Raw genomic sequence first — 922746 nt, forward strand, 5'->3', positions numbered from 1 at the left:
GATACTTTGGATAACAACAAAACTGTTTGGGAAGAAGTGTCTGGCGGTTTGGATATCTTAAGAATTGGCGAATACGAAATTGCATCACGTGCTTATATTGGTCGTTTTAACTTTAAAGGCCAAGATCAGCAAAAACGTGTAGGTGAGTTGTCTGGTGGTGAGCGTAACCGTTTACAATTGGCGAAAATCCTGCAAATGGGTGCGAACGTAATCTTACTGGATGAACCATCGAACGACTTGGATATTGAAACTTTACGTGCGCTTGAAGATGCAATTCTTGTATTCCCTGGTACGGTAATGGTGGTATCGCATGACCGTTGGTTCCTTGACCGTATTGCGACACACATCTTGTCATTTGAAAATGAACAGCCTGAATTCTTCACAGGTAACTATGCTGAATATGAAGCATACCGTTTGGCTCGTTTAGGTGAAGATGCGGTACAAAAACGCACCAAATACAAAAAGATTGGTGGTTAATTTCCACTAATAAAAAACCAGCCTTCGGGCTGGTTTTTTTATGCATGTGTTTTAAGAAAAAGCCAATTCACTATAGGCATCATACAAACAGCGTTTTGCGTCAGGATGACCATCTTGTGCGGCTTTTTTTAACCACTGCTCGGCTTTATCATAATTACGATCTAAACCCAGTTGACCATTTAAATAGCCAATCCCCATTTTAAATTCAGCTTCGGGGTGACCGCGTAAAGCAGAGCGGAGAAAATACCACATCGCATTACGGCTGTTACTGGACGACATTGGGCTATGGTCGATCTGTATAGGGGCTGCCATTTGCAAGACATTTTTTTGCATGAACACATGGTAATGTTCACATAATGCCAGTTGCTCAAAATGCAATCCACATTGATATTCGTGTTCACCTGCATGATCAAATACAGGTGTTACCAAGTCGTGATAGGAAGTGTGAAATAACAGTGTCCATACTGTTTTGAGGTATTCCATATTCATCTTCGCCTCCTTGTTACTGACAACATTAGTGGTCATTATTTAATTTAAACGTTTTGGCACTCAGATGTATTAAATTATTGTAACAAAATGGTTTTTATTGGTGTGTGCTGTGAATAGCATGATGAATATTGGTGGTGTAATTTTATTACATCCATGAAGCTGCTATAGTGTCGGCAAGTTGTAATGATCGTATTTTATCTTGTGAAACGCTCTCATGTTTTTATCACCTTATTGCTGAGTTTGTTCATGTTTCAAAGTCTTTGGAACGTGGCAGCGGCATTTTGTGTGCATGAAGAGTCAAAGAGCGTGAGAGTGATGCCACATTTTGGACATCATGTTACTGCCAGTTGCGAGTCAAAATCGCATGGAATGGCAAAGAAAAGTACGACACAACCTACATCTTCCTTCGATTTAGCTGACTTTACGCAAGATGATCATAGTGATCATTTACCTTCTTTTGCACATATCATGCTGACAGAAGCACAGCATTCAGCTTTATCTCCTGTCTTTATTCCCAAATTGGTTCAGGTTCAGTTTAACTGGCAAAATCTGTATCAATCGCCCCATTTATCCCTCACTAACCCACCTCCTGTTTTAACCCCGCTATAGGTGGGGTAGCCGAAAATATTGCCCACCACTAATTTTTAACTTTAGTGGGGCATCAACATGTCTTTTAAAACTTCGAAAGTTCCAGATTTCGATCCTATACGTGTGTCTATGCGTGCAATAGGCTTGGTACTGAGCGTAGCACTTTGCAGTTCGCCTGTATGGGCAGGTGAGCAGCCACAATTACTCACTTTGTCACAAGCCATACAACGTTCAACAGATTATCAACAGACTCAAGGTGTGTGGAAAACGCAACAACAAATTGCGACTGCGCATATAAAACAGGCAAAGCTGTGGATAAATCCAGAGTTGTCCATAGAGCAAACGGGCTTTAATTCCGATCAAGATCGGGAACTGGCATTGGGTCTTTCTCAGCGTCTGGATATTTTTGGCGAACGCAAAGCGAATCAGAAACGCGCCAAAATTGCTGAACAGCAAATCGGACTAAAACAGCAAATCTATTTAGCACAGTTAGAGTTGGCTGTTAAATATTTATGGTCACAATTGGCGATCTATGAATTGGAACGTCAGGTTATTCAAGAGCAATTACAGGTCAGTGAAGAAAATCTAAATGCCATTACAAAGCGTTATCAGGCAGGGAGTGTAGCGCAGGTTGATGTTGATCGTGCTTGATTAAGTCATGCCGAAAGTTTGCATTTATTCCGACAGGCTGATTTACAAGTCCAACTGGCAAAACAGTATTTATCGAGTGCTTGGGGAGAGCGGGATCAGTCGGTGGCTGTTGCTCTCAATCCGTCACACTTATGGCCTACAACGACAGCTCAGCAAGTCCAGCAGCATTTAGCCGCCAATTTAATGGAAAAAAATCGACAATTATTGTTGCTTGATTCACATGCCAAAATTGAGCAATTGAAAGCCCAAGCACGTCCTAGCCCTACTGTGAATGTGGGTGTGAATCGCAGTCGATCAGTAGAAACGAATGCGGACAATGCATTAGTGGTCGGTGTTTCCATTCCTTTAAATCTCTTTGACCGTCAGCAATATAGCAAGGAAATCGCACAGGCGCAGCAAACTCAGCTAGAGCAGCAACAGGAATTTTATCTGAAGCAAAATGCCTTGCAGGTTGGGAATTTATTGACGGAATTGCAAGGTCTAGACGTACAGTTTCGTGCATTGCAACAGACGCAATTGCCTTTGGCTCAAACAGTTCAACAAAAGACGTTGCAAGGGTTTAAGGTCGGTAAATTTGCACTTTTGGATGTGCAGCAAGCCACTTTACAGTTGCAAGAAGTTCGTATGCGTAAAGTTCAGTTGTTGAAAGATGCTTGGCAGTGCGCCCTTGCAGCAGAAAGCCTCAGTTTAGGTATTGATCCTAGTCAGGTCATGAACAAAGATGCGATTGCACAATTAAATCAAAGCCTGTGGCAAGACACACAGGCATTATCAGATATTGGTGGGGGAAATTAACATGTTGAATTTTAAAAATAAGAGATTGAATCAACAGGGAAAAATCTCCCAAAAACTGTTAATGATATTGGTCGTTATGATTACGGCAGTAGTGTCCATAGCGGTGTTGTTCTTTACACAAAAGTCATCTACGAAGGAAGATGAGCACGGACACGCTGAAGCAGAAGAACATGCAGATGAAAAAGGTCATGAAGAATCGGAGGAACATGAAGCCGCAATTGCCTTAACGGTTAAACAGGTGACTGAACAAGGGATTCAACTGGCTGTTGCAGAGTTGGGTCCTGTCGTGAAATCGGCAGCCTATCCTGCCAAGTTGGTGGTAAATACTGACTACCAAGCACATGTAGCACCTGCATTTGCTGGGCATGTCGAAGCCGTCTATGTCGAATTGGGGCAGCAGGTCGCGAAAGGACAAGCACTCGCCAGTTTATTGGTCCCAGATTTGGTGGATCAGCAAGCCAGTTTACAAGTGGAACAAGCCAATTTGGAATTGGCACGTCAAGACTACGAGCGCGAGAAAAAGTTATGGTCAGAAGGTATTTCTGCCAAGCAGGATTATCAACGTGCCTATAACGCTTATCAGCAAGCGCAGATTCAAGTTAAGGCAACACGCTCTCGTTTATCTGCTTTTGGTGCTCAGGTAAATAGCCAAGGGCGTTATGTACTCAAGGCACCCATCGCAGGAATGATTAGTCAGAAAGATCTGGTGGTGGGCGAGAATGTCCAATTGGCAGATCAATTGTTTGTGATTGACCAGTTGGATCAATTGTGGCTGGAATTTATTGCGCCAAGTAGTGAATTTGCCACAATTGTGCCAAATCAAAATATTGAGTTTAAATCCTTACAAACAGGGAATGTATTTAAGGCACAAATTCAAAGCTTAAATAGTCAAGCTGATGCGCAAACGGGGCGTCTACAAGTCCGTGCAAAAGTCTTGTCCAATGCAGCAGAATTACGTCCAAATTTAATGGTGAATGTGCAGTTACAACAGCAACAAGTGCAGCAGGGTTTACGTATTCTTGCTAGTGCGGTACAGCAAGTGGAAGGGAAAGATGCGGTGTTTGTGGCAACGCAGCATGAACAAAAGCTTGAATTTATGCCTCAAGCTGTAACTTTGGGCGCTCGCTCTAGTGATGGTCAATGGATAGAGGTGCAATCTGGTTTAAATAAGGGACAACAATACGCAGCACAAGGCAGTTTCTTACTCAAGTCTGAATTAGAAAAAGGAGAGGCGAGCCATGCACACTAAACCACCGCTTCCGCCAGAGGTTGAAACGGCACAGCTTACTTCAGACGGTTTACCTCCGCCAGAAGGATGGTTTGACCGTATTATCCAGTTTTCTATTCGCAATGCCATTTGGGTCATGCTCTTTGTATTGACTTGGATTGGGGTTGGGATTTACAGCTATCAACAATTGCCAATTGATGCTGTGCCCGATATTACCAATACGCAGGTGCAAATTAATACCCAAGCCACAGGTTTTACCGCATTAGAGGTCGAACAACGAATTACCTATCCCATAGAGAATGCCATGGCAGGTTTGCCTGAATTACAGCAAACCCGTTCCATTTCACGTTATGGTTTGTCTCAGGTCACCATTATTTTTCAGGATGGCACCGATATTTACTGGGCAAGACAGTTGATTAATCAGCGTCTACAAGAAGCACAGGCGGAACTTCCTGAAGCCATTATTCCGACCATGTCGCCTATTTCCACGGGATTGGGGGAAATTTATCAATGGGTCATTAAGGCAGAACCGAATGCGCGTAAGGCAGACGGTACAGCGTATAGCGCGATGGATTTACGTGAAATTCAGGACTGGATTGTTCGTCCACAATTGCAACGTGTCGCAGGTGTTGCGGAGGTCAACTCAATTGGTGGGTATAACAAAACCTATGTGGTCACTCCAGATTTACAACGCTTACAGCAATTGCAAATTCCACTCAGTGAGTTACAAACTGCGCTGACTGAAAATAATGAAAACCGTGGTGCGGGTTTTATTGAACAGAATGGGCAGCAGCTTACGGTACGGGTGCCAGGTACACTCACGGACATCAAAGCGATTCAAAATGTCAGCATTAGCAATAAAAATGGTTTTCCAATTCGGGTGGCTGATGTTGCTACAGTGTCCATTGGGCATGATTTACGTACAGGTGCAGCAACCTATAACGGAGAAGAGACGGTATTGGGCATCGCCATGATGATGATGGGCGAAAACAGTCGCACCGTCGCCCAAGCCGTAGATGCCAAATTGAAACAGGTTCAACAGTCTTTACCTCAAGGTGTGGTCATTGAAACCGTCTATGACCGTACCAGTCTGGTCGATCGTGCGATAAAAACCGTACAGAAAAATCTGGTCGAAGGCGCGATTTTGGTCATCGTGATTTTGTTTTTATTTCTGGGGAATTTCCGCGCTGCACTGATCACCGCCTGTGTGATTCCACTTTCCATGCTATTTACCTTAACAGGAATGGCGCAACAGAACATCAGTGCCAATTTGATGAGTTTGGGTGCACTGGATTTCGGCATCATCGTAGATGGTGCTGTGGTGATTGTGGAAAACTGTATTCGCAGATTAGCAGAAGCCCAGCATCGACATCGACGCTTACTGACTCGCTCCGAACGTTTCCGAGAAGTATTTTTAGCAGCGAAACAGGCACGACGACCCTTAATTTTTGGGCAACTGATTATTTTGGTGGTGTATTTCCCGATCTTTGCGTTGTCTGGGGTAGAAGCCAAACTGTTTCACCCCATGGCAATGACGGTTGTGTTAGCCCTGATCGGTGCCATTCTTCTCTCGATCAGTTTTGTCCCTGCCGCGGTAGCATTATGGGTCGCAGGAGAGATCAAGGAAAAGGAAAGTCGCTGGATGCTCTGGCTCAAGCAGCAGTACACACGATTACTGAATTGGGCGTATGAATTCAAAGCCTTGGTACTGACCCTTGCCTTGTGTATTTTATTTTTTACAGGTGTACTTGCCACACAGGTGGGGAGTGAGTTCGCACCGCAATTGAGTGAAGGGGATTTTGCGGTACAACAAATGCGTTCACCCAGTACAGGCCTAGAACAGTCTTTGCGTATGCAGGAAAATACTGAAAAGCTACTGTTAAAAAAATTTCCTGAAATCAAGGCAATTTTTGCGCGTACAGGAACCGCAGAAGTCGCAACTGATGTGATGCCACCCAATATTTCCGATGCGATTGTATTGTTAAAGCCACGTGAGCAATGGCCAGACTCCAAAGAAAACCTCGATGAGCTACGTCAACGTATGATCGCTTTTCTGGCGACTTTACCTGGCAATAACAGTGAGTTTTCTCAACCGATTGAACTGCGTTTTAATGAGCTGATTTCGGGTGTACGCAGTGATGTTGGCGTTAAGATTTTTGGCGATGATATGCAGGTGCTGAATCAGCAGGCGACGCAGATTGCAGAAAAAATTCAGCGGATTTCGGGCGCAACGGCGGTCAATGTTGAGCAAACTAGTGGTCTTCCTTTATTGAATGTAGAGGTGAACCCAGCCTTAGCGGCGCAATATGGTTTGTCGGTCAAAGCGATTCAAGATTTGGTGGCGACCAGTGTGGGTGGTCAAAATATTGGACAAATTCTACAAGGTGATCGACGCTTTGATTTTGTCATTCGTTTAGACGATCAACAGCGAACGCCTGAACATTTAGCCGTATTACCGTTACAAACCGCAAATGGAGGACTCATTCAACTACAAGACGTGGCTAAAGTTGAAACCATTTTGGGCATCAATCAAGTGAGTCGTGAAGATGGTAAACGCCGTATGGTGGTGACCGCCAATGTCGAAGGGCGTGATTTGGGTTCATTTGTACAGGAGCTGCAAACGACGCTGGCAGAGCAGCCTTTACCTGAAGGTTATTGGTTAGATTATGGTGGGCAGTTCGAAAATTTAATCTCGGCTAAAAACCGGATGCTCTGGGTAGTTCCGTTGGCCTTAATTGCAATTTTTATTCTACTCATGGCCGTGTTTCATAACATCAAAGAGAGTTTGTTGGTGTTTACTGGGGTGCCATTTGCGCTGTGCGGTGGTTTGATTGCTTTATGGTTGCGTGATATTCCACTTTCAATGTCAGCAGGTGTAGGTTTTATTGCTTTATCAGGTGTTGCCGTCTTGAATGGTCTGGTCATGCTGACCTTTATCAAAGAGCTAAGACAGCATTTAGATATTTACCATGCTACATGGCAAGGTGCAATTTTGCGTTTACGCCCCGTGTTGATGACGGCTTGTGTTGCTTCATTGGGGTTCATTCCCATGGCTTTGGCGACAGGAACAGGGGCGGAAGTACAACGGCCTTTAGCAACAGTCGTGATTGGTGGAATTTTATCTTCGACGATGCTGACCTTGGTGCTGTTGCCAATTTTGTATCGTTGGATGCATGAAACCAAAGCACCTTAAATGAAAGATGCCTTGATTCGTTTTGAATCAAGGCATTGTTGAGTCTTAAGAATTTGCTTGAGCAACATGGACACTGATAATAGTTGCGTACTGATTTTTCGGCGTCGCTTTGTTATCGAATTTTTCAGACACTTCGATCAAGTAATTTCCTGCATGTGGAAAAGTAATATTGGCACTGCCATTATTTTGTACAGGAATGCTGAGTGCTTGAGCTTCTGTTGCACCTTGGGCACGAACCACTAACTCAGCCTGAGCTAAAGGTTTGTTGGCTTTATGAATTTGGAGCTGAACCGCTTGCTGCGCGATGAGTTGATTTGGATGGGTAGAAAAATTGACTTGAATCGGTGCTGAACTCGCAGCAATCGCAGAAGTCAATTGTTTACTGATATAAGTCTGCAAGGTCCATTCACGAACGGTGTCTACTTTTTTGGGTAATTTGCCCTTAAAGTCGCTAGCAATCACATAATCACGCTCACTTAAAGGCGGGACTTGATCTGTTGTAGCATCGGCTAAAATTTTCCATTGTTTATTATGCTGAACATATTGGATCGGGTAACTGGTCTTGGCAAAAACTGTATAGGTGCCTTTTTCGGGTAGAGGTAAATCAAAGATGGTGGCCGATTTTAAGGTCGTTGTGGGCTGTAAGGTGGCTTGCTTTTGGTCGGGTTGAATAATGGTAAATTGTGGATCTTGGACTGCATATTCTGCATGTAGGGCTTGCTCTGCATAAGCTGCAATAATAGGAATTTGGGTGTTATCTGTGACAAAGGCCAATGGAGCGACATAAGGTTCATGTGCAAAACTATAGCTGTTCAGCATTACCGCAGAAAGAATAACAATTTTTTTCATAACAGAATTCCAATTTCAAAAATGATGCGAGAAGATGAATGAAGATGTAGCCAATAAATTAAATATGCAAATGATAATTATTTTCATGTATTTTGCAAAGTAAAATATAGGGTGTAGGTCGAAGCTGGCCACGTTGACTGAAATAAGAATGAATAGAGGCAACAATATGAGTGGATCGCATGGGCATGATCATACACATGCAACCGTGACTGAAAAAAATGCAAAGAAGTTAAGTTTTGCTTTAGCGCTGACCAGTATTTTTTTAATTATCGAAGTCATTGCGGGTTTTATCACGCAGAGTCTGGCATTGCTCTCGGATGCGGCACATATGTTTACCGATGCAGCAGCACTCGCGATTGCTTTGGTTGCTATTAAAATTGGTAAATTGCCTGCGGATAACAAACGGACCTTTGGTTATCAGCGTTTCGAAATTTTAGCAGCTTTATTTAATGCACTGATGTTGTTTCTGGTTGCCATGTATATTTTATACGAAGCCTATCAGCGTTTTAGTCATCCTCCAGAAATCCAAAGTATGGGGATGTTGGTCGTAGCCGTCATTGGTTTGATCATTAATTTAATTTCCATGCGCATCTTGTTTTCTAGTGCGCAGGAAAGTCTGAATGTGAAAGGTGCTTATTTGGAGGTTTTGAGTGATGCCTTGGGTTCAGTCGGCGTGATTATCGGGGCAATTGTGATTTATTTTACCCAATGGTATTGGGTGGATACGCTGATTGCGGTCTTGATTGGTTTTTGGGTTCTGCCCCGGACATGGATTTTACTCAAACAGAGCATTAATATTTTATTGGAAGGGGTACCCGAAGAAATTGATATAGAGCAATTACGCCAAGATTTGCTGCAATTGCCTAACGTTGAAAGTATTCATCAACTTAAGGTCTGGGCTATCAGTTCTAAAAATATTCATCTTACTGTACACCTTTACGCCCCACAAGCCGATCAAAAGCAGTTGTATCAGGTAGCTTCCGCGATGCTGCATCAGCAACATGGCATTGCCGAAATGACCTTACAGATTGAAGATGATGAATGTCTGGCACATGCACACAGCCAGCCACATACGCATCAGTCGCATGAGCATGTTCACACGGAACACGAAGTAGAGAATCCTTCACATCAGCATTAAGCTGATGTGAAATGCTGTGGATGAATAGTTAGATTTCCCACTCATGCTCGCATTCGCGGCATTTCCATTTTTTCTGTGACTGCATGAAGGCTTGCATCGAAATTTTAAAATCAGGTAAATCACGATAAAATAGAAAGCCAGCAACGGCACAGATCACAAATACCACAACCGTTGCAATTTGCAGGGTTGAGCCTGCACCATCACCAAATAACCACATGGCAATGCTGATTAATACCAAAAGCAACAAGACAAAAATAGAAGGAACAAGAAAGACTAAACTTTTAGGGACAACTGGACGTGCCGCAGGTGCATTGGCTTGGGCAACAGGCATAATCTTCGGACTTTGGCATTTTGGGCAACGGTATTGCATTTCAGCTCCATCATTTTTATCTGGGTTTATTTTAGCGGAATGTTGCACATAGCCAAAATAATTCAGGCAATTTTATGTTGTGTTGAGGCAATAAAAAAGCCACTGTTGAACAGTGGCTTTTTTGAATTTGGCGTCCCTACGGGGATTCGAACCCCGGTTACCGCCGTGAAAGGGCGATGTCCTAGGCCTCTAGACGATAGGGACTTATGAGGCAACACAGGTAAAACGATTTTTGGTGGAGTCAAGCGGGATCGAACCGCTGACCTCTACAATGCCATTGTAGCGCTCTACCAACTGAGCTATGACCCCAGTCTGTGTGAGCGCAATATTAGGGATATTCTGCCCACACGTCAACAGCTAATTTAATTAGGCTTGTTCAATTGCATCATTTTTCGGCAATTTCAGGCTTTCATTTAATTTTTCCCATACTTTCGCTTCTTTTTTGCTCGGTGCACCCACAATTTCCAGTGCATGACGTAAACGAGCGAAGGTTAAGTCTGGGCCTAAAGTCACCATCGATTGCATAACTGGGGTCGAAGAAGTCGAACCTGCAATCGCAATAAAGAAAGTCGGCATGAAGTCACGGAGCTTAATGTTCATCTGGTTGGCTAAATCCATCAGGATTTGACTCACCGTGTCATTGTTCCATGTGAACTGGCTTTCTAAACGCCAAATGGCAAACTGTAAACTTTGACGCACTTGTTCTTCAGTCAATTTCTTGCTTTCAAACTGTTCCTTGCTAATTTGAGGCATATGATTGAAATAGAAACCTGCCCAATTCACAGCTTCAGAGAGCAAGTGAATACGTGGCTGAATTGCGGCTGCAATATCTTCTAAGGTGTTGCGGTCACTTTTCCAGCTCAACAGACGATCGAGTAACTGACCAGGAGTGAGGGATTTAATCCATTGACCATTCAGCCAATTAAGTTTTTCCACATCAAAAATTGGACCACCTAAAGACACACGTTTCACATCAAAGTGTTCAACCATGTCATTTAAGGTAAAGACTTCACGTTCGTCAGGCATTGACCAGCCCATACGACCCAAGTAGTTCAAGAGTGCTTCAGGCAATACACCGATGTCACGGTAGTAGTTGATTGAGGTTGGGTTTTTACGTTTAGACAGTTTTGATTTGTCTGGGTTACGCAACAATGGCATGTGGCACAGAGTTGGCATCTCCCAACCAAAATATTGGTAAAGTAACTGGTGTTTTGGTGCAGATGGCAACCATTCTTCACCACGAAGTACATGGGTGATTTCCATTAAGTGATCATCAACCACGTTTGCCAAGTGATAAGTTGGCAAGCCGTCGGTTTTTAATAACACTTGCATGTCGACTTGCGCCCAAGGAATTTCGACCTCACCGCGCAATAAGTCATTAATTTTACACACGCCTTCTTCAGGTACTTTCATACGAATTACGTGTGGTTCACCCGCTGCAAGGCGACGTTGCACTTCTTCTTGGGTAAGTTTTAAGCCACGACCATCATATTTTTGTGTTTCGCCGCGTGCTTGTTGTTCTTCACGCATTTGATCTAGTTCTTCAGCCGTGGCGAAGCAGTAGAATGCATGACCTTTTTCGACCAAATCTAAAGCATATTGTTTGTAGATATGCATACGCTCCGATTGGCGATAAGGTGCGTGAGGTCCGCCCACGTCTGGTCCCTCAGACCAATTCAAACCTAACCAGCGTAAAGAATCTAAAATCATTTTTTCAGATTCAGGCGTTGAGCGAAGTTGGTCGGTATCTTCAATACGTAAGATAAATTCGCCGCCGTGTTTTTTAGCAAAACACATGTTAAATAACGCGATGTAGGCAGTTCCTACATGAGGAAACCCTGTAGGGGAGGGAGCAATACGGGTACGAATAGTCATAACAATATTTTCAAAAGATAAACTGAGGCTATTATAACGAAAAAGCCCAATCACTTAATGCTAAATTCAACATTTGTGATTGAGCTTTACACCAATTTTTAAGGGGGGAAAATTGGTAGTTCAGATTAGGAATTATTTTGCGGGAAAATTGATTGTAAGAAACGAGAGAAGCGTTCGTTCTGTGTGGCAAAGAAACTTTGGGTCGGTGCAACTTTAATTGCGGTCAACATCTTCAAGTTATTGTCTGTCTGCAAATAATTGTCACCTTGCTTTTGCTGATTGAGAGCTTTCTCAATCAAAGAGACTTTTTCAGAGGCAACGCTTTTATTCATGGTTGCTTTAATGGCAGCCGTATGACCAGTCTGCGCCATCAGACCTAAGCCAAGGCTGAGGCAAATAGCTTGAAAATAGTGTAAGTTCATCTCGAATTCCCCTTTAACTCAATATGTTGAGAACTTTTTTATAAAATAGTGTTCTACATACTATAGCTACAATTTAAACATCTTTAGAAACAAAAAAGTAGACTTACGTCACACTTTTTACAAAAAGATAAGAAAATCTAAGCGATTCTACGCATCATTGTTACAGTAATGTTGATGTCTTGCTGTTTTAACAAATAAATATGAAGACATCATGAAGATTGTAATATTGTGACAAATTTTAGACCATTTCATGAAATGATTTCAGCATCTTTCTTTGTATATATTGCAACATTTGGTATATCTGAAAATTAGAAAAACTATGAATAAATGCTTATAGCCACATGATTGTGAAAACTGTTTATTAAAAATATAGTGCAAAAAACAGTCATTAGAGTCCAAAAATGAATAAATCTCTCTTTGCATTAGGAATTGCGTTTTTAGCTGGGGTTTCGGGGCACGTCTTTGCAGCAAAAAGTTTCTTGAATGTATCTTATGATCCGACCCGCGAATTTTATCAAGAGTACAACAAGGAATTTGGTCAATACTGGAAGCAGCGCACGGGTCAGGACATTGAATTTAAACAATCTCATGGGGGCTCTGGCAAGCAGGCACGCGCTGTGGCAACAGGTTTAGAAGCCGATGTCGTAACTTTGGCCTTGGCCAATGATATCGATGAAATTGTGAAGGTGGGTTATATCGATAAAAATTGGCAAAAAGAATTTCCAAACAATTCGGCTCCCTATACTTCAACCGTCGTTTTTTTGGTGCGTAAGGGCAATCCTAAGCATATTAAAGACTGGAATGATTTGGTAAAGCCGGGCGTAGAAATTATTACGCCTAACCCAAAAACTGGTGGAGCACCACGTTGGATTTATTTGGCGGCATGGGGTTATGCCTTGAAACAACCTGGAGGCAATGATGCCAAAGCACGTGAGTTGGTCAAAAACCTGTATCACAATGTCAAAGTCTTAGATTCAGGCGCGCGAGGTTCTTTAACCACCTTTGCTGAACGTGGTATAGGTGATGTGTTGCTGTCTTGGGAAAACGAAGCTTTGTTGGCAACGAAAGGTTTGGGTAAAGGCGAGTTTGAAATCGTTTATCCTTCGATTTCTATTTTGGCGGAACCTTCAGTCGCGATTGTTGATCGAACCGTTGATAAAGATGGTAATCGCAACTTAGCCAAGGGGTATTTAAATTATTTGTATTCCCCGAAGGGGCAAGATTTAGCAGCAAAATACTATTTCCGGCCACGCAATGCACAGGCAGCAGCCAAGTATGCAGCCCAATTTCCAAAAATCAAATTATTCACGATTGGTGATGTATTTGGTGGTTGGGCAAAAGCGCAACAAACACATTTTGTAAATGGTGCGATCTTTGATCAGATTTATAATCAAAACAATTAAGATAGCTTAAAACTGTATAAAAAAGTCTCGACCAGAGGCTTTTTTTGCTTGGTGAATACAATAGAAACGGTTTTCTCTATAGAAAGTAATATTTCCCTACAAAAAGACGTTTGGAGCTTTACTAAAACAAGGTAATAATGTGCAGTTAAATTTTTGGTACTTTGATTGCACTGTTATGTCTCATATTTCTGTATTACTTCATGAAACTGTGGATGCCTTATTGGCAGGCCGAAATACAGGAATTTACGTCGATGGCACCTTTGGTCGAGGGGGACATACCCGATTATTGCTTTCAAAACTCGACGCTAATGCGAAAGTTTATGCTTTCGACAAAGATCCACAAGCGCTTGCAGTGGCGGCTGAATTGGCAGCAGAAGATTCTCGTTTTCACATTATTCATGCTAGTTTTGCAGATTTACAACCAGAGCTTGCCACTTTAGGGTTAACGCAAGTCGACGGTGTCATGGCAGACTTGGGGGTTTCTTCACCGCAGTTAGATCAGGCTGAACGTGGTTTTAGCTTTATGCAGGATGGTCCTTTGGACATGCGTATGGACAACTCGCAAGGACCGACTGCGGCAGAATGGCTGATGCAGATTGAGGAAGAAGCTTTAGCGAATGTGATTTTCCAATATGGTGAAGAGCGTTATAGCCGTCGCATCGCTAAAGCAATTAAAGCAGCAGGTCAAATTGATACCACGCGTCAGTTGGCAGAAATTGTAAAAGTAGCACATCCAAAGTGGGAAAAAAATAAACATGCTGCAACGCGTACATTTCAGGCAATACGTATTGCGATTAATAAAGAATTAGAAGATATTGAAGCTTTCCTACCTCAAGCGGTTGAGGTGTTAAAACCAGAAGGTCGTTTAGCAGTCATTAGTTTCCATTCCCTAGAAGATCGACTGATTAAACAATTTATTCAAAAAGAATCGACTTTGGCAGAAGACACAGGATGGGGTCTACCACAACAACAGCAAGATACCCGTCGTTTGAAAAAAATTGCACGTGTGCGTGCGAGTGAAGAAGAAGTGAAAGCCAATCCACGTTCACGAAGTGCTTGGCTTCGTGTTGCGGAACGCTTAGTTTAAAAGGCAAACAATGAAAACTGAAGCAGTCGAAAAGAAAGCGGAAAAATTTCGGACGAAAAAATATATCACTTATGCTTGCCTGTTAATTTTGGTTTTCATTAGTGCAATTATGGTGGTCTTTCAGGTATTTGAATATCGACATGACTATCGTGAGCTAAGTTCATTTATGCGCGAGCGTGATGACTTAAATGCCGAGTGGGGGCGATTGTTAATTGAGCAGCAGACCTTTGGTGCAACCGCACAAATTGGAACTCGTGCAGTGACTCAGTTACGTATGTATTCTCCGCCTGCCGCACAAACGGTTGTGATTTCTTTACCAATGACTTCAGATGAAAATAAATAAGGCTAGCTGTATATGGTAGACAAGCAGACTAAGCAACCACGTAAAAAACAGCAGTCAATTACGGGTAAAAATGCCATTAGTGTAGAGATGTGGCGTTTTTATCTGATGTGGGCCGTGGTGTTACTGTGCTTTTTGGCATTGGTCGGTCGTGCATTCTATGTGCAAGTGATTAACCGTGACTTTTTACAAAATAAAGCCAATGCCAATATTTTACGGACTGAAAAACTCAAAGCAATGCGTGGCGTGATTTATGATCGTCATGGTGTGCCTTTGGCAATCAGTACCCCTGTAATGAAAGTCGTGATTGATCCACGTGACTATTTTGATAATAAAAAATTATTTGATGACATTACTGCTGAATTGGCGAAAGATCCGCATAACCGAAAATTAAAGCGCCAATTGCCAGAAAAGAACCTTAATCTGGATGAGTTGGCTGATGCTGTTGGGATGGATCGGGCAGAGCTTAAGAAAAAACTATATGAACGTCCTCGCTCTCGCTATTTAGTGCTACAAAAAGAAATTCCGCCACAGCAGGCTGAGTTGATTGAAAAGCGCGAATTCCAAGGCGTCTATACCGAAAAAAATTATAAGCGATATTATCCGCAGCCACAGCCGAATGCACAAATTATCGGCCTGACCAATAGTGAAGGCGTGGGTATTGAAGGTTTGGAAATGCAGCTCAACAAACGCCTTGCGGGTGTGGATGGCGAGCAGCAAGTGGTACGTGATAAGAAAGGCAACCGTGTAAAAGACCCAGAGATCGTGAAAGAGGTGGAGTCAGGGGAAAATATTACCCTGAGTATCGATTCACGCCTGCAATATATTTTATACCGTGAACTGACTGCCGCGGGTGTGGCGAACAATGCACGTTCGGCATCAGCAATTGCTGTAGATGTAAAAACGGGTGAAATTTTGGCGATGACCAGTTGGCCATCATATAACCCAAATGATAAAAATGGTTTGGCAAACAAGGATGCTATGCGTAACCGTGGTGCAACAGATATGTTTGAACCAGGTTCAACCATGAAACCATTAACAGTGGCTATGGCATTGGAAACAGGGAAATACATGCCAACAACCGTAGTGAACACATCACCAGGGTCTATGCGAGTAGGTAACCATACTATTCGTGATACTCATAACTACGGACAACTGACTTTGGCAGGGATTATTCAGAAATCGTCTAACGTAGGTGTGGCGAAAATTGCCTTATCTTTACCTTATGCAACTTTACCGACTTTTTTAAAGCGAGTGGGTTTTGGTCAGCGTTCAGCAGTCAAATTTCCGGGTGAAAGTTCAGGTATGGTGCTTCCACCAAGCAAGTGGAATGTATCTGAGGTTGCGACCATGGCGTATGGTTATGGGATTAACGCAACTGTACTGCAAATGGTCGATGCGTATGCCATGTTAGCCAATCATGGGGTAAAAGTTCCACTTAGCCTGTATAAGTTAGAAGAACCGCCTAAAGGTCAACAAATGATTGATCCGAAAATTGCCGATCAAGTGTTGTTGATGATGGAAGCGGTGACACTACCAGGTGGTACAGCACGTCAAGCCAATATACCGGGTTATCGTGTAGCGGGTAAAACAGGGACTGCACATAAATTACGTGCGGACCGTAAAGGTTATTCGGAAAAAGAATATCGTGCATTATTTTCAGGGGTTGCGCCTGTGAGTGATCCACGTCTCGCTATTTTTGTAGTCGTGGAAAATCCGCAAGGTCAATATTATGGTGGCTTAGTTGCTGCACCTGTCTTTGCTCGAGTGATGCAAGAGTCACTCCGTTTAATGAATGTGCCTTTAGATAAGCCTTTAGACACACCAAAAATCCAGTAATAGGTGCTAAATGTCAATTACATTTCAAGAACTGCATCCTTCTGATCAGATCGCTGGATGGATGAATCAACCTTTTCAAGGCTTTTGTTTAGACAGCCGTTATGTGCAAGCAGGGCAAATTTTTATTGCCCTTAATAGCTTGAGCCAGCCTGAGAAAACTGTGCAATTTGCTCAAGCAGCATTGGACAAAGGTGCTGTGGCTATTATTAGTGAAACTGAGCTGGGGCTTTCTCCAAGTTTAGTGGTGCCTGATGTGCGTCATTTAATGGGCACATGGCAAAAACAATATTTGCAAGCGGTATCGCCAACCGCAGCACTACAGATTTTGGCTGTGACAGGTACAAATGGCAAAACGACAATTTCACGTTTGGTTGCAGAATTGTTGATGTTGCAAGGACAACCTTGCGCAGTGATGGGTACTACAGGCAATGGCATACTTCCACATCTGGAAAGCTCTTCACATACCACCTTGGATGCCTTGCAGTTGCAAAATGCTTTGCATGGTTATGCGAAACAAGGTGCAAAATTTGCTTCAATTGAAGCAAGTTCGCATGGTTTAGAGCAAGGTCGTTTAACGGGTTGTGCAATTGAAATTGCAGCGTATAGCAATTTAAGTCGTGATCATTTGGATTATCACGGTACGCTCGAGGCCTATGCTGAGGCGAAGGCTCGACTATTCCAATTCACCTCATTAAAAGTAGCCGTCATTAATCTTGATGATGAATATGCGCCTATCATGCTCGCCGCCGCACAAGCTAATCCAGCAAAACCGCAGATTTTGACGTATTCCATGACGCAAGCCGCAGATTATCAAGTTCAAGATATTGAATATAGTTTGTCTGGCGCGCACTTTAGTTTGATGACCACTCAAGGCCAGTTCACAGTACAAAGCCCATTGCTTGGACATTTTAATATCGAAAATTTAGTGGCGAGTTTGATTGTGGCACAACAAGCAGGCTTTGATTTGGCGCAGTTGATTGCAACAGTCCCTCAGCTCAAGGGTGCACCAGGACGTATGCAGGTGATTCGTGATGATGCACGCCTATTTGTGGTGGATTATGCGCATACACCAGATGCCTTGGTACAAGTCTTAACTACTCTAAAACGTCATGTAGAGCAGAATTTATGGGCGGTGTTTGGCTGTGGTGGTGATCGAGATCGGGGGAAACGCCCACTGATGACTCAAGCAGCTTTAAATGGTGCAGATGTGGTGCTGTTAACCTCAGATAACCCACGGACGGAAAATCCTGAACAGATTTTTGCCGATATGAAGGCAGGTATTGATTTCTCTGGCCATGTGGTACATGAGATACATGACCGTCGTGAAGCAATTAAATTTGCGGTAAAAACTGCACAAGCAGGTGATATTGTCGTAATCGCGGGCAAGGGGCACGAGAACTATCAAGAAATTGAAGGTGTTCGTCACTGGTTTGATGATGTGGTTGAAGTACAGGCGGCGATTGATGCACAACATCTCGCCACAAATTCAGCATATCCCGCGCAATAGGAAATTAAGATGCATACTTCAACCACCAGTACGGTTCCTTTAGAACCTTGGACTGCGACAGAATTACTAGAAGCAACTCAAGGCTATTGGCTGCATGATCGGCAGCCAAGTGGTGAAATTAAACGAATTTTGACTGATTCACGTCATGCGGAACACGGTGATGCATTTTTGGCGCTCAAGGGTGAGCGTTTTGATGCACATGATTTTGTTGTGAAAGTTGTGCAGCAGGGCTGCGAGGTAGCAATTGTCAGTCATCCTGTAGATGCTGATATTTGTCAGTTGGTCGTGCCTGATACGCGTTTGGCTTTAGGGCATTTGGGAGCTTATCGACGTTCGCAACAGCAAGACTTAAAAGTGATTGCTTTGACAGGCAGTAGTGGTAAAACCACGACCAAAGAAATGCTTGGTAGTATTTTATCGCGTCTTGCGCCAACTTTAATTACACGCGGTAATTTGAACAATGATTTGGGTGTTCCGATGATGTTGTTGGAGTTACGTGCAGAGCATCGTTACGCTGTTATGGAGTTGGGTGCAAGCCACCAAGGCGAAATTGATTACACTTCACAATTGGTTCAACCTCATGTAGCAGGTATTCTAAATATTGGCACAGCGCACTTGGGCGAGTTTGGCGGACGTGAAGGCATTTGCCGTGCCAAATCTGAAATTTATGCCCATATTGCACCGACAGGTACTGCCATTGTACCCGCAGCTGACGATTTTACCGATCAGATTCGCCAAGTCATACAAACTGAGCATGTGTTGAGTTTTGGTCAGGGCGGCGATGTCTATGCTTCAGATGTAGAGTTACAACCGCAATCTGCACGTTTTAATTTGCATACACCACAAGGTGAACGAGTCGTGAATTTACCCTTTGCCGGTGAGCATAATGTGCAGAATGCGACAGCCGCTGTTGCCTTTGCGCTCGCGATTGGTATTGATTTAGATGACATCGTGCTTGGTCTTGAGCAAGCACAAGGTGCTAAAGGTCGCCTGAATTTTATTCAGAAAGCACCTTATTTATTCATTGATGATACCTACAATGCCAATCCTACTTCGATGCGTGCAGCAGGTGAAGTGCTTGCACAGCAAGAGGGTATACGTGTGATGGTGATTGGTGATATTGGTGAGCTTGGTCAAAGTGCGGCACAGCAACATTATATGCTGGGGCGCGACTTGGTCTCGATCAAGGGGATTAACTTTGTTGTCGCAGTCGGTGAATTTTCACCTGCAACGCAAGAAGGTGCGCGCAGTACCCAATATGGTAAAAAATTACAGGCATTCTTGAGTCAAGAACAAGCCTTACCGTTTTTAATTAGTTTAGTCGAAACACATCAACCCCAGTCGATGAGTTTCCTGTTTAAAGGTTCTCGTTATACCCATATGGAAACCTTAATGACTGACTTGATGGAGAAACTCTAAAATGCTGTTATGGTTATTTGAACAGCTTGCGGGCTATCACAGCTCATTCCAAGTAGTACGCTATTTAACATTACGTTCATTACTCAGTGTTTTGACCGCACTTTCCATTGGATTGGTGCTGGGTCCAGTCATGATTCGTAAGTTACAAGCGTTAAAATATGGTCAGGCGGTGAGTACGTTTGCCCCAGAAAACCATGCCAAAAAGATGGGTACGCCAACCATGGGTGGGGTACTGATTCTGCTTTCGATAGGGATTTCCACTTTACTCTGGGCAGATCTATCGAATCCTTATGTCTGGATCGTTTTGGGCGTGATGGTGATTTTTGGTGCTGTGGGGTGGGCAGATGACTGGATTAAAATCCGTTATAAGGACAATGCCGGTTTGCCAGCACGAAAGAAATTTTTCTGGACGTCAGTTGCCTCTTTAGGTGCAGGAATTGCCTTGTATGTAATTGCCAAGCAACAAGATAATCCAATTCATACTGCAAATATGCTGGATTTGCTCATTCCATTCTTCAAGAACCTCAGTATTCCATTGTCGGTTATTCCTTTAGGAATTGGATTTATTCTCTTTACCTATCTGGTGATTAACGGAGCTTCTAACGCAGTCAACTTAACGGATGGTCTGGATGGTTTGGCGATTATGCCAATTGTCTTGGTTGCTGCAGGTTTGGGTGTATTTGCTTACTTGGCGGGTGATGTTCGTTTTGCCAATTATTTGCATATTCCTTATGTAAAATATTCGTCTGAATTGGTAGTGATTTGTGCTGCTATGATTGGCGCAGGCTTGGCTTTCCTCTGGTATAACGCGCATCCTGCGCAAGTATTTATGGGTGATGTTGGTGCTTTATCACTTGGAGCGATGCTAGGTACGATTGCGGTCATGGTACGTCAAGAAATCGTATTTGCGATTATGGGTGGTGTCTTTGTGGTGGAAGCAATTTCGGTATTCCTGCAAATTGGTTCGTTACGAATGCGAAATAAACGTGTTTTCTTGATGGCACCTTTACATCATCATTATGAAAAGAAAGGTTGGCGTGAAACCCAAGTGGTGATTCGTTTCTGGATTATCACAATTATGCTGGTGGTTTTGGGGCTAATGACCTTAAAATTGCGTTAAGCAAAATCCGTGAAAATCAGGTCGGCATATGCCGACCTTTTTATTTTTATGGGCAATTTTTGGAGAATATGATGAATCTACTCATGTGCCCTGTATGTCGTGAGAAATTAAGTTTAGTCGAAAAGACGTGGCAATGTGAGAATCGTCATAGTTACGATGTAGCTAAACAGGGTTATGTGAATTTACATGTGGTGCAACACAAGCACAGTAAAACCCCTGGAGATACAGTTGAATCTGTACAAGCGCGACGTGCATTTTTAAGTGCAGGGTTTTATGCGCCTTTGCAGCAAGCCGTGGTTGAAAAACTGCGTCAACTGCGCATTGAAAATCTTTTGGATATTGGTTGTGGTGAAGGTTATTACACTGATGCGATGCAGACAGAGGTGTTGCAATGTGTTGGTGTGGATATTGCGAAAAATGCAGTGCAAGTCGCGGCTAAATTGAATTCGGAAGTGACATGGGTGGTGGGTACGGGGGCGACTTTACCTGTATTAGATCAATCTATTGATTTGTGCAGCAGTTTATTTAGTCCAATTCCTCAGCAAGAAATATTACGTGTACTGAAGGATAAAGGGTATTTGTTGGTGGTCACACCAGCACCTGAACACTTATTTGCTATTCGAGAGGCTTTATTTGAAGAGGTAAAGCCACATGAGCCGAATAAGTTTGTGCAGCAGTTGGCGCATGACTTCGACTTGGTTGATTCGCAAGTGGTGAGTGCAGATTTAACACTGCCACAGCAGCAGCTTAAAAATTTGATTGCAATGACCCCTTATGCTTACAAGGCGAAAGTAGAGCGCAGGAATGCCTTAGAAGCTTTAGTTGAATTTAAAGTGACTGCACAATTCCAACTCTATTTATTCCAAAAGAAATAAAGCAATAAAAAGCCCTTTTTGAAAAGGGCTTTTTATTGCGTAAGTCTATTATTGAAATTGATCAATCAGATGTTCAATGGCATCTGATTTCTTACTTGGAGCATTCGGTTGCATTGTCGGAGGAGTTTGATTACTTGGAACCAAGGCTTCATCATCAGGCAAATCATCAAAGTCACGCTCAGGAGCACGTGCAGGAGCGGCTGGTTTAGGGCGATATAACGGCTGAGCCAATGGTGGTGAAGAGCGGTAATCTTTTTTGGTCTCGCCCTCAATAAATTGGGTTTCGTTATGTAATGTAGGCGCTTTAGCATCTTTGTCAAAATGTACCCACGCCGATGGTGTGCCTTTTAACGCGTTGTCCATAAAACTGGTCCAAATTGGTAATGCGGCAACGCCACCATACTCACGTCGACCTAAGGTTGCAGGTTGGTCAAATCCGACCCACGCGACTGTGACTAATTTGCCATTAAAGCCTGCAAACCAAGCATCTTTGGCATCATTGGTGGTTCCTGTTTTTCCGCCCAAATCATCACGGCCAATTTTGAGTGCTGCACGCCCTGTACCATGTTGGATAACATCTTTAAGAATGTTAGCCATATCAAAGGCAGAGCTAGATTTTAAAATTCGTTGTGCTTGACGGTATTCTGGATTGGTCGCACTTGGTTCACTGATTTTGGCTTCAGCAGCTTGATTGGTGACTTCAATCACTTCATCATCAGGTGTCACAGGATCTGCCGAATCAGATACATCATCTTTTGCATTAATGCATTCAATACAAGCATATTCTGGGTTGGCTTGATAAATGACTTTGCCATAGGCATCTTCAATACGGTCAATAAAATGCGGTTGAATACGGTAACCGCCGTTTGCAAATGTGGCATAGCCTGTCGCCATTTGAATTGGCAGGACCTGCGGTGTACCTAAGGCAATGGTGTAGTTATTTGGAATTTGATCTTCTTGCAAACCAAAATCCATAAACAATTGGCGAGTACGCTCAATACCGACAGCTTGGAGTAAACGTACTGAGACCGTATTTCGAGATAAATATAAAGCACGACGCAATGGGATCATGCCCAGATAGCGCCCATCTGAATTTCGGGGTGACCATTTGCCAATAGTAATAGGACTATCATTAACCATGGTAAAAGGCGTCATACCGCGTTCTAGAGCCAAAGCATAGACAAAGGGTTTAATGGTCGAACCAGGTTGACGCCAGCCTTGTAAAGCTCGGTTAAATTTAGATTGATAAAAATTATATCCTCCGACGACAGCCTCAATTGCACCATTATTTGGATTTAATGCAATCAGTTGTCCTTGGACTTTCGGGATTTGTACCAGCGACCATGAGGTTTTGTCTGCATTCGGTCTTAAGCGAACAATATCTTTGACCTTAACAATTTGAGAAGCACGACTGGGTGCTGGACCAACGCTGTTGGCATTGCGATAGGGGCGTGCCCAAGACATTCCTGACCAAGGAACAGTTACCGTAGAGCCATCTTGCATAAAGGCTTTAAAAGAGTTGTCATTTACTTTGCTGACTTTGGCAGGATAGGTATTGGCATAAGCGGTAAATTGTTTTAAATCTTTATCGTGTGCTTCGGCACCACGCCAACCATGGCGTCGATCATAGGCTTCTAAACCATCTTGTACAGATTGTTCAGCAAATAATTGGCGCTGGCTATTAATCGTGGTGTAGACCTTATAGCCAGAATCTATCGCTTGTTCGCCAAATTTACTGACTAGTTCTGCGCGGACCATTTCACCGACATAGGGAAATTGATTGCTGATACCGCGTTCGGGCATATCTAGGTTGATGGGTTCAGCAATCGCATTTTGATATTGCTCTTGATTGATATACCCCAATTGAAGCATACGACCTAAAATCCAGTTGCGACGTTCTAATGCACGCTCAGGATTAGCAACGGGATTATATTTTGAAGGGGCTTTGGGAAGCCCCGCAATCATGGCCATTTGGGCGATGCTTAAATCTTCTAAATTTTTGTTGTAGTAAATTTTTGCAGCAGCCGCAATGCCGTAGGCATTTTTACCCAAAAAAATCTTGTTCACATACAGCGTTAGAATTTCTTCTTTACTCAGATTTTGTTCAATCTTTCGGGCGAGGAAAACTTCGGTCAGTTTGCGTTTGAGTGTGCGTTCAGGACTCAGATAATAGTTTTTTGCCACTTGCATGGTAATGGTCGAGCCACCCGTTTGCACATTCGAGCCAGTAATGCTCTCACTCACTGCTCGTCCTAAGCCTTTAAAACTAATTCCACTATGTTCAAAAAAAGCTGAATCTTCAGCTGCTAAAAAAGCATGAATAAATGTAGTTGGGATTTGATCATATTCAACTGGAACAGAAAGTTTGCCACCGTATTCTGCAATAAGTTGCTGATCTGCACTATAAACTTGTAATGGTTTTAATAAAGGAGCCTTTTTTAAGATGCTCATTTCAGGCAAAGAGGGGGCAATATAGAGATACATGCCATAAAACCCCATAGGAATTGCGACCAAAACTATAATTATGATCAAAAAAAATGGATGAACACGGCCTGAACAAGATAGCTTTTTCATAACAAGTAAGTTTTAATAGGAGCTAATGGCAAACTAATTGGTGGTCAGTATAGCCGTTTACAGATACGGATTGTTAATGAGTTATTGTATCCGTATAAAATTATAGACCGCAGCCAGTTAGTTAGTTACTTCTATTGGGGATAAAAAAATAATAGGAATAGTATTGTGCTCAGGTTATATCGTAAGCCAAATAAGGGGTTAATAGGAGTAGATATTAGTTCCACTTCTGTTAAGTTATTAGAGCTGTCTGTAAAAAACGGTCGCTATTGGGTAGAAAGCTATGCTTTGGTCCCGTTACCAGAAGGCAGCGTTGTTGAAAAGAACATTTTGAATCCTGAAGCTATTGGGGAGGCTTTGGAGCGCGCTTTAAATTTAGCAAATGTTCAATCATATGCAGCAGCAATTGCCATTCCGACGTCTATGGTGATCAGTAAAGTCATCGAGATGGATGCGGATATGACGGATGATGAGCGTGAAGTCCAAATCCGTATGGATGCTGAACAATATATTCCGTTCCCTTTAGATGAAGTCAGCCTTGATTTTGAAGTTTTGCCTGGTCGTTTAGCCAACCCGAATCGGGTCAATGTGCTTTTGGTGGCAACACGTCTGGAAAATGTCGAAGCGCGTTCAGAGGTGCTAGAACTGGCTGGAATCACACCTAAAATTGCGGATGTTGAAAGCTTCGCAATGGAAAATGTCTATAAGGTCTTTTCTGATACTATGCCGATGGGGGTGAATACTGTCGGTATTTTAGATATTGGGCATACCATGACCACTTTATCGGTCATGCAAAATGACAAAATTATCTATACCCGTGAGCAGGTTTTTGGTGGAAAGCAGCTGACCCAAGAAATCCAGAATCGTTATGGACTGTCATTTGAAGAAGCGGGACGTGCCAAAAAAAGTCGTACGCTTCCTGATGATTATGATGTAGAAGTGCTAGAGCCGTTTCTTGAAGCGGTGGTGCAACAGGCTGCCCGTTCTTTACAGTTTTTCTTTTCATCTTCGCAGTTTAATGAAATCGATCATATTTTATTGGCGGGCGGAAATGCCAATATTCCTGGTTTGGCTAAATTATTGCAACAAAAACTCGGTTACCGCGTCACGATTGCGAACCCATTTTTGCAAATGGGTTTCTCTCCAAAAATAGATATTAAAAAAATTGAAAATGATGCTTCCTCTCTCTTGGTGGCGTGTGGTCTAGCATTGAGGAGTTTTGATTAATGGCAAAAATTAACCTGCTCCCTTGGCGTGATGAGCTGAGAGAGAAACGAAAAAAAGAATTTATTGCGATTTGTATTGGGGCGGCTTTAATTGGGGTGTTATTGGTTGTAGGGGCCTGGTTCTATTACAACTATAAGCTTGAAGACCAAGAACAAGCGAATCAGCTTATTATCAGTACCAATCAAAACTTAGATGTACAACTAAAATCTTTAGAAGGTTTACAAGAGCAACGTAATGCAATTGTAGAACGTATGAAGTTGATTCAGGGACTGCAAAGTCAACGTCCAATTGCCGTGCGTTTAATTGATGAAATGGCGCGTGTCGTCCCTGCGAACTTATATATTACTAAGTTCAGTCGTATTGGCGATAAATTTACTATTGAAGGTAAGGCAGAAAGTCCAAATGCAGTAGCTGAATTTTTACGTAATTTAGAAGCTTCAGCTTGGTATCGTAATGCCTTTATGGATTCCTTCGTGGCTGTGGAAGATAATAAAAATAAAGCGCCGAGTTCGATTGTTCCTCGTGTTGAGGATAGTTATGGCAGCTTTGTGGTAACTGCAGATCTGGATGAGATTGCTATGCCGACGGATGCAGCGAATGAAGCTGCAGGTTCAATGGCGGTAGCGGCAAATGATGCAAATGCAGCAGCTAGTTCAACAGCGGGGGCAGCACAATGAGTCGTGATGAGTTTGATGATCTAAATCAAGAAGCCGTTGTTAAAACTAAGAAAAAAATGACAGTAGATAAGTTTTTTCAACAATTTAACACGTTGGACCCGAATAATTACGGCAGTTGGCCTTTATCAGTCAAAATTACCTGCTGGATTTTTATTGTCTTTTTAATTTGTGCGGTTGGCTATTTTGTTGTAATCAAGCCGCAATTAGATGCGATTTCTAGCGCACATGCGCAAGAGCAAAACTTGCTAAATGAATTCAGAGAAAAGGATTCTAAGTTACGTAATTTGCAACAATATCAAGCTCAGTTGCAGGAAATGGAGGCGAACTTTAATCAGCAATTGGAGCAATTGCCAAAGGAAACTGAAATTCCAGGTCTAGTTGAAGACATTAACGTGACAGGTGTGAATTCTGGGCTGAAATTTAAAAATATTCGTTTAGAGCCTGAAGTCAAACAAGAGTTTTTTGTAGAGCAGCCAATTAGTATTGAAGCGACAGGCGATTATCATGCCTTTGGTTCTTTTGCGAGTGGCATTGCAGCATTACCTCGAATTGTGACCTTACATGATTTTGATATCAGTTCTTCAATTAGTACGGATAAAAAATCTGAAATTCCACAAGTGACTTATGTTGCGAAGGCGCGTACCTATCGCTATATAGGTAATTCAGATGATCAAAATGTTGCAGCTGGTGCGAATGCTACAACTCCTCCTGCTCAAGTTACTCCAGAAGGAGCGAAGAAATGAAATTTGAGAAAATAGCATTTGCTTTGATGTTCGGGCTGGTTTTGGTGGGGTGTGATTCACGTATTGATGCGGTAAACATGGAAATGGTAAATATTCGTAATCAGCAACCTTTGCCGATTGAACCAGCGCCTGTTTTCCCACCTGTACCGACATTCAATTATGCAGCGCATCAATTGAAAAGTCCGTTTATGCCGAGTTCTTTGGCAGCAGAATTAAAAATTATGTCGGGTAAGCGAGTGTATCCGAATTTTTCGCGTCAGTCGCAGCCATTGGAAAGTTATGCTTTAGAATCCTTAAATATGAAGGGGAGTATGCGTAATCAGTCTGGGCAAATTTTGGGGTTAATCCAAACGCCTGATGGTGAAATTGAGCGTGTGCAAGTCGGAAATTACATGGGGATGAATCAAGGGCGAATTGTGAAAATTACGCCTACACAGATTGATCTTGTGGAAATTATTCCCGATGGTCGAGAGGGGTATGTTGAGCGCCCGCGTAGCCTTGTCTTAATTGGACCCGCACCTTAATTCAAAGGAATAAAAATGAAAAACAGTATTCAAGATTTTATATTTGGGGATGGTAATACAATGAATCATATTTTCCGTCAATTCTCTATGGGTGCGGTTGCCATGGCTGTCATGCAAGCTGCCAGTGCACAAGTTAGCATCACGAATGTCGTACCTATGCAAGTACCTGGACAAGGGACTGAAATTCGTGTGATGTTTAACGGAATACCACCACAGCCTCAAGCTTACCAACTTGAACAACCATCAAGACTGATTTTAGATTTTGATAAAGCGCAACAAACACTAAAGCAAAATAATATTCAGGTTGCGACAAAAGAAGCCAGTTCTGTCGATGTATCTTCAGACGCGCAGCGTTCTCGATTAACCATTAATCTTGCAGATGCAGGTGCTTTCACTACCCGTGTTGAAGGTAATACCTTTATTCTTAAAATAAATGCGACTGATAATAGTTTTGCGACTCCTGTAGCAACAACGGCTAAAGCACCATCACAAGGTGTTTCCAATATTGGCTTTCAGCGTGGTTCAGAAGGTGAAGGTCAGGTTGTTATTGATTTGCTCGGCAGCAATACGCCAGCAGATGTGCAGCAACAAGGGAGTAAAATTGTGGTCCGTATGTTGGGAAGTAAAATTCCGGCACATTTGACTCGCCGCCTCAATGTCAATGATTTTGCAACACCTGTGGCAACAGTAGATGCTTATAATGATGGTAATAGTGGTGTAATTACTATTCAGTCCTCTGGTAGCTACGAGTACATGGCTTACCAAGCTGAGAATAAGTTAACGATCAGCTTAAAGCGTCCTGTCGATAAGAATCCAATGAAACCGCGTACAGCTAATAACTACACGGGTAAGAAGATTTCATTGGATTTCCAAGATATTGAGGTACGTCGTGTATTGCAGTTATTGGCAGATTTTACTGGTATTAACATGGTGGCTGCCGATACGGTACAAGGCAATATCACCTTGCGTCTGAAAGATGTTCCATGGGATCAAGCTCTTGATATTATTTTAAAAACAAAAAATTTAGACAAGCGTCGAAATGGTAATGTGATTTGGATTGCGCCAGTTGCTGAATTGATTAAGTCTGAAGAAGACGAAGCCAAAGCGATAGCGCAGAGTGTTAAGTTGGCACCAATTCAAACTGAATATTTGCGTTTAAGTTATGCTAAAGCTGCGGATGTTTTTAAACTTGTAACAGATTCTAGAAAGGAAGCTGGTAAAAATACAGGTGTAAATAATCAAGACTCTTTAGCTTTAGAAAGTTTATTAAGTTCAAGAGGAAGTATTGTTTCAGATGATCGTACGAATACGTTAATCGTAAATGATACAGCGCAAAACATAGACAAAATTAGAAAAATGGTTGATTTGCTGGATGTACAAGTACAGCAGGTTATGGTTGAAGCACGCATCGTACGAGCATCTACTTCATTTACTAAAGAGATGGGAGTGAAGTGGGGGATTCTTTCACAAGGGATTAATAGCAATAACGATCTCTTAGTGGGTGGTAGTGATCAAACTTTATGGGATTTAAAAACCCCAGATGATGATGGAAAATACACTATTCAGCGTCCGGATAACTTAAACGTTGATTTGGGGGTGACCAATCCTGCGGGTCAAATTGCTTTTAGCTTGATTAGCCTGTCCGATTTTATGTTGGATCTTGAGCTCTCAGCTTTACAAGCAGATGGCTATGGTGAGGTGATTTCAACACCAAAAGTTTTGACTGGAGATAAACAAAAGGCCAAGGTAGCGACAGGTCAAGAAGTACCTTATCAAACCACAACGAACTCTGCTTCTGGCTCAACAGCAACTACCTCATTCAAAGAAGCGCTGCTCAGTTTGGAAGTTACGCCAAGTATTACCCCAGACGGTAAAGTGCAAATGCAGCTTGATATTGCGAAAGACTCGATTGCAGGCGAAGCGCCAAATGGTGAGTTGATATTAAACAAAAACACAATTACGACCAATGTTTTGGTCAATAATGGCGAAACAGTGATTTTGGGTGGTGTATTTGAGCAGACAACCAGTAACTCGCAAACTAAGGTGCCGTTCTTGGGGGATATTCCTTATATCGGAAGATTGTTTAGAAAAGATACCAAGTCGGATGACAAGCAAGAGCTGTTGATTTTTGTGACACCACGAATTGTTAATGACAGTGTTTCAAGAAATCATTAATATATTTTCAATTTAAACAAAATTAATAGGTGACTCCTTGCCAAGCAAAGAGTTTAATTCCCTACCAAATATCTATTTGGTAGGGCCAATGGGGGCAGGAAAAACAACAGTCGGACGGCATTTGGCAGAATTGTTGGGCCGTGAATTTCTCGATAGTGATCATGAGATTGAACGAAAAACAGGTGCGACCATTCCTTGGATCTTTGAGAAAGAGGGTGAAACAGGATTTCGTACCCGTGAAACTATTGTGATTGATGAGTTGACTGCCCGACCAAATTTGGTCTTGGCCACTGGTGGTGGTGCAGTGACTCAGGCTCCCAACCGTAATTTTTTAAAACAACGTGGTATTGTTGTTTATCTCTATACTCCTGTTGAAATTCAACTTCAGCGTACTTATCGCGATAAAAACCGTCCTCTCCTACAGGTTGAAAATCCTGAGCAAAAACTGCGTGATTTACTTGCGATTCGTGATCCTTTATATCGGGATGTGGCTCATTATATTATTGAAACCAATCAAGGTGCCGCACGAGATCTTGCACATAAAATCTTAACGATGATTACCACACAACCTATTGATTGAATACCGAAGTAATTGAACTCATGCAAACTTTATATGTAGAACTCGGTGAACGCCGTTACCCTATCTTCATTGGTAGTGATTTAAACCCTCATGATTTACTGGCGCCGTATATTCTCGGGCAGCAAGTCATGATTGTGACCAATACCACCGTTCAGCCTTTGTATTTAGAGCATTATGTAAAAGCTGTTGACGCATTGGGTAAAAAGGTTGCTACTTGTGTTTTGCCTGATGGTGAAAAATATAAAGATATTCAACATCTTAATTTGATTTTTGATGCTTTGCTTGAAGCAGGCTTTAACCGCGATTGTACAGTATTGGCTTTGGGTGGTGGAGTGATTGGTGATATGGCGGGCTTTGCATCAGCATGTTTCCAGCGTGGTGTATATTTTATCCAAGTCCCAACGACATTATTATCACAAGTCGATTCTAGTGTTGGCGGTAAGACGGGGATTAATCATCCTTTGGGTAAAAATATGATTGGGGCATTTCAGCAACCACAAGTGGTACTGGCGGATATGTCTCAATTGAAAAGCTTGCCTGATCGTGAACTGTCTGCTGGTTTAGCTGAAGTGATTAAGTATGCCTTGCTCGGAGATGAGGATTTTTTAGTCTGGCTTGAAACAAATATGGATGGCTTGGTCGCACGTGATCCTCATTTATTGGCTGAAGCGGTTTATCGTTCTTGTGCACATAAAGCGCGTATTGTAGCAAATGATGAAAAAGAACAAGGCGAGCGTGCATTGTTGAATTTAGGTCATACCTTTGGTCATGCGATTGAATCCTATCTAGGATATGGGGTGTGGTTGCATGGTGAAGCTGTTGCAACGGGAATGGTCATGGCAGCAGATTTATCACAACGTATGGGTTGGATTTCTGTAGCAGACTCAGAGCGTACAAAAAAAATCATACAGCGTGCAGGTTTGCCGATAGTATGTCCGGCAATTCCATTGGATGACTTCTTGGGTTATATGGCGCATGACAAGAAAGTACTGAATGGTCAGCTTAGATTGGTGCTGTTAAAACAGTTGGGTCAAGCAATCATTACCAAAGAGTTTGATGTTGAACTGATGAAACAGGCGATTCTTGCCAATCAAACAATATAAAGGTGAAATTATGACAACACTCCGCAAATATTGGAAAAATACACAGGGTTATATCTGGCTTGTGGGCGGAGTGTTATGTCTTTTTGTGGCATTGATATTTTGGGCAGGATCGGACAGTAGTGAAGAGCTGGTCGAAGTAAATAAAAAGGTGGAGTCTGATGCTGAGCTGCAAATCCAACCAGCCCGTGTCACAGCTACAACCAATTTAGGCACCTTACAAGAAGAAGTTCGCCCTATTACACAGACTACTCGAGTTATTGCTACGGGAAATCATTCGAATGAATTCCGAGGAAGTAAATTCATTGAGGAGCAGAAAAATAAGTCAAGCTTAGAATTATTTAGTGTGACTGAAGAAGACATTATTAAAAGTTTTTTAAATAAACAGGGTGATCGAAAAAATTATTTTTATTTGCGATTGGCTGGGGATCAACAACAAGAGCGATATGTTTTATTTTACGGTTTATATTCGAGTGAAAGAGAAGCGAATCAAGTACGCGAGCAACTCAATTTTAAATTGCCTGCTTCTGTCCACCCTAAAGTGATAGCCTTGGAAGATTATGCATCACAAGTCAATGATATGGGGATGGAGGAGTTACAAGGTTCCTCAGTTTTGTATGAAGTTAAATTAAGTCCTGCAGCTTTGCCAAAACCAGATGCAGCTTTAATGGATTTAAGTAAACCGAAAGCTGCGGGTACAACAGCGAATAGCTCAGATACGGGTAATGTATCTACCAGTACAACTGTGACTCGTCGAGATGCTGAAGGCAATGTGATTGATGTGCAAAAATCTCAATCGCATGCAGAGACAGGAACCAAATCAGCCACTTCATCGACCAATTCAAATTCGCCTGTGCGCCAAGAAATTGCAGATCCGTTTAATTAATCGTTCTAAAATAGAGCACATTGTGCTATACCAATAATTAAATGCGCAAAAATGGTGCAATTAATATAAAGCTTCAAATGCTCTAATTCAGGTCGAACACTTGATATTTCTGTATTTAAAAGAATTAGATTTGATAATCTCAAGTTGGCATATTTTTTGCTTAAATGGTGCATGATTTGAGTTGATGTCACTATTTTGGCGCGAAAAGATTCAAAGAGTGTGCGAAAACATCAAGATTGCTTGCTTTAAAAGAGTGCGCAAAAGTCGCAATAGTTTTTTGCATTTCGGTCATGTACAAAAGATAAATTCAGTCTATCTTTGACATGAGAGTGCAAGATGATTGCATTAAATTGATCTTAGTGTGAGAAAGTTAGACTAAGTCGCAAAGAAGTTAGATAGTCAGCGCCCGATTCAGGGCCAAGTAGAAAGAAGGGTACGCTATGCACATGCCATCGCCTAATACTGTAGCTCCCGCTCAAGGTTTATACCAACCGGATGAGTTTAAAGATAACTGTGGTTTCGGCCTTATTGCACATATGCAAGGGGACGAGAGTCATGATCTGGTCAAGACCGCTATTCATAGCTTGAGCTGTATGACCCACCGTGGTGGTATTGCCGCCGATGGTAAGACCGGAGATGGGTGTGGTTTATTATTGGCGATGCCGAAACAGTTCTTCCGCGAAGAAGCAAAAAAACTGAGCGATATTACTCTCAGTGAAATTTTCGCTGTTGGTACAGTTTTCCTTAACTTGGACCCAGCAATCGCTGCACATTCAAAGCAAATTCTAAGTAAAGAAATTGAAGACGAAGGTTTGCGCGTTCTGGCTTGGCGTATAGTGCCGACCAACAATGCAGCACTCGGTGAAATTGCGATGCAATCTTTGCCAGCCTTTGAACAAATTATTGTGAACTGCCCTATGGGAGTTACTGAGGTTGAATTTAACCGTAAGTTATTCTTGGCACGTCGTCGTGCAGAGCAGCAACTTAGCAATGATCCATCATTTTATGTCACAACACTGTGTTCAACTGTCATCAGCTATAAAGGTTTGATGATGCCTGCTGCAATTGCAGACTTCTATACAGACCTTGCAGATGAGCGTTTAGCATCACATATCGTGGTATTCCACCAACGTTTCTCAACCAATACTTTACCGCGTTGGCCATTGGCTCAACCATTCCGTTACCTTGCACACAATGGTGAGATCAACACCATTACTGCAAACCGTAACTGGGCAATGGCGCGTACGCCGAAGTTTGAAAATCCATTATTGCCAGGTTTAACTGAGCTTAAGCCGATTGTAAATCGTACTGGTTCTGACTCTTCAAGCTTGGATAACATGCTTGAGATCCTTGTTGGCGGTGGTATGGATCTGTTCCGTGCACTGCGTATGTTGGTTCCACCAGCTTGGCAAAACGTTGAAACTTTAGATGCTGACTTACGTGCATTCTATGAGTTTAACTCGAAGCACATGGAAGCTTGGGATGGTCCAGCAGGTTTAGTTATTCAGGATGGTCGTCATGCAATCTGTATGCTAGACCGTAATGGTTTACGTCCAGCGCGTTGGGTGATTACCAAAAATGGTTACATTACTTTAGCCTCTGAAATTGGTGTTTGGGATTATCAGCCTGAAGATGTAATTTCTAAAGGTCGTGTTGGTCCTGGTCAAATTCTTGTAGTAGATACCTTTACTGGTAAATTGCTTGATACTAAAGATGTCAGCAACCACTTGAAAAAAATGCGTCCATATCGTGAATGGTTGCGTGAAAATTCAATTCGCCTGCAAGGCAGCCCAGAACTTGAAGAATATTTGTGTGAGCAAGGCTTAAAAGGTGATGACCTGAAAGCAGCGCAAAAAATGTTTATGGTGACCTTTGAAGAGCGTGATCAACTACTGCGTCCGATTGCTGAAAGTGGTCAGGAAGCTGTAGGTTCAATGGGTGATGATACCCCTATGGCGGTGTTGTCGCGTCAAGTACGTCATGTATCAGATTACTTCCGTCAACAGTTTGCGCAAGTAACAAATCCGCCAATCGACCCATTACGTGAATCAATTGTGATGTCATTGGAAACATGCTTTGGTCGTGAGCAAAATGTGTTTGAACAAGGTCCAGAACATGCAGATCGTTTAATTGTCTCAAGTCCTGTACTGTCAAACTCGAAAATGCATCAAATCCGTACTTTAGGTCGTAAGGGTTATGAAATTGCAGATATCGATTTGAACTACGCTGAGAGTGAAGGTTTAGAGGCAGCAATCACGCGTATCTGTGAAGAATCTGCACAAGCAATTCGTGATGGCAAAACTTTATTATTACTTTCGGATAAGAAAATCCGTGAAGGCTATTTACCTGCAAATGCTGTAATGGCAACAGGTGCAGTACATCATCACTTGATTAATGTCGGTTTACGTACAGATGCCAACATTATTGTGGAAACTGGTTTTGCTCGTGACCCACATCAATTTGCAGTGATTTTAGGTTTTGGTGCAACAGCAATTTATCCATATTTAGCTTACGATGTAATCAATGACTTGATTGCAAAAGGCGAGTTATTGGGTGATCCAATTCATGCCCAAGCAAATTTCCGTAAAGGTATTGATAAAGGTTTACTTAAAGTCCTATCAAAAATGGGGATTTCAACAGTAGCATCTTACCGCGGTGGTCAGTTGTTTGAGGCAGTAGGTTTGTCTGAAGAAGTTGTAGGCAAATGCTTTACTGGTGTGCCAAGCCGTATTAAAGGTGCAACTTTTGTTGACCTTGAAAATGATCAGAAAAAATTGGCTGATACTGCTTGGAAATCACGTAAGCCAATCGATCAGGGCGGTTTATTGAAGTTTGTATTCGACAAGGAATACCATGCATTTAACCCTGATGTGATCAATGCTTTACACAAAGCAGTACGTTCAGGTAACTATGCTGACTTTAAAGAATATGCTGAGCTGGTGAATCATCGCCCAATTGCAACCATCCGTGACTTATTTAAGTTAAAAACAGATAACTCGATTGCTTTAGAGCAAGTTGAGTCGGTTGAGTCAATTTTGCCACGTTTTGACTCTGCGGGTATGTCTTTGGGTGCATTGTCTCCTGAAGCACATGAAGCAATTGCAATTGCTATGAATACGATTGGTGGTCGCTCGAACTCAGGTGAGGGCGGTGAAGATCCTGCACGTTACGGTACGATTCGTAACTCAAAAATCAAACAGATTGCATCTGGTCGTTTTGGTGTAACACCAGCGTACTTAACTTCTGCTGAAGTGTTGCAGATTAAAGTGGCGCAAGGTGCAAAACCAGGTGAAGGTGGTCAGTTGCCAGGTGGTAAAGTGAATGGCTTAATTGCACGTTTACGTTACTCGGTGCCAGGTGTGACATTGATTTCACCACCTCCGCACCACGATATTTATTCGATTGAAGACTTGTCGCAATTGATCTTTGACTTGAAACAAGTCAATCCAAAAGCGATGGTTTCTGTAAAACTGGTTTCTGAGCCAGGTGTAGGTACAATTGCCGCAGGTGTTGCAAAAGCCTATGCCGATTTCATTACCATTTCAGGTTATGACGGTGGTACAGCAGCATCTCCACTTTCATCAATTCACCATGCGGGTTCACCATGGGAGTTGGGTCTTTCTGAAGCACATCAAGCGCTTCGTGTGAATGACCTGCGTGGGAAAGTTCGTGTACAAACCGATGGTGGTTTAAAAACTGGTTTAGACGTGGTTAAAGCTGCGATTTTAGGTGCGGAAAGCTTCGGCTTTGGTTCAACACCAATGATTGCTTTAGGTTGTAAATACCTACGTATTTGCCACTTGAACAACTGTGCAACTGGTGTTGCAACACAACAAGATCATTTACGTCAGGAACACTACATTGGTGAACCTGAAATGTTGATCAATTTCTTCCACTTTATTGCGGAAGAAACACGTGAATGGTTAGCGGCATTGGGTGTAGCTAGCTTGAAAGATTTGATTGGTCGTACTGACTTGCTCGAAGTATTGCCAGGTGAAACTGAAAAGCACGCTCACTTAGATTTAAGTGCACTGCTTGAGTCACATCCTGCGGCTGAAGGTAAGGCACAATATTGTCAAGTTGAAGGCAATGCACCATTCGATAAAGGTGTGTTAGCAGAGCAGATGGTGACAGAAATGTTGCCAGCAATTGAAGCGGGTACGGGCGGTGAATATAGCTTCACGGTTGGTAACTGTGATCGCTCAATTGGTGCACGTATCTCTGGTGAAATTGCACGTCGTTACGGCAATTTAGATATGGAAGCGCATCCTGTTGTGATGAACCTGAAAGGTACTGCGGGTCAGTCTTTAGGGGTGTGGAACGCAGGTGGTTTGCATATCAAGCTTGAAGGTGATGCGAACGACTATGTCGGTAAAGGCATGGCGGGTGGTCGCGTATCGATTTTCCCACCAAAAGGTTCACCGTTCCAAACACAAGAAACTGCGATTATTGGTAATACTTGTTTATACGGTGCGACAGGCGGTAAGTTATTTGCTGCGGGTACTGCGGGCGAGCGTTTCGCAGTACGCAACTCAGGTGCCTTTGCTGTCATTGAAGGTGCAGGTGACCACTGCTGTGAATATATGACAGGCGGTGTAGTGACGGTACTGGGCAAAGTTGGCCACAACTTCGGTGCGGGTATGACAGGTGGTTTTGCTTATGTACTTGACTTGGATAATGACTTTGTCGACTACTACAACCACGAGTTAATTGAGTTGAACCGTATCTCAACAGAATCGATGGAAGAGCATAAAGAGTTCTTATTGCGTATTCTAGATGAGCATATTGCTGAAACAGGTAGTGCGTGGGCGTACAAGATCCGCAACGAGTTCGATTTTTACAGCCGTAAATTCTGGCTTGTAAAACCAAAAGCTGCTAACTTGCTTACGCTTTTGAAAACGACCAAAGCTGATCCACAATAATTCCACTACTGCAGATATATAGGCAGGTGCAGCAGAGAAAAATGACTGCACCTACCCACGGAGAGAGACATGGCAGAGCGCCTAAATAATGACTTTCAATTCCTGGATGTCGCACGCCAAGACCCAGAGAAAAAAGATATTACTGTCCGCAAAGCAGAGTTTGTGGAAATTTATAAACCCTTTACTGCGGAAGTGGCTGCCAATCAGACCCACCGTTGTTTAGGCTGTGGTAACCCATATTGTGAATGGAAATGTCCAGTCCATAACTACATTCCAAACTGGTTAAAATTAATTGCTGAAGGTCGTATTTTCCAAGCAGCGGAGCTTTGCCATCAAACCAATACCTTACCAGAGGTGTGTGGTCGAGTTTGTCCTCAAGACCGTTTGTGTGAAGGGGCATGTACCTTAAATGATGGCTTTGGTGCAGTAACGATTGGTAATGCCGAAAAATATATCAATGATACGGCTTTTGCTTTGGGCTGGCGTCCAGACATGTCCCATGTGAAATGGACCAACAAAAAAGTTGCGATTATTGGTGCTGGACCTGCGGGTTTAGGTTGTGCTGATATTTTGGTGCGTAACGGGGTAAAACCAGTAGTATTTGATAAACGTCCTGAAATTGGTGGTTTATTAACCTTTGGTATTCCTGAATTTAAAATGGAAAAAGACGTGATGAAACGTCGTCGTGAAATTTTCACGGGGATGGGCGTTGAGTTCCGTTTAAACACCGAAATTGGTACGGACATTACCATTGAACAGTTACTTGCAGATTATGATGCTGTGTTCATGGGGATGGGGACTTATACCTACATGAAAGGTGGCTTCCCAGGGGAAGATCTGGATGGTGTTTATGATGCTCTGGACTTTCTGATTGCCAATGTGAACCGTTGCCAAGGCTGGGAAAAAGATCCAAGCGAATACATCAGTGTTGATGGTAAAAAAGTGGTTGTGCTGGGTGGTGGCGATACTGCAATGGACTGTAACCGTACCTCATTGCGTCAGGGCGCGCATGATGTAACTTGCGCATACCGCCGTGACGAAAGCAACATGCCAGGTTCTGCGCGTGAAGTTAAAAATGCCTATGAAGAAGGTGTAAAGTTTCTATTCAACCGTCAACCAATTGAAATTGTTGGTGAAAATGGAAAAGTGACTGGTGTGAAATTTGTAACCACACAAATGGGTGAGCCAGATAGTCGTGGTCGTCGTAGCCCAGAACCTGTTCCAGGTTCTGAAGAAATTTTACCAGCAGATGCAGTATTACTTGCATTTGGTTTTCGTCCGAGTCCTGCTGACTGGTTTGCAGGGGCGAATATTGGTTTAGATGGTTCGGGTCGAGTTGTTGCTATTGAAAAACAACAATATAAATTCCAAACGTCTAACCCGAAAATCTTCGCGGGTGGCGACATGGTGCGTGGTTCTGACTTGGTTGTAACCGCTATCTGGGAAGGTCGTCAAGCCGCAGAAGGTATTTTAGATTACCTAGATGTGTAAGAAGGATTTACCTCGTTCAACATTCTAGATTTATAAAAACCCACTTCGGTGGGTTTTTTGTTGGTTTATAAATCGCTTACCAGTGGTCAGGTTGACTCTTTTGGTTAATCAGCTAAGCATTTTTGCCATTTAGTGAAGGACATGACCTTTAGATACTGAGTATCTGAACTTTGCTAATGTTGAGAATTCATCATGCTGAAACAGACGACAGAAAAATCATACTTAAATCGTCCTAAAGCGCACGGAATTACTGTTCGAAAATTGCAGTTTAATCCCAAAGCCATTCGTCGCCATTATTTTGCTAACTCACCTGTGATGTCGCATTTATTGACTGCGCTGTCTTCCACCTTTCCAATAGGCGAGCAATTTTTTGTACATAGCGTGCGTAATGTAAGGGATCAGGTAACCGATGCACAGTTGCAAGCCCAAATTGCTGCATTTATTGGACAAGAAGCTATGCATTCCAAAGCACACATGGAGTTTAATCAAGCGTGGCGACGTGAAGACTATAATTTAGATCGTTTTCAAGATTGGTTGGCACGCAAAGACCATCATGTCAAAAACTTACATCCCAAAATCCAGTTGGCAATTACCTGTGCCTTTGAGCATTTTACCGCGCTATTGGGAGGATATATTTTACGTCATCCTGAAGTTCTCAGTACTTTGGAGGAAGATGCGCAAAAATTATGGGTCTGGCATGCCATAGAAGAAATTGAACATCGGTCAGTAGCATTTGATGTTTATCAGCATGTTTATGGGGATGATGCAATCCGTCGCATGATAATGCGCAGTGTCACTACAGGTTTTGCCAGTTTAACTTTTTATTCGGCTAGTCGTTTGTTTTGGCAAGATCGTAATAAAAGTTTACTGAAACTGAGAGGGAATCTTTTTGGCGGCTATTTGTTACTGAAAATGCTGATTCAATTAGCACCTGAATATTTGAGCTATTACCGAAAGGAATTCCATCCTGCGGCACATGACTATAGTCAAATTGTGAATTACTGGAAGCAGCGTTTGGTAGAGGATTATCAGATGCAAGAATTCTTGATTGAGACGGAAGCTGTGTCATGATTAAAGATCAAAGTCGGGAATTTTCTCGACTTTTTTGTTCGATGGGCGATTAAATAAATCAAACACAACGAAAATCAATTCGGTCTACAATATTTGCATTCAATAAGAAATGACATGCCAAGAAAAAGATGAGGATTGAACGATGCTGTGGATTAAAAAGAGTACGCTAGTTGTGTTGTTGAGCGGGAGCTTGATGTTAACAGGCTGTGGCTATAATACTTTACAAGTTAAAGATGAAGCTGTGACTGCATCTTGGTCAGAAGTACAAAACCAGTATCAACGTCGTGCAGACTTGGTACCGAATTTGGTGAATGTGGTTAAGGGGTATGCTAAACATGAAGAGCAAGTGCTTACTGAAGTCACACAAGCCAGAGCCAACGTGGCAGGTTTAAAAGTCGATAAAGAAGTTTTGGAAGATCCAGCACTCTTTCAAAAGTATCAAGAAGCACAAGGTCAGCTAACAGGTGCATTATCACGTTTAATTGCGGTATCCGAAAATTATCCTGATTTAAAAGCCAATGAGCAATTCCGTGATTTACAAGTGCAACTGGAAGGTACTGAAAATCGGATTGCTGTGGCGCGTAATCGCTATATCACCACGGTGCAAGATTACAATGCCTATGTACGACAATTCCCGCAGGTGATGACTGCAAAAGTCATTGGCATGCACACCAAGCCAAACTTTAGTGCGGAACAAAGTGCGCAAACTGCCCCCAAAGTTTCTTTTGATTAAACATTTAACTTAACTGGAATAAGTGAATGTATTGCTTAAAGTACCCAATCCAACAGGCTATACGTTTCCTGTTAGGTGCTTTGCTGTCTTTAATTTTCTGTTCAATCTGCTGGGCTGAAGCATCTTCCACGGTCAATCATGCAGAAGATGCTGTGATGATTGGTCAGGTTATTCAGCAGGCAAAAAAAGGCACGCAACCTTTAGATGCTCAACAACAGGCAGCATCCTCAGTACAAGTAGCAAATGATTTGGCTGATGGGCAAATGCGCCAATTGCCAAGCTTGAATACACCTGTGATTGATCAAGCCAATATCTTGTCTGATTTGGATAAACAGGCCTTGAGCCAACACATTTTAAAATTGTATGAACAAGGTAAAGCGCAAATTGGTGTGGTGATTGTGCCTACCACGGGGCAGGAAGCCATTTTTGATTATGCCATGCGAGTGGCTGAACAATGGCAGTTGGGAACGGCCAAGCGCGATAATGGCTTACTCATGGTCATTGCAATCAATGATCGTAAAATTCAGATCTTAACGGGTTACGGTTTAGAAGGGGTATTACCTGATATTGTGGTTGGGCGCATTATTCGTAATGAGATCTCGCCATATTTTAAACAAGCCCAATATGCTCAAGGCATTCAATCTGGACTCAGTGAGATTGAGCGGATTCTGAATCTAGACCCTGAAATTGCGCAACAAGCAGCACAAGAATTACAAGAGCAACAAGCTCAGGCATTACATGAACAAAACGCACGATCACAACTCTGGACCTATGCTTTAATTATTATTGTGGTTGGAGCCTTTGCATCGATGATGATGGGTAAACGCCTCAGTGCAGCGACTGCGGGTGTGGCAGGTGTGGTTGCAGGCTTGGTCAGTGGTGTAGGTGTATTGACCAGCCTCTTGGTTGGATTAGGTATTTTCTTACTGCTGGTGACCTCATTGGCGCAGTTGATCTTACAAATACTGGCTTCAGGCTCTGGACGAGGTTCTGGCGGAGGCGGCTTTGGTGGAGGTGGTGGCTATCGAGGCGGTGGCGGCGGTTTTGGTGGAGGAGGTGCTTCAGGCTCATGGTAACAAAAACAGATTCAACTCAGATAGTCACAACACCGAAATTACAGGAACATGTTCAGCCTAGTTTTAAGCGTTGGCTCAAGCACTGTTGCTATTTTTCTCATACGCACCGCTATTTCAAAGCTGCTGATTTACAAAGCATTGCAACGGCCGTACAACATGCCGAACAAGGGCATATTGGTGAAATTCAGGTGGTGATTGAAGGGCATTTACCATGTTTGCAAGCCTATCGGCAAAATACACGAAAACGTGCAGAGCAGTTATTTGCGGAATTGGGTGTTTGGGATACGGAACATAACAGTGGGGTGTTGTTGTACTTAAACTTATGTGAGAAACAGGTCGAGCTAGTCTTTGATCGTGGATTACAGCAAATGACGGGGCAAGAGGTGTGGAATTCAATTTGTCAGAATTTGGTGCAGCAATTTGGCCAACATCAGTATAATGAGGCAGTCATACACGCAATTTCTAGCATCGGAAAATTATTACAAAAATTTTATGCTGAAAAAGAAATTGAGCAAATGAATGAATTACCCAATGAGCCCATTATTCTAGATTAAGCATGAGAACAAAAGGATGAATATGATCATTATTAAATCATGATCTGTCAATTTTTGTCACTTATGTGTGTATTTTGTCAAAATTGAGAGAATAATGAGTGAAATTTATTTAAAAAAAACATGGCTAAGGTGCTGTTTTTTTGTTGGATTTAACTATAATAAATCTTGGCACATTCCGTGCTCATTATAAACAAAGCATACAAAAGCGCTTCTTGCTTTACAAAGCTTAAAAAAAACTAAACAAAACATTTGTGGAGAATGTTATGAACGCTCAAAAGGGTTTTACTCTTATTGAATTAATGATCGTAGTTGCTATTATCGGTATTTTGGCGGCTATCGCGATTCCTGCTTATCAAGATTACATCGTACGTTCAAAAGTAACAGAAGGTTTGAACTTGGCGTCTTCTTATAAAACTATTATTGCTGAAAATGCAGGTAATGGTGCGTCTAATTTAACTTTAGGTATTCCTAATTTTGCTGCGACAGATAACGTTGCAAGTATTACTCCTAATGCAACTACTGGTGCTATCGTTATTGTATATACTGATAAGGCTAAATCTGTTGAATTAACATTAACCCCATTTGATGGCAAAGAGGGTGGTACTGCTATCAAAAATAAAACTGTTCCTACAAACCAAATTACATGGGTATGTAAAGTTAAACAGCCAGCGGACAATGCAAAATATGTTCCTGCAAACTGCCGCGGTTAATTGGATTTAATCCATTAATTACAAAAGACCAGTTAAACTTAGGTTTAGCTGGTTTTTTACAGCTATAAAATTGTCAAATAGAAATGACACTATATGGATGTAGTTGACTAAAAATGTCACTTTGTGATAATAAATTGCATAAAAATATATAATAATCAGTATGTTAGTGTTTGGTATGATTCATGTATAATAATATTATTAAAAAAATGAGTAAGGTGAAAAATGCAAAAAGGATTCACTTTAATTGAACTGATGATCGTGGTTGCGATTATCGGAGTATTAGCAGCCATTGCAGTCCCAGCGTACCAACTTTATATGGTTCGCTCAAAAGTCACAGAAGGACTGGAATTAACTATTCCATACAAAACCATTATTGTTGAAAATGCGGGTGCTGGAGCTTCAGATTTAACCCGTGGACTTCCTAACTTTTCACCAACAGAGATTATTGCAGATATTAAAACGGCAAAAGATACAGGTGAAATTACCATTAGCTATACAGATAAAGCACAAAATATGCAGCTATTCCTTACTCCCTACGATGGTACGGAAGGTGTTAAGCCTATTGCTGCAACAGTGGTTCCGGAGAAACAAATTACATGGGTGTGTAGTGTAGACAAACCAGAGAATGAGAAATATGCGCCTGCAAATTGTCGAGGTCATTAATTTTAATGTTGCGTAGGATAGATTTGAAGTCGATGAAAAGACAAGGAAAGATATTGAATTAACTGATATAGTACATTCATAAGAATGAATTTTTAAGCAGTTTAATATTAGATCATGAGCTTCAGTCGATTATTCCAGCCATTATTAATTATTTCCTTTTTGTTCTTTTGCTTATCTATTTTAAATCCTGTTCATATGCGTCCTTGGCCAGGATTTTTTTCTGAGTTATTTGCTTTTATCGGTGTAATTCTTTTATTGCCTATTTTGTGGCAAAAGAAAATTGTTGTGCCTAGAATTTCACTTCCTTTTTTATTTATTGCATTTATTCCGTTAGTGCAATATGGTTTTGGGCAAATTTTCTTTTATTCAAATGCAATATTATCTTTTAGCTATCTTTTCTATTTCTGGCTTACTTTGGTTATAGGTTTTAATTTAACCATAGATCAAAATAAGCTAAATGGAGGGGATAGTTTCAATTTATATAACTTCCTTGCTTATGTCTTTATATTCTGTGGCTTAGTCTCCAGTGTTATGATGTATTTTCAGTGGTTGGGTCTTGCACAAGCATCATCTTTTATTATGAGCTATGTGGGTAATCGACCTTATGCGAATATGGCTCAACCCAACCATTTAGCTACTTTTTTGTATGCGGGTATTTGTTCATGTTTATACCTTTTTGAAAAATATAGAATTAATAAAATACAATTAGTTTTTTTGGGTGGCTTGCTATTATTTTCAATTGCATTAACCCAATCAAGAACAGCATGGTTAATTACAGTATTCATATCATTTTTTCTTTTTTATTATGTTAGAAAAAAATCACTACGGTTAAGCAAGAAAACAATTTTATATTCAATTGTTTATTTTATCTTTGTGAGTTTGGTTTTACCTTATTTGAATTCATTTCTAAGTCATTACTTTAGTATAAATTCGACTCATACTGTTTATGATCGAGCAACTACGGGCTTTGGGCGTTTAAATATATGGAACCAAATGTATCATGCTATAGTTCAGAGTCCGTGGATTGGTTATGGTTGGAATCAGACTACAGCAGCTCAGTTTAATGTCGTTGATGCAATATCGGGTAGAGAGTGGGCTACGAGCGCGCACAATTTATTTTTAGATATCTTGGTGTGGTGTGGTATTCCATTAGGTCTGTTGATTATTTTATTTTTCACATATTTCTACTTTAATCTCTTTAAAGGTATATCAAACATCGAAGGAGCTTTTGTATTTCTAATCATTTCTAGTTTTATTATTCATGCTTTATTAGAGTATCCACTTTACTATGCATATTTTTTATTACCTTTTGGTTTAATGTGCGGTACTTTGATAATCAATAAACAGCATAAAGAATTAATTATTAAGAAAATTTATATTATATACATATTTGTATTGAGTCTATTGGGACTGACGTTTATTGCATCTGAATATGTGAAAGTTGAAGATAACCTTTTTGCAGGACGATTGCATGCAATGGGGAATTTAAAATCAAATGTAGAATTGCCATATCGACTTTATTTTTTTGATAATTTCAATCAGCGTGCTCATTGGTTGGCACTTTATCCTAAAATGAAGGTTAATCAGCAGCAAATCCAAAATTCACAGTATATGGTGAAATCATATTTGAAGCCTTATGATCTCCATAAGTCAGCTCAACTTTTGGCATTTAATGGTTATTCTGATGAGGCAAGACGTCAATTGAAGATATTGCAGATAATGTATGGCCTAGAATTTTCATATCAGTCTTTACTGGATGGAAAAGAAGAGCAAGTTTTAGAAAAGTGAAATTGAGTAAAGGAAATGTTTGAATCAATGTTGAATTTAATTAGATGCTAAAAGAATATTGATTAAAATGAGCAGGACGTTGAGTAACTTGCTTGTATTGAAAGAACTCAATAACGCAGAAAAAACCAACATTTTGAATTACACTATGCGCAGTCCTGCAACTGTAGCGCCCCATGAAATTTATTCTTTCTCTACTTGCTAGTGTGCTGATTGCACTAGCTTGGCTTTTGCCTGTTCACTATCGCCCGTGGGTAACCTATACAGGTGAATTGTTTGCTTTTCTATCTTTGTTTGCGCTCACCGCCATTTTTCTTCAGCAAAAAATAAAAGTACCAGTTTTGACACTTCCACTAGTTGCTATGGCATTTATTCCATTGCTGCAATGGGTATTTGGGTTGGAGTTTTTTTTTAGTATTGCTTTAATTTCAAGCCTTTTTGTCTTTGCTTTTTGGTTAAGTGTGGTGCTGGGTTATAACTTATCTTTAACCTTAAAAGATAGAGAACAAGTATTTACGAATTTGAGTTATGTATTGTTGGTTGTCGGTACACTCTCAGGCTTGATGGCGATCTGTCAATGGTTAACGATCGAAAATCATATTCCTGGGATAGCCAATTTACGCAGTAATCGTCCTTATGCGAATTTTGCCCAGCCAAATAATATGGCCACTTTCCTAATCCTTTCGTTAATGGCGAATCTGTATTTATTCGAGAAAAGTAAGCTTAAGGCGTGGATTTTGAGCTTATGTTCATTGACGATCTTGATCGCATTGGTTTTAAGCCAGTCTAGAACCTCATGGGTGGTCTGCATTCTATTTTTAGCTTATTTCCTCTATCAGCAATATAGAGGGTATTTGCGTCTCAAGTGGTATGCAATGCTGACTTGGGTTGGTTTATTTATTGGGCTAATTTTAGTCATGCCAACCATTGACCATTGGGTGGCACAAGCTGCACATTTGGCAATTGCGGACTCGCCAACAGCGATTGAGCGGGCAAGTACAGGGCATTTGCGTTTGGGTATATGGCAACAAATGCTTTATGCCATTTCAGACCGACCATGGTTTGGTTATGGTTGGAATCAAACCAGTGTGGCTCAGGTTGCTGTAAGTGAATATTATCGCATTCCTGAATGGGTGCGAAGTTCACACAATTTTGTGTTGGATTTCTTAGTATGGAATGGATTGTTAATTGGTATACCATTTTTGGGGTATTTAATTTATCTCGGATATCGCCTAATTAGTAGAGTGAATTCTACAGAATCCGTGATTGGTATTTTGATGATTGTGGCAGTATTGGTGCATGCCTTATTGGAGTATCCACAGAACTATGCTTACTTCTTATTACCATTGGGTTTTATCGTAGGTTTGGTGCTGTCGCAGGAAACTCAACTGAAAGTCTGGACTTTAGCGCCTAAATATACACAAATGATGTTTGTTGTAGGGGGCTTGCTTTTGGTGTTAATTCATCGTGATTATATGGTTGCGGTGCCAAAACTGAATCAATCGATGCGTTATGAACATACCCCTGAAAAAATTACCAATCATGATCGCATTTATGTCTTAGATGAGCTCAGTCACAGAATTGCATGGATTCGATTGAACCCGAACACGGTATTGAGTAAAGCTGAATTACAGCAAATTCATGAGATGGTACAGTGCTATCCAACCAAATATGATTTGTTGAAATATGCACGTGTTCTTGCCTTTAATGGGGATGAACAGGGGGCACGTCACCAATTATGGTTATTAAAAGAGTTGAAACATGTCGATGTGAGCTATGAATCTTTGTTAGAACCAGCTCAATAAAAGACCTAAAAAAGCCAGCAATACGCTGGCTTTTTTATTGATTAGAGTTGGCTTTGAATATAGTTTTCAATGCCAACACTTTCGACTAAATCAAGTTGAGTGGTGAGCCAGTCCCAATACTCTTCTTCTTTCTCTAGAATTTCTTGAACCAAATCACGCGTTACATAGTCTAAGGTTTGTTCAGCCAAAGTCACAGCTGTTTTAATACTTTCAATGTTCTCTTTCACTTTGCGAATATCACAATTCAGAACTTCAGCAGTGTGTTGACCGATATAAAGTTTACCGAGGTGTTGTAAATTTGGTAAGCCTTCTAAAAATAAAATCCGTTCAATAATTTTATCGGCATGTTTCATCTGACGAATCGATTCTTTATATTCGGCAGAACCCAATTGTTCAATGCCCCAGTCATTAAACATTCTTGAGTGCAGGAAATATTGGTTAATAGCAGTTAAATGATGATAGAGCACCTGATTTAACTGGTTAATCACATCGCGATTGCCTTTCATAGCATAAACTCCATCAATCAATGCTGATTTAAAATTGTAAGTTAGACTATAACAGCCTGTTATTCTGTAAATCTTAAACAAGAAAATACTGAAAGGCGAGTGCTTTATTGAACGGCAAATGAAAATCGCAATCAAAAACAATTGGATATTAAACTAGAAAAATAAAACCCGCTTAGAGTCAAAAGCGGGGGATAGAGACCATTACATTTATAAATATTGTTATTCTTAGGCAGCGACGGCAATACGTCCCGCAATCTCTGCAATTTCATCACTAATGATGGCACGAGCTTCAGGCGCACAACGACCACAGCATGTACCAAGATCAAGCAAATCACGGATTTCGCGATAGCTTTCTGCACCATTAGCAACGGCATCTTTAATATCTTGATCTGTAATACCACGACACAAACATACGTACATGACTGCGAGCCAGATAAATTTAAATACGATAAGTAATATTATTGATAATTGTTATCGTTTGTCAATAACATTCATTTAAAAAGAGAATTATTATCATTGGGAATTTGAATAGAAAAACATCATCTGAGCGGAAATCCGAGTTCTGCTCGGATTTCACGCAAGAGATTTATATAGTTTAGAGCTAAATATTGAAGGTGGTGATTGAATTAATTTTATAAATTATTGTGGAATAATCACAATGCCATCCATCTCGACCAACGCTCCTTTAGGTAGACTTGCCACACCTAACGCAGCACGTGCTGGGTAGGGTTGAGCAAAATATTCCCCCATAATTTGGTTGACCAGTTGGAAATTAGATAAATCCGTTAAAAAGATATTGAGTTTAGCAATATCAGCCAGAGAGCCACCTGCGGCTTCACACACGGCTTTTAAGTTATCAAAAACTCGGCGAATTTGCGCCTCAATGCCTTCTACCAATTCCATACTGTACGGATCTAAACCGATTTGCCCTGAAAGATAAAGTGTTTCACCAACGAGAATTGCTTGAGAATAAGTACCAATCGCAGCAGGGGCATTTTCAGTATGAATAACTTGGCGGGACATCGATTTCTCCTTTTATATCTGAATACATCTTAAAGGATTGTATCCAGATACAGAAGCCCTATCGATTTAAATGATTAACTTGCTATAGAAGCTTCAGTCATATTCATTGGTATGGATAGACGGGTAATACGTGGAAAGCCATAGTGCATGCGTAGATCACGAATAATCTGGGCGATTTGTTTACGGTTATTCACTACAATATTGACATAGGTTTTATGGTCATAATTGCGCACCATTTCCACCCCTGTTTTAGCTTTACGGCATTGATAGATTAAATCTGAAATCTGTTCATCATCCATCTCCATATCAATGCAAAGATAGGCGGTAAAGCTAACATCGTCGAGGTCTTCGGAAGACCATTGCAACGGCATAATATTTTCAGGATGTAGATGTTGTTCATGTAACAAGTTGTGGCATCGGGCACGATGCACGATTAGTCCGCGACGTGAAAGATGTCCTTGAATTGGATCGCCTAACACGGGGTTGCAACAATGTGCATATTTGACATCAACACCCTCTGTACCTTGAATGAGACGGTCAGAGTTATGATCTTCAGCGGATTGATCTTGAGCAAATAAATGATTGGCAACCAATTGTGGTAATAAGTCACCCACTGCAATTTGCTGAAATAGACGCTCTTTGGAATCCAAATGACGCCATTCTAGCAAGTCGAGCCAATCGTCTTTGGTCAAGTCATCTGTAGAGCGATGAAAGAGTTTTAAAGCACGGTTGAGGGCTTGCTCTCCAACCAATTGCTGTTCTTCTACATCCTGATCTCGTAGGATATTTTGAATGGCACGTCGGGCCTTTTGCGTATTAATAAAGCTGAGCCAGTCTGGATTTGGCGTGGCGAGTACATCGGTAATAATTTCGATGACTTGTCCACTCACAAGCGGCGTAGATAAAGGCTTAGTTTCGCCATTAATCTTTGCTCCGATCGCATGGTTGCCTAAAAAAAGGCTTGCTGAATAAGCAAAATCGACGGCAGTTGCACCTTGTGGTAATTCATGTAATTGCCCGTGTGGGGTATACACCCAAATTTTTTCTTGATGTAGATAGTCAAGCAAATCATTAAACGTAGTTTTGGCACAACTGCTATCTATCAGTACGTTTAAGTTCTGCATAGAGGCTTGAATAGCTGAGCGACAAGCTTGAGGGGCATTTTCACCCAAGACCACACCAAAACGCGCAGCTTTACGCATCAATTCGGTCTGTAGGGTAAGGGAGAGCGTGGTTTTCTCGCCTTTGAGGCGCAGCATGAGTGACTGGTTACCACCCGGCAATGGTCGTCGAATATGGTCTTGATAAGACAGAACTTGGAAATGTTCTTGTAAAATTTCGGCAAGATTATCGCAATCCGCAATGCTTTGCAGAATAATTTCAAAAGCATGACTATGAGTCAGTTCTTGCAAATCAATGTCGTTTTTAACGAAGTGACGAAGTAATTCAATGTTGTTATTTTTCTTTTTAATTCGCCCACTGATTTGATTCTGTTGTAACAGTCCAGTCAGATTTTTTTCCCATAAAGCTTGATATTCACAGCGTTTGGGCTTGGTTTTAAGTAAGGCTTCTTGGACATTATTAAACATGTCTAAATCAAGATTTTGATAACAGAGATGTTCAAGATTATCAGCCATTTCATTCATGCCCACCAAACGAGCCATCGGCACGAACACATCAAACGTTTCTTGAGCAATTCGAGCGCGTTTATCTGGGCGTAAAGACTCCAGTGTGGTCATATTATGATAGCGGTCAGCCAATTTAATAATAATGACACGTGGGTCTTGTAGGGTAGCTTGTAAAATTTTTCGGAACGAAGCAGCTTTGTTATATTCTTTATCACTAGAATGGCTGAGTTTGGTGACACCGTCGACCAGTTCTGCCACAGTTAGTCCAAATTTTTCTTTAATATCTTCTTTGCTAAAATCGGTGTCTTCAATCACATCATGTAGCAATGCAGCCATCAGAGTTTCTGCATCTAAACGCATGTGTGCCAAAATGCAACTGACGGCAATCGGGTGCAGTATGTATGGCTCACCACTTTTCCGCGTAATTCCATCATGCGCAATATCGGCATAATCGCAGGCCGCAAGCACTCGTTCGACTTCACTTTCATTCAGATAAGCGTCGATAATCACTTTGAGTTGTTGTTTGGCTTGGCTGACTTCTGCGCCTGGCATATAACACCTGTACCTATACCATGAGGAATCTATTCGTTAGTTCAATTTTTAATAAAAAGCAAAGTGCGAAACTTGTCAAATTTTTTATGCAAAAATCGCAAATCGGCAGTTTAAAAAAATAGCGTAATTTAAGTTAATGTTATAACTGTTCTTGAAGAAATATTAAAGTTCCAAGCATAAAAAAGCCTAGTTAAAAACTAGGCTTTTATGTAGTTTTTCTTTCTTATTGGAAAGAGAAACCATCTAAATTCAAATTGTTTGCAGAAAGTGCAAGATCAAGGCTTGAAGTTTGGTAGTCTTGCTCACGTTGTTTCAAAATATCTTTTGAAACGTGACCAATTGCGATTTCACGCAGTGCGACAACTGTTGGTTTATCGTTGTCCCATTCTACAGTTGGTTCAATACCTTGGCGTGCGAGTTGGCGCGCACGTTTGCTTGCCACTAGTACAAGCTCAAAGCGGTTGTCTACATGGTCTAAACAATCTTCAACGGTTACGCGTGCCATATGTGCTCTCGTATAAATGCTAAAATTCGGAAACAGACTGTGCAGTATAAAATGCTTTCAGTTCAGACTCAAGTTTTAATCATGATTCAACTGGAGTGATCAACTTTTGAATTAAGTCTTGATGGCGGTTGGCTTGCTGCGTTAGAACCAAACGGTTTGCTGTAATGACAGATTCAAGATCATGCAAGGCTTTATTAAAGTCATCATTAATAATGACATAGTCAAAATTAACAAATTGTTGCATGTCTTCAACTGCACAGCTTAAACGATGTTCAATCACTTCTACACTGTCTGTACCACGATTAGATAGACGTTGACGTAAATCAAACTGACTTGGTGGTAAAATGAAAATCTGTATTGATTCTGGGAACAATTTGCGAACTTGTTCTGCACCTTGCCAGTCAATTTCTAGTAAAACATCATGTCCTTTGGCGAGTTGCTCTTTTACAGTCGCTTGCGCAGTGCCGTAATAATTGCCAAAGACTTCTGCATACTCAATAAAACCGCCTTGATCCACTAAAGTCAGAAAGTTTTCTTTTTGAGTGAAATGGTAATGCACACCATCAAGTTCACCAGGACGCTGCCCACGAGTGGTATGAGATACAGAAACATGTAAATTACTTACACGCTCAAGCAGGGCTTTTACGAGAGATGTTTTGCCAGTTCCTGACGCAGCAGAAACGACAAACAAGAGACCCGACATGATATTTTTCCTGATATGATAAAATATCCTCTCTATTTTAGAGTAGATGTGTTGCAAACTAAATAGCTAGTCGAATTTTAGTTTGCATAAATTTAGTTTCGCATGACGTGCATTTAAGTGAGCAATGAGGATCTTATGGAAATTGTATTGGCTAATCCGCGTGGTTTTTGTGCAGGGGTCGATCGAGCCATTGCGATTGTAAATCGTGCACTTGAGTGTTTTCAGCCACCAATTTATGTACGCCATGAAGTGGTACACAACAAATTTGTCGTGGATGATTTACGTCAGCGTGGTGCGATTTTTGTTGATGAGTTAGATGAAGTACCTGATGACAATATCGTGATTTTTAGTGCACATGGCGTATCTAAAGCGGTACAGCAAGAGGCAGAACGTCGCGGTTTAAAAGTTTTTGATGCAACTTGTCCTTTGGTCACCAAAGTGCATATTGAAGTCACTAAATATGCCCGTGAAGGGGTGGAAGCCATTTTGATTGGTCATGAAGGTCATCCTGAAGTGGAAGGCACAATGGGGCAATATGATAAACAAAATGGCGGCGATATTTATCTGGTTGAAGATGAAGAAGATGTCGCTCAGTTGAATGTGCGTCATCCTGATAAAGTGGCTTTTGTAACACAAACGACATTGTCGATTGATGACACTGCTAAAGTGATTGATGCGCTGCGCAAAAAATTTCCGAAGATTCAAGGGCCTCGTAAAGATGATATTTGTTACGCTACACAAAACCGTCAAGATGCGGTACGTGATTTGGCTGAGCAGTGTGATGTGGTTTTGGTTGTTGGATCTCCAAACTCATCAAATTCGAACCGTTTACGCGAACTAGCAGAACGTATGGGTAAAGCAGCTTATTTGGTCGATAATGCTGAACAATTGCAGAAAGATTGGTTTGATGAGAATACTAAAATTGGAGTAACAGCTGGTGCATCTGCGCCTGAAATTTTGATTAAACAAGTCATTCAGCGTCTGCAAGATTGGGGTGCGAAAGTACCTGAAGAGCTTGCGGGGCGTGAAGAAAACATTACTTTTAGTTTGCCGAAAGAGTTACGTATTCCTGTAACGCAAGGTTAAATTGTTAATTACTTAACATTTTATTTTTATTAGATATTTGACAGATGATGGCTTTTTGGCAATCATCTGTTTTTTTATGCCATTTATCCTTTTTGTGTTCGTTTTGTAAAAAAAAGAAATATGATTTTAAATAGGGTAAAAGATTAATTGCCTTGGGGAGGGCGTATGCGAACAAATCGAGGGTTCACCTTAATTGAGCTCATGGTGACAATTGCTGTACTGGCGATTATTGCCATGATGGCAGCACCTTCTTTTGGGAATTTGGTTGTAAGACAAAAATTGAATGGTAACGCACGCGACTTTATTACAACGCTTAATCAAGCCAAATCGCAAGCGGCACTATTGCGAACAACAGTTGCAGTATGTCCAAATAAAACCAATAGTGATGATAATTTTACAAAAGATGAATGTGCATCTGCAGTAATTCCAAATTATGCATCTATGACGAACACGCAGAAACAAACAGTGCAAATTGATCGCGTTTTTCAAGTCATGGTGGATCCTGCTGTGACAGTACAATCAACAAGTAGCACTGCAGCATTATTTAACTCTACTGGCAGCGCTAATGCTCAGGTCTCATTTAATATCTGTGCTTCTGGAAATTCACGGGCGATAACCGTGCAACGTTTAGGTGCAGTTAGTCAAAGTTCAGGAACCTGCTAATGAACTACAATAAATATCAAGCTGGCGTAGGGCTTATGGAAGTGCTGGTTGCTTTATTGCTATTGGCAATTGGTGTACTAGGCTATGTTGCCTTGCAACTACGTGCAATTGATGCTTCATCTGAAGCTTTGACTAAATCTCAAGGGATATTAATTCTAAGAGGTTTGGCTGAAAATATTCGCGCAAATGGCGCAGGTCAAGCTAGTTATGCTACTGCGGTTCGTGGTTATACTTCCATTACGACAACTCCAACAGCTCCAACTCCATCTTGCTTCAATCCTTCAACATTATGTACCCCAGCGCAAATGGCGAATTACGATGCCTATAATGCAGCAAAGTCAGCATTTGAAATTGGGATGAAAATTACGATGGCGGAATGTCCAGGTGTTTCAAGTGCGCCTGTTAAAAGACAATGCTTATATGCTGCATGGGATAATACAACCATAACAGCAACGTCATCTGCGGCTGATGTTAGTCAATGTATGTCATCCAATGGAATTTATGTAAATACTGCACGTTGTTTGATGATGGAGGCATATTAAAATGAATAACAACTATGTTTCTATGACAAAACAACAAGGTTTTACCTTAGTTGAATTGATGGTAGCCCTAGTTTTGGGGTTATTGATCAGTGCTGCTGCAATTCAATTATTTACTGGGGGATTGCTGTCCTCTCGCATGCAAGAGGCAAGTGCAGAGTTACAAAATAGTGGTGTATTTGGTTTGGATTATATTGCCAAAGACATTCGTTTAGCCAATTATGCTAACACGACCAATCCTGAACTAAATGAACAAACCTCATGGGGTGGGGTAGTCCTGACTGCAAGAACGGCTACAGTCACAACAGCGAATATTCCTATTCCAGCTTCTACTCCATTTGTTTCAAATGGCTTATTAAGCCACAGTCAAGGCGACACCTTAAGTACTGTAACAAATGAATGGCGTGGACTTTCGAATGTTAACCTTACTAGCGACCAGTTGACCATCCAATTCATTTCTCCAAATGCGATGATAAATTGCGAAGGAGCAAATGTTCAAGCCGGTGACTATGTTATACAACGATATTTTGTTAGACGAGATCCTGCAACTGCTACCTCTGGTACAGACTATGGACTAGCTTGTGATGCAAATCAACCAACTGCTGCTGGAACAACGCCAGTTTTGCCACCCACAACAATTAATGGTTTTGGTGACGCGGGAGAAATTATTATTCCACGTGTAGATCATTTTACAGTGCAATTAGGCGTAAGAAATAGTTTGGGGAACTTGGCATATTACACAATTAATCAATATCGGACACTTGCAACAACTGAACGTGCAGCAGCTAGAATTCCACCACGTATTATCTCTGTAAAACTTGGGGTCTTGGTGCGATCAATGGACAATACTAATAATTCGGCTATTGATTTAACGAAGCAAATTCCAATTTTGAATCAAAACGTTACGTTAAATAATACAACCACAAAATTTGCTCGTCGTGTATATACCACCAATATTACATTGCGCAATGGTTTAGGAGAAGCACTATGAAACACAGTACTTTAACTCACCAAGCACAGCGTGGTGCGACATTGATAGTTGTGTTATTCATGTTATTGCTCATTACGATTGTGGGCATCATCGGTATCCGTGTGGCAATCACATCCTTAAACATTGCGACCAATAGTCAAGTGGGGCAGCTTTTATTGCAAACAGGTGATACACCGACTAATCAATTTTTAAACGTCTCTAATTATAATGATTTAACGGTTTTGAGTGGTGCGATAGGTAAGGCGATTGAAGAAAACAAGGTTGCACCTGGTAAAGAAATCATTTTTTGTTATAAACCAACATCTAATCTCAAATTGGGTTCAGCACTTGATACGACAGTGCTAGTGCCACCTGCTAAAGGTGATCCTGCAGATAGCAAAGCGACAATAGATTCGACCCAGACCAATCGTAGTGGGTTTTGTGATTTAGAGGCTGATTATGGGAGTGCTCGTCAGGCAGTAGTCACACAAGTTGCTGTGCGCATTCCTACTGACGCCATAACAGATGCAAATCCAGGTTCAACACTTGCACGAGATACAGATGTAAGTTTGCAATCAAATACGTCTAAAGGAAAAGTTGAAGCTCGAGTACGTGTTACGTCAACAGCAATTATGCCAGCATATTCAACAGAAAATCTTGCGACGGTACAAAGTGAATGTATCGGCTCTTCAAGTACAGTGGGGTATATCAATGACAATATTGATGATGCCGTTTCTGGAAAAAGAACGGTTGCTGATTGTTTAAGAAGTTATGGTATTCCTGTGAATACTCAAGTCCAAGAAATTGATTTACGTAAACGTGATATTCAAATCACAGCACCATGATGAGTGGGAGAACAATAATGAAACCAAATAAGTTTGAGCGAAAAGATCGCACCCAAATCCATACTGGTGCTGTATTTTCAGTAGTATTTACGGGGACGTTGCTCATTGCATCATCTGTGGTTCAAGCGACAGATTTACAAATTTATGCAAAACCAAGTGCAGGTAAAAAAACCATTGTTATGATGTTGGATACATCAGGCTCTATGGGTAATTCAGATTCAGGACAAACAGGCTCACGTTTATACCGTTTGCAACAAGGGATGTATGCATTTTTGGGAAGTAATAACCCTATTTTGACCGATGTGCGAGTTGGGTTAGGGAATTATTCTACAGGGGGTGATGGGCAGACAGGTAATATCTTGGTCCCTGCTGCTCCATTAGGTGATGTGAGTACCTTAAATACAGTCGGTTCTCAACGTTATAAACTTAAACAGGCTGTTCAGAATTTAACGGCAAATAGCTATACACCTACAGCACATGCGTATGCTGAGGCGGCAGCGTACTTAATGGGAACCACTACATATTCAGAAACGAATTATGATATTCGGAAAGACAGTTTTATTAAGCGAGTCAGAAGATCAAATAACCAGACCAATTATAGCTATTGTACCCAGTATCGGGACAGTGGCATCGATTACACAAACTTATGGCAAAGTTGTAGAAGTAATAGCTATTGGTCAAGTTGGGCTACATCCCAACCGTCAGGTTTTGTTAATGGTGTCCAATATGACACTTATTATGATGGTACTTATGACTATTATTATTATTACGTGGTTGAAACAAAAACACTATATGATAGTAACAGTGGTATGCCAAGCTCCAAGGCGAACGATACAACATCTAATCCGGGAATTGTGGTTGATCGTACTGCTTCAAATGCGAATGCAAGATATAAATCACCATTACCAGCTGTAGCAGACAGAGTCTCATGTGATGGACAAGGGGTTTATGTCTTATCGGATGGTGCAGCGAATAATACTTCAGTAAGTGAAGCAACAAAAATTATGTCTACTGCATTAGGTAGTACCCATGGAGCAAATTTTAGTTGTTCAGGTGGCTTAACTGGTGGGGGCAGTGATTCTGGTTGGGACTGTATGGGGGAATTTGCTAAGAAGCTCTTTAATGCATCTACCAATCCAGCAGGTGTTTCTATCCAAACTGCTTTTGTAGGTTTTGGTAATGAAATGAATAGCTTGAGTCAGTCTTATGTGCAGAATGCATGTAAGCTAAGTTCACGTTCGCAGCTTGATAGAGCGGGTGACGATGCTTGCTCTCCGAACCAAGGAGCATACTCTGTAACTTATCCTGGTTACGGTAATGGTGGATTCTTTACAACACAAAGTTCGACAGGGGTAACTGATAGTGTAATTGCCTTTATTAATAACTTGGGTGCTGCACCTTTGGAGCCATTAACTACGGGTGCGATTTCAGTACCAGTGGATAGTTTGAACCCAAATGGTTTGCAACCTTATGGTTATTTGCGTGCTTTAGAGCCAAACCCTCAGAGTAATAAAGTTATTTGGGCTGGGAACTTAAAGAAATATCAAGTTTTGCTTTCTGGTACGAATGCTGGTGCTTTCGCTGCGGCGAATGGTACAACCTTGGTTTACAATACAGATGGTGGTTTCCAAGCCAACACCAAGGACTTATGGAACAGTGCAAGTGTTTATCAGAATGAAAGTTATAATGATGGCGGCATTATTACTCTAGGTGGTGCTTATTCCAAAGTTCCAATGCCAATTCTAGGGCAATCTCAAAATTTAAGTGTGACCCCAAAACAATATGCTTATACAGCAAATGCTAATCAACTACGTCGCTTGTATACCGATGTATCTGCGACTGGGGGATCTACTTTAACGAATGCTGCAAATGGCGCGAGCTTGCTTACTATTCCAAGTGGAACTTTACCCTCTTCTAATATCACAACCTATATTTTGAGTCAGTTTGGTACCCAAACAACGCTTAAAGATTTCCCATTATTGGTCAAGCAAAAGTTATTAAACTATTTGGGTTATAGTGTTCCTCTAGACGAGACGGCTACAGCTCTGCCAACCACGTTGACTACTCCAAATTCGCCATATTTAGCAATGGGCGGAAGTATTCACTCTTTCCCAGTTCAGTTGACATACTCAGGTACGCTAGACAGTGCTGGAGAATTAACTAGTACCCGAAGTCAATCAGTATTGTATGGAACAATGGATGGCGGTTTGCATTTGGTCGATAGTGAAACTGGTGTAGAGCAAATGGTATTTGTTCCTGCTGAATTATTAAGAGGCACAGTATCATCTAAAGCATTGGTAAAAGGACAAGATGACACCAATGCGCCTGTAGATGGCGTGGATGGTGCATGGGTGGCAGATCCTGCTTATAAAACTCAAAAAGCTGCATCATCTTCAGAAAGTAGTATGGTTAAAGCACGCCAAATGAATATTTATGGCGGGTTACGTATGGGGGGGAGCAGCTATTATGGTTTAGATGTGTTGACCCCTACGAGTCCGAAGTTATTATTTAGAGTTGGTCCTGATATCTCTAATTACAGTCGAATGGGACAATCTTGGTCTAAACCAGTATTGGCAAATATTCGTTATAACGGCGCAATTCGTCGCGTTATGATTGTTGGTGGGGGCTATGATCAATGTTATGAAAACCCTAGCTTCCGTTTAGGAGCAACTGTTGCAACAACAGATTATCCTGATACCACTTGTAATAATAAGTCAGCTGCTCAAGGAAATGCAGTTTATATTATTGATGCAAAAACAGGTGAGCGTATCTGGTGGGCAAGTTCGACTGGTGCAGACACAAATAATGCCAATATGACGCACAGTGTGGTAAGCCGCATCAGTGCACTGGATCGTGATGCAGATGGTCTGATTGATCATCTTTATTTCGGTGATTTAGGTGGGCAAGTCTTTCGTGCTGACTTAAATAATAGCCAAACTTTATCTGGGTCAACTTACAGTGCATTTGGTGTGCGTGTTGCTCGTTTAGCAAATCTTGCAACGGATGGGACGACTGGTGCGGCATTGACTTTAGGTAAAAATCCACGTTTTTATGAGGCACCAACCGTAACGATTCATGATCAAGGGGCGACCACATTTATTCTTGTTGGTTTGGCATCCGGTAACCGAAGCACACCACTTGATGTTTATCCGAGTGTAGGTCGTGATGGTATGTTACCAACTACAGCCTTGACTGATCGGTTGGTCAATAACGTATATGGTATTATTGATCGTGACTTTATTAAGCGTAATTTAATTACAGGTTCTCCAACCTTAGAGTCTCAAAATAAGACCCTCGCGAATTTGCAAAAAAATCCACAATTATTATCAGGTGTTGTTGCATCTACCTTTATTGGTACAAGTGCAAGTAAAGATGGTTGGTATCGTTCACTTTCAAGTAATGGAGCTGGTACAGAGCGTGCTGGAGGAAGCTTCCGTGTACTAGGTGGAATGAAGGCCTTTGAAGAACCAATGGCGATTACGGGAAATCTAATTGTGCCAGTATATGACCCGCAAGGTACGGGTATTGCACCACAAAACCCATGTTTACCGCGTGTGGTGGGTGAAACAGACCGTCAAAAGTATTGCTTACCATTTGGTGCATGTTTGACTACGAGCGGTGCCGTTGATATTACTCGAGAAGGTGGGACAGGATTTGTTACAAAAACGACAGGATGCCCTGCTGGTGTGGCTGAGTGTAATGATAATCCAATTGGTTCGGGTATTCGTGGTATTGCTTTAGTGCCAACAGGTTCGGGTACTGGCGGACCGGACTGTGAATCAACTATTAGTACCAGTCAGGGTGGGGTGGGTAAATGGGAATGCCGTCGAATTGTCAATCCAACACGGTGGTATGAAAAATGGGTGCAATAAATAACAATAAAATCCCTAAATTACATTCTGTTTGGCGTAATTTAGGGCGGAGACCACAAGGTTTTACCTTAATTGAATTAATGTTAGTTGTTGTGATCGTGGCAATTTTTGCTGCGATTGCAATACCAAGCTATTTGAATTATGTACGCCGTGCAGACGCAGGATTAGCGCAACAAGAACTGCAAAAAATTGCGGAACAATTGGAGCGCCATAAATCACGTAACTTTTCTTATAGAGGGTTTGATCCCAATTTTATTTATGGGGATACAGGTGCGATGAATTCTGTAACCTTGCCACGGGGGGCAACTAGCTCAGGCATTAAATACACCATTACTATTCGTGATGGTGATGATCCGACCAAGTTATTAACAGATACGACCGCTTCGCCAGCAATTAGAGCACGGCGTTGGGCAATGATTGCTGAAACCAGTGATGTAAAAAACTATAATTTTTTAATGACCAGTTCTGGTTTACGTTGCAAGAATAAAACAAGAGCAAATGTCACATATTCTGATTGTGGAACATCTGCAACAGGGAGCGAAAGTTGGTAATGAAGGGCTTTACACTTATCGAGTTAATGATTGTTGTAGCAATTATTGGAATTCTTGCGGCAATTGCTTACCCATCTTATACAGGTTACAAGGTTCGTGTGCAAAGAGCAGATGCACAAACTGAAATGTTGCAAATTGCCCGTACTTTGGCGAGTTATAAACTCGCCAACAGTAACTTTGCAGGAAGGACATTATCGAATGTTTATGGTTCAGCTCAAACCTCTGATGGGATGTATGATTTCACGCTCACAGATAGAAATAATGTTGCATTAACAAATAGTTCTGCTAATACGAATGGTTGGTTGTTGATTGCTACACCTAAATCAGGGACAGTTCAAGATGGTAATGGGGTTATCTGTTTAAATGATCAAGGACAAAAATACTGGTCAAAAGCTGCAACCACATGTGTGCTGTCAGCTAGTTCAACTTGGGAAGGTCGCTAGTTAGCTCCCAAATTCAAAACTGTGGATAAATCATTTTTTGATCTTTCCCTCTAGCAGAATTTAGCGTAGAATGTCGCCCTCTATGAAAGGGGTTTGAAGTGTATCGATGGTCGGTACAGGGATAATCCGTAAAAACTATAAGGTTGTATCATGGTAGTTATTCGTCTTGCACGCGGTGGTGCTAAAAAACGTCCGTTCTATCAAATCATTGTGACTGATAGCCGTAATGCTCGTGACGGTCGTTTCATCGAACGTATTGGTTTCTTCAACCCGACAGCTCAAGGTAAAGCAGAAAAACTTCGTTTAGATGCTGACCGTTTTGCTCACTGGGTAGCACAAGGTGCTCAACCTTCTGATCGTGTTGCTTCTTTAGCTGCTCAAGCTAAGAAAGCTGCAGCTACTGCATAATTTTAGATTAAGTAGTAGGTAGCCCATGACACCAACACAGAATGTTCCCGAAGATCGTATTCAGATTGGACAGTTACGTTCAGCATATGGATTAAATGGGTGGCTCTGGGTCTATTCCAATACAGAACCTATGAGCAACATCTTTGACTACCTGCCTTGGTACATTGAGACTAAAGCAGGTTGGCAAACAGTAGATGTAAAACGTTGGAAACCACATGGCAAAGGTCTGGTTGTTTCGCTGAAAGGTGTGATTGATCGCACAGCAGCAGATAATTTGGTTGGTGCAAATGTTTGGATTTCAAAATCGCAACTGCCTCAAGCAGGCGTGGACGAGTATTATTGGTCTGATTTAAAGGGCTTAACGGTGTTAGGTCTGAATGATGAAGAACAAGAAGTCAATCTTGGTCAAATCCATGAAATGTTTGAAACAGGCGCTAATGATGTGATGGTGGTTCGCGCAACTGCTGAAAGCATCGATAGTGAAGAGCGGATGATTCCATGGCATAAAGATGTGGTACAACGCGTTGATCTCGAAGCTGGTCGTATTTACGTGAATTGGGGCGTAGATTACTAATTATTTTTGGAAATACGGGAGTCTGCGATGTTTTTTGCAGTCATTACGCTTTTTCCTGAAATGTTTGAAGCGATTACAGCCTATGGTATTAGCGGGCGCGCAGCAAAACGTGACATTGTGCAAGTCCATTGTATCAACCCACGTGAATTTGCTGAGGGCAACTACAAAAGAGTGGATGAACGTCCCTTTGGTGGTGGTCCAGGTATGGTGATGATGGCAGAGCCTTTGGCAAAAGCGATTCAACGTGCCAAACAACTTGCAGAGCAAGCGGGAGCCATCCATGTTCCTGTGGTGTATATGTCGCCACAAGGCAAAACCTTAAATGAGCCTGCGGTGCAACAGTTTGTCGATTATGACGGATTGATTGTGCTATGCGGTCGTTATGAAGGGGTAGATGAACGTTTAATCCAAAAATATGTTGATCAGGAATGGTCAATTGGGGATTACGTTTTATCTGGTGGAGAGCTTCCAGCGATGGTCTTGTTGGACAGTATTATTCGACGTTTGCCGAATACCATGTCTGATGAGCAGTCAGCTGTGCAAGATTCTTTTGTGGACGGTCTGTTAGATTGCCCACAATATACCAAGCCAGACCATTTTGAGGGTTTGGATGTGCCCGATATATTAAAGTCGGGACATCATGCCAACATTGAAAAATGGCGGTTTTTGCAGCGATATCAGCGGACTCTTGAACGCCGACCTGAGTTGGTGGAAAAGGTAGAGTTGACCAAGCAGCAAAAAAAATGGCTCAAAGATTTATAAGGGAGATAACTTCAGGTTATTTTCCGAATCCAATGCTTGAACGGTTGTGTTGAAGTGTTGTTTATTAGGCTCTTTATGTCTTGAAGCGGTCAAGCATAAAGGGAAAGTCAATCGGGTCTATGCGCTTTAGCCTCTATACCCAGTGGATCTCAGACCTCTTCTGACCCACACATATTGGAGATACCCCATGAGCGGTAAGCATCCTTTAGTACAAGCTGTTGAAAATGCACAGCTTAAACAAGACATCCCTGCTTTTGCACCAGGTGACACTGTTATCGTTCAGGTAAAAGTAAAAGAAGGTGATCGTGAGCGTCTTCAAGCATTTGAAGGTGTTGTAATCGCGAAGAAAAACCGTGGTTTGAACTCTGCGTTCACAGTACGTAAAATTTCTAGCGGTGTTGGTGTTGAGCGTGTATTCCAAACTCACTCTCCAATCGTTGCTAAAATCGAAGTGAAACGTCGTGGTGACGTTCGTCGTGCTAAACTTTACTACCTACGTGAATTGTCTGGTAAAGCTGCACGTATTCGTGAAAAGTTACCAGCTCGTAAAACTGTTGCTTAATCAGTTTTATTTGAGTGAAAAAATGCGCCGTTTGGCGCATTTTTTTTTGGGTTAAGCTTTAGAGCCCTTGAAGTTTTAAACGGTTGGCATGTTGACGATAAACATCGACTGGATTTGGTGAGAATACCGAACGCAAAGCAAAGAATTGATTAATCACATCTAAGTGGTTCCAGTTGTAATTATCTCGAATGGTTTTGCCATACTTTGCGCTACAACGTGAGACCAAGCCATCATTGTCATTCGGAGCTTGCATCAATAAACCTGTTGCTGCCAATAATGAATCAGGATCAAGGATATTGGTTAGAGTTGAATTACCAGAGAACGAATAGAAGTAAATGCCATTTTCTGTTGCAGCACCTTCACCGCAGGCAGTCTTCGGCATACCTAAAGCATACTTTTGACTAAATGATTTAGATCCTGCCTGACTTAAGCTTTTTCCAGCAGCAAGGGCATCATGCGGGAGTGAATTAGGATCCTGCTGTTGTGCCCATACAATCGCTTTAGAACCAAAGTTAATCAGGCTAACTAAGGGCTGCTCTAATGGTGTACCTTGAGCTGAAATAATCAGATCAGCCACAGGTGAGCCTTTTAAAGGGCTTGATATTGCAGTCGATGACGCAACTTTAGAGGGGGGGCAACATTTGAAACATAAGCAATACTATGCCCACCGTGACTATGCCCCAGTAAATTGACTTTGCTTGCACCGGTAATTGCTAAAATTTCATCGACTTGTTGTAGCAGTTGTTCCCCACGAACTTCGGAGCTATTAAAGGGCGAAACGCGTGTTGCCCATGCGTTGGCACCATTACGTGCTAAATCAGGCAAAATTTGATACCAATAATCTACACCCAGCTCATCTGTGCCTGCACGAATCCATCCTCCCATACCATGTGCAAAGACCAATGGATATTTGGTTTTTGCATAGTTTGAGGTGACGTATTTAGCTTGAATTTGTGAAGCGCTGGCTTGAGTTTGGGTGGTGCTTAGTACGCAGGTTGATAGCAGTCCAGCTATCAATAGTTCATATTTCATTGATCTTCCTCTATTTTAATTTTTCTATCGACAAAAATAATTGTCAAAATGAGTATAAAGTTGGAGTGAGGATTGGGCTGATAAATCCGATTAAATTAAATACAAATTGTAACTTTATAATTCTAAATAAATCCCGCTAAGTCATCTGCTTAGCGGGAGGGTGTATTAAAGCCCTTGAAGTTTTAAGCGGTTGGCATGTTGACGATAAACATCGACTGGATCGGGGCTGAAGAGACCTCTTAATCCCAAAACTTGGTTGACTTCATCTAAGTGATTCCAATCGTAATTATCACGAATGACTTTGCCGAAATGGGTGCTGCAACGCGCAACCAATCCGTCATTGTCAGTGCTGATATAGGAGATTGGAGCCAGCAGCGAAATGGCACTGTCTGCAACATCAATCACGTTGGTCACTTGAGAGGTTCCTGTCCAAGAATAATAGTAAATCCCATTATTGGAGCTGGCTCCACTTTTACTACAGTCCGATGCTAAGGCTGTGGTTGGGTATTTTTGATTGAAAACTTGAGAACCTTTTTCACTGATCGAGGTTAGCGAAGCCTTCAGATCGCTTTTCAGCGATGGGTTCCCCTCGGCAAAGGTAATAAGTGGTCCAATAATATAATCCGTAGCGATGCTCAAGAGCTGTGAACCTGTTTGGCTTGACAGTAAATCGTCTGCGACTTTGGAGCCTCTGAATGTTGCACCAACCCCCGTGAGTGATGCGACATATTGTGGTTTAACTGCTTCGACATAGCGAATCGTCGGTCCCCCATGACTATGTCCAATTAAATTGACTTTGGGTTTTCCCGTAATAGCCATCACTTCTTCGACTTGTTGTAACAGTTGTTCGCCACGAACTTCGGTCGATTCTAAAGGCGAAATTTGTGCGGCAAAGGTGGTTGCACCATTACGTGCCAAATCGGGCAGAATTTGATACCAATAATCTAAGCCGAATTCGGCGACACCAACACGGCTAAAACCAAACATCCCATGAGTAAATAATAATGGGTATTTGGTTTTAGCATAGGTACTTTGAGCAGTGGTATTTACGCTAAGCACGCCCGCAGTTACCGAACTGGTAGTGAATCCGATGCATGCGACTAAACCCAGCAGTGAAATGCTATGTGCTATTTTTTTCGTTTTATACATATTTTCATCCTGAAAAAAGGTTTGGTTGGGCAGAATTATTCTGCGAAGGGTAGTTTTCCTCCTGAGTCATGTGTGGTTTCAAAAGTTCCAAGTCGAAGTTGTTCTTGTGGATTTTTAAATTGTTGCTGGCGTAATTGAGCAATGGCTTGTTGTTGTGCAGATTCGCTCATCTGGCTCTTTAGAATTTGGTCACGCTGCATTAAGTAGTCATTCACACGTGATTTCCATTGACCTCGATCTTGGTCTAGTTGTTCTAGTCTAGCGGTTGCATCAGCACCGACTAAATTCATACGCATTTGGCGAAGTTCATCAGCAGAACCACCGCGAGCTTTAATATCACTGGTCAATTTGCGTAGATCTTCCAACTTAGACAATTGTTCCAAATTTTCACGCCAATCTTCAGGCAACTGGGCAAATAGTTCTTTTAGTTTTTGTGCCTTTTGAACTTCATTTAGAGATGAATCTGCCATGATTGACATGCGGTCTAAGGTATATTCATGGTAGGTATTTTCTGCACCAAATAATCCCTCAATTTCAGTAGGGGAAAAAAATTGTGTGCGTAAGTTTTTCATCAGTGAAAAAACTTTTCGATAGTACTCTGGGTCTTGTTTATCTAGGTTGGGTTCTTTTAAGTTACCTAACTGAATACGGTAATCAATATAGCGATTCCATAAATCAATAATTTGGCTTAAAGCAGGCTCTTTGTAGCCTTTTTGCATGTAACGCGTGAAATCTTGCTTAATTTGATCAATCTGCTTTTCCCCGTATTGAGTAATGAAATATTCAAAGCAATTTCGCGTTTGTTCATTCACGATTAAATGCTGACTTTGATCTAAACTAAGCTGACAATTCACTTCGGTATCTTGTTGGCTTGTGCTGACAAAAGGCTGTGTGGAGCTATGCGATAATACTGTATTCCCTGAAAGAGTCGATGTCGAATTCGACTGCCCATCTGCGAGTGAAGAGGCTGTGGTGTTGGAGCCAGTGGTTGCACTCGGCGCAAGCCACACTAAAAAAACAAGTAGAATAATCACTACAACGGCAAGTATCAGCCATAATTTCTTTTTTTGCATATCCTATGCCCAATATCCATTTTTAATTTTTATGCGGTTCATTTGCTGAACTTGTTTTATTGTGCAATGCGAGCGCAAATAAACAACAGAAAAGTTGTAAAAGTAGATGAGCGGTTGTTAGTATTGCGGCAGTTGAAATACGTGTTTTGAGTTATGAAATCATCTGCTGCAAAAATCCAGCGCCGCGCGGTTAACGGGGTGTTTTTATTAAATAAACCCTTGGGTATTAGTTCAAATGCGGCATTACAAAAAGTGCGCTGGTTATTGAGGGCAGAGAAAGCAGGACATACGGGTGCTTTGGATCCCCTGGCATCTGGTTTATTACCCATTTGCTTTGGTGAAGCAACGAAGTTTTCTCATTTCTTATTAGATTCAACCAAGCGTTATCAAACCACGATCCAGCTTGGCCACAGCACAACGACGGGTGATGTGGAAGGGGAGATACTGCTTGAACAAGCGGTGCCAGAACTGACAGAAGCTAAAATTCAGCAGGTATTGAATCAGTTTGTTGGAGAAATTCAGCAAATTCCTCCAATGTATTCTGCCCTCAAAAAGCAGGGTCGTCCGTTGTACGAATTGGCACGTAAAGGCATTGAAGTGGAGCGTGATGCACGGCCAATAACCATTGAAGCCATTCAGCTCCTTTCCTTTACTGAAAACAGCATTACTTTAGATGTGACTTGCTCTAAAGGCACCTATATTCGTGTGTTGGGGGAAGATATTGCCAAAGCTTTAGGATCCTATGGGCATTTAACCTATTTGCACCGCATTCAAACGGGTCATTTTGAACTGATTCCAAGTTATACCATTGAATATCTAGAAGGCCTAACAGAACAAGAGCGCGAAGCGCTGTTATTGCCTGTGTATGCACCCGTACAGCATTTTACTCAAATTCAAGTCCCAGAAGGTCGGGCAGAATATTTTAGTCGTGGCATGGAAAGTAATATTGATCATGCTGCCGAAGCACAAGTGTTGGTTTTTGATGGTGAAAAGTGCTTGGGTCTGGCTGAAATCAACGATCGAAAGCGTTTAATTCCTAAACGTGTTTTGAATCTGTAGGAGACCCAATATTATGGAACTTGATCTTATTCTGAGTTTGGTCTTCTTTGCTTTTTGTGCGGGAGCAATCGATGCTGCTGTGGGTGGTGGTGGACTCATTCAAATCCCTGCCATTATGGGGGCAATGCCACAGTTGGCGCCTGCTACAGTTTTTGGCACCAATAAGCTCTCTTCTATTTTTGGTACGGCATCTGCGGCATTTTCATTTATGCGCCGCGTATCCTTATCATGGAAATTGCTATTGGTGATTGGAGTGGGGGCTTTTATTAGTTCCTACTTGGGAGCCGCCTGTGTTTCCATGATTCCCACCCAAGTACTGAAACCCTTTGTCCTGTGTATGTTGATTATTATCGCAATTTACACATTCATGAAGAAACAATTTGGTCAGGTACATTTTCAACAGGAAATCACCACTAAAATACTAGTCCTTGCAGCGGTCGGCAGTGTCTTGATTGGCTTTTATGATGGAATTTTTGGACCAGGAACGGGCAGCTTCTTTATTTTCTATTTTATTCGCTACTTAAAAGTCGATTTTCTTCATGCTTCGGCGCTCTCCAAAATTGCCAATTTCATGACCAATTTTGCTGCACTGAGTTTTTTCGTGCCTGCAGGTCATGTGTTGTTTGGCATCGGTTTAACTATGGCTGCTGCCAATATAGCAGGCTCTTTGGTTGGGGTTAAACTGGCTTTAAAATATGGCAGTGGTTTTATTCGCATCATCTTTTTAATATTAGTGTCTATTTTAATTGTCCGATTGAGTTATCAAATTTTATTTCCTGCTTAATAGCTCAACGGATGCAATGTTGTATCAATAGCTAAATCCAATTTTTAAGCTTACCCTTGCCTCAGCAAGGGTTCTTTATTTATAGAAGCGTAGGTTGGCAATGAGTCGTGCCTCTTCGGAAACTGGATACTTTTGCTCCATCAATAATTTGAGGATGGCTTTTTTACCTTCCTCTTTATAGTGTGGGCAATAAGATGCTGCAACACTCAGTTCATCCAGCGCACGCCATGTGTAGACACTGTCATCGATAAATAAAATGTCACTTGGTCGTTTGATCTGGCAAGCTTGCAAGGCAAATTGACATGCAGTTTCAAATTGCTTTTGTTCACGATAGTAGCGTGCAAGCTCATATAAAGGTTCTGCGCGTTGTGGACGGCTCACCCAAGCTTGCAAATAAGCGTTACGAATGTCAGTTATCGGTTTGTTGAGTTTTTCCATGAATTTTGCTGCACGAAATTGTGCTGTCCAGCGTTCTTCTTCCCATCCTCCTGCATCGGCGCGTATTTGATAGGCTTGCAGGGCTTGTTCGGGTAAATTTGCATCTTGATAACTTTGTGCTAAATAAAATTTATATCGGAGATTGTTAGGTTCATCTTTGATCCCTTGTTTTAGAATTTCAATATCTTTGAGATAAGTTGTGGGATCATGCCCTCTGGCACCATCATGTTGTACAAAAACATGAAGACCTTTGAGTAGCTGCCATTGATGGGGTTTTGGTGAGTTTAAATATTCGTGTAAAACACCTTCCCATTTCCATGGCACTTGGGTTGAAACAAGCGAATTTAATTGGTAGCGGGTATTCCCGTAAATATATTCAAAATAATAGGCTAAGCCCGATAAAGTGCCCCATTGAAATTCAGGATCTACCATGAGAGTTTGGTCGGCATCAATAAATATCAGGTAATCGGCATGTGGTAGGGATGGATCTTGTGCCAGTTGTAGGGCTTCAGTACGATTAAAACCAAAATTGTGCCAAGGGCGCTCAAATAACTTGCCAGGCAGATCTTGCATAAAGTCTTGAATCAGTTGTTGTGTACCATCTGTTGATCCTGTATCAACAATCACCCAAGAATGAATCCACGGTTTGACCGATTTTAAGCAACGTAAAATCACCGCGGTTTCATTTTTTACAATCATATTGAGGCGGATATGTGGCTGCATTGTTCTTCTTATCTTCTCTTCAATCCTTTTGATTATAGTAGTTTTTCAGCACATTGAATTCAAGGGTCTTCCCGTAAGCGTTATTTTAGTTGAGGGCACTTGGCTAGATGAAATATTGTCGTTTAAAGAACAGTGGCAGAGATTAAACTTCAGCAACTGTTCTTGATGGGTTAAATTGGGATTTAAGAGGCTGATACTTCGCTAGATTCAGGTGCAGTGCGACTGGCACGGTAGGTGACCCCGACCGAAGCGGTCATAATGCAAATCAGCGCTAAAGTTTGCCATAGGGTGATATGTTCTTTTAACAGCAGCATACCTGCAATTGCTGCTAAAGCAGGAGATAAGCTCGACAGTGTGCCATAGCTGAGTTTACTCAGACGTTTGAGTGCCATTAAATCAAGAGTATAAGGAATTGCAGTGGCTAAAAGCGCAATGATTAAGGCTTGTGGCCAGTATTGAAATTGCAGCATCGCATCAGGATTACGCACGCTGTTAATCGGCAATAAAATCAGGGTTGATAGTACGATGGCGATACTCAATGCGTGCATCCCCATATTTTGGCGTGCAACTCTTTGACCAAAATAAATATAAAATGCCCAACAAATACCTGCACCTAATGCATATGCTGCACCGATATAAGAAAAATTGTGAGCATGGGTATCTTGCCACGGTACCATTAGAGCAATCCCCGCAATTGCGAGTCCGACCCAAATATAATCACTTTTGTGTTTAATCGAGAGCAGTGCTAAGGTCAGTGGTCCTAAAAACTCTAATCCGACGGCAATGCCTTGCGGTAATTTACCTAAAGAGGCATAAAACAAAACATTCATGACACAGACTGCGGCGCTGTAAAATAATAAGTCTCGCCATTTTAAATGAGGTAGGCGTTGTATGATTTTCCATGAACGGAACATCAACACTACCAAAATAGACGCAAAGCTAAGCCGTAAAGTCACCACAGTAAAAGGGTCTAATGCTTGCATGAGCTGCTTAGCATAAGAGGCACTGACTTGATAGGACAACATGGAAAGTACCATAAATAAGACAGCACTGAGTTGACTGTTGCGCATATCGCTTTTTCTCTACATTTGGGCGGTGGGTCTAATATGAAGTTATTGAGATAATTGGTACGGCTCATCTCAATCGGTTTGGCTTGAAGATGCTAAACTGCTTTGTTTAGCACGTTTGGCTTGTTGGGTCGTATAGGTACAGCCAATCGAAGCTATAATAATGGTGCTTAGGGCTAACCACTGCGTCCAGAGTAATTGTTCATTTAGAAAGACGAAGCCTGATAATGCTGCAATCGCAGGCTCTAGACTCATTAAAGTCCCAAAGCTCATTGCCGTAAGGTTGCGTAAGGCAATCATCTCCAAAGTAAAAGGTAAGGCACTCGCCAGAATGGCCAAGCCAATAAAATAGAATAAATTGGAGGGGAGGAAAACATCACTGGTCATACCTGAAAACATCGCGACAGGCATTAAACACAACATGCCGACAAACATACCCAAACATACCGTATGATTGCCTGAAATGCCCGATGGACGTTGACCTGCAATAATATAAACCGCCCAACATGCCCCTGCACCAATCGCGAAGGCAATGCCCGTTAAATCGAGTGATTGTGTGGCTTGGTCAAAAGGAAACAGCAAGATTAAGCCTAAAATTGCCAAACTGACCCAAAGGAAGTCATATTTTTGTCGAGCATAGTACAGGGCGACGCTTAAGGGGCCAATAAATTCAAATGAAACTGCAATGCCCAAAGGGAGCCGCTCAATCGACAAATAAAACAGGCCGTTCATACCTGCCAGTGCGATGCCATAACTTAAAATGGAAGACCAGCGCACGTTTTTAAAATTAATTTTCCAGATTTGAAAAATAATTGCCAGAATGAGCGCACCAAGCAGCATACGCATGGCAGAAACGGTAAGAACTGGAAATTGCTGAAACAGAATTTTGGCTAATGAACCGCTACTTTGCACACAGAGCATGGCAATAAAGAGCAGGAAAACTGCTTGTAAATAGGAGGGCGTTTTAAAGTTCAGCATGAGTTAGGACATTTTGTTTTATATCAGATGATCAATTTGTATATTTTTTTCAATCATAACACTGTGCTGGGGAAATAGCTTGTTAGGGATGAACTAAATTAGTGCAATAGATGTAGAACAAAGCATGAGCATGTTGGTTGGAATACTGAGCTGAAACAAAATCGATCTATTCCCTGTAGGTAATAGATCGATTTTAAGTTGTGAAATGCGCTTTATTGATTCAATTAAGCGGAGGATGAATCAATAAAAAACCACAGACACAAGTCTGTGGTTTTTCACATCGAATAACTTAGAACAATACGCGAACGCGGATTGTACCTTCAACGTCTTGTAATGTATCAAGTGCTTCTTGAGATGCAGTTGCATCAACATCCATCACTAAATAGCCAACATCACCTTTGGTCATTAAAGACTGACCAGAGATGTTGATGCCGTGTTCAGCAAACAAGTTGTTGATTTTTGAAAGTACGCCAGGCACATTCTTGTGAATGTGAAGTAAGCGGTGTTTACCTTCAGTTAATGGCAACGCAATTTCTGGGAAGTTTACAGCAGATAAGGTCATGCCTTTGTCTGAGTAAGAAACGAATTTCTCAGCAACTTCTAAACCAATATTTGCTTGCGCTTCCATGGTCGAACCACCCACGTGCGGGGTTAAGATCACGTTTGGTAGGTTACGTAATGGAGAAATAAATTCTTCACCGTTTGCTTTAGGCTCTTTCGGGAACACGTCAACCGCAGCACCTGCAAGATGGCCTGATTTTAAGGCATCTGCTAAGTCTTCGATGATGACACATGTACCACGTGCAGCATTGATGAAGATTGAACCTTCTTTCATTTGTGCAAATTGGTCTTTACCGAAGAAGTTACGTGTAGATGGAACATCTGGAACGTGTAAAGAAACCACATCAGCATTAGCAAGAAGTTCACCCATGCTACCGACTTGACGTGCATTACCTAAAGGTAATTTGGTCACTGTATCAAAATAGATAACTTTCATACCCATGCTTTCAGCCAAAACTGAAAGTTGAGAACCGATTGAACCGTAACCTACGATACCTAAAGTTTTACCGCGTGTTTCAAATGAACCTACAGCAGATTTGTTCCAGCCACCTGCATGTGTATCTGTCGATTTTTCAGGTACACGGCGAAGAAGAAGAATAGCTTCTGCAAGTACAAGTTCAGCCACTGAACGAGTATTTGAATATGGTGCGTTAAAGACTGGAATACCGCGAACCATCGCAGCATTTAAGTTCACTTGGTTAGTCCCGATACAGAAACAGCCCACAGCAATCAGTTTGTTTGCTGCTTCAAAAATTTCTTCAGTCAATTGAGTACGGGAACGAATACCAATGAAGTGTGCATCTTTGATCGCTTCTTTCAACGCTTCACCCTCAAGCGCAGTTTTACGATAATCGATGTTGGTGTATCCAGCAGCATTTAAAGTGTCGACTGCGTTTTGGTGAACGCCTTCTAACAACAAGAAACGAATTTTATCTTTAGGCAGGGAAAGATGTTGGCTCATTACGGCTCCGCTACAAAGGCCAAATTTGGTCGCGGTATCATAACATAGGACTTAGGTCGATATACATTTCCTTTATGACCCAGCGATCAGGTATTTTGGTGAAATATGCGTCACAACCTGTCGTAATCGGTCTAACTAAGCCTGTAATTTACAAGGTAACCTTGTTAAAACGTGATTTTCTGCGGGTTTTATCGAAAAATGGCTTATAATAATGCTCCGTGAAAAATTATGGTACAGATAAACTGTCCGTTACTTCACGCGCAGTCTAGTTATTGTTCCTTTGTTACGCAGTTTCAGCTGAATAATGCATTAGATTCGACACCACTTGTTTACTTCATTGCAAGGTCTGAAAACGATGAATGCTCCAGTCGCTTTAACCCCAGAGTTGTTGACCCAATTGACCGAAATTGTTGGCGAAAACCGTATTAAAACGGATACCGATAGCCTGCAAAATTGGGGTCGGGATTATACCAAACACTTTGATCCAAACCCATCTGTGATCGTTTTCCCTGCAACGACTGAACAAGTTCAAGCCATTGTTAAGCTTGCGAACCAATACAATGTTGCGGTAACCCCATCGGGTGGTCGTACTGGTTTATCTGCGGGTGCTGTAGCAGCCAATGGTGAAATTGTAGTGAGCATGGACAAAATGAACCAGATTCTGGAATTTTTCCCTGCCGACCGTATGGTGCGCGTACAAGCGGGTGTGGTCACTGAACAATTACAGCGTTATGCCCAAGAACAAGGCATGTACTACCCAGTAGATTTTGCTTCTGCGGGTTCTTCACAAATTGGTGGCAATATTGGTACCAATGCGGGCGGCATTAAAGTCATTAAATACGGCATGACTCGTAACTGGGTGTTGGGTTTAACCGTAGTGACGGGTAAAGGCGACATTTTACGTTTAAACAAAGGCATGATTAAAAATGCTACGGGTTATGCGCTACAACATTTATTTATTGGTGGCGAAGGGACTTTAGGTTTAGTCACTGAAGCTGAAATTAAATTAGAGCGTCAACCGCAAGACCTTCAAGTCATGGTGTTGGGTGTGCCTGATTTTAATGCGGTGATGCCTGTATTACATGCCTTCCAAGCTAAAATTGACCTCACTGCATTTGAATTCTTTGGTGAATTGGCAATGCAGAAAGTACTGGATCATGGTCATGTGCAACGTCCATTTGAAACACAATGTCCATTCTATGTGTTACTTGAATTTGAAGCGCCATTTGAGCCAATTATGGACAAGGCGATGGAAATTTTTGAGCATTGCATGGAACAAGGTTGGGTGCTGGATGGCGTATTGAGCCAAAGCCTAGAGCAAGTCGAAAGCTTATGGCGTTTACGTGAAGACATTTCTGAGTCGATTGCGCCATTTACTCCATACAAAAATGATATTTCAGTTTTGATTACACACGTGCCTGCGTTTATTCAAGAAATTGACAGTATTGTGGCAGAAAACTACCCAGACTTTGAAATCTGCTGGTTTGGTCATATTGGTGATGGTAACTTGCACTTAAACATTCTTAAACCTGCCGATTTAAGCAAAGATGAATTCTTTGCAAAATGTCAGGTGGTGAATAAATACGTATTCGATACTGTGAAAAAATATGACGGTTCTATCTCTGCCGAGCACGGTGTGGGCATGACCAAAAAGCCATATTTGGAATATTCACGCAGTCTTGAAGAAATTGAATACATGAAAGCCTTGAAAAAAGTTTTCGATCCAAACGGTATTATGAACCCAGGTAAATTATTCGATTTATAAGTTTACATCGAATGAAATATTAAACACCGCAATGGCAACATTGTGGTGTTTAATATGCATTAATGAAATCGATAAGAATCTCAATCAAGAAAAACAAATGCTACATTGTTGCCATAGAGTTATGTGGCTAAGCCATGCATCATTACGAGTAAGTAATGATATCTATGGGGAATTTGTCATGTTGCGTTTAGTTTCGGTTTCAGCCTTATGCTTAGGATTATTGGCAGGCTGTGCGACAACAAAAAATTTAGTCAATAAAGTCAGTAGTCCAGATACGCCATTAGCAACAGTATTAAAAGAGCGTCCAGATTTAGTCAAAGAGTTATCTACTGTGGAAATTCGTCAATTTTTTAATAGTGTAGAAGCACCAACGGCTGCACAAGTGAAAGTGACGGAAACAGGTTTAATGGACGATTCTATTCGTTCGGTTCGTACCATCTATAGTTTTAAACATGTGGATAATCACTGGAAATTGATCGAAACTGAAAAATCGTATCAATGTATGCGCGGTAAAAATACCAAGAATTTCCAAACGGAAAAGTGTTCTTAATTTGGCTTAATATGGATTTCAATAGATATAAAAAGGCGTATTAATTTACGCCTTTTGTATTTGGGTTTTACTGAAAAATAAATAAAAATAATTACTTATGATGTATCAGATTATTTTGAATAATAATTTTGGAACTAAGTTCATGTTTAGAATGGACATCGAGTTTTTTCATTAAATTGGCTTTATGAGCTTCTACGGTTCGATGCGAGAGTGACAACTTCCGTGCAATTTCTTTACAAGTTAATCCGTTGACAATCAGTTGAGTAATCTCAGACTCTCGTTTCGTTAACTTTTGCTTATTTACAAGGGGATGTTGTTCAATACGTTCAAAATGCCACACCATTAATTTAAAAGGGTCTTCTGGCGTGAGCGTACGCCCATGAGTATGTGTCCAGAAAATTTCTCCACTTTTATGCTGCATAAAACGTTGATCGGAATAATACAGGCTATTTTTTTGCAATAAACTTTGCAAAGCATCATTTCCAACTTTCTCATAGTCTTCGATACTGGGGAAAATTTTAATAATCGAGTGATGCATTAGCTCTTCACGTTCATAGCCAAACATCTGTGAGAAAGCGCTATTCATTTCGACCATGTGCCGATTGCTAAGCACTACAATTGGTGCAGGGCTAAAAGCAAAAGCCAATTTATTATAATTCATCATAATAAGTATCCATACTTAGTATATTAAGCAATATAGTAAATTACGCTGAATTGGCAATTGTAAAAAATGACCTTTTTACCCTTTTGGGTGTGTTTAGCGCTGAATTTTTTAGGCTCTAGACTAGCAGATTTATACTTAATTTTATCTAATGATGTTCCACAACTCAGTTGCTAACTCATTAGGTTCTCTCATTCAACGCCATTCAGACTCCTTCAGATGGTAGTCAAAATAATCTTTTGAGATACCATTGAACTTGGATAATCTTCGTTTACAGAAACTCCAAAATGATTCTATTCCATTTATGTGACATTGTCCTCTAGCAAACTCATTTGCTCCGTGATTTACCCTGAAATGCTTTGAATAACCAACATCAACTAGACCATTATAGCCTCGCCATCCATCACTATAAATGACACTTTCTAGTGCCACCTTACCTAAGATAACCTTTTGTAAAGTCTTCATTTTACAGTCAGGAACGATTTCAGTATAAACACGCCCATCCCGTTCAAATATTCCAAATACGGGTTGTTTTAAAGTGCCACGACCACGTTTTAACTTCCCATGAAAACCACGTTGTCGTTTAGCGCCAAAATAGCTTTCATCCACTTCAATAGAACCTACAAATTTAGTTCTTAAATCTGTTTGATGATCATAAATAGCTTCCCTAAAAAGCATGTACCAATAGTTGATCGTATTACGATTTAAATTGAGTAATAATGCAGTTTTAGAAGCGGGTATATCAATGCAAAAGCATTGAATGATTTTTTTAATCTTGTAGTGGCTTAATTTACTGTTTTTAATCATGATTACAGACCAACATAACTAGTCTGCTAGTCTAGAGCCTTTTTTATTAAAACACTGTGATGGCCAGATACGTGTTATGGAATAAAAATTAGATATTATTTTTTTAAGTTACTGTAGTTAAATGGAAAATTTAGTATTAAAAACTACTTAAGTAATTAAGTAGATTGACTCTGTTGAAGGATTAATCCACATTAATTAATTAGTGAATTTTAGTTCACTTTTATAATATTTCATTTATAAATTAGGAAAATCCTCGGCATTCAATTGCGTATAACAATGTAGCAGTCATCACTTTATTTAGAAAAATCAGGATCGGTTTTGAAAGTGAAAACAGAAGACAATATTATAAAATACAAGAGGTAAATATGGAGCAGATACAAGGATCGGGTCTTCCACATAAAAAGTCTTCACACCGTTTGGCAGGAATCTCCAGCATGGTGGGAACGACCATAGAATGGTACGATTTTTTCATTTATGGTGCCGCAGCGGCACTGATTTTTAATAAATTATTTTTCCCCAATTTAGACCCATTGACAGGGGTTTTGGCAGCCTTCGCCACCTATGCGGTAGGATTTATCGGACGACCTTTAGGCGGGATTGTGTTTGGTCACTTTGGTGACAAAATTGGTCGTAAAGCCATGCTATTAACAACGCTGATTATGATGGGGATTCCCACTGTATTAATTGGCCTATTGCCAACGTATGAAAGTATTGGTTACTGGGCAACGTTTTGTCTCGTGGTACTGCGGTTTATTCAAGGTATGGCAATGGGTGGAGAGTGGGGTGGTGCAGTGCTAATGGCTGTTGAGCATGCGCCTGAAGGTGGTAAAGGGTTTTGGGGAAGTTTACCGCAGGCCAGTGCAGGAGGAGGCTTACTCTTGGCTTCACTTGCTTTAGGTGCTGTATCTTTACTCCCTGAAGCGACGCTATTTAGTTGGGGATGGCGGTTACCTTTTTTAGCCAGTATTTTGTTGCTCGGTGTGGGTTGGTACATTCGGGTCAAAGTACCTGAATCACCAGATTTTGAAAAAGTGAAAGAGCAGGCTCAAGACATTAAAGTGCCTGCAATGCGAGTTTTTAAGAATCATCCTCGTGAATTACTGACCATCATTTTTGCACGTGCGGCGGAGAATGCTTGGTTTTATATTGCTTCCACATTTACCTTGGCATATACCACGACTAAGTTAGGCATTCCACGTCAGGATATTTTATTCGCCACAATTTGTGGTGCTGGCCTAATTATGGTGATGACACCTTTGTGTGGACATCTTTCAGATAAAGTCGGGCAACGGAACATGTTTATGTTTGGGTTGGTGTTGTTAGGATTATATTGCTATCCATTTTTTACTATGCTGGATACCAAAGATCCTGTGCTGGTTTGGACTGCAATTGTATTGGCAATCGGTGTCGTGTTTCCGATTATGTATGCACCACAAGCTCAATTGTTTGCACGCCAATTCCCTGCTGAGATTCGTTATAGCGGTATTTCAATTTCGGTGCAATTTGCGGGTGTATTAGGTGGTGGTTTAGCTCCACTGATTGCAACCAAGCTGTTAAGTATTGGTGATGGTAGCCCACATTTAATTATTGGCTATATTGCGAGTATGGCAGTCTTTGCGATTAGCTGTTCGTTCTTTATGAAGCCCGATTTTGCAAGCCGAGAAAAGAAGACTATAAAAGTGAAGACAGAAATCTCTGCTTAGTGATAACAACAAAAATTACAATTCCCAACGCATAAACTGCTAAACTACACCCACTTGACCTAGTGGGTGTACTAGCTTGAGTGATAAAAATCTCACAACTGAAATTGATTAAACTGTCTTAGACACCTTGTGAATACGGTGTATTAAGCCGCTAAACCTTAGCGCATTCAAAAAAACGTAATTTAAATAAATCTCTCAGTGCTGGTCATTGGGCTGACGTTTATCTCCCGAAAAATAGCGTAAGACCTCGACCAGACCATCATGATCTGTAGAAAATAATGCAAAAAGTTCAAACGACCACGTTGAACCGCACTACGCTGATGTTTCCTTTAGCTTTGGTGCTGTTCGAATTTTCCGTTTATATCGGAAATGATTTAGTCCAACCTGCCATGCTAGCCATTACCAAAGAATTTGGTGTCAGCAGCAGTTGGGCACCATCATCCATGTCTTTTTATCTGTTGGGTGGAGCCTGTGTGGCATGGCTGTTGGGTCCATTATCAGATCGACTTGGGCGTAAAAAAGTACTGCTCACAGGCGTACTGTTTTTTAGCGTCTGTTGTTTACTGATTTTACTGACCCACAATATTGAGCAATTCCTGGCCCTACGCTTTTTACAAGGCATTGGATTAACCGTGATTTCAGCCGTGGGTTATGCTGCCATTCAGGAAACTTTTGAAGAGCGTGATGCCATTAAAGTCATGGCACTGATGGCCAATATTTCCTTACTTGCACCTTTGCTCGGCCCAGTTTTAGGGGCATTCCTGATTGACCATGTGTCATGGCATTGGGGTTTTATCGGGATTGCTTTATTGGCCTTTCTGAGTTGGTTTGGTTTAAAAGCAAAAATGCCTGCAACACAACCAACCGTGGTGAAACAGCCATTACGTTATATTTTTTCGGACTTTAAACGCGTCTATCAAAATAAACGTTTTCTTGGTTTAACCTTGGCATTGCCAATGGTCAGTATGCCTTTGATGTTATGGATTGCACTTTCACCAGTCATGTTAGTCGAAGAGCTAGGGCTCAGCAGTTTGCAATATGGTCTAGCACAGTTCCCCGTATTGGGCGGGTTGATTGCAGGCAATTTAGTGTTGATTAAAATCATTGATCGACTGGCTTTGGGCAAAACAGTGATGATGGGCTTACCGATTATGCTGTTGGGCACGTTGCTGATTCTGGCGGGTATCTTCTGGCGGGATTATTTCTTGCTGTGCTTAATTGTCGGGATGACCTTGATCAGCTTTGGTGAGGGGATTAGTTTTTCGGTACTGTACCGTTTTGCTTTAATGTCTTCTGAAGTGTCGAAAGGCACTGTGGCTGCCGCCGTGTCGATGCTGTTGATGTTTAGTTTCTTTTTTATTATTGAAGGGGTGCGTATTCTGTATGAGCAGTACCACTTACTGGCCTATGGCTTGGCGTGTTTTGTTTTGATTGCACTCTGGTTTAGTTTTCCACGACATATGTTGCAACAAGTCTTGTTGGAGCGTAAAGCCAAAGGTGAGTTTTAATTTGCTTAAAACTTTTTGTTCAAACAGGCAAATATTTGCCTGTTTGACTTTTATTGATACTAGGAACATGCAATTGTTTAAGATTCAAATTTCTTTAATTTGTGATCAAAAACAAAGGGGCCGAAGGGTAAAATTGAGGCGATAAAACCGAGAATAAACATTTTAATCGACCATTTCTGTTTTTCGCAGACAATAAATAGCACGGCCAAAAATAGAATAAACAGAATGCCGTGTCCCATGCCGACGAATTTCACTAAGATTGGATTGCCCCAAATATATTTTAAAGGCATGGCAATAAACAGGAGAAGTAGAAAAGATAAGCCTTCTAGAAAACCAACAATACGCAAGGTTTTAATATTCATATTCAAAACAATAAAATTGAGAATGAATCTCGATTCTAGCTGAATCGGGTGAATCTTTATACATAAAAAGTGAGGCTAATCGACAAAACTTTAGCTGTCTTCAGTGACCAATCTGAATGAATCAGCACAAAATTTTGAATGTTTTGTATGATTCATATTTATTTAATTTCTAATGCCAATAAGCGTTGTTTCAGTCTTAATAATTCAGGCAAGGTTTCGAGTAATAGACTCATTTGCTTGAGCACCAATTGCCAATGTTCAGGCAGTTCAGAGTCATTACTCATATATTGAAGTTCATCCAGTTTGCTTTGGATGTGTTGTTGATCCAATTCGTGTTGTAGGATTAAGCTATCTTGTAAGGTCTGTAAACACCATTGCAACAGTTCCAAAATTTTAGGATCTTGAACCTGCTCACGATGGCTGCCCAAAGCAGCAATATAACTGAGTTGGCTATGGCTATAGACTAGATAACGGAAGGCGTGTTGAATCAGTTCAGGGTTTGGCTGTGGTTCAGCACTTAGACTGGAAATCATGCTAGACAGTTCAATTTGCGCGTCATGCGCTAAGCGACGCGCCTTACGGTAAGCCATACTGTTGTTTTTACCCTGCTGATATTGCTCCACAATGGCCGTGAAATAATCCAAGGTTGCGTTGCTGCTGTTCAGAATATTTTTAGAAATATTACGGAAATTCCAATCTGGCCAAATGGTGTTGACTGCAAACCATGCAATAAAACAGCCGAGTAGAGTATCTATAATGCGTGGCAAAATGATGTCATAACCTGCACCTTTGAGGTTGAAAATCAGCAGTACCATCAAGGTTGCCATGAGTGTGGCTATGGCATATTTTTGTGAGCGTAAATAGAAAAAGGCCACCCCAGATAAAATGGTCAGGATCAGTTGTCCTTCTATACTGGGCACAAAATACAACAGTGGTATACCCAAAATCACGCCCAAAACTGTTCCGAGGGTTCTCAGCTTTAAACGGCTCTTGGTGGCAAAATAACTGATTTGGCAGACAAATAAACTGGTAAGTAAAATCCAGTAACCATGTTTGGCAAATGGTAATAAAGAAATGGCATAGCCTACCGCAAAGACAAAGGCGATACGCACTGCATGACGAAACAGAGCCGATTCTGGGGTTAAATGTTGACGGAGTTTGAGCCACAGGTCTTGTATGCCATGAATGTCATCATCTAACAGATTTAAATTGTCTTGATGCGTAGAGTAATGCTGTTGGTAATGGTCTTGTTCAATGGCTAAGTTGGAAAATTGTTCTTGGACACTGCGTAAATTTCGTAACACCAAACTCAAGTTTTTGACTTCAATATTATGAGGATGATCTAAAACCCAATGGTGCATGGAATCTTCTAGGTATTGCAAAGCGGATGCATGTGTCGAATCCAATTCAAAAGCCTGTTGCTGCAATATACATTCTGCCAATTTTTGACAGGAGTTGGCTTGCAAACGAATATTTTTTTGAATCCGAAAGATTAAATCGGTGCGGCTAAAGTTGCGATGAATATTCTCGTAATGTAAATAATTGGACGTGGCTTGTTCGTGGATGTCTTGCGCCAGAAAATAAAGATTGAGCCAGTACATGGTTTTTTGATTGGCCCGTGAAGCTTTTAAACGGGTCAGCAGTGAGGCTTTGCAATGATTTAAGCGTTGCACCACTTGCGCATTTTTCAGGGAAACCTCAAATAACAGCGTTTCGACATTCTCAATATTATCAGGATCAAACAGTCGCGCTTTTGCTTGTAATAAAGCTGCGAGTTGCTGAAAACTTTGCGCTAAATTATCTTGTACGGCCTGTGTGGGTTTGAGCAAATAGAACAGTATCGAACTGAGTCCATACCACACCGCACCTAAAACAAAATAACTAGGTTGTTGATACCATGCTTGATATTCACCGAGCCCAAACATGGTGTAAATGGACAGTAAAATGGTGCCAAAAGAAATCGTGGCATAGCGTTGCCCTAATGCACCCATCAAAATTAGGAAGGCACTGGATAAAGATAGATAAAGAATAAACAGCAATTTATACGGGGCAAGAAATTCCAGAATACTGCTGACACTAAAAAATAAAATACAGACATAGAACAAATTGCGCAGACGAATACTAAGCCGATCATCGAAATCGGTAAGAGCTGCGGCAATCGCACCCAAAGTGACAGGGACAATTAAAAGTTGATGTCCTGTATAGAACAAACCGAGCGTTGTTCCAGTTAAAACAATCAAAATTTGTAAGCAGTAGACCCAAATAGAATTGGTGAAAAAAGGATGCAGAAACTGACGTAAAGGATTCACAGTATTGTTCTTTATAGAGTGTTATCGTTTTCCACTAGCCTGAGCTTTTTTAGCTCAACTGTCAATTCAGGAGTCATTATTGGTCAAGGCTTAGAGCTATTTTTTCTTTGGCTCTGCCGATTTTATCGCAATTATTTTATCAAAATGCATGTGAATGAGACCAAATTGTGGATAAGTCTAGGTTTATCAACACTATCGAAATGGTGAACTTGCACTTGTGCATAACCCCGAACTTATCCACAGTTGTGTTTAAATGACACCACAAGCAATACGTTCTCCACCACCACCTAATGGTTTAGGTTGATCGGCATAATTGTCACCACCTGCATGAATCATCAGGGCATGACCTTGAACATCTGCCAATTTTAAGCGTGGTGCAATCAGTTTGAGCTGTGATTGTCCCGCAGAATTGACATGTAATACAGGTAAATCTCCCATGTGACCTGTCATAGGGGTTCCATGGTGGGCAACTTGAGTTGGATTGTAATGCCCACCCGCAGCTAAAGCGGCCACCATTTTGCCGTCTTTTTCAGCAGGTTCGCATGAACCTTTTTCGTGGATATGAAAACCATGTGGGCCAGCAGGCAGGTTAGTTAATTGTGTTTGAATGATTAAGCCGACGGGACTGTCCTGTAAGGTCACAGTTCCCACCGAAGCACCAATGCCTTGGGCAGATACACTGTTTATTTGAACAGTACGCACATTAGACGTAGGTTGGGTGGGGGTGGTACTACAACCTACAATCAGCAGAGTAGTACAAAGCGTGAGTATTCCAGTATTAAAGTAAGCAGTTCGCATCGATGTTCCTTATTCTGTGATATATAAATGATCACTATTTAATCAGATATCTGGCTTGAATAAAGTATTGATTACGTTTGGGAATGTATAAGTTTCATCAATAAAAAAGCCAGTTGATATATCATTGGCTTTCAAAGATGGTTTTATTTAGGAGGATCTTTTGGGGGATTAAAGTCATTATCCAGATCATAAGCGAGACTCGCTTTAGGCATCATGAGTGCTTCTTCTTCATGGGTTTCATGCAACCATTCACGCCAAATGGCGAGGAGTACCGCTAAAATTACGGGACCAATAAAAAGTCCAACCAAACCGAAGCTGGCGATACCGCCCAATACCCCAAACATAATCAGTAAGAACGGAATCTGGGTTGCGCCAGAAATGACCAAAGGACGAATCACGTTGTCCGCAGTACTGACAATACAGACGCCCCATGCCATGACACCAATCGCTTCAATGGTTTGTCCCTGAGCAAACAGCCATAGAGCAACAGAGGTATAGGCCAAAGGAGGACCGAAGGGAATGAGTGCCAATAAGAAGGTAATAATGGTCAGTACCATAGGATTCGGCACACCTGCAACCAAATAGCTTAGACCTGCTAAGAAGGATTGGGCAACGGCAGTTAAACCCACACCATAAACCACAGCACGTGTGGTCTCGGAAATGGTGTCAATATAATGGTGTACACGTGGACCAATCACCATTTCCAGTGCTTTACTGACTTGATTTAAAATGGTTTGTCCATCGCGGTAAAAGAAAAACAGCGACATGATGGCAAAACACAGTTTAATAATATTTTTACTAATTTCATTCAGTACAAATTTGCCATAATTCAGATGACCTTGAATCCAATTGGAAATATTCTGAATAATACTGTTTGGGTCTTGATTTAATTCTTTGAGAGTCCGTGTAATTTCTTTACCAATTACAGGCAAGTCACGGATAAATTGCGGTACATTAAAATGCCCAGAAAAAACCTGCTTTTGTAGTTCGTAATAGAGATTACGTCCTTCATGCTGCAAAATAAAAATGGCAAATGTAAGTGGAATTCCAATGACCAAGATAATAAACAAGATCATCAGTGTGGCACTGAGAGTAGAGCGTTGACCACAGGACCGGTAAATTGACTGGTACAACGGCCAAGTCATATAGGCAATAATCGTGGCCCAAAGCACAGGCACAATAAAGTATTTGAGCACATGAAAGCCCAAAAACATCAAGATAAAAAACAATCCAAATAATAAGACTTTCTGTATTGTAGGCGCGTATTGTTGCACTATTTTTCACTGATTAATATTAAAGGTCAAACTCATCTTAACCGAAAACAGCACACTCGAAAATGAGTGCTCGGCAAGTTTCACATAATCTCGACGTGGTTGTCTTATTCCTAAAAAATCAAAACCATTCGCTTGGATCATCAATAATAGCGTTCAATACAGGCTGCCATTGGCTTTGCAGGGTTAAATAGTTTTTCTGAGATTTATCAAATACGCTTAAACCTTGCATCGCCAGTTGTCCATAAGCAGTGCGTTCTGAAATCCATGCGATAGGTTGCTGTTCAATTTTGCTGAAGAATTCTTGAATTTCTTTTGAACCCGAAGTATTGGCTTTTACGCGGTTTGCCAATAGCAAAATCTGCACTTTTCCTTTACGAATCCGCTTAATCTCTTGCAAATGCTTTAAGAAGCGACGGGTACTATCAATATCGAAAAATGAAGGCTGCAATGGTGTGATAATGGCGTGGGCTTCACTGATTAATTGTTCGGCTTGACTGTCTGATAACGCCCCAGGCGCATCAATGACCAGATACTCAATGTTTTTTGGACTTTCGCCCACGGACTTGTCTTGACGCCAATCCAGACTTTGAATATTCGCAGCAGTTTCAGGGCGTTGTTTCAGCCACTGACGTGCGGATTTCTGATTATCCGCGTCGGCAAGAGCGACTTTATAGCCTTTTTGAGCTAATGCTGCGGCAAGACTAATCGCTGTGATAGTTTTCCCACAACCCCCTTTCTGATTGGCAATTAAAATTGTTTTCATGACCCTAAAGATTTAATTCTGTTCAGTCCTAGCATATCATTCTTTTGTGCGAAGACTAGGGCACAGGACAAAAGTTGTAAGTCAAAATTTATTTGAAATTAGGATGAATGCATGTCGATTTGGATGGCTATGCTGATAGGGGCATGTATTGGGGTTGTACTGACGACATTAATTTTAAGTCAAACTCGTAACGGTAAAATTAAAGCTGAATATGAACGCTATATTGCAGAGTTGCAATTGGAACATCAGCAAGCCCTTACTCAGGCACAAAAACGCAGTGTAAATACCAGCCGTGCAGTATTAAAAGGCAAAATGGCGGAACAATTTGCCCCGATTTTACCTGAGTTTCAATACTTACCCAGTGATGCCAAATTTTTAGGTGATCCCGTAGATTATGTGGTCTTTGATGGTTATACCGATTTGCGCGATGGACAAGGCAAAGTTGATGATGTGGAGATTGTACTCATCGATATTAAAAGTGGAGGCGCGCGACTTACTAAAGGTCAGCAAGCGATTGCACAAGCCATTCAGCAAGGTCGAATTCGTTTTGAGACCATTCGGATTGATTTTGAAGACAGTTAACGCAACATCTTAAATATTGTAAGCCTTGCATTTAAGAAGACGGTAATTTTTGCGCACGTGCAAATAACATTTGTTGCCCAATTTTTGGAATACCTTCAGCATAAAAATAATCATACTGATCGAGCTGAAAACCTGCTTTAGCTAATGCCAGCTCGATATTGCGATTTAAGCGACAACCATCGGCCAAACGTTTCTGAATAGGCGTAATCAGATGTTGTAGTTGGCGAATTTTTTTATTTTCGGTATTGAGTACATGCTCGACCAAATGCAAAGTTCCTGTCGGTTTGAGTACGCGTTGAATTTCTTGTAAGACTTGATCAAGTCGTTTTACGCTACACAAGGTCCAAGTACTGACTACATGGTCGATAGAGTGATCGGCTAAGGGAATATGTTCCGCACGGGCTTGTAAATGCTGAACGTCAATATCACTTGCAAAAATTCGGTTCGAGGCTAATTTGAAAATATCTTGATTAGGCTCAAGGGCATACAGTAAATCTACATTTTGATAAAATGGTAAATTGATGCCTGTACCAAAGCCAATTTCGAGTACTTCACCTGCAACAGGCAGTAAAAGTTCACGCCGTTTATCCATTAAACTGGGCGTTTGCATCACCTGATTGAGCAGGTGAGGGAAAATCTGTTGTTGATAAAACTGATAAAGCATGGTGGTATCTGTCCAATTTAAATGGCTGATGAGTTGGCAGGTTGTGACCAAACTCTTCTATATTGTTACCAATTTTGCAAATTTTAAGCTGTTATTCAGGCGTATGATTGACACTAGAACAGGTTTAAAAGCAATACAAGAGGTCGCCATGAACATTCGAATGATCGCACTTTCATTATTCGGTTTGAGTATGTTGAGTACAGGCTCAATGGCATCTTCTGTCGAATATAATATTGCTAAAGGTTTGGCACCAATTATTCAAGATCAATCAATTTCGGTATTGCAGCCCTTTAAAGGTGATTTTCGGATTTTAGGTTCTAAAACCTATACTGATGATGAGCAAGCCAAGTTTTCACCGATTGATTATGCAGTGAGCTGGGGGCTGTTTGCGGAACCTGAAATTGCCCGTCATATTTCGGTTAATCAGTATGACCGCTACTTGAATTGGAAAATGGATAAAGTGCCAGTGCCAACTGAGCAAGCCATGCAAATGGTATCGAATATGCATATTATTCCTGCCAATCCTAAGGTTGCACAGCAAATCCAAAAAGTAAAACGAGGAGATTTGGTGCGCTTACAGGGAGATTTGGTCGAGGTTAAAGACAAAGATCTGGTTTGGCGCTCATCTTTAACGCCAACAGATACCGGCGATGGTGCATGTGAATTATTTCGTGTGAAATCTATTGTTTGGATTGAGAAAGTCAAAGCTTAATTCGATGCGCTCGGGCACTGTTCAACCTTTATTTCATCGCGAAGTGCAGGACAAATTTGAACAGTGCTTTTATTGATGAACGAGCAATTATTTTGCAGTTAACGCTTGCCCTTCAAACTCAATACCTGCCCAGCCATTTTGCATGAACTGGCGAATGTTTTGATGATCTGTTGCTTCAGGCGTTGCCAGTACCGCAGCATAGTGCTCTGCAAATAAAGACAAGGTTTGCTCAGGGTTTAAATCATTGAGCTTGGCAAAAGAAAAAACTTTAGCACTGCCTTGGTTTTCGCTTGCGGCATTGCTGTGTTGTCCATTTTTAAACGCAGTTGGGGTGTGGGTATAACGTGCTTCGATATAAGCCAATACATCTGAAAATTTAGCTTCGCCAGATTGTAATTGCGCCAGTAAGTCCTGAGCCATAATGTCCTCAAACACAGTAGAAAATGGGTTCTGACTATAGCAAGTTTTGTCTAAATTCGGATGCTTTTTATGTTGGCTCTGTCATGATTTTATCAGAGTGAGCGTTGACAATACGGGATGGGAAGAGGATAACAGGGTTTATTTGAACGAAGATGATCAAGGCATGAATTGGCTATTAGTGGCACTGGGGGGAGCAATCGGTGCTGTTTCTCGTTATGGTCTGGGCAGTTATTTCATTAAATCCAGTTCAACCTTTCCGTGGGCAACATGGTGTATTAACTTGATGGGTTGTTTTTTGGCAGGTGTATTTTTTGCCTTTAGTCAGCAATATCCAACTTTACAGAATAATGCACGTTTATTTTTAATGGTGGGCATATTAGGAGGCTTCACCACATTTTCTAGTTTCGGCTTAGAAACCTTTAATTTACTGCGCGAAGGACAAGCCATGTGGGCAATTGGCTACGTTGTTTCGAGTGTGATACTTGGAGTGGTTCTTCTGGCTGTAGGTTATGTTATTTTTTCCCATCTATTGCCATTAAAAACTTAAGTAAAAAAAGAAGTCTAAGTGGAGGATAGAGACTTAGACTTCTGAATAGTTGTAGTTTAGAACGTCAAACTTAAAGCAAGATTAATTTTTAACGATTGCGCTGAAAACGTGAAAAACGTTTATTGAAGCTGGCAACGCGACCTTCATTGCTGGCTTGACGAACTTCACCTGTATAAAACGGATGTGAGGCGCTGGAAATATCTAAGCTGACATAGGGATAAACCTGTCCCTGATATTCTTTTTGCTGCGCTGTATGCATGGTACTTCCAATAATAAAGTAAGCATCTGCATTGGTATCATGAAACAGTACTTCACGATATTCGGGATGAATGTTCGGACGCATTTTAAGACTCCTTATTGAATTTAAATTGATATGTTATAATATAACATAAATAATCTAAATAAAAAGACTGATATCATGATCAGTCTTTTATGGAGTTTTATTGGATATGCGGGGAAGGGACAAGTTCTTCAAAAACATCATTTAAATTATCATTTACTTTTAAATGAATCAGATTCCAATAATGTCCAGAGACGGTGCGATTGACCATTAAGGTGTCAGGAGAAGGTTTAAACACATCCCAATATTTCAGGGATGATTTCACCAGTTCCATGCCATCATGATGCGCTGAATTTTCTGCAAAATCATAATGTGTTGTCAGTGGACGCATCAGCACTTCTAACCAAGCTTGATATAGAGGTTCTGGGAATTTGCCTTGTTCAGCAATGGCATGTAAGGCATTCAGTTGCTGTTCAATTTCGGAAATATCCTGTCGACGTGAGGCTTGGATCAATTGTTTGAAATGATGCACAATTTCATTAGACAGTACTTTCACACCGCCGTAATCATAAATAATCACACTGCCATCTTCACGAAATGCGAAGTTACCTGGGTGTGGGTCACAGTGAAAGCGTTTCAGATAAAAAATTTCCTGCCCAATCGCACGTAGTAAGCGTCGTCCCAATTCATTACGGGTTTGTTGTGGCCAAGTACTGGCAGTTTCAATACTGTCACCAGCTTCTAAGCTCAAAGTCAGAATATGTCGTGAAGAGTAGTCGGGATAGACCTTGGGAATAATAATTTTACTGTCGAGTTTTTCATGGAAAGTACGTGCGACTTCCAAGTTCTGCGCTTCAATCTGATAATTGAGTTCATTGTCTAAACTGTGTTGGATTTCTTTAAATAAACGATCTTGTAATTTACGATCAACCTTTAATACCCCCATAAGGCGTAATGCCAGTCGCACCTGTTTTAAATCACTTTCACAGGCTTCATCTACCCCCGGATATTGCACCTTCACCACCACTTGTTCACCATGCGGCAAGATGGCTTTATGCACTTGACCAATCGAGGCCGCGGCAAAAGGCTGTTCATCGAACTGTTTAAAGATTTGATCTAAGGGTTTGCCTAGTTCTTTTTCGACTTGTTTTTTGATTTCGCCAAATGGCATGGCAGGGGCTTGACGTTGCAGTTTGGCAATCGCGCGTGATACTTCAGGCGGAAAAATATCTTTATATTGTGAGGCAATTTGACCCACTTTCATCACGGCGCCTTTCATCTCACCGAGCGTGTCTGCAATTTGAATCCCAATATCCTGAAACAACTGGCTACGTGCCGCATTTTTTTGTTCTTCATCGGCATTAAAGTTTCTAATAGAGTTGGACACGGTTTTGGTGGCAATACTTGCAGTCATACTGGCAAGTTTCATAAAGCGACGACCAGGTGTACGAGTCGTTTTGGCCATGCAGTGTACCTCGGAAAGATCTTAATCTTGAGTGTTTTTGATCATAGGCGTTAAAACTAAGTTTGCCTATTTTAAATTGTTAAAAATGCGTGAATATATTTAAATTTTTGCTTCAAATCTTCAACTTCTATGGTTGTTGTTCTGTATTAAAGGCTCAAATATATTGAATTATTGGGCATCAATACAGGATAAAAAAGATCAATAGAATGCTGAAAGCTGTGAAGAGTTTGATTGGAGCAACAGATTGATAGATTTAAAATAAAAGTATTCCCTCGTATTCAAGCTACAAGGGAATATAGTCTTTGATTAAGCCGATTGTTTGAGACGGTGATTATTGAGATAAAGACGGCTGAGCAAGAGCACACAAGCCACAGTTAAACCAACAATCAAGCCTACCCATACGCCTGCTGCTTGCATGGACGTAAAGCGCGCCAAATAAATACCGACAGGAAAAGCCACGACCCAATAGGCTATCATGGTGATCCACATTGGCCCTTTGGTGTCTTGCATACCACGCAAACAGCCCGCAGCACTGACTTGCCATGCATCCATGAGTTGATAGGCGATCGCAAATAAAACCAGATACATTGCAATTTGTGCCACATCATAGTCCGATGTATAAATCGCAATAATTTCGGCACGGAACACCCAAAGTAACAACATGGTAATAAGGGCAAAGCAAGTGCCCGCCGTCAATCCGACAGTTTGAACTTTGCGCATGGCTGCCCAGTTTTTCTCACCATAATAGGTTCCAACACGAATGGTGAGTGCAATCGCCAAGGACATTGGAATCATAAACAATTGTGAGGTAATCGAGATTGCAATTTGATGGGCGGCGACAATCGTATCGCCTAATGGACTGAGAATAATCGCTGCAGTACTGAAAATACTGACTTCAAAGAAAATGGCTAAACCAATCGGCAAACCCAATTTTAAAATGCGTTTGATCCAGTAAGGGTTAATTTTTTCCCATAGGGCAAAGACTTGAGTCGATTTATATGCACTGCTTTTAAAAATATAGGTGGCAAGGGTCAAGAACATCAACCATTGCAAAATGGCCGTTGCAAAGCCGCAGCCTGCACTACCCAATTCGGGCACAGGTCCTAAGCCATACATAAACACAAAGTTCAACGGAATCAGTGCGACTAAAGCTAGAAGGCTAATGGCGGTGACAGGTCGTGGATAGCCTAAAGCTTCGGAATAGCCGCGCAGTGCCGCATACATGGTCACGGCAGGCATACCAAAACCAATTGCATGTAAAAACAGGCTGGCTTTGGGTTGCAGGCTTTCAGGTACACCAAATAGTGGCAGTAAAAACGGCATAACCTGTAAAACAAGTCCTGCAATGGTTCCTAAAATAAAAGCGACCCATAGGGACTGCCGAGCAATGGTGGCAATTTTTTCAGGCGTACGAGCGCCTTTGGCTTCCGCCACCAAAGGTGTGGTCGCAATCATGATGCCACTAAACAGCAACATGACAGGAATCCAAAGACCAACCGCAACAGCAATCGAGGCTAAATCGTTTGGTGATAAATGTCCTGCCATAATGGTATCAATTAATCCCAAACCAGCTTGGGCAAATTGCGTCACCAAAATGGGTAACATTAAATGGAAAAGTTGTTTTAATTCATAGCGGGTAGATATGACATTCGACACAAAAATTACTCATCTTCATTATGTGCTTGGTCAGAATAGATTTAGCGTTGTAAAGTGAGAAGCACACCAATAAAAATTACGACGCCGCCGAGTAAACGCTGCCAATTCACAGGCGTTTTGTCGGTACCAAGTAGACCAAAATGGTCAAAAATCATCGATGTCAGAATTTGGCCAAAAATAACCAAACCTGAGAACGTGAGAAAACCTAATTTAGGGGCAGTATAGATGCTTATACTGATGGCATAAACCCCTAAGCATCCACCTAGCCACAAGTACCAAGGAATACTGGAAAAATCTTGTAAATTAGGTTTAGGTACAGGTTGGAATAGCACAAACAACGCTAAGACGATAGTTCCCACAGTAAATGACAGTAATGCTGCTTGTAGTGGGGAATGTAAATGTTCTCTTAATTGACTGTTAATAGCAGTTTGAAAGGTCATTGCAATACCAATACCGAATGCAAGCGGTAAGAAAAACAGCAATTGACTCGATATTTTCATCATTTTAACCCATTCATTCTTCTTGTCTTTTTATCAGTCTAATCCAAATACACATAGATTTCATAAGTGTCTTGATGCAGTCATGTTAAAATATGCAAGATTCCCGTTGTGCTTTAGAGTCTTTTCCTTGACTGATTTACATCCTGAAAATATCCCGTTGTCTTTATATATTCACATGCCTTGGTGTGTGCGTAAGTGCCCGTATTGCGACTTTAATTCTCATGCGGTGCCAGATGGCAAACTGTCTTTGGATTTGGAGCAACAGTATTTACAGGCTTTGGTTGAGGACTTTAAGACCCAAGTTGAATTTGCTCAAGGTCGAGCCATTCATAGCGTATTTATTGGTGGTGGAACGCCCTCGCTTATTTCTGCACAAGGTTATCAATGGTTATTTAGCCAATTAAAAGCCTTGTTGCCTTTTGAGGCCGACTGTGAAATTACCTTAGAAGCCAATCCGGGTACGGTCGAGCATGATCCTTTTGCCGATTACTTGGCGGCAGGCATTAATCGCCTCTCAATTGGGGTTCAAAGCTTTAACACCGAGCATTTAACCAAGTTGGGACGAATTCACAGCAATGCCGATGCGATTTCTGCGATTGGTTTGGCACGTGATGCAGGATTTCAGCGGATTAATGTGGACTTAATGCATGGTTTGCCTGAACAGACTTTAGAACAGGCTTTACTAGATTTAAAGCTGGCGGTGGAAAATGGTGCAACCCATATTTCATGGTATCAATTAACCATTGAACCGAACACGGTGTTCTTTAGAACGCAGCCTATTTTACCTATAGATGATGTACTTGAAGAAATTCAAGTGCAGGGTGAAGCTTATTTAAAAGCACAAGGTTTTATTAACTATGAAGTTTCGGCATGGCGTAAAGAATTGCCTTCGGCACATAATTTGAATTACTGGCAGTTTGGCGATTACTTGGCAATCGGGGCAGGCGCACATGCCAAAGTTACCCAGCCAGATGGCGTGTACCGTTTTCAGAAAACCCGTTTACCTAAAGATTATTTAGCCAAAGTTCCTGCGGAGCATGTGCAGTTTAAACGGATTGAAGCAGATGAATTGCCGTTTGAGTTTATGATGAATGTGTTGCGTTTAAATGATGGAGTTGCTGCTGAAAATTATGCGCAGCGTACAGGTTTGAGTTTGACTGGCTTGGATGAACTTTTAAGTTCTTTACGTGCACGAAAGTTGTTGTCGGATGATGCAACACGTTTAGCGTGTACTGAGCAAGGGCATGTATTCTTAAATTCGGTATTGGAAGAATTTATCTAAGTTTTATCAAGCCCAAAAAACTCCAAATTATGATGATTGGAGTTTTTAAGTGATCTACCTTTTAATGAGGCATATTTATTCATCGATATAGAAGGAATGAATATGCCTTTTTCTATGGAATCAAAAATTTAATAATAAAGACTCATTGTTTAACAGAAGAAAATAGCAAAGACTGGGTTTAGAAGAAATGATAGAACCTTGGATGAATAATCTTTCAATTTGAATTTAACAACCATTCGTTTGAGTGGCGAAAAAGAATATTAAAAAGGATAAAAGTATGTAGTAATTTATAATGCTAAGGGAATAACATGAAAAAAATAGGACTATTATCACTCATGATGCTTGGAGTGGTAAGCTCTATGTCAAATGCAGCGATTCCAGATCAAGTTGCTGAAGATGCTTATCTTTATGGCTACTCCATTGATGAAGCCTATAAATATTTCTATAAAACAACGATTGAAACTAACATCCCATTAAATCGGTTCCAAAATATTCGCCAACTCGCGGATGATACTTATACTGCTCACCCAACCATTAACAACGACACGCTACATTTAATGGGTTGGTTAGATGTTGGGGCAGAACCTGTTATTGTCAGTATTCCAGACTTTGATAAGGGGCGTTACTGGATTTTACATACCATGGACATGGGACACTACACGACTGCCATGATTGGCGCTAGAACGCGTGGCATCAAAGGTGGTCGTTTCATGTTCGCATCAAAAGCATGGAAAGGCACAGTACCAGATAGTGTAGATGAAGTGATTTATGTAGATTCTGATTTGCAGAAAATGATGGGTCGTATTATGGCGACCAATAAAGAAGATGAGAAAAAAGCCTTAAATTATATGGATCAATGGAATATTCGGACTTTATCTGAGTATTTAGGTGTGGCTGGACCAAAGCAAAAGAAAAGAACCTATTTAGACCCAGCAAAAACCTCATGGTTAGAACGTGTGAACTTTATGCTCTGTGAAGGCACCATGGCTGAAGCCGATAAGAAATGGGTCAGCCAATATAAAACAATGGGTATTGCTCCATGTAGTTCTAAATTGACCCAAGAACAGCTTGCAGCCGCCCAAGTGGGTGAAAAGCTTGGGATGCAGCATATTAAAGACCTTGTGCCGAAATTAACCCACTCACGTAACTTGCTTGGTACACGTGAGCAATTGAGTGATGGTGCCCGTGATTTATTTGATATTGGGACGTATTTAGGTCAATGGGGTTTACCCGCAGATGAAACTGTATATTTAAAAGCAGACGTCGGTTCAGATGGTCAAAAGATCAATGGTTCGAATGGTAAGAAATACCAAATGCGTTTTAAAGCACCAGAAGTCAGTCAATTCTGGTCATTTACCGTCTATGGTTCCGACAACCGACTGATGGTGTATAACGAAATGAATCGTCATAGTCGTGGTGACCGTACACTGAAAGCGGGTGCAGATGGTATGTACACTATAAACTTAAGTTCTGATGAAAAAGCCAATGCCAACAATCCAAACTTTCTACCAATTCCAAATAAAGATAGCTATATCATTTTAAGAATGTATGGCCCAAGTAAAGCCATGCAAGAGGGTCAATGTCCAATGCCTGTGATAGAAGTGGTGAAGTAAGACTTTTATGTAATAGCCTATTAAAAAAAGCTCAGACTTCAGTTTTGGGCTTTTTTTGTCAATATGGTATTGATTTCAATTATTTTTAATTTACTAACTCGTCATCATAGATCAGATCATCTTCATGCACATTGATAAAGTCAGGTTGTGGGTTTGTATCAAATTGAACCGCAGAAATCGACTCCTTGCCTAAAATCTTCGCTTTTCCCACTCTGTGCATACCATCCATTAATCTGCCTTGAGCACATAAAATGATTGGATAAGATAAATCTGCCTCTAGAATGAGTTGCATGTGCGCAATAATGTCTTGAGTGGTTGGGTGAGTATCTGGATACCAATAAGCTTCGTCTAATTCCTTGATGTCTGATAGCGGAACTTGCCTGACTTGAAAAGATTGAGTGAATTCGATCAAGCGATCGACATCCCAAATGTAGGTATCGTTTTCAACTTTTCTAAAATGATATTGCTTTCTCATCAGGATTAAATCCAGCAAAAAATACAAAAGAATTAAAACATAAAGTCTAAAAGAATACCTGCGTATGAAATTAAGCGAGTTAATAATCATCAGATTTTAAATGATCAGTCATTTTTGATTCAGCCGATAATGAATAGTGTTGATTCATTTGTACGAATTAGCTTACATCAATTCCCGCTTTTTGCGCCTATGTGCCTCATCATGATTTTCATAATATAGAACCATAGAAAGCAGGATGCTCCAATAGAATAACAATAAAGATCTGCACAAGGACGAAGGTAAGACAGGAGTCATACCTCAGCATTGAATGTGAAAAACCCCGACAGGATGTTGGGGTTTTTTATTGGCCAAATTTTTATTGATTGCAAAGAAAAGCTTCGAATTACATCTTAAAAACAGTGCCACTGTGAAACTTTGCTATGCTGAATAAATGAGCTGCGGTACAGGACTCTAAGTTTCGAAAAGTTGAAAATAACCACGCAATAATAAAGGAGAATTCGCATGGTACAGACCAGCCAAGACCGTAATCCAACCCCTGATTTAGCTGAAGATAATGCCTTTTTCCCTTCGCCTTACTCACTTTCTCAATACACTGCCAGTAAAACTGATTTTGATGGCACGGACTATCCAACGCCTTATACTGGGAATAAAAAAATTCTGATGATTGCAAGCGATGAACGCTATTTGCTCATGAAAAATGGCAAATTCTTCTCTACGGGCAACCATCCTGTAGAAACCTTGTTGCCGATGTATCATCTAGATCGTGCAGGTTTCAAAATTGATATTGCGACCTTATCGGGCAATCCCGTCAAGCTTGAAATGTGGGCGATGCCTCATGAAGATGCTGTGGTGCCAGCAACATTCCAAAAATATTTAGCCCAGTTTAAAAAGCCTTTAAAACTTGCAGATGTATTGAAAAATAGTTTAGGTGAGGACTCTCCCTATTTGGCTGTCCTTATTCCCGGTGGGCATGGTGCTTTAATTGGTTTACCTCAAAGTGAAGACTTAAAAACTTTATTGAAATGGGCGGTAGCCAAAGATAAATTTGTGATTTCTTTGTGCCATGGGCCAGCAGGATTATTGGCAGCAGCTGTAAATGAAGCACCAGAAAATTATATTTTTAAAGGCTATAAAATGTGTGTTTTCCCTGATGCACTAGATCAAGGAGCAAACCTAGATATTGGTTATATGCCGGGGGAGTTACCTTGGTTATTGGCGGAACGCCTCGAACAATTGGGTGTTGAGGTGGTCAATAAAGAGATGTCGGGACAATGTATTCGTGACCGTAAGTTAATTACAGGCGATAGTCCATTGGCATCGAATACCTTGGGTAAAATGGCAGCTCAGGCTTTATTGGAAGAAGTTCAGTAGAGAAATGAAAAGAGATGCGAAGAATAAAAAAGACCGCTTTAGCGGTCTTTTTATTGAGTTTATAACTTAGTAATCAAAACTAAAATGTTCCGCAGCTAATGAGGTCATGGTGCGTGAAGGGTTGACCATCGCTTCAGCATGACCTTGTGTACGTGGTAGCAAACGTTCAAAGTAGAAGTCTGCGACTTTAATTTTAGCTTTATAAAATTCTGGGGTTTCTTGACCTTCACCTGCTGCAAGTTTAGCAGAAGCTACTGCCGCTTGTTGCGCCCAGAAATAAGCCATCATCACATAGCCCGAGAACATGAGGAAGTCTACAGATGCACTTGATACGATATCGCGGTCTTTACGTGCTGCAAGCATAATACGCACAGTTAAAGCATTCCACTGTGCGCAAAGCTTGGTTAAATCCCACGCAAAACGGCGCATGTATTTATTGCGTGCATGTTGACCACAGAATTTTAAAATTTCAGCCGTATAGTCACGAATCACTTTACCTTTAGAGGTCAGTAAAACTTTACGACCAATCAAGTCCAGTGCCTGAACACCTGTAGTTCCTTCGTATAGGGTTGAAATACGTGCATCTCGTGCAATTTGTTCCATCCCCCATTCTTTAATATAACCGTGACCACCATAAACTTGCATACCATGATTGGCTGCTTCTAAGCCTAATTCTGTTAGAAAGCCTTTTAAAATTGGGGTGTAAAAACCTAAATGATCATCGGCTGCTTCAAATGCGGCTGTATCGCCCAGTGTTAATGCATCGGCCATTTTGTCGGCAATTTGTGCAGCATGATAAATCATGGCACGGCCACCTTCAGCAATCGCTTTTTGAGTCAACAACATACGACGCACATCGGCATGGTGAATAATCGCATCCGCAACTTTTTCAGGGTCTTTTTTACCTGAAAGGGCACGCATTGACATACGTTCTTTGGCATAAGGTAACGCGCCTTGGAAAGACAGTTCAGCATGTGCAATACCTTGAATCGCGGTCCCAATACGTGCAGTATTCATAAAGGTGAACATGGCATGTAAGCCTTTGTTCGGTTCACCGATTAAATAACCTACAGCATTGTCAAAGTTTAAGACTGCTGTTGCAGAAGCTCGAATCCCCATCTTATGTTCAATTGAACCACACGTTACAGGGTTGCGTTCACCGAGGCTGCCATCCTCATTCACCAAAAATTTAGGCACAATGAACAGAGAAATACCTTTGGTGCCAGCAGGTGCATCTGGAAGGCGGGCGAGAACGATGTGAATGATATTTTCAGTTAAATCTTGTTCACCCGCAGAGATGAAAATTTTGGTGCCTGAAATATTATAGGTACCATCGCTATTTGGCTCTGCTTTGGTTTTGACTTGGCCTAAGTCTGTACCACATTGTGGCTCTGTTAAACACATGGTACCTGACCATGTCCCTGCAACCAAATTTGGCATATACAGATTTTTTTGTTCATCTGTACCAAACTGTAAAATGGTGTTCATACAGCCAATACTTAAACCAGGGTACATCTGGAATGACCAGTTTGCCGTCCCCATCATTTCCGATTTAATCAAGTTTAAAGATTGTGGTAAGTTTTGACCGCCAAATTCCTCAGGGAAAGATAAACCTTGCCAACCACCTTGGACAAATTGGTCATAGGCTTCTTTAAAACCTTTTGGCGTTTTCACTTCACCATTGTCAAAATGACAGCCTTCTTCATCGCCAGATTGATTAATTGGCGAAAGTACGTTTTCACAAAAATCCGCTGCACCTTCTAGAATCATGTCTACAGTGTCAGCATCAGCGAGTTCGCCGTTGGATAAAGTTTTGTAATGTGCAGGATAGTCAAACACTTCATTCATTAAAAAACGAATGTCGTGTAGGGGAGCTTTATATGCTGGCATGATATTAATCCTAATTTAGAAATAGTTTTGGATTATCCGAATCGATAATTTGATTATTCACATTAGTTATAAAAATACATTGATAGTGTAGCCCAATAGAAATGTCAGAAAGGCTAATTAAAGTAAAAAATGTTATCAAAATATTGTATTTTTTTGCTACAGTATCTGCGGTCTTTTGATCATTTAATCAATTTTTTTGATGTCTTAAAGTATAAATAAATAAGGGGTTTAAAAAAACCTATGCGTTTAAAATATTTAAGTTGCTGTCTTTTAAGTTTGAGCATAGTCGGTTGCTCTCAGCATGTCATAAAATCCAATTCGAATACATCTAATTCGACCAATACCTCTTTGGAACAACAAGCGGTTACTGGCGTCAATGCGATGTATGAATATCCGAGTTACGATTATCGCGGTAACATGGGTTTCCAGTTTGATACCAGTAAAGGCAAAGTTGCCAATACCCAAACAACTTCTAATTCGACGCAGAATTTAGACCCCGCCATTCAAAAGCAGTTAGATCAGTACTTAAAACAACAAAAGTTGTCGTTGAGTAAACAAGAGAAGCAGGCCTTGTATGAGGCGATTCTTGCAGAGCAAAGCCCGTATTCTTACGGTCAAGGTTCGGATTCATCATCTGCCCGCATTGCTGCAGGTCTGATGAATTTTATGAATGATTTAAAAATTAGCTATGATGGTTCGGTACATTATCGAGACAAAATGGCATCTTTAAATCTGGTGGCCAAGTATCAAAAACCAACGCTATTGGTTGAAGCGAAGCTCCCAATGGTGGTGGATTTTCAAAACTATAAGTTCTATGCCAATTATTTTGCGTTCATGCCTTACTTGGTCAATAAAGACAGTCAGGCATCTTATGCATATTTAGATTTTTCTAAATATAAACAAGATCTTGATCGTGTAAATGTGCCTAAACTGGTCGATTACCTGAAACAGATGAATGCTTTGCCTTATGTATTGGCTGATACTAAACAATTGCAGCGTATGCATGTTTCAGCATCAGAAAAACAACAGGGCATCAGCAATAAAATCCGCTATCAAGGTGATTTGGGCAATTTAATGCTGCAAATGAGTCTGTTTGAGCAGATTAATAAACCATACCTTACTCAGCGAGTCATGGGCGTGGTTGAAACTGATACCGTCAGTGAAGATGCTTCAACTGTAGCAGAAGAGGCCGAAAAAGCTGCAGACGCAGCGGTTGCAGCAAGCAGTGAATCAGTGAGTGCACAAGCCTACGCATCTTCAGAGCGTGTAGCAACCTTAATTAATAATCGTTTGGATGAGTTGTTATATCCAGAGCAAGAATCAACTGATGCATCTGAACATACAGAAGAGGTTGCCGAAGCGCAGGAAGAAACTGTTGAAGATGAAGTAGCAGAAGATGTTGCTACGGGTGCAGTTGCTGCAGCATCATCAAGTCAACTTTTATCGGAACAGGCATGCGAAGCGTTGTTGGGTAGTAAAAAGCATCTCGCAATTGGTGATGTGACTTACTGTCAAGATATCTATGGCATCAAGTTGCTACAAACAGCGCAAGGTAAAGCGAAATCAACCGCTTCTGCTTCTGCACTGGAGCAAAAAGTGTTGGCGATGCAAGAGGTACAACAAATTTTTGAACCTTATGTTAGCGATCAATTAACCGATGTGCAGGCGTTTAAAGCGCTTTGGATTAAGCATCAACCTGAAATTCAGGCTGCTTTAGCGGAAAGTGGACAGGCTATGCCAGTCACTATAGATGTGGCGTTGGATAATCAAGGTCGTGCAGTAGATTTGGCATATCAATTACAATTTGCTGATGAGACCATTGGGAACTTCGGTATCAATCTAGATATGCAAGTCTCGAATTATGGACATGGTACACCGATTGATAAAAAAGCATTACGCGATGCCAAATCGGTTGAGGAAGTCACCAAAGGCTCAATGCTAGAAAATGTAGTGACAGGCTTTACCAAATCGTTAGGTATGTCTGGAACTGGTGTAGATGGACAGCAGGGAGAACAGTTGAGCTTTGATCAGCAGTTGTCGGACTTGGCAGAAAAAACTTTTGCAAACACAGGTTCTTATATTAAGACTTACCAATCGGTCTTCGTCTTGATGCTGTCTGCAAACCGCCCTGAAATAGTGAAGCATTATAGCAATAGCGAATTAAATGAAATTGCAGAAGTCTATGCTTACCGTTTCAATGACCGTTTAGAAGAGCCGAAAGGCAAAGCTTTAACTCGTTTGAATAGCCTGAAAGCAAAGCACAAATTACTAGATCCAGATCAGTTTGATGAGTTGGGTTATAGCGCTGCGCGTATTGTTCAAGACGCTTCGGAAGGTGCGAAAGAATATCAGGCATGGAACAAGCGGATTCAACAATTCAAAACCCCACAAGCGGTATTTGCAGATTATTATATTGAATTGTTTAAGGATGACTATGAGCTCAATGCTGAGCAAACCAAAACTTTAAAAAGTGCGGCAGCCGTACTGGGTCAAGCATTTGCAGATGATCGTAAGGATAAACTTTCCGAGCAATCTATTGCCAAGTTAAACAAAGACCACGATGGTTTTATGGATTATGATCTGTATGAAAAAGCGTATGTCGCTGTGGTTAAGCATTTGAAATAAAGTCATGTATTCAAAAAAGCCAACCCAAGTCGGTTGGCTTTTTTATTTTCCCAAGGGTGTTCTTGAGTAATTAAAGGAAATCTTTTAATTCAGGTTTCACCCCATTCCAAATGGAAAAGGCTTCTATGGCTTGTCCAACTAACATGCCAAACCCTTCAGAACTTGGGATACCGCGTGCTTTGGCTTGGTCAAGAAAACTGGAGGGTTTACCGTAAGCCATTTCGTAAGCATGGTGAAAAATCAATTGCTCTGGAAGGGTTAAGGCTTCACCACTCAAACTGGCAGAAGTGGCATTAATCACCAGATCAAATTCTCCAGTTAAGGTAGTGAGTGTTGTCGCACTGAGTTCAGCTTGCGGCACATGCTGTTGTAAATCTGTCACCAGTTGTTCCGCACGAGATAGCGTACGGTTGGCGATCACGATGTGTTTCGCGCCTGCTTGTACCAAAGGATAAATCACACCACGTGTTGCCCCACCTGCACCTAAAATTAAGATGCGGCTTTGCGTGAGTGACCAACCCAAAGCATGGATCGCATCGACCAGACCTTGACCATCGGTATTGTCGCCATGAAGTATGCCATCTTGCATCCATAGCGTATTGACGGCTTTGGCAATCTTGGCTCGTTCGGTCAGTACCTGACATTGCGCAAAGGCTTGCTCTTTAAATGGAACAGTGACATTCATACCACAGCCACCTTGAGCGAAAAAATCTTGCACACTGGCTTCAAAGCCATCTAGAGGGGCTAAGCGTTTGCTGTAGCGGAGGTCGATGCCTGTTTTTGCTGCAAAGGCATGATGAAGTTCAGGGGAACGAGACTGTTCAATCGGGTTGCCGATGACAGCGAATTGTTTGCTCATCGCACAAAATCCATGTGAGAAATGCCGTTCAATATACGGCAAATTGCACTCAGGCTAAAGCGCTAACCTATTTTTTCTGGGGTGGAAATCAAGTGCTTATGGATTACAAATATTGTGAATTGTATCAAAGATGAGTTTTGCAGTAGTCAGTGCTAAGCCAATCGCTGCAAGTACGGCAATACTGATCGAAGCATTATCATTGAATGCACTTTCAGAAAAAATAGTCGTACTAATTGAACTCAGGAAGACAATAGCAAAGCAGGAAAAAACCATGATGGTTGAACTAACTCTTTTTGTGAACATGTTAGAGACCTCAGATGACAGCACAGAACGATACGAGATTTTCATGTCATTAAAATGAATATATTAAAAATACCTTCTTTTAGTTTATGTATTTTTAAACCGTAAAGAGCGGGAATGCTGTTTTAAAGCGGTGACAGTATTTTTGATAAATGCAAAGAATAGACATTTTTGTAGAAGACATTCTACGGGGAGTTTGTGGGGAAATATACCAATCTAAGCTATAAGTCGCCCTGATCTGGTTAAAAAGGGCGTACTTAAGGTTTCAAAATTGTAAGTGCGTGTGTCTATTTGAGTAGATTGAGCCAATCTTGAGGTTTTAAATAATAATCCGTGAGTTTTTTCTCGGCAGAGTCTGCCTCCCATTCAGGGCGATATGACCAACCCGCTAAATTAGGCAAACTGACCAAAATTGATTCAATTCGTCCGCCTGTTTGTAGCCCAAATAATGTGCCACGGTCATAAACCAGATTGTATTCGACATAACGACCACGACGGTAAAGCTGGAATTCGCGTTGTGCTTCAGTATAAGGTTTATCTTGATTTTTTTGGAAAATTGGCAAGATCGCGTTTAGGTAACCATTGCCCACCGCTTGAATGTAGTTAAAACAGGTTTCAAAGTCCCATTGATTTAAATCATCAAAGAACAAACCACCAACACCGCGTTGTTCATCACGATGTTTTAAATAGAAATAGTCATCACACCATTGCTTATGTTCGGCATAAACGCCATCGCCAAATGGAGCACATAAGTCATACGCGGTTTGATGCCAAGACAGTACATCTTCATCGTTCGGATAAAATGGGGTGAGGTCAAAACCACCTCCAAACCACCAGATTGGGTCTTGTCCTTCAGGCTCCGCTACAAATAACCGTACATTGGCATGTGAAGTCGGCACATTCGGATTTTTAGGATGAATCACTAAAGACACCCCCATGGCTTGGGCTTTTGCACCTGCAATCGAAGGATGACGTTCTGTAGCAGATGCAGGCAGTTTGGAAATATTGATGTGCGAGAACATCACGCCGCCTTTTTCAATCACTGTACCATTTTGTAATACGCGTGAACGTCCGCCACCGCCTTCAGGGCGTTGCCAATCATCAATGATAAATTCAGTAGTTCCACCGCCAGCACGTTCTTGTTGTTCTAAGCTAGCACAAATACGGGCTTGTAAATCGAGAAGAAAGTCACGAACACGTTGAATATCTGTGGACGTTGGATGTTGCATCTCAACCCTCTAAAAAAATAATAAAAGTTGCCCTAACATGTAACATAAAATCATAAAAAAATTAAGGTTTTTTCTTATTTGGATAAATAAGTTGGTTAGTTTGAATGACAGTATCTGTCTGATCTCATAGAAATTATCCCGACTAAAAGGCTAGGTTGAATTCTGAATTTAAGCTCCGCACAATAGAGGAAACACGCCTGTTGTATCAGGCAGAGATTCTGATGAGGCATCCATGACTCAAGCCAATTCCCTTATTCAAAAGTACAATGTTGCAGGTCCACGCTATACCAGTTACCCAACTGTGCCTTATTGGGAAGAGCAAGATTTTAGTTTGGTGCAGTGGAAGCAAAGCCTAAAGCGAGCATTTGATGAATCGAATGCCCGAGAAGGCATTAGTTTGTATATCCATCTGCCGTTTTGTGAAAGCCTATGTACCTTTTGTGGCTGCCACAAACGCGTCACCAAAAAGCATGAGATGGAACAGCCTTACATTCAAGCAGTGTTAAAAGAGTGGGACTTGTACTGTCAGTTGTTGGTCGAAAAACCCATCATCAAAGAAATTCATTTGGGCGGTGGCACACCGACTTTCTTTTCGGCCGAACATTTAACTCAACTTATCCAAGGCATTTTGTCGCAAGCGGAAATCGCGGACGAATATGAATTTAGTTTTGAAGGGCATCCGAACAATACCACGCGTGAACATCTGCAAGCCCTATATGACCTTGGTTTCCGCCGTGTCAGCTACGGAGTGCAGGATTATAATGAAAAAGTACAAAAAGCCATTCATCGCATTCAACCCTTTGCGCATGTACAACAAGTGACGGACTGGGCGCGAGACATTGGTTATACCTCTATCTCTCATGATTTGGTGTTTGGCCTGCCTTTCCAAGATTTAACCGATGTTTTACATACCATTGATCAAACCAATCTGTTACGTCCAGACCGTTTGGCATTTTATAGTTATGCGCATGTGCCTTGGATTAAAGGCAATGGACAACGTGGTTTTAAAGATCAGGATGTCCCCAAAGACGAATTAAAACGCCAGCTCTATGAAGAGGGTAAGAAAAAACTGCTGGCACAGGGTTATTATGAAATTGGCATGGACCATTTTGCTTTGTCACACGACAAAATGTATCAAGCATTTCAGCACGCAAATTTACATCGTAATTTTATGGGGTATACCTCATCCAAAACTCAGGTCATGATTGGTTTGGGGCTTTCGTCCATCAGTGATAGTTGGTACAGCTTTGCGCAAAATGAAAAAACTTTAGAAGATTATTATGCGCGTCTAGAGCAAAATGAAATACCTGTCTATCGTGGGCATATTTTAAGCAATGAAGACTTGGTCATTCGGCAACATATTCTGAATTTAATGTGTACCTTTACGACGTCATGGCAGGACAAAGCTCAGCGATTTCCAGAATTACCGCAGGTATTACAGCAACTAGAAGAAATGCAAAAAGATGGCTTGTTAAGGATTGAAGCAGATCATATTCAAATTACTGAGCAGGGCAAACCTTTTGTGCGGAATATTTGTATGGCATTCGATTTGCGTTTAAGTCGGAAAATGCCGAATAATCGTATTTTCTCGATGACGATTTAGCTGACTTAAATGCTGTTATTGATTGAAAAATGTGCAAATAAATCAGGCGAGGATGACTTAAAAGTCATCCTTTTTATACATATGTGCCATGCGTTCATGTTTGGTTTTTAAATAATCTTCATTGAACGGATTTAAACCCACCGTTAATGGTACACGGTCTATTACATTAATCCCAAGATCGGTTAATGCTTTAATCTTTAATGGATTATTGGTAACCAAGCGAACTTCTTTGATATTGAGATGATCCAACATAATGCTACACATATCATAGCGACGTGCATCGGCAGGTAAATTCAGCATGAGGTTGGCATCGACGGTGTCATGACCTTGATCTTGCAGGGCATAGGCGCGAATTTTATTGGTAAGACCAATGCCACGACCTTCCTGACGCAAGTAGAGAATGACGCCTTGTCCGACTTCATTAATGAGTTTCTGGGTGGCTTGTAATTGCGGGCCACAGTCACATTTTAATGATGCGAAAGCATCACCAGTCAAACATTCCGAGTGAATGCGAACCAATACTGGACCCGTTGGTGGTGTATCGAGTCCTTTAGAGAGCGCAACATGTTCTTCACCCGTTTTCGGGTCTTGAAAGACCGTAATTTTAAATTCACCAAAAGCAGTGGGAAGGCGAGACGTTGCGACAAATTCTATAGGCACTGTTTAACCCGTTAAATAGTTTATAAATTGACTAAAGTATAGCGTAATGCTTGGACATTAGTAGAATAGTCACATTGAAAATGTATGCAAGATTTTCTTTTTTGTAGAAAGCGAACGATAATAGTTGATAAATAGCTATATTATTCAGGATAATCTACGCACCAAAAAACGCCAATTGAGTTTTGTACTCAAGTACGCATCGCCAGAAATGTGGCTGATTGAAGGTGATATCATCCCACGATGATCGAGTAACCCATTTACCTAGCTTAGGATTTGCCAGGCTTTAGAAGGCTTTGCCACATATGTTGTATACAGAAATACCAACTCAACGCCCTGTAACACCGTTGCTGGATACGATCGATCATCCACAACAACTACGTTTGCTCGCGCGTGATCAACTACCACAAGTGGCGGATGAGTTACGTCAATTTATTTTGTATGCAGCTGGACAAAGCGGCGGACATTTTGGCGCGAACTTGGGGGTCATTGAGTTAACAGTTGCCTTGCATTACTGTTTTAATACGCCAGATGATCGCCTCATTTGGGATGTGGGTCATCAGGCTTATCCACATAAAGCCTTAACAGGTCGTCGTGAGTTATTAACCACCATTCGTGCTAAAGATGGTCTAGCAGCATTCCCTGCGCGAGAAGAATCGATTTTTGATACTTTTGGGGTTGGCCACTCATCTACTGCAATTTCAGCGGGGCTGGGCATGGCGTTAGCGCGTCGCTACCAACAAAATCCTTGTGATGTGGTGGCGATTGTGGGTGATGGTGCTATGACTGCGGGCATGGCGTTTGAAGCCATGAATGATGCCGTGGCGCATAACGCTGACTTGATGGTGGTACTCAACGACAACGATATGTCGATTTCGTGCAGTACGGGTGGTTTTGCCAAACATTTGGCAGCAATTTGGGAAAGTGGTCAGTCAGTACATATTTCAGAACAAGGCGAAGCCTACGTACAACCACATCCAAAATGGTCATATAACTCACGCTTGCATCAATCCGCAACAGAAGCTGCTGATAATCTGTTTAAAGCGATTGGTTTTGATTATTTTGGACCCTTTGATGGCCATAATGTCAAAGAGTTGACACAAGTTTTTGAAGCGCTGAAAAAACGCAGTGGACCGCGCTTAATTCATGTCTATACCAAAAAAGGCAAAGGCTTTGCACCTGCTGAAGCAGAACAAATTAAATATCACGCCATTAGCAAAATAAATGCCAAGGCGGCACCGCAAACAGCGCCTAAATATTCAGATGTATTTGGTCAGTGGTTATGTGATCAAGCAGCACAAGATTCGCGTTTACTGGCCATTACACCTGCGATGTGTGAAGGTTCAGGTATGGTCAAGTTTGCGCAGCAATATCCAGAGCGTTTCTTTGATGTGGCAATTGCAGAGCAACATGCAGTGACCTTAGCTGCGGGGATGGCGTGCGAAGGCTTAAAACCTGTGGTTGCGATCTATTCCACCTTCTTGCAACGTGGTTATGATCAGTTGATCCATGACGTAGCATTGCAAAATCTGGATGTGACGTTTGGTATTGATCGTGCAGGTTTGGTCGGTGAAGACGGCCCAACGCATGCAGGAGCATATGACTATGCCTTCATGCGAACTGTGCCGAATATGGTGATCATGGCACCGAAAGATGAAAATGAATGTCGTCAAATGTTGCATACGGCCTATTTATATCCTGGACCAGCAGCGGTACGTTATCCGCGTGGTAATGGCCTTGGTGTGGAAATACAGCAGCACATGACTGAACTAGAAATAGGGTGTGCTGAAATCATCTTGCAATTGAACGAAACTGCTGATGAACAGATCAGCATTCTGGCCTTTGGTAGTCGTGTTGCGGCATCTGTAGAAGCTGCACGTAGTCTGGCACAGCAACTGGATGTTGGCGTGCGTGTGGTGAATATGCGCTTTGTGAAACCTTTAGATGAACAGATGTTATCGCGCTTAGCCGATCAAACTCAATTGTTTGTCACAGTGGAAGAACATGCGGTAATGGCAGGTGCGGGTAGTGCAGTGAATGAATATTTGGCACAAGCGCAAATTGTTAAGCCGATGTTGAATTTAGGTTTGGCTGATAACTTTATGCATCAGGAAACACATAATCAAATGTTGCAACAAGCAGGCTTAGATGCACAAGGCCTTGTTAAATCAATAGAATCAGCATGGTTAAAGCTTGTACAAAGTATAGGCTGATCAAAAGCTAAATTTTCGAAACATTTTTTCCCTAAAAGCGCTTATATTTGTTAAGATATAGGGGCTTTTATGCATTATTCTTTAATCAATATCTTCAAATTTGTAGTGGGTGTTCAATGGAACCTATGGTGGTGATGGCTGCGCGTGCGGCTCAAACAGTCGGTCAAGAGCTTTTAAAAGCGCATCAAAATCGTCATAAACTTGATCTACAAGTCGAAGAAAAAGGAATTGATGGGCCAGTAACGCGTGTAGACCGTTATTTGGAACAATTGACCATCGATACGCTACGTAAAAGCTATAAAAACCACAGTTTTCTTGGTGAAGAGTTTGGTTATCAAGAAGGTAAAGGTCACGACGCAGATTGGTGTTGGATCATTGACCCACTTGATGGCACTTTAAACTTCATTAACGGTGTTCCTCATTTCTGTATCTCTATTGCAGTTCAACATAAAGGCATTACTCAACATGGTGTAATTTACGACCCTGTGAAAGATGAATTGTTCTCTGCAAGTCGTGGTCGTGGTGCCATGATGAATCAACGCCGTATTCGTGTAAATGTGAAAGACAGCCTTGAAAATACATTCATGTCTGTAGGACATGCTTACCGCGCAAAACGTAATGGTGAAGTGATTTCTTATGCAAAAAATCATTTTGCTTCATTGTTAAATGTAACTGAAGCTGGTGCACAATATCGTCGTACAGGTTCAGCAGCATTAGATTTGGCGTATGTAGCAGCGGGTCGTTTCGATGCTTATTTCGAACTCGGTCTAAAGCCTTGGGACATCGCAGCAGGCGAATTGATTGTGAAAGAGGCAGGCGGCACTGTGGTTGATGCACGTGGCGGTAGCGACTCTATGGAAAATGGTCAAGTACTTGCATGTTCAATGAAAATGTTAAAGCCATTAATGCAGGCAGTCGTGCCAGCGTGGGGTGAAGCAGCAAAGTAATCGAATGATTACCTGATCAAGTGACGATAAAAAAGCTCTCAATTTTGAGGGCTTTTTTATATAGAATTCCAAGCTTTAATTGCATCTTTGAATAATATTTTTAAAAAAATGGTAAAAGTCGATTAAAAAAGGTGACTTTTAAAAATATGCTGTTATAATCTCGCCACGCACTAAATTTCGTTCATTACCTGAACATTCTCTTCTATCATTGTGTATGCGCGTCCGGTCCAAAGAGAGGACATTATTTCGCGCCCCACCCAATCGCTTAAGCGATTCCTTCAGGTTGCGGCTGTAATCAAATGTGCGTTATACGCATCGTCGTTCTCGGATCGCCGCTGATTCTATATTTTCAGCGATTATTGCTGTGCCGCTTTTTGCCGATGTCCATCTGACTTTATTTTAATGGAGCACCCAGTTTTCGGGTGAAAAACTCTATGAGCAAAACTTTTGCTGAATTTTCTTTACATGAATCGTTACAACAAGCTCTACAAAGCCTAGGTTTTACATCTCCTACGCCTGTACAGGAACAATCGATTCCTGCTGCTTTAGAAGGTAAAGACCTTCTTGTATCAAGCCAAACAGGTTCAGGTAAAACTGCGGCGTTTTTACTTCCAACGTTAAACGCACTTGCAGGTCAAGAGACTTTCGTTCCGTTCAAAGAACGTATGAAAGCAATTACCCAACCAAATATTTTAGTACTTTGCCCAACACGTGAGTTGGCGCAACAAGTAAGCCAAGACGCAATTGCATTTGTACGTCACATGAAAGGCGCACGTATTGCTGCGATCATGGGCGGTATGCCATTTGGTAAGCAAATCCAACAATTAAAAGGTGCACAAGTTGTAGTTGCAACTCCAGGTCGTTTACTTGACCTTGTGAACCGTCGTCAAATCAAACTTGATAAAGTTGATGCATTAATTGTTGATGAAGCTGACCGTATGCTTGATCTAGGCTTCTCTGAAGACTTAGAAGCGATTAGCGATCTTGCGGCAAACCGTAAACAAACATTAATGTTCTCTGCAACATTTGCACCACGTATCATCACTCTTGCTGAACGCATGATGAATGATCCTGAGCGTATTGCAATTGAAACAGGTCATTCTACCAATACAGACATCACTCAGACTCTACACTGGACTGATGGTTTTGAGCACAAGAAAAAACTTTTAACTCACTGGTTGAGTGAAGAAGATCTTGATCAAGCTGTTGTTTTCGCGTCTACACAAGAAGACACAGACATGCTTGCTGAAGAATTGGCTGAAGCGGGTCACTCAGTAGTTGCACTTCACGGTGCAATGCCACAAACCGTGCGTAACCGTCGTTTACGTAGTATTCGTGAAGGTCGTGCAAAAATCTTGGTTGCAACTGACGTTGCGGCACGTGGTTTAGACGTACCAACAATTTCACACGTAATCAACTTTGGTCTGCCAATGAAGAACGAAGACTATGTACACCGTATTGGTCGTACAGGTCGTGCGGGTCGTACAGGTAAAGCAATTACTTTGGCAACTTACCGTGAACGCGGCAAAATCCGTGCTTTAGAAGATTACTTAGATGCTCGTTTAGAAGTTTCTGAAATCGAAGGCTTAGAGCCATCTCCACCTCCAGCACGCTCTGGTCGTGATGGTGGTCGTGGTCGCAATGGCGGTGGCGGTCGTCGTGAAGGCGGTCGTGGCGGTTTCGGCGGTGGTCGTCGTTTTGAAGGTGAATCTAACTTCAAACGTCGTGAAGGTGGCCGTGATGGCGACCGTCCACAGCGTTCTTTTGGTGGTGAAGATCGTCCACGCCGTGAATTCAACAATGATCGTCCACGCCGTGAAGGTGGTTTCGAAGACCGTCCACGTCGCGAATTTAACAATGATCGTCCACGCCGTGAAGGTGGTTTCGAAGACCGTCCACGTCGCGAATTTAATAATGATCGTCCACGCCGTGAAGGTGGTTTTGAAGACCGTCCACGTCGCGAATTTAACAGCGATCGTCCACGTCGTGAAGGTGGTTTCAATGATAAGCCACGTTTTGACTCGAATGATGATAACCGTGGTAACCGTGTAGATTACAAACCACGCCGTGAAGGTTCTTTTGGTGACCGTCCTAAACGTGATTTCGGTGATCGTCCACCACGTCGTGAAGGTGGTTTCGGTGACCGTCCACAGCGTTCATTTGGTGGCGAAGATCGTCCTAAGCGTTCATTCGGTGGTGAAGATCGTCCACAGCGTTCATTTGGTGGCGAAGATCGTCCTAAGCGTTCATTCGGTGGTGAGGATCGTCCACGTCGTGAAGGCGGTGACCGTCGTCGTAAGTTTAACGACTAAATCATCCCTTCTAAGAAACCAGCGCAAAAGCGCTGGTTTTTTTATGTTTAAAGATTTTGTTTATTGTTTAAAAAATGTATACTAAGTCAAATTTATGTTGAAATATGACAAATATGAACAACAATATAGAACAACAACCTCTGTTAGGGTATTCGTTAAAAGAGGTCATTATGCCTTATTTGGGTTTTATTCTTTTGCTGAGCAATTTGATCTTTTTCTTTTACGCTCAATTTATATAACACAGTGTTCTAATTTCTATGCTGTGCGCCTTGGTTCGTATAATTAAAATGACAGAATCAAAAAACAAATTGCACACAGTTTACCCGACGTAACTAGGTAACATTTTATAGTTCAATCCTTTATAGTATGCGTGCTGAAAAATTGCAGGAACTTTCTCCGCTATGAATAATCAAGCACCCCTTGAAAATTCAGCTTTGATTGAAGTCAAAGAACTGAGTTTTAAGCGAGGGGAACGAATCATTTATGACCAAGTCAGTCTGAAGATTCGACGTGGTCAAATTACCGCCATTATGGGGCCATCTGGAACAGGTAAAACGACACTGTTGCGTTTAATTGGGGGGCAGTTAACCCCAGATCATGGGCAAGTGCTACTTGACGGTAAAGATATTGGTCAGATGTCGCGACATGAGTTGTTTGCGGCACGAGCACGTATGGGCATGCTGTTCCAAAGTGGTGCTTTATTTACCGATATGAGCGTTTATGAAAATGTTGCATTTCCATTGCGTGCGCATACCCAATTACCTGAGCATTTAATTGCAGAATTGGTCGCATTAAAGCTGGAATCGGTTGGCCTGCGTGGCACAGAGCAGCTCATGCCTTCTGAACTTTCAGGGGGGATGAACCGACGTGTGGCTTTGGCACGTGCAATTGCATTAGATCCAGAATTGATTATGTATGACGAACCTTTTGCGGGTCAGGACCCGATTGTGAAAGGTGTACTGACTCGATTAATTCGTTCTCTACGTGAAGCATTGGAATTGACCACGATTATTGTATCGCATGATGTAGCAGAAACGCTTTCGATTGCAGATTATATTTATGTGGTTGCGGAGGGGAAAGTGCAAGGTGAAGGTACGCCTGCTGAATTACAGGCGAATGCATCACCATTTGTGCGTCAGTTCCTGACAGGTGCGGCTGAAGGGCCTGTAGAATATCAGTTTAGTCATCAAGCGTATTTGGCGGGCGAGGTTCGTGCATGAATGCTATTGCCTCATTAGGTAGACGCGTTATTCAGAGTGTTCAGGGTGTCGGTGTTGCAACCATTATGTTGCTACAAATTCTATGCTCAATGCCGACATGGTTAGGGGTCAAACTGTTTGTTTACCAAATGTATCGTGTCGGGGTGATGTCCTTACTGATTATTTCGGTGTCGGGTTTGTTCATTGGTTTGGTTTTAGGTTTACAAGGCTATTCCATTTTGGTCAACATTGGTTCAGAAGCCATGTTGGGCACCATGGTGTCGTTAACTCTGTTACGTGAATTGGCTCCTGTGGTTGCCGCATTATTGTTTGCTGGGCGTGCAGGTTCTGCACTGACCGCGGAAATTGGATTAATGAAAGCCACCGAACAATTATCCAGTATGGAGATGATCGGGGTTGATCCATTAAAACGTATTGTTTCACCACGTCTGTGGGCCGGTATTGTAAGTTTGCCGATGTTGAGTGTTGTGTTTGCTGCGATTGGTATTATTGGCGGTAAAATGGTCGGCGTAGATTTTCTGGGCGTAGATGAAGGTTCTTTCTGGAGTGGCATGCAAAGTAATGTGCAATTCTATAAAGATATCTTTAACGGCACGATTATTAAGAGTATTGTTTTTGCCATTTTATGTACTTGGATTGCGGTTTACCAAGGCTATGCTTGTGTACCGACATCTGAAGGCATTGCAACATCCACAACGCGTACCGTGGTGTATTCATCGCTTTGTGTATTAGGTTTTGATTTTGTGTTGACTGCGGTCATGTTCGGAGGGGTTTAATGAAATCACGTGCAAGTGAGCTGGCCGTAGGATTATTTGTGATTGTCTTCGGTGTTGCATTGTTTTTCTTGGCAATGAAAGTGAGTGGCTTAGTCGGCACTAACTTACGTGATGCCTATAGCATGACGGCACAATTTGATAACGTAAATGGCTTAAAGCCTCGTGCCAAAGTTACGATGAGTGGTGTCACGATTGGTCGTGTTACAGATATTACTCTAGATCCAGTAACACGTTTGGCAACGGTGCATTTTGAATTGGATGGCAAGCTAACGTCTTTTAATGCAGAACAGTTGAAAACGGTTGAAAACAATGCGTTGGATGAGTTGCGCTATAGCACAGAATATACCGAAGCTACACCAGCGAAACAAAAAGAAATGGAACAGCAACTTATTGCGAACATGAAATCCATCACCAGTATTGATGAAGATGCTTACATAATGGTAGCAACCAATGGCTTGTTAGGTGAGAAGTATTTGAAAGTTGTTCCAGGTGGTGGCTTGAATTATATCAAGCGTGGTGCATCAATCGCTAACACTCAGGGTACGATGGATCTGGAAGATTTGATTAGTAAATTTATTACAGCAGGTGCCGGTAAGTCATCGACTCCATCGGCAGAAGCTGAGGCACCAACTGAAAAAACAGATGCTGAACCAGCATTTGTTGAATAATTGAAAGAGGAATTTAGAAGTGAATATGTTGTTGAAACAAACATTAACGGCAAGCATTTTATCAACCATGATTGCAGGTACTGCATTTGCTGCGCCAGCTGAAGCTCCTCCTGCATTTATTAAGCGTGTGGCGGATGGTTTAATTGGTCGCTTAAAAGCAGACCATGCAAAATTGCAAAATAACCCAGCAGCGGTTAAAGCAATCGTGCGTCAGAACTTAGACCCGTATGTGGATTCACAAGCGTTCACTCGTATTGTCATGGGTACTTATGCAACCAATCAGTACAGCACTGCAGCGCAACGTGCACAGTTTGAAAAGAACTTCCGGGAAACATTGATTGAAAACTACGGTACAGCTTTTGCCAAGTTTAGCAACCAGACCTATAGCATGCGCCCTTATAAAGCAACAGGCAGTGCTAATCCTGTAGTGACGATTGACTTTAATAACAACGGTGAAAAGATTCCTGTATCGTTCCAGTTGGCGGATAAAGGTAGCCAATGGAAGATTCGTAACATCAACGTTTCTGGTATTGATTTAGGTCTACAATTCCGTAACCAGTTTGCGGCGACTGTGAAACGTAATGGTGGTAATCTGGATAAAGCGATTGCTAACTTTGAACCAGATGCTGACGCAGCTGTAAAGAAAAAATAAGATAGGTGAACGGTGATTAGTCTCGTCAATCAGGAATTGCAAGTCACTGGAAAAATTGACTATGACAATGCTGAACAATACTATCAGCAGGGTCTAGCATTAATTCAGAAACAACAGTTGCCTATGGTGGTGAACTTGGCACAGTTGCAACAGGGAAGTACCTTGGCATTAGCGGTACTGGTACGTTGGTTGCGCCAAACGCCTCAAGCACAAGGTTTACACTTTAAGGCTGTGCCTGACAAAATGATGAAGATTATTCAGGCTTGTCATCTGCAAGATGATCTGCATTTGATCTAAAATAAAAAGCACCGCAATTGCGGTGCTTTTTTATGTTGAATCTTATGCTCAAAAAGATAGTGTTCTGTTGTACTTCGCGGATCACACCATGTAAAAAAGAATGTTCAGATCCATTTTTTCCAGCGGAAATAAATCAGTGGCCCAATAAAGAAGCCAACAATAATCATACTAACGGCGATAAAGCTGGTGGTGCCGTGGGCAAAGGGTAAAACATCCGTATTCATGCCGTAAATACTTGCCACTAACATTGGGGGTGCCAACATACTTGGTAAAATCGAGAAGCGACGAATGGTATCATTCTGCTCGGTGTTAATGAATCCTGATGTCGTATCTAGCAAGAAGCGCACTTTCTGGAACAAGAAGGCATCATGTTCGACCAGTGAGCGTACATCTTCACTCAACTCTCGAATGTCTGCATCATAGATATGACTGCCTAAGGCGCGAGGACGAGATAAAAAGGTCAGCACACGACGCAGGTCAATTAAACATAATTGTGCCTTACCTAGCATATCTTCTAACTGCGCCAGACGGGTAATCATGTCATCAAGGTCGAGAATTTGTTCACGATGGCGGTTATTCAGCACTTCTGTGGAGTATTTTTCCAAGTCCTTGTGGATATCTTCCAAGATATCCGCAAGCTCATCTAGTTTGGCTTCTAGTAAACCTAAAAGTACCCAAGTCGGGTCTTTATAGTCAATTTCATAATCATTGCGACGTGCGCGTGCGCGAAAGGCACGGAAAGCCACCAGTTTTTCACCACGTAGAGTAAACAAACGCTCTTTATGTAAAATAAAAGCAACTGTTTGTACTGTGGCTAAAATACTGGAATTATCATCTGCTTCACCATCCACCTGATAATTTTTATTTTTCGTTAAAAAATACGTGCTGATATGCAAAATACCATCATCATCACGGTAGAATCGGGCAGATGAAGAGATGTCTTCCAATGATTTTAGTGTTGGTAGATTTTGATCATACGCATCTAAAACCCATTGCTGTTCTTCTTGTGAAGGTGCAATCAGGTCGACCCAGACCAGTTCTGGATGTAAATCAAAACCGCCATTAATGGTGGCGTCTTCTAAACTACCGCGCTCTGTGGCGTAAAAGGCTTCAAGCATAGATGTCTTTTCTCCCTTACGCAGTATGGGGTTAAATCGATGGGTGTATTTTAGACAAGGATTTCATGAAAAACACTGATTGAATTGCTAATTTATGAAAAAATCTCTATCTACTTTACTCTCGCGGTATGACAAGATCATAACATGGTGAAATAATGACACATTCTATTGCGGTTTTTTGTGGTTCAGCGGTTGGTACAGACACCATTTTCTTAGATACAGCACGTCATGTTGGGCAAACGTTAGCACAACAAGGTAAAACACTGATCTATGGTGGTGGGCGCTCAGGTTTAATGGGTGTGATTGCAGATAGTGCTTTACAAGCAGGTGGGCGAGTGATTGGCGTGATTCCACATGCTTTGGTAGATCGTGAGTTGGCTCATCCTGATTTGACTGAGCTGCATGTGGTAAAAAACATGCATGAACGTAAAACCAAAATGTCTGAACTTTCCGATGCCTTTATTGCACTGCCAGGTGGTGCGGGAACTTTGGAAGAAATTTTTGAACAGTGGACTTGGGCACAATTGGGCATTCATTTAAAACCGTGCGCCTTTTTAAATGTTGAAGGGTTTTATGATGACCTGATTAACTTCATCAACTTAACGACTGAAAAAGGCTTTACGCATTCACGTTTCACAGAGACCTTAATTGCTGAAAACTCGGTTGAAGCGATTCTACAGCAGTTTGATGTATTTACTGCACCTACCCCGAAATGGGGCATGACCGAGCAGCAAGACTTGGTGAAACACGCCTAATGAAACAAATTACTGTCGCTGCGGGTATTGTGTTAAATACACAACAGCAGTTGTTATTGGTGCGTAAGCACAACACTCGTTTTTTTATGCAGGTAGGTGGTAAGCTAGAACCAGATGAAGCACCTGAACATTGTATCTTGCGTGAAATCGAGGAAGAAATTGGCTGTCAGGCGAAAATTATTCAGTACGTTGGACGTTTTGAAACCGCTGCGGCCAATGAGCCTGATCATCTATTGGTGAGTCATGTATTTCAAGTGGAGCTAACGAACTCGCCAAAAATTGCAGCTGAAATTGCTGAACTCAAGTGGATTGAGTTGGATGATCAGAGCACGCCTTTGGCACCATTGACTCGAGAAATCGTGTTGCCATGGGTGCGTCAGTATCTAAAGATACAGGCATAGCTTTTTCAAATGGATTGAATCAGTACTTCTATAATTAACATTGAGCTGCTGCAATACAGGCAGCTTCAATTTTTCGGCAGCCCAGTTCATTTAGAGCTTGTTGCAATGCTTTAAGTGAGCTGCCTGTCGTCACCACATCATCTAGCATTAACACGCGACGATAACGCAGAGCGTTTGTTGGGGCGATTTTAAATTGCTGTTCTATGCTATCCAGTCGTTCTAAACGGCTTAAGCCTTTCTGTGAATGCTGATGTTGCCGTTGAATAGGTTGCCAAACAGGAATATTTAACTGCTGACTCAAACGCTGTGCCAGAATGACACTTTGGTTATAACCTCGTTCAGCCAAACGTTGAGTGGAAATTGGCATGGGAACGATGGCTTGAATTTGACGATAGTCCAGTTGTTTGAGCAGTCCAGTCAGCAAAATTTGAAAATGTAGTTGTTGCTCATATTTAAATTGCTGAATCACACGATCAATGGGATAGTCATAATGACAGGCGACTTGAACCTCAATTTCTTGACGTTGCACGTATTGTTTGAGCCAAGGTAAATGGTTCCAGCAATCTTGACAGAGACTCGCATGGCGGCCACGCTCAAGTCCACAAAACTGACATGGTAGTACTGAATGTAGCCATTGCTGAGCGCTAGATAAAAAAGGTTTAAACATAGGCATAGCGAGGGGCTTCAGGCAGCCAGCGTTTGAGTAAGGCATCTGCCTGAGTTGGATAGTCTTTCAGGATTTGTTGTGCCACATAATGCGCCTGATTGAGCAAATGATCATCCCGTTCTAATTTGGCAACGCGAAAGCCCATATCTCCCGTTTGTTTAGTGCCGAGTAATTCCCCAGGGCCGCGAATCTCTAAATCTTTCTCTGCAATGATGAAGCCATCATTGGTTTCACGCATGATGCGTAAGCGTTCTTGTCCATTTTGTGACAGTGGATTTTTATACAGCAGGGCACAAAAACTAGCCTTAGCACCACGTCCAACACGACCACGTAACTGATGCAGTTGTGATAAGCCCAGACGCTCGGCATTTTCAATGACCATAATAGAGGCATTCGGCACATCCACGCCGACTTCAATTACCGTGGTCGCAATGAGCAGTTGTAGTTCGTTGTCCTTAAACTGTTGCATGACGGCTTGCTTGTCATCGGCTTTCATTTTGCCATGCACCAGTCCGATATTGAGTGTTGGGAAACGTTGTTTGATTTCGGCATAGGTGGCTTCTGCGGCTTGAGCATCTAAAGTTTCTGACTGTTCGACCAATGTGCAAACCCAATAGGCTTGTTTGCCTTCGGCGCAATTACTGGCAATCCGTTGTAAGACTTCTTCACGACGGTCCAAAGGAATAGTCACCGTTTGAATCGGGGTTCGACCTGGTGGCAATTCATCAATCACTGAGGTATCTAAGTCCCCATATGCGGACATCGCGAGAGTACGCGGAATAGGGGTTGCGGTCATCACCAGTTGATGTGGCGTGGTTTGCTGTGCGCCTTTATTGCGAAGTGCTAAACGCTGATCAACCCCAAAGCGGTGTTGCTCATCAATAATCACCAAACCCAATTTATGAAAGGCAACACTGTCTTGGAATAAGGCATGGGTACCAATGACCAGTTGCGCCGAGCCTTGTTGGATTTGTTGCTCTGCCAAGGCACGGGCTTTACCTTTTTGCTTGCCTGATAGCCATGCCACAGTTAAGCCTAAAGGTTCAAACCAGCGTTTAAAATTCAAATAATGTTGTTCTGCGAGAATTTCAGTTGGTGCCATGAGGGCAACTTGCCAACCTTCTTCTAAGGCATGACAAGCAGCAAGTGCTGCCACGAGTGTTTTACCTGCACCAACATCGCCTTGTACCAGACGCAGCATTGGCTTGTGTTGCTTTAAATCATCGGAGATTTCTTTAGATACGCGCTTCTGTGCTGCGGTCATTTTAAAGGGCAACGCAGCCAGTAATTGTTTGGATAGGATTTTACTGTGAGTAAAAGCGGGAGCTTCAATCTGTTGGATGTAGGCGCGGCGCGTCAGTAAGCTGACTTGATGCGCCACCAATTCCTCAAAAATCAGGCGTTGCTGTGCAGGATGTGAGCCTTGGCTCAACTGCAACATATTGGCATCGAGTGGCGGTTCATGAATGTAATACAAGGCTTGCTTTAATGCATAGCCATTGGTGAATTTCTGCGGCAGGAGTTCTGGCAGATCATCACTGTGCTGTTTTAGGGCATGTTTAACGTAGTCACGTAGTTTGGTTTGAGTGAGTCCTTCAGTCGCAGGGTAAATCGCCGTGAGCTGGGTTTGTGGCAATGGCGTATGTTCGCTAATTAACTGAATTTCAGGATGATACATTTCCAAGCCACGAGCACCGACACGGACTTCACCAAAAACCCGTAAACGGTTGCCCACCTTGCCGCGATCAGTCAGGGCTTTATATAGGTGATAAAAGCGTAGCGTGACTTTACCGAGCTCATCATCCAGTAAAATGGCCATGGATTTACGCTTTCCCGGAGGAAAGTCCACTGATTTCACCGTACCCTCAAGCAGATAGCTACGCCCAACCTCCAATTGGTTCATGGGGATGATCGTGCTACGATCTTCATAATCCCGCGGCAGATGAAACAATAAATCATCCGTGGTGAAAATATTCAGTTTTTCAAGTAATGCAGCAGAGGCACTTCCAACCCCTTGCAATTGTTGGACTGCGGCCATGTCCCCTCAACTAAAGTGCTCATTAGGTGCTAAATGCATATTTTATTTATAGGTTATGGTAAAACATCTCAACGGGTTGCTAAACAATTATTTCAACAAGGCCACCAAATTACCACAATAAGCCGTACTGCCAAACCACAAGATTTTGCTACACATTTAATTCAAGATATTCATCAACTTGATTTGAGTCAAATTACTCCTGTCGATATCGTCTATGTCTTGTTATCTCCCACATCGAGCACGCCTGAAGGCTATCAAGCGACTTTTGTGGATGCCATTCCTGCGATGCAGAAGGCCTTACAAGCTCATCCTGTCAAAAAAGTCATCGTAGTGTCTTCAACCCGAGTTTATGGTGAACAAGTAGGGGAGCGTGTTGATGATGCGAGTGTGCCTAAGCCAATTGATGCACAAGGCGAGATTCTACGGCAGATGGAATTGTTATGGCAGGCTGCATATCCTGAGCAAAGTATTATTATTCGCCCAACAGGCATTTACGGAGCTTCTGTTGCGCGTATGGTGAAGTTGGCACAGCAGACGTCGACATATCCGAATATTCATTATAGTAATCGTATTCATATTGAAGATTTAGCCCGCTTTTTGGCGCATTTGATTCACGTGGAACATCCTAAAAGTTCTTATATTGTCACGAATAATCAACCCATTCCTTTACATGAAATTATTCAGTGGTTTCAGCAGCAGTTGGAGCTGCCAGTTTTAGTTTTGGAAAGTGATGTGGTGTCTGGTAAGCGAATTTATGCTTCCAACATGCAGCAGATGGATTTTGAATTACAACATCCAGACTGTTTTGAGGATTATTCGGTGTTGTTAAAAAAATGATTGAAAAATATTTTGTACTTTGTTCGATGAAAGATGTGGAACATTGATTGGAAAATAGTCGTGGAATGTGAAAAGTAATGTAAAAGTCATTCTAGTATACTGCTCACTAGAATGATCTAATTTAAGATTATGATTTATATTAAATAAATAATTTTGCATAAGTTTTTTATGCTGATTTTAGGAAAAGTTAAAAATATGAGAAAAGAGCTAAGAGAACGATTTATCAGTGGATGTAATGAGAAAATTCAAAAAAAGGGAGATAGTGTAGGTTTATCTTTCTATGCTTTTTTCAAAAATAAAAATGATGATCCTGAGCTTTTAATGGAAGCCGCAACTTGGTGGATCATGCAACATCAATTAGATCATTTTGAAAAAGCTGTAAAAATTAAAGCCCTTGTTTTGAGTGAGTCTTCGTCCATTTAATATCATGGTTGTTGTAATAAGTAACAATCCTAGATCAAGATTTAGGATTTTTAAATTTTTTAAAACAGATAAAAATTAAGACATAGCCTCAATTTTCACGTTGGTATAAGGTATTTATGCTAATTTTACGAAACCTTAAAATGATCCACTCAATTCAGGACTGTTTTTTAAAATTATTTTAGATATCTCATCGTAGACGAGTCTAATTCGTGGAGTTGAAATATTGGATGCATGTGTGACTAACCATAGTGATTCTTCTAGTAAGTAAGGATGTTCGATACGTTCTAGTCCTGTTGCGATAAAACTTGGAAGAATTCCGATTCCTAGTCCTGATTGAATAGCTACTTTTTGTGTTGCTAAGTTATTGAATTTTAAATCAGGTTCTCTTCCTGTAATTTTTTTCAACCAACGTGATGATGGTAAATCGATATTTGAGTCCCACCCTATCAATTTAGATTCTTTAATATCCTCCATAATCGACGAGGCTCTATATAAACCACTGGACATCACTCCAACTTTTTTAATGGTTAAAGCTCCTTGTTCTGGTCGAACTAATCTCAAGGCAATATCGGCCTCACCCTTTGCAATACCAACAGAATTAATTCCAGTAATTAATTCAATATTGATTTCAGGATACTCATCTAAGAATGGTTTAAGCGATGGTATCAATATTTCTGTGGCTATTAATTCTGGAGCGGCAATACGCACTACACCACTCAAATTTTGAGATTTATTGGTAAATTTTCTTTGTAATGTATTTAATACTTTTTCTGCATTTTTAACCTCTTCAATAAGGTTCATAGCATCTTTTGTAGGCTTATATCCTCGAGGATGTCTAAGAAATAGAGTTGTTCCTAACTTTTCTTCAAAAACTGTAATTTTTCTAGAAACAGTTTGTGGGCTTACACCTAATTCTTTTGCTGAACGACTTATATTTTGATATTGCATCACTGCTGTAAAAAAGCGGAGATCATCCCAATTCATTTTTTCTTTCCATTTTTGGAAAATAGTAAATTATTTTGATCCATTTATGCATGGAAAGTGAAGCCGTAATATTAAAACTCATAAAAATTTAAGGTCTCCCATGAATACTTTCATTAATCTAGAGAATAGCTCAGTTGAAATAGATATTGTGCGTCAATATTTGTCCGCCTTTTCTCAGAATGATATTCAAAAAGCATTGGAATGTATCCACCCACAAGCCATATGGCATATAGATGGAGATCCAATAGTTAAAACTGTTGGAATCATACAAGGACATATAGCTATAAAAAAATGGTTAGAAGATTTCCCTAAAGCGTTCCAACCTCTACAATTTTCTATGAATAAGTTAATTAGCGCGGGAAATACGGTTTTAGTCATTGGGCGATTTAGACACTTAGTTCTTAAAACCCAGACTACTGTTGATAGCGACTATATAATTCAATTTACAATAAAAGAAAATAAAATTATTCATTATCAAATATTTGAGGATTCGCTTTTACTCTCAGAAGTGCATAGAGATTCTAGTCATAGTCGGAGAGTGATGATCAACGGAATCACCTATGAATGGGATGATATTGGAGATGGTTCCCCGATTATTTTTTTACATGGCTTATTTTTAGATAGAACATTCTGGACTCATATTACTCAAAACCTTCCACAAAATCGCTGTATTTCATTTGATATGCCGGGTCATGCTAAAAGTGGCTGGCGTGACCAATTAGATCTTGATGGAATAGCTGAAGATATTGCTATTTGGATGAAAGAGTATTGTATTGAGAAAGCAACATTAGTTGGACATAGCCAAGGTGCTATGATTGCAATGCGAATAGCTGCTCAGCATTCAGAAATGGTAGAAAATCTTGTATTAGTAAATTCTTCTGCTCGGAAAGAATATAATGATCGTATTTCAATTTGGGTTGAACGAGAAAAAATTTTACTTTCTAACCCTTCGAAGAGATTGGAAATTTTTAAGGATATTCAAAAGTTAAAGTTAACACCTCAATGGTTAGAAAACCATAGTAATGAAGCAACTCAAGAATTAACTAGAATGATGGATCATGATCCATCTAATTTAGCTAAGGCAATGAAATCTGCTGTAATAGACCGATCAGATATTACTGAAAACCTTTCAAAAATTACGGCAAAAACCATTGTACTATCTGGTGAATTAGACAAAGCTACTCCGCCTGAACTAGGGGAAGAGATAGCTAAGCTTATTCCAAATGCTCAACATATTTTATTAGCTGATGTTGCTCATTCTATACCGTTAGAGTCTCCTCAAGCGCTATTAGATGTAATGCATAATTTATTTGAAAATCCTACCATTTAATATAATAGCGATTATCCAAAATCGACCAAAATGTCTTGTTATACATACAGCATAGGTATCTAAAATCGCAGATACCTATGCTTTTTAAAATTACTTCTTCTTACGCTTCAAACGACGTTTCGCTTGCTGAGCAGCAACTGCATCTAACACCTGCTTTAACTCTTCATCGCTAAAGGTGGTAATGTGCTGCAACATTTGCAAAGTCACATCATCCAGTACCAAATTGGCATTGGCAGCAATATTGCTAAAGTTGCTGTCAAACACAATCGAGCCTTCGGCATTGGTGCTGATATAGCCTTGCTGTGTTAGTACGCGGATAAAACCTTGGAATAAAGCTTTATCAAAGAACTCTGGCGAATTGAACTCATACAGTACAGAGAGGCGCTGACCCACCAAGTGACTCAACTCTTCCACTTGACGCGTCGAGATGTTGCCAGAACCACGCTGTGTAATCAGTGCCAAAGTCATGTAATAGCGCTCTAGGCTCTGCATGACAGGACCTGCAAGGACTAACAATTGATTGTGTTCTTCGCTGTTCGGTGCAGGGGAAATTAAATGTCCTTCCGTATCTTCAGTGATGAGTTTTGCACTAATTAAAGCATCTGCATAAGCTGCAATTTGCGCTTTTAAGCCCTCATCATCCCATTTTAGGAATAGCTCAGCTTTCAAGAATGGATAGAGCGTACGAATGACATTACATAAATCGTGACGCTTGATACTGCCGTTATGTTCAACCAAAGCCGCAATCAAAGATGGCAAGACAAAGGCATGCACAATGTTGTTACGGAAGTAGGTGAGTAACACCGCTTGATTGTCTTCAATCGCAATGATATCGCCTAGAACGTGCTTCACGCGCTTAATCAGTTTCAGTTTTAAACCGTAGGCAATAATTTCTTTGCCTGAAAGCGGCGTCACTTGGGTACGTTCATCATAAGGCAGTGCGGTGAGCAAATTACGATATGCATCTAACTGTTTAATGCACAGCTCTTCGTCCAGAGTATGTTTTGGTGTCGCTAGTAAAATCAGAGACAATAACGATACTGGGTTAATCACTACGGCACGGTTGATGTTTTCTAAAATGGTATGTGCCGCACTGTTCACTGCATCAGAGACCTCATTTGGAATTGGATCATCATTTTTTGCAATGCGAATCTGGTCAGCGCCAAAGGCTTTGAGTTTGTCATCCAAGAATACAGGCTCACCAAAGTTTACGTGCACTTTACCGAAGATGCGTTCAATTTTGCGTAGAGTTTTCACAATCCCAAGCACAGATTCTGCTTCTTTTGGTTTACCTTGCATTTCACCGACATAGGTCGAACCTTCCATCAGGCGTTCATAGCCGATATAGGTTGGCACAAACACAATTGGTTTGGCACGTCCACGTAAGTGACTATGAACTGTCATGGCAAGCATACCTGTCTTAGCAGGTAACAGGCGTCCTGTACGTGAACGTCCGCCTTCAATGAAATATTCCAAAGGGGTATTACGCGACAGAATGCTGTATAAATATTCTTTAAATACGGTGGTATATAAACCATTGCCACGGAAAGTACGGCGAATAAAGAACGCACCACCACCACGTAGTAGTTGCCCCACAAATGGCATATTCAGGTTATCGCCCGCCGCAATGTACGGTACCATCAAACCACGTTTATAAATCACATAAGACAGTAACAGATAGTCGATATGACTACGGTGACATGGGGTATAAATAATTTCATATTCTTTTGCCAGTTCACGCACGGTACTGAAGTTATGTACTTCGACGCCATCATACAACTGTGTCCACAAGCGGGTGAGCGCCATATCCGCAAAACGAACGGCTGAAGAGGAATAATCCGAGACGATTTCATTTAAATAACCAATCGCACGACGTTCTGCTTCAAGCATACTGATTTTGCTACGGATACTTTCACGACGAATTGCATCTTGCACATCTTGTGCTTTAATTAGGCTGTGCATGACGTTACGACGGTCAGATAAGTCAGGACCGAGCACGACTTCACGTTGCGCATCCATGTAGTTATTCAAGCTGCTAATAATATACGTTGCAGGCGATAAATTTGGATGGGTGGTTTTAGCGTACTGAATCAGGTCACGTAAAGACTGGGCTTCGTGAAATTCCAGATAAGATTCACGTCCATGCAAGCCAATATTTACCATCTGTTTGACACGGCTTGGCGTTGCCCATGTATCGGTAAATAACAATTTAAACCAAGAGTCTTCCTTGTCTGGTGAACGACCCCACAGCACCGTTACAGGCACCAGTTCAATGTCTAGTTCAGGATGCTTTTCGAGTAAATCGATCAGGCGTAATAGACGGGGTGGAAAGGTATTGGGTGGCGGATTAAGTAGGTTCTGCTCATCATGATGTTGTAAAAATAAGATGGAGGCTTTTTCTTTATGTTCGCCAATCAAGAGCGAATCCAATGCCGCAGGCAGTTTTAAACGACGGGTTTCACCATCGACCACCAAGGCATTACTACGCGAATAGTTTTGTAAGACGTAACACACCACTTTCTTACTCGGTGTGTTGGCAACATGAGGATCTTCGCTGGTGGTTGGAGCTGTCGGGTTGCTGGGTACTTCACCCAAAATATGAGGGGTTACCACAAGGTCAAGTAGCTTGCTGGAAAGCTGGCGATACATTTGACCAAAGCCACGCTTGGACATAAACACTCCTAATACGGTACGAAGCCCCAAAATGCACAGGGGAAATTATTCTGCGTAATTGTAATCAAAAACTAGATGTCATTTTCTGACAAATTTACTGCTTATGCCAAGATTCTAGCGTTAAACTGCATATTTTTAGCAATTAAATTTGAAAATTACAGTGACAGTGCGGTCAATTAATCTCTAGGGGATCGGTCAACATTTAGGTAATATAGTTTTAGAGCAAGCGCTCTATGGTTATTTCTAATGAACACCAACATGGGTGTGTCTAAAATTTAAAACGGGTCTGCTATGAATGCCTTAACTCAAGAATTGGTTGAACTCCTTAGCCTTGAAAAAATCGAAGAGAATATTTTTCGCGGTCAAAGTCGTAATTTGGTAGGTAAGCGTGTTTTTGGTGGTCAAGTTTTGGGGCAGGCTTTACGTGCCGCATCTTATACGGCAGACCGTCCTGCACATTCTTTACATGCTTATTTTCTCTTTGGTGGTGATGTCAATGCTCCGATCATTTATGAAGTGGATCGTTTAAGAGATGGCAAAAGTTTTGTCAGCCGTCAGGTGCGTGCCATTCAACATGGACGTACCATTTTTACCGCAATGGTATCGTTTGCTCAGCCAGAAGAAGGCTTGAATTATCAGATTCAGGAGCCTGATTATCCCGCACCGATGCAGGTGAAATCGGAAGCGGAACTGAAAAAAATGATGGTGGAGTTTGTGCCTGAAAACGTACGGGCTAGTTTTATGCGTGATCGTCATGTGGAGATTCGTCCGATCGACCCAGCGAATCCATATCAGCCACAACCAGCGGCACCTTCTTATGCGCACTACATTCGGACTCATGATCGTATTGCAGCGGAAATCGATGAAGTTTCACTGCATCAAGCGATTGCTGCATTTTATTCAGACTTTACTTTAATGACCACGGCATTACGTCCACATGGTTTGAGTTGGTTATCACCAAGTTTGCAATGTGCCAGTATTGACCACGCTATGTATTTTCATAAACCTTTCCGTGTGGATGACTGGATGTTGTATGACATGGATGCAACGGTAAGTGCCAACTCGCGGGGACTAAATTTTGGACGTATGTGGCAAAATGGTGAGTTGGTTTGTAGTACGACTCAAGAAGGCTTGATTCGGCTCAGAGAAATTGAAACGCAATAAGATTTAAATGTTAGAAAAGCCTCATGTAGATGAGGCTTTTTTTTTGATATTTTTGCAATACGTACGCTCCATGCAAGTGATCAATTACATAAGGGGTGGGTTAGACGGCTTTATTTTTTGGATAAGAAAAATTCGATTTTTACACACAAGATATGCCATAGTGATGTGACTTTAAAAGATAAAATTACAGCAGATATGAGCTTAAATACCCAAATCCTGATTGCTGCCATTCTGGGGATTGCTTTTGGTTTTCTACTCAGTGTCTTTCCACAGAGTAGTTTTTTTACCAGCAGTTTATATGGCTTGGGCATTATCAGTAGCATTTTCATTGGCTTACTTAAAATGCTATTAATTCCTCTGATTTTTAGCTCGATTGTGGTTGGGGTGTCCAATTTACAAGCAGGTGGGCAACTTGGAAAAGTCTGGAAGATCACGGTTGCCTGCTGCGTCACGACAACCACATTGGCATTAATTCTAGGCATCGGCTGTGCACATTTATTCGATGTGGGTAAGGGCGTAGATATTGCCTTATTCCAGAATGACATGAATCAATATCAAACGCCTGATACCTTAACGCCAATATCTTTCTTTACCAATTTTATTCAGAATACGTTAATTAATCCATTTAAAGCCTTTGCAGAAGGCAATGTCTTGGCTGTGGTGGTATTTGCACTGTTTATTGGTGTGGCATTGGTACATGGTGGTGAGCGTTTTAAAGCGGTACGTCAGCTCGCAGCACAATTTTTTGAAATTATGATGCTGATGATTCGTTGGGTCATGAAACTTGCACCATTGGGGATTTTTGCCCTGTTAGCCAAGTTGATTGCCACAGAAGACCTTTCTGTACTCAGTCGTTTAGCCGAATTTGCTGTGGTGGTGACAGGAACCACCATTTTCCATGGTGCGGTGGTATTGCCGTTACTGTTATGGATTTTTGGCAAGATGGACCCTGTAACCTTCTTTAAAGGTACGCGAGCTGCGTTGATTACAGCATTTGCCACCAGTTCCAGTTCAGCTACCATGCCATTATCCATGAAATGTGCACAAGAAAATCTCAAAGTCAGTCCTGCAACCGCAGGCTTTGTGATTCCGCTGGGTACGCAGTTGAACATGGATGGTACCGCTTTGTACGAGGCTGCAGCGGCGTTGTTTGTCGCCAATTTGATTGGTTTGGATTTAAGTCTAGGTCAACAACTGATTGTTTGCTTAACTGCGATGATCGCATCATTAGGTGCCCCTGGTATTCCAAGTGCAGGCATGGTCACGATGATTATGGTTTTGCAATCGGTGGGTTTACCTGCGGAAGCCATTGCGATTTTACTGCCGATCGACCGTTTATTGGATACGGTCCGAACCGTGGTCAATGTACAGGGAGACATGATGATTAGTGTGGTGGTTGATCGTCATACTCGTGAAACTGTGGCGGAACCAAACAGCTAGCTTTATTCCCAACAGGGATTCCAGACAATTTCCCAAAGATGTCCATCTAGGTCTTGAAAATAGCCGGCATAGCCACCGTAAAAAGTGGCTTGTGCAGTTTTGGTGATGGTTGCTCCAGCTCTTTTAGCGAGTGCCATAATGGCATCCACTTCGGTTGCTGAGCCGACATTGTGTCCTAGCGAAAATCCAGTCGGACAGAAAGGCGTTAAAGCCAAGCCAGAATCCTGACTTAAACTCTGTTGCGGCCAAAGAGCCAGTTTTAAACCTGATTGCAGTTCAATAAAGGCAACGGCACCATTTTCATATTCTTGTCCAATAATGCCGTCACTTTTAAAGCCCAGTCCTTGGCAGTAAAAATCTAGCGCTGCTCGGAGGTCATGAACTGCAAGTGTTAATACACTGAGATGAGGATGCATAAGGGGGTACTCAATCGGAAAGTGACTTTCAGCATGAGCAAAAAAGCAGGCAAATTCAGCCTGCTTTTTGTAGTGTTCCGACATATGGGTAATTGATTTATGCGACCTTAAGCATCGCGCGAAGTGCAGCAGGGGATTGATTGAGATAAGCAATCGCATCTTCAGTTTTGGCTTCATGTACAGGGTCGTACCATGGCATCAGATAGCCCAATTGTTGCGAGATAAGCCAGAGTGGATTTGGTAATAAACCATTGTTACGTTGAGAAATAGCATACCATTCACGCCAAATCCATGGTTTGTAGATAGCAGGACGGATTGATTTAAAACGAGGGTCTTGTTGCATGATATGAGCCGTACCATCCACCCACAAGCCGAGTACTGCAGCAATGACCACAACACTGAGGTAATAACGTGCCAGATAGCCTCCGCCTAAATGGCGATATAAATCAAATGCGACAGTCCGATGCTCAATTTCTTCTGCCCCATGCCATTTCACTAAGTCGAGCATGGCGGGATCTGCACCACGTTTTTGCCACTCAGTATTGTAGAGTGCATATTTACCCAAGACGCAAGTCATATGCTCAACAGTGGCGATAATACCGAGACGGAATAAATCCCATTGATGTTGTAAGGGTTTAGGAACATTCAAACCTAAAGGTTGGTCCGCCAATAATTTGCCAAATAGGAAATCCATAACATCAAGATTGCGTTGAATATCGATGTGGCGTTCGCATAAATATTCTTTGTTAGCAGAGTTATGCGCCTGCGCGTGCATGGCTTCTTGACGAATAAAGGCTTGCACATCCTGTTTGAGTTTTTCATCTTGAATTTGCGGTAGAACTTTATTGTACAGACGGCAAAACCAGAACTCGCCAGCAGGTAAAATCATATTAATTTCATTAATAAAATAGCTGACAAAAGGTTGTTCTGGCACCCAGTCCACGGGTGTATTGTGCCATTCAAATTTCACTTTGCGCGGTTGAATACGATATTGAATTGAAGAGCCAATTTTTTTTTTCAGGCGTTGTAACAGTTTCATACTACGGTCTCAAGCATTTTTTGATGCATTCGAAACAGTATGAAAAAATGTCCCGCAATGTGTTTAGCAATGCGGGACATTTCAATGTCAATTCATGATGAGTTGATCTTGGTTTGGCAGCACTTAATCTGGTTTCGGTGCTTGCTCAGATGTTTCGGCTTCAAGTTCTTCTACTTCAAAAGCCTCGCTCTCATCATCGTCCAAAGTATCTTCGAGTGTATCGGCTTCTGCTTCAGGTATGAGCGCGAGGTCAAACTCGGCAGCTTGTTCAAGGGTGAAATTCAGACGCCCGCCCATCACACTGGCAAGTTCTTCTAAACCTTGTTTGTTGAGTGAGGAGAACAATTGAATTGAGAAATCGAGTTTCATTTTCTTCAATTGTTGTTTGACATCTAAGAGTACTTTGTTGGCAGGGCCACGGTTCATCTTATCGGATTTGGTCAACAACACATGGACAAATAGTTTACGTGAGTATGCCCATTCCAACATCATCACATCGAAATGTTGTAGGGGATGGCGGATATCCATCAACAATACTAAGCCCTGTAAACTTTTGCGATGAATCAGATAATTTTCAAGCTCTTTCTGCCACACGATTTTCATGGCTTCAGGCACGGCCGCGTATCCATAGCCTGGTAAATCGACCAGACGTTGATTGGGATTGCCTAGACTAAAGAAGTTTATCATTTGGGTGCGACCAGGTTTTTTTGAGGCGCGTGCCAATTGCTTTTGATTGGTTAATGCATTAATTGCACTAGATTTACCCGCATTGGAGCGTCCAGCAAAAGCAATTTCATAACCAGTATCTTCTACACAGATACTGAGCTTGGGTGCACTCATTAAAAAAGCGGCTTTACGCAGCCAGTTGAGTGCACGTACAGCATATTCAGTAATCGCAGGATCAAGCTTTTTTTCATAGCTGATCTTTTGCTTAGGCGCCTGCGCGGTTTTACTGTTTTTTGATTTTCCTCTGCTGTGGTGCATAACTCAACTTCATTCACTGGTTTTCAAGTGCCTAGTATAAAGGAAGTCGCCCACGCACGCGAATTTTCCTCTTAGCGCTTGAAAATGTTATAGGTTAAGTAGCTCAATACCATTTTTAATGGTTTTAGTATTGTTAATGTTCGAACGAGCAAGCACTTCGCCTAAAGTGTATTGATTTAAATATTGATAAAACTGTTCGAGTGCCTGATCTAAGATACCTTTTAGACCGCACTGGCTTCTAAGTACGCAAGGGGGATTGTTGCATTCAACAATCTGGTTTTCACCTTGTAAAGTTCTAACTGCCTCACCGACTTTTAGATGTACAGCATCTGGGTGTAATCGAATACCACCACCTTTACCACGTGTGGTAATCAACCAGTTTTGTTTGCCCATAAAGTGGACGACTTTGACCAAGTGGTTTTGAGACACTTGCAGGTCAGTCGCAATTTCAGCAATGGTATATGCACTTTCTCTTGGTCGCGAAATATACATTAAAATGCGCAGGGCATAATCGGTAAATTTATTTAGCTGCATGATTGTGCTCATCTTTTTTGAGATGAAAAGATAAGGCTAGTCTATCATAGACTAGCCTTATAAGGTATGTATGCGAGGGTGGGTTTAAATACGAACCCCGCCTGTACCAAATGCTTCACTATGAATTTGTTCAGGTTTAATGCCACGAGCAACCAGTGCTTTATGCTGTTCAGCCATAAATGGCATTGGACCACAAAGATAGTAATCTGCATTGACAGGTAGAAGAGCTGCATCCATTGTGCCGAGGTCTAGGCGTCCAGCGACATCATAATCTTCACCTAAGACATCAGTTGCATGTGGAAACTCATAAGCTGTAAATGTACTGAGGCGAGGGAACTTCGATTTCTGTGCATGAATATGTTGTTTCATGGCATGTACTTCGCTGCTACGACAAGCATGAATAAAACTCACAGGTTGTGGCATATCCAGTGTAACCAATTGATTAAGCATGGCAATCATTGGGGTTAATCCAACACCACCACTGATAAAGACATTACGTTTGCTGCTATCAATTAGGTAGAAGTTACCTGTTGGTGCAGAAACTTCAATTTCAGCACCTTCGTCTAAGCCGTGAAGCGTATTAGAAACCCATCCGCCCGCTAAATCACCTTTTTCATCTTCACGTTTTACCGAAATACGTAAATAGTCAGCTTGTGGGCTAGTCGATAACGTGTATTGGCGAGGTTGTTTTAAGCCTAACTCTTCGACAAAGACGCGAACTGAAATATATTGACCTGCTTGATAGGTTGGTAATTCACCACCATCGACAGGAGCGAGATAGAAAGAAGTGATTTCATCACTTTCAACCACTTTTTTGGCAATTTTGAAATTACGCCAGCCTAACCAACTGCCTTTTGTTTGTTGGTGCAGATCATAAATTGCTTTTTCAGTGCGAATAAACAAATCAGCTAACTGACCATAAGCCGTTGCCCACGCATCAATTAATGGGTCTTCCATTGAGATATTAAGGACTTCACTGATTGAGTGCAGAAGGTTTTCACCCACAATATTATAGTCAGGGGCTTGAATATTCAGGCTGACATGTTTGTGTGCGATTAATTCAACCACAGGCAGAAGAACAGATGGGTCTTCAATATTTTCTGCATAAGCCAAAACAGCACCTGCAAGTGCTTGTGCCTGTGCGCCACTACGTTGGTGTCCCATATTAAAAGTTTCTTTCAATTCAGGGTTATTACCTAGCATACGGTTATAAAAATAGCCGGTTAATGCAACGCCATTTTCACGAAGTACAGGAACGGTGGCTTTGACAAGTTCAATTTGCTGTGGAGTCATGAGGTGATCTCACTTGGCTGTTATTTATAAGATGTATTTAAAATACATATTTAATATTTTAATTGCAATCTATTTTTAACATAAAACCATATTTATTTTATGGAATAAAAATTTTATGGGTTTATGCTGAAAATAAAATAATAGAAATGATATGATTTTCCTGATTTTTTTATCTGTTGAATGCGCTCTAAGGTGATGGGAAAGCTATTTCCCACCAAACAAAGAGCCCAATAAACCACGCACAATTTTTTGTCCAGTCGAGCCACCTAAACTGCGTGCGGCACTTTTGGCAAAAGTTCCGACCGTGTCTTGAATTAACTTTTCTCGCTGTTTGGCAGCACGCTCTACTTCTTTTTGTTGTTCTCTTGCAATCCGTTCTTCCTCACGTGCTTGCTGTTTAGCCAGTGCTTCAGCTTCTTTGGCCTGTTGTTTCGCAAGGTTTTCTTGTTCTTTGGCAAGTTGTTTCTCTTGTTCAACTTGTATAGCTTGCTGTTGGCGTTCAACAACTTTTTGCTGTAAACGTTCGTAAGCACTATCTCGGTCTACGCTCTGTTCATAAACACCAGCAACAATACTCTGTGAAATTAACACTTGACGTTGTTCTGGGCTGATGGGGTTGAAAGATGAGTAGGGAGGCATCACCCATGCACGCTCGACAACTTGTGGTATACCCTGTTCATCTAGACAGCTAATTAAGGCTTCGCCTACGCCCAATTCGGTAATAGCTTGTTCAACATTAAATTCAGGATTGGCACGGAATGTTGCAGCAGCAGTTTTAACCGCTTTTTGATCTTTAGGTGTGAATGCGCGTAAAGCATGTTGTACCCGATTTCCTAATTGCCCAAGTACGGTTTCAGGTAAATCCAGCGGATTTTGAGTGATAAAATAAATTCCGACACCTTTGGAGCGAATTAAGCGCACCACTTGCTCGATTTTTTCTTGCAGCGCGGTACTGGCATTATCAAATAATAAATGGGCCTCATCGAAGAAAAACACCAGTTTCGGTTTGTCCATATCACCGACTTCAGGCAATTGCTCGAATAATTCAGAGAGCATCCAGAGTAGAAAGGTGGCATACAGTTTAGGGGTGTTCATCAATTTATCCGCTGCGAGCAGGTTGATGTAACCTCGGCCATCAGCATCGGTTTGAATAAAATCAAGAATATTTAAACTAGGTTCACCAAAAAACTGATCTCCACCCTGATCGGCAAGAGCTAGTAAGTTACGTTGAATGGCACCTAAGCTGGCAGGGGAGAGATTGCCATATTCAGCTTTGAATTCTGCGGCATGTTCGCTGACATAACCGAGCATGGCTTTTAGATCTTTAAAGTCAATCAACAATAAACCCTGATCATCGGCAATCCGAAAAACTGCTGATAAAACTCCTTCTTGAGTGTCGTTTAAATTCAGCATTTGCGCCAATAAAAGAGGCCCAATTTCGGAAATTGTGCTGCGAATTGGATGTCCTTGTTCGCCAAATAAATCCCAGAACACTACAGGCGAGGCGGCAAAGGGAATAGAATCAATTCCGAGGCTTTTAATACGCTCATCAAATTTTGGATTGCTACTGCCTGCTTGGGCTAGACTCGAAACATCTCCCTTGGCATCGGCAAGGAAAACGGGCACACCAATGCGTGAAAAACTTTCTGCCAAGACTTTTAAGGTCACGGTTTTACCCGTACCTGTTGCACCTGCAATCAAGCCGTGTCGATTGGCAAATTGAGAATGTAAAACAATAGCTTGTGTGGTATCAGTAGTTTTTTTTGCAATAACGATTGGTGTACTCATTTTTCACCTATTTTAGAATTTATTCGAGCTGTTTTAATGCATTTTGAATATCTTGGACTAAATCGTCAGCATCTTCTAGTCCTATACAAAAACGGACCAATAAACCTTGTTGTAAATGTGTATTTTTCAGTGAACGCATGTGGTTGAGTTCATACAGCATGACCAAGCTGATTGGACCACCCCAGCTAAATCCGAGTTTAAATAAATTAAGATGATCACAAAATTTACGCACTGCTTTTAAGTCATATTCGGGTTTGAAAATGACACTCACCAAGCCTGCACTTTTTCCTGTTGTGCAGACTTGTTTCCAGTGAGTATGTCCTGCGGCATCTGGATCACTAGGATGTAACACCTGACTAAATTGTGGTTGCTGTTTTAACCATGCGAGCAACTTCAAGGCGGATTGAGCTTGTTGATCATAACGGATGGACATGTGTGCCAAACTGCGCTGAATTTGAGCAGTATCATCGCCAGACACCGCGATCCCTTGTATGGCATGCATACGGAACAATTTGTGATGCAATTGCAGATCACGCGTCACGACTGAGCCCATTAAAATATCACCACCACCACTTGGATACTTGGTTAAGGCATGCACACTAATATCTACAGCCAAATGTTCATCAGAAAAATCGAAAGGATTAAATGCTAAACCTGCACCCCAAGTATTATCCAGTACGGTCAAAATCTGTTGAGCTTGTGCTTTTTGAACTAAGCCAACCAAATCAGGAAATTCTAAGGTGACTGATCCCGCAGCTTCGAGCCAAAGGAGTTTGGCATGTTCAGAGGGGGTGAAACTGGTTACATCTATAGGATTATAAACTCGAACCAGAATCCCATAGCGTTTTTCCAAATTACTCAGATGCTCCATATTTGGACCATAGACATTATCGGGTACCCAGACTTCATCTCCTTGTGCCAGTAATGCAGAATTGACCAAATTAATTGCGGATAGTCCACTAGGTGCCAATAAGCAGTATTCGCCACCCTCGATTTGAGCGATCTGATCGGCTAAGGTAAACGTGGTGGGTGTACCATGTGTGCCATAACTGTAGTCATACGGGTCAGTCCAGTGGCGATTAAATAGTGCATCAGTATTTTCAAAAATAATGGTAGATGCACGAAACAGGGGAGGTTGAACGCTGGAAATATACTGAGGTGCTTTTCTTGGTGCATGAATTAGCGCAGTTTGAAATTTCTTGTTCAAGATGTGACTCATCTAAAGCGTAAGATGTCATCTAGATTAAGAGAATAAGTTAATTTTCGCTACCGAATTGGGAAGAACTGTAAAAACAAGCAACCAAATCAAAAGTTGGCTTCAATTTTGCTAAATCTAAGCAAAGCTACAACAATAGGTTACAGCGCATGAAGTCGCATTTAAAAGTACATTATTTTCAGCATATTGCTGGTGAAGGGTTCGGTAGTTGTTATGAGTTTTTAAAAGCACATCAGGCACAAATTACGGCCACAGAATTCTTTGCCTTGCCTGTGGATTTACCTCTAGAGATTGAGGCCTTACCACAAATTGAAGATGTAGATCTTCTCATCATCATGGGGGGAACCATGAGTGTAAATGATGAGGTTAATTATCCATGGTTAAAAATCGAAAAACGCTGGTTAAGACGTTATTTGGCATTGGGTAAGCCAGCTATTGGACTATGCTTGGGTGGTCAATTGATCGCGAATGCTCTGGGCGCTGCAGTCAGCAAAAATAGTATGCAAGAGTTGGGGTGGACTACGGTCCGAAAAGTAAAACATGTACCACAAGATTGCTTTGAGTTACCTGAGTATTTTAATGTTATGCAGTGGCACAGTGAGACTTTTGAAATTCCCAAAGGCGCCATTCATTTGGCGGAAAATGATGTGTGTCGTAATCAAATGTATCAGATTGGAAAGAATGTTCTTGGCTTTCAGTTTCATCCCGAAATCACGCCTGAAACCCTAAGTTTGTTTTTGGAAAATGATGAAGAGCTGGCTCATTTTTCTGGGGCTTTCGTGCAAACTGAGAGTGAATTAAAACACTCTTCAAAAGCACACTTTTTGCAAGGAAATCAATTGCTCAATCAAGCCATTGAATATGTCTTGCAAAAAACAGCATGATGATTAAATAGTAAACAAATGAAAATCATCAAAATTTGAAAAAAAGACCAAAAAAGACAAAATGGATTTGCTTAAGCGTTAAACAATCGATATAATGACTCACCCTTCAAAGGAAGGGGGTTAACTGCGAAGAAAGTAGTTAGCATCGTGACAGTCATGGCATCGATCATGACCTTAGTGATTTTCACTGCCTTTGACACTTACCAATAGGTGAGATGCGTCAAGGGTGATTCTTTATATATTTGGCTTGGAGTTAACTGGTATGTCTAACCAGAGAATTCGTATCCGTCTTAAGTCTTTTGATCACCGTTTAATTGATCAATCTGCTCAAGAGATCGTAGAAACAGCAAAACGTACTGGCGCACAAGTTTGTGGTCCAATCCCGATGCCAACACGCATCGAACGTTTTAACGTTTTAACATCACCGCACGTAAACAAAGATGCTCGTGACCAATACGAGATCCGCACTTACAAGCGTTTGATCGACATCGTTCAACCTACAGATAAAACTGTTGATGCATTGATGAAGTTAGATCTTGCTGCTGGTGTTGATGTTCAGATCGCTTTGGGTTAAGGCTTTCGGTTAATTAACGTTTTTAGTTAATTAGGCCGCTTTTTTAGAGGTTATGCACATGGCTATTGGTTTAGTCGGTCGCAAGTGCGGTATGACCCGTATCTTTACAGATGCTGGTGTTTCTGTGCCTGTAACAGTGATTGAGGTTGATCCTAACCGCATCACACAAATCAAAACGCTTGAAACTGATGGTTATCAAGCGATTCAAATCACTACTGGTGAACGTCGCGAATCTCGCGTAACTAACGCTCAGAAAGGTCACTTCGCTAAAGCGGGTGTTGCTGCTGGTCGTCTAGTTCAAGAATTCCGCGCTACAGAAGCTGATCTTGAAGGTCGTGAAGTTGGTGGTGTTCTAACTGTTGACTTGTTCACAGTTGGTCAAATCGTTGACGTTACTGGTACGTCTAAAGGTAAAGGTTTCCAAGGTGGTGTTAAGCGTTGGAACTTCCGTACCCAAGATGCTACTCACGGTAACTCAGTTTCTCACCGTGTTTTAGGTTCTACTGGTCAAAACCAGACTCCTGGTCGCGTATTCAAAGGCAAAAAAATGGCTGGCCATTTAGGTGCTGAACGCGTAACTACTCAGGGTCTTGAGATCGTTGCTATCGACACAGAACGTTCAGTTCTAGTTGTTAAAGGCGCGGTTCCTGGTGCTACTGGTGGCGACGTTACCGTTCGTCCTACGATCAAGGCCTGAGGGGAAATAACGTGAATTTAAAAACTGTTTCCGGCTCTGCTGTTGAATTATCTGAAGTTGCTTTCGGTCGTGAATTTAACGAGGCTCTTGTACACCAAGTTGTTACAGCTTACTTAGCTGGTGGTCGTCAAGGTTCGAAAGCTCAGAAATCACGTGCTGACGTATCTGGCGGTGGTAAAAAGCCATTCCGTCAAAAAGGTACTGGCCGCGCGCGTGCTGGTTCTATTCGTAGCCCAATCTGGGTTGGTGGTGGTAAAACTTTTGCTGCTCGTCCACAAGATTGGTCTCAAAAAGTAAACCGCAAAATGTACCGCGGTGCAATGCAATGTATCTTAGCTGAACTTGTTCGCCAAGATCGTCTTGTACTAGTTGAAGAGATTGCTGTTGCAGCTCCTAAAACTAAAGAATTGCTTGCGAAACTTAACGACTTGAATGCTACTCGCGCATTGATCGTTACTGATGCTGTAGATGAGAATCTATATCTAGCAGCGCGCAACATTCCACACGTTGATGTGGTTGATGCTACTGCAATCGATCCTGTTAGCTTGATCGCGTTCGATAAAGTTGTTATGTCTGTTGCTGCTGCTAAGAAAATTGAGGTAGAACTCGGATGAACAACGAACGTATCTATCAAGTCCTAAAAGGACCTGTATTCTCAGAAAAAGCACAAGTTTTAGGTGAGACTGCTGGTGTTCAAGTTTTCAAGGTTGCACTTGATGCAAACAAACTTGAAATCAAAAAAGCAGTTGAACAACTCTTTGGTGTTCAAGTTGTTAAAGTTAACACAACGATCACTAAAGGTAAGTCTAAGCGCTTTGGTAAAACATTAGGACGTCGTTCTGATGTTAAAAAAGCATACGTCACCCTGAAAGCTGGCCAAGATGTAGAAATGGCTGACTTGGGCGATACCGCTGAAAGCGCAGCGGAATAAGGACGAAAATTATGCCGATTCAAAAATGTAAGCCAACGTCTCCTGGACGTCGCTTTGTAGAGAAAGTCGTTCACGACCATCTTCACAAAGGCGCTCCGTATGCTCCGTTGGTTGAAGCTAAAAAACGTACTGGTGGTCGTAACAACAACGGTCACATCACGACTCGTCACGTTGGTGGCGGTCACAAGCAGCACTACCGTCTTGTTGACTTTAAACGTAACAAAGATGGTATTCCTGCTGTAGTTGAACGTATCGAATACGATCCTAACCGTACTGCACACATCGCTTTGTTGAAGTATGCTGACGGTGAGCGTCGTTATATCATCGCACCTAAAGGTTTGCGTGCTGGCGATAAAGTACAATCTGGTAACGATGCTCCAATTCGTCCAGGTAACTGCTTGCCACTTCGCAATATGCCTATCGGTTCTACACTTCACAACATCGAACTTAAAATCGGTAAAGGCGCGCAATTAGCTCGTTCTGCTGGTGCTTCTGTTCAGTTGTTGGGTCGTGACGGTTCTTATGCAATCATCCGTCTTCGTTCTGGTGAAATGCGTAAAGTTCATGTTGAATGTCGCGCTGTGTTGGGTGAAGTTTCTAACCAAGAAAACAACCTTCGTTCACTAGGTAAAGCTGGTGCAGCACGCTGGCGTGGTGTTCGTCCTACCGTTCGTGGTATGGCGATGAACCCAGTTGACCACCCACACGGTGGTGGTGAAGGGCGTAACAAAGGTATTCAACCTGTAAGCCCATGGGGTCAAAAAGCTAAAGGGTACAAGACACGTACCAACAAGCGTACGACTAAGATGATTATTCGCGATCGTCGCGTCAAGTAAAGGAATCTGATTAATGCCTCGTTCATTGAAAAAAGGTCCATTCGTCGATGCGCACTTGTTCGCTAAAGTTGAAGCGGCTATTGCTGCTAACAACCGTAAGCCGATCAAGACTTGGTCACGTCGTTCGATGATCCTCCCGGATTTTGTTGGTTTAACAATCTCTGTACATAATGGCCGTAACCACGTTCCAGTAATTGTTACTGAACACATGGTTGGTCACAAACTAGGTGAATTCGCGCCAACTCGTACCTATCGTGGTCACGGTGTTGACAAGAAGTCTAAACGTTAATAGGTGCTATGATGGAAGTAACTGCTAAATTACGCGGTGCCGCTATCTCGGCACAGAAAGCTCGTTTGGTTGCAGATCTTATCCGTGGCAAATCAGTTGCTCACGCGCTTAATATCTTAAACTTCAGCAACAAAAAAGCTGCAGTTTTAGTTAAAAAAGCATTGGAATCTGCAATTGCGAATGCTGAACACAATAACAGTTTAGATGTAGACGACCTTAAAGTTTCTACGATTTACGTTGATGAAGGCATGAGCCTTAAACGTATTATGCCACGTGCTAAAGGCCGTGCAGATCGTATTACTAAGCGTACTTGTCACATCACCGTTAAGGTAGGGGTTTGATATGGGTCAGAAGGTTCATCCAATCGGTATCCGCCTAGGTGTTGTGAAACGTCATAACGCTAACTGGTATGCGAATCCGAAACAATACGCTGAATACTTGCTTAAAGATTTGCAAGTTCGTGAGTTTTTAACTAAAAAACTTAAGAATGCAATGATCAGCAATATTCTTATCGAACGTCCAACAGGCGCTGCTAAAGTAACTATTAGCACTGCTCGTCCTGGTATCGTTATCGGTAAAAAAGGCGAAGACATTGAAAAATTACAGCGCGAACTTACCAGCATTATGGGTGTTCCAGCGCAAGTAAGCATCAACGAAATCGATCGCCCAGACTTAGACGCTCGTTTAGTTGCTGAAGCAATTGCTTCTCAATTAGAAAAGCGTGTTATGTTCCGTCGTGCTATGAAGCGTGCGGTTCAAAATACGATGCGTGCTGGTGCTAAAGGTATCAAAGTTGAAGTTTCTGGCCGTTTAGGTGGTGCAGAGATCGCTCGTACAGAATGGTATCGTGAAGGTCGTGTACCTTTACATACGCTTCGTGCGGACATCGACTACTCAACTATGCGTGCTGAAACGACTTACGGTACGATTGGTGTTAAAGTTTGGATCTTCCGTGGCGAGATCTTGGGTGGCATGAAACAAGTCATGAACCCAGCTCCAGCTGAAGAGCGTCCAGCTAAACGTGGTCGTGGTCGTGGTGAAGGTCAAGAGCAACGTCGTGGACGTCGTAATGACCGTGCTGCTGACAAGGGAGAATAATCCATGTTGCTACCTAAACGTACCAAATTCCGTAAAGTGCAAAAAGGCCGTAACACTGGTCTAGCGCACCGTGGTAGTACAGTATCATTTGGTTCAATCGCGCTTAAAGCAACTGAACGTGGTCGTATGACTTCACGTCAAATTGAAGCTGCGCGTCGTACCATTAGCCGTCGTGTTAAGCGTGGTGGTAAGATCTTTATTCGTGTATTCCCAGACAAACCAATTACTGAAAAGCCATTAGAAGTTCGTATGGGTAACGGTAAAGGTAATGTGGAGTACTGGGTTTGTGAAATCAAACCAGGTAAGATCCTGTACGAAATGGAAGGTGTGAACGAAGAATTGGCACGTGAAGCATTTACGCTTGCTGCTGCTAAACTTCCGTTTAAAACCACTATCGTGACTCGGACGGTAATGTAATGAAAACTAAAGATCTACGTGAAAAGTCGGTAGAAGAGTTGACAGCTTTGCTTGATGAGCAACAGCTTAACCAATTCCGTCTTCGTATGGCTAAAGCAACTGGTCAATTGGGTAAATCGCACGAAGTTGCGCTTACTCGTAAAACTATTGCTCGTATTAAGACCCTCCTTACCGAAAAACAGGGGAACGGACAATGAGTGAAAAAACAGTCCGCACGTTAACCGGCAAAGTCGTAAGTGACAAAATGGACAAGTCTATTGTTGTGCTTATCGAACGTCGTGTTCAACACCCGTTGTATGGCAAATCAATCCGCCGTTCAACTAAATTACATGCTCATGATGAGAACAACACAGCTAAATTAGGCGACGTTGTGACAATCAAAGAAAGCCGCCCAATTTCTAAAACTAAGTCTTGGACATTAGTTGAAGTTGTTGAAGCTGCTGCTGAGTAATTAAACGTTCTTGCATCATCGGTCAATTTCGAGTACTCTTTGAGCCTTTCGAAATTGCGACCGGTGATGCACGGTTTTGGAGTAGGGCAATGATTCAAACCGAAACTATGCTCGACGTAGCAGACAACAGTGGTGCCCGCCGCGTACAATGTATTAAAGTACTTGGTGGTTCGCATCGTCGTTATGCTTCAGTTGGCGATATTATTAAAGTTACTGTAAAAGAAGCTATTCCGCGCGCACGTGTTAAAAAAGGTGACGTGATGAATGCTGTTGTAGTTCGTACAAAATTCGGTATCCGTCGTCCAGATGGTTCTGTGATTCGTTTCGACGATAACGCAGCTGTTATTTTGAACAACAACAAAGCGCCGATTGCAACTCGTATTTTCGGACCAGTGACTCGTGAACTTCGTACTGAACAGTTCATGAAAATCATTTCATTGGCTCCTGAAGTTCTATAAGAGGCAATCATGGCTAAGATTAAAAAAGGCGATCAAGTAATTGTGATCGCAGGTAAGGAAAAAGGCAAACAGGGTACTGTTCTGTCTGTTTCTAATGACCGTGTTATGGTTGAAGGCCTTAACTTGGTTAAGAAGCATCAAAAGCCGAACCGTGCAACAGGTGCTGAAGGCGCTATCGTTACACAAGAAGCTTCGCTTCATATCTCTAATGTGGCAATTTTTAATGCTACAACCCAAAAGGCTGACCGTGTTGGTTACCAAGTGATTGAAGGCGTGAAAACTCGCGTTTACAAATCAAATGGTGAATCAGTGGCGGTAGCGAAGTAATAGGTTGAGAAGGCAATGGCCAGACTTAAAACGCGTTACAATGACGAACTTAAAGCTCAGTTACAAGAGACTTTAGGCGTTAAAAATGTGATGGATATTCCTCGCATCACTAAAATCACGATCAATATGGGTGTTGGTGCAGCAGCTGCTGACAAGAAACTCCTTGATGGTGCTCTTGCTGATATGCAAGCAATTGCTGGTCAAAAACCAGTGCTTACATTAGCTCGTAAATCAATCGCTGGTTTCAAAATCCGTGATGGTTGGCCGATCGGTTGTAAAGTTACTTTACGCGGCGAACGCATGTACGAATTCTTAGACCGTTTGATCTCTATTGCAATCCCTCGTATCCGTGACTTCCGTGGTTTCTCTTCGAAATCATTTGATGGTCGTGGTAACTACTCTATGGGTCTTAAAGAGCAAATCGTTTTCCCTGAAATCGATTTCGATAAGATTGATCGTATTCGTGGTATGGATATTACTGTTACTACGACTGCTCGCACCGATGACGAAGGCCGTGCGCTTATGCGTGCATTCGGCTTCCCGTTCAAATAAGAGGTCGATATGGCTAAGAAAGGTATGATTAATCGCGAATTGAAACGCGAAAAGACAGTTGCTAAATTTGCTGCAAAACGTGCTGAATTAAAAGCTACGATTGCAAATGTAAATGCAAGCGACGAAGAGCGTTTCGAAGCGATGATGAAGTTACAAGCATTACCACGTAATGCGTCTCCAGTGCGTCTTCGTAACCGTTGTGGTTTAACTGGTCGTCCTCATGGTTACTTCCGTAAGTTCGGTTTAAGCCGTAACAAATTACGTGACACAGTAATGCAAGGTGATGTACCGGGCGTTGTTAAGGCAAGCTGGTAAGGAGCGACTATAAATGAGTATGCAAGATACCGTTGCCGACATGTTAACTCGTGTTCGTAACGCACAAATGGCTAAGAAACAAGCAGTTTCTATGCCTAATTCTAAGTTGAAGGTTGCAATTGCTAACGTACTTCAACAAGAAGGTTATGTTTCAAACGTAGAAGTTGCTGACGTTGAAGGCAAAGCTACTTTGACCATCACTTTAAAATATTTCGAAGGCAAGCCAGTTATCGAAACTGTGAAGCGCGTAAGCCGTCCAGGTCTTCGCCAATATCGCGGTAAAGATGCACTTCCGAGCGTTAAGCAAGGTTTAGGTATTGCAATTGTTTCTACAAGCAAAGGCATCATGACTGATCGCGCTGCACGTGCTGCAGGCGTTGGTGGTGAAGTTATTGCTTTTGTTTCTTAATAGGTGATTCCTCATGTCTCGTGTGGCTAAAGCCCCAGTAACTGTACCTAACGGTGTTACAGTTACTCAGAACGGCCGGCAGGTCGAAGTGAAAGGCAGTAAAGGTACATTGTCTTTCAACCTGCATGCGCTGGTCGAGCTTAAACAGGAAGACGGTATTGTAGCTGTTGCTCCAAAAGCTGAGTCGAAAGACGCTTGGATGCAAGCTGGTACTGCTCGCGCTGTTCTTAACAACCTTGTAAAAGGTGTTAGCGAAGGCTTCGAACGTAAGTTACAACTTATCGGTGTTGGTTATAAAGCTGCGGTTAAAGGTAACGTTGTTAACCTTAACCTTGGTTTCTCTCACCCGATCGACTATACGCTTCCTGAAGGTGTAACTGCTGAAACTCCTACAGCAACTGAAATTATCCTTAAATCTGCTGATAAAGCACGTTTAGGTCAAGTTGCTGCGGATATCCGTGGTTACCGTCCGCCAGAGCCTTATAAAGGTAAAGGTGTTCGTTATTCTGACGAAGTTGTACTTCGTAAAGAAGCTAAGAAGAAATAAGGCGCGAGGTTCTTATGAACGAAAAGAAACAATCCCGTTTGCGTCGTGCGAAAAGCACACGCTTGCACATTCGTGCATTGGGTGCGACTCGTTTGTGTGTAAACCGCACTCCGCGTCACATCTATGCTCAAGTTATCTCAGCAGATGGTGGCAAAGTTTTAGCGCAAGCTTCAACTTTAGATGCTACTTTACGTGCTGGTGCAACTGGTAATATTGAAGCAGCGACTAAAGTAGGTGCTTTAATCGCAGAACGTGCTAAAGCAGCTGGTATTACTAAAGTTGCATTTGACCGTTCTGGTTTTAAATATCATGGTCGTATCAAAGCCTTGGCTGATGCTGCTCGTGAAAACGGCTTGGAGTTCTAATCATGGCTAAAGTTGAACAAAACGAAGGTCTTGTTGAAAAGCTGGTTGCCGTTGATCGTGTAGCCAAAGTTGTTAAGGGTGGTCGTATCTTCTCTTTCACAGCATTAACTGTTGTGGGTGATGGTAACGGTCGTGTAGGTTTTGGTCGTGGTAAAGCGCGTGAAGTTCCAGCTGCTATTTCTAAAGCACTTGAAGCTGCACGTCGTAACATGATTACTGTAGACCTTGCTGGTACTACTTTACAACACCCTGTGAATGCACGTCATGGTGCAAGCCGTGTGTACATGCAACCTGCTTCTGAAGGTACTGGCGTAATCGCTGGTGGCGCTATGCGTGCCGTTCTTGAAGCTGCAGGTGTACATAACGTACTTGCTAAATGTTACGGTTCTACAAATGCTGCGAACGTTGTAAATGCAACTTTCAAAGGTTTGCGTGATATGACTTCTCCAGAGAAAGTAGCTGCTAAACGTGGTCTTTCTGTAGAACAAATTCAAGGGTAATCAATCATGAAAACGATTAAAGTTACCCAGACTAAATCTTCTTCTCATCGCTTGAAAAATCACAAGCTTTGTTTACAAGGTTTAGGTCTGCGTCGTATTGGTCATACTGTAGAAGTGCAAGATACGCCTTCTAACCGCGGTATGATCAACAAAGTCTACTATATGGTTAGTGTAGAGGAATAAGCCATGACTCTGCGTTTAAATGAACTTGCACCTGCAGAAGGTGCGAAGCGTGATAATCTTCGTCTAGGCCGTGGTATTGGCTCTGGCGTAGGTAAGACTGGTGGTCGTGGTATCAAAGGTCAAAACTCACGTAAAAGTGGTGGTACTCGTCCAGGCTTTGAAGGCGGTCAAACTGCGTTATATCGTCGTTTACCTAAATTCGGTTTCACTAGCCAAATCGCTCTAAAAACTGCTGAAGTACGTTTATCAGAGCTTGCTAAAGTTGAAGGTGATATTATTTCACTTGAAACTTTAAAAGCGGCGAATGTTGTACGTAAAGATATGCTTCGTGCTCGTATCGTACTTTCTGGTGAAATTACTCGTGCATTCACTGTACAAGGTGTTGCATTGACTAAAGGCGCTAAAGCTGCTGTTGAAGCTGCTGGCGGCAAAGTCGAGGAGTAATCGCGAGTGTCTATGTCTCCTAGTTCTTCAGGTCATGTTCACATGATGAAAGGGCAACCATTTTACGTGAAATATCGTGAAATTATTCGCCGAATGACATTTCTCTTCGGTGCATTGTTGGTTTTTCGACTAGGAGCGCATATTCCAGTACCGGGCATTAATAATGCTGCACTTGAAAACCTTTTTAATGCAAACCAGGGCACAATCCTTGGTTTGTTTAATATGTTTTCAGGTGGTGCTTTAGAAAGAATGTCAATTCTTGCCTTGGGGATTATGCCGTATATTTCTGCATCAATTATTGTGCAGTTAATGTCGACTGTGATTCCATCACTCGAAGCTTTGAAAAAAGAGGGAGAGCAAGGGAAGCGTAAGATTAACCAATATACACGTCAAGGTACGTTGCTTTTAGCTTTGGTGCAAGCAACTGGGATGTGCGCAGGTTTGATCAGTCAAGGGATTACCCTTTCAGCTGGTTTAGCCTTCTATGTTCCTGCTGTAACCTCACTGGTTGCAGGTACTATGTTCTTAATGTGGTTGGGTGAACAAATTACCGAACGCGGAGTGGGTAATGGTATTTCCATGATCATTTTCGCTGGTATTGTTGCTGGATTGCCTAATTTAATTATGCAATCTATTTCATCAGTAGATAATGGTCAAACTAGTCTGATTGGCTTGGTTATTTTTGGCTTATTGTCTCTCGGTGTATTAGCAGCAATTGTGTTTATTGAGAAAGCGCAGCGTCGTATTCCAGTAAATTATGCTCAAAAACAACAAGGTCGTCGTGTATTTACTGCACAACAAACGCATTTGCCATTAAAAATTAATATGGCAGGTGTAATCCCAGCAATCTTTGCCAGTTCTTTGCTTTTGTTTCCAGCGAGTTTAGGACAGTGGGTAGGTAGCTCAGATCCGAGTGCAGGTATAATCAAACGCAGTCTTCAAGATTTGGCTCTTTTATTGTCGCCTGGACAGCCGTTGTATTTGGTGCTCTTTGGTGCGTTAATTATCTTTTTCTGTTATTTTTATACGGCGCTAGTATTTAGTCCTAAAGAAGTATCAGAAAACTTAAAACGCAGCGGAGCTTATGTGCCTGGTATTCGCCCAGGTGAGCAAACTGCTCGTTATTTAGATCATATTCTCAATCGTTTGACGTTTATTGGTGCGATTTATATTGCGATCGTGTGTTTAATGCCAATGATTTTGCAAAGTTCTTTTGGTATTCCATTCTATCTGGGTGGTACATCTTTGCTAATTGTTGTTGTTGTTGTTATGGATTTCATGGCGCAATTGCAAGCACATCTCACATCTCATCAATACGATAATCAAACGTTAATGAGAAAAACGACTGCTCATCCGAAGGGATAAGCGCACTTAGAGGTTTCATCATGAAAGTACAAGCTTCTGTAAAGAAAATTTGTGGTAGCTGTAAAGTTATCCGTCGTAATGGGGTTATTCGCGTAATTTGCAGCGCAGAACCTCGTCATAAGCAGCGTCAAGGTTAATCTGATCAAGACCTGTTGATTTCAGTAGGCTAATTAGGTTATTATCCGCCCCTCAAGATTTTTGTGGGGCGGTTGATTATCTCTACTGCCTTTTTGGAGAAAATTGAATGGCTCGTATTGCCGGTGTAAACATTCCGGATAACAAGCATGCTGTTATCTCTCTCACTTATATCTTTGGTATTGGTCGCCACACTGCTAAGAATATCTTGGCTGCTGTTGGTATCGCTCCAACAACAAAGATTCGTGAATTAGATGATGCTCAGCTTGATGCGATTCGTGCAGAAGTTACCAAGGTTCCAACCGAAGGTGATTTACGTCGCGAAATTTCCATGAACATTAAACGTTTAATGGATTTAGGCTGCTACCGCGGTCTTCGTCATCGTCGCAGCTTGCCTGTCCGCGGACAACGCACCAAAACTAACGCACGTACCCGTAAAGGTCCGCGCAAACCTATTAAGAAATAAGATTTCTGGAAGCTAAAAGATGGCTAAAGATACTCGCGCACGCAAGAAGGTCACTCGTACCGTCTCTGAAGGTGTCGCACACATTCACGCTTCTTTTAATAACACCATTGTAACGATCACTGATCGTCAAGGTAATGCATTGGCTTGGGCTACTTCAGGTGGACAAGGCTTCCGTGGATCACGTAAATCAACTCCGTTCGCTGCTCAGGTAGCTGCTGAAGTTGCTGGTAAAGCTGCTTTAGATTACGGTTTGAAAAACTTGGACGTCCTTGTAAAAGGTCCTGGTCCTGGTCGTGAGTCTGCGGTTCGTGCATTAGGTGCAGTGGGTTATAAAATTAACAGCATTACCGATGTGACTCCAATTCCGCACAACGGTTGCCGTCCACCTAAAAAACGTCGCGTGTAAGGAGAAACATTCATGGCTCGTTATATTGGTCCAAAATGCAAACTCTCTCGCCGCGAAGGGACAGACCTGCAATTAAAATCTGGCGTTAAACCATTTGACGTTAAGACTAAAAAACATGCTAAAGCTCCTGGCCAACATGGTCAAAGCCGTGCAAAACAATCTGAGTATTCACTACAATTACGTGAAAAACAAAAAGTACGTCGTATGTACGGTGTTTTAGAGCGTCAATTTAGTAACTACTATAAAGAAGCTGCTCGTGTTAAAGGCGCAACAGGTGAAAACTTGTTGAAATTGCTTGAAAGCCGTCTAGATAACGTTGTTTATCGCATGGGTTTTGGTTCTACACGTGCAGAAGCTCGTCAGCTTGTATCTCACCGTTCTATCACTTTAAATGGTCGTCGTGTTAACATTGCGTCTATCCAAGTTAAAGCTGGTGACGTGATTGCAGTTCACGAAGGCGCTAAGCAACAATTGCGTATTAAAAACGCAGTTGAATTAGCTGCTCAACGTGGTATTCCTTCTTGGATGGAAATTGACCATTCTAAGTTGGAAGGTACATTTAAAGCTGCACCAGATCGTTCTGATTTACCTGCTGAAATCAACGAAAGCTTGATTGTAGAATTGTATTCTAAATAATCCTTGAGGTAGCAATAATGACGCGTACTGCAAATGAGTTTCTAACTCCGCAAGCGATCAAGGTCGAAGCGGTTAGCGGGACCTCGGCAAAAGTTATTCTAGAACCCTTAGAGCGTGGCTTTGGTCATACTCTTGGTAATGCTTTACGTCGCATCCTTCTTTCTTCTTTACCTGGCGCAGCTGTGGTTGAAGTTGAAATTGAGGGTGTTGAGCACGAGTACAGTACTTTGGAAGGCTTGCAGCAGGACATCGTCGAGCTCTTGCTGAACCTAAAAGGATTGTCTATTAAGCTGTTCGATCAAAATGAAGCTTATTTGACATTAGAGAAACAAGGTCCTGGCGATGTTACTGCTGCTGACCTTCGTTTACCTCATAATGTTGAAGTGGTTAACCCTGAACACTTGATCGGTACATTAAGTGCAACTGGTTCATTAAAAATGCGCCTTAAAGTTGCTCAAGGCCGTGGTTATGAAACTTCTGATTCACGTTTCCCAGAAGGCGAAACTCGCCCAGTGGGTCGTTTACAGTTAGATGCTTCTTATAGCCCAATCAAACGTGTGTCTTACATCGTAGAAAATGCGCGTGTAGAACAACGTACTGACCTTGATAAACTGATCATTGATCTTGAGACCAACGGTACAGTTGATCCTGAAGAAGCAATCCGCAAAGCGGCGACAATTTTGCAACAACAAATTGCAATTTTTGTTGACCTTCAGAAAGATCAAGCTCCTGTTGCTCAAGAACCTCGTGAAGAAGTTGATCCAATTTTGCTTCGTCCAGTAGATGATCTAGAGCTTACTGTTCGTTCTGCGAATTGTTTAAAAGCAGAAAATATTTACTACATTGGTGATCTTGTACAGCGCACTGAGGTTGAGTTACTTAAAACTCCTAACCTTGGTAAAAAATCGCTTACTGAGATCAAAGATGTTCTGGCTTCTAAAGGCTTACAGCTCGGCATGCGTTTAGAGAACTGGCCACCAGCTAGTCTCCGTATGGACGATCGTTTCGCCTATCGTAGCCGTTAATTAAGTAGGACTATCACCATGCGTCATCGTAATAGTGGTGTGAAATTAGGCCGTACAAGCAGTCATCGTAAAGCGATGTTCCAAAACTTGGCTAATTCTTTGTTCGAACACGAGTTAATTAAAACTACTGTTCCTAAAGCTAAAGAATTACGCCGCGTTGCTGAGCCTTTAATCACTTTAGCTAAAAACGATACTGTTGCAAACCGTCGTTTGGCGTTTGCTCGTACTCGTTCAGCAGCAACTGTTGGTAAATTATTTACCGTTCTTGGCCCTCGTTACAAAGAACGTAACGGCGGTTATCTACGTGTTCTTAAAGCGGGCTTCCGTGCAGGTGATGCTGCACCGATGGCTTACGTTGAACTAGTAGATCGCGAAGTTAACTAATTTCGCAGGATAACTCAGTTGTTCTTAAAAAAAGGTCGGTTTTTAACCGACCTTTTTTATTGTCTTTTGTTTGACAATATTTACTTTTGTCCTGAAATGACATGATTTCTATCTGAATTTACTTAACTTGACATTGATCATTGTCAGATTTGTGTTTTAATAAAATGGAATTATCAGTCAGGTTATAAAAACAACATGGAAAAGCAAATTGATATATTGATTATTGGTGCAGGTATTTCAGGGATTGGTCTAGCTGCTCATTTATCTAAGAATAATCCAAATCGTTCTTATGAAATTATTGAACGACGTGAGAGTATTGGCGGAACATGGGATCTGTTCAAATATCCTGGTATCCGTTCTGATTCTGATATGTCTACCTTTGGTTATAATTTCAAACCTTGGCAGCAATCTAGTGTATTGGCTGACGGAGCTGCAATCAAAGGCTATCTGGCAGAAGTAGTAGAAGAATATCAACTTGCTTCTAAAATTCATTTTAAACACAATGTCATTTCTGCCAATTATGATTCAAGTATTCAAAAGTGGGTGGTTGAAATTGAAGATGATCATCAAAAGAAGCAGACTTGGGTGGCCAATTTTATTTTAGGTTGTACGGGTTATTATAATTATGAACATGGCTATCAACCGAAATTTCCGAATCAGCTTGAGTTCAAAGGTGAGTTTATTCATCCCCAACATTGGCCAGAAAATCTAGATTATCGTGGAAAAAAGGTGCTTATTATTGGGAGTGGTGCTACAGCAATCACTTTAGTCCCAGCCATGGCAAAAGGTGGAGCAGGGCATGTGACGATGCTACAACGTTCACCGACTTATATCGCGTCAGTTCCTTCAGTTGATATTCTTTATAATAAAATGCGTAAAATTTTACCTGAAGACCTTGCGTATAAATTGACTCGTGCACGTAATATCGGGATGCAGCGTGGTATTTATGCATTGGCACAAAAGCAACCAAAGCTCTTGCGTAAATTGCTATTAAAATCAATTGAGTTGCAACTGAAAGGTAAAGTCGATATGAAGCACTTTACCCCAAGTTATAATCCTTGGGATCAGCGTTTATGTGTCGTGCCTGATGGTGATTTGTTTAAAATTTTACGTTCTGGTCAAGCCAGTGTAGAGACCGATTTAATTGAGCGATTTACTGAAAATGGGGTTTTGTTAAAGTCGGGTAAACATCTTGACGCAGATATTATTGTTTCAGCGACAGGCTTGGATATTCAAATTTTAGGTGGTCTCAAGGCAACACTGGATGGTCAGCCAATTGATACCTCAAAACATATGCTCTATCAAGGGGTGATGGTAAGTGATGTACCGAATATGGCGATGATTATTGGTTATATTAATGCTTCATGGACTTTAAAGGTGGATATTGCGGCTGATTATATTTGTCGTTTGATCAATTATATGGATCAAAAGGGTTATGTAGAGGTGATCCCACAGGGTGATCAAACAGAACGACTTGAAGATACGGTGATGGGGAGTTTAACTTCTGGTTATATTGCCCGCGCAGCGAATGTGATGCCAAAACAAGGCAAGCACGCACCATGGAAAGTTACCAATAACTATTTGGCGGATCGTAAGGAGTTAAAAAATGCAACTTTCGAAGATGCTGTATTAAAGTTTAAGAAAGCATTACCGCACGATCAACGTAAGCCTAAATTGGTCTCTTGAGCTATGAAGTAATCAAAAAGGAGCATTAAGCTCCTTTTTTTATAATGTTATAAAGTTCGTGAAATTAGCTCTTTCATAATTTCATTGGTGCCTGCATAAATGCGATTGGCGCGGTTATCGATATACGCCCGTGCAATTGGATATTCCAACATATAGCCATATCCCCCATGCAGTTGTAAGCACTCATCGACCACTTTAGAAAACATCTCTGAAATTTTGTATTTTGCAGCTGCTGCGGCATCGACACCTAAGTTTTCTGTGAGTTGTAACTGCATACAGCGATCAAGGTAGGTACGACAGAAATCGATTTCAGTTCTGAGTTCAGCTAATTTAAAGCGAGTATTTTGAAAACTGGAAATGCTCTTACCAAAGGCCTGTCGTTCTTTCGTATATTTAACAGTATGTGCAAATGCTGCCTCGGCACCAGCTTGGCAGATAATAGCAACTAACATGCGTTCCCATGCCAATTCTTTCATCAGCATTATAAAGCCCATTCCCTCGGCGCCAAGTAGATTTTGCTTGGGTACACGAACATTATCAAAGAACAACTCGCAAGTATCTTGCCCTTTCATGCCGATTTTATGCAGTGGCTTGCCTTTACTAAAACCGACACGATCAGCTTCAACAATAATAAGTGATAAATTGGCAGAGCCTTTATCACTGTTGCCTGTTTTACAGACGACAATTACCATGTCGCACAAATAGCCATTGGTAATAAAAATTTTGGAGCCATTAATTATATATTCATCACCATCAAGGACTGCTGTAGTTTTTATCGCTTGCAAATCAGAGCCTGTACCTGGTTCGGTCATTGCAATCGCGGTGACCACTTCACCTGTCGCCATTTTAGGGAGCCAATGCTGCTTTTGTGCTTCATTTCCAAAGTTCAGAATATAATTAGCGACAATGTCCGAATGTAGTGAAAACCCTGTTGCAGAGTCCATCGCATAAGCTTGTTCTTCAATCAGGATCATGCTGTATAGGCGGTCGACACCAGAACCACCATACGCTTCGGGCATGGTAGCACAGAGTAAGCCTAAATGTCCTGCCTTAGTCCATAAGTCCCGATCAACATGTTGTTGTTGTTCATATTTTTCAGTATTGGGGATAACTTCTTGAGTATAAAATTTCCGTACGGTGTCACGGAAGGCTTCATGTTCCGCATTGAACAGTTGACTTGGTAGCATGTGGGGCAGTGGGCGAATGGCTCCAGATTGCATGATGATGTCCTTTAATTATCATTGTGAGGTTGAACTTAAAAGATCTGTTGTGACTTGGGCAATGTGAGCAATGCTCAATTCCATGAAAAAAATGGTAGATTTGGTCATTCAGGGGAAATGTCTCGAAATTTCGCCAATGATTCGGTTAAACTAAGGCACTTCTGTTTGGTCTAGGGGAAATACAATGAGCGAAGAAATGACGCTTGAAGAACGCAAAGTGATTTATCGTGCGCGTCGCGGTTTAAAGGAAATTGATGTGTATTTTGACCCATATGTTCGAAATTATTATTTAGCTGCATCTCCTGAAGAAAAAGCGTTATTTGCAGAATTAGTTGAACAAGAAGACCCTGATTTACTCGATTGGTTTATGGAAGTCGGCGAACCGCCGCGTGCTGAAATTAAGACGTTTATTCTTAAATTAAAGCATTACGTTCATGGCTAATACTGCATATTATTTGAAACGCAGTCGCATGGCGATTGTGTTTCAAATAGGTTTGTTGCTTCTTATTCAATGTTTAGTTTCAGTTTTACTGCCCGTTTGGTTGGCAGTTGTTATTTTGATTATTTTGCTATTTTCATGGTGGATGCAATTTAAGCGCTCTACACTGCATTATTTTCAAGCATTTTCGGCTGATGAATGGTCCATTCAGTCTACAGATCAAGCTGTAAAGCACATGCGGCTCAGGCGAGTGGTTGATCATCATTTTTATATTGTGCTTTATTTCCAACAGCAGTCATCTTGTAGTTATGTCATCTGGTATGACCAACTAACGCTTGTGGAGTGGAAAAAACTGAAATTGTTGGCAAAAATGTTCTAATTGTTAGACAGTTAATAATTTTATTAAATTAATTAAAATATAAAAAACAAATATTTAATATTAATCCATTGATGCGTTGTTAGACAAAAAATAAATTTATTGGCATAAAGTATAAATTGTTAGACAATTTTTGCAGATACATTTGTGTTTTCTCTGTACATTAAAACCACCAAACAGCGAACGAGGAGATCAGTATGATTTTTCCAACGTGGTCGTTTCTAATGGTAGCGATTGTCTTGGCAATTGTTATAGGACGTTTAGGAACTGTGCTGAAGGATCGATTTGCACAAACATAAAGCCCATTGGGCGTTCATTTAATAGGTAGCATGTGCTGAACCGTCGCAATGCTACTTTTTTTTGCCCAAAATTTAATAATCCTGCCGCTAGAGTCAATTTTTCTCTTTATTTTTCATGGCAAAGTAATCCTTTGAATTAGGGTAAATACTCTTTTCTTCGAAAATAGCTTCTGCTATGTTTACTGCGAAGGACACAAACAAAAAATATAGAGGACAGGAAGATGTCACAAGTCCAGAAAATTGGCCAAGGTATGGCGATTTTAATGATTACAACAAGTGTACTTACAGGATGTTCACATGTAGTGAAATCTGGCGCGAATGTCGCTTTAGGATTTAGCGAAAAGCATATTGTTCCGCCCATTTTAGCCATGGAAGATGCGGATATGGTGTGTAATTCGGGGAATGCGTTAACACCTGCAATTATGTCGACCCAAGAGATGGGGGCAGACCCGACACGTATTGCAATTTTACTCTATTCTGCTGCGGGCACATGTGCCGAAAACAGAGCACTCGATGCTGAACTCCGTTATTTGCGTGCGTCTAAAGCAGGACAAGTCACAGAAGCACAAGATGCGCGTATTGAGCAAAAACGTTGGTCGGCTGTAGCGGCACAGCGGCAATATGCAGGTTATCAACTCTTAGAGAAGCGCTGGCAAGCCAAGTATAAGCAAGAATTGGGTGAGAGTTGCCCAAAAATGAAAAGTGACATTGATCAGACCGTGTATTTGCTGGGTTTGCTCAGTGGCGTACAAGCCATGACCAATGACATTAATGCAGGAGGTTCGGTGAATGTACCGAAAGATATCGCAGCAATTGTAGAGCGCGGGATGGTTTGCTTGAACAATGAAAAGTTCTGGGGTGCACCAGAAGCAACACGTGCGGCCATTTGGACCTTACTGCCAGGGGCGGGAGATGGTAAACCAGATCCATACCAAACCCTAAAACAATCCATGCAAATTGGTGAGCAAAAAGGTGTACGCTTATCTCATGCCCTATATGCGGTAGCAGCACAAGCCAGTGGCGATGATGCCAAAATTCGTGATGCTTTAAAACATTTCGTTGCAGCGCGTTCAGATGAAAAGCCTGTTAATCCTCAGTTCAAGTTGATTGATAGTATGGCGGCGAGTATGGTGCAAGGTATTTCAGACCGCTACTGGACAGAACACACAGGCAAACGTACAGCCGATGATGGTATGCAGCAATTCTGGGATGAACAGGACGTTAGCTCGGGTCTGGATGATTTATTTAATGCCTCGGAGGATGCTGCAAGTACTGCAAAAGAATAGGCTGTGGCGTGAAACAGAATGAAGCAAAGGATTTGCTGAGAGATCGAGGGAGATACTGATGAATGTCCCATATTTTGTTCGAAAGGTGGTTTTTATTGCAGGAGTTGCCTCAATATCTGCCTGTTTACAGATTTTTGCAGACTATTTTATCTACTGGCGCCCAGATTTGTTAGAGCAATTCTGGCGTCTTTGGACGGCACATTGGGTGCATGTCGGATGGATACATTATTTGCTGAATATGCTTGCATTTGCTTGTTTTCCTTTTATTTTTCCTCATGTCCGAGTTTGGCAATTGGCTGCATTACTGCTAGTGCTTCCAGTGTGTATTAGCTTAAGTTTCTATTATGCTTTTCCTGACATTGAAGCTTATGCTGGGCTTTCAGGTGTATTGCATGGTGCTTATGTTGCGGTCGCGCTTGTCCATTTAACTTATGCACATGAACGTAAGTTTGCTGCGGGCGTGTTGGGGTTAATTGTGCTGAAGTTAATTTGGGAAAATACAATAGGCAACACCAGCACCGCAGAATTGATAGGAAGTCCTGTTCTGATTGAAGCCCATTTACTTGGTGCACTCTGGGGCATGCTATTAGCTGCCGTCTATTTTCCTTTTCATTTACAGTCACTTCAGCCAAAGAGTTGACATTTTAAGCAGAAAGAAAATAAAAGCAGTCATTTTTTTCAATCTGAAAGTCATGCAGAGTGAAGTTGAAAAATAAAGATAGAACAGAATATGGAGATGTTCTGTTCATAGAGGATCTCTACATCATCATTGATGATGAGTAAAATAAAAATAGGAACACATATGTATGATGCAGGACAGAAACGGTCTGGATTAGACCTGTTTAAATATATTTGGACAGAATGGATCTCTGCCTTTGTGATTTTGGTGTTACTGGTTTTGACACTGATTATTGGCACAGGTGAAATGATTCATGGACAATTATTGCGGATGGGTGAAAGCCTATATGGTGACCCTGACAAGGGCATGCAATATTCTTTTTTGAGAGCTGAGCCAAGCAAACCCGATTGTGACCGAAATCCGAATGTGGATGCTTTGGTTCAAACACAAATGAAAACCAATGCAGCTGATGAATTTGCTGATATTTTTGGTACAGCATCTGAGTCAGATGTCAGAGCCTCGATTATTGCGGCACGAAATTTATGTGAAGAAAAATATCAGTTTTATGATAAAGCAATGCAACATATGCAGGCACATCCAACCTTAAGAACCTACCGTACCGTGGAAACGACGTTCTTTGGTGTGTTTAAATTTGGTAGCGAGAATCGCGCCATTTTGTTGGTATTGATGGTGGTATTTGCGGCAATCAGTGCAACTTTAAAAACGCACCATATTGGCTTACGTAGCCCGACAACCAAAATTGATTTTCGGGTTTATAGCCTTTTTATGTTGCTGGCAAATGGTTTCCTGGCGGCCTCTAGTTTAAGTCAGTATCACTCTGTACAAAACTCGGGTGTCCCAATGACAGGTGAAATGTTCAGTATTTATTGGATGTGGATCATTTTATTTGGTGTGTTGACAGTCATTAGTTTATTCCAAGTCGTGAAACAACCCCAGCCGACTCAAGAGGGTGGGCGCTTGAGCATGGCATTTTTGAGTGTCCCTTTATATGCCTATATGGCGGTCATCACAGGAGTTGCCTTTACTTTCTTCATGGATTACCCGATGGGGCAAGGGATTTACTTAGGACAATTGGTCGAGTTTTCCAGTATCTTCCTAAATCTTGCGCTCTTTATCTGGGCAGGGATGCTGTTAAAGCAAACTCGAATTGTGGATTTATTCCTGAATATTTTACGTCCATGGAATCTGGCACCTGAGACTTTAACTTGGCTCATTCTGATCGCAGCAGCATTACCAACAGCTTACACTGGTGCATCGGGGATTTTCGTGATTGCCGCAGGAGCAATCATTTATAAAGAAGTCTGGAATGCAGGTGGACGTCGCCAATTTGCTTTGGCTGCAACAGCCATGTCAGGTTCTTTAGGGGTGGTATTAAGACCATGTTTGTTGATTGTCGTAGTCGCATCACTCAATAAAGAAGTCACCACAGACTGGTTGTATCAATATGGTAGTTATACCTTTTTGCTCACATCAACGCTGTTTTTAGTGGTGTCTTTGTTCCTCGCAGAACAGAAGTTTCGTATCGCACCCTTGAATATTGCTGCTCCAAAGTCGGTGCGTGCGATTGCACCGGTCTTGCCTTATATTTTAATTTTTGTACTGATCTGGCTGTTTTATAAATATGCGTTATCGACAGATTTGAATGAATTCACAGCCCCAGTCATGATGCCAATCATTCTATTGGTTATGGTGTTATTCGATAAGTTACGCCATGAACCAGCGCCGATTCAAGCTGTAGGGCATTGGGATGAAACGTTGGATTTGAATTATGCATCGTCTACACAACCTGCTATGGCTGGCGCAGATTTACTCAATACAGCAGAATATCGAGAGGGGATTCATCCTGCACATGCAGCAGATGAGCTGGTTGTCAATCATACGGTTCAGCATTCAGAAAAATTAACCCCGATGCGTCAAGTGGGTTTCTGGAAAGCGATGCATATTTCGACCAGTGAAACGGTTGGGCATATTGGGGCGTTGGTCATCCTTATGGCGCTGTCAGTCAGCGTCGGAGGTTTCCTTGAGCGGGTGGAAGTCATGAGCCTGTTCCCAACAGATATTGGTAATATTTATTTGGTTATTACCATGATCGTAGCTTTGATGATTGTTGTTGGTATGATTATGGATCCGTTTGGTGCTGTTATTTTAATTTCTGCAACCGTTGCTCCTGTAGCCTATCAATATGGTATCCATCCTGTACATTTCTGGATGATTACCTTAATTGGTTTTGAGTTGGGTTATGTGACTCCTCCAGTGGCACTTAATCATTTACTGGCACGTCAGTCGATTGGTGATGCAGAAGTGGCTGAAGCCGATGCAGAAGTGCGACATGAATCGTTCTATTATCGATATGAACGTTGGATCTTACCGTTATTGGTATTATTCCCTGCCATGCTTATTATTGCTTATATCCCTTACTTATTTAAATTGTTCGGTTGGTATCATTAAGCGATTCGAATAACAGATAAAGCACCTTCGGGTGCTTTATGTTTTCTTGCGTTGTTGAAATAGGGGGCTACAAAACAGAATGCCAGCTAAGATTAAGCTGAAGCCAATTAAACTGTAATGATCAGGAGTTTCCTGCCAGAAAATATAGCCCCAAGCCCCTGCAAAAATAATGGCAATATAGTTTACAGGACCGATCTGACCAGCGGGTGCCAATTGGTAGGCTTTAGACATAAAAATCTGACTGATGTTCGCTAATACGCCTGCAGTTATTAAAAAACCAAGTTCGTACAGTGTATAAGGTCGCCATAACCAAAACATTGGCAGCATCGAAATGAGCGTGCCAATGAAGCAGAAGTAAAATACAATTCGTTCTGGAGGTTCAGTGCTGAACAGCGCACGCACAGTGACAAATGCCATTGCTGCTAAAAAGCTTGCGATTAAGCCAATTAGGGAAATTTGGTTAAATAGCCCTGAATCTGGCTTTGCTACAAACAAAACGCCACCTAGCCCAATTGCCGCTGCCAATAACATGGAGTGAGTAATTTTTTCTTTTAAAAATAGCCATGCAATCAGTGGAATAAAGATGGGCGAGGAATAGGTGAAAACCATCGCATTGGAGAGTTTTAAGTGAGCAATTGCATAGAAAAAGCCATACATGGCAATCAGACCAACGACTGCGCGCCAAGTATGCATCCAAATTTTGGTGGTTTTAAAAAATCCCAATCCTTTATTGAACATGATTGGCAGAAAGACGAATAAGCCAATAAAGTTTCGGAAAAAAACGATGGTGGGATTATCTACGCTATGAGAAGCATAACGAATACATACTCCCATCAGCGAAAATAAAAAAGCAGATAGGGTTAAAAAACCAAGCGCTTTGACCAGATTGCGATTGGTTGGGGAGAGGTTCATACGAAAATTCGGCATAATCATAAGCCGATCTATTCTAGCCGAATTTGAAGAAATAAGTTATTGAGCTTGCGCGAGTTGTGCTTCGAGTAACTTAATTTGTTCTTCTTTCAAGGCAATTAGGTCATCTGCATCAGTATGTTGCGCTTTCAATGTTTTCTCTTGTTCATTCAGTTGTGTCTGGATATCATCCAATTTGGCAATTTCTTCTTTGGCCAAGCTGGCATTTTTCGGTACATCTTGTTTTAAAATGGTTTCATCGACCAATTGAATCGGTGCTTCAGCCGTCGTATTTGCAACCGCCGTAGAAGCCGAATTTTCCACCACAGGAGCAGCCTCTTTAACGACTGGTTTTGCAGGAGCATGTACAACTTGCTGCTCAATCTCATGTTTTGGTTGAGGGCTCGACATCCATTGATAAGCTAAAAAGATAGCCACCAATACCACCAGTCCAGCAATAATCCCCATTAAAAGTTTTGAATTTTGTCTTTGATCTAACGTCATGACTTGAACCTTGTTGTTATTCAGGCTGACGAGGTTTGAATTGAATGACCCCAATTTCGTCTGGATGTTCAGGTTCAGCAGACTCGACATGGGTCGGGCGCTTTTCTGTATATTCACACGTTATACATTCAATCCACTCGTCATCCACAGTGATGATTTTAACCACACGATCTAAAGCTCCGCATTTAGGACATTTTGCGCCTGCGATAAACTGTCTTTTCATGTCAGTTAATAACACCCTGTGAACAATAATGACGTAGTTTAAGCGGTTTTATCTGCGTTCGTCCAACCCTGATGGCGTAATAATGCATCTATTTTTGGTTCGCGACCGCGGAAATTGATAAATGCATCAAGTGCCGTATCTTTTCCGCCAACTGCTAGAATAAACTGTCGAAACTCTTTGCCAGTCTGGGTATTGAAAATACCTTCTTTTTCGAAACGATCAAAGGCATCACTGGCTAAAACTTCTGCCCATTTATAAGAATAATAGCCCGCAGCATAACCTCCCGCGAAAATGTGACTAAAGCTATGTTGGAAACGGTTATAAGATGCTGTTGGGGCAACGGCATAGTTCTGACGAATTTGATCTAACGTTGTTTGAATGCCTGCTGCATTTAATGCAGGCGTGGTGCGGTGAATGTTGAGATCAAATAAGGCAAATTCGATTTGACGAAGAGTTTGCATCCCTGACTGGAAGAAACGCGCATCAAGTAATGCTTTGAGCAAAGATTCAGGAAGCACGTTTTTGCTTTCAATATGCTCGCTAAGCAAATCTAAACTTTCTTTGTCCCATGTCCAGAATTCCATAAACTGACTTGGCAGCTCTACCGCATCCCAAGCCACGCCGTGAGTACCCGCCACCGAAATATGATCCACTTCAGTCAGCATGTGATGCAAGCCGTGCCCAAACTCATGAAATAGCGTGGTGACTTCATCATGAGTGAGTAAAGCTGCTTGTTCTGCAACGGGTGGAGTAAAGTTACATACCATATAGCAGATTGGTTTTTGTAAACCCTGTGCAGTTTGCATGCGTGAGCGGAAACCACTCATCCATGCGCCACCGCGTTTTCCACTCCGCGCATAGAGATCAAAATAGAATCCACCCACCACTTTACCTTGATCTTCCAGTTCAAAATATTGTGCATCTGGATGCCAAACAGGGGCTTCACGTTGCACAACTTGAATGCCATATAAGCGTTCAACAATGCTGAATAAGCCTTGTATGATTTTAGGTGCTGGGAAATAGGGTTTTAAATCTTCCTGAGATAGATTGAATTGCTGAACTTTAAGCTTTTCTGAGTAAAAACCTGTATCCCACGGTTCTAGGATTTGAACCCCATCTTGTTGTGCAATCGCTTTCAGCTCGGCAATTTCCTGCTCAGCAGGGCGACGTGCATGTTCAGCCAACTCGATTAAAAAGTTGGCGACAGTGTCGACATCAGGTGCCATTTTGCTCGCAAGGGACAATTCTGCATAGTTATTAAAACCGAGCAACTGTGCCATTTCCTGACGTAGGCTCAAGATTTCTTCCATCACCGCCGTATTATCAAATTCAGCTTGTTCTGCCTGATCGGAAGCGCGAGTGGTATAAGCACGATATAATTCTTCGCGCACAGTACGATCTTCTGCATAGGTCATAATTGCCAAGTAAGCAGGAATATCTAAAGTGGCAACTGCTTGTTCAAGTTCACGTTGTTGACCATATTGTTTTAATAATTCAATACTGCTGGCAGGTAGACCTTTGAGTTGGTCTTCGCTTAAAGGCTTGAAATAAGCCTGAGAGGCATCTAACACATGGTTGGAGAAGTCTGAAGATAACTGTGATAAACGTGCTGAGATTTCAGCATAACGCTTTTTCGCTTCACCTTCTAAGGCTACACCAGAGAGTTTGAAATCACGTAATGCCAATTTGATGGCACTTTGCTGCGCCGCAGGCAGTTGATTAAATTCTGTCGAATCTTGAATCTGTTGATAGGTCTGATAGAGCACCGTATGTTGCCCAAGCGCTGTGTAATATTCACTTAGTGCAGGCAGTAAAGACTGATAGACATCACGAGTTTCAGTATTATTCATCACGGCGTTCAAATGGGATAACACTCCCCAAGATTCGCTCATGTTATTTTCAAGTTCATCGATTTGGCTCAAGACTTGCAGTTGTGCTGCATGTTGTTCAGGTACGACAGTAAGTTCAGCTAAAAATTGCTGACCGTGTTGAATGGCTTGTTCGATTTGTTGTTTTAAGTCGCTAAGTTGAATTTGATCAAACTGAGGAACAGGTAGTGTTGCTTGATCTAAGTGCATGTGCAGTCGCCATTTCATTTTAAACTTAATCTAGATTTAGGGACTCTTGGGCGGGAAATCAAGTTTTAATTGATCGAGTTTGCTGTTCAGAGCTAAATTCAGTCCAAGAGCTAAAAGATTGATCTATATGCTGAGGAATATACAAGACTTTGGCAAAGTTACGGGTCATACATTCCGTTTCCAGAATTTCACCACTTTTATATTTCTCTTTGCGATGGCGCCAGATTTCATTCTGTCGATAGTAGTCTTGCCCAATTTTTAAGAAAGCATGCTGTTGTTCAAATACATGATAGACGTAACCCAAATCTGCCGAACAGCGTAGCTCTCCTTCCAAACATTTGTCACTAAACCATAGGCGAATTTGAAAGGTATGCGGCGTTGGATTATAAAATTGATAATCAATATAGTTATAAAAAATCGCGGCACCACTGCCAAAAGGTAAAACTCGTCCTTGATCGGGGAAGGGGTCAAAAGAGTGCTGTGCGCGTTGTACCACCTGTAGTGGACTATGGAGTACCAACCAATGAATCAGATTGGCAATTTGGCAAATTCCACCGCCAATCCCGCCTCGTGCTTGGCCAAAACTCAGCTCCATTCCTTCAACATAGCCTTTGGCTTGTGTAGGTTGTCCAACCAATTGGCAGAAAGAAAATGTTTGTTTGGGCGCAATCAAAATGCCTGAAATACAAGGGCTGGCTATTTTTAGATTAATGACTTTGTTGTGTTGCCAGTGCTGCTCACTGTCACCTAATTTTCGGATTAAAACTGATTGATGCTTTTTAACTCGATAGGGCAAAGGAGTTGGGCACTTTTGTTGAGCATAATCTTGACCATCAGTTTTCCATTGCCAATAGCGTAATGCCCGTCGGGTGCGGGTCGATAAAAAGTAAAACAGTGGATGATACTGGCTAATCGGTTTATTGATAAAACGTCGAATGAATTTCATACTTTTGGAGTAAAAGGTGTTAAGCCTAGAGACTTAACACCTATCTGAAGTTATTCGCTACGCACTTTTGCGTTGGCTTTTTTCTTTTTGGCCTTTTTCTTCTTGGCCTTGTCTTTAGCTTTTACATCAGTCTTGGTTGATGCTTTCTTATCGGCTTTTTTAGCATAAGAACTTGGCTTAGACTTGGCTTTCTTCTTCGCAACAGGTTGATCGCCAGACTCACGTGCTTCAGCAGGCGCTTTTGCTGTGCGAGGATTAAAGGTTTCCTCCTTCACTTGAGCAGTCCCAGCTTTGGCAACGCGCGGTGCACGGCTACGAATCGCACGTCCTGCATGCGTCAATTGTTGAATTAGCTCAAAATCAATCTTACGCTCTTCCAAGTTCACACCAGCCACTTTAATTTTGACTTCATCGCCTAAACCAAACGTTTGCCCACGGTTTTGTCCCACTAGACTTTGGCTAACTTGATCAAAGACAAAGAAGTCATCGCCCAATTGACTGACATGTACCATACCATCCACATACAAGTCTTTTAGGGTGACAAATAAACCAAACTCGGCTACCGCAGAAATTACACCGACAAATTCATCGCCCAAGTGCTGTTGCATATAATGACATTTTAACCACATGGTCACAGAGCGAGACGCTTCATCTGCACGACGTTCAGTCTGCGAGAAATGTTCGCCTGCATCATCCAATGCCGCACCTGACAGCGGGAATGGCTTGTTGGCTAATTTGGCTTTAATGGCACGATGTAATAGTAAATCTGGATAGCGACGAATTGGTGATGTGAAGTGGGTATAGGCTTCATAAGCCAGACCATAATGTCCCGCATTTTTCGCGCCGTAATAGGCTTGCATCATAGAACGTAATAACACCGCATGAATACTCGGTGCATCAATACGGTCTTTGGTCGCTTCAATCACCGCCTGATAGTCGGCTTGAGTTGGCTGATCGGGGAATTTTAAACCCAATAATTTGACAAAATCACGGACTTTTTGAATGCGTGAGAACTCAGGTGGTTCATGCACACGATACAACATTGGAATATCATGTTCGAGAGCAAACTCTGCCGCAGCTACGTTCGCCAATAACATACATTCTTCAATGAGCTTGTGCGCATCGTTACGCGTACGTGGCAGAATTTCATTAATACCGCCCAAGTCATCGAAAGTCATATAAGTTTCGACAGTTTCAAATTCCATCGCATGGCGTTTGCCACGTAAATCTTTCAGAACTTGGTACAGTTGGAACAGGGTATTGAGTGATTTACGTACGTCACGGTCTTCAGGAACCGCAGCGCTATCGCCATCGAAATATTGTGCGACCTGTGTATACGTCAGGCGTGCTTTGGAATGCATAACTGAAGGATAGAATTCAAAGCCTGTCACACGACCTGCACGGGAAAGTTTTAAATCACAGACCATACATAAACGGTCGACATGGGGATTTAAAGAACATAATCCATTCGAGAGGGCTTCGGGTAACATTGGCAAAACAAAGTGAGGGAAATAAACTGACGTTCCACGCTCTTGTGCTTCATCATCCAGCGGTTTACCAATACGCACATAATGACTGACATCGGCAATGGCAACCACTACACGATAGCCTCCGCCAGAGCGTTTTTCAGCATACACAGCATCATCAAAGTCACGGGCATCTTCACCATCAATCGTGACTAAAGGCAAGTCACGTAAGTCGATGCGACCTTCACGATCTTTGGCCGTGGGCTCTTTAAAGCTTTCCGCTTCTTTGAGGACTTCTTCTGGAAATTCGTAAGGTAAACCAAATTCTAAAATGGTTTGCGGGATAATGATTTCAGTATCTGCTTTGTCCGCCATAGATTGAATCACGTGGCCTGTGGCAAATTCTTCACGGGTTGGATAATCATCAATCGCAATACGAACTGAATCGCCCAGTTTAAGTTTGGCATGCTCAATTAACTCTTTTTCTAGAGTAATCGGCTGATGCGCATTCGGATTTGCAGGTTGAATAAAGTATTCACCATCGTGTTGCGAGACTTTACCGATAATTTGTTTGACGCGACGTTGTACAACTTCAGAAATAAAGCCCCAAGCTTTACCTTTACGGTCGACCGAAGTTTGTTGCACTTTTACCCGATCACCATTAAACACCTGACGGAGTTCACGTTCAGGTAAGAGTAAATCGTCATGACCTGCAATACTGGCCGTACCAAAGCCTTTACTGTTGATATACACCGTGGCTTCATGGCTAGGTTGATCTGCCATACGTTGAAATTTAAAGCCATCTTTCATCAGTTGACCATCACGCACCATCGCAATCAGTCGGTGGCTTAGTGCATCAATGCTCTTTTGATCGGCAATTTGGAAGTGTTCCACTAAATCGGCATGTGATTGTGGCGAGTTTAATTGTTCTATGGTTTCTAAAATGAGCGTACGGCTCGGAATAGGATTTTCGTAGCGTTCAGCTTCCGCTTTGGCTTCAGGATCGACCCAATTTTTCATCATGGATTTGGTTTTGTGTCAGAAGATAGGATTAGCATAAGACATGCAGCGTCAGACTGCACGTAAATGATTGCAATAATGTGTTTTTCCACGAGCAATAGTGCTCATTAAGTTAAATTCAGGACGTAATAACTGCTGTTGCAGGGTAAATTCTGCTCAAATTTGAGTAAATTGTTTAAAAAATATTTAATTGAGCAAAATAATGCAAAAAAAATAGCAGCTGTGCTTGCAGTACTAGGGTTAAGTTTGTATTATGGCGGCACGTTACGGTGAGATGGGTGAGTGGCTGAAACCACATCCCTGCTAAGGATGCATACGGGCAACTGTATCGAGGGTTCGAATCCCTCTCTCACCGCCAACTTTACTTATGTCGCGCTCATAGCTCAGCTGGATAGAGCACTTGGCTACGAACTAAGGGGTCGGGAGTTCGAATCTCTCTGAGCGCACCAATAAGTAAACTGTATGTAACGTATTGCCTGAATTGGCACACAAGTAATGCGCTCATAGCTCAGCTGGATAGAGCACTTGGCTACGAACTAAGGGGTCGGGAGTTCGAATCTCTCTGAGCGCACCAACTTGAACAATTAACCGCACATGTTGCGGTTTTTTTGTGCGTGAAATTTATAAAAATAGTAGATTAAATAATATGAACCTTGCACTTTTTGATTTCGATAACACCATTACCCATTCCGACAGTTTTAGTCATTTTTTAAAATATTCATTGTCCTATCGAAAACAGTTATTGGGTGGCTTAAAAGTAGCACCATGGCTGATTGGTTTTCGGATGGGCTATGTCAACGATCAAGAAATTAGAATCCGACTTTGTCGTGCTGCTTTTAAAAACTATCCTGCCATAATGCTTGAGCAACAAGGTCAGCAATTTTCGAAAACAATTTTGCCCAATTTAATGAATAAACATACGCTGCAACAACTTCTGGCTCATCAACAAAAAGGAGATCAAGTGGTGGTGGTCTCTTCTTCTTTGGATGTGTATTTAAGCCACTGGTGTCAGCAACAGAGCATTGATCTGATCTGTAATCAGTTAGAAGTACAAGAGGGCTGTTATACAGGAGAGTTACAACAGGGGGATTGTGGATATATGGAAAAAGCTAAGCGTATACAACAGAAGTATTGTTTAAGTGATTTTGATGCTGTGTATGCCTATGGGGATAGTCCGAATGATCATGCTATGTTGGCATTAGCCGATTACAAGTTTTATCAGGGAAAAGAAATAAACTTTTTGAATGAGTTGTCGGTTTAAGAAAATAATTTGCTTAATAACTACACATTCAGAATCATTTTTTGAAAAAAGACTAGGTATTTTAAAATAACTGCGTATAATGCCCAACCATCAAGACGTCGCGCTCATAGCTCAGCTGGATAGAGCACTTGGCTACGAACTAAGGGGTCGGGAGTTCGAATCTCTCTGAGCGCACCAACTTGATTGCATAGATCATTTATCTGTTCTATCGCATAAAAAGGAAACCGCATTTATTGCGGTTTTTTTTGTGCCTAAAATATCGTAAAAGCATGTCGTTTTTGTGAAAATTCCAAAATCTGTTGTCGCTTAGTATTGGTGAAAAGCATAAAGAAAATCGGAAATTTGGTGTACTATGCTGTAGTCTCGTTTTCAGATTGATGATGGATTTATGTCAGACAGCAAGCCTGCCTTATCTTTACGTTATTATTTAAACCTTGAAGAGTCTCAGGATGGCTTTGCCTTAGCCACCTTTGGTAAAAAGCTGTTCACACGTTTTATTACCCCTTTAATTAGTATTGCTATTATTGGTTGGGGTATTTATTTGGGTTTTACAGGGGTGGGGCGTTATTACGTTGCGCTGGGCGTATTTTTCTTAGTTCTACAACTGGTTTTGCGCTATTGGTTCTTACCGATGATGTTTAAGCGTCAGTTTGTAAAATATCAATTTGGGAAAAGTGAGCAAGGCATCGATTTATATCAGGAACATGCTGATATTTATGCCAATGGGCGTAAAAAAGTCGTGAACTATCATGAAGTACAGAATTTTGCAGTGGGTAAGCTGACCTACATGCTCGAATTAAAAAATCGTACTGTGGTGATTGTACCCAAACGTGCCTTTGCAACAGCCGAAGATCAAGGCATATTTGAAAACACATTCAAGCATTCTAAGTAAAAGATTTGTTGTCACAAAAGTCGAAGGGAAGATCATGAGTACACGTCCATCTAAAATTGTTTGTGTCGGTCGTAGCTATGCAGACCATGCGAGAGAGTTGGGAAATGCTATTCCTGACAGTCCTGTATTGTTTATTAAGCCACCGAGTAGTTTAAAGGCACTGGAAGATGGCATTTCGTGGAATTCAGCATTAGGTAGTTGTCACTATGAGTGTGAACTAACCCTGCGAATTGATCGTGAATTGAAAGCCGAAACCGATCCGCTAAAAGCCCTGCAAGCGGTGGGTGCTGTGACTTTAGGATTGGATTTAACTTTACGTGATGTACAGGATGACTTGAAAAAGAAAGGTCAGCCGTGGGAACGTTCTAAGGCTTTTGATGGTTCATGTATGTTGGCGGATTGGGTTGATGTGGCTGATGTGATAGAGGACTGGAATGATGTGCATTACACCTTGCATGTGAATGATGAACTTCGCCAAAAAGGGGATACCTCGCATCTGATTTTTGATATTGGTACTTTATTGGCAGATATGAGTCAAGTCTTTACCTTAGAAGTAGGTGATGTGATCATGACAGGTACACCAGCGGGTGTTGCTGCATTGCAAGCAGGTGACCAACTTAAAATGACTTTGCAAGGTCAGCAACAAGACTATGTTTGGACTACTTTTGTACAGGCCTAAGTTGAGTTGAAGTTAAAAAAGGACTGTCAATACAGTCCTTTTTTTCATCTGGATTGATTTGCTGCGGCATAGTCCTTGCGAAATTGATCAGGCGTACAGCGCATCCAGCGTTTAAATAAGTTAATAAAGGCAGAGGCATTGGCATAACCCAAATCCAGTGCGATGCTTTCTACCGTTTTATTCTCATTCAGCATCGACATGGCTTTAATCACTTTCAGCCGTTGTCGCCATTCATTTAATGACATGCCTAATTCTTGCTGACTGTAACGCGCGAGAGTGCGTTCGGTCATGTTAATTCGTTGAGCCAATTGTGCCAGAGTGCTTTGATCGGCGGGATGTTGTTGTAAATAATCCAGTAAAGTTTGTAGTGCTGGGTGTTTACTTGAGGGTAAATAACTACCAACCCATTTGGCATGTCGCAGTTGATCTAATAATACATGCAACAAACGTAAGTGTTCAGGGTCATGGTCAGGCAAAGGATGATGACGTAAATGATGTAAAAGTGCAGGGACTAAGGCCGAGGTCAGCAAGATACCTGCCTGTTTTGGCAATCCTTCACACAGGCTTTCATGTACATACAAAGTGGAATGAGTCACTTCGGTACGGTTAATGCCTGCATGTTTTAAATGCGGGGGTAACCAAATGCCATAAGGCGGAGGGGTCAGAAAATGAATTTGATCCACTTTGACTTCGAGCACGCCGTTGAGGGCATAGACAAACTCTCCCCAAGCATGTTCATGCGTGGGATAGCAAGACTCTGCGGGTGCATCGGAAATGCGAAACCATAGCGGTGCAGGAATATCATCATTGGTCGGCATGGGATGATAGTCATGTTGTAAACGTGTATGCATCTATTTCTCCCGTTGCTCATTTTGCCTGAATAATAGTATGAGTTGTCTGTTTTGAAGTATATCTTTTAAAAGTGACAGGTCTATAGTGGTCATTTATGAATTGAGCGGGAGTAGACCGTGAGTGAGCGTCGGGCACTAGACAGTAAAGCAGCAAGCATTATGTTTGTACTGTGTATTATTTGGGGCTTGCAGCAAGTAATTTTAAAAATGGCTGCACCAGATATTTCTGCGGTAATGCAAATTGCATTGCGCTCAGGCTTGTCTGCGCTGATGGTTTACCCCATGATTAAGCTTGCCGATGGAGTTTCTCTGTGGAGCCGGGATTATCTGGCTGCTGGTATTCTTGTTGGTGTGTTATTTGCCTCTGAATTCTTTTTGGTGGCACAAGCATTACGTTTTACCTCGGCATCACACACCGTGGTTTTGCTGTATACCGCACCAATCTTTGTGGCTTTGGGGCTGCATTGGAAGCTCCCTTCTGAACGATTGAGTGTATTGCAGTGGTCTGGGATCGCGCTTGCATTTTTCGGTATTATCATTGCTTTTCTATTTCATCCTGTTGGTTCGGCGGCGGCATCAAGCACTGCTTTGTGGGGAGATGCCTTGGCGTTACTGGCGGGAATTTTATGGGCGGCAACCACGATTGCAGTTCGTTTAACTAAGTTGGCGGAAGCACCTGCCACCCAGACTTTGTTCTATCAACTTTTGATTGCATTTCTACTGTTATTTCCTCTGGCATTTGCCATGGGGCAGGCCAGTATTCATTGGACTCCGTTTGCGATTGGCAGTCTGCTGTTCCATACCATTATTGTGTCTTTCGCTAGTTATTTAATTTGGTTCTGGCTATTAAAAGAGTATCTGGCTTCGCGTTTGGGTGTGTTTTCCTTTTTAACACCATTATTTGGTGTGCTTTTTGGAGTACTACTACTCAATGAAAAAATTGAACTGAACTTTATTATTGGTACGGTATTGGTGATGTTGGGGATTATGGTGGTAAGTATGCAAGGCTGGGTGCAATCACGAGGTTTCACAAAAGTTTTAAAATCTGACTAATCCTTGTTTAGGTATTTAGCAAAAAAGCCTGTCATGAAGACAGGCTTTGCATTTAGTCAGAAAATTAAGGCTGATATAAATTGATAAAAGCACGATAAGCTGAAGATTGTTGCCCATTGCGATATACAGGACGAGTAATATTACCTTTGTCTGTAACTAGTTTTAATTCAATATCTTTGGCATTTTTGAAGGTGCTTAAGAAAGCGCTGGGGACCACAACATAATTGGATGAGCGATGTGGAACCATACGATTGATGTATTCATGTGTGGTTGCTCCAACAGGGACATAGCTATACGATTTTTGATCAATTAAAAAGACAAATTGCTGAATATCATAATCATCTTTAGCACTTGGCAAATATGCCGTAACTTTTAAATTGCTACGATTTTGTTCGTTCCACGTCACTTTCACCGTTGGGCAAAGTTCATTTTGTACACAGATCAGCAACCCTGCTGAAGCGATATTTTGAGGTTGTGTGTTTGAAGTGGCACAGCCTGCTAGCCCCATAGTCGTTACTATTGCGAATAGACTGGTTTTTAAAATATTCATGTTTAACCTTTATTGATATCGATAGAAAACTGACGGCGCAACATTTTCATAAATGAACGTAATGCGCTGTGCAGTATTTATTCTTTTCCTAAAAACTCAAATGCTTTCGTGGTCTTAAAGTATGGTGTGGCATCCCCAGCATAGATATTGGCTTGATCTGCACCTAAGTCAAGTTTCTGGAAGGGTGTAGTTTTAAAATTGATTTTCTTTAAATCTACCCAGAACGTATTGGGTGAAACCGCTGATTCAAAAAAGTATAACAAATTCTTATGGTCAACAACCGTCCGCCAGCGCGTTGATGAGATATTTGGTTCTTCTTCAGTATTGAGACCGAAGGGAACGGATGCATTGCGAATCACACTAAAGACACTGGCAAGGCTCTGTTTGCTGTTGGCATTTTTAGGAATAGCATTGATATAAAATGAGGCGCGGGCAAAACGATCCGAGGCACGGTTTGTACCAGGTAGGAAGGTTGTACCTCCAATCTTTTTCCAATATTCATTCAGTGCTAGCTGTTCGTCAAAAGTCGGTGAATTAGTCATGACCTGATATTTAGGATTATGATGAATGACCTGTTGACCATTAATGTATTCTACAATGGCACTATCTCCCGATGCATCTGAAAGAGAAAGGTGTAAGGTCGCAAGACGTTTTTCCCCAGGGACATCATCCGTGACCACAATAAATGGCTCTTTCTCCAGTGCACGAATGGCTTCATTCACTGTCGCATAATTATCCAGCACATATTGTGCCCACAGTGAAATACTTAAAGTGGACTTTTTATTGTTTTTCACTTCTGGATATTCGGATTCAACTAGCCAAAGTAAGTTGGCTGTAAGACCTTTCTCATTGATGCCATCGGTTGTGGAAATATCATAACCTGTTGCAATCACACTGCCATATTTAGCTTTCCAATGAATGGATTGGGGGCCTGCCAAACCATTTCGGGCGATGTTTTGCGGCATGATCCAGAGATTGGTCCCGATGTCGACTTTCCAGTCCATAGAACGTGCTGTCATGATGTTTTGATTATCGCCATGAAAAACAACGCGGGTACAGGCTTGAAGCGATGAATGAATCAAAAGACCGCTGGTTAAAGTTGCAATAAGGAGTAATTTTTTTGTCATGATGGATCCTGTTGTTTTAACATTTGAATGATGGATTTTTCAGATTCGGTTGTGTTCAAAGGCACAATCTTTGTTGGTTGGGTTTGAATAATTTGAATAGGAATAAAACGAATTTGTACATAGGTCGGGTGACCATTGCGATCCGTTCTTAGTGCTCGGTTTAATTTGTCAATTTGATTCGTTGAAGGCGGAGTAACCCCACGTATAAACACCCTAGCTAAGGTAAAGTTTGAATGTGTTTCGAACTCTACTGTGTCAATAATATTGGTTTCGTTATTAAGCTTTTGACTCAATAGGTCGCTGATGTGAGATTTATATAATTCATTCTGAACGGTATGGAGTAAATTAAGGGTCAAATATACGGCCAATATAAGTAGAATGATTAAGCTGACCCAATTACGTTTTGCAAACTCTAGGTATTTACTGGAAACTTCCTCATTAGAACCACGTCTAAAACCTGCAATCCAGAGCACCATTGCTGAACTGATTTGAATTGCAATGATATTGGTAAAGGTCAGCAAGAAGGCATTGGCAGAAAGAGAAAACTCAGCTCTGGATAATAAAATACCACTGGCGACTAAAGGTGGAACTAACGCAGTGGCAACAGCAACCCCAACTACAGCAACTGAAAGTCGTGGTGAAACTGAGGCAAAGGCACCTGCAGCACCACCTGCCAGAGCAATCATTAAATCGAGCGAATTTGGGTGTGTACGCGCCATGATTTCGTTGGTAATGGCAATATTGGGATGGATAATTCCGATAAGAAAACCAATCCCGTAAATCATCAAAATACCCAATGTTAACGTTTGAAAAGCGGTACGAAACAATATCCAGCGGCTATCGATTAAAGCCAAAGAAATACCTGCAATCGGCCCTAACATCATAGCAACCAACATGGCACCAATGACCACTGCTGTAGAATCACTAAGTAGCCCATAGGCAGCAATTACTGCTGCTAGTGCATTCATAATAAAAAAGGTTTTGCTGGGAAGGGCATCGACCTGAATATTCAGACGGACTTGCTTATGGTCAATTTGTTTAGAGCTTTCTCGAAGTGCCTGTTGATAGCGTAATTTTTCTTTTAGTGTTTCAAAGCGCTCTTTCTCAGGCTCCGTTTCATTAATAATAATGGTCGGTGTTTCTTTTTTTGGGTCCGTCATAGTGAATTCTCAACTGAATCACGCAAACAAAAGTCTTGCTTGTGATGAGAGGTTCTTCTTCTACATCATGTTTTTAAATCATTTTATCATTTGGTTTAGAACTTATATTAGCTTATTTTTTAAACGAGTTGTAGTTTGAAATTTGGAGAATTACGTAATCGGCAGGGGGGGGAATGGATTAATAAAATGAGAAGACTGGTATGAATGATTGGTCAAACGAGAGATGAAATATGATTTCATCTCCTTTGTCTGATGAGGTTTAACGCTGCTCAAAAATGCTCGCCAATGGTAGAGAAAGTTTGGCAGCCAGATAATCATCAGCTTCTTCAAACATGGGACCAATCCGCTGCATCCACTCATGGTCATCGAGATGAATATTTTTAACGTCAGGACGACGTGGTAGTGGGTAGGGAAGTGATTTGTAAAAACTCCAAAAATCAACCTGCGTTAAATTACGGACCAACACATATTCATTGTTATCGGTACGTTTCACTAAATTTTGCTGTTCTAGTAATAAAACATAGCTTGGCCAGTGGCCAATTTCTTCTCGACCCAAAACATCTAGCGCTTCTTTGTCTGACATACTCTCGCCATTTTGTTGCTTGAGATGAAAAAGTTGTAGGATATCGAGCAGCATAATTACTGGGTGTCGTCGCTGTTCTTTTCCTGTATAAAAAGCAGTTAGTGCATAACTAATTTCAACACCAAGCAGTACAATATTCCAAGATAGAAAAATCCATAATAGAAAAATAGGTAGCGCGGCAAATGCACCATAGATAATTTCATAACTGGTGAAATTAGACATGATGTAACCAAATAAGTTCTTTAATAATTCAAAAACACTGGCGCTGAATATGCCTGCAAATAGGGCAGCTTTGATTGGAACACTACGATTGGGAATGGTCCAATATAAAATAAAAAAACCCAGTATCGAGAGTGTAAAGGAGATAAGCCAGAGCAAGAAGGCACCATTGACTTCATAGCCTGCCAAATGACTACTCAGTAGATTCATGGAGGCTACAGTAGAAGATAATACAAAGGCACTGCCTAGTATAATTGGACCTAAAGAAATAATGGTCCAATAACGCATGAAGCCAATCATGCCACCCCGTTTTTCACGAACACGCCAAATACGATTAAACACGTTTTCAATACTGGTCAGCATCATAACGGTGGTAATGAACAGAAATAAAATCCCGATGACCGTCAAGTTGCTGGATTTATCGGTAAATGCGGTTAGGACTTTGTCAAAAGCAATGGTGGTTTTAGGTAAAAAATTACTATAAATCAACTGCTGTAATTGTTGTCGCGCAGGTTCGAGGGCTTTAATCGAAGAAATAATGACTAAAAATACGGTTAACATCGGAACTACCGCAAACAATGTAGTATAGGTTAAAGAACCTGCTTGTTCGCGGCAACGGTCTGCTTCAAAACGTCGAAGGACAAATAAAACAAACTGAAACCAAGTCTTGCTGTAAAAAGGCAGTCTTGTTAAATACTTTTCTATCATGAGTTTCTAGTCTCAATTCTTAATCACTTTATCTTTGTACACGACAAAAAAAGACAACTCATTGAAATAATGGCATAATACTTGTTTTCTGACGACGAATATGATGACACATTTCAATGAGTTACATCTCATCTTAAACAAATATCTAAAGTGGAACAAGTCACGTGTAAAATGTTTTACACTGATTATGCTGGCATTAATTGTAAAACAGACATGTAATCTTTCTTCTGCATCTAAAGCCTTACCCATCACGTGCTTACCACAATCATTTTATCGACGTATACAACGCTTCTTTGCAGATCAGTATTTCGATTATCGTCAAATTTCTCAGTTAATTTTCAATATATTTTCATTCGATAAAGTCCAATTAACTTTGGATAGAACCAACTGGAAATGGGGAAAACGAGATATCAATATCTTGATGTTAGCCATCGTCTATCGTGGAATAGCGATACCTATTGTTTGGACATTGCTCAATAAACGTGGAAATTCAGATACAAAAGAGCGTATTGCTTTGATTCAACGCTTTATCTCCATTTTTGGTAAAGATCGTATTGTGAATGTGTTCGCAGACAGAGAATTTATCGGTGAGAAATGGTTTACATGGTTAATTGAAAATGACATTAACTTCTGTATACGTGTTAAAAAAACTTTATTGTGACCAATCACTTAGCCAAGAATCATAAAATTAGTGATTTATTTCGTCATCTTCAAGTTGGTCAAACAGAATGTCGTAAACGACGTATTTGGGTTGGTCGAGTGAAACTGTATATTAGTGCGCTACGATTAGAAGATGGAGAACTTTTACTTGTTGTTTCTCCTATGTTTAATGCTTCTGCTATTGGTGATTATGCATTACGCTGGGAAATCGAAACCTTATTTAGTTGTCTCAAAGGACGTGGATTCAATCTTGAAAATACTCGTTTAACAGACCCTAGACGAGTCAAGAAATTGATAGCAGTGCTAGCGATCGGTTTCTGTTGGTGCTATTTAACAGGTGAATGGCAACATGATCGAAAAAAAGCGATAAAACTAAAGAAGCATGGACGACTTTCAGTAAGTTTATTTCGCTACGGTTTGGACTATGTTCAGATGGCTATTCTACGTTTGATTGGTTTTGGAAAAAAAGAAGAATTTAAGAAAGTGCTAGCAATTTTAAGAAAGAAAAAGCCTGATAGGACAAGGGCCCTATGAAATTTGTCGTGTACAGAGTCACTTTATATATTTTTCAAACACAAGCTTAACCAAAAAGTGGGAAAAATACCGTATAGTTTTCATTTTTAGCTTAGATCATAAATGTCATGCAACCTTATGTCCTTGTTTTATATTACAGCAAATATGGTTCAACTAAAGAAATGGCGCATTTGATTGCCAATGGTGTCGAGTCGACAGGGATAGCCGTCAAGATTCGTACTGTTCCCAATTTGGCTACAGTGGTGACGGAGGCAGCAGCAAGCATTCCTGCTGAAGGAGATATTTACTGTACTTTGGAGGATTTACAGTATTGTTCGGGTTTGGCTTTAGGTTCACCAACACGGTTTGGCAATATGGCATCAGAAATGAAATATTTTTGGGATCAGACCACCAGTTTATGGCTAAATGGTGCTTTACACGATAAACCCGCCTGTGTTTTCACGGCTTCGGGTTCTATGCATGGCGGACAGGAAAGTACACTGTTGACGATGCTTCCTCCATTATTCCATCATGGGATGATGGTGATGGGGTTAACTAATGCGCAGGCTGCATTATCGAATACTAAAACAGGTGGAACACCTTATGGTGCGAGTCATGTGAGTGGTCCACGCCATGATCAGCAATTGAGTCAAGATGAAAAAGTACTCTGTACTGAACAAGGCCGCCGTTTAGCCACCATCGTACAAAAACTACAGACGACGCAAGTTTAATTTGAAAGGTCAGCATCATCAGAATGTTGACCTTTTGCTTTTAAAGCCTAGTGAGTAATCGCTTAAGTGTTCTCAATTTTTTGCTTAAAGCGATAATGACATTTTGAACATTTGTAATCGAGAAAAATATTCTTATCAATCACGACACCTGCTTTTTTGCCAAAATAGTTGCCTAGAAAGCCCCCTGTAATCCCGACACTAATTCCACCAATAAAAGTACCTACTGTACCGCCTACAATAACGCCCAATGGGCCAGCTACAGCGCCAATAGCGGCGCCTGTTGAGGCTCCAGTTGCAGCACCTCCGACAGTTCCTGCTGCAACGCCTGCTGAACCGAGTAAAATTCCACTGGCTTTTTTCAGGTGTTGGTCATGGTCACGTTTTTCAACGTCACTGGAACCACATTTAGGACAGAGAATCGTATTTTCCATAGATGATTTGCCTTTGCGTGCCGTAAACTCAATCACGAGATACAGCAATTTTCGTCAAGATTCACGTTTTAGCAGAACCACCATGTGCTGCTGTGACTTGTATGAATTTACTAAGTCTGTAAATCTAAGGTGAATTCTAGCGAAAAAGAACGGCAATGTGTTTAATTGAGTTGTAAGCACAGCGCTCTTCTATAATTAATAATGAAGAAAATATGAAGCAAGTATAAGAACATTTGGTTTTGTATTTAAACTTATATGCTAAGAGTAGGCACATCGAAGTGGACTCGATTGCGTCCTGCCAGTTTAGCTTGATATAACGCTTTATCCGCACGTTTGAAGACGGTTTCTGCATTCAAGTCTGTGATATGTGCTTCGGCTACCCCAATACTGACGGTAAAACAGATGATTTCTTCTTGATATGGAAGTTTCATATCTTCGATGGCAGTACGTATTTGTTTAAATCGATTTACTGCATCTTTTACAGCATGGGTAGGAAAAATAATGGCAAATTGCTCCCCCCCAATTCGTGCAAGAAAATCATGCTCATTTAAATGAGATTGAATGTGTTCACACATTTGCTGAAGCACATAGTCTCCAGCTTGATGACCATAAAAATCATTTAAAGTTTTGAAGTGATCAATATCGAGGATACCCATACTAAAAGGGGTCTGGGTATTAAAAAACAGCAGCATGTGATGGTTGCTTTGCTGAGTAAACATACGTCGGTTAAAAGTACCAGTCAATTCATCGGTAGAAGTGAGTTTTTGCATTTCTTGCACCTGTAGGTGCAACTTAATGTTTAGTCCAATCCAGTTTGCTAAGCATTGTAATAATATGGCTTGTTGCTTTGTGTAATGAAACTTGGCACGGTCGGCAACATTTAATGTACCTAAGCATTTCCCCTTATGCATTAAAGGCGCATCCATGCATGACCCCATGCCATTTTGAGCCAACATATGGCAATCTAATTCTTCAAATAAGGTGACATCATCGCAAATTCGAAGTGTAGCGGTACTAAAAACACGTCCAACAAATGTCTGTTGAATGGGAACTTTAAATTCAAGCGGAATCGCCTGATTACCTGATATGGAATACAGTTTAAGAAAATGAGCCCGATCATATAGGGTAATACTCGTACGTTCAGCTTGAAAGATCTGTGAAATCCAGAACGCAATTTTATCTAAAAGACTCTGTAGGCAATCTGCTTGTGCAAGATCATGAATGAAATTGATTGGAAGTTGAATGTAATCGTGTTCATTCAGTGGAGTTAATTGATTTGGTGGGTATATCCGTTCAACCATCTTTTTGTTGTTCATCGTGGGATGTTTCTCTAAGTCCAGCGGTCAGTTTAAGCGATTTTTTGATTGGAATTGAAGTGTTGACCAAATTAGTTGTTCTCTAGTCGGATTTAAAGCGCGAATTTAATTTTCAGATATCTGAAATAAATCTACTTATATACAAAGCATAGTTTCTGTTTATTTAATAAATCAAACTGTTCAGGGCAAAGCATTTTCGTGTGTACGAACTCAGTCTGGCAAAATAAAAAAGAGCGCTTAAGCGCTCTTTAAATACAGTATTTGCACTTAGTCGCGTTCAAACTCAACTGTACCATTGGTTAACGATTTTACCCGTGCCAAAGATTCAACACGGTAACCTTTTTCCAATAACAATGCACGACCAGGCTGGAATGATTTTTCAATCACAATACCAATACCTACAACTTCAGCTTGGGCTTGGTGAATCAAATCAGCAAGACCTAAAGCAGCTTGACCATTCGCCAAGAAGTCATCAATCACCAATACTTTATCAGTAGAGCTGATGTGTTTATTTGAAATTGCAATGGTGCTTTCAATTTGCTTGGTAAATGAGAAGACTTTTGAACGGTATAAATCATCTTTTAAAGTTAAAGATTGATATTTACGTGCAAAAATGACAGGCACGCCGAGTTCTAAACCAGCCATAACAGCAGGTGCAATACCTGATGCTTCAATTGTGATGATTTTGGTGATCCCCGCATCTTTAAATAGACGCGCAAACTCTTGACCAATCTGTTGCATCATAACTGGGTCAATTTGGTGGTTTAAGAAAGAATCGACTTTCAGAACTTGATCAGAGAGAACGATACCTTCTGCTAAGATTTTCTGTTCTAGTGCATGCACGGGAGAATCCTCGGGGGCAGGTGCTTTTTCAAGCAAAAGCGTATTTTAAAAAGCACCTGAAAAAATGCAAGTAAAATTGACTAAATGGTCTAATTAGTGGGGCCTTTATATCCAGTTAACAGTAGACCGTAAGATGACTTTCCATCCTGATGGGTCACTTTCACTGGAAGATAATCCAATTTAGGAGCTAACCAGAAAGTCGTATCGCGGCCTGGCTTATCATGTTTCATCACTACTTTAACTGTATCGAAGGTCCCATAAGAGGTTTTAACTTTTTCAGAACCTTGCTTAACAAACTGGCGAGATTCGACTTCTTTGGCGTCAGCAATCAAATAAGACGATTTCATACCGACACCTTTCAAGTCCTCACGGATTTGTAATTCGGCATTTAGCTCATCCAGTACACCAGCTTTCCAAGCAAATGAACGCGCTTTATCATCTTTTTTAGTGTTAATGGTTTTGGCGCTTGGATTGAAGTTGATGTTCATGGTGTTATTGTGCACCAAAATTTTGCTGGTTCGACTGAAGCTATTGGAATTAATTTTGCCCGCATTGAAACCAAAGCGACTGGTTTCAGATGCAGAGGCAATTGCTCCAGCTTTGGCTGCAAAAACATAGGTCCAGGTATTTCCTGATTTGCTTAAGGTACGAGTTGCCGAGCCCATGTTCTTGCCATTGTAGTTAAATTGATAACTTGCTTGGAAGGGACTCATGGCGAATGCTTGGCTGGAAAAGCCAGTAAATAACAATGTAGAGGCAATACCTGTCGTCATTGCTATTGTTTTCAAAACATTTTTAGCCATTAGTGAAAGTGTTCCTGTGAAGTTTAAAATAAGTGCAGTGTAAAATTACACCCGTTTATTATGCCTATGTATTATGAAGATAAAATCTGCTTTTTTGTGCAAAGTGTATCTTTCCTGTAGCATTTTTTCTTGGTATTTCGTGTCAATTTAGACATGAAATTTGTCCCTATTTGCGCTTTTGTTTAATAGGTGTGACTTGGTTTTCAGGAATACCTTCATGTGCCCAATCTTCAATTTCATCTTCAGTCATTTTGCCAAATAAGGCGGCTAAATTCACATTGCCTAAAACGACCAGTTCAGCTTCGCGCAAGACTGCATGATTGACATGCACTTTATTGAGTGTATCCAGAATCGAGCGTTTTTTACCTAGCCAGCGATTCAAATCTAGATGTAATAAATCATCTTTTACCTTAATCACATTCAATTTTTCAAGAATCATGCCTAAAGGATCTTTATTTAGAATTTTTTGATAGAAATAGATCGCAGTATTAAAACCAAGTTTATGGAACACATTTTGAAATTTAGCTTCTATGACCTGTGTATCGCTAATTTGCTCGAATACAATCAGTTGAATGTCTCTATTCATTTCCATTTGTACCAACTTTAGATCTACAGAAAGGGTGGTATAAATCCCTTTAAACTCTAAAGTGGCATATAAACGTAACCAGTCATCATGCAGGTCGGCATGCAAATCTTTTAGCATTTTCACATTGTCTGTGACAAAGCGTTGGAAAGTCGCATTTAAAAAGACTTGTGAAAGTGGAAATTCACGTTCATCTTCAATAAAGCCTTCTGCTTTTTGGTACACTTGATGTAGCCGTTTAGAAATATTGGAAAGTAGCGTTTGCATAAAGGCATCCTAGCAAGTGAATCTACTGGCTTTTGATTAATTTTGCTGAATTGTATTTAAAATACAAAAATTCAATCTTGCAGTTTAGCAAAATTAATTGCACCATTTTCAGTATTTTAAGGCAGTGATTCTGTTGTATTGATGAACTTTGGGTTTTATCAACATAATAGCAACCAAGTCAAAATTTTACTGTATATGCAGTGTGGGGAAGGCAGTTTGTCGGTTAGTTATGATCCTGAATAAAATAAATTATACGCCTTTATTGCGCACGTGGTGGAAAGACCCGATTTTTACAACTGCGGTGGGCTTTGCACTGGCTTTACATCTCGCTGTTTTAGCTATTGAATTTGCTGCACCCACACAACAGGATGCGGCGGTGAAGGAAATTGCAGTGACGTTGCGACCGAGCGAACAGAAGGTTGAACAAGCTGATTTTCTAGCACAAGCAGATCAGAAAGGTTCAGGAACATTCCGCGAAGCACATCGAATGTCGAGTGACATGCCAGCACCCATGCTGGAGCAAAGTGCGGGTGAAAAGCAGATGGAAACCCTGCAAAAAACCCAACAAAAGCGTGAACTGAATTTTGAAGAAAAAGTCTTGATGACCACGCTGAGTTGGCAAAAGCAGGCTGAACAAACTCGTCGGAAAAAAGCGATGGATGAACTAAACAGTCAGTTTCAAGCCAAAGCTGCCATGGTAGCAAGTCTGGAAGCACAATATTTACAGCGTCAACAGAATTTTAGCCGCCAACAGAAAATTAAAACGGTCGATGGTATTCAAGCCAAGCAAGACGTTACAGCGGCATATTTAGAAAAATTTAGACAGAAAGTTGAATTTTACGGCAACCGTTATTATCCAGATCAAGCAAAACAACAGCGGTTGGCAGGTGAAGTTCGTTTGATGGTCATTCTGAACCGTAATGGTGGGATTCGGGCCATTCGTTTAATTGAAAGCTCTGGACATGACTTACTTGATGAAGCCGCGAAAGCATCGGTACGTAAAGCGGCACCATTTACTGGATTTGAACGTAATATGAAAGATATCTCCGAGTTACGCATTGTCCGAACATGGCGTTTTGACCCTGCGGAAGCCGAGTTTGAAGTCCATTAAATTGAATGGACTGAATGGGTATAGTGGCGTTCAATCTTACAAATTTCTACACTAAAGGATTGATACCATTGTTCTTTACCTAATTGCTGTGCCACTTGATGTTCGGCATCGTGATGCCATGCTTGAATGTCTGCCAAGCTGTTCCAGTAAGACAATGCAATTTCAAAGTCTTGCTCGGAAATGGCTTCAAACTTTTGACAATTAAACTGACTCAGTGCTTTTTCGCGTAACAACTGCGCTGTTTGAGAATATTGTTCATCTAGGGTTTTAATTTTGGCTTTAAAAATGACTACGTACTTCATGGTTGTCCTGTCTTCGCTAATTGATATTTGTCATTATTGTTGACATAAAAAAGCGAGCCGAAGCTCGCATTTTAGGATCTATGCTTGTTCTAAATAGGGATTGTCAAAACCCAGTTTCGCCAATATTTCTATTTCTAGAGCTTCCATTTCTTCGGCATCTGCTTCAGAGGTTTCATGGTCGTAGCCCATTAAGTGCAAAGTACCATGCACGAGCATGTGCGTGAAATGTGCGAGTGGGGTTTTGTTTTGCTCCTGTGCTTCTAAAAGCACAACAGGAATACAAATGACTAAATCACCAATCGGAAATGAATCAAGAATTTGAGCCATTTCATCAGGTAGGTCGCTTGGAAAAGATAAGACATTGGTGGGTTTATCTTTACCGCGGTATTCCAAATTCAATTTATGGCTTTCATCATTATCGACACAGGCAATACCTATTTCACAGTCACTTTGTGTATCGATATGGCGTAAGCTGGTTTCCACGATTTTTTTGAGATAAGCGCGTTTCAGTACCAACGCTGGGGACTGAAACGACTGTTGTAGAGAAAGACTAAGTTTCAAAATGAATCCTTAAAGCGGTTAATCTTGTGCATCCGCAGCAGCATCATTTTCAGCAATTAAGGCTTCTTGACGCGCTTTACGTTCTGCACGTGCTTCGGCACTCAGGCGTTGTTGTTCGCTATCCCAACCTTCGTAAGCTTCTACGATTTTTTGTACCAGTTGATGACGGACCACATCACGTGAATGGAAGCGGGTGATGTGAATTTCTTTCACATTTTCAATGACACGTAGTGCATGTGCGAGACCTGACTGCTGACCACGTGGTAAATCGACTTGCGTGACATCACCAGTAATCACCGCACGTGAACCAAAGCCTAAACGAGTCAGGAACATTTTCATTTGTTCGGGCGTAGTATTTTGAGCTTCGTCCAGAATGACAAAAGAATGATTTAAGGTACGACCACGCATGTAGGCCAGTGGAGCGACTTCAATCACTTGACGTTCAATCAGTTTCGCCACTTTTTCAAAACCGAGCATTTCATACAAGGCATCATATAAAGGGCGGAGGTATGGATCGATTTTCTGGCTTAAGTCACCCGGTAGGAAACCGAGTTTTTCACCTGCTTCAACCGCAGGACGCACCAGTAAAATTCGTTGGATTTCATTGCGTTCTAACATGTCGACTGCGGCAGCAACGGCAAGATAGGTTTTACCTGTCCCCGCAGGGCCAATACCAAATGAAATATCGCTTTGCAGAATTCGCTGAACATAGCGTCGTTGGTTTGCACCGCGTGGATTAATCCGACCTTTACGGGTTTGTAGATAAACGTCCTCTAAACCTGTGTGGCCATTATCAGAAAAGTCTTCTTGAATTTCACGGTCAGTTTGACTGCCTTGAATCATCATGTGGATGACGTCGGCAGTAATTTGTTGAGAGGTTTCAGCTTCTTCATGCAGACGTTGCAAGAGTGTCTCGGCTCTTTCGACTGCATCAATCTCCCCATCGATGTAGAAATAATCACCTCGATGGGAAATTTGGACATCTAGACGTTGTTCAATTTGTTTCAAGTGACCGTTATAAGCACCGAGCATGCTCTTTAAACGCTCCATTGAAATACCAGGAAAAGTTACTGTACGTCGAATCGCTGCAGTCAAGAGAGTTCCTTTATGGTAGCTTGAATCTATACCCTTACATTACGCCACGTCAGGCTCAAGATTCAAGAGTTCACCATAAACAAAATTCAAAGTTTTAATTTCGGTAATTTCGATTTCTGCGAAACGTCCAACCCATGTTGCATCACCAATAAAGCTCACGTAACGGGTGTTATCTGCCGTACCAATCAATAAGTTTGGATCTTTATCCGAAACTTTCTCGATTAAAACCCGTTGAATGGTGCCGAGCATGGCATCGGTCTTTTCAATACTAGATTGCTTAATCCACTTTTGAACCTTGGCTAAGCGCTCTTTTTTCACCTCTTCAGGAGTCGTATCTTCAAGGTCAGATGCAGGTGTACCTGGACGTTTTGAATACACGAAACTATAAGAATGGTCGAAGTCCATATCTTTGATAAATTGATAAGTTTCTTCAAAATGAGCATCAGTTTCGCCTGGGAAGCCGATAATGAAGTCACTTGATAAATGCATATCAGGACGCACTTTACGTAACTTAGCAATTTTGTCGATATAGACATCAATGGTGTGGTTACGTTTCATTGCTTGCAGTACATCGTTTGAACCACTTTGTACGGGCAAATGCAGATGCGATACCATTTGTGGTAAGTCACGGTAGCATTGAATCAAATCATCGTTAAACTCAAGCGGATGTGAGGTGGTATAACGCAAACGGCCAATACCTGGAATTTCTGCAACAAGACGTAACAAGTCTGCAAAAGTACAGATATTACCTTCGAAAGTTTCACCGCGGTAACCATTCACATTTTGACCGAGCAAAGAAATTTCTCGTACGCCTTTTTCGGCTAAGGTGGCAATTTCTGCTAAAACATCATCAAGTGGACGTGAAACTTCTTCACCACGGGTGTAAGGCACCACACAGAATGAACAATATTTTGAACAACCTTCCATAATTGAAACAAAAGCCTTGTAACCTTCTACACGCGGTTCAGGTAAAAAGTCGAATTTTTCAATGTCAGGGAAAGAAATATCCACCAGTTTGATTTTTTCTTTCTTGGGTTTTTCGATTTGTTCGAAATGCTGATCAAGCATTTGTGGCAAACGGTGCAAAGTTTGTGGACCAAAAATCATGTCGACATAATTGGCACGTTTTTGAATGTTGTCGCCTTCTTGAGAAGCAACACAACCACCTACACCAATAATTAGGTCAGGATTTTTATCTTTCAGCTTGCGCCAGCGACCCAACTCGGAAAACACTTTTTCTTGTGCTTTTTCACGAATAGAGCAGGTATTCATCAATAGAATATCCGCTTCTTTCGGGTCTTGAGTTAGTACATAGCCGTGTGAGTCGCCAAGTAAGTCTGCCATACGGTGACTGTCATACTCATTCATCTGACACCCTTGCGTTTCGATATACAGTTTTTTAACTGATCCATCGGTGGCTGGGGTGTGCTGTGGCTGGGTAACAGTGTTTTCTGAGGCAGCGTTGGCACCATTCGGGATGAAGGTTTGAACCGTCATGTAGGCTCCTAACAGGGATAAAACGGAGAAACGTGTAAAAACTGTATCTGCGTGATGCGTTGGCGATAAAAAATCGACCTTGACGAGCGCAGAAACACGGTTAAACACGAGAGCAATATAAGGAAGGCGCATATTTTAGCAGGATTTACAGAAAAACGGTCAGCTTTAAATATCGAAGCAAAAATATTGATTTATGAAGCAAAAATGTTTGAAAATTAATATTGTCTTATCAGAAGGTTACATAACACAACAACAGAGTGGTTGGAGAATATTCTAAACTAGCTGCATGAACGAAGTGTTTATATTGAGATTGGGTCGAATAGGTTAAAATAAAGGATGAAGGCGCACATATGTTAAATCGGTGGATACATAAAAAAAATTATTATCACGTACTTGCATGGAGTGTGGCTTCAATGGGCATATTGGGTCATGCCTATGCAGCAAATGAACAATTTAATGATGCTTTGCAAGCGGCCAATTCTGGCAATACTCAATTATTACAACAATATCAAATGTCCATGCAAAATGATGTATTGGGCTATTACCCAGAATATTGGGCTTTAAACGCCAATTTGGGCTTTCAGCCAGCAAATAATATTATTGATTTTGCTCGCCGTTATCCTCAATCTGCGATGGCGGAAAAATTAGCCGCCGATTATGTTGAAGAAAAAGTCAAGCAAGCCGATTTTAGTACTGCACAGCCTGTTTTACCTTATGTGACCAATCCAGATCAGGCAGAAAGTTGTGCAGTTGCACAAGTGCGGGCGAAAACAGGGGATAGTTTAGTTTTTGCAGAATACAAAGATGTTTGGCTAACAACAAATTCTCAACCTGAATCCTGTACAGGTTTAGCTCGACAAATGCTGTCGAGTCCTTTAATGACTCAGCAAGATAAGCAACAACGCTTATGGAGCTTGTTACGTGCGGGTCAATCTGGACAAGCTATTGCCACAGCACAAACCTTGGGGTTGAATTTAAGCCTTGCGCAGTTGAACAAGATTCAAGCTGATCCATTGAATTATGTCTGGTCTGCACCTAAAGCAACCGCAGAAGACCATGCGTATTTAATCTTTGCAATGGGACGCATGGCAGACAGTGATTTGGATGCAGCAATTTCATCTGTACAGCGTGCTGCGCAGGGAACACCAGAAGCTATACAAAAAGCTTTGTATCGTGCAGTCGGTTATATTGGTGGTACGACTGTAATGAAAAATAATTTCAAGCGTGAAGTGTTAAATAATTTGGATGCCAGTTATGGCTTGCCATTTAGTCCAGAAGAAGCAGAAATCTATGCGCGTCAAGCCATCCGTTTTAGTGCTTGGGAAAGTCTGATTCGTGCCATTGATGCCATGAGTGTCAATCAAAAACAAGAAGATCGTTGGCAATATTGGTTGGCTCGTGCTTATGAACAGCGTAATGATGCGCATGCAAAACGTAGCGCGCAGGAAATTTTCCGCAAATTGGCTCAAGGAGACCAGTATCATAATTTACTGGCCAAAGACCATGTGGGGCAACGATACAGTACGATTCCGAATAATGTACAGCCAAGCAACAATGACGTGCAGCGCTTAAGCCAAGATATTCATTTTAATCGGGCTTTTGCTTTACGTAATGTTAATGCACCTGATAGCTATGTGAATCGTGAATGGAACTGGGCGGTGCGCCAAGCCTATTTAAAACATGATGATGGTCTATTATTAGCAGCAGCGAAACGTGCAACCGATATGGGCTGGTATGATCGTGCCATTTATGCAGCAGATCGTACCGAGAATAAGCACAATTATGCCTATCGTTATGCGATGCCTCATCAAAGTTATGTGGTTAGCCATAGCCAAAATGCAGGAATTGACCCAGCATGGGCATATGGCTTAATGCGTCAGGAAAGTCGTTTTGTTTCGAGTGCTCGCTCACATGTTGGAGCAGGTGGTTTAATGCAGATCATGCCAGATACAGCGAGATTGGTTGCCAAGCAAATGGGGGAAACTTATAATCCTGCCGCGTTATCGGATATGAATACCAATATTCGTTATGGAACGTTTTATTTGTCGATGATTAATAGCCAATTAAGCAGTAACCCAGTGTTGGCGACTGCAGGATATAATGCTGGACCGAATCGGGCGCGTCGTTGGCAACCTGATGATCGACCACTGGCTGCAGATCAATATACCGAAACCATTCCTTTGAACGAAACTCGAGACTACGTCAAACAAGTCATGACCAATGCCACGCATTATGGGGTCTTGTTGGGGCAGGGAGCACAGTCTATTGGAAATCGTATGCAGGTTATTCCTTATCGCGGTACGCCATAAATTTATTGTGTAAGCAGCATGAGAAGGGCGAGTATTCATGTGGTTTGATGTAGTTGAAAACACTCAGATTAAAGTGTCCTGCCTAATCGTAGGTGGCTTTGCTCTGGCTGTTTGTACGCAATTCACCTATGCCGCTTCCTCTGTTGCACCACATGGCTATGTCATGGAAATCCAAATGACGCCTGCGGCATGTATGATGGACAGTCAACGCAATAAACGCCGTAAATGTTTAGAGGGGTATTCGCTAAATATTCTCGGACTATTGCCTGAAACAGCACAGCGAGAATGTGAAACCTCATCTTCAGCAAACTTGTCTCCATTACAAGCCAAAGTCGTAGCTAGAGTCATGCCAGATGAAAATGCACGCGTTCAGCTCTGGCAGTCTATTGGTGGTTGTGTGCCGATGGGGGCGAGTCAGTATTTCCGCACCATTATTAATTATGCAGAACGTTTAAAGATTCCAGCGGAACTATCAAGCCCAGAAACACGAACTTTGCCGCAGAATCAAATCAAATTACAGTTTTTGCGTTTAAACCCGACTTTGCCAAGTAATGGAATACAGTTGGGGTGCCAGAGTTATCGTGGTGAAAACTATCTAACCAAAGTCAATATTTGCTATAAAACCAATGGGCAATATAAACAATGCTCTACTGCCGTTGTTGGAAATTGCCCAAGTCAGATCACAATTAAAGGGTCATACTAAGTTTTTTATGACTGGCGATTTATATTTCCTATCAGACTTTTGTTGAAATTCATGCTCTTTTTTATGCATATGCTTGAGGATTGGAGTACAATCTTTGCCGTTTATGATAATTCGATGAAAACGGACAGACCCGTTTAATCATATTAACGATCCTCAATTGGAGATAATTACATGAAGCAACCTGTTCGCGTTGCCGTTACTGGCGCAGCTGGTCAAATCGGTTACAGCTTATTATTCCGTATCGCTAGCGGTGAAATGCTTGGTAAAGACCAACCCGTTATTTTGCAATTGTTAGAAGTTCCATTTGAGAAAGCTCAAGCTGCGCTTAAAGGCGTAATGATGGAATTAGATGACTGTGCTTTCCCATTATTGGCTGGCATGATCGGTACTGATGATCCTAAAGTTGCATTCAAAGATGCTGACTACGCGTTATTGGTTGGTTCACGTCCACGTGGTCCTGGTATGGAACGTGCTGACTTGTTAAAAGTGAACGGCGAAATCTTTATTGGTCAAGGTCAAGCACTTAACGAAGTTGCTAGCCGTGACGTTAAAGTATTGGTTGTAGGTAACCCTGCAAACACTAACGCTTACATCGCAATGAAATCTGCTCCAGATCTTCCAGCGAAAAACTTCACAGCAATGTTACGTCTTGACCACAACCGTGCGTTAACTCAACTTGCGCAAAAAGCGGGTGTTGCAGTTTCTGACATCGAAAACATGACAGTTTGGGGTAACCACTCTCCAACAATGTATGCTGACTACCGTTTTGCAACTGTAAACGGCGAAAGCTTAAAAGACAAAATCAACGATGCAGCTTGGAACAAAGATGTATTCCTTCCAACAGTAGGTAAACGTGGCGCTGCGATCATCGAAGCACGTGGTTTATCTTCTGCTGCATCTGCTGCGAATGCTGCAATCGACCACATGCGCGATTGGGCTCTTGGCACAAACGGCAAATGGGTAACAATGGGTATTCCTTCTGACGGTTCTTATGGTATCCCTGAAGGTGTAATGTTCGGTTTCCCTGTAACAACTGAAAATGGCGAATACAAAATCGTTCAAGGTCTTGAAATCGATGAATTCAGCCGTGAGCGTATCAACTTCACTCTAAATGAGTTAGAAGAAGAACGTGCAGCAGTTGCTGACATGGTGAACTAATTTAATCTTTAATGATTAAGTTAAAAAAGCACTCCATTTAGGGGTGCTTTTTTTATGGATGAATAGAACCAACAAAAAATAACATGCTGAAAAAATATACAGAATGATTTTGTGATGTTATTCAGTTACCTTGAAAAGAGAACAAGGATGCGAGGACAGAATGATGTTTGATGTACAACCCACCTTAGAACTGCTATTTGAACAGTTAGGTTTAAACGCCAGTGAAAGTGATATCGATCAATTTATACGTGAGCATCAATTGGCTGCAGGCGTTGAACTGCATCAAGCCAGTTTTTGGACAGAAGCACAGCGTGAATTTTTACATAGCCACTGGGATAAAGATGATGAATGGGCGATTGTGATTGATACTTTAAATGAGCAATTACATGAAGATGTTGGAGGCATGAATTTCTCAGGTTAATAACAAATAGATACAGGCTGTCGTGCTTTCCTGTAGTTCACAAAAAGCTACAACAAAATCGCCACAGCCTCTTTTTTTGCCTACAGAATTCTTATAACTTAAGTAAATAATAAATTACAGATGAATTGATAAGGGGCGGGGAAGAATGAAAAATAATCCATCCTTAGAGCTACTGTTTTCACAATTAGGTCTGGCGAACAGTCTGGCTGCAATAGAGCTATATGTCCGTACACATCAACTGCCAGCACATTTATCTTTGCATGAAGCACCATTCTGGAATCGCTCACAACGTGATTTTCTCATTAGTCATTTGGTACAAGATGATGATTGGGCGATCTGGATTGATGAACTCAACCAGCAACTGCATATGGATGCTTATAAATTACAAACGGCTTAAAACCTCAAGCTACTTGTATGCATGTCCACTCTCTACAATAAAAAAGCGCCAAGAAGGGCGCTTTTTAAATACAGCTTTTGATATTTAATGTGGTTTTTGTTGGGTAAGTTGTATGAACCAGAGTGCTTCATGATAAGGTGCAAATGCAGCATGTTGCTGTAACAAGAACGCATCAAATTCGGAGGTTTGACTATATTTCTTTAACCAATGGCGGCTCAGGGCAGTATCATTTTTACATGCGCTGGCGTAGGCGAGGAAGAAATAGACATCACCATGCTCATGTACAGTTAAAGGCTTTAAAATTTGCTGAGTAATTAAAGCAAAGCGCTGTTCTTTGGTAATTTCAAAGTACAGCATATAAGCCTTCGCTAAATGCAAGGACAAATTTAAATAGGTGCGTAGTGGCATTTCTTCAAATTCAATACGACCTTGTTCAAGCAATACAATCGCTTCTTGTAAAAAGTGAATCTGCTCTTGACGTACACGACTTAAGGTTACCAATGCCAAACGTAAGTCTGCACGTTCTAGTGCTAAATCGGGTGTGTTGCCTTCCAAATATATTTGGTCAGTCTCGCCAATTCGCGCAATAATTTGCTTTGCATCTTTTAGCATTCGTGCAGTCCTCTCAAGTTAAGCCATTTATATAAGGTCGTTTAGAAAGATTTAAAGGTCTACCAAATGCTATTACCACTTCTTAACCAAGCAGTAATTGAAAGACGTTGTTGTTTGGCTTCTATGACTTCATGCAGAAGATCACTCTGAAACAGGGCAATTCGATTCGGTTGAGGCTGGATAATATGCCACTCACCATTTTTATCCTGAAGTCGAAGTTGCCCACCCCAATCATCTTGCCATTGCTTATGTAAATAATAAACTGTTGAAACAACACGATCATTTTTCTGTTGTGGATTGTCTCGATGTAACGCATAAAACTCACCTGCATGGTAACAAGCAAAATGCGCTTCAACTTCACGAATGCCTAGATAAAAGGCTTGATTCAATTGTTCAGATAAAAGCGATAGGGTTGCAACATGGTGTTGAGCCACTGCTAATTCTGGATGAATCCATAAAATATGATCACTACGAATTTTACTGACTACACCATTTTGAATGGCAGCTTCACGAAACTGATTTAAGTGAGTGGTACATTCATTGACTAAGTTGGTCACATAGTCAGCAGGATAGGCGTGATCAATCAGTGCAAAACCATGTTGGTCAAGATCATCGAGAACTTGATTGATATTCCACGATGCAGGAAGCTTGGAAACAAGCATAGAAGCACAACTCAAAACTAGAAAACTGAACTGCTTTATTCTAGAACAACATATCCGTCGGAATGAAACTATTTTTCATGCTAAAATATCCATTGATTTTAGGAATTAAATAGAAATGAATTACCGTCACCATTTCCATGCAGGCAACTTTGCCGATGTCATGAAGCATGTTTTATTACTACAGCTTTTGACTCGACTCAATGCAAAAGATAAACCATATCGCTATGTTGATACGCATGGTGGTGCGGGTAAATATGACTTATCTTCCTCAGAAGCACAAAAATCAGGTGAGTTTTTAAATGGTATTCACCGTTTAGTTAAATTGGATGATTCAGTTAAACGTACTGCGCCAGAAGGCGTTCAACAATATTTAAAAATTGTTGAAAAAATGCGTGGGAATTTTGGTAAAGGTGCATATCCCGGTTCACCATGGTTTGCACTGGAAGGTATGCGCGATATTGATAAAGCGACCATTTTTGAAATGCAGCGTGATGTATTTCAACAATTACGCCATAACATTCATGACAAACGTGCAGGTTTGCATGAACGCGATGCCTATGAAGGGTTGCTTGGTGTAATTCCACCGAAAGAAAAACGTGGTTTGGTTATGATTGATCCACCATATGAATTAGAACGCAAAGATTTCCCACAATTGGTTGAGCTTTTGGTTGCAGCTTATAAAAAATGGCCAACAGGTATCTTTGCAGTTTGGTACCCGATTAAAGATCGTGCCATGATTGAACGTTTTGAGAAAAAAATGTTTAAAACAGGTATTCGCCGTCAGCTGGTTTGTGAAGTATGTGTATGGCCAGATGACACCCCAGTGGGCTTAAATGGTTGCGGTTTATTGGTCATCAATCCACCATGGAAGTTCTCTGAAGATGCTGACGAAGCACTACAATGGTTGTTCCCGCATTTACGTATGCAAGAAAATGGCGGTCATGCCGCAGTACGTTGGTTAGTTGGCGAATAATTGCCTTAGATAAAATAAATTAGGTTGCAGATTAGGACATAAAAGAATGACAAATAGCTCTAAACCCGAAGGTGAGTTACATGCTCCAGACCATGACTACGATGGGATTACCTTCGAAGTTGTTGAAGAGGAGCATACTCAAGAAGGGCAAAAGGTCAAACGTCGTGGTATCTATCTGTGGCCGAATTTAATTACCACAGCAGCATTACTCTCGGGTTTTTATTCCATTATTGCCAGTATGAATGGTGAATTTACTCAAGCTATTTATGCCATTTTTATTGCAGCATTGTTTGATGGTTTAGATGGTCGTGTTGCACGTGCAATTGGAGCGCAAAGTGCATTCGGAGAGCAGTTTGACTCGCTTTCCGATTTGTTAGCTTTCGGTGTTGCGCCCGCTATCCTTATGTATAGCTGGAGTTTGCATGACTTGGGGCGTATTGGTTTAGCTTGTTGTTTTATTTACACAGCTTGTGCCGCATTTCGTCTTGCTCGATTTAATGTGCAAATCGGTGTCGTCGATAAGCGTTACTTTATTGGAGTCGCCAGCCCATTAGCTGCTGTTATGATTATTTCAATGGTTTGGGTTGGTCGTGACTTTCCTAATATTTTTGATCTAAATGAGTTAGGTATTCAGATTGTCAATGCTGCCATTATTGTAGCAGTTGGGCTGTTGATGATTTCTAATATCAAATATTATTCATTTAAAACGGTCGACCGTAAGCGAGTCCCATTTGCGGTATTACCAATCGCGGTATTTATTCTGGCTGCAATGACTTACAATATTCCTGTAGGCATATTAGTGATTTCAATCATTTATGCACTTTCTGGTTTTGTCACTACCTTTCTAGCTCGTAAGCAAACTGCGAGCTAAACATGAGATAATTGTGATGAGGAGCTAGGTTATGCAATTGTTTCAAGATTTTTTAGATCGTTCCAAACAATTGAATCTGGCTCCGAAAAAGTCACACTTAAACTTTCATATCCCTACACGTCAATATACGTTTGTCTATTTCGGCATTATTCTGCCAAATCTTCCAGCACCCCTGCATTACTTTAATTTTATTGGATTGATGGGGGCAGCACATGCGCCGATGTTACGCAATGAGAGTGCAATTCATAGCACTGCAATAGATACGGCAACTATTTTGTGTAGTAGCAGTCCACACATGGTGGGGCAATTGCACAGTTATGCCATGCAACGAGATTGTCATTTTTCCAAAAGCTTGTGGCAGTTTTCAAATCATGAGCAAATTTTAGGAAATTTACCAAACTTCCAAATCCAACGTGATGATGATGAATTAAGTTGTCAACTTTCTGTTCAGACTACGACGCAAGTCAGCTACTTTAATAAAATGCGTCTGGGACTTGGAGAACATTGGTCTACACGGTGCTTTTTTGAGGGGCGTATTGCTTATAAAGAACAAATTTTTTCGATTGCACAGCATGGCGTATTCGAGTTTGCGCGTGCAGTCCAGTTTCCTTACCTACCTTTAGCATTTTTTACTTATCAAATTATTCAACTCAATAATGGTGATCAAGTGTTGATGGCGCAAACACGAGATCACTTTAATCGAATTGTACAGTCTCGTATTTATCTTAAATATGCCAATGTTGAACGCACAGAACTTTTTGATGAACAAGTACAGTTCAAAGTACATCGAGTCTATCCCAAAGTAGTAACTCCAAATGGACAAGCCATGTATTTACCAAGAGAGTTTGAATGGAATTATCAAAATAAAACTGGCGATATCATTCAAATACAAGCGCAAAGCCGAGGAGATTTTAAATTCGGATTGGCTGCGGGTTATGTTGGGAGTTTTAAATATCAAATTAAAATCAATGCTCGAGAAGAATATGGTGAAGCAGGCTATTGTGAATATGTGGATTGTCGAGCATTAAAGTGGCAAGAAAAAAATCAAGATGAAAAAATACTCGATGATTTGATGAATACCGTACCTTTTATGCTTAAAAAATAACTTAAAATGCGAATTTTGATTATAAATTGAGCTTATAAACCATATTTTTCAAATAATTTTCGGATAGGGGTTGTGTTGAGTTGAGAATGCTGTAGAATGCACATCCATCGGCGGTGATGCAGATAAAAACTTGTTGATTAACAAGGATTTAGCTTGGTGGTTAAATTTTTAGATTGATTGAATGAGTTTTAAAAATATCGAAATTACCTGTTGACTTTGATTTAGATTAGAGTAACATAGCCGACCTAGCTTGATGATGATGAATCATCGAGAAGATCATTAAGAGATTATGAAGAACAACTTGTGTGGATTTTTACTAATTGATTGATCGAAATTATTTTCATTGATTGATGGTAGAAATTACTCGAGGTTTATTTGAGAAATTAATGTCAGAAAATTGATGAGCCAGATTTGGTGTTTAGAATAAAGCACTATTGATTTTAAACTGAAGAGTTTGATCATGGCTCAGATTGAACGCTGGCGGCAGGCTTAACACATGCAAGTCGAGCGGAGCGAGGGTGCTTGCACCTTAGCTTAGCGGCGGACGGGTGAGTAATGCTTAGGAATCTGCCTATTAGTGGGGGACAACATTCCGAAAGGAATGCTAATACCGCATACGCCCTACGGGGGAAAGCAGGGGATCTTCGGACCTTGCGCTAATAGATGAGCCTAAGTCGGATTAGCTAGTTGGTGGGGTAAAGGCCTACCAAGGCGACGATCTGTAGCGGGTCTGAGAGGATGATCCGCCACACTGGGACTGAGACACGGCCCAGACTCCTACGGGAGGCAGCAGTGGGGAATATTGGACAATGGGCGGAAGCCTGATCCAGCCATGCCGCGTGTGTGAAGAAGGCCTTTTGGTTGTAAAGCACTTTAAGCGAGGAGGAGGCTCTTAAGGTTAATACCCTTGATGAGTGGACGTTACTCGCAGAATAAGCACCGGCTAACTCTGTGCCAGCAGCCGCGGTAATACAGAGGGTGCGAGCGTTAATCGGATTTACTGGGCGTAAAGCGTGCGTAGGCGGCTGATTAAGTCGGATGTGAAATCCCTGAGCTTAACTTAGGAATTGCATTCGATACTGGTCAGCTAGAGTATGGGAGAGGATGGTAGAATTCCAGGTGTAGCGGTGAAATGCGTAGAGATCTGGAGGAATACCGATGGCGAAGGCAGCCATCTGGCCTAATACTGACGCTGAGGTACGAAAGCATGGGGAGCAAACAGGATTAGATACCCTGGTAGTCCATGCCGTAAACGATGTCTACTAGCCGTTGGGGCCTTTGAGGCTTTAGTGGCGCAGCTAACGCGATAAGTAGACCGCCTGGGGAGTACGGTCGCAAGACTAAAACTCAAATGAATTGACGGGGGCCCGCACAAGCGGTGGAGCATGTGGTTTAATTCGATGCAACGCGAAGAACCTTACCTGGTCTTGACATAGTAAGAACTTTCCAGAGATGGATTGGTGCCTTCGGGAACTTACATACAGGTGCTGCATGGCTGTCGTCAGCTCGTGTCGTGAGATGTTGGGTTAAGTCCCGCAACGAGCGCAACCCTTTTCCTTATTTGCCAGCACTTCGGGTGGGAACTTTAAGGATACTGCCAGTGACAAACTGGAGGAAGGCGGGGACGACGTCAAGTCATCATGGCCCTTACGACCAGGGCTACACACGTGCTACAATGGTCGGTACAAAGGGTTGCTACCTAGCGATAGGATGCTAATCTCAAAAAGCCGATCGTAGTCCGGATTGGAGTCTGCAACTCGACTCCATGAAGTCGGAATCGCTAGTAATCGCGGATCAGAATGCCGCGGTGAATACGTTCCCGGGCCTTGTACACACCGCCCGTCACACCATGGGAGTTTGTTGCACCAGAAGTAGCTAGCCTAACTGTAAAGAGGGCGGTTACCACGGTGTGGCCGATGACTGGGGTGAAGTCGTAACAAGGTAGCCGTAGGGGAACCTGCGGCTGGATCACCTCCTTAACGAAAGATTGACGATTGGTAAGAATCCACAACAAGTTGTTCTTCATGACGATGTATCTGAGGGTCTGTAGCTCAGTTGGTTAGAGCACACGCTTGATAAGCGTGGGGTCACAAGTTCAAGTCTTGTCAGACCCACCACTACTGACGAAGTACGGAAGATCAGAAACATTGACTTATTGATAAGCTGGGGACTTAGCTTAGTTGGTAGAGCGCCTGCTTTGCACGCAGGAGGTCAGGAGTTCGACTCTCCTAGTCTCCACCATCACATTGCATTGCAATGAGCTAAGAAACAAGCAAACGAAGTCTTAGATTATAGAAATTAATAAGAAGTTAGCGTAATATGCGCGTCTTGTTAACTTCTGTGATTTATCACAGTTTACTGCAAGCTGACGAGGCTGTAGTTAATCATTAACAGATTAGAAAATTGAGTCTGAAATAAATTGTTCACTCAATGACGAAGAGAGAAGAAGTAATTCTTTGATCTAAGTTGATTGAGAACTAGCAAAAACACTGAATCAAGCGTTTTGGTATATGAATTTAGATTGAAGCTGTACAGTGCTTAAGTGCACGGACAACAAACTGTAAGAGATGAATGAGCGATCATTGATCACTGTCTTATTACTACTTGTAGGTAATAACGACTGTTTGGGGTTGTATAGTCAAGTAATTAAGTGCATGTGGTGGATGCCTTGGCAGTCAGAGGCGATGAAAGACGTAATAGCCTGCGATAAGCTCCGGGGAGGCGGCAAATATCCTTTGATCCGGAGATTTCTGAATGGGGGAACCCACCTACTATAAGGTAGGTATTGCAACATGAATACATAGTGTTGCAAGGCGAACGAGGGGAAGTGAAACATCTCAGTACCCTTAGGAAAAGAAATCAATTGAGATTCCCTCAGTAGCGGCGAGCGAACGGGGAAAAGCCCATTAAGTCATGTAAGTTTTAGTGGAATGCTCTGGGAAGTGCAACCATAGTGGGTGATAGTCCTGTACACGAAAGGGCTTACATGATGATGTCGAGTAGGGCGAGGCACGTGAAACCTTGTCTGAATATGGGGGGACCATCCTCCAAGGCTAAATACTCCTGACTGACCGATAGTGAACCAGTACCGTGAGGGAAAGGCGAAAAGAACCCCTGTGAGGGGAGTGAAATAGATCCTGAAACCGCATGCATACAAGCAGTGGGAGCCGACTTGTTCGGTGACTGCGTACCTTTTGTATAATGGGTCAGCGACTTACATTCAGTAGCAAGGTTAACCGTATAGGGGAGCCGTAGAGAAATCGAGTCTTAATAGGGCGTTTAGTTGCTGGGTGTAGACCCGAAACCAGGCGATCTATCCATGAGCAGGTTGAAGGTTGGGTAACACTAACTGGAGGACCGAACCCACTGTCGTTGAAAAGCCAGGGGATGACTTGTGGATAGGGGTGAAAGGCTAATCAAGCCTGGTGATAGCTGGTTCTCCCCGAAAGCTATTTAGGTAGCGCCTCGGACGAATACCATAGGGGGTAGAGCACTGTTTCGGCTAGGGGGTCATCCCGACTTACCAAACCGATGCAAACTCCGAATACCTATGAGTACTATCCGGGAGACAGACTGCGGGTGCTAACGTCCGTAGTCAAGAGGAAAACAATCCAGACCGCCAGCTAAGGCCCCAAAATCATAGTTAAGTGGGAAACGATGTGGGAAGGCATAGACAGCTAGGAGGTTGGCTTAGAAGCAGCCACCCTTTAAAGAAAGCGTAATAGCTCACTAGTCGAGTCGGCCTGCGCGGAAGATGTAACGGGGCTAAAACTATGTGCCGAAGCTGCGGATTTGACATTAGTCAAGTGGTAGGGGAGCGTTCTGTAAGCCGATGAAGGTGTATTGAGAAGTATGCTGGAGGTATCAGAAGTGCGAATGCTGACGTGAGTAACGACAAAACGGGTGAAAAACCCGTTCGCTGAAAGACCAAGGGTTCCAGTCCAACGTTAATCGGGGCTGGGTGAGTCGACCCCTAAGGCGAGGCCGAGAGGCGTAGTCGATGGGAAATTGGTTAATATTCCAATACTTCTGTGTAATGCGATGAGAGGACGGAGAAGGTTAAGTCAGCCTGGCGTTGGTTGTCCAGGTGGAAGGTTGTAGGCATGTATCTTAGGCAAATCCGGGGTACTCTATGCTGAGAACTGATAGCAAGCTGTACTTGTACAGTGAAGTGGCTGATACCATGCTTCCAGGAAAAGTCTCTAAGCTTCAGTTACACAGGAATCGTACCCGAAACCGACACAGGTGGTCAGGTCGAGTAGACCAAAGCGCTTGAGAGAACTCTGCTGAAGGAACTAGGCAAAATGGTACCGTAACTTCGGGAGAAGGTACGCTGCTGACGGTGATGGGACTTGCTCCCTGAGCTATTGGCAGCCACAGAAACCAGGCCGCTGCAACTGTTTATTAAAAACATAGCACTCTGCAAACACGAAAGTGGACGTATAGGGTGTGATGCCTGCCCGGTGCTGGAAGGTTAATTGATGGGGTTAGCGTAAGCGAAGCTCTTGATCGAAGCCCCAGTAAACGGCGGCCGTAACTATAACGGTCCTAAGGTAGCGAAATTCCTTGTCGGGTAAGTTCCGACCTGCACGAATGGCATAATGATGGCGGCGCTGTCTCCAGCAGAGGCTCAGTGAAATCGAAATCGCTGTGAAGATGCAGTGTACCCGCGGCTAGACGGAAAGACCCCGTGAACCTTTACTGCAGCTTGACATTGAACTTTGACCTTACTTGTGTAGGATAGGTGGGAGGCTTTGAAGTTGGAACGCCAGTTCCAATGGAGCCGTCCTTGAAATACCACCCTGGTAATGTTGAGGTTCTAACTCTGTCCCGTTATCCGGGACGAGGACCATGTCTGGTGGGTAGTTTGACTGGGGCGGTCTCCTCCTAAAGAGTAACGGAGGAGTACGAAGGTGCGCTCAGCGTGGTCGGAAATCACGCGTAGAGTATAAAGGCAAAAGCGCGCTTAACTGCGAGACCCACAAGTCGAGCAGGTACGAAAGTAGGTCTTAGTGATCCGGTGGTTCTGTATGGAAGGGCCATCGCTCAACGGATAAAAGGTACTCTGGGGATAACAGGCTGATACCGCCCAAGAGTTCATATCGACGGCGGTGTTTGGCACCTCGATGTCGGCTCATCTCATCCTGGGGCTGAAGCAGGTCCCAAGGGTATGGCTGTTCGCCATTTAAAGAGGTACGCGAGCTGGGTTTAGAACGTCGTGAGACAGTTCGGTCCCTATCTACCGTGGGCGCTGGAAATTTGAGAGGATCTGCTCCTAGTACGAGAGGACCAGAGTGGACGAACCTCTGGTGTACCGGTTGTGACGCCAGTCGCATCGCCGGGTAGCTATGTTCGGAAGGGATAACCGCTGAAAGCATCTAAGCGGGAAGCCTACCTCAAGATAAGATTTCCCTAGGACTTTATGTCCTCTAAAGAGCCGTTGAAGACTACGACGTTGATAGGTTGGATGTGGAAGCATAGTGATATGTGAAGCTGACCAATACTAATTGCTCGTGAGGCTTGACTATACAACACCCAAGCAGTTGTATTTAAAGCTTATAATCGATTCATAAAAGATCAGTTAACCCTGATCTGAAACAAAAAACTTGATTTAGTGAAAGCTAGAACATAAAATTCGACTCAGTTAACTAATCCGTTAATAACTCATTTGGTACCAAGTAGGGTAGCAACAAGATCAAATGATCTGAGCATAAAACCTGAACAAGTCCATAAACAGTTGTGCTGGCGACAATAGCAAGAGTGAACCACCTGATCCCTTCCCGAACTCAGAAGTGAAACCTCTTAGCGCTGATGGTAGTGTGGGGTTACCCATGTGAGAGTAAGTCATCGCCAGCTCATTAATTCAAACACCCCCTTCTAATAAGAAGGGGGTGTTTTTTTATATGGAAAATAATGAATAATAACTAGTTTAAAAAATACGTTCAAAATAGCTCAAGATTAGTATAGATAACCTTAAAGTCCCTGCTTCTAACTTTAAGGCTATTTCTTAATTAAGGATTAAAAGTCTGAAATACACAGAGTTATATTATAAGATCAAATTTTATTTCTCTCATATTCTATGATAAACCTGTGAAATGATAAGAACTATAAATCGAGAATGGTTGTGCTGAATAGTTTATTACAGTTGTGTGGAGGTATTGGCTTATTTCTATTAGGAATGAGTTTAATGACCGATAGCCTTAAAGCTATTGCGGGGGAAGCATTGAGACAATGGCTAGTGCGCTTCACGGACTCTCCCTTAAAAGCAATGTTTTCGGGTATTACCATCACGATTGCTGTGCAATCATCTACAGCAACGACTTTAGCAACTATTGGATTTGTTAGTGCTGGTATTCTGACGTTTAGTAATGCAATTGGTGTAATTATTGGTGCCAATATCGGTACCACCAGTACAGGTTGGATGGTTGCATTACTTGGTTTAAAATTTTCAATCTCAAAAATAGCCTTACCTTTGGTTGCTATTGGAGCAATCTTAAAACTACTTGCTAAAGATCGTCTGGCCTTAATGGGAATGACCATTGCTGGGTTCGGTTTATTATTTTTGGGAATAGATGTTTTACAGCAAGCCATGGCAGGGGGTGCTGCTTCAGTTGATTTAAGTCGTTGGCCAACAGAAAGTCTTTTAAGTAAATTACTTTTAGTACTGATTGGTTTTGTGATGACGATTTTGTTGCAATCATCGAGTGCAGCAATTACAGCAACTTTAGCGGCTTTGGCGAGCCAAGCGATTAACTTGGAGCAAACCTTAGCTTTGGTAATAGGTCAAAATGTTGGGACTGTTGTTACCGCAGTTTTGGCCGCAGTAGGGGCGACTACCAGTGCAAAACGTACTGCTGCTGTACATGTCATTTTTAATATTGTGACTGCAATTTTTGCTTTTTTATTGTTATTACCTGGATTCTTATGGGCTTATCAGTATATGGCCTTTATCCATCATTTGGACCCTATTCTTATCGTTGCTGCGTTTCATACGTGCTTTAGCTTGCTCGGTGCCTTAATTTTTATGCCGTTTATTGGCCGATTTGAGCACCTACTATTAAGGTTATTACCTGAGCAAGAAAATTCATTAACACGCTACTTGGATGATAGTTTATACAGTGTACCTGCACTGGCTATAGCTGCAACAGAACGTGTTTTGCTGCAAACATTAACTGATATCTATTCTTTACTGATTAAATTTATTCGTGGTGAAATTATTTCTACAATGATTAATATCAATGAGATGGATGCAACCATAAAAACTGTAGAATCCTACTTAGAGCGCATGTCCGTTCCACAGTCTCACAGTGATCAGCAGCATCTAATTCTCTTGCTCAGATTAGTGGTATATATCAGAGTTTTGAGAAATGATTTACAAGATGTTGCGCAAGTTGAATTGCTTAAGAAGCAGCAAATATTACAAGAACTTCCCTTAGCATTGGTTACGCATTTGGAAGGACAAATTGAATATTTACAAACAACACCATTTCCAAAATTTCCGATAGATTTTGTGAATGATTTAATTCAGTTAGAGCAAGCGAGCAATGAGCAGCAAGAATTTCTTCGTCAGAAGATTATGCATGCTTCCGTAAATCATCAACTTACAGCTTCTCAGACCTTGGATTTATTGGCTGCACAACGTTGGATTGTTCATCTTATCGCCCATACACAAAGAGTTGCAGTATTGTTGCAACAACAAGATCAAGATGCTATTGAATAGCATTTAATTGACGTCGAGCATGCTTTAATGCAGTTCTAAGGCCTTCTTCTAAAGTTGGATGATAAAATGGTTTTTCCAGTAGCTGATCAAGTGTGCAGTCTTCAGAAATCATCCAGTTAAGTAAGTGCGCTAAATGTTCAGCGGAAGTCATTAGTAATTCTGCACCTAAAATTTTACGGCTCTTTGTATGGACATAGACTTCTAAGGCACCATAATTTTTCCTTAAGACTTGTGCTCGTCCTTGTTGGGCATAAGAAACATACCCTGTTACAAAAGGAACTTTACTGCTTTCAAGTTGCTTAAAACTTTGACCCACAATAGCCATTTCTGGTTCACAGAATACAATTCCTAGTGGAGTTAAATTTCGAATGCTTTTGATCTTATTTAAATTTAAGCAATTTAAAACAGCATTGCGACCTTCATGTGCAGCTTCATGCTGAATAGGTGTGTTGGTATGAGCGTCACCAATAACAAAAATAGGATAGTGTGCAAGCTGTTTGGTTACTGTATGAATAGGTAAGTTTTTCAAATCTGTAAATTCAACATTTATATTTTCTAATTTTAAATTATCTAATAATGTACGACGTCCTGTGGCAACCAATAAATAATCTGCGACTAGACAGTGTTCTTGGCCAAATTCCTGATAGGTGATTTGTATACCATCTTTGAAATTTTGAATGTGCGTAGGTAACACTTCGAATTTAATTTCAATTTCTTGACTTAACAGCTCTTGCGCCATTTTTTGTAGTAAAGGGCTGGTTAATGTTCCGACTTTTCGACTACGTGCAAATATCGTAGTTTTAACACCTAAACGCTGTAATGCTTGCGCAAGTTCAAGAGCAATAACACCACTTCCAATCACAGCGATAGATTCTGGCAGTTGCTCCAGTTCAAAGATTTCATCAGAAGTAATGAGTTTAGATCCTAATTCTTTTTTCCATTCAAGATCAAAACTTGGCGTTGATCCTACAGCTAGAATAAAACTCCGAGCTTGATAGTGCTTTTGATTAATTTCAATTGTCGAGGCATTAATAAAGTGAGCTTGACCAGTTATTTTATGGCTTGTTTCCCAGCGTTCGACATCTTTTAAAGCTGCTTGTGTAAATTGATTTCTTAAGTTCTGTACATGATGCATGATTTTTTGGGAATCAGGATGTAGATGTGTTGTTACACCAATTTGATCTAATGATTGAGCATCATGCAGTTGATTTGCTACAGAAATGAGTACTTTGCTTGGCATACAACCTACCCGTGCACAGGTAGTATCCCAAGGACCATGATTCACAATTAAAATATTTGATGTGTGTTTGATTGCTTCTTTATATGCAGCCTGCCCAGCTGTTCCAGCACCAATAATAATGATGTCGTACATAATAGATATTATTTGAATTAATGCTCTTGAGATTAACATAGTAAAACATTTGGTCTGACTTTATTTACATAAAGCTACTTATATGGTTACATACGACAAATTAAAAATTTAATTACCACTTAATGAAGAAAGGTTATTCGGGGAATTTTGATGAATAATAAACAGATTGGTCTAAAACTGTCGACTGTTGCATTGGCAGTATTATTGGCAAGTTGTGGTGGAGGGGGGAGTGATGGATATTTTCCAGATAAGAATTCTGGAGGAAATTCGAGTGGTGGAACAGTAACTTCACCAACAGCAGAATTATTATCAATTGGACAAAGTAAAAGTAGTTTAAATGCAGGCGGTGAGGATAGCTTAACCTTGACTATTCGTACTTTAGATAAAAGCGGTGGTGTCATTGCAAATGCGAATGTTAAAGTTGAAATTAAAGATGCACAAACTTCTGGTGCAAGCCTAAGCAAGTCTAGTAATCTCGTTAGTAATGAAAGTGGTATAACAACAATAGATGTAAGCTTAATTAATTCTACATTAAGTCAACGAATTAATAGAACAATTACGGTTATTGTTACTTCTGGGTCTGCAAAACAAGAAATTGAAATTCCAGTGACAGGTACGACTGTTTCGATTACTTCTGATGTTAATTTACTTGAAGTAGGAAATAGTGCCAATGTAACTCTCACAGCAGTAGATGCAGTAGGTAATCCTTTAGTTGGTGCAACAGCTAGTCTAATTGATAGTGTAGGTAATACGGTTGGATCGACCTTAGTTACTAATTCAGCTGGTAAAGCTGTATTCCAAGTACCATATAACACGGTATTAGCATTAGCCAATCATAAGTTAGAATTGACGGGTAAGATTACTGTTTCAGGCAGTAATCAGTCAATTAGTAATCTTTTAACTACAGATTCAGTCACTTTAATTGCGAATGTTTCTAATAATGTAATTCAACCTATTTCTAATACAGATCCTGTAGGTGTCGGTGAAAGTAAAACAATAACAGTACAAGTAAATGCTTCATCACAAGCGGAATTACTTGGTAAAACGGTGAATTTTGATACCACAAATGGAACAGTTACTCCAACTAAAGCTTCTATTACAAATGTGCATCAAGAAAATGGCAAATGGGTGGGTAATGCGAGTACAAACTTAATTGGTACGATTTCATCTGTTGCAACAGTTTCAGCGCAATTCGGGTCTAATGTCGTTTATATTGCTCAGAAAATTAGTGCGGGTGCTCCAGCAATTATCACACTTCAATCTGAAGCGAGTGTTCTAGCCCCAAGAGCTAATACCAAGGTGATTGCACTAGTCAAAGATAAAAATGGTTCACCTGTGCCAGGAGTCGTTGTTAAATTTACTACAATTAAAGATACATCTTCTGATGGTAGTCTGTCACAACCAACTGCAGTAACGGATAGTACAGGTCGAGCAACTGTAATTTATACAGCGGGTTCAGCACAAACATTAGGCGGTGGAGTTGAAATTCAAGCCTCAAGTGCAAGTGCAACATCTCCTCAGCCTGTATATTCACCAAATTTATTATTAACTGTTTCAACTCAGTCTGCTTTCATTACAGTGGCGCAAAATCATAATGTCATTAAAGAGGCGAATGACAATACCAATTATTATAAAGAATTTACAGCGTCTGTAGTAGATACAGCAGGGAATCCTATTGCCAATCAAGAAATTAGTATTTCTCTAGATTTAGTAAGTTTTTATAAGGGGCGTTTTAACTGGGTGCGTGATTATTCTTATTCACAAGGCAGTGATGGAATGTGGTCATGGTTGGCTTATTGGCGTTGGTCGCGTGATTACACTGTTTATGAAAATAGTGTAGCGAAAAGAGTAACCACATATATTGAATGTCCTTCAAATGAATTTCCAAATCCAATTGCGATTTTAGGTTTGGATAATAAAATTCTTGGGACTAATGCAACATTTAGAACGAATTCGGAAGGGAAATTTGATTTTAAAGTACGTTATGGACGTAATTATTCAAATTGGCTACGAGTTAATATTAATGCTTCCACAACGGTTTCTACTAAGGATAATTTAACAGCATTATCCTTCATGCCGCCTGTTGCTGATATTGATGTGGATGATGTTGATGGTAAATGGCGTCCAGATGATGTGAGTCCTTATGGTACAGATTATTCGACATGTACCAACTACAAATAAAAGAGTTTTAAATAAAAAAACAGCGCTTCGGCGCTGTTTTTTTTGAGCGAAAATTTAAATTGATGTTCCAACACTCACACCAACCGTAGGACGTACATCCATAGATGTACAAGCAGGTAGGATGGAAGTACAGAGTACAACGATCAATAATTTATTCATGTAATAAACCTTGCTTACGTGCTTCATTAAATAATTCGCTTGAGCGTTGACCACTTTTGCAAATCATTAAAATGGGTTTAGGAAGTTCGTTATAGTACTTTGAAAATTCAATGATATCTGTTTGCGTAATTTTACCGTTTTCAATAGGTTGGTAAATGACACTTACGTGAGATTGCTCAGCAATATTGCGTAACTGACTGACAGAAACATTATTTCCCATTTCCTGATCGGGCCGATTCACAATTACAGACTTAAATCCCTGTTTTAACAGTAGTTGAAACGTTTTGTTATCAAGCTGACCAGACACGGTAAGGTTTTCGCTCAGTGCTTGAAGCATTTGAGTTTTCTGAGCGAAAAGGGGTGTACTATTCAGCAAAACACTACACAAAATGCATGTAGTCAAGAGTTGCTTAATCATCCAGCAAATCCATTTGTTTTGCCAGTTGATATAAATTGTTTGAACGATTGCCTGTACGGCAAAACATTAAAACGGGTTTTGGAAGTTCATTAAAATGATTGGCAAAAGTACGTACATCAAGCTCGGTAATTTGACCTGCTACGACTGGTTGATAGACATAGTCGAGTCCTACAACACGTGCTGCTTCTTCAATTTGAGCACTTGTGGGTTGCTCTGGTCCACCTTCCATATCTGGGCGGTTGTTGATAATAGACTTGAATCCTTTTTCGACAACTTGTTCTACATGCTCAGGGCCGATTTGACCTGCGAAGCCTACATTTTCGCTCATTATGTCACTCCATCATCCAATTAAACAATATATGCTTTATGATAGCATTAAGCAGATTCTACTGTTGAATCTGTTGAAATTTTTATAAATGATTACAACCATAAAATAACGTACTGGAGCGCGTATGCACGCTTACACGGTCGAGCCTTTATATGTCAAAAGTGGTCAGGAAGTACTTGCGGCAGATTTTTATCGGCCCAAAACGGAACATAAACCAGCAGTTATATTGATGGCACATGGCTTGGCAGGCTTACGTCAGTTTAAACTGGTGCAATACGCGAAACAATTTGCACAAGCGGGTTACGCTGTGGTGTTGTTTGATTATCGCTACTGGGGGGGGAGTACAGGGCGACCACGTGAGTTGGTCTCTATTAGCTCTCAGTTAGACGACTGGCGAACGATGATTGCACATCTTCAGGAACGAAAGTCGATTGATTCACGACGGATTATTTTGTGGGGAACAGCACTGAGCGGTGGTTATGTCTTGACGTTAGCCAGTGAATTGAAAAATATTCAAGCGGTGATGGTGCAAGTGCCGATGGTTGATGGTAGTGAGCTGGCCAAACTTTACCCGATTCCTCAATTATCCAAAGCACTAAAAATTTCCAGTCAAGATTATATGGGGGGTAAAGTCGGGATGGCCTGTAAAACTTTACCTGTTGTAAGTCGTGATGATCTTAGTTTTATGCCGACAGAGGACAGTTATTCAGGTTATATGTCGATTGTTCACCCAGACTATTTTTGGAGTGGTGAAATTCCAGCACGGGTATTCTTTAATCTGATTCGTTATCGCCCCATTCAGGAGGTGCGTAAAATCAATATTCCTGTGCTATTTATTGCAGCCAAAGAAGACAGTTTAATGCCGATTGCTTCGAGTCGTGAAGCGGCTACTAATATCGCACCTTATGTGCAATATTATGAGTGGGAGATGAAACATTTCGATATTTATCATCATCCGTGGTTTGAAAAAGCCATTTCGACCCAATTAGAATTCTTACATCAACATATTGGAGTCAGCTCATGATTATTGTATGCCCATCCTGTTTGGCCAAGAATCGCGTGCCTGAAGAAAAAATTGAAGCCCAGCCTAGCTGTGGTCAGTGCCATCAATCCTTGATTCCACTAGCTCCCATTGATTTAAATGAACAAAATTTTAGTCAGTTCATCACGCATAGTGATTTACCTATTTTGATTGATTTATGGGCAGACTGGTGTGGACCGTGTAAAATGATGGCTCCTCATTTCGCAGCCGTGGCAAAACAGAACCCTCGTGTGATTTTTGCCAAGATTAATACGGAAGAGTCTCCTCGTTTAAGCAGTGCTTTTCATGTGCGCAGTATTCCAACCCTCGTGTTGATGAATAAAACCAATGAAATTGCTAGAATAAGCGGTGCGCTTAGATCGAGTGAACTACAACAGTGGCTAGATCAACATTTAAATGTCTAATGCCTAGTCAAAGCACAATAGGCTTGGAGAAATCGTGTCAGATATTCATGTGAAACCAGAAGGGACTTTATCTCTTCAAACCATTGCGATGCCAGCAGATACCAACTGGAGTGGCGATGTATTTGGTGGCTGGATTGTGTCACAAATGGACTTGGCTGGAGCAATCCATGCAGAACGCTTTAGTAAAGGGCGTTGTGCAACAATTTCAATTAATCAAATGACTTTTCTGGTGCCAGTAAAAGTTGGGGATGTGATTAGTTGTTATACCAAAATTTTAAAAGTCGGCAAGACTTCAATTCAAATGCAAATTGAAGTCTGGGATAGCCATGACAGCTCGCGTGAGGCAAAACGCGTCACAGAAGGTGTATTCACTTTTGTGGCTGTAGATGTGAAAGGCAACAAACGTCAAATTCCTGAAGAAGTGAAGCAGAAGTTTATGAACACTCAATCTGCCTAAGCTTAAATAAAAAAAACCAGCACATTGCTGGTTTTTTTTATGTCTCTATTTTAAGCCGACTTGCGCTTAGGTAACCAAGCCCAAAGCATTTGGCATTGAATCGGTTCATTGCCTGTATCATCAATTACAGTTACAGGAATCAGCAATTCACCTTTTTCCTGCTCTGCAATAAACGTTTGCTGTTCTGAGCTTAAGCTTGCCGTCGCAGTGAGTCCACCTTGCGCAACCTTCAAATAATCAACATGTAGGCTTTTAATCAATAAAATGCGATGATCTGGAACATGTAAACCCGTTAAAAAACCTGTTGCAGTTTCAGCCAATAACGCCATTGCTGCTGCATGCACGCCTTTAATATGGTTTTGCATATTACGTTGATTTTCAATGCGTACGACCACATGGTGCTGGTCAACTTCCAGATAACGAATATTGGCTGTACCGACCATCGGTACAATACGACCAAAGGCTTTGCTCCAAAGGGTAGTTCGAATCCCTTGCGGGAATTTCGATGTGGCGTTGACCAGTTTGGATAAACGATTGCTTTGAGTCATATCATACCTCTAGATGTTTAGGGGTGGCCTCACATTAGTCTTTAAAGTTATTAAATTGCAATGGAAGTCCGAATTGTTGTTCACGCAAGAAATTCATGACTTGCTGTAAAGTATCGCGCTTTTTATCAGTCACACGAATTTTGTCGCCTTGAATTGAAGATTGCGCTTTAATGCCACTTTCTTTAATGGCTTTATTAATTTTTTTTGCAGTATCAGAGTCAAGACCATCTTTCAGTTTGATCACTTGGATCACATTTTTACCAGAAGCAGTTGGTTTTTGTGGATCTAAAGCTTGAATATCCACTTTGCGCTTATAAAAATGGTTTTCCAACATGTTATACACTTGCTCGCATTGGAAATCACTTTCAGTACTAATTTTAATTTCTTTAGACTTTTCATTGAGTTCAATAGAAACATCTTGTCCGCGGAAGTCAAAACGCGTTGCAATTTCTTTTTGCGTGTTTTGAACTGCATGATTTACTTCAAAAATCTCTAATTCTGAAACAATATCGAACGATGGCATAGAATAGACCTTTACAAAGGGAAAGAATATCTGAGATGCTAGGGATGTTTTCTTCATTTGCCAAGTGTTGTTTACATCAAAGGAGTGCACAATGATCCGTAAACAAGAAATTACAACATTTGAGTTCCCAGACGATGCCATCATCTGGGATGTCCGTGACGCAAGTGCTTATGCTGAAGCCCATGTTAAAGGTGCGGTAAATCAGCCAATTGCAGACTTGTCAGCAGATTGTTTGACTCAGGTGTCTGCGGATCAGACCATTTACATTTTGTGTGGTGGTGGAAGTAAGGCGCCACGTGCGGCTGAACTTCTCGATAGTTTAGATCATTCACGTGAGTATGTAGTCCTGATGGGGGGTACACGAGCGGCACGTGACGCGGGTTTACCTTTAGAACAAGGAACCTGATTCAAAAAAAGCGCCTTCTGGCGCTTTTTTCGTAAATGAAGAAGAAAAAACAACAGAGATATAAAAAAGAATTAATTTTAAGTCTGCGTATGTGGATGAGCCTTAAAATAGGGTTTCTTCGGTTTAGTTTTTTTTACAAAACGTTGAATATCCAACTTTTTCAAAAGTGAACTTGGAACAGGGCACACTTCTGAAAGAATTTTTGCAGCCAAAATTTCACTACACAATGGTGCGAATAAAAAGCCTTTAGATCCCAATCCCGCTAGGCTATATATTTCAGTCGAATGATCCAAGCGACCTAAGACAGGGAAATAATCGCTAGTTTGTGCACGCACTGAAGCACGACCTTGCCAAGTTGAGGTTGGAGGCAGAGATTGTGCATAACTTGGAAATACACTGTGGATAAGATTGAAGTTATGCACATGGTCTTCTGTGAGAACTTCACAATCATCCCGATTCGGATAGAAAGATGCACCCAAAATTAAATGTTCAGCATCGAGTTGCATACAATAGCCACCATAGCTATAGGCTTGATTGGCAGCTAAAGTTTGCGTCCGATTGTTAACCCAACTGACCTGACCACGAATGGGTTTAAGGAGGGGATAATGTTCAAAAAGAGTTTGGCTTTCGCGTGCGCAGCACACAATCACATGATCAAAGTCACCCAGACACTGATCTTGAGTATTCATGATTTCTACAGTTTGTTTTGAAATAAAGCTCTTGATCGTGGCTTGCTGAAACTGAATGAGAGGATGTTGAAGAATCTGATCACGTAATGCATGCGGAGAAACTCCCCCTGCTTGCAGCAGATTTAAGCTCGGAAAATCAGTTGCAATAGCGCAGTCCTGTGCGGTTGAGGTATTCAATACATGTTCAGGATATTCGGTAGCTAAACCCAATAAATCATCGGCATTTTTCAAAGCCATTTGGTTGACTTGAATCGGGCGAAAGGCCTGAAATTGAGCATAGTGGCGAAGTGAGTGCTGCCAAGCCAAGGTCATCAAGTGTTCATGGCTTTGTTCAATCGGGCACAATTTCGGATTCAGTAAAGCCAACGGATTTCCAGATCCTCCTGCCAAAGGTGCAGTTTGGTCATAGAGGGTGACTAAATGTCCGCGTTGAGCAAAAGCCCAAGCACAGCTTAAACCTGCAATGCCAGCACCGACAATCGCGATGTGACGTTGCTTGGTGCTGATGGGCTTAGATGCCTCAGTCGTTATTTGATAGGTTGTAGCATCGTTGTCGCTATCCAGCTCTGGCTTTATCCAACTGGCTTTCAGCATTTCCCGTTTATGCCCAAAGCCACGTGGGCGAGTGATCTGAATACCATGCTGTTTCAGCCCTCGTTTTAACACGCCAGCCACGCTGAATGAGGCAAAAGTTGTTCCGTAGTCGGACAGTCGCACGATATGATTCAACACTTGTTCTTGCCACATATCTGGATTGCAAGAAGGTGCAAATCCATCTAAAAACCATGCATTGACAGGATGAAGCTTTTCCATTTGTGGGAAAACCTCATGCGCATCGCCTAACCATAGGTCAAGACTAAAACGCTCCTCAGGGAAACTGAGGCGATGACAACCTGCAAGAGGTAAAGGATATTGTTGAATCAGTTGATCGGTTAAAGGCTTGAGTTCAGGCCAGGCATTTAAAGCACGAATTAAGTCTAGCTTGGATAGTGGAAACTTTTCCACACTGATGGCATGTAAATGACTCTGGTTATCGGGACGATATTGTTGCCACATTTGCCATAGCGCCAGAATATTTAAGCCCGTACCAAAGCCTGTTTCACCGATAGAAAAGTATTCATAGTCGCTTAAATTTGCCAAACGCTGGCTGAGATCATTGCCATGTAAAAAGACATGGCGAGTTTCTAATAAACCATTGTCTTTAGAAAAATAAACATCGCCAAATTGTTTAGAGACAGGCACCTCGATACCATCGACAAGATGCCAATCGAGCTCAGCCGTTTGTATTGCATGTGACAAAAGTAGAAACCTTTATATTGAAGCGCAGAAAATTACCATTGGCGGCGACGTTTAGATTGCGCATAACTGGCAATTAAAAAGCCCAAGAGTACGCCAACAGCAAGTGTGACCGCACCGTAAATAAACATTTGCGCACTACGTTCACTTTGTAGTACTTGAACTTGAACACCTAAACTATCGTTTTTTAATTGTAATTCTTGGTTTTGAGCCAATGCTTCTAAATTGGCTTTTTCCAATTGTTGCAGGCGTACGGATTGGTCTTTGACTAAAGCTTTGATTTTTAAATCTTGCAAGGCTTTATTTTTGGCAAGTTGTTCTGCTGTAAGGGGTTGAACCTCTTGCGGTTGTCCATTTGGATTCACCGTTGCTACTGCGGGAATCACGCGCGGTTTGTTCGCAGGAAGGGTTTGTGGTGGCGCTGTCGGTGCTGGTGCAGTAGGGGCAGCAGAGACTACAGCAGGAGCTGGAGAAGTTGGTGCAGGTTCTACCGCCCAAGCTGTAGAACACAATAAAGAAAGACCTAGTAAACTAGGAACAACAGCGCGCATGAATTTTATCCTTTAGGAAACGCTTTGTTAAAAGGTTTAACCTCAATTTGAGCATAGACGCCTTCTTTTAAGAAAGGTTCGTCTTGTAGCCAAGTATCGAGTGCTTCACGGCTGTCAAAATCGACAATAATGGTGCTGCCATAAAAACCTGCTTGTGGATTGCTCGGATCTTTAGGCATCGCACCTGCAACAATTAAGCGGCCTTCAGCATCTAATTGCTCTAAACGTGCGAGATGTTGAGGGCGTACCGCAAGGCGTTTTTCTACAGTACCGTCTTGATCGGTACAAGTCACAACAAATAATGGCATGATGATTCTCTGCGCGCGAAACGAATATTAATCTTCAGAAGATTTGAAGTGTTTACGTAATACAATAAACTGGATAATGATAAAGGAAAACATCACCAGCATGTCACCAAAAGCGGTAAATTCTCCCCAATATTTTCCGTTCATAAATAAGAAAGCAAAAAAGACATGTAAGCCAGACATGACGGCAAACATGCCTGCCCAAGCGTAATTGAGTCTTTTCCAGCCCAGTTCACCTAAATTGAAAATAGGGGCAAATAGGCGTTTGATGAGCGGACTACGGTCTTTACTAAAATACGGAGATAACAAGAAAGCACCAGCAAAGACCATATTTAGAATGGCTGCTTTTAGGCGGATATAGAAGTCATCACTGAGCATCAAGGTAATGCCACCAAAAATCACTGTCATAAACAAGACAATCCACTGTTGTTTGTCTAAACGGAATTTTTGCATGATAAACAATGCGCCATACACCACCAGCATGGAAAGAATTAAGCCCGTTGTTGCCACTAAAATATTATTATTGTCTATACCACCTGCGGAACCGATTAATTGGAGTAACGGATGCTGGGTATCTTTTGGATCTACCGTCTTATATAAATAAAAGAAAATAATGAGTGGCACAAAGTCTAAAAGTGCTTTCATGTTAGAGTATCTGAATCTGTTTAATAAAGTGGCTTAGTATAAGTGATGCTTGGCGTAGATTTACATACACATAGTAATATTTCTGATGGAACTTTGTCACCAGAACAACTGGTGCATGCCGCGCATGAAAAAGGCATCCACACGCTGGCATTGACCGATCACGATACGATGGATGGTCTAGCTTTGGCAGCACAAATTGCAAATGGCTATGACATGAAGTTAATCTCTGGCGCTGAAATTTCCAGTCAATGGTCGCGTCCAGCCACCAAAAAAAGTTATAGCGTACATATTGTTGCACTGAACATGCAGTATCCTGAGCCTTTATTGGCGGTCTTGGAACAGCAAAAACAGATTCGAGCCGAGCGTGCAGAGCAGATTTGCCGTTTGCTTACACCGCTGATTGGTCAAGATATTTATGCCGATGTACTCAGTAAAGTTGATGGTGAAGCAGATCGTATCACGCGTACACATATTGCCAAAACCTTGGTAGAAAAGGGAATCGTCAGTCGTGTACAACAAGCTTTTGATAAATATATTAAAGAAGGCAAGAAGGCTTATGTAAAGTTTGATGGATTGGGGCTTGAAGAAACCATTCAAGCGATTCATGCCAGTGGTGGTTTTGCAGTTTTGGCACATCCAACCCGATATGATTTATCGGCAACCAATGTTCGTTATTTAATTGAATTGTTTGCGCAGGCTGGTGGGGATGCTGTGGAATTACCACCGCAAATTGATCCACCTGCGACGCGTCAAATGGTGGATCGTATGATTGCGGAACAGGGTTTAAAAGTATCGGTTGGCAGTGATTTTCATGGTGAAAATATGCCGTGGATTCAACTAGGACGTGTTCCTGTCATGAAAGCAGGACAAGTGGGGATTTGGGAACAGTTTCAATAACCTCGGTATTTTAATAACCAAGGAAAAATGCTGTCCTAGTTTTGACCATTATTGCCCCATTTTAAGTAAGGCTCTCTTTGACTGAGAAGGTCGTAGTAGCGTTTTACATGTGGACAGTCAGGTTTCTCAAATGGTGTTAGATACCAACGCTGTACAGAAAGCCCAATTGGAATATCTGCCAATGAAAACTGCTGACCCGCGACATACGCCTGAGTGTTTGCGAGTTGGTTTTCTAAAATGAGCATCATGCTATTCCACGCTTGAATACTTTTTTCAACTTCCTTCTGATCTTGATGTTCAGGAGAGTTTCGAATAATGTGCATCAGAGCATAGACCCAACTGTTATTGAGCTCAATCCCTTGCCAGTCAATCCATTGATCAATAAGTGCACGTGTTTTCGGCTCTGTCGGATAAAGTGCTGAACCACCATAAGCATTCGCCAAGTAACGAATAATCGAATTAGATTGCCATAGAGTCAGTTCCTCATCGATGAGTACAGGAATCGTGGCATTTGGATTTAACTGTACAAATTCCTGTTCTTTCGGGGAGCGAAAGCCACGGCCCCAATCTTCACGTCGGTAAGGTAAATGTAGCTCATCACATAACCAGAGGACTTTTCTGACATTGATGGAATCTGTTCGTCCTAAAATTTTAATCACAGCCTGACTCCTTTTTTTGATTTTTAAATATTTGTTTAATTTCGTCTTTCTAGTTCTACAAAGAGGACCGTTGATTTTGAATGGTTGGTTTTATAAGAGATTGTTATCCTGTGCTTGGATTGGTGGTGGAGTTGGCTTACCTAAAGTGCCAAGTAATTCAATTTCTATGGTACGTACCATTGCATCTAGGGGTAAATCATTACTTTGTGTGCCAAACGGTTCTTCAATTTCTGAACTTAAGGCATCTAAGCCCAAAAAGGTATAGGCTAAGATACCGACCAGTAATGGCGTAGCCAGTCCTAAAGTTGCACCTAAACTAAACGGGAGCATGAAACAGAAAAAATACACGGTACGATTTAGCAATACAGAATAAGCAAAAGGTAATGGCGTTGTGGCAATTCGGTCACAGCCTGTTTGTACCAAGCTCATTTCCGCCACATGTTCATTCATTTGTGCATAAATAATGTCTGAGATTTCACCTTCTTTTAAGGCCTGCATTAGTTCCCATTGAATCAGACTGAGCGTGTACTGCGGAGCGTTGACCTGTTGATACAGTTGAGCCAACGCTTGCGGGCTTAAGCCTGTAGTTTCAGTCAGTTCGGTTGGGTTCTCAGTCTGATGGCGCAGTCGGTCACGCAATACGTTGGCAAAGACAATGACATGCTGAATGACTCGCTCGCGCCGTGCCTGCGTAAGAATTCGACAGTTACGGTCAAAGTGGCGTGCATTGGCAATCAACATGCCCCAAAGTTTACGCGCTTCCCACCAGCGGTCATAACAAGCGGTATTTTTAAACCCAAGGAAAATAGAAAGTACAACACCAATTAAGGTGAAGCCAACCAAGGGCAGTTCTGGAAAATGAAAATATCCCATGTGCGATACACCACCCACAATGGTGGAAATCAGCATAACCACGCCTAAAGGAGGTAAAACTTTTGGGAGGATTGTACCGCGCCATGAAAATAATAGTTTAAAGACGTCGGGTTGTTCTCGCACGATCATGGGGTGGGATTCATCATTTATTTTTGCTTGATCTTCATCTGTCGTTTGGCTTTTGTCAATATTTGCTGAAAGGCTTTAAGTGGACTTGATTAAGCCCTGTTCAGCAAATGAAAAACTACCTGTCGCAGCAATCACACAATGATCCAACAATTGTATTTCAAGCAGTTTACAGGCCTGTGTAATTTGTTGGGTTAAGGCAATATCCGCTGCTGAAGGCAGGGCATGTCCCAAAGGGTGATTATGTGCAATGACAATAGAGCTGGCTTGCTGTTGCAATGCATAACGCAGTAATTGATTTAGAGAGACCGTGCAACTATTTAGTGAGCCAAAGAAGAGTTTTTTAAAATGTAGTTTGCGTAATTGACTGTCTAGGCAAAGAACGGCAAATACTTCCTGTGTTTCTCCCAAGAGTTCAAAGCGTAGGTAGTCAAGTAATTGTGAGGAGTTTTGAATTTCTAAACTGTGTTGTTGTAATTGTTGTGCCACATAACGCCGTCCCAATTCTTTTACTGCCATGAGTTGTGAATATTTACTGGCACCAATGCCATGAAACTGACTGAGTTGGGGAAGTTCAGCATTCAGAATCGGTGCTAACCCACCAAAATGCTGTATGAGCAGTCGAGCTAATTCTACCGCCGAGTGTTGTTGAGAACCAGAACGTAGGAAAATGGCCAATAGTTCTGCATCTGAAAGGCTATTCGCCCCTTGTTGTAATAAGCGCTCACGTGGACGCTCCTGTTCAGGCCAATGTTTGATCGATAGATTCATTTTTGTTGAGCTTTTTCATGTTTATTATCAAGTTTTACCCTAGTCAATCACTTGGGTATGCGGATATTTAATGCTATTGTGAGCGCCACTGCAACAGAAAGGTATACTGTTTGTGAGCTTTGACTTAAGTGTAATTCCAAATAAAAACATCATTTTGGCTGTTACAGGCGGAATTGCAGCCTATAAAAGTGCCATCTTAGTTCGTCGACTTAAAGATCAGGGATTTAATGTCCGTGTCGTGATGACACATGGTGCGCAGGCCTTTATTACACCACTGACGTTTCAAGCCTTGTCTGGCAATCCTGTACATACCGAATTACTCGATCCAGAAGCCGAAGCAGGCATGGGACATATCGAATTGGCACGTTGGGCAGATTTATTGTTGGTGGCTCCAGCCAGCTGCGATACCTTAGCCAAGTTTGCCGCAGGTTTGGCAGATGATTTACTCAGTACTTTATATCTTGCGACTAAAGCGCCAGTTTGGGTTGCGCCTGCCATGAATCAGCAGATGTGGGCAGCCAAAGCTACACAGCGTAATTTAAATACCCTGATTGAAGATGGCGTGCATGTGATTATGCCAGAAGCAGGTTCACAAGCATGTGGTGATGTGGGTTTAGGCCGTATGCCTGAGCCAGAAGATTTGGCTTATCAAGTCACGGAGTATTTCCATAAAGCACAACGTGCCATTGCCGAAAAATTTGGTCTATTGGCGAGTAAACATGTGGTGATTACCGCAGGTCCAACCCGTGAAGCAATAGACCCTGTGCGTTATATTTCTAATCACAGTACAGGCAAAATGGGCTTTGCGTTGGCAGCTGCCTGTTATGCGGCTGGGGCAAAAGTGACTTTAATTGCAGGTCCTGTCAGTTTAGATACTCCAAATGGGGTACGCCGTGTGAACGTGTCATCTGCGATTCAAATGTTGAATACCAGCATGCAAATGTTGGAAGAAGGCTGTGATATTTTCATAGCCACAGCAGCAGTCGCTGATTATCGTGTTGCTGAAGTCGCTGAACATAAAATTAAAAAATCGGGCGATGAGCTCAATGTCGCTTTAGTGAAAAACCCAGACATTGTGGCGACTATTGCACAGCAACAAAAGCGTCCGTTTATGGTCGGCTTTGCCGCAGAAACACGTAACGTGGAAGAATATGCAGCAGGCAAGCTGGTCGCTAAAAAGCTGGATATGATTGCCTGTAATGATGTGTCACGTGCTGATATCGGTTTTGCGTCGGATGAAAATGCCATGACCGTGTTTTTTGCCAATCAATATGACATGGACAAACGTGATTTAGAAAAAGCCTCAAAACAAGAGATCGCACAACAGTTGGTAGAAGCCATGCATGATGCATTACAGCATCATAAAGCCAAATAGACCTGTGAAATTTTTATCAAAATGCAACGAATCCGTTGCATTTTTTATGTATGCTACTTTAGTAGAATAAAGCAGCGTGTTTAAATAAACATTTTGTATATTTACCCCTGATAAATAAACCATAGCCACAGTTTTTGATAGGACATCATCATGATTAAAAAAACTTTAGCCACCGTTGTAATGTTGTCATCTTTGCTATTAAGCAATACCGTCATGGCAGCAGGTTTAGAAGATGATATGAAAACCCTTGGGAAAAATTATAAAGCCTTCAACCAAGCCTCAACCCCACAAGCTGCGACAGCTGCTTTAAACAATATGCGTGGTGCTGCTGTACATGCTAAGCAATATAAATTGACCGCACATACCGCTGAAAAAGTGCCAAGTTCAAGCGCTTTGTTCGACCAGATTATTGTCGAAATTGATAAATCAAAAGCACTCGCGCAAGCTGGGAAATTAGACGAAGCGAAAAAGCAAGGGAAAAAAATTGGCGAGTTACGTGATCAAGGACATAAGGCTTATATGCACCACTGATGTCGATTTAGAATCAGCATGTTTATTCGCTGTTAAAACTGTACCTTCATCGGTGCAGTTTTTTATGTCTGATACATTAGGGGCGCTATTGGAATTGAGCATGATTCGGATTTTCAGCTACAGGAAGAATTGCTAAAGTGAAAAGGAAATCTGCAAGGATGAATGAATATGTCTTCACAACAGCATTATCAGCGGGTGGCTCAAGCGATTGAGTATATTCAGCAAAATTTTCAGCATCAACCGACGCTGGAGGATGTGGCAGCACATGTGCATTTAAGTCCTGCATATTTTCAACGGTTATTTAGCGAATGGGCAGGTACCAGTCCGAAGAAATTTTTGCAATATATCAGCGTGGAACATGCAAAATCGATTTTAACCACAACACCATCTCACTCACTTTTAGACGCGACATTTGAAACAGGATTATCCAGTGGTAGTCGCTTACATGATTTATTTATTCAAATTGAAGGGATGACCCCCGCTGAATATAAACAGGGTGGGGCTGGATTAAAAATTTCTTATAGTTTTGCAGAAACGTTATTCGGACGCGTTTTGGTGGCCTCCACACAAAAAGGAGTTTGTGCACTGGCTTTTGTAGAACAGAATGAGCAAGCCCTCAAAGAATTAAAAGCCAAGTTTCCTCATGCTGAATATATTGAGCAGTCGGATGAAATGCAGCAGCGTGCAGTGGCTTTGTTGACAGCACAGCCAAACTCCATACAGCATGTAAAACTGCATTTAAAAGGCTCAGCCTTTCAATTAAAGGTCTGGGAAAGTTTGCTCAAAATTCCTGCGGGACAATTGGCGAGTTACCGTGATGTGGCAGCAAAAATTGACCAACCCAAAGCAGCACGTGCGGTGGGGAGTGCCGTGGCACATAATCCTGTGGCTTTTTTAATTCCGTGTCATCGGGTCATTCAAGCATCAGGTGTGCTCGGCAATTATCATTGGGGAGTAACTCGCAAGATGGCGATGATTGGTTGGGAAAGTGCCCAGCTTTATGCTGATGTAGAAGAGCTTTAAATGTCATTATTTCCAGTTGAATTTGATGCTAGCCTGAATTTACTGCCCTATCAGGGCTGTGTACATTACTACGGTCAAATTATGAATACTGTTTTGGCAGACCAGTATTTACATCGACTATTAGAATGCATTGCTTGGCAAAATGATCTGGCGGTGATTTTTGGCAAGACCATTGTGACCAAACGCAAAGTCGCGTGGTATGCCGATCAGGCTTTTTCCTATACCTACTCCAAAACCACCAAACAAGCGTTGCCGTGGACACCTGAGTTGTTGGCATTGAAAGCGTTGGTCGAAGCCAAAACGGGGGAGAAGTTTAATGCCTGTTTATTAAACTTATATCATTCTGGTGAAGAAGGGATGGCATGGCATAGCGATGCCGAACGGGAATTGAAACTGCATGCTGCAATTGCTTCTTTAAGTTTCGGTGCCGAGCGAAAGTTTGCTTTTAAGCATAAACATACTCAAGAAAAGGTCGAGTTGGTGTTGGCGCATGGTAGTTTATTGGTCATGAAAGATGAAACCCAAAGTTATTGGTTGCATCGGTTACCTCCGACCAAGAAGGTGCTTGATGTGAGGGTAAATCTAACCTTCAGAATGATGAATGAAGCGCAATAAAAAGGCTGAATAGAATATTCAGCCTTTTATCATGCCATGATTTTGCTATGCAAAGTCTGGAATTATGCTTGACCTTCAGCCATAGCTGCTTGAGCACGTTGCATATTTGCTTCGAATTCAGCATCAAAGTTGATTGGTGTTAATAGCAATTGAGGGAAGCTACCTTTGGTAACCATATCGTTCACCGCTTCACGTAAGAATGGGAACAAAATGTTCGGGCAGTATGCACCTAAAATATATGGAAGGCGTTCTTCTTCAACTGCATCAATCAGGAAGATCCCTGCTTGAGTAACATCAACGATAAATGCAGTATCGCCCGCATTATTTGCTTGAACAACAACTTTTAAAGACACTTCGAAATGGGTTGGATCAATCTTTTCAGCAGAAGAAGAAAGGTTGATATTGAGTTCAGGCTGCCATTCTTTAGTGAAAACTTGTGCACCAGGAACTTCAAAAGAAATGTCTTTAGTATAAATACGTTCGAGTGCCAATTGTGGTTGAACTTGTTGTTCTTCGCTCATTCTTAAATCCTTAATATAAATTTGAACTATGCTTTATGGTTAAGCCAATAATCCGTCAAGTTTCCCATCACGCTCTAAAGCATAAAGCTGGTCAAACCCACCAATAAATTGGTCACCAATAAAAATTTGTGGAACAGTACGGTGATTCGTGCGTTGCATGAGTTCTACACGTACTTCAGGCGCTTCATTGGATAAATTAATTTCTTTATATTCAACGCCTTTACGCTCAAGAAGTTGTTTCGCACGAACGCAGTAAGGACATACAGTTGTAGAATAAATCGTTACTTCAGCCATTAGAGTCTCCTTAAGCAATTATTTCGCTTTTACCAAAGGTAAGCCTTGCGCTTTCCAGTTGCTAATGCCGCCATCTAAACGATAGCTATCAGCATGACCGACCTGTTGCAAAGCGGTACCTGCGACTTGACCAAGGTTGCAAATAAACACCAATGGACGTTCCGCAGCTTTTAACTCTTCAACATGGCTTGCAATTTGGCTGTAGGGAATGTTACGGCTGCCACTGATATGACCTTCACGGAAGTCTTTTGCATCACGTAAATCAATCAACATGGCATTTTTTGCTTTCACTAAAATACCTAAAGATTGTGGAGAGATTTTGCGACCGTTGCGCTGACCTTCTAAAACGAAGAACAACACCACTAATGCCCCAAGTGTTCCAAATAAGAAGGGGTGATTCCCCATAAATTCCAACCAACGTTCCACAAATCACCTAATTACAATTCAAAATTGTCTAGAGTATAGCTCATAAATATGGTGATCAAAATCACCGCTTCAAGGGGAGGACAGACAGAAAGTCTAATTTTTTTGCTGAGCTTCAGCAATTTCATCCATTAAACGTAAAAAACTGTCTAAACGACGGGGTAAAATTTCACCGTTACTTGCAGCTAAACGCAACGCACACTGTTTTTCATGTTTATGGGTACAGTTACGGAACTGACAATAACCCAACTGATTTTGAATTTCAGGGAAGCCTTGTTGCACTTTTTCTGTGGTGAGATGCCATAAGCCAAATTCACGAATTCCAGGTGAATCGATCAGCGATGCATTTTGACCAAAAGGAATCAGACGAGTAGATGTCGTGGTATGCTGACCTAAAGCCGAGTTTTCAGAAATAATGTTGGTCTTTTGTGCCGCATCAGGAACAATGGCATTAATCAAGGAGCTTTTTCCTACCCCAGACTGTCCTACAAAAGCCACCGTTTCACCTTCAAGGCGTTGGGCCAATGCACTAAGATCACCAGTAGATTGGCATTGCATCACTTCATAACCCAAATTCTCATATTCTTTGAGCATGTCCAAAATAGGATCATTTTCTTTGAGTAAGTCGGTTTTATTCAATACCAGTAGGGCTGGAATATCGGCATCGGCACAAGCCACCAAATAACGGTCAATTAATGTGGGTGCAGGTTCTGGTAAAGGTGAAAACACAATCACAATTAAACTGATATTGGCCGCCACTGGTTTCACTTTATGGTAGCGGTCAGGACGAGTCAGTAATGATCGACGTGGATGAATAGCCGTAATAATCCCAAGTCCCGTATTCGGGTCAGCTTGCCATTTAACCCGATCACCCGTCACCAGCAACTCAAGATTGGTACGGGTATGGCAACGCCAAATACTGTCCAATTCAATCGGTTTCCAAAACGGTTCAGGCTCACCATCTAGCACATTTGGTTTTTCAGGATGCGTGTCTGGCACCGACATGGCTTGTACCTCAAGCTGACGTCCGTAGTGTTGAACCACCAACCCTTCCAGATCATTTGAGGTGTCAATTTCTTCTTGACGTGTTTTCTGCTGTTTCTGAATACGACGCTGCTGCTGTTCAGTTAAGCGACGTTTACGAATTAAAGCCATTCATATCCTAAAAAACCATGAATTCAAGATGGCAAAAATAGCATGAAGCGGGGGATGAATTACAGCATTCAGGGTATTAATTTGCTACTATAAATGTTTTTACAGCCAATAAGATTGCACATTTATGAGCAGCACGCCTGATACTCGCCTCATTTGGATTGACCTTGAAATGACAGGTCTAGATACCGATAATGACCAAATTATTGAAGTTGCAACGATTGTGACAGATGACCATTTAAATATTTTGGCAGAAGGTCCAGTGTTGGCTGTACATCAGTCGGATTTAATCCTGAATGCTATGGATGAGTGGAATACCCGTCAACATGGCCAATCTGGTCTAATTGAACGCGTGCGTCGTAGTAAATTAACGGCACAAGATGCTGAGCAACAAACCATTGAGTTCTTAAAAAAATGGGTCAACCCAAAGAGTTCACCAATGTGTGGTAACTCAATTTGTCAGGACCGCCGTTTCTTGCATCGTTTGATGCCTGAATTAGAGCAGTATTTCCATTATCGTAATTTGGACGTATCTTCAGTGAAAGAATTGGCGAAACGCTGGCGTCCAGAAATTATGAGTGGGTTGAAGAAAAATGCCTCGCATTTGGCCATGGATGATATTCGTGATTCGATTGCAGAATTGAAATATTACCGTGAATACTTCTTTATTATGAATAAAGACTAAATCAATATTGGCTGAAAATGGGGTGTTAAACCCCATTTTTATTTTAGTCTGTCATATTTTTAGGTTATATTTTCTACATCAAGCTAGAGGGTGTACGGCTTTAAGTTGATCTAAAGTTAAGTACAATTTTTTGTTTTTATTCATTTTAAATTATAAAAAGAGTTTAAATATGCAAAGTAATAATCCAATACTTAATCGCGTAGAAGTTTACGCAGATTACAGTCAACCAATGACCGTTCAAGGCGCGATTCAAAAGTCCGTATTGTTGACTTTAATTGCCGCAGTACTTGGTTTAGGCATTTTCTTTTACAGTTTTATGACCTTAAATATTTCTATTGCCTATAGCGCTGCAATTGTGGGGGCTATTGGTGGATTTATTTTGGCGCTCATTACGACTTTTAAACCAGATACCGCGAAGATTCTCGCCATTCCTTATGCATTTTTTGAAGGTGCCTTTTTAGGTGGCGTCTCGGTTATTTTCCAATTGAAATTTCCTGGTGTACCGTTACAGGCATTATTAGCAACCTTTGTGACAACTTTGGTGATGTTTACCTTATATCGTTTGCAGATTGTACGCGCTACAGAAAAATTTAAATCGGTTGTTCTTTCTGCCAGCATTGCCATTGCCATCGTGTTTGTGGTGCAACTGATCATGCGTTTAGCGTTTGGTTCAAGTGTGCCGTATATTTTTGAAAGTAACTGGCTAGGTATTGGTTTCGCTGCTTTTGTTGCCGTGATTGCATCTTTAAACCTAATTCTGGATTTTGATCTGATTGAAAGCAGTGCAGCCCAACACGCACCGAAGTCAATGGAATGGTTGTCTGCAATTGCGTTATTGGCCACTTTGGTGTGGATGTATTACTCATTCATGCGTTTATTGAGCCTGATTCAAGGCGATGACTGATTGATTTTTTTAAACAGATTTTCAGTTCAATTCATATTCACCCTGCTTTGGCAGGGTGAATTGTTATGAATCTGTGATTTACTGAAAAAAGGCGCATTTTGCAATTTTGTTCTGATGCCAGACTTGGCATTATTCATCCTAAATTATTTTAAGTGAGATTCACATGTCACAAGGACTACTAGCGGGAAAACGCTTTCTGATTGCGGGTATTGCAAGTAAGTTGTCGATTGCATTTGGTATTGCTCAAGCATTGCATCGTGAAGGTGCAGAATTGGCATTTACCTATCCAAATGAGAAACTCAAAAAACGTGTTGATGAATTTGCAGCGCAATTTGGCTCAACATTGGTGTTTCCTTGTGATGTTGCTGTGGATGCAGAAATTGACCAAGCATTCGTTGAATTGGCAAAACACTGGGATGGTCTAGATGGTGTAGTTCACTCTATCGGTTTTGCGCCAGCGCATACTTTAGATGGTGACTTTACTGATGTTACAGATCGTGAAGGTTTCCGTGTTGCGCATGACATCAGTGCGTATAGCTTTATTGCAATGGCGCGTGCAGCAAAACCATTGTTATTGGCTCGTCAAGGTTGTTTATTGACTCTGACTTACCAAGGTTCTGAGCGAGTTATGCCGAACTACAACGTGATGGGGATGGCAAAAGCGTCTTTAGAAGCGGGCGTACGCTACTTGGCGTCTAGCTTGGGTGCTGAAGGTATTCGCGTTAATGCAATTTCAGCGGGCCCAATCCGTACTTTAGCGGCTTCAGGCATTAAATCATTCCGTAAGATGTTAGACGCGAATGAAAAAATTTCACCACTCAAACGCAATGTGACCATTGAAGATGTGGGTAATGCTGCATTGTTCCTTTGCTCACCTTGGGCAAATGGGATTACAGGCGAAATCATGTATGTAGATGCTGGTTTCAATACTGTCGGTATGAGCCCAGATATGATGGGTGATGACTGATTGCTTTGGCGATAAAAAACGGCACTTGAAGTGCCGTTTTTTACGTCTTTAAATTTCATTTATTTAGGTAATTGTTGAATAGGACTCCCACCTAAAGCCTGCATCAGCGTGACATAAGCGTTGTATTGACTTTGTTTGGTATTAACCAACGTCAAACGTGCGCTACGCGTAGTTTCTTGTTGATCCAGCAAATTCTTTAAGGCGACTGCACCATAACGATAACGCACATCGGTTAAGCGTTCGGCTTTTTCAGCCAGTTCTAGATTACGCTGTTGTAGCTTGACCTGCTGATCTAACTCACTGCGTGCAGACAAAGCATTTTCAACATCGCCAAATGCCTGATATAAGCTTTGACGATATTGCACAATGGCTTTTTCATAGTCTAATTGGCTAATCGCGATATCTTTTTTCATATCGTTATATTGCAAAAATGGCAGGCTTAAACTGGCACCCAAGGTCAGGGCAGGGTTACGTAAAAGTTGCGTTAAAGAGGTGCTGCTTGAGCCAAGATTTCCCGTCAAACTAACAGAAGGATAATAGCTCGCCGTAGTAGCATCTTTAGTGGCTAAACTCTCACGTAAACGTAGCTCAGCCGCTTTTAAATCTGGACGACGTGACAAAATATCGGCAGGTAAGCCTGCTGCAATAGTTGGCAAAGCCAGTTGTGGCAAACGTTGTGGTTCTTGAATATTCAATTGTTGGATAGGTATATGCAGCAGTACCGCAAGTGCAGTGCGTGTTTCGACTAAGCTTTGCTGAATTTGACTGAGACTGGCTTTTTGACTTTGTACTGATTGTTCAGCTTGGGTCAATTCCAAGCCAGAAACAGAACCCGCTTGATATTGTACTTTGACTAAATCATACAGCTTTTGCGACGTCGCAAGACTTTGCTGTGCGGTGCTGAGACTTTCATGATAATAAGCCAATTGCCAATACAGTTTGGCTGTGGTGCCAATCAGGCTTTGTGCTGTAGCTTGCAAATCCTGTTCAGTTGCCAGTGCCTCCCATTTTTTAGCTTCGGTTTGACGTGCCAATTTGCCAAATAAATCTAATTCATAACTCAACCCAGCACCTAAAGATAGTCCTTTGGAGCTGTCATCGCCTGAATTTAAGTCGAATTGATGTCCAGTAGATACCGTAGAATTTACGCGAGGTTTTTGCTGATTCGCGCTTAAGTCTGCTTGTAAGCGTGCTTGTTTTAAGGTGATACCCGCAACAGCCAAGTCGGTATTTTTTGCTAACACCTCATCAATTAATTGATTCAGTTGCGTATCACCAAATAAGGTCCACCATTGATCAGCATAGATGGCTTGCTGTCGTTGTTGTGCAGTCGCAAGACCATATTGGAACTGAGCAGGTGTTTGCACACTGGGTGCTTGATAAGGTGTTTTAACCACAGCCGCACAGCCCACTAAAGTACTACCAAGTAGCATTGCCGTACACAGACGTGTAAATGAAAACTGCATAATTTGTCCTTATTCTCTAGCAAGCGCTGCAACAGGGTCGAGTTTGGCGGCGTTTTTTGCAGGTAAGAAACCAAACACCACACCAATTAACGTCGAGCACACAAATGCGGCAATAATCGAGGTGGTGGAATAGGCAACCCCAAAATTACCACCTGCAAATTTTTGAATGATTTGTCCTAGGCCAAGAGACAGCAACACGCCTAAAACCCCACCAATCAGGCAGACTAAAATGGCTTCAATCAAGAATTGTTGCAAAATATCACTTTGCCGAGCACCCACCGCCATGCGTACACCAATTTCTTGCGTCCGTTCGGTGACCGAAACCAACATGATATTCATTACCCCAATTCCACCAACAACCAAGGAAATCACGGCAATTGCAGAGACCAACAAGGTCATGGTACTGGTAGTCTTTTCAATGGTTTGACGAATACTGTCACTGTTCATGGTAAAGATATCTTGTTGACCATGGCGCAAGGTCAATAAGTTCACAATTGCATTTTCAGCCGCACTGGTGGAGTATTGATCATTGATTTGCACAATGATATTACGCACATTTGTCTGACCTAGCATGCGGCTCATGACAGTGGTGTAAGGCATATATACGTTTAGGGTGTCATCGGAACCCATTGCACTGGTTTGGGGCTCTACGACACCAATAATCCGTCCAGGTACACTGCCGAGTAAAATGACTTGTCCTATCGGACTAGTACCATCACTAAAAAATTGCTTTTGGGTATTGGTGTCAATGACGACATCTTGAGTACGATCACGGATACTACGTTGATCAAAGGTTTGTCCATTTTTGAAAGTAAGGCCTTTAACAGTGAAATAATCACCCCCGACACCGTTAATGGTGGCATTGGCTTCATTTTGTTGGTAGCGAATGGTTTTCGATGAACTCACCATTGGAGTGACTGCACTGACATACGGTTGGGTGGCAAGCGCTTCAGCATCAGCAGGAACTAGTGTTTTAAAGTTGGCCGTTTTGGAGTTGTCACCGAAGCCACGACCTTGGAATACGGTAATGGTGTTTGTACCTAAGCTGCTAATATTACTCAGGATCTGCTTTTGAGAGCCATTGCCTAATGCGACTACAGTCACAACCGAGGCAATCCCGATAATAATCCCGAGCATAGTCAAAAAGGTTCGCATACGATGCGCATTCATGGACAAAATGGCCATACGGAATGCTTCACCTAGGCGATCAAGTAGAGAGCGCCATGCAGAAACACTTTTATTTTTTTCTTGATGTGCCGAAATGGCAGTTTCTGCATCAGGGTCAGTATGTAGCTCAGAATCATGTTCTGGCTGATTGACACGATCTGCAATAATTTGTCCATCACTGATTTCAATAATGCGGCTGGCATTTTTAGCCACCTGCATGTCATGTGTCACCAGAATAATGGTATGTCCAGCAGCATTTAATTCACGCAAAATTCGCATGACTTCAACACCACTGTGTGAGTCCAAAGCACCTGTCGGTTCGTCGGCAAGAATGACATCACCACCATTCATCAGCGCGCGTGCAATAGACACCCGCTGTTGCTGTCCGCCCGAAAGTTGACTTGGTCGGTTCTGGGTTTTATTGCCCAGTCCGAGTTCCGTGAGTAAGGCCGTTGCTCGTTGCTTGCGCGCATAGGGTGTAGTGCCTGCATAAATGGCAGGAACTTCAACATTCCCTTCAGCCGTTAAATCACCCAATAAATGGTAACGCTGGAAAATGAATCCGAAATACTCTCGACGTAATTCAGCCAGTTGATCGGGTTCGAGTTGTCCAGTTTCTCTGCCTTTGACTAAATAGCTGCCTGAGGTAGGACGATCTAGACAACCGAGAATATTCATTAAGGTGGATTTACCCGAACCAGATTGACCAACAATCGCAACCAGTTCGCCTTCGTAAATGGTCAGATCAATCCCTTTGAGAATTTGAACAGTACTTTCACCAGCAGGAAACTCTCGCACCAAATTACTGACTTCAAGCAAGGCTTTTTTTGTCATGCTTACATTCCCATTGGTGGACCATTACGACGTTTATTGCTGCTGTTGGCTGTGGCTGCGGAGGTATCTGAACTGTCTGCAATCACGACTTGATCACCTTCTTTTAGCCCCGCCAAAACTTGTGCATTCACACGGTTATTAATCCCAATCAGTACTTGTTTGGGTTGGGCTGAACCATCGGCCTGTAATACGCGGACCACACTTAAGTTTGCTTTACCATCTTTAATCAGTTGTTGTTGGGCAGCAGTTAAATTAAGGCGTTCAAGTCGAGGACTTTGTGGACGATCAGTCTTTGAGCTACTTTGAGCACTCGATACCGCTTGTGCTTTTGTAGCGCTATTTTGCTTACTATTTACAGGGCGATTGGAGATTGCTGAAGAAGGAAGTAGCAGTGCATTCTGTGCAGAATCGAGCACGATATAGACTTGTGCCGTCATATCGATACGTAGTTTGCCATCATTATTGGGTACATCAAATAAAGCGTTGTAATAGATTGCGGTACTTGATGAACTTGAAGTGCTGGTACTGCTCTCGCTACTAATTGAATCGGGTGCAGGTTCAATCTGACGTAGGGTGGCATAACGTTTGCTGTCATCACCCAAAGTCGTGAAATAGACTTGTTGTCCTTTTTCGACTTTCATAATGTCCGCTTCACTGACCTGCGCTTTAATGGTCATATTTTGTAATTTTGCAATTTTGACAATGGTTGGTGCACTTTGATTTGCATTCACCGTTTGACCTTCTTCAGTCACAATCGCAACCACCGTTCCGTCAGTCGGCGCCACAATACGGGTATAACCGATATTGGTCTGTGCCGTAGACTTGGTGACTTTTGCAGATTCAATTTGTGCATTAATGGCTTTAATTTGCGCTTGTGCAGTTTTAAAGCTCGCTTCCGCAGATTCGAGTTCCGCTTTAGACGTTGCATCCTGTGCAAACATTTGTTGTTGACGTTTATAAGCTAGTTGCGCCTCATTGAGATTGGCTTCTTGTTGCAAGCGTTGAGCTTCTAAATTTTTGATGTTGGCTTCGGCTGTTTTAAAGCTATTTTCTTGTGTGGTGGAATCAATTTGCGCAATCAACTGCCCTTGTTTGACTTCATCACCTAGCTGTACATACATTTTTTGTACTTGACCTGACACCTGTGCACCGACACTCACCAATTTGGTGGCATCTAAAGTGCCTGTTGCCAATACCGTATTTTCAAGATCACCGCGTGTCACGCTTTCGGTAATATATTGCGGTTGTTCTTGTTTCGGTTTGAAATAACTCCAAGCCAAATACGCGAGTAAAGCGATACAGAGCAGGGCGATAATAATTCTAAAAAATTTTATTTTTGGCATAGGAGTGAGGGAGTAAAAAATAATCATGCATAGTATAAAAGTGAAATGCGGATAAATCGTGGATTTTCTATCAATTTGTAAATGATAATTATTCTTTTGTAATTTTTAAAATCAAAATTCGTCAACATACTCATCAGTATGCTGCAAAACATTCTAATTTTCTGACGTAATTGCTACAGGTTAACGCACTCAAAAAAGCAAGATCAATGAAATAGCTGACGTCCGCAAAGCAGCGCAATTGCTTGTAGAGTGAGTTGTTCAGGGTTTTCCTGACTCAAACCTTTAATTGATGCATCTATTCTTAATAAAAGTGTAGGCCAAGTGAGAAACTGTTTCGGATTGAGTCGGCGTAAGGCTTGTTGATAAAGGCTCACTTTGGTTTTCCAAATCCCGAGTTGTAGTGCATTTTGTGGTTGCTCAAAAAGCTGCATCAAAAGACGCATTTCCTTACTGATACTCCACAGCAACAAGCTCATTGGCTCGCCTGAAGCCAACAGATATTGGTAAATCTTCACGGCTTGAGCAAAATTACCTTCAAGTAATGCATCACTTAAGTCAAAGGTCGTATAACGTGACTGATCTTGTAGGCAGGCAAGCAGTTGTTCGATACCAATTTGCGCTAAATCAGGAAAGGTATCTCGTACCCGCATTAGACTGTTCTTTGCCGCCAGCAAATTATGCTCGTGATGCTGTTCAAGCCATTGCCATGCATTGCTGACCAATTGAATACCGAGTTTTTCAGCTTCAACAGCCAAAATTCTTTGTCGATCTTGTGGATAATGAGCAGTCAAGCTGACGTTCACGCCGTTGGCATCAATCACTTTAAAAAAGCCAGATTTTAAGCTGCTGCTGTCCTGCTTTGGCATCACAATCAACAACAAATTTTGTTCATTATGTTGTAGATATTGGGTCAATAATTTAATGCCATTGGCATCGGGTTTGATATTGCCATGTACCTCAATCGCGAGTTGTGTCGAAAATAAAGACAAACTGTTCAAGGCATTGAACACCGTTTTCCAGTCACTCACATTTGACATGTCATAACGTTGACGTTCAATATTTTGTTCTTGCCAACTTTTACGAAAAGCATCGAGTAGATTCTGTTCGAGGAGGGGTTCTTGACCATGCAGCACCCATGCACCACGTGCTTCTGGGATGCGTTTAAGGGCCTGCAAATAGTCGAGTTTCATAACAATTAAGGTTGTGTTGTTGTGCTAGTAACTTTAGGTAAACGGTTCGATGAAATTTGGCGCACAATTTGTTGTGCAACGTCATCAACAAGGACATCTTTTAAGAATTTTTCTTCTTGATCATCGGTATTGACCGTTTCCAAGTTATATTGGTAACTACGTGATGCCGTGACGGTACGCATTTCAGTCACAGGATTGCCTTGAGCATCTTCAATACGGAAGGTGACATTTAAACGCAGTAGGGTTTCGATCAGTTTACCGCGAAGCTCTTGGCGCACAGGTGTATAACTGTATACATGTAAACGGTAAGCATTGGGGCTATTACTGAGCTGAACATTGGCAGCCCCTAAATAAATTGATAATTTTTCTTCTAATTCCTCTGTATCTTTAGGCAAAGATAAACTCATCTGTGCATATGCTACTGGATTCGCAGAAGGTTGAGTTCCTTTTAAATGAAAACCACAGCCCACCAAACCTGCACCTAGACCGCAAGTTAAAATAAGAGTTGCGAAACGTTTGCCTAAATGCATGGGTTTTCCTCTGTTTACTCTTTTTAAGAAAAAGAAAAAATAATATGACGTGATTGTATGTGCAAAGCCCGTTGACTGGCAACGGGCTTTGTTTATTCCTTTTCGTTTCCCCCTCTTTCTGAAAGAGGGGTTAGGGGAGATTCTCTAATAAAATCCCTCCAAACCTCCCTTTATAAAAGGGAGGCTTTAAGGCTTTAAACCACTAAATTTACTAATTTATTTGGAACTACAATTTCTTTCTTGGTTGGACCAGTTAAGAATTGTTGAACTTCTGGTAGAGCTTTTGCCAATGCCAATAATTCATCTTTAGAAATATCAACAGAAACTTCAAGTTTACCGCGAAGTTTACCATTCACCTGTACAACAATCGTTTGCGTATTACGTGTTAACGCAGAAGCATCAACTTCAGGGAATGTTGCTGCCGTAACATCTGTACCAAATTGAGCCAATAAAGTTTGGCTTAAATGCGGTGCAAACGGTTCGAGTAAAGTTAACAGTGTTGTGATTGCTTCACGTTCTACAGCAATGTCATTGTCATCTTTTGCTTCAAACTTGTTGCTCGCATTTAATAACTCCATTAAAGCAGCAATGGCAGTATTAAATGCATGACGACGTTCAATATCATCACTTACTTTTTGAATAGTTTCGTGAGTTTTACGACGTAAATCTTGAGCATCTTTAGACAAGTTAGCAGCATCAATCGTAGAAGCTTGGTTGCCCTTTTCAAGGAAGCTCGCTACAAGGCGCCATACACGTTTCAAGAAGCGGTTTGCACCTTCAACACCTGCATCAGACCATTCTAAAGATTGATCTGGTGGAGCAGCGAACATCATGAATACACGTGCTGTGTCTGCGCCGTATTGGTCAATAATCGCTTGTGGGTCAATACCGTTATTTTTCGACTTAGACATTTTTTCTTGTCCGCCGATAATTACTTCTTGGCCGTCACCTGAATATTTTGCAGAAAGAATACGACCTTTCTCATCACGTTCTAGTTCAATATCAGCTGGGTTGAACCAAGTTTTCTTGCCATTTTCTGCTTCACGATAGAACGTATCTGCAAGTACCATGCCTTGAGTTAACAAGTTGGTAAATGGCTCATTACCTTGTACAACGCCTTCATCACGCATTAATTTGTGGAAGAAACGTGCATAAAGTAAGTGAAGAATCGCGTGTTCAACACCACCAATATATTGGTTTACAGGAAGCCAGTTTTGAGCTGCTTCAGGTTTAACCATACCGCCAGTGAAGTCTGGAGACGCATAGCGTGCATAGTACCAAGATGACTCTACGAATGTATCCAATGTATCTGTTTCACGGCGTGCATCGCCACCACAGCAAGGACATTTCGTTTCATAGAATTCAGGCATTTTATTAAGCGGGTTACCTGAACCATCTGGAACAACGTCAGTTGGTAATACAACCGGAAGTTGGTCTTCTGGAACTGTGACTTGACCACAAGTATCACAGTTAATCATTGGAATTGGACAACCCCAGTAACGTTGACGAGAAACACCCCAGTCACGTAAACGGAATTGAACTTTAGAGTTTGCTAAACCTTGTGGTTCTAATTTCGCAAGGAATGCGTCAAACGCAGCTTGGAATTCTAAACCGTCAAACTCGCCAGAGTTAACAAGTTTACCTTCTTTAGAACCATACCATTCTTGCCACTCAGTTGCAGAGTAGTCTGCATCGTCAGCGCCTTTGGCATCAATCACTTGTTTAATTGGCAAGTTGAACTTGTTAGCAAATTCAAAGTCACGTTCGTCATGTGCTGGTACAGCCATTACTGCGCCAGAACCATAAGACATTAATACGTAGTTTGCGATCCAGACAGGAAGCTGTTCACCAGTTACAGGGTGTTTTACAAACAAGCCTGTTGCCATGCCTTTTTTCTCGGCTGTTGCCAAGTCCGCTTCTGCAACTGAACCCATACGGCATTCTTCAATAAATGCAGCCAATTCAGGGTTGCCTGCTTCTGATTGGAGGGCAGCAGCTTTAAGCGCAAGAGGATGTTCTGCTGCAACAGCAACATATGTCACGCCCATCAGCGTGTCAGCACGTGTTGTATAAACAGTTAAGCCGTCAGCATAAATTTCGGTATTGGCAGATGGGAAAGTAATTTCCATACCAGTAGAGCGACCAATCCAGTTACGTTGCATGGTCAACACTTGTTGAGGCCAGCCGTCTTGTAAAGTGTCTAGGTCGTCTAGTAATTCTTGTGCATAGTCCGTAATACGGAAGTAGTACATTGGAATATCGCGTTTTTCAACCAATGCACCTGAGCGCCAGCCACGACCATTTTCAACTTGCTCGTTTGCTAAAACAGTTTGGTCAACCGGATCCCAGTTCACTGTTGAAAGTTTACGGTAGATCAAACCTTTTTTATAAAGTTGCACGAACAACCATTGTTCCCAGTGATAGTACTCTGGTGTACAAGTCGCGAATTCGCGATCCCAGTCTACAGATAGACCTAATTTTTTTAATTGGTCACGCATGTAAGCGATGTTTTCAAATGTCCATTTTGCCGGAGCAACTTTATGGGCAATTGCTGCGTTTTCCGCAGGTAAACCGAATGCATCCCAACCCATAGGTTGTAATACAGTTTCACCTTTTAAACGGTGGAAACGGCTAATGACGTCGCCAATGGTATAGTTACGCACATGACCCATATGCAGCTTGCCACTTGGGTAAGGGAACATCGACAGAATGTAACGACGAGGACCTTCTACAGTGTCGGCAACTTTAAAAACTTTACGATTTTCCCAGTCTTGTTGGACGGTGGGTTCAATCGCACTAGCTTGATATTCAGGGTCAATATGAGTAGTCATAAACGTATTAAAGAACAACGGTTAAAAGTTTGCTGCACAGCATAGCGCAAAATGCACCTAAATGTGAATTTTGCGCAGGCTGAACCGTAAGAAAAATTAAACTATTTCGTAAAAGCTGATTTTATTCAGCTGGGTATTTTTTTCCATTTGGTCTAGGTGCAGGAATTGCTTTTATTTCACTAGGAGCTGGCGCAGCAGAAACAGGTGCTCTGGTAGCATCTTCATTCACGTTTGGTGCTGGTTTGGATGCAGTTGCAGTATCTGCAGGCATCGTCGAGTTATTCTGCTGTGCTTCTAAAGGAAGATTATTGTTGCGGCTAGCTGTAGGAGTGGAATTGTTCCAGCCATAAGTCTGAATTTTCCCTTTTTTTTGTGCATTTTTCGGTGGAGGAGTGGTGGTGTAATGGGTTGAACCATTTGCATCCACCCACTTGTAATAATCTTTAGCCCAAAGGGATGTACTCGAATATAATAAGGCACAAGAGAGCGCTACACCGCTGATCAAATGAAATGGAAATGACATAAGATTTCGTCCTGTTTGATTTTTCTGCGAAAAGTTCTCTCTATGAAATTGCCACAAAAAAGTCAATTTATAGATTCTAGAACAGAATATGAAGTGTTCAAAATAGTATAGGTCGATTTTTCATTTGAACAAGCGTCTCCAGCACTAAATAGTTTAAAAATGTCCTCATTTAATCTCGAAAAATTATAGAGATAGATGGAATTTAATAAAGATTTTACATAATTTCTTGAATGCTTGATTGAGCGCACAAAAAAGCTTTTTTTGTCTAAAAAACACACGGTCTGTAAATAATCAAAAAAAAGCTGATTTTTCAACTTGACAATAAAGAGTTAAACAAGAAAAATGCTGTCTTTAGTTTTATATGCCTTCTCTCGATCACCCTTCGAAGAAGTGTCATGTCATGCAGTGGGCGTCATTTCTAGCCGAGATGGTGAACAAAGCAAATAAAAATATGTTTATCCCAACATGTTTTAGATCCCATATTGCTTAAACAGCAAACGGATCGGATTTTTTTCCTATTGCCATGAAAACTATGAAATATGTGTGCTATAACAGTGCAGACAATTAATGAATGAACACTGCTGATGTCTCCCATCAAGCGGTGATAAAAGATTAGGGTGAATCACGTTGGAACTTTTATCTGGTGGTGAAATGCTTGTTCGCGCATTAGCGGACGAAGGCGTTGAACATGTTTTTGGATACCCAGGCGGCGCAGTTTTACACATTTACGATGCGCTTTTTCAACAAGACAAAATCAATCATTATCTCGTGCGCCATGAACAAGCTGCTGGTCATATGGCAGATGCTTACTCACGCGTTACAGGTAAAACAGGTGTAGTGCTGGTTACTTCTGGTCCAGGCGCAACGAACACCGTCACTCCAATTGCAACTGCTTATATGGACTCAATCCCAATGGTGATTTTGTCTGGTCAGGTGGCTTCGCATTTAATTGGGGAAGATGCATTCCAAGAAACAGATATGGTTGGTATTTCACGTCCAATCGTGAAACATAGTTTCCAAGTGCGTCATGCGAGTGAAATTCCCGCAATTATTAAAAAAGCATTCTATATTGCAGCTTCTGGTCGTCCAGGCCCAGTTGTCGTTGATATTCCGAAAGATGCAACCAACCCAGCAGAAAAGTTTGCCTACGAATACCCAGAAAAAGTGAAGATGCGTTCTTATCAACCACCGCATCGTGGTCACTCTGGTCAAATTCGTAAAGCGATTGATGAGCTGATCAATGCAAAACGTCCTGTCATTTATACAGGTGGTGGTGTTGTTCAAGGTAATGCTTCTGCTTTATTAACTGAATTAGCACATTTATTGGGCTATCCAGTGACCAATACCCTTATGGGCTTAGGTGCTTTCCCTGGGAATGATGAGCAGTTCATTGGAATGTTGGGCATGCATGGTACATATGAAGCCAATATGACCATGCACAATGCAGATGTGATTTTGTGTGTTGGTGCGCGCTTTGATGACCGCGTAACCAATAACCCTGCAAAATTCTGTCCGAATGCGAAAGTCATTCATATTGATATCGATCCTGCGACGATTTCAAAAACCATTATTGCGCATATTCCAATTGTGGGTGCGGTAGAACCAGTCCTGCAGGAAATGTTGGCACAGCTTAAACAAATGAATGTGTCTAAGCCAAACCCTGAAGCAATTGCAGCTTGGTGGTCGCAAATCAATGAGTGGCGCAAAGTACATGGTTTGAATTACGACAAACCAACTGACGGTTCAATGAAGCCACAACAAGTGGTTGAGGCTTTAGATAAAATTACCAATAGTCAGGCAATCATTACTTCAGACGTTGGTCAGCATCAAATGTTTGGTGCGCTTTATTATAAATACACCCGTCCACGTCAATGGATCAATTCGGGTGGTTTAGGCACCATGGGCGTAGGCTTGCCATATGCAATGGCAGCGAAGCTTGCCTTCCCAGACCAACAAGTGGTGTGTATTACGGGTGAAGCATCAATTCAGATGTGTATTCAAGAACTTTCTACCTGTAAGCAATATGGCTTAAATGTAAAAATTCTCTGCTTGAATAACCGTGCTTTAGGTATGGTAAAACAATGGCAAGACATGAACTATGAAGGCCGTCACTCAAGTTCTTATGTAGAGTCATTGCCTGACTTTGCCAAACTTATGGAAGCTTACGGTCACGTTGGCATTCAAATTGACCACGCAGATGAGCTTGAATCCAAGCTTGCAGAAGCGATGGCGATTAACGACAAATGTGTATTCATTAATGTCATGGTTGACCGTACCGAGCATGTTTATCCAATGCTTATTGCAGGTCAGTCGATGAAAGATATGTGGTTAGGTAAAGGGGAGCGCACGTCATGAGACATATTATCTCTGTACTCGTAGAAAATGAAGCTGGTGCGCTTTCTCGTTTGGTAGGTTTATTCTCTCAACGTGGTTATAACATTGAGACTTTAAATGTTGCACCAACAGAGGATCCGACTTTATCGCGTTTGACATTAACGACTTATGGTGATGACCATAAAATTGAACAAATCACCAAGCAGCTCAACAAATTGGTTGAAGTAGTGAAAGTGGTTGATCTGTCTGAAGGTGCTCATATTGAACGTGAGTTGATGTTGATTAAAGTCAAGTCACTCGGTTCTGCGCGTGCTGAAATCAAACGAACTGCGGATATTTTCCGTGCGCAAATCGTTGATGTCACCCCAACGACTTATACCATTCAAATCGCGGGTACAACTGAAAAAATTGATGGTTTTATTGATGCTCTAGCTGAGAACACCATTCTTGAAGTTGTACGCTCAGGTGTTTCAGGCATCGCGCGTGGCGAAAAAGTTTTAACCATTTAATTATTTAACACGATTCAACCTCCTTTTGAGAAAAGAGGAGGATTTCATCAAAAACAAATCTCTTGATGGAATTACAGAATATCAAGCATTTTAGCGGAGACAGCAATGCAAATTTTTTACGATAAAGACTGCGACTTATCTATCATCCAATCTAAGAAAGTAGCAATCATTGGTTACGGTTCACAAGGTCACGCGCATGCGCTTAACCTTAAAGATTCTGGCGTAGACGTAACTGTAGGTTTACGTGCAGGTTCTACTTCTTGGAAAAAAGCTGAAAATTCAGGTCTTAAAGTTGCTGAAGTTCCTGCTGCCGTAGCACAAGCTGATGTTGTAATGATTTTGACTCCAGATGAGTTCCAATCTCAACTTTATCGTGACGTAATTGAGCCAAACATCAAACAAGGTGCAACTTTAGCATTTGCTCATGGTTTCTCTGTACTTTATAACCAAGTTGTTCCACGTGCTGACTTAGACGTAATCATGGTTGCTCCAAAAGCACCTGGTCACACTGTACGTTCAGAATACCAACGTGGTTCAGGTGTTCCAGATCTTATCGCAATTCATCAAGATGCTTCAGGTAACGCGCGTAATGTAGCGCTTTCTTACGCTTCAGGCGTAGGTGGTGGCCGTACTGGTATCATCGAAACTTCATTCCGTGAAGAAACTGAAACTGACTTATTCGGTGAGCAAGCTGTTCTTTGTGGCGGTGCAGTTGAATTGGTTAAAATGGGCTTCGAAACTTTGGTTGAAGCAGGTTATGCTCCAGAAATGGCTTACTTCGAGTGCTTGCACGAACTTAAGTTAATCGTTGACTTAATGTTTGAAGGCGGTATCGCGGACATGAATTATTCAGTGTCTAACAATGCTGAATATGGCGAATACGTAACTGGCGTTGAAGTCATTAACGAACAGTCTCGTGAAGCAATGCGTAATGCACTTAAACGTATCCAATCTGGTGAATACGCGAAGATGTTCATTAATGAAGGTGCATTGAACTACCCATCAATGACTGCACGTCGTCGTCAAAATGCTGCACATGGTATCGAAGTAACAGGTGCTAAGTTGCGTGCGATGATGCCTTGGATTCAAGCAAACAAGATTGTTGATAAAGAGAAAAACTAAGATTTAGTTTAATCTTTTAAAACCCTTGTTTTTACAAGGGTTTTTTTATTGTGGGTAGTTGTTGTTTACCTCGTAGTTTGTTTAAAGCAGAGCTTTTCTCTCTTTTATCTCAAATTTAAATAGAAAAAACATAAAAAATAAAAAGCCAATGTTCTGCCATCGACTGATCGATAGGTAATATAACCTGTATTTTGTCAGGCTTTTTTATCTGAATGCTTAACTGAATTAAATTCATTCTAATAATTTAAACCAGAAGAACTATACAAGCCCATGAATAATGAAAATTACAAGGGATAAGTGAACAGATTGCATCTTTAAGATGAAGTTTAGTTTTTTATCTGATATTGGTAAAAATATCGAACATAGTATGTGTAAATTCACTATTAAAAACTAATAATTTGATTTGTAAGATTAATTAAATAATTGGTGATTTTGCTTTGTTATCATAAATATTGGAATTTGTGTAATTTGTCTTTTTATTGGTACATTTTGCATCTTAATTATTGTTTTTTATAAAAAATGTGATTTGAGGCGTAAAAATGAATTTTTTTGTAAGTTAAATGTAAGCTATTGTAATATTACGTAAATTGTAAAATTATATAAAATTTTTATTAATCATACACTTGCTTTTTAATATTAGAAAAATGAAATTTAAATTTTCAAGTTGATAAGAAAAGTTAATATCACCATTTTTTTATATTTAACTGAAAAACAGCTGTGTTAGTTTGTATTGAAAATTAGGCTTAAAGTAATAAAATTCACGTGATTTAACAAGATATAAGTTGCTCCTTTTGAAATTGAATATGATAACTATGCGCTTACGAAAAAGGCTCAAGAATAACAAGTGATCCTATGTAAGTTGCTGTTTTTAAATAATATATAATCTTTTTAAAGAAAAAGGAACTGGGAGATAGGGCCATGAAATTACAAGTGCAAACTGCATTGGCAGCATTAATTTTAGGTATGTGTTCGACAGTAGTTTTAGCAGATGGAGAGGAGGCTGTAAAAGGTGGTGATGGTGGATATCATCATCCAGGCCGTGATGGATGCGGTACCAAATGTGATGGTAAAATTGATATTGAATTATTTGTTGAAAAACATTGTGATTTAGATATTGATAAATCAAAAATCGTAATGCAAAAAAATCTTATTGGTGGTAAATGGAGTGGACAATCTGGGTTCGATGTCCGTGCAAATGCGCCATATAGCCTCAACATCACTAAACCAACTACTTTAGATAATGAAATAGATGCTTCACAAAAAATTCCAGTAAATGTGGATACTAAACTTGGCTTATTTAATTACACTGGGGCAGTACTTCCTTATACCTCATCAACTAGAACATTTACAGTTAAAGCTGAAACTGTAAGTGCAGTGTCTGACATGGCACATTGGGGTACCTATAAAGGGACTTATAAAGTAGCTGTTGCATTCTAAATAAAAATAGGGAATAGTGGTGTATGTGCGTAACATGCACCACTATAATAATTTTAAAAGGGAATAAATATGAGAAAAATAATTTTATTCTTAATTTTAAGTAGCTTAAGTAATATTTTATTTGCGGGAATCAAGTTTACACCAGTACAACTTTATTTAGGTGATAAACATAAGCAGCAGAGAAGTACCACGGTAATCGTGGAAAGTTCTGATTTTGATCGTTCTAAAATTTTTGAGTTGTCTGCTGTGAAATGGAGTCAAAATGAAAAAGGAGAAGATGTTCTTGAAGAAGAAAAGAACATTTTATTTAATCCTAAGATTTTTGAGTTAAAGCCAGAAAGTAAACAAATTGTTCGTGTTGGTTTTAGTCAACCATTTACAGCTAATGAACTAGACCGTGAAAAAACCTGGCGTGTTATTTTTAATGAAGTTACTCCCGTCGCAGATGATGAGGCGATAAATTTTCAGTTTAACTTTTCATTACCTTTATTTGTAGGTAAACAAGATAAAACTAATCTAGATGTGAAACTTAAAACGATAAATAATAATATGATGGTCGATATTCAAAATATTGCAAAATCACATGTACAAATTACAGATATTCGATTGGTAGATAGCCAGAATAAGGAATTATTACAGAAAAGCTTTAATCGATATTTGCTTGTTGGACAAAAATATACATTTGATTTAGGTGAATTATCAAAGAAACCAAATGATAAAATAAAAGTGAAAATTAAAACTGATAAAGATGGAGATTTATTGGAATATTAAATCTCTGAGGGTGATTCTATGAAATGTTTTAGAGTTGTTCTTGTTTTTTTTAGTGCAGTTGGGATTGCGCAAGCAAATGTTGATTCATTAGCAGAAACGGATGCAGGGGCACTAATTGTAAATGTTTGGTTAAATGGTGTAGATAGAAATATTGAAACAGTACTATTAGTCACTAAGGATGGTGAATATATAGAATGTAAAACATTAAATGAATTAGGTGTTGATCCTTCCAAATTTGTAAAGAACCATGATCAAGATGGTTTCTGTTTAATGCGTGGTTCCGATATAAAATTTCAAAAAGATGATGCACTTCAGGCAATTAAAATTGACTTACCTGCATCTTATTTTAAAGATAATAATTATGAGAGCGTAGTTGTTACCCCAGCAAGAGCAAATTTTGGGGGTTTCATTAATTATGATTTCTTTTATTCTAAAGATGATTTTTCAAATGACTTTAATGCCTATTCAGAAATTGGTATTTTTAAAGACTACTGGTTATTGAATAATGCAATTTTGTATAAAGACTCTCCAGATGAGGGGCAAAAGCAGTTTTTACGTGTCAGTTCATTGTTTGAACTAGAGTTTCCTGAAAAATATTTAAAATTAAGAATCGGTGATAACACAAGTGTTTATAACTCATTAACAAACTCATTCCGATATGGGGGGATCAGTTTTGGTACAAACTATACAGATCGTCCAGATTTTGTATATTGGAATATGCCAACTTTACAAGGAAGTGCTGCATTACCCTCAACAGTAGATTTATATATTAATGGCGTAAACTTGTATAAACAGTCGATAACCCCAGGTAATTATTCTTTACAAACAGGAGCGACAATTGATCAAGCTGGTGAAGCGAGAGTTGTTGTACAAGATATTTTGGGAAATCAAACGGTACAGAGTTTTCCTATTTATATTAGTAGTCAATTATTGCGTGTAGGTTTGAATGAATATGATGTTTCTTTAGGTAAACTAAGATATAACTACGATGAGGATGATAGTGATTATCGTGATTTTTTTTCAAAAGTATTTTTCCGTCGTGGGGTTGCTGCAAGTACAACTTTAGGATTTGATGCAACCTACTCAAAAGATGTAAGCAATATCAGCTTTATGTGGACTCAAGGTGTAAGTAAGTTTGCTTTACTTGATACTGCATATGCAGTGAGTGATTATAATGGAGACATTGGACATGCTGCTTCAGCCTCTGTGAGTAGAAATTTTGGAACGTGGTCTTTCGGTTTAAACACTCGTTATTACACTGAAAAGTTTCAACAGCTAGGTTTTGATGAGTATGATTTTAATACCAAGATATCTAACCTTGCATATATAAATTTCTCTAACCTCGGATTTGTTGATGGTTTTAATTTAAGTTATGTTGACAATAAAAACTATAAAGTTGAGGGCTTTGAGTCTGTAGACAGTAAAATTATAAACGTAGGTGTTCAAAAAATATTGACTAAAAATTTATACACAAGTTTGAATTATTTTAAAAACTTTGAAGATGGTGATGATAGTTTTAACATAGTTTTTAGTTATAATTGGGATACTCGAGGGAATATTGATTTAGAACATAGTACAGATAATGGTGAGACGGTATTAAGTTATTCTAAAAATAGCTTGTTGCAAAATGGTCTGGATTATTCAGTTGCTGTTTCAAATATTGATAGTGAATTTAATTATCATGGTTATGGTTTGTATAAAACTAATATTGGTGATTTTAGAGCATCTTATGATGAATATACAAATAATAAAGTAACTCAAGCTCAATATCGTGGAGCAACAGTTCTTTTAGGTAATAAGTTGTCAGCAACAAAATATGTGGATAATGCTTTTGCCTTGGTTAATATCGATGGTATGAAAGATGTAGATGTATTAAGGTCATTGTCAGTTGTTGGTAAAACGAATGACAAAGGATATCTTTTTGTACATGATATTATTCCTTATATTAATTATGATATTTCTTATGATCAAAATCAGTTACCTTTGGATTATACCTTTGATCAGCCAGTACAGAAATTAAGTGCATTAAATCAAAGGGGGTATATTCTAGATTTCAAAGTTGCAAAAACCAAGAAATTTGTAGTTAATTTAAAGGATTTAAATAATAAGAATTTTCCTGTTGGGACAGTTGTAAAACTTAATGGTAATGAGGATGAAAGTTACTTTATTGATAGTAATGGTTTAGTTTATTTGTATCTTTCAAAACCAGTAAAATATGATCTAAAACTAGCAATGCAGGAGGGAAAAACTTGTAATACATCTTTCAGTATTTCGCAGACTCAAATTGATAATAGCAATGATGCACAAGTCATCAATTTAGTTTGTAAGTAATAGGAGGTTGTTATGAAACCAATTTTTTTAGCTTGCTTAATTTCTATGAGTTGTAGTGCGGTTTATGCGGCAGGATGTTCGGTCAGCGGTTTTTCTGCCCCTGAAATGAAATTAGCAAACTACTATCATAGTCAGACTGCCACATCTTTTAACGTTTCTTGTGATCGCAGTTATTCGATTTCATTCCGAAGTCAGAACTTATTAAATGCGAGTGGGTCAAGTTATGTATCGAATGGACCCTATAAAGTCAAAACCCAAATGAATATTCGAGGTGCGAGTGAAAATCTATGGGGGGTTCAAATGAGACAAAAAGCAGGAACTAATCAGAAGTATATAATTTCAGCTCAACTCGAAGAAAATCCTTTATATAGCGTTCCTGCAGGAGTTTATCGTGACCGAATCTATGTTAATGTGGATTTTTAATTTCGTTGTAAAGCCTTTAGGTTTTGTAAATGATCAACAAAAGGGAGGTAAATGTTACCTCCCTTTTGAATTTCACGGGAATGTCAAACAACAATCATCAAACTGTAAACAAAGACATCTAAGCTAGAAGAAAATCAAGCAATAGGTGTTATATGTCTTACATATCCACTGTGGGCCTGCTAAAACAACAAGATTTTCCAGACAGCTTTAAGTTTTATTTCAAATTACAAAAAAACAAAAACAGCGTAGAAGAAATAAGTGTTTTAAAAGATCTGGTTCGTCCTCGGTTAAAAATTGCAATCGTCACAGAAACATGGCCTCCAGAAGTCAATGGAGTGGCGTTATCTCTGATGCAGCTTTGTAAAGGGTTGCAAAAGCAGGGGCATAAAATATTGCTGATTCGTCCCAGCCAGACTCAAACATGTGCAGACTTTATCCCGAACAAAGAATGTTTGGTTACAGCCCAAACTATTCCTAAATATCCAAGCTTGCAATTTGGTTGGCCACAGTTTTTGAAGGTTGCTAATGCTCTGGATGAGTTCATGCCGAATGTGGTACATGTCGTGACAGAAGGACCATTAGGGCTTACAGCCTTACACGCTGCCAAAAGTCGAGATATTCCAGTATCGAGTGGTTTTCACTCGCCTTTTCAGGATTTTAGTCGCTTCTTTGATTTGGCTTTTTTAGTGAAACCGATACAGCATTATCTACGTTGGTTTCATAACAATACTCAACTGACTTGTGTTCCGAGCAAAGATACCGAAAAAGCATTAAAGCAATTTGGTATCAAGTGTCCATTGGTTGTAGTCGGACGCGGGGTGGATATTCAGCAATTTTCTCCTCTTTACCGCTCTGAAGCATATCGGTGCACTTGGGGGGCGGATAGCAATACAACTGTTATGCTTTACGTGGGACGGTTATCGCCAGAGAAAGAAATCGATGTATTGATTCGTAACTATATATGTATGCTGCAACGTGGTGAAAAACATTATAAATTGGTGATCACTGGCGATGGGCCGGACCGTCAACGCTTGGAAAATTTAGGTAAAGCACATGGTGTGATTTTTACAGGAAGCTTAACTGGTAAGAATCTTGCAAGTGTTTATGCAAGTGCAGATGTTTTTGTATTTGCCAGCCAAGTCGAAACTTTTGGTAACGTTGTTTTAGAAGCAATGGCAAGTGGTTTGCCTGTTGTGGCTTATAATTATGCTTGTGCACATACGCACATTGAATCCGGTAAAACGGGATGGTTGAGTTGTTTAAATGATGTCAATGGATTTTCCACACACATGCAAAACTTACCAAGACGACAACAACTGCAAAGTATGGGACAAAGTGCCCGACTTAAAGTGATGGAAATGGGATGGAATCATCCCGTGAATCAACTAGAACAAGCCCTATATCACGTGGCAAAGGAAACCCGAATGATCGCATAAGCAAAATAAAAGCTTGAGGAGAGAAATTATGAATTTTAAGAATGCAAAAATAAAAATACTCGATCTCGACTTAAAAGGCTGTTTATATCTGAACCATTTTTCTCATTCAGAACGTGTAGCACATTTTTTTAAACTGATAAGCCGTTTAGGTGATGGTATTTTTTGGTACGCTATGTTGATGAGCCTTTGGATGTTGCAAGGTTTGTCTTACAGCTTACAAATGGTGTATCTGATTTTAGGTTCTTTATTGGGTACGGCTATTTATAAAATTCTCAAAACTAAAACAGTGCGCCCACGACCTTATCAGGTGCATCAAGTCATTCGCCTTTGTGAACGTCCTTTAGATCATTTTAGTTTTCCCTCAGGGCATACCTTACATGCAGTGATGGCGAGTGCGGTGATTGGTTATGTTCAGCCCATCTTATTGGTTTTGATGTTGCCCTTTACCGTATTGGTTGTATTGTCACGTATGGTACTTGGCCTGCACTATCCAAGTGATGTTGCTGTGGGGGCTGTCATTGGGGCTAGTGTTGCGGCAGTTATCATTGCCTGTGCACCAATGTTTAACGTGTTGTTGTAGATTGAATCGATTGAGTTGTTTTTCAGAAATCCTAAATTTTGTTAAAGTAGCACTGTCATAGCATAGATTAGGAACAGTCATGGGTTTACGTTGGACCGATACCATGGATATCGCGATTGAATTATATGAAGCACATCCAGATGTTGACCCGCAATGGATTCGTTTTACCGATTTACACGCGTGGGTATGCGCTTTGCCTGATTTTGAAGACGATCCGAATAAGTCGACTGAAGGTTTACTTGAAGCAATTCAAATGGCTTGGATTGACGAAGCTAGCTAATTCAGCACTTTTCCAACAGTGTATCGAAAAAATCCAGTTTTTTTACATTACAAAAGCTGATAATTGCACATTATTCGGTATAATGCGGCAAAATTTTCACGTCTAATTTGACTTAAGGAGCCGATCATGGCTATTGAACGTACTTTATCTATCGTTAAACCAGATGCAGTAGCTAAAAACCACATTGGTGACATCTTTGCTCGTTTCGAAAAAGCTGGTCTTAAAATCGTTGCGACTAAAATGAAACACCTTTCTCAAGCTGAAGCTGAAGGTTTCTACGCAGAACACAAAGAACGTGGTTTCTTTGCTGACTTAGTTGCGTTCATGACTTCTGGTCCAGTTGTTGTATCTGTTCTTGAAGGTGAAAATGCAGTTCTTGCTCACCGTGAAATCTTAGGCGCTACTAACCCTAAAGAGGCTGCTCCAGGTACAATCCGTGCTGACTTCGCTGTAAGCATCGACGAGAATGCTGCTCACGGTTCTGACTCTGTAGCATCTGCTGATCGTGAAGTGAACTACTTCTTCGCTCAAACTGAAGTTTGCCCACGCACTCGTTAATCGAGACACTTCAAACCAGATAAGTGTTATACTGCTTATCTGGTTTTTTTATTCCCTTTAAATTTATTTGCTTGAATATTGAGCAATCTCTTTCTATCTTCGACATGGTTTAGGTAATTACACATGAGTACTGAAGTGGTCGTTTCATCTGCAACGTCTGATGAATCGCAACAATCTTTGTCCACTCCAACACAGCAACCTTCTGTGGAAAAAGTGAATTTACTGGGCATGTCACGTGCTGAGCTGGAACAATTCTTTGAAGCGATGGGCGAAAAGAAATTCCGTGCAGGACAGGTAATGAAGTGGATCCACCAATATTTCGTGACCGATTTTGCTGAAATGACCAACATTTCAGGCAAGTTGCGTGAAAAATTAGAGCGCGTATGTGAAATTAAAGCGCCTGAAGTTGTACACCGTAATTATTCTAAAGATGGCACACGTAAATGGGTGTTCCGTGTAGGTGATGGTGCTGGCTCATTGGTTGAAACCGTACTTATTCCTGCAGAAGATAAAACAGGTGCACGTAAAACTTTGTGTATTTCTTCACAAGTCGGCTGTGCGCTGGATTGCTCATTTTGTTCTACAGGTAAGCAAGGTTTCCAGCGTGATTTAACACCTGCGGAAATTATTGGTCAATTGTGGATGGCAAACTACTCTTACATGGAGGAAGTTCCAGTTGCAGAACGCGAGCGTACAGTGACTAACGTTGTAATGATGGGAATGGGTGAACCATTACTTAACTACGACGCGGTATTAAGTTCGATGCAGCTAATGCTCGACGATTTTGCTTATGGCATGTCGAAACGTCGCGTGACCCTATCAACTTCAGGTGTCGTGCCGAAAATTGACCAATTGGCACAAGACATTGATGTGGCATTGGCTATTTCATTACATGCCCCAAATGATGAATTGCGTAATGAATTGGTACCAATTAATAAAAAATATCCGTTAGATCAACTAATTGCAGCATGTCAGCGCTATTTGGCGAAAGATGGTAATGAAAGTGCACGCCGTCATGTCACCATTGAATATGTGATGCTGGATGGGGTGAATGATCAACCTGAACATGCACAACAGCTATTGAAATTGTTAAAGAATTTACCAAGTAAAATTAATTTAATTCCCTTTAATCCATTTCCACACGCACCATACGGGCGCTCAAGTCGTAACCGTATTATTTCTTTCCAAAAAACTTTGTCTGACGCTGGATTTGTGTGTACGATTCGTCAGACACGTGGTGATGATATTGATGCTGCATGTGGACAGTTGGTTGGTCAGGTGGCCGACCGTACACGTCGTGCAGAGCAGTGGAAGAAAAAAGTGGCTGAGCGGAATGAGATTTTGCGCTCAAAAGGATAATAAAGGGGCTGTCAATTGAGTAAACCCACCTACAAATTTGCATGTATAACAATGTTTTGTCTTTCTATGTCGTTGGTGGGTTGTATTACCACAACCACCTCATCGGCACCGGGGTTTAAAAAAGACCCCGAGAAAGCAGTAGAAGTGCGGACTCAATTGGCAGCGGAATATATTCGTAAGGGCGACCTAGATGCGGCAAAACGCGCACTTGATCAAGCATTAGAAATGGAACCACGAGATTCCACGGCGAATATGATGATGGGCGTGTTGCTACAGCAAGAAGGTAGCCCTGCCAATATGGAAAAAGCGGAGACACACTTTAAACGTGCAATTTCTGCCGATCCAAATAATGCGCAAGCTCGTAACAACTATGGTACGTATTTATACGTCGTAGAACGTTATAATGAGGCGATTGAACAATTAGCAATTGCTGGTTCGACCTTGGGTTATGATCAGCGATTCAAGGCATTGGAAAATTTAGGACGTATTTACTTAAAATTGGGTGATACAGCAAATGCTGAAAAATCATTCAAGCAAGCATTGCAAGTAAACCCGAATTCTTATGTTTCAATGTTAGAGTTGTCGGAAATATTTTATTTAAGACAGCAAATTCCTGCTGCTACACAGCTATATGAACAATTTGTTCGTCTGGTTGGGCAGAAAAATCAGAGTGCGCGTGCATTATGGATTGGTATTCGTATTGCACGAGCCAATGGCGATCAGATGGGGATGCAAGTGTTAGTCAATCAACTGCGCGCATTGTTCCCTGATAGCCAAGAATACACACGTTATTTGCAATTACAGTACAGTACTGAGGCCGTATGGAAGTAAATCCTAATTCACCGCAATCGAATGGTTCAAGCGTAGTACCTAATGCATTAGGAAACGTCCAGCGTCCTGGAGAATACTTACGCCAAAAACGTATTGCTCAAAAACGTGAATTAAGTCAAGTTGCTGCAGATTTAAAAATTCCTGTAAAAACTTTAACTGCATTAGAGCAAGATGAATATAAGTCTTTGCCAGAAGCGACCTTCATTAAAGGTTACTATCGCACTTATGCAAAATATTTAAATGTTGATGCAACCTCACTGATTCAGCGTTTTGATGAAATCTATGCCAATGATACAGGCATGGTGCCTAATCATGCCTTGGATAATTCGCCAATCAAGATCATGGGTAAGTTGCCAGGCTCAAACAGTGAGCGTAACCGCAAGTGGTTAAAGCGATCTGTCATTATCATCATTATCTTGGTGATTTTGGCTGCAATTGTTGGCACGATTCAAAACTGGGGCTCATCGGGTTCGAATACAGAAAGCACTGCAGCAGATGCAAATAAATCTGAAGTTGAAGTGTTGTCAGTGGGCGGTGCGACCGCAGTTTCAGGCGATCAATTGGTCTTGAATTTTAATCGTCCGACCTCAGTTCATATTGTGGATTCGACGGGTAAAGTTTTAGCCACAGGCCGTCAAGCCAGTACTTTAACTTTAAGTGGTCAGGCGCCATTCCAAATCCGTTTGGATGATGCAGCCGCAGTGTCATTAAGTTTGAACAATGAGCAGATTTCATTGTCACCATATACGGTAAATGGGAAAGCAGAATTCCGTTTATCTCGTTAATGGTGCCAGAGTAAATAATCATGATTGTAAACCCGATTCAACGCCGTACTACCCGCAAAATTCGTGTGGGTTCTGTTTACGTCGGAGGTGATGCTCCGATCAGCATTCAAAGCATGACCAATACTGAAACGTGTGATGTCGAAGCAACTGTTGCCCAGATTCAACGCTGTGCAGATGCGGGTGCTGACATTATGCGTGTTTCTGTGCCTTCGATGGAAGCTGCCGAAGCTTTCGGTGAAATTCGTAAACGCGTACAAGTGCCTTTAGTAGCAGATATTCACTTCGATTATAAAATCGCATTGAAAGTGGCAGATATGGGCGCGGATTGTTTGCGTATTAATCCGGGTAATATTGGCTCGGAAGCGAAAATTCGTGAAGTTGTTGCTGCGGCACGTCATCATGATATTTCTATGCGTATTGGCGTGAATGCGGGTTCATTGGAAAAAGACATTCAAAAGAAATATGGTGAGCCGACAGGCCAAGCTTTGCTCGAGTCAGCAATGCGCCATATTGATATCTTAGACCGTTTAAATTTCCATGAATTTAAAGTTTCTGTGAAAGCATCGAATGTGTTTTTGACCATGGATGCCTACCGTTTGCTGTCTCAACAAATTGATAACCCTTTACATTTAGGCGTTACAGAAGCTGGGATTTATCGTACGGGTTCAGTAAAATCAGCCATTGCATTGGGTGGTTTGCTCATGGAAGGCATTGGTGACACCATGCGTATTTCATTGGCAGCCGAACCCGAAGAAGAAGTTAAAATTGGTTTTGATATTTTAAAATCACTCAGCCTTCGTTCAAATGGCATTAACTTTATTGCTTGCCCAAGCTGTTCACGACAAGAATTTAATGTGATTTCAGTGATGCAAGCTTTAGAAGAGCGTTTGGAAGACATTCGTACCCCAATGGACGTATCGGTCATTGGTTGTAAGGTGAATGGTCCAGGCGAAGCCAAAGAGGCTGATATTGGCGTGGTGGGGGCAAGTCCACGTTCGCTTGTGTATCGGAATGGCGAGAAAAGCCATCTCATTGATACCAACCAGTTAGTTGATGAAATCGAAACAATGGTTCGTCAGCGTGTTCAAGAGCTTGAAGAAGCTAAATCTAAAGAGATCATTCGTAGTTCATCATGAGTTCAATTGTCGCAATCAAAGGTTTTAATGACATTCTTCCAACGCAAACACCTGCATGGAGACGTCTAGAGCAACATTTAGCATCGTTAATGGATGCCTATGGCTATCAACAAATCCGTTTGCCTATTGTTGAACAAACTAATTTGTTCAAACGTTCGATTGGTGATGCGACGGATATCGTTGAAAAAGAAATGTATACGTTCTTAGACAAAGGCAATCCACCTGAGTCTTTGACACTGCGTCCTGAAGGAACAGCAGGTTGTGTACGTGCCATGCTTGAGCATAATTTACTCCGTGGTGCAACACCGCGTGTGTGGTATGTCGGCCCAATGTTCCGTTATGAAAAACCACAAAAAGGGCGTTACCGTCAGTTCCATCAGTTTGGTGTAGAAACCTTTGGTGTGGCAACTCCTGATATGGATGCTGAGCTCATTTTGATGACGGCGCGTCTATGGAAACGCATGGGTGTGGCGGACAAAGTTCAGTTAGAGTTGAATACTCTCGGAGAGTCTGACGAGCGTGCGGCTTATCGTGCGGCTTTGGTTGAGTTCTTGGAATCGCATAAAAGTGATTTGGATGAAGACTCACAGCGCCGTTTAACCACCAATCCGCTACGTATCCTTGATTCTAAAGATGCAAAAACTCAAGCTATTTTAGAAAATGCACCGAAATTGCATGACTTTATGGGTGAAGAGACTTTACTGCACTTTGCGACTTTGCAGCAGTATTTAAGCGATGCAGGCGTTGAGTTTGTGATTAATCAGAAACTGGTTCGTGGTTTAGATTATTACAACAAAACTGTATTTGAATGGACGACTACACATTTAGGCTCACAAGGTACAGTGTGTGCAGGTGGTCGCTATGATGGTTTGGTTGGACAGCTTAAAGGAAAGGCGGATCAGTCTGTACCTGCGGTTGGTTTTGCTATGGGGATGGAGCGTTTATTACTTTTACTTGAACAAGTTGAAGATGTGACTCCAATTCGTGATTGCGAAATTTTCTTGGTGGCAGATCCTGCTTCTCAAGGTAAGGCTTTGGTATTGGCAGAACAACTCCGCAACCAGTTAGACGCAGCGCAAAGTTCATTACGTTTAAAAGTTGGCTCACAAGGTTCAATGAAAAGCCAAATGAAAAAGGCCGACCAGTCAGGGGCATTGTATGCCTTGATTTTGGGTGAGCGCGAGTGGGAAGCACAGCAGCTATTGGTCAAAACTTTGGCGACAGCGGAACAGTGCGAAGTCGCAATTGCTGATGTCGTACCATTCTTCATCGAAAAATTTTCTTCAAAATAAGAGTTAAATAACATTTAGGAAAAGGGTAATCAAATGAGCGCATCATTGAGTGAAGAAGAACAACTTGAGAGTTTAAAGTCTTTCACTAAAAAGTATGGTTCGGCCATGATTAGTGGGATTTTAATTGCGTTGATTGCCTTTTTCGGTTGGGAATATTGGCAAAAGAAAAACCTTGCAGAATCGCAAATGCAAACTGCAAAAGTCCAACAATTGATGGATGATGCGCGTAATGTACAAGGCAATCCAAATGCAATGACTGAGTTGACAGAAGCTGCAGATAAAATTGTGAAGGATGCCCCTGATTCTGCGCAGGCCATTCAAACTCAATTTGTGATGGCAAAGTTGGCTTATGACAAGGGTGACTATGCAGGTGCAGAAAAAGCTCTGAAAAAGGTGGAAAACTCTAAAGTTAAAGATGAGGGTTTAATACAAATCGTAAAATTACGTTTGGCCTATGCACAGCTTGCACAAAACAAATATGATAATGCATTGAAATCTTTAGCTTTAGTGACCAACCCTGCGTTTAAAGCAACGGCTGATGAAGCGCGTGGTGATGTATATGTTGCTAAAAATGATGTAGCAAATGCGAAAAAAGCTTATCAAAGTGCATGGGATGCATTGATTGAGCGTAAACAAGAGCGCCAAATTTTACAAATTAAACTCGAAAGTGTTGGCGTTTTAGTAGATGATCCTGAAATTGAACGCCCAATTTTAGAAACACACGTGGATGAGTCTTAATGGATAGAAAATATAAAATACCGTTTGCACTAACAATTTTGACGCTGGCTTTAGTTGGCTGTTCAAGTAATAAAATTAAAGTTGAAGATGCCAAACCAAGTCCATTACCTAAACTTGAACAATCGAAAAGTTTAGCGCCAGTTTTTTCTGAAAGTGTTTCTTCGACCTCAGAAGCAGATCCATTACGTTTGCAATTGGACATCGATAATGGCGTAATTTTCATTGCTAGCCCTAAAGGTGAAGTCACCGCCTATCGTGGCAAAGATAAAGTTTGGAGCAAAAAAGTCTCTAAACAAGGTCTAAGCTCAGGTGTGGAAGCCAAAGATGGTCTAGTGATTGTTGGAAATCATAAAGGTCAATTGTTTGCTCTAGATCAAGCCACAGGTGAACAAAAATGGACTGCTCAATTAACAGGAGCAATTCTAGCACCTTCGTTGGTACAATCTGGTCGTGTGGTGACCGTCAGTAATGATGGAACTGTTTTCGCGCATGATTTAGAATCTGGGCAGCAAGTTTGGAGCTATGATTTACCAAGCGTACAATTTAGCTTGCGTGGGACTTCAACGCCTGTAGCTCTCGATGCACGTACGGTATTGGTATCTTCTGCAAATGCTTATGTCTATGCTTTAGATGTACTCAGTGGCGTACCTCGTATGCAACGTCGTGTGGCAGTGAGTGATGGTCGTTCTGACATTCAGCGTTTAAATGATGTTGATGGTGATCCAGTGGTAGCAGGTCAGCTTTTAGTGACCACCAGTTTCCAAGGGCAAGTGACTGCAACAGACTTGGCTTCACAACAAGTGATTTGGAGTGAAGATGCTAGCAGTACCAAACGTCCTGAAGTTGCAGACAATAAAGTTTTTGTAGCACAAGCAGACGGTAAGTTGACGGCTTATGATCTGGCGACAGGTCAACAATTGTGGCAAAATGAGCAACTTTTAAACCGTGAACTCAGTAATCCAGTACTGTTTGGTCAAGACCTTGTAGTAGGGGATTTAGATGGCGTATTACATCTGATTGACCCAAATTCAGGTCAGTTAATCGGTCGTGCCAAAACCAGTGGTGCTGTACGTACATTGCGTGTTATCGAAGGTCAACTCGCAGTCGCGACACGTAAGGGTACATTTAGCGTTTGGCAGAATCGTTAATTTTCGTCTGCCTTATGTTAAACTAAGCCAAATCCGTATTTTTAAACACGGGGTATTTGAGAAATTTCAATGCCCCGTGTTTTATTTAGTATTATTCTTAAATATCTTCCATTTTTCTGATGTTCAGACCAGTCTCACTGGCTGATCTTGAATAAAGGTTAAACTATGAAACCCGTAATTGCGCTCATTGGTCGTCCGAACGTCGGAAAATCAACCCTATTTAACCAGATAACTAAAAGTCGTGATGCTTTGGTGGCTGACTTTGCGGGTCTGACACGCGACCGTAAATATGGTGATGCTGTTTATCAAAATAAATCTTTCATTGTGGTCGATACAGGTGGTATTGGCGAAAATGAAGGTGGTATTGACTCTTACATGGCAGAGCAGTCTAAAACTGCGATTCATGAGGCTGACATCATTGTATTTGTGGTAGATGCGCGTGCAGGTCTATTGGCTTCTGATGAACAAATTGCACGTGAGCTGCGTACTTTAGGTAAAAAAGTTTACCTTGTCGCAAATAAGGTGGATGGCGTACACGCGGAAGCCGCACTCGTCGAATTTTATAAACTTGGTATGGGTGAGCCACTGCAAGTAGCGGCAAGTCATGGTCGTGGCGTACAGCAAATGTTGGAAGACGTGTTACAGGATGTGCCTGAAGACGAGAACCCAGAAGAGCATGACAAAAACACAGGCTTGCGTTTAGCGATTATTGGCCGTCCGAACGTAGGTAAATCAACACTAGTCAACCGTTTGTTAGGTGAAGAACGTGTGGTGGCATTTGACCAGCCAGGTACAACCCGTGACTCTATTTATATCCCTTTCGAGCGTGATGGTCGTCAATATACGCTGATTGATACTGCGGGTGTGCGTCGTAAAGGTAAGGTCGATGAAATGATCGAGAAATTCTCGATTGTAAAAACCTTACAAGCCATGAAAGATGCACATGTGGTTGTCGTGGTGGTGGATGCTCGTGAAGGCATCGTAGAGCAAGACTTACACTTGATTGGTTATGCCTTAGAAGCAGGACGTGCCATGGTGATTGCGATCAATAAATGGGACAACATGTCTGAGTATGATCGTAAGCAATGTAAGCTAGATGTTGAACGTCGTTTTGATTTTATTCCTTGGGCAAAAATCCACTTAATTTCTGCACTGCATGGTACAGGTGTAGGGGATATGTACCCATCGATCCACCGTGCCTATGAATCTTCACATTTGAAAGTTTCACCTGCCAAAATCACGCAAATTTTGAGTGATGCTGTGGATGCACATCAACCACCAATGGTGGGCGGTCGTCGTATTAAAATGCGTTATGCGCATATGGGTGGGCAAAATCCACCAACGATTGTGATTCATGGTAACAAAGTTGATAAAACGCCAGCAGATTACCGTCGTTACCTTGAAAATGTTTTCCGTCGTGTGTACAAACTTGAAGGTACACCAGTGAAAATTGAATTTAAAACTTCAGAAAATCCATTTGAAGGGCGTAAGTCTCAAGTGGATGAACGTACTGCCGCACGTAAACGTCGTTATGTTCAGAAGTTCAAAAAAGCTGAGAAAAAATTCAAACGTTAATTTTCAGTTTATTTAAAAGATCAAAAAGCCCAAAGATGACTTTGGGCTTTTTATTTTATGTGTAGTTTCTTTTAGAATGAGGCGGTATATAAAGAGGAGAGCTATGTGACGAAACTGATTCATATCGATGTCAGCCGCTTAGAGCAGATTATCAAACTACCTGCGGATTTGGAGCGTAAAGTCAAGATACAACAAAAAAAACAGGCCATCTACCAATTTCGGAATCAGTTGCTTTCACAACACATGCAACGTGAAATCCAAAATACAGATCTTTCTAAGACCGAATATGGCAAACCCTATTTGACTGAATTTCCTCAAGTTGCATTCAATCATAGTCATAGTCATAAACATTACGCCTTAGCACTTAGCCATACAGTGAGGCAGTTGGGTATTGATGTCGAAGATTTAGACCGACAAGTGCGTTTTGAGACATTGGCACAACATGCTTTTCATCCTGAAGAATTGCATAGTTGGGCAGAAGCAGAATATTCATCTGAATATTGGTTTAAGGTTTGGACCACCAAAGAAGCGGTATTAAAAGCATCGGGCTTAGGTATTCGTTTATGTTTAAAAGAGTTAAATACGCATGTACATGCCATCAACCATGGAGGGATGTGTCAGCATCCTGAAATTGGTAGCTTTGCGTATCAGAATTATCATTTAGGTCAAATAATGTTAACGGTGGCTTGGCAGGCAGAGCCATCATGTCGGGGTTTCCAGTGGCCACTAATTCAAATCATTCAGCATTAAAAAAGCCCATCCGAGGATGAGCTTCAGTGTGAGCCTGTTGTTTAGGGATTAAGGAATTTCTTCCTCATCAAACTCAGGTTTAATCTGAACAATAAAGTCTTGACGGTTTAAACCGCGCCATAGGGCATAAGCAGTTGCAATATAGATCGAAGAATATGTTCCTGCAAAGACACCGATAAACATTGCCACCGAGAACCAGCGTAGGCCTTCACCGCCCATAATTAACATAGCGACAACAACCAATAATAAAGTTGCAGAAGTATGTACAGTTCGGCGTAAAGTTTCAGTGAGGGCAATATCGATCACTTCACGAGGTGATGCACCTCGAATTTTACGGAAGTTCTCACGAATACGGTCCGATACCACGATGTTATCGTTGAGTGAGAAACCAATTACGGCAAGCACTGCAGCCAAAGTGGTCAGGTCAAATGGCCATTGCATGAATGCAAATACCCCTAAAATCACCAAAATATCGTGAAAGAGGGAGAGGATTGCACCCACAGCCAATTTGAACTCAAAGCGAATGGTTACGTAGATCAACATCAAGATCAATGCAAGTGCAACGGCACCCGCAGAACGAACATAGAGTTCATTTCCGACTTGACCACCGACAGCATCGACTTTATGTAGTGTAGCTGTGTTATTCGGTACTTGCACTGCTTGAGCCAAGGTGTTATTCAAATCTTCAACACTGGCTTTTTGCACAGGCATACGAATGAGTACGTCTGTATTACTGCCAAGCGTTTGTACTACTGCATGTTCAAAGCCTGTAGCTTCAAGAGATTTAACAATTTGATCTTGGTCAACCGGTTTTGCGTAGGTGACTTCCGCAGAAATACCTCCAGTAAAGTCCAAACCTAAGTTAAGACCATTCACGGCAATGAAGAAGATACTGGCAATGGTAATTATAATTGACGCGAAGGCAGCAGGTTTGCTGATCTTCATGAAGCCAATTACACGCTCATTGTCAGGACGACCATATTGTTTTGATTTGGGTTGAGTCATGTCAGTCATCGTCGATCTCCTTAAATGCTCAACTTCTTCAAGTCACGCTTTTTGCCATAAATCAATTGTACGACTGCACGCGTCACCGTAATAGAGGTAAACATCGAGCAGACAATACCAATCATGTGGGTGACTGCAAAGCTTTTGATTGGACCTGAACCGATTGCAAATAAAATGAACGCGACAATAAAGGTGGTTAAGTTCGAGTCTAAAATGGTGTTATAGGCTCGATCATAACCCGCAATAATGGCTTGTTTCGGAGAAGCTCCCCATTTCATTTCCTCTCGTATTCGTTCACAGATGAGGACGTTGGCATCGACCGCCATACCAATGGTGATGATGATACCAGCAATACCCGGAAGCGATAGTGAGGCGCCAATCCAAGACATTACAGTCAGGATCATGGCAATATTGATCACTAAGGCTAAATTGGCAATTAAACCAAATAGACGGAAGAACACCACCATCCAGATCGCAACCAGTAAGAAACCGATTTGGGTGGATAAGACACCTTTATCAATGTTTTCTTGACCGAGGCTAGGACCAACCACACGTTCTTCAACAAAATACATTGGAGCTGCTAATGCACCTGCACGCAACATCAATGCCAGTTCGGCTGCTTCTTGTGGTGAGTCTAAACCTGTAATACGGAATTGTGAGCCGAGTACGGCTTGAATCGTGGCGGCATTAATAACCACAGATTCTGCATACGGTGTACGGACTTCAGTTTGTGCACCAGTTTTCGGGTCTGTGACATAGCTGATTTTTTGTTTATTTTCGATAAACAACACCGCCATACGTTTACCCACAGAATTCCGTGTCGCATCGGCCATGAGCTTACCACCCGCGCTATCGAGGGTAATATTTACTTCAGCACCGCCAGTGTCCTGACTAAAGCCAGAAGAGGCATTTTGAACACGCTCACCTGTAAGAATACGATTGCGGTTAAGTAATAATTCACGGCCACTATCAAGTGACTGATAAGCAAATACTTCCGTACCTGGAGGTAATGGCTGACCATTATATTTACCTGTATATGGATCAATATATTGATCATTCTGGTCTGAAACCAGACGGAACTCTAAGTTCGCAGTACGGCCCAAAACACGCTTTGCTTCGGCTGTATCTTGTACACCTGGTAATTCAACCACAATACGGTTGCTACCTTGGGTTTGTACTAGTGCTTCTGCAACCCCTAACTCATTAATACGGTTACGCAGGGTGGTTAAGTTTTGGTTGACCGCATAAGATTGAATTTCTTGCTTACGTACATCGGTATAGGTTAAACGTAAGCTAGAGCCTGAATCTGATGCAATCGCTTGTTGAGCATATTCTTTGTTGTTGCTGCGCAAGAAATCCATCACTGCATCACGATCTGTATTGTTCGCAAATTGCAAAGTAATGGTATTGTTATTCAATGAAAGACTATTGAATTTCAATTTATTGTCACGCAATTGACGACGTAAATCAGTTGCAGAGGTTTCCATACGTTGGCTGATGGCTTTGTCCATATCTACTTCAAGCAAGAAGTGAACACCGCCACGTAAGTCCAAACCGAGTTTCATTGGTTTCGCACCAATTTTTTGCAACCATTCAGGTGTAGTTGGTGCAAGGTTCAGCGCAACAACGTAGTTATCTCCAAGACCACGACGCAAAGCATCTTTGGCTTTTAACTGAGCCTCAGATGAATCTAGACGGAGTAATGCAGCGTTATTGGTAAAGCTATTGTCATGCGTTGCAATATTTTCGCTTTTTAAAATTTGCTCTGCTTTTTGTATGATGCTTTGGTCAATTTGAGTACCAGCTTTGGCACCTGAAATTTGAACAGCAGGTTCATCAGGATACAAACTTGGCAGGGCATATAATGTACTGACTACGAGAACCACAAGAATCAGTAGATATTTCCATGCTGGGTAACGCATTTGTTTTCTTCTTAAAATGAAAAAGTCGTGCGGGTGCACGACTATTTTTGATTAAAGGTTATTTAATGTGCCTTCAGGAAGAACTGAAATCACACTTGCGCGTTGAATTTTTACTTCTACACCACGGTTTAATTCAACCACTGCAAAATCACCTTCAATTTTAGTAATTTTACCCATCAAACCACCAGCAAAAACAACTTCACTGCCAACGCCTAAGCTTTCGACCAAAGAACGGTGTTCTTTAGCGCGCTTAGATTGTGGACGCCAAATCAAGAAGTAGAAAATTGCGACAAAAACCGCAATCATAAGTAAGTTCGTTACGAGGCTTGGTTGCTGTGCAGCTTCACCTGCTGCGTGAGCAGTAGAAATAAAAAGGCTCATTTCAATTTCCTAAACAATAAACTGGTATCAATTTGATAATAAATAGACTTGCTCTGCAATTTACCTTGTCTTTTTCTTCAGCGCAAATGCTGAAAGAATTAATCTTGCGGACAAGGAGGTACTTCTAAACCACGACGTTGATAAAAGTCTTCAACAAAAGCATCAAACGTCCCGTTATCGAGTGCATCACGAATGTCTTGGGTGAAGCGCTGGTAGTAACGTAAGTTGTGGATGGTACCTAACATTGAACCCAACATTTCGCCGCATTTTTCTAAATGGAATAGATATGCGCGGGTAAAGTTGGTACAGGTGTAGCAATCGCAGTGTGGATCAAGTGGTTGTTGATCATGACGGTATTTACTGTTGCGGATACGAACTAAACCATCCGTCACAAAGTAATGACCATTTCGTGCATTTCGGGTTGGCATAACGCAGTCAAACATATCTACGCCACGGCGGATACCTTCAACAATGTCTTCAGGCTTTCCAACACCCATTAAATAACGAGGCTTATCCGCAGGCATGTTATTCGGAAGATAATCCAATACCTTGATCATTTCTTCTTTCGGTTCACCGACAGAAAGACCACCAATGGCATAACCATCAAAACCAATTTCGAGTAAACCTTTTAATGATTCTTCACGAAGGTCTTCGTACATGCCGCCTTGAATAATGCCAAATAAAGCATTTTTATTGTTTAATTCATCGTGGTGATGAGTTTTACAACGCTTGGCCCAACGTAATGAAAGTTGCAATGACTTTTGTGCTTCTTCATGCGTCGCTGGATATGGCGTACATTCATCAAAAATCATGACGATGTCAGAATTTAAAGTTTTTTGAATTTCCATCGAAATTTCAGGCGATAAGAAAACTTTAGAACCATCAATCGGAGAGCGGAAAGTTACGCCTTCTTCCTTAATTTTACGCATAGCACCAAGGCTGAAGACTTGAAAGCCACCAGAGTCGGTTAAAATAGGTTTGTTCCACTTCATGAACTCGTGTAAGCCACCATGCGCTTCAATGACATCTAGGCCAGGACGTAAGTATAGGTGGAAAGTATTACCTAAAATAATTTGTGCTTGAATGTCTTCAATATCACGCGGCAACATGCCCTTGACTGTGCCATAAGTACCGACAGGCATAAATACAGGTGTTTCAACCACACCATGTTCAAGCGTTAAGCGACCACGACGGGCACGCCCCGATTGTGCAAGTTTTTCAAACTTCATACAAATTCCAAATCAAGGCGAAAAAACAGTTCGCTGATTGTTCGAGCTAAAAAGAGAGCTATTTTCCTCGATTCTGCGCTTAAACGCCAGTTTTGTGATGTATTGAACTGTTAATTCTGATCTCGTCATTTCAAAATGAAAGTGAAACGCTGGTTTGGTCAGAATTTTGCTTTATTTTTATTTGTGTAATGTTTTGTTTCTCTTTTACCTGAAAATGGTGATTATATTGTAAAGAGAATTGGTATTTACTAGTTCTTCATGTGAACAGTGCATTCTTGGGGTGGGGTAATGAGTGAGTTAAAAGAATGGGAATTTTATAAAACATTATTGGAAACTACAAATGCCATTCCATGGCAAATTAATTGGGATACCAAAGAATTTAGTTATATTGGACCACAAATTGAGAGTTTATTGGGGTGGCCGCAAGACAGTTGGAAATCTGCACAAGACTGGATTGATCGTATACATCCTGATGATCGTGATAAGACGGTCGGTATGTGTATTCAACTTTCCGATGATGGTACTGATCATGAGGCTGATTATCGCGCCTTAACCCAAGATGGCGGATACGTCTGGATACGTGATGTTGTTCATGTGATTCGTGAAAATGATAAAACCATTGCCATTATTGGCTTCATGTTTGATATTTCAGAACGTAAAAGTATGGAATTGGAACTTGAGGAGTTGAATAAAAAGAATCAAGCATTATAACTGCAAGATCCGTTGACGCAGGTGGCAAATCGCAAAGCCTTGAATGAACGGATCGAATTCGAGTTTAAGCGAGCAGAGCGCAATAAACGACCATTGTCGATATTGTTTATTGATATTGATCATTTTAAGAAATACAACGATGATTTTGGGCATTTGCAAGGTGATCAGTGTTTGATTGCAGTTGCACAGTTATTAAAAACTCAGTTTAGTCGAGCCTATGATTTTGTGGCGCGCTTTGGTGGGGAAGAGTTTGTAGTAATTTTGCCTGAAACTACACTTGAAGATGCTGTTTCATCTGCTGAGCGCTTCCGTAAGGCAGTGGCTCATTTGACCATCCCGAATCTGATGGCAAGTCAGCATGCTGATATCACGGTCAGCATTGGGGTAAATACGCATGGCGCAGGGCAAAACTATTTAAACGTGTCTAGTTTTTTACAGTCGGCAGACCAATTGCTCTATCAAGCAAAAGCTGAAGGGCGGAATCAGGTTTGTTTTCTGTCTTAATCGGAATTAGCAGCATTGTGAAATTTATTCACAATGCTGTCTTTTGTGCTAAATCATTAAAAATTCGGACGATAATCAAAATTTTGCATAGCTGCCGTATCACGAAATGGTCGAATGGCTTTTTTGCCAATAGTCATAGTATTGATGACATTGTTGGGAAAAATCTGTATTTGGTTGTTAAACAGTTCAACATTGCGATTAAAAATCGTAATCGCAGCCCCTACATTTTCGTTTTGTTCTTCAATTTCGTTCATCATTTTTAGATAAATTTCATTGGCTTTAAGTTCAGGGTAGTTTTCAACTACGACATTTAAACTGTGCATGAGTTCCTTGTTTAGGTTCTCAATCCGTTGTAGCTGAGATACATCGGCAGTGTTTGCATTCAAATTTAAAATGTTTTGACGCAATTCCGTCACTTTTTCTAAAGTACCTTTTTCAAAACTTGAATATTGCTCTACCAAGGGTGCAAGCGCATCTAAAATTTTAATTTTTTGACGTTCGTAGCTGGTAACATCTGACCAAGCGCGAATAGTGGCATTATGATGGCGCACAATATTATTACGAATAAAAATAATGGCTACAATGCCAATAATAATGAGCAATAATAAAATAAAAAGTCCCATGTTGCCCCCTGTTTAATGGTTGTACATTTTAGTCGCTGTTATTTTAAAAGTTCTAATAAATCAGACTTTAAATGTTCTAGATAAGGTAGTTTAAATGTACGTAAGTGTCCACGTAAACTGGAAATATCTTGGATATTCTGAGCCTTGCTCGAAATTTTGAATAAATCATGTGGTCCTAGATAACACAAGACATCACTCTCGGGATGAAACAACAAATCCCCTGAACGATATTCAAAAAAGTCGGATAGCCGAAGCACCATAGCAGGTGTTAGTGTTTTCGCCATCTGCATTTCATCGGTACCATAGAATTTGAGTCGCTGATTGGTCTGAATATCACTGGTATGCCATGCAAAAGAATAAGGGTGACCAAAGGATTTGCTCGCAGTACTGATTGCTAAGCCTGGCATGTCTAGACCAAAAACAAATACGCCCCACAAATCGCGATGTATTTCTTGAACCTTGACCTGATTGCCATCTTTATCAGTCATGCGTACTTCATTCACAAAGTGATATTGAAATACCAGTACTTGATGGTCCTTGTTTTCTTCATCTGTCCAAACAGTGCTTGCATATAATGGAAAATCATTGGAAACAGAGCCTTGTTCAAATACTGGAAACAGGCGTTTTAAGTGGGCAATAAATAAAACTGGATTGAGTGGAACGGAAATATGTTGTGGTTGGCGGTGGTAAGCCAACTGATATTTTTGTGCAATGGTTTGTTGTTCGAGATAATCAATCACCTCTTCAATGGGGTCATCATCTTCATAAGAAATATAAGCCCAAAATACCATCAACACGCCACAAAACAGGCTAGTTTGAGCCCAAATACTACTGGGTTGAATCAAAATCGCAAGCATAAAAAGACTGCCTGTAATTGCAAGCAACCACGGTAGGGTATTTTCAAACTTCAAGGCGACAGGAGCATTCCAAGGATGCAGGCCATCTAAAATTTGTTGATGGCTTTGCGCCTGACGCCCAATGTCCCAAAGCCGAGCAATATTGTGGAAGACCACCTGATTCTTTTTACGACGAATATGAATCGAATGTCGCACAGTATCAATCGGCATAAGGGCGGAAGTTCCTTGTTATTGTTATCTGGTAAAACGATCAATTAGCATGGCATCGCCATAACTAAAGAAACGATATTGCGTAGCTACAGCATGTTGGTAGGCATTGATAATATTGTCACGATTCGATAATGCAGAAACCAACATCAACAGCGTAGATTCGGGTAAATGGAAATTGGTAATTAAACGATCTACCACTTTAAAATCATAGCCAGGGTAAATGAAAATCTGGGTATCACCGACCCAAGCATCGAGTACACCGTTATGTGCTTGGGCAGCACTTTCCACAGCACGTGTTGCTGTTGTGCCAACCGCAATGACTTTATTCCCTCGTGCTTTGGTTTCACGAATTAATTCAACAGTATGTGCTGGTACATCGCACCATTCGCTGTGCATGACATGATTGGTAATATCATCGGTACGAACAGGTAGAAATGTTCCAGCACCTACATGTAAGGTCACGAAAGCTTTGTTAATTCCTTTAGCTTCGAGTTTCTCCAGTAAAGCTTGATCGAAGTGTAAACTTGCAGTGGGTGCGGCAACACTGGCTAATTTGCTTGGATCATTGAATACAGTTTGGTAGCGTTCAGTATCTATCGCCTCTGCTTCACGGTTGAAGTAGGGTGGAATGGGTAACTGACCGCAACGGTCTAAAACGTCTAGAATCGGTTGCGAAAATTCAACAATAAATAAATTCTCGTGGCGACCTTGGACGGTGACTTTAATTTCTTCAGTGCCAATAATTAGTTCTGCACCCGCTTTAGGCGAGTTACTGGCTTTAATATGGCAATGTGCGATGTGCGCATCTTGCAAACGTTCGACTAAAACTTCAACTGCGCCGCCTGTTGCACGTTTACCTTTTAAACGGGCTTTCATCACTTTAGTATCGTTTAAAATCAAGAGATCGCCGTCATTCAGTAAATCCAGAATATCGGTAAACTGATGATCATGATATTGACCTTGTGCATCTAAATGGAGCAAGCGTGATGAACTGCGGGTGTCTAAGGGATATCGAGCAATAAGCTCATCAGGAAGATCAAAATTGAAGTCAGAAAGTTGCATGACACATTTCGCTAAAAAAACTGGCTGTAGTATATTCTTTTTTTCATTTTTTAGTCGAAATTGGTTAAATAAGAATCTAAAAAAACCATTCTGTTTTAAAAGTAACCAAATGTGCTAATCTTACGTTGACAAGTTTTTTAAACAGGTTAATATACGCATCAACACCTACCCGAGGTGGTGAAATTGGTAGACGCGGCGGACTCAAAATCCGCTGTCAGAGATGACGTGTCGGTTCGAGTCCGACCCTCGGGACCATATATTAAGAAGCCCTCAAGCATATTAAGACTTGGGGGTTTTTTTATTGCATCAAAATAAATGCTTGCATGAAATTCTGCATTTTATCTTTAAGGTTAAATAAGCCAATTTTTAGATGGTCACTTCGGAATATGATTATCCGAAGGATTACTCGAATTTGGTTTGGGTACTCATTATGGAATCTCATGGTTAGAACAATTAAGCTTCTAATAGCTTTCTAAGTTGAAAAAGTGAAACCAATAGAAAAAGAATACGACTTATTTGATGGGGAAGGTTGTGTAAGGGCTGAGATGGAGAGATGGGGTTGTTAGGCTTAAAAAGTAGTGTATAAATAAAAATTTTATAAAAATAAGCACTTGAATTTATGGTTATTCAAATTTAATGGTTCTTTATTTAATTAAATTACATTGGTCAATTAAGAAACTATAGGTTATGAGGTATTTGTATTTTAAATCAGATACTTTATAGGAGTATTTAAGTTTAAAGGTTATGTTTAAAAGGACAACATCTGTTTAAAATTTTTTATTAAAAAAGTGAAATTTACTTTAATAATAATTTTATGAACATAATATAAATAAGTACTTATATGTGAAAATTATAGAATTTATCTTTATTTATAAATCTATCTTTTAAATTAATTAAAAATTAATGCGAAAATTGAATCAATAAAATGATATGGATTTGCTACAATTGGCCCGTCTTTAAGGTTGTTTAAAATAGATAAAGAATTTAAAAGAGATAACGAGGTGTGATTTGAAGATGGAAATTGCGGGCGCTGTACTGGCGGCTATCTTCTTTGGTGGTTTCGTTTTGATAAGTAAGAGAATGCGGAAGCAATCTTGTGATGTGGATGATAGACCATGCCCACTGAGTGCACGAGAGCAAGATCAAGTTTCTTTAGAGTCTGAATGTGTTTGCGCACCCTGTAAAACGCTAGAAATTCTTTATCAAAATCAAAAAGGTCAAATGACTATTCGAGATATTGATGTTATTCGGGTATATCAAGAAAAGCAGCATTGGTATGTTGAAGCACTTTGTCATTTGTTAAATGAACAGCGTATTTTTGCTGTTGATCAAATTAAATGTTTAAAATGTCCTAAGCATTGTTCACGCTTAATTAACCAAACTGAAATCATAGAATATTTAACCAAGCACCTTGAGTGACCGTTGAAATATTTTTATTTCTTCAATATGAATGGTTTATTTCAATTCGGGATTTTTAATTTGTAAAAGTGAAAATAAATTTGCTTGATTTTTGCAGTTAATATTGGACGAAATGTTTGGTCTTCTGAAATTGTTTTAAGTTAGTTATTGATAAAAATTATTTATTTCGATTCCTTATGGGTGTATTCAGCATCTTATTTGTACTTCTACGCCTAATCGAGTGAAGTATCCATTCAATGTTTTGAGATGTTAGGCTAAAGCTGAGCAAGTGTATGCTTTGTCATCAAAATAATTATAAAAATTATCGAAAAGCGTGTGCAAAATAATCAACAAATGATACATTTATGTATAATATTGTGACTTATTTATCATTTATTGTAAATTTTGTGAGTGTTTGCTTTATGCAGGGGATGACAACAAGAATACATCGTGCGTTATTGGGGGGAGCATCACTATTATTGGTCGGTGTTTGTCACGCTTTTCCTCAACCAGGAAGCTATATTTCCAACGTTGCGTCTGGGGATTATACCGATGAGATGGGGAATGTCTTGTTGGTTAATTCCAATCCTGTGGCATTAGAGGTGCAAAAAACATATTCCCTAACACTTTTACAAAATCAAAATCAATATGGGGCTATCGGTGGGACAGTGAATCTTCCACATGTCCTCACCAACACAGGTAATACTACAGATCGATATACATTGTCTTTGGTACAAAGTAGCAATGATAATTTTGATTTAAGCAATGTTAAGGTTTATGCAGACCGCGATCAAAATGGTTTACCTGACAATACTGAAGATTTGTTGCTCGGTTCAATTGAGCTGAATGCAGGGCAATCTTTAGCCGTGGTGATTGTGGGGAGTATTCCTACCACGGTGGCTTTTAATCAGCTGAGCAGTTTAGACCTCAAAGCTGTAAGCCAGCAAAATGCTACGCTTTCTGCGCAGGTTACAGACACGATTCGCGTTGTAGATGATGCGGTGATTTCCCTGATCAAGGCGCAAAGTGCAAGTGAGGGAATTATCGGTGATCAGATTACCTATACCTTGACTTATCGAAATACAGGAACGGCAACACGTCGCGTCGTATTGCAAGATGTATTGGACGATTCTCTAGAGTATGTTTCGGGCTCAGCCATCTGGAATCAAAATACTACAGCACTCACTGATGCCAATGATACGGAAGCCTCAGCGAATACAGGAATTACTTATCAGCTCAAACCTGATGGTAAGAGTCTGGAAGCCAGTATTGCTGCTGTTGCCCCTCTAAGCTCAGGAACCTTGAGTTTTAAAGCCAAGGTGAAGCAAGGTGCCGCCAATAAAATTCCAAACACGGCAGGTTTTGTTCAATATGATACGGATAACACGACGGTAAAACTAAGCAGTTTCTCCAATACCGTGATCTATAATTTGGCTGCGGTTTATGGTGTGGTTTTAAATAATAAATCTAGTTCAGCAACCAACGTGGGTAACCCCAACAGCAGTCCCGATAACTTGGTTATTCAAGCCAGCTTGACCCCTGGGCAAGAAGTCTTTTTTAGTAACTATGTTTGGAATGTCGGCAATACGACAGATGTTTATAACCTAAGTTATAGCTCAAGCAATCTACCAAGTTGTGCCAAAGTTAATTTTTACACTCAAGATGGAAAAACTTTACTAACAGATACCAATGGTGACGGCAAAGTCGATACAGGTTCGATTTCAAGCGCAGCGGTAAAACAAATTCAGGTTGGGGTATCGGCTTCTACAGGGTGTAGCAGCAGTGTCAGTCATATCAATGTTGATGTGGTCGCAACCTCGATTACTTCAAACTTAGTCTCGGACCCGATTCGTAACCAAATCACGGCCTTAACGGTCGTATCGAGCAGCAGTGATTTGTATAACGCTGATCAGTCGGGTTTGGGTGTTGGTGTTGTAGATAACTTAGGCCAAGCTTTACGTACGGTTAAAGTAGTTTCAGCTAAGGCTGTTTTTCCTTTGGTGGCAAAGAATAATTCCGCCCAAGCCAACAACTATAATTTATACGCATCGTTTAGCGCGATTGATGTCGCCAATATTATGCCTACCACTAAAACAGGCTTTAGTGTTAAATTTTATGAAGGCGATGCTAGTTGTCAGACTGTCGGTAAACAGATTACCAATACGGGAACCTTAGCCGCAGGCGCAAGTAAGGCATATTGTGCGGTGATAGATGTTGATGCCAGCCAGCAGAATTTTTCAGTCCCGATTTGGTTTGCAATTCAATCACCTGTCAATCAACAAGCGGACTCCATTAAGAACCAAATTGAAAGTAATGTTGCACGCTTACTCACCCTGACCAATGATCAGCAGGGGCAGGTGGGTGTTGGTGGTACGATTGTCTATGCGCATACATTAAAGAATCTGGGCAATATAGCAGAAGGGGCAAATGCAGGCTCTCAAGTGAACCTTAAAGTGGTTCCGCTGAAAAATGATGGCTTTGTTTATAGTCTTTATTATGATGCCAATAAAAATGGTCAAATTGATAGTACAGACCAAATTATTAGTGCCACAACCAGTCTAAATCAGCTCTTGGGTAGTGCAGGTTTGCTTCCTCAAACTGACATCCAACTTTTACTCAAAGTTCAAGCAGCTCCTTCAGCGCCAGAAGGTGTAGTAAGCCAAGCTGATATTTGGATCGAAATTTCTGACTTTAATGGCATTCATTTAGATAACTTAAAAAATACTGATGTCACCACAGTGGCAACAGGGCATTTACAGTTACTTAAAACACAAGCAGCCAACAGTAGCTGTATAACTAGTAATCTAGCAGCTTTGAGCTATACCACTCAGTTGGTTTCAGTTAAACCGAATCAGTGTGTGGCCTATAAACTCACACTGAAAAATGATGGTAGTTCAGTGGTGAAGAATGTTCAGTTTAATGATGTTGTTCCTGCCTATACCAGCCTTGTTGGGACACCTGTGATTGTGCCGGCAGGAGTAGACCTTTCTTCAGGTGAGAAAGTTTCAGCTTTGGTGAGTAGTTTAGATCCAAATGAAGAAGCCAATTTCTACTTTGTTATTCGTGTTAACCCTTAAACGTAGGTTCGGAAAATGTTTATAGAAAAGAAAATGATTCGAAATTTACGTATGGCGATGCTGGGCTTATTGGGCGTAACAGCATCGGCTTGGGTTTTTGCTGATGCTTTGGTTATTAGTAACATGGCTGTGGGCGAATACAAAGAAGAAGGCTCTACAGTGGTTCAAGTGGCGCGTTCCAATTTGGTTCAAACCACCGTTATTCCTGTGTATAACCTGAGTTTAAAGGATAACCGTACTGAATATGTACGCCCAGGACAGGCGGTTTATTACCATCATGTTTTAACCAACACGGGGAACGAGCGCGATCTTTATAATTTGTTGGGCAGTCAAATTGCTGGAGGCAGTTTCACTCATAACAATATTGAAATTTATTTGGATGCGGATCGAAATGGTGTTGCAGACAGTAATACACCCATTACTCAATATAGCTTAAATGCTGGTGATTCGGTTGCACTGATTATTAAAGCCATTATTCCTTCATCGGCAGCCGTAAATAGTTCTAGTCAGATTCAACTCACCGCCACTTCGACGCAACAACCTAGTCTGACTCAAAATAATATTGATACATCACGAATCACCGATCAGGCCGTTTTAAACTTAACCAAGAGTTTTGATAAAACAAGCGTCGTAAATGGTGATATTGCAACCGTCCGTTTAACCTATTTTAATAATGGTAATAATAGTGGCGTGGTCAATATCAGTGACTTGTTGGATACGACTCAGTTGACGTATGTAGCAGGGAATGAAAACTGGAATGGGCAGGCACTTAACGCAGCGACCGGCAGTAATGACCCGACGGGGATCAACTACTATCTCGATACCGATGGTAAAACCATTCGTGCGCAAATCACCAATGTACCAGCCAATGCCCAAGGCTATATTGAATTTCGTGTTCGCGTTGCACGTACTGCGCCTGGTGAAATTCCCAACTTGGCCAATATGGACTATGACCATGATGGTCTTTCCACCACAGCAAATTTAACAACACAGTCGAACACCGCGGTATTAACGATTAAACCCGTATATGGGGTGGTGATTAATGCTGATGCAAATAGTGTGAGCGGTCCTGATTTATTAACCAAGTCTGCAGTAAGTAGTGGAGCTACAGTTAGCTTTGAAAACTATGTTTGGAATACAGGAACAGTCGCTGACCGTTTTAATTTAAGTTTTAATAGCCATAATTTACCCGCAGGCAGTGTGCTGGAATTCTATCGTGCAGATGGCGTTACCCCATTATTTGATACCAATAATGATGGCATTATTGATACAGGAACACTTGAAGCAGGCGCTAAACTTCCGATTATCGTGAAGGTCACCTTCCCATTAGATTATGTGGATACAGCTAACACGACTTACAATATTGTCCCTAAAGCGCAATCGATTACTGATAATACCAAAACAGATACGGTGCAAGATCGGACCTCACTGATTCAAAGTACGGCTTCTCGCCTAGTTGACCTGATCAATAGTCCAGAAGCTACGGCAAATGGTATGGGAAATGGCAATGTGTCGAATGGTGGTTTGCCTTGGAAAACCTTAACTGCGGTTAACAATAAAACAGTAGTGTTTCCATTAACTGTGCGTCATACAGGTCAAGCGACAACCTATAACTTTAGCGCTGATGCCGATAATAATTTTGCGACGGTTGCATTACCTACAGAAATTAGTTCTGTTCGTTACTTTTCGACATCTACCACCGATTGTTCAGTACTTGGGGCAGAAATCTCTTCAACTCGTTTGTTAAATGACGATGAATCACAGCTTTACTGCGCCGTGGTAGAAATTCGTGCAGATGCTCAAAGCACAAGTCAGCCAATTCCGATTTATTTTAAAGTCACATCGTCTAATTTAGTTACCTCTGCACCAAGTAATGGTTATGATGTGATCCAGAACGCCATTACGATTAACTCAAATGCAAGTCAAGGTGGGGTGAGTTTAGAGCCTGATTTACGTGGGCAAATTGCACCGGGCGGTAGTATTGTTTATAGCCATATTTTAAAACCATGGGGAACGTCTGTATTGGCTGCAACGGATAGTTTAAGCGTTGCCAATAATCGAACAGGTTTTACCACGACACTTTACTACGATGTCAATAATGATGGGCAGTTAGATGCTACAGACCCGATGATTCAGAATTTATCTGTTGTCAATAGCATGATTTTAAGTAGCAAAGCACCTATTCGTATTTTTAATAAAGTTGAAAATACTGCGTATAACACGGTTGGTGTAGTGAACACTTCTGTGATTAGTCTAAAAAATAGTGTGGGTACAGTGTTAGATACGGCAACTGATATTACAACTATTACTCGCGCACCTGTGCGTTTAACGAAATTGCAAGCCAAAGATAATAATTGTGATGGTGTTGCGGATAGTGCGTATACCTCAAATGTATTGCCGATTACACGTAATGCAGATGGTTCAGGGCAATGCGTTTTGTATCAATTAACCGTGAAAAATTTGGGGGCTTCTGCGATTGGTCGATTTAATTTCTATGATTATACGCCTGAAGCAATGGTGATGAGTAAGGCGCCGACTTGTACAACCTGTGAAGCTGGTTCGCTTAGTGCGCCTGCACTGGGGCAAACAGGTGCAATTAAAGCTTCTGTTGCAGCAATAAATAGTAATGAAAGCCATAGCTTAGAGTTTGGGGTGAAGTATGTGGGGAACTAAGTCTATGAAACGCATTATTGCGCTGTCAGCTAGCCTAGGTTTTGGATTAATGTTCAACTCCGTTGTAACTGCTGCTGTGCCTACGTTAGAAATTGTTGGAGCCAGTGGAAATACCTCGACAACTGGTCCTAGTACCGTTGCACAAACTAATACGTATTTATTTAATGCTGATAACCCGACGGCAAATACTTTTAGTCAAAATTATTTCCCGAAGACGAACGTTACTTACTCTTTAGAAAATCAACAATATACAAATGGATTGGTTTTTGGGGGGACAAACTCATCAACTATTTTTATTCCTTTAAGTGGTCAGGGTAGTCCAATTAGTTCTGATTTCACCTCGAGTCGTTTAAATCCTAGTATGGGGACGGGTATTGATGCTGACCTCAACTATGGTTCACGTATTTTGCTTCAAGCGAGTGTTTTAGGAAGCTCAAATGGAAGTAATACATCATCAAGAAACGGTGGGTTAGGTTATTATTTCGGTGATGTTGTGGTGACATTTAACCGTGATGTAAAAAATCCAGTTATTAATCTCTCAGGTATTGGTGGGGTTGCTGTTAGTTCGGGTGGGAATACGGCATTTGGTATTACCACGAATTTTGTATTAACCAATCCTCCAAGCGGAACGACAATCAGGCGTTTATCGGGTCGTAATTTAAGTGTTAATGGATTTAACATCACCAACTCGGCTTCATTATACGGCGCGACTACTGGTGGAAATAATAATTCAAACCACAATGCTACTGGAGCAAATGGTGGGGCCAGTGGTAGTGTCCAAGTTGAAAATAGCAATAGTATAAGAACTTTAAGATTTAAAGTTTATATTGCGTCTGACTACACTGGGAATAGTACATTAGGCTGGAGTTCGGATTCTGGAGATGCATTTGTATTTAGTGCGGCCAGCGTTGACTCTATGGTTGGTGATTTGGTAGTTTCAAAAACCAATAATACTACTCAAGTGTATTCGGGCAGTACAACCACTTATACAGTACGTGTCACTAATAATGGTCCAGATACTTATACAGGAACATTACTTAAGGATGTCGTTGGGACAGGATTAACCGCTACAGCCGTTGCTTGTAGTATGGCTGCAGGCAATAAATGTACCACAGCTCCAGCTTTAAATAGTTTAGCTTCTGTTGATACAGGAAGCTTGGCTTCTGGCGAATTTTACGAAATTTTAGTCACAGCACGTGTAGATGCTGCGGCAGGCAGCACGGTAACGAACACTGCTACGGTGGATGTGCCAACTTTGGGCTCATCTACAGGGGCAAGTTGTACAACTTTAAATAGTGGTGGCATCACCCGTTCATTTAACTCAACCACAGGTGCATGTACGACAGCAGACCAAGATACTGTGCTTGCTTCCGCTGATCTAGAAGTCTCAAAAACATCAGATAAAACAAGCTATGATGTAGGCGATGTTGTGAAATACACCATTAAAGCTTGGAATAATGGTGCTGCTGGTGTTACAGATGCAGTGCTGGCTGATAATGTTCCAAATAATATTGCCAGTTTATATTGGTCATGTAAAAGTTATGGAACGGCTGTTTGCCCAAGTAGCGTAGCGAATGGTACTGAAACAAATAGTTTGAGTGCAAATGGACTAACTTTACCTGCAAATGGTAAAGATGTGAATTATCTAGAATTCACAGTTACAGGTTTAGCTTATAAAAGTGGTTCCGTAACCAATATGGCTTCGGTGACAACAGCAACTTTCGAGAATAACTTAACCAATAATTCTTCCTCGGTAGATATTATTATTAATTCAAACTCACCGATTACCGGCGGTAGTTCACAAAACCAATGTTTATCTGGGCAATCGGCTAATTTGGTTTCAGATACCGCTTTTAGAGCCTATTTGGTCGATAATGCGAGCACTGCTTATGATAATGCTTTAAAAACGGCAGGGGCTAACCCGACTATTGTGCCAAATTCAGTCATGTATGGTACGGGCGCAAATGGTGCATTGCAGTTAAAAGGACGTGTAAATTGGTCAAATGGTAGCCCTAAAACAAGTACCAGTGGGGCAACTTTAAAAATTATGGTCGATGGTGTTGTCTATGCCACGCTTGTCACGCCTGCGAAAAGTTCAAATACTCGAGCTTCATTTACGGCGTTTAATGGTGCGCAAGTGGACACTACGGATTATGCGATTGGATCGTATGGTACTGACCCAGTGGCTATCAATTTTACGATTACTTTGCCTACAACAGTAACAATGGCCAAAATAGTACGGACCGAATTCCAAAATGTTCGGCCAAATACCAGCACTTATGTGGGGGATGATATTGGAATTGGGTTTAATGAACTTAATGTTTGTCTTAAGCCGACTTTTGAAATGAATAAAGTGTCTGAAAATGGCACAGACAGCTTCAACTTCAGCTCTTTTGCAAACTTGAGCAATGCCAATGCCGAAACCATTACCAGTGGTGAAGTGGTGACGACTGTAATAGGGGCTGCACAATCAGTTCGTTTAAAGAAAAGTACATCACCTGTCGAGCAAGGCTCATTATTGGCTTATGCAACACCAAACACGGCAATTAGTTTTACTGAGTCAACATCAACTTTATATTCCCTGAAGAGTATTGAATGTACAGATACGAATGCTGCAGTGTCAGGAAACAGTGCTGCAAATTTGGGAAGCATAAATGGTTTGACCCAAACCATACCTGCAGCGAATGTGAAATTTGCCGCTAAACTCGTTTGTCGCGTGACCAACAGTAAAAAAGCTGGCTATGTGTTTTCGGGGCGAGTGTTTAACGATAATAGTGGTACAACCTCGGATATTTCCAAGGCGTATAACGCAATTGTAGATGCTGGTGAATTGGGAATTGCGGGCAGTGTGATTGAGCTGCAAGATTGTAGCACTAAGGCTGTTTTGGCCTCTACAACCAGCAATGCAAATGGTGATTTTAAAATACAAACTTTAGATGATGTGTTTGCTGGGCGCAGTAATGTTTGTTTGGTACAACGGAATTTGACAGGTTTTGATTCGGTCAGTTCTGCGAAAGCCAGTGGTGTGACGGCGACAGCTGACACCAGTAATGACTTCTTTACCATTCCTAAAGCTGCAAATGTGACCAGCTATGATGGTTTCTTGTTTGGTGATGCTGAGTTACAGTTAGTCTTAACGCAAAATGGACAGAAAACCATTGTGGCAGGTGATGTGGTGGATTATCCACACGAGCTCAGTGCGAAAAGTGTGCTGAATGTGCTGAATTTAACGGAAAGCAAAGAGCAACAGCCTGCAAACAATCAGCCTTGGCAGAGTTTGGTTTATGTCGATAGCAACTGTAATGCGCAGTTGGATCAAGGTGAAAGTTTACTTTCGAGTCGTGTATTAAAAGCCAACGAAAAAATTTGTTTGATTCAGCGAGTAAATTCACCTACCACGGCACAAGGTGGTGATCGCTTTATTGCGAGCTTCAAGGTCAATGGCAAGGCGACTTATAGTACTGCGACGACCAAGGAAAGTAATAGTGTGAATGATATTACAACGATTGGTACAGCAGGTTTAAACATGAGTAAACTGGTGCGAAAAACATCTGCATGTCCTGCGCCGAGCAATGATTCAACACCGTTTACTGTAACCAACCAAGCGGCTAAAGGTGATTATTTGGAATATCAAATCACCTATACCAATAATTCAAATAAAAACTTGGTTGATATTGTGCTTAAAGATAGTGTTCCGGTTGGAACGGTTTATGGAACCATGTCGTGTAGCGTTTCAGGGTGTCAAACTCAAGAAAGTTCAGGACAATTAAAATGGACAATTCCCGGTGTACTGGCTCCTAAGCAAAAAGGGCAAGTGGGTTTCTGCGTAAGGATTCCAAACTAATTGTGATTTTAGAGAAATAAAAAAGGTCGGTCCTTTTATGGGATCGACCTTTTTTCATTAAATGTGCGAAGTACACCCTAGAGTCTATTGCTTGAGCCCGCCAGATGCGTTGATCTTAGGCCTAATATAAATAATGAAAACATATACTTAATATGAGCTGATTGCTTAATTTTGTCTTAAAAAGCGTTCAATAAAGAGTATGAGCTCTATATTGTTTCTTTGTGTAAATTCACAGTTTTTGTGAAAAGTAATGATAAACAGTCATTTATTTTAAGTATTGTAAACTTATATAACTAAATTAAAAAATCAAGAGTGAACCAGTTAACATTTTTTTTATAAAATGTATGGTTATGCGTTTGTTTTTTGTTTAATATTGCTTTGAGCTTTGCAGCATTAATTTCTTTAAATGTGATTAATGTCGCAAATATATGCATTGGTTTGCAGTGGATAAAATCATGTTAAACAAAAGAACTACGCTGAAAAAATTGATGATGGGTTTAATGCTTGCTGGGGGGGCTGCTCATGGGATGGCTGCCGCTACGACATCAAATGAACCTGTATCCATTCAGTTGAAAGCATTCAAAAAAGTTGTAGACAGTAAGGGGAATGCACAGTTTAAAGCTGCAGACTCAATCAAGCCTCAAGATGTTATTGAGTATCGTGCGACTTATACCAACAACACGACACACAGCATTAAAAGCCTAAAAGCAACTTTGCCAATTCCAGCAGATACGCAATATTTAGGCAACAGCCTGCCTTCAGGTGCACTTGCCAGTACCGATGGCGTTAACTTTGCTGCGATGCCATTAAAGAAAAAAGTAGATGGAAAACTCGTCAATGTTCCACTCAAAGAGTACCGCGCTTTACAGTGGCAAATTATGGAATTACCAGCCAAGAAAACAGTAACTGTTAGTGCACAAACTAAAGTAAATGCATCAAACGATTAATTTCTAAATTTTTATACACGTCATTTTGATGGGGTCGGGGGACTCTTATGCCTATGAATTTAAAGACGACAAAGCGAAATAGCCTTTATGTGTCAATTGCGACAGTTTTAGGGGGCTTTGCTTTTTTCGCGACAGGTGCACATGCTGCTGCACCAGCAGCGGGGACAAACATTAGTAACATTGCAACAGCATCGTATGTAGATGGTACATCTACGACACGTACTGTAACGTCAAATGAAGTCAAAACGACTGTTTTACAAGTGGGTAGCTTCACACTCGAGCAAAACCGTACAGCAACTGCCAACCCGAATGGGGTAGTGACTTTATCGCACGTCTTGACCAATACGGGTAACGGAACGGATGAGTTCACATTGAATTTAGCCAATGTGGCTGGGGATAATTTTGATTTCTCCAACATTGCGGTTTACTTAGATGCGAATAAAGATGGTGTGCCAGATAACGGTACGAATTTAGCGGGTCAAAAAGTTACCTTAAATGCTGGTGAGTCAGTCGGCTTGGTTGTGGTGGGTACAACAGCCGCAACAGCAGCAGCGGGTAATTCTGGTCAATTAGAACTTTCTGCGGCAAGTAGTTACATTACAGTCCTAGCGGACAAAACCAAAGTGAATACTGACACCGTAACGATTGTTACTGGTGCAGTCATTCAAGTGACGAAGTCTGCCAATGTAACTGCAGTTGCACGTGGCGATACAGTGACTTATGAATTAACTTATAAAAATACGGGTAATGCTGATGCAGCCAACCTAACCATTGAAGATCTTTTACCTTCAGGTGTAACTTATGTTGCAGGTTCAGCACGTTGGAGCGGTCAGACAGCGGCATTGACCGATGCGACTGGTGATGAAGCAGCGGCAGCAGCGAAATATGAGTTTACCAATGGTAAAGTGCAGTTAGTACTTGCATCAGTACCACGTAACAGTACGGGTAAATTGACCTTCCAAGTGACTGTCAATACAACTGCGCCAGCAGGTAAAATTACCAACATCGCGACATTTGACCCAGATGGTCCAGGTACAGAGACGTCTCAACCAACAAACCCATATGATGTGACAGTTCAGTCTACATATACGGGTACCATCAACGATAATGCAAGCGATACGTATTCGGATGCGCAAAAAGTTATTGGTAATACGGCTAAAGATGACTTAATTACCACAACTGCGGTACAAGGTTCACCAGTTTTATTTGGTGCGTCTAGCTCTACAGAAGATATCTGGATTCACAACCTTGGTAATGTCGCTGAAACTTATAACATTACCGTGAACAAATCTGCACTACCTGCAGGCTCTATTGTTGAGTTATTAAAATCGGATGGTAATACTCCATTAACGGATACCAATGGTGATGCAAGTGTAGACAGTGGTCCATTGGCTTCTGGTGGTCATCTTGAAATTTCAGCACGTATTACTTTGCCAAATGGTTATACAGGTCCGATTACGGCACCTGGATTAGATACGATCTTAACCATTACGCCTGTACATGCACCAGCATCTTCAGATACGGTGACATTACGTATTACGGATATTACGACATCAAAAGTCGATTTAAGTAACGGTAAAGGTAATAAAAACTATACGGAAGATGATACAGGTTTAACCGGTGAGGGTGCATACGTTTCTGGTAATGTCGTCACTACGGTAACAACTAAACCTGGCGTTGCAGCTACGTTCCCAATCGCTGTAACGAATTATGGTTCAACATCGGACAACTATAACTTTGGTACTGAACAAGCATTACCAGCGGGTTGGACAGTTGAATACTTCGTTGCTGATTCAAGTGGTGTATGTTCAGCGACTAAAGTGACCAATACAGGTGCAATTCAGCCAAATACCACAGCTTATTTCTGTGCCAAGGTAACTCCATCTACAGATGCGACACCTGCGAATAGCCAAGATATCGTCTTCACAATTAATTCGCCTGCAACAGGCTTAACAGACAAGATGAAAGATCACTTGACTGTAGAAGCGGTACGTGGACTTTCATTCTTGGCCGATCAACAAGGTCAGGTCGCACCTGGTGGTACGATTGTCTACAAGCACACTTTAACCAACAACGGTAACGTTGTAGAGGGTGTGGCTGGCGGTAGTACACTTCCATTCACCATTACTCATGACCCATCGAATACTGGATTTGTTACCTCTGTTTATGTAGATAAAAACAATGACGGTATTGCTGATGCAAACGAATTGGTGACAACGTCTGACTTGAACGCATGGTTAACTGCAACCAATGGTGCTGATGGTCTTTCTCCAAAAGAAAGTATTAACATCTTGGTTAAAGTTGAAGCACCAAGTAATGCAACAGCGGGTCAAGCCGATCTATCGATTGTGACAGTTACACCGACGGGTGCATTAAATGGTACGGCGGCTCCTGCTGCGATTACCGTAACGGACAAAACTACAGTAAACATTGGTCAAGTTCGTTTGGAAAAAATGCAAGCTCTTGATGCAGCATGTGATGGGACGCCAGACGGTAGCTTTGGAACATCTACACTTCAAGCTAAACCAGGTGCTTGTATCATTTACCAAATTAAAGCGGTGAATGATGGTAATCAGGCGGTAACGAAAGTTGAAATTACCGATGCGGTACCAAGTTACACCACTCTAGGTTCGTCGCCTGCGGCTGCACTAGATCCAGTATCAAAAGGTACTGTGACCAATACAGCAAACAACTTGAAGTCATCTCAATTTGATTTGGCACCGTCTGAAACGGTGACGATGAAGTTCAGCGTTAAAGTTGATGCTCAATAATTAAGTCAAAACATTAATAACTATTTATGTGGATAGGCATCACTTTAATGCCTATCCCTTTAAACCTGCTTTTGCTCGGTATTGGGGTATTTTCGTGATTAAACGAGTTCAGCCGCTACAGAATCATAAGATCAAGCTTATTTTTTCAAGCTTAGCTACGGCTATGGCATTGGTAAATCATGCTTATGCTGTGATGCCTGCTGCTGGGCAAAATATTACCAATACGGCTTATGCAAGTTTTGTACAAACCGATGGCCAGATTGGCCAATCGGTTTCAAATACTGTTCAAGTTACGATTACACCTAAATATGTGATTAGCCTCACTTCACCAACACGATTAGAAATTGATGCGGGTGCGAAAGTGATTTGGCTGAATACTTTGACCAATCATAGTAATGCGCCTGCTGATATTGTGATTAATAAAAGCACTGTTCCCGAATTATCGAATATTAAAATTTATGTCGATAGTAATCAAAATGGTGAATTTGATCGTTCAGATTTGCTGGTTACAGGACATTTAAGTTTACAGGCTGGGCAAAAAGTTGATTTATGGGTGGTCGCAGACTCTTCTATATCACTAAATGATAGTCAGCAAGTAGACTTGCCACTCCAAGCATATGTTGTGCAAGACCCGACTGCTATTGCAGATGCAGTGAATGCTTTAATTAGTTTCTTGCCGCAACTCACAGCAACAAAATCGGTTGATAAAACCAGTTTTGAACCACAAGTCGGTCAGTCTTATGACTTGACCTATAACTTAAGTGTGAAAAATAGTTCAACGCGTAATTCTGGTTTGCAAACCATTGAGGTTGATGGTGAAACCATGAAGGCTGTGGTTTTATTGGATGAAATACCTGCCAACACCATCTTTAAATCGGCTAAACCGACCAATTCTAAAGCGCTGGTTTTATATCCGTTAGGACAAGATAAATTTACCCGCCAGATTCCAGCGGATAAATCTTTAATCAATACGTTGGTGGTGGCATACCCGCAAGCTTTGGCTGCAAATAGCACTGAAGCGGTTGAGTTGGTTGTGACCATGAATCCAAATGTGAGTCATACCTCAATTTCAAACGTGTTCAGTGTAGAACACGGTGTGTTATCCAATCTGAAAAAAACAGTCTCTAATGAGGTGACGACAAGCGTTGGTGGTAGTGCTTCGATTACCAATAACAGCAAAAACTATTCGAATATTTTAGCAACGGGCAGTTTAAATCAACCGTTGTATATTGCTGCAAATAGTGCGATGTGTAATGCCTCACGTAGTAATGTCGACAAAGTAAAAATTAAAGTTCAATCGACGTTGACTGGTGATGTTGAATATGTACAGGGCGTTGAAACAGGTTCAAATACTGGCGTGTTCCGCTTCACGCTAGCAACACAAGAAGCGGGTCCCATTCACCTGAATGACCAAATTTTACAGACCGTCAAACGTGATCAGGTGATTGTGTCTTTGACAGATTGTTTAGATCAAAGTGGTAATTCTTCCGCGACTGTTAAGGATATTGATACTACGGTATTGATCGATCCATACGGCGTTGTTTTTGATGCTAAGACCAATTTACCCGTTGCAGGTGCGACGGTAACTTTGTTGGATGACAAAGGTAATCCAGCTGAAAATGTAGCTTATAAATTGGATGAAACCACAGGTGAAAAGGTGGCAATTCCAGCAAAACAGCGCACCAATAGCAAAGGTGAATTTGTCTATCCTTTTGTTGAAAATGGAACCTATCGACTTGATATTGATACTTCAACGATTGAGAGTTCTACCAATTATAAATTTACCAGTGACAAGACTATTTATAATAATTTTGCTGATCGTATCGTTGATAGCTCTTGGTCTTATGGGGGGAACTTCACTTTAAAGACAGGTGACGCTGCGCTCAATATCGATATTCCGATTGACCCTGTTGATATTTCTGTTCCCAGCAATGACAAATTGGTCATTAAAAAAGAAGTGGTCGGAACAAATACTGCTGAAATTGGTGATTTTAAAGATTACCAAATTACGGTGGCAAATATGGGAGATTCGACCCTCTATAATGTCAATATGAAAGATACTTTGCCTCGTGGTTTTATTTATGTATCTGGCAGTACTCGTGTTAATGGGCAAAAAAATGCAGATCCTGAAGGTGGAAAGGGACCTTATTTGACGCTCGGTTTGGGAACATTGACGCCTAAACAAGAAGCCAAAGTTCAATACCGTGTCTATATTGGTCCTAATGCATTGAATGGGGATGGTATTAACCGTGTTTATGCGCAGGACAATAAAAATACAGTTTCGAACGAAGCACAGGCTGCAGTAAAAGTTACACCCGGCGTATTTAGTCCAGATGGCTTTATTGTTGGTAAAGTCTTTAGTGATTGTAACCGTAATGGCGTTCAAGATGTCGGAGAACGCGGTGTACCGGGCGTCCGTATCTATATGGAAGATGGTAGCTTTGTGGTGACGGATCGTGAAGGTAAATACAACTTCTACGGCATTCGACCAATGACCCATGTGCTTAAAGTCGATAATACAACTTTACCGAATAATGCAGAATTGGTGCTGATTAATAACCGTCAAGCAGGTGACCCAGCCAGCCGTTTCGTAGATTTAAAACGTGGTGAGTTACATCGTGCAGACTTCGCGATTACCGATTCTTCAGGGGAATGCACTCAAGCCTTGGCAGAACAAATTGAAGACCGCCGTAGTAAAATTGATGCACAACTGGATGCATTAGAGCAAACCTTACGTCAAGATTTAACCGTTGACCCACTTAGCAATTCAGTTTCAGATGTACAAGGTCAACCTGCAAGTGGATGTATTAGTGCAGCAGGCGCTTCAGCCAATTGTAATATTGAATATAAAAAAGATCAGATTAAAGACGTCAAAACAGTTCAAATTGAACCAGTAAAAGCTCCAGTGGTTTTAGATTTAGAGCAAGAGCTTGAGCGTTCTGAATCGAATCAACTGGCAATTTTAAATTTGAAAGAGCAGCAAATTTTGCCTACACCTCAAGCCACGATTCAGGTTAAAGGTGGTTTAGGCACAGACATTCGTTTATTTGTAAATGATGAGCAAGTATCAGAAAAGCGCATTGGTAAAAAAGCAGCCTATCAAGAGCGCGGAACAGCGGGTTTAGATTTTATTGGGGTGCCACTCGCTGCGGGGAAAAATACCATTGCAGTTCGTCAGTACGATAGCTTTGGTAATTTACGTGATCAGCAACAAGTCACAGTGATTGCACCAGATGCGATGAGTCAACTGACCATGCAGCCTGTTGAACAAGCCGTTTATGCCAATGGTAAAGATATTTATCAGGTGGTGGTTAAGGTACTGGATCAGCATGGGACACCTGTTGCGACTCGTACTCCTATTACACTCGAATCATCTATAGGCATGATTCAACTCAAAGACCTTGATCCAGATAAACCAGGCGTACAGGTTTTTGCAGAAGGCGGGTCTTTGGTGGTGCCAGTACTTGCACCTTTGGAAGCTGGGTCGGGTGTATTACGTGTCCGTAGTGGCATATACGAACAAACTGTGCCTGTGCGCTTTTTGGCAGAACTTCGTCCAATGTTGGTTGCGGGGATTATTGAAGGTTCTTTTGCGCTCAATAAGTTTGATCCTAAAAATCTGTCTCAAACCTCGACTCAAGATGGTTTTGAAGAAGAGCTGAATGATTTGTCGAGTTCGGGTGATGGTGAAACTGCCATTCGTGGTCGTGCAGCTTTATTCTTAAAAGGCAAAGTGCGTGGCGATTATTTACTGACTTTGGCATATGACTCAAGCAAAGAAAATAATCAACGTCTATTCCGTGATATTCGTCCAGATGAATATTACCCAGTGTATGGCGATGCCTCTGCCAAAGGTTTTGATGCGCAGTCCACCAGTAAACTTTATGTTCGTGTCGATAAAGGTCGTTCTTATGCCATGTATGGTGACTACGTCACACGCACTGAAAATGATGAAGGACTTTCTTTAGGTCAGTATAGCCGTTCTTTAACAGGTTTAAAGTCAGTGGTTGAAGGTGATCGCTTTCAAGTCGCGAGCTTTGCTGCACGTACCAATACCACTCAAGTGGTGAATGAACTCCGTGCAATGGGTGTTTCAGGTCCTTATGCCTTAGGCATGGACAGCAATGACATGCTTCAAAATAGTGAAAAAGTGGAAGTGATTGTACGTGACCGTAACAATCCTGGTTTAATTATTTCACAACGCACCTTAACTCGGTTTAGCGACTATGAAATTGATACCTATACCAACAGTATTTATTTAACTTCACCGTTAAGTAGCATTGATGAAAATCTAAATCCAGTCTACTTAAGAATCACCATTGAAACCGATCAAGGTGGCAAAGAATATACCGTGGCGGGGGTCAATGGTCGTTACAAATTGAATGATAAAGTGACCGTCGGCGGTTCTTATATTCAAAATGATGATCCGATTGATCAGGAAAAAATTGCCAGTGCCAATACGGTTATTCGCTGGAATGATCAAGCCAAACTGGTTGCGGAATACGCTTATTCTGATCATGACTTAATGACTTTGGATCAGCTAACCGATGTGAATGCCTCGACGGCTGCTACTACCTCGGGGAATGGTTCCGCAGCACGTGTAGAACTGGACTATAAAAAAGGTGATGTTGATGTACGTGCCTATCATCAGCAGGCGGATGTGGGCTTCCGTAATGCAGCATCTTCAATCAGTTCGGGACGTAAAGAAACGGCTGTAAAACTGAATGCACGCTTAGATGAGTTGGGGGTATTACGTATTGAAGCCGTACGTACAGAAGATATTGCCAATGCAGGGGTACGTAACGGGATCAGTGCTTCAATTGAAAAAGCCATTAACCGTATCGTCAGCTTGGAACTGGGTGTTCGTTATTATAATGAGTCACTGAATGCTGCCAGTAAATCTACGCAAAGTGTTGAAACACCTTATGATGGCACCACGGTTCGCGCCAAATTGAAAACGGCATTACCATTTGATGGTTCAAGTGCATTTATTGAATATGAACAAGATGTCGCTGACAGTGATCGACGTGTCTTTGCTGTGGGTGGTGACGCTCAGGTTTATAAGAATATTCATGCTTATGCACGTCATGAATTTATCTCAAGTATTGGCGGTTTATACGAACTCAATGACACGCAAAAACGTAATACCACTGTATTTGGCTTAGACAGTCAATATATGCGAGATGGTTCAGTCTTTAGTGAATATCGTGTACGTGATGGTTTGAGCGCACGTGAAGCTGAAGCGGCAATGGGGGTACGTAATCGTTGGCAATTAAAAGAAGGTTTATTCTTTAATACCAGTTTTGAGAAAGTGAAAGTTTTTGAAGGTGAAAACAAAGACTCATTAGAATCTACCGCAGCTACTTTAGGTTTTGAGCATTTATCTAACCCTCGTTGGAAGAATGTAGCACGTATTGAAGGGCGTTGGTCAAATCAAAGCGATAGTTATTTAAATACGTTGGGAACAGCTTATAAGTATTCAGATGAAGTCACCTTCTTGGCAAAAAACGTTTTAAATTTAACCGATAATAAATCAGCCGATTCAGGCGATCGTTTAATTAACCGCTTCCAGATTGGTGCAGCTTATCGTGATTTAGAAACCAACAAATTTGATTCACTCAGTAAAATTGAGTATCGCTATGAAAAGAATGAAACCACTTTGAGTGATCCGTACGAGCGTAATGCTTACATTATGTCGCATCATTTAAATTATCATCCGATGCGCGATGTGCATGTGTCGGGTCAGTATGCCGTGAAATATTTAGAAGAAACCTACGACCTATTGCAAAGCAGTGGTATGACGCAAATGCTGAATACGCGCTTCATGTATGACATTAATGAACGTTGGGATGCTGGGGTAAATGCTGGCGTCATGTGGAACAGCGTTTCAGATGGCACCAAGCTGATGGCAGGGGTTGAAGTGGGCTATCTTTTGGCGGCTAACCTTTGGGTTTCTGGTGGATATAACTTTGTTGGTTATGAAGATAAAGATTTAACCGATGGTGATACCACAATGGATGGCGCTTATTTCCGTTTCCGCTTTAAATTTGATGAGAACCTTTTTAATCAAAACAAGGCAAGCGTGAATAAAGCTTTGGAGCCTAAATTATGAAATTTTTAGGATTAAAAGCCTTCCTGTTGGCTGGGCTGCTTAGCCCTGCGCTTTATGCTAACCCCGAGACCCATCAATTCGCATATATATCGTCGCATCAACAGACGCAGTCAAAAATACGCGAGGCACTTGGGCAAAGTTCTGATGTAAAAGAAAAATACCAACTGGAAAAAGCGCAAACATGGCTTAGTTACGCAGATCAGTTATATAGTGAAAAGAGTAAGCCCAAAAACCTAGAAATGGTTTATCAGCAGGTGTTGAATATCACCAATACCGACAACAGAGTGCAGCTTACAACTCAAACGCCAATTTTACCTTTTGCTCAGGTGATGCGCCGAGATTTGTGGGCTCGTATAGAAAGCATTAAAGTTCATGCTGGTTTTCAGTGTGCTTATAAAGAACTTGTTCAGGCAGAGGTTAAACTGGTTTGGGCCGCAGCCGAATATTGCCAATTAGGGTGGCATCATTCGCGCGAGATTTTTGCTTCGGCAGAGCGTTTAGTTGATCAGGCGGGGTATTTGGCACAGCATTGTGAAAATGACCGCTATCTCGATCAGGCTTTTAGTCCTGTAAAAATGGCTACAGCGGAACAATTAAATGGTTCAACAGGCTGTCAGGGAGTCAATCTAGCGTATTGGCCTTTTACTCCAAATCAATAGTTTAAGCATCATTTACTTTTATTCTGATTTAAAAATAACCTTGAATGTAAATATTTCAGGGTTATTCTTATTGCACCTTTAAGTTTATTTAATAAAACTTAATTCCTTACTGATGTGATCCAACACAGGTTTTTTCTTGGCTTGAAACTGTGTTTTATTTTGCTGAATTAAATTATTGCCGTGTTTATAGTACCCCGCCAGCAGATGTCTATGCTGTGTATTTATCACGCTTACAGGATTCACCTCGTGTGGCGTATTTTTTAAATCATTTAAAAGAATATTTGGCACAGCATGTCGATAATTTGGTGCAACATCGAACCTTGCATTAAGCCATGCTAGTCCATGTTTTTACAGCAGGGAAATAGGCTTCAATAATAGCTACTCAGACATAAAAAAACCAAGACTGTTCATTTGAACAATCTTGGTTTTTTGGAACTAAAGATTAAGCTTGAGCAGGCGCTTTTGCTAAAACTTCAGCCATTGCTTTGGCAACGATATAAACATTGTTCATGTTTAAGCCCGCAACACAAATACGACCACTACGTACCAAGTAAATTGCATAGTCTTCACGTAAGGTATCTACTTGTTCACCTGTTAAGCCTGTGTAGCTAAACATGCCTTTTTGTTCAACTAAGTAGTTGAAGTCACGGTCTGGAAGTGCTTTGGTTAATTCGTCTTTCAAAATACGACGCATTTTAATAATACGTTCACGCATTTCTTTAACTTCATTTTGCCACTGTTGATTTAACGCTTGGTCATTCAAGACTTGGTCAACCAACCATGCACCTGTTGTAGGAGGGCTAGAGTAGATACGACGTACAGTTGCTTTCAATTGACCGAAGGTACATTGCGCAGATGCAGCATCATCACACACGAATGTCAAACCACCGACACGCTCACCGTAGAGTGAGAAAATTTTAGAGAATGAATTGCTGACAATAAAGTTTAAGCCAGCTTGGTCAAGTGCGCGAATTGCATAAGCATCTTGTTCCATGCCTTCACCAAAACCTTGGTATGCAATGTCCAAGAATGGAATAAGTTGACGTGCTTTTAGTACGGCAATCACTTGATCCCATTGAGCAGGGGTTAAATCTGCACCTGTCGGGTTGTGGCAGCAAGGGTGAAGCAATACCACGCTTTGTTCTGGTAATTGTTGTAAGCAAGACAACATACCGTCAAAGTCTACACCACGTGTTTCTGCGTCAAAGTATGGGTAGAAATGGGTCTTTAAGCCAGCACCATTAAAAATGGCAACATGGTTGTCCCACGTTGGTTGGCTTACCCAAACTTCAGAATTTGGAAAGTAATTTTTTAAGAAGTCAGCACCGACTTTTAGCGCACCAGAACCACCTAAAGTTTGAATCGTTACGGCACGACCACTTTGTACTGCTGGGCTATTTTCACCAAATAACAACGCTTGAATTGCATCGCGGTAAGGTTTGAAACCTTCCATTGGCAAATACAATTTGGTTTTGTTTTGCTTTGACTCAAGACGCTTTTGCGCTTCCATGATTGTTTCAAGCTGAGGAACAATACTGTCTTCATTATAGTAAAGACCAATACTTAAATTGACTTTACCTTCACGAGGGTCGGTATTGAACTGTTCCATAAGCGACAAAATTGGGTCGCCCGCATAAGGAGGGATATGTTGAAACATTAAAAAATCCTTGTTTGTTGCAGCTAGGGTCAAACTGTTCGCGCTTCGCATCGTCCAGTTAAAGTTGGTGATAACTTAAGCCGATTCACATGAGTTTTGCAAGACCAGTTTCATCCAATATGATTCTGGTCTTACATGGGGGAGGCATCGCCTTTATTCAATAGACTTATTTAAAAGAACGATCTGGGTTTAATATTAAGGTTGTCTCTGCAAGTTTGCTTTTACGTTGCTTCATCCAATAAGCCACACTTAAACAGCCGATCCAAGCTGGAATCATATATACCGCGATACGCATATCAGGGGTTAGGCTCATAATCACTAAAATACCCAACATAAATACAATGCACAGATAATTGGTGAATGGATAAGCCAAACTTGGGAATAACGAGGTTTTTTGCTGTTGTTGCATGCTTTGACGGAATTTTAAATGAGTGATTGAAATCACAACCCAGTTAATCACAATAGCAGCCACGACTAACATCATCAGCAAACCAAAGGCTTTTTCAGGGAAGATGTAATTCAGTAAAACGCAGAGTGCAGTAACTAATGCAGAAATGAGAACCGCATTGACAGGAATCCCACGAGAATTAATTTTTTTAAAGAATTCTGGTGCATTGCCTTGTTCTGCCAAGCCAAGCAACATGCGGCTACTACAATAACTGGTGCCGTTATATACAGAAACTGCGGCAGTTAAAATGACAAAGTTTAATGCGGTGGCAACGCCTTGGCTGTCGAGCGAAGCAAATACCATCACAAATGGACTGCCGCCTTGTGCCATTTGGTTCCAAGGGAATAGGGCTAACAGCACCACCAAGGTTAAGATATAGAAAATCAAAATGCGGTAGATAATCTGATTGACTGCTTTTGGCAAGGTTTGCTGCGGGTCACGTGCTTCTGCTGCGGTAATACCGAACAGTTCAATGCCACCAAAGGCAAAAATAATTGCTGCCATAGCCATGACTAAACCGCTGACACCATTCGGGAAGAAACCACCAAGTGCCCAAAGGTTGCTGATCGCAGCTTGTGAGCCTGCGCTACCCGTTGCCAGCAAGTAAGAGCCAAAACCAATCATGGCGACAATGGCGAGAATTTTAATAATGGAAAACCAGAACTCCATTTCACCAAAGAGTTTCACGTGGAGCAAGTTAATGACATTAATTAAAATAAAGAAGCCAAGGGCAGACATCCAGGTTGGAATTTCAGGCCACCAGTATTGAACATAGAGTCCGACCGCGCTGAGTTCTGCCATACACACCAGAACATTCAGAACCCAATAGTTCCAGCCCGACATAAAGCCTGCAAAACGGCCCCAATATTTGTTGGCAAAATAGCTGAAAGAACCACTCACAGGCTCTTGGACTACCATTTCCCCGAGTTGACGCATCATTAAAAATGCAATGAGTCCAGCAATGGCATAGCCCAGAATAACAGAGGGACCTGCTAGTTTGATAGATTGAGAGATTCCAAGGAATAGACCCGTACCGATTGCACCGCCTAGGGCAATCAGCTGGATATGACGGTTGGATAAACCGTGCTTGAGCTTACCGTGATCATTGTGTGACATATGATTATTCTCATCCTTGTCGTGTAATTATTTCCTAATAAATTACGTATATCATAAATTGATTAAAAAATAATATACAAGTGAAACACCTAATTATTTTTTATTTCTCTTAAAAATAAGAAACTTAGGTGCTTATTTCTATCTGATGATCCCTATAAAACAGCCTTGTTTTTATAGTTATGCACCAAATATGAGCATTTATTGTAGCGAGTTCATCGGGGTTTTCTAGCCAAAAGTGTTGTTTAAAACAGCAGTTGAATGCAGTGTTTAACTGAACGAGAGACAACAAGAAATAACTAAATTATGAATAAAGTAATTAAATTATATATTGCGTAATTTTATAAATTCAGTATGATGAAATGAAATTGATACAGTTGTCGTAGTGGATTGGATGTTTACTTTTATTTAATTTGTTGATTTTTATAAAAGTAATAAATTTTCATCAATACGATCAAGTGAAGAGTGTAGAGAAAATAACAAGGATGACATCATCATGAACTCACAATTGAGCTGTTTTATTCCTGTTTCAGCCCATTCAGATTTTACCATTCATAATTTGCCTTATGGTATTTTTAGTCGTTGCAAGGAAGGCGAACGACGTGTTGGTGTTGCGATTGGCGAATGGATTTTAGATTTAGCTGCTTTAGAGCAGGCAGGCATTCTGCGTTTGAGCGAGCATGAGTGCTATTTTAATCAGCCAAGTTTGAATAAATTTATCGAATCAGGTTCAAGCAACTGGCAAAAAGTACGTCGTGAATTACAAGCATTACTGGCACTGGATAATCCACGCTTGCAGCATGATGCAGAATTACAGCAACAGGTACTCTATAAACAGCAAGATGCCATCATGCATTTGCCTGTACAAATTTCAGGTTATACCGATTTTTATTCTTCTAAAGAACATGCCACCAATGTGGGCTGCATGTTCCGCGATCCTAAAAATGCGTTATTACCGAATTGGAGCGAATTGCCTGTTGGCTATAATGGACGTGCCAGTTCGGTGGTAGTGAGTGGAACAGAGATTGTTCGTCCGTCGGGGCAAATCAAATTACCAGAACAAGAGCGACCAGTTTTTTCAGCGACACGTAAGCTGGATTTTGAATTAGAAACGGCTTTTATTGTAGGTAAACCGAGTCGTTTAGGTCAGCCGATTCATATTGAAGATGCTGAAGCTCATATCTTTGGTATGGTGCTCCTCAATGACTGGTCGGCACGAGATATCCAACAATGGGAGTATGTCCCTTTAGGTCCATTCAATGCCAAGACCTTCGCGAGTGCTATTTCGCCGTGGGTTGTCACCATGCAAGCTTTACAGCCATTTAAAGTGCAAGGTCCTGTACAAGAGCCGCGTCCATTGGCGTATTTGCAAGAAAGTGTCGAAAGTAGTTATGACATTCAGCTTTCGGTAGAAATCCAAACACCTCAAAGTGACAGTGCGGATGTAATTTGCCAAACCAACTTTAAATATATGTACTGGTCAATGGCACAGCAGTTAACGCATCACACCATTGCAGGCTGTAATGTCAATGTCGGTGATTTGATGGGCTCAGGCACGATTTCAGGTACAGCCAAAGACTCTTATGGTAGCTTGCTTGAACTCACTTGGAATACAACGTCACCTTTGACTTTGACCAATGGTGAACAGCGTGGTTTCTTGCAAGATGGCGATACTGTCATCATGAAAGGTCATGCAGAAAAAGATGGCATACGCGTGGGCTTTGGTGAAGTGCGAAATACCATTTTGCCTGCTTTAAGTTTTGATTTTGCTGAAACAGTGCAGGTACAGCATGAAACTGTATAGCTATTTTCGCAGCTCAGCAGCCTTTCGTGTGCGGATTGCCTTAAATTTAAAAGGCTTGAGTTATGACACACAAGCGGTGCATTTGCTGAAGCAAGGTGGCGAACAACACTCGGCTGAGTACGCGGCAATCAATCCGAGTGAGTTGGTGCCGACTTTGCTGGATCAGCAGTATGTCTTGACGCAATCACTGAGCATTCTTGAGTATCTGGAAGAAGCCTATCCAAAGACGGCTTTATTGCCTCAGAATTTACAACAGCGCGCGCAGATTCGTGCTTTTGCTCAGTACATTGCTTGTGAAATTCATCCTCTGAATAACTTAAGAGTGTTGCAGTACTTAGAACAGACGCTTGCCGTGAGTAATAGTGAAAAGACTGCATGGTATCAACACTGGATTAAGCTTGGTTTTCATAGCCTAGAGCAACAATTACAGCATTCTAATGGTAAATACTGTTTTGGCGAACAGGCGAGTTTTGCAGATTGCTGCCTAATTCCACAAGTCTATAACGCCAAACGCTTCCAAATTGATTTAACGGAATATCCAAAAATCCAGTCGATTTATACGCACTGTATGCAGTTGGCTGCTTTTCAGCAGGCTGCACCAGAACAACAAGCCGATTGGGAATAAAAAACAGAAAAAGGAGTTTGATTATGAGTTTTGCAATTAAAAAAATTCACCACGTTGCTTACCGTTGTAAAGATGCTAAAGAAACGGTGCAGTGGTACAAGACCATGTTGAATATGGACTTTATTTTAGCCTTTGCTGAAGACCATGTGCCGTCCACCAAAGCGTTTGATCCATATATGCATTTATTTTTAGATGCAGGTCAGGGCAATGTGTTGGCATTCTTTGAGTTGCCAACGCAACCTGAAATGGGGCGTGATGAAAACACCCCAGCTTGGGTGCAGCATATTGCCTTTGAAGTTGAAGACTTAAATGCATTATTGGCAGCCAAAGAACATTTAGAACAACAGGGTGTGAAAGTCCTTGGTATTACCAACCACGGTATTTTCCATTCGATTTATTTCTTTGATCCAAATGGTCACCGTTTAGAGCTGACTTATAACGATGTGCATGCTGATGAAAAAATCGCACGGATCACTGAAGAAATGAAACTAGAAATGCTGGATGAATGGAGCAAGACCAAACGTGCACCGCATCATACCCACTTTTTACATGAAGAAGAATTAGGTGCTTAAACCAATCTTCTGCCCCTTTAATTTTTACCCTTGACTGCATTTTTGACCGAATGCAGTTTTTTTTTGCTGTGAGTGATCGTCTGATGTGCTGCAAGATTTAATGTCATTCAAAAAGATGATTTCAGTTTTTTGTAAATCTCAGGCATGATGTCACGGACCAATGTGTCCTTGTGTAGTCACACAAAACTAAATAAATGATTGAAAAATGACCTTTAAAGAGCGCGTCAATGGTTGAAGAAAAGTTATCGGGTGGAGTGCAATCGCTTGAAGTGGGTTTGGCCGTGTTAAATGCACTGGTCGAGCATAATCAACCGATTATTCTCAAAGATCTATCGTACAAGTTGAGTATGCATCCAGCCAAAGTTCACCGCTATTTGGTGAGTTTAATTCGTATGAATTACGCCAAACAACTGGACGACGGTCAATACGCACTGGGTGATCAGGCTTGGCGTTTAGGATTGAACTGTATTCAACATACCGATGCTTTACAACAAGTCCAATCGATGATTTATGCCTTGCAGGCCAAGATTGGCTGTAGCATTCAAATTAGCAAATGGTCACCACGAGGTCCTTTGGTGGTGCAGTCGATAGAGTCAAATCATCCAATTGCGATTGTGACCAAAGTTGGCTCAATTATGCCATTGGTCAACTCGGCATCGGGGCGGGTCTTTGCTTCATATTTGCCTGAAAGTGTTATTCGTCCTTTGATGCAGGAAGAATGGGACAAAGCGGCCTCTTTAGGCCTAGCACTCAAACCTGCCAATTGGGATGAATTTACCGAATTAAAGCAGCAGATTTGTACCGAACAGATGGCTTTGGCGAAAGGGGACTTATTGGTCGGCATTAATGCAGTGGGGTTACCTGTATTTAATGCACAAGGTCAGATTGAGTTTAGCGTTGTCGCAATTGATAGTGAAACATTCCTACCGTTGCACATAGGCAGTGAAAAAGTTCAGTTATTGCAGCAAGAAGTGGCTGCGATTAATCGGTTTATTCAAGCCCGTTAAGATGACTTATGCTACATGCTAAAAAGGCGACTGAATTCAGTCGCCTTTTTGTGAGTGAAACATGCTTAAATGGGTTCGCATGTTTCGCCCGCCTGTATTGGGGGGTAAATACGTTGCTTAAACTTGGAGTACCCCACGACGGATTTGATCACGTTCAATCGATTCAAATAGCGCTTTAAAGTTTCCTTCACCAAAACCATCATCGGCTTTACGTTGAATAAACTCGAAGAATACAGGCCCAAGCATATTTTCTGAGAAAATTTGCAGAAGTAGTTTCTTTTCGCCATTTTGAGTTGAGCCATCCAGTAAAATACCGCGTTGCTGTAGCTCATCTGTCGGCTCGCCATGATTCGGCAAACGCTCAGGCAGCATTTCATAATAAGTATTTGGTGGAGGGGTCATAAATTTCATGCCGAGGGCTTTCAGTTTGTCCCAAGTACCAATCAAATCATCGGTAATAAAGGCAATGTGTTGAATGCCTTCACCATTAAAGTCGGCAAGGAACTCAGCAATTTGACCATTGCCTTTATCTGAATCTTCATTCAATGGAATACGGATTTTACCATCAGGTGCGGTGAGTGCTTTAGAAGTTAAACCAGTGTATTCACCTTTAATGTCGAAGTAGCGAATTTCTTGGAAATTAAAGATTTTTTCATAGAAGTTTGCCCAATATTCCATGCGGCCTTTGTAGACATTATGGGTTAAATGGTCAATTTCATTGAGACCCGTTCCAATTGGGTTTCGTTCTACAGCTTCAATAAACTCAAAGTCATTTTCATAAATGTCACGGTCAATCAGGAAAATGGGCATACCACCAATGCCTTTGATGGCTGGAATGTTGAGTTCCATTGGACCTGCTTGGCTATAAATAGGTTCTGCACCTAATTCAATTGCTTTTTTAAAGGCTTTAGCTGCATCGCGTGTTTTAAATCCCATAGCACAAGCTGAAGGACCATGTTCTTTATAAAAAAAAGAGGCATAGGATTCAGGCTGATAATTCAAAATAATGTTGATATTTCCTTGACGCCATAAGTACGCATTTTTGGATTTATGCTTTGCGACTTTGCTAAAACCAATGGTTTCAAAAATTGGATCGAGATCATTTTCCTTTGATACGAATTCAATAAATGCAAATCCACATAATTCTAATGGGTTTTCTAAAATATCCATCTTATTTCCCTCTTGTCATGCAAGGACGAGTCCAATGTTCAGGCGGTTTGGGATGTGAGGAACGATATAGAAAAACCCGTGGGTTTCTCAATCTTTAGCAAGGTACATGCTGTGGCATGACCAAGTTCAAACGTTCAATGACACATCCTGTGTGACTTCTATGATGGTGCTGGAATACCGCATCTTCACTCACTGTAGGGCTATTTTAGTTTTACAGTGGTTTTCTCTGATGTTTGTGATATTCCGTTCACCGATCATCTATTTAACTATGCTACTTGTGCATCAAAAAGGTGCACACTGGCTACTTTATGTTGAGAACAGCTTACTAAATCCAATTTAATTATGCAATACATAATTAAATTATGTTATTTGTAATTTTATTGATGTTTAATCTCACTCAAATTCTTGGCGCATTTAAGGTTTGAAAAACCCTTTTATTGCGCATAACAATGAATGAATTTGAATAAAATTTTTATAAATCAAAAAACTAAAAAAACTTTTAGTGATAAGTTCCTTAAAAAAGTGCTGTTCGATTGCGCTTCTTTTCAAATCCTGAGTATTAAAGCTGCAATGTCATTACTTGATTAAAGCATGTTTATCGAATGTGTATAATGCATAATTATAAAAAAATGCAACAAAATTGTGCATTATTGTTGGTAAATGCACCATGATGTGCACATAAAATTAAATAATGCATGATTTGTGCTTGTTCTGCTTTGTCGAAAATATATAGATGTGATACTAGGTTTTAAAAAAAATTGCCACATGAGGATGTAAATAGCTGGATTTAATGAAATAAAAATGCTTATAAAATTAAATGACGCATATTTATTTCATATTGGTACATGATTTGCATTAAATTTGTGAATTGTATGTCTTGGATTTTTTTATGGACAACCAACCTTTATCAAATTCTGCCGTTTTGGCAACTCTCCCAGCACCGATGTCGCATTCGAAAGTAGAAGATATTGTGGCACTCTTTATTGGCACCTTTTTATTATCGTTTGCAATTAATATCATCCAACAGGGGGGTATTATGACAGGTGGAACCGCAGGTTTAGCACTACTGCTACATTATGTATTTAATGTGTCTTTCGGTACTTTATTCTTCTGCATTAATATTCCATTTTTCTATTTAGCCTATCAGAAAATGGGGCTACAAGTGGTGCTTAGAACCATGGCTGCTATTGCTTTGGTTTCATGCTTTGCAGAAATCAACCCAACTTTTTTCAGCCTTGAAAACATTAATCCCGTCTATGCATCCTTGATTGCCAATATTATTTTGGGTGTCAGCTTTTTAATTCTGTTCCGTCATAAATCGAGTATGGGAGGCATCAATTTATTGGCAATGTTCATGAATGAGAAATATGGCATTTCTGTCGGGAAGTTCCAGATGTTTGTGGATATCAGCATTCTGATTGCATCGGCATTTTTCGTTGATTTTAATTTGTTGATGATTTCGATTATGGGTGCGGTGGTGTTGAATATGATTATTGCCATGAACCATCGTAAAGATCGTTATGTAGCGTCTTAATTGCTGCTTTTAAGGGAGAGTTGGGCAAACCAGATTGGATTTGTTTTTCTCTCCCTGTTTCTATAAAGTAGTTTGCAGCGAAAAATACGATTTTTCAGCAGTTTGATAACAAAATTCTGGGATAGATGATGAGCGATGAACTGGACGATTACGATCGTAAAATTATTCAGCAATTACAGCAAAATGGTCGTTTAACCAATCAAGAGCTGGCAGAGTTGATCGGTCTTTCAGCGTCACAATGCTCGCGTCGTCGTGCCACGCTGGAACAAAAAAAGATTATCACCGGCTACTATGCGCAAATTGCGCTGAAAGCAGACCCATCACCAATTACGGGCATGATCGAGGTCAGCATTCGTAATCATTATGATGATGGTTTTGAAAAGTTTCTGGAATTTATCTTGGATGAGCCGCGCATTCGTGATGCCTATAAGCTCACAGGTACATCAGACTTTTTACTTAAAGTGGCAGTGAAGAATCTGGATGAAATGTCGCAATTGATCAGTAAAATTTCATCGCATCAATTTCAGATTAATGATATTACGACTTCTATTGTGTTGGAAAAACTCAAAGAAAACTCGATTGTATTGTCCAATCCTGCAACAAATACAGAAGCGCTTTAAATCTCTCGTTAGGTTTTGTCTAATGTCAGGCAAAACCATTCAGTATGAAATCAATAGAAGAAAAACGATTCTTACGCTACAATTGAGCCTATTTTTGTCTCACCTGACAGTGGTATGCGGCGCGTAATTTGCGTGGGCATCGCTGTGTACAAATTGCAGATTTCCCTAATGTTCAAAGATCAATTATTGAAAGAAGTTCAGGCACGCCGAACCTTCGCAATTATTTCCCACCCCGATGCGGGTAAAACCACCATGACAGAAAAACTGCTGTTATGGGGTAAGGCCATTCAGGTGGCGGGTATGGTAAAAAGCCGTAAATCGGACCGTGCTGCAACCTCGGACTGGATGGAAATGGAAAAAGAACGTGGTATTTCGATTACCACGTCGGTGATGCAGTTTCCTTATAAAGACAAGATGATCAACCTTCTGGATACTCCAGGACACGAAGATTTCTCGGAAGATACCTACCGTACCTTAACAGCGGTTGACTCTGCACTCATGGTGATTGACGGTGCAAAAGGGGTCGAGGACCGTACCATCAAATTGATGGAAGTCTGTCGTATGCGTGACACGCCAATCATTTCATTTGTCAACAAAATGGACCGTGAAATCCGTGAGCCTTTAGAGCTGTTGGATGAAATTGAAAACGTTTTAAAAATTAAATGTGTTCCGCTCACTTGGCCACTGGGCACAGGGCGTGACTTCGCTGGGGTATTTAACCTGATCGAAGAAAAATTCTATGTTTATAAAGCCGGTTTCGGTTCAACTATTACCCAAATTGAAGTACGTGATGGTTATGACCATGCTGACCTGCGTGAAAAAGTCGGTGAGTTGGCTTGGGCCGCATTTGAAGAGTCTTTAGAGTTGGTACAAATGGCCAATGAGCCTTTAGACCGTGAAGAGTTCTTGGCGGGTCGTCAAACGCCTGTGTTGTTTGGAACTGCATTGGGTAACTTTGGTGTTGACCATGTGTTAGATGCATTTAGCAACTATGCGCCAGAACCGAAAGCACACCCTACTCAAGACCGTAAAGTAGAAGCGACTGAAGAAGGTTTCACTGGTTTTGTCTTTAAAATTCAAGCCAATATGGATCCAAAACACCGTGACCGTATTGCCTTTATGCGTATTTGTTCAGGCAAATATGAAAAAGGTTTAAAAATGAAGCACGTGCGTATTGATAAAGATGTGCGCATTAGTGATGCTTTGACCTTTCTTGCGGGTGAGCGTGAGCATTTAGAAGAAGCATGGCCTGGCGACATTATTGGTTTACATAACCATGGCACTATTCAAATTGGTGATACTTTTACTTCAGGTGAAAAACTGCAATTTACAGGTATTCCGCACTTTGCACCTGAAATGTTCCGTCGTGTACGTTTGAAAGATCCATTAAAGTCGAAGCAGTTGCAAAAAGGCTTAAAAGAGTTGTCTGAAGAAGGTGCTACGCAAGTCTTCATGCCACAAAACAGTAATGACCTGATTGTCGGCGCTGTAGGTGTACTTCAGTTTGAAGTGGTTGCATACCGTTTGAAAGAAGAATACAAAGTTGATTGTGTTTATGAGCCTGTAAGTATTAATACAGTTCGTTGGGTTTCTTGTGATGATGATAAGAAATTCAATGAATTTAAGAAAAAAGCACACGATCAACTTTCTGTTGATGGCGGTGGACACTTAACTTATCTTGCGCCAAGCCGTGTGAACTTGCAGCTGATGCAAGAGCGCTATCCAGACATCGTATTCCGCAATACGCGCGAACACTAAAGCAAATAAAACAGCCTCTTTCTGGAGGCTGTTTTTACATGGTATTTCTTTTTATTGGGTAAAGTTGCTGTAAAGGCAGTTTAGTGTGTGGTCGAAATGAAGAACAACAAAATCATTCAAATGACTTTTTTGCTGTGTACAGGACTTTTTTTGTCCGCGTGTGATTCATCGAAGCAGCCACAAGATGAACAACAAAAATCAGCAGCCTCGATTTTTCAGCAAGATAAAGCTGAAGTATTGCCTTATCTACATATCAAACAGCAGCCTGCCAAAATTGCTTTGCCTTTTTGTGAAACGAAAAATTGTATTGATATTGATATTCAAACGCTGGAAACCCAAGATCAGTGGTTGAACAGTTGGATTGCGAAGACCCAAGCTACAGTTATTCAAGATCAAATTGGCTTAAAACAAAACATGAGTTTGCAACAAGCCATTAATGCTTATGTGAAAAAGTCCGATGAGTGGCAAGCAAAATACTCGAAGAATCCTGCCTACCAATTGGCACTGTACACTCGTATTGCTTACCAACGAAATCAATATGTGTTATTGCAAGTGGGTGTGAACAGCAAACAAGAAGAAATCAAAATCGATGAGCGCTATTACTTTGCTGTTGCAGATCGAAAATTGCAGAAAGGTGTGTCCTTACTTGACATTGTTGAGCCAAAGCAGCAAGTTTATATGAATGAGATTGTGCAAAAAGCCTATCAGGATTGGTTAAAGCAACAAACGCCAGAAGCACGACAAAAGGCACCGAAAAAATTGTATTGGGGGCAGGCAGACTGGTTTTTTGACAGTGAGGGTATTGGCTTGCATTACCGTAGTTTGCAAATTGTGGAAGAAGGTAAGCAACTGGACATTTACTTAAGCAAAGCACAAACGCAACAGGTTTTAAAAGCAGATATTTATAAAAATATGTTTTAGTTAACGTGATTGAAGCCCTGATGGGCGTGAGATGACGAGTGAAAACATGAATAAAGGTTTGAGTCAAATGACAATAAAGAAAGTAAGTTGGACTTTAAGTATATTGACGGTGGCCATACTGATGACTGCATGTCAGCCTAAAAAAGTTGAAAATGAGCAAGCAGAGACGGCGGCATCTTCAACACAGGCACAAGAGCAAGCGAGTCAATTGATTGGAGATTCGGAAAAATTACAACTCAATTTACCTGAGTGTGATGATAAGAATTGCCCAGAAATGACTATTGAGCGACTCAACAGCAATCAGCCATTTATTGATGCATATATCGATGCTGAGATTTTGAAAAAAGTTCAGCAAACTTTGTCTGTTTCTCCAGAGTTACCGACCGATCAAGCTGCCTCTACCGCTCAAGCGGCAGAAGTTGCAGCATCACAAGCAGTGGTGCAAGCCAAGACAGTAAAACAACAGCTTGAACAACAATTGCAACCTTATACCCAAGCATTTTTAAAATTAGATCAAGAGATTAAAGCACTAAGTTCGAGTCATAAAATTAGTGTGATGATTAAGCCGACCATTCTCAACGCCAAAGGACCATTGGTTACGGTAGTTTTAAACAGTAGTAGCTACCTGGGCGGAGCACATGGGTCTTCTTCGCAGCAATACTATAATTTTGATTTAGAAAAGAAAAAACTAGTCAAATTGAATGAGGTATTGGCACCGAATCAATTGGCAGCACTTGAAAATCAAGCGCATGAAGCTTTTAAAACATGGGTGATTGAGTCCAAACTGGCGAATGATGTTTCAGAATACGAGCAGGCGTGGAAATTTAAGCTGAGCGATAATTACTATTTGAGTAAGCAAGGCTTAATTTTGCAATATGGCGAATATGAAATTGGACCGTATGTGGTTGGATTACCCCGCTTAACTATTCCGTATGAGCAATTGCAGACGATTCTAAAAAAGCAGTACTTACCTGAGTTTGCCAGTGAAGCAGTTGCCAGTGCTGCCAGTGAGCCAAGTAAGTAACGGGCTTGAACATGCTGCCACGTTTATTTGATACCCATACCCATTTTGATGTTCCCGATTTTGATATAGATCGGGAACTATTGGCGTATCAAGCCAAAGCAACAGGGGTTGAGGCTTTAGTCCTGATTGGTTTTGTAGCATCACGATTTTCGGACTTGCTGAATACCCAACAATTTCTAACTCATTTATCAGAAGCACCGCAGGTTTATTTAGCACCGGGTTTACATCCTTTTTATATTGAACAACATCGACCAGAACATTTACAGCAACTTGAATCATTCTTACAGCAACATAATTGCATTGCTGTTGGGGAAATTGGGTTAGACACTTTTCTAGCCGAGCATAAGCAGCCTGAATTATTTGCCCAACAGCAGGATTATTTTCAACAGCAACTCGAACTGGCAATGCATTACCAAAAACCAGTGTTGTTACATATCCGTAAAGCGCATGCAGAAACACTGGCCTTACTGAAAAAGCAAAAATTTCAATTCGGTGGCATTGCACATGCTTTTAGTGGTGGTGTGGAAGAAGCCAAAGCCTTCATTAAACTGGGATTTAAAATTGGTGTGACAGGGCAAATCACCAATCCGAATGCGAAAAAACTGCATCGAGTAGTACAGGAAATTGGTTCTGAACATTTGGTATTGGAAACTGATTGTCCAGATATGACACCGCTTTGCTGTCAAATTTCAACTCAACAACGAACCCGCAATACTCCCGCCAATTTACCTTATGTATTAAAGGGTTTAGCACAGACTTTGCAGTGCGATGAAACTGACTTGGCAGAGCAAGTGTGGCGAAATACTCAACAAAGTTTGCGACTGCACAATTAAAATAAAGTTATGGGGAAATTACTAATCCACAACATTAAACAGGATGATTTGACCTACATTATAAAAGAACAATGGAATAAAAAATAATCATGCACGCCGGAGGACCCACCTATGGCAAAGTATAGTCAAATCAATAGTTTTAATGCCTTACAATCCTTTACAGTTGGTTCTAAAACTTATCAGATTTTTAGTTTGGCACAAGCCCAGTCACAACTGGGAGAACTGTCAAAACTCCCCAAATCACTCAAAGTCTTATTAGAAAATTTATTGCGCTTTGAAGATGGTGTAACGGTCAAAGCAGATGATATTTTGGCGATTGTGGAGTGGCAGCAAACCCGAAGCTCAGAACAAGAAATTCAATATCGTCCTGCGCGAGTCCTGATGCAGGATTTTACGGGTGTGCCTGCGGTGGTCGATTTAGCCGCCATGCGGGCAGCAGTCGCACAGGCTGGCCGTGATCCTAATCTAATTAATCCCTTATCTCCAGTCGATTTGGTGATTGACCACTCCGTCATGGTCGATCATTTTGCCAGTGGTCGTGCATTTGCTGAAAATGTTGAGATTGAAATGCAGCGTAACGGTGAGCGTTATCAGTTCCTACGTTGGGGGCAGTCGGCCTTTAATAACTTTAGCGTGGTTCCTCCTGGCACGGGAATTTGCCATCAGGTGAATCTGGAATATTTAGCGCAAGCTGTGTGGTTGGGGGAATCAGATGGGGAAACCTTTGCCTTTCCCGATACCTTAGTCGGTACAGATTCGCATACCACCATGATTAATGGTTTAGGCGTTTTAGGTTGGGGTGTGGGTGGGATTGAGGCTGAAGCGGCCATGTTAGGACAACCCATTTCTATGCTCATTCCTGAAGTGATTGGTTTTAAACTCACGGGAAAATTGCGTGAGGGCATAACGGCAACGGATTTGGTTCTTACCATTACACAAATGCTACGTCAAAAAGGGGTAGTGGGTAAATTCGTTGAATTTTATGGTGATGGTCTGGCGGATTTGCCTTTGGCTGACCGTGCAACGATTGCCAATATGGCACCTGAATATGGTGCAACGTGTGGTTTTTTCCCAGTTGATGAAGTGACGCTTGCATATATGCGCTTAACTGGACGTACCGATGAGCGTATTGCCTTGGTTGAAGCGTATTGTAAAGAACAGGGCTTATGGCGTAATGTAGGGGATGAGCCTGTGTTCACCGATACGCTCAGTTTGGACATGTCGACGGTTGTAGCGAGTGTTGCGGGTCCTAAACGCCCACAAGATCGGGTTTTACTGGCAGATGTACCACAAACTTTTGATGCCTTAATGGAGCTGAGTTTAAAACCTGCTAAAGAAGATAAAGCACGTTTAGAAAATGAAGGGGGCGGTGGTACAGCAGTTGATGCACAAAAATCCAATATCACGCATGAAAGTGCATTCTGTGAAATTGATGGTAAACAGTATCCTTTGGTACATGGTGATGTGGTGATTTCAGCGATTACCTCCTGTACCAATACATCTAATCCAAGTGTAATGTTGGCGGCAGGTCTGCTTGCTAAAAAAGCCATTGAAAAAGGTCTACAGCGCAAACCTTGGGTGAAAAGCTCCTTGGCTCCTGGTTCTAAAGTGGTAACGGACTATTTGAATGCCGCAGGGCTAACGCCTTATCTCGATCAGTTGGGTTATAACTTGGTTGGTTATGGTTGTACTACCTGTATTGGTAATTCAGGACCTTTACCTGAACCCATTGAAGAAGCTATCAATTGTTATGATTTAAATGTCGCTTCGGTGTTATCGGGCAATCGTAATTTTGAAGGGCGAGTACATCCTTTGGTGAAAACCAACTGGTTGGCTTCACCCCCTTTGGTGATTGCTTTTGGTTTGGCAGGGAATATTCGTTTAGATTTAACCACCCAACCGATTGGATTGGGTATGCATGGCGAAGCGGTCTATTTAAAAGACATTTGGCCAAGTCAGGCAGAAATAGACGAAGTGTTGCAGAAAGTGAATACTGACATGTTCCACAAAGAATATGCTGCGGTATTTGAAGGCGATGCCAGTTGGAAGGCGATTCAAATTCCACAAAGCCAGACTTATGCATGGGATGAGCATTCAACCTATATCCGCCATCCGCCATTTTTCGCAGATATTTGGCAACCCCTGAATTCACTCCACAATATTGAACATGCGCGAATACTGGCAGTACTTGGAGATTCGGTCACCACGGACCATATTTCCCCAGCAGGAAATATTAAAAAAGACAGCCCCGCAGGTCGTTATCTCCAAGCGCATGGGGTTGAGCCGAAAGATTTTAACTCCTATGGTTCACGTCGTGGCAATCATGAGGTCATGATGCGCGGCACATTTGCCAATATTCGCATTAAAAATGAAATGTTAGGCGGAGAAGAGGGTGGTAACACTCTGCATATTCCAAGTGGTGAGAAACTGGCAATTTATGATGCTGCCATGCTCTATCAACAACAAGGCACACCTTTGGTGATTATTGCAGGCAAAGAATATGGTACGGGGTCTTCGCGCGACTGGGCAGCAAAAGGTACCAATTTACTTGGGGTAAAAGCCGTCATTGCTGAAAGTTTTGAGCGGATTCACCGTTCAAATCTGGTTGGCATGGGGGTGTTGCCATTGCAGTTTATGTCTGATCAGAATCGACACAGTTTAAATCTGACAGGGCATGAAAGTATTTCGATTCTAGGTTTATCGGATGATTTGGCACCGCATCAAACCTTTGAAGTGGAAGTCACCCGAACTGATGGCTCTCGCGATTCGTTCCCTGTGCTATGCCGTATTGATACGCTCAACGAAGTTGAATATTTCAAAGCAGGTGGAATCTTGCATTATGTGCTGCGTCATTTAATTGCAAGTTAGAGTTACTCTTATTCAATCATCATCTGCCAGAGTCTTTATAGCTAAGGCTCTGGTATGATTCACATATAAAACAAAATTTTAAGATCATTTGTATGTTGAAATTATTATTGGCTGGATGTGTATGTCTATTTCCTGTTTGGAGCCATGCAAATCCGCAGGCCCAGATATTAAAAGCACAAAAAATTACGCAGGCGCAGCGAGAAAGTATTTGTTCTCAGCTCAAGATTTCCTGTGAGACTGCTGCCACATGGCAACTTTATCAGGTTCCGAATCAGCCTAAACATCATTATGTAATTGCCAAATTGAAACTATTTGAGCTAGAAGAAAATGCGCAAAGTTATCAATTACGTAATTATTGGGATTTTTCAAATTATCAACCACTTACGCAGAATCCACATTGGACTGTGGATGGCCCTGTCGCACCAGAAGATTTACTCGATGAAAATGGTAAATTTGTTCGCACTGATGCTTTACATCTTTATCCCGTGTTATTTCCCATCAATGATAAAGATTACAGTATTGCTTTGATTCAACGTTGGGATGAGATGTACTCGGGTGGGGGCATGACGGAAGAAGTGGCGGACTTTTTACAGCTCAATCCTCAGGGTCAATATCAACAGATTTTTCAGAATATTCCATTTTCTGTCTCAAGAATGATTAGAGCTTGTTTTTCGGAACAAGATTATGCCCAGTCAGGGGAACATTGTCATGACTTAGAAAAATTGGTACTGAATATTGAATATCAACAAGCGAATACATGGCGTATGAAATATCACTATGTTCGTACATTGTCGCCATCTTCAGATCAACTGCCCATGAATCAACGTAAGACTTATGTATTGAATGCAAATAAAGCTGATGCAATCCAGTTCCCAAGTGCCTGGACTGAATATTAATCCGCAACTTTTAAATTGAATTTGATAAAATGCTCGCGATTCTTTTTCTGATTTGATCTCCCTATGACTGATTTACTCCTAGATGATGAATATGACCGCCGTTTTGCTGGCGTAGCTAAAATTTATGGAGAACCAGCATTTCAAGGGTATGAACAAAGTCATGTCATGGTGATTGGAATTGGTGGCGTTGGTTCTTGGGCAGTGGAAGCCTTGGCGCGTACAGGTATTGGTGAGCTGACCTTGGTCGATATGGATGTGGTTGCAGCCTCAAATATTAATCGTCAATTACCTGCGATGACATCAACACTGGGCTGTGAAAAAATTGAAGTCATGGCAGAACGTTGCCGCTCAATTAATCCGAAAATTAAAATTAATCTGATTGATGATTATTTAACGCCAGACAATGTCAAAGAGTTGCTCAGCAATGCCCCTGATTTAATTTTAGACTGCATTGATGATGTCAAAGCCAAATTGGCGCTGATGTTACATTGCCGTTTTAATAAAATTCCGTTAATTGTTTCGGGAGGTGCTGGCGGTAAGCTTGATCCACTAAAAATTCGAGTCGCAGATTTATCCAAAACTGAACAAGATCCGATGTTAGCCAAATTGCGTGCGCAGTTGCGTTCGAAAGGGATTTGTAAGAAACCTAAAGAAAAATTTGGAATTACTTGTGTGTATTCGATTGATAATCCATTTTCCAGTGCGGATGTTTGTCCAAGTGCTGGTTTGCGCTGTGGTGGTTATGGTTCGGCAGTCGTGGTCACGTCTAGTTTTGCTATGATTGCAGTCGCAGAAGTACTAAAAAAATTAGATCACATCAAAGCGAAGTAACAAGGCTGATTTTAGGTTTAATTGGGCGACATAGATCAATATATTTATGTCACCCATAGCTGATAAAAAATTTAAATGAATAGAAAAAAGAAAAAGAGTTTTTAAACTTATCAAGTTCTTAAAACACACCTACGAATGAATTGCAAATATAGTGCAAAAGAACATCTTTTTTAAAAAGATGTTGTTTGGAGATGCAATTACAAGGAAATGTATTGAATATTCCGATGATTTTTGAACTCAGAAAAACCTTATGTCACACCAATATAGAAAAGTATGCCTTAGTGAAATCCTGCATACGCCTAGAAACAAATTTTTTGCACAATTATAGATGGTCATGGGTTGGCTAGAGATCGGAAACAGTCGAGACTTTTTCTATGCCAAGCCAAATGAATATAGTTGAAGCATCGATAGAAATTAGTCTTGTAAAAAAGACCACTCGATTGGCTGTGTGCTTTTTCCCGTTTGTTTCGCAATAAAACCATCGTAAAAATTGAGCAATAGAAGCGCACCGATGATGCCAATTAGCACCAATATTTGTTTGGATAAACCCATTTTCTTTCTCTTATCTAAGCTACTTAAGCCCAGTCTAGTTAAATTAATTAATCTAATCTAATATAGAAAAAATAACTGTTAATCTAATTTTGAGATGATAATGGCAACACTTAAGCAATTTAATTATCTGATTAGCATTGTTGAGGAAGGCGGTTTTATCGCGGCTTCTGAAAAGTTATTCATTGCCCAATCTGCTTTGAGCCGACAGATCAAGCTTTTGGAAGAAGAAGTTGGATTTGAAATTTTTGATCGGGCTGATAAAAAAATAAAACTCACTAAAGCGGGGCAATTTTTTTATGCTCAGCTTAAAAATAATGTGCTGAACTTAGAACATATTATTGAAAAATCTAAAGATATTGCAGACGGGAAAAATCGACTCATTAAAATTGCACACTCAAGTACCGTTACAATGAGTTTCGAAAAAGTCAAAGTATTTAATCAAGCTTCAAGGCACCTCAATGTGCATTTTGAGCTGAATACTTTATCTTCTGAAGACCAAGTTCTTGCACTTAAGAATGGCAATATTGATGTCGGTTTTATTCGTCCCCCTGTTTTAAATCACCTAGATGAGTTACATGTAGAAAAGCTTTACCATGAGCCCTTGTATGTTGCCCTGTATCCAAGCCATATTTTGGCGATGGAGAAAAGCATCAAAATTCAGCAGTTAAGACACGAAAAGTTTGTCTCGACACCGCATGCTGAACGGGGTGGGCTCAGTTATTTGGTCTCAAACCTTTGTCTCGGTGCGGGTTTTACACCTCAAAAAGCACCGATTCAGTCTCGTAAAGTGTCCCAACTTCAGTTGGTTGCCGCCGAGATTGGAATTTGTATTGTTCCAGAAGAATTTACTGATATTTTGCCTGAACAAGTGAGGCTCATTCCTTTAGAGGCTGCAAATAGTTTGTCCGATGTCGTAATGATTTGGAATAAAAATGCAGATGAAGTGATACAGAAAAGTGCTGAATATTTACGACATCATTTGCAACGATGATCTCTAAAGATCATCGTTAGATTCACCAGATACCGAGTTTTTTAACAGAGTAAATCTTGAATTGTGATTAGACGGATTGTTCTCGTAAATAATCCTCAGTTCGTTTCATCGCTTCTTTAATGTTGATGATTGCATTTTCTACATCAGCAAATGTTTTGGCATTGCCACCGCTGAGTGCCTGACGCCACTTGCGTGCACCTGGCAAGTTCTGGAATAAACCGAGAATATGACGAGTCAAAATTGACAAAGGTGCACCTTCAGCCATGCGTTTCGAAATATAAGGCAGCATTTGCTCCATAATTTCAAAACGGTCTGGTGCATCCAGTTGCCAAAGTTGTCCAAGTTCTGCCAATAAATATGGGTTGTGATAGGCTTCACGACCAATCATGACACCATCTACATGCTGTAAATGTTGTTCTGTTTCGGCAAAGGTTTTAATTCCACCGTTAATTTCGATGAGTAATTCTGGATGTTCCTGCTTGAGGCGATAGACATCTTCATAACGTAGCGGAGGAACTTCACGGTTTTCTTTTGGAGATAAACCCTGCAATAACGCAATACGCGCATGCACGATAAAATTATCACAACCTGTTTTAGCGACTGTATCGACAAAATGCAGCATTTCTTCATATGAGTGCATGTCATCAATGCCGATACGATGTTTTACGGTGACAGGAATATCCACTGCATTGCGCATTTCGGCAATACATTCTGCGACTAAGTCAGGCTCTGCCATTAAACATGCACCAATCTTATTGTTCTGTACGCGGTCGCTTGGGCAGCCAACATTTAAGTTAATTTCATCGTAGCCCCAGTCTTGCGCCATTTTGCTACAGGTTGCAAGGTCTTTGGGGTTCGAGCCACCGAGCTGCAAAACAATTGGGTGTTCTTCATGGTTAAAGTCAAGATGGCGTTTGGCATCACCAAAAAGAATGGCACCAGTAGTGACCATTTCAGTATATAAAATCACATTCGGATTAAATAAACGCGCAAAAAAACGGTAGTCTTTGGTTGTCCAATCCATCATCGGTGCAACACTGATTCGCGGAGATTGAGTGTTTTCAATGTTTTTTAAATTAGTCATTAAAAATCATACCTTTAATCTATATTTCGCAGTCTGCGCGAATCTATGTGACCCTATATTTAGGTGGGTGAATCAGTTTGGATTTACACCATAATCAAAAAAACAGTTTGTGGTGTAAATTATGGGCTCAATGACAGCAAGGAAAGGTGCAGATGGTAAATTGAACTATCGTGCTACGATCCGAATCAATATCGGAAGAGCTTTCCTACTTTTTTGAAAATGATAGATTTCATTCAAAAACATGGGTTGAAAACTTCGTTAAGAAACGAGAGGTCGAAATTTAAAAACATCCTGATATTTTGCTTGGCAAAGAAAAGCTGATTGATTTGACTTGATCAGATGCCATAGGTAAATATTGGGATGAAGTCAGGAGCGATTACGAAGAACGAAACGCTATTCTTTGCTCTTAATCAAGAAGCTGCCAATCGCGCGCAATATTATCACAAAAATAAAATCTGTACATTTCGTTGAGTAGGTTGCTTTAAGAAAGGGAGACATTCTTATATGGAACCTATTGCGACTAGTACTCAGTAATATGAGCTTTTACATGTTCGTACTGTACTTTCTTATGTCGTTATTATGTGGGAGCGTAGAACGCTATTTCTGAGAATGAAAATGCGAGTCAACAATTTGAATAACTGATTCAAGCCAAGAAGTAGATGGCAGAACGGACAATATGTAAAGTGGGTTTAGTAATGTTGAAAAGTATGAGACTTCTCGCAGTTTAAATAGCAAGGCTTTAGTCAAATCATACCCTGAATATTTCAGTCAAGTTTCACGTCAAAACAGGATTCAAGGTATTTGAATATCTATATTGATCTTGGTTAAAACAGATTTAGCCTAAGTAGAATACAAAATTCCACATCAAAAATTCCATGCCTATGTATGAGATTTTTGACATCTATTTAATTTTATTCAATCGATTACCATTCTTTTGGGTGGTTTTATCTGTTTAAAATTTGATATTTTCTAAAAAACCATGTCCCGTGCCAGATAGGTCAATATTCTAAAATGTCACTCAAATGGAATGAGTATATTCAGGATATCTTGCATCAATATGGGCTAGGCAACATCACATCTGGATGATGAATATGGCAATAAGTTGATAATGCGTTTTTTGTGTAGTCAAAATCTCGATCAGCTTTTATCGCAAAGCAGAATTCTTGATGAATTCAACGTTATACGCTAGCCAGCTTTATCGACTACGTCGATTTAATTCATTTCAGTACCTTTAAAGATTATCGCAGGTTTAGGGATGACAAGATGCGCATAATACCGATACAGGCAGCTTCCCCGCGGCTAAGAACAATACAAGTACAGGGGCAAACCTACCGTTACCATGTGATGGTTAAACCCTCAGGTGCACAGTGTAATTTGGACTGCAGTTATTGCTTTTATTTGCATAAGCAAGACATGTTACATCAACCAAAAACTCCACGTATGGCAGAGTCCATGCTTGAGTTACATATTAAGCAATACATAGAAGCTCAAACAGGCAACGAAGTAGTCTTTAGCTGGCAGGGTGGCGAACCGACCTTAATGGGCTTAGGCTTCTTCCAACGTATGGTCGAATTACAAAAAAAATATGCTAAACCCTATCAAACGATCGAAAATGACTTACAAACCAATGGCATCCTACTAGACGAAAACTGGTGTGTTTTTCTGAAGAAAAACAATTTTCTGGTGGGATTATCCATAGATGGCCCCGCAGACCTGCATGACATCCATCGCTACAACAAAGGGGGCAAACCAACACATGCCAAAGTCATGCACGCAGCGCAATTACTCCATCAACACCATGTACTGTTTAATGCCTTGTGTGTGGTGAATCGAGACAACAGTAAAAAACCGCTAGAGGTTTACCATTTCCTACGAGACCAAGTACAACCCCACATGATCCAGTTCATTCCGGGTATGGAAAGCGCGCAATTCCAACAAACAGCCCCCGGACACTGGAACCCGAAAGCCCTACCGAAACTCGGTAGTTCGGCAGCACAGCCAGGTACAACCGATTCAGTAGTAACGGATTGGTCGATTGCCGCGGATGACTGGGGCATATTTCTTTCAACCGTGTGGCAAGACTGGTTAGCGCATGATTTTGGACAAGTATTTATCGACCAGTTCGAAAATGTGATTTCCATGATGTTCGGCTATGGTGCACAGAAATGCGTGTCTGGACAAATCTGTGGCAAATCCTTGGCGATAGAACACAATGGTGACCTATTTTCCTGTGACCACTTTGTTTATCCAGAATACAAGCTGGGCAATATCCAAGAGATTCATCAAGGTGATTTAGTCTTTTCAGAACGACAAAAGAAATTCGCCTATGCGAAGTCAAATAGCTTACCTGAATACTGCAAAAAATGTCCGTATCTTCAACTATGTTGGGGAGATTGTCCGAAAGACCGTTTCTTAAAAACGCCAGAAGGAGAAGTGGGCCTTCATTACCTATGTTCAGGCTTAAAGAAATTTTTTCATACCGCAACGACATCGAAGCATGACATTGCGAAACGTTTACAACCACATTAGAAAATCTGTTGTAACTCATGGGGCGGGATTTAGCCCTTATATGCTGAACCATCAAATCGTTGTCTGCATAAAACGGTTTGAAAATATGTTTTTAGTTTCAAAAATCTGTTAAGGAAAACACATGCGTAAAAATATTATTTCACGTTGCATCGCTTTGGCTGGCGGAGCCTTGCTTTCAACAGCTCTCGTGGCAAAACCACCCAATATTTTGGTGATTATGTCGGATGATGTAGGCTTTACCAACGTCAGTGCGTATAGCCATGGTGTAATGGGATATAACACACCAAATATTGATCGAATTGCCAAAGAAGGCATTATGTTTACCGATCATTATGCTCAACCCAGTTCAACTGCAGGCCGTGCAGCATTTATTACAGGACAATATCCAATTCGTAGTGGTATGACTACCGTTGGTCGTCCTGGTTCTCCATTAGGCATTCAAGCTATCACACCAACTTTGGCAGAAGTACTCAAGCCATTGGGTTATATGAGTGGTCAGTTTGGTAAAAATCACCTAGGTGATCGTAATGAACATTTACCAACCGTGCATGGTTTTGACGAGTTCTTTGGGAACTTGTACCACTTAAATACAGAAGAAGAACCAGAGCAGTTTGACTATCCAAAAGACCCAGAGTTCCATAAAAAATATGGTACACGTGGTGTTCTTCACTGTTATGCATCAACAACAGATGATGAAACTACAGACCCTCGTTTTGGGAAAATGGGTAAACAAAAGTGTGAAGACACGGGGGCACTTACGCGTAAACGCATGGAAACTGTGGATGATGAATTTATCGCAGCCAGTGTTGATTTCATGAAGCGCAGTAAAAAATCGGACAAGCCATTTTTTGTATGGTTAAACCCAAGCCGTATGCATATGTATACACATTTACGTGATTCTCATCGCTATTTAGCCGCGAAAGCAACATCTGAAGATGATTTGTATGGAAGCGGTATGATTGAACATGATATGCAAGTAGGGCAACTGTTGGATGATATGAAGAAGATGGGTGTATTAGATAACACCATCATTGTTTATACCACAGATAATGGTCCAGAACACAGTGCCAAAAATCATGGTGGTACCACACCTTTTCGTGGTGAAAAAATGACCACATATGAGGGTGGTGTGCGTGTGCCTATGATGGTTCGTTGGCCTGGGCATATTCCTGCGGGTCAGGTGAAAACTGGGATTCAAGCCAATATGGATTTGTTTACGACTTTGGCAGCCGCAGCGGGTGATTCAAATGTGGTCGAAGAAATGAAAACCAAGCGTAAGCAATATATTGATGGTGTCAATAATCTAGATTATTGGACCGGTAAGTCTGAGGAAAGTAAGCGTAATAATTTCCTGTATTACCATGAATCAACACTGCGTGCAGTTCGTATTAACCAGTGGAAGGTACATTTCGAAACCAGCGAAAACTATTACGATAGTTATCAAAAGCAAAAATTCCCAATTATGTACAATTTGCGTCAGGATCCATTTGAGTCATTTGATAGCACACGAGACCGTTCGGAAATTATTCAAAGCAAGCAATGGATTTCTGAACCTTTACAGGCATTGATTGGAGAACATATTAAGTCATTGATAGATTATCCACCTGTACAAAAGGCAGCAACGTTTGATTTTAGTGAGCTAATTAAAAATATGCAGGCAGCGAAGAAGTAATTTGCAGAATGAAAAATAGTCCAGTTTGCTGGGCTATTTTTTAGATTTTTTTATTGTTAGATCCATTCCTTTATTGAACGCATCAATACTTGTTTTTTGATTGAGCACGGTCTTCAAATTGGTTATGGTTAATAGAAGATAACAATAAAGAAATGGAGACGGATATGTTAGTACTCGAAGAAGTTTTTAAAAATAAAAAAGCAGAGCATTCCGAAGCCTTTAATTTACGACTGCATCGTGGGATCAGTTGGTTTAAAAAAGCAATGCTGCTTGATGATGATTTGGATTTAAAATTTATCAGTTTATGGATTTCGTTTAATGCTATTTATGCTCGTGAAGGTACAGCATTACAACCACAACAAAGTATGAAGCAATTTTTAACCGCACTGAGTCAGTTAGATCATGAGCACAAGGTTGAGTATGTGTTTGAGCATAAAGCTAAGCAAACTCTTCATTTAATCTTAGATAATCCTTATATTTATCAAGGATTCTGGGACTATCATAATCATAAAATCAGCCAAGTATCTTGGAAAACTGAATTTGAAGCTGAGCAACGAGTCGTGCATCAAGCCCTACAGGGTAGAAAAACTGCAGAGATTTTATCCTTTCTTTTTGCTCGCCTAAATACCTTACGTAATCAAATTTTACAGGGTGGAGTCAGTTATAACAGTGTAGTAAATCGACGTTATATTGCAGATGGTTGCAGTATTTTGTCGATACTGATTCCAATCTTTATGTATATCTTACTGGAAAATGCAGAACAGTTAGATACTGAGAAACCTTTCTATCCTGTTATGCAGGTCTCCTAACTAGATTGTGTCGCATGAGTTGATATTATCTATAACGATATGGCCAACTCATGCAAAAGGCTTAAGGCTGAAAGGTTTCATGTGGACTGAGTGGTTTGTTACAGCTGAGCAAATCAATCAGTGCAAAGATAGCCGCTGCCACAACCAACAAAATACCAACCAGGCAACTCATGCTCCAGCCACCATGATGCCAAGCATAAACGCCTAATGCCGAACCACAGGCTCCGCCAATAAAATACATGGTCATATAAATGGAGTTAATGCGAGATTTGGCATCTGGACGAATGCGGAAAATAATATTCTGGTTACTGCTATGCACCACAGCTAAGCCTAAGTTAATTAAACCATAGCCTAAAATATAACTGATGAGGCTATGTCCACCTAAATATAGGAAATACCAACTGACGGCCATAATCGCGCAACCTGACCAAGTGAGCACGGTGGTATAACCCTGATCTGCTAATTTGCCAACATATTGTGTGGACAGTGCTCCAAATACACCAATCAGTGGAATGACCCCAACCAGTACATCGGGGAGTTGATAGGTTTTAGAGGTCAGCAACAACGCGATGGTTGAAAATAAAATGCTCATGGCTGCAAAGACAAAGCCACCAATTAAAGAACGTAATATGAGACGACGTTCTTGCTGTAATAACAGCCCCATCGACTTAAAGACTTGCGGATAGCTCATTTTAAAAGACATCACATAAGGTAAACGTGATTTCAATAAAAAAGCCAAGATTAAGGTCAAAATACCGCTCAGTGCATAAATCAGTTTCCAGTGAAATAAGTTAGACACAAGCCCCGCTAAACTGGTCGAAAGTAATAAGCCAACCAATAAACCACTCATAAGGAAACCAATGACTTCACCTGTTTTTTCAGGTTTTACCGCCATCGTCGCTAAAGGGATCAGTACTTGGGCTGCGACGGAAAATAGTCCGACGATACTGGTACCCAACCACAGCATAGGTAGGTTGATGGCAAAGGCACAAATAAATAAACCGATTGCCGCGAAGAACATGAGCAACGGAATAAATTTGGTTTTATTGACCATGTCGCCAATCGGAACAATCAGCAATAACCCTAGTGCATAAGACACTTGGGCAAAAGTAACGGTTAAGGCCACTTGTGACTCAGGCACATTAAAATATTGTTGAATTGAATGGATGAGGGGTTGGCAATAATAGTTCGCACCTGCACAAAGACCACAAGCAACTGCCATGAGCCACAGTAGCGGTTTGTCTTGGCTAATATCACGTGGAGAATTCATAAAGTTCCTTGGCTTGTTCGGTTAATTGCAATAAGCGGTTGCTTCAATTTCAATCAGCATTCCTGGTATGGCAAGACACGGAACAGGAATCAGTGTGCAAGCAGGAAAGTTATGTTCTTTCCAGCGCTTTTGTATTTCCTGAATTAAAAACTGATGTTTCTTGGGGCTATGGTCAACCACTAGAACTCTTAAAACAGCAATATCTAAAAATGAAGCATCGGCATGTGCAAGTGCATGCTCTAAATTGGTCATGGCTTGACACAATTGCTCAGCAAAATCTTGAGATAAATGTCCTCGTTGGTTTTCACCACCTTGTCCTGAAATGTGAAGTATACGTGAAAAGTGTCTAACTTCAGCCATGTGACTATAGGCAAAAGGACGCGGATTATAAAGTTTTTTTGGGTTACTTAATTCAAATGGTGCAGGAGATGCGGCATGTTGCATAAAAAATTCTACCTATGTTTGATTTTTGTTAGTATCAAAGCTCAAGTTAACTTGAGGTCAAGCGTTTATGGAAGAAAATCAGCAAACAATGCCATCGGCACAGCAGTGGTTGAGTATTGGTGATTTGGCAAAACGCAGTGATGTCAGTGTTGCTGCTTTACGTTTTTATGAAGAAAAAGAACTGATTTGGAGTGCGCGAACTTCGGGCAATCAACGTCGTTATCAGCGTTCTATGCTAAGACGTATTGCCATTATTAAAGCAGCACAGCAAGTCGGCATTTCATTGCAACAAGTGAAGGTTGCCTTTTCAGCATTACCGAAACAAGGAAATGCCACCAAGCAAGATTGGCAGCAAATGTCACAGCAATGGCAAACCCAGTTAGATCAGCAGATTGTGCATTTATTACAACTGCGACAACAATTGGATTGGTGTATTGGGTGTGGTTGTTTATCCTTAGAGCAATGCCCACTGCGTAACCCGAATGATGTACTCGCTGAAACATCAGCGGGGGCGCACTTTCACGAGCTATTATTGAAGATGAATAGTGAAAACACAGAATGCTCCCTTTCTCCAAAAGACGATGCTTTTCAGTAAAAACCTTGCACGATTACTGATGTTAGCAGGTATTAGTTGGCAAGCTTTTTCTTGGATAAGGTAATCATCATAATTCCGACAATATTGAGTAAACAACCGATCCATTGCCAAAAATTCAAATGTTCATTTAAAAAAGCGACTGCCAATAAAATGGTTAGGATAGGGCCAACCGATGCAATCATGGCGGATTGAGCTGCCCCAAGCCGTGCAATACTTTGCATTAGTAGTACAGTCGGAACGACGGTGACAAAGAAGCCCAGTGCCAAACCATACCAAAGTACGCCAACAGGAAGTTGTTGCACCAATAATAGAGGATGAGGAGTGACCCAAAAAAATTGTACCAGTGTGCCAAGGCAAGCGGTTGTTAAAGCCAGACCTGTAAAATTCCATGAGCCAAATTTTTGAATCAGCGGGGGTGTTAGTAATAGATAGGCAGCAAAGGCGATTGCACTGGCAAACACAAGGCTTGCACCCAGCCAGAAATGTTCTTGAACAGGCGCATGTTGTTGCTCCTGAAGCATCACCAAAACAGTCCCTCCGTAACTAAGCACAATGGCGAGCATACTTTTGACCGAAAGTTTTTGGCGATACAGCACACAAGAAGCCAATACAGTTAAAGTAGGGTAGAGGAATAAGATAATGCGTTCTAAAGACGCACTGATATACATTAAACCTAAAAAGTCCAACCAACTGGCAAAGTAGTACCCCATCAGGCCTGCCACCATGAGCAGCCCCCAATCTTTTGCTTGTAAGCCTTTGCTCTTTTCTCGGTTAAACCAACAGATCAGTAGAAAAAACGGTAAGGCACAAGCCATTCGAAGCGCCATCAAGAGTGTGGCATCCACCAAAGGTGATAAGGCATAAGCTTGTTTAATAAAAATCGCTTTGCTATTGAATAAAAATGCTGCACCAATCGCAAACAAACTGCCAAGTTGGGTGCGAGATAAAGAGAGATTCATGAAATTTAACTTTTTAAAAAGATAGGATGGCTACCGATATGCAGTATAGGCTTTTGGGCTGAAAGAGAAAAATGCAAAAAAATGATCAATCCTCATACTCTTTGGAATGAAAAGACAAAAATACATAGGATAAAGTTATATAAATACATGGCTGTTTTTGCTTCAGAATTGCATAAATATCCAAATACTTTTGCTTTAGTGAGAACTTTCTATAGATACATTTGGATTTTGATTGAGCTGAAAAGAAGATTTTAACGTAATATGAATAATAAATGACCTAAAATAGTGCAAAATATGTCGAATGAAACATATTGCATCATCAGATTAAATGATTTGAAAAGTTTTTTTGAATTAAATTTTCTGCATTATCCGACTTTGGTCATATTTCATATTTATATTAAGAATGAGAAAGCACAAAGGGAAAGCTGCATTTATAGAGAGTCTAATGAGGAGACAAAATTTGAAAATTTCTGCTTAGAATTTATACCATTAAAAAGGTTCGAGATTGACCAAATTGTCATCTCAGTCAATTTTGCAGAGAAAAACTTAAAAATACCTGAAATTTGTATAGTCTCAGGACGATTTTCTTCACAGGGGATGAACAGGAAATTTTGTCAGAAAAACCACTTGTTGTGGTCTAACGCTTATGCTTTTAAAAAAACAAACAAGATTCTGACCCATGAAATAAAACACGAGCCAATTGAACACAGACTCGGTTTTACAATATGCTGGGCAAAACCGAAGAATGATATATCGAATAATTATTTTTATGAATCATCAGTTCAAAATGAGGGTATTTATTAAATAAATATTGGGTGGTAATTTAAAAAAGTTCAATTAGAATCCAAAATTCAACAAGAACACATCCAGAGGGAACATCGTTTCTAACGGTGTTTACTAGAGAAATTTAGCTTGAGGAACGCTCATGCAGATCGGAATCCCTACCGAAACTGTCGTCGGTGAAAATCGTGTAGCTGCTACGCCAGAGACAGTAAAGAAATTGATCAACGCTGGTCATAGTGTGGTCATTCAACGTGGCGCTGGTGTAAAGGCTGCTTATATTGACAGTGCTTATGAACAAGTCGGTGCTAAGATTACAGATGATGCCTATGTGGGCAGTCAGATGATTTTGAAAGTTCGCGCTCCTAAAGGTGAGGAAATTCAAAAGTTAGAGCCAAACACCACTGTAGTTGCAATGTTTGACCCTTACCGCAATACCGAACTAGATCAATTTGCATCGCAAAACGTGTCTGCATTTGCATTGGAATTATTGCCTCGTACTTTATCTCGTGCGCAAAACATGGATGTATTGTCTTCTCAAGCCAACCTTGCAGGTTATAAATCTGTACTTTTGGCGGCGGCAGAATATCAACGTATGTTCCCAATGTTAATGACCGCTGCGGGTACGGTTAAACCAGCTCGTATCGTGATCATGGGTGTAGGGGTTGCGGGTTTACAAGCGATTGCAACTGCAAAACGCTTAGGTGCGGTTGTGGAAGCGACCGATTTGCGCCCAACAGCGAAAGACCAAGTAGAATCTTTAGGCGGCAAGTGGTTAGACGTACCTATGTCTGATGAAGAAAAGCAAAAAGCTGCAGATGCTGCCAAGAATGGTTATGGTTGGATGCCGGGTGAGCAATACATTAAAGACCAAGCTGCGATTGTCGATAAAGCGGTTTCTAATGCCGATATCGTGATTACCACTGCGCTTTTACCTGGTCGTGATGCACCGCGTCTTATTCGTGCTGAAACCGTTGCCAAAATGAAACCAGGCTCTGTCATTTTAGATATGGCAGTTGAAACTGGCGGTAACGTTGAAGGTTCTAAAGTTGGTGAGACAGTGATGACTGAAAATGGTGTGAAAATTTTGGGTGTCCCAAATATTCCATCTACGGTGTCGACTGAAGCTTCAGCACTTTATGCACGTAACGTTTTCAATTTTGTCGAAACATTGTTTGATAAAGATAAAAACTTTGTCTTAAATCAAGAAGATGAAATTCAAAAAGCCCTATTGGTCACTCATGGCAGCCAAGTGCTGTTGAAGCGTGCGTAAGGAGATTTTTCATGGTTGAAACAATTACTATTTTTGTCCTTGCCATCTTCGTAGGTTATTACGTGGTATGGGGCGTAACACCAGCATTACATACTCCGCTTATGGCTGTAACCAATGCTTTGTCATCGATCATCGTGGTGGGTGCAATGATTCAAACTGTGGGGATTCCTGCAATTGGTGTTGATGCGAATGTTGCATTCCAAAGTGTAAATGTTGTGAGCATTCTTGGTGCAATTGCTGTGTTCTTGGCAAGTATCAATATTTTCGGTGGCTTCGCAGTAACCGCACGTATGCTTGAAATGTTTAAGCCAAAGCAAAAGAAAAAAGAGGGCTAATATATGGAATTTATTCGAGACTATGCGGATTGGTTCTACCTGATTGGTGCTGTCCTCTTCATTTTAACTTTACGTGGTTTGTCTGGTCCAAAAACAGCAATTCAAGGTAACCGTTATGGCATGATCGCAATGGCGATTGCTGTTGTGACCACCTTCTTCGTGGCCGACCATCCTGTGATTTGGATGATTGGTGGTGCGATGGTACTCGGTGCAGTCGTAGGTATTGCTCGTGCACGTACCGTTCCAATGACACAAATGCCAGAAACAGTGGCATTAATGCACTCATTGGTGGGTCTGGCGGCGGTATTGATTGCGATTGCTGCAATTTTGCATAACAACCAATTAACAGCATTGTTTGCTGAAAATGAATCTGCTTTAACGGCTGCGGGTGTGCAACATGCCCACATGAGCAAAGTTCATTTATTTGAATTGTTCGTGGGTTGTTTTGTGGGTGCGATCACATTTACCGCATCAGTATTTGCATATGGTAAGTTGGCTGCGAAAAAGTGGGCAAAAACCATTTCTGGGGCATGGGTTAAACCTGTACAGGCACTCATTTTCATTGCAATGTTGGCGTGTGGTATCTACTTCTTTACGACGGGTAACATGGCTGCATTCTGGGCGATGACAGCACTTGCACTTGCATTCGGTTGGGTGTGGATTGCACCAGTCGGTGGTGGTGATATGCCAGTTGTGGTTTCGCTATTGAACTCTTTCTCTGGTTGGGCAGCAGCAGGTATTGGTTTTACGCTTGAAAATAATATGTTGATCGTTGCAGGTTCATTGGTTGGTTCTTCTGGTGCGATTCTGTCTTACATCATGTGTAAAGCGATGAACCGTTCAATCATCAACGTATTGTTTGGTGGTGCGATGGGTGGTGCAGCAGTTGCATCAGCAGATAAAGGTGAGCAAGTTCAACGTAACCATCGTTCTGGTTCGGCAGATGACGCAGGCTTCTTGATGTCAAATGCCGACAGCGTGGTGATTGTACCGGGTTATGGTATGGCGCAAGGTCGTGCGCAGAATGCGGTAAAAGAATTGTGTGAAATCTTGAAAGAGCAGGGCGTAAAAGTTCGCTTCGCGATTCACCCAGTTGCAGGTCGTATGCCTGGTCACATGAACGTACTGTTGGCAGAAGCAGATGTGGCGTATGAAGACATCTTGGAAATGGATGAAATCAACTCAGACTTCCCAGCAACTGATGTGGTATTAGTAATCGGTGCGAACGACGTAGTTAACCCAGCAGCGAAAGATGATCCAAGCTCGCCGATTTATGGTATGCCGATTCTTGAAGCTCACAAAGCACGTACGATTATGGTGATCAAACGCTCTATGGCGACAGGTTACGCGGGCTTAGACAATGATTTGTTCTACAATGAAAAAACCATGATGGTCTTCGGTGATGCGAAGAAAGTGGTTGAAGATATGACCAAAGCCATTAATGGTGGCGGACACTAAATGAAAGTCTCGAGTCCCTCTTTTATAAAGAGGGATTTAGGGAGATTAAAACCATCCTTTAGGGTGGTTTTTTTACGCCTGAAATTCAGTCTTCATAGGGTAAGCTTTTTATATTAATTTTTTTGGCAGGAATGAATGAGGGAGTATTGAGTGCATCCTCTACTACTTCTATGGACTAAGTGAAATGTTTAAAGCCTTTTGTTTGTAATATTTGTTTGAATAATTTTAGGTACTGGTGTTCTTTAAAGTTGATTAAAAAACGATCAAAATGTAAAGGTAAGTGATTTAAATGACGAAGAGGTTTGATGGTCTGATGTAACTGCGTAGAGATTTATCGGCAGTATAACGCATGTGAATTTATCTGTTTGTATATTCTCTCATGTGATCAAGTTAGGTGTGCCAATCAAGTGCGAGAGGTGACTTATGTTATTTATAGTGAATTATAGTATTCGCCCTGAAAATCGTAATGCCGCAATGGAGCGATTTTTGAAAACAGGAGGAACAGCACCTGCGGGCATAAAAATGTTGGGTCGATGGCATGCCATTGCACAGCTCTCTGGTGTTGCAATTATTGAGGCAAATGATGCTGAGTTGATCCAGCAATGGGTGTTAGAATGGAATGACCTACTTTGTATGCAGATAGTGCCTGCTTTAGTGGATGAACAAGCAGCACCATTGATGATCGCTGCACTCTCCAAGTAGGGTGTATTGTTATCCTTGATTGATCTGATGAGAACAGTATAGGTTCAAAATTCTCAGTGCGTTTGGATCCGTCTAGGTAGATCTCATTGAGAGTTATCTCGGCATGGGATAGCTCTCAATGCTGGATTCATTGCTCTACGATGTGGGAGTTGTTTTGGTATTTTTAACAGTTTAAACATAATAGATACTCAATTTTTCGAATTGTCCTTTTTTAGGAATAAAAGAATAAGCTGCATTTTAGTTGTGCTACATTTAATTAAAATTATTAATTTTTACTACATTATTTATTTAAATCATTAATTTTAATTCTGTTTTGTGAAAGATGTTAGTTGAGCAGTTTTGATAATTACGATCTGGATTTTACTATTTCAAATAGGGCTTTCATTAATATTTTCATAAAGTTATTGCTGAGTTGTTATTTTTTCTAATTTTTATTGAGAAAGATTATTAATAAGTTTAATATTTTTGAATATTCTTTTACTCTTCTATTTTTAAGATTTTATGAAAAAAAATACTCTCTTGGGGTTTATGCCAAGCAGTTTGGCATTGGCAATTTTATCTGTAATTCAACCCACTTTTGCAGAAGATAATTTACTCCCAACGATTACTTTAACGGCTGAAAATCCAAAAGCTGATGGTGATGTGCCTACCACTACGCAAAGTTTAAAGTCGGAGCAGCCTTTATTTAAAACAGCAAAATCGGTTTCGGTGGTTACCAAAGAACAAATTGAAAAAAAACAAGCCATGAACTTGACCGATGCCATTCAAGGTGTGGCTGGGGTCATTTCAGCTCCATTGGGTCGCCGTGGTGCAGATGATTTTATTATTCGTGGGCAATTGTCATCCGATGCAATTTATGTCGATGGTTTACGTCAGGCACAAGCCTCGGATTCACCGAGCAATATTACAGGTCTAGAGCGGATTGAGGTGGTGAAAGGTCCAGATTCAATGGATTTTGGGCAAACCGCGCCAGGTGGGATTGTGAATTTGGTGACTAAACGTCCTGTACAGGATGATTTTAATCAGTTGGACTTGCGCTACGGCAGTCATAATTTGCGCCAAATTGGGGTAGATACCAACCATACCATTGAAGGTTCGGATAAAGCGGCATGGCGTTTAAATGCTAACTATTCAGATCAAGATGATGCAACGGATCATGTGTATTTTAAAAACTTTTATATCTCGCCTTCGTATAATTTCGACTTGGGCGATCAGACTGATTTGTCGGTGATTGCGAGTTATAACCATAAAGAATATGTTCGCCAACAGGGCTTACCTGTCTATGGCAGTATTTTGCCAAATAGCAACGGGCAGGTGAGCCGGCATTTATTTATTGGTGAGCCAAGTGTCGATCCATATCTTTCTGACAGCATGCGTATTGGTTATAACCTGAAACATATCTTTGATGATGGTTGGACGTTTAAACAGAATTTTGCGGTACAAAATTCTCGTTTAGATGGGCAAGCAGTGTTTATTAGTAAATCTACAGCGAACAGTAGCACCATCACCCGTCAGGGGCGCGATCAGCATTATGATGATATAAATTTCAGTATTGATAATAATATTGCCAAAACAGTCGAACTGGGCAATATGCAGCATCACATTATGTTGGGTTTAGATGGCATGCATGATACCCGTGATATCTGGAACTATAACTGTACGATCACAGCTTTAAATATTTATGCACCTCGTTATACCAATCAGGACTGGTGTGCCACCAAGACCTTACGTAGTGACAGCGTCGAAACGACGTTAAAAACCATGGGGGTATATTTAAAAGATCAAGTGGATATGACGGATCGGTTGAATATCAATCTCGGTTTGCGTCATGATTGGGCATCCATCGATGCTAAAAGTAATTACAATGACAATGAGAGCAGTAAAAGTAGTCAGGCATTTTCGGGCAGTATTGCAGGTTTATATACCTATAATGACTGGGTTTCGCCATATGTGAGCTATTCTACTTCATTTTTACCCGTGACTGATGTAGATGTGAATGGGAATGTATTTGACCCTGAAAAAGCCAAACAATATGAAGTGGGCCTTAAGTTTCAGACTTTAGATCAGCGCTTACAAGCCAGTTTGGCATGGTTTGATTTGACCCGTTTTAATGTGGTGTCGAGCGATGCTAATGGAGATAAATATCAGACGGGTGAAGAGAATACTCAGGGTATTGAGACTGAGCTCGCTGTACGGATCTTACCAAATTGGGTGGTGAATGCTAACTATAGCTATTTACCGACTGCACGTATTGTTGATAACGAAATCAGTAGTTATGAAGGGAAACGCTTAAACAATGTTTCTGAGCAAATGTTTAACCTAAATACGCGATATGAATTTAATCAGGGTGCATTACAAGGTTGGTTTATCGGAGCTGGGGTACGTAGCGAATCGAAAAAGAGCAGTTATAAATACGAAGGCTCTAGACTAGCAGACTAGTTATGTTGGTCTGTAATCATGATTAAAAACAGTAAATTAAGCCACTACAAGATTAAAAAAATCATTCAATGCTTTTGCATTGATATACCCGCTTCTAAAACTGCATTATTACTCAATTTAAATCGTAATACGATCAACTATTGGTACATGCTTTTTAGGGAAGCTATTTATGATCATCAAACAGATTTAAGAACTAAATTTGTAGGTTCTATTGAAGTGGATGAAAGCTATTTTGGCGCTAAACGACAACGTGGTTTTCATGGGAAGTTAAAACGTGGTCGTGGCACTTTAAAACAACCCGTATTTGGAATATTTGAACGGGATGGGCGTGTTTATACTGAAATCGTTCCTGACTGTAAAATGAAGACTTTACAAAAGGTTATCTTAGGTAAGGTGGCACTAGAAAGTGTCATTTATAGTGATGGATGGCGAGGCTATAATGGTCTAGTTGATGTTGGTTATTCAAAGCATTTCAGGGTAAATCACGGAGCAAATGAGTTTGCTAGAGGACAATGTCACATAAATGGAATAGAATCATTTTGGAGTTTCTGTAAACGAAGATTATCCAAGTTCAATGGTATCTCAAAAGATTATTTTGACTACCATCTGAAGGAGTCTGAATGGCGTTGGATGAGAGAACCTAATGAGTTAGCAACTGAGTTGTGGAACATCATTAGATAAAATTAAGTATAAATCTGCTAGTCTAGAGCCATACGATTATACTCTTCCAGGCTATGCTTTATTTGATGCGGAGATGGGCTATGATGCTGGAACGTGGCAAGCCAGTGTGAATGCGAAAAACATCTTTGATAAGGAATATTATGCTGGTGGTCTAAGTAACAATGTTGTGACCGTGGGAGATGAGCGTCAGGTCAATTTTAATGTGCGCTATAAATTTTAATCGTCCACGCTGGTTATCTTAAATAAAAACCACCCTTTGGGGTGGTTTTTTTTATGCCTGTTTCCCGTATCGATTTGAACAGTAACCAGAATAGAGAATAAAGCTGTATATGGCTAAGTAAGATAAAAGCACGGTTATGCAGTTCGGTTGGTTCAGCACTTGATAAAAAATATGTGTTGTATTTGGCACTGATTTTGCATTTTTGTGAACAGACTTCGGGGGATGTTCATGAAAAAAATAATTTATCTACTTTTACTAAGTTTATGGGGTGTTACAACAACAGGCTTTGCTGCTGATGCTGTAGCCACGCCAGCACAAAATATCCAAGAAATTCGACTCTCGCTCGACAGTGTTTGGGTAGTGATGGGCGGGATCTTGGTGTTTTTTATGCAAGCTGGTTTTGCTTTGGTGGAAAGTGGTTCTGTACGTGGCAAAAATACGGTTAATGTCCTGATGAAAAACTACATGGATACATGCTTAGGAGGCTTGATTTTCTGGTTACTTGGCTTTGGCTTAATGTTTGGCATAAATCCTACAGGATGGTTTGGTACCAGTCATTTTGCTCCCAATCATTTGGATGATTGGCATTGGAACTTATTGTTCTTCCAAATGATGTTTGCGGCAACCGCAACCACCATTGCTAGCGGTGCCATGGCAGAACGAATTCACTTTGTTGCCTATGTAGTGAGTGCAGCATTTGTAAGTGGGCTAATTTACCCAGTGTTTGGCAGTTGGGCATGGGGCAGTCTGTTTGAAGGTGAGGGCTGGTTAAAGTCATTGGGTTTTATCGACTTCGCAGGTTCAACCGTGGTGCATTCGATTGGCGGTTGGGTGGCTTTGGCTGGGATTGTCGTTTTAGGTCCACGCTTAGGACGCTTTGGTCGTAATGGACAGTCACATTATTTGGCGGGACATAATGTACCGTTAGTGGCATTGGGCGGTTTTATTTTATGGTTGGCATGGTTTGGCTTTAATGCAGCTTCGACGGTCAATGCGACCGTGAGTATTGGGCGAATTGCCTTGAATACGCACTTGGCCGCATGTGCAGCCGCCGTTGCTTATATGTTCTATGCATTGCTACGTGGAAAAGCGATTCTTATCCGTACCACCATTAATGCATCTTTGGGGGGCTTGGTTGCGATTACAGCAGGTTGCGCAACAATGACGCCATTGTTTGCAATTGTGACGGGTTTGGCTGCGGGTCTGGTGGTGAGTGTTGTGCCAGTTTTGATTGAAAAGTTGAAGTTGGATGATGTGGTAGATGCCGTGACGGTACATGGCTTTTGTGGAGCATGGGGAACTATCGCAGCAGGTTTATTTTATGAAGCCAGCCCATTTAATTCGCAAATTATTTCAATTCAATTTTTAGGTGTCATTGCTGGTTTCGTTTGGGGTTTTGGGCTGGCATTTGTAGTGTTTAAACTACTTGAAAAAGTATTGGGTAGCTTGCGTGTTAGTAAGCAGCATGAGCAGCGTGGCCTAGACTATACCGAACACGCAGAATTATCTTATCCTGAGTTTCAACGCGATGTAACTTTTGAAACTGATGGTATGACTAAACGTCATTAAGGAGTGCTGAGCATGCCAAATGAATTACTCACCATAGGACAAAAAAGAACAGCGATTGAGCGTGGTTTAAGCCAATATTTGAAGGGAATCGCTTTGGAACGCGTTCTGAGCTATTGGGAGCAGGAATATGGAGATAAGCCTTCTTTTGTACTCAATCGCTTTTTAAGCGAAGTGTGTAATACGGACGAACTGCGTTTTTACCGTAAAGATATGTTGCGTCAGGTTTTATTCGAAATTGCCGAAGTCGAAAAACAGGTTTTACTTCAAGTCAAACCTCCGGAAAAACAAGAGGCTTTGGTTTCAGGACAATTGAGTGATGCCTTTGCGCAATTTGTGGGATATGTGGTCAAAGGTGTAGTACAAGTAGATTTGGCAGACTTTGATCAGGATGTGAAACAGCGACTAACTGATCTTGGGTATGCTGTAGTAGAACAAGCTGCAATACATGACGTTGAGTTTATTAGAGACTTGCCGATTATGAGTTATTCGCAGGTGATTACTGCAATTTACGAAGTTTATTGTGAGTTTTATGGACCGACCAAAGCTGACTTTGTTTTGGCACGTGCAAAAGAACAAATTAAACAACAATTTATGGATGTTGATTTACATCAACTAATTTAAGCAGTTGACTTAAATTTAGATAACAAAAAAGCCAGTTAATTCCAAGATTAACTGGCTTTTGTAGACCGAGTTGGTCATTTTTCTTATGCTACAGATTCTGGAGCTGTACGCCATAAACTTTCTAAGTCGTAAAATTTACGCGCAGTTGGCAACATGACATGAACCACGACAAGTCCAAGGTCAATTAAAATCCATTCTGCATCACGCTCGCCTTCGACACCGATAGGACGGAAGCCAGCTTTGCGTGCTTCTTCAGCCACATTGTCCGCGAGTGCTTTCACATGACGAGTTGATGTACCACTTGCAATTACAATCGCATCGGCGACATTGCTAATGCTACTAACATCAAGTTCGATAATATCTTTTGCTTTTACATCTAATAGAGCTTCATGTACAACTTTTAAGCAAGCTTGTACATCTTGAGCTTGAGAATTCATTGCGAGATCGAGAGAATTAGAAGCGCTGGGCGATGGTTCTAAATTCATAAAGGGTCATAATTCCTGACAATAACTCATCATCTAATATAGCGGTTTTATCACCAAATTTCAATTGTCTGTTTTTTAACTTTGTGGATGCTCAGCAAAGTACTTGTTTTTCCACGCAAATGAATGGTTCGAGTGGGCTTGTGGTCGATATTCTGCCGCGATAAAACCTGCATAATCACTGTGACTTAACCAGTCAAAAATTTCTTTAAAGTGAATTTGTGCGGTGTCAGGTTCATGTCGCCCAGGACAATCTGCAAATTGAATATGCCCAATTTCTAAAATATTTTCTTTCAATTCAGCCAGTACATCTTCGCCCATCATTGCCATGTGATAACAATCGTATTGCATTTTGAGTGCGGGATGCTGAACAGCTTCCAAAATTTCCTGAGCTTGCGCAACATTTTGAATGAGGAAGCGTGGCATATCTGTGCCATTAATCATTTCAAACACAGGTTGAATATGATGTTCTGCCAGCATAAAGCAAGCGAGTTTTAAGTTTTTGGCTAAAGTATTTAGGCAGGGTAATAAGTCACAATCGAGCGGTTGTTTACCCGCTAAAATGTTGACACTTGGTACTTTTAACGCAACGGCATATTGAATTGCTAATTCTAAGGCTTGGTGAAATTCTTGTTCTCTGCCTGGAATACCAGCCAAACCATTACCGCCTTGCATAAGGTCTCCAGCAGGCACATTAATGAGGCATAAACTTAAATCGTGCTGGGTCAGTTGATTTTGAATTTCAGCAATACTGAGCTCATAAGGGAATTGAATTTCAATATGCTTAAAGCCATGAGCATAAGCCAGTGCAAAACGTTCGATGAGTGGCACTTCAGTAAAGATCATGGAAAGATTCACTGCGAGTTTAGTCATGAGCTTGCTCCTGCATTATTATTCTGTTTCAACATGTTGAATTACAGTGGCTAAATCTGATTCAGCATAGCCTTTATTCTGGTGTGCCTGCAATTCCGATAATGCTTTTTTTGCAACTGGAATATCTAATTGAAATTTTTTAGCCAACTGCACAGCATTATTTAAATCTTTTGATAAAGTCTGCACCTTCCATTGTACAGGTTCAAACTGATGATTGGCCATTCTTGGTGTTAAAATTTGAAAAGGTTTTGAGTCGGCAAATCCACCTGCCAATGCTGGAGCAAGTAGTGTGGTATCGACACCCGCTTGACGTGCTAAGGCAACTGCTTCTGCTATTAAGGTGCTACTGGCGGCTACAATTAATTGGTTGCAAATTTTGGTGGCTTGTCCTGTTCCTGTTTCTCCCATACGTGTGACGCGTTGTGAAAGTACATTATAAATCAGACTTAAGTTTTGAATGATTTCGGCATCGCCCCCTGCAAAAATGACCAGTGTGCCTTGTTCGGCACCCGCTGTTCCGCCAGAAACAGGTGAGTCAATCCAATGTACGTTATCTTGTTGTGCTAATAACGCCAGTGTTTTGGTTTTATCCACAGATAAGCTAGAGAAATCCACAACCACTTGATTGGCAGTCCAGAAGGGCTGAATTTTTTCAATCACCTGTTGTGCAGCCGAATCATCCGAAAGACAGGTTAAGATGACGGGATAGTCTGCAATGTTTTCTAGTTTTAGCGCAGTTGCACCTAAATCAATGAGCACATCGCAGGCAGCAGCAGTTCTGTTCCATACAGCCACTTCAAATCCAGCTTGAAGCAATCGGGTGGCCATACGGCTCCCCATGAGTCCCATACCTAGAAATGCAATTTTTGTATTACGATCAAAACTCATAGGAATCTCTCTATAGCTTATGTATGTTGCCTAAACTTCATTGAAACTGACGTGGAACAAATTGAATTTCAGGTTGTTTATCTTTTTTACGCGCCAGTTGGCTGTTTTTGCCTAATAAAAGTTTCAGTTGCCAAATTTTTTCTAAACGTAAAGATTTACGTGGTTGATGCTCCATTGCATCCAATACTTGCTTGGCTGCAGCCAAGGCATCTGGGGAGCGTTGCAGCATTTCTTCTGCAAGGGCTTGCGCTTGTTGTAACGGACTTTCAGACAAATGCGTGACTAAACCAATAGTTTTGGCATAGTTGGCATCGAAAATACGAGCAGTGAGGGTCAACTCTTTGGCTAAATCTAAGCCAATTACCCCTTTGAGTGAACGGCTTAAGCCCATGTCAGGCACCAACCCCCAACGGCTTTCCATAATTGACATTTGCGTGTCAGGATGAGCAATACGAATATCCGCAGCCAAAGCCAATTGCATACCCGCCCCAAAGCAAAAACCTTCTAATGCTGCAATGACAGGCACAGGCAGTTCTTGCCAAATGAGAAAGGCTTTCTGAAAGAGGCTTTGTCCAGGTTTGACCAATTCCCATGCGGCATAAGCACGGTTCTTGGGATTATTTAAATCGGCAAGATCAATTCCTGCGCTAAATACATGAGCTTCACCTGTTAAAATAACACAACGAATGCTGCGGTCTTTTTTGAGTTGATTGGCAACTTTGACCAGTTCATTCAGTAAGGCAAAGCTCATGGCATTGCGCTTCTCTGGGCGGTTTAAACTGACTGTCGCGATTCCGTTTTGTTTTTCTACACGTAATAAAGCCATGTTGGATACTCTAATTTTGCTTTGTTTCGGAGCATAACATGCACCTAACGCAGTTGCATGACAGCTCAGTCACATCTTTTTTTCCGAACATTATTGCACGTGTTTATTTAAAATCGACTGTGCTGCTTGTTTCACTTGTTGCATGATGAGTTTTAGATCATCAAAGCGTTGAAGTGTTTCTTGAATAAACTGTTCGTCGGCACGTCGCTTTTCTTTACGTAGTGTCGATATAAATTGTTCAAAGGCCCCTGATGATTCTTGTAAATTAGGTGTGCCCACGTAGCGTGTAGCGCCGTACAAGCGATGTAAAACATGCTCAAGCTGAGGGAAATCTTCTAACTCAATCAGTTGTTGCATTTCATCAAGTTCGGTCTGGAAACTGTCGACTAACATTTTTAAAAGATCGATTGCCAGATCTTCTTTATTGGCTGCCAGTTGTAAGCTTTGTTGCCAGTTTAGAATTTGCGGATCAAGTGCTTCAATGACGATATTTTTTTCCACGATAGCTGCTTTGTCGAAGCTTTTACTGGTCCAATGCGTCAAAATTTGAATGATTTGTTCAATTTGAATCGGCTTGGTTACATAGTCATCCATACCGACTTTTAATAGTTTTTGTTTTTCGTCTGCCAAAGCATGTGCAGTCAGTGCAATTATGGGCAGATGTGTTTCTTCTTCTAAAGTAGACTCCAGTGCACGAATGGCTCGTGTGGTATCAATGCCAGACATAACAGGCATTTGAATGTCCATAAAGACCAAATCAAAGGGTTTTAGTTTTTGTTCCAGACGCGATTGAATAATATCAATGGCTTCCTGACCGCTTTGCGCTTTGGTGGTGGTGACGTTTAGTTCGGCCAGTAAGGCTTCTAGGACAATTAAGTTGGGTAAATGGTCATCGACAGCTAAAATATGCAAGCCTTGACCATCAAAGTTTTCATGTTGTTCAGATTGGAACATGGACTGATTGCTCAGTAATTGAATCAGCGCATTTCGACTTAGAGGTTGATACAGTGGGCGTGCACGATATTCATTCAGCATATTCGGATCGAGTGCCATTTGGTAACCATAAACGGCAAGGCTACCCGTATAGCGACTACGGATTTCTTTAAGCATGGCTTGAGTGTCGCCACTATGATCCACAATCAGCCAAGTATTTTCTTGTTGCGACTGAAGTTGATTCAAGCGACTAAATAAATCCAGAATCGATGCGGTTTCAATATGCTCGACTTGATAGTTTTCGAGATAGTGGCGCAGCACATGTGCAGCGGCAGGATGCGCCAAATAAGACACCACTTTCATATGTTCGAATTGTGGATGAACAATTTCATATTCTTCATCGACAGCAAACATGGCGGTAAACCAGAAGGTTGAACCTTTTTCGGTTGGTGCTCGTTCTTGGTTGTCTTCAAAACCAATTTGACCTTGCATCAAATGCACCAACTGTTTGGAAATGGCAAGTCCTAATCCTGTTCCGCCAAATTGACGTGTGACTGAAGCATCACCTTGTGAGAACGATTCAAATAAACGTTTGCGGTCTGTACCACTTAAGCCAATACCACTGTCTTGGACACTAAAGTGTAGTAAGCATTGCCCGATATCATCATGTTTCATGCGTACTCGAACAATGATTTCGCCATCAGGGGTAAACTTAATGGCATTCGAAATCAGATTGGTCAGAATTTGTTTAAAGCGTAAGGTATCACCAATCACTTGTTTAGGTACGTCATCGCCATAGTAGAACGCCATATCAATATGCTTTTGCGCTGCCAATGGCGATAACATGTCCATGACATCAAAAATAGCTTCTTCAAGATCAAATGGCGCTGTTTCCAGTTCCAGTTTACCTGCATCAATTTTAGAAAAATCTAAAACATCATTAATTAATGCCAACAAATGAGCAGAAGATTTGCGAATCGTCTGTAGGTATAAATTTTGCTCGTTACTTAAATTGCCCTGACGCAACAGCAAATGAATAAAACCATCAATACTGTTTAAAGGCGTTCTTAATTCATGACTGATATTGGCTAAGAAAACCGACTTGGCTTGGTTCGCTGAAATCGCTTGGTCACGCGCTTGACGGTAAGTAATGTTTTGTACTTCTAAGGTGTCGAGGGTACGTCTTAAGTCATCTTCAGTCTGTTCAGTATGTTCTTTTAATTCGAGAAAGCTGAAATGGAGTCGTTTTACCACATTGGCAATATCACGTTGGAGGAGACGAAGTTCGCCTGTGCTGTTAATGATCATGTGTTGATCGAGTGTGTCGGCATTCAGACGTTGTAACTGCATCCGAATTTCATACATGGGTGCAATCCAACGACGTGAATAGAAGTTTAAACACAACAGTAGCAATAATAGGGTTAAAAGCCCTGTTGCGACCAACACAATTAAGACACGATAGCGTGCAATTTGTAAGGGTTGATTGTCCAGTTCAATCAAGAGCCAACCTTTTTGATTGGAAGATTCATTAATTTGCATGCCATAGACATGATTGCCATTTAGTTTAATTGGTCCAAAAAAGTTTTTATCTTTTGGGTATTTGGGCCAAGTTGAATGTGCATCACCACCAATATTGAGTCGCGCAGCACCAGTATGGTCAATAATAGTGGCTTGATTCAGCAGTTTTTCATTGAACATATATTGCATCGCATTTTGTGCTTGGTCATAGTGCCAAGGGTAGCGATTGAGCAAGTCGAGTGCTGATTCTGCGGTGCTTTGGTAACGGGTTAAAATCGCAATCGCCATTTGGCGCTGTTGCGCTTTTGCTGCATTCGATGTTTCAGATAAAACCAATGCCGTGCCTACACAAGCCAAAATCATAATTGGGACAAAAATCATGGCAATTAGCTGCCCATAGGCATGATTTAAGTGTAAGCGTTTAAATAACTTTTTGTTGATATTCGGCATGGCAAATGTAATAAATTCCCTATGCCCAGCATATTAACATGCTTTAATTGAAACTGACTGAGCTTTAATCACTTTCATGAAAAACCCTGCGAAATGAGTGCAGGCCCCCCTATTTTTTCATACAATACCCGCACCTCGATCAAGGTGCACATAATGAGTAACATAATCCCCGATTTCCAAGCTGATGAATTTTTGTTAGACCACTATGTAGGAAAAACACCATTGGTGCGTTTACAGCGTCTGGCAAGTCACACGCAAGCCACGGTTTTAGCAAAATTAGAAGGCAACAACCCTGCGGGTTCAGTCAAAGACCGTCCAGCCTATAACATGATTATGCAGGCAGAAAAGCGTGGGCAAATTCGACCGGGGGATACCTTGATTGAAGCGACCAGTGGCAATACGGGTATTGCGCTTGCTATGGTTGCAGCGATGCGTGGCTATCATATGAAATTGATTATGCCTAATAACATGAGTCAAGAACGTAAAGATGCTATGCGTGCCTATGGTGCAGAGTTGATTGAAGTGACTCAGCAGCAAGGGATGGAAGGTGCGCGCGACTTGGCGTTACAAATGCAAGCTGAAGGTAAGGGCTTGGTGCTGAATCAGTTTGGTAATCCAGACAATGTGGAAGCACATTACCTGACCACGGGTCCAGAAATCTGGCAGCAAACCAGTGGGAAAATTACCCATTTTGTTAGCTCAATGGGTACGACAGGCACCATTATGGGCGTGTCGAAATACCTGAAAGAACAAAATCCTGAGATTCAAATCGTGGGTTTACAGCCTGAAGATGGTTCGAGCATTGCGGGAATTCGTCGTTGGCCACAAGAATATTTACCGACTATTTTTGACCGTAGCCGCGTTGATCGTATTATGGATATTCCGCAAATTGAAGCGGAAAAAACCATGCGTAAACTGGCACAAAAAGAAGGCATCAGTGCGGGTACATCATCAGGTGGTGCGGTGTGGGCATCATTACGTATTGCAGAAGAAAACCCAGATGCAGTGATTGTCTGCATTATTTGTGATCGTGGCGACCGTTATTTATCGACAGGTTTGTTCTCGGTACAAGATCCTGAATAATTTTAAATTGACCATTGAGAGTTGACATGCGCTTACCTGTTCTTGTTTTTGATATTGAAACCATGACGGACTTGAAGTCAGGCGCACATCTTTATGGTCTGAATTTACCCGAAGCGGACTTGGAACAAGCGCTGACCAAGCTGCGTCGTCAAGAAACAGGCATGGATTTTCAGCGTTTACCTTTACATGAAATTGTCTGTATTTCGGGTTTATGGATCGATGAATTAGGTGCAATGAAACTGTTTTCATTTAGTCGAGAACAGTATTCTGAAGCCGAAATTTTAAAGAAGTTTCTCTCTATTTTTGATAAGAAGCATCCAACCTTGGTCAGTTGGAATGGTTCGCAGTTTGATCTTCCTGTGATTTTGTTCCGTGCCATGTATCATGGTTTGTCGGCATCAAGTTTGTTCGATCAGGGTGAGATTGATCATCAGAAGAAGTATAATAACTACCAGAACCGTTATCATCATCGTCATGTCGATTTAATGGATGTTATGGCGATGTTTAATTTGCGCCATTTCCAGAAACTGGATGATGTCGCACATTTATTTGGCTTTCCTGGAAAGCGTGGTGATGGTGGTTATCATGTGCCCGAATATGTTCGGTTACAACAATGGCAGGATTTAACTGGCTATTGTGAGGGCGATGTATTAAATACATGGCTGATTTATTTACGTTGGTTGTTATTGAAAGGTCAATTACAGCTACAAGAGCATCAAGCTTGGATACAGGCGAGTATTCAGTTGTTACAGGCTCATCCACAACATACTGATTTTCTGAAAATTTGGCGAGAAACGTCACAGCAGACAGAATTTACAGCATCCGATTTTCACCATTTAAACTAGGTTTTCATGAAGCATCGCAAGCATACCCGTCCAAGTCAGCAACCAATTTATACTTTTCAGGTTGAGACTCTTTCGCATGAGGGACGAGGGATTGCCCATTATGGTACGGATGCCACACACCCTATCGAAAAGCACGGCAAGAAAGTCTTTATTGCTCAGGCATTACCTGGCGAAACGGTACGTGCCAGAATTACCCATAGTAATAAGCGCTTAGAAGAAGCCGATTGCGTGGAGGTATTGGGTACGCCATCAACGTTAAGAGTGAAGCCAGCCTGCCCGCATTTTCATGTCTGTGGGGGATGTAGCTTGCAGCATATTGAAAAAGATGAGCAAATTCGCTTTAAACAAGATGTGTTGAAATCACATTTACAGCACTTTGCAGGCTTGCAACCAGAACAATGGTTAGCACCTATTCGCTCTTTACGAGAAGATTACCGCCGTAAAGCCCGTATTGGTGTACGCTATTTCCCGCAACGTGATCAACTGATTGTCGGGTTTCGTGAAAAGCAAAGTAATAAATTAACGTCAATCGATCGTTGTTTAGTGCTTGATCAGGCTTTTGGTTCAATCACGCGCTTAAAACAGTTACTCCAAAGTCTAACAGCCAAAGCGGCGATTGGGCATATAGAATTGGCGATGGGGGATCAGGATATTGCCTTACTGATCCGCCATACAGAAAAATTATCGGACCATGATGTCAACCAATTAAAACAGTTTACGTTACAGAAACAATGGCAGTTGTATTTGCAGCCCGCAGGCCCAGAAAGTTTACAGCGTGTGGATCAAGCACAGGCTGAAATGCGTTTACATTATGCTTTAACTGACCTTGATGTGAATTTTAGCTTTAGTCCCCTAGATTTTACTCAGGTGAACTCAACTGTTAATCCACAAATGGTCAAGCTGGCATGTGAATTGCTTCAACTGCAACAAGGTGATCGTGTTTTAGATCTCTTTTGTGGACTTGGCAACTTTTCTTTACCCCTTGCACGTTGTGTTGGACCAACAGGACAGGTAATTGCGGTTGAAGGAAGTGATGAAATGGTACAACGAGGTCAGGACAACGCACGTCGTAATGCCATGACCAATATTGAATTCTTTTCACAAGATTTAACAAAAGATTTTTCGCATCATTCTTGGGCAAAACAGGGATTTGATGCATTATTGATAGACCCTCCACGTTCAGGCGCGGAAGAGGTAATGCATTATGTTCCTAAATTTAATGCAAAAAAAATCGTTTATGTATCATGTAATCCAGCAACATTGGCAAGGGATGCAGGTGTTTTGGCGCAACATGGCTATCGATTAAAAAAGGCGGGTGTGATGGATATGTTTACGCATACTGAACATGTCGAATCAATTGCCTTATTTGAGCAAGAAAAAGAGATAAACGATTTATAATATGAATGATCATTTCGTAGGAGAAGGGTATGGTCACAGTACGTGAGCAATTGCCTGGACGACTCAATGAGTTGTCTGAGGAAGCGACTGTAGAGCATGCCGAACAAGCTCAACTTGATTTAGCTGAATGGTTAGATCGAGTACGCAGCATTTTAGACGGGGCAGCGCTCAAACAACTCGAAGAAGTTGCAAAAGAGACTCTGCAAAAAGAGTTGGAATCCACAGTTAATCATCGATCGAACACCTTTTCCACAGGGATCGAAATGGCCGATATTTTGGCACATTTACACGTCGATGAAGATACCTTATCCGCTGCAATGTTGTACCGCAGTGTTCGTGAAGGACTCATGAGCATTGATTTTGTCCGTCAGCATTTTGGTGAGCAGGTATATAGCTTGGTGAAAGGTACCTTGTCCATGGGTAAACTTTCTGAGCTAATTGAACAAAATAAACGCTTAGAAGACCATTTTAATAATGATCAGCGTGAACATTTGACGGGCATCTACAAGATGTTAATTTCCGTCACTGAAGATGTTCGTGTTGTACTGATTAAACTGGCAGAACGTACTTATGCTTTACGTGAACTGGCAAAATCCTCACGTGAGCGTCAGGAACGTGTCGCACGAGAAATTTTGACCATTTATTCTCCACTGGCACACCGTTTGGGTATTGCGCAGTTAAAGTGGGAATTGGAAGATTTAGCCTTTCGTTATTTAGCACCAGAACGTTATAAAGAAATTGCTTCCTTACTGAATGAAAAGCGTTTAGAACGAGAACACTATATTCAGTTTGTGATTGATAAACTCAAAAATGAGTTAGCCGATCATGGTATTGAAGCTGAAATTAATGGGCGGGTGAAACACATCTATTCGATTTATCGGAAGATGAAAAGTAAGAACCTAAGCTTTGATCAGTTGTATGATATTCGCGCTGTACGGGTGTTGGTAAAATCTGTGCCTGAATGTTATCACTCGTTGGGCATTGTGCATCAAATTTGGCGACATATTCCGCATCAATTTGATGACTATATTACCAATCCAAAAGCCAATGGATATCGTTCTTTACACACGGCAGTGATTGCTGAAAACAAATCACTGGAAGTACAAATCCGTACCCGTGATATGCACGAAGAAGCTGAGTTGGGTGTGTGTTCGCACTTTAATTATAAAGAAGGCGCAAAAACTACCGATCATTCCTTTAACCATCGTTTGCACTCTTTGCGTGCCGTGCTGGAGCATTACCAAGAGCGTAATGATGCGAGTGCACATAAAGAAGATGAAGATTCTGAAAACTTTGAGCAAATTCAAGAGTTTGAGGATTTTGAGAAAATTTACGTGTTCAGTCGTGATGGTGATATTAAGGAATTGCCACGTGGTTCGACAGTGCTGGATTTTGCTTATCATGTACACACTGAAGTCGGCAATAAGTGTTATGCCGCACGTGTTAACCAACGTTACGTACCGCTCACTTACACCTTAAAAACAGGTGAACAAGTTGAGATTTTAACCAAGAAAGATCGTGAACCTAACCGTGACTGGTTGGTGAATTCTTTGGGGTATATCCGAACTGCACGTGCCCGCGATAAATTGCGTCATTGGTTCCGTCAGCAAGATCGCAGTAAGAATCTAGAAATTGGTCGTGACATTCTGAACAAAGAATTATCACGTTTGGCGATTCATCCTAAAAGTATCGATTTAAGTGACTACTGCAATCACTTTAATGTGAAAACAGGGGATGACATCCTGATTAACTTGGTGAGTGGTGATATTAGCCTGCATGCCTTGATGAATCAGGTCAATCGTCATATGCATCTGGATCAGGATGAACCTGAGCTGGTGCTCAAGCCTGCTTTGAATCCGCGTGCCAGCCATACCTTGTCGGCACACGGCATTCTGATTGATGGCTTGGACAATGTGGAATTGCATGTTGCACAATGCTGTCAGCCAGTCCATGGTGAATCGATTGGCGGCTATATCACTCTGAATCGTGGCGTCAGCATCCATAAAGTGGCGTGTCCTGACTACGTACGTATGATTGGTCAAGAACCTGAGCGTGCTGTAGAAGCAGATTGGGAAATGCAGCCTACACGCGGTCAAAGTGTACAGATTGTCGTCGAAGCTTATGACCGCCGTGGTTTGTTGAAAGATTTAACTCAAGTGATCTTCTCGGATCAAATCAATATTCGTCAGGTAAACACCATTTCTGAAGCTGATGGTATTGCCAATATGAAATTGTTGATTGAAGTGAAAGGTTTGGCACAATTATCGCGTTTGCTGGCACGATTGGAGCAGCAACCAGGTATCATTAGTGCGCGCCGCTTAATTCAAGGCAATTAAGTAAATTAAAAAGCCTGCCTAGAGCAGGCTTTTTATATATGTGGTTCATCAGAAAGGTTGAATAGAGAGTAAGCAATGGAACAACTATTGGCGGTCATGCAAGAATTACGTGAAAAATGCCCGTGGGATCAAAAGCAAACGCCTAATAGTTTAACGCCCTATGCGATTGAAGAAGCTTATGAAGTTGAGGCTGCAATTCGTTCTGGCGATATTCAACATATTAAAGAAGAACTGGGCGATTTGTTGCTCCAAGTGGTTTTTCAATCCCAAATGTACAGCGAGCAAGGTGCTTTTAATTTTCAGGATGTGGTACAAGGGATTACTGAAAAACTGATTCGCCGTCATCCACATGTTTTTCAGGCTGAACAGTTTAATCAGTTGACCGCAGAAGAAGTGTCGACTCTGTGGAAGCAAATTAAACAGCAAGAAAAACAAGGTAAGCCACAATCTCATTTAGATCAAATTAAGCATGGTCCAACTTTACAACAAGCAGAGCAGATCCAAAAAAATGCGGCGCAGATTGGTTTCGATTTTGCCAATGTGGCAGATGCTTATGCCAAATTAGAAGAAGAACTCGCTGAATTACAACAAGCAATCAAGCAACAAAATTCAAACGAAATACAAGCTGAATTGGGTGACTGTTTATTTTCTTTGATTAATGTTGGACGTAAACTAGGCGTCAATAATGAAATCGCCCTGTTGGGAACGATTGATAAATTTAGAACACGCTTTGCTTACATTGAAAATCAAGCACAATTGCAAAACAAAAGCGTAGAGCAATTATCCTTGGTTGAAATGGACCGATTATGGGAGCAGGCGAAAAACATATGACTTTATAATAAATACAGGCAACTTATGCAGATGAATTTTAACGCTATTCGATTATTGCGAATGGTGGTGTTGTTGACATTGACGATTTTTGGATTCGATCATGTAAATGCACAAAACTTTGATCAAGAATACTTGAACTGGAAAGCAAAACAGCAAGCACAAGATGCTCGGCTTGGTTCATCACGCACAGATGGAAGCTATTATCTTTCAAAACCCAGTTTAAATACGGTATCAGGCAATAAAATACGTTTGAACAGTGCAACATCAGAACAATTACAGCAACTTTCAGGTATCGGTGAGAAAAAAGCTGAAGCGATTTTACAATATCGACAACAACACGGAAAGTTCAAAACTGTGGATGAATTACAGCAGGTTAAAGGCATTGGACCGAAGCTCTTACAGAAAAACAAAGATCGATTAACTCTCTAGCGTTTGGTTTTGCAGAATTGCTATGCAATATTCAGTAATGCGTTGAGATAATCAAATTGCCCTTTGATTGTGTTAGAGATATGATTAGCACCATCTTAGATATTTTACGTTCAGGCGTAGGAGACAGCGTCTTTTGCAAACTTTGCGCGCGTCAAAATGTGGTTTATCCACCGCTCAACTTCCTGCTTCAATTCTTGATGTAATTGATGCCCTAACCAAAGCGGGCTACGAAGCTTATATCGTAGGGGGCGGTGTTCGCGACTTAATGTTGGGTCTTAATCCGAAGGATTATGATGCCGTGACCAATGCCACACCCTCACAAATTAAAGAAGTGTTCGGCCGTCGTTGCCGTATTATTGGCCGTCGTTTTGAATTGGCTCATGTCTATTCTGGACGTGAACTGATCGAAGTAGCGACGTTTCGGGCACCACCAAAAAAAGCAGTGACTTCCGCTGCGGGTATGATTCTGCGTGATAATAATTGGGGATCGATAGAGCAAGATTTTTCTCGTCGTGATTTTTCAATCAACGCACTTTATTATCAACCACGTAAAGATGTGGTGCTCGATTTTTGTCATGCTGTAGAAGATATCCAAAGTCGTACTTTGCGTTTATTGGGTGATCCTCAATTGCGTTTTGAGGAAGACCCTGTACGAATGTTGCGAGCATTACGTTTCTCGGCAAAATTAAAATTCAGTATCGATCCAAAAATTCTAGAGATTTTTACGCCTGAGCGTACACAACTTTTGCGTGATGTCTCACCGCATCGTCTTTATGATGAATCACAAAAATTATTTACCATGGGGCACTTGTACCAAGTATTGCCAATGTTGATTGATTTTGGCATTTGGCGTCAGCTATTTGCAGAGATTCGTCCTGAAATTACACCATTTATTGAGCGTGCGGCCAAAAATACTGATCAGCGCATTCAAATTGGCAAAACCATTAACCCTGCATTTTTTTATGCGGTGTTGTTATGGAAACCTTTTTTAGAGCGTTGCGATTTTTATTTGCAAAAAGGTGTAGTTCCTGCAGAAGCACGTGCTCAAGCGGGACTAGATGTGCTCAAGCGTCAAGCGACACGTACCGTGATTCCGCGTTTTGCTGAAACTTTCATTCGTGAAGTGTGGGAAATGCAAACACGTTTGTTAAACCCAAAACCACAGCAAATTGAAGCACTGTCTAACCATGCACGTTTCCGTGCAGGTTTTGACTTTTTATTGTTGCGTGAGAAATCAGGCGACAACACGACTCAATCTATGGGTAGTTGGTGGGATGCTTATCAACTGATGTCTAGCGACGAAAAAGAACGTGCGATTGGTCAGTATAATCGTCAACGTGCCAAAACGCGTCGTAAGGCAGCACAAGAAGAACCTGCTGAAACTAAGGTTGCTATTGAGATTGAACCTTTGGTACAAGAGCAAGAGCCACGCAGTCGTCGAAGCCGAAAAGCCAAAACTACAGAAACCACTTCTAGAACCTCAACTCAAGACGCGTCGGAATTGAGTCACGATCATCCTATTTTAAAGAGAAAACGGGTGAAACGTGATTTAAGCCAAGTTGTATTTGGGCCAACCCAATGAAGATTGTGAGCTATATCGGTTTAGGCAGTAATTTGGGTGATTCACGCCAAATTTTGACTGAAGCTGTTCAGAAGTTAGCAACATTGGGTGCTGTGAGTACATCTAAATTGTATCAAAGCCCGCCCATGGGTCCTCAAGATCAACCGCATTACTTTAATGCGGTAGCACGTTTGGAAACGGACTTGGCTGCTTTGGTTTTGCTAGATCAATTGCAGCAATTTGAGCAGGATGCAGGGCGAGTACGTCTGCGTCGTTGGGGGGAGCGGACTTTAGATCTAGACTTATTGCTGTATGGCGATGAGCAGATTCAACATGAGCGTTTGACCGTCCCACATGTTGGAATTTTAGAACGTGATTTTGTGGTTATTCCATTATTGGATTTAAATCCAAATTTACATATTCAGGGACACCGATTAGATCGCCTCGATTTATTACAGCACACAACATTAACTGAAGTGGCTGATCAGCATTGGGCCAACATTTAATAACAAAGGTATGTTCTAGGAACTTCTAGAGAGGAACATCTCATGATTAGTCTGAGTGACTTAAGACAATTTAAACAAGATGGACGTAAGTTTTCATGCCTCACTTGCTACGATGCGAGCATGGCAAAAGCAATGGAGCTTGCTGAAGTCGATACGATTTTAATTGGTGACTCTTTAGGGATGGCAATACAAGGTCGTGATTCAACTTTACCAGTAACTGTTGAAGACATGGCTTATCACACCGCGGCTGTGCGCCGTGGTAATCAACATGCGTTGATTATGACTGACTTACCATTTATGTCTTATGCGACGTTGAATGATGCATTGGTGAATGCGAAAACCGTGATGCAAGCGGGTGCGCAGATGGTCAAAATTGAAGGTGGTGCTTGGTTAAGTGAAACTGTAGAAGTATTGACCCGAAATGGTATTCCAGTCTGTGTGCATTTGGGCTTGACCCCTCAATCGGTCCATGTTTTAGGTGGTTATAAACTTCAAGCACGTTCACGCGAAGCCGCAGATAAGCTGCTTGCAGATTGTCAAGCAGTTGTCGATGCTGGTGCTGCGGTATTGCTACTCGAATGCGTGCCTGCACAGTTGGGTCAGGAAGTTACTGCACGCTTTCCGCATGTTCCAGTGATTGGTATTGGTGCAGGCGTCGAAACAGATGGACAAGTTTTAGTTGTACAAGATATGCTCGGTTTGACATTTGGACGCGTAGCCAAATTCGTGCGTAATTTTATGAAAGAGCAAGCCGGGGAAACTGCAATTTTAGATGCATTTAAGGCTTATCATGCCGCTGTGCTCGATCAATCATTCCCAGCAAAAGAACATACTTTTCAAGTAGAGCTGTAATATGAAAACTGAAACGACGATACAAGGCTTAGCGGCATCACTGCAACCCGCTCGTACTGCGCGAAAAATTATCGGCTTTGTTCCGACCATGGGGAATTTACACCAAGGACATTTGAACCTTGTACGCGAAGCTCGCAAACTCTGTGATGTGGTTGTGGTCAGTATCTTTGTCAATCCGATTCAATTTGGCCCGAATGAAGATTTTGATAATTACCCGCGTACTTTAGATCAAGACAGTCAGCTTTTGGCAGATGTCGGTTGTGACATTATTTTTGCACCTTCAGTCGAGCAAATGTATGGTAAGCAGCCACGTTTAACTAATATCAGTGTCTCAGAAATTACCAATGATTTGTGTGGTAAACAACGTCCTGGTCATTTTGATGGCGTGGCCGTTGTTGTGACCAAATTATTTAATATTGTACAACCGAATTATGCCTTCTTTGGACAGAAAGACTTTCAGCAGTTGGCGGTTATTCGTCAATTGGTGCGAGATTTGAATATTCCACTGGAAGTGATTGGCGTGCCGATTGCCCGTGCTGAAGACGGTTTGGCATTAAGTTCTCGCAATGGCTATTTAAGTGAAGAACAACGTAAAGTTGCGCCAAGCATTTTCAAAAGTTTAAAACATGCCGAAGCTGAATTGCAGCAAGGCACTGATTTAACAGAAGTGTTAGAGAATATTAAAACCACGTTGACAACAGCAGGTCTGGTTGTTGACTATGTGGAAGCACGTACACCACAATTACACGTGATTGATCAATTCAATCAAGATATTGTTTTGTTTGTGGCGGCAAAATTGGGCACAACCCGACTCATCGATAATTTGCAGGTTAAGCATACTGCAGCATAGAAACCAAGGAATAGCTTTGCCATGAAGCGCATTTTGATTGTGACAGGACAATCTGGTTCAGGTAAGTCATCTGCATTGCAGGTACTGGAAGATTTAGGTTATTACTGCATTGATAATTTGCCTTTGGCATTGCTGCCAGAGATTGTGGCAAAACTGGATCGTGAAAATAATCTCGAACAATTGGCCTTAGGGGTGGATGTTCGGAGTACGCGTGCAGATTTGCAGGAGTTTGATCATGTTTTTGAACAATTATTAAGACATGGTGCGGTCGATATTATTTATTTGACCACGCGGGATCAGGAGTTAATCGCACGATTTAGTGCTTCACGTCGCCCGCATCCATTGTCGAGTCGTTTTAAAAGTTTGAATGAGTGTATACAGGAAGAAAAAACCTTATTACTTCCGATACAATTACGCTCTACAGTACATATTGATACAACTGATAAAAGTGTGCATGATTTAAAGCATACTTTATTGTCTAAACTTGGACAGTCCGATAACTTAATTGTAATTTTGCAGTCATTTGGCTATAAACATGGCATCCCTTTAGATGCTGACTATGTCTTTGATGTGCGTCATTTACCAAATCCGCATTGGGATTTAGAGTTGCGGAAATATTCTGGTTTAGATGTGCCAGTACAAAATTTTTTGGAACAAAGTCCACAGACCAATGAAATGTTTAAAGACATTTATCATTTTTTGGACAAGTGGTTGCCTGCATTTGCTGAAGGGCATCGTCACTATATGACGATCTCCATTGGTTGTACAGGTGGACAGCATCGTTCTGTTTATATTGTGGATAGACTCAAAAAAGCGCTTGAAGCGAACTGGTCTATTCAAGTCCTACATCGAGAAATGAAGCACTGGTCATGATTGACACAACTGTTGACGTAATTAATAAACTAGGGTTACATGCGCGTGCATCTGGCAAACTCATTGAAGTAACCACCAAATTCAAATCATCTATTCAAATTGGAAAAGGTGATAAATTAGTCGATGCAAAGAACATTATGTCTTTACTGATGCTTGGCGCAGGTAAAGGCACCACTTTACGTTTAGTGATTGAAGGCGCAGATGAGGAAAAAGCCTTGTCTGAAGTTCAAGCACTATTTGCAGCAAAATTTTACGAGGCAGATTAACCGTGGCACGTCGACCGAACCGTTTTACTGACGAAGACTTCGAAACTTTAGAAGGACGCGCAAGTAAAACTGAACAAAAGAAAGCAGTTCAGCGTATGGCTGCTTTAGGTGAGCAGTTGGCGCAACTGAATCCAAAACAAATCCAGCAACTTCCTGTGGATGAGCGTTTAATTGATGCTATTTTGGATGCGCAAACCATTACCTCACATGAAGCGCGTCGTCGCCAATTTCAGCGTGTAGGTAAGTTGTTGCGCAATGAAGACGAGACCGTCATTTTGTCGTATTTAACCCCACAGCAGGGTGCAAAGAAAACTGCACAGTTACAGCGTTGGGTAGATCGAATTATTAAAGATGGTGATCCGATCATCAATGAATTCTGTAAAGTTCATAATGCTGCAGAACGTCATACGTTACGTCAACATGCTTTGCGTATTCACCGTGATATGGCTAAAAATTTGACGGAAGCTGAATTGGCAGAATCAAGACTGAAGTTATTTAACTATGTGCAGCAAGTGGCACTGTTGTCTGATAACTGATTTAAGTAAGTTATAAAAAAGCACTTCAAATGAAGTGCTTTTTTATTTGGGGTAAAGCCTTTGTTTAGGTATTACTTAGCCGAACTCACCGATAGAGCGCTCTTTAGCCCAATCGCGCAGTACGAATTTTTGTAGTTTACCCGTTGAGGTTTTTGGAATTTCCGTAATCACGACATCCTTAGGTACTTTAAAGCGTGCTAGATGTTCTTGGCAAAAGCTGATGATTTCTTCAGGAGTCACAGATTTCCCTTCTTTAAGTTCAATAAAGGCACAAGGGACTTCTTGCCAGCGTGGATCGGGTTTGGCTACCACAGCAGCAGTCAGAATGGCTGGATGTCGATATAGCACTTCTTCGACTTCTAAAGAAGAGATATTTTCGCCGCCTGAAATAATGACATCTTTGGAGCGGTCAGTAATTTTGGCATAACCATCAGGTTGGCAAACCGCCAAATCACCTGTATGGAACCATCCACCTTTAAACGCTTCTGCTGTAGCTTCTGGGTTTTTTAGATAGCCTTTCATGACAATATTGCCACGGAACATGATCTCACCCATGGTTGTTCCATCTTTAGGCACGGGTTCTAAGGTCTCTGGATCAAGAACTTTCATACCATCTTGTAGCGGATAAGGAACACCTTGACGCGAGTGAAGTTGAGCCTGTTCTTGAATACTTAATTCACTCCAACCTGCTTGAGAAGCACAAAGTGCTGAAGGTCCATAAGTTTCCGTGAGGCCATAGACATGGGTGACATTAATGCCAATATTGCGCATCCCTTCAATAATTGCAGCAGGCGGCGCTGCACCTGCCACCATGACTTCAACGCGATGTTCAAATTTAATTTGTTTTTGTTCTGGGGTGTTAATCAGCATAGATAAGACAATTGGAGCACCACAGAAATAATCGACCTGATGTTCAGCAATCAGTTTAAAAATGAGTTCAGAATCTACTTTGCGCAAACAAATATTAGTACCACCATTGGCTGCCATGGTCCAAGCAAAACACCATCCATTGCAATGGAATAAAGGAAGGGTCCATAAATAAGTCGCTCGAGGTGTCATACCGCAAGCGATAATGTTGCTCGCTGCATTAATATATGCTCCGCGATGGTGATAAACTACGCCTTTAGGATTACCTGTGGTGCCTGAGGTGTAGTTTAAGCTAATCGCATCCCATTCATCATTTGGTAAATGCCATTCAAATTCAGCATCGCCTTCTGCCAGCCAATCTTCGTATTCAATTTGCCCAATTGGGGTAGAAAAGCATTGCTCGTATTCTTCATCATCCACATCAATCACATAAATTGAATGGGAAACCAAGCTTAAAGCTTCTTTCGCCAGAACAGCAAATTCAGGATCAACCAAGAGGACTTTAGTTTCGGCATGCTCTAGCATGAACGCAATGGTCTTGGCATCTAAACGGGTATTAAGGGTATTCAATACCGCACCAATCATTGGTACAGCAAAATGAGCTTCAATCATCGCAGGAATATTGGGTAACAACACTGAAACCGTATCGTTTTTACCAATCCCTAATTTTTGCAACTGATGTGCAAACTGACGGCAACGATTATAGGTTTCTCGCCAACTAATATGTCGCTTGCCATGAATAATTGCATCTTGATGCGGATAAATATAAGCCGCACGCTCTAAATAGCGCAGTGGGGATAATGCAACAAAATTCGCAGGGGTGCGCGGTAGTTCATCATAGGCAGCGACCATCTAATAACTCCATGTATATTTATTATCATCGATGATTTAAAGATAAGCCTTTCATAATCGACATGCATTTATGCTTTAGTCGAGTGGTTGTTTATTTATAAGGTAATGAATTTTATGTAAAAATAATTAAAAAATACTATTTAGTGAATGTGAATTCATAAATATGATTAAATTCAATCATATATGAAAAAGTTAAATATGTGTTTATTTTTTAATCTTGTTTGTCAATATAGAAAACTCTTGCGGATAAAAATGTACATGCATGACATCAAGATTAAAAATCATTCCAATGGGTTCAAATGTATCAAAAATGACAATTTTCTGATTCGGATAAGATTTATAGAGCGAAAAGGTTTTATCCAACCCTGAACCCGTGTAAAATTCTTAGCAGTTTTTATCCACCGTTTTTATCTTTTGAGGTTTTACCTCGATCATAATCTCGCGGTGACATGCTCCATGGTACGGGGCATCACTCCTTAAGGATTTTCTATGCCTATTATTACTTTGCCAAATGGCGATCAAAAACAATTTGATCAAGCTGTTTCTGTAATGGACGTTGCTTTAAGCATTGGTCCAGGTCTTGCTAAAAATACTGTTGCAGGAAAGGTCGATGGTCGTTTAGTCGATGCATCAGACTTGATCACCACGGATGCAAGCCTTCAAATTATTACACCAAAAGATGATGAAGGCGTTGAAATCATTCGTCACTCTTGTGCGCACTTGGTAGGTCACGCAGTTAAGCAGCTTTTCCCAGAAGCAAAGATGGTGATTGGTCCAGTCATTGAAGAAGGTTTCTACTATGACATCTGGATGCCACGTCCATTTACATTAGATGACATGGCAGCAATCGAAGAGCGCATGAAAAAGCTCATCGACCAAGATTATGATGTCGTTAAAAAAATGACCCCGCGTGATGAAGTGATTGCAGAATTCACTGCGCGTGGCGAAGAATACAAATTACGCTTGATTGCGGACATGCCGAATGAAACTCAAATGGGCTTGTACTACCATCAAGACTATTTGGACATGTGCCGTGGTCCGCACGTGCCAAATACAAAATTCTTAAAATCATTCAAGCTCACTAAAATCTCTGGTGCTTACTGGCGCGGTGATGCGAAAAATGAACAGTTGCAACGTATCTACGGTACAGCATGGGCAGACAAGAAACAGCTTGCTGCTTATATTAAACGTATTGAAGAAGCTGAAAAGCGTGACCATCGTAAAATTGGTAAAGCTTTAGACTTGTTCCATATGCAAGAAGAAGCACCGGGTATGGTGTTCTGGCATCCAAATGGTTGGACTATTTACCAAGTGCTTGAACAATACATGCGTAAAGTTCAGCAAGACAATGGTTACCTCGAGATTAAAACGCCACAAATTGTAGACTTTACGCTGTGGGAAAAATCAGGTCATGCGGCAAACTATGCGGACAACATGTTTACGACTCATTCTGAAAGTCGCAACTATGCTGTGAAGCCAATGAACTGTCCTTGTCATGTGCAAGTATTTAACCAAGGTTTGAAATCTTACCGTGATTTACCAATTCGCTTAGCTGAATTTGGTTCGTGTCACCGTAATGAACCATCAGGTTCATTGCATGGCATTATGCGTGTACGTGGTTTTACCCAAGATGATGCTCATATCTTCTGTACTAAAGAGCAGATTGGACAAGAGGTTGCAGACTTTATTAAGCTCACTTTAGAGGTTTATAAAGACTTCGGCTTTGAAGAAGTGCAAATGAAGTTGTCTACACGCCCAGAAAAACGTGTGGGTGATGATGCACTTTGGGATATGGCGGAAAAATCTTTAGCAGACGCTTTAGATGCGGCAGGTCTTGCTTGGGATTTACAACCAGGTGAAGGGGCATTCTACGGTCCGAAAATTGAATTCTCGTTGAAAGACTGCTTAGGTCGTGTATGGCAATGTGGTACAATTCAATGTGACTTCAACTTGCCAGAGCGTTTAGACGCGTCATATGTCACTGAAGACAATGACCGTGATCAACCTGTAATGTTGCATCGTGCAATTCTTGGCAGTTTTGAACGTTTTATTGGTATACTTATTGAACACTATGCGGGCTTTATGCCACCTTGGTTAACACCAATTCAAGCATGTGTTATGAATATTACCGATTCTCAAGCGGAAGCTTGTGAGTCTGTGGTAGCGAAACTTAAAGAAAACGGTCTCCGTGCGATTTCAGACTTGAGAAATGAGAAAATCGGCTTTAAGATTCGTGAACGTACATTAGAGCGTATTCCTTACTTACTGGTTCTTGGAGATCGAGAAGTAGAGGAAGGTACTGTAAACGTCCGTACCCGCTCAGGAAAAAATTTGGGTACTATGTCAATCGACGCTTTCGTTGACTTAGTAAAAGCAGCCGTTGCCGAACGCGGCCGGTACATTGTGGAGTAACAGCGATTAAACAGCCTGACCGTAATCAACAGGGCGGTAACAAATCAAACCGTCCTGCTTTGAATGATGAAATTCGTGCGAAAGAAGTTCGTCTTGTAGACGAAAATGGTGAGCAAAAAGGTATTGTAAGTTTGGCAGATGCATTGCGCGCTGCTGAAAGTGTTGAGCTTGATCTTGTTGAGATCGTAGCAAATGCTGAACCACCAGTTTGTAAAATCATGGACTTCAATAAGCATTTGTTTGATCTGAAGCAAAAGCAGAAAGAAGCGAAGAAAAAACAGCATCAAGTACAGGTGAAAGAAATCAAACTCCGCCCTGGTACTGATGTTGGTGATTACAACGTAAAATTACGTGCAATTATCAAGTTCCTTGAAGAAGGCAATAAGGTAAAAATCACATTACGCTTCCGTGGTCGTGAAATGGCTCACCAACAGTTAGGTTTGGCTCAATTACAAAAAATTGAAGCAGATGTGGCTGAAGTTGGTATTGTAGAGCAAGCACCAAAAATGGAAGGTCGTCAAATGGGTATGTTACTTGGTCCTAAAAAGAAAAAGTAATGATCCTTTGATCTTAAAAAGCACTGCCTATGCAGTGCTTTTTTATTGCCTGAAGATTGGTTTGGTTCTAACGGGAGAGGAGAGCTTATAATCTCGCCTGAAACGCACATAAACCATCTATTTCCAGATGAATCTGAATATTATTGAACTGAGCTTGTTTTAGACTAAGAATATGCTCGGTTTGTGTTGTACAAAGTGGCTCTTATAGCTTGATTAGATTGGGAATATTCATGGTTTTATGCATTTGTGCGGCGTATTTTTATATGAATAAGTGCTAAACAGTTTATAAAATTACATCAAAATAATCATGTCTAATTATGCTATGGTGTATCCCAAAGAAGTGAATAAACAAAGGAAATAACAATGATCGACTTGTATTATTGGGGCACGCCCAACGGTCATAAAATTACGATTGCTTTAGAAGAAATGGGCTTGGAATATCAAATCTTCCCAGTCAATATTTTAGAAAATGATCAATTTCAGCCTGATTTTTTACGTATCTCGCCTAATAACAAAATTCCTGCCATTGTTGATCAAGATGGACCGAAAGGTGAGCCAATATCGGTATTTGAATCAGGCGCGATCTTGCAATATTTAGGTCGAAAAACAGGCTTGTATTATCCAACAGATGAACAAGAACGAGTGGAAGTTGAACAGTGGTTAATGTGGCAGATGGGCGGTTTAGGGCCAATGTTAGGGCAAAATCATCATTTTAGTCGCTTTGCACCTGAACGAATTCCCTATGCGACAGAACGTTACGTGAATGAAACTAAACGTTTATACGGCGTATTGAATAAGCAGTTGATTGGTCAAAAATATGTAGCTGGAGAATATTCGATTGCAGACATGGCAATATTACCGTGGATTTTGCGCTACGAGTGGCAGCAGATTCAATTAGAAGATTATCCTTATGTTAAGGAATATGTTGAGCGCTTGACCGCACGTCCAGCCGTTCAGAAGGCTTTAGCAATTAAAGTTTAAAGTTTTGGGTAGATAGTTTAAAAGCTATCTACCTCCACAAAAGTTATATTCCTAGCAGGCTTAAATTTATATATTTTGGATTTACGTTTCTCTGTTAATACTTCTTTTGCACGATAAAGTAAATCGCCATTTAGAGTGATGAACCAGTTATAAAATAGTGCACGTATATTGATACTTAGATGTCTGATTTTCTTAAGATTGCCATGAATTAAATCCTTAATTTGCTGTGTATTGAAATTGATATTCTCGAAACTATGTGCAAACTTATTTCTAATCTTTCTTAAGCCTTTCAAGTTGTTGGTATTCATTCTCCTCAATTAATCCTAATGCGTGACATAAAGGGATTTTTGACGAAAATTGACCTATGGGAGCATTGAATCCATTTAAAAGTTTTTTGCGGATTTTGAATCACTTAAGAATGAATACAGAATTTGCGTTAACTGCTCTTCGAGTATAGTGGCAGCAATTAAAGTTGCTCCGCGATCTGTTTCTGGATAAAACGATTGGATTTTTGAAGCATTTTCAAAAATTTCAGGGTGTTTTAATTTCATTTCGTCCTGATATTTGTTCCATTCATCCATGTGTTCTTCCTGTATTTGTGTTCGCATCATTGATAGGCGGTATCCTTTCTCAGGTTGAGTCCCTCAGTATGTTAATATCTGTTTCTTACCCAGCATTTTTTTTGTGATTTTCAAACCTGAAAATCAGTAGGTTGTGATGAAAGCATTTTTTTTAAATTTAACTCGAATTATTGAAGCAAATCCTAAAATTTATATCAGTATTATTGTCGGAATTGCAGGGTGTTGTATGCTATTCGTCGCAGAAGCAGTGCATGTTCAAAAAATTGTTGAGTTGCTCAATACTCGGGATCAAGCCATATTGCGGACTGCCATTGAGCCGATTGCAAATAAATATACTGTGGCGCGTAGTTTATTATTGGTGTTCTCATTTATTTGGTCAGGTTATGAATACTTAGTGACAAAGAAAAAGCTGGGTCTATCTTCATAACATTATGTGGACTTTAGGGCTTTTATTCCTTTCGGCCTTTGGTGCAGCCACTTTACTGCCTTTGCAGTCTGAGGCGGTGTTATTGGGATTGTTGGCAAATGGAGGTTATTCTGCGGGATTGCTGATAGCGATAGCCAGTATCGGTAATATTTTAGGCTCATGTGTCAATTGGTATTTGGGCTTTAAGATTGAACACTACAAGCATAAAAAATGGTTTCCCGTCTCTGAGCAGAACATGCTGCAAGCACAAAAAATTTATCAGAAATATGGTTTTTGGTCGTTATTGCTGAGCTGGATGCCAATTATTGGAGATCCTATTACCCTGATTGCTGGGCTGCTCAAAGAAAATTTTCTACGGTTTTTGTTGATGGTGTGTGTAGCGAAAACAGGCCGATATTTTGTACTTTACCTTGTTTTTGTCGGATGGTTTTAATTGCAAAAGCTGTTTTATCTATTAAAAGATAGGGAGGAAAACATGTCCTCCCTAGAGCTTACTTATGAGCATTGATTGAGTTTGAATTGAATTTCATCCTTAAAGCTCGATTTTTTATAGAGCCATAAGGTGCTAGCAGTACGCTTCACTTTAATCTGGCTTTTGGAAACCGCTTGTACAATATTTTGGTCAAGTGCATAAACACCAGAACCTTGATTGATTTTTACTTTCTTGACTGCACCGTGTTTATCTACTTTAAAGCTAAACTTGATTTTACGGTCATGTTGATTAAGCTCATCGCGACTCAGTTCAAGTTGGGGTTGAGTGCTGTAGGCAAATTTAACTTTTTGTTGCTGTTGTTGCGCCATCCAATTTTTCGAATTAAAGCTGTAGTTACAGTCTGATTGATCGTGTTCTAGACTTAAACTAAAGGTTTGATAACCAATAATCGGCAGCACGGTATCTTCAATTTTATAAGGTTGAACATGTGCCTGACGTACAGCTTGAACTAAAATTTCGTCTAAGTTTTTTAAACCAGTGCTTTCTTGAACACTGGCTTGGGTAATTTTTCCTGTTTCATCAGCATAAATACGCAAGATTGCCGCACGATTCTGCCCTTTTAAATCATCATTGTTATATTTTGGCTGCGGGAAAGTCGTCCATTGAATACGTGTGGTTAAATGGGCAGGTAGTGCAGTACTTTTTTGTACTACCAATTGTGAAGTTTTGGTTGTTTCTGCACTGTGGCTCTGTACAAAAGGGAAACTGAGAATCAGGGAAAAACAAAGCAGTTGTTTCATAAGGTTAGATAGGACATTCGTTCAAGAATGCTCATGCATAATGGTGGCTGAATTATCGCCCAGTATTTCCTGATTTGAAAATACTGGCAAGTCTAAATTCATGTTTTATTGGTCTTTTCTTTGGGTAATATCTACACCAAATAAATCGGAAGTTTTTAACCAACTCAGTCCCACCACAAGCATGGTCATACATCCGCCAAACACTGTCGCCATAACGGTGCCCATATATTTAGCTGCAAGCCCAGATTCGAAAGCACCTAATTCATTGCTACTGGACACAAACATACCGTTTACCGCTGCCACACGCCCACGCATATTTTCTGGTGGGTAAATTTGCAAAATGGTTTGTCGAACGACTACGGAAATGCTGTCACAGGCCCCCGTCATGGCTAAAGCAAATAAGGAAAGCCAGACATGATTGGAAAAGGCAAAGACGAGTGTGAAAAGCCCAAATCCAGCCACAGCCAGTAGCATATTGCGCCAAGCATGACGTGTCGGTGGAAATCGGGTCAGGGCAATTATGGTGATCAGCGCACCAATTGATGGAGCTGCGCGTAAATAACCCAAGCCTTCAGGACCAATTTTTAAGATGTCTTCAGCGAAAATAGGGAGGAGGGCAATTACACCGCCAAATAAAACAGAGACGAGATCAAGTGAAATCGCCCATAAGACAATTTTGGTTTTCCAGATAAAACGGAATCCGTCGCCTAAGCTGGCCCATAGATTTTCAGTTTCAATGCTGGGGAAGCTACGTTTTTGTAATAAGTTAATCAGGATAAAACAGAGGCTCAGCAATACAGCAACGCTAAGTAAACTGGTTTCTCGACCAAGAAATGCCAACATAAAACCGCCTAGCATTGGACCTAAAATTACACCGCTTTGCCAACCAATGGTGGTCCATGTAGCACCATTGGCATACAATTCACGTGGAATTAAAAATGGTTTTAATGAGGTGGCAGATGGGTTGTAAAATCCACGAATGGTGCCTAAAGCAAAAATAACAGCATAAATGCCCCAAGATAAGCTTGTTACACCAAGATACCCTAAGCCAAAAGCATGAAATAAGCTCCATAAAATGAGGGGCAGTGGTACTGCGAAGAACAGGCAGATTTTCATGATGTTTTGTTTGTTAAAACGATCAGCAAAATAACCACCCCATAGCGAAAGAGCAATAAAGGGAATGGCTTCGGCGAGTCCAATTAAACCAAGCGTTAGCGGATCTTTGGTAATTTTATAGAGTGAATATGCCACGATAATTTCTTGAATCAGAATGGCGAGGGTTAGGCAAAATTGATTTAAGGTTACAATTGAGAAATCGCGATAGCGTAATGCAGCAAAAGCATCAGGTGTTGGCTTCATAATATTTGGATTTTATCGTCATATGATTATTATAGAGGTAATTTTTTATGGTTAAACTAAATAATTGTCATATTTAAGACTAAACAAGTATTCAATTCTGAGAATGGATTTATTCCCTAATTAATACGGTTTTTGCTTTTGTTTTGTACAAAGATGATTTAGAATAGCGCCTTCCTTACCTGCAGGTCGTTTTGCAATGGTGCATACGTGCCGAACAGGTGTTTAAAGAGGTTGTTATGGCTAAGTTAAAAACTCGCCGTGGTGCAGCTAAACGTTTCAAAGCGACTGCAAACGGTTTCAAGCGTAAACAAGCGTTCAAACGCCACATTTTGACCAAAAAATCTGCTAAGCGTATTCGTCAATTACGCGGCTGTGTAATGGTTCACGTAAGTGACGTTGCTTCAGTTCGCCGTATGTGCCCATACATCTAAGGAGATTTATAAATGGCTCGTGTAAAACGTGGTGTACAGGCTCATCGCCGTCATAAAAAAATTCTTGCTCGTGCTAAAGGTTACTACGGTGCTCGTTCACGCGTTTATCGCGTAGCGTTCCAAGCAGTAATCAAAGCGGGTCAATACGCTTACCGTGACCGTCGTCAGAAGAAACGTCAATTCCGTGCTCTATGGATTGCGCGTATCAATGCTGGTGCTCGTCTAAACGGTTTGTCTTACAGCCGCATGATCGATGGCTTGAAAAAAGCTCAAGTGATCATCGACCGTCGCGTACTTGCTGACATCGCTATGCATGATGCAGTTGCATTTGCTGCTTTAGCTGAAAAAGCTAAAGGCGCATTAGCTGCTTAATCATCTTCCGATGATTTAAAAAAGACCGCTTTATGCGGTCTTTTTTATTGCGTAATTTTTATGGAAAGGACTGGTGTTACATAATTTATCTTTAAATGAACAGGACTTAGTTGCCTAATAAAAACAAGTCATTATAAAAAGGAATAGGGCGATGCTTGCGGAAATTGTTGGTGTGGATCAGGCGCGGATCACTGTAAAGCTAGAAATGATTCCAAGAATTGGTGAATCTGTCAAAATTATGTATGGACCCGATGCACAGTTAGAAGGAGAGGTGGTCGCGGTACAGCATTATATCAATCAGCATGCCGATGAGCACAAAGTGCGCATTGAGATACGCCCCTTTAATTTGTTGATTACCTCCTGATCTAATTTGTTTTTACTGTACTTTTATAAAGTTTTAGAAAAGTAGGTTTTTGACTCAACTGATTGACTTAATTATTTATTATGAATTAAAACAAGGCCACATGATGTGGCCTTTGATGTTTTTATAAACCAAAATAATAAGCCGCAATACAAATAATGACGGTAATCAGGATGAGCTTGAATACGGCAGAAGAACCAATTTTATGAGGGTGATGCGGCGTGGATGATGTTGACGTTGTAGTTGTAGCAGAGGCACCTTCTAAGGGATTATTAATCACAATCGAAGTTAGTTGCGCTGTTTGATAGTGGTTGGCAACTTTCACAATAAATTTGGCTTGAAGATCTTCGAGTTTTTGCGAAAAATGGCGTAGGTTAAGTTGCTCATCAGCACTGAGAAGCGAGCCATCTTCGTGTTGAGGGTGTTGTAATTTATTTTGGATGTAATGATTGAGTGCTTCGAGTCGGTAAAGAGATTTATGTGCAAAATCAGCAGGATAATCCGTCGGGATTAAAGCAAGTTTCTGTAAATCAAATCCACTTTCAGCTTCAGTATTTGTTTTTCTAACATATCCATAATATGGCAGATTTGACTGCGTTGGTTCGACAAAACCTTGAGCAAGCGGGCTATTAAAGAGTTCTGTTTGGGTATAGCTTTGAATATCATCCCAATTTGGGCGTTGTAAGTCTGCATCAATGCGTTTAGCAAGTTTAGAGTTCAGTTCAAAGCGCCAAAAAGTTTCCTGACGTAAAGGGTTTTGCTGTGGGATTGGTGCTTCAAAATCATTGTCTGCATTATACCATTCCGCTAATTCTTTACCTAAAATCCAAGCAGTTTTTTTATTGGCTTCATGGCTGACAATGAAATGGGCAAAAGGGAGTAGCTCAACATTGGCATTCGGATTTTGTTCATCATTTAATAGACTTGAACTGTGTAAGCTTAGGTGTTTGGTGCCCTGTTTTTTGAGACCTTCTAGCCAAATTTGAAAATGCTGAGCCAGTAAATGCTGTGAGATAAGATCTCGAAAGGCGAGGAGGTGCTGATCAAAAATAGGATGCTGTTTCCAACGATTAAAACTCAGCTCTTTATTGAGGAATTCATTGCCATAAGTAACGAGGGTGAGCTGTTGTTTCCAAATTTGATCGAGGGCCATAGATATTGATCTCTTTGCAAGTGGGTTTATCTTATACTTTTTCTAATTTCGGATGTTAATCAAATTTTCCTTAATTGGAAACGCATCAATCTTGTTAAAAACTGATAGAATATCGGGTTTTATCTTATTATTAAACTGTTGCTTTGAGAGTTACTATGTCACTGGAAGCCCTGACCACCGAAGCGCTTGCTGCCATTGCAGCAGCTCAAGACCTTGCCGCCCTCGATTTGGTTCGTGTGCAATTTACAGGGAAAAAGAGCCAGCTTGCAGAACAATCGAAAGCCTTGGGTAAAATGGACCCTGAGGAGCGTAAAGTTCAGGGTGCTGCAATTCATGCTGTGCGTGAAGCGATCAATGCGGCATTGACTGAACGTCAAACACAATTACAAAAAGCGGCGTTAGAACAACAGCTTGCAAGTGAAACGATTGATATTACTTTGCCTGGGCGTGGTCAAACCATCGGAAGTATTCACCCAGTTACCCAAGTTCAGGAACGTATTTGCCAGTTCTTTACGAAAGCAGGATTTACTGTTGCGACAGGCCCAGAAGTTGAAGATGACTATCATAACTTTGAAGCGTTAAATATTCCGGGGCATCACCCTGCTCGTGCGATGCACGATACATTCTATTTTGATGCAAACCATTTGTTGCGTACACATACTTCAGGCGTTCAAATTCGTACTATGGAAACTACGCAACCGCCAATTCGTATTGTATGTCCAGGTCGTGTATATCGCTGTGACTCAGATCAAACGCATTCGCCAATGTTCCATCAAATTGAAGGTTTATACGTTGCAGAAAATACCAGCTTTGCGGAACTGAAAGGTTTATTGGTCAATTTGCTGAACGAATTCTTTGAAAAAGATTTGAAAGTTCGTTTCCGTCCATCTTACTTTCCATTTACAGAGCCGAGTGCAGAAGTGGATATTATGGATGAGCGTGGCAAGTGGTTAGAGGTTTTGGGTTGCGGTATGGTGCACCCAAATGTTTTACAAGCTGCGGGTATCGATCCTGAAAAATATAAAGGCTTTGCATTTGGTCTGGGTGTAGAACGTTTTGCTATGTTGCGTTATGGCATCAACGACTTGCGTATGTTCTATCAAAATGATGTGCGTTTCCTACGCCAATTTGCTTAATAGTTTAAACAGTTATTTGAGATTTATTGAAATCCCCCCTAAATCCCCCTTTATAAAGGGGGACTAGTCTACCTAAAACGGTAGTGTGTTTTTCCCTCTTTTAAAAGAGGGTTAGGGGAGATTAAGGACATTGAATTTATGAAAATTAGCGAAAATTGGTTGCGCACATGGGTCAACCCAGCTATTGATGGCGAAACGTTATCTGATCAATTGACCATGCTAGGTCTAGAAGTTGATGATTTATCTCCTGCAGCAAAACCATTTACAGGTGTTGTAGTAGGTGAAGTGCTTACCGTGGAACAACATCCTGACGCAGACCGTTTACGTGTCACTACCGTAAATATTGGTTCAGGTGAGCCTTTGCAAATTGTATGTGGTGCACCGAATGTTCGCGTGGGAATGAAAGCTCCTGTAGCGACAATTGGTGCAGTGCTACCAGGCGATTTTAAAATTAAAAAAGGCAAATTGCGTGGTATTGAGTCACAAGGGATGTTGTGTGGTGCTTCGGAAATTGATCTAGAAGATAAAATTGATGGTCTTTTAGAGCTTCCAGCGGATGCACCTGTTGGTGGAAATATCCGCGAATATCTAGACTTAGATGATCATGTGATTGATATCAGCATTACGCCAAACCGTGGCGACTGCTTCAGTATTCGTGGTATTGCACGTGAAATTGCAGTCATTAACCAAATGACTGCGGTTGCGCCAGAGATTAAAGAAGTAGTTGCGACTATTGCAGATGAGAAAAAAGTTGTTGTCACTACTGAAGGTTGCCCGCGTTATTTAGGTCGCGTAATCAAAAACGTAAATACCAAAGCACCAACACCAGAATGGATGGAGCGTGCGCTTGCGCGTTCGGGTATTCGTCAGCACAGTATTTTGGTTGATATTACCAACTATGTGTTGATGGAGTTGGGTCAACCATTACATGCATTTGATGGCGGAAAAGTTCAAGGTGCAGTTCACGTGCGTCAAGCAACAGCAGCGGAAAAATTGGTGCTGTTAAATGAACAAGAAGTTGAACTTAATGAAAAAGTAATGATTATTGCTGATGATGAAAAAGCATTGGCAATAGCGGGTATCATGGGTGGTTTATCATCTTCGGTAACCGATGAAACGACTGAAATTTTCTTGGAATCTGCATTCTTCGCGCCGTTACATATTGCTGGTCGTGCGCGTAGTTTTGGTCTGCATACTGATGCGTCACAGCGTTATGAACGTGGCGTAGACTTTGAATTACCAATGATAGCAATGCATCGTGCATCACAATTGATTGCTGAGCTTGCTGGTGGTGAATTTGGTCCGATTACTGTTGCAGAACAAGCAGAAGTTTTGCCTAAGCGTGAAGCGATTGAGCTTAAGCAGGCACAAGTCGATCAACTGTTGGGTTATCGTGTAGAAGGTGAATTTATTGCTGATGCATTAACCCGTTTAGGTTGTATTGTGACGGTTAAGGCTGAAGGTCAGTGGTCTGTTGTTCCACCATCACACCGTTACGACATGGCAATTTACCAAGACTTAATTGAAGAAGTTGCCCGTATTCACGGTTATGACAATATTCAAATCAGCCTACCTGTAATTGATGCACAACTTGCCAAGTATCAAGATCAATTTGAAATCGCACAATTACGTCAGACTTTAGTGACTTTGGGTTATCAAGAGGCGATTAGTTTTAGCTTTGCTGATTTGAAACTTGAAAAACAGCTCAATCCAGCGGTTAATCCATTGGCCTTGGCAAACCCAATTTCAAGTGATTTGGCTGTTATGCGCTCAACATTGCTTTCAAGTTTAATTCCTTGTGTGCAATACAATATTAACCGCCAACAAAGTCGTGTGCGTTTCTTTGAGTTGGGTTTGCGTTTTGACTATCAAGATGCCAATAACATCCATGATTTAAAACAGATTCCAACATTAGCCATGATTGCTGTAGGTGCGAAGCAAGCAGAATCTTGGCATGCAAAACCACAAGCAATGGATTTCTTTGACTTTAAAGGTGAAGTGGAAGAACTATTGGCAGCAGGCCGTATCAAAGTGGAATATACTCGTTCTGAGCGAGTTTGGTTACATCCAGGCCAGTCAGCGGAAATTATAGTGGATGGTCAATCAATTGGTTATTTAGGTCGTTTACACCCAACGCTAGAAGCAGAATTAGATTTGGGTACAACTTGGGTGGCTGAACTTGATCAAAAGGCACTTTTGCAAACTTATGTATCTAATTTTACAGAATTATCACGTTTTCCATCGGTTAGACGTGATATTGCGCTTTTAATTAGTGATAAGATTAATATTGGTGAAATTCAGCAACTTATCACTAAAACTGGTGGGGAGCTGTTAAACTCGAATTGGCTCTTCGATGTATATACAGGACAAGGGGTTGAAGCAGGTAAACGCTCATTGGCATTTGCACTGTTATGGCAACATCCTTCACGAACATTAGAAGATGCCGAAATCAAATCGGGTATGGATACAATCATTGAAGTGTTGCAAAACACTTATCAGGCGACATTGAGGGCTTCATGACAGCATTAACTAAAGCAGAAATGGCTGATCATTTAAGTGAGCTCACGAGTTTAAACCGTCGTGAAGCAAAACAAATGGTCGAATTATTCTTTGATGAAATAAGCCAAGCGCTTATTTCTGGAGAACAAGTTAAACTTTCGGGTTTCGGGAACTTTGAGTTGCGTGATAAGCGTCAACGACCAGGTAGAAATCCTAAAACGGGTGAAGAAATTCCGATTTCTGCCCGCCGTGTTGTAACATTTCGCGCAGGTCAGAAGTTTAGACAGCGTGTTGGGAAAGAGCAGATCGATTGATCTGCTTTTTTTATTATTGTGAGATTAATCTGATTTGTTGAAATTATTGATATTCTGCCGTGTGCAGTAAATTTCAGACATAAAAAAAAGAGAGAACGTAAGTTCTCTCTTTTTTGCTACGTAATCGTAAAGATTAGTGAGCAGCAGAAGCAGCAGCGTCAGCAGCAGAAGCAGCAACTTCAGCAGCAGAAGCAGCAACTTCAGCAGCAGAAGCAGCTTCAACAGCAGCAGCATCTACAGCAGCAGAAGCTTCAGAAGCAGCAGCAGTAGCTTCAGACGCAGCAGAAGCAGCAGCTTCAGCAGCAGGAGCTTCTTCTTTTTTAGCACAGCCAACGAAAGCTAAAGTAGTAGCAACTGCAGCAGCAATAGCGATTTTTTTGAATAACATGGCATCACTCTCTAAAAATATGAGATTAAAAAAAACCAAGGTCAGCTGTTATGTGCTTTTATTATTCCTAAATTTGTTAGGTAGTAACAATGCAGGAGCAGCTTAACTGGTCTGCGAATATGCTATCACTGCCTATTTTGAATTACTACTAGTTTGTGTGAAAAAAAACCAAAAAATGAGCAAATAAATGCTGTTTTTTAACAGAAAATAACAATTAAACATGTGCTTTATATTGGAGAAGTACTTATTAAGTTTATAAAATTAAAGAGGTTTTTAATGCCATTTATTTAACAATCAAATATTTGCAACTGTTGTTACATAGCTTAAAGTGAATTGTGTATTTATGTTAATAAAGTCAACCAAATAAAAAGGCCACTTATAAAAGTGGCCTTTTTATTTCATGTGTCAAATTAATTGGTTGCTTTACGTTTCATTTGATCAAAGAAATCATCATTGGTTTTAGTTTCTTTCATACGATCCAATAAGAATTCCATTGCCGCCAATTCATCTTGGGTATGAAGTAACTTACGTAAAATCCATACCTTACGTAAATTATCTTCAGACATTAGACGCTCTTCACGACGCGTGCCTGACTTTTTAATGTTCATAGCAGGGAATACACGCTTTTCAGCAATACGGCGATCAAGGGTGATCTCTTGGTTACCAGTACCTTTGAATTCTTCGTAAATGACTTCATCCATCTTACTGCCTGTTTCAATTAAGGCAGTTGAGATAATGGTTAGTGAGCCACCTTCTTCGATATTACGAGCAGCACCAAAGAAGCGCTTTGGACGTTCAAGTGCATGAGCATCTACACCCCCTGTTAATACCTTGCCAGATGAAGGTACCACGGTGTTGTAAGCACGAGCCAAACGGGTAATCGAGTCAAGTAGAATCACGACATCTTTTTTGTGTTCAACCAAACGTTTTGCTTTTTCAATCACCATTTCAGCAACTTGAACGTGGCGCGCTGGAGATTCATCAAAAGTAGAAGCAATAACTTCACCACGTACCGTACGTTCCATTTCAGTCACTTCCTCAGGACGTTCATCAATGAGAAGAACGATCAAGAAGCATTCAGGGTTGTTACGTACAATCGATTGCGCGATGTTTTGTAGCAACATGGTTTTACCTGCTTTAGGTGGAGCAACGATAATTGAACGTTGACCTTTACCAATTGGAGCAACCAAATCTACAACACGGGCAGTTAAATCTTCAGTGGTACCGTTACCTAACTCCATCACCAATTGTTCAGTTGGAAATAATGGTGTTAAGTTTTCGAATAAAATCTTATTGCGCGAGTTTTCTGGTGTGTCGAAGTTAATTTGATTCACTTTTAACAGGGCAAAATAACGTTCACCTTCTTTTGGTGGGCGAATCGTTCCCGTAATGGTGTCGCCCGTGCGCAAGTTAAAGCGACGAATTTGCGAAGGGCTCACATAAATGTCATCTGGTCCAGCAAGATAAGAACCTGCGGCAGAGCGTAAGAAACCAAAACCATCTGACAGAATTTCGAGAACGCCATCACCAAAGATCTCTTCGCCATTCATCGCATGACGCTTTAAGATGGCAAAGATAATATCTTGCTTACGGTTACGCGCCATTCCTTCTAGGCCCATAAACTCTGCAATTTTGATGAGTTCGCCAATTGGTTTTTTCTTGAGTTCGGTTAAATTCATAGGTGGTCAGATAGAATCAAAAATTCTAGAAACAGGTTGGAAAGGGAGCAACATTCGGTCGCATACAGTAATAAAATGACGGCATTGTATTAATACAATAACAACGCGGTGGTCTGATAAATTGTTGCGAAGAGAAAATGTGTGAAACAATTTCTGTTGCCGAACGGCGATCTTATGTGTTGTGTCTTGTAAGAAAAAGACGGACTTGAAATCCTTTCTTTCTTGAGCATGAAATATAAGAGAGATTCTTGACTTTGTCAATTTATAGACGAAAAAAATGCGCTATTGGGTATAGCGCATTTGGTCTAATTGCAAAGTTTGAATTAGATGTGGTCTTCAATGAAGGCTGTTAATTTTGATTTTGGTGCTGCGCCAACTTGTTGTGCAACAACTTCACCATTTTTAAACATTAATAATGCCGGAATGTTGCGAATGTTGTAATTCACGGCTGTTGCTTCACAAGAAGTCACATCAACTTTTACAATTTTCACTTTTCCTTCGTATTCGTTAGCAAGAACTTCTAATACAGGGGCAATCGCTTTACATGGTGCACACCAGCCTGCCCAGAAATCAACAAGAACGGGAGTATCTGAATTTAAAACATCTGCTTCAAAGTTTGCATCTGTAGTGTTGATGATATTGCCTGACATGGAATATGCTCCAAAAATTTTATTAAAAGATAGCTAATGGCTCTAAGTATTACATAGCCATCTTTAACAATGTAGTGTTAGATGCAAATTTTCAGCCTTTCGATCAAATTTGTCTAATTGGTGCTCACGATGATGCTGATCGTGTAACACAATTGTCATATATGCTCAAAAATAAAAAGCTCAATATTTAAAAGAGATAAATGGCTTTTAAATTGCATGTATGTGCATTACTCTAGGCTCAATTCTGTACAGGTTTATTTGAAGAATGTCTGATTTTTTAATTGATGAAGAATTACTTGCTGCCATCGATATGGGGTCGAACAGCTTTCACCTTGCGATTGCGCGTGTAGACCATGGTGAAGTCAAAAAAGTTGCATCAATGTCAGAAAAAGTTCAGTTAGCAGCTGGACTTGATGAAAATAAAAACTTAACTGAAGCTGCGCAACAACGCGGTTTGGCATGTTTAGCCCGTTTTGTGGGGCGCTTAAGTTCAGTTCAGCCCAATCGTTTGAGAATTGTGGCAACCAATGCATTACGTCAAGCCAAAAATGGTCATGAATTTATTCAAAAAGCCGCAGAAATCTTACCTAAACCGATTGAAATTATTGCAGGTCGTGAAGAGGCGCGTCTGATTTATTTGGGTGTTTCTCACACTATGGCAAACAGTGGTCGTCGTTTGGTGATTGATATTGGTGGTGGTTCGACTGAGCTGATCATTGGTGAAGAATTTGAACCGATACACACTGAATCTTTACAAATGGGCTGTGTCGCGTTCACTAAAGCATATTTTCCCGATGGTGAAATTAATCAAAAAAGCTTTGACAAAGCTGTGGTTGCAGCACGTAAAGAGTTATCTGCAATTGCCAATACTTATAAAGAAGCAGGTTGGGATACTGTTGTTGGATCGAGTGGTACCATTAAGGCGTGTCGCCAAATTGCGGTTAATATGGGTTGGAGTAATGAGCAAGAAAATCTGACGCGTGAAGGGCTAGAAAAACTTAAAGAAAAATTACTTAAATACAAACATATTTCAGAAATGGAGTTTGATGGTCTTAAGGAAGACCGTCGAGCAGTTTTGCCAGCTGGAATTGCAATTTTGTGTGCAGTATTCGAGTTGTTAGAAATTGAAGTTTTGGTTTATTCGGATGGCGCATTAAGAGAAGGCGTCATGTACGACTTATTGGGTCGTTTCCAACATGAAGATATTCGTGACCGTAGTGTGCAAGCCCTAATGGGACGCTATGGTGCAGATCCGAAACAAGCTGAGCGAGTTGTTAAAACTGTACAGCATTTATTTGATGGTGTAGCAAAACCATTGAATTTAACCAGCGATGACAGTGACTTACTGCGTCGTGCGGCATATTTGCATGAGATTGGATTGGCGATTAGTCACGGTGGTTATCATCGTCATGGGGCCTATTTATTACAACATTCGGACATTGCAGGCTTTTCACAGATTGACCAAAATCAGATCTCACATTTGGTTGCAAATCACCGTCGCAAGTTGCGTAGTGATGGAAAAATTGATGTTATGAAGGTCGGTGGTAGCAAACTTGTGCATCTATGTCTATTGCTTCGATTAGCAGTTTTACTAAATCATAGTCGTAGCGATGCGATGCTTCCTGCCATTGAATTAAGTATCGGCAATGCGCAACAATGGCAACTCTGCGTTTCTGGTGATGCCAAACAATGGCCTTTGCTTGTTGCAGATTTGCATGATGAACAAATGCAATTCAAGCATTGGGATATTGAATTGAATATTCAGTCGGAACAATTTATCGATTAACACTGTTTGGTTAATTTAGGGATAATGGTCGACCTATGAAAAATAAAGCTGCTCAATCTAAAGCATGGACAACAGTCCAAATTGCGCGTCATCCAGACCGTCCGCAATTTTTGGACTATGTTGGTGAAATCTTCACTGAATTCGATGCTTTACATGGAGATCGTTTGTTTGGTGATGATGGTGCGATGGTCGGTGGCTTAGCGCGTTTTGACGGCAAACCAGTTATGGTAGTCGGTCAACACCGTGGTCGTAGCACTCGCGAAAAATTAAAACATAACTTTGGGATGAGTAATCCTGAAGGTTATCGTAAAGCACAACGTTTGCTCGATATGGCAGAGCGTTTTAATTTACCTGTATTCACTTTTATTGATACTATGGGCGCTTACCCAGGTGTTGGTGCTGAAGAACGTGGTCAAGCAGAAGCGATTGCGACTAGCCTCGCACAACTTTCAAATTTGAAAGTCCCAGTTATTGCAACTGTTTTGGGTGAAGGGGGTTCAGGCGGTGCTTTAGGTATTGGTGTTGCTGACCGTGTGGTTATGCTGTCACACAGTATTTATTCAGTAATTTCACCTGAAGGCTGTGCATCGATTTTGTGGAAAACTGCTGAAAAAGCAGAGCAGGCCAGTGAAGCATTGGCTTTAACTGCTGATCGTTTACAACAACTAGGTATCGTTGAATACGTGGTTGATGAAGGCCAAGGTGCGCATTTAAACCCTGAACAAGTCATGGAAAATTTAAAGCTCGTACTCAAACAAGCATTGGATGAGTTACAGCCAATGGATGCCCAAGAACGATGCGAAGCACGTTACCAACGTTTAATGAAGTTTGGCAGCGACAATTTAGGTCTAACGTCTTAATACAGGCGCAGACCTTTACAGAACAAAGTTCTTATCTCATAGGATGTAGTGGTGGTGTGGATTCCATGCTGCTACTGCATCTTATGTCATTTTTATTCCCACAAAAAACTAGAGCCATTTATATTGATCATCAACTGCAAAGTATGAGTTCAGCTTGGGGGGAGTTTGTCCTGAATGCCTGTCAGCAATTGCAGGTTCCATGCAGTATTGTTCCTGTTCATGTGGCTGAAGGTAATTTAGAAAACCAAGCACGTAATGCTCGATATCAAGCCTTTGCAGAACATTTAAAAAATAATGAGGTTCTGGTTTTAGCCCATCATCAGCAAGATCAAGCTGAAACTTTGATGTTGCGACTGCTTTCTGGCGCTGGAGTACAAGGCTTATCGGCGATGTCTGTGGTCGATGTACGTCCACAAATGACACTTTGGCGACCCATGCTAGAACTGTCACGTGAGCAGATTTGCCAATGGGCGGTTCAGTTGGATGTGCAAAATATTGAAGATCCAACCAATGCCAATCCAGATTATGATCGCGCTTGGTGTCGTGAAATTTTATGGCCTGTTTTACAACAACGCTTCCCCAAAATGCAGCAAGCGCTGAGTCGTACCAGTATTTTAATGCAAGATGCAGATGAAATATTGGCGGAGGTATTAGCCTTTGATTTGGAAAAATGTGGCAATCCATCTTTGCTGAATATTGAACCGTTAAAGATGTTGTCGGTGGCTAGACAACGCCAACTCCTTTCGCATTGGATGCAAGGTGAAGCGACTTATCGCCCAAATTTTGCCATGGTGCAACGTCTGCAAGCAGAAGTGATTGAGGCAAAACAGGATGCTCAGGCGGCATTACATTGGCTGGGCTATTACTATGTTCGCTATCAACAACAAATCTTTCGTTTGACTGCAGATACGTATTTGGCTGAGCAATGTTCTTCTGTTTTGCCCACACAAATGCAAATTTTCGAACTTAATCAGACCGTATCTTTATTCTCAGGACAGTATTTGATTCAAGAGCAAGCCCTTGGATTATCAAAAGAACTGTTAGGTAAACAACTGATTTTCTCTCCACGAGTCGGTGGTGAAAAAATTCATCTGCATGGGCGGGTGGGGAGTTGGCCTTTGAAAAAAGCGCTACAACAAGCACAAATTTTTCCTTGGTTGCGTCATACAATTCAAATATTAAGCATAGATAATGTTATGCTAGGGGTTTTTACACCCAAAGGTTTTTGGTTAGCACAGTCTGAATATCTTGTAGTGGATGGATGGCAGCCGAAATTAGTTTCAGGGCAATAGAATACTCAATAACGAGCGTAAATCATGAGTGCAGTTTTAAATTGTAATATTACTTTTATTGGTGGCGGCAATATGGCGCAGGCCTTAATTGGCGGATTAATTGCGCGAGGCATGCCGACAACTCGTATTACAGTTGCTGATCCCTTTGAAAATGTACGTCAACTTTTACAAGAAAAAGATGTGCATGTGACGGATGATAATATCGCGGCGATTGAGAAAGCAGATATTGTTGTTTTGGCTGTTAAACCTCAGGTACTTGCCAATGTATTGAAGCAATTGCGTGGTTTACTGGATGGTAAACTGGTGATTTCAATTGTTGCGGGTGCGGAAATTGCAACCATGGCAACCTTATCAGGTACAGATCGTATTGTCCGTGTCATGCCTAACACGCCAGCATTGGTCCAGACAGGTGCGCATGGTTTATATGCGACAGATGTTGTCGATGCGAAAGACCGCGAGTTAGCCAGCCAAGTGCTTGCTGCAACAGGTTTAACCATTTGGGTAAATTCTGAAGCACAAATTGATGCTGTAACTGCTGTTTCAGGTTCAGGCCCTGCATACTTTTTCTATATGATGGAAAGCATGATTCGTGCAGGTAAAAACTTAGGCCTAGATGAAAAGGTTGCAACGGCTTTAACTTTGCAAACCGCTTTAGGTGCTGCACAAATGGCCATTACCAGTGCAAACTCACCAGCAGAATTACGTAAGAATGTCACCTCTCCAAATGGTACGACTCAAGCTGCTTTAGAAGTGTTTGACCGTGCACAAATTTCACAAAATATTCAGTCTGCGTTGGCTGCTGCGAAAAAACGTAGTCAAGAGTTGGCGCAAGAATTAAGTGAAAGCAGCAAATAATTAGTTTTAATTAGGAAAATTTTAATATGGGTGCAAACTCTGCGCTAATTTTCGGCCTTATTATTAACGTAGCGATTTTGCTCGTATTCTCCCGCTTTTTAATGCAATTGGCAGCGGTTAATCCTTACAACCCTGTGGTGATGTCTACAGTTAAAGCCACCAAGATTGTGGATATTTTTAGTCGTATTTTCCCGACATTGGGTAAAAATCGAATAAATACTGCGGCTTTAGCTTTGGTTGTGGTGCTTTACCTGATTAAAATATTTGGCATCATGTACTTATCGGGGGCCATGCCGAATAGTCCAATTCATTTGGTTATTTTGACTTTTGTCACCATGGTTCAGGACTTGATTCGCTTCTGTCGTTATTTGATTTTTGCAGCTATTCTTTTAAGTTGGGTGGTAATGTTTACCCAGTCACGCTCACCTTATATTGAAGTGATTCAGGAATTGGCAGAACCTTTGTTTGCACCATTTCGTCGTTTGTTACCGAATATGGGGATGATTGATTTATCTCCGATTGCTGCATTCTTTGCATTTTTAATTGCTGAAAGGATTATGAATGAAGTCGCAATTGTGATGTTGACAGGGTTATAAGATTTTTTAATTCATCATAAAAAAGGACTCTTATATAGAGTCCTTTTTTATTGTGTTGAGAAATGTCCCTTAGTGGGCTTCATCCCAGTTGTTGCCTTTACCGACTTCAACCAGTAACGGAACTGAAATTTCCAGTACAGATTGCATCACTTCAGCCAGTTTTGGTGCCAATTCATCCGCAATGTCGGCATCGACTTCAAACACCAATTCATCGTGGACTTGTAAAAGCATTTTGGTTTGATCTTTCGGTAGCATTTTATCCACTTCAATCATCGCCATTTTAATAATGTCCGCTGCACTACCTTGCAGTGGTGCATTAATCGCAGCACGTTCAGCCGCTTTACGGATCATCATGTTACGTGCATCAATTTCAGGTGTATATAAACGTCGGCCTAAAATAGTTTCCACAAAACCTTGTTCCAAAGCAACTTGGCGAGTGCGTTGCATATACTCATAAATACCAGGGTAGCGATGGAAATATTGTTTGATATAGTTTTGTGATTCTTCACGGGTAAAGCCCAGTTGACGAATCAAACCAAATTCCGACATGCCGTATAACAGACCAAAGTTGACCGCTTTAGCTTGGCGACGTTGATCGTTAGTCACCTGATCCAGTGGAATATTCAGGACTTCTGAAGCAGTACGTCGGTGGACGTCTTGACCATGGCGGAAGGCATCCAACAAGGCATCATCTTGAGAGAAATGTGCCATTAACCGCAATTCAATTTGTGAATAGTCGGCTGCCAACAAGACTCGTCCTTCCGGAGCAATAAATGCTTTACGAATTTGACGTCCAATTTCTTCACGAACAGGAATATTTTGTAAGTTTGGATCGGTCGAAGATAGACGACCAGTTGCAGTCAAAGCTTGGTGATAACTGGTATGGACACGATGGCTATCATTGTTGGCTTGTTTTAATAATCCATCGGTATAGGTGCTTTTCAGTTTGGATAAACCGCGATAATCCAGAATCAGCGCGCTAATTGGATGATCCAATTTTTCTAAAATACTTTCGCTGGTGCTGTATTGTCCTGTTGAAGTTTTTTTGCCGCCTTTTAAGCCGAGTTTTTCAAACAGGATTTCACCGACTTGTTTGGGAGAGCTGACATTAAATGGCTGACCGGCCAATTCGGTAATCTGATTTTCCAAATCTCGCATCGTTCTGGAAAAATCTTCACCCAATTGATCCAAGAACTGAAGATCGAGTTGGATGCCATTTTCTTCCATTGACGTTAATACACGTGCTACAGGTACTTCAATATTATGCAAAATATTGATCAGTTCTGGATGTACTTTGAGTTTTTTATCTAGCACTTCATACAAACGGAAGGTGACATGGGCATCTTCGGCTGCATAGTGTGCGGCAGTCTCAATCTCAATTTGATTGAAGGTCTTTTGTTTCGCGCCTTTACCCGCCACTTCTTCATAGGTCGTGGTAAGGTGGCTTAAATATAAACGTGCAACATCATCCATTCCATGACGAGTAGCGACAGAATTCAGCACATACGATGCCAGCATGGTGTCAAAATACCAACCTTGTAGCTCAATTCCATGATTGGCAAAAATATGTGCATCATATTTTAGGTGATGCCCAATTTTTTTAATCGCGGGATTTTCTAGAATTGGTTTGATTTGTGCAAGCACGCTTTCACGGTCTAATTGTTCTGGTGCACCCTCATAATCATGCGCGAGAGGGATGTAGTAAGCATCTTGTGCATCAAATGCAATCGAGAAGCCCACCATTTCCGCAACACAATAATCCAGACTGGTGGTTTCGGTATCAATCGCAAACTTACTCGCATTCTGCATGCGTTGTAACAGTTTGTCCCATGCCTCGGCAGATAATACGGTATGGTAGTTGGCTTGTCCGAGTTGATCATCAACACTGGTTAAAGTGGCTTGATCTTCAGTTTCAATTGGTGTTGGTGCAGGCGCCTGCTGAAGGCTGGCATTACTTTGCTTGTTATTGGTATTGTTTGGGTTGTTGGGATGATCTAAGGATTGTAATTGATTACGGAACTCTAGCTCAGTGTAGAGACGACGTAATTCATTCACATTTGGGTCTTGGATAGCAAGATCTTCGTAGCAAATGCCAATGTCCAAATCACAGACAATACTGGCAAGCTGATGGTCAATTGCAATCCCTTCGACATTGTCTTTGATGTTTTGACCGACTTTACCCTTAATCTGGTCGACATTTTCTAAAATACCACCAATTGAACCATATTCGGTGAGTAGTTTAGCGGCTGTTTTCGCACCTACGCCTGGTACGCCCATAATGCCGTCAGAGGCATCGCCCATTAAGGTCAGATAATCAATAATTTGATTTGGCCAAACGCCAAACTTTTCAAAGACTCCATTCACGTCCATCGGCTTTTCTTTAAAGCTGTCTTCGAGTGTGACTTTTTCAGTGACGAGTTGCGCCATGTCTTTATCGCCAGTCGAAATGAGGACTTGTTGTCCTTTGGCTTCAGCGCGTTTTGCCAGTGTACCGATGATGTCATCGGCTTCTGCACCTGGCAGCATATGTACTGGAATACCTAGGGCACGAATAAGTGCGTGTAAGTAAGGAATTTGTTGTCCTAATTCATCAGGCATGCTTGGACGATCACCTTTATAAATCGGTGACAGTTCATGACGGAAAGTCGGTTCTGGTGTATCGAAAATGACGGCCATATGTGTTGGTTGAGTGCGACGCATCAGTTTCTGAATCGCAGAAATTGCGCCACGTACAGCATTGGTATGCAACCCCGTAGAAGTTGTTAGAGGTGGGACCGCATGGAAGGCGCGAAATAAAAAATATGACCCATCGACCAATACAAATGGTGGCATGCTGCAAATCCTAATTATGAACTAGGGCTTATATTACGTGAAAAAGGTAAAGCTGTCTTATTTGTAATGTCACTATGCGCTAAGTAACATTCTAGTCCTCAGCCTCAAGTATATAAATTTGCAGTATTTTGTATGTGAAACTGCTTGTATGAAGGGTGATCAAGTAAGATAAACCTATTCAAGCTGCATAAGCATAAACCCATGTATAAAAACGACAAACAGGGAATGGTCCTGCTCTTAATCGCATTAACCGTATTGTTGGCTGTTGCAATCGTCATGCAATGGCAATCGACAATAGTTGCTGCTGCCCTTGGTTTAACGGTTGTGATTGTGCAGTCAATCTCGAATATCCATCAGCGTTTAGTGCAATTAGAACGCGTATCATCACAACCCTTGATTCAATCCACAAGAATCGGGACACAAAAGATTGTGATTTATGCAGCTGCCTTGGTGGCGTTGTGGGCCTATGCCAATACGTGGATGTGGGTGGTTGGTGGGGCATTGCTGGTTTTATTGCTGTGTTTGATTCAATTGATCAGTTCATTTCAGCGGCGATTGGCTTTGCTAGAGCAACCGCAACAACCTTCGGTTATGTCTAGAACCTCCACATTCGTGATGTCAGAGCAAACGCTTTCTCCTGCAATGCCAACATCGGGACAGTTGACCCTGACGCAACAACAGGATGTTACGGTTCAACAGCCGCTACAAACCTCAGTTGACTCAAATACAGCATCATCAGAATCGACTCGCACATGGTGGCAACCTGCTGTGGATTGGATGCAGCATGGCAATCCAATTTTAAGAGTGGCCGTGGCTGTCCTCATGGTGGGGGTTGTATTGTTGTTGCGTTTTGCCAGTGAACATTGGCAATTAAGTTTAGGGGGGAAACTGGGCTTTATTGCAGTTGTAGGTGGAGTGACTACATTTGCGGGTTATCTGCTACAACGTAAAAATACTTTGTTTGCCATAGCACTTCAGGGCTTAGGCTTGGCGGTCATCTTTCTTACGCTGATTTTTGCGCATCATTTTGAAGTATTGCAAAGTCTAATGACTGCCAGCATCTTATTTGTGATGTTATTGGGTATTACCGTGGTGCTGAGTCTGAAGCAGCAAGCACTGTATTTGGCTATTCTTGCTTTGAGTATGGCGTATCTAGCACCTCTGCTTATTCCACACACTCATCCCGACGTGGTGTTCTTATTTGGGTATTATTTTGTGATTAATTTGGCTGTGGTCGTGGTCAATTATTTGCAGCCATGGAAAATACTACATCAGATCGCTTTTTTTGCGACGATGTTTATTGGTGGATCAGTGATTGGGATTTACGCGGAAAATTCGCAACTGAATACCCTTGATATCATTTTATGGTTGCATATTGCACTATTTATTTGGCTCAGTATTCGTTATAGCCAGTTGATGGTGGCAGAGCAACAGCAACAACGAGAATTTGAAACCGGCTCAAATAATAAAAAGCTTCAACCGATTTTAGATGTGGGACTTATTTTTAGTGTCCCTGTACTAGGGTTTTCCCTACATGCTTTTTTAATGCATGACTCAACCGTTGCTCTCACATCGGGAGCTGCTGCTTTGGCAGTAACGTATGGGCTATTGAATTTTTGGATTAAGCGTCAGCATCCGCAATTGTCTATTCTGGCCAAAAGTTTCTTTATTCTCGCCGTCGTATTTACCGCGTTGATCTTTCCGTTGGCAAAAGGGGCACATTGGACCTCTACAGGTTGGGTGATTCAAGGTACTGCTTTAATTGTTTGGGGCATTACCGAGCGCTATCGTCTCAGTCGTTATGTGGGGGTGGCATTGGTACTACTCAGTACCATTGCATTGATGTACCAGATTTGGTCGAATGATGATTTTCCTATTTTAACCACGGTCATTTATGCTATTGCGCAGTTTATTTCGGCATTTTATTTATTGCATTATCCTGAAGTGGAAAAATATTTCAGCGCCCGTATTTTGAGTGGGATTTTCCTTGTTTCAGGCATGTATGCAGGCGCTATCGCAGGTGTAGAACTGATGCACTGGCAGTCGTGGGCATTTGCTTGCTCAATAGCGATTGCTACGGTTTTGCTAGCCACTTTTAGCGTAGTCGTACAGCTGAAAACCAAATTGGAGTGGCAGAATTTACAACTCACTTTGCTGGGTAGTTTAATGCTGTTGCTGTATGGTCTGACTGTATTTGAAGAGGTATTTATAACGCAGCGATGGACTAGTCAAACTACGCAGTTCAGTTTTGCCATCAGCGCGGTAGTGTTAAGTTTGATCTTGATATTCATGCAGCGTTCATCAGTACGTGTTGCGAATCAGTTATGGGCAGCAATGTTGTGTCTTGCGCTTGCCAGTATCGGGCTTGCCATTTTCCCACAAATGCCAATTGTAGCTTTAGGTATTGTGCCAGTTTTATACGTGTTCTATGGATATTTCACAGCGAAGCGTGACTTTATCGATCAAATATCTGTATGGGGGCTGGGACTGTTGTGGCTATTGGTCTTAAATTTAGACTCATATTCTGCCATACATTACTATTTAGCTCCGTTATTGAACTTCACCGATTTACTGTCTTTGCTGATGTTTGCGGGCTTGTTAAGGATCATCTATCGACATAATTTTGAGACGCAGTCTACGCTAGAATGGGGCATTAAAATTAGTACTATTCTGATTGGGCTGTTGGTGTTCAGTAGTGTTGTGGTTCGAGCCATGCATCATTATCTGGCAACGCCGTTATGGGGGAGTGCAATTTGGTATGATGGTTCAGTACAACTCAGTTTGACCTTGTTATGGGTAGTACTGGCTTTTGTATTGATGACTTTTTCGAGCCGACGTCATATTCGTCAAATCTGGTTTGTAGGTGCTGCTTTATTGGGAATTGTCGTTGCGAAGTTATTATTATTGGATCTCTCTCAAAGTGGCACCTTAACACGAGTGATTTCCTTTATTGGCTCAGGTGTGGTGATGTTGGTGATTGCCTATATTGCTCCATTACCTCCGAGCCTGAATGAACAAAAAAAAGAGCGATAATTTTATCGCTCTTTGGGTCCTTTTTTGAGTTCTTTCTCATGGGCATATTGATCAATCTCATCATGAGCTTTGGGATGAGGGCGGTCAATAATCCCCATTTTAGGTACTGGAATCTCAATTTGATTTTTTAAGAAATCATTACGCACACGTTCTTGCAGTTCATCTCGTGCTTTTAAGAAAAGTTCTTGTCGACACCAAACTGCAAACAGAATTTCGATAGTTGATTCACGAAAAGCAGTTACTGTAACCTCAGGTTTTGGATCATCTAAAGCTAGGGGATAGCGAGCTGCAACATCGAGCAGCACTTCACGAACTTTAATGATGTCTTCCTGAAAGTTAATTGCTAAGGTAATTGGAATTCGCCGAATGGGGAATTTGGATAAGTTCAGTACTGGTGCGCGAATCAGTTGTTCATTGGGTAGGCGGACATAAATATTGTCTAAAGTCAGTAACTTTACTGAGAGTAAGTCAATCGAAATAACTTCTCCTTCGATGGTATGCCCACGAATCAAGGTAATTTGAATGGTGTCTCCCACTTCAAAGGAACCTTCACCAATGAGGAATAGACCACTAATTAAGTTACTGGCAGAAGTTTGTGAGGCGAAACCAAGCGCGACGGTAAAAATACCCGCAGCACCAATAAAGACACTGAGTTTAAAACCAGCTTCTTTCAGGCTTGCCATTATAAACAGCACGAAAATAAAGTAAAAAATTCCGCGACGCCAAACCATACTTTGGTGGGCATTAAAGTTTTGCCCAATCGTTCGTATAAAGGTATTTGAGATCAGACGTGCAAAGATAAAACCAATCAGACACAGTACCAGTGCAACTAAAATCTCACTGATTCGTTCTAAATTAATATTGGTAAATATTTCCTTCAAACTGACTGCAACATCTTTAGGAATATTGGTCTCTGGCATATCAGCATCCTAAAAAAATGAGTCAAACATATTAAATAATGCACCACCTGGTGAGCGAGGTGCGTGTACATAAGTGACTTCACCCGCCAACGGTGGGGTGCGGTTTTCAATTTTAATTCGTGGCGGACGAGTCAAATCTTCATGGATGACTTTAATTTGTGAAGTCCATAAACGATTGGTACTTTCACTATAAAAAAGCGGTAGTGCTGAAACAGGAATATTCATTCGATCAAAACGGAGTTGCTGACCACTGGTATTGTGGAACTCAATTGGTGTAACTGCCCGAAATGGACTCGGTTTAAGTAAATTTAACTCCGTACGTCCATCTACTGAGGTAGCATAGCAGACTTCACCTGTGCGGCGGTCGGGACCAAACCATGTATCCTTCGGTTGCATCATTGGAAGGTCAAATAATGGTTCGCGTTGACTTTCAACAAAACCTGCAATCCAGAGTGGCGTACTAATGTAGAGGGTTCCGCGTTGCCCCGCAGGAATATAAATGGGGTCGACAGGTTTAATTACGACAGATCGATCTGCCAAACGTGGCATCAAATGAAATGTTTCATGCGTTTGACGAAACATATAACGCTCAATTTTGATGGGATGTGGAAAGGCAAATTCAGGATCTCTAATAATATTCCATTCGCGCTCAGAATCTTTTTGATATTGTGGGCGATGATATTCTAGACGCCATTCATTGATGCTCCGCGCCAGACGAAATAATAAAGAGCCAAACTGCCATGTTTTAGCTTGATTTAATTCGAATTTTTGTTCGCCCCACCATTTGAGTGAGGGGTGTTCAGCTTGATGATGCTCGAAATCGGATGATGCCAAAATAAAAAAATCCTCTAGTCAGTTCAGTCAAAAACAGACTTCACGCTGTCATAAGCTTAGAGTACACTCAAAAGCCTCTTTTTCATCATTATAATTTTGTGATGCAAATACTTAAACAAATACAAATTCCTTATAGTTTTGCCAAGCGACATGGCGTTTTACTTCGATATGATGGGGATCAGGTTTTTATTGTACGCCGTGAAAATACTGCATGGATTGCATTACAAGAAGCGCGTCGTTTACTCAATGTACCTGCACACTATGAAATATTAGATGACCAGCGTTTTAATGCCTTACTCAGTTCTAGTTATGCAGGGGATACAGGCGAGTCACAGCAAGTGGCTGCGGGGCTGGAAGATCACCCAGATTTACTCAGTTTGGCAGATCAAGTACCAGAAGCTGAAGATCTGATGGATCAAGAGGATGATGCGCCGATTGTGCGTTTAATTAATGCTTTGCTTTCAGAAGCGATTCGCGTTGGTGCATCGGATATTCATATTGAAGCCTTTGAAAAGAAGCTCTCGGTACGTTTACGAGTGGATGGTCAGTTACGCGAAATTGTACAACCTCGCCGTGAGTTGGCACCACTCTTGGTTTCGCGAATTAAAGTCATGGCGAAATTGGATATTGCTGAAAAAAGGATTCCTCAGGATGGACGTATTTCATTGCGCCTAGCAGGGCGTGAAGTTGATGTGCGTGTTTCGACTTTGCCCTCATCACATGGCGAGCGTGTGGTAATGCGTTTGTTAGATAAACAAGCAGGGCGTTTGAATATGACCCATTTGGGCTTGTTGAAACCTGACTATGAGCGTTTAACTCAATTGGTGCATCGTCCACATGGCATTATTTTGGTAACTGGACCGACGGGTTCAGGTAAGACCACGACCTTATATGCAGCCTTATCAGACCTAAATGACAACACCCGCAATATTTTGACTGCCGAAGATCCAATTGAGTATCAGTTGGAAGGGATTGGTCAGACGCAGGTGAATACCAAGGTAGATATGACCTTTGCGCGAGCGCTTAAGGCTATGCTGCGTCAAGACCCTGATGTGGTGATGGTCGGCGAAATCCGCGATTTAGAAACGGCCGAAATTGCAGTGCAAGCCTCCTTAACGGGGCATTTAGTCTTATCGACTCTACATACCAATACTGCAATTGGTGCGGTGACTCGATTAAAAGATATGGGGATTGAACCCTTCTTGCTTTCGAGTTCTTTAATTGGGGTGATTGCCCAGCGCTTAGTTCGTACACTTTGCCCACATTGTACCACGTGGCATGAAGCTGACTTGTTTGAACAACAGATTTTTAAGCCGATTGTTTCTTCTATGGAAGGCTTAAAATTACCAGAACCACAAGGCTGTGAGCAATGTTCACATACGGGTTTCAGTGGACGAACTGCAATTTATGAAATCGTGCCTGTAGATGAATCTATGCGCCGTTTAATACATGGCAACGCGGCTGAATTTGAATTAGAAAGTTATGCGCGGCAGCATTCAGGTTCTATTCGAGATGACGGTTTGAGAAAAGTTTTGGCAGGTAAAACGACTTTGGAAGAAGTTTTGCGTGTGACCAATGAAGCGGCTGAATAACTGAAACTGATCAGACTATTTCGTTAATTTTCTCTTTCGCTTTGGAAGAAAGGACTGCGAAAGAGAAATAAAGCAATACTTTTTAAAAAGTTTAAAAAGCATTGCTTTAAGGGGCGATTGTCTAGTTGAAATATTAGCCTTTAGCAATTGATAGTAATGATTTTGTGTTGCCAAAAAATGATGCAAGTCGCTATTAAACTTAACGTAAGAACAAATAGATTTTAATAATGAATAAACTTTTAATTTCCTTTTTTTAATAAGTGGGGCATTTATTGCTCAGCACGGTTTTGCTGATACTGAATCGTTTAAGGTGTATAAGCAATGTCATGATGAGATGGAGTGGTCTTGTGATGTCATTAGACACACCAATGGCAAGAAAGAAAAAGTTTATGATGGTATGAAGTCACCACAGATTGAGCGTCTAAATCAAAATTATTACCATGTTCAAATGTCATGTGGTAGCCCATGCCAGATCCATCATTTTCTAGCGAAAGATAAGCAAACAGATGATGCGACTCAAGAATTCATCGCGATAGATGCTCAGCGTAATTGCCTAATTGAAACTGATTCTGAACAGAATAAAATTACTGCACGTCAATTAAATTTGCAAAAAAGACAGACATTGATCAGTACTCAGCACCCTATTTTCCAAAATGTTCCTATTTTTGATATCGCTCAATATACCGTGTTTCAAGGTTCTTCTTATTTTGATCAAAATAGTAATTTAATTTTGGTGGCAGATGAAATCGATGATCAAAAGAAATTTAAAAAGATATTTCCGAATCCTTGTAAGTTATGAAGTCTCTATCCCGAAGTGATGACTTCGGGATAGAACGTGTGACTTAAACAATCACATTTAATGTCACATCAATATTGCCGCGAGTGGCATTTGAATAAGGGCAAACAATATGTGCCGCATCGACTAATTTTTGTGCTTCCGCTTGCTCTAAGCCTTCTAAATGAATATTCAAAGTCACTTGAATACCAAAGCCTGTTGGAATTGGACCAATACCGACATCACCTTCGATATAAACGTCAGGCGTAATTTTTAAATGATCACGGTTAGCAACGAATTTCATTGCACCAAGAAAACAGGCTGAATAACCTGCAGCGAATAACTGTTCGGGGTTTGTTCCACCACCTGCACCACCCATTTCTTTTGGGAGAGCAAGTTTGACATCTAAAATACCATCCGATGAGATTGCGCGACCATCACGTCCACCTGTGGCTTTGGCATGTGCGGTATAAACTACTTGTTCTAGAGACATTTTATTCACCTGTATTTATGTCGAATGCAAATATATCGTACACGATTTAATTTGTAGTGCAAGTATTAAACAACGAAATTTACATATAGCCACACTCAATTTTTTAGATCAATTCTGTTTTGTGAAGACTCGTCAACAATGCCGGTGTGATACAGATGGGGGAATATCTTAAAGCTATGTCAATTAATGAATTGAAGACAAAATTTTATAACTTAAATAGTGAATTTTATTAAGAAATAATGGTCTTTTAACCATAAGATGAGTCAGTTTTTTAACCAAACTGAACCAATCTGCGATGTTGCATTAAGGGCATCGACTCACGAATTTGTTGTTGTTCTGGTAAGTCAAAAGGAACGGTAATGAGTTGTGTTCCTTCAGTTGTAATCAGGTCCAGCACTTGTCCACGACTATTGGCAGCAGCAGTATGCCCCCAAGTTTGACGTTTTTCACCATGCCAACCTTGCTGAGCAGCTCCGAGCACTTGGCATTGACTGTCCATGGCACGTGCTTGTAAAAGTAATTGCCAATGCATTTGACCAGTGGTGTAAGTAAAGGCAGATGGGGCAGTTAAAATATTGGCACCACGCGCACGTAAATGTAAAGCCAATTCAGGGAAACGCAGGTCATAGCAGACCATCATCCCAATGTTGCCAAAAGGAGTTTGTGCAACAACAATATCTGAGCCTGGTTCAAAAAACTTGGATTCTTGGTAGCCACCTACAGCATCGCCGACTTGTACATCAAACAAATGAATTTTGTCATAACGAGCCTCAGTTCGTTCAGGGCTAATACACAAACTTACTGTGCGCACACGACCATCTTTAATCACAGAACCATCTGGACGGAAGGGGCAAGGTAAAGTCCCTGCAATCAGCCAAATTTGATACTGGTGAGCTAAGGCTTCGAGTCGTTTTTGAATGCTTTCAAACTGTTCTGCTGTTTCGCGTTGTTTGCCAGCAGCGAAACATACGAAATTTTCTGGAAATACGACCAAGGAAGAACCCTGTGCTTTACTCTGTTGAATCAATGATTCAATGACCTTGAAGTTTTCTTCAATGTCATTTTGGGAATTCATTTGAGCAACAGAAAGTAAAGACATGAGTTTATCCTTGTAGCAAGTACATTAAGCGTTCTGTTGATGAGACGCTTGTTCCAAATTATCTTGTTCTTTTTGGAGTTGTTTGACTAGTGGTTCAAACATATTTTGATTATTTTCGTTCAATTTCATTAAGGTTTTGTGTGCATCAAGTACGGTTGTCAACATACTTGAATTTGTCACGTGTTCTTCCATTAACTCACGTGTGCATACGCTTGGATCACCGCAGTAATTCAAGATCACAAAAACCTGACCTAAGCCCATACTATTGGCTAAAGTCGTAATATCTGGATTGGTGGATAACATGACAGCCTGAATGTTATGCGCTTGTTTTAGCTTCAAACCAAGTTTCGCTAAAATGCCTAACACTGTGCTATCGATGAACGTAGTTTGGGTTAAATCTACGATTGCCCCAACGACATTCGACTGTTGTTCAATACGGTTTAAAAGTTTGTCTAGACTGATACAAGATTGGGCTCGCACTTCGCCAATAAGCTTAAAAATATGCGTTCCGTCCAAACTTGCATATTCAACATGACCTGTTGACATATAAATGCCATTTGCAGAGAAGGATTGTAAAATTATCACATAGGGCAAGTGTAGACTCAAGTATTCTTGAGTCGTAGATACCTATTAAAATGTTTAAATTATTGAAAATTAAACTAATTCATTCTACATAAACTTAAGATGGCAATATCATCCGCCACGTGTTCAGGTGCTTGGAATGATTGATTTTGCAAATGGAAGACCAATTGTTCGAATTGTTCGTTCAATCCACCATCAAATGGTTCAAGGGCGCCATCAGAACAAATAATGAAACGAGAGTGTTTATTTAATACACATTCAAATTCTTCTACTTCTAAATCTTCAGTTAAACCAAGTGGAAAACTGCTGGTATTTAAAATTTTAGGTGGATGATTGGGTTCAAACATAATTGCTGGAGGGTAATGTCCTGCACTTGACCATTTCAATACATGGGTTTCTAAATTGAGCGTGCCCGCAATCATGGTGATGTGCTTTTCAATATTTTCTTGTACCAACATCCCATTCAGTTTCTTAATCAGCTCTCTTGGGGTTTTCGAGCGGCCATGAAAAGCAGCCATCCATGAGGTGAGTAAGCTACTGGTAACCCCATGGCCAGAAACATCGGCTAAATAGAAAATTATTTCTTTGTCGCTGAGTTTCCAATAATCGTACCAATCACCAGAAAGATAAGCTGAGGGTTGAAAAAGTGTTTCAACTCGATAGTTCGTTAATTCGATAGGATTGGGAAGTAGACGTTTTTGTAGTTCAGCTGCTGAGGGAAGATCACGACTATCTTGATTACGCTTGTACTGGGCATCAATTTTTAATAATGAATGTTCTGGATTCGCAGGTAAGCGATTCCAGATCCACCCCGCAAGCGCACCGAGTTCCCAAGCTTGGGCTAAAGCTGTACCTTCATTTTCAAAAGCCATTACTATAGTGGGTAAATTCCACTGATGGATCAGATAATCTTGTACATCGGCAATCGCAATAATCGTAGGATCATACAAGTCAATATCATCTATTTGAATCATTTGTACGCTTGGAAGTGTATTAATGACTTGATCTAAATAAGGAATATTGCGCGTTGGTTGAATGAAATACATATATATATTGTATGATCCTTTAGCTGTACTCGTTAGATGTACTATATCAATCAAGTAATTGCTAGAAAAAATAATGCTTTTCAGTGCAAATAAGTTTTACAAATTATTCAGAAGGCTTTGAAGTATCTTCATCTGGAGTGTCATCAATACCATCATCCGATTCCTCATCCACAAATGAAATAGTATCGGCATCTAGTCCTTGCTTTTGTGCAATCTCAAAATTCTTACGTTGTAAGTAAATATCACGAATCGCGGCATAGCGGTCACCTTGGAGCACATCTTCTACATCCAAAATTTGTGCACGTGCATCAATCCCACGTAAGAGTTGATCCGACCAATAAACACCATCGTTATTGTCAAACATATACTTTTGTGGTCGTGCTTGACCATCAACAAAGAAACCAATGCCATCTCGGAAAGTACTTGGGCCAATAATAGGTAAAACTAAATACGGACCAGATGGCACGCTGTAATAACCAAGCGTCGTACCAAAGCCTTCTTCTTCCATATCCAAACCCAAACGTCGTGCAGGGTCTGCAAAACCTAAAGTTGTTACGGTGTTAATAGTAAAACGTCCTAAAGATTTTGCAGCACGTGATGGACGACCTTGTACCAATTGATTGACGGCATTCCAAGGTTCATTTAAGTTTTTACGAAATGAACGATAAGCACCTCGGACACTATCAGGCACTTTAGTTTTATATTGTACCGCTATTGGTCGCGCAAAATTGCGGTCTAAGAAATCATTAAACGCAAATGTTTCACGATTTAATGCTTCTAGAGGATCTTTGATGCTATCAGGTTGAGCTGCATTTGCATTCACTTTTAAATCATTTGCTTTTACATTTTTGAGTTCTTTTAATGACTCAAGTCTAGAAACTTGAGTACTTGATGATGCATCAGGTGTAACTTCATTTATAGGAGTGTCACTTGAAGCTGTCGCAGATAGATCATCATTTGCTTGAACGGTAGAAGCAAAACTAACAGCTAAAAGTGTCGCACATAAATAATAGTGAGTATGTTGCATAATAGATCCAAGACAGCGCTTAATGTCATAAGTAACACAAGAAGTCTAAAATAATTAGAGTATAGAATGTATTGTAACAGTTGTTTTCTTCATAGTATTAAAACAAATTTGATCAAAATATGTAATAAAAAGGATTTTTTGCTGATTAAATAGCCAAGCAAACCATATTTTTCAAATAATTTTCGGATAGGGGTTGTGTTGGGTAGGAAATGCTGTAGAATGCACATCCATCGGCGGTGATGCAGATAAAAACTTGTTGATTAACAAGGATTTAGCTTGGTGGTTAAATTTTTAGATTGATTGAATGAGTTTTAAAAATATCGAAATTACCTGTTGACTTTGATTTAGATTAGAGTAACATAGCCGACCTAGCTTGATGATGACGAATCATCGAGAAGATCATTAAGAGATTATGAAGAACAACTTGTGTGGATTTTTACTGATTGATTGATCGAAATTATTTTCATTGATTGATGGTAGAAATTACTCGAAGTTTATTTGAGAAATTAATGTCAGAAAATTGATGAGCCAGATTTGGTGTTTAGAATAAAGCACTATTGATTTTAAACTGAAGAGTTTGATCATGGCTCAGATTGAACGCTGGCGGCAGGCTTAACACATGCAAGTCGAGCGGAGCGAGGGTGCTTGCACCTTAGCTTAGCGGCGGACGGGTGAGTAATGCTTAGGAATCTGCCTATTAGTGGGGGACAACATTCCGAAAGGAATGCTAATACCGCATACGCCCTACGGGGGAAAGCAGGGGATCTTCGGACCTTGCGCTAATAGATGAGCCTAAGTCGGATTAGCTAGTTGGTGGGGTAAAGGCCTACCAAGGCGACGATCTGTAGCGGGTCTGAGAGGATGATCCGCCACACTGGGACTGAGACACGGCCCAGACTCCTACGGGAGGCAGCAGTGGGGAATATTGGACAATGGGCGGAAGCCTGATCCAGCCATGCCGCGTGTGTGAAGAAGGCCTTTTGGTTGTAAAGCACTTTAAGCGAGGAGGAGGCTCTTAAGGTTAATACCCTTGATGAGTGGACGTTACTCGCAGAATAAGCACCGGCTAACTCTGTGCCAGCAGCCGCGGTAATACAGAGGGTGCGAGCGTTAATCGGATTTACTGGGCGTAAAGCGTGCGTAGGCGGCTGATTAAGTCGGATGTGAAATCCCTGAGCTTAACTTAGGAATTGCATTCGATACTGGTCAGCTAGAGTATGGGAGAGGATGGTAGAATTCCAGGTGTAGCGGTGAAATGCGTAGAGATCTGGAGGAATACCGATGGCGAAGGCAGCCATCTGGCCTAATACTGACGCTGAGGTACGAAAGCATGGGGAGCAAACAGGATTAGATACCCTGGTAGTCCATGCCGTAAACGATGTCTACTAGCCGTTGGGGCCTTTGAGGCTTTAGTGGCGCAGCTAACGCGATAAGTAGACCGCCTGGGGAGTACGGTCGCAAGACTAAAACTCAAATGAATTGACGGGGGCCCGCACAAGCGGTGGAGCATGTGGTTTAATTCGATGCAACGCGAAGAACCTTACCTGGTCTTGACATAGTAAGAACTTTCCAGAGATGGATTGGTGCCTTCGGGAACTTACATACAGGTGCTGCATGGCTGTCGTCAGCTCGTGTCGTGAGATGTTGGGTTAAGTCCCGCAACGAGCGCAACCCTTTTCCTTATTTGCCAGCACTTCGGGTGGGAACTTTAAGGATACTGCCAGTGACAAACTGGAGGAAGGCGGGGACGACGTCAAGTCATCATGGCCCTTACGACCAGGGCTACACACGTGCTACAATGGTCGGTACAAAGGGTTGCTACCTAGCGATAGGATGCTAATCTCAAAAAGCCGATCGTAGTCCGGATTGGAGTCTGCAACTCGACTCCATGAAGTCGGAATCGCTAGTAATCGCGGATCAGAATGCCGCGGTGAATACGTTCCCGGGCCTTGTACACACCGCCCGTCACACCATGGGAGTTTGTTGCACCAGAAGTAGCTAGCCTAACTGTAAAGAGGGCGGTTACCACGGTGTGGCCGATGACTGGGGTGAAGTCGTAACAAGGTAGCCGTAGGGGAACCTGCGGCTGGATCACCTCCTTAACGAAAGATTGACGATTGGTAAGAATCCACAACAAGTTGTTCTTCATGACGATGTATCTGAGGGTCTGTAGCTCAGTTGGTTAGAGCACACGCTTGATAAGCGTGGGGTCACAAGTTCAAGTCTTGTCAGACCCACCACTACTGACGAAGTACGGAAGATCAGAAACATTGACTTATTGATAAGCTGGGGACTTAGCTTAGTTGGTAGAGCGCCTGCTTTGCACGCAGGAGGTCAGGAGTTCGACTCTCCTAGTCTCCACCATCACATTGCATTGCAATGAGCTAAGAAACAAGCAAACGAAGTCTTAGATTATAGAAATTAATAAGAAGTTAGCGTAATATGCGCGTCTTGTTAACTTCTGTGATTTATCACAGTTTACTGCAAGCTGACGAGGCTGTAGTTAATCATTAACAGATTAGAAAATTGAGTCTGAAATAAATTGTTCACTCAATGACGAAGAGAGAAGAAGTAATTCTTTGATCTAAGTTGATTGAGAACTAGCAAAAACACTGAATCAAGCGTTTTGGTATATGAATTTAGATTGAAGCTGTACAGTGCTTAAGTGCACGGACAACAAACTGTAAGAGATGAATGAGCGATCATTGATCACTGTCTTATTACTACTTGTAGGTAATAACGACTGTTTGGGGTTGTATAGTCAAGTAATTAAGTGCATGTGGTGGATGCCTTGGCAGTCAGAGGCGATGAAAGACGTAATAGCCTGCGATAAGCTCCGGGGAGGCGGCAAATATCCTTTGATCCGGAGATTTCTGAATGGGGGAACCCACCTACTATAAGGTAGGTATTGCAACATGAATACATAGTGTTGCAAGGCGAACGAGGGGAAGTGAAACATCTCAGTACCCTTAGGAAAAGAAATCAATTGAGATTCCCTCAGTAGCGGCGAGCGAACGGGGAAAAGCCCATTAAGTCATGTAAGTTTTAGTGGAATGCTCTGGGAAGTGCAACCATAGTGGGTGATAGTCCTGTACACGAAAGGGCTTACATGATGATGTCGAGTAGGGCGAGGCACGTGAAACCTTGTCTGAATATGGGGGGACCATCCTCCAAGGCTAAATACTCCTGACTGACCGATAGTGAACCAGTACCGTGAGGGAAAGGCGAAAAGAACCCCTGTGAGGGGAGTGAAATAGATCCTGAAACCGCATGCATACAAGCAGTGGGAGCCGACTTGTTCGGTGACTGCGTACCTTTTGTATAATGGGTCAGCGACTTACATTCAGTAGCAAGGTTAACCGTATAGGGGAGCCGTAGAGAAATCGAGTCTTAATAGGGCGTTTAGTTGCTGGGTGTAGACCCGAAACCAGGCGATCTATCCATGAGCAGGTTGAAGGTTGGGTAACACTAACTGGAGGACCGAACCCACTGTCGTTGAAAAGCCAGGGGATGACTTGTGGATAGGGGTGAAAGGCTAATCAAGCCTGGTGATAGCTGGTTCTCCCCGAAAGCTATTTAGGTAGCGCCTCGGACGAATACCATAGGGGGTAGAGCACTGTTTCGGCTAGGGGGTCATCCCGACTTACCAAACCGATGCAAACTCCGAATACCTATGAGTACTATCCGGGAGACAGACTGCGGGTGCTAACGTCCGTAGTCAAGAGGAAAACAATCCAGACCGCCAGCTAAGGCCCCAAAATCATAGTTAAGTGGGAAACGATGTGGGAAGGCATAGACAGCTAGGAGGTTGGCTTAGAAGCAGCCACCCTTTAAAGAAAGCGTAATAGCTCACTAGTCGAGTCGGCCTGCGCGGAAGATGTAACGGGGCTAAAACTATGTGCCGAAGCTGCGGATTTGACATTAGTCAAGTGGTAGGGGAGCGTTCTGTAAGCCGATGAAGGTGTATTGAGAAGTATGCTGGAGGTATCAGAAGTGCGAATGCTGACGTGAGTAACGACAAAACGGGTGAAAAACCCGTTCGCTGAAAGACCAAGGGTTCCAGTCCAACGTTAATCGGGGCTGGGTGAGTCGACCCCTAAGGCGAGGCCGAGAGGCGTAGTCGATGGGAAATTGGTTAATATTCCAATACTTCTGTGTAATGCGATGAGAGGACGGAGAAGGTTAAGTCAGCCTGGCGTTGGTTGTCCAGGTGGAAGGTTGTAGGCATGTATCTTAGGCAAATCCGGGGTACTCTATGCTGAGAACTGATAGCAAGCTGTACTTGTACAGTGAAGTGGCTGATACCATGCTTCCAGGAAAAGTCTCTAAGCTTCAGTTACACAGGAATCGTACCCGAAACCGACACAGGTGGTCAGGTCGAGTAGACCAAAGCGCTTGAGAGAACTCTGCTGAAGGAACTAGGCAAAATGGTACCGTAACTTCGGGAGAAGGTACGCTGCTGACGGTGATGGGACTTGCTCCCTGAGCTATTGGCAGCCACAGAAACCAGGCCGCTGCAACTGTTTATTAAAAACATAGCACTCTGCAAACACGAAAGTGGACGTATAGGGTGTGATGCCTGCCCGGTGCTGGAAGGTTAATTGATGGGGTTAGCGTAAGCGAAGCTCTTGATCGAAGCCCCAGTAAACGGCGGCCGTAACTATAACGGTCCTAAGGTAGCGAAATTCCTTGTCGGGTAAGTTCCGACCTGCACGAATGGCATAATGATGGCGGCGCTGTCTCCAGCAGAGGCTCAGTGAAATCGAAATCGCTGTGAAGATGCAGTGTACCCGCGGCTAGACGGAAAGACCCCGTGAACCTTTACTGCAGCTTGACATTGAACTTTGACCTTACTTGTGTAGGATAGGTGGGAGGCTTTGAAGTTGGAACGCCAGTTCCAATGGAGCCGTCCTTGAAATACCACCCTGGTAATGTTGAGGTTCTAACTCTGTCCCGTTATCCGGGACGAGGACCATGTCTGGTGGGTAGTTTGACTGGGGCGGTCTCCTCCTAAAGAGTAACGGAGGAGTACGAAGGTGCGCTCAGCGTGGTCGGAAATCACGCGTAGAGTATAAAGGCAAAAGCGCGCTTAACTGCGAGACCCACAAGTCGAGCAGGTACGAAAGTAGGTCTTAGTGATCCGGTGGTTCTGTATGGAAGGGCCATCGCTCAACGGATAAAAGGTACTCTGGGGATAACAGGCTGATACCGCCCAAGAGTTCATATCGACGGCGGTGTTTGGCACCTCGATGTCGGCTCATCTCATCCTGGGGCTGAAGCAGGTCCCAAGGGTATGGCTGTTCGCCATTTAAAGAGGTACGCGAGCTGGGTTTAGAACGTCGTGAGACAGTTCGGTCCCTATCTACCGTGGGCGCTGGAAATTTGAGAGGATCTGCTCCTAGTACGAGAGGACCAGAGTGGACGAACCTCTGGTGTACCGGTTGTGACGCCAGTCGCATCGCCGGGTAGCTATGTTCGGAAGGGATAACCGCTGAAAGCATCTAAGCGGGAAGCCTACCTCAAGATAAGATTTCCCTAGGACTTTATGTCCTCTAAAGAGCCGTTGAAGACTACGACGTTGATAGGTTGGATGTGGAAGCATAGTGATATGTGAAGCTGACCAATACTAATTGCTCGTGAGGCTTGACTATACAACACCCAAGCAGTTGTATTTAAAGCTTATAATCGATTCATAAAAGATCAGTTAACCCTGATCTGAAACAAAAAACTTGATTTAGTGAAAGCTAGAACATAAAATTCGACTCAGTTAACTAATCCGTTAATAACTCATTTGGTACCAAGTAGGGTAGCAACAAGATCAAATGATCTGAGCATAAAACCTGAACAAGTCCATAAACAGTTGTGCTGGCGACAATAGCAAGAGTGAACCACCTGATCCCTTCCCGAACTCAGAAGTGAAACCTCTTAGCGCTGATGGTAGTGTGGGGTTACCCATGTGAGAGTAAGTCATCGCCAGCTCATTAATTCAAACACCCCCTTCTAATAAGAAGGGGGTGTTTTTTTATATAAATATTTATTAAATTAAATACTAAATTCTAAGTAAGGGAAGTGGGTTTCATGTGAAGCGAACCAAGTCGGAAAAGTTATTTGAAGAAATTTTAGAGCGAAAGCAAAAAGAAATGAACAAGGACATTCAACCGAAATATACTGCGAGTTAGGTTTATTTACACATTATAGTAATTACATTAGTGCCATAGTCTTTTTACAAGAAAATCAGAAAGACCTAATTTCCTTGCATAATCCAAATGCAATTTACCCACTTTTAAATAAGCCTTTAATTTCCATGTTTAAGTATCATGAGTTTGTTCAAATAACGGATCACGAACATATTTGGGTTAAATATCTAAAAAAATAGCTCAAACTTTACCTATCCTAGAAATTGAAAGTGATTTGTCTGTTTAAGATCAACAAGGGAGCAATCAGTTTTAACCTTGCAAATATTATGTCTTTGTCATTTCTAGATGCTCTAAGATCATGCTGGTTGTGAAAGGGTCGACCAATTTATTCAATTTTTAATAAAACTTTGTATGACTTTTACTAAAACTATGCTATAAAAATATTAATAGGCATAAAAATTGCTTGTATTTAATGATTAATAATGAGTAGGGTGATATGAAGTTATCGGTTGGGCTTAAAGTTGCGAACTCATTGTCTTTGACTCCTCAGTTGCAACAGGCCATTCGTTTGCTTCAATTGTCTAGTTTAGAGTTGGAACAAGAAATTCAAATTCAACTCGACAGTAACCCATTATTAGAAAAAGTAGAAGAGCAAAATAGTGTTGAAAGTTTATCAAGCTTAGAAAAAGAACATGATAATAGCGATTTAACCAATCAATTAAATGCAGATCATTTACCAGATGATTTACCCGTGGATACGGATTGGGATGATGTTTATACTCATCAATCAACCAGTTTGGGCAGTCCAGAATTTGAAGAACGAGAAGATAATCGCCAAGGTCATATAGGCTTAAAAGAGCATATGCTTGAGCAAATTAATTTACTTCATTTTTCTCAGATTGATCGTTTAATTGCCTACTGCATTATCGACTCATTAGATGATAAGGGGTTTTTGGATGTAGAGATTTCAGAGATTACAGCATCAGTCCAACACCTTTTAGCATCTATGGATTATGACGAAGTTATCGAAGATGATGAAGTTATAGTCGTTTTAAAGCATATCCAACGTCTTGATCCAATTGGGATTGGCGCTAGAAATCTGGCTGAATGTTTAATGGTTCAACTAGAGAGTTTACCTGTACAAACGGCTTATCGTCATGAAGCGATAATTTTACTTAAACATTATGAATTGTTGATTTCGAATGAACTGGCTAAGTTGCTTAAACAAACGGGGTTAAATACTGACCAAATCAAAGCTGCGGTAAATTTATTAAAAACATTAAAAGCACATCCAGGGCTTGAGTTTGAGGATAAAGATTCTGATTATCAAATTCCTGATGTGGTGGTCATGAAGCGCAATGATCATTGGCAAATTCAGCTAAATCCTGATGTGATGCCTAAATTAAGAGTTAACTCATTTTATGCCAATATGATTCGCCGAGCTGATCAAAGTGATGAAAATCAATATTTGCGTAATCAAATGTTGGAAGCCAAAAACTTCATTAAAAGTGTCGATGAACGCCATAAAACCTTGTTGAAAGTAGCTTCTTGTATTGTTGAGCATCAAAAAGCCTTTTTAGAAATCGGTGCTGAAGGGATGAAACCTTTGGTGTTGCGTGATATTGCAGCAGAAGTTGAGTTGCATGAGTCAACAGTCTCACGTGTGACAACCAATAAGTATATGTTGACTCCGCGTGGGTTATTTGAATTGAAGTATTTTTTCTCAAGTCACGTTGGGACAACATCGGGTGGGGAAGCTTCATCTACAGCCATTCGCGCAAAAATTAAGAAGATGATTGCTGAAGAGAACGCACGCAAACCATTGTCTGATAATACGATTGCGAATATGTTGAAGGAAGAGGGAATTGATGTTGCACGTCGTACAGTCGCAAAGTATCGTGAATCGTTACATATTCCGTCTTCTTCCGAGCGAAAAGTCTTGATCTAAAATTTAAAGTATGACTATTCTAGAGATTCATTATGACGGAATAATGAATCTCTTTTTTATTTTAAAGGACGGTTGAAATGGCTTGATCAGATTGTGCGGATTCTTTTCTGGCTGTGAAACATTTCGGCTGTATCTTTGCTAATCCTAAAAGAAGGTGAGGGATAGAATTATGCAAATAACAATTCGTGGTCATCATTTAACTATCACCCCTGCAATCGAAGAAAATATTCGTGAAAAATTTGCCCAAATGACGAAACATTTAGATCAAGTCAATAGTATGCAGGTGAAGCTGTCCAAAGATCATCAAATCGACAAACATTCTAAAAAAGGTAGTTCGAATCATATTGCGGAAGCTATCATCCGCTTACCTGGTATAGAGTTGTTTGCACAGGCCACGGCAGATGATATGTACACTTCAATTAAAAAATTGACGGAAAAATTAAAACGACAATTACATAAACATCGTGAATTACAAATGGATCATGCCCCAGTTTTAGCTTAATCTGGATTCCGATCTGAGGAGGTTTGAATAAACCTCCTTTTTTTATCTATAAAAATTGTGCGATGAATGCTTTATTTTACTTGATTTATAGTAAAATGGCGGGTTTTACACCATTGGTCCTGTATAGAGGTCTTTGTCATGAATAGTGAACAGCTCACTGAAATTTTGAAAACTGCTTTTCCTGAAGCTGAAGTAGCAGTTAGTGGGCAAGCGGGCAAGTTTGATCTTCGAATTGTTGATGATCAGTTTGAAGGAAAACGTCCTGTTGCGCGCCAACAGACTGTTTATGCTCCGTTGAACTCTTACATTGCAAGTGGTGAAGTCCATGCTGTGACCATTCGCGCAATGACAAAAGAAGAATGGCGCAAAGCTAGCCTTTTTGGAGCTTAAAAATTAATGGATAAATTTTTGATTCAAGGTGGTGTTAAGCTCGAAGGTGAAGTTCGAATTTCGGGTGCAAAAAATGCTGCCTTGCCATTGCTTGCAGCGATGATTTTGGCAGATTCGCCGATCAAATTGACCAATGTGCCGCATTTAAAAGATGTAAATACCTTAGTGAAGTTGATTGCAGGTTTAGGCATCACCATGACTTATGAAGGTGATACGGTTACTGCGGATACGTCTACTTTAGATAACCAGTTTGCACCTTATGAATTGGTTAAGACCATGCGTGCTTCAATCTTGGTGCTTGGCCCTTTAGTTGCACGTTATGGTAGTGCGAAAGTTTCTTTACCAGGTGGTTGTGCAATTGGTTCACGCCCAGTCGATCAGCACTTAAAAGCACTTGAAGCTTTAGGCGCTGAAATTGAAGTTGAAAATGGCTATGTGCTTGCCAAAGTCGATGGTCGCTTAAAAGGTGGCGAAGTTGTCTTTGATATGGTGACCGTAGGTGGTACTGAAAATATCTTAATGGCGGCAGTTTTGGCGGATGGTGTCACCACCATACGTAATGCTGCACGTGAACCTGAAATTACCGATCTTGCGAAAATGTTGATCAAGATGGGGGCGAAAATTGAAGGTTTAGATACGGATACATTAATTGTAACTGGTGTAGAAAGCTTACATGGTTGTGAATATGCCGTTGTAGCCGATCGTATTGAGACAGGTTCATATTTAGCTGCTGCTGCGATTACGGGTGGTCGTGTGAAGACCACGCATACTGATCCAAGTTTAATGGAGTCAGTGTTAGAAAAGTTTGAAGAAATGGGTGCGGAAGTCACCCGTGGTGAAGATTGGATTGAACTGGATATGATGGGCAAACGTCCTAAAGCAGTGAGTTTCCGTACATTGCCGCATCCAGAGTTTCCGACAGACATGCAAGCACAGCTCATGGCCGTAAACGTGATTGGTCGTGGTTTTGCGACTATTTCGGAAACGATTTTTGAAAACCGTTTTATGCATGTGCCTGAGTTGTCTCGTATGGGAGCAAATATTGAAGTTGAAGGAAATGATGCAATCGTAACAGGTGTTGAGAAACTTTCTGCTGCACCCGTGATGGCAACAGATTTACGTGCATCATTCTCTTTAGTCTTGGCTGCATTGGCTGCTGAAGGTGAAACATTGATTGACCGTATTTATCATATTGATCGCGGTTACGAAGATGTTGAAGCAAAATTACAAGGTTTAGGTGCTCAAATTAAGCGAGTAAGTGCATGAGTGACATGAGAAACGATGATCCTAATTTCAATGTAATGGGCAATTTTGATCATGGTTTAACATTGGCATTAAGTAAGGGGCGTATTCTCAAGGAAACTTTACCCTTACTTGAAACAGCGGGTATCAATTTACTCGAAGATCCAGACAAATCCCGTAAATTGATTTTTCCGACCACACATAAGCAAGTCCGTATTTTAATTTTACGTGCTTCAGATGTGCCGACCTATGTAGAAAATGGTGCGGCAGATATTGGTGTTGCGGGTAAAGATGTGCTTATGGAACATGGCGCACAAAATGTCTATGAACCATTGGATCTTAAAATTGCCAACTGCAAATTGATGACGGCGGGTAAGGTTGGCATGGAGCGTCCGAAAGGTCGTCTGAAAATTGCAACTAAGTATGTCAATTTAACGCGTCAATACTATGCTAGCTTAGGTGAGCAGGTCGATGTGATTAAGCTTTATGGATCTATGGAGCTAGCACCTTTAGTTGGTTTGGGTGATTACATTGTCGATGTGGTTGATACCGGGAATACCTTGCGTGCCAATGGCTTAGAGCCATTGGAAGAAATTTGCAAAGTGTCTTCACGTTTGATTGTGAATAAAGCCAGTTTTAAGCGCAAACAAGCCTTGTTAAATCCGATTCTTGCACAGTTAGAAATAGCAGTTGAAGAACGTCAAAAGGCAAAACAAGCGTAATTAAAATGATATTCTAAAACCGCCCTTTGGGGCGGTTTTTTAATTTTTCAACAAACAGAATAAAATCATGATGTTAATAAATGACTGACTTAACGATATATGAATGGTTTAATGTGCTAGCACTTTTTGAAAAATGAAGAGTCATATGAAAACTCCAGAACAAAGAAAGCAAGCATCCATTTTAAAATTACAATCACAATCTGTGCCTTATATTGACTGGCTACCTTATATTGAAGCTGCGGATGAGATTGAACCAAGGTCAGTAGAACAAATTGCAAAACGAGCAATTGCATGTCTATTGGTAATTCAGGCTGCTTGTGATCTTAACCATGATCAGTTTGATGATGAAACTCAAGCTTTCATCATAGATCTAATACAGAAATTTGATGTTTGGTCTGAATTGACGCCAAAAGAGCTGGCAATTATCCATCGTGAGGGCACGACACAAGATGTAATTAATATGATCTGGAAATATGAAGCCTATTGGACGTTACTTTGGGCACTTGGTGTGGTTGAGGAGCTAAATTACCCTGCAAACATTGCAGATTGTGATTTTGCGATTCAGGCAGTTTCTTCATGTGACTCTTTTGATGCATTTATGGCACAAGTAAAACTGAGAGATATTGAAGAATTATTAGATGAAGCGGATTTGATCTATCGTTATGACTGGGCATGTGTCGATGCTAGACTTAAACATCAGCAAGCACCAGCGGGTTTAAATGCATCGGTTGTATTAGAGCGGCACGGTGCTTTAAATTGGTTAATACAGCGCGATGGTGATTGGGATCATCCCGATGTGAACACTTAATCCAACCTTTTTATATTGATGAAAGTGATTTCCGATGGGACTAAGTTGAAATGCTGATGTTATCTTGCCCACAACTTCATGGAAACAAGGTAAACTAACGCTTTCCAATTCGAACCTTGTGGGTAAATTGATGCGACGTTTATCGACTCAAGATCAAAACTTCAAGCAAGCTTTTGCTGACTTGTTAGCTTTTGAAACTGTAAGTGATCCTGAACTTTTAAAAACCGTAGATCAAATCATCGCTGATGTTCGTCAGCACGGTGATGCTCATGTTCTAAAACTTACCCAACAATTCGATCGACATCCAGCGCATCAATTTTCAGATCTAGAATTAACCCAAGCAGAACTAAAAGCTGCATTTGAGGGTTTAAACTCGGAAGTGCGTGAAGCACTTGAGTTTGCCGCAGAACGCATTCGCGAATTTCACCAAGCGCAAAAACAAGAAGGCTGGACTTATGTTGATGCTTTGGGTAATACCTTAGGTCAAAAAGTAACCCCTTTAGATCGGGTGGGTATTTATGTGCCTGGGGGGTTGGCTTCATATCCATCTTCTGTATTGATGAATGCTGTACCAGCTCATGTGGCAGGTGTACCTGAAATTATTATGGTGGTTCCAGCACCAAATGGTGAGTTGAATCCATTGGTATTAGCCGCGGCTTATTTGGCTGGTGTGACACGTGTATTTACTATTGGGGGGGCGCAAGCAGTTGCTGCCTTGGCTTATGGTACAGAAACAGTTCCATGTGTAGATAAAATCACTGGACCAGGTAACCGTTTTGTCGCTGCTGCGAAACGTGCAGTGTTTGGCCAAGTTGGCATTGACATGATTGCAGGTCCTTCAGAAATTTTGGTGTATGCTGAGGGTGAAAATGATGCGAAATGGTTGGCAATGGATGTATTGTCCCAAGCCGAGCATGATACCGTCGCTCAAGCCATTTTCATTACGCCTGATGAGCAACTACTGAATGAGGTTGCTCAAGCCGTAGAAGAGCATTTAGCCGTATTGCCGAAAGCTGAAATTGCACGTACTTCAATTGCAAATCGTGGGGCTTTGGTCTTGGTTAAAGACCGTCAAGAAGCGATTGATCTTATTAACCAAGTAGCACCAGAGCATCTAGAACTGTGTCTAGATGAAGCACAAGAAATGGCAGAAGATATTCGCCATGCAGGTGCAATCTTTATGGGACGGTACACTCCAGAAGCGATTGGTGACTATTGTGCTGGGCCAAACCACGTTTTGCCAACTTCAGGTACAGCGCGTTTTTCATCGCCACTCGGTGTATATGATTTTCAAAAACGTTCAAGTTTGATTTTGTGCTCTAAAGCAGGGGTAAAACCGCTGGCAAAAACCGCTGATATCTTGGCTCAGCAAGAGAGTTTAGATGCTCATGCTCGCTCAGCACGCTACCGTTATCAAGATTAGGTTTGATATTCCCTTCTACATCTCATATGGAGAAGGGAGCATCTTGAGCAGACAGAACTCTAGAGCTTGAGTTTAATAAGATTTGTCCAACGTCTGATTTACAGTCTAAATAAGGTTTAGGTAGAGTTAGAACAGCAATGTTAGAGATGTATGCGGGATTCAATCCATCAAGCAACATTAAAAACTTTTGCCTCAGCTTAGATGAGTAGTCTTGGACACAAAAAGATAAGAGAAATGAAGATGTCAATCACTACTGAACAAATGCGTTTTTGGAGCCCTGAAGTACGTGAATTAGAACCGTATGTACCAGGCGAGCAACCCAAAATTCAAAATTTATTAAAATTAAATACCAATGAAAATCCATACCCACCATCCCCGAAAGTCGTAGAAGCTGTTCAAGCGGTACTAGTAGATTCTGCGGATGCCTTACGTTTATATCCAGATCCTGATGCTTCCGCTTTAAAGCAGGCGATTGCTAAACAACAAAATGTTGCATTGGAAAATGTTTTTGTCGGAAATGGTTCAGACGAAGTTTTGGCACATATCTTTAAGGCTTTTTTTGTCCAAGATAAACCCATCCTTTATCCTGATATTACCTACAGTTTTTACCCTGTTTATAGTCAATTTTTTGGTGTCAAAACCAAAGTTTTACCCTTGAATGATGCTTTTGAGATTGTGGTAGATGATTATAAGCAAGCCAATGGCGGCATTATTATCACTAATCCGAATGCACCAACCAGTATTGCCTTAGGTTTGCAAGCCATTGAAGAAGTCTTGCAAGCCAACCCTGATTCAGTGGTGGTAATTGATGAAGCTTATGTCGATTTTGGTGCTGAATCTGCTGTTAAATTAGTGGAAAAATATGAGAATTTGGTGGTTTGCCAAACCACATCTAAGTCTCGTTCACTGGCAGGTTTACGTGTTGGTTTTGCCATTGCACAACCGCATTTAATTGCTGCATTGGAAGCAGTGAAAAATAGTTTCAACTCTTATCCAATGGATCGCTTTGCGATTGCCGCAGCCGTGGCCTCTTTTGAAGATCAAGCATATTTTGAACAGCAATGTGAAAAAGTCATTCGTAGTCGTGAAAAATTGGTCAATGAACTACAAGAGATTGGTTTCGTGGTATTGCCATCTAAAGCCAATTTCATTTTTGCATCTTTACCGAATAAAGATGCAGGTGAGTTAGCTGCTGAATTACGTGAGCGAGGCATTATCGTGCGTTATTTCAATAAGCCACGCATTAATCAATTCTTGCGTATTACCATTGGTACCGATGAGCAAAATCAGCGTTTGGTTGAAACCTTAAAGCAAGATATTCTGGCTTAAGATTGCGGCTTCTGCCATGTGTTGAGTAAATCCAGCATGGCAGAAACTTTATCAAAACATTCTTGATATTCCGCATCGCAGTCAGAGGCAATCGTGATGCCACCGCCTGCCCACAAAGAAATATCCTGTTGATATTTCTGAATAGAACGAATCAAAATATTCCATGAACCTGTGCCATTAAAATTAAAATAACCCAACGATCCACAATAAGCCCCACGTGGCGCGCCTTCTAATTCCTCAATAATTTGCATGGCACGAATTTTAGGTGCCCCTGTAATGGAGCCACCAGGTAGCGCTGCCAATAACACATCTAAAGCTTTGACGTTTGGCTTCAGGGTTGCTGTAACCTCACTGACCATGTGATGCACTTGATTAAATGATTCAATCTCAAATAATTTAGGTGTTTTAACTGTACCCGTTTCTGCATAAACACTTAAATCATTACGTAACAAATCTACGATCATGACATTTTCAGCCTGATCTTTAGGAGAGTGTTGCAATTGGTGTTTAGATTGCGCATCGCGCTCTGCATCTGCATAACGTGGCATAGTGCCCTTAATCGGTTTAGTTACCAGTTTTTTTTCTGCTAAAAATTCGATAAAAAGCTCAGGAGAGCAGCTCAGTAATTCGAAGTCTTCAGTTTTTAAATAACCTGAATAAGGTGCATCCGTTAACTGCCAGAACTCTTGTGCCACAGAGAGTAAACGCCCTTCAGCTTGTCCTTTAAATTCTTGGGTCAGGTTAATTTGATAACAATCACCAGCCTTAATATATTCTTGAACTTGTGTAAAAGCTGCTTGATATTGTTGTTTATTCCAACGTGCATGACAGCTTTGAGTAAGCTGTAATTGGGGACTTGACGATGTCGATTCTAATTTATTTTGAATGAATTCGAAAAGTTGTTCAGCTTCAGGCTCATGACTATAAAAATGCCAAGCATCATCCTGAAATTTTAAATAAGTTTGAAATACCCCAAGCCATAAACTAGGTTGATTTTTTGAGTGAACCTTCACATGTTGTGTACTGGCAAAATCATAACTGATGAAACCCATAAGGCCACCCTGAAATCCATCAGAATTTACCTGAATATCTTCGGACTGATTGAAGCTTAAATTTGATTCAATCTGTTCATATTGGTCAATCTGTTTTCTTTGGTAAGTTTGACAGATGCCATTTTTTACACATTCAAATTGATTTGGGAGAAAAGCAATGACCGGGCTTTGATTGTTTTTTAAATAAATTAAATGCGGAAGATCATCTAGACGTAGCAGAATTTCTTGAACGTTAACAGGTTGATTAAAGATAATATTTTTGAAAATAGAGGGGGTGGTCATATGCTTAATAAAGCTGGCATTAAAACAATATTTTATATTTTACTCGAATGTGAAAGAAACAACATAGTAAATACCGTTTGTCGGCAAGATTCAGATTGCGACCAACAGCAGTTGAACAAAAAATAACAGACCTATAACGTTATGGGTGCCAACGGATCACTCAAGGAACTATGTACTGTTGTCGAAAAACAAATAAAACAACAGATACATCGAGTGGTTGACATTAAAGAAAAAGAATACTCTTGGGAGAGTGGAACATGAAAAAATTGACTAAACTTGTTTTAGTTTCTTCAATGGCTATTAGCGCGAATGCGATGGCTATGCAAGCAATGGATGATGCTTCATTAAGCGCGGCAACGGGTCAAGATGGTTTAAATATCGGTATTGGCATTTCTAAAGTCGAAATTGAAAAATTATTCATTCATGACAATGACGGTCTTGCAACAGCGGGATTGGGTGGTACTTCAACTGCTGGTGCCATTGTAATTAAGGGTAATGGTACAGGTGCTACGGCAACTAAAGGTATTGTGATTGGTGCTAACTATGATAATGCGGGTGCATACTTACTCGCTTCACGTAACCTAGCAGACTTAACCATTGATACTGATGCTGGTACTTCAGGAACAGGTGGTGCGTTCCTGAACATTGGTGCACAAGTTTCTGGCTTAGATATTAAAATTGGGGAAATTGGCGTAACAGGTTCAGGTGCGCTTCCAACAGCAGCTTCAACCAACATTCGTCGTGGTGGAGATGATGCTAACTACAATGCAATTTTATCTGGTTTATCTTTAAAAACAGGTCCTATGTCTGCCAATATTCAATTGGGTGCAGCACCACAAGGGGCGATGGTTAAGTTGAATGCGAGTATGATTGGTGGTTTAGAAATTACTAACCTCGGTATTTTGGATAATTCAACAAAACAAGGTACGGGTGATGGTACTGCTGGTAACCGTGCAGCAGGTCAAATCTTCGTTGACAGCATTAAAGTTGCGGATGCTAATGCGAAAGATTTAACCTTGAATCAATCAATCAGCGTGATTGGTACAGAAGGTGCAAACAAAGGTTATTTACGTATTATCAGCTCTAGCGGTGCAGTAGATAACTATGTGAAAGGTGTACATTTGGGTAGTCAAGCTGCCGCATCAATTGGTGATGTGGAAGTACAAGGTTTACAAACCTATTTCAGCCCATCTTTAGGTGTTTACACACCAGGTGCAGTGATTACGATTTCTGGTCACTAATCCTTTCGTAGAAAAAGCGCGTGAATTCACGCGCTTTTTTTTTACAAAAAACCATTCAGTTCATCTAAAAATGTAAGAAAAAGCTGTTTCTTTTTTGAAAAAACAGGTATGTTGTCAAAATACAAGGAAGTATAGAGTTTTTACTCTAGAAAAATAATAAATTTCAGGCACGTCATGCCGAACACCAGAAAGTTAGGGAATATGTTAGAGATCGCATTGGGCTCGGCATTGATGTATTATTTTGCCACACAAGCCTTTGAAATAAAAGAAAAACCTCCTGAGGCAGTTTATTACACTGAAACATTGGATTCACGGCAAGATTCCTTTACCCGCATGCACCGTGAAACCGTTCAAATTCAACCTGCATTAATTGATCAATTTCGTGGCATTGTACGTCAAGCCTATGACTATAGCTGTGGATCTGCTGCCTTAACGACATTGCTCAATGGTTATGTCGGTACACAGTTGACGGAACAACAGACCATGACTGGCTTACTCAAGTTTGGAGAGTCAGAGCGAATTATTGAGCGTCGCAGCTTTTCACTACTGGATATGAAGCGTTTTGTCGCGGCACTAGGTTTAGAAAGTGGTGGGTATAAAGGTGACTTTTCAGATTTAGTCGCACAGGGACAGCCAGCCATTGTTCCAATTTCTTATGCGGGGTTTAAACATTTTGTGGTGTTTAAAGCCTATAAAGATGGTCGTGTTTATGTAGCAGATCCTGCTTTGGGAAACATTAGTTTTGATGAGGAACGCTTTAAGCAAGTTTGGGAAAATAACACTTTATTTCTAATTAGTGTTCCACCAGAACAACGTAAAAATTTATTGGCATTACAGGATAGTGATATGCGCCATGTTGAGGATGCAACAGTAAACCGTTATGCACTGGTTGATATTCAATATCCTCAGTTTTATATGGAAAAACTGGCGGATCGTGGGGCAACGATCTCAAGAATTGTCAATAATAACCCAGAATCAGAGATGAACGGCCAATATGTCGATCAACATTTACGCCTATATTACAAAAGCAAATAGAGCAGTTTAAAGCAAATAAAAAAAGAATAGAGTGGACGGAAATGAAAAATCAATGGATGAATAAAACTTTATTGGTGCTGAGTATTCAAATTTTGATGGGGATTGCTTATGCAGCCGATACGACAGCTGAAACACAGGGAACAACCGTTGGAGCTCAAGAAACAGCAGTTGCATCAAGTGTAGAAACCAATACCACACCACCACAACAAGCTTCGAGTGCCTTGCAGCAACAAGAAGGTGATGCGACTAAACAGACCAATCTTGAGGAAGTATTTACCTCAAATGAGCGTCAATATTCTTTGGCTCTAGACTAGCAGACTAGTTATGTTGGTCTGTAATCATGATTAAAAACAGTAAATTAAGCCACTACAAGATTAAAAAAATCATTCAATGCTTTTGCATTGATATACCCGCTTCTAAAACTGCATTATTACTCAATTTAAATCGTAATACGATCAACTATTGGTACATGCTTTTTAGGGAAGCTATTTATGATCATCAAACAGATTTAAGAACTAAATTTGTAGGTTCTATTGAAGTGGATGAAAGCTATTTTGGCGCTAAACGACAACGTGGTTTTCATGGGAAGTTAAAACGTGGTCGTGGCACTTTAAAACAACCCGTATTTGGAATATTTGAACGGGATGGGCGTGTTTATACTGAAATCGTTCCTGACTGTAAAATGAAGACTTTACAAAAGGTTATCTTAGGTAAGGTGGCACTAGAAAGTGTCATTTATAGTGATGGATGGCGAGGCTATAATGGTCTAGTTGATGTTGGTTATTCAAAGCATTTCAGGGTAAATCACGGAGCAAATGAGTTTGCTAGAGGACAATGTCACATAAATGGAATAGAATCATTTTGGAGTTTCTGTAAACGAAGATTATCCAAGTTCAATGGTATCTCAAAAGATTATTTTGACTACCATCTGAAGGAGTCTGAATGGCGTTGGATGAGAGAACCTAATGAGTTAGCAACTGAGTTGTGGAACATCATTAGATAAAATTAAGTATAAATCTGCTAGTCTAGAGCCTATTCTTTAATTAAAAAAGGGGATATTTCTGCATTTTATGATGTGGATTATACCTATTATCGCGATACCCAATTAGATTTAGAAATGGCACAAGGTAGTCTGTATCAATTACGCGTACAGGAAAATGCCAGCCACACCTTGACCAATACGTTTACCGTGCAGTACGGGATACTCGATAATTTAACCTTCACGGCTTCATTACCTCTCGTTGCAAAGACGGATAATTTAAAAGATACCTCTACCGCAGGCTTAGGGGATATCTCTTTAGGTACACGTTGGGAACCGTTCCCGCTTAAAACTGGACGTTTACCTTTAATTTTATTTGGAAACATCTCGACCAAAACAGGCGATAGTCCTTATGAAATTAATCCAACTTCCGACTTAGCTACTGGTAAAGGTTATTATTCAGCAGGTGTAGGTGCCAGCACACGTAAGTATATTGATCCTGTAGTACTTTTTGCTTCTGTATCTGCGAACTATGGTTTCAAAGAGTCAGGTTTAGATCAGCGTCGTGGTCCGCGAGTCATTGAAGAATTTGATCCCGGTATTAGCGGAGGTTTTTCATTCGGTTTCGCCTATTCATTTAACTATGATGTGTCTATGACGATGTCATACCAGCAGAGTTTCAATACGGGTGCAGAATTTACATATACCTCGGGTGAAAGTTACTCACCAGCCGATCAAACCAGTTCAACCTTTGCAATTTCATTGGGTGTACGTGTTTCACCAGAAACCATTGTGAATGGCACCTTAGGTATTGGCTTAACTGAAGATGCACCCGATGTCTCTTTAGGTTTGTCCTTCCCATTAGATATTGCAGGTTTCGGTAAAAAAATCAGCTAAGAGGGCAGTCGCATGTACAAGGTACGACTTAGCCCGTTAGTTTCAGCGATAGTTTTATCGGGCTGTTCAAGTATGGCTTTTGCTCAACTCGGGCAAAATTTGTCAGTAGATATTCGATCACTTGCGATGGGGAATGCGGTCACAGCCGATCCTCCAGGAGTAAGTGCGGTACATTATAACCCTGCGGCATTGACGAAAATTGAAGGTTTGCAAACCGATGTACAGGGGATTCTGGCAGACTTTAATATCAAACGTCAGTATTCAGTACCTGAAGGCTATAACGTTTTTGGTTATTCAGATGACCCTTTGGTGTGTAATGATGGTCCTGAAGTGGCTTCAGACATCTGTACAGATTACAAAGGCTCTGTAAATGGCGATGTAGAATATATCAGCCTATATGTGCCTTTTTTAAAGAAAGTCGTCGATTTAGGTGAAGGTATGCCTATGCTTGCACCAACAGCGGGTGCAGCATATAAACCGCCTGGTTCGAAAACCACTTTTGCCACAGCATTTTATGCACCCTTAGTGGCTGGATTTGGTGCAGAAAATGGCAATCCAAGTAACTTTATGGGACAACAGGTGGCATTGGAGCGCTTTACCTATTTGTCACCATCGATCGCTTATGAAGTCAATGATGAACTTTCCATTGGTGCATCTGTGGGCATGTCTTATCAAGCTTTTGCCTTAAAAACAGATTTGCGTTTCCCGAATGAAATGATTGGGATGTTACGCATGATTGATGAAGTGGTTTGTACCCCATTTAAAGACAACTCGGATGTGATTACCGATATTTTATTACTCGGGATTTGTAATGCTCAAGAAGGAATGAATCCATTTGGCCGTTTTGGTCGGATGGAAGTCGCGATGGAGCAATCATTGAGTCCGAGTTTTAACCTTGGGGTCATGTGGGAACCCACCGACGAATTTAGCTTTGGTATGGTGTATCAAAGTGCTTCAAAAATGCGTTTGAAGGGGAAATACACGATTGATAACTCAAAAGCGCCACGTGAGTTAATCAATGGTTTGATGTCTTCGCCTACAGGGCAGATTCTTGCGGCAATTTTAGGTTTTCCGCAAAGTATTCCTGCGACTGAATCAGGTCTAGTGTCGATGGATTTTGAATATCCACAGCATATTCAGGCAGGGATCAAATATATGCTTCTGCCCGATTTACAAGTCAATGTGGATGTGGGCTGGACAGATTATCGCGCATGGGACAAGTTCAAATTTGAGTTTGACCGTTCTATCTCGGCATTAAAAATTGCCAAACTCCTTTCGCCAGAGATTACTGACAACAGTTTGTCATTGCCTTTGAAGTTTGACTCACCTTGGAACTATGGCATCGGGATTGAATATTCGGCAACTGATCGTTTGAAGTTGCGTGCTGGATATGAACCAAGAACTAGCGCCATCCCTGATGACAAACGAAATACCATGGTGCCTATTAATAATGCGCAATTATTTGGTTTGGGTGTGGGTTATCGCTTCGATGCCGATACCGACCTAGATTTATCCATTGGTTATTTACGCAGTAAAGACAGTATTCCTGCCAATACCAGTACTTTATCGAACCAAACTGGGGTGAATAATATTTTACTCAACCCATATGCGGGCTTAAACGTAAAAACTGAAACCAATATCACTATTTTAGGCTTGAGTTATCGTACAAAATGGTAAGACAAAACAATAAAGCTAAGCGGTTTACGTGGGTGTCATCATCGACTTGGGTTTTATGTGGGATGATGGCACTGTCTGCAAATGCGGGTGAGTTTTATACCATCATTGGGCCAGATGGTCGTCCAATGGTGATTCCACGTGTGCCTGCTGAAACCAAAAAAGTGGAAGCTCAATCTCAGGTTGAGCTTCCATCAAAGCAAAAAACAGAACAAGACAAAATCAAAGTAAAGGATGCACCGTCTGCTCAGGTGGTTCAACCGATGCCAAAAGTACAAGTTGTTGTACCACCAACTGTTGCCGTTGAAAAAGTTGAATCTCAAGTAAAAACTAAACCTCAAATTGCTGAAGTACAAAAAAATCCTGTCGTGGTACAGCCAGAAATAGTTGATAAAAGTAAATCTATTCCATCAACAGATCATGCAATAACAATAAACGATGTTGAGCCACAAGTCGCTGTAACAGCAAAATCTACTGAAATTCCAAAACAAGTGAATGAGCAGCTCAGTCAGCAAGTTACCACGCCTCAAACACCGCCTGTGGAATTTGTTCAATCCGCTGTCACTCAGAAAGCAACTTCAGCGCAAGTCGAGCGAACACTGCATAAAATTGAAACCAATATGGCAATACAAAAAGCCACACAATTAAAAAGCAAACAAGAAACCAGTTCGATGTCTTCCGAACCCTTGCAAGATGGATTTTTAGACATCAATGGGGATCGTTATGTGAAAAATGAATATTTAGAGGGGCAAGAGTTTAATTTAGAAAATAAAAAACGCTTTTACATCATGCCTGAAGGTGTGGTTGATAAAGAGTTAGGCCCACCTCGTTTACAAGTGGTTGAACGCGAAAAAGGGGTGAATCAAGGTGTACTCGACCGATTATTTAAGAAGAATAATCCAGTTGAAAACTCAGTGATTACTTTATCGACCCAGTATTATCCAATTGCAAAAGATCAAGTGGTACAGAGTTTGGGGCAAAGCTGTTATCGCGATAAAAAAATACAAAAAGCAAAATTACTCAAAGTTCAGCAAGACGTCAATTTATGGCCTCGCCAACCGTTAAAGGACCATTTTGATTATGAAGTGGTGGAAGTACAGACGGGCATTAAAAATGTGCAACTGAGTTCTTATGCCTCGAGTCAAAATCAACCGAGTTATTACTGGCCTTTTGTGGCTTTTCTGGATGAATCTGGTTGTGTCATTGAAGGCGTGACTGGTTTTAAAAATCAGGACCGTGCCGAAAACAAATATCGCCATGCTGTGATAGACGGCATGTTACAGCTACCTGCACAAACTCGATATATTTTTATGACCCCTTTACTTTCAGCAGTGGATGTTGAAGAGCAAGCATTAAGCAATCAAGGACAAATCAAACTGACCGCGGTTCGTTAGTTAGAAAAATAGAGTAATAGGAATGAAAAATAAATATTTATTAACCATCGCACTTTCAACGTTAATGTCAGGACTAACTGCTTGTGGTGGGGAAAGTGCCAATATTATTCCAGAGAAAAATAATAACAGCACGGTGAATGGCAGTTGTACTGCTGGTGCGAGCAATTGTATTCAGTTCGCACTGGATTATCCTTTTGATGGTTTAAATTTTTCCTGTAGTAGTGATACGCAAAATACCTTTGTGACTTTAATGGATTTGAAGAATGGCGTCGCCACAGGCACCTGTAATTATAGTGATAAAGTCAATGTGTTCTTATTGGGTAAAGCGGATAAACGGATTGCTTTAGGGTCTTTCCCAATCAGTAATATTGCCTTGGTCAGTACCGATCAAATTCCGCGTTTGACGGTATTAGATATTGCTAAAGGGATGACTAACCGTGATGCGACTGTACTTGATCCAAGTGATGCTACAGTCAAAACAGCCATGAACTTGGTTAAAATTATTCAAGCATTGGCTTTACAGCAAAAAAGTATAAACACGAAAACGGATATTCAAGCGCTGTATATGAATGATTCGATCCGTGAAAGTTTAGATAAAATTACCAGCTCTGTAACCGCACAACAGATGGTGAATGGAGAGTACGCTGCCATCATTAAACCGTGGTTAGATGTTTCTGTCATTTCAGATGCAGAAGCTTTTGCGGTGGTCAGTCAATTATTGAATATTAGCAATGCAGCGGTATATCAGCCTGAATTTTCTCTATTCTCGACATCTGGCAGTGTGATGAGTAGTTTAACAGGGTCGGATGGTTTAACTGGTTGTAATAAAGACGTTTGTGCTGCGAATGACACGACCACTAAACATTTGTTTGGGCATTTTATGTTGTTGACGGACCGTCAAGGCTATACCTTCGGCAGCGGTTTGCAATGGAGAGGTTTGGCAAAATCAGGACTGACTTCGATAGCCGGAGTAAATGCCGAATTACTCCGGAGCTATAAACCCACCCGTATGACGGCATTGCCACAAAATCATTGGATTAACCCGCTGAATAAACGCATTGATCAAAATTATTATATTGGTGTGGATGACCCGAATTCTGATGATCTGATTATCAATCAAGGGAAGCTGTATAACGATTATATGATTGCGGGTAAGGAAAAATTCTACAAACTACTGACACAAAAAACTACGGTCACTGCTGAGGACTTGAAAGACCTCGGACAATGGCAACAGCGTTATGGTATCTCAGATACGTTTAAAGGTTCCTTAGATCTTTTTAAAGTTTATCCAATTACCTATTTAGATAAACAAGTATTTAAATCGAGTAATAATGTCTCAACTGGTGAAAATTACATTTTCCCATTGTATGCAGATTTAACGTTCAAATTCACCGATACCAGTGTACCAAGTCTAAAATTAGGTATTGTGATTGATGAGAAAGGCGACATACGAACCAATATGAAGCCTGCTGCGACCGATACTGATATGAGTACAGGAAGCTGTGATACAACAGTGAGTAGTAATCTGAAAGACAGTAATGGTGTGCAGCAATATCGCTTAGGCACAACATCACGTGCATTTATTGATGATCGTGCCATTTCTATTCGTATGATTTTAGGCGATGAAGCATTAAAGTCAGTCAATGGTGCTTTGATTGGCGTGAACTCAACTATTCAAATATCTGCCACAGGTGAAAAAATCGTGGTGGGTGGTGCTTTAGTTCACTTACAGAATTTATTAAATGCATCGACGGGAAGTACAGGGCGTATCACCTTTACCGACTCTGCTGGTGGTGTAGTCAAATGGGCGAACAGTTATGCCAGTTTTCAAAAAGTATATAATGCCAATAATACCGATGAAACGACGGATGACACCGCTTTAGCGAAATTAAGTGGCGGAACTTTAGAAATGAGTTTGGCGCCTTGCTATAGCGTTAAAGCCAAAAGCTAAATCTCGAGATTCTGAATAAAAAAGCCGATTCAAACGAATCGGCTTTTGTTTTTATCAATGCATTAAGCTGGTTTAGCCAGTATGGTCTAAGCGTGTACCTAAGGTTTCTAAATGTGTAATAAACTGATTGGTTTTTCGATCGGCAAAATAGTGCTTAAGTGTTTGTTCTACACTTGGGAATGCTAATTCTGTCCATGGAATTTCATGTTCTTCAAACAGGCGACATTCAATACTTTCTTCACCTGCACCAAAAGTTCCATCGACCAGTTGGGCTTTAAACAACACATAAATTTGCCCGATACGCGGAATATTGTACATGCAGTAAAGTTGCTCAATTTCGACTTCTGCTTGTGCTTCTTCACGAGTTTCACGTGCAGCACCCTGTTCCATGGTTTCAAACAGTTCCATGTAACCTGCGGGTAAGGTCCACAAACCATAACGTGGTTCAATGGCACGGCGGCAAAGCAAGACTTTATTGTCCCAGAGTGCCAAAGCGCCACAAATGACTTTGGGATTTACATAATGAATATGACCACATTCTGTACAAACGCGACGTAATTGATGATCGCCAAGTGGAATTTTTTCAGTCGTTTTATGTCCACAATTTCCGCAGAAGTTCATATTCATCGTCAATGATAAAGTTGCCACTCAGCATAACTGAAAAAAACAAGTTTGACATCTATTCTCTCCAATCCGATCAAAATTCAGCTATGATGAAATGAAGAAGAATAGAGGTGAGTGATATGGATAATCGTTCATTAACACATATATTACAACAGCATTTAAGATTTTCGACCCGTAAGCGAGAAGCTGAAGCTGCTGTGTTAATTGCGATTACTGATGAAGCTGACCCAAAAGTACTCTTAACCCGCCGTTCGGTGTATTTGTCTAATCACGCAGGAGAAGTTTCTTTTCCTGGGGGCAAAAGAGACCCGCAAGACACCAGTAATATTGTGGTCGCGCTAAGAGAAGCGCAAGAAGAAACGGCTTTAAACCCGTTTGATGTGCGCTTGCTTGGGGATTTACCTATGCAAAAAGCCCGTAATGGTATGTTGGTCAAACCGATTGTTGGGCTTATTCCACCTCAGGTTGAGCTGATAGCTCAGCCTTCAGAAATTGATCGAATATTTTTTGCTTCTCTACAAAATTTGATGGAAGCACCGCCAACGCCACATGAAGTCCGTTATGCACAACAGTCTTTGTATTTTCCCAGTATGCGGGTTGAAGATGAAATTGTCTGGGGGCTCACGGCAAGGATGCTCATTTCACTGTTTCAATATGGATTGAATTATCAAAAAGAATGGCCTTTTTTATTAAATTCGCCATTATTCTATGCCCAGCAGGCATTACTCAAAACAAAAGGACGTAATTGAACATGATGTACAAATTTGCTGGACATGCGCCTAAAGCCATGCATGTTCCTTTTGATGGTTGGGTGGCAGACAATGCAACCGTAATTGGCCAAGTTGAATTAGGACAACAGGTCAGTGTTTGGTTTGGGGCAGTTATTCGCGCAGATAACAGTCGTATTCACTTGGGCGATTTTACCAATGTACAGGAAAATGCGGTCTTGCATACCGATGCGGGTATTCCAATGCACATTGGAAATTACGTGACTATTGGACATCAAGCCATGCTACATGGCTGTACGGTGGGTGATAATTCTTTAATTGGCATTAACGCGGTGATTTTGAACAATGCAGTGATTGGAAAAAATTGTATTATTGGAGCAAATGCCTTGATTCCGGAAGGAAAGGTGATTCCTGATAACTCTTTGGTGATGGGGTCACCTGGTAAAGTGGTGAAGACACTGGATGCTGATGTTGAAGCGAAATTAAAACTCAGTGCTTTGCATTATGCTGAACATTATAAGAAATTTACCCAACTGGAAGTTTTTGAGTTCTAACAAAAGCATTGTTTTTTAAACCAAGCCGATGCTTGGTTTTTTTGTATCTAAATAGGGAAATTCTCGCGTCCAAGAATTGAGTAGAGTATGATAGCCCTCGTTTTTTAAGATAAAGTTGAAGCAAGGTTGAGCATGAAATTGCTGGCATTAGAAACAGCCAATGAACAATGTTCTGTTTCTATCGTAGATGAAAATCAAGAGCTGTTTTTCCAATTAGATACGCGTGCAAAGGCTCAAACGCAAACCATTTTACCAATGATTGAGCAGGGCTATGCTCAATTAGGTGTAATGACAGAAGATTTAACAGCGATTGCTTTTAGTCGTGGTCCAGGTTCATTCAGCGGTGTGCGCATTAACGCCGCTGTCACGCAAGCACTCGCTTGGTCACATGATTTACCTGTGATTCCTGTATCAACTTTACAAGCTTTAGCGCAAGCTGCTCATCGTCTACACGGTTTGACGGCTGTGACTGCAGTACTTGATGCACGTATGAATGAAGTGTATATCGCGAGTTTTCAACTGAACGATCAAGGCATTATGCAAGCGGTTGATGAAGAACAATTATTAGATTATCAACAGGCTGCCAGCATCACTCAATTTACTTTGGTGGGTTCAGGTTCAGCTTTAATTCAGCCTGATGCTTTAGAATTTAAAGATGTGGTCGCAACGGCACAAGATATTGCTCAAATTGCACGTGCAGCGGCGCTCAATGCACAATGGGTCAAGGCAGAAGAAGCTCTTCCAGTGTATTTACGTGATAATGCATGGAAAAAAATTCCAGAACAAATTAAAGCAACTTAAGGTTAGATATGGATCTTTTATTATTATTTAAAGCGGCCATAATGGGCTTGGTAGAAGGGATTACTGAATTTCTACCAATTTCAAGTACAGGGCACTTAATTTTAGCAGGTCAACTTTTAGATTTCTGGTCGATTGAAAAAAGAGATATGTTTGCAGTTGCCGTACAGATTGGTGCGATTGCAGCCGTAATTTATGAATACTGGGGTAAACTTTGGGGCGCTTTAATTGGTGGTCTAAAAGGTCAAGAACAAGGTCGCCGTTTAAGCATTAACTTAATTATTGCCTCTATACCGATTGTGATTGTGGGCTTAACCTTTGGCGATGTTATTAAAGCTTATTTATTTAATGCGATTACCGTTGCGATTGCTTTAATTGTCGGTGGTTTCATTATTTTATGGGCTGAACGCCGTCCGCACAGCATTCAAACTCAGGAAGTTGATGACTTAACTTATAAACAAGCGACTTTGATTGGTTTAATTCAATGTTTAGCCTTGTTCCCAGGGACTTCACGTTCAGGTTCAACCATTATTGGCTCTTTATTTTTAGGCGTATCGCGTAAAGCAGCAGCGGAATTCTCTTTCTTCCTTGGTATTCCTGTGTTAATGGGTGCAGGCTTACTGGATATGTATAAAATGCGTGCTGATTTGCACAGTAATGATATGGCTGTTCTGGCTGTCGGAATTATTGTGGCATTTATCTCTGCACTTATCGTCATCCGCGCCTTGATTCGTTATGTGTCTAAACACGACTTTACTGCATTTGCGTATTACCGTATTGGCTTTGGTTTATTTATTTTGGCAACTTGGTGGACAGGTTGGGTCACTTGGTAATGCATTTATTTACAGAACCTCAGTTTCAAGTTCAGGCACAGCACTATGCGGCTGTGCTTGCATCCCGTAGTGTTGAGATTCAGGTCGAATCAATTGAAAAATTGAATGCGCGTTTTTTACGTTTAAATCCTGAATTGGCATTGTGCGTAGATGAGCAGGGGCTTTGGTTATGTGCCAATGGCATGAAAATGCAGCCCGATTGGCAGGCGGAAATTCCACGTTTAAAACGTGCATCGCTAAAATCAGAAATGATTGCCCGTGCTTGTCAGTTGGCAGAAAAACCACGTTTAATTGATGCGACTGCGGGCTTAGGACATGACAGTTTATTGTTGGCGGCACTAGGTGCAACGGTTACTTTGGTAGAACGCCACCCGATTTTATTTACCCTACTAGAAGACACTCAGCGACAAGCATTGACCGATTCTTATCTTGCCCCGATCGCAGCGCGAATTCATTTGGTCTTTGCCGACTCTGCCGATTATTTAAAACAATGTGCTGTGCAGCCATACTACAGTGATGTGGTGTATTTAGATCCAATGTTCCCGCAACGTGATCAGAATCAACAAGCCATTAAAAAGCAAGCTCAGGTCAAAAAGCAGATGCAATTGTTGCATTTACTGCTGCCAGAGCATGGCGAAATGGATTTGGGGGACCAACTGTTGCCTCTGGCTCAACAGATTGCAAAACGTGTAGTAGTGAAACGGCCTCGTTTGGCGGTATTTTTGAATGACCAGCAACCCGATACGCAATGGCATGGGGATGCTTGCCGTTTTGATGCCTACTTTCAGCTTGATTATCAGACCTTAGGATAATTGCTTCAATATTGGGCAAAGATTTGTTATATAGTTAAAAATAATATTGATAAAAAACCGATCAAGCATAAACTAGCTATGCAATAAAGCGAGTAGCACTAGCCACCTGAAAACCTTATGAAGATTGATTTTAAGCCCTCCATTAATTTTTGGCACGATTTTAAAAGCAACCAAATGGCGGGATTGTGGCTGTTTTTGGGTTCACAACGTGCATTACAAATTGTCCATCCTTCAATTTTACAGTTGATTTTCTGGGGGATATTAGGCGGTTGTGCCAATACCTTATTTAGTTGGCTCAGTGCGGGCGAAGTCGGTGAGTTTAACTCTCAAGGTTTGGTCAGTTATGCGCTATGGCCTTTCATTGCGCTGATTGTTGGTATTTTTTTATCCCAGCGGGTAAATAATCCACGTTTAATGTTGGTTCCAGCTTTATTGTGGTTGGTTTTAGATACCCATATCGCACTGCTACAAAGTTTTATCCAATATTTGGGCATGATTGATATCTTGCCTTATGCTTTTTATGATTATTTGCCGACCATTTTTATGGTGCTGTTTGTCTGGCAAAGTCTGGCGGTGGTTTGGGTGTTCGCCCGTGAGTTAAAATGGCCATGGTGGGAACGTGCGCTGATTATGTTAGCAACACTATTTACTTTGGTGGTGTGGCAGATGTCAGTGAAAAGCCAACCAATTTGGAAAGTGGAAGATGTCCCGCCAACTTTTGCAGAAGATGCCTTTTACGCACAAAGTCGGTTACTGAATAAAAACCTGCAAGCGATTGAATATGGTGAATTTGCTCAGTCACATTGGTACTTCCTAGGGGTGGCAGGCGCCAGTTACCAAGACGTCTTTATGTCTGAGGTAAAACGCATTCGTGAACAATTCGATACACGTTTTGGGACCTTTGGTCGATCCATGATTTTGGTGAACAATCCTGCGACACGGACTGAAATTCCAATTGCTTCACGAACCAGTATGGAGCTGGCATTCAAGCGTATTGGACAGCAGATGAACCGTGAAAGTGATGTGCTTTTCCTTTATATGACTTCGCATGGTTTACAGAATGAATTTGAAATGGAAAATGCGCCACTTGATTTGGCACAAGTCGATCCAAAATGGTTAAGAGATGCGTTAGACCGTTCGGGCATCCGTTGGCGCGTCATTGTGATTTCAGCGTGCTATTCAGGCAGTTTTGTCTCGGCATTACAGAATGATAATACCTTGATTATTACGGCTTCCGCAGCTGATCGAGCTTCATTTGGTTGCTCGAATGAAGCGGATTATACTTATTTTGGTCGTGCTTTCTTTGATCAGGCCATGCGTGAACAACATTCGATGAAAGATGCTTTTGCACAAGCCAAAGATACTGTCGCGCAATGGGAAACTGCACAGGGCTTTGATCCTTCTGAACCACAATGGTCGATTGGTAAAAATATGGAATTGATGCTGCCACAATTAGAGCAACGTCTGTTCCCACCGACAACAACGACACCACCAGTTCAAGCGCAAGCGGTTGCGCATACACCTTAAAAGGAACTCAAGATGGAATTATTACAAAAAAATCGCTGTTTTGATGGTGAGCAACGCATTTATCGTTTTAATTCCAAAACCCTAAAAGGCGATAGCCGTTTTGCCGTATATTTACCTCCACAAGCATTAGAGGGAGAGGCTTGTCCTGCCTTATTTTATCTTGCGGGTTTAACTTGTACTGAAGAAACTTTTGCCATTAAAGCGCATGCTCAAGGTATGGCAGCACAATTAGGTTTGATTCTGATTATGCCTGACACTTCACCGCGTGGTGATTACGTCGCACAAGGTGATCATTGGGATATTGGTCAAGGTGCAGGTTTTTATATTAATGCGACGCAGGCGCCATGGGCTGAACATTATCAAATGGAAAGCTTTATTGTTCATGAGCTTTATGAATTAGTGTTGCAACAATTCCCAGTTCAGCAAAACCGTGTTGGTATTTTTGGCCATTCGATGGGTGGGCACGGCGCATTAACTTTAGCATTTAAATATCCTGACAAATTTAAATCAGTGTCAGCATTCGCACCTATTTGTGCACCGACTCAATGTCTTTGGGGAGAAAAAGCATTTTCTACCTATTTAGGTAACGACCAAGCACTTTGGGCGCAGCATGATGCCGTCGCATTAGTGGGCGAAAAAGGCACTTTATTTAATGAAATTTTGATTGATCAAGGTTTGGATGATCAATTTTATAGCCAGTTGAATCCTGCATTATTCCAACAAGTCTGTGTGCAAGTCGGGCAAACTTTGACCCTGCGTGAACATGCGGGCTATGATCATGGTTATTATTTTATTCAAAGTTTTATGGATGATCATCTTCAATTCCATGCCGTCCAACTTGAATCTTAACTAACTTTTCCAAACGGGCGGAGTTTAACTCCGCTGCCATTCTGCTTCGAATTCTTGCTGTGCCATACGGCTTAAATGATCCAGCACAACTTTTTCCAAGTGATCCATTTTGTCTACGGATGCAGTAATTTCAACCGCTAAATATTCTGCATGCGGGATAAGGCTAACCTGAGCTTCAGGCATGATAATCTCAAATTGTTGCTCAGATTCTTTCACTTCAAATTTATGTTTCCAGTGATTATATAAGCGCTTAGCGATACGGGCAGATTCTAATGTGGCAATTTGACTGCTACTTTTCATTTTTTTCGACCATGATGTTGGAGCTTTACCATAACAAATTTGCTGTGCTTGAACAGTAGTCCATTGCAACGCAACGTTGCAAAAATGAAATGTCACAGACCTTGGTCGCAGTTTGCTATAATATCGGCATTAAATTCATGAACTCTCAGGTTGATCCATGTCTAAGCCTTATTTAATCGCACCTTCAATTTTATCTGCTGATTTTGCACGTCTAGGTGAAGATGTTGAAAAAGTATTAGAGGCAGGTGCTGACGTGGTGCATTTTGATGTAATGGATAATCATTATGTACCGAATCTTACTTTTGGTGCAGGGGTATGTAAGGCATTAAAAAACTATGGCATTAAAGCTCCAATCGATGTGCATTTAATGGTGTCTCCAGTGGATCGTATGATTGGCGATTTCTTGGAAGCAGGGGCCGATATCATTACTTTCCATCCAGAAGCCACAGATCATATTGATCGTTCTTTACAGTTGATTAAAGCGGGTGGTGCGAAAGCAGGTCTAGTCTTTAACCCTGCAACACCATTACATTATTTGGATTATGTATTAGATAAAGTCGATCAAATTCTATTGATGAGTGTTAACCCTGGTTTTGGCGGACAAAAATTTATTCCAATGACCTTGGAAAAATTACGTCAGGCACGCAAGATTATTGATGCTTCAGGTCGTGACATTCGTTTAGAAGTTGACGGTGGTGTTGGCCCAGCCAACATTCGTGAAATTGCAGAAGCGGGTGCAGATATGTTCGTTGCGGGTTCAGCTATTTTTGGAAAACCTGATTATAAAGCTGTAATTGATGAAATGCGTGATGAACTTTCGAAAGTAGGTTCAGTCACAGTTTAACGCTTAGAACTAAAATTTGTGCAGGTTGTGGATAACTTTGTGGGTAAGCTTGTAGATATCTATGTAGATAACTATATGGATATCTCGTTTAAACAATAAACAATTTTGCATCAAGTGTTTATCGATTAGACTTTATATGTATAAAAAGAGCACATTTGTGCTCTTTTTTATTGTAATTAAGGTTTGAAAAAATAGCTGCTTTATTCAGCTCAGCTTAAAAGTTATACAGATTAAAAAATAGTAAATATGAGTAAATTTTTTTATCAACGCAAGATGAAGCATGAGCGAAAAATGAGAAAAAATTGTGTCTAACTGATTTGTTGGGTATGCTGTATAGATGCATTTTGCTGTAATGACCTTCTATCTCTCAATCTAGGATGATTAAGGTGTTGACGAATCTCCGCAGACAGTCTTGGTTTGTGTGCTTCATGGTTTTTGCCATGGGGTGGAGTAGTCTTGTCTATGCATCAGCAATGCCAATGCACGCCCAAATGTTACAACAGCAGTTGCAGCAACAGAGTATGGTGAATGCCGAGCTTCTACATAGCCAACACCAAACTGTGCAAAAGAAACAGCCTGATTGTCATAGAGCAGAATCAGTTAAACCACATCAACAACATGCACTACATTCAGATATACAGAAGAACAGTGATTGTGAAAGCCATTTAAGTAGCACAATTCAAGTGAAACAATGTGCTGATTGTGCTCAATTACATTGCCAGACCTTAAGCGTCTGGCTTGATACTGCTGTTACTGATCCACTTCAATATTTTCATGCAGAGACATTAACCAATCTACATAGCCGTTATACGGCTCAGCATTTAATTGGTTATTGGCAAGAAATTTTACGCCCTCCCAAAGCTTAACTTTATTCAGAAAACAGAATTTTTATTAATTTCGAATAAAGGTTAAGTCATGTCTATTTTATTTCGTCAAAGCCTCTTGATTGGGCTATGTGTATTTTCATCATCATGGACCCTTGCCGCAGTCAAGGAATATCATTTGACCATTGATGAAGGGATGGTCAATGTAACTGGTAAGCCACTAAAACGTATTACCGTGAATGGTCAGTTTCCCGCACCCTTGCTTGAATTTGAAGAAGGTGACGATGCGGTTATTCACGTACATAACAATTTAAAAAATCAGGATTCATCTTTACATTGGCATGGTTTATTGTTGCCAGGTTTGATGGATGGTGTGCCTGGTTTTAATGGGTTTAAAGGCATTAAACCCAATGAAGATTTTGTGTACCGTTTTAAGGTTCGCCAAAATGGGACTTATTGGTATCACGCTCATTCCAAAGGGCAGGAACAAGATGGTTTATATGGCGCTTTGGTCATTTATCCGAAAAATAAACAGCCTTTAGCAGCACATGAAAAAGCTGAACGTGATTATGTGGTCATGTTGTCAGATTTTCATGAACAAAAAAGCGATCAAATCCAAAAGAACTTAAAAATCTCCGCTGAATATTATCAGAACCAACGTGAAACTTTGCGTAGTGTTTGGCAACAAGTTCAGCGTGATGGACTCAAAGCTACATGGTCTGACCGTTCCATGTGGAACCAGATGCGGATGCTGAAAACAGATCTGTCCGATGTGACGGGTTATACCTTTTTGGTCAATGGTAAAACGCCTGAACAAAACTGGACTGGGCTGTTTAAGCCGAATGAAAAAGTCCGTTTACGCTTCATTAATGCTTCAGCCATGTCTTTTTTTGATGTGCGGATTCCAAATTTAAAAATGACAGTTGTCAGTGCGGATGGTCAACCTGTACAGCCAGTGAATGTCGATGAATTTCGGATTGGAACGGCCGAAACCTACGATGTGATTGTTGAGCCAAAACAAGCGAATTATCAGATTGAAGCAGAATCTATTGATCGTTCTGGTTTTGCCATTGCCACTTTGCAGAATGAACTAGCTCCTGTGAAGCCTGCTATACAGATGCCACAAGCTCGACCGCGTGCCTTGTTGAATATGGCAGATATGGGACATGGCAGTGGTGATCAATCTTCTAGTATGGATCATTCAACGATGAATCATGCAGAGATGCAAGGTATGGATCACTCGAAGATGAACCACGCAGAAATGCAGGGTATGGATCATTCGAAGATGAACCACGCAGAAATGCAGGGTATGGATCACTCGAAAATGAATCATGCAGAGATGCAAGGTATGGATCATTCAACGATGAATCATGCAGAGATGCAAGGTATGGATCATTCAATGATGAATCATGCTGAGATGCAGGGTACGGATCATTCACAGCATCAACAGATGACATCGACTCTGAAGAATACTGTGGTTGAAGGTTGGGCAAATGCTTCTACGCCCGCAGGTGATAAGGCCTTGCAATATAGTGATTTAAAATCATTAACCCCACAACCAGATACCCGTGAAGCCAGTAGTGAACTGGTGATTCGTTTAGGCGGCACCATGGAACGCTATATATGGACCATCAACGGGAAAAAGTTTAGTGATGCTGAGCCTTTGAAAGTGAAGTATGGCGAACGTATTCGCATTAAATTTATTAATGACAGCATGATGGCGCACCCGATGCATTTACATGGCATGTTTATGCAATTAGAAAATGGGCAAGCAGCAGTTGATATGCCAAATAAACATACCATTGTGGTTCCACCTGCAAAAACTGTGACGGCATTATTAACTGCGGATGAGCTCGGTGAATGGGCGATTCACTGTCATTTGCTGTATCACATGGGTGCAGGCATGATGAATAAATTAATTGTTGCCAATGTGACAGACGGGAAAGTATCAACCACACCGATATCCAAAGCGAGCCAATCTAAAGCCGAAAACTCAAGTACAGAACAACAAGGAGAGCAACATGCACATCACTAATTTATTACCGAAAATGGTTCTCCTTAGTTCATTATTATTGAGCCAAGTGGCTTTTGCACAGGAACAACAGGTACATACTGTACATCAGTCCATGACTGAATCAGAAGATCATCAGATGGATCACTCTAAAATGCAGCACAAGATGCAGCATATGGATCATGCCAATATGCAGCAGATGACAATGCCCGTTAGTTCAAAAGAACCCTCTGCACAAAAACAATCTCGCGATACTCAAAAGAAACAAACCAACACTGAACAGCAGGGAGATCAACATGCGCAGCATTAATTTATTTCCACAGACTGTTCTGGCAGGTTCTTTGTTGTTGCTGAGTCAGTTGACTTTAGCGCAAGCACAGCAAGACCATACCGTGCATCAACAGCAAAGCGAATCACAGGGTCAGCAGGTTGAAATGGACCATTCTGAAATGCAGCAAGAGATGCAGAATATGGATCATTCCAGTATGCAACCGATGGCATCTTCTAATATGACTTCCGTTCCTGATTCGGTCAAACCAGTACAAGCGTCGCAATTAACAGAGCATTCACATCGTCAACAAATTCAAGCTGAATCTTTGTCATCTGAAACCGATCATCAAGTACATGATCATCGGGCAGAACACGGTGCACAGGTTTATATGGTCAATACTTTTGATAATAAGTGGTTGATTGATGAAGGGGGAACAGGCACTTTAAAATCTGAGTTTGAAACCCGTATTGGTACAGATGAAAATAAACTTTTTATTAAAGCGCACTTAGATAAGCAGGAATCACATGCGGCTGAATATGAGGTGAAGGCACTTTATAGCCGAATGATTTCAGACTTTTGGGATGTGCAAATGGGTACACGTTACCGTGTCGAAAAAGTCGAGTTAGATCAGCATCGTAAAGATACGGAAGAAAAATGGGATGCCGTAATTGGTTTACATGGTTTGGCGCCGTATTTCTTTGAAACAGATGCCTATTTATATGCAGGTGAAGATCATTATTCAGGCTTTAGTCTCGAAACAGAGCGAGATTTGTTGCTGACACAAAAGCTGATTTTTAAACCCTATTTAGATGTAGAACTTGTGTTTAGTGATGATTCTAAATATGCCAAAAAAACAGGCTTGAGTGGTGTCACAGCAGGTTTGGAAACGCGTTATGAAATGAATAAAAGGGTGATGCCTTATATCGACATTGCGTATGAATATTCAAAAGGTAACGATGCTACACCTTGGCAGGCCGAGAGTGGCTCTGAAAAAGGCTGGCTTTATGGTGCAGGCATTCGTTTCAAGTTCTAAGATCTGAGTTTACTCACATTTTATTCAGTTTAATAAATTCATAAGGCTTTAAAACTTCGGTTTTAAAGCCTTATTTTTTATCGGTGTATTTAATGTTATTGCATTGTAGTTTCGCACCATAAAAGCGCAGTATTGAGTATAATTGAGCGTAATTATAAGGAGGAACGACCTCCCTTGGTGCTTAAACTTTAAAGATGCACCAAGAAAATTCCTCAGGACGACCTGATTTTTGATTTAAATTTGGAGGTCGTCATGGCTTGGATTGTACTTATTTTTGCGGGTATTTTTGAAATCGTGTGGGCATATTCCATGAAGCTGTCAGAGGGCTTTACCCGAATAGGTCCGAGTATTATCACCCTCATTTTTATGATCTTAAGCTTTGCATTATTGGCATATGCGATGCGCACTTTACCCTTGGGTACGGCATATACGATTTGGACGGGAATAGGTGCAATCGGTTCCTTTTGGGTGGGTATTTTTATTTTAGGTGAGCCTGCGACAGCTATGCGGATGCTTGCCGCCATCTTAATTATTTCAGGTCTTGTATTAATGAAGCTTTCATCTTCATAATCAGTCTTATTTTTATTTCTCAATATCGCAGGAGCAGACAATGAAACTTGCATTTATGTATATGGCTTCTCCTGTTGGACAGTTAAAATTAGTTGCGCATGATACCGCGCTGGTTGCGGTACTCTGGGAAAATGAAAATCCTAAACGCGTGCGATTGGCCGAATTGGTCGAACAGCCCGATCATCCAATCTTGCTGCAAACACAACAGCAGCTCATGCAATATTTTGCAGGCACACGTCAGCAGTTTGATTTGCCTTTAGATTTTGAAGGAACAGAATTTCAAAAGCAGGTTTGGCAAGCTTTGTTGAATATTCCCTTTGGTGAAACCCGCAGTTATAAAGACATTGCAGAACAATTGGGCAATCCCAAAGCGGTACGTGCCGTGGGAGCAGCCAATAGTAAAAATCCAATTTCCATTATTGCGCCGTGCCATCGGGTGATTGGTTCAAGCGGTAAATTGGTGGGTTTTGCAGGTGGATTGAGCAATAAAGAGATTCTTTTAAAAATTGAACAACTGAAATAAACTGAAAAACTAAGTTCTTTATAATTTTAAGTAAAATGATTGCACAGATTTTTGCACTGCTGTCGTCCACATTTTGGTGGATATTATTGCTGTTTATCGTTATAGGCATTATCAAAGCATTTAAACCTTTCCTAAAAGGGAAAATGGGGGAGTTTGCCGTTGCAGCCCATGTCAAACTGTATTTAGATCGAGACAGTTATACCTTACTCAACGATTGCACCTTACCAGATGAACAGAACCAGACTACCCAAATTGATCATATTCTACTGAGTCCTTTTGGTATTTTTGTGATTGAAACTAAAAATTATAAAGGCTGGATTTTTGGCAGCCAGCATCAAAAAACATGGACACAGAAAATTTATAAAAAGAGTTTTAAGTTTCAAAATCCATTACATCAAAATTATAAACATCAAAAGGTGTTAGAGGCGGTGTTATCGGATATTGTGGAGCCTCAGTTTATTCATTCTCTGGTGGTATTTATGCCTGATTGTGAATTTAAAACGCAAATGCCTCAGAATGTGTTTCGTGGAGCAGCTTGGACGGATTACGTGAAAACTTTTCAAGAGGTGATGATTCCACCGATGAAGTTGAAGCGGATTCAATTACGGATTGAAAAAGAAGTACTGGAAAAGTCGTGGAAAACCAATCGTCAACATGTTGAGAATTTAAAGCTCAAACACAGTGAATAAAAATAAACCCACAGTTCAAGCAAGAGCTGTGGGCTTACAAATGAAAGCGAAAATTTAGAAACGTTTTGGAATTTTCTGTCCATTCGGTACAGGTGTTTCGGCTTGTTTTAATACGCCAAATAACCATGTTTCTGCATGTTGCACCGCAATTTTTAACTCATCGCCCATCGCGAGACGACCTGCAATAAAGCTTGCGAGTGAACAGCCCGAACCATGATATTCGCCTGCCAAACGTGGGCAATGACTTTCAGCCACAAACTCACCATCGATATATAAGGCATTGCGAATATAGTCGGCAGTATCTTCATGCCCACCTTTAACCAAAACTGCTTTTGCACCCATGGCAAACAATTTCTGTGTGGCCGCTTCCAAGTCCTGTTCGCCCGTTAAAGCACGTAATTCAACTGTATTTGGGGTAATAATAGTGGCCAATGGAATGAGTTCGACAAAAGCTTTGACCAGTGTGGCTTGATCTCCTAAAGAACCACCGCTATTCGCAACCAACACTGGGTCAAGTACATAACGATACTCTGGATGTTCACGTAAAAATTCAGCCAAAGCGGCAATATTGTCGGTGGTACCGAGCATGCCAGACTTCACACACTGAATCGGTAGATCACCGACGACGGCATGTGCTTGGGCCAAAAGTAATTCTTTGGAGGTTGCTTCAAAGCCAAAAACTTGTTGTGAGTTTTGAATGGTCAGTGCGGTACATGCAATTGCGGCATGCGCACCACTTTGACCAATCGCTTCAATATCCGCTTGTAAGCCAGCACCGCCAGAAGGGTCTAAACCCGAAAAGCACAGTACAGTCGGGCGCATGTACATTTCCTTCATTCATGAGATTTGCGATAGTATAGGCAACTTTGAGCGAAGTCTCGAGCGTAATTTGTTGGGTTGGACAATGATTAAAAATATATTGATTGATTTGGATGGAACACTGACAGATCCCAAAGTCGGGATCACCACTTCTGCACGTTATGGTTTGGCAAAAGTGGGGCACCCAATTCCTGAGTCAGAGAATATTGACTGGATTATTGGTCCGCCACTGAAAGCATCTTTGGCTAAAATTTTAAATGTTGACCCTCATGATGTGTTAGCGGATCAAGCCTTATTGGGCTATCGCGAGCGTTTCTCGGTCACAGGTTTATTTGAAAATCATGTTTTTGAAGATGTTGCACAAACTTTAGCAGCATTAAAAAACAAAGGTTATCGCTTGTTCTTGGCAACTGCAAAACCTGAAGTTTATGCACGTCAGATTCTAGATCATTTTGATTTATTACAGTATTTTGAATACCCTTATGGCAGTGAACTGAATGGTGAACGAACCAATAAAGGCGAGTTAATTGCTTATATTTTAGAACAAGAACAGCTTCAAGCCGAAGAATGTTTAATGGTGGGTGACCGTGAGCATGATATTTTCGGCGCACGTAGTAATGGCATTGAAACCATTGCTGTGGAATATGGTTATGGCTCTATGGCTGAACTTGATGCAGCTCAACCCAAGGCTCGAATTCAACGCTTTGCCGATTTGTTGAACCTGATTTAATCAATCATTGATCCATTTAAGCACCTCACTTTCCCTTGTTGAAAAGTGAGGTGCTTGGTTTTATATGCCTAATGTTCTACGGATTTCATTGGCTAAAACTGTGGGATTGGCATGTTGATGTGGAATGCTAAAACTTTTAAAGCCATCGCCTCTAAATTTACGATCTACTTCTAATAACACGTGTGTTTGATGTTGCTCTGCTACAAAGGACACTTCAATTTCATTGATGCCACTAAAAAACTGCGCAGGTTTTAAACTCTAACTCTTGATAACAGCCAAGGGTCGAGTAAAACCCATTGCCACGAAGTTGACCTTTTTCAATATCGGCAGTCACCAAGTGAAAACCACATTGTTGCATGGCTTGAATAAAGCTGTGCATAGTAGGCGTCGGGGTAATCTGTAGATAGTCTTTATCTGTGGCATCGAGCCCCCAATCGACATCTAAATGAGTATGTAGCCAAACACGGGTTTTATTGCTGTGGCAAGCCAGATCGGTCAAAGGTGTTTCAAACGGCAATTGAATTGAAAACGGGAAGGTGTGGGTCTGGTTGGCTTGTAATTCAAATGCACCACTAATATGCCATTCCGCAATCGTTAAATGGGTGTTGTATTCTGAGTCATTTGATTCGACTTCGGCTGTGGTCATTAATTTTAAGTAGATGCCATTGATATGTTTCTTGGAAGAAGCACCGGTAAAAATGACTTCTCCATTCAGGACTTGACCTGCTTGTAATTGACTGTTGTGTATACGGGTGTCTACCTGAATGCCTTGTAGACCTAAGCTCGACATAAGTTTATTCAACATGATGCAAAAATTCCCAAAGAGAAAGACATGAAAATTAAGAAAAATTAGAAAATGAAAAATAAGTGATTTCTAAAATAAAGCTGCTTGAGATTAGCATAATTCGGTCAAGACTTAGCGCATATCTAAATACAAAGTTTCCTTAATTTCTTCCATCACAATATAGCTATGCGATGAAGCAGATGAGGGGAGTTTTTTCAATAAATCACCCAATAAGCGGCGATAAGCAGTCATCTCTTTTAAGCGAGCTTTAACCAGATAATCGAATTCGCCTGAAATTAAGTGACATTCCAAAACCTCAGGAATTTCGACCAAATCTCGTGCGACTTGGTCAAAGACATCTCCCGATTTGGCAGAGAGTTTAATCTCTAAAAATACCAGTAAGTTTCGGTCAACCAGTGCAGGATTCAGCCGTGCATGATAGCCCGTGATAATGCCGTCGCGTTCGAGTCGTTTGACCCGTTCAGAGCAAGGCGTAGTGGATAAATTGACCCGAGAAGCCAATTCACTAATCGCAATTCGTCCTTCCATTTGCAGAATATCCAAAATCAGGCGATCTACACGGTCTAATTTACGCATAAGCTTTTCTCTGTTTTTTGCCTTTCTTTAGTGAAAATTTCATGAATATCTCTTAACTATACCTATTAAATCAGTCAAATTCACTATTGATACGGAAATATACTAGTTAAATAAACTGGTGAAGCAGTGGGATAAAGGAAATGCGCGTAATTGTTCTAGGTAGTGGTGTAATTGGTGTAGCAAGTGCATATTATCTTGCGCAGCAGGGAGCAGAAGTCACTGTATTGGACCGTCAATCAGGTCCAGCAGAAGAAACAAGTTTTGGTAATGCAGGTCAAATTTCACCAGGGTATTCGACCCCTTGGGCAGCACCGGGCATTCCGTTTAAAGCGGTCAAGTGGATGTTTCAGCATCATGCACCATTAGCCATCAATATGGATGGTAGCATGTGGCAGTTACAGTGGATGGCACAAATGCTCAAAAACTGTAATGCGCAAAGTTATGCAGTCAACAAAGAACGTATGACCCGTGTAGCAGAATATAGTCGTGATTGTTTGCGCGAATTGCGTAAAGACACAGGCATCAGCTATGAAAACCGTTCTAAAGGCACATTACAGGTGTTCCGTAATGAAGCGCAATTAGAAGCGGTACAACGTGATATTCAAGTATTAAAAGAGTGTGGTGTACCGCATGAGTTGTTATTGAAAGATGACTTGGCTCGTGTAGAACCTGCACTGGGCTTTGCCAAAGATAAATTGGTCGGTGGTTTACATTTACCAAATGATGAAACGGGCGATTGCTATAAGTTCACCAATTCACTCGCAGATATTGCTAAAGCTAACGGTGTGAAGTTCTTGTTTAACCAGAACGTCGAGCGTTTAGTGGTTGAAGGCGATGAAATTAAAGGTGTGGTGGTAAATGGTCAAGTATTGACCGCAGATCGCTATGTGTTGGCATTCGGTAGTTATTCACGTGATTTCTTAAAACCACTTGAGTTAAATCTACCTGTCTATCCAGTCAAAGGCTATTCATTGACAGTGCCAATTATTGATCCTGCGTTTGCACCACAATCAACCGTATTGGATGAAACTTACAAAATTGCGATTACTCGTTTTGATCAACGTATCCGTGTTGGTGGTATGGCAGAGCTAAGTGGTTTCAACTTGAAGCTGAATGATGACCGCCGTGGCACACTAGAAATGGTCACCAAAGATTTATTCCCTGGCGGTGATTTACCAAATGCGACTTTCTGGACAGGCTTACGCCCAATGACGCCAGACAGCACGCCAATCATTGGTGCAACACGTTTCAAAAATCTGTTCTTGAATACAGGGCATGGCACCTTAGGTTGGACCATGGCATGTGGTTCAGGCAAGCTGATTAGTGACTTGGTGATGAACCATAAACCAGACATCAGCATTGATGGGTTATCGATTGAACGTTATTTAAGTGCAGCATAATTCCTGAATTCAGGGAGTTGTTTGAATTTTAGGGAAGAAGAGTTATGCCACGTCCAATTACTGCGGTGATTCATCAATCCGCACTCAGACATAATCTGGCAATTGCGCGTGCCGCAATGCCAGATAGCCAAGTTTTTGCTGTGGTCAAAGCCAATGCTTACGGGCATGGCATTGAACGCGTGTATCAAGCCTTTAAATCTGCCGATGGTTTTGCATTGCTTGATATCGAAGAAGCTAAACGTATTCGTGCTTTGGGCTGGACAGGGGAAATCCTGTTACTGGAAGGCATTTTTTCAGCGCAAGATTTATATGATTGTGCACAGTATCAATTGAATTTTACCGTGCATAATGAATTGCAAATTCAATGGTTACAACAGTTTCCCATTGCAGCACAATTCAAAGTGTTCTTAAAAATGAACAATGGCATGAATCGTTTAGGGTTCACACCAGAACACTATGTCGGCGCGTGGAAAAAACTGAAGGATTTAGCTTCGGTTAAAGAATTGGTACACATGATGCATTTCTCAGATGCCGATGGCGAGCGTCAAGGGCAGGCGGGGATTGAATATCAGCATCAAGTGTTCCAGCAGATTTTAGAGCAGTATCCAGCACCTTGTTCAATCAGCAATAGTGCCGCAATTTTAAGATACTCGACCCAGCTACACTCAGACTACGCACGTAGCGGCATCATGCTATATGGCAGTTCTCCAGATTTTCCAACGCATACTATTCAGGATTGGAATTTACAACCGAGTATGAGTTTGCGCAGTGAAATCATCGCCATTCAACAGTTAAATCCAAACGACAGCATTGGCTATGGCTCTAGTTTTGTCGCAGATCGCCCTATGCGCGTCGGGATTGTGGCATGTGGCTATGCCGATGGCTATCAACGTATTTCACCGACAGGTACGCCTGTATTGGTGAACTCTATTCGTACCCGTACTTTAGGGCGTGTCAGCATGGACATGCTCGCGGTTGATCTTGATCCAATTCCCGATGCGCAGATAGGCAGCGAAGTGGTGTTATGGGGTCAATCGAGCACTGGGGCGGTATTGCCGATAGATGAGGTTGCAGCAACCTCAGGCACTGTTGGCTATGAACTAATGTGCGCAGTCACAGCACGCGTCAATTTTTCAATTCAGGAATAAGGAATTAATCATGTCACAACAGGATATTCAGCGCTTCAATACCACCCCTGTGATGAGCGCCGTGACAGTTTTTAACAACGTGGTGTATTTATCAGGTCAGGTCCCAAAAAATCCTGATTTAGATATCAATGGACAAACTCAAGATGTATTAAACACCATTGATCAACTTTTGGCACAAGCCAATAGTGATAAAAGCCGAATTCTTTCAGCACAGCTTTTTCTGAAAGATTTGTCAGATTTTTCAGTGGTGAATGAAATCTGGATTGATTGGTTGAAAGACCATGCAACGCCTGCACGTGCTACGATTCAGGCCGATTTGGTCAATCCAAAATGGCTCATTGAAATTGCAGTAATTGCGGCACAAAAGTAAGTGCTCTTCCATGGAATGGAGGACGTAAGCAATGAGCAATGTGATCAGCTAATTAACTATGAAGGTTAATGATTACATTGTTAAGGACACAGGCTTAACCCTAGGTTAATTGTATTGCTCGCGAGGAGCTAGATCTGGGTTAAGTCCGGTAAAGGAATTAAAAAAAGGATGTTGAGTTATGACCACAGTGCGTGAGCCAAAAGCTGAACAAGCAACCCATGAGTTGCAACGCAAGCTCTCTAATCGTCATTTACAATTGATTGCAATTGGCGGAGCTATTGGTACAGGTTTATTTATGGGTTCAGGGAAAACCATCTCCCTCGCTGGACCTTCAATTTTAATTATCTACATGATCATTGGCGGTATGTTCTTTTTCCTCATGCGTGCATTAGGCGAAATTCTACTCTCCAATCTGCATTACAAATCTTTCATCGATATGGCGCACGATTTAATTGGTCCTGCGGCGGGCTATTATATCGGTTGGTCGTATTGGCTCGGTTGGGTCTTGGTCGGTATTGCTGACCTTGCTGCCATTATTAATTATCTGAATTTCTGGTTACCGCCCGATATGGCGTTTACGCCTATAGGGCAAGCACTGATCAGTGCGGGCTGTGTTTTGTTGGTCCTTGGACTGAATCTGTTAACTGTCAAGCTCTTTGGTGAAATTGAATTTTGGTTTGCATTAATCAAAATTCTCGCCATTTTAGGCTTGATTGTCATCGGTGGCTTTATGGTGTTCAGCCATTTCCAAGCACCACAGGGTTCAATCGCAAGTTTTAGCAATGTCTGGTCACATGGTGGAATGTTCCCTAAAGGTGCCAGTGGTTTCTTGGCAGGTTTCCAGATCGCACTCTTTGCTTTTGTCGGTGTGGAATTAATTGGAACAATGGCTGCTGAAGCGAAAGATCCAGAAAAGAACTTACCAAAAGCAGTGAATGCTATTCCAACCCGAATTATTTTATTCTATGTGTTGGCGTTATTTATTGTAATGTCAGTAACACCATGGAATGAAATTCCAGCGGATCAAAGTCCATTCGTCAGCCTGTTTTTACATGCAGGGATTGGTGGTGCAGCAGTGATTATGAACTTGGTGGTATTATCTTCGGTGATGTCATCAATGAATAGTGGTGTGTTCTCGACCAGTCGTATGCTATACGGTTTGTCCCTAGGTGGTCAGGCACCAAAAGGATTGGGTGAATTATCTAGCCGAGCTGTACCTGCCAAAGGCTTGTTGTTCTCATGTCTCTTTATTATGGCAGGCGCAGCATTGCAGTATTTCGTTCCGAACACTGTGGAAGCATTCACCTTGGCAAGTTCATTGTGTGTAATTCTATTTATCAGTATTTGGGGGCTTATTATGGTGTGCTATTTACGCTACCGTAAATTACGCCCTGAATTACATGCACAATCGAAGTTCAAAATGCCGGGTGGGGTATGGATGTCTTATGTGGTTTTGATTTTCCTATTCTTTACCCTGATCATTTTAAGTTTAGAACCAGATACCTTACGTGCCTTAATTATTAGTCCAGTTTGGCTCATTATTTTGACCATTACTTATCGAGTACTGTATTTGCCACGTGTGAAAAAACGTATGTTAGCGCAGCAACTTGATAACTAAGTAAAACGCATCGCTTAACTCGCGATATCTGAGAGAAAACCCTGCATCAGCAGGGTTTTCTTTTTGTCTAAATAGAATAAATCTGCTCTAATTAAGTATGAGATAATTGTATGATTTTATTTATAAAAGCTATTTAACTAGAGCCATTTCATTTTTAATGAAGCACTTTAAAATTTTAACAATGATCTATGCGTAATTATAAAATCGACATCCTGCGTGGAGTGTCCATCCTTTTGGTATTGGTTCATCATTTTAATATTCCTTATAAATTACACGATACGTTTCTCGGTATCCCAATTGGGGGTGAAAGCTTAAGTACCTTAATTGCAAGAAATGGCAACTATGGGGTGACCATGTTTTTTGTCATTTCAGGTTTTTTGATTACCCAACATACTTTGCAACGCAGCGGATCTTTGGCACAGATTAAGCTGAAAGATTTTTATATCCGTCGTATTGCCCGAATTATGCCGTGTCTGGTGTTATTGGTTGCAATTGTCACCGTATTGGGGGCTTTGGAACTCAAGCCATTCATGAATCAGTCACCGAATGGTGTAGACGTATCTTATGCGGTGACCGTCCTTTCAGCTTTTAGCTTTTGGATGAACATATTGATTATTGAATTTGGATGGGTCAATTATGCCCTAGGGGTATTGTGGTCTTTATCAGTAGAAGAGGTCTTTTATTTAGCCTTTCCTATACTGTGTTTAGTGCTTGGTCGAGGCAAAGGGTTTATTATTTTTCTGCTCGTGGTAATTGCTTATGCGCCGTATTTCCGTGCTTTACATTTTGGTGAGGAAAGTGGCGCTTATCTGTATCACTACTTTTCTAGTTTTGATGGAATTGCGATTGGCAGTCTTACTGCAATTTATGTTCAGTCTTTTAAAAGTGTTATTCGTAATCAAAACGTGATTCTAGCAGTAATTATATTTTTGATGACATGTTTGTATTTTTATGCACCGATCAAAGAAGTGAGTACATGGGGTATCAGTGTATTTGCGTTACTTACAGCGTTGCTGCTGTTTTGCTTTGTACAAGACCCGAAAGTTAAACCTGTCTCATACGCTGCACGGAGTTTAGTCTGGATTGGACAGCGTAGCTATGAAATGTATTTGTTTCACTTAATTGTTTTGGGTTTAATGAAAGTTGTGTATTTCCCAAAAGAAACTTTAGCGGCTGAAAAGCTGATGTTGCTGCCAGTTTATTTTATTGCAGTGTTTATGATGAGTTGGGCAATTGAAAAGTATTATTCGACTCCGCTCAATTTAAAAATACGTCAAGCTTGGATACGCTAATAGCTCTAACTTTTAATATACTATTGATTTTTATAGATATAAAAAAGCCCTGAACTAATCAGGGTTTTTCATTTCGAGGATTTTAAAATGTCGGTTTCACCACGACTAAAATCACCACAGCAAATAAAATTAGGGTCGGCATTTCATTAAAGAAGCGCCAGAACTTGTGTGACTTGTAATGTGCATTACCAATGAGTTTCTTACGGTAATAACCGCAGACAAAATGGTAAATCACCAATAGACCAACTAAGCCGACTTTCAGGTAAAACCACAATGCTTCATGGTAATGGCGCGTTGCATCTCCCCAATCCACCAAAAAATGTGCCGTAATGAGGGTTGCGATCATCGCGGGCCACATAATGCCACGATAGAGTTTACGCTCCATCACTTCGAAACGCTGATGACTGACTGCATCATCGCTCATGGCGTGATAGACATATAAACGGGGGAGGTAGAAGAGTGCAGCGAACCAACAAACGACTGCAATGATATGTAATGCTTTTACCCAAAGGAAAGCATCAGAAGGAGCATCCATCAATTCACCCTTTTAAGGGCAGTGTGGAAAGTTGATCATTCACTGCATCAGCAATGAATGATCAAGATTTCTTAAATTAACCTTCCCATTTTTTGAAAATGAGACAAGCATTTACACCGCCAAAACCGAAACTGTTACTCATCACAGTATTCAATTTTGTATCGCGTTTTTCAAGTACGATATCAAATGGTTTTGCGCCTTCATCAAGTTCAGTCACATTGATGTTCGGTGCAATGAAGTCATTTTGCATCATCAATACAGAGTAAATAGCTTCTTGTACGCCAGCAGCACCCAAACTGTGACCTGTCATTGACTTGGTTGAGCTTAGTGGAGGAACTTGACCTTCGCCAAATGCACGTTCCATTGCTAACAATTCAGTAACGTCACCAGCAGGTGTAGATGTACCGTGTGTATTCACATAGTCAATCTTGTCTACGCCATGCTGTTTCGCTTCTTCAAGTGCCATAAGTACGCAACGCGTTGCACCTTCACCTGATGGAGCAACCATGTCTGCACCATCACTGTTCGCAGCATATGCCACAACTTCAGCTAAGATGTTGGCACCACGTGCTTGAGCGTGTTCAAGTGACTCAAGAACCACGAAACCGCCACCACCAGCAATCACGAAACCGTCACGGTCTGCTGAATACGGGCGAGAAGCTGTTTCTGGTGTATCGTTGTACTTTGAGCAAAGCGCACCCATTGCATCAAACAATAAGCTTTGTGACCAGTGATCTTCTTCACCGCCACCTGCAAGCATGAGGTCTTGTTTACCCAATTGAATCAGGTTGTAAGCATAACCAATAGCATCAGCAGAAGTTGCACAAGCGCTTGTAATGGTGTGTGCAACACCTTGCATTTTAAATGCAACGCCTACGTTCGCAGTGATGGTGTTTGACATGTTGCGTGGTACGAAGAATGGACCAACTTTACGCGCACCTTTGGTGTCGAGCAATTCTTTCATTTCAATGACAGAAGCAGTTGAGCCACCACCTGAACCACCTGTAATACCATAGCGTGGATTGCCACCAATTTGCTCAGCAGTCAAACCAGCATTTTCAACCGCAGCAACCGCAGCGTTATACGCGTACATCGCACACACACCCATAAAACGTTTTAATTTACGGTCAATGTGGTCGAAATCTTGTTCTGCTGCTGCACTGATGTGACTTTTGAAATTAAGTTCAGCATAAGTCGGGTTAAAACGTGTACCAGAAATCCCGTTTTGCAATGAATGAGTGACATCTTCTAAAGTGTTACCGATACATGAGTTGATGCCCATACCAGTAATTACAACACGTTTCATCTACAGATCCCTTATATGGTGATATTTCGAATGACTATATGCAATCAGGGGAGAGCCTTTATGCTACAAGTCTTCATATGTTTGATTTGCAATCATGATAGCAGAAAGATTTTTGAATTCTTATGGCAAATATGATGTGTATTTGGGGGAAAGAAAAAAAACAAATTTAGTCAAAGTTCTTAACTAAAAGAAACAGTTTGATGTTGAGATAAACTTAGACTATACCTAGTATTTAGCGAGAAATGAAAGAATTGAAAAAGAAGGATTGAGAATGACAGAAGCTAATAATAAACAATCAACAGGATTCCTCTCAAATGCCTTTGGAGTGGCTAAAAAGCTCAGCCAAACAGGAATAGATGTTTTGCAACATGTTGCACCAGGCTCTGTTGCAGCATATCCACAAGGTGCGGGAAATTCAGCGTTTATTGAAGGGAAAGCACATTCTAAACCAGCTTTTGAAAGGAAAAAGTATCAAGATGCACAGCAGATTTTACGTGAGCATTTCCCGCAAGTTTCCCGACAACTTTTAGGACGTCATTATTCTAAAGTGAATAACGTGGCGAATTTTGTAGCACCACAGTATACCGACAAAATTAGTGACTATTTTTTTGAAAAGTTGAATGCCTTTAGTTCAGATATTGGTTCTGTTGATGACGTTTTAGATCAGGCCGGCGTACGCGATCTGGAAACCTTAACGCAAGACATTGATCGTTCTAAACGGATTAGTCAGGCTCTGGCTGAACAAAACAAATGGATTGCCTCTTTACAAGGTATGCTCACAGGGGCAACAGGTACCATTGGCTCCAGTGTGGATATTCCATTGTCTTTAATTCTGTCATTGAGAACCATTTATCAAGTCGGACGCTCTTATGGTTTTGAACTGAATAAAGATACCGAGCAAGAGATCGTTCAGTTTATTTTTAAACAAATTGATTTAGGGCTCATTGCTGAGAAACAAGCTTTATTAATGGCGATTAAAACAGTGTCTAAAATGTTGCAAACACATGACATTGGGCAGTTGCAGTATTTATTGGGCTCTAGCAATGATCTTGAATTGCTTAAAAAATGGCTACACAATGAGCAGGGGGATTATACATGGGCTTGGATGAATAAAGTTCCAAATTATAGCTTCCTTAGTAAATTCACGCCTGTGGCAAGTGCAACCTTAAGTGCAGTATATAGTTGGAAGTTAATTGAGGACGTCAATTGCAAAGCACAAGTAGTTTTTGCTCAAGCACGCCAATATCTCCAGCAACACAAAGACCTTGAACTCTCGGTGGTCGCTGCTTACGAGCGATCATTAACTTTATTGGCTCAGGCAACACCTAAGTTATTAACTGGAACTGTACAGCCAAGTTTGGTTGAGGCCGCGTCATTCAATGATATTGCAGAGTTTAAACTGGAAAATCATCAAAATATTGCCAAAGTACGCGTCAAGAAAAAAACCACCACAAAACCGAGCGATGAAACTGAACAACAGCAGCAAATAGAACAAGGCTTGGAAAAATTAGCTGATCATCTGGTAGAGCCTCATGATAAAGCTCAACAACAATCTGCTCTAAGTCCTCAAGCAGTTGAGGTCATTGTGGATGGTGTAGTAGAGCAAATTGAAAATCCATTGGCAGAGCCTGTTGTCGTGGGAAAACGTCCACGTAAAACTCCAACAAAAAGGGTTACAAAAAAGACTACGCCACCGACTGAACAGTAAACAACGAAAAGTGTTTAAAAAATGACAAGAAAAGCCGAAAGGCTGATGGATTGATGCTTTGCTTAGGTTGACCATTTTTGCATCTTGACTTACAATTGCATGCCCTCAAAAAGTAGTATTTTTTGGGGCTTTTTATTAACGGGAGAATTGCCATATGGCAACAACAAATCAGTTGATCCGCAAGGGTCGTACGACTTTAGTTGAAAAATCTAAAGTTCCTGCGTTGAAGGCTTGTCCACAACGTCGTGGTGTTTGTACACGTGTTTACACAACTACACCTAAAAAACCTAACTCAGCAATGCGTAAAGTTTGCCGTGTTCGCTTAACTTCAGGCTTTGAAGTATCTAGCTACATCGGTGGTGAAGGCCATAACCTACAAGAGCACAGTGTTGTTCTTATCCGTGGTGGTCGTGTTAAAGACTTACCAGGTGTACGTTACCATACCGTTCGTGGTTCTTTAGACTGTGCTGGCGTGAAAGATCGTAACCAGTCACGTTCTAAATACGGTACTAAACGTCCTAAGAAATAATCTTTCGAGATTAAAATCTTAGTTCGCTAGAACTGCAATCCTTTATCGTCTCGCTTGTCTGATTTCTGCATTAATTTTGTGAAATTCAAGCGACGTGTAGTAAGGCCAGCGAAAGTACACGACACTTTGTACTACTGCTGGATTAACCTGAAGTGTCATATATATAGGTAGTTTAAAATGCCAAGACGTCGCGTAGTTGCTGCTCGTGAAATCCTTCCGGATCCTAAGTTCAGTAGCCAAACAATCGCTAAATTCATGAACCACGTAATGCAAGATGGTAAAAAATCTATTGCTGAAAGTATCGTTTACGGTGCTTTAGACCGCGTTCAAGAAAAAAACAAAGTAGACCCAGTTGAATTTTTCGAGACTACTCTTGAAAAAGTTCGTCCTATGGTCGAAGTAAAAGCACGCCGTGTTGGTGGTGCTACTTATCAAGTACCTATGGAAGTGCGCCCATCCCGTCGTACTGCCTTGGCTATGCGTTGGTTAGTAGATGCCGCTGCTAAGCGTTCTGAAAAAACTATGGCTTTACGTCTTGCTGGTGAGTTGCTTGATGCAGCTGAAGGTAAAGGTGCAGCTGTTAAAAAACGTGAAGATGTGCACCGTATGGCTGAAGCCAACAAAGCCTTCTCTCACTACCGTTTCTAAGCGGATAAAACAGGCCTTAATCAGGACAAAGACTCTTATGTTTTCACATAATTGTCATCAAATCGCTTTAAGTTGCTATGCAGCTTAAAGCGTCCTGTTTTAACAACAAAATTTAGGAATGCTAGAAATCATGGCTCGTCAAACCCCAATTTCTCGTTACCGTAACATTGGTATCTCTGCGCACATTGACGCAGGTAAAACAACTACGACTGAACGTATTTTGTTCTACACAGGTGTATCTCACAAAATTGGTGAAGTACACGATGGTGCAGCAACAATGGACTGGATGGAACAAGAGCAAGAACGTGGTATTACCATTACTTCTGCTGCAACGACTTGTTTCTGGTCAGGTATGAGTAGCCAATTCCCACAACACCGTATCAACGTAATCGATACACCGGGACACGTAGACTTCACAATCGAAGTTGAACGTTCTATGCGTGTTCTTGACGGTGCGTGCATGGTTTACTGTGCGGTAGGTGGTGTACAACCTCAGTCTGAAACTGTATGGCGTCAGGCGAACAAATATAAAGTGCCTCGTTTAGCATTCGTGAACAAGATGGACCGTACAGGTGCAAACTTCTTCCGTGTTGTTGAACAAATGAAAACACGTTTGGGCGGTAATCCTGTGCCAATCGTTGTGCCAATTGGTGCTGAAGATACATTTGCTGGTGTTGTTGACCTTATCGAAATGAAAGCGATTATCTGGGACGAAGCGTCTCAAGGTATGAAGTTCGAATATGGCGACATCCCTGCTGACCTAGTTGATACTGCTGAAGAATGGCGTACCAACATGGTTGAAGCTGCTGCTGAAGCTTCTGAAGAGTTAATGGACAAGTACCTAGAAGAAGGTGATCTTTCTAAAGAAGACATCATCGCTGGTTTACGTGCTCGTACATTAGCATCTGAAATTCAAGTAATGCTTTGTGGTTCTGCCTTCAAGAACAAAGGTGTTCAACGTATGTTGGACGCAGTAATTCAATTCTTACCTTCTCCTACAGAAGTTAAAGCGATTGAAGGTATTCTTGACGACAAAGATGAAACTAAAGCATCTCGTGAAGCATCTGACGAAGCTCCGTTCTCTGCGCTTGCGTTCAAAATCATGAACGACAAATTCGTAGGTAACTTAACATTCGTACGTGTTTACTCTGGTGTACTTAAACAAGGTGACCCAGTTTATAACCCAGTTAAGTCTAAGCGTGAACGTATTGGTCGTATCGTGCAAATGCATGCGAACGAACGTCAAGATCTTGATGAAATCCGTGCAGGTGATATTGCCGCGTGTGTAGGTCTTAAAGACGTTACCACTGGTGATACATTATGTGATGAGAAAAACATCATTACTCTTGAGCGTATGGAATTCCCAGAGCCAGTAATTTCATTGGCTGTTGAACCAAAAACTAAAGCTGACCAAGAAAAAATGTCGATTGCTTTAGGTCGTTTGGCGAAAGAAGATCCATCATTCCGCGTTCGTACAGATGAAGAATCTGGTCAAACGATTATTGCGGGTATGGGTGAGCTTCACCTTGACATCATCGTTGACCGTATGAAGCGTGAATTCGGTGTTGAAGCGAACATTGGTAAACCAATGGTTGCTTACCGTGAAACGATCAAAAAGTCGGTTGAACAAGAAGGTAAATTCGTACGTCAAACTGGTGGTAAAGGTAAGTTTGGTCACGTATATGTACGTCTTGAACCGCTTGATGTTGAAGAAGCTGGTAAAGAATACCAATTCGTTGAAGAAGTTGTTGGTGGTGTAGTACCTAAAGAATTCTTCGGCGCGGTTGATAAAGGTATTCAAGAACGTATGAAGAATGGTGTATTGGCTGGCTATCCTGTTGTGGGTATCAAAGCGACATTATTCGACGGTTCTTACCATGATGTCGACTCTGACGAATTGTCGTTCAAAATGGCTGGTTCTTACGCATTCCGTGATGGTTTCATGAAAGCGGATCCTATCTTGCTTGAGCCAATCATGAAAGTTGAAGTAGAAACTCCAGAAGACTACATGGGCGATATCATGGGTGACTTAAACCGTCGTCGTGGTATGGTTCAAGGTATGGACGATCTTCCTGGTGGAACAAAAGCAATTAAAGCAGAAGTTCCATTAGCTGAGATGTTTGGTTACGCGACTCAAATGCGTTCTATGTCTCAAGGTCGTGCGACTTACTCAATGGAATTCGCTAAATACGCTGAAACTCCACGTAACGTGGCGGAAGGCATTATCGCTAAGTTCCAATCTGGCGGTAAAAAAGGTGACGACGAGTAATCTTTCGATTACTATAAGCCCAAACTAATTTTTTAGTTAATAACCAGTTGCTCATGCAGTAATCCTGCATGAGTAGTTTAAAAAGGAAAATCAAATGGCTAAGGCTAAGTTTGAACGTAATAAGCCACACGTAAACGTGGGCACAATCGGTCACGTTGACCATGGTAAAACTACTTTAACTGCTGCGATTGCAACTATTTGTGCAAAAACTTACGGCGGTGAAGCGAAAGATTACTCACAAATCGACTCTGCTCCTGAAGAAAAAGCACGTGGTATTACAATTAATACTTCACACGTAGAATACGATTCTCCAATCCGTCACTACGCTCACGTAGACTGCCCGGGCCACGCCGATTATGTTAAAAACATGATTACTGGTGCTGCTCAGATGGACGGCGCGATCCTTGTATGTGCTGCGACTGATGGTCCAATGCCACAAACTCGTGAACACATCCTTCTTTCACGTCAGGTTGGTGTACCTTACATCATCGTATTCTTAAACAAATGCGACCTTGTTGACGACGAAGAATTACTTGAATTAGTAGAAATGGAAGTTCGTGAACTTCTTTCTACTTATGACTTCCCAGGTGATGACACTCCAGTTATCCGTGGTTCTGCTCTTGCTGCGCTTAATGGCGACGCTGGTCAGTATGGTGAGTCTTCAGTTCTTGCTCTTGTTGAAGCGCTTGACACTTACATTCCAGAACCAGAACGTGCGATCGACAAAGCATTCTTGATGCCAATCGAAGACGTATTCTCTATCTCAGGCCGTGGTACAGTAGTAACAGGTCGTGTAGAAGCTGGTATCGTGAAAGTAGGCGAAGAAGTTGAAATCGTTGGTATCAAAGATACAGTTAAAACAACTGTAACTGGCGTTGAAATGTTCCGTAAACTTCTTGACGAAGGCCGTGCGGGCGAGAACTGTGGTATTCTTCTACGTGGTACTAAGCGTGAAGACGTACAACGTGGTCAAGTACTTGCTAAACCAGGTACAATCAAGCCGCACACTAAATTCGACGCAGAAGTATACGTACTTTCTAAAGAAGAAGGTGGTCGTCATACTCCATTCCTTAACGGTTACCGTCCACAATTCTATTTCCGTACGACTGATGTAACTGGCGCAATCCAATTACAAGAAGGCGTTGAAATGGTAATGCCAGGTGACAACGTTGAAATGTCAGTAGAATTAATCCACCCAATCGCAATGGACCCAGGTCTACGTTTTGCGATCCGTGAAGGTGGTCGTACAGTAGGTGCTGGTGTTGTTGCGAAAGTAACTGCATAATCACTCTATTGTGTGAAAAAAGCGCTCCTCTGGGGCGCTTTTTTATGTAGATAAAATTCTATTCTTTTGTATTTCTATTCGCGGCTTAGACATTCTGAGAATTTATTCATACGAAACATATATTCATATAGCTTGTAGGAATTAGCCGTAGAAAAATAAGATTGTCAGACAATTTACTCTCAAAACTGTCCTTAACTGATACTTCGCTGACCTTATCTGCCCTTATCGCAGGTGGCGAAAACCGTAATATTAGAATCAAGAAAAACAAGCATAAAGATGGTTAGACCTTATGGGTCTGTAGGAGTCTCAGAATGAATGCTAAGGTAAAAATTACCAATCGTGCAGGTGCGAGTTTTCCTGTCCGTCGTATGAATTTTAATTTTGAAAATGTACCTGAATATTGGATGAATGGCTCGGCAGGGCTTACGCATTTCATGACAGCGTTGTCTGCGCTTTTTCCAGCAGGTGAGCAATTTTTCATTGATAGTGTGCGTGCAGTACGTTATCACCCTGCAATTAAAGACAATGAGCTGCTGCAAAAAGAAATCAGTGCTTTCATTGGGCAGGAAGCCATGCATACGCAAGAACATGTAGGTTTTAATGCTTCGGCACAAAAGTACGGACATGATGTCGCGTGTTTAGAACAACAAACGGATAAAGTCATTCAAGGTTTCCGCAAGACTGCTGCAATGCTATTTAAACCTGTGGGTGTGACCCAAGAAATGATCGACTTGATGGGAACCACTGCTTTAGAGCATTTTACGGCAACGATTGCTTCGCAATTACTGATTAATCGCCATATTCAGGAACTCATGACTGACGAAACCATGTCGACTATGTGGTACTGGCATGCGATTGAAGAAAATGAACATAAAGCGGTGGCTTATGATGTGTTTGAGGGTGTATTTGGAACTGGAGTGAAAGCCTATCTAGCACGTTGTGGCTCGTTAATTGCTGCCATGGCGACCTTATTTGTTGTGCAAAGTTATTTTGTTCTACGCTTGTTAAAACAAGATAATCAACTCAATTTAAAGGCATTAAAAGATATCTATGTTTATGGTTATAGTCCATCGAAAGGGATTATTACGGGAATGGGGCGTGAGATGTTGGCGTATTTTAAACCAGGATTCCATCCAAATCATTTGGATACGGTAAGTTTGCTGGCCAATTGGAAAGCAAAGCTAGGGCTTTAGTCTTTGGTGATGGGCTTTAAAGATCACAGGGATATGAAAAATATCCCTGTTTTTGTTCGTTTCTCTGCGAAATATTTTTATAATGCAGGTCTATTTAGATCGATAAGATGAACGTGCATGATTCGTTTAATGCAACAAACTGATGTCAATGCGGTTGCTCAAATTGAAAAGCTGGTACAAAGTCATCCTTGGACGTTGAACCAATTTCAGGATGCAGTGCACAGTTACCAAAGTACGGTGATTGAGCAGGCTGGACAAGTTGTGGGTTTTTGTATTTTGCAACCAGTTTTAGATGAGGCGAATTTATTGCTCATGGCTATTCATCCCAATCAGCAGGGTAAAGGGTTAGGATATCGGCTATTAGATGAGTCAATTGCATTACTTAAGAATCAACCTGTGCAAATTTTTTTAGAGGTGCGTGAAAGCAACCAAGCTGCGATTGCACTGTATGAAAAATCTGGTTTTCATCAGATCGATTTACGTAAGAATTATTATCCATGCCCGAATGATGGGCGTGAACATGCGATTATTATGGTTAAAGCATGTACTGACGATTTTTCTCAGTTATTTAAATTATGATTCAAAGCATTCTTTGATGGAGTGAATAAACTCCATCAAAATAATACATCTATTTAATGATTGAATTATTCCATCCTGAAGGAAGTGTGGTCATTAATGAGTTTCCCAAAAGTTGGATTTCTTCTGCACTGAGTGAGCGGTTGATACGACGCCACTGTCCATCAAGCAATAATTCTAGTGGCGTGTATTGCGATTTATAATTCATTTTATTGGAATGGGGCACCCAATAACCCAAATAAACATAGTCCAATTGCTGTTGTTGCGCATATTGGATTTGTTTCATGATGGCAAAAGCCCCTAATGAACGACGATTTTCATTGGGATCAAAAAAGGTATATACCGCAGACACACCATCATCTAACTGATCGCAGGTTGAGACACAGAGTAACTGCTCATCTTTCCACAGTTCCAGAAAAAAACTTTCAGTGCAGGTATGAATCAGAAATTTTTCAAACTGGTCATAGCTAGGGGGGAACATATCACCGTCGGCATGGCGTTCACGAATGTAGCGTTCATACAACGCATAATGTACATCACTCGCATCTTTCGGTTGAGTAATTTTGACTGTGAGATCTTGATTGCGTTTCCAAGCTTTTTTTTGCTTGCTGTTCATTTGAAACTCTTGGACGGGAACGCGGCAAGACAAGCATTGACGGCACAAATGGCATTCAGGACGGTAAACAAAGTCTCCACTACGACGAAAACCGACACGTGAAAGTTCAGACAAAGTGACCACATCAATCCGATGGGCTGGATCTAGAAAAACCATGCGAGCAGATTTCTTTTCAAGATAACTGCATTCATGTGGTGGCGTAATATAGTACTGTAAATCATTTAACAGGGACTTCGGGTGATATGAATTCATAAAGATCCCTCTATTGTTTTCATTCGATTAATTGCGAAGATAACGCTATTCTTTTACTTGAAAATACACCCTCTTGATACTTTTTCCAATCGATAGGGGGTTGTTTTATAATATCTTGTAACGAATTTAAATACGCTTGTCGAGAAATCGTACAAGCACCAAGACTGAGTAAATGATCATTAACCAATTGACAGTCAATCCAAGGTAACTGGTTTTCTTGCCCGAGCAACATCAGGGTATAAAATGCCATTTTAGACACGTCTGTTCGTGTGCTGAACATGGATTCACCAAAACAGCCCTTGCCAATGTTTACTCCATACAGGCCACCGACAAGCTGATCCTGTTCCCACACTTCCACACTATAGGCATAACCTGCTGAAAACATACCTAAATAACCTTGAATGATATCTTCGGAAATCCACGTGTCATTTGCATAACTGCGAGGCAGGGCACAGGAGCGAATTACCGATTCAAAAGCATGATTAATGGTAATTTTATAGTCATGCTTTTTCATATTCCGCAGCAAGGATTTACTCGGATGATATTGCTCAGGTCGAATAATGCAGCGTGGCTCGGGACACCACCAGCAAATAGGTTCACCTTCAGAAAACCAGGGAAAAAGACCGTGTGTATAGGCCTCAAAAAGCGTAGAAGGGGAGAGGTCAGCACCTATGCAAATCAGTCCATGTCCTTCTGGGTCTGAGTTTATGGGATCGGGAAATAAATATTCAGAAGGTGCTAAAGTATGCTGCATGATTAAATTCAGGGATTATTCTTTACGCTATCATACATAAAAAAACCGCCCTTTTCGGACGGTTTTCATCGTAGATGCAAAGGATTATGAACCTAGAGCATCCAGATATTTTTCAGCATCAAGCGCAGCCATACAGCCCGAACCTGCTGAAGTAATGGCTTGACGGTAGATGCTATCTGCAACGTCACCTGCTGCGAATACACCTGCAACCGATGTTGCTGTTGCATTGCCAGAGGTACCACTTTGCACTTGAATATAGCCATCACGTAGATTGAGTTGACCTTCAAACATCCCCGTATTCGGTTTGTGACCAATTGCAACGAATAAACCTTGGACATCAATATCTTGTGTGCTTGCATCTACAGTTGATTTTAAGCGTACAGAAGTTACACCTGTGTTATCACCCAAGACTTCATCAACTTGATTGTTCCAAAGAATGCTAATTTTGCCTTCTTTTTCTTTTTCAAATAAATGGTCCTGTAGAATTTTCTCTGAACGTAAACTGTCACGACGATGCACAAGCGTCACGTGTGAAGCAATGTTAGACAGGTAGAGGGCTTCTTCGACTGCGGTATTACCGCCGCCAACCACCATGACTTTCTGGTTTTTATAGAAGAAACCATCACAAGTTGCACAAGCACTCACGCCTTGCCCCATGAATTTTGCTTCAGATTCTAAGCCTAAATATTGTGCAGTTGCACCCGTTGAGATAATCAGTGCATCACAAGTAAATTCTTCCATATCGCCTTTAAGGACGAATGGACGAACACTGAGGTCAACTTCATTAATGTGGTCATACACTATTTCTGTGCCAAAACGTTCTGCATGGGCTTGCATACGTTCCATCAACGCTGGACCTGTTAAACCTTCTGGGTCACCTGGCCAGTTATCGACTTCGGTCGTTGTGGTTAATTGACCACCCAATTGCAAGCCAGCAATCAGCATTGGCTTTAAATTGGCACGCGCAGCATAAACTGCAGCGCTGTAACCTGCAGGACCAGAACCTAAAATAATTAATCGTGAGTGACGAGCGCTCATTCGCGACATCCTTTTTTTCTTTCAAAATTTATGAAATTATACGTGAAAGTGTATAACAGTTGTGTGTGTTCAATGTGGGTAATATTGATCATACAAATCGATTTGAGCTATATAGAATAAAGTTAACAACAAGCCCTCATAATCTTGCATCTTTTTTACGTGAACAGGTGCATAATATCAGGTTTTATTAAGAAACAAATTCAGGTTGTTTTCCAAAAAAACATGAATGAAAAAATGCTTACAGGACAGAGTATGGCTGCGGTGTCAGGTGCTTATGCACAGCGCTTAATGATGACGTTATTTTTAGTCTCATTTGGGATTTATCTGTTCCTTGCAACAGTCACTTATACACCTTTTGATCCAGGTTGGATGCATATTTCGAGTGACACCCAACAGGTTTCCAATGCAAGCGGTGTCGCTGGAGCATGGATTTCAGATTTATTGTTTGGATTTTTAGGTTGGGCAAGCTTACTCATCCCACTTTTCTTATTTATTGAAGCGATTCAGGTTTGGTGGCCACGTAGCTTTTTGAACCGACCATTTCGTTATGCTGCTCAGTTTTTCATTTTGTTGGCAACGGCAACACTCTTATTTTTATTTTGGGAAGTACCTGCAGATACTTTAGCCAATGCTTCTGGTGGGATTATTGGCTATGAGTTGGGGCAAAGTCTGAGTCAACTGCTGACCATTTATGGTGCCGCACTGTTTTTAGTGGTGTTTTGGGTAGTGTTGTTTACTTTGGCCTTTGGGGTAAAGTGGAACAAAACGTGGGATACCTTGCGAGCTACACCTGCGTATTTACAAGATTTATTTTATAAAAATGTGCCCGAGAGCGAATCTGATTTTGATCGTACCACACCTCAAGTCAAAAAACAGGTGATTGCAGTTGCTCCAAGCAAGGTTGCTGATCAAACAGAATCGGATCATAGCAAACCATCTCAAGCCTCTGTAGAACAACCATTTATTGCAGGTGTGGCAGCAGAGCGTTTGTTTGATGATATGGTGCAGAAAGAGTCTCAATTGAATCAACCAACTGAGTTCGATTTAGACGACGATGAAGAGTTTGAAAAAACTATCGCCAAAGCACATCAACTTGAACAAGATAGCCAGCGCACCATTGCGACAGGTGAAGTTTGGCGTGCCTTAAATACCAATAATGATCAACTACATAAACAAGACATTGAAGCATTATTAAAAGCTGCTGAAGATGAAACTGTGGTTCCTAAGCATGATTTCAATTCGGTAGTAGAGCGTCAATATCCCGTTGATGTTCAGATAGAATCTTCTCCGAAACCAGTCAAAAGTAATCTTGATTGGGACGATGATGAGATTTTTGATGAGCTACTTGCTGCTGTACCTAGTGGTAAGGCAGCTTCGGATGTACATAGTCCATTCCAACGTAGCGAAGTTCAAACTATTCAAGCTACCGCAATTCCTGATATTGCCGTTGCAGAAGCTCCAATTTCGAGTATCTCTACTGCGGTAGGTGTTGCTGCTGGGGCAACAAAGGCACATATGTTGAACGATGAATTAGATCGTTTTCTGGACGATTTTGATGCAGAAGAACAACAGACAGCCACAGTAGATGAGCCACGTGTAGCATCTTCCTACGCTCAATCATCAGCCTTTGTTAAAACACCGATACAGCAGACTGCTATAGAAGTACCAGAGCGTTTTATTGAGCAGACTAAGGCTGAATTGTCTAAAGAGGCGTTCATCGAAGCATGGCAAGAAACTGCTGGCAAACCTCAAGAAGAAGATGATTTTGACTTTGATGCACCATTGACGGATGCTGCGGGACGCCCAATGTCTCGTGCTATGCAGGTTGCCCAAAAACGTCGTGATTTATCTACGCTACCAGAATTGGATTTGCTAGATCGTGTTGATCCGAATAAAAAAGTCAATTTCACGGCTGAACAATTGGCACGTCTTTCGGAATTACTTGAAATTAAACTGCAAGAGTTCAATGTCAAAGCCAAAGTGGTCGAGGCACAACCAGGACCAGTCGTGACGCGCTTTGAATTGGATTTAGCCCCAGGGGTCAAAGCATCCAAAGTCACCAATATTTCGAAGGACTTGGCGCGATCCATGTCGATGGCTTCGGTACGTGTGGTCGAAGTAATTCCAGGTAAGCCATATATTGGAATTGAAGTACCGAATAGTGCACGTGAAATGGTCCGTCTAATTGAATTACTAGAAACGCCAGCCTATCGTGACCCAGCGGGTTTACTGTCCATGGCGATGGGTAAAGATATTTCAGGCAATCCAGTGATTACTGATTTGGGTAAAGCACCGCATATGCTGGTTGCAGGCACCACAGGTTCAGGTAAGTCTGTCGCTGTGAACTCGATGATTTTGTCGATGCTATTGAAATATACCCCCGACCAATTGCGCCTTATTTTGATTGACCCGAAGCAGTTGGAATTGGCTAACTATAATGATATTCCACATTTACTTACTCCTGTCGTGACAGACATGAAAGATGCAGTTAATGCATTGAATTGGTGTGTAAATGAAATGGAACGTCGTTACAAGCTCATGTCATTCCTTAAAATTCGTAAACTGGCGGACTATAACCGTAAGGTTGAAGAAGCATTGGCAAATGGTGAAGATCTGATTGATCCGACATGGAAGGCCAGTGACTCTGTTGTGGGTGAGCGTGCACCCCGTTTAACGCCTTTACCTTCGATTGTGATTGTGGCAGATGAATTTGCCGATATGATTATGCAGGTGGGCAAAAAAGCCGAGGAAATGATTACCCGTTTGGCGCAGAAATCACGTGCTGCGGGTATTCACTTGTTGTTAGCAACACAACGTCCATCGGTTGATGTAATCACAGGTTTGATTAAAGCCAATATTCCGACTCGTGTTGCATTACGTGTAAACAGTAAAATTGACTCTCGCACCATTCTCGATGCAGGTGGCGCGGAAGACATGTTGGGTCATGGAGACATGCTGTTTTTAGGCCCAGGTAAAATTGAACCTGAACGTGTGCATGGTGCTTTTATTTCTGATGATGAAGTCAACCGTATTTGTGATGCATGGCGTGAACGCGGCGACCCTGATTATGTTGATGAAATTTTGACTCCGTATGATGAAGAACCAACTTCACGCGGTTTTGAAGAGAGCGATGGCGGTTCAGATCGAGATGCCTTGTATGATCAATGTGTGGCTTTTGTTTTAGAAACACGAAAAGCTTCGACATCATCACTACAGCGTAAATTCAGTCTAGGTTATAACCGTGCAGCACGTATTATCGACCAAATGGAAGAAAGTGGCATTGTCAGTGCGATGGGGGCGAATGGTAAGCGGGATATTCTCGCCTAGTGCTCATCTGTTAAAAAGCCTGCCTAAGAGCAGGCTTTTTTATGCGCTTGAATTTAGTCATAGAACATGGTTTGTGCCAGTTCAATAAAGGCACGTGTGGCAGGACTCATCAGTTTTTGATTGCGGACGGCGAGCCCGATTTCACGTTGTGTATTCGGTAGCAAAGGACGTTTCACCACATTCGGATGCAGTGCAAGCAGCTCTGGCGTCATGGCCATATCCGCCACAATCGAAATGCCTTCATGCTGATTGACCATATTTAGAATGGTTAATAATTGTGAGAGTTGATATTGAATCTTGGGCTGTATGTCATATTGTTTAAGCAGTTTTTCAATATGGGTCTGGCTGCCCGCCTTGGTTAAAATAAAAGGGTAGTGCTTTAGTTGGGTAATATCCACCTGACTCATTTGGGCAATAGGGTAGGAGTTAGGAATAAGGGCAATAAAAATATCTTTAATCAATGGAAAAGTATCCAATTGATGGTTGGGTAAAACTGCAAATCCGACATCCACTTGTTGGTTTAAAATCCATTGGGTGACTTCATCATCGGTGCCTTCTTCCACAAAAACTTCAATTTGAGGGTATTCAGTCCTAAAAGCTTGCAGTAGTTCAGGTAGAAGATGAATCGATGCAGATGCTCCAAATGAACCGATTCTTAAAGTACCTTGTTGCAGTCCATGTGTTGCGGCAACTTGCTGTTGCATGACTTGTGCTGTATTTAAAATTTCTTGTGCATGGATGCGAAGCTGTTGTCCTATCTCAGTCAGTACCACATTATTTTGTTCACGACTAAATAGCTGTACACGCCAAAAATGTTCCAGACTTTTAATGGCATGTGACACTGCGGATTGTGAAATTCCGAGTTGTTTTGCCGCATTGCTAAAACTTTGATGTTTAGCAACCAGTAAAAAGATTTCAAGTTGGCTAAAAGTCATTTGAGGGTATGAGGAAATACTCATTTTATTATGAGGGAGAATAAGGATTATATTCTGTTTCCAAAATGAGTCAAAGCTGACTGATGTGCAGCAATTGGAAGAAATGAATGAACATAATCATGGCACTGTTTCCGTTGGTTTTTCTGATAGGGATGGGATATGTGTTTAAGCAGACAGGTTTTTTGCAGGAGGCATTTTGGGCAAACTCTGAAAAATTAAATTATTACATTCTTTTCCCAGCTTTATTGTTTAGCAATCTTTCGAGTGTAAAGCTAGATTTAGGTTCGGTTGTCATGCTTTATATTGCACTTGGCATACTCATTATTCTAATCAGTCTGTTGTTATGGGGACTGAAGTTTTATTTCCACATTCCAGTTCTTCGTTTCGGGGTTTATATCCAAAGCCAGATTCGATTCAATACCTATATTGGGCTTTCATTGATGGGTTTAATGTTTGGTTCGATAGGCATGCAATTGTTCTCTATGATCATTGCTGTGGCAATTCCATTGGTCAATATTGTTTCGGTTTGCTCATTTACCCAAAGTGCGCAGGGTCAGTTGCGTTTTACGCTGATGTCGATTGTAAAGAATCCGCTCATTACCGCTTGTCTATTCGGTATTGTATTTAATTGTTCTGGGTTGTTGATGCCAGAAGGTATATCGCAATTATTGAAATTGTTGGCAAGTAGTAGTCTGCCATTAGGTCTGATTTCTGTCGGGGCTGCATTACAATTTAGTCAGCTCAAGCCAGATTTCGGGCGTGTTATGTTGAATAGTGTATCGAGGTTACTTGGAGTACCTATACTGGCTTATTTTGTGGCACAAAGCTTCGGCTTAGCACCATTACATATAGCGATTTTGGTGGTTTTCTTTGCTTTACCTACAGCATCGGCATCTTATATTCTAACTCGATTCTTTAATGGTGATAGTCAACTCATGGCAGCCATTATTAGTTTGCAAACGCTTTTATTTGCGTTGACCTTTCCATTGTTGATGGGGCTATTATTCTAGTTCATTTATAAGCAGAGCATAAAAAAGCCTACACGAAGTAGGCTTTAAGACTTAAGCAAATTTTGCCAAGACTTCTAAGAATCCATCTCGTTGGCGTGGGTATTCAGCAATTACATCATGAATACGTTGACCTTGAGGATTGGTTGCATTGACATTGCGACCATCTGCAACGAATTGAGTTAACAAGCGCTCGTAGTCCGTTGGGCGCATATGTTTGAATGCGTGGTAAAGAACATGAAAGTCGGCATTAACTCCTGTAGGAGGAAGCTGATTTAAATAGGCAAAAACGCGCTCATCCGACCATTCTTCATTAAACGTTGCTGGCTGAGATAATGCCATTGCAAACTCCTTGGTATATTCTTTTCAAACTAAAAAGGCAAAATAGCTGATGCTATTTTGCCTTGAATCAATTTGCTTGACTAATCAGATTTCAGATTATCGCTCTTCAGGCAAATTGATATTCATCTCTAGCATTTCAATATTGGCTTCAGAACGAACAGACATTTGGATATGTTCTTCATCCACTCCACGCACATAACGATTGACCACTTGCATAATTTCTTTTTTCATTTGGTCAATTTTATCTTGGCTTAAGCGTTTACCTAAGCCTTGTTCAGACGCAACAATGACTTTCAAACGGTCTTTCGCCATTTGTGCGCTAGATGGTTTGTCATCACTACTGAATAATTTACTCCAGAATCCTGCCATATTTACGCTCCAAATAATCGTGCTAACCAGCCTTTAGGTTTGACTGTGATGTGACGGTAAGGACGTTCTTCACCAAGGAAACGTGCAACCAAGTCTTCATAAGCTTGTCCAGCTTCTGCATCTTGGAACAAAATGACTGGTTTACCTTCGTTAGAGGCTTGTAAAACGCTTTTACATTCAGGCACGACACCTAGTGTAGGTACACGTAAAATGTCTTTTGAAATGTCATCAATAGTGAGCATTTCTTGCTTGTCTGCACGTTCAGGATTAAAACGAGTAATACACAAGTGTTTGCGTATACGTCCTTCATTCTGTTCTACTTTTTTAGTTTTACTGTCTAGCATGCCAATAATGCGGTCAGAGTCACGTACTGAAGAAATTTCAGGGTTGGTCACAATAATCGCTTCATCTGCATGATACATAGCTAGAATAGCACCACGCTCAATCCCCGCAGGAGAATCACAAATAATGTAATCGAATTCTTGAGATAATTCGTCCATTACACGTGCAACGCCTTCATCGGTTAACGCATCTTTATCGCGCGTTTGTGATGCAGGTAAAATGTATAAGTTCTCAATATCTTTATCACGAATAAGTGCTTGTTGTAATCGTGCTTCGTTATTTAAAACATTCACAAAATCATACACAACACGACGTTCGCAGCCCATAATGAGGTCAAGATTACGTAGACCTACGTCAAAATCAATAACAACAGTTTTGTGACCACGAAGGGCTAAACCTGTTGCAAAAGATGCACTGGTCGTAGTTTTTCCTACGCCACCTTTGCCTGATGTTACGACAACAATTTTCGCCACCGAATCCACTCCTGTTATGGTAAATCCCCCCTTTAATTAGCGGGGTTTTGGTGTTTATTTATACATTAAAATTCCAGAGCTTTAAATTCCAGCTCTTGGTTTTCATTTAAATAAATATGTACAGACTTCTTTAAGACATGGGGTGGAATATCATCGGCGACACAATATGTCCCTGCAATTGAAACCAATTCAGCTTCAAGTGAGTGACAAAAAATGCGAGCAGCACTGTTTCCACCAGCACCTGCGATAACTCTACCACGAGCACTGCCATAAATATGTATATTTCCTGAAGCAATTACTTCTGAACCACTATTTATACCTGCATTGACGATAATATCGCCATGATCTTGCACTAAACATTGACCTGTACGTAAGATTTCATCGTGATACGAGGTAATATGTCCAATATTACGCGGAAATGGCGCTACTTTTTGCGTATTGTCTGTTGTTGCTTCGGGTGCTTGGACAACAGTTTCAACCACTTGTTCTTGAGTGGCTTTAATACGTTGTAACGATTTACTGTCGGCAGGGAGTACTGGAAATTGAATTGCACGTGCTTCATCGCCCAATAGACCTTCAATTACAGCCATAGGTTGTAAATCTAAGTCAAGTAGTAGTTGAATCAGGGCAATCAGTTCTTGTTCAACGGTACTGTCTAAAATAACAAGCGCACCATGAGTTGTGCTGTCTTGAAGTAATTGGGTCAGTTGTTGACGAATGGCATTATGGTCATTTGTGTCGAAGGTTAATCTACTAAAGTTAACCATTCTACCGGTGATCCGAATATCAGCCATATTTTATCCTTAAGACTTCGAAGCTATTGGTTTTATGCCGAAGCGATGTTGTAAATAGAGCAAATCCTAGAACAAATTCTTTGAATTCTCTAGCCAAGTTTGTAACTTTTTTATCTTAATGCTTATTCTTTAGCTTGATCGAGCTCTTCAAGGTCTTCTAACCATTGTTTTACTTTCACTTGCTTGCGAATAGCATCCAAACTTTCATATACAGCAGATTCAACCAATTGTTCCAATGCCTCATTATCAATATTTAATTCGCTGACTTTTTCAGCAATCAGCTTATAGGTATGATTAGGCTGTTCAGGGCTTCCAGAGACTAACGGTTCTAAAATACCATAGGTAATATTTTCTCCTAAACGCTGCCCAATACTCTGGATTTGATGTTCAATTCGTCCACCAACAATAGGAATTAAACGTAACAGTTGGGTAAGTTCAGGCGTATCTTCAATTGCTTGATTTACAATTGCACCAATATTTTGAGCAATCAAGCTCTGACGCTGTTGTAGTTCCGTCGCCAGTGACTCTTGTAACAGTTCAGCTAAAGCTTGCGCAAATAGGGTACGATGATGATCGACTAAATCATGAATAATTTTTCTATGGGTTGAGCTGGTATTCAGTTCATGTTTCACACCATCTAATACAGTAATGACTACACGATCAGATAGTTCCTCCATGATCACACGGTAGTAAAATTTGGCTCTTTTCTGAATTGATTCAGGAATGACGTTATAACCTAACTCATGCAGACGAAAAACAATAATCCCTGCACGGAATAAACGTAGAAAACGCAGATGTGGAATAATGGCTAGAATTTCATACCAATGAATAAAAGGGAAAAAAAACCAACGACGATGGTGGCGATAAATGACCGCAATCACCCAACGTACCAAAAGCTCAGTAATTAAGAACAAAATAAACCAAGCTTCGGTGGTAATCACCCATGGATGTAGATGTGTACGATAAAAATTGAGCACTTCATCTAAATGAATCGAGTTTAGGAACCAACCACCAATATTGCTCATCAAGAAAAAATTGGCAGCTAAGCAAAACAAGTTAAAAATAATCAGAAATACCATGAAGGTGTCATAGATCAGATAGAGTTTGAACGACAAGCTCTGTGGATCGACACGATGATATTTTGATTTGGGTACTGACTTGTTCTGCCTCATAGGATTACACCGTACTCACTTCAGCAGTTGTTGAATATTGCGCTTTCATTTGACTAATTAACTGATCTTTTTCAGTCCAGAGATGAGCAACCCATGCTTGGAATTGTGCACGATATTCATCATCATCTTCATAGTTTCCACCTAGAACCCAGTCAGGAATTTCGATTTTACGTAAATTCACCGCAATACGACCCACTTCACCTAGCCAGAATTCGCCATAACCTGGTGCACCATCAGGATAAACAATGGTCATATCCACTAGCGCATCAATTTGATCACCTAAAATATTCAAGGCCAATGCAAGTCCGCCAGCTTTGGGTTTAAGAAGATTTTGGTAAGGCGAGTTTTGTTTCTTGTGTTTCTCAGGGGTAAATCGAGTACCTTCTAAATAGTTTAGTAGTGTAAAAGGTTGGCTTAATAATTGTTCACAGGCTTTGCGCGCTTCTTCCATGTCACGAGTTTTAAGCTCAGGATTTTTTTCAATTTCTTGTTTGGTATGTCGCTTCATCATCGGGAAGCCCAAAATTTTGAAGGCTTGTCCAACAAAGGGAATAAAAATCAGCTCCCATTTGGTAAAGAAGCGTGTCAGTGGCATTCGTGTCAGTCCAAAATATTGATTTACTGTCGTGTCGACCCAACTTTGGTGATTGCAAGTCATTAAATAACGACCTTGCATACTCAAGTCGAGATTTTCATCGACCGTAATATCCCATTTTAGATGGGGTAGAACGTGATCAATAAGCCAGTTATTCACGCCTAACCAACTATTGGTAATTTGAATATTGGTTTTATCGACTTTTTGCGATTGTTTAAATAATTTGGTTAAACCGAGTGCAAGTACTGGTGGTCCATGAAAAAAAGTACTGCCTGTCATGACAGAGCCAACAGTGAGTCCACGTGTGATTTTTTTTAATATGGGTTGTTTGTTTGCTTGAGATGACATATAAAAAATAATCCTAAGTAAAATCATCCATTATCGTTGTTGAATATAGTTGCAAATTCTGAAAATAAAACAAGCGTTCTGTTTGGTAAATTATCCTTCATGATTGATCAAACATGTAGGGATTGTGATGAATGCACATTCGAAATTGAAATTAATTATTACAAAATGTAACCACACGCGATATTATTAACAAAAAATCAATGGTCTAAGTCTTCTTTTTCAGCGACTATTTCAGGCATAAACAAAACACACAAATGGAGGCATGTCATGCGTGCACTATTAATTTCATCAGCAGTAGCAGGGGCGTTGGTTCTTTCAGGTTGTCAATCTACTGGCACAGGAATGGAATATGACAAAGCGGCAATCGGTGCAGGTCTAGGTGCATTATTGGGTGCAGGTCTTGCTTATTCAAATGCAGACAAAGATAAAATGGGTCAAGCAGCAGCGATTGGTGCTGTAGTGGGCGGCGGTGCTGGTCTTTTATTAGACAAAAAAGAAAAACGTCTTCGTGAAGAACTTGCGGGTACTGGCGTTGATGTAGATCGTAACAAAGATGGTTCGATTAATCTTGTAATGCCAAGCGTTACTTTCGCAACAAACTCTTCTACTATTCAACCACGTTTCCAAACAGCATTGAATGATGTTGCGCGTGTTTTACGTGAAGATGGTACAGCGAACAAACTTGCACTTGTTATTCATGGTCATACTGACAACACCGGTACTGATGCGATTAACAACCCATTATCTCAAAACCGTGCAAACTCTGTATTGAACTACTTATCTTCCCAAGGGATTGCAAGCTCACGTATGACTGCGCGTGGTTATGGTTCTTCTTCACCAATCGCGAGCAATGATACTGCTGCGGGCCGTGAACAAAACCGTCGTGTAGAAATTACAGTGTATGAAACAAAATAATTGAAGTTTTGTTTGCTTAGAAATCATTGAGTTTCGGGAAAGCCACCTTTAGGTGGCTTTTTTTATGAACAGAGAATCGTCATTTTAGGTTAGGCATCTGGGTATTTGATGTCTATAATCTAGCTCGGATCAAAAAGAGGAAAGACTATGTCACTGGCAAGTCAGTTAAATGACAAGCAACTTGAAGCCATGAAATATACTCAAGGACCCTTGTTAGTACTTGCAGGGGCTGGTTCGGGTAAGACTTCGGTTATTACGCGTAAAATAGCTTATTTGGTTAAGCATTGTGGTATTCCTGCATACCGTATTACTGCAATGACCTTTACCAATAAAGCAGCGCGTGAAATGAAAGAGCGCGTGACCAAGTTATTGTCACGTGAAGAAGCGAAAGGTTTATCGGTTTCCACTTTCCATACCTTTGGTCTGAATTTATTACGTTTAGAACTTAAAAATACGCCATTAAAAGCCAATTTTTCTATTTTAGATGCTGATGACTGTAAGCGTATTCTCATGGACTTAATGCACCGCGATAATATGTCAGGTGCGGAAAGCAAAGAATTAATCGCGAAAGCCATGAAGATGATTTCAGATTGGAAAAATGATTTGATTCCTCCTGAACAGGCACACACCACCTGTGAAACACCTGAAGATATTCAAATGGCGCATTTGTACCAACTTTATGAGCGTAATTTGCGTGCTTATAATGCGGTAGATTTTGATGATCTGATTGTGATGCCGACGCGTTTGTTACAAGAGAATCAAGAAGTACGAGATCGTTGGCAAAATCGTATTCGCTATTTGTTGGTCGATGAATATCAAGATACCAATACCGCACAATACATTTTAGTGAAACTCTTGGTCGGTGTAATGGGGCAGTTTACGGCTGTAGGCGATGATGACCAGTCGATTTATGCATGGCGTGGAGCAAAGCCAGAAAATATGGCATTGCTAAATGAAGATTTTCGCAATTTAAAAGTCATTAAACTGGAACAGAACTATCGTTCAACCAGCCGTATTTTAAAAGCAGCGAATACGGTGATTGGGAATAACCCACATATTTTTGATAAAAAACTTTGGTCAGATAAAGGTCATGGCGAAGTCATTCGCGTGATTACCTGCCGTAATGATGATGATGAAGCAGAACGCGTGGTAAAAGACCTGATTACCCATAAACTGATGAATGGCAAAAATTGGAAAGATTATGCCATTTTGTATCGGGGTAATTTCCAAGCACGTATTTTAGAGACGCAACTGCGTCAAATGCAGATTCCGTATAAATTGTCAGGTGGTCAATCATTCTTTGCGCGTGCAGAAATCAAAGACATCATGAGTTATCTGCGACTGATCATTAACCCAGAAGATGACAGTGCATTCTTACGCATTATTAATACACCAAAACGTGCGATTGGACCTGTAACTTTAGAAAAGCTCGGTTTGTTTGCCCAAGAAAATCATCTGTCTTTATTGGCGGCCGCAGGCGATCAACGTTTGACTATGGCGATTCCGAAAAAGGCAACCACACAACTGGCTGAATTTGCTGAGTTCATTAGTAACTTTACTCGTGAATTGCTAGAAGATGATGAACCTGTACCGATTATTCGCCAAATGATGCACGAAGCGGGTTATATCGACTACATCAAAGAATCTGCGGCTACACCTGCACAGGAAAAAACCAAACTCGACAATATTGAAGTGTTATACACCAGTATTCAAAGTTTGATTAACCGTGCTGAAGATGTGGATGAGCGCAACATTGAAAGTGTAATTCGCAAAATGGTGTTGCTGGATATGTTGGAGCAACAACAGGAAGAAGAAGACACTGATAAAGTCAATTTGTTGACTCTGCATGCATCTAAAGGTCTGGAATTTCCATTCGTATATTTAATTGGTTTAGAAGAAGAGCTACTGCCACATAAAAACTCGATTGTGGCTGAAACGGTCGAGGAGGAGCGTCGTTTGATGTATGTGGGCATTACCCGAGCGCGTCAGGGGTTGACCATTACGCTAGCGGAACAGCGCAAGGCGGGTGGGCAAATGCGCCAAATGACCCCAAGCCGCTTTTTAGATGAATTGCCACAAGATGAATTGGAGTGGTTGGGGCGCAAGAAAAAGCTCGCGGGCAATGTTGACCCCAAGCAGCAAGCACAACACTACCTTGAAAATTTACGCGCTTTAATTAAGCGTTAATCCCGATATTTATTTTTGAAACAGTAGGAAACAATATGAAGGTTCAAGTTAAAGTTCTAGATACACGTTTAGGACAAGAATGGCCAATGCCAACTTATGCGACGCAAGGTTCAGCGGGTCTGGATTTGCGCGCATGTGTAACTGAACCAACAGTGATTGAACCGGGTCAAACGGTATTGGTGAAAACAGGCCTAGCCATTTATATCGAAGATACAGGCTTTGCAGGTTTAATTCTACCGCGTTCAGGCTTAGGTCATAAACATGGCATCGTTTTAGGTAACCTTGTGGGTTTAATCGACTCAGACTACCAAGGTGAATTGATGGTTTCGGTATGGAACCGTGGTCAAGCGGCTTTTACCTTAGAGCCAGGTGAACGTTTGGCCCAGTATGTACTTGTTCCTGTGGTGCAAGCAGAATTTGAACAAGTAGACGAATTTGTAGCGACTGAGCGCGGTGCAGGTGGCTTCGGACATACAGGTAAAAACTGATGTTAATACGAAAGGGCCTGTGGGCTCTTTCATTCTGAAATATAAAAGATTTCATTCAATACAACTTTAAACGCTGTCAACAACACTTAAATAGTATTAACAGTTCAATTCTATTCAGATATAAACTAGAAATATTTTAAAACATTTACGTTGTATGAATAAGACGAACTTTTAAAGTATTCGTTGGATTCAGAAGTTACAAATATATGAATATTCAACAACCTATATTTCCATGGCAGGTCTTTCGTGCCTATGATATTCGTGGAAAAATAACGTTATTAACACCAGAGTTGGTCGAAGCAATTGCCTATGGTCTGGCATGCCAGTATCAACAAGCCGCTCAAACCACAGTGGTAATTGGTTATGATGCTCGTTTGAGTAGCCCTACTTACGCCCAAATTATACAAACAATATTCGAAAAACAAGGGTTTCATGTCGTGAACGTGGGCTGTTGTTCCAGCCCAATGTTGTATTACAGCGCACGCCAATTTGCAGGCAATGGGATTATGGTCACTGCGAGCCATAATCCGAAAAGTGACAATGGCATCAAGTGGATTATGCGAGGTGAACCGCCATGTCCCGAGATGATCCAACAAGTGGGTTATGTCGCGAGCTTACAATTTTCACCACAACGTAAAGTACCTTTAGCCCATATTCAGCATCAATTTGATGTGAGCTATTGTTTGCAATATCAGCAAGCCATCTTAGAAGATATTCAACTGAAACGACCTTTCCATATCGTGATTGATGGTTTACATGGTTCAGCAGGTCGCTGTGCCGTTTTAGTTTTACAAAAGTTAGGTTGTCAGGTGACGGCACTGCGTTGTGAATCGAATGGCGAATTTCCTGATCATGCCCCAGACCCATCGCAAGCCAGTCATTTAATTGCTTTGACCGAAACCGTTCAACAACAACATGCAGATATAGGCATTGCGCTCGATGGAGATGGTGATCGACTGGTATTGGTTGATGAACACGGCAGCATCATTAGCGCAGATCGATTATTGTCTTTATTCGCTGAAATGTGCTTAGCCACTCATCCTCAGCATGAAGTGGTGTTTGATGTAAAATGCTCAACGATGGTACGCAATACGGTGTGTGAATTGGGTGGGCAAGCCAAAATGATTCGCACTGGCAGTAGTTTCTTAAAGACATATCTCATGCAATCACACGGAAAAGCTGTGTTTGGTGGGGAATATGCTGGACATTACGTGTTTAATGATGGGCGCGGTTTTGGTTATGATGATGGCTTATATGCCGCCTTACGCGTACTCGAATTTTTAAGTCAACGTCCAGATTTCACCCTTTCGCAAGCACTGGTCAAATACCCTGAACGTTGTGGTACTGAAGATACTTATATCAGTACTTATAGTGCTGATCCTAAGTCCTTATTGGCTGATATTGAAGTCCAGAGCCATCATATCGCTGCTCAATTAAGTAAAATTGATGGTGTACGGCTTGATTTTGAAGATGGTTTTGGCATTATTCGAGCATCCAATACTGGCGAATATTTTACTGTTCGTTTTGATGCGGATAATCCTGCTCGTTTAAACGATATTCGGCAATCATTTGTTTCCATGTTAAGTGATCGATATCCTAAAATCGCGCACGACATTTTAAATGCTCATTGAGGAGAGAGGCGAATGCCACATCAGCAGACTGGCATCGACAAAGCACAAATTTTGACAGAAGCTTTGCCGTATATTCAACGTTTTTCGGGTAAAACGCTGGTCGTAAAATATGGCGGCAATGCAATGACCGATCCTGAGCTGGAAAGCTCTTTTGCACGTGATATTGTTTTATTAAAAACCGTCGGTTTAAACCCAATTGTGGTGCATGGTGGCGGCCCCCAAGTTGATTCTTTCCTAAAACAATTGGGGCGTGAGTCTGACCGTATTGATGGTATGCGTGTGACTGACCCTGCAACCATGGAAGTGGTGGAAATGGTGCTGGGTGGCAGTGTGAATAAATCCATCGTTAATCTAATTAACCAACATGGCGGTCGTGCCATTGGTTTAACAGGTAAAGATGGCAATTTAATTCGTGCACGAAAATTGTTGATGCAGAAAAACCAAGAAGATGGTTCAGTCAAAGAAATTGATTTAGGTTTAGTGGGTGAAGTCATTGGTGTTAAAACTGATGTACTGGAAATGTTTACCCAAAGTGATTTTATTCCTGTAATTGCGCCGTTGGGTGTCGATGATCAAGGGAATACTTATAACATCAATGCAGATTTGGTTGCTGGCAAAGTTGCTGAAGCACTCGGTGCAGAAAAGCTGATTTTGCTGACCAATATTTCGGGCGTATTGGATGAAAATAAAAACTTGCTTACGGGCTTAACCACGCAGGAAGTTGACCGTCTGATTGAAACAGGCGTGATTTATGGTGGCATGATTCCAAAAGTGGGCTGTGCCTTAGATGCGGTTAAAGGTGGTGTGGTGAGCGCACATATTGTGGATGGTCGTGTTCCACATGCAACGTTATTAGAAATCTTTACCGATCATGGTGTGGGTACATTAATTACCAATCGTGCCAAACACTAACCCATTCGCTTTATCTTATGTTTAGAACCAGTCCTTAAGGACTGGTTTTTTATTGTGGAGATTATTTAACAGCCGTCCATTTTTGGTCATTGTATTGTCATCTGGATTGCCTAGTGTATGAAAAAAGCCAGAAGAGCACATAACAATGTTTGAAAAGTTGAATCTATATCGTCAAAACTTTACTTTGCCATTACAAAAAAAAGCGACAAAACAGACTCATCAATACCGCTTTGAATGGGTAGAAGATTTAAAGCAATTACATGAAGTCCAGAAATTCAGAGCAGCACAATTTTCCCAACAATTCGGGATTCAATTTGATCAAGACATCGATCAGGACTTGTATGATTTTGGCTGTGAACATGCAGTACTGCGCGATAAATACAGCAATGAAATTGTTGCTTATACACGCTTAAAACTCTTGCAAGGAGAGGATTTGGCACAGAGTTATAGCGCGCAAGAATTTAAAATTATTGATGAACTTGGGCGTTTATCCAATATTGTAGAAATTGGACGAACATGTGTACATCATCGCTATCGTTCTAGTCGAGCCTTATCCATATTGTGGCTCAATCTTGTTCCTAAGGTACTTTGGGAGATGCGAGCAAAATATTTGATTGGTTGTGTCAGTATCCGCTTACAAGGTAATCAGGCACGTGCGTATTATACGCATCAATATTTAAAACAACTCAGTCCTGAACAAACGTGTGCAATTCAACCCCAAGAGGCATATGAACCCACATACCCAGAATACAGTTTTGCGCAAGATGAAAAAATTCCCAAATTGTTTGATGTGTATTTAAAAATGCATGCCAAATTATCACAGCAGGCATTTTATGATCGTGAATTTAATTGTTTGGATTATTTTGTGTTACTCGAAGTGAATAAAATGGCGAAGAGTTTTGTCCTGAAAAAGCCGATTCAGCGTTAAGCATTAAAATTAATGAACCTAGCACAGATTAAGATTTACAAGCCTTGCTGTCGTCATGCACAATAAACCCATAATCTATTAAAGTGTTTATAGTTGCTTATGTGCCAGTTGCTCGGAATGAATTGTGCGACCCCAACGGATATTACGTTCTCTTTCCGTGGTTTTTCACAGCGTGCGGGCATTACTTCAGATCATTGTGATGGCTTCGGCATTGCTTTTTTTGAAGACAAAGCTTGCCGTTTATTTGTGGATAATCAGTCTGCGGTTGAATCTCCAATTGCGGAACTGATACGGAATTATCCGATTAAATCACGCAATGTGATTGCGCATATTCGTAAAGCGACACAAGGCAAAATTAACTTAGAAAATTCACATCCATTCATGCGTGAGTTATGGGGGCGTCAATGGATTTTTGCCCATAATGGTGACTTACTTGATTTTGATCCACCACTAACTGGACATTTTACCCCGATTGGCAATACGGACAGTGAACGCGCATTTTGTTTTTTATTAGATCAATTGGTCGCAAAATTTGGTTATGTCGAACCATCTTTAGCTCAAGTATTTGAGCTACTCTTAGAAATTGCTCCAAAAATTGCAGAACACGGAACTTTTAATTTCTGTTTATCCAATGGTCAGGCTTTATTTAGCTATGCCATTACCAAATTACATTGGTTGGTACGTGAATACCCATTTAAACCTGCACAGTTAATTGATCTCGATGTCGAAGTTGATTTTAGTCAAGTGACAACTCCTGAAGATCGCGTAGCCGTCATTACAACCGAACCATTGACACAAAATGAAATCTGGCAGGCATTTCAACCTGGCGAAATGATTTTATTCCAGTACGGGCAACCAATTCAGCGTGCATTTACTCAGGTCGAGCGCTTAGTTCGTGAGAAAGCTAATCCGACTTTAAAACGCATCACTCGTGCTGATCAATATTGAGAGTGGCGCGAGAATTGCAGAATGATGCTACTTGATTGTTAAAATTAAGGTTTTCATAATTAAAGAAAAAATAAACTTTTTGGTTAAAAAATATCTTATTCTTTTAGTCGGGTATAAACAAATTAATATATATATATCATTATCTTAGTCAATGATTTTCGCTAAAAACTTGAATCCAGACTGATTTACTTGTTTTTTATTTAAATTTAATACCGTTACTATCCTTTTCAAGTAACGAATGATGAATTTTAAATGGGGGCGTATCAAGATGAAATGGGTTCCAGAATATAATACTGGTATCGATGTGATTGATGATCAGCATAAGCGAATCCTTGATTATATTAATGAAATTAATGATATTGCTCTTCACACCGACCGTGATCGCATTAAACAAATTCTCGATAATATTATTGATTACACCCAATCGCATTTTACTTTTGAAGAGTCTCTACAAGAAGAAGCGGGTTATAAATACCGTGTACCGCATAAACGTGTGCATGACTTATTTATTAAAAAAATTGAGTCGTACCGTGACCGTTTTGAAATGGGGCACTCGATTGAAGCAGAATTACATGAAGTCTTGGCGAAATGGTTGATTAACCATATCCAACACGATGATGCTGATTATGTTGGTGCTGTCAAAGAAAACATGATGGGAATTATTAAAGAAAAAGAGAAGAAAAAAGGTAAGAATTGGTTTGCTCGGTTCTTCTCTTAAGTACAGCAGGGTCTAAGATTCGGCAAGGACAAGCTGTGCAAAAGAATTAAAAAGCTAAAAAAAGAAATAAAAGCATTGGCGCAGCAAGCCATCGAATACGGTGGTTTGCTTTTCTTTTTGATTTTCATGCATGACAAAGGCAAAATAGCGATAGATTTTTATTAGGAATGCATCATGCAGGACAATGCTATGTCACGATGGTTATCGCCGCTGATGGCTTTTTGTTTGTCATTCATCATTATTGCCACTGTGGCACCAATAGTGGGAATACAAACAGAGCGTCAACTCGATTTCTGGTTGCTCTGGTTAGGCACTATGTTGGTTTTGGCTTTGCCAATTTGCTATTTAGAAATTGCTTTGGCTAAGCGTTCGAAAACTACAGCATTAAATGCACTATCTAATTTAACCCGTGATGCAGATGCATCTCCAAGATGGCGTTTAGTCGGTTGGATGGCGGTGGTGTTTATTCCATTTCTAGCGGGCGCGATGTTATTTAGTGTCAGTCAATACAGCGCACAATGGGTAGCTCAAGGCATTGCCCCACAATATCTTTTTGTGGGATCAGCTATTGCAGCTGTTATTTTATCTTTAGCCCCACGTATGATTTTGGCATTAATCACCGCTATTGGTGTCATTGCCGCGTTGGTTTTTGCACAAGTGAGTGGAACAGCTTTACCTACTTGGCAAATGACTGCACTTGAGTTTAGCGAGTGGGGCAGTGCAACCGTGTTGGCATTGGTTGCGAGCGGTTTAGGTTTGGGGCTGTATTGGCAAACCAGCTTAGTTCAAGTGAATCAAGATGATGTTGCCAGCAAAACTGTATTGCCTATTTGGATTGCCCAGTTGGTGGCTGTGTTGGCATTTGCCTATTTTGCTGTAGCGGCACAATTACCTGTGATTGCTTTGTTGGTTGCAACTGTTGTAGGGGCGGCACTGCTACTACAGCTTGCACGTGAGCAATTGGTACAACGTCAAGTGATGGTGGCAGTGCAATGGGCAATTCTCGTCGCTGCTGTGTTCGTGTGGGCTATTCCAGAAATTACACCCGTATTCCATATTGTTTTGGTGCTTTGGGGTCTAGTCATTTGCTTAATCTATGCGATTTTTGCGGGCTGGATTATGAAAATTAGCCATTTGCGCAAAGCGATGAATTTTAGTAATGAGCTATTTTACAATCTCTGGCGTATTGCGGTGCGCATTGTACTTCCACTGGCGATCATTCTTGCAATTGTGTCGGTATTAGGACAATTGATCTGATGGTGGAGCAAGCCAAAGTTTGGGTAGCTTATGCGACCTCCGAACAACAATTTCATCTAGAAGTTCCCTTTCAATCGGGTATGACTGCATTAGATGCAATCGAGCAAAGTGGAATTCGAGAGCAGGTTGAATTACCTGAAATTTTGCAGTTGGGGATCTTTGGTGTACGTCTTGAAAACTCTGCACAATTGCTGCAAGCGGGTGATCGGGTTGAGATTTATCGGGCGTTGACCATTAATCCAAAGGACATTCGACGTAACCGTGCAGCCAATAACCCTGTAGGACGCTATGCCAAAGGCAATCGCTTTAAACAATTGAAATGATATGAAAAACCCCTCAATGAGGGGTTTCTTTTTATTTTAAAGCGTCTATAGTGGAGGCGCAGTTAAAATCGCTTCTTTCGATCCAGGTAAACCAGGTTGTGATTCTGGAATCGTTTCTAGACCTTCAATCTTGTTCACAATACCGTTTTGATCGAAGTAAATTTTCAAATGCTGACCATGCGCTGCGGGAATCTTGGCTTTTTTAGCATAAGTTCCTGGGATATAATTGTAGACGTAGTCCCATCGTAATGGATTTAATGGATCTGTAATGGTTGGACTACCGAGTAAAAAACGCACCTGTTGGTAACTCATGCCAACTTGAATTTTTGAAGCTTGGGCTTGTGTTAATGGTGTTCCTTGAGGAATATCTACTTTATAAACGCCCAAGGTCGAACAGCCCGCGAGCAGTGAAGTGACGAATAACGTCAACATGATTTTTTGCATTTTGCTACACTATCCCAAATTAATTTTGATGCATTTGATCCACGGATAGATCATACTGCATCTTAACTTTGTTGCATATTCCAACTTTAAATTTGTTGAGAGAGACCTTTTTACATGCCTATTTCAAACCAAGACTTACGCAAAGCTGGACTTAAAGTTACACTTCCACGAATTAAAATATTAGAATTATTAGAAAATTCAAAGCAACATCATTTAAGCGCGGAAGATATCTATAAGACTTTACTCGAACAGGGTGAAGATGTCGGTTTAGCAACTGTTTACCGCGTGTTAACGCAATTCGAAGCTGCTGGTATTATTCAGCGTCACCATTTTGAAAATAATCATTCTGTTTTTGAAATTATGCAAGATGATCATCATGATCACTTGGTTTGCCAAAACTGCAATAAAGTTGTTGAATTTACTAACGAAGTTATTGAACATGAACAACATACAGTGGCAGAAAAACATGGGTTTACCTTAACAGGACATTCATTAAATCTGTATGGCTACTGTGATGAGCAAGAATGTCAGGATGCATTACGTAAAAAGTAATGTAACTTAAGCACTTGCTGAACATAAAAAAGGCTTCTAAAACGAAGCCTTTTTTATTGTCTGATGGATTAAGAAAGGTGGTTGAATTGACTGAATATTACTTATAAACACTTAAGACACAATCTGAATACGACTCGAGCCAGAACCCATGGGTTGTACTTGAATTTGAACTGGAATGCGCTCATGCATTTCTTGAATATGTGAGATCAACACGACTTTGCGTCCTTGATTTTGTAATTGATCAAAAGCATTCATGACCATATGCAAAGATGAAGCATCTAAAGTGCCAAAACCTTCATCAATAAATAGCGACTCAATTTTCATCGAGCCTGCTGCCATATTGGCAATAGCTAAGGATAAAGCCAATGCGGTTAGGAAAGATTCTCCCCCTGAAAGCGAAGCAACCGAACGGGTTTCACCATCCATATCATGATCAATAATGGCGAGACTGAGCGAGTTATCCAAGCGCTTTAAGGTATAACGTTGTGATAGAAGGGCTAATTGTTGGTTGGCGTATTCAATTAAAATATCAAGATGATATTGTTGTGCCAAGTCGCGGAACTTTTTCCCTGTGGCATCACCCATGAGACCTGAAATTTTAGCCCAACGATGTTCCTGTTGCTGGATTTGTTGTATTTGGGTCGCGAATTGCTGTTGCTTAGCTAAATTTTGCTGATGCAATTCCAGTGTTAATTTGAGTTGATCACGTTGCTCCAACAGTTGTTGTAATTGCACAGCATTTTGTTCAAGTAATTGGAGCAATTGATCGTGGTCAATTTCAGGTTGCTGCTGCTGATGTTGCTGTAACTGCGCTTGCAGCGTTTGCAAAGCATAGGCAGCTTCATTCAATAGACGGTCTGCCTGTTGTAAAGATAAACGCAGTTGTTGTTCCTGAGTTGAGGAAATCGCAAGTAGCGTTTTTAATAATGGCTCAGTAAATTCACTGTGCTGCGTTAACCATGTTGAAATTTCTGTTTGAGTTTGCTCGAGTGCATGTTGTTGTTGTTGTTGTTGTGCTTTTAATTGTTCCAAGGCATTTTTATGTTGTTCAAAATTTTGACGTGCCTGTTCAAAACTAAGTTTGAGCTGTTGGTATTGTTGTTGTAAGTGGTGACGTTGTTGATCATGCTGTTGAAGCCATTCATTCGCCTTGAGCTCGGTTGAGCCAATCATGCTAACAATAAGTTGCTGAGCTGCTTCAGCATTGTGTTTGCCTTTCGCTTCAACCGCTTTAAGTTGTTGCTCGAAATCGATGAGCTGTACATTCAAATGATTAAGATTCGCTTTGAGAATGTTCAGTTGTTGTTCAGCCTGTTCTTTCTGTTTATTTAAACTATCACGTTGTGCAATTTGCTGTACGCGTTGCTGTAAACATTGCATTGTGTGTTGTGCAGTCAGTAGCGGTTGTTCTACCCACGTAGCTTGTTCGTGCGGTGCTAGACAATCAATAATCTGCTGGATTTGTTGTTGCCACTGCTGCACCGATGCGAGTTGATGTGTATGGTGTTGAATGCGTTGTGTAAGTTGCAACTGCTCTTTATAGGCTTGATTGAGCTGTTGTAAATGAAATTCAGTTTGTTGTTTGAGTTGGGTATTTTCGGCAACGGTTTGTTGTAGTGTAGTCAAGATTTCCTGTTGAGGATGAGTTAAATCTAGAACTAGCTCGGATAGTGTGAGATGTTGTTGTAATTCATTTCTTTGTCGTTCTGATTTTTCATTCAGTTGTTGTAATGAATGCTCTAGTTGGACTTGCTCAGCGCTAATTTGAGTCAATTGTTGTTGAGTGGTTTGCCAAAGCTGTAGACATTGTTGTTCCTGTTGAATCGCTTGTTGTTCCTGTTGTTGTTGCAGTTCATACAATGCTTTGGAAACTTGATTTTCATCATCACGATAAGGATGTTCTGTACTGCCACAGACCATACAGGCTTCACCTTGTTGTAATGCTGCACGCAAATGTTCAACATTTTCAGCATGTAATAAGCGTTGTTGTTGCAAGAAACTTTGTAATTTTTCTCGCTCCTCTTTTGCCGCCTGAAACTCGATTTCTGCTTGTTTCGTGCTTTGTTCGTATTGTTGCTGCTGTTGTTGAACGCTGTTTAGTTTGTTCTTTAGACTCAGGATTTCATCGGTTAAAGTAAAGAAATACGCCAATTTTTGCTGAGCTGAATCCAGTTGATTAAGTCGAGTAAGTTGTTGCTCTTTGTTCTTCTGTTGTTGTTCTCGTTGCGTTTCAATTTGAGCCGTCGTCCCAAATTCTGCGACTAATTTTTGTAGTAGAATTTTGTCTTGATCAAGTTGTTGCTGTGCTTGCGGGATATTCCCTAAGCTTGATTCAACTTTTTGGTAGTAATCAATAAATTGATTGATTTGCTGAAGATGAGCCTGTAAGCCCTGATCTAAAATGGCAAATTGATCGCTATTTTGTAATTGAGTAGCACAGAATTGCTGCTGAGTGATCAATTGATGTAGTTGTTGTTCAGACTGTTGTTGCTGTTCGAGTAGGGGGTGCTGCTGCATACTTAGTTGTTGCAGACGAGTTTTCGTCTTTTTGTATTCATCCGCAATATAGTCGCGTTCTTGTACATATTTACGGACATCGCTCAGTTCTTGCTGATGTTGCAACTCGAAATCTTGTAACTGATGTAAGGTGGTTTCGGCATGTTGAAAATGATTTTGTTCTTGCTCAAACTGGCGACTTAAACTGATAAAATGATGTTGTTGTTGCTGAATTTGCGGTTCAAGTTGTTGTAGCGTGTTTAGAATCTGTTGTTGTTGAAATACGATGGGACGTATGGCAGAGAAAGTTTCGAGTTGATTCAGTTGTTGGCGATTTTGCGCTAAGTTAGCATGGGTTTGTTGCTGGATTTCATGCTGTTGCTGTTTCAGAATAATATCTTGTTCTAATTTATAGCGTTGTGCAAACCATTGCTGTTGTTGAAGGTATTGCGATTTTTCCTGTTCGAGTCTTTGATAATGCTGTTGAGTAGTTTCATATTCATTGCGTAGCGCTGTAATTTCTTCTTCTGAGCGAATTTCAATATGGCCTAAGATATTTTCCAGTTCCTTGCGTTGTGTTGCAATTGATTTGGTTTTTTCAAAAGCCAGTTGTCCAATTTTACCGAAAATACTGGAATTGGTCAGGTATTCTAATAATTCGCCACGTTCATTGTCGCGGGCTTTTAGAAACGCCGTAACTTCGGATTGTGCTAATAGTATTGAACGAGTAAATTTATCAAATGTGAGTTGAGTGATTTGCTCAATATGTGTATTTACAAGAGTTGTTTTATCAGCAAGGATTGTTCTATCAGTTAAACATTGTATATGACGGCTAATCTTTAATTTGCCATTAATTTTATCTCTGGCTCGACGAGCTTCCCAATAAGCGAGATATTCTTTTTCATCTTGACCAATGAAACGGAGTTCAGCAAAACCTAATGTTGTACCGCGTCTTAATACAGTTAATGGTGAATCTATAGGTATTTCAGTTCCATCACTATCTTGTAATTTTGCATCACTTTTTTTCAACCGTGGAATTTGGTTGAACAGTGCCAAGCACATGGCATCCAGAATGGTCGATTTACCCGCCCCAGTTTTGCCGACAATGGCAATTAAGCCTGCACTGGCTAAGGGTTCAGCATCGAAATCAATCAGATGTTCGCCAGCCAGTGATGCCAGATTTTTAATTCGAATCGATAAAATTTTCATGGCAAGCCTTTAACTGTTGGGTTCTTCTTCTAAAGATTTTTGTGCTTCATTCACTAGACTCATAAAGTCTTTCAGGACCTCATCATCAGCGGCATAGCCTTGTTTTTCCCATACATTTTGGAACAGTTGCACGGGTGTTGGTGGTTCAAGCTGTAGGGTATGTGCATTCGAGGTATCTTGTTCCGAAGCTAAATATTGGCGTGAGATGCGAACCAACCGATAGCGATTTTCAGGCAAGGCCTGTTCAAATTGCTGGCGTAAATTAGGGGGGGGAGGGGTCAGGCTATAGTATTCAATATCGACATATTCGCGTTGATCAATACTTTCGATTTCGCCCGTAGCTAAGTCTTGCAGTTTTTGTAAGACTTCATGCATTTCACCACGAATACGATGCAGGGCAACACTGCGAGGAATGGCTAACACCTGCATTTGCAGACGATCTGAGGCTTCTAGGTTTGGATCAATACAAATCTCTAAAACTTGATGTTTGTAATTCTCCTCACTAAAGGACAGTGGAATAGGCGAACCACTATATCGGATATGTTCTTGCCCAACTTTTTGTGGTTTATGCAAATGCCCTAAAGCCACATAGTCAATCACTTCATCAAACAGTGCTGTCGAAAGCGCTTCTTCATTGCCAATAATAATCGGGCGTTCCGAGTCGGACGTTTCTGCGCCTTGCATATGCGCATGTGACATCAGAATCAGGGCTTGATCTTTCGTTTTACGCTGTTTAGCTGCCGCAATGAGCTGTTGATGTAAATGGGCGATAGCCGCTTTACTATCGTTGGTTTGTTCGTTGATTCCTGTAATTTCAGCAGGACGTAAAAATGGTAGGCTTAGGCACCAAGCTACAATGTGCTGTTGTTCATTATAAATAGGAATGAGTAAGCGATTTAAATCCAATTGACCTTCGGCATTTTTCTGAATAACTCCGATGGCTTTGGCATTGTATTTAGACAGCAATGGCTCGACTTGTTCAATGCGATAACCTGAGTCATGGTTCCCTGCAATCATGAGCGTTTGCATGTGCGGAGCGACTGCATGTGCATCTGCCAAGAATTGATAAAGTTGCTTTTGCGCACTGGATGCGGGGTTAATCACATCGAAAATATCCCCTGCAATGAGTAGGGCATGTGGCTGTTTTAATTTAATTTGATCAATCAGCCACGTTAAAAACTGTTCATGTTCATACTGACGAGAGTGGTTATAAAAAAATTGTCCCAAGTGCCAGTCAGAAGTATGAAAAAAGCGAACAGCCATATGATCTCAAAGCGTGAAAATGCCGTGTATAACTTAGCATATTTTACATGCCCAGATATGCTGTAGATGATGACAATTTTAGTTGCGTAAATATTCCTTACGCTGCATTTGGGTCGAGTTTTACCAAGCCAAAAGTGTTGTGATCTGGGTCGATGAAATAGCCTTGCCAACATTTATTTGCAATAGCGAATTTGGGCATGGCTTCTTGTCCTCCTAGCGCTAAAATTTTTGCCGCGGTTGCATCAAAATCTTCGACTTGAATGGAACAGGTAAAGGCATTGGTGCCACAATGTGTCGGAGGAATTTCCACAGGGCGCTTTAATAAACCGCCATGTATATTCGCTGTATCAATTTGATAATATTCGATGGGAAGACCTTCAACCTTGGTAAATGTCCAACCAAAGATTGCTTGGTAAAATTGAAGATCACGTTCAGGGTTTGACGATTGAATTTCAAAGTAGACCAATGGCTGCATGATCTGAGTTCCTATTTTTATTGTTCTAAAAAATAAAGACCGACGATTCGAGTGATGATGAAATCGTCGGTCAAAAAATGGTGGATATACCAAACTTTTAAGCTGCTGTTTTAAAAGTTTGACATTCACGCCAAGCTTATTGCTTTAGGTAGAAGGTCGCCGAAAATATTGTGGATGCCAGTACAAATTGACGGTTTCGAACCTTGTACTCTTAATAACGTGAACAAGTTTGAATTGGTTGACAAGAAAATGAAAAAAGATTGAAATTTTTTTTATAATGGCTTTTTGCCCCTGTTGAGCTGTATTCATGATACCACTGCACCGTTATTTTATTTGGTTTTTTGTACTGTGTTTTCTGTTCACATGTATTTGTGGTGTTTTGGCAGCATTGATGCCAAGAGGGATGGGAGGGGTACTGACGGCGGTACCGTACTTAGTTGCAATGATTTGGGTATTATTCAAATTCCTGAAAGAACAAAAGCGCGCCCCAACGCAGACAGAACGAAAGCGTTTTACTTTGGGGTTTAGCCTGATTTTCTGGGGCTATAATTTATTGGGCTTACTCGGTGGGATTTATTTCTTCTCACGCAGTAATCCAAGCATTTGGCAAGATCTTTTGCTGTATTTGCAACAACCGCAATTTATGGCGGTGGTGTTGATTATGTTTTTGTTAATTGCCATTCCACTATATTTGCTCACCTATTGGTTTTATGGTGCCCAAGCACAACGTATGGCAAACAAAATGTTGGGTTAATACATATAAACTTGTATTTATTGTCTATCTCATTTATAGATAAAACATCTAGCCAAGAGATTGTTTTATGTACAAACCTGTGGTGTTGATTACGGGAGCTTCAGGGTTTATTGGTTCCCATTTGTTGCCTTATTTACTGGAGCGAGATTATCAGGTGATTGGTGTCTCTCGGAAACCACAACCCCGAACCCATCCTGATTTAAGCTGGATTCAGCAATTTGACGAACTACAATTGCACTCCATTGATTATGTGATTAATCTGGCGGGTGAAAGTATTGCGCAAGGGCGATGGACTGCACAGCGCAAACAGAAACTGATTCAAAGTCGGGTCAAAACAACTCAAGTCCTCTACCAATTTTTACAACGCAGACAAATTTTTCCGAAATGTATTTTGTCGGGTTCTGCGGTGGGATACTACGGTATTGATGCTTCGGAGCAATGGCAACAAGTTTGTACAGAAGAATCACCTGCTCAAGACATTTTTATGTCTCAGCTTTGCCAACAGTGGGAGCAGGCAGCTCGTGCGGATACGATGCAGCACACTAAAATTATGCGGCTTGGTGTGGTTTTTGGGCGTGGTGGTGGCATATTGCCGCAGATGTTGTTTCCAATTAAATGGAATTTGGTCGGACGTATAGGGCATGGGCGGCAGCCTGTGGTCTGGGTACACATTCAGGATGTACTGCGTGCGATGGAGTTTATTCTGACCCATGAGACTGAACAGAAAGTCTTTAATGTGGTCGCACCAGAGAAAGTGACACAGAGTCAATTTGTGAATATTGCCGCACTCAGTTTAAAACGACATCCGTTGTTAAGTATGCCAGCTTGGGTTTTTAAAAGCCTATTGGGGGAGCAATCACAATTGATTTTAAATGGTCAATTCGTGCAATCTAAAGCCCTTCAGCAAGCAGGGTTTGAGTTCAAGTTTCCGACTTTAAAAGAAGCATTAAATGATTTGCTTTAATGTGGAGCAGTGTTTTAACTGGTCATCACTTCTGGTTTCAGCAATTGTTCTGGACTGTAAATAGTCGAATCTACAGATGTAGGTTGCTTGAAGATAAGCTGACGTAGCAGTTGTGCCGATGCAGGTCCCATACATAAACCGTTTCTAAAATGTCCCAGATTGACCCAGACATTATGCAGATGAGGTAGTTGACCAATGTAGGGAATACCTTCGGGCGAACTTGGACGTAAGCCAGCCCAATTTTGCACTACAGGGAATTGGGCTAACTCAGGCACCATTTCATAAGCAGCTTCTAAAATATTCTGTTGAATCTGATCCGAAGTTTCAGCATTAAACCCACACTCTTGCATGCTTGAACCACAGACAATATGACCATCCATCCGTGGAATGAGATACATGACTCGATTCATACACATGGTTGGTAACCAGTGGGCCGGGGTTTTAATGAGTGCCATTTGCCCTTGTACTGGGCGAACGGGTAGTTCCAAGCCAAGTTGCTCTGACCATAAACCAGACCAAGCACCTGTTGTTAGTACGAATTGATCAGCATAGACTTTTTGTCCTGTTTCAGTTTCTATATATTCAACTTTGTCCTGCTGAATATGAAATTTCTGAATAGGCATTTGATCGAAAAATTGAACCTTCGGATGCTGTTCTAAATAATGACGTAGAGATTGTAATAGTCGAGGATTGCGTACGTTGGCGATTTCTGGAAAGTAAATCGCATGTTGAAACTGCTCGGAAAGATGCGGATTGACCTGATCTAGTTGTTCCCGCTGCAAGTATTCGCAGTGCTGCATGGGGTCTTGGAATTGAGTTTTATAATTTAAACCGACTTCAAAATCGGTTTCGTCCAAAATTAACATGCCTGTTTCATGAATTTCGAAATCTATGCCTGTTACGGGCTGTAATTTTTCATTCCATGTTTGGTACAGAGCTTTACCATGTTGCGCCAAGAGATTGACTGCACGTGGATAGCGCCAAGGGTACATTGGAGAAAGAATACCGCCACCCGCCCATGAGGCTTGCCCTGCATAGGTTTGGTTATAAATACTGACCTGACAACCTTGTTCGGCCAATTCTAAAGCTGATAATAGACCACTAATGCCAGCACCAATAATGACGATATTCATAAAAATTTGAGATCAATTAGTTCATGGCTTTAAGTTTAAGCGCTGCTTCTTCCGCGAAGTAGGTCCAAATCCCATCTGCACCCGCACGACGACAGCTCATCAAGGATTCAATAATGACTTGATCGGATAACCAGCCATTTTGAATAGCACCCGCTAACATCGCGTATTCACCACTGACTTGATAAACAAAAGTTGGAATACCAAAGGTATCTTTGACTTCACGCACGATGTCTAAGTACGGCATTCCTGGTTTAACAATCACCATGTCTGCACCTTCCTGAATATCCAGTGCAATTTCATGTAAGGCTTCGGCGCGGTTGCCGACATCCATTTGGTAATTGTATTTATTGCCACCTTTTAGGTTGCTGGCAGACCCAACCGCATCACGGAATGGACCATAGAAGCTCGATGCATATTTCGCCGAATATGCCATGATATTGGTATAGATATGTCCATTGGCCTCTAATGCATGGCGAATAGCACCAATACGACCATCCATCATGTCACTCGGTGCTACGACATCTGCACCTGCTTCTGCATGACTCAAAGCTTGTTTAATGAGGCATTCGACGGTTTCGTCATTCAGAACATAACCTGTGTCATCAATAATGCCATCTTGACCATGCGTAGTGTAGGGGTCGAGGGCACCATCGGTAATGAGCACCATTTCAGGCAGTTCTTTTTTGAGTAAGCGAACGGTATTTTGCACTAAGCCATCGTCGCGCCATGCAGCTTCAGCCGTTAAACTTTTATCTTCTTGTGGCGTAACAGGGAACAGTGCCAATTTAGACACACCCAGTTCTAATAACGTTTCCGCTTTTTTTAATAATAGATCAGCAGAAAGGCGCTGAATCTTCGGCATACTTGGAATATCTTGGGTTTGGTTTTGACCTGGCAGTACAAATACAGGATAAATCAAGTGATCAGTCGTGAGTTGAGTTTCCCGAACCATGGCACGTAATTGGTCATTCTTTCGAATACGACGCATACGGGTGGCAGGAAATGCTGGACGATTGAACGTATAAGTCATAACAATCTCACTGATCAGTATTAAACTAGGCAGTATTGTAGACCCATCACACAGCTTTAGGGGCAAAATGCGGTCGTTTTTTCAAAATTTTAGGTGTTTGAGTAATTTATGAGCGATATGGAAAAGAAATGGACGGGAGGAATCCACTTGGGTTCGAAAGTCGATATTGATGTGGTATTGCAACAATTATGTCATGCCTTTAATAGTTCGCCATTTTTCTCCCATAATGGCATGACGATGCGTGTGGTTGATCAGCAGATTGAAGGCTATATTGAAATGCAGCCCTACATGATTGGAAATGTTGCTTTTCAAATTCTACATGGTGGCGTTGCCGCAACAATTCTAGACAGTGTAGGTGGAATCGTGGCAATGGGCGAGCTGTATAAACGCACTGAGCCTGAGCAATTGCCTGACACTATTAAGAAAGTGACGCGACTGGCAACGGTGGACATGCGAGTCGATTATTTAGCTCCTGGACGTGGCAAATTCTTTGTTGCCCGTGCAGAAACCTTACGCTTAGGACGTAAAGGTTGCACCATGCGTATGACTTTGGTAAATGATGAAGATAAACCAATTGCGACTGCGATTGCATCTTATGCGTTCTAAAGTAGTTGAAAAGTAAATTATTTTATTTGAAATTTTCTCTCAAAATAAGTTTTAAGCTGTCAAGATAAGGGCAGCTTGAATCAATTAATAAACCGATCAGTCTAAAAAATCATTTCTCAAATGATGAGTTTTTTATTTAAAATTCCTAGCCAAATTTATATTAAAGAAATGACTTTCTCATCGACACGAATCTTCAGTTTTTAAAAATAAGTAAAAAACTGTTTGAGTTGTGGATTTTGTGGTGACCAAGTCTGTCTGGCTGAAGGAAGAAATGATGACAGAAGCTTCAACTACTCCACCACAATCGAATGCCGCAAATATGCAAGCTAAACGTAAAAAGTCCTTTGCGATATTTGGAGCAATACTGGCGATTATTGCCGTGGTTTATGCAGTTTGGGCATTATTTTTAAACCATTTTGTCAGTACAGACAATGCCTATGTTGGTGCAGAAACGGCTTCAATTACCTCAATGGTGAATGGTCAAGTACAACAAGTTTTGGTTAAAGATACACAAACGGTTAAACAAGGTGATGTGCTGGTTCAAATTGATGATCGCGATGCCAAAATTGCAGTTGCCGCAGCACAGGCAGAACTCACCAAAGCCAAGCGTCAATACAAGCAAACGCGTGCCAATAGTAGTGCATTGAATTCACAAGTCTTTGTCAGTGATGATGGTATTCACAGCGCTGAGGCACAGGTGCAAAAGGCACAAGTGGATTTAGGCAAGGCGGAAAAAGAATTACTGCGTCGTCAACAACTCAGTGCTTCAGGTGCTATTTCTAAAGAAGAATTAAGCACAGCGCAAATTGCAGTAGAAAATGCACAAGCAAGTTTGGCAGTTTCACAAGCAACATTGGCCCAAGCAAAATCAAATCAAAAAGCGGCACAAAGTACTTTGGCAGCGAACGATGCCTTGATTCAGGACAGTAATGAGAACTCAACGCCTGATGTATTGATTGCTGAAACCAAATTAAAACAAGCGCTTCTAGATTTAGAGCGTACTCAAATTAAAGCACCGCTTGATGGGGTAGTGACACGCCGAAATATTCAAGTGGGTCAACGTGTTGCCCCTGGCACTGTGATGATGATGGTCGTACCAGTGTCACAACTCTATGTCGATGCCAACTTCAAAGAAAGCCAGTTAGAAAAAGTTCGTGCAGGGCAAAAAGTCACTTTAGTTTCCGACCTGTATGGGGATGCTGTTGAGTTTCACGGTACGGTTCAGGGATTCTCTGGTGGAACAGGCGCTGCTTTTGCCCTCATTCCTGCGCAAAATGCGACGGGTAACTGGATTAAAGTGGTACAGCGATTACCTGTTCGAATTACCCTCGATCCTCAAGAGTTGGCGAAACATCCGCTACGTGTTGGACTTTCAATGGAAGCCAAAATCGATTTACGTTCGAAGTAATCGCTCATGAACCAGTATCGTCCTTTTGGTGATTTACAAGGTAGCCGCTTAATGCTCGCTGCCTTTGTACTGGCATTGGCGAACTTTATGGTGGTGCTCGACATGACCATCGCCAATGTCTCAGTTCCGCATATTACTGGGAGTTTGGCCGTTTCAAGCTCGCAGGGTACTTGGGTAATTACCTCTTATGCAGTTGCAGAAGCAATCTGTGTGCCTTTGACTGGCTGGTTGGCTGGGCGTTTCGGAACAGTACGATTATTTGTGATTAGCCTAATTGGCTTCACCACTTTTTCGGTTTTGTGTGGATTATCCACCAGTTTAGAAATGTTGGTGTTTTGTCGTATAGGACAGGGTTTGTTTGGTGGTCCGATTATGCCGCTCAGTCAAACCTTGCTTATGCGTATTTTCCCACCTGAAAAACAATCGCAAGCGATGGGCATGTGGGCCATGACCACGGTTGTTGGTCCAATTTTAGGTCCAATTCTAGGTGGTTCGATTAGTGATAATTGGTCATGGCACTGGATTTTCTTTATCAATATTCCAGTAGGGATTATTTGTGCCTTAGCGGCAATACGTTTATTAAAGCCTGCAGAAACAGATAAATTTCGCTTACCAATTGATGCGATAGGTTTAGGTTTATTGGTGCTCTGGATTGGAGCTTTACAGCTCATGCTGGATTTGGGGCATGAAAATGACTGGTTTAACAGTACCTTTATTTGCTTCCTTGCGGTTATCACGGTCATTGGTTTAATTGCATTTATCATTTGGGAACTGACTGAGCAGCACCCGATTGTGAATATTGCAATTTTCCGTTATCGCGGCTTTAGCATCTCAGTGTTATCTCTAGCTTTTGCATTTGGTGGCTTTTTTGCCAGTATTGTTTTAATTCCGCAGTGGGTTCAGGTCAACTTGGGCTACACTGCGACATGGGCGGGTTATCTGACTGCCACCATGGGCTTTGGTAGTTTGACCATGTCACCGATTGTGGCAAAACTGGCAAACAAGCATGACCCTCGTGCTTTGGCCAGTTTTGGCCTGCTACTGATGGGGATTGTAACCTTGATGCGCGCCTTTTGGGTGACCGATGCTGACTTTATGACTTTGGCAATGCCACAGATCTTGCAGGGTTTTGCTGTACCATTTTTTTTCATCCCTTTGTCAAATATTGCGCTTGGTTCCGTGATGACCTCTGAAATGGCCTCAGCAGCAGGCTTGATGAATTTCTTAAGAACTATGGCAGGGGCAATAGGGGCTTCCATTGCCGTGACCATTTGGGATGATCATGCCAAAGTGGCGCGGACTGAAATGGTATCGAGTTTGCACACCAGTGAAGTCCAAAATACTTTAGTGCAAAATGGTATGACTAATGAAACGGCTTTGGGCGTGATTTCCAACTTGGTCGATAAAGAAGCCATGACCATGTCGGTCGATCATGTTTTCTTTATCTTAACCTTGGTGTTTATTGTGGCAAGTTTATTGATTTGGCTTGCACCCAAACCGAAAACTAAAGTCACAGGACCAAGCCATTAAGGATTCGCTTGAGCACCGCGATAGAATATTCGCGGTGCTCATATCTCTAAATTTCAGATTTAGCGCGTTTTAAAGCCGTACGCCATTGGTGTAGATGTTGTTGAAGTTGATCTTCCGACATTTTAGGCTCGAACATTCGATCTAATTGCCAAGATGCAGCAACTTCAGAAACATTAGAAAAAATCCCCATCTTCAATCCTGCCATTGCAGCAGCCCCCCATGCGGTAGATTCCAGCATTTTGGGGCGTAGCACAGGGACATTGAGCATATCGGCTTGGAATTGCATCAACATGTCATTTTGACTGGCACCACCATCAACCCTTAACTCTTTCAGTGGTTGGCTAATATCAGCTTGCATCGCACTCAGAACATCTGAAACCTGAAAGGCAATCGATTCTAATGCAGCTCGGGCAATATGTGCCTTTGAGGTTCCTCGTGACATGCCACAGAGTAATGCACGCGCATTACTGTCCCAATGCGGTGCACCTAAGCCTGTGAATGCAGGAACCAAAACCACGCCGTCAGAATCTTGTACTTGGCAGGCCAGCTTTTCAACTTCTGAACTGTGCTGAATAATCCCGAGTCCATCTCTGAGCCATTGCACAATCGCACCTGCCATAAATACACTACCTTCCAGTGCAAAGGTATTTTGTTGGTGACATTGCCAAGCCAGTGTGGTGAGCAATTGATTTTGGCTATATTGAATTTGGTTACCCGTATTAAACAGCATGAAGCAACCTGTACCATAGGTATTCTTCGCGGTGCCTGCCTCAAAACAAGATTGTCCGAATAGAGCAGATTGTTGATCGCCCAGAATTCCTGCAATTGGAATTTCTGCACCCAATAATCCTGAGGCGGTATTGGCAATGTACCGATCTGACGAAATGATGGTTGGAAGCACAGAAGCGGGGATGTTGAATAATTCTAATAATTCTTCATCCCATTGTTGGCTTGCTAAATTCATGAGCATGGTACGCGAGGCATTACTGGCTTCAATGACATGTTCAGCGCCACGTGTCAGATTCCAAACCAGCCAACTATCAATCGTGCCAAAAGCAACATGTCCTTGATTTGCCAGAGTTCTTAAACCTTGGACATTTTCAAGTAACCAAACCAGTTTGCCTGCACTAAAATACGGATCAATCCTTAAACCTGTTTTTTTGTGAATAGTAGCTAATAAGTTGCATTTAGTGAGTTGATTACACCATTCTGTTGCACGACGGTCTTGCCAAACAATGGCAGGCGCAAGTGGAATACCATTGCGTTTGTCCCACACAACCGTTGTTTCACGTTGGTTGGTTACCCCAATGGCTTTAATATCTTTTGCTAAGAGATTTGCAGAGGCAATGGCTTGTTGCACGACGGCAATTTGGGTACTCCAAATTTCTTGGGCATCTTGTTCGACCCAACCTGAATGAGGAGTACGAATTTGAGTTTCATGTTGAGCTGTTGCGTAGATTTTTCCCTGTTCATCAAAAATAATGGCCCTACTCGAGGTTGTTCCTTGATCAAGTGCAAGTAAATAGCTCATGTTTTTATTTTTTAACTCTTGAAATATGAAAGATTACCGCAATAATGTAATAGAACGCAGTCACTCCTGTAAATACTGTGAAATTACCTCGTAATTTTCGATATTTATGTTATGATTGTGGTGTACTTTGGGGGTGTTTCTGGCTTCGACGCTGGTGATGAAACTCATAGATGCATGCCGAGAGCGCATTTTCTCTCGTAAATAAAATTTGCATTTTAATAGTCGCAAACGACGAATCATACGCTCTAGCTGCCTAAGGGCAGCTTGTCCGCCTCTCCGAATACTTGTGGTTAGAGAGTCCGACTGAAGCGCACGCACACAAGTCCGTATGAAATCAAGCCTTGGGGTTTCGTACTAAATTAAAAGGATCGCGATTTGTACCCTGTTCGTCGGGTCACAAAGAGTTAAAACAGTAGACGATATCTAAGCATGTAGTATTCTCGAGCGTAGTGCTGGCGGACGCGGGTTCAACTCCCGCCACCTCCACCAGATGACAAAATCATGGTCAATCACGAGTAATCAGAATTGATCATGAAACCTCAAAAAAGCCTTGAAATCTAACGGTTTCAAGGCTTTTTTCTTGCTCATTATCTGTCATTAACAATCATGACGAATCATTGAAAATCATGGTCTATCAAACTAATATGTTATACCTTTGTTATACGGGTATAACACCTGCATGCTTTCTGACGTACAAGTAAAAAATTTAAAGCCACAGGAAAAAAGATATTCAATTGCTGATGGGGAAGGGCTAATCATTTCTGTATTTCCAACAGGGAAAAAGAAATGGGTGCTGTCATATAGACATCATGGTAAACAGAATCAAAAAACGCTAGGTGAATATCCAGATACTGGTTGTAAGGAAGCTAGACAACTTGCCCGTGATTTTAAGCAGAAAATTACAGGTAAAAAGCTGAATGCCCCGACAGTAAAGGAAGTTATTCAAGAATGGCTTGAAATTATGCAGCCACGTTGGAGTAGCCAAAAGTACATTGATACAGTGGTTTATAGACTTGGTTATATCACTGAAGACTTTGAAAATATCAGTGTTGATGAATTAGAACGAAAGCAGGTCGTTAATAGCGTTAAAAGTATTGTGGCCAAAGGTACGATTGAAACTGCAAAGCGTTCTTTAAGGCTTTTAAATGATGTCTTTAATTTTGCGATCGCGTCAGATTACACAGAAAAAAATCCATGCTTACTAGTAGCTGATGTTATACCGAAACAGGAAGTAGAAAATTTGGCAGCTTTAAAGCCTGCCGAAATGCCTGAATTTTGGGGAAGGGTGCAGCGTTCGCAAGTTTCAGAAGACTTGATGATTGCAATAAAATTAGCCTGTTATACGGCTGTTCGTATTTCTGAACTTCTTTTAGCGCGTTGGGACACAAAAGAAATTAATTTTGAAACGCGTGAATGGGTGATTCCTGCATCAAGAATGAAAATGCGTCGGGATCATGTGGTACCACTCACTGATCAGACTATTGAGTTATTTAAAACCTTGTATGACCGACGGAAATGTGAAGGTTTTATTTTTAGACATGCACATAAACCAGATTTACCAGCCAGATCCGAAAGTATCTTGGCCATCATTAAGCGCAATGGCTACGCTGGACGGATGACGACACACGGTTTTCGTTCCGTTTTTTCGACTCACGCAAATGACTCAGCTAAGTTTAGATATGATGTTATTGAATACCAGATAGCCCATGTACCAAAAGACAAGATCCGTGGCATTTATAACCGTGCAGAGTATTGGGCTGAACGTGTTGAAATGATGGAATGGTATGCAAGAGAAGTTGATAGTTGGTTAAAAGGTTAGCAATGAATATTAAAAAGGGGGCAATTTGCCCCTTTTGTTATGCTGCAGCACCAATATTTTTGTCTGACTTCATTAGATTTAGTGTTGCTTCAGTCCATTCTTTACGATTAACAAACACGCGCTCTGGTGGGTACTTTGCCAGATAATGCTTTTTAAAGGTATTTACACAGATACCAAGTTCAGCAGCGACTTTTACCATTGGATACCATTTCATTTGTCATTATCCTTTCTTTAAATATTCAAAAGCCTGATATGCAGTACTGACACACATAAAACTGTATTCAGTGCCGTTATGCTCGAAAATTTGAGCTTCTGAATATGTCCAACTTAGTTGGCCATATTCTTTGGTGGTTTTAAACCATTCGATGAAATTCATATTTATTCCATCCAATGAACACATTCTTCAGTCTCACAGCTTGCATTGATATGCCCATTCACTGCACTGATTTGATAGCCTAATGTACCTTTTTCACAGATTGGACAAGGCATTTCACCGCCAAAAGTTAATTGTGGTTTTTTGGTACCATGCTTATCCGTAATCGCCTGACGAGCTTTTATAATGTTTTGAAAGTCCATTGTTCATCCCTTTAATAACTATTGGCCTGTGGTGCTGAATCCAGCATTTGCATAGTTTCTGCATGTACTTCTGTGGTGTAGCGTTCCTGGTTATTTTGATCGCGCCATGAACGGGTACGCAATTTACCTTCGATGTAGACCTTTGAACCTTTTTTTAGGTATTGCTGTGCAATTTCACCTAAGCGGTTTTTGACTACAATTCGGTGCCATTCTGTATTTTCAATCCAATTGCCAGATTGTCTGTCCTGCCATTTTTCAGATGTGGCCATTGAGAATTGACACAATGAACCACCATTCGGAAAGGTCTTGCTTTCAGGATCCGCACCAAGTGAACCGACTAAAATAACTTTGTTTACGCCACGCATGGTTTTTGCTCCTGGTTCAATTCGCAACGACATTGACCAATACGGAAATAATCAATTGGTCCTGGTGCATCCTTTGGCGTAATTTCAAAACGCGAGAGTTTGTAAATACGAACTTGGGCTTTGACAGTGATGTCATCACCCTCAATTTTAGTTATTTTTCCAGAATAGGCGGTTTGACTTACTGAAATAAAACTATTACTGATGTTTTTCCGTTTTTGGATCATGAAGTTGACTTCATCATCAACCTTATAAGAAGAAAAATCAGGAAGGATTAAACCACCACAATTACAATGATAATTAGACATTTTGAGAATCCTTCTGCTGTTGCTGAATTTCTTCTAAGCGATAATAAGTTTTACATTCACAACGTGGACACACCAAATCATGTCCCCAACAGCCGTATTTATTCGATAGCTTTTTAACCCGTTCGCTTTCAAGATGCTTATTTCTGCAACGGGAGCATTTAACTAAATAATTAGTCATGGCTTTTGCTCCAGAGAGTAGGCTATAGCTGCTTCTAGGCTTGGGAATTCTTTATCTTCTTTATCAAGATCAGGACATTCAATTACATACCAAACATCTTTACGATCAGATTTATATATAAGATTTCCATTTAACCAAATGTCATCACCATCAAATTTTACTTTATCGTCAAAAATTTCAATCATGGACTAACTCTCCACCACTACAGGTTCAAACTCAAATTCATCGTCATCGACCAAGTTTTCAAAATGTAATTTGGTGATTTCAAAACAATCTGATAACCATCCTTCCTGTTGGAAAATCTCATTTGCTAATGCAGCGCCAGTGAAGCGTGAAAAACCATTTTCATAGCAATACCAAAAAACTTTACGACCGATCATCTTTAATATGACTGCCACAACATCGCCCTTGTTATCGTCAAGGCGATGCTGATGTCCAGACCAAAAGTTATTGTGTTCATGTAGTTCGGCGTCGGTACATTTAATGACAACTGTAAATTCAAGGTCACATGTAGATTCATGCCATGAATTCAGATTTACTTTGTAAGTACGTGGCTCACAAAGAAGATATTCAGGAATGCCAAAATTAACACCATGGGTCTGTTCATATTCCTCAATATGTTTTTTTAAAAGTTCTAAGTTATAGAGATGCTGGAATTTGTATTGTGAAAAATCGGGAATATCATTGTGATAACCAGTCGTTTTTACCCAATATCTAGCGCCTTCAGGCATGTTCTGAATAATATCTTTTGCTTTCTTTAAACCCACATTATTAATGAATTGACTCTCAGGTGATGCCATTTCTACGTTAGAATCGTTTTGCATAATTGCTCTCCAGTGGTTGTGTGACACATGCAGAAGTTGCCGCTTTTGCATGTGTTTTTGTTTCAGTAATTACTTTTTAGATCCTGGTTGTTTAATTTGATTTGGATTGGTGAAAATCCAACATTTAACAATACGGTCTGATTGGATTGGGTTGTCATTAGTTTTATCTCCGATTTGCTTAACTTCATCTGCAGGGTACTTAGATGAACGGACTGGCTTATTTGCTTCGACGAATTTGTAGCGTTTGCTTGTGCGCAGTAAGTTTCTCATTTCATTTACATCGGGCAGGGCTTGGAAATTTCTCGCAGCGACTTTGTAAATTTCATTAAGGTTTATTGCGATGTGAGCCTCCGTAGGTTCGTAATGATTAAGATGGAAATGTGAGGTACGAATGCCATTGAGGTATTCATAAGCATCCCAAAACTGTTGAACGTAGATATGGTCTAAACCAATTTCATCGACACGTTTGCGTGCCATGTTTTCAAGCATGGTTTTTGAATTTTGGATCTCAGTTGCACTAATTTCTTTTTTGAATACATGCTCGGCCAATGCATCGATCATCGCTGATACTTGGGCATGACATAGGGCAATACGCACATGGGTTATGCCTTTGGCATGAAAGTCTGCTTCAATTTGTTTTAAGTTGTTGAAGTAGGTCTCTAAAATCTTACTTTCATTTTTTAAGCAATAAGTCATGTAAGTACATGCTTCATCTAATGGCATTTGCGACAAACGGGTCGCAATATTCTTTTTCTCTAAACTGTGTCCTTTGGTGTCGACAGAAATGTGCAGAGTACGTGAAAGAATTGCTTCAGATGCTTGAATAGGGGTGTTCTGGCTGATCATGACTGCAGCTCGGAACGGTGGTTCGTAGGTTTCATTACCTGCTGTCTTTAGGCCTTTAGAACGAATTGCACGACCGTTAAAAGCATCTTTTAATTCGTCCCAACTAAATTTGGCTTTTTGTGATGCCTGTTGATCGTTACGGTCGCCCTCAATGAGGACGATCGGCATGTTGGAGGTTTGGGCAAAGTTACGATAAATCGCCACACTGGTTGATTTGTTTGGGTCAAAGCCCTCGTATGATTCACGACCGCTAAACTTCCAAAGCATTTCAATCAGTGTTGATTTACCAGAACCTGCTTGGCCAACAAGTTCAAAGAAAGGATAGGATGAGTGCTGAGCGCGGATCTGCTCGGCAAAATATGAGCCAGTCCACCAAGCTAAGAGAATTAATCCTACTTCGCCATTTAAGTCGTAGTAATCACGCCACCATGTCGGCTTAAATTCTTTCTTCGTTGTTAAATGAATAACGGGTGTAGAAGCTAATGTCTTGATCTCCTTTTTATTTGTTTTGAAATAATCGTGTTCGTTCTTGGGGATAACTTGACCTTTATGCACAGCAAATTGGTCGAAAATATAAATATCGTGTTCTTTGCTATAGCCAATAAAGTCAATGGTTTTGACTTCTCTCAGTCGCTCAGTTTTACGCTTGATAAAGGTTTCAAGCTGTTGATCGGTTCCAGTCCACATTGCCCCAGACAAAACCCCCATAACACGGGGTTTAAATTTGCTACGTGAGGAAATATGCTCGGGTGTGAAGGTGGCTTTGACCTCTCCCCACGGTGATTGGATATGAAAGTAATACCAACTTTCGTCGGTAATTTCGTTACGTTGGAAATAGAGAGGTTCGAGTTGTGCATTGCAGATTTCAACGACTGAAGAACTGTTTTTAAGCGCCTGCTCGCGCTTTTCATCTTCAGACAAAATTGAACCTTGAGCTTGTTCTGTGGCTTCTAGTACGAGATTAAATTTTTTGAAATCTAACTCCCACCAGTAAGTACGATAGGCATGGTTGAAGAAGAATTTTGCAAGGCTATTGTTATAAAAGTTATAAATCAGTAAGCCTGCTTCTTCTGCAGTTTTAGCAATTTGTAGCTTGCCGTAGTGGATATATTTATCCTGGTCTTTTGGTGTGAGCTGACCATTCTGGAATAAGTCATTCCAGTCTTTACCGACTGGAGGTAATGCTGCGGTAGAAACCCAACCATCCTCAGTGGCTTGGTTAATTTGTTTAGGCAAGAATTTCTTGCCTGCTTTGTCGTTATCCAATGCCCAAATGAGGCGAGGGCGATCTTTCTTAAGTTCTGTGCATCGAGCAGCGATTTGCTGAAGGATTTTATTCGGATAATTACTGCTATTTATGGTGCTGATACTGATCAGCTCTGATTGAGCAAGGGCAATGCTATTAAAGATGCCTTCAGTCAACCAAATGCTACCAGCATTGCAAAGATCATCTAAGTTATGAATAGACCATGAAAGCCCTTTCCACTCACCAATGAAGTTTGCTTTCATGCGTCCAAAACGTTCAGGACGATCGATAAAACGTTCCCAGAAAATACCTGGTGCAAGTTGAAAGCGGACTGTTGCAGTAACTAAGTTGCGATTTTTAAAATCGCGATAAAGCTCTTGGGTGTAATGACCATGTAACGGTTCAATTTTAAACCCTCGCGCATGTTGCAAGTATGCATCTGCAGAAGCATTTGGATTTGTAGCCGTTTTAGGGAAATCCTCAGACCAGTCTTTGAATAGATCTTCACAAATGTCTTTGACGTGTTCTTCGTAGCTGCACTTGTTGATACGGCCACACTTTACGACCTTTGGTGTAAGGGCATGTGTATAGGCTTCTTTTTGGGAGCATTTAGGACATACCCCCTCACGATACCAATCTCCCTTACGTTTGAACTTGAAAATTTGGTTCAGTCTTTCGTCTATGCGACGTTCTAAAATATCCATGAGTTACCTAGATCAATTTCATTTGGAGGAGACGATTGCGATAGTTTTGCGCGGTGGCCAAATCAATTTTGTTTGTCCAGAACAAGGCATTGATTGCACCTTCGACATAAGATTTTTGAAATTGATCAATTTCGGGCTGCAGCTCCAAAGCGAATAACTGCATTTCTATTTCGATTTCCCACTTTTGCTTTGTCAGTGAAAGATCAGGTTTAGGGCTAAGGCTGTTATGGATAGATCGTGTAATTTCTAGATCTGCAGCAAAACTCGCTAAACAGTCGGGATTTTGACAACTGACGATAATGTTATGAAGCAAAGGTGACGGTCTTTTACGACTTGTGACGTGCATTCTGCGTTCGCAATGCGGACAGTAGAATCCTATAGATTTACTCATTATTACCCCTAGTGAATCGACCAAGTGATTTGTTGCTCCCGACGACACTCACTTGTTATTTTTTACTGTTTTTACAAACAGTTTCATTTCTTTACTAAATGATTACACGAATGGCTTCCGAATCTGTGAGAAGCCGAAAAGCGGTCTTTTATGATTTCTGTACGCTTTTATCAGATTGGTTAATGTGATCTAGCATGAATTTTCTAGCGTATTGGTTGGGGGTTAGACCTTCTTCAGCAGCTTTCAGACGAAGCTTTTTATGTTCGGTTTCATCAAGACGGTAAACGATTTGCTTGTTTGGATTTGCATTCATTGCATTGACTCTGTAAAAGGCTACACTGGTTATTTTGTGAAAATCGTGCAATGTTTGATTTTCACAAAAAACAATTTACTACTATATATGATAGTTTTCAATAGGAAATACTATGGAACGTAATTTTATTTCTTTAGACCGTGGTGACCGCTTGAGATCAGAGCGCAAGCGTATTGGGCTGACACAGAAAGCAGCAGCTGATGAAGTAAACATGAAAGAACAAAGTTGGGTTCGGTTTGAAAAGAGAGGGGAACCGTTTGACTTGAGAGTATTACAAGCTCTTGAGGAAATAGGCTTTGATATGATGTATGTGGTTTTTGGTATTAAGAAAAATGAATCTTTAAAAACTGTAAAGCCTGAGCATATTGAAATACTCAGGCTGCTCGATCAAGTCGATGAAAATAAACAAGCTAAAATTATGAAGATGATTCATCTAATGGTTGAAGAAGTTTAGTCCCTTCGACACCAGTCAAAATGTTATCGAGCTGATGCTCCATTTCATCAAATATAGTGGCGATTTGTTCTACTGAAATAACTTCGATATTTTCTACACCTCTACCAGATGTAGAAATTCGACGAATAAATCCCACCTTATTTTTAAGCTGTTGCAAGAGATAAAAAGACTCTTCATTTAGTTGATACATGACTTTCCCCTTTATTTAATTAGAATGGCTGGGAAACCGCTGTTAATCAGGTCTGTAAGTTCATTAAATAATCTCCAACTTAATTCTGTGTTCTCCATTTGAACCGTACTGGGTTTGTCGGAGACTTTTTTATTTAAGTTAGGCCACCTGACCTAACGGGTTAATCTTATCATAGTACATTGATTCAAAATCAAAAGGTGGCACATAACCTAGTGCACTGTGTACACGCTTTTTATTAAACCAATCTACCCAGTTTAATGTCGCAAGTTGTACATCCGCTAAACCTTGCCAATCTGCTTTTAAATATTCAATCACCTCTGTTTTGTATAAGCCATTCACTGTTTCAGCCAAAGCATTATCGTATGAATCACCAGTCGTACCGACTGATGCTCGTAAATTTGCTGCTTCTAAACGATTGGTATAGCGAATGGAAAGATATTGCACACCTCTATCGGAATGATGAATCACATTCTTTGGCATGCCTCGATCATGCAATGCTTGCTCTAATGCATCGAGCACCATATCTGTATTCATTCGTGTAGATACTTTCCAGCCAACAATTGCTCGTGAGAACACATCAATAATAAAGGCGGTATAGACCCAGCCTGAATGAGTTTGAATATAGGTAAAGTCAGCAACCCACAAGTGATTAGGCTGATCAGCTCTAAAATTACGTTTCACTAAATCATCTGCCCGTTTTTGGTCATCTCGGCTACGGGTGGTTTGTTTGTTCTTACCACGCCAAACACCTTGTATATCTAGCTTCTGCATCAATCGAGCAACTGTACAACGTGCGATAACATAACCTTCACGTTTCAATTGTTGCCAGACCTTACGCACACCATATCGACCTGAACTTTCCTTCCAAATTCGTTTAATTTGTTCAGCATGATGCTCATCATGTAGATCTCGTTTCGCTCGATGTTCTGGATTGTCAGCGAGATCTAAAGCCCGATAATAGGTCGAAGCTGCAATCGGTAAAATTCTACAAATCGCTTCAACACCATATCGATCTTTATTGTTATGGATAAAATCCACCATTATTTGTGTGGGCGGTCGAGCTCCGCCTGGGCGAAAAAAGCGGCTGCTTTACGTAGAATTTCATTGGCACGTTTTAATTCTTTAATTTCACGTTCCATTTGCTTCATTTTTTCTTGGTCAGATACCTGTTGTACTTTGGCGGGATTTTGCTGATCTAAATGCTTTTGATGCCAGGCACGAAGTGTTTCAGGAGTACAGCCAATTTTAGGCGCAATTGCTGTGATTGCTGCCCAAGTAGAAGGATAATCTTTTTCAGATTCAATCAATAATTGAACCGATCTTTCTCTGATTTCAGGGGTATATTTTAATTTTGTCATCGGGATAGTCTCTCAGAATATTGACTCTCCGACAAACCCGGTACGGTTCAATTATTAAAATGGCTTGAACAGCACAGATGCTTAAATTAAAAGTATCGAACTCTTGATTAAAGTGATAGTCGATATTTTCTCGTAAACGTGACCATATTACATTCGTTTCAATGAATGTTTTATACGAAATGTCGCACCCTAAAATTTGATGCAGTTTTTTTGAACTAATAAAAAGCTGACGTTTATTTGTGTGCGGATTTTTAATTCGGATGATTATTTTTTCTATGCTCATGATTCGTCCTTATGCCAATAAATGGCTTGGAAAAATTTGTTCAGGGGTATGCCAGTGCCATTTAGCGATGTCTAAACGCGAGGATGCTGAAGCAGCATAGGCTGTAATGAGTCTTGCGTTGTGTGCCCAAATTTCGAGTAATGGATCATCTGGGGTTATATCGAGTTTTAAGTTGCGTAACTGGTTATAGAGCTGCCGTTGTTTATCGGGCAATTCCTTTAACTGTTCAGGGGTTGCTTGTGGGTTTTGTGGTGTTTCTGTCCCGACAATTTTATCTTGGTGCGATGGTGGTACGGGTTTAGCTGCAGGGGCATTTTGGGTCGGTACGTCGATACAAAATAGGGTCTTTAATTTCTTATAATCGATGGTGTAGTAGTTCACACGTATGGACTTGATTTCAGACAATTTAGCAACTTGAATTAAACCCAATTCTTTAAGTTTAGCGACCGCTCGTTTGATGGTTGATACGCTAAACATGCCTAAGGTTGCTTGCCATTCTTCAAATGTATGAAACCACCACTTACTACCTTTGTAAGTGGTTAGATTCTTTTTGGATTTACGCTTTGAAGTTTCATTAATTAAAAAATAGAGCTTTTGCAGAAAGGTTGCTGCGGTGATCCCCAGTACCTTCGCCAATTCTGGCGAAGCTATGAGGGGATATTCGTTTTGTTGTAAAAGTAATTTCATATTACTGCCCCCCGATAAAGTTCGGCAAAGCAGGCTTTGCATTTCGCAGTCCACTGTTGGCGACCATTACGAATGCCATTCTTATTAAAAAATTCTTCGTCGAAAGGGTAGAACTCACCGCAACTACTACACATTTTTTCAGTGCCTAGTTCGGTGTAAATAAAGATGCTCATACTGCACCGCCTATGTTTGTTAGGGCATAGACGAAAAATATGAAGGCAATAATCGAAGGGTGTACAAATAATTTGAATGAGCGCGTAGCTGGATATTTTTGTTGGGCGGTTTGATTTGTTAAAACGTGATGAAGTACTTCACGTGGATGGGCTGGACCAATAAATTCAGGGTGTAGACGTGTGCGAACAGGATGCACACTTTTTGAAGAAGTGTTCATAGTCATTTTCTCGATAGTAAGTTTTGATACTTACCACCATTACTTCTCACGGTAATGGTGGCAGCCTAAACAGGGGTGAGAATACCGTTCTATCGAGTAACGGCCAGCCTTTCGACTGCCCTGTCCAGACTGCCATAACGAAGGCATGACAATGCACTGGACAAAAAAAATGCCGCATAAAGCGACTTTGATTTCGCTCGATAGATAATAAAACAGGTTCTCACGCCTGATCACAGATTTTGCTGTGATTTCCGAAATATAATCATATTTTTTTTTGAAAGCAAGAGAATTTAACTTTTGATTTGATTTCAGGATGGGTGAGTGTTGGTAAAGCAAGAATTTCAAATTTTTGGCGAATGATAATTTTTAGATTCTTTTATAACTCTACTGCTTATTTTATTTATATAAGGAAAGAAAGGGTCATTTTGATACAATGCTTTGGCTCATTGTGAGCTAATGGATCGGGTCATTGTGAACTTATGCTTCGTGTCATCAATTGTTTATAAGTTAATACATTATATTTATTAAAATTTTATAGAGGGGTTAATTGTGGAAGCTATATTCGTTTTGTCATTTTTGGCAGTGATTGTTTTATGGGTATTAACTCTAATCGGTTTGGTGAGTCCTAAGAAATTTCAAAACTTTAGAAAAAGTAAACCCGTTACAAGGGGACAGGTTTTATTGTTTGGTTTTGTAGGGACAATCATATTAAGCATTATTATTACCTTAACAGCGCCAGATCCAAACAAAAATGCGGCAATTGCAGAAAACACAACAGATACGTCGAAGCCATCAACAGACACCCAACAGTCTGTGGACAAGCCAAGCTATGAAATTATTTCTGATGATAAACGCGGAAATATTACCCGAAAAGTACAAGTTGAGTTGTCTAAGCGTTTAACGAAACAGCAGCTTGAATTAATCGCCAATCAAATAAAAGATGCTGATAAAGAAACTTATGAGCGTACATTTATCATGTATCGAATTCAGGGTGAGAAAAGTGTAGCTGCATGGGCAACCACACATTTTGATCCAAATTTAGAAATCAAGTTTATTGGTTTGAATGCTGATGATTTTAATAAGTTATTGAGTCTAAAAGCTGATGTTGATGGCGATGTGATAGGGATGTGGATTTCACCAAATGGGTTAACGGACCATATTGATGTAATTTATAAAAAGGGACAGCAATACTTTAAAAAAGAATTCTATATTGATGCGACTATGAAGCCTTATGAGTTGGTCAAGGATGGGAATACTTTCCGCTATAAAGATCCTAACGAAACCCAATATTTTGTGATCGATACCAACGGAGATCTGGAGTATAGAGGTGAAAGTGGCATTGTTTATTTGGCAAAAAAAATAGAAAGTTATTAATTTGAAATGATTAAAAAACCACTCTAATGAGTGGTTTTTTACGGCCTATTTATATAGGGTAAATATGAGTCGTTTTGATAAAATATGATGCTTTATTTTGACCTGATTGATATGGTCATTGTGAACTTATGCATGGGGTCAAGGAAAATCTATGGTTGGTATAAGTAGCTTAATAATTTTCGACAGTATTAAAAAGATTATTAATATCGTTGATTCAATAAATAATGATATCAATGAGTTGGAAGAAGATGAAAAAATGAAAATTATTTCCTCATTAGATTATGAGGTTTTTAATAGATTTAAAGATGTTGAGCTACCTGAAATTTATAAGTTTATAAGTGAAAATCAAGAATTATTTAAGAATAATCTTTATGCAAAATATATCAATCAACGCTTTCTTAAACTAGCAGCAACCCTATCTCTTTATAAAGATGTACCGAAAAATTATAGTGTATTAAATAGTGTGGTTAATCATTTAGCTGAAATTCGCCGACTCTTAAATGATTTGAATTCTTCTAAAATTGCCTTAGATAATACAAACATAATTTTAGATAATGAATTAAGACCAAAGCTTGAAGAGGTTGAAAAGCAAGTAAAAGATATCGAGCGTGCCAAATTAGCACTTCAAAATGACAGGATACATTTAATTTTTGAAGGGTATGAAGAAAAATTAAAAAATGAAGCCGATAGTTGGGAACGTCGTTTCTTTTGGACATTAGGTATTGGCGCATTTACAGTTAGTTTACTTACCTTTTGTCCAGATCTAAAAATTGGATTTTGGAATTATATATTTTTAAAAGTATTAATATTTTCTATTGTTTTAACGCTTTCTACATATTTCCTTAGACGGTCTGTTCACCTTAGAAAACAGTCTGATGAACTTGGAAGAATGTCATTTGAGATGGATGCTTTACCAAGTTTCATGAGTAGTTTAAGTAATGCGAAGAGTGAGGAGGTGATTATAGAACTTATTCCTAAATACTTTGCAAGGTCGATTGATCAAACACAAAATGACAAAATTGGTGACTTGATGAAGGATCAGCTTACTGCTGGTACAGAGTTAATCAAAGCCAGTGCTGAGATGGTTAAGGGGGTTAAGACTAGTTTTGGAACTAGTGATTCAACAGAACAATCTCAACCTAAGAACCAGTAAAATATTCGGCATCTGAAGAATGATTTAGGATTTCTATTTATTTTAATGAAACTACGATGTATAGTAGTTTTATAAGGAAAGTAGTTCCATGATTTATCCACTGTACCCCATACAGTGGATTTTTTTTGGCTATTAAAAAAGCCTCTTTTGGTGGCTTTTTTATTGCCTATTGTTGAGAACCTATTTATATAGGGGTAGAACAAGTCATTTTGATGGAATGTGATTGGTGATCTCGACCAGATTGATAGGGTCATATGGCGCTAACGCATTGAATAAATTTAAAATATCATTAGGTTAATTTATGGATTCGACAAATCAAGATTTTGAAGATGGGTATCGTCAGATATTGGCTCAAAGTGAAATTTTAATAAAGCTATTAAAAGGCTACTATACGCAATTAAACAATGATGAATTTGAGCCTGTAGTTCGACAATTAAGTAAGTATAAACTGGAAAAATTCACTACTTCATCAAAATTTTTATTGCAGACCTTGATTGAAACTCTAAAAGATTCCGAATTTAAGGAATCGTATAATATGGAATTTGTTGATGAACATTTTCTATCATTATTGTCTAAAACAACTTCATTTTTTGCTATAAATCGTAATTTGATAAAAAGTCCTTCATTTCTAGATGATTTTATTTTAGAAATTACAATTAAAATAATTGAATTAGAAAATTGGATAACAAATTTTAGAGCTTATATGCATGAAGCTATAGCATATCAGTATGCAATTTTTGATTTGAATCGTCAGAATGACTTCATGTCAGAACAGTTAGCTCGATATACGAATACTGTAAAAAATAAACCAGCAGTAACTTTGTACGATAATATTAATAAGGATTTTGAAATTTTAGAAAAAAAATATAGAAAATACTTTTTAGCTTCAATTGTTATTACCCTATTTTTAGCTATTGCCTATGATCCTCTTTTAGGTATTGGTGGGAATTTTCTTAATTCAGTTTGTAGCATCAGTTACGATTATTTTTCAGTATGTTCAGAAATAGTAGACTCCAAAATTTATCCTTTTAATAGTGACTCTTTAAAGTACATTTTATACAAACTAGCTATACTTATTGTTGGTGTGACCCTAACTACATACTTTTTAAGACTTTCTAGTTTTTATCAATTGAAACAAGAACAAGCAAAACAAACAAAATTGGAATTAGAAGCTTTTCCTGATTATGTATCTGGAATGGATAAATCTGTAGCAAATAATCTCCGTCAAGAACTTGCTTTAAAATATTTTGGTAAAGAAATCGATCATACTCAAACTGATAAAATTGGGGATCTAATAAAGGATCAACTTACAGCGGGTACAGAGTTAATCAAAGTTAGTGCAGAAATGGTTAAGAGTGTGAAGTCGAGTGCTACAACTGTCAATTCAGAAAATGATGCTGCTAAAAATTAATTACAATACCAAGCAGATTAATTTGGAAATTATGTTTGTTTTGTCGTTTCTAGGTGTTATTTAATAAGTTGTATTGATTGGGCACCGTACTTCCTCAATCAATATTTGACTTACTAAACCGTTCTCAATAGGCTCCTAGTTATATTGTTCTGTTATCAAGGAATAGATGTGGAGTTGCGATACGAATTTTCAGAAGATGATTTTCTCTCGTTATGCCAGAAGAATCTTGAACGAAAAAAAACAACAGTTTGCGAAGATTTATATGAAACTCTGAGACACTTTCTTAGTACTCCTGACTCAGTCGTGATAACCGATGTAAGGCATAGATTCTATCCTGAGTATTATGATGAACATTTATCTCTGAAAGAGTATATAGACAAAGGGCAGATAATATTACCTTATGTTGAATTCGATATAAGCAGCGATAAGGACATTGATCTAGAGGTTACTGACATCAAGATTCCTCCATTTGTGAAGTTGGGCAATATCCACTATGGAGGAGGAATTTACCAGAGCTACAAAATTAAAAATACTAAACTGAAAACAAAAAACAAATCATCAATAAGACTTAATTCTATAGAAATACCACAGGCTTTATTATTAAAACTGTATTCCAGAATGAAATCACCAGTAGAGCTATTACCATCAAAATTGGGTGTTTGGGAGTGGAGGCAAACTTTCTATAACAAAATGACAGGGGAGAGTTTCTTTTGCTCATGTTTTAAAGATGCTCTTGCTAAAAATAGCGTAGGTATGTCTATAACGAATGCTCATCTTACCAATGCGTTAGAAAAGAATTCATTTAAAGAGTCGATTTGTCACATTTGTACCAAAACAAATTCAGATTTAATGTATTGCCACAACATGTATGGTTCTGCCTTCAAAGCAAGATATGGTGCTTACATTACTAAGCAAGCAATACAGGAAGGTATTAGTGAAAGAGATGCTGAGAACTTGATCAGAGATTTGAAAGGTGTGGCCAGAATAGGTGAAAAATGGATTAATGAAACATTGTTATTCAATTACATTAATTTATTATTTCCGCAATTCAAAGTTCAAAGAGAAGCATCGCCTAGTTGGTTAAATAAGCAAAGATTTGATGTATATGTACCTGAACTAAACTTAGCTATCGAGTATCAAGGAGTACAACATTATGTCGCTGTTGAGCTGTTTGGTGGAGAAGAAGGTCTCAAAAAAACAAAACAAAGAGATAAGGAAAAGCTCCATCTCAGTAAAATGAATGGTGTGGATATTGTTTATTTTAGTTACAAAGATAATTTAACTGAAAAATTAGTGCAGAGTCGGTTAAAAAGTTATTTGCCAGAAGATAAATAAAAGACAAGTTCAAAGTTTTTATATACTTTCACCTAGAAATATTACGAGGATGAGATTGTCTATTACTTAAAGTTGAGAATCAAAGATTTCATTTTATTTTTAAATACTGTGATGTATAGTAGTTTTATAAAGAAAGTAGTTCCATGATTTATCCACTGTACCCCATACAGTGGATTTTTTTTGGCTATTAAAAAAGCCACCTTAGGGTGGCTTTATTTATTGGTGAATCAAATATTTGATTCAAGTTCTAGCTGTGTGGTTAAACCACTTGTAGAGTAATTATGCGTAGCTTTTTCAACGATCCACTTCAGCTTATCCACTTCAGCTTTAAAGCCCTGTAGTTTGATGGGGGACTCTGTACTGATCTGTGGTACACCATAAGCTAAATTGATGCTGAATTTAGCCATTTGGCGCTTAATCTCAGCCATCTTCGCAACACTTGCACGTTCAGCTTCGGCTTTGTTGGCAAATGTCCCTTTTAAGTGTTTTACCTTGCCTTTTTCACCAGTGATCACCTTTTCACGTTTCGCTTTACCTGTATCGTGATAACTCGTAGATACACCTGTATAGTCTGAGTCTCGGTCTTGCTCTGAATAGCGGAATTGGTCGCCATCGTTACGGGTAAGGGTGATCGATGGTAAATCTTTACCAGAAGCAGTTTTTGCGGTACCAGCTTTAAAGATGAGTAAACGATCTTTTTTAACCGCCATTTCAGCGCCATTTTGCTTTGAGATCCGAACAAGTAGATTGAGATCTGATTCATTGGTCTGGTCGATATGCTGAAGATCAATCTTCTTTAATTCATCGGTCATAACTAAAGTTAAGTCATGATTTTTAGCAATCTCTGTAGCGATCTCACCAAATTTTTTCCGATGGTAAGATTTTGACTTTGCCTCCTTAATTTTACTTTTAAAATTTGCACTGGAGGCTTTTATGGTGATGATGTCGGGGGAGCCTGACCATTCGGTTTCATCAACAATAAAGTCCCCCTTGTCGTGCATACCTTCACCCACAAAACCAAGCTGACAATTAATTTTAACTCCCCGTCGTGGTAATTCTAAAACGCGATCACTGTCATCGAGAGTAATGTTGAGCTGATCTGCTTCATTGGCGCGATTGTCCGTTACAGTCACACTAATGATGCGTTTAAGGATTTGCTCATTTAAGGGTTTACTGTCTGCAGTGAGAAGGCAAACTGGAGTTTTAATCATGTATTTGCCTCTGTCTGTTGTTCAATACGGTCATCATCAACACGGCTAAGTTTGATCGTAAAATCAATCTTTCTAGGCACACCGTTGAACAATAAAACTTGTTTGGTTTCGTCAATGCTGTCGATGGTATAAACCCCATATAAATAACCGCTGCCATCGACCAGGACAAAGCCTTGTCCTGTATCAGCCATCGCTGCCAAGTCATCAAGCGCAACACGATTACCAAAACCATGCTCCTGATAAATAAGACCAGGGAGAGAAATACTGTCATCCCCTGAGCCTATAAATTGACGTTTCTTACGTCCTGTGGCCACCGCATTGTCTGCATATTGCCAAGTGCGTTGGCGTTGGATCTCAGTGAAGGTAAGTGTGTCCGTGGTAAAGGCAAATTGTCCTAAGCACATAAGCATGGTGAATTACTCAATCATTATCGTTATAAGAACGAGGGCTGTTTGATGGTGCGCGTTGAATTTTTGCAAACTCAGTTGCTACAAGTTGAGCAATAGATTTTTCATCCATACCTGCAGATGGGTAGACATTGATCGTCAATTGCATCGGTGCAGCCGAAGCTGCAGGGGCAGCACCTGAAGCTAATTTTGAAATAGGTTGGCGTGTATCAAATCGAATTGAACTTGTATCGAATGAGTCAAGCATTCCTTTACTTGCATTATTAACTGCAGTGGCAGGTAGGCTTGAATTTTTATCAATTCCAAGTGCTAAACCTTGCATGTTGTATGCCCCAAATTGAGCGAAAACACGAGAAGGGGAGTGGATTCCAAAAGCCCCTTTAACTGTATTCGTTACCTGTGAAGCAGCTGCTTTTGCTTTACTGATGACACCTGCAATACCATTGCTGATACCGTTGGATAGACCTTGCATAAGCATTTGGCCAAAGCCTGTAAACGTACTTGGCAATTGCACACCGAAGTAATTCATGACTGCAGCAAAGGCGCGATAAAACAAGCCAATTGGAGACCAATTTAAAATGAACGCGGTAATTTTCTGAAGGGCAAGTTGAAAAAATAAAACAAGCTTTTGTGAAGTCGTCATTCCAGACGTACCAACCGAGTTCCAAATATCTAGAAAAAACTGTTTGATTGAACCCCAGTTCCGATAGATCAGATATGCAGCCGTGGCCAAAAGACCAATCGCCAATAAAATTGGGTTGGCCATAAAAAGCCGACCGACAAAAACGATGGCTTTCCCAAGCCACATGAACGTCGACCCAATCAGTTTGATAATATTAATCAGGCTTAATCCTTTTACCCCAAGTACTCCAAAGATTAAGCGGAGGATTGCCATTGGACCTAATAAGGCGACAAGTCCCAATGACAATGCGCTAAACGTTGCTAAAAGCAAAACAAAGATGGCAATTGTTTTCATGATGGTATTGGATAATTGAGGATGCTCTTTAGACCATGCCCCTAATTTCTCCGTCATATTGGTTATGCCTGTAACGGCTTGCTTGAGTTCTGGTGCAATTGCAGCACCAAAATTCACCATTGCACTGGTGAATGTTCCAGTCGCTGCATCCCATAAATTTTTTAAGGTACCAAGTTGCTCATTGACACGTTTTTGTAAGTCGGCTTGGGCATTCATTTTTGCCAAAGTTTCGTTATAGCCTGCTTTGCCTTTATCAATTAATAAATTGAGTGCTTGAATAGTCTCGGCATCATTGCCAAACATATCGGACAGAATTGGCAAACGTGCTTCAGTCGAAAGGCCTTTGAGTTTTTCAAGCTGCTTGAACATATTATCCAGCCCACCGAACTCACCTTTACCATTGGTAAAGTTCATGGCCATACCTGAACCTTTCAAGGCCTTTTGAATACCTTTGGTATCCATCATGGATGCAAAAATTTTACTGTAGGCATTACCTGCTGATTCGCCTGCCATTGCTGCCTGATCAGCCATAACTAAAAGCGGTGCCATTGCCTGAGCGCCTTTGAGACCTTCGGCTTTTATCGTTTTCATCCCTGCAGATAATTTTGAGAAGCCCTGTAGCATATTGTCTGAATCAACCCCTAGATAGTAAGCGCGTTGAATCGTGTCCATTAAACTGAGCATGTCTTTTTCTGAGGTTTTAGTCGCATCTTGCATTTTTGCTGCAAATTCGGCTGCAGCTTCAAAAGGCATTTTTAATTGCACGGCCAAATAACCTGATGCTTCACCTACACCGCCAAGAATGGCTTTATAGCTAATCCCTTGCTGTACTAGCTTTGCCATCATAAGTTGAAATTCTGCCGTTGTACCAGGAAGTTGAGTTCCCAGTTTGTTGGCCAGAGAATTAATTTCTGAATATTCTTTGGCGACTAAACCGTTTGATTGCATCATTGAGACTTTCAAAGTTGTCGATGCATCCTCAGCTTCAGCAAATGCTTTAATAGGGAATCCAATAGCAGCAGCTCCAGTTGCCGCAGCTGCGCCTGCAGCCATACCAGAACCTGCCAAATTACCAACAAGTTCCTGAGCCTTTTTATGTTGTTGAGTGATTTCAGCCAATCGTTTCTGACTTGCTGCTTGCTTGTCGAGTTGTAGCTTTTTTTTCTGCAATGCTTGAGTCGTAGAATCAATTTTCTGTTTTAAGGATTGTTCATCCTTAGCAAGATTCTTTGTACTGATTCCTGCTTGAGTTAGCCCATTTCTTAATAACGAAAGTTGGATTTGTTGTTCTTGTTCAGCTTGTTTCAGTTGTTTAACTTTTTGCTTGGCCATTTCAAATTCTTTGGTCATAGCACGAGTTGGTTTCTCAACTTTTGAGTATTCTTGAGCTAAACGAGCTGCAGAGGACTTGGCGTCCTCTAAATCAGCTTTAGTTTGTTTAAGTGCAGTATTTAACTGACGAAACGAAGTTATATCTGATTGTGCCCTTGATAGTTTTTTGAGTTCTTCACGTTGCGACTGGAGAGCTTTGCTTGCTTGGGTGCTTGATCCATATATCTCCTTGAGTGGAGCAGTCGCTTTGTCTACAAGCTCAAGCATTGCCTTTAACGTAATTTCGCTCATTTACTATTGGTTTCCCATCGTTTACGGGCACGTTCATGCCAATCCATTAATTCTTCGATCGAATAGTCACTGCACTCATTGGGTGTCCAACCAAAAACGATTGCGAGATCAGCAATGACTTCATCAACGCTTATTGGAAATCTTCGTCCGTCGTTTTCACGAAAAAACTGATAATTTCTTTACCGATTTTGGTTAAGTCACTTGGATCAAGGTCATACACGTCTTGTTGTGACATTGAAGGGCTAGTAATGCGAGGAGTAAGTGTTGCAATTGCATTTACATCAAGTTGTAACAAGTCTGCCAAAGTCAGACCACGTAATGCCCCAGTTTTAGGTTTACGGATAGTGACTTCTTTAATTGTTGTTTCACCACGTTTAAAACCATAGTCAAAATTAATCGTTTTAACATTTGGATCTGCAATGGTTTCAGCATTTTGAGTTTGTTCAGCGGTTGTCATGGATTTATCCTGGTTCAATTTAAGGGGAGGGGGTTACCCGATCTTATAGACCGAGTAATTCACGGATTGCTGTTGCGAGATCACTATCGCCAAAACGTTCTTTACCATTGATGAAATCAAGCTCAACTTGTACAACACCGTCTACTTCCATACGGAAATAGGTGTAGTTGTAGGTCATTGTGATTTCGGTACGTTCACCATTTTTGCTATCACCAGGATCAAGTTCTAATGCCTGGCCACGCATATAAATTTCTACATTTTGACGGGTGCAATTGTCTTGTCGTTCATAAACACCGACATAGCGCACGGGTAAATCAGAAGTGCCACAAACGCCAAGTTGACGATATTGTTTAACGTCAAAGCCTGCATAGGTGACTTCACCTTCGAGCTTTTCATAGCCCATAGCCAGTGCAACATCACCAATCATGCCTGCGCCACGATAGTCGTCTGTTTTCTTGGTGATTTTGGGGATCGTGATTGACTCAGCAACACCTGCCCAAGAATGTGTATCAACAAAAACATTAAAGTTTTTAAGTGTACGAGGAAGCATGTATGGACTCCTTAGGTCGTTGTGCCACCACCAAGCAATTTACTGAAATCAACTAAATAGCGATCGGTAATGCGTTGGTTTAAGCCTAAGTTTTCAAGGGTTGGAACAGGGGTGTAGTCATAATCGACCCAGAGCTGACCTTGCTGTAAACCTTGGATTGAGTTTTGAGCAGCGTCATACCAAACCGAAGCCCCCAATAGGTGACGAACCGTGACATGCTCTTGTAGCTCAGCATTGATAGAGTCAATGATGTCTTTGGCCAAGTAAGGCGTAAGAGGTTCGTCCACAAAAGGGAAACAGCCATTTAAAATGGTTTCGAGGATGAATTGAGCTGTACGTGTTGCGACTTCAAAAGAAAAGCGCGGATCGTCTGAGCAATTTCGATTGCCCCAGAATCTAAAACCTAAATGCTGCATAAGGGTTGTGCAGTCGTTACGGTTTAAGTAGCCTGCATCCGTGTCAGGATCTTCCAGATCCCAAGTAATGGGCTGGCTTATTCCAGTTGGGCCAGTCACGGGGATATTGGATAAGGATTTATGCCAACCGACTTTTTCGTCGGTTTCAGCTCGTAGAGCTGCTGCAGCGACAACGGCAGTAAAAATACCGTGTCCATACAATAGGGTTGGTTCAGGCATGATATTTCCATGTCATAGGATTGATGGGTTAATCATGCTGTGAATGTTTTGCTGCTGCTATTTGAGTGTTCCTGATTAAATGCTATTCAGGATTTAATGAAATACTAAAAAACCACCCGAAGGTGGTTTTTAATTTTTTGATCAAGTGGTCGGTGTTGGATTTAAGCAGAAGGTTAAACTACCATCCTCATGTTCTATAAACGATGAGTTCACTACATCAGGATTTAATGTGTAGAAAGCGTCAGAGATCGGTACAAATTTAATTCTATACGCAACATCATCAATATTCTGCATATTCACGTATCCGTCGAAGTCAGCCAAGATTCGACCCACATACGCTAATGAAAATTGTCCTAAAATTGCTCCGATATTACCGCTTGCAAATGGGTTATCCATATCATTTACATATAATTCCCAATGACCTGCTAGGTGACTAAATGCGATCACTTGGCTTGCCCCCTCACAACTTATTGTGTGAGGGGGTATTACTCCCCCGAGTCAGTACCTAAAAATACATTGCCACTGGTGAATTCGGGCCAGATGATTTCAATTTCGCGATGGCTTAAAGTTTGTCGGTAAGCCGTGACTGCTTCAGCCGTATCCAGCATTACTGCATCTTCATCACGTGGAGTCACGTAGCTATATGCACGTAGCTTTTTACACACAGCAGCAATTCCTTCCACGACATCTGGGGTTTCAACATCGGGAGCAATAATAATTTTAGGGATTAGACCTAAAATAGACTTTGCTGTCAGTAGCGCCTGAATGCCAGTACGACCTGCCGATGTCGTTGTGCCAATCACTTTGCTTGCTGTAAATATTGGACCATTAAATGGGGTAGGGACACGAACAATAATCAGTGTTGGATTGGTGATTAATGCCATGATCTCTAAGTTTTTTCGCAAGTTACCTGTTACACCTGCACTGGATAAAACTTGGTTAATTGATGGAACACGAACAGGAACGTTCTCAGGAAATACGCTAGGATCTGCGTCATCGGCAAATGCAATCATTGCAATAACATTTGTTTGAGCATCACGCATAGGGATGATGCCGCTTTGAACTTCACGGCCAGAAATGCCGTGATGGGACTGTGCCATAGATAACTCCAAAAGTAGTTTGGCTTGTGGAGTTATCTTGAGGGGGGATTCATTAAGGTGCGAATGCTTGAATCCTGATTAAATGCTATTCAGGATAATATTGAAATATGAGGTTATGTTTGCCTCTATGTTTTAATGACAAACATTAATGCAAGGTTACTTGGGCGTACTGACATCGTTGCTTGAACTGGGGTAACACTATCGAATAGCTCAGCACCACTGGATAAGACTGTCACATGGGTTGGGTCAATTGTGGTGGCTTCACCATTAAGTGCATTTCTAAGCGTATCAGAACTATCATCAAGCGTATTGATAAGAGTGGGGATACGAGTTGCTGTAGTTGTTGGGTCTCCCATGAAAATGGAGGATGCTTTCTGAAAGCTACCAAATTCGCGCAGGTGATCCCACCCTCGTGGAAAATTATTCGTCATATTGGGTACTGCAAAGGTTGTAATGCCATCCCCACCAAAAGTATTGCCGATAATTGCAAACAAAGTTGGATATTCTGAAATCTGATAAATATCCCCGTTACATTCAAGAAATCCAGAAGGGCATACGGGTGTAGTCCATATCATCATGAACCCCGATTTCACCATAAATGGGGTTAATGCACTTGCTAAAGTGACTATAGCAGCACTCAATCGTTCATCAACTTCAGTTAATGCAAGGATCGAAGCGAAATTTTTAATCACCCAATCTTTATTTGCAGTCACCAGATTTGGATCAATTGATATTAATGCATCTTTGCCAGACTCTGCAGTAATATCAATGCTAATCGTTAATTCACCACCTGCGCCTTCAGCGATCGCAGGTTTATAGCCCCCATGATAATTTCCGATATAAATCAGTTTTCCTGCATTATCCTTTAAACCAATTTCATGCAAATTAAATCCACCGATATTGGCTTCAATAGTTGCAGTAACAGTGGTTACAGCACCATTGATTTGAACGGATTGCACGGGAACACTTGCTCTTTGGTTGATGAGAGCCGTTCGACTTTTTTGAGTGATGGGGTCATAAGGAATGCCATTGGCATCACCAATGACAAGCTGACTTAATGTAATTGAAGCCACATCATGCGCCTGTGCAATTTGAGTTGCACCGAAATCCGTAAGCGTCACATAATATTTTGCTGCCATATTCTTTCCTAAAGTGTACTTAATTTAACGGTTTCACCTGAATGGCAGGCACCCACGATTTGAATATTTCCACTGCTCACAACTTTGGCGGAAATTGAAAAATTATCTCGAGCTGATTTGGTGGCTTCGACCGCAGTTTGAATCTGCAAAAGTTGATCAATAGAAATAGATACATCTTTGATAATCACCACAAAGGTAAAAGGGGCTTGTGGTGGATTGAACTCATGCCATGCTTTGAGCTGAAAATTTTCTGCAAATTTACTGAGCAAACTTTCTATTGAAGAACGTGTGCCACGTTGGGCATTGAATGCTGTACTTTCCTCAATGGCCTGACGTTTTTCTGCTTCGCTCCAATCTGATCTCCAATACTCAACGCGATGATCCCAAGCAAGCCAAGCAAGAAATGGCACAGGACATTGCTCGACTCGGTGTAACTCAATGAATGGAACAGGTAGTCGAGTAGTACGCTCACCGAGTTGTTCAATATTCCTTTCGAGTTTTGTCGCATTTGGAGGGAGTAAGCTAGACATCTCTAAACTCCGTAATGGTGATGGTTACACCTATATTTTTTGCATATCTACTTTTAGGTATAACAATGTCATTCGGTGGATTATTGATAATGACGTTTTGAACTCCTCCCTGGTGCAATGCTCGAAATAATCCGCTGCGAGTTACGTCATAGCCTAGTGAGTTAGTGATCTTGATGTATTCAGCTAAAGCAGTTTCAGCAGCCTGCCTCACGACTTCTGCATCGGGACCAGGGAAAAGTACCAATGATGCATTTAAAGTCCAATTGGTAGGTGTGGCAGCTTTAACCGTGACTTTATCGGTAAAGGGTCTGCGCGTACTTGGAGTAAGTGTTTGATCCACGATTGTTAAAAGTGATTGTGGCGCCATTTCGTTTATATGACTTTGTACCCAGATATCAACGTATCCAGAATTGGGGGTACTCACCGCAATATCTTTAACATGGCCATGTGCTGATAAGCCCCAAAATTGATAGCAACCTTCTGAACCTGCCGACATTGACTCTGGTTCGAGTTGAGTTCGTCGTCTTAAATCTTCATCCTCTTCCATCACCGCTTCAGTCGGTGGGAATGTGGTTGGATCTGCTTCAATGATGGTTTTACGATAAACCTTTCGGTTCGCTGCGAGGTGATCCAGATCGGAGCCTTTGGCATAAGCAAGCATCAAGGCTTTGGCTTTTTCATTGATGTTGCCAGTTTTTAATAATTGTCGATATGCAAATGTTTGCAGCAATTTGACCAAAGGTTCGCTTTCATAATTTAGAACCGGTGCAAGATCAGGATCTCTCGAAATTAAATCAGCTTTACATTCTTGTAGCTCTGCTTCGTAATCCAACGTTTCTAATACATTGGGGAAGGGGAGAGCTGATAAATCAATACGTGTGGTGCTCATGCAGCAGCTCCAATCAGAAAGTTTTCGGTGAAGGATTTTTCACCCATAGCTGAGATCTGGTTACCCAAAATGAAAAAATCCCATTTCCCTGGTGTCTGTGAGGATTGATTCACGCGGATCTGACTGATTTTGATACGAGGTTCAAAACGGATTAGTGAAGTTGCAGCAGCGGACATGAGCTTAACTTCAGTAAGTTCGTTACAGGGTTGATCGATCAATTCAGGAACCAATGAGCCATAGTTGCGACGGCATAAGCGTGTACCAATAAGGGTGCTTAAAATGTCGTGAATGGATTGTTTTAAGTGGGCATACTCTTGGCTTTCATCATCTGTAATTGTTAAACCAGTTAATCTAGACATACCTTTCATTATTTATGCTCCAGAGGCTACGGGAGGACCTGATTCTTCATTTCCACTGCGTATACCAGGGTGAGGATGTTTGACTAAACTTACTTTTCCAGCAGTGACATCAATGGCAGAACTGATTTCCTGTTCAGAATGAACTTTGCCCCTAAAGATCGTTTCGGGCACATCGAAAATACATTTGTTTAATTTGAAATTAGCTACACCCGTGGCGACGTTGACGACAATGCTATACTCACCTAGCTGTATAAAAACTTCGTCAGGATTGTCGGTCGGAGGTGGATTTTCTTCAGAAAAAAGGCTGATTTGAGGGACTGCACTGGTGAGCTCACCGCCTTGAGCTGTGATAGAAAATTGTTCACCCATTGAAGGGCATCGCCAGAATTTCACTACACCTGCAGCAATGGTTGGGATTGGAATCCAATCGGTTTCGTTCTCATCAATTTTTAAGCGAATTTTGCCTGTAGATGCATCGACTGCAATGACGGTTCCGATACCTGCTAAGTTTTGAAATTGCCTGTTTAAATTGCTCATGTTGAAACTAAAAAGCCCATGATGATTGGATCATGGGCTTTTTGTATAAGGCTTGCTATTTGGGGATTCCTGATTAAAACCTATTCAGGAAGTACAAAGTTGGTAATGATTAATTCTTTACCGTTATTTTCATCAGTCGATTCTGTATTGAGAGACCAACGAATCTTTTTGCTATGTAAATTGAATTCGCCAAATAACTCTCGAACTTCTGGAACGTCATTTAGGCTCAAAATAAATTTACCTTTGATACCTTTTAAAATATCACGAAGTTTTACGAAATCATCTCGGCTAAAAATGTCTTTGCCATAATAATTTTCGCAGTTGTAATACGGTGGATCTAAATAGAAAAGTGTGTCAGGACGATCCATCTTATTAATCAAAACATCAAAATTTCGATTTTCAATCGTGACCTTTTGTAAACGCTCATGAATTACAGTCAGGATTTGACGTAGTTCATCACCTAATTTTAAGTTTCCTTTGCGTTCTACATGACTAAAGAAATTCGGATCAGAAATTTTAGCCCCAAAGCAGGTGCGCAATAAATAATAAAAACGCGCTGCTCGCTGAATGTCAGTCAAAGTATGTGATGGGATCACTTTCAAACGTTCAAATTCATCACGGCTAATCAGCTGCGTTTCAAACTCTTGAAGTAATGCATCCAAATGATATTTAAACACACGATAGAGATTGATTAGATCGCCATTAATATCGTTGATGGTTTCAGATTTTGAAGGTGATTTTTTGAATAAGACCCAACCTGCACCACCAAATACTTCACAATAGTGTGAATGCTCAGGCATCATTTCGATGATTGTTCGGGCAAGTTGTGATTTACCACCGAGCCATCCTGAAAATGAACGGCCTGAAGGGTTATAGGTTGGTTTAGATAAATCCTGAGTATTATCCTGGTTCGAGTTTTTAAGGCGCATAATTTGCTCCATTGGTAGCTCAAGGCTATCTGACCCGACGTTCTAGACGTTCCAATGGTTTACCACACGACAACGTGGGCATTTTATTTCAATCTTTACTGAGATTTTTTCAATTTTCCCCAGTAATTTTCCGCAATTGCATCTTAGTTCGATCATAGTGTTAAAAACTTTTTAATTTCTGACTTAACCCATTCTTGATCATCTTTACTGAAGCCAACCAGTTCTCGAACTGGGTAGCGTGTGGATTTTGCATTTTTGCTTGGTCGGATTGATTTTCCCTCCTGGTGTACTGAAGCCACAAAACCTGTACGTCCACCAAAACCAATAGAAACATGATTTTCAGAATATTCAGTTTTTAATTGCTTGCCGATATTCTGAAACATGGCACCTTGCCGTTTAATATTTCCGATTTGATCTCTTTTTCTGGGAATAAAACGGTTCCCATTCGGATCTCGTTGTTGCTTGATTCGATCACGGAAACGTACCCGTAAACCTTGTCCCAAACGTCGCATAAGCTCTCGACGTTGTGAGGGTTCAAGTAGTAAGGTGATTTGGTCAAGCCAATGATTTAAACCATTAATCGCGTCCATTATTCACCTTCAGGGAAAAATCCGCCTTTTTCATCGTTCCAAACAAGGGGTGGGCAAACATGATAACTTTCATCTTCAGCCACAATTTTATCCCGTTGAGGGAAATCAATTTCAAGATCGAAAGTATCTGCATCAATAATTTCAGAGCTGAATGAAATTTGAATATCTTTAGCGGTAGCATCTAAATGCCGATTTTTAGATTTCAACCATTCACGTAAGGCGACGATGACTTCTATCGGATCTGAACGGTAATCAAGGATGAGCAATCTGGCGGTATATTCCAAATAACCTTCTTTATGCGTTCCGTTGACGATCAGCAGATGACATTTATCTGCTGACATCATTGGAAAACGCTCATTTAAATATGGTTTGAGTGGAATCAGGGCTTTCATGCTTAATTATCCATTGCGCCATAAACGAGCTGCTTTGCAACTCGACGTGTCCAAGTTTTTCCATAGCGTGGCCATGTACTTAAACTGGTGTAGTGATTGAGGCGTTCGGCATTAAACTTCATCAGTAAATCATTGAGATCCGCTTTTTGAATGGCTTTTAAAGTCAGTGGACCAATGATCCCATCCTCGGCCATACCAACCGATTTTTGTAATTTTCGTTTGGCGGTACCCATGCCTGCGTTAATGGCAAAATCCCAAACCTGAAATACAACGGCAGCATCTAAACTGTCTGCATTGAGTTTGTCCCACCAATCACGTTTATAAATAACTTTGGCTTGATCAAGACTCAAATTTTTAATGTCGAGATCAGGATAGGTCATGGCCGAAATCCCGAACTTGGTTCCTTTACAGGTTCCTTTTCCAATGATGCCAGTTGTCCAGTTGCCCCGATCTTTTGGATCGTCAGTAAATTCACCTTCATGGCCAATCAAACGATCGAATGCTTGTTCAAATGTCAGTTTCATCCTGTCACCTACTTAAACATTGCAGCAAATGCAGCTTTAATTTCAGTAATAAGTTCGCTTGGTTTTTTGCCTTCTAACAATCGAATCGATTGATAAAAGATACCGACAAACAACAGACCAAACACGGCAAAAAACAGCATGACTACACCTTGTGCCGAATGGGAGTAGTGCGTCAGCTTGAAATACTCAATAAAGGCAGCTCCACCATACAGGCTGATAGCAACACTAAATGCAAATTTGATAATCACGCCTTTGGTGATCTTGATTCGACCTTCTGCATCAATATCACCGCTTAAAGTGAGAGCAAAAATAGCCCCAATCACGGCAGCAATGATTTTGATAAACCACGGTAGTCCTTTGATACTAATTGGGTCATTCATGCCCATCCCCTTAATCCCAAAGCTTGAGTGTTTGTGGTGCTGCAGCTTTGGTTAAATCTGGTAATTGTATGGATTGATGTTCGTTTAAAAATATTTGTTCAATCGTTGAGTTTGCTTCAACTAAAGCTGGGAGCATATCGACTGCATTTGATCCGTAATAACGATATGCAATCGACTCTAAAGTATCGCCCTGTATAGCTTTGACTGATTTCATATAAGCCGAACTCGGTTACGTGGTCGCTTGGTTAAATCAGCGATCGTATGCTGAACAATCCTACGGAGAGCATCTGCTTTTTCTCTTTGATTTTCACCACGTACTTGTCCTGTGGTCGTGGTATCAAAATCAAGATTATCTTCACAAATCAGCGCTGCAGCTTCATAACTTACTGCTCGTTTATATTTGCGAATCTGTTCTTCTGACTGGATAGCAATACCGTCTAAGTCACCGTTGACGGTATCCATCGCCAATATGATTTTTTCAGTTAACAGAGGCTCACCTTTGGACTGATCTAAACGCACCTGAGCAAGTAAATCTTTAATGCTGACATTCGGATATTCAGCAATCGGATTTTGTACTTCGGCATTGGTGACAGGTGCATTTAGAAGCATGGTTTACTCCTTTGGCTTGGAGTCGGTGGACGCAGGATCAGCCCCATCGGTTGTTTGATCAGCCGTTGAAACTGCCTGCGAGCCGACAGTGGCGTCGGGAGACGACTCAGTTGCAGGTAGACGCAATCGTTTTTCAAGCTGTTCTAAATCTTTTTTACAGCCTGCTCTTGGATTGTATCGAAGTGCATTCTTATAAGCTGAAACAGCTTCCATTGGTTGTGCCTGGTTCAATGCATCACCTAAGGCACGATAAATTTTTGCCCGAACTTCATCGACCATTTGCTCGCCTTCACCAAGATTGATGATGCGCTCAATCAAGGACGCATTGGCAATCGCAAAGCTAGTATCATCAATAAAAACTTCAGCACATTGTTCAGTGACAAATTCAGCCGTTGTACGGGTATAGCCTTCAGGCATAACCATGTCATTTAACACGGCATATTCAGCAATACGTACAGCTAATTCAAACTTATTGGCATCAATAGCCCAAATCATTAAATGGACTAATACTGTATTTTGAGGGGCAGGCGAAACAGCAAGACAGCCATCGATATAACCTTGATACTCAGGCAACCATTCCGCTTTTTTGGCAATACGCTCTTGAATCGACTTCATATCTTTTAAGATATTCAAATGATTGAACATACGCAGTTCAACGTTTGGAACATTTGCCAAAAGTTCTGCACCTGTTTGGATCGCTTGAGCTGCACTCGCAGCGAGATCTGCTGCAACACTTTGCTTTAGGCGTGGATCAAGACTTTGCTGCGCTTTTAACGCTTTTTCTGCTAACATCTTTTCACGATGTTGGCGCATTGAATTCATACCCATAATTAAGCATCCACTTCAATATTTTCGATTAACAAGCACTTTGTGTAGTCTTCAACCACAAAGTCTTCATTGATAGATTGATAATCGACTGCACGATCCCATTGAGGCTCATCTACGATTGAGCGGTTAAAAGTGCCGTTTTGAAGATAGATCGACAAATTATCAAACGAGGTGATTAAAATGGTTTTTGCAGGGAAGCGTGGAACGTACATTGCAGGTAACGTACCAAGCTGTTTATTGGCATAAATAATACGCGCAGCAATTTGTTCAGTTGGATCTTGGATGGCATTCAACAGTGGTAAATATTTATCACTTAAAATGCCACGGCCACAAATCACTACCAGACCACTTTCACGATGTTGTTCCGCAATATATTCTTCAATACCGAATTCAACTAAGGCATCAATGGTCTTGAATTCATGCGCAGCGCCAATTTGCGTTTTAAAAACACCACCACCCACATCTTCGCCTTTGTAATGTTGCTCAGGTGCTTTTTCACGGATTTTTTGCAACCAGCCTTTTTTCACATCTTGTAATAATGGATTGGCAACACGGTCACTGGTTGGTGCACGATATAGACCGTTAAAACCGATACACAGTTTGTCTAATGCAACCGCACGAATCACCATTTCCTGCAGCTTTTTCTTAAAGTCTGGGAAATGTCGCCAAGCATTCAGTAAGACCCATTTCATGGCCACATCATAGTTGGTTTGAGTACAGTCGTATTCATCCAGTAAATCTAATGTACCGACAGGAGTTGGTTGGCGTGGATTTTGGTTGGTATTGGTATTGCCTGCGATGGTTGTACCAATGCTGAGTGAAATTTTTTCGCCTTTAGCATTATCAACAGGCCAGATATTGATGAGCTTTAAAAAATCAGCATTTTCTTGATAGGCTTGGATAATTTTCTGTGTAGGTGCAGGTAGAACTGCAAAAGTTTCTCGTGCACTTTCAACACCATTTGCTCGTGCAACATCAGCTTTATAAGAACTAAATAACTGACGTGCTTGAGGTTGTAGAACGACTGACATAATTATTTAATTCCTTAGTAATCGACTGTGTTAGCTGTATTACCTGTGTGAACAGGCGGTGGATTTATTGGGGTTGTGCTCATGGCGTTAAATTGATTTTGTAAGCCGTTAATACTTTGAACAATCTGCTGTAAAGTTCCACTCAAACCAGTATCAGGAGCAGCAGGCACATTTTGTGTGGACTGTTGTTCAGGCGTAGCAGCAGATGGCGTTTGCTGAACTGGAGCTGTTGCAGGTGGCGTTTGTTGCGTTGGGCTAGTAACAGGTTGAGAGCTAAACGACTGTTTAAGCTCCTGAACTTCTTGTGTTAATACTTTTAAACCATTCAAACATTGCACAATGCCCTGAGTTAACTGATTGGCAAGTTCATCACTAAGTTGTTCTTTTGGCTTAGGTGTAATCGTTAAAGCCTCTTTGATTTGATCCAAGAGGTTTTTGCCTTCATTGGGATTTTGTTCAGACATGGTGATATAGATCTCCGAATCAGGTTTGGTACTGATCAAATTGGGATTTGAAGAAAACTTAATGGCTTGAGTACCCAATGAAGCAGGTGTATCGGTCATACCTAAACCGACTTGATAGGCTTTTCCAGTCCCTGCGAAATTGCGATAGAACTCGATTGACGGGTAAATTTTTTGCCCTTTTTTGTTCATTGCAACAAAGTTTGGTAATGCTGATACTTCGTTATAAAGATGAAGTTTTCCGTTTTCCTCAACGGCTTCGACTTTCAAGATATCGCCATAAGCATTAAACGGTGGCTCAGGTGACCAACCGCCAAAATGCTCGATGTTGATACGTCCTCCATAATGCACAGGATTATATGTATCAGCCATTTCTTGAATTTCTTGGCGTGTCAATTCACGCCCGTCCACAGTTTGCCCTTCACGAGCAACTCGAAAGCGTTTTATTACACGTCCTTCTCCTGGTAGCTCCGCCATTTGTTATTCCACATATCATTTTTACGATGATTGAAGTCTGCTTCGGAGCTATGGTTTGGTGCAATCGAACCTATCCTGATTAAGCGGTAATCAGGAATACATCACTCAAAGATTTTTTGTGCTTAAAGCAACATTAAGCACATGAATACAAATACACCGACGTTCCTAGAACTCATGAACCCAAGACAGCAGGGAAGAATACTTTTCTCAATGGGTATGTCTGTCTCAGAAATCGCCAAACATACTGGGGAAAATCGTTCGACTGTCGAAAGTTGGAAGCAGCGCGATCAATGGTCTAAAACGGATGTTTATGATGAGGTGACAACAGGTTTAAAAATTCGCTATATGACGCTGACTTTTATGGAAAATAAAAGTAATGCGAATTACAAAGAAATGGACATGATTGCTCGACAATTCGAGCGATGGGCAAAAATTCAAAAGTATCTGGAATCAGGGAAACAAACAGATCTCAATCCGAATCTTGAAAATCGTAATGCAGCTCCGAAAAAGAAAAAGTTAAAAAATCAGATCACGCTTGAGGACTTGGAAAAACTTGAAGAGGCATTCAAGGAATTTTTATACGTTTATCAAGAGGAATGGATGGATGCCGTTTCCTGGTCTCGAATCTTTATTTTATTGAAATCACGACAGATTGGTGCCACTTTTATTTTTGCGCTTTGGGCATTAATCGATTTATTAAAAACTGGGAAAAACAAAATTTTTATGTCGGCATCCAAAGCGCAGGCATATCAATTCATTGAATACATCAAAGCCTTTGTATTGGATGTGATTGGCTTGGATCTTACTGGAGATCCGATTGTTATTAACGGACCGAATGGCCAAGCAACAGTTTATTACTTGGGGACGAATGCGCTAACAGCCCAAGGCCGTCATGGTGATGTCATCATGGACGAATTCTTTTGGATTCGTAAATTTTTACAGTTCAAGAAAGTCGCTTCAGCGATGGCTTCACAAAAGATGTATAAGCAAATTTATATGTCTACGCCATCCAGTATTTTGCATGAAGCCTATACCTTTTGGACGGGTAAAGACAGCAAACGCAAGCTGCCAATTGAGATCGATGTCAGCAAAGCTGCACTAAAAGCCCCAGTCAAATGTGCTGACCGAAAAACAAGGCAGATTGTCACCCTCACAGATGCTGAAGAAAAAGGCTGTGATCTATTTGATCGTGAGGATCTATTAGCCGAATATGGTGATGAAGAGTTTTCTAATCTGTTTGATTGTGAGTTTATCGATGACTCAGGATCTTACTTCCCATTAAAAGAAATCATCCCGAACATGGTCGACAGTTGGGAAGTCTGGAAAGACTTTTTCCCGAATCAGAATCCACGTTATGCAGGGGAAGTGTGGTTAGGTTATGACCCTTCATTCACAGGTGACAATGCAGCTTTAGCAATTATAGCACCGCCACAAACACCGCTTGAACCCTATCGAATTCTTGAGATTAAACAATTTCATGGAATGAAAGCCAGCGAGCAAGCTTTGTATATCAAAAAGGTTTGTGGACGATACAACGTGACTTTTATCGGTATTGATAACACAGGCAACGGTTTGGCCGTGGCTGAACACGTTGAACTTTTCTTTCCTCAATTGACTCGCTTGAACTACACCCCTGAATTAAAAATCCGCATGGGGCTTCGAGTTAAAGAGCTATTTCAAAAGCGTAGACTACATTTCGATGCAGGTTTGCAAATTGTTGCTAAGTCATTCTTGTCAATCAAAAAAGCCTTAACTGGTGGCGGTGGAAATAAAACACTGGTTACCAGTCGTAGTGCTGAAACTGGGCATGGTGACATAGCTTGGGCAGTGATGAATGGTTTGGAGAATGCGCCAATTATTCACGTTGCTGATCAATCACATCTTGGCGCACATCAGAGCCGAATCAGAGTATTTAATTAATGAGAATATTGGACAAACTTATTTCTACTGTTTTTCCACGTTTGGAGCAGATGTCGGCATCAGGATCAGGTTTATCTTTGCCTGTAGAACAACCACAATCAAAAATGATCATGAGTAGTTTCGGAGATCCAGAACCAGTATTGGATGGACATGCACTATTTGAATATGGTTATTGTCCTGTCTGGCAAGATTGGTATGAATTACCTTTTGATATTGCTGCAACTGCAAAACTTTATCGTGGTACCAGTCACCATACCAGTGCGATCGTGATCAAGCGTAATATTCTTTCAGGTGATTTTATTCCACATCCATTATTAAGCCGACATGAGTTTAATTCTTTGGCATTGAATCTAATTACTTTTGCAAACTGTTATACCCATATTCAATTTAATCGGTTTAGAGGTGTGTTGAAGTTAACATCACGTCCTGCCGTGAATATGAGAAAGGGAACTGACCTTTCAAAGTTTTATCAATTAGATGGCTTTCAAAGTAAACAACATGTTTTTGAACCTGAAGAAATTATCCATGTTGCTGACGCTGATATCATGCAGGAAATTTATGGCGTTCCAAATTATTTGAGTAGCATCAATGCGATTTTATTAAATGAAGCTGCGACTTTATTCCGTAGACGCTATTACAAAAATGGTGCACATGCAGGTTTTATTTTACATATTACTGATGCTATGAAATCACAGAAAGATGTCGATGCATTAGAAGAATCATTACAAAACTCAAAAGGTGCAGGCAACTTTAAGAATCTTTTGGTCTACACACCAGGAGGAAAAGAGAAAGGCTTAAACGTTATTCCTCTTGCCGAAGTCGCTGCTAAGGATGAGTTTTATAATATTAAGATTGCCAGTCGTGATGATCAACTTGCAGGCCATCGTATTCCACCTCAATTGATGGGGGTGGTACCGCAAAACTCAGGTGGGTTTGGTGATATTGAAAAGGCTGCAAGAGTCTTTTATTACAATGAGATTGTTTACTATCAAAACCTACTAAAACAAATTAATGATCAGCTTGGTATTGAAGTTATTAAGTTTAAAGAATATGACTTAATTTCATCTATCACTAAGCCATAGTTACCTGAATTATATCAAAAAACCTATATAAAATATATATTTATTATTTTTTTATAATGCCAAGTTTTAATGCTTGGCATTTTTTTTTGCTCTATAAAATTGTCAGTAGATCAGTAGGTCAGTAGGTCAGTAGGTCAGTAGGTCAGTAGGTCAGTAGGTCAGTAGGTCAGTAGGTCAGTAGGTCAGTAGGTCAGTAGGTCAGTAGGTCAGGTTAAACCAATATGCTGTGAGGTCAAACGCAGTCTCCTCTCCCGCCTGCGCAGTTCCTAAATGTCTCATTTTAGATGCACAACAGAAAAAGCTCTAAGGCTTATGTTTCATAAGGCTTAGACCGATTTTAATGAATGATTGTTGATGCACTCTGATTCAATTAGATGCGACTTTAAAAAGTAATTAAATAAGACTGTTCTTTTAAACTCTAAATATAGGGTATGAGAGAGGTTACATAAATTATAAAGCATGATTTTAATATTATAAGTAATTGATTTTAAATAATATATTTTGTAACCTTAATGGGGTTACATGAGGTTACTAAAGTTTTTTAAAATACATTAAATTTATATAAATCATATACTTAATAGGTTACACGTTGTAACCTCAAAAATAGGTTACATGTAACTTTAAAGTTACCTATATGTAACTTTTATAAAACTAATATATATTGTTAATAATCATATATATAACTATATAATTAAGCATCTGTAACTTTTGTAACCCCTATTTTTCATGACCTAAAGTTTAGAATCAAAAATTCAGATATTTACCTTTATCCTGTTATTAGTACGTCTGAAAATGTGGCCATATATGTGTATATTTTCTGAGTTTAGTTTCTATATTGGGATTTGAACTGATAGGGCGGTGGTTTTTGTATTTGTTATACAGAAGTTATACGACAAGTATTTATCTTAAAATTAATATTTAATAATCAATTGTTTATTATTTTAATTATGTAGCCGCCACCTCCACCAAAATTCTTTCCGAAGTAATCCATCGGAATATAAAAAAGCCTTTAAACTCAATGTTTAAGGGCTTTTTTATTGGCTGTATTGTCCGATGCTGTCCTAAGCGATTTGACCCTATTTTTGCCTTCCGTGGGTCAATATTGGGACAATTTGACCCACTAAATAAGTTTAATTAAGTGGGATAAAGATATGTCACTAACTGATGTGATGTGTAAAAAAGCACAGCCTCAAGAAAAACAGTATCGCCTTTCTGATATTAATGGTCTCTCATTACGAATCGATCCGAATGGGAAAAAATACTGGTCTATTCGATATACAGAAAATGGGCAAAGGAAGTCAAAGGCATTAGGTATATATCCCGAGCTGAGCCTGAAACGCGCTAGAGAGATAGCTCTTGATCTAAAGTATAAACTAAAAAATACGGTCGAGGCGGAAGTGATGCAGCCTCATTTTCAAGAGGTTGCAGAAGATTGGTTTAATAATCAAAAAGAAACATGGTCACCCAAACACATTAGCAATGTTCGAGCTTCTTTGGATGAGCTTTACATTGCTCTTGCTAACAAGCCTATTAACCAAATTCAAGCACCTGAGATTTTGCAGATCATCAAAAAGATTGAGGCAAGAGGCTCACTTGAGGTAGCCAAACGTACCTTATCTCGTTGTGGAATGGTTATGAAATATGCCATTGCTCATGGCTATCGCTACGATAATCCTGCGGGTGATTTGGTTTATGCGCTGAAAAATAAGCGTGTAAAAAATTTGGCATCGTTAGCAGCTTCAGAGATGCCTGAGTTTTTAGGAAAAGTCAGAGCTTACCCAAGCGATCAGCAAACCCATCATGCCATTATCTTAATTATGCTGACAGGTGTTCGGGTAAGTGAATTACTGCAATCGCGCTGGGAAGAGTTTGATTTGGAGGGGCGTAAGTGGGATATCCCAGAAGAACGCATGAAGAATCGTCTTCCGCATCGTGTGCCGTTGACGGACATGATGATTGAGGAACTGAAAGCTTTAAGACTTACCCATAATCAGGAATTACTTTTCCCTCATCGTCTAAATAATAAAGAACCGATGCGTAGTGAATCTATTTTGGCAGTCATAAAGCGTTCAGGCTATGCAGGTCGAATGACAACACATGGTTTTAGATCGCTATTCAGTACAGTCGTAAATGAGTCAAATCTGTTTAATCCCGATGCAATTGAACGCCAGCTTGCTCATGTTCCTCAAAACAGAATTCGCTCGGCTTATAACAGAGCACAGTACTGGGATGAGCGGGTGAAGATAATGGAATGGTATGGGGAGCAGGTGATGAATTGGTTATAGTAAATAACCCGAATCGCGGATAAGTAATTGACTTGAAAAAGAGAGGGGGCTAAGAGCCATCAGTTAAGTTACCACACCAAACTTACAGCCCTAGTCCTTATGTTCGATAGTACTCAATTGTTCTGTATAATTGATGATTTTTTTCTAAAATTTGAGTCAATCTATTGGAGGTTTCTAAAGCAGAACTTACGATGTTCAAGAATTCCTCCTGCTCAGCTCAGTATTTCTGAAATTATATTAATTGCGATTTGGTATAAGTTGTGAAATATATGCTGAACTTTAAGATTGGCTTTTGGTGGAATGACAGCCTTTGTACCTCGATCATCTAGCTCCTTTAACACCTAATTGGCATCAAATGCCTTGTCTGTCACTAATACTTGAAAATGCATATATTCAATCAATGGTTTAACTTCGGCTAAATAATCATATTGCCTAGGCATTAATCGGAATTTAACTAACTTTCCAAGACTCACGACTAAAGCAAGTATTTTAGTTGTCATTCCACCTCTTGATTTACCAATAGGATGGCTAATTCTCAACAAGCTCTAGTTTTTGGTCCAAAATTATTTCACCTACCCTATGTGAATTTGTTCAGTTATCTGCTTTTACCCCCCATCTTTCATCTTATGCCTTTACTTTAGTATCGACTCAGAATGAGTTGATTAATGAAATTGACTGGCTCAACTTTTGAGTAAGTGTTGTGTTTGATTTGCACATGCCAAATTGGCTGATTGAATAGATATGTTGAAAAAATTTAAATTTGTTAGAACGTCATATTGCAAAAGTGTCACGGAATAAAACTCATTAAATGACCGAATGGTATCCAATATTGAGATGCTTAGTGTTTGAGCAAGTTGGGGGTGTGAGACTGATAATTAAACTTTTTGCGTTAGTTGGGGAAAATTATGAAATATGGAATCTTAATTAAAATTTTGATAATTAATAGATCTAAATAATGCTATTTATATTTTAATAAAATGTGATTAATAGGTGATTATGAAACTTGTTTTTTAATTAAACATTAAATATATTCAATTAGTTATAGTGGATTTTATTTATTATTATGGAAAATGAAAGAATTTTTAAGTTATTGAGGTTGAGAGTCCCACATTCATATGCGTTGTTGTCAGATGAAGAGCGTGGAAAGACGGCCTTTTTCAAGGAGTCTGTTGATGTGTTGGAAAACTTGACTAACTTTTTTGAGGACGTTAATAGCCACAGAAATCCTGTGCTTGAGAAGTTTTTAAATACGAGTAATGGGGGGCATGAGTTTGATCAAGATACATATTTGTATTTTAGTAAATTGCTGCTTAACACAGCCATTTTACCCGACTGTGGATATAAGTTTAGGCAATGGACGACCTCTACTGAACTGATGGAATGTATTAGAAATATACAGGATGCAAGTGAATATTTTTTACACTTAGACGAGAATGATCCCTTTGCACATTTATCCCCAAATGTGCAAAAACTTTTCCGTGGATGGGGTGATACGGTAATCCTCCCATAAATAACCGAAGTTAAAAGTAGAGGTTAAGCAGCCATTAGAGGTGGCCTTCCTTTGTTAGCTTGGTGTGGTCTTTCATGATTGTAATGCCACAGCCAATCAGTTGCGTAATCCTGAACTTCTTCTAACGTATCAAACAAATGCTTGCTCAGCCAACTATAACGTATAGTCCGATTATATCGTTCAATATACGCATTCTGCTGTGGCTTACCCGGTTGAATATATTCAATACGAATACCGTGCTCAGTAGCCCAGCGCACAAATTCGTGACTGATAAACTCGGGGCCATTATCACATCGGATCACTAACGGTTTTTCTCTCCACTCCAGCAATTGATTCAACGTACGAATGACCCTAATTGTGGGCAATGAGAACCCTGCTTCAATGGCTAGGCCTTCGCGGCGGTAATCATCAATCACATTCAATAATCGAAACTTGCGACCATCGGAAAGTTGATCATGCATAAAATCCAGTGACCAAACCTGATTTGCACGTATTGGCTCTTTCAGTGGTTCAGGCACATGTCGTTTTAGTCTTCTTCTCGGTTTAATACGCAGATTCAGTGCCAACTCACAGTAAATGCGATAAACCCGCTTGTGATTCCAGCAGTGACTCTCAACATGCCGTAAATACGAGAAGCATAGACCAAAGCCCCAATCGGTATTTTCCTCAGTGAGTTCAATGAGCCGTTCTGCAATGAGCACATTGTCATCACTGAGTCTAGCCTGATAACGGTAGCAGGTTTCACTTATGCCAAATGCAGTGCAAGCTAAACGGATACTAACAGCATGTTGGGCCACTGCCTGTTGAGCCATCTGACGTCGACAAGATGGCTTTACCACTTTTTTGACATCGCTTCCTGAATAATTTCTGCTTTTAATCGCTCTTCAGCATACATTTTTTTCAGTCTGGTATTTTCTGTTTCCAACTCTTTCAGCCGTGCCATCAAAGATGTATCCATGCCGCCATATTTAGCACGCCATTTATAGAAGGTTGCATTACTCATACCATGTTCACGACAAAGGGCCGCAACAGGTGTGCCAGACTCCGCTTGCTTCAAGATGGACATGATCTGGCTGTCAGTAAATTTAGATGTTTTCATGCAGAATCTCCTGCTTGTATCTTAAGAGAAAATTCTACTTTTAAGTCCTATTATTTTTAGGGGGGATTACCCACTAATCAAAGCACCATTTTTGAATGGGTATTGAATAACTGGTTCAATAGCAAAGCCTTTAGTCTTAGAATTAGCAATTTTGCTATCATTTAGCTCATCCTCTTCAAATTGAGTGGGATAGTATCCAACTATTGCTGATTGCCATTCCTAAGAAAGGAAAATTACAAAAAATCGAATTGGCTGGTCAGCTTGGAAAATCAATCAGTGGATTGAAGATATGTTGGCAAGTCGAAAATATGTAGGGAACTTCTCGGGTTACTTCTTTTTTGTGAAAAATAAATAAAAAATTCGAATTCTGTGATGGAGTTAAAATTATTTTTTGTTTATTATCTGTTTGTTTTTTGTATACGTGAAATATCACTTTAAATTTAATAAAGAAATTATAGTTCTAGCTTGAAGCTTTAACGAAGAGGGAAATTATGAAAAAGGCTATATTGACACTATTGAGCTTGGGTATTGTTCAAGTTAGTACTGCTGAAATCGTTAAAGTGAATGGCGAGGGTGCTGCACCTATTATTAAAAAAGACCTAAATAGTACACGGAACCAAGCATTCAATAATGCAAAAAAAGATGCAGTGATTACTCTGATTAAACGTATTAATGGCCCTCAAGCCATGAACGAAGCGAATCAATATTTAGATGATATTGTAAAACAAATCGATAGCAGCTACGTGTTAAACCGAGGCAGTAATACCAATAGTAACAATGAGCTAGTTACCCAAGTTAGTCTCGAAATGGATGATCAAGAATTTCGTTCAATTCTCAATGATTTAGGGCTGGCGAAGAAAAATAGCCGAACTAGTCCAATTATGATTGTAATGGATGAATATTTTGGGGTGCCAAAAGATAATTCGAAACCTGTTAAAGAGTTTACATCATATTTTTCTGATCGTAGCTATAGCTATGATGAAGATGCTAGTTACAAAGCCAGCGAAAGTGCCAAAGCCAGTGCTTCAGATTCTTATTCTTCAAAAGGGCGTTCAGCTGCTGCATCAGGTTATGCTTATGATAATTACTATGGGGCGGGTGTTGGTGTTTCCGCTCGTTCAGCAAGCCATAATAATTCAGGTAAATCAGCTTCTTCAAGTAGCTACAACGCTAGTGAATCAGCTAAATATAGTCAATCAGAACGACAAAACGATATTCAAAGCTTTGTCAAATATGTGGAATATCAAACTCCAAGTACTAAAGCTGAGCGTGATAATCAAACCTTAAATTCAATTGCTAGTTCTGCATCACGTTATGATTTACGTTTGCTCGATTCTGACCGTTTTAGAAGTCAATATTTGAATGGACGGAGTATGTCGATTCAACAACTGATGAGTGATACAGAGCTGAATAAACTTGTAATCGCTGCACGTAAAGAAAAAGCCGATTGGTTTATGGCGGGTAGCTCCTATATTTATGATCGTGGTCGTTCGAGTGCTACTGGGCAATTTGTCTGTGATGGTGCTGTTAGTTTTAAAATTTATTCAGTCGATGATTCAACTTTAATGGGTGGCGAAACTCGTACAGAATCTTCGACAGGTGCGACTACAGATTCTTGCCGTACGAATGTTGCTAAGAAACTTGGCGAATTGGCCGTTAGCCAAGTAGGGCCACAGATTCTGGGTTATGCAAAAAATCGTTCTATGTATGGTAAAGAAATTACCATTTTTGTGAAAAGTATTTCTGGCAATGTTTCTTCTCGTTTAGGAGATGATTTATACATTGCCTTAGATGAAATGGATGGTGCAGAAAATATCGATATTCGCACTCAGGATGGAAAATTGGTCGAAATGACCATGACTTATAAGAGTGAGAAACCTGTTAGTGCAGAATTGGCTAAAGCACTACGTAAAGTAAATCCAACTCTATCAAGTGCTGAGCGTTTACAAGCTGGCAATACGATTACACTTTGTATTGGTGGCACACAATGCAAATAAAGTTAAAAGCTTTATGTTTAGCTATGCCGATGCTTGTTTCGGCATGGGCAAATGCGAATATTCAAATCTACCCATCGAAAGGAATTTTTGGGCTAGAGCAACCTTGTCGTAATGATCCTAGCAAATACGAAGCGAATGGTTCTTCAATTGTATGTGATTTCAGTCAAGCGATTGACAATGAAAGCATTCGTAAACAAGTTGAGCAACTTTTTGTACAAAGTCTAAAGCAAAGTTTCGATGAACAGATTGTCGATACCATTTCACAAAAAACGAAAAATCGCACTTATATCGCATCACTAGAAGTTTTGCGTGCAAGTGAATACATTGTGAGGAAGGATTCGACTGCCGAAATTTTTCTTCCAGTGACCTTAAGTCTAAAACTCACCAATGTGTTATCAGGAGAGGTTATATATAGTGACAGTAAGACCTTGTCACAACCAATTCAGGTACTTGCTACAGAGATTGATTCTAGCGTAACTAAAACAGCAATTAAGCAGAAATTTCAAAGTACTTTGTTGATACTAACGCAACAAGTGACTCAAGAATTAAGATCAAAACTGAAAGTTTCTGAAACAGAAACACAAGTGATTGATCAGTGGAAATCCTATCTTGTTTTAGATAAAGGCTTTAAGCAAGGTATTGCTGCACAAGATGAGCTCAGCTCAGCAGATGGTGATTTAATTCGTGTAGTGCATGCGGACAGTGATTATTCTGTGGCTGTACCAGTCTTGATGCAGGGCAGTAGTAAGCACTTTAGTAAAGTTTCAACCAATACACGACAGGCTATGAATAAGCCCAAAGCTTTGGTGGTTGATGTGCTGACTTATCAAGGTGAATCGAAAGATTTAATCGAGCAAATTTTTTCTGATGCAGTAGGTGAACAAGCCTCGTTTACTTTGACACCAGTCAATCGGCGTTATGGTGCTATGGCACAAAGTGTTGCTGAACAAACTGGATTATCGCAAAGTGAAGATATAAACCAACGTGAATTACCTGAATTTTTCATCCGTATAAATGTCATCCCTGTGATTGCTTATCAGCAGCAAATTGGAAAAATAACCCAGCAACAAGTTTTTCATAGTGAAGTCTTTGCTGAAATGATTGACCGTTCTGGCCGGGTAATTTATTCCACACATGCAACCGATGATATTAAAGACGTGATTTCAGAAGGAATGGGTTTTTCTTTAGAGGCACGTAAAGAAATTGTATTGAAAAATGCACTTTTGAAATTGGGTCAACAATTTCAAAAAGGGATTCAATTTACTCGTTCTGATTTAAAAATCTCTGGTTCAAGTGGTCAGAACATAGTTATTGATGATGCTGGCGAGCGCTTAAGTACAGGAATGAAAGTCCATGTTTATCATTCAGATAAAGCAGCAGGACGTAATATTTTAATTCCAACATGGGAAGCGACTGTTTTAGAACGTCAAGGCACAAAAGTTAATGCGCAATTAGACTTTCCAGTTAACAGTAGTGATCGTTTATCTGTGCGTTCTGGAGACAGTGTTTTGCTTGATAGTTCTGCCCCTGTGGGGGACTCAAAGCAATCTCGTGTTTTATGTTTAGGCCTACATACAGAACAAATTGGTGAAATTCCATTTTATGGTTTTGGTCCTTTGATTTATCACGCTTTTACCAGCCAATCTAAACGACCATTTTATGCGACTGGTTCTGGATTTAAAGGACAGACTTTACTAAAAGACTCAGTAATAGCTATGACTGAAAATGCTGGGTTTAAAAAAGATATGAAAGTTAACTTTTATATTCCAACAGATGAATGTTTACAGCCAGTGCTTAAGCTAGAAGTGAAGCAAGACAGTATTAGATGTAATGCAGACAAAAGTAATTGTGATGCCACATTAGTTATGGCTAGTGGGGCGCGCAGATTTAACCAAAAGGCTGAAAAAATAGGGGCTTATGGTTTGCAACAAGAAATTGGATTGAAAGGGATCGATTATCAGCATCGTCATGAAATGTATAACATTCAGATGTTTGAGGCGTTACCAAAAATATTAAATCAAATCGTGCAAAAAGCCGATTCTTCACAATAAGGGTAAATGGTATGAAGAAAATTTCGATTGTTGTAGCAATAGCAGCATCAGTAGGGGTATCAAATGTTTCTGCAGGGTTTGGATCGCTGAGTAATTTAGCTTCCGCTGTATCCGAATCTGCTACTGGTGTATCTTCTTCAAATATGGATATCAATGGGTTCTTTACTCAAGCTAAAGCAACCAATGCGATGTTTATTCAGAGTCGTACAGCTTTAGCATCCTTACTTGCTAGCAAAAAGGATTCAGATGAATTAAAAGCTAAACAGGCGAGCTTGAAGGCAACGTCCGATTTGAAAGAAAAAGATGCTATTCAAAAGCAAATTGTAGCTATTTCTGATGCAGTGTTAGAAGCCTCTCAAAAAGATGAAGATGCCACAATATCAAAACTTTCTGCACTGAATGTAGAACAGAAGAAGCATTTATTGAACTCTGCAACAAATTTTGCATTAGCAAGTTTGACTGCACGTGAATTGGCAGTTGGAGCTAAACAGATAAGTACTAGTTTAATGACCAATCCAATGAGTCTTACTAATACTGGAATGTCTCTAGTTGATGCGAAAAGCGTAATTGGTGATATTTCTGGAATTGCTAAAAATTCAACTATGGCTCTAGTCGAGTATCCAAAACTTTTCAAAAAAGCGGGTATTGAATTCAAAGTGCCAACAAGTTCATCAGATAAACCAAAAACTCTTGATGATATTTAAAAGATTGTTTAGGTTATAACTTGTATAAAGTCGAAATTGTAAATGATGTTTCAATTATTTACTGAACCAAATGAAATTACCAGCTAGTTTCATTTGGTTGAATTTTATAAAATTCAACAATTTAAAAATATTAGCTCTGACTCGATCTGATAGTTCCCCATTTTTTAGTGTGCCTGTCAGGTAAAATTACATTCCCATATAGAGATTGTTTGAAATCACAAAAAGTAAATCTGCAACTGACCAAATGAATGTGGCTACTTGAGAAAAATTATTGTTAGTCATTAAAAAACCAAAGCTATTAAGCAGCTATCAATATTGAATTAAATGTGGTAGCTGTGTCTGATTTACAATAGGTTTTACAGTCCTATGAATGAGACTAAGAATAATAAGTAAGTAAATTAGTAATTCAATGCATAATTGATACAATCAGAACAATAGAGCTATTTCAAGATATTTCCAATATAGCTTTTCACAACTAAATTTATTTTTTGATGTATCTAATTAGGAAAAATGCAGCTTTTGAGTATTTTTTGGAGCGTAAAATAAGCCTAAATTTATATTGGGTATGTACCACTTATTATCAACGGAAGCTTACTGTCAACTTAGACTAAACCAAACAACGATTGGGCCCTAAGCGCCCTTCTCAGTAAGCAAGCAATTTTTTGCTCTTAGCCTGAAAATAACTTCGTACCTCTCGTCAGCTACAGATCAATTAGTAAAAGAGGTGGTTAGAAGTTTTTTCTTACGGTGACGTTATTAGATAGTACTATTCTGAACTCATATTTACTTTGTTACATAAGCATCAGAAAAGGTTAAAAACTTACTCTTCCTTTTTTACTAATTGATCAATAATTAATATAAAAAATAATGCACAAAAAATTACAATAATATACAATTTCTTAAAATTAGATCAAAATTCATCACATTATGAACAAAGAGCCGAATATTTTTATCAAATTCTGGGATTTTCTCACTCTTAAAACCTATCATAAAAATTTATTAACAAGTGGTGGTTCGACTTATCTCACTGTTATTTCCTTTATCATGATTCTTGCAGCTTTATCTGAAGGTTTTGCATGGGGATTTTTAGGTAGTACTTTTACTCCTAATTCACCTTACATCGGTTGGAGCATTGTAGGTGGATTTGTTTTTCTTCTAATGTGGTTTTTTGACCGATCAATGGCATCTGCTGACCTATTAAAAGATGAACATGAAAAAACCTTGAATGGTTTGGAATCAACAAGAGAACCATTTTATTCACAGTTTGGTATCAAGTCATTTATAGCAAAATATTTTCCATTTGCTATCAGGATTGGAATCGTCTGTTTATCTTTATATATTACCGCACCTTTTTTGACTCAATTGGTTTTTAAAGCAGATATTGATAATAAAATGATGGAACAGTACAAAGATAATATTGCTCTAGCGAAAAAGAATGGGTTGGAAAGTCGCGATAAAAAAATTGCAGAGCTTGAACAGTTAGTAAATAAAACTAATGAAAAATTACAGGTAGAAATCAGTGGTAAGAGTGGTACAGGATATGGTCGTGGTTACGTTGCTCAAAGTATTGAAAGGCAATTAGAAACACTACAATCTGATTTAAAATCCACTCGTATAGAAAGAGAAGCTTTTTTAACTAAATTTGATCAAGCAGTAGATCGTGGTAATGAGGAGGGATTAAAAAAATATGGAATTACAATTACTAAAGATAGTCCAATTTTTAGGCAACAAGCTATTGAAGAATTTGAAAATCAAAAAGCATTTAATCAAACAAAATATGCTGTAGATGTGTTTTTAATAATACTTGGAACTATCTTAATCTCTGCAAAACTTATGCAACCTCGTACTTTGCAGATGTATTTCTCAAGTCGTTTACAAGAGAAATGGGTACTATATAAACTTGGTACATTCGATAAATATTTGCCTGAACAAGAACGAAGTGATCTTATTCTACAAACTAATCAGTCTATTCCTGAAGAGTTTGAGGAAATCATGGTTCAATATGCTAAAGACCAAAGTGAACGGAAAAAACAAGAAATATTGATGATTCAAGAAAAAGAAAGACTTACAAGAGAAAAACAGCAGAAACAATTGTTAGAGGAAGAGCGTTTACTGGCTAAAGCGAAACAAGAACAAGAACGTCAAGAATTAGTAGAAGCCGAACTAAAAAAAGCACAACAAATTCATTTTGAACGTCTTGCGAAAGAAAAAGCTGAGATTGAAATGCGTGAAAAATCTCGTGTTTTTTATGAAGGGCAAATTCTAAAAGCTTTAAATGAAGTAGAAGAAGCTGAAATAGAATATTTAAACAAATTTTCTAAAAAAATAGATCAATTAGAAATTGACGAAAAAAACTTAATTGAAGAGCTTCATGATATTGAACGAACCTATAAAAACCATGAAGACAATATCGAAGCTCGCAACAAACGAATTAATATTGCTGAAAAAGATTTAGCTGATATGCAAGACCTTGCACGTAAACTTCAGCGACCCGAAGAAAATCATACCATTGAAAGTCTTCGAGCCTTTACGACTGCAGAGTCTGCGGTTGTTGAGCAAAAGACTTATATTAAAAACATTAAATCTTCATTACTAACTTTTGAAACTGATCAGAAGTATTTTCAAGAAAGTATGGCTCGTATTCGTGAACAATTAAGTAAAACTAGAACCACATTGGCTGAGTTTAAGGAACCCTTAGAAATTATTTCTACCTCTCGTTCCAAAATTGAAGCACGAAAAATGGAGCTATTAGGAGCTGAGGGATTAATTGACACGCCATATGAACCACACCATGATGAAGAGATACCGATGTTGGTAGAGAAACTGAAAAGCCAGCTTTCGATCCAAGTACCGTCGTATGTATCTTAAGAATAAATTTTTATGATTTGGTTAATTTTTTTCGTGGTGACAATTTTAGGCTATAGCAGTTTTATTTTTATAAGAAAGGTAAAATTGCATCGTTATCGCTGTGAGCATACTCGTGCAAGTTTATATTTACCTATTGAAAATAAAAAGGCAGATTATTCATGTTTTTTTCCAGCAAGCCTGGCTGTCGGTGAGTATTTATGGCAAGTTTACACTATTGATTCAAACGTAATTAAAGCTATCGATTTTAGTAGCCAAGAAGAGTTAACTTCAGCCTTAGATGTCTCAAACTATTTGATGTTGAATATGTTTGAGAAAGATGAAACTTCTTTCTTAGGCTTTAGAAATCGTTTAATCGGTTATATCGGGGAACAAAAAGTGAGTGACCTCCTAGATAGGCAAAGCCATGAAATTGTCTGGGCGAGTACATCCAATCAAGAACTCTGGGATTTAAAAATTGATGACAATCTTGTAAATGTCAAAACTATCCTTGATATAGATAGCATTAAAATGAAGGCCTTGGCCCACCCAGATGTCACCTATTTAGTTCCTGAAGATACCTACCAAAATATTGGAATAGATAATATACAGCCATTGGAAAATTTTAATTATAGAGAAATTACGACACAATTTGACTCAACTATAGAACATGCTAATGGCAGTGCAGCATCTGATTCCTTTGATATCCATTTGCCAATTGGAGCAGGAATTGCTGCAATATATGAAAGACAACGTTTATTAAGAGCAGGTGGAGATAAAAACTCGGTAAACAAAAACGTGTTAATCGATTTTTCTTCTAAAACTGTATGTAGCCTTACAATGGCAAAAGTTGGTACATCCGTTGGTCTTGGTCTGGGAAGCCTTGTATTTCTGCCTGTAGTCGGAGGGATTGTTGGAGCTGGAGTAGGAGCTTTAATCGGTTCAAAAATGGGGGCTAATTTTGGTAAAAAAATTAAAGAATTAGAATTTCAAAAAGAAAAGCTTCGTTTGGAACAAATGCTGGATAAATTTGGTTTTCAGTACCTACCATATATTAAAAAGTTAAAATATCAAGCTAGTGTGCCTTTAAAAAAGCAACAGCAATCATTACAGCTAATTGAACAAAAATACAGTCAACATCTGCCACCACAAAAATGGAAATATTATTTTTTCCCCGATTTAAATTATATTTTTTATGATGAGTTAAAAAAAATAGCGGAAACCAACTTAGATAAGTCTACTGCCCAATTTAAAAATATAGAAAATACACTTATAGCTATAGAAAATGAGAAAAACTCAAAAGCATTGGCAATCTTAGTCCTCAACAACATCTATTTACGAGACTTACTTTATATAGATCTAATACAAATTAAAAAAATTTATGATCAGAAGCGTAAGGTTTATATTGAAAGGTACAAATTATATCCAGATAAATTTCCATTAAACCCAGATATAATCAATCACAATAAACTATATAGCTAGGATCTGGAGCACTTTTTAGAAACAAGTAGATTGATCCTAGATAGTACATTGATATTAGGTCTCTTTTCATAAGTCAAACTTCTATTTAATGGTTGAGCAATTAAAGAAACATGTTTAACTAAAAGCAGACCATCAAAGTTAAGTGAAGAAGATAAAATTCTTCTCTACCTGAGCTAGCCTATTACTCTCTAAGGCTAAAAAATGATGTGTATTAGAAGCTTTATTAAAAATAAATAATCGAGAAATTAATAAAAGAAGAATAGGCATTTAGCATGTATTTGGAACATTAAAGAAGTTCAAAAATTCTTGTAGGGTGCTATCGGAATAGAGGGAAAAGACTTGGTTTAAGATTCAATTTGATTGCGGGCATTTATAATGTAGAGCAGAGTAAAGTATGATTCATGAAAGAAGTCTATTATTCTGAGTTAAATTGACATCATTTCAGTACGTTTCACTTTTTGGAATTAAAGAATTATTGATGGATTGCCGTATGTTTCGATAGGCTAAAGCAGAACAATAATTTATAACATTATGGATGAAAGACATAAGTAATATGGTCCCAATGTTAAGTGAATTCGTGTGGGAACAGATAGGGTATATTGTTTGGTCAGCTAGGGAAATCAATCAATGGATTGAGGGCTAGTCGAAAATAAGTAGGGAACTGAGGTTCTCTTATTTTTAATTTTTTACCGTCTCCTAAAAGTCGAGCAGCTAAAGCAGATAAGACCATTCCCATCATCCATTTTTGTACTTGAGCCGACATAGGCTTCCGATTCATAAAACTTGCTATAGAACCAGCCGAAAATACAATTAAGACATCAACAAAAACACTGACAAGAATTTGAATTGTATCTAATATCATAGACTGAATAAAAATGCCGTCATGATCTGATCGGATGAATTGCGGCAGTAGCGATAAATATATAATAGCAATTTTAGGATTCAATAAATTTGTTAGAAAGCTCAGGAGAAATAGCTTTGTAACACTATCAGGTGGTTTTAACTCAATTGTTTGAAATGCAGATACACCATTGGGTTTTACAGCATTCCAAGCGAGCCATTATAAATATAAAGCACCTAATATTTTTATAGTGTCATATGCATAAAGAATAGCAAATAGAAATTTTTATTCCTAAAGAGGCAAAGGCAATATAAATCCCTGCTAATGAAATTAATCCAGCCGATTTTCCTTGAGAGATTGATCGTGAAATAAGATAAATTATGTTAGGGCTAGGTGTAATAATCATTAAAAGTGTAACACCTGAGAAAGCTATTAGCTGAGAGAAACCTATCACAAACTTATCTACTAAAAATGAGGTAGTTTAAGATATCAAACAATCAAAAATTGAAGAAGTGTATGTCTCATACACTAAGTTTGTATAGAACCATTAATGATTAGCTACCATTCAAATATTAATTTGATTAACGATTTAATATACAAGATGATGATATGTTAATTTTAGAAGATTTCAGTCCTTCAAATACATGATATTTTCTCATAGATTCAATAGTTTTTATCATTTCTGTTCCTGATATAATTATGAGACTCTAATAAAATTCTTATCCTAGTAATTCAGTATAGATTATTAGTTTAATATTTATGTTAATGGAATAATTTTAGGACAAATCAGGAGTGTCCATGAAGATCAAGCCACTTCCTCCGATGAACAGTCTCATTGTCTTTGAGGCTGCTGCACGTCACTTAAGTTTTACTAAAGCTGCTGAAGAACTTAATGTCACACAAGGTGCGATTAGTCGACAGATTAGACAATTGGAAGAATATTTGGGTAAGGAATTATTTGTTCGTGCAAATCGCAACATTTTTTTAACCCCTACAGGATTACAATATTATAAAACCATTTATAGTGCTTTGTTAGATGTTGCTCAAGCGACTGCTGAAATAAAAAAATGGCAGGGAGAACATCAAGTTACAGTTGCAACAACTAATGCAATGGCGGCACTTTGGTTATTACCTAAAATTTCTGCTTTTCAACAAGATGAAGGTATTGATCTTAGAATATTGACTACTGAAAATATTCAGGATTTATATAAAATGGATTTTGATTTAGCTTTATTTTATTGTCGAGTACCTCCAGTTGATATGAGGGTTACTACTTTATTTCCCGAGGAAGTGTTTCCTGTTTGCAGTCCAAACTACCTCTCACAATTCAATAAAGATAATGAATATGAAAACATATTCGCTAAAAGTTTATTATATTTAGATGATTCGCAAAAAGATTGGATTACTTGGTCAGAATGGTTTGAAGCTGTAAATTATCCTGTGGTCAAGCCTAAAAATAGAGTAAACATCAATAATTATCCGATGTTATTACAAGCAGCCATTAATGGACAGGGCGTTGCATTGGCATGGGGTTCATTGGTTGATGATTATTTAAAAAGCGGTGCATTAGTTCGACCAATTGATACAGTATTACGAACAGATGCAAATTTCAGTATGCTTGAGCCTATCGATAAAGGTGTAATTCCTCCAAGTGTTAAACAATTTCGCAGTTGGTTGTTGGATCAGCTTCCAGGACAAGTTGGACAAAAAGGCTTAGGATGATTTAAGCGAGATGAGATAAAAAAGGGATCAAAATGATCCCTTTTTTATATGATATTTAATTTTTATCTTCCTTGGCTTCATTCTGCTTTTTAAATTCATCAGGGCATAGATGTTCGGGCATCATTACCCAAGCTTGAGGGTCTCGACGCAAGCTTTTTACTAATGAAATACACATAATTGCAAGTAAAATGGAGATAGGAAAGCCCGCAATTACACAAGCAGTTTTAATGGCTTGTAAGCCTCCGGCAAGTAGAAGTCCGCCACCAATCAATGGAATAATAATACTCCAAATTAATCGTATTTTGATGGAAGGGTTAGGATCACCATTCGAGTCTAAAAAGCACAGTACTAAAGTCCCAGAGTTAACTAGTGTAATCACATGAATAGCGAGTAATAAACAAAGCAGTGCGCTAAGAAAGACTTGAGTAGTATGGTTTGGCGTTAAATGATCAAAGAATACAAATACTGCACGTGCTGGATCCTGCTTTGTTGCCTCAGCAATTGTCATTTCGTGTGTAACTATTTGGTCTTTAGCCGTGTTGCTTGATTGAGTTGTTTTTACGACAACTTCGTGTGCAGGTGGCTGATGGTTAGTTTTTTCAATGTTTAGTGCAGCACCACCAAAAGCGGCAATCCAGATAAAAGTTAGTAAAGTTGGTGCTGCAAGAGAACCCAGAATAACTTCACGAATAGTACGGCCTTTAGAAATACGAGCGATAAATAAGCCTACAAATGGAGCCCACGTCATCCACCAAGGCCAATAATAAGCAGTCCACCAGTTTTGCCAGCCTGTATCTTTTTGTGCATCACTCCATAAACTCATACCAATAATGTTTTGTAAATAGTCACCAACACCTTCAAAAAAGGTATTAAAAATATAACGCGTAGCGCCAATAAAAATAATAATAAAAACTAGAAGGTAAGAAATAATCATATTGCCTTCAGCAATAATTTTAAAACCTTTACTAATTGCTGACATTAACGAAATAGTTGCTAACGCACATAGAACAAATACCATGAGCAGTTGAATTTTGACATCAACAGCGATGCCAAAAGAGTGATTCAACCCAACATTAAGTTCTAGAATCCCCATGCTTAAAGATTGGGAAATACCAAAAGCAGTAATAACAATAGTAATAATATCAACGGTATTACCAATAGGGCCGTAGATTTTATCACCAATAAGTGGATACAAAACTGAACGCATTGCAAAAGGTAAATCTTTACGATAGGCGAAATAGCCTAAAGCAACAGCGGCAAGGCAAAATAATGCCCAAGGGTGTAATCCCCAGTGGAAGAAGGTGAGCTGCATTGCCATTCTTGCAGACTCATCTGATAGGCCTTGAGTAAAAGGATTACTTGCATAATGACTAATTGGTTCAGCAACAGACCAAAACATTAGACCGATACCCATACCACATGAAAAGAGCATGGAAATCCAAGCGATATTACTATATTCAGGTTTATCGTTATCTTTACCTAAGCGAATATGACCAAAACGACTCATACAAAGGTAAATTAGGAAGCCTAATAAAAAAGTAGCTAGGAGTAGTAAAAACCATTTCGCGTTTTGCAAAAGTGCAGTTGCAATGAGTTCAAAGTACTTACCAGCTTGTTTTTCCTGAAAAATACAAAAAGAAATAAAAACAAATAGTAATAATTTAGCGCCAATTGAGACAGTTGGATTTAGTCCAGAAAGGACTCCTGATGTAGTACGCATAACTCCTCCTTGGATGCGTTGCAGCAGCTAACAGCCTGTTAACTGTTTGTGCAGATCATAAAAGAGTAGAGATATACCTGAGGGGGGCTCAACCCATTTATTCTCATCTCCAAGTGAGTTTTTGTAATAAGTCCCTTTTTTGAATGTGTAACTTGATGCCAAAAAAATACATGATAAAAACTCATGTGTACCGATCAAAAAAGTCGTTTGTCTATCGCTAGGATGTTTAACACAATCTCTATGAAGCAGCACAGGGTGCTAACGAGTAGTTAATACCAACGCAGGGAGCACTGCGTTATTCAAAGTAAATGGAGATTATCAAATGAATAGTCAAGTTAGCCAGCAACTTATTTCAGTTCAGCAAGTCGACAATGTTTTAAACCCGATTACTGAATCAAGTGGTATGCCGAATATTGCCTATACCAGCAATGAATATTTTAATTTTGAACGTGACAATATTCTCAGTAAAACCTGGGTTTGTATCGGTTTTGCTTCGGATTTACCAAAAAACAATTATGTGAAACCTGTAAATTTTATGGGTATGCCATTGGTCATGATGCGTAATCGTGAAGGTGTCTTGAACGTGTTCCATAATGTCTGTAGCCACCGTGGAATGATTTTGGTGCAAGAAGAAGGCACCATTGAGGGTGTGATTCGTTGCCAATACCATTCTTGGAGCTATGACATCAATGGTAACTTAAAAGGCACACCTCATGTTGGTGGTATTGGTCAGCATAAAGATGAACGTTTCAAATGTGAAAAGCATGGCTTAAAAGCACTCCGTTCAGCAATTTGGATGGACATGGTCTTTATTAATATTTCTGAGGATGCTCCAGCATTTGAAGAACATATTGCACCTGTTACAGAACGTTGGAAAGAATTCTTAGGTGAAAACGATTTAGATTTAATTCGTACCAGTAAAATTGGTTCAACTTTTCAATTACCGGTAGAAAGTAACTGGAAACTTGCAGTTGAAAACTACTGTGAAGCGTACCATTTACCTTGGGTACACCCTGCCTTAAATACTTACTCAAAGCTTGAAGATCACTACAACATTATGATTGAAGAGCGTTTCTCAGGTCAGGGTAGTTATAAATACAACTTATCAGCAACAGCAGGGACACATTTACCTATTTTCCCAAGCTGGCCAGAAGATAAATTACGCCAAGCAGAATATTTGTCTATTTTCCCAAATGCACTGATTGGTATTCAGGCTGATCATGCTTTTGCGATTATGTTGGACCCAGTTGCACCTGAAAAAACGATTGAAAATCTTCGTTTGTATTATGTGGGTGATGAGTCATTAGATCCTAAATATGATGAATGCCGTAAAGCAACTTTAGAATCTTGGAAAATCGTCTTTAGTGAAGATGTATTTGCTGTTGAAACGATGCAAAAAGGTCGTCACTCCCCAGGCTTTGGTGGTGGTGTATTTTCTCCTGAAATGGACTTACCAACACACTTCTTCCAAAAATGGTTAGCGACTCAAGCTAAAAAGGCGTTGGAGGCATAATATGCAACACTACCTCAATTATTTTGATGGTCAATGGCGAGATTCCTCTCGCCAATTGGAAGTTATCAACCCAGCAACCGATAAAGTTTTTGCAACAGTTGCCCGTGCAAGTATTGAAGATGCAGATGCCGCGATGGCAGCAGCGCGACGTTGTGTGAATAGCGGCGCTTTAACTGATGTACGTCCTGCAAAACGTACAGCGTGGATGTTAAAAGCAGCAGAGGCGATTCGTGAAATCGCTGAAGAGGGTACATTAATCCTATGCCGTGAAAATGGCAAAAATGTTGATACAGCACGTGAAGAGTTCGATGAAGCAGCTCGCTATTTTGAATACTACGCTGGTATGGCAGATAAAGTTGAAGGTATCTCAGTACCTTTAGGTAAAGATTACATTGATTTCACCTCGTATATTCCAATGGGTGTATCGGTTCAAATTGTACCTTGGAACTTTCCTGTTTCGATCTGTGCACGCTCGCTAGCACCTGCTTTAGCGGCTGGGAATGCGGTTGTAATTAAGTCACCTGAAGTTTCACCTTTAGGAATGGTTTTACTCATTAAAGCTATTGAGAAAGCAGGTTTTCCTCAAGGTGCAGTGAACTTACTCTGTGGTAAAGGGTCAGAAGTTGGTACCCATCTGGTTAAACACAAAGATACGAACCAGATTGTCTTTACTGGCTCAGTACCAACAGGCCAACGCATTTTGAAAGATGCCGCTGAACGGGCAACACCTTCTGTAATGGAGTTGGGTGGTAAATCAGCTGCAATTGCTTTTGCTGATGTTGATCTTGAGCAATTACTAAGTAGCGTGAAAGTCGGAATTTTCTATAACTCTGGGCAAGTTTGTTCAGCGATGTCTCGCTTATTAGTGCACCGCAGCCGTTATGAAGAAGTTAAAGCAGCTGTTGTTAATCTTGCAGAGAGCTTAACTGTAGGTATTGGCGAAAGTAATGCTGAACTTACACCTGTTGTTTCCAAAGATCAGCAACAACAAATTCTTGCCATGATTGATAAGGCGCGTGAAGAAGGTGCCAATGTTTTAACTGGTGGGAAAGCTGCAGATTTAGAAGGTTACTTCGTCCTACCTACTATTATTGAAGCAAAAGATGACATGTCGATTGCTCAAGAAGAAGTTTTTGGTCCTGTAATGGTAATTATGCCTTTCGATGACGAAGACCAAGCAGTTGCAATCGCAAATGGTACGGACTTTGGACTTGTTGCAGGAGTATTTGGTGAAAATCTGAATCAAACACTTCGAGTAGCAAACCGACTTATTGCTGGTCAAGTCTTTATTAATGAATGGTTTGCCGGCGGTATTGAAACACCATTTGGTGGTGTGGGGTTATCTGGTTTTGGTCGCGAAAAAGGGCAGGAAGCCATCTACAGTTATGTTCAAACGCGCAATATCGGTATCCGTTTGAAACATAGCGTGTAATTTGTAAGAAATAAGGGAAATAGACACGATGAGAAAGTGGTTATGTATTGTCTGTGGCTGGATTTACGATGAAGCGAAAGGCTGGCCTGACGACGGAATTGCTCCGGGTACCAAATGGGAAGACATTCCGGAAGATTGGATGTGTCCTGAATGTCAGGTTGGTAAAGCTGACTTTGAAATGCTTGATATCACAGATGTCGTTCTTGAAGAGTCAGCGGCAGCCGTTGTGAATGTAATTGAACCGATCGTGATTATTGGGAGTGGTCACGCTGGGTATCAATTGGCTACAGCACTACGTAACCAATCTAAAGATGTGTCTATTACCTTATTTACAGCTGATGATGGTGCAATTTATAGCAAACCCTCTTTATCGAATGCTTTGGCATTGGGCAAGGACGGGGAAAGTTTGGTACGAGAGACAGCTTTAAGTTGGGAACAACGTTTAAATGTACGTATTTATGCTCATACTCATGTTAAGCATATTGATCGAGTTAATAAAAAAATTGAGACTTCCATTGGTGAATATCCGTATGGACGTTTGGTTCTAGCTACTGGTGCAAGCCCAATCATTATTCCAATTCAGGGGGATACCTCTGATGTTTATAGTGTAAATGATTTAGGCGATTATCGCCTTTTCAGAGAGAAGTTAGCGGGTAAACAACACGTTACTATTTTGGGTGATGGATTAATCGGTTGTGAATTTGCTAATGATCTTGCTGCTCACGGTATGAAGGTCACAGTAGTTGGACTAGGTCAATCTGCTATGGGGCGTCTAATTCCTGAAGAATTAGGTTATGCCTTACAAGATGCACTTAGCCAAATTGGGGTTGAGTGGAAATTACAGAATAGTATTCAGTCAATTAAGTGTGTAAACGAGCGTTATCAAGTTCAGTTACAAGATGGACAGTTACTAGAGACAGATTTAATCCTAAGTGCGGTGGGTTTACGTCCAAATATTTCTTTAGCACAGACTGCAGGTTTAAATACAGCACGCGGGATATGTACAAGCTTAGATCACCGTACCAGTGATGCGTCTATTTTTGCTTTAGGTGACTGTGCAGAAGTAGAAGGTCAATGGATGCCCTACATTAGCCCTATTAATCAAGCACTGCCAGCTTTAACAGATAACTTATTAGGTAAAGCTCAAAAGACTCAATTGCAAGAAAGCCCTGTGATTGTAAAAACGCCAATTTTACCGCTTTCGCTACTACCAGCAATGGGTGATGGAAAATGGCATGTTGAACAGCATGATGGTGAGTGGAGTGCCGGTTTTTATGATGCTACAGGTAAATTAACAGGCTTTGCTTTATTGGGACGTCAGTTGCAACTAACTCGTAGTCAATGGCTTGAAAAACTAAATTCTCATCAACCATCAATAGTTTAAGGAAGAACACGATGATTGCTTTACCGAATGATGATAATACGTGTGGTTGGTATGCAGCTTTACCACCAGCGGCACCAGCTAAGCAGCTTGTTGGTGCACAAAAAGCTGAATATGCAATTATAGGTGCGGGTTTTGCTGGTTTAGCGGCAGCTCGGAGACTTTCTGAGTTAAAACCAAATGCTCGTATTATTCTAATTGATGCACAACGTGTTGCAGAAGGTGCGTCTGGTCGTAACTCTGGTTTTGTGATTGATTTACCGCATAAATTTGCATTAGGTCATCCAGACCCAGCACATAAGCAAAAGTTATTAAGCCTGAACCGAGCAGCAATTTCACAATTGCAAGGCTTGGTAGAAAAACACAAGATCGAGTGTCAATGGTCTGCTGCTGGTAAATATCAGGGAGCTATCGGTGAACGAGGTGAAGCACATCTTAATCACTTTGAACACCTGATGAAAGATCTCGGCGAGCCGTTTCGCTGGGTGGAAAAAGCAGAACTTAAAAAGGTTCTAGGAACTGATTATTACAGCCGAGCGATCTTTACACCAGGTTCTTATTTAATGCAGCCAGCAGCTTTAGTGCGCGGTATGGGGGAGCATTTACCTGAAAATGTTGAATTATTAGAGCAATCTCCCGTTCGCAGTTTGAGTAAGAAAGGTGGTCAATGGGTACTCCAAGGCGATCAAGGCTCAATAACCACTCCAAAAGTGTTATTGGCTACCAGTATTTTTACAAAAGAGTTTGGCTATTTAAAGAATCGCTTGTTACCTGTGATGACGTTTGCAAGTTGGACTCGTCCTTTAACTGATGAGGAAATGAAGCGTTATCACGGCCAATTGGATTGGGGACTTACTCCTGCTGATCATGCAGGTACAACTTTACGTATGACTGCTGATCGTCGTATTTTGATTCGGAATACCTATAAACATGTACCAAAGTATGGTGCAAATGTGAGTGACGAAACCCGTCGTTGGATTCAAGAAGATCATCGTAAGGCATATTTAGCGCGCTATCCAGAGTTAGCAGATGTTCCATTCACCCATACGTGGGGTGGCGTTTATGCTATTTCTCGTAATTTCACCAATTTCTTTGGTCAATTAGAAGATGGTGTTTATGCCAGCGCCTGTGACAATGGGGTCGGTGCTGCATGGGGAACTATTTCAGGAACCTTACTAGCAGATTTAGTTGTAGGTACAGACTCCACGGCTTTAAAAGATATCCAGTATGTGACAGGTATGCCAAGTTTAAACCCACCAGAACCATTTTTAGGAATTGGGGTAAAAACACGTATTGCATTTGAAAAATGGCGCAGTCGTAGTGAATTGTAATCAGGATAAAGATATGAAAGAAGTGAAGTTAGTTGATAGCGCCAAACTCGATTTTAATTTACGTGGCGAAACTCCAGACGGGACCGCTTATGTTGCAAGAGCAGTCGGAGCAGATGTTTCTCCGAATATGGGGATCGGATTTGCACGTTGGGAAGGGGCAGAAGTCACTTGGAAATTGCTTTATGACGAAGTGATTTTTGTAATTGAAGGGTGTTTTGAATTAACAGCCAACGGTCAAAAATACGAAGTAAAGCCTGGGCAAATGTTGTGGATACCTGAAGGAACAGAACTTATTTATGGTGGGCATGCATTATTTGGTTATGTGGTACACCCAGGAAATTGGAAAGAGTTACACGGCTTAGCATAATTACTGGAGTAATGGCTTCCGTTAAATAATACCCCCTCGCTGTTATGTAATCTTTTTATGTTATAGGCTTAAAACAGGCCTATAACAATCAAATTAAAAAACATCAAATTTGGGAATTTCACCTGAAGGGAGAGGTGTGGCCTAAAAAATTAGAAAGCAGGAAGAGCTTTCTAGAAATCTTCATTTAAACAAGGACATGTAAATGAAAAAGACATTTTTGAAAATTGGATTCGGCTTGGTGAGCTGTGGGATGGCAATTCCTACTTTTGCTGGTGTGACATTTGGTGATCCACAAAGTAAGGCGGGTGCATTGACGGTCTCAGGAGCAATCCGTGCCAACTATCAAGATAAACATTATGGTGAACCTGCATCAGATCAAAAAATAAAATTTGATGCTGCAATTCTACGCTTAGGTTACGAGTCCCCAGACTGGTTTGGACAAGCCGAATATCGGTGTTATCAGTACGATACCTTTTGTGATTTTTCAACATTAGTATCAGGTTACGTAGGTTATCGTTTCAATCCAACCGATAATATTACTGTAGGTTTGCAACCGATTCCATTTGGCCCAGGACGTTATTGGGATAGCAGTTTCTATGCTGGTATCAACAATACCATGGGGCTTCAGGATGCATTAGATTTGGGTGTAAATTATCACTTTGAAATGCCTACAGCAACTAAAGTCGATCTGGCTTATTTCGCTACAGATGGCGGGAATCATCATGGTACAAGTCAAGATGCTGCACGCTATACAGCCAATGTGGTGTCATCTTCAGATCCGCTTAAAACAGATTTAAATGAAAAAAATATGTGGATGGCTCGTGTAGATCAAGAACTAAAATTTTTGACGACAGATGATCTGAAAGTCTCGTTAGGTGGGAGTTACTGGTATTCAGACATTGAAAATAAAAAGGCTTCGACAGATGGAACAAGAAATACTTGGGCACTGTTCAACCGGATTAATTATAAAAATTTAAATGTAGTCCTAACAGGTGGTAAACAATCGATCACTAATAAGGATGCATTAAGTCCTCATAGTTCAACTTTTGGTTCCTTCGATGCGGAATATGATATTGCTAATAAAGGCTATTTCTACACTGTAGACACAAGCTATGTCTTTAAGAATGTCCGAGATTCGCTCAACGTGACACCGTATATAGTATTCAGTGGATTCAACAAAAAAGAACAAGGTTTTGATGACTCACAGCGAAATATTGTTGGTGTCGCATTGGACTATAAAAACGTCACGTTATATACCGAATACTCTCTGTACACGACAAATTTCATAGGGCCCTTGTCCTATCAGGCTTTTTCTTTCTTAAAATTGCTAGCACTTTCTTAAATTCTTCTTTTTTTCCAAAACCAATCAAACGTAGAATAGCCATCTGAACATAGTCCAAACCGTAGCGAAATAAACTTACTGAAAGTCGTCCATGCTTCTTTAGTTTTATCGCTTTTTTTCGATCATGTTGCCATTCACCTGTTAAATAGCACCAACAGAAACCGATCGCTAGCACTGCTATCAATTTCTTGACTCGTCTAGGGTCTGTTAAACGAGTATTTTCAAGATTGAATCCACGTCCTTTGAGACAACTAAATAAGGTTTCGATTTCCCAGCGTAATGCATAATCACCAATAGCAGAAGCATTAAACATAGGAGAAACAACAAGTAAAAGTTCTCCATCTTCTAATCGTAGCGCACTAATATACAGTTTCACTCGACCAACCCAAATACGTCGTTTACGACATTCTGTTTGACCAACTTGAAGATGACGAAATAAATCACTAATTTTATGATTCTTGGCTAAGTGATTGGTCACAATAAAGTTTTTTTAACACGTATACAGAAGTTAATGTCATTTTCAATTAACCATGTAAACCATTTCTCACCGATAAATTCTCTGTCTGCGAACACATTCACAATACGATCTTTACCAAAAATGGAGATAAAGCGTTGAATCAAAGCAATACGCTCTTTTGTATCTGAATTTCCACGTTTATTGAGCAATGTCCAAACAATAGGTATCGCTATTCCACGATAGACGATGGCTAACATCAAGATATTGATATCTCGTTTTCCCCATTTCCAGTTGGTTCTATCCAAAGTTAATTGGACTTTATCGAATGAAAATATATTGAAAATTAACTGAGAAATTTGACGATAATCGAAATACTGATCTGCAAAGAAGCGTTGTATACGTCGATAAAATGATTGTGGTAAGCACGTGATGGGTAAGGCTTTAGATGCAGAAGAAAGATTACATGTCTGTTTTACAATTAATGCCAGCATAATCAGTGTAAAACATTTTACACGTGACTTGTTCCACTTTAGATATTTGTTTAAGATGAGATGTAACTCATTGAAATGTGTCATCATATTCGTCGTCAGAAAACAAGTATTATGCCATTATTTCAATGAGTTGTCTTTTTTTGTCGTGTACAAAGCCGAATACTTAATGAGTAAGAACGATCCATTTGTAGGCGGAACAGGCGCTTCATTGGCAGCTGGTGATGATGGCAAATGGAACAAGCTTTTGAATGTCATGTTGGTTTATAGCTTTTAGAAATTAGTCCACTATTTTCAGACTGAAAGCAGTTACATGATTTTTTAAATTTTTCAGGAAGTTATTAACTTCCTGAACTTGTTTTAAGGATATCCAACATGACTTCACCTTATTTAACGACTTTTATTTTATTCTTTTCTTTATTAAATCCATTCCTGATGAGTATCTACATGATTGGCTTGATTAGACATACCGAAACTAGGGTATTTAATCGAGCACTCATACAAGGTGGTCTAATTGCATACGTTGTTTTTCTTCTTTTTGCATGGGGCGGAGAAGCGATTTTTAGTCAGTATCTAAATGTACGGTTCGAATCGTTTTTAATTTTTGGAGGTTTAATTTTTCTAGTCATTGGCTATCGATTTGTGTTTCAAGGGGCTGAAACAATCGGAGAAATGCGTGCTGCACCTGAGCATCTTGCCGGAACCGTCGCGATGCCTTTTATGATTGGACCGGGGACAATCAGTGCAGCGGTTGTCACAGGAATGAGCATGTCGATTGGAGAAGCTGCTCTTATTATTGCTTTCACATTATTTTTAACTTGTAGTGTGCTGATCATCATGAAACTATCGCATGACCACTTAAAGTCTAGTCATGCAAAATATATTGATCGTTATTTTGATATTGTTGGAAGGCTTGCCGCCTTACTAATTGGAACAATTGCGATTGATATGATTGTGAACGGAATTACTAAATTGATTGAGAAGGTTTAGTAAGTTAAAAGCCAAAGAATTTCTTTGGCTTTTAATAGAAGATTAGGTGGCTAGTTTAGGTTGTTGAACTTGATTTTTCCGAATTGAAAGCCAGCAGATAATTGATCCGATAGTTACAATAGTTGCACCGTACCAGAAATTGGTAGATAGGCTTGAATGTAAAACAATCACTGAAAATGCTGAAGAGAGCATTGGTGAAAAATAGGAAAGCATTACCAAGATCGGCATATTGCCTTTAATAATTCCAACATTCCATGCTAAATATCCCATTGCAAAAAAGAAAGCATTAATCAAGATGAAGATATAGCTTGTCATAGTGCTGACATGCGGTAAATGAATACCTTGAGTTGAAAGCGTGAGAATCCATAAGGCAACCGCAGTTAATATAAAATATAGCGATACCGCATTCGTACCGTTACTATGCTTTTTGGTATAAATACAATATACAGCCCAAAGTAATGATGCTAAAAATATTAATAAATAACTTATGGGATTCTTATAAAAATTATCAATGAAATTAAGGCTAGGGTGATAATTAATCAGGACAATACCAGAGAAGCTAACAAGTACTCCTATAATGGTCAAAAAGTTTACTTTTTCTTCTTTTAAACATGCCAGCATTAAAATGATTAATGTTGGCCATAAACTAAAAATGATGTTCATTTCAATCGATTTTTCAGATGACTGAGCTAAGGTGATTGAGAATGCGAAGCATAGTTCAAAAATAACAAAGAGTAGACTGGATATGATTAAAAATTTTTTAGAAACTTTTTTAAAATCAGGTAGTCCGTAAGAAAAATACAGAATTATAGCACTTAAAGTATAGACGTAAGTGACCGTATAGATGGGGCCAAATATTTCAGTTGAGAGTCGTAATAACCCGACTAAGGTAGACCACAATAAGAGCGCTAAAATACCTATGCTGGTTGCAATCTGACGGTTCATTGGAGTTGTCTGATTTAAATAAAGCTAATAATAATTTTTTACTTGGTAGTTGAGAAGCTAAATTCACATGATGGTTTTTCATAGATTAATGAGTTTTTCTTATAGATACTTTCTTATTAAAGTTTGAGCCTATTTTTGGAAAAAGTGATGATCACTACACCTATTATGTTGAGTATACAACCAACCCATTGTATTAAATTTAGGTGTTCTTCTAAAAACAATATTGCCAAAAAAATTGTTAAGACTGGGCCAACAGAAGAAATGATGGAAGATTGAGAAGCTCCCAAGTGTTCAATGCTAAGTATAAGTAAAATAGTGGGTAAAACAGTAGCAAATATCCCTAATCCTATTCCATACCAAATAATACGATGAGGAAGTTCAGTTAATAAGGTCAAAGGCTCAGGTGTTGCTAAAAAATAATGTATAAAAATACAGCAGCAGGCAATAGATAAGGATAGGCCAGTTAAATTTAATGAACCAAATTTTTTAATGAGTGGAGGAGTAAGAAGTAAATAACATGCAAATGCGACAGCACTCGCAAACACTAGGCTAGAGCCTAACCAGAAGTTATGTTGATCAGTTAAGTTTTTTTGCTCTTGAAGCATGACTAGAACTGTTCCACCATAGCTGAGCATCAAGGCCATAATAACTTTGAGGTTAAGCCCCTGTTTAAAAATTATACTGGAAGCGATGACTGTTAACGTAGGATATAAAAAGAGAATAATTCGCTCTAAAGATGCACTAATGAACATGAGGCCAAAAAAATCGAGCCAACTCGATATGTAATAACCTAAAGCTCCTGTAAGAATAAGTAACAACCAATCTTTAAGTTTAATGCTGTAATACTGGTGCCGTCCAAACCAACATAGCATGAGAAAGAATGGCAAGGCGCTTGCCATTCTTATCACCATTAATGTTGTCGCATCCAAAGTGGGGGAGAGAGCATAAGCTTGTTTAATAAAAATGGCTTTGGTGCTAAACAAGAAAGCTGAAAGAAATGCAAATACTGAACCGATCTGGTATGTGGAAAAGTTGAGCTTCATTAAATCTTTTCATTTGAGACAATTTTTTTGAGATAGGCTGTATCAAATTCAGCTTTCTTATATGCTTCATAAGATGATTTACTAATGATTACTGCTGGCTCTCGTCCTCTACGAGTAATTTCTACGGGGTGACCTGCTGCTGCTTGATCCATTAATGCTGATAGTTGAGCTCTAGCATTTGAATAATTCCAGCTATGCATGGTGAGTTCCTTTATGTCCTTATAGTCCTAAAAGATTAACGAGACGTTAGAGTTTGCTCAAAGGATTTATTCTCAAGTATCTATGATTTTTTTTCATGATGCTGATCTATTTGAGAAGTACATTACTGAATAGAACCTTATTGACTAAATTGAGTAATAAATTCGCATTTCATTATATTTTAAAACGCAAAAGACTCTATTACGATTTAAATTCCCAAAACCATTTGATATGGCTTAAACCCATCTATTACAGCATCAGCTACCAATTGAATAAAAGGCTCAGTCTTTCCATAAGCCATCCATTGATCCAATGCTTCATAGTAAGCTGAACGATTCTCTACAGTAATTACACAGGGTGGATAATACGACCATTGCCATCAATAAAGGGATGAATACCAACGAAATCAGCATGTACTTTGGCTGCACGTTCAATGGGATGAAATGTCTGGGCGGCACTATTATATCAATCAACTAAATGAGCCATCTTGTCATTTAACAGAGTGTAATCAGGGGGCGTAGTTGTAGCACCAGAGATTAAGACATTCTGTTGGCGATAGAGACCTGCATTTTCATCATCGATATTTTTTAGAATAAGTTGGTGTATATTTCTTATCTAGCACTCTGAAAATGGTTCTTTCTTGCGAATAATGTCTTCAACGTAGTAGATTACATTTCTATGATTAATTACCTCGAAGTGATCTTTTAATTTTTTACCGCCGACAGCAATACCTTCTAATACGACTTTGGTTTCTAATAGGGTGAGTCTATTTCCTGAGATAGCATTTGAATGAAAGATCCAGCGAAGAAAAAGATCATTTTCAATGTTTCTTGATGTAAAGTCTGACAAAGGCCTGTTTTGATCAAGTTTATTCTTAAGACTATCAATAATTGCAAACAAATGGATAACCTCTCAGTATTTACGACTAGAATCGATTGCTCTTTTGGTCAGTAAAAATAATTATATATGAATGACTTATGATTTAAGCTTTGAGAAATTGGTCTTTTAGAGTTTAATTAACTAGAACCTTTATGTTATTTAGGAATGGCATGAAATATCAACCGCCTTATACAATCACCAATAAAATTATTCACTTGATTGCACAAATTAGTGAATCAATAGGGCGTTTGACTGCATTAACTCAAATTCAAGATAGCCTTAAATTGCGAAAAGCCAATCGTATTCGAACGATTCAAGGGTCTTTAGCGATTGAAGGGAATACCTTGAGTACAGAGCAAATCACAGCGATCCTGAATGGCAAGACCATTATCGCTCCACCTAAAGAAGTTCAAGAGGTGCGTAATGCCCTAAAGGCATATGAAGAAATTCAAAATTGGCATCCTGATCAAGAATCTCATTTGCTGAAAGCACATCAAATATTGATGACAGGACTGATTGATGAAGTTGGACAGTATCGCCATGGTGGTGTTGGTGTGATGTCAGGGGATCGAGTCGTGCATATGGCTCCGCCTGCAAATCAAGTCCACCGTTTAATGGGAGAGTTATTGCAGTGGTTGGCTGATGGCAATGAGCACCCATTAATTCAGAGTTCAGTATTTCATTACGAGTTTGAGTTTATACACCCATTTGCTGATGGCAATGGGCGGATGGGGCGTTTATGGCAAACTTTGATCTTAAGCCAGTGGAATCCAATTTTTCTCAATATCCCTGTAGAAAGCCTGATTTATCAAAACCAAAAAGCTTATTATGATGCATTGCAAGCGAGCACAGATCGTTCAGATTCTGCCCCTTTTATTGAGTTTATTTTGCAGATGATTCTTGATGCAATACTCAGTTCCGATGCCAGCGATCAAGATACCGCTCAAGCTAGCGTACAAGTTAGCGATCAAGTTAAACGCCTCATCCAGAATATGGAGCAGAAGGAATATAGTCTAACTGAGCTGATGGCTCTTTTAGATTTGTCCCACCGAGCAACTTTCCAAAAAAATTATTTAACTCCGGCATTAGAAGCAGGTGTGGTTGAACGCACTCTTCCTGATAAGCCTAAGAGTCCTAAGCAAAAATACAAATTAAAAATTGAGTTATAATGAGGTTAAGGTGATTATTTGTACCACAAGAAAATAATTGAAATGATATAATGTTACAATTATTTTAAGGTATAATGTTTTGCTATAATGCCGTATGCCATTTCAAATCCTGAATTTGGATTTGAATAAGATATTAAAGCGATTCAATGCACTAAATCTAAGTTGGGTCAAAATTGGGTCAATGAAATATATTTTTTGTTATAAATTACATAAAAACAGTTGCTTGGGTTTTGAGTTCAATTGACGCCACCCCAAAATTCTTTTCGAAGTAATCCATCGGAATCTAAAAAAGCCTTTAAACTCAATGTTTAAGGGCTTTTTTATTGGCTGTATTGTCCGATGCTGTCCTAAGCGATTTGACCCTATTTTTGCTCTGTGTGGGTAAAAATTGGCAAAATTTACCCAGAAATTAACACAACAAATTCTGGTTAAAGATATGTCACTCACAGATGCAGAATGTAGAAAAGCTCAACCGAAAGACACGCAATATCGTCTATCAGATTCACATGGTTTATTGCTGATTATTACAACTAAAGGTCAGAAGTATTGGAATGTCCGCTATATCGTTCATGGGCAGCGTCAATCTGAGTCATTGGGACCATACCCAGTACTTAGTTTGAAAAAAGCTAGAGAAATAGCTTATGAACTTAAATATAAATATTCTAAAGCTGAACAATTAGATGAGCTTAAACCATTATTTCGTGAAGTAGGTGAAGATTGGTTTAATAACCAAAAAGATAGGTGGTCGCATAAACATATTTTGAATGTTCGAGTATCTCTGGATGAAGTGTATCTTTCATTAGAAAATAAGTGTATTAATCTGATTCAATCACCTGAAATTTTGCAGAACATAAAAAAATTGAGGCAAGAGGCTCACTTGAAGTATTGTTGAAGTGAGAATTTTTATACCAAATGAACCGTACCGGGTTTGTCGGAGAGTCAATATTCTGAGAGACTATCCCGATGACAAAATTAAAATATACCCCTGAAATCAGAGAAAGATCGGTTCAATTATTGATTGAATCTGAAAAAGATTATCCTTCTACTTGGGCAGCAATCACAGCAATTGCGCCTAAAATTGGCTGTACTCCTGAAACACTTCGTGCCTGGCATCAAAAGCATTTAGATCAGCAAAATCCCGCCAAAGTACAACAGGTATCTGACCAAGAAAAAATGAAGCAAATGGAACGTGAAATTAAAGAATTAAAACGTGCCAATGAAATTCTACGTAAAGCAGCCGCTTTTTTCGCCCAGGCGGAGCTCGACCGCCCACACAAATAATGGTGGATTTTATCCATAACAATAAAGATCGATATGGTGTTGAAGCGATTTGTAGAATTTTACCGATTGCAGCTTCGACCTATTATCGGGCTTTAGATCTCGCTGACAATCCAGAACATCGAGCGAAACGAGATCTACATGATGAGCATCATGCTGAACAAATTAAACGAATTTGGAAGGAAAGTTCAGGTCGATATGGTGTGCGTAAGGTCTGGCAACAATTGAAACGTGAAGGTTATGTTATCGCACGTTGTACAGTTGCTCGATTGATGCAGAAGCTAGATATACAAGGTGTTTGGCGTGGTAAGAACAAACAAACCACCCGTAGCCGAGATGACCAAAAACGGGCAGATGATTTAGTGAAACGTAATTTTAGAGCTGATCAGCCTAATCACTTGTGGGTTGCTGACTTTACCTATATTCAAACTCATTCAGGCTGGGTCTATACCGCCTTTATTATTGATGTGTTCTCACGAGCAATTGTTGGCTGGAAAGTATCTACACGAATGAATACAGATATGGTGCTCGATGCATTAGAGCAAGCATTGCATGATCGAGGCATGCCAAAGAATGTGATTCATCATTCCGATAGAGGTGTGCAATATCTTTCCATTCGCTATACCAATCGTTTAGAAGCAGCAAATTTACGAGCATCAGTCGGTACGACTGGTGATTCATACGATAATGCTTTGGCTGAAACAGTGAATGGCTTATACAAAACAGAGGTGATTGAATATTTAAAAGCAGATTGGCAAGGTTTAGCGGATGTACAACTTGCGACATTAAACTGGGTAGATTGGTTTAATAAAAAGCGTGTACACAGTGCACTAGGTTATGTGCCACCTTTTGATTTTGAATCAATGTACTATGATAAGATTAACCCGTTAGGTCAGGTGGCCTAACTTAAATAAAAAAGTCTCCGACAAACCCAGTACGGTTCAAAATGGCGATAAAGGTGATTTCTGAGATACTCAGTTATGCCGTTTGGATTCTTAAATAGTGATTACTTTGCTTGAGGAATTTCCAGTAGGTTGCTTCAAATTTAAGAAAGAAATCATCAATTACACAGAATAATTAAGTACTATTGAACATCAGGACTAGAGTTGTAAGTTTGGTGTGGTAACTCAACTGATGGCTCTAGTTCTCCTGTTTTTCAAGTTAATTTATTATCTGCTATTGGGGTTACTTATAGCTAAGTGAAAAAATAGTTGAGATAATCTTTTATAAACGGTAAAAGGGCTTTTTCTAATCATTACTAATTATTGAAAATGAAAGCTCCTTTTTACGATTTACGGGTTTGTTAAGACTAAAAAAGTATTTTATGGTTCTGTATGGATTTTGATTAATCTAAAGTAAATATGAGTTAATTTTATGTTGCAATCACAATTAAGATTCCACCTTATCCTCATGGGTACTTTAGTTTTATCAGGATGCGTAGATGAAAATGGAAATGTTAGTGTTGGAGTGAGTCTGGGGGGAACTGGGACTGGTAGTGGAATTCCGATCGGAACTCCAAACCCCACTCCAAATCCTCGACCAGATGTTGAACCAGATAGAATGGAAGATGATGCAGAATATGCTGTTGCTTATCCAGATCCTGTGGTGCAAAACTGTTATGGGGTTGAAAGAACGATACAGTTTATAGAACACTATAACGAAACCCCTGTTTTTGCTGGTGATAGGCAAGATTTGTTTGGGGTGAATAGCAAAACCTTACCGCCAATCAAATTTAAATTACGAGTGACTATAAAAAATACATTACCAACACGAGTCTATGAATATATCGATAGTTGTAAGGCTGCTTTTCAGCTAAGTGGTAGTAAAACAGTAAAAACCACACAAAGCGATTATTGTCTCAATGATGAAACGGTAAATGTATATCAGCCTAATGAGGAAAGAACATATTATTATGCTTTTAATTTACCGAATATTTTACAGACATGGACGGCAAGTTATCATGCAGAATATTCAACCGCTTTTTATTCAGATTCAGTACAACGAAATCAGTGTGAAACGTTAAGTACACAGTTGGTTGTAGATCCATATCCATCGTCAATGGATGGGGCTCCACCTGATAAAGATTCAGGAACAGCAAGTGTTAATACTGGATCGCAAAACTCTAATACTGATGACTCATCACAAAGTGGGTCTGATGAAAGTCCTATTTTTGGTGGGTTTGGCTTAGGTGATGAACTTTAGTTAAATTTCAGAAGATTTAAAACTCTTAGAGATCATTTGTGTGATTCATAGACATTCTTTCAACATAATTGGCGTCTTTGAACAAATAAATACAACAAGGACTCTTATGGGGTGAGTTATTTGAAGAAACCAATGATGCTGGTCTAGTCTGTCGGAGATGTGGTATTTCTAGACCAACCTTACGCAAGTGGTGGAAACGATATTCTGAGCAAGGTATTGATGGATTAAGTAGTCAGAAAAAACGTTCGTTAAAATCTCAAAATACTAAAGTCAATGCTGAGCTAGAAGTATTAATATTGGAAATGTACTCGGCTTGAAATCTGGGGGGCTCGACGTTTGCAAATAGAATTGATGAGACTGCATGGAGTTTCGCTGTCCTTAGCGACTATTCATAAAGTGTTATCCACCCATCAATTCAAATCGATTAAAAAAACTCCGTCGTAAAGTTGATTTCATTCGTTATGGACGCCCTCTACTAGGTGATAAAATTCAAATGGATACCTGTAAATTGGGTCCGTCTATCAGTACACATCGATTGATAACTGCACACAATATCGTGTTTTAAGGATATATAAACGTCGAACAGCAGCGAATACTCTCGACTTTTTAGACTGTGTAATTGAAGAAATGCCTTTCCTTATACCACGAATACAGACCGACCGTGGGCGGGAATTTTTTGCTGAAAAAGTACAAAAAAATTGATGCAACATGGAACCAAATTTAGGTCAAATAAACCAAACTCTCCTCATTTAAATGGGAAGGTGAAGCATTCACAAAAGACCGATAAATCTGAGTTCTACGCAACCATAGATATAAATTCTGAAGATATCCAAGACAAACTAGCAGAATGGCAGCATTACTATAACTGGATGAGGCCGCATTCAGCTTTGAAAGGTAAAACACCGATGGAAAGGTACTTTGGAATTAAGTGAAGAAACTCCTTTCTCAGATGAAGTCCAAAAGCAATAAGACCCATCAAATGAACGAATTCAACATGCCAATTATAAGATGGATTTTTAGAGATCGCTAGATTGAAAACGATCTCTATGAATCACACAGTTTCGAAAAGCTTCTTTGAATCAATATATTTTATCTGAAGATTATGCACGATAGCTCTGAAATATAGGGTATAAATATCAATCAAAAAAAGGATCTTTTTTTTGATTTATGAAAGAGATCTTATAATATATTGACTTTATGTTGAGATTGTACATATTAAGATCAGTACACCATTTCAAATCCGAACATAGGATTTGAACAAGATTTTAAAGTGATATAAAGTAGAAAGGCTTAAACTGTATGGGTTTAAGCCTTTTTTATGCCTGTATATGAATGAGCTTATAGCTTGTTGCTATGAATGGGGGCGTGTATAGTTTGAGTCAGTGAAAAGTCACCATAAAAGACATGCGATGAAAAAACATAGGTTCTTAAACTTCTTGGAATAAAATTATATTATAAATACGTCTCATTTACATAGAAATGTGAAATAAGTCAATGTTTAATAATGAAAATATTAAAATTATTTTCTACTCAGGGACGGTTTTGTTATCATCATTTTGATTTTTATGTTTAATTGTTTGTAAATAAATAGTGGTATATGACAAAAAATGCCTTTGAAGACCATAATTTAGACGAAACTAAATTAGCAGGTTATTTGCCACAGAACACAGAGTCAACTTTAGAGTATTCTCTTAAAGTTATGTCTGAGCTTGTTCATTGGTTGGTGAAATCAGGTGTGGGTCATGCAGAATTTTCTGCTTCTTTACGGGTACTTTTCTATAATGAATCAATAAAAGAACTTGATTTTTTAGATCAAAAAAAAACGGACTCGTCTATTAGTTTGTTAGCTGGGCTGAATAGACGTGATGTAAGCAGTTTTCGTATAGAAAATGGTGGGCATCATAAGGTTATTCAAAGCTTTACGGATACGTTGCCTATAAGTGTTCCTGCTCGGGTAATTGGCTTGTGGGTATATAAAAAGTTACCTAAAGTATTGAGTATTGTGGGTGCTGAAAATAGTTTCGAGTATTTAGTTAGACAAATATCTACTGAGAAACATCCACGTTCAATTTTGTCAGAATTGAAAAGGCTTGGCTTAGTGAGCGAGGCGAATGGAAATGTGATTTTACATCAAGAAAGTTTTACTCCTCTACCTGAAGCGAATGCTACCAAACAAATTTTTGCTGAAAATGTGGCAGATCATATTGCAGCGGGGGTGAATAACTTAACACAGCATAACAATCTCTTTTTAGAGCAAGCTCTTTTTGCAAATGAATTATCTGAGGAATCTATTGATTACCTCAAAGAAAAGACTGCGGAATTATGGGAAAAATTTTCTAAATCTATCCTAGCGGAAGCTATTCAGCGTTGCAAAATAGATGAAGGAAGATTAAATGCAAATCATCGATTTCGGGTTGGTATTTACCAATATGATGAAAAAGATTCTTCGATAAATGAGCTTTAAAGCAACGCACATAAATTATTTAAGCTATAAAGGCTCTTCCTTCTAAATTTATATTTTAATATCAATTATTTATTGAGGATCTGTATTGTTTTTGATTCAGGAACTTCTTGGACTTGATATACTTATCTGACTTTTTATTCCAATTTATTCATAAGTTTCTTATCTGTATAAAAATAAAATACTGCATTTTATTACCTTAAAAATTTGAAATGGAAAAGTTTCTAAGCTACGGCACATAAACCCTCAAATCGATAATTTTACTTTCTATAGCATTTACTTATTTAACAATCGGAAGAAGCTTGTTTGTTGTTTATTATAAAATGTGTAAAATGCACATTTTATAATTAGAGCTATAGCATTAAAAGTAGTTCAACTGCTTTAAGTGCCCTGGGTGGGGGAAAAATGTTGAGTTTAAAAATCTATAAATTCCTAGTCTTTTTGAAAAAAAAACAATCATTTAAACTCACAAGTGGTGGTGCTGGATTAGGGGGAACTGGTACGGGAACGGGAACAGAAACGGATAAAGATCAAAAACCAGAAAAATCCGAATTAATAACTGATTCCTCTAAGAGTCGAAAACTTTAATAGCGTAACGTTTGATTCCAATTATGAAGAATTTCTAAAACAACAATATCAAGCAGCTAATATATGATAAAAAAAATGTGCAATTTGCACATTTTTTAATTAAAATATGTTAAAACCGACAATAGTGTGAATTGTTTCACATAATTTAAGAATTCTTATGTTCATTGTTTAGGTGTTGTGGAGGGTTGTTAATGTACAAATTTTCATTATGGATAACTTCGATATCGCTGGGGTTAACGGCTTGTGTATCAAATCACTATACACATCCATCAGATTTACGTTTTCAAGATAAAAAAGCAGAAAATAATCAAACGGTAATTGTAAAAAGAGACGGGGTGTTATGTGCTGAAGATACGGAGAAGTCTCAAAACTGCCCAATTGAGTTTTATATAGATAGCGTCAAAGCTGGAAATTTTTATATAAATAATTCAGCTAATTACCAATTAAAATCAGAATCTTATAATTTTAAGGTTAAGAATTGCACAGAAGCATCATGTCAAAGTTGTGATGTCGATTTGGCTGTTGGTCAGTTGAGTAGTAATGAATTTGTGTTGTCGGTAGACAATGTTGGAAAACCATTTATTTCAAATAATGGAACTCCTCTGGTTTGTAAAACACCAGCAACAGCAGCTAAAAGCATCACTGAAAAAACATTAACTCTAGATTTAGCTGCTGACACTTTATTTAAATTTAACGGTTCTTCTTTAAATGACTTACTTCCGAAAGGTCGCCAAGAAGTTTTAAACGTAGCTTCTCAAATTTCAAATAATTTTGTTTCTGTGAGTCAAATTAAGTTGACAGGTCATACAGACCGTTTGGGTAGTGATAGTTATAACTTGCAATTAGGTCAAAATCGGGCAAATACCGTACGGAATTTGTTAGTTCAAAACGGTGTAGCTGGAAATATTATTTCGGCAGAGAGCGCTGGTAAACACCAACCCGTCACGAATGGTTGTTTTGATGTAAAACAACGTGAAGAGCTAAAAACTTGTTTACAGCCAGACCGTCGTGTGAGTGTAGAAATCACAGGCATTACTAAGTAATTGAATCATTAGAATATAAGTAAATATAATTTTAGGTGAAGCATGACTAAGTTTATTGTAATAGAAAAAGATTCTTTAAATAAAGCAACGATTGATACAGCACATATTAGCTTAAATGAAGCATCTATTGTTCATACTAAAATGAGCCGCGATGATGTAGCTGAGTTTGTACGCGATGGAAATAATTTAGTACTTAAGCTTAAAAATGGAGAAACTATTGTTATAGAAGGTTTTTTTATAACATATGACGACGTTTCTTCTGACTTGGTTTTTGAAGAAGATGGATGTGTTCTCTATTGGTTTGATGGGGCTTCGGGTTTTAATCATATTCCCGGTTTAGAAGTTTTATTACCAGAAGCTGGTAGTAAGCTCATAGGACTCTTGCCATGGCTAGTTGGTGCTGGAGTTATAGGTGGTGTAATTGCTGCTACAAATGATGATGATAAAAAAGAGAACATTCCTAACGGTACAAACAAAATTGGAGTAGAAACAAACGGTACTATCACAGGTCAAACAGAGAATGTACCTGAAGGGACTGAAGTCAAGATTACTATTACGGGTCAAGACAAAGATGGCAAGTTAATTACTCATGAAGAAACTGTTAAGGTAGATAAAGATGGGAATTATACAACAGACGTGCCACCGGACTTTGCAGATGGTGAGCTTAAAGTAAAATCTGAAGTTATTGATCGTAATGGTAATACGGTAAAAGCAGAGGATAGTCTTGAAAAGACAGATCATGACAATAATCCGGGTACCCCAGATCAAGGTGGTTTAGATCGCGTTGATAGTGCAATTACTGTAGATATCGTAGAAAGCGGTGTGATCACGGGAACCACCACTGATGTTGCGCCAGGTAGCAACGTTGTATTGACCATCACTGGTAAAGATGCCAACGGCAATCCAGTAACCGTGAACAAAACCGTGACCACGGATGCATCAGGCCACTACAACAGTGCCTTGACGCCAGCCGATGGCATTGTGGATGGTTCAAGTGTGACGGTTGTGGCAACGACCACAGACCGCAATGGTCAAGCTGTTGGTCCAGCGACCGACAGCATTGCTGCACAAGGTAACAACGACAACAATCCAGACACTCCAGAAGACAAAGGTCTTGATCTGGTGACGGGTGGGTAATCCTCCCATAAATAACCGAAGTTAAAAGTAGAGGTTAAGCAGCCATTAGAGGTGGCCTTCCTTTGTTAGCTTGGTGTGGTCTTTCATGATTGTAATGCCACAGCCAATCAGTTGCGTAATCCTGAACTTCTTCTAACGTATCAAACAAATGCTTGCTCAGCCAACTATAACGTATAGTCCGATTATATCGTTCAATATACGCATTCTGCTGTGGCTTACCCGGTTGAATATATTCAATACGAATACCGTGCTCAGTAGCCCAGCGCACAAATTCGTGACTGATAAACTCGGGGCCATTATCACATCGGATCACTAACGGTTTTTCTCTCCACTCCAGCAATTGATTCAACGTACGAATGACCCTAATTGTGGGCAATGAGAACCCTGCTTCAATGGCTAGGCCTTCGCGGCGGTAATCATCAATCACATTCAATAATCGAAACTTGCGACCATCGGAAAGTTGATCATGCATAAAATCCAGTGACCAAACCTGATTTGCACGTATTGGCTCTTTCAGTGGTTCAGGCACATGTCGTTTTAGTCTTCTTCTCGGTTTAATACGCAGATTCAGTGCCAACTCACAGTAAATGCGATAAACCCGCTTGTGATTCCAGCAGTGACTCTCAACATGCCGTAAATACGAGAAGCATAGACCAAAGCCCCAATCGGTATTTTCCTCAGTGAGTTCAATGAGCCGTTCTGCAATGAGCACATTGTCATCACTGAGTCTAGCCTGATAACGGTAGCAGGTTTCACTTATGCCAAATGCAGTGCAAGCTAAACGGATACTAACAGCATGTTGGGCCACTGCCTGTTGAGCCATCTGACGTCGACAAGATGGCTTTACCACTTTTTTGACATCGCTTCCTGAATAATTTCTGCTTTTAATCGCTCTTCAGCATACATTTTTTTCAGTCTGGTATTTTCTGTTTCCAACTCTTTCAGCCGTGCCATCAAAGATGTATCCATGCCGCCATATTTAGCACGCCATTTATAGAAGGTTGCATTACTCATACCATGTTCACGACAAAGGGCCGCAACAGGTGTGCCAGACTCCGCTTGCTTCAAGATGGACATGATCTGGCTGTCAGTAAATTTAGATGTTTTCATGCAGAATCTCCTGCTTGTATCTTAAGAGAAAATTCTACTTTTAAGTCCTATTATTTTTAGGGGGGATTACCGGTGCAATTACTGTAGATATCGTAGAAAGCGGTGTGATCACGGGAACCACCACTGATGTTGCGCCAGGTAGCAACGTTGTATTGACCATCACTGGTAAAGATGCCAACGGCAATCCAGTAACGGTGAACAAAACCGTGACCACGGATGCATCAGGCCACTACAACAGTGCCTTGACGCCAGCCGATGGCATTGTGGATGGTTCAAGTGTGACGGTTGTGGCAACGACCACAGACCGCAATGGTCAAGCTGTTGGTCCAGCGACCGATAGCATTGCCGCACAAGGTAACAACGACAACAATCCAGACACTCCAGAAGACAAAGGTCTTGATCTGGTGACGGGTGCAATTACTGTAGATATCGTAGAAAGCGGTGTGATCACGGGAACCACCACCGATGTTGCGCCAGGTAGCAACGTTGTATTGACCATCACTGGTAAAGATGCCAACGGCAATCCAGTAACGGTGAACAAAACCGTGACCACGGATGCATCAGGCCACTACAACAGTGCCTTGACGCCAGCCGATGGCATTGTGGATGGTTCAAGTGTCACGGTTGTGGCAACGACCACAGACCGCAATGGTCAAACTGTTCCACCAGCGACCGACAGCATTGCTGCACAAGGTAACAACGACAACAATCCAGACACGCCAGAAGACACAGGTCTTGATCTGGTGACGGGTGCAATTACCGTAGATATCGTAGAAAGCGGTGTGATCACGGGAACCACCACCGATGTCGCCCCAGGTAGCAACGTTGTGTTGACCATCACTGGTAAAGATGCCAACGGCAATCCAGTAACCGTGAGCAAAACCGTGACCACGGATGCTTCAGGCCACTACAACAGTGCCTTGACGCCAGCCGATGGCATTGTGGATGGTTCAGCGGTCACAGTCATTGCGAATACTACCGATCGTAATGGTCAAGCTGTTGGCCCAGCGACCGACAGCATTGCTGCACAAGGTAACAACGACAACAATCCAGACACGCCAGAAGACACAGGTCTTGATCTGGTGACGGGTGCAATTACCGTAGATATCGTAGAAAGCGGTGTGATCACGGGAACCACCACCGATGTTGCTCCAGGTAGCAACGTTGTGTTGACCATCACTGGTAAAGATGCCAACGGTAACAACGTTACAGTCACGAAGACCGTGACCACGGATGCATCAGGCCACTACAACAGTGCCTTGACGCCAGCCGATGGCATTGTGGATGGTTCAGCGGTCACAGTCATTGCGAATACTACCGATCGTAATGGTCAAGCTGTTGGCCCAGCGACCGACAGCATTGCTGCGCAAGGTAACAACGACAACGATCCAAGTACTCCAGAAGACACAGGTCTTGATCTGGTGGCGGGTGCAATTACCGTAGATATCGTAGAAAGCGGTGTGATTACGGGAACCACCACCGATGTTGCGCCAGGTAGCAACGTTGTGTTGACCATCACCGGTAAAGATGCCAACGGCAATCCAGTAACGGTGAGCAAAACCGTGACCACGGATGCTTCAGGCCACTACAACAGTGCCTTGACGCCAGCCGATGGCATTGTGGATGGTTCAAGTGTGACGGTTGTGGCGAAGACCACAGACCGCAATGGTCAAGCTGTTGGTCCAGCGACCGACAGCATTGCTGCGCAAGGGGAAACTCATCCAGAAGACACAGGTCTTGATCTGGTGACGGGTGCAATTACCGTAGATATCGTAGAAAGCGGTGTGATCACGGGGACCACCACCGATGTCGCGCCAGGTAGCAACGTTGTGTTGACCATCACTGGTAAAGATGCCAACGGCAATCCAGTAACCGTGAACAAAACCGTGACCACGGATGCTTCAGGCCACTACAACAGTGCCTTGACGCCAGCCGATGGCATTGTGGATGGTTCAAGTGTGACGGTTGTGGCGAAGACCACAGACCGCAATGGTCAAGCTGTTGGTCCAGCGACCGATAGCATTGCCGCACAAGGTAACAACGACAACAATCCAGACACTCCAGAAGACAAAGGTCTTGATCTGGTGACGGGTGCAATTACTGTAGATATCGTAGAAAGCGGTGTGATCACGGGAACCACCACCGATGTTGCGCCAGGTAGCAACGTTGTATTGACCATCACTGGTAAAGATGCCAACGGCAATCCAGTAACGGTGAACAAAACCGTGACCACGGATGCATCAGGCCACTACAACAGTGCCTTGACGCCAGCCGATGGCATTGTGGATGGTTCAAGTGTGACGGTTGTGGCAACGACCACAGACCGCAATGGTCAAGCTGTTGGTCCAGCGACCGACAGCATTGCTGCACAAGGTAACAACGACAACAATCCAGACACGCCAGAAGACACAGGTCTTGATCTGGTGACGGGTGCAATTACCGTAGATATCGTAGAAAGCGGTGTGATCACGGGAACCACCACCGATGTTGCTCCAGGTAGCAACGTTGTGTTGACCATCACTGGTAAAGATGCCAACGGTAACAACGTTACAGTCACGAAGACCGTGACCACGGATGCATCAGGCCACTACAACAGTGCCTTGACGCCAGCCGATGGCATTGTGGATGGTTCAGCGGTCACAGTCATTGCGAATACTACCGATCGTAATGGTCAAGCTGTTGGCCCAGCGACCGACAGCATTGCTGCACAAGGTAACAACGACAACAATCCAGACACGCCAGAAGACAAAGGTCTTGATCTGGTGACGGGTGCAATTACTGTAGATATCGTAGAAAGCGGTGTGATCACGGGAACCACCACCGATGTTGCGCCAGGTAGCAACGTTGTATTGACCATCACTGGTAAAGATGCCAACGGCAATCCAGTAACGGTGAACAAAACCGTGACCACGGATGCATCAGGCCACTACAACAGTGCCTTGACGCCAGCCGATGGCATTGTGGATGGTTCAAGTGTGACGGTTGTGGCAACGACCACAGACCGCAATGGTCAAGCTGTTGGTCCAGCGACCGATAGCATTGCTGCACAAGGTAACAACGACAACAATCCAGACACGCCAGAAGACACAGGTCTTGATCTGGTGACGGGTGCAATTACCGTAGATATCGTAGAAAGCGGTGTGATCACGGGGACCACCACCGATGTCGCGCCAGGTAGCAACGTTGTGTTGACCATCACTGGTAAAGATGCCAACGGCAATCCAGTAACCGTGAACAAAACCGTGACCACGGATGCTTCAGGCCACTACAACAGTGCCTTGACGCCAGCCGATGGCATTGTGGATGGTTCAAGTGTGACGGTTGTGGCGAAGACCACAGACCGCAATGGTCAAGCTGTTGGTCCAGCGACCGATAGCATTGCCGCACAAGGTAACAACGACAACAATCCAGACACTCCAGAAGACAAAGGTCTTGATCTGGTGACGGGTGCAATTACTGTAGATATCGTAGAAAGCGGTGTGATCACGGGAACCACCACCGATGTTGCGCCAGGTAGCAACGTTGTATTGACCATCACTGGTAAAGATGCCAACGGCAATCCAGTAACGGTGAACAAAACCGTGACCACGGATGCATCAGGCCACTACAACAGTGCCTTGACGCCAGCCGATGGCATTGTGGATGGTTCAAGTGTGACGGTTGTGGCAACGACCACAGACCGCAATGGTCAAGCTGTTGGTCCAGCGACCGACAGCATTGCTGCACAAGGTAACAACGACAACAATCCAGACACGCCAGAAGACACAGGTCTTGATCTGGTGACGGGTGCAATTACCGTAGATATCGTAGAAAGCGGTGTGATCACGGGAACCACCACCGATGTTGCTCCAGGTAGCAACGTTGTGTTGACCATCACTGGTAAAGATGCCAACGGTAACAACGTTACAGTCACGAAGACCGTGACCACGGATGCATCAGGCCACTACAACAGTGCCTTGACGCCAGCCGATGGCATTGTGGATGGTTCAGCGGTCACAGTCATTGCGAATACTACCGATCGTAATGGTCAAGCTGTTGGCCCAGCGACCGACAGCATTGCTGCACAAGGTAACAACGACAACAATCCAGACACGCCAGAAGACAAAGGTCTTGATCTGGTGACGGGTGCAATTACCGTAGATATCGTAGAAAGCGGTGTGATCACGGGAACCACCACCGATGTTGCTCCAGGTAGCAACGTTGTGTTGACCATCACTGGTAAAGATGCCAACGGTAACAACGTTACAGTCACGAAGACCGTGACCACGGATGCATCAGGCCACTACAACAGTGCCTTGACGCCAGCCGATGGCATTGTGGATGGTTCAGCGGTCACAGTCATTGCGAATACTACCGATCGTAATGGTCAAGCTGTTGGCCCAGCGACCGACAGCATTGCTGCACAAGGTAACAACGACAACAATCCAGACACTCCAGAAGACAAAGGTCTTGATCTGGTGACGGGTGCAATTACTGTAGATATCGTAGAAAGCGGTGTGATCACGGGAACCACCACCGATGTTGCGCCAGGTAGCAACGTTGTATTGACCATCACTGGTAAAGATGCCAACGGCAATCCAGTAACGGTGAACAAAACCGTGACCACGGATGCATCAGGCCACTACAACAGTGCCTTGACGCCAGCCGATGGCATTGTGGATGGTTCAAGTGTGACGGTTGTGGCAACGACCACAGACCGCAATGGTCAAGCTGTTGGTCCAGCGACCGACAGCATTGCTGCACAAGGTAACAACGACAACAATCCAGACACGCCAGAAGACACAGGTCTTGATCTGGTGACGGGTGCAATTACCGTAGATATCGTAGAAAGCGGTGTGATCACGGGAACCACCACCGATGTTGCTCCAGGTAGCAACGTTGTGTTGACCATCACTGGTAAAGATGCCAACGGTAACAACGTTACAGTCACGAAGACCGTGACCACGGATGCATCAGGCCACTACAACAGTGCCTTGACGCCAGCCGATGGCATTGTGGATGGTTCAGCGGTCACAGTCATTGCGAATACTACCGATCGTAATGGTCAAGCTGTTGGCCCAGCGACCGACAGCATTGCTGCACAAGGTAACAACGACAACAATCCAGACACGCCAGAAGACACAGGTCTTGATCTGGTGACGGGTGCAATTACCGTAGATATCGTAGAAAGCGGTGTGATCACGGGAACCACCACCGATGTTGCTCCAGGTAGCAACGTTGTATTGACCATCACTGGTAAAGATGCCAACGGTAACAACGTTACAGTCACGAAGACCGTGACCACGGATGCTTCAGGCCACTACAACAGTGCCTTGACGCCAGCCGATGGCATTGTGGATGGTTCAAGTGTGACGGTTGTGGCAACGACCACAGACCGCAATGGTCAAGCTGTTGGTCCAGCGACCGACAGCATTGCTGCACAAGGTAACAACGACAACAATCCAGACACGCCAGAAGACACAGGTCTTGATCTGGTGACGGGTGCAATTACCGTAGATATCGTAGAAAGCGGTGTGATCACGGGAACCACCACCGATGTTGCTCCAGGTAGCAACGTTGTGTTGACCATCACTGGTAAAGATGCCAACGGTAACAACGTTACAGTCACGAAGACCGTGACCACGGATGCATCAGGCCACTACAACAGTGCCTTGACGCCAGCCGATGGCATTGTGGATGGTTCAGCGGTCACAGTCATTGCGAATACTACCGATCGTAATGGTCAAGCTGTTGGCCCAGCGACCGACAGCATTGCTGCACAAGGTAACAACGACAACAATCCAGACACGCCAGAAGACACAGGTCTTGATCTGGTGACGGGTGCAATTACCGTAGATATCGTAGAAAGCGGTGTGATCACGGGAACCACCACCGATGTTGCTCCAGGTAGCAACGTTGTGTTGACCATCACTGGTAAAGATGCCAACGGTAACAACGTTACAGTCACGAAGACCGTGACCACGGATGCATCAGGCCACTACAACAGTGCCTTGACGCCAGCCGATGGCATTGTGGATGGTTCAGCGGTCACAGTCATTGCGAATACTACCGATCGTAATGGTCAAGCTGTTGGCCCAGCGACCGACAGCATTGCTGCACAAGGTAACAACGACAACAATCCAGACACTCCAGAAGACAAAGGTCTTGATCTGGTGACGGGTGCAATTACCGTAGATATCGTAGAAAGCGGTGTGATCACGGGAACCACCACCGATGTTGCTCCAGGTAGCAACGTTGTGTTGACCATCACTGGTAAAGATGCCAACGGTAACAACGTTACAGTCACGAAGACCGTGACCACGGATGCATCAGGCCACTACAACAGTGCCTTGACGCCAGCCGATGGCATTGTGGATGGTTCAGCGGTCACAGTCATTGCGAATACTACCGATCGTAATGGTCAAGCTGTTGGCCCAGCGACCGACAGCATTGCTGCACAAGGTAACAACGACAACAATCCAGACACGCCAGAAGACACAGGTCTTGATCTGGTGACGGGTGCAATTACCGTAGATATCGTAGAAAGCGGTGTGATCACGGGAACCACCACCGATGTTGCTCCAGGTAGCAACGTTGTATTGACCATCACTGGTAAAGATGCCAACGGTAACAACGTTACAGTCACGAAGACCGTGACCACGGATGCTTCAGGCCACTACAACAGTGCCTTGACGCCAGCCGATGGCATTGTGGATGGTTCAAGTGTGACGGTTGTGGCAACGACCACAGACCGCAATGGTCAAGCTGTTGGTCCAGCGACCGACAGCATTGCTGCACAAGGTAACAACGACAACAATCCAGACACGCCAGAAGACACAGGTCTTGATCTGGTGACGGGTGCAATTACCGTAGATATCGTAGAAAGCGGTGTGATCACGGGAACCACCACCGATGTTGCTCCAGGTAGCAACGTTGTGTTGACCATCACTGGTAAAGATGCCAACGGTAACAACGTTACAGTCACGAAGACCGTGACCACGGATGCATCAGGCCACTACAACAGTGCCTTGACGCCAGCCGATGGCATTGTGGATGGTTCAGCGGTCACAGTCATTGCGAATACTACCGATCGTAATGGTCAAGCTGTTGGCCCAGCGACCGACAGCATTGCTGCACAAGGTAACAACGACAACAATCCAGACACGCCAGAAGACACAGGTCTTGATCTGGTGACGGGTGCAATTACCGTAGATATCGTAGAAAGCGGTGTGATCACGGGAACCACCACCGATGTTGCTCCAGGTAGCAACGTTGTGTTGACCATCACTGGTAAAGATGCCAACGGTAACAACGTTACAGTCACGAAGACCGTGACCACGGATGCATCAGGCCACTACAACAGTGCCTTGACGCCAGCCGATGGCATTGTGGATGGTTCAGCGGTCACAGTCATTGCGAATACTACCGATCGTAATGGTCAAGCTGTTGGCCCAGCGACCGACAGCATTGCTGCACAAGGTAACAACGACAACAATCCAGACACGCCAGAAGACAAAGGTCTTGATCTGGTGACGGGTGCAATTACTGTAGATATCGTAGAAAGCGGTGTGATCACGGGAACCACCACCGATGTTGCGCCAGGTAGCAACGTTGTATTGACCATCACTGGTAAAGATGCCAACGGCAATCCAGTAACGGTGAACAAAACCGTGACCACGGATGCATCAGGCCACTACAACAGTGCCTTGACGCCAGCCGATGGCATTGTGGATGGTTCAAGTGTGACGGTTGTGGCAACGACCACAGACCGCAATGGTCAAGCTGTTGGTCCAGCGACCGATAGCATTGCTGCACAAGGTAACAACGACAACAATCCAGACACGCCAGAAGACACAGGTCTTGATCTGGTGACGGGTGCAATTACTGTAGATATCGTTGATACCGACAGTACATTAATTAAGGGTTCCACAGTAGATGTTGAACCTAATAGTAATGTGACATTGGAAATTACAAGTATTGATGAAAATGGTGAAACTCTTAAATTCACTAAAACAGTGCTAACAGATGCTGATGGCAATTATAGTTACACTCTTAATTCTGCGGAAGGTAATGCTACTGAAGTTATTGCAAAAGTAGATGATCGAAATGGAACGTTACATCAGGATAATGATCAATTAGAGGCAGTCGTTAAAGCTGATTCAAAAACAGAGGTAAATAATGGTAATAATACTGTAACAGGTACTTCGGGTAATGACGTTCTAGCTGGTGATATTGGTGGCTTAAAAACTAATTTCGAGATAGGACATAATTATAATATATCAATAATTCTTGATATATCTGGAAGTATGGGTGCAACCATGACGAACGGACAAACTCGTCTTGAAGTTGCAAAGACAGCATTGCAAGCATTTGTTGATCAAATGGCGCAACATGATGGAGTAATTAATTTAAGAATTACAACTTTTGGATCAGATGCTACAGCTGTGATACAAGATGTTGTGGTAAGCAATGGGACTATAAGTTCTATTAATAGTACGATAAGTAGTATTGTAACGGCAGGAAATACACAACCAGAAAAAGCATTTACGGATGTTCAAGGCTGGTTGAATAGCAAAACTAATGGTTACGAGAATCAGATTTATTATTTAACAGATGGAGATCCGACAAATACGAATTTACCATCTCGCGATACTACTTTTGCAAATCTTGCAGCCAATAGTAAAGTCTTTGCTGTAGGCGTTGGGCTTGATGTTTCCTTAAATTGGGTTGAACGTTATGACAATACAGATGTGAATGGTAATAAGGTTGATAATTGGTCTCCAACAAATCATGGAAGTGCGCAGAAATTAGGAGATGCCGATAAACTTATTGCTTACCTGATTGGTGGATCTGAAAACTTTATCCCTGCTGACGTTGGAAACGATGTTGTGAAGGGTGGGGAAGGTGAAGATATACTTTTCGGTGATTCAATGAACACGAATTGGATTACTGGATTAGATCCACTTTTATATCCAAAGTATTCAGGTTATTCGAAATTAATTGCACATCTAAAAGCGACTGAAACAGGTGGAGCGGAACCAACACAGCAACAAATCTATGATTTTGTGAAAGCTAATTATCGAGACTTTATTGGTGCTGATGCTGCTGATCCAGCAACAAAAGGTGGTAATGACACCATTTATGGTGGTTCAGGCGATGACATTATTATTGCCGGTGCTGGAAATGACATTATTTATGGTGGTTCAGGCAATGACATTATCTCAACTGGACGAGGTGATGACACCATTATGTATGATGTTCTCAATGCTGCGGATGCAAAAGGTGGAAATGGCACAGACACTTGGGTTGATTACGAAGCTAACGATAAAATTGAATTTGCTGCGGATTTCTTCGATGGTTTATTGGCAGATAAAAGCAATATAGGTGACTATATTACTGTCGTAACTGATGGAAATGGTAATGCGGTTATTCAGGTAGATCGTGATGGTAGCGCTGCAACTCATACGATGTCTGATTTATTAATCGTTGAAAATCAAGCAGGTTTAAGCTTGCAGGATTTAATTGATAATAATCAGCTTGTCATTGGCTAACTAAATAAAACGGTTATAGATCTTCGGATCTATAGCCGTTTTTTAATCTTTATTTTTTGTTTAATTCAACAATGAAGATGAACCGTAATTGCAAATATGAAATCAACTTTTTCAATTTATAAGTAATTGATTCTATTTAGATGTTTAAAAATGACTCCCATTAAATCGAGATTAGGCTGGATTTTAGTATCTCCATTCTTCGTTCTAGTCACCCCAGTAAAAGCAGACACTTTTTATGATTATTTAAGTCATAAAAAAGATGAAATACACCAAATACTTGGCAAAGAATCGAATGATTCTTTTTACAAAGTAAACATTGGAAAGTTGAGTGAATTCGACCTTGCAAACACATCCATGCATGAAGATCTTCCTCTAGTGACATCATCTAAAAATCAGGTTAATCAACAAACAAAGACAATTGCTTCAAATGAAATTTGGTTAGAGGAAAACCAAGAATTAAGTTTTGTGGAAGCTGTGCATCAGGCGCTACGCCATCGTCCAGAGATTACTCAAAGTATTGCGATGATCGCAGGGCAGGGAGCAAATATTGATGCAGCAAAAGCCGAATATTTTCCACAGGTTTCGGGGGGAATCACCACAGCCGATTTAACTACGGGTGAGCGAGGTCGACAGCTTTATACACTTTCGGCAACACAAATGCTCTATGATTTTGGAAAAATTAAAAGTTCAGTGGATATTGAAAAAGCGAAACTTTTACAAGAACAAGCAAATGCTTTGGTCAATATAGATGACATTGCCTACCAGACGGCAAATGCGATTGTAAATATTAAGCGATATCAAGAGATTGTACGGATTGCCGATCAGCAAATTAAAGGAATAGCTCGTATTGCGGAAATTGCCAATCTACGTGCAAATGCGGGAATCAGTAGCCAAGCAGATCCAGTACAAGCTCAATCAGACTTGGAAGCAGCAGAATCTAATAAAATTGTTCAAGAAAATCAGCTAAAGCAATATCAACAAAAGTTACGTAATTTGTTGGGGCGTGATGTTTCTAATCAGCAAATTAAAATACCTGAATCCATTGTAAAAAATGCGGGTCTTTATGAACAAACGCAATTTAATTTGGTTCCTGAGATGATGGCAGCTCAGGCGGCAATACAAGTTGCAAAATTCCAAAAAGAACAAACTAAATTAAGTGCTTATCCAACAATTAATGTAAAAGGGAGCCTAAGTCAGGCATTAAATGGCACAAATCCAAATAACAATAAAGATGACGGCTTTTACAATTCAATCATGCTTGAAGCCACCAGTGATTTTTTTCAAGGTGGGGCTATTCGCTCTAAGCAGCGCTCAGCAAGTTATGCAGAAGAAGCAGCAAAGGCTGAATTAAATGCTGTCTATCTTGATGTATTGGATCAAGTTCAGTTAATTCGTGAAGAAATAGAAAACAAGCAAAAGCAGATTCAAACTCTAACTGCTCGTCAGCAGTCTACAACTCGAACGAAAGAGCTGTATCAAGAACAATATAAATTAGGTACGCGATCTGTGGTTGATTTATTGAATTCAGAACAAGCTATTCACAGTGCAGCGCAAGAAATAGAAACTGCAAAATATGATATTTACGCCAATTTAGTTCAATACATCAAGATCACAGGGCGTACTCGTGATTTATATCAATTAAATAATATTTCAATTCAAGGGTTTGAAATTCAACCATGAGCAAAACTATTTATTATCAGCCATGGCTTCAAGCCGTCTTAGCGATTGCAAAGCATTATCGTATTGAGCCATCGGAAGAACGCTTACGCCTTCAACTTGATTGGAATCCAAATCAGTCAATTGATGATATTTTGACTGTAATGAGCCGTCAAATAGGGATGAGCATACGGAAAATTGAGTTTAATGAAGAGGTTTTGAATCCTTGGCGCTTACCAATACTTATAGAGATGCAAGATGGTCAAGTCGGGGTGCTAGATAAACTCGATATAAATGGTAATGCCAATATTCAGTTCAGCGGTGATCAGGGGTTAGCACAAGTTCTCAGTGTAGAGCTATTAAAACAAAACGCAGCCAATATCTATATTTTACGACCTGAAAAGTCCATCTCGGATGTACGTGTTGATGAATATATTAAGCCTTATGAGCAAAGCTGGTTTTGGTCGATAGTACTCAGAGATTGGAAGCGTTATCTAGATGTGATGTTTGCATCGTTAATGGCAAATATTTTGGCATTGGCAACAATTTTATTTTCGATGAATGTTTATGACCGAGTCATTCCAGCCCAATCTGTTCCGACTTTATGGGTATTGGCTGGGGGAGTGCTGATTGCTGCAATATTTGAGTTTTGTCTGCGAGTAGCACGTATTTATTTATCCGATATTATTGGCAAGCGTGCCGATCTGAAAATCTCAGATAAAGTATTTGGTCATGCTTTAAGAATTAAAAATGAAGAGCGATCTAAATCAACGGGGACGTTTATTTCGCAAATACGTGAATTGGAGGGAGTGCGAGAATTAGTTACTTCTACAACAATTTCAGCTATTGCTGATCTCCCTTTTTTCTTTTTATTTTTGGCAGTTTTCTGGCTCATCGGTGGCAATCTTTTTTGGGTGATGGTTTTAGTTGTTCCCTTAATGATTGTTCCTGGCATTTTGATTCAGAAACCATTGGCGAAATTGGCATCTGAGGGTATGCGAGAAGGTGCTATTCGTAATGCAATATTGGTGGAAGCTGTTCAAGGTATAGAAGACATTAAGTTGCTACGTGCAGAGTCTCGCTTTCAGAATCAATGGAATCACATGAATGAAGCTGCTGCGGATATTTCTATGCGACAGCGTAAGTTGGTTGGAGTTGTTGGTGCTTGGACACAGAAAGTTCAGGGTTTAACTTTTGCGATTGTGGTATTGGTTGGGTGTTTTGCCGTAATGAAAGGGGAAATGACAACAGGTGCACTCGTTGCTTGCTCGATTTTATCATCACGAATGTTAGGGCCAATTGCACAAATTTCGGGTGTTCTAGGGCGTTTCCAACAAGCCAAGGTTGCCAAAACAAGCTTGGATGAATTGATGAAGAAGCCTGTAGACCAAGCACCACAGGCACATTTAATTCATCGTCCTGCGTTAAATGGACATTATGAACTGAAAGATACGGTTTTTAAATATGGTAATGATGATGCCAAACCGACATTGATTATTCCCAAACTGGAAATTCAGTCTGGTGAGAAAATCGCAATTTTAGGTCGTAATGGTGCCGGAAAATCAACGTTACTACAGTTATTGTCTGGAATGCAGGAGCCTACTCAAGGAAAAATTAAACTTGATGGGGTTGATTTACGATTGATTGATCCTATGGACGTACGTCGTGATATGGGCTTGCTTAATCAAAATGCGCATTTATTTTTTGGAACTGTACGGGAAAACTTGACCTTAGGTGCTCCATTAGCGACTGATCAAGAGATTTTAAATGCACTGAATCTCACAGGAGCATTAAGTTTTGTACTTGAGAGGAAAGAAGGCTTAGATCATCAGATCTTAGAAGGTGGAATGGGTTTCTCTGGTGGCCAACGTCAAGCTTTGCTGTTAGCACGTTTACTACTTCGTCAGCCTAATATTCTATTGTTGGATGAACCTACAGCTGCAATCGATGATGTTTCTGAAAAACAACTTATTGAAAACCTGAAAGGTTGGTTGGGGCACAAAACGTTGTTGATTGCAACACACCGTCGCGCGGTACTGGAGTTGGTGGATCGTATTATTGTGGTTCATGATGGAAAAATTGTGATGGATGGTCCTAAAAATCAAGTCTTAAACAATTCAAATGCTAAAGCAGTGAGTACAGCATCATGAGTAGAAAACTTACAGAAAAAAAAGATGCTCTAAAACCTCAAGCATTTGAACCACCTTTACCACGAACCAGTCTGTTTATTTGGATTATTTGTATAGGTCTTCTCGTTTTACTGATCTGGGCTTGGCTTTTTAAACTTGAAGAAGTGTCAACGGGTACGGGTAAAGTGATTCCATCTTCAAAAGAGCAAACTATACAGTCTTTGGAAGGTGGAATTTTAACGAAGCTTTATGTGCATGAAGGGGAAATCATTCAAAAAGGTCAAATCTTGGCTCAGCTTGATCCAACTCGTTTTGCATCAAATGTCGGTGAATCTGCATCTTTATTACTTGCTTCTAAAGCAACTGCGGCACGACTACGTGCAGAAGTAAACGGGACGCCTTTGGTGTTTCCAAATGAAGTATTAAAAGAGCGTGGTTTAGTAGAGGAAGAAACAGCACTGTACCATTCACGTCGATCTAACTTAGAAGAATCCTTAGCAGGTTTAAAACAAGCACTGATTCTGGTTGAGCAAGAGTTGCAAATGACGGAACCATTGGTTGCAAAAGGTGCAGCAAGTGAGGTAGAGGTTTTAAGACTGAAACGACAGGCGACAGATTTACGTAATCAGATGAGTGATGTCAGAAACCAATATTCAGTAAAAGCTCGGGAAGAACTGGCAAAAGCAAATACAGATATTGAAACTCAGTCTCAAGTGGTGAAAGGCAAGTCAGATTCTTTGAGCCGAACCTTGTTTAAGTCCCCTGTGCGTGGGATTGTCAAAGAAATTGATGTGATGACTATTGGTGGAGTGATTTCTCAGAATGGTAAGTTGATGACAATTGTTCCACTAGATGAAAAGCTTTTGGTTGAAGCTCGTATTTCTCCACGAGACATTGCTTTTATTCATCCAGGACAAGAAGCACTTGTTAAGATTACTGCTTATGACTATTCAATCTATGGGGGATTGAAAGGGAAAGTTTCCATTATTTCCCCTGATACTTTAAGAGATGAAGTTAAGCAAGATCAGTATTACTATCGTGTTTATATTCGAACGGATTCAGACAAGTTGGTTAATAAAGAAGCTCAGCAATTCAATATCACCCCAGGTATGGTTGCAACGGTAGATATTAAAACAGGTGAGAAAACGGTCTTGGATTATTTAATCAAGCCATTCAATAAGGCTCAAGAAGCGTTAAGAGAAAGATAGTAATAAGGATGATGCTTTGAGTATAGAGCATCATCCTATAATTAAAAAAACATGATGAATTGTAAAAGACACAAGTTCAGGGTTCTAATGTTTTTTATTATTCATCTTAGGCGATAATTTTAAAGTTTTAATAATATTTAATATTTCTCAATATTAATCTCGTAGATTAATTCATTGCAATTTAATCGTTGCTCTTTAGGTATTTGTATTTCTGTTGAAAAATCAGCTTTGTAGATAATTTTTCTTTGTCCTTCTGCAAAAGGGACTGAAAAATTATATTGATAAGTGCGAGTTTGAAGTGGGTCATATTTTCTAACCAGACTGTCATTTGGACAAATATATTCTTGAGTGTTTTTATATTCATTCCCAAATTGATCTTCTAGTTTAATGTTGGACTTACATTCTGTAAAATATTCAAGGCTCTAGACTAGCAGATTTATACTTAATTTTATCTAATGATGTTCCACAACTCAGTTGCTAACTCATTAGGTTCTCTCATCCAACGCCATTCAGACTCCTTCAGATGGTAGTCAAAATAATCTTTTGAGATACCATTGAACTTGGATAATCTTCGTTTACAGAAACTCCAAAATGATTCTATTCCATTTATGTGACATTGTCCTCTAGCAAACTCATTTGCTCCGTGATTTACCCTGAAATGCTTTGAATAACCAACATCAACTAGACCATTATAGCCTCGCCATCCATCACTATAAATGACACTTTCTAGTGCCACCTTACCTAAGATAACCTTTTGTAAAGTCTTCATTTTACAGTCAGGAACGATTTCAGTATAAACACGCCCATCCCGTTCAAATATTCCAAATACGGGTTGTTTTAAAGTGCCACGACCACGTTTTAACTTCCCATGAAAACCACGTTGTCGTTTAGCGCCAAAATAGCTTTCATCCACTTCAATAGAACCTACAAATTTAGTTCTTAAATCTGTTTGATGATCATAAATAGCTTCCCTAAAAAGCATGTACCAATAGTTGATCGTATTACGATTTAAATTGAGTAATAATGCAGTTTTAGAAGCGGGTATATCAATGCAAAAGCATTGAATGATTTTTTTAATCTTGTAGTGGCTTAATTTACTGTTTTTAATCATGATTACAGACCAACATAACTAGTCTGCTAGTCTAGAGCCTATTCAAATATAGGGCGTTCAGTTAAATTCTCAGTAATCACTTGTATTGAAACATTGTTTGGTTCAGTTTGAGTAGGTAGTAAAACGCCACTTGCCTCACCATGATTAAGAGGTTGTTTTGTTTGATTATGTAGTAATTGCATAGTGATTTTTACATCGCCACACTGAGTTGCTATTTGTCCATTTGACCAGATTATATATTGTTCAATAAGTTCAATCTCTGGATCTTCGCCATCCGAGGGTCTTGGTGTTGAGCCTGTTGGTACTGGTCCAGTTCCAGACCCACCTAAGCTCACTCCAACAGAAAAATTATCACCTTCACCACAAGCCACTAAGAATATAAGACTCAAATAAAAAAAACTATGGTGAGATTTCATTTGCTGTACGATCGTTATTAAAGATATATTTTTTATTATATCATTAATCGATAGATTTTAATTTAATACCTTTATCTAGTATTTTACAAGGTTGATCAAATTACAAATATATGGTGAAGTAATAAAATATCTGTGAATTTTAATTTTTAATAAGATATGTAGCACTTTAACTAATTTTTTCATTTTTTTTAATAAGATTAGTTCTGTTTAATAAAAATTCTTCTAAAAAATTTTGTACAAGTAACAGCTATTGCTTACATAACTTTTTAGTCGATTAAGGCGATCACATAATGTGGTCTAGCCATAATATAGAATGATCTCAATAGCATAATTTAGATGATATTTAGTCAATTTTAATGGTTGGTGGGTGAACTCAATTCTAAATACTTGAGCAAACTAAACTAGGTTAAAGGGAAATTTGGGTCTTTTTTTATTAATTAGAATAGAAGTTTGAATGAATAGCTTGGGATTTGTGTTGAACTTCAGTTACTTTCCATCAAAATTGGATGCAGAAATTTTTAGTAGAAACTTATTTAAATCAATATTTAAATTCTTTGTATTACTTTATTTTTCTGAAGCGATTCAAAGCAGTTTTACTCAATCTTTTTAGCTGAAATAAGGAAAAATTATTACATCACTTACAGATGGAGAATGTAAAAGACGTAGTCTAAATACAAACAATATCGTTCTCTGATGCTCACAGTTTATTTTTAGAGGTGATCTATTTTTGAACAAAGGTTGGATTCCATACTTGAGTTCTGGGATTGTGTAAATCAAGAGTCAATTGGCTAATATCCATAATAAGTTCAAAGAGATGAGAGAGTCTTTACATAATTCGTTGGGTTGAGTTAATTATCATAATACAATTAATAATAATTATCATTTACATTTGTGTTTGATCGGTATATCTTACGCATCACACTATTTTTACTTAATAGATAGAGTGATAACGATGAAATCAATTACGGATAAGATCGCTTTACAACATTTAATTAATTCATATCTACAAGAAACAGGAAATGGATATTTAATTCCTGTCGCAGAGCAATCACAACATTTACGTGAGCAGAGTCGGGGCAAGGTTTTGGTCTGTATTCCTTTGGATAGCATTGCTGGATATGTTTATGCACCGCTTGAATATATGAGTAAAGTGGGGCGGCATCGTTTGGCTGATTTACCATGGGTTGAGCAAGACCATCAAATTTTAAAAATTAGTTCAGTAAATTTGGCTGCCAATTTATTGGAAAATCTAACCCTAAAAGAAAATGAAAAAGCGTTAGATACCTCTTCTTTATTGGAGTGCTGGATTCAAAGCCGTCGAGCATTACAACAGTTTTTAACTCATCGAAAAGATCAAATGGATGATGTCATTGCGCCGAAGCAAAACTTTGTTCAAAGTGAGCAGGCGCTTGTTCTTGGACATAGTATGCATCCGTCACCTAAAAGCCGTCAGGGTTTTGTACAAGATGATTGGAAGCATTATTCACCAGAAACTCAGACCGCTTTCAAAATGCATTTTTTATATGTGCATCCAGATTATGTCATTCATGATAATGCGCGTAATTTATCGATTCCAAGCCAATTAAAACAAGATTTAGCACCATACTTTAATACTTATCATCATGAAAAAATGGCGCAGCATCCTAATTATGCGTTGCTACCTTTGCATCCGTGGCAGGCAAGATATTTAAAAGACAAAGACTGGTATCAACAGCTTTTACATGAAGGGAAATTAATTGATTTTGGTGCATTGGGGTGGGAAATGAAAGCCACAACATCCGTGCGAACTTTATATAGTGAGCAAGCACCTTGGATGTTTAAGGCTTCAATGACTGTGGCTGTGACCAATTCGATTCGTGTGAATCTCTATAAAGAGTGCCATCGTGGTTTATTGAGCTATCAATTATGGAATGATGACTGTCTTGCAGATTTTAGACAACGTAATCCACGATTACAGACCATCAGTGATCCAGCTTGGATTGCATTAAAAGTGAATGGTCAAGTTCTGGATGAAACCATCTGTATTCTACGGGAAAATCCATTCAAGCAAAGTGATGATGTAACCTGTATCGCTTCGTTGTGCCAAGATCATCCGTTTGAATCCAAAAATCGTTTTAGTCAAATTTTTGCTGAAGTTTCAAAGCAGACAGGACTGAGTCAAACAGATGTGGCTTTGCAGTGGTTCGAGCGTTTTTTAGAAATTACAATTTTACCCCTGATGGAGTTGTACCAAGAGTTTGGTATGGCATTTGAAGCTCATCAGCAAAATACACTGATTGAACTTGAAGATGGAATGCCAAAAAATGTTTGGTTTAGAGACAATCAAGGTTTTTATTATATTCAAGAATTAGCCAACGAAATTTTGGTACGTTTTCCGACCTTGGCGACAGATGGGCAGGCCGTTTGCCCGCAGGCTTTAGTGGATGAGCGTTTCCGATATTACTTTATTGGGAATACCTTATTTGGCTTGATTAATGCAATTGGCATAACAGGTGTCGTTCAAGAACAGCAACTGCTTGAAAAACTACAATCTTATTTGATTCAAGCGTATCAAAAATATCCTGAAAGCCAATTGTTAAAGACAGTTTTACATCAAACGACATTCCCTTATAAGGGCAATTTAATGACGCGTTTGTATGAGTTGGACGAACTACAAGCCGATATTTCTCAACAGTCGATTTATGTCAATTTAAAAAACCCACTGTATGTTGCGCAAACTGTAGTGGAGGCTGAACATGCTTGATTTTATCGGTATTGGTTTAGGACCATTTAATTTAAGTTTGGCTGCATTGCTCAATCAACATGCTTCACTCAAATATCAATTTGTGGATAAGCGGCATGAGTTTGATTGGCATGCAGGCATACAGTTGCCGAATGCGATGATGCAAGTTCCCTTTATGGCAGACTTGGTCAGTTTGGTCGAACCGACCAGTCCCTATAGTTTTCTGAATTATTTAAAAGCACATCAGCGTTTATATAAGTTTTATTTTCGGGAAAATATGTATATTCCACGGCAAGAATATAATCACTATTGCCAGTGGGTGGTCAAACAATTACGTAATTTACAATTTGGAAGCCGCGTAACAGACATTGCACCTATTTCAGGTGGTTTTCAGGTAATTACTGAGTATAAAGGTCGTCTGTCGGTTCAACAAACCCAAAAGTTGGTCTTAGGCACAGGCACTATACCTAAGTTACCGCAACCGTTACAGCGGGTGGCTGAGCAGACACAGCAGTGTATACATTCATCAAATTATATCAATCAGTGTAAGGATCATTTATCAGGAAATGTTGTCCTGATTGGTTCAGGTCAGTCTGCTGCTGAGATATTCATAGATTTATTTGATAAGCAAATACATCCTGAAACGGGTCAATCACAATTTCATTTATATTGGCTGACGCGTTCGGCTGGGTTTTTCCCGATGGAAAATACGCCACTCGGTTTGGAAAGTTTTAGCCCAGACTATATGTCTTATTTTTATCACTTGCCTAAAAAACTCAAAGATACTTTACCTGTGACACAGGCAAATTTATATAAAGGCATTAGTGCTAAAACCATTCGTGATATTTATGAGCGCTTATATCAGCGTAGCATTGGAGATGCAGAGATACATGTCACGATTGCAGGACATCATCAGCTTGAAAATGCAGAAATAATCAATGAAAGAAATATTCAACTGAAATTTTTCCAAACCCAGAAACAGCAAGTTTTAAACCTTCAGGCCAGCATGGTGATTGCAGCAACGGGTTATCAATATCCTTCGTTAGACTTTTTAACTAAGTTGAGTCGTGATATTCCCCTAGATGGACAAAATCATTGGGAGATCAATGAACACCATCAACTGAACTATCAAGGTGAAGGCAAAATTTATATTCAGAATACTGATTTGCGACATCATGGTGTGGGTACACCTGACCTCGGATTAGGGGCTTTTCGTTCTGCAAAAATTGCCAATCAGATTTTGGGCGAGTCCTATTTCAACATCGAAGGGCGACAAAGTTTTCAGGATTTTCACTACCCAGAATCTGATCGTCCATTTGCGAAGAGTGCGATATCTAAAACCCATGCTCGTACAGATGTGATGTCATCGCAGATTTCAAGAAAAGCTGTAGATCACCACCCTGAATATTCGATGAAGTAGGGCTGGGAATAGGCATGGCTGAAATGTCAAAGTTAGATTCTCCCGCGGCTTCTGATACTTTGCTGTCGCAACGTTGCGTCATGCTTTCAGTGATGCTGGGTACAGGTACAGTAAGTATTAATAACAGCAGTTTTAATCCTGCTATTCCTCAACTAATGCAAGATTTCCAAATTGCTGAAGCAACAGTCAGTTGGGTCATGGTAATTTTCCTTTTGACCATGAGTCTAAGCTTGCTGCTGACAGGTTTTCTCAGCCAACGTTGGGGCAAGCGTCGTGTGTATTTAGCCGCATTAAGTCTTTTTATGTTGAGCTCGATGTTCGGGGCTTTCGCTTCGCAATTTGAGACCGTGTTAACGGTCCGAGCCTTACAAGGATTTGCCAGTGGGCTGATGATTCCGTTGTCATTGGGAATTATTTTTTCAGTTACACCGAAAGAACAGAGGGGGGCAGCAACGGGGCTATGGGGAGCAATGATTATGCTGACCTTAGCCTGTGGTCCAATGTTAGGTGCCTTGATGCTCGCTGTGTCTAGTTGGCATGCCTTATTTTTATTAAATGTACCATTGGCAATCATTGCTTTAATTGTGGGGTGGTTTTATCTGCCTCGGCAACCTGCTATTCAAAATTTAAAATTTGACTGGCTTGGTTTTGGATTATTGTCAATTTTCATTATTTGCTTCGTGTTGGCCTTAAGTCTTATTCAACAATTGCAGGATGTCTATCAGCCTACGTTCTGGTGGTTATTGGGACTGAGTGGTTTTGCAGGGTTTGGATTTTTTTGGGCTAGTCGAAAAAAGCCAGATGCCATTATTACTTGGTCTATCTTTCAAAGTCGTGAGTTTAATTACAGCTTGATGTTATCGGTTGTGCATACCATCGGCTTATTTTTGAGCTTATTTTTGATTCCTTTACTCGTTCAAAATAGTTTGCAGTTAAGTCCACTTTGGTCAGGAGCATTACTGATGAGTAGTGCTTTAACCACCAGCTTGTGTAGTAAACGTGCTGGTCGCTATCTAGATCAGCATGGGGCAAAACGGCTGTTAAGTGTGGGTATCGTGCTGACCGCAATATCCTTTGTCGGCTTAGGGTTGGCAGCGAATCACTCTATCGTTTTATTAATGCTGTGCATGGTGATGCATGGTTTGGGGTTTGGCTTGTCTTATATGCCCGCGACCACAGCAGGACTGAATCACTTAAATCCAGAACTTGTGACACATGGTGCGGCGGTAAATAACTTATTGCGTAGGCTTTGCGCTGCAATTGCAGTTGTGATTGCCGCACTTTATTTGCAAATACACACGCAAAATTTCTTAGAAAGTCCTGAATTAGCCATCGTACAAAGGCAAGTCATTCAAGAGCTATTTTTCTTCTGCGCCTGCATAACGCTCTTGGCACTGCCTTTTGCATGGAAGTTTCCACATCAAAAACAGCAACATATACACATTTAAAATTTAATATGAAGGAATCGGTTATGGGTCATTTACATCCCACATTAACGAACAAAAACAATGCCTCTTATGTCGCAACTTTAGCTTGGCAACAACCCGATCAAACTGCAATCAACAAAGTAGAACAACGTGTCATCAAACAATTGCTTCAGGCTTTAATTTTTGAAGAAGTGATTGATGCAAAATTTGAAAATGACGTATTTATCATCCAAGCATTCGATCAAAATCAAAAAGAAATTCAGTACCGTGCAGCAGGCAAGCGCTATCTAAGCTTTGGTTTAGTCCGTTTGGATGAGCAAGAGGTGATTCGTCAAGACCATGCAGGACAACAGTCAGCGACCCAACTAAACCAAGTGATTGAGGAAATTGTCCGTGCGATTCCAAACGCAGCTAAATTGGAAGATTTCATTTATGAATTAAAACGGACATTTATTCATGATGTGCAATCGCAACACTGTCAAAACCAATTTCAACTTCCTGTGACACAGTACAATTATGATGTTCTAGAAACATATTTAATGGATGGTCATCCTTATCATCCTTGTTACAAGTCACGTGTTGGTTTTAGCTTACAGGACAACCTGAAATATGGGGTGGAATACGCACAACCGATCCACTTGGTATGGTTAGCCATTCATCATTCCTTGCTCTCAGAAAATGCTTCAAAGTCTATTCATGCGGAACAGTTTTTACAGCAACAACTAACTGAGCAAGATCAAGCGCTGTTTGCTCAAACATTGAAAGCTCAGGATTTAAATACCAGCGAATATACCTGGCTACCCGTACATCCTTGGCAATGGGAAAATACGCTGGTTCATACATTCTTTGAAGAAATTGCGAAACAAAAAATTGTCTATTTAGGTCACGGAAGTGATGCGTACATAGCGCAACAGTCCTTAAGAACTTTGACCAATTTACAGCATCCAGAAAAGCCCTACATTAAACTTGCAATGAGTTTAACCAATACTTCCAGTTCACGAATTTTAGCGGCACATGCTGCAATGAATGGTCCGTTAATTACAGATTGGTTACAGCGTTTAATCGAAAATAGTGAACTGGCAAAGTCTTTAGATTTTGCAATTTTAAGAGAAGTGCATGCCACAGCGGTTGATTTTAGCAAATTACCTGCGTCACACGCCAAACAAGCCTATGGCACGATTGGGAGTTTATGGCGTGAAAGTGTTCACGCTTACTTAAAGCCAGAAGAAGATGCTATTCCGCTCAATGGCGTCAGTCATGTGCAACGTGATGGGCAATTGCTTATTCAACCGTGGCTAGAAAAATATGGTACGGAAGCGTGGCTTACACAATTCCATTCTGTGGTGATTCAACCGATTTTATTTCTATTACATGCAGAAGGTATTGGCTCGGAATCGCATGGTCAAAATATTATTCTAGTGCATAAAAATGGCTGGCCGACGCGCATTATTTTGAAAGATTTTCACGATGGTGTTCGTTTTAGTCCAGAACATTTAACTCATCCTCATGAATATCCTCAACTACATGCCTTACCCGCAGAACATGCAAAAGCCAATCGCATGTCATTTATTTTGACTGATGATTTAAATGCCGTACGAGATTTTAGTTGTGCCTGCCTATTTTTCGTTGCTTTAAGCGATATTGCGATGACATTACAGCAGAAAATCAATTTTCCTGAACAACACTTTTGGCAAATTGCGGCCAATATTATTCATCATTTTCAACAACAAAATCCTGAACATCAAAATAGATATGAAAAATTTGATGTATTTGCTGCACAGTTCTGCATCGAATCTTTAACCAAAAGACGTTTGTTTGGCGATGGCGAGGTACAACTTCGTCTGGTGAATAATCCACTTTATCAGTTCCGTAAACCAACTGCTCAAGAGGGTTAAAGATGAATACGATGTTGTTTTCACCAACCGTAACGACCCAAATGATTTTGGTGGATTTGGTGAATAGTTTTTTGGTGGAAGGTTATATTCCAGAGCATGTCATTTTTACTAAGACACAGGCATTGGCACTGTTAAAAGATCGTTTTGAGCAGAATTTCAATGCTTTGTTCGAGACGTATCTAGATCGAATCTCTTTCGCACTTTTATTTCACGCCGATTTTTCGGAATTTATAGTTCTTCCATTACAGCAGGCAATTCAACAGGATTGGGTTATTCAACCACATATGCCTGCTTACCAAGTATGGATTCAAGCAGATCAGAATTATCAATTACGCGCATTAAGCGCATTAGATTTTTTTGATGTGATGCAGCGTTTTGGCGACTTTTCTCACTGTGAAACTGCAAAGTTAGAGACATTTAGAGATGATCTGCAACTGAGCATGATGCAAAGTCAGCTCACTGCACAGCATCAGATTCGTACCGAAACATGGGGTTTAGATTGTCCTGCCGAATTGTTTATTCAACTTGAACAATATGCTGGACTCAGGGACCGTCCATATCATCCGCTGGCCAAATTAAAAGATGGTTTTTCGGCAGAGGAGTATCTGCAATTTAGCCCAGAGTTTTCTCAGCCTATTCCTTTGTGTTGGGTTGCAGTTAAAAAAGAAAAACTGGTCTATGGTCAGGCGGTAACGCAGATTGAAACCCAGCAACCCGCTAAAATTTTTTTAGATCATGAGCAATATGCTGCCTTAGCGCAGGAATTAAATCAAAAAGAAATCGGTGATGAGTTTCTGGTTTTACCGATGCATATTTGGCAGTTTAAGCATATTTTGTCGGAGAAATTTGCTCAAGAACTGCTAGATGGCGTGATGATTCCATTGGAATTTCAATCTACCGAAATGTATGCGAGTTCATCCTTAAGAAGCTTATTATCAGCCTCAAAACCACAGGACAGTCTAAAGCTGCCTTTGGCCGTGAAGTCTTTGGGTTCACTGCGTTTTTTGCCGACTGTGAAAATGATCAATGGGCAAAAAAACCAAAAGCTGTTGCAAGATGCAAAGAAACTGGATGAGGTTTTAAACACGCGTTTATGGTTGTGTGATGAAAATCAGTGGTGGGCATATTTACCCCATGATCCTGAAAATTTAACTCCAGATAATTTGACCTTATTTGATGAGCAGCCGATGCATTTAGCGGTACAACGGCGCCGTATTCCTGCTGAACTCTTACAACAGCCTTACCAAATTATTCCGATGGCCAGTTTAGGACAATGTTTAGCGGGAGAAATATATCCATTTGAGTTTATTTTAAAGGCGCAAAAACTTCAGTCGACCAAAGAAAATATCATGGCGACTTTCAAGATGTTGTGTCGAGATTTTTTTGACGTGAATTTAAGGCTCTTCAGTCTGGGATTAATGGGGGAAATTCATGGTCAGAATATTTGTATTGTTCTTAAACAGGGTCAGTTTGCTGGGTTTATGTTGCGTGATCATGACTCATTACGCATTTATTTACCTTGGCTACAACAACAGGGGCTGGAAGATCCGCAGTATTTAAGCCCACATGATTTCAGAATCACGCTTTATCATGATTCGATAGAAGATCTTATTTCGTACCTACAAACCTTAGGGATACAAGTTAATTTAGCCAGTATATTGGAGTCAGTTGCTGAATATTATCAGCTCAATGCCTTCGAGTTATGGCAAATTTTGGCTCAAGCGTTGCAGGAGGCTCTGAATGCCGTGCCATTCAGTGATGAAGCCCGTTCAGCCTTACAGCATATTTTATTTGAAGAAGAGCATTGGCCATATAAACAGCTTATTCGCCCTTTACTTGAGCAAGAGAATCGAACTGGAAGCATGCCTAGCCGTATGGGCCAAACCTGTAATTTCGTCAAGAAGTTGCAGACTGCTGAAAAGAATGATTGAACAGGTCAGCAGAACGTGCGTTCCCATATCTCTGTCGTGAATGTTGTCTCAGAGCCTGAATTTGAATCATTGGGTCTTTCTCAAGCCAAGCATGTTTTGGCTGAAAGGCTCAATATTCAAATCAATTTGCATATGCACGATGCAGATAGTTTTGCCGATCTATTAGATCTTGAGCAGTGTTTAAAGGTGCTCACCGAATTTTCAACACGTATACAGGCCGTTAACTTAACCTGTTCAGGTTCAATGTTTATGAAATATTGGGCAGTTCCACTGTTGTTTCCTTATTTATATGCATTGTTAACGGATGAGGTGAGTTTACCTTGGGAATTGTCTGCGCTTTCAGTGCAAATAACATCGACTTGGTATTGGGATCGTCATTTAAATATTAAACCCACATTTTTAAAAAAGGATACGTGGTGGACGCAACAGCAAACGTATCAAGCAACCATGCTGAGGATTTTTGATGATTTAAGTCAAGTATTTGAGGTCATGAGTAAAGTTGCCAAAGTACAGAAGTTTTTGCTTTGGGAAAACACAGCGCTCAGGATTTTACAGTTCTATGACCTGATGCAGAAACAAAATTCATCTCAACAGACTTTGACAAAAATTTTGCAGCAACGCCAATTCTTATCAAATTTACCTGCCGAATCTTTTGGCTTAAAACAAAATCCATTTCTTTTGTTAGAACAAAAACGAAAGTTAAACAGTGGAACTTACCTAAGGAAAAAGTGCTGTTTTTATTTTCAACTCCCCGAATCAAAACGTGAATATTGTAGCAGTTGCCCTTTAGCTAAAAAGGATCAAGAAAGAGATCAAAGCCCATGTCAGATCAATTAAATCGTTTATTTACACAGTATGCCAATATTGCCAGCTCAACCATTGGGCATGTTTTAGATACAGGTTATTTACCTGAAATTCATGCAGTTAATTCAGTTCAACATGTTATAGGGCGGGTGCGAACGGTTACTTTAAACTCCATCAATGCCATGCTGCTACGCAATGCACTGTTAGAAAGCAAAGCAGGTGACGTACTGGTGATTGATGCGCGGAAACTGGGTTACCGTGCTTGTTGGGGAGAACAACGTCATCGTGCAGCGATTTACCATGAATTGGCTGCCATCATTGTTCTTGGTGCAGTCACTGATATTTGTGCTTTACGTGCCATGAAAGTTCCCGTATTTGCACAAGCGGTGAGTTGTTTAACCACCCGAGCAGAAGGAGAAAGTCTGGTCGACTTTGATCAAGATATTCAATATTTTGATTCAATCATTTCAACAGGCGATTTGATCATTGGTGATGCAGATGGTGTTTTCATTTTAAAACCTGAGGTTGCAGCATTCCATTCAGAAAAATTCCAACAAATGGAACTTTTGGAACAACAAAAAAGAGAGCAGTTTTTTAGTCAGCATCCCACAGAACAGTATTATTACAGCATTTAAATATCGGTCTAAGACAAAAAATAAAGGACTTCTATGCAAACATTATCCTCAAGTCTTCCTCATTATTTTTCTTATGCAGAAAAAGGGATTGCCTATGCATTGCGCGCAGTGGTTTTACCTGAAGATTTTCCACTACTTTATAAATGGATGCATACACCTCATGTCATCCCGCAGTGGCAACTGAACAAACCCGAACTAGAGCTGGCTGTCTATTTTGAGAAGATGCTGATTGATGACCATCAACGTTTGTATATTATTCAAATTGAAGGGCAGGATGTGGGCTATTTAGAAATATACGAGGCTAAACGGGATCGGTTGTCCTTATATTATCCTGCATCAGAGCATGATTTAGGGTGGCATATCTTATTGGGCGAAGAAAGTGTGGTGGGAAAAGGGCATTTTAAAGCTGTAATGCGCATGATGAGTTATTTTATTTTTGAGCATTCTCCAGCAGAGAAAATTGTAGGGGAGCCCGATGAAAATGTGAAATCGTATGAATATGTCGCCCACGAGATTGCTTACGAAGCCCAGAAAAAAATTCACATGTTAGAAAAAACAGCCATTTTATATCATTGTTTTAGAGACAAATTTTATGAAAGGTGTGGAGCATTAGCTCGTTCATAGAAAAGATTGTGGGTATTTTGGAAATGTCTTCCATTAGGAAGACATTGTTTAGCTTATATTTTTAACAAAACTTAGTCTCACAACTGTATTTAGACATAGCCATTAAAATCCATAAAAAAATAAAAAATTGGAATAAAAGTTTTTACAATAGTAATAATAATGATTACTATTTGCACCAATATTAATACTTACTATTTGGAAATAAAAATGCGCTTGTCACACTTTAGCCTTTGCTTGCTTACAACAGCAATTTGCACCCAACTTTATGCAAATGATTCCGTTGCGATAGGGGCTGAAACACAAAATGCCGAAGCGAAGCTCCCAACGATTATCATGACAGCAACACGAACACCAAAAAGTATTGCGGAAATTGCGGGGACCGTTCAAACCATTTCAGCAGATGAAATTGCACAGCAGGCAGGTACAGGTCGTAAAGTTGCTGATATTTTAGCGCAACTGGTACCTTCGCTTGCGCCAAGCAGCGGAACAAGCAGTAACTATGGCCAAACCATGCGCGGACGTAATGTACTGGTGATGATTGATGGGGTATCTCAAACAGGATCACGTGATGTCGCGCGTCAACTGAACAGTATTAGCCCGAATATGATTGATCATATTGAAGTCGTTTCGGGTGCGACCAGCATTTATGGTTCTGGCGCAACAGGCGGTATTATTAACATTATTACTAAACGAGCAGACAAATCTGAACCTGTCAGTTTTCAGACCAAATTGGGTCTGACTGCTGCCGATAATTTCCGTAGTGATAGTCTGGCTTATCAAGTTGGACAGACCGCTTCTTTTGCCCATGACAAAGTAGATGGTTTTCTGGGCGTAGACTATACCAGCCGTGGTTCACAGTTTGATGGCAATGGAGATCGTATTTCATTAAGCCCGTGGCAGGGCAGCACGATGGATACCGATACCATTGATGTAAATGGACGACTGAATTTTAATTTGACGGATAGCCAAAGTTTAAGTTTTGGTGCGCAATATTAAGTATCAACTAAAAAGTAAACATGTATTCATTACCAAAACCCTTTGAAATCTGCCCAACCCAACGCTCTATTTGATCTGCCTTCATCACCTTAAAATCCCGCCAGTTATACTTCATCTGCTTCCAAACCATCTCAATTCTATTCAGCTCAGGACTATACGCAGGTAGAAAATACAAAGTCGTTGAATACTCTTGTACAAGAAGCTTGCGCCAATCTACCATCTGTTTGCTGCGATGAATCGAGGCATTGTCAACAATCAACACCAAAGGAACTTGATAGCTGCGTTTCACCTGTGCTGCTACACCCATCAAATAGGCATAAAACCAGCGACTGTTAACGGACTCCTGTAGGCAACTGGTGATCAGATGACCCGTTGACAGCAGACAACCCATCACATTAACTCGCTTTAGTCTTACAGCATCAACCGCATGAACATCGCCTATCTTTGTCCATGCATAACGATTATCTGGCGTAGCCGAAAATCCTGTTTCGTCCACATAGCCCAATACAATTTCACCACGTGCCGCTTGCTCACGTAATGCTTCAATCTGCTGTTGCGCTTGTCCAAATGCGGTCGGGTCTCTTTTTTTTCAAGCTGTGGCGGGTGCGTTTGAAGACCATGCCTGAATCTCGCAAAAACTTGCGAAGAGTTTCAACAGACACGGATACACCGTGTTTTTCATGCAGTTTGACTCGGATTTGTTCTGCATTGAGTGGACTTGTGTTGACCCACTCTAAGATTTGAGCCTGATAGTTTGAGGTCAGTGTATTGGGACGGCCTGAGCGATGACCTTCTTGAATCGATTCAAACTGATGTAGCTCCCAATGTCGGCGTTGTAGCCTTATGGTTTCTGGGATACGCTCTTGTAACGCAGCAACTTCGGCAACAGTTTTACCTTCGGAAAGCCAGAGAATGGTTTGGGCACGTTGTCTTTCACGCCAATGTGCTGCATGCTTGGTCAGGAGAATTAGTTGTGCACGCTGTTCTAAGCTGAGTGGGACGGTAACAATCCGTGGCATGTGCAAACATCGGTTAACCAAAAATGTCTTTTCGCATGTTTAGTTGTTTTTGTCAACTTATAAAGATGAACAAGATACCGAATATGGCCCTGATTATTCTTATCTACAGACAAAAACAGAACCTTCTTTAAAAGCAATTAAGGGGTGGAGCTTAGACAAGCAACCATTCACTGAACGCTATGCTTTTAATACGCAATATCAAAATCAGGATTTTTTAGGGCAAATACTAAAGGTAGAAGCTTACTATCGAAATGAAAAATCTAGATTTGTCCCTTATGGCTACTCGAAAGATGGTGTGAGTGTTAAACAAAGCCAGTCCAATGTGGACTATGCGGGCATTCGCTCGACCTTACAATCCGATTTGAAAGTGGCAGATCGTGAGTTAAAACTGACTTATGGTTTGGACTATGACTGGGAAAAAGATCATCAGTGGGCAGACTTTTATCTGCCTAGCAACACAGGTTTAGTTTATACCCCAACAGGCGAAACACAAGGTTCAGGCCCAGATACTCAAATTCAGAATATCGGGACTTTTTTACAAGGGGATTATGCTTTAACTGATCGCCTCAATGTACAGGCAGGTGTACGTTATCAATATGTCCAAGCGGATACTGACAGTTATTTAACAGCACGTAAGCCTTATACCTTAATGGCAGCGGATTCGACAGATTCAGATAAATTTCTGTTCAATTTAGGGACTGTTTACAAACTGACAGATGCGCAACAACTTTATGCTAATTTCTCTCAAGGCTATAGCTATCCAGATGTACAACGCGTATTACGTGATGTCGCAGCATATACCTTAACGACTTCGGGTATTGAGCCAATTACGGTCAATAGCTATGAATTGGGTTGGCGTCTAAATCAAGATTCAGGTTTAAATTTAGGTTTAACAGGCTTTTACAATACTTCTGATAAAGTCGTGCAATTTAACTCTGACCGATCTGTCAATGTAGTCGATACCGATCAACGCATTTATGGTGCAGAAGCCACTGTGAGTTATCCATTTATGGAGAACTATAAAGTGGGGGGAACTTTGGGTTATACCCGTGGTCAGTACAAAGATGCAGCGGATAATTGGCATGAGTTAAATGCTTTTGCAGTTTCACCAATGAAAGGCACTTTATTTGCAGAATGGAGCAATACTGAAGGTTATGGTGTACGCGCTCAAATGTTAGCCATTAAAGGGACAGACAAAGCTTATAAAGATGATCTGGCGTTAAAAGCAGCTGGAATTACAGATAGTAACAGCGCGGCAGAGATCAAGGGGTATACCATCATGGATGTGTTGGCGCATTTCCCTATGGCAAAAGGTCGAGTCGATTTCGGGGTTTATAATGTATGGGATAAGCAATATAAAACCGTATTTGCTCAACAAGCTGCGGTGACGAATGCCAATTCACTTCTGGCAATTCCTGCGGAAGGACGAACCTTTGCGTTAAGTTATACTTTTAAATATTGATTTGAATGCAAAAGTGCCCGTAATGATTTACGGGTACTTTTAAAAAATTGCCCAAGACAACTGATAGAGCATACATCCACGACAAGATGAGCAACGAATCGAATAAAAGGTTCAGTCATGTCAACCGTTCTGCACTGATGACGAACTTTATCGTCAGCTCACAGCAAACTCCCTCGTTCATCTTTCATTTACCCCAATTTCTTATAGATTATCGAATTGCTTTTACTGCAAAGCATTCAGTTTTGTATTCTTTTACTTTTGCATACGCTTTAGTAGGTAAATATCCACTACAGTATTTAGAAGTGGTTTTATTACCCAGTTAAAAATAATCAATTGCCTAAACATTATTTTGCAGCAGGGTTGTCCTTATGAATTCACGCTTTGTTCACAACGGGGTCATGTATTTTGCATGAAACATTACAGATAGGTTAAGCAATGCAAAATTTCTTCAAAAGCTTTCTGAGCCATGCTGCGATTGTTAGTATCGGTTTATTCTCATCATTAGCCGTTCAGGCCGAAAACCCAAAACCGCAAGCCGTCCCCCAGATTGATATTAATAAATATGTTGGCAAATGGTATGAAATCGCACATTTTCCAATGTACTTTCAACGTAATTGTGCCAGCGATACGACTGCAAACTACTCCCTAAATTTAGATAAGACTGTGGCTGTATTGAATAGCTGTCGTATCAAAACAGGTGAAACCATTTCCTCTCAAGGGGTGGCTTATCCGCAAAATGCAGGAAATAGTCAGTTAAAAGTCAGTTTTTTGCCTACAGGACTAAGATGGATTCCTTTTACTCAAGGGGATTATTGGGTACTTCGAGTAGATCCTGAGTATAAGGTTGCACTGGTGGGCGGTCCTAGTCACAAATACTTATGGATACTGTCACGTGATCCGAAAATAGATGAGTCAATCTATCAATCTTACTTACAAACAGCTCGTCAATATGGGTATGATGTGACTAAATTAGTTAGAACAGCACATCAAAATTAACCCATTCAATGCACTGTGATTTTTCTGGTCCACGATGAAACTTAGGAGTGAACTTCACATAAATTTCATATCGTGTTCCATAAAATGAAAAGCAAATATAAAAACTCAAAATGCGGAAGAAACAATGTCCAAATTTTTTCTACGCTGGATGGATAGCTGGTCGGGTGATGTAAAAACCCAAACAGTGCAGCCAGACAGTCCATCCAAAGACTCAAAAATTCAATGGTTGCGTATCTCGCCTTTCATTCTATTGCATCTTGCAGTTTTTGCCGTGTTTTGGGTGGGAGTATCGAAATTCGCAGTGCTGTTTATGCTGGGGTTTTATCTCATTCGAATGTTTGCAATCACGGCATTTTTTCATCGCTATTTATCGCATAAAACCTTCCAAACTTCTCGTATTGTCCAGTTCATTTTTATTTTAATTGGAACCATGAGTGCGCAACGTGGGCCTTTATGGTGGGCCGCCCATCATCGTTATCACCATCGGTTTACCGATACGGAACAAGACCCGCATTCTTCAACGCAGGGTTTTTGGTATAGCCATATTGGTTGGTTTCTGAATGATTACAATTTCAAGATTCGTAAAGAAGTGGTGAAAGATTGGTTGAAATATCCCGAATTGGTCTGGTTGGATCGTTTCAGTCTCCCTGTCGTATTACTCACGGCAGTCACCATTTATGGGTTGGGAGAATGGTTGGCTGTCGCATATCCACAGCTTGAAACTACGGGACCCCAATTATTGGTCTGGGGCTTTGCCATTTCAACAGTATTATTGATTCATGCCACACTCTGTATCAACTCTCTTGCACATCTATATGGTTCACGAGATTTTGACACGACAGATCAGAGCCGTAACAATTTTTTTCTTTCGATTATTACCCTTGGCGAGGGGTGGCATAACAACCATCATTATTATGCAGGAAGTACCCGACAGGGATTTTATTGGTGGCAAATTGATGTGACTTACTACGTATTAAAAATCCTGTCATGGTTAGGCTTGGTTTGGGCTTTAAAGCCAGTGCCAGCTCGAATTTATACTGCAAGTCGCCGTAATAACACATTACTTCAGCTTGAGACAAAAAAATTAAAAAAGGAAGATTGTTTATGAAGATTGCGGTTATCGGCTCGGGTATTTCAGGCATATATGCAGCGTGGAAATTATCGGCACAGCATCAAGTCACAATCTATGAAAAAAATCATTATTTTGGTGGGCATACCGATACACATCATTTTCAAATTGAGGGGCAGAGCATCGCTGTAGATAGTGGCTTTATCGTATTTAATGATTACAACTATCCATTGTTTAGTGAGATGCTGGCAAAACTCGCAGTAGAGGCACAAGCCAGTGATATGAGCTTTTCGGTCAATAACTGTGTCACAGGCTTACAATACAATCCGTCAAAAAAATGGTCATTGCTCACGCGTCCGCAAAATTTTTTCAATAAAAACTTTCGACATATGTTGGCCGATTTACTTCGTTTTTACCAAGAAAATAAAGACTTATCGATAAGTGACTATGACGCCGAGATGAGTATTGAAAGCTATTTAGACCAACATGGTTATTCAGAAGCTTTTCGCCATGAGCATTTATATCCAATGTGTGGGGCTTTATGGTCAGCTCCAGTCGATCAGGTCGGGCAGATTCCTTATAAGTTTGTGGTCAGTTTTTTCCAGCATCATCGTATGCTTCAGTTAAAAGAGAGACCACAATGGAAAACTGTCAAACAGGGTTCAAATCGCTATATTCAGGCAATTCAACAGCAATGCCCCACAATTCAGTGGGAAAACTTAGCGGTACAGCAGGTTCGACGTTATCCAGACCACGTACAAGTTCAAACAGAAGCAGGTTTACATACTTTTGACTGGGTGATATTTGCCAGTCATGGCGATGATACACTTGCATTATTAGAAAATCCGACGGATCTAGAACGAGAAATTTTAGGAAGTTTTACTTATCAAGATAATCATATGGTGGTTCACCATGATACTTCAATTATGCCAAAACAACGCTCGCAATGGGCAAGTTGGCATGTACATGTGACACCAAAAGATCAATCAGCGCTAGATTCATCGACTACTCATTATGGTTTTACATACTGGATGAATAATTTGCAAAATTTGAAATGTAAAACTCAAATCTTTGCCACTTTAAATCCGAATATGAAGATTGATCCTGCCAAAATACTGGTGCAACGACATTATCGTCATCCTGTATTTGATGAAAAAGCGATTCAGGCTCAAGGGCGGTGGCATGAATTACAGGGGCTAAATCGTACTGCGTATTGTGGGGCTTATTGGGGGTGGGGCTTTCATGAAGATGGTGCACGTAGTGCTGCGCGTGTGGTTGATTATTTGACCAGTTATGCTCATTAATAAAGGAGCTTACAGATGTTGAATACTCCGCTGGCTATTGCTGAGGCATGCATCCGACATCGGCGATATGCACCTAAAGCACATAGTTTTGAATCTAAATTGAGCTATTTATGGTTTGATCCAGATCAGTTAGAAAGTTTTACCCATAAATCACCTTTTTGGTCCGCTCAGCACTGGAATATTCTGAATCTGTATAGTGCCGACTTTTTAACAGACTATCATGGCAGTCTTAGACAAAAGGTCCAAAAAGCCGTATTGCAATATGCGAATGTCATGTTATCTCCAACTTCACAAATACGCATTCTGGCTTTACCACGTTGTTTGGGCATTCGGTTTAATTCCGTAGTTTTCTATTTTATTTTTGATCAACAGCATCAGCAGCCGATTTTTATTCTCAGTGAAATCACCAATACCCCATGGAATGAACGCAAGGTGTATCTGCATGATTGTCGCCAGCGACCACAAGTCCATGGTGATTTTAAGGGGTATGAGTTCAATTTTGAAAAATCATTTCATGTTTCGCCATTTATGCCGATGGAACTTGATTATCGCTGGCGGTTTAACTTTTCAGACTCACTGAATGTGATTCACATGCAACTGTTTGAACAACAAAAACAGATATTTGATGCCACGATGCGCTTTCGTTTGAATCCCATCACATTTCCTTCACAACAACATTATTATGCTCTGAGATATAGTCTAGAACCTTTAAAAATGATGGCTTCTATTTATGTTCAAGCCTTGAGGTTATGGTTGAAAAAGGTTCCATTTTATCGGCATCCGAAAAAGAATAAGGATTAATCCCTCATGATGAAAGCATTACGTTATGGTGAGCAAGCTTCATTGCCATTTTTACTTAGAAGCCTACTCAGACTACGTCATGGACAAATTACTTTTCGTGGCGTATGGAATGGTACTGTTGGAGAGGCTTCAGATTTGCATGCTGTGATTGAGGTACACAATCCGGATGTCATGCAGTTGATATTCAAACAAGGCGTATTAGGTGCTGCCGAAAGCTATATTCGTGGAGACTGGAAAAGTGATGATCTGGTCGAACTTATACAGATTTTGGCTCGAAATCGTGAAGTGTTGGATAAGATTAATCAAAATGCCATGGCGCAACTGAGCCAGTTTGTACTGAAAAACTGGTACAGAACTCGGAGCAATACCCTGAGTGGTAGCCGTAAAAACATCGCAGAACACTACGATCTCAGTAACGATTTTTTTAAACTTTTTCTCGATCAATCCATGATGTATTCCAGTGCAGTCTTCGAATCTGTAGATATGTCTTTGGAAGCTGCCTCCGATTTAAAAAAAGAGTTGATCTGTCAAAAACTACAACTAAAACCTTTAGATCATTTGGTCGAGATTGGAAGCGGTTGGGGCGGTTTTGCAATTTATGCGGCTCAACATTATGGCTGTAAAGTCACCACCATCACTATTTCTCAAGCGCAATTTGATGAAGCTGTGGCTCGTGTGCATGCAGCAGGTTTAAGTCACCGAGTTGATGTGCAATTAAAAGACTATCGTTTGTTAGAAGGTAAGTATGACAAATTGGTGTCAATTGAGATGATTGAGGCTGTAGGTGAACAGTATCTTCCAACCTATTTTAAAAAATGTCGTGATTTACTTAAGCCACAAGGGCTGGCACTGATTCAAGCCATCACCATTGAAGATGCGCGCTATCAAAAAGCGCTGCGAACAGTTGATTTTATTAAACGCTATATTTTCCCTGGTAGCTTTATTCCGTGCATAAGCGTGTTGACAGAGAGAGCGTCGCAACAAAAGTTAAGATTGAAACAGCTTGATGATATTGGACTCAGCTATGCCCAGACTATCCATCATTGGCGTGAGCGCTTTCTCAATGCGAAAGAGCAGGTTTTACAGTTAGGTTTTGATGAAAACTTTATTCGGATGTGGGACTTTTATTTATGTTATTGCGAAGGCGGCTTCAAAGAAGGCGTAATTAGCGATGTACATATGTTATTTGAAGCTAGCAGTCATTAATTTGGCAAATCGAGAAAGGGGAAGAGGATGTTCGTTAAGCTCGTAATCTTGAACCTTGCGATTATGTTGTGTTGTTGGGTTTGGGCAACATTCAACCGCCGTGTAGGCATTGTGGATGTTGCTTGGAGTGGCTGTCTTGCTTTAAATATCATGCTGACAGCTATTTTTGTTGATTTAGCTCCGATGCCTATCCGTCTGTTCATTGGCATTTTGAGTGGTGTTTGGTTTATTCGATTGAGCGCGCATTTATTGCGACGTTATCTTGCCGAACAGCACGAAGATACGCGTTATGCCAATATGCGCCGTGCTATGGGGAAATTTCAGCACTTTGGTTTTTTACTGTTTTTTATTTTTCAGGCGGGTTTAGTTGTTTTGTTTTACCGGCCAATGTGGGCTTTATTAACAACGCCTCAACAGGATTGGAGTGTTAGCTATCCCGTATTTTTGGCTGTTGCTGCACTTATTTTAGTCCTCGCGTTTGTGGGGGAGACGATTGCTGACCAGCAGCTCTATCGTTTTAAACAACAGCCCCAACATCGTGGTTTAACCATGGATCAAGGACTGTGGCGTTATTCACGCCATCCCAACTATTTTTTTGAATGGATTCATTGGTTTGCCTATCCTATTTTAGGGGTGGCAGCTGGACTCCACTTGCTCTGGGTATATCCTGTGTTGATGTGGCTATTTTTGTATTACATCACGGGTATTCCGTTTAGCGAGCAACAAGCACTTAAAAATCGTGGGCAGAATTATCTCGATTATCAACAGCGGACTTCAATGTTCATTCCGTGGAAACCCAAAAAGTAGGTACGCACATGGATTATATAATTCAAAAATCATTAAAACTGGTTGAAAGTGGTTTAATTCCAGACCAAGCCATTCGGGCTGCTATCCGTAGCTTAAGCAAAAAGCGTTTGATTCAAGAGGGTCGTTATGATCCTGAACAGGCAGCACAGCGTTATATGGATGTGCTGAATATGCTCAAGCAGAGTGAAATCGCCATTGAAACCGAGAAAGCCAATGAGCAGCATTATGAGTTGCCGACCCAATTTTTTCAGGCAGTATTAGGTAAGCGGCTGAAATATAGTGCATGTTATTTTGCGCATGAAACGACCACTTTAGATCAAGCTGAAGAGTTTGCTTTGCAACTCTACGGTGAGCGAGCAAAGTTGCAAGATGGTCAAAGCATATTAGAGTTAGGCTGCGGTTGGGGATCATTCAGCTTATGGATGGCTGAGCGTTACCCAAATGCGCATATTACCGCTGTTTCAAATTCAAAAACGCAGCGTGAACATATTTTAGAGCAGGCAAGAATTCGTGGCTTTCAGAATATTGAAGTCTTAACCTGCGATGTGAATATTTTGGAACTTGAGCCAAATCATTTTGATCGGGTAGTTTCTGTTGAAATGTTTGAGCATGTACGAAATTATCAGCGCTTATTTGAAAAAATTAATGGTTGGCTCAAGCCTGAAGGTTTATTGTGGTGTCATATATTCTGTCATCGTTTTTTACATTATCCGTTTGAGATAAAATCTGAATATGACTGGATGTCAAAATACTTTTTTACAGGCGGACTGATGCCTTCGGTCTCTACCTTTTTACATTTTCAAGAGCATTTAGAACTCAAACAGCATTGGCAATGGTCTGGTCAGCATTATGAACGTACTGCAAATGCTTGGCTGGATAATATGGATGCACATCAAGAGCAACTTAAACCGATCTTTGAGCAAACCTATGGCAAAGAGGCGGACGCTTGGTGGCAACGCTGGAGAATATTTTTCATGGCATGCGCGGAACTGTTTGGTTTTGAACAAGGGCAAGAGTGGGTGATTGGTCATTTCTTATTTTATAAAAAGACCCCTTAACTCACCGCTGCTGATCATACCTAAGGAAAAGATATGCAGAAATCCCAGACACATAGTTTTCAAAAGCATGCCTTAACTGAAATTTTCAATCGTTATTATTGGTTGCAAATTGGGCTGATTGCCTTGTCAATTGTGGTCGGGATAGGCTGTAGTGCTTGGATCATTAAAGGTTCCTTATTAAAGACGGCATTAGAACAAGAAATGGAGCATTATTGGTCGCGTGTGGCACGCGATCCAGACGCCGATTTGCCTGATACCAAAAACCTTTATGGTTATCGCTGGAATACTCGTACGCCACCTCAACAGTTTCGGAACATGCACTTAAATATAGGAGTCAATCGTATTTGGGTGGATGGCAAAGAGCGTATGACGGTATATGGCGAAAAAAACGGCCAACACGTTTTGCTGGTCTTTGGTGAAAGTAATGTCAATAAGTTGGTCTGGTTATTTGGATTAGCTCCCCTCATGTTCAGCCTGTTTATTCTTTACAGTTTTTTATGGTGGTCAAACCGTCGTGCTAGACGTTATTTCTCACCGATTACTCGGCTTGCAAACGCTTTAGAACATATAGATTGGGCACATCAAAAGACTCAAGCATCTCCCTTTCAAGATATTTACACCAACGGCAATATGGAAGCAGAATATCTGAAGCAGGCACTAGAAAAGTATCATGATGTCTTGAGTGAATTTATTCAGCGTGAACGCGAATTTACTGGTGATGTTAGCCATGAATTACGCACGCCACTGACGATTTTAAAAGGTAATGTACAGCTTTGTCAGGCTCGATATGGACAAGATAAAGTATTTACCCGCTTAAATAACACCATTGATGATATGCAGCTTCTGGTCGACACTCTATTGGCGATTGCACGAAATACCACTCAGCATATTGCTTCAGAGCAGATGTTATTGTCTGAAATTATTGATGATTTGGTCGATTCCTTGCATGCAGTTAGTCAAAGTAAGGGGATGCAAATTTATGTGCAGCAGGATACATCTGAGCAGCTTAGAAACTTGTACCCCTCTATGACTAAAATGGTGCTGAGTAATATTCTCCGAAATGCATTGAATTATTCGCAAGGTTCAGAAATTCAGATTATTCAACAAAAGCATAGTCTGCTGATTGCGGATAATGGCATTGGAATCAATTTACCAAATGATGCCAAGGTGCAAGAATTGAAGAGCACAGCACTTGGCTTCGAAATAAAAGGACATGGTATCGGTTTACAATTGGTTGAAAAACTCTGTAAACAGTTGGGTTGGCGAGTGGAACTGTTCGATCGCGAATATTATATGTCTATTCATCCTGAACTTAATTTGGCAGCAAATACAGGTTTGGTGGTTGTGGTTTATTTTTACTAGTGATCTTGGGATTCCAACGAAATTTTTACACCTACACCTGAAACAGTATGCAGTAGTTTTTGCGGGAAAGGTTTATCAATCATTTTGCGTAGGTTGTAAATATGACTACGTAAAGCATCACTTTCTGGTTCTTCATCACCCCATAGTTCAATCATAATTTCTTGTTTAGTAATCACCTTTGGTGAGTTACGCATTAAGATTTTAAGTAGTTTGAACTGAATTGGAGGGAGCTCAATAGCTTGTCCAGCACGGGATACAGTTTGCGTGGCACTATCTAATACAAGATCATGAATTCGCAACTTATGATGGGTGACCTCACCCAAAGCACGTTTAATCAAGGCACGAATGCGCATGACCAATTCATTAAAATCGAAAGGTTTAACCAGATAATCATCAGTACCAGATGCAAAGCCTTTAAGTTTGTCATCTAGTGTGTCACGTGCTGTAAGCATGAGTACAGGAATATCCAGATTTTGCTGATGACGAAGCCATTCGCACAACTCATAACCAGAACCATCGGGTAAATTAATATCTAATAATAATAAATTATAGTGTTGTGACTTGAGCAAAGTTTTTGCAGCATCCAAATTTCGAGCATGATCGATTACATAGTCATGGGCTTCCAAAAACTCGCAGACAGTTGCTGCCAATTCGAAATGATCCTCGACCATCAGAATAAAGTGATTACTCATATGCTTAAAAGAATGCCAATTAATTTAATAGTTGTTGCTTTAATTTAGCATTAAATGGGGCACTGCCAAACCAGATTTTAAAATATTGATTGGCATTCGCATCACGAATTTCTCCTAGCTTTTTTTGATTAAGTTTTAGCTCAAGCTTTTGATTTTCATGTTGATAAACCAGACTATAGTGATCTCCGACTTTAACAGGTCGGTAGAGTTGGGTAATTTGATTTAATTCTGATTTTTCAGTAAAGCCCGTAACATTTTTCTTTAAAAAATAGGTCGCAGCCTGCTTAAACGCCCATTCTGGAATGTCGTGGCTATAGTTAAAATCTAAGCGGATGGTCTGGTTGTCCCACGGCTTTTGGCAGTTGACCGCGAAATAGCTCACTGTACCCACATTTTTTTTGGTTACAACCAGAGGTGCGCTGTTACATTTTTCCAGACTGGCTGCACTTGTGGAAAGGTTGACCATACATGTAGTTGCACCGATCAAGCCAATCAGGATTTTTTGAATGGTAATACCCATTTGTATGCACCTCCAAAAACAGGGAGTGAACGATATAGACCGTTGGCAGGGTCCCAGTAATCTTGCTGAAAAATGATTTGTTGGTTTGAATTGATCTTGATCTCGCTAATTCCATACGACGCCATGGTTTTAGTCCGCCCAAACATTTTAAAGTCGTAAGCCATATACCAATGAATGTAGGCTGAATCTTGATGATGGGTTGCGCTGATCAGTTTGACGCTGACGTTGCTGACGCGATTATTCATACCTTTAAAATGCTTGATCAGCTCTTGCTTATTGGAAAACTGAGATAACGTATCATTAATATGCAATTGATCTGCATACAGACTACTTGCTTGAGTAACAAAGTTGGATGTACCCAAAGTATTGAAGGCAGCGACAAAACGTGAGCCTATATCGTGGGCTTGTTCATCATTGAAGGGAATGCCTTTTATCTTCTGATCTGCTTGACTGTAGTCACTGCTATAACTTGGAAGACTTTTACAGGCAGTTAGACTGAAAACTGCGATAGTCGTGGTGATTAGTGTCGTCAAAATTTTCATCACACTATTTCCTTGGTTTTTATTTAATGTAAGAAAGCTGGTGTGAAGCGAATGTGAATAGCTTTTTCTAGCAACTCCACGTTATAAAACTAAAAAAATCACAAAAAATTCATGTTACTTTTTTTAAGATTAACAACAAACAGAAAGCCGCTAATTCAATACAAGTGAGCATGAGTACATGAGCATTTAGGTTTGAATATCATCCTAAAAATAGTTTTAGCTTAGAATTTTATCCAAGAGAGTATTGTGAATATTACCAACATATTCGTTGAGCAAGAGTTGTCCAGAATTATTGAAATGGCTTGGGAGGATAGAACACCTTTTGAAGCGATCCAACGTGAGTATGGATTAGATGAGTCTGCGGTCATTCGTCTAATGCGGCAGAATTTAAAATCTGGCAGTTTTAAATTGTGGCGCAAACGTATGGCAGGTCGTAAGAGCAAACACCAACAATTACGATCACCAGATATTAGTAGAGCTTATTGTTCACGTCAGTATAAGCATGCATAGCGATAAGGCGTGGCTATCGAAAAATTAAATTTGTTTGAACAAGATATAGGTCAATCCATTGTAATGCTATGACTAGACTTATTCACCGAGTTAACCGAGCTTGTCGTTTACATCTTTCAGAACAATATTTGACTTCGTCCCAGCAACGCTGCCATTTTTTTCGCCATGTAAAAGGACGTTTGCAATACATGCATATTTTTTCTGGTAAATGCTGTTTTTTCATGTTCTTACAATTGATCTAATTGATGAAGTAATGATTGGGCATGGGCGATGAGCTTAGGTTTATCTTGCAAACGATCTAGTTGTTTATAAATGATTGCCATACGTGGATTGTGACGAAAAATGGCTTCATGCTTGAGCATAAAATACCAGTAAAGACTGTTAAATGGGCAACTGTCTGGTTCGGTTTTGGTCTTAACGTTATAGCTACAGTGCTGGCAGTAATCTGACATTTTATGAATATAGTTGCCCGATGCTGCATAGGGTTTACTTGCCATTAAGCCGCCATCGGCATGCATCACCATGCCTAAAGTGTTGGGTAATTCGACCCATTCATATGCATCTGCATATACGGCTAGATACCATTCACAGATTTCCTGTGGGTGTATACCTGCTAAAAGTGCAAAGTTCCCCGTAATCATCAAACGCTGAATATGATGCGCATAGGCATTTTTAAAGGTACTCCGAAAACACTCTGCCATACAGGCCATTTTGGTTTGACCTGTCCAGTAATATTGCGGTAAAGGCGTTATATTTTCGAGCGCGTTCTGGTGACTATATTGAGGCATATATAACCAGTAAATGCCCCGAACATATTCTCTCCACCCAAGAATCTGTCGAATAAAACCTTCTACTGCATTCAAGGGTGCTTGACCATTGTAATAAGCTGTTTGAGCAGCATCACAGACTTCTTTGGGCAATAACAAGCCACAATTTAAATATGGGGAAAGCAGACTATGGAACATAAAATCTGATCCATAAATCATGGCATCTTGATAGTCGCCAAAGTAGGGCAAGCGATCAGAAATAAAACGATTTAAAGCAAGCAGCGCATTTTGACGAGTGGTCGCCCAGTGAAACTGCTCAATATTACCAATATGCTGAGAAAATTCTGTTTTAACGAGTTGAATAACGTTCAAGTCAATTTGGTCATGTTCAAATGTTAATGGGGTAGGCAGAGGTGGTTTGCCTAGCCATGCTTTACGGTTGGCTTGATCAAAATTCCATTGCCCACCCACGGGCTGCTGTTCATGCATTAAATATTGCGTTTGCTTACGCATTTCTCGATAAAAATACTCCATTCTCAGCGTTTTATATTTGCTTGCCCATTGATTAAATTGTTCTAAGCGACAAAAGAAACGATCATCTTCCAAACACACAACGGGTAGTTGTAGCGTGTTACCCCATGACGTCTCAATTTCATGCTGTAAACGATATTCACCACATTGGGTGACGACCAGTGTAGATGCAGGAAATAACTGCTGTTGACTCTGGATGAAATCAATTATTTTTTTGATTTCGCTATCCCGTTTGAATGGATGATAACGAACTTTCCAACCTGCTGCTTGAAGTTCCTTGGCAAAGTGGCGCATGGCACTAAAAATCAGCGCTATTTTTTGCGGATGATGGGCAACATAAGTTGTTTCTTCAAGTACTTCAGCCATAAGAATGATGTCTTCTTCACGGTTCAAATACTTGAGTGTTGCCAGTTGGTGATTTAATTGATCACCTAGAATTAAACCAAAACGCATATTTTTTTTAATATAAGGTCATGTTAAATGTAGTCTAAGCTTTTAAAGATCAATTTTATGTGAAACGTTGGGATGAAAAATCTTTAGATCATTATGAGCATCAGTTGAATGCAATCATCACAACGGTTATTGATGTGCCAGACAGAGAAAAAGCGTTAAACATCATCAAGGATAGACGTAGTTTTCTATACCTAGAAAAAGAAACGGAAGTGCTGAATTGAACTTGTAATTTAAGTCTATTTCGTTGTTTAAATAGTTTAATTTGCTTGGAACAGTGTATCGAAACACGCTTTCAGCATAGAGGCTAACAGCGTGTTTCTTTATCTTTAAATGGGGTTAGAAAGACAACATATTAGGGCTGAGCAGCCTTAGCCAAATACTGGGACATTTCTTCTTCAGGCACCATACCACCACCCGTACCCCAAACAATATGGTGGGCATTTTTAAGTTGTTGTGGTGTTAAATGATGCATTGCCGCATATTCAGGATGTTTGGAAATGAGCACAGGCCCCAACATGCCAGCTAGAGCTGAAGGTTCGAGTTGCAGTTTTTCGGTTTGGTTCAGCAAACCCAGCAATTGATAAAGGGTCTGATCATCTAAAGTGTAAAGACCGTCTAATAATCGCTGCATGGCGCGACCGACAAAACCAGAAGCACGACCAACAGCGAGTCCATCTGCATCGGTGATGTTGTCGATGCCTATCTCTTGTACCGAAATCTGATCATGCAAGCCTGTGGCAATGCCCAATAACATGCAGGGAGAATGTGTGGGTTCGGCAAAAAAGCAATGAACATGATCGCCAAATGCCATTTTTAAACCAAAAGCTACACCACCAGGGCCACCACCGACACCACAAGGTAAATAGACAAATAAAGGGTGTTCTTGATCGACTTGAATATCACGTTGTTGTAATTGCTGCTTTAAGCGTTCCCCTGCAACGGCATAACCTAAAAACAGGTTTTTGGAATTTTCATCATCAATAAAATAGCAGTTTGGATCTGCGAGTGCCGCTTTGCGTCCTGCTTCAACCGCAACACCATAATCTTCTGCGTATTCGACAACAGTGACGCCATGCGCACGTAATTTATCTTTTTTCCATTGTCGAGCATCTGCCGACATATGGACTGTCACATTAAAACCCAGTTGCGCACTCATGATGCCAATAGATAGCCCTAGATTTCCCGTGGAGCCTACCGCAATACGATATTGACTAAAAAACTTTTTAAATTCAGAGGCGTTTAATTTGGCATAGTCATCTTGTAAGGTCAGTAAACCTGCATCCAGTGCTATTTTTTCAGCAAAATAGAGCACTTCATAAATTCCCCCGCGGGCTTTAATAGAACCAGAAATGGGCAAATGACTATCCTTTTTAAGCCAGAGGGTTCCTTCAATTTTTTGTCCGAATTGTGCTTCTAACTGTTGTTGCATCTTTGAAATAGATACCAGATCAGATTCGATGATTCCATTGTTTGCGGTTGTTTCTGGAAATGCCGTCATGAGATAGGATGCAAAGCGAGCTAAACGGTCACGTGCATCATAAATGTCTGCCTGATTGAGTCCAACATAAGGTAACCCTTCTTCTAATGTTGTGAAATCAGGATTAAACCAAATGGTTTCTTTCAGTTCGATCAATGTTTTAACGATGGGGTACTGTTGAGTGAGTTGCTGGATCTGTTGAGGATTCATGTGATGGCTCATATAGGTTTTGCAGGCTAAAAACAGAAATATTTAGTGGCAAGACAACGACTGTGAGCTTATTTCAATGCATTTACTATACTGGGTCAAATGATGATATTTGACGTATGCATGAAAATAATTCATCTGTAATCTACTTTAGTGTTGAATAAAACATGTTTAGATGAATTGATTTTAAGTCAAAGCGTATGCTTAATTTCAATATCAAGATGAGAGCCATGAATAGAGATAAAACAAATGAGTACGTCCTATAACAATCTAACAGGTTTTCAGTTATCCAAACTTTATACTTTTGAAGTTGCTGCAAGACACGAATCATTTGCTATGGCAGCCGCTGAGTTATGTTTGACACCGAGTGCTGTCAGCCATCAAATCAATCTGCTTGAAAAAGAACTCAATATCCAATTATTTGAACGTTTGCATCGTAAGGTGGTCTTGAGTCATGCAGGGCATAGATTACTGGCAGCTTTACAATTATCTTTCGATCATTTAAGTAGTGAAATAAAAGCAATTCAAAATCAGGCTTTGACGGGTTCTCTCACCATCTATGCACGGCCCTCAATTACTCAATGTTGGCTGATTCCTAAATTGCAGGATTTTATTCAGCAATATCCATTAATTGAACTATCAATTTTAACAGGCAATGAGATGGTGAATTTTCAACGCACAGGTATTGATCTGGCACTGTATTTTGGCCATCAACCATCACAACATTTAAATTATGATTACTTGATGGATGAACAAATTGTTCCTGTATGTAGCCCGAAATATGCTGAAAAGATGAATTTAACTGGGAAGTTACAACAGTTACAGCATTGCACGTTATTGCACGATAGCCAAGCATGGAACAATGAGACTGGCATGGTTGAATGGCAGAGCTGGGCGACTCATTTTTCTGTGGAATTGGGTTTATCGAAGGGGATGCTGTTTGACCGTTCGGATTTGGCATTACTTGCAGCAAAACAACATTTGGGCATTTGTATGGGACGAAAAAGGTTAGTGCAACAAGACCTTGAAAGTGGGGCATTGATTATGCCATTTTCTGAAATGTTTTTAGCTTGTGAACAGCATTACTACACCATTTCAAGAAAAAATCCACGATTACCGAAAGTTGATGCTTTTATTCGATGGTTAAAAGCACAGATTTAGGATTATTCATATATTCTCTTTGAGAAGTTAAGTATTTTTTATTAAAAAACTCTTTTATAAATAAAAAATAGTGTAATTGCGTTTATTTATTCTAGTTAACCCGAATCCTGCTTAAGCCGATATTTCCATAATACGAATCATTGGCTTATTTTGATGACAAAGTTGATAAGCGCACAGAGAAGCATAAATGCCTGTCAAATAACCTGTAATACTCCGTGCTTTGCTCGTGACTAAGTTGTATGTCCCTTTTAGCAAGCTGAATAATGTTTCTATTTTATTGCGTTGTTTTAAGTGGTAGTTATCCGCTTTTGATAATTTAATCGCTTGCATGTTTTTACGATGATAGGTCATCAAATCAATATCTTGATCTTTAAGCCTGCTCTTAAGCTCATGACTAATATAGCCGCGATCAGCATACAATTTTGCAGTCATTCCTTTGACTAGTTGCTCCACCATTTTGATATCTGCTGTATGTCCATTAGATAAAATCGTATTTACTATTCCACCTGATTGATTCATCAGCAAATGCAGCTTACAGCCAAAGAACCAACCCATTGAGCTTTTTCCACGTGTTGCAATAGCCGATAAAGACTTATGACGTTGTATTCGCTGATTTTTACAGACAGGTAATATGGTTGAATCAATCCATAAATAATTGCTTTGCTGATCTTTCATCAAAGCAAAATGTAGGGCATGTAAAGCCAGTTGATGTGTATTCATCAGATGAATCATGCGTTGATAACACGGTAGATGTTTAAATAGATGGCTATTGTTATATTTTAACGCTGTAAAGAATGCTTTGAAATTATTGAAATGAGAGCACTTATACCAAATTGCAATAAAGGTAATTTCAGAAATACTGAGCTGAGCAGGGCGAACTCTTGAGCATCGAAAGTTCTGCTTTAAGAAATTCCAATAGATTGATTCAAATTTTAGAAAGAAATCATTAATTATGCAGAATAATTGGGTACTATCAATCATAAGGCCTAGAGTTGTTAGTTTGGTGTGGTAACTCAACTGATGGCTCTAGTCTTTCTCTTTTTCAAGTCAATTGCTTATCCGAGATTCGGGTTATAGTAGTATTGTTAGTCATACAAAATTCCGAAAGTTATATAGAGCAAAAGAAATACAGAATGAATAGAATGAAGCGTTATAATACTGATTTTTATCTAATTTTATGTTTTGTAATATAAGGTGTCCATGATATTGACTTTGCTTTGTTTTGGTTAAAAAATAGACTTGATAAGAATGATAATCTTGAGTTTCATTCCATTTTTTTAAGCTATGGCAGGTGTAGTGTAGAACGGAAGTTTATATTACACACTTAACCTCAAAATCGGAGGATATGCCATGAATTTCCTCAAGTTTTTAATAACTGCTGGATGTATTTCTTTATTGTCCCCCATGACATTTGCTATGGATGATTACAACAGTTCTGGTATGGACATGGCAATGCATAGCTCGCATTCAGTCGATGATAAAAAAGCGATGATGAGTGCTATGAGTGCAGCACCAATGAATGTCAGTGCAAAAGCGACAATTGTTGCGATGGATGCCAATGGAAAAATGCGTGTTTTGCATAAAGGACACAATAATTTTACCTGCATGCCCGATAACCCTGCAACACCTGGCCCAGATCCGATGTGTATGGACCCCGCTGCACTTGCATGGGCCGAAGCTTGGATTGGTCATAAAAAACCAGTAGAAGGTAAAATTGGTTTTATGTACATGCTTATGGGCGGGACTGATGCGAGCAATGTCGACCCTTATGCCACCAAACCGACCGCAAACAATCATTGGCTGCAAACAGGTCCACATGTCATGATTGTGGGTGCATCACAAAGTTTTTATGATATGTATCCAAAAAGTGCACAACCTGATACCACAGTTCCTTATATCATGTGGTCAGGAACCCCTTATCAACATCTTATGATTCCTGTGAAATAAGCGAATATAGCACCTATTTTTATCTCTTAAAATTGAAAAAAAGCCATGTAATTATCATGGCTTTTTTATGCTGAATATATAGTTGCTATTCATTTAGTACATATTCTGGATTAAATATCCAACATTTAGATGTCTGAGTAGGGTTTAAGTCTGAGGAGGTTTTAAATTAAGCTACGCAATTCATTTGCCGCATGTCTCAACAACGGTAAAACTTGCTGAATTAAATACTCTTCACTCGTGCGGTTGCTTTGCGACATACAATTAATGGCGGCAATAGTCTGACCTTGTGCGTTTAACACGGGCACGGCAAGCGCAATAATACCTAACTCATGTTCTTCTTTAGACAGGCAATAATCCGATAAAGTCACTTTCTCGAGTTCGGCATAGAATTGATTTCTATCGGTAATTGTTAAAGGAGTTAAACGCTTTAATCCATACTTTTCTACCCAAGTCTGTTGCTCCTCTTTCGATAAAGCGGCTAGTAAAACTTTACCTGTCGACGTGGCATGGGCAGGCAGGCGATTGCCCAAATGCATGCCATACGGATTGACCCGAAACTGATCTTGTTGTGGTAAATAGCTTCTGGCAATGGGCACCACTTCATGTTCATCTAAAACCACCATGGAAAAGGTGAGCGATGTCTGTGCACAGAGTAAATTCAGTAAAGATTGTGCCACTTTAGGCAGATGTGCCGAACTTAAATAAGCGCTGGAAAAACGTAACACTCGCGGGGTTAGCCAAAAATAATGTTCATCGGTTTCCAAATAACCTAAAAATTTCAGAGTTTTTAAATGTCGTCTAGCTGCAGTACGACTTATGCCTGTGCGTTCAGCCACTTGGGTCACGTTCAGACGCTGTCGATCGACTCCGAAGGCCTCCAAAATATGCAAGCCTTTGGCTAGACCTGTAATGTAGTCGGCTTGAAGTATCACGTCTTGTGAATGTGGATGTATAACCTTGTTTTGCTCAGCTTCCATACTGCTTATCCTGAAAAATGAATTATTTTTGTCCGATATTCGGACAACTCTAATGGTATACGGTCAATTTCAATATGGCGATATAGCTCAAAAAAACATCCCAGCGTAATCTGAAACAAGGAACGAACAAGGATGAACAGCATGGAAATTGTAAAAACCAAAGTGGCAATTATTGGTTCAGGTCCCGCAGGGCTGTTACTCGGACAGTTACTTTATAAAGCAGGCATTGATCATATTATTATTGAACAGCGCAGCGCTGACTATGTGTCATCGCGTATCCGCGCAGGAATTTTGGAACAGGTTTCGGTAGATTTGTTGACCGAAGCTGGTGTCGATCAAAACCTCAAGGCGCATGGTTTACCGCATTCAGGCATTGAAATTCTGACTCAAGGACAAAAGCATCGACTGGATTTAGCTGCACTGACAGGCGGTAAGCAAGTGACCGTGTATGGTCAGACCGAAGTGACTAAAGATTTAATGCATGCCCGTGAGCAAGCGGGTTTGAGCTCATATTATGAAGCACAGAATGTGCAGATTGATGACTTTTATACGCAGCCGAAAGTGACTTTTCAATATCAAAACCAGTCGTATCAAATTGAATGTGATTTTATTGCAGGTTGTGATGGTTTTCATGGCGTGTGTCGTGCCAGTGTGCCTGAAGACAAGATTAAAACCTTTGAAAAAGTCTATCCTTTTGGCTGGTTAGGTGTGTTGGCAGATGTACCACCTGTTGCAGATGAGTTGATTTATGTGCAGTCGGAACGTGGCTTTGCCTTGTGCAGTATGCGTTCAGAAACGCGCAGTCGTTACTATTTGCAAGTGCCATTAACCGATCATGTCGACAATTGGTCAGATGAACAGTTTTGGGATGAATTGAAAAACCGCCTAGACCCTGAAAGTCGAGAAAAATTAATCACAGGTCCATCGATTGAGAAAAGTATTGCACCACTGCGTAGCTTTGTAACTGAACCGATGCGCTTTGGAAAACTGTTCTTGGCAGGCGATGCGGCACATATTGTCCCACCAACTGGAGCGAAAGGTCTGAATTTGGCAGCATCAGATATTGCCTATTTATCCAGTGCCTTCATTCAGTATTATTTAGATGGCTCCGAGCAGGGCATCGATGAATATTCGGAAAAATGTTTGCAACGGGTGTGGAAAGCAGAACGTTTTTCTTGGTGGATGACGCATTTATTGCATCGTTTTGAAACCGAAAGCGAGTTTGATCATAAGATTAAACAGGCTGAATTGAGCTATATCCTTGGTTCATTGGCAGGACAAACGACACTGGCAGAAAACTATGTCGGTTTACCCTATGAAATTAAGCATTTAAGTGAATTTCAGCAAGCCAGTTAAACCATTTTTTCTATTCTAAAATGAGAGCATTGTGCTCTCATTTTTATTTTAAACATTTGCAATTGAGTTTAACCATCCAGAGGATCTAGAGGGGTCGTAAGCGTTAGTTGGTAAAATGCGGCATCTAACCAGCGACCAAATTTAAATCCTGCCTGTTGAATCGTGCCTGAATGGGTAAAACCGAGCTTTTGGTGTAATCGAATACTGGCAACATTGTCGGCATCGATACAGCCCACCATGACGTGCAATTGTTGCTGTTGTGCTTTTTCAATGAGTGTCTGCATCAGGATTTTACTCAGCCCACAACCGCGATGCTCATGGTGAATGTACACACTGTGCTCAACCGTATATTTATAGGCAGGAAAGGCTCTAAAGGTTCCCCATGTTGCAAAGCCGAGTAATTTTCCAGTCGGGTTTAAAATGCCGAGTATAGGAAAATGCTGCTCTCGTTTGGTCGCAAACCACGTTTGCATAGTTTTCAGTGTGCGTGGCTGATAGTCATATAGAGCCGTGGAATTTAGTATCGCCTCATTCAGAATCTCTAAAATAGCAACGGCATGCTCGGTTTCATTGCATTCAATCAGTTTAAACTCGGTTAAAGAGGCTTCACTTTGTGACATCGTAGGTTCCAAGCAGGTGTAAGGTGCATATTGTATGGGATTTTTCTATCTTCAATCGCTAAAACTTAACGATAAGGTTCTGCATTTGGATTGCTAAAATAATGGGATGATTAACACTGAGGGCAAGACAATCGCCCTAATGCAGTTGATTAGTTTGTTGACCCAATTGAATCTCTAATTGCCCAGTGATGACCCAGATTTGCTGCTGCATGGCATGATCACGTTGCGTGACGTCGTAGGTGATGCATATGTGCGGGAAAATGCACTTCAACCAGTTGTACTGAGGTTTTCAAAGGGCTAAGGCTGCGCAGAATATAGCCAGATTCAGATCTTGGCAAACGGGTTGCCCCGCATGGCGTAACAGTGGCTTAAAGGATGTGAGGAATTCCATGCCACTGAATACATTGGCAAGCGAAACTCCCAGTCCATTCGCCAGTTCTTCCAAGGTATAACCACGTGCTAGACGTAGTTCACGAATACGCTGTGAAATCTGTTGATGTATATCCATGTCAGCATCTGATCAGGATTTAAAATCCAATATATTAGAAATAATTTAAGATACTAGATTTTTACCGCAAAATGATGCTAATCAATATCCTGAAGATACAGTTTCGAAGATGGGAATCGAGATCAATCAACAACAGATCACTGGCATTTATTGAAAAATCATCAAGAAGCATGAATGAAGCTGAGATGGAATATGCTTGATATCTTATTGCAAAATCAATAACTACTTGGACATCTATTCTTATTTTATCTGGACAATTTTTTATCTTTTAGGGGTAAATGAGACTACATAAAACCGTGGAACTTCGTTTAATAAGTAATCATGGAATATGATGAACTATTAAAAAATCTCAAGACATCTGTGTTAGGATTTATTAAATAATTTAAGATATTGAATTATATCAAATAAAAAATTGAATTACGTATAACGTGCATTATGTTAATTTTAGATTAAGTTAACGATTTGATCATAAAAAAAAGTTCCGAAATCACTGTAATATCGGTCAAATGAAGTATTTGGGTCATTTATGCCAGGTGTCCATATCATGATTTTATCTTCATCACATTCTATGTAATTCAATACAACATAACTCCCATCACCAGTATCACTAATAACGATATAATTATTAGGCAGACCTGATTCAAATCTCTCTTGTAATGTTATCCAGACAACATCTGGTATGGATGAATTAATAAAGTCTGAATCAATCACTCCGTAAAACTCTCGACCACCTATGTCACCACATCCTAATACTTGTAAAAAAAACCTATAGTCATCAGGAAATTTCAAATCGAGAGTTTTTTCTGCCAAAGTAATTAGTTTTTCATCTTTGATACCAGAAAAGTCATCATCTAATTCATGTAAGTCTATAATTTTTATTCCTTTAATAATTTTTTCTATACTCATAATAGTTCCATAGCATTAAAAATTTTAGATCAATTTAACATAATGGCGATTATATGAAGTACATTTGTTAGAATCCATTTAAAGTGACCAAGTTAGATACGACTCTCTGTTCATTTCTTTGTGAGATCTGGTGTCTATTAGAATAAGAATATGTATTTTATAAAGTAAGCGGGGGTAGAAGTGATTTCTGCTCAATGATCCGTTGAAAATAAACAGATCCAAAACGTCTTATCGTGAGTAAATAAAAAAGCGAAAGGAGAACCTTTCGCTAGCATGGTTTGATTAATCTAAAGTGATTACGCATGTTCGGCATCTTTCTCTATTTGAATACTGTCACGATAATATTGGCAGCCTTTGTACAATAAGAATGTACCGAGTACGCCCGCTACGGCATTTACAATCGAAATTGAATTACCCACCATCACGGTATTTTGGAAATATTTGTCGGTTATTAAAGCAACAGCCGTAGTTCCAATGCCTAAAGCAATTAAGTTTGATACCAAAAGGAACTTGGCTGAGACTTGGGCACGTAACTGGTTTGGCGTGAGCATTTGTGTTGCTGCTGCAGATGCTGGAATCGGAAATGTCGAGAAGAACATCGCCACAAAAATCAACGCAAACGACAGGTAAATGTTATCCACTTGTGTAAACAAGACGCTTGGAATAATCAGGGCTGCACAGCCGATCATGCCACTACGAATTGCTGCATCGCTATAACCTCGTTTAGAGAACCAGTCGATAAGCCAACCGCAGAATAATGCGCCCGAAGTATTGGCAACCAAAATGATAATCCCAAGAATATAACCTGTTTGGCTGGCATCTAAGCCATGATTACGCATATAGAACGCAGGTGCCCAACCAAGTAATGCGTATAGCATCATGGTGTAAAAAGAGAAACCAATAAAGTGACAGAAGAAAGTCTTTTTATGAGTTTTAATAAAGGCAATCGAGTTCTTGAAAGAGGCTTTTACTACTTGGCCATCTTGACCAATTTTCAAACCCTTACGCTCAGGCTCACGCACCGTCAAAATCATTAACAACGCCAATAACACCCCAGGTAAACCGACAATCATAAAGGTCAGTTGCCAAGTTTTAATTTCACCAATTAGCGGCAGGGTCACCAAGTTTACATTTTTGAGTAAACCAATCACATAACCCCCAATCAGGAAGGCAAGCCCCGAACCAATGAATGCACCAATGGCATAAAGACCTAAAGCACGCCCCAATTTTTCTTTAGGGAAAAGATCGGCAACAATGGAATAGAAGGCTGGAGAAAGAGCCGCTTCACCTGCGCCCACACCAAGGCGGGACAAGAACATTTGTAGAAAATTCTTGCTTAGGCCGCAAGCTGCCGTAGCAAAACTCCAGAAGGCAATCCCAATCGCAATAATTTTAATCCGTGATTTTTTGTCGGCAAGGGCTGCAATCGGTACACCCATAACCGCATAGAACAATGAAAATGCTAAACCTTGCAACAAGCTGAATTGGGTGTCACTCAGCATTAGGTCATGTTTAATCGGTTCAATCATCAAGGATAAAATTTGACGATCTACAAAAGAAAGAATGTAGGCCACCATACAAATGATCACGACATACCAATGGTAGGCACTGCTACGCGTTTGCGCCGCTTGATTATGCGTAGGCGAATGGTCTGAAACTGGGTGGTGTTCAAAATTTTGTGCTTCAGGTTGAATCGTCCTTTCAACCAGTTCTATATCGATGGATTTATCGTTCATCACGCAACTTCCTGTGCTGACTGTTTGAGGTTATTTGATACTTTTATATTTATTTTTGTTTTTATTGTGTATCATCTTATTTTTAATCTACGGGTTAAATCAGGCGGGGTCAATCACTTTGTGATAAAAAGATACAATTATTTTTTATTATAAAAAAAAGAGAATCAAATGATTCTCTTTTGTTATACGTCAGACTTAGGCCGCCCGTTCAACCAAGGTCAAAATGTCATAGGTTGCCACCAATTCATTACGTTGGTTCTTGACTTTAATGTCCCAAACCACCACACCATGCGGTTTTTGCTCTGGATCACGTTGTGGTTTTGGTGTTTTTTGCTTACAGGTCAATTCGACTTGAATGGTATCGCCAATTTTTACGGGTTCTACAAAACGCAGGTTATCCATACCATAATTGGCAATGACTGGACCTGCTGCTGCATCTACAAACAGACCAGCAGCGGCAGAGACAATGAAATAACCATGTGCCACGCGATCACCAAACAGAGAATCTGCCGCTGCAATCTTATCCATGTGTGCATAGAAGTGGTCGCCACTTAGGCAGGCAAAATTCACAATGTCTGCTTCGGTCACAGTACGACGTGCTGTAAGTAAACGTTCACCCACGCGGAGTTCATCAAAGTCTTTTTTGAATGGGTGTACGCGGTCTTCAAACACTTGTGCACCTGCTGTCCAGCTATGACCGACTTGGGTCATGGCATTTGGTGAACCTTGTAAAGCGGTACGTTGCATATAATGCTTGACGGCACGTAAACCACCAAGTTCTTCACCACCACCCGCACGTCCTGGGCCACCATGTACCAAGTATGGAAGTGGCGAACCGTGACCTGTACTTTCTTTCGCGCTTTCAGCATCCAAAATGTGTACACGACCATGCCATGGGGCAATTTTGGTAATGAGAACTTCGATATTTTCATCTACATTACGCACCACGGAAGCCACCAAGCTACCTTCGCCACGTGCAACTAGATCTGCCAATTCAGCCAGATTTTGATACGGCATCAGGGTAGAAACTGGACCAAACGCTTCCACTTCATGAATATGTTGTGCTTGAGTCGGTTGTTCACAAACCAATAAAGTTGGTGGATAAAATGCGCCTTTATCGGCATTTTTCGCTTGAATTTCGAAGTCTTGGCGTAAGTGACTACCCAATACCACTTTAGCATCTTGGCTAAGTTGTTCCACTTTTTTCGCAACGCTGAACTTTTGTTTCACACTCGCCAAAGCACCCATTGTCACGCCCTCAATTTCAGGGTCGCCCACCACGACTTTTTGTAGCTTAGCCACTAAACGCGTTTGTACGGTTTCGAGTAAAGCTGCGGGAACAAAGGCTCGACGGATCGCCGTACATTTTTGTCCTGCTTTGGTGGTCATTTCACGGAACACTTCACGCACAAATAAATCGATAGTTTCATCATTGGCGTGTTCAGTCAAAATCGCACTGTTGACAGAATCGGCTTCCATACAGAATGGAATTGAATATTGGTTTAAGTGTGGATTTGCACGTAGGTGTTGACCAGTCGCCGCTGAACCCGTGAAAGTTACGGTATCTTGTGGGTTTAAATGTTCAATCAAATCATAAATTTGACCGCAAATTAACTGTAGTGAACCCGCCGGTAGAAAGCCACTTGCCAATATGTCTTTCACCACTGCATGGGTAAGCTCAGCACCTTCAGTTGCAGGTTTCACAATACATGGCACACCCGCCAATAACGTTGGTGCAATTTTTTCTAACATGCCCCAGATTGGGAAGTTGAAGGCATCAATATGCAATGCCACACCCGCTTTAGAGGTTAGAATATGTTTGGCACCGAAATTGCCGTGTTTTGATAATGGAATCCATGCATCTTCTACTAGCGCAGTTTCATCACTCAGTTCACGACGTACAAGGCTTGAGTAAGCAAATAAGGTTCCAATCCCGCCTTCAACATCAATCCATGCATCTTTACGGGTACAGCCCGTTGCTTTAGCCAGTTCGTAATAGTGTTCTTTACGTTCTAATAAATATTGCGCCACTTGTTTTAGGGCATTGGCACGTTGGTGGAAAGTCCACATCGCAATGGCTGCACCTTGCTTTTTCGCATAATCCACAATGGCTTTGGTGCTAATGCCATGGCTACTCACTTGATAAATCGCTTCACCTGTAATGGCATGATAAACCGTACGTAATTCCGCATGAGAAGAATATTCCTGTCCATATACCAAAGAACTTAGGGTTTTAAGGGGCTGAGCTTGGTGCTCTTCAGTTGTATCGTGTTGCTCCATTGAGTTGTTGTCTAACTCTAGCATGGTAAAACTCCTTTTATGATACGTTTTTAACTGTATTTTAGTTTTGATGTTTCATAATTTGGTATTAAAACGTCTGAAAGTCAATCGTAATTCGTATGTAAAAAATTCAAACCAAAATTTAATTCAAACTAAATTTATTAAAAACAATATCTTAAGTATAAGTGTAAAATTTAATTAAATGATACCTTAAAATTAATATTGATTTTATTTATGTATCGTTTTAATTTAACTGTAACGACACTTGGGATAAGTGAGGGAAAAATGAATAACCAACAACAAGCTTTTGATCAGCGCATTGAAAAGGACATTTCAATTGAGCCAAAGGATTGGATGCCAGATGCCTACCGCAAAACTTTAATTCGTCAAATTGGTCAACATGGACACTCTGAAGTTGTAGGTATGTTGCCAGAAGGTAACTGGATTACGCGTGCACCAACCTTAAAACGTAAAGCGGTGTTATTGGCAAAAGTCCAAGATGAAGCAGGACATGCGTTATACCTCTATAGTGCCGCCGAAACTTTAGGTGCAGACCGTGATGACATGATGGATAAGCTCATTGCAGGGCGTATGAAATATTCATCGATTTTTAACTATCCAACACTCACTTGGGCAGATGTAGCAGCGATTGGCTGGTTGGTGGATGGTGCTGCCATTGTGAATCAGGTTGCGCTTTGCCGTACGTCATATGGTCCTTATGCGCGTGCTATGGTGCGTATCTGTAAAGAAGAAAGTTTCCACCAGCGCCAAGGCTTTGAAGCCATGATGCAATTGGCAAACGGCACTGAAGAACAAAAGCAAATGGCGCAAGATGCCGTGAACCGTTTCTGGTGGCCAGCCCTCATGATGTTTGGTCCAAGTGATGATAATTCTCCAAACAGTGCGCAAAGCATGCAGTGGAAAATCAAGTTATTCAGTAACGATGCTTTGCGTCAAAAGTTTGTCGATAACACCGTGCCACAAGTCTTGCAACTCGGTCTAAGCGTTCCAGATCCAGACTTAAAATTCAATGAAGACACAGGTCATTACGAATTTGGCGAGGTGAATTGGAATGAGTTTTTTGACGTGATTGCTGGCAAAGGTCCGTGTAACCACGAACGTATTGAAGCGCGTCGTAAAGCATGGGAAGGCGGTGCATGGGTACGTGAATCTGCCGCAGTGTATGCCAAGAAACAGCAAGAACAGCAGCAAGCACAGAAAGTTGCTTAATTCAGATCAGAGATGAAGGGAAATAAGGTCATGGATAACAAAAATAACTGGTCACTTTACGAAGTTTTTATCCGTAGTAAACAAGGTTTAAGTCATCGTCATGTGGGTAGCTTGCGTGCATCTGATGATGAAGTGGCACTGCAAAATGCACGTGATGTGTATACACGTCGCAATGAAGGCATCAGTATTTGGGTGGTGAAATCTGAATTGATTACTTCTTCTCAACCAAATGAAAAACCAGAATTTTTTGACCCATCTTTAGACAAGGTTTATCGCCACCCAACGTTTTACAACATTCCAGATGGCATTGAGCACATGTAAGGGAAGGGAGAAAAACGATGAGTACACAAGTTTTAGCAGAATTTCTGTTACATGTGGGCGATAGCCAACTGATCCTGTCACACCGTTTGGCTGAATGGTGTGGACATGCGCCAGAGTTAGAACTCGATATTGCTTTAGCCAATATTGGTCTGGATTTGTTGGGTCAGGCACGCACAGCTTTAAGCCTTGCAGGTCAGATTGAAGGTTTAGGTCGCGATGAAGATCAACTGGCGTATTTCAGAACAGAACGTGAATACCGTAATTTATTGTTGGCTGAACAGCCGAATGGTGATTTTGCACAAACCATTGTGCGTCAATGGTTCATGGATCATTACCATGCATTGTTGTTAGCAGCTTTAACCAACAGCAGTCATGCCGATGTTTCTGCATTTGCACTCAAATCTTTAAAAGAAGTGAAATATCACTTACGTTTCTCGACCACATGGATGGAGCGTTTGAGTTTGGGGACTGCTGAAGCGCATGAAAAAACTCAAAATGGTTTAAATCAGTTATGGCGTTTTACTCAAGAATTGTTCCAGCTTAGCGCTGATGAAATGCATTTGGTGGATACAGGTCTGATTCCAAATCTTGAAATTTTAAAAGATCAATGGTTGGAGACCGTGCAATCAGAATTGTCCCGTATGCAACTTAGTCTGCCAGAAACAGGTGCATACCGTAGTGGTGCAAAACAAGGACTGCACACAGAACACTTAGGTTACATTCTGGCAGAAATGCAATATATGCAACGTTCATATCCAAATATGGCTTGGTAAAACGAAATCACAGGGAGTGAGTCGTATGAATTTAATTCGACATGTCGCAGATGAATGCTGGAGTGTGTTAGCGCAGGTCTCTGATCCTGAAATTCCAGTGTTGTCGGTACTCGACTTAGGCATGATTCGTGGTGTTGAACTCAACGCGCAGAATGAAATTGTCGTGCGACTCACGCCCACCTATAGCGGTTGCCCTGCGACAGATGTTTTAACGGCAGATATTACCCAAGCTTTTGCAGCCAAAGGTTTGACCCCAGTAAAAGTGGTGGTGGATCTTTCTGAAGTTTGGACCACGGATTGGATGAGTGAAGCGGGTAAAGAAAAATTGCAGCAATATGGCATTGCGCCGCCGCAGGGTAATTCTCACAGTTGTGGTACGCATGTCGCTTTGACCGATGGCATTCAATGTCCGCGCTGCCATAGTCAGCACACCAAATTATTAAGTGAATTCAGTTCGACAGCATGTAAAGCCTTATATCGTTGCCAAGACTGCTTAGAACCTTTCGATTATTTCAAGTGCATTTAATTCAGGACATTTGCAAAGAACCCATGTCTCACACATTGAAAAAATCGAAAAGAAAGAGGGAATTTTAGATGAGCCAATTTGTACCATTAACGATTAAATCCATTCAGCCACAAACTGAACAGGCAATTTGCATTGCATTTGATTTGGCACCTGAGCAGTTCGCTGCATTTGAATATCAACCAGGACAACACTTAACGATTCGTCATATGACGGATGAAGGTGAGCTACGTCGTTGCTACTCCATTTGTAGCGATGTCGCAGAAGACATGAGCATTGCCATTAAAAAAATTGATCAGGGTCAATTTTCAACGTGGGCGAATGACCACTTAAAAGCAGGTGATGTACTTGAAGTGATGCCACCGCAAGGCGTGTTCTTCCAAAAAGCTGCCAAAGTTGGCGGTCAAAATTACCTTGGTTTTGCTGCGGGCAGCGGCATTACCCCAATCTTATCGATTGTGAAATCGGTCTTAAACCGCCAAGCGGATGCACAGTTTACTTTGGTCTATGGCAACCGTTCTTGGAAACAAACCATGTTTGCAGAACAAATCATGGATTTGAAAGACCGTTTTAAAGAGCGTTTGCAACTGATCAATATCTTTTCTCGCGAAATGAACGACAGTGAAATTTTTAATGGTCGTATTGATGCAGAAAAATTACAGCAACTGTTCAAGGCTCAATTGATTCAGGTAGATACTGATCATTGTTTTGCCTGCGGTCCAGAAGAAATGATGACGGCTGTGGAAACAGTACTGCCAACATTTGGTATTGAGCGCTGCAAAATTCACACTGAACGCTTCAATACTGGCATAGCACCACGAGCAACGGCACAGCAAATCGAAAGCCGTAGCGAAGAAAAGGTCAACATTATTCTCGATGGTCGTGAACTGATCATTGAAGTGTCTAAACAAGATGACAGCATTTTAGATGCAGCGCTGCGTGCAGGTGCGGACTTGCCATATGCATGTAAAGGCGGTGTTTGTGCAACCTGTAAATGTAAGGTGCTGGAAGGTCAGGTCGAAATGGCGATCAACTATAGCCTTGAACAAGATGAAGTGGAAAAAGGTTATGTGTTGAGCTGTCAGGCATTGCCAACTTCAGCCAATGTTCGTTTGAGCTTTGACGAATAAGCCTGAACAAGGAGCGGTAAGATGGAATACATTAAAACCAGTTCTCCAAAATCGGGCGTAATCCTGATTGAACTGAATCGACCTGAAAAACGCAATGCCTTAAACAATGCCACCTTGCAAGAAATTGCCGATTATCTACAACAGCTAGAAGCAGATTCATCGGTCAAAGCGGTGGTGATTACAGGTAATTCACAATGTTTTGCCGCAGGTGCAGACCTGAATGAATTATCCAAACTGGATGTGGTCAGCATTCAGCAAGACCTGCGCCCACAGTTGTGGAAACGTATCGACGAATTTTCTAAGCCACTGATTATGGCGATCAATGGCTATGCCTTTGGTGCGGGCTTTGAGCTGGCACTGCATGGCGACATCGTACTTGCGGGTGAAAATGTACAGTTTGCTTTGCCAGAAATTGGTTTAGGTATGTTGCCAGGCGCAGGCGGTACGCAGCGTTTAGCCCGTTTAGTCGGGCAGCAACTCACCATGCGTTGGGCGATGACAGGTGAAATGATTTCTGCGCAAACCGCATTGCAACATGGCATTACCAGCCAAGTGTGTCCAGTCGGTTTAACCGTGCAATATGCCGTGGAATTGGCGGAAAAAATTGCCAAACAAGCGCCATTGGCGATTCGTGTGATCAAGCAATCTTTGAAATCGATTCATGAAGTGACCTTAAGCCAAGGCTTAAAGCTGGAACGTCAGCATTTCGTTTGGTTGGCGGCAACGCAAGACCGCCAAGAAGGCATTAATGCATTTTTAGAGAAAAGAAAACCAGAATTTAGAGGTGTGTAATGGAATACCAAACCGTACTTGTTGAAGAAAAAAATGCAGTGGGCTATCTCACTTTTAACCGTCCACAACAACTTAACAGCTTTAATGAAACCATGCACAAAGAAGTATCGAGCGTACTCAAAGCATGGTCGAAAGACAGCAATATTCGTGCAGTGGTAATTTCGGCGGAAGGTCGTGGTTTCTGCGCAGGTCAGGACTTAAATGACCGTGTGGTTGACCCCAATGCAGACGCACCCGATTTAGGCTTGTCGATTGAAAAATATTACAACCCGTTGATCAAACTGATTACTGAAATGCCTAAACCTGTGATCTGTGCCGTGAATGGTGTTGCAGCAGGTGCGGGTGCCAACATTGCTTTGGCCTGTGACTTGGTGGTTGCTTCAAAATCAGCGTCATTTATCCAAGCGTTTTGTCGCTTAGGTTTGGTGCCAGATTCTGGTGGCACATGGTTCCTGCCACGTTTGGTGGGTCGTGCTCAGGCAATGGGCTTAGCCATGTTGGGCGATAAAATTCCAGCAGAGCAAGCGGTGCAATTGGGCATGATTTGGCAAGTGGTTGAAGATGATGCCTTGAAAGCTGAATCAGAAAAATTGGCTGAACATTTGGCGAAACAACCAACTTATGGTTTATCCCTGATTAAGAAAGCTATTCATGCGGCTGCACACAATAATTTAGATGATCAGTTGATTCTAGAGCGTGATTTACAGCGTTTGGCAGGTCGTTCCAGCGATTACCGTGAAGGCGTACAAGCCTTTATGCAAAAGCGTACCCCAGAATATAAAGGTTGCTAAAACATGGAAAAGATCAATTTACAGCAGGCGCCCGTCGCTGTAATTGGTGCAGGTACCATGGGAATTGGTATCGCCCAATTGGCTGCGATGCATGGACATCCAACCTTTGTGTATGATGTAGATGCCAGCAAAACGGAAGCTGCATTGAAACAACTTGCGGCGCAACTCACGAAACGTGTGCAAGCGGGAAAAATGACGCAAGAACTGTATGACAGTACTTTTGCCAATTTAACTGTTGCGCATGAGTTAGCACAGTTAGCACCTGCACAGCTGATTATTGAAGCGATTATTGAAAAGAAAGAAGTGAAGCAAAGCTTATTTCAACAGTTAGCAGCGGTATGTTCTGAAGAGACGATTTTTGCATCGAATACCTCTTCAATTTCAATTACAGCGATTGCTGCTTCGATTCCACATCCAGAGCGTGTGGTGGGTTTACATTTCTTTAACCCTGCACCTGTAATGAAACTGGTGGAAATTATCCGCGGTTTAAAAAGTTCAGCAGCAATTGCAGATGCTTTGTTGGAATTGATGAAGTCATGGAAAAAAGTGCCAGTCTTGGCAAAATCAACCCCAGGTTTTATTGTGAATCGTGTAGCGCGTCCATATTATGCGGAAGCCTTTCGGGCGTTACAGGAAAATGTCATACGCCCTGAACAATTAGATTTTATTCTGCGTGAATGTGGTCGCTTTGCCATGGGGCCATGTGAATTAACGGACTTGATTGGTCAGGATGTCAATTTCTCGGTCACACAAAGTGTCTATCAAGAATTCTTTTATGAGCCGCGTTATCGTCCATCACTCATTCAAAAAGAATTGGTCGATGCAGGTTGTTTGGGTCGTAAAACCCAACAAGGTTTTTACGATTATGCGCAAGCAATGCCAAGCCCACAGTTTGAATTGCCTGTACGTTATGCCAAATCGGTTGAGAAATTGGCGGTCACAGTCAAAGGCGATTGGAAACATTCTTCAGGCTTGATTCAGCGTTTGGCACATGCCTCGCACCTTGAGGTGAAGTTTCAAGAAGGCGTGCAGGATGAAATCCTAGTCGGTGAAGTTTCAATCCGTCTTTCCTTAGGCGAGTCGGTTGATCTGGATTATCCTGATCAGAAAGTCGTGTTGATGGATTGGCATGCAGATTGGGTGCAAGCCAAGGCGATTCCTATTGTAGCTTCAGTGGCATGTTCGGAAGTTGATCAGTCTGTTGTTGATATTTTGTTCATTGGTATGGATGTGATACCACTTTGGACACAGGATCATGCAGGACTTTATGTGTTACGAACTATTTCCATGTTGGTGAATGAAGCGTGTGAAGCCATTTTACATGGTATTGCATCTGAACAAGATATTGATTCTGCAATGAAATATGGCGTGAACTATCCGCAAGGTCCATTTCAGTGGGCAGAAAAAATAGGATATAACACTATTTTAAAAATTCTAAAAAATCTGTATCGTGTTTATGGTGAAGAACGCTACAGACCAAGTATATATTTAGCGAAGAAAACTGCACGAGGACAGGTGCAAAACAGCCCGCAATCACAACAATTTCTTATTGCCGGCTAAAGGAAGAAGACAAATGGAACAAGTTTATATTTTAGACGGTATTCGTACACCGATTGGTCGCTATGCTGGTGGTTTAAGTGGCATTCGTGCCGATGATTTGGCTGCCTTGCCGATTCAATATTTGAAAAATCAACATCCGCATTTGCCTTGGAATGAATTGGATGAGGTGATTTTAGGTTGTGCCAACCAAGCAGGTGAAGACAACCGTAATGTCGCACGTATGGCATCCTTATTGGCGGGTTTACCCGATTCAGTTCCAGCCATTACCGTAAACCGTTTATGTGCCTCTGGTTTAGATGCGGTGGGACTGGCGGCACGTGCGATTAAATCGGGTGAAGTCCAGTTTGTATTGGCCGGTGGTGTGGAGTCGATGAGCCGCGCACCGTTTGTACAATCTAAAGCAACCACAGCTTTTAGCCGTACCCCTGAAATATTCGATACCACCATTGGCTGGCGTTTTATCAATCCAAAATTTAAAGCGAATTTTGGCGTGGATAGCATGCCTGAAACGGCTGAACATGTGGCGGAAAAGTATCAAATTAGCCGTGATGATCAAGATTTGTTTGCTTATCGCAGTCAGCAAAAAACAGCAGTGGCACAGCAAAATGGTGTTTTGGCTGAAGAAATTTTGCCAGTGACTATTCAAGACCGTAAGAAAAACAGTATTACCATCGATACCGATGAACATCCACGTGCGGATACCACGTTTGAGACCTTGGCAGCTTTAAAAGCTCCTTTCCGTAAAGAAGGTGGTTCGGTGACTGCAGGCAACGCCTCAGGTGTAAACGATGGCGCGGCTTGTGTATTATTGGGCAGCCAAGAGTTTGCAAGTAACCATGGCTTAAAACCACTGGCGAAAGTGGTGGCAATTGCACAAGCTGGGGTTGAAGCCAAATACATGGGGATCGGTCCTGTACCTGCGGTACAAAAAGTATTGAAACAGACAGGCTTAACGCTTGATCAAATGGATGTGATTGAACTGAATGAAGCCTTTGCAGCGCAATCGCTTGCCGTGATGCGTGAACTAGGTTTGCAAGATGATGATCAGCGTGTCAACCCAAATGGCGGTGCGATTGCACTGGGTCATCCATTGGGGATGAGCGGAACACGTTTGGTGATTACTGCGATGAAAGAACTCAAGCGCCGTAATGGAAAATACGCACTGTGTACGATGTGTGTTGGTGTAGGACAGGGTGTCGCACTGATTATAGAAAATGTGGATTAAGGAAATAATCCAAAAACGGAATACCCCACAGTCAGGATGACTGTATTAGGAGACAGAATATGAATAACAATGCAATGGAAAAAATCGAAACGGTATCAGTAGATGAATTACGTAGTGTGCAATTGGAGCGCATGAAAAAGACACTGCAACACGCCTATCAAAATAGCCCAGTCTATAAAAAGAAATTTGATGAAGCAGGGGTACATCCTGATGATTTCAAATCTTTAGAAGACTTGGCAAAGTTTCCATTTACCACCAAAAAAGATTTACGTGATAACTACCCGTTTGGCATGTTCGCAGTACCACAAGAACAGATTATCCGTATTCATGCATCATCGGGTACCACAGGTCAGCCAACTGTAGTGGGTTATACCCAAAATGATATTAATGTCTGGTCAGATGTTGTGGCGCGTTCATTACGTGCAGCGGGCTTGTCGAATAAAGATACCATTCAAGTGTCTTATGGCTACGGTTTGTTTACAGGCGGTTTAGGTGCGCATTATGGCGTAGAACGCTTGGGTGCAACCGTAATTCCAATGTCAGGTGGTCAAACTGAGCGTCAAGCACAATTGATTCATGACTTTAAGCCGACAGCATTGATGGTGACACCATCGTACTGCTTAAACATTATTGAAGCGCTAGAAAAGAAATTTGGTACAGCAAAAGACTGTTCAATCAAAACAGGCATCTTTGGTGCAGAGCCATGGACCAATGAAATGCGTCGTGAGATTGAAGATCGTCTCGGTATTAATGCCTTGGACATTTATGGTTTATCTGAAGTGATGGGGCCGGGTGTTGCAATGGAATGTCTAGAAACCAAAGACGGTCCAACCATTTGGGAAGATCATTTCTATCCAGAAATCATTCACCCTGAAACAGGTGAAGTACTCCCTGATGGTGAGTTGGGCGAGTTAGTGTTCACGACCATTACCAAAGAAGGCATGCCTGTGATTCGTTACCGTACCCGCGATTTGACCCGTTTATTGCCAGGGACTGCACGTCCTATGCGCCGTATGGATAAAATTGTGGGTCGTAGCGATGACATGATGATTATTCGTGGGGTAAATGTGTTCCCATCACAAATTGAAGAGCAAATTTTACATATTCCACAATTGGTACCGAACTACCAAATTCAAATTTGCAAAAAAGGACACTTGGATACTTTGCATATTCGTGCTGAAATGCGTAGAGATGTGAGTGAAACCTTAACCCCACAAATTGCAGCTTTATTGAAAGCCCAAATTAAGACTATGGTGGGTATTTCAGTGATGGTTGAAATTTTACCAGAAGGCAGCTTGCCACGTTCTGAGGGGAAAGCGCAACGCGTCTTTGATATTCGAAAATCGGCATAAGTTTTAGTTGAATGATAGATCACATGATTTATCATTCCGATCTGACAAGGTAATAGTTGAACGAAATGAATCTAAAATTAAAACAAGTTATTGATGATTTCATTAGCAACGAAGCACTGAGCGGTACCTCTCTGATTATGACCATCTTTGGTGACTGTATTTTTCACCGTGGTGGCATTATTAGTCTTGCCAGCTTAATTCAGTTAATGGATGTGTTTGGTTTTAACGAGCGTTCAGTTCGTACAGCCGTATTTCGCCTTGTCCAAAATGGTTGGCTGATTTCCGAGAAAATTGGACGTACGAGTTACTACCGTGTCACGGAAAGCAGTCGCCAGCGCTTTATTATGGCCGACCAGAAAATTTATAGTTTCACCCAACAAGAATGGGACCAAAAATGGGATTTGGTCTTACTCAGTTCGGTAGAGCTGGAAAATAAAGTCACCTTGAAAAAAGAGTTGGAATGGCTTGGTTTTGCCAACATTGCCACCAATGTCATGGCGTATCCGGGTTGTGATCACCTGAAATTACAAAATTTGTTGCTTAGCCTAAAAATGACCGACCAAGTGGTGATCTTTAAAGCTGAAGCCTTACAGATTTGGCAAGAGTCTTATCCAACTGTGAAGCGCATGGTCGAAATCAATTGGCCTGTACAAGAGCTACATCAGCGTTATGAAAAGTTCATCAGTGATTTCAGAGAATTCTTCAATCTGGTCGAAAGCGAAGATGAACTCGATCCGATGCAAGCGTTTCAAATTCGAATTTTATTGATTCATCAATATCGTCGAATTTTATTGAAAGATCCGAATTTACCTTTTGAATTATTGCCATCGAATTGGCTGTCGCTCAATTCACGTAATTTAAGCAGTAATCTCTATCAAACCGTGGTGCTGGCAGGGGATGAATTCTTCCTCGACATCGCACGGACGTCAGAAGGTTCAATGCCACCTGCACATCCACAATTTTATAAGCGTTTTGGTGGCTTAAAGCAGGAAGAGCCGAGTTACTAAGCTCTTAAAAATAGCCCTACAGTTTAAGGAAGAAACTATGCCGTGTTATGCCATCGATGGCGTCATTCCCGTGGTGAGCCCAAAAGCTTATGTGCATCCCACAGCAGTTTTAATTGGGGATGTAATTGTTGAAGAAGGGGCTTATATTGGTCCTTTTGCTGCCTTGCGCGCAGACTTTGGCGGCATTCATATTCATAAAAATGCCAATGTACAGGATTCCTGCATTATTCATGGCTTCCCGAACAATGTCACCGTGGTCGAAGAGTTTGGTCATATTGGACATGGTGCAATTTTGCACGGTTGCCGTATTGCTAAAAATGTCTTAATTGGCATGAACAGCGTAATTTTGGATGAAGCAGTTATTGGCGAAAATAGCATTGTCGGTGCCAATAGTACCGTCAAAGCCAAAGCTGAAATTCCAGCAAATTCTTTGGTGGTCGGTAGTCCTGCACGCGTGATTCGTAGCTTGGATGAAAAAGAAATTGCGTGGAAATTTAAGGGTACACAGCAATATATGGATTTGACTCTACGCTGTTTAAATAGTCTACAAGAGGTTGAACCCTTAACGGAAAACTCAGCAACGCGTTTAACACATACACATTTTAATACTGACCATGTAATTAAGAGCAAAGCAGTTTAAAGTTGAGACTTCGGAATATATGGCTTCACGTGAAGCCATAACATTGTTTAATTATCTATTTTTCCAAATTGTTAGATTCAATATTCTTTAACACTTCAAATTTTAGATCGCGAAAATCGTCCTGTTCTGTGTTTGGGGGAAGACAACTTTTCATATTGATTGGATGTGTTAAAAAGTTGAATGGATACAGTCTTTAAAAATCGCCAGTAGGGCATTTTAGAGCGGATTACAGGAATTTGCTTTATAAAATAAAATGTTCCAGTATGATGATATTTCCAACAATAAAATATTGAATATCAATTGGAACTTTATAATGAAAGGTACATTAGTAGATTTTAATTTCCAGATTAATGAAGGCGTGATTCAAGGGGACGATGGAAAGCGCTACAGCTTTTTTGGTTCGGAATGGAAAGACCATACTTCACCCGCACGTGGTCAAAATGTCGATTTTGCTGTGAACGATTTAAATCAGGCTGTCAGTATTTATGTGCAGGCATTTGCGCGTCAGCCTGTTTTTAAAAAAACAAATAATCAGCATGCAGAACAACTACGAACTGAAGAAAACTTTGGTTTATTTGATTGGACTATTAAATGTTTAAAGAATTATGCCAATTTTTCAGGGCGCGCACGTCGTAAAGAATATTGGTATTTCTATTTATTCCAAATTTTAATTGGGCTGCTGATTGGCTTAAGTCTGGGTATTATGGGCATGAGTGACAATGGAATAGATGCTATCTCAGGCTTACTTTCATTGTTCTTCTTTTTACCTACACTGGCAGTCGGGGCACGTCGCTTACATGATGTGAACCGTTCAGGTTGGTGGATGCTTTTGGCACTGACCATTATTGGGCTTATTCCATTGTTGATTTGGGCTGTAACAGAAACTAAACCTGAATCGAACCAGTGGGGAGAGCCAGCGAAGTAGTTTGATTAGCAAATTTAAGATAATACGAGTTTAAAAACTTAAAGAAGTTCCTTCTCCCTTTGGGATGAGGAACATTGTTCTGCAAGAGGATGAGGGGAATTTTTAGTCATTAATTCTTATATGTGATTTAACTTACTTTTGAAGGATCAAAAGTAACAAAAATCCTTTGTTCGTTAAAGGGCACGTCCGTGTGCACTTAACGAACGGGCGATATCCATGTCGCAGGTCATATGATTAGGTATTTTCTATAGTGATTTGGAAACTTTACTTGTATGGATGATAGTGTGGCTATTTGTAATCATCGACTTTTAGAATTTTCTTTTGATTATAGTTTTCTTTCCATTCATCCTTTGTAAGCCTTTTTTGATTTATAAGCTGAATTAAAAATGCCACCCATTCATCTTGGTACAAATAATCATTATGAGCCTCATCGTAATGACAATAATTTGGATTTGTATCAAAAGCGTCGCCATTAGAGTTAAAATCAGCATAAGGCCTGATTTTGAAGACACAAAGTAATTGTTTATGGTCATGATGTGTTAACTTAAAGCTAATAGATTTATTAACCTCTTCTAAAACTTTGCTTGGTTTTAGTTTGCCAATATTAGCCCCTTCGAGTTTTATCACTTTATCTTTTACGATGGCTATCAGTTGATCATACTTTTCTTTATCTTCCTCAGATAGTGAGTTCCAATTAACAAATTCAACAGCTAAATCATTTTTATTGGTATTCGCAATCTTGGGAATCTGTATCAATTTAATACTGTATTCTTGGGAGTTATAAATATCATCTCGTAAATGTTCCCGATATTTTTTAATGAAATCAACTAAATCTTTATACTCTGTCGAAAGTAATTGTTTACTTGCCTCTTTTTGTTGAGAAGTTCTCAATTTAGAAAACTGTAAGGAGTAGGCTAGACTTTCATTCATTGCATAGTCTTCACCAAATAGTTTTGTTAACTCACTTTCAAAATTATATAAAAGTGCTTGGCATTCACCAAAAATAGTTAATCCAACTTCATCTTTATCAATAGTTCTGTGCTCAATTTTATTACGTAATTTTATAAAAAATTCTAAATTTGTTTTTACTGGATTTGATAATTGTCCATATTCTTTAATACAAGTTTTCAATTCCCAAGCTTTTTTCTCTCCATCAATAATTTTATAGCGTCCATTATTTCCTTTGTAAAAGTATGTCTCGCCTATAGTAAAGTTAAAATGTGCTTGAAATAGACGAGTCCAAGCCATGATCATGTGCGTTATAAAAGACTCGACCCTGAAAGGTGCTCGAGGCTTATTATAAATTTCAACAGCTAATAATGCACAGTCAATTGAACTTTCTAATAGGGATTTAGTTTTCCCTTTTCTCAATAAAGGAGCTTTCATTTATTTTTAAAGAATAGTTAATAAATATGGATTTTATCACTAAATATTTGATATATAAATTTTAATTGAGAGTTTTGCTATCCTTCAATATACAAAAAAGCCCCCACAATGTAGAGGCTTTTTTGCTTAAGACTTAAATCTTAAGACACTTTATCACCAGCTTTAGCGCCAGATTCAGGTGAAATTACCCAAACACCTTCGCCATTACCCGCTGCAAGGACCATACCGTTAGAAATACCAAAACGCATTTTACGCGGTGCAAGGTTCGCCACCATCACCACCAATTTGCCTTTTAAGTCTTCTGGTTGGTAGAACTCACGAATACCACTGAACACATTACGCGGTTCAGCTTCACCGACATTTAAAGTTAACTGAAGAAGTTTGTCTGAACCTTCTACCGTAGCTGCTTCTAAAACTTCAGCAACACGTAGGTCAACTTTCATAAAGTCTTCAATACCAATAATTTCCGCTTCACCGACTTTAGGCTCTGGCTTTTTCTCGGCTTTCTTTTCTTTTTTCTTTTCAGCTTTAACAGGTTCAGCAGCAGCTGCTAAAGAGTCTTTAGATGCATCGACCATTGCTGCAACCGCTTTCGGGTCTACACGTTGCATTAAAGGTTGGAACAATGCAATTTCATGATCTACTAATGCAGTTTTCGCTGAAGCAAAGTCAAAGCGATCTAACTTCAAGAAGTCTTGAACTTGAGCCGCTAAAGTCGGAAGTACAGGTGCCAAGTAAACTGCTAATTGACGGAACAGGTTAATTCCTACCGAACACACATCATGTACTTGTTGCTCTTCGCCTTCAACTTTCGCTAAAGCCCAAGGTTTTTTCTCATCGATATATTGGTTTGCTTTATCCGCTAGTGCCATGATTTCACGAATGGCAGTAGAGAATTCACGTGCTTCATAGGCTTTGGCAATTGAATCGCCTGCATCAATAAAGCTTTGTACCAATTCAGGCTCTGCACAAGTTGCAGAGAGTTTATTATCAAACTTGGTGTTAATGAATTTTGCACAACGGCTGGCAATGTTGACCACTTTACCGACCAAGTCTGAGTTTACTTTCTGAACAAAATCATCCAAGTTTAAATCAGAGTCTTCAACTTTGTCTGAAAGTTTAGATGCGAAGTAGTAACGTAAATATTCAGGGTTTAAGTGCTGTAAATAAGTTTCAGCTTTAATAAATGTACCGCGAGACTTCGACATCTTCTGACCATTCACGGTCAAGAAACCATTCACAAATAAACCTGACGGCGTACGGTAGTTTGCGCCTTCTAACATTGCAGGCCAGAACAGCGCATGGAAGTAAACAATGTCTTTGCCAATGAAGTGATAAACTTCATTTTTAGAATCTTTTTTCCAGAAATCATCGAAGTTGAGTTCAGGGCGTTTGGTTTTAATGTAGTTTTCAAAACTCGACATATAACCAATCGGTGCATCGACCCAAACATAGAAATATTTGTTTGGCGCATCTGGAATTTCAAAACCGAAATACGGTGCATCACGAGAAATATCCCAATCTGCCAAACCTGCTTCGAACCATTCATCTAACTTGTTGGCAATTGAAACAGGTAAACGACCTTCATCACGCGTCCATTTCTGTAAGTATTCACCAAAGTTTGGCAATTTAAAGAAATAATGATCTGAAGATTTTTCGACAGGTGTCGCACCACTTAAAGTCGATTTTGGATTTAATAGTTCTGTTGCGTTATAGGTTGTACCGCAAACTTCACATGAATCGCCATATTGATCTTCCGCTTTACATTTCGGGCAAGTGCCTTTAATGAAACGGTCAGACAAGAACATGCCTTTTTCTGGGTCAAACAGTTGTGATACAGGGCGAACTGCAATGTTGCCAGCTTCGCGGTTTTTTACATAAATTTCAGAAGCACGGGCACGGTTGGTGTCACTATGGGTTGAATCATAGTGGTCAAAATGTACACCAAAACCGTCAAAGTCACGAATGTGTTCTTTCTGAACATTAGCAATTTGTTGCTCTGGGCTAATACCATTCGCTTCGGCACGCAACATGATTGCGGTACCGTGAGCATCATCCGCACAGACATAAGTCACATCATGTCCCATTGCACGCATGGCGCGAACCCAGATATCTGCTTGGATATAACCGAGTAGGTGACCCATATGGATCGGACCATTGGCGTATGGAAGGGCGTTAGTGACTAAAATATTGCGCACGGATATAACTCTCTCATTCGTAGTTAATGCAAGGGCATTGATTTTACCTTAGTTACTGCAAAGTTGCATAAGGGATTGCATGAATTCTTTGCAAATCCACCAGACTTTAGCGCAAGTGCAGATAAAAAAATGATGCCCAATAGAAATGCCAAATGTTTTCCTATCTATCAGCATACTGTATCAAGACGAAGATCAGCGCTTGGGTAGTTGGCGATCCTGACAGTACAAATTACGTAGTATTGGTGATGTTTTAAAGATGTAAAGTCAAGGATGGAAGATCAACTTAACTACGCTACATTCTGTAGCGTCTTTGTTTCAATATGCTGTTTTGTATTTTATTCAATTCAGATCACGGTATAACTATAGACAGGTGCTATAACAGAAAAAGGTGTAAAAATGACCGTTGAAAATAAGATTGATGAAATAAAAGATAAGGCTGTGGAACTTGGCGATGACTTGAAACAAGCCGCAAAAGATGTACAAACAGAAGGTGAAAAGGCAATTGGTGATTTAAAAAGTGCTGCGGTTGAAGTAAAACAAGATGCGGAACAAAAACTGGATGATGTAAAGCAGAAATTGGACGAGCAACAGGCTGCGGACGAAGATGCAGGTTTTGACAGTACCATTGATGATGCCAAAGCCAAATGGGCTGAAGTACAACATCAGGCGCAAGAAAAGTACGAGCATTTAAAAGCAGAAGCGAGTCATTTACTTGATGAAGCTAAGGTCAAATCAGCAGAGCTGAAACAGGAAGCTTCGGTCAAATTTGACGAATTAAAAGTTCAAGCAACAGAAAAGTTTGATGAACTGAAAAAAGCTGCAACCGATACCCTGAACAAATTTAAGAAAGATGATCACGATCAATCTTAAATTTAATGAGTTGTTACAATCTCTCACTCGGCATGGATGTTGAGTGAGTTTAGCAATCAAAACTCATCCATTTGACCTAATGAATCTGATGATCAAGCACAGTTAGAAAATACAGTTTCTTGTCTATTTCATGAACATAATCTATTACCTTGTCTTTATTCTTTTAGGCAATTGCAAGGCGATGTATCAATAAAATAGGAACAGCCATTTGTATCTCCAGAATAGGTTTTTGTTTAAAATCTGACAAATTTACTCGGTTTTTAGTGATTGATTTAAAAAGCAACGTAGTACAACGCTTAACCTGATTGAAAATAACCGTTAAACTATGTCATTCAGCTGTATATCCAGACTTGGAGTAAATGTATGTCGTGGCTTTCTTCACTTAAATCTGTTTTTTCACCCGCTCAGGAGGTGAAAGAAGAAGAAATCCAGCAAGTTTTACAACAATATCTTCTGCCGAATTCCAATCACGCATTAAAAGACCGTATTTCGCAAATTAATGTGCAAGATCGAGTCTTACAAATCACCATTAATACCTACCCTGAAGAAGCCGATCATTTACAGCAAATTCATGATGATCTGGCAGATGCCCTTGAAAAATGTGGCATTCAGGAACTCAATATGCATGTAATTCAGCAAAAAACAGGACATAAGGCGGGTGGTTGTGGACATGATCATGCCCAAGGTGAGAGTTGTTCTACGCCTGCCAAAAATGAAAAAAGTAATTTACCTCCAGTGATGGATGCCGCTGCATCGACTCAGACTGAAACAGAAACCGATCCGAATAATCCTCCAATTGCTAAAGCTGCACCACAGCAACGTGATGTACCTAAACACCCACGGATTCAAAATGTGATTTTGATATCTTCAGGTAAAGGTGGCGTTGGAAAATCTACGACAACGGTGAATCTGGCGTTGGCATTACAGCAATTGGGATTAAAAGTTGGTGTATTAGATGCTGACATTTATGGCCCAAGTATTCCTACCATGTTGGGTAATGCTGGTAAAACCCCAATGATTGAAGCGGAAAACTTTGTTCCGCTTGATGCTTATGGGCTTGCTGTACTTTCGATTGGGCATTTAACAGGTGACAATAATACCCCTGTGGCATGGCGTGGACCTAAAGCAACAGGTGCATTAATGCAACTATTCAATCAAACCTTATGGCCAGATTTGGATGTGCTAATGATTGATATGCCTCCAGGAACTGGAGATATTCAATTGACTTTGGCACAGCGTATTCCAGTGACTGGCGCAGTGATTGTGACTACGCCACAAAATGTGGCACTTCTGGATGCAACGAAAGGTATTGAGTTGTTCAACCGCGTGCAAATTCCAGTGATGGGTGTGATTGAAAATATGTCGACCCATATTTGCTCGAATTGTGGATTTGAAGAGCAAATTTTCGGTACAGGTGGGGGCGATAAATTGTCAGAGCAATATCACATTCCATTGTTGGGGCGTTTACCGCTTGATGCAGGCATCCGTGAAAATGCAGATGCAGGTCAGCCTTCTGTAATAGCAGGTGATGCAGCAGCAGAAAGTTATTTGGCGATTGCAGAAAAAATCGCGGCTCAATTAACTAAGTCAGATAAAGATAAAAATCGAATTTTTTAAAGTCTAAAAGGGGATGTTAGCAACATCCCTTTTTTTACATAATGATTTTGCAGAGTGTTTCTTTTAGGGATGAAATCTTTTATTCCATTTACGTAGAACTGACCAACGCCAAATAATACGTGTACAAATATATAGAACAAAAGCGCTTAACAAGGCTTCTAACACTAATCCTGTCACTAAAATTTTGGCCAGATGTAAATCAATATGACCATGCCCAAAGTTTTTAACCCAGTTTAAAATTTGGTGTAATACCCCTAAAATCATATCTTTATCAATCATATTGACGTGGAATATTTTGCTGCCTAGCCAAAAACCTAAATACAAAATTGGCACAACAGTAAGTGGGTTAGATAACCATGCAAGGGTTAAGCTTAGCGGTAGATTGACTTCAATGAGTAATACAGTCAGTACAATAAATACACTGTGAAACGGCACAGGTAGAATGCCCCAAAAAGTGCCAATAAAAACGGCATGGGAAATTGATTTTCGATTGACGTACCAAAGCACAGGATTCAAGGTGCGTTGACCAAAAATCCGCATAAACTTAAGTTGATTGACTTTTTCAGGAGAGGGAAGCCACGATTGGAAAAATTTCTTTGCCATACGAAATCAGCTTTTCAGGACAGGGTATTGTGCATGATTTAAGTGAAAAACGATAGTTAATTCACCTTTTTGCTATAAGGAACTGTGCTTTAGAGTTACATACCAAACTGAAAGTAAACTTAAAAAAACTGCTGAATCATGGCTTTAAATTGTATGGCACGACATAAAAATTAAATGAATTGTGACAAAAAATATAAAATATCTTCATAGCGTGACCCATAGGTTTTATTGGGTTTATTGTTATTAAAATGATGATTTTTATCGAATATGTTAAAGTCTTAAGAACTTTCCCGATTTTCCTTTACAATATTTTTTTTGCTATATTGAAACAATTCAACTACGCTTCATTTGCTCAAATATGAGGTAAGGGTATGGTTTCTTTGTTTTTTATAGGGTTGGTGGTTTCTTTATTATTAACCCCAGGTCCTACTAATACTCTACTTGCTTCATCTGGTATTCAGGTCGGCATTCGAAAATCATTTCGTCTTATTCCTGCAGAAGCATTTGGTTATCTAATTTCTATAACCGTGTGGGGTATCATCATTGGTACCGTATCGCGTCATTATCCTGTCATTCCCACCGTCCTTAAACTTTTTAGTGCGAGCTATATTTTATTTTTAGCGATTAAACTGTGGAAAACGGCAGATGTAGAAGAAAGTTATAATCAACCGACGATTCGTGCTCGTGAGCTATTTTGTGCAACATTGTTGAATCCTAAAGCGCTTTTATTTGCATCTGCTATTTTCCCTGCAGTTGTTTGGAGCAGTGTGGATGCTTACATTGCACATATGTTGGTATTTTTAATTTTGATTGTCCCTATTGCTTTTTTCTGGACATTTATTGGTTCGATCTTGGCATCCAACCGAGTACGTTGGTTAACGAAATCTAATTTGCAAAAAACAGCATCGATTGTGTTGGTTAGTTTTTCTATTCCATTGAGTTATTCGGCATTATTAAGCCTTTAATTTTACGAGAGCGTAGTTGAATTCGCATTTTGAAAGCATGCTGGATCAACCCTGTCTGTATTTCCATTGCGGCTGAATTAAGTTAAAGTACAGCGCAAGAATTGCTTGAAGTTTTGGAAATAGAATAATGGCTATTAAGTCTGATCGTTGGATTCGCGAAATGAGCGAAAAACACGGCATGATTGAACCGTATGCGGAAAATCAAGTGCGTTTTGATGAGAATGGCGAAAAGCTCATTTCTTATGGCGTGTCGAGTTATGGCTATGATGTTCGTTGTGCACGTGAATTCAAAGTGTTCACCAATGTTCACTCTGCAATTGTCGATCCAAAACATTTCGATGAAAAAAGTTTTATTGATATCGAATCTGATGTTTGCATCATTCCACCAAACTCATTTGCCTTAGCGCGTACAGTGGAATATTTCCGTATTCCCCGTAATGTATTAACCGTGTGTCTGGGCAAATCAACCTATGCACGCTGCGGTATTATTGTGAACGTGACGCCGTTAGAACCTGAGTGGGAAGGTCATGTCACGCTTGAGTTTTCTAACACCACCAATTTACCAGCGCGTATTTATGCGGGCGAAGGTGTTGCGCAAATGCTCTTTTTCGAAAGTGATGAAGTATGTGAGACTTCTTATAAAGACCGTGGTGGTAAGTACCAAGGTCAAACGGGTGTAACTTTACCAAAAGCTTAATTTGTATTTGGTATGACATCCAAAAAACCTGTTTGTTCAATCAAACAGGTTTTTTTTATCGCTAAACCAAAAGCTTAATTTACATTTGGTATGATGTCCGAAAACCTGTTTGTAAAATCAAACAGGTTTTTTTATGGCTAAAAAAATGCATCAAGCGCTGAATCTTCATTCATCGGAAAATGTCGACATTTCCTGAGTTTTTTTTGCAATCGTGTAATTATTCAGCATAATGAGGATTAAAAATGTCTTGGTGAAATGTACCTGATACGGAACATTTGACAGTAAAACAAAGCATAACCAAGTCTAGGATGAACAAAAGAATGATGCGGAGCATCAAATAACAAGGAAGGTCGCGATGACGGATCGGCATACGACAATTTTGCGTAAAACATTGCTGGCGAGCATGATTGGGCTCTGTTGTTCTTATAGTTTTGCTTTAGAAGCACTTTCAGATCAGGTATTAAGTAATTCTACCGGCGAAGGCATTGCTATTCTGCCTGAAAATTTCAAAATGGTATTTCAAACTGCCGAAGATGGTTTGAGCGCGGCTCAGAATCAAAGTCGTTTAGCCAACCGAAACTATGACACAGGTTTTGTGCGTTTTATTCCAGTGGGGCCACTTTCAGACACGGCTAAAACTGCGGGTGCAAAAAAAGCAGATGTCTTCCTGTACGGTTTAGCGCTATCGGCATCCGATAATGATCTAAACTCTCGTTTCAGTAATCTGGGTTTCAATTGGGGGCAAGAAACCAATCCTTGGGTGTTTAGTGTGAAGTCTATTAGTACTACTGCCAACCGCGTGGTATATGACTTTGCAGGGGTTGCACAAGATTTTAGTTATTTATCTTTAGAAGCCCCTTATGCTCTTGATGGTGCTGCCAATACTGCAGCGGATAATAATATTAAATTAGGCTTGTGGGGAGACTTCTTTGCACGCAATCCTTTGGTTGCTGCACCTGTCGATGCTAAAAACGGCGCACCTGCAAATTTAAATGGTTTAGACAGTCGTTTAAGACTGCAAATGGTGGCCAATGGTTTGTCTTTAAATGGATCTAATTTAAAGTTATTCCAGACCTTGGGGGGAGCAGCCAGTTCGTCGCTACCAACATCTTATAACAATACTTTAGGTCTGGCGGCACTCATTCGATTAAATACCAATGATAATCCAAGCACTGCAACTGAAGATAAATCCAAAGCATTGCGTATTAGTACAGCAGAAACCTTAGGCACAGATATAACCAACGATTTAACCACGCCTGCGATTTCTAAAACCTCTGCACCAAATTTTAATGTGAATGATGGTGTGTTTTTATATAGTCCAAATATTAATTTGGTGCTAGGGAGTGTTTATCAGCCTTTGATTGTTGATACGGCGGCAGATGGTCAAAACTTTGTGATTGAATTGACCCGTATTCCGAACAAAGCCAATGTTTATCAACAAATTTATACGGACTACACCGCATTGGCGAGTGGTGCGGCTTCAGCTTATAAGGGTTCAACCTGTAATGTTCAATACTGTGGTGATCCCATCAGCATGGGGCAAACTTATCAAGGCAATACAGCCACACACAGCAGTATCTCTATTGGTACAGTCGGTTTTACCAATAACAATAAATTTTTAAAAGCAGATACTAGTACCAATGCAGTAGGGGTGAGTTTTGTTACCCCAACAGGAACCAAGACCAATTTAGGATCCGCAGCGATCGATGGAATGTTAATTCAACATCTGAAAATTACGACGACAGGGCTATAAGGAGAAATAAATGAAACATTATATTTTTGCTGCCCTAATGTTAAGTTCTCAGTGTGCTTCGGCAGCGTTAGATGCATTAGATGCGAACCAATTATCGAATATACGTGGACAAGGCGGGGCAGATTTAAGTTGGTCATTTTCTTTAAATCATAACTTGCCGACCAATACTACAGAAGTCCCTTATGAGTATTCCTGTAATGGCGCAAGTAATGAATTTTGCCGTTTAGCCTTTAATGTAAGTAATCGTAAAGATGCCAGTGGAAACTTGTATTGGCTAGTTTTCAAAAAAATACAAGGCACAATTGCGATCGATAAATTTCAATTAGATGGCACCACTGTGACGACTAGTGCAGGCTATAAAACGGCGATGAAATTGACCTTTCTAGATGGTTATCCAATCCAGATTCGTAATTTTGGTTTTGAAGCACTGGCCATTGAAAAAGACTCAGGTACAAGTGATGCACAAAAAGGTTATTTAAAACAGACAACTTATAGTTCATCGCATGAGTCTGTGTTTGATCGTGGATTAGAGACAGGCTTTACAGGCTTAAATATGCATGGAAATTTAGCCATGTCAGGAACAATGAAGTTTTTTAGTTGTAATTCTACTGCGACTTCACGTTGTTAATTCAATCACATAAGGAACTGTGAATGAGTACAAACAAAATTATAAAACTCAGTGTGTTGGCTTCGAGTGTTTTATTGGCGCAGCAGATTTATGCTTTAGAAGCACTTTCAGATCAAAGCTTGCGTACTGTTTCAGGGCAGGATGGAATTAGCTTAAGTTATGAAACAGACCGAGTCACCATTGACCAATTAAATTGGAAAGACAATACCAATTTCTCAAATGGTACTTCAGGGAATTTGAATCTTTCCTTGAATAATATTGAAGTGAGTAAAATTGATAATAATAAAATTGGCGGAAAAGTTAAGCTTGATGTGGGCACCAATGCCAATAAGACGGGCATGCGGATAGAGGCGGTGGTTAATCCTGCCAATATGCATATTGCCAAAGTGGCGGTTTGTGGTGATGGTACACGTGGTGCAGATTGCACGAGCCAAAATACTTTAGGTGCTTTAACTCTGCAAAATCGGGCACCGATGAATTTTGTCTTAGAAACCAGAAGTGGTTTATTTAACTCAAAAGATAAAGCTTATTTGGAATTTGGCCTGCAAAATGCCAATATTTTCCATACACTAAAAAATGGTAATGAATATAACCAATTTATTTTAAAAGATTTTAATTTTAATTTTAAAGGTACGGGTTATTTATATCTAGATGCCAATAAAGGCATGGTGTTATCTACCAACTCTCCAAATGCTTCGGACAGTACAGTGAATGAAGTTGTCCTTGAGCGTGTTCAAGACTTGGATAATCCAGGTAAGACTCGCCCTGGTTTTAATATTGATGTGAGGTATAAAACCAATGTCGGCAATGATGGAAAATTGTATACCGCCAATGAGAATACAGACCAACTCAATTCTATTATCCGTTTAGGTGCATCGGGACGACTCCGAGATGCTGAAATCTCTGTTAATGCTGACCGAACGAATTTGGGTGGAGCAGAAGGGGCTTCAACATCAAGTAATCAAATGGCGGGTTCAACAGGGCTACATCTGAACGTAAAAACCAGTTTTACTCGTGATGAGAAAAATTCATCTGGTGTAGTGACAGCAGAAGGCACAAAATTTGAGCTTGGACATACAGGTAAGAATTCCTATGCAATCGAGTTTGGTAATTTAACACCGTTACAAATTCGTACCCAAAGTGGTTCTAGCTTAGTTGCTAATAATAATTTGGCTTATATTAATTTTGGTGACATTTATATTAATGCGGTACAAACCAAATCATTAGAGTTTGAAATTGGACAAAATATTGCCAAATTATTAGGCAAGCAAGCAGGCATTGGTCGTTATAACTTGAGTAATAATGCACAGAATGCTGTCGCAATTGCAGTACGAGGTATGGATTTTCAAGCCATTGCCCGAAATGCTAAGTTTATTGCCAATAACAGTAATGACGCGAGCCATCAAATTACCTCTCAAAGTGCAACATGGGGGCTGGGTATTCCCATCTATAATTTGAATGCCAATTTAGGCTTATATGGTACGACCTACGGTGCGAATAATGCTGAAGCGATTGGTTTTGGATTAACCATGTCCACTCAGGGGCGTGATGCAGTAGGTACTAAAACAACCTCCATTATTTTGATTGATGGTGCACCAAATAGTTTTAATACTGCGGAAGAGGTGAACTATTATACGGGGCTACGCAATATTGATTTCTTCATGGATACGCAAGGTGTGCTTGCTATGGAGCAATCAGGTATTAAGCTAGACTTGCCTCGTTTAGTTATTGCAATGGGGGCTGAAATTGCATTGGGGCAATTACCTGGCAGTCGCTACGAGGCCGCTGCTTGTGCGAATGTCGCAACAACCAGCTTAAATTGTTTTGTTCCTGCCAATAGTTTTACCAATACGGATGATGTGTTATTTGGCTTGGCATTACGTTTGGACTCTTCAGCACAATTGAACATTTTACCGGGTACAGCAGCAGATAATCATTTGGCGATTCAGGGCAATATTAAGCTGAATGCGTCTGATGCTACCACCAATAAAAACTACCTGCATTTTACCAATGTGCAAGATAATGCCACCATTGGTTTTGATCGAATTCAAGGCGAGCTTGATTTGAATGCCAAAATTTTGGTAGAGAAGGATCAAATCAAATTTAATAATAACATTCGCTTGAACCCGACTAATCAGGCAGCAGGTGTCTTAAAAGCCGATGTTAATTTATACCCGACAGCAGATCGCGCTCAGAATTTAGGCACAATGGTGTTCACTGGTGGGAATATTCGTAGCAGTTTTGGCATTACACCAAGATAAAAAGAATGAAAGGAATTTAAGTGGTCATGAAGACGAAATTATTAATAAGCATTTTACTGGCTACCGCTATTACACCTGTCATGGCAAAGAGTTTGCAAAGCCTATCTGATCAGGAGCTATCGGATGTATCGGGTCAAGCTTTATTAACCTTGCAGTATTTACAGGGCACTACACAAACCGATCAAAAAGGGGACACTTATAATCAATCTAATATTGGTTTTTATAAGTTAGGTTTGGAAGCAGTTATGGAGTTGAATGCCAATATCAATAAATTGGCATTGGGCTGTGGTGGAGTCAACAACAGCGTGCGAGCCAGTAGTTGTGATATTGATATTGATAATATTTCTTTAAGTGGTTTACCTGCGAACGCAAATTATACTTCTGATGAACGAGCAGCAACTTCGGCTAAAATTACCAATCCATTTTTACAATTTGCGATAAAAAATCCAAGTTCGGCAGCGACGCGTGAAGTGGTGGGATTTCGGGTCAGTGCCGAGAAGATTTCAGGACTCATGACTTTGGGTACAGAAAACTCTGCAACACCCAATGGAATTAACACTTTTAGTGGCTACATGAAGACTAAAACCGCCTCTGGTACAGCTGTAACTCAGGCACGTAACATGACGTATGCAGATACAGGGTTAACGATTAATGGTATTGTGCAAGGCCGATTATTGGGAAGTAGTTCTGGAACAACGTGTGTCGATGGTTTTTTAGACCCTTGTTATGATATTTCTTATACCTCGAATAATTATAATTTAAGCCTTTCTTCAACTTCGGCTCCTTTTACGATTAACTCTACCATTGTGTCGGGAACGAGACTAAAAGATGTAGTTTTAAAAGGCAGCGGGACAGTTGGGCAGATTGACTTTAGCGGACAATTAAAGGCGACAGTGGCTGGTTTTTTGAATTTGGATAAGCAGGTAACAGGCAACATTACAGGTTTGAAAACTGACATTACGGTCAATCAGAATTTGGGTTTAATTCATGCTTTATACTTAAATAACCCTGCATCCTTATCATTACAATCACAAAAGATCTTATGGCCGGGTGCCGCTGTTGCAGCCAATCAGGGGTGGTGGTTGTCGATGGAAGATGAAGTGGAATTGGGAAGTTTAAGTCCAACGACGCAAGTCGCGATTACCAATGAGGTGTTAAAGCAAACCATTGCTGGGATTAATAAAGACTTAACCGAGCATCCACGAAATTGTGGAAATTTATTAACGGGATGTGTAGGAGGCTCTGCTTTGGTGGTGGGTAATGTCCCTATGAATAGCACGACTTTGGATTTCCCACTGACCAATTTAACCTTGCAAGGGCAAAATTTCCGTTCCAACTGTTTTGGTGGCATGAAATTTTGTTAATTCAGTTTTAACAAAAAAATCCCGCAACTTGCGGGATTTTTTTATTCTAAGGAAAAAATTACTTGGCAATTTTTGTTAATAATTCATCTTTAGAAATGTTTACAGATTCTGCATCGGTACGGCCTTTATATTCAAACGTGCCTGCATCTAGACCTTTCTCACCAATCACGATACGGTGTGGAATACCTGTTAATTCAAGATCTGAGAATTTCACGCCAGGACGTTCGTTACGATCATCGAGTAATACATCATAACCCGCAGCAGCTAACTCGGCATATAAAGCTTCAGCAGCTTCTAAAGTACGCGGAGATTTGTGTGCATTCATCGGCACAATTGCGACTTCAAACGGTGCAATTGCTGCTGGCCAGATGATACCTTTCTCATCAAAATTCTGTTCGATTGCAGAAGCCACCACACGTGTAACCCCAATGCCATAACAACCCATAGTGACAGTAAATGGTTTGCCATCTTCGCCCAATACCTTGCAGCCTAAAGCTTCTGAGTATTTTTGACCCAATTGGAAAATATGACCAACTTCAATTCCGCGTTTAATTTGCAACGTACCTTTACCGTCTGGAGATGGATCGCCTTCAACCACATTACGTAAGTCATAAACTTCGGTGAATTGAGCATCACGTTCCCAGTTTACACCAGTTGCATGTTTGTCTGCTTCATTGGCACCCGCCACAAAGTCAGACAGTACCGATGCAGCACGGTCAACAATTACCGTTAAACCTTTTTCAACTAAACCTTGTGGTCCACAGAAACCAGCAGTTAAACCAAACGCTGCAAGTTGCTCGTCAGTTGCAAATGTTAATGGCGATGCAATGAGTGGGTGCTTCTCAGCTTTAATTTCATTCAGCTCATGATCACCACGCAAGAATAAAGCGATAACTGGAGTTTGACCGTTCTCATCTGTTACACCTTGTACCAACAATGCTTTAACAGAGTGTGCAGGATCAGAATTTAAGAATGCAGAGACATCTGCAATGGTTTTCTGATTTGGTGTATCGACAATTTCCAAAGCTTGGGTTGGAGCAGCGCGTTCACCGACCAATATTGCTTCAGCCATTTCAATGTTGGCTGCATAGTTTGATTCAGTTGAGAAAGCGATATCATCTTCACCGCTTGAAGCCAAAACGTGGAATTCATGTGAACCTGAACCACCAATTGAACCTGTATCCGCTTGTACTGGACGGAAATCCAAACCTAAACGGGTGAAAATGTTGCAATAGGTTTGATACATTAAATCATAAGTTTCTTGCAAAGAGGCTTGATCTGCATGGAAAGAATAAGCATCTTTCATAATGAATTCGCGTGAACGCATTACACCAAAGCGTGGACGAATTTCATCACGGAATTTGGTCTGAATTTGGTAGAAATTGATTGGTAATTGCTTATAACTTTTTAATTCATTACGTGCTAAATCCGTAATCACCTCTTCATGGGTAGGACCCAAAACGAATGGATTATCATGACGATCTTTGAAACGTAATAATTCTGGACCGTATTGTACATAACGACCAGACTCTTCCCATAGGCTGGCAGGTTGCGCTACGGGCATGAATACTTCAAGTGAGCCTGAACGGTTCATTTCTTCACGTACAATCGCTTCAACTTTATTTAGCACACGTACGCCCATCGGCAGCCAAGTGTATAAACCTGAAGCCAATTTACGAATCATGCCCGCACGGAGCATAAGTTGATGTGAAATAACTTCAGCATCGTTTGGGGTTTCTCTTAACGTTGCAAATAAAAAGCGACTCGCGCGCATGAATACTGTCCTAATATTAATCGTGAAGGATAATCCAATCTAAAATGAAACAGTCATTCGATGCTGACTGTCCATTGAACTGCCATGGATTATGCCATGATTTTCTGTTTGAGACGAAGTAGAAAATTCTTAAAGTCATCTAAGTAGGTAAAGATGACAGGAACCACCACCAAGGTGAGCAGGGTAGAGGTAATGATTCCACCAATCACAGCATGCGCCATAGGGGCACTTTGCTCACCACCTTCACCGAGTCCGAGCGCTAGCGGAATCATCCCCATGACCATGGCACTGGTGGTCATTAAAATTGGACGTAAACGGGTTTTACCTGCTTGTAAAATCGCATCATAACGACTGCTGCCAGACTCCATGGCTTTTTTAATAAAATCGATGAGTAAGATGGCATTTTTGGTGACCAGTCCCATCAGCATAATGATGCCAATAATGGAGAATAGATTCATGGTCGAATTGAACAAGAACAGGGCTAAAAATACCCCAATCAGCGATAGTGGGAGTGAGGCCATAATCGCAGCAGGGTGAATAAAGCTATTAAACTGTGAACCTAAAACAATATAAATAAACACAATTGATAAGGTAATTGCCGTGAGTGCATAGCCCGCCGATTCAGCCATATCGGCATTTGCTCCTTGAGTATCGAAGCTATAGCCCGCAGGCAGTTTAAAATTATCCTGAATTTTTTGTATATCGGCACCAATATCACCCGCAGGGCGCCCAGCCGTATTGGCTTCAACTAAGACTTCTCGTGCCAAATCACGACGATTAATCTGAGAAGCCCCTAAGGTTTGTTCTAGGCTCGCGATACTGCCAAGAGGCACTAAAATATTTTGTCCTGACTGATCTTGTTTCGCAGAGTTAATGTATAAATTGCCTAAATCATTCGGTAGGCTACGTTGGCTTTCAGCTAATCGAACATTGACATCATAGGTTTCACCTTTGTCATCTTGCCAAGACGTGACATCATCTCCTGCAATTAACGGGCGTACAACATTGGCAATTTGATTGACAGATAAACCTAAATCATTCGCTAAAACCCGATTAATATGGACGGCCAAAGTGGCTTTAGGTTCTTTGAGTGAACTTTCTAAATCGACCACGCCTCGAACTTGAGCAACTTGTTGCATGAACTGATCTGATATTTTTTGTAGTTGGTTTAAGTCAGGTCCTTTAATCGAAATCATGATCGGTTTTTGTCCGCCAGAAACATTTTCATCGGCAGAGGCAACCGAAGTCACACGAATTCCTGCAATGCTTTTAAGTCGATCACGGAATTCATTATTCAATTGAATCAGTGTTTTATTACGCTGTTGGCGTGGCGTTACTGTCACATGTAGGCTAACGTGGTTTTTCCCACGATCTGTAACGCCATTAATCACGCCATAAGTACCGAGTACTTCAGGGTTCTGTCTTAGAATTTGCTCGACCTGTAACAGTTTGGCCTGCGAATATTCCAAAGAGGCATTGACTGGCGTTTCAAATTTTATGCGAATCTGAGCTTTATCTGGCGTAGGTACAAATTCGGTACCAATCATTTTAGATAAAGCGAGAGCTCCAAAAAGGGAGGCAATCGCAATCATGAGCGTGATTAACCGAAAACGCAGTGCCAGTTTTAATAAGTACTCGTAAACGTGGGTGATACGCTCTAGCAGATGTGCAATGACATCAAAGAAGCGGCTTAATAGGTTTGGTTTTTTAGATTTTTTGCCTGAATCTGTCCAATGCGCAGAGAGCATGGGATCAAGGGTGAAACTGACAAACATGGAAATCAGTACGGCTGTACTGACCGTTACTCCAAATTGGTAAAAGAAACGACCGATAATACCGCCCATAAAAGCAACAGGTAAAAATACTGCCACAATGGTTAAGGTGGTGGCTAAGACCGCTAAGCCAATTTCTTTGGTTCCATCCAAGGCAGCACTAACGTGATCTTTACCCATATCGGCATGGCGAACAATATTCTCCCTAACCACAATCGCATCATCAATCAGTAAGCCAATGCTGAGCGACAAAGCTAAGAGCGTCATCATATTAATGCTAAAGCCGAAAGCCCAAATCATGGCTAAAGTACCCAATAAAGAGATGGGTAGGGTCATGCCTGTAATAATGGTAGAGCGGAAGGAGCCAAGAAAAAGTAAGACGATGAACACCGCGAGTATTGCACCCTCAAGAATGGTTCGGGTGACATCTTGAATGCTGCCACGAATGCCTTGAGAGCTATCGACTACGACTTTGACACTGATGCCCTTGGGGAGTTGTTGTTCAATCTTGGCTAAGGCTTTACGGGTGCCATCCACCACTTGAATAATATTTGAATCGGAGTTGCGCAATACATCAACCGCGACAGCAGGGTTGCCATTTAAAAAAGCGCTAGAGTCAAGTTCTGCCTGACTGTCTTCAACAGTCGCAACTTGTTTTAAAAAAATCGGACTGCCATTTTTGGTGGCAACAATTAAATCCCCAAAAGCGTAGGGATGAATGACTTTGGATTTGATTTCGACCACAAGTTCGGAGTTTGCTTGTTTGAGGGTGCCACCTGGAACTTCAATATTTTCACTTTTTAAGGTGTTAATGACTTGATCGATGCCAATGCCGTAGCTTTGTAACTTGTATGGATCAATGACAACTCGAATTTGACGCTGGCTATCGCCTAATAAGTTAACCGCACCCACGCCAGATACCGTTTGTAATTCGGGCACAATCCGTTGGTCAATATAGGTACTGAGCTCACGTAAGGACTGGCTATTGGACTCAAATACAATTGACATAATTGCACTGGCAGTCGGGTCATAGCGTTCTACCACAGGATCCTGAATTTCATCTCGAAATTCAGCAGTCACAGGCGCTATTTTGTCACGAATATCTTGAGCAGCAACAGCAGAGGGAACGTCTAAGTTAAACTCAACAATGATGGTGGAAAGCCCTTCACTGGACTGTGAAATGACCTGCTTTAGCCCTGAAATGGTATTGATCTGATCTTCCATTTTTTTGGTAATTTCAGATTCAATGGTTTCAGGCGAAGCACCGGGATAAGTGGTATGCACAACAACAAATGGAAAGTCGACATCAGGAAATTCCTCCACGCTCATGCGTTGCCAAGAAGCTAAGCCGAGCACCATCAGCGATAACATCATCATGATAGTAAAGACAGGATATTTTACGCTGATACGGGTTAACCACATTTTGAGACCCTAAACTTATTTAGTTCGCTGAATCGTAACGGTTTTATGAAGATCATCATCGTTGAACTTTACGCGGCTAATTTGATCGCCACTGGTCAGTCCAGAGACGACAGCCGTATTTTCGCTATAGCGCTGTTCAAGTATTTGTATAGGAACGCGTTCAATTTTTTGCTGGCGAATCACCCAGACATAAGGCTTTTGTTCAAGATTTTGAATCGTGTCTAAGGGAATTAATTGTCCCGATGCAGAAGGTACTGCCAGAATATTACCTTCAACAAATGCGCCTATACTTAATGGATTAAGCTCTGAGTTTGGTGTGGCATAAAACTCAATTTGACGACTATTTAAATCCGCCAGTGGTGAAATACGACTGAGTGTTGCGGTCAGTGTTTCAGGACTTCCTTGTATGCGGTATTCAATTTTTTGCCCTACTTTTAAAGCATTGCGCTGATCACTTGGTAAACGCGCTTGAAGTTCTAACTTTGTTGGGTCAACGATTTCAAATAAGGTTTGACCCGCCGCGACGGTTTGACCAGGTTCAACCTGACGTTTGGTGACAACGCCTGTTATAGGGCTACGCAAAGTCCCATCTTGTTCAGCTTTCAGTGCAATATCAACAGCAGCTTGTTGCGCCTTAGCATTTTCTAATTGCGCCTGATAGTCCACCTGATTTTGTTCAAATTCAACTCTAGAGATAAAGCCCTGATCAAGTAACCGTTGCTTACGTTTCATCATGTTCTGAGCAAGGTTGGCTTGTGCTTTAGCTGCAGCCAAATTTGCTTTCGCTTGAGCTAGACGAGCTTCATTATCTTGATTGTTGAGTTGGATTAAGATCTGACCTTGTTGTACAGCATCACCAACATTGGCACGGACTAAAGTTGCGGTGGCTGTCACTTGAGATTGCAAGCTGCTTTGATTTACAGCGCGAATGCTGCCTGTAAATGGGGTTCTTTCTACAGATTGACCAAAATTAATTGCAACTAGATCTTGTTGAATAAGCTCAATCTTCTTATTTTCACTGGGGGGAAGTGTTTCGGGTTGTTTTTGACAAGCAGCGAGTAAAAGACAAATCGTGAGAGCGGATGATTTAAATAAACGGGGTGCATACTGCATCAAAAATGTCCTTACTTCATTGCAGGATTAGTTTTCCATGGCTTTTAAGCGCGCAATTATATTCGCGTATTCAGCTTGCGTATTGCGATAGTTGGTTTGTAAAGACTGAATTTGCTCTTTTTTATTGCTGATATTGGTCGCATTATTGCTGAGGTTGCTTTTTAAAATCGCTGGAACAGGATCGCCTTTACGTAAATATTCCATTTCTTGTCGTTTAAATAAAATACGATCATTTTGCAATTGTTTGAGCTGGTCTTGTTGGAAGCTGATTTGTTTTTTTATATTGGCTAAAGCTTCATTACCTTTATTGATAGCAACCTTGCTGTTGGTATAGGCACGTTTTAAGCGTAAGTCAGCTTCACGTTGTTTGGCTTGAGCAGCACGTTGAGGTGCTTTTTTCTGTTCCGTTTCCGCATTATAGGGGCGATTACGTTTAATCACCTGCATATTGCGGTCGAGTGCTTCATAGCCATAGCGAATATGATTAGGGGTAACACTGGTACTGATATTCGCCACACCTTTGTTATCGTAATAACGATACCAAACGGCTTTTACTTCTTCAGCAAAAGTAAATGCTGATTGGAGGAGCAACAGGCTAATCAGCAAAAGTTTAAATGCCATTTCCTTTTCTGCAATGAAAGCAAGTTTTCGACTAAACTGACTTTTCATTGAATCCCCCACAAAAAGTTAAAGTTGACTAAATTACTTATTTTTAAGTAATAATAAAGTTATATTAGAACTAATCTGGCGAAGAAAAAACCTCTATTCATTAAAAAAAATATTGGAATGAATGAAAGTGTGAAATTGTAGGTTAAATTAGTAAAAAGTGTCGAATTAGTTCGAAACTGTTCATTGAAAATACAAGTAAATATATGTTAAAAATGTTAGCAACTTGTAATAAAACTTCATATACCAAATGTATGTACATTCTAAAAATTGGACGGGTCATTAAATGGACGATAAATTTCAAAATCTAAAAGTCATGGTAATTGATGATTCAAAAACCATTCGCCGTACAGCAGAAACATTATTACAACGTGAAGGTTGTGAAGTTGTTACCGCAGTAGATGGTTTTGAGGCTTTATCAAAGATTGCTGAAGCAAATCCAGATATTGTTTTTGTCGACATCATGATGCCACGTCTAGATGGCTATCAAACTTGTGCATTGATTAAAAATTCGCAAAATTATCAAAATATTCCTGTCATTATGCTATCGAGTAAAGATGGTTTATTTGATCAGGCTAAAGGACGTGTTGTCGGTTCTGATGAATATTTAACAAAACCATTCAGTAAAGATGAACTTTTAAACGCAATTCGTAATCACGTAACAGCATAAGTTTTGTATTGGGGAAGAGCATGGCTCGTATTTTGGTTGTAGATGATTCGCCTACTGAAACATTTCGTTTCAGAGAGATATTAGGCAAGCACGGATTTGAAGTTATTGAAGCTTCAAATGGTGCAGATGGGGTAACAATGGCACAAGCAGAACTTCCTGATCTGGTGCTTATGGATGTGGTGATGCCTGGTGTAAATGGTTTTCAGGCAACGCGTCAAATTGCGCGTGGTGAAACAACCAAACATATTCCTGTTGTGATTGTGAGTACCAAAGATCAGGCAACTGACCGTGTTTGGGGTAAACGTCAAGGGGCATGTGATTACTTAACTAAGCCAATTGATGAACAGCAATTGATTGACACCATTAAGCAGCACCTCAACGCAGGATAAACTATGGCAGCGAACGGATTTATCGAATTACTTCGCTTGGCGAAACGTGGTAATAAAAACTACGTTTCGACTGAGAATGAAGTAAACCGATGGTCAGGGATTGCATTTGAAATGATGGGGCAATATTTCGTTGCCCCTCTAGGTGAGGTTTCGGAAGTTATTTATCCACCTAAATATACGCCAGTGCCAAATACCCAGTCATGGGTGATGGGATTGGCTAATATTCGTGGACGATTGCTCTCAGTTGCAGATTTGTCTCATTATATTTCTGGACATCGAAGCCAATATTCACCGACACAAAAAGTCTTATGTATCAGTCATCATGATCATTATGTCGGATTAGTCGTCGATCAGGTTTTGGGCATTCAACACTTTAATAAGAAAAGTTTCTTTTCTAAACACAAAGATTTAGATAGTAATTTACAAGAATATTGCCAAGGGTATTTTCATCAACATAACCAACAATGGCATGTTTTCTTATTTAGTCGTTTATTGCAAAATCCAAAATATATGAACGCATCTATAAAACTTATAAATTAAATAGTCCAACTCATTAAGAATGAAGGCAAAATTCGGGGAGAAGCTGCATGGGCTTTAAACTAAAAAAGAAAAATGCAGGTGAAAGTACCAACCGTGCGGGTGGTAATGCTTTAGTAGCAAAAATTCAATCACAGACGGAACAGTTTTCACGTGTATTCGGTGACAGTGAAAAGTCCAAACCATTAATTTTGGGTGCAGCGTTTTGTATCATCTTGGCCCTATTCCTTCTGTTATATCTATTCTATAGCGTACCGCGTAATAACGAATTTACCCGTAGTTTGGGTGATTTACGTCTTTTATCACAAACGATTTCGCGTCAAGCGACAGAGGCAACTGCTTCTGGTACACCAGAAGCAATTAAAAAATTGACAGATTCGCAAAAGGCTTTCGCTGAAAACCTTGAAACGGTTAACGATATCCAAGCGAGTACTCCTGCACTACGTGAAGTCGATGCACAATGGAAAAAAGTTTCTGAAAATATTGATTTAATTGCTTCACAACAAAAAATCATTAATCAGTTATATGACACTAACATTGCAATCAGTGAAAGTATTCCAGGTATTCAGGCTGAATATAACTTGATGGTTGACCAAATGGCACGTCAAAATATGCCAAGTAGTCAGGTAGTTATTGCGAAAAACCAGGTGTTTATTGCGGAACGTATTTTACGTTCGATTAACTCGGTATTAACAGGTACTACTAACTCAAGTGCATCAGCAGATGACTTTAGTGCGGACACTGAAACATTTGGTTCGTATTTGAATGCGCAAATTAATGGTAGTGCAGAACTAGGTGTACAACAGATTACAGAACCTGCTTTACGTGAATCTTTAGACGGTATTAAAGCGGAATATGATGAAGTATTAAAATCTGCAGCAGCAACAGTTTTAAAGAACTCCACGCAAATTGTAAAAGTACGTCAAGCTTCTTCTTCAATTTTTGAACAATCAGATGCATTGTTAACAAACTTAAACAAGTTATCTGGCGGTACAGGTTGGTTAATTGCAATTCCTGCCTTGGGCCTAATTCTGGCATTGATTGGTTTCTTATTCTGCGGATTTAAATTACTAGCACTTCGTGGTGAAGCCGATAAGGTTCGTGTATCACGTTTACAAGAAGAATATGACCGTAACCAGAATGCGATTTTACGTTTACTAGATGAAATTGCTGACTTAGCAGATGGTGACTTACGTTCATATGCAACGGTATCTGAAGATTTTACAGGTGCAATTGCCGACTCGATCAACTTCGCGATCGACCAATTACGTGAGTTAGTTTCGCGTATTACTGAAACTTCTGCAGAGGTTGCACACTATACGCAAAATACTCAGGTCATTACCAACCAGTTAGCCGAAGCTTCTGAGCACCAAGCACAAGAAATTGCAGGCGCATCAGCGGCAATTAATGAAATGGCAATGTCAATTGACCAAGTATCTGCCAACGCATCAGAATCAGCTACGGTAGCAGAACGTTCAGTACAGATTGCGACCAATGGTGCAGAAGTTGTAAACCGTTCAATTGAAGGTATGGATATCATTCGTGAGCAGATTCAAGAAACATCAAAACGTATTAAACGTTTGGGTGAATCATCTCAAGAAATTGGTAACATTGTTGCCCTGATTAACGATATTGCAGACCAAACGAACATCTTGGCATTAAATGCAGCCATTCAGGCATCTATGGCGGGTGAAGCTGGTCGTGGTTTCGCGGTCGTAGCTGATGAAGTACAGCGTCTTGCAGAACGTTCTGCCTCTGCAACCAAGCAGATTGAAACACTGGTAAAAACGATTCAAACAGATACCAACGAAGCCGTTATTTCAATGGAACAAACGACTTCGGAAGTTGTCCGTGGTGCGAACTTGTCTAAAGATGCTGGTGTAGCACTAGATGAGATTCAAAACGTATCGGGGAACTTGGCAAAACTGATTGCAAGCATTTCGGATGCAGCAAAACTGCAATCAGCATCAGCGGGTCATATTGCAACCACGATGAACGTTGTACAAGAAATTACGTCACAGACTACAACAGCGACTTTCGACACAGCACGTTCGGTTTCTGAACTTGCCAATATGGCGGAATCACTACGTGAATCTGTAACTGACTTCAAACTACCTGAATAAGTTAGCTAATCTATGGTATTCCGATCTGACATAGGTCGGAATATGCATCTAGTTTTAAGCATCGAAGCGCTGTATTTGCAAATGTGGTGCAGCGTGATGATTACACTCAGGTTTTAGCGCCTTTTATGGTGGCGAGAAACGTAAGAAGCCAAAGCTATGAAAGAAATATTAAAAAATTTAGTCGATACGACAACGCTTCCAGAAGATAGTTATCTTGACCAAGATGCTGAAATTCTAGAGATCTTTGTAGAAGAAATTGAAGAAATTTTTGAAGAATTAGATACCATTTTTGAACAGTGGTTAGCAAATCCTTCTGATCAGGATACTTTAACGATTATTCGACGCCATTTTCATACCTTGAAAGGCTCGGGGCGAATGGTGGGGGCAAAGTCTGCTGGTGAGGTGGCTTGGGCTGTCGAAGATACTTTAAATCGTGTTATTTTCGGTTCTGTACCTTTAGAGCTTAAGATTCAGAAATTTGCTGAAACGGTTTATCGCGTTTTTCAATTTAAGCTTTATCCTCAGTTCAAAGCGGTCAAACCCATAGAAATTGATTTAAGACCTCTGGTGCTATTGGGGCAGCAGCTACAACAAGGTCAATCAATTGAACCTGCACTTGAAGAATTGTTATCTTTAGCAGATCAACTCAGATCTCCAGATGATTTGACTGGACTGGAATTAAATTCTTCTCAAGCAGAAATTGCATTGGTGGAAGAAGCAGTGGTTGCTGAATCAAGCGATCTACAAGAAGTGACGACATCCATTTTCATTGAAGAAGCTGAAGAACATCTTGCAACGATTGACCGCTTCTTGAAACAAGATACTGACGAAGTGCTTGATTATAATGGACTGATTCGTGCCTTGCATACTTTGCGTGGTAGTTCGTCTATGGCGCATATCCAGCAAATTTTTGATGCCAGTTCAAAAGTTGAAAATTTATTTAAGACGCTTTTACAAGAAGAAATCGTTTCAACTTCAAATGAGACAGCATTACTTATTCAATATGCTGAATTTGTGCGTGACTATTTACATATTTTACGTCAGGGTAAAGTTGAAAATTTAAATCAAATTGATCAAACATTTAATCAGGCATGGGAAAATTACGGTTTTAATCAAGAAGAATTTGAATCTAGTGCAAATCCACAAGGTTTGGTATCGAAATTAATAGAATTAGATATTGATCTGTTATTGGATGCAGAGCTAGAGTTTGAAAAACGCATTAAAAATGAATTTCCTATTTATGTAGAGCAATTAAGTCAAAAAGCGAATTTACTCGCGGAGCATACCAATAACCGTGCTTCACAAGGGATTCATGATTTTATTCAGGTTTTAGATAAGTGTTACCAAGCTCTTTTAGCTAAACCAACATTACTCAACATTGACTATGCATATGAGCTATTCGCTCAGGCGCATCAAGAATTTATTTATCTGTTTGATACGCTGGCTGCGGGTCAGCGCATAAGTTTATCTACACCAGCAGAACAAGTGCTTCAGAATTTAACTGCATTTGTGCAGCAAGACCTGGAAATTTTTGATTCAGTTGAAGAAAATCCATCTGTAGAGAATACTTCTGAACTTGAAACAGAGTTAATGAGTGAGTCTGGCCCTCAGACTGCAGTTGTTGACTTTGCGGCTTTGTCAAAACGCCTGCATAGTGATGCGAAATTAGTTGATACAGATGAAGCTAATCGTCAATTTGACGATGATCTTTTGGATATCTTCCTTGAGGAAGCAGATGAGCTACTCATGGGGATTGACCAAGATGTACATACATGGAGCAGTGATCAGTCTAATACCGCAGCATTGAATAATTTAATGCGATATTTGCATACCCTGAAGGGTGGCGCAAATATGATTCAAGCGACGCATATTGGTTTAATTGCACATGAATTAGAAACTATTTATGAACGTATTATCAATCAGCAAATTCAGGCATCGCCTGCGCTGATCCAGATTGTTCGTTTAGTTCAAGACAACATTGCTGACCGTATTCAAACGATTCGAGAAGAAAAAGTTGATTATCCGGCTCCTGAAGCAATTGATATTTTAAATAATATTCATGCATTGGTTGCTGGTGCTGTGGTATCTACTGATACGGAAGTGGTTACAGAACAAAAACTGCCTGCTGTTGAACATGTGGCTGTATATGAAGCAGCGACTAATGAGCCTCCAGTTGTACAGCCTGTACATGCAGAAGTTAGTTCATTTGAAGAAGAATCTGAAACTCCAGATTGGGTTGAACCCGTACCACAACCGAACACTGTTGAGCCATCAGTTCAAGACGTTGAATCTTTAGCATTTGATGAGAGTGTACGCTCAATTGTTGAAGAAACATTCTTCGAAGAAGCGGCAGAAATTTTCGATACAATGGAAAAACTGTTGCAGAATTGGTTTGAGCAACGTAGTGACCGTAGTTTATTGCTTCAATTGCAACGCGCAGCGCACAGCCTCAAAGGTGGTGCACGTATGGTTGAAATTGAGCCTGTAGGGGCGATTGCATATCGTTTAGAAAGCGCCTTCGAACAGTTCGCTGTTCATCACTTCAATTCAAATATTTATGATCCACTACTCAAAACCACGATTACATGGTTAAGACATGCTATTTTTGATCATGATTATAGTAATTTTGACAGTTTAAAAGCAGGTTTGGAAGCGATTGAATATGCAGATGTTACTGTTCAATTACCAACGCGAAACAGCCCTGATTATGCACCAATAACTGCACCAAGCTTTGAGTTTATTCAAGGGGATGGAACAGAGCCACCAGCTATGATGGGTGAGTGGGAAAGTTTTGGGGCCAATGATCAATCGAATGAAATGATTCGAATTTCAGCAGATTTGATTGAGAAAATGATTGATTTATCTGGTGAAAATTCGATTAACCGTTCACGTATTGAAATGGATCTTGGTCAATTAGGCAATACATTGAATGAAATGGAATTGGCAATTAAGCGTCTTGCCGACCAGTTGCGTCGAATGGAAGGTGAATTAGAGTCACAAATTATTGCCAAACATGGCAGTGAAGGCGGGCGATATGCCGACTTTGACCCATTGGAAATGGACCAATATTCATCATTAAATCAGTTGTCTAAATCCTTGGCGGAATCTGCATCCGACTTGGTCGACTTCAAGAGTACATTGGCTGAGAAAATTCGTGATACAGAGGGTTTGTTATTACAGCAATCCCGTATTCAGGCCGAAATTCAAGAAGGCTTAATGCGAACTCGCTTGGTTCCATTCTCACGCTTATTGCCTCGTTTGCAACGTATTGTGCGTCAGACTGCTTCAACTCTAAACCGGCCTGCTGAGTTAATTGTAAATAATACTGAAGGTGAGTTGGATCGTACTATTCTTGAGCGTTTAGTTACGCCGCTTGAGCATATGTTACGAAATGCCATCGACCATGGTATTGAAGATCCTGAGCAGCGTCAGTCGGCAAACAAACCTGAAATTGGGAAAATTGAACTCAATATCAGCCGTCAAGGTACGGATGTTGTAGTCGAATTCCATGACGATGGTAAAGGGATTGACGTAAATCGAATCAAGGAAAAAGCCATTTCTTTAGGTTTGATGAAAGCAGATCAATTACTTGAAAAAGAAGAAATTTTACAGTTGATTTTCCATCCAGGTTTTAGTACTGCACAGCAAATTACCCAAATTTCTGGGCGAGGCGTTGGTCTGGATGTCGTACAAAGCTCGATTAAGGCGTTGGGTGGTCATGTCACTGTAGATTCAACCCTTGGAAAAGGAACAAGTTTTAGTATCCGCGTTCCAACGACTGTAGCAGTAAGTGATGCCTTAATGGTGAAATCTGGGGATCAGCAATTTGCAATTCCTTTGGCACAAATTGAGCGCATCATTCGAATTGCACCAACGACTTTGGAAACTTACTTTAATAGTAAAGAAGATTATTTCAAAATTGATAACCAAAGCTATAAGTTACGTTATCTTTCTGAATTTGTTTCCAATCAGCCTTTACCGCGTTTAAGCAATATTGCTCATTCGTTACCTGTATTGTTGATTAAGGGTAATAGTGGTCAAACGATTGCCTTATTGGTTGATCAGTTGATCGGCTCACGTGCGCAAATTGTCGTGAAACCAATTGGCCAGCAATTTGCTGCAATTGGTGCGATAGCAGGTGCAACGATTCTAGGTGATGGACAAGTGTGTTTGATTCTGGATGGACAAAATATTGCCCGTCAAGTGCAAACCACACAACGTGTGAAACATGGCCATGATCAACGTGATTCTTATCGTTATAGCAATACACGTCGTTTAATCATGATTGTCGATGACTCGGTTACAGTACGTAAAGTTACTTCACGTCTATTAGAGCGCCAAGGTTATGATGTCGTCACTGCGAAAGATGGTGTGGATGCCATGGAGCAGTTAGAAAATGTCAAACCTGATTTAATGCTGTTAGATATTGAAATGCCACGTATGGACGGATTTGAAGTAACTAACTTAATTCGTCACCACGAAGTTCATAAGCAACTCCCAATTATCATGATTACATCACGTACGGGTGAAAAGCATCGTGAACGAGCATTTAGTTTGGGTGTAACTCATTATATGGGTAAACCATTCCAAGAGGCTGAATTGTTGAATAACATAGAAAGTCTTTTGACTGTGAAACAGGGGTAATTTGATGAGTGGAAAAATCGCGAATAAATCGGTTTTAGACCAAATTAGTCAGCAAGAGTTACATCATCTTATTACAGTTTCTACTGGATTTATTGATGCTTATATCATTCAGTGTTATGGCAAAGTTGCGATGTTATTACCTCAAAACATTGTACTTTCCGCATTGGATAGCCAGACACATGTTTCTTCAGTAGAGTGGCACGATGTAAAATTACCTGTTTATGCGGTGAATGATCCTGCAAAAGAGACAGGTGTTGCATTGGTGATTGAAGGTGATGAAGTAGATCAGCGTTTTGCCTTGATGTGTAATGAAATGCCGAAATCTGTACGTGTTCGTATTTCTGAGGTGGTTGACGAAGAAATGACAGTTACTGATCCTATGGTGTTTCAGTATGTGAGAATGGGCGAACAAACGTTCCAAGTCCCGAATGTAGTCCAGATTCAAGCCAGTTTAGGTATTAACTCATAAAAGCTTTAACAATAAAAAACCCATGTTCAACATGGGTTTTTTATTCGCTGTTTATTCAAAAGTCTTAAGCTAATAAGCCTTCTAAAATTTGCTCATAAATTTCAGCCAAAGGTTCTAAATCTGCTACATTAACGTGCTCATCAATTTGATGTATGCTGGCATTAAGTACACCTAGTTCAAGTACTTGAGCGCCTGTAGGTGCAATAAAACGACCATCTGATGTTCCGCCACTGGTCGATAATTCAGTTTCACGACCAGTAACATTACGAATTGCATTTTTCGCAGCATTCACCAACTCACCCACTGGGGTGAGGAATGGTAAGCCAGAATGTGTCCATTGGATTTCGTAAGTTAAACCATGACGATCTAAAATTTCTAACACACGGGCTTTTAATTCTTCTGCTGTGACTTCTGTCGAATAGCGGAAGTTAAATGTCACCGTCATTGTCCCAGGTACCACATTGGTTGCACCTGTACCTGCTTGGATATTAGAAACTTGGAAAGAAGTTGCAGGGAAGTATTCATTCCCTTGATCCCAAACGGTATCGCATAGTTCTGCAACAGCTTTAGAAGCCATGTGAATTGGATTAATCGCAAGGTGAGGGTAAGCCACGTGACCTTGCTTTCCTTTTACAGTCAGTACTGCATTTAATGAACCACGACGACCATTTTTTACAATATCACCTAAATGATGCGTACTTGATGGCTCACCTACAAGGCACCAAGTCATTTTTTCTTGGCGAGCTTCTAGCGTTTCAATAACTTTGACAGTTCCATTAATCGCAGGACCTTCTTCATCAGAGGTGATTAAAAATGCGATTGAGCCTTTGTGATTTGGGTGCTTAGCTACAAATCGTTCTGATGCCACCACCATTGCCGCCAATGCAGTTTTCATGTCTGCACTACCACGACCATAGAGTTTGCCATCACGGATTTCTGGAATAAACGGTTCTGAGTGCCAAGCATTTAAATTGCCTGTTGGTACTACATCTGTATGCCCTGCAAAACAGAACACTGGAGCTTCAGTCCCTTTGCGCGCCCAAAGATTATCAACATCATCAAAACGCATAGGTTCAATGTTAAAACCAATTTTTGCTAAACGCTCAGCCATAATGTTTTGACAGTCATGATCGACAGGCGTAACAGAGGGTTGGCGGAGTAATTGCAGACTAAGTTCGAGTGTTTCGGAGTGGTTCATACAGAAAAGCAAATGAAAAATATGCTGCTATGATAGGCGAATCGAATCAAGAAAGGGAGTTTTGATATAAAAAAACCTTATCGTTTTGATAAGGTCTTGATGTTCTTTTGGGGGATTATAATTTGTCTGCTGATTTTTCCGCGCTGTCTGTAACCACATCCCCAACTTTGGAAACGTCTTTACCTACACCTGCGACCGTATTACAGCCTGCTAGAAAAAAAGTGAGTAGTAATGAGATCGCGATTGCTTTTTTCATAGTGTTCTCCAAAACATGAATTATTATCTTGAGCACATATAGATTAAAAAACATTCAGCATAAACAGTACCATGATTTCATTATAAAAAAGTTAAAGAATGTATATGGCGTCATTTTAATGCTGAGCATAATGCTGTAGCAGAGGGCGGTTGCGATACATATAAAAATTTTGTTCCTCATCTTTATCTAAATAACAATACAAACCATCAGTCCAGAGCAGAGGTGTTACACTGGTTGCAGCAGCATGAGGGCAGAGCCATTCGTGGCGTTGTAAGCGATAGGGGAATGCTGTTTGAGGAATAAAATCATAGCCCCACAAGCCTATTCTTCTATGTGAGTTCAGCCAATGTGGGATTTGCTGTGTGGTTGCATGCAAAGGCAAATACAGTTGCCCCTTTAAGATGACAAAGCGTTGTTGTATTGGGTAATTCAGTGCTTGATCAAATTGAAACTGCTTTTGGGTAAAATGGTTTAATTTACGTTTTAATGTATCTGTCCGATTAAGCCCATACCAATGCGGAAAAGAAAAATCACATTCTGCTAAATAGTATTTTAAAGCCACTTCCCAATGTTCAATTTGATTGGTCTGCGTATTTTTAAGTAAAAAATCCAATTCGCCTAAAGTTTTAGGGCCTGCAATTTGTTGGATGCTGTGCCCTAAAAGTTCATAAGGGTGATAATTATGATCACATAACCAAAACCAAATAAACATTTCAAAGCGTAATCCTAGTCGAGTGCTTTTTAATTGATTTAAAAAGTTTTCTAATTCAGTTGGATGTTGATCTAAATAATCTAAACGAGTTTGGTAGAGGTGAAAGTACTGAGTCCAAACCGACTCTGTATGAAATTGAAATGCCTGTTGAACGTCAAATTGCTCGGGATAAGCACTTAGAATATTGGGGCTGGCAAGGCTAAAAGCCAATTGCCTCACCAGCGGATTTTTAAAATTGAGCCATGGTTCAAAAAGATGGTCTTGTTGTAAGGTTGGAAACATAGTGAAAACCGAAACGGCAGAACAATGTACAGAATTTAAAAAGGATAAAGTGTAAAAACATTTTATACTAGCGCAATTCTAGATTAGGGCTTGAAGATGAAGATAGTGTTTTGGCGAAGTTTAGTGGTGCTTTTTGTCATCCTTGGCTTTATTGGTGCTGTACTACCTGGTATGCCAACAACAGTATTTTTAATTTTAGCCGCGTGGGCAGCCTCAAAAGGTTGGCCACAAGTAGATGATTGGTTGTTAAATCATCCAAAGCATGGCGCAACACTTCGAGCTTGGCGTGAAAATGGCACTGTACCACGCAAAGCCAAATGGATTGCTTCCAGCATGATGCTGCTCAGTGGCGTATTGATGCTATTTACAACAGCGCCTTTTGCGGTCAAAGTCTTTACAGATTTGACCATGTTGATTGTTGCAATCTGGTTATGGTTGCGCCCAGAACCAGTTTCGAGTGAAGCACGATAGATAATGCTCATAACTAATTGCACGTTTTTTAGGACAGTTCAATGCAATATTCATTACAACAAGCAGATATTTTAATAGATTTGGCAGAGCAAACTTTGCAACTGCCTAAGCATAATAAATTCTATGTGATTTCATCGGGTAAAAATGGGATTGGTGAACAGGAAAATAGTGGCAAGACACCAAGAGGATGGCACAAAGTGGCGTTAAAGTTTGGTGAGTTTTCACCAATTAATGCAGTCTTTATTGCACGTAAAGAAACAGGGGAGGTTTATGATCTGGAGCTTGCCACAGCATTTCCAGAACGTGACTGGATCTTGTCACGTATTTTATGGCTTGCTGGTTTAGAGCCACAGTTTAATCAAGGTGAGGGATGCGATACCTTCAATCGTTATATTTATATTCACGGTACACCAGATAGCGAACCCATGGGTATTCCAATGTCGCATGGTTGTATCCGCATGCGCAATCAAGATGTCATCGAATTATTTGAACTGATTCCTGAAAATGCGTTGGTCTATATTTCGGAACAAACATTAAATTTAAGTTAAAGCGTCGTCATTTTCATCTATGGCGTTAAAAATGTTTAAAAATAAAGATAGCGGCTATGTGTAAAAAATACGCATACTTTTGAAATAACTTGCAGAATTTGCTTGTTTTTATAGCAAAACACTTATTTTTTAATCACTCAAACATAAAATTATGAAAACAGTGAGAAAAGCGTTTGACACTCGGTCAGGATTCTCTATAATGCACCACACAAACGATGAAGACGTTAAGGGCGCTTAGCTCAGTTGGTAGAGCGTCTGCCTTACAAGCAGAATGTCGGCGGTTCGATCCCGTCAGCGCCCACCAAGACTTTACGTTAAACTCTCAGTGCAGCGGTAGTTCAGTTGGTTAGAATACCGGCCTGTCACGCCGGGGGTCGCGGGTTCGAGCCCCGTCCGCTGCGCCACTTGATGAGTTTAATAATTGTTTGTACCACAAATGCGATATTGTGTAAGTGCAGCGGTAGTTCAGTTGGTTAGAATATCGGCCTGTCACGCCGAGGGTCGCGGGTTCGAGCCCCGTCCGCTGCGCCATTTATACAAAATAGCTTTTGAGGGCGCTTAGCTCAGTTGGTAGAGCGTCTGCCTTACAAGCAGAATGTCGGCGGTTCGATCCCGTCAGCGCCCACCATATTCTTTGCGATGCAGCGGTAGTTCAGTTGGTTAGAATACCGGCCTGTCACGCCGGGGGTCGCGGGTTCGAGCCCCGTCCGCTGCGCCATTTCAGAGAAGTTTAACAGTTTGACAAGCTGTGTTTCAAAAGATAATCTTTAGTGTTTATCTTGCATCCTAAAAATAGTGATGCTATTTTTAATGCCTTAGGGCGCTTAGCTCAGTTGGTAGAGCGTCTGCCTTACAAGCAGAATGTCGGCGGTTCGATCCCGTCAGCGCCCACCATAATTTTGACAGATTATGGATTTTGGTTTTAAGAATTCCGTGTTGCAGCGGTAGTTCAGTTGGTTAGAATATCGGCCTGTCACGCCGAGGGTCGCGGGTTCGAGCCCCGTCCGCTGCGCCATTTTAATATCTTATTTCCCTGAATAAGATGTTTAATCCAGATAAAGCACCTTTATCTTGGTTTTGTAAAAATAGGTCTCTATTTTTATTCTTCAGGGCGCTTAGCTCAGTTGGTAGAGCGTCTGCCTTACAAGCAGAATGTCGGCGGTTCGATCCCGTCAGCGCCCACCATATATCTCCTTCATGTTGTCTAGACTCAGTCTTTTATATAGAATTTATTATTCAATAATAATTCAATATATATCATTGATATGAGAAATCCTTATCAGCGTAAAGCTGCATCTAAAAGTCATAATTCTAGCCCAAGTGCGAAGAATATCTATCAGCAATTTATTGAAAACATGGTTGCTCAAGGATCTGTGAGTGCTTTATATCAGGATGGTTGGGCGTTATGCGCGACCCCAACAGGGCAACGTGCATTTGCAATTTGGCAAAATAAAAATTTAGCTAAATTGTTGATTAGGGACAATTGGGCAGATTATCAATTGAAAGAGATCAGCCTCAAAGATTTGGTAGAAAAGCTGATTCCATATTTAAGAAAGGAACAGACCACCATTTCTTTGGACTTAACGCCTGAGGGGCAAAATATCTTGGTTGCGCCAGAGAAATTGTTGTTAGATTTAAAAAACTATTTATACCAAGTCTATATGCAAAAACCTGAGTTGTTTCAGGACATGAAGCTTCCTCTTCCTCGTCATATTCGTCTGAATTAATCCTTAAAACTCATTTAAGAGCCAACCACTACCATAAGCAAAATATTCTCTAAGCCATGAATTATAACGGTTAATGAAAGGTGTGGGCGCGGCTACAGTAAAGATATGACGATAGCCTTGTTTATGGGCAATTGCAGCAGCTCTTAAGGTATGGAAATCACTGGTAACGATAGCAATAGGTTCATTCAATTGAATATTGAGCTGAGCAAGAATGGGTTTGCTATTCTTTAGATTTAAATCGGTACAGGTGCTTTTGTCTTCTAACCAAATACGAGTAGGGGATATCGAGAAGTTTTGCTGAACGTACTTTGACATTACTTCTGCTTCAGTGAATTTTTCTCGAAAATCTAAACCGCCCGTCATAATGAGGGGGATGTTGGGTTGTTGTTTTGCCAGTACGGCAGCTCGATTTAAGCGCTGTGCTAAGGTAGCAGAAGGTTGACCATGCTCGATACCACTCCCCAAAACAATAATAGCTTTCACTGGCGTGAGTTGAGCATTATTTTGGCCTGCTAGATGCAAATAGATAAAAAAGCAAAGTACGCTTGTACTCCAAAGCAAAAATCCCCAGCAACCTATACACCAGAGGATATGTCTATATCGAGTTTGGTGAACAAAGAGTTGAACTTTAGGGTAGAAAAGTGCAAAGACTAGCAGTCCTGATCCAATTAACAACGGCAGTATAGTACCTAAATGAATTTTATTGAGACTAATTAAATAAGCCCCATCCAGAAAGAGTGCAGTTCCAATAAGTACTGCGAATAGTCTTTTTAATCGTATTGATTGCATAATTCTAGATTGGTTTGATGTGTTGAAGATAAATGCTTATGACATGAAACGTATTGTCGAATGGATAAATAAAATGATGAATAAAAAACCGAGCCTATTTAAGCTCGGTTTTTTATTTTATGCTACTGCTTTTTAGTATACATCACGACGATAGCGCCCTTCATGACGAAGTTGTTCTACCGTATTTTCACCCAGAATGTCGATGAGCGCATGCTCGACATCTTGGGCCATTCCCTGAATGCTACCACAGACATAAATGACTGCACCACGATTGAACCATGAGATTAGCTCTGCTGCTTGATTACGCAAAACATGGTGTACATAGACCTTTTCCGCTTGATCACGTGAGAAAGCCAAATCCAGACGTTCTAACATGCCTGTACTTTGCCACGCTTCAATCGTAGTTTGATAGAAAAAATCATGTTCTCGTTGCCGTTCACCGAAGATCAGCCAATTTTGGGTGTAATCAGCACGGACACGCGCATGTAATAGACTCATCAGTCCTGCAATGCCTGTGCCATTACCAATACAAATGATTGGACGATTGTCATCAATGAGGTGGAATGACACATTATTACGAATACGAAGTGCAATCTCTTGACCAATTTCAGTATGTGCTGTTAACCAACCCGAACCTAAGCCAAGTTCACCCGTATGATCACTTTGCTGACGTACCACTAAACGTAGTGTTTGCTGCGAGGGAATACTGGCAATGGAATATTCGCGTGAAGCTAAAGTGTGTAGTTGCTCAAGCAAATGTTCCATGTTGGCAAAAGGTTCAACATCGGTATTTAGTTGTTTGTCCCATAATGCCTGCTCAATTGAAACGGCTAAGGACTCCACCTGAGTTTGGGGGGCAATTTGATGTTTCGCCATAAATTCAGCAATACGCTTCGCACTGTTGCCGGGTTGAATTTCGGCAATATCACCCGCTTGCCAATGTGCTTCATGCTGGGCTTTTAGTTCGATATTAAATGCAGGCGCACCAAGACTATTTGGATTCAATAAATCACGTTGGGTTAATGTCCATCGATCAAACGTTTTATCGATGTGCATGGCTTGTAAATCTAGCTTGCTGCTTTTTGCTAGTGCGTGATTCCAACGCTGTATATCTTCAGGGTTGGCATTATCGACTTCTATGGTGTCGAACAGTGCGTGTGCTTGATTTTGTTTAAGCCAAGCCGCAATGGCATGTCCGAAGCTACAATAACTGTCTGGATATTCTTTGGAGCCTAAGGCCAATACTGCAAAATGCACATGGCTTAAATCTATTTGACTATTCAGTATTTTCTTAACAAAACCTGAAGCAAGATCAGGTGCATCGCCGGTACCGTAGGTACTCGCAACAAACAAGATTTGTTGAGCCGATTGCAGATCTTCAAGAGTCAGTTGTTGCACGGTTTTGACAGTTACAGGCTGGCGAGCTTCTTGTAAACTCGTGGCTGTACGCCAAGCCAATTGCTCAGCCACACCTGTTTGGGAAGCATAAGCAATCAGCCAAGGTTTTGCATTTGGATCTACAGTGATGCTGTGATGGCTTACACGGGCTGCTAAGGTTAATTTTTTCTGCTTACGACGTTTAAGATACAGCATCCACCCAGTGACAAAGAACAATGGCATTGCAAGTGCAGCAAGCATGGCAAAGAAGTGATATACAGGCCCAAAGAAGCTACCACGGTGTACGGGCAGCATACTGCTCATGATTTTCTCATTGAGCTTTTTGTCTGCATATAATTCAATATTTTGTATGGTTGCAGTTTGATAGTTATAGACGGCTTTATTTCGTGCTCGTTCATGTTGTGGAACTGGATCGACAAAACCAAGTTCAACTTGACCATCTGCTTTTTTAGGCAGGTTTAAAGTGAGTGTTGAGTAGTCATGTCCTAGTTTGGCTTGAACACCTGTCCAAGTTTGTGAAAGTACCGTTTGCATTTGTATTGGACTAAGCTCGGTGTTGCTTCGAGTTTGCATATTGGCATTATGAGAACGACCTTGTGAGGCGTGTTCACCTGACGCTCCACGTGGGCCTCGTTGTCCTTCAGGTTTACCGCCTTGCATTTCTGGTTTCGGTTGTTCCACACCCATCACTTTAAACATGCCACTACGCCACCAATCATAAGACCAGTAAAGTCCTGTACATGCCATCAGTAAATAAAATACCACCACCCATGTACCCACTACGGCATGTAAGTCCCATAGGAAGTTGCGACCTTTGAGTTTTGGCTTAACAAAAAGCCATTGTTTGACCGAGTGTTTTTTGGGCCAGCGTAAATATAATCCACTCAGGACAAAGAAAATCAGCATGAGTGTACACGCTGCCGTAATTTGTTTACCTATAGGTCCGACAGTTAAATTACGATGTAATTGCTGCACAAACTGGAAAAAACCTTGTCCCTTTATTTCTGGCAGAACTTCAGCAGAGTAGGGGTTGACCATCATGTTATAGCCGCGTCGTGCCCCTTCTTTGACAATATTGACCGTGCTTGATGCTGTCGGGTCTTTCGCAATTGTGATGCTATTAATCTGGATCTTCGGATCGACTTGCTGAAAATGTAAATAAAGTTCAGCTGGTGTAAGTTTATCTCGATTTTCCGCCTGTACAACATAGCTATCCGTATTGATCCATTGAAGGATTTGCTGATCATAAGAATAAATAGCGCCAGTCACGCCCATAATGGACAGTATTAATCCAGCGGTAATCCCCATAAACCAATGGATTTGGAAAAATATTTTTTTCAACATGATGGTCAAGTGTTGGAAGTGTGAAAAAATTGGCGAAATTATAACTTAAGATTTGGCAGATAATGTGGATTTTGAGGATAATATTTATTCTCATTATCGTTTTTAATTGGTTTTGTAAAAAAGCCTTCATATTTCAGAAGGCTTTTCAGGAATCGGGTCGCTTAGATTTTCTTCGCTTCACCTACAGATTCATTTAAATGCTTGCGTATGGTTTCAAAAGAGAAATTACGTGAGTCCATGCGCTTAGGTAAAATATAGGCACCTTGTTGACCTTTGACTTTAAAGTTCAACAACATAAATTCTGGCGTGTTGTACCATTCGTAAATGTCTTTCCAGCCAATTGCACCAACGCCTTCTTGCATACCCATTTGCTGGCGCATCACGATACCGTGAGGTTGTACACCCAGTTTTACGCCTTTAATTTCCTGAACAGGAAACTCATTCATTTTGCGTTTAACATACCACTCTAAGCCATAAGTGCGGATTGCAAGGTATAAAGCCACCCCGACAATTGCCACCCAGCAAAAAATAGTTGAGTAGTTTTTTAATAAGATGATGCCCACAATCGCAAGAGCTACGATGGCACCCATAATCATCCATGCTTTGGTGCTAATTTTATTGGTACTACGCCAAATCACCATCTGAGCATGGCGTTGCTCAGCTTCAGAGATTTCGTAGTTCACAGGTTGTAGCGTATAAGCGTATAAATTTTTTGCGGTCATAGTGAAAAGAGCAAATTTAAAACTAGAGAAAGTTTAGCATTAAATAGTCAGGGTTGATACGTTATAAATGCATTGTATTGCGGGGAAATTGCTGCTTTTTTAACAGCAAAATTTTGGATGCCCCGCCAGCCAATCTATGATTTGTAAAATTCGATATTCATTATAAAGATGCAAACTCAGTCGCCTGATCATCACGTTCATTGCTCAAGTTTTGCTTGAGGTGACTCAATTGCTGCAAAATACTGAACATTAACGATAATTGCTGCAAAATAATCAAAGACAATTGATCTTCTTTTTTATCTTGTGTGAGGCGCTGCCGAATGGTTTGCAACATATTTTGTGCAGTTAAATCGGGCATTTCATCTTTCAGTAATGCACCTTGAATATCTTCCTGTGCCTGACTGAGTAAATTCAGAATTTCAGGATCTGTGATTTGGGCACGATGTGCACCGAGGGCCGCAATATAACTCAAAAAGGTGTGATTCAAACAAAGAAACTCAAATGCCTGACTTTTTTGCGTAGGGTCAAAGTCGGGTTCGGTGGCAAGGGTTGAAATCAGGGAGGCGACATCGGCATCGGTGTTATGTGCGGCACGTCGCACGACACGATAATTCAGACCATTATTACGCCCTTGTTTATATTGCTGAATCACTTCATTTAAGTAGGCACATTGCGCCTGTAAGCTACGTTGAATACTATGCGGTAGCCGACGGAATTTCCAATCTGGAAAAATAAAACTCACGCCTAACCATGCCAAGGCACAACCGATCAAGGTATCAATCATTCGTGGTACAGCGGCTGAAAAACCTAGACCATCTAAATTAAAATTAATTAAAGCCAAAATGGTGATAAAAGCAGTCGCTTGTGCATACTGTTTACTGCGTAATTCAAAAAACAGCACGCCACTCAAAACTAGCAGCAGTAACTGACCTTCAACCGAAGGAATAAAATACAACACCGCTTCACCAATGATGATTCCGATGAGTGTGCCGACGACTCGTAGACGGAGTCGGCGTTTGGTGGCATTAAAGTTGGGTTGGCAGACAAATAATGCGGTTAGAATAATCCAGTATCCGTATTGAATCTGCGTGACTTGTACAAAAATATAGCCGACCAGTAAAACAATTGAGAGTCGGATAGCGTGACGGAACAACACAGATTCAGGTGTAAGATGTTGTTTGATTCGGATGACAATATCATCCCAACCTTTAAGATCATCATCTTTAAGCTGGTTTTCAAGTTGTTTACTTTTATCAAAAACGATATTTTGTTCAGTTTCCAAGTTACGCAGTTGTGCATCGATTGACTTAAGGTTTTGGTATAAAGAGAACAGGGCATTCACCCAAATCGGATCGTAATGGTTATCGTCGCGTAATTTTTCTAAAGACACCTTTAGGTTTTGAAAAGAATGTTTAAAACGCTTGTTATGTTTATAGTTTTTCCGTAATAAGATGCTTTCGCTCAAATCTTTACAGGCTTTACCCTGAATAGTCAAAATTCGTTGGAAGCGAAATAGAATATCGCTGTGTTCAAAAACCTTGGTTAAAATTTGATAGTCAATATGGGCGGAATCTGCACGTTCATGGATATCTTGTGCGACAAAATAATATTGTAAACTACGTCGAGTATCGCGTTGACCGCGGTCACCTTTTAAGCGAGTGAGCAGGGCAGTTTTCATTTCGTTGAAAATGCCCACTAATTTGCCATTTTCCAGTGACAAATCAATCATGCTTTGCTGATAGCTTTGTGGGGTCATGTCTACATCAAATAGATTGGATTTGGCAAAGAGGAAATTGCCCAGTGAGGAATAGCATTCGGACAACTTATCTTGTACTTGACGCACAGGGAACAACAAGAAGCTGATGGTGGAAATGACACCATACCATGCGGCACCTGCGACCAGTAGTGAAGGTTGCATATACCATTGGTCAAATAAATGTACGCCCAACATGGAATACACAGAAATGACCAAACAACCATAAGAAATGGTGGCATAGCGTCGACCCAAAGAACCCAATAAAATAAAGCCAATACAAGAGATGATCAGCCCGATGGCAAACAGAATCGGGTGCGGGAAAAGAAAATAAATAGAGGTTGCTGTAACAAAAAAACCGATATAGGTATAAACCAAATTTAAAAGACGCACCGAGAAGCGGTCATCAATATCACTGAGACCTGCGGCAACAACACCCAGTGTAAGTGGGATGGTGGCCAGTTGATAGTCTAAAAAATAAGGAACAAATGCAGTCCCTGCGAACGCAATAATCATGCGCACGTTATACATAAAAGAGGTGTTATAAGTGGTTTGCTTCAGACGAGTAAGCCAAGTGTTCAAGTGGTTTCCTTCAAGAGATGTACATCAAACCTTTATGCAAAAAGTAGGCTTGAGTCAGGATTTAATTTCACTTTTTTCATCAAGAAATAATACTATGGAGAGTGTAAGCTTGTCTTGTTTCTTCGTAGTTAAAAATTAAATATGAATGCTGCTCAATCTCCCGTAAAAAAAACCTATTCGACTTCTTGGATTATGTTGTTGGCGTTATTAACTGCCTTAGGTCCACTCTCCATTGATATGTATTTACCTGCTTTGCCGCAAATGGCCAAAGACTTTGGGGTTAGTACCCAAATGGTGGCAAATACTTTGCCTGCTTATTTTTTGGGACTCGCAATTGGGCAGCTTATTTATGGACCATTGAGTGATCGGATTGGGCGTAAGAAACCGCTGTACTTTGGCTTAAGCTTATATGTCGTTGCCAGTTTGCTCTGCGTGCTTGCGAGTAATGAATGGGCACTCATAGCTGCCAGAGTATTACAAGCATTAGGAGGATGTGTAGGGGTGGTAATTGCACGAGCCGCTATTCGAGATCGTTTAGATATGAATGCCTCTGCACAGGCTTTTGCCAGTATGATGATTGTGATGGGGGTGGCACCAATTTTGGCACCAACTTTGGGAGCATTGGTGCTTAGTTATTTTAATTGGCACGCCATTTTTGTTTTTCTAATGATGATTGGCGCTGCATGCTGGTTGTGTATTCATTTCTTTTTTCAGGAAACCTTACAGCCTGAACGCCGTCTACGTTTAAATTTAACCCAAGTTTTCCAATTGTATGCAGCTATTTTTCAAGATCGTAGCTTTCGCGTTCCAATGTTGGCAGGCTGTTTCTCGGGTGGTGTGCTGTTTTGCTATATCAGCTCATCCGCATCGGTGTTGATGAATGGTTATGGTTTAAATCAACAGCACTTTGCAATTGCTTTTGGTTCGAATGCCTTTGGGATTATGTTGTTATCGACCCTAAACAAAAAAATGGGTAAACATCTTTCTGTCTTTACCCGTCTGAAAATTGGCGGATTTATTCAGCTTACAGGTGCTTTGGTGTTAGTACTTGCAGGTCTGTTGCAACAAGCTCCAATTGAACTGGTGTATGCAGGCATGTTCTTGGCGGTTTCAGGAATTGGTTTTACAGGCCCAAATGCAATGGCATTGGCGATGTCTGAACAAGGTGCACGTGCAGGAACAGCGAGTGCGGTGATGGGCAGTATGCAATTTGCTTGCGGCTTGCTAGGCGGAGTGATTCTGAATTTCTTGGTTTGGACAGACTTAATGAATATGGCAACCTTGATGCTGTGTTTCATTGCCATCGCAATGTTAGCAATCTTTAGTTTATCTCCAGAAAAAGTAATGGCTCAATCATAGGGCTGAAGCGAAGTAAGACAGCCATCATCATGATTGAAAAAAGATGGCTGTTTTTGAATACGCAGCTATGGGCTATTTACGAAGAAATTGCTTAAAGTTACGCAGAATACGGAAGCTGACATACAAAGCAATTAGCGCAAAGATAGCAATCCCGAAGACCACATATTTTAACTGCTGAATGTCTTGTTGGAAGAACGTTTGGATTTGCACATCAGTATAATTAAAACGGCTGACTTTCTGAGTTTGGCTGTCATGAAATTGAATATGTTGAATATAATGTTGCTGCCCAATTTTTTTTAAACCCAAAGTGTCAATTTGACGTCGATGGGTTTGATTCTCTGCATCGATACACAAGTCTTGTGCATAGTGCTCACAGCTCATTTTGGCGATAAAGCCTTGGTTGGCGACGAGAATAAAAACAGACTCATCGGGTTTCTGATTATTGGTAACCAGTACCAGAGGTTTAGCTCTAGTTGACTTTAGTTCAAACTGTTGCGCTTGAGTTAAAGCTTGAGTCGCATTTTTAATTTCTAATGTTTTGACGATACATGTCCAGACCAATGCCAACGTAATTAAAAAAATACTGGTTGCGAAACATAGGCGAAATACGGTTTTAATGGTCTGGTGCATAAATGAGCCAATCTCCTAAAAGTTTAAACGGCAAAATAGCGTGAGTCATTTGAATAGGGATTCAATCTAAACGCTTTGTTTAATCCTGTACAAGTTTTATGTTAAAAAAATTTAACGAAACTAGGAGGCTAGCTTTAAAAGACGGTACACTGAAATGTAAAGAATAGTGTTTAAGTCAATATTTAGTTCGCAAATCATTGAGTTCATTCGCTTGATTTTATCTCTTGGTTAGCATCGGAACTCGCATGGGTAATTTTTTATTTCTTCAAATTTTCACGGTTATTTTTGCATTATCAATTGCGACCACGATTTTTAACAAGCGAATTTTAGGTTTTCCACAAGCCATAGGTGTTCCGATTGTCTCCGCAATTTTTGTCTTTATTTTGCAGTGGGGGGCAAGTCTGTTAAATGGTAATCAGTTTATTACCATCAATATTCATAATATTGAAAATGCCGTACGTCACATCGATTTCTATGATTTTCTGATCAACGGGGTGATTTGTTTTATTCTGACCTCTTCTGCTTTGAAGTTCAAAGTGTCTGATTTACGTAGTTATTGGAAGCCGATCAGTATTTTAGCCAGTATCGCATTGGTACTCTGTGCCGTGTTCTTCGGCGTGGCGCTCTATGGTTATCAATTTTTAGTCGGGCACCATGTTGACCTATTAGTGTTGTTGCTTTTGGGGGCAGCTTTGGGGGCAACCGATCCGATTGGGATTAAGGGAGTATTAAGTTCGGTTCGTGCACCGCACCATTTAATGGTCAAGCTAGAAGGCGAATCCTTATTTAATGATGCTATGTGTATTGCCTTATTCATGACTTTGCTGAATGTATTACAAGGCGAGCATTTTAGTTTAATCGGCACACTACAAACCTTACTCTATGAAATTGTTGTTGCAATTATTATTGGTTGGGGTTTTGGTCTGGCAATTCTGAGATTACTTCGTGGCAAACATGAAATGGAATCTCTTATTTTAACGACCGCTTTACTGGCATGTGGATCTTACTTGGTCGCACTTTTTGCACATGCTTCTGCACCAATTGCCTGCGTATTTGGTGGATTAATTGTCGGAAATCGTTGGAAGGAAATCCTACAAGAACGTGAAATTCGGGAGGTCAATCACTTTTGGCATACCGTTGAGGGAATTATTAACTCCTTCTTATTTACCTTAATTGGTTTAGAACTCTTTATTCTAGATTTAAGCGTGAGTCTGATTTTGGGTGGTATTATTGCCTTTATTATTCTGCATGCATCACGTTTTGCAGCGAATTATCTTGCCTTTGCTTTTTTCCCAAGTTTTCGACACAAAAGTTATAACGGAAGTTTAGCAATTCTGTCTTGGGGTGGGGTGCGTGGTGGAATTTCGTTGGCTTTGATTCTTGCTGTTGCCAATATTCCACAATTGAGTGAATACAGCAGTATCCTGATTGGGTACACTTTTATTAGCGTACTTCTATCGGGTTTGGTCTGTGGATTAGGGTTACCCGCTGTGATGAATGCTTTTTATTACAATCCGAATGAAGAGACAGAAGGCTTCAAAGGTTGGTATCAGCGTTTGTGCCATAAGATGAACCGTAAAGGTTTTCAGTATATTGTCGGGGAAGATGCGACTGGCAATGAAACCATCACTATTTATAACCCAGACGCCTTTGTCGATGTAAAAGCAGAAGATGGTGTTGCTGCTGTACATAATCCTGAAAAAGTCCAAGAAGTGAAACGTCTAGAAAGTCCTGGAAACTTCTAACTTCTCTGTTACGAAGAGGTTATATTGATGTCAATGACTCAATCATCTTCAAAAGAATTAGCACAGTTAATTCTGCAAGTGGTTGCTTTAATTCCTTATGGAAAAGTTGCAACCTATGGACAAATTGCCAAGATGGCAGGTTTGCCTAAACATGCTCGTTTAGTTGGGCGTGTATTGCAACAAGTTGAAGATAAGTACTTGCCTTGGCATCGTGTAATTAATTCACAAGGTAAAATTAGCCTAAGTAAGCTGGATGTTCAAGGGGATAATCTTCAAATTATAAAATTACAAGCAGAGAATATTGTTGTGAATGCAGGGAAGATAAATTTGAAGCTCTATCAGTGGGATGGAGAAATTTCTAAAGTTATTTGAAGGGTCTTACATCCAATGCTGAATATGAATGTAAGACCAAGTTGATGAATCAAATTATTGACGAACCACCAATACAGGTACGCTAGTCTCCCCCAGAATTTTTTGTGCGACACTACCTAAGAAGAATTTTTTCAATCCTGTACGGCCATGTGAACCAATCACGATTAAATCAGCATTGATTTCTTTAGCAGCATTAATAATTTCTTGATGGATCATTTGCCCTTCAAGTAAACGCGTTTCAACATTTAAGCCTTCTGCACTAAATTTAGCTTTGGCATCTTGAAGTGTACCTTCAATTGATGAACGAGCACGTTCAATCAAATCATTGGTCTGTGCCGCAGTAATATATTCGGCAGCAATGTATGGGTCTAAGGCAAGTACTTGAACAACAGTAATTTTACTACCAAATACTTTGGCGAGTTCTGCTGCTTGTTTTACTGCTGCAAAAGAAGTGTCTGAACCGTCAACTGGAACTAAAATATTTTGATAAGCCATCTGTATTACTCCTTGTTTTCATTAAAAACTTTTTAGAAGCTGCTTTATTTGAGAGTTGCGACTCAAAACTATTGTTTATACTTTTATACTAACGCTAATTTTGATTTTATAAAACCTAGTATTTTCATAGGGATAAGGCTTTATAAACCGTCGATTCCATAACTTAACTTAGCATGTTTTTTGCCTAAAAAGTATGCATTGTTGTACTAAAGTCGGGTAAAAATTGTGAGAAAAATGAAATGGCTATTAAAAAGAGAAAAGAAGGGGGGCGAAAATTATAGGAATTGTATCTAGGCAGCGAACTTTATTGAAAACTAAGATGCTTGAATTGATTCACTCAACTACTCTTTGAGAGGTATTGTATTAGGGCTTCTACATCATTCGTCTGCAATTGCTCGCGCATTTTTAAAAACTGCTTTTCATCTAAGTCATAAAGTTTGAGGGCAAGCAGTTTTTGAATATCATCTTCTGGAAATCGGTATTTAATAATTTTTGCAGGTACACCACCTACAACCGCATAAGGTGGCACGTCTTTAGTGACTACAGCACCCGTCGCAACCACAGCCCCTTCACCTAGTGTAACCCCTTGCATAATCATGGCACGAGAGCCAATCCAGCAACCATCGCCAATAATAGTATTTCCAGCAGGGACAAAACTACGCGTATCAAAAGGGAAGGCTGAAATCCAGTCGGTACGATGCAGTTGATTTCCTCCCATCATAATTATGCATTCAGCACCAAAACAGACAAAATTTCCAATATAAAGTTGGTCAATTGGTTTTTCGGGCGTAGAAGGTTTGTCATGTAAATAACGCACGACACAACGTTCAAAACCTTGGTCCCAATAGGCTGAATAATATGAATAATTCCCTTTGATATGAATATTCGGATTCTTCACGGTTTTTGAGATGAATTCGAATTCGCACCAGTGTTTGACAGGGGAGTTAATCAAAGGTTCAGACATACAATGTTTTAGGTTGGAAGAAATGATGTCATTGTATATGACTTACCAGAAATTTCTATGTAATCATGATGCGAAGTAAATGCGTTGCTTGAGTATGTTGTATGCCATCTGCCCGCTGATGAAAGTACCGTTCTGTAATTTCTTTACCAGACAAATCTTCCAATACGATGTATCCCATTTGAAATAAAGCTTGATGCAAATGTTCGGTGTTTAACGCCCCAACAATGGGCTCATTTAAAATATGGGTAAATTTAGATAGGGCAAGTACGCCCACACGTTCTATCCCTTTCAGCGTTGTATAGTCTAGAGAATAGTCCAATACCAATTCGCTATTTGGTGCAGCATAGGAGGCAATATTTTGTAAGGTTGCTAACGTTATTTCGGGTTTTAAATAGTGTGTAGTACCTAACCAAGAGAAAAAGCTGGTTTGTTTAGACTCAAAGCTGCTGTGCTGTAATGCAGTAGAAATGGCTTCATTCTCAAAATCAATAGGAACAAATTCCACATTGTTTGGAATTTTTCCTAAAAGCCTCAATTTATTAATTTTCAAGGCTTGAGTATCTGGATGATCAAGTTCATAGATTTTTAATTCAGGATAGAGTGCCGCTTGCCGTAACACAAAAGAATCTAATCCAGCACCAATCATGACATATTGTTGTATACCAAGTTCAATGGCTTCTGATAGCCAGTCCTCAGCATAAATGGAACGTCCTGTAACTTGGGCAGTTAATAATCCAAAGCTACGGTTAAATAGTCGTGAATTGAAGGCTTTCATAAACAACGGATTGGAAAGTAAAGTACGCCATCCAGAACTGGTCATTTTCCAAGCATAGGGATCTGAAAAAACAGGATTTGTATTATTCAGATAATGATTAGCACGAATTGCGGCTGCAGCTTCGGCAGTTTTACTCGCGTGTCCAGTTTTCATATTTTTGATAGTCTTAATTTTTTATTGGGTTTACTTTAAAGGAATGGGTTAAATCTACAATAGTCATTAAGCTCCTTGAACTGGCAATTTTGCTCATTTTGTATTGGAGCTGATTGCACATACCGAGATTTTAGATATTCATGGTCTTAGTTTATGAAAAAGCCCCTCAAAAGAGGGGCTTGAATCACTAATTACATAAAATTAGAGATATTCAACGCTCACAATTTCGTATTCAACTTCGCCATTTGGTGTTTGAATCTTGGCTTCGTCACCTTCACTTTTTCCTAAAAGACCACGTGCAATTGGAGAATTGACAGAAATCTTATTAATTTTGAAATCTGCTTCGTCATCACCCACGATCATATACGTCTTTTGTTCTTCGGTATCTAAGTTTTCAATCGTCACCGTTACACCAAAAACAACACGACCATTTTGTTCAAGTTCTTTTACATCAATAACTTGAGCTGCACCCAATTTACCTTCGATGTCTTGGATACGACCTTCACAGAAACCTTGTTGCTCACGTGCAGCATGGTATTCCGCGTTTTCTTTTAAATCCCCATGTTCACGTGCTTCAGCAATGGCTGCTGTAATACGTGGACGTTCAATACTTTTTAATTGATGTAATTCTTTCTCTAAGGCTTCTTTGCCTTGGGGAGTCATAGGATAACGTTGCATTGTTGTCCCTCAAGTTTGTGAGTGTAAAAAATACAGGTTTATAAATGAAAAAAGCCCGCCACCGATAAGGTGACGGGACTTATCGGAAACGAATTAAACTACGGTTTGTAAATCTTGCAAACGGTATACATCCATTGGTAATTGGATTCCAAATGCTTGGCAAACTGCTTCAGCACCGTTAATGGTGGTTGTGTAATACACTTTACCTTGTAACGCAGCACGACGAATCATCGCTGAGTCATACTGAGCACGTTTGCCCTCAGTGGTATTGACAATAAGGTGTATTTCACCATTTTTCAAGCGGTCTACAATGTGCGGACGGCCTTCGGTTACTTTATTTACACGTTCACATGCTAAACCTGCTTGGCTAAGTACATCATGTGTACCACCAGTAGCTACAAGTTTGAAGCCGAAAGAAACAAGTTTCTTCGCAATATCAACGATGTATTTCTTGTCAGATTCACGTACAGACAAGAATGCGTGTTTAACTTCGCCTTCTGTTGGTAAACCTGGTAAGCGTTCATTTGAACCAAGCACTGCTTTGTAGAATGCTTCACCAAATGTTTTACCTACACCCATCACTTCACCTGTAGATTTCATCTCAGGGCCAAGCATTGGGTCTACGCCAGGGAATTTAGCAAATGGGAAGACAGCTTCTTTTACAGCAAAGTGAGTTGGAATAATCTCTTTAGTGAAACCTTGAGATTCTAAAGACTGACCCGCCATACAACGTGCAGCAACTTTTGCTAAAGATTCGCCAATACATTTTGATACGAATGGAACGGTACGTGATGCACGTGGGTTCACTTCGAGTACATAAATGTCATTGCCTTTCACTGCAAATTGAACGTTCATTAAACCAATTACGCCAAGCTCTTTTGCCATAGCGACAGTTTGACGACGCATTTCGTCTTGGACTTCTTGTGAAAGAGAGTATGGAGGAATTGAACATGCTGAGTCACCTGAGTGAATACCTGCTTGTTCGATGTGCTGCATAATCCCGCCAATCACCACATTCTTACCATCAGATACACAGTCAACATCGACTTCAGTTGCATCATCAAGGAAATGGTCAAGAAGAACAGGCGCTTCGTTAGACGCTTGAACTGCTTCACGAAGGTAGCGTTTTAATTCATCTTCGTTATATACGATTTCCATTGCACGACCACCCAATACATAAGATGGACGAACAACCAGTGGGTAACCCACTTTCGCAGCTTCGGAAATACCTTCTTCTGCTGATTTAACGATACTGTTGTTTGGTTGACGTAATTGCAGACGTTGAATCATTTGTTGGAAACGTTCACGGTCTTCTGCACGGTCAATAGCATCAGGAGATGTACCGATAATTGGAGCACCCGCTTCTTCTAAAGCACGTGCCAATTTCAACGGAGTTTGACCGCCGTACTGAACGATAATGCCTTTTGGCTTTTCAGTACGAACGATTTCTAATACGTCTTCAAGTGTAATCGGTTCGAAGTACAAGCGATCAGAAGTGTCATAGTCAGTTGAAACTGTTTCAGGGTTACAGTTCACCATAATGGTTTCGTAACCGTCTTCACGCATAGCTAAAGCAGCGTGTACACAGCAGTAGTCAAACTCAATACCTTGACCAATACGGTTAGGACCACCCCCGATGACCATGATTTTGTCTTTAGTTGACGGGTTTGCTTCACACTCTTCGTCATAAGTTGAGTACATGTAGGCTGTATCAGATTCGAATTCAGCGGCACATGTATCTACACGTTTGTAAACTGGAGTGACGCCCAAGTTCCAACGATGCTTACGGAATTGCTTTTGCGAAATACCCATCAAGTTTGCAATACGAAGGTCAGATAAACCTTTACGTTTGAATGAACGGATGTTTTCAGCAGTTAAATCACCAAAACCTAAAGTTTTAATTTCATTTTCAGTTTTGATGATGTCTTCGATTTGAATCAAGAACCATTTGTCAATTTTGGTTGCTTCAAACACTTCATTTAAAGTGAAGCCGTGGCGGAATGCATCCGCAACATACCAAATACGCTCTGGACCTGGAACTTTAAGTTCAACCAGAATCTTTTCACGCGCACCTTCAGCACCGACTTCGATTTTTTCATCGAAACCACAAACACCAACTTCTAAACCACGAAGAGCTTTGTTCATCGATTCTTGGAAGTTACGGCCAATCGCCATGACTTCACCCACAGATTTCATCTGTGTCGTCAATACTGGTTCCGCTTGTGGGAATTTTTCGAAGTTGAAACGTGGAATTTTAGTTACTACGTAGTCAATCGCAGGTTCGAATGATGCAGGAGTTGTACCGCCAGTGATGTCATTTTTCAATTCATCAAGGGTATAGCCTACAGCAAGTTTTGCTGCAATCTTCGCAATTGGGAAACCAGTTGCTTTAGATGCTAAAGCAGATGAACGAGATACACGTGGGTTCATCTCGATGATCACCATACGACCATCTTTCGGGTTAATACCGAACTGAACGTTAGAACCACCTGTTTCCACACCAATTTCACGTAAAACTGCTAAAGAAGCATTACGCATCAACTGGTATTCTTTGTCCGTTAGAGTTTGTGCAGGAGCAACAGTGATTGAGTCACCTGTGTGCACGCCCATTGGGTCAAAGTTTTCAATCGAACATACGATGATGCAGTTGTCGTTTTTGTCACGAACAACTTCCATTTCGTACTCTTTCCAACCAATTAAAGATTCATCGATCAATAATTGTTTAGTTGGAGAAAGATCGAAACCACGTTCGCAAATTTCGATGAATTCTTCTTTGTTGTAGGCGATACCACCACCTGAACCACCCATTGTGAATGATGGACGGATAATCACAGGGAAGCCAAAGCGCGCTTGAATTTCTAAAGCTTGTTCCATTGACTCAGCAATGTCAGCTTTTGGACATTCAAGGCCAATTTTACGCATCGCGATATCGAAAAGTTTACGGTCTTCCGCTTTTTCAATCGCTTCTTTGGTTGCACCAATTAATTCAACATTGAATTTTTCTAAAATGCCATGCTCATCTAGTGCAAGGGCACAGTTCAATGCGGTTTGACCACCCATGGTCGGAAGAACAGCATCTGGGCGTTCTTTCTCAATGATCTGTGCAACAGTTTGCCAAGTGATCGGCTCGATATACGTTGCATCTGCCATTGATGGGTCAGTCATAATGGTTGCTGGGTTAGAGTTCACCAGAATAACACGGTAGCCTTCTTCACGAAGGGCTTTACAAGCTTGCGCACCTGAGTAGTCAAACTCGCAGGCCTGACCAATCACAATTGGACCAGCACCAATAATTAAGATGCTTTTAATATCCGTACGTTTAGGCATTATTTCGCTCCTTAATTACTTCTTAGATGCTTCAATAAGTTCGATGAAATGATCGAACAATGGGGCACAGTCATGTGGACCTGGGCTTGCTTCAGGGTGACCTTGGAAGCTGAACGCTGGTTTGTCTAAACGATGGATCCCTTGTAGGGTTTGGTCGAATAAAGACTTGTGCGTAGCTTTCAGGTTTGCAGGTAGAGTTTCTGCATCAACTGCGAAGCCGTGGTTCTGAGAAGTAATCATCACAGTACCATCTTCAATGTTTTGTACTGGATGGTTTGCACCGTGGTGACCATGTGGCATTTTCACTGTTTTAGCGCCAGAAGCGAGTGCAAGAATTTGGTGACCCAAGCAAATACCAAATACAGGTACGTTGCGAGCATCCTCTATAATTGTTTTTACAGCTTCAATAGCGTAGTCACATGCAGCAGGATCGCCAGGGCCATTTGATAAGAACACGCCATCTGGATTTAACGCGAGTACTTTCTCTGCAGGAGTCTGTGCAGGAACAACAGTGAGTTTGCAACCGCGGTCTGCAAGCATACGCAAGATGTTGGTTTTGACACCGTAGTCGTATGCAACAACATGAAATTTGTGTTCAGGTTGAGTAAAACCTTGACCTAGAACCCAAGAACCTTCAGTCCATTCGAACCCTTCAGGATCACAGCACTCTTTAGCAAGATCTAAACCATTTAAGCCACCGAATGCACGAGCTTTTGCTAAAGCTTCTTCTTCAGTAATATTTTCGCCAGCTAGAATACAACCATTCTGCGCACCTTTGGCACGCAAGATACGTGTTAATTTACGTGTATCAATATCTGCAATTGCAACGACATTGTGCTCTACAAGGTATTCGCCAAGAGATTGTTCTGCACGGAAGTTGCTATGCAATAAAGGTAAGTCACGGATAATTAAACCGTTTGCCCACACTTTATGAATACGGCCAGACTCTGCATCTTCAGAGTTACAACCTGTATTACCGATATGCGGATAAGTTAATGTCACAAGTTGTTGTGCATAACTTGGATCGGTCAAAATTTCTTGATAGCCAGTCATGGCTGTGTTGAAAACGACTTCACCAGTCGTACTTCCCGTTGCGCCGATAGAGGTACCTTTAAAGATTGTACCGTCGGCGAGGGCTAAAATGGCGGGGATGCTCAAACCAAAGCTCCTGAACTAAAACCACAAAAAATAGGGCTGTAAAAAAGCGAGTAGACGAAAAAAAAGGAAGGCCGTAAAAAAACCTATCCTCCCTTGCGTCTGCTCGCTTGTAACTTAACAGCGCATTATACGCACCAACTGTGAAAAAGTCCACGTTAAAACGAAATAATAAAAAGATAAAAGGCTTGCTTTTATTCAAAAGCTGTTTTGTTGAGCAAAATAAAAAATGTAAGCAATTAAGAATTGTCTGACAAATCAAGATTTAGATTTGATCAACTCCAGTTAAGCTTGCAGTCTTCTCACTAAATAAGAATAGGTTGTGTATTATGACAGCAGAAAAAAAACCAACAGAAGCTACAGAATCACTTAAAGAAGTTGTGTCTGAAAGTTCAGAAAAACTTGAGAAAGTAGCAAAACAGGCCAAACAACAAGTAACGGAAGCGGTCGTTGAGACTCAAGAGAAAGTGACCGAGGAAGCGAAGCAATTAAACGCAACGGTGCAAGATCAAATTCGTCAACTCAAAGAAGATGTATTGCAGCGCATTGAAAGTTTAAAATCTCAGTTAAATTTGTCGCAGAAAGATTTAACAGATTTAAAAGACTTTGTGAAAACGGAAGTCAACGCCGTGATTGAAGATTTGAGTAAATTTGGTAAAGAGCTAAAGGATGATGTGAGTCAGATTTCGGTTAAGCACAAAGATCAACTCACTGAAACTTTTAAACGTTCTAAAGAGCATACGCTTGAAGCTTGGAACAAAGTATCAAGTAAAGATGTATCTTGAGCGCGTTCATAAATAAAAGTGTTTAAGTCACAATCTTCACCTCTCCTTGTAAAAGGAGAGGAGTTAAACTGCTTTAGAATAGATGAAGCCAATCACGTTTATTGTGGAAATCAGCATTTGGACTGCTATGCTGCATGGCGTAGAACTGTTCACCTTGGGTGGTGTTCAGTACAGCCGTCAAACCAATAAATAGGTTAGACCATTTCAATTTATACTTCAGCATAAATTCTGTTAAATCTAAACTTACATTCAGTCCATAGTGCGTACGCTTAAGTTGATTTAATTCGATATCATACGCAGCAAGTGGCGGCATCTCTTCAGGATAACGATATTCTTCAAATTGATAAACTTGCCATGCTTGAGAAGGTGATAAATTGATTTCACGATAAAAATCTTCGTGTTTCACACCAATGAAAATCTCAAAGCAGGTGTTTTTCCAAAGAAAATCCTGACGAGGATGAGCAGCAATTAATGCAGGCCACTCAATCCACTGGTTTGGGTCTCGAATCCAAAAACCGACATTCAGTGTAAAAGGGCTGACTTGTTCAATCGCGCCGACTACTGAAATCGCTTGGAAGCGGCGATCAAATGCACTGAGCTCGTAGCTTGCCATAAATTGAAATTACTTAGATAAATGTGCGTGGCGAACAAGGTTCGAAAGTTTTGGATTTTGTTGCTTTGCTTTTTTATAAAGCAGGGCAATTTTACCAATCGTTTGCACGACTTCAGCACCTGTCACTTCCGAGATTTCAGCAATAACAGCTACACGTGCTTCACGATCTTCACCAGCAATTTTGACTTTGATGAGTTCGTGATCATTTAATGCACGGTTAGTTTCCTCAACGACATTTTCAGTCAAGCCTTGCCCGCCAATCATTACTACAGGATTAAGGGCATGACCAATTTGACGTAAACGCTTGCGTTCCTGAATAGATAAAGCCGCCATGAAAGATAACCTAATTTTAAAAACGACCTAGTATAGCAAAATTGAGTTGAAGCGGTTGAAATAATCGATCTTGTTGATTGAAAAAAACAGCAGGATAAAGTCGATTTAGATACAGATGTATACTGCAAGCACTTGGTTTTTCACGTACAATAAAAAATTAGAAGTTTTTATACACATAGAGAGTTATGGCAACACGCATTACCAACCAAAAATTATCCAAAAGTAGTCGTGCGTGGATGAGAGAACATCTTGATGATCCCTTTGTGAAAAAAGCACAAAAGGAAGGTTATCGAGCGCGAGCTGCTTATAAGTTATTGGAAATTCAAGAAAAATATAAAATTATTAAGCCCGGTATGACTGTGGTGGATTTGGGGGCTGCTCCTGGAAGTTGGTCTCAAATCGCTGGAAAACTGGTCGGTGACAAAGGTTTAGTCATTGCATCGGATATTTTAGAAATGGATGCTTTACCAGATGTAACTTTTTTACAAGGTGACTTTCGTGAGGAAGAAGTCTTCGAAAAATTGTTAAATATTTTAAATGGGCGTGTTGTTGATGTTGTAATTTCTGATATGGCCCCCAATACATCTGGTAATAGAGCTGTAGATCAACCTCGTCAAATCTACCTTTGTGAGCTTGCATTAGATTTTGCCAATAAGGTTTTAGGACCAAATGGGCAGTTTGTGGTGAAAGTTTTCCAAGGCTCAGGCTTTGACGAATTCCGTAAACAAGTGGTCGATAGTTTTGACGTGTTGAAGACTGCTAAGCCAGCTGCATCACGTGCTCGTTCGAAAGAAGTTTTTTTAATCGGCCAAGGGCGCAAGAAGGCTTTGAAATAAAGTTTACTTGCCAACGCGTTAAAAATTGTGCATTTTGTACTTTTTTACATTATTGAACAGCTGGGTTTACAGCTTACATTATTAAGGTCACCCATCCTTGGGCATGATCAAATTAGATTGATATGGGAATAAAGCTTTGAGCGATCTCTTCAAGAATGCCGTCTTGTGGCTCATTATACTCGGTGTGCTGATTTTGATTTTCAGTAACATCAGTGACCGTGATAAGCCAACTGCAATGAACTATTCAGAGTTCGTTACAGCGGTGAATGCTGGTCAAATTAAGCAAGTCACAATTGATGGTGAAAGAATTAGTGGCACTAAATCAAATGGATCTGAATTTGAAAGTATCCGTCCGGCGGTGCAAGATCCTGAATTGATGCCTAGCCTGATTAAAAACAATGTTGTCGTTGAAGGAACTGCACCACAACGTCAAGGTGTGTTGATGCAACTTCTGATTGCAAGCTTTCCTGTACTTTTAATCATTTTGTTATTCATGTTCTTTATGCGCAACATGGGTGGCGGAGCAGGTGGTAAAAACGGCCCAATGAGTTTTGGTAAGTCAAAAGCAAAAATGCTTTCTGAAGACCAAATTAAAATTACATTTACGGATGTAGCAGGCTGTGATGAAGCAAAGCAAGAAGTGGTTGAAATTGTAGACTTCTTGAAAGATCCTGCGAAGTTTAAACGTCTAGGTGCAACCATTCCAAAAGGCGTTTTAATGGTGGGTCCACCGGGTACGGGTAAAACTTTACTTGCAAAAGCGATTGCGGGTGAAGCAAAAGTTCCATTCTTTAGTATTTCTGGTTCTGACTTCGTTGAGATGTTCGTGGGTGTTGGTGCATCACGTGTCCGTGATATGTTCGAACAAGCGAAACGTCATGCGCCATGTATCATTTTCATTGATGAGATTGATGCCGTAGGTCGTCATCGTGGTTCGGGTACAGGTGGTGGTCACGACGAACGTGAACAAACCTTGAACCAGATGTTGGTTGAAATGGATGGCTTTGAAGGTAATGAAGGTATTATCGTTATTGCTGCAACGAACCGTGCAGATGTATTAGATAAAGCTTTACTACGACCTGGTCGTTTTGACCGTCAAGTCATGGTAGGTCTTCCAGATATTAAAGGTCGTGAGCAAATATTAAATGTTCACTTGAAAAAATTACCTTCTGTGACTGGTGTAGATCTAAAAGTTCTTGCACGTGGTACGCCAGGTTTCTCTGGTGCACAATTGGCAAATTTGGTGAATGAGGCTGCATTGTTTGCTGCTCGCCGTAATAAAAATACGGTTGATATGCATGACTTTGAAGATGCGAAAGATAAAATTTACATGGGACCAGAGCGTAAATCGATGGTTCTTCGTGAAGAAGAGCGTCGTGCAACGGCTTACCATGAAGCTGGTCATGCCATTGTTGCTGAAATTTTACCAGGTACAGATCCTGTTCATAAAGTCACAATTATGCCACGAGGTTGGGCATTGGGTGTAACTTGGCAGTTGCCTGAACAAGACCAAATTAGCCACTATAAAGATAAGATGCTGAATGAACTTTCAATCTTGTTTGGTGGTCGTATTGCTGAAGAAATTTTTATTAACCAACAATCTACTGGTGCTTCGAACGACTTCGAGCGTGCAACTAAAATGGCACGTGCGATGGTGACCAAATATGGTATGTCGGACAAGCTTGGTGTGATGGTTTATGAAGATGAAAACCAAAACGGTTTCTTTGGTAATGTTGGTAGCCGTACCATTTCTGAAGCTACACAGCAAAAAGTAGATGAAGAAGTACGTCGTATTTTGGATGAGCAGTACCGTGTAGCACGTGAAGTCTTAGAAAATCACAAAGATATTGCACATGCTATGGTAAAAGCTTTGATGGAATGGGAAACCATTGATCGAGAACAAATCCGTGACATTATGGAAGGTCGTGAACCACAACCACCAAAAGTGTATGTTGCTGAGAACCCAGTGATTGATGTGACGCCAACAAATGGTCCATCTACTCCACCACCACTACCAGCAAGTTAATTTTAAAAGTTAATAAAAAGAGCCTCTATTAAGAGGCTCTTTTTTTGTGCTGCTGTTTTGAATGGAGTTTAACTTAAAACTTTTCAGCCAGAGATCCCCCTGAATTGTTACACTAGGAATACTTGTTTCTGGAGTATCTTCATGCAGCTTATGCCCTTGCCAAATCGCGTTTTAACCTGTGGTCGTTTAAGTTTAGATTTGTCTATACCAAGGGTAATGGGTATTTTGAATGTGACACCTGATTCTTTTAGTGATGGTGGGTTGCATAATACCAAGGATGCAGCCGTAGCACGTGCATTACAGATGATCACTGAGGGTGCGACAGTAATTGATGTGGGTGGGGAATCTACCCGTCCAGGCGCAGCGATGGTTGATGTGGATGAAGAAATTCGTCGAGTGATTCCTGTAGTGAAAGCACTTGCACAACATGATGTGATCATTTCTATTGATACTTCAGCACCAGAGGTCATTCGTGCAGCTGTAGCAGCAGGTGCCCATATTTGGAATGATGTGCGGGCATTAACTCGTCCTCAAGCTCTTCAAACTGCTGCTGAGCTCAATATACCAATTATTATTATGCACATGCGCGGTGAGCCAACCACCATGAATAATTTAGACCAATACCAAAATGTCACGGAAGATGTGATGGCTGAATTACAGCAAAGGATTGATGATGCATTGGCTGCTGGAGTGAAGCCTGAGCATATTTTGATTGATCCAGGTTTTGGTTTTGCTAAAAATGCCCAGCAAAACCTTAAACTGCTCAAAGAGTTTTGGAAGTTGAATGCTATGGGTTATCCAATTCTCTCGGCATTGTCACGTAAGCGTTTTATCGGTGAAGCATTAGGAGGAACTGATGCAGGGCAGCGAGCAATAGGTTCAGTCGCTGCACATTTACTTAGCATTCAGCAAGGCGCATGTATGGTGCGTGCACATGATGTTAAAGCGATGTCGGATGCAATTAAAGTGTGGCAAGCTATGCAATTGGCTTAGTTGTTGATTGAATTTTTCAAAGAAATAAAAGGATTATTGCTTTAATCTTTTTGGGTTGTCACGCAGTAAGTGTGTGCTGTAAAGATGTAGATGAGTTTGTTAAATACTTGAAAATAAAATAACACGGGAATAATGATGATTGTGAAACCGAAATTGTTGGTTGTGAGCCTGAGTGGTTTATTGTTGGTGGCTTGTGGGAAAATGCCTGCTCAACAGATGTCTATGGGCAAAATGGCAGCTGTGGAAGTGGGAATGCCAGCACCCTCAATGGTAAATGCTTATGAAAGTATGCCCCAACCTATTGAGAATACTGAAAACTATCAAAAAATAGAAACCAATCCAGTATATGTTGTTGCACAACAGCCCGTCTCTACCTTTAGTGTTGATGTGGATACGGGGAGTTACAGCAATGTAAGGCGGTTTTTAACACATGAGGGGCAGTTGCCCCCTGTAGATGCAGTTCGGATTGAGGAAATGGTGAATTATTTCAACTATGATTATCCCAATCCTACAAGACAGCATCCATTTTCTGTAAATACTGAGGTTGTGAATTCGCCATGGCAGCCAAATGCTAAGATTATAAAAATTGGTATTAAAGCCAAAGACTTGGAAATGAAACAATTACCAGCTGCTAATTTGGTATTTTTGGTGGATGTTTCGGGAAGTATGGATGCGGAAAATAAACTGCCTTTGGTCAAAAAGACCCTAACTTTACTCACTGAGCAATTGCGTCCACAAGATAAAGTCACCATTGTGACCTATGCGAGTGGTGAAGATTTGGCATTGGCACCAACTTCTGGTGCAGACAAGGATAAAATTTTAAAAGTTATTCATCGATTAAAAGCGGGTGGAGCTACTTCGGGCGAGCGAGCAATTCAATTGGCCTATGAACAAGCACAAAAATCTTATATTCAGGGCGGCATTAACCGAATTCTGATTGCAACTGATGGGGATTTTAATGTTGGCATTACCGATTTTGAAACCTTAAAAGGAATGATCGCTGAGAAACGGCAATCAGGGATTTCTTTCTCTACCTTTGGTTTTGGAACAGGCAATTATGATGAACAGTTGATGGAACAATTGGCTGATGCGGGCGATGGTAACTATAGTTATATTGATAATGAGCGTGAAGCAAAAAAAGTATTACAGCGACAACTGAGTTCAACATTGGCAACGGTTGCTCAAGATGTAAAAATCCAAGTCGAGTTTAACCCTGCTACAGTTAAGTAATACCGTTTAATTGGTTACGAGAATCGTGTATTAAATAATGAAGATTTTAATAATGATCGTGTTGATGCGGGTGACATCGGTGCAGGGCATACGGTCACAGCCCTATACGAAGTTATTCCTGTAGGTCAGAAAGGTTGGCTAAGTGAATCACGCTATCAAGCACCAAGTAATTCATCTAAAGCCAATAAACAAGAATACGCTTATGTGAATGTGCGTTATAAACAACCACAAAAAAGTCAAAGTGTTTTATTGAGTCAACCTGTACCCGCACGCAGTGTGGCATTAGCACAGGCATCTTCAGATACGCGTTTTGCTATTGCGGTTGCATCTTATGCTCAACAGTTACGTGGTGGGCAATATAATGCCAATATGAAGTGGGATGATATTTTAAAATTAGCTCAAAGTGCGACTTTACCAGATGAATTTGGCCTACGTGCCGAATTTATAGACTTGGTGAAAGCGGCAAAAAGCTTAAGTGCTGAGTCTGTAAAACCCTAAGTATTCACGTTATTTTCTTATTAAGATAACTGGGCGGTATTTATACTGCCCATTTTTTATTTGGTAAATGTTCATCTTTATGCTATATAGGCTCGCGTTTATAAGTAGTTTTGAGTGGCTGTATGTTTGCAGATTTACTTCTCCCAATGTTTGATGATGATTATTACCCAGATGTATTGGTGGCTGAAGTACAACAATGCATTGTGCAATTTGCTAAGAAAGTCGCAAAGGTTAAAGAAAGCACAGCTGAAATTTATCGTTTTGCTAATGAAACAGTTTTGGCAATTAATGAAATGAAGCCACAATTTGAAGATTTAGATTCATCGTTAGATGATACTGCTGCGGATTATATTGCTGAGGCGATGATGATGGTGGTGCAGGAGCACGGTCATTTCGATATAGAAATGGAAGAGTTGATTGTAAATCGAGAGTGGTAACACTCTCTTTTTTATTTATTTTAGATATAAAAAAACCAGCTTTCGCTGGATTTTTTATTACACCATTTTAAGAAGTATTAAAATGGTGCCCGGGGCCGGACTCGAACCGGCACGCTTTGAGGGCGGGGGATTTTAAATCCCCTGTGTCTACCTATTTCACCACCCGGGCATGAGCGCAATAATAGAGTACCAATTTATTCTTTGCAAGACTATTTCTTTGTATTTGCTTTATTTTCAGACAATTCAGAAGCTTGTGCTCAAAAAAATCACAATTTCAACGTCAATCTAGTTTTTATTGTCATCATATGTTCATGTAATTGAGATCATCATTAAATAATTATTGCCTATTTTTAACTCACGTTTGTAGTGGATTAAAAAAATGACAAATACTTTAACGCGCCGTGAACTCATTCAAAAAACTTTAGCAGGTTTTGGTGCAGTCTCTTTATCTATTTCGCTCACCGCATGTGGTGATGACTCAGATCATTCTTCTGGCTCGGGTGTGGGCGTTCGATTTAAACATGGTGTAGCCAGTGGTGACCCTTTACAAGACCGTGTCATTATTTGGACACGTGTCACACCTAGTGATGTACAAGCACGCTTAGAGATAGTTTGGGAAGTTGCAACTGATCAGCAATTTACTCAAATGGTTGCTACAGGGAAAGTACAAACCAGCCCAGCACAAGATTTTACTGTAAAAGTAGATGTTACTGGCTTACACGCACAGCAGCGTTATTTCTATCGTTTCCGCTTTGGGCAGACGGTTTCACCGATTGGGCAAACCAAAACCTTGCCGTTGCAAACCAATCAGGTGAAATTAGCTGTTTGTTCCTGTTCCAATTATCCCGCAGGCTATTTTTATGTGTATCGTGAAATGGCTAAACAAGATGTTGATGTAGTGCTGCATCTGGGGGACTATATTTATGAATATGGTCAAAATGGTTATGCGACAGAAGATTCGGAACAGTTAGGACGCTTACTGGCAGCAGATAATCAGCAAGAAATATTGAGCTTGGAAGATTATCGCAAACGTTATGCTTTGTATCGTCAAGATGCGGATTTACAAGCATTACATCAGAGACATCCTTTTATTGTGATTTGGGATGACCATGAGCTTGCCAATGATACGTGGCGTAATGGAGCAGAAAATCATACTGAGGCAACAGCTCAGGCACAAAATGAAGGTAAGTTCTCAGAGCGTAAACTGGCGGCATTACAAGCTTATTTTGAGTGGATGCCTATTCGTCCTGTTTCAGAGGATGATCATTTACATATCTATCGTCAGTTTAATTTTGGTTCATTGGTACAGCTCACCATGTTGGACACTCGAATTATTGCGCGTGATCAGCAATTGGATTATGCCAATTATATGACGGCGCAGGGCTTAAATACGGTGCAGTTTCAGCAAGATTTGTTAGCACAAGACCGAACTTTGCTTGGCTATGAGCAGCGTGATTGGTTATTGCAGAAAATGATGCAAAGCAATGCGCAGTGGAATGTATTGGGGCAACAAATTTTAATGTCAAAGATGTTTATTCCTGCCGAGTTGCTTTTATCTTTGGCGGAAATTACCAGTGGCTCAGTCAGTGCTGAAACGCTTACAAAAATGAATGCGCAAATTACAGAGTTAGTGAGCATTAAATTGCGTGCACAAGCAGGTGATCCTACATTGACAGATTTGGAAAAGGTGCGGGTAAATACATTAGCACCTTATAATCTGGATGCATGGGATGGTTATTTTTATGAACGAGAAGTGTTGTATGCCACACTTAAAACATTGAATAAGAAAGTTGTAGTTCTGGCGGGGGATACACATAATGCTTGGTATTCTGAATTACTGAGCAAGGATCAAGACGTGGTTGGTGTCGAATTGGCGACGAGCTCTGTTTCTTCACCTGGCTTGGAAAAATATTTAAGTATTCCTTTGGCACAATTGCAGCAATTTGAATATGCCTTTCAAACACTGATTAACGATTTAGCTTATTGTAATTTGAATCAGCGTGGCTATCTATTGGTGAGTTTTACTGAGCAGAATATGCAAGCTGATTGGGTTTTTGTTGATAGTATCAAGCAAAAAAGTTATGTGGTTGATGAAACTAGAGGATATCAGTTGATATTCAATGCACAGCTACAAGTGCTGGAATCATTACCACAATCGGCTTAAATGGAAGCATAAAAAAACTGGGATTTTCCCAGTTTTTTTATTACATCAAGCTATCTAGATAATTTTCTAAATCTTGATGTTTATGTGTTTGGCAAAGTTGCTGTTCCATATGCATAGATTTTAAATGCAAAGCATGAAAGTGCTGTAATTGTTTTAATTTTTGCTGATATTTCTCAGTATCTTTTCTTGTAAATTGAAGGATAAATTTCAGTTTAACTGTCTGTTTATAGCTCCAGAAGTTAAAACGTCTTAATTCCTGCAAATAATACAGTCCAACGTGAGTTACGCTGTTGCGAAAAAGATTTTCTTTATAAAACTTCACAAAGCCAAAACCCATAGCAAAGAAAAACAGCACAATTTGCAGAAAAGTACTTTCAATAAATGCGATATTAATTGCTTGTAGAATAATTAATGCAGCGATTTTAATGGGTGCATGTTGTTGTTGTTCATAACAAGAGCTTGAGCTGTGTTTCATTTGTTTGAGCACAATCGGAACGTACAGCATAAATAACAACATAAAGCACAATACAGCAAAGCCATGTGCTTGAAAGGGTGTAAAGCGAAGGAAATGGATTTCGAAATAATGTCCTAGGCTTATGGACAGAGAAACAAAAATCATAATCGCTAAAATCCAAGGGATAAACTCTTTGATTTCATCCATTAAGCCTTTGGTTTTGAGCATGCCGTAAAATACAAAATTACGTTTAAATGCTGCGGGATACTGCATTTGTAACGGCTTTAAAAAAAGTGCTGCCTGCTTATCACTGACCATAAAAATGCGTACTTGAAAGTTACGGCATTATAAATCAGAAATGCACTTTTTGTTTAACTGATCTTAAAATCGATTAGAAGATTTTAAAATTTGATCGTGAAGTAAAACCATGACGCAATCGAATTAACATACTTAAAAAAACTATAATTGATTCTCATACTTTATGAGAGTTACTGCTGCAGCATTACATAATTTGCATAAACCTTGGGGGCTGCTTTTTTTATTTGTTATTACTTAGCAATCAGATATGCCAAAAGGTGGTGGTTTTGATGATCTAATATAATTTTTCAAACAGATTATTATTAAAGAAATGACAATACGGATTTACACTTTTCTATTTCTATCACTGGTCTAAAGCATAGGGTGTATTACTGGATTTCTTTCGGGAGTTAAAGGCCTACGTGTAATACTCGCTACAGCATTTTGTCAAATTTAACTTTGCTGGATAGAGTAATGGGGGATATTTTAGACATAAAAAAACCAGCTTTCGCTGGATTCTTTATTACACCATTTTAAGAAGTATTAAAATGGTGCCCGGGGCCGGACTCGAACCGGCACGCTTTGAGGGCGGGGGATTTTAAATCCCCTGTGTCTACCTATTTCACCACCCGGGCGTTTTAACAAGATTGGAGGCGGAGGTCGGAATCGAACCGGCGTACACGGAGTTGCAGTCCGCTGCATGACCACTCTGCCACCCCGCCATGTCTTGTTGATGCACATATTAGCAACCTTTAAAAAAATTACAATACTTTAAATCGTGCATATGCACATAAAATCAGCATGTAGAATAAAATTGCCTAAATAATCATGTATTATTTGCAAAATTGATTCATATCTACCTTGGAGATGTGCTGTGGCATTAGTTTTAGATGGTCGTGCGTTGGCTAAAAAAATTGAAACTGACTTGTTAACCCGTGTTGAAGCGTTAAAAGCAAAATCAGGTCGTACCCCAATTTTGGCAACGATTTTGGTTGGTGATGATGGTGCGTCAGCGACTTACGTGCGCATGAAGGGAAATGCCTGCCGTCGTGTCGGTATGGATTCATTAAAAGTTGAACTGCCGAAAGAAACAACAACTGAACAATTATTGGCTGAAATTGAAAAATTAAATGCTAATCCAGATGTGCACGGTATTTTGTTGCAGCACCCAGTGCCTGAGCAAATTGATGAGCGTGCATGTTTCGATGCCATTTCTTTAGAAAAAGATGTAGATGGTGTAACTTGCCTTGGCTATGGTCGTATGGCAATGGGTGAAGCGGCTTATGGTTCTGCAACACCAGCGGGAATTATGACCATCCTAAAAGAAAACAACATTGAAATTGCAGGTAAACATGCTGTGGTTGTTGGTCGTTCTGCAATTTTAGGCAAACCAATGGCGGCGATGTTATTGGAAGCAAATGCAACAGTAACGATTTGCCATTCACGTACTCAAAACCTTTCTGAGTTTGTTAAACAAGCCGATATTATTGTGGGTGCAGTAGGTAAAGCTGAGCTGATTCAAAAAGACTGGATTAAGCAAGGTGCTGTTGTGGTTGATGCTGGTTTCCATCCGCGTGATGGCGGTGGTGTAGGTGACATCCAATTGGTAGGTATTGAAGAGATTGCATCTGCTTATACGCCTGTTCCAGGTGGTGTAGGTCCAATGACCATTACGACTTTAATTCGTCAAACAGTTGAAGCGGCTGAGAAAGCTTTAGGCTAATACTTTAAGTATGCTTCTAAAAAGCTGTATAGCATAAAACTATACAGCTTTTTTTTATGGGATAGATTTCATTTAAGAGAATTTTAGGCTTATTCGAAAAAACCTCTGTTTAAATTGCTTTAAGTGATTGCGTAGGTTTACTAAGTCGATTATTACTTTTCAGTCATGCACAGCTAGATTATGATCGCCTGATCTGTGGATTCGAGTGACAGCGATGGCAGTATTTGAATTGCTGTTTTTGAACGATGCATATTTTGCGTAGCATTAAAGGTTTATAAATTTAATGAGCTGTACTTTTCAAATGGCGAAAGCACCACAACACTTATTGGATGCATTGCATGAGGTCATTCCTCAGGCGAAGCTATTGGCGCAACAGTTGCCAGAAACCCCTATTTCTTTGTGGCTCATTCCACCTGTTTTTCCAACAGATCGTCTAGATGATGAGGTGATTCGTCGCATTTGGAATGAAACCCCATACTGGATTTTTTGCTGGGCTTCGGGGTTGGCAATGGCACAGTGGTTATTGGCAGAGCCACATCATGTGAAAGATAAAGTAGTCCTCGATTTTGGTGCAGGCTCAGGTGTAGTTGCGATTGCTGCCAAAATGGCGGGTGCGAAACGTGTGATTTGCTGTGATATCGACAAAGTGAGTTTGGCATCGTGCAAGGAAAATGCGATGTTAAATCAGGTTGAATTGGAATATTTAGACGATTTATATCAATCGGAACAGGTGGATGTGTTATTGGCAGCAGATGTGCTCTATGACCAATGTAACCGTTTCTTCTTGGATGAATTCTTAAAATTTGCTCCCGAAGTTTGGGTGGCAGACAGTCGAGTGAAAAATTTTAGTCATCCAAAATATATGAAAATTGATGAGCGCAGTGCCACAACTTGGCCTGATTTGGATGAAGCAAAAGAGTTTCGCAATGTGAGCTTTTATAAGACGCTATAATGCATAGCGTCTTATAAGGCTTTGATTTTATGAGCAGCTATAACGCACAATACGCAAAGTACTTGGACGCGCTTCTAAAGCCTGACGTGTTGCGTAGTCTTCACCATTATGTAAATCTGGCGTGTTGCTTAGACCAATCGAGGTTCGTGAGTTACCAATCTGTCGACCATAACTCTCAGATGCCATCGCAGCAGGGTTAGCAACTTCATTCACGCTAAGAATTTGTAATTTAAAGGTTTTATTTGTACCTAAAACTTTCTGGCAAGCACGCTGTAGTTTTTTGGCATCTAAGTCTTGATTTTGACGACCAGCAAGGGTGTACGCGAGGGTTGCTGAGTCTGCTGTTTGGCTTTCTACACGGTAACCGACTTGACCATTATACTGTTGGGGAGTGCTTTGGCAGGCTGCGAGTCCCAAAGCGATAAAACCAAGCCCTAAAAATTGAACCGTTTTTTTCATCGTGAAAGTTCCGTGTTTTATTCTTGCGCACAGTATGACATAAGCCTACGAAAATAACGATGTGGTTCAAAGTAAAACGACCTACCTGTAACAAAATAAAGGTAGGTCGTCAGTGTTTATTTTCAGCGTTTAATGGTCTGTGATCAGACTATGTTTTTTAGTGTCCTTCATAAAGATGTAAGTGATGAGTGAGAGACCAATCATGAAGGTAATATAGTAGAAGAAATAACTTTCGTGTCCCGCATTTTTAAAGCTCAAAGCCACCAATTCTGCCGTACCGCCAAAAATGGTGTTAGCAATCGCATAAGGCAGTGCGACACCTAAAGCACGGATGTGTGGTGGAAATAATTCTGCTTTTACGACAGCATTAATTGCGGTATACCCAGTAACAATAACCATCCCGCTCATACAGAGCCAGAATGCAGTGGTTGCATCAGTAGTTGTTCCTAGACGATTGAAAATCGGTATTGTAAAAAGTACGCCACAAATACCGAAAGCAATCATAATTGGTTTACGTCCAATTTTATCGGACAAGGCACCTACCACAGGTTGAATTAGCATAAAAATAAAGATGGCTGCGGTGGTAATTTCAGTGGCAGTGCCTTTGTCAAAACCAGAAGTATTCACCAAGTATTTTTGTAGATAAGTAGTAAAGGTATTGAATGCGAGTGTGCCGCCTGCAGTCAGCATAATGACAGTAAAAGCCGCTTTAGGATGTTTAGTAAATAACTCGATTGCCCCTGATTTTGGGCCACCTTGTTTGGCTTGCTCCTGAGCTTCTTTTGAAGATTGGGTTTCAACCAGTCCACGACGAATCCAGAACACAACAATTGCTAGCATTGCACCAATCAGGAAGGGAATACGCCATCCCCAAGCATGTAGTGCTTGTTCAGAAAGTGTATGTTGCAAAATAATCAGTACGCACAGAGCGATGAGTTGTCCAGAAATTAAGGTTACATACTGAAAACTAGAGAAAAACCCACGATGATTTTTACCTGCCATTTCTGTTAAATATGTTGCACTAGAGCCATATTCTCCACCAACACTTAACCCTTGTAATAAACGTGCAAACAATAAAATCGCAGGAGCCAACATTCCAGCGGCATCATAGGAAGGCGCGCAGGCAATCATCAGTGAGCCAATACACATTAAGGATACAGAGAGTGTTAAACCTGCCTTACGTCCTTTACGATCTGCATAGATGCCCATAATCCAAGCGCCAATGGGGCGCATTAAAAAGCCTAAGGCAAATACTGCTGCGGCCTGTAAAAGTTTGACGGTTTCATTGCCTTCTGGAAAGAAAACAGGCGCAAAATAAAGTGTGAAGGCTGCATAAACGTACCAATCGTACCACTCTACAAGGTTACCAGCGGAGCCACCTAAAATAGATTTAAAACGTGTTTTTCGATCAAATGGCGTGTGTACAATTTGTGGGGATGAGTTTGACACAAGAAATTCCAAAGCTGTGGCAAAACACATTCTTTTAAATTCTTCAGAAAGGGGGAGAAAAATCTAAAAACATGTATTTTGAAAAAGAGGGTATATGTTACTTTTCACATAATCTTTTATACGCCGATGCGGATGAATCTGCATTAGACATTCGTCGCACTTAAGTCTATGTTTGCCGATGAATCGTATAAATGCTGGACAGATGTTAAATCTGGAAGATGGTTAAGCTTGAAAAAGCTTTTGAGATAAAATAATTCAATTTAACCGTCTTGGTTGGACAATTAATCTATAGTGATTTGGGTTTTCTGTTAGGATTGAAGAAAGAATTAAATAACAAAATAAAAGGTGCTTAAAGCGCGCAAAATAGGAGGAACCTAAATATGGATCAACATCATACATATGACCTAGTGGTTATCGGTGGGGGAATCAACGGTGTGGGGATTGCTGCTGATGCCGCAGGGCGAGGTTTATCTGTTTTGTTGTGTGAAAAGGATGATTTAGCCAGTCATACCTCGTCAGCTAGCAGTAAATTAATTCATGGTGGTTTGCGTTATTTGGAGCATAAAGAATTCCGCTTGGTACGAGAGGCTTTAGCGGAACGTGAAGTGCTGATGGCCAAAGCGCCACATCTTATTCGTGCTATGCGATTTATTATGCCGCATCGTCCACATTTACGTCCTGCGTGGCTCATTCGGACAGGTTTATTTTTCTATGATCATTTAGGTAAGCGGGAAAAGTTAGCAGGTTCAAATTTGGTTGATTTTGATCCGAAAACCAGCCTATTTAAGCCTGAAATTGTAAAAGGATTCGAGTATTCGGATTGTGCGGTAGATGATGCGCGTCTGGTGATTGCGAATGCAATCCAAGCCCATGAAAATGGAGCAAGTATACAGACACGCACACGCTGTATTACTGCACAGGCAGAGCAGAATACGTGGACGGTACAGTTACAAAATGCACAGAGTACATTTACGGTACGTGCCAAAATATTGGTCAATGCTGCAGGGCCTTGGGTGACTGAATTTATCCAGCAAGACTTGAAGATGAAGGCCTCTTATAGTATTCGATTGATTCAAGGTAGCCATATTATTGTGCCGAAGATTTATGCGGGAGATAAGGCATTTATTCTGCAAAATGATGATCAACGAATTGTTTTTGCTATTCCATACTTAGATGAATACACCTTAATTGGTACCACAGATCAGCGTTATTTAGGTAATCCAGATCAAGTGGACATTACAGAAAGCGAAATTGATTATCTGTTGCAGGTCATGAATGCACATTTTCAGCATCAACTGACCCGTCAGGATATTATTGCGACCTATTCAGGTGTACGTCCACTGTGTGATGATGAATCTGATAATCCATCTGCCATGACCCGCGATTATACCTTGGTGTTGACTCAACAGCAGCATGCCCCATTGCTTTCAGTGTATGGGGGGAAGCTTACGACTTATCGTAAATTGGCGGAATCTGCGATGCATCAACTTAAGCCTTTTTTTAGTAAATTAAAACCAAATTGGACTGCCAAAGCCTTGTTGCCAGGTGGCGAAAACTTTTTTGATGAGGTTCGTTTGGTCGAAGAGTTACAACAGCATGTACAAGGTATAACTCAAACACTGGCGCAGCGTTGGATACATACTTATGGTTCGCGTGTTTGGAAGATGTTGGATGGTTGTGAAAGTATTTCTGCACTCGGACAGCACTTTGGACACGAGTTGTATCAACAGGAGGTGGATTATTTGGTCGCTCATGAATGGGCAATGAGTAGTGAAGATATTTTAAAACGCCGTACTAAGCTTTATCTAAAATTTGACCAAGATCAGATTACTCACTTGGATGAATATCTGGTTGAATTACATAAGCGCCGCGCACAAGAAATAGCAGCTTAATATTCTTTGAATTTATATTGGCTTCTGACCTAAGGAAAAGCAGGTTATTTAGCTGGTAAAAAAGCCGCGTAAGCGGCTTTTCTACATTTAGATTTCGATACCACCAATCTGCTGGCAATTTACAGGCGTATTCCATTTAACAGCTGTACCCCATACAACTGGACGTACAATACGCCAAGGCCAGAAACCAAATCTTTGACTAGCATTGTAATTGATAACCACATTACCACCGACTTGGTGCGCACGCTCTGCGAAGCGAGGGTAGAGTTCTTCTACACTTCCATAAGTCCCTTTAGCGACTTTAATGCGTTTTTTAATCTGAAACTGGCTAGAATCAGGCGTACCCTTGATGGTACAGATTCGTAGGGCTGATTGTTCTGTTGTTTCTGTGTTGGCTAGAGCAAGACCAGATAGACCAAACAAGCAAGTTGTCAGTGTGAGTGCTTTTAGCATGAATTTCCCCTTTTATGTTTTTGTAAAATTATAAAGTTTATAAAATAGGTAGAAAAAAGACCGTTTATACGGTCTTTTTTCTGAGTCTTATTTTGTACTTAAGCTGATTGCTTAACGGCTTCTAAAAGTTGGTTTTGACGAACTTTTAGTGCTTCTGGAAGACGGTCACCTAATTGACTGAACAATTCAGTGTGGCTCTCAATTTCTTTGATCCATTGATCTTTATCTTGAGAAGTTACAAGTTCAAACTGCTCTTTAGTGAAATCAGAACCTGTCCAGTTTAATTGTTCGTAAGTTGGTACTAAGCCAATTGGTGTTTCAACAGCGCTTGCACGACCTTCGCAACGATCAATGATCCACTCAAGCACACGCATGTTTTGACCGAAACCAGGCCATACGAAGTTGCCTTCTGCATCACGGCGGAACCAGTTTACATTGTAGATGCCTGGAAGTTTGTTACCAGCAGCTTTTGCTTTTGCTTCAACTTCTGCACCAAGTTCTAACCAGTGAGAGAAGTAGTCTGCCATGTTGTAGCCCGCGAACGGAAGCATAGCAAATGGATCACGACGAACAATACCTTGTTGGCCCACAGCAGCTGCAGTAGTTTCAGAACCCATAGTTGCAGCTTTGTATACGCCATCAACCCAGTCAAATGCTTCTGAAACTAATGGAACTGTGTCTGCACGGCGACCACCGAAGATGAACGCAGAAATTGGTACACCTGCTGGATTTTCCCAGTCAGCGTCAATAGAAGGGCATTGACCTGCAGCAACAGTAAAGCGCGCATTTGGATGAGCGGCTTTTTCAGTACCTGTGTGAGGTTGACCTTTCCAGTTAGTTAGGTTTGTAGGTGCTTCTTTAGTAAGACCTTCCCACCAAACTTCGCCATTGTCAGTCACAGCAACATTGGTATAGATCACGTCTTTATGAAGTGTCGCCATACAGTTCGGGTTAGTCTTGGTATTTGTACCAGGAGCAACACCGAAGAAACCAGCTTCTGGGTTAATTGCATATAAGCGACCATCTTCACCTGGTTTAATCCAAGCAATATCATCACCTACAGTTTCAATTTTCCAACCTTCGTAACCAGCTGGTGGAATTAACATTGCAAAGTTTGTTTTACCACAAGCAGAAGGGAATGCTGCTGCGATGTAGTGTTTCTCACCTTGAGGATTCGTTACGCCAAGGATCAACATGTGTTCAGCTAACCAGCCTTGTTCACGGCCCATTGCAGAAGCAATACGGAGAGCTAAGCATTTTTTACCCAATAATGCATTGCCGCCGTAGCCAGAACCGTATGACCAAATTTCACGAGTTTCTGGATAATGTACGATATATTTTTCAGGGTTGCATGGCCATGCAACGTCTTTCTGACCTTCAGCAAGCGGAGCGCCTACTGTATGTACGCAAGGAACATATTCGCCATCAGTACCAAGAACGTCATAAACGGCTTTACCCATACGTGCCATTTTAGACATGCTTACTGCAACGTAAGGAGAGTCTGTTAATTCGATACCGATGTGCGCAATGTGACTGCCCAACGGACCCATAGAAAAAGGTACAACGTACATTGTACGACCTTGCATAGCACCGTCAAATAAACCATTTAAACGAGCGCGCATTTCTGCAGGAGCTTCCCAGTTGTTTGTCGCACCAGCATCTTCTTCTTTTTCAGAGCAGATGTATGTACGACCTTCAACACGAGCAACGTCAGAAGGGTCAGAATTTGCAAGATAAGAACCAGGGTGTTTTTCTTGATTTAAAGCTTGCATAGTGCCGTTAGCGATCATCAAGTCGATAAGACGTTGATATTCTTCTTCGCTGCCGTCACACCATTCAATCTTTGCTGGTTTGGTTAATTTCGCAATTTCTTCAACCCATGCAATAAGCTTAGGGTGACGAACGAATTCTGGTGCGTTCACTTGGGTCATGGTGAGGCCTATCTTAAAAGTGTACAAATTTTGTACAAAGTCCAATCTAAGTAATCAGATTACCTAGATGAAAGTAAAAAAAAGTGGCAGTATTAAAGCACAAAATGATGAAAAAAATAAGACACCCCTATCTACTTGTAGATATTGATAATTTGTATTGGACTTTAGTTTTCTATATATAAATCAGTTGTTTATATTTTTTTAATTTACATTTCTTCTATATTTATTTTGTTTATGAGTATCATTTATTTTAATTATTTTGTTTATTTACAATGATTTATAACTAATTTTTTTATGAGAATTATTATTGATTAAATAAATGGTTGTAATTTGAATTTTGCATAAAGGCATTGTTAATTGATGATAAATTGGACAAAATTAGAGCAAATACTTCATAGAAGTGAATTGCTTGCATGACTTTAAAACCTCTTTCTATTATTTACAATGCACGCTCTGGTTTTCATGCCAGCAATAAAGAACAAGTCTATGAGCAATTGCTAACATATTTCACGGAACAAGGTTTTGAAATTCAGGCTTTTGAGTTGGGTGAAAAAAAAGATTTTCCTACTTTGATGCAATCCATTATCCAGCGTCATCAATCTTCAGAGAGTATAGGTGTTATTGTTGCTGCTGGTGGTGATGGCACTTTAAATGCAGTTGCTAAAGCACTATTGGGCAGTAACATCCCTTTAGGTATTCTTCCTTTAGGGACATTCAATTATGTTGCTCGGGTTTTAAATATTCCAATCGATATTATGCAAGCGGCAGAAGTGATTGCTACAGGGCAAATACGCTCCATTCATGTGGCTAAAATTAATGACCAGATTTACTTAAATAATGCCAGTTTGGGTTTATATCCTTTATTTATTCAACGTCGTGAACTTTATAATGCCAAGTTTGGACGTTTCCCTTTACATGCCTACACTTCGGGTCTGGATGTGTTAATCCGAGATCGTAAAGAGTTGAAATTGGAGGTGGAAGTCGATGGTAAAATCTATCCTGTAAAAACGCCTTTAATCTTTTTTGGTAATAATCAACTACAGTTAGCAGAAATGAAATTGCGTATCGCCAAATGTGCAGAGCAAGGGCAGGTTGCAGGTGTCGTGGTTGCAAAAAGTGATAAATTGACCTTGTTTCGGATGTTATTACAGTTAATTCGTGGTGAATTAGAACAAGCGCCTGATGTGTATAGTTTTGCCGCAGATGATGTCAAAGTCTTTTCGCGACGCGAAAAATTAACGGTTGCACTTGATGGTGAAATTGTAGAAATGCGTCCACCATTACATATCACTGTACAAAAAAATGCAGTCAACATAATGGTGCCCTATGTTGTTACATCTGTCTGATTTGCATTTTGGTACGGAGCGCCCCGAATGTCTTACGGCAATTCAGCAGTTTTGTCGTGAACAACGACCTGAACTAGTGGTAGTGAGTGGGGATCTTACTCAGCGTGCACGTTATAGGGAATTTTTTCACTGTAAACAATTTCTCGACAGCTTGAATTGCCCTTATTTGGTCGTGCCAGGTAACCATGATATTCCGCTGTACCATTTATGGGACCGTATTTTTAATCCCTTTACCCGTTACCAATTGTTTTTTGGCAATATGGAAATGACCTTGGAAACTGAGCATTTTTATGTGATTGGCGTGAACAGTATTCGTCGACGTTACCATACGCGTGGGCATATTTCTTTAGAACAAATTCAACAGATTGATCAAATTTTAAAACATGCACCTCAACAAAAAATAAAAATTATTGCAGCACATCAGCCTTTTTATACCCCGCCTGATGATCCGCATGGTATTAAAGATTGTCCTGTACTTGGACGTATGGCACTAGATGTTTGGAGTAAAAGTGGTTTAAAGGCACTGCTGCATGGGCATTTACACCAATCGGCTGTATTCGATTTAAATTGTTTATACCATTTGGGGGTTGAGCATCCTGTGCTTGATATTCATGCAGGAACAGCAACGTCTTATCGTTTACATCATGCTTTAAGTAATAGTTTTAATGTGATTAATGCGCAGGCCGATGTTCGACATTATCAATTTAGCCTTCAAGATTTAGAATTTGTATTGGTATAAATTGCTGAATTAATCGACGAATCATTCATGTTGCCCAAAAAAAATACAAAAAAGATGCTTTTTTTTTAAAGCAGCCCTTGAAGCGTTCTTTTCCATCCCCACAAAAGTGTCATCTAAATTCATTTTGATGATGACCAAAGGAATAAATAAGTCGTCATCAGTCATCTTAATAGACTTAGTCTGATGGAGTTATTTATGAGCAACATTCGTCCATTACATGACCGTGTAGTTATTCGTCGTGTTGAAGAAGAAACGAAAACCGCTGGCGGTATTTTATTGCCAGGTTCTGCAGCAGAAAAACCAGCACAAGGTGAAATTATTGCTGTAGGTAATGGTCAAATTACGGACAACGGTGTTCGCGCTTTAGATGTAAAAGTTGGCGATAAAGTATTGTTCGGTACTTATGCAGGTACAACTGTAAAAGTACAAGGTGAAGAACTTCTTATCATGAAAGAGTCTGACATTTTAGCTGTATTAGAAGGCTAATTCTGTCCTTACTCGTTCAATATCAGATTGGTAAAGATTAAAAATTTCGGAGTCTATAAATGTCAGCTAAAGATGTAAAATTTGGTGATTCAGCTCGCGCAAAAATGATTGCAGGCGTTAACGTTCTTGCAGATGCTGTAAAAGTTACTTTAGGCCCTAAAGGTCGTAACGTTGTTATCGACCGTTCTTTCGGTGCACCGCACATCACTAAAGATGGTGTTACTGTTGCAAAAGAAATTTCACTTAAAGACAAGTTTGAAAACATGGGTGCTCAACTTGTTCGTGAAGTGTCTTCAAAAACTAATGACATAGCAGGTGACGGTACAACAACTGCAACTGTACTTGCTCAAGCAATCTTAAATGAAGGGATCAAATCTGTAACAGCAGGTATGAACCCAATGGATCTTAAACGTGGTATCGACCTTGCAGTTAAAGCATTGGTTGCTGAAATTAAAGCAACTGCAAAACCTGCATCTGATACGAAAGCGATTGAGCAAGTAGGTTCGATCTCTGCAAACTCTGATGAAACAGTAGGTAAATTGATTGCACAAGCAATGGAACGCGTTGGTAAAGAAGGCGTAATCACTGTTGAAGAAGGTTCAGGCTTTGAAGATGCGCTTGACGTTGTAGAAGGTATGCAGTTTGACCGTGGTTACATCTCTCCATACTTTGCAAACAAACAAGATACATTAACTGCTGAATTGGAAAATCCGTTCATCTTGTTGGTTGATAAGAAAATCAGCAACATCCGTGAATTGATTACTGTTTTAGAAGCAGTTGCTAAAACTGGCAAACCGCTTTTAATCATCGCTGAAGATGTTGAAGGTGAGGCGTTAGCTACTCTTGTTGTGAACAACATGCGCGGCATTATTAAAGTATGTGCGGTTAAAGCGCCTGGCTTTGGTGACCGTCGTAAAGCAATGCTTCAAGACATCGCAATCTTAACTGGTGCGACAGTGATTTCTGAAGAAGTAGGCATGTCTTTAGAGCAAGCTTCTCTTCAAGATTTAGGTACTGCACACAAAATCACGGTTTCTAAAGAAAATACTGTGATTGTAGATGGTGCTGGTGATGCTGCTCAAATCGCTGAGCGTGTTCAACAAATCCGTGCACAAATTGAAGAATCTACGTCTGAATACGACAAAGAAAAACTTCAAGAACGCGTTGCTAAATTAGCTGGCGGTGTGGCTGTAATCAAAATTGGTGCAGCAACTGAAGTTGAAATGAAAGAGAAGAAAGACCGTGTTGACGATGCATTACATGCAACGCGTGCTGCGGTTGAAGAAGGTGTAGTTGCTGGTGGTGGTGTTGCACTTGTACGTGCTGCAACTGCGCTTGATGGTGTAACTGGCGCGAATGATGACCAAAACGTGGGTATCAACATTCTTCGTCGTGCAATTGAAGCACCACTTCGTCAAATTGTTGCAAATGCGGGTGATGAACCTTCAGTTGTGATTAACGCGGTGAAAAATGGCGAAGGTAACTTCGGTTACAACGCCGCAACTTCTGAGTATGGCGACATGCTAGAAATGGGTATCCTTGATCCTGCAAAAGTAACACGTTCTGCACTTGAACATGCTGCTTCTGTTGCTGGTCTAATGCTCACAACTGAATGCATGATCACAGATATTCCAGAAGACAAACCTGCGATGCCTGATATGGGTGGTATGGGCGGCATGATGTAATTATCAGTCCAAACTGACCCATTTAAAAAAATCCTCACTTCATGTGGGGATTTTTTATTTTTGCCGCTACTATTTAAGTATAAAAAGATTTAAAAGTCATAAAAAACAGAATGTTAAAATATTATATGGAGAGTTTTATCGTACTATTTTCTATGCTTCACTGAGAATGTAGCATCCTTAGCTAGTAGAATAAGAAGGAGTTGTATTTTTAATTGAGTCACATTGGTTGTATCAAGTGATGAGTGCTTTTTAAAGCACGACAATTAGCTTACATAACATGAAATCAAAATTTGCGAGCTATTTGTTAATCAATACAAGCTAGAGGTAATTGCCATAGCATGTTCACTGATACTTATTACAGTTCAGCAGGGACATATATCAAAATTTCTACCTAAAGTGCTTGTTTAAGTTAAGTCGAGCTATTTCTCTTATTGGCAAGCTTGCGCCAGATTATGAGGAGATGTCTTAAGTGAAGATTAAGCCAGTAAAATAAGTGACCAAGTGATGGCAATTATGCTTAAGGCAACAAATTGTGCTGCGCTACCCATGTCCTTGGCATTTTTAGAAAGCGGATGTCGTTCTAAAGAAACACGATCGACAATAGCTTCCAAAGCTGAATTGAAAAGTTCGACAATAATTGCTAACAAACAAACGGCGATAAGAATAGCTTGCTCACTACGGCTCACATTAAGAAAAAATGTGACTGGAATTAAAACAAGATTGATATAAATAATTTGCCGAAAAGCAGCTTCATGTTGAAAAGCGGCTTTAAAGCCAGCGATAGAATAGCTGGTTGCATTAAAGATTCGTTTAAAACCAGTTTTACCTTTAAGTGGAGAGTATTCGCTCATGATGGATTAAGTCGTTTGAGATAAGTTAAGAATAGCGGCAATATATTAAAGAGGGCTTAAAATACCACGCTCTAACTTGTAAAGTTTAACATGGATTTTCCACATGCAAATGAGCCAAAAGTGGCAATTCAATTTAGACAATGATGTTGTTTTTTTAATTTGAGAAGAACCTTTAAAAAAAGTAAGTAAAGTTGCATTTGAAGAAATATCAACCTACAGAATCAGAAGGTTGGCTCTCGTCCTCGTAGATAAATTTGAGAGGGATTGAATATGACCTCTTCACAATTCCTCCATAATTGAACAATAAATCCGTAACTATGTTAATAATGATTGTGTTTTAAAGTTGAGTCATTGAATATCAACATAAATTTGCTAGTTTTTCGAATCTTCCTTTTTACTTCTTCTTGATAAGTGGCGCAGACCTATGTTGTCTAAGTTTTTTATACAACGTCCCATTTTCGCGGGTGTACTTGCAATTATTGTGATGGCTTTGGGGCTTTTTGCCGTTCTAAATTTGCCAGTAGAACGTTATCCCGATATTGCGCCACCAAGAATTACTGTAAGTGCAAGTTATACTGGTGCTTCCGCTGAAACCGTGGAAGAAAGCGTTACACAAATTTTAGAACAACAAATCAAAGGGATCGATCACCTTTTATATTTTAGCTCCAGCAGTGATTCTTCTGGGCGTAGCCGAATTAGCATCAGTTTTGAAAATGGTACAGACCCAGACACGGCGCAGGTACAAGTTCAGAATGCAATTAATGGTGTCGTCAGCCGATTACCAGAAGATGTACAGCGCCAAGGCGTAAATGTCTATAAATCACTGGGGGATACCCATATGGTGATTGGTTTGTACGATGCTTCAGGTCGTAGTGACAATATTGAGTTGTCTGATTATATGATGACTCATTTGGAACAAGATATTGCCCGTATTGAAGGGGTAGGTGAGGTCGATGTATTTGGTTCGCAATATGCGATGCGTATTTGGCTCAATCCTACAAAATTAAAGCAATATAATTTAATGCCATCAGACATTAGGACAGCAATAGAGGCGCAGAATACTCAAGTGGCCGCTGGGGGGATTGGTGATTTACCTACAGTTGAAAATCAATATCTAAATGCTAAAGTCACATCTGGATCACGCCTCAAAATGGTGTCTGAATTTGAGCAGATCATTGTGAAATCAAACCGTGATGGTAGTTTTGTCTATTTAAAAGATGTGGCGCGCATTGAGCTTGGTGCGGAAAACTATCAATCCTTTAACACCATCAATGGTTTTGCATCAGCGGGGATGGGGATTTCGTTGTCTTCTGGGGCAAATGCCCTAGCAACTTCTGCATTGATTAAGACCGAAGTTGAGCATTTATCCAGTAAATTACCTGCGGGCTATAAAATTGTTTATCCGCGAGATAATACACCCTTTGTACAAGAGTCGATTAAGGAAGTTGTCAAAACGCTGTTTGAGGCAGTCATTTTGGTAGTGATTGTCATGTTCCTGTTTTTACAGAATTGGCGCGCTACTTTAATTCCCACCATTACTGTACCCGTAGTGATTTTGGGCACTATGGCAATTCTGTATGTTTTAGGCATGAGCATTAATACCTTAACCCTATTTGCATTGGTTTTAGCCATCGGGTTATTGGTTGATGATGCGATTGTAGTGGTTGAAAATGTAGAGCGTCTGATGCATGAACAGCATTTATCTGCCAAGGATGCTGCTGTTGAATCCATGCAGGAAATTAGTGGCGCTTTAATTGGGATTACTTTGGTACTTACCGCAGTCTTTATTCCGATGGCATTTTTTGGTGGGTCAACTGGGGTAATTTACCGTCAGTTTTCCATCACTTTAGTGGCTGCTATCGGGCTTTCCTTAATAGTGGCTTTGGTGTTAACGCCAGCCCTATGTGCTTTAATTTTGCAATCTAGCAATAAGCAAAAAAAATGGGCGGTGTGGTTCAATGAAAAGTTAGACCAGTTAAAAACACACTATCTTAAACTCGCGCAATTGACCATAAACCATAAACGCATCAGTTTGGTGATATTTACTGCGTTAATCGCTGTATTTGCCTTGTTTTATCGTGCTTTGCCCACCAGTTTTATTCCGAGTGAAGATCAGGGCATATTAAGTGTGCAATTTGAGCTGATTAATGGCGCACCGCTGTCCAAAAGTCGCGAAGTTGGTGAGGAAATTCGACAGTATTTCTTGAGTCAAGAAAAAGACAATGTCAATTTGGTGATGGTGCGTTATGGGCGTAATTACTCTGGAACGGGACAGAATTTAGGGCAAGGTTTCATTGCCTTGAAACATTGGCACGAACGTAGTGGTCAACACAATTCAGCTCAAGCAATTCGTGAACGCGCAATCAAACATTTCCGTCAGAATCGGAATGCCAAAATTATGGTGAATATGCCTTCATCTGTGAGTGGGCTAGGTCAGACGGATGGTTTGGAGTTCTGGATTCGAGATATTAATGGCAATGGACGTCAATTCTTAGATTCAGAGTTTAAAAAGTTACAAACTGCCGCGGAACAATATAAGAGCTTTGAAAATCTGGATAACAAGGCGAACCCTGATAAAGCTGAATTACAAGTCAAAATTGATCAAAAACAAGCATTGGCTCTAGGTTTATCTCAGTCTGCGATTAATAGTATCTTATCGGCAGCATGGGGCGGTTCTTATGTGAATGATTTCATTGATCGTGGGCGGGTTAAACGTGTGATGATGCAGGGGGATGCCGAATATAGATCAAAACCTGAAGATTTACAGCAATGGTATGTTCGTAATGATACCAATCAGATGGTGTCATTTGCCAATTTTGCCAACGTGAATTGGGGCGGTGGGCCAGAAGTCGTGAAACGCTTTATGGGCTATACCGCTTTAGAGATGGAAGCAGATACGGCCAAGAATGTTAGCTCTGGTGTCGCTATGGGCGATATTCAGAAACTGGTGGAACAGCAGCCTGATATTGACTTGGCATGGAGTGGACTTTCATTTGAAGAACAAAAATCCAGTCATCAGGCTTTATGGCTATATTTAATTTCGATTGGTTTTATCTTTTTATGTTTGGCTGCGCTGTATGAGAGCTGGACGATTCCCACTGCGGTGATGAGTGCTATTCCTTTAGGCATTGGAGGAAATATTCTCTTTAGCTATTTTGTGGGCTTTCCAAATGACATTTATTTCCAGATCGCCTTACTCACCACGATTGGTCTGTCCTGTAAAAATGCCATTCTGATTGTGGAATTTGCTTCTATCGCACAAACACGTGGTCTTACCATCATTCAAGCAGCTATGGAAGGGGCGAGTTTGCGCTTACGCCCGATTTTGATGACTTCTTTGGCTTTTGGTGCTGGGGTTATTCCTTTGGTGTTTGCTTTTGGTGCTGGGGCGGCAAGTCGTCAAGAAATCGGTATTAGTGTCTTAGGCGGTGTGATTTTCGGGACAGTCTTGGTACTGATTTTTATCCCCTTTATGTATGTGTTGATTCGCTCCATGTTTGGAAATAAACAACAGCAGTTATAGTTCTTTATGCTGCTGATCGTTTTCTGTATAGGACAATCCATATTTATACTGAAAAGCATTGAGATCAATGAACAGCGGTTATTCAGTTTGCTGGAATATTGAATAACCCTTTGTTACTTTTTTAAAGATCAAAATGATCTAAGCTGTAGATAAATCAACATCCTATCGACATGCATATGCCTCCACAGCCATCAGCTACAAAAAAAACACCGCAAGAAGTCATTCGTTTAGAGCGTGATTTAGCGAAATATGCCAATTTGATGGATTCACTGATTCGAATTCCATTTACCAAACAAGGCGTAGGTGCAGATGCTGCATTGGGGACTATTCCCGTGGCTGGGGATGTCGCAGGTTTTGCATTAACCTGTTATGCAGTGTATAAAGCCAAGCAGATTGGTGTACCACAACATAAATTAAATGTAGTGTATAAACTGGCAGTAATGGACTTGGTAGTGGGGTTTATTCCTATAGCAGGAACCTTATTTGATATTTTTATTCGTCCAAGCCGAAAAGCACTCGATGTCGTACATGAGCATATTCGGGACGAATATCAGATCAGCGACACGACGCATGTAATTCATCCATATTTACATGAAAAGTTAGAACAGAAACAGCAACATTCAGCCTTTTGGCGTCAGCCTGTAATTGCGTGGTTATGGCTACATATTCCAGATTTGATTGGTTTGGTAGTGATAGTTTTGCTGCTTGTTGCCTCTTGGTATGGATTTACTGCGGTATGGTCTTGGTATCAAAACTGGTCTTAAACCGATTAATCTAATAAAAAAGCCTCCATATTGGAGGCTTTTTGAATCTTTAAACTTATGCGCAGTCTAACTGTTGTAAGGCTGCTACACGTTGTTCAATTGATGGGTGAGTTTGGAATAAGGCTGCTAAGCTAAAACCTTGTTCTTTACCTTCCGCAATAGAGAACGCTTTCATTTCTTTTGGCATTTGATCAGGAAGCTCTGATTCTGCTTGAAGACGTAATAGGGCAGAAATCATGGCTTGTTTACCTGCTAAACGTGCACCTGCTTCATCGGCACGATATTCACGGTAGCGTGAGAACCACATCACGATGGCAGAAGCTAAAATACCAAAGACGATGTCGAGAACAATTGTAATACCGAAGTAAGCTAAGCCAGGTGCTTCACCATCTTCACGACCGAAAACATTACGGTCAATGAAATCACCTACAACACGAGCAAAGAACATAACAAAGGCGTTGACGACACCTTGAATCAATGCAAGCGTGACCATATCACCATTAGCAACGTGACCAATTTCGTGAGCCAGTACTGCACGTAATTCATCTTTGTTCATGCGCTCAAGTAGACCTGTTGAAACAGCAACGAGCGCATCATTTTTATTCCAACCTGTTGCAAAGGCATTCGATTGGTAAGATGGGAAAATACCTACTTCTGGCATATTAATACCAGCGCGTTGAGACAATTCCGCAACTGTTTGTAGCAACCAAACTTCTGCTTGGCTACGTGGAGCATTAGGGTCAATAAGTTCAGTGCCAGTTGTTTTTTTCGCCATCCATTTCGACATGAACAGAGACACTAAAGAGCCAACCATACCAAACACGAAACAGACGACTAAAAGGTTGCCTAGATTCAAGCCACCCGCGCCATGGTAACTACCGACACCGAAGAGTGACAAAATAATGCCAGCTACAACCAGTACCGCGAGGTTGGTTAGCAAGAACAAACCAATCCGCATCATTGAGAAAATCCTCTTAATATAGAAATATAATCTGATTTATAACTTATAAATCATAAGGATCAATATGCGGTGAATATTGCAAAAATTCAAGGAAAAAACGTGATTCGTCGTTAAAAATAACATTTTTCTATTAATAGATTCGCGCAGATGCCGAAGCATGTTCTGTCGAATAAGTCCCAGAACGCGGTGCATCTGTATAACTACCATCGGCTGCAATGATGATCTGACGTTGACTACTTCTGGATGAAGGATTTGGAATGGATTCAGCCTGTGCTGATGGAGCATTGTAACTTACAGACTGGGCGACGATTTTCCCTGAGCTACTCCCACTGCTAATGAGACCACCTGAATACAGATTGCTATAACGGCTGCTCACACGGCGCACATAGTCTTGGGTTTCTTTAAATGGGGGGATACCGCCATATTTGTCGACATTGCCTTCACCCGCATTATAAGCAGCCAAAGCCAAAGAAGTATTACCATTGAAGCGCTTTAATAACCAGCTTAAATATTTTGCACCCCCCATAATATTTTGCTGAGGGTCATAAGCATTAGAGACATTAAAACGTTTTGCTGTTGCAGGCATCAGTTGCATTAAGCCCAATGCACCAACAGGAGATCGAGCATTCACATTAAAACCAGATTCAGTATGCATTACGGCTTTAATCAAACCTTCTGAAACGCCATGCGTTTGAGCGGCTTGGCGAATCATGCTATCAAACGCATTTCGATTGCGGCTGTAGCTAGGCAATACGGAAGCTTCTGAGTTTCCCCAGTTGCTGTAACTGTGCATATTACTGTCGGGATAATAGGTTTTTTTTTCGACTTTCAAATGACTATATTTACTTTTTTTATTGGTGAGCAGGGTCGTACCATTTGAATCGGTCAGTTGATAAATGGTTTCGCCAGCCATGCAGGCAGGACTTATGAGTAAGACTGATGCACAGCCAAGAAGGTAAGCTTGAACGTTATGCCATTTATTTTTCATTTTTTATCAATTTTTCTGTCCCCAAACAGTCAAGTTAAGTTTAGCAAAAAATACTTAGATAAAAAGCGCTACTGAATTTTATTTTTCATGACTTCGTAAAAATCAAGCTTAATTGCGGAGTTAATAATCAAAAAAAAATTTAATTTATTTTTAATCGGGATTGCTTGACTATGATAAGTTGCTGATATTTATATAAAATAAAATTGATCAAAAAATGATCAATTTAAATAGAAGCCTTAAACTATGGGAAGAATCACCTGTCAAGTGTTTTGAAATCCACAAAGTTATCCACAGCTTTTGTGGACAACTGTGGAAAAGTCCAAAAGATAAGCATTTGGGATAAAAAATGAACTGCAACGTTCAAATTTACCCTTTTTCTAATAAGGAAAAATGACAATAAGATTTGGTCATGAGAATTTACATTCTTTAGATGCGATTGCCTGACGAATCATATAAAATTGCGCGGTATTTTTATTTATGGGTTAATCGTGCCTATGTACTCGCCAGTTGAGTCCGAACAAGGGTTTAATTTCAAGCCAGAACTCCCAACCAGCTCTGCCTACTATCGTTTGTTAAAAAAACTTCGCCGCCAAGTGGGGCATGCTATTCGTGATTTTAAAATGATCGAAGATGGCGATAAGGTCATGGTCTGCATTTCTGGTGGTAAAGACAGTTATACCTTGCTGGATATCTTATTGCAGTTTAAACGTATTGCCCCGATTAACTTTGATGTGGTTGCTGTTAACCTCGACCAAAAACAACCTGGTTTCCCTGAAGATGTACTACCACGTTATTTAGAAGAAAATAACATTCCATACTATATTTTGGAAAAAGACACTTACAGCATCACTAAAAAGTTAACCCCAGAAGGCAAAACTTACTGTGCGGTGTGTTCGCGTTTACGCCGTGGCTCTTTGTATGGCTTTGCACAAGAGATTGGTGCAACCAAAGTGGCACTAGGGCATCACCGTGATGATATCTTAGCGACGTTTTTTCTAAACTTGTTCCATGGCGGCAGCTTAAAAGCAATGCCACCAAAATTGTTATCTACAGATAAGAAGAATATGTTGATTCGTCCACTGGCTTATGTGGAAGAGAAAGACATTATTAAATATGCGGAAATGCGTAAATTCCCAATTATTCCGTGTAACTTGTGTGGTTCGCAGGAAAACTTACAGCGTGCCATTATTAATGACATGTTGCGTGCATGGGACAAAGAGCATCCAAAGCGCTTACACAGTATTTTTGGTGCATTACAGAACGTTTCACCATCTCAGTTAGCCGATCGTGAATTGTTTGATTTTGAAGTGCTGGATTCGCAACGTGAATTCGACTTCAAAGGCGAAAGTTGTTCGACTGAAGCTGAATCTGGAAACAAACGTATTAATATGGTGAATCTTGGCTTCGCTGTAGAGTAATTTTGTCATTTAGGCCAATGCAAAACACCAATCTATGATTGGTGTTTTTTTTATGTGAATGATTTTGATAAGTTTTGTATAAGAAATATAAAATATGAACGGTACGTGCAAAAAACTTTAGGCACATATCGGATATACATGCTATAACAATCAGCAAGCGTATTTTAGCTTCACAATGATGTCGTCTGGATAGGTGACACAAAATGAACAAATAAATTTGAGGAAACATCATGCCGGCCTTTTTAACTGATGATTGGTTTTCAACTGTAGAAACTTTGACTGCGCAAGCAGGGGATTTGAATTTGCCACCTGCTTTGGCAAATTTGGCCATTAACTTGGTGGTGACAGATACAAGTGGTAATACCGAATTGGCGTTAGATGGCGGCAAAATCTTGAAAGGTTTGTCTTCAAATGCCAAAACTACACTCAATATGGACGCAGAAACTTTACGTAAAGTTTTTCTAGAGTTTGATATGGCTGCTGCAATGCAAGCATTCATGACTGGAAAAATTAAAGTGCAAGGAGACATGTCTCAGTTGATGGCGTTACAAACTGCTAAACCAAGCCAAGAGCAAAAAGATTTATTTAAGAAAGTACTTGAGCACACCGCTTAAGATTTTTCAAAAAAAGCTTACCCTAGGGTAAGCTTTTTTTTTGCTTCAATTAATGACTATTTATATATTCACCAGTTGAGGCGTATTTTTGATGTATTCCAAATAAGAACGAATACGCGTGACATATTGTACGGCTTGGCGATAGCGACCATTTTGGGCTTTATTACCATCTAAATAACTATATAGGTTCACCCAGTTATTCGGATCTTTGCCTTGAGCACTGATACGCTTCTGAATCTGATCTACGGCTCCTGGTCCCATGTTATAAGCAACCAAGGCATACCAGTTACGATCTGGATAAGGAACTTCCTCAAACTTGCTCAGCATCAGGTCGTAGTACTTTGCACCACCCTGAATACTTTGTGCAGGATCGGTACGATTACTAACACCCATCGCTTTGGCTGTGCTGTTGGTCAGCATCATAATGCCACGTACACCTGTGGGCGAAATTGAATCGGGTTTTAAGTATGATTCTTGATAGCCAATAGCTGCTAAGAAATGCCAATCCAGGTCGTATTTCTCAGCAGTGCGCTGAAAACTGGCCTTATAAATCGGCATACGTTTAGTGAGGTCACGTTCAATAGAATCCCAGGACTCGGCTTGCACGACATTACGATTATAAAAAGAAGCCAATTGGCTGATCGAACCTGATTGTTTGCCTTGGCAAACAAAGCCACTCGCGGTTTGTGTCAGAGGGTCATCAGCATGTTTAAATACCCAATTCAATTGTGTATTTAAGCCATTTTTCTGTAGGCTATATAAGTCACCACAGGTAGCTGAAAACGAGGTCAGTTTTTTACTTTCAATGTTTTGAATGCTTGAGGTAGTGATAGCAAAGTTCACTTTACCTTGATCAACCAATTTTAATGCCGTGGCATTATCAGGAACTGTAGTAAACACCAGTTCAACATTCATACTGTCAGCATAATTACGTGCAAGGTCATAACCAAAGCCATGTAAATACTGCCCATCTTTAAAAACAGTCGATGGATTTTCTACACCAACCACTGTGAGTTTGTTGTTATTGACAACAGCGTCATATTGGTAAGCCTTGCTTGCGTTAATCGTATGAAAAGGAATTAAGGCGGCGGTGAGTGCTAAGGCTTTTAAAGGGAGAGAGAAAGTTAATGAGTTAAGGCTAAGCCTCGACCCAGAAGATGAACTACTGTGCATGTTGTCTCCGCTACAAGTAATTTATGCCCAAAAAATCCAAAGCAAACGAGGCCTTAAACTTTTACAAGTTTGATAAATTCAATAAGGGGTGGGCAGTCATGGACGTCATTCAAAATGACATGGGAAAAAATGAAATTATGCAGTAAAAAACCACATAGGTTAAAAAGTACACTAAACAAAAGATGAAGGCATAATAAAGTCGGAAATTTAGATTGTCAAATTCAGTATAAAAAATAGTGAAAAAATGTAACATAACTATCTAATTTAATTAATAAATTATTTTTATACCCTTTTGTTGTGGTGAAAATGAGCATAAAATAGCTTAAAAATGTATCTATTTCGTATCTTGAAAAGTCAATTTGCAATATGAAATCTAACTTAATTACACGTTCTGGGCACGATAAATTGGTGGCCGAACTTCAGCATTTATGGCGTGAAGAACGTCCAGAAATTACCAAAAAAGTGAACTGGGCAGCGAGTCTTGGTGATCGTAGTGAAAATGCTGACTACCAGTATAATAAACAGCTGTTAAGAAAAATTGACCGTCGTGTCCGTTACCTCGGAAAACGGTTAGAAGAGTTAAGAATTGTTGATTTTGCTCCTGAGCAAGAAGGCAAAGTTTACTTTGGTGCATGGGTAGAAATTGAAAATGAACAAGGTGAGCGAAAACAACTGCGCATAGTCGGTGTTGATGAAATTTATGATCATCATCCGCAACATATTTCCATAGATTCACCTATGGCACGTGCATTACTTTCAAAACAAGTGGATGATGAGGTTGAAGTCATGACTCCCTCTGGGAAAAAGACGTGGTATATCAATACAATCCACTATGAAAAGCCAGAAATCATGCTTTAATCAGATGTTTTGATTTTATTTTGTGCAATTGAATAGAAAAATATGCAAAAGTATTTGCCAAGGTAGAAAAATATTTATATGATAGCCGCCATTGGAAGCGTGGCAGAGCGGTTTAATGCACCGGTCTTGAAAACCGACGAGGGTGTGAGTCCTCCGTGAGTTCGAATCTCACCGCTTCCGCCAAATTTTGAATTAAGCCCTTGTATTTGCAAGGGCTTTTTTCTTGCCTGTACTATTGTCCCACATAAAAACCCACATAAAATTTTGGATTGGAATATACCGAAATAGACTTTATTGGATAAAGATTGTGGGGGGAGTCTAATGAGTTTCTAATAAGAAGGGCTGAAAATAAACTGACAGACACAATAAAAAATAGTTTAATCCTTTGGATTTTATTTAATTCAGACTTCAGATAAACTTAAGTTAAATGGAATGGTTGATACTAGCAAAAAGCTAGTATCAATTTTGATATTAAAATACTTTCATAAGTCTAAGGTTGATACGATTGTTCTCTTTAAAGCCATTTTCCACCTTGAGATCACGACCATAATTTAAAATAACTTGTGTTGTTGCTGAAGGTGAAATTCCAGTACCAATCCAAAATTTAGTTTGTTTATTTGAATCTATCGTTACACCATCTTGTTTTGTATCTCCAGCATCACTGTATGAGAATCCAGCACGCAAATCAGCAATATCAGTTAAACGATATCTGGCATTATAGCCAAATCCTAAAAACTATAGAACAATAGAGATATGGGATATTCAAAAGATTTTAAAGATAAAGTCATAGAAATTATGATTCGAGACGAAATGTCTGTGCGAAAAGCAGCACAGCATTTTAACATCTGTATACAGACGATTCAGAACTGGAAAAAGTCCACTACAAACAAACCTATTCCTGGCCGTCCAGCTAAAATTAGCAGAGAGCAAATATTGAAGGATGTTGAACAATATCCTGATGATTATCAGTATGAGCGAGCTGAACGTTTAGGAGTAAGCACTCATGCGGTATTTAATGCGTTACATGCCGCAGGAATATCGCGTAAAAAAAGACGTTAAAGCATCCTAAAGCAGATCAAAATCAACGTCAGCAATTTCAAAATCTCATAGAGTGTTTAGAAGGGAAATTGCCTCTGATTTACATAGATGAAAGTGGTTTTCAAAGTGAAAGTACCAGAACTCATAGTTATAGCCTTCAAGGAACACGTGCTGAAGGTGAATTTAACTGGCAGTTGAAGAATTGGAGTAATGCGATCGGTGCAATCATTGAAAATAGATTGTTGACAGTTGGTGTGTTTAATTGTTCTGTGAATACAGAAGTATTTGAATGTTGGATTGAACAGGATTTATTACCTAAGTTGAAAGAAAGCAGTGTTTTGATTATGGACAATGCGACCTTTCACAAAGGGAAAAGACTTCAGGAGTTGATACGTTGTGCAGGCCATTACATTGTGTGGCTTCCTAAATATAGTCCAGATTTAAATCCAATAGAAAATATGTGGTCACGAGTCAAGGCGATTCGAACTAAGTTTAGAGTTAAAGATATTGATAAATTATTTAAAGATTACTGTAATGATTTATTTGGTATTTAGCTATAGTCTGAACTTGAAAGCCTAAATCTTGTTTTAAGCTTCCATTTATAAAATCATCATTCTTACCATAAATTGTAAAATCTCCAGCGATATCCCAGTTTAGACGATCTATAAGCTGGGTTGTATAAGCCCCTTGAACAGTTAGTTTGACTCTATTCTCACCGAGATTCAAATCATCATATTTTGAATATTTTCCTGTTGGCAAATAGAGATAGGGGGTAATACCAAATGTCGATTTTTTATCTTTATCATGATAAATAAAGAAAGTATTTGCTAAAATAATATCGCCTAAACCACTGCTACTTCCTAAAGAAGCGATATCTTTTCCAGCATCTAGACGTCCAAATGGCACTAGAATTTGAGGTGCGATGTGAAGCCCAGCAACATCCATATAGTGTACATAACGTGCAATACCAATATCAGACTTGAGTTCTACACTATCTGATACTCGATTATTTCCATTATAAAGAGAATCTCTCGAAGCGTGTTGGTAGTAGAGCATAGCTAAATTTGTGCCACTAGGTGCATAGTCATAATCGCCAGCATCTAGATCTATTGCATATACATTTTGTAGAAATAACAATCCAAGAAGGCTGGTTGCCAATGTATGTATTTTTTTCATAACGATTCCTTGTCGGACACCAAAATTATGATGTTATTGACTGAGTAAATTCAATTAGCATGATGACCTAAGCCAGATTTTGGCTTAGGAATAATTTGAATTTTTAATGATTTAGAGAATTGACAGCTTTTTCAAAAGCAAGGAATCCGTTATAGGCTGTAGGATCGACAAATGGGAGTGTCTGAGTTGCCCAATACCCGCCAATATTGTTTTTAATATCAATCCAATAATAGAGATTTGCTAAACCACACCAACCGATTGTACCTGCTGGACGTCCTGAGTCTGTCACTTGTTCATTGACCATAAAACCAAGTGTCCATCCTTTTTCAGCTTCAGGATAGATATTGACGTCATTGGACAAAGTAGGAATTGAGCCTGGTAAATTTTTCATGGCAATATCTGCCAAGCCATTATTAAGAGCCAGTTCAAGAGTGCTTTCTTGTAGTAAACGGTGACCGTTGACTTCGCCACGATTTAGCCAAAGACGAATAAATTTTAAATAATCACTGACAGTAGAATAAAGACCATGCCCACCCATATGTACTTCTGGCTCTTGCGGCAATATGAAATCAGTGTCGGCAATTAGGCTGCCATCTGCTTGACGATGATGCATACTCGCACGACGTTCAAGCATAGAGGGTGTTAAGGTAAAAGCAGTGTCATTCATTTCTAAAGGGTTAAAAATTTGTTCCTGCATAAGTTGACCAAGGCGTTTGCCACCAACTTTTTCTGTCACTAATCCAGCCCAATCAATATTTGAACCGTATTCCCATTGTGTTCCTGGTTCAAACAATAAAGGCGTTTTTAAAGATGCTTTTGATGAAGTGATGACACTTGGGTAACCATGTTCAGAAGTTAGCTTTTGATATTCAGGATTAAAAAAATCATATCCCATACCAGCCGTATGTAATAACAGCATTCGAGTAGTTACATCTATTTTTGGGGCTTGAAGAATTGGTTTTCCTTGAGGATCAAAGCCATGAAGAACCTGAAGTTGACCGATTTCAGGAATATACTCTTTAGCAGGGGCGTCTAAATCAAGTAGTCCCTTTTCGTATTGTTGCAAAGCCACAGTCGTTGTAATTGCTTTCGTTGTCGAAAAAATTGCGAATACACTATCATCCGTCATTGCTGTATGTGTTGAAATATCCCGCTCACCTGCATGATTTAAATACAGGGTTTCATCTCTATTTGTAACCCCTGCGACAACTCCTGCAACAGGATGACTGCTGTTAACAACCTGATCTAAGATAGGATCAAGGATTTGCTGTAATTGCTGTTTCATGAAGAAACACTCCATTCCATTTGAGTTATTACTTAATCGATGTCATATGACAACATCTTTAGTCTAAAAAGGAATGTTTCAACGGCTCTACCGCAAATAGGCAAGCTTTATCGAAAAACGGCAATTATTTGATAATCAATATCTATTTTTTAATGTCTGTGAGGGTAATTCATTGTATATCTGATAATAGTTACGAGCAAAGTCACCTAAATTGAGATAACCACAAGCCAAAGCAATTTCAGTTACTGTCTGTTCTGGTGATGCTTCTAATAATTCTTGTCTTACTAAAGTCATACGCATATTTCGCATAACTTGGGCTGGGCTAGACTGTCGATATTTTTTAAAACCACTGGATAAGCTCCGAATACTGATTCCAATTGCTTGTGCAATTTCAGCAATGGTAGGGCTATAACGTAGATTTTCACGCATATATTGCTCAGCGCGTTCGATAAATTTAGGTGTGATCCATGTTTTTTGATTTAAATCTATATTTGCTCGGATCGACCATTCATTGAGAATATGCAGACCAATCATTTGTTGTAAATGTTCACCTGCTTTCTTTTTTAATTGTGCTAAAGGAATTTCCGAAATACTTTTACTTAGATAGGTCAGTAATGATAGCCAGCTTGAATCACTCCCCCCGAAAAAAGTTTTAAACTGCCACATGTGAATAGGGGCTTCATGCCCAAAATTTGCAACGACCAAACGGGCTAATACATCATGTGGAATGGTCAAATTCAACTGTAAATGTTGTGGATCGAAGTGCACAGCATAATCATCTGTTTGGCTACAATCGACAATAAAAGACTCGCCGATGTTGGTTGTCTGCCAATTATTTGGGGAAATCGCATGATTTCCATGCCCCTCGATTGTGGTCAGAAGAATAATATGACCTTTATCTTGATTCCATTGATCAAGATAAACGGGAATGCCATATTTAAAACGAGTGACAATCATATCTGCTACAGATACCGAATGCATACTTGAGTTTGGCAATAGTCCCTTACCTACAGGTTGTGCATTGTAGGGCATATAGACTTGATCTGACCAATTTTTAATTTCATCCCAGTCTATTGAGGTATTTTTATGCGCCTGAGGAATGTATCCTCCTCGGCAATCTTGAATTAAGCTATCTTGTAACATCACAACAACTCCATGTTATGAAAAAAGTAACTCTCCCACCTAAATTTTTAGGTTGCTACTTTTTGTTCTACTCTAGACATATCTAATGTCACTGAAACTAACGTAAAACATCTTATGTGAAATGCCATGCGCTAATTTAATATGAAAGAAACAACCTGTCTATGACAGGTTGTTTCTTATGCTGCTTTAACCTTTTTTAATTCAAACTATTCAATGATTTGAGTCTTAAGGCTCAAAATGTTACGGATGTTTTACATAAGAAATTTGCCTTCAATTCAAATGATCATTAACCATGCAGGAAACTCCAAGATCTACTCATAGAGATCATTAACAAAGAGATTAGTTAAGATGGAGAGGTTTCTGTGAGTTGAAAGTTTTCTCCATCAATACCATGTTCTTTGCAAAGATTTTCATAATGTTCTTTTGCGGATGATTCTTTTAAAAGTTTTTGTTTTAATTCAAAAACTTCAGTTTTGAGCTGTTGGATTTCTAAAAGATTTTTATTGATTTCTTCATTAAGAATTTGAAGTTTGATTATTTTTGTATCTACTTTTGCTTTAGATTTGTTGTAAGCCATGGAATTAGTATATGCATTAATTACATGTTCAATGACTATTTCTTCTTTTGCCCAGCCATTCTCATTTTTGAGATATTGAATTCGAGCTGATAGTTCTTTCTCAAAATGATACTGCTTTTTAACTTTATTTTTGTCGTTGTCATTTTTCTTAAAAGTGCGAAATTTGGCTTTTAATTTTTCATAACAGCTGGGAGTGACTTGGATTGACAAACCATTATTCAGTCTTCCTCTGTCAAAATTGCCTGACTGAAAATGAGGATAGATATTGATATTAGGTATGTAGCCTTGATGGGATGTTATAACAACAAGACCTCTCGGATTTTCCGATTCCTTTTTCAGAAATTCAGCTTTAAGTAGGCTGTCTTCTAAACACCAATCTTTTAAATAAATTTGAGGGCGTCCCATTTTTTAGCTCCAATTGTTGTATCTGATAAGGCGATCTTAAATCATTAAATTGATGGTTAAATCGATATCTAATTATTTATGTTAATAAACATTATATATTAAATTAAAGTAATGGTTATTAATCACTAATAGTTGTTTTTATGAAAAATCCCGAAAAATTGCTAAATAGACAAGGGGAACTAAGGGCAATATCTATATTTATGCTAAGGCATATGGAAATTACTTTATCGCCGATTGATCGAATTATTTTTCTAAGATTATTGGTCTGTTATGGTGGTCGGAAAATTTCAATAGTTGACTTAAAAGCTCTAGCTGATGGAGTAAAGGTCAATTGGTTAACATTGAAAAAATCATTAGATGTATTGGTTGAAAAAGGATTATGTGAGTGGGCAGAAGAAAAAGTTATAAAGTTGAATAAAGTACTACTACCGAGACAAGTAGGTTATCGATGGAGCTGGAAACCATCTGATCAGTTGAGTATTGCTTTAGATAAAGCAAAAGAGGGTGATCAACCTGCGGTAGAGTTAAAAGAGAATAAATCGGCTAAACAAAGTATAAAAAAAATGAGGTTTAAAAAAACTGCTTCTGAGCTTGTCGCTAGTTATCCACGATATGATTTTTTGGAAATTTTATTTTGCTTAATGTTTGATGTCAAAATTAGCCATAAACAAAAAAATGCTGACGAGTTGTTGGAACTCAATTATAAGCAGTGGCTTGTTTTAGTGAACATGGTGCTGTCTAGTGACACTAATGGAATCATTTTTGATGTCGGAACGTATGAATTATCTAAATGGACTGGAATGAGCCGTAATGCATTGCAGCGAGCAATTGCTGATTTATTTGATATGGGAATTCTTCGCTCCAAACTAGATGGAACATTGAACAATAATTTACTTAATTCAGTTGCTCCTGTGTATTGCTTAAATCTTTCAGCTGCCATTTGGGGTGAAAAGCGGATATTTGGGCATTATTACTTTTTGAAATTCCCTAATGAATATACATCTGTCGTAGAACAAGCATTTAATTTTATTCAATATCTGGCTGCACTGGATCAAGCAAAAAAAGCATCATCTTCTTGCAATAGTATTGTGTATGAACTTGCCAAAGTATTCGATGAAGTTATTGATCAAACTATTCAAAGTAAACTGGGTAATGCGATTCGAGAGGAATTCAATTTTGTGAGCAAATCTGAAGAGAATTTTGGTCAGTATATACAACTTGTGATACCCCGCTTTCGTATGGGGAAATCATTATTGAATACGGATCAAGCGAATGTTGCTCGAATTGATTTTTTACTCAACTATTCTATTCAGTTAATGATTTCCAATTTAGGCCAGGCAGAAATATGGCTAAGCTCGCCAATGCCAATGTCTTTGATAGGGCGGTTTGATCAGTATTTAACTAAAATTAGATTACCTGAAGTTAATACAAATGTTAAATCTAACAAAGGAAATAGCCAGAAAACCCAAATGTCTTTGAAAAAGCAGCTCGTTGAAGAATCAAGAGCAAAAATCTTATTTGCCATTTGCCAAGCATTATTCCGTAGTGAAATGAAGCCTTTCATTAAAGAGGTACGCAAGTTGGAGAATTCAAAAGTTTACTTTGATCATGCAGTATTACCATTACAAAATTCGGACCTCTGTGACCGAGTTTATTTTTGTCGTTATGATGCTGAAGAGATAAAGCAGAAAAAGGAACAAGATGCCTTTCATATGCTTGAGTTTGAGCAAATATCAGTTGATCCTGTAGAGTATGCGCTTAACTGCAAAGAGTTGAATTTAAGCTTAGAGGATCAGAAGCGGTATGGGCTGTTCAATCCTAAAAATAACAATAAAAGCTAATTTCTGCCTTAACTCTCGTAAATGGATATTTGAGTAAAAATGCATGAATGCAGTGAGAGCGAAAAGTACACTACCTTATATACACGTCAGTTTTGTTACCCTTGGCCTGCAGACTAAGTCGGTAAATAATATTATTAATTAACTAATTATAAATCTATTCACTCATACAGATCATAGATATCTACAAAGTAGATCACGTATACATAATAAATAACTCTTCCTCCTTAGTTATGCATCAAACATAACTAAGGAATATCGACATGTTGCAATACGATCTCTCTCATCAAGCTGCTGTAATGACCGCAGTGAATAACTTTGTCGATTACCAACTGAACGATGGTTTTAACCTGACAGACTTCATTGCCCATCTTTGTGTATTGATTCCTGCATTTCAGGTTTTTGACCAAGAGAGTACTGAGTGCTGTACTTTGGTTGGTGCGTTTAAAGACGTGGTGCAATTAGTTGAAGCACATCGAGGTGATTTAGGGATTGAAGAATATTTGATACAGTTATCATCTATAGAGATATCCAACTTACAGATTCAGTTACGAAGTCATAGGTCACAGCACTTGGCTCAGATTCGTTTGTTTAAACAGCAAGAGGAAGAGAATCAAGACCGCTTTTTAGAATATGTGCAGAGGATTCTTAACGATCATTATAAGGTTTTGGTTGTGCGTGTTGATTTGGGGTATTTGAAAGAGCTTATGCCGAATATTACGGTGCAGGATTTCTATAGCCAGATGGAGTCAATGCGTCATCTATTGAAAGACAAGAATGGCTGTTTTAAGCATTTATTAGGTTATGGGTTAGCATTAGAGCAGGGTGCAACAAAAGGCTACCATGCGCATCTGATGCTGATCTACAACGGTTCTGAGCGTTGTCAGGACTGGTACTTGGCTAATGAAGTGATTCAGAAGTGGCATGAGATAACTCAGAATATGGGATATGGCATAAACAGCCATACCCCCGAAAAGAAAAAACAATACGCTGATCGAGGCTTATTGGGGATAGGCATGATTCATCGCAATCAGCCTTTAGAAATACAGAATGCTTTGAATGTAGCCCGTTATCTTACTCAGCCTGAAAAGTTCATGCAGAGGATGTTGATTAAGCCATTGGGTAAAAGAACTTTCTTTAAAGGCATTTACCACGAGCATGGGCGTAAGTATAAGAACAATCATCCAACATCAGCAGAAGCAGGAATTTGGTCTGAACAAGATGTAGATGACTTATTGGATGAGCCAGTGGTCATTCAACTGTAAAAAAATATGGAGTGGACAGTTCTATGAAAAATTTCACTTCATAGGACGATCCATGGACATTACCCACATTGAACATCAGACTGCACCACGTTTAGAGCAGGATATACACCGCTTTTTTACCCAAGTGCGATTTGGTTCACCCATCCCGCCCATGACACATGATGAATATATTCAGAAAATCATTGAACAAACGGCTCAAGTATTACTAGAGTACTTTCGAGAGTGGAATGAGCTGATGTTTCATCATCGAGATTCAGATTGTAGTTTTTGGGTGACACAATTCAGAAACGCCTATTTTACTGTGTTGCAGCAAATCGACTCACGTCAGCATTATTTTAATCCAACTGCCAAACATACTGCAAAATGGCTGGCGGAGCATGTATTAAATAAACTGAAACAGTTATTTGCAACTACGGGTTTTCATGAGGCTTTACATCAAAGTAATGAGCAATACGAGAAGAGAGTTGATCATTTGCGTGAGCTTTATTCAGAAGTCAGCAAATTGAGTGTAGATGCGCCTGATTTAAAGTTCTATCTGAGTTATCCAGTGGGTACTGAACTGTTGCAATCAGTCGATCAAGTGATTCAATCATTTCGGGCATTTGAAAAGAAGCTAACATCCTTACCTTGGTTCCGTGCACAAGTCATATTTAGCTATTACCACTTAATTCGCGATAGTACTCGAAACTGTTACGTGATTAGATTTTACCTTACCTTTCAAAGAGTCTTTTACTCCAATGAGATTGATTATTCAGTTGATCTATTAAGACTGTGGCAGGATGCTACTCATGGCATGGGTATTTTATTGCAAATTCCAGATGAAGAAACACAGCATTCAAATGGCAATCCATTCGGATTTGACCCAGATGGGCTTTTTAACTTTCCTGAGCCTAAAAACCCATTGGATGATCTTGGTGACTTGCCGGATACGGTGACGAGTGTAAATGAACAGATGAATAAGATCTGCATCGTAACACGTGGCTTTAAAATCTTTAATGGCAAGAAATGGTGATTCTAATCCCATTAAAGTAAATCGAAATAGAGCGCCCCCTGTATCCAATCCAATGGATACGGTGGGCTTTTGCGTCAAACGACACATAAAATGCCATTGGTATAATAATCTTAGTTCTTGTAACGAACCATAATGACATCATGCAACGATTTAGCCGATGTCATTATGAGTGTAAAATGACTAAAATTGTGTCATTTTTCAATATATGCTTGGATAGATTTTAAAATTTCATATCTAGCTTCTTCGATGTTTCCCCAGCCATTAAATTTCATCCATTTACCGTCTTCTAAATCCTTATAGTGTTCAAAAAAGTGTTTCATTTGCTCTAATTGTAGCTGGGGAAGATCATTGAGATCTTTAACGTTGCTGTAGATTGGGGTCAGTTTAGAATGCGGCACTGCAATTATCTTTGCATCAATACCTGCTTCATCTTCCATGTACATAACACCGATAGGTCTGCTACGGATTACAGAGCCAACTGCAACTGCATGGGGAGCAATTACGAATACATCCAATGGATCACCATCTTCGCTTAATGTTTGAGGGATATAACCGTAATTAGAGGGATAAGACATAGCTGTACTTAAGAAGCGATCAACCAATAAGGCATCATACTCTTTATTTACTTCATATTTGATTGGTTTTGCATTTGCAGGAATTTCAATGATGCTATAAAAATCATCTGGAGGATTAATGCCTACTTTTACACTTTTAAAACTCATAATTTTACCTTTTGATATTTGCTTATTAATGGTTTGAACATAATTGGTAGGTGAATATTCCTAGCAAGGTGAATATCAATGAACCAATGACATGAATAGCTATTGTTGAAATAGCATACTCAAATTTTGAAGTTTGTAATAATTCAACAACTTCTATTGAAAAAGTTGAAAAGGTTGTTAAAGCACCACAGAAACCTGTCACAACAAATAATTTAAAATGGGGGGCTTATAGAACTATTTGAAAAAAATGATACAGCTAACCCGATGATAAAAGCACCGATTAAGTTAACTAAAACTGTTCCAAAGGGAATGTTTTCAAAGGCACTATTAAATTTCAGACTTATGCCCCAACGAAGCCAGGCACCAAGTATCGAACCAAAAGCAATAGATAGAAGGGATAAATACATAGATAGAGGCGCTCCAAATAAAAGTAGAGCGCATACCTACGCACTCTACTTGGGACGAGAGTTACGTAGGCATCATTAGCCAGAATTGGCGGTTTGTAGAAGGAGGAATACCATCTCCTTATAATGGAGATTTTAAAACTATTTTCTAAAAGATCAATAGCACATAATATTAAAAAAGCCCACTCATACTTTAATGGGCTTTTTTATTACAATTTATGTGTTGCTTAATGACATTTTATGCATCGCGTGATGCTTTGAAGCGTACATATTTTTTTACGGTGATGGACATGATATGTGCAGAACGCACGCCTTCATACCACATAGGAGTCCATCAGATGAATGCGCTAAATTCACAAACATTTCAGATCAATCAAATCTTAAACATCAAGCAATTGGTTGAAATCACCGGATTGAGTCGTGCCACAATTTATTCACTGCTAGATCCTAAATCCAAGTATTACGATGCCAGCTTTCCTCAGCAGATTAATTTAACCAGCAATCGAGTCGGTTGGATTGCACATGAGGTCAATGCATGGATTGCTCAAAAGATCAGTGAACGTAGCATGATCATAAATGGAGATAAAATATAAAGCTATGGATGAAATTGTTGCCCCATCAGTTGTAATGCCAGTGCATAAGCAAAATCAGGAGAAATTGATTCTGCAATGAAGAATGCCTGAGGTGGGGTAAAGTCTAAGACTTGTTTGTAATAAAGGGTTTCTTTACCAGTTTGTTTATCAATGAATTGGAACTCATTCTGCGAATGTGAATATTCGAGCCCATACAGTGGGCCTCCAATACACTTTAATCGCTGCATGCACAGATTCCTTTAATAACACTGAGTGCCATTATAATTGAGTCGCAACATCTATCTGCGTTAATTTTAATATTGGTAAACTACACATCAGAATAGAACACTATTATTTTAGGCATATCAAAGTTATTTGTTATTCAAAATGACAAATATAATCTACGACTTCACTTGTATGTATCTTAAATTGACTCTGGGCTGGGATTTGAAATGATTGCCCAGATTTATAGGTTTCTATGTCAGGTGCATGACCAATTTGCACACAGCATTCCCCTGAGACAATTTCGATACGTTCGGTTAAATGCGTTTTAAAGGTTAGTGGTTTCTCAGATGGAAGAATGACACCTAGAGTTTTTTTAGTTCCGTCTTTTAATACAATAACATGGCTAATTGATGCACCATTAAAATGAACATTTGCTTTCTTTTTTATTGAAATAAAATCAAACTGCTTTGACATAGGTTGGTTTCTAATTTTAAATGTATTAAGACTATATTAATAAATTATAGTAAAAATTCTCAAGGATTTATTGATTGATAAATTCTGACCATATCACGGTTTACTTATTTATATTATGACATGTTGATATAAACAACTAAACGTATTGACACTCCTTATATCGCTGATTATCCTTGGCGTGCTGACCTACATTGTCAGTCGGTTTTGACGGACCGTTTTGTAAGACGACATCAGAATTTTCCCTTCTGAGGGATAGTTTTGTGTGTGCTTCTCGTCCCCCTCTCGTTGCGGTAGGACGGGAGAGGGACACCTTCGGGTGTGCTGGAGTCTTACCCAGTCCGTCAACCTTCTTTCGTTCTGCCACCATAATTTTTTCTATTTTGGCAGAACTCCAAGTTGATTATGGAGTTGACCATGCATACGATAAATTTTTCTACAATCTCTGTTGTCCCCCATTATTTTAAGCTTAAAAACGTTTAAGGGTTAACGCCTTAAGGCTTTGTTGCGCCTATTTGATAAAGCACGTAGCTTTACGATCTGCCCAATACTCACACTGAACGCTTAATAAAAAGGGGATGGTATGAACCATATCCAAATCTTATCTGTTTCAGTCAGTTTATGCTGTCTGACGCTGGGTGGTTGTGGCAATACACCACCATCATTACCTGCACCGACAGAACCTCAACTCCTGCATGCCTTGCAACGCATGAATTCTGCTGTTCATTCAATCCAATTAGAAAAATGCAGTAAAGATAAGCCATATCGCGGTGATGTAACGATGGGTGAGATTGATGACATGTGGACATGTCGAACTCATGTTCAAATCAAGCCAAAAAATCATGCCGTCATCAATGAGTATGTCGATGTTCATCTACATCTCAATGAATATCACGATGAAGGGTGGTTGATCGATTGGGTTGATCCAGTGGAGGGACAGAACCATGTACAGTAAATTTAACCTATTTGCTCACTCTTTCATGAAAAGCCTCTTGATCACAACAAGTATTATTACATTGAGTGCCTGCGCTCCTCGAATGGAACGGGAATTTAAACAAGGCTGTAAAGCATCAGGTGGTACCAGCAGTTTCTGTTCTTGTATCTATGACCAGCTTGAAGATCACTATGGTAAAGAAACATTAAAAAAAGTGGGGGAGATGCAGCAACTGCCACCTGCGGATTTTCAAGATCGAATGTACCAATACACCATGAATTGTGCAAAAGAAATGTGATCAGCCGAATTTATAAAAAACAGATTTGAGGACGATATGAAGAATTATTTGGGGTTTCATTTAATCATAGCGATTGGGTATTGGATCTATTTGATTTATCAGTATCCAGGGTTTTATTCCAAAGCTTATCTACTGGGGCGTGCATTGACGTGGCCTTTCCAATTATTGATGTGGTTTTTTAATTAGCAATCACAAACATAATGAGGAGCACTCAGATGCGAACTTTGACGTTTAATACTTTTCTACAACAATCACCGTTGAACCTTGCCCTACAAGGGCAAGGTTCAATCTATCTTGCACCGAATATTCCTGATAAAAAATTAGTAGGCGCGCAACACTACCTGCCCAAACATGTACAACCCAATCAAGTCATTATTTTAATTGATGACACCGTATTTGGCAGTGCCAAAATCGGATTATGTATCACGGAACAAGGTCTATACTACAAGGCTGACTTTGAAGAGCTGGTCTACTGTTCTTGGCAACACATCCATAGCATAGATACGGACATTGGGATGATCAATCGGAATATTATGATCAACCAACAACTTAAACTCAATTTCACTCAACTCGAAAGACAAGCAATTCAAGCCATAGCTGATCTAATCAATGCTTTTATCAGACAAAGAAATGAGACAAGTGATACAAGACCACATGGCACACAGCAAAGAACAGTTTCACTCGCAATGCAAAGTGCCTTGCAACTGCTCACCTATATTTCTGCACAAAAAAACACAACGGTGCATCCAGATGATTGGGGATACATCGAAATGCTTTCGATCTATGGCGAAGAAGTACAACCATATATAGAAACACTTAAAACACGACCTGTGACAAGCTCAAAACAAGTGGTTTTTGATGATTTGGTCAGAACAGAATATGCCTACGATCGTGAGTTTAAAAGCATTACCTTTGAATACATGTTGCGTTTATTGATTGTGAATGATTATTCCATTGAGGACATCATTGCCTATATGAATCAAATCACTTTGCTGCTCAAAGTCAATACTGATGATACACAGGAAATTTATGCACGAATCAGAGAGGAAACCCAGCAGGGCGATTTAAATCAACAATACTCCTCATTTGATCAAGCTTCACAGCACTTCAAGCCTCAGTTGACTGCCGAACAGCAACAAGCTTGTCAATTGCTTGGGATCAATGATCAACAAATTGATGCAACGAGTTTAAAGCATGCCTATCGAAAAAAGATGGCTGAATTCCACCCTGATCAATATCAGCAATTGCCTGAATCAGTACGTCTGCTGATTGAACAACAAGCGCAGCAACTCAATCATGCAAGGGATATTTTAGAAAAATGCTTAAGGAATTAAAAATCTGCTGTATCAAAAATACAGCCGCATGGATTAATCACGGTCATTTTATATGTCTCTCTTCGATCAATGGGTAAGATTACCCAAAGTGGTGCAATATATATTTTGGCTCAATTTGATTGCCGCTGTATGGCTTTTACTGTATCTCAACCAAAGATTTACGCCGCATTTCACTATGATATTCAACATGATTCATTATGGTACCGTCGCAGGAATAGGCATTGTACTGATGAAATGGAGTGATGCATCCAAGAAGCATTATTCGAATCAAAATAAGCTGCCTATCTATATTGAGTACGCCTTGATTGTTTTGATTCTATTGACAGGAATTTACTGGATTAAATTTTTGCTGCCCATACCTTTGGTGATGAAATAGATATAAGTATTGCCAATAAGTAAAAATAAATAAATTTCAAATACATATTACCCGGATGTAAGGGCTTCTTCTCGATATCAATTGAGGAAAAGCATCTATATCTCAACATCTGAATACAATATTTAGGAGCAATCCAGAATGAACAACTTAATGAAAACTTTGGGCTTTAGCGCATTACTCTCGATATCTGCATTGGCTTTACACGGATGCAGTTCAGGACTTGATCCAGATACTTTTTCAGTCGAATTGAATGAAATGGACTATGGCAGTCGGAATCCACCCGCAGTGATTACCATCCGCTCAAATATAGCCGAACCGATCGAAGTGACCGATGTCACGGTGAACAATGGGCAATGCAGCTATATGGGGCATGACACAAGATTTAATTTCCCACTACATTTTAAAATGGGACAAATCTTCCGACTTAGACTGGAGCGATGTAATTTTTCTAATGTCGTACAAGTGGATATTGAAACGAACAAGGGGAATGGAAGTTATCAGTTCAACTAATCCTCAGACTTGAGACCTTGCTTTAATTATTAAGCACTGAATCAAAAATAAGCTCATCAAAAACCATGCCCCCAAAGGGCATGGTTTTTTTATGCCTAAAATTTTATGGAGTTATCGATATGCCTCGAATTTATTGTCCGATGTGTGGTAGCGATGAGATTGAAATCGCTGAACCGCATCTATCCAATCCCAATTCCTCATTAGGTCAAACCCTGCTTAAACCGCCGATGCAGAGCCTGATGCAATATATCGTGAACTATGCCGCAATGGGTATTTCAGGTGCACGCCTGATCAAAGGACAACGTCCGATGGTCTATGTGGTCGGTGCTGTGATTGGTGGAGCAGTCGGATGCGCAGCATGTTTTCTCAATTATGTTCAAGAACAGCAGCCCAATCCGATACTGAAAGAAACCGCGCAAGCACAAATTCTGTATGAATGTCTGGAATGTGGTCATCACTTTGCCCAAAGCTTTGCAGATCGAGCTTAGTCGAACAAAAGCAGTACAGACAACCCCTACAAAAGTTAAAACTAACAAAACCCAAAATTTACATTGAATAGGAAAAAGAACTATGGCACATCAAATTGAACAAATGGCTTATGTTGGTCAAACCCCTTGGCATGGACTCGGCAACCAACTCAGTCAGAACCAACCGATTGAAGTCTGGGCACAACAAGCAGGCATGGACTGGCGCATTGAATCTTCAGATGTCAGCTATATGGCTAAAAATGATCGTGGACAAAGCATCATCATGCCGTATGAAGAACAACGCGTACTTTATCGTTCAGATACCCATGCACCTTTATCAGTCGTCAGCCAGCGTTACCAAGAAGTACAACCGAAACAGATCTTGGAGTTTTATCGTGACTTGACTGAACAATCTGGCTTTGAGTTGGAAACCGCTGGGGTGCTGAAAGGCGGGAAGAAATTCTGGGCTTTAGCGAGAACAGGGCAGACTTCTGCATTAAAGGGTAAAGATGTCAGTAATGGCTATATTCTTTTAGCCACCGCGTGTGATGGCACACTCGCCACCACGGCGCAATTCACCTCTATCCGCGTGGTGTGTAACAACACCTTAGCGATTGCCTTAAAGGGTCAAAACTCTAGTGCTGGTGTGGTGAAAGTGCCACACAGCACTAAGTTCGATGCGCAGAAGATTAAACAGCAACTCGGTATTTCAGTCCGTACATGGGATGAACACATGTATGAAATGAAACTACTCAGTCAACGTAAAGTCACACAGACTGAAGCAGCAGCTTATTTTGATGTGGTGTTTAACAATACCGGTCTGAGTCCAACCGAACAGGACGATAGCATTATTCAGTTCTATCGTAATGTTGCTACCCAAGCCAACTCAGCCACGAAAGCTGAAAACAAGACTGAACCGAATGGACGTGCAATGTCAAAGGTCATGACCATGTTTAATGGACATGGCCGTGGTGCAGAACTCAGTTCAGCCAAAGACACTGCTTATGGCTTACTTTGCAGTATCACTGAGTTCGCCGATCATGAACGTCGTGCCATGAGTCAGGACCACCGTTTGGATTCTGCATGGTTCGGTGCGGGCGCAGGGCTTAAGCAACGTGGACTCGAACAAGCATTACGTTTGATTGTTTAAGTTTAGATTCAGATTTGGGACTTAAGATGATCACATCAGATCAACATGATCCCGCAATTTCTTTGAATCCAAATACCTCTTTGCCACATCTCCAGATGTGGCTTTTTTTATGCCTAAAATTTAATAATCAGAGGAAATTTCTTATGAACTCAGTGTTAATTCAACCTAATCCAGCTAGAACAAATATTCATGTTCAACGCCCTAGACTCACCCATCCAAAACGCTTAGCAGAAACCAAACACATGACTCAAGATGAATGGCTAGAAGTCAGACGCAAGGGCATTGGAAGCAGTGACTGTGCTGCAGCCTGTGGACTCAATCCTTATATGTCGATGCTTGAACTGTGGATGATTAAGACGGGACGGATTCAGCAAAATATTGAGGATGAAAGCGAAGGACATGCACCTTTATATTGGGGGAAGCAACTAGAACCCTTGGTTGCTGAATACTACAGTATGCACACCAATTACAAAGTACGTCGGGTCAACGCTGTATTACAACATCCTGATCCAGACAAGCACTTTATGCTGGCTAATTTGGATTATTCCGTGGTCGGTGATGCCGATGTACAAATACTGGAGTGTAAAACAGCAGGGGAATATGGGGCTAAGTTATGGCGAGATGGTGTGCCTTTATACGTGTTGTGTCAGGTACAACATCAATTGGCAGTGACAGGAAAGAAGGCAGCGCATATCTGTGTCTTAATCTGTGGACATGAAACCTGCATTTTTAAAGTCACCCGCAGTGAATCAGTGATTCAGCACATTGTCAATGCAGAGCGTCACTTCTGGGAATGTGTGGAAAAGGATACACCGCCTGATGTAGATGCTAGTGAATCGGCAGCTAAAGCCCTACAACTGCTCTATCCCGAACATGTGCCACTCAGCACTACTGACTTATCCGAAGATGAACAAGCCAATCAACAGTTTGAACAGCTGATTCAAGCGCGCAATCAAATTGAAAAGCATCAGGAGCAGTTTGATCTGCTGAAGCATCAGCTGCAGGCCAAGATGCAGCAGGCTGAACGCGCCACTTTTAAAGCAGGCTCAGTGACGTGGAAAAAGTCCAAAGACTCGATCGGTTTAGATGCCAAGGCTTTGCTGAAATCACATCCTGAATACCTCAGCCAATTCCCGCAAAGCAAACAGGGTTCACGGCGCTTTAATATCTATACCGTTTAGCCTAAGTATTCCATTCAACAATGACCGAAAAATCCCATGCCTGTGTGCATGGGATTTTTTATGCCCATTTCATTTTACCAACATAGCAACTCATTTAAACACAAGAGGAAAACATCATGATTAAAGGTCTAGCAATCACACCACCAATTTTAGGCAGAATCAGTATCGGGAAGATTGTCGAAAAAAACGGAAAGAGACTGCCTGAAAAGGATGATCAATTTACCATTACCAGCCAAATCCAAAACAAAGACGGCTGGATCAAGCATCCACTCGATGAGCAGCTGCGGGCCAAAGCACCCAATCAAAAACTGCGAAGCATACCCGTCCGCATGATCTTCAATGATCCTGAACTGAATCTGCGGGCAGAGTACAGCCTATTTGATCGTCAAACAGGACGCCCTGTTTGTGTTGGCAATGGTGAAACCTGCCAGCGACTCACCAGCCAAGGTGTAGAGCAGCATCCCTGTCCATCCCCTGATTTATGTCCAATGGCGCAAGGCGGCAATTGCAAGCCTTATGGGCGATTGCATGTCAATTTAGATGAATCAGATGAACTCGGCACATTCATTTTTAGAACCACAGGTTTTAATAGTATTCGCACCTTAGCGGCAAGACTCAGTTATTATCACGCCGCATCGAATGGCTTACTGTCCTGTTTACCATTGCAACTGACCTTGCGAGGAAAGTCCACCACACAAAGCTATCGTACTCCTGTGTACTACGTGGATTTGACTTTACGTGATGGCGTTCATTTACAAGAGGCGATTCACACTGCCAAGGAGATTGATCAAAAAAGTAAACTTTCTGGGTTTAACCAAGCTGCTTTAGATCAGATGGCACGGCAGGGTTATAGCAATGCACAGTTTGAGGTGAATGCTGAGGAGGGGGTAGATTTGGTAGAGGAGTTTTATAGTAATGAAAATTCTGAAACTGCGCAAACACAGCCTGATTCGAAAACAAAAGTTCGACCTAAATCCAATCATGGAGAAGATTTTGTGCAGGATATTCAGCAAGGTCTGCAGAGATCTGTTCAAGCTTTGAATTAAAATTTCAATGGAGGCTTAGTGCCTCCATTGAATCATACTTATTGTGGTACTGGTGGAAGAACGATAATTCTATCATTTGGGATTGCTAAGTTTTGGGGCTTTGTTGCAGCTAGAGGCATAAATTGAATAACAGTTTTTTGCCCTATACCTGATAGCTTAACATCAATGCCTTTAAACGCTATGAATCCCTCTTCAGTGTATAGAGGATGCTGATCTTTATATTTTTCAGGTATGGCTTTGTCATAAGGTGGTTTAACTAATACTGATGATATTCCAATATTTAGATTAGAAAACCGCATTCCTGCATCCAAAACTCTACCTGATACACCACTGAAAAGTAGAGGGATAATCAAAATAAGTACCAATAATATCCATTTGTTTTTTTTAGCATTCTCATGTTGTTGGGTAATGGCAGGAGCATTCTCTTCTTGAGTTACATTGTTTGGTTTTAAGCGATTATCATGATAACCCGCCCATATAACCGAAAGAAAAAATGTAGTTGCTAATAAGCTCAATAGAACAGTCGGATCAGAATCAGTTTTGTGCATGATATAAATAAACAGGACACCTAATGCGGCTAACAGAATATGAATCATTTCAGGTTTAACGAACTCAATAGGATCAGGAACCTCTAAGACTCCTTTGTTCAATTTATACTGTTTATAATATTTGTGGATAATTTCAAACAGTGGTTTCAAAACATAAGTAACACATACACCAAGTGACAATAAACACATGATCATGAAGCCATAGATTAAACAAAAGCTTCCAGCAAAAATGATAAAAAGCAAGCTGTCGCTGATGGTTACTCCTATTGGGAAATAATTTAAGTTATGACAATAGAGTGTGAAGCAAAGTGCACCTAAAAATGTGCCTAGCTTAAACAAGAGAGATAGGTATCTTGAAAAATTTTCTGCTTGCTTGTTCAATTCATCAACTGTGTTTGGGGTAGTCAAAATTATTTATTCCTTAAGGATGTCTTTATGGAGCTGATTATGCTTGAGGGAAATAAGTGAAAGAATGGGGTGTTATTTAAACTACGACAATATGTGTCGTAATGTTTTATTTTTATTAGATGGGAACGTGATAGTCAGTAAATACTCATTTTGAATCATTCGAAAGCCAATTTTTGGTATTTTGTATTTAAGTACATTGGCTGAGAATACAGTTGCCCGCATATTATTTTTATGTGTTGATAATTCATAATGCAGCCAGATTTAGCAAGATTTGAGAATTGATTAATCAATAAAATGTATTGCCAGTGTATGGCTTGATGGAGTATTCAGGGCGTAGTGCAATTTCCAAACAGCATGAAACCATAATTAGTTAAACTCTAAGCATTTTATTATTATTTTTTTTGTTCTTTTTCATCGTGTATAGGAGCAGACAGATCTGTATAAAAATCTTTACAAATGTAATAGCATTCACAATAATAACCGCAAAATTTAGCGCACTTTAAATACAATGTCTCGTTTAGAATTTAAAAAAACAAGTTTAGTTTTATGTTTTGGTTTAATGGGCAACACCATCTATGCAGCAGATCCTCAGGTACAACCTCAGCCACAGTCACGCCCTGAATTAGAAGCAGATGCGATTATCCGCCAACAGCAACGTGATCAAGCCCTGCAAAAACAACTACAGCCGACTCCAGAAGTAAAGACTGGGTTGGAAAATCAACTACAAACGCAGCCTCAATTACAATACTTAAAATCAAACAGTGAAGACATCTGTTTTGATATCAAAAAATTCGTATTAATCGGGGAAGATGCCCGTGAATTTACCTTTGCCATGCGACCAGTTATTCAAGGTGAACACAATCTAATTGGCCGCTGCATTGGTGTGCAAGGTTTGAATCAGGCGCTGGATCTGATTCAAAACCGCATCATCAGCCGTGGATTTGTCACTACACGCGTATTGCTGCCGCAGCAGAATATTGCTTCAGGTGAAATTCAGCTGCAGGTAATTGCTGGTAAAGTCGATCAAATTAAATTTGCTGAAGGCACATCAAAACGTGCACATAAATTTAATGCGCTGCCAGTGAAAGCTGGCGATATTTTAAATATCCGTGATATTGAACAGGGCTTGGAAAACTTCAAACGTGTGCCAACAGTGGAAGCTGATTTTAAAATCAAACCAGCGGAACAACATAACGAACCTGGCTACAGTGATTTAGAATTGGCATGGCAGCAATCTAAGCCTTATCGGATTCATTTAGGTGTAGATGATGCAGGTTCAGATTCAACAGGCAAATATCAAGGCACAGCTACGCTATCACTCGATAACTTATTCACTGCTAATGATCTATTTTACGGCAGTTATAACCATGACTTAGGCGGTGGCGATGATGGCAAACGTGGTACAGATGGTTATTACCTGAGTTATACCATTCCAATGGGCTATTGGTTATTGAGCAGCAATTATAGTAAATCGAATTATAATCAGACTGTCGCGGGTGCCAGTGAAAACTACTTATACAGCGGTGAAAGTAAGTTGATTGGTGCAGATTTATCTCGTGTACTGTATCGTGATGCCAAACGTAAGACCACAGCAACTGTGGGTGGGTGGTATCGTGAATCCCAGAATTTCATCAATGATACCGAAGTTGAAGTTCAACGACGAAAAACAGCAGGTTGGAAAGCCAGCTTAGACCATACAGAATATCTATCCAATGCTACATTGACAGGAAATCTCACCTATAAACGAGGAACAGGCGCGTTCAATGCTATCTATGCACCTGAAGAAGAATATGGTGAAGCCTTTACCCATGTCGGTATCTTACAAGCCAATGCCAGCCTACAAGTCCCATTTAAAGTAGGACAACAAAATCTACAATACTTGGCTGAATGGCGCAGCCAATACAGTAAAAAACCCCTCACCCCACAAGACCGTTTCTCAATAGGTAACCGTTATACCGTGCGCGGTTTTGATGGAGAGCAAACTTTGATGGCAGATAATGGTTTCTTAGTCCGTAATGAAATCAGTGGTTCTATCGCCAAACTCCCAATGCAGTGGTACAGCGGTATTGATTATGGCGAAGTCGGTGGAAAAACTGCATATGAACCAAATCCACTTCTAGGCACCAGTTTAATGGGTGCAGTTGCAGGATTAAGAGGTCAAGTCTTGAAATCGGTCAGCTATGACGTCTTTGTTGGAACACCGCTGAAGAAACCAGATCACTATAAAACAGATAACCTAACATCAGGTTTTAGTCTGAATTGGATGTATTAATCTCAATATTTATCACATTACCCAGTATTTAAAATATTTAAAAATTAAGGTCGATCATTATGAATAAGAATCGCTATCGCATTATATTTAGCCAAGCTCGTGGTATGTTTATCGCAGTTGCTGAAATTGTAAAAAGTAAAACCAAAGCAGCAGGACAAACCACACTTGCAGGTGATGGCGATTCAGAACAAACAGCATCATTGACATTGAAAACTTATAAAAGACTCAATCCACTCAACTTTGCTGTGATTAGCTTACTCGGTGCTGCGATTTATACCTTGCCGATGGCAAGCATTGCGGGCAGCCAGATTGTCGCAGATAAATCAGCACCCAACTCACAACAAGCCACAATTCTGAACAGCAGCAATGGCCTCACTCAAGTCAATATTCAAACGCCAAGCGCTGGCGGCGTATCACGTAATACCTATAAACAATTTGATGTAGGACAAGAAGGCGCGATTTTAAACAACTCACGCAATAATGTTCAAACACAAATTGGAGGTTGGGTACAAGGAAACCCATGGCTGGCAAAAGGCGAAGCCAAAGTCATTCTCAATGAAGTGAATAGTAGTAATCCGAGCCAACTTAAAGGTTATTTAGAAGTTGCAGGTAAATCGGCGCAAGTGGTGATTGCCAACCCATCGGGTTTAGTTTGTGACGGCTGTGGCGTGATTAATGCTGACCGTTTCAGCTTGGCAGCGGGCCAAGCGGTAGTCAATCAGGGTTACCTAGAATCATTCCGTGTACGGGATGGACAAGTGACCATTGCAGGCAAAGGCTTGAATGGCAGCTTAACGCCCTATACGGATATTTATGCGCGCGCTTTGAATGTTAATGCTGGGCTGTATGCCAACGAGCTGACCATGGTGCTGGGTCAAAATGATATTCATGTCAAAGACCAATCGGCACCTCAAGTTCAGTCAATCAACAGTCAGTCTTCCACACAAACTTCGAAGCCAGATTTCGCGCTGGATGTTGCACAGTTGGGCGGTATGTACGCAGGCAAGATTTTCTTGGTGGGTACAGAGCAAGGTTTGGGTGTGCGCAATGCAGGCTCAATCAATACTACAGCAGCTCAAATGACCTTGAATGCCAATGGAGATTTGGTCAACTCAGGCAATATCATTGCCAATAAAGACCAAATTGCGATTCAAGCACACAATGTACAAAACAGTGGGAATATAAGCAGTACACAGCATCAGATACATATCCAAGCCAATGATATTCAGAACAGCGGTTTAGTCGCGACCAATGACCAAATCAAGTTGGAAGCACTGGGTAAAATTAATAATAATGATGGTGTGATCAATGCAGGACGTATTGATTTTACAACACAAAATCTGAGTAATGATAAAGGTAAAATTGAACAAACGGGTTCACAGCAACTCAATATTACAGCAAAAGCTCTGGATAATAGCCAAGGTTTAATCGGGCAAGCGACTCAGAATAATAGTGGAACAGGTTCAACGGGGGGGACGACACAACCAACAGTGACTGATCCACAAGATCAATCTTCAGCGCAAGATTCGAGTACTGTTGAAGTTGCACCAACTGATACTTCTGTTCCAAAAACATTTGAAGCGGGTAAAATTCAAATTGTCGATGTTATTTCAAATATTGCTGGAGATATTCTTAATAATGCGGATATCACATTAAAGATTCAGGATAATATTAAAAATAATGGTGGTGAAATCCAACTGCCAGAATTGCAATTTAATGGTCAAAACTTTGAAAACCAAGCGGGTAAGCTCAGCGCTAAAGTAATCAATATTACTGCACAAAATGCTGATAACCAAAAAGGCTTGATTGATGCGACAGAAAGCTTTGATTTGAATGCCCAGCAGCTAAATAACAATGCAGGGCGTTTACAAAGTGCCAAAGCATTGAATTTAACGGCACAGCAAATCGATAACAGCAAAGGGCAAATTATAGCGACTGATACCTTGATACTGGGTTCAGCGCAGACCAACAATACTGACGGTGTCATTGGCTCGGTCAATGGTGATGCACAACTGAATATCAAAGCACTTAACAATAATAATGGTGAAATTTCAGCGCAAAATGTACAACTCACTGGGCAAACATTAAATAACCAACAAGGCTCCATTCAAGCCAAAACGGGCAATCTCACGATCAATGTAGATCAGATTGATAATGGTCTTGTGCAAGATACGGCAGGCAATTTGATTGCGGCTAAAAACTTGAATATCACATCACAGCAATTGAATAGCACAGGACAAATCTATGCGGGTGATGCTATAGATTTAATGGTGAAGCAATTGCAACAAGATGGGCAATTGGCAGCACGCAATAAAATCAAAGTACAGTCTGACAGTATTGCGAGCAAACAAACCGCCATTTGGGCTGCAGGTTTAGATCAAGATGGTAAACTCAGTCAAAATGATGCGACGCTCAATATCAATGCACAAAATGTACAAATTGCAGGTAGGGTATTATCGGGTTCTGAAATTCAAATCGATGCAGCACAAAGTGCTGATTTAAGCTTAAGCGAAAACCAAGCAAAAAATATAAAAATCCAAACCAAGCAGCTTAAAACTGAAAGTGCAAAAATCATTGCAGATCAACAGCTAGATTTAACTGCTACACAAAATATTGATAACCAAAAAGGTCAATATAGTGCCAGCCAAATTAATATTGATACAAAACAGCTGAACAACGACCAAGGCCTGATTCAGCATACTGGGCAGAATGATTTTATTCTTAATATTGCTGATCGTATTGATAACAATGCGGGGAAGATCATCAGTAATGCGAATAATACTGAAATTAAAACAGCAAGTCTGAATTCAAATGCAGGTGAAATTCTCCATGCAGGTGATCAACAACTTAAAATCACTGCACAAAACCTACAAGGGCAACAAGGCAAAATTCAAAGTAATCAGAATTTACAACTTGAATTGGGTACAGCTAATTTAGACAATGCCACGACTGCTGCAGAAAATATAAACCTTAATGCAACGACAATCAGCCATAAACAAGGACAACTGATCCAAAGTGATGCTAATGGGCAGCTCAGTGTCAATGTTGCACAAGCCTTGGATAATACATTGGGTGTGATCAGCGCTGCAGGTCAAGCCACACTGCAAACTGCTGATTTAATTAATCAACAAGGTGTGATTCAAACGCTTGCAGGAAAAGACCTGAAGATCACGAGCCAAAAACTCAACAACCAGTCAGGCAAAATTATTGCTGGACGTGATGCCAATTTACAAGTCAGTGAACTGAATAATAATCAAGGTACAGTTTATGCTGATGGTAAATTGGATATTCAAGCAACACAAAATATTCGAAACCAACAAGGCTTAATTGCATCGCAACAATCATTGAGCATCAAAGGTCAAAATCTCAATAACCAAAATGGGCAAATCCAATCTGAACAAAGTGAGGTCAATTTAAAGCTCGCTCAAAGCATCAATAATCAGTCAGGCAGTATTCAATCTGCACAAGCATTGAATATCCAAAGTCCACATCTAGAGAATAAAAACGGGCAATTGGTTTCAGGTACAGATAGCCGAATCAATGTGGCTGAACTGAATAACCAAGCGGGTATGATTTATTCTAAAAAACAACTCGATGTGACTGTATCTGGTAGAGCCGACAACAGTGAAGGAACGATCGCCGCTGAGCAAAACCTGAATTTAAATGCACAGCAATTGTTGAATGATGCGGGACAAATCCGTTCAGAAAATGCTGATGTGATTGTAAATGTGGCACAAGATATTGCCAATAACACAGGCTTAATTTCAGCAGATAAAGATTTAAGTCTCACAGCACAAAACGTTCATTCACAAAAAGGCAAATTGCAATCAGGTGCCAATGCCACAATTCAAGTCAATAGCTTAGACAATACTGAAGGTGTGGTTTATGCAGCAGAACAAATACAACTGAATGCTACTGGTGAGTTGAACAATAGCAAAGGTGTAGTAGCTGCAGAACAATTGGCTGACTTAAAAGCTGGCTCAGTGATTAATGATGCAGGACAAATCCGTTCGCAACAAGATCAATTGAAGCTGAATGTTGAAAATGAATTGAGTAATTTGGCAGGTGAAATATCTGCAAATAAAGCGATTGAACTCACTGCCAACACACTCAGTAATCAAAATGGTAAAGTGATTGCTGGTACATCACTGCATGCAACTACTCAGCAGATTGACAATACGATAGGTACAATCTACGCCCAAGATCAACTTAACCTGAATGTTGCAGATCATCTCAATAACCAGTCAGGTACTTTAGCTGCCAATCAACAAGTACAGATTCAAGCGAAGAGTTTAAATAATAATGCAGGCAAAATCCGTTCAGAACAAAATCAATTGGATTTAAATGTACAGCAAACGCTGGATAACCAGTCCGGTGAAATATTTGCAGGTACCCATTCTAATATTAATGCAACCTTACTGAATAATCAGCAAGGGACAATTTATGCCAAAAATCAAATTGACCTCAAAGCGGGACAACTGAATAACCAACAAGGGCAAGTGTATTCAGCAGGTTCGACAAATGTCACGGTTCAAGGCAATATTCAAAACCAAAAAGGTGTATTGGTTGCAGAGCAAAATCTGAATGTTCAAAGCCAAAAAATGGATAATACAGAAGGTACCTTACGTTCTGAAAAAGCAGATTTAACCCTGAATGCACAAGGGCAACTGATTAACCAACAAGGTGATATTTATGCAGGGCAGAATGCGAACTTAAAGACGCAGAGTTTAGTGAATACTGCTGGGCAAATTGCTTCACAAAATCAATTGAATATTGATACCCGACAGCAACAACTTAATAACCAAAACGGTAAAATCATTGCTCAAGCTATTGATTTGAAAACGGGAGCATTAAACAACCAAACTGGCTTAATCCAAGGTGAACAATCCGTTAAAGTCGATACTCAAAATCATGCTTTGCTGAACAATAATTCAGGCGATCACGCTGGGATTCTGAGCCAAGGAAGCCTTGAAATCGCGAATGTTTCACAGCTTGATAATATCAGTGGCTATATCGCAGCAGTCGGCTCAACCAACATCACAGCACAAAATCTGAATAACAACAAAGGGCAAATCAATAGCCAAGCAGATTTGCGCATTCAGCAACAGGCTTCAGGCGGTCGTATAGATAACTTGGCTGGACAAATTCAAGCACAGCAGAATGTCACACTTCACTCAGACCAAGTGAACAATAGCGGTGTTGGTAGCCACATCGTGGCAGGTGAGAAATTATCAATCACAGCCAGCAAAGTGGAGAATAGCCAAACCAAAGATGCGACTACATTGGGAGGCCTAGATGCAAAAAATATCGAAATCAATGCACAAGCATTGGATAACCAAGTTGGTGCAATTCGCGCCAGTGAAAATGCCACACTGAATATTCAAAACCAATTGCTCAACCAAGCAGGTTCAATCAGCAGTTTAGATACCTTAAGCATTGGAACATTAGATAAAACACTCAATGTGGATAACACAGGCGGTGAATTACTCGCTAAAAACCAGCTTAACCTGAAAGCCAATGAGTTGATCAACAAAGGTAAGATTATCAGTGAAGGTAATGTTGATATTGATATCAAACAAAGCTATACCCATACCCAGGGTGATCAAATTGCAGCAAATGGCACACTGAAGTTCAATACTGACAATGATTTGATTAATCAGTCAGAATTGACGGCGGGTCAAAAATTAGAATTAAGTGCGAAAAATATTAAGAATGAAGCTAATGCTAGTATTTCATCGAATGAAACACATTTAACAGCACAAGATACAGTGCATAACCAAGGCCTAATTAACGGTGAGTTGACTCATATTCAAGCCAATCGTGTGTGGAATGATGGCGCACGTATTTATGGTACGCATGTCGCGATTCAAGCCAATACCTTGGACAACAAATCTAACACTGCCGGCACAGGAGCGGTGATCGCATCACGTGGAGACATGAATTTAGGTGTTGGTACACTGAATAATCAATCAGGTGGAGACGTTAAGAAAAGTGCACGTGATAATGCATGGATCTTTAGCTCGGGCAATTTAAATGTTGGCGGAAGCCTAGACGGGAATTTGAAAGCTCAAGGTCAGGCCAATACGATTAATAACCTAAGTGCTCGCATTGAGTCATTAGGTGATATGACATTAACGGCAAACAGTATTAATAATATTAATATGAATTTTAAAGTTGATGAATTTCAAGTCGGCGGAGTTGAAGATAAAGTTTATATTCAGCCAGAAGGTAAAACGACGAAAATTCCTAAAGAAAATCTTGTGTGGAAAAGTTGGAGTAAAGCAGGATTATATAAATATGACACAACTCCAAATACTTTGCCTGAAAATGTGGTTTTAGGTGAGACACCTATTCCTAATGTTGAATCTATCAATTGCGTAGGTACAGGCGATGATGAAAGCTGTAATGTAAATTATAAAAAAGATGATCCTGTGTGGGCATACTTCCAAATCACGCCACCAGCAAAAGATGCACCTATAGCACCGACTATGGTTGAGCCTGTGGCACCCACAGGACAAGCGAGTTGTGAAGCGGGCGCAGGCTATGATGCAGTTGCATGTACAGCATATCAAACAGCATATGAGCAATATGAAAAAGATCAAGAAACGTATAAGCAAGGTCTAGAGCAATATAAAAAAGATCTAGATGCTTGGGGTGAGGAAGATGAATCTGCTTATCAGGCGCTTAGTGATAAAATCGAAGCCTATAATGAAAAATTTAGCAATTCAGAATTTAAGAAATGGACACAATACGAAGTCAAAGAAACCAAGTTTAAGAGTGAAGTCATAAATTCGGCGCCAGCAGAAATTGTTGCCGGTGGTGACATCAATCTATATGGTGATGCATTCAAAAACGATAAGAGCATTGTGCTTGCAGGAGGCGCATTAAATGCTCAATTGAATAAAGATGTAGAACAAATTGATGGTAAAGGTGTTGAAATCATCAAACAAACAGGAACGAGTCAATATACTTATTCCAAATGGCGGGGTGGATTTAAACGTTACCATCAACGTAAATGGGGGGATAAAGTTACCTACAACCCAGCAGATGAAGTGACAGAGATTGACTTACCAGTGAATCAATGGTTGGGGAATGTAAAAAATCATACTTCAAATCAGAATATATCTAAGGTTACAGCTGGAACCGCTGTGAGCAATGCTACAGGTGGAGAAGCGCCTGATCAGCAAATTGATCGTCAGCAACAAGGTCAGTCTAATCAAGTTACCGTTGATGGAGGCCAAAGCCTTTCGGTAAATGGGCAAACTGCTGATGTACCAAATTCGCCAAATCAATTAGATGTGAAGTCTAAAAATGATCAAAATATAGAGGCTGAACAACAACAAGTTAAATCTGTTGATACGGCAAAAAATCTACAAGCAGGTGATGCAAATACTTCAGCGACCAAAGCTCAGGGTGAAATCGAAATTCGCTCGGTATCTATGGATTTCATGAGTTTGCCAAGCAATGCACTGTTTAGTACAAGCAAAGACAGTCAGGCAAAGTTTTTAGTCGAAACAGACCCCGCATTTAGTAATTATAAAAATTGGCTCTCTTCTGACTATATGTTAGATGCGATGGAACTTGATCCTGCGACAAAACAAAAACGTCTTGGCGATGGTTATTATGAGCAAAGGCTCATCCAAGACCAAATTGCACAATTGACAGGGCAACGTTTCTTACAAGGTTATGGTAATGATGAGGAACAATATAAGTCATTAATGAATAATGCCTTAAGCTTTGCAAAACTCTATAACTTAAGACCAGGTATTGCATTGACAGCAGCACAGATTGCGCAATTGACGACGGACATTGTTTGGCTAGAAGAAAAAACCGTCAAGCTTGCGGATGGTACGACGACGAAAGCATTGGTTCCACAAGTTTATGTGAAAGCTCGTGCAGGGGATTTAAAAGGTGATGGAACACTGATCAGTGCAGATCAAGTCAAAATCCAAGTGAAAGGCAATGTCCTAAATAATGCAATCATTGCAGGACGTGAAGCAATCCAAGTTTCAGCGGAAAATATCAATCAGTTGAATGGTCGGATGCAGGCAAACCAGATTGATTTAAAGACTACAAAAGATTTAAACAATATTGGTGGAACGATCACCGCTGTTGAGTCTGCAAGTTTAAATATTGGTGGTAATTTCAACCAAGGTAGTACGACACAAACAACCGTCAACAAAATAGGTGCGAGTGAATTTACCCGTGAAGGTTTTGATCGTAAAGCTGGAATTTACGTCACAGGTGTACCACTCACTCAGATTAGTAATAATACAGAAAATTTAAGCACTACACTGACTATACGGGTAGGTGGTGATACGACTCTGAAAGGTTCAGAAATTGTGAACAACAATGGTTCGAGTACTATTAAAACCGAGGGTAATTTAAACATAGGTGGTGTAAATACTTCGATCAACAATCGTGGCTATGCAAATAAAGATAATTTCAATTACGAGAAAAAGCAGGAAGATATTGGTTCTGTGATTCAGAGTGTAGGGGATACACGTTTGCAAGCTGAAAATATCACAGTGAAAGGCTCACAAATTTCCAGTGAACAAGGATCGACGATACTATCAGCCCAGCAAAATATTGATATTTCAGAAGGTAGAAAGTTATCGGATACAGAGCAAGCATTTAAAGTTAAAGAAAAAAGCACGTTCAGTAAAACGGTACGCCAAGGCTATGTACGAAACATGAGTGATGAGGCAATTGCTAGTACTATTGATGGTAAAAATGTCATCCTTGATGCAAACAATATTGATATTCGTGGCAGTAGTGTTGTTTCAGACGAGCTGACACAAATTCAAGCGAAAGAAAAAATTAAGATCAGTGCTGCAGAAAATCAGTATGCGAATGAAGCAGAATATAGCATTAAAAAATCTGGGTTTACTTCAAGTTTCTCAGATGGTGTAGCAAGTGTTGGCTATGGAAAGTCAAATATAAAACAAGAGAACAAATCCCAATCAACATCGCTCACACAAAGCTTAGTGAGTAGTGTGAATGGCAATACCAACATTATTGCAGGTCAAGATTTAAATGCAGTAGCTTCAATCATAGAAGCAGGCAAAGATATCAACCTGATAGGTAAAAATGTCCATCTTGATGCTGCGGATGTAAAGCAGGATACTCAATCAAAATTTGAGAGTAAGAGTTCAGGTGTCTCGATTGGCTTTACTTATAGTGGAGAAGCTGCCGCGGCAGCCTCTGCGAAAAAGAGCCAAGACAATAATGACTTCTCGGACAGTGCAGTTGGCAAAATCATGTCCAGCGCAGAAACTGTGCGTAAAGCGACAATGGCAGCAACTACACCTGTTGTTTTCCAAGCACATAACCAAAAAACCAGCAAAACTAAAGATACGAGTTCAACTCAATCTGTAGGTACAGAAGTCAAAGCTGGCGGGAATTTAAATATTATTGCCACTGGGGGGGATATCCGTAGCCAAGGCGCGAAAATATCGGCTGAAGGCGATGCATTGCTGCATGCCAAAAACAATGTTGACTTGTTAGCAACCCAAAATACTGAAAGCCAAACCGCGGACTCTAAACGTAAAGGCTTTAGTATTGATAACCGAGACCATATAGCCCCGCTAGGTGTTTATAATGACAAAGAAAAAGCCAATGGTGGTTTGGTACAAAGTGTAGGTACGGAACTTTCTGTAGGCGGCAAAACCACAATAAAAGCCGATGATGGCAATATTAATATTGTGGGCAGTAAAGTGGTCTCTACAAATGACCTTGTCCTGAATGCGGGCAAAGACGTAAACATCAAATCAGCGCAAAACAGCTTTAACCAAAGCGAAGATAAAAAGGGCAAAGGTTGGGGAAGTGCGCAGATCTCAGATACAGAACGCTTTGATGGTTACATGGCAAACCAAAACAAGGCGAATAATGAAAGTGTTAGCCAAGAACGTAGCCAAGTGGGCAGTTTAAATGGTAGCGTCAACATCAATGCTGGTAACAACTATAACCAAAAAGTAGCCGATGTCGTTGCAGGTAAAGATATCAACATTAGCGCAAAAAACATCAGCATACTCGATGACCACAATACAGGTAGTGACAGCCAATCGAGCAAAGATCTGAAAGTCGGTGTATTTAGCCGAATTACATCCCCATTACTCGATTTAATTAATGCCGTAGATAACGCAGGCAAGAGTAAAGCCGATGATCGAACGCAAGCCTTACAAGGACTTGCAGCAGGCGCTCAAGCCTACCAAACAGCCAATACCGTAAACAACGTACAAAAAGATATCGCAGCACTTGCACAAGATCCGAATGCTGCTACTTCAAAAGCGGCGCTGTTCAAAGCTGAAGCTGGTATCGGCTTTAGCACCAGTAAGAACAATCAAGACAACAGCTATTCAGCATCGCAAGGCAATGTACTCAATGCAGGCGGCAACATTAATCTGACCAGTACAGAGGGAGACATTCACCTTAAAAATACGCAAGTGAATGCCAAAGACAAAATCAGTCTAGATGCAGCCAAAAACATCTTACTCGAATCTGGACAAAGTAAAGAATATGCAGATGGCAAGAACAGTAACGTAGGCGCACAAGTCGGTGTGGGAGTATCGGTAGGCGCACAAACAGGTGTCTATGTCTATGCAGAAGCAGGTTATGGCAAAGGCAGCAATCACTTAGAAAGCACCACACATAACAACACGACATTAAATGCAGATCAAATCAGCATCAAGAGCCAAGGCGATACCACGCTGAAAGGTGCACAAGCCAAAGCCAATCGTATAGATGCGGATGTGGGTGGAAACTTAAACATCATCAGCCAACAAGACACCCTAGAGCAAAACAACAAACAAATGGGCGTAGGTGCACGTGTGCAAGTATCGGCAGGTACCGCATGGGATGCATCAGGTAATTTCAATAACTCAAGTGCAAAAGGCAACTCTAAGAGTGTTAATGAACAAAGTGGATTATTTGCTGGTGAAGGCGGTTACCATGTCAAAGCAGACCATGTAGACCTAAAAGGTGGAGCAATTGCATCTACTGCATCAAAAGAAAACAATGACCTCACAGCCAACAGCTTAACATTTAGCAACATCGAAAATGAAAGCAGCCATAAAGCGACAACCGTTGCACTTTCAGGTGGAACACGCTTTGGTGAAGAAAAAGGCACAGATAGTACAGGCAAGACATATACCAACAATGTGAATTGGCGAGACAGCACCACATTCAGTCCGACGCTACCACAACAAGATAAAGACAGTGATAGCAGTACCACGTATGCCACGATTAGCGCAGGTAACATCAATATAGGTGGAAAAGACACAACAGTCGAAGAACTGGGTATTCATAGCGATATTAATACGGCTAACCAAAAAGTAGATGCTTTACCAGATTTACAATCCATCTTAGACAAACAAAAGATTGTATCGGATGCGACATCGACGATTGTTGCGGCTACACGTACCTATAGCCAAAACAAACAAGCTGAAGCAGAAGCGCAAAAGCAAGCAGCAGAAGCCCAAGCACTTGAAAAGCTAAAAGCAGAAGGTGGAGCAAAGTGGGCTGAATATAACAGCACAGATGATTATGTCACTAAACAAAATCTTCTGAAAAATGCTTTACCAGCATATAAAGATGCATCAGACCAAGCACAAACATGGGGCATGGGCGGTAATAGCAGTCGAGCATTGAATGCCGTGACCACAGCGATTACAGCAGCGTTGGGTGGACAAACTGACTTACAAGTCGTGACTAATACCCTAGCACCGTATGCAGCTCAGGTGATTGGAGGCCAGTTTGGTCATGGAGAGGACAAAAATACCGCAGCACAGTTAGTGTCCCATGCGATCTTAGGGGCAACACTGGCTTATATTAATGGTGGCGACCCGACTGCAGGTGGAAGTGCAGCTGTTGCCAGTGAAGCGGCAGCCAACTACTTAACCAACCAACTCGCAGAAAAATATAAAGATGATCCTAAGTACTTTGTAAATGGTGAGTTCCAAGCGAACTTACTATCAGAAACTGAGAAAGCACAAATCCGAGATTTAACTGCAGGAATTGGTGCCGTGATAGGTGGAGCAGTAGGAGACTCTAGTTATAACGCACAATTGGCAGGTGTGATTGGGCAAAATGCTGTTGAGAATAATGAATTATTCAAAGTAAATGATAAAGGAGACTTTATCGCATGTTTTGAAGTATTCGGACTTTCATGTTCACCTAGACAGGGAGAAAGGGCTGCGACAGAACAGGATATTAGAAATGGTGCAATCAATATTGCTATCGATGTAGCTACAGGAACAATTGTTGGACGTGCTGTTAAAGTAGTAAAAAATGGATATCAAATTGCAGATAAAGTCTTTAAAAATGTAAAAGATGCTACCAGAGCAATTGATAACAGTGCTTTATCTAGTGTTCAGAAACAACAATTGAAGGAGCAGCTTGCACAGCAAGCAGGAATTCCTAGAGATATTGTAAATAACCCTGCTAGTTTATGGGGTAAAACGGTAGATCAAATTAAACAATCTTTTGAAATGGATGGTGCAATTCTGAAAAAAGTTGATCCTAGAAGTAGCTCTTCTGGAAATGCTATTATTTACGATATTGATAATAGTGCTTCAGGTATAAAGAGAATACAGCATAGCCCATCAACTTTAGGGAAAGATAAACAGTCTACACATGGTGGTGAATATTATAAAATCACTTATACAAATGGGAGTCAGGTAAAGATAATTGATACCAATAACTATAAGTTATCATTTGATAAACAAGGTAAACCTTTATATGATAAAAATACTACTTATATGAATTCAAATGGAAATGTTATTAAGTTTAATACAGAAAGTAATAAGTGGATTTCAGTAAAATGATTGATAATAAAATTAGTTTTTCTTGGAAAAGTCCAATAATACCCTCTAAATCATTAGCAGGAATTCCTATTGGTATTGAAAATGGGTTATTTCAACATATACTTAAGCAATATTTAGTTGACAGTGAAAATAAAATATATGAATTTAAATATTCTCCTGCACTGATATTAGATGAATATACTTTAGATGATAATGGGAATGGTTGTTATCATTTTGTATTAAATGACCCTAAACTAACAGGAAGAAAAAATCTCAGTCAGTTGCGAGATTTATTTTATTCAAGAGTGTTGAATATATTAGTAGTTAATAATCATATTGCTGCTATTAAAACATGGGCTTTTGAGGTTTTAGATCAAGATGATCAGAAATCAGCACATTCATATATGGGGAAAACAAAAGAGGGGTTAGGGCTATATAGCCCACTGATTGACTTTTTAAATTATAGTAAATTGGAGTTCGATGAAGGTGAATCATTTTTTTACACAGATGATGCATATGGAAATCTTGAAATTACAGGATATGGGCAAACTCTAGAGGATTATCCTGATCAAGTTGTGATGGCTATAGCTGTTTTCTAAAGGCCAGAGTCTCCTTTGGTAGGCTTTGTTACACGAACATATACCTAAAGTCTACCGTACCACAAAGCAGCTGCAGACCAAGCCAAAACATGGTGCATGGGTGGAGACAGCAGCCGCGCATTGAATGTTGTGACCACTGCCATTACTGTAGCATCGGGAGGACAAGCTGACTTACAAGTGGTGACCAATACCCTAGCACCGTATGCAGCTCAGGTGATTGGAGGCCAGTTTGGTCATGGAGAGGACAAGAATACCGCAGCACAGTTAGTGTCTCATGCTATCTTGGGTGCAACCCTCGCCTACATTAACGGTGGCGACCTAACGGCAGGCGGAAGTGCAGCGGTTGTGAGTGAAGCTGCAGCCAACTACTTAACCAACCAACTCGCAGAAAAATATAAAGATGATCCTAAGTACTTTGTAAATGGTGAGTTCCAAGCGAATTTACTATCAGAAACTGAAAAGGCTCAAATCCGAGATTTAACCGCTGGTATTGGCGCTGTGATTGGTGGAGCTGTAGGGGATTCAACGTATAACGCTCAGCTTGCAGGAGTGATTGGGCAGAATGCGGTGGAGAACAACTCCGTATTAGGTGATGATATACGTAATAAAGTTAAGCAAGGAGTGAAGTGGGTAGCATCACAAACAGATATTCCAATTGCTCAAGGTGTTGTAAATGGTGTTGGAAGTGTAGGTGATGGTATTATCGCAATAGCCGATGCATTCGGTGATACCGCTGTATCGGCAATACATTGCCCACTAGGTACTTCGGCATGTGCAGAGGCGATGGAGAATAATCGTAAAAAAGGAGAGGCGATTTACCAACTTTTGACAAATTTGGATTTAAAAGAACAAGCAAATAAAATTAAACAATCTTATATAGATTTAAATAGTGGAGATGCTGAAAAAGTAGCAAATGCACAAAGAGTTCAAGCAGAAGTATTTACTAGTTTGGGGCTGAGTACAGCGAGTATTAAGAAATTAGGTACAAATAATGTTTCGAATATTCCAAAACTTGATTGGTCTACAGGTTGGGCAACGAGAGGGTTACAGTGGGAAGCGCAATTAAAGCAATCATTATCATCAGATTTTATTGATCTTAATAGTTTTAAAACAAATTTTAAGACGTTTGATTTTTATAACCCATCAACACAAACAGCAATTAGTGCTAAGTCAATGGACACGATTAGCTCATTTAATGGTACCAATGGTTTAAAATCACTTGAAAAGCAGATGAAAAGTTATGTTGATGATACATTAGCGTTTAAGCGAGATGCTCAAAAGGGAGGAGGTCCTTTTGTTTTAACTAAAGATAAAGTTAAAAATAGAGAAGTTCAAATAGCAATTCCAGAAGGCACATCAAAAGCTAAAATGCAAGTAATTAAAAATATGGTAAATTATGGTAAGCAAAATAATGTCAAAGTCATTGTTACGGTTACTAAGAGTGGGAAGTAATGAATAAGGAAGCTATGTTAGTATTTGGTGATAACTTTATTAAGTTAATAACCTATATAAATGCAGGATTATCAATTGTAGATAAAAATTATGATGCGATTATTTTAGATATTGATTGTATTAATGAAGAGTTAGGTCGGGCAGTTAAAGAAGCTATAATGCGAAGTACTGTAATTGAGGATGCTGGAGAACGGTCAAAAATTTGTCAAGAATCAATGCTTAATCAGGATGCAATAAAGAATAAAATGAATGAGGCAGATATTGAAATAAGAAAAAAATATGGTTATAAAAATAAAAAAAAATATGAACAGGATTTAATGTATATTTTTCTTAAATTAAATAAAAATGAGTATACTTTTAGTCCATCTCATACAGATAAAAATGGATCTACCTCACTAGATAAAGATATTATTTTATCATTATCTGTTTCAGATGAAGAAATAGGATTAGAAATTAGAAAGGCAATGAATTTATGCACGAGTATTTATAAGTAAAACAATTTATTATTTGTAATAGCTCAAACCTGATCTGACAGTTACCCATTTTTTAGTGTGCCTGTCAGGTTAAAATGGATATTATTTCTATAATTCTGATATGAATCTATTCGAGTATGAAAAAGCCTATTTCAATCGGGCTATGTGTGTCTAAATTTTTGGTGGCTATTCATTCTGTATTTTTGATGGAATGTGCTCAAAATGAATGGAGGTTTTTATTAGTAAATATAACAATTCAGCCTGTGAGTTTAAGCTGGTTTTTATATAAATATTTCTAAAATAAGTGTGCAAAGTATTTTTGGTAATTTTAAGCTGCTCACAAATTTCATCGAGATTAAAACCATTGATAAATAATTCACATACCTGAATTTCACGTAACGATAAATTATAAGTTTTGATTAAATAATCTGTAGAAAGCTGATAAAGCTGTTTGGCTTTTGTGATAAAAATGACAGCTTGATCTGATAAGCTATTTAAATAATTGAGAGTATGATTTTGTATAAATGGAGTAATACTGAGTTGCAATAATGGTTCGTCGGGCTGCTTATACAGCATCATCGTGCCTCCGATATGTTGAATAGACGGTCCCTTAAAAACACTGCGAATCATCTGATTTAGCTCATTTTGCTGACGTTTTGAGGTTTTTAGCCGATTATTCGTGTCTAAGCCAAGTATATGGGAGGATTGTAAAATTTCTTGTGCTATATGGTTGCTGTAAATCAATTGATATTGAGAATTAACCACTATTACAGCTATATTCAAATGGTTTAACAGTGCATAACAATCCTGTGCTTGTTTTTTTATGAGCGTAAGCTGACGGTAAATTTGCAAGGCACGGCGTAAATGAAGGCCAAAATTTTCTAGTTTGCTGCAGTCTTGTTTAGTAAATGGGGGGCAATTGGTTTTACGATAAATCCCTGCAAAACCGCAGCAATAGGGTTCATATTCAAGGGTTATTACATTGCCAAATCGAATTCCAGATGGTTTTATAGTTAAATCATATAATCTTTTTTCTGGACTGTCTTCAGCATATGAGCTATAGGGCAGCCAATCTATTAGGGTGGCATTGCCAATGCCATGAAATTGCATTAAATCTCCGTGCGCTTGTTTATTTAAAAGTTTGACTTCCATGCTATCCATTGCTTTTGCGATAGATTTTGAGGAATTGTAACAAAATGTAAAACTTGCAGAAGGTTTGAGTTGATCTAAAAAAGAAATTAAACCAAAATCAGCATTCATATCAGTGGCAATGTGGCTTAAAACACGTTTCCATTGCTGATTTAAAACTGCATCATAAATCATGTGAATAATTTGATCTTCTTTTTCACTAATCATCTGGACGTAAATAGCTTGGGGTACTTAAAAACTTATAACATAATTTTATAGAAAAAAATAATGTGGTGTTGCTAAATGAAAAAAATGATTAAAAAAATATCTTTTTTGTGAGTTTATCTAACCAAAATTGGGTGTGGTAACTCTATCATACCTTGTTAACTTTCACATTATGAATGAGTTATTTTAAATCAATATCATATATGATTTATTGGCTTCAAATAAAAATGTTCCATAAAAAATTATTTAAGTCAATCCTAGTTGTAGGATTACTGTTTTTTTTTCAAAAAATTAAAGTATCAAAAACGTGTACATTTTCTTACAAGTGAAGATATGGGTGTTTTTTTGTACATAAATTGAAATTTATGTGTGATAACTTTATAGGATTGATAAAATGAAATTTCAACTTTCAGCTATTGCTGTTGCAATGATTGTAAACTCTATTGCGTATGCAAATACCACAGTATTGGGACCAAATGCTGAAGCCAATGGTACAAGCTCGGTTGCATTGGGTCATCTAAGTCATGCTCAAGCAGATAATTCTACGGCAGTAGGTCCAAGTAGTGTTGCAGCAGCAGTATCATCAACAGCGTTGGGAGTAAATACGAATGCTCTAGGGACTAACTCCACTGCATTGGGCGCAGATAGTAGGACAGAAGTTGATGCATTCCGTTCAACTGCTATTGGTTCAGGTAGTGTTGCAACAGAAGCAATGACTGTTTCTTTTGGTTCAGTAAATGATGAACGCCGTTTAGTTCATGTAGCAAATGGTACGGCTGATACTGATGCAGTAAATGTGAGTCAATTAGAAGAAGCTAAAGCTGCTGCTACAAATAATGCCCAAGCCACTGCCAATGCTGCATTAGCGAGCGCAAAATCCTATACAGATACAATTTCAGCACAAACTTTAGTTGATGCAAAAACATATACAGATGATAAGTCAGTAAAGACGTTAGAAAGTGCAAATAGCTATACCAACAATGTAGTCGCTGTAGAAAGAACTGCTCGCGAAGTAGACGTAGCACGTTTAGGTCAGGCTGATCTAATTTTACAGACAAATATTGATACAGAAGTGGCGACCCGTGCAGCGGCAGACGTAGTCTTACAATCAAACATTGATCAAGAAAGATTAGATCGTATTGAAGGTGATCGCCAAGCGTTATCAGCTGCAAACAGTTATACTGACAAAAGTTTTAATAAATTGGAAAAAGGTTATCAGGCTGCAGTTGCTGCAAGTATTGCCATTGCATCATTACCTCAGCCAACTGAGGCAGGTAAAAGCATGGTGAGTTTTGGTACTGGTGCATGGGAAAGTGAGCAAGGTTATGCTGTGGGGGTCAGTGGTGTAACTCAAAATAATAAATGGGTGTACAAAGCTGCAGGTACAAGCGATAGTCGAGGTAAATTTGGTGGTGGTTTGTCTTTTGGTTTGCAATGGTAACTCTAAAACTTAAAGGTTAATCATCCCTTAGATTAGCATTTGAAGTGCAACACCATGCTCTTGGAATAATATCTGACTCGGACTCTTAAATCCGAGTCTTTTTCTTGGGCGATGGTTAAATTTTGTGATAATTTCTTCAACTGGAAACAGTATTGCTGAAGAAGCTTCAAAGAAAAGAATAGGTTTGTGCAACAAAGTTCATGGATGGTCTAGAGATTTTACTATATAGCTATTACCAGTTGAGAGTTTTAAAGGTGAAAAATTATTTTTATTTTTAGCAAATTGTTTGGGTAGAACTGCTAGTATGGGGAAACTCGGTAATGAGGGAGATGTTGGTGGGCATGTTCAGTCGTGCGCTTCAGGTGTGACATGTGATGCTTATAATTTATTTCCTCAAAATTCAAATTTTAATAATTGGTGTATGTTGAAATAACAGGAGACTTTTACTTGGGAGATTTTATGTAGCCAGTATGTAAAAGTCTTACGCTACTCTGCCTTAAAAGGCAGAAGCATAGATGATCTTATGTCATTTTTTCTTTTCACAAAACTCAGCCCAGTCAGCCATTAAACTTTTACGTTTTTCGAGATAAGCTCCACGTAAATATGCAGCTTCAACTTCATCAGGTAGTTTATGTGCAAGTACATGCTCACACACCTCACGAGGGTAATCAGTTTTGTCTGCTGACCAGTCGCGAAATGTGGAACGGAAACCGTGCGTTGTAATCACACGATTTTGTTTTGGGTCAATATAGCCTAAGCCATTTTCCTTAAGTTTCTGTTCATGCATACGCTTAATCAAAGCAGTTAAGGACATGTCTGAAAGCATGCTACCAGTACGAGGTGCAGGGAAAATATAGCTTTGAGTTCTAGTATCAGTCTGAATTGACTTTAATAATTCAATTGCTGGTTCTGAAAGTGGAACACGATGCTCTTTTTCAGCTTTCATACGCTCTTTAGGTATAATCCAGACTTTAGATTTAAAATCGATTTCCTGCCATTTAGCACCAAAAATTTCACCAGAGCGACATGCCGTTAAAATTGCAAATTCTAAAGCTTTGGGTGAAATACCATCTTTCTGGCGCAGATGCTGAACAAATTCTGCTACTTGATCATAAGGTAAAGAAGAGTGAGGGCGTGATACCTGTTTTAAGTTACCTAATATAGGTTCAAGATTACCTTTCCATTCAGCAGGGTTGTCACCTTCAAAATACTCCATAGCCTTTGCATAATCAAAAATAGTCTCAATACGACCACGAATACGTTTAGCTGTTTCGTTCTTCTCAATCCAGATAGGTCTAAGAACTTCAGCAATATCAACTTTAGTAATTGTGCCAATATTAATATCACCAAGAGTAGGATAGATATAAGTTTCTAATGTGGTAGACCATTGAGCAATATGCTTCTGATTCTTTAATTCACGAGATTTATTGGCAATCACAATCTGAGCACATTCACGGAAAGTACGATTACGAAGTTTCTGAATACGTAAAGCTTGAAGTTGATCTTGTTTTTGTTTGATAGGGTCATTCCCATTTCGGATTTGGGCTTTCATTTCATGAGCTTTAGCCCTTGCTTCGGCTAGTGACACTTCTGGGTAAGAGCCCAATCCAATATCACGGCGATGAAGTTGCTGTTTGCCATTTTCATCAAAGCGCTGACCAACAACAACACGTAGAACCCAAGCACGTGAGTCGTTCACAATACGCAGGTGCAAACCATTGACACCGCCTACAGCATGCCTGCCATTTCCTTTGATTTTTGCTACACTGAGCGCAGAGAGTTCCTTGGCTTTCTTAGGCATAGGTTTGTTCTTGTCCCACATAAAAACCCACATAGAATATTGGAAATAATTGGGTTTTGCAAGACGTGGTTGGATTAAAGTTTATATAAGCTATTGAAAAGTATATTTATGTTGGATGTTGTTGGATGGCATAATACTGGTGTTATACGGACACCGCTTCCGCCAAATTTAAAAAACCCTGACTGTGTCAGGGTTTTTTTATTTTTAAGCTTTTGCTTAACAGTGCAAAAAAGAAGTAAATAATTCAAGGAAAGATGATGGGAGTTGGAAAAATACTTTTATAGAGATCATCAATATTTAGTAAGCTATGTTTGGTTTTAGTAGCATATTGAAATGGATTGAAAAAGGCTTGCTCCTGAAGATTGTTCATGCAATGCCCAAATTGAGATTGGTATTTTTTACTTAAATACGGTTTAAGGTGCTATTCTATTTTCATACTTTTGAGCACTGTGTTTTGCGCTTTAGCATCAGGATTAGTCTAAATTGCTCTCTCAAAATCAGATAACTCAATTTAAAATATAATTTAAGTTTTAGTTGTTCCTTTTTTAACATTCAAGATTTTATTGAATGCATACTTCCATTCAACCAAGCAGAATGTCAAATAAAAATAAGTAATAAAAGCATTCTATTAAATATCTCGGAAAACATAGGCATAACTGTAAAGTCGGAGATTACTGCAAGTATTTATCTGGAAAATCGGTCGAGGTAGATACCGAGAAACCATGTATAAAGCATAATCTCAAGGCATTATATTTTGAGATGAAATGTTGATAGGCATCTTATTTTTGCTGAAATAAATGTAAAATTACATTGAAAAATAATGATACCAAATTATAAAATAAAAATTTAAATTGTATTGTTTTTCTATTAAGTTGCGTTAAAATCATCCTAAAGGATGAGTTTATAAATAATTATCAGCGATAAACTTCATGCAAAAGAACATCAATATGGATATGAATCAGATGAATAGCAACATGTTGTTTAATGGTAAAATGGTAGTAGGTCAAGGCGAGCCTTTTGCGGTACTAAATCCTGCAACAGAAGAAACCATTGTCAAAATTAACAGTGCCACGGTGGAACAAGTAGATCAAGCTGTGCATGCGGCGCGTACAGCGTTTAAAACTTGGCAGTATGTATCCGATCAAAGCATTAATGAGAGCTTCATTAAAATTGCCCAAGATATTCGTGCAGAAAGTGCAGAAATTGCCAAACTGATTACCACAGAACAAGGTAAACCATTGGCTTTGGCTCAATTTGAAGTAGAAGCTGGTGCGAACTGGATTGAATATATTACCAGTCTGGAAGTTCCTGTAGAAACCATTACAGACCCAAGTGGCAAAACGATTAAAGTCTATAACCGTCCATTAGGTGTCGTGGCTTCAATTACGCCTTGGAACTGGCCATTTATGATTGCTATTTGGCATTTCTTCCCAGCACTTAAAACCAAGAATACGGTAGTAAATAAGCCATCTGAATTTACTCCACTCAGCACGATTAAATTGGTCGAAATTATTAACCGCCATTTACCTACTGGTGTATGCAATATTGTCTTAGGAAAAGGTGATGTCGGTCAGGCACTCAGTGAACACAGTGATGTAGATAAAGTTACGTTTACAGGCTCTACGCGCACAGGTCAAAGTATTCTCAAGCATTCCGTAAATACCTTAAAGAGTGTCGTGCTTGAATTAGGTGGTAATGATGTCGGAATTGTTTTAGATGATGTGGACGTGGATGTAGCCGCTGAAAAAATCTTTGGTTCAGCTTTCTTAAATATGGGACAAACCTGTGCAGCATTAAAGCGTTTATATGTACACGAAAATGTTTATGATGCATTAACACAAAAATTGACCCAAATCGCGAATGCACAAGTGGTTGGCAATGGATTAGATTCAACGACAACATTTGGCCCAATTCAAAATCATGTTCAATACCACAAAGTAAAAGGCATGATTGAAGATGCTGTGGCGCAAGGTGGTCAGATTATCACAGAGGCGAAAAAATTAAGTGAGCATGGCTATTTTATTCCACCTACGCTTATAACCAATGTCAAAGAAGGTATGCCTTTGGTTGATGAAGAACAATTTGGTCCTGTATTACCAATCATCAAGTTTAGTGATGTAGACACTGTAATTGAACGTGCCAATAACAGTGAATTTGGTTTAGGCGGTTCAGTGTGGAGCAAAGACCTTGATCGTGCACAAGAAATAGCCAGTAAACTTGAGACGGGTACGGTTTGGATTAACAGTCATTCGGATGTCTCTCCAGCAGCCGAGTTTGGTGGTTGGAAAATGTCTGGTCTCGGATATTCATTTGGTTTAAACGGTTTGTTGTTGTTTACACATAAACAAGCGATCCATATTTCTCAATAATCAAGTAAACAGATTCATCGGTCTTACTGATGCATTAGGTGGATGGCTTGGATATGAAGCATATTGAAGCCATAACTTATTATTTAGAATTGATGTTTTAAAATTGACATCAGTAAGGCTATATATTGGCAGGAAGCCAATTTCATTGATCTATCGACGCTATTAAATTTTCAAAAGGATGATGAAAATTTATGTTCAATCGTGATTTTATTCAGCAATTTAGTCAGAACTTTATTGCTCAGATTCAGCATGTTTCCCCTATAGATGGTTTTTTGACTTATCAAACCGATAATATTCAACATGCTCATGATTTTGAGCATGATGGTATATCAAAAAGTGCAATCGACGAATATTTAAATGGAAAAATTGAATATGATCCAGTGAGCTTTCGGCACTTTTATCATGGTCATCAGAACATTGCACTTCTGGGCGAGTATCAACCCAACGAAATATTCGTAAACTTTATGCAGCGTTGGCAAGTTGAAGATACTGCTGAATTTTTCTTCAGAAAACGTGATGGAAAACTGATTTTTGGTTTGAGTATTTTTAGAGAACAAGGCAAAGCCAAATTTAATCAGCAAGAAAAGAAAATATTTGAATCTTTTTATCGATTGTCTATTGATCATTTTCATCATCATGTCGACATGATTAATAGAGATAAAATCATGGATCAATATCAATTAACTAAAAAAGAAATTGTGGTTTTAGAAGAATTATTTACAAATTTGGAAGCGATTCAGATTTCGCAGAAACTCAATTGTAGTTTGTCGACCATAAAAACGCATGTCCAACATATTTATCAGAAATTAAATGTAAATAGTCGCCAAGAATTGGTGTGTAAATTAATCAGATAGTCTGACATTTCATATGTTCAAATAGATTCTATAAAAATTATCTTATATCAAGCCATAAAAATAGTGTTGGATTTAAATGCTTCATATTTATGTTGGTTTTATGCCTAAAATCTATCTATAAGGGCTTATTGAGTACTCAATAGTAAAATGCATAGATGGAAGGACTTGGCAAATTGATTGGCTATTATGCGCTTAATTGATGAAAGCTAAGAAACTGCGCATTAAATTATTTGCTTGCTAACTCGGTGCCAAGTATTTTCAAAGTTAATGAAAGAAGTGAGCGTTTGGTAGCTACGCTAAACACATTTATAGAAGTAGGCTGATTCTATATCTTAATTTTGGCTTGAAATTAAATGATTGGGGAAAATTTTAACTTTTAATGTAACTTAGCTATGCATGGTCAAAAGCAAATTCAAATAGGCATAAGCAACAGAGGATACTATTTTTGAATGCTATATATAGTCGATATATCGACTAAAAGTGATTTTAAAGGAGAGGGGAGGATAAGCTATTATTCTTATATATAAAAGAAAGTACTCCGATGATGCCGCTGCATGTGTCGTTACCCTGAACCCGATGAGTTCAAGGTGGACGCGACGTATACTTGCTGGGTTTCCCACTCGAAGGTGGGCATACACTCTAAATATACAGAACGCAATCCATAAGTTTAAGTATCGGCAGGGGAATAGACCCGCTGGCGAACATCTCAGAGTTAAGCCTAGTATAACGGATAAACCAATACTGGCAAATCATCATAGGCAAAGAACTGTAAAGTTAAGTGCTGTTTGTCGAGAGATTATGCAAATAAACGTGAAACTAGGTAAGTGTTTTAACATCTTCAAGGATAGTGCTGAGTAAACGTTCACAATGAGCATATTCCTGTAGGGACTTATTCATTGCGAGCACTTCTTGCATGAGCTCAAGTGCAACCATAATGATCAGTTTGCTGGGTTCAACACGAGGAGCTTGACGTCGAAATTCATCATATTTGTCATTCAACAATTGTGCGGCACGTTCTAACTCAGGTTTTTTATCTTCCGTGGTGGCTAAACGAAAGCTATGTCCCAATACACGCAGTTCAACAGGAATTTGTTCACTCATGATTGCATTTCCTCATTTACTTCGGTGGGATGAGCCAATTGTTGAATTTCTTGCGCATTTTGGTCTTGTTCAGTACCTAAAATTGATAAGCGTTGAATGATGGTTTCAACTTTGGTACGCGCCAACTCATTTTTTTGTAACAATCTATCACGTTCCTGCTGCAAACCCTGAATTTCTTGTTGTGCATGACGTTGTTCATTCTGCATTTTTTCTTTAATGACGCGTAATTCATTACGTTCACTTAGAATGTCCTGAAAACGATTCTTTAAATCGGTACAGCTTTTCTCTAGACGGCTATAACGATCGGCCAATGCCGTTGCATCAGTATTCAGTTGTTTAAATTGAGTCTGGACCTCAGTCAGTTGTTCCGTAAGGTTATCAATTTCTTCTTGTTTTTTGGTAATAATGCCGTTTTTATGCACAACTTGGGCATGGTGTTGCTCAGCGGCAGTTGCGCTGGCTTCGGTTAGGGCATTATTTTCGGTTTCATAATGCGCGAGTCGGGTTTTTAAAACGCCAATATGCGCCTGTAGACGCTGTAATTCTTCTAACATAACGTAGTCGCACAGTGTTGCAAACAAAGGTAATATATAAGAAGTATAGAGATTGGATAAACGAATGCAAGACGATATTTCAGGTTGGTCGGAATGGCACCAACATTTTTCACAAATTGATGAGATTTCAAGCCCAAGTGAGTTACATGGGTTACTCACTGGTATAGTTTGTGTGACACAATCGCCGACACGTGAAGAGTGGCAACAAATTTTAGCCACGCTTAATGTGCCAGAATTAAGCGATATGGCTTTAACTGTGCTTACAGATGAAGCTGAAGATGTATCACATGCATTATCAGAAGACGAATTAGACTACTTACCTTTGTTGCCAGATGATGAACATGTATTAGCTGATCGCGTACAAGCACTGGCAGATTGGTGTGCAGGTGTAGTATTGGGCTTTGGTTTAGCCTCAGGTCATATTCGTGCTGATGAAATGGAATTAATTGAGCATTTACAAGATGTCGCTGCGGTTGAGTTTGACGAATCTGACAATGACGAAGAAGGTGAGGACAGTTATCAAGAGTTGTATGAATTTGTACGCTTGATTCCTGTGAGCTTGGCTTTAGGTCGCACCAAAGTAGCGGTAGATGAAAGTTCATTATTACAAAACTTTCATGCGAAAATGCAGAAGCATAAAACTAGCACTGAAAACAATGTTGTAGAAATGTTTACACCACATCGACCAAGTTAATTTTGGTCGATTTTTTGCTTTAAGATCACAAACACAGCAACCCTATTCTTTATTCAACAAGACCGAAGAACATTCAATGAAAAAACTGACTCAAGTAGATTTTAAGGAACGTCGTGACCGCCTCGCAGAGGAATTGGGACCACACAGCATTGCGATTATTGCCACCAGCCCAGTGGCGATTCGTAATCGAGATGCAGACTATAAATTTCGAGCGGACAGCAGTTTTTTCTATTTGACGGGTTTTGCAGAACCAGAAGCGGTTGCTGTGATTGAAACGTATGAATCTTTAGATGAAGGTTATACCTATAGCTTGTTCTGCCGTGAGCGTAATCGTGAGATGGAAATCTGGAATGGTTACCGTGCAGGAATTGATGGCGCGATTGATGATTATGAAGCCGATGAAGCTTATGCGATTGACCTACTTGATGAAGAAATCATTGAAAAGTTAGTCAATAAACAAAAACTATTTTATCGGATTGGACACAGTTCTGAGTTTGATGTTCGTGTCAGCAAATGGATTCAACAAGCAGATGCGCAACAACGTCGTGGTAATGAATCTCCAGCACAAGTGATTCAACTGGATCGTATTTTAGATGAAATCCGTTTATTTAAAACACCACAAGAAATTGAATTGATGCAAATCGCATCGAACATTAGTGCAAAAGCCCATACCCGTGCTATGCAAACTGCGCATGTGGGTATGATGGAATATGCATTGGAAGCGGAGCTGAATTATGTATTTGGGCAACAAGGTTGCGTACCTGCCTATAACAGTATTGTAGGTGGGGGTGCCAATGCCTGTATTTTGCACTATGTTGAAAATAATCAAGAATTAAAAGATGGTGATTTGGTTCTGATCGATGCAGCTTGTGAATATGAGTTATATGCGTCAGACATTACCCGTACTTTCCCTGTAAATGGTAAGTTTAGCGCTGAACAAAAAGCATTATATGAAATTGTATTAAACGCGCAGCTTGCAGCGATTGATGCAGTCAAAATTGGCAACTCATATAAAGAACCACATAATGTTGCAGTGCGTATTTTGGTAGAAGGTTTATTGTCACTCGGTATTATGCAGGGAGATATCGAGAAAATTATTGAAACTGAGGCTTACCGTCAGTTTTATATGCATGGCACAGGTCACTGGTTGGGGATGGATGTGCATGATGTAGGCGCGTACAAACAAGCTGGCGAATGGCGTCCTTATGAAGAAGGTATGGTCGTAACGATTGAACCAGGTCTTTATATTGCACCAGATGATGAAACCGTGGATGTGAAATGGCGTGGAATTGGTATTCGTATTGAAGATGATGTCGTTGCGACTGCCAATGGGCCACTTGTTTTAACCAAAGGCGTTGTAAAATCGATTGAAGAGATTGAGGCGTTAATGGCTTAAGCATCAATAATATGAAAGCCAATCTTATGATTGGCTTTTTTTATTTTTGGCATTGGTTTTATTCAAAATATACTCTATCGAGAAACTATTATTTAAGCGATTTCTGTCTGCCCAACTTGATGATAAGCTCGATTAAAATAAACTAGACTTTGATCTTGCTTACTTTGTTGAATTGCAACAATACGGCAGATAAAAATGGTATGAGTACCGACTTCCTGAATTTGGTCAATTTCACAATCAAAATTGACTAAAGCATCTTCCAACACTGGTGAGCCTGTTTCCAACTCTTTCCAAACACCATGCTTAAAACGTTCTTCTGAACTGAGTTTAGATGAAAATACGTTAGAAATATGCTCATGCTGTGCACCTAAAACATTTACCGTTAAAATCTTATTTTCGATAAAATGCTCATGTGATCGAGAAGCTTTATTCATACAGACCAATAAAGTTGGGGGAGTATCGGTAACGCTACATACGGCAGATGCAGTGAAACCATGACGATCAGACATACCTGCCGTGGTCACAACACTTACTGCGCTGGTTAACGAAGACATAGCATTTCTAAAGTCTGTTGCTTCAATCATCACTTTATTCCTAAATTGAACCGTACATTTTGTTTAAATTGGGCTATATTACGCAATTTGGCCATATAACAACTGGATTAGAATGTATTTTGGAGGAGCGCTGACGCATGCTTTTTACTGAGATAAGAGCTACCCATTTTATCTAATGCGTAGCTCTTTCACATCATGCGATAGATGCGTATGAAGTCGAAAGTTCTTTACGAACGATTTCAGCACCTGCACTTAAAGCATTGAGTTTACCGCGTGCCACTTCACGTGCCAAAGGTGCCATACCACAGTTCGTTGATGGGTAAAGTTTATCTGCATCAACAAATTGAAGTGCTTTACGTAAAGTATTGGCAACTTCTTCTGGTGTTTCAATGGTATTGGTTGCAACATCAATCGCACCCACCATGACTTTTTTACCACGAATCAGTTCAATCAGATCCATTGGTACACGTGAGTTTTGACATTCGAGTGAGACAATATCGATCTTCGATTTTTGAAGTTTAGGGAATGCTTCTTCGTATTGGCGCCATTCTGAACCTAAAGTCTTTTTCCAGTCGGTATTGGCTTTAATGCCATAACCGTAGCAAATATGCACTGCAGTTTCACATTTTAAACCTTCAAGAGCACGCTCTAAAGTTGCCACACCCCAATCATTTACTTCATCAAAGAACACATTAAATGCAGGTTCATCGAACTGAATGATATCAACACCAGCAGCTTCGAGTTCTAAGGCTTCTTGGTTCAAAATTTTGGCAAACTCCCAAGCCAGTTTTTCGCGGCTTTTGTAATGACCATCATACAGCGTATCAATCATGGTCATTGGACCAGGAAGTGCCCATTTAATCGGTTGGGTGGTTTGGCTGCGTAAAAATTTAGCATCTTCCACAAACACTGGCTTTTGACGAGAAACTGCACCCACTACAGATGGCACACTGGCATCATAACGGTTACGGATACGAACTGTTTCGCGCTTCTCAAAATCCACGCCATCTAGATGTTCTATAAAGGTGGTCACAAAATGTTGGCGAGTTTGTTCACCATCGCTGACAATATCAATGCCAGCATGTTGCTGTTCTTGCAATGACAGACGTAAAGCATCTTGTTTGGCTTCAATCAGTTGCTCACCTTCAAGTTTCCAAGGTGACCAAAGTTTTTCTGGTTCTGCAAGCCAAGAAGGTTTTGGTAAGCTGCCAGCCGTTGATGTTGGTAATAAAATTGCCATTTTAAATCTTCTATCTCTATGTTCTATTTCAGGTAAATTAAGCAGCGTTACGCTCTACATTGTAATTTGCAGCCCATTGCTCAAGAATATCTCGGTAAGGCTTAATAAAGTTTTCTTCAGTCCATTTGCCTTGTTTGACTGCGAGCTGACCACGTTCAACTCGGTCATAGACAATGCGCGTCAATGAATAATCGGGGTACTCTAAACTTGCCTGATAAACTTGCGCTGCTGATGAATTTGCATTGTAAATTTCAGGACGATAAATTTTTTGGAAGGTTTCCATGGTGCTAATCGCGCTGATCAGTTCAAAATCGGTGTAATCACGCAGTAAATCACCCGCAAAATAGAATGCTAAAGGTGCCACGCTTCCTTTCGGCATAAAGAAGCGAACTTGTAAGCCCATCTTATGGAAATATTCATCAGTACGTGAGTATTGATCTTGCTTGTATTCAACACCCAAAATCGGATGTTCATTGGTCGTACGGTGATAAGTACGTGCTGTTGAAACACTCAAGCAAATCACAGGCTGTTGATTAAACTCAGCCTTAAAAGTATCTGAATTCACTAAATATTGATAAAGCTTGCCGTGTAAATCACCGAAACCTTCTGGTGCATACGAGGTTGAGTTTTCTTTATTATGTTCTTTTAGTACCACACTAAAATCGTAGTCACGTACATATGAAGAGAAGCTATTGCCAATCATGCCTTCAATACGCTGATGGGTATGATGATCAGTAATGGTGCTTTTCAACATTTCAATGATTGGGAAGGTTTGACCATTACCTTCAATATCTAAATCCGCAGAAATAATATCAATTTCAAGCGAATAACGATCACCATTTGGGTTATCTGTTTGCGCTAAAGCATTAAAACGATTGTTAATCATTCGAAGCGTATTACGTAGATTTTGCTCACGGCTTTCACCACGTGCTAGGTTAGCAAAGTTAGTCGTTAGACGTGTGCTATCTGCTGGTTGATAGTTTTCATCAAAACGAACGCGTTTGATTGAACACTGAAATACTGTACTCATGGAGAATTGCCATCCGAAAATTTTTAAAATGCTAAATTTCTGTATAGCGATATTTAAACTTGATTCAAAACATGAGTAAAACGATATAAATTCAACAAAACATGAGTAAAATTCACTTTTAAGTTTAAGTCACATTAAAAATAGGCGTGTTTTCGTATTAGCTTTGCGCAAGAATATAAAAATTAGGCATAAACGATGACTTGTTTCAAAGTTAGTATTTTGTGAGTTTTTGGTAGTGTTTATGTTTTTAAGTTATTGATATTTATTTTAAATTTTTATTTTTTGGATGATGATCATTATATTGAATAAGATGATTTAAAATTTAACGTATATGAATAACTTTTTTGTCTCAAATTAGGACCTTATTTTATTTAAATTTCACCTAGTATGACAGAAGTGAATAAAAATAATGCTATAAGAATATATGTCTAATTACTGTTAAATAATTGTGAGAATTGATTATGAGCATAAATATACAAAATTCTATTGAATTGTTTTTCCCTCTTTTCCAATTGGGAGATAATCGTTCTCTACTTGAATGTGATTTTTATGATACTCATTATGGGTATTTTGACCAAATTGATGATGATTATTTATCTGCAATACAATTGTCAGCAGAAGGCTTACTTCTGGAATATGGTTTTGATTGGCCAGAATTTTACATACAAGTTGGACTAGAAGCTGTTCGTTCACGTAGTAGACCACAAGAGGGTATTAAAACATGGAAAGATGTAAGTTTTGAATATTTATACTATTTTGGACAAAATTGTGGTTATTTAAGCTCAGAAGGATTTAAATTCTTTTTACCTGCTGCTGTCTATCATTTTCTAACAAGTGATCAAAATAAAACTTATATGGATTGTTTTATTTTTAGATTGGAATCACAATGGGAAAAAGATAATCACGTTTTTAATGATGCTCAAAAAAAATTTATTATTGAGTTTGTAAGAGAAAATTATAAAGAGAATATTTCTTGGATTACTATCATTTAATATTAAGTATCAACTAAAAAGTAAACATGTATTCATTACCAAAACCCTTTGAAATCTGCCCAACCCAACGCTCTATTTGATCTGCCTTCATCACCTTAAAATCCCGCCAGTTATACTTCATCTGCTTCCAAACCATCTCAATTCTATTCAGCTCAGGACTATACGCAGGTAGAAAATACAAAGTCGTTGAATACTCTTGTACAAGAAGCTTGCGCCAATCTACCATCTGTTTGCTGCGATGAATCGAGGCATTGTCAACAATCAACACCAAAGGAACTTGATAGCTGCGTTTCACCTGTGCTGCTACACCCATCAAATAGGCATAAAACCAGCGACTGTTAACGGACTCCTGTAGGCAACTGGTGATCAGATGACCCGTTGACAGCAGACAACCCATCACATTAACTCGCTTTAGTCTTACAGCATCAACCGCATGAACATCGCCTATCTTTGTCCATGCATAACGATTATCTGGCGTAGCCGAAAATCCTGTTTCGTCCACATAGCCCAATACAATTTCACCACGTGCCGCTTGCTCACGTAATGCTTCAATCTGCTGTTGCGCTTGTCCAAATGCGGTCGGGTCTCTTTTTTTTCAAGCTGTGGCGGGTGCGTTTGAAGACCATGCCTGAATCTCGCAAAAACTTGCGAAGAGTTTCAACAGACACGGATACACCGTGTTTTTCATGCAGTTTGACTCGGATTTGTTCTGCATTGAGTGGACTTGTGTTGACCCACTCTAAGATTTGAGCCTGATAGTTTGAGGTCAGTGTATTGGGACGGCCTGAGCGATGACCTTCTTGAATCGATTCAAACTGATGTAGCTCCCAATGTCGGCGTTGTAGCCTTATGGTTTCTGGGATACGCTCTTGTAACGCAGCAACTTCGGCAACAGTTTTACCTTCGGAAAGCCAGAGAATGGTTTGGGCACGTTGTCTTTCACGCCAATGTGCTGCATGCTTGGTCAGGAGAATTAGTTGTGCACGCTGTTCTAAGCTGAGTGGGACGGTAACAATCCGTGGCATGTGCAAACATCGGTTAACCAAAAATGTCTTTTCGCATGTTTAGTTGTTTTTGTCAACTTAAATAGGAAAATTAAGTTTATCTAAAATTAACATAGTACACGTCATAGGTAATCCCCCCTAAAAATAATAGGACTTAAAAGTAGAATTTTCTCTTAAGATACAAGCAGGAGATTCTGCATGAAAACATCTAAATTTACTGACAGCCAGATCATGTCCATCTTGAAGCAAGCGGAGTCTGGCACACCTGTTGCGGCCCTTTGTCGTGAACATGGTATGAGTAATGCAACCTTCTATAAATGGCGTGCTAAATATGGCGGCATGGATACATCTTTGATGGCACGGCTGAAAGAGTTGGAAACAGAAAATACCAGACTGAAAAAAATGTATGCTGAAGAGCGATTAAAAGCAGAAATTATTCAGGAAGCGATGTCAAAAAAGTGGTAAAGCCATCTTGTCGACGTCAGATGGCTCAACAGGCAGTGGCCCAACATGCTGTTAGTATCCGTTTAGCTTGCACTGCATTTGGCATAAGTGAAACCTGCTACCGTTATCAGGCTAGACTCAGTGATGACAATGTGCTCATTGCAGAACGGCTCATTGAACTCACTGAGGAAAATACCGATTGGGGCTTTGGTCTATGCTTCTCGTATTTACGGCATGTTGAGAGTCACTGCTGGAATCACAAGCGGGTTTATCGCATTTACTGTGAGTTGGCACTGAATCTGCGTATTAAACCGAGAAGAAGACTAAAACGACATGTGCCTGAACCACTGAAAGAGCCAATACGTGCAAATCAGGTTTGGTCACTGGATTTTATGCATGATCAACTTTCCGATGGTCGCAAGTTTCGATTATTGAATGTGATTGATGATTACCGCCGCGAAGGCCTAGCCATTGAAGCAGGGTTCTCATTGCCCACAATTAGGGTCATTCGTACGTTGAATCAATTGCTGGAGTGGAGAGAAAAACCGTTAGTGATCCGATGTGATAATGGCCCCGAGTTTATCAGTCACGAATTTGTGCGCTGGGCTACTGAGCACGGTATTCGTATTGAATATATTCAACCGGGTAAGCCACAGCAGAATGCGTATATTGAACGATATAATCGGACTATACGTTATAGTTGGCTGAGCAAGCATTTGTTTGATACGTTAGAAGAAGTTCAGGATTACGCAACTGATTGGCTGTGGCATTACAATCATGAAAGACCACACCAAGCTAACAAAGGAAGGCCACCTCTAATGGCTGCTTAACCTCTACTTTTAACTTCGGTTATTTATGGGAGGATTACCATACGAAATTTTTATAATTAGCTTTTATAATTCAAAATCTTATACTTTGTCTTTCAGACCTAATCCTCGCCGATTGGGCTTTCCATTATTATTCACGTTCCACGATTACAACTCGGTCAAAGTTGCATAAGTTTGATAAGTGAGCCTAAACAGTATCTTAAATAAGTTTTTAAAGAGCAGACACAACGTTCATTATCAAAATCATGGTAGAGCCCTTTACCTTGATCGTACGTAAAAAAGTCCATTTCATTATAAAAATAAAACGCTTTGATGTAATATAAAATCCATTAAAACTTATAGGTATTTTGAGGTTTCTTCCTTCAAATACGCCATAAAAAAGGATACAAGCATGCAGCAAGAAGTCGTCATTGTCGGTGGTGGAATGGTCGGGCTGAGTCTGGCACTCATGTTGGCGAAAGCAAATATTGCAGTCAAACTGCTTGAAGCCATCAAATACCCAAATTATGATGACATCAATCTTGCGCCTTACCATTCCAGTTTCGATGCACGAAACAGCGCTTTGTCTCGCCGTAGCGTGCAAATTTACCAAGAACTGGGTTTATGGGATGCCTTGCAACAACATGCAACACCAATTTTACAAGTACATATTACTGAAGAAGGCAGCTTTGGTAAGGCGCGTTTAATTGCAGAGCAAGAGAAAGTCGAAAGCTTTGGACAAGTCATTGAAAATGCGTGGTTGGGGCGTGTGTTACTGACTCAAGTTCGCCAACAGCCATTGATTGAATTGATTGATGGTGTGCAGGTCACCTCACTTACCCAAGATGCAGAGCATGCTTATATTGAAGCGCGACGTGGTGAAGAACAGTTGCAACTACAAGCCAAGTTGGTGATTGCGGCAGATGGTCGAGATTCGTTCTGTCGTCAAGCTTTGGGTATTGGTGTATTTGAGCATGATTATGATCAAGTGGCGATTGTCACCACCGTACAAACTTCGAAACCGCATCAACATATTGGCTTTGAGCGTTTTAGTCCTCTTGGGCCATTGGCATTGTTGCCTTTACCGGGTGAATACCGTCGTTCAGTGGTTTGGCCAGTGAAAAAGGGCACAGAACAAGAATGGTTAGGTGAAGAAAATGACCAACATTTCTTGGGTGCTTTGCAGCAAACCTATGGTGACCGTGCAGGAAAATTCCAGAAAACAGGCAAGCGTTTTAGTTATCCATTGTCACAAGTTTTAGCAGAAAAGCAGGCAGTAGGGCGTGTAGTGCTGATGGGAAATGCGGCACATACCATTCACCCTGTTGCAGGACAGGGTTTTAACCTGTGTATGCGTGATGCTTATGTATTGCTGCGCTATTTAGAAGCACAACAGAGTGCGGGTGCTGACCTCGGTGAACCAAGAATTTTACTTGAATATGAACAAGCCCGTTTAAAAGATCAGCAACGTGTAATTAAGTTCTGTGACAGTGTAGTACGAGGTTTTAGCAATCAAAATCCGATGCTGAAATTATTACGTAATACAGGACTGATTGCTTTCGATTTAATTCCGGGTATTAAACCATTGGTGGCTACCTACGCAATGGGACTAAAAGCATGAGCCAAGTTTTAGATGTTGTGATTGTTGGTGGTGGTTTGGTTGGTGGATTGACCGCCTTGTTGTTGGCTCAAGGTGGTGTACAAGCCACGGTTTTAGATGCGGCACCAATTTTGGATGAGAGCAAGGTTTTAACAGTTGCTAATCCACGTGTCTTGGCACTGAGCCAAGCGACGATTCATTTACTCAAAACAGTAAAGGTTTGGGAATTATTGGCACGCCAGATGCCCTATAGTGGTATGCAGGTCTGGAATAAAAATGGCTATGGTGACATTCATTTTGGGGATGTCGCAGAAAAAACGCCTTCCATAGAGCAAGCATTGGGTTCAATGGTCGAGCCGAGTATTTTGAATTTAGCCATTCAAAAACGTATGCTAAGCGAAGTCAAAGACTATCGAACACAAGTTAAAGTTACGCGTGTAGAACGTGGTATTGGTGTTTGGCATATTCACTTGGCTGATGGTACGCAGTTACAGACCAAACTGGTGATTGGTGCTGACGGTGCCAACTCATTTGTACGTGAGCAGGCATTTATTGATCTGGATATCTTGGATTATCATCAAGCAGGCGTGACCTGTGCCATCCGTACCGCACAGCCGCATCAACATGTCGCCCGTCAAATTTTCTTGGAAACGGGTCCTTTGGCATTTTTACCGATGGCAAGCCTAAAACCAGAGCAAGATGGTCATTGGCAGTCGATTGTTTGGACGTTGCCCGATGATTATGCCGAGGAATATGCTGCACTAGATGATCAGGCTTTTTTACAGCTGTTGACACGAGAAAGTCAGCATATGTTGGGTGAAGTTTTAGAAGCAACACCACGGGCGATGTTTCCGTTGAAAGCCCGAGCTGCGCAGCAATATGTAACATCGGGGCTAGCTTTAATCGGCGATGCAGCACATGTGATTCATCCGTTAGCAGGTCAAGGGGTGAATATTGGCTGTTTAGATGCGGCGGTACTCTGTGATGCCTTATTACATGATTTATCGCGTGGAGTCTGGGCACATGAGCAAACCTTGCAACGTTATGAACATCGCCGTAAAGGCCAGAACGATGCCATGATGCATAGTATGTCGGCCATTGGTTGGTTAGAAACTACGGAATTCTTTCCGATTATTTGGGCGCGTAATTTTGGTTTAAAACAAGTTGAACAACGCCCCGTATTGAAAGATGCTTTTATGATGCAAGCGAATGGTTTGCAGGCGTTGAAAAATACCCGTTATGCAAATTCGTTTTAAACAGATAATTTTTAGACATCTAGTTAAATCTGATTACGAATTTGATTAAAATAAATACGATTTTTTTGCATTAAGTACTATGCGAAAGCAATTTAGATTGATAAATTTCATCGTAATTCGAAAGCAATTCGAAATGAAGTAAATAGAAGTCATTGTGGGGAGAGAAAGATGACGGATATGAATGATTATGATGACGTAGAAGACTCAGCAGTGGATGAGGATGAAGCGAAGGCTGCTGAAAAAGGTGCATCTGACGAAGCTGAAGGTGCTTCTGATGGTGATCTTGCTGAGGCAGAAACATTAACCGTGACTGCAAAGCAAAAGCAACGTCAGGCTTTAGAAGATGAAGTAGCTGCATTTTTGGCACGTGGTGGACGTATCACCGAAGTTCCACCAGACGAATCTGCACACGATTAATCTACCAAATAAAAAACCACTCTTGAGAGTGGTTTTTTATTTGGTAGAATATCAAAGCGTTGGTTTTATTTTGCAGTTAGCTCTAAAGCACGTTGATACGCCACTTTTTTCTTAATCCCAGTCAAATCCGCAGCCAGTTGCGATGCAGCTTTTACTGATAAATCCTGTAAAAGACGGGTGAGAAGCTGGTCTAATTTCTCTTGTTCCATGTCTTTTTCTTGTGTTGCACCACCGACCACCAGCACAATTTCACCTTTTTGCTGATTATGGTCAGACTCAATAAACTTGACCAGTTCTCCCAAAGTCATTTTGCGAATGGTTTCAAAAGTTTTGGTAATTTCACGAGCAAAGCCGACGGGACGGTCTGCACCAAACACATCAGCCATATTTTTGACACATTCCAAAATTCGATGAGGGGCTTCGTAAAAAATTAGGGTTTGTGTTTCGTCTTTCAACTTTTCGAGTTGTAATAAACGTTGTGAAGCTTTAGAGGATAAAAAGCCTTCGAAACTAAAACGGTCACTCGGTAAACCTACCGTACTTAAGGCAGCAATCGCGGCACAAGCGCCAGGCACTGGAATTACACGAATGCCGTGTTCCTGAGCAGCACGAACCAGTTTGAATCCTGGATCACTAATTAAAGGGGTGCCTGCATCACTAATTAACGCCATATTTTCGCCTTTTAATAGGCGTTGCACTAACACATCAATTTTGTTGCTTTCATTATGGTCGTGGCAGGCGGTCAGTGGTGTTGAAATATTAAAATGCTTGAGTAATTGTGCCGATGTGCGCGTATCTTCGGCTGCAATAATGCTCACTGATTTTAGGGTCTCAATGGCGCGAAAAGTCATATCATCTAAGTGCCCGATAGGGGTTGCTACAACAAATAACTGAGCACTCATGTGAAGTCTCCATGCCAAAATAGAATTTAAAAAGAATGACGCGATGTAAGTGATATGGGAGTTTGAATCCGCAAACGCGTTAGAATACTTGCATTCTACCTGAATCCATTGCTCAGACGCGAATTAGATTCTGTGAAGATCTTATATTCAATGCTGGCATGTAAACGAATAGTATTTGAAACTTGGCATATTTTGATAAAAGGCAGATGGTAATGTTCTAATTTCCTGAATTGATGATATACATTTGAGATTGCATTTGAGCTTCAACTAAAATAAAAAAGAGCAAAAAGTTTGATATTCATTGCATTACAACAAGAAATAAGTGGGTTTTACTAAGTGGAAGAACAATTGAATCTTAAAACAACATCACAAGCTTTGGGGGATTGGGCATAACAGCAAGCTTTAATTCTTTTGCAGCAACAAGGCTTTCAACTCGTGCAAAGAAACTATCATAGCCGATATGGCGAGCTAGATTTGGGTTGTGCAACAAGGTGAAGAATTACTTTTAGTTGAAGTGAAGGCACGAGCTTTGACCCGTTATGCGCATGCCAATGAAGTGGTATCACTTTCAAAACAGCGCAAACTCATCAAAACGGCGTTATGTTTTCTGAATGAATATCCTGAATATCAGCAGTTCTATTGTCGATTTGATGTAATTTGTTTTGATTTTTATCAACAATTTGCAAAAACAGTACAGTATGACTTTTCAAGTTTCACTTATGATCAGCAATGGATAGAAAATGCTTTTACTTTTGATTCAGAGTTCATTAATCTTTGAAGTAACAGGAAGCATCAATGCTATAGAAAAATGAATGAAATAAGTGAGGAGTCTTGCTGAGTGTTGAATCGTATTGCAATGACAGTGCTTTGTGTCGCAGGTCTAAGTTTATCAGGCTGTGCGAGTTTTATTTCAGGTGGTACAGGGACTGCACCAGTTGGAACTGAAAGTGGGGTACGCTCATTGGGTCAGGTATTTATTGATTCCTCAATTGAACGTACAGCGAATATTAATTTATACAAATTAGACTCTCGTTTTAAACAGTCGCGTGTCAATATTGAAAGTTTTTATGGCAATGTGCTTTTGACAGGACAAGTTCCAGACCAACATTTAAAACAATTGGCTGAAGACAATGTCCGTGCGATGAGTGATGTAAAAAATGTGCATAATTTTATTACCGTGGGTGATAAAATTGGATATAACACCATCATGCAGGACGCGTCCGCCACAGCAAATACCCGTGGCTTGATTATGAAAGCCCCTGTGGTTGCCGACAGTAAAGTTCGTGTACATACAGAAGATGGTGTGTTGTACGTGATGGGGCGTTTGAATAATGCTGAAATCAATGATTTGAACAACGTGTTACAGCAAGTGGGTAATGTAACCAAAATTGTGACATTGGTTGATAATGTCGATCAAGGACAGAAATCGATAAATTCTAGTTTTGTAAGCCCAGTCGCAAGCAATGCGCAGCCTGAAGTTCAAACGCCTGTAGCTATTGACCCAGATCAGGTAGAACCGACGAATGTTCAATAAATCCGAATATTGGATTAAACAGTTAAATGACACCATGGGTAATGCGAAAGACTTTATTCGAGACTTTCGCATCTACGATGTTGGTAGTTATGCATTAAATCAACTCACACCGCGTGAGGGATATACACTGCATGAAAATATTGCGTATGGTTTAAAGGCACGGCATCGTCTCGATTTATTCAAAACGCATAAACCACAGTTAAATCAACCTTTAATTATTTTTGTGCATGGTGGTGCTTGGACACATGGCGATAAAAGTTCATATCGCTTTGTGGGTGAAGCTTTTGCCCGTGAAGGTTATGACGTTGCAGTAATCAACTATCATCTTGCGCCACAGTACATTTTCCCGAGCTATGTAGACGATTTAACCCTTGCACTCAACTTTTTGAGTCTGCATCAGCAAAAATTGGCTATTCGTACCGACAATGTTGTACTTATGGGACATTCTGCAGGTGCATTTAATGTGATGTCTGCGGTTTACCATCCGCAGCAGTATGAATTGCAATGTCGCGCACAAATTCGTGCCATCATCGGGGTGGCAGGCCCATATCATTTTGATTATAAGGGAGATCCGTTATGTGCCGAGGCGTTCGATCAAAGCGTCCCTTTTCAGCAAGTTATGCCTTATTACTTTGTGGCATCGAATAGCATTAAGCATTATTTGCTCATGGCTGAAAATGACCAGATTGTGGGACACAACAATACGGAAGATTTTGACCGAGTACTGAAAGAAAAAGGCAATCACAGCAAAATGATTGTAATTCCACGCACAGGACATATTACGGTGATGGGATCAGTATCGAGTTTATTCAGTCGTTATTTTGAAACTAAAGAACAAATTTTGGTTTCTATTGAGGAGGCCTTAAAGCCATAGATGTGTGTCATCGGCAACAGGGTGACCTTGAGTCACATGCATAATCATGGCGTGTGCGATACTTCCTTTGAATGGAATTTGAGGAAGTTGGTCAAATTTGAAAAATTGGGCATCACTGATTTCTTCTTCTTGTAATTGAATATCACCCGCAGCATATTCAGCACGGAAGGCAATCATTAAATTACTTGGGAAGGGCCAAGGTTGACTTGCTAAATATTGAATATTTTTGAGTTTTAAGCCGACTTCTTCTTCAGTTTCACGACGTACCGCATCTTCTAGCGTTTCACCAACTTCGACAAAGCCTGCAATCAAACCATACATATTGTTGGTATTCTTGGCATTTTTAGCTAAAAGAATTTCATCTTTTCCGCGTGTGATTACCGTAATAACACAAGGTTGTACCCGTGGATATTGATGATAATGGCATGCAGGGCAGACCATCGCATATTCATTCGCATGAACCTGAGTTTCATGTCCACAATGGCTACAGAATTTATGGTTGCGACGCCATTCTAATAGCTGCATGGCACGACTGGCCTGTTCAAACTCTTTAGTGGTCCATTGAGTCAACAGTTGTCGAATCGGAACCAATTGTAAACCATTTGGGATGCTTTCATTAGTTTGTAGATCACGGGCAATAACAGTATTGCCCGTATGTAAGTGTAAATCACTTGCCAAGCGTTCAACTTTTGGCAGTTGTAGATGTTCATCAACCAGAAGTTGTTGTTGATGAAAAATATAGGCAAGTGATAATTCAGACATTAGGCAACTACTTCGGCATTAAGTTTCTGACTGCTGCTTAATGCTACATCAAACATCGAATGTAATACAGGCTGTTTATTCTTTAAATTATCAATCATCATTTCTGCACTCGCGAGAGTATCTAAAATATAGTTGATTTCTTGTTCAGAAATACTGCTTGATGCTTCAATTTTTTGTTGAACAAATTGCGCAGCATTTTTTAATGCTTGCTGACCTTCACTGGCATTAAGGAAGAGTAAAGCACCGCTAATTTCACTGAGCTGTGTAGACAGGTTGCCTAATGCACCTAAGAATTGATCTTGAAGATACTGAATTAATGCAGCAGCAGCGTGATCAACCAATATTTTAGTTTCATTGAGTAAAGCATCATGAGCTTCATCTAGGCGATCTAGAGAAACATTCAAGTTGTTCACACGATGTTGTAAGCGATTTGAAGTATGGTGACGTTCTAATACCCCAATTGAATTCATGGCAGATAAAATACTTTTCATTAATTGCTGAGCAAAGTTTTCGTCTTTTAATACATCACTTTGATTCAATATTTCAACCTGACGTGATAAGTCTTGATATGCTTCATTCAAATTCAAGACTTTGAATATATTTGCCAATTCTTTGATTTTCGTCTGTAATTCTTGTGTTTTCTCAGGCGACATGGTTTGGTAGTTATATTCAATCTCATTGCGAATTTGTGCCATTTCAGCGGTCACAAGTTCACTAATGTTATGCATGGTATTGAAGTCTGGACCATAAAGATGACGACTAAACACTTGGAGTTGCGTATCAGTTAAGGCATCTTCTCCAATATTTAACTGCTCACGGATGTTTTGAGATATCTCATCTTCTTGGCTAATACATAAACTGAGAATATTCGATAAATCTTTCAGGCTGGCATTGAAGTTTTCTGGCGCTTGGAGAAATGCTGCAATATTACGTTCAATATCAATCAAACTGCGTAAACGTGCATCTGTGAATAGCAGATTATCAATTTGATTAAATGCTACATGAACCAGTCCCCAATATTGTTGACTTGGTAATTGGTTGGCTAAACCTGCTAAATAAGTGCCCACAATTCGAATTGCTTGCAAATCAAGTTCGGTTTCTTGCTGCTGGAGCAATTTGTTCAATGCAAGTTTATATAAGCGGTGTACATATTCTGACTTTTCGAGTGTTGGAACATGAGCCAACTGCAATGTAGGTTCAATATGGTTCAACAGTGATTCAAGATGTTGACCTTCATGGGTAAGAGGTTTGCCTAAAGCCAATTCTAAGCGGTTTAAAGTATCGAGTAGAAATTGAGGAATTTTAACTTCACGCAGGCAGATAAACTCAATGTAGCGTTTTAGCATGGTGGTGCCTTCACTGAGCGCGATCACATCTTGCGTATTGATATTTTCAGGATGTGCCATGATTTTACGCATGAGTTCCGCAGCGTATTGAGCAATTTGCCCTAAGTTTGGCATATCAATTAAGACCAGAACCTGTGCACATTGTTCAAATTGATTCAGCGCATCATCAATACCAAATGGTAGAGTATGATCCTCTGCTAAGGTGCTGACCGCAGATTCAACTAACTTGATCGAGTTATCAACCTCATTTTTTATTATCAGTAAGGCTGTAGGATCAAAATGAATAGAGGTTTGGTAAGACATTTATCTGCACCTTTCCTAATGTATTATCTGTTTATGTGTGGCTGAGTTAGAGCGTTATTTCTTGTATTCAACTATAACTGATGTCCCCAAAGTTTAAATACAAAAAATAACAGAATCTCTAGAAATTATTTTGAAAAAAAGCAAGATTTGCCCTGTTTTTCCTCAATTTGTTTGACCCAAGTCTCATGTGCGGCCAATTCTTCGGCAGAGGGCAGAATAACGGCTAAGCCTGTTTCGTCAATTTGGCGTCGCCCACTTGTACCTTGCTGTTGTTCACTTTGTGATAGCGCATCGATATCAAACGACACTTGCCCACCCGTCATTGCCAAATAGACGTCTGCTAAAATTTCAGCATCGAGCAATGCGCCATGGAAAGTACGATCACGTTGTGCGATTTCGTAGCGCCGCACTAAAGCATCCAAAGAGTTCTTTTGCCCAGGATGTTTGCTTTTTGCCATCGCTAAAGTATCTGTGACTTCACAGACTTCGGAAAGTGCCCCATGACCTGTACGCTTAAACTCCATATTTAAGAAGTTCATATCGAAGGTCGCGTTATGCGCAATAATCTCGGCGCCTTTTAAGTAGTCAAACAAGACATCTGCAATTTCTGCATATTTGGGCTTATCTTTTAAAAAATCATCGGTAATGCCGTGGACATTGACGGAGTCCCCGACTTCCTTCTCAGGATTGATATAAATATGAATGGAACTGCCCGTGAGTTTGCGATTGATCATCTCAATTGCGCCAACTTCAATAATGCGATCACTGTCCTGAAAGTAAAAACCTGTGGTTTCTGTATCTAGAATTAATTGACGTGGACCAAAGGCTTCGACAGTTGCAGGGGTAATTACAATATGTGGATGAGAACTGGTCGTTGTCGCTGTTGTAGAAGTCTGAGCCACTAGAGGAGCTTCCACATGAATTATGGTCTCCGTGATTTCTTCAATGATTTCAGGTTCAGCCAATTCGGTTTCTTCAACTGCGAAATCTAGTCCGAAAGGGTCGTCAAATAACCAGTCGGACTCAGCTTTTTTTTTATCTTCCGTTGGACTTGCTGTCACTACGACTTGTGTTTTAGCTGCTTGGTCAGCGCCTAAATTCGCCAGTTGATCCGCCATTTCATTGCCTGGATGACCTGCATGACCTTTAATCCAGTTCCATTCGATGTCACGACCTTGGCAAACGCTATCGAGTTTTTGCCATAAATCTGGATTTTTGACATCTTTCCAGTTTTTCTTTTTCCAACCATGAATCCATTCAGTTATGCCTTGTTTAACATAGTTGGAGTCAGTCCAGATAATTAACTTGGCTGATTTTGGACAAGCGAGTACGCCTTCAATTGCCGCGGTCAATTCCATGCGGTTGTTGGTGGTCTGTGTTTCTCCACCAAAAATCTTGCGTTCTTCGGTTGCTGTAACGATATATGCTCCCCAACCTCCGAGTGCGCCATCCTTACCATTTCCACGACAAGCGCCATCGACATAGAGCGTAATTGTTTCAGACATAAAGGGTCATCCAGCCAGCAAAGAAAGTTAACAGAAGCAAATTCAATTTTATATTGTATAACGCATTTGTGCTTTGGAAGTGTATTACATGGTTAATTTTTAATTTCTTGTAACATTTATCATGGAATCGCGCTAAATTATTGCCTTGAGTCTCTGTCATGCTCCACTACAATGGCAGTGCTAAAAAATAAATTTTATACGAGTTGTTTGGATTTTTTTATGTATAAACCAACCACGTTCTTGTGGCAGCCCTCGGTTCCGACATTATTTAAGATTACTATATTGGGCTCTGCACTCGCTGCATTAGGATTAACCACAGGTTGTGCATCGAGCCAAAGTGCGACCAAGGCTGCCGCATCAAAACAGGTTGGCTCAAATTATTTAGATGCAAATAGTTTAGATTCTTTGGAAGATCTTTTATCTGCAACCGATATGCGTGCCGTAGAAGGGGATCGTTTACTTATTTTAAAACATGGTGATGTGTGGAAGCGCATGACTGTTGGTTTTAAAATGGATCTTAACCACTGGGATTCACGTATTGAAGCCCAGCGTAGTTGGTTCGTCTCTCGACAGCCTTATATTGAGCGTTTAAGTGCGCGTGCCTCACGTTATCTTTACCATACTGTAAAAGAAGCCGAGCGTCGTGGCTTACCGACTGAACTCGCACTATTACCAATTATTGAAAGTTCTTATGACCCTGCTGCAACCAGTAGTGCAGCAGCAGCAGGACTTTGGCAGTTTATTCCAAGTACGGGACGTATTTACGGACTCAAACAGTCGGGTATGTATGATGGTCGTCGTGATGTAGTTGAATCTACCCGTGCAGCTTATGAATTCTTAGGTAGTCTATATAACCAGTTTGGTTCTTGGGAATTGGCTTTGGCAGCGTATAATGCAGGTCCAGGTCGTATTCAACAGGCAATTAACCGTAACCGTGAGGCTGGTTTACCTACTGATTATTGGTCTTTACGTTTACCGCAAGAAACCATGAACTATGTGCCGCGTTTCTTGGCAGTCGCGCAAATTGTTAAAAATCCGAATGCTTATGGTGTGACATTACCACCGATTGCTAACCGACCACACTTTAGAGAAATTAGTGTAGGGCCAGCGAACTTAAATGATATTGCTGCGGTTACAGGTTTAAGTCGGGCGGAACTGTATGCGCTCAATCCAGGTCATCGTGGTGATCAGATTGATACGAGCAGCCCAATGCGTATTTTGATCCCTGCTGATATTAGTCCGTCGATTGATGCCAAGTTATCTAAATTGCAATCAAGTTCAGGTGGTCTATGGGCGAGTGCTGCACCAATGACCAATAGTTCGACTGCAACGGTGATCACACCAAGTAAAGCGACTCCACCTGCTTTGGTTGCAAGTAATAACCCGAAGACTACAGATACTAAGACCAGCACTTCAGTGACAACGAACACAGGTCGCCCTTTATCGACTACACCACGTGGTGCCGATGCATTGGCTGCTTTCGCTTCGAGTACTGTTGTTCCGAGCGCACCACGTATTCCTGTTGCAGTCACACCAGCCAAAGATGTGAAGCCTGTAAGTGTTGAACCGCCAATTTCTGCCGCAGAACGTGAGCAAATTATGGCGGCAGTTCAAGCTGAGGATGTCCGTAAAACCGTCGATCAGGTGTTGCAACCTGTAGCAACCAAAGCTGAACAAGAACAAGTGGTTGCAGAGATCAAACAGATTGCACCGCAAGGAACAGAAATTGTCGATCCTTATGATGGCAAGATTAAACTGACCGCAATTCAGACCAGTCAATCTGTAGCAGAGCAACAAGGTAAAGAGTTAACCAAAGGTTTTGCTTATCCAAAATCAGTAACAGACAATACCAAGTTAGATTCTGAAGAAGCTCAACTGAATAAAGACAAGAACTATGTGAAAACAGCATCTGAAGTGGTCGTAGTACCACCTAAAGGTAAACGTACCACTTATACAGTTCTGCCAGGTGATACCTTAGCAACGATTGCATTGAAAAACGGGGTGAACTGGCGTGACGTTGCCAAATGGAATCAGATTGATCCAAATGCGATGTTATATGTGGGCACCAGTATTTATTTATACGATGCTAAACCTGTTGCACAAGATCGCACTTCTAATAGCGCGAATAGCAAACCAGACAGTTATGTGGTGCAGGCCAATGATAATTTGACCAGCGTCGCAAACCAGTTCGGTTTATCTGTGAAGCAGTTGGCTGACTATAATGATTTGACCGTGACCAGTGGTCTGTTTGTGGGGCAGAAATTGTCATTAAAAGACAGTGGATTAACCACAGCGAAAAAGTCGACTGAAAAAACGACGACAAAGAGCACTATTAAAACTAAATCTTACGTAGTGAAACGTGGTGAGTATTTAAAACTGATTGCTGACCGTTATGCTTTGTCTAATCAAGAGTTGGCAGAATTGACACCTGGCTTAAATGCAGGTAGCAATTTAATGGTTGGACAAAAAATCAATGTTCCGATCAATACCGTAAATCAGGATGCAACGACATCGGCAAAAAATGTCGTGGCTAAAGTAGACAGTCCAAATGTGGATACTCACATTAAAACCGAAACCTATAAAGTTCAGCGTGGCGATACTTTATACAGCATTGCATCTCAGTCGAAAATTTCGCTCAGTGATTTGGCTGAATTGAATAAGATTTCAACCAACAGTGGTGTTTATGTTGGACAAACTATTAAAGTACCAGCAGGTTCTACTGTGCCAGAAAGTTATGTGGTGCAGTCAGGAGATAGTTTGTCCGCTATTGCCAGTAAATACAATTTAAACCAAGCCAATTTAGCGACCTTAAATGGCTTGAGTCGTAATGCCAATGTTCGTGTTGGACAGCGATTAAAACTCACAGGGGAAGTTCCTGAGATTGAACAGCCAGCTGAGAGTTCGGTTACTACAAAAGACCTTCATGTGGTGAAATCGGGTGAGACCTTAAGCAGCATAGCCAAGAAATATCACTTGCAGTTAAGTTATTTGGCAGCGCTAAATGACTTGTCAACCAATGCTTCGGTTCGTGTTGGACAACGTTTAAAAATTGAAGGTGATTTGCCGAGTAAGACCACGACCAAAGCTGATGCAACTGTGAAAAAGAGCAGTGCAAGCAGTAAAGATACTGAAAAATATACAGTAAAATCGGGTGAATCATTAAATTCAATTGCGAGTCGTACGGGTATTTCAGTTGCTGAATTGGCAAGTCTAAATGATATGAGTTCGCGTACTGGTTTACAGGTTGGTCAAACCATTCTAATTCCTAAAATGGTGAAAGAATATAAAGTGAAATCAGGTGATAATCTGATTCGCTTGGCTGCACGTTATGGTGTTGAGGCGAGTGCTTTGGCTGAAATGAATGATTTGAAGCCATCGGCGCAATTAAAAATTGGTGATGTGATTAAAGTTCCGAATCTTTAATTCGTTAATCTAAGATGTCAGATGTTCGTTTAACGAGCCAAAAAGTTGCCATACTATTGCTATGTTTAAGCAGTAGTATGGTGACGCAGCAGGTGTGGTCGGCTTTGCAGACTACGCCGTATATTGCTGTACATAGTCAGCCCCAATATAGCAAACTGAGGGCAATGCCTTATGCTAACCCTCAGGCCCCAAAAGGCGGATATATCAGCACTGCAGCAACAGGTACTTTTGATAATCTCAACAGTATGAATGGCAAAGGTAGTGCAACAGAAGGTGTCAATTATTTATTCGATACGTTGATGGATAATTCCTTAGATGAATCTGGGGTGATGTATCCGTTATTGGCAGATCAAGTCACGTTTGACCCCGTAAATCCACAATTTATTATTTTTCATTTGAATCCTCGGGCACGTTTTAGCAATCGAACGCCTGTGACAGCAGAGGATGTTAAATTCAGTTTTGATGCGTATCAAACCAAAGCCAACTTGGGCTTACAGATGTATTTGTCGAATTTGGCGAAAACAGAAGTCTTGTCCAAATCACAAGTTAAATTTATTTTTAAGTCGAGCAAAAATAAGGAAATGCCACTGATTGTGGCGAGTTTACCCATTTATTCCAAATTAGATTGGAAAAATAAGGATTTCACCCGAATTACGCTACAGCCGATTTTGGGTTCTGGTCCTTATTTAATTGAACGCATTGATGCAGGGCGCAGTATTACCTATAAACGCAATCCAAATTATTGGGCAAAAGATTTAATGGTCAATCGTGGTCGTTATAATTTCGATCGGCTGAAATATGTCTATTACCGTAATAATGATATTGCCTTTGAAGGTTTTAAGTCGGGGCAGTACACTTTACATGAAGAAAAGAAAACCAAGACATGGGTCACGGGCTATCAATTTCCTGCTGTAAAAGCAGGATTGGTCAAGCGATATAGTCATCGTTTAGCCCGACCCGTGGTCAATCAGAGTCTGGTCTTGAATACGCGGAAAGATCCATTTAATGATATTTATTTTCGTCAGGCATTGAGTTATGCCTACGATTTTGAATGGTTGAATAAAGCATTGTTCTATGGACAATATCAGCGTTTGCAAAGCCATTTTCAGAACAGCGAATTGGCAGCAACGGGACAACCGAGTGCTGCTGAGTTAAAATTATTACAACCTTATTTACCCAAGTTACATCCTGTGCAACGACAAGGTGTACTCTCCAATTGGCAGTATCCCAAATCGGATGCAGGTGGATTCAATCGCCCGAATTTACTCCAAGCACGCGCTATTTTGCTGAAGGCGGGTTACCAATATCGACAAGGGCAGTTGTATGGTAAAAATGGACGGGCGATCCAGTTTGAAGTGTTGCTTTATCAAGAAGGTGCACAGCGTACGATTATGCCGTGGGTTCGAAACCTAAAAAAATTAGGTATCAATGTGAAACTGCGTCAGGTTGACGTCTCGCAATATATGGAACGGATGCGTCGTTACGAATTTGATGTGACCACTTTGGAAATGCCACAATCGCTTTCACCTGGTAGCGAGCAAGCACAAATGTGGAGTAGCAGTGCAGCGCGCGAGTTGGGTAACTATAATTATGCAGGCATTCAAAATGCTGCCATTGATGCTGCGGTACAACAGGTGATTCAAGCACCGAATCGGCAACAATTAATTCTGCGCACTCGAGTTTTGGATCGCTTGTTGCGGGCAGGTTACTATCAAATCCTAACCTATGGTAAAAATGACAATTGGTATGCCTATTGGAATATGTATCACCAACCTAAAGTGAAGCCAAAATTATCTTTAGGCTTAGACTATTGGTGGAGTGACCCTGTGCAAACCAAAAAAGTCAGTCAATTTCTCGGTAAGTAAGGCGAGAAATATGCCCGTTTTGAAAGATGTAACCAGATCGGGAAGGCAAATTATACAGAAGATAAGGATAAGCAATTGGGTACGTATATTCTAAAAAGGTTATTCCTGATTATTCCGACCTTATTTTTTATTTTATGCATTAATTTTGCTGTGATTCAAATTGCTCCTGGTGGCCCCGTAGAGAGTGCCATTCAGCAAGCAGAGTCTTTTCAGCGTTTGCAAGCTGCAAAAGCAGGTATCTCTACAGAAAACAGTAATTATCAAGGTGCGAAGGGACTCAGCGAAGAAATGATTCATCAGATTGAAGCCCAGTATGGTTTTGATCAGCCTGCGTATATACGTTTTGCCGTGATGGCTAAAAACTACTTGAGCTTTAATTTTGGCGTGAGTTTTTTTAAAGATAAACCAGTGACACAATTAATTTGGGAAAAAATGCCCGTCTCTGTTTCACTTGGATTGTGGAGCAGTTTGCTGATTTATTTTATTGCGATTCCCTTGGGGATTAAAAAAGCCAAGCAACATGGTTTATGCTTTGATAAAACCACGTCTCTTATTTTAGCCGTTGGCTATGCTGTTCCTGCTTTTGTTTTTGCTATTTTGTTGATTGTATTCTTTGCTGGTGGTAGCTATTTTCAATGGTTCCCGTTACAAGGTTTAGTCTCGGATAATTTTCAGCAATTGAGTTTTCCGGGCAAAATTCAAGACTATTTCTGGCATTTAAGCCTGCCATTGTTAGCGATGGTTTTGGGAGGCTTTGCCAGTTTGGCTTATTTAACCAAATATTCTTTTTTGGAAGAACTAAACAAACCTTATGTTTGGGCAGCTCGTGCTAAAGGCTTGAGTGAATCTCGTATTCAGTATGGGCATATATTTCGGAATGCTGTATTGGTGATTATGGCGGGTTTACCCGAGGCATTGGTCAGTATTTTCTTTGTCGGCAATTTATTTATCGAGATTGTATTTAACCTTGATGGCTTAGGGTTGTTAGGATTTGAAGCCATTATTCAGCGCGATTATCCTGTCATCTTCGGGACATTATTTATTTTCACCTTATTGGGCTTAATTCTGCGTTTAATTTGTGATGTGCTCTATCAATGGGTTGACCCACGAATTGATTTTGAATCGCGAGGGAAACACTAATGTCTCCCATGATTCAAACACGTCTACAACGTTTTCGACAAAACCGTTTGGGTTTTTTTTGCTTAATTTTATTTAGCCTGATTTTTGTGGTGTCCTTAGCTGCAAATTTAATCGCCAATGAAAAACCTTTATTGGTCAAATATCAGCAGTCGTTCTATTTTCCTGTATTTAAGAGCTATCCCGAAACCACATTTGGCGGGGTATTTGAAACAGAAGCTGATTATAAAGATCCTGTAGTACAGCAATTGATTGATGATCAGGGCTGGGCTGTATGGCCCTTGATTCGGTACGCAGCACAAACGCCAAATTTAGATTTAGCTGTCCCTGTTCCGTCTGAACCGACCGCGCAAAATTGGTTAGGAACGGATGATCAAGGCCGAGATGTGCTTGCCAGAATTTTATATGCCTTACGCGTTTCACTATTGTTTGGTTTTGCTGTAACGCTATTTTCAGCGGTGATTGGTATTTTTGTGGGTGCAATACAAGGCTATTATGGTGGTTGGGTCGACTTAATTGGTCAGCGACTCTTAGAGGTGTGGGGCGGCTTACCTATGCTGTTCATGGTCATGATTTTAGTCAGTATTTTTACACCGAGTGTGTATTGGCTATTTTTGATCATGTTGTTCTTTGGTTGGACCACGTTGGTGAATTTAGTTCGGACGGAGTTTTTACGTGCTCGAAATTTCGATTATGTTCGAGCTGCGCGTGCGCTAGGGGTTTCTGATACACGTATTATAGTTCGGCATATTTTACCGAATGTCATCAGCTCCAGTTTGTCACAGCTCCCTTTTATGTTAACTGCCAATATTACTGCTTTAGCTGCTTTGGACTTTTTGGGGCTTGGATTACCTGCTGATACGGCTTCCTTGGGGGAACTCTTGTTACAGGGTAAAAATAATTTAAATGCACCGTGGTTGGCTTTATCAGGTTTCTTCACGCTGGCAATTGTTTTGTCACTTTTGATTTATATTGGGGAGGCTGCACGAGATGCATTCGATCCACGACAATAACCATGCTGCAGGCGTGATTTTAGATGTCCAGAAATTGCATATTCAACATGAACAAACGACATTACTGGACAATTTATCCTTTCAACTGCATCGGGGTAAAACATTGGCTCTGGTGGGGGAGAGTGGTTCGGGTAAAACAATCAGTTGTTTAGCGCTATTAGGTTTATTGCCCTCAAGTTTGCTCAGATCAGGCAGAGTAAATTATGCTGAAATTGATTTACTCCAACTTTCTGCCCAGCAATTACAGTCTATTCGTGGTCATAAAATTGCCCTAATTTTCCAAGACCCAATGGCAGCATTGAATCCATTACATCAGGTTGAAAAAATTGTTGGGGAAGCCTTAATTCTACAAGGCTTATCTAAACAAGTTGTCCGTCAGCGGGTGATACAGTTATTAAATGATGTTGGATTAACTCAAACAGAAGCCCTTTTAAAGCGTTATCCTCATCAGCTTTCGGGCGGTCAGCGGCAGCGTGTGATGATTGCTGCCGCTTTAGCGTTAGACCCTGAAATTTTAATTGCAGATGAACCGACAACCGCTTTGGATGTGACCCTGCAAATACAAATTCTAGATTTAATTAAGACACTGCAACAACAGCGCAAGATGTCACTGATTCTGATTAGTCATGATTTGAATTTGGTTCGCCAATATGCGGATGATGTGATTGTGATGAATCAAGGGCGTGTCGAGCAACAGGGTGCTACCGAGCAGGTCTTTCAGCATCCTGCAACATCCTATACTAGTGAATTAATGAACCATGATTTTGGGGAAGCACTCGCACCTTCTGTGACTCCAACAGTCCTGCAACTAGAACAGTTATTGGTACAGTATGCAATTAAACAGGGTTGGCTGAATCGTGTGAAGGGGCAGCAGATTGCGGTCAAAATTCCTCATCTAACGTTAATGCAAGGGGAATGTATTGGTATTGTGGGGGAAAGTGGATCGGGTAAAAGCTCTTTGGCCTTGGCTATTGTGCGTTTGGTTCAGAGTCAAGGACAGATCCAGTTTCAGCAGCAGAATTTAAATGCCCTGAATCAAAAACAATTACGTCCGCTTCGTGCCAATTTCCAGATTGTTTTTCAAGATCCTTTTAGTAGTTTAAACCCACGTTTAACCGTGCAACAGATTATTGCTGAAGGGTTGACGCTCGGTTATCAACATGAAAATCATATTGAAGTGAAAGTGAGTCAGGCTCTATTGGATGTTGAGTTGGATGATAGTTTCAAACACCGTTATCCTCATGAACTATCAGGTGGTCAGCGTCAGCGGGTGGCTTTGGCGCGAGCGTTGGTGTTAAAACCACAGTTGATGATCTTAGATGAGCCGACATCTTCTTTAGACCGTACGACACAACGGGCAATTGTGCAGCTATTGCGCCGTTTACAGCAGCAGTATCAACTAAGTTATTTATTGATTAGTCATGACCTACATGTAGTCCGTGCGATCAGTCAAAAAGTTTTGGTACTACGCGCGTCGCAGGTGATTGAAATGCAGACCACGGAAGCACTGTTTGCTCATCCCTTACACCTGTATACCCAGCAACTGATTCAAGCCAGTCAATATCATTCAACTGACAAAGTTGACAAAATAAATTGTCAGAAATAACTTGACCTCAGTAACAAACCGATTAGAGTAAAACATCTAAATAAAAATGAGGAAGTTCACATGAGTCATATTGCAGCACCTTTGCAAATTCGAAATACAACCTTTAAAAACCGTATTATTAAAGGCGCAATGAGTGAGGCTTTAGCCAACCATGCGGGACAACCGAATCGATTACATTTAGGTTTATACGAAGCTTGGGCAAAAGGGGGCTTGGGCTGTGCCATTACGGGGAATGTGATGGTGGATTTTCGTGCCAAGAATGAGCCCGGTGTTGTTGTTGTAGAATCTGAACGTGACATGGCTGAGCTGAGTCAATGGGCAGCTTTGGGTAAGCAATATGGCATGGTGCAGTTGGTTCAGCTATCCCATCCAGGGCGACAATGCCCGAAAGGTTTAAATAAAGAAACCGTAGCACCTTCGGCAGTGCCTTTTAGTCCAATGCTTGCCACCACTTTTGGTACACCACGTGAACTGCGTGAAGATGAAATTTTAGACATTATTCAACGTTTTGCCCGTGCAGCGCAGATTTGTGAAAAAGCAGGATTTGAAGGTGTGCAACTGCATGGTGCGCATGGTTATCTGATTAGCCAGTTTCTCTCGCCATTGACCAACAAACGTCAAGATCAATGGGGCGGTAGCATTGAAAATCGTATGCGCTTTTTGCTAGAAATTTACCAAGCCGTTCGGGCAGCGACATCAGATAACTTTATTATTTCGGTTAAACTGAATTCTGCTGATTTCCAACGCGGCGGCATCACTGAAGAAGATGTCATTACTGTGTTTAAAGCGATTGACGCAGCGGGCATTGACTTGATTGAAATTTCGGGCGGCACCTATGAAGCCCCTGCTATGGCAGGTGCAAAAGAAGATAAACGTAAAGCCAGTACCATCGCACGTGAAGCTTATTTCCTCGACTTTGCTGAAAAAATTAGACAACAAGTCAGTTGTCACTTGATGGTGACAGGTGGCTTCCGTACAGCGCAAGGTATGAATGCTGCGCTCGACAGTGGTGCCTGTGATTTTATTGGGATTGCACGTCCATTTGCGGTAGAAACCGATTTGACCGAACGCTTATTGGTTGGGCAAGATGTTCGTTATGCGGTGGATAAGATTAAAACAGGTATTCCAATGGTGGATAAAATGGCCATTATGGAAATTATTTGGTATGCCGCTCAATTTAAGACCATTGCGCAGGGTAAACAGCCAAATCCGAAACTTTCTCCGCTTAAAGTGTTCTTCCATTATGTGAAGGGGAATTTAAAAGCCGTGATTCAAGGGCAAATCAACTCCCGCAAAAGTGCTTAATATTAGTTGGCTACGGCCCAATACTGTTTGAAGATTGGGGCAGACCATTGACCTTTTGACAAAGCCCGTTGAAAGGCGGGTCTATCTTCAATCTGTTGTAAATAACTATTAATCGCAGGGTAGCGCATATAACGGTCATTTAGATGGGTGCAGGCGTGTAATGGAAACCAGAGTAAGATATCAGCGATGGTGAATTGAGAGCCTGCGACCCACGGTTGTTTAGTGAGGTGCAGATTAATCATTTGCATTTGTTGTTGCAGTAGGGGATTTAAATAGCCTTGATTAAATCCATATTGAATGGCTCGTAGAATAAAACGAATAAGCCAAGGTGTTCGGATCGCCAATTGGGAAAATATCTGTTTTAATGCCAAATTTGGCATAAATGTGGCTTCAGCGAAGTTTTTCCAATAGTAGTAATCCACTAAGGCAGAACTGTCTAAATTCATTGCACCTAAACTTTGCTGGTGAGTACTGAACCATTCGGCAATAGCGCTGGTTTCAGATAAGAAAAAAGTATGCTCAAGTTCTGTTATTTTGACTGTGGGGAATTTTGCTAAAGGATGTGCTTGCTGTAATTGATGCGTATTGGCATCGTCTAGTGTGTCGCAAACCAAAATGTCATAATCGAGACCGAGTTCTTCGAAAAGCCAGACAATACGTTGCGAACGTGAATTAGGTTTATGATAAAGTTGAATCTGCATTTTGTTGTTTCAATTGCCTTTTATTCAATATGTTTTTTATTTTGCTCAAAGAGAGCATAACTCAAAATATAGACATAAAAAAACCTGAGTCATTATGCTCAGGTTTTTTTAAAAGATAAACATCTCTGAATTTGGCGTCCCTACGGGGATTCGAACCCCGGTTACCGCCGTGAAAGGGCGATGTCCTAGGCCTCTAGACGATAGGGACTTAATGAGGCAGGTACTTCTGAAAACTAAACCATAAATTAATTGGCGTCCCTACGGGGATTCGAACCCCGGTTACCGCCGTGAAAGGGCGATGTCCTAGGCCTCTAGACGATAGGGACGTTTCAGAGGTGGGCGTATATTAGGGTGAATATAGGGGGGTGTCAAACATTTTTTTGAAGATAATCATTAAAAAAAGTTTGAGTGGGTAAAAAGAATACAAAATGTGGAAATACAATTTAGATTGTTTATTTTCCGAGCTTTAATGCATCCACAATGCTTTTAATAACAGCTGGATGTGCTAAATAACCTGTAATTTGATGAGGCTTATCTACAGGTGTTGTGATTGCTTGATTAATGATCGGTGGTTCAAAATTGAAAGGTGCTTCAGATAAGGGGAAGGCGGTCAGGAAATCATCAGGAGAATAAAAATTAAACCAATCACCATGTAGCTGTGGCGGTCGAGAAATCGGTCGATTCAGTTTTTCTTGAATCACCTTAAAGGCAAGCGGTGAACCGAGAGTAATAAAACGATGTACTCTAAAATGGTTAAATTGATGTAATAAGTTATAGGCAATGACGGTACCCAATGAATGCGCCACAATAATATGATCTTTGCTTGGATGAAGATGAGACATAATTCTGTGGTGAACTTCATGCATAAAATCAGAATTTGACAAGTATAAGTAGGTCTCGATGAGAAATTTATGCATGAGTGTCTCATGGAGTTTAGGGTAATGATTGAGGAACATGATCAATTCTTTGAATGCATGGTCTTTGGTGAGGGCTGTAATGACAGATAAACGCTGAGTAAGTGACTCTGATTGCTCTGGATTAAAACAAGGCAAAGGGGTAATACATGGGCTACGTTCTTGAACAATTGATGTGTTATGCCAAAGATGAAAAGGAAAATGTAAATGCGACAGTGATTTAGGAAGCATTGTGTTTAAATCTAAACTGTTATTGAGTTGGTGTTTGGTGAGTAAATCGCCATAAAAAGGGAGTTTGATATCTAGTGATTTAAGTTCGATATTTTGCTCGGCATGACTCAAGCCGGTTTTAAATAAATTTAACCAATGCTGTTTTAAAGTCTCTTCATCATAATTTTGTTGATTCATACCGTGAATAAAAATGATTTTCATACAGGGTCAGGCTTTTTATAACGAACATTGTTTATATTTAGCTTAAAAAAAAGAGTGGTCTTTGACCACTCTTTTTATGTGTTAGTTTTGCTTTCGATAAAACACGTAATAGCTGAGATAACACAAGGCAATAAAGATTAAACAGCCAATAAAGCCCGCTAGCATTTCAGGATCTGCGGCCATACTGATGCCAGTAATAAAACAGAATACAAAGCCTAAAATCGGCACAATTGGAAATAATGGCGCTGCAAAGCCTAATTCTTTCGCTGTATGACCTTGTTTATACCATTGGCGACGGAAATTGAACTGACTTAAGCAGATGCTCATCCACACCACGACCATCGTAAATGCGGCTACACCCAGCAGGTTTTTGAAAATGGTTTCAGGCGCAAATTGTTCAGACAGCAAGCCTGGAATTGCACCGAACATAGTGACAATAATGGCAACAAAAGGAATGCCTTTGTGATTTAACTTGGAGAACACTTCAGGCAGTTGTTTTTTGTAAGATAAAGACCACATCATACGTGAAGCAGCATATAAGCCTGAATTCGCAGCTGAAAGAAGTGCGGTAATAATCACAAAGCGAATAATGTCTTCTGCATGGGGAATGCCAATATAGTTAAACACGGTCACAAAGGGGCTGCTGCTTACGCCATTACCACCTAGGCCCGCCATTTGATGTGGAAGCAGCGCACTAATGACTACAATCGTACCAACAAAGAAGATTAATAAGCGCCAAATGGCTGCATTGATTGCTTTAGGCACATTTTTCGCTGGGTCTTGGGTTTCACCCGCAGCAACACCGATAAGTTCTGTCCCAGAGAAGGCAAAATTCACAATCAACATGGTTGCAAAAATAGGGAAGAAACCTTGAGGGAACCATCCTTCTGCGGTCAAGTTACTAAATAAAGGTGCAGAGCTATAACCATGAAAAGACAGCACACCAAAAATTGCCAATAGACCTAAAATAATGAAGCTGATGACAGTAACGACTTTGACTAGAGATAGCCAAAACTCTGATTCAGCAAATAATCGGGTTGAACTCATGTTTAAGCCAAAAATAATGGCAGCAAAGATGAGCGTCCAAATCCAGACGGAGATGTGAGGAAACCATTCTTGCATCAGCAAAGCGGCAGCAGTGAATTCTGTGCCGAGTGTTGCTGTCCATGTTAGCCAATATAACCATGTAATCGTGTAGCCTGTCCCTGGACCAATATACTTTTGTGCATAAGCGCCGAAAGAACCCGATACAGGCATATGTACCGCGAGTTCTCCCAGACATAGCATCACCATATAGGCAATAATTCCACCTAAAATATAAGCGATGATGGCACCTACAGGCCCCGTTTGTGCAATGACTTCACCCGACCCTAAAAATAGACCAGTCCCGATTGCACCACCAAGTGAAATCATGACCAGATGTCGAGTACTCATAGCGCGTTTTAAAGGCGCAGAATTGCCCTGATGCATAGCATCATTCGGAGATTGAGATGACTGCATAAGAGAGAGAAAAAATAGAATAATGAAGCGCGCTATTGTAGTGCAAAACTACAAATCTGCAATCGAATAATAATGAATTGTGAGTTTTGAATGATCGTATAAACGATAAGATGGCGTCCCTACGGGGATTCGAACCCCGGTTACCGCCGTGAAAGGGCGATGTCCTAGGCCTCTAGACGATAGGGACGTTGCGAGGTGATGCGTATATTATGTATTTTTTTCTTTACTGTCAAATAAGTTATTACAATATTTCGAAAATAAGGGTTTGTTTGTGTAAAAAATGTCTTACTTACAGGATATAACGCAATTTTTTACGTTTCTACAGACCCGATATCTCGATTTTTTTTGTTGGTAAGGGTAAAGCTTTATTCATTCAATAGCCAAGAGATGAAGGGTTTGATCAAGCTATGAGACTAAGTTGAATGAGATTTCATATGGTTAATACTAAGAAAACTGAAATTTCAACAGGCTTGAATTATTGATAAGTGAAAAGCCTAAGCAAATTTAATGTTCTGGCATTTGGTATGGATCGTGTGCTTTTTCTGATGGTGTGGCATTAGCTGCGGATGGTGCAGATTTCTGTTCTTTATTGGCAATATAAAGATAAACAGCTGAAGGGGAAAGAATGAGTAAAACCAGTAATATTTTCTTTAACATAAGTTTAGGGTGAAAAATAAAACACAAGAGTATAAATGATTCTAAAAATAGAATTCGATGAAATTTTTTAAAAAGATTTGCGAGAGCAAATAGATGGCGTCCCTACGGGGATTCGAACCCCGGTTACCGCCGTGAAAGGGCGATGTCCTAGGCCTCTAGACGATAGGGACGTTTAGAAGATGGCGGTATCTTATTGATCCGCCACCAAAGTGTCAAGTAGGTGAGGAGAGAGTTTGTTTAAAATATAGCAAAACAGTTCAGCAGTCTTTTTTGTATCGTACAAAGCCGAGTGAGCTTCTTTACCATCAAACTCAATTCCAGCTTGTATACATGACTTAGCAAGTACTGTTTGACCAAAAGTAATTGCACTTAAGGTTACCGTATCAAATACAGAGAAGCTGTGAAATGGATTTTGATTTTTAGTGCCAGTACGCGCGATCGCAGCCTGAACAAAACCTAAATCAAAGTGCGCATTGTGGCCGACCAAAATCGCGTGGGTGCAATTTTGTTGACGGCGTACGTCATTCACTGCTTTGAAAATACGTTTTAGTGCCGATTTTTCATCTTCAGCCATCGCAACACGCATGGGATTAAATGGATCAATTCCAATAAAATCCAACGAACGGCGGTCCAGATTTGCGCCTTCAAATGGATTAATGTGTGCATGATGGGCTTCACCTGGAACGAATTTGCCTTCTGCATCATAAATAATTGGAATCGCGGCTATTTCTAGCAGCGCGTCAGTTTGTGAATTAAAACCTGCAGTCTCGACATCGACCACCACAGGTAAAAAACCACGGAAACGCTGACCAATTACTGGTAGAGTTTCATTTGTCACACTTTTCTCCATTGGATGGTTTTACCAGCATAAAGCGGGATAATCTTGTCACCATCTAAATAATCAAAACTTTCAGGAATGACTTGTTCTTCTTTGACTAACGTAATGGTTTCAGTATTACGTGGAAGACCATAGAAGTCTGCACCAAAGTGGCTGGCAAAGCCTTCTAAACGTTCGAGTTTATTGACTTGGTCAAAGGCTTGAGCATAGAGTTCAATTGCCGTTGGTGCGCTATAGCAACCCGCACAACCACAAGCATTCTCTTTGGCATTTTTTGAATGCGGTGCACTGTCTGTGCCTAAGAAGAATTTAGGATTACCACTGGTTGCCACTTCCAACAGGGTTTGCTGGTGCGTTTGGCGTTTTAAAATTGGTAAGCAATAGAAGTGCGGCTTGATGCCACCGACCAACATGTCATTGCGATTAAACAATAAATGTTGAGGGGTAATCGTGGCAGCAACATTACGGTCTTGTTCTAACACAAAATGTGCAGCTTCGCTGGTGGTAATGTGTTCGAGTACCAATTTTAACTGAGGGAACTGCTTTAATAATGGTGATAAAACTTCATCTAAGAAGCGTTTTTCACGGTCAAAAATATCGACATGGTTATGGGTAACTTCACCATGTAACAGTAATGGCACTTGATGTTCTTCAAGTTGCTCAATCACTGCATATACTTTACGAATATCGCTTACGCCATTGTCCGAGTTGGTGGTTGCACCCGCTGGATAAAGTTTGATGGCATTTACAAATTCAGAATCTTTGATTTTTTTGACTTCGCTTGCAGGAGTGCTATCCGTAAAATACAACACCATACGCGGGTCAAATGCACTGCCTTCAGGCACATGAGCCATAATTCGCTCACGATAAGCAAGCGCCTCTTCCACAGTTTTCACAGGTGGAACAAGATTTGGCATACAAATCGCACGCTTAAATTGGGCTGCTAAATCTGGAACTGTGCGTTTCAGGGCGAGGCCATCACGTAAGTGGGCATGCCAATCGTCTGGTTGCAAAAGAGTAATCGTATTCAAGGCGATTTCGGACTAAAAAATAAATCAGATGATAATCTATATCACTCAGTAATGCTAAGCTGATTTACGTATAAATGGCTTAATTCTGGTAAATACAAAAAGCTTTTTATTGTTTTTTTGTGATTGTGGAATATAAGCAGTGCTTTGATTGAAGCTATTTCATCTGTGAAGTATCAAGATATATAAGATGAGCTTGATAAAGAAAAAACCGCCAATTTGAGGCGGTTTTTTCTTTAGCTATTGAGCAATTAAAAACTTAGTTTTTGTCTTTCAATTGCGGCACTGCAGAACCAGTACCTACAGCCAACAAACCAGAATTGGTATAAATACCGAGTTTTGCGCGTGTATCTGTAATATCAAGGTTACGCATAGTAAGCTGACCAATACGATCCATCGGCGTAAACATTGAATCACCTTTCTCCATAGTTAAACGCTCAGCTTCATAAGTGAGGTTAGGAGATTCGGTATTCATGATGGTGTAGTCATTACCACGACGTAATTCTAAAGTGACTGTACCTGTAATCGCTTTAGCAACCCAACGTTGTGCAGTTTCACGCAACATAAGTGCTTGAGAATCGAACCAACGTCCTTGGTATAACAAACGACCTAAACGTAAACCGTTAATACGGTATTGTTCAATCGTGTCTTCGTTATGAATACCTGTAACCAAACGCTCATAAGCAATATGAAGTAACGCCATGCCTGGTGCTTCATAAATACCACGAGATTTTGCTTCGATAATACGGTTTTCGATTTGGTCAGACATACCTAAACCATGACGACCACCGATACGGTTCGCTTCAAGAATGAAGTCAACCGGATTTTCAAAACGTTGACCATTAAGCGCAACAGGGAAGCCTTCTTCAAAAGTAACAGATACTTCTTCAGCATCAATTTTTACGTCATCTTTCCAGAATGCAACGCCCATGATTGGGTCTACAATTTTGATACCTGCATTGAGGTATTCAAGATCTTTTGCTTCATGAGTTGCACCCAACATGTTTGAGTCAGTTGAGTAAGCTTTCTCTTTCGACATTTTGTAGTCAAAACCATTGTCGATGAGGAACTGTGACATTTCTGCACGGCCGCCTAATTCATCAATAAAAGTTTGGTCTAACCACGGTTTGTAAATTTTAAGTGCAGGGTTAGTCAATAAGCCATAACGGTAGAAACGCTCAATGTCGTTCCCTTTATACGTTGAACCATCACCCCAGATGTTCACGTCATCTTCTTTCATCGCGGTAACAAGCATAGTACCTGTTACTGCACGACCCAGTGGAGTCGTGTTGAAATATGGCATACCACCAGTGCTGATATGGAATGCACCACATTGAATCGCTGCAATACCTTCAAGTGCAAGTTGCAAACGGCAGTCCACTAAACGTGCTTTAACGGCACCATATGCTTCCGCTTTTTTCGGAATAGCATCGTAGTCATCCTCATCAGGCTGACCTAAGTTTGCCGTATATGCATAAGGCTCTGCGCCTTTTTGTTTCATCCACAATAAAGCAGCTGAAGTATCTAGACCACCAGAGAAGGCAATACCAACTTTTTTGCCAACTGGGACATTCTGCAAGATAGTTGCATTATCAGTCATTGTTAATCCTAACGATATAAATATAGGCACCGAGAATAGGTGGCCTGAAAGAATACATATTTTTGCGATTGTAGCACTTTTCCAGACGCTTGTTTTCGCAAAACAAAGTCAAAATAAAAAAAACAATAAATTTTCTGATCGATAAGCAGAAATTGACGTCTGAAAAAGCAACATCTTGGTGCATTTTTGAGGTTTGTAATTTATATAAAAATCAGAGGAATGCTTTTAAAACTGGATAAATCCTCAACAAACGAATGAATGCGACTAAAGTTGAGTAATTGTTTAATCCGAAGCTTACATGGCTGAAAAAATAAATAAAAACAATAGTTTTACCAATATTGTTAATTTTTTCTAAATGAAATGTGTTGTGTTTATTGATTTAATATATTGGTCTGACCAATATATTTATTATGCTTTTTTATTGACCTGTTTGGTGTTTGAAATTACTATAATGGTGCAAACAGCTATTATTTTTTTACGCTTTTGGTTTATTGGTCTGACCAATTTGGTATTTTACCACAGGATGATTGGACCAACTCGAGGTTCTGGCAAGCATTTCAAGGAGATGACAATGCTTCAACATTGGCAACAAGTTTACGATCCTATTGGCAATATCTGGCTTTCCAGCTTAATTGCACTTATTCCAATTATCTTTTTCTTTTTAGCGCTGGCTGTATTTCGTATGAAGGGCAGCGTAGCTGGAACAATTACTGTTGTTTTAGCATTGTTGGTTTCTTTATTTGCCTATCAAATGCCGACCATGATGGCATTTGCTTCTTTGATTTATGGCTTCTTTTACGGTTTGTGGCCAATCGCATGGATTATTATTGGTGCGGTTTTCCTGTACAAAATTTCGGTGAAAACGGGCCAATTTGACATTATCCGTTCATCCATTCTGTCCATTACTGAAGATCAGCGTTTACAAATGCTGTTGGTGGGCTTTGCCTTTGGTACTTTCTTAGAAGGTGCAGCAGGCTTTGGTGCGCCTGTCGCGATTACTGCGGCTTTATTGGTGGGCCTTGGCTTTAAACCATTATATGCAGCAGGCTTGTGTTTAATTGTGAACACTGCACCTGTAGCGTTTGGTGCGATGGGTATTCCAATTATTGTGGCGGGTCAGGTGTCTGGTGTAGACACTCATGAAATCAGCCAGATGGTGGGTCGCCAACTTCCGTTTATGGTGCCAATCGTACTGTTCTGGATTATGGCAATTATGGATGGTTGGCGCGGTGTTAAAGAAACTTGGCCTGCGGTATTGGTTGGTGGCGGTTCATTCGCGTTGGCACAATTCCTTACCTCTAACTTTGTAGGTCCAGAGTTACCAGACATTACCGCTGCGATTGCTTCTTTGGTGAGTTTGACCATTTTATTGAAATACTGGAAACCGAAACATATTTTCCGTTTCAAAGCTGAAGATATGCATATTGATGCAAATAGCTTGAATGCAGATCAACAGAAGAAATATTCAATTGGTCAAATCGCGAAGGCATGGTCTCCATTCATGATCTTAACCGTGATGGTGACGATTTGGAGTATCAAACCATTTAAAGATTTATTCGCTAAAGATGGTGCATTGCATGACCTTGTGATTGCAATTAAGGTACCGTTCTTGCATCAAGTGGTACAAAAAATGCCACCTGTTGTGCCTGAAATCAAAGACTATGACGCCATTTTCAAGTTTGATTGGTTGTCTGCGACGGGCACTGCAATCATGATTGCCGCGGTAATCACCATCATTTATTTAAAAATGAAACCACGTGAAGCGGTAGTGACTTTTGGCGAAACCCTGAATGAATTAAAAACTCCAATTTATTCAATTGGAATGGTATTGGCGTTTGCCTTTATTGCTAACTATTCAGGCATGTCTGCGACTTTGGCATTGGCATTGGCGCATACTGGACATGCATTTACTTTCTTCTCGCCATTCTTGGGCTGGATCGGAGTGTTCCTAACAGGTTCAGATACGTCTGCAAATGCCTTGTTCAGTGCCTTACAAGCAACGACTGCACAACAAATTGGTGTGCCAGAAGTGTTATTGGTGGCTGCCAATACCAGTGGTGGTGTGACAGGTAAAATGATTTCACCTCAATCTATTGCAATTGCCTGTGCGGCAGTAGGCTTGGTTGGTAAAGAATCTGATTTGTTCCGTTTTACAGTGAAACACAGTATCACTTTTACGGTAATGATCGGTATTATTATTACCTTACAAGCATATGTGTTCCCATGGATGATTCCATAACACCCGTAGATTGAAGGACAGCGGTATGAAGGTCTCTGATAGAGTTTTACAAAGTTTGCGTCATTTGATTGAAACCCAACAAATGAAAGTCGGAGATCGTTTACCCGCTGAAAGAAAGTTGTGTGAACAACTCGGTGTCTCCCGTTCCTCTTTGCGTGAGGCTATTCAGCAACTGACCAGTCAGGGCATGCTGGTCAGCAAAGTCGGAGCGGGAACTTATTTACAGCAATTACCAAGCTCTTGGTCACAACACCAAATCGTGCAACCACTGAGTGAGTTGATTGATGAAGATCCTGCTTATCGTTTCGATGTGCAGGAAGCTCGAATTATTTTGGAGGGTGGCACCGCTTGGCATGCAGCTTTGCGTGCCACTCCTGAAGATATTCAGCATATCCGTGATTGTTACGATCAAATCACCCACTTTCAGTCTTTGGGCGATGATGAGCAAGCTGCACGTGCCGATGCCAATTTTCATCTGGCGATTGCAGAAGCTTCGCACAATCTGGTGCTGATTCAAGTCATGCGTGGCGTGTTCGATTTATTGCAATTTAACGTGGCTTTAGGACGACGCAAAGTCTATTCCGAAGCGCACCGTTTTGATCAATTGCATGAACAGCATTTGCAAGTGATTGATGCCATTGAGCGCCGAGACCCAGAAGCCGCACGCAAGGCTGTGTGTGGACACATTGAGTTTGTAGTTCAGCAAGTACGTTCGATTGATGAGGAAGAAGCCCGTCGACAACGTTCGAGCCGTTTAAACAGGATATAACCATGATTATTTCATCTGCAAATGATTATCGCGAAGCTGCGAGACGTCGTTTACCGCCATTTCTTTTCCACTATATTGATGGTGGAGCATATGCAGAATATACCCTGAAGCGAAATGTAGAAGATCTTTCTAAAATTGCCTTAAGACAACGTGTTTTGAACGATATGTCTGAGCTAAGCCTTGAAACCAAACTATTTGACGAAACATTTTCGATGCCTGTGGCGTTGTCTCCAGTGGGTTTAACAGGTATGTATGCACGTCGCGGTGAAGTTCAGGCTGCGGTTGCTGCCGATAAAAAAGGCATTCCATTTACGTTATCGACTGTATCGGTGTGTCCAATTGAGGAAGTGGCACCTGCCATTCAGCGTCCGATGTGGTTCCAGTTGTATGTATTGCGTGACCGCGGTTTTATGCGGAATGCCTTGGAACGTGCTAAAGCAGCAGGCTGTTCGACCTTGGTATTTACTGTAGATATGCCAGTACCAGGCGCGCGTTATCGTGATGCACATTCAGGGATGAGTGGTCCGAATGCCGCGATGCGTCGTTATATGCAGTCTTGTTTCCACCCGCATTGGGCATGGAATGTAGGCTTGATGGGACGTCCACATGATTTAGGCAACATTTCTAAATATTTGGGTAAACCGACAGGTTTAGAAGACTATATTGGTTGGTTAGGCACCAACTTTGATCCGTCAATTTCATGGAAAGATCTAGAATGGATCCGTGAATTTTGGGATGGCCCAATGGTGATTAAAGGGATTCTAGACCCTGAAGATGCCAAAGATGCAGTCCGCTTTGGTGCAGATGGTATTGTGGTGTCAAATCATGGTGGTCGTCAGCTTGATGGTGTGTTATCGACAACACGTGCATTGCCTCCAATTGCTGATGCAGTGAAGGGTGATATTAAAATTCTTGCTGACTCTGGTATTCGTAATGGTCTAGATGTGGTGCGTATGCTGGCGATGGGTGCGGACACCTGTATGCTTGGTCGTGCTTTCGTTTATGCATTAGGTGCAGCGGGCGGTGCGGGTGTTTCAAATCTTTTAGAGTTGATTGATAAAGAAATGCGTGTCGCCATGACCTTAACGGGGGCGAAGACCATTGCAGATATTACTGAGGATTGCTTGGTCCGTTTAGAGCGTGAATTAGTCGAGTGATTTTATTCTTAAAATAATTCATTAAGTAAGAAGAAAAATCCCTCCCAACCTCCCTTTAAAAAGGGAGGGCCTGACTATTTTTGATTTGAGCTTGTCGCTTTAAATTGGCTTACCTCTTTGGAAAAAAAGGGGTAAGCCGCTACAAAATTTCAATACACATGATTCCATATTCAAATTTGGGAGCGGAAAATTCCTTATGTTACCCAATTCAAATACACAACAAACCATTCAAAAACTCATCGACATTGTTGGAAAGCAACATGTTCTGACGCAAGAAAGCGAAACGAGATTGTACCGCCAAGGACGTCGCTATGGTGCAGGTCAAGTGCTTGCAGTGGTGGTGCCGGGAACTTTATTGGAACAATGGCAAGTGTTGCAAGCGGCTGTAGATGCAGACTGTATTGTGATTATGCAAGCGGCTAATACTGGATTGACCGGTGGCTCAACGCCTTTTGGTGATGATTATGACCGACCTGTGGTACTGATGAGCACGCGACGTTTGGCAGGTATTCAAATCATCCGTGATGGGCAGCAGGTAATTTGCCTTCCTGGAGCAACATTAGACCGTTTAGAAAAAGAACTGGCGCCCTTTAATCGTGAACCGCATTCAGTGATTGGTTCTTCGTGTATTGGTGCATCAGTTTTAGGTGGGGTATGCAACAACTCAGGTGGTGCGTTGGTACGTCGTGGTCCAGCATATACTGAGTTGGCGCTGTATGCACGAGTGAATGAATCGGGTCAACTGGAGCTGATTAACCATTTGGGTGTGGACTTAGGACATACACCAGAAGAAATTCTTTCACGTTTGCAAAATCAGCAATACCAAACTGCGGATGTACAGCATAATCCAAGTTGTTGTGCATCTGACCAGCGTTATGCACATGACGTGAAACAGGTGAATGAGGCAACTCCTGCACGATTCAATGCCGATCCATCACGCTTATTTGAAGCCTCAGGTTCAGCAGGTAAAATCTGCGTATTTGCGGTTCGACTAGATACTTTTGAGAAGATTCCGAGTCAGGTGTTTTATGTGGGAACCAACTCACAGGATGACTTAACTGAGATTCGTCGTTTTCTATTAACTGATTTACCGCGCTTACCCATTGCAGGTGAATACATTCACCGCGTGGCCTATGACATTGGCGCAGAATACGGTAAAGATACCTTTGTCTTTATTGAAAAATTCGGGACTGCCAAAGTGCCTGCTGCTTTTGCCATGAAAGACAAAGTCGATGGTTATTTAGAAAAAGTTGGCATGAAAGGGTTGTCAGATAAAGTTCTGCAATTGATTACCAAGTTTATGCCGAATCATTTGCCTGAACGTATGAACCAATTCCGTGATCAGTATGAACATCATTTGATTTTACGTATTGAAAATCAGGATGTAGAGCTAGTACAGCAATTCCTGAGTGACTATTTCGCTCAGCGTACGACAGGCAATTTTTTCCATTGTACAGAGGAAGAGGGACGCAAAGCTTTTTTACATCGTTTTGCGGTCGCAGGCGCAGCTATTCGCTACCGAGATACCCATCGGAGTGAAGTGGAAGATATTGTGGCACTTGACATAGCTTTGCGCCGTAATGACCGCGAGTGGGTAGAAACTTTGCCGAAAGATATGGATGAGCTGATCATACATAAACTGTATTACGGTCATTTCTTATGCCATGTATTCCATCAAGACTACATCGTCAAAAAAGGCGTTGATCCTTTGGCGATGGAGCATCAAATGTGGCATTTGCTGGATGATCGTGGTGCTGAATATCCTGCGGAGCACAATGTTGGTCATTTATATGTGGCGAAGCCTGCGTTAAAACAGCACTACCAAAAACTCGACCCAACCAATAGTTTTAATGTGGGGATTGGTCAGACTTCGAAGTTAAAATACTGGAAGTAAACCTTCAGCACTGTATTGCTAGATAATAAAAGTGTAGCCCACTAGAAATAGAATAGGGCTACACTTTTTTTTGTATTGACTGATTATTTAAAGAATCAGTCTGCTAAAGTCATAAACAAAATAAAAATTCACGTTAAAGTATTATGCAACAAGTTGCACAGCTAATAAATTATAAGGATTCGCCATGACAACGCCCTATGCAAATATTTTGAAACCTCTTCATTTGGGGTTTACCACCATCAAAAATCGCATGGTGATGGGTTCTATGCATACAGGTTTAGAAGACCGTTTTTATAATTATCCTAAATTGGCAGCCTATTTTGGCGAGCGAGCAAAAGGTGGTGTCGGGCTAATCATTACGGGCGGAATCTCACCGAACCGTCAAGGTTGGTTACTTCCAGCAGGTGGTACCATGAATACCATGGGGGATATTGCACCACATCGTTTGGTGACACATGCTGTGCATAAGCATGGCGCAAAAATTTTGATGCAGATTTTGCATTCAGGTCGTTATGGTTATCAACCTTTCGTGGTGTCTGCCAGTCCTATCAAATCACCAATTTCACCATTCAAACCACGTCAAATGAGCGAAAAGCAGATTTTGTCGACTATTCGAGATTATGCTGAAACATCACATCTTGCAAAATTGGCAGGTTATGATGGCGTGGAAATTATGGGTTCTGAAGGCTATTTGCTGAATCAATTTTTGAGTCGCCATGTTAATCAACGACAAGATCGTTGGGGTGGTTCGATTGATAATCGGATGCGCTTTGCGGTTGAAATTGTTCGTGCAATCCGTCAAAAGGTCGGCGAAAAATTTATTATCTGTTTCCGTTTATCCATGTTGGATTTGGTCCATGATGGCAACACGATGCAAGAGGTGATTGCCGTTGCGCAGGCCTTAGAAAAAGCAGGCATTACGCTATTAAATACAGGTATTGGCTGGCACGAAGCACGCATTCCAACTATTGTGACTTCGGTGCCACGTGCGGCTTTTGCTGACTATACCGCAGAAGTAAAAAAGCATGTGACAGTGCCTGTGATTGCCTCAAACCGAATTAATATGCCAGACACAGCAGAAGAAATATTGGCACAAGGGAAAGCCGATATGGTGCAAATGGCACGTCCATTCTTGGCAGATCCTTATTGGGTCAATAAAACTGCGACTAATCGGGTAGATGAGATTAATACCTGTATTGCCTGTAATCAGGCGTGTTTAGATCATACTTTTAAAAACCAACGTGCAACCTGTTTGGTCAACCCACGTGCAGCATTTGAGACTGAATTGGTTTATGTCAAAACTGCAAAACCAAAACGGGTTGCTGTGGTGGGGGGCGGTGTGGCAGGCATGTCAGCTGCAACGGTAGCAGCAGAACGTGGACATCAAGTGACATTGTTTGAAGCCAGTCATGAAGTGGGTGGGCAATTTAATTTAGCCAAAGTCATTCCAGGTAAAGAAGAATTCCACGAGACCATTCGTTACTTTAAAGTACAAATCGAAAAAACAGGTGTAGAACTACGCTTAAATACCAAAGTAAACCAAGAGCAATTAGAGCGTGAAGGTTTTGATGAGGTGATTGTGGCTACAGGAGTCGTGCCACGAGCTTTAAAGATTCAGGGTAGTGATGCGCCGAATGTACTTTCTTATGCCGAAGTATTGCGTGGAGCAGCAGTCGGTCATCGTGTTGCCGTGATTGGCGCTGGGGGAATTGGTTTTGATGTGTCTGAGTTTTTGTTGAAACCGCCACATCAGCCTCAGCCACAACCTTTGGCAGAGTGGAAGCGAGAGTGGGGCGTCGATACCGAAGCGCACTATATGACAGAAGGTGGCTTACAGCGCGCAGAAGTTGAAGCGCCTGTCCGTGAAATTTATTTATTGCAACGTAAAACCACACCATTAGGCATTGGATTGGGTAAAACTTCGGGTTGGGTCCATCGAGCTCAATTAAAAAAGCATGCGGTACGCATGTTGCGTGGTGTGCAATATAAAGCGGTAACTAATGAAGGCTTGTGGGTTGAAACGAATGGTCAGGATCAGTTACTTCGAGTCGATACCATCGTGGTGTGTGCAGGGCAAGAATCTGTAAAAGATTTAATGCCAAGTGAAGGGCAAGCTACTTTAGCCAATTATCATATTATTGGTGGTGCAAAACTTGCAGCAGAGCTTGATGCAAAGCGCGCAATCCGCGATGGTGCTGAAATTGCAGCCAAACTTTAAGGAATTGATGAAACAATATGCACTTGAATGCTTTAACGCTATTTTTTACTTGTCTAAAATGAAAAAGCTTAGTATTCTTGCGCACATGGAAGCGTGGCAGAGCGGTTTAATGCACCGGTCTTGAAAACCGACGAGGGTGTGAGTCCTCCGTGAGTTCGAATCTCACCGCTTCCGCCAAATATCTAAATAAGCCCTTGTAATTACAAGGGCTCATTTTTTGTCTGTAGTTTTACCTCTCAACTTATCCCATATCAAAATTTGGATGTAAAACGGGATGATTTAGAAAATAAGTATAAAAATATGAATCATCCTAAACTTACGGCTTCGGAAAAATGTTTTAAATAGATAAAAAAGAGCTTATGAATGAATCATTAAATGGAAAAAAGGCTGGTAATAGCCCAAATTGAATTAGGCAACCTCAATCAAATATTAAACTATCACTGGAAAATCCATTCTCCTATCAGACCACAAATTGTGCATCGCAATTTAGTAGTGAATATTCCTCATCGTTTAAATGAAAACTTTCAAACCATTGGTTCACCAATAAAACTCTCTGATACTCCAGTTGAATACCATCACGCACCGCCAGAGCTAGGTGAACATACGGTTCAAATCTTATCGAGATTTAAAACGGCAGAAGAGCTGGCTACCTTAAAAGAGAAGGGCATTATTGATGGGAAAATTGCTTAGGGCATTGCCGTTTTTAATGTGATTCAATTTAAATAGAAACTGTGATTTGCAATAAATCACAGTTTTTTTATTAGAAAATAATAGTTTTAATATTTAAAAATAAGCGGCAGCTCTGGTCTGAAATCATGAATCATTCCTTGAGGCTCATGATCAAAACTGATTTCCATTAAATGCTCCGATCCATCAGTCACTTCAAAATTATCAACTGTATTGAACAGTAATGAAGTCGGGTGTTCTTCAAGGTTCGGAATAGAAACTTTAATCGCAGTGATTTCTGATAAATCTTTGCTATGCACAAGTGGTTGTTGTTTTTCTTTTGCAGCAAGGTCTGGTCGTGAAGCAAATGAAAGGAAGAACCACATCGGTTCAGATACCACAGAATCTTTGGCAACATTTACTTCTAAGCTGGCTGGTAAGTAGCTTGGCTTGTAAACCCAATTAGGAAATTTTGCGCCATTATCATCTTTATTCTTAGGACGAAAACAAATACCAAAAGGGGACGCGATATTATTTTGAGTACTTAGTCGCTCAAAAAGCAGAGTCGGTTTTGTGAGATCACTTGAGGCTTCTTCTGGGTTATTTAAAAAGATTAACTCGATAAAGCTATTTTTAAAGAAAAAGCGTCTGTTTTCTGTACCTTGACCCGGGTGCTTATTGGATGAACCTTCTGTTAGACCGAATTTTTTTAAAGTTTCAGCTTCGGGAGCGCCTGATTGTACACAAATAAAAATATGGTCCACTTCCATTTTAAGTTCTCATGCTAATGTTGATGAATATTAAATAATTGATTAATATAATTTTTCATGTTTATCGCAAGTGTTTCATCGAAACCATCGACTAAAAAGCGGCTAATTAATCCTTCAATCACCGTATAGATCAGCTCGGATAAAGCTTCACCATTCGGTATATTGCAGTTTTCCGCAATCAATACTTTAATCCATTGTTTATGGGCTTTAGAAATAGAAATAATGTCTTGATCATCTTGGTTAGATTCTGCGACCGCTCTTACAAATAAACAGCCTTTAAAAAAATCTTGTCTAAACCAATTGGTGTGCCAATCCAAAATCTTATTGATGGCTTCCAACCCGGTTGCATCTCCAACATAACCCAAAAGGCTTTGCTTAAACCGTTCATCACGTGCAATGAGTACAGACTTAACCAGTTGATTTTTATTTTTATAGTACGTGTACATCGTGGTTTTTGAGCAGCCAGATTCGTCGCGAATCAAGTCAACGCCAACCCCGACAAAACTATTTTCATTAAATAACTTCTCGGCTGTATCTAATATTTTTAAGGCAGATTTTGACATAAAACTTTTCCAAAAAATAAAATAGTACAGATCTGTACTATTTGGAATTTTATCTATATGCTTTTTAAAAAGCAACTTCTGTCTAAGGAATAAAAATCATGTTCTCGATCTTTTATGGCAAAGAAAAACTGGCTCCATCGCCCACTAAAGTTGATGTTTTAAGAAGCCTTGTTGGGGGTACGCTCAGTATTTTTATACTCCTGTGGTTGAGTAAGCTCACACATAATATCTTTATCATGGCGCCGTTTGGTGCGACCTGTGTATTGCTCTATACCGTGTCGCAGTCACCTTTGGCACAGCCGAGAAATATTATATTTGGGCATCTTATTTCGGCTTTTGTAGGTTTGTTTTTTCTAAAATTTGTCGGTGTTTCTATTTTTACAATTGCGTTATCAGTGGGTTGTGCCATTGCTCTCATGCAAGTTTTTAAATGTGTTCATCCACCTGCTGGGGCCAATCCTTTGGTTATTTTACTCACCGCAAGCAGCATACATTACCAGTGGAGTTTCTTAATTTTCCCTGTTTTAGTTGGTGCAGTGTCTTTAGTTTTGGTGGCGATGCTGATTAATAATATTAAAGCGAGTACCAAGTGGCCGATGTATGGCTTGGGAATTTTAAATAGTAAAAAGTAGGCAAGCTATGAAGTATTTTGAGCTTAAAATAATGAAAGTATTCACTACGCCAAGATAGTGAATACTTTTGAATGAAATTATGACTTTTTAGAAGTACGTTCTTCGATGGAAAATTTGAGTAAAGAAGCACTGCGGTAAAAACCGTGTGCGAACTTTCCAAATGGCATGGTAATAAAGAATGTCATGACCGTAGCTAAATGGAAAATCAGTAAAAGTGCCATGTAAGGTGTATTGCGAAATGCCATAAGAGCTAAGCCTGAAGCACTGACTAAAATTAAAAGGAAAATAAAACCTCGATCTACAGGTTTTTGCTCGCGGTCACCATGTAATGGATGGCGTTTAAGATTTAAATAGAGCAAGCCAGATGGTCCAATCACTAAGCCAAGCCCACCCAACGTACCTAAAATCACAGGCAAGCTAAAGATAGGGTAAGGCGCATGCAGGTTAAGGAAATAGTGATATAAAGTCGCTACACCTGTGGCTGCAAAGCAGAGCATAAAACCATAAAACGTCAGGTGATGGAACACGCGGCGGATTTGTGTGTAACGATCATCTTGTTCATTACAGCCTTTGCCATGTCCACCGTCTAAATATTTAAGTGTTAATACATTTTGAGAGGCTTGAATAAGGTCTGGTTTCTCAACTTTGCCGTGAATAACTTTAGACGTCTGTCGCCAGAATTTGCTAATCCCGATGCCGAGCAGAACAATCGCAACTGTAAAGGTCGCTCCAAACAGTAGCGCTAAAAAGTTATGCGGGAAAATCGCATAGAAATTACCTTGATAGCCTGCAAACAGGTCGGTGCCTTTGTACCAGACCACAGCTAACATGCATAAAAAGAAAATAGCTGATAACGCCGAAACAAAAGGAATCCCAACAGACTTATAAAGTCGGCCTAAAGGCTGAGGTGTCGCAAACTCTTGGTAAGTTTCCAAACGTACTTGTGCCATCGCTTTTGGAATGTTTACACCAAACTCATGTGGCGGGGCATATTGGCAAGCGTGTAAACATGCACCACAGTTATGGCACAGGTTTGCGAGGTAATGAATATCGGCTTGATTAAACTCAAGACGTTTGGTCATGGCCGCAAATACAGCACAAAAAGACTCACAGTAGCGACAAGCATTACAAATCTGTAGGGCTCTTTGAACTTCCTGCTCATGGTCAGAGAGCTGAACAACTGGAATTAGGGCTTTAGTACTAGCATTCATGTTCAACTCCTTGTGAAAGTGCATAGTGAGCTGCATTTTTTCCGGCAATGCGTCCAAAGGTTGTGCCAATCGACATGCCGACCCCTGCGGTATAACCCTGACCGAGTACGTTACCTGCCATCATTTCACCTGCGACAAACAGGTTGCGGCTGGCTTTATTGTTAAAACGTACAGCAGCATCGTCTTCGACTTTTAAACCTAAATAGGTAAAGGTAATGCCGGGTTTAAGCGCATAGGCATAGAATGGTGGGCGATCGAGAGGAACGGCCCAGTGGGTCTTGTTGGGAACAATATTTTGGGTGATGCAGTCATCTAAAACCGTGTGGTTAAAGGTGCCTTGCACACAAGCTTGGTTAAATTCTTCTACGGTGTGGCATAAGGTTTTTGCATCAAGTCCGATTTTTTCGGCCAGTTCTTGAATGCTATTTGCTTTCACACCCGCAAACACAGGTGGCATAAAGCGACCAATGGCTTTTGAGTCGATAATCGAATAGGCAATTTGCTGCGGTTGTTTGGCAACAAGGCGGCCCCAAATCGCATAACGTTTTGGCCAGAAGTCTTCGCCTTCATCGTAAAAACGTTCAGCTTTGTTATTGACCACAATTCCTAGTGAAACGCAGTCAATACGGGTGCAGATGCCGCCGTCATATAACGGTGCTCGTGCATCTACGGCCACACAGTGCGATTGTGATGGGTCACCAATAATATCGGCGCCTTGATCTATCATGAATTTGAGCAAGTTGCCCTGATTAAAGCGGGTTCCACGAATAATGAAATTATCGGCAGGCCATTCGCCGTTTTCATTTTGTCCCCATGCTTCTCTTAACCATTCCAGATTTGACTCAAAACCACCTGCGGCCAATACACAGCTTTTCGCTTTAAATACACGGCCATCTTCCGCAATTGCAGCTTCAAAATGTCCTTGGTTTAACTTTAGATCTTTAATTTTTGTGTTGTATAAAATCTGAATGCCAAGTTCTTGGGCACTACGGTAATACGCATTAATGAGGGCTTTACCACCACCCATAAAAAAGGCATTGGTACGTGCAACATGTAAAGCACCCGATAGTGGTGGCTGAAAATTGACCCCATGTTTACGCATCCAGTCACGGCAGGTCGCCGTGCTACGAATGACTAGACGAGCTAAGTGCTCATTGGTTTTGCCCGCAGTGACTTTAAGTAGGTCTTGCCAATATTCTTCTTCTGGGTAGGCATCGACTAATACATCTTGAGGAGCATCATGCATGCAACGGAGGTTACGAGTGTGTTGTGAGTTACCACCACGCCATTCTTTAGGTGCTGCTTCTATGACAAGCACAGACGCGCCACTTTCTTTTGCCGTGAGCGCGGCACACAGTGCGGCATTCCCACCACCAATTACAATCACATCATGCATGGATTTCTCCCTTTCTCAGCTAAGGCTAATGTAGCTTTAAAAGGGAAGAGGAAGTGAGAGGCTAAACTTGAATGGGTGTTTAGTAAAAATAAACACTAAAGGCTTAAGTGTTTATGAGTTTCGCACCAGGCCAGCGCTTTTCATTAATCAGGTTAGTCACACAAGCACGAATCACTACTTTGGTGGCTAAAGTAGCAGGCGAGAGTTCTTCTTCAGACAGACTAATTAAATAGTTAATGCGTTCAATGGCAGGTTCTACAACACGTAGTAAACATAGGTCTTGCCGTGAGTTTAACGATGCACCCGCAGGTTGGATGGTTGCCATTTCGAGTTGGCTAATGCTTTCCATTAACAAATGTAGCCCATCAATTTCATAGGCCACTTTAAGTTGATGAATTTTCTGTTCGAGCAACAAACGTAGTCCATGTCGTTGGCTCGGTAAAATTAGCGGAAGTTCTTTAAGCTGCGAATGGGTAATCGTTTGAGTGTCTATACAGCTTTCAAGATGGTACTGACTCAGCACTTCTTTAGGCGAAATTAAAAACATCTGTTCTTTGACTAAAGGCTGTATGGCCCACTGTGGGTCGACATCATCACTAAAGATGATGGCAACATCGAGCTGCCTTGCATTAACTAATGCTTTTAAGTCACCCGATAAGCCTTCAATTAAACGGACTTTAATGTCGGGATAACGGTTTCTCATGAGTTTTAAAAAGTGGGTGCCAATAACCGACGCGACACTTGGCGAAAAACCGACGGTGACATGACCACTTAGGCGTGAAGAATGTGCAGAGTCTACGGCATGGTCTAAGTGTCTAAGCGCCAGTTGAACCTGTTGAAAAAAAGCTAAACCCGCAGGGGTGGGAACCGTTCCCAAAGCGGTGCGTTGTAACAGGCGAATCGAAAGCTCGCTTTCTAATTTTGAGATTTGCTGACTTAATGCAGAAGTTCCAATATCGAGATTTTTTGCAGCTTTACCCAAGCTTCCTGACTCGATCACCGCAATAAAATACTTTAATTGTTTGAGTTCCACGGCAAATACTACATTGTCCTTTATTGGTTATTCTACACTGGTTTATCGCTATACATTTTGTTCTATTACGCTGAGTAAACCACCAACAGAGTAAAGGCAACATCACCTCAAGATGTTGCCTTTTAGAGCTTTTATTGTTTAACCTGCTCAAGACCCTGTTCTTCAATAATTTGTGTTGCTTGTGGTGACTTCACAAATTTGATGAGTTCTTTTGCGACTTTTTCATGTTCAGAGTTTTTACCAATGCCCGCTGCAAATACAGTGACTTTTTGATAAGGCGCAGGAATTGGACCGACTAAATCAACTTGACCATATTGGCCAGTAAAAGGTTTGATTTCACTAATTTGCTGGAAACCAATATCGAACTGACCTTCAGCAATACGTTTTGCAACACGGTCACCGACTACTTTTTCTGCTTTACCAGAAATCACTTTGTACTCGACAGGTGGGAAGCTTGGGAAAACATCTTTTTCAAGATGCGTGCCGCTCGCACTTGCTGAATAACCAATGTGCTTAGCATTTAATAAAACTTTTTCGAATTTTGCCGCAGAGCTAATATCTGGTTTTGGTGCACCTTTAGGCACAGCCATACCAATGCTTGAATTGACCAAAGCACTTTGTGAACTTGGGTCTACATAACCTTTTTCTGCAAGCTTATTCAGTTCAGGAGCAGCCAACACCACCACATCAAAATGTTCACCACGATCGAGTCGATTCGGAATTGCAGTTGGCGACGCGCCCATTGATGAACCAGACGAAAGGTGAACCGTGTGACCAGTTTGCTTTTCAAATATTGGAATGAGTTTTTCCATAGATGAATAGAAACCGCCTGAACTAATCACTTCGAGTGTATCTGCGTTAGCAAGCGTTGAGCCTAAGCCTGCACCAGCTAGGCAAATGGTCATGAAGATAGGGGACTTTTTCATAGTATCTCACTTTAATGATAGGAGAGCACAGTACGGAGACTTAAGATCTGCCGTACTGTTCATTAAAATTTCAGGTTAAGTAGTTATTGTTTTAAGCGCTAACCTTCGCAGGTTCAGCAATTGGGTCTGCATTCTTCTGCTTAGAACCACGGCATAGATATAAGCTTGAGATTAAGCTACATACCGCTGCTAACATCAGCCAGAATGCTGGTGTGCTTGCATTGCCTGTGTTTTCGACAAGGTACGTACAAGCCATTGGCGTCATACCACCAAAAATAGCGGCTGCAAGGCTGAACGCTAAAGAGAAGCCAACTGTACGTACACGTTTTGGCATTACTTCGGCAAGCGTTGCGACCATGGTGCCGTTGTACATACCAAAGAAGAACGAGAAGTAAGCAAGCGTAATAATCAGATTGGTAAAACTAATGTCACTCACCAACCAGCTTAAAACTGGATAAGTTGTAAAGATGGCAAGGGTTGTAATGCCGACTAAAACTGGACGACGACCAATTTTGTCTGAAAGTAAGCCACCCATTGGTAACCAGAAGAAATTGGATAAACCCACAAATACGGTTGCTAAAAGGCTATCCGTTACCGACATTTCTAGAGTACGTTTTGCATACACAGTGGTGTAAACCGTAATGAAATAGAACGTGGTTGTGGTCATGGCACTCATCATCATGCCCGCAAGTACGATGCGCCAGTTACTCGCAAGCGTGCTGAAAATTTCTTTGGTCGATGGATGAGTTTTTTGCGCTTTAAAGTCTTCAGTTTCTTCTAACGTACGGCGGAATAAGAAGATTAAAGGAATAATCAAACAACCAATTAAGAACGGAATACGCCAGCCCCATTCACCCACTTGAGCAGTAGTTAAAATGGTGTTGAGCCAGTAGCCAAGTAATGCTGCAAATACAACTGCAATTTGTTGGCTGCCAGATTGCCAGCTTGTGATAAATCCACGGTTTTTATCTGTTGCAATTTCAGCTAGATAAATCGATACACCACCAGATTCAACACCTGCCGAGAAGCCTTGTAATAGACGTCCAATCACCACCAAAATTGGCGCAATAATACCAATGGTTTCATAACCCGGTACAAAGGTAATTAAGATGGTTCCGATTGCCATAAGGCTTAAAGTCACAATAAGACCTTTACGTCGACCAACTCTGTCGACATAAGCGCCCAAGAAAATAGCGCCGAGAGGACGCATAAGAAAACCCGCAGCAAATACGGTAAATGTCATCATTAAAGAGACATATTCATTTTCAGAGTGGAAAAATTTTGCTGCGATATAAGTAGCATAGAAACCAAAAAGAAAAAAATCGTACTGTTCTAAAAAGTTGCCACTCGTTACATTTAATATTTTTTTAAAAGTAGCCCTACGGTTATTCACGACATCCATTGGAGACCTCCTTGGCCTGACAAAATGGAAACATTCACGATCTTCAAGCTTTGAACTTCAATCTCATGCAATAAACCTAAATAGGAAATGGGTCAGAGATGAGATTTTAAGATGTCCTATGTCGAAAATGTGATGCCTTGTTTCCAGTTCAAACTACACATCTATATTGTGATAAGCAGAAATTCACTTATCATTCAGATGAAAATGTAATCTCAAACGGCAGGAGGGAGTGAGAGGGCAAAATTAATTAGGTATTTAATAAAATTAATGACCCCTTATAAAATAATTTCAGAACACGGCCAAATTTGGTTTTGAATCAGTTCTTTTACACACGCTTTAATTGCCGATTTTGCAGCCAGTGCAGCAGGTGATAATTCTTCTTCGGCAAGGCTCACCAAGTAATTGATTCGCTCAACTTCAGGATCAATCAATTTAAGTAGTTGAAGCTTGTGTTTGTACTCTTGCAGACAAGCACTTCCAGGGCGGACGCTGGCAAGGTCAAGGTGAATCAGGCTATCCATGAGTAAGTGTAGACCATCAATTTCATAGACAACATTAAGCTGCCCAATCTTGTGCTCAAGCAATTTTCTTAAGCTATGACGCTGCCGTGGTAATACTAAAGGAATATCACCGATTTGTTGGGACTGAATAATTCCGCTTTTGATACAGTCGGCAAGACCGTATTTTTCGAGCACTTCTTTGCGTGCCATTAAATACATTTGTTCACGTACCAAAGGCTGTATCGACCATTGCTTATCAATTTCATTGGTAAAAATAATGGCAATATCAAGCTGACGCGAATTAATCGACTGAATTAGATTCCCAGACAAGGTTTCCACAATTTCTAGACGAATGTCTGGATAGCGTTCAGACATTAGTTTCATTAAAGGGATGCCAATTAAAGCAGTAATAGTTGGCGGAAAACCAAGGCTGACATGGCCTGAAAGCCGAGCTGAATGCGCAGCGTCTATTGCAAAGTTAACTTGACGCAAAATAAGTTGAGAGTGTTTTAAAAAGGCCAGACCAGCAGGTGTAGGCGTGACGCCAAAAGCATTACGCTGTAATAAGCGAATGCTTAGCTCTTGTTCGAGCTTACTAATTTGCTGACTAATGGCCGAAGCGCCAACATCGAGTTTTTGGGCAGCTTTACCAATACTGCCTGCTTCAACCACCGTCAAAAAATATTTTATTTGTTTGATTTCCATGAAAATATATTCTTTTGTGTTGAGGTGTCCGATACTTCAATAAACCAAGTTAATGAATAAAGTGGATGTTATCAGTGTTGCTAGAAAAATGTTTAAATTAAGTAGAAAATTTTCGATAGGATAAATATCGTATAATTCGCTTAATATGATATTTGTCCAATAATAATGATGAATTTCAATCATAATCGTGCTTAGATTTAACTTTTTAAAAAAAATCGTAATAGACAAGCTAGGGTTCAGCGCTAGTCAGCTTGAAGAATAAAATTAATTGGCACTCTTAAGCTGCAATTAAATGGCTCTCGCATCTTCAGCTGAAAAAGTTCAAATTAATGGCATAGAGCAAACACCAAATGCTTCTTAAGGTCTGAAGGGGAGGACCCATCTCTTCAGACCTTGTTTTATTTCACTTAGTTTTGATATTTCATAAGTCATAGATATAGAAAATGCAAACTTTATGCTTGAATTTAAATAAAAATTACTGTGTTTCAATAAATTAAAAAAATGTATAAAGGGATTGAGTTATTATATTTTGAAACTGATCGAAGCAAGAAATTTATACATTAGATCTTTTTAATAAAATAAAAGCATGATCAATTTTTATTTGTGAGAGAGACTTTTTATTAATTATTGATGTAAATATATTTATGATGTGGATGATTTTATTGAATAAGCTCTTTTTTATAAGGATGTTTATTCTTTACATCAGTCACTATTTAAGAAAGTTTAATCAATGTTTTTGAAATTTTATCTTAAATTTTTGTACTATTTAATATTTTCTATTATTTATGTTAGAAAAATCACGATCATTGGTTATCTATTCTCTAATGGTTCCTATTGATTTATAGGAATTGGTTCTATGTTTTTGTTAAAAAAGAATGACAATAAAAAAACAAAATAAAAATCATGGAATTGATGGAATGCAAAAGTTGAAAAATAAGCTAGTATGTGGTTTATGGTTGGTCATGGTAATTTCGAGTGTACACGCAGAAAATGTTGAAGAATCAAGTGTTTTTAAGAATTTTTCAACCAGTGGTACCGTTTCCTTTTTAACTGATTACTATTCGCGTGGTTATTCACAAACAGAAGGTGATCCAGCAATACAAGGTACTTTACGCATAGATCATGATTCGGGTTTATATGCACAAATTTTTGCCTCCAATAGTGAACTTGATATTGGGAGTAGCATAGAGCTAGATTATTATTTAGGATATGATTATCTCGTTAATGATCATTTCAAGCTCAATATTCAGTATGGGGATATTAATTACCCTGGTTCGGATAAATCTTTAACCGATACGGATTATGAAGAATATTCTATTGCTGCAACAGGTATGAGTTTATTAACTGAAGATGATGCATTAAATTTTACTTTTTATTATTCTCCAGAGTATTTTTTCAATACTGGGAAAATGTTACGTTATGAAGCCAGTTATAACTATCCTATAGCTAAAAATTGGAATACTTATGCCCAAGTAGGTTACAACAAGTTTTCAAGTCATGATGCTTATGATGTTTTATGGGCAACAGACCAAGAAGATTCATATTATGATTATAAAGTAGGTGGTAATTATAACTATAATGACTTTATTTTTGATTTGTATTATGTCGATTCAAATATTAATAAAGATTTAACTTATGCTGATGATGCAGTAATTTTTAGTATTACCAAGGAATTCTAAAATTTTGTCATCATTTAAATAGATCTGATTCAGAACATTATTACAACAAAGGGTTATTCTGAGAATTGGAATAACCCTTTGTATTTTACCAATATTAATTTAGCAGGTGGTTGAGTTTATAAGAAAATTTCTAAGCTCATTAAGAAAATTTCTAAGCTCATGCTGATTGGGTTTATATAGTTGTTATGTTTAATCGGCGCTGTTGTGCAAAGATTCAAAAGGTAAATGTATCTTGATCTACTCAAATTTAAGTGACCACTCAGGTAGATGACCTGCCTAATCAGTTCACTATTTGCAGTAGCCCTCTTCTTGCTTGCGGTAAAGTTCTTATATTCCTCCAAGTTTCCATTTTCACTTAGCAGAATAGGAATTAAACGAGATTGATAAAGTTTCTTGGTTGATCTGAGTTTGGTTTTCAATAAACGAATTACTAGAACGATAGATTTTGCTGTGGTGTACTTATCTGAGAATTATACTGCTGAATAAGGATTTACGAATAGCTTTCTGCAACAAATCCGTTGATGGGTGCTCAAGTCGTGATGCTGAGCCATCATGGCAACATTAGTTATTATGTATGATCCTGTATATACAAATAAGTATGTGCTACGTTAAGATAAATCAGATGATGGATTGAATTGTAGCCATTGGAGGGTTAACCCTGAATTAGCAGAATTAACGGACGAAGGTTGATTGCTGCGGGATGTAAAGAACACATTGCTACTGCTGTTTCATCGCTAATTCAAGTGTGTAAAGGTTTGAAAATTTAAAATAAAGAATATTTTTATTCATTTTTCGCCGTGCATGGTCAAACCAGTAGCTTATTACACATGCATGACTGTTTTGTCTAGCCAATCATTACGATTTAAAAGGGAAATTTACGCCATGATCGAGTTGCTTACAGCAAATCACTATAAAAAAATGCCTTGGAAAAATGGAGCAGGGTATACCCTAGAACTGGCACGTAGTGCAGGTGAGAGTTTAACCGATTTTGATTGGCGCATTTCCATGGCAGATGTCACGACTTCGGGAACCTTTTCTCAGTTTAACGGTATGCAACGCTTTTTGACGGTATTGGATGGCACTGGCATTCATCTGAATATTGATGGAGTAGCGCTCACTTTAAAGACACTACAGTCGGTACAGTTTAGTGGTGATAGTTTAGTCAGTTGTAATCTACTGGCAGAGGTGATCCGTGACTTTAATTTAATCTATTCACCGCAGCGTTATACTGCCCGCTATCAATGGATAGAAACTTCATCCGCGCTTGAGTTTTTCTCCTCAGCAGATGTGGTGTTTATCTTTAATCAAAGTATTTCAACACTCGAATTGTTTGTGGATGGCCATCACTTTAGACTTGAGCAACACCAGAGCATCTACATGCATTCCAATCAGAATGTGAAACATCTTGTTTTTCCTACATCTCCTGAACGGCAATGTTGCTGGATTGAATTAAGCAAAATTTAATAGAATAAAATGCATATTGAATCCGACACTCGACGTATGTTGGCTTAGACTTGAATAAACAGTGCAGTAAAAGCCCATTTGAACTGCCAAAAGCTGCACAAAAATAGATAAAGCTTAGAAATTCATCATTAAACTGATGATTTCAATTTACGTATAACTGGTTCAGAATAGACAGAAACCAATCATTGAGTCCTGACATTAGGAACAGCGCATGAGTGTAATTTTACCCGTTGCCCAACGCGGAGAAGAGATCTTAAAATTAAAAGCTGCGCCTGTTGCTGAAGCAGAGTTTAATAGCGAATGGTTGATGCAATTGGCTTCAGTTATGCATGCAACGATGTTAGAGCGTAATGGTGTCGGTATCGCCGCACCACAATTGTATATTTCTAAACAGGTTATTATTGCTGCTTCGCGCCCGAATCTACGATACCCCGACGCACCTGAAATGCAACCTGTGGTCATGATTAATCCGCAAATATTAGAGTTTTCTGAAACCACGTGTCTGGGTGAAGAAGGTTGTTTAAGTGTGCCCAATCAACGTGCGCAGGTGGAGCGAGCGCAAGTCATTAGAGTGCTCTATCACACATTAGAAGGTGATGTTATGGAAACAACGTTTGAAGGATTTCCAGCACGCATCGTGCAACATGAAGTAGATCATCTCAATGGTATTTTGTTTGTTGACCGATTAAAAGCCTAAGCGATATGGGCTGTATTATTCATCTTTATATTTAAATTGCTGTGGTGTCTGTCCTAAATGCCGTTTAAACATGGCACTAAATGCACTTGGATTACTGTATCCCAGTCCCCTTGAAATTTGTGCAATCGACTCACCACTGGCGATTTTACTCAGGGCTTGAGCAATGTGCATTTGTTGTAGCCATGCCCGATATGACATCCCAGTTTCCTTTTGGAACATCCGCATCAGGGTTCTGGTGCTGGTGCCAATTTCATCTGCCCATGTGCTTAAATCTTTAGGATATTGTGGTTCATGTAAGAGCGTTTGACAGATATTCAATAGCCGTTTGTCTTGGGGCCAAGGAATCTGAATCGGTAAAGAATTGGCTTTCTGAATTTCATCAAAAATTAAAATTTGTATTGCACGGGAAAGCTCATCCGAACTCAATAATTCTGACGTAGGAATTTGCTCAATCACATTTAAACGAATGAGGAGTTCGTGCAATAACTTACTGACCCGAATAATAAAACACTGTTGACCCAATACTGATGCCGCTTGGGATTCTACGAGGGCGGTATTCATTTTGACCCGACTTAAAGAAATCACACTATGTTCGACATAAGCCGGAATCCACAGTGCACACATAGGTGGAATCAACCAAACATGATTTGGAGTAAAGACCTGAATAATCCCAGTCGAGGCATACAGGAATTGTGCCCGTGAATGGTGATGGGCAGGAGTAATTTCGCGGTAAGTATGTTCAGAGGAAAGTCCAATCACCAGTTCAGACATTTCTGTTTCAATCAGTGAATCTGATATTTTCATGAAATTTGTCACTTATACAGGGATTATTGGAAGATAACGTTGTGAATGACAATTTACAATATTGTTTGAAATATCAATGATTGGAGTTTTTCAGCTATGACGTCTTCAATACAGACGAAGGAAAGCATGGATGAAGCTGTGGCAAGTCTTCAGCCACAAGGGATGATTGTGAAAATTGTAGGTGCTGTGGCACTGGCACATTTACTGAATGACTTGATTCAAGCCGTTCTGCCTGCGATTTATCCGATGCTGAAAACCAACTTTTCACTGAGTTTCGCACAAGTTGGACTCATTTCATTGGTATATCAAATTACTGGATCATTGCTGCAACCTTGGATTGGTCTTTATACCGACAAAAATCCCAAACCGTATTTATTGCCACTGGGTATGCTGGTGACCTTGAGTGGTATTTTATTGTTGGCGTTTTCTCCTAGTTTTACAGTATTGCTTATCGGGTCTGCTCTGATTGGGGTGGGGTCATCGACCTTTCATCCTGAGGCTTCGCGTGTGGCGCGTATGGCATCGGGTGGGCGTTTTGGTACAGCACAATCGACCTTTCAGGTGGGAGGTAATACAGGAACTGCAATTGGACCCTTATTAGCTGCACTGATTATTGTGCCCTTTGGGCAACATGCAGTGGCCTTGTTGATTGTATTTGCACTACTTGCCATTTGGGTATTATTTGGCGTGAGTCGTTGGAGTATTAGTCACAGTAAAAAACAACTGGCAGCCAAAGCACAACAAGTGCAAAGTAAATTGCACGGGCGCCAGTTAGTAATCGCACTTTCGACCATCTGCGTGCTGATGTTTGCCAAATTTACTTATATTGCCAGTATCAGTAATTACTTTACTTTTTACTTGATGCATAAATTCCATATCAGCCTGCAATCGGCACAGTTACATTTGTTTGCGTTCTTGGCTGCGGTGGCATTGGGAACCTTTGCAGGCGGCCCAATTGGCGACAAAATTGGACGTAAAGCGGTGATTTGGGTTTCATTTGTAGGCATGGCACCGTTTGCTTTAATGATGCCTTTTGCCAATCTGTTCTGGACTACGGTATTGTCTGTCATGACTGGTTTAGTGTTGTCTTCTGCATTTGCTGCCATGGTGGTGTATGCACAAGAAGCGGTACCTGGGCGAGTCGGGATGATTGCTGGTTTAATGTTCGGCTTAATGTTTGGCGTGAGTGGTATAGCCGCAGCAGGTTTGGGCTATTTGGCAGATGTGAAAGGCATTGAATGGGTATTTGGTGTGTGTTCGCTATTGCCCTTACTGGGTTTTGCCACTGCATTTTTACCGAAGACCCAAGCAAACTAAACCGATTACAGCAGAACTTTATACTTAGACGCGCTATCTTAGAAGATGAACAAGATGGCGCGTTTGTTTTTGCAGGGTTGTTATATCCAAAACCAATACAACGATGCATGAACCGTTTTGATTCTGGAGGATGAATGTCATGACTACTCCCGATACTACAATAAAATTTTCCTTAGGCTTGGAGCAGTTCAGCTTTGAACTCGATGGGCAGCACTTTCAGATTGATAAAGGCTTACAATTCATAAAGTCGAATAGTATGCGTCATGGGGTACTAGACGAACTTGCCATTGAATTGATGATCTATGTAATTGAAGAAATATTAGAATCGGTTCCCATCCAATATGCTTCGCCCAAAAGTGCAATTAGTACGGATACTTTATTTGAGCAAGTTTTGAGTTTATTTTTTCCGAATCAACACAGCATAGGTCGAATACAGCTTGAAAGTGGCTTTAATGCATTTCTTGAGTGTCGGGAATATTATTTGGCTAAGGTCACGAAACAAGGAATATTTAGCTTGGTTTACTTTGTGTTTTTACGTGAAATGATGCATCACTGGAATGTGACCGACATTAAATTTGAATCGCTTGAAACCGCTAAGTCATTCTAAAAACGTAAAAAATAAGGAGTGATCGACAGTAGAATCCCAATGCCACTCAGCAAAACATTACTTTCTATAAAATAAGGGAAAACCATTAGAACCAGACCGACTACAAAGGGCACAGTCAGTTTTTGTTTTTTGCCATAGAGAAAATAGCCTAAACCAATTGAGCTAAAGATCACGCCGAGAAAAAGTTGTGTTGTGTTCATAATGATGTTTCGTACGCTATTATTTTTGGCAGATATTATGCCAAGATTCTTAAAAGAATATTTAAAAAAAAAGAGTGTCGTGATGCAACCTTATAACAAGAACCTCTGTACACGACAAATTTCATAGGGCCCTTGTCCTATCAGGCTTTTTCTTTCTTAAAATTGCTAGCACTTTCTTAAATTCTTCTTTTTTTCCAAAACCAATCAAACGTAGAATAGCCATCTGAACATAGTCCAAACCGTAGCGAAATAAACTTACTGAAAGTCGTCCATGCTTCTTTAGTTTTATCGCTTTTTTTCGATCATGTTGCCATTCACCTGTTAAATAGCACCAACAGAAACCGATCGCTAGCACTGCTATCAATTTCTTGACTCGTCTAGGGTCTGTTAAACGAGTATTTTCAAGATTGAATCCACGTCCTTTGAGACAACTAAATAAGGTTTCGATTTCCCAGCGTAATGCATAATCACCAATAGCAGAAGCATTAAACATAGGAGAAACAACAAGTAAAAGTTCTCCATCTTCTAATCGTAGCGCACTAATATACAGTTTCACTCGACCAACCCAAATACGTCGTTTACGACATTCTGTTTGACCAACTTGAAGATGACGAAATAAATCACTAATTTTATGATTCTTGGCTAAGTGATTGGTCACAATAAAGTTTTTTTAACACGTATACAGAAGTTAATGTCATTTTCAATTAACCATGTAAACCATTTCTCACCGATAAATTCTCTGTCTGCGAACACATTCACAATACGATCTTTACCAAAAATGGAGATAAAGCGTTGAATCAAAGCAATACGCTCTTTTGTATCTGAATTTCCACGTTTATTGAGCAATGTCCAAACAATAGGTATCGCTATTCCACGATAGACGATGGCTAACATCAAGATATTGATATCTCGTTTTCCCCATTTCCAGTTGGTTCTATCCAAAGTTAATTGGACTTTATCGAATGAAAATATATTGAAAATTAACTGAGAAATTTGACGATAATCGAAATACTGATCTGCAAAGAAGCGTTGTATACGTCGATAAAATGATTGTGGTAAGCACGTGATGGGTAAGGCTTTAGATGCAGAAGAAAGATTACATGTCTGTTTTACAATTAATGCCAGCATAATCAGTGTAAAACATTTTACACGTGACTTGTTCCACTTTAGATATTTGTTTAAGATGAGATGTAACTCATTGAAATGTGTCATCATATTCGTCGTCAGAAAACAAGTATTATGCCATTATTTCAATGAGTTGTCTTTTTTTGTCGTGTACAAAGAACAAGAACTTAAAACTTCCATCGCGTGATTTGCGTAGCAATATGGCCGATGCAGAGCAATGGCTATGGCAAAGATTACGCCGTAAGCAAGTTTTAGGATTACAGTTTTATCGGCAAAAGCCAATTCTTAACTTTATTGTGGATTTTTATTGTTCCGCTGCGAACCTCGTCATTGAGTGTGATGGTGGGCAGCATTACACTGAAGATGGTCGTTCGGCTGACCAAATTCGTGATCAAGCTTTAAGTGAATTAGGGCTTGTAGTGCTGAGGTTTAGTAACAGGCAGATTTTGACTGAAACTGATGCTGTGGTGGAGCAGATTTATTGGATTGCTAAACATAGATTGGAATCCCCCTAAATCCCCCTTTGGGAAAGGGGGACTTTACGTGAATTTTGTTGAGGTTTTGAATTCGAGGGGTTCCTCCCTTTTTAAAGGGAGGTGTAAATTAGATTTTATTAAAATTTTTCAAAAAATTAGTAGGATGTTGATGAAAGCGAATATGATTTTGGGATTTTAAATTTCGCTTTTTTTCCTTGAATGCTGGAACAATATAGCCCCATTCTGCATTTCTAGAGAAATATATGACATAGTCAATATCAGCATCTTCCCATTTATTTTCAACAACAATATTATCATCTACAGAATATAAGCTTTTGACTTGGATACGATATACAGTACGGCCATCTAAAATTTGAATATCAGTTTTGGCATATACATCCAAACTAGGCATACTTGCATCCCAGCCATCACTTAAGAGCCAAGAGAGTAGTAAATATTCATAAGAATGATTTTTGTATTGAGATAGGGTTTGTTCTTTAAGCGCAGTCTGACGAACAGGCATAAAAACTCCTTAAAGCTTTTAATGCCGTAAGTCGTTTTGGCTATCAATTCACGGATACATGGATGTAATATAGCTCTTAAATAAAACCATGCTTTTATTTAAGAGGCACTACTGCATTTCCTATGGAAAATGCCCAATTGATATCGGTCACCAAACCCTTATTAAATAAGATATTTCTAATTTAATATTCATCAATATTCAGCTCTCTTGAGTCTGTAGCGTCTGAATTTTTTTGAAAGTATCTGATCTACAATTATTTGTCAAATTTTAATCCCACCCAACCTCCCTTTAAAAAGGGAGGAACTGTCACGTAATTCAAGTGATACGCGAAAGTCCCCCTCTTTTTAAAGAGGGGTTAGGGGAGATTCTTTTATTTGATAAAAATTGATTTTCTTCCCCCTTTATTAAAGGGGGATTTAAACAATCGAATCATCTAAATTCGGCCCTAACCAACGCTTCGCTTCATCAAGTGTCCAACCTTTACGTTTTGCATAATCTTCAAGTTGGTCTTGAGAGATTTTACCCACGTTAAAGTATTCACTTTGTGGATGAGAATAATAGAAACCACTTACTGAAGATGGCGGCATCATTGCAAAGTGTTCAGTCAGTTTGGTGCCGATTTTGTCTGTAGAACCTAACCAGTCAAATAACACTGCTTTTTCAGAGTGCTCTGGGCAAGCTGGATAACCCGGTGCAGGGCGAATACCGACATATTTTTCTTTAATCAGTTCTTCATTGCTGAGCTGTTCATCAGCTTTATAACCCCAGAACTCTTTACGAATGCGTTCATGCAAGTGTTCGGCAAAGGCTTCAGCAAAACGGTCAGCTAGTGACTGAACTAAAATTGCAGAGTAGTCATCACCTTTGGCTTTGTATTCATTTGCCAATTCTTCTGCACCAAAAATCGATACAGTGAATCCGCCTAAGTAGTCCTGTTGCTCACGATCAGTACGAATGTAATCTGCTAAAGACAAGTTTGGTTTACCTGTGACTTTGTCAGATTGTTGACGTAAGTGTTCAAAAGTATGCGTAACATTTTGACCCGCTTCATCAAATACGCTGACAGTGTCGGCATCTGTGCGCTGAGCAGGGAACATACCAAATACAGCACGTGCATCAAAAAGGTTGTTGTCGATAATATCTTTCAACATTGCTTGAGCTTGGTTGTAAAGGTCAGTTGCCGCTTCACCCACCACTTCATCTTCTAAAATTTTCGGGAATTTACCTGCCAAGCTCCAAGAAATGAAGAATGGTGTCCAGTCAAAATATTCTACAAGGGTTGCAAGCGGGTAGTTGGTGAGGACTTGTGTTCCCAAAAGATTTGGTTTTGGTGGTACATAGCTCTCATCAATTTTAAAACCATTTTCAACCGACTCTTTATAAGTCAGTTTGGCCGCTTTTGGTTGTTTGTTGGCTAAACGTTCACGAATTTTGGCATATTCAGCACGATGCTCTGCAATAAAGTTTCCACGCATTTCTTTCGAAAGGAGAGTGGTTGCAACACCTACAGCACGTGAAGCATCTGCAACATAAATCACTGCATCGTTTTGATACTGAGGGTCAATTTTTACTGCTGTGTGCGCTTTAGAAGTAGTCGCGCCACCAATCAATAAAGGAATGTTAAAACCCTTACGTTGCATTTCTTTCGCAACAAATACCATCTCATCTAAAGATGGAGTAATCAGACCAGACAACCCAATGATGTCACATTTTTCATCAATTGCAGTTTGCAAGATTTTCTCGCAAGGTACCATCACGCCAAGGTCAACAATATCGTAACCATTACAGCCAAGTACTACGCCAACAATATTCTTACCAATATCGTGTACGTCGCCCTTAACAGTTGCCATCAGGACTTTACCTTTAGATTGGCTACCGGTTTTTTCAGCTTCAATGTACGGGTTGAGCCAAGCTACAGCTTGCTTCATAACACGTGCAGATTTCACAACCTGAGGTAAGAACATTTTGCCTGAACCGAACAAGTCACCAACAACGTTCATACCGTCCATCAAAGCGCCTTCGATTACATCTAAAGGACGTTTGGCTTTTAGGCGAGCTTCTTCTGTGTCTTCGTCAATGTATGTGGTAATACCTTTAACCAATGCATATTCAAGACGTTTTTCTACAGGTTCGTTACGCCATTCAAGGTTTTCTGCTTCGCGCTGCGCACCACTATGACCACGGAATTTTTCAGCAACTTCAAGTAGTTTTTCGGTCGCAAGCTGACCAGACTCACCTTGGTTCTGGTTTAAAACAACATCTTCAACTGCATCTTTGAGTTCTTTAGGAATATCGTCATAAATTGCCATTTGACCGGCATTTACAATACCCATAGTCATGCCTTGTTTAATGGCATGGTACAAGAACACAGAGTGAATCGCTTCACGAACAGGCTCATTTCCACGGAACGAGAATGAAACGTTCGATACACCGCCAGAAATCATGGCATGAGGTAAATTCTGTTTAATCCAACCTGTGGCTTCAATAAAATCGACACCATAGTTATTGTGTTCTTCAATACCTGTTGCTACTGCGAACACGTTCGGGTCAAAAATAATATCTTCAGCAGGGAAGCCTACATCGTTAACCAAAACGTCATAAGAACGTTTACAGATTTCGCGTTTACGCTCAGCAGTGTCGGCCTGACCAGTTTCATCAAAAGCCATCACAATAATCGCAGCACCATATTGGCGACACAAGCGAGCTTTTTCGACAAACTCGTCATAACCTTCTTTTAACGAAATCGAGTTAACAACAGGTTTACCTTGTACGCATTTTAGGCCTGCTTCAATGATTTCCCATTTTGATGAGTCAATCATGATAGGCACACGCGAAATATCTGGCTCAGATGCCACAAGGTTTAGGAAATGTACCATCGCATTTTGCGAATCGAGCATCCCTTCATCCATGTTAATGTCGATAATCTGAGCGCCAGCTTCCACTTGTTGCTGTGCAACTTCTAAAGCTTCGGCAAAGTTTTCTTCACGAATTAAGCGTAAGAATTTTTTTGAACCAGTAACGTTGGTACGTTCACCCACGTTAACGAACAATGAGTCATCATAAATATTAAATGGTTCTAAACCACTTAAGCGACAAGCTGGCTTAGTTTCAGGAATTTGACGTGGTGCAATGTCTTTTACAGCATTGGCAATCGCACGAATATGGTCTGGTGTCGTACCACAGCAACCACCGGTAATATTGATCAAACCACTTTCTGCAAATTCTTTTAAGAAGGCAGCAGTTTGTTCTGGTGTTTCATCATATTCACCAAAAGCATTTGGTAAGCCTGCATTTGGATGAGCAGAAATGAACGTATCAGCCACATCAGACACGGTTTTAACGTGAGGACGCATAGCATCTGCACCAAGGGCACAGTTAAAACCAATCGATAGTAAGTCACCATGACGTACAGAGTTCCAGAACGCTTCCGCAGTTTGACCTGTTAAGGTACGACCCGATGCATCGGTAATAGTCCCTGAAATCATGAGTGGTAATTCATGACTAAGTTGCTTAAAGACTTCTTTCACCGCAAAAATTGCAGCTTTACAGTTTAATGTATCAAAAACGGTTTCAATCAGAATGATATCTGCACCGCCTTCAATCAGCGCATGAGTTGCCTCAATATAGTTTTCTTTTAGCTCATCAAAGGTAATGTTACGAAAGGCAGGGTCATTTACATTCGGTGAAATGGAACAGGTACGCGATGTTGGACCGAGTACACCTGCTACAAAACGCGGTTTATCTGGAGTCGAATACTTCTCACACGCTGCTTTGGCTAAACGTGCTGCTTCACGGTTAATCTCTGGGACAAGATCTTCCATGTGGTAGTCAGACATAGAAACACGGGTGCCGTTAAAGCTGTTGGTTTCAATAATGTCTGCGCCTGCATCAAGATAAGCTTCATGAATGCCTTGAATGATTTGAGGTTGAGTTAAAACTAAAAGGTCATTGTTACCTTTTAAGTCATGTGCCCAATCGGCAAAACGCTCACCACGATAATCTTCTTCTTCAAGCTTATGACGCTGAATCATGGTGCCCATCGCACCATCGATGATCAATATACGCTCAGCGAGAAGTTTTTTAAGGGTGGTAAGCGTGGACATAAATAACCCCAATACACGGCAAGTCTTGAAATGGAGCATATTTTAGCAGAACTCAGAGCTAATTTTATTTTAATTCAGCTTTTTGACTGTCAAGTTAGCAGTTTTCATGTAAGAAATAACAGTTACTTTGCTATTTCATTGAAATGCAATATTACATAGGCATGATGAATCGGTTTCAATTTCAAGGTGAAAGCCCATCAGAGAGTGACAAATTTTTTTACAATTCTGAAAATCAACTACTTTTTTACATGAAATATTTTTTTGTTATAAGTATTTGAAAAAAACAGATTTACAGTCAAAAATCCTCCCCATTGTAGCGCGGAGTGATTTAAAACAGGTCAATTGTTAAAAATTTGGCTTTATATGACACCTGTTTGTCATATAATTGTCACAATTTAATTTAACAATAAGGGGATTTTATTATCCTCTTAACCGTCTGCATGAATTCAAAAACTCCTCCAGTCCAAGATCGTATGCATTCAGCATCGAACAAGTCGACGAATGTGCATGTTCCAACACCGAAGTTTTTTATGCCGGTGTTTTTTACGGTCATTATTGCGACCCTCATTTATATTGGGTTTCAGGTATCTGCTGACTTGTCGCATGTACCACCATTAAGTTTGTATTCTGTTATTCTTTTAGCGACGGCATTATTAATTGCGCTAGGCTTTGAGTTTGTCAATGGTTTTCATGACACAGCCAACGCGGTAGCAACAGTAATTTATACCAATGCTCTTTCTGCACCTGTTGCAGTGATGTGGGCTGGTTTTTGTAATTTCCTTGGGGTTATGGTTGCCAGTGGTGCGGTTGCTTACGGCATTATTGCTTTATTGCCAGTTGAACTGATCATGAATGTGAGTTCAGGGGCAGGCTTTGCTATGGTCTTTGCCATGCTGATTGCTGCAATTCTATGGAATTTAGGCACTTGGTTCTTGGGGATTCCTGCATCGAGTTCACACACTTTGATTGGTTCTATTTTGGGTGTAGGGATTATGAATTACCTATTACACTCAGGTAGTGGTGCCAGCGGTGTAGATATGGACCAAGTAATTAAAGTGGGTAAAGCATTACTGTTTTCTCCATTAATTGGTTTTGCATTTGCTGCTGTGGTTTTCTTGTTGGTGAAAAAAATCTTCAAACGCCAGCTTGAATTATTCCAGCCACCTGAAGGCAACAAACCACCACCGCCACTTATTCGTGCAATTCTAATTTTTACTTGTACAGGTGTAAGCTTTGCGCATGGTTCAAACGACGGTCAAAAGGGCATGGGCTTAATCATGTTAATTTTGATTGGTTTGGTGCCATTGGCCTATTCACTCAACAAGAATTTAGACCAAGCACATATCCAGTCATTTGAGCAATTGTCATCTCAAGCTGCTGTTGCGATGTACCCTGCACATGCAGATATTCCAGATGAACAAGCGCGTCAAACCATTACTGCCTATATTCAAACCAAAGAAATCACGCCAGAAGTGGTACCTGCTTTGGCAAGTTTGACCGATCATTTAGGTGACCGTGTTGCTCAGTATGGTGACTTAAAAAATATTCCTGAAGATGCAGTTTCATCTATCCGTAATGATATGTATTTGAGCACGACTGCGTTTAAGCGTTTGGATAAAGCAGACCAGTTACCTGCGATGTCAGAAGCGCAGCAAAAGGTAGTAAAAGAGTACCGTAGCAATTTGGATAGCTTTTTACAGTACATCCCAACTTGGGTAAAAGTAGCTGTGGCATTGGCTTTAGGTCTAGGTACAATGGTAGGCTGGAAGCGTATCGTAGTGACTGTAGGCGAGCGTATTGGTAAGCATCACATGACGTATGGTCAAGGGATGTCTGCTGAACTTGTAGCAATGTCAACAATTGCAGCAGCCGATGGTTTTGGTATGCCTGTGTCAACAACTCACGTATTAAACAGTGCAGTTGCAGGTACGATGGTAGCGAACAAATCAGGCTTGAATTTTGCAACTGTGAAAACAATTCTTTCGGCATGGATTTTTACACTTCCTGCCACCATTTGTTTATCAGGTGGTTTATACTGGATTTTCCTCCAGTTCGTTTCTTAAGGTTCTTAAGAGACGAAATAGAAGCGCTGCATCGTCAGCGCTTTTTTTGTGTCTGAAAGATCGTTCAGTCGATGGGTTGGGTTGAAGGTTTATGAAAAGGCTCATGAAGATGTGGTCAGTATTGTTGAGTTATTAGCTTTCATTTATATAGTTTATACATGGATATAGGGCTGCATAAAACATTTAAACTCTAGAGGGATTGGAGCTGAAAAATTGAAGCGCTCAGGGCTAGATACAGAAAGATTAGATTTCATGTTTAGAATGGAACAGCAATCGAAACTTGTTGCATGTTTTGTTTAGACTTCAAACTGATAGAGATGAAAAAGACCCCAAGATAGCTTGAGGTCAATTTATAAGATTAGAGTACGTTAAAAAACGTATTTCATTATTCTAAATCAACGATTTGTCCTTGGTCATTATGATGAACCACGGTGATTTTATGCTGTCTGGATTGTACAATTTTTTGGTTGCTGAGCTCAAAATAGTCAGCATATTGCTGTGTGGCTAAGGGGTGTTCTGAGTTTTCCATTTTATCACTCGCAGACGGCATAAATCGACTCCAGAGCAATAAACCCACACTACAGAGCAGCAGTTCTAATCCACCATATTCAATGCTTATACTGAGCGCATTGATCAGATGGTGTACCGCTGTACTTTTCTGTAATTGTATGAGAATCCATACCAGTAAGAAGGGACGCCAAAGCAGAAGCCACGCACCCCACATTAATGCCGTAGTGGTATTCGACATATAGCGTTTATGCCAAGGCAATAAATGACGCAAATCAATCACTAAATCATGTTGAGATTTCATTTTGAGATACTCTAATCGTGTTGCGTATTATAAACGGATACCACGGTCTGGGCTGACCCAGCGCGCGCGCTTATCTTCACCACGTAACAGTACTTTTGGAAAAGCCATAATGGTGGCACTTATAGTAATGAGCCAGAATACAAATGGATACCAAATCATCCAGAAGTAGTTCTTGCCTAGGTTCGGTTCATAACGACTATCCATCCATTTGCTTAAAGCAAACTGAATGAGACAGGTTGCTCCCAGTAAAACACCACTGCCATAAGGTAAAAATGGTGAGCTAATTCCACTGAGTGCAGCGATTGGGAAAATTAAATGAATGATCCATAGAATTGCCAATAACAACATTAAATAAGACCAAACCAAAGTCAGGCAAAGCTCTAACATCAGTGGCCATAAAAAATTGAGTTTGGGTTGAATGAATACATCCAAATTTTTGATTAAGACCTGAGCGCCACCCATTGCCCAACGTAGACGTTGTTTCCAAAGTCCAGAAAGCGTTTCAGGCATTAAAATCCACACCAGTGCATTCGGTTCAAACTGAATGTCCCAACCTGCACGCTGCAATTTCCAAGTGATGTCAATGTCTTCGGTGAGCATGTTTGGCGACCAATATCCAACTTGATGTACGGCAGTTTTACGAAATGCGGTAATCACTCCTGAGACTGTAAATAGTCGTCCGAAGCTGCGCTGAGCACGTTTGATCATTCCCACAATTGAAGAAAACTCACCCACTTGAATACGTCCCAAGAGTGTTGAACGGGTCCGAATACGTGGATTGCCTGTCACTGCTGCAATTTTGGGATTTGCAATAAAATGTTGCATCATCCATGTCGCTGCATGAGGATCAAGGAGTGCATCCCCATCAATTCCTAATAAGAACTCTGCTTCTGTTACTAGGCTGCCCGCTTGTAACGCCATGGCTTTACCTTGATTTTTCGCAAGGTGTACCACACGTAGGCGTTCATGTTGATGTGCCAATCGATTCAATACTTCAGCGGTGTTATCTGAACTACCATCATTAATCGCAATGACTTCAAAATTCGGATAGTCGAGTTTTAAAGCATGACTAATGGTTTCTTCTGCATTATCACCCTCATTAAAACAAGGGATTAGTACTGCAACTAGAGGGTAGTGCGGTAATGTCTTGGGGTGTTGATAGGCAGGTTGTTTACGTTCTTTACGATAGAAAATCAGTGCACCTAACATCCACAGGTAAGACATGAACAACGGGTAATAAAACACAAAGTTGAGCGCGTGACGCAGCCAAAGATTGAAATGAGGTAACATACTCAACTGCCTTTATGGAATTAATTGAGAAGATTTGGTTGCAAAGACATCATGCATGACTTTTGGGTCTGGATGTCCTTGAATTGGGTCGTCAGGGTAATAGGCAACATGCATAACACCTTGGGTATATAAAGACTGAATGGTACTTGCCAGTTCTTGTGAAGGAATTTTCTGATTGTTACGCCAGTTGGTCGCTTGCAGCTCAAAGACCGTTTTTTTCATGCCATTCGGGAAAGATTTAACCCGTTGAACGATGTCACGATAAAACTGGTCTGCATCAGGCGCTTGTTCCATATACGGCATTGCCATAATGGCAGTGAAGTCATAACGTTTTAAGGACTCTTCGAGTGACTGTGAATACCAGTTTTCTGCATAAGGTTTTAATGCAACTTGCGCATATAAATTACGTGCAGTGAGCAGGAAGGGTTCGTACTGACGGACTTGGCTGGCAAGCTGCATGGCAAAATCATCAATGGTTTTGGTTTTATATGCAGTCCATTTTTGCAACAATGCATCATCTGCACGAATTTTTGCTAAATCAGCCGGTAAGCCTTGTGCTGCATAGGCCGTTAAAGCATTTGGGCTGGCATCTTCATAATCGGATAGGGTGGTATCGTCATGGAACAGAATGCCATTAAACGGTGTAGATTTTGCTAAATCTTGATAGATCTCACTGATGGTTTGGCGTGCGCGTGGAGAATAAGGCGATAAACGTAAATACCCCATGTTTAAATGATCTTGGCTGACTTGTTGGGTCTCAACCACATCTTTGCTTACAGGGTCGGTTTGAGGGAGTTCCCATGCCAAGAGAGGCATCCAAGCATAAATACGGCTGACTTGGGTTCGAGTCTGAATTTGCCAAGCCACATGATTAAATAGATCGGCACGCATCGGTAAATGACGATTTGGGAAATACACCATGTTGGCAGAACCATCACCATCAGAATCTGAAAATGCCTGAAGATAAACAGTATTGACTCCCATAGCGCGAATGCGATCTAGCAAAATGCCAAGGTTGCGTTCTTGTTGTTTAGGATTAGGGTCATAAACATAGTCTAAATCAATATGCATGACTTTCTGTGGGCGGTTGTTATCACCCAAATTCATTTCACGATTTTTAATTTCTTGTGCCAGATCGGCGGTACTCATATTGCCTTCAACCAAAACACGGTTCAGCGTTTGCAAAGAACCATGCACATGGTCAGGGCCATCATCCAGAGTGATGGTAATTGGCATACCTAACTGTTTCGCAATATTCACATCCTGCATGTTATAGCGACCATATGGCCAAACCATGACACGCGGTGCTTTTAAACCATGAGCTTGGAGTAACTCGTTGTTATGCTTTAGATCTTGGGTGATACGGGTGGTATATTGTTGATCATTTTCATAGCGTTGGTGTTTTGCATCATATTGACGTGTAATGGCCGCAGGTTCAGAGTTACCTTGTGGATTGGCATTGATACCACAATGTAAATTAAAACTGTGATTCCCAATTTCGACCAAACCACTGTCCTGCATTTCTTTCAGTTCTGACCAAGTCAGAATTTTGTCACGTGAAATAATATCATCACCAAAATGTACTGCTTGATTGGCTTTTGGGGTAAGCCACGAACCAACGACAGCAAGTACTACAGGAATATGTTTGGCTTTTAGAATAGGGTAAGCATGAGTGTAAAATGATTGATAGCCATCATCTACGGTCAATAATACAGGTTTGCTCGGCAAACGGTATTTGCCTTGGTGAGCTTGGATAAGTTGGTTGACATTGATAAAGTGAAAACCATTGTTTTGTAGCCAATCAAGGTGCTGACTAAACTGTTGTGGCGTTACTGCATAATCAGGGATCAGGGCATTTTTCTGATCGGTAATTTCATGATAGCCAATAATAGTCAGAGTAGAGGGGTCAACTTTGGGAGGCTCGGCTGCCATACTGAATGACGCACTGAGCGAACATATTAATCCTAGTGAAAGTGGAAACCAAGGAGATGCAAAGCGAGCAAGCATAGAGATATCTTCTAAAAACTTTTAGTACGGGAGATTAGCGATCACAAAAACTCAAAATTGTTCTTATTTTTGAGAGTCGACTAAGGTCTTTTGTTCATTGCGCATTTATAAATTCTGAACCTGAAAGTTTTCTTAAAAAACGCATTATTTAAAGAGGTGATACAAAATAAAAACAATTAATTGCAGATATATTGTATTGGCTCTAGACTAGCAGACTAGTTATGTTGGTCTGTAATCATGATTAAAAACAGTAAATTAAGCCACTACAAGATTAAAAAAATCATTCAATGCTTTTGCATTGATATACCCGCTTCTAAAACTGCATTATTACTCAATTTAAATCGTAATACGATCAACTATTGGTACATGCTTTTTAGGGAAGCTATTTATGATCATCAAACAGATTTAAGAACTAAATTTGTAGGTTCTATTGAAGTGGATGAAAGCTATTTTGGCGCTAAACGACAACGTGGTTTTCATGGGAAGTTAAAACGTGGTCGTGGCACTTTAAAACAACCCGTATTTGGAATATTTGAACGGGATGGGCGTGTTTATACTGAAATCGTTCCTGACTGTAAAATGAAGACTTTACAAAAGGTTATCTTAGGTAAGGTGGCACTAGAAAGTGTCATTTATAGTGATGGATGGCGAGGCTATAATGGTCTAGTTGATGTTGGTTATTCAAAGCATTTCAGGGTAAATCACGGAGCAAATGAGTTTGCTAGAGGACAATGTCACATAAATGGAATAGAATCATTTTGGAGTTTCTGTAAACGAAGATTATCCAAGTTCAATGGTATCTCAAAAGATTATTTTGACTACCATCTGAAGGAGTCTGAATGGCGTTGGATGAGAGAACCTAATGAGTTAGCAACTGAGTTGTGGAACATCATTAGATAAAATTAAGTATAAATCTGCTAGTCTAGAGCCTTGTATTAAGTTATGCCGAGTGGTTTTAAGAGTATTAGTACTGTAAAAATGGAAAACCCAGTGCGGACACTGGGTTTTTAAAGCTTGAATTTGAAAATTCGTTCTTAGGTAATTTTTTGCAGAATTTGCAACAGCACATCAAATTCGCTTTGCAAGGGTGTACTCTTACGCGTAATCAGGGCCAAAGTACGGCTTGGTGCATCTTGAATAGATTTCACAACCAAATCAGAGTTGGCCTTAATCATATTGGTGTGCAATGCAATTTCGGGCAAAAGGGTAAAGCCCAGGTTTGCAGAGACCATTTCAATTAAAGTTGGTAATGAGCTTGCCTTTAAGCGATGATCATTTTTACGCTCGCCAATCGGACAAGCACTTAAAGCATGATCACGTAAGCAGTGACCTTCTTCCAGCAACATCAAACGTGATAAATCTAAATCTTCCAGCGTTACCGCTTGTGCCGAACGGTGGTCAGATTTATGGCACACCAAGAACAAGTCTTCTTTTGCAATATCAGCAACTTTAAGTCCACGCGTGTCAAATGGCAGAGCCAACAACACCATGTCTAAGTTACCATGCTCAAGTTTTTCAACAATTTTTTCGCTTTGTGCTTCGTGCAGATGCAACTGAATTTTAGGAAGCTGCTTATGCACTTCGTCAAGTAACTGCGACAAAATAAAAGGCGCGATCGTTGGAATAACACCTAAATGTAGATCGCCAGTCAAAGGCTCACTCATTTCACGACTTAAGCGCATTAAGTCTTGAGCATCAGCAAGTAGAACACGGGCTCGAGCGACAACTTGTTCGCCAAGCGGGGTTAAACGTACATTTTGGCGATCGCGTTCAACGAGGACGCCACCCAGTAAGCGTTCAAGTTCCATGATCCCACCCGAAAGGGTAGATTGGGTCACGAACGAACGACGCGCCGCTTCAGTAAAGTGCAGCGTTTCAGACAGTGTTACAAGGTATGACAGCTGTCTCAGGGATGGTAATGCAGCCATAGTGTCCTAATTTTAAGATTTAAAATGATGAGCAAATAATCCGCTAAGATGAGGAATGAAATGCGGCGGGATATCATGCCCCATTCCATCAATTAATTCAAACTTAGCGCCTGTAATTGCTTTTGCAACAGCTTTACCATGGCTAGGCGGGAGCAAGCGATCACGTGAACCATGAACTACAAGAGTCGGTTGTTGAATCTGCTTGTCCAGATGTAGCAAGGAGCCTGTACATAATATTGCTAAAAACTGTTGAAGTACACCCGCTGGGTAATAACTTCGTTGATATAATTTACGAGCGGTTTGCATGGTTTCCAGCTGATTGATATAACCAGGTGAACCAATAATGTTAAATACTTTTAAGCTGTGGTTAATAATTCCTTCCTCATCATTCGATTCTGGTCGGCCAATAAGGCTGAACAATTGCTTTGGAAAAGGAGGAGGAAGTAAAGGTTGATTGTTGCTGGTAAACACCAGTCCTAATTTGCTGACTTTATCTGGATTTTTTGCAGCTAGAATTTGTGCGATCATTCCGCCCATAGATGCACCCAAAACAAAGACATTTTCCAGTCCCATGCGTTCAATGAGCAAGGCGGCATCATCGGCCATATCATGTAAATTATAAGGTGCACCTTGGTTTTCTAAGCCTAGTGCAAAACGACCCATCAATTTAATGGTATTTAGACGTGGTCCCTGATGGCGTATTTTAGAAGATAATCCAATGTCGCGGTTATCGTAACGAACAACACGATAGCCATGATCAATCAGTGTTTTACAAAAGAAATCGGGCCAGAATAATAATTGAGCACCTAACCCCATAATGAGTAAGATGGTTGGATGTTCAGGTTGACCGCCAACTTCGACGTGTAATTCAATTCCATTCCCCAAGTTTACCTTGGTTTCATGCATAAACGGGGTATAAGGTGAATTTTTGAATTGTAATGCGCTATTCATTCTTCTTTCTCCCCTAATAAGAGGACATTCAAAAATGTGAACGTCCTCTCTATTTTGAACTTAAATTGATACAGGAATCAAGTCTGGAACTAACTTGGTTAGTGCTAATCGTTGTTTCGCTGCAGTTGCACCTAACAGTACAAAACCACGCAAAGTCCCTGAGCTATCAAAGGCTTTGGCTAACATACCATCGTCAAATTCTTCCGTTTCCCAATTCACGTCAACATCAATCGGCGCTGGTAAAACTGTGAGTGGTGCTGCAGGCGTTTTGACTGCTACAGGCATCGCAGGATAATGTACTGCGGTATGTTCACCATTTAAGGTTTTTGCCAGTGCTCGTGCCTGTTGCATGATTGGCATTACATATGGAAGTAGTGTGCCATTCACTTCTGCACAGTCACCCACTGCGTAAATATTCGCTTGATTGGTTTCCAAATGGCTATTGGTCAAAATGCCACGACTGGTGTGAATGTTGCCTGTTTTAGCCAAGCTAATATTTGGCTGTAAACCAATTGCTGAAAGTACTATATCAGCGATTACAGATTGTCCATTGGCTAAAGTGACAAGATAATCACCATTTTCGACTTTAGATACTTTCTCAACAGTCGTACCCAATACAAAATGAATGCCTGTTTCTTCCAGATTTTCTTGGAAGGCAGAAGCAATATGTGCAGGCAGTAGTCGACCTAAAGGTTGGGCAGCCAAATCGATGACTGTGGCATGATATCCTGTATTTTGTAGATCATTGGCAAACTCGCAGCCAATTAATCCAGCACCTAAAATCACCACACGTTTATCTTGACGTTTGTCTAGGTTTTCACGGAATGCTTTATAGTCATTGAGAGAGTTGACCACATGAATATCATCACTGCCATCTCCAGCAATTGCTAAACGAATTGGATTTGCACCTATAGCAAGAATCAGTTTTGCATAGTCTAAGGTACTCGATTGACCATCTTTTTCTAAGACAAGTTGATTTTGCTCACTGCGAATTTCTTTAACCCAAGTATGCGTTTCAATACGCATATTGAGTTGTGAGCTCATTTTTTCAGCATCACCTAAGGCGATTTGTTCAGGAGATTTTTTGCCTGCTAATGCATTAGATAAGGTTGGCTTCGCATAGTTGCTGGCATCATCAGCGGTAATCATAATAAGTTCTTGTTCCGCATTGAGTTTACGAAACTCACGTGCCACGGTATAGCCAGCCATGCCTGAACCAATGATAACGATAGGCTGCATTTCTTTCTCCAAAGATAAGGTGTAAAAAAAGACCACTAGAAGGGTCTTTTAGTTATTATTAAATTTCAATCATTTCAAAGTCGGCTTTAGAAACACCACAATCTGGGCAGGTCCAGTCATCTGGAATATCGTCCCATTTAGTGCCCGCAACAATACCGTCTTGCGGCCAGCCTTCTGCTTCGTCGTAAATCCATCCACAAACGATGCATTGATACTTTTTCATCTGATTCTCCAATTCTGATCGGGTCATTTAGATCAGTAATAACTCATATACCGCATGGCTCTAATGATCTAATGGCTAGCGTTATTTTCGCCTAAATTTTTACGCAGTTCTAGGACGAATGTAAAGCAAATATCGGATTTTAATTAGAGAATTCTGAATCGGAATGGCTGAGTGGGACAAAACTTATCAATTCAATCACTGCGCTGTATTTTTGTTAGACAATCTAGAGAGGCTTGATGAGCAACAGAACAAGTCCAATTTTCTGCGACTAAAGTCGAGCAGATTTAAAACTGTGAAAATGCTATTTTATAATCATATAAGTCTATAGTTAATATTTTATATAAAAATTATTTATAAAAATTATAATGTTATAAAAAGTGATTAAAATTGTTTTCGGCTGAAAACCTGATGATTATCTATCCTGAGCGTTGAAAAAGCGTTAAAATTCACCTATTCCTTCCGTTCTTAAATTCTCTCCCATGAAAAATTTGTCTGCTGTATTGTGGTCGCACATTCGTACTGTCCAAGATTTCCCAAAACCTGGGATTTGCTTCTACGATTTGACTCCATTATTTATGAGTAATATTGGCCCATTAGCCGATGCATTGATTGAAAGTATTCCAGAAGAACAGTTGGCTGAAGTAGAAAGTTTTGTGGCGGTAGAAGCACGTGGTTTTGTGTTGGCAAGTCTATTGGCGCAACGCTTAAACAAAGGACTTTTATTGGTTCGTAAAGCAGGAAAGCTACCACCTCCAGTGGTTGGTGTAGGTTATAGCCTTGAATATGGTGTCGATCGTTTAGAAATTGCAGCCAATATTCAGCCACAAAAAGTGATTATCGTAGATGATGTCCTTGCCACAGGTGGAACCTTAAAAGCGGTGAAACAATTAATGGATAAATGTCAGCATCAAGTATTGGGTGCGAGCATTTTCTTAGATTTACCAACTTTGCATCAAGATTTAGGCTTCAAAGTGTGGACAGTGTTGGAAGAAAACTCAAAGCCATTACACGCTGCTGTCGCTTAGGCGTGTTAGAGCTGTAGAGAAAAAGCCAATCAACTGCGTTTGATTGGCTTTTTTATTGCGCTAAAAAAAGGTCTGTTCCATATAATGAATCAGTTGGTTGACGCGTTCTGGAGCAGCCAGTCGATGATGTCCACCTTCAACTGCTTCAACTTGCATGTAGGGTTCTAAAAAAGCTGTAGTCGCGTACATGTCTAAAACCTCATCACCAAGTTCAATATAGGCAATTTGAGGAATATCATGTTCTAAATCGAATTCAGTAATTGCAGGATAATCTGTGCGGAAATCTGGAGTTAGAGTGGGATTCGCTACAATGCAAGGAATTCGGTGCTGTAAGGACATTTTGAGCGCCCAATATCCACCTAAACAGTGACCTATTAATAAGTCAGGTTTAATAGTCGCTAAAGCATTTTGATAAAATTCGGCAACAGTGGAATAGTTTAAATTTCTATAATCCACATCAATGCAATATTTTTTTGCTGAGTCAATTGCATGGAATTTAGTCGATTCTTTAGAAGAGTCTAATCCATGAAAAAAAAGAATTTTCGATTGGTCTATATTGATTGTTATCGCATTCATAGGCTCTCTTTTTGCAAAGATAGAACGGATTAATAAACGTTCACTTTTCAACTTTTTTAAATTATCTTCATTTTACGAATCTTCAGTTGGCATTGATCTTAGCATTTGGTCTAAGAGTGGGATGTGCGATATGGTGATGTAGTTTTTAATAATAGATAAAACAGAGAGATATATTGTATTTTTGGAGTAATTCGTCAAGTTTATAAATATTTTTTAACGATTTATTTTACTGCTTGTAGAAATTATTCAGTAGTTTGGAAAGAAGCAACTCGCTTGAGAAAATGAAATGATGGAACATCTTCGTTTTAGTGTCTGTATAGATGCAAGTCCTGAAAAGATATGGAAGATTCTTTGGTCAGCAGATACTTATACTGAATGGACCAAGTTCTTTACGGAAGGGTCAAAAATACAGTCTGATTGGACAGTGGGTGGAAGAACTTTATTTATAGACAGTCATGGCGATGGTTTGATTGCTACCATTTTAGTTTATTTACCGAATTGTTCAGTTATTTTTCAATATCAAGGTCTATTACAAGATGGGGTGGAGGATTTAACTAGCCCTGAAGTTCAGCAGTGGCAAGGATTGCTCGAACAATATTCTTTAGAAGAAGTTGATGGAAAAACAATACTGAGTGTCGAACTGGAAACGACAGAAGATTATAAATACATGATGGAGCAAGCTTTTGAACAAGGATTGCAGCGTGTTCGAGAACTAGCAGAACAATAGAATAATAGAGTTGTAGAAAAGAAAGTTAAATTCACGGTCATTATTTTGTTTAAGAGAAATCATACGAAATCATGAATGAATCTGCTATGCTATAGCACTTCATTTTTTAGTATTTTTTACGAGGCAGAGATGACGCAAAACAACGCTCAATCGACTTCTGAACAACCTATTTCCGAAAACGATTTAATTGCACAGCGTCATGCCAAGTTGAAGCAAATTGAAGAGCAAGCCAAACAAACGGGCGTTAGCCCATGGCCGAACTCGTTCAAGCGCGAACATTATGCACAAGATTTACAAGAACAATTTAAAGATCAATCGAAAGAACAGATTGAAGCAGCTGAGCATGTTTATGTGAAAGTTGCAGGTCGTGTCATGTTGAACCGTGGATCATTTATCGTGATTCAAGATATGACAGGTCGTATTCAGCTTTATGTTGCACGTAAAGAGTTAGACGAAGCTACTTTGGCAACCATCAAAGGTTTAGACCTTGGTGATATTATTGCAGTAGAAGGTTATATTGGTCGTTCGGGCAAAGGCGATTTATATGTTCACATTCAACATTTTGAATTATTGACCAAATCACTACGTCCACTGCCAGATAAGTTCCATGGTCTAAATGACACAGAAGTTAAATACCGTAAGCGTTATCTTGACCTGATTGTAAATGAAGAAACACGTAAGACGTTTGAAATTCGTGCCAAAGTTGTTGCAGGGATCCGTGCATTCTTAAACAACGAACGTTTCATGGAAGTTGAAACACCAATGATGCATGTCATTCCTGGTGGCGCATCTGCGCGTCCATTCGAAACGCATCATAATGCTTTAGATATGCCTTTATTCTTGCGTATTGCGCCTGAACTTTATTTAAAACGTTTAGTGGTTGGTGGTTTTGAACGTGTGTTTGAGATTAACCGTAACTTCCGTAATGAAGGGGTGTCAACGCGTCACAACCCTGAATTTACGATGATCGAGTTTTACCAAGCTTACGCTGATTATAAAGACTTGATGGCATTGACTGAAAATATGCTTGAAAAGTTGGCTTTGGATATTTTAGGTACAACTGATGTGCCTTACCAAGGTGAAGTGTTTAGCTTCAAAGGGCCATTCAAGAAAATCTCTATGTTTGATGCGATTTTAGAGAATAACCCACAGTTTACCCCTGAAAATGTAGGTGACCGTGAGTTCCTTGCTCAATTTATTCGTGAAGAATTAAAAGAACAAGTGAAGCCAGGTTTTGGTTTAGGTAAGCTTCAAACGATTGTATTTGAAGAAACGGTTGAAACTAAATTACGTCAACCAACCTTTATTACTGAATACCCAGCTGAAACTTCACCATTAGCACGTCGTAATGATGATAATCCACATATTACTGACCGTTTTGAATTCTTTATCGGTGGTCGTGAATTAGCAAATGGTTTCTCAGAGTTGAATGACCCAATTGATCAAGCTGAACGTTTCCAAGCACAAGTTGCGGAAAAAGATGCGGGTGATGATGAAGCCATGCACTATGATGCAGAGTTTGTTGAAGCACTTGAATACGGTTTGCCTCCTACTGCGGGTGAAGGTATTGGTATTGACCGTTTAGTCATGTTATTTGCTGATGCGCCGAGTATCCGTGATGTGATTTTATTCCCACACATGCGCCGTAAAGACTAAGGTCCATATTTATTAAAAAACCCGCTTCGGCGGGTTTTTTGTTGATGATTTACAACAAAAATCAATACTCAGGTTGCAATATTCAATCAAAGAAAATATGGTAGTCGGCAGAATTAAGTAACGAGAAAGTCACGATAATGTTTTTAAAAAGAGCTTTAGTTTCGGCGTTGTTGATGGTGTCGGCGTCATCGGGTTTTGCGCAAGGGATTGTCGTGAATAATGAAGATTTACGTTCGGATTTGAACTGGTTAAATCAACAAGGCGTTATTCAAATTAGTACCTCAACATGGCCAATGAGTGGGGATGAAATTCAACGTGCATTATCCCAAGCACGTGTTAGTCAACCAGAACAACAAAAAGTAATTGACTCTGTTTTAGCCAGTCTCAAAGCAGACAATCAGATGGCAAAAGTGAGTCTTTACGCGGCAACAGATGAAAAGCAATTTCCACAAGCGTTTGCTGCAAGTAACAAATCTCAATATGTGGGTGCATTGGAATTAAATGCGGGTAGCGAGAATTGGGATGCCAAATTAAAAATAAACGTTGAACATGACCCGATGATCGATAACGGGGAATATGTCAATGTTGAAGGTTCATATTTGGCGGGTAAACTGTGGAACCAGTGGTTGATTGCTGGTCAAATGCCAACGTATTGGGGACCAGGACATGAGGGGAGTTTAATCCGTGGTGATGCAAGCCGTCCAGTTTATGGTTTGACCATGCAGCGTGCTGACCAAAGTGCATTTGAAACAAAATGGTTATCATGGATTGGACCTTGGCAGTATCAAGCATTTGGAGGTCAACTCGCAGATTATGATGCTATTCCAGACACCAAACTGATTGGCTTACGTTTAACTGCTCAGCCTTTGCCTTATTTAGAGTTAGGTGCATCGCGCATGATTCAATGGGGTGGTGATGGGCGTTCGGAAAGTTGGGATTCATTATGGAATGCAATTAAAGGCAATGATAATTTCTATAATTCAGATGATGATAAGTCAAACCAACTTGCAGGTTTTGATGCACGTTTAAATTTAAACCAATGGTTGAATACACCACTGAGCATTTATGGTCAGTACGTGGGTGAAGATGAGGCTGGATTGCTTCCATCTAAAAAAATGTATTTAGCTGGTATGGATTACTCTTCAAGTTTTAAAAATATGCCATTCCAACTGTATACAGAGTGGGCGGACACCCGTACAAATGGTGATGTGAAAGGTATTTCGTATAATCATTATGTATATAAAGATGGTTATTACCAACATGGTTTCCCATTAGGTCATGCAATGGGCGGTGATGGTGAAATATATTCAGTCGGCGGTAATATTCGTTTGGATCCTATGAACCGTGTGTCTGGACGTGTTTTAGTGGCTAAAGTTAATCAATCTAATCTGGATATTAACCAAGCATTTCCAGAAAAAGATGAAGTGAAAGCACTCGATTTAACATGGTCACATTATCTTCGCCCAGATATTCCTTTGAAATTAAATGGGTGGGTGAGTGATTCGGATGTGCATGGTAATGATACAGGGCTTTCAGTTGCTGTAGATTTACCATTAGACCCAAAAGCATGGGGCTATTAATTTCTAAATAGAATAAAAAACCTCACAATTGTGAGGTTTTTTATTTTAGAGCTATCAATGTGAGTAGTATTCAAAGAAATTATTAAATCAATCTCATGCTTAGAAAAGCATGTACTGATTAAACCGGTAAATCAAACCAAATCAATTGACTGTCTGTCAACGCTTTGATTTCAGCCTCTTCAGCAAATGCTAAAGCATCACCAGCTTTTAAGGTCTCACCCGCAATTTCAAGCTCGCCAGATATTACATGGACATAATTGAGTTTCTGCGTCGCTTTGATCGCCAAAGTATTCGTCGCTTGTATAAAGGCAGTTTTGACTTCAGCCTGCTGACGAATATGCATTGCCGCATCACTATTGGGTCCTGCAATCACATGCCATTGATTCGGCTGTAATTTTGGATCACATTGAATCTGTTGATAATTAGGTTCAGCATTACGGATATCAGGATGTATCCAAATTTGTAGCATGTGTACAGGAATATCGCCCTGATTAATTTCGCTATGTTGTACACCTGTACCCGCACTCATGAGCTGCCATTCACCCGCAGAAATATGACGCTCATTACCCATACTGTCTTTATGAGAAATAGTCCCTTCAAGTACACAGGTCAAAATTTCCATATTGTCATGTGGGTGTGTGCCGAAGCCATTATGGGCTGCAATTAAGTCATCATTAATGACACGTAATACGCTTACACCCATATATTTTGGATCGTACCAACTACCAAAAGAAAAACTATGTTTAGACTCTAGCCATCCTGCTTTGACATGACCGCGATTTTCACTACGATGTAAATAACTTTGCATGATCGTTATCCTATTTTTAATTTGTTCATGGATTCATCATAGCGTTTCGATTATGTGGTTTAAATCTTATATAAGCGACAATTCATTCTATTTTTGCAACATTAAATATCATCAGAAATTTAACTTAAAAAAATAGCCTGCACATGCAGGCTATTCAGCGCTATTTTCTAGAATTATTCTAAGAATTTCACCGTTACGCCAGAACGAACTTTTTTACCGAGGTCGTTGGCATCCCAGTTGGTTAAACGGATACAACCATGCGATGCAGTTTTTGAAATTGCAGATGGGTTAGGTGTACCGTGAATACCGAATGATTTTTTGCTTAAACCAATCCAAATGTTACCTACAGGGCCATTTGGACCAGGTGGTAAAGAAAGTGGCTTTAAGTTTTTACCTTGTACAAAGTTGCTTGGAGAATAGCTATACCAAGGGTTTGGTGCTACGCCAGTTACTTTATAGGTGCCTTCTGGTGATGGGGTATCCGAGCTACCAATGGTCGCAGGGAAAGAAGCAATCATTTGGTTGCGGCTATTAAATAGATACAGTTGTTTTGCACCTTTATGCGCAACAATTAAATGAATGTCTTCTGGGAGTTCATTGCGAATATTCGTCACAATAATCTTTTCACCAGCTTTCTTGAATGTTGCTTTTGGATTAAGTTTCTTCAAGAAATCTTCATCCATGTGGAATTTTTCACCTAACATTTCTGTCACACGAGTGTAGTACAAACCTTTCATTTTGGCTTGTAATGCATAGTCGTGTGGAATAGATGGTGCATATGGACCTTTAAGGTCAGCATCGGTAATGGTGTATTCTACGAATGCTGGACGATTCCCTTGTTTAGCGACTAAGGCATCCCAAGTTTCTTTGGTTAAAGTTCCAGTTGGTTGTAAACCATTCATTTGCTGAAAAGTAGCAAGTGCTTTTAATGTATTTTTACCACTGGTACCGTCAATCGCACCCGGTGAAGCATGTGAGTTATTCAACATGACTTGAGTTCGTGCATAAACAGGGAATTGACCTTTACCAATGTTGTCAAACCAAGATGCATTATTCAGACCATCAAGTGTCCAAGAAGCTTTTGCAGCAGGAGAGGTAGGTGCTGTTGCTGAACTCGTTGCTACAGCCGCGCTAGCTGGAGCGGTTCCAATATCTGCTGTGTTATCTTCAGATTGTTGAAGATTTTGTAAAGTCTGTGACGCTCTATTTAAGTCTTGCTGTTCTTGAGGCGTAATTTGAGCATCTTGTGCTGAAGATGCTGCGCCTACAGCAAGAGGATTAATTGGGTCTTCTACGGCAGTATTGGTAACGACTTTGGGCTTTAATGGTTGTTCAGCAGTAGTAGCTGTGGCAAAAGCTGTGCCAGCAAAAAGGCAGCCTAAACTCATTGCGAGTATTGTGCGAACGAACATGTAATTCAACCTTAAGAATTATTCATTTACTAAGTGACAAACTACGCAAGTATTGCAGAAAAAAATGGCAGATGCAGTATTTGTTTTGTTTAAATAGACGTTTGTCCAACAAGAACATTAAATTTTAATCATGCGAGAAGTTATTAAAATTTAATCCTTTTTGTTATGATGCAGCAAAGATTAAATTAAGTTAGGAAAGTCAATGGCGACCTTAAAAAATGATCGTTTTCTGCGTGCTTTATTGCGTGAGCCTGTTGATACTACGCCTGTATGGATGATGCGTCAGGCAGGACGCTATTTACCTGAGTATCGTGAAACACGAGCAAAGGCAGGTGATTTCCTTTCTTTATGTAAAAATACTGAGTTTGCATGTGAAGTGACCTTACAACCTTTACGTCGTTATGACTTAGATGCCGCAATTTTATTTTCAGATATTTTGACTGTTCCAGATGCCTTAGGTTTAGGTCTGTATTTTGAGGCAGGCGAAGGTCCCAAGTTTCATAAAACTGTGCGTACTGAACAAGATGTCATGAATTTACCGACATTCAACGCAAAGTCAGATTTAGATTATGTTATGAATGCAGTATCGACCATTCGTTCAGCTTTAGGTGGTCAGGTACCCTTGATTGGTTTTTCGGGAAGCCCATGGACTTTAGCGACTTATATGGTTGAAGGTGGTTCTAGCAAAGACTTCCGCTTTACCAAGAACATGATGTATGCGCAGCCTGAAGTTTTACATGCCTTGCTTGATCGGTTGGCCATTGCAGTCATTGATTATTTAAATGCGCAAATTGATGCGGGCGCACAAGCTGTTCAAATCTTTGATAGTTGGGGCGGAGCATTAGCGCATCGTGAATATATCGAATTTTCATTAAATTACATGCAAAAAATTGTTTGTGGCTTAAAACGTGAAAAAGATGGTCGCAAAATTCCAGTGATTTTATTTACTAAAGGTGGTGGTCAATGGCTAGAGCCAATGGTTGCAACAGGTGCAGATGCACTTGGATTAGACTGGACGACGCCACTGTCTGTAGCACGTAAAATCGTGAATGGTCGTGCAGCATTACAAGGTAACTTAGACCCTGCAACTCTATATGGATCATCGCAAACGATTCAAAAAGCCACGCAAGCCATGTTAGATGATGCCTATGCTAATGGTGAAAAAACGGGATATATTGCGAATTTGGGGCATGGTATTACCCAATGGGTGAACCCAGATCATCCGAAAGTGTTTATCGACACCGTACATGAATATAGCGCAAAGTATCTATAAATTTAGGTTGAGTATTTACAGTGTTACGTGTTGCTCAATCTTGTGTTGAGTTTTCTTATAAGGCAGCTTCGGCTGCCTTATTTGGAATACTTTTATTATTGGCTTTTGTATTTACTGCGCCATTAGGTTATGAACAACATTATGGTTTTTATCGTTATGACTACCTGTTGTTTTATGCCTTAATTATTCAGTGCTGCTTATTATATTTAAAATTAGAATCTTGGGCAGAAGCCAGAGTCATTGCCCTATTTCACATTATGGCAATGGGGATGGAAATTTTCCTTACGCATCCAGCCATTGCTTCATGGCAATATCCACAACCTGCAATTTTTAAACTGTGGACAGTGCCTTTATTTGCTGGGTTTATGTATTCAGCCGTCGGAAGTTTTTTTGCGCGTTCTTTACGGCTTTATACCGTGTCTTTTAAGGCTTTGCCAAAATTCAGTCATATGTTGACCTTGGCAGTGTTGTCTTATTTGAATTTTATGAGCAAATTCTTTATTCCAGATATTCGCTATGTACTGTTTGGCTGGAGTATTGTGATGTTTTGGAAAACTAAGATTCGTTTTGAGTTGCAACATCACACCATCCAATTGCCGATGTTGCCTATTTTGTGGGTCTTGGCTTTTATTATTTGGCTTGCAGAAAACGTGAGTACTTTCTACAAAATTTGGCTTTATCCAAGTCAGGTCGATGCTTGGCATATGGTGGGTTGGGGCAAGCTAGGTTCATGGTATTTGTTGCTATTGTTAAGTCTAGTTTTAGTCTTGAAAATACTTGGAATACGCAACTCAAAGGGTGATTGGCAGTTAAATAATGATGAATATTAATAGTTTATTTTTATTTTTTTAACTTTAATATAAATTGTTTTGCGTTATTAAAGATATGCGGATAATCTAAGTTTGTGTAATCCATTATTACATGTAAATAATTAGAACACTCAGAGAATAATTCTGGAGAAGTGCAATGTTAAAAAAAGTAGCGTTAGCAGCAGTATTGGCAATAGGTTCTACAGCAGCATTTGCAGATAGCGATGCAGGTTGCGGTATTGGTTCTGAGATTTGGGCGGGCCAATCAGGTAAAGTGCCGAAGTTACTTGCTGCTACAACAAATGGTTTATTTGCTAACCAATTATTTGGTATCACTTTTGGTACTCTCGGTTGTAGTGGTTCGGGTACAGTCACTGCACAAGCAGTCACATTTACCAATGAAAATGCAGAAGCATTGGCGCGTGATATGGCGGTAGGTCAGGGCGAAAGCTTGAATGTGTTAGCTGAATTACTCAATATTAAAGCAGAAGATAAAGCGCGTTTCTTTGCCGTATCTAAGCAAAACTTTGCTGAGATTTACTCTACAGAGAATAAAGATTCCTACCAAGTACTCACATCGCTACAAGCTGTAATGGCAAAAGACCAAGTCCTCAAAGCTTACGTCTAATCGATTGTTGTAAAACCCTGTCAATCTGACAGGGTTTTTTATATCTAAAAAATTAAATTTGAATGAAAAAGATTGCTTTATTTACGGCTTTATTCGGTTCTAGTCTGGCGTATGCCGTTGAACCGACATCATCTATCCACTATGTTGAAATGGCGACCCAGAAACATCTAGCGCAAGAAACAACTTGGCAAAGATTAATGTATGCCAATGCCAAAGGGCAAAGTGAAGTTCATTATGCAGGTTACTTTCTTAGCCCAGAAAGAGGTGGACATTTACAAAATGAATTAAATGCCAATATCGAAGCATTGTTTTTATCCGCAGCGCCGAATCAATCAGTACGTTGTAAATTTCCAGCACGCAGTCAATGGTTAATCAAGCGACTGAATATTCCCGCGACAGATTTACCACACGTTGAATGTCCTGAATTAGACAAATGGATTGGCGAAATTAAGCCCTATAAAGCGACTTTAATTTATGCAACTGACTTTATGGGTAATCCGAGTTCGATGTTTGGGCATACTTTATTGCGTTTAGACCCCAAAGATCAGAAAGAATTAAATTTGGTTTCCTATGCTGTGAACTATGCAGCCACGGTCGCAAGCGCGGATGGTTGGTCTTTTGCTTGGAAAGGTTTAACAGGGCAATACCCCGGTGAATATTCTTTAATGCCGTATTATCGCAAAGTAAAAGAATATGGTGATTTAGAAAGTCGTGATTTGTGGGAATATGAACTTAATTTAAATCCAGAAGAAACACGCTTTTTGGTACAGCATATTTGGGAAATGCAACATGTGACTTTTCCCTATTATTTTGTTAGTGATAACTGTGCTTACCGACTGTTAGGATTGATTGATTTGGTACGTCCCGAACTCAATTTAAGTCAGCAGTTTAAAGTCGCAGCAATTCCAATGCAGACCATTAAAGCGATTGATCAGCAAGGAATTGTTCGTGAAACAGTCTATCGTCCTGCCTTAGAAACTCAATTATTGGCGCAAGCCAAACAGCATGGGCAAAGTTTGGCTAAAACAGCCCATCAGGTTGCTTTTGCTGAACAAAAACAAAGATTAGATATTTTGGCAGCTTATTCTGTGGAAGCTCGTGCCAAAATTTTAGAAATGGCCTATGACGATTTGTACTTACAATTGGTTGCACGTAAAGTGGATGTTGCTTTTGCACAGCCTAATCTACGTGAATTACTGACTTTACGCAGTGCGATTGATTTAGAGAGGCAACGTAAAGAACCTGAACGTCCACGTATTGATCCGACACAATCACATGACGCTCGAAATTTCTCGGTAAAAGCAGGAACTGTGCAAGGCGATGAATTTATTGAGTTGGGACACCGTCAAGCCTATCATGATTTGATTGATCCTCAAGGCGGTTACCGCGTCGGAACACAATTGTTGTTTTGGGATGGCTCGATTCAATACCGTCAGGATGAGTTGAAACTGGAGCATTTCGACTTTCTGACAGTAAATTCTTATAACCCGATTACAGCGTTTAAAACGCCGTTGACATGGGGATTTAATCTGGGTTGGCAACAAGAAGCGACAGATTCTTCAGGGCGTTTTAGTGAACAGGATCAACATGGTGTTGCCAGTTTAAAAATGCAGATGGGTTATAGCTATGCAGATTCAAAACGAGAGAATTTATGTTATGCGCAAATGCAAACCTATCTTCAAGGTGGAAAATCATTAGATAAAGGCTGGCGATTGGGTATGGGGCCGACGGTCGGTTGTCAGAACATTTGGGCAGACCATATTAATTCGATTGTGCAGGTCGAATTTCCATATTGGGAAGATTCGCACCAGTGGCAAGTTCGATTGAATTCACAAGTACAATATGCTTTGAATGCGCAGAATGCATTACGTGTAGGGTGGGAATACCAATATCAAAATCATCAGGACTGGAATAAATTGAGCTTGGGTTATGTTCGATTCTTCTGAACTTAAGCGAAGAAAAAGGCACTTTCGAAGTGCCTTTTTTGCAGTCTATTTTATTTTTTGATCAGTTGTCCCTGTTCATCGATGAGTAATTCACCATCCTCTTTGCTAAAAGAACCACGTTGTGGAGCAGAAAGAATTTCAAGAACGACTTCAGAGGGACGGCATAACCTTACACCAAGTTCAGTTACCACAAAAGGACGGTTGATTAAAATTGGATATTTCAGCATAAAATCAATGAGTTGGTCATCGCTGTGTGTTGACTGTTCTAGTTGTAATTCTTCATAAGGTGGAACATTCTTGCGTAAAACGTCCCGTACTGATAATCCTGAGCGCTTGATTAAATCAATCAGTTCCTCTTTAGTAGGCGGAGTTTTAAGATATTCAATAATTTCTGGTTCTTGACCTGTATTTTGTATCAGACCAAGGGTATTTCTGGACGTACCACAAGCAGGATTATGATAAATCTTAATCATTTTTTAGACATCATCTTTTGTTAAATAAACTTTATTGCATTTATATATGGATATACGTATATTTGCAATTATTAATTTTTGGGCTGTAAAATGGATCAAACTGATTTCTTTAAATGTCTCTCTGACCCCACTCGCTTAGACATTATGAAGTGGGTACTGGTGAGAGAAAATGTCTGTGTATGCGAACTGACGGAATTATTGCAATTGAGTCAGCCTAAGATTTCACGACATTTGGCATTGTTAAGAAATTTGTCGGTTTTATTAGATCAGCGCAAAGGGCAGTGGGTATATTACCGCGTAAATCCAGACTTACCTGAATGGGCGAATGCGGTGTTAAAGATCATTGCTCAGTCAGCGCAAACAGACAGAGAAACTCTTTATTTGAATACTTCGACCAATGTCCATTGTGATTGATTCACTTTATTCAGTAGGTCTATTGTCCGATAACTGATGTTTGAATGAATTTAATACTCAGATGGAGTCCTGATTAAATAAAATCAGAATCGAAGGTGTCTTGTATTTAGAAGATTGGATGCTTGTTTGTTTTAAGCTGATCAAAAAATCTATCGAATGAGATCTATTCGATACAAAAACATATCTCCCTGATTGAGAAAATACATGTCGACTTCTAGACTTTCTTTTTTAGACCGCAATTTAACCTTGTGGATTTTTATTGCCATGGCGCTTGGAGTGGCAATAGGGGTATTTATCCCTCAAGCTTCGGTTACTTTAAATCAAATGCATGTCGGCAGTATCAATATTCCAATTGCCATCGGTCTTATTGTGATGATGTATCCACCGTTGGCAAAGGTGGACTATGCAGCTTTACCAGAAGTTTTTAAAGATAAGCGAACCTTGACGCTGTCACTGGTACAAAACTGGTTGATTGCACCGTGTCTGATGTTTGTCTTGGCAATCATATTTTTACAATCTTATCCCGAATACATGACAGGACTGATCTTAATTGGGCTGGCACGTTGTATTGCCATGGTTTTGGTTTGGAATGATCTGGCATGTGGTGATAATCAATATGTTGCAGCATTAGTTGCATTTAACAGTATTTTCCAGATTTTATTCTTTAGCAGTTATGCGTGGCTATTCTTGAGTTTCTTGCCGCCATATTTCGGGGTTGAGGCGCAAGTCATTCAAGTTAGTTTTTGGATGATTACCCAAGCGGTATTGATCTATTTGGGCATTCCATTTTTATTGGGCTTTTTCACCCGTCTGATTTTAGTTAAACAAAAAGGCTTGGCATGGTATCAAACCCATTTTCTGCCAAAAATTGGTCCACTCAGTTTAATGGCATTGCTCTTCACCATTGTAGCGATGTTTAGCCTCAAAGGTGGTGAAGTGGTCAGCCTGCCGATGGATGTATTACGTATCGCGATTCCATTAACTATTTATTTTGTGGTGATGTTTTTTATCAGCTTCTTTATGAGCAAATGGATGGGTAATAACTACGCGCGTACCACTGCGATTTCATTTACGGCTGCGGGCAATAACTTTGAATTGGCATTGGCTGTTGCGATTGCAACCTTTGGTTTGGCTTCTCCAGTCGCATTTACCACGGTTATTGGCCCTTTGGTGGAAGTTCCTGTGTTAATTGCATTGGTCAGTGTATCTTTATGGTTACGCAAAAAATATTTTAAAACTGAGGTTCTGGGATGAGTTTTGCAAATATTGATTTAGCGCTATTACCAAAGCCAACCCTAGAGCAGGTACAAGCGAAAGCTATTGAGCATCCGCCACGCATTTTGCTGTTGTATGGTTCAAACCGTGAGCGTTCTTATAGTCGTTTAGCAATACAGGAAGCGGGTCGAATTCTGGAATACTTCGGTGTTGAAGTGAAAATTTTCCACCCTAAAGGCTTACCTTTGCCAGAAGATGCGGATCTAGAGCATGCAAAAGTCAAAGAGTTGCATGAGCTGTTGGCTTGGTCAGAAGGCATGGTTTGGTGTTCACCCGAACGTCATGGTTCCATGAGTTCGATTTTTAAAGCACAGATTGACTGGATTCCATTGGCAGCGGGAGCTATTCGTGCCACGCAAGGTAAAACTCTGGCATTGATGCAAGTGTGTGGTGGCTCACAATCGTTTAATGCGGTTAATCAGATGCGCATTTTAGGGCGTTGGATGCGCATGATCACCATTCCAAATCAGTCTTCGATTCCAAAAGCATTCTTGGAATTTGAAGAAGATGGCTCCATGAAAGATTCCTCTTTCTACACACGTATTGTGGATGTGATGGAAGAATTGTATAAATTTACTTTGTTGACTCGTGGTCAGGCAGCCTATTTAACGGATCGTTATTCAGAACGTGTTGAAACCGCAGAGCAGTTGTCGAAGCGTGTGAATCAGCGTTCACAATAAGATAAAAATAAACCCCGAATGTTTCGGGGTTTATTTTTAATTCATTTGAGCTGAATCAGTAACTTTCAGGCACTGCACTGAGGAATTCACGACGTGATTCTTTATCGGTTTTAAATTCACCAATAAATGAAACGGTACGAGTTGTTGACTCTTGTTTACCGACACCGCGCATCATCATGCACATATGCGCAGAATCAATCACCACAGCAACACCACGTGCTTGAGTGACTTCAGCAACCGCTTCTGCAATTTGCTGGGTCAAGTTTTCTTGAATTTGCAAACGACGTGCGAACATTTCAGTAATGCGAGCAAATTTAGACAAGCCAAGCACATGGCCTTCAGGTAAATAGGCAATATGTACACGACCATAAAAAGGTAGGAGATGGTGTTCGCAGAGCGAATAAAATTCAATATTTTTCACCAAGACCATTTCACGGTTGTCTGATGGAAACACCGCTTTATTGGTGACTTCTTCTAGCGTCTTACTATAACCAGACGTTAAATACGAAAACGCTTTAGCAGCACGCACAGGTGTATCAACCAAACCTGGACGATTTAGGTCTTCACCAACGGCAGTTAAAATATTTGCGTAGGATTGCTGCATAGACATAAGACGTTTTCACTTACTCTTATATTGAACAAGGACGGCATTGTACCAGAAAACCGAAAAAATACCGTGTTTAATATCAAAATCCGATTACTGTTTGTGCTTCGGATTTTTTTCTGAACGTTTAAGTAGAACTAAAACGGCGCCCGTACCCCCCTGATTATCAGGTGCGCTGACAAATGCCAGTACGTCACGATGTTGACGTAACCAACCGTTGACATAGGTTTTTAAAATGGCTTCAGGTCCTTTGCCGTGGACAATTTTAATGACATTTTGATTTTCATCCTTCGCCATCTGAATAATTTGTAATACGGCAGCACGGGCTTGTTCTACAGTACAGCCATGCAAATCTACAGCTTCAAACCAGCGTAATTTACCAGCTTTTAAATCTTCAAAAACTTTATGTTGCAACGTCGCAATGCGGTAACTCAAGTTTGCTTGACTGGCTACAGGGTTAAGCATGGCTTGTGTGTCGGAAAGTTCAGCCATTTCAGATTCAGTTGGACCAACAGCCGCTGCTCGCTTTGCTAAAACCTGAGCGTCTAATTTCTTTTTTGGGCTTTTGGCAATTTGAGCGATATTGCCTGCATCTATTTTTTGTACACCTTGCATGGATTTTAGAAATAATTCGGCATCATCTGGCTCAGCTATTACAGCTTGCTTTTTCGCTTCAACTTGCTGTTCAGTAGCGGTTGAATGTGGATGATTAATTTGCTTTTTAAAAGCCTTCAGTAAGTTGTACTGATCTTTAGAAAGCGATGAATCATGTTTGCTCATAATGTCTAGAAATAACTGCAAGATGGGGTTTAAGCGGCAATTATAGTCGGATTTTGCAGTAAATTGAACTGAATTACATGCAATGGCTGTTGTGTAGAATGAAAATAAGAGATCGGTGATGAGTTTTTTTTTTCCAAAAATAACATCAAATGAAGCTTTATTTTATTGAAGAGATCTTTCTATGCTGTTTTGTTTGTAAAAAAAGAAGTTGAATGAATCGATAAAAATAATGGGATGAAAAAATATAGAAGATATATTAAGATATATCTTATTGAGTAATTGGTTCTCATAATACATCAACAGGGAAAGATCTTTTATGAAAAAAGGGGGGTGATTACATTAGAAAAATTGCGGATTTGACTTGAGATAATCCTAGCCAATCGCTTTCAAACTTGAGATAGCTCATTGAGCTGTAGTGGAAACTTAGAGGGATTTAAACCATTGAGCCTAAGCCATTTACTCTATTTTTATTACTTCTTCTGTCAATCGTAAATCAAAAAGGTGATTGAATCTTATGGTAAAAATTCATGTTAAGCATATGTCTTGGCTCATGCCTTTGTTCTTATCGGGGCTGATGAGTGGCTCCCTGTCTTGTTTTAATCTTTTTGTGAATAAAGGTTTAATGCACGGTTTCATAGAAAAGTGGTTGGTAACGTGGGCGATGTCTTGGCTCATTGCTTATCCACTGATTTTAATCTTTATTCCCTTAGTCAGAAATTTTTTGATGTTGATTGTTCACGTACCTGAAGAGTCGACTAAGTCGTGATTGCCTAGTTTGGAAACTTTTATTTTAATTGACTTTATAGAAGGGTGAGCTAGTGTTGAATACGAGTAAGTTGCCATCAGAGTAAAAAATTTTTACTCTGATGGCATCTGTTTAAATTTCGGCAGGCTGACCAAATAATGCGGTGAAGGCATGATCTGGACGTGGCTGCTTCATGAAGCTTTCACCCACCAAGAAACTATGAATATCATGCTCTTGCATCATACGAACATCTTCTGGGGTTGCAATGCCACTTTCAGTAATGAGTAAGCGAGAAGGATCAAGTAATCTCTTCAAACGAATTGATGTATTTAAATCCACATCAAAGGTTTTAAGATTACGGTTATTCACCCCTAACAAGCAGCGCTCAGAAAGTTGTAGAGCACGCTCAAGTTCTTCCTCATCATGTACCTCAACCAATACATCCAAATGATGCTCAAACGCTGTTTTTGACATTTCTTCTAATTGTTGGTCTGACAAGCAGGCCACAATCAACAAAATACAGTCGGCATTCAAGGCACGTGCTTCAATGACATTGTAAGGATCGACAAGAAAATCCTTACGCAATGCAGGCAAAGCACAATGCGTACGCGCGATTTGAATATTCTCATCTGCACCCTGGAAAAAATCGACATCAGTTAAAACTGATAGGCAAGCCGCACCCGCTTGTTCATATTGTGCTGCAATTTCCGCTGGATTAAAGTTTTCACGAATAATCCCTTTTGAAGGAGAGGCTTTTTTGATTTCAGCAATTACACCTGGACGCTTCTTCATCAGTGCTTGAGCAAAACCACGCACGGGTGTTGCTTCTTGTGCCCATTGTTCCACATCTTGCAGGCTACGTTGCTTGAGTCGTGCTGCCAATTCTTCATGTTTACGATCAACAATTTTGCCTAAAATTGTATTTGCGATATCGACCATGTGAGCATCCTTCCTTAAGCTTCGTATTGTTTGAGTGTTTTGGTAAATTCAGACAGCACACTCATTTTTTCTAAAGCCTGCCCACCGTAAATAATGTCGTGCGCTAACGCTACGCCTTGTTTATAAGTTTTGGCTAAACCAGAGACATAAATGCCTGCGCCTGCATTTAAGGCAATCATGTCTGCGGCTTTGGCGCCACGATCAGATTTTTTTCGGCCGAGTGCATCTTTAATCAGGGCTAAACTTTCAGCAGAATCCTCAATGATTAAACCTGTTAGCGTTTGCGATTCAATCCCGACATCTTCAGGATTAATCACCCATTCACTCACTTCGCCATCTTTTAGTTCAGCAACATAAGTTGATGAAGCGAGGCTAATTTCATCTAGTCCATCTTTAGAATGCACCACCATCACGTGTTCAGCGCCAAGTTGCTTCATCACTTCTGCAATTGGGCGGCACAATTCATTCGAGAATACGCCAATCACCAGACGCTTTACTCCAGCCGGATTCGTAAGCGGGCCGAGTAAGTTGAAGATGCTGCGAATGCCGAGTTCCTTACGTGGACCGACTGCATATTTCATGGCTTTATGATGGTTGGGTGCAAACAGGAAACCGACGCCAATTTCACGAATGCAACGCTCAGTTTGTTGCATGTTCAAATCAAGATGAATCCCTGCTTGCTCTAACAAGTCGGATGAGCCAGACTTGGTCGATACACCGCGATTACCATGTTTGGCAATGGTGGCACCAGCCGCAGCGATGACAAAGGCTGAAGCGGTAGAAACGTTAAATAAGTTCTGTCCATCACCACCCGTACCGACAATATCAATCAGGTTGGGTACATCGCTCACATCAATTTTTGTGGCGAACTCACGCATCACGCGTGCAGCAGCCGTAATTTCATCAATGCTTTCACCCTTTAAGCGTAGCCCCATCATTAATGCACCAATCTGTGCATCAGTGGCTTCACCACTCATGATAGTTCGCATGACCTCTTCCATTTGTGGCTGAGTCAGGTGGATATTCTTGGTAATATGATTTAAAGCTTGTTGAATATTCATTTATGCATAAATCTCTAAAAAGTTTTTGAAGATTTGGTGACCGTGTTGGCTGAGGATCGATTCTGGGTGGAACTGCACACCTTCGACAGGCAGTGTCTTATGTTTTACGCCCATAATTTCTTCCATTGAGCCATCAGCTTCTTGGGTCCAGCAAGTAACTTCTAGACAATCTGGCAAGCTCGCTTGATCAATCACCAAAGAGTGATAGCGGGTTGCAGAGAATGGTGAAGGTAGATTGCTAAAAATTCCCTTGTCACTGTGATACATGTCCGATAAACGCCCATGCATTACGGTTTTGGCGCGAACGATATTACCGCCAAAAGCTTGTCCGATACTTTGATGACCTAAGCACACACCGAGTAATGGAATTTTTCCAGCAAAATGTTGAATAGCTGGAATAGAAATACCTGCTTCAGTAGGTGAGCAAGGTCCCGGACCAATGACCAAATACTTCGGTTGCCATCGTTCAATGTCTTCCAAAGTCACGGCATCATTACGGACTACTTTTACTTCTTGGTTCAACTCGCCAAAATATTGCACGATGTTGTAAGTAAAGGAGTCATAATTGTCGATCATGAGAAGCATTTCAGATGTAACCTCTTGAGTTGCATAATTTTATCGCTTAGTACTTTCGTCGTTATCTCTATAGTCGCCCATTTTAATTAAAACGAGTGCCTATATTTGAGTTTGACATAAAAAAGCCTGCTAAGCGCAGGCTACTTTATCAGTTTTTAACTGTCTTGTCTCTGTACACGACAAATTTCATAGGGCCCTTGTCCTATCAGGCTTTTTCTTTCTTAAAATTGCTAGCACTTTCTTAAATTCTTCTTTTTTTCCAAAACCAATCAAACGTAGAATAGCCATCTGAACATAGTCCAAACCGTAGCGAAATAAACTTACTGAAAGTCGTCCATGCTTCTTTAGTTTTATCGCTTTTTTTCGATCATGTTGCCATTCACCTGTTAAATAGCACCAACAGAAACCGATCGCTAGCACTGCTATCAATTTCTTGACTCGTCTAGGGTCTGTTAAACGAGTATTTTCAAGATTGAATCCACGTCCTTTGAGACAACTAAATAAGGTTTCGATTTCCCAGCGTAATGCATAATCACCAATAGCAGAAGCATTAAACATAGGAGAAACAACAAGTAAAAGTTCTCCATCTTCTAATCGTAGCGCACTAATATACAGTTTCACTCGACCAACCCAAATACGTCGTTTACGACATTCTGTTTGACCAACTTGAAGATGACGAAATAAATCACTAATTTTATGATTCTTGGCTAAGTGATTGGTCACAATAAAGTTTTTTTAACACGTATACAGAAGTTAATGTCATTTTCAATTAACCATGTAAACCATTTCTCACCGATAAATTCTCTGTCTGCGAACACATTCACAATACGATCTTTACCAAAAATGGAGATAAAGCGTTGAATCAAAGCAATACGCTCTTTTGTATCTGAATTTCCACGTTTATTGAGCAATGTCCAAACAATAGGTATCGCTATTCCACGATAGACGATGGCTAACATCAAGATATTGATATCTCGTTTTCCCCATTTCCAGTTGGTTCTATCCAAAGTTAATTGGACTTTATCGAATGAAAATATATTGAAAATTAACTGAGAAATTTGACGATAATCGAAATACTGATCTGCAAAGAAGCGTTGTATACGTCGATAAAATGATTGTGGTAAGCACGTGATGGGTAAGGCTTTAGATGCAGAAGAAAGATTACATGTCTGTTTTACAATTAATGCCAGCATAATCAGTGTAAAACATTTTACACGTGACTTGTTCCACTTTAGATATTTGTTTAAGATGAGATGTAACTCATTGAAATGTGTCATCATATTCGTCGTCAGAAAACAAGTATTATGCCATTATTTCAATGAGTTGTCTTTTTTTGTCGTGTACAAAGCTGTCTTGTGATAATTTCATACACAATCATCATGCTACGAAGGATTTAATTATTATTTAGCCCCAAGTGCATAATCCGAATTTTTGTTTCTTTTACGGCATCTTTCACCTTTTGTTGAAAGTCTTGCATATGCGCCGTGTTTAAATGCTGCTCCAAATGCGCTAAAGACAGCCATTTTTCAAACATAATAATCGAATTTTTAGGTTTGTACTGGAAACTGGCGTTACTGTCTTGATCAATATAAAGCTCATAACCAAAACAACCTGCTTCCTGTAGCACTTTAGGCGTGACATTCTTAAATGCATTCAGGACAGTTTCAAAATGTACTATACCTTCATGAATTTGAATTTCTGCAATGACAGTTAACATGGTGATGTCCTTTATACTGTAAAAATCGTGTCTAAGTGTGCGCGATAGGCTTCTAAATATTGAGGTACATTCGGTGCTTTAATGACGTCATTGACAATAAACGTGTCTAAACCTTGCATACCTAAGAATTGATTTGCTTTGTGAAAGGGTAGATAGACACCATCGACCCCAACTCCCTCAAAGAATTGTTCTTGATCTTCAAATGCTTCGATCGGAGCATTCCACGTGAGAGAAAGCATATATTTTTTGTCGTGAATTAAACCACCTGATCCATATTTTTTGCTGGCATCACTACGTGAACGCCCATCATTGGCATACAACGTACCATGACCTATAGTAAAAACATCGTCGATGTATTTCTTCATAGTCCATGGCGCACCCATCCACCAACCTGGCATTTGATAAATAATTACATCCGCCCAAACATAGTTTTCAACTTCTTGCTGAATGTCATATTGAGCATCTGTTCTTGTAATACGAACATTGTGTCCCTGTTGACTTAAATGGGTGTTTGCAAAATTGGCTAGTGTGTCGTTAAGTTCGCCATTTGAATGCGCGAATTGTTTTGCACCGTTGACAATCAGAATGTTTTTCATTGAATGACTCAACCAAATTTTTTGAATTGGGCAAAAGTATAATTAAGTCTTTGATGCTGAAAAATCGATGAATCTGCAAAATATTCTTGATTATAAGTCAACAATTGGGTTTTAAAATTGCATAACAGAACTAGAGAGTAGATCGTAAAAGTAGCAATTTTATTGCTGTGACATCCATTGTTAAGCAATTAAAAAATCAAGAAGTTTAAAGGGCTTTTTTTCTGATGATGATCATTAAGTTGTGACATCTTGATGTTAAATTGAAGGTTTAAAATTTAATCATGATTGATGAATAGTAGCATATGGTCTAGTGCATTTTTTCTGGATTATTTATGCAGCATTTTTTTAATTTTTTCTCCTTCAAAACCATTCACTAACCATTCTTTTGCATGGGTGTTTCATTCTTTGAGACTGCTAATCTTCAGATGCCGATTGCATCTCAGTAAATGAGTGAAATTCGTAAGTAATATTTTTAAGAAATCCATAATTAAGGATGACTATGGTTTTCTTAGAAATATGTTACTTGTTGAAAAATATCGATGTGAAATCGAACGATTAAAGATAGTAACTATTGGATTCGAAAAGAACATAGATATTTTGCTTTTGTGGGATTACAAGAGTTTGCTGCTAAAAAGGATTTGGAATCAGGATGATAAATAAGAAATAACAGATTTTGGTGTAAAAAAAAAAGTACGTCACTGTTTCATGACAAGGACATGAGTATCTTTCCATTTTTGGGGCTCTATACCGTAATCGTGAGCAGAACTCTCTTAATTCAAATATAGCTTTGTTTACTTGAGCTCATCGGATCGAATTGAGCATCTAAAATAGTGAGCGTTATTTTCTGGATTACAGTTTTGAGTATTAAAAATACTGCGTAATAGCAGCAAGCTAAAACTATCTGAATTACCCCACATGGGTAACCACCGAGATTAAGTAGTTCACTATTTAATCTTTAATAAGTGCGTGTATTTATAGGATCGAAACACGTTCACTTGTTTAAATTGACTAAAGGAATAGAGATGAAATTCAATAAGAAAAAATACCTCAATATTGCGGTATTGTCAGTATTGTCTGGTCAAACTTTTGCTGCTGGTTTAGAGCGCTCGCCACAGCAAATCGATGCGCTGTTTGAAAAGGGTACCTATGCAGAAGTAAGTTATACGCATATTGATCCTGATGTACAGGGGACTGACACGAGTGGAAATCATATATCTGATCTGGCAGAAGATTTTCAAACAATGGGTTATGCCGTAAAAACTGACTTAAACCCAAGCTTCCGTTTGGCGCTCATTTATGATGAGCCATATGGTGCAAAAGTAAAATTTGAAGGCGAGAATAATTTTATCGCGACCAATTTACCTGCATCTGATGCCTATACACGCGTTGAGGTAAAGTCAAAAAACCTCACAACTTTATTGGGTTATAACCTCAATAAAAACTTTATGATCTATGGTGGTCCTGCATTACAAGAACTACAAGCAGATGTACATTTACGTGGTTTAACGTATCAAGCCTCAAGTGGATATAACAATAGTTTTGATGATATGGCTGTAGGTTGGGTTGCGGGTATGAGCTATGCCAAGCCTGAGCTAGGTATTCTTGCATCGTTAACTTATCGTTCTGAAATTGAACATAAAACAGTAATTAAAGAAGATGTTCCTTTGGCAGACCTAATTGGCTTCGATTATTCACATACCAATAGAGGCAGTGTGACAACGCCAGAGTCTGTGAACTTAAATCTGCAAACGGGTTTAAATCAGACTACGGCTGTATTTGCTAGAGTCCGTTGGGTGCCATGGAGTGATTTTGCTTACTATCCACCAGCATTAAAAGCGACCACTGCATATGCGTTACAAAATGGACGAGGGTTGCCTTTAGTAACGTATCATGATGACCAAACCGCTGTTGAACTTGGTGTTGGTAAGCGCTTATCACCAAAACTTGCAATGTCTGTTTCTGGTTTATGGGACTCTGGTGCAGGTGCACCTGCACCAACTTTAGGTCCTGTTGAAGGTTATTGGGGTGTGGGTTTAGCGGCTAAATACAACATTAACCAAAATGTCGCTTTTAGTTTAGGTGGTCGTTATATGTGGTTTGGTGATGTAAAAGGTGAGGTATCAGATGGCCGTGTCGTTGGTGATTTCAAAGATAATACTGGTTATGCCGTGGGGATGAAAATTTCTTATTCATCTAAATAATCAATAAAAATATTTACCAGTTTAGGTCCTTCCTTCTCCCTGAAAATGGGGGAAGGAAATTTTTTACTCATGGTCTTTTAAATTTACCATCACGTTTTTTTGCTGCTTTTTTATTTCTACCTTCTATTGGCTTATTCATGTTTTAAAATGCAGCACGCTTTAGTGCATAACGTATGTTTTACTGTATTAAAAAAATGCATCCTTTTATTTCCAAGTACTCATTTAAATGTAGGTTTGTATGTAAATTTAATCAAAATATTGATTTTTAATAATAAATAAATATTGGCATAAAATTCGCTTTATGAATCTTAACTTGTATACAAGATAGGATGCATAAAGTGAGCATACTTCAATCTTTTGGCTGGACCATCGCAGAATGGCAAAATGCCTATAAAACACAACACATTCAATTAACGGATTTAATGACGTGGGTACAGGCTTTTGATACAGAAGATACAGCGTGGATTTCCCTTGCGACTCCTCAAATTTTGCAACAACAGATTGAAGAATTAGAAAAACATAGTACAACCAGTACAGCATTATTTGAACAGTTCCCGTTGTATGGCATTCCATTTGCTGTCAAAGACAATATTGATGTTGTTGGCTTTGCCACAACAGCGGGTTGTAAAGTTTTGCATGATATGGCGCAAGAAGATGCCGAAACAGTGCGTTTGCTGAAACAGGCAGGTGCGATAGTGGTGGGCAAAACCAATCTTGATCAATTTGCAACAGGCTTGGTCGGTACACGTTCTCCATTTGGGGCAGTCCCGAATAGTTTTAACTCTGAGTATGTTAGTGGCGGTTCAAGTTCAGGTTCTGCCAGTGTGGTGGCACGTGGTTTGGTACCATTCTCATTAGGCACAGATACCGCAGGTTCTGGTCGTGTACCTGCCGCTTTTAACAATATCGTGGGGTTAAAACCAACCAAAGGACGTTTTTCAAATTATGGTTTAATGCCAGCCGTAAAAAGTATTGACTGTATTTCCATATTTGCCTTAACGGTAGACGATGCGGAGGTCGTGGCGCAGGTACTGGAACAATTTGATGTGCGTGATAGTTACTCACGGCATAACCCTAAAACTGCTCCTACAAAATTATCTTCTGCACTTCATTTTGCGATTCCAAAAACTTTGCAATTCTTTGGTGATGTGCAAGCAGAGCAGGTTTTTCAGCAAGCGATTGCACAACTAAAACAAATGAATGTCACGTTCACTGAAATTGATTTTTCAATTTTTGAACAATTGGCAACACAGCTTTATCAAGGCCCGTGGGTGGCTGAGCGTACGATAGCGGTTGAAGCATTACTCGAACAAGCTCCAGAAGCATTTGATCCAACCGTCTTGGAGATTGTTCAACAAGGCAAAAACTATACGGCACTCGATGCTTATAAAGCTGAATATCTCAAAAATGATTTGGCACGACAGATTCAAGAGTTGCTGACTGAGTTCGATGCCTTGGTTGTGCCAACATCGCCAACCATTCATACCCTTACAGAAATGCAGCAGGAGCCGATTCAATATAATTCACATTTTGGCACTTATACAAATTTTACCAATCTTGCAGACTTAAGTGCTTTGGCACTCCCTGCGGGTTTCCGCGAAGATGGTTTACCGTTTGGCATCAGCTTGATTGCACCAGCATGGCATGACCGTGCTTTGGCAGATTTTGGTCGTCAATGGCAAGCGCATCTGCAATTGCCTTTAGGTGCGACAGGACGTCCTTATCCTGAAAATGTAAAGTCAATTTCAACACCATCAGGACAGCATATTCGTGTGGCGGTAGTGGGTGCACATTTGACAGGCATGCCCCTGAATTTCCAACTCAGCACACGCCAAGCAGTGCATGTCGAAACCACTAAAACCTCAGCCAATTATGCCTTATATGCACTGAATGGCACGATTCCGCCAAAACCTGGTTTGGCACGTCAAAGTAACGGACAGGAAATTATCGTGGAACTCTGGGATGTGCCAACAGCTCGATTTGGTGAGTTTGTCGCTGAAATTCCGACGCCATTGGGGATGGGCAATGTTGAGCTGAGTGATGGGCGTTGGGTCAAGGGTTTTATTTGCGAGCCTTATGGTTTAGCCGATGCTGAGAACATCAGTCACTTTGGGGGCTGGCGCGCCTATATTCAGCATCGTACTGCACAACAACTACAAACAACATATTAAAAAAATAGGAACACTCATGTTTAAAACCGTATTAATTGCCAACCGTGGTGAAATTGCTGTACGCGCAATACGTACCTTAAAAAAATTAGGAATCACCAGTGTGGCGGTGTATTCGGACAGTGACCGTTATGCGCAGCACGTTCAAGATGCCGATCTTGCAGTGGACTTACAAGGAACCAAACCTGCTGAGACCTATTTATCGATTGAAAAATTAATTGCTGCTGCAAAACACACAGGTGCTGAAGCAATTTTCCCAGGCTATGGTTTTTTGTCTGAAAGTGCTGAATTTGCACAAGCCTGTGAAGCCAACCATATTGCTTTTATGGGGCCAACTGCCGAACAGATTTTGGAATTTGGTCTGAAACATCGTGCGCGTGAATTGGCGGCTGCTGCACATGTCCCAATGACACCGGGGACAGGTTTGCTCAATAGTTTAGAAGAAGCATTGGTTGCTGCGGCAGAAATTGGTTATCCAATTATGCTGAAAAGCACCGCAGGAGGAGGTGGTATTGGTTTAACCCGCTGTGATACGCCTGAAGCACTGCAAGATGCCTATGCTAGTGTCAAACGTTTAGGTGAACAATTTTTTAAAGATGCAGGCGTGTTTTTAGAACGTTTTGTCGATAAAGCACGTCATGTTGAAGTCCAGATTTTTGGCGATGGCTTGGGTCAAGTAGTGGCATTAGGTGAGCGTGATTGCTCATTGCAGCGCCGTAACCAGAAAGTGGTGGAAGAAACGCCTGCTGCATTATTGCCTGAAGCGACGCGTCAGAAGTTGCATCAAGCGGCAGTAGAACTAGGTGCTTCGGTGAATTATCGTAGCGCGGGCACCGTCGAGTTTATTTATGATGCTGCGCGTGATGAATTTTATTTCTTGGAAGTCAATACTCGTCTACAAGTCGAGCATCCTGTGACAGAAATGGTAACAGGGCTGGATTTAATTGAATGTATGCTCAAAGTGGCTGCGGGAGATGGTTTAGATTGGGAAAAATTGCAGAATATTCAGCCGCAAGGTGCTGCGATTGAAGTGCGTATTTATGCAGAAGACCCAGTGAAAAACTTTCAACCGAGTCCGGGAGTATTAACTGAAGTTTATTTTCCTGAACACGCTCGTGTAGATACATGGGTGGCGACGGGCACAGAAATTTCACAATACTTTGACCCGATGATTGCCAAAATCATTGTTCATGCGGAAAACCGTGAACAAGCGATTGCAAAATTACAGCAAGTGCTGAGTGAAACACGCCTTAACGGTATCAGTACCAACTTGGATTATGCCCGTGCAGTCATTGCTGATCAGCGTTTTGCCGAGATGAACATTTGGACACGGATGTTAGATGATTTTACGTATATGCCCAAAGTAATTGAAGTTTTGCAGCCGGGAACTTTAAGCTCGATTCAAGATTATCCGGGACGGACAGGCTATTGGGATATTGGTGTGCCACCTTCAGGGCCAATGGATGATTATGCCTTCCAATTGGGCAATAAAATTGTGGGTAATCCACAAAATGCTGCTGGGTTTGAATTTACCTTACTCGGACCTACACTCAAGTTCCACACGACAACTACGATTGCTTTAACAGGTGCACCATGTGCCGTAACTTTGGATGATCAGCCTGTTGCATTTTGGTCGGCGATTAAGGTGAAGGCGGGGCAGGTGCTTAAACTGGGTCAAGTTGAGTCGGGATGTCGAACTTATTTGGCTGTACGTCATGGTTTGGATGTCCCACTATATTTAGGCAGTCGTGCAACTTTTGCTTTAGGTAACTTTGGCGGACATGCGGGGCGTACATTACGTACTGGAGATATGATTAAACTGGTTGATCGTGATATGCCACATGCTGGGTTAACTTTGGAGGCAGCAGAGCCTCAAGATCTCGCACTTGATTTAATTCCAAGTTATGGGCGTGAATGGAAAATTGGTGTGCTCTATGGTCCGCATGGCGCTCCTGATTTCTTTAAAGCGGAATATATTGAAGAGTTTTTCCAAACTGAATGGACAGTACATTTTAACTCTAACCGCTTAGGTGTCCGTTTATCGGGACCCACTCCAAGTTGGGCACGTGAAAATGGCGGTGAAGCAGGTTTACATCCATCTAATGTACATGACTGTGAATATGCGATTGGGGCAATTAACTTCACGGGAGATTTTCCTGTGATCTTGGCAAAAGATGGTCCGAGTCTAGGTGGTTTTGTTTGTCCAGTCACGATAGCCAAAGCAGAGCTGTGGAAAGTGGGCCAATTAAAAGCCGACGATAAAATTAGCTTTTACCCGATAACAGTCGAGCAAGCCAATGCTTTAGAACGTCAGCAAATTGAGCAGATTGAGAATTTCTCTGTGGCTCAAACGGTTGCTGAAGTATCCGCAGTGACGGAAATCGGAAGCACCATATTGGCTTTACGTGAGGAAACAGCAACAACACCAAAAGCAATCTACCGTCAGGCAGGAGACAGTTATATTCTGCTGGAATATGGTGAAAATGTATTAGATTTGGCGCTGCGTTTACGCGTGCACCAATTGATGCAAATGATTTGTAGCGCAAACCAAAACGGCATTTTAGAATTGTCGCCTGGGGTGCGTTCACTGCAAATTAAATATGATGGTCTGGTGATTTCACAGCCACAACTGATTGCACATTTACTTGAGTTGGAATCTTCAATGGGAGATTTAAGCCAGTTAAAAATTCCATCGCGGATTGTGCATTTACCAATGGCGTTTGAGGACAGTGCGACTTTAGGTGCCGTGGAACGTTATCAGGAAAGTGTCTGTGCCAAAGCACCATGGTTGCCGAACAATGTCGACTTTATTCAACGGATTAATGGCTTAGACAGCCGTGAACAAGTCCGCGACATTATTTTTGATGCTAATTACTTGGTGCTAGGTTTAGGCGATGTGTATTTAACTGCGCCTTGTGCAGTGCCAATTGATCCGCGTCATCGTTTACTCAGTTCGAAATATAACCCTGCACGTACTTTTACTGCGGAAGGTACGGTGGGTATTGGCGGTATGTACATGTGTATTTATGGTATGGACTCACCGGGTGGCTATCAGTTGGTGGGGCGTACTTTGCCTATCTGGAATAAATTTAAACAAAACAAACAATTTGGTGATAAGCAATGGTTCTTGCAGTTCTTCGATCAAATTAAATTCTTCCCTGTTACCGAAGCAGAGTTGAATCAATGGCGTACCGATTTTGCACATGGTACTGCGCAGATTCAAATTGAAGAAACTGAGTTTGATTTTGCCAGTTATACCCAATTTTTACAGGACGAAGCCGAAAGCATTGCAGCATTCAAGCAACAGCAACAACACGCTTTCAGTGCAGAAGTCGGGCGTTGGAAAGAGGAACATAGCGCGCAACCCGAAGAAATCGTTCAGCAACAGTTCGAGGACTTTGGAGATTTCTTGGCTGTGAATGCGTCTATGACGGGTAATATCTGGAAAATTTTTGTTGAGTCTGGTCAGGAGATTAAAAAAGGTGAAACAGTTGCTATTATTGAAGCCATGAAAATGGAGCTGCCTGTGTATGCGACTGAAGATGGCATCGTTAAAGCGGTCATTTGTCGTGCGGGACAAACCGTACACAGCGGAGAACCTTTGGTGTATATGGAATAGAGTTGAGTATAGGAAATGAAAAGCGCGACAAGTAAAAGTGCAGACAATTTGTCCGCGCTGGTGTATCAACGCATTAAGAACGATATTTTCGATTTCAAATTAATGCCAGGTGAGCGTTTTACTGAGTCTGAAGTTGCACAAGCATATGAGGTGAGCCGAACTCCAATTCGGCAAGCTTTGTATCGCTTACAGCAAGAAGGCTATGTCGAGGTCAGTTTCCGCAGTGGTTGGCAAGTCCGACCACTGAACTTCCGCTATTATGAAGAACTGTATGATGTGCGGATTGTGCTGGAAAAAGATGCCATTTATAAGTTGTCACAGCAAGATTGTGAGCAATCCAGTGAGTTGGCAAGACTGAAAGCAATTTGGATGGTGGAACCGCAAGATTATCTGAATGACATAAAGCAACTCTCGCAACTGGATGAGGATTTTCACTGCGCTTTGGTTCGTGCAGCAGGCAATAATGAGATGGCGCGAATTCACTTAGACTTAAGTGAAAAAATACGGATTATCCGCCGTTTAGATTTTTCTAAACAGTACCGTATTGAAGCCACATATCAGGAACATCAACATATTTTAAAATTAATTTTTGAGCAAAAAACTGAAGAAGCAATCGCGGCAATTGCCACCCATATTCAGCAAAGTCGAGATGAGGTGAAAAAGATTACCTTACACATGTTGGATCCGAGCCAGTTTGTTTAAATTTATATTCAATATCAGTTTAAAAATACATTCGACGGCATATGCGTTCGTAATATGTACATGCAGCGAAAGTGAAGATTTTGTTATACTATTACATTAATCTTCACTTTTCGTTTGGCTTGCGAGCATCTCATTTTGAAACTGTTGACCCCACAAAAATCCGTACCGACCCATATTATTTCTGGATTTTTAGGTGCAGGAAAAACTACATTACTGAATAGCTTATTGGCACAAAAGCCTAAAGGCGAAGTCTGGGCTGTCTTGATGAATGAGTTTGGTCAAATAGGGGTGGATCAAAATCTGCTTCCGCAAGCCGAAGGTTATGCCGTAAAGGAGCTTTTAGGCGGTTGTTTGTGTTGCAGCAGTCAATTGCCAATGCAAATTGCATTATCTCGTTTATTGTCTGAAACTCAACCTGATCGTTTATTCATAGAACCTACAGGTTTGGGTCATCCAGCTCAACTGTTAGAGCAACTGACTGAACCACATTGGCAAAGCCAAATTCAAATGCGTGCTTTAGTTACGGTGGTGGATGGTTCGCGTTTGCATGAACAGGAATGGGTGAAACAGAATCTGTATGCTGATCAGTTGAAAGCCGCGCAAATCGTGGTGATTTCACATGCGGAACATATGCAAGCGGTTGATGAACAGGCTTTACAACAGTTGCAGCAGGAATATCTGGCCTATGCTCAGACATGGTTAAAACCTACTTTGGGGCAACTCCAACTGGTAGAAATTGATTTGCCATATCAAGGTATACAACGCAAAATCCAGCCATTAATTCAGATTCAAAAAAAGTACAGTAATGAGTCTGCATTACCTGAAATTAAGCAACTACCTTATCATTATGTAGAAACTGCGCAGGGTTATAGTGTGGCAGGGTGGAAGTTTTCCAAGCGTTGGCAATTTGATTTCTACGATTTACTTGACCTGTTATGCGAACAGCAGCAGTGGCTCAGAATTAAGGGTATTTTTAATACCAATCAAGGTTGGAAAAGTTTTAATTTTAATCCGAATCAGTTTAATTATCAGTCTGCACCTGAAAATGTCGATAACCGTATTGAAGTGATTGTACAAACTGAACGGGACTGGGCTTTATTTGAAACTCAGTTACTTGCCTGCCGTATAGATACGGAAACGGATTAAAACTGTTCAGCAAAATTGTGTTAAATCTTATATGCTAGGCGCCAAATTTGAGGATCATTTCATGGCGTTAAAAGCAACAATTTATAAGGCAGATTTAAATATTGCCAACATGGATATTCACCAATATGGTGATTATCAACTCACCATGGCATTGCACCCATCAGAAACCATTGAACGATTGATGGTTCGAATTTTGGCATTTGCACGTTACGCGAGCGAACAGTTGGAATTTACCAAAGATCTATTTGAAACTGATGAACCTGCACTCTGGGAAAAAGACCTGACAGGTCAGTTGGTACATTGGATTGAGGTGGGTTGTCCTGACGAAGATAAAGTCAAAAAAGCCAGCGCACGTTGTAAGTCGGTTGCCGTGGTTGCTTACGGTACGGCAGTAGAAGAGTGGTATAAACGCAATAGCAAATTAAAAACCCTCAGTAATGTTGAAGTTTGGCAATTATCACCAGCGACTACTGAAGCCATTCAGCAATTGTGCGAACGTACCATGCAATTGCAGTTGAATGTGATGGATGGTGAGTGGACGCTCATAGGTGATCATGCTCAAGCACAAATTGAGTGGATTCAGTTACAGTAAACTTAAGCGTGTTCGAGGAGTATTGAATATGTCAAACGAATTAGAAATTATTGATTTAGTTGTAGGCGAAGGTAAAGAAGCGGTAAAAGGCGCTTTAATTACAACACATTACACAGGCTGGTTGGAAGACGGAACTAAATTCGATTCTTCACTTGACCGTGGCAACTATTTTGAATGTGTGATTGGTACGGGCCGTGTGATTAAGGGCTGGGATCAGGGCATTATGGGCATGAAAGTGGGTGGTAAACGTAAACTGATTGTACCTGCGCATTTAGCCTATGGTGAGCGAAAAATGGGTAATATTATTCCAGCCAACTCGAATTTAATTTTTGAAATTGAATTATATGACGTTAAAACACGTGACTAATAATATTTGAAAAATAAACCATAGCATGTTTAGGAAAAAGCGTGCTATGGTTAAACTTGCTACTGAAAATAAACGTTTTTTTAGTGCATTCTATTTTATATTAAAAATCAAATTCGCGAACAAGGAATAAACGCGACTTGAAGATAAGAATATTTAAGCCATATACGATATTGCATTTTATCCTTTATGCGCTGACATGTTTCATGTTGCTTTTACAGCAATCCAGTTGGGCACTGTATGAACCAGTTCCTGAGTCTTATTACGTGCATCAAAAGAATATCAATTCAGTCACTTTTGAAGAAAATACGACCACGTATTTGTCAGGACAGTGGCAGTATTATCCAAAACAATTGTTACAAACAGCGACACCGACCAGACCTTCTAGAACCGTACTTTTACCGATTTCCTTTAAAGAAATGGGGTATCCGCAAAATACTTATGGAACTTTTATTGGTCACTTTAAGATACCAAAAGAATTTATAGGACGCCGTATTGCCATTTGGATTCCAAATCAATACGGTGCGTATCGGATGTATTTAAATGGTGATTTTCTATTAAGACTAGGCAAGGTTGGTAAAACCATTCAAACCCAGCAAACCGAGAATGCACCACGCTTTGCTTATTTCATTGCCGAAAGTGAATATTTTACTGTCACCATGCAGGTATCGAGTTTTCAGAGTTTACATGGCGGTTTAGAAAACCCAATGCGAATTGGAGTGAGTCAAACAGTGAACCGCCAGTTCCAACAATTAATGATGAGCATCGCGGGCGTATGCGGAGCTGTGATAGGTGTAGGTGTATTCACTATATTATTTGCCATTTTCCGAGGGGTTAGACATAGCCAAAGCCAAGGTTTCTTTGTGTTTGGCATCTTTATTATTTTTTTAGCTTTACACAATTTATTTTCTGCACCCTATGTTTATACGGTGTTTACCAATATTGATTGGTTATGGGGAACACGGCTCGAATATATTTTTACCTATTTATCAGCATTTTTCTTTATCAATTACATGTTTTTACTCAATCAGCGTTATTTGCATCCTGCAGTTTTTACCATAGCTGTATTTGTATTGAGTTTCAACATTGTCATTACTTTTTTATCAGTGCCTGAAGTTTTTGAAAAATTGGTATTTTATAGTTTTTTGTTGGGAATTATTGTGGTGCTGAACTTCGCTTACGGATTCTATCAAACCGTAAATAGGCACGAACCATATTCCACTATTAATTTATGGGCAGTAGTGTTGTTGTGTGTCACTTTTCTACATGATTTTTTACTGAGTTTAAATTGGATTGATTCAGTTAACTTATCTTTTGCTTCGACCAGTTTTTATGCTTTTTTAATCATGGTACAACAATCAAAAAATTATGCTTATCACTCCAGTCGAATTGAGAAGTTAAATAATAATTTACTCTGTACACGACAAATTTCATAGGGCCCTTGTCCTATCAGGCTTTTTCTTTCTTAAAATTGCTAGCACTTTCTTAAATTCTTCTTTTTTTCCAAAACCAATCAAACGTAGAATAGCCATCTGAACATAGTCCAAACCGTAGCGAAATAAACTTACTGAAAGTCGTCCATGCTTCTTTAGTTTTATCGCTTTTTTTCGATCATGTTGCCATTCACCTGTTAAATAGCACCAACAGAAACCGATCGCTAGCACTGCTATCAATTTCTTGACTCGTCTAGGGTCTGTTAAACGAGTATTTTCAAGATTGAATCCACGTCCTTTGAGACAACTAAATAAGGTTTCGATTTCCCAGCGTAATGCATAATCACCAATAGCAGAAGCATTAAACATAGGAGAAACAACAAGTAAAAGTTCTCCATCTTCTAATCGTAGCGCACTAATATACAGTTTCACTCGACCAACCCAAATACGTCGTTTACGACATTCTGTTTGACCAACTTGAAGATGACGAAATAAATCACTAATTTTATGATTCTTGGCTAAGTGATTGGTCACAATAAAGTTTTTTTAACACGTATACAGAAGTTAATGTCATTTTCAATTAACCATGTAAACCATTTCTCACCGATAAATTCTCTGTCTGCGAACACATTCACAATACGATCTTTACCAAAAATGGAGATAAAGCGTTGAATCAAAGCAATACGCTCTTTTGTATCTGAATTTCCACGTTTATTGAGCAATGTCCAAACAATAGGTATCGCTATTCCACGATAGACGATGGCTAACATCAAGATATTGATATCTCGTTTTCCCCATTTCCAGTTGGTTCTATCCAAAGTTAATTGGACTTTATCGAATGAAAATATATTGAAAATTAACTGAGAAATTTGACGATAATCGAAATACTGATCTGCAAAGAAGCGTTGTATACGTCGATAAAATGATTGTGGTAAGCACGTGATGGGTAAGGCTTTAGATGCAGAAGAAAGATTACATGTCTGTTTTACAATTAATGCCAGCATAATCAGTGTAAAACATTTTACACGTGACTTGTTCCACTTTAGATATTTGTTTAAGATGAGATGTAACTCATTGAAATGTGTCATCATATTCGTCGTCAGAAAACAAGTATTATGCCATTATTTCAATGAGTTGTCTTTTTTTGTCGTGTACAAAGAATAATTTATTAGAACTCAACTCCTCATTGGATCAAAAAGTAAAAGAACGAACTGTACAGTTAAGCGAGCTAAATGAAAGGCTAGAGATACAGGCGCAAACCGATGCACTAACAGGGGCTTTTAACCGCCGTGCCTTAAATACAGAAATTCAGCGTCAGTTTAATGAAACCGCACAGCAGCATAATGCTGTGTTGGCTTTTGCTATGTTAGATGTCGATTATTTTAAAAAATATAATGATTATTATGGACATCTCAAAGGAGATGAAATCCTGCAACAATTGGTTCAAGTAATTCAACGTAATTTGCCTGAGCACGCTTATTTAGCCCGTTATGGCGGTGAGGAATTTGCAGTAATATTACGGAATATGCCTGTGGTGGTGGTTGAAAAATCATTACAACATCTGCTTCAGATTATTCGTGAATATCAGTTCGAACATATGAATCGTGGCGATCATAAACAATACGTGACCATAAGTGTTGGTGCTGCTTATATGGATCGAAATCACCATTACCCTGATATTCATGAACTAATGAAAGCGGCAGATCAGCAGCTTTATCTCGCCAAAAATGCAGGACGAGATCAACTGAGAATGTAAAAGACTAAATATATTTAATCATGGGGATAGTGTGTTGCTCTGGCGTGGCATATGCACGGATTTGGAAGCCATGCTTTTGGTAAAACGTCATTGCTGTTTGTGTGCTATCGAGGGTGATTTGTTGCAAATTTCTGAGTTTCAAATGGGAAATAGCGCTGTTGAGTAAGGCAGAACCAATACCCTGATGTTGCATTTCTGGCAGCGTATAATTCAGCAGTATTTTGCCAGTGTCACTGACCATAATAAAGCCGACAGTTTGTTGATTGATGCTGTAAATCCAACTGTCGTTATAATGCATCCATAACAATAAATTACTATGTGTTTTGTTTTCCAGCCAAGCCTGAATTTTACTTTCCACACGTTGATGATCTTGTACACAGGAACGGATACTTTCCTGCAATATATGAAGAATCTCAGGAATATCCTGAATTTTTGCTGCCCTAATCATTGTTTGTTCTTATTTCCTGAAAACACGCTTATTTCATGTGAATTCGTGACATTGGAACAGTAGAGATTTGTTGTTTTTTTTGTGTGTTTTAGGTTTGATCTTTTAATAAAAAGTAGCCCTTAAATTTGAAATAAATCACAAATTTGAACGAACTGTATATGCATTTAACTGATTTTTAAGATAATTGGGCTCATCCAAAATATAAAACAGCGTATGATATAAGTGAGCGTAATGCTGAAAATATGCCTGAATAGGGGGACAATATGTTTAAAATTATTGTTTTATGTTTATTAGGCTTTGCCCTGACAGCAGCGTGGCAGATTTTTATCAAAATCAAAGTGACTGAAAAGTATCGTGCTCGCTATTTTTCTAAAACCCTACCCGAAGATGCTCAAACAGAACTGACGCAAAAAAAAGTAAGAGAAAGCAAAGTAATCGAAATTGAATATTATGATCAATTGCTGTTTGATGATGCTGTGAAACAGTTTTTTGAGCAAAATATTCATATTCGCGATATTCAAGCAGCAGAAGAAATCCAACATAATCTGCTTAAAAAATTACCTGCTAAAGCGTTAACCCAAATTCGCAAGCTAGATTTAAATGAGTGGTCGATTTATTGGAATTTCTATGACCAGTCACTTGAATATTATGTTGGAAAGTATGGCGTGTTTTGTAGCCATGTTGACCGAAATGGTGCAGAACATAAGTCTGAGTTTAAGACGCATCCTGAAGCCACAGATCTCGTCTTTTAATCGCGTCAAAAGTTTCAAGATCATCTAGTTTGCCTCTTTTTATTGCAACTTGCGTTCTATGAAAAATTTCTCATAATGTGCCATCAGTTTTTAAAGTGAACCATTGATGTCTGGACTGGAAATTTTTGCTGTCATCATCAGCGTGATTGGCGTGGCGTTAACCATTAAACGCAATATGTGGTGTTGGTGGTTTAATTTTCTCGCTTTCGTTTTATATGCTTATTTGTTCTATACTTTTAAATTGTATGGAGAAACAATTTTACAGTTTTTCTTTATGGTGGTGAATTTCTACGGGTTTTATCATTGGCTGAAAGGTAAGCAGCAAGACCATGATATCCGTATCGAGCCGATTAAAACTAGTAGGGTAATTTGGCAAATATTGTTATCTGCACTGGCTGGATTGGCCTTTGGATTAAGTCTGAAATTCTGGACAGATGCAGCGGTGCCGATGTTAGATGCACAATTGGCAGCATTTAGCTTATTGGCAACCTATTGGACTAGCCGCAAACATATTGCGACATGGGTACTTTGGGTGTTTGTAGATATTGTTTATGTCGGGATGTTTATTTATAAAGATCTGTTTTTGACTGCAGGTTTATACGCTGTCTTTGTTGGTTTAGCCGCTTTTGGTTGGTGGCAATGGATTAAAGTCCAGAAAAAACAACAATTGGCAGGCATAAAAGCTGAATAGTAGGATTGTGCAAGAGAATGTTGATCCATTTTAATCAAGCCAAGTTACAGCAGTTTGATGAACTTGCCCGTAAAATTATTCAAAATCCAGAACAATATTTACAATTTGATTCAGTTTCAGACTTTTATCAAGCAGCTTGGCTTGACCTTTTTCCTAAAGGTACAACTTGGGCTGCAACAGGTTTAGATGATGGTGCAACAGAATTCTATGCCATTATTCAATTTCAACAACATTATATAAAGATCAAGAGCTTATCAGAAATCAGTGTGACTTTTGGCATTTCCAATACGTAAAACAAAAAATGGGTCAATGACAGTCTAAACAGAATTGACTTTAATCAGTCATGATATCAACGTATAGTCAACGTTGTTTTGTAATGAAAATACTCGCGCTTTTCCAACAGGATAAAACAAAAAAAGAAGGAACCGTCATGGCACATCAGTTTATTATCAATGCAACCATACAGGGTGTATCTCTAGAAGAATTTAAACGTTTAGCTGCTGATACGACCCTACATGAACAAGTTTGTCGCCGAATTCCAGGTGAAAATTTGGAAATTTTAGAATCAAAAAAAGTAGGCGACATCTACACTCTGAAACGTGCTTATAATTTAGATGTAAACATTCCAGACATTGCCAAAAAACTATTAAAAGATGCATTTCGCTTGCACCGTACAGATGTTAGTAATCTCGAAGCCATGACATCTACTGTCGATTTAGGTGCGAATTTACCTTTACAAGCCAGTTGCAATCGTTCAGTTAAAGGCTCAGATCAACATATTGAATTTCAATTAGAATGGACTGTCAAAGTGAAAGTACCTTTAATCGGTGGAATATTAGAAAAACATGCTGAAGGGGAAATTCGTAAGTTCAGTGAAATTGAATTGACGATTGTTGAAGATGAATTAAAAAAGAATTTAACTGTTTAAACTTATTTGGGACGGAGATCAGCAAAGGGCGCCAGACTAGATGGCGCCCTTTGTTATTCCAAGCGATTAGGCTTGATTTACCTAGATATTCTAATATTTAACTCTTTAACTTCGCCAACGCTTTTTTTAGTGGAAGTTTATCTGTCGCAAAGCCATAAATTGCAGCAAACGGTAGCGCTGTTCGTGCCAAATAAGCTACACGCCATAATCCACCATGATTGGCACCCTGCATCATCAACTCTAAAGGATGATTCATTACTGTTTCAGGATTTGCGACCGAGTCAGGATTACGTAAATCATGAATCCACAGCGCCGCCATAATGGCATTGGTCGTTTCAGGTTTAAAAGCTTCGACATCAAATAAACTGGCACCATTAAAAGCGGCTTTGAGCAGCGGATTTTTGGTCACAGAGTGTGTGGTGGTCGATGGGGCAATATTAATACTTACACGTTGCCCTTCATGACGAGCCAGAGTTGCGCGCCATTGCTGAATACGTTTCGCCAATGCGTAGTTCGGGCCTTGTTCAATCACCAGGCAGTCTGCGATTCCATAAACTTGACCATTGTCAGATTTAATCAGGTCATGCAGGTTTCTCTGGAAAAAATGTTTTAAAGATGCTGTTGCTACACCTTTAGTCAGCAGCTTCTGCATTTGAGAGCGATAACGGAATTTGTCTGCTGAAGACTCAATCACTTCTTTTGGTACAGCATAAACATCAGTTGGCGTACACATAAACATTAAGCTGGTGTCGGTTTTTTGTTCACTAACGACTTTCATAATGCTGTCCATGGCCATGGCAACGCGGACATGCTTCTCTCCATCGAGATAAGCAATAGCTGCCAAATCCAGTTGATGTTCGCTTTGTAATAGCCATTGTGCAATTTCTGGAGTTTGGGTAAGTAAATTTGCCCCAAGCTTGGCATAGAGTTCACGAGTTGGCGTCTGGTCGGAAAGAGAAGTCTGACTTGGTGCATACAACGTTGCATTACCATTTTGAATGGTATTGAGAATTTTTTGCCAAACTTTGCTGTTAGGTAAATCCACAGCCACAATATTGGCTTTCCATTTGGACAGCCATGTCAGTGGACCTGCTTCAGAACCTGCACCAAATAGCACCATGGTGCGGTCAGAAAGATCGAACCATTCAGGGTGTGCATTGGCTAAACGTAAGGCGTCTGCATGAGAAGGTTCAATAATGCCGTCATCTTCCCATTTTTGAACTTGTGCAAGTAAAGCTTCACCTTTGAGGTTTTGTCCGTGATAAGGAATGTACCATTCTGGATCAACTAAGCTTTCACCTTTTAACTGAACAGTATGCAACTGAGCTAAGGGCACATCCATCATGTCTTTTAATAAATAACGTTGACCATTACGGTAAAACTCAAAACTATGTTGAGCTTTATGCAGACCTTGTTTTGCAATGCTAATCGGATTGCTGCAATTGCGAATGCCATGTTCGACCAAGGCTTTAAAGTACTTTGGATAGTTTTTACGCCATTTCTTTTCTTTTAGCACTTGTTGGGCAGATTGATTGTCTACAATCGATAATGCCTCAGCAATAATTTCCTTGCCTGTGCGAGTTGTACTTGGTTTTTGAGTATCGGGTTGAACAGGGAACTGTAGACCCTCTAAAGTGCTGGACATGCAAAAAATCTCGTCTGATTACAGTATTAATATACAGATGTATTCATTATCTATGCCAAATTAAAGTTTGGGGTGGCATTAACTACCAATTTATGTCCTGAGCGTCTAAAGTTTTAAACTCAGTTTGTGAAAAGCTTGGAAGAGTGCGCAGAAATTTGCATAAATATTGAGGAAAATTGAAATCAGCAGGCACTGTCAGTCTAGTCAATCGACTGACAGTCAAAGAAAAATTCAATTTAAGCTGTGACTTAGCAACGCCCTTTCTTGGCTTGACCTGGTGGGCAGAAATCACCACCATGTTCGTAGTGTCCTAAGTTGCCATTCGGGTCAACAACAATACTGCCTTCGCGTGTATGTACAGCACAAGCCGTGAGTATGTTTAAGCTGAGACAAGTAGCGATAATCATGAGAAATTTATACATATATTTATTCTCCATATTCTATCTATTGTTTTAAACTTAATTTTAGTCAAATTATTTTATTGCTGCGATTTGTTTTATGTAAAAGCTGTTATGAAATAAAAGTTATTTTTAAAAATGGGGGGAACGTGAATGTATCCCCCATTTTTGATTAATCTAAAATATTAAAATGGTAGCTGGGTTAGCTTATTGAAGAAGTGTGGAATTAAGCGGGGTTCAAGTAAAATGGTCACAACAACGCCATAAGCTGCACCCCATAAATGTGCACTATGATTAATATGAGAGTTGCCTCGTTTCCCTGACCAAATGCTATAGGCAATATAGAGCACCGCAAAAATAATGGCAGGTACAGGAATGAAAAATACAAAAATCAGCTTCCATGGTTCAAACAGAATGTAAGCAAACAGAACCGCAGATACGGCACCTGAAGCGCCAAGACTGGCCCATTGGAAGTCGTTTTTGTGTTTTAAGTAGCTTGGTAAAATAGCAAAAATTAATCCACCCAAATAAAATAGTGCAAAGCCAAGGTCGTAAAAATACTGACGATAAAAGCTTTCAATAATACTCCCAAAGAAAAATAGGGTAATCATGTTGAAGAGCAAATGAGCGCCATCCGCATGAACAAAACCATGCGTGATAAAACGGTCATATTGTCCTTTTTGCATTGCAGGTGGCCAAAAGATCAAGCGACTCATCAATTTCTGATTAGAGAATGCCAGAAGGGAAACCACCACAGTAATGATAATCAGCGCAACAGTATGGTTGAAAGGCAGATTTAGCATATAGAAAAGGTTCAATTTTTAATGACTCAATCTCAATAATGCCATTAATTGATTCATTGCACAGGACTTTTAGAATAAATCCGACAATTTTAGTTGATTTTTTTTAATTTACCCGCATCTTCAGTTAAAATAGCGACTTCAGCTTGAGGAAATATTGTTATGTCGACTGAGAACACCAGCACTGCAGTTGCAGAAGAAATTCCAAACTTATTGATTACACCAACTGCACAAGAGTATTTGCGTGATTTACTGGCGAAACAAAATACTCCAGGTATTGGTGTACGTGTTTTTGTGGAGAATCCTGGAACACCTCGTGCTGAATGTTGTATGGCATATAGTGCGCCTGAAGAAGTTGTGCCAACAGATTATAAGCAAGACTATCCAGATTTCCCTGCTTATGTTGACGCACCATCTATTCCATATTTATTAGATGCAGTCATTGACTACAACAAAGACCGTTTTGGTGGTCAGTTGACTTTCCGCGCGCCAAATTCAAAAGTTCCACGTGTTGGGCCTGATGCTTCTGTCGAAGAGCGTATTACTTATGTTTTACAATCTGAAATCAATCCAGGTTTAGCAGGTCACGGTGGCAACTGTGCTTTGGTTGAAGTGGTTGAAGATGAAGAGCATGGTCTAACTGCTGTACTTAAATTTGGTGGTGGTTGCCAAGGTTGTTCAGCAATTGATGTGACCTTGAAACAAGGGGTAGAAACGACTTTGAAACAACACGTTCCAGAGTTACAGCGTGTGATTGACCAGACGGATCATACCCAAGCAGAAGGTGCATATTTCAAGTAATTACTTGAACGTAATACATTAAAAACCTCCATAATATGGAGGTTTTTTTATGCCTGTTGCATACAAAACTCCCCTAATTTTCAATAAATATTAAATAGTAATGAGAATTATTATTAATAATAATTGCATTTATATTTATGTTTGTTACACTCTGAAACCGAAATTTCACGTTTTTTTCTATCTTCCACACCTTTGGGATATTTGTATGAACAGACGTATTGTCCAATCAGCATTAACACTTTCAATTTTGTCGGTCATGAGTGTGATGAGTAATGCTGAAGATTTACAGACAGAACAGCAAACTTCTTCAACTGCGCAAATTACGACACAACAAACAGATCCAACCAAACTTGAAAAAATTGTTCTGACTGCCGAAGAGCAAGTAAAGCAATCCCTAGGGGCATCTATCATTACTGAAGAAGATTTAGATAAGCTTCCTGTAGTGAATGACATTTCTGAATATGTTCGTCGTATGCCTGGTGTGAATTTGACAGGCAACAGTGCAACAGGGCAACGTGGCAATAACCGTCAAATTGATATTCGTGGTATGGGGCCCGAAAATACCTTAATTTTGATTGATGGTAAGCCCGTTAACTCTAGAAACTCAGTTCGTTATGGTTGGCGTGGTGAACGTGATACGCGTGGAGATTCAAACTGGGTACCAGCAGATGCAATTGAATCGATTGAAGTGTTACGTGGTCCTGCTGCTGCGCGTTATGGTTCAGGTGCCATGGGTGGTGTGGTCAATATTAAAACCAAGAAAGTAACCAATGAAGTACATGGTTCGGTTGAGCTTTATACCAATCAGCCAGAAGATTCCAAAGAGGGAGCAACCAATCGTGTTGGCTTTAATTTAAGTGGTCCGATTGTTAAAGATGTTTTGTCTTATCGTTTGTATGGTAATTACAACCAGACCGATGCAGATGCACCAGATATTAATCCGCTCACTGCGTCGGGAACGCGTGCGGCAGGTCGTGAAGGTGTAGAAAATCAAGATATTGCAGGACGACTGGCTTGGCAAGTGAATGATCAGCAAACCCTTTTGTTGGATATTGCAACAGGTCGACAAGGCAATGAATATACAGGTGATATTCAAAACAGTAACTTTGATGCTGCTGGTACAGGTGGAAGCTTTAGCAATGCAGATTATGTCCGAGGCTTATTAGGCCAAGAAACCAATACCATGTATCGGGACAGTTATGCTTTAACGCATGAAGGAAAATGGGACTGGGGCGATACTAAACTCATCGCACAATACGATAAAACCAAGAATAAACGTATTCCAGAATCTCTTGCTGGTGGGCCAGAAGGGAGTCCAAATTCATTTAATAAAAAGACTTCTACATTAGAGACGTTGCGTTTTAATGCGGAAACGAATATTCCTTTAGAGATTGTTGTTCCTCAAGTTTTAACTGTGGGTGCTGAATGGGTAGAAGATGACTTCAAGGATCCATCGAGCACAGTACAAACTGATGCTTCTGGACTCATCAACTTATCTGCTGACCGTGAAAGCATGCAATCACGAATCGCTTCTGCCTATATTGAAGATAACTTTAAGGTGACAGATAGTACTGATTTAGTCCTTGGTGTTCGTTTTGATGATCATGATAAATCAGGTTCGAATTGGAGTCCGAGCTTAAACATTACCCAAAAATTGGGCGATTACTTTACCCTGAAAGGTGGCATTGCAAAGGCGTATAAAGCGCCAAATATGTATCAAACTTCAGAAGGTTATTTGTTATATACCCGTGGTAATGGTTGCCCAATTAAAGCCACACAAATTTCCCAATGCTATTTAATCGGTAATGCGGATCTAAAACCTGAAACCTCGATTAATAAAGAACTGGGTGTTCAATTCGAAAAAGATATGGTCAATGCCAGCTTAACGTGGTTTAGAAACGATTATGAAAATAAAATTACAGCAGGAGAAACTGTTTTAGCCACTTCAACAGCGGGTCATAACATTTTACAGTGGGAAAATGTGCCTGAAGCATTGATTCAAGGGCTCGAAGGAAGTGTAACCTTAAGCTTTGATAATGCAAGTTGGACCAATAATGTAACGTATATGATGGATTCGGAGAATAAAAAAACAGGTAATCCGCTGTCGATTGTACCGAATTATACGATTAACTCCATCTTTAACTATAACGTGACCGATGCCATGGATGTGAACTTTGTATATACCCAGTATGGTCGCCAAAAGCCACGTCAATATGCAGAATCGAATACTGAAAATGGCGCTATGAATGTTACTGCCGTGAAAAGTTATGGTATAGCAGGCATTAATGCAGGCTATAAATTTACGGATCAAATCAGTGGTCGTCTTGGTGTTAGCAATTTGTTTGATGAAAAATTATTACGTGATAACTCTGTGAACCAAACTTATAACGAACCAGGTCGTGCTTATTATGCAAGTCTGAAATATGAGTTTTAAGCTGATTTAAATGTAGAACAAAAGGGCGCTATTCAGCGCCTTTTTTCAAGATTGCTAAGGTACTGTCAGAATAATAGAACTTCTCTAAATAATGACGTGCACGTTGAGTGAGGTAATCTGATTGCAGCATATTCTGAATAATCGGTTCTAACAGATGTTGTAACTGATTTTGGATTAATGCTTCATCAATATTTAAGTCACGGAACAATAAATCAAAGCTTCGGTCTTGATTACGTGCATACCATGCCGAGATGCCATCTTTCACTTGTTGTGCCATGTATTCACTTTGACGTAAGTGATCCCAAATTTCATGACCTAAACCAACAGTGTGTGGCAAGTCATCAATTTCGATATAATTTTTTAACACATTGAGCGGAAGGTCTTTAATTTTATGCCATAAATTGGCTTGAAAATGATAAAGCTTATCATCATTAAAATGCTGATTTAACACTTGTTCACTCATTTGACTGAGTTTCTGAATATTTTTCTGTAAATAATGCTGAATGGCTTGATCCAAGTTTGAATCAGTCACACTTTCTAAAACAGATTTCCCCATTTTCATAAAACGAGAAACGCCCGGCACATGCTTGACCATGACAGAGTTATCTAAATAGTCATGAATCGCGTGCTGAATGAGTTGTGTAATCATTGCAGAGAAAGCAGGGTTGTTCACAACGGAATGAATTAAGCGTTGTCTATGCCCACTTTTACTGGCGACATATTGAGCAATTTTATCGACAGTAAGCACAGGAATGGCATCTGCGATTTTGGTCTGGTCATTTGCAGGATGAACTAAGGCAAAGCGAATATGTTCTGCAATTTGTTCAATTAAAAAATCACTGGCAGGTGTCTTTAAGATTTGTTGGTCAATTAATTGATGAATTTGTTCGACTGTCCAAATTTGTTTTAATTTTTGCTTTCTGAACCAATGATAAAACTCAACAAATTCATTTTTAATGGTTTCTGACTGAGTAAATTCATGATTTAAAAATTGTAGATGAGCTTCGATCAGTTGCTCAATCATTGGGTGTTTTTGCATAAAAGCTCAAATTTAATGTAAAGGAATCAGTTGATCCGCCAATGGATTTTTCAGATTTTGGGTCTTTGCGAGAAATGGGAGGTAATAATTCGCAACTTGTTTATCTGCTTCCAATAAAGGCATATGACCCACATTGTTCAGAATGACAGGTGCTTCGGCACGTTTCAACAGAGATTTTAATTCATCTGCAACTTCAACATTAAAGATTTTATCTTGTTTGCCCCACAAAATTAAAGTTGGTGCTTCTACATTGCGGGTAATTCGAGCAAATGTTTCAGGGGTATAGATGCGATTTAATGTCGAAATTTGCTCAATGACGAGATTATTTATACCTGATTGTGCAATCAAGAGTTGTTCTTTAGCATGTTTAAGTTCTGGAGAAAGTTTGGGGGGATTCTGCATGATCTCATGACGAACCTCATCATAATCACCAGGTTTTGACACAATAATATGCTTTAAAAAATGTGGGTCTCTCGTGTAGGGGGTGTTGGCTTTTTTGTAGATGCCTGCACTATTTAATAGAAATAAACTTTGTGTATCAAAAGGATATTGCGCAGCATAAAGAGTTGCAATTGAACCACCTAAAGAGTGACCTGCGATATTCAATTTATTCTCGATATCTATAGCTTCAGCAAATTGTCGAAGGCTGGAGGTAACATTCGGAACAGCAATATCAAAATTGGATGGAACTTTGGTGTCCCCATAAATGGGTAGGTCGGGCACAATGACGTGATAGTTGGGAGTGAGATAAGAAGCAACGCGATTCCAATTGTCACGATTTCCTCCAAACCCATGAATCAGTAAAACAGTAGGTTTCTGGCTCGATCCTCCTTCGTTATAGCTCCAAAAAATATCTCCGACTTTGAGGGTTTTGGTTTTTAATCCACAGTCTTCACGTTCTTGTTGTAAAAAATTTTGTAGCGTAATTTGCTCGGGAGAAAGTTGTGGATTTTTAGCTGAAGCAACATTGGGCAATGACATCGTAATTAGGATTCCCATTGCAGTAACAAAATGAGAAAAATATTTACGAGTTTGTGTCATTGACTTAAATCCTTATCGCTAAAATTTTGTTGTAGAAAATCTATTCTTGAAACTGCAAAAAACTGGAATTGGTATAAAGAATAATCTTTGACTTTATAAAGATCTATTGTAAATACAATCACTAAAATGTCACGAACAAGTTTATTGAAATGATTGATATAAAAATAAAATAATGTGATTTACTTCAAGGTAACAACAAAAAGCACTTGAACTTTTTTGCCAATCTAAAAAGGCTTAGCCGTATTCTTTTTTGCAAGTGACATTCCTTTTTGCTGGTATTAGAATATTGAAACTTCAAATCATGGTGGAAAAAAGAATGCTAACGGCTCAAGAAGCATTAGACCGTCTTAAAAAAGGAAACCAACGTTTTGTTTCTGGGGAAACAACCCTCCCTAAACAATTGACGCACCAAGAACGTGCTGAAATGGCAGAAGATCAAAATCCTTTTGCAATTATACTTGGTTGTTCAGACTCGCGTGTTCCTGCCGAGATGGTTTTTGACCAAGGCTTAGGTGATTTATTTGTTATTCGTGTCGCGGGTAACGTGGTTGCTCCTTCGCAAGTGGGTAGTGTGGAATTTGCTGCTGAACGTTATGACTGTGCAGTAGTAGTTGTTCTTGGCCATAGCCATTGTGGTGCCATTCAAGCGACCATTGACACTTTAATGAACCCAGAGTGTCCACCATCAAATAATTTGATGTCGATTGTGAACCGTGTGCGTCCTTCTGTTGAAACCTTGATGCAAACTGAGTTGAAAAACGATTTGAAAAAACTTTCGAACCATGCTGTTCGTTCAAATGTGTTTGCTTCTGTTAATCAATTACGTCATGGTTCGGCTGTATTGGAACAATTAATTGCCAAAGGCAAGATGATTGTTGTCGGTGCGGAATATTCACTTGAAACAGGTGAAGTGATTTTTTTTGATTTCTAAGACATCTGATCTATAAGAATCGTGATGTGATTAAAGGCGCTTTATAAAGCGCCTTTAATATATGGATAAGCTAACTTAAGTAATTGGGGTTGCGCTTGTGCATTAGGATGAATTAAATCTTTTTGCATTAAATTTTTATGACCCGCGATGCCTTCCAAAAAGAAAGGCAGTAATTTCACTTGATAGCGTTGACTGACAACCGCGTAGTTTTGTTGAAAAGCCTTGCTATAGGCTGTGCCATAATTGGGCGGTATTTTCATTCCAAACAAGATGACTTTGGCTTTCCCCTTTTGGCTTTGTTCAACTAATCGTGCTAGATTTTGTTGAATCATTTGTGGTGGTTGACCACGTAAACCATCATTTCCGCCCAGTTCGATGACCACAATATTTGGCTTATAAGTAGCAAGTAATTTGGGTAAACGTGCTAAAGCACCACTGGTAGTTTCACCACTCACACTTGCATTGACCACTTGATGCTGTTTCGGATACTGTTGGTCTAATCGTTTTTGTAACAGTGTGACCCATCCTTGCTGTGGCTGCAAACCATAACCTGCGCTAATACTATCACCGAGAATCAGAATAGTTTTAGCTGAAGCCATTACTGGACTTAGGCAGAGCATGAGTCCCATCACCCAAGAATAAACGAATACTTTAAAACGATATTGACGCATAGTAACTGACGAAAACCTGAGCACAATAGAAGAGAGATTCATCATGCCACAAGCCGTAATTTCTGCCCAGAATTTGACACAAAAAATACAACTTGCAGATAAAAGTCTCTCAATTTTTGAAAATCTAAATCTCGATATTATGGAAGGTGAACAAATTGCCATTACAGGGCGTTCGGGTTCTGGTAAGTCAACTCTATTGGGAATTTTGGCTACTTTAGATCAAGCCAGTGGTGGTGAATTAACCGTTTGTGGAGAAAATATTTCAGCGCTTAATGAAGAGCAGCGAGCACTTGTCCGTTTGAAATATATTGGTTTTGTTTTTCAATCTTTTCAACTTTTGCCTCACTTAACCGCATTAGAAAATGTCATGTTACCTTTGCGTTTGCACGCTAATTTTCAATATGCAGAGGCAGAACACCGTGCTTTAGAGCTACTTAAAAAGGTCGGATTAGAGCGACAGGCAGAGCAAACGCCAAAAGTACTTTCTGGTGGGGAACAACAGCGTGTGGCGATTGCACGTGCTTTAATTAGCCAACCTAAAATTATTTTTGCAGATGAACCTACAGGTAATTTAGATAGTCAAACAGCCAAAGAGATTGAGCAGTTACTGTTTGCTTTAAATCAGGAACTAGGCACCACCTTGGTACTGGTTACTCATGATTTGAAATTGGCAAGACAATGCCAACGTCATCTCCATTTATTTGAAGGTCAGTTGCATGAACACGTGCAGGGTGGTGATCACGTATGAGTGCTCTATTTCGACCTTTATTGCAGCAAAGTCTGAAAAGTAGTGGGATGTATTTGCTGATTATTGCTTTGGTACTGGCGATTAGTGTAACGACTGCACTGAAATTTAGTAATGAGCAAATCCAGAATGCGGTGACTTTACAAGCCGCAGAGCTGATGGCGGCAGATTTAGTGTTGTCAGATCAGTCGGAAATTGAACAACGTTGGAAAGATCTGGCGACAGCCCAACACTTAAAACAGTCGCAAGTCACTGTATTTAACTCTATGGCACATACTCAAGACCAATTTGTCATGGTGAATGTGAAAGCGGTTGATGCACATTTCCCGCTGCGGGGGAAGCTTCAGTTACAACCCGAGCTACATCGCCCTATTCAAAGTGGTGAAGTTTGGTTAAGTCCACGAGTGATGGACTTATTACGGGTAAAGTTGGGAGACCAAATTCAAATTGCAGATGGTACGTTTAAAGTCACTGCAAAGATTCAACATGACTCCAATCAGGAGCTTGGCTTTTCAGGTTTTTCACCGACAGTGATGATTGCACAACAAGATATTGCACGAACAAATGCTATTCAAGTCGGCAGTCGAATTGATTACCGTCTATTGATGGCGGGCGATACGAATAATATTCAACAGTTTCAAACAAAATTCAAACAACAACAGAAAACGACAAAGAATGTCACGGGAATTAATGCAGAAGATGCCAATGGGTTGAAACTGCGGAATGCCACCGAAGGCAATACTCGTCTGATGCGCCCAATAGAGAATTTAGATACCTTTTTACAGTTGGCGAATATTCTGACTATTTTGCTGTGTGGTATCGCGATTGCATTGACCAGTCAACGCTATGTACAACAAAATCAAGACTATATTGCGTTATTGCGTTGTATGGGGGCTTCCAAAGCCCAAATCTTAAAAGTCTATGCTTATCTTTTATTATTTATGTTGAGCATCGCGATTTTGATTGGTGTGTTGCTTGGTGTTGTATTGGGTTATGGCTTATTACAGCTCATGCTACAACTGATTCCGAACTTGCAGCTACAATTTTCTGCATGGGCAATGCTGAAAGGCCCTTTGCCGATTGCCATATTGACCAGTGCAGTGGTATTAACAGGTTTTATTCTGCCGAATTTATGGCAGTTGATGTACACCCCGCCAATCCGTGTAATTCGTCAACAAACACAATCTATGCGTGTTTTCTTGTGGACTTTAGTGTCGGGTACACTGAGTTTATTTATTTTTAGTATCATTCTTACCGAAAATTTGCTACTGACCAGTTTGGTGATTGGTGGCATCATTGCCTTGAGTGTGCTTTTGTATGTTTTGGTCTGGCTGGTTTTAAAAGCTTTAAAACGCTTAAAAATGGCAGTTTCGGCTTATGTTAAAGTGCCTTATCAGACTGCGTTTCAGATTACGGCATTGGCGTTAGGTTTGAGTTTAATCACTGTTTTGGCTGTCCTGCGTACTGATTTGTTAGAGCGTTGGCAACAGCAGTTGCCACAAGGCACGCCAAATCAATTTGTTTACGGTTTGCCACCATTTGATGTACCCCAATTCAAGCAGCAATTACAGGCACATGGCTGGAACAGCACGCCTTTATATCCCAATATTCGTGGTCGATTAGTCGCAAAAAATGAACAACCTTTTTCGGAACAATTGGTTAAGGAAAATAACTCATTGCGTCGTGAATTGAATCTAACTCAAAGCAGTAGCCTACCAACGGATAATAAAATTGTACAAGGACAAGCAAAGTTCACGCATGTCGGAGAGGTTTCTGTAGAAGCGAAAACTGCGACAGAATTGGGTATACAGGTGGGTGATCGCTTAAGCTTTAGTTTGCCTGAAGGCATGCTACATGCCAAAGTAGTCAATTTAAGAGAAGTTGAATGGGAAAGTTTTAGCCCGAACTTTTTCTTTATTTTTTCTCCACAAACTTTGGATGAAAATGCAGGCAGTTATTTGGGCAGCTTTTATGTTCCAGAGCAAGACAAGCCAAAACTGATTCAATTAATTCAGCAATTTAGTAATACAGTCTTTATTGATGTGGGCTTAATACTGGATGAAATTAAGCGCTTGATGAATGTATTGATACAAGTTGTCACCATTCTGGCTGCACTGGTCAGCCTTGCAGGCATTTTGGTCTTAATTGCCTGTCTTAATTTATTGATGGATGAGCGGAAAAGGGAAGTCGCTTTACTTCGTTCATTTGGTAGCTCCAAACGTATGCTCAAAAATATGCTGACACTGGAAATTGGGTTTATGGGGTTGCTGGCAGGTATTGTGGCTTGTTTCTTTGCCGAATTGATCAGTGCGATTGCCAGTTATCGAATGAACCTAAGTATTCAAGCCCATTGGGAAATCTGGTTGATTCTACCTGTGAATATGATGGTGTTATGCGCATTGATTGGGCGTTATCGTTTGAGTTATCTCTGTGATATCCCACCATTACAAAGTTTAAGAGAGATGAATCAATCTTAAGATTCATCTTTCTGTCTTTAAAAATGATAGCGTTGACGCATAGCCTGTAATAATTCAGCCCAAATTGGTTGAATCAGTTGAACTTGTTGCAGGCAATACTGGTATAGAAACCAGCAGCTCACGATAGCTACAGTTGTACCCAAAATGAAGCTTAGGGCAGGTTTTTGCGACTTTTGGCACAGATACCAAATACCTGCAAGGACTGCGCCCATCAGCATTCCGCCAACATGCGCAGCATTATTAATTCCAGAGATCGTGAGTCCAATCACCAAGTTAATGCCCATGACCATAATTAAGGTCTTTTTATCTAGAATAAAGCGTTGTTGTGGTAGAACAGGAAAGAGAGAAAGTAAGGTTAAAGCACCACCTAAGCCCATCACAGCACCAGAAGCACCAGCGCTGACATGTGGCAGTAAAGAGGGATCAATTACCTGCTGATTCAACATATTTACTGTGTCATGTATTGCCAAATAACCACTAAAGAGACTGCCCATTAATCCTGCTGCAAGATAGAGCATGAAATAATAAAAACGACCAAAGAGTTTTTCTGCGACACTGCCAAAAATATACAATGCCCACATGTTTAACATTAAATGAATAAGTCCAAAATGAAAAAACATGCTCGTGAATAGGCGGATGGGTTCCTCTAAAAAGGTTAAAGGTGCATAATCAGCTCCCCAGCGTATGGCATCTGGTAGGCTTGGATCACTGACATTGACTCCAGAGAAAATTTGCCAGAGAAATAACCCGACATTGACCGCAATGAAAAGGGTTGTGAGCCACCAATCTTGCATATTCAGTTTGCTTGGAAGCCAATGGGGTGTTGAATGAGACATGCTATTGTTTGACTTTGAATCTATATTTTGACCAAGCTTAGCACGAAAGAATGAAAATATTTGGAGCAACTTACTGACATGAAAGCTTTTTTTGTTCGAACTTTGTTAGTCATTGTCAGTTTTATTCTACTTGTACAGCTATGGATATTTAGCAGTTTGCTGTGGTGGCGTACACATCCAGTCGAAACGACCATGTTCATGCGTCTAGATTACTGGTCTGAACCATCAAAACCAATTCAGCACTCATGGCGGGATTATGATGAAATTAGCGATTATGTAAAACGTGCTGTGGTCACTTCTGAAGATGGAAAATTCATGCACCATCATGGTTTTGACTGGGAAGGCATGCAATACGCTTTAGAACGTAATCAAGACAAAGGCAAAGTGGTTGCGGGCGGATCGACTATTTCTCAGCAGTTGGCGAAAAACTTATTTTTATACAATAAGCGTTCTTTTATTCGTAAAGGGCAAGAGGCTGTCGCCACTTGGATGATGGAGCGTATGTGGTCGAAACAGCGAATTCTTGAAGTCTATTTAAACTCGGTAGAATTTGGTGAAAATATTTACGGCGTAGAAGCAGCAACACAGCATTATTTTGGCAAAAGTGCGCGAAGTTTAACGCGTGATCAGGCAGCATTTTTAGCTGCAATTTTACCCAACCCCAAATATTATCAAGATCATCAGAATGATCGAAAAGTCCAAATTCGTAAAAAAATGATTCGCAAATATATGCGTTATAGTGAAATACCTTAAGGCCACCTAATTCAGCTATCAGCATAAAGCATTATAAGCCCAAAATATTTTGGGCTTTTTTTATGAAAATGTCACAAAATTGAAGCATACTTATGACTATACAGATAACGTCTTAAAATCATGGGTTGATTATGAATACGGCGGCACAGACTCCATTAGAGCCAGTTGAATATACTTATAATGATCGATTTATTAATCGTGAACTTTCTATTTTAGATTTCCATTTACGTGTTCTTGAGCAAGCTGTCGATCCGTTGCATCCATTGCTAGAACGAATGAATTTCTTGCTGATTTTTTCAAGAAATTTAGATGAGTTCTTTGAAATTCGTGTTGCGGGCATGTTGGAACAGTTGGATTTGGACAATGAAAGTCATACCCCCGATGGTCTAACCCCTAAACAAGTTTTGGATCAAATTTCTCAAACAACACATGCTGCAATTGAACGCCAATACCGTATTTTAAATGAAGAAATCTTAGCGAAGTTACGTGAAGAAGACATTTGTTTCTTGCGTCGTGGTGAGCTAACCCCAGCCCAATCTTCTTGGGTGAAAAAGTATTTCCAAGAACAGGTTGCCCCTGTATTAACCCCGATTAGTTTAGACCCAGCACATCCATTCCCACGTTTAGTTAACAAGAGTTTGAATTTCATTGTGACTTTGGAAGGTAAAGATGCCTTTGGTCGTCAAATTGATTTAGCTGTTGTACCCGCACCACGTTCATTGCCGCGAGTTGTACGTTTACCCGACGAATTGACAGGCGGCAAAGAACACCATGTCATGTTATCTGCCATTATCCATGAGCATGTTTCTGACTTATTCCCTGGAATGACTGCGACGGGCTGTTATCAGTTCCGTGTAACGCGGAATGCGGACTTGGCTTTAAATGAAGATGTCGAAGATTTAGCGAAAGCGTTAAAAGGTGAGCTAAATTCACGTCGTTTTGGTCGTGCGGTACGCTTGGAAGTGACCGAAAACTGTCCTAAACATATTTATGACTACTTGCTGGATGAATTCGATTTAGAAGAAGAGCAGTTGTATAAAGTGGATGGTCCAGTAAATTTGGCACGATTGTTGTCAAATTTTAAGCGTCCACATTTGCGCTATGATTCACATACACCTGTGATTCCAAAAGTATTGAAAAAAGCTGAAAACATTTTTTCAGCGATGCAAAAGCAAGATATTTTATTGCACCATCCGTTTGAATCCTTTGCTCCAGTCATTAACTTTTTGCGTGAAGCTGCACGAGATCCACAAGTTCTAGCGATTAAGCAAACGTTGTACCGAAGTGGAGCCGATTCTGAGATTGTACAAGTCTTGGCAGAGGCAGCGCGGAATGGTAAAGAAGTCACCGCGGTGATTGAGTTACGTGCTCGTTTTGATGAAGAGTCGAATATTGCAGTGGCCAATGTTTTACAAGAAGCAGGTGCTGTGGTGGTATATGGTATTGTCGGGTATAAGACACATGCCAAAATGATTTTAGTCGTCCGCCGTGAAAATAATAAATTGGTACGCTATGTCCATTTAGGTACAGGAAATTACCATGCGGGTAATGCCCGTATTTATACCGACTATGGTTTACTCACAACAGACAAAGAACTGTGTGAAGATGTACATCGCATTTTCCAAGAGTTGACAGGTATGGGCAAAATGGCAAAGTTGAAAAAACTTTTGCATGCACCATTTACGCTACATGCGCAATTAATCAATTTTATTGACGATGAAATTGCCAATGCCAAAGCAGGAAAACCTGCACAGATTATTGTGAAAGTGAATGCGCTAACGGAAGTGCAATTGATTAATAAATTGTATGAGGCTTCACAGGCTGGTGTTCAAATAGACCTGATTATTCGTTCAATTTGTTGCTTGCGTCCAGGGTTACCAGGCTTGTCTGAAAATATTCGTGTGCGGTCTATTGTAGGACGCTTCTTGGAACATACACGTGTTTACTATTTTAGTAATAATGGTAATCCGCATGTGTATTGTTCGAGTGCGGATTGGATGGATCGTAACTTGTTTAACCGTGTTGAAGCATGTTTCCCAATTGAAGACCCTGCATTGAAAAAGCGGATTTATCAACAAGGGTTACTCAACTATCTAAAAGATAATCAGCAAGCATGGTTATTAAAAGGGGATGGTTCATGGGTACGTGCTCAAGTCGCCGAAGGGGAAGAACCACATAATGCCCAACGTACTTTGTTAGAAATTATTAAATAGCAGTCAAAAGAAAGAGCCTCAAGTAGGCTCTTTCTTATTTATGGGTTAAATGTCGGTAAATCGATTTGATCCGTCCTTCTACGCTGTAAAGCGGAATTCCGAGTTGATGTGCGATTTCTCGAGTATTGAGCTGCTTAGCAAGTAAAGATAGAATTTCTAACTCTATATCACTGAATAATTGATTTGGTGTTTCTTTAAATTGGTTAATGAATTGCCGAGCTTGGTTTTGAGTTTGCGCATTAAGAATATGCTGTGCCAACTCACTGTGTAAGGTGGCACCGCCTCTTAAAATTGTTCTGATCTGCTGTAAAATTTCTCGGTCAGTCTGTTCTATAAAAAAGTAACCATGTGCACCCGACTGAATGCCACGGAAAATTTGCTCGGTTTGTCCTTGTGGTGCCATCAAAATAATAATCACATAAGGATGGTAAGCTTTTAGTGAACGTATTAAATCGTGTAAATGTACTTGAGTAAAATTCAGATCAATCAGGGCAATGTTGGGCAAATGCAAGCGATAGATTTCAAGGGCATCATCTAGATAGGGTGTAGAGTGAATTAAGTGCGCAGGGTAGCCTAACTCCATCAATAATATTTTAAGGCGAAGGTCTAAATTTATTTCTTCTGAGAGAATTAATACTGGTGCTGGGAGTAAAAGCTCATTCACTATTTTGTTGTCCTAAACTTGAGCATCCAATTATCTTTTGACTGTGTTCTAAATGCCAAAAATGTTCTATACCTGTAAATTGGGATTTTTTATCTCTGCTGCTAGTGTAAGTATTTGTTGAATAAAAATTAATTGAAAATGGTTTTAATTTTGTTGTGAATTTTAGGTAATTTGTTGAGATTCTTTTTAGGGTAAATGTTCATCAATATTATTATTTAAGACAATTAAAGTAAATCTTTACGTAGTTCACGTGCACTAGGTATAGAAGTATAACGAAATACCGTGTAACCCGCTTCGGTAAGCATGGCGTCGCGTTGCTGGTCTTCATCTTCTTTACCAATATGACTTGGGTCATCCAATTCAACAATTGCAATGACTCTCATCTCACGATTCAACACCACAAAATCTGTGACCTTTCGATTGAATTGTTGACGTATTTTGAAATGGTTGCTGGTAATGAGGGCGCTAAAGGCAACTTGTGCCAAAATATGATGTTCAGGCAGTGCTTCATTCAGACGAATAAACATTTTCTGTTCAAAGGCTGTAATGAGGGGCTTTTTATAAAATTGCTGACGTTTCCAAAATAAATGTTGCAATAGCATCAAAAGCAAAACAGAACTTGCCAGACAGCCAATAATAAAAAACAGCGTTTGAATGGATGTAAACACAAATTGAACTCAATAAAAAACCCACTACAAAGTGAGTGGGTCTTTAGAATCTTGGCTCTCCAACCTGGGCTCGAACCAGGGACCTGCGGATTAACAGTCCGTCGCTCTACCGACTGAGCTATTGGAGAATCTGGAACGCATTTTAGGGGGCTAAGTCTAAGAGGTCAAGTAAAAAGTTAAAAAATTCCAATATTTTCAGTTAAATGAATTAAAAATAGACAAAAAGATTATTTAATATGCTGTATTGCTTCAATATAAGTGGCTTGCGTTTTGAGCGGATTGGCTTGGCGACATGAATTGATTAATTGCATGAGTTCTTGTTGAGTCATATTGGTATGAATTTGTTTTTGAATAGCGGTTAAGACGCTAGGGTTTTTCCCAGCTAAATCACGGCTACATTGATATAAGCGTTCATACATGAGGGCAGAAGCGGACTTATTATTTTCAGACTTTTGCGTGCATTGAAAGGCCGCAAAAATAACCACAATGATAATAATCCAAAAAATCAGGGATTTTAGCCAAGGCAGATTCATTCTTATTCTCTATACCGTTGTTATGTAGTGAAGATATTCAAAATGCAATCGAAATACAAATTGCTATTAGATTGATTCTAAAATATAGGCAATAAAAAACCCACTACATAATGTGTGGGTTTTTTAGAATCTTGGCTCTTCCACCTGGGCTCGAACCAGGGACCTGCGGATTAACAGTCCGTCGCTCTACCGACTGAGCTATGGAAGAATAGTGGCTCTCCAACCTGGGCTCGAACCAGGGACCTGCGGATTAACAGTCCGTCGCTCTACCGACTGAGCTATTGGAGAATCTGATGCGCATTTTAGGGAGGAAAGTAGGTGTCGTCAACCCGTTCATGAAGATAATTGTTTTATTTGATTTATAATTATGCAGTTAAAGCCCAAAAACAAAAAAATCACCCGTAAAGGGTGATTTTTTATGCAGAAAAATAAAAATTATTTTTCAACACCAGCTGCTTGACCAGCATATTTCGCGTTTGCATAGTCCCAGTTCACTAGGCTTTCTAAGAAAGTTGTGATGTATTTAGGACGAGCATTGCGGAAATCGATGTAGTAAGCATGTTCCCAAACGTCAATTGTTAATACTGCAACTTTACCGTGAGCAAGTGGAGTATCTGCATTTGAAGTTTTCATGATAGAAAGCGCGCCATTTACTTCGTCAGCAACTAACCAAGCCCAGCCAGAACCGAACTGAGTTGTAGCTGCAGCAGCAAACTCTTCAGCAAATTTTTCATATGAACCAAAAGTTTCATCAATTTTTGCTGCTAATGCGCCAGTCGCTTTACCGCCACCGTTTTTAGCCATACAGTTCCAGTAGAACGTGTGGTTCCAAACCTGAGCTGCATTGTTGAAAACACCTACTTTAGCTGCATCACCAGCAGAAGCTTTGATGATTTCTTCTAAAGTTTTACCTTCAAGGTCAGTGCCTTTGATTAAGTTGTTTAAGTTAACAACATAAGTATTGTGGTGTTTGTCGTGATGGTATTCTAAAGTTTCTTTGCTGATATGAGGAGCAAGATCTTCATAGCCATATGGAAGTGCTGGTAAAGTGATCGTTGTCATGATTTCAATTCCTTGCATTTTGCTGGGTTTTGACATTAAGTGGCACTATTGTAAAGGATTCTAGGCTAAATTTGCGCAATACTTTTAAATAACAATACAGAATAACGCTCGAATTTATACGTATATAAAAAATACTATAAATCTAATCATACTGCTTTAAATCCATATTTTAAGTAAGGAAAATTTGCTAAGCCCAAATTAAATCGGATTGTTTAATTCGAAATAACTATACTCAAGATTGAACTGTTGTGAAACAGCTTGTCCTAGGCGTTGTACACCATAGCGTTCAGTCGCATGATGTCCGCAAGCGTAATAATGAACATCCAATTCCTTCGCTTCATAATACGTTCGTTCACTCACTTCTCCAGATATGTAGGCATCACAAAGTTGATCGGCAGCTTTGCTAATAAAGTCTTGTGCAGCGCCTGTACAGAAACCCACTTTCTGAATGGTTTTCTTATTCGCATTTAAATGAATAGTGTTAAAGCCTAAACGTTCTGTGAGGATTTGTTTAAAAGACTCTGGAGAAATTGCTTGTTTTAAATAACCTATGTTGCCAATAGGGTGACGTTCCGAAGGATCTAAAGCCTCAATATTTTCCAATTCTAAAATTTCAGCAATTGCAGCATTATTGCCGAGTATTGGGTGTGAATCTAAAGGGAGGTGATAAGCGACTAATGAAATATCGTTGCGGATCAGCTTCTTAATACGATCTCCACGCATTCCTGTAATTGGGTAGGGTTCGCCTTTCCAAAAGTAACCATGATGCACTAAAAGTAGATCAGCTTGCTGTGCAATCGCAGCATCAATTGCCTCTTGAGAAGCAGTGACTGCGCAGAGAATTTTTTTAACTTCAGAGCATCCTTCAATTTGTAAACCATTGGGCGCATAGTCTTTAAATTCTTGGGTTTTTAAAGTGTCATTACACCATTGCAGAATTTCTTGCAGAGTTGCCATAAAAGTCTCTTAAGTTACGAATTAATATCATCAAAATATACTTTAAATTGTAACTAAAGCATCACAAAACTCTTGCATGAATTTTGTGTATCGAACTGTATTTGCCTTTACAATAAGCATAAATTCTTCGTTATTAAGAAATTAAAATATTTTAAGAGGATAGAAACGTGCGCCGGACCTTTACATGGTTACCTTGGGTGTTACTCATTATTGTGATTATTGGTTTTATTGCATGGCAACAATACCAAAAACCAAAAGCGCCAGTTGCACCTGATGGCGTAAAAATGCCTGCTGAAAAAGTTGAACCGTTGATTGATACATCCAGAACGGGTGGGGTAGTGTCTTATAGTGCAGCGGTAAAAGTTGCTGCACCTGCGGTAGTCAATATTTTTACCACACAGAAAGTTAAGCAACTTGATCACCCACTCATGAATGACCCAGCATTCAGAGAGTTTTTTGGTAATCAACTTCCAGAACAATTAAATCCTGAACAAAATGAAAATAGTCTGGGTTCTGGGGTGATTGTCCGTCCGGATGGTTATATTTTAACTAATAATCATGTTATCTCTCAGGCCGATCAAATTATTGTTGCACTTCAAGATGGTCGACGTGCTGCTGCTAAAATTATTGGGACAGATCCTGATACTGATTTAGCTGTGATTAAAATTGAGCTGGATAAACTGCCTGTATTACCTTTTAAGCTGAGTGGTAATGAAGTGGGGGATGTTGTACTAGCTATTGGTAACCCATTTGGTGTTGGTCAAACTGTAACGCAAGGGATTATCTCTGCAACAGGGCGTTCAGATTTAGGCATTAATACTTATGAAGACTTTATTCAAACTGATGCGGCAATTAATCCTGGTAACTCAGGTGGGGCTTTGATTGATGTGGCAGGTAACTTGATTGGGGTCAATACTGCTATTTTCTCACAATCAGGTGGCTCATTGGGTATTGGTTTTGCGATTCCAGCAAAAGTCTGTCAGCAAGTGCTTAATTCAATTTTGAAAGATGGACGTGTGGTTCGTGGTTGGTTAGGTATTAGCTTAATGCCTGTACAGCAAGAAAACATTATGGCACCGAAACAGGCAGGTGTGGTGGTTGCAGACGTTCTGAAAAATGGACCTGCAGCTCAAGCAGGATTATTAAAAGGCGATAAAATTACTCAAGTGAATGAGGAAAAAATTACCTCGGCATCGCATTTGATTAATTATGTAGCATTGCAAGCCCCAAATAGTACTATCAAAATTCAAGTTGAACGTGCTGGTAAGCCATTAACTCTGGATGTAGTGGTTGGGGAGCGCAAAGTTCAGAATTCTGATTCGCAATATATTCCATTACCGCAAAGATAAATGTTCTAAAAAAAAGCTCCTGAAAAAGGGGCTTTTTTTAGGCCTAGGGTAAACTTACTTAGGCGAATTGATAAGGACGTTTTACTTCATTCGTTTATTCATTTATGGTCAAATACAGCGTGAGAATATAAAGCAATATAGGGAAACACCATGACAAATCCAATGATGCATCAGGTCGTGATTACCGAAGTAGGTGGACCAGAAAAATTAGCCATTGAGCAAACTACAGTGCCAGAACCTAAAGCCGATGAGGTTTTAGTGCAAGTCCATGCTTTTGGATTGAATCGACCAGATATTTTGCAGCGTCAAGGTTTATACCCAATGCCGAAAGGCGTGACCCCTGTGCCAGGTTTAGAAGTTGCTGGTGAAGTTGTTGCAGTTGGATCGGATGTTCAAAAGTTTAAAGTTGGTGATCAGGTGTGTGGTTTAACCAATGGTGGTGGTTATGCTGAATATTGTGTTGTGCCTGAAAGCCAAACTTTAAATATTCCAACTGGCCTAAGTTATGTACAGGCTGCCGCAATTCCAGAAACATTTTTTACCGTATGGGCTAACGTGTTTCAAATGGGGAAAGCTAAAGCAGGAGAAACAGTACTCATTCATGGTGGCACTAGCGGAATTGGGACCACAGCATTAATGTTGTGTAATGCACTGGGTCTGAAGACCTTTGCAACCGCTGGTTCGGATGAAAAAGTTCATGCCATTGCTCACTTAACGGATGCAATTAATTATAAAACACATAATTTTGAAAGTTATATTTTAGAAAAGACCGATCAGGCAGGGGTTGATGTCATTTTAGATATTGTGGGTGCACCTTATCTTGAACAAAACTTGAATTTATTGCGTAAAGACGGTCGGTTGGTTTATATCGCCTTCCTTGGTGGAGCAAAAGCCAAAGAGGTCAAGCTTGGTCAAATTATGATGAAGCGTTTGACCATTACTGGTTCAACTATGCGTGCGCGAAATACGGCTGAGAAAGCAGAGATTAGCCAAGGTTTACAAGAGCATGTTTGGCCGTTGTTGGAGCAAGGTCAATGCGTTCCGATGATTTACAAAACTTTTAAGTTTGACCAAATTCAAGATGCACATCGTGCTATGGATACAGGTGAGCATATTGGTAAAATCGTGGTTGAAGTCATTTAATCAAGAGCATGATTGATCGTGAAGTGAGCTTGAATATTGTGTAATGCGCATATATTGAAGCTTCTCCTCATGTTGCATGGCTACACATCAAGTTAAGACTGCTCTTTATGTTGGAAATATGAGAGAATACTAGATTCCTTTTAATGTAAATGAGCAGTGCATGACTGAACAATCTCCTGAGCAATTAAGTGATATCGAAATTTTAGACATCTTAAAGTCTATGAAAAACGATAAGCTCAATGTTGAAGCCAATCAAATCATTCGTGATGGAGGCAAGGCTGGACGTCAGGAAGCACATAAACAGGCTTTAGTAGCATTACATCAATCTTTTGAAGAGAAATTCGTTGAAGCGGTAACTTTGGCGTTACATTTGAATTCGACTCAAGCGAAAAAAATTCGCTATAAAAAAGACCGTATTCGTATTTTAAAAGCGCAAGGGATTGATTATTTAGCGATTGATGGTGCCGAAACTGCACAAGTTCTGGCTCAAATTGCGCAAGCGATTACTCGTGAAGATGCTACGGTTACCGAAGATTTACACAATATTTTCCCTTTCTGGAAGCAAGGTTGGCCAATGGTGCAGTTCGACAATGCATACAAAATTTTAGAAGATGATATTTTGATCCACTATCAAGCTGTTTTAGAGGCTTTATTAGAAAAGTATTAATCTTTTAATAAGCCTTAAAAATAAAAAAGAGCACCATGAGTTGCTCTTTTTTTTGGGGGGAAGTTTTAATGCCAGTATTAAATAAAGTGGAAATATTTCAAAAATTACAGCGGTGACCAACATCAGAAAGCAAATAATAACAGCTCCCTTGATTGTGAATTTTTAGTGTTCACCAAAATGGATTACTGCTAGCCCACACAATAAATAAGTTGATAGGACTAAAGGTGGCAAGAGATATATTAATTGTCCAGCAATTGTCAAACACGCCCATTTCCACAAAGCTAATACCATATACCTAATAGCTTCCGACAGTGTGTGCAAGACGCCAAAATAGAATGCATCCTTTTGACATCAAAAGGTAAAGGTGTATTAGTGATTGCATGGATTGGAATCAAATGGTGTCCCATAGTTCTAGGCAATCATCTTTGAGTGTGTTCGCTTTATTTAATATTGAAGTGAAATCAGTCGTATTTAAATCATGCTGATTTTTAAATATTTTTAACAACCCCATTCTTTTTTCTATTCAATAAAATATATTTATCCAATATGTCTAGGAGCAAAATTGCTATGGACGAGTATTGAATGAATGTAAAAAAGCCTTACAGGGTTTGTAAGGCTTTAGCTATGAAGAACAGCTAGCACTTATTCTTGTGGTTCTGTGTCACTTGCATCTTTCGGTTCTGGAAGCAAGCGAGTCACTAACAACTGGTCGATCTTAAAATGGTCTACATCCACCACTTCAAATTTATAACCACCAAAAATTACGACATCCGCAGGGCGTGGAATTTTACGTAAGCGGTACATCATAAAGCCAGCGAGTGTTTCGTAGTTTTCTTCATCAGGCATTTCATCAATTTCGAGAGCATGTTTCATATCCTCAATGGGGGTGCTGCCATCAATCAACCATGAATTATCATCGCGCTTAATAATTTGTTGCTCTGCTTCAATCGGGGTAACCCAGTCACCCATGACTGTAATCATAATATCAGAGAGGGTAATGACACCGACGACCAATGCATATTCATTAATAACAACCGCAAATTTCTCCTTACTCGCACGGAATCGATCAAGTACTTCAGAAAGCGTTAAGGTATCTGGAATAGTGAGCACATTACGAATGGTCGATTCATTGAGTTGATTAATTTTTTGGTTATTGAGGATGCGCACCAAAATATCTTTGGCATCGACATAACCAATCACTTGATCAATATTTTCATTACAAACGAGAAATTTGGAATATGGGTATTCAGCCAGTTTTTGTCGAATACTGTCTTCTGCTTCATTTAAGGTAAAGTAAATGACATTTTCACGTGTAGTCATACTTGATGGGACATTGCGTTCTTCAAGTTCAAGTACATTTTCAATAAAGTGATGTTCTTGCTTTAATAATACACCTGCTTGTGCGCCTGCATCCATGACCGCAGAAATATCATCAAAGGTAATGTTGTCATCACGGATGGTATTCACCTTAAATAAGCGGAAGAGCAGATTTGCAAGGGTATTAATGATCCAAGCCAAAGGTTTGCAAACTTTAATAAAAACTTGAATTGGATTAATGACTGCTATGGAGATTTTTTCAGGTGCAATCATCGCCAAACGTTTTGGCATTAAATCGGCAAATAAGATGAATAATGATGTGACTAAGGTAAATGAAAGTGCAAAACTGATGCTCTCTGCCCAAGCACCAGAGTAAAAACGCGAAACAAAATTTAGAAAATAAGGTCGAAAAGCCCCTTCACCTAAAATACCACCCAAAATCGCGACTGCATTTAGACCAATTTGAGACGCTGCAAAAAAGTCAGCAGAATTTTCCTGTAAGTCTAAAACTTTCTGTGCTCGTTCTTCGCCTGCTTCAGCCAGAATTTTTAATTTGACTTTGCGCGCACCTGCAAGTGCAATTTCTGTCAGAGACAGAAATCCCGCTCCCGCAATCAGAAGGGCAATGATTATAATATTCTGGAACAGACTCACGAAATCCACCTGCGGATCATCATTATTATGAAATATTTTTAACACAAAAAAGCACTAGGGGAATAATTGAATTATGCCCGAAGTGCTAACAGTATAATCTTAAAAAAGAAGAATTTAAGAAAAATCTAATTAATAATGTGAAAATTGTGAGTTATTTAATAAAAATTCACGATTTTCTTCTTCGATCATTTGGCGTGCAACATACAAAATCAATTGGCGTAACCAACGATGTGCTGGATGATGGTGTAACAGCGGGCACCATGCCATTTTTAACTCGAATTCGGGAATATAGAACGGAGGATCTTTGATTAATAAATGCTGGCTCTTGGCCTGAAGGCGAGCAATACGTGTGGGCAAAGTTGCAATCAAATCTACATTTGATGCTAATAGCGCTGGCATTTGATAATGGCGCGTAAATACAGAAATTTTACGTTTTTGTCCGATACGTTCTAAGGCTTGATCAATCCAACCTAACCCAGCTTGTTTTTCAGGATTTACCCCAAAACCTACGCCCATCCCAGTTTTTGACACCCAAATATGTTGCGCATCAAGATAACTTTTTAAGTTTAAGTTTGATGCAGCTGGATGTTTACCATTCAGTAAACAAGAAAAACTGTCACGCCATACTAAAACTTGGTGGAAGCTTTGCGGAATTTCGTTGAATCGGTTAATCGCTAAATCAACTTTACCTTGTTCCATGTCACGATAGGAAACGTCACTTGGGGTAAGAAAGTCTAAAACAACATTCGGCGCTTCTGAACGCAAAGCTTTAACTAAACGAGGAACTAAGGTCGCTTCGGCATAGTCCGAAGTCATAATGCGAAAAACACGATTAGAGGTATAAGGACGGAACTCTGTACGTGGTTCTAAAATCATGGAAAGGTCAGACAACGCATCGCGAATTCGTGGCTGTAATTCAAGCGCACGTTCAGTCGGTGTCATGCCTTCAGAAGAACGAATCAATAGAGGGTCATTAAAGAGATTACGAAGACGACGTAAGATGTTACTCATTGCAGGTTGGGTAACGCCCAATTGTTCTGCTGCGCGTGTGACATTTTTCTCACGCAATAATACATCAAGATAAATGAGTAAATTAAGGTCGACCCGCTCCAGATTCATAAAATAAATACCAAGAATAAACTTATGAAATTATGTTGATTATGCCATAAGCGATAAGGCTTGTGTAGAAAATATGATGAAAAAAAGCTGGAGGGAGGTAAATGGATTGGGAACGAATAGTAAAGTAAATCAGCTAAAAATGAAAGTTTTCAGCCTTGAAAAGATCAAGAAATAATAATTCTGATTGAATCGTTAAGGTGAGCTAAAATTTATAAATTTTATGGCTTTAAGAGGTGTCCAAAATGGGAATCGTCGAGTTTATATTTTATACAGTTGTATTTAAATGATTGAACGGAAAACTATTGAATAAAGTCACCCAAACTAAGCATAAAATCGTAAATAAAAGGGGGGCAAGACTTAAGTCTAATGATTGTTTTTTAATCCAATTTCGCAATTTGTAAGAAATAATATTTTTTTGGAAATTAAATAAATATTTAAATAACAATACTTTGTTTAATATTTGATTACTTATAATATGACTTTGATCTACATATTTTTTTAAAAAATACCGAAAATTACTTGAGGATATTGGATTAATTTTATAACTCAATCTAATCTGTATTCATCGTAATGAAGTGTAGTAAATCTGAACAAAAATCATTATTCGGATTCTAATGCTTCAATTGATGAAATCCTAATATTATTACAGGAAAATATCATGACTACATACCAAACAGCGATTGATGCAATCCGCGAATTAAAAGCAAAATTCGGTAACACATGGGCAGACATCAGTCCTGAAGATGCTGCGCGTATGCAATTACAAAACCGTTTCAAAACTGGTTTAGACATTGCTAAATACACAGCGGCGATTATGCGTCGTGATATGGCTGCTTATGATGCCGATTCTAGCAAATACACTCAATCATTAGGTTGCTGGCATGGTTTCATCGCACAACAAAAAATGATTGCGAACAAAAAATACTTCGGTACAACTGAACGTCGCTACATCTACCTTTCTGGTTGGATGGTTGCTGCTCTTCGTTCAGAATTCGGTCCACTTCCTGACCAATCTATGCACGAAAAAACTTCTGTTCCTGCATTAATCGAAGAAATCTACACTTTCTTACGTCAAGCTGACGCGAAAGAATTAAACGATTTATTCCGCGCACTTAAAAAAGCTCAAGAAGCTGGTGATACTGCTAAAGCTGCTGAAATCACTGCTCAAATCGACAACTTTGAAACTCACGTTGTGCCAATTATTGCTGACATTGACGCTGGTTTTGGTAACGAAGAAGCAACTTACTTACTTGCTAAGAAAATGATCGAAGCTGGTGCTTGTGCGCTTCAAATTGAAAACCAAGTATCTGATGCGAAACAATGTGGTCACCAAGCTGGTAAAGTAACTGTTCCACACGAAGACTTCATCGCTAAAATCCACGCACTACGTTATGCATTCTTAGAAATGGGTCTTGACGACGGTATCATCGTTGCACGTACTGACTCTGAAGGCGCTGACTTGACTCAAAAAATCCCAGTGGTTAAAGAGCCAGGCGACATCGCTTCTCAATATATCAGCTACTTAGATACTGTTGAAATTGATATTGCTGATGCTCAAGAAGATGAAATCTTGATCAAACGTGATGGTAAATTACACCGTCCTAAGCGTTTAGCTTCTGGTTTATATCAATTCCGTGAAGGTACTCAAATTGACCGTGTTGTGCTTGACTGTGTAACTAGCTTACAAAATGGTGCTGACCTTCTTTGGATCGAGACTGCAACTCCAAACGTTGAAGAAATCGCTCACATGGTGAACCGTGTTAAAGAAACAGTTCCAAATGCGAAACTTGTTTACAACAACTCGCCATCTTTCAACTGGACTTTAAACTTCCGTCAACAAGCTTACGATCGTTGGGTTGCTGAAGGTAAAGACGTATCTGCATACGACCGTGCTAAATTAATGAGCGCTGAGTATGACAACTCTGAATTGGCTGCTGAAGCTGACGAAAAAGTACGTACATTCCAAGCTGATGCTTCTCGTGAAGCAGGTGTGTTCCATCACTTGATCACACTTCCGACTTACCACACTGCTGCTCTTTCTACTCATGAGCTTGCACAAGGTTACTTCGGTTCTGAAGGTATGTTGGCTTATGTTGCTGGCGTACAACGTAAAGAAATCCGTGGTGGTATCGCTTGTGTTAAACACCAAGCAATGGCGGGTTCTGACATCGGTGATGATCACAAAGAAATCTTCTCTGGTGATAACGCTCTTAAAGCGCACGATGATGCTAAAAACACAATGAACCAATTCGCTGCTCACTAAGTCGCGATCTGATTCAAAAAACCCTGCATACGCAGGGTTTTTTTATGGAGAATTTTTAAATAAAAATTACTTTAGTTGATTGCTTTATTTAAGATGTAATGTTCAGCCAAGTTCCCTTCAATTTTCTTACCATCTTGGTCAAGTGCATAAAGTCGATTTTCTGCAATAAAGTATTTGCGCTGATCACCATTTTTATCCAATGTAATGACACTACCACTATTGTCAAAACTGAATTGACCTTTAACTTTAAATGGATTGTTATCACCTTTACCCAAGTATGTTTCAGTTAAGTGATAGGTTGAATCGGCATTTAAAACTAATAAGGTCTTAATGCCTTCACAGTCCGCGCAAGGCAATATACCCTGATAATCTCCAGCCCAGTCTAAAGAATTTTGGGCATTATGTGCAGAATCAATTTCGGCTGAAGAGGCAACTTTAGCTTCAGGTGTAGCAGTGTTTACTTCAGCATTTTGAGTGGGTTTAGAGCAAGCAGCTAATGCACAAGTAGTTAATAGTGTAGCAATCAGTGTTTTATTCATCATTAGATTCCCAGTATTGTCATAGAGTAAATAATTAATTGATTTTATGACCAAAAGGTAAAATAAATTATTTGATAAATAACTGAAATATTTAAAATGTAAAACAAAGTAGCATTGTGTAATGTTCCTTACGCACCAGTAACCAAGTTGAGTTCTGGGGGCATAGCATGGATTGAATGGTAATGACGAGATATTTGCTTACAAATGAAATGTGCTGTGGCAGTGAACAGTACTATGGCGTGAATAAGAATTAATTGGTTATTTATCCATATTTTCCGTAGTTTAATGTCTAAAAAATTACATAATGAAAATCATTCAATAATTAAAATTTTGAGCTAAAAGGCGATAACAAACAATTTATACATTTATATATTAATGGGGTGATTTTTAACCAATTGGTACTTTTTTTATTCGATTAGACTGGTAGAATTCGCTGTCTTTTTTTGTTGGTTTTGGTGTTGCTGTGTTTGAGAAATTGGCTGAACAATCTTTGGCATTGATGGGGTGGAAGACAGATAATCAATGGCCTGAGCATTTAGATCAATGTGTCATGATTGCTGCACCGCATACCAGTAATTGGGATGCTCTTTACGCGCGTTTGGCTTTGAAAGCCCTTGGTGTCAATGTTCGTTTAACGATCAAGGATAGTTATATGAAATTACCTTTTGGTCCTTTTGTGCGAGCAATGGGTGGAATTGGCATTAATCGTCGTCCTAAAAATGAAGGTGAAGCTCGACCAAGTATGGTGGAGTTAATGACGGATTTGTTTAAAACACACCCTAAATTAGTGATGCTTGTTACACCTGAGGGTACGCGTTCAAAACAGAAACAATGGAAAACGGGTTTTTATCATGTGGCCGTTAAGGCGGGTGTCCCGATTGCGTTGGCCTATATGGATTATGAAAAAAAAGAAGCGGGTGTTGGTAAGATTGTTTACCCAACAGGTAATTATGAGCAGGACATGCAAGAAATTATGCAATTCTATGCTGATATTCAGCCTAAATTTCCAGAAAAATTCAGTGTTGATACCCGTTATTTGAATCAACAAGATGCCTGATGAATTTAAAGTGATTTTCAAGCGAGGTAGTTAAAGACTAACCTCGCTTTTTTTGTCTCACAACTTTATTGGCTTAAGCCTCCAAGCGACTGACAAGCTTCTTTATAATGTTCATATTCAGCCGAAATGACTTCAGGCAGTGGCTCATGAAACAGAATGTCACCATCTTTGTAACTTTGAACATAAGCTTCAACTTTTTTTCTGGAGTTACCTAATGCATATTCATAGTAATTAATGATAGGGCTATGCATCATCTGGCTAGATTCAATATTGTGGCATTGAAAATGTTCGAGTAGTTTTTCAGCTTGTTTTATTTCTTTGCTGGTGCCAAAAGCGCAACCTGTGAACAGCAGGGCACAAGTAATGAAGGAAAGGCGTAACATGAGGAATTGCGTTTTATAAAAGTGCTCAGCATTCTACGTGCCAATCAAATGATATAAAATCTTTTTAATGTATAGATTTGATTCTTTGCCCGTAAAGTAAACAGTGGTGCAGTAAAACCAAAAAAGAAAAATTCAAATAATCGTTTTTGAATGGTCAGTAGAATTCTAAAGAAGTAAGATAGTGCAGAATCAATTGCTGGTCCAAATCATGAAAATTGTGGCTGATGAAAATCTTGCTTTTACCGATTATTTTTTTGCAGAATTTGGTGCAATCCAACATGTCCCAGGTCGCAATTTAAGTCATTCTGATGTTGTAGATGCTGATGCACTCTTGGTGCGCTCGGTAACCAAAATAAATGCCACATTACTACAAAATACAGCACTTCGTTATGTGGGTAGCGCTACGATTGGTACAGATCATCTAGATATTCAAGCTTTAAATGCTGCGGGTATTCCGTGGTCGAATGCTGCGGGCTGTAATGCACAAGCGGTTGTGGAATATGTGATTACTGCTCTTTTACATTTAAAACCTAAACTGATTTCTGCTCAGCAAAACTTTTGTTTGGGGATTGTGGGATTAGGGAATGTTGGTTCTCGCTTAGCAACTATGGCACAGCTATTGGGCTGGCAGGTGATTGCCTATGATCCTTTTGTGCAAAGAGATCATGTCACGCAAGTGGATTTTACACAGTTATTACAACAAGCCGATGCAATTTCAATTCATGTACCTTTGACCAAAGCAGGTCAACATCCAACTTATCATTTATTTAATGCGACAACTTTGGCTCAAATGAAGCCGAATGCCATATTGATTAATTCGGCACGTGGACCTGTGATTGCAGAAGCTGATTTAATGCAAGATATTCGAAACACCCATCGTACAGTGGTATTGGATGTCTTTGAGCATGAGCCAGAAATTTCATCTGAACTATTAGAGCTTTTGGCACTGGCGACACCACATATTGCAGGGTATAGCTTAGAAGGCAAGGCACGCGGTACTCAGATGATTTATGAGGCATTTTGCCAAGTCTTTGCTCAAGCTGCGACAAAACGGTTTGAAACTCAACTTCCAAGTTGTGAGCAATATTTTGCCCAGGCTGATTTTAAAACCGTGCTGACTCAACATTTAAAACAGATTTATGACATTGCTCAAGATGATGCCAATTTAAGAGCATGCGTAAAGCAAGGTAAAGTTGAACAACAAGCCTTTGATACTTTAAGAAAAAACTATCCGCTTAGACGTGAGTGGGCAGCACATGGAGGCCCTCAGGCGTGATTCAAGTTCATTATCAACCGACTTGCGATTTAGCGGCAATGCAAGCGCGTGCCAAAATGTATGCACAAATTCGACAGTTTTTTGCTGAGCGTCAAGTTTTAGAAGTTGAAACTCCAATCTTATCGCAAGCTGGTGTAACCGATGTGCACTTAGCTTCGGTACAGGCAAAGCGCCATGTACAAGGTAAACTTGCAACACATTATTTGCAGACTTCACCAGAATTTGCCATGAAACGTTTATTGGCAACGGGCAGTGGACCAATTTATCAAATTTGTAAGGTTTTCCGTGACGATGAGCATGGGCGTAAGCACAACAGTGAATTTAGTATGCTGGAGTGGTATCGTCCGCACTTTAGTTTAAAAGATTTAATGTTCGAAGTTACTGATCTATTAAATGTGACTTTGGCGCAGCGCTTTGGTGAAATCCGTCCAACCATTTTGAGTTATAAACATGCGTTTATGGATCGCTTGGAGTTAAATCCTTTACAGGCTAGCTTGAAAGAACTGAAAGATTGTTGTCAGCGCGTCGGTTTAAATCTGGATTTGGGTGATGATCGACTTGGATATATTGATTTACTGTTTTCACATTTTGTAGAGCCTAGTTTAGGTTTTGACACCGCTGTATTTTTGACAGACTTCCCGCCAGAGTTAGCGTCTTTGGCAAAAACCAAACATGATGAAGATGGTGAATTGGTTGCAGCACGTTTCGAACTGTATATCGAAGGTTTGGAATTGGCGAATGCTTATGATGAATTGATTGATGCAGATGTATTACGGCAACGTTTTGAGGCAGATAATCAAGAGCGTAAGCAATTAGGCTTGCATGTGATGCCTATTGATGAATATCTATTAGCTGCTTTGCCAAATATGTCAGAATGTGCAGGGATTGCTTTAGGTTTAGATCGTCTGTTGATGGTGGCGACTGAAAGAATGCGCTTGGAACAGGTGATTACTTTCCCGGCACAGATTGCATAATCATAAATTACTTCCAAGATACAAAGCCCCTGATTGATTGAGATCAGGGGCTTTTATTATTCTGACTTATTTGTCGCTGCATGTTGCGCTTTATAAGCTTCCAAAGCTTGAATACGACGTTGAATCAACATTTCACCAATTTCAGAACCTTGGACATTCTCAGGTAAATCTTGTGCTTTAATTGTGCGCACAATTTCCATCGCATCACGCATATAGGTGGCTTGAGGATACTCACGATCTTCTAGTCCAAGACGTCCGCGTGCATCACACTCACAGGCTTGTATGAAGGCTTCAACACGTTCTGGACGGCGTAGTACATCAAGACGCTGTAGAAGACGCCAGAGTGTTCCAGGTTTCAATGCAAATGCTTGATGGCACTTTAAGTGTTCTTTACAAACGGCCAAGGCCAATTGTTTGGTTTGAGTCGGTACTTTTAATCGATCACAGACTTGAGTTACGGGTGGAATTCCACGCTCTTCATGCATGATATGCCGAGGTAATTCATGCTCAGGGGTGAGGGCTTTACCCAAATCATGCACCAAAACAGCAAAACGTACATCGAGTGAATAATTCGCTTTACAGGCTTGATGAAGAGACATAAGTGTATGAACGCCACAGTCAATTTCGGGATGATATTCAGGACGTTGCGGAATGCCGAAGAGTGCATCAATTTCAGGAAATAAAACTTTTAAAGCCCCGCAAGCTTCTAAAACCTCGAAATAAACATCTGCATGAGGTTCCATGAGTGCACGTGAACTTTCTTTCCAAACGCGTTCGGGGGTGAGTGCATTCAATTCACCTGATTCAGCTAGTTGTCGCATTAAATCAAGCGTTTCTGTGGCAATACTAAACCCTAAAGGTTTATAACGTGCAGCAAAGCGAGCTACACGTAATACGCGAAGTGGATCTTCTACAAATGCATCGGAAACATGGCGGAGTATTTTATTGGTTAAATCTTGTTGACCTTGATAGGGATCATAGATTTTTCCTGCTTCATCCATCGCTATCGCATTAATGGTTAAGTCACGGCGAATTAAATCATCTTCAAGGGTTACGCTAACATCGGTAAAGAACTCAAAACCATGATAACCCTGTCCTGACTTACGCTCAGTACGGGCTAAAGCATATTCTTCTTTTGATTCTGGGTGTAGAAAAACGGGAAAATCTTTGCCTACAGGCTGATAGCCAAGTGCCAGTAATTGCTCTGGAGTAGCACCAACAACAACATAATCTTTTTCGTGATAGGGGTGTCCGAGTAAGTGATCTCGTACTGCACCGCCTACTAAATAAACTTGCATGAAAAAACCTCTATTCTTCAAGCAATCATGCTACAGAATAGAGGTTTTCTCAAGTCAATAACTTGAGCTTTTCACTAAAGATTAAAGTGCTTCAGTTTCAGCTTGCTGAATTTCAGCCACAGTTAATGCTGTCATGTTTACTAAACGACGTGTTGTCGTCGTTGGGGTAAGGATATGAACAGGTTTCGCTGCACCTAATAAAATAGGACCAATAGTAACGTTATTACCAGAAGTTGATTTCAATAGGTTGAATGAAATGTTGGCAGCATCTAAGTTCGGCATAATTAACAAGTTCGCAGAACCTTTGAAACGTGAGTTCGGGAAGGCAAAATGACGAATGGTTTCGTCCATTGCCGCATCACCGTGCATTTCACCTTCAACTTCAAGTTCAGGTGCAATTTCACTCAAGATTTCAAATACTTTACGCATTTTTTGTGCACTTGGATCATTTTGATCTGAACCAAAACTAGAATGCGAAAGTAGAGCAACACGTGGAGTAATACCAAAACGACGTACTTCTTCAGCCGCTAGAATGGTCATTTCAGCCAACTGTTCAGCTGTTGGATTCGTATTTACATAAGTATCCGCAATGAACAAGTTACGATCTTCAAGCATTAATGCATTTAAGGTAAAGAAGTTAGTACGACCTTCTTTCAAGCCAATCACATTTTTCACGAAGTCTAAATGAATGTCATAGCTTGAATATGTACCACACAGCATACCATCTGCTAGACCATGTCGAACCAACATACCCGCGATTAAGGTAGAACGACGACGTGCTTCACGATGTGCGTATTCAGGTGTTACCCCTTTACGTTGCATGATGTCGTAGTAGTCTTCAGCAAATTTTTCGTAGTTCGGGTTTTTCTCTTGGTCAACAATTTCAATGTTTACACCATTTTCTAAGCGTAGACCTAATTTCTTAATGTTGGCTTCGATCACCGCAGTACGACCCACCAAAATTGGTTTCGCCATGCCTTCATCTACAGCAATTTGTACAGCACGTAATACACGTAGATCTTCACCTTCTGCATAAGCAATACGCTTAGGATCTGTTTTTGCTTGAGCGAAAATCGGTTTCATAATGAATGCAGAGTTATAAACAAACTCAGACAAACGTTGGCGATATGCCGAGAAATCTTCGATTGGGCGTGTTGCAACACCAGAATCCATAGCTGCTTGTGCAACTGCTGGTGCAATTTCAAGGATTAAACGTTGATCAAGTGGGCGTGGAATTAAATAGTCACGACCAAAAGATGCAGATTTTTCACCATAAGTTGCAGCATCTGCTTCAATGTGTGCCATACGCGCAATTGCGTATACACAAGCAATTTTCATTTCTTCGTTAATGGTTGTTGCACCCACATCAAGTGCGCCACGGAAGATATATGGGAAGCAAAGTGCATTGTTGACTTGGTTTGGATAGTCTGAACGACCTGTTGCCATGATCACGTCATCACGAACTTCATGTGCATGTTCAGGTAAAATTTCTGGATCTGGGTTAGCAAGGGCAAAAATAATAGGATCTTTTGCCATGACCTTAACCATTTCTTTGGTTAGGATACCTGCTGCTGAAAGACCAAGGAACATGTCTGCATCTGCAATCACGTCAGCTAGCTGTGTACCTTCAATGTCTTGTACATAGCGTTTTTTTGAGTCATCTAGACCTTCGCGCTTGGTTGTGAGTAGACCACGTGAGTCAGCAACGATAATGTTTTCTTTCTTTGCACCAATTGCACAAAGTAAGTCTAAACATGAAAGAGCAGCAGCACCTGCACCAGAAGCAACAATTTTGATTTCTTCAATTTTTTTGCCATTTAACTGAAGTGCATTCAGTAAAGCAGAACCTACAATGATTGAAGTACCGTGTTGGTCATCATGGAACACAGGAATATTCATGCGTTCGCGAAGTTTACGCTCAATGTAGAAGCATTCAGGCGCTTTAATGTCTTCGAGGTTAATCCCACCAAAAGTTGGTTCTAACGCTGCAACAATATCAACGATTTTGTCTGGATCATTTTCAGCGATTTCGATGTCGAATACATCAACACCAGCAAATTTTTTGAACAGGACGCCTTTACCTTCCATGACTGGTTTTGACGCCAATGGACCGATGTTACCTAGTCCAAGTACTGCGGTACCATTACTGACAACGGCAACAAGGTTACCACGTGCAGTATATAGGGCGGCAGTTGAAGGGTCGCGTTCAATCTCTAAACAAGGCGCAGCCACACCTGGGGAGTAAGCAAGTGCTAAGTCATGTTGGTTGACCAGCTGCTTGCTTGGTGTAACACTGATTTTACCTGGGGTTGGAAACTCGTGATAATACAAAGCTTGCTGTTTTAATGATTGATCGTCCATCTGAATCTCGTTTGTTACTGAGTGGTCCAGCGTATGCTGGTGGTTTTGCTGAATTTGCTCGAATATACCATTACTTGTCTTTTAAGCCCAGTCGAACACGCTTCTTTTTTACACAAACTTAGACCTCAAGCCTATTGACTTAGACTAAGAAGGGATAAGTTTGTGTAATTGCAAGTATTCGGTGGCATTTTTTTCAGAGAGTGGTTTAGAAAAAAGATAACCTTGGGCAATGTCGCATTGTAGTTTTTCCAGATAGCAGAGTTGCTGTTCAGTCTCAATCCCTTCAGCGACGACTGTTAATCCCATTGCTTTACCCATGGCAACCATGGCACTAATAATCGCATCTTGTTTGCCATCTCCAATGTTGGCAATGAAGGCACGATCTATTTTTAGAATATCAATTGGGAAATCTGCGAGATAAGCCAGAGAAGAATAGCCTGTACCAAAATCATCTAAGGCAATATTAATATGGCGTTGCTTAATTTGATCCAATAATATTTTGACAGTTTTTGAATTTTCAATCAGGGAAGATTCAGTAATTTCAAGTTCTAAACTTTCACCAGAAATTTGATACGTTGCAATGGCTTCATCTAAATCGGAGAGAAGTTGTCCACGTTGTAATTGTTGAGCAACGACATTGACAGATACGCAAATATTTTTAAAACCAATCGAATTCCAATAGCTAATTTGCTTAGCTGTTTTACGAATGACGATTCTTCCAATATCTGAAATTAGGCTGGTTTTTTCAGCCATTGGAATAAAAAGTGCAGGGGGAATAATGCCTTTGGTTGGATGATTCCAGCGAACCAAAGCCTCAAAACCGTAAACATGTTGATCTTTAAAGTCGATTTTAGGTTGATAATAAACAACCAGCTCATCATTACGAATGGCTTGGCGTAAGTCGCGTTCTAAATAAATGCCTTGTTCAAGTAAAGCGGTGTTATCGCTCGAATAATATTTCATGGTGTGACCGCCTAAACGTTTCGCTTCAGTCAAGGCTTGTTCAGCACAATTATTTAAATAATCAAGTTGTCGACCATGTTCAGGATAGAATGAGATACCCATTGATACGGTAATAATATGTTCTTGTCCAAAAATCTCAAAAGGTTCGGCAAAAGCATCTTGAATACGCTGACAATGTTGTTGAATAGAAGGGCGGATATGAGAAATCTCATACACAATAGCAAAATCATCACCATTTAAATGTGCTAAGAACAGTGCATCCGTGTTGGTCAAGCGCAGACGCTGAGCGACTTGTCTTAACAGTTCATCGCCACCATTATTGCTTAAATATTCATTGAGAGGGCGGAAGCGGTCAATATTGAGTCGAATCACAGCAAGCTGTTGAATGGAATCTTGATGAGATACTAAGTATTGATGTAGTTGATAATTATAATAAAAACGGTTTGGTAAGTCCGTTAATGTGTCGTAATTTTCTAAATAAGATAAGCGTTGTTCCTGAAGTTTACGTTCTGTCAGATCAGAAACAATCCCAATATAGTTTATGACACGATTATGCTCATCCTGTATGGCATTGATATGTAGCCAAAATGTCAGTTCTTTCCCTGTGCTAAATTTTTCAGTGAGCTCGCCATCATATTCCCCTGTACGGGCTAATTGCTCCAAAATTGCCTGATGATTTTGTTGCTGTGAGGATTTATGGTTTGATGTGATTGCAAAAAGATGCTGACCTAAAAATTGGTCTTTATCAAAGCCTGTGATCTTTTCATAAAAAGGGTTTACATTGACATAATTTAAATGTTTGTCGAGGATAAAAATACCTTCAGCTGCTTGCTCTAAGACACTGGCAGCCAGTTTTAAACGCTCTTGATCGGTACGTTCCTGATGAATATCACGCTGTATACCCACCATACGCAAAGGTTTCTTATTGGTTGGATCACGTTCAATCACACGTCCAATATCATGTACCCACGTCCATTCACCATTGGGTTGCTGTACACGATAGGTAGCTTCATAACGATCGGTCTCGGCACGAAGATGCTGTTTTAACGCTTTTTTAAAACACAACAAATCATCTGGATGAATGATGTTTTGTAGCTGAATACTGTGTTCTTTTGAATGCTTACGCTTTTTTTGCTGCTGGTAGTTACTGACTGATATGTGACGTTTTTTAATATTCCAGTCCCAAGGTTTTAAACCTGCGATTTCATGGGCAAGATCCAAGTTTTGTTGCTGATTTTCTAGATTACGGTTCATTTGTTCAATATCAAAAGTACGTTCTTGAATTTTTTGCTCTAAGTGCTGGTTATTTTGCTGTAGTTGTAATTCAATTTCTTTAGATTTGTTCATTTCATTTTGCAGCTGTTCGCATAATTCTTCAGTCCGAATCACTTGTTGCTCAGCATTTTTTATGAGTTGACCATTGTGCAAATATAAAGCAGATAAGCGTTTATGAATTCGTACAGTTGAATTGGCACACAATAAAATGACGATGAGAACGAAGTTCACGGTCAGATGAAATAATTGGTTAATTTGATCAGTAAGTATAAATTGAGATATAAAATAGGGAACAATAGATGGAATGAAAATTAAGCAAAAATAATCAAGCCGTTGGGTTAAGAAGGTAAGTGCTAATGCTTGAGTCACGATTAACAGTAAGGCCGATAATGTTAAAGCGTGGACAGGTTCAAAACTTGGATTGACCTGAGGTAAATAGTAATAAATTAGACTGATTCCAGTAGCAATCAGAATACCTGTTCCTAGGCAGAGAAATTGCACCCAGTGATGTGCTTGGGAGATGGTGTATTGTTCAAATTTAAATCGAGTTGTGGTCAGTATCCAAAAACTGCCAACGAAGAGCTCTGTGAGCAAGAACCAAACATTAAAATAGAGAGAAAAGTGCGAAAAATTAAATTGGTAAACACAATAAACATATAAAAAAATAATGAGAATACTCACCAAAAATAATTGGATATGCCTTATGGAATTATGAATTTGCGCAGCTTGTAACTGCGATCTAAGATTCGCATCTAAAAAATCGGGCATAACATTCATAACCTTATTTTTGTTTTGTTCTAGATACTGTATAGGTTATACGTTCCATTTATTTACTTAGTCTTTTAATAAAATCACAAGGCATTGAATCACTTTTAGATTAATCAGGTTATGCATAAATATCAATCTTATCTATCCGTATTTTCGTCTTTTTAGAAAAACTATGGTCTAACACTGTAATTTAGGATGGCTAATGCAACAACAGGGGCAGTTTCGGTACGTAATACTCGCTCGCCGATGCACCAGTTAACAAAACCAACCTCATTTGCAGTTTGAATTTCGGTTTCACTTAAACCACCTTCGGGCCCAATGAGCAGTGCAATATTTGCCTTTGCGTTGCTCAAAGGACTTGTTTCATCCTTATTAGGTGCGAGCACAAGTTTAGTCTCTGGCAGTTCAGACGCAAGCCATTTCTCTAAACTGAGTGGTGCAAGAATTTTTGGCACAATGTTCATGCCACATTGTTCACAGGCTGCAATCGCAATGCCTTGCCAATGATCTAACTTCTTTTGATCACGGTCATATTTCAAGCGCATTTCACAGCGTTCAGAAGTCAACAGTTGAATTTCGGATACACCCAGTTCAACAGCTTTTTGAATGGCATAATCCATACGATCGCCTTTACTCATCACTTGACCAAGTAAGGTATGAATAGCAGGAGTACGATTGGATGGGTTAAATGTCAATACTTGAACTTTGGCCGACTTTTTCGATACATCAGTGAGTTCAACGTTATATTCCCCCCCTTGCCCATTAAACAAGGTGGCTTGGTCTCCCACTTGCGCGCGTAGTACTTTACACCAATGATGAAAAACAGTTTCGGTCAGTTCAATCTGTGTATCAACCGCTAATTCAGCTTCAATATAAAAACGTGGCATAAAGTACAACTCGTCAAGTTAGGATTAAGCTAAACCAAGGTCAGTGACAAGCTGACGAGTTGGATCAGTAGTATTCATCGTGTAAAAGTGTAAGCTTGGAGCACCACCAGCAATCAGGCGTTCACAAAGTTTGACCACAACTTCATGGCCAAAAGCTTTAATGCTTGCCGTATCATCACCATAAGTTGCTAGTTGCTTGCGAATCCAGCGTGGAATCTCAGCGCCAGTTCCATCTGCAAAGCGAATCAAGTTGCTTGCATTGGTAATTGGCATAATGCCAGGTGCAATTGGAATATTTACACCTTCTTTTTGAATACGATCTACAAAGTAAAAGTAGGCATCTGGATTAAAGAAGAATTGGGTTAAACCAGCGTTAGCACCGGCATTGGCTTTATCGCAAAAACGTTGAATATCTAAATCAAAGCTTTCTGCTTGTGGATGCATTTCAGGATATGCAGCAACTTCAATGTGAAAGTGATCATTTGAATGTTCACGAATAAAGCGAACCAAATCTGTTGCATAAGGTAATTCGCCTAGACCAACCTGACCAGAAGGCAAATCCCCACGTAAAGCCACGATGCGGTCAATACCTTGGGCTTTATAGATGTCGAGTAATTCAGCGATACGAGCTTTGTCATCGCCAATACAAGATAAGTGTGGTGCAACTGGTGTGCCTTTACCATTAAATTCAGCAATGGCAGCTAAGGTACGTTCACGAGTTGAGCCACCAGCACCATAAGTAATTGAGAAGAACTCTGGATTTAAGAGTTGTAGTTCTTGGTGTACGACTTTGAGCTTCTCTGCACCCGCATCCGTTTTGGTCGGAAAAAACTCAAAAGAAATAGGAATGTGTTTCGACATGTTCAAATCCTTTTTTATAAATGCTTGTATTAGTTTTTACCCTCAGCCTGAAACCTCTTCTAGAGAGAGGAACCTTGCGGTATTTAATTCAGGGAAAAATCCTCTCCTGACAGGAGAGGATTTAGCAGAGATGAAAAATTAGTATTTATAAGCGTCCGATTTGAATGGACCTTCAACCGCTACACCTAAGTAGTCTGCTTGTTCTTGAGTCAATTGAGTCAAGACACCACCAAAACCAGCAACCATTGCCGCAGCAACTTCTTCATCTAATTTCTTAGGTAGAAGTTCTACACGAATCGCAGCTTGTTTTTGATCTTCAGGAAGATCAGCAAATTTTTCAGCAAATAAGTGCATTTGACCCAAGACTTGGTTGGCAAATGAACCATCCATAACGCGTGAAGGGTGACCAGTCGCGTTACCAAGGTTAACTAAACGACCTTCTGAAAGAAGAATGAGGTAATCGCTGTCATTTTCAGAACGGTAAACTTGGTGAACTTGAGGCTTAACTTCAACCCACTTGTAACCACGTAAATATGCTGTGTCGATTTCAGTATCGAAGTGACCGATATTACATACAACAGCGCCCGCTTTTAATGTATCTAACATTGCAGCGTCACATACGTGGTAGTTACCCGTTGTCGTTACAATTAGGTCAGTATTTTGAAGAAGATCAAGATTAATGTCTTCTTTTTTACCTGTTTGAACACCGTTTTTGTAAGGAGCAACAACTTCGTAACCGTCCATACATGCTTGCATTGCACAGATTGGGTCAACTTCAGTTACACGTACAATCATGCCTTCTTGACGAAGAGATTGTGCAGAACCTTTACCTACGTCACCATAACCAATCACAAGCGCACGACGACCAGAAAGGAGCATGTCTGTTGCACGTTTAATGGCATCATTTAATGAATGGCGGCAACCATATTTGTTGTCGTTTTTAGATTTAGTTACTGAGTCGTTAACGTTAATTGCAGGAACTTTAAGTGAACCGTCTTTCCACATTTCAAGCAGACGTTGA

At 40.5% G+C, this 922746-nt stretch carries 815 protein-coding genes, 31 tRNA genes, 6 rRNA genes, 2 other RNA genes, 27 pseudogenes, 1 riboswitch and 2 other annotated features (2 of these 884 cut by a window edge); of the genes and pseudogenes, 524 read left to right on the forward strand and 357 right to left on the reverse strand.

Going from position 1 to position 922746, the window contains the following annotated elements; genetic code table 11:
- On the forward strand, nucleotides 1–477 hold the end of the coding sequence (ettA, locus tag C3F34_RS08040) for an energy-dependent translational throttle protein EttA (RefSeq protein ID WP_044737336.1). The gene continues 1185 nt to the left of window position 1, outside the view; the window shows 477 of its 1662 coding nt (coding positions 1186–1662); its start codon lies off the left edge, out of view; its stop codon occupies nucleotides 475–477.
- A gap of 51 nt (nucleotides 478–528) precedes the next feature.
- Here the strand turns inward: ettA and C3F34_RS08045 are convergent, their stop codons facing one another.
- Entirely contained in the window at nucleotides 529–966 is a 438-nt protein-coding gene (locus C3F34_RS08045) for a tetratricopeptide repeat protein (protein ID WP_044737335.1), read from the reverse strand.
- 246 nt (nucleotides 967–1212) lie between these two features.
- Between C3F34_RS08045 and C3F34_RS08050 the strand changes: the two genes are divergently transcribed.
- From C3F34_RS08050 to C3F34_RS08065, 4 genes and pseudogenes are all read left to right on the forward strand, one after another.
- Nucleotides 1213–1575: a cation efflux protein, CzcI-like gene (locus C3F34_RS08050; protein ID WP_044737334.1), complete on the forward strand. Its 363-nt coding sequence runs from the start codon at nucleotides 1213–1215 to the stop codon at nucleotides 1573–1575.
- 108 nt (nucleotides 1576–1683) lie between these two features.
- Nucleotides 1684–3000, forward strand: a pseudogene (locus tag C3F34_RS20760) (TolC family protein).
- Between the two features lies 1 nt (nucleotide 3001).
- A complete protein-coding gene (locus C3F34_RS08060; protein ID WP_104441380.1) occupies nucleotides 3002–4249 on the forward strand; it encodes an efflux RND transporter periplasmic adaptor subunit in 1248 nt (415 codons plus the stop codon).
- A complete protein-coding gene (locus C3F34_RS08065; RefSeq protein WP_104441381.1) occupies nucleotides 4239–7421 on the forward strand; it encodes an efflux RND transporter permease subunit in 3183 nt (1060 codons plus the stop codon). Before C3F34_RS08060 ends, C3F34_RS08065 begins: the two co-directional genes overlap by 11 nt.
- A gap of 45 nt (nucleotides 7422–7466) precedes the next feature.
- Here C3F34_RS08065 and C3F34_RS08070 read toward each other — a convergent pair whose 3' ends face one another.
- Nucleotides 7467–8270 (reverse strand): DUF4198 domain-containing protein, encoded by an 804-nt coding sequence (locus tag C3F34_RS08070; protein ID WP_104441382.1) that lies wholly within the window; start codon nucleotides 8268–8270, stop codon nucleotides 7467–7469.
- 166 nt (nucleotides 8271–8436) lie between these two features.
- Here C3F34_RS08070 and C3F34_RS08075 point away from each other — a divergent pair, with 166 nt between their 5' ends.
- On the forward strand, nucleotides 8437–9408 hold the full coding sequence (locus tag C3F34_RS08075) for a cation diffusion facilitator family transporter (RefSeq protein WP_104441383.1): 972 nt from the start codon (nucleotides 8437–8439) through the stop codon (nucleotides 9406–9408).
- Nucleotides 9409–9436: 28 nt separating this feature from the next.
- Here C3F34_RS08075 and C3F34_RS08080 read toward each other — a convergent pair whose 3' ends face one another.
- The 5 genes from C3F34_RS08080 to C3F34_RS08100 form a co-directional block, all read right to left on the reverse strand.
- Complete coding sequence (locus C3F34_RS08080; protein WP_016168721.1) at nucleotides 9437–9778, reverse strand: hypothetical protein; 342 nt, start codon at nucleotides 9776–9778, stop codon at nucleotides 9437–9439.
- 128 nt (nucleotides 9779–9906) lie between these two features.
- A tRNA-Glu gene (locus tag C3F34_RS08085) sits at nucleotides 9907–9982 on the reverse strand.
- 29 nt (nucleotides 9983–10011) lie between these two features.
- Nucleotides 10012–10087: transfer RNA gene (locus C3F34_RS08090), tRNA-Ala, on the reverse strand.
- A 57-nt stretch (nucleotides 10088–10144) separates the two neighbouring features.
- Nucleotides 10145–11653, reverse strand: coding sequence for a glutamate--tRNA ligase (gene gltX / locus C3F34_RS08095; RefSeq protein WP_104442317.1), 1509 nt, complete (start codon nucleotides 11651–11653; stop codon nucleotides 10145–10147).
- A gap of 125 nt (nucleotides 11654–11778) precedes the next feature.
- Nucleotides 11779–12075, reverse strand: coding sequence for a hypothetical protein (locus tag C3F34_RS08100; protein ID WP_016168719.1), 297 nt, complete (start codon nucleotides 12073–12075; stop codon nucleotides 11779–11781).
- A 401-nt stretch (nucleotides 12076–12476) separates the two neighbouring features.
- Here C3F34_RS08100 and C3F34_RS08105 point away from each other — a divergent pair, with 401 nt between their 5' ends.
- From C3F34_RS08105 to C3F34_RS08140, 8 genes are all read left to right on the forward strand, one after another.
- Nucleotides 12477–13478, forward strand: a complete 1002-nt coding sequence (locus C3F34_RS08105) for a sulfate ABC transporter substrate-binding protein (RefSeq protein WP_104441384.1) — start codon at nucleotides 12477–12479, stop codon at nucleotides 13476–13478.
- Nucleotides 13479–13653: 175 nt separating this feature from the next.
- Nucleotides 13654–14565 (forward strand): 16S rRNA (cytosine(1402)-N(4))-methyltransferase RsmH, encoded by a 912-nt coding sequence (rsmH, locus tag C3F34_RS08110; RefSeq protein WP_104441385.1) that lies wholly within the window; start codon nucleotides 13654–13656, stop codon nucleotides 14563–14565.
- Between the two features lie 10 nt (nucleotides 14566–14575).
- Complete coding sequence (ftsL, locus tag C3F34_RS08115; protein ID WP_016168716.1) at nucleotides 14576–14908, forward strand: cell division protein FtsL; 333 nt, start codon at nucleotides 14576–14578, stop codon at nucleotides 14906–14908.
- 12 nt (nucleotides 14909–14920) lie between these two features.
- On the forward strand, nucleotides 14921–16744 hold the full coding sequence (ftsI, locus tag C3F34_RS08120) for a penicillin-binding protein PBP3 (protein ID WP_044739702.1): 1824 nt from the start codon (nucleotides 14921–14923) through the stop codon (nucleotides 16742–16744).
- 10 nt (nucleotides 16745–16754) lie between these two features.
- Nucleotides 16755–18251 carry a UDP-N-acetylmuramoyl-L-alanyl-D-glutamate--2,6-diaminopimelate ligase gene (locus C3F34_RS08125; protein WP_044739701.1) on the forward strand — a complete coding sequence of 499 codons (1497 nt, stop codon included), beginning with the start codon at nucleotides 16755–16757 and terminating at the stop codon, nucleotides 18249–18251.
- Between the two features lie 9 nt (nucleotides 18252–18260).
- Nucleotides 18261–19670 (forward strand): UDP-N-acetylmuramoyl-tripeptide--D-alanyl-D-alanine ligase, encoded by a 1410-nt coding sequence (locus C3F34_RS08130; protein ID WP_044739700.1) that lies wholly within the window; start codon nucleotides 18261–18263, stop codon nucleotides 19668–19670.
- A gap of 1 nt (nucleotide 19671) precedes the next feature.
- Complete coding sequence (gene mraY, locus C3F34_RS08135; protein ID WP_044739699.1) at nucleotides 19672–20790, forward strand: phospho-N-acetylmuramoyl-pentapeptide-transferase; 1119 nt, start codon at nucleotides 19672–19674, stop codon at nucleotides 20788–20790.
- A gap of 71 nt (nucleotides 20791–20861) precedes the next feature.
- A complete protein-coding gene (locus C3F34_RS08140; RefSeq protein WP_104441386.1) occupies nucleotides 20862–21665 on the forward strand; it encodes a putative RNA methyltransferase in 804 nt (267 codons plus the stop codon).
- A gap of 48 nt (nucleotides 21666–21713) precedes the next feature.
- Here C3F34_RS08140 and ponA read toward each other — a convergent pair whose 3' ends face one another.
- Nucleotides 21714–24239, reverse strand: coding sequence for a penicillin-binding protein PBP1a (ponA, locus tag C3F34_RS08145; protein WP_104441387.1), 2526 nt, complete (start codon nucleotides 24237–24239; stop codon nucleotides 21714–21716).
- A gap of 165 nt (nucleotides 24240–24404) precedes the next feature.
- On the opposite strand from ponA, the gene C3F34_RS08150 reads away from it, so the two are divergent.
- The 18 genes from C3F34_RS08150 (at nucleotide 24405) to C3F34_RS08235 (ending at nucleotide 46958) form a co-directional block, all read left to right on the forward strand.
- Nucleotides 24405–25463 (forward strand): pilus assembly protein PilM, encoded by a 1059-nt coding sequence (locus tag C3F34_RS08150; RefSeq protein ID WP_044739696.1) that lies wholly within the window; start codon nucleotides 24405–24407, stop codon nucleotides 25461–25463.
- Complete coding sequence (locus C3F34_RS08155; RefSeq protein ID WP_044739695.1) at nucleotides 25463–26140, forward strand: PilN domain-containing protein; 678 nt, start codon at nucleotides 25463–25465, stop codon at nucleotides 26138–26140. The genes C3F34_RS08150 and C3F34_RS08155 overlap by 1 nt, the downstream gene beginning before the upstream one ends.
- Nucleotides 26137–26883, forward strand: coding sequence for a type 4a pilus biogenesis protein PilO (locus C3F34_RS08160; RefSeq protein WP_044739694.1), 747 nt, complete (start codon nucleotides 26137–26139; stop codon nucleotides 26881–26883). Before C3F34_RS08155 ends, C3F34_RS08160 begins: the two co-directional genes overlap by 4 nt.
- Complete coding sequence (locus tag C3F34_RS08165; protein WP_016168706.1) at nucleotides 26880–27407, forward strand: pilus assembly protein PilP; 528 nt, start codon at nucleotides 26880–26882, stop codon at nucleotides 27405–27407. Before C3F34_RS08160 ends, C3F34_RS08165 begins: the two co-directional genes overlap by 4 nt.
- 60 nt (nucleotides 27408–27467) lie before the next feature.
- Complete coding sequence (gene pilQ / locus C3F34_RS08170) at nucleotides 27468–29582, forward strand: type IV pilus secretin PilQ family protein (protein ID WP_171284997.1); 2115 nt, start codon at nucleotides 27468–27470, stop codon at nucleotides 29580–29582.
- A 37-nt stretch (nucleotides 29583–29619) separates the two neighbouring features.
- Nucleotides 29620–30162: a shikimate kinase AroK gene (gene aroK, locus C3F34_RS08175; protein WP_044739692.1), complete on the forward strand. Its 543-nt coding sequence runs from the start codon at nucleotides 29620–29622 to the stop codon at nucleotides 30160–30162.
- A gap of 20 nt (nucleotides 30163–30182) precedes the next feature.
- On the forward strand, nucleotides 30183–31265 hold the full coding sequence (aroB, locus tag C3F34_RS08180; RefSeq protein WP_044739715.1) for a 3-dehydroquinate synthase: 1083 nt from the start codon (nucleotides 30183–30185) through the stop codon (nucleotides 31263–31265).
- A 10-nt stretch (nucleotides 31266–31275) separates the two neighbouring features.
- On the forward strand, nucleotides 31276–32148 hold the full coding sequence (locus C3F34_RS08185; protein ID WP_104442318.1) for a hypothetical protein: 873 nt from the start codon (nucleotides 31276–31278) through the stop codon (nucleotides 32146–32148).
- A gap of 446 nt (nucleotides 32149–32594) precedes the next feature.
- A complete protein-coding gene (gene gltB, locus C3F34_RS08190; RefSeq protein WP_104442319.1) occupies nucleotides 32595–37070 on the forward strand; it encodes a glutamate synthase large subunit in 4476 nt (1491 codons plus the stop codon).
- 69 nt (nucleotides 37071–37139) lie between these two features.
- Nucleotides 37140–38561 carry an FAD-dependent oxidoreductase gene (locus C3F34_RS08195; protein WP_044739690.1) on the forward strand — a complete coding sequence of 474 codons (1422 nt, stop codon included), beginning with the start codon at nucleotides 37140–37142 and terminating at the stop codon, nucleotides 38559–38561.
- Nucleotides 38562–38753: 192 nt separating this feature from the next.
- Nucleotides 38754–39632 carry a metal-dependent hydrolase gene (locus tag C3F34_RS08200; protein WP_044739689.1) on the forward strand — a complete coding sequence of 293 codons (879 nt, stop codon included), beginning with the start codon at nucleotides 38754–38756 and terminating at the stop codon, nucleotides 39630–39632.
- 142 nt (nucleotides 39633–39774) lie between these two features.
- On the forward strand, nucleotides 39775–40365 hold the full coding sequence (locus C3F34_RS08205; RefSeq protein WP_044739688.1) for a LemA family protein: 591 nt from the start codon (nucleotides 39775–39777) through the stop codon (nucleotides 40363–40365).
- A gap of 26 nt (nucleotides 40366–40391) precedes the next feature.
- Nucleotides 40392–41441, forward strand: coding sequence for a TPM domain-containing protein (locus C3F34_RS08210; RefSeq protein WP_104441388.1), 1050 nt, complete (start codon nucleotides 40392–40394; stop codon nucleotides 41439–41441).
- The gene (locus C3F34_RS08215) at nucleotides 41435–41995 is read left to right on the forward strand and encodes a TPM domain-containing protein (protein ID WP_044739686.1); all 561 of its coding nucleotides are present in this window, start codon (nucleotides 41435–41437) and stop codon (nucleotides 41993–41995) included. The genes C3F34_RS08210 and C3F34_RS08215 overlap by 7 nt, the downstream gene beginning before the upstream one ends.
- Nucleotides 41996–42258: 263 nt before the next feature.
- Nucleotides 42259–42705, forward strand: coding sequence for a pilin (locus tag C3F34_RS08220; protein WP_104441389.1), 447 nt, complete (start codon nucleotides 42259–42261; stop codon nucleotides 42703–42705).
- A gap of 222 nt (nucleotides 42706–42927) precedes the next feature.
- Nucleotides 42928–43368 (forward strand): pilin, encoded by a 441-nt coding sequence (locus tag C3F34_RS08225; RefSeq protein ID WP_044739684.1) that lies wholly within the window; start codon nucleotides 42928–42930, stop codon nucleotides 43366–43368.
- Between the two features lie 114 nt (nucleotides 43369–43482).
- The gene (locus C3F34_RS08230) at nucleotides 43483–45156 is read left to right on the forward strand and encodes a PglL family O-oligosaccharyltransferase (protein ID WP_104441390.1); all 1674 of its coding nucleotides are present in this window, start codon (nucleotides 43483–43485) and stop codon (nucleotides 45154–45156) included.
- A 173-nt stretch (nucleotides 45157–45329) separates the two neighbouring features.
- Nucleotides 45330–46958, forward strand: coding sequence for a PglL family O-oligosaccharyltransferase (locus tag C3F34_RS08235; protein WP_044739682.1), 1629 nt, complete (start codon nucleotides 45330–45332; stop codon nucleotides 46956–46958).
- Between the two features lie 41 nt (nucleotides 46959–46999).
- On the opposite strand, the gene bfr is transcribed toward C3F34_RS08235, so the two are convergent.
- The 6 genes from bfr to gmk form a co-directional block, all read right to left on the reverse strand.
- Nucleotides 47000–47464 carry a heteropolymeric bacterioferritin subunit Bfr gene (gene bfr, locus C3F34_RS08240; RefSeq protein ID WP_016168691.1) on the reverse strand — a complete coding sequence of 155 codons (465 nt, stop codon included), beginning with the start codon at nucleotides 47462–47464 and terminating at the stop codon, nucleotides 47000–47002.
- Between the two features lie 225 nt (nucleotides 47465–47689).
- Entirely contained in the window at nucleotides 47690–47884 is a 195-nt protein-coding gene (locus C3F34_RS08245) for a bacterioferritin-associated ferredoxin (protein WP_016168690.1), read from the reverse strand.
- 219 nt (nucleotides 47885–48103) lie between these two features.
- On the reverse strand, nucleotides 48104–48487 hold the full coding sequence (locus C3F34_RS08250; RefSeq protein WP_044739681.1) for a RidA family protein: 384 nt from the start codon (nucleotides 48485–48487) through the stop codon (nucleotides 48104–48106).
- A 74-nt stretch (nucleotides 48488–48561) separates the two neighbouring features.
- On the reverse strand, nucleotides 48562–50667 hold the full coding sequence (locus C3F34_RS08255) for a RelA/SpoT family protein (protein ID WP_104441391.1): 2106 nt from the start codon (nucleotides 50665–50667) through the stop codon (nucleotides 48562–48564).
- A 223-nt stretch (nucleotides 50668–50890) separates the two neighbouring features.
- Nucleotides 50891–51172, reverse strand: coding sequence for a DNA-directed RNA polymerase subunit omega (rpoZ, locus tag C3F34_RS08260; protein WP_004978050.1), 282 nt, complete (start codon nucleotides 51170–51172; stop codon nucleotides 50891–50893).
- Nucleotides 51173–51251: 79 nt separating this feature from the next.
- A complete protein-coding gene (gmk, locus tag C3F34_RS08265; protein WP_016168687.1) occupies nucleotides 51252–51875 on the reverse strand; it encodes a guanylate kinase in 624 nt (207 codons plus the stop codon).
- Nucleotides 51876–52010: 135 nt separating this feature from the next.
- Here gmk and ispH point away from each other — a divergent pair, with 135 nt between their 5' ends.
- The 12 genes and pseudogenes from ispH to rplS all read left to right on the forward strand — a co-directional run bounded on the left by ispH (nucleotide 52011) and on the right by rplS (nucleotide 63150).
- Complete coding sequence (ispH, locus tag C3F34_RS08270) at nucleotides 52011–52961, forward strand: 4-hydroxy-3-methylbut-2-enyl diphosphate reductase (protein ID WP_104441392.1); 951 nt, start codon at nucleotides 52011–52013, stop codon at nucleotides 52959–52961.
- Nucleotides 52962–53126: 165 nt separating this feature from the next.
- Complete coding sequence (locus C3F34_RS08275) at nucleotides 53127–53624, forward strand: GspH/FimT family pseudopilin (RefSeq protein ID WP_104441393.1); 498 nt, start codon at nucleotides 53127–53129, stop codon at nucleotides 53622–53624.
- Nucleotides 53624–54166 (forward strand): type IV pilus modification protein PilV, encoded by a 543-nt coding sequence (pilV, locus tag C3F34_RS08280; protein WP_104441394.1) that lies wholly within the window; start codon nucleotides 53624–53626, stop codon nucleotides 54164–54166. The genes C3F34_RS08275 and pilV overlap by 1 nt, the downstream gene beginning before the upstream one ends.
- A gap of 1 nt (nucleotide 54167) precedes the next feature.
- A complete protein-coding gene (locus tag C3F34_RS08285) occupies nucleotides 54168–55154 on the forward strand; it encodes a PilW family protein (RefSeq protein ID WP_016168683.1) in 987 nt (328 codons plus the stop codon).
- Nucleotides 55151–55978, forward strand: coding sequence for a pilus assembly PilX family protein (locus C3F34_RS08290; RefSeq protein WP_016168682.1), 828 nt, complete (start codon nucleotides 55151–55153; stop codon nucleotides 55976–55978). The genes C3F34_RS08285 and C3F34_RS08290 overlap by 4 nt, the downstream gene beginning before the upstream one ends.
- Before the next feature lie 73 nt (nucleotides 55979–56051).
- A pseudogene (locus C3F34_RS08295) lies at nucleotides 56052–59850 on the forward strand (PilC/PilY family type IV pilus protein).
- On the forward strand, nucleotides 59838–60401 hold the full coding sequence (locus C3F34_RS08300; protein ID WP_044739676.1) for a type IV pilin protein: 564 nt from the start codon (nucleotides 59838–59840) through the stop codon (nucleotides 60399–60401). Before C3F34_RS08295 ends, C3F34_RS08300 begins: the two are co-directional and overlap by 13 nt.
- Complete coding sequence (locus C3F34_RS08305) at nucleotides 60401–60844, forward strand: type IV pilin protein (RefSeq protein WP_052662086.1); 444 nt, start codon at nucleotides 60401–60403, stop codon at nucleotides 60842–60844. The genes C3F34_RS08300 and C3F34_RS08305 overlap by 1 nt, the downstream gene beginning before the upstream one ends.
- Before the next feature lie 150 nt (nucleotides 60845–60994).
- Nucleotides 60995–61252: a 30S ribosomal protein S16 gene (rpsP, locus tag C3F34_RS08310; protein WP_016168678.1), complete on the forward strand. Its 258-nt coding sequence runs from the start codon at nucleotides 60995–60997 to the stop codon at nucleotides 61250–61252.
- A gap of 25 nt (nucleotides 61253–61277) precedes the next feature.
- Nucleotides 61278–61826 carry a ribosome maturation factor RimM gene (rimM, locus tag C3F34_RS08315; protein ID WP_044739674.1) on the forward strand — a complete coding sequence of 183 codons (549 nt, stop codon included), beginning with the start codon at nucleotides 61278–61280 and terminating at the stop codon, nucleotides 61824–61826.
- A 27-nt stretch (nucleotides 61827–61853) separates the two neighbouring features.
- Nucleotides 61854–62588 carry a tRNA (guanosine(37)-N1)-methyltransferase TrmD gene (gene trmD, locus C3F34_RS08320; protein WP_104441396.1) on the forward strand — a complete coding sequence of 245 codons (735 nt, stop codon included), beginning with the start codon at nucleotides 61854–61856 and terminating at the stop codon, nucleotides 62586–62588.
- Between the two features lie 187 nt (nucleotides 62589–62775).
- The gene (gene rplS / locus C3F34_RS08325; protein ID WP_016168675.1) at nucleotides 62776–63150 is read left to right on the forward strand and encodes a 50S ribosomal protein L19; all 375 of its coding nucleotides are present in this window, start codon (nucleotides 62776–62778) and stop codon (nucleotides 63148–63150) included.
- Between the two features lie 58 nt (nucleotides 63151–63208).
- Here rplS and C3F34_RS08330 read toward each other — a convergent pair.
- The 3 genes and pseudogenes from C3F34_RS08330 to C3F34_RS08340 all read right to left on the reverse strand — a co-directional run bounded on the left by C3F34_RS08330 (nucleotide 63209) and on the right by C3F34_RS08340 (nucleotide 66404).
- Nucleotides 63209–64182, reverse strand: a pseudogene (locus C3F34_RS08330) (lipase family alpha/beta hydrolase).
- Nucleotides 64183–64347: 165 nt separating this feature from the next.
- Nucleotides 64348–65331, reverse strand: a complete 984-nt coding sequence (locus C3F34_RS08335) for a lipase family alpha/beta hydrolase (protein WP_016168673.1) — start codon at nucleotides 65329–65331, stop codon at nucleotides 64348–64350.
- Nucleotides 65332–65366: 35 nt separating this feature from the next.
- A complete protein-coding gene (locus C3F34_RS08340) occupies nucleotides 65367–66404 on the reverse strand; it encodes a lipase secretion chaperone (protein WP_104441397.1) in 1038 nt (345 codons plus the stop codon).
- A 153-nt stretch (nucleotides 66405–66557) separates the two neighbouring features.
- Here C3F34_RS08340 and truB point away from each other — a divergent pair, with 153 nt between their 5' ends.
- Both truB and C3F34_RS08350 read left to right on the forward strand, forming a co-directional pair.
- On the forward strand, nucleotides 66558–67463 hold the full coding sequence (gene truB / locus C3F34_RS08345) for a tRNA pseudouridine(55) synthase TruB (RefSeq protein WP_104441398.1): 906 nt from the start codon (nucleotides 66558–66560) through the stop codon (nucleotides 67461–67463).
- Nucleotides 67464–67476: 13 nt separating this feature from the next.
- A complete protein-coding gene (locus C3F34_RS08350) occupies nucleotides 67477–68247 on the forward strand; it encodes a sulfite exporter TauE/SafE family protein (protein WP_044739669.1) in 771 nt (256 codons plus the stop codon).
- Between the two features lie 75 nt (nucleotides 68248–68322).
- On the opposite strand, the gene C3F34_RS08355 is transcribed toward C3F34_RS08350, so the two are convergent.
- The 4 genes from C3F34_RS08355 to serA form a co-directional block, all read right to left on the reverse strand.
- Nucleotides 68323–69408: a glycosyltransferase gene (locus C3F34_RS08355; RefSeq protein WP_044739668.1), complete on the reverse strand. Its 1086-nt coding sequence runs from the start codon at nucleotides 69406–69408 to the stop codon at nucleotides 68323–68325.
- Between the two features lie 182 nt (nucleotides 69409–69590).
- Nucleotides 69591–70478 (reverse strand): EamA family transporter, encoded by an 888-nt coding sequence (locus tag C3F34_RS08360; RefSeq protein WP_044739667.1) that lies wholly within the window; start codon nucleotides 70476–70478, stop codon nucleotides 69591–69593.
- Nucleotides 70479–70547: 69 nt separating this feature from the next.
- Complete coding sequence (locus C3F34_RS08365) at nucleotides 70548–71453, reverse strand: EamA family transporter (protein WP_104441399.1); 906 nt, start codon at nucleotides 71451–71453, stop codon at nucleotides 70548–70550.
- Between the two features lie 289 nt (nucleotides 71454–71742).
- On the reverse strand, nucleotides 71743–72975 hold the full coding sequence (serA, locus tag C3F34_RS08370; RefSeq protein ID WP_016168665.1) for a phosphoglycerate dehydrogenase: 1233 nt from the start codon (nucleotides 72973–72975) through the stop codon (nucleotides 71743–71745).
- A 355-nt stretch (nucleotides 72976–73330) separates the two neighbouring features.
- On the opposite strand from serA, the gene C3F34_RS08375 reads away from it, so the two are divergent.
- Nucleotides 73331–74740 carry an FAD-binding oxidoreductase gene (locus C3F34_RS08375; RefSeq protein WP_104441400.1) on the forward strand — a complete coding sequence of 470 codons (1410 nt, stop codon included), beginning with the start codon at nucleotides 73331–73333 and terminating at the stop codon, nucleotides 74738–74740.
- A gap of 178 nt (nucleotides 74741–74918) precedes the next feature.
- Nucleotides 74919–75290, forward strand: coding sequence for a hypothetical protein (locus C3F34_RS08380; RefSeq protein WP_104441401.1), 372 nt, complete (start codon nucleotides 74919–74921; stop codon nucleotides 75288–75290).
- A gap of 91 nt (nucleotides 75291–75381) precedes the next feature.
- Here C3F34_RS08380 and C3F34_RS08385 read toward each other — a convergent pair whose 3' ends face one another.
- Together C3F34_RS08385 and C3F34_RS08390 are read right to left on the reverse strand one after the other, a co-directional pair.
- A complete protein-coding gene (locus tag C3F34_RS08385) occupies nucleotides 75382–75954 on the reverse strand; it encodes a LuxR C-terminal-related transcriptional regulator (RefSeq protein WP_228155354.1) in 573 nt (190 codons plus the stop codon).
- A 192-nt stretch (nucleotides 75955–76146) separates the two neighbouring features.
- Nucleotides 76147–76758 (reverse strand): IS1595 family transposase, encoded by a 612-nt coding sequence (locus C3F34_RS08390; protein ID WP_104441402.1) that lies wholly within the window; start codon nucleotides 76756–76758, stop codon nucleotides 76147–76149.
- Nucleotides 76759–77123: 365 nt separating this feature from the next.
- Here C3F34_RS08390 and C3F34_RS08395 point away from each other — a divergent pair, with 365 nt between their 5' ends.
- Complete coding sequence (locus tag C3F34_RS08395) at nucleotides 77124–78461, forward strand: MFS transporter (RefSeq protein WP_104441403.1); 1338 nt, start codon at nucleotides 77124–77126, stop codon at nucleotides 78459–78461.
- Between the two features lie 278 nt (nucleotides 78462–78739).
- Nucleotides 78740–79969, forward strand: coding sequence for an MFS transporter (locus C3F34_RS08400; protein ID WP_104441404.1), 1230 nt, complete (start codon nucleotides 78740–78742; stop codon nucleotides 79967–79969).
- Nucleotides 79970–80046: 77 nt separating this feature from the next.
- Here C3F34_RS08400 and C3F34_RS08405 read toward each other — a convergent pair whose 3' ends face one another.
- The 5 genes from C3F34_RS08405 to C3F34_RS08425 all read right to left on the reverse strand — a co-directional run bounded on the left by C3F34_RS08405 (nucleotide 80047) and on the right by C3F34_RS08425 (nucleotide 85475).
- Nucleotides 80047–80331: a DUF3817 domain-containing protein gene (locus C3F34_RS08405; RefSeq protein WP_016168659.1), complete on the reverse strand. Its 285-nt coding sequence runs from the start codon at nucleotides 80329–80331 to the stop codon at nucleotides 80047–80049.
- Between the two features lie 158 nt (nucleotides 80332–80489).
- Nucleotides 80490–82640 (reverse strand): YccS family putative transporter, encoded by a 2151-nt coding sequence (yccS, locus tag C3F34_RS08410; RefSeq protein WP_044739660.1) that lies wholly within the window; start codon nucleotides 82638–82640, stop codon nucleotides 80490–80492.
- A 249-nt stretch (nucleotides 82641–82889) separates the two neighbouring features.
- Entirely contained in the window at nucleotides 82890–83438 is a 549-nt protein-coding gene (sodC, locus tag C3F34_RS08415; protein ID WP_044739659.1) for a superoxide dismutase family protein, read from the reverse strand.
- A 143-nt stretch (nucleotides 83439–83581) separates the two neighbouring features.
- The gene (locus C3F34_RS08420; protein ID WP_044739658.1) at nucleotides 83582–84712 is read right to left on the reverse strand and encodes an AI-2E family transporter; all 1131 of its coding nucleotides are present in this window, start codon (nucleotides 84710–84712) and stop codon (nucleotides 83582–83584) included.
- Nucleotides 84713–84830: 118 nt separating this feature from the next.
- Nucleotides 84831–85475, reverse strand: coding sequence for a ParA family protein (locus C3F34_RS08425; protein ID WP_016168655.1), 645 nt, complete (start codon nucleotides 85473–85475; stop codon nucleotides 84831–84833).
- 111 nt (nucleotides 85476–85586) lie between these two features.
- On the opposite strand from C3F34_RS08425, the gene C3F34_RS08430 reads away from it, so the two are divergent.
- Nucleotides 85587–86057, forward strand: a complete 471-nt coding sequence (locus C3F34_RS08430; protein WP_016168654.1) for a Holliday junction resolvase-like protein — start codon at nucleotides 85587–85589, stop codon at nucleotides 86055–86057.
- A gap of 31 nt (nucleotides 86058–86088) precedes the next feature.
- Here C3F34_RS08430 and C3F34_RS08435 read toward each other — a convergent pair whose 3' ends face one another.
- A complete protein-coding gene (locus C3F34_RS08435) occupies nucleotides 86089–86721 on the reverse strand; it encodes a class I SAM-dependent methyltransferase (RefSeq protein WP_044739657.1) in 633 nt (210 codons plus the stop codon).
- A gap of 190 nt (nucleotides 86722–86911) precedes the next feature.
- Between C3F34_RS08435 and C3F34_RS08440 the strand changes: the two genes are divergently transcribed.
- Nucleotides 86912–87433: a hypothetical protein gene (locus C3F34_RS08440; RefSeq protein WP_416333164.1), complete on the forward strand. Its 522-nt coding sequence runs from the start codon at nucleotides 86912–86914 to the stop codon at nucleotides 87431–87433.
- Nucleotides 87434–87520: 87 nt separating this feature from the next.
- Here C3F34_RS08440 and C3F34_RS08445 read toward each other — a convergent pair whose 3' ends face one another.
- Nucleotides 87521–87853 carry a HopJ type III effector protein gene (locus C3F34_RS08445; RefSeq protein WP_044739656.1) on the reverse strand — a complete coding sequence of 111 codons (333 nt, stop codon included), beginning with the start codon at nucleotides 87851–87853 and terminating at the stop codon, nucleotides 87521–87523.
- 163 nt (nucleotides 87854–88016) lie between these two features.
- Between C3F34_RS08445 and crcB (C3F34_RS08450) the strand changes: the two genes are divergently transcribed.
- Nucleotides 88017–88400 (forward strand): fluoride efflux transporter CrcB, encoded by a 384-nt coding sequence (crcB, locus tag C3F34_RS08450; protein ID WP_044739710.1) that lies wholly within the window; start codon nucleotides 88017–88019, stop codon nucleotides 88398–88400.
- 88 nt (nucleotides 88401–88488) lie between these two features.
- Here the strand turns inward: crcB (C3F34_RS08450) and C3F34_RS08455 are convergent, their stop codons facing one another.
- The 4 genes from C3F34_RS08455 to C3F34_RS08470 form a co-directional block, all read right to left on the reverse strand.
- Nucleotides 88489–88743: a type B 50S ribosomal protein L31 gene (locus C3F34_RS08455; protein ID WP_044739655.1), complete on the reverse strand. Its 255-nt coding sequence runs from the start codon at nucleotides 88741–88743 to the stop codon at nucleotides 88489–88491.
- 97 nt (nucleotides 88744–88840) lie between these two features.
- Nucleotides 88841–90145: an ABC1 kinase family protein gene (locus C3F34_RS08460; RefSeq protein ID WP_044739654.1), complete on the reverse strand. Its 1305-nt coding sequence runs from the start codon at nucleotides 90143–90145 to the stop codon at nucleotides 88841–88843.
- 306 nt (nucleotides 90146–90451) lie between these two features.
- Complete coding sequence (locus tag C3F34_RS08465) at nucleotides 90452–91750, reverse strand: MATE family efflux transporter (RefSeq protein WP_042068984.1); 1299 nt, start codon at nucleotides 91748–91750, stop codon at nucleotides 90452–90454.
- A gap of 92 nt (nucleotides 91751–91842) precedes the next feature.
- Entirely contained in the window at nucleotides 91843–92304 is a 462-nt protein-coding gene (locus C3F34_RS08470) for a DMT family transporter (protein ID WP_016168646.1), read from the reverse strand.
- Between the two features lie 79 nt (nucleotides 92305–92383).
- Between C3F34_RS08470 and hemW the strand changes: the two genes are divergently transcribed.
- Nucleotides 92384–93583, forward strand: coding sequence for a radical SAM family heme chaperone HemW (gene hemW / locus C3F34_RS08475; protein WP_416333145.1), 1200 nt, complete (start codon nucleotides 92384–92386; stop codon nucleotides 93581–93583).
- Between the two features lie 308 nt (nucleotides 93584–93891).
- Nucleotides 93892–95196 carry a DUF1254 domain-containing protein gene (locus C3F34_RS08480; RefSeq protein WP_104441406.1) on the forward strand — a complete coding sequence of 435 codons (1305 nt, stop codon included), beginning with the start codon at nucleotides 93892–93894 and terminating at the stop codon, nucleotides 95194–95196.
- 85 nt (nucleotides 95197–95281) lie between these two features.
- Here C3F34_RS08480 and C3F34_RS08485 read toward each other — a convergent pair whose 3' ends face one another.
- A complete protein-coding gene (locus tag C3F34_RS08485; protein ID WP_044739650.1) occupies nucleotides 95282–95671 on the reverse strand; it encodes a hypothetical protein in 390 nt (129 codons plus the stop codon).
- Between the two features lie 501 nt (nucleotides 95672–96172).
- Here C3F34_RS08485 and hchA point away from each other — a divergent pair.
- Entirely contained in the window at nucleotides 96173–97042 is an 870-nt protein-coding gene (hchA, locus tag C3F34_RS08490; protein ID WP_044739649.1) for a glyoxalase III HchA, read from the forward strand.
- 66 nt (nucleotides 97043–97108) lie between these two features.
- Here the strand turns inward: hchA and C3F34_RS08495 are convergent, their stop codons facing one another.
- On the reverse strand, nucleotides 97109–98932 hold the full coding sequence (locus C3F34_RS08495) for an acyl-CoA dehydrogenase C-terminal domain-containing protein (protein WP_016168640.1): 1824 nt from the start codon (nucleotides 98930–98932) through the stop codon (nucleotides 97109–97111).
- Nucleotides 98933–99172: 240 nt separating this feature from the next.
- Between C3F34_RS08495 and C3F34_RS08500 the strand changes: the two genes are divergently transcribed.
- The gene (locus tag C3F34_RS08500) at nucleotides 99173–101557 is read left to right on the forward strand and encodes a hypothetical protein (RefSeq protein WP_104441407.1); all 2385 of its coding nucleotides are present in this window, start codon (nucleotides 99173–99175) and stop codon (nucleotides 101555–101557) included.
- Between the two features lie 70 nt (nucleotides 101558–101627).
- On the opposite strand, the gene aroE is transcribed toward C3F34_RS08500, so the two are convergent.
- From aroE to hemF, 3 genes are all read right to left on the reverse strand, one after another.
- Nucleotides 101628–102416, reverse strand: a complete 789-nt coding sequence (gene aroE, locus C3F34_RS08505; protein WP_104441408.1) for a shikimate dehydrogenase — start codon at nucleotides 102414–102416, stop codon at nucleotides 101628–101630.
- Between the two features lie 96 nt (nucleotides 102417–102512).
- Nucleotides 102513–102719, reverse strand: a complete 207-nt coding sequence (locus tag C3F34_RS08510) for a hypothetical protein (RefSeq protein ID WP_016168637.1) — start codon at nucleotides 102717–102719, stop codon at nucleotides 102513–102515.
- A 284-nt stretch (nucleotides 102720–103003) separates the two neighbouring features.
- Nucleotides 103004–103945 carry an oxygen-dependent coproporphyrinogen oxidase gene (gene hemF / locus C3F34_RS08515; protein ID WP_104441409.1) on the reverse strand — a complete coding sequence of 314 codons (942 nt, stop codon included), beginning with the start codon at nucleotides 103943–103945 and terminating at the stop codon, nucleotides 103004–103006.
- 232 nt (nucleotides 103946–104177) lie between these two features.
- Here hemF and hemN point away from each other — a divergent pair, with 232 nt between their 5' ends.
- Nucleotides 104178–105548 carry an oxygen-independent coproporphyrinogen III oxidase gene (hemN, locus tag C3F34_RS08520; RefSeq protein ID WP_104441410.1) on the forward strand — a complete coding sequence of 457 codons (1371 nt, stop codon included), beginning with the start codon at nucleotides 104178–104180 and terminating at the stop codon, nucleotides 105546–105548.
- A 57-nt stretch (nucleotides 105549–105605) separates the two neighbouring features.
- On the opposite strand, the gene ribA is transcribed toward hemN, so the two are convergent.
- The gene (gene ribA, locus C3F34_RS08525) at nucleotides 105606–106208 is read right to left on the reverse strand and encodes a GTP cyclohydrolase II (RefSeq protein ID WP_016168634.1); all 603 of its coding nucleotides are present in this window, start codon (nucleotides 106206–106208) and stop codon (nucleotides 105606–105608) included.
- Between the two features lie 302 nt (nucleotides 106209–106510).
- Between ribA and dxs the strand changes: the two genes are divergently transcribed.
- The 8 genes from dxs to C3F34_RS08565 all read left to right on the forward strand — a co-directional run bounded on the left by dxs (nucleotide 106511) and on the right by C3F34_RS08565 (nucleotide 115290).
- On the forward strand, nucleotides 106511–108418 hold the full coding sequence (gene dxs, locus C3F34_RS08530) for a 1-deoxy-D-xylulose-5-phosphate synthase (protein WP_104441411.1): 1908 nt from the start codon (nucleotides 106511–106513) through the stop codon (nucleotides 108416–108418).
- A gap of 116 nt (nucleotides 108419–108534) precedes the next feature.
- Nucleotides 108535–109365, forward strand: coding sequence for an inositol monophosphatase family protein (locus C3F34_RS08535; protein ID WP_016168632.1), 831 nt, complete (start codon nucleotides 108535–108537; stop codon nucleotides 109363–109365).
- Between the two features lie 434 nt (nucleotides 109366–109799).
- Nucleotides 109800–111677, forward strand: coding sequence for a DEAD/DEAH box helicase (locus C3F34_RS08540; RefSeq protein ID WP_044739642.1), 1878 nt, complete (start codon nucleotides 109800–109802; stop codon nucleotides 111675–111677).
- 401 nt (nucleotides 111678–112078) lie between these two features.
- Complete coding sequence (locus tag C3F34_RS08545) at nucleotides 112079–112897, forward strand: ABC transporter ATP-binding protein (protein WP_016168629.1); 819 nt, start codon at nucleotides 112079–112081, stop codon at nucleotides 112895–112897.
- Nucleotides 112894–113673 carry a lipid asymmetry maintenance ABC transporter permease subunit MlaE gene (gene mlaE, locus C3F34_RS08550; protein ID WP_016168628.1) on the forward strand — a complete coding sequence of 260 codons (780 nt, stop codon included), beginning with the start codon at nucleotides 112894–112896 and terminating at the stop codon, nucleotides 113671–113673. The genes C3F34_RS08545 and mlaE overlap by 4 nt, the downstream gene beginning before the upstream one ends.
- On the forward strand, nucleotides 113673–114341 hold the full coding sequence (locus C3F34_RS08555) for an outer membrane lipid asymmetry maintenance protein MlaD (protein WP_016168627.1): 669 nt from the start codon (nucleotides 113673–113675) through the stop codon (nucleotides 114339–114341). Before mlaE ends, C3F34_RS08555 begins: the two co-directional genes overlap by 1 nt.
- Nucleotides 114342–114360: 19 nt before the next feature.
- Entirely contained in the window at nucleotides 114361–114993 is a 633-nt protein-coding gene (locus C3F34_RS08560) for an MlaC/ttg2D family ABC transporter substrate-binding protein (protein ID WP_016168626.1), read from the forward strand.
- A gap of 12 nt (nucleotides 114994–115005) precedes the next feature.
- A complete protein-coding gene (locus C3F34_RS08565; RefSeq protein ID WP_044739641.1) occupies nucleotides 115006–115290 on the forward strand; it encodes an STAS domain-containing protein in 285 nt (94 codons plus the stop codon).
- A 104-nt stretch (nucleotides 115291–115394) separates the two neighbouring features.
- Here the strand turns inward: C3F34_RS08565 and C3F34_RS08570 are convergent, their stop codons facing one another.
- The gene (locus C3F34_RS08570; protein WP_016168624.1) at nucleotides 115395–116408 is read right to left on the reverse strand and encodes a magnesium and cobalt transport protein CorA; all 1014 of its coding nucleotides are present in this window, start codon (nucleotides 116406–116408) and stop codon (nucleotides 115395–115397) included.
- Nucleotides 116409–116563: 155 nt separating this feature from the next.
- Between C3F34_RS08570 and C3F34_RS08575 the strand changes: the two genes are divergently transcribed.
- Both C3F34_RS08575 and C3F34_RS08580 read left to right on the forward strand, forming a co-directional pair.
- A complete protein-coding gene (locus C3F34_RS08575; RefSeq protein WP_104441412.1) occupies nucleotides 116564–117163 on the forward strand; it encodes a TIGR00730 family Rossman fold protein in 600 nt (199 codons plus the stop codon).
- Nucleotides 117163–117564, forward strand: coding sequence for an NUDIX hydrolase (locus tag C3F34_RS08580; RefSeq protein WP_104441413.1), 402 nt, complete (start codon nucleotides 117163–117165; stop codon nucleotides 117562–117564). Before C3F34_RS08575 ends, C3F34_RS08580 begins: the two co-directional genes overlap by 1 nt.
- Before the next feature lie 34 nt (nucleotides 117565–117598).
- Here the strand turns inward: C3F34_RS08580 and C3F34_RS08585 are convergent, their stop codons facing one another.
- Together C3F34_RS08585 and recG are read right to left on the reverse strand one after the other, a co-directional pair.
- Nucleotides 117599–118231: a ComF family protein gene (locus C3F34_RS08585; protein ID WP_213064800.1), complete on the reverse strand. Its 633-nt coding sequence runs from the start codon at nucleotides 118229–118231 to the stop codon at nucleotides 117599–117601.
- Nucleotides 118224–120269 (reverse strand): ATP-dependent DNA helicase RecG, encoded by a 2046-nt coding sequence (recG, locus tag C3F34_RS08590; RefSeq protein WP_104441415.1) that lies wholly within the window; start codon nucleotides 120267–120269, stop codon nucleotides 118224–118226. Before recG ends, C3F34_RS08585 begins: the two co-directional genes overlap by 8 nt.
- A gap of 33 nt (nucleotides 120270–120302) precedes the next feature.
- On the opposite strand from recG, the gene C3F34_RS08595 reads away from it, so the two are divergent.
- Nucleotides 120303–121106, forward strand: coding sequence for an NAD(P)H-binding protein (locus C3F34_RS08595; protein WP_104441416.1), 804 nt, complete (start codon nucleotides 120303–120305; stop codon nucleotides 121104–121106).
- A gap of 195 nt (nucleotides 121107–121301) precedes the next feature.
- Nucleotides 121302–121529 carry a DUF6500 family protein gene (locus tag C3F34_RS08600; protein ID WP_044739636.1) on the forward strand — a complete coding sequence of 76 codons (228 nt, stop codon included), beginning with the start codon at nucleotides 121302–121304 and terminating at the stop codon, nucleotides 121527–121529.
- A 135-nt stretch (nucleotides 121530–121664) separates the two neighbouring features.
- On the opposite strand, the gene C3F34_RS08605 is transcribed toward C3F34_RS08600, so the two are convergent.
- Nucleotides 121665–122513 carry a LysR family transcriptional regulator gene (locus C3F34_RS08605; protein ID WP_044739635.1) on the reverse strand — a complete coding sequence of 283 codons (849 nt, stop codon included), beginning with the start codon at nucleotides 122511–122513 and terminating at the stop codon, nucleotides 121665–121667.
- Between the two features lie 100 nt (nucleotides 122514–122613).
- Here C3F34_RS08605 and C3F34_RS08610 point away from each other — a divergent pair, with 100 nt between their 5' ends.
- Complete coding sequence (locus tag C3F34_RS08610; protein ID WP_104441417.1) at nucleotides 122614–123843, forward strand: alpha/beta fold hydrolase; 1230 nt, start codon at nucleotides 122614–122616, stop codon at nucleotides 123841–123843.
- Nucleotides 123844–123933: 90 nt separating this feature from the next.
- Here the strand turns inward: C3F34_RS08610 and plsB are convergent, their stop codons facing one another.
- A complete protein-coding gene (gene plsB, locus C3F34_RS08615; protein WP_104441418.1) occupies nucleotides 123934–126516 on the reverse strand; it encodes a glycerol-3-phosphate 1-O-acyltransferase PlsB in 2583 nt (860 codons plus the stop codon).
- A 291-nt stretch (nucleotides 126517–126807) separates the two neighbouring features.
- On the opposite strand from plsB, the gene C3F34_RS08620 reads away from it, so the two are divergent.
- Both C3F34_RS08620 and C3F34_RS08625 read left to right on the forward strand, forming a co-directional pair.
- Complete coding sequence (locus C3F34_RS08620) at nucleotides 126808–127680, forward strand: acyl-CoA thioesterase (RefSeq protein WP_044739632.1); 873 nt, start codon at nucleotides 126808–126810, stop codon at nucleotides 127678–127680.
- A 195-nt stretch (nucleotides 127681–127875) separates the two neighbouring features.
- Nucleotides 127876–129120: a dicarboxylate/amino acid:cation symporter gene (locus C3F34_RS08625; RefSeq protein ID WP_104442321.1), complete on the forward strand. Its 1245-nt coding sequence runs from the start codon at nucleotides 127876–127878 to the stop codon at nucleotides 129118–129120.
- 2 nt (nucleotides 129121–129122) lie between these two features.
- On the opposite strand, the gene C3F34_RS08630 is transcribed toward C3F34_RS08625, so the two are convergent.
- The 7 genes from C3F34_RS08630 to C3F34_RS08660 form a co-directional block, all read right to left on the reverse strand.
- Nucleotides 129123–129536 carry a VOC family protein gene (locus tag C3F34_RS08630; protein WP_044739631.1) on the reverse strand — a complete coding sequence of 138 codons (414 nt, stop codon included), beginning with the start codon at nucleotides 129534–129536 and terminating at the stop codon, nucleotides 129123–129125.
- A 97-nt stretch (nucleotides 129537–129633) separates the two neighbouring features.
- Nucleotides 129634–130575 (reverse strand): metal-dependent hydrolase, encoded by a 942-nt coding sequence (locus C3F34_RS08635; protein ID WP_104441419.1) that lies wholly within the window; start codon nucleotides 130573–130575, stop codon nucleotides 129634–129636.
- A 123-nt stretch (nucleotides 130576–130698) separates the two neighbouring features.
- On the reverse strand, nucleotides 130699–131559 hold the full coding sequence (gene yihA / locus C3F34_RS08640) for a ribosome biogenesis GTP-binding protein YihA/YsxC (RefSeq protein WP_044739629.1): 861 nt from the start codon (nucleotides 131557–131559) through the stop codon (nucleotides 130699–130701).
- Between the two features lie 87 nt (nucleotides 131560–131646).
- Nucleotides 131647–132093, reverse strand: coding sequence for an RrF2 family transcriptional regulator (locus C3F34_RS08645; RefSeq protein WP_044739628.1), 447 nt, complete (start codon nucleotides 132091–132093; stop codon nucleotides 131647–131649).
- Between the two features lie 84 nt (nucleotides 132094–132177).
- Nucleotides 132178–133386 carry an NO-inducible flavohemoprotein gene (hmpA, locus tag C3F34_RS08650; protein WP_104441420.1) on the reverse strand — a complete coding sequence of 403 codons (1209 nt, stop codon included), beginning with the start codon at nucleotides 133384–133386 and terminating at the stop codon, nucleotides 132178–132180.
- A 204-nt stretch (nucleotides 133387–133590) separates the two neighbouring features.
- A complete protein-coding gene (locus C3F34_RS08655) occupies nucleotides 133591–135174 on the reverse strand; it encodes a helicase HerA-like domain-containing protein (RefSeq protein WP_104441421.1) in 1584 nt (527 codons plus the stop codon).
- 19 nt (nucleotides 135175–135193) lie between these two features.
- On the reverse strand, nucleotides 135194–136393 hold the full coding sequence (locus tag C3F34_RS08660) for a PLP-dependent transferase (RefSeq protein ID WP_104441422.1): 1200 nt from the start codon (nucleotides 136391–136393) through the stop codon (nucleotides 135194–135196).
- A 146-nt stretch (nucleotides 136394–136539) separates the two neighbouring features.
- On the opposite strand from C3F34_RS08660, the gene C3F34_RS08665 reads away from it, so the two are divergent.
- The 30 genes and pseudogenes from C3F34_RS08665 (at nucleotide 136540) to C3F34_RS08810 (ending at nucleotide 152770) form a co-directional block, all read left to right on the forward strand.
- Entirely contained in the window at nucleotides 136540–137274 is a 735-nt protein-coding gene (locus C3F34_RS08665) for a type 1 glutamine amidotransferase (protein WP_016168603.1), read from the forward strand.
- Nucleotides 137275–137536: 262 nt separating this feature from the next.
- On the forward strand, nucleotides 137537–137848 hold the full coding sequence (gene rpsJ / locus C3F34_RS08670; protein ID WP_000070912.1) for a 30S ribosomal protein S10: 312 nt from the start codon (nucleotides 137537–137539) through the stop codon (nucleotides 137846–137848).
- A gap of 58 nt (nucleotides 137849–137906) precedes the next feature.
- On the forward strand, nucleotides 137907–138545 hold the full coding sequence (gene rplC, locus C3F34_RS08675; RefSeq protein ID WP_016168602.1) for a 50S ribosomal protein L3: 639 nt from the start codon (nucleotides 137907–137909) through the stop codon (nucleotides 138543–138545).
- 11 nt (nucleotides 138546–138556) lie between these two features.
- Complete coding sequence (gene rplD, locus C3F34_RS08680; protein ID WP_016168601.1) at nucleotides 138557–139159, forward strand: 50S ribosomal protein L4; 603 nt, start codon at nucleotides 138557–138559, stop codon at nucleotides 139157–139159.
- Nucleotides 139156–139476, forward strand: a complete 321-nt coding sequence (gene rplW, locus C3F34_RS08685; protein WP_016168600.1) for a 50S ribosomal protein L23 — start codon at nucleotides 139156–139158, stop codon at nucleotides 139474–139476. The genes rplD and rplW overlap by 4 nt, the downstream gene beginning before the upstream one ends.
- Before the next feature lie 11 nt (nucleotides 139477–139487).
- On the forward strand, nucleotides 139488–140312 hold the full coding sequence (rplB, locus tag C3F34_RS08690) for a 50S ribosomal protein L2 (RefSeq protein ID WP_016168599.1): 825 nt from the start codon (nucleotides 139488–139490) through the stop codon (nucleotides 140310–140312).
- A gap of 13 nt (nucleotides 140313–140325) precedes the next feature.
- Nucleotides 140326–140601 carry a 30S ribosomal protein S19 gene (rpsS, locus tag C3F34_RS08695; protein ID WP_004641066.1) on the forward strand — a complete coding sequence of 92 codons (276 nt, stop codon included), beginning with the start codon at nucleotides 140326–140328 and terminating at the stop codon, nucleotides 140599–140601.
- Between the two features lie 11 nt (nucleotides 140602–140612).
- The gene (rplV, locus tag C3F34_RS08700; protein WP_001982638.1) at nucleotides 140613–140942 is read left to right on the forward strand and encodes a 50S ribosomal protein L22; all 330 of its coding nucleotides are present in this window, start codon (nucleotides 140613–140615) and stop codon (nucleotides 140940–140942) included.
- Between the two features lies 1 nt (nucleotide 140943).
- Nucleotides 140944–141763 (forward strand): annotated as a pseudogene (gene rpsC / locus C3F34_RS08705) (30S ribosomal protein S3).
- Nucleotides 141703–142116, forward strand: coding sequence for a 50S ribosomal protein L16 (gene rplP / locus C3F34_RS08710; RefSeq protein ID WP_016168597.1), 414 nt, complete (start codon nucleotides 141703–141705; stop codon nucleotides 142114–142116). The pseudogene rpsC and the gene rplP overlap by 61 nt, the downstream one beginning before the upstream one ends.
- On the forward strand, nucleotides 142116–142313 hold the full coding sequence (gene rpmC, locus C3F34_RS08715; protein WP_004650482.1) for a 50S ribosomal protein L29: 198 nt from the start codon (nucleotides 142116–142118) through the stop codon (nucleotides 142311–142313). The genes rplP and rpmC overlap by 1 nt, the downstream gene beginning before the upstream one ends.
- Nucleotides 142310–142567, forward strand: coding sequence for a 30S ribosomal protein S17 (rpsQ, locus tag C3F34_RS08720; RefSeq protein ID WP_016168596.1), 258 nt, complete (start codon nucleotides 142310–142312; stop codon nucleotides 142565–142567). The genes rpmC and rpsQ overlap by 4 nt, the downstream gene beginning before the upstream one ends.
- An 89-nt stretch (nucleotides 142568–142656) precedes the next feature.
- Nucleotides 142657–143025, forward strand: coding sequence for a 50S ribosomal protein L14 (gene rplN / locus C3F34_RS08725; RefSeq protein ID WP_001982634.1), 369 nt, complete (start codon nucleotides 142657–142659; stop codon nucleotides 143023–143025).
- 9 nt (nucleotides 143026–143034) lie between these two features.
- On the forward strand, nucleotides 143035–143352 hold the full coding sequence (gene rplX / locus C3F34_RS08730) for a 50S ribosomal protein L24 (RefSeq protein WP_044739623.1): 318 nt from the start codon (nucleotides 143035–143037) through the stop codon (nucleotides 143350–143352).
- Between the two features lie 15 nt (nucleotides 143353–143367).
- Complete coding sequence (gene rplE / locus C3F34_RS08735; protein WP_016168594.1) at nucleotides 143368–143904, forward strand: 50S ribosomal protein L5; 537 nt, start codon at nucleotides 143368–143370, stop codon at nucleotides 143902–143904.
- A gap of 9 nt (nucleotides 143905–143913) precedes the next feature.
- Nucleotides 143914–144219, forward strand: a complete 306-nt coding sequence (rpsN, locus tag C3F34_RS08740; protein WP_004754234.1) for a 30S ribosomal protein S14 — start codon at nucleotides 143914–143916, stop codon at nucleotides 144217–144219.
- A gap of 13 nt (nucleotides 144220–144232) precedes the next feature.
- On the forward strand, nucleotides 144233–144628 hold the full coding sequence (gene rpsH / locus C3F34_RS08745) for a 30S ribosomal protein S8 (protein WP_044739622.1): 396 nt from the start codon (nucleotides 144233–144235) through the stop codon (nucleotides 144626–144628).
- A gap of 13 nt (nucleotides 144629–144641) precedes the next feature.
- Complete coding sequence (rplF, locus tag C3F34_RS08750; RefSeq protein WP_016168592.1) at nucleotides 144642–145175, forward strand: 50S ribosomal protein L6; 534 nt, start codon at nucleotides 144642–144644, stop codon at nucleotides 145173–145175.
- Between the two features lie 14 nt (nucleotides 145176–145189).
- The gene (rplR, locus tag C3F34_RS08755) at nucleotides 145190–145540 is read left to right on the forward strand and encodes a 50S ribosomal protein L18 (RefSeq protein ID WP_016168591.1); all 351 of its coding nucleotides are present in this window, start codon (nucleotides 145190–145192) and stop codon (nucleotides 145538–145540) included.
- Nucleotides 145541–145542: 2 nt separating this feature from the next.
- Entirely contained in the window at nucleotides 145543–146040 is a 498-nt protein-coding gene (gene rpsE / locus C3F34_RS08760) for a 30S ribosomal protein S5 (RefSeq protein WP_004657688.1), read from the forward strand.
- A gap of 6 nt (nucleotides 146041–146046) precedes the next feature.
- Nucleotides 146047–146223 carry a 50S ribosomal protein L30 gene (gene rpmD, locus C3F34_RS08765; protein WP_000849088.1) on the forward strand — a complete coding sequence of 59 codons (177 nt, stop codon included), beginning with the start codon at nucleotides 146047–146049 and terminating at the stop codon, nucleotides 146221–146223.
- 3 nt (nucleotides 146224–146226) lie between these two features.
- The gene (rplO, locus tag C3F34_RS08770; RefSeq protein WP_044739621.1) at nucleotides 146227–146667 is read left to right on the forward strand and encodes a 50S ribosomal protein L15; all 441 of its coding nucleotides are present in this window, start codon (nucleotides 146227–146229) and stop codon (nucleotides 146665–146667) included.
- 45 nt (nucleotides 146668–146712) lie between these two features.
- Nucleotides 146713–148032, forward strand: a complete 1320-nt coding sequence (gene secY, locus C3F34_RS08775; protein ID WP_171284999.1) for a preprotein translocase subunit SecY — start codon at nucleotides 146713–146715, stop codon at nucleotides 148030–148032.
- 20 nt (nucleotides 148033–148052) lie between these two features.
- Entirely contained in the window at nucleotides 148053–148169 is a 117-nt protein-coding gene (rpmJ, locus tag C3F34_RS08780) for a 50S ribosomal protein L36 (protein WP_000867907.1), read from the forward strand.
- A 107-nt stretch (nucleotides 148170–148276) separates the two neighbouring features.
- Complete coding sequence (gene rpsM / locus C3F34_RS08785; RefSeq protein WP_016168588.1) at nucleotides 148277–148633, forward strand: 30S ribosomal protein S13; 357 nt, start codon at nucleotides 148277–148279, stop codon at nucleotides 148631–148633.
- A gap of 19 nt (nucleotides 148634–148652) precedes the next feature.
- Nucleotides 148653–149039 carry a 30S ribosomal protein S11 gene (rpsK, locus tag C3F34_RS08790; RefSeq protein ID WP_004281491.1) on the forward strand — a complete coding sequence of 129 codons (387 nt, stop codon included), beginning with the start codon at nucleotides 148653–148655 and terminating at the stop codon, nucleotides 149037–149039.
- A gap of 12 nt (nucleotides 149040–149051) precedes the next feature.
- On the forward strand, nucleotides 149052–149675 hold the full coding sequence (gene rpsD / locus C3F34_RS08795; RefSeq protein WP_016168587.1) for a 30S ribosomal protein S4: 624 nt from the start codon (nucleotides 149052–149054) through the stop codon (nucleotides 149673–149675).
- 17 nt (nucleotides 149676–149692) lie between these two features.
- A complete protein-coding gene (locus C3F34_RS08800; protein ID WP_016168586.1) occupies nucleotides 149693–150700 on the forward strand; it encodes a DNA-directed RNA polymerase subunit alpha in 1008 nt (335 codons plus the stop codon).
- An 18-nt stretch (nucleotides 150701–150718) separates the two neighbouring features.
- A complete protein-coding gene (gene rplQ, locus C3F34_RS08805) occupies nucleotides 150719–151084 on the forward strand; it encodes a 50S ribosomal protein L17 (protein ID WP_016168585.1) in 366 nt (121 codons plus the stop codon).
- Nucleotides 151085–151279: 195 nt separating this feature from the next.
- Nucleotides 151280–152770 carry a flavin-containing monooxygenase gene (locus C3F34_RS08810; protein WP_044739619.1) on the forward strand — a complete coding sequence of 497 codons (1491 nt, stop codon included), beginning with the start codon at nucleotides 151280–151282 and terminating at the stop codon, nucleotides 152768–152770.
- A 47-nt stretch (nucleotides 152771–152817) separates the two neighbouring features.
- Here C3F34_RS08810 and C3F34_RS08815 read toward each other — a convergent pair whose 3' ends face one another.
- Nucleotides 152818–153990, reverse strand: a complete 1173-nt coding sequence (locus C3F34_RS08815; RefSeq protein WP_104441423.1) for an acyl-CoA dehydrogenase family protein — start codon at nucleotides 153988–153990, stop codon at nucleotides 152818–152820.
- Between the two features lie 184 nt (nucleotides 153991–154174).
- On the opposite strand from C3F34_RS08815, the gene C3F34_RS08820 reads away from it, so the two are divergent.
- From C3F34_RS08820 to C3F34_RS08840, 5 genes are all read left to right on the forward strand, one after another.
- Nucleotides 154175–154432, forward strand: a complete 258-nt coding sequence (locus tag C3F34_RS08820) for a succinate dehydrogenase assembly factor 2 (protein WP_016168582.1) — start codon at nucleotides 154175–154177, stop codon at nucleotides 154430–154432.
- The gene (locus C3F34_RS08825; RefSeq protein ID WP_044739617.1) at nucleotides 154425–154808 is read left to right on the forward strand and encodes a hypothetical protein; all 384 of its coding nucleotides are present in this window, start codon (nucleotides 154425–154427) and stop codon (nucleotides 154806–154808) included. The genes C3F34_RS08820 and C3F34_RS08825 overlap by 8 nt, the downstream gene beginning before the upstream one ends.
- A gap of 517 nt (nucleotides 154809–155325) precedes the next feature.
- Entirely contained in the window at nucleotides 155326–156390 is a 1065-nt protein-coding gene (locus C3F34_RS08830) for a hypothetical protein (RefSeq protein ID WP_044739616.1), read from the forward strand.
- 58 nt (nucleotides 156391–156448) lie between these two features.
- Nucleotides 156449–157030 carry a rhombosortase gene (rrtA, locus tag C3F34_RS08835; RefSeq protein ID WP_044739615.1) on the forward strand — a complete coding sequence of 194 codons (582 nt, stop codon included), beginning with the start codon at nucleotides 156449–156451 and terminating at the stop codon, nucleotides 157028–157030.
- A 162-nt stretch (nucleotides 157031–157192) separates the two neighbouring features.
- Nucleotides 157193–159478: a TRAP transporter large permease subunit gene (locus tag C3F34_RS08840; protein WP_044739614.1), complete on the forward strand. Its 2286-nt coding sequence runs from the start codon at nucleotides 157193–157195 to the stop codon at nucleotides 159476–159478.
- A gap of 36 nt (nucleotides 159479–159514) precedes the next feature.
- On the opposite strand, the gene C3F34_RS08845 is transcribed toward C3F34_RS08840, so the two are convergent.
- From C3F34_RS08845 to rnr, 6 genes are read right to left on the reverse strand one after another with little or no spacing between them, the layout of a single operon-like run.
- Complete coding sequence (locus tag C3F34_RS08845) at nucleotides 159515–160390, reverse strand: DMT family transporter (RefSeq protein ID WP_104442322.1); 876 nt, start codon at nucleotides 160388–160390, stop codon at nucleotides 159515–159517.
- Between the two features lie 57 nt (nucleotides 160391–160447).
- Nucleotides 160448–160891, reverse strand: coding sequence for a hypothetical protein (locus C3F34_RS08850; RefSeq protein ID WP_044739613.1), 444 nt, complete (start codon nucleotides 160889–160891; stop codon nucleotides 160448–160450).
- 16 nt (nucleotides 160892–160907) lie between these two features.
- Complete coding sequence (locus C3F34_RS08855; protein ID WP_016168574.1) at nucleotides 160908–161114, reverse strand: YheV family putative metal-binding protein; 207 nt, start codon at nucleotides 161112–161114, stop codon at nucleotides 160908–160910.
- Nucleotides 161115–161152: 38 nt separating this feature from the next.
- Entirely contained in the window at nucleotides 161153–163210 is a 2058-nt protein-coding gene (locus C3F34_RS08860; RefSeq protein WP_171284959.1) for a M3 family metallopeptidase, read from the reverse strand.
- Between the two features lie 40 nt (nucleotides 163211–163250).
- The gene (locus tag C3F34_RS08865; protein ID WP_104441424.1) at nucleotides 163251–164138 is read right to left on the reverse strand and encodes a VanW family protein; all 888 of its coding nucleotides are present in this window, start codon (nucleotides 164136–164138) and stop codon (nucleotides 163251–163253) included.
- 50 nt (nucleotides 164139–164188) lie between these two features.
- Nucleotides 164189–166627, reverse strand: coding sequence for a ribonuclease R (gene rnr / locus C3F34_RS08870; protein WP_171284960.1), 2439 nt, complete (start codon nucleotides 166625–166627; stop codon nucleotides 164189–164191).
- A gap of 265 nt (nucleotides 166628–166892) precedes the next feature.
- Here rnr and C3F34_RS08875 point away from each other — a divergent pair.
- From C3F34_RS08875 to C3F34_RS08905, 7 genes are all read left to right on the forward strand, one after another.
- Nucleotides 166893–166982 (forward strand) — tRNA-Ser (locus C3F34_RS08875).
- A 14-nt stretch (nucleotides 166983–166996) separates the two neighbouring features.
- Nucleotides 166997–167073, forward strand: a tRNA-Arg gene (locus C3F34_RS08880).
- 48 nt (nucleotides 167074–167121) lie between these two features.
- Nucleotides 167122–167198 (forward strand) — tRNA-Arg (locus C3F34_RS08885).
- A gap of 72 nt (nucleotides 167199–167270) precedes the next feature.
- Nucleotides 167271–167885 (forward strand): HAD-IB family hydrolase, encoded by a 615-nt coding sequence (locus C3F34_RS08890; protein ID WP_104441425.1) that lies wholly within the window; start codon nucleotides 167271–167273, stop codon nucleotides 167883–167885.
- Between the two features lie 100 nt (nucleotides 167886–167985).
- Nucleotides 167986–168062 (forward strand) — tRNA-Arg (locus C3F34_RS08895).
- 211 nt (nucleotides 168063–168273) lie between these two features.
- On the forward strand, nucleotides 168274–168777 hold the full coding sequence (locus C3F34_RS08900) for a YcxB family protein (RefSeq protein ID WP_016168569.1): 504 nt from the start codon (nucleotides 168274–168276) through the stop codon (nucleotides 168775–168777).
- Between the two features lie 34 nt (nucleotides 168778–168811).
- Nucleotides 168812–169456, forward strand: coding sequence for a fumarylacetoacetate hydrolase family protein (locus C3F34_RS08905; RefSeq protein WP_104441426.1), 645 nt, complete (start codon nucleotides 168812–168814; stop codon nucleotides 169454–169456).
- A 44-nt stretch (nucleotides 169457–169500) separates the two neighbouring features.
- On the opposite strand, the gene C3F34_RS08910 is transcribed toward C3F34_RS08905, so the two are convergent.
- Entirely contained in the window at nucleotides 169501–170307 is an 807-nt protein-coding gene (locus C3F34_RS08910) for an AraC family transcriptional regulator (protein ID WP_104441427.1), read from the reverse strand.
- 117 nt (nucleotides 170308–170424) lie between these two features.
- Between C3F34_RS08910 and C3F34_RS08915 the strand changes: the two genes are divergently transcribed.
- Entirely contained in the window at nucleotides 170425–171360 is a 936-nt protein-coding gene (locus C3F34_RS08915) for a DMT family transporter (protein ID WP_104441428.1), read from the forward strand.
- Nucleotides 171361–171424: 64 nt separating this feature from the next.
- Here the strand turns inward: C3F34_RS08915 and C3F34_RS08920 are convergent, their stop codons facing one another.
- The 4 genes from C3F34_RS08920 to C3F34_RS08935 form a co-directional block, all read right to left on the reverse strand.
- Entirely contained in the window at nucleotides 171425–171910 is a 486-nt protein-coding gene (locus C3F34_RS08920; RefSeq protein WP_158654341.1) for a hypothetical protein, read from the reverse strand.
- A gap of 77 nt (nucleotides 171911–171987) precedes the next feature.
- Nucleotides 171988–173037 carry a linear amide C-N hydrolase gene (locus C3F34_RS08925; RefSeq protein WP_104441430.1) on the reverse strand — a complete coding sequence of 350 codons (1050 nt, stop codon included), beginning with the start codon at nucleotides 173035–173037 and terminating at the stop codon, nucleotides 171988–171990.
- Nucleotides 173034–174197 carry a TIGR00341 family protein gene (locus tag C3F34_RS08930; RefSeq protein WP_104441431.1) on the reverse strand — a complete coding sequence of 388 codons (1164 nt, stop codon included), beginning with the start codon at nucleotides 174195–174197 and terminating at the stop codon, nucleotides 173034–173036. The genes C3F34_RS08925 and C3F34_RS08930 overlap by 4 nt, the downstream gene beginning before the upstream one ends.
- 259 nt (nucleotides 174198–174456) lie before the next feature.
- A complete protein-coding gene (locus C3F34_RS08935) occupies nucleotides 174457–175707 on the reverse strand; it encodes a YihY family inner membrane protein (protein WP_016168562.1) in 1251 nt (416 codons plus the stop codon).
- A 103-nt stretch (nucleotides 175708–175810) separates the two neighbouring features.
- Here C3F34_RS08935 and C3F34_RS08940 point away from each other — a divergent pair.
- Together C3F34_RS08940 and wrbA are read left to right on the forward strand one after the other, a co-directional pair.
- Nucleotides 175811–176901, forward strand: a protein-coding gene (locus tag C3F34_RS08940; protein ID WP_104442269.1) for an IS4 family transposase whose coding sequence is annotated in 2 segments (ribosomal slippage) — nucleotides 175811–176351 and nucleotides 176351–176901 — 1092 coding nt in all. Because the reading frame shifts where the segments join, the coding sequence is not laid out codon by codon here.
- 107 nt (nucleotides 176902–177008) lie between these two features.
- Nucleotides 177009–177611: an NAD(P)H:quinone oxidoreductase gene (gene wrbA / locus C3F34_RS08945; protein ID WP_016168561.1), complete on the forward strand. Its 603-nt coding sequence runs from the start codon at nucleotides 177009–177011 to the stop codon at nucleotides 177609–177611.
- Between the two features lie 62 nt (nucleotides 177612–177673).
- Here wrbA and C3F34_RS08950 read toward each other — a convergent pair whose 3' ends face one another.
- The 5 genes from C3F34_RS08950 to C3F34_RS08970 form a co-directional block, all read right to left on the reverse strand.
- Complete coding sequence (locus C3F34_RS08950; RefSeq protein ID WP_044739147.1) at nucleotides 177674–178042, reverse strand: hypothetical protein; 369 nt, start codon at nucleotides 178040–178042, stop codon at nucleotides 177674–177676.
- A 251-nt stretch (nucleotides 178043–178293) separates the two neighbouring features.
- On the reverse strand, nucleotides 178294–179358 hold the full coding sequence (locus tag C3F34_RS08955; RefSeq protein ID WP_104441432.1) for a sensor domain-containing diguanylate cyclase: 1065 nt from the start codon (nucleotides 179356–179358) through the stop codon (nucleotides 178294–178296).
- A gap of 267 nt (nucleotides 179359–179625) precedes the next feature.
- Nucleotides 179626–180201, reverse strand: a complete 576-nt coding sequence (locus C3F34_RS08960) for a xanthine phosphoribosyltransferase (protein ID WP_044739148.1) — start codon at nucleotides 180199–180201, stop codon at nucleotides 179626–179628.
- 89 nt (nucleotides 180202–180290) lie between these two features.
- Nucleotides 180291–181004 carry a DUF3108 domain-containing protein gene (locus tag C3F34_RS08965; RefSeq protein ID WP_016168557.1) on the reverse strand — a complete coding sequence of 238 codons (714 nt, stop codon included), beginning with the start codon at nucleotides 181002–181004 and terminating at the stop codon, nucleotides 180291–180293.
- 166 nt (nucleotides 181005–181170) lie between these two features.
- Nucleotides 181171–181854 carry a hypothetical protein gene (locus C3F34_RS08970; protein ID WP_104441433.1) on the reverse strand — a complete coding sequence of 228 codons (684 nt, stop codon included), beginning with the start codon at nucleotides 181852–181854 and terminating at the stop codon, nucleotides 181171–181173.
- Between the two features lie 229 nt (nucleotides 181855–182083).
- Between C3F34_RS08970 and C3F34_RS08975 the strand changes: the two genes are divergently transcribed.
- Nucleotides 182084–182965, forward strand: coding sequence for an energy transducer TonB (locus C3F34_RS08975; protein ID WP_104441434.1), 882 nt, complete (start codon nucleotides 182084–182086; stop codon nucleotides 182963–182965).
- Here the strand turns inward: C3F34_RS08975 and C3F34_RS08980 are convergent.
- The 4 genes from C3F34_RS08980 to miaB form a co-directional block, all read right to left on the reverse strand.
- On the reverse strand, nucleotides 182962–183267 hold the full coding sequence (locus tag C3F34_RS08980; protein ID WP_104441435.1) for an antibiotic biosynthesis monooxygenase family protein: 306 nt from the start codon (nucleotides 183265–183267) through the stop codon (nucleotides 182962–182964). The genes C3F34_RS08975 and C3F34_RS08980 overlap by 4 nt on opposite strands.
- 78 nt (nucleotides 183268–183345) lie before the next feature.
- Nucleotides 183346–183828 carry an rRNA maturation RNase YbeY gene (ybeY, locus tag C3F34_RS08985; RefSeq protein WP_104441436.1) on the reverse strand — a complete coding sequence of 161 codons (483 nt, stop codon included), beginning with the start codon at nucleotides 183826–183828 and terminating at the stop codon, nucleotides 183346–183348.
- 18 nt (nucleotides 183829–183846) lie between these two features.
- The gene (locus C3F34_RS08990) at nucleotides 183847–184923 is read right to left on the reverse strand and encodes a PhoH family protein (protein WP_016168552.1); all 1077 of its coding nucleotides are present in this window, start codon (nucleotides 184921–184923) and stop codon (nucleotides 183847–183849) included.
- A gap of 39 nt (nucleotides 184924–184962) precedes the next feature.
- Nucleotides 184963–186420, reverse strand: coding sequence for a tRNA (N6-isopentenyl adenosine(37)-C2)-methylthiotransferase MiaB (miaB, locus tag C3F34_RS08995; protein ID WP_044739151.1), 1458 nt, complete (start codon nucleotides 186418–186420; stop codon nucleotides 184963–184965).
- 413 nt (nucleotides 186421–186833) lie between these two features.
- On the opposite strand from miaB, the gene C3F34_RS09000 reads away from it, so the two are divergent.
- From C3F34_RS09000 to C3F34_RS09020, 5 genes are all read left to right on the forward strand, one after another.
- Nucleotides 186834–188729 carry a transglycosylase SLT domain-containing protein gene (locus C3F34_RS09000; protein WP_416333168.1) on the forward strand — a complete coding sequence of 632 codons (1896 nt, stop codon included), beginning with the start codon at nucleotides 186834–186836 and terminating at the stop codon, nucleotides 188727–188729.
- Nucleotides 188730–188766: 37 nt separating this feature from the next.
- Nucleotides 188767–189432 (forward strand): ribonuclease I, encoded by a 666-nt coding sequence (locus C3F34_RS09005; protein ID WP_158654342.1) that lies wholly within the window; start codon nucleotides 188767–188769, stop codon nucleotides 189430–189432.
- 171 nt (nucleotides 189433–189603) lie between these two features.
- Nucleotides 189604–190590, forward strand: coding sequence for a malate dehydrogenase (locus C3F34_RS09010; protein WP_016168548.1), 987 nt, complete (start codon nucleotides 189604–189606; stop codon nucleotides 190588–190590).
- Between the two features lie 163 nt (nucleotides 190591–190753).
- The gene (locus tag C3F34_RS09015) at nucleotides 190754–191011 is read left to right on the forward strand and encodes a DUF2789 family protein (RefSeq protein ID WP_026441153.1); all 258 of its coding nucleotides are present in this window, start codon (nucleotides 190754–190756) and stop codon (nucleotides 191009–191011) included.
- A gap of 145 nt (nucleotides 191012–191156) precedes the next feature.
- On the forward strand, nucleotides 191157–191408 hold the full coding sequence (locus C3F34_RS09020; RefSeq protein ID WP_016168546.1) for a DUF2789 family protein: 252 nt from the start codon (nucleotides 191157–191159) through the stop codon (nucleotides 191406–191408).
- Between the two features lie 84 nt (nucleotides 191409–191492).
- On the opposite strand, the gene C3F34_RS09025 is transcribed toward C3F34_RS09020, so the two are convergent.
- Nucleotides 191493–192020 carry a hypothetical protein gene (locus C3F34_RS09025; RefSeq protein WP_016168545.1) on the reverse strand — a complete coding sequence of 176 codons (528 nt, stop codon included), beginning with the start codon at nucleotides 192018–192020 and terminating at the stop codon, nucleotides 191493–191495.
- Nucleotides 192021–192079: 59 nt separating this feature from the next.
- A complete protein-coding gene (locus tag C3F34_RS09030; RefSeq protein WP_044739153.1) occupies nucleotides 192080–192682 on the reverse strand; it encodes a 2OG-Fe(II) oxygenase in 603 nt (200 codons plus the stop codon).
- Between the two features lie 115 nt (nucleotides 192683–192797).
- Between C3F34_RS09030 and C3F34_RS09035 the strand changes: the two genes are divergently transcribed.
- The 9 genes from C3F34_RS09035 (at nucleotide 192798) to C3F34_RS09075 (ending at nucleotide 203351) form a co-directional block, all read left to right on the forward strand.
- Nucleotides 192798–193655 (forward strand): 23S rRNA (adenine(2030)-N(6))-methyltransferase RlmJ, encoded by an 858-nt coding sequence (locus tag C3F34_RS09035; protein WP_016168543.1) that lies wholly within the window; start codon nucleotides 192798–192800, stop codon nucleotides 193653–193655.
- Nucleotides 193656–193701: 46 nt separating this feature from the next.
- Nucleotides 193702–194526: a CDP-diacylglycerol--serine O-phosphatidyltransferase gene (gene pssA / locus C3F34_RS09040; RefSeq protein ID WP_016168542.1), complete on the forward strand. Its 825-nt coding sequence runs from the start codon at nucleotides 193702–193704 to the stop codon at nucleotides 194524–194526.
- Between the two features lie 31 nt (nucleotides 194527–194557).
- A complete protein-coding gene (locus C3F34_RS09045; RefSeq protein ID WP_044739154.1) occupies nucleotides 194558–195631 on the forward strand; it encodes a DUF6670 family protein in 1074 nt (357 codons plus the stop codon).
- A 442-nt stretch (nucleotides 195632–196073) separates the two neighbouring features.
- Nucleotides 196074–197610: ribosomal RNA gene (locus tag C3F34_RS09050) — 16S ribosomal RNA — on the forward strand.
- Nucleotides 197611–197671: 61 nt separating this feature from the next.
- Nucleotides 197672–197748 (forward strand) — tRNA-Ile (locus C3F34_RS09055).
- Between the two features lie 48 nt (nucleotides 197749–197796).
- Nucleotides 197797–197872: transfer RNA gene (locus tag C3F34_RS09060), tRNA-Ala, on the forward strand.
- A gap of 395 nt (nucleotides 197873–198267) precedes the next feature.
- Nucleotides 198268–201159 (forward strand): 23S ribosomal RNA (locus C3F34_RS09065).
- A 213-nt stretch (nucleotides 201160–201372) separates the two neighbouring features.
- Nucleotides 201373–201487: ribosomal RNA gene (rrf, locus tag C3F34_RS09070) — 5S ribosomal RNA — on the forward strand.
- The 16S, 23S and 5S rRNA genes sit together here with 2 tRNA genes alongside, the layout of an rRNA operon.
- A gap of 268 nt (nucleotides 201488–201755) precedes the next feature.
- The gene (locus tag C3F34_RS09075; protein WP_104442324.1) at nucleotides 201756–203351 is read left to right on the forward strand and encodes a Na/Pi cotransporter family protein; all 1596 of its coding nucleotides are present in this window, start codon (nucleotides 201756–201758) and stop codon (nucleotides 203349–203351) included.
- Here the strand turns inward: C3F34_RS09075 and C3F34_RS09080 are convergent.
- On the reverse strand, nucleotides 203341–204723 hold the full coding sequence (locus C3F34_RS09080) for a dihydrolipoyl dehydrogenase (RefSeq protein ID WP_104441438.1): 1383 nt from the start codon (nucleotides 204721–204723) through the stop codon (nucleotides 203341–203343). The genes C3F34_RS09075 and C3F34_RS09080 overlap by 11 nt on opposite strands.
- Nucleotides 204724–204873: 150 nt before the next feature.
- On the opposite strand from C3F34_RS09080, the gene C3F34_RS09085 reads away from it, so the two are divergent.
- Nucleotides 204874–206904 carry an Ig-like domain-containing protein gene (locus C3F34_RS09085; protein WP_104441439.1) on the forward strand — a complete coding sequence of 677 codons (2031 nt, stop codon included), beginning with the start codon at nucleotides 204874–204876 and terminating at the stop codon, nucleotides 206902–206904.
- A gap of 151 nt (nucleotides 206905–207055) precedes the next feature.
- Here the strand turns inward: C3F34_RS09085 and C3F34_RS09090 are convergent, their stop codons facing one another.
- Nucleotides 207056–207481, reverse strand: a complete 426-nt coding sequence (locus tag C3F34_RS09090; protein WP_044739062.1) for a beta-lactamase hydrolase domain-containing protein — start codon at nucleotides 207479–207481, stop codon at nucleotides 207056–207058.
- Entirely contained in the window at nucleotides 207474–207809 is a 336-nt protein-coding gene (locus C3F34_RS09095) for a TIGR01244 family sulfur transferase (RefSeq protein WP_044739061.1), read from the reverse strand. Before C3F34_RS09095 ends, C3F34_RS09090 begins: the two co-directional genes overlap by 8 nt.
- Nucleotides 207810–207933: 124 nt before the next feature.
- On the opposite strand from C3F34_RS09095, the gene C3F34_RS09100 reads away from it, so the two are divergent.
- The 3 genes from C3F34_RS09100 to C3F34_RS09110 all read left to right on the forward strand — a co-directional run bounded on the left by C3F34_RS09100 (nucleotide 207934) and on the right by C3F34_RS09110 (nucleotide 209712).
- A complete protein-coding gene (locus C3F34_RS09100) occupies nucleotides 207934–208833 on the forward strand; it encodes an alpha/beta hydrolase (RefSeq protein ID WP_104441440.1) in 900 nt (299 codons plus the stop codon).
- A complete protein-coding gene (gene trxC / locus C3F34_RS09105) occupies nucleotides 208830–209255 on the forward strand; it encodes a thioredoxin TrxC (protein ID WP_044739059.1) in 426 nt (141 codons plus the stop codon). The genes C3F34_RS09100 and trxC overlap by 4 nt, the downstream gene beginning before the upstream one ends.
- 88 nt (nucleotides 209256–209343) lie before the next feature.
- On the forward strand, nucleotides 209344–209712 hold the full coding sequence (locus C3F34_RS09110; RefSeq protein ID WP_416333169.1) for an acyl-CoA thioesterase: 369 nt from the start codon (nucleotides 209344–209346) through the stop codon (nucleotides 209710–209712).
- Between the two features lie 50 nt (nucleotides 209713–209762).
- Here the strand turns inward: C3F34_RS09110 and C3F34_RS09115 are convergent, their stop codons facing one another.
- Nucleotides 209763–210260 carry a DUF4442 domain-containing protein gene (locus C3F34_RS09115; protein ID WP_044739057.1) on the reverse strand — a complete coding sequence of 166 codons (498 nt, stop codon included), beginning with the start codon at nucleotides 210258–210260 and terminating at the stop codon, nucleotides 209763–209765.
- A 34-nt stretch (nucleotides 210261–210294) separates the two neighbouring features.
- The gene (locus C3F34_RS09120) at nucleotides 210295–210783 is read right to left on the reverse strand and encodes a YajQ family cyclic di-GMP-binding protein (protein WP_044739056.1); all 489 of its coding nucleotides are present in this window, start codon (nucleotides 210781–210783) and stop codon (nucleotides 210295–210297) included.
- Between the two features lie 91 nt (nucleotides 210784–210874).
- On the opposite strand from C3F34_RS09120, the gene C3F34_RS09125 reads away from it, so the two are divergent.
- Nucleotides 210875–211189 (forward strand): rhodanese-like domain-containing protein, encoded by a 315-nt coding sequence (locus C3F34_RS09125; RefSeq protein ID WP_016166248.1) that lies wholly within the window; start codon nucleotides 210875–210877, stop codon nucleotides 211187–211189.
- Between the two features lie 77 nt (nucleotides 211190–211266).
- Here C3F34_RS09125 and mnmC read toward each other — a convergent pair whose 3' ends face one another.
- Genes mnmC through C3F34_RS09145 form a run of 4 tightly spaced genes read right to left on the reverse strand, consistent with a single transcriptional unit; the run spans nucleotide 211267 to nucleotide 214675 of the window.
- Nucleotides 211267–213177, reverse strand: coding sequence for an FAD-dependent 5-carboxymethylaminomethyl-2-thiouridine(34) oxidoreductase MnmC (gene mnmC / locus C3F34_RS09130; protein WP_044739055.1), 1911 nt, complete (start codon nucleotides 213175–213177; stop codon nucleotides 211267–211269).
- Between the two features lie 32 nt (nucleotides 213178–213209).
- A complete protein-coding gene (locus tag C3F34_RS09135) occupies nucleotides 213210–213725 on the reverse strand; it encodes a hypothetical protein (RefSeq protein WP_104441441.1) in 516 nt (171 codons plus the stop codon).
- Nucleotides 213726–213730: 5 nt separating this feature from the next.
- Nucleotides 213731–214033, reverse strand: coding sequence for a YciI family protein (locus tag C3F34_RS09140; RefSeq protein ID WP_016166245.1), 303 nt, complete (start codon nucleotides 214031–214033; stop codon nucleotides 213731–213733).
- 27 nt (nucleotides 214034–214060) lie between these two features.
- Nucleotides 214061–214675, reverse strand: coding sequence for a septation protein IspZ (locus C3F34_RS09145; RefSeq protein ID WP_016166244.1), 615 nt, complete (start codon nucleotides 214673–214675; stop codon nucleotides 214061–214063).
- A 45-nt stretch (nucleotides 214676–214720) separates the two neighbouring features.
- Here C3F34_RS09145 and C3F34_RS09150 point away from each other — a divergent pair, with 45 nt between their 5' ends.
- Nucleotides 214721–215572 (forward strand): PHP domain-containing protein, encoded by an 852-nt coding sequence (locus C3F34_RS09150; protein WP_104441442.1) that lies wholly within the window; start codon nucleotides 214721–214723, stop codon nucleotides 215570–215572.
- Between the two features lie 35 nt (nucleotides 215573–215607).
- On the opposite strand, the gene C3F34_RS09155 is transcribed toward C3F34_RS09150, so the two are convergent.
- From C3F34_RS09155 to radC, 3 genes are all read right to left on the reverse strand, one after another.
- Complete coding sequence (locus C3F34_RS09155; protein ID WP_044739052.1) at nucleotides 215608–216231, reverse strand: glutathione S-transferase; 624 nt, start codon at nucleotides 216229–216231, stop codon at nucleotides 215608–215610.
- A gap of 90 nt (nucleotides 216232–216321) precedes the next feature.
- Complete coding sequence (locus C3F34_RS09160; RefSeq protein ID WP_016166241.1) at nucleotides 216322–217233, reverse strand: bestrophin family protein; 912 nt, start codon at nucleotides 217231–217233, stop codon at nucleotides 216322–216324.
- A gap of 75 nt (nucleotides 217234–217308) precedes the next feature.
- Nucleotides 217309–218001 (reverse strand): RadC family protein, encoded by a 693-nt coding sequence (gene radC / locus C3F34_RS09165; protein WP_044739051.1) that lies wholly within the window; start codon nucleotides 217999–218001, stop codon nucleotides 217309–217311.
- A 112-nt stretch (nucleotides 218002–218113) separates the two neighbouring features.
- Between radC and coaBC the strand changes: the two genes are divergently transcribed.
- The 4 genes from coaBC (at nucleotide 218114) to C3F34_RS09185 (ending at nucleotide 221545) form a co-directional block, all read left to right on the forward strand.
- Nucleotides 218114–219376, forward strand: a complete 1263-nt coding sequence (coaBC, locus tag C3F34_RS09170) for a bifunctional phosphopantothenoylcysteine decarboxylase/phosphopantothenate--cysteine ligase CoaBC (protein WP_016166239.1) — start codon at nucleotides 218114–218116, stop codon at nucleotides 219374–219376.
- Between the two features lie 150 nt (nucleotides 219377–219526).
- Complete coding sequence (locus C3F34_RS09175; RefSeq protein ID WP_016166238.1) at nucleotides 219527–219907, forward strand: cytochrome b562; 381 nt, start codon at nucleotides 219527–219529, stop codon at nucleotides 219905–219907.
- 168 nt (nucleotides 219908–220075) lie between these two features.
- Nucleotides 220076–220930: a bifunctional transcriptional activator/DNA repair enzyme AdaA gene (locus C3F34_RS09180; protein ID WP_044739049.1), complete on the forward strand. Its 855-nt coding sequence runs from the start codon at nucleotides 220076–220078 to the stop codon at nucleotides 220928–220930.
- A complete protein-coding gene (locus C3F34_RS09185) occupies nucleotides 220931–221545 on the forward strand; it encodes an alpha-ketoglutarate-dependent dioxygenase AlkB family protein (RefSeq protein WP_044739048.1) in 615 nt (204 codons plus the stop codon).
- 62 nt (nucleotides 221546–221607) lie between these two features.
- On the opposite strand, the gene secB is transcribed toward C3F34_RS09185, so the two are convergent.
- The 4 genes from secB to rsgA form a co-directional block, all read right to left on the reverse strand.
- Nucleotides 221608–222066 (reverse strand): protein-export chaperone SecB, encoded by a 459-nt coding sequence (gene secB / locus C3F34_RS09190; RefSeq protein WP_016166235.1) that lies wholly within the window; start codon nucleotides 222064–222066, stop codon nucleotides 221608–221610.
- A gap of 39 nt (nucleotides 222067–222105) precedes the next feature.
- Nucleotides 222106–222360 carry a glutaredoxin 3 gene (gene grxC / locus C3F34_RS09195; RefSeq protein ID WP_016166234.1) on the reverse strand — a complete coding sequence of 85 codons (255 nt, stop codon included), beginning with the start codon at nucleotides 222358–222360 and terminating at the stop codon, nucleotides 222106–222108.
- Between the two features lie 18 nt (nucleotides 222361–222378).
- Complete coding sequence (locus C3F34_RS09200) at nucleotides 222379–222786, reverse strand: rhodanese-like domain-containing protein (RefSeq protein ID WP_016166233.1); 408 nt, start codon at nucleotides 222784–222786, stop codon at nucleotides 222379–222381.
- Between the two features lie 93 nt (nucleotides 222787–222879).
- Entirely contained in the window at nucleotides 222880–223938 is a 1059-nt protein-coding gene (gene rsgA / locus C3F34_RS09205; RefSeq protein ID WP_104441443.1) for a ribosome small subunit-dependent GTPase A, read from the reverse strand.
- Between the two features lie 124 nt (nucleotides 223939–224062).
- Between rsgA and orn the strand changes: the two genes are divergently transcribed.
- From orn to C3F34_RS09220, 3 genes are all read left to right on the forward strand, one after another.
- On the forward strand, nucleotides 224063–224620 hold the full coding sequence (gene orn / locus C3F34_RS09210; RefSeq protein ID WP_016166231.1) for an oligoribonuclease: 558 nt from the start codon (nucleotides 224063–224065) through the stop codon (nucleotides 224618–224620).
- Between the two features lie 169 nt (nucleotides 224621–224789).
- Nucleotides 224790–225524, forward strand: coding sequence for a Bax inhibitor-1/YccA family membrane protein (locus C3F34_RS09215; protein WP_044739046.1), 735 nt, complete (start codon nucleotides 224790–224792; stop codon nucleotides 225522–225524).
- Nucleotides 225525–225687: 163 nt separating this feature from the next.
- On the forward strand, nucleotides 225688–226491 hold the full coding sequence (locus tag C3F34_RS09220) for an enoyl-ACP reductase FabI (RefSeq protein WP_016166229.1): 804 nt from the start codon (nucleotides 225688–225690) through the stop codon (nucleotides 226489–226491).
- Between the two features lie 59 nt (nucleotides 226492–226550).
- Here C3F34_RS09220 and C3F34_RS09225 read toward each other — a convergent pair whose 3' ends face one another.
- The 7 genes from C3F34_RS09225 to C3F34_RS20265 all read right to left on the reverse strand — a co-directional run bounded on the left by C3F34_RS09225 (nucleotide 226551) and on the right by C3F34_RS20265 (nucleotide 236375).
- Complete coding sequence (locus tag C3F34_RS09225) at nucleotides 226551–227957, reverse strand: efflux transporter outer membrane subunit (RefSeq protein ID WP_104441444.1); 1407 nt, start codon at nucleotides 227955–227957, stop codon at nucleotides 226551–226553.
- Nucleotides 227958–227966: 9 nt separating this feature from the next.
- Nucleotides 227967–229958, reverse strand: a complete 1992-nt coding sequence (locus C3F34_RS09230) for a MacB family efflux pump subunit (RefSeq protein ID WP_104441445.1) — start codon at nucleotides 229956–229958, stop codon at nucleotides 227967–227969.
- A gap of 2 nt (nucleotides 229959–229960) precedes the next feature.
- The gene (locus tag C3F34_RS09235) at nucleotides 229961–231301 is read right to left on the reverse strand and encodes a MacA family efflux pump subunit (protein WP_104441446.1); all 1341 of its coding nucleotides are present in this window, start codon (nucleotides 231299–231301) and stop codon (nucleotides 229961–229963) included.
- 203 nt (nucleotides 231302–231504) lie between these two features.
- Complete coding sequence (gene holA, locus C3F34_RS09240; RefSeq protein ID WP_016166225.1) at nucleotides 231505–232491, reverse strand: DNA polymerase III subunit delta; 987 nt, start codon at nucleotides 232489–232491, stop codon at nucleotides 231505–231507.
- Between the two features lie 5 nt (nucleotides 232492–232496).
- Nucleotides 232497–233021 carry an LPS assembly lipoprotein LptE gene (gene lptE / locus C3F34_RS09245; protein ID WP_016166224.1) on the reverse strand — a complete coding sequence of 175 codons (525 nt, stop codon included), beginning with the start codon at nucleotides 233019–233021 and terminating at the stop codon, nucleotides 232497–232499.
- A 194-nt stretch (nucleotides 233022–233215) separates the two neighbouring features.
- Nucleotides 233216–235852 (reverse strand): leucine--tRNA ligase, encoded by a 2637-nt coding sequence (gene leuS, locus C3F34_RS09250; protein ID WP_104441447.1) that lies wholly within the window; start codon nucleotides 235850–235852, stop codon nucleotides 233216–233218.
- 121 nt (nucleotides 235853–235973) lie between these two features.
- Nucleotides 235974–236375, reverse strand: coding sequence for a DUF4124 domain-containing protein (locus C3F34_RS20265; protein WP_158654343.1), 402 nt, complete (start codon nucleotides 236373–236375; stop codon nucleotides 235974–235976).
- A gap of 627 nt (nucleotides 236376–237002) precedes the next feature.
- On the opposite strand from C3F34_RS20265, the gene C3F34_RS09260 reads away from it, so the two are divergent.
- From C3F34_RS09260 to C3F34_RS09355, 20 genes are all read left to right on the forward strand, one after another.
- Nucleotides 237003–238730 carry an acetolactate synthase 3 large subunit gene (locus C3F34_RS09260; RefSeq protein WP_044739040.1) on the forward strand — a complete coding sequence of 576 codons (1728 nt, stop codon included), beginning with the start codon at nucleotides 237003–237005 and terminating at the stop codon, nucleotides 238728–238730.
- Nucleotides 238727–239218, forward strand: coding sequence for an acetolactate synthase small subunit (ilvN, locus tag C3F34_RS09265; protein ID WP_004697653.1), 492 nt, complete (start codon nucleotides 238727–238729; stop codon nucleotides 239216–239218). Before C3F34_RS09260 ends, ilvN begins: the two co-directional genes overlap by 4 nt.
- A gap of 105 nt (nucleotides 239219–239323) precedes the next feature.
- Nucleotides 239324–240340, forward strand: a complete 1017-nt coding sequence (gene ilvC, locus C3F34_RS09270; RefSeq protein WP_016166220.1) for a ketol-acid reductoisomerase — start codon at nucleotides 239324–239326, stop codon at nucleotides 240338–240340.
- Between the two features lie 918 nt (nucleotides 240341–241258).
- The gene (locus C3F34_RS09275) at nucleotides 241259–241777 is read left to right on the forward strand and encodes a hypothetical protein (protein ID WP_104441448.1); all 519 of its coding nucleotides are present in this window, start codon (nucleotides 241259–241261) and stop codon (nucleotides 241775–241777) included.
- Nucleotides 241778–241846: 69 nt separating this feature from the next.
- Nucleotides 241847–242548, forward strand: coding sequence for a molecular chaperone (locus C3F34_RS09280; protein ID WP_171284961.1), 702 nt, complete (start codon nucleotides 241847–241849; stop codon nucleotides 242546–242548).
- Between the two features lie 18 nt (nucleotides 242549–242566).
- Entirely contained in the window at nucleotides 242567–244879 is a 2313-nt protein-coding gene (locus C3F34_RS09285; protein ID WP_104441450.1) for a fimbria/pilus outer membrane usher protein, read from the forward strand.
- A gap of 12 nt (nucleotides 244880–244891) precedes the next feature.
- The gene (locus C3F34_RS09290) at nucleotides 244892–245302 is read left to right on the forward strand and encodes a hypothetical protein (RefSeq protein WP_016166216.1); all 411 of its coding nucleotides are present in this window, start codon (nucleotides 244892–244894) and stop codon (nucleotides 245300–245302) included.
- 152 nt (nucleotides 245303–245454) lie between these two features.
- On the forward strand, nucleotides 245455–246738 hold the full coding sequence (locus C3F34_RS09295) for a glycosyltransferase family 4 protein (protein ID WP_044739036.1): 1284 nt from the start codon (nucleotides 245455–245457) through the stop codon (nucleotides 246736–246738).
- Nucleotides 246739–246766: 28 nt separating this feature from the next.
- Entirely contained in the window at nucleotides 246767–247318 is a 552-nt protein-coding gene (locus C3F34_RS09300; RefSeq protein ID WP_044739035.1) for a phosphatase PAP2 family protein, read from the forward strand.
- Between the two features lie 79 nt (nucleotides 247319–247397).
- Nucleotides 247398–247598 carry a Fe-S cluster assembly protein IscX gene (iscX, locus tag C3F34_RS09305; RefSeq protein WP_016166213.1) on the forward strand — a complete coding sequence of 67 codons (201 nt, stop codon included), beginning with the start codon at nucleotides 247398–247400 and terminating at the stop codon, nucleotides 247596–247598.
- Between the two features lie 126 nt (nucleotides 247599–247724).
- Nucleotides 247725–248156, forward strand: a complete 432-nt coding sequence (ndk, locus tag C3F34_RS09310) for a nucleoside-diphosphate kinase (RefSeq protein WP_016166212.1) — start codon at nucleotides 247725–247727, stop codon at nucleotides 248154–248156.
- A gap of 123 nt (nucleotides 248157–248279) precedes the next feature.
- Entirely contained in the window at nucleotides 248280–249515 is a 1236-nt protein-coding gene (gene rlmN / locus C3F34_RS09315; protein WP_044739034.1) for a 23S rRNA (adenine(2503)-C(2))-methyltransferase RlmN, read from the forward strand.
- A gap of 66 nt (nucleotides 249516–249581) precedes the next feature.
- Complete coding sequence (gene pilW, locus C3F34_RS09320; RefSeq protein ID WP_171285000.1) at nucleotides 249582–250346, forward strand: type IV pilus biogenesis/stability protein PilW; 765 nt, start codon at nucleotides 249582–249584, stop codon at nucleotides 250344–250346.
- Complete coding sequence (locus C3F34_RS09325) at nucleotides 250337–251131, forward strand: helix-turn-helix domain-containing protein (protein WP_104441452.1); 795 nt, start codon at nucleotides 250337–250339, stop codon at nucleotides 251129–251131. Before pilW ends, C3F34_RS09325 begins: the two co-directional genes overlap by 10 nt.
- A gap of 20 nt (nucleotides 251132–251151) precedes the next feature.
- Nucleotides 251152–252267: a flavodoxin-dependent (E)-4-hydroxy-3-methylbut-2-enyl-diphosphate synthase gene (gene ispG / locus C3F34_RS09330; protein ID WP_044739032.1), complete on the forward strand. Its 1116-nt coding sequence runs from the start codon at nucleotides 251152–251154 to the stop codon at nucleotides 252265–252267.
- A complete protein-coding gene (hisS, locus tag C3F34_RS09335; RefSeq protein ID WP_104441453.1) occupies nucleotides 252264–253559 on the forward strand; it encodes a histidine--tRNA ligase in 1296 nt (431 codons plus the stop codon). The genes ispG and hisS overlap by 4 nt, the downstream gene beginning before the upstream one ends.
- A gap of 33 nt (nucleotides 253560–253592) precedes the next feature.
- Nucleotides 253593–254297 carry a YfgM family protein gene (locus tag C3F34_RS09340; RefSeq protein ID WP_104441454.1) on the forward strand — a complete coding sequence of 235 codons (705 nt, stop codon included), beginning with the start codon at nucleotides 253593–253595 and terminating at the stop codon, nucleotides 254295–254297.
- The gene (gene bamB / locus C3F34_RS09345; RefSeq protein ID WP_044739029.1) at nucleotides 254297–255445 is read left to right on the forward strand and encodes an outer membrane protein assembly factor BamB; all 1149 of its coding nucleotides are present in this window, start codon (nucleotides 254297–254299) and stop codon (nucleotides 255443–255445) included. The genes C3F34_RS09340 and bamB overlap by 1 nt, the downstream gene beginning before the upstream one ends.
- A gap of 165 nt (nucleotides 255446–255610) precedes the next feature.
- Entirely contained in the window at nucleotides 255611–257020 is a 1410-nt protein-coding gene (gene der, locus C3F34_RS09350) for a ribosome biogenesis GTPase Der (RefSeq protein WP_016166204.1), read from the forward strand.
- A gap of 105 nt (nucleotides 257021–257125) precedes the next feature.
- Nucleotides 257126–257770: a 4'-phosphopantetheinyl transferase family protein gene (locus C3F34_RS09355; protein ID WP_044739028.1), complete on the forward strand. Its 645-nt coding sequence runs from the start codon at nucleotides 257126–257128 to the stop codon at nucleotides 257768–257770.
- A 48-nt stretch (nucleotides 257771–257818) separates the two neighbouring features.
- On the opposite strand, the gene secF is transcribed toward C3F34_RS09355, so the two are convergent.
- The 4 genes from secF to tgt form a co-directional block, all read right to left on the reverse strand.
- On the reverse strand, nucleotides 257819–258784 hold the full coding sequence (gene secF, locus C3F34_RS09360) for a protein translocase subunit SecF (protein ID WP_044739027.1): 966 nt from the start codon (nucleotides 258782–258784) through the stop codon (nucleotides 257819–257821).
- Between the two features lie 11 nt (nucleotides 258785–258795).
- A complete protein-coding gene (secD, locus tag C3F34_RS09365; protein WP_044739026.1) occupies nucleotides 258796–260697 on the reverse strand; it encodes a protein translocase subunit SecD in 1902 nt (633 codons plus the stop codon).
- 51 nt (nucleotides 260698–260748) lie between these two features.
- Nucleotides 260749–261078 carry a preprotein translocase subunit YajC gene (gene yajC / locus C3F34_RS09370; RefSeq protein WP_016166200.1) on the reverse strand — a complete coding sequence of 110 codons (330 nt, stop codon included), beginning with the start codon at nucleotides 261076–261078 and terminating at the stop codon, nucleotides 260749–260751.
- A 98-nt stretch (nucleotides 261079–261176) separates the two neighbouring features.
- On the reverse strand, nucleotides 261177–262307 hold the full coding sequence (tgt, locus tag C3F34_RS09375; RefSeq protein ID WP_044739025.1) for a tRNA guanosine(34) transglycosylase Tgt: 1131 nt from the start codon (nucleotides 262305–262307) through the stop codon (nucleotides 261177–261179).
- Between the two features lie 288 nt (nucleotides 262308–262595).
- Here tgt and C3F34_RS09380 point away from each other — a divergent pair.
- Nucleotides 262596–263522 (forward strand): annotated as a pseudogene (locus tag C3F34_RS09380) (diguanylate cyclase).
- A 56-nt stretch (nucleotides 263523–263578) separates the two neighbouring features.
- Here C3F34_RS09380 and C3F34_RS09385 read toward each other — a convergent pair.
- Genes C3F34_RS09385 through queA form a run of 3 tightly spaced genes read right to left on the reverse strand, consistent with a single transcriptional unit; the run spans nucleotide 263579 to nucleotide 266274 of the window.
- On the reverse strand, nucleotides 263579–264145 hold the full coding sequence (locus C3F34_RS09385; RefSeq protein WP_044739023.1) for a LemA family protein: 567 nt from the start codon (nucleotides 264143–264145) through the stop codon (nucleotides 263579–263581).
- 38 nt (nucleotides 264146–264183) lie between these two features.
- Nucleotides 264184–265212, reverse strand: coding sequence for a hypothetical protein (locus tag C3F34_RS09390; RefSeq protein ID WP_044739022.1), 1029 nt, complete (start codon nucleotides 265210–265212; stop codon nucleotides 264184–264186).
- A gap of 24 nt (nucleotides 265213–265236) precedes the next feature.
- Nucleotides 265237–266274 (reverse strand): tRNA preQ1(34) S-adenosylmethionine ribosyltransferase-isomerase QueA, encoded by a 1038-nt coding sequence (gene queA, locus C3F34_RS09395; protein ID WP_044739021.1) that lies wholly within the window; start codon nucleotides 266272–266274, stop codon nucleotides 265237–265239.
- A 168-nt stretch (nucleotides 266275–266442) separates the two neighbouring features.
- Here queA and C3F34_RS09400 point away from each other — a divergent pair.
- The 9 genes from C3F34_RS09400 (at nucleotide 266443) to C3F34_RS09440 (ending at nucleotide 287755) form a co-directional block, all read left to right on the forward strand.
- Nucleotides 266443–266529 (forward strand) — tRNA-Leu (locus C3F34_RS09400).
- Between the two features lie 759 nt (nucleotides 266530–267288).
- A complete protein-coding gene (locus C3F34_RS09405; RefSeq protein WP_044739020.1) occupies nucleotides 267289–267693 on the forward strand; it encodes a WYL domain-containing protein in 405 nt (134 codons plus the stop codon).
- Between the two features lie 410 nt (nucleotides 267694–268103).
- Nucleotides 268104–270749, forward strand: coding sequence for an isopeptide-forming domain-containing fimbrial protein (locus C3F34_RS09410; RefSeq protein ID WP_044739073.1), 2646 nt, complete (start codon nucleotides 268104–268106; stop codon nucleotides 270747–270749).
- A 15-nt stretch (nucleotides 270750–270764) separates the two neighbouring features.
- Nucleotides 270765–273422, forward strand: coding sequence for a DUF11 domain-containing protein (locus C3F34_RS09415; RefSeq protein ID WP_104441455.1), 2658 nt, complete (start codon nucleotides 270765–270767; stop codon nucleotides 273420–273422).
- Nucleotides 273423–273426: 4 nt separating this feature from the next.
- Nucleotides 273427–277266 (forward strand): DUF11 domain-containing protein, encoded by a 3840-nt coding sequence (locus C3F34_RS09420; RefSeq protein ID WP_158654344.1) that lies wholly within the window; start codon nucleotides 273427–273429, stop codon nucleotides 277264–277266.
- Between the two features lie 455 nt (nucleotides 277267–277721).
- Complete coding sequence (locus C3F34_RS09425; RefSeq protein ID WP_104442325.1) at nucleotides 277722–278213, forward strand: hypothetical protein; 492 nt, start codon at nucleotides 277722–277724, stop codon at nucleotides 278211–278213.
- A gap of 47 nt (nucleotides 278214–278260) precedes the next feature.
- Nucleotides 278261–280984 (forward strand): DUF11 domain-containing protein, encoded by a 2724-nt coding sequence (locus C3F34_RS09430; protein ID WP_104441457.1) that lies wholly within the window; start codon nucleotides 278261–278263, stop codon nucleotides 280982–280984.
- A 94-nt stretch (nucleotides 280985–281078) separates the two neighbouring features.
- On the forward strand, nucleotides 281079–287096 hold the full coding sequence (locus C3F34_RS09435; RefSeq protein ID WP_228155283.1) for an SdrD B-like domain-containing protein: 6018 nt from the start codon (nucleotides 281079–281081) through the stop codon (nucleotides 287094–287096).
- Nucleotides 287093–287755 carry a hypothetical protein gene (locus tag C3F34_RS09440; protein ID WP_104441458.1) on the forward strand — a complete coding sequence of 221 codons (663 nt, stop codon included), beginning with the start codon at nucleotides 287093–287095 and terminating at the stop codon, nucleotides 287753–287755. Before C3F34_RS09435 ends, C3F34_RS09440 begins: the two co-directional genes overlap by 4 nt.
- Before the next feature lie 84 nt (nucleotides 287756–287839).
- On the opposite strand, the pseudogene C3F34_RS09445 reads toward C3F34_RS09440, so the two are convergent.
- Nucleotides 287840–287935 (reverse strand): annotated as a pseudogene (locus C3F34_RS09445) (L(+)-tartrate dehydratase subunit beta); the annotation flags it as partial.
- Between C3F34_RS09445 and C3F34_RS09450 the strand changes: the two are divergent.
- The gene (locus tag C3F34_RS09450; RefSeq protein ID WP_228155375.1) at nucleotides 287905–288084 is read left to right on the forward strand and encodes a hypothetical protein; all 180 of its coding nucleotides are present in this window, start codon (nucleotides 287905–287907) and stop codon (nucleotides 288082–288084) included. The pseudogene C3F34_RS09445 and the gene C3F34_RS09450 sit on opposite strands and share 31 nt — an antisense overlap.
- Before the next feature lie 113 nt (nucleotides 288085–288197).
- On the opposite strand, the gene C3F34_RS09455 is transcribed toward C3F34_RS09450, so the two are convergent.
- A complete protein-coding gene (locus C3F34_RS09455; RefSeq protein WP_104441459.1) occupies nucleotides 288198–289412 on the reverse strand; it encodes an aromatic amino acid transaminase in 1215 nt (404 codons plus the stop codon).
- A gap of 166 nt (nucleotides 289413–289578) precedes the next feature.
- Nucleotides 289579–290976 (reverse strand): amino acid permease, encoded by a 1398-nt coding sequence (locus C3F34_RS09460; RefSeq protein ID WP_044739015.1) that lies wholly within the window; start codon nucleotides 290974–290976, stop codon nucleotides 289579–289581.
- A 493-nt stretch (nucleotides 290977–291469) separates the two neighbouring features.
- On the opposite strand from C3F34_RS09460, the gene fahA reads away from it, so the two are divergent.
- The 4 genes from fahA to C3F34_RS09480 all read left to right on the forward strand — a co-directional run bounded on the left by fahA (nucleotide 291470) and on the right by C3F34_RS09480 (nucleotide 294981).
- Nucleotides 291470–292777: a fumarylacetoacetase gene (fahA, locus tag C3F34_RS09465; protein WP_016166180.1), complete on the forward strand. Its 1308-nt coding sequence runs from the start codon at nucleotides 291470–291472 to the stop codon at nucleotides 292775–292777.
- Nucleotides 292764–293402, forward strand: a complete 639-nt coding sequence (gene maiA, locus C3F34_RS09470) for a maleylacetoacetate isomerase (protein WP_044739013.1) — start codon at nucleotides 292764–292766, stop codon at nucleotides 293400–293402. Before fahA ends, maiA begins: the two co-directional genes overlap by 14 nt.
- A 23-nt stretch (nucleotides 293403–293425) precedes the next feature.
- On the forward strand, nucleotides 293426–293974 hold the full coding sequence (locus tag C3F34_RS09475) for a VOC family protein (protein ID WP_044739012.1): 549 nt from the start codon (nucleotides 293426–293428) through the stop codon (nucleotides 293972–293974).
- A gap of 227 nt (nucleotides 293975–294201) precedes the next feature.
- Nucleotides 294202–294981 (forward strand): IclR family transcriptional regulator, encoded by a 780-nt coding sequence (locus C3F34_RS09480; RefSeq protein WP_044739011.1) that lies wholly within the window; start codon nucleotides 294202–294204, stop codon nucleotides 294979–294981.
- 117 nt (nucleotides 294982–295098) lie between these two features.
- On the opposite strand, the gene hppD is transcribed toward C3F34_RS09480, so the two are convergent.
- On the reverse strand, nucleotides 295099–296151 hold the full coding sequence (hppD, locus tag C3F34_RS09485; protein ID WP_044739010.1) for a 4-hydroxyphenylpyruvate dioxygenase: 1053 nt from the start codon (nucleotides 296149–296151) through the stop codon (nucleotides 295099–295101).
- Nucleotides 296152–297040: 889 nt separating this feature from the next.
- Here hppD and C3F34_RS09490 point away from each other — a divergent pair.
- From C3F34_RS09490 to C3F34_RS09530, 9 genes are all read left to right on the forward strand, one after another.
- Nucleotides 297041–297685: a YitT family protein gene (locus tag C3F34_RS09490; protein WP_228155284.1), complete on the forward strand. Its 645-nt coding sequence runs from the start codon at nucleotides 297041–297043 to the stop codon at nucleotides 297683–297685.
- A 128-nt stretch (nucleotides 297686–297813) separates the two neighbouring features.
- Entirely contained in the window at nucleotides 297814–298305 is a 492-nt protein-coding gene (locus C3F34_RS09495; RefSeq protein ID WP_016166174.1) for an Lrp/AsnC family transcriptional regulator, read from the forward strand.
- A 168-nt stretch (nucleotides 298306–298473) separates the two neighbouring features.
- On the forward strand, nucleotides 298474–300063 hold the full coding sequence (locus tag C3F34_RS09500) for a peptide chain release factor 3 (RefSeq protein WP_104441460.1): 1590 nt from the start codon (nucleotides 298474–298476) through the stop codon (nucleotides 300061–300063).
- Nucleotides 300064–300159: 96 nt separating this feature from the next.
- The gene (locus tag C3F34_RS09505) at nucleotides 300160–300984 is read left to right on the forward strand and encodes a hypothetical protein (protein WP_104442327.1); all 825 of its coding nucleotides are present in this window, start codon (nucleotides 300160–300162) and stop codon (nucleotides 300982–300984) included.
- 67 nt (nucleotides 300985–301051) lie between these two features.
- Complete coding sequence (locus C3F34_RS09510) at nucleotides 301052–302008, forward strand: RsiV family protein (protein ID WP_104442328.1); 957 nt, start codon at nucleotides 301052–301054, stop codon at nucleotides 302006–302008.
- 11 nt (nucleotides 302009–302019) lie between these two features.
- Nucleotides 302020–302841 (forward strand): TatD family hydrolase, encoded by an 822-nt coding sequence (locus C3F34_RS09515; protein ID WP_104441461.1) that lies wholly within the window; start codon nucleotides 302020–302022, stop codon nucleotides 302839–302841.
- A 111-nt stretch (nucleotides 302842–302952) separates the two neighbouring features.
- A complete protein-coding gene (gene acnA, locus C3F34_RS09520; protein ID WP_104441462.1) occupies nucleotides 302953–305709 on the forward strand; it encodes an aconitate hydratase AcnA in 2757 nt (918 codons plus the stop codon).
- 92 nt (nucleotides 305710–305801) lie between these two features.
- Complete coding sequence (locus C3F34_RS09525) at nucleotides 305802–306605, forward strand: hypothetical protein (RefSeq protein WP_052662052.1); 804 nt, start codon at nucleotides 305802–305804, stop codon at nucleotides 306603–306605.
- A 63-nt stretch (nucleotides 306606–306668) separates the two neighbouring features.
- Nucleotides 306669–307436, forward strand: a complete 768-nt coding sequence (locus C3F34_RS09530; RefSeq protein WP_016166167.1) for a ThiF family adenylyltransferase — start codon at nucleotides 306669–306671, stop codon at nucleotides 307434–307436.
- A gap of 414 nt (nucleotides 307437–307850) precedes the next feature.
- On the opposite strand, the gene C3F34_RS20410 is transcribed toward C3F34_RS09530, so the two are convergent.
- Entirely contained in the window at nucleotides 307851–307988 is a 138-nt protein-coding gene (locus C3F34_RS20410; RefSeq protein ID WP_016166166.1) for a hypothetical protein, read from the reverse strand.
- A 100-nt stretch (nucleotides 307989–308088) separates the two neighbouring features.
- On the opposite strand from C3F34_RS20410, the gene C3F34_RS09535 reads away from it, so the two are divergent.
- Nucleotides 308089–308979, forward strand: a complete 891-nt coding sequence (locus C3F34_RS09535) for a LysR family transcriptional regulator (RefSeq protein ID WP_044739006.1) — start codon at nucleotides 308089–308091, stop codon at nucleotides 308977–308979.
- Nucleotides 308980–309046: 67 nt separating this feature from the next.
- Here C3F34_RS09535 and dusA read toward each other — a convergent pair whose 3' ends face one another.
- Nucleotides 309047–310063, reverse strand: coding sequence for a tRNA dihydrouridine(20/20a) synthase DusA (gene dusA, locus C3F34_RS09540; protein ID WP_104441463.1), 1017 nt, complete (start codon nucleotides 310061–310063; stop codon nucleotides 309047–309049).
- Nucleotides 310064–310184: 121 nt separating this feature from the next.
- Here dusA and C3F34_RS09545 point away from each other — a divergent pair.
- The 4 genes and pseudogenes from C3F34_RS09545 to C3F34_RS09560 form a co-directional block, all read left to right on the forward strand.
- Nucleotides 310185–310594 (forward strand): annotated as a pseudogene (locus C3F34_RS09545) (integrase); the annotation flags it as partial.
- A 732-nt stretch (nucleotides 310595–311326) separates the two neighbouring features.
- Nucleotides 311327–312592: an anaerobic sulfatase maturase gene (locus tag C3F34_RS09550; RefSeq protein WP_104441464.1), complete on the forward strand. Its 1266-nt coding sequence runs from the start codon at nucleotides 311327–311329 to the stop codon at nucleotides 312590–312592.
- A gap of 121 nt (nucleotides 312593–312713) precedes the next feature.
- The gene (locus C3F34_RS09555; protein ID WP_104441465.1) at nucleotides 312714–314264 is read left to right on the forward strand and encodes an arylsulfatase; all 1551 of its coding nucleotides are present in this window, start codon (nucleotides 312714–312716) and stop codon (nucleotides 314262–314264) included.
- 164 nt (nucleotides 314265–314428) lie between these two features.
- Nucleotides 314429–315073 (forward strand): HEPN domain-containing protein, encoded by a 645-nt coding sequence (locus C3F34_RS09560; protein WP_104441466.1) that lies wholly within the window; start codon nucleotides 314429–314431, stop codon nucleotides 315071–315073.
- A gap of 61 nt (nucleotides 315074–315134) precedes the next feature.
- Here the strand turns inward: C3F34_RS09560 and C3F34_RS09565 are convergent, their stop codons facing one another.
- A complete protein-coding gene (locus tag C3F34_RS09565) occupies nucleotides 315135–316343 on the reverse strand; it encodes an MFS transporter (protein WP_044738985.1) in 1209 nt (402 codons plus the stop codon).
- 21 nt (nucleotides 316344–316364) lie between these two features.
- Nucleotides 316365–316787, reverse strand: a complete 423-nt coding sequence (locus tag C3F34_RS09570; RefSeq protein ID WP_016166162.1) for a RidA family protein — start codon at nucleotides 316785–316787, stop codon at nucleotides 316365–316367.
- Nucleotides 316788–316854: 67 nt separating this feature from the next.
- Here C3F34_RS09570 and soxR point away from each other — a divergent pair, with 67 nt between their 5' ends.
- The gene (gene soxR / locus C3F34_RS09575; RefSeq protein ID WP_044738984.1) at nucleotides 316855–317382 is read left to right on the forward strand and encodes a redox-sensitive transcriptional activator SoxR; all 528 of its coding nucleotides are present in this window, start codon (nucleotides 316855–316857) and stop codon (nucleotides 317380–317382) included.
- A 32-nt stretch (nucleotides 317383–317414) separates the two neighbouring features.
- Here the strand turns inward: soxR and C3F34_RS09580 are convergent, their stop codons facing one another.
- Nucleotides 317415–318341, reverse strand: a complete 927-nt coding sequence (locus tag C3F34_RS09580) for a DMT family transporter (protein ID WP_104441467.1) — start codon at nucleotides 318339–318341, stop codon at nucleotides 317415–317417.
- A 294-nt stretch (nucleotides 318342–318635) separates the two neighbouring features.
- On the opposite strand from C3F34_RS09580, the gene C3F34_RS20270 reads away from it, so the two are divergent.
- From C3F34_RS20270 to C3F34_RS09625, 10 genes are all read left to right on the forward strand, one after another.
- Nucleotides 318636–319145 carry a hypothetical protein gene (locus C3F34_RS20270; RefSeq protein WP_158654345.1) on the forward strand — a complete coding sequence of 170 codons (510 nt, stop codon included), beginning with the start codon at nucleotides 318636–318638 and terminating at the stop codon, nucleotides 319143–319145.
- Nucleotides 319146–319266: 121 nt separating this feature from the next.
- Nucleotides 319267–320394: a Re/Si-specific NAD(P)(+) transhydrogenase subunit alpha gene (locus C3F34_RS09590; protein ID WP_016166158.1), complete on the forward strand. Its 1128-nt coding sequence runs from the start codon at nucleotides 319267–319269 to the stop codon at nucleotides 320392–320394.
- Between the two features lie 11 nt (nucleotides 320395–320405).
- Nucleotides 320406–320729, forward strand: coding sequence for a proton-translocating transhydrogenase family protein (locus tag C3F34_RS09595; protein ID WP_004692331.1), 324 nt, complete (start codon nucleotides 320406–320408; stop codon nucleotides 320727–320729).
- 3 nt (nucleotides 320730–320732) lie between these two features.
- Nucleotides 320733–322187, forward strand: coding sequence for an NAD(P)(+) transhydrogenase (Re/Si-specific) subunit beta (locus C3F34_RS09600; protein ID WP_044738981.1), 1455 nt, complete (start codon nucleotides 320733–320735; stop codon nucleotides 322185–322187).
- Between the two features lie 423 nt (nucleotides 322188–322610).
- A complete protein-coding gene (locus tag C3F34_RS09605) occupies nucleotides 322611–322889 on the forward strand; it encodes a DUF3303 domain-containing protein (RefSeq protein WP_044738980.1) in 279 nt (92 codons plus the stop codon).
- Between the two features lie 501 nt (nucleotides 322890–323390).
- Nucleotides 323391–325328: a TonB-dependent siderophore receptor gene (locus tag C3F34_RS09610; RefSeq protein ID WP_104441468.1), complete on the forward strand. Its 1938-nt coding sequence runs from the start codon at nucleotides 323391–323393 to the stop codon at nucleotides 325326–325328.
- A gap of 18 nt (nucleotides 325329–325346) precedes the next feature.
- Nucleotides 325347–326009 (forward strand): IS1595 family transposase, encoded by a 663-nt coding sequence (locus C3F34_RS09615; protein WP_104440784.1) that lies wholly within the window; start codon nucleotides 325347–325349, stop codon nucleotides 326007–326009.
- 73 nt (nucleotides 326010–326082) lie between these two features.
- Nucleotides 326083–326229 carry a hypothetical protein gene (locus tag C3F34_RS20275; protein WP_158654346.1) on the forward strand — a complete coding sequence of 49 codons (147 nt, stop codon included), beginning with the start codon at nucleotides 326083–326085 and terminating at the stop codon, nucleotides 326227–326229.
- Between the two features lie 228 nt (nucleotides 326230–326457).
- Nucleotides 326458–327798: an ammonium transporter gene (locus C3F34_RS09620; protein ID WP_104441469.1), complete on the forward strand. Its 1341-nt coding sequence runs from the start codon at nucleotides 326458–326460 to the stop codon at nucleotides 327796–327798.
- Nucleotides 327799–327810: 12 nt separating this feature from the next.
- A complete protein-coding gene (locus C3F34_RS09625; RefSeq protein WP_104441470.1) occupies nucleotides 327811–328419 on the forward strand; it encodes a hypothetical protein in 609 nt (202 codons plus the stop codon).
- An 83-nt stretch (nucleotides 328420–328502) separates the two neighbouring features.
- Here the strand turns inward: C3F34_RS09625 and rsfS are convergent, their stop codons facing one another.
- The 5 genes from rsfS to C3F34_RS09650 all read right to left on the reverse strand — a co-directional run bounded on the left by rsfS (nucleotide 328503) and on the right by C3F34_RS09650 (nucleotide 334389).
- On the reverse strand, nucleotides 328503–328904 hold the full coding sequence (rsfS, locus tag C3F34_RS09630) for a ribosome silencing factor (protein ID WP_016166152.1): 402 nt from the start codon (nucleotides 328902–328904) through the stop codon (nucleotides 328503–328505).
- Between the two features lie 75 nt (nucleotides 328905–328979).
- Nucleotides 328980–329774 carry a hydroxypyruvate isomerase family protein gene (locus tag C3F34_RS09635; RefSeq protein ID WP_044738977.1) on the reverse strand — a complete coding sequence of 265 codons (795 nt, stop codon included), beginning with the start codon at nucleotides 329772–329774 and terminating at the stop codon, nucleotides 328980–328982.
- 18 nt (nucleotides 329775–329792) lie between these two features.
- Nucleotides 329793–330662, reverse strand: coding sequence for an NAD(P)-dependent oxidoreductase (locus C3F34_RS09640; protein ID WP_104441471.1), 870 nt, complete (start codon nucleotides 330660–330662; stop codon nucleotides 329793–329795).
- Between the two features lie 37 nt (nucleotides 330663–330699).
- A complete protein-coding gene (locus tag C3F34_RS09645; RefSeq protein WP_104441472.1) occupies nucleotides 330700–331488 on the reverse strand; it encodes a crotonase/enoyl-CoA hydratase family protein in 789 nt (262 codons plus the stop codon).
- A gap of 90 nt (nucleotides 331489–331578) precedes the next feature.
- Nucleotides 331579–334389 (reverse strand): ATP-binding protein, encoded by a 2811-nt coding sequence (locus C3F34_RS09650; protein ID WP_104441473.1) that lies wholly within the window; start codon nucleotides 334387–334389, stop codon nucleotides 331579–331581.
- Between the two features lie 153 nt (nucleotides 334390–334542).
- Here C3F34_RS09650 and cysM point away from each other — a divergent pair, with 153 nt between their 5' ends.
- The 13 genes from cysM (at nucleotide 334543) to yjgA (ending at nucleotide 346755) form a co-directional block, all read left to right on the forward strand.
- Nucleotides 334543–335472 (forward strand): cysteine synthase CysM, encoded by a 930-nt coding sequence (gene cysM, locus C3F34_RS09655; protein WP_044738974.1) that lies wholly within the window; start codon nucleotides 334543–334545, stop codon nucleotides 335470–335472.
- Nucleotides 335473–335498: 26 nt separating this feature from the next.
- Nucleotides 335499–336317 (forward strand): 3'-5' exonuclease, encoded by an 819-nt coding sequence (locus C3F34_RS09660; protein ID WP_104441474.1) that lies wholly within the window; start codon nucleotides 335499–335501, stop codon nucleotides 336315–336317.
- Between the two features lie 6 nt (nucleotides 336318–336323).
- Entirely contained in the window at nucleotides 336324–337715 is a 1392-nt protein-coding gene (rlmD, locus tag C3F34_RS09665) for a 23S rRNA (uracil(1939)-C(5))-methyltransferase RlmD (RefSeq protein WP_044738972.1), read from the forward strand.
- 29 nt (nucleotides 337716–337744) lie between these two features.
- Nucleotides 337745–340051 (forward strand): RelA/SpoT family protein, encoded by a 2307-nt coding sequence (locus tag C3F34_RS09670; protein WP_044738971.1) that lies wholly within the window; start codon nucleotides 337745–337747, stop codon nucleotides 340049–340051.
- Between the two features lie 75 nt (nucleotides 340052–340126).
- A complete protein-coding gene (gene mazG / locus C3F34_RS09675; RefSeq protein WP_044738970.1) occupies nucleotides 340127–340882 on the forward strand; it encodes a nucleoside triphosphate pyrophosphohydrolase in 756 nt (251 codons plus the stop codon).
- A gap of 30 nt (nucleotides 340883–340912) precedes the next feature.
- Nucleotides 340913–341311, forward strand: a complete 399-nt coding sequence (locus C3F34_RS09680; protein ID WP_104442329.1) for a ComEA family DNA-binding protein — start codon at nucleotides 340913–340915, stop codon at nucleotides 341309–341311.
- A 133-nt stretch (nucleotides 341312–341444) separates the two neighbouring features.
- A complete protein-coding gene (pcnB, locus tag C3F34_RS09685; protein WP_044738968.1) occupies nucleotides 341445–342893 on the forward strand; it encodes a polynucleotide adenylyltransferase PcnB in 1449 nt (482 codons plus the stop codon).
- Complete coding sequence (gene folK, locus C3F34_RS09690; protein ID WP_044738967.1) at nucleotides 342890–343378, forward strand: 2-amino-4-hydroxy-6-hydroxymethyldihydropteridine diphosphokinase; 489 nt, start codon at nucleotides 342890–342892, stop codon at nucleotides 343376–343378. Before pcnB ends, folK begins: the two co-directional genes overlap by 4 nt.
- A gap of 42 nt (nucleotides 343379–343420) precedes the next feature.
- Nucleotides 343421–344230, forward strand: a complete 810-nt coding sequence (panB, locus tag C3F34_RS09695) for a 3-methyl-2-oxobutanoate hydroxymethyltransferase (RefSeq protein WP_044738966.1) — start codon at nucleotides 343421–343423, stop codon at nucleotides 344228–344230.
- Nucleotide 344231: 1 nt separating this feature from the next.
- On the forward strand, nucleotides 344232–345080 hold the full coding sequence (panC, locus tag C3F34_RS09700) for a pantoate--beta-alanine ligase (RefSeq protein ID WP_104441475.1): 849 nt from the start codon (nucleotides 344232–344234) through the stop codon (nucleotides 345078–345080).
- Nucleotides 345081–345101: 21 nt separating this feature from the next.
- Nucleotides 345102–345953, forward strand: coding sequence for an RNase adapter RapZ (gene rapZ, locus C3F34_RS09705; protein WP_016166137.1), 852 nt, complete (start codon nucleotides 345102–345104; stop codon nucleotides 345951–345953).
- Nucleotides 345950–346219, forward strand: a complete 270-nt coding sequence (locus C3F34_RS09710) for an HPr family phosphocarrier protein (protein ID WP_016166136.1) — start codon at nucleotides 345950–345952, stop codon at nucleotides 346217–346219. The genes rapZ and C3F34_RS09710 overlap by 4 nt, the downstream gene beginning before the upstream one ends.
- Before the next feature lie 2 nt (nucleotides 346220–346221).
- Nucleotides 346222–346755 carry a ribosome biogenesis factor YjgA gene (gene yjgA / locus C3F34_RS09715; RefSeq protein ID WP_044738963.1) on the forward strand — a complete coding sequence of 178 codons (534 nt, stop codon included), beginning with the start codon at nucleotides 346222–346224 and terminating at the stop codon, nucleotides 346753–346755.
- 75 nt (nucleotides 346756–346830) lie between these two features.
- On the opposite strand, the gene C3F34_RS09720 is transcribed toward yjgA, so the two are convergent.
- Nucleotides 346831–348474, reverse strand: a complete 1644-nt coding sequence (locus C3F34_RS09720; RefSeq protein WP_016166134.1) for an acyl-CoA synthetase — start codon at nucleotides 348472–348474, stop codon at nucleotides 346831–346833.
- Between the two features lie 489 nt (nucleotides 348475–348963).
- Here C3F34_RS09720 and thrS point away from each other — a divergent pair, with 489 nt between their 5' ends.
- From thrS to C3F34_RS09735, 3 genes are all read left to right on the forward strand, one after another.
- On the forward strand, nucleotides 348964–350886 hold the full coding sequence (gene thrS / locus C3F34_RS09725; protein WP_044738962.1) for a threonine--tRNA ligase: 1923 nt from the start codon (nucleotides 348964–348966) through the stop codon (nucleotides 350884–350886).
- Between the two features lie 5 nt (nucleotides 350887–350891).
- The gene (gene infC, locus C3F34_RS09730) at nucleotides 350892–351443 is read left to right on the forward strand and encodes a translation initiation factor IF-3 (protein ID WP_081401218.1); all 552 of its coding nucleotides are present in this window, start codon (nucleotides 350892–350894) and stop codon (nucleotides 351441–351443) included.
- A gap of 363 nt (nucleotides 351444–351806) precedes the next feature.
- Nucleotides 351807–352424 (forward strand): glutathione S-transferase N-terminal domain-containing protein, encoded by a 618-nt coding sequence (locus tag C3F34_RS09735; protein WP_044738960.1) that lies wholly within the window; start codon nucleotides 351807–351809, stop codon nucleotides 352422–352424.
- 17 nt (nucleotides 352425–352441) lie between these two features.
- On the opposite strand, the gene C3F34_RS09740 is transcribed toward C3F34_RS09735, so the two are convergent.
- Both C3F34_RS09740 and C3F34_RS09745 read right to left on the reverse strand, forming a co-directional pair.
- Nucleotides 352442–352732, reverse strand: a complete 291-nt coding sequence (locus C3F34_RS09740) for a hypothetical protein (RefSeq protein WP_044738959.1) — start codon at nucleotides 352730–352732, stop codon at nucleotides 352442–352444.
- Between the two features lie 75 nt (nucleotides 352733–352807).
- Nucleotides 352808–353035 carry a hypothetical protein gene (locus C3F34_RS09745; RefSeq protein ID WP_044738958.1) on the reverse strand — a complete coding sequence of 76 codons (228 nt, stop codon included), beginning with the start codon at nucleotides 353033–353035 and terminating at the stop codon, nucleotides 352808–352810.
- Nucleotides 353036–353138: 103 nt separating this feature from the next.
- Here C3F34_RS09745 and C3F34_RS09750 point away from each other — a divergent pair, with 103 nt between their 5' ends.
- Together C3F34_RS09750 and C3F34_RS09755 are read left to right on the forward strand one after the other, a co-directional pair.
- Nucleotides 353139–353432, forward strand: coding sequence for a hypothetical protein (locus C3F34_RS09750; protein ID WP_026441025.1), 294 nt, complete (start codon nucleotides 353139–353141; stop codon nucleotides 353430–353432).
- A gap of 4 nt (nucleotides 353433–353436) precedes the next feature.
- A complete protein-coding gene (locus C3F34_RS09755) occupies nucleotides 353437–353865 on the forward strand; it encodes a YqaA family protein (RefSeq protein WP_044738957.1) in 429 nt (142 codons plus the stop codon).
- A gap of 62 nt (nucleotides 353866–353927) precedes the next feature.
- On the opposite strand, the gene C3F34_RS09760 is transcribed toward C3F34_RS09755, so the two are convergent.
- Both C3F34_RS09760 and C3F34_RS09765 read right to left on the reverse strand, forming a co-directional pair.
- Nucleotides 353928–354665 carry a TonB family protein gene (locus C3F34_RS09760; RefSeq protein ID WP_044738956.1) on the reverse strand — a complete coding sequence of 246 codons (738 nt, stop codon included), beginning with the start codon at nucleotides 354663–354665 and terminating at the stop codon, nucleotides 353928–353930.
- Nucleotides 354666–354770: 105 nt separating this feature from the next.
- Entirely contained in the window at nucleotides 354771–356024 is a 1254-nt protein-coding gene (locus C3F34_RS09765) for an MFS transporter (RefSeq protein ID WP_044738955.1), read from the reverse strand.
- 236 nt (nucleotides 356025–356260) lie between these two features.
- Between C3F34_RS09765 and rpmI the strand changes: the two genes are divergently transcribed.
- The 3 genes from rpmI to C3F34_RS09780 all read left to right on the forward strand — a co-directional run bounded on the left by rpmI (nucleotide 356261) and on the right by C3F34_RS09780 (nucleotide 357191).
- Entirely contained in the window at nucleotides 356261–356455 is a 195-nt protein-coding gene (rpmI, locus tag C3F34_RS09770; RefSeq protein WP_001096359.1) for a 50S ribosomal protein L35, read from the forward strand.
- 12 nt (nucleotides 356456–356467) lie between these two features.
- Nucleotides 356468–356827, forward strand: coding sequence for a 50S ribosomal protein L20 (rplT, locus tag C3F34_RS09775; protein ID WP_004675688.1), 360 nt, complete (start codon nucleotides 356468–356470; stop codon nucleotides 356825–356827).
- Between the two features lie 151 nt (nucleotides 356828–356978).
- Nucleotides 356979–357191 carry a hypothetical protein gene (locus C3F34_RS09780; RefSeq protein ID WP_016166123.1) on the forward strand — a complete coding sequence of 71 codons (213 nt, stop codon included), beginning with the start codon at nucleotides 356979–356981 and terminating at the stop codon, nucleotides 357189–357191.
- A 121-nt stretch (nucleotides 357192–357312) separates the two neighbouring features.
- Here C3F34_RS09780 and C3F34_RS09785 read toward each other — a convergent pair whose 3' ends face one another.
- Nucleotides 357313–358341 (reverse strand): hypothetical protein, encoded by a 1029-nt coding sequence (locus C3F34_RS09785; protein WP_044738954.1) that lies wholly within the window; start codon nucleotides 358339–358341, stop codon nucleotides 357313–357315.
- A 155-nt stretch (nucleotides 358342–358496) separates the two neighbouring features.
- Here C3F34_RS09785 and pheS point away from each other — a divergent pair, with 155 nt between their 5' ends.
- From pheS to C3F34_RS09800, 3 genes are all read left to right on the forward strand, one after another.
- Nucleotides 358497–359477: a phenylalanine--tRNA ligase subunit alpha gene (pheS, locus tag C3F34_RS09790; RefSeq protein ID WP_016166121.1), complete on the forward strand. Its 981-nt coding sequence runs from the start codon at nucleotides 358497–358499 to the stop codon at nucleotides 359475–359477.
- Nucleotides 359478–359615: 138 nt separating this feature from the next.
- Nucleotides 359616–361997 (forward strand): phenylalanine--tRNA ligase subunit beta, encoded by a 2382-nt coding sequence (pheT, locus tag C3F34_RS09795; RefSeq protein ID WP_044738952.1) that lies wholly within the window; start codon nucleotides 359616–359618, stop codon nucleotides 361995–361997.
- Nucleotides 361994–362290 carry an integration host factor subunit alpha gene (locus C3F34_RS09800; protein WP_016166119.1) on the forward strand — a complete coding sequence of 99 codons (297 nt, stop codon included), beginning with the start codon at nucleotides 361994–361996 and terminating at the stop codon, nucleotides 362288–362290. The genes pheT and C3F34_RS09800 overlap by 4 nt, the downstream gene beginning before the upstream one ends.
- Nucleotides 362291–362423: 133 nt before the next feature.
- On the opposite strand, the gene C3F34_RS09805 is transcribed toward C3F34_RS09800, so the two are convergent.
- The 3 genes from C3F34_RS09805 to trxA all read right to left on the reverse strand — a co-directional run bounded on the left by C3F34_RS09805 (nucleotide 362424) and on the right by trxA (nucleotide 365007).
- Nucleotides 362424–362678, reverse strand: coding sequence for a hypothetical protein (locus tag C3F34_RS09805; protein ID WP_044738951.1), 255 nt, complete (start codon nucleotides 362676–362678; stop codon nucleotides 362424–362426).
- Nucleotides 362679–363088: 410 nt separating this feature from the next.
- Nucleotides 363089–364357, reverse strand: coding sequence for a transcription termination factor Rho (gene rho, locus C3F34_RS09810; protein WP_016166117.1), 1269 nt, complete (start codon nucleotides 364355–364357; stop codon nucleotides 363089–363091).
- 323 nt (nucleotides 364358–364680) lie between these two features.
- The gene (gene trxA / locus C3F34_RS09815) at nucleotides 364681–365007 is read right to left on the reverse strand and encodes a thioredoxin (protein WP_016166116.1); all 327 of its coding nucleotides are present in this window, start codon (nucleotides 365005–365007) and stop codon (nucleotides 364681–364683) included.
- 265 nt (nucleotides 365008–365272) lie between these two features.
- On the opposite strand from trxA, the gene ppx reads away from it, so the two are divergent.
- From ppx to C3F34_RS09840, 5 genes are read left to right on the forward strand one after another with little or no spacing between them, the layout of a single operon-like run.
- Nucleotides 365273–366793, forward strand: a complete 1521-nt coding sequence (gene ppx, locus C3F34_RS09820; RefSeq protein ID WP_044738950.1) for an exopolyphosphatase — start codon at nucleotides 365273–365275, stop codon at nucleotides 366791–366793.
- Nucleotides 366794–366828: 35 nt separating this feature from the next.
- Nucleotides 366829–367653 carry an acetyl-CoA carboxylase carboxyltransferase subunit alpha gene (locus C3F34_RS09825; RefSeq protein ID WP_044738949.1) on the forward strand — a complete coding sequence of 275 codons (825 nt, stop codon included), beginning with the start codon at nucleotides 366829–366831 and terminating at the stop codon, nucleotides 367651–367653.
- Entirely contained in the window at nucleotides 367590–368945 is a 1356-nt protein-coding gene (tilS, locus tag C3F34_RS09830) for a tRNA lysidine(34) synthetase TilS (protein WP_104441476.1), read from the forward strand. The genes C3F34_RS09825 and tilS overlap by 64 nt, the downstream gene beginning before the upstream one ends.
- A gap of 24 nt (nucleotides 368946–368969) precedes the next feature.
- On the forward strand, nucleotides 368970–369800 hold the full coding sequence (gene proC, locus C3F34_RS09835; protein ID WP_044738947.1) for a pyrroline-5-carboxylate reductase: 831 nt from the start codon (nucleotides 368970–368972) through the stop codon (nucleotides 369798–369800).
- 26 nt (nucleotides 369801–369826) lie between these two features.
- Nucleotides 369827–370396, forward strand: a complete 570-nt coding sequence (locus tag C3F34_RS09840) for a YggT family protein (RefSeq protein WP_044738946.1) — start codon at nucleotides 369827–369829, stop codon at nucleotides 370394–370396.
- A 69-nt stretch (nucleotides 370397–370465) separates the two neighbouring features.
- Here C3F34_RS09840 and polA read toward each other — a convergent pair whose 3' ends face one another.
- Complete coding sequence (polA, locus tag C3F34_RS09845; RefSeq protein WP_104441477.1) at nucleotides 370466–373228, reverse strand: DNA polymerase I; 2763 nt, start codon at nucleotides 373226–373228, stop codon at nucleotides 370466–370468.
- A 201-nt stretch (nucleotides 373229–373429) separates the two neighbouring features.
- On the opposite strand from polA, the gene C3F34_RS09850 reads away from it, so the two are divergent.
- Nucleotides 373430–376261 carry a DUF2339 domain-containing protein gene (locus tag C3F34_RS09850; RefSeq protein WP_104441478.1) on the forward strand — a complete coding sequence of 944 codons (2832 nt, stop codon included), beginning with the start codon at nucleotides 373430–373432 and terminating at the stop codon, nucleotides 376259–376261.
- A 2-nt stretch (nucleotides 376262–376263) separates the two neighbouring features.
- Here the strand turns inward: C3F34_RS09850 and C3F34_RS09855 are convergent, their stop codons facing one another.
- Both C3F34_RS09855 and C3F34_RS09860 read right to left on the reverse strand, forming a co-directional pair.
- Nucleotides 376264–377181, reverse strand: a complete 918-nt coding sequence (locus tag C3F34_RS09855; RefSeq protein ID WP_044738943.1) for a mechanosensitive ion channel family protein — start codon at nucleotides 377179–377181, stop codon at nucleotides 376264–376266.
- A 9-nt stretch (nucleotides 377182–377190) separates the two neighbouring features.
- Nucleotides 377191–378015: a hypothetical protein gene (locus C3F34_RS09860; RefSeq protein ID WP_044738942.1), complete on the reverse strand. Its 825-nt coding sequence runs from the start codon at nucleotides 378013–378015 to the stop codon at nucleotides 377191–377193.
- A 101-nt stretch (nucleotides 378016–378116) separates the two neighbouring features.
- Between C3F34_RS09860 and gspE the strand changes: the two genes are divergently transcribed.
- Together gspE and C3F34_RS09870 are read left to right on the forward strand one after the other, a co-directional pair.
- Nucleotides 378117–379607, forward strand: a complete 1491-nt coding sequence (gspE, locus tag C3F34_RS09865; protein ID WP_044738941.1) for a type II secretion system ATPase GspE — start codon at nucleotides 378117–378119, stop codon at nucleotides 379605–379607.
- Nucleotides 379608–379941: 334 nt separating this feature from the next.
- A complete protein-coding gene (locus C3F34_RS09870) occupies nucleotides 379942–380406 on the forward strand; it encodes a hypothetical protein (RefSeq protein ID WP_228155286.1) in 465 nt (154 codons plus the stop codon).
- A gap of 43 nt (nucleotides 380407–380449) precedes the next feature.
- Here C3F34_RS09870 and C3F34_RS09875 read toward each other — a convergent pair whose 3' ends face one another.
- From C3F34_RS09875 to C3F34_RS09895, 5 genes are all read right to left on the reverse strand, one after another.
- A complete protein-coding gene (locus C3F34_RS09875; protein ID WP_016166103.1) occupies nucleotides 380450–380875 on the reverse strand; it encodes an organic hydroperoxide resistance protein in 426 nt (141 codons plus the stop codon).
- Nucleotides 380876–381146: 271 nt separating this feature from the next.
- Nucleotides 381147–381974, reverse strand: coding sequence for a carbon-nitrogen hydrolase family protein (locus tag C3F34_RS09880; protein WP_044738939.1), 828 nt, complete (start codon nucleotides 381972–381974; stop codon nucleotides 381147–381149).
- Nucleotides 381975–381998: 24 nt separating this feature from the next.
- Nucleotides 381999–382520: an anti-anti-sigma factor GigB gene (gigB, locus tag C3F34_RS09885; protein ID WP_044738938.1), complete on the reverse strand. Its 522-nt coding sequence runs from the start codon at nucleotides 382518–382520 to the stop codon at nucleotides 381999–382001.
- A 113-nt stretch (nucleotides 382521–382633) separates the two neighbouring features.
- Entirely contained in the window at nucleotides 382634–383602 is a 969-nt protein-coding gene (gene gigA, locus C3F34_RS09890) for an RsbU family protein phosphatase GigA (RefSeq protein ID WP_044738937.1), read from the reverse strand.
- Between the two features lie 103 nt (nucleotides 383603–383705).
- The gene (locus tag C3F34_RS09895) at nucleotides 383706–384629 is read right to left on the reverse strand and encodes a VacJ family lipoprotein (protein ID WP_044738936.1); all 924 of its coding nucleotides are present in this window, start codon (nucleotides 384627–384629) and stop codon (nucleotides 383706–383708) included.
- Nucleotides 384630–385194: 565 nt separating this feature from the next.
- On the opposite strand from C3F34_RS09895, the gene C3F34_RS09900 reads away from it, so the two are divergent.
- From C3F34_RS09900 to hisC, 13 genes are all read left to right on the forward strand, one after another.
- Nucleotides 385195–386731, forward strand: a 16S ribosomal RNA gene (locus C3F34_RS09900).
- A 61-nt stretch (nucleotides 386732–386792) separates the two neighbouring features.
- Nucleotides 386793–386869, forward strand: a tRNA-Ile gene (locus C3F34_RS09905).
- Nucleotides 386870–386917: 48 nt separating this feature from the next.
- A tRNA-Ala gene (locus C3F34_RS09910) sits at nucleotides 386918–386993 on the forward strand.
- A gap of 395 nt (nucleotides 386994–387388) precedes the next feature.
- Nucleotides 387389–390280: ribosomal RNA gene (locus tag C3F34_RS09915) — 23S ribosomal RNA — on the forward strand.
- Between the two features lie 213 nt (nucleotides 390281–390493).
- Nucleotides 390494–390608 (forward strand): 5S ribosomal RNA (gene rrf, locus C3F34_RS09920).
- 654 nt (nucleotides 390609–391262) lie between these two features.
- Nucleotides 391263–392714, forward strand: a complete 1452-nt coding sequence (locus C3F34_RS09925) for an RNA polymerase factor sigma-54 (protein WP_104441479.1) — start codon at nucleotides 391263–391265, stop codon at nucleotides 392712–392714.
- A gap of 169 nt (nucleotides 392715–392883) precedes the next feature.
- A complete protein-coding gene (gene hpf, locus C3F34_RS09930; protein ID WP_016167325.1) occupies nucleotides 392884–393216 on the forward strand; it encodes a ribosome hibernation-promoting factor, HPF/YfiA family in 333 nt (110 codons plus the stop codon).
- A 138-nt stretch (nucleotides 393217–393354) separates the two neighbouring features.
- Nucleotides 393355–393606, forward strand: a complete 252-nt coding sequence (gene ibaG, locus C3F34_RS09935) for a BolA family iron metabolism protein IbaG (protein WP_016167324.1) — start codon at nucleotides 393355–393357, stop codon at nucleotides 393604–393606.
- 6 nt (nucleotides 393607–393612) lie between these two features.
- Nucleotides 393613–394872: a UDP-N-acetylglucosamine 1-carboxyvinyltransferase gene (gene murA / locus C3F34_RS09940; RefSeq protein ID WP_104441480.1), complete on the forward strand. Its 1260-nt coding sequence runs from the start codon at nucleotides 393613–393615 to the stop codon at nucleotides 394870–394872.
- Nucleotides 394869–395570: an ATP phosphoribosyltransferase gene (hisG, locus tag C3F34_RS09945; protein ID WP_016167322.1), complete on the forward strand. Its 702-nt coding sequence runs from the start codon at nucleotides 394869–394871 to the stop codon at nucleotides 395568–395570. Before murA ends, hisG begins: the two co-directional genes overlap by 4 nt.
- Before the next feature lie 145 nt (nucleotides 395571–395715).
- Nucleotides 395716–396378 carry a DUF4272 domain-containing protein gene (locus tag C3F34_RS09950; protein ID WP_016167321.1) on the forward strand — a complete coding sequence of 221 codons (663 nt, stop codon included), beginning with the start codon at nucleotides 395716–395718 and terminating at the stop codon, nucleotides 396376–396378.
- A gap of 118 nt (nucleotides 396379–396496) precedes the next feature.
- Nucleotides 396497–397801: a histidinol dehydrogenase gene (hisD, locus tag C3F34_RS09955; protein ID WP_171285001.1), complete on the forward strand. Its 1305-nt coding sequence runs from the start codon at nucleotides 396497–396499 to the stop codon at nucleotides 397799–397801.
- A gap of 240 nt (nucleotides 397802–398041) precedes the next feature.
- Nucleotides 398042–399130 (forward strand): histidinol-phosphate transaminase, encoded by a 1089-nt coding sequence (gene hisC, locus C3F34_RS09960; RefSeq protein ID WP_044740844.1) that lies wholly within the window; start codon nucleotides 398042–398044, stop codon nucleotides 399128–399130.
- On the opposite strand, the gene pabB is transcribed toward hisC, so the two are convergent.
- Nucleotides 399127–400464, reverse strand: a complete 1338-nt coding sequence (gene pabB, locus C3F34_RS09965) for an aminodeoxychorismate synthase component I (protein WP_104441482.1) — start codon at nucleotides 400462–400464, stop codon at nucleotides 399127–399129. The genes hisC and pabB overlap by 4 nt on opposite strands.
- 257 nt (nucleotides 400465–400721) lie before the next feature.
- Here pabB and C3F34_RS09970 point away from each other — a divergent pair, with 257 nt between their 5' ends.
- The 8 genes and pseudogenes from C3F34_RS09970 (at nucleotide 400722) to C3F34_RS10005 (ending at nucleotide 409635) form a co-directional block, all read left to right on the forward strand.
- On the forward strand, nucleotides 400722–401705 hold the full coding sequence (locus tag C3F34_RS09970; RefSeq protein WP_016167317.1) for a DUF6160 family protein: 984 nt from the start codon (nucleotides 400722–400724) through the stop codon (nucleotides 401703–401705).
- A gap of 201 nt (nucleotides 401706–401906) precedes the next feature.
- Nucleotides 401907–402740 (forward strand): C39 family peptidase, encoded by an 834-nt coding sequence (locus C3F34_RS09975; RefSeq protein WP_104441483.1) that lies wholly within the window; start codon nucleotides 401907–401909, stop codon nucleotides 402738–402740.
- A gap of 41 nt (nucleotides 402741–402781) precedes the next feature.
- Nucleotides 402782–403042, forward strand: a pseudogene (locus tag C3F34_RS09980) (hypothetical protein); the annotation flags it as partial.
- Between the two features lie 38 nt (nucleotides 403043–403080).
- Entirely contained in the window at nucleotides 403081–403743 is a 663-nt protein-coding gene (locus tag C3F34_RS09985) for an IS1595 family transposase (RefSeq protein WP_104440784.1), read from the forward strand.
- A gap of 24 nt (nucleotides 403744–403767) precedes the next feature.
- Nucleotides 403768–404616, forward strand: a pseudogene (locus C3F34_RS09990) (hypothetical protein); the annotation flags it as partial.
- A gap of 12 nt (nucleotides 404617–404628) precedes the next feature.
- Nucleotides 404629–406293 (forward strand): OmpP1/FadL family transporter, encoded by a 1665-nt coding sequence (locus C3F34_RS09995; RefSeq protein ID WP_104441485.1) that lies wholly within the window; start codon nucleotides 404629–404631, stop codon nucleotides 406291–406293.
- 62 nt (nucleotides 406294–406355) lie between these two features.
- Nucleotides 406356–407684 carry a putative pilus assembly protein FilE gene (gene filE / locus C3F34_RS10000; protein ID WP_158654347.1) on the forward strand — a complete coding sequence of 443 codons (1329 nt, stop codon included), beginning with the start codon at nucleotides 406356–406358 and terminating at the stop codon, nucleotides 407682–407684.
- A gap of 22 nt (nucleotides 407685–407706) precedes the next feature.
- Nucleotides 407707–409635, forward strand: coding sequence for a hypothetical protein (locus tag C3F34_RS10005; protein WP_104441487.1), 1929 nt, complete (start codon nucleotides 407707–407709; stop codon nucleotides 409633–409635).
- 72 nt (nucleotides 409636–409707) lie between these two features.
- Here C3F34_RS10005 and C3F34_RS10010 read toward each other — a convergent pair whose 3' ends face one another.
- A complete protein-coding gene (locus tag C3F34_RS10010; RefSeq protein ID WP_016167311.1) occupies nucleotides 409708–410256 on the reverse strand; it encodes an NUDIX hydrolase in 549 nt (182 codons plus the stop codon).
- A gap of 122 nt (nucleotides 410257–410378) precedes the next feature.
- Between C3F34_RS10010 and C3F34_RS10015 the strand changes: the two genes are divergently transcribed.
- The 7 genes from C3F34_RS10015 to fghA all read left to right on the forward strand — a co-directional run bounded on the left by C3F34_RS10015 (nucleotide 410379) and on the right by fghA (nucleotide 416360).
- Nucleotides 410379–411008: an NUDIX hydrolase gene (locus C3F34_RS10015; RefSeq protein ID WP_044740837.1), complete on the forward strand. Its 630-nt coding sequence runs from the start codon at nucleotides 410379–410381 to the stop codon at nucleotides 411006–411008.
- 2 nt (nucleotides 411009–411010) lie between these two features.
- A complete protein-coding gene (locus C3F34_RS10020) occupies nucleotides 411011–411541 on the forward strand; it encodes a gamma carbonic anhydrase family protein (protein ID WP_044740836.1) in 531 nt (176 codons plus the stop codon).
- Between the two features lie 132 nt (nucleotides 411542–411673).
- Entirely contained in the window at nucleotides 411674–412342 is a 669-nt protein-coding gene (gene tsaB, locus C3F34_RS10025; protein ID WP_104441488.1) for a tRNA (adenosine(37)-N6)-threonylcarbamoyltransferase complex dimerization subunit type 1 TsaB, read from the forward strand.
- An 8-nt stretch (nucleotides 412343–412350) separates the two neighbouring features.
- Entirely contained in the window at nucleotides 412351–413172 is an 822-nt protein-coding gene (locus tag C3F34_RS10030) for an undecaprenyl-diphosphate phosphatase (RefSeq protein ID WP_016167307.1), read from the forward strand.
- Nucleotides 413172–413984, forward strand: coding sequence for a class I SAM-dependent methyltransferase (locus C3F34_RS10035; RefSeq protein WP_171284964.1), 813 nt, complete (start codon nucleotides 413172–413174; stop codon nucleotides 413982–413984). The genes C3F34_RS10030 and C3F34_RS10035 overlap by 1 nt, the downstream gene beginning before the upstream one ends.
- A gap of 117 nt (nucleotides 413985–414101) precedes the next feature.
- Nucleotides 414102–415511 (forward strand): C13 family peptidase, encoded by a 1410-nt coding sequence (locus C3F34_RS10040; protein WP_104441489.1) that lies wholly within the window; start codon nucleotides 414102–414104, stop codon nucleotides 415509–415511.
- A 12-nt stretch (nucleotides 415512–415523) separates the two neighbouring features.
- On the forward strand, nucleotides 415524–416360 hold the full coding sequence (fghA, locus tag C3F34_RS10045; RefSeq protein WP_044740833.1) for an S-formylglutathione hydrolase: 837 nt from the start codon (nucleotides 415524–415526) through the stop codon (nucleotides 416358–416360).
- Between the two features lie 24 nt (nucleotides 416361–416384).
- Here fghA and C3F34_RS10050 read toward each other — a convergent pair whose 3' ends face one another.
- Nucleotides 416385–416660: a DUF2218 domain-containing protein gene (locus C3F34_RS10050; protein WP_044740852.1), complete on the reverse strand. Its 276-nt coding sequence runs from the start codon at nucleotides 416658–416660 to the stop codon at nucleotides 416385–416387.
- Nucleotides 416661–416817: 157 nt separating this feature from the next.
- On the opposite strand from C3F34_RS10050, the gene rpe reads away from it, so the two are divergent.
- The 8 genes from rpe to C3F34_RS10090 all read left to right on the forward strand — a co-directional run bounded on the left by rpe (nucleotide 416818) and on the right by C3F34_RS10090 (nucleotide 423425).
- Complete coding sequence (gene rpe, locus C3F34_RS10055; protein ID WP_016167302.1) at nucleotides 416818–417504, forward strand: ribulose-phosphate 3-epimerase; 687 nt, start codon at nucleotides 416818–416820, stop codon at nucleotides 417502–417504.
- Between the two features lie 440 nt (nucleotides 417505–417944).
- On the forward strand, nucleotides 417945–418370 hold the full coding sequence (locus C3F34_RS10060) for a hypothetical protein (protein ID WP_104442330.1): 426 nt from the start codon (nucleotides 417945–417947) through the stop codon (nucleotides 418368–418370).
- 49 nt (nucleotides 418371–418419) lie between these two features.
- Complete coding sequence (locus tag C3F34_RS10065) at nucleotides 418420–420363, forward strand: multicopper oxidase domain-containing protein (protein WP_104441490.1); 1944 nt, start codon at nucleotides 418420–418422, stop codon at nucleotides 420361–420363.
- A complete protein-coding gene (locus C3F34_RS10070; RefSeq protein WP_104441491.1) occupies nucleotides 420350–420649 on the forward strand; it encodes a hypothetical protein in 300 nt (99 codons plus the stop codon). The genes C3F34_RS10065 and C3F34_RS10070 overlap by 14 nt, the downstream gene beginning before the upstream one ends.
- Nucleotides 420636–421643: a copper resistance protein B gene (locus C3F34_RS10075; protein WP_104441492.1), complete on the forward strand. Its 1008-nt coding sequence runs from the start codon at nucleotides 420636–420638 to the stop codon at nucleotides 421641–421643. Before C3F34_RS10070 ends, C3F34_RS10075 begins: the two co-directional genes overlap by 14 nt.
- Before the next feature lie 252 nt (nucleotides 421644–421895).
- On the forward strand, nucleotides 421896–422213 hold the full coding sequence (locus C3F34_RS10080) for a DMT family transporter (RefSeq protein ID WP_044740829.1): 318 nt from the start codon (nucleotides 421896–421898) through the stop codon (nucleotides 422211–422213).
- A 40-nt stretch (nucleotides 422214–422253) separates the two neighbouring features.
- A complete protein-coding gene (locus tag C3F34_RS10085; protein WP_104441493.1) occupies nucleotides 422254–422736 on the forward strand; it encodes a methylated-DNA--[protein]-cysteine S-methyltransferase in 483 nt (160 codons plus the stop codon).
- A 35-nt stretch (nucleotides 422737–422771) separates the two neighbouring features.
- A complete protein-coding gene (locus C3F34_RS10090) occupies nucleotides 422772–423425 on the forward strand; it encodes a nuclease-related domain-containing protein (protein ID WP_104441494.1) in 654 nt (217 codons plus the stop codon).
- Nucleotides 423426–423479: 54 nt separating this feature from the next.
- On the opposite strand, the gene C3F34_RS10095 is transcribed toward C3F34_RS10090, so the two are convergent.
- On the reverse strand, nucleotides 423480–424247 hold the full coding sequence (locus C3F34_RS10095; protein WP_104441495.1) for a hydroxymethylpyrimidine/phosphomethylpyrimidine kinase: 768 nt from the start codon (nucleotides 424245–424247) through the stop codon (nucleotides 423480–423482).
- A gap of 82 nt (nucleotides 424248–424329) precedes the next feature.
- Here C3F34_RS10095 and C3F34_RS10100 point away from each other — a divergent pair, with 82 nt between their 5' ends.
- Entirely contained in the window at nucleotides 424330–424974 is a 645-nt protein-coding gene (locus C3F34_RS10100; protein WP_104442331.1) for an HAD-IA family hydrolase, read from the forward strand.
- Nucleotides 424975–425034: 60 nt separating this feature from the next.
- Here C3F34_RS10100 and C3F34_RS10105 read toward each other — a convergent pair.
- Both C3F34_RS10105 and C3F34_RS10110 read right to left on the reverse strand, forming a co-directional pair.
- Nucleotides 425035–425779, reverse strand: a pseudogene (locus C3F34_RS10105) (sporulation protein).
- Nucleotides 425780–425890: 111 nt separating this feature from the next.
- Nucleotides 425891–426355, reverse strand: a complete 465-nt coding sequence (locus tag C3F34_RS10110; RefSeq protein WP_016167291.1) for an Lrp/AsnC ligand binding domain-containing protein — start codon at nucleotides 426353–426355, stop codon at nucleotides 425891–425893.
- A 140-nt stretch (nucleotides 426356–426495) separates the two neighbouring features.
- Between C3F34_RS10110 and C3F34_RS10115 the strand changes: the two genes are divergently transcribed.
- The 5 genes from C3F34_RS10115 (at nucleotide 426496) to C3F34_RS10135 (ending at nucleotide 432183) form a co-directional block, all read left to right on the forward strand.
- Nucleotides 426496–427755: a D-amino acid dehydrogenase gene (locus C3F34_RS10115; RefSeq protein WP_104441496.1), complete on the forward strand. Its 1260-nt coding sequence runs from the start codon at nucleotides 426496–426498 to the stop codon at nucleotides 427753–427755.
- A gap of 44 nt (nucleotides 427756–427799) precedes the next feature.
- Nucleotides 427800–428903, forward strand: coding sequence for an alanine racemase (gene alr, locus C3F34_RS10120; protein ID WP_104441497.1), 1104 nt, complete (start codon nucleotides 427800–427802; stop codon nucleotides 428901–428903).
- Nucleotides 428904–428913: 10 nt separating this feature from the next.
- Nucleotides 428914–429273 (forward strand): RidA family protein, encoded by a 360-nt coding sequence (locus C3F34_RS10125; protein ID WP_016167288.1) that lies wholly within the window; start codon nucleotides 428914–428916, stop codon nucleotides 429271–429273.
- Nucleotides 429274–429451: 178 nt separating this feature from the next.
- Complete coding sequence (locus C3F34_RS10130; protein ID WP_044740823.1) at nucleotides 429452–430891, forward strand: amino acid permease; 1440 nt, start codon at nucleotides 429452–429454, stop codon at nucleotides 430889–430891.
- Nucleotides 430892–431079: 188 nt separating this feature from the next.
- Nucleotides 431080–432183 (forward strand): acyltransferase family protein, encoded by a 1104-nt coding sequence (locus tag C3F34_RS10135; protein WP_044740822.1) that lies wholly within the window; start codon nucleotides 431080–431082, stop codon nucleotides 432181–432183.
- An 82-nt stretch (nucleotides 432184–432265) separates the two neighbouring features.
- Here C3F34_RS10135 and hemJ read toward each other — a convergent pair whose 3' ends face one another.
- Complete coding sequence (gene hemJ / locus C3F34_RS10140) at nucleotides 432266–432718, reverse strand: protoporphyrinogen oxidase HemJ (RefSeq protein ID WP_016167285.1); 453 nt, start codon at nucleotides 432716–432718, stop codon at nucleotides 432266–432268.
- 76 nt (nucleotides 432719–432794) lie between these two features.
- Nucleotides 432795–434024 carry a beta-ketoacyl synthase N-terminal-like domain-containing protein gene (locus C3F34_RS10145; RefSeq protein WP_016167284.1) on the reverse strand — a complete coding sequence of 410 codons (1230 nt, stop codon included), beginning with the start codon at nucleotides 434022–434024 and terminating at the stop codon, nucleotides 432795–432797.
- Between the two features lie 271 nt (nucleotides 434025–434295).
- Between C3F34_RS10145 and C3F34_RS10150 the strand changes: the two genes are divergently transcribed.
- The 7 genes from C3F34_RS10150 to rimI all read left to right on the forward strand — a co-directional run bounded on the left by C3F34_RS10150 (nucleotide 434296) and on the right by rimI (nucleotide 442235).
- A complete protein-coding gene (locus tag C3F34_RS10150; protein WP_044740821.1) occupies nucleotides 434296–435732 on the forward strand; it encodes an EcsC family protein in 1437 nt (478 codons plus the stop codon).
- A 154-nt stretch (nucleotides 435733–435886) separates the two neighbouring features.
- Nucleotides 435887–436261 (forward strand): 30S ribosomal protein S12, encoded by a 375-nt coding sequence (gene rpsL / locus C3F34_RS10155; RefSeq protein WP_002050319.1) that lies wholly within the window; start codon nucleotides 435887–435889, stop codon nucleotides 436259–436261.
- Between the two features lie 177 nt (nucleotides 436262–436438).
- Nucleotides 436439–436909 carry a 30S ribosomal protein S7 gene (gene rpsG / locus C3F34_RS10160; RefSeq protein WP_016167282.1) on the forward strand — a complete coding sequence of 157 codons (471 nt, stop codon included), beginning with the start codon at nucleotides 436439–436441 and terminating at the stop codon, nucleotides 436907–436909.
- A 130-nt stretch (nucleotides 436910–437039) separates the two neighbouring features.
- Complete coding sequence (gene fusA, locus C3F34_RS10165; RefSeq protein WP_044740820.1) at nucleotides 437040–439178, forward strand: elongation factor G; 2139 nt, start codon at nucleotides 437040–437042, stop codon at nucleotides 439176–439178.
- Nucleotides 439179–439272: 94 nt separating this feature from the next.
- A complete protein-coding gene (tuf, locus tag C3F34_RS10170; protein WP_016167280.1) occupies nucleotides 439273–440463 on the forward strand; it encodes an elongation factor Tu in 1191 nt (396 codons plus the stop codon).
- A gap of 311 nt (nucleotides 440464–440774) precedes the next feature.
- Nucleotides 440775–441656, forward strand: a complete 882-nt coding sequence (locus C3F34_RS10175) for a metal-dependent hydrolase (protein ID WP_044738242.1) — start codon at nucleotides 440775–440777, stop codon at nucleotides 441654–441656.
- Nucleotides 441657–441773: 117 nt separating this feature from the next.
- The gene (gene rimI, locus C3F34_RS10180) at nucleotides 441774–442235 is read left to right on the forward strand and encodes a ribosomal protein S18-alanine N-acetyltransferase (RefSeq protein WP_044738241.1); all 462 of its coding nucleotides are present in this window, start codon (nucleotides 441774–441776) and stop codon (nucleotides 442233–442235) included.
- Between the two features lie 49 nt (nucleotides 442236–442284).
- Here the strand turns inward: rimI and C3F34_RS10185 are convergent, their stop codons facing one another.
- The 3 genes from C3F34_RS10185 to trxB form a co-directional block, all read right to left on the reverse strand.
- The gene (locus tag C3F34_RS10185; protein ID WP_044738240.1) at nucleotides 442285–443100 is read right to left on the reverse strand and encodes an arginyltransferase; all 816 of its coding nucleotides are present in this window, start codon (nucleotides 443098–443100) and stop codon (nucleotides 442285–442287) included.
- A 19-nt stretch (nucleotides 443101–443119) separates the two neighbouring features.
- Nucleotides 443120–443854, reverse strand: coding sequence for a leucyl/phenylalanyl-tRNA--protein transferase (gene aat / locus C3F34_RS10190; protein WP_044738239.1), 735 nt, complete (start codon nucleotides 443852–443854; stop codon nucleotides 443120–443122).
- 84 nt (nucleotides 443855–443938) lie between these two features.
- Nucleotides 443939–444892, reverse strand: coding sequence for a thioredoxin-disulfide reductase (gene trxB, locus C3F34_RS10195; RefSeq protein ID WP_016167275.1), 954 nt, complete (start codon nucleotides 444890–444892; stop codon nucleotides 443939–443941).
- Nucleotides 444893–445144: 252 nt separating this feature from the next.
- Here trxB and C3F34_RS10200 point away from each other — a divergent pair, with 252 nt between their 5' ends.
- A complete protein-coding gene (locus tag C3F34_RS10200; protein WP_044738244.1) occupies nucleotides 445145–448219 on the forward strand; it encodes a DNA translocase FtsK in 3075 nt (1024 codons plus the stop codon).
- 53 nt (nucleotides 448220–448272) lie between these two features.
- On the opposite strand, the gene C3F34_RS10205 is transcribed toward C3F34_RS10200, so the two are convergent.
- Entirely contained in the window at nucleotides 448273–449154 is an 882-nt protein-coding gene (locus C3F34_RS10205; RefSeq protein WP_044738238.1) for a LysR family transcriptional regulator, read from the reverse strand.
- A gap of 107 nt (nucleotides 449155–449261) precedes the next feature.
- On the opposite strand from C3F34_RS10205, the gene C3F34_RS10210 reads away from it, so the two are divergent.
- On the forward strand, nucleotides 449262–450164 hold the full coding sequence (locus tag C3F34_RS10210; protein WP_044738237.1) for an AEC family transporter: 903 nt from the start codon (nucleotides 449262–449264) through the stop codon (nucleotides 450162–450164).
- Between the two features lie 51 nt (nucleotides 450165–450215).
- Here the strand turns inward: C3F34_RS10210 and C3F34_RS10215 are convergent, their stop codons facing one another.
- From C3F34_RS10215 to C3F34_RS10240, 6 genes are all read right to left on the reverse strand, one after another.
- Nucleotides 450216–450503, reverse strand: a complete 288-nt coding sequence (locus C3F34_RS10215) for a PA4642 family protein (protein ID WP_016167271.1) — start codon at nucleotides 450501–450503, stop codon at nucleotides 450216–450218.
- A gap of 96 nt (nucleotides 450504–450599) precedes the next feature.
- Nucleotides 450600–450872 carry a cell division topological specificity factor MinE gene (gene minE / locus C3F34_RS10220; protein ID WP_016167270.1) on the reverse strand — a complete coding sequence of 91 codons (273 nt, stop codon included), beginning with the start codon at nucleotides 450870–450872 and terminating at the stop codon, nucleotides 450600–450602.
- Between the two features lie 2 nt (nucleotides 450873–450874).
- The gene (minD, locus tag C3F34_RS10225) at nucleotides 450875–451687 is read right to left on the reverse strand and encodes a septum site-determining protein MinD (RefSeq protein ID WP_016167269.1); all 813 of its coding nucleotides are present in this window, start codon (nucleotides 451685–451687) and stop codon (nucleotides 450875–450877) included.
- 65 nt (nucleotides 451688–451752) lie between these two features.
- Complete coding sequence (gene minC / locus C3F34_RS10230) at nucleotides 451753–452481, reverse strand: septum site-determining protein MinC (protein ID WP_104441498.1); 729 nt, start codon at nucleotides 452479–452481, stop codon at nucleotides 451753–451755.
- A 122-nt stretch (nucleotides 452482–452603) separates the two neighbouring features.
- Nucleotides 452604–453653 carry a hypothetical protein gene (locus C3F34_RS10235; protein ID WP_104441499.1) on the reverse strand — a complete coding sequence of 350 codons (1050 nt, stop codon included), beginning with the start codon at nucleotides 453651–453653 and terminating at the stop codon, nucleotides 452604–452606.
- Between the two features lie 4 nt (nucleotides 453654–453657).
- Complete coding sequence (locus C3F34_RS10240) at nucleotides 453658–454596, reverse strand: acyltransferase (RefSeq protein WP_104441500.1); 939 nt, start codon at nucleotides 454594–454596, stop codon at nucleotides 453658–453660.
- 267 nt (nucleotides 454597–454863) lie between these two features.
- Between C3F34_RS10240 and C3F34_RS10245 the strand changes: the two genes are divergently transcribed.
- The 10 genes from C3F34_RS10245 to C3F34_RS10290 all read left to right on the forward strand — a co-directional run bounded on the left by C3F34_RS10245 (nucleotide 454864) and on the right by C3F34_RS10290 (nucleotide 464903).
- Nucleotides 454864–455511 (forward strand): OmpA family protein, encoded by a 648-nt coding sequence (locus tag C3F34_RS10245; RefSeq protein ID WP_016167265.1) that lies wholly within the window; start codon nucleotides 454864–454866, stop codon nucleotides 455509–455511.
- Nucleotides 455512–455658: 147 nt separating this feature from the next.
- Entirely contained in the window at nucleotides 455659–457698 is a 2040-nt protein-coding gene (locus C3F34_RS10250) for a UvrD-helicase domain-containing protein (protein WP_016167264.1), read from the forward strand.
- A gap of 35 nt (nucleotides 457699–457733) precedes the next feature.
- Entirely contained in the window at nucleotides 457734–458186 is a 453-nt protein-coding gene (gene dut, locus C3F34_RS10255) for a dUTP diphosphatase (RefSeq protein WP_044738232.1), read from the forward strand.
- A gap of 206 nt (nucleotides 458187–458392) precedes the next feature.
- The gene (locus C3F34_RS10260) at nucleotides 458393–459817 is read left to right on the forward strand and encodes a phosphomannomutase/phosphoglucomutase (protein ID WP_104441501.1); all 1425 of its coding nucleotides are present in this window, start codon (nucleotides 458393–458395) and stop codon (nucleotides 459815–459817) included.
- Nucleotides 459818–459829: 12 nt separating this feature from the next.
- Nucleotides 459830–460729: an acetylglutamate kinase gene (argB, locus tag C3F34_RS10265; RefSeq protein WP_104441502.1), complete on the forward strand. Its 900-nt coding sequence runs from the start codon at nucleotides 459830–459832 to the stop codon at nucleotides 460727–460729.
- 145 nt (nucleotides 460730–460874) lie between these two features.
- The gene (locus C3F34_RS10270; protein ID WP_044738230.1) at nucleotides 460875–461657 is read left to right on the forward strand and encodes a GNAT family N-acetyltransferase; all 783 of its coding nucleotides are present in this window, start codon (nucleotides 460875–460877) and stop codon (nucleotides 461655–461657) included.
- 99 nt (nucleotides 461658–461756) lie between these two features.
- Nucleotides 461757–462605, forward strand: coding sequence for a class II glutamine amidotransferase (locus tag C3F34_RS10275; protein WP_044738229.1), 849 nt, complete (start codon nucleotides 461757–461759; stop codon nucleotides 462603–462605).
- A 262-nt stretch (nucleotides 462606–462867) separates the two neighbouring features.
- Nucleotides 462868–463323: a bacteriohemerythrin gene (locus C3F34_RS10280; RefSeq protein WP_044738243.1), complete on the forward strand. Its 456-nt coding sequence runs from the start codon at nucleotides 462868–462870 to the stop codon at nucleotides 463321–463323.
- A gap of 174 nt (nucleotides 463324–463497) precedes the next feature.
- Complete coding sequence (locus tag C3F34_RS10285; RefSeq protein WP_104441503.1) at nucleotides 463498–464580, forward strand: hypothetical protein; 1083 nt, start codon at nucleotides 463498–463500, stop codon at nucleotides 464578–464580.
- Nucleotides 464580–464903 (forward strand): RnfH family protein, encoded by a 324-nt coding sequence (locus C3F34_RS10290; protein WP_104441504.1) that lies wholly within the window; start codon nucleotides 464580–464582, stop codon nucleotides 464901–464903. The genes C3F34_RS10285 and C3F34_RS10290 overlap by 1 nt, the downstream gene beginning before the upstream one ends.
- Before the next feature lie 45 nt (nucleotides 464904–464948).
- On the opposite strand, the gene C3F34_RS10295 is transcribed toward C3F34_RS10290, so the two are convergent.
- Entirely contained in the window at nucleotides 464949–465347 is a 399-nt protein-coding gene (locus tag C3F34_RS10295; RefSeq protein ID WP_016167255.1) for an outer membrane protein assembly factor BamE, read from the reverse strand.
- 114 nt (nucleotides 465348–465461) lie between these two features.
- Here C3F34_RS10295 and fur point away from each other — a divergent pair, with 114 nt between their 5' ends.
- Complete coding sequence (gene fur / locus C3F34_RS10300; RefSeq protein WP_016167254.1) at nucleotides 465462–465899, forward strand: ferric iron uptake transcriptional regulator; 438 nt, start codon at nucleotides 465462–465464, stop codon at nucleotides 465897–465899.
- A 111-nt stretch (nucleotides 465900–466010) separates the two neighbouring features.
- Here fur and C3F34_RS10305 read toward each other — a convergent pair whose 3' ends face one another.
- From C3F34_RS10305 to C3F34_RS10315, 3 genes are all read right to left on the reverse strand, one after another.
- Entirely contained in the window at nucleotides 466011–469604 is a 3594-nt protein-coding gene (locus tag C3F34_RS10305; RefSeq protein WP_104441505.1) for an AAA family ATPase, read from the reverse strand.
- A gap of 9 nt (nucleotides 469605–469613) precedes the next feature.
- Nucleotides 469614–470867 carry an exonuclease SbcCD subunit D gene (locus C3F34_RS10310; protein WP_104441506.1) on the reverse strand — a complete coding sequence of 418 codons (1254 nt, stop codon included), beginning with the start codon at nucleotides 470865–470867 and terminating at the stop codon, nucleotides 469614–469616.
- Between the two features lie 97 nt (nucleotides 470868–470964).
- Nucleotides 470965–471342: a VOC family protein gene (locus C3F34_RS10315; RefSeq protein ID WP_104441507.1), complete on the reverse strand. Its 378-nt coding sequence runs from the start codon at nucleotides 471340–471342 to the stop codon at nucleotides 470965–470967.
- Between the two features lie 307 nt (nucleotides 471343–471649).
- On the opposite strand from C3F34_RS10315, the gene C3F34_RS10320 reads away from it, so the two are divergent.
- Complete coding sequence (locus C3F34_RS10320; protein WP_104441508.1) at nucleotides 471650–472096, forward strand: ABZJ_00895 family protein; 447 nt, start codon at nucleotides 471650–471652, stop codon at nucleotides 472094–472096.
- Nucleotides 472097–472163: 67 nt separating this feature from the next.
- Entirely contained in the window at nucleotides 472164–473060 is an 897-nt protein-coding gene (locus C3F34_RS10325) for a TIGR01777 family oxidoreductase (RefSeq protein ID WP_104441509.1), read from the forward strand.
- A 14-nt stretch (nucleotides 473061–473074) separates the two neighbouring features.
- Here C3F34_RS10325 and thiO read toward each other — a convergent pair whose 3' ends face one another.
- A complete protein-coding gene (gene thiO / locus C3F34_RS10330) occupies nucleotides 473075–474193 on the reverse strand; it encodes a glycine oxidase ThiO (RefSeq protein ID WP_104441510.1) in 1119 nt (372 codons plus the stop codon).
- A gap of 16 nt (nucleotides 474194–474209) precedes the next feature.
- Complete coding sequence (gene hemB, locus C3F34_RS10335; protein ID WP_044738220.1) at nucleotides 474210–475223, reverse strand: porphobilinogen synthase; 1014 nt, start codon at nucleotides 475221–475223, stop codon at nucleotides 474210–474212.
- Between the two features lie 108 nt (nucleotides 475224–475331).
- Here hemB and C3F34_RS10340 point away from each other — a divergent pair, with 108 nt between their 5' ends.
- From C3F34_RS10340 to C3F34_RS10350, 3 genes are all read left to right on the forward strand, one after another.
- Nucleotides 475332–475829 carry a thioesterase family protein gene (locus tag C3F34_RS10340; protein WP_016167246.1) on the forward strand — a complete coding sequence of 166 codons (498 nt, stop codon included), beginning with the start codon at nucleotides 475332–475334 and terminating at the stop codon, nucleotides 475827–475829.
- Nucleotides 475830–476103: 274 nt separating this feature from the next.
- A complete protein-coding gene (locus C3F34_RS10345; protein WP_044738219.1) occupies nucleotides 476104–477237 on the forward strand; it encodes an HlyD family efflux transporter periplasmic adaptor subunit in 1134 nt (377 codons plus the stop codon).
- Between the two features lie 6 nt (nucleotides 477238–477243).
- A complete protein-coding gene (locus C3F34_RS10350) occupies nucleotides 477244–478767 on the forward strand; it encodes a DHA2 family efflux MFS transporter permease subunit (protein WP_044738218.1) in 1524 nt (507 codons plus the stop codon).
- A 46-nt stretch (nucleotides 478768–478813) separates the two neighbouring features.
- Here C3F34_RS10350 and glpK read toward each other — a convergent pair whose 3' ends face one another.
- Entirely contained in the window at nucleotides 478814–480298 is a 1485-nt protein-coding gene (gene glpK / locus C3F34_RS10355) for a glycerol kinase GlpK (RefSeq protein ID WP_104441511.1), read from the reverse strand.
- A gap of 129 nt (nucleotides 480299–480427) precedes the next feature.
- Here glpK and ssrA point away from each other — a divergent pair.
- Nucleotides 480428–480787: a transfer-messenger RNA gene (gene ssrA, locus C3F34_RS10360) on the forward strand.
- A 190-nt stretch (nucleotides 480788–480977) separates the two neighbouring features.
- Nucleotides 480978–482117: a tyrosine-type recombinase/integrase gene (locus C3F34_RS10365; RefSeq protein WP_104441512.1), complete on the forward strand. Its 1140-nt coding sequence runs from the start codon at nucleotides 480978–480980 to the stop codon at nucleotides 482115–482117.
- A gap of 37 nt (nucleotides 482118–482154) precedes the next feature.
- Here C3F34_RS10365 and C3F34_RS20415 read toward each other — a convergent pair whose 3' ends face one another.
- From C3F34_RS20415 to C3F34_RS20285, 11 genes and pseudogenes are all read right to left on the reverse strand, one after another.
- Entirely contained in the window at nucleotides 482155–482331 is a 177-nt protein-coding gene (locus C3F34_RS20415) for a hypothetical protein (RefSeq protein WP_171284965.1), read from the reverse strand.
- 6 nt (nucleotides 482332–482337) lie between these two features.
- Nucleotides 482338–482493, reverse strand: coding sequence for a hypothetical protein (locus C3F34_RS20280; RefSeq protein WP_016167182.1), 156 nt, complete (start codon nucleotides 482491–482493; stop codon nucleotides 482338–482340).
- A 2-nt stretch (nucleotides 482494–482495) separates the two neighbouring features.
- Nucleotides 482496–482693 carry a hypothetical protein gene (locus C3F34_RS10370; protein WP_104441513.1) on the reverse strand — a complete coding sequence of 66 codons (198 nt, stop codon included), beginning with the start codon at nucleotides 482691–482693 and terminating at the stop codon, nucleotides 482496–482498.
- Nucleotides 482694–482719: 26 nt separating this feature from the next.
- Nucleotides 482720–483058 (reverse strand): annotated as a pseudogene (gene ssb / locus C3F34_RS10375) (single-stranded DNA-binding protein); the annotation flags it as partial.
- A complete protein-coding gene (locus tag C3F34_RS10380; RefSeq protein WP_104441515.1) occupies nucleotides 483046–483363 on the reverse strand; it encodes a hypothetical protein in 318 nt (105 codons plus the stop codon). The pseudogene ssb and the gene C3F34_RS10380, both read right to left, overlap by 13 nt.
- Complete coding sequence (locus tag C3F34_RS10385) at nucleotides 483356–483541, reverse strand: hypothetical protein (protein ID WP_104441516.1); 186 nt, start codon at nucleotides 483539–483541, stop codon at nucleotides 483356–483358. Before C3F34_RS10385 ends, C3F34_RS10380 begins: the two co-directional genes overlap by 8 nt.
- Nucleotides 483538–483726, reverse strand: a complete 189-nt coding sequence (locus C3F34_RS10390) for a hypothetical protein (RefSeq protein WP_104441517.1) — start codon at nucleotides 483724–483726, stop codon at nucleotides 483538–483540. The genes C3F34_RS10385 and C3F34_RS10390 overlap by 4 nt, the downstream gene beginning before the upstream one ends.
- Before the next feature lie 3 nt (nucleotides 483727–483729).
- Nucleotides 483730–484365: a DUF2528 family protein gene (locus C3F34_RS10395; protein ID WP_322873837.1), complete on the reverse strand. Its 636-nt coding sequence runs from the start codon at nucleotides 484363–484365 to the stop codon at nucleotides 483730–483732.
- 69 nt (nucleotides 484366–484434) lie between these two features.
- Nucleotides 484435–487161: a toprim domain-containing protein gene (locus tag C3F34_RS10400; RefSeq protein WP_104441518.1), complete on the reverse strand. Its 2727-nt coding sequence runs from the start codon at nucleotides 487159–487161 to the stop codon at nucleotides 484435–484437.
- A gap of 7 nt (nucleotides 487162–487168) precedes the next feature.
- Nucleotides 487169–487552, reverse strand: coding sequence for an ogr/Delta-like zinc finger family protein (locus C3F34_RS10405; protein WP_016167176.1), 384 nt, complete (start codon nucleotides 487550–487552; stop codon nucleotides 487169–487171).
- Between the two features lie 148 nt (nucleotides 487553–487700).
- Nucleotides 487701–487865 carry a plasmid mobilization protein gene (locus C3F34_RS20285; protein ID WP_158654348.1) on the reverse strand — a complete coding sequence of 55 codons (165 nt, stop codon included), beginning with the start codon at nucleotides 487863–487865 and terminating at the stop codon, nucleotides 487701–487703.
- 112 nt (nucleotides 487866–487977) lie between these two features.
- On the opposite strand from C3F34_RS20285, the gene C3F34_RS10410 reads away from it, so the two are divergent.
- A complete protein-coding gene (locus C3F34_RS10410) occupies nucleotides 487978–488319 on the forward strand; it encodes a helix-turn-helix domain-containing protein (protein ID WP_016167174.1) in 342 nt (113 codons plus the stop codon).
- Here C3F34_RS10410 and C3F34_RS10415 read toward each other — a convergent pair.
- The 4 genes from C3F34_RS10415 to C3F34_RS10435 form a co-directional block, all read right to left on the reverse strand.
- The gene (locus tag C3F34_RS10415; RefSeq protein WP_104441519.1) at nucleotides 488282–488509 is read right to left on the reverse strand and encodes a hypothetical protein; all 228 of its coding nucleotides are present in this window, start codon (nucleotides 488507–488509) and stop codon (nucleotides 488282–488284) included. The genes C3F34_RS10410 and C3F34_RS10415 overlap by 38 nt on opposite strands.
- Before the next feature lie 138 nt (nucleotides 488510–488647).
- Nucleotides 488648–489867, reverse strand: a protein-coding gene (locus tag C3F34_RS10420) for an IS3 family transposase (RefSeq protein WP_104441367.1) whose coding sequence is annotated in 2 segments (ribosomal slippage) — nucleotides 488648–489591 and nucleotides 489591–489867 — 1221 coding nt in all. Because the reading frame shifts where the segments join, the coding sequence is not laid out codon by codon here.
- Nucleotides 489476–489592: a sequence feature (AL1L pseudoknot), on the reverse strand. Its footprint overlaps the gene before it by 117 nt.
- Nucleotides 489868–490159: 292 nt before the next feature.
- Complete coding sequence (locus C3F34_RS10430) at nucleotides 490160–490837, reverse strand: hypothetical protein (RefSeq protein WP_104441521.1); 678 nt, start codon at nucleotides 490835–490837, stop codon at nucleotides 490160–490162.
- A gap of 169 nt (nucleotides 490838–491006) precedes the next feature.
- A complete protein-coding gene (locus C3F34_RS10435; RefSeq protein ID WP_016167169.1) occupies nucleotides 491007–491228 on the reverse strand; it encodes a hypothetical protein in 222 nt (73 codons plus the stop codon).
- 576 nt (nucleotides 491229–491804) lie between these two features.
- On the opposite strand from C3F34_RS10435, the gene C3F34_RS10440 reads away from it, so the two are divergent.
- The 4 genes from C3F34_RS10440 to C3F34_RS10455 all read left to right on the forward strand — a co-directional run bounded on the left by C3F34_RS10440 (nucleotide 491805) and on the right by C3F34_RS10455 (nucleotide 496501).
- Nucleotides 491805–492602 carry a hypothetical protein gene (locus C3F34_RS10440; RefSeq protein WP_158654349.1) on the forward strand — a complete coding sequence of 266 codons (798 nt, stop codon included), beginning with the start codon at nucleotides 491805–491807 and terminating at the stop codon, nucleotides 492600–492602.
- Between the two features lie 151 nt (nucleotides 492603–492753).
- Nucleotides 492754–493755: an NfeD family protein gene (locus C3F34_RS10445; protein ID WP_104441523.1), complete on the forward strand. Its 1002-nt coding sequence runs from the start codon at nucleotides 492754–492756 to the stop codon at nucleotides 493753–493755.
- Between the two features lie 301 nt (nucleotides 493756–494056).
- The gene (locus tag C3F34_RS20575; protein ID WP_228155288.1) at nucleotides 494057–495166 is read left to right on the forward strand and encodes a hypothetical protein; all 1110 of its coding nucleotides are present in this window, start codon (nucleotides 494057–494059) and stop codon (nucleotides 495164–495166) included.
- A gap of 168 nt (nucleotides 495167–495334) precedes the next feature.
- A complete protein-coding gene (locus C3F34_RS10455) occupies nucleotides 495335–496501 on the forward strand; it encodes a hypothetical protein (protein WP_104441524.1) in 1167 nt (388 codons plus the stop codon).
- Nucleotides 496502–496728: 227 nt separating this feature from the next.
- Here C3F34_RS10455 and C3F34_RS10460 read toward each other — a convergent pair whose 3' ends face one another.
- The 25 genes from C3F34_RS10460 to C3F34_RS10580 form a co-directional block, all read right to left on the reverse strand.
- Nucleotides 496729–497712 carry a contractile injection system protein, VgrG/Pvc8 family gene (locus tag C3F34_RS10460; protein ID WP_104441525.1) on the reverse strand — a complete coding sequence of 328 codons (984 nt, stop codon included), beginning with the start codon at nucleotides 497710–497712 and terminating at the stop codon, nucleotides 496729–496731.
- Nucleotides 497709–498122: a phage tail protein gene (locus C3F34_RS10465; RefSeq protein WP_104441526.1), complete on the reverse strand. Its 414-nt coding sequence runs from the start codon at nucleotides 498120–498122 to the stop codon at nucleotides 497709–497711. Before C3F34_RS10465 ends, C3F34_RS10460 begins: the two co-directional genes overlap by 4 nt.
- Before the next feature lie 10 nt (nucleotides 498123–498132).
- Nucleotides 498133–500718 (reverse strand): phage tail tape measure protein, encoded by a 2586-nt coding sequence (locus C3F34_RS10470; RefSeq protein WP_104441527.1) that lies wholly within the window; start codon nucleotides 500716–500718, stop codon nucleotides 498133–498135.
- Nucleotides 500715–500852 carry a GpE family phage tail protein gene (locus C3F34_RS10475; RefSeq protein ID WP_322873851.1) on the reverse strand — a complete coding sequence of 46 codons (138 nt, stop codon included), beginning with the start codon at nucleotides 500850–500852 and terminating at the stop codon, nucleotides 500715–500717. The genes C3F34_RS10470 and C3F34_RS10475 overlap by 4 nt, the downstream gene beginning before the upstream one ends.
- A complete protein-coding gene (locus C3F34_RS10480; RefSeq protein ID WP_104441528.1) occupies nucleotides 500849–501175 on the reverse strand; it encodes a phage tail assembly protein in 327 nt (108 codons plus the stop codon). The genes C3F34_RS10475 and C3F34_RS10480 overlap by 4 nt, the downstream gene beginning before the upstream one ends.
- A gap of 43 nt (nucleotides 501176–501218) precedes the next feature.
- Nucleotides 501219–501725, reverse strand: a complete 507-nt coding sequence (locus C3F34_RS10485; protein ID WP_104441529.1) for a phage major tail tube protein — start codon at nucleotides 501723–501725, stop codon at nucleotides 501219–501221.
- 11 nt (nucleotides 501726–501736) lie between these two features.
- Nucleotides 501737–502360 (reverse strand): phage tail sheath subtilisin-like domain-containing protein, encoded by a 624-nt coding sequence (locus C3F34_RS10490; RefSeq protein ID WP_104441530.1) that lies wholly within the window; start codon nucleotides 502358–502360, stop codon nucleotides 501737–501739.
- Nucleotides 502361–502501: 141 nt separating this feature from the next.
- Nucleotides 502502–502756: a hypothetical protein gene (locus C3F34_RS10495; RefSeq protein ID WP_158654350.1), complete on the reverse strand. Its 255-nt coding sequence runs from the start codon at nucleotides 502754–502756 to the stop codon at nucleotides 502502–502504.
- 89 nt (nucleotides 502757–502845) lie between these two features.
- Nucleotides 502846–503460: a hypothetical protein gene (locus tag C3F34_RS10500; RefSeq protein ID WP_104441532.1), complete on the reverse strand. Its 615-nt coding sequence runs from the start codon at nucleotides 503458–503460 to the stop codon at nucleotides 502846–502848.
- A gap of 125 nt (nucleotides 503461–503585) precedes the next feature.
- Entirely contained in the window at nucleotides 503586–504599 is a 1014-nt protein-coding gene (locus C3F34_RS10505) for a phage tail protein (RefSeq protein ID WP_016167156.1), read from the reverse strand.
- A gap of 8 nt (nucleotides 504600–504607) precedes the next feature.
- Nucleotides 504608–505129, reverse strand: a complete 522-nt coding sequence (locus C3F34_RS10510) for a phage tail protein I (RefSeq protein WP_016167155.1) — start codon at nucleotides 505127–505129, stop codon at nucleotides 504608–504610.
- Nucleotides 505122–506018 (reverse strand): baseplate assembly protein, encoded by an 897-nt coding sequence (locus C3F34_RS10515; RefSeq protein ID WP_104441533.1) that lies wholly within the window; start codon nucleotides 506016–506018, stop codon nucleotides 505122–505124. The genes C3F34_RS10510 and C3F34_RS10515 overlap by 8 nt, the downstream gene beginning before the upstream one ends.
- On the reverse strand, nucleotides 506015–506377 hold the full coding sequence (locus C3F34_RS10520; protein WP_228155289.1) for a GPW/gp25 family protein: 363 nt from the start codon (nucleotides 506375–506377) through the stop codon (nucleotides 506015–506017). The genes C3F34_RS10515 and C3F34_RS10520 overlap by 4 nt, the downstream gene beginning before the upstream one ends.
- Nucleotides 506378–506389: 12 nt before the next feature.
- Entirely contained in the window at nucleotides 506390–506914 is a 525-nt protein-coding gene (locus C3F34_RS10525) for a phage baseplate assembly protein V (RefSeq protein ID WP_104441535.1), read from the reverse strand.
- An 80-nt stretch (nucleotides 506915–506994) separates the two neighbouring features.
- Nucleotides 506995–507843, reverse strand: a complete 849-nt coding sequence (locus C3F34_RS10530; protein WP_104442334.1) for a DNA adenine methylase — start codon at nucleotides 507841–507843, stop codon at nucleotides 506995–506997.
- Nucleotides 507844–507885: 42 nt separating this feature from the next.
- Complete coding sequence (locus C3F34_RS20810) at nucleotides 507886–507999, reverse strand: Com family DNA-binding transcriptional regulator (protein WP_081401230.1); 114 nt, start codon at nucleotides 507997–507999, stop codon at nucleotides 507886–507888.
- Nucleotides 507996–508433: a phage virion morphogenesis protein gene (locus C3F34_RS10540; RefSeq protein ID WP_104441536.1), complete on the reverse strand. Its 438-nt coding sequence runs from the start codon at nucleotides 508431–508433 to the stop codon at nucleotides 507996–507998. Before C3F34_RS10540 ends, C3F34_RS20810 begins: the two co-directional genes overlap by 4 nt.
- The gene (locus C3F34_RS10545; protein WP_104441537.1) at nucleotides 508433–508825 is read right to left on the reverse strand and encodes a phage tail protein; all 393 of its coding nucleotides are present in this window, start codon (nucleotides 508823–508825) and stop codon (nucleotides 508433–508435) included. Before C3F34_RS10545 ends, C3F34_RS10540 begins: the two co-directional genes overlap by 1 nt.
- Before the next feature lie 2 nt (nucleotides 508826–508827).
- Nucleotides 508828–509343, reverse strand: coding sequence for a glycoside hydrolase family 108 protein (locus C3F34_RS10550; RefSeq protein ID WP_104442335.1), 516 nt, complete (start codon nucleotides 509341–509343; stop codon nucleotides 508828–508830).
- 14 nt (nucleotides 509344–509357) lie between these two features.
- Nucleotides 509358–509729, reverse strand: coding sequence for a hypothetical protein (locus tag C3F34_RS10555; protein ID WP_104441538.1), 372 nt, complete (start codon nucleotides 509727–509729; stop codon nucleotides 509358–509360).
- Nucleotides 509730–509739: 10 nt separating this feature from the next.
- A complete protein-coding gene (locus C3F34_RS10560) occupies nucleotides 509740–509943 on the reverse strand; it encodes a tail protein X (protein ID WP_016167146.1) in 204 nt (67 codons plus the stop codon).
- A complete protein-coding gene (locus C3F34_RS10565) occupies nucleotides 509940–510338 on the reverse strand; it encodes a head completion/stabilization protein (protein WP_104441539.1) in 399 nt (132 codons plus the stop codon). The genes C3F34_RS10560 and C3F34_RS10565 overlap by 4 nt, the downstream gene beginning before the upstream one ends.
- Nucleotides 510339–510341: 3 nt before the next feature.
- Nucleotides 510342–511166 carry a phage terminase small subunit gene (gene gpM, locus C3F34_RS10570; RefSeq protein ID WP_104441540.1) on the reverse strand — a complete coding sequence of 275 codons (825 nt, stop codon included), beginning with the start codon at nucleotides 511164–511166 and terminating at the stop codon, nucleotides 510342–510344.
- A gap of 2 nt (nucleotides 511167–511168) precedes the next feature.
- A complete protein-coding gene (locus C3F34_RS10575) occupies nucleotides 511169–512197 on the reverse strand; it encodes a phage major capsid protein, P2 family (RefSeq protein ID WP_104441541.1) in 1029 nt (342 codons plus the stop codon).
- Nucleotides 512198–512211: 14 nt separating this feature from the next.
- The gene (locus C3F34_RS10580; RefSeq protein WP_104441542.1) at nucleotides 512212–513135 is read right to left on the reverse strand and encodes a GPO family capsid scaffolding protein; all 924 of its coding nucleotides are present in this window, start codon (nucleotides 513133–513135) and stop codon (nucleotides 512212–512214) included.
- Nucleotides 513136–513276: 141 nt separating this feature from the next.
- On the opposite strand from C3F34_RS10580, the gene C3F34_RS10585 reads away from it, so the two are divergent.
- From C3F34_RS10585 to C3F34_RS10605, 5 genes and pseudogenes are all read left to right on the forward strand, one after another.
- The gene (locus tag C3F34_RS10585; RefSeq protein ID WP_104441543.1) at nucleotides 513277–515055 is read left to right on the forward strand and encodes a terminase large subunit domain-containing protein; all 1779 of its coding nucleotides are present in this window, start codon (nucleotides 513277–513279) and stop codon (nucleotides 515053–515055) included.
- Nucleotides 515056–515105: 50 nt separating this feature from the next.
- On the forward strand, nucleotides 515106–516137 hold the full coding sequence (locus C3F34_RS10590; RefSeq protein ID WP_228155290.1) for a phage portal protein: 1032 nt from the start codon (nucleotides 515106–515108) through the stop codon (nucleotides 516135–516137).
- A gap of 1151 nt (nucleotides 516138–517288) precedes the next feature.
- Nucleotides 517289–518422, forward strand: a complete 1134-nt coding sequence (locus C3F34_RS10595) for a tyrosine-type recombinase/integrase (protein ID WP_104441545.1) — start codon at nucleotides 517289–517291, stop codon at nucleotides 518420–518422.
- A gap of 99 nt (nucleotides 518423–518521) precedes the next feature.
- Nucleotides 518522–518721, forward strand: a pseudogene (locus C3F34_RS10600) (IS982 family transposase); the annotation flags it as partial.
- Nucleotides 518722–519485: 764 nt separating this feature from the next.
- Nucleotides 519486–519932: a hypothetical protein gene (locus tag C3F34_RS10605; RefSeq protein ID WP_104441546.1), complete on the forward strand. Its 447-nt coding sequence runs from the start codon at nucleotides 519486–519488 to the stop codon at nucleotides 519930–519932.
- A gap of 23 nt (nucleotides 519933–519955) precedes the next feature.
- Here the strand turns inward: C3F34_RS10605 and C3F34_RS10610 are convergent.
- Nucleotides 519956–521031 (reverse strand): IS3 family transposase gene (locus C3F34_RS10610; protein ID WP_104440995.1). Its coding sequence is split into 2 segments (ribosomal slippage): nucleotides 519956–520779 and nucleotides 520779–521031, totalling 1077 coding nucleotides; the frame shifts between segments, so codons are not numbered across the junction.
- Between the two features lie 491 nt (nucleotides 521032–521522).
- On the opposite strand from C3F34_RS10610, the gene C3F34_RS10615 reads away from it, so the two are divergent.
- The 6 genes and pseudogenes from C3F34_RS10615 to C3F34_RS20580 form a co-directional block, all read left to right on the forward strand.
- Nucleotides 521523–523028, forward strand: a complete 1506-nt coding sequence (locus tag C3F34_RS10615) for a hypothetical protein (RefSeq protein ID WP_104441547.1) — start codon at nucleotides 521523–521525, stop codon at nucleotides 523026–523028.
- Entirely contained in the window at nucleotides 523019–525079 is a 2061-nt protein-coding gene (locus C3F34_RS10620) for a hypothetical protein (protein ID WP_228155291.1), read from the forward strand. Before C3F34_RS10615 ends, C3F34_RS10620 begins: the two co-directional genes overlap by 10 nt.
- Nucleotides 525080–525090: 11 nt before the next feature.
- Nucleotides 525091–525783: a hypothetical protein gene (locus tag C3F34_RS10625; protein WP_104441548.1), complete on the forward strand. Its 693-nt coding sequence runs from the start codon at nucleotides 525091–525093 to the stop codon at nucleotides 525781–525783.
- A 927-nt stretch (nucleotides 525784–526710) separates the two neighbouring features.
- On the forward strand, nucleotides 526711–528651 hold the full coding sequence (locus tag C3F34_RS10630; protein ID WP_104441549.1) for a DUF4407 domain-containing protein: 1941 nt from the start codon (nucleotides 526711–526713) through the stop codon (nucleotides 528649–528651).
- A gap of 12 nt (nucleotides 528652–528663) precedes the next feature.
- Nucleotides 528664–530109, forward strand: a complete 1446-nt coding sequence (locus C3F34_RS10635) for an oxidoreductase (protein ID WP_104441550.1) — start codon at nucleotides 528664–528666, stop codon at nucleotides 530107–530109.
- Between the two features lie 271 nt (nucleotides 530110–530380).
- Nucleotides 530381–530507: pseudogene (locus C3F34_RS20580) on the forward strand (IS5/IS1182 family transposase); the annotation flags it as partial.
- Nucleotides 530508–530791: 284 nt separating this feature from the next.
- Here C3F34_RS20580 and C3F34_RS10640 read toward each other — a convergent pair.
- Nucleotides 530792–531404 (reverse strand): annotated as a pseudogene (locus C3F34_RS10640) (LysE family translocator); the annotation flags it as partial.
- 344 nt (nucleotides 531405–531748) lie between these two features.
- On the opposite strand from C3F34_RS10640, the gene C3F34_RS10645 reads away from it, so the two are divergent.
- Nucleotides 531749–532672: a LysR substrate-binding domain-containing protein gene (locus tag C3F34_RS10645; RefSeq protein WP_104441551.1), complete on the forward strand. Its 924-nt coding sequence runs from the start codon at nucleotides 531749–531751 to the stop codon at nucleotides 532670–532672.
- Nucleotides 532673–532727: 55 nt separating this feature from the next.
- On the opposite strand, the gene C3F34_RS10650 is transcribed toward C3F34_RS10645, so the two are convergent.
- A complete protein-coding gene (locus C3F34_RS10650) occupies nucleotides 532728–534392 on the reverse strand; it encodes a BCCT family transporter (RefSeq protein ID WP_104441552.1) in 1665 nt (554 codons plus the stop codon).
- A gap of 322 nt (nucleotides 534393–534714) precedes the next feature.
- Here C3F34_RS10650 and C3F34_RS10655 point away from each other — a divergent pair, with 322 nt between their 5' ends.
- From C3F34_RS10655 to C3F34_RS10680, 7 genes and pseudogenes are all read left to right on the forward strand, one after another.
- Nucleotides 534715–535905, forward strand: coding sequence for an aromatic ring-hydroxylating oxygenase subunit alpha (locus C3F34_RS10655; RefSeq protein ID WP_104441553.1), 1191 nt, complete (start codon nucleotides 534715–534717; stop codon nucleotides 535903–535905).
- A gap of 1 nt (nucleotide 535906) precedes the next feature.
- On the forward strand, nucleotides 535907–537337 hold the full coding sequence (locus tag C3F34_RS10660; RefSeq protein ID WP_104441554.1) for an aldehyde dehydrogenase family protein: 1431 nt from the start codon (nucleotides 535907–535909) through the stop codon (nucleotides 537335–537337).
- A 28-nt stretch (nucleotides 537338–537365) separates the two neighbouring features.
- A pseudogene (locus tag C3F34_RS20585) lies at nucleotides 537366–537527 on the forward strand (rubredoxin); the annotation flags it as partial.
- Nucleotides 537516–538721 carry an FAD-dependent oxidoreductase gene (locus C3F34_RS10665; protein ID WP_228155362.1) on the forward strand — a complete coding sequence of 402 codons (1206 nt, stop codon included), beginning with the start codon at nucleotides 537516–537518 and terminating at the stop codon, nucleotides 538719–538721. The pseudogene C3F34_RS20585 and the gene C3F34_RS10665, both read left to right, overlap by 12 nt.
- Nucleotides 538722–538732: 11 nt before the next feature.
- Nucleotides 538733–540049 carry an NAD(P)/FAD-dependent oxidoreductase gene (locus C3F34_RS10670; RefSeq protein WP_104441556.1) on the forward strand — a complete coding sequence of 439 codons (1317 nt, stop codon included), beginning with the start codon at nucleotides 538733–538735 and terminating at the stop codon, nucleotides 540047–540049.
- Between the two features lie 13 nt (nucleotides 540050–540062).
- Nucleotides 540063–540416, forward strand: coding sequence for a cupin domain-containing protein (locus C3F34_RS10675; protein ID WP_104442337.1), 354 nt, complete (start codon nucleotides 540063–540065; stop codon nucleotides 540414–540416).
- 202 nt (nucleotides 540417–540618) lie between these two features.
- The gene (locus C3F34_RS10680; protein ID WP_104441557.1) at nucleotides 540619–541758 is read left to right on the forward strand and encodes a hypothetical protein; all 1140 of its coding nucleotides are present in this window, start codon (nucleotides 540619–540621) and stop codon (nucleotides 541756–541758) included.
- On the opposite strand, the gene C3F34_RS10685 is transcribed toward C3F34_RS10680, so the two are convergent.
- Nucleotides 541700–542790 (reverse strand): IS4 family transposase gene (locus tag C3F34_RS10685; RefSeq protein ID WP_104442269.1). Its coding sequence is split into 2 segments (ribosomal slippage): nucleotides 541700–542250 and nucleotides 542250–542790, totalling 1092 coding nucleotides; the frame shifts between segments, so codons are not numbered across the junction. The genes C3F34_RS10680 and C3F34_RS10685 overlap by 59 nt on opposite strands.
- Nucleotides 542791–542863: 73 nt before the next feature.
- Between C3F34_RS10685 and C3F34_RS20815 the strand changes: the two are divergent.
- Together C3F34_RS20815 and C3F34_RS10690 are read left to right on the forward strand one after the other, a co-directional pair.
- A pseudogene (locus tag C3F34_RS20815) lies at nucleotides 542864–542980 on the forward strand (hypothetical protein); the annotation flags it as partial.
- A gap of 98 nt (nucleotides 542981–543078) precedes the next feature.
- Nucleotides 543079–543693 carry a MarC family protein gene (locus C3F34_RS10690; RefSeq protein ID WP_104441558.1) on the forward strand — a complete coding sequence of 205 codons (615 nt, stop codon included), beginning with the start codon at nucleotides 543079–543081 and terminating at the stop codon, nucleotides 543691–543693.
- A 42-nt stretch (nucleotides 543694–543735) separates the two neighbouring features.
- Here C3F34_RS10690 and yddG read toward each other — a convergent pair whose 3' ends face one another.
- The 4 genes and pseudogenes from yddG to C3F34_RS10710 all read right to left on the reverse strand — a co-directional run bounded on the left by yddG (nucleotide 543736) and on the right by C3F34_RS10710 (nucleotide 546779).
- Nucleotides 543736–544638, reverse strand: a complete 903-nt coding sequence (yddG, locus tag C3F34_RS10695) for an aromatic amino acid DMT transporter YddG (RefSeq protein ID WP_104441559.1) — start codon at nucleotides 544636–544638, stop codon at nucleotides 543736–543738.
- A gap of 116 nt (nucleotides 544639–544754) precedes the next feature.
- On the reverse strand, nucleotides 544755–545681 hold the full coding sequence (locus tag C3F34_RS10700) for a DMT family transporter (protein ID WP_104441560.1): 927 nt from the start codon (nucleotides 545679–545681) through the stop codon (nucleotides 544755–544757).
- The gene (locus C3F34_RS10705; RefSeq protein WP_104441561.1) at nucleotides 545681–545881 is read right to left on the reverse strand and encodes a type II toxin-antitoxin system Phd/YefM family antitoxin; all 201 of its coding nucleotides are present in this window, start codon (nucleotides 545879–545881) and stop codon (nucleotides 545681–545683) included. The genes C3F34_RS10700 and C3F34_RS10705 overlap by 1 nt, the downstream gene beginning before the upstream one ends.
- Before the next feature lie 206 nt (nucleotides 545882–546087).
- Nucleotides 546088–546779, reverse strand: a pseudogene (locus C3F34_RS10710) (Fic family protein).
- 149 nt (nucleotides 546780–546928) lie between these two features.
- On the opposite strand from C3F34_RS10710, the gene C3F34_RS10715 reads away from it, so the two are divergent.
- From C3F34_RS10715 to C3F34_RS10730, 3 genes and pseudogenes are all read left to right on the forward strand, one after another.
- The gene (locus C3F34_RS10715) at nucleotides 546929–547927 is read left to right on the forward strand and encodes a Fic family protein (RefSeq protein ID WP_104441562.1); all 999 of its coding nucleotides are present in this window, start codon (nucleotides 546929–546931) and stop codon (nucleotides 547925–547927) included.
- A 436-nt stretch (nucleotides 547928–548363) separates the two neighbouring features.
- Nucleotides 548364–548812 (forward strand): annotated as a pseudogene (locus tag C3F34_RS10720) (integrase arm-type DNA-binding domain-containing protein); the annotation flags it as partial.
- Nucleotides 548813–548890: 78 nt separating this feature from the next.
- Nucleotides 548891–550110 (forward strand): IS3 family transposase gene (locus tag C3F34_RS10730; RefSeq protein WP_104441367.1). Its coding sequence is split into 2 segments (ribosomal slippage): nucleotides 548891–549167 and nucleotides 549167–550110, totalling 1221 coding nucleotides; the frame shifts between segments, so codons are not numbered across the junction.
- Nucleotides 549166–549282 (forward strand) — a sequence feature (AL1L pseudoknot). (Overlaps the previous gene by 117 nt.)
- Nucleotides 550111–550120: 10 nt before the next feature.
- Here C3F34_RS10730 and C3F34_RS20820 read toward each other — a convergent pair.
- Nucleotides 550121–550270: pseudogene (locus C3F34_RS20820) on the reverse strand (IS982 family transposase); the annotation flags it as partial.
- 309 nt (nucleotides 550271–550579) lie between these two features.
- Here C3F34_RS20820 and C3F34_RS10740 point away from each other — a divergent pair.
- From C3F34_RS10740 to C3F34_RS20290, 6 genes and pseudogenes are all read left to right on the forward strand, one after another.
- Nucleotides 550580–551407, forward strand: a complete 828-nt coding sequence (locus C3F34_RS10740; RefSeq protein ID WP_104441563.1) for a hypothetical protein — start codon at nucleotides 550580–550582, stop codon at nucleotides 551405–551407.
- Between the two features lie 89 nt (nucleotides 551408–551496).
- A pseudogene (locus C3F34_RS10745) lies at nucleotides 551497–552373 on the forward strand (integrase core domain-containing protein); the annotation flags it as partial.
- 631 nt (nucleotides 552374–553004) lie between these two features.
- Nucleotides 553005–553871, forward strand: coding sequence for a DUF6502 family protein (locus C3F34_RS10750; protein WP_044738209.1), 867 nt, complete (start codon nucleotides 553005–553007; stop codon nucleotides 553869–553871).
- Nucleotides 553872–554273: 402 nt separating this feature from the next.
- Complete coding sequence (locus C3F34_RS10755; protein ID WP_044738208.1) at nucleotides 554274–554456, forward strand: hypothetical protein; 183 nt, start codon at nucleotides 554274–554276, stop codon at nucleotides 554454–554456.
- 191 nt (nucleotides 554457–554647) lie between these two features.
- Nucleotides 554648–555499, forward strand: a complete 852-nt coding sequence (locus C3F34_RS10760) for an OmpA family protein (RefSeq protein ID WP_104441564.1) — start codon at nucleotides 554648–554650, stop codon at nucleotides 555497–555499.
- Nucleotides 555500–555541: 42 nt separating this feature from the next.
- On the forward strand, nucleotides 555542–556636 hold the full coding sequence (locus C3F34_RS20290; RefSeq protein WP_158654351.1) for a BapA/Bap/LapF family prefix-like domain-containing protein: 1095 nt from the start codon (nucleotides 555542–555544) through the stop codon (nucleotides 556634–556636).
- A gap of 34 nt (nucleotides 556637–556670) precedes the next feature.
- Here C3F34_RS20290 and C3F34_RS10770 read toward each other — a convergent pair.
- A protein-coding gene (locus tag C3F34_RS10770) for an IS3 family transposase (RefSeq protein WP_104440995.1) occupies nucleotides 556671–557746 on the reverse strand; the annotation gives its coding sequence in 2 pieces (ribosomal slippage) (nucleotides 556671–557494 and nucleotides 557494–557746; 1077 coding nt in all).
- A gap of 104 nt (nucleotides 557747–557850) precedes the next feature.
- Between C3F34_RS10770 and C3F34_RS10775 the strand changes: the two genes are divergently transcribed.
- From C3F34_RS10775 to C3F34_RS10790, 4 genes are all read left to right on the forward strand, one after another.
- Nucleotides 557851–567276 (forward strand): VWA domain-containing protein, encoded by a 9426-nt coding sequence (locus C3F34_RS10775; RefSeq protein WP_104441565.1) that lies wholly within the window; start codon nucleotides 557851–557853, stop codon nucleotides 567274–567276.
- 150 nt (nucleotides 567277–567426) lie between these two features.
- Nucleotides 567427–568956, forward strand: coding sequence for a TolC family protein (locus tag C3F34_RS10780; protein ID WP_104441566.1), 1530 nt, complete (start codon nucleotides 567427–567429; stop codon nucleotides 568954–568956).
- Entirely contained in the window at nucleotides 568953–571082 is a 2130-nt protein-coding gene (locus tag C3F34_RS10785) for a type I secretion system permease/ATPase (protein ID WP_104441567.1), read from the forward strand. The genes C3F34_RS10780 and C3F34_RS10785 overlap by 4 nt, the downstream gene beginning before the upstream one ends.
- Nucleotides 571079–572269 (forward strand): HlyD family type I secretion periplasmic adaptor subunit, encoded by a 1191-nt coding sequence (locus tag C3F34_RS10790; RefSeq protein WP_044740879.1) that lies wholly within the window; start codon nucleotides 571079–571081, stop codon nucleotides 572267–572269. Before C3F34_RS10785 ends, C3F34_RS10790 begins: the two co-directional genes overlap by 4 nt.
- Before the next feature lie 448 nt (nucleotides 572270–572717).
- Here C3F34_RS10790 and C3F34_RS10800 read toward each other — a convergent pair whose 3' ends face one another.
- Together C3F34_RS10800 and C3F34_RS10805 are read right to left on the reverse strand one after the other, a co-directional pair.
- Nucleotides 572718–573380 carry an IS1595 family transposase gene (locus C3F34_RS10800; protein WP_104440784.1) on the reverse strand — a complete coding sequence of 221 codons (663 nt, stop codon included), beginning with the start codon at nucleotides 573378–573380 and terminating at the stop codon, nucleotides 572718–572720.
- A gap of 38 nt (nucleotides 573381–573418) precedes the next feature.
- Complete coding sequence (locus C3F34_RS10805; protein WP_158654352.1) at nucleotides 573419–573796, reverse strand: hypothetical protein; 378 nt, start codon at nucleotides 573794–573796, stop codon at nucleotides 573419–573421.
- Nucleotides 573797–574748: 952 nt separating this feature from the next.
- Between C3F34_RS10805 and C3F34_RS10810 the strand changes: the two genes are divergently transcribed.
- The 9 genes and pseudogenes from C3F34_RS10810 to C3F34_RS10850 form a co-directional block, all read left to right on the forward strand.
- Nucleotides 574749–576539 (forward strand): IucA/IucC family protein, encoded by a 1791-nt coding sequence (locus tag C3F34_RS10810; protein WP_104441570.1) that lies wholly within the window; start codon nucleotides 574749–574751, stop codon nucleotides 576537–576539.
- Entirely contained in the window at nucleotides 576532–577938 is a 1407-nt protein-coding gene (locus C3F34_RS10815) for a lysine N(6)-hydroxylase/L-ornithine N(5)-oxygenase family protein (RefSeq protein ID WP_104441571.1), read from the forward strand. Before C3F34_RS10810 ends, C3F34_RS10815 begins: the two co-directional genes overlap by 8 nt.
- 14 nt (nucleotides 577939–577952) lie before the next feature.
- Complete coding sequence (locus tag C3F34_RS10820; protein WP_104441572.1) at nucleotides 577953–579386, forward strand: DHA2 family efflux MFS transporter permease subunit; 1434 nt, start codon at nucleotides 577953–577955, stop codon at nucleotides 579384–579386.
- A gap of 23 nt (nucleotides 579387–579409) precedes the next feature.
- Nucleotides 579410–581260: an IucA/IucC family protein gene (locus C3F34_RS10825; RefSeq protein WP_104441573.1), complete on the forward strand. Its 1851-nt coding sequence runs from the start codon at nucleotides 579410–579412 to the stop codon at nucleotides 581258–581260.
- A 2-nt stretch (nucleotides 581261–581262) separates the two neighbouring features.
- A complete protein-coding gene (locus C3F34_RS10830; protein WP_104441574.1) occupies nucleotides 581263–583191 on the forward strand; it encodes an IucA/IucC family protein in 1929 nt (642 codons plus the stop codon).
- Between the two features lie 15 nt (nucleotides 583192–583206).
- Nucleotides 583207–584028, forward strand: coding sequence for a (2Fe-2S)-binding protein (locus C3F34_RS10835; RefSeq protein ID WP_171284966.1), 822 nt, complete (start codon nucleotides 583207–583209; stop codon nucleotides 584026–584028).
- The gene (locus C3F34_RS10840) at nucleotides 584013–584630 is read left to right on the forward strand and encodes an RraA family protein (protein ID WP_104441575.1); all 618 of its coding nucleotides are present in this window, start codon (nucleotides 584013–584015) and stop codon (nucleotides 584628–584630) included. The genes C3F34_RS10835 and C3F34_RS10840 overlap by 16 nt, the downstream gene beginning before the upstream one ends.
- Nucleotides 584631–584663: 33 nt before the next feature.
- Nucleotides 584664–585254, forward strand: a complete 591-nt coding sequence (locus tag C3F34_RS10845) for a GNAT family N-acetyltransferase (RefSeq protein ID WP_104441576.1) — start codon at nucleotides 584664–584666, stop codon at nucleotides 585252–585254.
- A 207-nt stretch (nucleotides 585255–585461) separates the two neighbouring features.
- Nucleotides 585462–586247, forward strand: a pseudogene (locus tag C3F34_RS10850) (TonB-dependent receptor plug domain-containing protein); the annotation flags it as partial.
- 10 nt (nucleotides 586248–586257) lie between these two features.
- On the opposite strand, the gene C3F34_RS10855 reads toward C3F34_RS10850, so the two are convergent.
- Together C3F34_RS10855 and C3F34_RS10860 are read right to left on the reverse strand one after the other, a co-directional pair.
- Nucleotides 586258–586797 carry an IS630 family transposase gene (locus C3F34_RS10855; protein WP_126038012.1) on the reverse strand — a complete coding sequence of 180 codons (540 nt, stop codon included), beginning with the start codon at nucleotides 586795–586797 and terminating at the stop codon, nucleotides 586258–586260.
- Nucleotides 586793–587269: a helix-turn-helix domain-containing protein gene (locus C3F34_RS10860; protein WP_004677047.1), complete on the reverse strand. Its 477-nt coding sequence runs from the start codon at nucleotides 587267–587269 to the stop codon at nucleotides 586793–586795. The genes C3F34_RS10855 and C3F34_RS10860 overlap by 5 nt, the downstream gene beginning before the upstream one ends.
- Before the next feature lie 58 nt (nucleotides 587270–587327).
- Between C3F34_RS10860 and C3F34_RS10865 the strand changes: the two are divergent.
- The 9 genes and pseudogenes from C3F34_RS10865 to C3F34_RS10905 form a co-directional block, all read left to right on the forward strand.
- A pseudogene (locus tag C3F34_RS10865) lies at nucleotides 587328–588731 on the forward strand (TonB-dependent receptor); the annotation flags it as partial.
- A gap of 435 nt (nucleotides 588732–589166) precedes the next feature.
- Complete coding sequence (locus C3F34_RS10870; RefSeq protein ID WP_104441577.1) at nucleotides 589167–589727, forward strand: lipocalin family protein; 561 nt, start codon at nucleotides 589167–589169, stop codon at nucleotides 589725–589727.
- Nucleotides 589728–589851: 124 nt separating this feature from the next.
- Entirely contained in the window at nucleotides 589852–590835 is a 984-nt protein-coding gene (locus C3F34_RS10875) for an acyl-CoA desaturase (protein WP_104441578.1), read from the forward strand.
- Nucleotides 590832–592100 (forward strand): NAD(P)/FAD-dependent oxidoreductase, encoded by a 1269-nt coding sequence (locus C3F34_RS10880; RefSeq protein ID WP_104441579.1) that lies wholly within the window; start codon nucleotides 590832–590834, stop codon nucleotides 592098–592100. Before C3F34_RS10875 ends, C3F34_RS10880 begins: the two co-directional genes overlap by 4 nt.
- Nucleotides 592101–592115: 15 nt before the next feature.
- Entirely contained in the window at nucleotides 592116–592901 is a 786-nt protein-coding gene (locus C3F34_RS10885; RefSeq protein WP_104441580.1) for a DUF1365 domain-containing protein, read from the forward strand.
- A gap of 6 nt (nucleotides 592902–592907) precedes the next feature.
- Nucleotides 592908–594107 carry an SAM-dependent methyltransferase gene (locus C3F34_RS10890; RefSeq protein ID WP_104441581.1) on the forward strand — a complete coding sequence of 400 codons (1200 nt, stop codon included), beginning with the start codon at nucleotides 592908–592910 and terminating at the stop codon, nucleotides 594105–594107.
- A 27-nt stretch (nucleotides 594108–594134) separates the two neighbouring features.
- Nucleotides 594135–594914: a DUF1295 domain-containing protein gene (locus C3F34_RS10895; protein WP_104441582.1), complete on the forward strand. Its 780-nt coding sequence runs from the start codon at nucleotides 594135–594137 to the stop codon at nucleotides 594912–594914.
- Nucleotides 594915–594922: 8 nt separating this feature from the next.
- The gene (locus C3F34_RS10900; protein ID WP_104442340.1) at nucleotides 594923–595972 is read left to right on the forward strand and encodes an SAM-dependent methyltransferase; all 1050 of its coding nucleotides are present in this window, start codon (nucleotides 594923–594925) and stop codon (nucleotides 595970–595972) included.
- A gap of 33 nt (nucleotides 595973–596005) precedes the next feature.
- The gene (locus C3F34_RS10905; RefSeq protein WP_104441583.1) at nucleotides 596006–597334 is read left to right on the forward strand and encodes a sensor histidine kinase; all 1329 of its coding nucleotides are present in this window, start codon (nucleotides 596006–596008) and stop codon (nucleotides 597332–597334) included.
- On the opposite strand, the gene C3F34_RS10910 is transcribed toward C3F34_RS10905, so the two are convergent.
- The 3 genes from C3F34_RS10910 to C3F34_RS10920 are packed head-to-tail and all read right to left on the reverse strand — an operon-like array spanning nucleotide 597331 to nucleotide 599088.
- Nucleotides 597331–598026, reverse strand: a complete 696-nt coding sequence (locus tag C3F34_RS10910; RefSeq protein WP_104441584.1) for a response regulator transcription factor — start codon at nucleotides 598024–598026, stop codon at nucleotides 597331–597333. The two genes, C3F34_RS10905 and C3F34_RS10910, sit on opposite strands and share 4 nt — an antisense overlap.
- 19 nt (nucleotides 598027–598045) lie before the next feature.
- The gene (locus C3F34_RS10915) at nucleotides 598046–598546 is read right to left on the reverse strand and encodes a chalcone isomerase family protein (protein WP_104441585.1); all 501 of its coding nucleotides are present in this window, start codon (nucleotides 598544–598546) and stop codon (nucleotides 598046–598048) included.
- Nucleotides 598519–599088 (reverse strand): nuclear transport factor 2 family protein, encoded by a 570-nt coding sequence (locus tag C3F34_RS10920; protein WP_104441586.1) that lies wholly within the window; start codon nucleotides 599086–599088, stop codon nucleotides 598519–598521. Before C3F34_RS10920 ends, C3F34_RS10915 begins: the two co-directional genes overlap by 28 nt.
- Nucleotides 599089–599385: 297 nt before the next feature.
- On the opposite strand from C3F34_RS10920, the gene C3F34_RS10925 reads away from it, so the two are divergent.
- Nucleotides 599386–599598, forward strand: a complete 213-nt coding sequence (locus C3F34_RS10925; protein WP_044740882.1) for a TIGR03643 family protein — start codon at nucleotides 599386–599388, stop codon at nucleotides 599596–599598.
- A gap of 82 nt (nucleotides 599599–599680) precedes the next feature.
- On the opposite strand, the gene C3F34_RS10930 is transcribed toward C3F34_RS10925, so the two are convergent.
- Nucleotides 599681–599821, reverse strand: a complete 141-nt coding sequence (locus tag C3F34_RS10930; RefSeq protein ID WP_104441588.1) for a DUF2256 domain-containing protein — start codon at nucleotides 599819–599821, stop codon at nucleotides 599681–599683.
- A gap of 4 nt (nucleotides 599822–599825) precedes the next feature.
- Nucleotides 599826–601349: a cryptochrome/photolyase family protein gene (locus C3F34_RS10935; protein WP_104441589.1), complete on the reverse strand. Its 1524-nt coding sequence runs from the start codon at nucleotides 601347–601349 to the stop codon at nucleotides 599826–599828.
- Between the two features lie 59 nt (nucleotides 601350–601408).
- Here C3F34_RS10935 and C3F34_RS20295 point away from each other — a divergent pair, with 59 nt between their 5' ends.
- Complete coding sequence (locus tag C3F34_RS20295; protein WP_158654353.1) at nucleotides 601409–601570, forward strand: hypothetical protein; 162 nt, start codon at nucleotides 601409–601411, stop codon at nucleotides 601568–601570.
- 131 nt (nucleotides 601571–601701) lie between these two features.
- Here the strand turns inward: C3F34_RS20295 and C3F34_RS10940 are convergent, their stop codons facing one another.
- Nucleotides 601702–603036: a D-serine ammonia-lyase gene (locus C3F34_RS10940; RefSeq protein ID WP_104441590.1), complete on the reverse strand. Its 1335-nt coding sequence runs from the start codon at nucleotides 603034–603036 to the stop codon at nucleotides 601702–601704.
- Nucleotides 603037–603282: 246 nt separating this feature from the next.
- Between C3F34_RS10940 and dsdC the strand changes: the two genes are divergently transcribed.
- Nucleotides 603283–604194: a DNA-binding transcriptional regulator DsdC gene (dsdC, locus tag C3F34_RS10945; protein ID WP_104441591.1), complete on the forward strand. Its 912-nt coding sequence runs from the start codon at nucleotides 603283–603285 to the stop codon at nucleotides 604192–604194.
- A 111-nt stretch (nucleotides 604195–604305) separates the two neighbouring features.
- On the opposite strand, the gene C3F34_RS10950 is transcribed toward dsdC, so the two are convergent.
- Nucleotides 604306–605175: an IS982 family transposase gene (locus C3F34_RS10950; RefSeq protein ID WP_104441592.1), complete on the reverse strand. Its 870-nt coding sequence runs from the start codon at nucleotides 605173–605175 to the stop codon at nucleotides 604306–604308.
- A 369-nt stretch (nucleotides 605176–605544) separates the two neighbouring features.
- On the opposite strand from C3F34_RS10950, the gene C3F34_RS10955 reads away from it, so the two are divergent.
- Nucleotides 605545–606141 carry a hypothetical protein gene (locus C3F34_RS10955; RefSeq protein WP_044738245.1) on the forward strand — a complete coding sequence of 199 codons (597 nt, stop codon included), beginning with the start codon at nucleotides 605545–605547 and terminating at the stop codon, nucleotides 606139–606141.
- Between the two features lie 161 nt (nucleotides 606142–606302).
- Here C3F34_RS10955 and C3F34_RS10960 read toward each other — a convergent pair whose 3' ends face one another.
- The gene (locus tag C3F34_RS10960) at nucleotides 606303–607118 is read right to left on the reverse strand and encodes an IclR family transcriptional regulator (protein WP_104441593.1); all 816 of its coding nucleotides are present in this window, start codon (nucleotides 607116–607118) and stop codon (nucleotides 606303–606305) included.
- A gap of 141 nt (nucleotides 607119–607259) precedes the next feature.
- On the opposite strand from C3F34_RS10960, the gene pobA reads away from it, so the two are divergent.
- The gene (gene pobA / locus C3F34_RS10965) at nucleotides 607260–608474 is read left to right on the forward strand and encodes a 4-hydroxybenzoate 3-monooxygenase (protein WP_104441594.1); all 1215 of its coding nucleotides are present in this window, start codon (nucleotides 607260–607262) and stop codon (nucleotides 608472–608474) included.
- A gap of 68 nt (nucleotides 608475–608542) precedes the next feature.
- Here the strand turns inward: pobA and C3F34_RS10970 are convergent, their stop codons facing one another.
- From C3F34_RS10970 to paaZ, 5 genes are all read right to left on the reverse strand, one after another.
- Nucleotides 608543–609094 carry a GNAT family N-acetyltransferase gene (locus C3F34_RS10970; protein WP_104441595.1) on the reverse strand — a complete coding sequence of 184 codons (552 nt, stop codon included), beginning with the start codon at nucleotides 609092–609094 and terminating at the stop codon, nucleotides 608543–608545.
- A 289-nt stretch (nucleotides 609095–609383) separates the two neighbouring features.
- A complete protein-coding gene (locus tag C3F34_RS10975) occupies nucleotides 609384–609602 on the reverse strand; it encodes a helix-turn-helix domain-containing protein (protein ID WP_104441596.1) in 219 nt (72 codons plus the stop codon).
- A 444-nt stretch (nucleotides 609603–610046) separates the two neighbouring features.
- Complete coding sequence (locus tag C3F34_RS10980) at nucleotides 610047–610508, reverse strand: SMI1/KNR4 family protein (protein WP_104441597.1); 462 nt, start codon at nucleotides 610506–610508, stop codon at nucleotides 610047–610049.
- Nucleotides 610509–610804: 296 nt separating this feature from the next.
- On the reverse strand, nucleotides 610805–612247 hold the full coding sequence (locus C3F34_RS10985) for a spinster family MFS transporter (protein WP_171284967.1): 1443 nt from the start codon (nucleotides 612245–612247) through the stop codon (nucleotides 610805–610807).
- 192 nt (nucleotides 612248–612439) lie between these two features.
- Nucleotides 612440–614524: a phenylacetic acid degradation bifunctional protein PaaZ gene (gene paaZ, locus C3F34_RS10990; RefSeq protein ID WP_228155364.1), complete on the reverse strand. Its 2085-nt coding sequence runs from the start codon at nucleotides 614522–614524 to the stop codon at nucleotides 612440–612442.
- A 285-nt stretch (nucleotides 614525–614809) separates the two neighbouring features.
- Here paaZ and paaA point away from each other — a divergent pair, with 285 nt between their 5' ends.
- From paaA to C3F34_RS11055, 13 genes are all read left to right on the forward strand, one after another.
- Complete coding sequence (paaA, locus tag C3F34_RS10995) at nucleotides 614810–615754, forward strand: 1,2-phenylacetyl-CoA epoxidase subunit PaaA (protein ID WP_104442341.1); 945 nt, start codon at nucleotides 614810–614812, stop codon at nucleotides 615752–615754.
- Nucleotides 615755–615784: 30 nt separating this feature from the next.
- Nucleotides 615785–616075 carry a 1,2-phenylacetyl-CoA epoxidase subunit PaaB gene (gene paaB, locus C3F34_RS11000; protein WP_104441600.1) on the forward strand — a complete coding sequence of 97 codons (291 nt, stop codon included), beginning with the start codon at nucleotides 615785–615787 and terminating at the stop codon, nucleotides 616073–616075.
- Between the two features lie 17 nt (nucleotides 616076–616092).
- Nucleotides 616093–616848 (forward strand): 1,2-phenylacetyl-CoA epoxidase subunit PaaC, encoded by a 756-nt coding sequence (gene paaC, locus C3F34_RS11005; RefSeq protein ID WP_104441601.1) that lies wholly within the window; start codon nucleotides 616093–616095, stop codon nucleotides 616846–616848.
- 25 nt (nucleotides 616849–616873) lie between these two features.
- Nucleotides 616874–617374, forward strand: a complete 501-nt coding sequence (gene paaD / locus C3F34_RS11010; RefSeq protein WP_016167095.1) for a 1,2-phenylacetyl-CoA epoxidase subunit PaaD — start codon at nucleotides 616874–616876, stop codon at nucleotides 617372–617374.
- 68 nt (nucleotides 617375–617442) lie between these two features.
- Nucleotides 617443–618501 carry a 1,2-phenylacetyl-CoA epoxidase subunit PaaE gene (paaE, locus tag C3F34_RS11015; protein ID WP_104441602.1) on the forward strand — a complete coding sequence of 353 codons (1059 nt, stop codon included), beginning with the start codon at nucleotides 617443–617445 and terminating at the stop codon, nucleotides 618499–618501.
- Between the two features lie 21 nt (nucleotides 618502–618522).
- Nucleotides 618523–619293: an enoyl-CoA hydratase-related protein gene (locus C3F34_RS11020; RefSeq protein WP_104441603.1), complete on the forward strand. Its 771-nt coding sequence runs from the start codon at nucleotides 618523–618525 to the stop codon at nucleotides 619291–619293.
- Nucleotides 619293–620084, forward strand: a complete 792-nt coding sequence (gene paaG, locus C3F34_RS11025; RefSeq protein ID WP_104441604.1) for a 2-(1,2-epoxy-1,2-dihydrophenyl)acetyl-CoA isomerase PaaG — start codon at nucleotides 619293–619295, stop codon at nucleotides 620082–620084. The genes C3F34_RS11020 and paaG overlap by 1 nt, the downstream gene beginning before the upstream one ends.
- 3 nt (nucleotides 620085–620087) lie before the next feature.
- On the forward strand, nucleotides 620088–621644 hold the full coding sequence (locus tag C3F34_RS11030; RefSeq protein ID WP_104441605.1) for a 3-hydroxyacyl-CoA dehydrogenase: 1557 nt from the start codon (nucleotides 620088–620090) through the stop codon (nucleotides 621642–621644).
- Nucleotides 621645–621657: 13 nt separating this feature from the next.
- On the forward strand, nucleotides 621658–622869 hold the full coding sequence (gene pcaF / locus C3F34_RS11035) for a 3-oxoadipyl-CoA thiolase (protein ID WP_104441606.1): 1212 nt from the start codon (nucleotides 621658–621660) through the stop codon (nucleotides 622867–622869).
- A gap of 59 nt (nucleotides 622870–622928) precedes the next feature.
- Complete coding sequence (gene paaK / locus C3F34_RS11040) at nucleotides 622929–624221, forward strand: phenylacetate--CoA ligase PaaK (protein WP_016167089.1); 1293 nt, start codon at nucleotides 622929–622931, stop codon at nucleotides 624219–624221.
- A 65-nt stretch (nucleotides 624222–624286) separates the two neighbouring features.
- A complete protein-coding gene (locus C3F34_RS11045) occupies nucleotides 624287–625228 on the forward strand; it encodes a PaaX family transcriptional regulator C-terminal domain-containing protein (protein WP_044738258.1) in 942 nt (313 codons plus the stop codon).
- Between the two features lie 37 nt (nucleotides 625229–625265).
- A complete protein-coding gene (locus C3F34_RS11050) occupies nucleotides 625266–625868 on the forward strand; it encodes a carnitine operon protein CaiE (RefSeq protein WP_016167087.1) in 603 nt (200 codons plus the stop codon).
- Between the two features lie 313 nt (nucleotides 625869–626181).
- The gene (locus tag C3F34_RS11055; RefSeq protein WP_104441607.1) at nucleotides 626182–626793 is read left to right on the forward strand and encodes a DUF805 domain-containing protein; all 612 of its coding nucleotides are present in this window, start codon (nucleotides 626182–626184) and stop codon (nucleotides 626791–626793) included.
- 288 nt (nucleotides 626794–627081) lie between these two features.
- Here C3F34_RS11055 and C3F34_RS11060 read toward each other — a convergent pair whose 3' ends face one another.
- Both C3F34_RS11060 and metG read right to left on the reverse strand, forming a co-directional pair.
- Nucleotides 627082–628179 carry a DUF3644 domain-containing protein gene (locus C3F34_RS11060; protein WP_104441608.1) on the reverse strand — a complete coding sequence of 366 codons (1098 nt, stop codon included), beginning with the start codon at nucleotides 628177–628179 and terminating at the stop codon, nucleotides 627082–627084.
- 140 nt (nucleotides 628180–628319) lie between these two features.
- A complete protein-coding gene (metG, locus tag C3F34_RS11065) occupies nucleotides 628320–630377 on the reverse strand; it encodes a methionine--tRNA ligase (protein WP_104441609.1) in 2058 nt (685 codons plus the stop codon).
- 396 nt (nucleotides 630378–630773) lie between these two features.
- On the opposite strand from metG, the gene C3F34_RS11070 reads away from it, so the two are divergent.
- On the forward strand, nucleotides 630774–631247 hold the full coding sequence (locus C3F34_RS11070) for a hypothetical protein (protein ID WP_104441610.1): 474 nt from the start codon (nucleotides 630774–630776) through the stop codon (nucleotides 631245–631247).
- A 363-nt stretch (nucleotides 631248–631610) separates the two neighbouring features.
- Nucleotides 631611–632864 carry an iron-sulfur cluster carrier protein ApbC gene (gene apbC / locus C3F34_RS11075; RefSeq protein WP_104441611.1) on the forward strand — a complete coding sequence of 418 codons (1254 nt, stop codon included), beginning with the start codon at nucleotides 631611–631613 and terminating at the stop codon, nucleotides 632862–632864.
- A gap of 63 nt (nucleotides 632865–632927) precedes the next feature.
- On the opposite strand, the gene C3F34_RS11080 is transcribed toward apbC, so the two are convergent.
- A complete protein-coding gene (locus tag C3F34_RS11080; RefSeq protein ID WP_016167079.1) occupies nucleotides 632928–633467 on the reverse strand; it encodes a DUF2062 domain-containing protein in 540 nt (179 codons plus the stop codon).
- A 371-nt stretch (nucleotides 633468–633838) separates the two neighbouring features.
- Here C3F34_RS11080 and C3F34_RS11085 point away from each other — a divergent pair, with 371 nt between their 5' ends.
- From C3F34_RS11085 to C3F34_RS11110, 6 genes are all read left to right on the forward strand, one after another.
- Nucleotides 633839–634432, forward strand: a complete 594-nt coding sequence (locus C3F34_RS11085; protein ID WP_044738264.1) for a LysE family translocator — start codon at nucleotides 633839–633841, stop codon at nucleotides 634430–634432.
- Between the two features lie 127 nt (nucleotides 634433–634559).
- Complete coding sequence (gene dcd, locus C3F34_RS11090) at nucleotides 634560–635129, forward strand: dCTP deaminase (RefSeq protein WP_004814752.1); 570 nt, start codon at nucleotides 634560–634562, stop codon at nucleotides 635127–635129.
- A gap of 355 nt (nucleotides 635130–635484) precedes the next feature.
- Nucleotides 635485–636882 (forward strand): hypothetical protein, encoded by a 1398-nt coding sequence (locus C3F34_RS11095; RefSeq protein WP_104441612.1) that lies wholly within the window; start codon nucleotides 635485–635487, stop codon nucleotides 636880–636882.
- Between the two features lie 10 nt (nucleotides 636883–636892).
- Nucleotides 636893–637510 (forward strand): hypothetical protein, encoded by a 618-nt coding sequence (locus C3F34_RS11100; RefSeq protein WP_044738266.1) that lies wholly within the window; start codon nucleotides 636893–636895, stop codon nucleotides 637508–637510.
- Nucleotides 637511–637533: 23 nt separating this feature from the next.
- Nucleotides 637534–639771 (forward strand): DUF6160 family protein, encoded by a 2238-nt coding sequence (locus C3F34_RS11105; RefSeq protein ID WP_104441613.1) that lies wholly within the window; start codon nucleotides 637534–637536, stop codon nucleotides 639769–639771.
- 26 nt (nucleotides 639772–639797) lie between these two features.
- Nucleotides 639798–641135: a hypothetical protein gene (locus C3F34_RS11110; RefSeq protein WP_044738268.1), complete on the forward strand. Its 1338-nt coding sequence runs from the start codon at nucleotides 639798–639800 to the stop codon at nucleotides 641133–641135.
- Between the two features lie 58 nt (nucleotides 641136–641193).
- Here the strand turns inward: C3F34_RS11110 and C3F34_RS11115 are convergent, their stop codons facing one another.
- The 4 genes from C3F34_RS11115 to C3F34_RS11130 form a co-directional block, all read right to left on the reverse strand.
- Nucleotides 641194–642909, reverse strand: coding sequence for a proline--tRNA ligase (locus C3F34_RS11115; protein WP_104441614.1), 1716 nt, complete (start codon nucleotides 642907–642909; stop codon nucleotides 641194–641196).
- Between the two features lie 89 nt (nucleotides 642910–642998).
- On the reverse strand, nucleotides 642999–646103 hold the full coding sequence (locus tag C3F34_RS11120) for an efflux RND transporter permease subunit (RefSeq protein WP_104441615.1): 3105 nt from the start codon (nucleotides 646101–646103) through the stop codon (nucleotides 642999–643001).
- 15 nt (nucleotides 646104–646118) lie between these two features.
- Complete coding sequence (locus tag C3F34_RS11125; protein WP_104441616.1) at nucleotides 646119–647216, reverse strand: efflux RND transporter periplasmic adaptor subunit; 1098 nt, start codon at nucleotides 647214–647216, stop codon at nucleotides 646119–646121.
- A 27-nt stretch (nucleotides 647217–647243) separates the two neighbouring features.
- A complete protein-coding gene (locus tag C3F34_RS11130; protein WP_416333172.1) occupies nucleotides 647244–647837 on the reverse strand; it encodes a hypothetical protein in 594 nt (197 codons plus the stop codon).
- A 331-nt stretch (nucleotides 647838–648168) separates the two neighbouring features.
- On the opposite strand from C3F34_RS11130, the gene pilG reads away from it, so the two are divergent.
- The 6 genes from pilG (at nucleotide 648169) to C3F34_RS11160 (ending at nucleotide 656714) form a co-directional block, all read left to right on the forward strand.
- The gene (gene pilG, locus C3F34_RS11135) at nucleotides 648169–648552 is read left to right on the forward strand and encodes a twitching motility response regulator PilG (RefSeq protein WP_004723803.1); all 384 of its coding nucleotides are present in this window, start codon (nucleotides 648169–648171) and stop codon (nucleotides 648550–648552) included.
- Between the two features lie 20 nt (nucleotides 648553–648572).
- Complete coding sequence (locus tag C3F34_RS11140) at nucleotides 648573–648941, forward strand: response regulator (protein WP_016167069.1); 369 nt, start codon at nucleotides 648573–648575, stop codon at nucleotides 648939–648941.
- A gap of 3 nt (nucleotides 648942–648944) precedes the next feature.
- Entirely contained in the window at nucleotides 648945–649481 is a 537-nt protein-coding gene (locus C3F34_RS11145; protein WP_016167068.1) for a chemotaxis protein CheW, read from the forward strand.
- Nucleotides 649482–649528: 47 nt separating this feature from the next.
- Nucleotides 649529–651601: a methyl-accepting chemotaxis protein gene (locus C3F34_RS11150; RefSeq protein WP_016167067.1), complete on the forward strand. Its 2073-nt coding sequence runs from the start codon at nucleotides 649529–649531 to the stop codon at nucleotides 651599–651601.
- Between the two features lie 156 nt (nucleotides 651602–651757).
- The gene (locus C3F34_RS11155; RefSeq protein WP_104441617.1) at nucleotides 651758–656245 is read left to right on the forward strand and encodes an Hpt domain-containing protein; all 4488 of its coding nucleotides are present in this window, start codon (nucleotides 651758–651760) and stop codon (nucleotides 656243–656245) included.
- 4 nt (nucleotides 656246–656249) lie between these two features.
- The gene (locus C3F34_RS11160; protein WP_016167065.1) at nucleotides 656250–656714 is read left to right on the forward strand and encodes a hypothetical protein; all 465 of its coding nucleotides are present in this window, start codon (nucleotides 656250–656252) and stop codon (nucleotides 656712–656714) included.
- 64 nt (nucleotides 656715–656778) lie between these two features.
- Here C3F34_RS11160 and dapE read toward each other — a convergent pair whose 3' ends face one another.
- The 3 genes from dapE to C3F34_RS11175 all read right to left on the reverse strand — a co-directional run bounded on the left by dapE (nucleotide 656779) and on the right by C3F34_RS11175 (nucleotide 659162).
- Nucleotides 656779–657912, reverse strand: coding sequence for a succinyl-diaminopimelate desuccinylase (gene dapE, locus C3F34_RS11165; protein ID WP_044738274.1), 1134 nt, complete (start codon nucleotides 657910–657912; stop codon nucleotides 656779–656781).
- A gap of 115 nt (nucleotides 657913–658027) precedes the next feature.
- Nucleotides 658028–658168 carry an entericidin A/B family lipoprotein gene (locus tag C3F34_RS11170; protein ID WP_016167063.1) on the reverse strand — a complete coding sequence of 47 codons (141 nt, stop codon included), beginning with the start codon at nucleotides 658166–658168 and terminating at the stop codon, nucleotides 658028–658030.
- A 115-nt stretch (nucleotides 658169–658283) separates the two neighbouring features.
- Nucleotides 658284–659162 (reverse strand): DUF1853 family protein, encoded by an 879-nt coding sequence (locus C3F34_RS11175; RefSeq protein WP_104441618.1) that lies wholly within the window; start codon nucleotides 659160–659162, stop codon nucleotides 658284–658286.
- A 96-nt stretch (nucleotides 659163–659258) separates the two neighbouring features.
- Here C3F34_RS11175 and C3F34_RS11180 point away from each other — a divergent pair, with 96 nt between their 5' ends.
- The 11 genes from C3F34_RS11180 to C3F34_RS11230 all read left to right on the forward strand — a co-directional run bounded on the left by C3F34_RS11180 (nucleotide 659259) and on the right by C3F34_RS11230 (nucleotide 661908).
- Nucleotides 659259–659633, forward strand: a complete 375-nt coding sequence (locus C3F34_RS11180) for a YbaN family protein (RefSeq protein ID WP_016167061.1) — start codon at nucleotides 659259–659261, stop codon at nucleotides 659631–659633.
- A 41-nt stretch (nucleotides 659634–659674) separates the two neighbouring features.
- The gene (elsL, locus tag C3F34_RS11185; protein ID WP_016167060.1) at nucleotides 659675–660181 is read left to right on the forward strand and encodes a cell wall-recycling L,D-carboxypeptidase ElsL; all 507 of its coding nucleotides are present in this window, start codon (nucleotides 659675–659677) and stop codon (nucleotides 660179–660181) included.
- A gap of 228 nt (nucleotides 660182–660409) precedes the next feature.
- Nucleotides 660410–660485 (forward strand) — tRNA-Val (locus tag C3F34_RS11190).
- A gap of 23 nt (nucleotides 660486–660508) precedes the next feature.
- Nucleotides 660509–660585 (forward strand) — tRNA-Asp (locus C3F34_RS11195).
- A 50-nt stretch (nucleotides 660586–660635) separates the two neighbouring features.
- Nucleotides 660636–660712, forward strand: a tRNA-Asp gene (locus tag C3F34_RS11200).
- Between the two features lie 21 nt (nucleotides 660713–660733).
- Nucleotides 660734–660809: transfer RNA gene (locus tag C3F34_RS11205), tRNA-Val, on the forward strand.
- A 13-nt stretch (nucleotides 660810–660822) separates the two neighbouring features.
- A tRNA-Asp gene (locus tag C3F34_RS11210) sits at nucleotides 660823–660899 on the forward strand.
- Nucleotides 660900–660999: 100 nt separating this feature from the next.
- Nucleotides 661000–661075 (forward strand) — tRNA-Val (locus C3F34_RS11215).
- A gap of 44 nt (nucleotides 661076–661119) precedes the next feature.
- Nucleotides 661120–661196 (forward strand) — tRNA-Asp (locus C3F34_RS11220).
- A 94-nt stretch (nucleotides 661197–661290) separates the two neighbouring features.
- Nucleotides 661291–661366 (forward strand) — tRNA-Val (locus tag C3F34_RS11225).
- 80 nt (nucleotides 661367–661446) lie between these two features.
- Entirely contained in the window at nucleotides 661447–661908 is a 462-nt protein-coding gene (locus C3F34_RS11230) for a DUF2750 domain-containing protein (RefSeq protein ID WP_016167059.1), read from the forward strand.
- Nucleotides 661909–661911: 3 nt separating this feature from the next.
- Here C3F34_RS11230 and C3F34_RS11235 read toward each other — a convergent pair whose 3' ends face one another.
- The 4 genes from C3F34_RS11235 to yccS (C3F34_RS11250) all read right to left on the reverse strand — a co-directional run bounded on the left by C3F34_RS11235 (nucleotide 661912) and on the right by yccS (C3F34_RS11250) (nucleotide 668496).
- Nucleotides 661912–662697: a YdcF family protein gene (locus tag C3F34_RS11235; protein ID WP_104441619.1), complete on the reverse strand. Its 786-nt coding sequence runs from the start codon at nucleotides 662695–662697 to the stop codon at nucleotides 661912–661914.
- 132 nt (nucleotides 662698–662829) lie between these two features.
- Entirely contained in the window at nucleotides 662830–665439 is a 2610-nt protein-coding gene (locus C3F34_RS11240) for a PepSY domain-containing protein (RefSeq protein WP_104441620.1), read from the reverse strand.
- Nucleotides 665440–665600: 161 nt separating this feature from the next.
- Complete coding sequence (locus C3F34_RS11245) at nucleotides 665601–666161, reverse strand: YcxB family protein (protein ID WP_016167056.1); 561 nt, start codon at nucleotides 666159–666161, stop codon at nucleotides 665601–665603.
- 160 nt (nucleotides 666162–666321) lie between these two features.
- On the reverse strand, nucleotides 666322–668496 hold the full coding sequence (gene yccS, locus C3F34_RS11250; protein WP_104441621.1) for a YccS family putative transporter: 2175 nt from the start codon (nucleotides 668494–668496) through the stop codon (nucleotides 666322–666324).
- A 141-nt stretch (nucleotides 668497–668637) separates the two neighbouring features.
- On the opposite strand from yccS (C3F34_RS11250), the gene C3F34_RS11255 reads away from it, so the two are divergent.
- Nucleotides 668638–669855, forward strand: a complete 1218-nt coding sequence (locus C3F34_RS11255) for a multidrug effflux MFS transporter (RefSeq protein ID WP_044737928.1) — start codon at nucleotides 668638–668640, stop codon at nucleotides 669853–669855.
- Nucleotides 669856–669927: 72 nt separating this feature from the next.
- Here the strand turns inward: C3F34_RS11255 and C3F34_RS11260 are convergent, their stop codons facing one another.
- A complete protein-coding gene (locus C3F34_RS11260; RefSeq protein ID WP_044737927.1) occupies nucleotides 669928–670485 on the reverse strand; it encodes a hypothetical protein in 558 nt (185 codons plus the stop codon).
- A 245-nt stretch (nucleotides 670486–670730) separates the two neighbouring features.
- Between C3F34_RS11260 and C3F34_RS11265 the strand changes: the two genes are divergently transcribed.
- Together C3F34_RS11265 and C3F34_RS11270 are read left to right on the forward strand one after the other, a co-directional pair.
- Nucleotides 670731–672230 carry a cation:proton antiporter gene (locus C3F34_RS11265; protein ID WP_044737926.1) on the forward strand — a complete coding sequence of 500 codons (1500 nt, stop codon included), beginning with the start codon at nucleotides 670731–670733 and terminating at the stop codon, nucleotides 672228–672230.
- A 33-nt stretch (nucleotides 672231–672263) separates the two neighbouring features.
- Nucleotides 672264–672602 carry an MGMT family protein gene (locus tag C3F34_RS11270; RefSeq protein ID WP_044737933.1) on the forward strand — a complete coding sequence of 113 codons (339 nt, stop codon included), beginning with the start codon at nucleotides 672264–672266 and terminating at the stop codon, nucleotides 672600–672602.
- Nucleotides 672603–672656: 54 nt separating this feature from the next.
- Here C3F34_RS11270 and C3F34_RS11275 read toward each other — a convergent pair whose 3' ends face one another.
- From C3F34_RS11275 to carA, 6 genes are all read right to left on the reverse strand, one after another.
- A complete protein-coding gene (locus C3F34_RS11275; protein ID WP_016167050.1) occupies nucleotides 672657–673097 on the reverse strand; it encodes a universal stress protein in 441 nt (146 codons plus the stop codon).
- 337 nt (nucleotides 673098–673434) lie between these two features.
- The gene (locus C3F34_RS11280; RefSeq protein WP_044737925.1) at nucleotides 673435–674061 is read right to left on the reverse strand and encodes a CatB-related O-acetyltransferase; all 627 of its coding nucleotides are present in this window, start codon (nucleotides 674059–674061) and stop codon (nucleotides 673435–673437) included.
- A 55-nt stretch (nucleotides 674062–674116) separates the two neighbouring features.
- Nucleotides 674117–674989: a class I SAM-dependent methyltransferase gene (locus C3F34_RS11285; protein ID WP_044737924.1), complete on the reverse strand. Its 873-nt coding sequence runs from the start codon at nucleotides 674987–674989 to the stop codon at nucleotides 674117–674119.
- A gap of 201 nt (nucleotides 674990–675190) precedes the next feature.
- Nucleotides 675191–675667, reverse strand: a complete 477-nt coding sequence (gene greA, locus C3F34_RS11290) for a transcription elongation factor GreA (RefSeq protein ID WP_016167048.1) — start codon at nucleotides 675665–675667, stop codon at nucleotides 675191–675193.
- Nucleotides 675668–675760: 93 nt separating this feature from the next.
- The gene (carB, locus tag C3F34_RS11295; RefSeq protein WP_044737923.1) at nucleotides 675761–678994 is read right to left on the reverse strand and encodes a carbamoyl-phosphate synthase large subunit; all 3234 of its coding nucleotides are present in this window, start codon (nucleotides 678992–678994) and stop codon (nucleotides 675761–675763) included.
- 15 nt (nucleotides 678995–679009) lie between these two features.
- Nucleotides 679010–680152, reverse strand: a complete 1143-nt coding sequence (gene carA, locus C3F34_RS11300) for a glutamine-hydrolyzing carbamoyl-phosphate synthase small subunit (protein ID WP_104441622.1) — start codon at nucleotides 680150–680152, stop codon at nucleotides 679010–679012.
- 326 nt (nucleotides 680153–680478) lie between these two features.
- On the opposite strand from carA, the gene C3F34_RS11305 reads away from it, so the two are divergent.
- Complete coding sequence (locus C3F34_RS11305) at nucleotides 680479–680934, forward strand: hypothetical protein (protein WP_016167045.1); 456 nt, start codon at nucleotides 680479–680481, stop codon at nucleotides 680932–680934.
- 73 nt (nucleotides 680935–681007) lie between these two features.
- Here C3F34_RS11305 and C3F34_RS11310 read toward each other — a convergent pair whose 3' ends face one another.
- Together C3F34_RS11310 and yhbY are read right to left on the reverse strand one after the other, a co-directional pair.
- Entirely contained in the window at nucleotides 681008–681547 is a 540-nt protein-coding gene (locus C3F34_RS11310; RefSeq protein ID WP_044737921.1) for a DOMON-like domain-containing protein, read from the reverse strand.
- A 9-nt stretch (nucleotides 681548–681556) separates the two neighbouring features.
- Nucleotides 681557–681880: a ribosome assembly RNA-binding protein YhbY gene (gene yhbY / locus C3F34_RS11315; RefSeq protein WP_016167043.1), complete on the reverse strand. Its 324-nt coding sequence runs from the start codon at nucleotides 681878–681880 to the stop codon at nucleotides 681557–681559.
- 185 nt (nucleotides 681881–682065) lie between these two features.
- Between yhbY and rlmE the strand changes: the two genes are divergently transcribed.
- The 5 genes and pseudogenes from rlmE (at nucleotide 682066) to C3F34_RS11340 (ending at nucleotide 687900) form a co-directional block, all read left to right on the forward strand.
- On the forward strand, nucleotides 682066–682716 hold the full coding sequence (gene rlmE, locus C3F34_RS11320) for a 23S rRNA (uridine(2552)-2'-O)-methyltransferase RlmE (RefSeq protein ID WP_044737920.1): 651 nt from the start codon (nucleotides 682066–682068) through the stop codon (nucleotides 682714–682716).
- Between the two features lie 136 nt (nucleotides 682717–682852).
- Nucleotides 682853–684742 carry an ATP-dependent zinc metalloprotease FtsH gene (gene ftsH / locus C3F34_RS11325; protein ID WP_044737919.1) on the forward strand — a complete coding sequence of 630 codons (1890 nt, stop codon included), beginning with the start codon at nucleotides 682853–682855 and terminating at the stop codon, nucleotides 684740–684742.
- Between the two features lie 141 nt (nucleotides 684743–684883).
- Nucleotides 684884–685735 carry a dihydropteroate synthase gene (gene folP, locus C3F34_RS11330; RefSeq protein ID WP_104441623.1) on the forward strand — a complete coding sequence of 284 codons (852 nt, stop codon included), beginning with the start codon at nucleotides 684884–684886 and terminating at the stop codon, nucleotides 685733–685735.
- A gap of 135 nt (nucleotides 685736–685870) precedes the next feature.
- Nucleotides 685871–687463, forward strand: a pseudogene (locus C3F34_RS11335) (vWA domain-containing protein).
- 122 nt (nucleotides 687464–687585) lie between these two features.
- Nucleotides 687586–687900, forward strand: a complete 315-nt coding sequence (locus tag C3F34_RS11340) for a DUF5713 family protein (protein WP_044737916.1) — start codon at nucleotides 687586–687588, stop codon at nucleotides 687898–687900.
- A gap of 83 nt (nucleotides 687901–687983) precedes the next feature.
- On the opposite strand, the gene C3F34_RS11345 is transcribed toward C3F34_RS11340, so the two are convergent.
- Nucleotides 687984–688069: transfer RNA gene (locus C3F34_RS11345), tRNA-Leu, on the reverse strand.
- Between the two features lie 210 nt (nucleotides 688070–688279).
- Between C3F34_RS11345 and C3F34_RS11350 the strand changes: the two genes are divergently transcribed.
- A complete protein-coding gene (locus C3F34_RS11350) occupies nucleotides 688280–690064 on the forward strand; it encodes an alkaline phosphatase D family protein (protein ID WP_104441624.1) in 1785 nt (594 codons plus the stop codon).
- Nucleotides 690065–690104: 40 nt separating this feature from the next.
- Here the strand turns inward: C3F34_RS11350 and C3F34_RS11355 are convergent, their stop codons facing one another.
- The 3 genes from C3F34_RS11355 to C3F34_RS11365 form a co-directional block, all read right to left on the reverse strand.
- The gene (locus C3F34_RS11355; protein WP_044737377.1) at nucleotides 690105–690836 is read right to left on the reverse strand and encodes a hypothetical protein; all 732 of its coding nucleotides are present in this window, start codon (nucleotides 690834–690836) and stop codon (nucleotides 690105–690107) included.
- 528 nt (nucleotides 690837–691364) lie between these two features.
- Nucleotides 691365–691450: transfer RNA gene (locus tag C3F34_RS11360), tRNA-Leu, on the reverse strand.
- 13 nt (nucleotides 691451–691463) lie between these two features.
- A tRNA-Cys gene (locus C3F34_RS11365) sits at nucleotides 691464–691537 on the reverse strand.
- A gap of 152 nt (nucleotides 691538–691689) precedes the next feature.
- Between C3F34_RS11365 and folD the strand changes: the two genes are divergently transcribed.
- Together folD and C3F34_RS11375 are read left to right on the forward strand one after the other, a co-directional pair.
- On the forward strand, nucleotides 691690–692538 hold the full coding sequence (folD, locus tag C3F34_RS11370; protein ID WP_104441625.1) for a bifunctional methylenetetrahydrofolate dehydrogenase/methenyltetrahydrofolate cyclohydrolase FolD: 849 nt from the start codon (nucleotides 691690–691692) through the stop codon (nucleotides 692536–692538).
- A 283-nt stretch (nucleotides 692539–692821) separates the two neighbouring features.
- Nucleotides 692822–693490, forward strand: a complete 669-nt coding sequence (locus C3F34_RS11375; RefSeq protein ID WP_104441626.1) for a class I SAM-dependent methyltransferase — start codon at nucleotides 692822–692824, stop codon at nucleotides 693488–693490.
- 27 nt (nucleotides 693491–693517) lie between these two features.
- Here C3F34_RS11375 and C3F34_RS11380 read toward each other — a convergent pair whose 3' ends face one another.
- A complete protein-coding gene (locus C3F34_RS11380) occupies nucleotides 693518–693949 on the reverse strand; it encodes a hypothetical protein (protein WP_104441627.1) in 432 nt (143 codons plus the stop codon).
- A gap of 129 nt (nucleotides 693950–694078) precedes the next feature.
- Nucleotides 694079–695428: an MFS transporter gene (locus C3F34_RS11385; RefSeq protein ID WP_416333034.1), complete on the reverse strand. Its 1350-nt coding sequence runs from the start codon at nucleotides 695426–695428 to the stop codon at nucleotides 694079–694081.
- A gap of 350 nt (nucleotides 695429–695778) precedes the next feature.
- Here C3F34_RS11385 and glpD point away from each other — a divergent pair, with 350 nt between their 5' ends.
- The gene (gene glpD, locus C3F34_RS11390; RefSeq protein ID WP_104441628.1) at nucleotides 695779–697290 is read left to right on the forward strand and encodes a glycerol-3-phosphate dehydrogenase; all 1512 of its coding nucleotides are present in this window, start codon (nucleotides 695779–695781) and stop codon (nucleotides 697288–697290) included.
- An 87-nt stretch (nucleotides 697291–697377) separates the two neighbouring features.
- On the opposite strand, the gene C3F34_RS11395 is transcribed toward glpD, so the two are convergent.
- Complete coding sequence (locus C3F34_RS11395) at nucleotides 697378–697743, reverse strand: hypothetical protein (RefSeq protein ID WP_104441629.1); 366 nt, start codon at nucleotides 697741–697743, stop codon at nucleotides 697378–697380.
- A gap of 98 nt (nucleotides 697744–697841) precedes the next feature.
- Nucleotides 697842–699674 (reverse strand): phosphoenolpyruvate carboxykinase (GTP), encoded by a 1833-nt coding sequence (locus C3F34_RS11400; protein ID WP_044740775.1) that lies wholly within the window; start codon nucleotides 699672–699674, stop codon nucleotides 697842–697844.
- Nucleotides 699675–700087: 413 nt separating this feature from the next.
- Between C3F34_RS11400 and C3F34_RS11405 the strand changes: the two genes are divergently transcribed.
- From C3F34_RS11405 to groL, 4 genes are all read left to right on the forward strand, one after another.
- Nucleotides 700088–701020 (forward strand): diacylglycerol/lipid kinase family protein, encoded by a 933-nt coding sequence (locus tag C3F34_RS11405; protein WP_016167028.1) that lies wholly within the window; start codon nucleotides 700088–700090, stop codon nucleotides 701018–701020.
- Nucleotides 701001–701759, forward strand: a complete 759-nt coding sequence (locus C3F34_RS11410) for a metallophosphoesterase family protein (protein ID WP_044740774.1) — start codon at nucleotides 701001–701003, stop codon at nucleotides 701757–701759. The genes C3F34_RS11405 and C3F34_RS11410 overlap by 20 nt, the downstream gene beginning before the upstream one ends.
- Nucleotides 701760–701954: 195 nt before the next feature.
- Complete coding sequence (locus C3F34_RS11415; protein ID WP_016167026.1) at nucleotides 701955–702245, forward strand: co-chaperone GroES; 291 nt, start codon at nucleotides 701955–701957, stop codon at nucleotides 702243–702245.
- A gap of 59 nt (nucleotides 702246–702304) precedes the next feature.
- Nucleotides 702305–703930 (forward strand): chaperonin GroEL, encoded by a 1626-nt coding sequence (gene groL, locus C3F34_RS11420; RefSeq protein ID WP_104441630.1) that lies wholly within the window; start codon nucleotides 702305–702307, stop codon nucleotides 703928–703930.
- 476 nt (nucleotides 703931–704406) lie between these two features.
- On the opposite strand, the gene C3F34_RS11425 is transcribed toward groL, so the two are convergent.
- Nucleotides 704407–704781, reverse strand: coding sequence for a diacylglycerol kinase (locus tag C3F34_RS11425; RefSeq protein ID WP_044740773.1), 375 nt, complete (start codon nucleotides 704779–704781; stop codon nucleotides 704407–704409).
- Nucleotides 704782–705205: 424 nt separating this feature from the next.
- Between C3F34_RS11425 and C3F34_RS11430 the strand changes: the two genes are divergently transcribed.
- Together C3F34_RS11430 and C3F34_RS11435 are read left to right on the forward strand one after the other, a co-directional pair.
- Nucleotides 705206–708304, forward strand: a complete 3099-nt coding sequence (locus C3F34_RS11430) for a multidrug efflux RND transporter permease subunit (protein ID WP_104441631.1) — start codon at nucleotides 705206–705208, stop codon at nucleotides 708302–708304.
- A 176-nt stretch (nucleotides 708305–708480) separates the two neighbouring features.
- Nucleotides 708481–709068: a DUF4112 domain-containing protein gene (locus tag C3F34_RS11435; protein ID WP_044741226.1), complete on the forward strand. Its 588-nt coding sequence runs from the start codon at nucleotides 708481–708483 to the stop codon at nucleotides 709066–709068.
- A gap of 55 nt (nucleotides 709069–709123) precedes the next feature.
- Here C3F34_RS11435 and htpX read toward each other — a convergent pair whose 3' ends face one another.
- Together htpX and C3F34_RS11445 are read right to left on the reverse strand one after the other, a co-directional pair.
- Entirely contained in the window at nucleotides 709124–710029 is a 906-nt protein-coding gene (gene htpX / locus C3F34_RS11440) for a protease HtpX (RefSeq protein ID WP_016167021.1), read from the reverse strand.
- Nucleotides 710030–710159: 130 nt separating this feature from the next.
- A complete protein-coding gene (locus tag C3F34_RS11445; RefSeq protein WP_044741227.1) occupies nucleotides 710160–711017 on the reverse strand; it encodes a lytic transglycosylase domain-containing protein in 858 nt (285 codons plus the stop codon).
- 494 nt (nucleotides 711018–711511) lie between these two features.
- Here C3F34_RS11445 and ttcA point away from each other — a divergent pair, with 494 nt between their 5' ends.
- Together ttcA and C3F34_RS11455 are read left to right on the forward strand one after the other, a co-directional pair.
- Nucleotides 711512–712435 carry a tRNA 2-thiocytidine(32) synthetase TtcA gene (gene ttcA / locus C3F34_RS11450; RefSeq protein WP_044741228.1) on the forward strand — a complete coding sequence of 308 codons (924 nt, stop codon included), beginning with the start codon at nucleotides 711512–711514 and terminating at the stop codon, nucleotides 712433–712435.
- 230 nt (nucleotides 712436–712665) lie between these two features.
- Nucleotides 712666–713049, forward strand: a complete 384-nt coding sequence (locus tag C3F34_RS11455) for an SCP2 sterol-binding domain-containing protein (RefSeq protein ID WP_016167018.1) — start codon at nucleotides 712666–712668, stop codon at nucleotides 713047–713049.
- Between the two features lie 60 nt (nucleotides 713050–713109).
- Here C3F34_RS11455 and C3F34_RS11460 read toward each other — a convergent pair whose 3' ends face one another.
- Nucleotides 713110–714222, reverse strand: coding sequence for a transglycosylase SLT domain-containing protein (locus C3F34_RS11460; protein WP_044741229.1), 1113 nt, complete (start codon nucleotides 714220–714222; stop codon nucleotides 713110–713112).
- A 366-nt stretch (nucleotides 714223–714588) separates the two neighbouring features.
- On the opposite strand from C3F34_RS11460, the gene greB reads away from it, so the two are divergent.
- Nucleotides 714589–715080, forward strand: a complete 492-nt coding sequence (gene greB / locus C3F34_RS11465; RefSeq protein WP_104441632.1) for a transcription elongation factor GreB — start codon at nucleotides 714589–714591, stop codon at nucleotides 715078–715080.
- Nucleotides 715081–715173: 93 nt separating this feature from the next.
- Nucleotides 715174–715263, forward strand: a tRNA-Ser gene (locus C3F34_RS11470).
- A 288-nt stretch (nucleotides 715264–715551) separates the two neighbouring features.
- Here C3F34_RS11470 and C3F34_RS11475 read toward each other — a convergent pair.
- Nucleotides 715552–715764, reverse strand: a complete 213-nt coding sequence (locus C3F34_RS11475) for a transporter (protein WP_265735177.1) — start codon at nucleotides 715762–715764, stop codon at nucleotides 715552–715554.
- 126 nt (nucleotides 715765–715890) lie between these two features.
- On the opposite strand from C3F34_RS11475, the gene C3F34_RS11480 reads away from it, so the two are divergent.
- Together C3F34_RS11480 and C3F34_RS11485 are read left to right on the forward strand one after the other, a co-directional pair.
- Nucleotides 715891–716139 carry a transposase gene (locus C3F34_RS11480; RefSeq protein WP_248104271.1) on the forward strand — a complete coding sequence of 83 codons (249 nt, stop codon included), beginning with the start codon at nucleotides 715891–715893 and terminating at the stop codon, nucleotides 716137–716139.
- A gap of 47 nt (nucleotides 716140–716186) precedes the next feature.
- Nucleotides 716187–716672, forward strand: coding sequence for an IS630 family transposase (locus C3F34_RS11485; protein ID WP_104441633.1), 486 nt, complete (start codon nucleotides 716187–716189; stop codon nucleotides 716670–716672).
- On the opposite strand, the gene C3F34_RS11490 is transcribed toward C3F34_RS11485, so the two are convergent.
- The 4 genes from C3F34_RS11490 to C3F34_RS11505 form a co-directional block, all read right to left on the reverse strand.
- Nucleotides 716638–717294 carry a transporter gene (locus C3F34_RS11490; RefSeq protein ID WP_104441634.1) on the reverse strand — a complete coding sequence of 219 codons (657 nt, stop codon included), beginning with the start codon at nucleotides 717292–717294 and terminating at the stop codon, nucleotides 716638–716640. The genes C3F34_RS11485 and C3F34_RS11490 overlap by 35 nt on opposite strands.
- A gap of 103 nt (nucleotides 717295–717397) precedes the next feature.
- Complete coding sequence (locus C3F34_RS11495; RefSeq protein WP_104441635.1) at nucleotides 717398–718579, reverse strand: serine hydrolase domain-containing protein; 1182 nt, start codon at nucleotides 718577–718579, stop codon at nucleotides 717398–717400.
- A gap of 135 nt (nucleotides 718580–718714) precedes the next feature.
- Nucleotides 718715–719722, reverse strand: coding sequence for a helix-turn-helix domain-containing protein (locus C3F34_RS11500; protein WP_087553309.1), 1008 nt, complete (start codon nucleotides 719720–719722; stop codon nucleotides 718715–718717).
- A gap of 343 nt (nucleotides 719723–720065) precedes the next feature.
- Complete coding sequence (locus tag C3F34_RS11505) at nucleotides 720066–720704, reverse strand: hypothetical protein (protein WP_104441636.1); 639 nt, start codon at nucleotides 720702–720704, stop codon at nucleotides 720066–720068.
- A 140-nt stretch (nucleotides 720705–720844) separates the two neighbouring features.
- Between C3F34_RS11505 and C3F34_RS11510 the strand changes: the two genes are divergently transcribed.
- The 3 genes from C3F34_RS11510 (at nucleotide 720845) to C3F34_RS11520 (ending at nucleotide 724819) form a co-directional block, all read left to right on the forward strand.
- Nucleotides 720845–722545 (forward strand): hypothetical protein, encoded by a 1701-nt coding sequence (locus tag C3F34_RS11510; RefSeq protein ID WP_158654354.1) that lies wholly within the window; start codon nucleotides 720845–720847, stop codon nucleotides 722543–722545.
- 260 nt (nucleotides 722546–722805) lie between these two features.
- The gene (locus tag C3F34_RS11515; protein ID WP_228155292.1) at nucleotides 722806–723807 is read left to right on the forward strand and encodes a YagK/YfjJ domain-containing protein; all 1002 of its coding nucleotides are present in this window, start codon (nucleotides 722806–722808) and stop codon (nucleotides 723805–723807) included.
- Between the two features lie 52 nt (nucleotides 723808–723859).
- Nucleotides 723860–724819, forward strand: a complete 960-nt coding sequence (locus C3F34_RS11520) for a hypothetical protein (protein ID WP_104441638.1) — start codon at nucleotides 723860–723862, stop codon at nucleotides 724817–724819.
- A 191-nt stretch (nucleotides 724820–725010) separates the two neighbouring features.
- Here C3F34_RS11520 and ppa read toward each other — a convergent pair whose 3' ends face one another.
- Both ppa and crcB (C3F34_RS11530) read right to left on the reverse strand, forming a co-directional pair.
- A complete protein-coding gene (gene ppa / locus C3F34_RS11525; RefSeq protein ID WP_104441639.1) occupies nucleotides 725011–725541 on the reverse strand; it encodes an inorganic diphosphatase in 531 nt (176 codons plus the stop codon).
- A 25-nt stretch (nucleotides 725542–725566) separates the two neighbouring features.
- Nucleotides 725567–725948: pseudogene (gene crcB, locus C3F34_RS11530) on the reverse strand (fluoride efflux transporter CrcB).
- Between the two features lie 59 nt (nucleotides 725949–726007).
- A riboswitch (Fluoride riboswitch) is annotated at nucleotides 726008–726075 on the reverse strand.
- Nucleotides 726076–726283: 208 nt separating this feature from the next.
- On the opposite strand from crcB (C3F34_RS11530), the gene C3F34_RS11535 reads away from it, so the two are divergent.
- A complete protein-coding gene (locus C3F34_RS11535; RefSeq protein ID WP_104441640.1) occupies nucleotides 726284–726538 on the forward strand; it encodes a helix-turn-helix transcriptional regulator in 255 nt (84 codons plus the stop codon).
- Between the two features lie 2 nt (nucleotides 726539–726540).
- Here the strand turns inward: C3F34_RS11535 and C3F34_RS11540 are convergent, their stop codons facing one another.
- Nucleotides 726541–726765 (reverse strand): hypothetical protein, encoded by a 225-nt coding sequence (locus tag C3F34_RS11540; RefSeq protein WP_104441641.1) that lies wholly within the window; start codon nucleotides 726763–726765, stop codon nucleotides 726541–726543.
- Nucleotides 726766–726895: 130 nt separating this feature from the next.
- On the reverse strand, nucleotides 726896–727216 hold the full coding sequence (locus tag C3F34_RS11545) for a pyrimidine/purine nucleoside phosphorylase (RefSeq protein ID WP_104441642.1): 321 nt from the start codon (nucleotides 727214–727216) through the stop codon (nucleotides 726896–726898).
- A gap of 580 nt (nucleotides 727217–727796) precedes the next feature.
- Between C3F34_RS11545 and C3F34_RS11555 the strand changes: the two genes are divergently transcribed.
- The 9 genes from C3F34_RS11555 to C3F34_RS11595 all read left to right on the forward strand — a co-directional run bounded on the left by C3F34_RS11555 (nucleotide 727797) and on the right by C3F34_RS11595 (nucleotide 734509).
- Nucleotides 727797–728168, forward strand: a complete 372-nt coding sequence (locus C3F34_RS11555; RefSeq protein ID WP_104441644.1) for a hypothetical protein — start codon at nucleotides 727797–727799, stop codon at nucleotides 728166–728168.
- 82 nt (nucleotides 728169–728250) lie between these two features.
- A complete protein-coding gene (locus C3F34_RS11560) occupies nucleotides 728251–728445 on the forward strand; it encodes a hypothetical protein (RefSeq protein WP_158654355.1) in 195 nt (64 codons plus the stop codon).
- Nucleotides 728446–728660: 215 nt separating this feature from the next.
- On the forward strand, nucleotides 728661–729779 hold the full coding sequence (locus tag C3F34_RS11565; protein ID WP_104441646.1) for a J domain-containing protein: 1119 nt from the start codon (nucleotides 728661–728663) through the stop codon (nucleotides 729777–729779).
- A 52-nt stretch (nucleotides 729780–729831) separates the two neighbouring features.
- Nucleotides 729832–730155, forward strand: coding sequence for a hypothetical protein (locus tag C3F34_RS20480; RefSeq protein WP_104441647.1), 324 nt, complete (start codon nucleotides 729832–729834; stop codon nucleotides 730153–730155).
- Between the two features lie 138 nt (nucleotides 730156–730293).
- Complete coding sequence (locus tag C3F34_RS11575; protein WP_104441648.1) at nucleotides 730294–730665, forward strand: hypothetical protein; 372 nt, start codon at nucleotides 730294–730296, stop codon at nucleotides 730663–730665.
- Between the two features lie 119 nt (nucleotides 730666–730784).
- A complete protein-coding gene (locus C3F34_RS11580) occupies nucleotides 730785–731153 on the forward strand; it encodes a hypothetical protein (protein ID WP_104441649.1) in 369 nt (122 codons plus the stop codon).
- Nucleotides 731154–731235: 82 nt separating this feature from the next.
- Complete coding sequence (locus C3F34_RS11585) at nucleotides 731236–732282, forward strand: DUF932 domain-containing protein (RefSeq protein ID WP_104441650.1); 1047 nt, start codon at nucleotides 731236–731238, stop codon at nucleotides 732280–732282.
- Between the two features lie 143 nt (nucleotides 732283–732425).
- Nucleotides 732426–733463: a YqaJ viral recombinase family protein gene (locus C3F34_RS11590; protein WP_104441651.1), complete on the forward strand. Its 1038-nt coding sequence runs from the start codon at nucleotides 732426–732428 to the stop codon at nucleotides 733461–733463.
- A gap of 116 nt (nucleotides 733464–733579) precedes the next feature.
- Complete coding sequence (locus C3F34_RS11595; RefSeq protein ID WP_104441652.1) at nucleotides 733580–734509, forward strand: hydrolase or metal-binding protein; 930 nt, start codon at nucleotides 733580–733582, stop codon at nucleotides 734507–734509.
- 38 nt (nucleotides 734510–734547) lie between these two features.
- Here the strand turns inward: C3F34_RS11595 and C3F34_RS11600 are convergent, their stop codons facing one another.
- A complete protein-coding gene (locus C3F34_RS11600) occupies nucleotides 734548–735465 on the reverse strand; it encodes a hypothetical protein (RefSeq protein ID WP_158654356.1) in 918 nt (305 codons plus the stop codon).
- A 508-nt stretch (nucleotides 735466–735973) separates the two neighbouring features.
- Here C3F34_RS11600 and C3F34_RS11605 point away from each other — a divergent pair.
- From C3F34_RS11605 to C3F34_RS11625, 5 genes are all read left to right on the forward strand, one after another.
- Entirely contained in the window at nucleotides 735974–737737 is a 1764-nt protein-coding gene (locus C3F34_RS11605; RefSeq protein ID WP_104441654.1) for a ShlB/FhaC/HecB family hemolysin secretion/activation protein, read from the forward strand.
- 59 nt (nucleotides 737738–737796) lie between these two features.
- Nucleotides 737797–750561, forward strand: coding sequence for a hemagglutinin repeat-containing protein (locus C3F34_RS11610; protein ID WP_104441655.1), 12765 nt, complete (start codon nucleotides 737797–737799; stop codon nucleotides 750559–750561).
- Nucleotides 750558–751139, forward strand: a complete 582-nt coding sequence (locus C3F34_RS11615) for a hypothetical protein (protein WP_104441656.1) — start codon at nucleotides 750558–750560, stop codon at nucleotides 751137–751139. Before C3F34_RS11610 ends, C3F34_RS11615 begins: the two co-directional genes overlap by 4 nt.
- Nucleotides 751140–751235: 96 nt before the next feature.
- A complete protein-coding gene (locus tag C3F34_RS11620) occupies nucleotides 751236–752591 on the forward strand; it encodes a VENN motif pre-toxin domain-containing protein (RefSeq protein WP_104441657.1) in 1356 nt (451 codons plus the stop codon).
- Nucleotides 752591–753085: a contact-dependent growth inhibition system immunity protein gene (locus C3F34_RS11625; protein ID WP_104441658.1), complete on the forward strand. Its 495-nt coding sequence runs from the start codon at nucleotides 752591–752593 to the stop codon at nucleotides 753083–753085. The genes C3F34_RS11620 and C3F34_RS11625 overlap by 1 nt, the downstream gene beginning before the upstream one ends.
- A gap of 165 nt (nucleotides 753086–753250) precedes the next feature.
- Here C3F34_RS11625 and C3F34_RS11630 read toward each other — a convergent pair whose 3' ends face one another.
- Nucleotides 753251–754420, reverse strand: a complete 1170-nt coding sequence (locus C3F34_RS11630; RefSeq protein WP_104441659.1) for a helix-turn-helix transcriptional regulator — start codon at nucleotides 754418–754420, stop codon at nucleotides 753251–753253.
- Nucleotides 754421–754811: 391 nt separating this feature from the next.
- Here C3F34_RS11630 and C3F34_RS11635 point away from each other — a divergent pair, with 391 nt between their 5' ends.
- Nucleotides 754812–755858 (forward strand): YadA-like family protein, encoded by a 1047-nt coding sequence (locus tag C3F34_RS11635; RefSeq protein WP_104441660.1) that lies wholly within the window; start codon nucleotides 754812–754814, stop codon nucleotides 755856–755858.
- A 526-nt stretch (nucleotides 755859–756384) separates the two neighbouring features.
- Here the strand turns inward: C3F34_RS11635 and C3F34_RS11640 are convergent.
- Nucleotides 756385–757659 carry a tyrosine-type recombinase/integrase gene (locus C3F34_RS11640; protein ID WP_104441661.1) on the reverse strand — a complete coding sequence of 425 codons (1275 nt, stop codon included), beginning with the start codon at nucleotides 757657–757659 and terminating at the stop codon, nucleotides 756385–756387.
- 962 nt (nucleotides 757660–758621) lie between these two features.
- Between C3F34_RS11640 and C3F34_RS11645 the strand changes: the two genes are divergently transcribed.
- Together C3F34_RS11645 and C3F34_RS11650 are read left to right on the forward strand one after the other, a co-directional pair.
- On the forward strand, nucleotides 758622–760028 hold the full coding sequence (locus C3F34_RS11645) for an aldehyde dehydrogenase family protein (protein WP_044738433.1): 1407 nt from the start codon (nucleotides 758622–758624) through the stop codon (nucleotides 760026–760028).
- Nucleotides 760029–760219: 191 nt separating this feature from the next.
- Nucleotides 760220–760882, forward strand: a complete 663-nt coding sequence (locus tag C3F34_RS11650) for a helix-turn-helix transcriptional regulator (RefSeq protein WP_044738412.1) — start codon at nucleotides 760220–760222, stop codon at nucleotides 760880–760882.
- A gap of 531 nt (nucleotides 760883–761413) precedes the next feature.
- Here the strand turns inward: C3F34_RS11650 and ssrS are convergent.
- The 3 genes from ssrS to C3F34_RS11665 all read right to left on the reverse strand — a co-directional run bounded on the left by ssrS (nucleotide 761414) and on the right by C3F34_RS11665 (nucleotide 762537).
- Nucleotides 761414–761598, reverse strand: a non-coding RNA gene (ssrS, locus tag C3F34_RS11655) — 6S RNA.
- A gap of 100 nt (nucleotides 761599–761698) precedes the next feature.
- Nucleotides 761699–761983: a cell division protein ZapA gene (locus tag C3F34_RS11660; protein WP_044738413.1), complete on the reverse strand. Its 285-nt coding sequence runs from the start codon at nucleotides 761981–761983 to the stop codon at nucleotides 761699–761701.
- On the reverse strand, nucleotides 761980–762537 hold the full coding sequence (locus C3F34_RS11665) for a hypothetical protein (RefSeq protein WP_016167012.1): 558 nt from the start codon (nucleotides 762535–762537) through the stop codon (nucleotides 761980–761982). The genes C3F34_RS11660 and C3F34_RS11665 overlap by 4 nt, the downstream gene beginning before the upstream one ends.
- Nucleotides 762538–762601: 64 nt before the next feature.
- Here C3F34_RS11665 and C3F34_RS11670 point away from each other — a divergent pair, with 64 nt between their 5' ends.
- On the forward strand, nucleotides 762602–763231 hold the full coding sequence (locus C3F34_RS11670; protein ID WP_104441662.1) for a UPF0149 family protein: 630 nt from the start codon (nucleotides 762602–762604) through the stop codon (nucleotides 763229–763231).
- Nucleotides 763232–763307: 76 nt separating this feature from the next.
- Entirely contained in the window at nucleotides 763308–764627 is a 1320-nt protein-coding gene (gene pepP / locus C3F34_RS11675; protein ID WP_104441663.1) for a Xaa-Pro aminopeptidase, read from the forward strand.
- A gap of 92 nt (nucleotides 764628–764719) precedes the next feature.
- On the opposite strand, the gene C3F34_RS11680 is transcribed toward pepP, so the two are convergent.
- From C3F34_RS11680 to C3F34_RS11690, 3 genes are all read right to left on the reverse strand, one after another.
- Nucleotides 764720–765211, reverse strand: coding sequence for a flavin reductase (locus C3F34_RS11680; protein WP_044738416.1), 492 nt, complete (start codon nucleotides 765209–765211; stop codon nucleotides 764720–764722).
- Nucleotides 765212–765374: 163 nt separating this feature from the next.
- Complete coding sequence (locus tag C3F34_RS11685) at nucleotides 765375–766421, reverse strand: methionine synthase (RefSeq protein WP_044738417.1); 1047 nt, start codon at nucleotides 766419–766421, stop codon at nucleotides 765375–765377.
- 37 nt (nucleotides 766422–766458) lie between these two features.
- Nucleotides 766459–767451: a DUF1852 domain-containing protein gene (locus C3F34_RS11690; protein ID WP_044738418.1), complete on the reverse strand. Its 993-nt coding sequence runs from the start codon at nucleotides 767449–767451 to the stop codon at nucleotides 766459–766461.
- A gap of 461 nt (nucleotides 767452–767912) precedes the next feature.
- Between C3F34_RS11690 and C3F34_RS11695 the strand changes: the two genes are divergently transcribed.
- Nucleotides 767913–768443 (forward strand): hypothetical protein, encoded by a 531-nt coding sequence (locus tag C3F34_RS11695; RefSeq protein WP_044738419.1) that lies wholly within the window; start codon nucleotides 767913–767915, stop codon nucleotides 768441–768443.
- Nucleotides 768444–768456: 13 nt separating this feature from the next.
- Here the strand turns inward: C3F34_RS11695 and C3F34_RS11700 are convergent, their stop codons facing one another.
- Both C3F34_RS11700 and C3F34_RS11705 read right to left on the reverse strand, forming a co-directional pair.
- Nucleotides 768457–768996 carry an IS630 family transposase gene (locus tag C3F34_RS11700; protein ID WP_126038012.1) on the reverse strand — a complete coding sequence of 180 codons (540 nt, stop codon included), beginning with the start codon at nucleotides 768994–768996 and terminating at the stop codon, nucleotides 768457–768459.
- Nucleotides 768992–769468: a helix-turn-helix domain-containing protein gene (locus C3F34_RS11705; protein ID WP_004677047.1), complete on the reverse strand. Its 477-nt coding sequence runs from the start codon at nucleotides 769466–769468 to the stop codon at nucleotides 768992–768994. The genes C3F34_RS11700 and C3F34_RS11705 overlap by 5 nt, the downstream gene beginning before the upstream one ends.
- A gap of 177 nt (nucleotides 769469–769645) precedes the next feature.
- On the opposite strand from C3F34_RS11705, the gene C3F34_RS11710 reads away from it, so the two are divergent.
- The 4 genes from C3F34_RS11710 to C3F34_RS11725 all read left to right on the forward strand — a co-directional run bounded on the left by C3F34_RS11710 (nucleotide 769646) and on the right by C3F34_RS11725 (nucleotide 773970).
- Nucleotides 769646–770721, forward strand: a protein-coding gene (locus tag C3F34_RS11710; protein WP_104440995.1) for an IS3 family transposase whose coding sequence is annotated in 2 segments (ribosomal slippage) — nucleotides 769646–769898 and nucleotides 769898–770721 — 1077 coding nt in all. Because the reading frame shifts where the segments join, the coding sequence is not laid out codon by codon here.
- A 388-nt stretch (nucleotides 770722–771109) separates the two neighbouring features.
- Nucleotides 771110–772318: a 2-octaprenyl-6-methoxyphenyl hydroxylase gene (gene ubiH, locus C3F34_RS11715; RefSeq protein ID WP_104441664.1), complete on the forward strand. Its 1209-nt coding sequence runs from the start codon at nucleotides 771110–771112 to the stop codon at nucleotides 772316–772318.
- Nucleotides 772315–773553 carry an FAD-dependent monooxygenase gene (locus C3F34_RS11720; protein WP_104441665.1) on the forward strand — a complete coding sequence of 413 codons (1239 nt, stop codon included), beginning with the start codon at nucleotides 772315–772317 and terminating at the stop codon, nucleotides 773551–773553. The genes ubiH and C3F34_RS11720 overlap by 4 nt, the downstream gene beginning before the upstream one ends.
- A 168-nt stretch (nucleotides 773554–773721) precedes the next feature.
- The gene (locus C3F34_RS11725; protein ID WP_016167002.1) at nucleotides 773722–773970 is read left to right on the forward strand and encodes a hypothetical protein; all 249 of its coding nucleotides are present in this window, start codon (nucleotides 773722–773724) and stop codon (nucleotides 773968–773970) included.
- 65 nt (nucleotides 773971–774035) lie between these two features.
- Here C3F34_RS11725 and rsmI read toward each other — a convergent pair whose 3' ends face one another.
- Nucleotides 774036–774872, reverse strand: a complete 837-nt coding sequence (gene rsmI, locus C3F34_RS11730; RefSeq protein ID WP_016167001.1) for a 16S rRNA (cytidine(1402)-2'-O)-methyltransferase — start codon at nucleotides 774870–774872, stop codon at nucleotides 774036–774038.
- 405 nt (nucleotides 774873–775277) lie between these two features.
- Between rsmI and C3F34_RS11735 the strand changes: the two are divergent.
- From C3F34_RS11735 to C3F34_RS11745, 3 genes and pseudogenes are all read left to right on the forward strand, one after another.
- Nucleotides 775278–775650 (forward strand): annotated as a pseudogene (locus tag C3F34_RS11735) (YraN family protein).
- Nucleotides 775651–775710: 60 nt separating this feature from the next.
- Nucleotides 775711–776406 carry a BON domain-containing protein gene (locus tag C3F34_RS11740; RefSeq protein WP_016166999.1) on the forward strand — a complete coding sequence of 232 codons (696 nt, stop codon included), beginning with the start codon at nucleotides 775711–775713 and terminating at the stop codon, nucleotides 776404–776406.
- Nucleotides 776396–777280, forward strand: coding sequence for an alpha/beta hydrolase (locus C3F34_RS11745; RefSeq protein WP_044738422.1), 885 nt, complete (start codon nucleotides 776396–776398; stop codon nucleotides 777278–777280). The genes C3F34_RS11740 and C3F34_RS11745 overlap by 11 nt, the downstream gene beginning before the upstream one ends.
- Here the strand turns inward: C3F34_RS11745 and nudC are convergent.
- The 3 genes from nudC to dnaQ form a co-directional block, all read right to left on the reverse strand.
- The gene (gene nudC / locus C3F34_RS11750; protein WP_104441666.1) at nucleotides 777269–778042 is read right to left on the reverse strand and encodes an NAD(+) diphosphatase; all 774 of its coding nucleotides are present in this window, start codon (nucleotides 778040–778042) and stop codon (nucleotides 777269–777271) included. The two genes, C3F34_RS11745 and nudC, sit on opposite strands and share 12 nt — an antisense overlap.
- Nucleotides 778042–779691 (reverse strand): chemotaxis protein, encoded by a 1650-nt coding sequence (locus C3F34_RS11755; protein ID WP_104441667.1) that lies wholly within the window; start codon nucleotides 779689–779691, stop codon nucleotides 778042–778044. Before C3F34_RS11755 ends, nudC begins: the two co-directional genes overlap by 1 nt.
- Before the next feature lie 125 nt (nucleotides 779692–779816).
- Nucleotides 779817–781196 carry a DNA polymerase III subunit epsilon gene (gene dnaQ / locus C3F34_RS11760; RefSeq protein WP_104441668.1) on the reverse strand — a complete coding sequence of 460 codons (1380 nt, stop codon included), beginning with the start codon at nucleotides 781194–781196 and terminating at the stop codon, nucleotides 779817–779819.
- A gap of 219 nt (nucleotides 781197–781415) precedes the next feature.
- Here dnaQ and C3F34_RS11765 point away from each other — a divergent pair, with 219 nt between their 5' ends.
- The 6 genes from C3F34_RS11765 to C3F34_RS11790 all read left to right on the forward strand — a co-directional run bounded on the left by C3F34_RS11765 (nucleotide 781416) and on the right by C3F34_RS11790 (nucleotide 791545).
- Nucleotides 781416–784619: a LysM peptidoglycan-binding domain-containing protein gene (locus tag C3F34_RS11765; protein ID WP_104441669.1), complete on the forward strand. Its 3204-nt coding sequence runs from the start codon at nucleotides 781416–781418 to the stop codon at nucleotides 784617–784619.
- Between the two features lie 77 nt (nucleotides 784620–784696).
- Nucleotides 784697–786484: an extracellular solute-binding protein gene (locus C3F34_RS11770; RefSeq protein WP_228155365.1), complete on the forward strand. Its 1788-nt coding sequence runs from the start codon at nucleotides 784697–784699 to the stop codon at nucleotides 786482–786484.
- 75 nt (nucleotides 786485–786559) lie between these two features.
- Complete coding sequence (locus C3F34_RS11775; protein ID WP_104441671.1) at nucleotides 786560–787624, forward strand: microcin C ABC transporter permease YejB; 1065 nt, start codon at nucleotides 786560–786562, stop codon at nucleotides 787622–787624.
- Entirely contained in the window at nucleotides 787624–788634 is a 1011-nt protein-coding gene (locus C3F34_RS11780; RefSeq protein ID WP_044738428.1) for an ABC transporter permease, read from the forward strand. Before C3F34_RS11775 ends, C3F34_RS11780 begins: the two co-directional genes overlap by 1 nt.
- On the forward strand, nucleotides 788612–790240 hold the full coding sequence (locus C3F34_RS11785) for a dipeptide ABC transporter ATP-binding protein (protein ID WP_104441672.1): 1629 nt from the start codon (nucleotides 788612–788614) through the stop codon (nucleotides 790238–790240). Before C3F34_RS11780 ends, C3F34_RS11785 begins: the two co-directional genes overlap by 23 nt.
- Before the next feature lie 60 nt (nucleotides 790241–790300).
- Complete coding sequence (locus C3F34_RS11790; RefSeq protein WP_044738430.1) at nucleotides 790301–791545, forward strand: NADH:flavin oxidoreductase/NADH oxidase family protein; 1245 nt, start codon at nucleotides 790301–790303, stop codon at nucleotides 791543–791545.
- Between the two features lie 2 nt (nucleotides 791546–791547).
- On the opposite strand, the gene C3F34_RS11795 is transcribed toward C3F34_RS11790, so the two are convergent.
- The 11 genes from C3F34_RS11795 to argG all read right to left on the reverse strand — a co-directional run bounded on the left by C3F34_RS11795 (nucleotide 791548) and on the right by argG (nucleotide 799215).
- Nucleotides 791548–792246, reverse strand: coding sequence for a glutathione S-transferase N-terminal domain-containing protein (locus tag C3F34_RS11795; RefSeq protein WP_044738431.1), 699 nt, complete (start codon nucleotides 792244–792246; stop codon nucleotides 791548–791550).
- 132 nt (nucleotides 792247–792378) lie between these two features.
- Nucleotides 792379–792454 (reverse strand) — tRNA-Glu (locus C3F34_RS11800).
- A 42-nt stretch (nucleotides 792455–792496) separates the two neighbouring features.
- Nucleotides 792497–792572: transfer RNA gene (locus tag C3F34_RS11805), tRNA-Glu, on the reverse strand.
- Between the two features lie 126 nt (nucleotides 792573–792698).
- Complete coding sequence (locus C3F34_RS11810; protein WP_044740759.1) at nucleotides 792699–793592, reverse strand: hypothetical protein; 894 nt, start codon at nucleotides 793590–793592, stop codon at nucleotides 792699–792701.
- A gap of 81 nt (nucleotides 793593–793673) precedes the next feature.
- Entirely contained in the window at nucleotides 793674–795092 is a 1419-nt protein-coding gene (locus tag C3F34_RS11815) for an amino acid permease (protein WP_044740760.1), read from the reverse strand.
- A gap of 111 nt (nucleotides 795093–795203) precedes the next feature.
- Nucleotides 795204–795279: transfer RNA gene (locus C3F34_RS11820), tRNA-Glu, on the reverse strand.
- Nucleotides 795280–795596: 317 nt separating this feature from the next.
- Entirely contained in the window at nucleotides 795597–795749 is a 153-nt protein-coding gene (locus C3F34_RS20420; protein WP_171284969.1) for a hypothetical protein, read from the reverse strand.
- Between the two features lie 94 nt (nucleotides 795750–795843).
- A tRNA-Glu gene (locus C3F34_RS11825) sits at nucleotides 795844–795919 on the reverse strand.
- A gap of 20 nt (nucleotides 795920–795939) precedes the next feature.
- A complete protein-coding gene (gene rnt, locus C3F34_RS11830; RefSeq protein ID WP_035301865.1) occupies nucleotides 795940–796599 on the reverse strand; it encodes a ribonuclease T in 660 nt (219 codons plus the stop codon).
- The gene (pyrC, locus tag C3F34_RS11835) at nucleotides 796584–797618 is read right to left on the reverse strand and encodes a dihydroorotase (RefSeq protein ID WP_104441673.1); all 1035 of its coding nucleotides are present in this window, start codon (nucleotides 797616–797618) and stop codon (nucleotides 796584–796586) included. Before pyrC ends, rnt begins: the two co-directional genes overlap by 16 nt.
- Before the next feature lie 256 nt (nucleotides 797619–797874).
- Nucleotides 797875–799215 (reverse strand): argininosuccinate synthase, encoded by a 1341-nt coding sequence (argG, locus tag C3F34_RS11840; protein WP_016166983.1) that lies wholly within the window; start codon nucleotides 799213–799215, stop codon nucleotides 797875–797877.
- A gap of 565 nt (nucleotides 799216–799780) precedes the next feature.
- On the opposite strand from argG, the gene lldP reads away from it, so the two are divergent.
- The 7 genes and pseudogenes from lldP to C3F34_RS11875 all read left to right on the forward strand — a co-directional run.
- A complete protein-coding gene (gene lldP, locus C3F34_RS11845) occupies nucleotides 799781–801454 on the forward strand; it encodes an L-lactate permease (RefSeq protein WP_171069587.1) in 1674 nt (557 codons plus the stop codon).
- Nucleotides 801455–801479: 25 nt separating this feature from the next.
- The gene (lldR, locus tag C3F34_RS11850) at nucleotides 801480–802223 is read left to right on the forward strand and encodes a transcriptional regulator LldR (protein ID WP_016166981.1); all 744 of its coding nucleotides are present in this window, start codon (nucleotides 801480–801482) and stop codon (nucleotides 802221–802223) included.
- A 2-nt stretch (nucleotides 802224–802225) separates the two neighbouring features.
- Nucleotides 802226–803380: an FMN-dependent L-lactate dehydrogenase LldD gene (lldD, locus tag C3F34_RS11855; RefSeq protein ID WP_044737441.1), complete on the forward strand. Its 1155-nt coding sequence runs from the start codon at nucleotides 802226–802228 to the stop codon at nucleotides 803378–803380.
- A gap of 196 nt (nucleotides 803381–803576) precedes the next feature.
- A complete protein-coding gene (dld, locus tag C3F34_RS11860; protein WP_044737440.1) occupies nucleotides 803577–805274 on the forward strand; it encodes a D-lactate dehydrogenase in 1698 nt (565 codons plus the stop codon).
- A 184-nt stretch (nucleotides 805275–805458) separates the two neighbouring features.
- Nucleotides 805459–807492, forward strand: coding sequence for an NADPH-dependent 2,4-dienoyl-CoA reductase (locus C3F34_RS11865; RefSeq protein WP_104441674.1), 2034 nt, complete (start codon nucleotides 805459–805461; stop codon nucleotides 807490–807492).
- Nucleotides 807493–807579: 87 nt separating this feature from the next.
- Nucleotides 807580–807669, forward strand: a tRNA-Ser gene (locus C3F34_RS11870).
- A 288-nt stretch (nucleotides 807670–807957) separates the two neighbouring features.
- Nucleotides 807958–808182, forward strand: a pseudogene (locus C3F34_RS11875) (CoA transferase); the annotation flags it as partial.
- Nucleotides 808183–808268: 86 nt separating this feature from the next.
- Here C3F34_RS11875 and C3F34_RS11880 read toward each other — a convergent pair.
- Together C3F34_RS11880 and C3F34_RS11885 are read right to left on the reverse strand one after the other, a co-directional pair.
- A complete protein-coding gene (locus C3F34_RS11880) occupies nucleotides 808269–808928 on the reverse strand; it encodes a VOC family protein (protein WP_104441675.1) in 660 nt (219 codons plus the stop codon).
- Between the two features lie 14 nt (nucleotides 808929–808942).
- On the reverse strand, nucleotides 808943–809491 hold the full coding sequence (locus C3F34_RS11885; protein ID WP_104441676.1) for a TetR/AcrR family transcriptional regulator: 549 nt from the start codon (nucleotides 809489–809491) through the stop codon (nucleotides 808943–808945).
- 98 nt (nucleotides 809492–809589) lie between these two features.
- Here C3F34_RS11885 and C3F34_RS11890 point away from each other — a divergent pair, with 98 nt between their 5' ends.
- A complete protein-coding gene (locus C3F34_RS11890) occupies nucleotides 809590–810123 on the forward strand; it encodes an HPP family protein (protein ID WP_104441677.1) in 534 nt (177 codons plus the stop codon).
- Nucleotides 810124–810200: 77 nt separating this feature from the next.
- Here C3F34_RS11890 and tcuB read toward each other — a convergent pair whose 3' ends face one another.
- The 6 genes from tcuB to C3F34_RS11925 form a co-directional block, all read right to left on the reverse strand.
- On the reverse strand, nucleotides 810201–811334 hold the full coding sequence (gene tcuB / locus C3F34_RS11895; RefSeq protein ID WP_104441678.1) for a tricarballylate utilization 4Fe-4S protein TcuB: 1134 nt from the start codon (nucleotides 811332–811334) through the stop codon (nucleotides 810201–810203).
- Nucleotides 811324–812730, reverse strand: a complete 1407-nt coding sequence (gene tcuA / locus C3F34_RS11900; protein ID WP_104441679.1) for an FAD-dependent tricarballylate dehydrogenase TcuA — start codon at nucleotides 812728–812730, stop codon at nucleotides 811324–811326. The genes tcuB and tcuA overlap by 11 nt, the downstream gene beginning before the upstream one ends.
- Before the next feature lie 103 nt (nucleotides 812731–812833).
- Nucleotides 812834–813763 (reverse strand): LysR family transcriptional regulator, encoded by a 930-nt coding sequence (locus tag C3F34_RS11905; protein WP_005302910.1) that lies wholly within the window; start codon nucleotides 813761–813763, stop codon nucleotides 812834–812836.
- Nucleotides 813764–813894: 131 nt separating this feature from the next.
- Complete coding sequence (locus tag C3F34_RS11910) at nucleotides 813895–814689, reverse strand: substrate-binding domain-containing protein (RefSeq protein ID WP_005302913.1); 795 nt, start codon at nucleotides 814687–814689, stop codon at nucleotides 813895–813897.
- Nucleotides 814690–814780: 91 nt separating this feature from the next.
- Nucleotides 814781–816091 carry an MFS transporter gene (locus tag C3F34_RS11915; RefSeq protein ID WP_009390595.1) on the reverse strand — a complete coding sequence of 437 codons (1311 nt, stop codon included), beginning with the start codon at nucleotides 816089–816091 and terminating at the stop codon, nucleotides 814781–814783.
- A gap of 275 nt (nucleotides 816092–816366) precedes the next feature.
- Nucleotides 816367–817296, reverse strand: a complete 930-nt coding sequence (locus tag C3F34_RS11925; protein WP_005302915.1) for a LysR family transcriptional regulator — start codon at nucleotides 817294–817296, stop codon at nucleotides 816367–816369.
- An 875-nt stretch (nucleotides 817297–818171) separates the two neighbouring features.
- Here C3F34_RS11925 and C3F34_RS11930 point away from each other — a divergent pair.
- The 3 genes from C3F34_RS11930 (at nucleotide 818172) to def (ending at nucleotide 821136) form a co-directional block, all read left to right on the forward strand.
- Nucleotides 818172–818975: a TorF family putative porin gene (locus C3F34_RS11930; protein WP_228155293.1), complete on the forward strand. Its 804-nt coding sequence runs from the start codon at nucleotides 818172–818174 to the stop codon at nucleotides 818973–818975.
- An 882-nt stretch (nucleotides 818976–819857) separates the two neighbouring features.
- Nucleotides 819858–820439 (forward strand): HutD family protein, encoded by a 582-nt coding sequence (locus C3F34_RS11935; protein WP_044737422.1) that lies wholly within the window; start codon nucleotides 819858–819860, stop codon nucleotides 820437–820439.
- 211 nt (nucleotides 820440–820650) lie between these two features.
- Nucleotides 820651–821136: a peptide deformylase gene (def, locus tag C3F34_RS11940; RefSeq protein WP_016166966.1), complete on the forward strand. Its 486-nt coding sequence runs from the start codon at nucleotides 820651–820653 to the stop codon at nucleotides 821134–821136.
- Between the two features lie 15 nt (nucleotides 821137–821151).
- On the opposite strand, the gene C3F34_RS11945 is transcribed toward def, so the two are convergent.
- On the reverse strand, nucleotides 821152–821934 hold the full coding sequence (locus C3F34_RS11945; RefSeq protein ID WP_026440863.1) for an AraC family transcriptional regulator: 783 nt from the start codon (nucleotides 821932–821934) through the stop codon (nucleotides 821152–821154).
- 102 nt (nucleotides 821935–822036) lie between these two features.
- Between C3F34_RS11945 and C3F34_RS11950 the strand changes: the two genes are divergently transcribed.
- Nucleotides 822037–823257, forward strand: coding sequence for an MFS transporter (locus C3F34_RS11950; RefSeq protein ID WP_104441680.1), 1221 nt, complete (start codon nucleotides 822037–822039; stop codon nucleotides 823255–823257).
- Nucleotides 823258–823396: 139 nt separating this feature from the next.
- Nucleotides 823397–823864: a hypothetical protein gene (locus tag C3F34_RS11955; RefSeq protein WP_044737420.1), complete on the forward strand. Its 468-nt coding sequence runs from the start codon at nucleotides 823397–823399 to the stop codon at nucleotides 823862–823864.
- Here C3F34_RS11955 and C3F34_RS11960 read toward each other — a convergent pair.
- Complete coding sequence (locus tag C3F34_RS11960) at nucleotides 823861–824064, reverse strand: hypothetical protein (protein ID WP_044737419.1); 204 nt, start codon at nucleotides 824062–824064, stop codon at nucleotides 823861–823863. The two genes, C3F34_RS11955 and C3F34_RS11960, sit on opposite strands and share 4 nt — an antisense overlap.
- 121 nt (nucleotides 824065–824185) lie before the next feature.
- Nucleotides 824186–825276, reverse strand: a protein-coding gene (locus C3F34_RS11965; protein WP_104442269.1) for an IS4 family transposase whose coding sequence is annotated in 2 segments (ribosomal slippage) — nucleotides 824186–824736 and nucleotides 824736–825276 — 1092 coding nt in all. Because the reading frame shifts where the segments join, the coding sequence is not laid out codon by codon here.
- A gap of 113 nt (nucleotides 825277–825389) precedes the next feature.
- Here C3F34_RS11965 and C3F34_RS11970 point away from each other — a divergent pair.
- The gene (locus C3F34_RS11970; protein ID WP_265735191.1) at nucleotides 825390–825704 is read left to right on the forward strand and encodes an endonuclease domain-containing protein; all 315 of its coding nucleotides are present in this window, start codon (nucleotides 825390–825392) and stop codon (nucleotides 825702–825704) included.
- An 88-nt stretch (nucleotides 825705–825792) separates the two neighbouring features.
- On the opposite strand, the gene C3F34_RS11975 is transcribed toward C3F34_RS11970, so the two are convergent.
- Both C3F34_RS11975 and metH read right to left on the reverse strand, forming a co-directional pair.
- Nucleotides 825793–826188 carry a hypothetical protein gene (locus tag C3F34_RS11975; protein ID WP_016166960.1) on the reverse strand — a complete coding sequence of 132 codons (396 nt, stop codon included), beginning with the start codon at nucleotides 826186–826188 and terminating at the stop codon, nucleotides 825793–825795.
- 416 nt (nucleotides 826189–826604) lie between these two features.
- Nucleotides 826605–830291 carry a methionine synthase gene (gene metH, locus C3F34_RS11980; protein ID WP_104441682.1) on the reverse strand — a complete coding sequence of 1229 codons (3687 nt, stop codon included), beginning with the start codon at nucleotides 830289–830291 and terminating at the stop codon, nucleotides 826605–826607.
- Between the two features lie 440 nt (nucleotides 830292–830731).
- Between metH and C3F34_RS11985 the strand changes: the two genes are divergently transcribed.
- A complete protein-coding gene (locus C3F34_RS11985) occupies nucleotides 830732–832354 on the forward strand; it encodes an inorganic phosphate transporter (protein ID WP_104441683.1) in 1623 nt (540 codons plus the stop codon).
- Between the two features lie 385 nt (nucleotides 832355–832739).
- On the opposite strand, the gene pgaD is transcribed toward C3F34_RS11985, so the two are convergent.
- Genes pgaD through pgaB form a run of 3 tightly spaced genes read right to left on the reverse strand, consistent with a single transcriptional unit; the run spans nucleotide 832740 to nucleotide 836462 of the window.
- Nucleotides 832740–833165, reverse strand: coding sequence for a poly-beta-1,6-N-acetyl-D-glucosamine biosynthesis protein PgaD (gene pgaD, locus C3F34_RS11990; protein WP_104441684.1), 426 nt, complete (start codon nucleotides 833163–833165; stop codon nucleotides 832740–832742).
- Between the two features lie 27 nt (nucleotides 833166–833192).
- Nucleotides 833193–834455 (reverse strand): poly-beta-1,6-N-acetyl-D-glucosamine synthase, encoded by a 1263-nt coding sequence (gene pgaC / locus C3F34_RS11995; RefSeq protein WP_044737415.1) that lies wholly within the window; start codon nucleotides 834453–834455, stop codon nucleotides 833193–833195.
- A 12-nt stretch (nucleotides 834456–834467) separates the two neighbouring features.
- A complete protein-coding gene (pgaB, locus tag C3F34_RS12000) occupies nucleotides 834468–836462 on the reverse strand; it encodes a poly-beta-1,6-N-acetyl-D-glucosamine N-deacetylase PgaB (RefSeq protein WP_104441685.1) in 1995 nt (664 codons plus the stop codon).
- A gap of 237 nt (nucleotides 836463–836699) precedes the next feature.
- Here pgaB and C3F34_RS12005 point away from each other — a divergent pair, with 237 nt between their 5' ends.
- Nucleotides 836700–837362, forward strand: a complete 663-nt coding sequence (locus C3F34_RS12005) for an IS1595 family transposase (RefSeq protein WP_104440784.1) — start codon at nucleotides 836700–836702, stop codon at nucleotides 837360–837362.
- Between the two features lie 134 nt (nucleotides 837363–837496).
- On the opposite strand, the gene oxyR is transcribed toward C3F34_RS12005, so the two are convergent.
- The 4 genes from oxyR to rubA are packed head-to-tail and all read right to left on the reverse strand — an operon-like array spanning nucleotide 837497 to nucleotide 840803.
- A complete protein-coding gene (gene oxyR / locus C3F34_RS12010; protein ID WP_016166954.1) occupies nucleotides 837497–838390 on the reverse strand; it encodes a LysR family transcriptional regulator OxyR in 894 nt (297 codons plus the stop codon).
- A gap of 12 nt (nucleotides 838391–838402) precedes the next feature.
- Nucleotides 838403–839341 carry an esterase EstB gene (gene estB / locus C3F34_RS12015; protein WP_016166953.1) on the reverse strand — a complete coding sequence of 313 codons (939 nt, stop codon included), beginning with the start codon at nucleotides 839339–839341 and terminating at the stop codon, nucleotides 838403–838405.
- A 60-nt stretch (nucleotides 839342–839401) separates the two neighbouring features.
- Nucleotides 839402–840580 (reverse strand): FAD-dependent oxidoreductase, encoded by a 1179-nt coding sequence (locus C3F34_RS12020; RefSeq protein WP_016166952.1) that lies wholly within the window; start codon nucleotides 840578–840580, stop codon nucleotides 839402–839404.
- Nucleotides 840581–840638: 58 nt separating this feature from the next.
- Nucleotides 840639–840803 carry a rubredoxin RubA gene (gene rubA / locus C3F34_RS12025; RefSeq protein WP_016166951.1) on the reverse strand — a complete coding sequence of 55 codons (165 nt, stop codon included), beginning with the start codon at nucleotides 840801–840803 and terminating at the stop codon, nucleotides 840639–840641.
- A gap of 479 nt (nucleotides 840804–841282) precedes the next feature.
- On the opposite strand from rubA, the gene C3F34_RS12030 reads away from it, so the two are divergent.
- Nucleotides 841283–841828 (forward strand): adenine phosphoribosyltransferase, encoded by a 546-nt coding sequence (locus C3F34_RS12030; RefSeq protein WP_016166950.1) that lies wholly within the window; start codon nucleotides 841283–841285, stop codon nucleotides 841826–841828.
- A gap of 60 nt (nucleotides 841829–841888) precedes the next feature.
- On the opposite strand, the gene C3F34_RS12035 is transcribed toward C3F34_RS12030, so the two are convergent.
- Nucleotides 841889–842404 carry a YqiA/YcfP family alpha/beta fold hydrolase gene (locus C3F34_RS12035; RefSeq protein ID WP_016166949.1) on the reverse strand — a complete coding sequence of 172 codons (516 nt, stop codon included), beginning with the start codon at nucleotides 842402–842404 and terminating at the stop codon, nucleotides 841889–841891.
- Nucleotides 842405–842690: 286 nt separating this feature from the next.
- Between C3F34_RS12035 and C3F34_RS12040 the strand changes: the two genes are divergently transcribed.
- The 3 genes from C3F34_RS12040 (at nucleotide 842691) to C3F34_RS12050 (ending at nucleotide 846367) form a co-directional block, all read left to right on the forward strand.
- Nucleotides 842691–843131 (forward strand): SRPBCC family protein, encoded by a 441-nt coding sequence (locus tag C3F34_RS12040; RefSeq protein WP_016166948.1) that lies wholly within the window; start codon nucleotides 842691–842693, stop codon nucleotides 843129–843131.
- Between the two features lie 129 nt (nucleotides 843132–843260).
- The gene (gene lysS / locus C3F34_RS12045; protein ID WP_016166947.1) at nucleotides 843261–844787 is read left to right on the forward strand and encodes a lysine--tRNA ligase; all 1527 of its coding nucleotides are present in this window, start codon (nucleotides 843261–843263) and stop codon (nucleotides 844785–844787) included.
- A gap of 137 nt (nucleotides 844788–844924) precedes the next feature.
- A complete protein-coding gene (locus tag C3F34_RS12050; protein ID WP_104441686.1) occupies nucleotides 844925–846367 on the forward strand; it encodes a capsule assembly Wzi family protein in 1443 nt (480 codons plus the stop codon).
- A 118-nt stretch (nucleotides 846368–846485) separates the two neighbouring features.
- On the opposite strand, the gene C3F34_RS12055 is transcribed toward C3F34_RS12050, so the two are convergent.
- Together C3F34_RS12055 and C3F34_RS12060 are read right to left on the reverse strand one after the other, a co-directional pair.
- The gene (locus C3F34_RS12055) at nucleotides 846486–847175 is read right to left on the reverse strand and encodes a pirin family protein (RefSeq protein ID WP_104441687.1); all 690 of its coding nucleotides are present in this window, start codon (nucleotides 847173–847175) and stop codon (nucleotides 846486–846488) included.
- 173 nt (nucleotides 847176–847348) lie between these two features.
- Nucleotides 847349–848587, reverse strand: a complete 1239-nt coding sequence (locus C3F34_RS12060; protein ID WP_104441688.1) for a L,D-transpeptidase family protein — start codon at nucleotides 848585–848587, stop codon at nucleotides 847349–847351.
- Between the two features lie 202 nt (nucleotides 848588–848789).
- Between C3F34_RS12060 and hemE the strand changes: the two genes are divergently transcribed.
- The 4 genes from hemE to C3F34_RS12080 all read left to right on the forward strand — a co-directional run bounded on the left by hemE (nucleotide 848790) and on the right by C3F34_RS12080 (nucleotide 853243).
- A complete protein-coding gene (gene hemE / locus C3F34_RS12065) occupies nucleotides 848790–849860 on the forward strand; it encodes a uroporphyrinogen decarboxylase (protein ID WP_016166943.1) in 1071 nt (356 codons plus the stop codon).
- A 20-nt stretch (nucleotides 849861–849880) separates the two neighbouring features.
- The gene (locus C3F34_RS12070) at nucleotides 849881–850690 is read left to right on the forward strand and encodes a DUF817 family protein (protein WP_016166942.1); all 810 of its coding nucleotides are present in this window, start codon (nucleotides 849881–849883) and stop codon (nucleotides 850688–850690) included.
- Between the two features lie 136 nt (nucleotides 850691–850826).
- Complete coding sequence (locus tag C3F34_RS12075; protein WP_016166941.1) at nucleotides 850827–851297, forward strand: DUF3015 family protein; 471 nt, start codon at nucleotides 850827–850829, stop codon at nucleotides 851295–851297.
- Nucleotides 851298–851359: 62 nt separating this feature from the next.
- Nucleotides 851360–853243: a DUF4105 domain-containing protein gene (locus tag C3F34_RS12080; RefSeq protein WP_104441689.1), complete on the forward strand. Its 1884-nt coding sequence runs from the start codon at nucleotides 851360–851362 to the stop codon at nucleotides 853241–853243.
- A gap of 50 nt (nucleotides 853244–853293) precedes the next feature.
- Here C3F34_RS12080 and arsC read toward each other — a convergent pair whose 3' ends face one another.
- Complete coding sequence (gene arsC, locus C3F34_RS12085; RefSeq protein ID WP_044737408.1) at nucleotides 853294–853716, reverse strand: arsenate reductase (glutaredoxin); 423 nt, start codon at nucleotides 853714–853716, stop codon at nucleotides 853294–853296.
- A gap of 90 nt (nucleotides 853717–853806) precedes the next feature.
- On the opposite strand from arsC, the gene C3F34_RS12090 reads away from it, so the two are divergent.
- The 3 genes from C3F34_RS12090 (at nucleotide 853807) to arsH (ending at nucleotide 856085) form a co-directional block, all read left to right on the forward strand.
- Nucleotides 853807–854130, forward strand: coding sequence for an ArsR/SmtB family transcription factor (locus tag C3F34_RS12090; RefSeq protein ID WP_044737407.1), 324 nt, complete (start codon nucleotides 853807–853809; stop codon nucleotides 854128–854130).
- A 204-nt stretch (nucleotides 854131–854334) separates the two neighbouring features.
- Nucleotides 854335–855384 carry an ACR3 family arsenite efflux transporter gene (gene arsB / locus C3F34_RS12095; RefSeq protein WP_104441690.1) on the forward strand — a complete coding sequence of 350 codons (1050 nt, stop codon included), beginning with the start codon at nucleotides 854335–854337 and terminating at the stop codon, nucleotides 855382–855384.
- On the forward strand, nucleotides 855381–856085 hold the full coding sequence (arsH, locus tag C3F34_RS12100; protein WP_104441691.1) for an arsenical resistance protein ArsH: 705 nt from the start codon (nucleotides 855381–855383) through the stop codon (nucleotides 856083–856085). Before arsB ends, arsH begins: the two co-directional genes overlap by 4 nt.
- Before the next feature lie 55 nt (nucleotides 856086–856140).
- Here the strand turns inward: arsH and folE are convergent, their stop codons facing one another.
- Both folE and C3F34_RS12110 read right to left on the reverse strand, forming a co-directional pair.
- The gene (gene folE / locus C3F34_RS12105; protein WP_171069590.1) at nucleotides 856141–856689 is read right to left on the reverse strand and encodes a GTP cyclohydrolase I FolE; all 549 of its coding nucleotides are present in this window, start codon (nucleotides 856687–856689) and stop codon (nucleotides 856141–856143) included.
- A 93-nt stretch (nucleotides 856690–856782) separates the two neighbouring features.
- Nucleotides 856783–857469, reverse strand: a complete 687-nt coding sequence (locus C3F34_RS12110) for a Smr/MutS family protein (protein WP_104441692.1) — start codon at nucleotides 857467–857469, stop codon at nucleotides 856783–856785.
- A gap of 514 nt (nucleotides 857470–857983) precedes the next feature.
- Here C3F34_RS12110 and C3F34_RS12115 point away from each other — a divergent pair.
- On the forward strand, nucleotides 857984–858235 hold the full coding sequence (locus C3F34_RS12115; RefSeq protein WP_044737405.1) for a DUF2798 domain-containing protein: 252 nt from the start codon (nucleotides 857984–857986) through the stop codon (nucleotides 858233–858235).
- 111 nt (nucleotides 858236–858346) lie between these two features.
- On the opposite strand, the gene trpC is transcribed toward C3F34_RS12115, so the two are convergent.
- The 6 genes from trpC to C3F34_RS12145 form a co-directional block, all read right to left on the reverse strand.
- Complete coding sequence (gene trpC, locus C3F34_RS12120) at nucleotides 858347–859153, reverse strand: indole-3-glycerol phosphate synthase TrpC (RefSeq protein WP_104441693.1); 807 nt, start codon at nucleotides 859151–859153, stop codon at nucleotides 858347–858349.
- 14 nt (nucleotides 859154–859167) lie between these two features.
- A complete protein-coding gene (trpD, locus tag C3F34_RS12125) occupies nucleotides 859168–860214 on the reverse strand; it encodes an anthranilate phosphoribosyltransferase (RefSeq protein ID WP_104441694.1) in 1047 nt (348 codons plus the stop codon).
- The gene (locus C3F34_RS12130) at nucleotides 860215–860799 is read right to left on the reverse strand and encodes an anthranilate synthase component II (protein WP_016166930.1); all 585 of its coding nucleotides are present in this window, start codon (nucleotides 860797–860799) and stop codon (nucleotides 860215–860217) included.
- A 177-nt stretch (nucleotides 860800–860976) separates the two neighbouring features.
- A protein-coding gene (locus tag C3F34_RS12135) for an IS4 family transposase (protein ID WP_104442269.1) occupies nucleotides 860977–862067 on the reverse strand; the annotation gives its coding sequence in 2 pieces (ribosomal slippage) (nucleotides 860977–861527 and nucleotides 861527–862067; 1092 coding nt in all).
- Between the two features lie 116 nt (nucleotides 862068–862183).
- Nucleotides 862184–862507 carry a putative quinol monooxygenase gene (locus tag C3F34_RS12140; RefSeq protein WP_016166929.1) on the reverse strand — a complete coding sequence of 108 codons (324 nt, stop codon included), beginning with the start codon at nucleotides 862505–862507 and terminating at the stop codon, nucleotides 862184–862186.
- A gap of 11 nt (nucleotides 862508–862518) precedes the next feature.
- Nucleotides 862519–863103: an NAD(P)H-dependent oxidoreductase gene (locus C3F34_RS12145; RefSeq protein ID WP_016166928.1), complete on the reverse strand. Its 585-nt coding sequence runs from the start codon at nucleotides 863101–863103 to the stop codon at nucleotides 862519–862521.
- Between the two features lie 1022 nt (nucleotides 863104–864125).
- Between C3F34_RS12145 and C3F34_RS12155 the strand changes: the two genes are divergently transcribed.
- From C3F34_RS12155 to C3F34_RS12190, 8 genes are all read left to right on the forward strand, one after another.
- On the forward strand, nucleotides 864126–865304 hold the full coding sequence (locus C3F34_RS12155; protein WP_104441695.1) for an OmpP1/FadL family transporter: 1179 nt from the start codon (nucleotides 864126–864128) through the stop codon (nucleotides 865302–865304).
- 338 nt (nucleotides 865305–865642) lie between these two features.
- Nucleotides 865643–867475 (forward strand): allophanate hydrolase, encoded by a 1833-nt coding sequence (atzF, locus tag C3F34_RS12160; protein ID WP_104442345.1) that lies wholly within the window; start codon nucleotides 865643–865645, stop codon nucleotides 867473–867475.
- Between the two features lie 16 nt (nucleotides 867476–867491).
- Nucleotides 867492–871091: an urea carboxylase gene (uca, locus tag C3F34_RS12165; protein WP_104441696.1), complete on the forward strand. Its 3600-nt coding sequence runs from the start codon at nucleotides 867492–867494 to the stop codon at nucleotides 871089–871091.
- A gap of 15 nt (nucleotides 871092–871106) precedes the next feature.
- The gene (locus C3F34_RS12170) at nucleotides 871107–871793 is read left to right on the forward strand and encodes a GntR family transcriptional regulator (protein ID WP_016166924.1); all 687 of its coding nucleotides are present in this window, start codon (nucleotides 871107–871109) and stop codon (nucleotides 871791–871793) included.
- A 135-nt stretch (nucleotides 871794–871928) separates the two neighbouring features.
- Nucleotides 871929–872939 carry a CobW family GTP-binding protein gene (locus tag C3F34_RS12175; protein ID WP_044737397.1) on the forward strand — a complete coding sequence of 337 codons (1011 nt, stop codon included), beginning with the start codon at nucleotides 871929–871931 and terminating at the stop codon, nucleotides 872937–872939.
- Nucleotides 872940–873000: 61 nt separating this feature from the next.
- On the forward strand, nucleotides 873001–873531 hold the full coding sequence (locus C3F34_RS12180) for a YaeQ family protein (RefSeq protein ID WP_016166922.1): 531 nt from the start codon (nucleotides 873001–873003) through the stop codon (nucleotides 873529–873531).
- A gap of 28 nt (nucleotides 873532–873559) precedes the next feature.
- The gene (locus C3F34_RS12185) at nucleotides 873560–873898 is read left to right on the forward strand and encodes an FKBP-type peptidyl-prolyl cis-trans isomerase (RefSeq protein WP_016166921.1); all 339 of its coding nucleotides are present in this window, start codon (nucleotides 873560–873562) and stop codon (nucleotides 873896–873898) included.
- 203 nt (nucleotides 873899–874101) lie between these two features.
- A complete protein-coding gene (locus tag C3F34_RS12190; protein ID WP_104441697.1) occupies nucleotides 874102–875331 on the forward strand; it encodes a hypothetical protein in 1230 nt (409 codons plus the stop codon).
- On the opposite strand, the gene C3F34_RS12195 is transcribed toward C3F34_RS12190, so the two are convergent.
- Nucleotides 875326–876416, reverse strand: a protein-coding gene (locus tag C3F34_RS12195) for an IS4 family transposase (protein ID WP_104442269.1) whose coding sequence is annotated in 2 segments (ribosomal slippage) — nucleotides 875326–875876 and nucleotides 875876–876416 — 1092 coding nt in all. Because the reading frame shifts where the segments join, the coding sequence is not laid out codon by codon here. The genes C3F34_RS12190 and C3F34_RS12195 overlap by 6 nt on opposite strands.
- 74 nt (nucleotides 876417–876490) lie before the next feature.
- Here C3F34_RS12195 and C3F34_RS12200 point away from each other — a divergent pair.
- Nucleotides 876491–877084: pseudogene (locus C3F34_RS12200) on the forward strand (GGDEF domain-containing protein); the annotation flags it as partial.
- 4 nt (nucleotides 877085–877088) lie between these two features.
- Here the strand turns inward: C3F34_RS12200 and C3F34_RS12205 are convergent.
- On the reverse strand, nucleotides 877089–877532 hold the full coding sequence (locus C3F34_RS12205; RefSeq protein WP_104441699.1) for a GNAT family N-acetyltransferase: 444 nt from the start codon (nucleotides 877530–877532) through the stop codon (nucleotides 877089–877091).
- A 263-nt stretch (nucleotides 877533–877795) separates the two neighbouring features.
- On the opposite strand from C3F34_RS12205, the gene C3F34_RS12210 reads away from it, so the two are divergent.
- The 4 genes from C3F34_RS12210 (at nucleotide 877796) to C3F34_RS12225 (ending at nucleotide 879903) form a co-directional block, all read left to right on the forward strand.
- Nucleotides 877796–878284: a hypothetical protein gene (locus tag C3F34_RS12210; protein WP_104441700.1), complete on the forward strand. Its 489-nt coding sequence runs from the start codon at nucleotides 877796–877798 to the stop codon at nucleotides 878282–878284.
- A gap of 106 nt (nucleotides 878285–878390) precedes the next feature.
- Nucleotides 878391–878975: a nicotinamide riboside transporter PnuC gene (gene pnuC, locus C3F34_RS12215; RefSeq protein WP_104441701.1), complete on the forward strand. Its 585-nt coding sequence runs from the start codon at nucleotides 878391–878393 to the stop codon at nucleotides 878973–878975.
- A gap of 17 nt (nucleotides 878976–878992) precedes the next feature.
- The gene (locus C3F34_RS12220; protein ID WP_104441702.1) at nucleotides 878993–879268 is read left to right on the forward strand and encodes a hypothetical protein; all 276 of its coding nucleotides are present in this window, start codon (nucleotides 878993–878995) and stop codon (nucleotides 879266–879268) included.
- Nucleotides 879269–879405: 137 nt separating this feature from the next.
- The gene (locus tag C3F34_RS12225; RefSeq protein ID WP_104441703.1) at nucleotides 879406–879903 is read left to right on the forward strand and encodes a DUF2505 family protein; all 498 of its coding nucleotides are present in this window, start codon (nucleotides 879406–879408) and stop codon (nucleotides 879901–879903) included.
- Between the two features lie 97 nt (nucleotides 879904–880000).
- Here C3F34_RS12225 and C3F34_RS12230 read toward each other — a convergent pair whose 3' ends face one another.
- The 3 genes from C3F34_RS12230 to C3F34_RS12235 form a co-directional block, all read right to left on the reverse strand.
- Complete coding sequence (locus C3F34_RS12230; RefSeq protein ID WP_104441704.1) at nucleotides 880001–881548, reverse strand: hypothetical protein; 1548 nt, start codon at nucleotides 881546–881548, stop codon at nucleotides 880001–880003.
- A gap of 248 nt (nucleotides 881549–881796) precedes the next feature.
- Nucleotides 881797–881970: a hypothetical protein gene (locus C3F34_RS20300; protein WP_016166913.1), complete on the reverse strand. Its 174-nt coding sequence runs from the start codon at nucleotides 881968–881970 to the stop codon at nucleotides 881797–881799.
- Between the two features lie 161 nt (nucleotides 881971–882131).
- The gene (locus C3F34_RS12235; protein WP_016166912.1) at nucleotides 882132–882749 is read right to left on the reverse strand and encodes a rhomboid family intramembrane serine protease; all 618 of its coding nucleotides are present in this window, start codon (nucleotides 882747–882749) and stop codon (nucleotides 882132–882134) included.
- A 159-nt stretch (nucleotides 882750–882908) separates the two neighbouring features.
- Between C3F34_RS12235 and nfuA the strand changes: the two genes are divergently transcribed.
- Both nfuA and C3F34_RS12245 read left to right on the forward strand, forming a co-directional pair.
- A complete protein-coding gene (gene nfuA, locus C3F34_RS12240; RefSeq protein ID WP_016166911.1) occupies nucleotides 882909–883547 on the forward strand; it encodes a Fe-S biogenesis protein NfuA in 639 nt (212 codons plus the stop codon).
- Nucleotides 883548–883752: 205 nt separating this feature from the next.
- Nucleotides 883753–885981 (forward strand): TonB-dependent siderophore receptor, encoded by a 2229-nt coding sequence (locus C3F34_RS12245; protein WP_016166910.1) that lies wholly within the window; start codon nucleotides 883753–883755, stop codon nucleotides 885979–885981.
- Nucleotides 885982–886009: 28 nt separating this feature from the next.
- Here the strand turns inward: C3F34_RS12245 and C3F34_RS12250 are convergent, their stop codons facing one another.
- Nucleotides 886010–887020: a hypothetical protein gene (locus C3F34_RS12250; RefSeq protein WP_104441705.1), complete on the reverse strand. Its 1011-nt coding sequence runs from the start codon at nucleotides 887018–887020 to the stop codon at nucleotides 886010–886012.
- Nucleotides 887021–887032: 12 nt separating this feature from the next.
- Nucleotides 887033–888061, reverse strand: coding sequence for an alpha/beta fold hydrolase (locus tag C3F34_RS12255; RefSeq protein WP_104441706.1), 1029 nt, complete (start codon nucleotides 888059–888061; stop codon nucleotides 887033–887035).
- A gap of 316 nt (nucleotides 888062–888377) precedes the next feature.
- On the opposite strand from C3F34_RS12255, the gene C3F34_RS12260 reads away from it, so the two are divergent.
- Nucleotides 888378–888992, forward strand: coding sequence for a carbonic anhydrase (locus tag C3F34_RS12260; RefSeq protein WP_016166907.1), 615 nt, complete (start codon nucleotides 888378–888380; stop codon nucleotides 888990–888992).
- A gap of 41 nt (nucleotides 888993–889033) precedes the next feature.
- On the opposite strand, the gene C3F34_RS12265 is transcribed toward C3F34_RS12260, so the two are convergent.
- Complete coding sequence (locus C3F34_RS12265) at nucleotides 889034–889621, reverse strand: arylesterase (protein ID WP_416333174.1); 588 nt, start codon at nucleotides 889619–889621, stop codon at nucleotides 889034–889036.
- An 85-nt stretch (nucleotides 889622–889706) separates the two neighbouring features.
- Between C3F34_RS12265 and C3F34_RS12270 the strand changes: the two genes are divergently transcribed.
- Both C3F34_RS12270 and C3F34_RS12275 read left to right on the forward strand, forming a co-directional pair.
- The gene (locus C3F34_RS12270) at nucleotides 889707–890411 is read left to right on the forward strand and encodes an ABC transporter ATP-binding protein (protein ID WP_104441708.1); all 705 of its coding nucleotides are present in this window, start codon (nucleotides 889707–889709) and stop codon (nucleotides 890409–890411) included.
- Nucleotides 890408–892885: an ABC transporter permease gene (locus C3F34_RS12275; protein ID WP_104441709.1), complete on the forward strand. Its 2478-nt coding sequence runs from the start codon at nucleotides 890408–890410 to the stop codon at nucleotides 892883–892885. The genes C3F34_RS12270 and C3F34_RS12275 overlap by 4 nt, the downstream gene beginning before the upstream one ends.
- Before the next feature lie 17 nt (nucleotides 892886–892902).
- Here the strand turns inward: C3F34_RS12275 and C3F34_RS12280 are convergent, their stop codons facing one another.
- A complete protein-coding gene (locus tag C3F34_RS12280) occupies nucleotides 892903–893721 on the reverse strand; it encodes a rhomboid family intramembrane serine protease (protein WP_104441710.1) in 819 nt (272 codons plus the stop codon).
- A gap of 78 nt (nucleotides 893722–893799) precedes the next feature.
- Here C3F34_RS12280 and mtgA point away from each other — a divergent pair, with 78 nt between their 5' ends.
- Together mtgA and ppk1 are read left to right on the forward strand one after the other, a co-directional pair.
- Nucleotides 893800–894474, forward strand: coding sequence for a monofunctional biosynthetic peptidoglycan transglycosylase (mtgA, locus tag C3F34_RS12285; RefSeq protein ID WP_104441711.1), 675 nt, complete (start codon nucleotides 893800–893802; stop codon nucleotides 894472–894474).
- 131 nt (nucleotides 894475–894605) lie between these two features.
- Complete coding sequence (ppk1, locus tag C3F34_RS12290) at nucleotides 894606–896687, forward strand: polyphosphate kinase 1 (protein ID WP_104441712.1); 2082 nt, start codon at nucleotides 894606–894608, stop codon at nucleotides 896685–896687.
- Nucleotides 896688–896721: 34 nt separating this feature from the next.
- Here the strand turns inward: ppk1 and C3F34_RS12295 are convergent, their stop codons facing one another.
- The 8 genes from C3F34_RS12295 to C3F34_RS12330 all read right to left on the reverse strand — a co-directional run bounded on the left by C3F34_RS12295 (nucleotide 896722) and on the right by C3F34_RS12330 (nucleotide 900571).
- Nucleotides 896722–897351 carry a response regulator transcription factor gene (locus C3F34_RS12295; RefSeq protein WP_044737382.1) on the reverse strand — a complete coding sequence of 210 codons (630 nt, stop codon included), beginning with the start codon at nucleotides 897349–897351 and terminating at the stop codon, nucleotides 896722–896724.
- A gap of 224 nt (nucleotides 897352–897575) precedes the next feature.
- On the reverse strand, nucleotides 897576–898019 hold the full coding sequence (locus tag C3F34_RS12300; protein ID WP_044737381.1) for a DUF2726 domain-containing protein: 444 nt from the start codon (nucleotides 898017–898019) through the stop codon (nucleotides 897576–897578).
- Between the two features lie 52 nt (nucleotides 898020–898071).
- Nucleotides 898072–898147 (reverse strand) — tRNA-Asn (locus C3F34_RS12305).
- 99 nt (nucleotides 898148–898246) lie between these two features.
- Nucleotides 898247–898552 (reverse strand): hypothetical protein, encoded by a 306-nt coding sequence (locus C3F34_RS12310; RefSeq protein ID WP_016166898.1) that lies wholly within the window; start codon nucleotides 898550–898552, stop codon nucleotides 898247–898249.
- Nucleotides 898553–898684: 132 nt separating this feature from the next.
- Nucleotides 898685–898760, reverse strand: a tRNA-Asn gene (locus C3F34_RS12315).
- A gap of 4 nt (nucleotides 898761–898764) precedes the next feature.
- A tRNA-Asn gene (locus C3F34_RS12320) sits at nucleotides 898765–898840 on the reverse strand.
- Between the two features lie 147 nt (nucleotides 898841–898987).
- Complete coding sequence (locus tag C3F34_RS12325; RefSeq protein ID WP_016166897.1) at nucleotides 898988–899614, reverse strand: superoxide dismutase; 627 nt, start codon at nucleotides 899612–899614, stop codon at nucleotides 898988–898990.
- A gap of 198 nt (nucleotides 899615–899812) precedes the next feature.
- A complete protein-coding gene (locus tag C3F34_RS12330) occupies nucleotides 899813–900571 on the reverse strand; it encodes a Nif3-like dinuclear metal center hexameric protein (protein ID WP_104441713.1) in 759 nt (252 codons plus the stop codon).
- A gap of 167 nt (nucleotides 900572–900738) precedes the next feature.
- Here C3F34_RS12330 and C3F34_RS12335 point away from each other — a divergent pair, with 167 nt between their 5' ends.
- The 3 genes from C3F34_RS12335 to C3F34_RS12345 all read left to right on the forward strand — a co-directional run bounded on the left by C3F34_RS12335 (nucleotide 900739) and on the right by C3F34_RS12345 (nucleotide 903730).
- A complete protein-coding gene (locus tag C3F34_RS12335) occupies nucleotides 900739–901920 on the forward strand; it encodes a S1C family serine protease (RefSeq protein WP_044739938.1) in 1182 nt (393 codons plus the stop codon).
- A 150-nt stretch (nucleotides 901921–902070) separates the two neighbouring features.
- Nucleotides 902071–903063: an NAD(P)H-quinone oxidoreductase gene (locus C3F34_RS12340; protein WP_104441714.1), complete on the forward strand. Its 993-nt coding sequence runs from the start codon at nucleotides 902071–902073 to the stop codon at nucleotides 903061–903063.
- A gap of 160 nt (nucleotides 903064–903223) precedes the next feature.
- Complete coding sequence (locus C3F34_RS12345) at nucleotides 903224–903730, forward strand: hypothetical protein (protein WP_044739940.1); 507 nt, start codon at nucleotides 903224–903226, stop codon at nucleotides 903728–903730.
- Between the two features lie 642 nt (nucleotides 903731–904372).
- Here the strand turns inward: C3F34_RS12345 and C3F34_RS12350 are convergent.
- Nucleotides 904373–905701: a hemolysin family protein gene (locus C3F34_RS12350; protein ID WP_016166892.1), complete on the reverse strand. Its 1329-nt coding sequence runs from the start codon at nucleotides 905699–905701 to the stop codon at nucleotides 904373–904375.
- A 129-nt stretch (nucleotides 905702–905830) separates the two neighbouring features.
- Entirely contained in the window at nucleotides 905831–906820 is a 990-nt protein-coding gene (locus C3F34_RS12355) for a LysR family transcriptional regulator (protein WP_016166891.1), read from the reverse strand.
- A gap of 658 nt (nucleotides 906821–907478) precedes the next feature.
- Here C3F34_RS12355 and C3F34_RS12360 point away from each other — a divergent pair.
- Complete coding sequence (locus C3F34_RS12360; RefSeq protein ID WP_104441715.1) at nucleotides 907479–909083, forward strand: isocitrate lyase; 1605 nt, start codon at nucleotides 907479–907481, stop codon at nucleotides 909081–909083.
- Nucleotides 909084–909154: 71 nt separating this feature from the next.
- On the opposite strand, the gene C3F34_RS12365 is transcribed toward C3F34_RS12360, so the two are convergent.
- On the reverse strand, nucleotides 909155–909622 hold the full coding sequence (locus C3F34_RS12365) for a copper resistance protein NlpE (protein WP_104442347.1): 468 nt from the start codon (nucleotides 909620–909622) through the stop codon (nucleotides 909155–909157).
- A gap of 463 nt (nucleotides 909623–910085) precedes the next feature.
- On the opposite strand from C3F34_RS12365, the gene C3F34_RS12370 reads away from it, so the two are divergent.
- A complete protein-coding gene (locus C3F34_RS12370; protein WP_104441716.1) occupies nucleotides 910086–910679 on the forward strand; it encodes a 1-acyl-sn-glycerol-3-phosphate acyltransferase in 594 nt (197 codons plus the stop codon).
- A 65-nt stretch (nucleotides 910680–910744) separates the two neighbouring features.
- Here C3F34_RS12370 and C3F34_RS12375 read toward each other — a convergent pair whose 3' ends face one another.
- Nucleotides 910745–911062 carry a hypothetical protein gene (locus tag C3F34_RS12375; protein ID WP_016166887.1) on the reverse strand — a complete coding sequence of 106 codons (318 nt, stop codon included), beginning with the start codon at nucleotides 911060–911062 and terminating at the stop codon, nucleotides 910745–910747.
- 208 nt (nucleotides 911063–911270) lie between these two features.
- On the opposite strand from C3F34_RS12375, the gene C3F34_RS12380 reads away from it, so the two are divergent.
- Nucleotides 911271–912338, forward strand: a complete 1068-nt coding sequence (locus tag C3F34_RS12380) for a 4-phosphoerythronate dehydrogenase (RefSeq protein WP_104442348.1) — start codon at nucleotides 911271–911273, stop codon at nucleotides 912336–912338.
- A complete protein-coding gene (gene epmA, locus C3F34_RS12385; protein WP_104442349.1) occupies nucleotides 912338–913312 on the forward strand; it encodes an EF-P lysine aminoacylase EpmA in 975 nt (324 codons plus the stop codon). Before C3F34_RS12380 ends, epmA begins: the two co-directional genes overlap by 1 nt.
- A 56-nt stretch (nucleotides 913313–913368) precedes the next feature.
- On the opposite strand, the gene C3F34_RS12390 is transcribed toward epmA, so the two are convergent.
- The 6 genes from C3F34_RS12390 to ahcY all read right to left on the reverse strand — a co-directional run.
- Nucleotides 913369–914610 (reverse strand): multifunctional CCA addition/repair protein, encoded by a 1242-nt coding sequence (locus tag C3F34_RS12390; RefSeq protein WP_104441717.1) that lies wholly within the window; start codon nucleotides 914608–914610, stop codon nucleotides 913369–913371.
- An 81-nt stretch (nucleotides 914611–914691) separates the two neighbouring features.
- Nucleotides 914692–916971: an NADP-dependent malic enzyme gene (locus C3F34_RS12395; protein WP_016166883.1), complete on the reverse strand. Its 2280-nt coding sequence runs from the start codon at nucleotides 916969–916971 to the stop codon at nucleotides 914692–914694.
- 144 nt (nucleotides 916972–917115) lie between these two features.
- Complete coding sequence (locus C3F34_RS12400; protein WP_044739942.1) at nucleotides 917116–919977, reverse strand: EAL domain-containing protein; 2862 nt, start codon at nucleotides 919975–919977, stop codon at nucleotides 917116–917118.
- Between the two features lie 170 nt (nucleotides 919978–920147).
- Nucleotides 920148–920864, reverse strand: coding sequence for a 16S rRNA (uracil(1498)-N(3))-methyltransferase (locus C3F34_RS12405; protein WP_044739943.1), 717 nt, complete (start codon nucleotides 920862–920864; stop codon nucleotides 920148–920150).
- Between the two features lie 24 nt (nucleotides 920865–920888).
- The gene (gene metF / locus C3F34_RS12410) at nucleotides 920889–921725 is read right to left on the reverse strand and encodes a methylenetetrahydrofolate reductase [NAD(P)H] (RefSeq protein ID WP_016166880.1); all 837 of its coding nucleotides are present in this window, start codon (nucleotides 921723–921725) and stop codon (nucleotides 920889–920891) included.
- A 138-nt stretch (nucleotides 921726–921863) separates the two neighbouring features.
- A protein-coding gene (ahcY, locus tag C3F34_RS12415) for an adenosylhomocysteinase (RefSeq protein WP_044739944.1) crosses the window boundary here: on the reverse strand, nucleotides 921864–922746 show its 3' portion. It continues 500 nt past the right edge of the window; only the last 883 of its 1383 coding nucleotides appear in the window; its start codon lies off the right edge, out of view; its stop codon occupies nucleotides 921864–921866.

The sequence above is a fragment of the Acinetobacter sp. ACNIH2 genome, from assembly GCF_002934965.1.
GTDB lineage: Bacteria > Pseudomonadota > Gammaproteobacteria > Pseudomonadales > Moraxellaceae > Acinetobacter > Acinetobacter tandoii.

Excerpts from the sequence above, each read along its gene's own strand:
- C3F34_RS08060 (WP_104441380.1), top strand. The coding sequence starts at position 3,002 with ATGTTGAATTTTAAAAATAAGAGATTGAATCAACAGGGAAAAATCTCC.
- C3F34_RS10980 (WP_104441597.1), bottom strand. The coding sequence starts at position 610,508 with ATGAGTATAGAAAAAATTATTAAAGGAATAAAAATTATAGACTTACAT.
- rplW (WP_016168600.1), top strand. The coding sequence starts at position 139,156 with ATGAACAACGAACGTATCTATCAAGTCCTAAAAGGACCTGTATTCTCA.
- gmk (WP_016168687.1), bottom strand. The coding sequence starts at position 51,875 with ATGTCGGGTCTCTTGTTTGTCGTTTCTGCTGCGTCAGGAACTGGCAAA.
- gigA (WP_044738937.1), bottom strand. The coding sequence starts at position 383,602 with ATGTATTTCATTCAACCAACGCGCAATATTCCTTATTTAGATCAAGTC.
- yddG (WP_104441559.1), bottom strand. The coding sequence starts at position 544,638 with ATGAACCGTCAGATTGCAACCAGCATAGGTATTTTAGCGCTCTTATTG.
- paaD (WP_016167095.1), top strand. The coding sequence starts at position 616,874 with ATGAATTTAATTCGACATGTCGCAGATGAATGCTGGAGTGTGTTAGCG.
- C3F34_RS10350 (WP_044738218.1), top strand. The coding sequence starts at position 477,244 with ATGAACCAGTATCGTCCTTTTGGTGATTTACAAGGTAGCCGCTTAATG.
- rplS (WP_016168675.1), top strand. The coding sequence starts at position 62,776 with ATGAGCGGTAAGCATCCTTTAGTACAAGCTGTTGAAAATGCACAGCTT.
- C3F34_RS09425 (WP_104442325.1), top strand. The coding sequence starts at position 277,722 with ATGTTAAACAAAAGAACTACGCTGAAAAAATTGATGATGGGTTTAATG.
- C3F34_RS11255 (WP_044737928.1), top strand. The coding sequence starts at position 668,638 with ATGAATGCTGCTCAATCTCCCGTAAAAAAAACCTATTCGACTTCTTGG.
- C3F34_RS11110 (WP_044738268.1), top strand. The coding sequence starts at position 639,798 with ATGAAGACGAAATTATTAATAAGCATTTTACTGGCTACCGCTATTACA.
- C3F34_RS10615 (WP_104441547.1), top strand. The coding sequence starts at position 521,523 with ATGAAAAAGGCTATATTGACACTATTGAGCTTGGGTATTGTTCAAGTT.
- C3F34_RS08480 (WP_104441406.1), top strand. The coding sequence starts at position 93,892 with ATGAAAAAAATAGGACTATTATCACTCATGATGCTTGGAGTGGTAAGC.
- proC (WP_044738947.1), top strand. The coding sequence starts at position 368,970 with ATGAGTGCAGTTTTAAATTGTAATATTACTTTTATTGGTGGCGGCAAT.
- C3F34_RS10825 (WP_104441573.1), top strand. The coding sequence starts at position 579,410 with ATGGGTCATTTACATCCCACATTAACGAACAAAAACAATGCCTCTTAT.
- ibaG (WP_016167324.1), top strand. The coding sequence starts at position 393,355 with ATGAATAGTGAACAGCTCACTGAAATTTTGAAAACTGCTTTTCCTGAA.
- C3F34_RS11350 (WP_104441624.1), top strand. The coding sequence starts at position 688,280 with ATGACAAATACTTTAACGCGCCGTGAACTCATTCAAAAAACTTTAGCA.
- C3F34_RS08255 (WP_104441391.1), bottom strand. The coding sequence starts at position 50,667 with ATGCCAGGCGCAGAAGTCAGCCAAGCCAAACAACAACTCAAAGTGATT.
- tgt (WP_044739025.1), bottom strand. The coding sequence starts at position 262,307 with ATGAAGTTTGAAAAACTTGCACAATCGGGGCGTGCCCGTCGTGGTCGC.
- C3F34_RS11140 (WP_016167069.1), top strand. The coding sequence starts at position 648,573 with ATGGCTCGTATTTTGGTTGTAGATGATTCGCCTACTGAAACATTTCGT.
- C3F34_RS08965 (WP_016168557.1), bottom strand. The coding sequence starts at position 181,004 with ATGGCTAAAAATGTTTTGAAAACAATAGCAATGACGACAGGTATTGCC.
- C3F34_RS11955 (WP_044737420.1), top strand. The coding sequence starts at position 823,397 with ATGACTACTCCCGATACTACAATAAAATTTTCCTTAGGCTTGGAGCAG.
- greA (WP_016167048.1), bottom strand. The coding sequence starts at position 675,667 with ATGCAACGTTATCCTATGACTCCCCAAGGCAAAGAAGCCTTAGAGAAA.
- trmD (WP_104441396.1), top strand. The coding sequence starts at position 61,854 with ATGTTTTTTGCAGTCATTACGCTTTTTCCTGAAATGTTTGAAGCGATT.
- C3F34_RS10245 (WP_016167265.1), top strand. The coding sequence starts at position 454,864 with ATGCGTGCACTATTAATTTCATCAGCAGTAGCAGGGGCGTTGGTTCTT.
- C3F34_RS10565 (WP_104441539.1), bottom strand. The coding sequence starts at position 510,338 with ATGCTTCTAAATGCACCTGTCACCAATGCCGAAGTACAAAATCCGATT.
- C3F34_RS08980 (WP_104441435.1), bottom strand. The coding sequence starts at position 183,267 with ATGAAGTACGTAGTCATTTTTAAAGCCAAAATTAAAACCCTAGATGAA.
- C3F34_RS12145 (WP_016166928.1), bottom strand. The coding sequence starts at position 863,103 with ATGAAAAACATTCTGATTGTCAACGGTGCAAAACAATTCGCGCATTCA.
- C3F34_RS09405 (WP_044739020.1), top strand. The coding sequence starts at position 267,289 with ATGGAAATTGCGGGCGCTGTACTGGCGGCTATCTTCTTTGGTGGTTTC.
- C3F34_RS12265 (WP_416333174.1), bottom strand. The coding sequence starts at position 889,621 with ATGGGACTCATGCTCTGCCTAAGTCCAGTAATGGCTTCAGCTAAAACT.
- C3F34_RS09045 (WP_044739154.1), top strand. The coding sequence starts at position 194,558 with ATGCAATTGTTTCAAGATTTTTTAGATCGTTCCAAACAATTGAATCTG.
- C3F34_RS11950 (WP_104441680.1), top strand. The coding sequence starts at position 822,037 with ATGACGTCTTCAATACAGACGAAGGAAAGCATGGATGAAGCTGTGGCA.
- C3F34_RS09670 (WP_044738971.1), top strand. The coding sequence starts at position 337,745 with ATGGTCACAGTACGTGAGCAATTGCCTGGACGACTCAATGAGTTGTCT.
- folE (WP_171069590.1), bottom strand. The coding sequence starts at position 856,689 with ATGCAGCAATCCTACGCAAATATTTTAACTGCCGTTGGTGAAGACCTA.
- C3F34_RS12035 (WP_016166949.1), bottom strand. The coding sequence starts at position 842,404 with ATGAATGCGATAACAATCAATATAGACCAATCGAAAATTCTTTTTTTT.
- C3F34_RS10860 (WP_004677047.1), bottom strand. The coding sequence starts at position 587,269 with ATGCCACGGATTGTTACCGTCCCACTCAGCTTAGAACAGCGTGCACAA.
- C3F34_RS10465 (WP_104441526.1), bottom strand. The coding sequence starts at position 498,122 with ATGCTTATGTGCTTAGGACAATTTGCCTTTACCACGGACACACTTACC.
- C3F34_RS08555 (WP_016168627.1), top strand. The coding sequence starts at position 113,673 with ATGAAATCACGTGCAAGTGAGCTGGCCGTAGGATTATTTGTGATTGTC.
- folK (WP_044738967.1), top strand. The coding sequence starts at position 342,890 with ATGAAGATTGTGAGCTATATCGGTTTAGGCAGTAATTTGGGTGATTCA.
- C3F34_RS10075 (WP_104441492.1), top strand. The coding sequence starts at position 420,636 with ATGCGCAGCATTAATTTATTTCCACAGACTGTTCTGGCAGGTTCTTTG.
- C3F34_RS08400 (WP_104441404.1), top strand. The coding sequence starts at position 78,740 with ATGCAAAAAGTTCAAACGACCACGTTGAACCGCACTACGCTGATGTTT.
- gpM (WP_104441540.1), bottom strand. The coding sequence starts at position 511,166 with ATGGGTATGAATTCAATGCGCCAACATCGTGAAAAGATGTTAGCAGAA.
- C3F34_RS10885 (WP_104441580.1), top strand. The coding sequence starts at position 592,116 with ATGTTGAATACTCCGCTGGCTATTGCTGAGGCATGCATCCGACATCGG.
- C3F34_RS10645 (WP_104441551.1), top strand. The coding sequence starts at position 531,749 with ATGAAGATCAAGCCACTTCCTCCGATGAACAGTCTCATTGTCTTTGAG.
- C3F34_RS11705 (WP_004677047.1), bottom strand. The coding sequence starts at position 769,468 with ATGCCACGGATTGTTACCGTCCCACTCAGCTTAGAACAGCGTGCACAA.
- C3F34_RS11280 (WP_044737925.1), bottom strand. The coding sequence starts at position 674,061 with ATGTCTGAACCTTTGATTAACTCCCCTGTCAAACACTGGTGCGAATTC.
- C3F34_RS11865 (WP_104441674.1), top strand. The coding sequence starts at position 805,459 with ATGACAACGCCCTATGCAAATATTTTGAAACCTCTTCATTTGGGGTTT.
- C3F34_RS08975 (WP_104441434.1), top strand. The coding sequence starts at position 182,084 with ATGATCCTGAATAAAATAAATTATACGCCTTTATTGCGCACGTGGTGG.
- C3F34_RS11275 (WP_016167050.1), bottom strand. The coding sequence starts at position 673,097 with ATGGCTTATCAAAATATTTTAGTTCCAGTTGACGGTTCAGACACTTCT.
- C3F34_RS08500 (WP_104441407.1), top strand. The coding sequence starts at position 99,173 with ATGCGTTTAAAATATTTAAGTTGCTGTCTTTTAAGTTTGAGCATAGTC.
- C3F34_RS08225 (WP_044739684.1), top strand. The coding sequence starts at position 42,928 with ATGCAAAAAGGATTCACTTTAATTGAACTGATGATCGTGGTTGCGATT.
- pilG (WP_004723803.1), top strand. The coding sequence starts at position 648,169 with ATGGACGATAAATTTCAAAATCTAAAAGTCATGGTAATTGATGATTCA.
- C3F34_RS12140 (WP_016166929.1), bottom strand. The coding sequence starts at position 862,507 with ATGTTAACTGTCATTGCAGAAATTCAAATTCATGAAGGTATAGTACAT.
- C3F34_RS10505 (WP_016167156.1), bottom strand. The coding sequence starts at position 504,599 with ATGGCAGCAAAATATTATGTGACGCTTACGGATTTCGGTGCAACTCAA.
- C3F34_RS11595 (WP_104441652.1), top strand. The coding sequence starts at position 733,580 with ATGATTAAAGGTCTAGCAATCACACCACCAATTTTAGGCAGAATCAGT.
- C3F34_RS09975 (WP_104441483.1), top strand. The coding sequence starts at position 401,907 with ATGTTAGAGATCGCATTGGGCTCGGCATTGATGTATTATTTTGCCACA.
- C3F34_RS08105 (WP_104441384.1), top strand. The coding sequence starts at position 12,477 with ATGAATAAATCTCTCTTTGCATTAGGAATTGCGTTTTTAGCTGGGGTT.
- C3F34_RS08290 (WP_016168682.1), top strand. The coding sequence starts at position 55,151 with ATGAAACACAGTACTTTAACTCACCAAGCACAGCGTGGTGCGACATTG.
- C3F34_RS09595 (WP_004692331.1), top strand. The coding sequence starts at position 320,406 with ATGGTTGAAACAATTACTATTTTTGTCCTTGCCATCTTCGTAGGTTAT.
- C3F34_RS08575 (WP_104441412.1), top strand. The coding sequence starts at position 116,564 with ATGACACATTCTATTGCGGTTTTTTGTGGTTCAGCGGTTGGTACAGAC.
- rubA (WP_016166951.1), bottom strand. The coding sequence starts at position 840,803 with ATGAAAAAGTATCAATGCATCGTTTGTGGATGGATTTACGACGAAGCA.
- C3F34_RS08830 (WP_044739616.1), top strand. The coding sequence starts at position 155,326 with ATGTCACAAGTCCAGAAAATTGGCCAAGGTATGGCGATTTTAATGATT.
- C3F34_RS08195 (WP_044739690.1), top strand. The coding sequence starts at position 37,140 with ATGGCAGAGCGCCTAAATAATGACTTTCAATTCCTGGATGTCGCACGC.
- C3F34_RS09010 (WP_016168548.1), top strand. The coding sequence starts at position 189,604 with ATGAAGCAACCTGTTCGCGTTGCCGTTACTGGCGCAGCTGGTCAAATC.
- C3F34_RS12270 (WP_104441708.1), top strand. The coding sequence starts at position 889,707 with ATGCCACAAGCCGTAATTTCTGCCCAGAATTTGACACAAAAAATACAA.
- C3F34_RS10555 (WP_104441538.1), bottom strand. The coding sequence starts at position 509,729 with ATGAATGACCCAATTAGTATCAAAGGACTACCGTGGTTTATCAAAATC.
- C3F34_RS09480 (WP_044739011.1), top strand. The coding sequence starts at position 294,202 with ATGGTTGAAGAAAAGTTATCGGGTGGAGTGCAATCGCTTGAAGTGGGT.
- C3F34_RS09005 (WP_158654342.1), top strand. The coding sequence starts at position 188,767 with ATGTGGTTTGATGTAGTTGAAAACACTCAGATTAAAGTGTCCTGCCTA.
- C3F34_RS11650 (WP_044738412.1), top strand. The coding sequence starts at position 760,220 with ATGTTCAATCGTGATTTTATTCAGCAATTTAGTCAGAACTTTATTGCT.
- cysM (WP_044738974.1), top strand. The coding sequence starts at position 334,543 with ATGAGTAACATAATCCCCGATTTCCAAGCTGATGAATTTTTGTTAGAC.
- paaB (WP_104441600.1), top strand. The coding sequence starts at position 615,785 with ATGGATAACAAAAATAACTGGTCACTTTACGAAGTTTTTATCCGTAGT.
- C3F34_RS10305 (WP_104441505.1), bottom strand. The coding sequence starts at position 469,604 with ATGAAAATTTTATCGATTCGAATTAAAAATCTGGCATCACTGGCTGGC.
- C3F34_RS10755 (WP_044738208.1), top strand. The coding sequence starts at position 554,274 with ATGTTGAGTTTAAAAATCTATAAATTCCTAGTCTTTTTGAAAAAAAAA.
- C3F34_RS12345 (WP_044739940.1), top strand. The coding sequence starts at position 903,224 with ATGACTGAACAATCTCCTGAGCAATTAAGTGATATCGAAATTTTAGAC.
- C3F34_RS11435 (WP_044741226.1), top strand. The coding sequence starts at position 708,481 with ATGCCTCCACAGCCATCAGCTACAAAAAAAACACCGCAAGAAGTCATT.
- C3F34_RS11150 (WP_016167067.1), top strand. The coding sequence starts at position 649,529 with ATGGGCTTTAAACTAAAAAAGAAAAATGCAGGTGAAAGTACCAACCGT.
- carB (WP_044737923.1), bottom strand. The coding sequence starts at position 678,994 with ATGCCTAAACGTACGGATATTAAAAGCATCTTAATTATTGGTGCTGGT.
- C3F34_RS11580 (WP_104441649.1), top strand. The coding sequence starts at position 730,785 with ATGCCTCGAATTTATTGTCCGATGTGTGGTAGCGATGAGATTGAAATC.
- C3F34_RS10340 (WP_016167246.1), top strand. The coding sequence starts at position 475,332 with ATGAGCGATATGGAAAAGAAATGGACGGGAGGAATCCACTTGGGTTCG.
- recG (WP_104441415.1), bottom strand. The coding sequence starts at position 120,269 with ATGGCCGCAGTCCAACAATTGCAAGGGGTTGGAAGTGCCTCTGCTGCA.
- minE (WP_016167270.1), bottom strand. The coding sequence starts at position 450,872 with ATGGCAGGATTCTGGAGTAAATTATTCAGTAGTGATGACAAACCATCT.
- C3F34_RS10115 (WP_104441496.1), top strand. The coding sequence starts at position 426,496 with ATGCGCGTAATTGTTCTAGGTAGTGGTGTAATTGGTGTAGCAAGTGCA.
- hemF (WP_104441409.1), bottom strand. The coding sequence starts at position 103,945 with ATGCAACATCCAACGTCCACAGATATTCAACGTGTTCGTGACTTTCTT.
- C3F34_RS11085 (WP_044738264.1), top strand. The coding sequence starts at position 633,839 with ATGGTTTCTTTGTTTTTTATAGGGTTGGTGGTTTCTTTATTATTAACC.
- C3F34_RS11620 (WP_104441657.1), top strand. The coding sequence starts at position 751,236 with ATGGGTGGAGACAGCAGCCGCGCATTGAATGTTGTGACCACTGCCATT.
- rpsE (WP_004657688.1), top strand. The coding sequence starts at position 145,543 with ATGGCTAAAGTTGAACAAAACGAAGGTCTTGTTGAAAAGCTGGTTGCC.
- C3F34_RS10915 (WP_104441585.1), bottom strand. The coding sequence starts at position 598,546 with ATGGGTATTACCATTCAAAAAATCCTGATTGGCTTGATCGGTGCAACT.
- C3F34_RS09415 (WP_104441455.1), top strand. The coding sequence starts at position 270,765 with ATGTTTATAGAAAAGAAAATGATTCGAAATTTACGTATGGCGATGCTG.
- minC (WP_104441498.1), bottom strand. The coding sequence starts at position 452,481 with ATGGCTGATATTCGGATCACCGGTAGAATGGTTAACTTTAGTAGATTA.
- C3F34_RS08455 (WP_044739655.1), bottom strand. The coding sequence starts at position 88,743 with ATGCGTCCGAACATTCATCCCGAATATCGTGAAGTACTGTTTCATGAT.
- C3F34_RS10665 (WP_228155362.1), top strand. The coding sequence starts at position 537,516 with ATGCTTGATATCACAGATGTCGTTCTTGAAGAGTCAGCGGCAGCCGTT.
- tuf (WP_016167280.1), top strand. The coding sequence starts at position 439,273 with ATGGCTAAGGCTAAGTTTGAACGTAATAAGCCACACGTAAACGTGGGC.
- rplE (WP_016168594.1), top strand. The coding sequence starts at position 143,368 with ATGGCCAGACTTAAAACGCGTTACAATGACGAACTTAAAGCTCAGTTA.
- C3F34_RS10760 (WP_104441564.1), top strand. The coding sequence starts at position 554,648 with ATGTACAAATTTTCATTATGGATAACTTCGATATCGCTGGGGTTAACG.
- lldR (WP_016166981.1), top strand. The coding sequence starts at position 801,480 with ATGAAGGTCTCTGATAGAGTTTTACAAAGTTTGCGTCATTTGATTGAA.
- C3F34_RS09215 (WP_044739046.1), top strand. The coding sequence starts at position 224,790 with ATGCAAAGTAATAATCCAATACTTAATCGCGTAGAAGTTTACGCAGAT.
- C3F34_RS11070 (WP_104441610.1), top strand. The coding sequence starts at position 630,774 with ATGACCGTTGAAAATAAGATTGATGAAATAAAAGATAAGGCTGTGGAA.
- C3F34_RS11585 (WP_104441650.1), top strand. The coding sequence starts at position 731,236 with ATGGCACATCAAATTGAACAAATGGCTTATGTTGGTCAAACCCCTTGG.
- C3F34_RS09295 (WP_044739036.1), top strand. The coding sequence starts at position 245,455 with ATGTCTTACATATCCACTGTGGGCCTGCTAAAACAACAAGATTTTCCA.
- C3F34_RS08930 (WP_104441431.1), bottom strand. The coding sequence starts at position 174,197 with ATGACGGACCCAAAAAAAGAAACACCGACCATTATTATTAATGAAACG.
- rimI (WP_044738241.1), top strand. The coding sequence starts at position 441,774 with ATGATTCGTTTAATGCAACAAACTGATGTCAATGCGGTTGCTCAAATT.
- C3F34_RS12275 (WP_104441709.1), top strand. The coding sequence starts at position 890,408 with ATGAGTGCTCTATTTCGACCTTTATTGCAGCAAAGTCTGAAAAGTAGT.
- C3F34_RS08075 (WP_104441383.1), top strand. The coding sequence starts at position 8,437 with ATGAGTGGATCGCATGGGCATGATCATACACATGCAACCGTGACTGAA.
- C3F34_RS11515 (WP_228155292.1), top strand. The coding sequence starts at position 722,806 with ATGTTGCAATACGATCTCTCTCATCAAGCTGCTGTAATGACCGCAGTG.
- C3F34_RS12155 (WP_104441695.1), top strand. The coding sequence starts at position 864,126 with ATGAAATTCAATAAGAAAAAATACCTCAATATTGCGGTATTGTCAGTA.
- C3F34_RS12360 (WP_104441715.1), top strand. The coding sequence starts at position 907,479 with ATGACTACATACCAAACAGCGATTGATGCAATCCGCGAATTAAAAGCA.
- C3F34_RS10905 (WP_104441583.1), top strand. The coding sequence starts at position 596,006 with ATGCAGAAATCCCAGACACATAGTTTTCAAAAGCATGCCTTAACTGAA.
- C3F34_RS10690 (WP_104441558.1), top strand. The coding sequence starts at position 543,079 with ATGACTTCACCTTATTTAACGACTTTTATTTTATTCTTTTCTTTATTA.
- C3F34_RS08925 (WP_104441430.1), bottom strand. The coding sequence starts at position 173,037 with ATGACAAAAAAATTACTCCTTATTGCAACTTTAACCAGCGGTCTTTTG.
- C3F34_RS10250 (WP_016167264.1), top strand. The coding sequence starts at position 455,659 with ATGTCACTGGCAAGTCAGTTAAATGACAAGCAACTTGAAGCCATGAAA.
- C3F34_RS11500 (WP_087553309.1), bottom strand. The coding sequence starts at position 719,722 with ATGTTACAAGATAGCTTAATTCAAGATTGCCGAGGAGGATACATTCCT.
- elsL (WP_016167060.1), top strand. The coding sequence starts at position 659,675 with ATGCAATATTCATTACAACAAGCAGATATTTTAATAGATTTGGCAGAG.
- C3F34_RS11105 (WP_104441613.1), top strand. The coding sequence starts at position 637,534 with ATGAGTACAAACAAAATTATAAAACTCAGTGTGTTGGCTTCGAGTGTT.
- C3F34_RS11560 (WP_158654355.1), top strand. The coding sequence starts at position 728,251 with ATGGAACGGGAATTTAAACAAGGCTGTAAAGCATCAGGTGGTACCAGC.
- C3F34_RS09780 (WP_016166123.1), top strand. The coding sequence starts at position 356,979 with ATGCTTGCGGAAATTGTTGGTGTGGATCAGGCGCGGATCACTGTAAAG.
- C3F34_RS09785 (WP_044738954.1), bottom strand. The coding sequence starts at position 358,341 with ATGGCCCTCGATCAAATTTGGAAACAACAGCTCACCCTCGTTACTTAT.
- C3F34_RS10700 (WP_104441560.1), bottom strand. The coding sequence starts at position 545,681 with ATGAAGCTCAACTTTTCCACATACCAGATCGGTTCAGTATTTGCATTT.
- C3F34_RS11720 (WP_104441665.1), top strand. The coding sequence starts at position 772,315 with ATGAGCCAAGTTTTAGATGTTGTGATTGTTGGTGGTGGTTTGGTTGGT.
- C3F34_RS10015 (WP_044740837.1), top strand. The coding sequence starts at position 410,379 with ATGGATAATCGTTCATTAACACATATATTACAACAGCATTTAAGATTT.
- hemW (WP_416333145.1), top strand. The coding sequence starts at position 92,384 with ATGTTAAAATATGCAAGATTCCCGTTGTGCTTTAGAGTCTTTTCCTTG.
- C3F34_RS10805 (WP_158654352.1), bottom strand. The coding sequence starts at position 573,796 with ATGAAATCTCACCATAGTTTTTTTTATTTGAGTCTTATATTCTTAGTG.
- C3F34_RS12210 (WP_104441700.1), top strand. The coding sequence starts at position 877,796 with ATGTTTAAAATTATTGTTTTATGTTTATTAGGCTTTGCCCTGACAGCA.
- C3F34_RS10655 (WP_104441553.1), top strand. The coding sequence starts at position 534,715 with ATGAATAGTCAAGTTAGCCAGCAACTTATTTCAGTTCAGCAAGTCGAC.
- rrtA (WP_044739615.1), top strand. The coding sequence starts at position 156,449 with ATGAATGTCCCATATTTTGTTCGAAAGGTGGTTTTTATTGCAGGAGTT.
- C3F34_RS10010 (WP_016167311.1), bottom strand. The coding sequence starts at position 410,256 with ATGAACTTCTGCGGAAATTGTGGACATAAAACGACTGAAAAAATTCCA.
- C3F34_RS10035 (WP_171284964.1), top strand. The coding sequence starts at position 413,172 with ATGCATTTATTTACAGAACCTCAGTTTCAAGTTCAGGCACAGCACTAT.
- C3F34_RS10920 (WP_104441586.1), bottom strand. The coding sequence starts at position 599,088 with ATGAAAATTTTGACGACACTAATCACCACGACTATCGCAGTTTTCAGT.
- C3F34_RS09180 (WP_044739049.1), top strand. The coding sequence starts at position 220,076 with ATGTCTTCACAACAGCATTATCAGCGGGTGGCTCAAGCGATTGAGTAT.
- C3F34_RS10830 (WP_104441574.1), top strand. The coding sequence starts at position 581,263 with ATGAATACGATGTTGTTTTCACCAACCGTAACGACCCAAATGATTTTG.
- paaZ (WP_228155364.1), bottom strand. The coding sequence starts at position 614,524 with ATGGAGCAACACGATACAACTGAAGAGCACCAAGCTCAGCCCCTTAAA.
- C3F34_RS08605 (WP_044739635.1), bottom strand. The coding sequence starts at position 122,513 with ATGAATTGGGATGATCTCCGCTTTTTTACAGCAGTGATGCAATATCAA.
- gspE (WP_044738941.1), top strand. The coding sequence starts at position 378,117 with ATGCAAATACTTAAACAAATACAAATTCCTTATAGTTTTGCCAAGCGA.
- C3F34_RS10295 (WP_016167255.1), bottom strand. The coding sequence starts at position 465,347 with ATGCAAAAAATCATGTTGACGTTATTCGTCACTTCACTGCTCGCGGGC.
- C3F34_RS11970 (WP_265735191.1), top strand. The coding sequence starts at position 825,390 with ATGGCCGATGCAGAGCAATGGCTATGGCAAAGATTACGCCGTAAGCAA.
- orn (WP_016166231.1), top strand. The coding sequence starts at position 224,063 with ATGAGCAGCACGCCTGATACTCGCCTCATTTGGATTGACCTTGAAATG.
- C3F34_RS11565 (WP_104441646.1), top strand. The coding sequence starts at position 728,661 with ATGCGAACTTTGACGTTTAATACTTTTCTACAACAATCACCGTTGAAC.
- C3F34_RS08205 (WP_044739688.1), top strand. The coding sequence starts at position 39,775 with ATGCTGTGGATTAAAAAGAGTACGCTAGTTGTGTTGTTGAGCGGGAGC.
- C3F34_RS09490 (WP_228155284.1), top strand. The coding sequence starts at position 297,041 with ATGGACAACCAACCTTTATCAAATTCTGCCGTTTTGGCAACTCTCCCA.
- C3F34_RS10080 (WP_044740829.1), top strand. The coding sequence starts at position 421,896 with ATGGCTTGGATTGTACTTATTTTTGCGGGTATTTTTGAAATCGTGTGG.
- C3F34_RS10875 (WP_104441578.1), top strand. The coding sequence starts at position 589,852 with ATGTCCAAATTTTTTCTACGCTGGATGGATAGCTGGTCGGGTGATGTA.
- C3F34_RS11495 (WP_104441635.1), bottom strand. The coding sequence starts at position 718,579 with ATGAAACAGCAATTACAGCAAATCCTTGATCCTATCTTAGATCAGGTT.
- C3F34_RS10515 (WP_104441533.1), bottom strand. The coding sequence starts at position 506,018 with ATGAGCACCACACGTATTGATTTATCAGCTCTCCCCTTCCCCAATGTA.
- C3F34_RS11915 (WP_009390595.1), bottom strand. The coding sequence starts at position 816,091 with ATGGATGTCGTGAATAACCGTAGGGCTACTTTTAAAAAAATATTAAAT.
- C3F34_RS11795 (WP_044738431.1), bottom strand. The coding sequence starts at position 792,246 with ATGCAGATTCAACTTTATCATAAACCTAATTCACGTTCGCAACGTATT.
- C3F34_RS11270 (WP_044737933.1), top strand. The coding sequence starts at position 672,264 with ATGACTCAATCATCTTCAAAAGAATTAGCACAGTTAATTCTGCAAGTG.
- C3F34_RS10150 (WP_044740821.1), top strand. The coding sequence starts at position 434,296 with ATGACAGAAGCTAATAATAAACAATCAACAGGATTCCTCTCAAATGCC.
- queA (WP_044739021.1), bottom strand. The coding sequence starts at position 266,274 with ATGCAACTTTCTGACTTCAATTTTGATCTTCCTGATGAGCTTATTGCT.
- C3F34_RS09100 (WP_104441440.1), top strand. The coding sequence starts at position 207,934 with ATGCACGCTTACACGGTCGAGCCTTTATATGTCAAAAGTGGTCAGGAA.
- ppa (WP_104441639.1), bottom strand. The coding sequence starts at position 725,541 with ATGAGTTTTAAAAGTGTAAAAGTAGGCATTAATCCTCCAGATGATTTT.
- C3F34_RS10345 (WP_044738219.1), top strand. The coding sequence starts at position 476,104 with ATGACAGAAGCTTCAACTACTCCACCACAATCGAATGCCGCAAATATG.
- C3F34_RS08230 (WP_104441390.1), top strand. The coding sequence starts at position 43,483 with ATGAGCTTCAGTCGATTATTCCAGCCATTATTAATTATTTCCTTTTTG.
- C3F34_RS09160 (WP_016166241.1), bottom strand. The coding sequence starts at position 217,233 with ATGATCGTGCGAGAACAACCCGACGTCTTTAAACTATTATTTTCATGG.
- C3F34_RS09970 (WP_016167317.1), top strand. The coding sequence starts at position 400,722 with ATGAAAAAATTGACTAAACTTGTTTTAGTTTCTTCAATGGCTATTAGC.
- argB (WP_104441502.1), top strand. The coding sequence starts at position 459,830 with ATGCCACATCAGCAGACTGGCATCGACAAAGCACAAATTTTGACAGAA.
- C3F34_RS09925 (WP_104441479.1), top strand. The coding sequence starts at position 391,263 with ATGAAGTTATCGGTTGGGCTTAAAGTTGCGAACTCATTGTCTTTGACT.
- holA (WP_016166225.1), bottom strand. The coding sequence starts at position 232,491 with ATGAAACTCGACTATTTGCAGGCCCTTAAACGCATCCCAGAAGCACGT.
- C3F34_RS08045 (WP_044737335.1), bottom strand. The coding sequence starts at position 966 with ATGAATATGGAATACCTCAAAACAGTATGGACACTGTTATTTCACACT.
- glpK (WP_104441511.1), bottom strand. The coding sequence starts at position 480,298 with ATGAGCTATTTACTTGCACTTGATCAAGGAACAACCTCGAGTAGGGCC.
- secD (WP_044739026.1), bottom strand. The coding sequence starts at position 260,697 with ATGCGTTACCCAGCATGGAAATATCTACTGATTCTTGTGGTTCTCGTA.
- hchA (WP_044739649.1), top strand. The coding sequence starts at position 96,173 with ATGGTACAGACCAGCCAAGACCGTAATCCAACCCCTGATTTAGCTGAA.
- C3F34_RS09430 (WP_104441457.1), top strand. The coding sequence starts at position 278,261 with ATGCCTATGAATTTAAAGACGACAAAGCGAAATAGCCTTTATGTGTCA.
- C3F34_RS11505 (WP_104441636.1), bottom strand. The coding sequence starts at position 720,704 with ATGGGACGCCCTCAAATTTATTTAAAAGATTGGTGTTTAGAAGACAGC.
- rsgA (WP_104441443.1), bottom strand. The coding sequence starts at position 223,938 with ATGGCTTTAATTCGTAAACGTCGCTTAACTGAACAGCAGCAGCGTCGT.
- pilW (WP_171285000.1), top strand. The coding sequence starts at position 249,582 with ATGTCGTTGGTGGGTTGTATTACCACAACCACCTCATCGGCACCGGGG.
- rpsK (WP_004281491.1), top strand. The coding sequence starts at position 148,653 with ATGGCTAAAGATACTCGCGCACGCAAGAAGGTCACTCGTACCGTCTCT.
- C3F34_RS08610 (WP_104441417.1), top strand. The coding sequence starts at position 122,614 with ATGAATACTTTCATTAATCTAGAGAATAGCTCAGTTGAAATAGATATT.
- C3F34_RS08395 (WP_104441403.1), top strand. The coding sequence starts at position 77,124 with ATGGAGCAGATACAAGGATCGGGTCTTCCACATAAAAAGTCTTCACAC.
- C3F34_RS08655 (WP_104441421.1), bottom strand. The coding sequence starts at position 135,174 with ATGAGTACACCAATCGTTATTGCAAAAAAAACTACTGATACCACACAA.
- rlmE (WP_044737920.1), top strand. The coding sequence starts at position 682,066 with ATGGCAACACGCATTACCAACCAAAAATTATCCAAAAGTAGTCGTGCG.
- C3F34_RS08435 (WP_044739657.1), bottom strand. The coding sequence starts at position 86,721 with ATGCTTTATCAGTTTTATCAACAACAGATTTTCCCTCACCTGCTCAAT.
- C3F34_RS09095 (WP_044739061.1), bottom strand. The coding sequence starts at position 207,809 with ATGAGCGAAAATGTAGGCTTCGCAGGTCAAATCGGCCCTGAGCATGTA.
- C3F34_RS12055 (WP_104441687.1), bottom strand. The coding sequence starts at position 847,175 with ATGCAAAGTTATTTACATCGTAGTGAAAATCGCGGTCATGTCAAAGCA.
- pheS (WP_016166121.1), top strand. The coding sequence starts at position 358,497 with ATGTCACTGGAAGCCCTGACCACCGAAGCGCTTGCTGCCATTGCAGCA.
- C3F34_RS11910 (WP_005302913.1), bottom strand. The coding sequence starts at position 814,689 with ATGAAAAAGTCCCCTATCTTCATGACCATTTGCCTAGCTGGTGCAGGC.
- C3F34_RS08155 (WP_044739695.1), top strand. The coding sequence starts at position 25,463 with ATGGCAAAAATTAACCTGCTCCCTTGGCGTGATGAGCTGAGAGAGAAA.
- fahA (WP_016166180.1), top strand. The coding sequence starts at position 291,470 with ATGAACTCACAATTGAGCTGTTTTATTCCTGTTTCAGCCCATTCAGAT.
- C3F34_RS20275 (WP_158654346.1), top strand. The coding sequence starts at position 326,083 with ATGGGCTATGATGCTGGAACGTGGCAAGCCAGTGTGAATGCGAAAAAC.
- C3F34_RS11880 (WP_104441675.1), bottom strand. The coding sequence starts at position 808,928 with ATGGAAGTGGACCATATTTTTATTTGTGTACAATCAGGCGCTCCCGAA.
- C3F34_RS12005 (WP_104440784.1), top strand. The coding sequence starts at position 836,700 with ATGATTAAAAACAGTAAATTAAGCCACTACAAGATTAAAAAAATCATT.
- C3F34_RS11790 (WP_044738430.1), top strand. The coding sequence starts at position 790,301 with ATGAGTCATATTGCAGCACCTTTGCAAATTCGAAATACAACCTTTAAA.
- C3F34_RS08165 (WP_016168706.1), top strand. The coding sequence starts at position 26,880 with ATGAAATTTGAGAAAATAGCATTTGCTTTGATGTTCGGGCTGGTTTTG.
- C3F34_RS08825 (WP_044739617.1), top strand. The coding sequence starts at position 154,425 with ATGGCTAATACTGCATATTATTTGAAACGCAGTCGCATGGCGATTGTG.
- C3F34_RS09325 (WP_104441452.1), top strand. The coding sequence starts at position 250,337 with ATGGAAGTAAATCCTAATTCACCGCAATCGAATGGTTCAAGCGTAGTA.
- C3F34_RS08900 (WP_016168569.1), top strand. The coding sequence starts at position 168,274 with ATGTCAGACAGCAAGCCTGCCTTATCTTTACGTTATTATTTAAACCTT.
- C3F34_RS08660 (WP_104441422.1), bottom strand. The coding sequence starts at position 136,393 with ATGAGTCACATCTTGAACAAGAAATTTCAAACTGCGCTAATTCATGCA.
- C3F34_RS10590 (WP_228155290.1), top strand. The coding sequence starts at position 515,106 with ATGTCGGCATCAGGATCAGGTTTATCTTTGCCTGTAGAACAACCACAA.
- C3F34_RS08140 (WP_104441386.1), top strand. The coding sequence starts at position 20,862 with ATGAATCTACTCATGTGCCCTGTATGTCGTGAGAAATTAAGTTTAGTC.
- rplX (WP_044739623.1), top strand. The coding sequence starts at position 143,035 with ATGGCTAAGATTAAAAAAGGCGATCAAGTAATTGTGATCGCAGGTAAG.
- gltB (WP_104442319.1), top strand. The coding sequence starts at position 32,595 with ATGCCATCGCCTAATACTGTAGCTCCCGCTCAAGGTTTATACCAACCG.
- ubiH (WP_104441664.1), top strand. The coding sequence starts at position 771,110 with ATGCAGCAAGAAGTCGTCATTGTCGGTGGTGGAATGGTCGGGCTGAGT.
- C3F34_RS10910 (WP_104441584.1), bottom strand. The coding sequence starts at position 598,026 with ATGAGTAATCACTTTATTCTGATGGTCGAGGATCATTTCGAATTGGCA.
- C3F34_RS12375 (WP_016166887.1), bottom strand. The coding sequence starts at position 911,062 with ATGTTACGCCTTTCCTTCATTACTTGTGCCCTGCTGTTCACAGGTTGC.
- paaG (WP_104441604.1), top strand. The coding sequence starts at position 619,293 with ATGGAATACCAAACCGTACTTGTTGAAGAAAAAAATGCAGTGGGCTAT.
- rpmJ (WP_000867907.1), top strand. The coding sequence starts at position 148,053 with ATGAAAGTACAAGCTTCTGTAAAGAAAATTTGTGGTAGCTGTAAAGTT.
- C3F34_RS11310 (WP_044737921.1), bottom strand. The coding sequence starts at position 681,547 with ATGGCAAGCTACGAGCTCAGTGCATTTGATCGCCGCTTCCAAGCGATT.
- C3F34_RS09495 (WP_016166174.1), top strand. The coding sequence starts at position 297,814 with ATGAGCGATGAACTGGACGATTACGATCGTAAAATTATTCAGCAATTA.
- mraY (WP_044739699.1), top strand. The coding sequence starts at position 19,672 with ATGCTGTTATGGTTATTTGAACAGCTTGCGGGCTATCACAGCTCATTC.
- C3F34_RS09455 (WP_104441459.1), bottom strand. The coding sequence starts at position 289,412 with ATGTTTCAACATATCCCTCCTTATGCGGGCGACCCAATTTTGTCGCTT.
- murA (WP_104441480.1), top strand. The coding sequence starts at position 393,613 with ATGGATAAATTTTTGATTCAAGGTGGTGTTAAGCTCGAAGGTGAAGTT.
- C3F34_RS08390 (WP_104441402.1), bottom strand. The coding sequence starts at position 76,758 with ATGATTAAAAACAGTAAATTAAGCCACTACAAGATTAAAAAAATCATT.
- argG (WP_016166983.1), bottom strand. The coding sequence starts at position 799,215 with ATGACTGATAATGCAACTATCTTGCAGAATGTCCCAGTTGGCAAAAAA.
- C3F34_RS20810 (WP_081401230.1), bottom strand. The coding sequence starts at position 507,999 with ATGATCGAACTAAGATGCAATTGCGGAAAATTACTGGGGAAAATTGAA.
- C3F34_RS08080 (WP_016168721.1), bottom strand. The coding sequence starts at position 9,778 with ATGCAATACCGTTGCCCAAAATGCCAAAGTCCGAAGATTATGCCTGTT.
- C3F34_RS09555 (WP_104441465.1), top strand. The coding sequence starts at position 312,714 with ATGCGTAAAAATATTATTTCACGTTGCATCGCTTTGGCTGGCGGAGCC.
- C3F34_RS10630 (WP_104441549.1), top strand. The coding sequence starts at position 526,711 with ATGAACAAAGAGCCGAATATTTTTATCAAATTCTGGGATTTTCTCACT.
- C3F34_RS08430 (WP_016168654.1), top strand. The coding sequence starts at position 85,587 with ATGTCGATTTGGATGGCTATGCTGATAGGGGCATGTATTGGGGTTGTA.
- C3F34_RS10845 (WP_104441576.1), top strand. The coding sequence starts at position 584,664 with ATGCAAACATTATCCTCAAGTCTTCCTCATTATTTTTCTTATGCAGAA.
- C3F34_RS09565 (WP_044738985.1), bottom strand. The coding sequence starts at position 316,343 with ATGAATTCTCCACGTGATATTAGCCAAGACAAACCGCTACTGTGGCTC.
- C3F34_RS10470 (WP_104441527.1), bottom strand. The coding sequence starts at position 500,718 with ATGAGCGAAATTACGTTAAAGGCAATGCTTGAGCTTGTAGACAAAGCG.
- C3F34_RS09735 (WP_044738960.1), top strand. The coding sequence starts at position 351,807 with ATGATCGACTTGTATTATTGGGGCACGCCCAACGGTCATAAAATTACG.
- C3F34_RS11055 (WP_104441607.1), top strand. The coding sequence starts at position 626,182 with ATGAAAGGTACATTAGTAGATTTTAATTTCCAGATTAATGAAGGCGTG.
- C3F34_RS11145 (WP_016167068.1), top strand. The coding sequence starts at position 648,945 with ATGGCAGCGAACGGATTTATCGAATTACTTCGCTTGGCGAAACGTGGT.
- sodC (WP_044739659.1), bottom strand. The coding sequence starts at position 83,438 with ATGCGAACTGCTTACTTTAATACTGGAATACTCACGCTTTGTACTACT.
- C3F34_RS10050 (WP_044740852.1), bottom strand. The coding sequence starts at position 416,660 with ATGAAAAGTAGCAGTCAAATTGCCACATTAGAATCTGCCCGTATCGCT.
- C3F34_RS09020 (WP_016168546.1), top strand. The coding sequence starts at position 191,157 with ATGAAAAATAATCCATCCTTAGAGCTACTGTTTTCACAATTAGGTCTG.
- C3F34_RS11520 (WP_104441638.1), top strand. The coding sequence starts at position 723,860 with ATGGACATTACCCACATTGAACATCAGACTGCACCACGTTTAGAGCAG.
- mlaE (WP_016168628.1), top strand. The coding sequence starts at position 112,894 with ATGAATGCTATTGCCTCATTAGGTAGACGCGTTATTCAGAGTGTTCAG.
- C3F34_RS11545 (WP_104441642.1), bottom strand. The coding sequence starts at position 727,216 with ATGTCAAAGCAGTTTGATTTTATTTCAATAAAAAAGAAAGCAAATGTT.
- ppx (WP_044738950.1), top strand. The coding sequence starts at position 365,273 with ATGTCTGATTTTTTAATTGATGAAGAATTACTTGCTGCCATCGATATG.
- C3F34_RS10400 (WP_104441518.1), bottom strand. The coding sequence starts at position 487,161 with ATGGATATTTTAGAACGTCGCATAGACGAAAGACTGAACCAAATTTTC.
- C3F34_RS09765 (WP_044738955.1), bottom strand. The coding sequence starts at position 356,024 with ATGAAGCCAACACCTGATGCTTTTGCTGCATTACGCTATCGCGATTTC.
- C3F34_RS10840 (WP_104441575.1), top strand. The coding sequence starts at position 584,013 with ATGTCAGATCAATTAAATCGTTTATTTACACAGTATGCCAATATTGCC.
- C3F34_RS11615 (WP_104441656.1), top strand. The coding sequence starts at position 750,558 with ATGATTGATAATAAAATTAGTTTTTCTTGGAAAAGTCCAATAATACCC.
- C3F34_RS11635 (WP_104441660.1), top strand. The coding sequence starts at position 754,812 with ATGAAATTTCAACTTTCAGCTATTGCTGTTGCAATGATTGTAAACTCT.
- C3F34_RS09085 (WP_104441439.1), top strand. The coding sequence starts at position 204,874 with ATGAATAATAAACAGATTGGTCTAAAACTGTCGACTGTTGCATTGGCA.
- ponA (WP_104441387.1), bottom strand. The coding sequence starts at position 24,239 with ATGAAAAAGCTATCTTGTTCAGGCCGTGTTCATCCATTTTTTTTGATC.
- dapE (WP_044738274.1), bottom strand. The coding sequence starts at position 657,912 with ATGAACCACTCCGAAACACTCGAACTTAGTCTGCAATTACTCCGCCAA.
- C3F34_RS10650 (WP_104441552.1), bottom strand. The coding sequence starts at position 534,392 with ATGCGTACTACATCAGGAGTCCTTTCTGGACTAAATCCAACTGTCTCA.
- C3F34_RS09710 (WP_016166136.1), top strand. The coding sequence starts at position 345,950 with ATGATTGACACAACTGTTGACGTAATTAATAAACTAGGGTTACATGCG.
- C3F34_RS12110 (WP_104441692.1), bottom strand. The coding sequence starts at position 857,469 with ATGAGCAAACATGATTCATCGCTTTCTAAAGATCAGTACAACTTACTG.
- C3F34_RS10975 (WP_104441596.1), bottom strand. The coding sequence starts at position 609,602 with ATGGATATACATCAACAGATTTCACAGCGTATTCGTGAACTACGTCTA.
- miaB (WP_044739151.1), bottom strand. The coding sequence starts at position 186,420 with ATGACGGTTCAAACCTTCATCCCGAATGGTGCCAACGCTGCCTCAGAA.
- C3F34_RS11815 (WP_044740760.1), bottom strand. The coding sequence starts at position 795,092 with ATGCAGTCATCTCAATCTCCGAATGATGCTATGCATCAGGGCAATTCT.
- crcB (WP_044739710.1), top strand. The coding sequence starts at position 88,017 with ATGAATTGGCTATTAGTGGCACTGGGGGGAGCAATCGGTGCTGTTTCT.
- trpC (WP_104441693.1), bottom strand. The coding sequence starts at position 859,153 with ATGGTCGATATCGCAAATACAATTTTAGGCAAAATTGTTGATCGTAAA.
- C3F34_RS12185 (WP_016166921.1), top strand. The coding sequence starts at position 873,560 with ATGTCAAACGAATTAGAAATTATTGATTTAGTTGTAGGCGAAGGTAAA.
- C3F34_RS08545 (WP_016168629.1), top strand. The coding sequence starts at position 112,079 with ATGAATAATCAAGCACCCCTTGAAAATTCAGCTTTGATTGAAGTCAAA.
- C3F34_RS10780 (WP_104441566.1), top strand. The coding sequence starts at position 567,427 with ATGACTCCCATTAAATCGAGATTAGGCTGGATTTTAGTATCTCCATTC.
- C3F34_RS10575 (WP_104441541.1), bottom strand. The coding sequence starts at position 512,197 with ATGTCAGTCGTTCTACAACCTCAAGCACGTCAGTTATTTAGTTCTTAT.
- C3F34_RS11285 (WP_044737924.1), bottom strand. The coding sequence starts at position 674,989 with ATGAAAACTGGACACGCGAGTAAAACTGCCGAAGCTGCAGCCGCAATT.
- C3F34_RS09995 (WP_104441485.1), top strand. The coding sequence starts at position 404,629 with ATGTACAAGGTACGACTTAGCCCGTTAGTTTCAGCGATAGTTTTATCG.
- C3F34_RS10495 (WP_158654350.1), bottom strand. The coding sequence starts at position 502,756 with ATGGATAACCCATTTGCAAGCGGTAATATCGGAGCAATTTTAGGACAA.
- C3F34_RS12130 (WP_016166930.1), bottom strand. The coding sequence starts at position 860,799 with ATGCTTCTCATGATCGACAATTATGACTCCTTTACTTACAACATCGTG.
- C3F34_RS09985 (WP_104440784.1), top strand. The coding sequence starts at position 403,081 with ATGATTAAAAACAGTAAATTAAGCCACTACAAGATTAAAAAAATCATT.
- rnr (WP_171284960.1), bottom strand. The coding sequence starts at position 166,627 with ATGATGAAAAATTGGGTCGATCCTGAAGCCAAAGCGGAAGCTGAACGC.
- C3F34_RS10130 (WP_044740823.1), top strand. The coding sequence starts at position 429,452 with ATGACCACAGTGCGTGAGCCAAAAGCTGAACAAGCAACCCATGAGTTG.
- C3F34_RS10435 (WP_016167169.1), bottom strand. The coding sequence starts at position 491,228 with ATGAACACTTCTTCAAAAAGTGTGCATCCTGTTCGCACACGTCTACAC.
- C3F34_RS11610 (WP_104441655.1), top strand. The coding sequence starts at position 737,797 with ATGAATAAGAATCGCTATCGCATTATATTTAGCCAAGCTCGTGGTATG.
- hemE (WP_016166943.1), top strand. The coding sequence starts at position 848,790 with ATGGCGACCTTAAAAAATGATCGTTTTCTGCGTGCTTTATTGCGTGAG.
- C3F34_RS10125 (WP_016167288.1), top strand. The coding sequence starts at position 428,914 with ATGTCACAACAGGATATTCAGCGCTTCAATACCACCCCTGTGATGAGC.
- C3F34_RS09440 (WP_104441458.1), top strand. The coding sequence starts at position 287,093 with ATGAAATTTTTAGGATTAAAAGCCTTCCTGTTGGCTGGGCTGCTTAGC.
- C3F34_RS11380 (WP_104441627.1), bottom strand. The coding sequence starts at position 693,949 with ATGAAAAAAACGGTTCAATTTTTAGGGCTTGGTTTTATCGCTTTGGGA.
- C3F34_RS08905 (WP_104441426.1), top strand. The coding sequence starts at position 168,812 with ATGAGTACACGTCCATCTAAAATTGTTTGTGTCGGTCGTAGCTATGCA.
- C3F34_RS10900 (WP_104442340.1), top strand. The coding sequence starts at position 594,923 with ATGGATTATATAATTCAAAAATCATTAAAACTGGTTGAAAGTGGTTTA.
- apbC (WP_104441611.1), top strand. The coding sequence starts at position 631,611 with ATGTCGTGGCTTTCTTCACTTAAATCTGTTTTTTCACCCGCTCAGGAG.
- C3F34_RS10235 (WP_104441499.1), bottom strand. The coding sequence starts at position 453,653 with ATGAGGCAGAACAAGTCAGTACCCAAATCAAAATATCATCGTGTCGAT.
- rpsS (WP_004641066.1), top strand. The coding sequence starts at position 140,326 with ATGCCTCGTTCATTGAAAAAAGGTCCATTCGTCGATGCGCACTTGTTC.
- C3F34_RS20415 (WP_171284965.1), bottom strand. The coding sequence starts at position 482,331 with ATGAAATGGTATCCAATGGTAAAAGTCGCTGCTGAACTTGGTATCTGT.
- C3F34_RS12235 (WP_016166912.1), bottom strand. The coding sequence starts at position 882,749 with ATGCTAAATCTGCCTTTCAACCATACTGTTGCGCTGATTATCATTACT.
- hisC (WP_044740844.1), top strand. The coding sequence starts at position 398,042 with ATGTCAATCACTACTGAACAAATGCGTTTTTGGAGCCCTGAAGTACGT.
- C3F34_RS09525 (WP_052662052.1), top strand. The coding sequence starts at position 305,802 with ATGTTGAAATTATTATTGGCTGGATGTGTATGTCTATTTCCTGTTTGG.
- C3F34_RS11405 (WP_016167028.1), top strand. The coding sequence starts at position 700,088 with ATGACTTTAAAACCTCTTTCTATTATTTACAATGCACGCTCTGGTTTT.
- C3F34_RS11160 (WP_016167065.1), top strand. The coding sequence starts at position 656,250 with ATGAGTGGAAAAATCGCGAATAAATCGGTTTTAGACCAAATTAGTCAG.
- C3F34_RS08955 (WP_104441432.1), bottom strand. The coding sequence starts at position 179,358 with ATGAACAACAAAAAGATGGTTGAACGGATATACCCACCAAATCAATTA.
- C3F34_RS10680 (WP_104441557.1), top strand. The coding sequence starts at position 540,619 with ATGAAAAAGACATTTTTGAAAATTGGATTCGGCTTGGTGAGCTGTGGG.
- C3F34_RS12390 (WP_104441717.1), bottom strand. The coding sequence starts at position 914,610 with ATGCAAGTTTATTTAGTAGGCGGTGCAGTACGAGATCACTTACTCGGA.
- C3F34_RS11100 (WP_044738266.1), top strand. The coding sequence starts at position 636,893 with ATGAAACATTATATTTTTGCTGCCCTAATGTTAAGTTCTCAGTGTGCT.
- pilQ (WP_171284997.1), top strand. The coding sequence starts at position 27,468 with ATGAATCATATTTTCCGTCAATTCTCTATGGGTGCGGTTGCCATGGCT.
- gltX (WP_104442317.1), bottom strand. The coding sequence starts at position 11,653 with ATGACTATTCGTACCCGTATTGCTCCCTCCCCTACAGGGTTTCCTCAT.
- aroB (WP_044739715.1), top strand. The coding sequence starts at position 30,183 with ATGCAAACTTTATATGTAGAACTCGGTGAACGCCGTTACCCTATCTTC.
- C3F34_RS12170 (WP_016166924.1), top strand. The coding sequence starts at position 871,107 with ATGAAAAGCGCGACAAGTAAAAGTGCAGACAATTTGTCCGCGCTGGTG.
- C3F34_RS10040 (WP_104441489.1), top strand. The coding sequence starts at position 414,102 with ATGAAGATTGATTTTAAGCCCTCCATTAATTTTTGGCACGATTTTAAA.
- C3F34_RS08275 (WP_104441393.1), top strand. The coding sequence starts at position 53,127 with ATGCGAACAAATCGAGGGTTCACCTTAATTGAGCTCATGGTGACAATT.
- C3F34_RS10315 (WP_104441507.1), bottom strand. The coding sequence starts at position 471,342 with ATGCAGCCATTGGTCTACTTTGAAATTCAATCGTCAAACCCTGAACGT.
- C3F34_RS08065 (WP_104441381.1), top strand. The coding sequence starts at position 4,239 with ATGCACACTAAACCACCGCTTCCGCCAGAGGTTGAAACGGCACAGCTT.
- C3F34_RS09025 (WP_016168545.1), bottom strand. The coding sequence starts at position 192,020 with ATGCTAAAAGATGCAAAGCAAATTATTGCGCGAATTGGCGAGACTGAC.
- C3F34_RS09755 (WP_044738957.1), top strand. The coding sequence starts at position 353,437 with ATGTGGACTTTAGGGCTTTTATTCCTTTCGGCCTTTGGTGCAGCCACT.
- rplN (WP_001982634.1), top strand. The coding sequence starts at position 142,657 with ATGATTCAAACCGAAACTATGCTCGACGTAGCAGACAACAGTGGTGCC.
- trxB (WP_016167275.1), bottom strand. The coding sequence starts at position 444,892 with ATGAGCGCTCGTCACTCACGATTAATTATTTTAGGTTCTGGTCCTGCA.
- C3F34_RS11745 (WP_044738422.1), top strand. The coding sequence starts at position 776,396 with ATGTTCAATAAATCCGAATATTGGATTAAACAGTTAAATGACACCATG.
- C3F34_RS11230 (WP_016167059.1), top strand. The coding sequence starts at position 661,447 with ATGAGAAATCCTTATCAGCGTAAAGCTGCATCTAAAAGTCATAATTCT.
- gigB (WP_044738938.1), bottom strand. The coding sequence starts at position 382,520 with ATGTCAACAGGTCATGTTGAATATGCAAGTTTGGACGGAACGCATATT.
- C3F34_RS08300 (WP_044739676.1), top strand. The coding sequence starts at position 59,838 with ATGGGTGCAATAAATAACAATAAAATCCCTAAATTACATTCTGTTTGG.
- C3F34_RS10890 (WP_104441581.1), top strand. The coding sequence starts at position 592,908 with ATGATGAAAGCATTACGTTATGGTGAGCAAGCTTCATTGCCATTTTTA.
- C3F34_RS12060 (WP_104441688.1), bottom strand. The coding sequence starts at position 848,587 with ATGTTCGTTCGCACAATACTCGCAATGAGTTTAGGCTGCCTTTTTGCT.
- C3F34_RS08440 (WP_416333164.1), top strand. The coding sequence starts at position 86,912 with ATGTTGAGTACAGGCTCAATGGCATCTTCTGTCGAATATAATATTGCT.
- rplR (WP_016168591.1), top strand. The coding sequence starts at position 145,190 with ATGAACGAAAAGAAACAATCCCGTTTGCGTCGTGCGAAAAGCACACGC.
- C3F34_RS08970 (WP_104441433.1), bottom strand. The coding sequence starts at position 181,854 with ATGCAAACGCTACTTTCCAATATTTCTAAACGGCTACATCAAGTGTAC.
- C3F34_RS10405 (WP_016167176.1), bottom strand. The coding sequence starts at position 487,552 with ATGAGTAAATCTATAGGATTCTACTGTCCGCATTGCGAACGCAGAATG.
- C3F34_RS11395 (WP_104441629.1), bottom strand. The coding sequence starts at position 697,743 with ATGCTAAAAGCACTCACACTGACAACTTGCTTGTTTGGTCTATCTGGT.
- C3F34_RS10100 (WP_104442331.1), top strand. The coding sequence starts at position 424,330 with ATGATTAAAAATATATTGATTGATTTGGATGGAACACTGACAGATCCC.
- C3F34_RS08535 (WP_016168632.1), top strand. The coding sequence starts at position 108,535 with ATGGAACCTATGGTGGTGATGGCTGCGCGTGCGGCTCAAACAGTCGGT.
- C3F34_RS10705 (WP_104441561.1), bottom strand. The coding sequence starts at position 545,881 with ATGCATAGCTGGAATTATTCAAATGCTAGAGCTCAACTATCAGCATTA.
- C3F34_RS10385 (WP_104441516.1), bottom strand. The coding sequence starts at position 483,541 with ATGACTAATTATTTAGTTAAATGCTCCCGTTGCAGAAATAAGCATCTT.
- aat (WP_044738239.1), bottom strand. The coding sequence starts at position 443,854 with ATGCAGCATACTTTAGCACCTTCTGAATATTTATTTCCCGATCCCATA.
- hisS (WP_104441453.1), top strand. The coding sequence starts at position 252,264 with ATGAGTTCAATTGTCGCAATCAAAGGTTTTAATGACATTCTTCCAACG.
- ttcA (WP_044741228.1), top strand. The coding sequence starts at position 711,512 with ATGTACTCGCCAGTTGAGTCCGAACAAGGGTTTAATTTCAAGCCAGAA.
- yajC (WP_016166200.1), bottom strand. The coding sequence starts at position 261,078 with ATGAGCCTTTTTATTTCTACTGCTCACGCAGCAGGTGAAGCTGCACAG.
- C3F34_RS09340 (WP_104441454.1), top strand. The coding sequence starts at position 253,593 with ATGAGCGCATCATTGAGTGAAGAAGAACAACTTGAGAGTTTAAAGTCT.
- C3F34_RS10625 (WP_104441548.1), top strand. The coding sequence starts at position 525,091 with ATGAAGAAAATTTCGATTGTTGTAGCAATAGCAGCATCAGTAGGGGTA.
- C3F34_RS09895 (WP_044738936.1), bottom strand. The coding sequence starts at position 384,629 with ATGCAACATACTCACTATTATTTATGTGCGACACTTTTAGCTGTTAGT.
- C3F34_RS09600 (WP_044738981.1), top strand. The coding sequence starts at position 320,733 with ATGGAATTTATTCGAGACTATGCGGATTGGTTCTACCTGATTGGTGCT.
- C3F34_RS09800 (WP_016166119.1), top strand. The coding sequence starts at position 361,994 with ATGACAGCATTAACTAAAGCAGAAATGGCTGATCATTTAAGTGAGCTC.
- C3F34_RS08160 (WP_044739694.1), top strand. The coding sequence starts at position 26,137 with ATGAGTCGTGATGAGTTTGATGATCTAAATCAAGAAGCCGTTGTTAAA.
- serA (WP_016168665.1), bottom strand. The coding sequence starts at position 72,975 with ATGAGCCAACATCTTTCCCTGCCTAAAGATAAAATTCGTTTCTTGTTG.
- C3F34_RS10325 (WP_104441509.1), top strand. The coding sequence starts at position 472,164 with ATGTACAAACCTGTGGTGTTGATTACGGGAGCTTCAGGGTTTATTGGT.
- C3F34_RS09140 (WP_016166245.1), bottom strand. The coding sequence starts at position 214,033 with ATGCCATTATTTGTTGTGACTTGTACCGATCAAGACGGTACTGTAGAA.
- C3F34_RS08425 (WP_016168655.1), bottom strand. The coding sequence starts at position 85,475 with ATGAAAACAATTTTAATTGCCAATCAGAAAGGGGGTTGTGGGAAAACT.
- arsB (WP_104441690.1), top strand. The coding sequence starts at position 854,335 with ATGTCGACTTCTAGACTTTCTTTTTTAGACCGCAATTTAACCTTGTGG.
- C3F34_RS10620 (WP_228155291.1), top strand. The coding sequence starts at position 523,019 with ATGCAAATAAAGTTAAAAGCTTTATGTTTAGCTATGCCGATGCTTGTT.
- C3F34_RS11020 (WP_104441603.1), top strand. The coding sequence starts at position 618,523 with ATGGAATACATTAAAACCAGTTCTCCAAAATCGGGCGTAATCCTGATT.
- C3F34_RS09000 (WP_416333168.1), top strand. The coding sequence starts at position 186,834 with ATGGGCATATTGGGTCATGCCTATGCAGCAAATGAACAATTTAATGAT.
- hemN (WP_104441410.1), top strand. The coding sequence starts at position 104,178 with ATGACTCAAGCCAATTCCCTTATTCAAAAGTACAATGTTGCAGGTCCA.
- C3F34_RS10560 (WP_016167146.1), bottom strand. The coding sequence starts at position 509,943 with ATGAAATCAGTCAAAGCTATACAGGGCGATACTTTAGAGTCGATTGCA.
- C3F34_RS09740 (WP_044738959.1), bottom strand. The coding sequence starts at position 352,732 with ATGAATACCAACAACTTGAAAGGCTTAAGAAAGATTAGAAATAAGTTT.
- C3F34_RS11690 (WP_044738418.1), bottom strand. The coding sequence starts at position 767,451 with ATGAGTACAGTATTTCAGTGTTCAATCAAACGCGTTCGTTTTGATGAA.
- polA (WP_104441477.1), bottom strand. The coding sequence starts at position 373,228 with ATGCCACCATTTGTATTGGTCGATGGGTCATATTTTTTATTTCGCGCC.
- C3F34_RS09475 (WP_044739012.1), top strand. The coding sequence starts at position 293,426 with ATGAGTTTTGCAATTAAAAAAATTCACCACGTTGCTTACCGTTGTAAA.
- C3F34_RS10460 (WP_104441525.1), bottom strand. The coding sequence starts at position 497,712 with ATGATTAAAACTCCAGTTTGCCTTCTCACTGCAGACAGTAAACCCTTA.
- C3F34_RS11415 (WP_016167026.1), top strand. The coding sequence starts at position 701,955 with ATGAGCAACATTCGTCCATTACATGACCGTGTAGTTATTCGTCGTGTT.
- pabB (WP_104441482.1), bottom strand. The coding sequence starts at position 400,464 with ATGACCACCCCCTCTATTTTCAAAAATATTATCTTTAATCAACCTGTT.
- C3F34_RS11305 (WP_016167045.1), top strand. The coding sequence starts at position 680,479 with ATGACAGCAGAAAAAAAACCAACAGAAGCTACAGAATCACTTAAAGAA.
- C3F34_RS09950 (WP_016167321.1), top strand. The coding sequence starts at position 395,716 with ATGAAAACTCCAGAACAAAGAAAGCAAGCATCCATTTTAAAATTACAA.
- C3F34_RS09175 (WP_016166238.1), top strand. The coding sequence starts at position 219,527 with ATGATTAAAAAAACTTTAGCCACCGTTGTAATGTTGTCATCTTTGCTA.
- ftsL (WP_016168716.1), top strand. The coding sequence starts at position 14,576 with ATGAAAACTGAAGCAGTCGAAAAGAAAGCGGAAAAATTTCGGACGAAA.
- C3F34_RS08855 (WP_016168574.1), bottom strand. The coding sequence starts at position 161,114 with ATGAAAAGACAGTTTATCGCAGGCGCAAAATGTCCTAAATGCGGAGCT.
- C3F34_RS08405 (WP_016168659.1), bottom strand. The coding sequence starts at position 80,331 with ATGAATATTAAAACCTTGCGTATTGTTGGTTTTCTAGAAGGCTTATCT.
- C3F34_RS11400 (WP_044740775.1), bottom strand. The coding sequence starts at position 699,674 with ATGACCCAAGTGAACGCACCAGAATTCGTTCGTCACCCTAAGCTTATT.
- ispG (WP_044739032.1), top strand. The coding sequence starts at position 251,152 with ATGATTGTAAACCCGATTCAACGCCGTACTACCCGCAAAATTCGTGTG.
- rpmD (WP_000849088.1), top strand. The coding sequence starts at position 146,047 with ATGAAAACGATTAAAGTTACCCAGACTAAATCTTCTTCTCATCGCTTG.
- C3F34_RS12400 (WP_044739942.1), bottom strand. The coding sequence starts at position 919,977 with ATGCCCGATTTTTTAGATGCGAATCTTAGATCGCAGTTACAAGCTGCG.
- C3F34_RS11605 (WP_104441654.1), top strand. The coding sequence starts at position 735,974 with ATGTCTCGTTTAGAATTTAAAAAAACAAGTTTAGTTTTATGTTTTGGT.
- C3F34_RS08570 (WP_016168624.1), bottom strand. The coding sequence starts at position 116,408 with ATGCTTGAAGCCTTTTACGCCACAGAGCGCGGTAGTTTAGAAGACGCC.
- acnA (WP_104441462.1), top strand. The coding sequence starts at position 302,953 with ATGGCAAAGTATAGTCAAATCAATAGTTTTAATGCCTTACAATCCTTT.
- C3F34_RS10540 (WP_104441536.1), bottom strand. The coding sequence starts at position 508,433 with ATGGACGCGATTAATGGTTTAAATCATTGGCTTGACCAAATCACCTTA.
- C3F34_RS08250 (WP_044739681.1), bottom strand. The coding sequence starts at position 48,487 with ATGTCCCGCCAAGTTATTCATACTGAAAATGCCCCTGCTGCGATTGGT.
- C3F34_RS09550 (WP_104441464.1), top strand. The coding sequence starts at position 311,327 with ATGCGCATAATACCGATACAGGCAGCTTCCCCGCGGCTAAGAACAATA.
- C3F34_RS12080 (WP_104441689.1), top strand. The coding sequence starts at position 851,360 with ATGAAAAAGATTGCTTTATTTACGGCTTTATTCGGTTCTAGTCTGGCG.
- C3F34_RS10490 (WP_104441530.1), bottom strand. The coding sequence starts at position 502,360 with ATGCCTGAACCAACCCTATTGTATGGACACGGTATTTTTACTGCCGTT.
- maiA (WP_044739013.1), top strand. The coding sequence starts at position 292,764 with ATGAAACTGTATAGCTATTTTCGCAGCTCAGCAGCCTTTCGTGTGCGG.
- C3F34_RS11385 (WP_416333034.1), bottom strand. The coding sequence starts at position 695,428 with ATGTGTTTTGCCACAGCTTTGGAATTTCTTGTGTCAAACTCATCCCCA.
- C3F34_RS12205 (WP_104441699.1), bottom strand. The coding sequence starts at position 877,532 with ATGATTAGGGCAGCAAAAATTCAGGATATTCCTGAGATTCTTCATATA.
- C3F34_RS20270 (WP_158654345.1), top strand. The coding sequence starts at position 318,636 with ATGTCGAATGAAACATATTGCATCATCAGATTAAATGATTTGAAAAGT.
- C3F34_RS10410 (WP_016167174.1), top strand. The coding sequence starts at position 487,978 with ATGGAACGTAATTTTATTTCTTTAGACCGTGGTGACCGCTTGAGATCA.
- rlmD (WP_044738972.1), top strand. The coding sequence starts at position 336,324 with ATGAAGCATCGCAAGCATACCCGTCCAAGTCAGCAACCAATTTATACT.
- C3F34_RS11410 (WP_044740774.1), top strand. The coding sequence starts at position 701,001 with ATGTTGTTACATCTGTCTGATTTGCATTTTGGTACGGAGCGCCCCGAA.
- fusA (WP_044740820.1), top strand. The coding sequence starts at position 437,040 with ATGGCTCGTCAAACCCCAATTTCTCGTTACCGTAACATTGGTATCTCT.
- trxC (WP_044739059.1), top strand. The coding sequence starts at position 208,830 with ATGATTATTGTATGCCCATCCTGTTTGGCCAAGAATCGCGTGCCTGAA.
- C3F34_RS12075 (WP_016166941.1), top strand. The coding sequence starts at position 850,827 with ATGTTAAAAAAAGTAGCGTTAGCAGCAGTATTGGCAATAGGTTCTACA.
- C3F34_RS09090 (WP_044739062.1), bottom strand. The coding sequence starts at position 207,481 with ATGATTAAGCAACTCTTGACTACATGCATTTTGTGTAGTGTTTTGCTG.
- C3F34_RS20285 (WP_158654348.1), bottom strand. The coding sequence starts at position 487,865 with ATGAATGCAAATCCAAACAAGCAAATCGTTTACCGTCTTGATGAAACC.
- C3F34_RS12325 (WP_016166897.1), bottom strand. The coding sequence starts at position 899,614 with ATGACAACGATCACTTTACCAGCACTTCCATATGGCTATGAAGATCTT.
- hpf (WP_016167325.1), top strand. The coding sequence starts at position 392,884 with ATGCAAATAACAATTCGTGGTCATCATTTAACTATCACCCCTGCAATC.
- C3F34_RS08460 (WP_044739654.1), bottom strand. The coding sequence starts at position 90,145 with ATGGCCAAAACGACTCGTACACCTGGTCGTCGCTTTATGAAACTTGCC.
- pgaB (WP_104441685.1), bottom strand. The coding sequence starts at position 836,462 with ATGCTTGCTCGCTTTGCATCTCCTTGGTTTCCACTTTCACTAGGATTA.
- C3F34_RS08840 (WP_044739614.1), top strand. The coding sequence starts at position 157,193 with ATGTATGATGCAGGACAGAAACGGTCTGGATTAGACCTGTTTAAATAT.
- C3F34_RS08635 (WP_104441419.1), bottom strand. The coding sequence starts at position 130,575 with ATGAAACTGTTACAACGCCTGAAAAAAAAAATTGGCTCTTCAATTCAA.
- C3F34_RS08130 (WP_044739700.1), top strand. The coding sequence starts at position 18,261 with ATGCATACTTCAACCACCAGTACGGTTCCTTTAGAACCTTGGACTGCG.
- C3F34_RS12395 (WP_016166883.1), bottom strand. The coding sequence starts at position 916,971 with ATGGACGATCAATCATTAAAACAGCAAGCTTTGTATTATCACGAGTTT.
- C3F34_RS11590 (WP_104441651.1), top strand. The coding sequence starts at position 732,426 with ATGAACTCAGTGTTAATTCAACCTAATCCAGCTAGAACAAATATTCAT.
- pilV (WP_104441394.1), top strand. The coding sequence starts at position 53,624 with ATGAACTACAATAAATATCAAGCTGGCGTAGGGCTTATGGAAGTGCTG.
- C3F34_RS10870 (WP_104441577.1), top strand. The coding sequence starts at position 589,167 with ATGCAAAATTTCTTCAAAAGCTTTCTGAGCCATGCTGCGATTGTTAGT.
- dsdC (WP_104441591.1), top strand. The coding sequence starts at position 603,283 with ATGAGTACGTCCTATAACAATCTAACAGGTTTTCAGTTATCCAAACTT.
- bfr (WP_016168691.1), bottom strand. The coding sequence starts at position 47,464 with ATGAAAGGCAATCGCGATGTGATTAACCAGTTAAATCAGGTGCTCTAT.
- C3F34_RS08920 (WP_158654341.1), bottom strand. The coding sequence starts at position 171,910 with ATGAATATTTTAAAAACCAGTCTATTCGCAATAGTAACGACTATGGGG.
- C3F34_RS12355 (WP_016166891.1), bottom strand. The coding sequence starts at position 906,820 with ATGAATCTGGAGCGGGTCGACCTTAATTTACTCATTTATCTTGATGTA.
- panB (WP_044738966.1), top strand. The coding sequence starts at position 343,421 with ATGATTAGTCTGAGTGACTTAAGACAATTTAAACAAGATGGACGTAAG.
- C3F34_RS10270 (WP_044738230.1), top strand. The coding sequence starts at position 460,875 with ATGTTTGAAAAGTTGAATCTATATCGTCAAAACTTTACTTTGCCATTA.
- C3F34_RS10020 (WP_044740836.1), top strand. The coding sequence starts at position 411,011 with ATGATGTACAAATTTGCTGGACATGCGCCTAAAGCCATGCATGTTCCT.
- dut (WP_044738232.1), top strand. The coding sequence starts at position 457,734 with ATGAAGGTTCAAGTTAAAGTTCTAGATACACGTTTAGGACAAGAATGG.
- C3F34_RS08385 (WP_228155354.1), bottom strand. The coding sequence starts at position 75,954 with ATGATGAATTATAATAAATTGGCTTTTGCTTTTAGCCCTGCACCAATT.
- filE (WP_158654347.1), top strand. The coding sequence starts at position 406,356 with ATGATGGCACTGTCTGCAAATGCGGGTGAGTTTTATACCATCATTGGG.
- C3F34_RS10135 (WP_044740822.1), top strand. The coding sequence starts at position 431,080 with ATGCGTAATTATAAAATCGACATCCTGCGTGGAGTGTCCATCCTTTTG.
- C3F34_RS11935 (WP_044737422.1), top strand. The coding sequence starts at position 819,858 with ATGATCGAGTTGCTTACAGCAAATCACTATAAAAAAATGCCTTGGAAA.
- C3F34_RS20300 (WP_016166913.1), bottom strand. The coding sequence starts at position 881,970 with ATGTATAAATTTCTCATGATTATCGCTACTTGTCTCAGCTTAAACATA.
- C3F34_RS09280 (WP_171284961.1), top strand. The coding sequence starts at position 241,847 with ATGAGAAAAATAATTTTATTCTTAATTTTAAGTAGCTTAAGTAATATT.
- def (WP_016166966.1), top strand. The coding sequence starts at position 820,651 with ATGAGTGTAATTTTACCCGTTGCCCAACGCGGAGAAGAGATCTTAAAA.
- C3F34_RS11235 (WP_104441619.1), bottom strand. The coding sequence starts at position 662,697 with ATGCAATCAATACGATTAAAAAGACTATTCGCAGTACTTATTGGAACT.
- C3F34_RS10070 (WP_104441491.1), top strand. The coding sequence starts at position 420,350 with ATGCACATCACTAATTTATTACCGAAAATGGTTCTCCTTAGTTCATTA.
- C3F34_RS12380 (WP_104442348.1), top strand. The coding sequence starts at position 911,271 with ATGAAAATTGTGGCTGATGAAAATCTTGCTTTTACCGATTATTTTTTT.
- C3F34_RS10635 (WP_104441550.1), top strand. The coding sequence starts at position 528,664 with ATGATTTGGTTAATTTTTTTCGTGGTGACAATTTTAGGCTATAGCAGT.
- C3F34_RS10815 (WP_104441571.1), top strand. The coding sequence starts at position 576,532 with ATGCTTGATTTTATCGGTATTGGTTTAGGACCATTTAATTTAAGTTTG.
- secF (WP_044739027.1), bottom strand. The coding sequence starts at position 258,784 with ATGACTGACATGACTCAACCCAAATCAAAACAATATGGTCGTCCTGAC.
- C3F34_RS08375 (WP_104441400.1), top strand. The coding sequence starts at position 73,331 with ATGAATGCTCCAGTCGCTTTAACCCCAGAGTTGTTGACCCAATTGACC.
- C3F34_RS09660 (WP_104441474.1), top strand. The coding sequence starts at position 335,499 with ATGCGCTTACCTGTTCTTGTTTTTGATATTGAAACCATGACGGACTTG.
- C3F34_RS08620 (WP_044739632.1), top strand. The coding sequence starts at position 126,808 with ATGAATGCCTTAACTCAAGAATTGGTTGAACTCCTTAGCCTTGAAAAA.
- rpmC (WP_004650482.1), top strand. The coding sequence starts at position 142,116 with ATGAAAACTAAAGATCTACGTGAAAAGTCGGTAGAAGAGTTGACAGCT.
- rsmI (WP_016167001.1), bottom strand. The coding sequence starts at position 774,872 with ATGAGTGCTCAGTTATTTGTTGTAGCAACCCCTATCGGGCACTTAGAT.
- C3F34_RS08645 (WP_044739628.1), bottom strand. The coding sequence starts at position 132,093 with ATGCAGCTAAATAAATTTACCGATTATGCCCTGCGCATTTTAATGTAT.
- C3F34_RS09515 (WP_104441461.1), top strand. The coding sequence starts at position 302,020 with ATGCTGCCACGTTTATTTGATACCCATACCCATTTTGATGTTCCCGAT.
- C3F34_RS09110 (WP_416333169.1), top strand. The coding sequence starts at position 209,344 with ATGCCAGCAGATACCAACTGGAGTGGCGATGTATTTGGTGGCTGGATT.
- hppD (WP_044739010.1), bottom strand. The coding sequence starts at position 296,151 with ATGGATATTTTAGAAAACCCATTAGAATTATGTGGATTTGCATTTATT.
- C3F34_RS09125 (WP_016166248.1), top strand. The coding sequence starts at position 210,875 with ATGATCCGTAAACAAGAAATTACAACATTTGAGTTCCCAGACGATGCC.
- C3F34_RS08815 (WP_104441423.1), bottom strand. The coding sequence starts at position 153,990 with ATGCAATCTGGAGCCATTCGCCCACTGCCCCACATGCTACCAAGTCAA.
- trpD (WP_104441694.1), bottom strand. The coding sequence starts at position 860,214 with ATGAATATTCAACAAGCTTTAAATCATATTACCAAGAATATCCACCTG.
- C3F34_RS09625 (WP_104441470.1), top strand. The coding sequence starts at position 327,811 with ATGCCAAATGAATTACTCACCATAGGACAAAAAAGAACAGCGATTGAG.
- C3F34_RS09620 (WP_104441469.1), top strand. The coding sequence starts at position 326,458 with ATGAAAAAAATAATTTATCTACTTTTACTAAGTTTATGGGGTGTTACA.
- C3F34_RS20480 (WP_104441647.1), top strand. The coding sequence starts at position 729,832 with ATGTCTCTCTTCGATCAATGGGTAAGATTACCCAAAGTGGTGCAATAT.
- C3F34_RS11665 (WP_016167012.1), bottom strand. The coding sequence starts at position 762,537 with ATGTTAGAAGAATTACAGCGTCTACAGGCGCATATTGGCGTTTTAAAA.
- C3F34_RS09805 (WP_044738951.1), bottom strand. The coding sequence starts at position 362,678 with ATGTTATTCAAAAAAATCGCTATTGCTGCTGCAGTTGCTACTACTTTA.
- C3F34_RS11625 (WP_104441658.1), top strand. The coding sequence starts at position 752,591 with ATGAATAAGGAAGCTATGTTAGTATTTGGTGATAACTTTATTAAGTTA.
- metH (WP_104441682.1), bottom strand. The coding sequence starts at position 830,291 with ATGTCCACGCTTACCACCCTTAAAAAACTTCTCGCTGAGCGTATATTG.
- C3F34_RS11930 (WP_228155293.1), top strand. The coding sequence starts at position 818,172 with ATGACAATAAAAAAACAAAATAAAAATCATGGAATTGATGGAATGCAA.
- C3F34_RS10810 (WP_104441570.1), top strand. The coding sequence starts at position 574,749 with ATGAAATCAATTACGGATAAGATCGCTTTACAACATTTAATTAATTCA.
- C3F34_RS09460 (WP_044739015.1), bottom strand. The coding sequence starts at position 290,976 with ATGTCACACAATGATCACGGTAAGCTCAAGCACGGTTTATCCAACCGT.
- C3F34_RS10310 (WP_104441506.1), bottom strand. The coding sequence starts at position 470,867 with ATGGCTGTTCGCTTTTTTCATACTTCTGACTGGCACTTGGGACAATTT.
- tsaB (WP_104441488.1), top strand. The coding sequence starts at position 411,674 with ATGAAATTGCTGGCATTAGAAACAGCCAATGAACAATGTTCTGTTTCT.
- dusA (WP_104441463.1), bottom strand. The coding sequence starts at position 310,063 with ATGACTAATTTAAAAAACATTGAAAACACTCAATCTCCGCGAATCAGT.
- C3F34_RS09570 (WP_016166162.1), bottom strand. The coding sequence starts at position 316,787 with ATGCAACATGCCGCATCTCCTGCACCATTTGAATTAAGTAACCCAAAA.
- rplF (WP_016168592.1), top strand. The coding sequence starts at position 144,642 with ATGTCTCGTGTGGCTAAAGCCCCAGTAACTGTACCTAACGGTGTTACA.
- C3F34_RS08360 (WP_044739667.1), bottom strand. The coding sequence starts at position 70,478 with ATGCGCAACAGTCAACTCAGTGCTGTCTTATTTATGGTACTTTCCATG.
- C3F34_RS10940 (WP_104441590.1), bottom strand. The coding sequence starts at position 603,036 with ATGAATCCTCAACAGATCCAGCAACTCACTCAACAGTACCCCATCGTT.
- rplQ (WP_016168585.1), top strand. The coding sequence starts at position 150,719 with ATGCGTCATCGTAATAGTGGTGTGAAATTAGGCCGTACAAGCAGTCAT.
- C3F34_RS09145 (WP_016166244.1), bottom strand. The coding sequence starts at position 214,675 with ATGAAAGCACTTTTAGACTTTGTGCCACTCATTATTTTCTTTTATTTA.
- C3F34_RS10430 (WP_104441521.1), bottom strand. The coding sequence starts at position 490,837 with ATGAAATTACTTTTACAACAAAACGAATATCCCCTCATAGCTTCGCCA.
- C3F34_RS10520 (WP_228155289.1), bottom strand. The coding sequence starts at position 506,377 with ATGTCTAGATTAACTGGTTTAACAATTACAGATGATGAAAGCCAAGAG.
- C3F34_RS09410 (WP_044739073.1), top strand. The coding sequence starts at position 268,104 with ATGACAACAAGAATACATCGTGCGTTATTGGGGGGAGCATCACTATTA.
- lldP (WP_171069587.1), top strand. The coding sequence starts at position 799,781 with ATGACAATGCTTCAACATTGGCAACAAGTTTACGATCCTATTGGCAAT.
- ilvC (WP_016166220.1), top strand. The coding sequence starts at position 239,324 with ATGCAAATTTTTTACGATAAAGACTGCGACTTATCTATCATCCAATCT.
- C3F34_RS11175 (WP_104441618.1), bottom strand. The coding sequence starts at position 659,162 with ATGTTTCCAACCTTACAACAAGACCATCTTTTTGAACCATGGCTCAAT.
- C3F34_RS10895 (WP_104441582.1), top strand. The coding sequence starts at position 594,135 with ATGTTCGTTAAGCTCGTAATCTTGAACCTTGCGATTATGTTGTGTTGT.
- der (WP_016166204.1), top strand. The coding sequence starts at position 255,611 with ATGAAACCCGTAATTGCGCTCATTGGTCGTCCGAACGTCGGAAAATCA.
- C3F34_RS10950 (WP_104441592.1), bottom strand. The coding sequence starts at position 605,175 with ATGATTGATAGTACCCAATTATTCTGCATAATTAATGATTTCTTTCTA.
- C3F34_RS12245 (WP_016166910.1), top strand. The coding sequence starts at position 883,753 with ATGAACAGACGTATTGTCCAATCAGCATTAACACTTTCAATTTTGTCG.
- C3F34_RS11555 (WP_104441644.1), top strand. The coding sequence starts at position 727,797 with ATGAACCATATCCAAATCTTATCTGTTTCAGTCAGTTTATGCTGTCTG.
- C3F34_RS11430 (WP_104441631.1), top strand. The coding sequence starts at position 705,206 with ATGTTGTCTAAGTTTTTTATACAACGTCCCATTTTCGCGGGTGTACTT.
- C3F34_RS09235 (WP_104441446.1), bottom strand. The coding sequence starts at position 231,301 with ATGCCAAAAATAAAATTTTTTAGAATTATTATCGCCCTGCTCTGTATC.
- dld (WP_044737440.1), top strand. The coding sequence starts at position 803,577 with ATGTTACCCAATTCAAATACACAACAAACCATTCAAAAACTCATCGAC.
- C3F34_RS12225 (WP_104441703.1), top strand. The coding sequence starts at position 879,406 with ATGGCACATCAGTTTATTATCAATGCAACCATACAGGGTGTATCTCTA.
- C3F34_RS11050 (WP_016167087.1), top strand. The coding sequence starts at position 625,266 with ATGCCGTGTTATGCCATCGATGGCGTCATTCCCGTGGTGAGCCCAAAA.
- C3F34_RS08050 (WP_044737334.1), top strand. The coding sequence starts at position 1,213 with ATGTTTCAAAGTCTTTGGAACGTGGCAGCGGCATTTTGTGTGCATGAA.
- C3F34_RS11660 (WP_044738413.1), bottom strand. The coding sequence starts at position 761,983 with ATGAGTGAACAAATTCCTGTTGAACTGCGTGTATTGGGACATAGCTTT.
- C3F34_RS11095 (WP_104441612.1), top strand. The coding sequence starts at position 635,485 with ATGACGGATCGGCATACGACAATTTTGCGTAAAACATTGCTGGCGAGC.
- C3F34_RS08950 (WP_044739147.1), bottom strand. The coding sequence starts at position 178,042 with ATGGAAAATACGATTCTCTGTCCTAAATGTGGTTCCAGTGACGTTGAA.
- C3F34_RS10880 (WP_104441579.1), top strand. The coding sequence starts at position 590,832 with ATGAAGATTGCGGTTATCGGCTCGGGTATTTCAGGCATATATGCAGCG.
- C3F34_RS11030 (WP_104441605.1), top strand. The coding sequence starts at position 620,088 with ATGGAAAAGATCAATTTACAGCAGGCGCCCGTCGCTGTAATTGGTGCA.
- C3F34_RS10095 (WP_104441495.1), bottom strand. The coding sequence starts at position 424,247 with ATGCGCCCGACTGTACTGTGCTTTTCGGGTTTAGACCCTTCTGGCGGT.
- C3F34_RS09605 (WP_044738980.1), top strand. The coding sequence starts at position 322,611 with ATGTTATTTATAGTGAATTATAGTATTCGCCCTGAAAATCGTAATGCC.
- C3F34_RS09855 (WP_044738943.1), bottom strand. The coding sequence starts at position 377,181 with ATGCCAGAGACCAATATTCCTAAAGATGTTGCAGTCAGTTTGAAGGAA.
- C3F34_RS09290 (WP_016166216.1), top strand. The coding sequence starts at position 244,892 with ATGAAACCAATTTTTTTAGCTTGCTTAATTTCTATGAGTTGTAGTGCG.
- C3F34_RS11490 (WP_104441634.1), bottom strand. The coding sequence starts at position 717,294 with ATGAAAAAAATACATACATTGGCAACCAGCCTTCTTGGATTGTTATTT.
- C3F34_RS09275 (WP_104441448.1), top strand. The coding sequence starts at position 241,259 with ATGAAATTACAAGTGCAAACTGCATTGGCAGCATTAATTTTAGGTATG.
- C3F34_RS11630 (WP_104441659.1), bottom strand. The coding sequence starts at position 754,420 with ATGATTAGTGAAAAAGAAGATCAAATTATTCACATGATTTATGATGCA.
- C3F34_RS11785 (WP_104441672.1), top strand. The coding sequence starts at position 788,612 with ATGCATTCGATCCACGACAATAACCATGCTGCAGGCGTGATTTTAGAT.
- arsC (WP_044737408.1), bottom strand. The coding sequence starts at position 853,716 with ATGATTAAGATTTATCATAATCCTGCTTGTGGTACGTCCAGAAATACC.
- C3F34_RS20265 (WP_158654343.1), bottom strand. The coding sequence starts at position 236,375 with ATGTCATTTCCATTTCATTTGATCAGCGGTGTAGCGCTCTCTTGTGCC.
- C3F34_RS09150 (WP_104441442.1), top strand. The coding sequence starts at position 214,721 with ATGCTTGGCGTAGATTTACATACACATAGTAATATTTCTGATGGAACT.
- wrbA (WP_016168561.1), top strand. The coding sequence starts at position 177,009 with ATGCAACCTTATGTCCTTGTTTTATATTACAGCAAATATGGTTCAACT.
- bamB (WP_044739029.1), top strand. The coding sequence starts at position 254,297 with ATGGATAGAAAATATAAAATACCGTTTGCACTAACAATTTTGACGCTG.
- C3F34_RS11640 (WP_104441661.1), bottom strand. The coding sequence starts at position 757,659 with ATGCCTAAGAAAGCCAAGGAACTCTCTGCGCTCAGTGTAGCAAAAATC.
- lldD (WP_044737441.1), top strand. The coding sequence starts at position 802,226 with ATGATTATTTCATCTGCAAATGATTATCGCGAAGCTGCGAGACGTCGT.
- tcuB (WP_104441678.1), bottom strand. The coding sequence starts at position 811,334 with ATGAATGCTAGTACTAAAGCCCTAATTCCAGTTGTTCAGCTCTCTGAC.
- C3F34_RS08910 (WP_104441427.1), bottom strand. The coding sequence starts at position 170,307 with ATGCATACACGTTTACAACATGACTATCATCCCATGCCGACCAATGAT.
- C3F34_RS08845 (WP_104442322.1), bottom strand. The coding sequence starts at position 160,390 with ATGAACCTCTCCCCAACCAATCGCAATCTGGTCAAAGCGCTTGGTTTT.
- panC (WP_104441475.1), top strand. The coding sequence starts at position 344,232 with ATGAAAACTGAAACGACGATACAAGGCTTAGCGGCATCACTGCAACCC.
- C3F34_RS12050 (WP_104441686.1), top strand. The coding sequence starts at position 844,925 with ATGTTTTTAAAAAGAGCTTTAGTTTCGGCGTTGTTGATGGTGTCGGCG.
- rho (WP_016166117.1), bottom strand. The coding sequence starts at position 364,357 with ATGAATTTAACCGAACTCAAGAAAAAACCAATTGGCGAACTCATCAAA.
- C3F34_RS10060 (WP_104442330.1), top strand. The coding sequence starts at position 417,945 with ATGGGGTGGAGTAGTCTTGTCTATGCATCAGCAATGCCAATGCACGCC.
- C3F34_RS20410 (WP_016166166.1), bottom strand. The coding sequence starts at position 307,988 with ATGGGTTTATCCAAACAAATATTGGTGCTAATTGGCATCATCGGTGCG.
- C3F34_RS11260 (WP_044737927.1), bottom strand. The coding sequence starts at position 670,485 with ATGCACCAGACCATTAAAACCGTATTTCGCCTATGTTTCGCAACCAGT.
- arsH (WP_104441691.1), top strand. The coding sequence starts at position 855,381 with ATGAGTTTTGCAAATATTGATTTAGCGCTATTACCAAAGCCAACCCTA.
- C3F34_RS08200 (WP_044739689.1), top strand. The coding sequence starts at position 38,754 with ATGCTGAAACAGACGACAGAAAAATCATACTTAAATCGTCCTAAAGCG.
- C3F34_RS08600 (WP_044739636.1), top strand. The coding sequence starts at position 121,302 with ATGAGAAAAGAGCTAAGAGAACGATTTATCAGTGGATGTAATGAGAAA.
- C3F34_RS11755 (WP_104441667.1), bottom strand. The coding sequence starts at position 779,691 with ATGTCTTACCAAACCTCTATTCATTTTGATCCTACAGCCTTACTGATA.
- C3F34_RS20280 (WP_016167182.1), bottom strand. The coding sequence starts at position 482,493 with ATGAATTTCATCGAATGGTTTAAAACCACCAAAGAATATGGCCAACTA.
- lysS (WP_016166947.1), top strand. The coding sequence starts at position 843,261 with ATGACGCAAAACAACGCTCAATCGACTTCTGAACAACCTATTTCCGAA.
- C3F34_RS08100 (WP_016168719.1), bottom strand. The coding sequence starts at position 12,075 with ATGAACTTACACTATTTTCAAGCTATTTGCCTCAGCCTTGGCTTAGGT.
- C3F34_RS08215 (WP_044739686.1), top strand. The coding sequence starts at position 41,435 with ATGGTAACAAAAACAGATTCAACTCAGATAGTCACAACACCGAAATTA.
- C3F34_RS10785 (WP_104441567.1), top strand. The coding sequence starts at position 568,953 with ATGAGCAAAACTATTTATTATCAGCCATGGCTTCAAGCCGTCTTAGCG.
- C3F34_RS11960 (WP_044737419.1), bottom strand. The coding sequence starts at position 824,064 with ATGAACACAACACAACTTTTTCTCGGCGTGATCTTTAGCTCAATTGGT.
- rpe (WP_016167302.1), top strand. The coding sequence starts at position 416,818 with ATGTCTAAGCCTTATTTAATCGCACCTTCAATTTTATCTGCTGATTTT.
- C3F34_RS09650 (WP_104441473.1), bottom strand. The coding sequence starts at position 334,389 with ATGCCGAATATCAACAAAAAGTTATTTAAACGCTTACACTTAAATCAT.
- C3F34_RS11120 (WP_104441615.1), bottom strand. The coding sequence starts at position 646,103 with ATGTGGTTAACCCGTATCAGCGTAAAATATCCTGTCTTTACTATCATG.
- rsmH (WP_104441385.1), top strand. The coding sequence starts at position 13,654 with ATGTCTCATATTTCTGTATTACTTCATGAAACTGTGGATGCCTTATTG.
- rpsN (WP_004754234.1), top strand. The coding sequence starts at position 143,914 with ATGGCTAAGAAAGGTATGATTAATCGCGAATTGAAACGCGAAAAGACA.
- pheT (WP_044738952.1), top strand. The coding sequence starts at position 359,616 with ATGAAAATTAGCGAAAATTGGTTGCGCACATGGGTCAACCCAGCTATT.
- C3F34_RS10320 (WP_104441508.1), top strand. The coding sequence starts at position 471,650 with ATGATACCACTGCACCGTTATTTTATTTGGTTTTTTGTACTGTGTTTT.
- yihA (WP_044739629.1), bottom strand. The coding sequence starts at position 131,559 with ATGCACCACAGCAGAGGAAAATCAAAAAACAGTAAAACCGCGCAGGCG.
- C3F34_RS11445 (WP_044741227.1), bottom strand. The coding sequence starts at position 711,017 with ATGAAAAATAAATGGCATAACGTTCAAGCTTACCTTCTTGGCTGTGCA.
- radC (WP_044739051.1), bottom strand. The coding sequence starts at position 218,001 with ATGAATCTATCGATCAAACATTGGCCTGAACAGGAGCGTCCACGTGAG.
- C3F34_RS10390 (WP_104441517.1), bottom strand. The coding sequence starts at position 483,726 with ATGATTGAAATTTTTGACGATAAAGTAAAATTTGATGGTGATGACATT.
- C3F34_RS09875 (WP_016166103.1), bottom strand. The coding sequence starts at position 380,875 with ATGTCTCTAGAACAAGTAGTTTATACCGCACATGCCAAAGCCACAGGT.
- C3F34_RS11425 (WP_044740773.1), bottom strand. The coding sequence starts at position 704,781 with ATGAGCGAATACTCTCCACTTAAAGGTAAAACTGGTTTTAAACGAATC.
- C3F34_RS08285 (WP_016168683.1), top strand. The coding sequence starts at position 54,168 with ATGAATAACAACTATGTTTCTATGACAAAACAACAAGGTTTTACCTTA.
- dnaQ (WP_104441668.1), bottom strand. The coding sequence starts at position 781,196 with ATGTCTGAAACAATTACGCTCTATGTCGATGGCGCTTGTCGTGGAAAT.
- C3F34_RS11770 (WP_228155365.1), top strand. The coding sequence starts at position 784,697 with ATGGTGACGCAGCAGGTGTGGTCGGCTTTGCAGACTACGCCGTATATT.
- C3F34_RS10030 (WP_016167307.1), top strand. The coding sequence starts at position 412,351 with ATGGATCTTTTATTATTATTTAAAGCGGCCATAATGGGCTTGGTAGAA.
- rlmN (WP_044739034.1), top strand. The coding sequence starts at position 248,280 with ATGAGTACTGAAGTGGTCGTTTCATCTGCAACGTCTGATGAATCGCAA.
- ilvN (WP_004697653.1), top strand. The coding sequence starts at position 238,727 with ATGAGACATATTATCTCTGTACTCGTAGAAAATGAAGCTGGTGCGCTT.
- C3F34_RS09385 (WP_044739023.1), bottom strand. The coding sequence starts at position 264,145 with ATGGGACTTTTTATTTTATTATTGCTCATTATTATTGGCATTGTAGCC.
- C3F34_RS11375 (WP_104441626.1), top strand. The coding sequence starts at position 692,822 with ATGAGCTGTACTTTTCAAATGGCGAAAGCACCACAACACTTATTGGAT.
- fghA (WP_044740833.1), top strand. The coding sequence starts at position 415,524 with ATGGAATTATTACAAAAAAATCGCTGTTTTGATGGTGAGCAACGCATT.
- C3F34_RS10675 (WP_104442337.1), top strand. The coding sequence starts at position 540,063 with ATGAAAGAAGTGAAGTTAGTTGATAGCGCCAAACTCGATTTTAATTTA.
- C3F34_RS09645 (WP_104441472.1), bottom strand. The coding sequence starts at position 331,488 with ATGGCTTTATTACGTGTAGAAAAACAAAACGGAATCGCGACAGTCAGT.
- C3F34_RS09120 (WP_044739056.1), bottom strand. The coding sequence starts at position 210,783 with ATGCCATCGTTCGATATTGTTTCAGAATTAGAGATTTTTGAAGTAAAT.
- iscX (WP_016166213.1), top strand. The coding sequence starts at position 247,398 with ATGGGTTTACGTTGGACCGATACCATGGATATCGCGATTGAATTATAT.
- C3F34_RS10605 (WP_104441546.1), top strand. The coding sequence starts at position 519,486 with ATGGAAAATGAAAGAATTTTTAAGTTATTGAGGTTGAGAGTCCCACAT.
- C3F34_RS10145 (WP_016167284.1), bottom strand. The coding sequence starts at position 434,024 with ATGAAACGTGTTGTAATTACTGGTATGGGCATCAACTCATGTATCGGT.
- C3F34_RS08665 (WP_016168603.1), top strand. The coding sequence starts at position 136,540 with ATGAAGTCGCATTTAAAAGTACATTATTTTCAGCATATTGCTGGTGAA.
- C3F34_RS11685 (WP_044738417.1), bottom strand. The coding sequence starts at position 766,421 with ATGGCAATTTTATTACCAACATCAACGGCTGGCAGCTTACCAAAACCT.
- C3F34_RS10005 (WP_104441487.1), top strand. The coding sequence starts at position 407,707 with ATGAAAAATAAATATTTATTAACCATCGCACTTTCAACGTTAATGTCA.
- C3F34_RS11985 (WP_104441683.1), top strand. The coding sequence starts at position 830,732 with ATGAATTCAAAAACTCCTCCAGTCCAAGATCGTATGCATTCAGCATCG.
- hisG (WP_016167322.1), top strand. The coding sequence starts at position 394,869 with ATGAGTGACATGAGAAACGATGATCCTAATTTCAATGTAATGGGCAAT.
- C3F34_RS12180 (WP_016166922.1), top strand. The coding sequence starts at position 873,001 with ATGGCGTTAAAAGCAACAATTTATAAGGCAGATTTAAATATTGCCAAC.
- rpsM (WP_016168588.1), top strand. The coding sequence starts at position 148,277 with ATGGCTCGTATTGCCGGTGTAAACATTCCGGATAACAAGCATGCTGTT.
- C3F34_RS09015 (WP_026441153.1), top strand. The coding sequence starts at position 190,754 with ATGTTTGATGTACAACCCACCTTAGAACTGCTATTTGAACAGTTAGGT.
- pgaC (WP_044737415.1), bottom strand. The coding sequence starts at position 834,455 with ATGTTACCTCATTTCAATCTTTGGCTGCGTCACGCGCTCAACTTTGTG.
- C3F34_RS11680 (WP_044738416.1), bottom strand. The coding sequence starts at position 765,211 with ATGATTGAAGCAACAGACTTTAGAAATGCTATGTCTTCGTTAACCAGC.
- uca (WP_104441696.1), top strand. The coding sequence starts at position 867,492 with ATGTTTAAAACCGTATTAATTGCCAACCGTGGTGAAATTGCTGTACGC.
- C3F34_RS10660 (WP_104441554.1), top strand. The coding sequence starts at position 535,907 with ATGCAACACTACCTCAATTATTTTGATGGTCAATGGCGAGATTCCTCT.
- C3F34_RS11340 (WP_044737916.1), top strand. The coding sequence starts at position 687,586 with ATGTTTGCAGATTTACTTCTCCCAATGTTTGATGATGATTATTACCCA.
- mtgA (WP_104441711.1), top strand. The coding sequence starts at position 893,800 with ATGAAAGCTTTTTTTGTTCGAACTTTGTTAGTCATTGTCAGTTTTATT.
- C3F34_RS11510 (WP_158654354.1), top strand. The coding sequence starts at position 720,845 with ATGAAAAATCCCGAAAAATTGCTAAATAGACAAGGGGAACTAAGGGCA.
- C3F34_RS10365 (WP_104441512.1), top strand. The coding sequence starts at position 480,978 with ATGCTTTCTGACGTACAAGTAAAAAATTTAAAGCCACAGGAAAAAAGA.
- C3F34_RS08340 (WP_104441397.1), bottom strand. The coding sequence starts at position 66,404 with ATGCAAAAAAAGAAATTATGGCTGATACTTGCCGTTGTAGTGATTATT.
- rsfS (WP_016166152.1), bottom strand. The coding sequence starts at position 328,904 with ATGAATTTAGAACCATCGCCCAGCGCTTCTAATTCTCTCGATCTCGCA.
- C3F34_RS08485 (WP_044739650.1), bottom strand. The coding sequence starts at position 95,671 with ATGAGAAAGCAATATCATTTTAGAAAAGTTGAAAACGATACCTACATT.
- C3F34_RS08470 (WP_016168646.1), bottom strand. The coding sequence starts at position 92,304 with ATGATGAAAATATCGAGTCAATTGCTGTTTTTCTTACCGCTTGCATTC.
- C3F34_RS10215 (WP_016167271.1), bottom strand. The coding sequence starts at position 450,503 with ATGGCATTATCTCAGCCAGCAACGTTTAATGAAGAATGGTCGGATGAG.
- C3F34_RS12190 (WP_104441697.1), top strand. The coding sequence starts at position 874,102 with ATGTTGCTTTTACAGCAATCCAGTTGGGCACTGTATGAACCAGTTCCT.
- C3F34_RS09840 (WP_044738946.1), top strand. The coding sequence starts at position 369,827 with ATGGGTGCAAACTCTGCGCTAATTTTCGGCCTTATTATTAACGTAGCG.
- C3F34_RS11765 (WP_104441669.1), top strand. The coding sequence starts at position 781,416 with ATGTATAAACCAACCACGTTCTTGTGGCAGCCCTCGGTTCCGACATTA.
- groL (WP_104441630.1), top strand. The coding sequence starts at position 702,305 with ATGTCAGCTAAAGATGTAAAATTTGGTGATTCAGCTCGCGCAAAAATG.
- C3F34_RS11245 (WP_016167056.1), bottom strand. The coding sequence starts at position 666,161 with ATGACCGCAAAAAATTTATACGCTTATACGCTACAACCTGTGAACTAC.
- C3F34_RS11125 (WP_104441616.1), bottom strand. The coding sequence starts at position 647,216 with ATGCAGTATGCACCCCGTTTATTTAAATCATCCGCTCTCACGATTTGT.
- C3F34_RS08850 (WP_044739613.1), bottom strand. The coding sequence starts at position 160,891 with ATGACGTTAGATCAAAGACAAAATTCAAAACTTTTAATGGGGATTATT.
- C3F34_RS20290 (WP_158654351.1), top strand. The coding sequence starts at position 555,542 with ATGACTAAGTTTATTGTAATAGAAAAAGATTCTTTAAATAAAGCAACG.
- C3F34_RS10820 (WP_104441572.1), top strand. The coding sequence starts at position 577,953 with ATGGCTGAAATGTCAAAGTTAGATTCTCCCGCGGCTTCTGATACTTTG.
- rpsQ (WP_016168596.1), top strand. The coding sequence starts at position 142,310 with ATGAGTGAAAAAACAGTCCGCACGTTAACCGGCAAAGTCGTAAGTGAC.
- C3F34_RS10485 (WP_104441529.1), bottom strand. The coding sequence starts at position 501,725 with ATGCTTCCTCGTACACTTAAAAACTTTAATGTTTTTGTTGATACACAT.
- pepP (WP_104441663.1), top strand. The coding sequence starts at position 763,308 with ATGAAAAAACTGACTCAAGTAGATTTTAAGGAACGTCGTGACCGCCTC.
- C3F34_RS12230 (WP_104441704.1), bottom strand. The coding sequence starts at position 881,548 with ATGTCCAGCACTTTAGAGGGTCTACAGTTCCCTGTTCAACCCGATACT.
- greB (WP_104441632.1), top strand. The coding sequence starts at position 714,589 with ATGAAATCTAACTTAATTACACGTTCTGGGCACGATAAATTGGTGGCC.
- C3F34_RS09720 (WP_016166134.1), bottom strand. The coding sequence starts at position 348,474 with ATGGTCGCTGCCTATGATGAACTACCGCGCACCCCTGCGAATTTTGTT.
- soxR (WP_044738984.1), top strand. The coding sequence starts at position 316,855 with ATGGAAGAAAATCAGCAAACAATGCCATCGGCACAGCAGTGGTTGAGT.
- rplV (WP_001982638.1), top strand. The coding sequence starts at position 140,613 with ATGGAAGTAACTGCTAAATTACGCGGTGCCGCTATCTCGGCACAGAAA.
- C3F34_RS08890 (WP_104441425.1), top strand. The coding sequence starts at position 167,271 with ATGAACCTTGCACTTTTTGATTTCGATAACACCATTACCCATTCCGAC.
- C3F34_RS11575 (WP_104441648.1), top strand. The coding sequence starts at position 730,294 with ATGAACAACTTAATGAAAACTTTGGGCTTTAGCGCATTACTCTCGATA.
- C3F34_RS10500 (WP_104441532.1), bottom strand. The coding sequence starts at position 503,460 with ATGGCACAGTCCCATCACGGCATTTCTGGCCGTGAAGTTCAAAGCGGC.
- C3F34_RS11540 (WP_104441641.1), bottom strand. The coding sequence starts at position 726,765 with ATGCAGCGATTAAAGTGTATTGGAGGCCCACTGTATGGGCTCGAATAT.
- C3F34_RS12255 (WP_104441706.1), bottom strand. The coding sequence starts at position 888,061 with ATGACACAAACTCGTAAATATTTTTCTCATTTTGTTACTGCAATGGGA.
- C3F34_RS12365 (WP_104442347.1), bottom strand. The coding sequence starts at position 909,622 with ATGAATAAAACACTGATTGCTACACTATTAACTACTTGTGCATTAGCT.
- C3F34_RS12260 (WP_016166907.1), top strand. The coding sequence starts at position 888,378 with ATGCTAACGGCTCAAGAAGCATTAGACCGTCTTAAAAAAGGAAACCAA.
- C3F34_RS09745 (WP_044738958.1), bottom strand. The coding sequence starts at position 353,035 with ATGATGCGAACACAAATACAGGAAGAACACATGGATGAATGGAACAAA.
- metF (WP_016166880.1), bottom strand. The coding sequence starts at position 921,725 with ATGTCGAAACACATTCCTATTTCTTTTGAGTTTTTTCCGACCAAAACG.
- ftsI (WP_044739702.1), top strand. The coding sequence starts at position 14,921 with ATGGTAGACAAGCAGACTAAGCAACCACGTAAAAAACAGCAGTCAATT.
- C3F34_RS10240 (WP_104441500.1), bottom strand. The coding sequence starts at position 454,596 with ATGTCATCTCAAGCAAACAAACAACCCATATTAAAAAAAATCACACGT.
- C3F34_RS10595 (WP_104441545.1), top strand. The coding sequence starts at position 517,289 with ATGTCACTAACTGATGTGATGTGTAAAAAAGCACAGCCTCAAGAAAAA.
- C3F34_RS11455 (WP_016167018.1), top strand. The coding sequence starts at position 712,666 with ATGCCGGCCTTTTTAACTGATGATTGGTTTTCAACTGTAGAAACTTTG.
- C3F34_RS10740 (WP_104441563.1), top strand. The coding sequence starts at position 550,580 with ATGTTGCAATCACAATTAAGATTCCACCTTATCCTCATGGGTACTTTA.
- C3F34_RS08125 (WP_044739701.1), top strand. The coding sequence starts at position 16,755 with ATGTCAATTACATTTCAAGAACTGCATCCTTCTGATCAGATCGCTGGA.
- C3F34_RS11670 (WP_104441662.1), top strand. The coding sequence starts at position 762,602 with ATGCAAGACGATATTTCAGGTTGGTCGGAATGGCACCAACATTTTTCA.
- rplC (WP_016168602.1), top strand. The coding sequence starts at position 137,907 with ATGGCTATTGGTTTAGTCGGTCGCAAGTGCGGTATGACCCGTATCTTT.
- C3F34_RS08800 (WP_016168586.1), top strand. The coding sequence starts at position 149,693 with ATGACGCGTACTGCAAATGAGTTTCTAACTCCGCAAGCGATCAAGGTC.
- C3F34_RS08625 (WP_104442321.1), top strand. The coding sequence starts at position 127,876 with ATGAGCTTAAATACCCAAATCCTGATTGCTGCCATTCTGGGGATTGCT.
- C3F34_RS09615 (WP_104440784.1), top strand. The coding sequence starts at position 325,347 with ATGATTAAAAACAGTAAATTAAGCCACTACAAGATTAAAAAAATCATT.
- C3F34_RS09220 (WP_016166229.1), top strand. The coding sequence starts at position 225,688 with ATGTCACAAGGACTACTAGCGGGAAAACGCTTTCTGATTGCGGGTATT.
- C3F34_RS11460 (WP_044741229.1), bottom strand. The coding sequence starts at position 714,222 with ATGCACAGTAGTTCATCTTCTGGGTCGAGGCTTAGCCTTAACTCATTA.
- C3F34_RS08350 (WP_044739669.1), top strand. The coding sequence starts at position 67,477 with ATGGAACTTGATCTTATTCTGAGTTTGGTCTTCTTTGCTTTTTGTGCG.
- C3F34_RS10395 (WP_322873837.1), bottom strand. The coding sequence starts at position 484,365 with ATGCAAAACGATTCTAACGTAGAAATGGCATCACCTGAGAGTCAATTC.
- htpX (WP_016167021.1), bottom strand. The coding sequence starts at position 710,029 with ATGATGCGGATTGGTTTGTTCTTGCTAACCAACCTCGCGGTACTGGTT.
- C3F34_RS08305 (WP_052662086.1), top strand. The coding sequence starts at position 60,401 with ATGAAGGGCTTTACACTTATCGAGTTAATGATTGTTGTAGCAATTATT.
- rpoZ (WP_004978050.1), bottom strand. The coding sequence starts at position 51,172 with ATGGCACGCGTAACCGTTGAAGATTGTTTAGACCATGTAGACAACCGC.
- C3F34_RS10510 (WP_016167155.1), bottom strand. The coding sequence starts at position 505,129 with ATGTCTAGCTTACTCCCTCCAAATGCGACAAAACTCGAAAGGAATATT.
- rpsD (WP_016168587.1), top strand. The coding sequence starts at position 149,052 with ATGGCTCGTTATATTGGTCCAAAATGCAAACTCTCTCGCCGCGAAGGG.
- C3F34_RS10750 (WP_044738209.1), top strand. The coding sequence starts at position 553,005 with ATGACAAAAAATGCCTTTGAAGACCATAATTTAGACGAAACTAAATTA.
- hemJ (WP_016167285.1), bottom strand. The coding sequence starts at position 432,718 with ATGGATGCTCCTTCTGATGCTTTCCTTTGGGTAAAAGCATTACATATC.
- C3F34_RS12310 (WP_016166898.1), bottom strand. The coding sequence starts at position 898,552 with ATGAATCTGCCTTGGCTAAAATCCCTGATTTTTTGGATTATTATCATT.
- C3F34_RS10955 (WP_044738245.1), top strand. The coding sequence starts at position 605,545 with ATGAATTTCCTCAAGTTTTTAATAACTGCTGGATGTATTTCTTTATTG.
- rpmI (WP_001096359.1), top strand. The coding sequence starts at position 356,261 with ATGGCTAAGTTAAAAACTCGCCGTGGTGCAGCTAAACGTTTCAAAGCG.
- rpsG (WP_016167282.1), top strand. The coding sequence starts at position 436,439 with ATGCCAAGACGTCGCGTAGTTGCTGCTCGTGAAATCCTTCCGGATCCT.
- rplO (WP_044739621.1), top strand. The coding sequence starts at position 146,227 with ATGACTCTGCGTTTAAATGAACTTGCACCTGCAGAAGGTGCGAAGCGT.
- lptE (WP_016166224.1), bottom strand. The coding sequence starts at position 233,021 with ATGCATTTAGGCAAACGTTTCGCAACTCTTATTTTAACTTGCGGTCTA.
- rimM (WP_044739674.1), top strand. The coding sequence starts at position 61,278 with ATGACACCAACACAGAATGTTCCCGAAGATCGTATTCAGATTGGACAG.
- C3F34_RS08355 (WP_044739668.1), bottom strand. The coding sequence starts at position 69,408 with ATGCAGCCACATATCCGCCTCAATATGATTGTAAAAAATGAAACCGCG.
- C3F34_RS11115 (WP_104441614.1), bottom strand. The coding sequence starts at position 642,909 with ATGCGCGCGAGTCGCTTTTTATTTGCAACGTTAAGAGAAACCCCAAAC.
- C3F34_RS08810 (WP_044739619.1), top strand. The coding sequence starts at position 151,280 with ATGGAAAAGCAAATTGATATATTGATTATTGGTGCAGGTATTTCAGGG.
- paaK (WP_016167089.1), top strand. The coding sequence starts at position 622,929 with ATGAATAACAATGCAATGGAAAAAATCGAAACGGTATCAGTAGATGAA.
- C3F34_RS09760 (WP_044738956.1), bottom strand. The coding sequence starts at position 354,665 with ATGAAACAACTGCTTTGTTTTTCCCTGATTCTCAGTTTCCCTTTTGTA.
- C3F34_RS10370 (WP_104441513.1), bottom strand. The coding sequence starts at position 482,693 with ATGGACTTTCAAAACATTATAAAAGCTCGTCAGGCGATTACGGATAAG.
- C3F34_RS08185 (WP_104442318.1), top strand. The coding sequence starts at position 31,276 with ATGACAACACTCCGCAAATATTGGAAAAATACACAGGGTTATATCTGG.
- C3F34_RS10415 (WP_104441519.1), bottom strand. The coding sequence starts at position 488,509 with ATGTATCAACTAAATGAAGAGTCTTTTTATCTCTTGCAACAGCTTAAA.
- C3F34_RS12280 (WP_104441710.1), bottom strand. The coding sequence starts at position 893,721 with ATGTCTCATTCAACACCCCATTGGCTTCCAAGCAAACTGAATATGCAA.
- C3F34_RS11045 (WP_044738258.1), top strand. The coding sequence starts at position 624,287 with ATGAATCTAAAATTAAAACAAGTTATTGATGATTTCATTAGCAACGAA.
- C3F34_RS10715 (WP_104441562.1), top strand. The coding sequence starts at position 546,929 with ATGAAATATCAACCGCCTTATACAATCACCAATAAAATTATTCACTTG.
- C3F34_RS09300 (WP_044739035.1), top strand. The coding sequence starts at position 246,767 with ATGAATTTTAAGAATGCAAAAATAAAAATACTCGATCTCGACTTAAAA.
- C3F34_RS08235 (WP_044739682.1), top strand. The coding sequence starts at position 45,330 with ATGAAATTTATTCTTTCTCTACTTGCTAGTGTGCTGATTGCACTAGCT.
- C3F34_RS12340 (WP_104441714.1), top strand. The coding sequence starts at position 902,071 with ATGACAAATCCAATGATGCATCAGGTCGTGATTACCGAAGTAGGTGGA.
- C3F34_RS08595 (WP_104441416.1), top strand. The coding sequence starts at position 120,303 with ATGCATATTTTATTTATAGGTTATGGTAAAACATCTCAACGGGTTGCT.
- C3F34_RS10175 (WP_044738242.1), top strand. The coding sequence starts at position 440,775 with ATGAATGCTAAGGTAAAAATTACCAATCGTGCAGGTGCGAGTTTTCCT.
- C3F34_RS08465 (WP_042068984.1), bottom strand. The coding sequence starts at position 91,750 with ATGTTACCCATTTTGGTGACGCAATTTGCCCAAGCTGGTTTGGGATTA.
- C3F34_RS09500 (WP_104441460.1), top strand. The coding sequence starts at position 298,474 with ATGTTCAAAGATCAATTATTGAAAGAAGTTCAGGCACGCCGAACCTTC.
- ppk1 (WP_104441712.1), top strand. The coding sequence starts at position 894,606 with ATGAATACGGCGGCACAGACTCCATTAGAGCCAGTTGAATATACTTAT.
- C3F34_RS10935 (WP_104441589.1), bottom strand. The coding sequence starts at position 601,349 with ATGCGTTTTGGTTTAATTCTAGGTGATCAATTAAATCACCAACTGGCA.
- paaA (WP_104442341.1), top strand. The coding sequence starts at position 614,810 with ATGAATAACCAACAACAAGCTTTTGATCAGCGCATTGAAAAGGACATT.
- rnt (WP_035301865.1), bottom strand. The coding sequence starts at position 796,599 with ATGGAGAAAAGTGTGACAAATGAAACTCTACCAGTAATTGGTCAGCGT.
- rplB (WP_016168599.1), top strand. The coding sequence starts at position 139,488 with ATGCCGATTCAAAAATGTAAGCCAACGTCTCCTGGACGTCGCTTTGTA.
- C3F34_RS09185 (WP_044739048.1), top strand. The coding sequence starts at position 220,931 with ATGTCATTATTTCCAGTTGAATTTGATGCTAGCCTGAATTTACTGCCC.
- C3F34_RS08380 (WP_104441401.1), top strand. The coding sequence starts at position 74,919 with ATGTTGCGTTTAGTTTCGGTTTCAGCCTTATGCTTAGGATTATTGGCA.
- rpsP (WP_016168678.1), top strand. The coding sequence starts at position 60,995 with ATGGTAGTTATTCGTCTTGCACGCGGTGGTGCTAAAAAACGTCCGTTC.
- C3F34_RS08510 (WP_016168637.1), bottom strand. The coding sequence starts at position 102,719 with ATGTTCACAAAAAGAGTTAGTTCAACCATCATGGTTTTTTCCTGCTTT.
- C3F34_RS11810 (WP_044740759.1), bottom strand. The coding sequence starts at position 793,592 with ATGAAAATCATTTTTATTCACGGTATGAATCAACAAAATTATGATGAA.
- C3F34_RS12330 (WP_104441713.1), bottom strand. The coding sequence starts at position 900,571 with ATGGCAACTCTGCAAGAAATTCTGCAATGGTGTAATGACACTTTAAAA.
- C3F34_RS08495 (WP_016168640.1), bottom strand. The coding sequence starts at position 98,932 with ATGCCAGCATATAAAGCTCCCCTACACGACATTCGTTTTTTAATGAAT.
- C3F34_RS10585 (WP_104441543.1), top strand. The coding sequence starts at position 513,277 with ATGAATACAAATACACCGACGTTCCTAGAACTCATGAACCCAAGACAG.
- trxA (WP_016166116.1), bottom strand. The coding sequence starts at position 365,007 with ATGTCAGGCAATATCATCAACACTACAGATGCAAACTTTGAAGCAGAT.
- hemB (WP_044738220.1), bottom strand. The coding sequence starts at position 475,223 with ATGACTTATACGTTCAATCGTCCAGCATTTCCTGCCACCCGTATGCGT.
- C3F34_RS09640 (WP_104441471.1), bottom strand. The coding sequence starts at position 330,662 with ATGAGTTTTGATCGTAATACAAAAATTGCATTTCTAGGTATGGGACTC.
- C3F34_RS08585 (WP_213064800.1), bottom strand. The coding sequence starts at position 118,231 with ATGTTTAAACCTTTTTTATCTAGCGCTCAGCAATGGCTACATTCAGTA.
- C3F34_RS09030 (WP_044739153.1), bottom strand. The coding sequence starts at position 192,682 with ATGCTTGTTTCCAAGCTTCCTGCATCGTGGAATATCAATCAAGTTCTC.
- C3F34_RS11695 (WP_044738419.1), top strand. The coding sequence starts at position 767,913 with ATGAGCATAAATATACAAAATTCTATTGAATTGTTTTTCCCTCTTTTC.
- C3F34_RS10210 (WP_044738237.1), top strand. The coding sequence starts at position 449,262 with ATGAACATAATCATGGCACTGTTTCCGTTGGTTTTTCTGATAGGGATG.
- C3F34_RS10530 (WP_104442334.1), bottom strand. The coding sequence starts at position 507,843 with ATGCGCCTTAAAAACTCGAACCAGGATAATACTCAGGATTTATCTAAA.
- rpsJ (WP_000070912.1), top strand. The coding sequence starts at position 137,537 with ATGTCTAACCAGAGAATTCGTATCCGTCTTAAGTCTTTTGATCACCGT.
- fur (WP_016167254.1), top strand. The coding sequence starts at position 465,462 with ATGCCTATTTCAAACCAAGACTTACGCAAAGCTGGACTTAAAGTTACA.
- C3F34_RS08245 (WP_016168690.1), bottom strand. The coding sequence starts at position 47,884 with ATGTACGTATGTTTGTGTCGTGGTATTACAGATCAAGATATTAAAGAT.
- C3F34_RS09635 (WP_044738977.1), bottom strand. The coding sequence starts at position 329,774 with ATGACTAAACTCGCAGTGAATCTTTCCATGATCTTTACTGAAGTGCCA.
- pobA (WP_104441594.1), top strand. The coding sequence starts at position 607,260 with ATGGAAATTGTAAAAACCAAAGTGGCAATTATTGGTTCAGGTCCCGCA.
- C3F34_RS08365 (WP_104441399.1), bottom strand. The coding sequence starts at position 71,453 with ATGCTGAACTTTAAAACGCCCTCCTATTTACAAGCAGTTTTCCTGCTC.
- rplT (WP_004675688.1), top strand. The coding sequence starts at position 356,468 with ATGGCTCGTGTAAAACGTGGTGTACAGGCTCATCGCCGTCATAAAAAA.
- C3F34_RS10205 (WP_044738238.1), bottom strand. The coding sequence starts at position 449,154 with ATGACTTTTAGCCAACTTGAAATCTTTTTACTGGTTGCTAAACATCAA.
- C3F34_RS09390 (WP_044739022.1), bottom strand. The coding sequence starts at position 265,212 with ATGCCGATTGATACTGTGCGACATTCGATTCATATTCGTCGTAAAAAG.
- C3F34_RS08860 (WP_171284959.1), bottom strand. The coding sequence starts at position 163,210 with ATGAAATGGCGACTGCACATGCACTTAGATCAAGCAACACTACCTGTT.
- grxC (WP_016166234.1), bottom strand. The coding sequence starts at position 222,360 with ATGGCTGAAGTAACGATTTATTCTACAACTGTATGTCCTTACTGCGTT.
- folP (WP_104441623.1), top strand. The coding sequence starts at position 684,884 with ATGCAGCTTATGCCCTTGCCAAATCGCGTTTTAACCTGTGGTCGTTTA.
- C3F34_RS09035 (WP_016168543.1), top strand. The coding sequence starts at position 192,798 with ATGAATTACCGTCACCATTTCCATGCAGGCAACTTTGCCGATGTCATG.
- C3F34_RS08220 (WP_104441389.1), top strand. The coding sequence starts at position 42,259 with ATGAACGCTCAAAAGGGTTTTACTCTTATTGAATTAATGATCGTAGTT.
- C3F34_RS10580 (WP_104441542.1), bottom strand. The coding sequence starts at position 513,135 with ATGGCGGAGCTACCAGGAGAAGGACGTGTAATAAAACGCTTTCGAGTT.
- C3F34_RS09505 (WP_104442327.1), top strand. The coding sequence starts at position 300,160 with ATGAAGAACAACAAAATCATTCAAATGACTTTTTTGCTGTGTACAGGA.
- C3F34_RS10200 (WP_044738244.1), top strand. The coding sequence starts at position 445,145 with ATGGCTGCGGTGTCAGGTGCTTATGCACAGCGCTTAATGATGACGTTA.
- C3F34_RS09080 (WP_104441438.1), bottom strand. The coding sequence starts at position 204,723 with ATGTACGACATCATTATTATTGGTGCTGGAACAGCTGGGCAGGCTGCA.
- rpsL (WP_002050319.1), top strand. The coding sequence starts at position 435,887 with ATGGCAACAACAAATCAGTTGATCCGCAAGGGTCGTACGACTTTAGTT.
- C3F34_RS10525 (WP_104441535.1), bottom strand. The coding sequence starts at position 506,914 with ATGAGCAATTTAAACAGGCAATTTCAAAACTTAGCAGGTATCGGAACC.
- paaE (WP_104441602.1), top strand. The coding sequence starts at position 617,443 with ATGAGCCAATTTGTACCATTAACGATTAAATCCATTCAGCCACAAACT.
- C3F34_RS10110 (WP_016167291.1), bottom strand. The coding sequence starts at position 426,355 with ATGCGTAAATTAGACCGTGTAGATCGCCTGATTTTGGATATTCTGCAA.
- rpsH (WP_044739622.1), top strand. The coding sequence starts at position 144,233 with ATGAGTATGCAAGATACCGTTGCCGACATGTTAACTCGTGTTCGTAAC.
- C3F34_RS09880 (WP_044738939.1), bottom strand. The coding sequence starts at position 381,974 with ATGTCTTTACTTTCTGTTGCTCAAATGAATTCCCAAAATGACATTGAA.
- dcd (WP_004814752.1), top strand. The coding sequence starts at position 634,560 with ATGGCTATTAAGTCTGATCGTTGGATTCGCGAAATGAGCGAAAAACAC.
- C3F34_RS08210 (WP_104441388.1), top strand. The coding sequence starts at position 40,392 with ATGTATTGCTTAAAGTACCCAATCCAACAGGCTATACGTTTCCTGTTA.
- plsB (WP_104441418.1), bottom strand. The coding sequence starts at position 126,516 with ATGTCCAAGCGTGGCTTTGGTCAAATGTATCGCCAGCTTTCCAGCAAG.
- C3F34_RS09680 (WP_104442329.1), top strand. The coding sequence starts at position 340,913 with ATGAATTTTAACGCTATTCGATTATTGCGAATGGTGGTGTTGTTGACA.
- C3F34_RS10290 (WP_104441504.1), top strand. The coding sequence starts at position 464,580 with ATGGTGGAGCAAGCCAAAGTTTGGGTAGCTTATGCGACCTCCGAACAA.
- C3F34_RS12020 (WP_016166952.1), bottom strand. The coding sequence starts at position 840,580 with ATGCAGCCTATCGTTATCATTGGTTCAGGCATGGCTGGCTATACCGTG.
- C3F34_RS09560 (WP_104441466.1), top strand. The coding sequence starts at position 314,429 with ATGTTAGTACTCGAAGAAGTTTTTAAAAATAAAAAAGCAGAGCATTCC.
- C3F34_RS09610 (WP_104441468.1), top strand. The coding sequence starts at position 323,391 with ATGAAAAAAAATACTCTCTTGGGGTTTATGCCAAGCAGTTTGGCATTG.
- C3F34_RS11975 (WP_016166960.1), bottom strand. The coding sequence starts at position 826,188 with ATGCCTGTTCGTCAGACTGCGCTTAAAGAACAAACCCTATCTCAATAC.
- C3F34_RS11535 (WP_104441640.1), top strand. The coding sequence starts at position 726,284 with ATGAATGCGCTAAATTCACAAACATTTCAGATCAATCAAATCTTAAAC.
- C3F34_RS11130 (WP_416333172.1), bottom strand. The coding sequence starts at position 647,837 with ATGGCATTTAAACTTTTGCTGATTAGCCTGTTGCTCCTCCAATCAGCA.
- paaC (WP_104441601.1), top strand. The coding sequence starts at position 616,093 with ATGAGTACACAAGTTTTAGCAGAATTTCTGTTACATGTGGGCGATAGC.
- C3F34_RS09510 (WP_104442328.1), top strand. The coding sequence starts at position 301,052 with ATGACAATAAAGAAAGTAAGTTGGACTTTAAGTATATTGACGGTGGCC.
- C3F34_RS12030 (WP_016166950.1), top strand. The coding sequence starts at position 841,283 with ATGAAAAATTTGTCTGCTGTATTGTGGTCGCACATTCGTACTGTCCAA.
- pnuC (WP_104441701.1), top strand. The coding sequence starts at position 878,391 with ATGTCTGGACTGGAAATTTTTGCTGTCATCATCAGCGTGATTGGCGTG.
- C3F34_RS08580 (WP_104441413.1), top strand. The coding sequence starts at position 117,163 with ATGAAACAAATTACTGTCGCTGCGGGTATTGTGTTAAATACACAACAG.
- C3F34_RS09135 (WP_104441441.1), bottom strand. The coding sequence starts at position 213,725 with ATGCGCGCTGTTGTTCCTAGTTTACTAGGTCTTTCTTTATTGTGTTCT.
- truB (WP_104441398.1), top strand. The coding sequence starts at position 66,558 with ATGAAATCATCTGCTGCAAAAATCCAGCGCCGCGCGGTTAACGGGGTG.
- C3F34_RS11725 (WP_016167002.1), top strand. The coding sequence starts at position 773,722 with ATGACGGATATGAATGATTATGATGACGTAGAAGACTCAGCAGTGGAT.
- C3F34_RS09115 (WP_044739057.1), bottom strand. The coding sequence starts at position 210,260 with ATGACTCAAAGCAATCGTTTATCCAAACTGGTCAACGCCACATCGAAA.
- hmpA (WP_104441420.1), bottom strand. The coding sequence starts at position 133,386 with ATGACTCCACAGCAAATTGAACTTGTCAAAGCCACCGTTCCTGTACTT.
- C3F34_RS09590 (WP_016166158.1), top strand. The coding sequence starts at position 319,267 with ATGCAGATCGGAATCCCTACCGAAACTGTCGTCGGTGAAAATCGTGTA.
- C3F34_RS11645 (WP_044738433.1), top strand. The coding sequence starts at position 758,622 with ATGAATAGCAACATGTTGTTTAATGGTAAAATGGTAGTAGGTCAAGGC.
- pgaD (WP_104441684.1), bottom strand. The coding sequence starts at position 833,165 with ATGAAATCTCAACATGATTTAGTGATTGATTTGCGTCATTTATTGCCT.
- C3F34_RS20575 (WP_228155288.1), top strand. The coding sequence starts at position 494,057 with ATGGATTCGACAAATCAAGATTTTGAAGATGGGTATCGTCAGATATTG.
- pssA (WP_016168542.1), top strand. The coding sequence starts at position 193,702 with ATGACAAATAGCTCTAAACCCGAAGGTGAGTTACATGCTCCAGACCAT.
- C3F34_RS10925 (WP_044740882.1), top strand. The coding sequence starts at position 599,386 with ATGGCTTGGGAGGATAGAACACCTTTTGAAGCGATCCAACGTGAGTAT.
- estB (WP_016166953.1), bottom strand. The coding sequence starts at position 839,341 with ATGAATAGCGCATTACAATTCAAAAATTCACCTTATACCCCGTTTATG.
- nudC (WP_104441666.1), bottom strand. The coding sequence starts at position 778,042 with ATGTCTGAATTATCACTTGCCTATATTTTTCATCAACAACAACTTCTG.
- C3F34_RS10445 (WP_104441523.1), top strand. The coding sequence starts at position 492,754 with ATGGTTGGTATAAGTAGCTTAATAATTTTCGACAGTATTAAAAAGATT.
- C3F34_RS11180 (WP_016167061.1), top strand. The coding sequence starts at position 659,259 with ATGAAGATAGTGTTTTGGCGAAGTTTAGTGGTGCTTTTTGTCATCCTT.
- C3F34_RS09825 (WP_044738949.1), top strand. The coding sequence starts at position 366,829 with ATGAAAAATAAAGCTGCTCAATCTAAAGCATGGACAACAGTCCAAATT.
- C3F34_RS10275 (WP_044738229.1), top strand. The coding sequence starts at position 461,757 with ATGTGCCAGTTGCTCGGAATGAATTGTGCGACCCCAACGGATATTACG.
- C3F34_RS08070 (WP_104441382.1), bottom strand. The coding sequence starts at position 8,270 with ATGAAAAAAATTGTTATTCTTTCTGCGGTAATGCTGAACAGCTATAGT.
- leuS (WP_104441447.1), bottom strand. The coding sequence starts at position 235,852 with ATGACTACTCATATTGACCCTGAATATCAAGCTAGTGCGATTGAACCC.
- C3F34_RS10480 (WP_104441528.1), bottom strand. The coding sequence starts at position 501,175 with ATGACAACCGCTGAACAAACTCAAAATGCTGAAACCATTGCAGATCCA.
- C3F34_RS10185 (WP_044738240.1), bottom strand. The coding sequence starts at position 443,100 with ATGAATTCATATCACCCGAAGTCCCTGTTAAATGATTTACAGTACTAT.
- C3F34_RS10090 (WP_104441494.1), top strand. The coding sequence starts at position 422,772 with ATGATTGCACAGATTTTTGCACTGCTGTCGTCCACATTTTGGTGGATA.
- tilS (WP_104441476.1), top strand. The coding sequence starts at position 367,590 with ATGCGAAGCACGTTACCAACGTTTAATGAAGTTTGGCAGCGACAATTT.
- C3F34_RS20420 (WP_171284969.1), bottom strand. The coding sequence starts at position 795,749 with ATGTTAAAGAAAATATTACTGGTTTTACTCATTCTTTCCCCTTCAGCT.
- oxyR (WP_016166954.1), bottom strand. The coding sequence starts at position 838,390 with ATGGCTGCATTACCATCCCTGAGACAGCTGTCATACCTTGTAACACTG.
- C3F34_RS10260 (WP_104441501.1), top strand. The coding sequence starts at position 458,393 with ATGAATATTCAACAACCTATATTTCCATGGCAGGTCTTTCGTGCCTAT.
- C3F34_RS12115 (WP_044737405.1), top strand. The coding sequence starts at position 857,984 with ATGGTAAAAATTCATGTTAAGCATATGTCTTGGCTCATGCCTTTGTTC.
- C3F34_RS11240 (WP_104441620.1), bottom strand. The coding sequence starts at position 665,439 with ATGTTGAAAAAAATATTTTTCCAAATCCATTGGTTTATGGGGATTACC.
- C3F34_RS10800 (WP_104440784.1), bottom strand. The coding sequence starts at position 573,380 with ATGATTAAAAACAGTAAATTAAGCCACTACAAGATTAAAAAAATCATT.
- ispH (WP_104441392.1), top strand. The coding sequence starts at position 52,011 with ATGGAAATTGTATTGGCTAATCCGCGTGGTTTTTGTGCAGGGGTCGAT.
- C3F34_RS09225 (WP_104441444.1), bottom strand. The coding sequence starts at position 227,957 with ATGCAGTTTTCATTTACACGTCTGTGTACGGCAATGCTACTTGGTAGT.
- C3F34_RS09580 (WP_104441467.1), bottom strand. The coding sequence starts at position 318,341 with ATGAATCTCTCTTTATCTCGCACCCAACTTGGCAGTTTGTTTGCGATT.
- ndk (WP_016166212.1), top strand. The coding sequence starts at position 247,725 with ATGGCTATTGAACGTACTTTATCTATCGTTAAACCAGATGCAGTAGCT.
- C3F34_RS09230 (WP_104441445.1), bottom strand. The coding sequence starts at position 229,958 with ATGACAAAAAAAGCCTTGCTTGAAGTCAGTAATTTGGTGCGAGAGTTT.
- C3F34_RS11480 (WP_248104271.1), top strand. The coding sequence starts at position 715,891 with ATGTCTGTGCGAAAAGCAGCACAGCATTTTAACATCTGTATACAGACG.
- C3F34_RS12220 (WP_104441702.1), top strand. The coding sequence starts at position 878,993 with ATGTTGATCCATTTTAATCAAGCCAAGTTACAGCAGTTTGATGAACTT.
- C3F34_RS09535 (WP_044739006.1), top strand. The coding sequence starts at position 308,089 with ATGGCAACACTTAAGCAATTTAATTATCTGATTAGCATTGTTGAGGAA.
- thrS (WP_044738962.1), top strand. The coding sequence starts at position 348,964 with ATGCCTATTATTACTTTGCCAAATGGCGATCAAAAACAATTTGATCAA.
- C3F34_RS10085 (WP_104441493.1), top strand. The coding sequence starts at position 422,254 with ATGAAACTTGCATTTATGTATATGGCTTCTCCTGTTGGACAGTTAAAA.
- C3F34_RS09870 (WP_228155286.1), top strand. The coding sequence starts at position 379,942 with ATGGAGTGGTCTTGTGATGTCATTAGACACACCAATGGCAAGAAAGAA.
- C3F34_RS11060 (WP_104441608.1), bottom strand. The coding sequence starts at position 628,179 with ATGAAAGCTCCTTTATTGAGAAAAGGGAAAACTAAATCCCTATTAGAA.
- C3F34_RS10670 (WP_104441556.1), top strand. The coding sequence starts at position 538,733 with ATGATTGCTTTACCGAATGATGATAATACGTGTGGTTGGTATGCAGCT.
- C3F34_RS08335 (WP_016168673.1), bottom strand. The coding sequence starts at position 65,331 with ATGTATAAAACGAAAAAAATAGCACATAGCATTTCACTGCTGGGTTTA.
- C3F34_RS08540 (WP_044739642.1), top strand. The coding sequence starts at position 109,800 with ATGAGCAAAACTTTTGCTGAATTTTCTTTACATGAATCGTTACAACAA.
- C3F34_RS09285 (WP_104441450.1), top strand. The coding sequence starts at position 242,567 with ATGAAATGTTTTAGAGTTGTTCTTGTTTTTTTTAGTGCAGTTGGGATT.
- C3F34_RS09420 (WP_158654344.1), top strand. The coding sequence starts at position 273,427 with ATGAAACGCATTATTGCGCTGTCAGCTAGCCTAGGTTTTGGATTAATG.
- C3F34_RS10930 (WP_104441588.1), bottom strand. The coding sequence starts at position 599,821 with ATGAAAAAACAGCATTTACCAGAAAAAATATGCATGTATTGCAAACGT.
- C3F34_RS08865 (WP_104441424.1), bottom strand. The coding sequence starts at position 164,138 with ATGAAATTCATTCGACGTTTTATCAATAAACCGATTAGCCAGTATCAT.
- C3F34_RS11265 (WP_044737926.1), top strand. The coding sequence starts at position 670,731 with ATGGGTAATTTTTTATTTCTTCAAATTTTCACGGTTATTTTTGCATTA.
- C3F34_RS10065 (WP_104441490.1), top strand. The coding sequence starts at position 418,420 with ATGTCTATTTTATTTCGTCAAAGCCTCTTGATTGGGCTATGTGTATTT.
- C3F34_RS10790 (WP_044740879.1), top strand. The coding sequence starts at position 571,079 with ATGAGTAGAAAACTTACAGAAAAAAAAGATGCTCTAAAACCTCAAGCA.
- C3F34_RS11885 (WP_104441676.1), bottom strand. The coding sequence starts at position 809,491 with ATGTCAAAATCTGCCTTAAAAATATTAGATACAGCCGAGAAGTTATTT.
- secB (WP_016166235.1), bottom strand. The coding sequence starts at position 222,066 with ATGAGCGAAGAACAACAAGTTCAACCACAATTGGCACTCGAACGTATT.
- C3F34_RS11355 (WP_044737377.1), bottom strand. The coding sequence starts at position 690,836 with ATGGTCAGTGATAAGCAGGCAGCACTTTTTTTAAAGCCGTTACAAATG.
- C3F34_RS12040 (WP_016166948.1), top strand. The coding sequence starts at position 842,691 with ATGATGGAACATCTTCGTTTTAGTGTCTGTATAGATGCAAGTCCTGAA.
- C3F34_RS12090 (WP_044737407.1), top strand. The coding sequence starts at position 853,807 with ATGGATCAAACTGATTTCTTTAAATGTCTCTCTGACCCCACTCGCTTA.
- C3F34_RS11170 (WP_016167063.1), bottom strand. The coding sequence starts at position 658,168 with ATGAAAAAAGCAATCGCGATCTCATTACTACTCACTTTTTTTCTAGCA.
- C3F34_RS10970 (WP_104441595.1), bottom strand. The coding sequence starts at position 609,094 with ATGTCACAAAGTGAAGCCTCTTTAACCGAGTTTAAACTGATTGAATGC.
- aroE (WP_104441408.1), bottom strand. The coding sequence starts at position 102,416 with ATGAGCAAACAATTCGCTGTCATCGGCAACCCGATTGAACAGTCTCGT.
- pcaF (WP_104441606.1), top strand. The coding sequence starts at position 621,658 with ATGGAACAAGTTTATATTTTAGACGGTATTCGTACACCGATTGGTCGC.
- C3F34_RS08445 (WP_044739656.1), bottom strand. The coding sequence starts at position 87,853 with ATGGCTCAGGACTTACTGGCGCAATTACAATCTGGCGAAGCTAAATTT.
- nfuA (WP_016166911.1), top strand. The coding sequence starts at position 882,909 with ATGTCGACTGAGAACACCAGCACTGCAGTTGCAGAAGAAATTCCAAAC.
- C3F34_RS12250 (WP_104441705.1), bottom strand. The coding sequence starts at position 887,020 with ATGCAAAAACACCCAATGATTGAGCAACTGATCGAAGCTCATCTACAA.
- C3F34_RS10960 (WP_104441593.1), bottom strand. The coding sequence starts at position 607,118 with ATGGAAGCTGAGCAAAACAAGGTTATACATCCACATTCACAAGACGTG.
- C3F34_RS11080 (WP_016167079.1), bottom strand. The coding sequence starts at position 633,467 with ATGGCAAAGAAATTTTTCCAATCGTGGCTTCCCTCTCCTGAAAAAGTC.
- glpD (WP_104441628.1), top strand. The coding sequence starts at position 695,779 with ATGGATCAACATCATACATATGACCTAGTGGTTATCGGTGGGGGAATC.
- rapZ (WP_016166137.1), top strand. The coding sequence starts at position 345,102 with ATGAAGCGCATTTTGATTGTGACAGGACAATCTGGTTCAGGTAAGTCA.
- C3F34_RS10380 (WP_104441515.1), bottom strand. The coding sequence starts at position 483,363 with ATGTCTAATTATCATTGTAATTGTGGTGGTTTAATCCTTCCTGATTTT.
- C3F34_RS12405 (WP_044739943.1), bottom strand. The coding sequence starts at position 920,864 with ATGCCACGTTTTTATATTGAAGCTGAATTAGCGGTTGATACACAGATT.
- C3F34_RS09530 (WP_016166167.1), top strand. The coding sequence starts at position 306,669 with ATGACTGATTTACTCCTAGATGATGAATATGACCGCCGTTTTGCTGGC.
- C3F34_RS10285 (WP_104441503.1), top strand. The coding sequence starts at position 463,498 with ATGCAGGACAATGCTATGTCACGATGGTTATCGCCGCTGATGGCTTTT.
- C3F34_RS10545 (WP_104441537.1), bottom strand. The coding sequence starts at position 508,825 with ATGAAAGCCCTGATTCCACTCAAACCATATTTAAATGAGCGTTTTCCA.
- secY (WP_171284999.1), top strand. The coding sequence starts at position 146,713 with ATGAAAGGGCAACCATTTTACGTGAAATATCGTGAAATTATTCGCCGA.
- C3F34_RS11890 (WP_104441677.1), top strand. The coding sequence starts at position 809,590 with ATGTTCTCGATCTTTTATGGCAAAGAAAAACTGGCTCCATCGCCCACT.
- C3F34_RS11780 (WP_044738428.1), top strand. The coding sequence starts at position 787,624 with ATGTCTCCCATGATTCAAACACGTCTACAACGTTTTCGACAAAACCGT.
- C3F34_RS09850 (WP_104441478.1), top strand. The coding sequence starts at position 373,430 with ATGTATAAAAACGACAAACAGGGAATGGTCCTGCTCTTAATCGCATTA.
- C3F34_RS08935 (WP_016168562.1), bottom strand. The coding sequence starts at position 175,707 with ATGATAGAAAAGTATTTAACAAGACTGCCTTTTTACAGCAAGACTTGG.
- C3F34_RS11925 (WP_005302915.1), bottom strand. The coding sequence starts at position 817,296 with ATGGAAATCAAACAAATAAAATATTTTTTGACGGTGGTTGAAGCAGGC.
- rplP (WP_016168597.1), top strand. The coding sequence starts at position 141,703 with ATGTTGCTACCTAAACGTACCAAATTCCGTAAAGTGCAAAAAGGCCGT.
- C3F34_RS11155 (WP_104441617.1), top strand. The coding sequence starts at position 651,758 with ATGAAAGAAATATTAAAAAATTTAGTCGATACGACAACGCTTCCAGAA.
- C3F34_RS08630 (WP_044739631.1), bottom strand. The coding sequence starts at position 129,536 with ATGCATCCTCATCTCAGTGTATTAACACTTGCAGTTCATGACCTCCGA.
- dxs (WP_104441411.1), top strand. The coding sequence starts at position 106,511 with ATGTTGTATACAGAAATACCAACTCAACGCCCTGTAACACCGTTGCTG.
- tcuA (WP_104441679.1), bottom strand. The coding sequence starts at position 812,730 with ATGCATGATGTGATTGTAATTGGTGGTGGGAATGCCGCACTGTGTGCC.
- mazG (WP_044738970.1), top strand. The coding sequence starts at position 340,127 with ATGGAACAACTATTGGCGGTCATGCAAGAATTACGTGAAAAATGCCCG.
- alr (WP_104441497.1), top strand. The coding sequence starts at position 427,800 with ATGCCACGTCCAATTACTGCGGTGATTCATCAATCCGCACTCAGACAT.
- C3F34_RS08820 (WP_016168582.1), top strand. The coding sequence starts at position 154,175 with ATGAGCGAAGAAATGACGCTTGAAGAACGCAAAGTGATTTATCGTGCG.
- yhbY (WP_016167043.1), bottom strand. The coding sequence starts at position 681,880 with ATGGCGGCTTTATCTATTCAGGAACGCAAGCGTTTACGTCAAATTGGT.
- thiO (WP_104441510.1), bottom strand. The coding sequence starts at position 474,193 with ATGAATATCGTCATTATTGGTGCTGGCATTAGTGGTCTATTATCAGCT.